We start from the raw sequence: 922,746 nt of genomic DNA on the forward strand, positions 1-922,746 counted from the left end.
TGGCGCTCAACCGCCGGATCCGGCTCATCGGCCTGTACCGCACGCTGGTGTTCATCCCGTTCGTGGTGTCGGCGACCGCGCAGGGCGTGCTGTTCTCGTTCATCCTCGACCCGGAGTTCGGCGTCGCCAACGCGCTGCTGCACCAACTCGGCATCTCCGCCCAGGGTTTCCTCGCCGACCCGGACCAGGCGCTGTACCTCCTGGTGCTGATCTCGCTGTGGAGCGGAGTCGGCTTCTGTGTCGTGGTGTACCTGGCCGCACTCCAGGACGTGCCGCCCGAACTCGTCGAGGCGGCCCGCATCGACGGCGCGGGCCGGGCACAGATACTGCGCCATGTGACGCTGCCCGCGCTCACGCCGGTCACCGTCTTCCTGCTGCTGTGGCAGCTCATCACCTCGCTCCAGGTCTTCGACCTGATCTATGTGACGACGAAGGGCGGCCCGTTGGGCTCGACCACGGTGATCGTGTACTTCGTCTGGCAGCAGGCCTTCCAGATGTTCACCGCGGGCTACGGCGCCGCGTCCGCGTACGTCCTCGCGCTGGCCCTGCTGGTGGCGGGCGGCGCGCTGCGGGTCGTACGACGGCGGCAGGGTCGTACGGAAGGAGGGGTCCGATGAGTGCGCGGCGGATGAGTGCGTGGCATCTGGTGCTGGCTCCGCTGGCGTTGTGCTTCGCGCTGCCGTTCGTGTGGCTGCTGCTCAGCTCGGTGATGACGAACGCGGAGATCAACCGCTTCCCACCCGCCTTGTGGCCCAAGGGAATTGATCTGGGCGGATACCGCTATGTGCTGGGCAACGCGATGTTCCCGCGCTGGTTCGCCAACTCGCTGATCGTGGCGTCGGTGGCGGTGGTGTCGAATCTGCTGCTGGGTTCGCTCGGCGGGTACGCGTTCGCGCGGATGCGGTTCGTCGGGTCGCGGCTGCTGCTGGGGCTGATGCTGGCGACGATGGTCGTGCCGTTCCAGCTGACGATGATCCCGACGTTCCTCGTGATGAAGTGGTTCGGGCTCATCGACACGCTGGGCGCGCTGATCCTGCCGTCGCTGGTGACGCCGTTCGCGGTGTTCCTGTTCCGGCAGTTCTTCCTCGCGCTGCCGAGGGAGATGGAGGAGGCGGCCTGGATCGACGGGTGTTCGCGGCTGCGGGTGCTGTTCTCGATCGTGATGCCGCTGGCCCGACCCGCGCTCGCCACGGTCGCCGTCCTCACCTTCCTGTCCACGTGGAACGACCTTTCGTGGCCGTTGATCGCGATCAACCACGACACCCGGTACACGCTCCAGCTGGGCCTGACGACCTTCCAGGGACAGCACCACACCAAGTGGGCGGCGGTGATGGCGGGCAACGTCATCACGGTGGTGCCGGTGCTGGTGGCGTTCCTGCTGGCGCAGAAGACGTTCATCCAGTCGCTGACGTCCAGCGGCCTCAAGGGATGAGCCGCACACCCCGACTCCGCTTCCCTGAAAGGACCTTGATGACTGACGGCAGCGCTGTGAAGGTGGCCTTCATCGGCGCCGGCAGTGTGGTGTTCACGCAGGGCCTGCTCGCCGACCTGTTCGCCTTCCCCGAACTCGCCCGCGCCCGGATCGCGTTGCACGACATCGACCCGGAACGGCTCGCGACGGCGGAGGGCGCGGCCCGGCACATCGCCCAAGTGCGCGGCGCCGAGCCGGAGATCACCGCGCACCTCGACCGCCGATCGGCCCTCGCGGACGCCGACTTCGTCGTCAACATCGTCCAGGTCGGCATGAACGAGGCCACCCGCACCGACTTCGCGGTCCCGGCCCGCTACGGCCTGCGCCAGACGATCGCCGACACCCTCGGCATCGGCGGCGTCTTCCGCGCGCTGCGCACCTTCCCGGTGCTGCGGTCGCTGGCCGAGGACATGGCCGAACTCTGCCCGGACGCCCACCTGTTGAACTACACCAACCCGATGGCGATGAACCTGCTCTACCTGAGCCGCATCGCCCCCGCCCTCAGCGCGACGGGCCTGTGCCACTCGGTGTACTGGACGATGCACGACCTGTCCCAGCTGATCGGCGTCCCCTTCGAGGAGGTCTCCTACCTGGCCGCGGGCGTCAACCACCAGGCGTGGGTGCTGCGTTTCGAGCGGGCCGGCCAGAGCCTGTACCCGCTCCTCGACGAGACGATCGCGAAGGACCCCGAACTCCTGCGCAGGGTCCGCGTGGACATGTACCGCAGGCTCGGCCACTACCCCACGGAGACCAGCGAGCACTCCGCCGAGTACGTGCCCTGGTACCTCCACCACGACAGCGAGATCGAGCGGCTACGACTGCCGGTCGGCGCCTACTTGGAGATCATCGAGGAGAACACCGCGAGCTACGAACGCACCCGCGACGCCCTCGCCTCCGGCATCCCGCTCCCCGTCGAGGGCACACTGGAGTACGCCCCGCAGATCATCCACAGCATCGTCACCGGCACACCCCGCACGATCTACGGCAACGTCCCCAACCGCGGCCTCATCGACAACCTCCCCGCCGACTCGGTCGTCGAAGTCCCTTGCCTGATCGACGCGTTGGGCGTCCAGCCGACCCGGATCGGCGCCCTGCCCCCGCAGTGCGCGGCCCTCAACAGCGCGTACGTCTCCGTCACCGACCTGGTGGTCCGGGCGGCCACGGACGGCGACCCGCGCCACATCCGGCACGCGGCGATGGCCGACCCGGCGACGGCGGCGGCCCTGCCGGTCGAGCGGATCTGGGACCTGTGCGACGACCTCGTCCAGGCCCACGGGGACCTGCTGCAACCGGAGTTGAGGGCACTGCTCGGACACTGACGTCGGCGACTAGAGCCGGTCGAGCAGGTCCAGGCCGGCCTCCCACCCGAACTCCGGTCGCCCGCCGTCCTCTTGGGCCTCGCCGGAGTACGGCTCCCCGAACCTCACGCCCATCTCGCAAAGTCGCACCAGGCTCGCCCGGTAGGCGGGATGGGCGGCCAACGCCTCGCCCACACAAGGGAGTACGGCGGTCGGGACGCCGAGGCCGTATGCCTCGCACAGGGTGCCGAGCGCGAGGGTGTCCGCCGCGCCGGCCGCCCATTTGTTGATCGTGTTGAAGGTGGCGGGCGCGACGAGCACGGCGTCCGGGGGCGGGAACGGGCGCGGATCGCCGGGGGTGCGCCACGCCGAACGTATCGGGCGGCCGGTCTGCGCCTCGACGGCGGCCGTGTCGAAGAAACCGCCCATCGCGACCGGGGTGGCGAAGACCCCGACCTCCCAGTCCCGCGCCTGCGCGGCGGTGATCAGCCTGCTGACGCCCGCCGCGATCCCGGCGGCGCAGACGACGACGTAGAGGAAGGGTTTCGAGTCCTGTTCGGTCACCCGGGGAGCCTACTGAAGCGGGAACGACCGTCCGCGCTCCTCCTCGGGTCGCGTCCCGAGGACGCGGCGGTCCTTCTCCTCGATGGCCAGGTCGTTGATGCTCGCCTCGCGCCGGGTCATCAGGCCGTGCTCGTCGAACTCCCACAGCTCGTTGCCGTACGACCGCCACCACTGGCCGTCGGCGTCCCGGCACTCGTACTGGAAGCGGACGGCGATGCGGTTGCCGTCGAAGGCCCAGAGGTCCTTGCGAAGCGCGTACTCGTGCTCGCGGGCCCACTTCGCGGCGAGGAACGCGACGATCTCGGCGCGGCCGGTGACGAAGGTGTCGCGGTTGCGCCAGACGGAGTCCTCCGAGTAGGCGAGCGCGACCCGCTGCGGGTCGCGGGTGTTCCAGGCGTCCTCGGCGGCCTGGACCTTCTGGGCCGCGGTCTCACGGGTGAAGGGCGGGAGGGGAGGGCGGTCGGCCATGGTCGTCTCCAGAGCGGCGAGATACGGAGAACGTGCGTTCTCTCGATGACTGCTAACGTAGAGAACGCACGTTCTCAGGTCAACAAGGGGTCGGTTCGATGGACAGCGCAGTCGCCCGGGAGCAGGCACTGGACGCCGCCGAGAAGCTGTTCTACGGACGGGGGGTTCAGGCCGTCGGCATGGACGCCGTCCGCACCGCCTCCGGGCTCTCCCTCAAGCGGCTCTACCAACTCTTCCCCGCGAAGGACGAGTTGGTGGCGGCGTATCTCGAACGGCGTGACCTGCGCTGGCGCGGACGCCTCGCCGAGCACGTCGCGCTCCACGATGATCCACAGGAGCGGATTCCGGCCGTCTTCGACTGGCTGGAGGAGTGGTTCGGCGAGGCCGACTTCCGCGGGTGCGCGTGGATCAACTCGTACGGCGAACTGGGCGCGATCTCGGAGCGCGTGGTGGCCCAAGTGCGGGCGCACAAGCGGGCGTTCCGCGAGTTTCTCGCCGGGCTCGTGGCGGACGCGGGGCTGCCCGCGGTACTCGCCGGGCAGTTGTTCCTGCTGGCCGAGGGGGCCATGGTCACGGCGGGCATCACCGGGAGCGCGGAGCCTGCGGCGGAGGCGCGGGAGGCCGCCCGTTCGCTGTCGCGGGCCCGCTGAGGTCAGGCTGTGGCGAGTGCCGTGAGCCGGGCGCGGGCCCGGGTGAGGGAGGCCGCCGCCAGGTCCTCCAGGCCGGCCAGTTGGGGCAGGACATCGACCCGGGTGAGTTCGGCGGCGACGAGGTGGAGGTTCTCCGGCGGGACGCCCAGGCTGCCGAAGTAGGCCTGCAGATACGGCATTTGGAAATCGAAGTGTTCGCGCGGGGTGCCGGGGCCGTATCCGCCGCCGCGTGCCGTGACCGCGATCACGCGGGTGTGGCGCAGGAGGCTCTCGCCGGTGTCCGGGTCGGTGAGCGCGCCGGGGAAGGTGACGCGGTCGATCCAGGCCTTCAGGGTCGCGGGCACCGAGAAGTTGTACATCGGGACACCGAGCAACACCGTGTCGGCGCTCAGGAGTTCGGTGACCAGCGGCAGGGTCAGCTCCCACTCGTGCCGCTCGTCGGCGCTCTCGAGCAGTGCGGGGACCTTGGCGGGCGGGACGAATCCCTCGCGCTCCACACGGCGGCCGAGGGTCGTGTAGGCGGGGGTGATCGGCGGCACCGGTGCGGCGGACAGGTCCAGGTGGCGGTAGTCCGCCGTGCTGCCGTGCGAAACGTGCCAGGTCCGCGTGAAGGTCTCGGTGAGTTGCCTGGTCACGGAGTCGGCGGTCGTGTCGGCGCTGGAATCGATGTGCAGCAGCATGGTGTGGTCACCTCGGTCGGCTCGGGTTCGTCGGACTGGTGACGGAACACGACGAGGAAAGGTGACCCATGCGGGGGCACGACGAGTTGGCGGAGCGGTTCGAGGAGCGGCGCGGGCGGCTACGGGCGGTCGCGTACCGGATGCTGGGCTCGCTCGGCGAGGCCGACGACGCGGTGCAGGAGGCCTGGCTCCGGCTCAGCCGTACGGGCGACGACGGCGTCGACAACCTCACCGCCTGGCTGACGACGGTCGTCTCCCGCGTCTGCCTGGACATGCTCCGCTCACGCGCGTCCCGACGGGAGGATCCCTACGGCGACGATCTGCCGGAGCCGAGCACCGACGAGTTGCCCGAGGACGAGGCCGTCCTCGCCGACTCGGTGGGGATCGCCCTGCTGGTGGTGCTGGACACGCTGGGTCCGGCGGAGCGGGTCGCGTTCGTGCTGCACGACCTGTTCGCGGTGCCGTTCGACCGCGTCGCGGCGGTCCTGGACCGGTCCCTGCCCGCCGCGAAGAAGCTCGCCAGCCGGGCCCGGCACAAGGTGCGGGGCACGCCGGTGGTGCCGGGCGCCGCACTCGGCCGGCACCGGGAGGTCGTCGAGGCGTTCCTGTCCGCCGCGCGGGGCGGTGACCTCGGCGCGCTCCTCGACGTGCTCGCCCCCGATGTCGTCCGCCGCGCCGACCCCGCCGTGCTGCCGCCGGGCGTGCCGGCCGAGCTGCGCGGCGCCCGGGCGGTCGCGGAGGGGACGGTCCTGCTGCGACACCGGACGCGGTACGCGTCCGTCGCCCTCGTCGACGGGGACGCGGGCATTGTCGTCGCGCCGGGGGGACGGTTGCTGCTCGCGCTCCGGGTGCGGGTCGAGGGTGGGCGGGTTGCCGGGTACGAGGTGATCGCGGGGCGGGAGGGGTTGCGGGGAGTCGAGGTCGGGGTGCTTGGGGTGGCGGGTTGAGGAGGGCGGGCTGAAGGGGATCGGCTTCCCGGCAGGAGGAGGTGGTTCGGCGGGCCGGCCACCACCTCGTCAGGAACCGCTCGGCCCAGCCCGCCCGCCATCGCACTCAGGAACCGGTCGCCCAGCAGCCCGCCCCCTACCGAGCCGCCCGCTCAGCCCACCGTGTCCGACACCGTGATCGCGCTCACCGGGCAGGCCCGTGCCGCCTCCCTGAGCATGGGGTCGTTCGTGTCCTCCTTGCCCGGCAGCACCGTGCTGTAGCCGTCGTCGTCCTGGGTGAAGACGCTCGGGGCGGCCAGGGCGCACTGGCCCGCCCCGATGCAGATGTCCTTGTCGATGTGGATTTCCGTGTGCATGGAGCGCAGCCTCTTACCAGGTCACGGGGAGTTCCAGCATCCCCTGGATCGTGTCGCCGGGTTTGAAGGGGATCTCCTCCGCGGGGACGGCCAGGCGCAGCGTGGGCAGCCGGTCGAAGAGGCTGCGCAGGGCGATCTCCAGTTCGGCGCGGGCGAGGTTCTGGCCGAGGCACTGGTGGATGCCGAAGCCGAACGAGACGTGATGGCGGGTGGGCCGGTGCCAGTCCAGGGCGTCCGGGGCGGTGTAGACGTCCTCGTCGCGGTTGATGACCGCGGCCGAGAAGATCACACCCTCGCCGGCCCGGATCGTCGTGCCGTCCACCTCGATGTCCTCAAGGGCCTGCCGCATCAGCCCGTCCACGATGGACAGCGACCGCATCAGTTCCTCGACGGCGTCGGGCAACAGCCCTGCATCGTCCCGGAGTTCGGCGAGCCGCTCGGGGTGGAGCAGCAGCGTGAAGGTACCGAGGGAGATCATGTTGGCGGTCGTCTCGTGGCCCGCGACGAGGAGGATGATCGCGAGGGAGATCAACTCCTCGCGGTCCAGCGCCCCTTCGCTCAGCTGGTCCCGGACGAGGTCGTCCAGCACTCCCTCGCCCGGACTGCGCAGCTTGCGGTCGATCAACTCACCGAGATACGACTCCAGTTGATCGCGGGCGTCCTGGCTGTCCTCGGCCTTGGGACCACGCAGCAGGCGCCGGGACTGGGCCTCGAAGAACTCGTGGTCGGTGTACGGGACGCCGAGCAGCGCGCAGATCACCATCGAGGGGACGGGCAGCGCGAACGCGGGCACCAGGTCGGCGGTCGGGCCCTGGGCGATCATCGCGTCGAGCCGTTCGTCGACGATCCGCTGGATGTCGGGGCGCATCGCCGTGGCGCGTTTGACGGTGAAGGCGGGGATCATCATCCGGCGCTTGGTGCGGTGCTCGGGGTCGTTCTCGCCGAGCAGGGCGACCTTGCGGTTCCGGACCGCCGCGAACCGTTCGTTGGTCGCGGGGAAGTCGGGCCGGCTGCGGTCGGAGGACAGCCGCTGGTCGGCCAGCAGGGCGCGGGCGGCGGCGTGCCCGGTGACGAGCCATGCCGGACGGCCGTCGTAGAGCGTGACGCGGGTCAGGGGGCGGGCGCTGCGGAGGGGGTCGTAGCCGGTGGGCGGGTGGTAGGGGCAGGTGCGGTCCTGCGGGAAGGAGACGGGTTCGGGCTGGTCGGTCCGATCCCTCAGTTCCGTCAGATCCGTCATGGAAGACCTCGCAGACGAAGAGTGCGTCTTGCCGATCTTCATTAGATGCCCGAGGCACCTATAGGGCCACCTCAAGTTCGGCCAGATCGGTGGTGCCTACAATCTGGCCGAACCTGATGGCCCCGGCCGGCCCGACGATCACGGTCGTGGGACCGGTCCAACGTCACCCGCCCGCGACCGGAGTCCCGCCGTCCGCCGGGGCGAAGGCCAGGAACACGGCGAGGCTGTCCTCGTACACGTGATGACGGACGATCAGCCCGCCCCGGACGGTGAGATGGAGGGCGAACCTGGCGCGATACGACCGTCCGGTGGGCCTGGCGGTCAGCCGGATCTCGCCGAGAACCACCGCGTCCTCGCCGTCGACCAGGACGCGCTCGATCTCCGTGCCCACCTGCCCCGGCACATGGTGGGCGACGAGATCCCGGAAGTGGTCGGCGGTGTCTGCGCGGGTGGCGCGGTGCCGGATCCACGGGGTGGCGGGGCTGCCGTGCTCGTCCTCGGGCCAGTCGAGCCTCCAGTCGACCTGCTCGGCGTACAACTCGGCGATGCGCTCGGGCTCGGCGTGGCCGATCCGGTGCAGGAGGTCTGCTACGACGGTGCGGGTGGTCGGGGTCGTGGACATCGGGCGCGCTCCCTGGGCCGGTGGTCGTGCGGGGTGCCGACTGTGCCGGAGAGTCCGTTCCGGTGCGATTACCTCCGAGGTAGTCACCCGGTGGAGGGGGCATGGCCGAAGAGAGTCGCGGTATGGATGAATCACGCACCGGCTGGTGTTGAATCTCGGTGCCAGACAGCCGTAGAACGCGAGATGGGACGAATGACATGCCTCTTGAGGGCGAGTACGAACCCAGCCCGTCGCAGTGGGTACGCGACCAGGTCGAGCTGTACGAGGGCTCCGGCGGCACCAAGGGGACAACGTTGGCGGACACCGGTCTGCCCGTCATCGTGCTGACGACGGTGGGCGCCAAGAGCGGGAAGATCCGCAAGACCCCGCTGATGCGTGTCGAGCACGACGGGGTCTACGCCGTCGTCGCCTCGCAGGGCGGCGCGCCCACGCATCCGGTGTGGTTCTTCAACGTCCAGGCCGATCCGCACGTCGAGCTGCAGGACGGACCGCAGAAGTGGGACCTGACGGCCCGCGAGGTCACCGGCGACGAGAAGGCCGAGTGGTGGGAGCGGGCGGTCGCCGCCTACCCCCCGTATGCCGAGTACCAGACGAAGACGGACCGGCAGATCCCGGTGTTCGTCCTCGAACCGGCCGCCGCCGGAAGCTGAGTCCCGGGGACTGACCAGCCCGGAGGAGGTTTCTTGTTTCCGGGGCGCATGAACCGGTGACCGTCGGGCATCCGACGGTCAGGCCCCGCCGCGCTCCCCCGTCGCGGCGGGGCTTTTCCGTGCCTCCTCCACCGGCCGGTCGGTGATGTCCAGGAAGATCTCGCCGGCCTCGGACACCGCCTCGCCGAGCGACCGCTTGATGCGCACGGAGACCTCCTCGACCCGCTCGCTGTCCATCCCGGGGACCAGGTCGATCCGGGCGGCGACCATCGTCGAGTCGAGTCCCATCCGCATCGTGAACAGTGCCTCCACGCTGTCGATCTCGGGCTCGGCCGCCAGCAACGAGCGGATCCTGTCGCTCAGTTCGGGGTCGACGGCCTCGCCGATGAGCTGGTCGCGGGCGTCGCGGCCGAGGCGGTAGGCGACGTAGCCGAGCAGCAGTCCGATCGCGATCGACGCGGACGCCTCCCACACCACCTGCCCGGTGATCATGTGCAGCGCCATGCCGATGATGGCGAGGGTCACGCCGACCACGGCCGTGCCGTCCTCCGCCACGACCGTCCGCAGCGCCGGGTCGCGCAGCGCGTCCATGCCACCGCCCTGGGCGCGCACCTGGTGCAGGGCCCGCAGCAGGGAGATCCCCTCCACGACCAGGGCCACGGCGAGCACGATCAGGCCCACCGCATAGCCGGTGGACGTCTCCTCGGCGCCGTTGCGCAGGGCCTCGACCCCCTGGAACACGGAGAAGCAGGCGCCCATGACGAAGATCCCGACGGCCGCGAGGAGCGACCAGAAGAACCGCTCCTTGCCGTAGCCGAAGGGGTGCCGCTGGTCGGCCGGGCGGCGGCTGCGGCGCAGGGCCGCGAGGAGGAAGACCTCGTTGAGGCTGTCGGCCACCGAGTGCGCTGCCTCCGAGAGCAGCGCGGGCGACCCCGCGACCAGACCACCAACGGCCTTGGCGGCCGCGATCACCAGGTTGGCCGCGAGCGCGACGAGAACGGTGACCCGGGTCTTCCGGTCGGATGCTTGGTCGGCAGCTGTGTCGCTCATCTCCCCCGACTGCCCCTGAAGGTGCTGCTCACACCCTCTACCGAAGGACCGCTTTCGATGACACCGTCGGGGTGCCGAGCGGGCCGACCCGCCCGTTCGTCCGCAGAAGGAGATCAGCGTGGCCAAGATCAAGAAGAAGAAACTCCCCCTCGTCTACCAGCCCGTGGGCCTCGTCCTGGGCCTGGTGAGCGGCGCCCTCGCCGGCCGTGCCTTCCGCGCCACGTGGAAGGCGGTACGGCACGAGGACAACGCCCCCGACCCGCTGGACCGGGACCGCGGCTGGGCCGAGATCCTGCTCGCCGCCGCGCTCCAGGGCGCCCTCTTCGCGGTGGCGCGCAGCGCGGCGGACCGCACCGGCGCGAAGGCCATCGAGCGCTCGACCGGGATCTGGCCGGCGAAGGACAAGGGCGGCCGGGAGTAAGGCAGTTAGGAACAGGACCCTCGGGAACAGGACCCTTGGGAACCGGGCCTCCCCGGTATCGCCTCAGCCCTGGCCGGCGGCCGTCGGCGGTACCGGGCGCAGCGTGAAGGAGTGGCCGGCCGGGTCCGCGTACACGCGCTCCTCGTGCGGGCCCGGCATGTCCTTGGTCTCCAGCGGGCGGCCGCCGAGTCCGATGATCCTGCGCTCGGCCTCGTCCATGTCCTCCACCAGGAAGTCCAGGTGGACCTGTTGGTTGTTCTCAGCGCGGGGCCAGCTCGGCGGGGTGGCGCTGAGGTCCCGGCGGAAGGCCAGCCGGGTCCCGTCGGCACCCCTGATCTCCACCTGGTCGAGGGTGATGTCGGTCTGCTCGCCGTCCAGCAACTCCGTGTAGAACACGGCGAGTTTCTCCGGCTCGACCGCATCGAGCACCACGAAGCTAGCGTTGACCAATGCCATGTGTCCTCCGAAGAACTGGGGCGGGCAAGGGTCGAGTCCGGTTGCCTCGCCCCCAACGGATATCCCCGTTCCGCGAGTTGATGCCGCCGACCGGCGTCGATCGACGAACGTGCAACAACCGCACGGCTCCCCTGGTTCGGGTGGGACACGGGATGTAAGGGTGAGACGGGTGAAGCCTCGTATCGCCGTAGTGGCCCTCGCCGTCTGCACCGCGCTCGCTCCGCTCAGCGGATGCGGGAGCGGCACCGGCGCGCACGAATCGTCGCCGTCCGCGGGAGAGCCGACGACGGCCGCGGTGAGCCGAACTCCCGTTCCGGGCAAGGGTTCCAAGGACCCCGACGACATCAACGGCGACGGCCACCGCGACCTCGTGGTGCCGATCGTCGTCGGCGGCGGCGAGGGCGCCACCGACGAACGGGTCGGTGTGGTCTACGGATCGGCCAAGGGCATCGACCCGTCGACGCGCACGGTCTACGGCCGCACCGACCTGGGCCTGCCCGCACCCGGCAGGCAACTCCTCGCCCCGAAGGACTCGTTGTCCGCGGCCGACCTCACCACCGCCGATCTGGACGGCGACGGCTTCCCGGACTTCGTCACCACCGTCCAGGGCGCGACGACATCGGACGGCAACATCACCGCCCCGCGCACCCTCCCGTACATATCGTGGGGCGGCCCCGGCGGACCCACGGCGAAGACCTCCGCCACTCCCGTCCAACTCCCGCAGAGCGCGGCGAAGTTGGGCGTCCAGTCCGTGGTGCGCGGCGACTTCGACGGGGACGGGCACCACGACCTCGTCGGGTTCGCCCACAACCAGTCGTCGATGGTGGTGATGTACGGCCCGTTCACGCGCTCGGGCACACCCGCCCGCACCGACACGAGCCTCCCCTGGTCGGACGGCGACCTCACCGCCGACGCCATCGCCCCGTCGGGCACGCCCCGCGCGACCTCGCTCCTGATGCACGCGGTGAGCGACGGCGAACAGTCCGGCAACATGCTCTACACCGCCCACCGGGGCTCCCAACTGTCCGCCACCGGAAGGCAGTTGAGGAGCGGCAATGCCCACGCGTTCGGCGACTTCGACGGCGACGGGCAGCGCGATGTGGCCGTGGGCGACGACGGCAGCCGTAACGACGAGCCCGGCTACGAGACCGAGTCGGCCGACGTCGACGGTTCGCTCGCCGTGTATCCCGGCGACGGCGGCGCACCGGTGACGTACCGGCTCCCCGAGGCGCCGAAGTCCGCGCGCAGCCAGTACGGGCCCGGTGGTTACGTGTCCGCCGACCCGGACGGCGACGGCCGTGACGGCGTCCTCGTCGCCACGTACGAGGGCGCGACGCTCATCGACGGCACCCGGCGGACCACGGTCCTGCGCGACGGGCCCGCCGAGGAGGACGGCAGGAGGATCCCGGCGAAGTGGCGGCACGCCCGGCCCGCGGGGGCCGCCGACTTCGACGGTGACGGCAAGGACGAACTGGTCCTGAATTGGGGCGCGGACACGAAGTTCGGCACCTACGGGGAGCTCCCCACGCGCTGGTGGCTCACCGACGGCACGACGACCGCGAACAGGACGACGTTCACGACGACGGCGTTCGCCCCGCGCTCCTCGTAGGCAACCCCGCGCGCCTCATGGGGAGCGGGCTCAGTCGGCCACCAGCCACTCCCCGTCGCGCATCAGGTCCCGTCCCTTCAGCTCGTTGGCCTCCCGCCAGGCCTGCACGCGCTGCGGGCGGATCCTGAAGTACAGGTAGGGCGTGGTCAGTCGGCGCGGGTCGAAGCCGGTCTCCGAGGCGAAGATCTCGGCGTCCTCCTCGGGCAGGTCGGCCGGCGTCAGTGTCACGACGGTGCCCTCGATCAGCACGACGTCCCGGGTCGGCCCGACGGCGAGCCGGGCGACACCGGTGGAGACCAGGTTGCGGCCGGTGGGGCTCGCGGCCGGGGTCGCGAACAGCAGGGTCGTGCCGTCCCACACGAACGACAGCGGAACGAGATAGGGCGCTCCCCCGTCCTCGCCCGCCGTGGCGACCCAGGCGTCGCCACCGTCTTCGGAGCGCTCAAGCCGACGGAGCGTGTCCTGCTTGCGCTGTTCAGCGGTGCGTGCGGGCTCTTGAGTCATGGCCCCAGTCTGCCGCTCAGCCCTCCGCCGCCGCACGGATCTCGGCGAGGCGTGCCGCCGCCGCACTCAGCAGCAGATCCAGGGCGGCCGGATAGGAACTGTGCCGCATGGTGGCGACGAGATGCCGGGCCGTGGCCGCGATGTGCGGGTACGTGTCGGCGGGCAGCCGCGCGTACGTCGCCTGCCATACGGCCGCCTCCGCCTCGCGGGCCGGTTTCGGCAACGCCGTGTTCGCGGAGTCGAGGGCACCGAAGGCGAGGGCCTGGTCGACATAGGCGTGGTAGATCCGCACCGCCTCCACGTCCGGGAACCCGGCCCCGCGCAGCACCCCGAGGATCGCCTCCACGGCCTGGATCTCGTACACCCGCCCGGTCACCCGGTACGAACTGAGCACCGCCGCCCTCGGGTGCGCGAGCGCCCCGGCGTGCACCCGCAGGCCCAGTTCCCGCAGGTCGGCCCGCCAGTCCCCGCTGGGCCGCCAGGTGCGCAGCGTCCGGCCGATCAGCTCGTCCGCGACGGCGAGCATCAGCTCGTCGGTGTGCCGGAAATAGCGGTACAGGGAGCTGGGGTCGGCGCCCAGGGCACGCCCGAGCCGGCGCACGGACAGAGCGTCGGCCCCGTGCTCCTCGATCAGTCTCAGGGCGGTCTCGACGATCAGTTCCTCGGACAGGACGACGCCCTGCTTGGTGGGGCGCCTGCGCTGCCGGGCGGCGGCCGGGACGACACGCTCGCTCATACGGCACCTCCTCGATGGTCCGTCCGGGTGCTCGCACCTTACGACAACACCGTTGACCTGTTAAGTGCGCGGGCAGTTTCATGTGCGTTCACCGGGGCCGTTCAGGCCCCCCGGTGCGAGCGGAGAGCACGCCATGAACGACACGCCACCCCCGTCGGGGCCCGCACTGCGCAAGTCCCTCGGCCTGCTGGACGGCGTCGCCATCGCCGCGTCCAGCACGGCCGCGACCACCAGCATCGGCATCGGTCTGGGTGTGACCGCCGGCGTGGTCGGGCTGCATCTGCCGGCCATCATGCTGCTCGCGTTCCTGCCGATCCTCGGCATCGCCGGCGCCTACTCCCGACTGAACAAGGTCGAGCCGAACGCGGGCAACGGCTATGTGTGGGTGGGCCGTTCACTCACTCCCTGGCTGGGCTTCCTGGTCGGCTGGGTGAACATCGTCGCCACGATCGCCTTCCTCGCCTACACCACGGCGGTCACCGGCTCGGCCATGATCCAGCTCGCCGGGGAGGCCGGAGTGCACAAGGCGGGCGGCCTCACCCTCGACCCGGGATCGACGGCACAGACGACCTCCGTAGGCATCGTGATCCTCGTCGCCGTCACCCTCACCGCCGTGACCGGCGTCCGCACCGCCGCCCGCCTCCAGACCGGACTGCTGATCTTCGAGTACGTCGTCCTGCTCGGCTTCTGCGGCTACGGCATCGTCACCGGCCCGCACGCCTTCAGCCTGAGCTGGTTCGACCCGTTCGCGATCCCCTCGGCGTCGGCGCTCGCGCAGGGCCTGCTGCTGTCGGTGTTCTGCTACTGGGGCTTCGAGGCCGCGTTCACCGTGAACGAGGAGGTCCGCGACCCACGCGACGCGTCCCGGGCCGGGCTCATCACCCTGGTGACGATGCTGGGCCTGTTCCTGCTCGGCTCGATCGCCTTCCAACGGGTGCTGTCCGAGGACGAGTTGGCGGGCCACGGCGCCCAGGGCCTGGCCTACTTCGGCGACCGCCTGGCCTCCCAACCGCTGGCCGCGCTCCCCCTGGTCGCCCTGATGTTCTCGGCGGTCGCCTCGCTCCAGGCGGGCGTGATCCCCACCGCCCGAGGCATGTTCGCGATGAGCCGCGACCGCACCCTCGGCCCGGTCTGGGGCAAGGTCAGCGCCCGCTACGGCACTCCGGCCCTCGGCACCCTGCTCATCGGTGCGCTGGCAACGGCGGTCGCTGCACTGGCACTGGTGATCCCCCGTCTGGCCGACATGATCATGGCGACGGTGAACGCCGTGGGAATCGTCGTGGCACTCTCCTACGCCCTCACCGCCCTGGCCGCCGCAGTCCGCTTCCGCGCTCTCCTCCGGGAGGACTGGCGGCAGGGCGTGCGCGCGGTCGTGCTGCCCACGCTGAGCGCCATCTCCCTTCTGGCACTGGGCGGTTACCTCTGCTGGTCCTTCTACACCTCCACCGATCACCTCGAAGTCAGCGCGGACAACGGCTGGTTCCTGCTGCTCACCCCGCTGGCGATGATCGCGTCCGGCTTCCTGGCCGCCGCGTGGGCGAAGTGGGTGCGCAGATCGCCGTACTTCCACTCCGGCCGAGGCACCGACGCCGACGCACCGCAGCTCCTCGCCACCTCCCGCTAACCCCCGCAAGGATACGAACCATGCACGCAGACCTCCTCTTCACCAACGGCCCCGTCCTCACCCCCGAGGGCCGCACCGCGACCGCCGTGGCCGTCACCGGCGACCGGATCACCGCCGTGGGCCATGCCGAGGTGCACGATCTCGCCGGGCCGCGCACCCAAGTCGTCGATCTGGCGGGGCGGTTGCTGCTGCCGGGGTTCCAGGACGCGCATGTGCATCCGGTGCCGGCGGGGCTTGAGCTGACCCAGTGCGATCTGACGCGGGCCAAGACGGCGGAGGACACCATCGCCGCCGTACGGGCCTATGCCGACGCGCATCCCGAGCGGGAGTGGATCACCGGGGGCGGGTGGTCGATGGAGGCGTTCGAGGGGGGCACGCCGACGAAGGAGCTGCTGGACTCGGTCGTTCCGGACCGGCCGGTGTACCTGCCCAACCGGGACCATCACGGCGCCTGGGTCAACAGCCGGGCGCTCCAACTCGCGGGCATCACAAGGGACATGCCCGACCCGGTCGACGGAAGGATCGAGCGGGACGCGTCCGGCGAACCGGCCGGGACACTCCAGGAGGGCGCGATGCAGCTGGTCGGTCGCCTCACGCCACCGGCGACGCAGGCCGACCGACTCGCCGCACTGCTGCATGCCCAGCGGCATCTGCACGCGCTCGGCATCACGGCCTGGCAGGACGCGCTGGTCGGGGAGTTCCTGGGGATGGACGATCCCTCGGACGCGTATCTCGCCGCCGCCCGGGAGGGTTCGCTCACCGCGCGCGTCGTCGGCGCGCTGTGGTGGGACCGGGAGCGCGGGGCCGAGCAGATCCCCGAACTCGTCGACCGCCGAGCCGCGTTGAGCCACGGCCGATTCAGTGCGGGCAGTGTGAAGCTGATGCTGGACGGGGTCGCCGAGACCGGCACGGCCGCCCTGCTCGACCCGTACCTCGACAAGTGCGGCTGCGCGACGGCCAATCGGGGCACCAGCTTCATCGACCCGGAGCAACTGCCGAAGTACGTCACGGAGTTGGACGCGCTCGGCTTCCAGTGCCATTTCCACGCGCTGGGCGACCGGGCCGTACGGGACGCGCTGGACGCGGTCGAGGCGGCGCGGGCCGTGAACGGGCCGAGCGACACCCGACCGCATCTCGCGCACCTTCAGGTGGTGCACCCGGACGACGTGGCGCGGTTCGTACGCCTCGGTGCGGTGGCGAACATCCAGCCGCTGTGGGCCGCGCACGAACCGCAGATGGACGAGCTGACGATCCCGTTCCTGGGACCCCAACGGGCCTTGTGGCAGTACCCGTTCGGGGCGCTGCTGCGCTCCGGGGCCACGCTCGCGGCGGGCAGCGACTGGCCGGTGAGCAGTCCCGATCCGCTGCAGGGCATCCATGTCGCGGTCAACCGGGTCGAACCCGGGGGCACGGGACCGGTGTTCCTGCCGGGCGAGCGCCTCGACCTCGCGGCGGCAATCACGGCGTACACCGCGGGTTCGGCGTACGCGAACCATCTGGACGAGACCGGCCGCATCGCGGAGGGGGCGTTGGCGGATCTGGTGGTCCTGGACCGTGATCCGTTCGCCGCTCCGCCGGAGGAGATCGGAGAGTCGCAGGTAGCGCTTACCTATGTCGGAGGAACGGAAGTGTACGCAGCTCAGGAGGCATGAGCAGGAACGGGGATCACGCTCGGGGCGCGGTGTAGATCATCTAGGCTCTGGGCAGCTTCGTAACCGCCGCTTCCAGGTCCAACTTTCGTACCACGGAGCGCAGTTCGAGGGCGCGGGCAGTCGATCGGACCGCCCGCTCGCAGTGGGGGGACCCCGTGTTCCGTCTCCCGAAAGGAAAGCGCATGCCTCAGGACGTCACCTTCGACCTCCCCTTCGACACCCCCGTCAGCGACCATCTGGAGTACGCCCGGGCCCGCCATCTGCGCTGGATCTGGGACATGGGCCTGGTCCGCAGCCAGGCCGGGTTCGAGGAGTACCGGTCGTGGGACCTCCCGCAGGCCGCGGCCCGCACCTATCCGCACGCGTCGGCCGCGGACATGGTCGTCCTGATGAACTGGTTCTCACTGGCGTTCCTCTTCGACGACCAGTTCGACGCGAGCCGACCGGACCGCGCCGACCGAATCCTGGACGTGGCGCGGGAGTTGATCGTCACGCCCCTGCGTCCGGCGGGCAGCAGGCCGCGGGTGGTCTGCCCGATCACCGTGGCCTGGGCGCAGGTCTGGGACCACCTTTCGGATGGCATGTCCCTGACTTGGCGGACCCGGTTCGCCGCGTCCTGGGGCCGGTTCCTGGTGGCGCACTGCGAGGAGGTCGACCTGGCGGCGCGGGGCATCGCGGGCACGCTGGACCTCGACGAGTACACGGAGTTCCGGCGCCGTACGGTCGGCATCCACCACAGCATCGACGCCGGCGAACGCAGCCGGGGCTTCGAGGTCCCGGCTCAGGTGCAGGCACACCCGCTGATGGAACGGATGCGTGACCTCGCCGCCGACACCATCGGCTTCATGAACGACATCCACTCCTTCGAACGCGAACGCCTCCGAGGCGACGGCCACAACCTCATAGCCGTCCTCCACCGCGACCGCGGCCTGTCCTGGGAGGCAGCGGCCGAAGAGGCCTACCGCATGACCAACGCCCGCCTCACCGAGTACCTCGACCTGGAGTCCCAAGTCCCCCAGATGTGCGACGAGTTGGCCCTCACCGAGAACGAACGCCTCCGGGTGAGCCAGGGCGTTGAGGCCATCCAGCACTGGATCAACGGCAACTACGAGTGGGCCCTGGTATCGGGCCGCTACGCGGCAGCGGAGGCAGGCCCAGCGGTGAAGGGTTCGGTGGACGACCTGTTGGCAGTGTGAGACGGGGCGTGCTGCCCGGCCAAGGGGCCGGGCAGCACGCCCCGTCTTTAGGGGCGCGGGGCTGTATCGATTTGCGGCTCCGCCGCGTGGGCGCGACCGGCCCCAACCCGCCCGCAGACAAGAAAATCATCGACTCAAACCGCGAACTCAACGGGCAGCCGATCCAATCGCGACTCCCACGTAGACGCCGTAGAAGTCAGCTCCTCAACCCCCACACCCAACCGCAACCCCGGCAGCCGATGCAGCAACACATCCACCCCGACCTCAAGAATCGCCTGCCCGATACTCTGCCCCGGACACTCGTGCGGCCCCGAACTGAACGCCAGATGCGACTGGTTGCCCTGCACGGACACCCCCGCATCAGGCCGAACCTCCGGATCGACATTCCCCGCGGTGAGCCCAAGGACGAGCAGATCCCCCTCCTCGATCCGATGCCCCCCGAGCTCAAGATCCGCCGTAGCGAACCGCCCCGGCAGAACGGCGAGCGGCGGGGTGTCCCACATGACTTCCTCGACCACAGCCGAGACGGTCAACTGCCCACTGACCAGCCCGGACAGCCGGGACTCATCGGTCAGGATCCGCTGCAACACCCGAGCCAACAAGTTGCTGGTGGTGGTGTGCGCGGCGATCAGCACGAGCCGCAAATGCATGACGACCTCTTCCGCATCGAGCCCAGCCGGATGCTCGATCAACGCGGTGGTGAAGTCGGAACCCGGCTCGGCCCGCTTGCGCTCGGCGAGTTCACCGAGGATCTCGATGATCCGGTGGTTGTGCGGCAGGGCGTCCTCCCCGCCCTTGAGGACCTGCGCACTGGACTCGACGAGCCGGTCCCCGTCCCCCGCGGGAAGCCCCAGGATCCGGGTCAGCACCAGCATCGGCAGATACTCGGCGTAGTCCGCCACGAGATCGGCCCGACCGGCGTCCGCGAACGCGTCGATCTGCTTGTTGGCGAAGTAGGTTGCGTGTCGCCGAACCCCCCGCCCGGCCGCGGCCGACAGCCCGTCGGTCACCGCGCCCCGCAGTCGGCGGTGCGGTTCGCCGTCCTGCGAGACACAGTCCGGCCGCCACCCCACCATCGGCATGATCGGCGAGGTGTCCGCGATCCGCCCCTCCCGCCAGTCCCGCCAGATCCGGGCGTCCCGCGAGAACTGCCGGGGGCTGTCCAGCACCCGCCGGTTGTCGCGGTACCCGAGCACCAGCCAGGCGGGCACGTCTCCTTCGAGCAACACCGGTGCCACAGAACCGTGTTGCTCGCGCAGCCGCTCGTAGATGCCGCGCGGATCGGTCGCCGCGTCCGGCCCGTACAGCCGGGTGCGGTCGTCGCCCCGGCCGTGGGCGACGGGGCAGCCCCTCGGCGCATCGGGGTCGTTCAACGTCTGGTCGGTCATCGGGACTCCAGTGCGACGACGGCCGAGCGTTCCTTCAAGTGGCTTATCAGCACGGCCAGTACGTCACGGCTGGAGTGGCGGTCGCGGGCGTCGAAGGCCACGACGGGGATGTCCGGGGAGATGTCGAGGGCGTCCCGGATCTCGTCGACCGGATGTTCCGGGGAGTCGGGGAAGATGTTCAGCGCGATGACGAACGGGACGTCCTGCCGCTCCATCTCCTCGATCGCCCGGAAGCTGGAGGCGAGGCGGCGGGTGTCGACGAGGACCACCGCGCCGAGGGCGCCCTTGAACAGGCCGTTCCACAGGAACCAGAACCGTTCCTGGCCGGGTGTCCCGAACAGGTAGAGGACCAGTTCGTCGTTGAGGCGGATCTTGCCGAAGTCGAGGCTGACGGTGGTCTCCGTCTTGTCGGTCACCCCGATGAGGTGGTCGACGCCGGCGCTCGCCTGGGTGAGGGTCTCCTCCGTGGTGAGCGGTCTGATGTCACTGACCGAGCGGACCATCGTGGTCTTCCCGGTGCCGAACCCGCCGGCGATCATCACCTTCACCGAGCGAGTGCCGTCACCGCCCGAGGAGCCGGGATGGTCAAAGCCTTTGAAGTCCACTGAGTACCTCCTCAAGGAGTGCGAGGTCGGGCCCGCGACCGGCGCCGTGCGCCGGGATGGGGTCACGGGCTTCGACGCGGTCCGCCTCCAGCAGATCCGCCAGCAGCACCGCGAGAATGTTGAAGGGCAGTCCGAGGTGGGCGCCGAGTTCGGCCACCGACAGCGGCTCGCGGCAGCGCCGGAGGATCTCCTCGTGCTCGTGCTGCATGCCCGGTACGGGCGCGGCGCGGGAGACGATGAGGGTCGCCACGTCGAGGCTCGACGCCGAACCGCCCGGTCCGCTGCGCCCTCCGGTGAGGACGTAGTAACGCTCCAGACCGGAGGGGTCAATTGGCCGGCGGGGAGCACTCATCCAGAGTGCTCCTCCAGGCGCGCGGTGGTGCCGAGGAGTTCACCCATCCTGCGGGCCAGGTCCCGCATCTGGTGTCCGAGCAGGCCCTGGTCGAGGCCCTCCCGGGCCAGTACGCCGAGGTACGTCTCCACACCCGCGCGGACGACGAAGAGATGGCCGCCGTCGACCTCGATCATCGCCAGCCGCAACTGCCCCGCGTACTTGGGGAATTGCTCGGCGACGGGCAGGGCCAGCGCCTGCAGGCCGGCCACCACGGCCGCGAAGCGGTCCACGTCGTCGGGGTCCTCCGCGCCGAAGGAGGTGATCGCCTTGCCGTCGCTGGAGGCCACGAGGGCGAAGCGGATCTCCGGGATGCTCTCCACCAGATCGCGGAGTGCCCAGCTCACGTCGGTTCCCTGTTGCGTCATGTGGACTCGTCGCTCTCTTCAGTGCTGTGCTCGGTGAACTCGCGGCCTGTGGACGCCGGTTCCTCCTCCGGTGCCTCCCGTCCGGCCGCGGCGAAGGCCGCCAGGCCGGTGAAGGAGGCGTCGGGCGGTACGGAGGAGACAGTCATCTCTCCGGTCCGCCCGGCCGGTTGGGACCGCGCCGTCTCGCCACGCCTGCTACGGCGCCTGGGCAGCCCGCCGGGTGTGGTGTCCTCCGCCCCGACGCTCTCCGCCGGGGTCTCCGCGTCGGCGCTCCCACGGCTCGGCGTCGCGGTCGCGGCCGTCGCGGCGGCCTGGAAGGACGGGGTGCCGGTGACGGCGGACGCGGGCAGCCGGCTGAAGTACTTGTGCGGGACCACGACGACGACCGAGGTACCGAGCCAGGGCGAGTCGGCGAAGGTGACGCGGATGCCGTAGCGGCGGGCGAGGGTGCCGACGACCCGCAGGCCGATGCTGGCGTCCTCGGAGACACCGCCGAGTCCGGGGCCAGCGAGGGTGCCGGCGAGGGCGTGCTCGGCGTCGCGCTTGGACTCCTCGCTCAGGCCCTTGCCGGAGTCCTGGATCTCGATGCCGACGCCGTTCGGCACCTCCTTGCCGGAGACGATGACCGGCTCGGTGGGCGGCGAGTAGCGGGCCGCGTTGTCCAGGAGGTGGGCGAGGATCAGCGTGAGGTGGTCCACCAGACCGCCGTCGACGCCGAGTTCGGGCAGCCGGCGTACGTCGACGCGGTGGAAGTCCTTGATGCGGCCGATGCCGCCGCGCACCACGCTGAGCAGGCGCTGCGGTTCCTGCCACTGCCGGCCGGGCCGGTCGGAGCCGCCGAGCACGCCGACGCTCGCGGCGAGACAGTCGGCGGGGCCGATCTCCTGGTCCAGCTCCATCAGTCCGCCGGCGACGGCGGGCAACCGCCCGTGCTCGCCCTGCAGTTCGTGCAGCCGGCCGCGGAGTTTGCTGGTCAGTACGTGGATGCGGTTGCCGATGCTGACGACGGCCTGCTCGGCGGCGGTGGAACGGTTGAACTCCTCCTCGACGCCGATGAGCGAGGTCCGCAGCACCTTGCGCAGTTCGGCCTGGAGCTCGGCGCTGACCTTCGCGCACTGGCTCGCGGCCGGCAGCAGGTCGTCGATGGCGTCACCGGCACGCAACTGCTTGAGCGCCTCGGGGAGTTGTTCGTCGGCGAGGCGGGCCACGGCGGCGAGCTGGTGGGCCAGCTGCTCCTGCCAGACCTCGGCCCGGTCGGCGAGCTGCGCCTCGTAGGACGCGGCCTGCTGGGTCAGCCGCTCCTCGAACGCCCTTGTCCGCTCGGCGAGTTGGGCCTCGTAGGCGCCGGAGCTGTCGGCGAGCCGGGCCTCGTGGACACCGGAGTACTCAGTCAGCTGCGCCTCCAGCGCGGCGCGATCGGCGCTGAACTTCCGCTCCAGGCCCGCCACATGCTGCTGCCACTGCTGGGAGTGCTCGGCCTGCGCGGTGTGGAAATCGCTTTCGGAACGGCGCAGTCGAGCCTGGCTCCGGACGAGCAGTCGTACACACACGGCACTGGCCACCGTCGCCGCCGCTCCGGCCGCCGTCGCGGCTATGCGCTCCGGGCTCATGAACGTGGCGGCGACGGTCCCACCCCCTGAGGCCAGCGGCAACAGCCACCAGCCGTACCAGGCGACAGGTGCCCGCGCCGCCGGCGGCGGAGTGGCGAGTTCCATCTGCATCCTTCGAAGCGACACGAACGAACAGGGGGGTGTGCGAGGACAGACCGCACTCAGGAGGACGCACCACGAGCCGACCGGTCACGATCACGCCAACTCGCTGCGCCGCTGGGGAGCTTATCGGGTTTGAACGGTAGAAGATCAACCTCAAGGCGGTGCGGAAGTGAGGGTTCCGTCACGCTCCGAGAAGTCTGAACTTGGACATGTGTCCAGCTATAGTAGACACCTGTCCAAGTTGACGAGGAGTCGATCGATCATGGAAACGCTCGCGAACGTGCTGGTCGGACTGGTGGCCGCGCTGCACCTGTACATCCTGGTGCTGGAAATGTTCCTGTGGGAGAAGAAGCCGGGGCGCGGTCTGCACGGCTTCGACCCCGAGATGGCCAGAGCCACCGCACCGCTCGCCGCCAACCAGGGGCTGTACAACGGTTTCCTCGCCGCGGGTCTCGCCTGGGGCCTGATCGCCGCCGACCCGACCGGCTTCCGCGCCCAGGTGTTCTTCCTGAGCTGCGTCGTGATCGCGGGCGTCTACGGCACGGTGACGGCGAACCGCCGCATCCTGTTCGCGCAGGCGCTGCCCGGCGCGGTGGCCCTGGCCGCCGTGCTGATCGCCCGGTGAGCCGCGCCGAGCCCGAGGACCGGCGGACCGCCCGCACCCGGGCACGGCTGCGCCAGGCCCTCCTCGACGAGTGCGCCGAACACCCCCTGGAGGAGGTCGGCGTCGCCGCCCTGGCCCGCCGTGCCGGGGTCGGCCGGGCCACCTTCTACGTCCACTACGACGGCCTGGAAGCGCTTGCCGTCGACGCCTGCGCGGACGTCGTACGGGAGGCCGTGGAGGCACTGCACGCGTGGCGCGGGCGGCCCGATCCGGTGCACGCGCCACCCGCGCTGCCGGAGTTCTTCGCCGGGCTGCTCCCCCACGCGGCCCTGTACCGCGCCCTGTTGAGCCCGGGCGGCGGCGGCCCGCTCGGCCGGGTCCTGCACCGGGACCTGCGCGCCTACAGCCTCCGCGAGCGCGAACTCGCGGGCGCGGCGGACGCCCCGCTGGTCGCCTCGGCCGTCGCCGGGACCTTCGGCGGGGTCCTCGCGGACTGGCTGCACGGGCTGTTGGAGGGCACGGCGGAGGAAATCGCCGACCAGGTATGGCAGTTGCTGGTCGCCCTGCACATGAGCCGGTGACAGACGCTCAGAGGCAGCCCTCGCCCGACTTGACCGCGGGCCAGGCCTCCACGCCGTCCGGCGTGCGCACGTACGCCTTCGACGCGTCGGCGGTGAGCCACAACTGCCGGTCGCGGTACCGGTATCCGGTGTCGTGGGCACTCGCCGGCATACGGACGTCACCGTCATAGGGGGCGGTGAGCATCTGGCGCGGGAGCACCTCGTCCGGATCGCGGGCGTACAGCCTGCCCTTCGCGCCTTCGCCGGTCCGCAGGAAGTGCGCCTTCTGCCAGTCGCAGTGCGCGGCACCGACCGAACTGCTCACGACCGTGGTCGCCACCCGCTTCCCGTCCTTGCCGGTCCAGATCTCGTATCCGTGCGCCTTGGTGAAACCCTCCGGGAGTTCGGCCGGGTCGCAGGAGGCGCTGGTCTCCGGGCCCCAACCCGGCCTGTTCTTACGGTCCTTGGCGACGACGACGGCCACCTTCGTCCGGCCGCCGACGTCGTAGGAGAACAGGACGCGGCCGTCCGCCTTGCGTTCGACGCGGTAGCCGGTGCGCGGCACGTCCGGCTGCTCCATGTCGAAGTACGCCCGCAGTCCGCCCTCGGGGGTCGTGCCGCCGTCGCCCTTGCTCCACGCGTCGGCGCCCCCGCTCTCGTACATCGCGCCGTCGCACTCCAGCGCCCGGCCCGCCGCACCCGACTTGTCGGAGCCGGTGGCCGGTACGTACAGCGGACCGGCGTAGGCCGTGGCAGGCGCTGTGCCCGCGACCACGACGTTCTTCCCGTCCTCCGTGCCGCATCCCAGCGCCGTCACGGCCACCAGTGCGGCGACCCCCGCGAGCCCTCTGCGCATGCCCTGTCCCCTCATGTCGTGTTCCTACGACGCACGGGCGGGCCGAAACGTTGGGGTTCAGCGAGCTTCTTGGAACGTACGGCGGTACGCCTGCGGGGAGACCCCGATCGCCGCGTGCAGGTGCTGCCGCAGGGACGCGCCCGTGGCGAAGCCGACGCGGCCGGCGATCTGGTCGACCGAGAGGTCGCTGGCCTCCAGGAGGTCGCGGGCGTGGGCGACCCGCTGCTGGATCAGCCAGCGGCCGGGGCTGAGGCCCACCTCGTCGTTGAAACGGCGGGCGAAGGTGCGCAGGCTCATCCCGGCGTGCCGGGCGAGGTCGGTCAGGGCGAGCGGTTCGTCGAGCCGGGTCAGGGCCCAGTCGCGGGTGGCGGCCGTGCTGGTGACCCCGCAGTCGGGCACCGGCTGCTGGATGTACTGGGCCTGGCCGCCGTCGCGGAACGGCGGGACGACGCAGCTGCGGGCGACCTTGTTGGCGAGTTCGCTGCCGTGGTCCGTGCGCACGATGTGCAGGCAGATGTCGACGCCGGAGGCCGCGCCCGCGGAGGTGAGGATCCGGCCGTCCTGCACGAACAGCACGTCCGGGTCCAGGTCGACCTGCGGATACAGGGCCCGGAAGCGGTCGACGACCTGCCAGTGGGTGGTGGCGCGGCGGCCGTCGAGGAGACCGGCGGCGGCGAGCACGAAGGCGGCCGTACAGATCGAGACGATCCGCGCATCCGGGCGGATCCGGGCGAGGGCGGCGGCGATCTCGGTGGGCAGCCCGGTGGGGATGCGCGGGGTCGCCATGGAGGCGACCACGACCGTGTCCGCCGTTTCGAGGATCTCGGGTCCGTGCTCCACCGCGACCGAGAAGTCGGCGTTGGTGCGCACCGGACGGCCGTCGACCGTGCAGGTCAGCACCTCGTAGTGGCCGTCGGCGGCGCCGAAGATACGGCTGGGGATGCCCAGCTCGAAGGGGTAGACGCCGTCGAGCGCCAGGACCACGACCCGTTCCACATGCAGCATGGCACGATCCTATCGAAGGTTGGCCATCGTGCCATTTCCTTGTCGTGCGGGACCCGGCAGGCTGACTGACCATGAGCACTGTGAACACCATGCGCGTCATCACCCAGAAAGTCCTCGGCGGTCCCGAGGTCCTCGAAGTCGCCGAGGTCGAGCGACCCGCGCCGCGCGCCAACGAGATCCTGATCAAGGTGCGGGCCGCCGGAGTCAACCCCACCGACTGGAAGCACCGGGCCACGGGGGGCTTCCTCGGCGAGCCGCCGTTCACCCTCGGCTGGGACGTCTCCGGCGTCGTGGAGGCCGTCGGCGTCGGTGTCGCCCGTCTCGCACCCGGCGACGAGGTCTTCGGGATGCTGTCCTACCCGTGGGGCCACGGCTCACACGCCGAGTACGTCGCCGCCCCGGCCCGCGCCTTCGTCCACAAGCCGGCCGGGATCGACCACGTCCAGGCGGGCGCGCTGCCCCTGGTCTCGCTGACCGCGTGGCAGGCGCTGGTGGAGAACGCCGAAGTCCAGCCGGGACAGCGGGTGTTGATCCACGCGGCGGCCGGCGGGGTCGGACATGTGGCCGTGCAGATCGCCAAGGCGCGCGGCGCCCATGTGATCGGCACGGCGAGCGCGGCCAAGCACGACTTCCTGCGCGAACTCGGCGCAGACGAGGTGATCGACTACCGGGAGACCGACTTCAGCGAGGCCGTGAAGGACGTCGACGTCGTCCTCGACATGCTCGGCGGCGAGACCGCGCTCAAGTCGCTGCGGGTGCTGCGTCCCGGCGGGATCGTGGTCTCCATCGTGCCGATGGGCAAGCCTGACTTCTACGAGGAGGCCGAGCGGCTCGGTGTCCGGGCGGTCCGGATGCTCGTCGACGCCGACCGCGCCGACATGCGGTCGATCGCGGAACTCGTCGAGGCGGGCAAGCTGCGCGCGACGATCGCCGGGACGTTCCCGCTGGCCGATGCCGCCGAGGCACACGCGCTCGGCGGCACCGGCCGCACCGCGGGCAAGCTGGTGCTGACGGTCGACTGACCGACCGAACAGGTCAGAAGGTGAGCACCGGCTTGATCGCCTTGCCCGCGCTCATGTCCCGCACCGCCTGGTCGATGTCCGCGAACGGATATGTGGTGATCAGGCGGTGCAGCGGCAGCCGCCCCTCCTTGACCAGTTGGACGAGCGCGGGGATGAAACGCTGCGTCTCGCTGTCGCCGAGGGTGAGACCCACGATCCGCTTCCCGGGGAGCAACCCGTTGACGTCCAGGGCGACTTCACTGCCGAACGGCGGTGCCCCCACGACGACCAGGGTGCCCCGGGCGGCGAGCGCGTCGGCGCCCTGGCGGAGGACTCCGACGTTGCCGGTCGTCTCGACGACGCCGTCGGCTCCCCGGCCGTCGGTCAGCACCGCGAGGGTCTCACCGAGGTCGGCCGCACCCGCGTTGACGGTGTGGGTGGCTCCCAACTCCTCTGCCAGCGAAAGGCGTTCGGCGACCCGGTCGACGGCGATGATCCGGGTGGCCGGGGTGAGCGCGGCGGCCATCACCGCGGACAGGCCGACGGCTCCGGCGCCGAGCACCACGATCGTGTCGCCGAGTCGGGGCTTGAGAACGTTCCAGACGGCGCCCACACCGGTCTGAACTCCGCAGCCCAGCGGCGCGATCGACTCCAGCGGCACGTCCGGGTCGACCTTCACCAGACTGCGCTCGTCGACCAACGCCCGTTCGGCGAAAGAGGATTGGCCGAAGAAGTGCCCGCCGAGGGGCTCGCCGTCGCGGCTGATGGTGCTGCTGCCGTCGGCCCGTCGGCCGCCGATGAGGTTCAGCGGCAGCCAGGTCGCGCAGTAGGCGGGGTGCCCGCCCCGGCAGTTGCGGCAGTCGCCGCAGGACGTGAAGGACAGGACGACGTGGTCGCCGGGTACGACACCGGTGACGGCCGAGCCGACCTCCTCGACGACACCGGCGCCCTCATGACCGAGAACTCCGGGGAGCGGAAAGGGCAGTCCGCCGCTCGCCGCGCCAAGGTCGGTGTGGCACAGGCCGGTTGCGACGACCCGGACCAGCACCTCGTGCGGGCCCGGCTCGGCCAGTTCGACGGCGGTGAGGGTGAAGGGCGCGCCGCCCGACTCGACGACGGCCGCGCGCGTGGTGGTGGACATCGTACGAACTCCTAGGTGGGCGTGGTCAGTCGAGGGAGACGACGACGGACTTGGTCCGGGTGTAGGCGGCGAGGCCCTCGGGGCCGTACTCGCGGCCGAAGCCGGAGTCCTTGACGCCGCCGAAGGGGACGTTGGGGTCGAGCATCGCCCAGTCGTTGATCCAGACGATGCCCGCCTGGAGCCGGTCGGCGATGCGGTGGGCGCGGGCGAGGTTGCCGGTCTGGATGCCCGAAGCCAGGCCGTAGGGCGTGGAGTTGGCGAGTTCGACGGCCTCGTCCTCGGTGTCGAAGGGCTGCACGGTGAGGACCGGGCCGAAGATCTCCTCCTGGATCACCCGGGAGTCGTCGGCGAGGTCGGCGATGACGGTGGGCTTGTAGTAGTAGCCGCCGTCCAGGTCGAGCCGTTCGCCGCCGCAGACGATGCGGGCGCCCTCCTTGCGCGCGAGGTCGACGTACTCCTCGACCTTCCGCAGGTGCCGCTCCCCCGCCATCGGGCCGACGACGGTCTCGGGCAGCCGGGGGTCGCCGAGCGGTACGCCGGGGACGGCGTCGGCGAGGATGTTGAGGAGGGTGCTGTAGACGGGGCGCGCGACCAGCAGGCGGGGGCCGCCCATGCAGAACTGGCCGGTGTTGAAGACGAATCCCTTGATGACCGCGCCGACGGCTTTCTCCAGGTCGGCGTCCTCGAACACGAGGTGGGCCGCGTTGCCGCCGAGTTCCATGGTCACGGGCTTGAGGTTCTCGCCGGCGACGCTCGCGGCGTGCCGGCCGACCGCGGTGGAGCCGGTGAAGGCGATCTTGTCGACGCCGGTGTGTCGCAGCAGGGCCTCGCCGGCGACCGGGCCCGCACCGGTGACGACGTTGACGACGCCGTCCGGGACGCCGGCCCGCTGGAGCAGTCCGGCCATGTAGAGGGCGCTGAGCGGGGTCTCGTCGGCGGGCTTGTGGACCACGGTGTTGCCGGCCGCGAGGGCGGGGGCGAGTTTCGAACCGGCCAGAATCAGCGGGAAGTTGAAGGGGGTGATCGCGGCGACCACGCCGAGTGGCTCACGCTTGGTGTAGGCGAGGGCGTTGAGCGGGGTGTCGCGGGTCGAGCCGTCGAGGGAGAAGGCGAGGGCGGCGTAGTGCTCGTAGTCGTTGGCCGCGTTGGTGACGTCGACGGCGTGGCACAGGGTGATGGGTTTGCCCACGTCCAGGCTCTCCAGCCGGGCGAGTTCGTCGGCGTTCTCACGGATCAGCTCGGCGACACGGTGCAGGATCCGGCCGCGTTCGCGGCCGCTGAGCCCGGACCAGTGGCCGCTGTCGAAGGCCTCGCGGGCGGCGCGGACGGCGGCGTCCACATCGGCGGGGCCCGCCTCCGCGACCGTGGTGACGACCCGTCCCCGGGACGGGTCGACCACCTCGGTGCGCGCTCCGTCGGCGGCCTCACGCCACTGGCCCCCGACGAACAGGCGGCCGGGTTCGATCTCGAAGGCGGTCATCGCCACTCCTCAGCATCGTTGCCAGGACTATCGTTGCCAAGATTTCAATCAACAGGATTCCTGTTGGTTACTCGTCTGGTCCGCAGTCTCGTTACAGACAGGTTTCCTGTCAATGCTCTAGGGTGAGTCCATGGCTGAACCCCTGGTTGAACCCCTTGTCGGCACCCACGCGACAAAGGCACCCCCATCCCTGCTGTACATGGTCAAGCAGGTGGAGCTGGTCGTCCGCTCACGCCTGGACGAGCTGGTCAGGCCGTACCGGATCACCGCACTCCAGTACACCGCGCTCACGGTCCTGGAGCGACACGACGGCCTGTCGGCGGCGCAGCTCGCCCGGGACTCCTTCGTCACCGCGCAGTCCATCGCCGACCTCGTGCGCTCCCTGGAGGGGCGCGGGCTGATCCGCCGGGAGCGCAATCCGCGGAACCGTCGCGAGCTGCTGATCCTGCTGACCGAGGAGGGGCGGGAGCTGCTGACGGGGTGCGCCGGGCCGGTGCGGGAGCTGGAGGAGCGGATGGTGCGCGAGCTCACGGGGCACCAGAGCGAGCAGTTCCGCCTGGCACTTTCCAAGGCGTGGCACGCGCTGTCGTAGGCCGGGGCGTGCGCCGGTGCGTGGCTGCCGCGCACATCACAGAAAGCTCTGGCTCGATTCGAAGACATATGTCAATCGAACATGCTCAAATTCACTCCATCGAGGGTAACTTGCAGGGCGGGGAGCGCTTCTACGCTCAACCCCGCTTCACCGAGGGCCGGTTGGAGGCGAAGTGGACGTGCAGCAGGAACCCGCGCCGCTGACCCGGCATCTCCGGATCCACCGGGACCGCGGGTTCACGGTCCTGGAGTTCCGCGGGGAGATCGACATCGCCGCGGCGACGGAGATCCAGCCGTATCTGGACCGGGTGACGGCACGGCCCCGCGCGCGGATCGTGATCGACCTGCGGCAGGTCGAGTTCTTCGACTGCTCGGGGCTGCGCCTGCTGTTCCGGGCGCGGCAGCGGGTGTTGGAGCGCGACGGGCGGCTGCGTCTCGTCTGCACCCACCCGCTGACCCTGCGCATCCTGCGGGTCACCGGGCTCAACCGGCTGCTGCCGCCGCAGCCGACGCTGGACGCGGCCCTGGAGCAACCCGAGGCCACGTCCGGCACGCTGTGAGCGGCGATCCGCCGCGCTCTTCCGCGAACTCCCGTGCGGGCAGGGCTACTTGAGGATCTTGGTGACCTGACCGGCCCCCACGGTCCGCCCGCCCTCCCGGATCGCGAACTTCAACCCCTCCTCCATCGCGATGGGTTGGATCAGCTCGACGTGCATGGTCGTGTTGTCGCCCGGCATGACCATCTCGGTGCCCTTCGGCAGGGTCACCACTCCGGTCACGTCCGTCGTGCGGAAGTAGAACTGCGGGCGGTAGTTGTGGAAGAAGGGCGTGTGCCGGCCGCCCTCGTCCTTCGACAGGATGTAGGCGCGGGCCTCGAACTCCGTGTGCGGGGTGACCGATCCGGGCTTGATGACGACCTGGCCGCGCTCCACGTCCTCGCGCTTGACCCCGCGCAGCAGCAGTCCGACGTTCTCGCCGGCCCGGCCCTCGTCGAGGAGTTTGCGGAACATCTCGATGCCGGTGACGGTCGTCCGGGTCTTCTGCGGGTGGATGCCGATGATCTCCACCTCGTTGTTGACCTTCAGGACGCCGCGCTCGATCCGGCCGGTGACGACCGTGCCCCGCCCGGTGATGGTGAAGACGTCCTCGATCGGCAACAGGAACGGCCGGTCCACGTCCCGTACCGGCTGCGGCACGAACTCGTCGACGGCGGCGAGGAGTTCGAGCACCGAGGCGGTCCACTGCGGGTCGCCTTCGAGGGCCCTGAGCGCGGAAACCTTGATGACCGGGAGGTCGTCGCCGGGGAACTCGTACTCGGTGAGCAGCTCCCGCACCTCCAGCTCGACCAGTTCCAGGATCTCCTCGTCGTCGACCATGTCCGTCTTGTTGAGGGCGACGACGATGTACGGGACGCCGACCTGCCGGGCCAGCAGGACGTGTTCCTTGGTCTGCGGCATGGGTCCGTCGGTGGCCGCGACGACGAGGATCGCGCCGTCCATCTGGGCGGCGCCGGTGATCATGTTCTTGATGTAGTCGGCGTGCCCGGGGCAGTCGACGTGCGCGTAGTGCCGGTGTTCGGTCTGGTACTCGACGTGTGCGATCGAGATCGTGATGCCGCGCTGCCGTTCCTCGGGCGCCTTGTCGATCTGGTCGAACGGCGTGAAGGGGTTGAGGTCGGGGAACCGGTCGTGCAGCACCTTCGTGATGGCCGCTGTGAGGGTGGTCTTGCCGTGGTCGATGTGCCCGATGGTGCCGACGTTCACATGGGGTTTGGTCCGCTCGAACTTCGCCTTCGCCACGGCGAGTCCTCCTGATCACCTCGGTGCTGCCGAGCGTTGCTCCGTCCCCTCATGTCTATTCGTTCGGCGGCGCGTCGAACAGGGCGCTGACGGACTCGCCGTTGTGAATGCGGCGTACGGCCTCGGCGAGCGCGGGGGCGATGGACAGGATGCGCAGCTTCTCGGTGCGCTCCTCCTCGGGCACCGGCACCGTGTTGGTGCAGACGATCTCCAGTACGTCGGGCTGCTCGCCGATCCGCTTGAGCGCGCCCGCCGCGAACAGGCCGTGCGTACAGGCGACTCGGATCGAGCGCGGCCCCAAGTCCCGCAGCCGGTCCAGGAGTTCGAGGACGGTGCTGCCCTTGGCGATCTCGTCGTCCAGGACGATGACGTCCCGGTCGGCGATGTCACCGATGACGGAGCTGATGACGACCCGGTCGTCGGCGTACCGCTGCTTGGCGCCGGCGGCCACCTGGGCGCCGATCAGCCGGGCGAACGCGGCGGCCTCCTTGGCGTTGCCGAGGTCCGGGGAGACGACGGTGGTGCGGGAGAGGTCGTACTGCCGGAAATGCGCGGCCAGTTCACGCAGCGCGTGCAGATGGTCGACCGGCACCGAGAAGAAGCCGTGCACCTGCGGCGAGTGCAGGGTCATCGCCAGCACGCGGCTCGCGCCCGCCGCCACCATCAGGTCGGCGACGAGCCGGCCGCCGAGCGAGATCCGGGGGGCGTCCTTCTTGTCGGAGCGGGCGTACGAGTAGTGCGGCATGACGACGGTGATCCGCCCGGCGGAGGCACCGCGTGCCGCGTCGCACATCAGCAGCAGCTCCACGAGGTTCTCCTGGACCGGCTTGACCAGCGGCTGGATCAGGAAGACGTCCCGTTCCCGGCAGTTGGCCTGGAGCTGTACCTCCAGGCAGTCGTTGGCGAACCGGCTGACCCGGGTGGGGCTGAGCGGTACGTCGAGATGCGCGCAGACCTCCCTGGCCAACTCGGGATGGGCACTCCCGCTGAACACGGCGATGTCTCGCACGATCTGCTCCTCGCATGATCATTCCCGGCCGTGCCTCATGCTACTGACCCGCGAAAACGGCTTGCGTACCGCCCACTCCTGTGGGCCATGATGGCGGCGCCCGTACTCCCTCGCATGTCAGGAGCCCCAGATGCGCCGACTCCTCGGAATCCACCGCCCTGCCCACCGGACGACGGTTCTTGAGGACTCGACCACGCATGCACACCCTGAACATCGGAATTCTGGCCCACGTCGACGCCGGTAAGACCAGCCTCACCGAGCGGCTGCTGTTCGACCACGGCGCGATCGAGCGGCTCGGCAGCGTCGACGCGGGTGACACCCGTACGGACGACGGCGCGATCGAGCGGCAGCGCGGGATCACCATCCGCTCGGCCGTCGCCGCGTTCACGTCCGGCGACACCCAGGTCAACCTGATCGACACTCCGGGCCACTCGGACTTCATCGCGGAGGTCGAGCGCGCCCTGGAGGTGCTCGACGGCGCGGTCCTGCTGCTCTCCGCCGTGGAGGGCGTCCAGGCGCAGACCCGCGTCCTGATGCGGACCCTGCGTCGGCTACGGCTGCCCACGCTCGTCTTCGTCAACAAGATCGACCGGGCGGGCGCCCGCGCCGAGGACCTCCTCACGGACATCCGCCGCCGGCTGACCCCGCACGTCGTACCGCTGACGGACGTGACCGGCCTCGGCACACCCGCGGCACGCGTACGCCCCCGCCCGCCCGCCGACCCGGACCTGGCCGAGGCCCTCGCCGAGGTCGACCCGGACATCCTCGCGGCCGTCGTCGACGGCCCCCACCCCACCCCGGACGACCTGCGCACGTCCCTGGCCGCCCGCACGGCCGACGGCTCGATCCACCCCCTGTTCCACGGCTCGGCCCTCGGCGGCCAGGGCGTCACCGCCCTCGTCGACCACCTGGTCCGGCTGATCCCACCCACACCCACCGGCTCAGACACCCCGAGGGGCACGGTCTTCGCGGTACGCCCCGGACCGGGCCGCGAACGGACGGCGTATCTGCGGCTCTACGACGGTGAGGTGGCCCCGCAGGAGCGGCTCACGTTCCGTCGTCACGGGGCGGACGGCCGGACGGTCGAGGTCTCCGGACGGGTCACGCGGCTCGATGTCATCGGCCGCCCGGGGCCGCTCACCGCCGGGAACATCGGGGCGCTGACCGGCCCGAAGGACATCCGGGTCGGTGACCGGCTCGGTGAACTCACCGCGCGGGCACCGCAGTTCGCGCCGCCGACGCTGGAGACGGTCGTACGGGCGCGGCGGCCCGAGCAGGCGGCGGCGCTGCGCTCGGCGCTGCTCGCGCTGGCCGACCAGGACCCGTTGCTGCACGCGCGGCCGGCCGCGTCCGGGGCGACCGTGCTGCTCCTGTACGGCGAGGTCCAGAAGGAGGTCGTCGCGGCGACTCTCGTGCAGGACTTCGGAATCGAGGCCGACTTCGAGCCGAGCCGGGTGCGGTTGCTGGAACGCCCGGCCGGGACCGGTGAGGCCTGCGACGAGTTCCCGTGGCACGACCACACCCACTACTGGGCGACGATCGGGCTGCGCGTGGAGCCGGCGGAGCGCGGCTCCGGCGGGGTCTTCGGCTACGAGACCGAACTCGGCGCACTCCCAAGGGCGTTCCACCAGGCCATCGAGGACACGGTGCACGCGACCCTGCTCAGCGGGCTGGAGGGCGCGCCCGTGACGGACTACCGGGTCACCCTGACGCGCTCGGGGTACGCGGCCCCGCTCAGCACGGCGGCGGACTTCCGCGGTCTCACCCCGATCGTGCTGCGCCGGGCGCTGCGGCTGGCGCGGACGCGGCTGTACGAGCCGTACGTCACGTTCGAGACGGAGGTCCCGCTGGACGCGCTCGCCCCGGTGACCGCTCATCTCGCCTCCTGCCGCGCCGAGTTCGCCGGGACGACGGGTGGCCTCGGCAGCTGGCTGATCACCGGCGAGCTGCCGGCCCGCCGGGTGCGGGACGTGGAACTGGCCCTTCCCGGGCTCACGCACGGGGAGGGAATGTGGTGGTCACGGCCGTCGGGAGACCGTGAACTACGGCCGCACTGAAGGGTGTTACCGGCCAGTGTCACAAGACGGACCGGACCGTGCTCCGGAAAGGTCACGGGACGCATGAGGTGAAGCGGCCGGGAAATGCTGTCTGCGGCCGGCCGGGACTGCCGGCGGGCCGCAACCGTGACTTTTCACCCCTGTGCGCCCTCCGTGCCTCCGTCAGATGGACCAATCGACCAACAGGTCTGTCTGACAGGGCATTTGGGGGGCATGCGCATACCGAGGAAGGGAGGGCCGTCCCCATGACGACTTCCATCAGCCGTATACCCCGGCGGATGCCGGGCTGGGCGAAGGTGCTCACCGCCGTCGTCGTTGTGATCGCCGTGCTGTTCGCCGGACTCCGGCTGGCCGTGCTCCCGGGCCTGCGGGACATCTTCGGCACCGAGACCCACGACAATTCGGGTCCGGCGCTGCTCAAGTCCATCCAGGACATGAGCCGTTACGACGCGGCCTCCGGCAACTTCCAGGTCGTCGTGGATCTGGAGAAGGACGCCAAGTTCCTGCCCGACGCGATCCGCGGCACCCGCACGCTGTACGTCGGCGCGGGCACCGTGGAGGGCTATGTCGACCTCGGCAAGCTGGGCAAGCAGGACGTGACGGTCAACGCCGACCGCACGACGGCCAGCATCAAGCTGCCGAAGGCGACCCTCGGCAAGCCGGCACTGGACCCGGACCACTCCTACACGGTCTCCAAGCAGCGGGGCCTGCTGGACCGCCTGGGCGACATCTTCTCCGACAACCCCAACGGCGAGCAGGCCGTGCAGAAGCTCGCCGCCAAGCACATCGCCGAGGCGGCGAAGACCAGCGGGCTGACCACGCGTGCCGAGACGAACACCACCAGCATGCTCAAGGGTCTCCTCGGTTCGCTCGGCTTCAAGACCGTGAACATCTCGTACAGCGCCTGACCGGGCGCTGCTGAACCATCGAAAGCTGGAGGCCCACCGCATGGCCCGTACCGTCCCGCGCCTGCGCACCAACAAGAAGGCGGAGCCCGAGTCGAAGCCGGCCCGACCCGACCGCGGACGCCACCGAATGTCCCTCCCCGTGCGTGTGTTGGCGATGCTGATCGGGTTCGTCCTCATGGTGGGGTTCGCCGTCGTACTGGCCAAGCTCACGCTGGAGCCGTCCCCCGCGTCCAAGGCCCTCGTGCACACCAATCTGCACCCGGGCCGCTCCCTGAAGGCCTACCTCGACCAGCCGGCCATGCGGGACGCCATCAAGCAGATCGGCGGGAACATCGTCCTCGGTATCCCCTTCGGCGTGCTGGTGCCCGTGTTCGCGCCACGGGCACGCGGCATCCTGAAGGTGCTGCTGCTGACGGCGACCGTCATGCTCCTGGTGGAGTTCGCGCAGGGCGCGTTGATCACCGGGCGGGCCTTCGACATCGACGACGTCATCCTCAACACCTCGGGCGCGCTGATCGGTTGGGTCCTGCTGGGGCGCCGGCTGGGCCGGGCGGTGCACGCGCGGAAGCCCGTCGTGAAGGCGGCCAGGACACCAAAGGCATCGAAGGCGTCCAAAGCGCCGAAGGCCACGTCGTAACGATCAACTACTGGTCCGTACCAAGGTATTGACGCTCTCCTTATCTCACTCCTTAAATCAAGAGGCGACGCTTTCACCCCCCACCTCAGTCGGCGTGTCGGTCCCCACGTCCGCCGTACAGAAGGGAATGCCGTGGCCTCCCCACGCGTACTCCGCAGATGCCTCTTCGCCGCCCTGTCCGCCGCACTGGTCGCGTCCGCCGCGATCGGTCCGGCGCAGGCGGCTTCCACGTCGGACGCCCAGGCCGACGCCGTCACGTTCTCCGACACCTTCGACGGGGCCGCCGGTTCTGCGGTCAACTCCTCGAAGTGGACGCAGGAGACGGGCGACAACGTCAACAACCACGAGCGCGAGTACTACACGTCCGGCACCAACAACGCGTCCCTGGACGGCCAGGGCCACCTGGTGATCACGGCCAAGAAGGAGAACCCGGCCAACTATCAGTGCTGGTACGGGACGTGCCAGTACACCTCGGCGCGGATGAACACCTCCGGGAAGTTCAGCGCGCAGTACGGACATGTCGAGGCCCGGATGAAGATCCCGCGCGGGCAAGGCATGTGGCCCGCGTTCTGGATGCTCGGCACCGACATCGGGTCGGTCGGCTGGCCCAACTCCGGTGAGATCGACGTCATGGAGAACGTCGGCTTCGAACCCTCCACGATCCACGGCACCATCCACGGCCCCGGCTACTCCGGCGCCAACGGGATAGGCGCCGGCTACACACTGTCGGGCGGCCAGGCCTTCGCCGACGCCTTCCACACCTTCGCCGTCGACTGGGCCCCCAACTCGATCAAGTGGTCGGTCGACGGGGTCGTCTACCAGACCCGCACCCCCGCCGACGTGGGCGGCAACACCTGGGCGTTCAACAAGCCGTTCTTCCTGATCCTCAACCTCGCGGTCGGCGGCGACTGGCCGGGCGACCCGAACAGCGCCACGGCCTTCCCGGCCCAGCTGGTGGTGGACTCGGTCTCGGTGACCACGAGCGACACCGCCGCCGGGGTGGCGATCAAGGGCCTCGCCGGCAAGTGCGTCGACGTCAACGGGGCGAACTCCGCCAACGGGACCGCCGTACAGCTCTACGACTGCAACGGATCCGCCGCCCAGCAGTGGACGGTCGGCTCGGACGGCACGATCCGCGCGCTCGGCAAGTGCCTGGACGTGAACGCCGGCGGCACCGCGGACGGCACCAAGGTGCAGCTCTACGACTGCAACGGGTCCGCCGCCCAGCAGTGGGCCGTCAGTTCGGCGAACGACATCGTCAATCCGCAGGCGAACAAGTGCCTGGACGTCACCGGCAACACCTCCGCCAACGGCACCCCGCTGCAGATCTGGACCTGCTCGGGTGGCGCCAACCAGAAGTGGACGGTCGGCTGACCTCGTAGAACCCCGCTGTTCAGTGCCTAGTGCGGCATCCAGGTGAGTTTGTCCCCGCCGACCCAGCGGATCACGTCCGGGTCGTCCAGGTCATGCACCGTGATGCCGCACACGGCCGCGACCTGCAGGACGTCCGTGAGGGTTCTGGCCTCGCAGACCATCTCCCCGTCGATCTCCACGATGCGGAACGGCGGGGTACCGGGCTGCACCTTGAGCACCATGATCCGAGGGCTGGAGATGTGCGGGCTGGACATTTCGGTCATGCAATAGAGCCTAGAACGCATCACGCGGACGCGGGCGGTCCACGGTTCCCGGCCGGGAACCGCCCGCGGGAGGAGGCTCGATGGATCCCGTGCGGGCGCTGGACCGGATCGCCTTCCTGCTGGAACGCTCCCTGGCCCCGACCTACCGCGTACGCGCCTTCCGTACGGCGGCCAGGGTCCTGGCGGCGCTCCCCGAGGGCGAGGTCGCCGAACGCGCGGCGGCGGGGACGCTGGAGTCCCTCAAGGGCATCGGCCCGAAGACCGCGCAGGTGGTCCGCGAGGCCCTGGACGGGCGGGTCCCCGCCTATCTGGAGCAACTGGAGGCCGAGGCCCCCGTCCCCTCCGGCCCCGGCGGCGAAGGACTGCGGGCGCTGCTGCGCGGCGACTGCCACCTCCACTCCGACTGGTCGGACGGCGGCAGCCCGATCGAGGAGATGGGCCGTACGGCGGCCGGGCTCGGCCATGAGTGGGCGGTGCTGACCGACCACTCCCCCCGGCTGACCGTGGCCCACGGACTCTCCCCGGAGCGGCTGCGCGAGCAGCTGGACGTGGTGGCGGCGCTGAACGAGACCTGGGCGCCCTTCCGGCTGCTCACCGGCATCGAGTGCGACATCCTCGACGACGGCTCGCTGGACCAGGAACCGGAGCTGCTGGAACGGCTCGACGTCGTCGTGGTCTCCGTGCACTCGAAGCTGCGCATGGACGCGCGCGCCATGACCCGCCGCATGGTGGCCGCCGTACGGAATCCGTACGCGGACATCCTCGGGCACTGCACCGGGCGGCTGCTGATCGGGCGGAACGGGGGTGCCCCCCGGCCCGAGTCCGTCTTCGACGCGGACGAGGTGTTCGCCGCGTGTGCCGAGTCGGGTACGGCCGTGGAGATCAACAGCCGTCCGGAGCGCCTCGACCCGCCGAGGCGGCTGCTGCGCAAGGCCGTGGACGCCGGGGTGCTGTTCTCGGTCGACACCGACGCGCACGCGCCCGGTCAGCTCGACTGGCAGATCAACGGCTGCGCGCGGGCGGAGGAGTGCGGGGTGCCCGCCGAACGGGTGGTGACGACGTGGTCGGCGGACGCACTACTGGACTGGACCAATGACAAGTGATGCACATCACCGCCTGCGGCTGGTCGCACAGGAACACTCGCCGGTAGTTTGCCGTTGAACAGATCGTGGGTGCGGAGGGAACAGTGTCCCCGGGCCTCAACCTCCGCCCACAGGGAAGATCGTTCGGCTGAAGCCCTGTGGAGCCTTTCGCCGCGAGGCGACCGCCTTCCGTGCCCGCCCTTTGGCCGCCCCGGCCGTGATTCCCCCGTCGCGGTCGGGGCTTCTCCTCGACCTGGATCCTTGACTTGGAGCGCACTCCAATTCGTAGCGTTCCGGTATGACCACTGCACAGCACAAGATCGGTTCCGGATTCGGCGCGAAGAGCACCGCCGACGACGTCCTGCGGGGCATCGACCTCACCGGAAAACTCGCCGTCGTCACCGGCGGCTATTCGGGTATCGGCCTGGAGACCACCCGTGCGCTCGCCAAGGCGGGGGCCCGGGTCGTCGTCCCCGCACGCCGTCCCGACACCGCGCGCGAGGCCGTGGCCGGACTCGACGGTGTCGAGCTGGACGAGTTGGACCTCGGCGACCTGGAGAGCGTGCGCGGCTTCGCCGACCGCTTCCTCGCCTCCGGCCGCACCGTGGACCTCGTGATCGACAGCGCCGGCATCATGGCCTGCCCGGAGACCCGGGTCGGGCCCGGCTGGGAGGCGCAGTTCGCCACCAACCACCTCGGCCACTTCGCCCTCGTCAACCGGCTGTGGCCGGCGATCGCGGCGGGCGGCGCGCGGGTGGTCTCGGTGTCCTCCGGCGCCCACCACAACTCCGGTATCCGCTGGGACGACATCCAGTGGAGCCACGGATACGACAAGTGGCAGGCCTACGGGCAGGCGAAGACCGCGAACGTCCTGTTCGGCGTCCACCTCGACAGGCTGGGCGCCGACCACGGCGTACGGGCCTTCGCGCTCCACCCGGGCGGCATCCTGACGCCGCTCCAACGCCACCTGGCCACCGAGGAGATGGTGGAGCGCGGCTGGATCGATGAGGACGGCAACCTGCTGAATCCGGACGCCTTCAAGACCCCGGAGCAGGGCGCGGCCACCCAGGTCTGGGCCGCGACCTCGCCCCAACTGGACGGCCTCGGCGGTGTCTATCTGGAGGACTGCGACATCGCCGAACCCGCCCCCGCCGACGGTGAGCGCATCGGCGTCAAGTCCTGGGCGACGGATCCCGAGCAGGCGTCCCGGCTGTGGAAGCTGTCCGCCGATCTAACCGGTGTGGACGCGTTTGCCGGATAGTTCCGGGCACGGCCTCACGAGAGGTCGAGATCCTTGGGCCCGTAGAGGGCGGCGGGCGCGCCGGTCATCAGCGCCCAGTAGCGGTCTCCGAACGACCAATGCCACCACTCCGTCGGGTAGTTGACCAGGCCGACCGCGCCGAGCGCCTTGCCCAGCACGGCGCGGTTGGCCCCGGCCTCGGCGGTGATGTTGTCGGCGCCGGTGTAGCAAGCCCCGTCGCTCTCCTCCGGGTTGGCGTTCATCGGGGTGCCCATGTCGAGTTCACGGCCGTCGGCGTCGGCGAGGGTCAGGTCGACGGCCGCGCCGGCGGAGTGCGGGGCGATCTCGGGCGGCGACACATAGCGGCTGGCGGCGGACCGGATGCGGTCGGCGGACCAGTCCGGGTGGGCGGCGCGCAGCTCGTCGCCGTAACCCTCGAAGTAGCGGCGCTGGAGGGCCGGCGGCCGGTAGCCCTCGACGAACAGCAGGCGCAGGCCGTCGGGCAGCAGGGCTTCCGCTTCCAGGAGCCGGTCCAACACGCCCTGGCGCAGGTGGAGTTCGGCGCCGTTGTCGTTCTTGCGGTCGTCGACCAGCAGTACGTCGCTCACGTCGACGAGGGGCTCCCCGCACTCCTCGACGGGGATGGCGGCGACCCGGGCGTCGGACATCAGGATGATCTCGCTCATGGAGTGATCATCCCCCACCCTGCCCGTCCCCTCAGTGCGGGGCTCGTTCCTCCAGTGCCGTACGCCAGGCGGGCGGCGGGCCCGCGGTTTCGGGTTCGGCCCGGCGGCCACCGCGGGCGAAGAAGTCGGCGAGCGGGAGGATCGCGGCGCCGACGGTGACCGCGTCGGGACCGAGACGGCCCAGCTCGATGGTCACGCGTCCGGCTGGGTGGCGCAGCGCGTACGCGGTGGCGTGATGGCGTACGGCGGGCAGGAAGCGGGTGCCGAGCTGGAGTCCGGCCCAGCCGCCGATCAGGATGCGCTCGGGCTGGAAGAGGTTGATCAGGTCGGACAGGCCGGCGCCGAGGTATTCGGCGGTCTCCTCCAGGACGGCGAGCGCGACGGGGTCGGCCTCGATGCCCTCGGGCGGGTAGGCGGCGACCAGCAGCGCGGTCATCGCGGTCTCCTCGTCGGTGCCCTCGGGCGGGCGTCCGCCCTGCTCGCGCCAGCGGTCGAGCAGCGACTCGGCGCCCGCGTACGCCTCCAGGCAGCCGAGGGCGCCGCAGCGGCAACGGCGGCCACGGACCCGTACGGTCAGATGCCCCCACTCGACGGCCCGGCCGTTCTCCACCTCGGGGGTCACCAGGCAGGCACCGACGCCGGAGCCGAAGAGGACGACGATCGCGTTGCGCGCACCGCGCCCGCCGCCGAACCACATCTCGGCCTGGCCGAGGGTCTTGGCGCCGTTGTCGATGAAGTACGGGACGGCGTCGGGGAGTTGGGAGGTGGAGCGGAGCAGTTCTTCGAGGGGGACCGCGTCCCAGCCGATCGTCTGGCCGTGCACGACGGCGCCGCGGTCCGGGGTGTGCTCGACTATGCCGGGGACGCCGATACCCACGCCGAGGAGCTGTTCCGGTGCGATGTCGGCGGCGGCGAGGACCTCGGCTATGCCGTCGCGGATGTGGCCGACGATGACCTCGACCTCGTAGCGCTGCTGCTCCAACGGGCGTTCGGCGCGGGCGAGTTCGGTGAGTGTGAGGTCGAACACCTCGACGCGGACGCGGGTCTCGCCGACGTCGACGCCGATCATGTGGCCGCTGCGCGGGGCGACTTGGAGCAGGGTGCGGGGACGGCCGCCGTCGGAGTCGACGCTGCCGGCCTCCTCGACCAGACCGTCGGCGACGAGGTCCGCGACGACATTGCTCACCGAGCCGGAACTGAGCCCGGTCGCCGGGCCCAGTTCGAAGCGGCTGAGGGGTCCGTCGAAGTACAGCCGTTGCAGCACGGCCGTACGGTTGGCCCGCCTGAGGTCGCGTACCGTGCGCCCGTTCCGCCCCGCCATGTGGCTCCCTCCGAACCCCGCACCCGCTTAATTCACGCCCTGAACTAAGGGGCGGTGGAATGCACACTACGTGGTGGAAGCCGTCTCGTCGATCTCTCCCAGGGCGGCGAGGAGCTCGGGGCCGACCTTCTCCCGCCGCCAGCGGTTCTCTTCGTCGCCGAACTCCCGGGGGACCGCCTCGGCGAGCATGATCAGGTAGAGGTAACTGCGGTAGAGCGCGTAGCGGAGTCCGGCCGACCGGTCGAACTCGGCCCGCCCGCCCGCTTCACGGTAGCCCGCGAGGAACGCCTCATCCTTCCTGATGTCCCCGAGCAGCGCCAGGGAGACGAAGTCGGCGAGGGGGTCGCCCCAGAACATCCGCTCGCCGTCGATGAGTCCGCCGACACGGGGTGTTCCGTTCGTGCGGTCGATCAGGATGTTGCCCTGCCACAGGTCGAAGTGGACGGCACACGGGACGGTGACCTCGTCCAGGGCCGCGTACGCCGACCGGGCCGTGCGGGCGATGTCGTCGGCGGGGAGCGGCAGCCATGCCTCGTAGCGGCGGGTGTCGTCGAGGACGGCGTCGTAGAGCGTGGTGAACGCGGTGCGCCAGTCGGGGGCGAGGGGCCCGAGGGCGCCGGAGGGGTAGCCGAAGCCGGGGCCGGTGATCTCGTGCAGCCGGGCGAGTTGGCGCCCCAACTCCGTCCGCAGGTCGGTGATTTCGGGGGCGGTGAAGGTGTCGTCCCAGGGGTCGCCCGGACACAGCGTCATCAGGAGGGTGTCGCCGTCGAGGACCACCACGCGCGGCGCCGCCACCCCGGCCTTGGCGGCGGCGCCGTAGAAGTCGGCCTCGGAGACGAGGAGTTGGCGCTCGTGCGATAGGCCGGGGTCGGTGGGCGCGGTCTTGAGGACGTAGCGGGTGCCGTCGGTGAGGGTGAGTTCCTCGACGGTGTTGTAGGTGCCGCCGCCGAGGGGGCGGAGGTGGGCGAGGTCGCCGGGCCGGATGCCCGCCGCGCGGAGTACCTGTCGGGCTCGCTCCGAGGAGTCCGTCACCGTGCGCCCACCTCTCCCTCTCGGTCAGCCGGCGGCGTACACGTCCTCGACGTAACGCCCGTCCGCCATCAGTGTGTCGAGCCACCGCTCGGCCGCCGCGTCGTCGGCGCCGGGCGTGCGGTCCCGGTACAGGGTACGGAACGCCTCCCGAACTCCCGGTGCCATGCGCGAGCCGTCACCGCAGACGAACACCCGCGCGCCGGCGTCCAACAGGGCCCACACCTCGTCGGCCTCGGCGGCGACGCGGTGCTGGACGAAGGCCACTCCGTCCTCCGGGGCCGCGCTGAAGGCCGGTCGGAGCGAGACGGCTCCGGCGCGCTCGGCGGCGCGGAGTTCCTCGGCGTGGAGGTAGTCGGCGTCGGGGGCGTCGCAGCCGAAGTAGCAGAGGGCCGAGGCGAGTTCGGCACCGGAGGCGAGGGCGGCCGTACGGTCGGCGATGGTGCCGCGGAAGGGGGCGAGGCCGGTGCCCGCCGCGATCATCACGACCGGGGTGGAGTCGTCGATCCGGAAGGCCTCGCGGCACGGCTGGACGCGGGCGTGGATCGTGTCGCCGGGTGCGACGGTGTTGAGGTGGCCGGAGCCCGTGCCCCGATAGACGCCCTTGCCCGAACGGGCCGGTGCCTCCAGCAGGGAGACCATCAGGTCCGCGTGGCCGGGGTCGACGGCGGGCGAGGACGAGATCGAGTAGTGCCGGGGGCGCAGCGGGGTGAGCAGATCGAGGAGCGTGGGCCAGTCCAGGACGCCGCGCAACGCCGGGTGGTCCTCGACGAGTTCGACGAAGGTGCGCGGGTCGTCGGTGAGGGCGGCCAGGGCGGTGCGCTCGGGCGGGCAGGGGTTGGCGGCGGCCAGCGCGACCAGTTGGCCGGCGCTCGGGCGGTCCTGCAACTCGACGTAATGGGTGAGGAGTTGACGTACCGTCACGGGCCGGTCGACCGCGAGGCCGTCGCGGCGCGGGCGGGCCGGGTGGATGTCGAGGACGGTGTCGAGGTCGACGCCGAGGGCTGCCGCCGCGCGTTCGACGAGGGCCGGGGCGTTCGCGGGCAGGACGGTGAGATGGTCGGCGGTGCGGTAGGCGGTCCCGTCCGGCAGGGCGACGCGGACGAACCGCTTGCGCCGCGGGTGGCCGGGGGCCGTCAGGTCATGGGCCTCGGTGACGGTCATGGGGACGAGGTCGTGCCGTGCGGCGAGGGCGTCCAGGTGGCCGCCGGTGAGGGTGCGGACCTCGTAGGCAGGGATCTCCTCCATGGGTCCGACGTGCGTGGCGTCCGGATCGCCGTACGTCTCCAGGAGCGCTGTACGCAGCCGGGTCGTGAACTCCCGTACGGCGCCGGTGAGATCGCCGGAGGCGTCGGCGGCGGCGCGGTCGGTCAGGCGGGTGGCGCCGAGTTCGGCGAGGCGGGCGTCGATGCGGGTCGGCATGTGCTGGTAGGTGGCGGCCCAGTTGCGGTCGCCGACGCCGAGGACGGCGTAGGTCACGCCGGTGAGGTCATGGGTCTCCTCCAGCCAGGCGGCGAAGGCGAGGGCGTCGTCGGTGGGGCGGCCGTTGTAGGAGGCGGAGGCGATGACGACGGGCCGGTCGGTGGGCAGTCCGTCGGCGTACGCGTCCAGCGGCGCGACTTCCACCGAGCATCCCGACAGAGCCGCCTCGTCGGCCAGTTGGGCGGCGAACTCGCGGCAGGTGCCGTAGTTGCTGCCGTGCAGGAAGAGGGCTGCGGTGCCGGGGCGGACGCGGGCGGGCAGGGTGGCGGTGTCGGCCGTAGGAGTCGCCGGGGCTTCGACCGCACCCGGCAGCGGAGTGTGCACGCGGTCGGCGGGGGTGCGCGGGGTGAGGGTGAGCGTGAAGCCGTCGGGCTTGAGGGTGAGGGTCTCCTTCACCGTGAGTTCGTAGTCCGCGTGGTCGTGCAGCCGGTAGCGGTGGACGAGCATCGCGAGCAGCATGGTCGCCTCGTGCAGGGCGAACTGCCGTCCGATACAGGCGCGTTCACCGGTGCCGAACGGCTTGAAGGCGTGCACGGAACGGGTCGCCTCGGCCTCGGGCGTGAAGCGCGAGGGGTCGAACAGCTCGGGGTTGTCGCCCCAGCCGGGCTGCCGGTGCAGCATCGGCGCGATCACGGTGACGGCCTGCCCGGCACGCAGCGGAACGCGCCCGCCGAGCACGGTGTCCTGAAGCGCGTGCCGGCTGAACGCGGCGGCCGTGGGCCACAACCGCAGTGCCTCGTTGAGGACTTGGCGCGTGTAGGTGAGCCGGCCGACCTCGTCGTACGTCGGTTCCGGGTCCGCGGTGTCGCCCCACAGCGCGTCCACCTCGCGCTGCACGAGCTGGAGCGCGGCCGGGTGCTTGGCCAGGTAGTACAGCGCGAACGACATCGCGCCGGACGTCGTCTCGTGGCCCGCGATCAGGAAAGTGATCACCTGGTTGCGGATGTTGGCGGTGTCGAGCGTCGTGCCGTCGACCGGGTGCTCGGCGCTGAGCATGAGCCCGAGCAGATCCTCGGCGTCGCCCTGGTCGGTGCCGGTGCGGGCGGCGATGACCTCGTCGACGACCTGGGCGAGGTGGTCGGCGTCGGCGCGGAACGCCGCGTCGGCCGCCGAGTGATCCTCGCCCGGGACACGCGCCGGCCGGGTCATGCTCCACTCCAGGCAGCGCACCATGGACTCGACGAAGGGGTGCGGCTCGTCGCGCTCGAACGACCCGAAGTCGTAGTCAAATCCGGCGAGTCCGATGGTGTCGAGGGTCATCCGGGTCATGTCGTCGGGCACGTCGACGGGCTGCCCGGCACGGGCGCCGCGGTCCCAGGCCTCGACGAGCCTGCGGGCCACCTTCAGCATCACGGGGTGGTAGGTGCGCATCGAGCCGAGCGCGAACGCGGGCATCAGGATGTCGTGCGCCTTGGCCCAGTTGGGCTCGTCGTTGTACGCCGTGAAGAGGCCGTCGGCGGCGAAGGCCCGGACGTTCTCCAGGGCGGGCCCGATGTGCTTGGCGAACCGCCGCTCGTCGGCGAGCTCGGTCACCAGGTCGAGATCGCTGACGAACAGCGAGTCCCGCCCGTGCAACCGCCGTACGAACACCGGTCCGTGACGGCGCATCAGTTCCATGATCTGCTGCATCGGGGTGCGACCGGGGCCGGTCGCGGTGATGTCGACGACGGGCACGCCGGGGAGCGTGTCGACGGGCTGGGGGTGCGGCGCGGTGGGGGGCATGGCGCGACAACTGCCTTTCGCGGTACGGAAGTACTGCGTTCCAGCGTGCTCGCCCCGCCCCGGCGGACCGCGCCGCGCGACTACACGATCGTGTAGCGGAAACCACGGACGGCGTCTTGCGCCGACGCCCCCGTCCGGCTAGACGGGCGCCCCGACTGAGTGCGCGTACTCATGCGCTCCCCGTGATCGCTGCGGCAGGGTGGGTCCCATGACGCAGGTACTGCCCGAACATCCGCCTCGGCAGCGCCGGTGGCCGTGGTCCCACGGGACGTCCCGCACTTCGGACGTTCTCGCCGCCATCGCCCTGTTCATCGCCGAGGCCGTCTTCTTCGCCTGGTCGATGTTCACCTCCGGCATGGAGGGCTGGGCCGCACAGGGCGACCAGGACAAGATCGACGCGGCCACGCTCGCGAACATCGCCTGGACGGAACACTTCCTCTACGTCCTCCTCGCCCTGGCAGGGCTCGCGGCGCTCTCCCGCGCACCGTGGACGGCGGTGTCGCACCTCGTCGCCGCGGGCCTCGTGTTCACGCTGCTCACCGGTATGCAGCACGAGTGGGACCGCACTCATCCGGCCCCCGCGCCCACGCCGAGAGCCGGCTACTCGCCCTGTTACAGCGGCAGCGGGACATGCTCCTGAGCCGCATGATTGTGGAGTGGGGTGCGGCGTGACAGGAGGTGCCGGTGGACTGGACCCGCAGGGAGGGCGTGGTGTGGCGCAACCGTGCCCTGATGCTCTTCGACCGGGTGGCGGTGCCGGTCGCGGTGTGTGATGTGTACGGCTCGGTGCAGGCCGCCAATCCCGCGATGGCGGCGGAGTGCGGTACGACGCCGGGTCGGCTGCGCGGCCGGGACGTGCTCGACCTCTTCCAGCCGCAGGAGACCGGACAGGTCGAGCGGATCGCGCAGGCGCTGCGGCTGCGGCACCGGTCGCGCTACCAGGTGTCGGTACGGTGGCAGGCCCCCGACGGCAGCGAACGCCATGGGCAGTTGACGGCCGACCCGGTCAGCGACACGGTCGAGGAGACACCGGCACTGCTGGTCATGCTCCGCGTACAGGGCGAGGGCGATCCCGGCGCCGACAGGCCGGGCGAGGACTCCCCCGCGCGGGCCACCCCGATCGAGGCCCGCATCCTGGCCCTGCTCGCCGGCGGCGCCACCACCGCCCGCGCGGCCCGCGAGACCGGCCTCACGACGGATGGCGTGACCTATCACCTACGACGGCTGTCGGCCCGGTGGGACGCGGCGAACCGCACCGAACTGGTCGCCCGCGCCTATGCAGTTGGGGTACTGACGCCGGGGGTATGGCCGCCGGCACCGGTCATGGACACCGACGAACGGTAGGCCGTACCCGCTCCCTCCGGCGCCCCGAAGCGGGCGAGGGTGTGCCACACCATCTTCAGGTCCTGGAGTTCGTAGCGACCGGTACGGGCCGCGTCGCCGATGACGCGTGGGTCGACGACACCGCGCTCGGCGATGCGGGCGCCGAGGTCGGCGTACTCCTGGCCGCGGTAGTCCGCGTGCCGGTGCAACTCCCGCACGGTGAGCCGGTATCCCGGGTGCCAATCGACGGGGCAGGGCAGGCGGCGGGCGGCCGTCTCGACCGGGGTGCCTCGGTAGCTCGCGTCCAGGACGAGGGCCTCCATGTCCCGGGCGAGGACGACACCGCCGTGCACCTGTGTCTCGATGTAGTCGTCGAGGGCGTCCTGTTGGTCTTCGTCGGCCTCGGCGAGCGCGATCAGGTTCATGCCGGAGGCGACGCCGAAGTCGGTCGGTTCGGCCGCGCTGTCCGGGTAGCAGAAGGTCGCGCGGGCGAGGGTCGTACCGGTAAGCCGGAAGTGCGAGGAGCCGAACCTCGGTGCCGCGCCCACCACTTGGCGGCGGAAGTCCAGCGCGCCGTACACCGGTCGCTCGGGCGCGGGCGCCTCGTCGTAGGCACCGGCGAAGATCCGGCTCTCCCAGCGCCAACGGTCGCCGCCGGGGCGGGCGGTGAGGCCGCCGTTGCTGGTGCCGGTCACGAACTGCGAGTGGTACGTGCCGTCTTGGGCCAGCGCGTCGAGGATCGCGCGGCCGGTCGCCGTCGCCGTTCGGTCGGGATGGAAGTTGAGGGTGATGCGGAGACATGGGTCGACGGGCGGGCCCGAGGAGCCCTCGGCCACATGCCGCAGCGCCCGTTCCTGCCGCGCACCGATACCCCCGAAATCCATTGGCTCCTCCGCCGCTCGCCTTACTACCCTGGACCGAAACCTAGACCCCCTAGGTTTCGGAAACAGGCACCACCCCAGGAGACTCCCCCATGAGATCACTCACCGAGCAGGACATCCGCAACTCGTTCGTCAACTGCTCGAAGGGCGAGGCCAAGCGGCTCGCGATCCCCCGCGATCTCGACACCCGCCCCTGGGTCGACCTGGACTTCCTGGGCTGGCGAGATCCCGGGGCACCGGATCGCAGCTACCTCGTCACCGAGCGGGCGGACGGGCTGATCGGCGTCACGTTCCGCTTCCCGTCCGCACAGCGCGGCCTTCTGCACCGGAGCATGTGTTCGCTGTGCGTGACGACCCACCCGGGTGGCGGCGTCTCCCTGATGACCGCGCGCAAGGCCGGCGCGGCGGGCCGCGAGGGCAACTCGGTCGGCCTGTACATGTGCACGGACCTCGCCTGTTCCCTCTATGCGCGCGGCAGGAAGATCCCCGAGTCGGGCATCCGCATCGAGGAGAGCCTGACCGTGGAGCAGCAGATCGACCGGACGGTGGGCAACCTGACCGCGTTCCTGGACAAGCTGTACGTCTGACGTCAGCTCGGCCGCCCGCCCGGAATCACTCCTGGCCTACGGCGATCACGATCTTCCCCCGGTTGTCCCGCCGCTCCAGCCGCTCGTGGGCGGCACGCGCCTCGGCGAGCGGTACGACGGTCTCGATCGGCACCCGGTACGTGCCGGCGGCGACCCGCTCGGCGAGTTCCCGCAGGTCAGCGCGGGGGTCGTAGCCCCCGTGGATCTGGAGGTTGGTGAGCTGGAAGCCGAGGATCGACGCGTTCTTCGGGTAGAAGTCGCGGGTGTCGACGGTGCTCGGCTCCAGGGCGACATTGGCGAGGGCGACGACCCGGCCGCCGTGCCCGATCTCGCGCAGGCTGCGCCCGAAGGCCGGGCCTCCGACGGTGTCGAGGACGATGTCCGCGCCCCGTCCGCCGGTGAGCCGTAGCACCTCGTCGACCTCCGCGTCGTCGGGGTAGGAGGACGTGTCGAGGGTGGACTGGGCGCCGAACTCCCCTGCCCAGGCCGCCTTTTCGGGTGATCCGGCGAGGGCGACGACCCGGGCGCCGGTCTCGGCCGCGATCTGTACGGCCGCGCTGCCGACGCCGCTCGCGGCGGCCTTCACGACCACCGTGTCCTCCTTGGTGACCCGGGCGAGGTGCCGCAGGCAGTACCAGGCCGACAGCCAGGCGACGGGCAGGGCGGCGGCGTGCGCGAGGTCGATCCCGTCGGGCAGAACGGCGACCTGGGTGGCGGGCACGGCCACCAACTCGGCGTAGAAACCGGGTGAGTTGACGCCGTCGAGGGCCACGACCCGCTGCCCGACCGTGAAGCCGGTGACGCCCTCCCCCAGCGCGGCGACGGTCCCGGCGCCCTCCACTCCCGGGATCAGCGGCGGCTTCCCGGCCCGGTGGTAGTTCCCGGACCTGATCAGGGCGTCCGCGCGGTTCACCCCCGCCGCGGCGACCCGCACCAGGACCTGCCCGGGGCCCGCGACGGGGTCGGGCACCTCGACCGGTACCAGCACCTCGGGCCCGCCGAAATCGTCGATCCGTACCGCACGCATACCGCACCTGCTCCCTGTCCTGGCCGGCGAACCCGGCCGACACCTGTTGAACTGGTGTCACCATGCGACACCCGATGAACCGGTGTCAAGGGCGGCGGCCGGCTTCGCGTACACCGCATGAACCGGTGTACGCGAGGTACGCTCGCTGTCATGACCCAACCGCCCGTCTTCCCGTTCATCGGCGGACGCCCGTGCCTGAACTTCGTGGCGACGCTCGGCAAGCGCCACGGCACGCCCCTGGAGCGACTCGCCGATACCGCCGCCCTGGCCGGCTGGATCACGGAGGCGGAGCTGTCGGTGGGCACCGAGCCGGTGCGGGTCACGGCCCGGGAGCTGGCGGACGCCCGCACCCTGCGCGAGGCGCTCTACCGGGTCGTACGAGACGCGATGGCCGATCGGGAACCGGCGGCGGCCGATGTCGAGCGGGTCAACGAGGCCGCCGCGCGGCCGGATCTCGCGCCCCAACTGGGCGACCGGCGCTGGAAGTCGGCACATCCGGCGCGCGCGGCGCTGGCGACGGTGGCCCGGGACGGCGTGCTGCTGGTGGGCAGTTCGCTGCTGGAGCGGGTCAAGGAGTGCGAGAACCCGGAGTGTTCCCTGCTGTTCCTCGACGACTCCCAGGCCCGCCGCCGCCGTTGGTGCTCGATGGACCGCTGCGGCAACCTCGCGAAGATCGCGGGCTATCGGTCGCGCAGCCGGGCCGCCGTGACCGAGTGAAGGTGGATCAGCACGTCGTAGCTGCGGGCCAGTGCGATGGTCCGCAGGTCCTCCGGGTAGTCGGTGCCGATGCTCCGGGTCGGCCGTGCCTCCGCCAGCCATGCGCGGGCCGGTGATCCGACCGAGCGGAGATCGACCAGGTAGTCGGTGAACCGCACCTGGTCCAGGGTCTGTTCGTTGCTGCCCGGGGCTGCCGGTCCCAGCGTCCAGCGGTGGATCGCGTCGTCGGGGCCGGTGGCGTTGAACGAGCCCCGGTCGAAGGTCAGGCCGACGCTGCGATACCCGGAGCCGAGCTGTTCGCGCAGGAACGCCCCTTGCATCTTGGGGTAGTTGGCGGGATCGGACGGCACATAGCCGATGTGGGCGTCGTGCGCGGACAGCAACACCTTGGTGCCGGTGTGCCGTTGCCACCAGACGACATTGGCCGCCATCGTCTCGTCCCGGTAGCGCATCGCCGCGGGAACCTGCGTGGGGTCGTCGAAGTCGAAGTCGTACTGCCGGGCCACCTGGTCGACGACGGTCGCGTCCTGCACGGCCCGGTCGTACGCCTCGCGGTCCTTCCCCGGAGTCTGCCTCTTGAGCAACTCCAGTGCGCGGCCGGTGCGTTCGGCCATCTCCTGCCGTTCCGCGTACGGCTTGTCCAGGTACTGCTCGATGTACGTCCCGGCCGGCACGGTGGGCCGCAGGCCTCGGTACAGCTCGGCGAGACGGGCGCTCGACTCGGGGTGGGTGTCGGCCACATAGGCGGTGAGCGAGTCGTAGAGCTCGGGTCCGGCCCAGCCGATGTCGTCGCCCATGAAGCGCACGGGGTCGCCGGGATGCCGGACGTTGTACGCGCGCATCCACTCGACGAGCTTCAGATAGTCGGTGTTGTCCCACCACAGGTAGTCGCGCTGGAACTCCTCGCGGAAGATGCGCCGCGGATCCCCTTTGCCGTGCAGGACATAGTCGTTGAGGCGCAGGCCGGTGCTCCAGGCCCCCTCCAGGGCGAAGGTGCGGAAGCCCTTCTCCTCGACGAGGTGGCGGAAGACGCGGTCCTTGAGGGCGAGGAAGTCGTGGGAACTGTGGGTGGCCTCGCCGAGGCCGACGACCTTCGCGCCGCCGATCATGCGGTCGAGCGGGCGCAAGTCATCGGTGGCGCCGCCCGGTTCGACGGTCCGCAGCGGGTGGGCGGAGCGGTCGAGAGCCGCGACCACGTCCGACGGTAAGGGAGTTGGCGTTGCCGTCGCGGCCGGGGTGCCGGCCGCGACGGTGCCGAGGCTGATGAGCAGGGTCAGGATCAGTCCGGTCCGATGCCGTTTCATGGTGCGAGGGTTGCGTGCCCCGGGGGCGGAGACCATGCGGTGGTCCTCCGTATCGGGGTGGGGTTTCCCTCAGGAACCGGCGGGTGACCAGTGCGGGTCTCGGCCCAGGAAGGCGAGGAGCGTCTCGGCACGGTCGTACTCGTCCTTCGCCTCGCGCGCGGGTGCGAACACCCGGTAGGAGTCGCGGAGTTGGTCGACGAGCCGGTCCGCGGTCGGCCAGATGCCCTCGGCGAGGTCCGTGCCCAGTGGCCGGTTCTGGCCGGTGGCCGCCGCGATGTCCCAGGCGTGCACGGCCGCGTCCATGGCGGCCGTCGCCGCGGCGAACGGGAGGGGCATCGGGCCCAGCGGTGTCGGCACCTGGTCGGCGTCGGCGGGCAGGTGGGCGTAGGCGTCCGCCACCCTGCGGAGCACCTTGTCGAGTTCGGCGACCGGGTCCCCGGCGAGGGCGTCCTCCGGGTGGAAGGGGTCGGAGTCGGGCTGTTCGCCGGTGAGGACGAGGCCGTAGGCCTGCTGGTCGACACGTGCGTGGTTGAGGACCTGCCGTACCGTCCACGCGGTGCACGGCGTCGGCGCCGCCCAGGCCTCCTCGGGCACGGCGGCGACCACCTCGCGCAGATAGTCGTGCGAGCGGGTCAGTACCTCGATGCCCTGGATGTTCGTCATGAACGTTCCCCTCCCCTTCGTTCCGTGCGGTGATGACAATCTAGGAGGCCTTGCGGACACCTACTGTCCGCAAGAGAGACGTTCGGCGCATCGGTGAGAGGGAATAGGCCAAGGATGCGAGTTGTCCGTGAGTGGACGGCGCCACTGGTGCGGTTCCTGGGGCGGCACCGGGACCCGGTGGTCGTCCAGACACTGCGGTCGGCGACCGCGGCGACGGTCGCGTACGTCGTCGCCCTGCGGCTGAGCCCCGAGCCCGCCCCGCTGACCGCTCCCCTCACCGCGCTCCTCGTCGTCCAGGTCACCCTCTACGCCACCCTCACCAACGGCATCCGCCGGGTGACCGCCGTGGTCGCGGGCGTGCTCGTCGCCATCGCCTTCAGCCTGCTGGTCGGTCTGACCTGGTGGAGCCTGGCCCTGCTGATCGTGGCCGCGCTGGTGGTGGGGCGGCTGGTGCGGGTCGACGAGTACGTGCCCGAGGTGGCGATCAGCGCGATGCTGGTCCTCGGGGTCACCACGGTCGGGAACACTGCCTGGGCGCGGATCGTGGAGACACTGATCGGCGCGGTCGTCGGACTCGGCTGCAATCTGCTGCTGGCACCCCCGGTGTGGGTGGACGAGGCCGGCGAGTCGATCGAGGGCCTGGCCCGTCGGTTGCGGCGGCTGATGCGGCGCATGGGCGAGGAGGCGGCGGGCCGCACACCCGTCGACCACGCCACCGCGCGGCTGCACGAGGCGCGCCGGCTCGACCACGACATCGTCGAGGTGGACGCGGCCCTGCGGCAGGCGGAGGACAGCCTGCGGCTCAATCCGCGCGTACGGGAGGGGCTGCTGCACCGGGTCGTGCTGCGGACCGGCCTGGACACCCTGGAGATCTGCACGGTCGTGCTCCGCGTCCTCGCCCGCACCTTCACCGACCTGGCGAAACAGCGCGACCCCGAGCCGCTGTTCGCACCGCCGACGGGTGCCGCCGTGGAACAGCTGTTGTCCGAGGTCGGTGACGCCGTGGTCAGTTTCGCGGTGCTGGTGACCACCGACGTCACGGTGAGCGCCGAGTCCGCGGAGTCACGGCTCACCACCGAGCTGCACACGGCCGCCGCGACCCGCGACAAGCTGGCCCAGCTGCTCCTGGAGGAGGTGCAGCGCGACGCGGCCCAGTGGCAGCTGCTGGGCGCCATGCTGACCGAGGTCAACCGCATGCTGGACGAGCTGGACACCGAGCACCGCTCGCGCCGGCTGCTGGAGGAGCTCGACCGGTGTGCCGGCGAGCAGCGCAGGCGCCTGCCGTGGCTGACCTGGGTGCGGGAGCGGGTGGGCGTGCCGGACCGGCTGCGCAGGAACCGGGGCGGGGGCGCCGATCGTTCTAGGTGACGAGGTCACCTGGGGACGTGGCGGCCCCAGGAGGTCGACACGGCACGGCGGAACTATGGGGGCGGGCGTATGACCGACAGCACCGTACGGATCGACGGGAACACCTTGCGGCTGCCCGGTGGGGTGGCGGTGCGGTTCGTCCGCACGCTGCGGTTGCCCGAGACGGGCACGCATCCGTTGCCGCCGGGGCTCGGCGAGTTCCCGGTCCGGCGGGTCGCGGACTTCCCGGACACGGTGCCCGCGGAGTGGCGGGCGCGGGGCGGGGTGCTGCTGCCGGTGTATCTGCGCGAGGCGATGTGGCTGAGCTTCGCGGGCACGCGGGAGCCCGCCGCCCTGCAGGTCGGGGTAGGCAAGGTGTGCGCGGTGTCGGGCGAGCCGTGGAGCGACCGGCTGTCCCGGGACCCGCAGAACTACGTGGTGCTGCCCCGCCAGCCCTGGCTCGACGGCATCAACTCCGGCAAGGGCACGGTCCGTCAGTTCGTGGCGGTCCCGCTCGGTCTCGGCGCGACCGTCGAGGGGCAGGTCACGGGCGAGGAGGTGTGGGGCGGCGTCCAGCTCCAGTCCTTCCCGCTCGGCGAACGGGAGTTGACCAAGTGGCGCGAGGCCGAGCGACGCCGCTCGGAGCGGGCCCGGAGGACGCCCCTGCCGACCGGCGGCTACGGCATGCCCGCCGCGCCGATGATGTCCGCGCCCGGCGCCCCACCGGCACCGAGCCCCCGGGCCGCCGCCATGGGGCTCGGAGTCGGCGGTTCGATGCACCAGGAGGTCTACGAGGACGACCGCCCGCTCAAGGACTGGGCCGACGCGCCCGCCGGGCGGGTCTTCGTGCACCTGGTGACGCCCCCGGAGTGGCGCCGCATCACCGGCGAGGCCCCGCCGCCGTCACCGGTGGACCGTGCCGCGTACACCCGGGCGGGGCTCCCCTGGTTCGACTACTACGACCAGGACGCCGAGGATCTCGCCCCCACCGACACCCTGGGCGCGGTACAACCGGTCGGTGACTGGCTGGGCGACGACCACGAACCCTGGCAGGAACCCGCGGCCGACCAGGTAGAGCCCCTCAAGGACGCGCACGGCAAGCCGGTGGAGGACGGCGACTGGTAGGCCGTTGACCGGGCAATCGACCGGGTAGGTCAACCACCCGCCACTCATTGCACCCTCCGCAACGCACGTTGCCGGTCTTGCGCTCAACGGGCCCCGCACGCCAAGGTTGCCGTGACGACCGAGGCGAGCGACGACCTGAGGGTGTGGGCATGACGAGTGGTGCGGAGGCGTCACGCGAGGGCTGGAGCAGGCGCCGTTTCATCGGCGCCCTGGGCGGAACCGCGGCGGTGGTCGCGGTTCCCGCACCGGCCGCCACACCCGCGGACCCCGGATCGTCCCGTACGACCACGCCGGAACCGTCGGCCGCGAAGGCACCGGCACCCGGCACCCACCGCGCCGGAAAGGCCGCGGGCCCCCGCCCCCTCCACATCGGCACGTACACCTCGGTCGACGGCGGCGGCAAAGGCATCGGCCTGGCCACCTACGACGCGTCGACCGGTCAGATCACCGGCGCGGGCACGCTCACCGGGGTCGCCGACCCGTCGTACCTCACCGTGCATCCCGACGGCCGCACGCTGTACGCGGTCGACGAGCAGACGGCCGGCGCGGTGACCGCCGTACGGCTGGCGGACCGCAAGATCCTCGGTGCGCGGAGCACCGGCGGGGCGGGCCCCTGCCATCTGTCCGTGCACCCCACCGGGCGCTGGCTGCTCAGCGCCAACTACACGTCGGGCAGCGTGGCCGTGCACCCGATCGACAGCTCGGGCGCGCTCGGCGAACGCACGGCGCTGGCCAAGCACTCCAGTCCGCGGCCCGGTCCGGGGCAGGACGGGCCGCACGCGCACCAGTTCGTGACCGCTCCGGACGGCGGCCATGTCCTCGCCGTCGACCTGGGCACCGACACGGTCTACACCTACCGCCTGGACACCACGAAGGGCACGCTCGCCGAGGTCTCGCAGGCACACACCCGCGCGGGCGCGGGCCCGCGCAGCCTCACGTTCCACCCCGGCGGCCGGTACGCCTACCTGGCCAACGAGGTCGACGACACCATCGCGGTCTGCGCCTACGACCCGGCCACGGGCGCCCTCTCGATCGGCGCCCCGCAGTCCAGCGGCAGTACGGGCAGTACCACCAACTACCCGGCGCAGATCCTGGTGACGTCGAACGGCGCGTACGCCTATCTGGCCAACCGCGGCGACAACACCCTTGCCCGGTACGCCGTCGAGGCGGACGGCGCCCGGCTCAGGCTGCTCGGCACGGTGCCGGTGTCCGGTGACTTCCCGCGGCAGATCGCCCTCTCGCCGGACGGCACGCTGCTGTTCACCGCGAACCAGAGGTCGAGCACGGTCAGCGTGTTCCACGTGGACGCCGGTACGGGTCAACTGCGGCTCGCGGGCGCGCCGTTCGCGTCACCGGTCGCCGTCTGTGCGCTGCCGCTGTAGGGGGCGTGGGCAGGACGCGGCGCTGGCCTGGGTGAGCAGCACGTGCATGCGCTCGGTGAGGTGGGAGACCGTGTCGGCGGGCGCGTGAAACGGCAGGCGTACGTCGCCGTGGGCGCGGGCGCGCTCGATGCGCAGCGTCAGTCCGTGCCGGTCGACGGCGAGGGGCTGAACGCGAACCGCGCCGTGCAGGCTGTCGGGTTCGACGAGCCGGGTGAGCCGCTCGACCGCGTCGGAGTGGCAGTCGGCGAGATGGGTCAGCAGTTGGGCCTCGGCCAGGGCCAGCGGGTCGGGTTCGGCGGCGGCGAACTCGTCGAGGCCGACGACGACCGCGCCGGTCGCCGGGCGCAGCACCACGCGCGTTGCCCGGAAGGCGAGTTGGTCGTCCTCGGGGACGAACCAGCCGGCCATCCACAGCCGGGCCCGGATACGGTTGCGCACGGGGACGGGTGCGACGTCCGCGAACTCCAGGACGGCGGACGGCTCTCCGCGGGGCGCGCAGATCGCGGCCGCCAACAGGGCGCTGTCCTCGGGCACTTGCAGGAGCACCCGGCCGTCGTCGTCCACGCTGTGCGCACCGACGAACTCCTCGCGACCGCCCTCCGCGGTCACCGCGCAGGACCATGCGGCGGCGAGCACCGAGCGGGCTCGCTCGGCCGCGGCAGGCACGGCCGTCCACGTCTGGCTGTCACCCATCCCTGAACCTCCTTAGGTAAGCCTTGCCTAACCTACCGAAGATCGGGGCGCACGCCAACCACGCCGCGCAATCTCTCCACCAAGTCGTCCGGGAGGAGTTCCGAGCGAGTCCAGGACGAGTTCAGGGCGAGATGACGCCCAACAGCGCCCGCGCGCACAGATCGCGCACCTGCTCCCGGCTCAACTCCGGCCCCCGCAGCCACTCCAGACAGACGGCGGTGGTGAAGGCCAGCCACCCGCGCACCGCGAGCTTCGCGTCGGGCCGCTCGGCCACGGCCGGCCCGAACTCGGGATCCGCGGCGAGCGCGCCCAGGATCTGCCGCTCCTGCGCCGCCAACGCCCGCTGATAGACCCGTCGTACGGTCTGGTCCCCCGCCGCGTCGGCTCGGTGGAAGGCGCGGTAGCCGTGCGCGTGGGTGTGCACGTACTCCAGATACGTGTCGAGGGCGACGGCGAGTTGCTCACGGGCCGCCACGCCCGGCACGGCCGCCGTCATCCGCAGCATCCGCTCGCTCTCGCGCTCGACGACGGCCGCGAAGAAGTCCCGCTTGGTCGGGAAGTAGTGGTAGAGCAGCCCGCGGGAGACCCCGGCGATCTCGGCGACCTGCTCGATCCACACGTCGTCGTACGGGTCCTCGGAGAACAACCGCGCGCCCACCGTGAGGAGTTGCTCCCGACGCTCCTCGGTGCTGAGCCGACGGCGCGTGCGCCCTCCCTGATTCGCGGCCATTCCCGCACTTTACTTGACGTCGGTTCGCCGACGGGATCACACTGAAACACGTTATTGAACCGACGTACAACAGGCTCAACCTGCCGCAGGATCAAGGGAGATCGCGTCATGGCGGAGACGACGACGGCGACGCCGACCGCACTGCCGAAGGGATTCCGGGACGCCGAGCAGGGCTGGCCCCACCTCGACCGCATCCCGCATCCCCCACGCCGGGTCCCGCTGCTCGGTGACGTCCTCGGCGCGGACCGCCGCACTCCCCTCCAGGACACGCTCCGCCACGCCCGTCAACTGGGCCCGATCTTCCGGCGGAAGGCGTTCGGCAAGGAGTTCGTGTTCGTGTGGGGCGCCGACCTGGTCGCCGACATGGCCGACGAGTCGCGGTTCGCCAAGCATGTCGGCCTGGGGGTCGCGAACCTGCGGCCGGTGGCGGGGGACGGCCTGTTCACGGCGTACAACCACGAGCCCAACTGGCAGTTGGCGCACGACGTCCTGGCCCCCGGCTTCAGCCGCGAGGCGATGGCGGGTTACCACCCGATGATGCTGTCCGTGGCGGAGCGGCTCACCGACAGCTGGGACCGCGAACTGGCGGCCGGACGCTCGGTGGACGTGCCCGGCGACATGACCAAGCTGACCCTGGAGACGATCTCGCGCACCGGCTTCGGCCATGACTTCGGCTCCTTCGAACGCGACCGCCCGCACCCCTTCGTGACGTCGATGGTGGGCACGCTCAGCTACGCGCAACGCCTGAACTCCGTACCCTCGCCGCTGGCCCCGTTCCTGCTGCGCACCGCGACTCGCCGCAACGAAGCGGACATCGCCTACCTCAACCGCACGGTCGACGAGATGGTGCGGACCCGCCGCGAGGCGAGCGGAACCGGAGACGGCGACCTCCTGGACCGGATGCTGGACACGAGCCACCCGGCGACCGGCGAACGCCTCTCCCCCGAGAACGTCCGCCGCCAGGTCATCACCTTCCTGGTCGCCGGCCACGAGACGACCTCGGGTTCCCTCTCCTTCGCGCTGCACTACCTGGCCCGCCACCCCGAGATCGCCGCCCGCGCCCGCGCCGAGGTGGACCAGGTCTGGGGCGACACGCAGACCCCGGGCTACGAGCAGGTCGCCAAGCTGCGCTACGTCCGCCGGGTCCTCGACGAGTCGCTGCGGCTCTGGCCGACGGCCCCCGCGTACGCCCGTGAGGCCACCCGGGACACCGAGCTGACCGGGGTCCACCCGATGCGCCGGGGCGGCTGGGCGCTGATCCTCACGCCGATGCTGCACCGCGACCCGGAGGTGTGGGGCGCGGACGCCGAGGAGTTCGACCCGGACCGCTTCGACGCCAAGGCCGTACGCTCCCGCGCTCCGCACACCTTCAAGCCGTTCGGGACGGGTGCGCGGGCCTGCATCGGCCGTCAATTCGCCCTGCACGAGGCGACGTTGGTCCTGGGCCTGCTGCTGCGCCGCTACGAACTGCGCCCGGACCCCGCGTACCGGCTGCGCGTGACCGAACGCCTGACGCTGATGCCGGAGGGCCTGCGCCTGCACCTCGACCGCCGCCGCACCGCGACAGCGGCCCACACACCGGTCACGGTCCCCGACGAGGTGCGGTCAGAGCCCCGCTGCCCAGTGCACGGGACGGACGACTGACTCCGGCAGCCTGGTCCCGGCGCTCCCCCGCGCCGCGTTGACCTGCGGCTGGGTGAGGAAGAACGCGCCGGTCAGATCGGCGTCCGTGAGATCGGCGTCCCGCAGGTCGGCACCGATCAGATCCGCGCCGCGCAGGTCGGCCCCGGTGAGATCGGCGGCGATGAGACAGGCACCGCGCAGATTGGCCCGGCTCAGATCGGCGCCCCTGAGCCGGGCACCCATGAGGTCGGCGCCCCGGCGCTCCTTCTTCTTGCCGCGCACCCCGGCCCGCACCAGCTCACTGGTCCGCAGCAGCAGCACGTTGACCTCCTGCCGATGCGCGCCCACGTCCAGCGCGGCGAGTTCTTCGGGTGTGCCACGCGTGAGTTCCTCGGTACGGCCGAGGGCCCGGCGCAGGTCGGGGTGGACCGGGCCGGCCGCGGGCAGGGTGAGCGCCTCGGTCAGATACCAGAGCAGTTCGTGGAGCTGCCGTACGACGGGGAACACGTCGAACATCCGCCGGGCCTGCTCCCGGGGAGCCGTCCGCCAGTCCTGTCCGGCGAAGGTGACCTGCGAGACCCGCTGCCCGGCGCCGAAACAGTCGTAGACCGTGCAGCCGGTGAAGCCACTGGGCCGGAGCTTCGCGTGGATACCGCAGCGGTGGTCACCCTGAAGATTCGGGCACGGTGTCCCGGCGGCCTTGTCGAGCGCGAAGTCGGCCGAGACGGCGAAGGGCAGCGCCACACAGCACAGGCCGAAGCAGCGCTCGCAGTCGCCGCGGAGGTCGGAGCGGGCCGCTATGTGATCTTCCATGCCGTTCAGCGTACTGACCCGGCCGCGTCGAGGCGCGCCAGCCGATCCGGGTCGGACAGGATGTACATCGCGGTGATCCGGCCGTCGGCGACGGTGACGCCCATGACCGAGAGGACCTGTCCCTCGGGGGCGTTGACGACGCCCACCGAGCCGTTGACCAGGGCGAGTTGGGCGTGGCGGGCGAACGGGGCGAACATGAGCGCCTGTTCGGCGACCGCGTGCGCGCCGCGCATCGCCTTGGACGCGGCGGCGCCTCGGACCAGGGCTCCGGAGTCGGCGCGCAGGGCCACGTCCGGGTGGAGGAGGGCGACGAGGGCGTCGAAGTCGCCCTCGCGGGCGGCGGCGAGGAAGGCCTCGACGATCTCGCGCTGGCGGGCGAGGTCGGGGGCGGTCGAGGGGCTGGCGCCCTGGACGCGGCGGCGGGCCCTGCTGGCCAGTTGGCGGGTCGCGGCCGGGCCGCGTTCCACGATCGGGGCGATGTCGTCGAAGGGCACCGCGAACATGTCGTGCAGGACGAACGCGAGCCGTTCGGCGGGTTCCAGGGTCTCCAGGACGACGAGCAGGGCGAGGCCCACCGAGTCGGCGTGGAGTGCTTCCGTTTCCGGGTCCAGCTCCGTGAGGGGACTGATCAAGGGGTCGGGGACGAAGGTCCCGGTGAAGGCCTCGTCCATGGGGTCCTCGCGGCGTGACGCACGGGAGCGCAGCAGGTCGAGGCAGACCCGGCCGACGACCGTGGTCAGCCAGCCGCCGAGGTTCCTGATGTCGCCCGCGTCGGTCCGGCTGAGCTTCAGCCATGTCTCCTGGACGGCGTCCTCCGCCTCCGGCACCGAGCCCAGCATCCGGTAGGCGACCGCGCGCAGACGGCCCCGGTGTTCCTCGAAGCGGTCCGCCAGAAGTTCCTCGTCGTTCATACCGTCCCCGTGGTGGATTTCTCGCCGGCGGCCGGTCGTCCGTCGGCTCGCTGGACGTACTGAAGGATATGGACGGAGCCGGCAGGCGGCGGCATGATGACCGACTGCGTGGCCTACGCCGAACCTCCCACGACCGTCCCCGGCACGGTCTCCCGGCGGAGGCAGAGGGACCAGTGTCTCAGGCCGTTGTCGCAGCCCGATCGCCTCGGGCGGGGTTGCCGGGGAGCCGTCGCTCAAGGCGTGGAAGGCCGCGATGACAGCCCGTAGGAACTTCAAGCGCCAGGTGCGCGCCCGCGCCGCCAAGACCGGCGAGTCCTGTACGACCGCCCTCCGGCACTTCCGTCTCACTCCATCAGGAGACGTCATGCCGGAAGCACGGAACCCCGGGCGCGTGCGGCTCGCCGTGGCGCAGATCCCCGTACGCGAAGACCCCCGAGACGTCGAAGCGCTGCGCGAGAGCGGGCGTGAGGTCCGTGCGCTGATGCGCGAGGCCAGTGCCCAGGGAGCGCGGATCGCGCACGTCCCGGAAGGCGCGATCTGCTTGCCGACAAGTTCGTCATGTCCGTCGACGGCCCGGACGCGGTCGGCCCGGCGGACTGGGACCGGTGCCAATGGCCCGCTCTCCGGGCGGAGTTGGCCGCGATCGCCGAGCCGGCCCGCGAGCTGCGGCTGTGGACGGTGGTCGCATCGGTGCACCGCCTGACGGGCCCGAACCGTCCGCACAACAGCCTCTACGTCCGCTCCGATCGCGGCGAGGTCGTCACGCGCTACGACGAGCGCCTGCTGTCGAGGACCAAGGTCTCGTACACGTACTCGCCGGGCGTCTCACCGGTGACCTTCGACGTCGACGGGACGCGCTTCGGCTGCCTGCTCGGCAGGGAGATCCACTACCCGGAACTGTTCGCGAAGTAGGAGGAGTTGGACGTCGACTGCGTCCTGTTCTCGACCAGCGGCACACCGGGCGACATCGCCGCGCAGGCCCAGGGCCATGCCGCGGTCAACAGCTACTGGGTCAGCCTGTCGGTGCCCACGCAGCGCAGCGGCACCGCACCGTCCGGGATCGTCGCCCCCGACGGGCACTGGCTCGCGCGGTGTCCCACGGACGACTCGCCGTCGGTGGCCGTCGTGAACCTCGACGACAGTTCGGAGGCAGCCGCCGACGCGGTGGCCTACGGCCGTCCCTGGCGTCGTGAGGCACGCGCTGGCCTCTACACCGAGCACCGGGTGACCGACCCGCGCAGCGAGGACCGGACGGCGGCCTTCTGGCCAGGAAGGGGAATCCGGTGCCGCGTCGAGGCACCGGATTCTCAATAGCGTTGCGCCTTCGCCAACTTGGGGGTCAGCACCGGCTCCGGAGGCTTGGCGCTGATGGCGACCGGCTGGGCCTTCGCGCCGGGGGCGAGGTTCTCGGCGCCGACGTAACGGGTCTCCACCACCTTCCCCGAGGAGTCGAGGAAGTCGACCTGGACGGCGTAGGACGCCTTCTGGTCGGTCTTGTTGGTGATGGTGACGACGACGGCGAGCAGACCGCCGGTCTGGGCGCGCGGTTTGCCGGTCATGGCGACGTCCGACATCGCGTTGCCCTGGCCCTTGACGTCCTTGAGTTCGTTCTGGGCGTCCTTGCTCGCGCGGGCCACCTCGGACGACACGGAGGCCTCGAAGGAGGACGCGGCGGCCGATGCGGAGGACGCGGCGGCGGAGGCCTGCGCGCGGGCCGACGCGACCGCCGACGACGCGGCCGACTTCAGGGCCGACGGTGTCATCCCCGAGAAGGAGGCCGCGTCCGGGGTCGAAGGCCGCGAACTGCTGCTGCCGGAGCTGTCGTTGTCGTCGCCGCACGACACCAGCGCGACCGTGCTCGCCGCGACGACGGCGAGGACCAGGGCGGCTGAGCGTCCCCGGCGGAGCGACTTGCTGTTCTGTGGCTTGGTATTCATCGAAATGAACCTTATGCCGGACATTTCGGCACTGCATGTCCTCGACGGCCACCCGGTGGAGCCCACGCCCGTCCGCAGCGCCCCTGCCTTATGCCCTACGCCTCGTCCCGCGTCAGAGCGAGCAGGCGGTCCAGGACGCGCGGGCCGCCCGCCCGTACCCCGTCGTGCTCGAACTCGTCGGTGACCCAGGTGCGCAGGCCGCGGATCGCGCGGGCGGTCCGCAGCGAGTGGGTCGCGTCGACGTACATGTCGTCGTGGTAGACGGCCGCGGCGACCGGGACCTCGTTGACGGCGAGGCGCGCGGGGTCGTAGAGGGGCTGCCAGTCGGTGTGGGCGGCGAGGAGTTCGGCGGTGTCGCGGAGCGGGCGCAGGGCGGGGTCGCAGTCGAACATCCAGGGGTGGATGGTCTCACCGGTGAAGAGGAGGGGGCTGTCGCCCGTCAGGGTCTTGGCGGCGTCGAACTGCGGGAACTCGGCGCGGACCCGCTCCGCCGACCAGGCGGTGGGGCGGCCGTCCTGGCCGTAGACCGACTCGTGGACGAGGGCGTAGAGGGGGTGGCCGGCGTAGGACAGGGAGTTCTGGACCTCTTCCTGGAACGCGTCGGAGAGCTCGAAGCCCTGCGGGGTGCGGACGAAGGCGTTCTCCAGGAGGAAGTGGAGGCGGTGGCTGCCGTCGCTGCCGCCGAGCATGATGCCGAGGGACTGGAAGGCCTCGGCGGTGAGCCGGTAGCCGTTGGGGAGGACCGGCTCGTGCCGCATCAGGTGCTCGGCGATGCGGCGGGCGCGTTCCACGTCCTGCGGGTAGCGGTCGTAGTGGGCGGCGACCTTGCGCTCGATGCGCGGGTAGGCCGCCCGGTAGACGTCGTCGGCGTGTGCGTCGAGGGACGGCAGGCCGCCGGTGAGGACGGCGGCGCGCAGGCCTTCGGGAGCGGTGGACAGGTAGTTCACCGCGCAGAAGCCGCCGAAGCTCTGGCCGAGGACGGTCCAGGGGGCGCCGCCGGTGAGGGCGGGTCGGATCGTCTCGCAGTCCCGGACGATCGAGTCGGCGCGGAAGTGCGTGAGGTGCGCGGCCTGCTCGGCCGGGCCGCCGCGCAGCGGGAGCGTCTGCCGGGTGAGCGGGGTGGAGCGGCCGGTGCCGCGCTGGTCCAGGAGGAGGACGCGGTACTCGTCGAGCGCGCGGCCGAGCCAGGCCTGCCTACCGACGAAACGATTCGCCCCGAAACCGGGTCCACCCTGGAGATAGAGCAGCCACGGCAGGTCCTCACGGTGCGCCTTGTCGCTCGCGACGACCTCACGGGCGTAGAGCTCGATGGTCTCGCCCGTGGGGTCCTCGTGATCGAGGGGCACGGTGAAGTGGCGGTCGGTGAGGACCACGCCGGGCTGGCGATAGCTGACGGACAACGGGGGTCTCCTGGGACGGACGATTTACGGGCCGCGTCACATCTCAGCACATGCGCGTCCGATATCCGACCCCCGGGATCATGAAATCCCGCGGATCCCTACTGACCGACCGATCAGCGGGCTGCCAGGCTGGAGCGGCGCACCACCAGTTCCGGCTGGAGCACGACCCGCCGGTGCTCGTGCGGACGCGCGGCGGTCTCCGCCTCCGTTTCCTCCAGGAGCAGCTCGGCGGCCAACGCGCCCATGGTGACGGCCGGTTGGCGGACCGAGGTGAGCGGTACGGCCGCGGCGGCGGCGAACTCGATGTCGTCGTAGCCGACGATCGCGAGGTCGTCGGGGACACCGACCCCGGCCGCGTACATGGCCTGGAGCACGCCGAGGGCGAGGAGGTCGTTCGCGCAGAAGACCGCCGTGGGCCGGTCGGCCAGGCCGAGCAGCCGGGCTCCGGCGTCCCGCCCGGCGGCCACGTCGAGCCGGTCGGTGGGCAGCTCGCGCAGCGCGTCGGGGTCGAGACCGGCCTCGGCGAGCGCGTTCTTCGCGCCCGTACGGCGGTCCCGCACCTGGTTGAAGCCGGGCGGCCCGCTGACGTACGCGATCGAACGGTGCCCCGCGTCGACCAGGTGCCGCACGGCGAGCGCGCCGCCGGCGACGTCGTCGACGGAGACCGAGCACTCGGTGGTGCCCTCGGCGACCCGGTCGACGAGCACGAAGGGGATGCCGTGCCGCCGGAACGACTCGATATTGCGTCCGGTCGCGTCGGCCGGGGTCAACAGCACGCCCCGCACCCGCTGTTCGGCGAAGAGCGAGAGGTAGTCGGCCTCCTCGACGGGGCTCTGCGCGCTGTTGCAGACCATCACGCCGAGCCCCGATTCGCGCGCGGCCCGCTCGGCGCCGCGGGCCACGTCCACGAAGAACGGGTTGCCCATGTCGAGGACGAGCAGCCCCATGATCCGGCTGCGCCCGGCACGCAACTGGCGCGCGGACTCGCTGCGGACGTATCCGAGGCGGTCGATCGCGGACAGCACCCGGGCCCGGGTCTCCGTGGCGACGGTGTCCGGGCGGTTGATGACGTTCGAGACCGTACCGACGGAGACTCCGGCGGCGCGGGCGACGTCCTTGATACCCACCGGCTGGGCCATCAGGCGGAGACCTCCAGGGTGACATGGGGCGGCGGGCAGGTCTTCACATTACCGCCATGACCTGTGCCGACTCCTACGACCGCGCCCCTCACGCGGGCAGGGCGAAGTCGACGACGTGGAGGGCCGAGGGCGTCGTACCGCTCGACCTCTCCTGGTACATGAACGACAGCACGTTGTCCGCCTTCACCCGCGGCTCGTCGACGACGACCTCGCCGAACGCGTTCAGACCGCTCCCGTCGTACAGCAGCGCCCAGTCCGTGTATCCGGAGGACTTCGAGGCGCCCGCGATGCGGCCGTAGGGCAGGACCGCGTAGGCGTTGTCGTACCTGTCCAGGACCAGCTTGGTGCGCTGGCTGGAGTTGAGGGGGATCGGGATCTCGGTCTTCTGCCAGGTCCCGGCGGAGTTCCTGCGGACGTGGAAGGCGCGGCCGTTGGCGGTGCGGTCGGTGACGTAGTTGGTGGTGCACTGCCCGAAGCGGCCGGGGACATAGCTGATGACCGCGTGCGGGAGGCCGGTCGAGTCGGTGGCCTGGCTCTCCTGGTTCATCAGGGAGTGGTCGGGGTCGAGCGGATCGACGACCAGTCCGGCGTCCGTGACGGCCACGGTGTTCGAACCACCCGTTGTTCCTACGACAGTTCCCGCGTCGTTGCGCCAACTACGGCCCCGGTCGGTCGAGTAGACGTAGCCGGTGTCGTGGTTGGTGATGCCCCCGCTGTTGCACATCACCGCGGCGGACTGCTCGCGCCAGGTGAAGAAGGCGTGCAGCCGGCCGTTCACGTCGTAGTCGATGCCGTGCAGGTACATGTTGCGGGCGGTGCTGGAGCCGTGCGCGCTGGTGTAGGTACCGGTCGAACCACTCCACTCCCCCAGCGCGGTCCACTGTGAACCGTCGTACTCCGCAAGGGCGTTGCGGCCGTTGCCGGAGATCCCGACGCGGTAGCTGAGCTGCAGCCTGCCTTCAGGGGTGGCGATGAACTGGGGGTAGGTGAACTGGCTGGTGAGTGTGACGCCGTCCAGCGATGTCTGTACGGCGCCGAGGACGGCCGAAGTCCAGGCGGTGGACGCCGGGTTGTCGAGGAGACCGGCGATCGACTTGACGTAGAAGAAGCCGTCGCTGTGGGAGTCCATGTTGAGGTGGAGGCGGCCGTCGACCTGAGAGACGCCCATGGAGATGACGTTGTGGGAGTCGTCGCTCTTGAGCTGGTGGGAGAGGGTGATCGTGGACCATGTCGAGCCGCCGAGGACACGGCGGGCGACGACGGCGTACTTGGTGGACGTGTACCAGGCCGCGTACTGATAGCCCTTGTAGGTCAACAGGCCGTTCTTCTGGAACGAGTTGTTGTTGACCAGGCCGTCGTACGAGACGAAGTAGACGGCCTGGGCGTCGAGTCGGGTGGTGCTCTTCTTGGTGACGGACGGGCCGGGGTCGGCCGCCCGCGCGATGCCCGGCGTTGCCACGGCCGCAAGTATGGCGGTCGTGAGCACGGCGCGTCTTCTCATGAGCGGCTCCTGTGGGGGATCACGCGAGGTGGAAGACCTCGGTGAGGGGCTTCATCGCCTCGTCGGGACGGGCGCCGTCCAGGGACTCGAAGAACGGCGCCATCTCCGCCTGCCAGCGGGAGTTGATGTCGGTGGCTTCCATGCCGGTCTGAGCGGCGGCGAAGTCCTCGGTCTCCAAGTAGCCGACCAGCAGGCCGTCTTCGCGCAGGAAGAGCGAGTAGTTGTGCCACCCGGTGGCCGAGAGTGCGTCGAGCATCTCGGGCCACACGGCGGCATGCCGCTCGCGGTACTCGTCGAGGCGGTCCGCCCGGACCTTCAGCAGGAAGCACACGCGCTGCATCAACACCCCTTGAGGGAAAGGGACTTCAGGGACTAGAAGTTGAACTGGTCGATGTTCTTCGCGTCGAAGACGGTCGGCTTGCCGAGGCTGATCACGCCGTCCTTGCCGATGGTGTACGACGTCCCGCCGGCCTTGAAGGTCTCGCCCTCCTTGCCGGTGATCTGCCCCGACACCAGCGCCACGGCCGTCTGCGCGGCGAGGGCGCCGAGCTTCGCCGGGTCCCACAGCTCGAAGCCGTCGACGGTGCCGTTCTTGACGTACTTGCGCATGTCGTTGGGGGTGCCGAGGCCGGTCAGCTTGACCTTGCCCTTGTACTTGGAGCCGGAGAGGTACTGGGCGGCGGCCTTGATGCCGACGGTGGTCGGGGAGATGATCCCCTTCAGGTTCGGGTGCTCCTGGAGGAGACCCTGGGTCTGCTGGAAGGACTGCTGGGCGTCGTCGTTGCCGTAGGCGACCTTGACCAGCTTGATGTTCTTGTACTTCGGGTCCTTCAGCTCCTCCTTCATGAAGCCGATCCAGGTGTTCTGGTTCGTCGCGGTCTGCGCGGCCGACAGGATCGCGATCTCGCCCTTGTAGCCGATCTGCTGGGCGAGCAACTGCACCTCGGTACGGCCCAGGTCCTCGGCGCTGGCCTGCGAGACGAAGGCGTTGCGGCACTCCGGGTTGGTGTCGGAGTCGTAGGTGACGACCTTGATCTTGTTGCTCATGGCCTGCTTGAGCGCGGTGCACAGGGCGCCCGGGTCCTGCGCGGACACGGCGATCGCGTTCACCTGCTGCTGGGTGAGCGTGTTGACGTAGGAGACCTGACCGGAGGTGTCGGTGGCACTGGTCGTGCCGACTTCCTTGTACTTCTCGCCCAGTTCGGTGAGCGCCTTCTCGCCGCCCTTGTCGGACGTGGTGAAGTACGGGTTGTTGACCGCCTTCGGCAGGAAGGCGACGGTGAGCCCCTTCTTGAGGGCCGCGTTCGGATCGGCCTTGCCACCGGTGACGGCCGATCCGGTGTTCTCGTCCTTCACGTCCTTCTTGGTGGTACCACCGCAGGCGGTGGCGACGAGGGTGAGCGAAGTGACGGCGACGAGGGCGGCACAGGCACGCCGAAGGGATGTTTTGCGCATGTCGGTTCCTTTGTGACGAAGGTGAGTACGACGCGCCTTGAAGGGGCGCGGGGAACTGCGCGACCAGCCTCAGCCGGCCGGCAGCTTTCGAACGACCTATCCGACGGCGCGCGCAGCGGCCCTCGCGATGGCAATCTGGCGTGCGACCCGAGGCCCAAGTACCGAGACCACGAGCAGAACACCGGTAACAACGATCTGCGACTGCGCGGAGACATTCACCAGGCTCATCACGTTCTGCAACGCCCCGAGCAGAAAGACCCCGGCAACCGCACCTCCCAACGTCCCCTTTCCACCGTCGAAGTCGATCCCGCCGAGCAACACCGCGGCTACGACGGACAGTTCGAGCCCGGTCGCGTTGTCGTACCGAGCACTCGCGTAGTGCAGCGCCCAGAAGACCCCGGTCAGCGAGGCCATCAACCCCGTGACCGTGAACAGGATCAGCTTCTGCCGCCGAACCCGGATGCCGGCGAACCGAGCAGCCTCCACATTCGCCCCGATCGCGAACAACGACCGCCCGAACGGTGTCGCGTGCAACACGACCACGGCGATCGCGAGCAACACGAGGAAGGGCAGGAACGCCTGCGGCAGGAACGTCCCCCCGAGCCGCCCCGACGCGAAGTCCAGGTACTGCGTGGGGAAATCGGTCACCGCGTCGGAGCCGAGCACGATCTGCGCGATCCCCCGGTACGCGGCGAGCGTGCCAATGGTCACCGCGAGGGACGGCAGCCCGAGCCGGGTGACGAGGAGCCCGTTGATCAACCCGCAGACCACGCCCAGCAGCAGACAGATCGGGATGATCGTCTCGATGGTCATGCCGTCGTTCCACAGCTTGCCCATCACCGCGCCCGACAGCCCGGCCGTGGAGGCGACCGACAGGTCGATCTCGCCCGAGACGACCAACAGCGTCATCGGAAGGGCGATCAGCGCGATGGGAAGGGTGTTGCCGATCAGGAACGACAGGTTCAGCGCGTTGCCGAAGCCGTCCACGAAGGAGAAGGAGAACAGCAGCAGGACGATCAGGAGGGCGCCGACGACCGTGTCCCAGCGGATCGCGCGGTTCGCAAAGGACGCTGGCTCAGGCATGGCGGGCGTTCCTCTTCTTCAGTGCGGTGGCCACACGCAGGGCGACGATCCGGTCGACGGCGATGGCGAGGATGAGCAGGATGCCGTTGATGGCGAGCACCCAGACGGAGCTGACGCCGAGGGCGGGCAGCACACTGTTGATCGAGGTCAGCAGGAGTGCGCCGAGCGCCGCGCCGTAGACGCTGCCGGAGCCGCCGGTGAAGACCACGCCACCCACAACTACCGCGCTGACCACGGTGAGTTCATAACCGGTGCCGGTGCCGGAGTCGACGTTGCCGAAGCGGGCGAGGTACATCGCGCCGGCGAGTCCGGCGAGCCCGCCGCAGAAGGTGTACGCGGCGAGGATCCGCTTGCGGACGGGGATACCGGCGAGCCGGGCCGCCTCGGGGTTGGAGCCGAGCGCGTACAACTCCCGCCCGCTGCCGAAGTGTTTGAGGTAGTAGGCGGTGGCGATCAGCACGGCGAGCGCGATCATCGCCAGCCAGGGCACGGCCGACAGGCCGCCGGAGCCGAAGTCCACGAATCCGCCCGGGAGATCGGCGGCGGTGATCTGCCGTGAGCCGACCCAGATGGAGTCGACGCCCCGGATGATGTAGAGCGTGCCGAGCGTGACGACCAGCGCGGGCACCTGCCCCAGACTGACCAACAGGCCGTTGACCAGGCCGAGTCCGACACCGAGCAGGACCGCCAGCAGGATCGCGATGACAGCGTTGCCACCGCCCTGCAGATAGGTGCCGGTGGCGAAGGCGGTGATGCCGAGCGTGGAACCGACGGACAGGTCGACGTTGCGGGTGATGACGACCAGCGACTGCCCGGTGGCGACCAGCACCAGGATGGTCGCGTTGAGGAGCAGGTCCTTGATGCCCTGCTCGGACAGGAACTCGCTGTTGCCCGCCTGGGTGATGCCGATCATCACCAGGAAGACGACCAGGATGGCGAGTTCACGCATCTTGAAGACCCGGTCGACGAGCCGCGTGCTGCTCGACTCGGGCACTTCGGCGGCGGGCGCGGGATTGGGAGCCGTGACCGTCATACGGCGGCCCTCCCGAAAGCGGCGATCGTCATGAAGGCGCTGCTCATGCGGCGGCCCTCCCGGTGGCTGCGGCCATCACGGTTTCCTCGGTGGCTTCGGAACGGGGGATCTCGGCGGTGAGGCGGCCCTCGTGCATCACCAGCACGCGGTCGGCCATGCCGAGGATCTCGGGCAGATCGGAGGAGATCATCAGGACGGCGACCCCGTCGGCGGCCAACTCGCTGAGCAGCCGGTGCACTTCGGCCTTGGTCCCGACATCGATGCCACGGGTCGGCTCGTCGACGATCAGCACCTTCGGGCCGGTGGCCAGCCACTTGGCGAGGACGACCTTCTGCTGGTTGCCGCCGGACAGGGTGTTGACGGTGTCGGCGATCCGCGCGTACTTGACGTGCAGCTTCACCGCCCAGTCGAGGGAACGGCTGCGCTCGGCGCCCCGGTCGACGAGGCCCGCCCTGACGGTCGTCCGCAGGCCGGTCAGGCCGATGTTCCGCTCGATGGACATGTCCATCACCAGGCCCTGCGCCCGCCGGTCCTCAGGAACGAGGGCGAGCCCCGCGGCCATCGCGGTCGAGGGGGCGCCGTTCGTCAGCGGCCTGCCGTCGACCTCCACCCCGCCGGCGTCCCACCGGTCGATGCCGAAGACGGCCCGGGCGACTTCGGTGCGGCCGGCGCCGACGAGCCCGGCGAGACCGACGATCTCCCCGCGCCGTACGTCGAAGGAGACGTCGGTGAAGACACCCTCGCGGGTCAACCGCTTGACGCTCAGGGCGACTTCACCGGGTTCGACGTCCTGCTTGGGGTACAGCTCGTCGAGATCGCGGCCGACCATGCGGCGTACGAGATCGTCCTCGGTCATCCCCTCGATCGGCTCACTGGAGATCAGGGCGCCGTCGCGCAGGGTGGTGACGCGCCGGCAGATCTGGAAGATCTCCTCCAGGCGGTGCGAGATGAACAGGACGGCGGCGCCCTGTTCGCGCAAAGTGCGGACGACGCCGAAGAGGCGCGCCACCTCGCTGCCGGTGAGGGCGGCCGTCGGCTCGTCCATGATCAGGACGCGGGCGTCGAAGGAGAGCGCCTTGGCGATCTCCACGATCTGCTGGTCCGCGATGGACAGTCCGCGCGCCGGGCGGTCCGGGTCCAGCTCGACGCCGAGCCGCTTCATGAGGGCGGCGGTCGCCGCGTAGGTGGCCTTGTGGTCGATACGGCCGAGCGCACGGCGGGGCTGGCGGCCCATGAAGATGTTCTCGGCGATCGACAGGTCGGGGAAGAGCGTCGGTTCCTGGTAGATCACGGCGATACCCGCGTCGCGGGCGTCACCGGGGCCGTGGAAGACGACGGGCGCGCCGTCGAGCAGCACCTGGCCGGCGTCGGGCCGGTGCACACCGGCGAGGGTCTTGATGAGAGTGGACTTGCCCGCGCCGTTCTCACCGGCGAGTGCGTGCACCTCACCGGGGAACAGTTCGAGGGACACGTCCCGCAGGGCGCGCACCGCGCCGAAGGACTTGGAGATGTCCTTGAGCGCGAGCACCGGGGCCGGACCCGCTTCTGACGGGTGGGTCATGAGGGGCTCCTCGACGACGCCGGCGGGTAGGCCCTCACAGCGTCGTGAAAGGTTTCAACTTGGTTGCCGGGACGTTAGGCGCGCCAGCCTTGTCACGTCAATGGGTCCGCCTCGAAAAACTTTCGATAGCCAAAGGTCACATTGGAGTCACGGGCCACAGGCTTCGCCGTAGGGCTTGACACCCCTTCGGGAGGCTCATAACTTCGCTCTCTGAATCGTTTCATACACACGCCGTTCCGTCGCACGTCACAGGAGCCCTCAAGTGACCGATCTCGCCGCGGTGAAGGCCGCTCTCCAGACCCAGGCAGTCGAGACGCCGTCGTGGGCGTACGGGAACTCGGGGACCCGCTTCAAGGTCTTCGCCCAGGAGGGCGTTCCCCGGACTCCGCAGGAGAAGCTGGAGGACGCGGCCAAGGTCCACGAGTTCACCGGCGTGGCGCCGACCGTGGCCCTGCACATCCCGTGGGACCGGGTCGACGACTTCGGGGCGCTGGGGAAGTTCGCGGAGGACCACGGGCTGAAGCTCGGCGCGATCAACTCGAACACGTTCCAGGACGACGACTACCGGCTCGGGAGTGTGTGTCATCCCGATGCGGCGGTGCGGCGCAAGGCGCTGGATCATCTGCTGGAGTGTGTCGACATCATGGATGCGACGGGCTCAGCCGATCTGAAGTTGTGGTTCGCCGACGGGACGAACTATCCCGGGCAGGATGATCTTTCCGCGCGTCAGGATCGGTTGGCGGAGGCGCTCGCGGCCGTGTACGAGCGGCTTGGCGACGGGCAGCGGATGTTGCTGGAGTACAAGTTCTTCGAGCCGGCGTTCTATGCGACGGATGTGCCGGACTGGGGTACCGCGTACGCGCATTGCCTGAAGCTGGGGCCCAAGGCTCAGGTCGTGGTCGACACCGGGCATCATGCGCCCGGTACCAATATCGAGTTCATCGTCGCGACGCTGCTACGGGAGGGGAAGCTCGGGGCGTTCGACTTCAACTCCCGGTTCTACGCGGACGATGACCTGATGGTGGGGGCGGCTGATCCGTTTCAGTTGTTCCGGATCATGTACGAGGTGATTCGGGGCGGGGGGTTCACCGCGGATGTGGCCTTCATGCTGGATCAGTGTCACAACATCGAGGCGAAGATTCCGGCGATCATTCGGTCGGTGATGAATGTGCAGGAGGCTACCGCCAAGGCGTTGCTGGTGGACCCCGTCGCCCTGGGTGCGGCTCAGCGGGCCGGGGACGTGTTGGAGGCGAATGCCGTGTTGATGGACGCGTACAACACGGATGTGCGGCCCCTGCTGAGGGAGTTGCGCGAGGAACAGGGGCTTGACCCTGACCCGATCGCTGCGTATCGCTCCAGCGGGTGGCAGGAGCGGATTGTTGCTGAGCGGGTTGGGGGGCAGCAGGCCGGGTGGGGCGCCTGAGCGTCTGCCGGGTATCTGTCGTTCGCGGGTGCGGGCCGGATGTGGCTGGTCGCGCAGTTCCCCGCGCCCCTCAGGGGTAAAGCTCACCTCTCTCGAAAAGGACTGGAAGTTCATGGCACCGCACCCCGAAGCTGATGCTCTCCTCTCTCGATCCAATCGGCTTGGCTCCGATCCTCGTAATACCAACTACGCCGGCGGGAATACGTCCGCGAAGGGCACCGACACCGACCCCGTGACCGGGGGTGATGTCGAGTTGATGTGGGTCAAGGGGTCCGGAGGGGATCTCGGGACGCTCACCGAGGGTGGGCTGGCTGTGTTGCGGTTGGATCGGATGCGGGCACTGGTCGACGTGTATCCGGGGGTGGAGCGCGAGGACGAGATGGTGGGCGCGTTCGACTACTGCCTGCACGGGAAGGGGGGTGCGGCGCCCTCGATCGACACCGCTATGCACGGGCTGGTGGACGCCGCTCATGTCGATCATCTGCATCCCGATTCCGGGATCGCGCTCGCCTGTGCCGCCGATGGGGAGAAGCTGACCGCCGAGTGTTTCGGGGACAGTGTGGTGTGGGTGCCCTGGCGGCGGCCCGGGTTTCAGCTGGGGTTGGACATCGCCGCCGTCAAGGCCGCCAGTCCGCAGGCCGTTGGGTGTGTGCTCGGAGGGCATGGGATCACCGCGTGGGGTGACACGTCCGAGGAGTGCGAGCGGAACTCTCTGCACATCATCCGTACCGCCGAGGCGTTCCTCGTCGAGCGGGGGAAGGCTGAGCCCTTCGGGCCCGTCGTCGAGGGGTACGGGGCGTTGGCCGAGGGTGAGCGGCGGGAGCGGGGGGCCGCGCTCGCGCCGTATGTTCGTGCTGTTGCCTCTCAGGACCGGGCGCAGGTGGGGCACTTCACCGATGCTGATGTCGTGCTCGATTTCCTCGCTCGGGCCGAGCATCCGCGGCTTGCCGCGCTCGGTACCTCGTGTCCCGATCACTTCCTGCGGACCAAGGTCAGGCCGCTCGTTCTCGATCTGCCGCCCACCGCTCCGCTGGACGAGGCGATCGCGCGGCTGAAGGAACTGCATGCCGTCTATCGCGAGGAGTACGCCGCCTACTACCAGCGGCACGCTCTGCCCGATTCCCCCGCGATGCGTGGGGCCGATCCGGCGATCGTGTTGATCCCGGGTGTCGGGATGTTCTCGTTCGGCAAGGACAAGCAGACGGCGCGGGTGGCCGGCGAGTTCTACGTCAACGCCATCAACGTGATGCGTGGGGCCGAGGCCGTTTCCACGTACGCGCCGATCGAGGAGTCGGAGAAGTTCCGGATCGAGTACTGGGCGTTGGAGGAGGCCAAGCTTCAGCGGATGCCGAAGCCGAAGCCGCTCGCTACTCGGGTCGCGCTCGTCACCGGTGCGGGGAGTGGGATCGGGAAGGCCATTGCCCGGCGGCTGGTCGATGAAGGGGCCTGTGTCGTTGTCGCGGATCTCAACTCCGCCAACGCGCAGGCCGTTTCGGAGGAACTGGGTGGGCCCGACAAGGCCGTCGCCGTCACCGTCGATGTGACGGACGAGGCGCAGATCGCCGATGCCTTCAAGGCCGCCCTGCTCGCCTTCGGCGGGGTCGATCTCGTCGTGAACAACGCGGGGATCTCCATCTCCAAGCCCCTGTTGGAGACTTCGGCCCGGGACTGGGATCTGCAGCACGACATCATGGCCCGCGGGTCGTTCCTCGTCTCGCGTGAGGCTGCCCGGGCGATGATCGCGCAGGGACTCGGGGGCGACATCCTGTACATCGCCTCCAAGAACGCCGTGTTCGCCGGGCCCAACAACATCGCCTACTCGGCCACCAAGGCCGACCAGGCCCATCAAGTACGGCTGCTGGCCGCCGAGTTGGGTGAGCACGGTATCCGGGTCAACGGGATCAACCCGGACGGTGTCGTGCGTGGTTCGGGCATCTTCGCGGGTGGTTGGGGTGCGCAGCGGGCGGCGACCTACGGGATCGAGGAGGAGAAGCTCGGCGAGTTCTACGCCCAGCGGACCATCCTCAAGCGCGAGGTGCTGCCGGAGCATGTCGCCAACGCCGTCTTCGCCCTCACCGGCGGGGACTTGACGCACACGACCGGGCTGCACGTCCCGGTCGACGCCGGCGTTGCGGCCGCCTTCCTTCGGTGAGCGCCGACCTGAACGTGTACGCCGCGGTCGACCTCGGCGCGTCCAGCGGGCGGGTCATGGTCGGCCGTGTCGGGCCCGACTCCCTGGAGTTGGCCGAGGCCCACCGTTTCCCGAACCGGCCCGTTCGGACTCCTGAGGGGCTGCGCTGGGACATCCTCGCCCTGTACGCGGGTGTCCTGGACGGACTGAGGGCGGCGGGCGCGGTCACCGGCGGGCGGCTCGACTCGGTCGGTATCGACAGTTGGGCCGTGGACTACGGGTTGTTGGATGCGGACGGGGCGTTGCTGGGCAATCCCGTGCACTATCGGGATCCCCGCACGGAGGGGGTCGCCGAGAAGGTGTGGGCGACGGTGCCCGCGAGTGAGCTGTACGCGTCGACCGGGTTGCAGTACGCGCCGTTCAACACGCTGTACCAGCTGACCGCCGCTCGCGACTCGGCCCAACTGGCCCACGCCGAGCGGTTGTTGCTCGTCCCCGATCTGCTGTCGTACTGGCTCACCGGTGAGCAGGGCACCGAGCTGACCAACGCCTCCACCACCCAACTCATCGATCCCCGGACGCGCGACTGGGCGTACGACGTCGCCTCCCGCCTCGGTATCGACCTCGGGCTGTTCGCGCCCTTGCGGCAACCGGGCGATCCTGCGGGGGCGTTGCGGGACGAGGTGCTGGAGGAGACGGGGCTTCGGGGGCCCGTGCCGGTGACGGCGGCGGGGTCGCATGACACCGCGTCAGCTGTGGCCGCTGTTCCGGCAGTTGAGGAGCGCTTCGCCTATATCTGTACCGGCACCTGGTCGCTGGCCGGTCTGGAGCTCGACGCGCCGGTGCTCAGCGAGGCGAGCCGGGCCGCCAACTTCACCAATGAGCTGGGCCTGGACGGCACGGTCCGGTATCTGCGCAACATCATGGGGCTGTGGCTGCTTCAGGAGTGTGTACGGGCCTGGGGCGAGCCGGAGTTGGGCGAGTTGCTGCGCGGGGCCGCTCGGGTGCCGGCGCTGCGGTCGGTCGTGGACGCGGGGGACGCGGCGTTTCTGGCGCCGGGCCGGATGCCCGAGCGGATCGCCGATGCGTGCCGCGGTTCCGGGCAGCCGGTGCCGGAGTCCCGGGCGGAGATCACACGCTGCATCCTCGACTCCCTCGCGCTCGCCCATCGGCGGGCGGTCGGTGACGCCCAGGAACTCGCCGGCCATCCGGTCGACGTCGTGCACATCGTCGGGGGCGGTACCCGTAACGCGCTGCTGTGCCAACTGACCGCCGACGCCTGCGGGTTGCCGGTGGTCGCGGGTCCCACGGAGGCTGCGGCCCTCGGCAACGTGCTCGTCCAGGCGCGGGCCCATGGGCTCGTGGGTGACCTGACCGGGATGCGGAGACTCCTCGCCCGCACGCAGCCGTCGACCCGTTACGAGCCCCAGGGCGACACCGCGCGGTGGCGGGCGGCGGAGGCCCGGCTCGCCGCGCGGCCAACTGGGGACTCCCCCTGACGGTGACCTCCGACTACGCTGCATCCATCCGATGATCGACCACTAAGGAGCCGCGATGCGTGTCGCCCTGTTCCTGACTTGCGTCAACGACACGCTCTATCCGGACACCGGGCGCGCCGTGGTGAAACTGCTGACCAGGCTGGGCGTCGAGGTCGACTTCCCGATGGCCCAGACGTGCTGCGGGCAGGCGCACTACAACACCGGTTACCGCCATGAGGCCGAGCCGCTCGCCCGGCATTTCTCCGATGTCTTCGGGGAGTACGAGGCGATCGTCACGCCGTCCGGGTCGTGCGGGGCGATGGTGCGGGAGCTGTATCCGCGCATGGGCGAGCGGGCCCGGGCCGAGGGGCGCGGGGACACCCTCGCGGCCACGTTGGCGCCGGTGGTGCCGAAGACGTACGAGCTGACCGAGTTCCTCGTGGACGTGCTCGGGGTGACGGACGTCGGGGCCTGCTACCCGCACAGGGTGACCTACCACCCCACCTGTCACGGGCTGCGCAGCCTCGGGCTCGGCGACCGGCCGCTCAGACTGCTCCAGGCCGTCAAGGGGCTGGAGTTGGTCGAGCTGCCGGGTGCCGACGAGTGCTGCGGGTTCGGCGGGACCTTCGCCGTGAAGAACGCCGACGTCTCGGCGGCGATGGGCGCCGACAAGGTGCGCAACGCCGAGTCGACGGGTGCCGAGGTGCTGTGCGCCGCGGACAACTCCTGTCTCATGCACATCGGCGGCACGATGGCCCGGCTCCACACGGACATGCGGCCGGTGCACATCGCGGAGATCCTGGCCGCGACCGAGATGGAAGAGGAGACGGGCGCATGAGCGGCACCTTCGTCGGAATGCCCGCGTTCCCGGCCTTCCCCGTGGCCGCCCATGAGGCCGTCAACAACCAGACCCTGCGCGGGAATCTGCGCCACGCCACCCACACGATCCGCGCCAAACGGGCCAAGGCCGTGGCGGAGCTGTCCGACTGGGCCGCCCTGCGCGAGGCCGGCAAGCAGATCAAGGACCACACCCTCCGTCATCTCGACCGGTATCTGGTCCAGTTGGAGGAGTCGGTGACGGCGGCCGGCGGCATCGTGCACTGGGCCGCCGACGCGGACGAGGCCAACCGGATCGTGACTCAACTCGTCAAGGAGACGGGCGAGTCGGAGGTCGTCAAGGTCAAGTCGATGGCCACGCAGGAGATCGGGCTGAACGAAGCCCTGGAGGCGGCGGGCATCCGCGCCTACGAGACCGATCTCGCCGAGCTGATCGTGCAGTTGGGCAAGGACCGTCCCTCGCACATCCTGGTCCCCGCGATCCACCGCAACCGCGGTGAGATCCGGGAGATCTTCGCCCGCGAGATGAGCGAGTGGGGCCGCCCCGCCCCGGACGGGCTGACCGACACGCCCGCCGAACTCGCCGAGGCCGCCCGCCTCCACCTCCGCGAGAAGTTCCTGCGGGCCAAAGTCGGCGTCTCCGGCGCCAACTTCATGGTCGCGGACACCGGCACGCTCGTCGTCGTCGAGTCCGAGGGCAACGGCCGGATGTGCCTCACCCTCCCCGAGACGCTGATCTCGGTGGTCGGCATCGAGAAGATCGTGCCCACCTGGCAGGACCTGGAGGTGTTCCTGCAGACCCTCCCCCGCTCCTCGACCGCCGAGCGCATGAACCCGTACACCAGCACGTGGACGGGCACGAACGACGGGGACGGGCCGCGCACCTTCCACCTGGTCCTGCTCGACAACGGCCGCACCGACACCCTCGCCGACGAGGTCGGCCGCCAGGCCCTGCGCTGCATTCGCTGCTCGGCCTGCCTGAACGTCTGCCCGGTGTACGAGCGGGCCGGCGGGCACGCCTACGGCTCGGTCTACCCGGGCCCGATCGGCGCGATCCTCAGCCCCCAACTCCGGGGCACGGCAAGCGAGATCGACGCCTCGCTGCCGTACGCGTCCTCCCTGTGCGGTGCCTGCTACGAGGTGTGCCCGGTCGCCATCGACATCCCCGAGGTGCTGGTGCATCTGCGCGAGCGGATCGTGGAGGGCGGGCCGGTCACCCGCGAGGGCAACAAGGTCGTCCTGCAACCCGCCAAGGGCCATGCCGCCGAGCGCGCGGCCATGCGGGCGGCCCGCTGGACGTTCTCCCACCCGGGCGTCCTGCGCACCGGCCAACGGCTGGCGTCACGCTCCCGGCGCTTCCATCCACGGACCCTGCCCGGCCCCGGCAAGGCGTGGACCGGCACCCGGGAGCTGCCCGCCGTACCGGCGGAGCCGTTCCGCGACTGGTGGCAGCGCACGTACGGCGAGAACAGCGACAAGGGGGCGGCCAAGTGAGCAGCAGGGAACGGATCTTGGGCCGCGTGGAGCGCGCGCTCGCGGACGTGCCGAAGGACGACACGCCCTACGACCAGGCCTTCGAGCGCGGTTATCTGCGCGAGCACGGGGATCGGAGTATCGAGCAGACGGTGGAGCTGCTCGCCGAGAACCTGGCCGACTACCGGGCGCTTGTACACCGGTGCACGGAGGCCGAACTGGCCGCCGTGATCGCCGGGTTGCTGACCGAGCGGGGTTCGAAGACCGTCGTCGTACCGCCCGGGCTGGAGCCTGCGTGGCTCGCGGCGGCCGACGCGGAACAGGTCGCCGATCGGGTCGAGAGCACTCCCGCCGAACTGGACCGGGTCGACAGCGTCGTCACCGCGTGCGCGGTGGCGGTCGCCGAGACCGGCACCATCGTCCTGGACGGCGGCCCGGACCAGGGCCGCCGCCGGATCACGCTCGTCCCCGACCACCACATCTGTGTCGTACGGGTGCCGGACCAGGTGGTGTCCTCGGTCCCGCAGGCGCTCCAACGCCTCGACCCGGCACGTCCGTTGACCTGGATCTCCGGTCCCTCCGCGACCAGTGACATCGAGCTGGACCGGGTCGAGGGGGTGCACGGTCCGCGCACCCTGGAGGTGGTGCTGGTGAGCGGTCAGGCGAGCGAGGAGGTCAACTCGTAGGTGCCGGACGGCAGTTGGTAGGAGGCCGTGCCGTCCGTGAAGCCGAGGAACTGCACGCCCAGGGCCCCGGCCAGGGGCCGCGTGCCCTCGTGGACGGTCGACGGGTCGGTGGTGGGGATGCGCAGGGTCGCCGTGCTGTTGGCGGGGACGACCGCCCGGTACGTCAACTTCCCGTCCCTCGCGGTCCATTCGCTGACGATCTCGCCGTAGGGAGAGACATGTGAGCCGCGCACCTTCGTGATCCTGCCGGTCGGGTCGATGTGGGGCCGGAGGAAGAAGTGCTGGAAGCCCGGGTGTTCGGGGTCCTTGGCGATGCCGGCCATGCTCTCGTACATCCACTCCATGATCGCGCCGTAGGCGTAGTGGTTGAAGGAGTTCATGTCGACCGGGCCGAAGCCGTCCTGCTTCGAGTACGAGTTCCAGCGCTCCCAGACCGTGGTGGCACCGTTGGCCACCGAGTACAGCCAGGACGGCATCGCGTTCTGGTGGAGGAGGCCGTACGCGAGGTCGGCGCGGCCCTCTTCGGTGAGGACGGGGGCGATGACGTTCACGCCGAGGAAGCCCACGGCGAGGGTGTTCGCCGGGTACTCCACGCGGGTGCTGTCGGGGTGGGCCGCCTTGTAGGCCGGACTGTTGCCGATGTTGTCGGCGAGCAGGGCGACCAGTCGGCGGTGCTGCGACTCCGTGTCGTAGAAGCCGAGTTTGAGGATCCAGAGCAGGGCGGTCTGGGTGTCGTCCTCGGTCTTGCCGGCGCTGTTGCCGGGGGTGTGGGGCGGTGGGTCGCCGAGGCTCGACCGGACCGTCAGCTGCCCGGTCAGGGCGTCGGTGACGAGGTACTTGGTGATGAAGGCCCGTTTGATGCGGGTGAACAGCCGCTCGTAGGTGGCCGCTTCGGCGGTGCGGCCGGTGGCGCGGGCCATGTCGGCCATGAGGCGGGCGCTGTAGCCGTAGTAGACGTCGCTGATGAGTTGGGTGCCGGTGATCTGGAAGGCGAGCCAGTCGCCGAAGATCGCGCCCTGGCCGGCGTGGGTGTCGCCGGTGCGACTCCGGATCCAGTCCAGGTACTTGGTCATCGACGCCCAACTGCGGTCGATGATCGTGGTGTCGCCGGACATCTGCCACACGGTCCACGGCACGACCACCCCGCAGTCCGACCAGCCGCCGGCCGGGAGCGGCTGGCTGAAGCGGTGGCCGGGCGCGACCCAGGGGAACTGGGCTTTCCCCGCACCGTAGTTGTGCTGCGAGTCGATCAGGGTGTCCTGGAAGTGGCTGAGGAAGGAGACGGCGTCGGTGTTGTACAGGCCGGTGTTGGAGAAGAGCTGGGTGTCGCCGGTCCAGCCGAGGCGTTCGTCGCGTTGCGGGCAGTCGGTGGGGATCCAGAGGTAGTTGCCGCGCTGACCCCAACGGACGTTGCTGATCAGCTGGTTGACGTCCGGGTCGTCGGTGGTGACGGTGCCGATGTCGTGGAGGGCGGAGGTGGCGACCTTTCCCGTGAGTTCGACGAGAGTCACGGTCTCGGTCGTGGTGACGGAGACGTACCGGAAGCCGTAGAAGGTCAGCGAGTCCTGGTGGGTCTCGCCTGCCGGGTCGCCCTTGAGGATGTAGGTGCTGGTGGCTTCGGCGGTGCGGAGGTTCGCTCGGTAGACCGAGCCGGCGGGGCCGTCGGCGCCCGCGCTGTCGTCGTTGAGCATCTCCCCCGGTTTGAAGGCGACTTGGGCGCCCGCCGGGCCGCGCAGGGTGTAGCGGGGCACACCGACCAGGTTCTGGCCGAGGTCGATGACGGCGGTGTCGCCGGGGTGCAGGGTGACGGAGACGGTGGACGCCCGCACCGGGTCGGTGACCGTGCGGGCGGGGTCGACGACGATACGGCCCTCGCCGTTCGCGCTGCCGTCCTGACCCAGGACGCCCGCGATTCCGGCGACTTCCGTGACGCCGGTGACTCCCGTGTAGACGGTGACGGAGTGCGGCTTGCGGTCCCACTCGGGCATCAGGCGGGCGCTCTCGCCGGGATACGCGACCAACTGGGCGTCGGGGAAAGGGTCTTGAGCCTCGACGGGCGACCAGGCCGAGGTGTCGAAGCCGTTCGCCGCCCAACCCGGGAGTTCCTTGCGGGCGTCGTAGAGCTGGCCGTCGTAGATGTCGTCGGTGCGGTAGGGGCCGGTGTCGGTGGCTCGCCAGTCGGCGCCGGGGGCGGTGACGATCGTCCGGGTGGAGCCGTCGGCGTACCGGACGAGGAGTTTCGCCTTGAGGGCCAGGGGGTTGCCGTCGGCCGAGTAGTGGGTGCTGTTCTCGGAGACGCGGCCGTTGTACCAGCCGTTGCCGAGCACGGCGGCCAGGGTGACCTGGGCCGGGTCCGCGAGCAGGTCCGTGACGTCGTAGGTGAAGTAGTTGACGGTGGTGTCGTAGTTGGTCCAGCCCGGGGGCAGGAACTCGTACGTGGTGCCGTCGCCCTGGGGCACGGAGACACGGCGGCCGTTGACGTAGGCGTCGTACACGCCGAGCGCGGAGAGGTACAGCCGGGCCTCGGTGACCTGCCCGCCCGTCAGCGCCGTCTGGCTGCGTAGCAGGGGTGCGCCGGCGGTGTTCGGGCGCTTGCCGGCCATGCCGATCCACTGGGCGCCGTCCCAGCCGGTGACGCCGTCGGTGCTGAGCAGGCCGGTCTCGAAGTGGGCGCCGGGTGCGGCGGTGACCGCGCGGCCGTGCTCGTCCCACACCGTCACCGTCCAGTGGTAGCGGGTCGAGGCGCGCAGTGCGGGGCCGGAGTAGCGGACGGCGACCGAGTCCGCCGCGTCGACGCGGCCACTGTCCCAGACGTCGGCGCTGCCGTGGGTCAGGTGCCGGGGCGAGGTGGCGACCTTGATCCGGTACGCCGTCTGGTGCCGGCCCCGCGCGGTGGACGCCATGCGCCAGCCGAATCTCGGGTGTGCCGCGTCGATGCCGAGCGGGTCGGTGCGGTGTTCCACGGTCAGGCCCGACACCGTGGTGCCGGCCGAGGCGATTCCTCCGGCGCCGTTCCCTCCTGGCATCGCCGCGGGGACGACGCTCAGGGCCGCCGCCGTGGTGAGCAACGTGCGGCGCCGCAGCCTTCCGTTGCGGGCCGCCGCGTCGGCTCCGTCGACTCCGTCGTCCATGCCGCCGTCCCTTCGGCCCACCGGGAGATGCAGGTGTCTCGGATCATTCCAGGGTCCGCGTGTCCGCGTCACCAGCCGGTGGGACGCTGTTGAAGGGCGGTGCGGGACCGGCGCCGTTAGCGTGAGGACATGATCCGGTTCGAGCAGGTCAGCAAGCGGTACCCGGACGGTACGACGGCCGTGGACGGGCTGTCCTTCGAGGTGAACGAGGGCGAACTCGTCACGCTCGTGGGCCCCTCCGGCTGCGGCAAGACGACGACCATGATGATGGTCAACCGCCTCATCGAGCCCACCTCCGGCCGGATCCTCGTGAACGGTGAGGACATCGCCACCGTCGACCCGGTGCGACTGCGCCGCCGTATCGGATACGTCATCCAGCAGGTGGGCCTCTTCCCGCACCGCACGATCCTCGACAACACGGCGACCGTGCCGTCCCTGGTCGGCTGGAAGCGGACGAAGGCGCGGGCCCGGGCCGCCGAACTGCTCGATCTGGTGGGCCTGGACCCGAAGACGTACGGCCCGCGCTACCCGGAGCAGCTCTCCGGCGGCCAGCGGCAGCGCGTCGGGGTGGCGCGCGCACTCGCCGCCGATCCGCCGGTGCTGCTGATGGACGAACCGTTCGGCGCGGTCGACCCGGTGGTGCGCGAGCAGTTGCAGGACGAGTTCCTGCGGATGCAGGCCGCTGTGCGCAAGACGGTGCTGTTGGTCACGCACGACATCGAGGAGGCGGTAAGGCTCGGCGACCGTATCGCCGTGTACGGGCAGGGGCGGATCGAGCAGTACGACACCCCCGGCGCGGTGCTGGGCAAGCCGGCGACGCCGTATGTAGCCGAGTTCGTGGGCGCGGACCGGGGTCTGAAACGACTGTCGGTGACGGAGATCGAGCCCGACGACCTGGAGCAGCCGCCGGTCGCCCGCGTGGACGAGCAGGCACAGCGGGCCGCCGACCGGCTGCGGGTGGAGGGCGCGCGGTGGGCGGTGGTCCTCGACGAGCAGGGCGAACTGCAGGGCTGGGTCAAGGCCGACGAACTCGCCGCGGGCGGCACGGTCGGTGAACTCGCCCACCGCATGAACGCGTGGGTGCCGGTGGGCGCCCCCTTGAAGCAGGCGTTCGGCGTGATGCTCCAGCACGACGCCGGGTGGGTCGCCGTACTGGACGGGGCACGCTTCCTCGGCGTGCTGACCCCCGCGAAACTGCACGAGGCGCTACGGCGGTCCGTGGACGCGGACGCGCTCGGGGTGCCCCGGGGACAGGTGGACTTCGACTCGGTGGCGGACGCGTGAGGAGCGCTCGGCGGCTCAGGAGTAGGTGAGGGGGCAGCCCTGCCGGAGCGCGTGCTGGGCCGCGCGCAGATACAGGGCCACGTAGAAGGCCGTGTCCAGGTCCTCGCTCCAGAGCCCGGGACGGGCTGCCGCCCACTCCTCTGCTTCTCCCTCCAGGAACCAGAAGGTGAGGGCCAGGTTTCCCGTCACCTCCGGTATCCCGACGGGCAGTTCAAGTGCCGCGGCCAGGCGCTCGGCCAGGGCCAGCACCTGGGGTGCGCCCGCGATCACCGTCTCGTCCGTGTACGCGGAGCCGATCGGCAGGCGTATCTCCTCGTCGAGCGAGACCGGCACCAGCACTGTCCAGTCGCCGATCAACTCATGCTCGGCAGGCGTCAGTCGGGCGCGGCACAGCGCGTCGAACCCCTGCATGGACGGGCTCAGTTTCTCCTCGAACGCCGACCCGAAGTCCCGCTCGGGCACGGACGCGTACGGCGGCAGCCCGCGCCGGGCCAGCTCCGCGTCGAGCCCCTTGGCGATCGCACCCATGCCCCCTTCCCCCGTGTCCTCACTCAGCCACTCCCCCGCACCGACATCGACCAGATAGACACCCATGCCGGAAAGGTACAAGCCGCCACTGACAATGCGCCTGGCTCCGCTTCCGCCTCACTTCAGCAGGCCCTTGTCCTTCAAGTACGTCCGCGCCACGTCCTGCGCCAACCGCCGCCAGCTGTCCACCTGTTGGTTCATGGACGCCAGGTCGGCCGTGGTAAGAACGTCATTCAGTCTCCCCAACGCCTTGGTCACGCCGGTGCTGCCCGCCCGGGAGCGGTTGACGACCGGGACGACGTAGTCGGCGTTCTGGAGGTGCTTGTCGTCGGCGAGGAGGACGAGGCCGAACTGGTCGAGGGTCGCGTCGGTCGTCGTGGTCAGCACCATCTGGTCCTGGCCGTTGCGCACCGCGCTCTTCGCCTGTGTCGTGCCGACGCCCTTCGGGTCGACGGCGGTGATGTCGATGCCGTAGGTCTTCTTCAACCCCGGTTCGCAGTAAGGCCGTTGCACGCACTCGTCGCCCGCCGCGAGCCGCACCCTCAGTCCCGAGGCGCCGAGGTCGCTGAGGGTCTTGAGGTGGTGTTCCTCGGCGTACGAGCGGGCCACCGCGAAGGCGTTCTGGTCGACGGCCCTGCCGGGGTCGAGGACGGTGAGGCCGCGGGGCGTGGCCAGTCGGCGGAGTGCCTTCATCGTGGTGGCGAGGTCGGGTGAGCCGACGGCGGGTGCGTCGGGGCCGTTGGTCTTGGCGTTGAGCCAGTCGGCGAAGGTGGCCGCGTACTCGGGCACGACGTCGATCTGCCCCGATTCCAGGGCGGGTTCGTAGAGTTCGCGGTTGGCGACGGTGAGCAGGGACGTCTGGTAGCCGGCTTGCTTCAGCAGGAGCGAGTACATCTGGGCGAGCAGGTCGCTCTCGGTGAAACCGGCCGATCCGATGGTCAGGTGATGGCTGTCGCCGGGTGGTGCGGTGACGGCGCTCTGGTTCTCCAGGGACGGGCCGGTCGAGCAGCCCGCGACCAGGAGGAGGAGACCGGCCGCGGCCGTGCGTCGCAGTCGCAGTCGCTTCATCGCGCTCTCCCCGCCCATCGGGGCGCCAGCCGTTCGGCGACCTCGAAGACGCCCTCGACAAGCAGCGCGAACACGGCGACGAGTACGGCACCGGCCACCACCTGCGCGGTGTTGGCGAGGTTGAAGCCGGCGGTGATGATGCGGCCGAGTCCGCCGCCGCCCGCGAGTGCGGCGATCGTGGCGGTGGCGACGAGTTGGACGGCCGCGATCCGTACGCCGTTCATCAACAGCGGGAGCGAGAGCGGCAGTTCGACACGGAACAACATCTGACGACCTGTCATTCCCATCCCGCGCGCGGCCCGCACCACATCGCGGTCGACCTCGCGCATGCCGACGTAGGCGTTGGTGAGCAGGGGCGGTACGGCGAACAGGACCAGGGCGACGACCGTGGGCCCCTCGCCCCACTGGCCGACCGGGGTCAGGAGCAGCAGGACCAGAACGGCGAAGGTGGGTACCGCGCGGCCGATGTTGGAGATGTTCACGGCGAGCGCGCCGCCCTTGCCGAGGTGGCCGAGGACGAGCGCGATCGGCAGCGCGATCAGACAGCTGATGACCAGGCACACGACCGTGAGCACGAGGTGCTGCGCGAGCCGGTGCCAGATGCCGTCGTCGCCGGACCAGTGGGCGGAGTCGGTGAGCCAGTGCCAGGCGTCGGTCAGGGTGTTCATCCGCGCACCGCCCTTGTCCAAGGGGTGATCAACCGTTGCACGAGCAGCAGGAGCAGGTCGGCGACGATCGCGATCACCACGCACAGCACGGACGCGGTGAGCACCTGCGCCTTGAAGTAGGTGTTCATGCCCGCGTAGATGAGGTTGCCGAGTCCCCCGAAGCCGACGATCGCCCCGACCGTGACCAGGGAGACCGCCGAGACGGTGGCGATGCGGAGGCCTGCCATCGCGGCGGGGAGCGCGAGGGGCAGTTCCACGGTGAGAAGGAGGCGGATCGGGCCGTAGCCCATGCCGCGTGCGGCCTGTCGGGTCTCCTCGGGTACGGCGCGCAGGCCGGCCAGGATGTTCCGGACCAGCAGGGTGAGCGAGTAGAGGACGAGCCCGGCGACGACGAGGGTGGCGGAGAGGCCGTAGACGGGCAGCAGCAGGGAGAACATCGCGAGGGACGGGATCGTGTAGAGGATCGTCGTCACCCCGAGCACCGGGCCCGCGGCCCAGCCCCAGCGGCGGGCCACCACCGCGAGCGGCAGCGCGATCGCCAGGCCGATCAGCACCGAGATCGCGGTCAGCTGGAGGTGCTGGACGACCGCGTCGACGAGGATGTGGCGGCGGGTGCTCAGGTACTCGCCGCAGATCCACTCGTTGCGGGCGAGGCAGTCGTCCGGGGGCGCGGTCACAGGTTCATTGCATCGGGCGGGGCCGGGAGCGGCGCGTTCTGGTGACCCGTATGGGCGGTCGGTCAGGGGTTCCAGTAGGTGGAGAGGGAGGCGATGAAGGCCGCGGCGGAGGTGAGGACCACGAGTTGGGTGACGGCCGTGGTCCAGAGGCGGCAGGCGATCGCCAGGGCGACGGTCACGGCCTCGACCCGGCAGAGGAACATGACGCAGTCGTACTGATAGGAGAGGGCGGTGGAGTCCGCCGGGCCGGGGTATCCCATCCAGCCCTCCGTGAAGACGCCGTCGCCGCCCAGCGCGAGGATCGCCGCGACGAAGAGGACGTCCAGGCCGACGAGAAGCGCGCAGAGGACGCCGTCGGTTCGCCTGTGTTCGGGAGAGCGGCGCAGAACACGCCCCACGAAGCCGACTGCGGGGGTGTCGGGGTCCGTCATGGGGTGCCTCCGCCGGAGCCAGTGGTGCTGGTGCTGGTGCTGGTGGTGGTGCTGCTGCGCCATGGTCCGACGCCGAGTCGTCCCGTCGTCCCGAGGTCGAGCCCGCCGTCCGGTGACAGGAGGACGGGCAGCGCCCCGGAGCGTGCCTCGACCGTCAGATACGGCACGTGGGCCGCGCCGCCGAAGCCGGTGGTGTTGCGCCACAACAGGCCGGCGGAGGCCCTCTCGCCGGGGGCCGGCGTCACCGCGTTCGGCGGTTCGTCGAATCCGCCGACCGTGGCGATGCCGGCACTGCCGTGGAGCACCGAGACGCCGGTCACGTGCCGCTGGTCGCGGTCGAGGAGCCGGATCTCGGGGTAGCCCTGGACGCGGTAGGCGCGGGTGCCGCAGTTCTCCAGGGTGAGGTCCATGGCGCGCAGTCCCATCGCGGGGTTCACCGGTCCGGCCGTGACGCGGATGCCCTCGTGCGGGCAGACCGGGCCCGGCTGCGCCCGTCCGGCGGCGGGATCGTCGTAGGCCACGTCCGCGACCGTCCAGATGACGGCCCCGACGAGGAGCCCCACCACCGCGACCAGCGCGGAGTCGTACCCGCTTCTCGGCATCCTTCTCGGCATCCACGAAGTCGATCAAGCCAGGGGCGGGATCGCTGTGGCGGAAGCCATACCTCCGGTCACAGCCCTGTCACAGCAGGTGCTGCGGACCCGAGCGCGGGGGTGTCGCTGAGTACACCCCGCGATACGGGTTCTGCGCCCAATGTGCGCAACCGGCGTTCTCCGTAGCGTCGTTGACGAGGCACAGGGCGTGCCGCACGGAGGGTGACGGCGATGTTTCGCAGCGCACGACGGACACACGACAAGGGACCCGCCGCGGAGGCGCTGCGGCTGGTCAAGGTGAGCAGGACCTACGGCCGTGACGACAGCGCCGTGACCGCTCTGGACGGGGTGACGCTGAGCCTGGAGCGGGGCACGTTCACGGCGGTGATGGGGCCTTCGGGGTCCGGGAAGTCGACGCTGTTGCAGTGTGCGGCGGGGCTGGATCGGCCGGACAGCGGGATCGTGATGGTCGACGGTGCGGAGATGACCGGCGGGAGCGAGGCGGAGCTGACGCGGTTCCGGCGCAGTCGGATCGGGTTCGTGTTCCAGCAGTACAACCTCCTCGACACGCTCACCGTCGCGCAGAACACCGTGCTGCCGCTGAAGTTGGCGGGGCGGCGCGTCGACCGGCGGCAGGCCCAGGAGGTCCTGACCGCGGTCGGGCTCGGCGACCGGCTCGGTCACCGTCCCGACCAGCTCTCCGGCGGTCAGCGGCAGCGGGTCGCGATCGCCCGCGCGCTGGTCACCGAGCCTCGGGTGATCTTCGCGGACGAGCCGACCGGCGCTCTGGACACGCGCAGCGCGCGGGATGTGCTGCTGCTGTTGCGGGAGGCGGTGCGGGTGCACGGCCGGACCGTGGTGATGGTGACGCACGACCCGGTCGCGGCCTCGTACGCCGACTCGGTGGTGTTCCTCGCGGACGGCCGGCTCGCCGGCCGGATGCACGCGCCGACCGTCGACGCGGTCGCCGAGCGGCTCGCGCACCTGGGCGACGACATGACGGTGGGGGTGTGAGCGATGTTCGTACTGGCGATGCGTTCGATCCGGCAACGGCCGGGCCGTTTCCTGGCGACCCTGCTGGCCGCGTTCCTGGGCGCGGCGATCATCATGACGTTCAACTCCCTTCAGGACACGGCGAATCGGCACGGCATCGACTCGGTCAGCGCCGACACGCTGTCCACGTCGGCGAGTGTCGTCGGGGGGTACGGCACCCTGCTGGTGTTCTTCGCCGTGGCGTCGACGCTCACCGTCAACGTCCGTCAACGGTCGCGGGAGTTGGAGACCCTGCGCTGCTCGGGGGCGACCCCGGCGCAGCTGAAGCGGATGGTCGTGGGTGAGGCGGTGGCGGTCGCCCTGCTGGGCGCGCTCCTCGCCGTCGGTCCCGCGATGCTCGGCGGCCGGGCGCTGCTCGGAGCGTTCAAGGACAGCGGTCAGGTCGCCCGGTCCGTCGACTACTCCTTCGGCCCCTTCGCCCTCCAATCGGGCCTGGGCATCACGCTGTTGGCCTCGGCGGGCGCCGCGTTCCTGGCCGTACGACGGGCGACGCGCGGGCAGCGGCAGCGGGGCCGAGCCCGGACGTTCCTCGCCTACGGCGCGCTGGTCGCGGGTGTGGTGTCGGTGTCGTCGACCTTCGCCCTCTCGGCCACGGACGCGGCGTTGATGGCGGCCCCGGCGTACGGCGCGATCCTGCTCTCGGTCGGCCTCGCCCTGCTGGCACCACGCCTGCTGAAGGACCTGCTCGACCGGCTCCAACTGACGGGCGCGAGCGGCTGGTTGGCCGTCCGCAACCTCCGCGAGCGGACCGACCAGCTCGCCGGGATCCTGATGTCGCTGATCCTCTTCACGGCGGTGTCCACGGCGACGCTGTACATGCAGGCGGTGGAGAGCGACGCGGTGAGGGCCTCGGGCCTGACGAAGTCGGTGGACGCCAAGAACCTGGAGACCCTCAACTTCACGGTCGTCGGCATCATCGTGGTCTTCGTCTGCGTGATGCTGGTCAACTCCCTTTACTCTGCGACGACTTACCGCTCCCGCGAGTTCGGCGGCCAGCGCCTGGCGGGTGCGACTCCGGGTCAGGTGCTGCGCACGGTCGCCACGGAGACGGCGATCCTGACGATCACCGGCATCCTGTCCGGCACGGCGGCCGCACTGGCGGGCATCATCCCGTTCACCATCGTCCGTACCGACTCGGTGCTCCCGCACCAGGGACTCGGAATCTGGCTCACGGTCGTCGCGGTGGCAGCGACGTTGACCCTGGGCACGAGCCTGCTGACGGCCCGGCGCGTGCTGCGCACACCGGCGGTGGAGGCGGTGGCGCTGGCAGCGTGAGCACGGTCGGACGGGAAAGGGGCAGCCGCTACGCCGGCTGCCCCTGCCTCATGTCCAGGGGGGCTGCCAAATACGCCGGGTTCGGCCCCACCCCAAGGGGCGCGGGGCTGTATCGATATGCGGCTCCGCCGCGTGGGCGCGACCAGCCACGACGGCGCCGCGGCCAATCAACGACATGACCCAACGCTCAGACAACGCCCGCCGCATCCAGCAACGTCCGCACGGTCTCCACGGTCAACCCGTCCAGGGACTCCAACTTCGCACCGGCACGAGCACTGGCCCCGTCGAAGACCAGCATCAACTGCCGTGCCAGCAACCCCGGATCACGTGCGCCACCCAACTCGGCCTGCTCCCGGAACGCGTCCCGCAACTTCTCCTTGGCGACCCGGGCAACCCTGCTCGCCGGATGCTCGGGATCCTTCAGCTCGACCATCGTGGCAAGAAAGGGACACCCCAGATAGCCGGCCTCGGTCGACGACTCCTCCGCCTGTTCGAAGACGTACAGGATGCGCTCACGCGGCGTACCGGCATCGTCCGGACCGGGCATGAGCCGCGCCGCGTACCCGGGGGAACGCCGCTCCAGGCTCGCGGCGAGTACCTCGTCCTTGCTGTCGAAGAGCTGGTACATCGACCGCTTCGAGACCCCGGCGGACTTGCAGAGCGCCTCCACGCCGATGGAGACACCGTCGCGGTAGAACAGCTCGGCCGCCGCGTCGAGCAGCCGGTCCCGGGGTGACGCCTTGTCTGTCGTGGCCATAGTCCGAGGTTACCGCGCCGAGAGCCAGGAGGAAACCGATCGGTGTACGAGCTTGCGCGGGCAGCTGATTCCGGGTGACAGTGAAGGTGAACAAGCGCTTAGATATGTTGCCGCGCACCGACGCACCACCCGCGATCCGCCGGAGGCCCCGTGTTCCGTTCCGTCGACGAAGTCGCCGCACGCCTCGCCGAGACCGGCTATCTGGCGTCACCCGCGGTCGCCACGACCGTCTTCCTCGCCGACCGCCTGGGCAAGCCGCTCCTCGTCGAGGGCCCGGCCGGCGTCGGCAAGACGGAGCTGGCCAAGGCCGTCGCCGAAGTGGCCGGCGCCGAGCTGATCCGGCTCCAGTGCTACGAGGGCGTCGACGAGTCCCGGGCGCTGTACGAGTGGAACCACGCCAAGCAGCTGCTGCGCATCAGCGCGGGCCGCGACGAGAGCTGGGACGAGACCCGCACCGACATCTTCAGCGAGGAGTTCCTGCTCCCCCGCCCGCTGCTCACGGCGATCCGCGGCGACGACCCGAAGGTCCTGCTGATCGACGAGACCGACAAGGCCGACGTCGAGGTGGAGGGTCTGCTGCTGGAGATCCTCAGCGACTTCCAGGTCACCGTCCCGGAGCTGGGCACGATCACCGCGACCCGCCGCCCCTTCGTGGTCCTCACCTCGAACGCGAGCCGCGAGCTCTCCGAGGCCCTGCGCCGCCGCTGCCTGTTCCTCCATATCGGCTTCCCCGACGAGGAGTTGGAGCGTCGGATCGTACGGCTGAAGGTGCCGGGCATCGGTGCGGCGCTGGCCGGGTCGGTGGTCCGGGTGGTCGGGGCGCTGCGCGAGATGGAGCTGCGGAAGGTGCCGTCGGTGGCCGAGACCATCGACTGGGCCCGCACCCTCCTGGCGCTCGGCGCCGACACCCTCGACGAGACGGTCGTACGGGACACCCTCGGCGTGCTCCTCAAGCATCAGGACGACATCCTCCGGGCCGCCGCCAAGCTCGACCTGGACGCCGTGTGACCGCCGCCGGTGTCACCGAGCGGCTGACGGGCCTCGTCGGGGCGCTGCGCGCGCACGGTCTGCGCATCGGCACCGGCGAGACCGTGGACGCGGCGCGTGCGGTGGAGGCGCTCGGGCTCGCCGACCGCGAGCTGCTCCGCGAGGGACTGGCCGCGACGCTGCTGCACGGCACGGGCCAACGCCCGGTGTTCGACCCGGTCTTCGACCTCTACTTCCCGCGCAATGTCGGAGCACCCCAGGGCGAGCCCGCCGCCGACCGCGAGGACCTCCGCGACCGGCTCGCGGCAGCCCTAGCCGCCAACGACCAAGCTCTGATGGGGCAGTTGGCGGCGGAGGCCGTCGACGGTTTCGGCGGATACGGCAACTCGCCCTCGTCGGACGGCTGGTCGTCGTACCAGACGCTGGACCGGCTGCGTCCGCAGACGCTGCTGGCCCGGGTGCGTACGAGCATCCGAGCGGAGGGAGCGGGCGGGTCCGGGTTCACCGACCGGCTGCTCGACGACGAGATCCGGCAGCGCATCGAGGGGTTCCGGCGGCAGGTCGCCCTGGAGGCGCGGCGCCGGGTCGCCGAGCGGCGCGGCCGGGACGAGATCGCCCGGCGGGCCATCGCGCCGACGGCCGACCGCGTCGACTTCCTGTTCGCCGGACGGGCCCAACTGGCCGAGTTGCGCAGGGCGGTTCAGCCTCTGGCCCGGAAGCTGGCCACCCGTCTCGCCGCGCGCCGCCGCCGCGCCTCCCGGGGCACGATCGACCTCCGCCGCACCCTGCGCGGCTCCCTGTCCACGGGCGGGGTGCCGATGCGGCCGGTGCTGCGCCGACGCCGGCCGGTCCGGCCCGAACTGGTGCTGCTGTGCGACGTGTCGGGCTCGGTGTCGGGCTTCTCCGACTTCACGATGCTGCTGGTGCAGGCGCTGCACGACCAGTTCAGCAAGGTGCGGGTGTTCGCCTTCGTCAACCGCCTCGACGAGGTGACGCCGCTCCTCGTCCACGGCACGGCCGACCCCGAGGGCCTCGGCACCCGCATCCGCGACGAGGCCACCCTCACCGGCTGGCACGGAAGCAGTGACTACGGCGTCGCCCTGGGCGAGTTCGCGGAGCGGTACGGCGACGCGGTCGGCCCGCGTACGACCGTGTTCGTGCTCGGCGACGCCCGCACCAACATGAGCGACCCGAACCTCCCGACCGTCCGGCAGATCGCCCAACGGGCCCGCCGGGTCCACTGGTTGAACCCCGAGCAGCGCACCCAGTGGGGGACCGGCGACTCGGCCGCGCCCGACTACGCGGAGCTGGTCGAGATGCACGAGTGCCAAAACGCGCAGCAACTCAGCGCACTGGTCGGCCGGTTGCTGCCGATCTGATCACTGCCGGTCCGGTCAGGCGGCCAACTGCGGGTACAGGGCGCCGCCTTCGGCGGAGAGCCCGGCCTTGACCTGGCGGGTCAGGTCGTCGGCCAAGACCTCGAAGGCGCCGGACTCGATGCCGTCGAGGGCCTGCGCCGCCACGCTCTCGGGAGTGGACTTGGGTGCGTCGACGTGCGCGGCCATGTCGGTGTCGACGTAGCCGACGTGCAGTCCGGTGACGTCGATCCCGCGCGGCTTCAGGTCCAGGCGCAGGGAGTTGGTCTGTGACCAGAAGGCGGCCTTGGACGCGCTGTAGGAGCCGGCGAGACCGATCCAGGACAGCACCGAGTGGAAGTTCAGGATGTGGCCGCCGCCGTTGCGCTCGATGATCGGCACGAAGGCACGCGTGACGAGCAGCGGGCCGTAGAAGTTGGTCTCGAACTCGCGGCGGATGTCCTCGATCGGCGAGTCCAGGAAGTTCGCGTTCACGGACGCGCCGGCGTTGTTGATCACGATCGTGACGTCCTGCGCCTGTTCGGCCGCCGCCGCGACGGAGGCGGGGTCGCTGACCTCCAGCGCCAGCGGTACCGCGTCCGGGTGCGTGACGGTCTTCGGGTCGCGGGCGGTGGCGTACACCTTCTTGGCGCCGCGCTCGTACAGGGCCTCGACCAGCGCCCGGCCGATGCCGCGGCTGCCGCCGGTGACGAGGACGACGGAACCTTCGATGTTCGTCATGGGGGGATCTCCTGAGCTGAGGCGAAGAGCGGGGGAAACCGATCGGTTTCCTCATGTGGACCACAGTAAACCGATCGGTTTCCATGGGCAAGTCCACCAGCGGATCGGTCTCCGAAACGCGCGATGATGTACGCCATGAGCGACGAGCCGCACAGCGCCCCGCACGTGGAACTGGCCACCTTCCCCACCCCCGTCGAACCGGCCCCGAGACTCGCCACCGCGATCGGGCTCGGCCCGGACGACCTGTGGATCAAGCGCGACGACCTGACCGGCCTCGGAGGCGGCGGCAACAAGATCCGCAAGCTGGAGTGGACCGTCGGCGCGGCGCTCGCCGAGGGCGCGGACACCCTGGTCACGACCGGCGCCCCGCAGAGCAACCACGCCCGCCTGACCGCGGCCGCCGGAGCCCGGCTGGGCCTGGACGTGGTACTGGTGCTGCGTGGCTCGCCGGGTGTGTCGCGCTCGGGGAACCTCGCCCTCGACGGCCTCTTCGGCGCCCGGATCGCCTGGGCGGGCGATGTGGAGCAGGCAGGGCTGGACGGGGCGGCGGCCGAGGTCTGCGAGCAACTGCGCAGGTCGGGCGCGAGGCCCGCGCTGATCCCGTTCGGCGGTTCCAGCGTGCTCGGGGCACGCGGTTATGCGCGCTGCGGCGAGGAGCTGCGCCGACAGCTCCCGGATCTCCGTACGGCCGTCGTCGCGCTCGGCTCGGGCGGCACGATGGCGGGGCTGGTGGTCTCGCTCGGGGCGGCGGCGGTGCTCGGCGTCGATGTGGGTGCACTGCCCGAACCGGCCCCCGCCGTAAGCGAGTTCGCGGGACTGCCCTCACCGGAGGGACTACGGGTACGGCGCGACCAGATCGGCAGCGGCTACGCCACGCTCACCGCACCCACCGCGGACGCCCTCGTTCTCGCCGCCCGCACCGCCGGGCTCGTCCTCGATCCGACATACACGGGACGCGCGATGGCCGGCCTGATCGCGGCCGTGCGGGACGGCGACATCAGGCCGGGCGAGCGGACCGTGTTCGTGCACACGGGCGGGCTGCCCGGCCTGTTCGGACACGCGGAGGCGGTTGCGTACGCCGAGGGGCAGGTCGTCCGGTACGGGTCATGACGACGCGCCGACCTCGGAATCGGAAGCTGACGACGGAATCGGAACCGGACGCCCGCGTGAGCCGTGAGGCATCAGGCATCAGGCATCAGGCATCAGGCAGGGCTGCTCGCGCACAACCGCGCGAACCGCTCGCTGTCGATGTTGCCGCCCGAGACGATCATCCCCACCCGGCGCGGGAGTTGGCCCGCGCGCCCGGCGAGGAGCGCGGCCAGCGGGGTGGCGCCGCTGGGCTCGACGACGATCTTCAGCCGCTCGAAGGCGAACCGCATCGCGTCCTTGATCTGCTCGTCGCCGACCAACGCGATGTCGTCGACCAGTCGTTGGTTCACGGAGAAGGTCAACTCCCCCGGTGTATCGGCCGCTTGTCCGTCGGCGATGGTGCGCGGCACCGGGATGGACACGCGCCGGCCCGCCTCCAAGGAGCGCTTGGTGTCGTCACCGGCCTCCGGTTCGACGCCGATCACACGGGTGCGCGGGTGCAGTCCCTTGACGGCGGTGGCCGTCCCGGCGATCAGCCCGCCACCGCCCACAGGCACGATCACAGCGTCCAACTCCCCCACTTCCTCGACGAGTTCGAGCGCCGCCGTGCCCTGCCCCGCCATGACGTGCGGATGCTCGTAGGGCGGGATGAGGGAGAGCCCCCGCTTGGCGGCCAGGGCCTCGCCGATGGCGACCCGGTCGCCGCTGTAACGGTCGTACGTGACGACCTCGGCGCCGTATCCCTCGGTGGCGGCCCGCTTCGAGGCCGGGACGTCCTCGGGCATGAGGATCACCGCGGTGGTGCCGAGTTCGCGGGCGGCGAGGGCGACGGCCTGGGCGTGGTTGCCGGAGGAGTAGGCGGCGATACCGCACGCGAGTTGGTCCGGTGTCAGCCGGGAGGCCGCGTTGTAGGCGCCGCGGAACTTGAAGGCGCCGATCCGCTGGAAGTTCTCGCACTTCAAGTACACCTCGGCGCCGACGAGTTGATCGAGGGTGCGCGAACGCAGTACCGGTGTGCGGTGTGCGACGCCCTTGATCTGGGCGGCGGCGCCGAGGACGTCGTCGAGGGTGATGGGCGGGGTGGTGGTCACGCGGTTCCTCCATCGGAAGCGGGAGCGGAAGTGACGGGGGTGCCGGTCGCGGCTCGCGCCTGGGCGAGGTAGCTGTAGGCGGAGGCCCGGGAGATGCCGAGCCGGGCGGCGACCTGCTCGATGGCCCGGCGCACGGCGAACACCCCGTGCTCGTCGAGACCGCGGAACAGCTCCAGCCGCTCCGCGCGGTCGAGTTGGACCCAGGTTCTGCTCCGCCACAGCTGATGGGCGTCGACGATGGCCTCGACGACGGAGTCGATGTCATTGCCGAAGGTGGTGGTGGCCGGCGCCTGGGCCGCGACACCCCCACCGATCCCGGCCAACAGAGCCTGCGCCTGCCGCACGGCGGTCACGTCGACGTTGACGCAGAGCGCGCCGAACACCGCGCCCGTGGAGTCCCGTAGCACCATCGTGGACGACTTGAGCTGCTGCCCGCCCTTGGTCCGGGTGAGGTAGTTCAGCTCGTCGGCCGCCCCGTCCCCGCGCGCCAGCATCCGCAGCCCGATCTCGCTCATCGCCCCGCCCACCGACCGCCCGGTCAGCGCTCCGGCGACGGCGACCACCGACTTCTCCGGTTGCCGGTAGTCGTGCAGCACCACCTCGCACACCGGACCGAACGTCGCCGCGATCCCGTCGACCACGGGCACCAACGCGGCGATGATCGCGTCGCGTTCGGCGTCCGGGGCCGGGTTGCCGTCCGCCATTCCCACCCCTCGTTTCAGACTGTGCGTCCAAACATTATATCCACAGTCCAAAACAATCCCGGCCGACCGTCATCGGATCCCTTCGGCCTACTTGAGGCCACCGGTCACCAGGTCGATGCGCCAGTACCGCTGCAGGGACAGGAAGAGCGCGATGACGGGGACGACGGACAGCAGTGTGCCGGTGATCACCAGCGAGTACAGGGATGCCTGGTTGGCGCCGTGCCGCAGCAGGCTGTAGAGGCCGACCGTCAGCGGGAACTTGTCGTCGTTCGTCACCATGACGAAGGGCAGCAGGAAGTTGTTCCAGATGAGGATGAACTGGAGCAGGAAGACGGTGATCAGTCCGGGCGCCATCAGCCGCAGCCCGATCGCGGAGAACATCCGCCACTCGCTCGCCCCGTCCATCCGCCCGGCGTCGAGCAGCGAGTCGGGTACGGAGGCCGCCGCGTAGATCCGGCACAGGTATATGCCGTAGGGGTTGAACAGCTGGGGCAGGATCACCGCCGAGTAGCTGTCGGTGATGCCGACCCGGGCAAGCAGCAGGTACTGCGGCACGGCCAGCACGACCTGCGGCAGCAGGACGCCGGCCAGGATGGTGTTGAAGAGCAGGGTCCGGCCCCGGAAGCGGTACTTGGCGATGGCGTAGCCGGTCGCGGCGGAGACGGCGGTGGCCACGAACCCGCCGACCCCCGCGTACAGGAAGCTGTTGAGCATCCAGTGCCAGAAGATGCCCGAGTCGTACGAGGAGAGGTCGGCGACGTTGTCCACCAGCCCCGAGCCGAACGACGGGAGATAGGTCGCGGTGGAGAACAACTCGCTGCGCGACTTCGTGGACGCGATCAGGATCCACAGCGTCGGCACCAGGCAGTAGACGGCTCCGAGCAGCAGTATCACGGTGGGCAGCAGGGCGATCCGTCTGCGGCGGGGTCGTCCGGTCCGGGTGGCGGTCACCGGGGACGCCACGGGACGGGCGGGCGAGTCGATGGTCATCGTCCCTCCTTGCCGGCGGCTCCGGCGGCGCCCCACCAGGTCTGCGCGAGGCGTCCGACGATCACCGAGACGGCGAGGATCCCGGCCGCGAAGACGACCGAGGTGGCAGCCGCGAGGTTGATGTCGGAGTCGACGAAGGCGTCGGTGTAGATCTTCATCAGGGGAACCCAGGTCAGGGAGATGGCGTTCGACAGCGGCTGCAGCGTGTTGGGCTCGTTGAACAGTTGCAGCGCGGCGAGCACGGTGAACAGGGTGCACATGGCGATGGCGGGACGGATCAGGGCCACCTTCACCCGCAGCGCTATCTGGAGTTCGGAGGCTCCGTCGATCCTGGCCGCCTCGTAGATCTCCGGCGGAAGCGCGCGCAGGGACGTGTACATCACCACCATGTTGAAGCCCACCGCACCCCACACCGCGATGTTGGCGACCGAGACGTAGACCATCGAGCTGCCGAAGAAGTCGAGGTGCTGGCCACCGATGGGGCTGGTCGCCGGCAGGTAGAGGAAGCCCCACAGGAGGGTGGCGATGACGCCGGGCACCGCGTACGGCAGGAAGATGGCCAGCCGTGCGAACCGGGTGAGCCGGGCTCGCGCCGTGTCCAGGAGGAGCGCGAACAGCAGGGCGAGAAGCACGGTCGCCGGTACGGTGATCGCGCCGACCAGGAGCATCCGGAGCAGGCTGTGCCACAGCTCGGTGTCGTGGATCACGGTGGAGTAGTTGTCCAGGCCCGCGAAGACCGTTCTGCTGCCTGTTCCCAGCAGGCCCCCGCTGACCTTGCGCTGCTGGAAGCTGAGGAACAGCGCGTAGCCCCCGGGGGCGACCACGAACAGCAGGAGGAGCAGGATCGCGGGCAGGACCAGCAGATAGGGCAGACGGCTGTGGCCCGCCCGGCGGGCCCGCCGCGACATGCTTGTCGCCATCGACATCGTCCTCATCGGATGAATGGCTGGTGCCAGTGACTGGTTGCTTCGGTGCCTGGTTGTTTCGGTGGTTGATGCCGGCGGAGCCGGCCTGGCCGCCCGGCGCGGGGGTCAGGAGCCCGCGCCGGGCGGTCGGGGCGCCCGGGCTAGTTCAGGGTGAACCCGAGCTTCTTCATGCCGGCCGTGGTGTTGTTCTGCATGGTGTCCAGCGCCCCGGTGAACGAGCTCCCGGACTGCAGCGCCGCGCCGAAACCGTCCCGGTACGCGGAGAAGGTCACTGTGACGTTCGGGCCCCACATCGAGAAGCTGCGGGCGCCGGGTGCGACCTTCTTCACCTCGGCGTAGAAGTCCGGCTGGTTCGGGAAGAAGGCCGGCGGCTGGTCGAGGATCCGCAGGGCGCGCCCCGAGGTCGAGGCCGGGTAGATGTTGATGTTCCTGACCTGGGCCGTGACCGCCTTGTCGTCGGTGTTGAGCCAGCTCGCGAACTCCGCCGCCTCGGCGGGGTGCTTGGAGTCGGTGGTGACCGTGATGGCCGAGCCACCCCAGATGCCGGTGGTGGTGTCGCCCGCCGTCCAGGCCGGGAGCGGCGCGGCGGTCCACTTCCCCTTGGTCGACGGGGCGATGCCGCCGATCTGCGCCGGGGCCCAGGCTCCGGAGATCCAGGTGAGGAGGGTGCCGTTGTTCATCTCCTTGTTCCACTGCGGGGAGAAGGAGGGGTTCTTCTTCACCAGCCCCTTGTCGACCAGGCCCTGCCAGTAGTCGGCGACCTTGTCACTGGCCGTGCCGTTGATGTCCACGTGCCAGGAGTCGTCCTGCGTGGTCCACCAGTCCGCTCCCGCCTGCTGGGCGAGGCCGGTGAACCAGCCGGGGTCGGCGGCGTCGAAGTTGGTCATCGAGGCGCCGGGGTCCTTGGCGTGCAGCTGAGCGGCCACCTGCGCGTACTCCTGCCAGGTGGTGGGCACCTTCAGGCCGTACTTGTTGAACAGGTCGGCCCGGTAGAACATCATCAGCGGGGCGAAGTCCTGCGGGATGCCGTAGACCTTGCCCTGGAAGCGGGTCTGGGCCAGCGTCGCCGCGTCGAAGTCCGTGACCGCCTTCTTCGTCTCGGCGGTGATGTCGCGGACCACGCCGTTCGCCACCAGGCCCGGCAGCGACTGGTACTCGACCTTCGCGATGTCGGGGGCGGTCTTCGCCTGGTGCGCGGTGATCATCTTGCTGACGAGCTGGTCACCGCCGGCCGGGTTGCTGAGGGCGACCTGGATGTTCGGGTGCGTCGAGTTCCACAGGGCGACGACCTTGTCCATGCCCGGGTCCCAAGCCCACATGGTCAGGCGGACCTTGCCACCGGTGGGCGCCGATCCACTGTCGGAGCCCCCGCCGCCTCCCCCACAGGCGGCGAGAACCAGTGTTGCGGCCAGGGTGGCGCCTGCGACTGCGGCGAATCTGGTCTTCATTGGCCAGTGCTCACTTTCATGTCAGAAGAGGGCCTGCTGCGGTCGTCCCGCCACTGAGGCAGTCGCCCGGTGGTCCCCCTTGGGACCTGAACCCATGGCCGACCAGCAGTCGACCTGCTCCGACTTTGACTTCGACTTAAGCTAAGTCGCGGCTGAGGTGGGGTCAATATGGCCGACGTACCGATTTACGACGTGTCGATTTCTTTGTGGGAGGAAGTCCGCGGGGTGGTGGTGGAGGCAGGGGCCGGCTCGCACGGCAGGGTCGCCTGGCCTCTGCACCGTGCGTGGCGGGGCGCGGGGACGGGAGCCCCGGCGGGACCTCCTCCAGGGCGGCGGCGCCGGCCGCGTGCGCTCTGCGGAGCGAGCCCGTGCTGTGCGGGCGTCTGGGTTCGCGAGCTCGTCGCGTGGCGTGGCGCGTGGCGTGGCGCCGTCCGGCGGCAAGGTCGACAGGCGGGCATCCGCCATCCCACACGTCGCCTCGGCCGATGCACCGTGCGTGGCGGGGCGCGGGGACGGGAGCCCCGGCGGGACCTCCTCGAGGGCGGCGGCGCCGGCCGCGTGCGCTCTGCGGAGCGAGCCCGTGCTGTGCGGGCGTCTGGGTTCGCGAGCTCGTCGCGTGGCGTGGCGCGTGGCGTGGCGCCGTCCGGCGGCAAGGTCGACAGGCGCGCGTCCGCCATCCCACACGTCGCCTCGGCCGACGGAGCGTACGGAACGCGTATGAGGCGTACGGCGGGACCGGACCGCTTACGGCGGACAGCTTTGGGAGACCGGCCGGGCGCCGCCGCCTCGTCGGCGGTGACGAACGATCGGATCGTCGAGCAACGTCTCCGGGGCGAACGGCCGCGGTGGTTCCAGCAGCCGGCGCCCCATCCTCGACGCGTCGGCCGCGTCGGCCGCGTCGGCCAGGGCGGCCAGGGCGGCCAGGGCGGCCAGGGCGGCCGTAGGGCGATAGTTGCCGATGGCCGGACAACGGTGGAGCACCGGCGGATCAGCCCCGGATCGGCGCGGCGCCGTCGGGACTCGCGGGGCGCTGTCGGCACGTCCGTGGTGACCGGCGGGGTTATCGGCGGCGTGTACTCCGCGACCGGGATCTCGTCGGCCTGGGCCCCGAGCCGACCGTGCCGTGTCCTGCTCGAAGGCGGCCCCGTCCAGATGCTCGTGACCGGGCGCCCCCGCGCAGCACGGCACGCGGGCGCGGTGCCCGGGCCAGTGCGTCGTCGGCGCCCCCCTGGACAACCTCAGCCGGTCAGCGGGATGCCCGGTCCTGGCCAGCACGGCACGCGGGCGCGGCACCTGGGCGCAGCGCCCGGGCCGATACGTCGTCGGCGTCCCCCGTGGACAGCCTCAGCCGGTCAGCGGGATGCCCGGTCCTCGCGAGCGCGGCACGCGGGCGCGGCGCGGCGGAATACCGGACTCGGTTCCTCCAGCCTCAAGGCAGGTTGCCCCTCGGCGGCGGCCCCGGCTCGATCTCGCGGCGTGCCTCGTCGCAGGGGACGAGCGGCCGGTCCGGCAGGGGCCGCCCGTGATCGTCACCACACCCGGCCGCTCGTCCCCCGTCGGCTGGTTCACCGGGCCGCCCAGAGCAGTCCGCGTGTGGTGAGCGCCCTTACGGTGGGCTCGCGCAGGTCGTCCGGGTGGTGTCCCAGGGCGGAGAAGAAGACGCGACCCCGCCCCCACTGTCTGGTCCATACGACCGGCATGTCGACCGACCGCTCACCCTGCCCGGCGGCGCCCGGAACGACGGTGGTGGACGCGAGGACCGTGCTGAACGCGTCGGTCAGCATCCAGTACTGCTCGGTGACCACCGTCATGTCGGGCAGCCCGGCGACGACCGGGTGCTCCCGGTGTTCCGGCTCGATCCGGACCCGGTACTCCAGGAACTCCTCCGGATGGTGCAGGAACAGGCCGCCGACCATGCGCAGGTACGCGGGACTGTCGTAGAACGTCGCCACCACGCCGCCGTGCCAGCCGGCGAAGCCGGTGCCCGCGTCGACGGCCGCCACGAGCCCGGCGCTCTGTTCCGCGGTCAGCCGGCCCTCGGTCCAGCACTGCACGACGAGATCGGTCCGCGCCATCAGGTCCGCGTCCGCGTAGACGTCCAGGTCCTCCCGCACCGTGACCGCGAACCCGGCGTCGGCCAGCGCGGGCAGGAACAGGTCGGTGCACTCCCGTGGGGAGTGGCCCTCCCAGCCGCCGCGGACCACCAGCGCCGTTCGCGCCGCGGCCATCAACGGGTCGCGGGGTCGGCGGTCCACGACGGCAGGGTGAGCGGTGTGCGTTGGAGACCGATCCACTGCCGTTTCGTGAAGCCCGCCATCTGGTCGTCCGCGCCGTGCCGCGCGTGGGCGTCGTTGACGTGCACCTCGCCGGCGTCGAGCCGCTCGGCCACCGACAGGCCCCGTACGAGGTCGGCGGAGAACACCGAGTTCATCAGCATGGGGAGCCCGTTGGTCACGGTCACCGCCTCCTCCTGGTCGTCCACCACAGTGACCGGGAGGACCGGGCCGAAGATCTCCTCGGTGAAGGCGGGCATGTCGGGCGTCACCTTGGCCAGCACGGTGGGCCGGTAGAACAGTCCGTCGAACGTGCCGCCGGTGAGCACCTCCGCGCCCATCTCCACCGATGCCGTCACGAGGGCGTGCACCCGGTCGCGCTGGCGGGTGCTGATCAGGGGGCCCAGTTCCGCCGTACCGCTCATCGGGTCGCCGACGCGCAGGGCGGCGGCGCGGCGGGTGAGGGCGTCGAGGTACCGGTCCGCCACCGCGCGGGTGACGATGTGGCGGCTGGCGCTGATGCAGGTCTGTCCCTGGAACTCCAGGGAGGCGACCATCGCGCACGAGGCGGCGAGGTCGATGTCGGCGTCGTCGAGGACCACGAAGGCGTTGCTGCCCCCGAGTTCGAGCCGGACCGGCCGCAGCGTGGCGGCCGCGGAGGCCGCGATGGCGAGGCCGACCTCACGGGAGCCGGTGAAGTCCAGCAGGTTCAGGCCGGTGTGCTCGGCGAGCGCGTGCCCCGCGTCGGGGCCGTCGCCGGTCACCACGTTGAACACGCCCGGCGGCAGTCCGGCGTCCCGGGCCGCCTCGGCGAGTACCTGGCCGCCGATGATCGGGGTGAGCTCGGCGGGCTTGAGCACGACGGTGTTGCCGAAGGCCAGCGCCGGTGCCACCGCGCGCATGGCCAGGTTGACCGGGTAGTTCCAGGGTGTGATCACACCGATCACACCGAGCGGTACCGCCCGGGACATCGAGAGCTTGCCCGCCTTGTACGGCGGCAGCAGGTCGCCGGCGTTCTCGCTCGCCTGGATCATGGAGATCCGCAGCTGGCGGATGCCGGTGGACACCTCGTCCTCGGCCTTGGCCCGCACCCCGCCGGTCTCGCGCATGCTCTGCTCGACCAGCTCGGCATGGTGTGCCTGGAAGAACTCGGCCATCCGCCGCAGCCCCGCCGCGCGCTCGGGAGCGCCGAGCGCCGCCCAGCCCGGTTGGGCGGCGCGGGCCGCGGCCACCGCCCGCCCGACATCCACGGCCCCGCCGAGGGCGTACGTACCGATCACGGCACCCGTGGCCTTCTCCACGACGTCGGCGGTCCGCCCTGATGAGGCCGGGCGAAACGTTCCGTCGATGTAGAGCTGTGCCACGGGGAACTGAGACGTCATGAAGACTCCACGGAGGTCAGGGAGACTTTGGCTTTGACTTAAACTAAGAGGCGAACGTCATCGACGTCAACAGTCCCACCACACCACCGCACAGCAGATTTACGGGCGGGTCTACACCCAGGCCCCGGCGCCGGACCCCGACCCGGACCCCACAGCGGACCCGGACCCGGACTCGATCTCCGGACGTCGGCCGCCCGTGGACAGCAGGTGCGCCACCGGCAGGGTGGCCGCTCCCATCGCCACCGCCTCCTGGCCCAGCCGCCCGACCTCGATCCGGGTACGCCCCCGCAGATACGACAGGGCGTGCCGCTCGGCCGTCTCCCGCACGGTGGGCAGAACCACCCCGCCCATCACCGAGCCCGCCCATCCGGAGAGCACCACGAGGTCCGGGTGGAGCAGGTTGATCAGGTTGCCGATCCCGATGCCGATGTACTCCCCGATCTTCTCCAGGGTCTCCATCGCGACCGGATCGGTGGCCGCCCGCGCCGTCAGCTCCGCGAGCCGACCCTCGGTCCCGGAGGCGCGGAACGGCTGGCTGCCCAGGGTGGCCTGGTACCGGTGGAGGATGGCGTCGGCTCCGACGTACGCCTCCAGGCAGCCCCGCGAACCGCAGCGACAGGGCAGCCCTCCGGCGTAGATCACCGTATGGCCCCACTCGATGGTGGCCGGGGCCAGGCCCGTGGTGCCTCCCTCCGTGCCCGACCCGAGGGCCGCTCCCACCCCGACGCCGATGAGCGCGGTGACCACTCGGTCGGCGCCCTGTCCCACGCCGCGCCACATCTCCGCCTGGCCCAGGGTCCGCGCGCAGTTGTCCAGCATGAGCGGTGCGGCGACCCCGGGCGCGAGCATCTCGCCGAGTGCCACACCGGACCAGCCGAGTGTCGGCGCGTGCACCAGCATGCGCCCGGGAATCCGCGGGTCGGGCTGGACCGCGCCGGGCACACCGACGCCGACGCCGAGCAGGTCCGCGGGGTCGACGCCCGCGGCGCGGGTCACGTCGGAGATGCCCTGGAGGACCAGCGCGGCCACCGATTCGGCGTCGAGCCGGGTGTCGGCGATCGGGTAGACCTCGGAAGCGATCACCGACAGGGTCCAGTCGAACAGCCCGATCCGGACGTGCGTCTCACCGATGTCCACCCCGATCACGGAGCCGTAGTCCGGGCGGATCTCCAGCACCGAGCGCGGCCTGCCCCCGTCGGAGTCCTCCGAACCGCCCTCCGCGATCAGGCCCTCGGCGAGGAGTTGGGAGACGACGTTGCTCACCGTCGCGGAACTGAGGCCGGAGACACGGGTCAGCGTGTTGCGGCTGGTGGGTCCCTGCACGTACAGGGCGGAGAGGAGGATGGACCGGTTGTGCCGCCGCAAGTCGCTCGTCGTTCGCTTCACCACGGATTTCACAGAACGAAGTCTGCCAGCCCACAGCGCCTCGGATCCCGCCACGTCCGCCCGACCGCCGCCGCCCGAACCCCCAACCCCCTCCACACCGGTCACCGCGCTCACGAGCCCGTCCCGGCGTATCGGATCGGGGTCAGCGCACCCTCCCCCGCGGCTTCAACCCCACCGGAGGCAGTTCAGGAGCCGGCAGCGGCGCCCCGTCGTACCCCTTCACCTCGCCGAACCGAGACCCTGTCATCCAGTCCTCACGAGCCTGCTGGATCTCCTCCTGGGTGCGGCCGATCCAGTTCCAGAACATGATCAGTTCCTCGTCGAACGGCTCGCCCCCCAGCAGCATCAGGCCCGCGTCCGACGCGGCGCGCAGCGGGAGTTCGGTGCGGCCGCAGCCGAGGTAGAGCATGGAACCCGGGAGGACCGGGACGCCGTCGACGTGGGCCTCGCCGGACATGGCGAGGACGGCGTACTCGAAGTCCGGTTCCAGCGGCAGGCGTACGTCCGCGCCGGCCGCGAGAGCCAGGTCCGCGCCGACGATCGGGGTGTAGGTCGTGCCGGGCGAGGCCGCGCCGTCGACGTCGCCGAGGACGATGGTGGCGCGCAGGCCCGGCGCCGTGACGACCGGCAGTTCGGCGTGGTGCTCGAAGTGCGGCTCGACGTGGCGGTCGCTGTCGGGGAGGGCGACCCAGAGCTGCGCGCCGTGCAGGAAGCGGGCGTGCGTCTTGGGGCTCTGCTCGGCATGGCTGATCGCGCGGCCGGAGGTCATGAGGCCCAGTTCGCGCGGGCGGATCGTCGCGACGCTGCCGGTCGAGTCGCGGTGCAGCACCTCGCCCTCGTGCAGCCAGCTCACCGTCTGCAGGCCCATGTGGGGGTGCGGGGGCACCTGCATCCCGGCCTCGTCGGCGATGTCGTCAGGACCGTAGTGATCTACGAAGCACCACGCGCCGACCATACGGCGGCCCAGGTTGGGCAGCAGTCGGCGGACTTCGGTGGACTCGCCGAGCTGCACCCGGCGCGGGCTGAGGAGTTCACGGACGGGCTCCGCCACCACGAAACCGCGGCCGCCGCACAGGGCCGGAACCGCTTCGCGATCAAGATTGCTCATGGCGACAACCTAGTCCCGCCGAGGCCGTTCCGTCAGTCCGCGGGCTCCTCACCGGCCCGGCCCGTCAGCCCCTTCACGGGCCCCTCCCCCGCCTCTCCTGCCGCCCTCCCTCCGAAAAATAGTAGCCATGGACATAATAGCTATGTACCGTATCGGCCATGAGTACGGCATCCGAGGGCGCGACGCCCGGTTTCCTGGTCTGGCGACTGTCGATGAAGTGGCGCGTGGCGGTCGACCGCGCGGTGGCACCCCTGGGACTGACCCATGCGCAGTACTCCCTGGTGGCGTCGCTGTACGGCATGCGGCGCTCCGGGCTGCGCCCCAGCCAGCGTCACCTCGCCGACCACACCGGGCTCGAAGCCCTCTACGTCTCGAAGCTGGCCCGCGCCCTGGAATCCGCCGGCCTCGTCGAGCGCACCCGGGACCCCCGCGACCCCCGCGCGGTCCAGCTGGCCCTCACCGAACAGGGCCGCGAGGTGACCGGGCGGGCGATCAAGGTCGTCCAGGGACTTCTGGAGCAGTTGCTGGAGCCGCTCGGCGGTCTCGACAGCGCCCGGGCCCGGGAGTTCAGCCGGGACCTGACGACCCTGCTCGACACACCCCTTGCACCTGTCCCTGCGAGTGAGCACGAGAAGGAGCAGACATGACCACCACCACGACCCCCGCGGACGCCCGCGCGCTCGGCCTGGCCCACTACGCCGCCCGCGCCGTTCTGGAGCGCGTCCTCACCCGCCACGACCTCGACTTCCAGCAGCAGATCGTCCTGCGGCCGCTCGCCCTCGCCGCCGGGCCGGTCGACCGCGGACGGCTCACCGCGGACATCGTCGCGGCCCTGAAGACCGACGAGGACTCCGTGGACAACACCATCGACGAACTGATCGCGGCCGGACTCGTCGCGGCCGACGCGTCCGAGGTGCGGATCACGGACGCCGGCCGCGCTCTGTACGAACGGATCGTGCGGGAGACGAGCGCGGCGAGCGCCCGGATCTGGGGCGGCATCCCCGAGGAGGACCTCCTGACCGCCGGCCGCGTGCTGACCCTGGTCGCCGAGCGGGCGAACGCGGAGCTGGCCGACACCGGAAGGTAGTGGAATATTCAACCAACACCGGCCGTTGTGGCATGTCGAAGGAGGTCAAGTGGACATGACGTACTACGACCACGGAACACCGGCGGAGCGCTGGGAGCGCGCGCAGATGTTCTTCGACGCCAAGGACTACGCCGCGGCGGCGCGGGTGTTGGGCGGGCTGGTCGAGGAGGTGCCCGAGCAGACCGGGCCGCGCCTGCTGCTGGCGCGCTCCTACTACCACTCGGCCCAACTGCGGCGCGCCGAGGCCGAGTTGCGCGTCCTCGTGGAGCGTGACCCGGTGGAGCACTACGCGCGGCTGATGCTGGGGCGCACGCTGGAGCGCCAGGGGCGGCACGAGGAGGCCGGCTCGCACCTGCGGATCGCCTCGGCGCTCGCGGGTGACTTCGAGCAGGTCTGAGACGCGGCGGTCCAAGCACGGATGGGGCCCGGTTCCGGAGCGGAACCGGGCCCCTTCTGTGCCTCGCTACTTCGCGTACGTCCGCTGCCCTCGCCGGTGCGCGACCTCGCCCAGCACGACGTCCACGGCGATGAACGCGGCCAGCGGAATCCCCAGCAGCGGGACGAAATACCCGAGTACGGCGATCACCGCCAGGCACGGGACGAGGAGCGGCGGGGACATCTGGGCCCAGGCGCCGCGCGGTATCGGACGGCCGAAGGACGAACCCCGGCCGCGCTGCCACCACATGCGGTAGCCCCACACGATCAGCAGGATCAGCGAGCCCGCGAGCAGCATCAGGGCTATCTGGTTGACGAGACCGAAGAGGACGCCGGTGTGCAGGTCGATGCCCCAGCGGGTCAGTTTGGCGAGCAACGGGTAGTCCGCGAACCGGAGTTCGTCGGTGACCTTGCCGGTGGCGGGGTCGACGGCGACGGCGTCCTGTTTCTCGGGCCAGCTGCGTTGGACCTGCCGGACGACGTACGCGGACTTGGCGTCGGCGGGCGGGACGATCTCGACGGGGTTGCCGAGGCCTTCGGCGCGCGCGGCGGCGAGGATCTTGTCGAGTCCTACGCCGTGTTGGGCGTCGCCGGTCGCGGTGGAGCCGCCGTGGCCCGCGTGCTCGCCGCTCGCCGCGGCCGACACCGAGGGCGTGGACTGGCCCAGGGAGGTGCGGAGTTGGTCGATGTTGGCGCCCGCGTAGGTCGACCAGGTCAGTCCGGTCGCCGAGAGGAAGATGAAACCCACGGCGGTCCAGACACCCACCGTGCCGTGCAGGCCGAGGGTGCGGCGACGGCCGCTCGTGCCGCGCACCTTGCGCAGGGCCCGGCGTCGGGAGAACCACAGCACCAGGCCGCCGCCCGCGATGACCCACAGCCAGCTCGCGGCGAACTCGCTGTACAGGCGGCCGGTTTCGCCGAGTTGGAGATCGCGGTGGAGTTCGTCGATCCAGGTGCGCAGCGGGAGCGCGCCGGTCGAGCCGTACTGCTCGAGCGCGCCGCGGACCTTTCCGGTGTACGGGTCGACGAACACCGCGAGGGTGTGGTCGGCGGCTATGCCCTTGACGCCGGAGAGCATCACGCGGGTGGTGGCGCCCGCCTCCGGGGAGGGTCGTACCGCCGAGACCGTGCCTTCGGGGTGTGCCTTGCGGGCGGCGGTCACCTGCTGCGAGATGGGCAGTTCGCGGTCGCCGACCGGGACGGTCAACTCGTGGGCGTACACGATCCGTTCGGCCTGGAAGGCACCGGCGTACAGGAAGCCGGTGGCGGCGGCGACGAGCAGGAACGGGGCGACGAGCACTCCGGCGTAGAAGTGCAGACGCAGGACCAGGGGGCGCAGCGGGGCCCAGCGGCTGGGGGACGGTGCCGGGGTGGGCTCCTGCGGGGCCTCGGCCGTGGTGGTCGAGGGAGCGGTGGACATGGGCAGGTTTCTCCGGGGGCGAGGAGGAGGGGACGGGGGCGCGGAATCGAGCGGGTGATGTGTCGTGGCCGTAGTGGTCCAGTAGTCGGGGCGTGAAGGCCGCGAGTTCCCGTGGATGTGTATGGCGTGGGTCACACCAGATGGCGCCGGGGGTCATGGCATCCTGGCGCGATGGCACTTCCCAGTGATCGCGTACCCCTGGCCGAGCTGGTCGAGGAACTCCTCGCCGTCGACGGCCCGTTGCCCATCGTCTCGGCCGGTGACCCGGTGCTCAGGCGCGGAATCGAGCCGTTCGACGGGCAGTTGGAGCCCGCGCTGCTGGCCCGGTTCGTCGAGGCGTTGCGCGTGACCATGCACGAGGCACCGGGCGTGGGTGTCGCGGCGCCGCAGGTCGGGGTGGGGCTGCGGATCGCGGTGATCGAGGATCCGGCGCCGGTGCCGGACGAGGTGCGGGTGGCGCGCGGGCGGGTGCCGCAGCCGTTCCGGGTGCTGGTCAATCCGTCGTACGAGCCCGTGGGTGACGGCCGGGCCGCGTTCTTCGAGGGGTGCCTGAGCGTGCCGGGCTGGCAGGCCGTGGTCGCGCGGCACGCCTCGGTGCGGCTGACCGGGCAGGACGAGCACGGGCGGGCGGTGGACGAGGTGTTCACCGGGTGGCCCGCGCGGATCGTCCAGCACGAGACGGACCACCTCGACGGCCTGCTGTACCTGGACCGGGCCGAGCTGCGCTCGCTGTCGTCGAACGAGGCGATGGCGGAGCGCTGGGCGCAGCCGACACCGGATGCGGCGTCGGCTGCGCTCGGCTTCGAGCTGCCGTAGGGAATCGGCTCAACTACCCATGGGTGTCAGGTGTGTTCAGCCGCGGTACGCCTCCAGCAATCGCAGCCACACCTCGCTGATCGTCGGGTAGGACGGGACCGCGTGCCACAGGCGGTTGATCGGGACCTGGCCTGCTACCGCGATCGTCGCCGAGTGGATCAGTTCGCCCACGCCGGGGCCCACGAACGTCACGCCGCGCAGGATCTCGTCGTCGAGGTCGACGATCATGCGGGCGCGGCCTCGGTAGCCGTCGGCGTAGAGGCCGGCTCCGGCGACCGAGGAGAACTCGACGTCGACCGCGCGGACGTGGTGGCCGGCCTGTTCGGCCTCGGCGAGGGAGAGGCCGACGGACGCGGCCTCCGGGTCGGTGAAGACGACCTGGGGTACGGCGTCGTGGTCGGCGGTGGCCGAGTGGGCGCCCCACGGGTCGGTCTCAAGGAGCGGGACGCCTTCGGCGCGGGCGGCGATCGCGGCGCCCGCGATGCGTGCCTGGTACTTGCCCTGGTGGGTGAGGAGGGCGCGGTGGTTGACGTCGCCGACCGCGTACAGCCAGTCGCTGTCCGGGACGCGCAGGGTGTCGTCCACCGTCAGCCAGGAGCCCGGTTCCAGTCCGATCGTGTCGAGGCCGATGTCGTCGGTCTGCGGGGCGCGTCCGGTGGCGAAGAGGATCTCGTCGGCCTCGACGCGGTCACCGCTGTCGGTGACGGCGACGACGGTGCCGTTCTCACGCGTCACCGAGGTGACGGACGTGCCCGTGCGCAGGTCGACGCCGGCCTCGGTGAGCGCGTCGGCGACCAGTTCGCCGGCGAAGGGCTCCATGCGGGGCAGCAGGCCCTTGCCGCGGACGAGGAGGGTGACCCGGGAGCCGAGCGCCTGCCAGGCGGTGGCCATCTCCACGGCGACGACCCCGCCGCCGACCACGATCAGCCGGCCGGGCGCGGCCTTGGCGCTGGTGGCCTCGCGGCTGGTCCAGGGCTTGACGTCGGCGAGTGCGGGCAGGTCGGGGAGGAGGGCGCGGGTGCCGGTGCAGACCGCGACGGCGTGCCGGGCCGTGAGGACGTGCCGTACGCCGTCGGGGCCCGTCACCGTCACCTTGCGGGGGCCGTCGAGGCGGCCCTGGCCGCGGTAGAGGTCGGCGGCGATGCCGTCGAGCCACTGGACCTGGCCGTCGTCCTTCCAGCCCGAGGCCTCGTAGTCGCGGTGGGCGAGCACCGCGGCGGTGTCGAGGTGTCCTTGGACGAGGTGGCCCAGGCCGGGCACGCGGCGGGCGTCGGCGCGGGCGATGACCGGGCGCAGCAGGGCCTTGCTGGGCATGCACGCCCAGTACGAGCACTCGCCGCCGACCAGTTCGCTCTCCACGATCGCGGTGGAGAGACCGGCCGCACGGGTGCGGTCGGCGACGTTCTCCCCCACGGGCCCGGCCCCGAGCACCACGACGTCGTACGCGATGGATTCCGTTTCCGTCATGGGGCCAGTCTGCTGGGTGGTGTGCGCTGAGGCCACACGGGTAGGGGCGCGGAATACGGGACCGGACGGCCGCGTTGTCCGGGACGGCTTCGCCCCCACATCGAGGAAGAGGGAATCACGTCATGACCACCACCGTGGAGCTCACCAAGGAGAACTTCGACCAGACGGTCCAGGACAACGACTTCGTCCTGATCGACTTCTGGGCGTCCTGGTGCGGGCCGTGCCGTCAGTTCGCCCCGGTCTACGAGAAGGCGGCCGACGAGAACCCGGACCTCGTCTTCGGCAAGATCGACACCGAGGCCCAGCCCGAGCTGGCGCAGGCCTTCGGCATCCAGTCGATCCCCACGCTGATGATCGTCCGTGACCGCGTCGCCGTGTTCGCCCAGCCCGGCGCCCTGCCGGAGGCCGCCCTGACGGACGTCATCGGCCAGGCCCGCAAGCTCGACATGGACGAGGTCCGCAAGTCCGTCGCCGAGCAGCAGGAGCAGGCCGAGCAGAACGGCCGGTAAGCCTCTTCGTCAGTACTGGCCTCTTCGTCAGTACTAGAAGGGGTACGACGCCACGTCCCCGCGCACCGTCGTCCAGCGCACGTCGGTGAAGGCCTCCAGGTTGGCCTCGCCGCCGAAGCGGGCGCCGGTGCCGGAGGCGGCGACCCCGCCGAAGGGGGCCACGGCCTCGTCGTTCACGGTCTGGTCGTTGATGTGGACGATCCCGGTGGGGATGCGTTCCGCCAGGTCCAGGCCGCGGGCGCTGTCGCGCGTGACGATCCCGAGCGACAGGCCGTACGGTCCCGTCGCGGCCAGCGCCGCCGCCTCATCGGGGGTGGCGAAGGACCGTACCGGCGCGACCGGGCCGAAGACCTCCTCCGCGTAGGCGGGGGTGTCGTCGCCCACGTCGGCGAGGACCGTCGGCCGGTAGAAGAGGTCCTCGTGGGTGCCACCGGCCGCCAGCCTGGCGCCCGTTGCCGTGCTGGCCTCGACCAGGCCGTGGATCTTGGCCAGTTGAGCACCGTCGATGATCGGCCCGAGGTGCACCTGCGCGCGATGCGGGTCGCCCACGGCCAGCAGGTCGGCCTTGGCGGCGAGGCGTTCGACGTACTCCTCGTAGAGCGACTCGTGGACGAGATGGCGGCCGGTCGTCATGCAGATCTGGCCCTGGTGGAAGAACGAACCCCAGGCCGCCGTCGAGATCACCGCGTCCAGGTCCGCGTCCGCCAGCACGATCAGGGCCGAGTTCCCGCCCAACTCCAGGTGCGCGCGCTTGAGATGACGCCCCGCCGCCTCACCGACCGCGCGCCCGGCGGCGGTTGAGCCGGTGAAGGAGATCACGGGCACCTGCGGATCGGCGACCAGCGCGGCTCCCACGTCGGCGCCACCGGGCAGTACGTGGAACAGTTCCTCGGGCAGGCCCGCCTCCGCGAAGACCGCCGCGAGCGACAGTCCCCCGCAGACCGCCGTGCGCGGGTCCGGCTTGAGGACGACCCCGTTGCCGAGCGCGAGCGCCGGGGCGACCGAGCGGATGGAGAGGATCAGCGGGGCGTTGAACGGCGCGATCACGCCGACGACCCCGACCGGGATGCGGCGGGTGTACGACAGCCGGGGCGCCTCCGTGGGCAGGACCTGTCCGGCGGGGCGGGAGGCGAGCGCGGCGGCCTCGTAGCACTCCTGGGCGGCGACGTGCAGTTCGAAGTCCGCCTTGCCGGGGATCGACCCGGACTCCCGCACGAGCCACTCGCGCAACTCCTCGGCGTGCGCGGCGAACAGGTCACCGGCCCGGCGCAGCACACCGGCGCGGACGAAGTGCGGGACGCGCGCCCACTCGGCCTGCGCGGCAAGGGCCACCTGGACGGCCGGCCGTATGTCCTCGGCGGCGGCGAGCGTGACGGTGCCGAGCGTGTCGCCGGTGGCGGGCTCGGTGACCGGGTACTCGGGGCCCGAGAGGGCGCGGGGCTGCCAGGTCTTGGGGTCGAGCAGAGTCATGGCGGTTCTCCGATCCGTCACCGGCGGGACCCACCCGGGCAGCGCGAGTCCCGTGTCTTCGCGGCCCGTTGGGCGACCGCGCGACGGGATGCGGTGATCCGGCACAGACCTGCGAGCCGCGTCCGGTGTCCGCACGCATCCCCATCTGGTTGAGCACGCAACATCCTAGTCGCCTACGGCCGGATCGCCCCGGGCGCGGTCGCCGGGCGGATCGAGCGGAACGACTCGGGCGAACCTGCCGGGACGCTCCAGGAGGGCGATGCGGTCGGTCGGCTCACGCGACCGCCCACGCGGGCCGACCGCCTCGCCGCACGCTCGCCCTCACCGCCCGGCAGGACGCGCCCCGCACCCCGCTCACCGGTGCTGGTCAGGCACCGCCGTTTCCCTCGGACCTGCTCCGCCGGACCGGCCCCGGTCGCGTACGGCCGATTCGCGCCGGGCGCGGTTCCCCGACCCGGGTCAGCTGGAGTCGCGGTGTACCACCGACGCGCCGAGGAGTTCGTGTGTGCCCGGTACCGCGCCCGGTTCGCGGACCGCGGTGTCGACGAGCTCGGCCAGTTCGTGGCCGGACGGCAGTTGGATGTGGACGGTGCTCAGGCGCGGGCGCAGCAGGCGGCCGATCATGAGGTCGTCGGCGCCGATCACGGCCGTGTCCTCGGGGATGCGGATGCCCTCGTCCTGGAGGGCGCGCATCAGCAGCATCGCGTACTCGTCGTTGTAGGTGAACACCGCGTCGAGGCCGAGGGCGCGCCAGCGGACGGCGGTCCGGGCGGCGCTCTCCTCGCTGTAGGCGAGCGGGAGTTCGGTCACCGTGGCGTCCGTGCCGAGCAGGGCGCGGCGCACCCCCTCGACGCGGGGCCGGGAGAAGACCCCCATGCCGGGTTCCTCGGGCACGACCACGCCGATCCGGCGCCGGCCGCGGCCGTACAGATGCGCACCGGCGCAGTGGCCGACGCCCTCGTGGTCCAGGAGCAGGGCGTGCGCGCCCTCGACCTTCTCGGGGCCGAGGGTGAGGACGGCCCGCGCACCGGAGCGCTTGAGGACCTCGACGCCCTGCGGGCCGAGCCCCGCGCCGGGCACCAGGACGGCGACCGGGCGCAGTTCGGCCCAGGCGCGGGCGGCCTCGTCGCCGCGCAGACCGACGGACCCGTGCTGCACGACCGTGTAGTCGAGGCGGCTGAGCGCCCACTGGAGTTCGTTGATGAACTGGCTGTAGAGGAGTCCCACCGGCATGGTCGGCGCCGGCATCAGCACCATGCGGCTGTGCCCGGCGCGCAGACTGCGGGCCGCCGCGTGCGGGACGTACCCGAGTTCCTTGGCGGCCTCGTGCACGCGGCGCCGGGTGGGTTCGCTGATCCGTACGGCGCTGGTGTTGTTGAGGACGTAGGAGACGGTCGCGCGTGAGACGCCGGCCAGGCGGGCCACATCGGCGCTCGTGGGCACGGAGCGCGCTGCGGGCGACGGAGCTGCGGGCGTTTTCGGTATCTGCACCATGACGTACGGCATCTTGGCAGAAGCCGGGGCCGAGGAGTGCGGCGGGGGAACGGCCGTCACGAGAGCAGCATGGTCCGGTATTTTACGAACATGTTCGTCACGAACTTGTTCGGAGCGAACATGTTCGTTATCGTGGAGACATGACAGCTCGCCCCGACGCCCCGCGCAGCCGCCGTGACCGGCCGGCGAAACCCGCCCTGAGCAGGGAGGGCATCGTCGCCGCCGCCGTCGCGGTACTGCGTGCGGAAGGTCTGAAGAAGGTCACCATGCGGCGCCTGGCCCAGGAGCTCGACACCGGTCCGGCCTCGTTGTACGTGTACGTCCGCAACACCGCGGAGCTGCACGCTGCCGTGCTGGACGAGCTGCTCGGCACGATCGGACGGGCACCCACCGAGGGGTCCTGGCGCGAGCGGATCGAGCAGGTCCTCACGGCGTACACCGCGATGCTCTTCGAGCACCCGAGTCTCGCCCGTTCGGCACTGACGGCCTGGCCCAGCGGCCCGCACTACCTGAACCTGATCGAGACCCTGCTGGCCCTGCTCGACGAGGGCGGCGTCCCACCGGCACAAGCGGCGTGGGGCGTGGACCTGCTGCTCCAGCAGGCCACCGCGACGGCCGCCGAGCACTCGGGCGACGACACCGCCCGGGACGACTGGGACACCCTGACCGACGCCGTGCGCACCGTGTCCGAGCGGACCCACCCACACATCGCGGCCCGCTCCGGCGACCTGCTCGCCGGGGCGCCTCTGGCCCGCCTGTCCTGGCGGTTCCAGGCACTGATCAACGGGATCGAGCGGACCGCCGTTCCCAACTGACCCTGTTTACCGCCCACTTCACGGAGGCCATCATGACCACCCCCCATCACCCCATCGCGATCGTCGGCGGCGGACTCGGCGGGCTCACGCTCGCCAGGGTCCTGCACGTGCACGGCATCGAGGCCGCCGTCCTCGACCTGGACGCCTCCCCCGCCGCGCGCACCCAGGGCGGCATGCTCGACATCCACGACGACTCGGGCCAGCCGGCGCTGCGCGCGGCCGGCCTGTACGAGGAGTTCCGCGCACTGGTCCACGCGGGCGGCGAGAGCACCCGCGTCCTCGACAGGACCGGCACGGTCCTCCTGGACGACCCCGACGACGGCACCGGCGGGCGCCCCGAGGTGGACCGCGGCCAGCTGCGCGACCTGCTGCTCGGCTCGCTGCCCGAGGGCACCGTCCGCTGGGGCGCGAAGGTCACCGGCGCCCGCCCGCTCGACGGCGGCCGGCACGAGGTGACACTCGCGGACGGCACCTCCTTCACCACCGATCTGCTGATCGGCGCGGACGGCGCCTGGTCCAGGGTGCGGCCCCTGCTCTCGGACGCGAAGCCCGCGTACGTCGGCATCTCGTTCGTCGAGGTGGACCTGCCGGACGCCGACGTACGGCATCCCGTGAGCGCCGAGGTCGTCGGCGGCGGCATGATGATGGCGCTCGGCGCGGACAAGGGCTTCCTGGCCCACCGCGAGACCGACGGCAGCCTGCACATCTACGTGGCGCTGGCCGTCCCCGAGGACGCGTTCGACGGCGTCGACTTCACGGACACCGAGGCGGGGAAGGCGTACACCCTGGGGCACTTCGCGGACTGGGACAAGAGTCTGCGGGCGCTGCTCGCCGACGCGGACGGGCCACTGACCCCGCGGCACATCCACGCCCTGCCGATCGGGCACCGCTGGGAGCGGATCCCCGGCGTCACACTGCTCGGCGACGCGGCCCATCTGATGTCGCCGTTCGCGGGTGTGGGCGCCAACCTGGCCATGTTCGACGGGGCCGAACTGGGCGAGGCGCTGGCCGCGCACCCGGGCGCCACCGAGGCCGCGCTGGCCGCCTACGAGGAGAAGCTGTTCCCGCGCAGCGAGGAATCGGCGGCCGAGTCCGCGGCGAACGGGATCCTGATGTTCGGCGAGGACTCCCCGCAGGGCATGCTCGACTTCTTCGCCGGCCTCGGCTGAGCCGGGCTGTTCAGCGGGGCGGGTTGTTCAGCGGGACGGGCTCAACTGGGCGGCTGCGTACGGGTGACGCGGGCGACGAGGTCGGTCCAGCCCGCCTCAAGCCGCTCCATGGGCATCCCGCACTGCCGGGTCAGATGGTGGATCAGGGCCGGGTCCAGATACGCCATGAGCGTCTGGGACAGCAACTCGTGGTCGGCGTCCGGGAGGATCTGCCGCAGCAGCATCGTGACGTGGGTGCGCAGGGCCCGGAGCGCCGAGTGGGCGAACCGGCGGGAGGGCTCGGGCTGTGCGGCCATCTGCAGGTCCAGCTGCTCGGCATGGCGGTACAGCACGGCGACGCCGAAGGCACGCAGCCGCTCGACCGGCGGGGCTCCGGGGCCCAGCGGGGGCGGGCCGCCGAGGAAGTCGGCCTGGAGCGTCTGCGCGGAGTGGTCGAGCAGCGCCATCAGCAGGCCGGTGCGGTCGCCGAAGCGGCGGAAGACGGTCCCTTTGCCGACCTGGGCGGCGGCGGCCACCGCCTCCATGGTCACGCCGGCCGCCCCGTGCTCGGCGATCAGCCGGGCGGCGGCCTCCAGCAGCTTGGCGCGGTTGCGGGCCGCGTCGGCACGCAGGCAGGGCTCGTCGGCGTAGGAACGGACCTCCAGCAACTGGGGTTCGCCTATCGACTCCTCGGGCTTCGGAAAGGGCGGCAGGGCGCTGGACATGAAGACAGCGTAAAGCACTGGGAACAGAACTGGACCGCGGTCCGCTTAGCCTGGTACAACTTTTAAGCGGACCTCGGTCCGGATCGTAACGGCAGTGTTTCAGCCCCCCTCTTGGAGTCCCCCATGTCTGTTCGTATCCTCGCGCTCGTCGGCAGCCTGCGTGCCGGCTCGCACAACCGCCAGCTCGCCGAGGCCGCCGTGAAGTTCGCGCCCGAGGGCGCCGACATCGAGATCTTCGAGGGTCTCGCCGAGATCCCGTTCTACAACGAGGACATCGACGTCGAGGGCGACGTTCCGGCCGCCGCCGCCAAGCTCCGCGCGGCCGCCGGATCCGCCGACGCGTTCCTCTTCTTCTCCCCCGAGTACAACGGCACCATCCCGGCCGTCCTGAAGAACGCCATCGACTGGCTGTCCCGCCCCTACGGCGCCAGCGGCTTCGGCGGCAAGCCGGTCGTCGTCGTCGGCACCGCCTACGGCCAGTTCGGCGGCGTGTGGGCGCAGGACGAGACCCGCAAGGCCGTGGGCATCGCCGGCGGCAAGGTCATCGAGGAGATCAAGCTCTCGATCCCCGGTTCCGTGGTCCGCTTCGCCGAGACCCACCCGTCCGACGACGCCGAGGTCGTCGCCCAGCTGACCGAGGTCCTCACCAAGCTGCACGGCCACGCGGGCGAGGCCGTCGCCGCCTGATCCAGGCACCCCGCCGCACAGCCGAAGGGGCCGGAGTCCACCTGGACTCCGGCCCCCTTCTTGTCCCAACGGCCGCTCCGGTCAGTCCAGTTCGGCCAGGCGCGGCACCGCCGGTGCCACGAACCGCTCGATCCACTCGACCGGTTCGCCGGTGCGCGGACCCAGGATCACCGTGTCGACACCGAGCTTCGTGAAGCCGTCGATCTCCCGCAGGAACGCGTCGAGGTCGCCCGTGGTGACCGACTCGCCGGTGTGGACGATCGTCTTGCGGATACGGTCGTAGTCGCGCCCCAGGTTGTCGCAGTGACCGCGCAGCACATCGAGCTTGTGGCGCAGTTCGTCCGGCGTCGCCACGATCAGGTTGCAGGCGTCGGCGTACTGGGCGACCAGCCGGAGGGTCTTCTTCTCCCCGCCACCACCGATCATGATCTCGGGGTGCGGGCTGCTGATCGGCGCGGGGACGCACAGGGTCTCGGCGAGCCGGTAGTGCTTGCCCTCGAAGGGGCCGTTCGTCTCCGGGTCCCACATCTGCAGACAGATCCGCAGGGTCTCCTCCAGCCGCTCGAACCGCTCCGCGACCGGCGGATAGGGCACGCCGAGACCGTGGTGCTCCCGGTCGTACCAGGCCGCACCGATGCCGAGCGTGGCCCGGCCGCCGGACAGGACGTCGAGCGTGGTGGCGATCTTCGCGAGCAGTCCGGGCTGACGGTACGTCACCCCCGTGACCAGCGCGCCCAGTTGGACCGTGGACGTGCGGCCCGCGAGATAGCCCAGGGTCGTGTAGGCCTCCAGCATGTCGTCCTCGGCGCCGCCGTTGAACTCCATCTGGAAGTAGTGGTCCATCACCGAGAGCCAGCTGACGCCCGCCGCCTCCGCCGCGGCGCCCGCGGCGGCCAGCTCGGGCCCGACCGACGCCGGCCCTCCGGGATGGTTGAACCGGTTGATGTGTACGCCGACCCGCATGCCCAACTCCCTTTCACGGTCAACTTCTCAGTGCGCTTCGTGGTCCACCCGGACCTTCACCGTCCCTCGTGACGGTAGGTCTTCGAGCGCTCTCGAAGTCAAGCGCTCCGCGTCCGCGTGGCGCGCAGGCTGGTGAACGTCGTCACCGCGAGGACCAGCACGATGAAGCCGAGGGAGAAGGGGATGGAGATCTGCGGGACGTGCACACCGGACTCGTGCAGGGCGTGCAGCACGAGCTTGACGCCGATGAAGCCGAGGATGATCGACAGGCCGTAGCTGAGGTGGACGAGTTTCTTCAGCAGGCCGCCGATGAGGAAGTACAGCTGGCGCAGGCCCATCAGGGCGAAGGCGTTGGCGGTGAAGACGATGTACGGGTCCTGGGTGAGGCCGTAGATCGCGGGGATGGAGTCGAGGGCGAAGAGCACGTCGGTGGAGCCGATGGCGAGCATCACGACCAGCATCGGGGTCATGATCCGCTTGCCGTTCTCCCGGATGAACAGCTTGGTGCCGTGGTAGCGGTCGGCCACGCCGAAGCGGCGTTCGGCGATCTTGAGGAGCTTGTTCTCCTCGTACTCGTCGTTCCCGTGGCCCTTGCGGGCGTCCTGGACCAGCTTCCAGGCGGTCCAGATCAGGAACGCGCCGAAGAGGTAGAACACCCAGGAGAACGTGGAGATGATCGCGGCACCGGCCGCGATGAAGCCGGCGCGCAGCACCAGGGCGACGAGGACGCCGACCATGAGCACCCGCTGCTGGTACTGGGACGGCACCGCGAACTTGCCCATGATCAGCACGAAGACGAAGAGGTTGTCGACGCTCAGCGACTTCTCGGTGATGTACCCGGCGAAGAACTCCCCGGTCGGCCCGCTCCCGCCGTAGACCAGCACTCCGAGCCCGAACAGGCAGGCCAGGACGACCCAGACGACGGTCCAGACGCCGGCTTCCCTGATGGACACGTCGTGGGGTTTGCGGCCGATGAGGAAGTCGACGCCGACGAGGGCGCACAGGGCGGCGATCGTCAGCAGCCAGACGGTCAGGGAGATGTTCACGGGTGGTGCTCCTGGTGCATATGGGATCTTGACATCGTTGTTGGCGCGGATGATCCCTTCCACGTCCCGAAGGTGAACAACAGGTCACGTCCTGACAAGGCACCCGCCGGACGGCGGGGAGGTTCCGCCGTCCGGCGGAGGGCGGATCGGGGGTGGATACGCGGAGTATGGCCGTACGAGCCGCCGCACCCAGCGTCAGGAGAACCACATGACGTCCGTCCCGCCTCCGCCGCCTTTCGACCCCGAACTCGCCGCGGCGCTGGAGCTGATCAGAGAGTTCATCTCGCCCGGGATGACGATGGAGGACATCGACGAGATCCGTCGGGGTCCGATGATCACGCAGTCCGCCGAGCTGGATCTGACGATGGGCGGGGCCTTCGACATCGAGGACCGGGAGGTGCCGGGTCCGGTCGGCGAGCCCGCGATCTCGCTGCTGATCTGCCGTCCGACCGCGCCGGCCACGGCCGGGGCGCTGCCCGTCGTCTATCACGTGCACGGCGGCGGAATGGTGCTCGGCGACCGGCGGGTCGGGGTGACCGGCGCGCTGGACTACGCACGCGAACTGGACGCGGTGGTGGTCTCGGTGGAGTACCGGCTGGCGCCCGAACACCCTCATCCCGCGCCGATCGAGGACGTGTACGCCGGTCTGCTGTGGACGGCGGAGCACGCGAAGGAGATCGGCGGCGATCCGGAACGGATCGTCATCATGGGCGCGAGCGCCGGCGGCGGCCTGTCGGCCGCGCTGGCGTTGCTCACGCGGGACCGCGGCGGCCCGCGTCCCATCGGCCAGCTCCTGCTCTGCCCGATGCTCGACGACCGCAACGACACCCCGTCCGCCCACCAGATGGCCGGCGTCGGCGTCTGGGACCGCACAGCCAACGAGACCGGCTGGACGGCCCTGCTCGGCGACCGCCGCGGCACCCCCGACGTCTCGCCGTACGCGGCCCCGGCCCGGGCGGAGGACCTCACGGGTCTCCCTCCGGCCTTCCTGGACGTGGGCTCCGCCGAGACCTTCCGCGACGAGGTGGTCACGTACGCGTCCCGCCTCTGGCAGTCGGGCGGCATCGCCGAACTCCATGTCTGGCCGGGCGGCTTCCACGGCTTCGACGGGTTCGCTCCCCAGGCGGCGGTGTCGCAGGCGGCCCGAGCGGCACATGTGAGTTGGCTGCGGAGGCTGTTGGGGGCGGGTTGAGAGCGGGGTGCGGCTGGGGTGACAGGGGTGTGCCGCGGGGACTCCGGGCCGGCCGGGGGGCTTCCACGGCCTCCCAGGATCCTCGCCCCGGGCCGCGATGTCGCAGGCGGCTCAGGCGGCTCAGGCGAGGTACGTGAACCGACGGCGACGTGGGAGCACGGCCGCCGTGACGCACGGCGCGCCATGCACGAGCGGCACGCCGGGGAAGCTCCTCGGTCACCGCCCTCCAGGAACGGCCCGCGATACGCATGTCCTGTCCCTCCTCTCCGCCGGTGGCATGCCGCACCATGGGCATATGAAAGAGCTGGCCGGGCGCCTGACCGCGCTGGATCCGGACGCCGGTGCCGCCGTGCGGGTCATCGGGTACTTCGATCGGCTCGCCGAGTCGCGGGCCGGGCTTGAGGCGCTGGTGCGCGGGGCGGCGGTGCTGGCCGGCTGTGCCGCGCGGCTGGTCGACGCCGAGCGGCGGGTCCGGGTGCGGGTCGAGGCGGACGGTACGCGCAGGGACAGTGCGACGCCGCCGGATCCCTCCTGGCCGTCCGCCGCGCTGACGCCGGGCGGGGCTTCCGCGCTCTGGCTGGAGCGTACGGCTCAGGCCGCGCCCAGTGTCGTCGACGCGGTGATCCTGGAGCGGGCCGCCGGTGCCGTACGGCTCGTGCTCGATCGCACCCGGGGCCGGGTTCCCGTCGACGACCCGGAGCTGGTCGAGACCCTTCTCGACGCGACCGCTCCCGAGGCGGCCCGGCTGCACGCGGCCCGCCGCCTCGGCCTCGACCCGGCCGACCCCGCGACCCGGGCCAGGGTCGTCGCCCCGCTCGACGGAGCGCCCCGGGTCGTCGCCGCGCCGCGGGAGACGACGGGTACGTCCGGCACGCGACCCGTGTCGGACAGTGATCCGCAGACAGCCCCGGACGGCCTCTGCCCTCAACCACCGCACGCGGACGCCGAGTTGCCCGCCGGTCGCCTGGGCATCGGCCCCGCAGTCCCCGTACTGGACCTGCCCCGCTCCTGGGCCGCCGCCCGCACCGCCCTGCGCTTCACCGCCGACGGCACCGCGCAGGACCCCGGCCACCGCATCGTGCACGCCGACGAGCTGGGCGGCATCGCACTCCTCGCCGGACTGGTCGCACCGGGTGCCGACCCGCCGCCCGACGTCCACGACGTGGAAGCGGCGGCGGCCAACGCGCCCTGGCTGCTGGCCACTTTGAACGCCGTGGCCACTACCACGAGCCTGCGCGCGGCGGCCGTCGAGATCAACGTCCACCACTCCACACTCCAGGACCGGTTGACCCACGCGGAGTCTCTGCTGGGCTGGCCGGTACGCACTCCGCAGGGGCGGCTGCGGCTGCAACTGGCGCTGACGATGCGGCACTTGGCGCGGCCGTAGCGGTGGCCGTGGCGGTCAGGGGCGGTGGTCGGAAGAGAGCGGGTTCCCGCCCCCACCTCGCCTCGTTCTCCGACAGCCGTCCCCGGTGATGTGGATGCCCTGTCCCCTACCTGTGGACCGTATCCCCCCGCACCGACAACAAACGGGCACACAAGAGGAGTTGGCCATCTCGGCGCCACGCGGAATTCCTGATTCGGTGCCGCTGAGGGGGAGTCATAGCAAGCGCTTGTCGCTACATTTTGACATGCTCGCCGCATCACCCTCCCCCTCTGTCACTCCGCAGGAGGCACTTCCCCATGCGCAGACTTCTCGCCTGTCTGGCGACCGCAGCCGCGGCCCTGGGTGGGCTCACGGTGGCCGCCGCGACCCCGGCCGCCGCCGCGACGTCGGGCAGCTTCAGCGTGCTCAGCTACAACGTCGCCGGGCTCCCGGAGTCGTTGTCCAGCGCTTCCACGCCGCGCGACACGAGCACCACCGCGATTGGCACGCGCATCGCCCCGTACGACATCGTGAACGTGCAGGAGGACTTCAACTACCACGCCTACCTGTACTCCACCGACACCCACCCGTACCGCACCGCGACCAGCGGCGGTGCCGGTATCGGCAGCGGGCTCAACACCGTCTCCAACTACGCCTGGGACGGCGACGACTTCGAGCGCGTCCACTGGAACTCCTGCCAGATCGACTCGGGCGACTGCCTGACGCCGAAGGGCTTCAGCTTCATGCGGGAGCGGCTGTCCGAGGGGGTGTACGTCGACTTCTACAACCTGCACACCAACGCGGGTACGAACGACGGCGACGAGGCCTCCCGCGCGGACAACCTCAGCCAGCTCACCACGTTCATCCAGTCCCACTCGGCGGGCAACGCGGTCGTCGTCATGGGTGACACCAACACCCGTTACACCCGCTCCGCCGACACCATCGCGGAGTTCGGCGCGGCCAACGGACTCACCGACGCCTGGGTCAAGTTGATCCGCGGCGGCGTCGCGCCGGTCAAGGGCAGCGACGCGCTGGTGTGCGACCAGACCGGGGCCACCGTGCCCAACACCTGCGAGGTCGTGGACAAGGTCCTCTACCGCAGCAGCAAGCTGGTCACGCTCAACGCGACGTCGTACAACAACGAGCACGCCAAGTTCCTGACCTCGGACGGCCTGATGCTCTCCGACCACGACCCGATCACGGTCGGCTTCACCTGGTCGCAGAACGCGGACTACCAGCTCAGCGAACAGTTCGGCGGCCCGCACGGCGACTACTACCAGGACATCGACAGCGTCCCGGCCGCCGCCCGCGCCACCAAGATCTCGCTGCGCTCCGGCTCCCGCGTCGACCAGGTCGGCATCACCCTCGCAGGCGGCACCACCCTCACCCACGGCGGCACGGGCGGCACCGCGTCCTCGCTGACGCTGGGCAGCGGCGAGTACGTGACGACGGCGTACCTGTGCGAGAGCAAGTACAACGACACCACGCGGATCTTCTACGCCAAGTTCACCACCAACCTGGGCAACACCCTGGCCGGTGGCACCACCACCTCGGACTGCGTGACCCGCACCGCCCCGTCCGGCTGGCAGATCGCCGGCTTCCACGGGCGCTCCGGCGACGAGCTGGACAAGGTCGGCTTCATCTACACGAAGCGCTGACCCGCCACCGCCGACCTGCCGCCGTAGCCACGAAGTAGCGTGCAGCGTACGGCAGTTGTGAGCCGGATCATCCGCCGCCGCGGGTGGTCCGGTTCGGTGCGTCCCGGCCGCCCTACGCGAACGCCGGGGGCACCAGTCGCCCGCGTGAGATGAGCGACGCGGCCTGCTTGAGGCGGTGGACGTGGATGCTCACGCCATAGCCGTCGATGCCCGCGACGGCGGCGACCTTGGTGGTCAGGTACCGGTACAGGTGCTCCGTGTCGCGGCAGATGACGACGACCATGACATTGGAGTCGCCGCTGACGGCGGCGGCGAAGGCGACCTCGTCGTGGTCCGCGAGTTCCTCGCCGACGCGTTCGAGGCGGGCCGGGGCGACGCGCAGCCACAGGGTGGCGTTGAGCGCGAACCCGAGGCGCGCGGAGAGCAGTTCGACGTCGTAGGCGAGCGCCCCCGAGTTCTCCAGGGCGTCCAGTCGGCGGGCCACGCGAGCCGTGGACCAGCCGGTGAGGTCGGCGAGTTGGGTGTGCGTGGCGCGGCCGTCCTCCGCGAGGGCGTCGAGCAGCGGGGCGTCCTCGTCGGTGAGGCGTACGGGCGGTCCGGTGGGGAAGTCGGCCCGCTCGCCCACGAGTTGACGGATCTGCTCGGGCGTGAGGTGACCGCCGTAGCCCGTCCAGTCGCTCGGTCCTGATGTGCCGAAGGAGTGGATGAGCAGGTCGATGGTCACGTCGAGTACCGATGCGGACTTGGGCAGTTGACGCAGCAGGACGTCGTCGCGTGTCACGTGCACCGGCGCGCTGATGACGCAGATGATCTCCGAACCGCCGGACGCGAGGCCCGCGTAGGCGATGTCGGGCCGGCGGGCGAGCGCGTCGGCGAGCGGGCCGACCCGGTCGGGACGGCAGCGGATCCGGGCGACCCAGCGCGCGTCACCGTGGACGGCGGGGTCGACCAGGCCGACCACCCGCATCACCCCGGAACGGCGCAGGGCGTGGAAGCGACGGGCGGCGGTCTGCTCCGAGACCCCGGCCACCTCGCCGATCAGCCTGAACGAGGCGCGCGGCGCGCACTGCAGCGCGCGGAGGATTTTCCCGTCGAATTCGTCGATCATGAGGGAAGTCTGCCACCGCAGAGACCTCGCATAGAGGTTTCTCGCCGCTTTCCGGTCGTGCGTTGGAGATTGTCCATGGCGGAGCTGATCCTGGGGCGCGTGCCTGTTCGAGTTCGAGGGCACCGCATTCGAGAAGGAGAGTTCCCCGTGAACGTCACGACCCCGGCGAGCGGGCGGCCCGATCGGCGGGCGGCCACCCTCGTCATGGCCTGCCTCGGCGTCTTCGTCGCCTACTTGCCGGTGACCACGGTCGCCGTGAGCCTGCCCGCCATCCAGACGGCACTGAACGCGTCGACCTCCCAACTGGCCTGGGTCCAGGACGCGTTCGTGCTGCCCATGGCCGCGTTCATCCTCACCGCCGGCGTCTTCGGCGATGTGCACGGACGCAAGAAGGTCTTCCAGGCCGGCCTGTTGTTCTCCGCCGCCGGTGCGGCCGTGGCCCTGTCCGCGCAGTCGGTCCACGTCCTGTGGCTCGGCCAGGCGTTGGCCGGTCTCGGCGCGGCGACCCTGCTGCCGACGACCCTGGCGCTGATCAGCCACGCGGTGCCCGACCACCGGGAGCGCGGCAAGTTCATCGGCCTGTGGGCGACCGCGCTGATGGCGGCGCTGGCCGTCGGCCCGCTGATCGCAGGCGTCATCCTCGACCACGCCGCCTGGCGCTGGATCTACCTCGTCTCCGTCCCCGTCCCGCTGATCGCGCTGGGCGTAGCCGCCCGCCTGCTGCCCGACTCCCGGGCCCCGCACGGACGCAAGCTGGACTGGCCCGGCCAGCTCACCGCCGCCCTCTCCATCACCGCGCTGGTCTACGGTGTGATCGAGGGCGGCGCCGGTTCCTTCACGGACGTCAAGGTCATGGTGGCGCTGTTCACCGCGGTGGTCGGCGGGGTCGCGTTCGTCCTCGCCGAGCGACGCAGCGACAGCCCGATGCTGGACCTGACGCTGTTCCGCAGCCCGGCGTTCACCGCCACCACGCTGGTCGCGATGATCGCGTTCCTGGCGCTGATCGGCTTCTTCTTCCTCCTCAGCCTCTACTTCGGTCTGGTGCAGCAACTCGACACGCTCCAGGCGGCGTTGCGGCTGCTCATGGTCACCGCGGCGGCGATCGTGGTCGGCCAGCCGGTCGGCCGGCTGATGCACCGGGTCACCCCGCGCGTCCTGATCACCGGTGGTCTCCTGGCCATCTCCGGCGCGCTGTTCGCGCTGACCGGCGTCGACGCCGACACCTCGTTCGCGTCCATCGCCTGGCGGCTGGCGCTGCTCGGCCTGGGCATCGGGACCGTCATGACACCGATGACCGCGACCGCCGTGGCCTCCGTGCCGTATCACCAGGCGGGGATGGCGGCGGCCGGAAACAACGCGTTCCGCCAGGTCGGCGGCGCGCTCGGCCCGGCCGTCCTGGGCGCCCTGCTCACCACCAAGGCCCTCGACACCCTGCCCGGCCACCTCACCGACGCCGGGGTGACGGGCGCGACGCGGCAGAACATCGTCTCGACCGCCGACACGGACGGCCTCGGCGCCGTCGCCCACATGAACCTCGGCCCGGACACCGGCCGGGCCCTGGCCGCCCTGAGCGACTCCTTCCTCGACGGCATGCGCCTGTGCCTGGTGGTGGCCGCCTCGCTGACCCTCCTCGCCGCCCTGGTCTGCGTGCTGTTGCTGCGCCGCCCACGGCAGGTCTCTTCGTCTACGGCGACTCCGGTGACGGAGGGGAACACCACCGCCTCCGGGACACCAACAGCCTCCGCCGCAGCGGCAGTTGAATCGGCCCCGAACCGCTGAGGCACGAACTACCCATGGGCGGGGCCCCCGTTGCGCGTCTTCGGGGCCCCGCCCGCTGTCACCTCGGATCGACACGGCGACAGCGGTGAACGCGGGCGGCGGTCGTAGGGACGTCGAAGCGCGGGTCGGTGATCGTACGGCGCAGGGTCGCGGTGCCGACCTTGGCATCGAGGCCGAACACGCCGATCCGGTTCAGCCCGTTCTGGACGACGTACGGCATTCGCTCCGGACCAGTCGGGATGCGCGCGCCCCGACGCCCGCCCGACGCCCCTGACCGCCCCTCGGCCGCTGAGGTCCCGTCCCTGGCCGCGCGGGTCAGTTCCCGCAGCTCAGCGAGTGCATACGTTTCCTCCACCACCCGTCGAACGGGACGACCGAGGAGGCAGGCTCGTGAAGGAAGACAGCCGGTTGGACACATGTGTGATCGGGGCGGGGCCCGCCGGGCTGGCCGTCGCCCGGGCCCTGGCCGAGCGGAACCTGCCGTACAGGCATCTGGAGCGGCACACCGGGCTCGGTGGTATCTGGGACATCGAGAACCCGGGCGGCCCGATGTACGAGTCGGCCCACTTCATCTCCAGCCGGACCCTGTCGGGCTTCGGCGGTTTCCCGATGCCGGACCACTTCGCGGACTACCCGCCGCACCGGCAGATCCTGTCGTACCTGCGGTCCTTCGCCGACGCCTACGGACTGACGGACCGGATCGAGTTCGGCGTCGGGGTGGAGAGCGTCGAGAAGAACGCGGACGGCACCTGGACGGTCGTCCGGGCCGACGGGCAGGAGAGCCTGCACGGGCAGGTCGTGGTGTGCACGGGCTCGCAGTGGCACCCCAACATCCCTGAGATTCCGGGGGAGTTCAGCGGTGAGGTCCGGCACACCGCCGGATATCGCAGTGCGGAGGAGCTGCGCGGCAAGCGGGTGCTGGTCGTGGGCGCGGGGAACTCCGGCTGCGACATCGCCTGCGACGCGGCCCGGACGGCGGACCACGCGGTGATCAGCATGCGGCGCGGGTACTGGTTCATCCCGAAGCACCTGTTCGGGATGCCGGTGGACACCATCGCCAACAGCGGCCCGCACCTGCCGATGTGGCTGGCACAGCGCGTCTTCGGCGGACTCCTGCGGATCGTCAACGGCGATCCGACCCGCCTTGGCCTGCAGAAGCCGGACCACAAACTCTTCGAGACCCACCCGGCCATCAACTCCATGCTGATCCACCACCTCCAGCACGGCGACATCACCGCCAGGCCCGGCATAGCCCGCGCCGAGGGCAGCACCGTGCACTTCACGGACGGAACGAGCGACGCCTTCGATCTGATCCTGTTGGCGACGGGCTACGTCCACAAAGTCCCGGTCGCCCAGCGGTACTTCGGCGACGAGCAGCATCCCGACCTGTATCTGTCGTCGTTCTCACGCGAGCACCGCGGCCTGTTCGGGATCGGGTTCGTGGAGACCAATTCCGGTGCCTACCAACTCTTCGACAGCCAGGCGCAGTTGATCGCCGGGTATCTGAACGACGCGCGTCACGATCTGCCCAGCGCCGAGCGGTTCACCCAGATGATCCGCGCCGACCGACCCGATCTGTCCGGCGGCCTGAAGTTCGTCGCCTCGCCGCGTCACACCGGTTACGTCGACAGCGGGGCGTTCGTGAAGTACCTCGGCAAGGTCGCCCGCCGGCTGGGCTGGCGCACCGAGGGCCAGGCACCGCCGGTGCGGTCCGCCGCCCAGCGCGTGGAGGCGACGGCATGAGCGGGAGGTTCGACTTCACCGACAAGGTCATGCTGGTCACCGGCGGCGCGGGCGGCATCGGCAGCGCGCTGTGCCACCGCTTCGCCGCGGGCGGCGCGCGCTGTGTCGTCGTGGACATCGACGAGGTCCGCGCGGAGAAGGTGGCCGCCGAGCTGCCCGGCGCCGGACACACCGGCATCGGCTGCGATCTGCTCCAACGCACCGCCGTGGAGGGGCTGTTCGAGCGGATCGCCGATGACTACGGCCGTCTCGACGTGCTGGTGAACAACGTGGGGATGACCAGCTCCGAGCGCTTCGACGTCCGCAGTGTCGAGAGCATCGAACGGGAGATCACCCTCAACCTGACCTCCCCGCTGGTCGCGACCCGGATCGCGATTCCCCTGCTGAAGGCCTCCCGGGACGCCCGCGTGGTCACCACGGTCTCCCTCGGCGGGATCTTCCCGCTGGGCGAGACCCCGATCTACACGGCGTCCAAGTTCGGGCTGCGCGGCGCGATGCTCGCCATCGGCCTCGACCTGCGGAGCAAGGGAATCCTGGCCGGGTCGGTGCTGCCCTCGGCGACCGACACCCGCATGCTGCGCCAGGAGGCCGTGGACGGCGGCAACTCCATGCAGTTCCAGGACCAGCCCCAACAACCCGCGAACGTAGTCACGGCCGTCGTGAGCCTCCTCGACAGGCCTCGTCTGGAGGCCTACCCCCGCTCCGGCGAGTCCCGTCTCGTGCGGTGCGCGATGCTCGTACCGAACCTCCTGCCCCGGATCTTCCCCCTGTTCCGCAAGCGCGGCGACCGCGGCATGGCCCGCTATCTGGAGGAACTCCGCCGCCGCGGACTGGCTCGACAGACCGACGGGCGCTGGGAGTTGGTGGAGGAAGCATGACCACGAACGCGACCCTGACCGTCGTCGCCCCCGCCACCGGCGAACCGATCACCACCTTCCCGGCGGCGAGCGCCGACGACATCACCAAGGCCGCCGAACAGGCCCAACTCGCCTACGACACCGGGGCCTGGTCACGCCGACCCGTCCGCGAACGTGCCGCCGTACTGCTTCGCCTGGCCGACCTCATGCAACGCGACGCCGAGCTCCTCGCCCGGCTGGACAGCGAGGACGCGGGCAAGCCGATCACGGAGTGCCGTACGGGGGACGTGCCGGGCGCGATCGAGTCGATCCGCTGGTTCGCCGAGGCGGCGGACAAGGTCTTCGGCCGGATCGCACCGAGCGGACCCGACGGCCTGGGCCTCGTCACCCGCGAACCGGTCGGCGTGGGCGCGGCGATCCTCCCCTGGAACTACCCCTTGGCGATGGCCAGTTGGAAGATCGGCCCCGCCCTCGCCGCGGGCAACTGCCTTCTGCTCAAACCCGCCGAGGCGACCCCTCGTTCGGCCCTCCACCTGGCCGCCCTCGCCACCGAGGCCGGCCTGCCCGACGGCGTGCTCACGGTCCTCCCCGGCTACGGCGACGAAGCCGGTGCGGCCCTCGCCCGCGACCCCCTCGTCCAGGCCCTCTCCTTCACCGGCTCCACCGCCACCGGCCGCCACATCCTCAAGGCCGCCGCCGACAGCAACTTCAAGCGCGTCTCCCTGGAGATGGGCGGCAAGAGCCCCCAGATCCTCCTGCCCGACGCACTCTCCTACGGCGACGAGCTCATCGGCGACATGATCGAGGCCGCGTTCCTGACGATGGGGCAGAACTGCACCGCCGGTTCACGGGTGTTGGTGCACCACAGCATCGCCGAGGAGGTCGTGGAGCGGTTCACGGCAGCCGCGCGGGATCTCGTCATCGGCGACCCGGCCGACCCGCGCACCCAGCAGGGACCGCTCATCAACCGCGCCGCCTTCGACCGGGTCGCCGGCGCCGTGGACGCCGCTCGGGCGGCCGGCGCCCAGATCCACACCGCGGGACTCCCCCACGGGCTGCCCGCGCGCGGCGCCTACTACCCGCCCACGGTGATCACCCGCGTGCCCGCCGAAAGCGCCGTACTCACAAGGGAGTTGTTCGGTCCCGTGGTCACCGTCGAGACCTTCGGCCCGGAGGACGAGGCGGTGCGGATGGCCAATGCCACCGAGTACGGGCTCGCCGCCTCCGTCTGGACCCGCGACCTCGACACCGCGCTGCGGCTGGCCCGGCGCATCGAGGCGGGCGTGGTCTCCGTGAACGCGTACAGCGAGGGGGACATCACCACCCCGTTCGGCGGCTGGAAACAGTCCGGGTTCGGTGGCGCGGAGAAGTCGACTGACGCCTTCGACCAGTGGACGCGGGAGAAGACGGTCTGGATCCGCACCCGTTGACCCGGCCGACGGACGAACCCGCCCTGGATCCATACCCGTCGACCGGTCACTCGCGGTGCGCCGCCGCCCGGAGCAACTGCTCCCGCAACTGGACCGGCGAGGTTCCGTGCCAGCGGCGTACCGCGCGGCGCAGGGCGCGTTCGTCGGAGAATCCAGCACGGCGGGCGATCTCACGGAGTGTCAACTCCGGGCGGAGCAGCAGCTGTTCCACGCGTTCCCGGCGTACGCCCTCGGCCAGTGCCTCGTACGTCGTGCCGCAGTCGGCGAGCCGACGGCGCAGGGTCCGTTCGCTCGTCGCGTGCCGTCGGGCCTGTTCGCCGAAGGACGGGATCACCGGGAGGCTCTGCGCGACGGACACCTCCAGGACTTCGAGGAGGTCCTGTTGGTCGGTGCGGGAGGCGAGTTGGGCGTCGAGGGTCTCCAGGGTCGAGGCGTAGGTCACCGGGTCGCGCCCCGGCATCCGGGCGCGGGCCCATGCGGGGTCGATGACGATGCGGTCGGCCGGGGCGCGGAACCGGACCGGGCAGCCGAACAGGGCGCCGTAGAGCTCGCGTCGGCGGGGTGGCGGTGAGGCGAACTCGACCACGCGCGGGGTGAAGTCCGGGCCGACGGCGAGTCGGGAGAGGGTGACGACGGAGGCGAACCCTTCCTCGATCAGGAAGGTCGCCACGCTCGGGTCGACGGCGGGGTCGGGGAGGTCGGCGCGCAGGACGAAGGCGCCGTCCTCGTCCAGGGTCGACCACACGGTCATCGCGCCGGACAGGTTCTGGTACTTCACGCCGGTCTCGATGGCGTGCCGGAGTGTGTCGTCGGCGAGTAGTGCGAAGCCCAGCAGGCCCCAGGCGGTGAGGTGTTGGGCCGCGCCGACCCGCAGGCCCAGTCGCTCGTCGCCGGTGAGTTCCACCGCGCGCCGGATCACCGCGCTGCCCTGGCGGTACGACACCCGCAGTGCGGCGGAGCGCATGAGGGTCTCGTCCAGGCCGACCTCGCTCAGCAGGGGCCGTAGGTCGATGCCGCGTGCGTCGGCGACGACGACGAGATAGCGCAGGATGTTCGGCTGGATCGTCGCCGACGTGCTGCGGCTGGTCCCGGGCGGGTCCGCCGGTGCGGGGGCAGGGAACATCGCACTCACCTCCTCGTGGGCGACCACCGTAAGCATCCGGACGGCAGCGGTCGTACGGGCTGGCCGCCGAAGTCCCCTCAACGGCCCCCGGCGTCCTGCGTCCGCCCCGCCACCGCTGATTACGGTCTGCGCATGTCAGTCAGTACTCCGGGCCGGGCCCGTGTCGGGCGCCCCGCCGACAGGGCCGGTGCCCGAAGGGCGACGACCCTCGCGTTCGCCGCGCAGGGCCTGTCCGTCGCCGCCGTGTACACGACCGTCCCCGCCGTCACCGAACACCTGAGGCTCTCCCCGCTCCTGACCACCGCCACGCTGGTCGGGGTCGCCCTGACCGCGGGAGTCGGCAGCTTCCTGGGGCTGGCCGCGGTCCGCGTCGCCGGTCCCGTCGCCACGACGCGCGGAGCGCTGCTCACCGCCGCCACCGCGCTCACGCTGGTCGGCTGGGCGCCCGGCACGGCGACCGTCATCTGCGCGTACGTCCTCTTCGGCCTCGCGGCCGGCACCCTCGACGTCGGGATCAACACCCGGGCCGCCGCGGTCGAACGCGCCTACGGCCGTAGCGTCTTCGGGTCGTTCTACACGGCGTGGAGCGTGGGTGGTGTGCTCGCGGCACTGCTCACCGCGGGGGCGGCCCGGCTGGACCGGCCGGTGGGCGAGGGCCTGGCCGTGCAGGCGGGCGTGCTGTTGGCCGTCGCCGTCTGTCTGCGCACGCACACCCTTCCCTCCGTCCAAGTGCCGTCCGCGCAGCCGCCGTTGGAGCGCGGTCTGTGGCTGCGGCTCCTCCCCTTCGGGCTGGTCCTTCTTGTCGTCTACGTCGTGGACTCGACCGTGTCCGCGTGGTCGTCGGTGTATCTGCGCCAGACCCTCGACGCGTCGCTCACGGTGGCGCCGATGGCGTACGCGGCGTACCAGGCGGGCACGGTCGTCGGGCGGGCGACCGTGGACCGGCTGGTGCAGCGGGTCGGTACCGTCGCCGTCGTGCGCACGGCCGCACTGGTGGTGGCGGGTGCGCTGGTGGGGATGGCGGCGGCTCCGAGCTGGCCGGTCGCCGTACTCGCGGCGGGAGTTGTGGGGCTGGGGGCGTCGGTGCCGGCGCCGCTGTGTCTGGCCTCCGCCGCGCGGTTGCGGCCCGCCGCCTCGGAGACGGTGCTCGCCCGGCTGAACCTCTTCAACTACGCGGGCGTCGTCACCGGCGGCGCGGTGAGCGGGCTCCTCGGCTCCACCGGCGAGTTCCGGCTCGCGTACGCGGCACCGGCGGCGCTCGCGGTGCTCGTCCTGACCGGTGCCCGCCACTTCACACGGCCACCGGGAACATCCGAGACATAGGAAACGAGCCAGGCAATGGGCGGGATATGGCCATCCCATGGACAGGCCGCAATCGGTCGTTCAACCGGCGCTGCCAGCGTCGCACCCATGAACACTCCTCGCATGGGCCTTCCCGACCGGCTCGCCGACACCCTGAGCATACCCGAGCAACACGCATACCTCCGCCGCGCCTTCTCCCGCCGCGGTCTGCTGCGCGGTGGCGCGGTCGCCGCGACCGGCGTCGCCCTCGCGGGCGGCACCGCCGGTGCCGCGGTGGCGGCGACACCCACGCTGGTGCCGGGTTCCGCCACATCCACCGTGCACGGTTCGCTGGTCGCGCCGTTCGGGCGGCACATCGCCTACGGCGCCGATCCGCGGACGCAGATGCGGGTGTCGTGGCAGGTGCCGCTCCCGGTCAGGAAACCCTTCCTCCGGATCGGCCGCAGCCCCCTCGACCTGAGCCACCGCATACCGGCGGAGGTGCGCGACCTGTTCACGCCGACCGGGATCGGCAAGAGCGCGGACATCGACCAGTACTACGTGCACGCCGCGTTGGACAACCTGAGCCCCGACACCACGTACTACTACGGCGTCGGCCACGACGGCTTCGACCCGGCCGACGCGGGTGCCGCGCACACGGTCTACTCCTTCAGGACCGCGCCCCGGACGCACAGCACCCGGCCGTTCACGTTCACCGCCTTCGGTGACCAGAACCCGAGTTACACCTCGATCGGTCTCAACGCCCTTGTCCAGGCGCAGAATCCGGCGTTCCATCTGCACGCGGGCGACATCTGCTACGCGGAGGAGACCGGGCACGGGCTGCCGGGCGACGCGAGCAACTACGACGCCCGCCAATGGGATTCGTTCCTCGCACAGATCGAGCCGCTGTCGAGCCGGGTCCCGTGGATGGTGGCGTTCGGCAACCACGACATGGAGTCCTGGTACTCCCCCAACGGCTACGGCGGCAACGAGGCCCGTTTCGCCCTGCCCACCAACGGCTTTGACGCCACGTCAGCTCCCGGTGTCTACTCCTTCGTCCACGGCAACGTGGGCGTGGTCTCGGTCGACGCGAACGACGTGTCGTACGAGATCCCCGCCAACAAGGGCTACACCGGCGGCAAGCAGACCGCGTGGCTCGACAGGCGGCTCACCGAACTCCGGGCCCGGACGGACGTCGACTTCATCGTCGTCTTCCACCACCACTGCGCCTTCTCGACCACCAGCTCGCACGCATCCGAGGGCGGGGTCCGCGAGCAGTGGGTGCCGCTGTACGAGAAGCACCAGGTGGACCTGGTGGTCAACGGCCACAACCACGTCTACGAGCGCACCGACCCGGTCGTCCAGGACAAGGCCGTCCGGACCCTGCCCATCGGCGGCACCCACGAGCCGACCCGCGGCGGTGTCGTGTACGTGACGGCGGGCGCGGGCGGCGAGAGCGTGTACAGCTTCCCCGTCGCCGACAGCTACGAGGGCCACGAGGACGCGATCGACTCGGTGCCGACGTACTGGACGGGCAAGGACGGCCAGGTCACCGAGAACGTCGACTGGTCCCGGGTCCGCTACACCGGCTACTCGTTCATCCGCGTCGACGTCGAACCGGCCACCCCCGGTCGTACGACGACCCTCACCGTGCGGGCACTGGCCGCGACCGGCGCCGAGGTCGACCGGTTCACGGTGTCCCGCAAGGTGAAGAAGGCCGGGCACGGCTACTGACATACCGGATCCGAACCATCGCGATGCCGTTTCCGAAGCGGCTCTCCCCAGCCTGGGAGATGTCGGCGTACCTCGCCGGCATCGACTGAGGAAGGAGACCTTCATAGCCAAGGACATCGAGTCCGTCGACGCCGAGTTCGTCCTGTCGCCGCAGGGCATGGAGATCGAGACCCCCACCAGCTCCATCGTCCTCAGCTGCAGCTCCCGCGGTATCACCAGCTGCTGACCGCACCTGAACTCGGCGGTCCCGGACGGCATCGGCCAGGCGCTGTCGGACTTCGGTTCGTCGACGACGTTCATCGTCATGCCCCTGGTGCTGCCGGCGGCGGGCTACTCCGCCACGGTCGCCGCGACCATCGGCACGCCCTCCCTGGTCGTCGCCCTGGTGACCCGGCTCCCGGCCGGCTACCTCAGCGACCGCTACGACCAGCGCACGCTGAGGCTCCTCTGCGACCTGCTCCGGATGGTCGCCCAACCACGCCCCCCACGTCGTGGCCGAACAGTTCGCCACACTGGGCGCCCTGCGCCCCGGCCGCATCGACCTGGGCCCGGGCCGCTCATCGAGCACGGCGGGCACCGGGACCTACGGCGCGCTGCCGAAGGCCGCGCTCCGACGCGACGACAGGGCGACGACCGAGTTCCCCGCCCTGATCGACGAACTGACCGGCTTCCCCGACCCGTTGACGGAGAACCACCCGGACGACTCGACCCTGTTCCCCTCCCCCCGGATCCCCGCACCGCCCGAGCTCTACGTCCTGGGCGCAGGCGAGAGTTCGGCCCGCACCGCCGCCGAACGCTCGCTGCCGTTCGTCTACGGCCATCACCTGGGCCGCTCCAAGTGCCGCCCGGCGACGGTGGAACGCTACCGGGAGGCGTTCGTCCCGGTTCGCACGATGCCCGGCCCTACGTCATCGCCTCGCTCAACATGCTGTGCGCGGAGAGCGACGACGAGGCCGTGCCGCCGGCCCGGGACGAGTTCCTCGCCCACAGGTTCCTGGAGGACCAGCAAGGGTGGTGCACGGCGCCCGGAACACGGTGGTGAAGGCCATCGACCATGTCGCGGGCACGCTGGACGCCGACGAGATCATGCTCGTTCCCATCGACCTCACCGGAACGGAACGCGGCCGGACCCCGCGGACGCTCACGGGCCCACGGGCGCCGACCTCGCCGCCCGCCCCGGCCGGCTGACCAGGTCCGTGCCGCCGGTCAGCATGGAGCGGTACAGGGCTTCGAGGACCGGGCTGGGGCCCAGGCCGAACTCCCCGGCCAGGAGCTGCCGGTACTCGTCGTAGACGGCGAACGCCGCGGTCTGGCGCCCCAGTTGGAACAGCGTGTTCATGTGCGCGGCCCGCAGGCGTTCGCGGTGCGGATGCAGCACCGTCAGATCGGCGATCGTGCCGACGACCGCCCGCGCGTTGCCCAGCGACAACTCGGCCTCCGCCCAGTCCTCGTAGACCTGGAGGTACTGCTTGTCGAGGTGGTCGGCCTCGTCGGACAGGGGTCTCGAACATCGGAGTTCCGGCAGCGCGGGCCCGCTCCACAGGTCCAGTGCCCGGTTCAACAGCCGTGCGGCTACGGCGAGTTCGCCACCGTCCGCCGCCTCGTGTCCGGCCGCGGCGAGGTTCCGGAACCGCAGGAAGTCCAATTCCTCCTCGCCCACCGACAGCAGATAGCCGCCCACCCCACGGACCAGCCGTCCACCCGCGCCGCCGCTGTCGTCGAGAAGTCTCCGCAGCGCCCAGACGTACACCTGGACGTTCTTCCGGGCCGTCCTGGGCGGTCCGCCGTCCCACAGGGCATCCGTCAACACATCCACGGAGACAAGGGTGTTGGGACGGCACAACAGCATGGCGAGAAGCATGCGCTGCTTGAGCGGCCCGAGCGGAAGGGGCCCTTCGTCCTCGCCTCCGCCGGTGACGGACAGCGGACCCAATACGGAGAACCGAACCTGGCCGGGCCGCTGATCGGCCGCCCCTGCATGCATCTGCATCCCCAACTGTCGGACCACAGGACGAAAGAGTGATCCCCGGAACCGCACCTGTCGCGTCCGGTTCCGTTGAACGGAACCGGACGACCGGTCGGCTGCTCCGCTCCCCTCCTTGCCGGGCAGCTGACCAACGTGGAGACCCCCGGCAAGAACCCCGACAACGCCTGGCGGGACGCGGCGCCAACACTGGTGCCCCGCGCGGGCGTCGGCGGCGGCACGTGCCGCCGCATCTCGCCATCTCGCCGTACTACGTGGGGTTCCAGCAGTACCGCCGGCTGCTGCACGACTCGGTGTTCCGGCACTCGATCCTGAACACCTTCGAGATCCGGTCCATGTGGACGGGGCGAGCAGCAGGCAGACCCTCTTCCGGGTGCTGGTACCGCAGTTGAGGCCGGTGATCCTCTTCGCGGTCATCACGTCCACCATCGACGGCCCGCAGATCTTCACCGAGTCGCAGGTGCCCTTCCACTCGGACGGCCCCGGCTCCACCGGCGGCCCCGGCCAGGAAGGTCTGACCATCGTGCTCCATCCCTGGCAGAAGGCCTTCAACGACCACCAGTTCGGCTACGGCGCGGCGATCGGCTGGTCACTGTTCGCTCTCGTCGCGCTGTTCGCGATCATCAACTGACGGCTGGTGTCCGGCTCCGGGCGCGACGACCGTCCTCGTCTCGCCTGGCGCGAGGGAGCCCGCGACGGCCGCCGGCCGGACGACCGCCGTCGGCGCGGGACTCGCGACCGGTTCCGGCAGCAGGCGCTCCCGTGTCGCCGTGCGGGTGTTGCTGCTGCTCGGTGTACTGGTGTCGCTGTTCCCCTTCCGCCGGCTCGTGGTGATGGCGTCGATCACCACGCGGGAGATCCTCCGGTTCCCGCCCCGGCCGGTGCCGGGCACCCGCCGCCTGGAGAACATGCGGCAGGCGATCCACCGGATCGATTTCTTCGGTTCGCTGTTCAACACCGTCGTCGTCTCGGTGGCGGGCACGGTACCGGTGCTGTTCTTCGACTCCCTTGCCGCGTTCGCCTTCGCCAAGTACGAGTTCCCGGCGCGGAAGCCGCTGTTCGGCATCCTGTTCGCGACGTACATGATTCCCGGCCGGCTCTCGCTCGTGCCCAGTTCGTCACCATGGCCGCCTTCGGCTGGGCCGGTTCGCTCAAGGCCCTCGTGATACCCGGGCGGCCAACACGTTCGGAATACTCTGGATGCGGCAGTATGCCCAGAACTCACTGCCCGACGAACTCCTGGACGCGGGGCGGATCGACGGGGCCGGATTCTTCCGCCTGTACTGGCAGGTGGCCCTGGCCAACCTCGACGTGGCCCACGACACCGACTACGCGGTGGTGATGGCCGGTGTCCCGATGTGCGTGATCCCGCTGATCGTGGTGTTCCTCGTCGGCGCCCGGCACTTCCCGCGCGACCCTCGCGGCGGGCGCCACGAAGATGTGACCCGAAGGCGGCACCCGAAGGCGTGACGGGAAATGCCGTGATTGCCTCGCCGCCCCGTGCCCTATGGGCGACAAAGTGGCTTTCTTTCCGCCCGCTGTCTTCTGGGTACGGGGAGGTGCGGCGTACGCCCTGAGGAGATGTCCGCACCGGATATGCCAAATCTCTTTTGACTGCGCTATATTTCACGCCTCAACTCCGCTTGCCCATAGGCGTTTTCCCCTCTCCCCGCCCCCGCGAATTCATTTCGCCTTGGTCGGTACCAATCGTTTCCCCTCCGCGATACGCCTCACTGAAAGCTTTCCATTCCGTGGCCATCACCCTGCACGAGGACCGGCCGCCCGCCGGTCGCCATGCAGCCGTTCCGTCCGGCAGCCTGTTCCGACGGATCTACGCACCGCGCATCAGCGACGCCCTGGCGTTCTCCATGTCGACGTACGCCATGCCGCTGCTGGTCCTGGCGATCACCCGGTCCTCGTCGCTGACGGGTCTGGCGTTCGCCCTGGAGTGGACACCGCGGATCGCCGCGTTCGTCCTGGCGGGCAATGTGGTGGACCGGCGCGGCGCGGCGATCGTGTGTTTCCTCGCCTCGCTGCTGCGGGCCCTGGTCCTCGCGGGCGCGGCCGTGGCGCTGGTAATGCTGCCGCGCGGCACCGCGGAGACGGTGACCGTGCTGGTGCTGGCCGCGGTGACCGGCACCCTCACCCAGTTCAGCTTCGTCGCGAACGAGGCCGTGGGCGCGATCGTCACCCGGCGGGCGGAGAACCGGCCGCACGGCGTGCAGTCGGTCCTCATCGGCATCGACCAGACCGCGATGCTCGTCGGCCCTCTGCTCGCGGGCTTCCTGCTGCTGGTCGGCCCGGGCTGGATGCTCGGCTGCCTGACCGGGCTGTCCCTGCTGGCGGCCGTGCTCGGTCTGCAGACCCCGCCCACCCCGCTGCGTGCCGGACGGCCGGTCGGCGAACACACACCCGGCAGTCTGCGGACCGGGCTGCGCATGTTGCGCAAACTGCCCGCCCTGCGCTGGCTGGTGGCGGGCCTGGCCTGCTCCAACCTCGCCCTCGGCCTGCTCCAGTCCGCGAGTCCGATCATCGTGGTCGAGAACTTCGGCCGCTCCTCCGCCGACGTCGGCACCCTGTGGTCCGCCGCCGCGGCGGCGACCCTCCTCGCGGTCACCTGCTGCCGGCTCGCCCTGAGCCACGTCGACCTGTGGGGTGTGGGAGTCGTCTGCGCGACGTTCGCCTCCGCGGCCTGCCTCGCCCTGCCCCAAGCCCCGTCCTACGCCGCCTACATGGTCCTCATCGCGCTGTTCATGGCGGGCGACGGCGGCCTCACCGTCGTCCTGCGCACGCTGCGCTCGCTGGTCATCCCGGCGACGGCCTTCGGCACCACGCTCTCCCTGACCATGCTGCTTCTGCTGCTGCCCTTCCCGGTGGCCGGCATCCTCGTCGCCGTCACCCCGCCGACCCACCTCGACACGGTCGTCCTGTGCTGCGCCCTCGTCCAGGCGGTCGCCCTGGCCATCACCTTCGTCCGGCTGCGCAACGAGCCGACGCTACGCGCGTCCGCCCACCGGCCGCCCCACGCCATGCTCCCGAACGAGCCGTCGACGACGCCGCGTTGACGGTCGGTGGCCTGCGGTAATTCGGTTGAACACAGACCCGCTCGGCGTGCAGGCTTGCGCGGTGCAGAGGGAATGGAACCCGGGTTGTCTGAACTGGGACGAGGTCGAACCCGCGCGTCATCCCTTCGACCCCGAGGCGGCGGCGGAGGTGCTGCGCTCCCTCGGACCGGCCCGCCGGATGCCGACCCGCCCCGACGTCCCCTACGGCGATCCCGTTCTGCGTGACTGGAGTTGGGACGTGGCGAGGCCCTGGGCCGACGCCATGTCGTACGCCCTCGCCGAGCGCTACGGCGACTGGGCCGTGGGCTGGCGCTGGGCGCACGACGAGGGCGACTTCGACGGCGGCCCGGTCGGCAGCTGGTGCTGTGTGACGCACTCGTACACCACACCGGAGGAGACCCTCGACCGGGTGGTCGCCGGACTGTGCGAATGGCGCGACTGGCTGGAGCGGCTCGCGACCCTGTTCGCGGCGTACCCGCTGGACCTGGCCGACGTGGCGGACCAGCGGATCCTCTGGGAGTGCGCCGCCCGCAACCTCATCTTCCAGGCGTACGACCGCACCGGCTCCGGCAGCGGCTGGTACGGGCACTGCCGTCAGGTGCTCACCTGGTTCCTCAGCCACTGGCGCATCGACCCCGACACGGCACAGGAGTTGGTCGACACGGCGATCGACGGCCGGTTCAAGAGCTGGACCGGCCCGGACCGGGTCCTGGTCGACGACATCGCGGAGCGTCTCGCACTCTCGCTACGGCCCGACGACACCGTGGGACCGCCCGCCCCCGGCCCCTTGCCGGACCATCTGCGGAGCTGGCTCGCGGTCCGCGAGACCGTGCCGTGGGAGGACGCGCCGGACGGCGGCGGGGACGAGCCGGTCGTTCCGTCGCGCGACGGCGCGGCGGAGTACATACGCGCCTTCGACCGCACCGTGTCGGCCGCTCGCGGCGAGGGCCTGCTCACCGCCCTGGACCTGGTGCGGGCCGACGCGGCGCGCGGTGCCCGGCTCGACTTCGAGCTGCTGCGCGGCTGGCAGCAGCACGTCCTCGGCACACCCGAACCACCGTCGTTCCGCACCCTGCCGGCCTTCGCCAAGAAGGGCAGGGAGCGCTACGGCGTCGGCCCCGACACCCGTCAACGCCTCGACGCCTGCCTGGCCGAGAGCACACGGGACGCAGACCGGCCCCTCCCGCTGACCGCCCGGGCCGCCCGTGTCTGTCTCGACGTGTGCTTCTTCCATCCCTTCGACGACGGCAACGCCAGGTCCGCCTTCCTCGCCCTCGTCTTCGTCCTGGCCCGCGAGGGCGTCACCCTGGACTCGGTCACTCTGCTCCGCCGTATCAGCCACGCGGCCGACGACCCGCGCAGCGGGGTGATCATGTGCCGGTCCGTCGACCTCCACCTCAGGGAGACCCGGCGTCACGTCGCCTCAATCACCGCCTAGGTAGGGCGAGTTCACCACCTGGGGAGTCTCAGCTCGTACTCGGGCCGGACCCGCCGCAGGTACCCGGTGTCGTCCCGGCCGCGCACACCCGAGTCGAGGTAGAGCCGGTGCAGCCGGTCGAGGGCGTCGTGGTCGAGTTCCACACCGAGGCCGGGACCGGTGGGGACCCTGACCGCGCCGTCCCGCAGCTCCAGTACCCCGGGGACGACGACGTCGTCGGCCGAGTTCCACGGGTAGTGCGTGTCGCAGGAGTGGTCGAGGTTGGGGATGGCCGCCGCGACATGGGTCATGGCGGCGAGGCTGATGCCGAGATGCGAGTTGGAGTGCATGGACAGTCCGAGCCCGAACACCTCGCAGACGACGGCCAGTTCACGGGTCCGGCGCAGTCCGCCCCAGTAGTGGTGGTCGGTGAGGAGGACCTGGATCGCGCGCTGCTCGATCGCGGGCCGCAGATGTTCCCAGGCGATCACGCACATGTTGGTGGCGAGCGGGAGCGGTGACTCCTTCGCGACCTGGGCCATGCCGGGGATGGTGGCGGTCGGGTCCTCCAAGTACTCCAGGACGCCTTCGAGTTGGCGGGCCACGTATGTCGATGTCTGTTGCGTCCAGGCCGTGTTGGGGTCCAGCCGCAGCGGCCGGCCCGGGAAGGCCTCGGCCAGGGCCCTGATCGCGGCGATCTCCTCGTCGGGCGGGAAGACACCGCCCTTGAGCTTGAACGACCGGAAGCCGTACCGCTGTTGCATCAGCCGGGCCTGCTCGACGATCCCGGCGGGGTCCAGCGCCGCGCCCCAGTCGTCGCCCACCGCGGGCTTGCCGTCCAGGGCGGGGTGTTCGGCCCACTTGTAGAAGAGGTACGCGGCGAAGGGCACGGCGTCGCGGACCTTGCCGCCGAGCAGGTCGCTGACCGGGCGTCCGAGCAGCTTGCCCTGTGCGTCGAGGCAGGCCACCTCCACCGCCGAGCCGGTCCAGCCGCGTTCGTGGGAGCTGGGGACGGTCGGCAGCAGGGCGGCGTCGATCGCGGCGACGAGGGCCGTCGTGTCGAAGACGTCCATCCCCACGACGACCTTCGCCGCCGCCTCAAGTCGCTCCAGCCGGACCGTGCCGCCCGTGGACTCGCCGAGGCCCACGGTGCCGTCCTCCAGCACCAGTTGGAGAACGGACCGCAGGGCCAGCGGCTCGTGGACGCCGTTCGAGTTGAGGAGGGGCGGGTCGCGGAAGGCGATCGGGGTGACGATCAGCTCGCGGATCCGTGTCGCTGCCGTACCGCTCATGCGCCCAGCGCCTCCAGGCCATGGCTGGTCAACGTCGTGCGCATTCTGCCCCGTTCCGGCGGATCACAGTCATGTGTCTCAGGCCCAGGCCGTCACGGGCACGAACGAGCTGTCCGTCCGGAAGAGGTCCGTGCCGTCCGTCGGGTCCACCCGCAGTTGGTAGTTGTAGTGGCGGAGGTAGTGGCCGGGGTAGTTGTACGACTCGAGACGCAGCGCACCGGTGCCGGCGCCGGTCCGGGCGTAGAACGTGGCGTCCCCGGCGAAGGTCGCCGTGCCGTCGTTCGCGTCGAAGCGGCCCCGGAAGTCGTAGTGGCGCAGGTACTTGCCGGCCGCGTCCCGGAAGGAGAAGCCGGTCGCGTCGGCGAGGCCGGCGACGACGGTGAACGTGGACGCCTGCTTCAGGGCGGTGCTGCTGGAGCCGGTCACCACCGGCAGGTTGAGCAGCGAGGACACCTCCTGCCAGTAGCGGGTGGGGTAGTTGGCGGACTGGAAGGAGCGGGTGACACCGGTCGCGAGGCTCGGGCCGCCGGACACCGTCTCCTTGATGACCGTGAAGTGGCGTGCCGTACCGGAGAGCGTGGTGAGCGCGGTCGGCGCGGACCAGGTGGCGAAGGTGTCGTAGCTGTCGCTGTAGTAGTAGGTGCCGTCGCCGTAGCCGTCGAAGAAGATCCGCCAGCCGCCGTTGTCGAGTTGTACCACCGAGGGGCCCTCGCGGTAGCTGCCCCAGCCGGCCCAGTCGCCGGTCCGCGAGATCGTGTAGGGGCCGGTGAGGCTGGTGGCGGTGCCGTACTCGATGTACTTCGCCGTTTCGTTCTTGGTGAAGGCGTGGTAGGTCGAGCCGATCCGCACGATGTAGGTGTCGATGTGGTTGGAGCCGATGCCGGACAGGGCGACCGGTGAACTCCACGCCGTCAGGGCGGAGTTGGTCGCCTTCAGCCGGTACGGCGTGAAGATCCACTCGTCGTCGGTGGTGGAGCAGGACACGATGACGTTGACACTGCCGTCGCCGTCGACGAACCACTCGGGCGCCCAGGCCCGGGACAGGCCGGTGATCGGGACGGTGTAGTCGTACAGGAACGTCCAGTCGACCCGGTCGGCGCTGCGCGCGAAGCCGATGGTGGTGCTGACGTCCTCCCAGGTGTGGGTGGTGTACGTCAGGTAGTAGGAGCCGTCGGTGTGCTTGAACACGCCCGCGTCGCGGATGCGGTTGCTCGGCGGGGTGTAGGCGGAGGCCTGGACGAGGCGGAAGTCGGTGGCGTCGTCGGACTGGTAGACGTTGACGGTGCCGTCGTCGCTGTTGAGGAACGGGACGATCGTGTACCGGGTGGCGTAGCCGCTCGACGGGGCTGCGGCCGACGCCGTGCCGAGCAGTCCGGGGGCCTCGCCCAGGACCAGCGCCGAGGCGGGCAGGACGGCCAGCGCGCGCAGCAGGGTGCGGCGGGACGGCGTGCGGGGCGGTGTGGGGGGACGTGTGGTCACGGGCGGCTCTCCCGGAGACTCGGATGTTCGTCATGTCGAACGAGGTTCGTGAATTCGGTCAGAAAGTAGGGGTGAGGCAGGAGCACGTCAATGGTTTGCGCAATGCTGGATGATCTCTGTGGGACGCCTGTGACGTACGGCCGGTGCGCGGCCAATCGTGCACGCCACACGGGAAGTTGCCACATCCGCGGCACACCGGCCGCCCGGACGTTACCGTTCGGTAGACCAAGCGCTTCCGGAGGTGCCGCATGACGCCCGACCGTTCCGCAGGCCTGGCCGAGTCCGCCCGCGCGCTGGCCGCCGGGGAGGTGACCGCGCGGGCCCTGACCGAGGAGGCCCTGGCCCGGATCGAGTCGGCTCAGGCCTCCCTGAACGCATTTCGGCTCGTACGGCGGGAGGCGGCGCTCGCCGAGGCCGAAGCCGCGGACAAGGAACTGGCCGCCGGAGTCCGCAAACCGCTGCTCGGCGTGCCGGTCGCCGTCAAGGACGACATGGACGTGGCGGGCGAACCGACCGCGTTCGGCTGCCGGGGCGAGTTCCCGCCGGTGACCGCGGACGGCGAGGCGGTACGCCGACTGCGGGCGGCCGGGGCCGTGATCGTCGGGAAGACGAACACCTGCGAGTTCGGGCAGTGGCCGTTCACCGAGGGGCCGGCGTTCGGCGCGACCCGCAATCCGTGGAACTCCCTTCACACGCCCGGGGGTTCGTCCGGTGGATCGGCGGCGGCGGTCGCCGCCGGCCTGGTCCCGGCCGCGCTCGGTTCGGACGGCGCCGGTTCGGTGCGCATCCCCGCCTCCTGGACCCACCTCATCGGCGTCAAGCCGCAGCGCGGCCGCATCTCGACCTGGCCACGCGGCGAGTCCTTCCAGGGCATCACCGTCAACGGCACCCTCGCCCGTACGGTCGCCGACGCCGCCCTGCTCCTGGACGCGGCCAGCGGCAACCACGCGGGGGACCTGCACCGCCCGCCCGCGCTCACCCTCGCGGAGGCGGTCGGCCGCGACCCCGGCCGACTGCGCATCGCCCTCTCCCTGAAGCCGCCGTTCACCGCGCTGCCCGCCCGGCTCCAACCGGAGGTACGGGCCCGGGTCCTCGAACTCGCCGAGCAGCTCGCCCAGTTGGGCCACACGGTCGTAGAGGACGATCCGCCGTACGGCCGGATCGGGTTGACCTTCCTCCCCCGCGCCACCGCCGGTGTCGCCGAGCGGGTCCGCGAGGCACCGCACCCCGAACTCCTCGACCCCCGCACCTTGGAGGCCGCGCGCCTTGGCCGACGGCTCGGCGGGGCCGCGCTGCGGGCGGCGCGGCGCGCGGAGGCGACCCTGCACGACCGGTTCGGGGCGTTCTTCGGGAGGTACGACGTGGTCCTCGCGCCGACAACTGCCGCTCCCCCGCCCCTTGTCGGCGCGATGCTCGACCTGGGCGGCCTGGCCACCGACCGTGCGATGGTCGCCGCCTGCCCCTACGCCTGGCCGTGGAACATCCTCGGCTGGCCCGGCGTCAACGTCCCCGCGGGCTTCGTGGCGGGCGGACTTCCGGTCGGCGCCCAGCTGTTGGGCCCGTCGAACAGCGAGCCTCTGCTGCTGTCCCTCGCCGCGCGGTTGGAGGCGGACCTGCGCTGGCACGAGCGGTGGCCGGAGCCGGTCACCGCGGATTCCCCGGCGGCACAGGCGGGTCGGGCCCGTACCCTGTGACCATGCAGGATGCGTCGATGGTCGGGCTGATGGGGCGGGTCACCGGGACGGTCGGGCCCGGGCTCGTCGGCGAGGTGATCGTCCGGGTGCGCGGGGGCGCCGAGCACTTCCTCGCGTACGCCGCCACGGGCACGGACCGGATCGAGCCGGGGACCGTGGTGATGGTGGTGGAGTACCTGCCACCGAGGACGGTCTACGTCACGCGGGCATACGACAGTTGAGCTGCCTCCTTCGCAGGTGAGAGCGATTCAGCTGCGTATGCGTCAAGATTGCAACAAGGATCCGTCAGCGTCTGTACCCCGGTGTCGCGCAGGCGCACACTCCCTTCGTTCGGTGCCGAAAGGGCACCATCACAAGGGGGCGTATGCCGATGGTCATCGGCGTCGTAGCGGGGGTGGCGGTTCTCGCCGTTCTCGTACTGATCGGTCTGTTCAAGTCGATGTGGCGGGTCGCGGAGCCCAACGAGGCACTCATCATCTCGGGTTCCAAGCACCGCACCGAAGGCCTTGAAGAGGGCATGGGGTTCCGCATCGTCACGGGGCGCGGCACGCTGGTGCTGCCCGGTGTGCAGGCGGTGCGCAAGATCTCGCTCGACCTCAACGAGACCGAGCTGCACGTGGATTGTGTGACCACGCAGGGAATTCCGCTCAAGGTGCGGGGCGTGGTCATCTTCAAGGTGGGCGACGACTTCGTGTCGATCGCCAACGCGGGACGTCGTTTCCTCGACCAGCAGAAGATGATGTCGGAGCGGGTGCACAACGTGTTCGCCGGTCATCTCAGGTCCATCGTGGGCGGGTTGACGGTCGAGGACATGATCCGCGACCGCGAGAAGCTGACGGGGCAGACCCGTGCCGCCTGCGGTACGGAGATGGAGAAACTGGGTCTGATCGTGGACTCGCTGCAGATCCACGAGATCGAGGACCCGACCGGGTACATCAAGAACCTCGCGATGCCGCACGCCGCCGCCGTACAGCGGGACGCGCGCATCGCGCAGGCCGAGGCCAACCGTCTTGCCACCGAGGCCGAGCAGAAGGCCGCGGCACGGATGTCGGAGGCCACCCGGGACAGCGAGATCCTCCAGGCCGGCTACCAGGCCGAGCGCGACAAGGCGGCGGCGAAGGCCCGACAGGCCGGACCGCTCGCGGACGCCGCCGCCCGGCAGGACGTCGTCGTCCAGGAGACCCGGATCGCCGAACTCGACGCCCTGCGCCGGGAACAGCAGCTCCAGGCGGACGTCCGCAAGCCCGCGGACGCCCAGGCGTACGAGACCCGGGCCCGCGCCGAGGCCGAGCGCGACGCACGGATCTCTGCGGCTCAGGCCAAGGCCAAGGAGACCGAGTTGGCGGCCACGGCCGAGGCGAGCCGGATCAAGACGGCCGCGCTCGCCGAGGCCGAGGCGACCCAGGCACGGGGTGCCGCCGCCGCGACGGCCACCAGGGCGACCGGTGAGGCCGAGGCCGCCGCAGCGCAGGCGAAGGGTCTGGCCGCCGCCGAGGCGACCCGGGCCCAGGGTCTCGCCGAGGCGGAGGCCATCAAGGCGAGGGCCGCGGCTCTCGCCGAGAACCAGGAGGCCGTGGTCGCGCAGCAACTCGCCGAGAACTGGCCGGAGATCGTCAAGGCCGGCGCGTCCGCGTTCGGCAGCATCGACAACATGGTGGTCCTCAACGGGGCCGACGGCATGGCGGAGATGCTCGCCAAGGCGCTCACCATGGGCGGCACGGGCCTCGGTCTGGCCCGCCAGCTGCTCTCGTCGATGAACCAGAACGGGCCGACCCCGAACGGGACTTCGGCCCTGAACGGAGTCACGGCACCGCCGTCGCAGAAGGTGCCGGTGGAGAAGGAGTAGCGGTGATCGTCTGACGGGCGCCCGGCGTCCGGGGTCACGGAGGCACGTTCTAAGGTGCCTCCGTGACCGCCTTTACCGATGAGAACGTTCCGGGCCGCTTCGGCCCCTCCGCCACCACCGAGGCCGACCCGCGCGAGGTCGGCAAGGTCCGTACCGAGTACTCCCCCGCGCACGACGGCGACCCCGACCCCGGCGAGATCGTCTGGACCTGGGTGCCGTTCGAGGAGAACGACGGCCGGGGCAAGGACCGCCCGGTCCTCGTCGTGGCCCGTGAGCCCGGCGGGACCCTGCTCGCCGTCCAGCTGTCCAGCAAGCGCCACGACGGCGACCGCGAGTGGGTGGCGATCGGCAGCGGCCCCTGGGACAAGTCCGGCCGCGACTCGTGGGTCGACGTGGACCGCGTCCTGCGCCTGCACGAGGACGGCATGCGCCGGGAGGCGTGCGCGATCGACCAGATGCGCTTCAACCTCGTCCGGCACCGGCTGCACGAGCGCTACGGCTGGACCTGAGGAGTTACTTCTGCTTCTGGAGCTGACGCTCCGGAAACGTCCGTACGAACGCGTCCCGGACCGTCGCACCCGGTGTGCGGTCCAGGACGCCGAAGACCACGTGCTCGAAGGCCGCGGCGAACCGTCCACCCGGCCCGAGCAGCGCGTGGAAGGCGCCCGCGACCTGCGCCGGGTCGTTCCGGAACACCCCGCAGCCCCAGGCGCCCAGGACCAGTCGCCGGTAGCCGTGCAGAGCGGCCGTCTCCAGGACCCGCTCCGCCCGTACGGCGACGGCACGCGGCAGCTCGGCCGCGCGCTCGGGTGCCGTGCGCAGGACGACCCCCGCGTTCGGTGCGGCGGCGGTCAGGAATCCGGCGGTGTACGGCTCGTCCAGGAGGCGGCCCTTGTCGTCGCGGAAGACGGGGACGGCCGGTGAGTGGATGACCCGGTCCGTGTAGAACGGATCGCGGTGGTCGCGGTGGTGGTCGTAGAAACCGCGGGTTTCGAGCAGGCACGTGTACAGGGCGGAGGCGCGGCAGAGGGCCTCTTCCTGGGCCTGTGCGCCGTTGAGAAAACCGCCGCCGGGGTTGCGGGCGGAGGCGAAGTTCAGGACGGCGACCGGGCCGGTCAGTCGGCGGGCGGCCTCCAGGCTGCTCTCACCGGTGACCTCGACGACCATGTCCACGGGCGAGAACGGCGATATCCGCACCGGTTCCGGTCCGTGCAGGCGCGTGCCCGCGCGGGCCGCCTCGGTCTCGGCTGCGATGGACACCTCGCGCCCGTCCGCCGCGCGATAGCCCCCGGCCGCGACGATCTGCTCGGTCTGCCGCGCGATGCCGCGCAGGCGCGCGCTCATGGCATAACCCCCGTGTACGCCATGAACGCGCGCCCCGCGATCTCCCCCGTGTTCTCCCCCGTCGTGCTCATACCTGCATCCTGAGCGATGCTGGTCGTGCGGTGCAACGGAGTTTCCGGGCCCCGCGAACAGACGGCGAACCGGAGATTACCGATCCCGAACGTGGCAATACGCACCCTTGTGCGACGCGGCACGAGGGTCTTGGGTGGTACGAGTGTGCCGACCCGGGCCCAACCGAAACCGGGCCGGTGGCATGGTGGAATCTCAGGAGGATCCCGACATGTCCGATACGGCAAGTGACTGTAGCGACTGTACGGAGCCCCGTACCGCGGTCACCGAACCCGAGGTGGAAGCCCTGGTCAGGGGCATCTGCTTCAAGACCGGTCCGCCCCGAACACTCGGGGTCGAAGTGGAATGGCTCGTCCACGAGCTGCGCCTGCCGCAGCTCCCCGTGACACCCGAACGACTCGAAGCGGCCTACGCCGCCTTGAGGACCGTGCCTCTGAGGTCGGCGCTCACCGTCGAGCCCGGCGGCCAGCTGGAACTCAGCTCGTCGCCCGCCGCCTCCCTGATGGAGTGCATCGGTTCCGTCTCCGAAGACCTGGACGCCGTCCGCGCGGTGCTGCGCCGTGACGGCCTGGGACTGGTCGGTGTCGGCCATGATCCCTGGCACCCGCCGCGCCGGTTCCTGCACGAGCCGCGCTACGACGCCATGGAGCGCTGCCTCGACCGCACCGGCCCCGCCGGCCGCCGCATGATGTGCACCTCGGCATCGGTGCAGGTGTGTCTGGACGCCGGTTACGAGGAGCCGGGTCCGCTCGGCCTCGGCCGGCGCTGGTGGCTGGCGCACCAGTTGGGCGCGGTCCTGGTGGCCGCGTTCGCCAACTCCCCGCTGGTCGGCCGCAGCCCCACCGGCTGGCGCTCCACCCGGCAGCTGATCTGGATGGAGATCGGCCCCGGCCGCGCGGGCGGTCCGGCCCTGGACGCGCGGCCGCGCGACGCCTGGACCGATCACGTCCTGGACTCGCCGGTGATGTGCATACGGCAGGACAGCGGCCCGTGGGAGGTCCCGGAGGAGCTGACGTTCCGGGAGTGGATCAGGTCGGGGGCGCCCAGGCCGCCGACCCGTGAGGATCTCGACTACCACGTCTCGACGCTGTTCCCGCCGGTCAGACCACGCGGCCATCTCGAACTGCGCATGATCGACGCGCAGCCCGGCGACGATGGCTGGATCGTCCCGCTGGCCGTGACGACCGCGCTGTTCGACGACCCCGAGGCCGCCGAGACCGCGTACCGGGCCGTGAAGCCGCTGGCCGAACGGGCCCAGGGGCTGCCCGCGCCGCACAATCCGCTGTGGATCGACGCGGCCCGCTACGGGCTGTCCGACCCGGAGCTGCACGAGGCCGCCCTCGTCTGCTTCGCGGCGGCTCTTGAGGCCCTGCCCCGGCTCGGCGCGACCGCCGGGGTCACGGACGCCGTCCGCGCGTACTTCGACCGCTATGTCGTCCGGGGCCGCTGCCCCGCCGACGACCTGCTCGACCGCGTGCGCGGCACGGACAGCCGCCCGCACGGGAAGGACATCCGCACATGACCGACGCCGACACCTCCACTGACATCGATATCGAGGCGCTCAGGCAACGGGCGTTGACCACCCTCACCACGGCCCGGGACCGCACCACACTCCTCACGAGCTGTGTGGACGAGCCCGAACTCACCGCGCAGGTCTCGCCGTTGATGTCCCCGCTGGTCTGGGACCTCGCGCACATCGGCAACCAGGAAGAACTGTGGCTGCTGCGGGCCGTCGGCGGCCGGGACGCGATGCGGCCCGACATCGACGGCCTCTACGACGCGTTCGAGCACCCGCGTTCCGAACGCCCCTCGCTGCCGTTGCTGCCGCCCCCGGAGGCGCGGCAGTACGCGGCCGAGGTGCGCGGCCGGGTGACGGACGTACTGGAGAGCCACGCCTTCCGCGGGACCCGGCTCACCGACATGGGCTTCGCCTTCGGGATGGTCGCCCAGCACGAACAGCAGCACGACGAAACGATGTTGATCACCCATCAGCTCCGTACGGGCCCGCAGGCGTTGACCGCCCCGGACCCGGAGCCGGTACCGCTGTTCACCGGCCCGTCCGAAGTCCTGGTCCCCGGCGGCCCGTTCACGATGGGCACCTCCACCGAGCCATGGGCGCTGGACAACGAACGGCCCGCGCACCGGCGGGAGGTGGCCCCGTTCCACATCGACACGACTCCGGTGACGAACGGCGCGTATCTGGCGTTCATCGAGGACGGCGGCTACGACGACCCGCGCTGGTGGACGAAGGAGGGCTGGGCGCACGTCCGCCGCACCTCCCTGACGGCGCCGGAGTTCTGGCGCCGGGAGGCGGGCCAGTGGCTGCGGCGCCGGTTCGGCGTCACGGAGGCCGTACCGCCGAACGAGCCGGTGGTGCACGTCTGTTGGTACGAGGCCGACGCCTACGCCCGGTGGGCCGGACGCCGGCTGCCCACCGAGGCCGAGTGGGAGAAGGCGGCCCGCCACGACCCGACGGCCGACCGCTCGACGCGCTACCCGTGGGGCGACGCCGACCCGGCACCCGAGCACGCCAACCTGGGTCAACGGCACCTGCGCCCGGCCCCCGCCGGCAGCTATCCGGCGGGCGAATCGCCGCTCGGCGTACGTCAGTTGATCGGTGACGTGTGGGAGTGGACGTCGAGCGACTTCCTGCCGTATCCGGGGTTCAGGGCGTTCCCGTACAAGGAGTACTCGGAGGTGTTCTTCGGCCCCGAGTACAAGGTGCTGCGGGGCGGTTCGTTCGCCGTGGACGAGGTGGCCTGCCGGGGCACGTTCCGCAACTGGGACTATCCGATCCGGCGGCAGATCTTCTCCGGCTTCCGCACCGCCCGCTCGGGGGCCGTCTGATGTGCCGTCACCTGGCGTACCTGGGACCCGAGGAGCCGCTGGGCCGGCTCCTCGTGGACCCGGAGCACAGCCTGTACCACCAGTCCTGGGAGCCCCGGCGGCAGCGGCACGGCACGGTCAACGCCGATGGTTTCGGGGTGGGTTGGTACGCGGAGGGCGACCCGGTGCCGGGCCGCTACCGGCGGGCCGTGCCCATCTGGGGCGACCAGTCCTTCGCCGACCTGGCCCGCGTGGTCCGCTCGGGGGCGCTGCTGGCCGCCGTACGGGACGCGACGTTCGCGGGCGGGGACGGGGAGGCCGCGGCGGCGCCGTTCGCCGCGGGCCCCTGGCTGTTCAGCCACAACGGCGCCGTCACCGGCTGGCCGCAGACACTGGCGGCCCTGGCCCAACGCCTGCCGCCGGTCGACCTGTTGTCGCTGGAGGCCCGCTGTGACTCGGCGTTCGTCTGGGCACTGGTCCTGAGCCGACTGCGGGCCGGTGACGAGGAGGGCCAGGCACTGGCCGACACGGTGACGGAGGTCGCTCACGCGGCCCCCGGCTCCCGCCTCAACCTCCTCCTCACCGACGGCGAGACGATCGCCGCCACCGCCTGGGGCGACACCCTCTGGTACCTCTCGGAGCCCGGCCGCCGCACGGTCGTGGCCTCCGAGCCCTACGACGACGACCCGCACTGGCAGGAGGCCCCCGACCGCACTCTGCTCACCGCGACCCGCACCGAGGTCCTCCTCACCCCCCTGAAAGACCTCGCACCATCGAAGGAGCCCCGTACGTGAGCCCGTTCCTTCTCACCCGCACCCTGCCCGAGGACGCCACCGACGCGGCACTGCGCGCCGACGTCCTGGAGGGTCTCACCAGCACCCCGAAGACCCTCCCGCCGAAGTGGTTCTACGACGCCCACGGCAGCGAACTCTTCGAGCGGATCACCGAGTTGCCCGAGTACTACCCCACGCGCGCCGAGCGGGAGATCCTCGTCGACCGGGCCGGCGAGATCGCCGCCGCGACCGGCGCCCGCACGCTCGTCGAGCTGGGCTCCGGATCCTCGGACAAGACACGTCACCTGCTGGACGCGCTCACCGGTCTGGCCGTGTACGTCCCCGTCGACGTCAGCGAGAGCGCGCTCACGCAGGCCGGGCACGCCCTCATCGAGGAGCGCCCGGGTCTCGACGTGCACGCCCTGATCGCCGACTTCACCGGCGACCTCACCCTGCCGGAGACCCCGGGCCCGCGCCTGCTGGCGTTCCTCGGCGGCACGATCGGCAACCTGCTCCCGGCGGAACGCGCCACCTTCTTCGCCGGCCTCCGCTCGCTCCTCTCCCCCGGCGACGCGCTGCTCCTCGGCACGGACCTGGTGAAGGACGAGCAGGTCCTGGTCAGGGCGTACGACGACGCGGCCGGGGTGACGGCCGCGTTCAACAAGAACGTCCTGACCGTGGTCGACCGCGAACTCGGCGCCGATTTCGACGCCGACGCCTTCGACCACGTAGCCCTCTGGGACACGGACAACGAGTGGATCGAGATGCGGCTGCGGTCCCGCACCGACCAGACCGTGAAGATCCCCGCCCTCGATCTCGCCGTCGACTTCACGGCCGGCGAGGAACTCCGTACCGAGATCTCCGCGAAGTTCCGCAAGGAGGGCGTGCGGTCCGAACTGGCCGCGACCGGGCTGGAGTTGGCCCACTGGTGGACCGACCGGGAAGGACGCTTCGCGCTGTCGCTGAGCGTGGTGCGCTGACATCGGGTGACGGGCCGTCTCGCGCACCGCCGCGCCGTGGGGCACGGTGGAGTAACGCGTGACGCGCCCGTCACGGCCGAGAGGAGTACCCGCATGTCCGAGCACACGTACCGGGTCACCGAGATCGTCGGCACCTCTCACGAGGGCATCGACCAGGCCATCCGCAACGGCGTCGCCCGCGCCGCGCAGACCCTGCGCAGTCTGGACTGGTTCGAGGTGACCCAGGTCAGGGGCCAGATCCAGAACGGGCAGATCGAGCACTTCCAGGTCGGCCTGAAGGTCGGCTTCCGCATCGAGGACGAGGACTGACCGCCCGCCTTGAGCACGAGTGCCCTCAGGTCCGGCCCTCCCCCTCCTGCGCCGCCTCCAGCGCGGCGGAGGGGGAGGTCCAGCGGGCCCGTACGACCCTGAACCCGGCCCGCTCGGCGTCGTCGCAGACCAACTCGTCGTCGTCCACGAGGACCCGGATGTCCCGGTCGCGGGCGAGCCGCTTCAGGATCTCCAGCTTGGTGCGCCGGGCGGGCCTGCGGTCGTCGTTGCGCCGCATGAAGACCCGGCCCTCGGGCAGTCCCTGCGCGGCGAGCCAGGCGAGCGTGTCGCGCCGGCAGCGTTCGGGCCGTCCGGTCAGGTAGACGACCTCGCACTCCTCGGCGCTCTCCAGAGCGAGTGCGACGCCTTCCGCCAACGGCGGGTCCTGGGCGGCGGCACCGAAGAAGCCGTCCCAGTCGCGCGGCTTCCGCTCCAGGAACGGTTGCCGGTGCGCCGTGTCGGCGAGGGTGTTGTCGAGGTCGAACACGGCGAGCGGGCGCTTGTTGTCGGCAGTCACCCGCCCACCCTAGACAGCCGGTCCCGCCACCCCGGCAACGGCCCGCGAGATGCCTGGCCTCATGCTTCTTGCATGTCTGCCGCCACTCCCGCTCCCCGTACGTTCCTCGTCGGCGCCGCCCGCGAGCGGCCCTGCACCCTGGTCGTGTGCCGGGGCTGCTGCTGCGGCGACCCGCGCAAACACCCCGGCACCGACCACGTCTGGCAGCTGGAACGGCTGCGCGCGGGTGCCGCCGAGCACGGTTTCGCGGTGCGTACGACGGACTGCCTGGGCCCCTGCGACCAGGCCAACGTGATCGTGGTCCAGCCGTCGGCGGCGGGACGCCGGGCCGGTGGGCGGCCGACCTGGGTCGGGTTCGCGATGGACGACGACTGCACGGAGGAAGTGCTGGAGTGGGCGGCCGCGGGCGGACCGGGCATCGCCGCGCCGCCCGTCACCCTGGAGCTGCAGTTCATCGACCCGCCCCGGGACGCCCGCGTCCGGTCCCGGCGATGAGGGCCGTGCACGCGACCCCAGATTGCTAATGGGATCCATTTTCACATAGCGTCCTCGGTGCCTGCCAGCCCACCGAGGAGGAATCCCCATGGCCGTTCCCAAGCGGAAGATGTCCCGCAGCAACACCCGCCACCGCCGCGCCCAGTGGAAGGCCACGACGCCCACGCTCATGCCGGTCACCGTCGAAGGCGTGCGCCACCTCGTCCCGCAGCGCCTGGCGAAGGCGTACGAGCGCGGGCTGCTGCGTCCCGAGAACTGACCGCCGCGGGAATGCCGAGGTCTCTCGGGCGTTGACACTGATGTGAGTTCAGTGATCGCCTCGACCCCCTTCTCCGTCCTCGACCGGTCCCGCACCCGCGAGGGGCATCCGCCCGCCGAGGCGCTGCGCGACACCGTGCGATTCGCGCGGGAGGTCGAGGAGCTGGGCTATCACCGGTTCTGGGTGTCGGAGCACCACGGCGTGCCCGGGGTCGCCGGTTCGGCGCCGACGGTGCTGGCCGCCGCCGTCGCCTCGGCCACCCGGAGCATCCGGGTCGGGACGGGCGGGGTGATGCTGCCCAATCACCAACCTCTGGTCGTGGCCGAGCAGTTCGGGGTGCTGGAGTCGCTGTTCCCGGGCCGGATCGACATGGGCCTCGGCCGCTCGGTCGGCTTCACCGGCGGCGTGCGCAAGGCGCTGGGCCGCGACAAGGACGACGCCGACGACTTCGCCGGGCAACTCGCCGAACTCCTCGACTGGTTCCGGGGCACGTCACCCACCGGCGCGCACGCACACCCCTCCGAGGGTCTGAGCGTCCCGCCGTTCGTGCTCGCGATGGGCGAGGGCGCCGACATCGCGGCCCGGGCCGGTCTGCCGATGGTCATCGGCGACCTCCGCAACAGGGAGAGGATGCGGCGCGGCATCGACCACTACCGCGCCCGCTTCCGCCCCTCCCCATGGGCCGCGCAGCCGTACGTCGTCATCTCGGGCACGATCGCGGTGGCCGCCACCCCCGAGGCGGCCCGGCGCCTGCTCGTCCCGGAAGCCTGGTCGATGGCTTACTCGCGGACTCATGGCACCTTCCCGCCGCTGCCGCCCGCCGAGCGTGTGGAGCAACTGCCCATGACCGAGAAGGAGTTCGGCTTCTACGAGGCCGGGCTCGGCGGACAGCTCGCGGGCACCGAGGAACAGGTGGCCCACGAGCTGGAGACGGTGCTGAAGGAGACGGCGGCCGACGAGGTCCTCGTCACCACCAGCACCTACGACCGCGAGGCCCTGCTGGACTCCTACCGGCGGCTCGCCTCCCTCATGGCGTGAGCACCATCCGGAAGCGCGCGGCGCCGGACAGCATCCGCTCGTAGGCCTCACCGGCCTGGTCCAGGGGCACGGTCTCCACCGACGGGCGGATGTTGTGCAGGGCGCTGAAGTCCAGCACGTCCTGCACGTCCTGCGCGGTGCCGGACGGGTGGCCCCGAACCACCCTGCCGCTCATGAGCAGTTGGAGCGGGCTGATCCCCAACGGCGCGGTGTCCGCCCCGATGACGACCAGCTCGCCACGGGGCCGCAGCCCGTCCACGGTCGCCGTCGCGGCGTCGGCATTGCCTGCCGTGGCCAGCACGACCTTGGCGCCGCCGAGGGCCTGCAACGCCTCCGCGACCTCGGTGTCGGCGGTGCTGTCGACGTAGTGGTGGGCGCCCAACTGCTTGGCGAAGTCGGCCTTTTCGGGACCTCGCGCGATCGCCACGGTCTCGAATCCCATCGCGGCCGCGTACTGCACGCCCAGGTGACCGAGGCCGCCGAGTCCGAGTACGGCGACCAGGTCGCCCGGCCCCGCCGAACTGCGCCGCAGCCCGTTGAACGTGGTCACGCCCGCACACCCCATGGGCGCGGCGGCGCTCGCCGAGAGGCTGTCGGGGATCCGGGCGAGCGCGTCGACCGGTGCCACGGTCATCTCCGCGAAGCCGCCGTCGTAGGCCCAGCCGGGCACCTTCAGGTTCTCGCAGACGATGAAGTCGCCCTGCCTGCACGGGGTGCAGTGGCCGCAGCTGCCGCCGAACCAGCCGACGGACACCCGGTCGCCGACCCGCCAGCCGCTGTCCGAGGCGCCCTCGCCGAGCGCGTCGATGTGCCCGGCGATCTCGTGCCCGGTGACGAGCGGGAACCGTACGCCCGGCACTCCGGCGTTCACGAAGAAGGTGTCGCTGTGACAGATCCCGCAGGCCTCCACGGCGATCCGCACATGGCCCGGTCCCGGCTCCGGCACGTCCCGCTCGGCGATGGTGAACTCGCCGCCGGCCGCGCCCACTTGCGCGACTCGATAACTGCTCATGCCTGTCTCCCTGAGAGATGCGAATGCGGTCCGGCTAGTGCGCGACCGCCTGGCGTGCGCTGATCTCGATCGTTCCGTCGCCCGCGTCGACCCGGGCCTGGTCGCCCGCGTTCAGTTCGCCGGCGAGGAGCATGTCGGCGAGCCGGTCGTCGACCTCGCGCTGGATGGTGCGGCGCAACGGGCGGGCACCGAAGGCGGGTTGGTACCCGAGGTGGGCCAGCAGGTCCGCCGCCGCGTCGGTGACCTCCAGGGTGACGTCCTGGGCGTGCAGCCTGCGCCGGGTGTGTTCCAGCAACAGGTCGACGATGTCGCGGAGTTGGGCGCGTTCCAGGCCGCGGAAGACGATGATCTCGTCGATGCGGTTGAGGAACTCGGGGCGGAAGTGCTGGTTCAGGACCGGCATCACCGTCTCGCGGACCTTGGCGTAGTCGTCGACGCCCGCCGCGAGGATGCGGTCGGCGCCGATGTTCGACGTCATGATCACCACGGTGTTCTTGAAGTCGACCGTGCGCCCCTGCGAGTCGGTGAGCCGTCCGTCGTCGAGGAGTTGCAGCAGGGTGTTGAAGACGTCGGGGTGCGCCTTCTCGACCTCGTCGAGCAGCAGCACGGCGTACGGCTGCCTGCGGACGGCCTCGGTGAGCTGGCCGGCCTCGTCGTGGCCGACGTATCCGGGAGGCGCTCCGACCAGGCGGGAGACGGTGTGCCGTTCCTGGAACTCGCTCATGTCGAGGCGGATCATGCGGCTCTCGTCGCCGAAGAGGGCGGCGGCCAGCGCGCGGGCCAGTTCGGTCTTGCCGACGCCGGTGGGACCGAGGAAGAGGAAGCTGCCGATGGGCCGGTTCGGGTCGCTCATGCCGGCGCGCGCACGGCGTACGGCACGGGCGACGGCGGTGATGGCCTCGTCCTGGCCGACGACCCGCTCGTGGAGGTGCTCCTCCAGCTTCATCAGCCGGGCGCGTTCCTCCTCGGTGAGCTGGGCGACCGGGATGCCGGTGGTGCGGGAGACGACCTCGGCGATGTCCTCCGCGGTGACCTTGGGCGCCCGCTCCTCGGCGGAGCCGCCCGCCTTCAACTCGGCCTCGGTGTCCTTGATCCGGTCACGGATCTCCTTGGCCCGCTCGTACTCCTCGTCGGCCACGGCCTGGTCCTTCTCCCGGTTGAGGGCGGCGAGCCGGTCCTCGACCTCGCGGTTGTCGGAGAGCGGGGTCTTGGCGCGCAGCCGTACCCGGGCCGCGGCCTGGTCCATCAGGTCGATGGCCTTGTCGGGCAGGAAGCGGGCGGTGACGTAGCGGTCGGAGAGTTCGGCCGCCGCGACGACGGCCTCGTCGGTGATACGGACCTGGTGGTGGGCCTCGTAGCGGTCGCGCAGTCCGCGCAGGATCTCGATGGTGTCGTCGACGGTCGGTTCGCCGATCAGGATGGGCGCGAAGCGGCGCTCCAACGCCGAGTCCTTCTCGATGTACTTGCGGTACTCGTCGACGGTGGTGGCACCGATGAGGTGCAACTGCCCACGGGCCAGGGCGGGTTTGAGCATGTTCCCGGCGTCGAGAGCACCGTCTCCCCCGCCACCCGCACCGACGACGGTGTGCAACTCGTCCAGGAACAGCACCAGTTCGTCGGCGTGCTCGCTCACCTCGTCGAGGAGTTTCTTCAACCGCTCCTCGAACTCGCCCCGGTACTTGGTGCCGGCGACCATGCCGGCCAGGTCCAGCGACACGAGCCGCTTGCCTTCGAGGGTCTTCGGCACGTCACCGGCGACGATGCGCTGGGCGATGCCCTCGACGACGGCGGTCTTGCCGACACCGGGGTCGCCGATGAGGACGGGGTTGTTCTTGCTGCGCCGGGAGAGCACCTCGATGGTCTGCTCGACCTCGTCGTCCCGCCCGATCACCGGGTCGAGCCGCCCGGCGCGGGCGTCCTCGGTGAGGTCACGCCCGTACTCGTCGACGGTGGGCGTGCTGCTGGGCCGCTTCCGCTCGGGCTCGGCACCGGTGGGCACCCGGTCGCCCTCCCAGCCGCTGCCCGCGAGGGCCTGTCCGGCGGCCGACTCGGGGTTGGCGGCCAGGGCCCGCACCAGGTGCTCGGGGCCGATGTACGAGGAGTCCTCGGCGCGGGAGATCCGGTACGCGTCGAGAAGGGTCCGCTTGGCGGCCGGGGTGAGCGTGCTGGGTTCGGTCTTCGGGCCGCCGGCCGCGCCGGCGGTGAGCCGTTCCCGGATGCGGTCGGGGTCAGCGCCCGCCTCGGCGAGCAGCCGTCGGGTCGACTCCTGCTCGGTGGCGGCGGCCAGCAGATGACGGGCGTCGAGTTCCTCGCTGCCCTCGACGGCGGCGATGTCCCGCGCCTGGGCCACCAGCTCACGGGCCCGTTCCGAGAGCAGACTCCCGATGTCCACGCGCTGGGTCCGGCGTGACGGCGCCGCCGGCCCCGAACCGCCGAAATACCGGGACATCAGCTCGTCGAATTCCTCGAAGGGGCTGCGTCCGAAACCGAATCCGGGAGTGCTCATGACCACGGACCTTCCGTGCGGCGACTGTGCGCGGCGACTGTGCGGCTACTGGCATCCGTGTCCTCCAACGTGGCACAGCCCGAACGCCCCCGCACCCCCACAGGTCACCGGGCGACACACGGCGTGCTCGCATAGACTCGCCGGGTCATGCACAGCCCCGGCACGCCCCGCGCCCCCCGCGCCCCCGACTCCTACGTCCGTGTCCGCGACGCCCGCGAGCACAATCTCCAGGGCGTCGACGTCGACATCCCGCGGGACGTGTTGACCGTGTTCACAGGCATCTCCGGCTCCGGAAAGTCGTCCCTCGCCTTCGGCACGATCTACGCGGAGGCCCAGCGCCGCTACTTCGAGTCGGTGGCGCCGTACGCCCGCAGACTCATCCACCAGGTAGGAGCGCCGAAGGTCGGCGAGATCACCGGCCTGCCCCCGGCGGTCTCCCTCCAGCAGCGCCGCTCGACCCCCACCTCCCGCTCCTCGGTGGGCACGGTCACCAACCTCTCGAACTCGCTCCGGATGCTGTTCTCCCGCGCCGGCGACTACCCGCCCGGCGCGGCACACCTCGACTCCGACGCTTTCTCCCCCAACACGGCGGCGGGCGCGTGCCCGGAGTGCCACGGCCTCGGCCGGGTCCACCGCACGACCGAGGAGTCCCTCGTCCCCGATCCCTCGCTGTCGATCCGCGAGGGCGCGATCGCCGCGTGGCCGGGCGCCTGGCAGGGCAAGAACCTGCGCGACATCCTCGACACCCTCGGCCACGACGTGGACGTACCGTGGCGCGAACTCCCCGCCGAACAGCGGGAGTGGATCCTCTTCACGGACGACCAACCGGTGGTCACGGTCCACCCGGTCCGGGACGCGAACCGCATCCAACGCCCGTACCAGGGCACGTACATGAGCGCCCACCGCTACGTCATGAAGACGTTCTCCGACACGAAGAGCCCCACCCTCCGCACCAAGGCGGAACGCTTCCTGACCAGCACCCCCTGCCCGCTGTGCGGAGGCGGCAGACTGCGCCCCGAGTCCCTGGCGGTGACCATCGCGGGCCGCACGATCGCCGACCTGGCCGCGCTACCGCTCGCGGAGTTGGCAGGCACCCTCAACGGCACGTCGGAGGCGGCCCGCGTCCTCACCGAGGACCTCACCTCCCGCATCGCCCCGATCCTCGAACTCGGCCTCGGCTACCTCAGCCTGGACCGCGCGACCCCCACCCTCTCGGCGGGCGAACTCCAACGCCTGCGCCTGGCAACCCAGTTGAGGTCCGGTCTCTTCGGCGTCGTCTACGTCCTGGACGAACCGTCCGCCGGACTGCACCCCGCGGACACGAAGGCCCTGCTCACGGTCCTGGACCGCCTGAAGGCCGCGGGCAACTCGGTGTTCGTGGTGGAGCACCACCTGGACGTCATGCGCGCCGCCGACTGGCTGGTGGACGTGGGCCCGCTGGCCGGCGAGCACGGCGGACGGGTACTGCACAGCGGACCCGTGGCGGAGCTCGCGGCGGTGGCGGAATCGGCGACGGCCCGTTTCCTCTTCGACGACTCCCCCACGCCGGCCCGCGAAGTCCGCTCACCGCGAGGCGAGTTGAAGGTGGGCCCGGTGACGCGGCACAACCTGCGCGACGTGACGGCCGAATTCCCGCTGGGCGTGTTCACCGCGGTAACCGGCGTCTCGGGCTCCGGCAAGTCGACACTCATCGGCGAGATCACCGAGGAACTCCCGGGCATGGAACGCCTGGTGTCGGTCGACCAGAAACCGATCGGCCGCACCCCCCGCTCGAACCTGGCGACGTACACCGGCCTCTTCGACGTCGTCCGCAAAGTCTTCGCGGCCACGGACGAGGCACGCCAACGGGGTTACGGCGTAGGCCGGTTCTCCTTCAACGTGACTGGGGGTGCCCCCTCTGGGGGAGGCCGCTGCGAGACCTGTCAGGGCGAGGGCTTCGTCAGCGTCGAGTTGCTCTTTCTGCCGAGCACGTACGCGCCCTGCCCTGACTGCGGCGGGGCGCGCTACAACCCCGAGACACTCCAAGTGACGTACCAGGGACGGAACATCGCGGAGGTCCTGGACCTGACGGTGGAGAGCGCGGCGACCTTCTTCGCGGACACTCCGTCCGTGACCCGCAGCCTGACCGCACTGCTGGACGTGGGCCTCGGCTACCTGCGACTGGGCCAGCCCGCCACCGAACTGTCCGGCGGCGAGGCCCAACGCATCAAGCTGGCCACGGAGTTGCAGCGCGGCCGACGCGGCCACACCCTCTACCTCCTCGACGAACCGACCACCGGCCTCCACCCGGCCGACGTCGAAGTCCTGCTACGCCAACTCCACGGCCTGGTCGACGCGGGCCACACCGTGGTGGTGGTCGAACACGACATGGCGGTGGTGGCGGGCGCGGACTGGGTCATCGACCTGGGCCCGGGTGGAGGCGAGGAGGGGGGCAGGATCGTGGCGGCGGGCCCGCCCGCGGATGTGGCGAGGGCCAGCGAGAGCACCACAGCCCCCTACCTGGCAAACGCGCTCGCGTGAACGCCCTTCTTCTAGGGGCGCGGGGCTGTATCAATGTGCGGCTCCGCCGCGTGAGCGCGACCAGCCCCCACCCACCCGCAGCCGACCAACTACCGCAGAAGACCGGCAACCCACTCCCGGGGCAGCCCATGAGTGTCATGAAGGTAGAGATAGTCCTCCTCACTCAACGGCCCCCGAAACTCCGGCCGGGACAACACCCGCCGCCCCCGTTCGAGAAGGTGGGAGAACCGCCGCTCCTCATCGAGCAACACCTCCCGCACGGTGTCGACTTCAAGGGACTGCCGGAAATGATCAAGCGTGCGGCCAACAAGCTCCACCGGCAGATCGGACACCGTCCGCGAAGGATCATCGCGCCACAGACTGGTGAGCAACCGCCGGATCAAGCGCCGTAGGACATACCCACGCCCGGTGTTGGACGGCCGCACCCCGTCCCCGATGACGACCATGCTCGACCGCAGATGATCGACGACCACCCGCATCGAGTGGTCGTCCAGCACCCACAGCGTCGGAAGAATCCGCATCCACGGCTCGAACAGATCCGTCTCATAGACCGACCGTCCCCCTTGGAGGACGGACACAAGCCGCTCCAACCCCATCCCCGTATCGACGTTGACCTGCCGCAACGGAACCAGCCCACCGTCCTCGCCCCGCTCCAGCCGCATGTGCACGTGGTTCCAGATCTCCACCCACCGCGAATCAGTCGTCGGGCTCCCCTCCGGCGGCCCGTCGCCGGTCCAGTAGAAGATCTCGGAGTCGGGGCCACAGGGACCCACGGGCCCGTTGGACCACCAGTTCTCGTCCCCGGTCGACTCGACCGGCAGCCCCAACTCCCGCCAGGTGTGCAGCGATTCAAGATCGGGCCCGACCTGTTCATCGCCGCCGAAGACAGTGACGTACAACTTCTCGCGCGGGATACCGAAGCCGTCCCGCAGCAGCTCGTACCCCCAACGCAGGCTCTGCGGATGGTCGTAGTCGCCCAGTGACCATGAGCCGAGCATCTCGAACACGGTCAGGTGGGTGAGGTCGCCGATGTCGTCGAGGTCCGTAGTGCGCAGGCAGCGTTGGAGGTTGACCAGCCGCCGCCCCTGTGGATGGGGGCGCCCCTGGAGGTACGGCGTGAGCGGGTGCATGCCGGACGTGGTGAAGAGGACCGGGTCCGAGGGCGGTGGCAGGAGTGTGCTGCCGGTGATCGACTCGTGCCCGCGTTCGCGGTAGAAGTCGAGGAACGTACGGACGATGTCGTCGGTGTTCATGGCGGTGGGTCCTTCGGGTCGGTCGGGGACCGGAAGGGACCGTGGGGCAGCGCGTGAGGCGGGGTGGAAACGACACGTCCCGGCGGTCCGTTTCCGGCCGCCGGGAGAGGTCTGGTGAGGTCAGGCGTCGGCAGCCGGCGAGCTGGTCGCTCGCGCGGTCGCGGTGCCGGTGTGCCTGATGATCCTCATGGACGCAACGCTAACAGGACGCCTCCGCGCCGTCCTGCGGATTTTCACCGGGGCCTGCGCCACCGACGTGCAGTGGTCCCGGTGCTGGGGCTGAGCCGTCACCCCGGCCTGCGCCGCGTGGGCGAGGGAACGGCGGTCGGGGTGGCTGCCGGGGGCGATGGTCTCGCCCACCTCCACTTCGGCGACGAGCCCGCGCGTCGACACGACCCGCCAGACCGAGGTGAGCAGGGAGTCGCTGCCGACGAAGGCGGGGGCGGTGCTGGCGGTGCCGTCGGTGAGGTAGTGCAGGGCGACGGGTTGGACGGGGACTCCGGCGTCCAGTGCGGCCTGGAAGACGGCCCGCCGGAAGTGGCCCTGGGCCCGGCCGCACCAGGTGCTGCCCTCGGGGAAGACGGCGACCGCCCCGCCCGCGCGCAGGGCTCCCGCGATGGAGGCGACCGTCTCAGGCAGGGCGCGCAGCCGGTCGCGGTCGATGAACAGGGCGCCGCTGCCCGCGGTGAGCGTGCCCGCGACGGGCCAGTGCCGGATCTCGGCCTTGGCCAGCATGCGGGCGGGGCGTACGGCGGCCAGCAGCGGGATGTCCAGCCACGAGATGTGGTTGGCGACGAGCAGCAGTCCGCCGGTGGGTGTGGTGGTGCCGGTGATGCGGAGCCGGATGCCGGCGGACCGGACGATCGTCCGGCACCACCAGCGCACCGCGCGGGCGGGGATCCGCGCGCCGACGGGGGTGAGTGCGGCCCCGGCGGCGACCACGACCAGGACGGTCACGAAGCGCAGCACGGCGCGCGGTACGGCCGTGACGGACCCCTTCGACTCGATGCACGACCTGGGGGTGCAGGGCGCGCTGGGCAGCCAGACGCTCATCACGCCGGGACGAGCGAGAGGAAGTGCCGCAGATAGCGCGGGTTGACCCGGCGCATCGACAGCAGCACGTACAGGTCGGCGACCCCGAAGTCCGGGTCGTGGGCGGGCTCGCCGCAGACCCAGGCGCCGAGGCGGACGTATCCGCGCAGCAGCGGCGGGAGTTCGACGCGTCCGGCGGGGCGGGCCACGCCGTCGGCGCTCCAGGGCAGCAGCGGTCGTACCCGGAACTCCTCGGGCGCGAGGTGCTTGGCGCCGACCCGGTCCCAGGTGCCGGCGGCGAGGGTGCCGCCGTCGGCGAGCGGGATGGAGCAGCAGCCGGCGAGCCATTCGTGGCCGCGGTCGACCATGTAGCGGGCTATGCCGGCCCAGATGAGGCCGATGACGGCGCCGTCGCGGTGGTCGGGGTGGACGCAGGAGCGGCCGACCTCGACGAGGCCGGGGCGGATGCCGTCGAGGGGGGCGAGGTCGAACTCGCTCTCCGAGTAGAGCCGTCCGGCGACCGCGGCGCGCTCGGGCGGCAGCAGCCGGTAGGTGCCGACCACCTGCCCGGTGACCGTGTCGCGGACGAGGAGGTGGTCGCAGTAGGCGTCGAAGGCGTCGACGTCCAGGCCGGGCTGCGGGCTGGAGAGGTGGGCGCCCATCTCCCCGGCGAAGACGTCGTGCCGCAGCCGCTGCGCGGCCCGCACCTCGTCCTCGTCGCGGGCGAGCGTGACGGTGTAGCGGGTCGGCGCGGCGGGCTGCGAGGGACGGTCGAGGGTGGAAACGCCGGTCATGGCTCTCTCCTGGTCACGGGCCGGGGACGGCTCAGCGGCGAGCGGTGCCGCCATACCTGTTGTGCCGACGCCGGCTGTCCGTGGTGTGACCCGCGAAGAGAGAGGCGATGTGGGGTTGTTGAATGCCAGGGGTGCTTGGCGGAGCCGGGGTTGAGCACCACTGCGGCTCCGCCCGTCCGCACCCTGCCGGCGAACGTTCGGTGAGCTGGGACGTCTAGCGCTTGGCCACCTTGCGGGTCGCTCGCAGCCATTCCTTGTTCATGCCGGTGATGGAGAACAGCGGGATGCCCTTCGGGCAGGCGGTGGCGCATTCGCCGGCGAGGGTGCAGCCGCCGAAGCCCTCCTCGTCCATCTGGGCGACCATGTCGAGGACGCGGGTCTCGCGCTCGGGGGCGCCCTGCGGGAGGACGTTGAGGTGGTTGACCTTGGCGGAGGTGAAGAGCATCGCCGCGCCGTTCGGGCACGCGGCGACACACGCTCCGCAGCCGATGCACTCGGCGTGCTCGAAGGCGAAGTCGGCGTCCGGTTTGGGGACGGCGGTGGCGTGGGCCTCGGGAGCGGCGCCGGTGGGGGCGGTGATGTAGCCGCCGGCCTGGATGATGCGGTCGAGGGCCGAGCGGTCGACCACGAGGTCCTTGACGACCGGGAAGGCGGAGGCGCGCCACGGTTCGATGTCGATCGTGTCGCCGTCCTCGAAGGACCGCATGTGGAGTTGGCAGGTGGTGGTGCGCTCGGGGCCGTGCGCGTCGCCGTTGATGACGAGGGAGCACGCGCCGCAGATGCCCTCGCGGCAGTCGTGGTCGAAGGCGACCGGGTCCTCACCCTTGAGGATGAGTTCCTCGTTGAGGGTGTCTAGCATCTCCAGGAACGACATGTCCGTGGAGATTCCGTCCACTTGGTAGGTGGACATGGTGCCTTCGGCGTCGGCGTTCCGCTGCCGCCAGACGCGCAGGGTGAGCTTCATGCGTAGCTCCGCTGGGTGGGGTGGACGTACTCGAAGACCAGGTCTTCCTTGTGCAGTACGGGAGATGAACCGGTGCCGGTGAACTCCCAGGCGGCCGCGTAGCCGAACTCCTCGTCCCTGCGCTCCGCTTCGCCGTCGGGGGTCTGCGACTCCTCCCGGAAGTGGCCGCCGCAGGACTCGGCGCGGTTGAGTGCGTCGAGGCACATCAGCTCGGCGAGTTCGAGGTAGTCGACGATCCGGTTGGCCTTCTCCAGGGACTGGTTGAACTCCTCGCCGGTGCCCGGGACCTTGATCCGCCGCCAGAACTCCTCGCGGATCTGCGGGATGCGTTCCAGTGCCTTGCGCAGTCCGCTGTCGGTGCGGGCCATGCCGCAGAACTCCCACATGAGTTCGCCGAGTTCACGGTGGAAGGAGTCGGGGGTGCGGTCTCCGTCCACCGCGAGGAGGAGGTTGAGGCGGTCCTCGGTCTCCGCCAACACCTCCTGTACGGCGGGGTGTTGGACGTCGATCCCCTCGTGTCCTGGGTGCCGGGCGAGGTAGTCGTTGATCGTCGCCGGGAGGACGAAGTAGCCGTCGGCGAGGCCCTGCATCAGCGCGGAGGCGCCGAGGCGGTTGGCGCCGTGGTCGGAGAAGTTGGCCTCGCCGATCGCGAACAGGCCCGGGATCGTGGTCTGGAGGTCGTAGTCGACCCAGAGGCCGCCCATCGTGTAGTGCACGGCCGGGTAGATCCGCATCGGGACCGTGTACGGGTCCTCGGCGGTGATCCGGGCGTACATGTCGAAGAGGTTGCCGTACTTCTCCTCGACGGCCTTGCGCCCCAACCGCCCGATGGCGTCGGCGAAGTCGAGGTAGACGCCCTGCCCGCCGGGGCCGACTCCCCTGCCCTCGTCGCACACGTTCTTCGCGGCGCGGGAGGCGATGTCGCGGGGCACGAGGTTGCCGAAGGCCGGGTAGATGCGCTCCAGGTAGTAGTCGCGCTCGTCCTCGGGGATCTCGTTCGGCGGGCGTTCGTCACCCTTGGCCTTCGGCACCCAGATCCGGCCGTCGTTGCGCAACGACTCGCTCATCAGGGTGAGTTTGGACTGGTGGTCGCCGGTGCGCGGGATGCAGGTCGGATGGATCTGCGTGAAGCACGGGTTGGCGAACAGGGCTCCGCGCCGGTGGGCCCGCCAGATGGCGGTGGCGTTGGAGTTCATGGCGTTCGTCGACAGGTAGAAGACGTTGCCGTAGCCGCCGCTGGCGAGGACGACGGCGTCCGCGAAGTACGTGTCGATACGGCCCGTGATGAGGTCGCGGGCGACGATCCCGCGCACCTTCCCGTCCACGACGATCAGGTCGAGCATCTCGGTGCGGGGGTGCATCTCGATGTTCCCGGCGGCGATCTGCCGGGAGAGGGCTTGATAGGCGCCGAGGAGGAGTTGCTGCCCTGTCTGGCCTCGGGCGTAGAAGGTGCGGGACACCTGCACGCCACCGAAGGAGCGGGTGTCGAGGAGGCCGCCGTACTCGCGGGCGAACGGCACGCCCTGCGCGACGCACTGGTCGATGATCTCCACCGAGATCTGCGCCAGGCGGTGGACGTTGGACTCCCGCGCCCTGAAGTCGCCGCCCTTGACGGTGTCGTAGAAGAGGCGGTGGACGGAGTCGCCGTCGTTGCGGTAGTTCTTCGCCGCGTTGATGCCGCCCTGGGCGGCGATCGAGTGGGCGCGGCGCGGGGAGTCCTGGAAGCAGAACTGGACGACGTGGTAGCCCTGTTCGGCGAGGGTGGCGCCCGCCGAGCCGCCGGCCAGGCCGGTGCCGACGACGATCACCGTGTGTTTGCGGCGGTTGGCGGGGTTGACGAGTTTGGCCTCGAAACGGCGGGTGTCCCAGCGTTCGTTGATGGGGCCGGTGGGCGACTTGGTGTCGGTGACGGGTTCCCCGGTCGTGAAGTCGGCGTATTCAAGGGCCATTTCAGCTCACCACTCCGGTCATGACGCCCACGGGTACGGCGATGAAGCCGGCCGTGAGCAGCAACGCGAGGACATTGGCGACGGTCTTCAGGACACGGTCGCGGCTGCGGCTGCCCGCGCCGAGGGTCTGCGCGGCGCTCCAGAAGCCGTGCCGGACGTGCAGGCCGAGGGCGAGCATCGCGACGATGTAGATGGTGTCGCCGTACCAGGTGGAGAAGGTGTCGACGACGTTCTGGTACGGGTGGCCCTCCTGGAAGCCGCCGGAGTGCACGGTGCCGGTGGTCAGGTCGAGGATGTGCCAGACGATGAACAGGGCGAGGATGATGCCGCCCCAGCGCATGGTGCGGGTGGCGTAGGTCGCCCGGCGTTTCTTGTGCGCGTACTTGCTGGGGCGGGCCTTGAGGTCGCGGCGGCTGAGCTGGTACGCGGAGACGGCGTGGGCGATCACGGCGACGACGAGGACGATGCGGATGAGCCAGAGCGTCCACTCGTAGTGCATGAAGGGTTCGCCGACGGTGCGCAGCCAGTGGGCGTAGTGGTTGAACTCGCCCGCGCCGAAGAAGATCTTCAGGTTCCCGATCATGTGGACGACCAGGTACAGCAGCATGATCAGGCCGCTGACGGCCATCACTGCCTTCTTGCCGACGGAGCTGTCCCACACCGTGCGCGCCATCGACGGCCGTCGGTCCGTCCGCGTTGCCAGAGCCATGTCCACGGACGTTAGACGCGAGAGAGTCGATCGGTCCAAGACATGATCTGCCTGGTTTCGATAGGTCACGGCTATCGTGGGTGTATGCAGTTCCAGCAGCTCCAGTACTTCGTGGCGGTCGCCGAGACCCGGCACTTCACCCGGGCCGCCGATCTGGTCCATGTCGCGCAGCCGTCGCTGTCCCAGCAGATCAAGGCGCTGGAGCGGGAACTGGGCGCGGATCTGTTCCTGCGGGCGCGGGGCAACATCACGCTCACGGACGCGGGCGAGGCGCTGCTGCCGCTGGCCCGTCGCATCCTGGCGGACGCGGACACGGCTCGGCACGAGGTGCAGGAGCTGGCCCAACTCCGCAGCGGACGGATCAGGTTGGGCGCGACCCCGAGCCTGTGCACGGGCCTGCTGCCGGACGTACTGCGCGCCTTCCACGACCGCTATCCGGGCATTCGGCTGCTGATCGAGGAGGGCGGTTCGCACGATCTCGTACGCGAACTCGCGCGCGGCGCCCTCGACTTGGCGTTGGTGGTCCTGCCGTTGCCCACCCCCTCACCGGCGTTGACGACGGTGGAGCTGCTCCGCGAGGACCTCGTGGTCGTGTCCTCACCGGAGGCACCGGCGCCGGGCCGCGGCCGGACGGTACGCATCTCCGACCTGGAGGGCGAGCGCCTGGTGATGTTCCGCCACGGCTACGACCTCCGCGAACTGACCGTCGCCGCCTGCCGCGCCGAGGGCTTCGAACCGGACTTCGCGGTGGAGGGCGGCGAGATGGACGCGGTCCTCGGCTTCGTCCGCGCGGGACTCGGCGTGGCCGTAGTCCCGCGCATGGTCGCGACGAAGTCCGGGCGGGGGCTACGGGTGACTCCGCTGGCGCGGCCCGGGCTGCACCGGACGATCGCCCTCGCGCACCGAAGCGATGTGGCTCCGCCGCGGGCGGCCAGGGAGTTGCAGCGGATGTTGTTGGAGCGGTGAGGTTGGCTGCGCGGGCTCGGCGGGGGGGGCTGGTGTGGATGCCGGTTGTAGCGGAAGTGGTGGGGGGCGCGGGCTCGGGTGTCGGATGCGGCGGCTGCGGTGAACCCCTGCGGACTCGGCGGGGCTCTGATGCGGATGCCGTGGGAGCGATGAACCACAGCGCCTCACCCGGGCGATGTCGCTGATACCCAGCGCGGCAGGTGCGGCGGAAGCAGCCATCTCGCGGGCCCACCCGGGCGTCGGCGCGGACGCGGGATGCGGCGGCTGTGGAGGCGATGCCCCCGCGCGAACTCGCCCGGACCCTGATGCTCATGCCACGGGAGCGGTGAGCCGCAGTACCTCGACCGGGGGCAGCGGCCGATACCCAGCACAGCAGGGGCTACAGGAGCAGCCATCTCGCGGGCGGCACCCGGACACCGGATACGGCAGGCGCCACGGAAACGATAAGCACCTCCAACCCGGCCGGACCCTGATGCGCATGCCACGGGAGCAGTGAGCCGCAGTACCTCAACCGGGGGCAGCGGCCGATACCCAGCACAGCAGGGGCTACAGGAGCAGCCATCTCGCGGGCGGCACCCGGACACCGGATACGGCAGGCGCCGCAGAAGCGACGAGCCCCTCCAACCCGCCCGGACCCTGATGCACATGCCACGCGAGCAGTGAGCCGCAGTACCTCGACCGGGGGCAGCGGCCGATACCCAGCACAGCAGGGGCTACAGGAGCAGCCATCTCGAGGGCGGCACCCGGACACCGGATACGGCAGGCGCCACGGAAACGACGAGCCCCTCCAACCCGCCCGGACCCTGATGCACATGCCACGGGAGCAGTGAGCCGCAGTACCTCGACCGGGGGCAGCGGCTGATGCCGATCGCGGCACGTGCGGTGGGGACGGTCGGCCTCGTGGGGGCACCCAGACGGCGGGGGTGGTGGGAGGGGGCGGTCGCGGGGTTCCACGTGGTCGCCGGTGCCGGTGGCGATTGCCGCAGTCGCCGTAGGCGCGGCGGTAAGCGAGCGTTGCCGTACGGGAGTTCAGCGTTCGTCGGTGCCCGGGTGGGTCACCAGGTCGGGATCAGGCCGCCGTCGATCACGAGGTCGCTGCCGGTGAGGTTGGTCGCGCGGTCGCCGGCGAGGAAGAGGACGACGTCGGCGATCTCGGCGGGCTTGGAGAAGCGGCCGGTGACGGTGGCTTCGGCGGCCTTGGCCGCGACCTCGGCCGGGGTGAGGCCGGTGGCGGCCGACACGGTTGCGGCGACTCCGCCGCCGCCGAGCCACAGCTCCGTCTCGACCGGGCCGGGGCTGACGGTGTTGACGCGGATGCCCTTCGGGCCGACCTCCTTGGACAGGGCCTTGGAGAAGGCGACCAGGGCGGCCTTGCCCGCGCTGTAGTCGATGACCAGCGGGTCGGGCAGGGTCGCGTTGACCGAGCCGATCGTGACGATGGAGCCCCGGCCGGCGGCCAGCATCAGGGGCAGGGCGGCACGGGTGACGCGTACCGCCGTGAGGAGGTTCAGGTCGAGGGTGCGCTGCCAGTCCTCGTCGGTCACGGACAGGAAACCGCCGGTGCGGGGCGGTGCCGTACCGACGTTGTTCACCAGGACGTCGACCCGCCCGCCCGCCGCCTCGATCAGCCGCTCGGCCGCGCCGTGCTCCGCGAGGTCGACCGGCACCCAGGTGACGGAGCCCTCCTTGACCAGCGCGTCCAGCCCCTCGGTGGTCGTACGGGACCCGGCGACGACACTCGCGCCCGCACCGGCCAGCGCCTCCACGACCGCCAGCCCGATGCCCTTGCTGGCGCCTGTCACCACGGCGGTTCGGCCCTGCAGTTCGGTACTCATGGAGTCCGGCTCCTTCGAGATGAGGCCTGCATGTCAGGACGGCGGCCCGCCGACCGGGTGTGCGTCCGCCTCGGGCCATCCTCGCGCAGCCACCGCGAGGGCGCCGCGCGAGTCAGGAACCCGGGGCACCGCCTCACCCCGTCGCGTCCACCAACGCCAGCTCGTGCAGCCGCTCCGGCGGTCCCGGGCGGGCGTAGAACCAGCCCTGGGCCGTGTCGCAGCCGAGTATGCGGAGTTGTTCGGCCTGCGCGCCGGTCTCGACGCCCTCGACCGTCACCGTGAGGTTCAGGCTGTGGGCGAGGGAGACGATGCCCTCGACGATCTTGAGGTCGACGGGGTCGGCCGGGAACTGCTGCATGCTCTGCGTGAAGGAGCGGTCCAGCTTGAGGATGCTGACCGGCAGACGGCGGAGGTTGGCGAGGTTGGAGTAGCCGGTGCCGAAGTCGTCCAGGGCGATGTCGACGCCCATCTCGGCGAGGCGGCGCAGCGGCTTCAGGAGGTCGTCGTCGGCGCCGATCAGCGCGGACTCGGTGACCTCCAAGCAGAGCGCGTCGGGTGCGACGCCCGTGCGCTCCAGGATGTCGACGGTGTCCTGGACCAGGCCGGGGTGGGTGAGCTGGCAGGGCGAGAGGTTGACGTTGATGCGCAGGGGGACGCCGTCGCCGTAGGTCTCACGCCACGCGCGGGCCTGGCGTACGGACTGTTCCAGGACCCAGCGGCCCAACGGGACGATCAGGCCGGTGTGTTCGGCGAGCGGGATGAAGCGGTCGGGGCCCAGGACGCCGTGCTGCGGGTGCAGCCAGCGGACGAGTGCCTCGGCGCCGCGCACGCTGCCGTCGCCGAGGTGGACCAGCGGCTGGTACTCGATGAAGAACTCGTTGCGGTCCAGGGCGGCCGGAAGTGCCGTCGTCAGGCCGTGGCGGGTGATCGCTCGGGCGTCGGCCTCGGGATCGGCGAGTTCGAAGCGGTTGCCGCCCGCGGACTTGGCGCGGTACATCGTGATGTCGGCGCTGCGCAGCACCTCCGCGGGGCCGCGCTCGCCGGCCGGGCCCTCGACGATGCCGATGGAGCCGCGCACGGTGAGGTCACGTCCGTCGATGCTGACAGGGGTGATTAGGGCGTTCATGATGCGGCCCGCGAGTTCGTCGACCTCGCGCTCGGTGTCGGGGCCGGTGGTCAGCGCGACGAACTCGTCGCCGCCGAGCCGGGCGACCATCTCGCCGGGTGCGGTCGCGCAGGACTGCAGGCGGTCGGCGACCTCGACGAGCAGCCGGTCGCCGGCCGCGTGGCCGAGGCTGTCGTTGATGGTCTTGAAGCCGTCGAGGTCGAGGTAACACAGGCCGAACCGCTGGTTGTTGCCCGCGCCGAGCGCCTTCTCCAGGCGTTCGAAGAACAGGGTGCGGTTCGGGAGGCCGGTGAGGGCGTCGTGGGTCGCCTCGTAGCGCAGCCGCAGGTTGAGCAGCCGCCGCTCGGTGGTGTCCTCCATGAGCGCGAGCTGGTACTGCGGGTCGCCGTCGGCGTCGCGCAGGAGGGAGACCGTGAGGTTGGTCCACAGGACCGTTCCGTCAGGTCGGTAGAACGCCTTCTCGACGTGGTAGTGCTCGCGCTCGCCGCGGACGAGCTCGTCGTAGAGGGTCCAGGTCTGGGGGGCGTCGTCCGGGTGGGTCCACTCGCGGACGTTGCGGCCGCCCATGGTCTGGTCGGAGATCCCGAACATGCGCAGCAGCGCGCCGTTGACCTGGAGGATGTTGCCGTCGAGGTCGGCCATGCCGATACCTATGGCCGCGCCTTCGAAGACCGCGCGGAAGCGGGCCTCGGTCGCGTGCAGGGCCTGGGCGACGACGCCCTGGGCCTGCAGGGCGGCCACGGAGATGGCCTCCTGCTCGGCCAGCGTGCGCTCGCGCAGGGCCTGGGCGAAGCCGGCGGCCATGGCGTGCTGGAGCCGGGCCGAGCGGATCCGCAGGTCCTCCTGGGAGCCGTCGCCGCCGCAGTAGAGCACCAGGTAGGCGTCGACGCACTCCAGGGTGCGGGTGAGGGCGTCGGGGTCGGTGCAGTGCGCGGAGACGAGGGCGGAACCGACCGCCTTGCCCTCCTCGACCTCGAAGGTCCTGGCGCGCAGCGCCTCGCTCAACCGCCGTGCCAGCGGCAGGAGCAGCTCCTCGAACTCGGGCGGGGTCAGCGACGTGGAGGTCGCCGGGAACACCGCCCGGCTCCAGATGGTCGCGAACCTGCGCAGTCTGCCCTCAGGCCCGTCCGGCTCCGCGATCACGCCGCGCGTCCTACGCCGGCGAATCCGGAGAAGGAGTACGGATCCTCGTCCTCCAGCACCGTGTCCGGCCGCCACTCCGGCATCGGCACCAGTCCCGGTTCCACCATGTCGTACCCCTCGAAGAACCGCGCGATCTCGTCGCGCGAGCGCATGATCAACGGATTGCGAATGTCCTTGTACACGTCCACCGCGCCCTCCGCCCGCTCCGGTGGCAACGGGATTCCCTCGTACGAGGCATGGGTGAGGATCAGCAGGCTGCCGGGTGCGAGTGCCTCGCGCAGCTGTGCCACCGCTCCGTACGGGTCGTCCGTGTCTTCCACGAAGTGCAGTATGGCAACGAGAAGCAGGGCCACTGGCCGATTCACGTCGATCAGCCGCTGCACCTCGGCGCTCGCCAGGATCTCCTGGGGCTTGCGGAGGTCGGCCGCGACGACGTCCGCGGTCGTGTTGTCCGCCAGGACGGCCTGGCTGTGCGCGACCGCCACCGGATCGTGGTCGACGTACATGACATGGGCGCCCGGGACGGCCGCCTGGGCCACCTCGTGGACGTTTCCGAAGGTGGGAATTCCGGAGCCGATGTCGAGGAACTGGGTGATGCCCTCGGCCGCCGCGAATCGTACGGCGCGACGCATGAACGCCCGGTTCGCCTGCATGATCTTGGGAAGTCCCGGGAGGAACTCCATGGCCTTGCGGGCCGCTTCCCGGTCGACCTCGAAGTTGTGCGAACCGCCCAGGTAGTAGTCGTAGATACGCGAAACGCTCGGCACCGAGATGTCGATGCTTCGTGGTGCCCAGGCGGGACGCTCCATGTATCTCTCCAAGGCGTAGGCGATCCGGTGTTCGAGCTGAGGCTACTGATCGCCTGCCAAAGGAGCGAGCGGAAACGGAAATTGACCATCCGTTCCCGGTCACTGCCTGCGTCACATGCCGAATTGACGTGCGGGGACATGCGGAGAGGCGCGGAGAATGCCGGAATTGGCGGCCGGAATACGCCAAAGCGGCCCGCCCCCTCCGTGCGGTGCGGAGGGGGCGGACCTGAGGTCGCGCGCGCTGCTGTGTTGTTCGGCATTTCTGTCGCTTGCCCGCGACCCTCCCTTCCGCGTCTCGGTGCCGAGTGGGCGGGGGGCGATCAACCCTGGGGAGGTTCTCGCTACTCCGCGGGCGCGCCGACCGGCTTGCCTTCAGGGGAGACGGCGTACCAAGTGCCGCCCACGCCCTGACCGTTGGTCTGTCCGGCGGCCGTGTCGCCGGAGAAGGTGTAGATGGGCCAGCAGTTGACGGTCATCTGCTTGACACCGTCGGGGCGGGTGAAGCCCATGAGGCCCTTCTTCTGCACGCCCTTGGTGTCGTTCGCCGAGACGATGCCGACGGCCGGCCACTTCTTCGCGCAGTCGCCGAGGCAGTTCGACACCGACTTCGGCCATGCCTTGTCCTTGAGGAAGCGGTAGACCGTGTGGCCGTTCTTGTCGACGACGATGTCGCCGAGCTTGGCGTCCTTCTTCACGGACAGACCGGGCAGGCTGGCAAGGGTCGCCTTCTTGCCGTCGGGGGCGAGCGCGTACCACTTGCCGCCCACGCCCTGGCCGTTGACGTCACCGGCGTTGACGTCCTTGGCGTAGCGGTAGGCGGGCCAGCCGCCGATGGTCAGCTGCTTGGTGCCGTCGGTGCGGGTCACCTCGCCGAGGAGGGACTTGTCGATACCGGCGCCGGCCGTGGCGTCGTCCGCGGGAACCGGCGGCCAGGCGGTGGCGCAGTCGCCGTCGCAGTTCGACTTGGGGGGATTGGCCGTGTCGGCGTCGAAACGGTAGAGGGTGAGACCCGCACCGTCGCTCAACACCTTGCCGAGGTCGGGGTTGTTGGCAACGGTCAGCTGGCCCGCGGGCTCGGCGGCCGCGGCCTGCTGGCCGTCGGCGCCGTAGCCGTTGCCGGCACCGGTGCTGGGGCTCGACGTGGCCGCACCGACGCTTCCGTAACCTCCGGCCGCCGCCGTGGCACCGACGTTCTGTGCCGCAGAGGAAGGCGTGGTCACATTGTCCGAACCGCACGCCGCCGTCAACGCCATGACGGACACGGCCGTCGCCGCGAGTGAGGCGCTCCGCCAGGAGGTCTTCATCGTCAACTCCCCATAATCACCTGGATGTTGCAGCGCCCGTCTGTGCCGCCGCACGGTCCTAGGTACGGGTGGGGACCACGGAAGTGTTCAACCGCCGCACAAATTTCTTTCCGACCCCTGTGACACGGCGGCTCCTTCTCGTACGCCCGTGCGCATCCGGCCACGTCCGGAGGCCGGTTCGTCAAACGGCCGTACCCCGTCTTCCACTCCTTCGGGGCATTCCTCCCGCGCCCCGGCGCGCCCCCGCCCGCGAGGGCTCATGATCTCCGTCGTGCATGGACCCGAACCGACCCGAACCGCCCTCGCCGCAAGGGTGTTGACCCTGGTGACGCTGACATGGCTGCTGGCGGGCGCACCGGCGGGCCTGGCAGCGGCCGACGCCTGTGCGTACGCCTCGACGGGGCCGGACGGCACGGAGGCGGTGGCGGTGGCCGGCGACGGCTCCTGGCCGACTCCCCCGGCCTGCCCGAAGCCGACCCCGCCGCCACCCTGCCCCTCCCCGACGCCCACCCCGCCACCGCCGAAGCCCACACCGCCTCCCCCGCCGAAACCCACCCCGACCCCGACGCCCAAGCCGACGCCGAGGCCGCGGCCCACCCCGAAGCCCACCCCGCCACCGCCCGCCCCGGCGCCGCGTCCGGCACCCGCGGCTCCGCTGCCCCGGGTGATCCCGACCCCCACGCCCACTCCGACACCCACCCCGACCCCGACTCCGACTCCGTCGCCCGAGCCGACCCCGCATCCCTCGGCGTCCCCGGTGAGTTATCCGAAGTACCACGCCCAGCCGCGCCAGCGGCCGACGCCCGGTCGGACGTCGCCGGTCGTCTACGTCCTGCTCATCACCGTGCCCGCGGTGATCGCCATCGTCGCGCTGCGTCCGCGCTGATTCCCGGAGGAACCTCTTGTCGGAATGGCTTGTTCTCGTCCTCGCGATGGCGGCGGCCTGTGTCGTCGTCGTCATCGTCACCTTCCTGCGTGAACGCGCGGCGTCCGAGGACGAGGACCCCAGTGAGACCCCGGACGTCATCGAGTACATGACGATGTGGATCGGCGTGGTGTACGCCATCGTCCTGGGCCTCGCGATCGCCGGTGTCTGGGAGGCCCGCAGCGCCGCCCAGGACCACGTACAGGCGGAGGCGCAGGCGCTGCACGAGATCTCGGAGCGGGTGCGGGTCTATCCGCCGGCCGAGCGTGACCGCGTCCGGGCCGACGTCGAGGCCTATGTCTCACAGGTCGTCAACGTCGAGTGGAAGACGATGGCCGACCACGAGAAGCTCACCCAGCGCGGCACCGACCTCCTGAGTCGCATCCGCGCGGACGTCACCGACTACCAGCCGACGACGGACTTCCAGGCGCAGGCCTACCAGCCGCTCGTCGACCAGGTGACCGCCGTGGACGCGGCACGCAACGCCCGTTCGGACTCCACCGGGGCGACCATGCCGTCGGTGGTGTGGTTCGGGCTGCTCGCCGGGGCCGTGATCACCATCGGCATGGTGTTCGCGCTGCAGATCCGGCGTACGACACGGGAGCTGATCCTCGCCGGGCTGTTCTCTGCGCTGATCGCCTTCCTGCTGTTCCTGATCTGGGACTTCGACGCGCCGTACAGCCGTGGAATCACGGCCTCGGCACAGCCGTTCCTGAACCTCTTCCCGCACATCAAGGACTGACGGCCCCTCACCGGAGCCGGTCATCGGGGGACGTCCGCCACGCCGCGGGCGTCCCCCGGTCGCACGAACGGGGTCCCCTGTGCGGCCCACACGATTGCCCCATTCGCGCGACTGCGATCGCGGGAGCGCACACATGTTCCTAGCGTTTCGGTCATCGAGGTGCATTTACGGCGCAAGCGGAAAAGGTCCGCTGCTGCTCCTCGGGGACCCGGAGGAATCACCATGCGCGCGATACGCGTCGCTTCGGCCGCACTGCTGGGCATCAGCGCCCTCGCCCTGTCCGCGCCGGTCGCCGTCGCGAAGGGCGACGGCAACCACAACATCACGCCGTTCGGCTTCAGCGTCCTGCCCTCGACGATCGCGGCGGGCGGCCAGGTGACCCTGCAGCTCGACCGGGACCAGGGCGGCTGCAAGGGCTCCGCCACGGTCTCCTCCGGGGTCTTCGACACCGTCAGGATCTCGCCGGGGCAGTCCTCCGCCACGGCGATGGTCGACTGGGACGCCAGGCCGGGCGCGGTGTACCAGGTGACGTTCACGTGTGACGGCGTGAGCGGCTCCACGGGTCTGACCATCGCGTCCGGCCGCACGAACAACAACATCCAGCCGCTCCAGCCGGCCCAGCAGATTCCCCGAGGGGTCCACGCCGGCGAGGGCGGCAGCATCGCCGGCTTCGACCTCAAGGAGCTCGGCATCGGCGCGGCCCTCATCGCGGGCTCGGTGGGCGCGGCGTACCACTTCTCGCGCCGCCGTACCGGGGAGGACGGCGTCTGACCACGACACCACCCGCACAGGCCTTCGCCCCGGAACCCGCAAGGGTCCGGGGCGAAGGCCTGTCACATGCGGCTGGACTCCGAAGGGGAGGAGGTCAGATCCCGCGCTCGGTGCGGCGGCGCATCCAGAACACCCCGCCGCCCACGACGGCCGCGGCGACGAGGCCGCCGCCGATCGCCATGTCGGTCGGGGTCGCCCCAGCGCTGCTGCTGCCGCCGAGCCCGCCCCGGACTCCGCCGATGACGGTGTAGGCGTCGTCACGGGTCAGCGAGGAGCCGTTGGAGCAGCGGACGGTGATGCTGTACGCGCCGGGGGTGGCCGAGCGGCTGATCCTGGCGGTTCCGCTGGACGTCGTACCGGAGTTGCCGAGCAGGGACAGGTTGGCGGGGCGTTCGAACCCCGGTGAGGTGGCGATGGCGTTGCCGCCGCTGAAGCAGCCGTCGACCGTGACGGTGAGCTGGCCGCCGCGGGCGATCACGCTGGGCAGGGCGACGATGTTGCTGGGGCTGGCGCCCATGCCGTCCGCGACGGCCACCGGGGCGGCGAGCCCCAGGACGGCCACCGCGGCACCGGCGGCAGCCAGGGCACGAGTAGTACGCATGTCATCCTCCGCGGAAGGCGCCCCGGGACCCGTCCCCGGTCGATCGGCGAGAAAACGCCTCCCAGACGCACCCTCAGATGCCTTGCGCGCGACCGCATTTCGAGAATGGTCCGTCCTGGTGAGAGGACACGCCGGGGGAAAAGCGCACAATCGGATATTGCCGCAGGTCACGGACCGTCAGAAAATTCCTGCGGGCGTCAACTCGTATGGCGCACATAAGGATGTCCGGGCCACCCGTTCGCGCTTTCCCCGTCGCCGGTTCCGGCTTCGGGACTTAGCGTTCTCGTATGCGCGATGGACGGGGCGACGGCCGCGTCGAGAGGGGATGGCGAATGTCTGCGTCGGAGCTGTCCGAGCTTGCCGAAGAGGAGGAGCGGCAGAAGAAGCGCGCCCCGTGGGGAGTGATAGCGCTTGTTCTGCTGACCGGTCTCGCGCTCATTCGGAATGGTTCCGGGGAGTTCGACATCGGGCCGCCGCAGCCCGCCTCCGCCGCGGCCGCGGATGCCCGGACCGGCCACACCACGTTCGGCAAGGTCCCGGCCCCGCTGCCGTACTCCGTCGCCGACCGGGTGCGGATCCCCGCGATCCGGGTCGACGCCCCGGTCATGCCGGTGGGCCTGGACGCGGACGGCTGGGTGGGTGCTCCGCCGCCGGAGGACCCGAATCTGGCGGGCTGGTTCACCGGCGCCGTCTCCCCCGGCGAAAAGGGCACGGCGGTCGTCGTCGGCCACGTCGACAACAAAATGGGCCCGGCCGTGTTCTACGGGCTGGGGGCCCTCAAGAAGGGAAATCGCGTCGAGGTCGAGCGCAAGGACGGAAAGACGGCCGTCTTCGAGATCTACGGCATCGAGGTCTTCGAGAAGAAGGACTTCCCCGGCGACCGCGTCTACGCGTCCAAGGGAACTCCGGAACTCCGTGTCATCACCTGCGGCGGCGGTTTCTCCAAGCAGAACGGCTACGACGGGAACGTCGTCGTCTTCGCCCGCCTGGTCGAGGTCCGCTGAGCGTTCCCCGGCCGGGCGGGCGAAAGCCCGTCAGGTGGTGGTGCGGCGGCGCGGCAGTGTCATGTGGTAGCCGGAGTCGAGCAGGTGCGGCAGGTATTCGCGCAGCGCCTTCACGCTCTGGGTCCGGTCGCCCCCGGCGTCGTGCGAGAGCACCACGATGCCGGGGGCGGCGCCGTCCTCGACCGCGTTGACGATGTGGCGGACGCCGGGGGTGTCCCAGTCGAGGGTGTCGACGGTCCACGCGAGGGGTTCCATGCCCATCTCGGAGCCGAGCTGGAAGGTGGCCCGGTTCCAGGCGCCGTAGGGCGCGCGGAACCACTGCGGGCGTTCGCCGTAGGCGTCCTCGATGACGTCGCTGGTGCGTTCCATCTCCGAGCGGATCTGACCGCGGGTCATCTTCGTCAGGAGAGGGTGGGACCAGGTGTGGTTGCCGACGACGTGGCCCTCGTCGGACATGCGGGCGAGCAGGTCGCGGTTCCAGTCGGCCATCTCGCCGCAGACGAAGAACGTGGCGCGGACGTCGTACTCGGCGAGGGTGTCGAGGATGTGCGGGGTGTAGCGGGGGTCGGGTCCGTCGTCGAAGGTGAGCACCATGGTGTTGCCGCGTCCGGACATGCGCAGGAAGGGTTCGTGCCGCACCGGGACGTGGGCGGGGGCGCTGTGGGGCGCGCCGTATCCGGCCACGGGCTGGAGGCGGTAGGAGGAGGGTTTGCGCGCGAGGCGCGGCGGGGGCCCGGCGGCGGGGGCGATGGTCCGGGCCGGGGCGTCGTCCGCGAGTCCGGAGTACAGCAGACCGGCGGTACCGGCCGCCCCGACGGCGGCGGCGCCGGCGAGCAGGGCCCGTCGGCGCGTGAGCAACTGATCCTTCTTCATGACTCATCAGTCGCCCGCGCGAGCCCCGCCGCCCCACGGCGACACCGGTGCGGCGGCGGGAAAACACCCGCCCGGCCCAGTGTTCGCGCGCTCAGCGGCGCCGGACGAGGGGGAACGGCAGCGTCTCACGGATCGTCAGGCCGGTGAGGAACATGACGAGTCGGTCGACGCCGATGCCGAGTCCGCCGGTGGGCGGCATCGCGTATTCGAGTGCGTCGAGGAAGTCCTCGTCGAGCTCCATCGCCTCGGGGTCTCCCCCGGCGGCGAGCAGCGACTGAGCGGTGAGGCGGCGGCGCTGTTCGACGGGGTCGGTCAGCTCGGAGTAGGCGGTGCCGAGTTCGGTGCCGAACGCGACCAGGTCCCAGCGTTCGGCGAGCCGCGGGTCGGTGCGGTGCTGCCGGGTGAGCGGGGAGACGTCGGTCGGGAAGTCCTTGTAGAAGGTGGGCAGCCGGGTCGGCTCCTCCACGAGCCGTTCGTACATCTCCAGGACGACGTCCCCGCGCCCGTCGTCGGCGCCGTACGGCACGCCCGCGCGGTCGCAGAGCCGGTGCAGGCGGGCCAGTTCGGTGCCGGCGTCGATCTCCTCGCCGAGCGCCTCGGAGATCGCGCCGTGGACGGTCTTGACGGGCCAGGTCCCGGAGATGTCGTACTCCTGGCCGTCCTTGCGGGCGACGGGCGAACCGAAGGCCGCCGTGGCCGCGCCCTGGATGAGTTCGCGGACGAGGTCGAGCATCACGTCGTAGTCGGCGTACGCCTGGTAGGCCTCCAACATCGTGAACTCGGGGTTGTGCTTGTAGGAGACGCCCTCGTTGCGGAAGGTGCGGCCCATCTCGAAGACCTTCTCCATGCCGCCGACGCAGAGCCGTTTCAGGTAGAGCTCGGGGGCGATGCGCAGATACAGGTCGAGGTCGTAGGCGTTGATGTGGGTGGTGAAGGGGCGGGCGTTGGCGCCGCCGTGGATCTGCTGGAGCATCGGGGTCTCGACCTCCAGGTAGCCGCGCTCCAACAGGCCCTGGCGCAGGGCCTGTACGGCGGTGCAGCGGGCGCGGACGACGTCACGGGCCGCCGGGCTCGCGACGAGGTCGAGGTAGCGCATGCGGACCTTGGCCTCGGGGTCGGTGAGGCCGCGGTGTTTGTCGGGCAGCGGGCGCAGGCACTTGCCGGTGAGCTGCCAGGAGGAGACGAAGACGGTGGGTTCGCCCTTGTCGCTGGTGCCCGCGCGGCCGGTGGCGGTGATGTGGTCGCCGATGTCGGTGTCGGTGACGAAGCGGTCGAGGTCGGGGCCCGACTCGGCCCGGGTGAGGGCGAGTTGGTGGTCGCCGGACCAGTCGCGCAGGGTGAGGAAGACGATGCCGCCGAGGTCGCGCACGAGCATCACCCGCCCGGCGACGGTGACTTGGTCCCCCGTGCGGACCTCGGCGAGGGTGTGGGTGCGCTGCGGGACGCCGACCGGGTAGGGGTCGATGCCGGCGGAGCTGAGGCGGTCGAGTTTGTGGTGCCGGACGCGGACCTGCTCGGGCAGGCCGCTGTCCGGGCCGTCGGCCGCGTCCTCGCTGTCGAGGCCGAGCGCCGACAGGGGCGGCAGGTCCGCGGTGGTCGCGGGGCGCGGGCCGCTCTTCTGGTGCCCCTTTCCCCAGAGTTGGCGCAGCGACGGTACGGAGACGAAGCCCTCGGCGATGCCGGAGGCGAGGCTGATACGGGCCAGGGAGGCGGTCTCGCCGTAGCAGATGAAGCGGGGGTACCACTCGGGGTGGTACTTGGCGTTGGAGCGGTAAAGGGCCTCCAGTTGCCACCACTTGGAGAAGAACAGCAGGAGGCGGCGCCACAGGCGGAGCACCGGGCCCGCGCCGATGCGGGCGCCCTCCTCGAAGGCCGAGCGGAACACGGCGAAGTTGAGGGAGATGCGGTGGACGCCCAACTTCGGTGCTGCGGCACAGAGTTCGGCGACCATGAACTCCATGACGCCGTTGGGGGCGGTGCGGTCGCGGCGCATCAGGTCGAGGGAGACGCCGTCGCTGCCCCAGGGGACGAGGGAGAGCAGGGCGAGCAACTTGCCGTCCTCGCCCAGAGCTTCCACGAGGAGGCAGTCGCCGTCGGCCGGGTCGCCGAGGCGGTCCAGGGCCATGGAGAAGCCGCGTTCGGTCTCGGTGTCGCGCCAGGCGTCGGCGCGGTCGACGACCTCCTCCATCTCCGTGTCGGTGAGGGTGGCGTGGCGGCGGATGCGGCAGGTGGCGCCGGCGCGGCGGACACGGCTCACGGCCTGCCGGGTGACGCGCATGTCGCGGCCGGCGAGGTCGAAGTCGGCTACGTGGAGGATGGCCTCGTCGCCGAGTTGAAGGGCGCCCAGGCCAGCGCGGGCGAAGGCCCTGGCGCCGTCCTCGGAGGCGCCCATCGCGGCAGGAGCCCAGGCGTGGCGCCGGGCGAGGTCCAGCCAGGCGGCGATGGCGTGCGGCCAGGCCTCGCGGTCGCCGACCGGGTCGCCGCTGGCGAGGCAGACGCCGGCCTCGACGCGGTAGGTGACGGCGGCCTTGCCGCTGGGTGAGAAGACGACGGCCTTGTCGCGCCGGGTGGCGAAGTAGCCGAGGGAGTCCTGGCCGCCATAGGCCTTCAGGAGGGCGCGGATGCGGTCCTCCTCGTCACCGTGCAGGGCCGCTTCGAGACGTTGGGAGCGGAAGAGGACGGTGGCCGCGTTCAGGAGGGCGAGCGCGCCGAACAGGCCGAGGAGGAAGAACAGGGCGCGGGGCGGGCGTCCGTCGAAGGAGCGGCCGGAGACCAGGCCGCCGCAGACCCGGTCGGCGGCCCAGCCGAGGTGCTGGCTCGTGGGGAGGGTGCCGGGGAACAGGGCGACGAGTCCCCAGCCGGCGAGGATCGCGACGGCGAGTCCGACCAGGAGGACGGCGAGGGCCCGTCGTACGGCCGCGCGACGGGAGGCGGCGTAGAACTGTCCGCGCGCCACGATCAGCAGGACCAGCAGCAGGGCGCACACGATGAGCGACGGGAGGGACTCGGCGTACAGGCCCAGGGCCACGCCGAGGATGTCCGTCAGGACGAGCAGGCCGAGGTAGACGACGACCAGCCACCAGGCGATCCTCTTGCGGGCGGCGGTCGCGGCGGCGAGCAGGAAGAGGAAGACGGCGTAGGCGAGGTTGGCGCTGACGGGGACGATCAGCAGGTCGAGGAAGCGGACCACCGGGCGCAGCACGCGGCGCAGCGGGGCGATGAACGCGAGCAGGACGCAGAGCAGGCCGAGGGCACCGAAGAAGGTCGCGAAACCCTCCGGCACCCGGCCGAGGAACCCGTTGCCGGGCGGCCGTATCGGACCCTTGGTGTCCTTGGACCTGGCAGCCTCCACCGTGGCAGTCATGGTTCCGACTGTAGGAACAGGGCGGGCGGCGCGCCCGTCGAGCGCTCCCGGGCGGGTTCAGGACCTGCGGGTTCCGATAACCTCACGGCCGTGACGGAACAGCACTCAACCCAGTTCGAGCGGGGCACGGACGGGCCCAAGGTGATCATGGCCGGAATGGACGGCTCCGACTCCTCCCTCCGGGCCGCGTCCTATGCGGCGGGCCTGGCCAGACGCCAGGGCGCGCTGCTCGCCCTCGTGTACGTACAGCCGGTGCTGGCGGCGGGCGCGGCCATGGGGGCACCGGTCGCGGACACGACCGACGAGATCGCGGAGAACCTCGTCGCCCAGATCCGCCACGAGACCGAGCGCATGAAGGGGATATTCGACATCCGCTGGGAATTCCACACGTTCCGCGGCGACCCCTACGGCGGCCTGGTGAAGGCGGCCGACGAACTCAAGGCCGACGCGGTCATCGTGGGCGCCTCGGAGCAGGCGGGGCACCGGATCATCGGCTCGGTGGCGGTGCGGTTGGTGAAGGCGGGGCGGTGGCCGGTGACGGTGGTGCCGTAGCCTCCGGCGGTCGGGCGGTGGCCGGTGACGGTGGTGCCGTAGCCTCCGGCGGTCGGGCGGTGGCCGGTGACGGTGGTGGCGTCACCAGTGGGGGTGGGGTCGTCGCCGGTGATCGTCGGGCAGTGACCGTGCAGCCGGTGACGGTGGTGCCGTAGCCTCCGGCGGTCGGGCGGTGGCCGGTGACGGTGGTGGCGTGGCCCGGCGGTGATGCCATAGCCACCGGGCGGTCGTGCGGTAGCCGGTGGGGGCGGAGCGGTGGCTGGGCGGTGACGCCCAAGCCGCCGACGGCCGCGCCGAAGATGGTGCAGGTGGAGCACTCGCCGGGCGGTGCCCCCTACCCGCCGGCGGCCGTGCCGTAAATGCTGAGGTGGAGCGCTCGCCGGGCGGTGACGCCCTAGCCGCCGGCGGCCGTGCCGCAAGCCCGGCGGGGACGCCGTAAGCGCCGGCGGTAGTGCCACAGCCGGTGGCGATGGGCCGGAGCCGGGCGGCGACGCCGTAGCCACCGGCGGCCCTGCGTAGCCAGGCGGTGATGCCGTAGCCACCGGCGGCCGTGCGTAGCCAGGCGGTGATGCCGTGGCCGTCGGCGGCCCTGCATAGCCGGGCGGTGACGCCCAAGCCGCCGGCGGCCGTGCCGCAGCCCGGCGGGGAAGCCGTAAGCGCCGGCGGTAGTGCCACAGCCGGTGGCGATGAGCCGGAGCCGGGCGGCGACGCCGTAGCCGTCGGCGGTTGCGCGGTGGTCAGGCGGTGACGCCGTGGCCGTCGGCGGTTGTGCGGTGGTCAGCCCTCCGCCTCGTTCCGGCGGAGGGCGCCGAGAAAGTCCATCAGGATCTCGTTGAAGCGTTCCGGCTTCTCCATGTTCGGGTAGTGGCCGACGCCCTCGACGGTCGTGGAACGGCCGTTCGGGACGGTGTCGGCGAGGCGTTGCGCCATGGCGATGCTGTCCGGCCAGTCGACGGCGCCGTGGATCGCCAGGACCGGGACGTCCAGCTTCGGGACGCCGGACCAAGGGTCGGTCAGCGGGACGTACCAGTCCTTCTCGCCCGGGGTGTGCTTGGAGATCGTGTGGGCGGTCAGTTCGCGCAGGCGGCGGACGACGGACGGGGCGACCTCGGCCACCGTGCGGCGCGGGCCCGCCACGCCTCGGGCGAACTGGTCGAGCCAACCCGGGATGTCGCCGGTGGCGAGCAACTGCCCGGCGCGGGCCGTGTGTTCCAGCAGCTCGGGGTCCTGGTACTCGAACGCGCTGGTGCCGCCGCCGCTGACGACGATCGCGCGGACCAGTTCGGGATGCTCCAGCGCGGTGTCGGTAGCGACGGCCGCGCCCATGGACAGGCCGACCAGGACCGCGGGGCCGAGGTCCAGGTGGCGCAGGAGACCCGCCAGGTCGTCGGCCCAGCGGAACGGCCCGCTCGCGTTGGCCGAGAGGCCGTGACCCCGGATGTCGGGCGCGATGACGCGGAAGTCGGCGGCGAGGGACGGCAGTTGGTCGTCGAAGACGCGGTGGTCGGCGAAGCCGGAGTGGAGGAGGACCACGGGGTCGCCGGTGCCCACGTCGCGGTAGGCCAGGTCCCCGTCGGCAGATGCGAAGAAGCTCAGTTCCGAAGCAGCTGTCATGACAACCAAGGTGTCATCTTGGGCATGGGTTTGGCAACCCAGGTGTCATGATGAGGCCGTGAACGACTCTCCTCCCCCGGCGCCCGCTCCCCTCTCCCCCGACGAACTCGGCCACCGCCTCACCGAGGTGTTCGACCTCGTCGGCCCGCTCTACCGGCGCGCGGCGCGCAAGGTGGAGCAGGCCGAACCGGTCGAGGGCGTGTCCGCGGGCGTACGCGCCGTCCTGAACCTGCTGCGCCTGCACGGACCCATGACGGTTCCCCAGATGGGCCGCGACCAGGCACTGAGCCGGCAGTTCGTGCAGCGCATGGTCAACGACGCGGCGGCGCACGGCTGGGTCGAGAGCGTGCCGAACCCGGCGCACCAGCGGTCCTCCCTGATCCGGCTGACCGACACCGGCCGCTCGACCATCGCCGATGTGCTGGGCCGCGAGCACTACCTGATGCGCCAGGTCGGCGGCGAGCTGACGGAGGCCGACGTCCACGCGTGCGCAAAGGTGCTCACCCAGATGCTGGAGACCTTCGCGCACGTCGACGTCGACTGATCCCCGGGGCTACTTCCCCATCACCAGCCCGTCCTTCGCCGCGCCCCGACTCAGCACCACCTCGCGGACGCGGTCGCGGTCGCCGGTCAGGTCGGCGCCCTGGCCGATCGCCTGGTTGATGTCGACGACCCGGCCCGCGTCGATGTCGAACAGCTGCGGGACGAACTCCGCCCTCGTCACCTCCCAGCGCCCTCCGGGCCGGGCGGGCGGCACGAAGGTGAAGCGGCCGAGGGTGCTCAGGTTGCCGCCGGGGTCCTGGGTGCCCGCGTTGTCGTACATCTCGCCGGTGATCTGGTCGCCGAGCCCGTAGACGACCCAGGTGCCGTTGACCTTCTCGTACGCCTGCGGGGTGCGGGCCTGGTTGCCGAGGACGAGGTCGATGTCCGGGCGGCCGTCGGTGCGGGCGGCGGTGAGTTCCCTGGCGAGCGCGAGCTGTTGCGGGTCGGGGGCGTTCTGGCCCGCCGTGCCCCAGCGCACGGAGACGACCACCACGTCGGCGCCCGCGCGGCGGGCGGCCCGGGCGTCGGCGAGGACGCGGGCGGGGTCGAGGAGGTTGACGGCCCAGGGCTCGGCCGGCGGGAGCGGGACGCCGTTCGCGTCGGCGGTGTAGGCGAGGTGGGCGACCTTCGCGGGACCGGCGCGCAGCAGGGTGACCGTGTGCGCCTCGGCGTCGGTGCGTGCCGTTCCCGCGTGCCGTACGCCCGCGCGGTCGAGGGCGTCGAGGGTGCGCTGGATGCCGACGGCGCCTTGGTCGAGGCTGTGGTCGGAGGCGGTGGAGCAGCTGTCGTAGCCGGTCGCGGCGAGGCCTTGGGCCGCCTCGGGCGGGGACGTGAGGGCCGCGGTGCCGGTGGCGGAGTCGCCGTAGACGCTCTCGACGTGACACAGCGCCAGATCGGCGCGGGAGACGAGGGGCTGGACCGCGGCGAGCATCGGGCGGAAGTCGTAGCCGGTGCCGCCGGCGTCGAAGCGGGCGCGGTCGACGACGGCGCTGTGCGGGAGGATGTCACCGGCGGCGACGAGGGTGAAGCCGCGGGCGGCGGGGGGCGCCGGACGGCCGGACGCCTTCGAGTCGTGGTGCTGGGCCTGGCAGGCGGCGGCCGCGGTGAGAAGGCCGGCGACGGCGACGGCCACCTGCTGTCTGCGTGCGATCATCAATTCACCCCACTGTGGTCATATTTACCCACCAATAGGTATGAACTTCACCGCCCCCGCAAACGACTTCCGGCCTCTGATGACCCGTCCGGTGTGCGCGTGCGGCGGATCGCCGGGGGACGCGGACCGTTCGTCGCACCGTTCGTCGACGCGATCGACCGTCCGCCGCAAGCCCCTCGTGCGCCCCCTGTCCCCGAACGCCCCCCTGCGATGCCATACGGCCATGACGGCCGGACCCACGCTCAGAGACGGAACGACCGCCGGGCACGAGCTCGCCGCACTGCAGCGCGAGCACGGCAGGCCGCTCTTCGCGCTGCTGCTCCGGCTCTGCGACGGCGACCGCCAGCGCGCCGAGGACCTCGTCCAGGAGACCCTCGTCCGGGCCTGGCAGCACCCCGAGGCGCTGCGCGCCGACGCCTTCGAGTCCGTACGGCCGTGGCTGCTGACGGTGGGCCGGCGGCTCGCCATCGACGCGCGCCGGGCCCGGCAGGCGCGACCGCCGGAGGTCGGGGACGCGGTGCTGGAGAACGCACGCGTCTGTGCCGATCACGCGGAACGGTCGGCGGCGACGCTCGATGTGCGGGAGGCTGTGAAGACACTCACTCCGGAGCACCGGGAAGTCCTGGTGCTGGTGTATTTCCACGGGGCGAGTGTGGCGGAGGCCGCGGCAGCACTGGGGATTCCGCCCGGTACGGTGAAGTCCCGCGCGTACTACGCGCTGCGCGCCCTTCGCCGGGTGCTTCCGGGCTATGCGGCCGACCTGCGGTGAAACCAATCCATTAGTCAAACCTCCGTAAAGCGCCTTGCTCAGAACCCGGTTGAGTAATCGGCTGTCCTCATCCGTGTTCCGGACTGGGGGGCCCGGGGTTCCTGACGGAGCCCCGGGCCGGGCGACGCGCACGCACCGGAGGAAGGCAGGAAGGGATGCTGCACAGAGGTCAAGAGAGCACGGACGGCACCGGTGGCGGTGAACTCACCGTCCCCATGGCGTGGTTGTACGCCGAGTACATCGCCGACGAGTTGCTGCGGACCGGCGACCTGATGCCGCCGACGTCCTTCGAGTTCCGCGCGGGTCGGGACGCGCTGGCGCTGACCATCTTCCTGTCCGACACGGACGGTGAGTTGTCCGGTATCCGCGTGGTGACCCAGTTGGAGACCTGGCTTTCGCTCACGGCGTACGACCAGCCGTGGCAGGACTGGGTCGCTGAACGTATGTCCAGATTGACGGCCGAGGCCGCCGAATCCGGCGCGGACGCACCGGACCTGGCGCTCGCGGAGGCCGCCTGGCGCTGGCTGGAGGAGACCGAACTGCTCGCGCCGGATCTGGACGCGGTACCGGGGCCGGGAGGCGGTCCGGTGACCGGTGAGGACGACGGGCCGAAGGTCTGGACGCCCGCCTGGCAGCTGGGTCTGCCGCTCGGCCATCTCGCCATCCATCTTTTTTGAGATGGGACCAATCCGCGGGCCCGACCGCTCCGAATCTGTTGCTTGGGATTCTGTGTGCCTTGAGTGATTCGACTGTCTGGTGCGTACCGATGGGAGCAAGGAGTAACCCCACCCGCACCTAACGGCACGAGGATTCGGCATGAGGTCCCTGGAAAGGCATCGCGACGTCGGCGCGTACGCGCTCGGCGTGCTGGACGAGGCGGACGCCTTCCGCTTCGAGGATCACCTCATGGAGTGCACCAGTTGCGCGGCTCATGTGACCGAATTCGGTCCCGCCTCACGGCAGTTGATGCTGTACCGGCGTGCGACGCCGCGCTCTGTGCACCCCATGGCACAACCCGGTCCGCGGCTCCTGGACCGGTTGCTCGGCGAGGTGGCCACGCGCCATCGGGCCGGACGGCGGCGGTTTCTGTACGCCGTGGCCGCCTCGGTGGTGTTCGCCGTCGGCGGTCCCGCGGTGGCGACCCTCGCCGCGCACGGCGACGGTGCCGTGCAACTCACGGCGACCGACGCCAAGTCGGGCGTGTGGGCACAGGTCACGGCCGCCAACGAGAACTACGGCAGTGATGTCTCCCTGAAGATCAAGGACGGTGCGGGCCCTCGATCCTGTCGTCTCGTGGTCGTCGGCCGCGACGGTTCCGAGCAGACCGTGACGAGCTGGATGGTGCCCGAGCACGACGCGACGATGATCACGATGCAGGGGGGCTCGGCGATGCACCCCACCGAGATCGACCACTACGACGTGCGGACGGCCGACGGACAGCGGTTGGTACGGCTCACCTCGCACTGATGTCCCGTCCCGGGGCGGCCAGTTGCCGCAGGGCCCGTGCGGAGGGGGTCCCCGGGTCCGCGGTGACGAAGACGACCTCCTGGTCGTCGTGCGGGACGGTGAGCACATCGCAGTTCACCCGGAGCCGGCCCGCCTCCGGGTGGGTGAGGGTCTTGGTGCGGTGGCCGGGGGCGTGCACCGGGTCGGTCTCCCAGATCGCCCTGAACTCCTCGCTCCCGGAGCGCAGTTCGGCCAGCAGACGGCCGAGTCCCGGGTCGTGGGGGTAACGGTCGGCGGCGCGCCGCAGCCGGGACACCACGATGTGGCCGAACTCCTCGGCGCTGGAACTCTCTTGGGGCCGCCCCAGGAACCGCCGACGCGCCAGGTTCGGCCGCGCGTCGAGATCGCCGCCGAGGACGGCACCCGCCAGCGGGTTCCAGGCGATGACGTCGTAGGTGGCGTCGGTGACGATGGCCGCCGTGTCCGGGATACGGCTCAACAGGGCGGCCACATGCGGGCGGACGCTCCGCACCGGCGCGGCGAGCGGCGTCACCTGTGTCCCCGCCAGCCGGAACAGATGGGTCCGCTCGGCCGGCCCGAGCCGGAACACTCCGGTGAGGGCGTCGAGGATGCGGGGTGACGGACGCGGCCCGCGCCCCTGCTCCAGTCGGGCGTAGTAGTCGACGGACATGTGGGCCAACTCGGCGACCTCCTCCCGCCGCAGCCCGAGGGTCCGCCGGGACGGTTCACCGGCCAACCCCACATCGGCGGGGATCAGCAACTCCCGCCGCCCCCGCAGAAATCGGGCCAGTTCCTGTTTCCCGCTCACGGTGCCTCCCTCCGACAGCCGGCCGGCCACGCTCCGCCCGCTCTCCGGCTGCCAGGGATCGGTTGTCCCTGGTTCGGCGGTCCCGGCTGCGGAATCGTGGTCCCCATGAACGATTCCACAGCACTGGTCACCGGCGCGAACAAGGGCATCGGCAAGGAGATCGCCCGCCTGCTCGTAGCCGAGGGATTCACGGTCTACGTCGGCTCGCGCGACGCGGGCCGGGGCGAACGGGCCGTCGAGGAACTGGGCGGCGGCGCAAGGCCGTTGACCCTCGACGTCACGGACCCCGACAGCATCGCGGCGGCGGCGCGGCAGGTGAACGCCCTGGACGTCCTGGTCAACAACGCGGGCATCATGGCCGGCAGCGGCCCCGCACCCGAGGCGACCCTCGACGACTTCCGCCGCACCTACGAGACGAACGTCTTCGGCGTCCTGGCCGTCACCAACGCCTTCCTCCCGGCCCTGCGCCGCTCCCCGCACCCCCGCATCGTGAACGTGTCCAGCGGCACCGGCTCCCTGACCTGGAGCGCCGACCCGGACCGCGAGTTCGCCCTCCACGCCGGCTCGGGCGCCGCGTACCGCTCGTCGAAGTCGGCCCTCAACGCCCTGACCCTCTTCTACGCCCAGTCCCTCGCGGCAGCGGGCTTCAAGGTGAACGCGCTGGCCCCCGGCCTCCGGGCGACGGACCTCAACGCACGGGCGGCGGCGAGCGCCGGGGATCCGGCGGAGGCGGCGAGGGGGGCCGTCGACCTGGCGTTGCTGCCGGACGACGGGCCTACGGGGCGGTTCCTGTCGTGGGACGGGACGGGGGTGCCCTGGTAGCTACTTGAGCAGTTTCGACATCCGCCGGTCCGCCAGCGGCTTGCCGCCCGTCTGGCAGGTCGGGCAGTACTGGAGCGACGAGTCGCTGAAGGAGACCTCGCGGATGGTGTCGCCGCAGACCGGGCAGGGCTGGCCGGTGCGGCCGTGGACGCGTAGGCCGCTCTTCTTCTCCGCCTTCAGGCGGCCTGCCGCCACGCCTCGGGAGCGTTCCACGGCCTCTTCGAGAGTCGTGCGCAGGGCCTCGTGGAGCGTGTGCGTCTCGGCCGGGGTCAGTGACGACGCGAGCTTGAACGGGGACATCTTCGCCGCGTGCAGGATCTCGTCGCTGTACGCGTTGCCCACCCCGGCGATCAGGGTCTGGTCGCGCAGGGCGCCCTTGAGCCGGCGGCGTTCGTCCTTCAGGAGTGCGGCGAAGCGTGTCTCGTCGAAGTCGTCGGCGAGCGGGTCGGGGCCCAGGCGGGCGATGCCCGGGACCTCCTGCGGGTCGGCGACGACGTACACCGCGAGGCGCTTCTGGGTGCCCGCCTCCGTCAAGTCGAAGCCCTCGCCCGTCTCCAGGGCCACGCGGAGCGCCAGCGGGCCCTTGCCGGGGCGGGGCGGGCCGTCCGGGAGGCGGTCCTTCCAGTGCAGCCAGCCCGCGCGGGCGAGGTGGGTGACGAAGTGCGGGCCGTCGGCCGTCTCGACGTCCAGGAACTTGCCGTGGCGGTGCACGGCCACCACCTCGTGCCCCTCCAGCGCGGTGGGCGGAGGGTCGTACGTCTTCAGGACGCTGATGGCGACGGGCAGCACCCGTACGAACTCGTGGCCGACGAGGTGTTCGGTCAGGAAGTCCTTCAGCGCTTCGACCTCGGGGAGTTCCGGCATACGTCCAGGGTGCCACCAGAGGCCCGTGGGGTCAGGTCGTGCCGGATCAGGTGCGGTCCGGGAACAGGAACTCGCACCACACGCACTTGCCGCTGCCGCGTGCCTCCACGCCCCACACGTCCGTGAGCAGGTCGACGAGGAGCAGACCGCGCCCGGAGACACCGTTCTCGCCCGCCTCACGGCGGCGCGGGAGGGCGCTGGAGGAGTCCTCGACCTCGACGCGCAGCCGGCGTTCGGTGCCGTTGAGGACCCTGAGGGTGACGATCGCGGACCCCTCGGTGTGCGTCAGCGCGTTGGTGATCAGCTCGTCGGCGACCAGCTCCACCTCGTCGGAACGCTCGCCCGCGCCCCATGCGCGGACCGCGGCCCGGATCATGTGCCGCGCCTCGGTGAGGGCCTCGGAGTCACCGGGGGCCACATGCTGCTGGAGCCGCCCGCCGGGTTGCGGGGCGTCGAGCCCGCGCCGGCGCAGCAGGAGCAGCGCCACGTCGTCCTCGCCGCCGCGTTCCTCGGCCACGTCGATGAGCAGATCGGCGAGGTCGCGTACGTCGTCGGGGCCGGAGGCGATGAGCGCGGCGAGGGTCTGCATGCCGTCGTCGAGGTCGGCTCCCGGCTGTTCGACGAGGCCGTCGGTGCACAGCAACAGGGTCTCGCCGGGGTCGAGTTCGATGGTGGAGACGGGATATTCGAGCCGCCCGAACTCGGCGGAGAGCCCGAGCGGCAGCCCGCCCACGACGGTCATCCGACGGGAGGTCCCGTCCAACTGCCGCACGAGCGGGTCGATATGACCGGCCCGGACCACCTGCACCACTCCGGTCGACAGGTCGACCTCGGCGTAGAGGCAGGTGGCGAAGCGCTCGGTGTCGAGTTCGTGGAGGAAGACGGAGGCGCGGGCCATCACCGTGGCCGGGGTGTGCCCCTCGGCGGCGTACGCCTTGAGGACGATGCGCAGTTGCCCCATGACGGCGGCTGCGTGCGTGTCGTGCCCCTGGACGTCGCCGATGACCGCGCCGACCCGCCCGCCCGGCAGCGGGATCAGGTCGTACCAGTCACCGCCGATGTCCCGCCCGAGCTTCGCGGACCGGTAGCGCACGGCGACATCGGCGCCCGGGACACTCGGGATCGCGCGCGGCAGCATCGCCTGCTGAAGACCCTGCGCGAGGTCCTTCTCCTGCTCGTAGAACATGGCGCGCTGGAGGCTCTGCGCGATGCTGCTGCCCAGCGCGACGAGCACGTTGCGCTCGTCCGCGGAGAACCCGCGCCGGTCGCTGTAGAGCAGCCCCATCGCCCCGATCGGCCGCGCCTGCGCGATCAGCGGAAGATAGGCGGCCGCGGTGATGTTCAGCTCGGTGATGTGCGGCCACAGGAGCGGATACCGCTCGGCGAACTCCTCCGGCGACTCGATGAACGCCGGCGCGAGGGTCCGTACGACCTCCCCCATCGGGTACTGCTCGTCGATCCGGGTGACCTCCGTGCCGGGCACGAAGCTGTCCTCGGGACCTTCCGCGACCAGCCGGATACGGCCGGCCTCGACCAGGCCCATGACCAGGCTGGTCGCGCCGAGGTGGACGAGACCGTGGGTGTCCTTGAGGACGTCGATGACGTCCTGGACGGTACGGGCGTGCGCGAGGGCGGCGGTGGTGAGCTGGACGACGTTGGTCTGCCGGCGCAGCGCCGCGTCCTGGGCCGCCTGCTCACGGCGGGCCGCGCTCTCGGCGAGCTCCCGCGTGGCGTCCCGGAGGATGCCGATGATCCGGCGCGGGCGACCCGTCTCGTCGCGCCGGATGTAGCCCTGGGTGTGGGTCCAGCGCAGGGTGCCGTCGCGCAGCCGCACCCGGAAGTAGGCGCCGTAGTTCTCGCTGCCGTCCTTCAATGCCTGGGAGACGAGACCGTCCAGCCGGTAGCCCTCCGTCGGCGGTACCCGGATCTCCAGTGACTCGGGGCGGCCGTCGTATTCGTCGGGGCGCAGGTCGAAGACCTCGTGGGCCTGGGCGTCCATGTGGAACAGGCCGTTGTCCAGGTCCCAGTCGAAGCTGCCCATGCGGTTGAGCGCCAGGATCGGGTCCGGGTGGGCGGGCCAGTCGTCCGGGAGTGACAGGGCGCTCGCTCCCCGATCAACCATGCGGCCCACCTTGCCAGGATTTGCCCGATTCTTCGACTTGTCCGAGCGCTACGCGGCACCCTGCGCGGTCAGCCGTCGAACACGCTCGTGGGGCTGTCGAAGATGCTGCCGGTGGTGGTGTCGTCGGGGATCAGCCCGCCGCCGTCGGGCAGGTCGGGGGTCTCCGGCACGCTCGGCGGACCGATCTCGTCCGGGGAGTCCTGGCCCTGGGACGGCTCCGACGCGGAGGGCGTCCCGGCACCCGGAGTGGCTCCGCGCGGCGAGGGGGTGGACGTGCTGCCGGGCGGGCTGGTCGTCGGGGTGGCCGTGACGGTGGCGGCGGGGCAGTCGGTGGGCCCCGGGGAGGGTGGCTCGCCGGGTGCGTCGCCGGTCGCGCCCGGGGTGACCGTGACGGTCGGGGTGACGCAGTCGGTGGCGGACTTCTCCGGGGCGGGGCTCCGGCCGTCGCTCGGGGACGCGCTCCCGTCGCTCGGCGAGATGCTCGGAGAGGCGTCCGGAGAAGTACTCGCGCTGCTGCTCGGCGACGGACTCGTATCGCCGGGCGAGGCACTGGACCCGCTGTCGTGCGGTCGCGGCGACGGACCCGTACGGGACGGTGTCGGCGTCGGCAGCATGTGCGGCGGCCGGGGTACGACGTGGTCGTGATGGGGCCCGCGATGCCCGAGGGGCCGTTCGATCCACGTGTTGTCGACGATGTCGATGATCGTGATGTTGGTGATCACCTGGGGTGCCGGGGTCACCACGACCACCTCGGCGGGCCGGAACCCGGACCAAGGCCGACCGCCGTCAGCCATCGCGCCCTGGCCCGCCGCACCCGCCTTGAGCGGGTTGCCGCAGGCACAGCGGACCCGGGGCACGCCCCGGTTGTCGACGAGCACGGCGGTACCGGACTGCAGCACCGACTGGAACCCGGTCACCCGAGCGTCCCGGAACCCGTGATTGGTGACCTGGGTGTCGGCACGCAGCACGACCGAGGTCAGGCCGCGCAGATAGCCGGGGATCCCGCCCGGGGAGATCCCCTCGGCCTGCGCGAAGGCACCGGCCTTGGCCTGGTCCCGGGTGAGATACGAGATCTGCCGCTCCACGTCACAACTGCCGGTCCGCGCGGTCCCGCCGTACAGACCGGGCGTGGCACCGGAGACGGAACGCATGTGGCCGGAGGGCGTGGACATGGTCCCCGTGGGTGTCACCCGGGGAGGCGAGGACTTCGGAGGTGTGGACTGCGGCGTTCGGGTGACCCGTGGTGGGACGCTCGGCGCGGTGGCCGTGGAGTCCGTGAAGGGGTCGGGGCCCTGTGCCGCGACGGGCTGCAGAAAGACCTCGCCGCTCGGCTTCGTGTCCTTGCCGCCGTCGCCGCCGCACCCGGCGACGAGGAGCGTCGCCGAGAGCGCGCAGGCCGTGGCGATGGTTCCGGTGGATATGCGCACCGTGCTCTCCCGCCTCAAGCCGGGTGATTCGCCACTATTGTCTGCTTCACTCACTTGGGTTACGCAACCGGAGGCATGGAACACGGAGAGTGAAGGTCTTTTCAGGCGTGAAGACGAAGGGAGGAACGCACCGGACATGGCCTGGTTCACCGCACCCGACTACTGGCTGAGCCGACTGGTCTTCCAGCGGGCTCTGGCCGGCGTCTACCTGGTCGCGTTCCTCACGGCGGCCCGCCAGTTCCGCGCGCTGATCGGCGAACACGGCATGCTGCCGGTCCCCCGCCTCCTCGCCCGGACGCCGTTCCACCAGGCCCCGGGCATCTTCCAACTCCACTACACGGACCGCTTCTTCGCGGCCTGCGCAGGGACGGGCTGCGCGGTGTCGGCGGCACTGGCGGCCGGGCTCGACTCCCGACTCCCGCTCTGGGCCGGGATGTTGCTGTGGCTGGTGCCGTGGGTGCTGTACCTGTCGATCGTCAACGTGGGCCAGACCTGGTACGCGTTCGGCTGGGAGTCACTGCTGCTGGAGGTCGGCTTCCTCGCCGTCTTCCTCGGCAACGACGAGGTGGCCCCGCCGGTCGTGGTGCTGTTCCTGCTCCGCTGGGTCCTGTTCCGGGTGGAGTTCGGCGCGGGCCTGATCAAGCTGCGCGGCGACGCGTGCTGGCGGAAGCTGACCTGTCTGGACTTCCACCATGAGACCCAGCCGATGCCGGGCCCGCTGAGCTGGTTCTTCCACCACCTCCCCCGACCGCTGCACCGGGTGGAGGTCGCCGCCAACCACGTCACCCAACTCATCGTCCCCGTGCTGCTGTTCACCCCTCAGCCGATCGCGACGGCCGCCGCGTCCCTGATGATCGCCACCCAACTGTGGCTGGTCCTGTCCGGCAACTTCTCCTGGCTGAACTGGATCACCATCGTGCTCGCCCTCTCCGCGATCCGGTTCCCGCACACACCACCGCACGTACCCGACCCACCGCTCTGGTACGAGGCCGTGGTCGTCGCGGTCGCCGCCCTCCTGCTCTGGCTCAGCCACCGCCCGGTCCGCAACATGATCTCCCGCCGCCAGATCATGAACCGTTCCTTCGACCCGCTCCATCTGGTCAATTCCTACGGCGCGTTCGGCACCGTCAGCCGCGTCCGCCACGAGGTGGTGGTGGAGGGCACGACGGACGCCGTACCCCGCGAGGACTCCGACTGGCGGGAGTACGAGTTCAGGGGCAAGCCGGGCGATCCACGGCGCTGGCCACGCCAGTTCGCGCCGTACCATCTGCGGCTGGACTGGATGATGTGGTTCGCGGCCCTCTCCCCCGGCTACGCCGACCCGTGGTTCGGCGCCCTGGTGGAACGCCTCCTGGAGAACGACCGGGACACGCTACGGCTGTTGCGTCGCTCCCCGTTCCCGCCCGACGCGCCGCCGCACTTCGTCCGGGCCCGTCTCTTCCGCTACCGCTACACGAGTTGGCGGGAGTTGCGGGAGACGGGCGCGTGCTGGGAGCGGACGTTCGTGCGGGAGTTTCTGCCGCCGACGCGGTTGGCGGCGGCAGAAACTCAGAGGCCGTAGACGCGGGTGGCGGTGCCTTCGAGGACCTCGGCGCGTTCAGCCGCGCTGAGGTCGTCCGTCAACTCGCCGGCCGCATCCGCTACTTGGCCGTACGTCGCCGCCAGCGTGCAGACCGGCCAGTCCGAGCCGAACATCAGGCGGCCCGGCCCGAAGGCGTCGAGTGCGGTGTCCGCGTACGGGTGGAGGTCCTCCGTGCTCCAGGTCTTCCAGTCGGCCTCCGTGACCAGTCCCGACAGCTTGCAGTACGTGTTGGGGAGCGCGGCGAGGGAGCGGAGAGAGGTCGTCCAGGGTTCCAGCTGTCCCGAGGCGATGGGCGGCTTGCCCAAGTGATCGAGAACGAAGGTGAGTTGGGGCAGGGCTGCGGCCACCTCCACGGCGGCCGGGAACTGGTGGGGCAGGACCAGCAGGTCGTAGACGAGTCCCGCGTCGGCGACTGCCGTGAGGCCTCGGCGTACGTCCGGGCGCAGCAGCCAGTTCGGGTCGGGTTCGCCCTGTACCTGGTGACGGATGCCCTTGAGGTGGTGGCCGCCGGGGAGTTCGCGCAGGCGCGCCAGTTCGTCGGTGATGTCGGGACGGGTGAGGTCGATCCAGCCGACGACTCCGGCGATCAGGTCGTGCGCGTCGGCGAGGGCGAGGAACTCCGGGGTCTCCTCGGCGACGGTGACGGTCTGGACGAGGACGGTCCGGTCGACGCCGGCCGCCCGTGCCTCGGGTTCGAGGTCGGTGACGGTGAAGTCGCGGCGCAGGGGCTGGAGTTCGGGGCCGGTGATCCAGTCCTGGTCGCGGACCGAGAGATCCCAGACGTGGTGGTGGGCGTCGACGGTCACGGCAGCTCCCATACGACGGGCAGGCCGGCGTCGGTGCCCTCGCCGGAGTAGTCGTGCACCACGGTGAGGAGCTGCGCCATGCGGGCCTGCCAGGCCACGTTCACCGGGAGCTGGTCCAACTCGGCGAGCAGGCGGGCGTAGTCGTCGCAGTCCAGGACGTGGAAGAGGTCGGTGCCGCTGCGCCAGATCGTCCAGGAGGTGGCACCGGCGGCGCGGATCGCGGCGGTGAGTTCCTTGGGGACGTCGAGGTGGGCGCTCTCGTACTCGGCGATGCGGTCGGGGCGGACCTTGGTGTGCAGGGCGACTCTCATGACGGCTCCCGGGTGGGGACGGGGGCGTCCGTCGACAGGAGTCCCGCCTCCCGCAGTTCCTGCCAGAACGCGGCGGGCACGGGGAGGGCGAACTGCTCGGCGCAGTCCCGTACTTCGGCCTCCGACCGGGCGCCGACCAGGACACTGGCCACGGCCGGGTGGGCCGCGCAGAAGGCCAGGGCGGCGGCGCGCAGAGTGATGTCGTGACGCTCGGCCACGGCCTTCATGCGCAGGGCGCGGTCCAGCAACTCCGCCGGTGCCTGGGCGTAGTTGTACGTCGCGTCCGGCTTCGGGTCCGCCAGCAGACCGGAGTTGAAGGCCCCGCCGACGACCACCGACCTGCCGCGTGCGACGGCGGCCGGGAGCAGTTCGGCGAGGGCGCTCTGGTCGAGCAGGGTGTAGCGGCCCGCGCACAACACGACGTCCACGTCCGTGTCCTGGACGAACCGGGTGAGCATCTCGGCCTGGTTCATGCCCGCGCCGATCGCCCCGACGACACCCTCCGCGCGGAGCTTCTCCAGGGCCGGATAGCCCTCGCGGAAGGCCTGTTCGGCGTGGTCGTCGGGGTCGTGGAGGTAGACGATGTCGACGCGGTCGAGGCCCAGCCGTTCCAGGCTGGCGTCCAGGGTTCGGCGTACTCCGTCGGCGCTGAAGTCCCACACGCGGCGCTGGGTCGCGGGCACGGCGAAGCCGTTGGCGAGGTCGTCGCCGGTCGCCGTCTCCACGGGTTCCAGGCGCCGTCCGACCTTGGTGGAGATCGCGTACGACGAGCGCGGGTGCTCGCGCAGGGCCGCACCCAGGCGCCGCTCGGAGAGCCCGAGGCCGTAGTGCGGTGCGGTGTCGAAGTAGCGAATGCCCTGCTGCCAGGCCGTGTTGACGGCCTGGTGTGCCTGGTCGTCGCTCACCCCGGTGTACAGGTTGGCGATCGCCGCGCCGCCGAAGCCCAGCCCGCTGACCTCGACCCCGCTCGCCCCGAGGGCGCTCACTGGCCCACCGGCCGCAGCCGCAGGCCCTGCATGCCACCGTCCACGGCGAGTGACGTGCCGGTGGTGGCGCCGGACAGCGGGCTCGCCAAGTAGGCGATGGCGCCCGCGACTTCGGCCGCCGAGACGAGGCGTCCCGAGGGCTGGCGGGCGGCCAGGGCGGCGCGTTCGGCGGCCGGGTCGGACGCCGAGTCGAGGAGCCGGCCGACCCAAGGGGTGTCCGCCGTACCGGGGTTGACGCAGTTCACACGGACGCCCTCCCGGAGGTGGTCGGCGGCCATGGCGAGGGTGAGGGAGTACACGGCCCCCTTGGTGGCGCTGTAGAGCGCACGCTGCGGGAGACCCGCCGTGGCCGCGATGGAGCAGGTGTTGACGATCGCCGCGTGGGACGACTCGCGCAGGTGCGGGAGCGCGGCGCGGGCGACGCGGACCATGCCGAGAACGTTCACGTCGAAGACGTGGTGCCATTCCTCGTCGTCGTTGTCCTCGACGGTGCCCTGCGCGCCGATGCCCGCGTTGTTGACCACCACGTCGAGTCCGCCGAGGTCGGCGACGGCGGCGGCCACGGCCTGGCGTACGGAGGCGTCGTCGGTGACGTCGGCGCGGTGGCCGAGCAGCGGCTTCTCGACGCCGGAGGGGTCGAGGTCGAGCACCGCCACCGACGCGCCGCGTTCGGCGAGGAGTTCGGCGGTGGCCCGGCCGATGCCGGAGGCGCCTCCGGTGACCAGGGCCCTGAGGCCCTCGAAGTCGGTCATGCCGCGTGTCCCTTCTGGCGGTCGAGGTCGGCGGCCCAGAAGGTGCCGCCGGGGAACGTGTAGCGCGCGATGGACTCGGGACGCATGGTGGCCGAGAACCCGGGTGCGGTGGGTGCCATGTAATGACCTTCGCGGATCACCACCGGATCGAGGAAGTGGTCGTGCAGATGGTCGACGTACTCGATGACGCGGTCGTCGGTCGTCCCGGAGACGGCGAGGTAGTCGAACATCGAGAGATGCTGGACGAGTTCGCACAGTCCGACGCCGCCCGCGTGCGGGCAGACGGGGACGCCGAACTTCGCGGCGAGCAGCAGGATCGCCAGGTTCTCGTTCACGCCGCCGACGCGTGCCGCGTCTATCTGGAGGATGTCGAGGGCGCCGGCCTGGAGCAACTGCTTGAAGACGATGCGGTTCTGGACGTGTTCGCCGGTGGCGACCTTCACGGGGGCGACGGCCGCGCGGATCGTGGCGTGGCCCAACACGTCGTCGGGGCTGGTGGGTTCCTCGATCCAGTACGGGTCGAACTCGGCGAGGGCCGTGGTCCAGCGGATCGCCTCGGCCACGTCCCACCGCTGGTTGGCGTCGATCGCCATCCGGATGTCGGGGCCGACCACCGAACGGGCCACCCGGCAACGGCGGATGTCGTCGTCGAGGTCGGCGCCGACCTTCAGCTTGATCTGCCGGAAGCCGTCGGCCACGGCCTGCACCGCGAGCCGGGTGAGCTTCTCGTCGTCGTACCCGAGCCAGCCGGGGGAGGTGGTGTACGCGGGGAAGCCGCGCTCCAACAGGATGTTCCTACGGCCTTCCGCGCCCGCTTTCCCGCGGCGCAGGATGTCGAGGGCCTCGGCCGGGGTGAGCGCGTCGGTGATGTACCTGAAGTCGATCTGGCCGACGAGCCATTCGGGCTCGGCGTCGGTGAGGAGCTGCCACAGCGGTTTGCCGGCGCGCTTGGCGGTGAGGTCCCAGGCCGCGTTGATCACGGCGCCGATCGCCATGTGCATCACGCCCTTCTCGGGCCCCAGCCAGCGGAGTTGGCTGTCGCCGATCAGCTCGCGGTTCAACGTCCCCGGATCCGCGCAGAGTTGGTCCACGGACAGGCCGATCACATGGTCCCGCAGCGCGTTGATCGCGGCGACCTGGACATCGTTGCCCCGCCCGATGGTGAAGGAGAACCCGTGCCCCTCGTGCCCGTCGGCCGCGTCGGTGCGCAGCACGACGTACGCGGCCGAGTAGTCGGGGTCCGGGTTCATCGCGTCGGAGCCGTCGAGCTCGCGCGAGGTGGGGAAACGGATGTCGTAGGTGTCGACCGCGATGACGCGGGCGGGGGTCGGGGACACGGAGGGCCTTTCGGTCGGGAACAGGGATCCGGTGCCGTGCGGGTGCCGGAGGCCGGTGGGTCAGTCCTGGGCGCGGCCGGTCGTCACGCGGGCGATCATGAGGGCGACCAGGATGATCCCGCCGTAGATGGCCTGGATCCAGAAGGACGGGACCTGGGCGAGGGTGAGGAGGTTCTGGACAACTCCCAGGAGGAGTACGCCGGTCAGAGCGCCGAACATGGTGCCCTTGCCGCCGTCGAGGCTGATGCCGCCGATGACCGCCGCCGCCATCACGGTGAAGATCATGTTGTTGCCCTGGTTGGCGCTGATCGCGCCCACGTAGCCGGTCTGCATGATGCCGCCCACCGAGGCGAGCACGCCGGCGACGACGGACACCCCGAGGAGCATCCGGTCGACGCGGATGCCGGCCGCGCGGGCCGCCTCCTGGTTGCCACCGATCGCGTAGAGGGCGCGGCCGACGCGGTGGTACTTGAGGGCGAACCCGGCGATCGCGAAGCAGACGGCGGCCAGCCACACCGACATCGGGACGTTCAGGAAGGTGCTGGTGGCCAGGGTGAAGAAGGAGTCGGGCATGCCGAACAGCGTCTTGCCCTTGGTGGCGCCGACCAGCAGACCGCGCAGCACGATCAGCATGGCGAGGGTGACGATGAAGGCGTTGAGCTTGAACTTCACGACGAGGATGCCGTTGAAGGCGCCGATGATCCCGCCCACGACGAGGATCGCGACGAGGGCGAACGGGGCCGACCATTCCGTGCCCCAGCCGGACTCGGCGGTCGGCAGGACCAGCAGGGCGCCGATGGCGGGCGCGATGCCGACCACCGACTCCAGGGACAGGTCGATCTTGCCGGTGATCAGGATCAGCGACTCGGCGAGGACCACCATCGCGAGCGCGGCGGAGGCGCCCAGGATGGAGATCAGGTTCCGTTCGGTGAGGAACGAGTCGTTGACGATCGCGCCGAGCACCAGGAGCACCAACAGGGCCGGTACGAGGGCGAGTTCACGGGCCCGGCGGAGCAGGACCGTGCGGGCCGAGCCCGCCCCGGTGGCGCGTGGGGCGGCGAGCGGCGGGGCCGCCTTGGTGTCAGCCATGGTCCACTCCTTCGATGGAGGCGATCAGCTCGTGGTCGCGCCAGCCCGCCGGGTGCTCGGCGACGACGCGGCCGTGGAAGAGGACGAGGACGCGGTCGCAGCGCCGCAGGTCGTCGAGTTCGTCGGAGACGACGAGCACGGCGGTGCCGTCGTCGCGGGCGCTGTCCATGCGGGCCAGCAGTGACTCCTTGGACTTCACGTCGACGCCCGCGGTGGGGTTGATGAGGACCAGCAGCCTGGGGTCGGAGGCGAGCGCGCGGGCCATGACGACCTTCTGCGCGTTGCCGCCGGACAGGTCCGAGACGGGCTGTTCGGGGCCCTCGGTGTGGATGTCGAGCCGGCCGATCAGCTCGGTGGCGAACGCGCGCTTGCGCTCGGTGCCGACGAACCCGAAACGGCCGAGCCGGTCCAGGACCGTCATCGTCGCGTTGTCCCCGATGGACATCCCGAAGACCAGCCCCTGCCCGTGCCGGTCGCGCGGCACGCAGCCGACACCGGCCTTCAGCGCCGCCTGCACATCCCCGAACGGCAGCTGCTCGCCGTCGAGTTGAGCGGTACCGCCCGTGGGCGTGTACAACCCGGTGAAGGACTCGGCCAGTTCGACCTTGCCACTGCCGCTCGATCCGGCGAGTCCGACGACCTCACCACGACGCACGGTGAGATCGACGTTCTCGTACGACTCGGAGGTGAGCCCGCGCGCGTCGAGGAGGACGGGTGCCTCGGTGTCCAACTCCCTGAGCTGGACCTCCAGTTCGGCGATCGACTCCCCCGCCATCGCCTCCACCAGGGCCCGGCGCGGGAGGTCGGCGACCGGTGCGGTCGTGATCCAGCGGGCGTCGCGCAGCACGGTGACGGTCTGGCACACCTCGTACACCTCCTGGAGGTGGTGCGAGATGAACAGGAAGGTGACGCCCGACTCCTGGAGCGCCCGCATCCGGGTGAAGAGGCGCTCAATCTCCCGGTTGTCGAGCTGGGCGGTCGGTTCGTCGAGGACGATGAACCGGGCGCCGAAGCTCAACGCCCTGGCGATCTCGACCATTTGGCGGTCCTCGACCTTGAGGTCGGCGGTGCGCGCCTCGGGGTCGACGTGCACGTCCCAGGTGTCGAGGAGTTCGGCGGCCTCGGTGCGGAGCCGACGCCAGCTGATGACGCCGCCCCGGGACTGCGGCTGCCGGTTGATGAAGAGGTTCTCGGCGACCGTCAACTCGGGGACCACGGTGGGCTTCTGGTAGACGCAGGCGACCTTGCTCCGCCAGGTGTCGCGGTCGGTGAGCGCGGGTGCGGGTTCACCGTCGAAGCGGACCGTGCCCTCGTCGGGGGCCTGGAGTCCGGTGAGGACGGTGACGAGGGTGGACTTGCCGGCGCCGTTGCGGCCGACGAGGGCGTGGGACTCGCCCGGCAGTACGGTCAGTCGACCGTCGGCGAGGGCGACGGTGGGGCCGTACCGCTTGACGATTCCCGTCGCCTCCACCAGCGGGGTGGTCAGTGGGCTGCTCATTTGACTGTGTTGCCCCAGAGCTTGGGGTCGTCGACGTTGTCCTTGGTGACCAGGGGCGCGGGGAGTTGGTCCTCCAGGATGCCGCTGGGCAGCTTGACGATCGTGGAGTCGTGGTCGGTGGGGCCGGGCTTGAAGGTCTTCCCCGCCATCGCGGCCTTGATGTAGTACATGCCGTACTTGGCGTAGGCGTCGGCCGGCTGGGACACGGTGGCGTCGATCTCGCCCTTGCGGATCGCGTCGAACTCCTGCGGGATGCCGTCGTTCGAGACGATCGTGATGTGCCCGGCCTGGCCCGCCGTCTTCAACATGCCCTTGGACTTGAGGGTTTGCAGGGTCGGCGCGAGGTAGACGCCGCCCGCCTGCATGTAGATGCCCTTGATGTCGGGGTTGGCGTTGAGGAGCGTGTCGAGCTTCGAGGCGGCCGTGTCGGACTCCCACTTGGCGGGGATCTCCAGGACCTTGAGCTTCGGGTACTTCTTCTTGACGCAGGCCCTGAACGCCTCCGACCTGTCACGGCCGTTGACGGACGCGAGATCGCCCATGATCTGCACGACCTTGCCGCTGGTGATGTGCGCGCCGAGGTACTCGCAGGCCTTCTCGCCGTACGCGACGTTGTCGGCGCGTACGACCATCGCGACCTTGCCCTTGTCGGGCGCCACGTCGACGGCGACGACCGGCACGCCCTTGCGCTCGGCCTGGTCGAGGCCGGCTTCGATGGCGGCGCTGTCCAGCGGGGCGACGACCAGGCCCTTGACACCCTGGTTCAGCTCGTTGTTGATGTCGGTGATCTGCTGCGAGGGGTCGCTGTTCGAGTTGACCGTCTTCAGCGCCTGGACACCTTCGGACTTCGCCATCTTCGGCACATAGTCGTTGTACGACTGCCAGAACGGCGAGGTCAGCAGCGGCAGGATCACCCCCACCTTGCCGGTGCCGCCACTGGCGCTGTCGGCGCCGGTGTCCTTGGTGCTGCCGCACGCCGTGAGCGCGAGGGTGCCGCACGCGGCCGCAGCCGTCGCACGCACCGCCCACGCGGTCAGTCGTCTGCCTTGCCGTCCGTTCCGCACTGTGCTGCCGGCCATCTGTCGGGCTCCTCATCGAGCGTGTTCGAGCAGTTGCCGGAATATTTATCAGACCACTTCGGGGCCGCAACACCCTCAGGAGCCAAATTTTCGCAGTTTCGGGCCGTAGTGGTCGGACCACATCCATGGCTAGACTGCGCGGACCGGCGACAGGAGGAGTGGCGTGGACGAGACCCTGCCGAGCGAGACGGAACCGGTGGCCGCTCCGCCGAAGGGCACGGTGACGCAGCGCGCCATCGACTCGATCAAGACGCTGATCGGCGAGGGCCGCCTGGAGCCGGGCCAGCGGCTGCCCACCGAGCGCGACCTCGCGGCCCAACTGGGCATCTCCCGCAGCTCGATGCGCGAGGCGATCCGCGCGCTGACCGTGCTCGGCGTGCTGGAGGCACGGCACGGTTCGGGGATCTACGTCACGCAGTTGGAGGCCGGCGACCTGCTGGAGACCTTCGGTGTCGTCGCCGACCTCTCGCGCGGCCCGGGTCTGGTGGAGCTGCTGGAAGTCCGCCGCATCCTGGAGTCCACGGCGACGGCCCTGGCCGCGGCCCGCATCACCCCGGACCAGCTGGCCGAGGTCGAGAAACACCTCACGGCGATGAACGCCACCGACGACCCCGAGGAGATCCTCGCCCACGACCTCGCCTTCCACCGCGAGATCGCCGCCGCCGCCGGCAACGACACCATGGCCGCGATCCTGGAGGGTCTCTCGTCCCGCACCTTCCGGGCCCGAGTCTGGCGCGGCTACCAGGAAGCGGACGCCTTCGCCCGCACCCGCCGCGAACACGCCGCGATCCACCGCGCACTGGTCGCCCGCGACCCGGAAGCGGCACGGGCTGCGGCGGCCTCACACGTGGGCGAGGTCGAGGAGTGGCTGCGGGCCCAACTCGGCACTTAGCAACGGGGGTTCAGCTGCCCGGGGCGGGCAGCTGAGGGCACCCGCACTGCCCCGTCCTTCCGGCGCCTGCGGCGGACACCGGGGGGTATCCGCGCGGTTCAGGTATTCCGTGCCTGCGGCGAACAACAGAGGACGAGCGTGCGGTTCCGGTACACAGGGCCCTGCCGCGGACAATGCGGGGCACCACCCCTGACCCGGTAATCGGACGCCCGCAGCAGAGAGCAAAAGGCATGCACTCGGTTCCGCCATGCGGGCCCTTGCTGCGAGCAACGGAGGGAACCTCCCCTGAGCCGGCACGCAGACACCCGTGGCGAACAACGGAACCCACCCGCGCGGACCCGGCATTCAGATGCCCACGTCGAGCAGCGCAGGACACCCGCCCCACCCGCCTCCCACACACCCGCGACGAACAACGAAACACACCCCGTGCGGTCCTGGGCCGCCTGCAACGAGCAGCGCAGGACACCCGCCCCACCCGCCTCCCACACACCCGCAGCGAACGACGAAACACACCCGCATGGTCCCGGGGCGCCAACAACGAGCAGCCCAGGACACCCACCCCACCCCGCCTCTCACGCCCCTGCGGTGGACGTCAAAGTGCACCCCTCGCGGTCCCGGCATTCAGACACCCGCGGCGAGCGGCCCAACATGCCCGCACCGTTCCGGCATTCACGCGCCCCCAGTAGGCAGCGGCGGTTCGCCGCGTTGGCCCTGGACCTCTGTCCATCCGCGTAGTTCGCTGGTGCCCACCTCGTCGATCGCCCGGTGCAGGGCGGCCCGCGCGTCTGGGTCGCGGTCGGACTGCGGGAGCAGGAGGTAGCGGTCGATCGCACGGCGCAAACCCTCCCGTGCCTGGGCGGCCAGGACCCAGCGTGAGCCGGGACTGAAGAGTTGGCGCATGCCGGTGAAGAAGACGGCGGCGCCCGCGATCAGGGCGGTGAGCCAGGCGGGTGCGTGCAGGCCCGCCGCCACGACCGTCGCGGACGTGGCGGCGAGGGCGCCGAGTTCCGTCGTGTAGTGCAGCCACCTCGCCCGGTCGCACGCCCCCGCGTAGAACTCCAACTCCTGCCGGGCGAGCGCCAGTAGCGGATCCGGTTGCGAGGCCCAGGCCTGGCCGACGGCCGTTCTTCGTCTCATCGCCATATCATCGGGCGATCACGGCCGTCGGCGAAAGCCGTACCGGGTCAGGAGCGTCCGAGGCGAAGCGTCATCAGCTCGAACGGGCGCAGCCGCAAGGCGAGTTGATCGCCCTCGCGGGTCACCTCCTCGGCGTCGGCCGACGGCCGCTCCAGCAGGTCCACGACCTCCACCGCGTCGAACGCGAAGCCCACCGTCAGTGTCGCCCTGGCCCGTCCCCCGTGCGCCTCGTGGAAGCGCACCACGACATCCCCGCTCCCGTCGTCCGCCAGCTTCACCGCCGTGACGACGACCGCGTCCCGGTCGACACTCACCAGCGGCGCGACCTCCTGCCCGCCCTCGACCCGCCGCTCGGGCAGGTTGATCCGCCATCCCTCGCGCACCGCGTCGCCGATGCCCGCGCCGGGCACCAGTGCGTGCCGGAAGCGGTGGACGCCCTGGTCGGTCTCGGGGTCCGGGAAGCGTGGGGCGCGGAGAAGGGAGACGCGGACCGTGGTGGTCGTACCGTTGTCGCCGTCGCCGCGGACCGTACGGGTCACGTCGTGGCCGTACGTCGAGTCGTTGACGACGGCGACGCCCCAGCCGGGTTCCTCCATGTGCACGAAGCGGTGGTTGCAGGCCTCGAACTTGGCCGCCTCCCATGAGGTGTTGGTGTGCGTGGGCCGGTGGAAGTGCCCGAACTGGGTCTCGGACGCGTACCGTTCGGCGTGCACGTCCAGCGGGAAGGCGAGCTTGAGGAACTTCTCGGTCTCGTGCCAGTCGACCTCGGTGTCGATGAGCAGTCGCCGCTCCCCGGGTGCCAGGGACAGGAGTTGGGTGACCTTGGACTCGCCGAAGGACCGCACGATCCGCACCGCGTTCCCGTCGGCCACGACCTCGTCCGCGTCCGTGAGATCGGTGACCGTGTTGCGGTAGAACTCGTCGACGTCCCAGGCGTCCCACATGTTCGGGAAATCCGGGTGGAGTTGGAGCAGGTTGGCGGCCCGGCCGGGGGCGACGGTCTCGCGGTCGGCCTCGATGTCGTAGGCCGAGACGACCAATCCCCGGCCGTCGATCTCGACGCGGAGGAGGCCGTTCTCCAGTACGTGTCCGCCGCCGACCCGCGTCGCGAGTGCCGTCTCGCCCTGGACGACCGGAGTCCGGGCTCCGCCCGCGGGGACGCCTTCGCGGGTGTGGGGCGCCGAGTTGAAGACGAGCGGGGTCGTACCCTCGCCCGCCAGCGCACCCTGCGCCGCGTCGATGATGGCGTTCAGCTCCGAAGCGACCCGCTCGTACGTCCGCCGGGCCTCCCGGTGCACCCAGGCGATGGACGAGCCGGGCAGGATGTCGTGGAACTGGTGCAGCAGCACCGTCTTCCAGATCCGGTCCAAGTCCTCGTACGGGTAGGGGAATCCGGCCCGGACCGCAGCCGTCGCCGCCCACAACTCGGCCTCGCGCAGGAGGTGTTCGCTGCGCCGGTTGCCCTGCTTGGTCTTGGCCTGGCTGGTGAGGGTGGCGCGGTGCAGTTCGAGGTACAACTCACCGACCCAGACCGGAGGTTCGGGGTATTCGGCCTCGGCCTTCTCGAAGAACTCCTTCGGGGTCTCCCAGGCCACGGTCGCGGAACCTTCGAGGTCGCGCAGACGGGCCGCCTTGGCGACCATCTCGCGCGTGGTGCCGCCGCCTCCGTCGCCCCAGCCGGTGGGCGCGAGGGAGTGCCGGGCGACGCCCTTGTCCTTGAAGTTGCGTGCCGCGTGGGCGATCTCGCGGCCCTGCATGGAGCAGTTGTAGGTGTCGACGGGCGGAAAGTGCGTGAAGATCCGGGTGCCGTCGATGCCCTCCCAACGGAAGGTGTGGTGCGGGAACTTGTTGGTCTGGGACCACGAGATCTTCTGCGTCAGCAGCCACTTGGAACCGGCCGCCTTGATGATCTGCGGGAGTCCGGCCGCGAAGCCGAACGTGTCAGGCAGCCAAGCCTCCTCGTTCTCGATGCCGAACTCGTCGAGAAAGAACCGCTTCCCGTGCACGAACTGACGGGCCATCGCCTCCGAGCCCGGCATGTTGGTGTCCGACTCCACCCACATGCCACCGGCCGGCACGAACCGCCCGTCCGCCACCGCCTTCTTGACCCGCGCCCACACCTCGGGCCGGTGCTCCTTCACCCAAGCCCACTGCTGGGCCTGCGACATGGCGAAGATGAAGTCCGGCTCGTCCTCAAGTAGGGCCGTCATGTTGGACGTTGTGCGTGCCACCTTGCGGACCGTCTCCCGCAACGGCCACAGCCACGCCGAGTCGATGTGCGCGTGCCCGATCGCGCTGATCCGGTGCGCGGACGGTACGGCGGGCGTCGACAGCACGGCCGCGAGCTGTGAACGGGCGTGCTCCGCCGTGCCGTTGACGTCCTGGAGGTCGACCGCGTCCAGCGCCTTCTCGATCGCCCGCAGGACGTCCCAGCGGCGCGCCGAGTCCACCGGCAGCTCGGCCATCAGCTCACCGAGGACCTCCAGATCGAGGACGAGGTTCCAGACGTTCTCGTCGAGGACCGCGAGGTCCATGCGGGTGAGCGTGTACTGGGGCTCGCTGCCGGCCGTCTCCTTGTCGCCCAACTGTGTGGGCAGGAAGGGGTGGTAGTCGAGGACCACGGGGTTCGAGGCGGCCTCGATGTGCAGCCGCACCTCCTCGCCGCCGGCGACGGGCGCCCCGATCCTGACCCACTGGTTGCGCGGGTTGAGGCCCTTCACCGGGGTGCCGTCGGGCCGGTGGACGAGACCCTCGCACTGGAAGCCGGGCATGTTCTCGTCGAAGCCGAGGTCGAGCAGCGCCTCGACGGTCTTCCCGGCCCACTCCTGGGGGACGGTCCCGGTGACACGGAACCAGCTGGTGCCCCAGGGAGCACCCCATCGGGCGCCCACCTCGATCCGTTCGGGTGTGCCGGCGAGCCCCTCGGCCACGGGCACCGGCTCGTCGGGCGCGTGCCAGACGGCCACCTCCAGCGGCACGGACTCGGGGTACACGGCGGGACGGATGCGCTCTTCGAGGACGCGCTTGAGGCGGGCTTCGACCAGGCTGCGGTCGTCATGCATGTGGGGTGCTCCGTAGCTCGCTTGCGGGTTGGGTCACGGGTACTGCCGGGCGGGTGTCACCACGTGTGCGCGCGACGGCCACGGGGACCGACGCTGTGTAGAGCTCCCCTGTCGCGCGCAGTTCGAACCACGCCTGCTGCTCACCCTGTTCGGCCTGCAGGCCTCCGACGAAGAACGCCCGCTGGCAGGTACCGCCGAGGAAGCGCCGGGTGCCGTCGGGGAGGAGCCGGTGAAGCGTGTAGTGGCGTACGGCGCCGGGCGCGGCATCCCAGGCGAAGCGCAGGTCGCCTCCCGTGGCGGCGGTGATCCGCAGGTTGGAGGGGGCTGCGGACGGCTGGGTGTCGTTGACATCGCGAACAGCGAGACCGCCGAGCCGCCAGTTCACAGTGCTTCCGCTCGCATCGCCCGCGGTGAGCCGTACACCGATCACATACAGCGTGCCGGAGAGCCCTGTGAGCGGCACTGTCACCGTCTGCCACCCGTTGACATCCGTCACAGCCCGCACGCCGTTAACCGAGTTCACAGGCAGATACGTGTACGGCGGTGTCGACCCCGCCGTGCTCGGTTCGGCGGTGGCAACGGCCAGCTCGACGTTCACAGTGCCACTGCCACTGCCACTGTCGGTGCGGAAGGTCAGGTCGACCACGGTGTCATCACCGATCGGCAGCTGTGAACCGTACACATCCACAGTCGTCGGTTGATCGAGTACACCCGAGACCAGGACGCTGCTGCCGCCCCGCCAGGCGTCCGCGAAGTCGAACGAGACCGTGGGCCGGGTCCCGGTCGTCCGCACGACCCACCGCCGCGACGGCAGCCGGTCCTGCAACCCGAGGTGGTTCCATGCCGCGTCCGAGGTGACGACCCCGTCCTCGTACCACCGCAGCCCGTGCCCGGTGTTGAAGACGCTCGCGAACGGCAGCGCGCCGCCCACCGTCGACCGGTCCGCGACCGACACGGCCGGCGCCCGCCAGGTGTCCGTGCCGTCCGGCAGCGAAGGGTCGAGCGAACGCCCGGTCCAGAAGCGGTCGTCGGCCGCGTGGAAGTCGCCCGGGGTACGGCTCGCGGGAAGGTGGTTGCGGGTCCACTCCGGCCGGTAGAAACCGATCGACGTGATGTGCGCCTTGGTCGTCGGCACCATCGCGTCCCAACTCACCGACGTACTCGACCCGTTGGACTCGACATCGACACCGGCCCACAACTCGTAGCGGCTGCGCCCGAGCCCGTCCGCCTTGGTCCCGGAGGCCGCCAGCGTGCTGCTGCTCCACCGGAAGTCGATGAACATGTCGTTCGCGGCCTGGAAGAACGCCTGGTTCGAGGAGTTCAGCGCGCCCTGCCAACTGACCGTCCCGTTCACGGTCATCGCGTCGTACCAGGTCACCCGCTGCCCCTGCGCGGCGGCGAGGGACTTCAACTCGCTCACGAAGCCCTGCGTGTCGGTGCCGAGGGCGGTGTTCCCGCCGCTGGTCTCGGCGTTGACGAACCAGCCGTCGAAGCCGTACGCGGCGGCTACGGCGACGAGTTGGGCGGCCAGCGGGTAGTGCCCGGCGGAGTCCTTCTGGACCAGGTCGCGGGTCCACTGGAGCTGTCCGCCGTAGGCGACCGGCGGCAGGAAGATGTTGCCGAGGACGGGGACGCCGTGCCGGTGGGCGGCGTCGACGATGGGCGCGTTCGGGGCGAGGATGATGCCCTCGCCGGACGAGCCGCCCCAGAAGACGAGTTCGTCGAGGTAGGACCAGTGTGTGAGCGCGTAGTAGTCGGCGGTGGCCGCGCCCTGGGAGGGGTTGCTCGACGTCGGTCCGAAGGAGACCAGGGACTGGATGCGGGCCTGTCCGGAGCGGGCGGTGCTGTTGGCCGGGGTCGGGGTGAAGCGTGCGGCCAGGGGGACGGCGGCCGTGTTGAAGGCGAGGTCGGCGTCCGACGCGGCGGTCCAGGTCTTCAGGCTGTTCCAGGTGATGCCGGTGCCCGGGGTGCCGGAGGGGAGGGAGTCCGGGTACCAGTAACCGGCGTACGGCTGACCGGTGTTGGCGGCGGCCTGCGCGGCGGCGAAGGCGGGCGTGGGCAGTTGGGGCAGCAGGGTGGCCGCCGCGCCGGCGAGCAGGACGGTGCGTCTGGTGGGGCCTTGGGGGTTCACGAGCTGGTGCCTCCTTGTGGGGTGGGGAGTACCTGTTCGGGAGTGACGACTTCGGTGATGCCGCGCGCGGCGAGGTGTTCCTTGTCCGCCGCGCGTACGTCGAGGACGGTCGCCGGGCGGGCTCCGTCGGCGACGAGTCGGAAGTAGGCGTCGAAGACCGGCCCGCCGGGACCGCAGACCGAGCGGACGGAAGGATCGGCGGGCACGACGAGCGCCGTGGTGCGGGTGGCGGGCGTGTACGTGGGCTCGCGTGCCGCCTCCGCCAACACCAGCGCGATGTCCTTGGGTCGGCGGTCGTTGGTCAACAGGCCCAGCCCGTATTCGAGTTCGGGAAAGTCGGCGAGGTCGCGGGACACGTCGTGCGAGCACCACCAGGTGATGCCCCAGAGGTCGGGGCAGTCAAGGGCGTTGGCGATGGTCGCGGAGGCGAAGTCGGCCGCGTGCTCGGCGGGTACGAGCGGCTGGGGCGCGCCGACCTCCTGGAGCCAGACGGGCCGGTTCGGTTCTTCGGCCCACGCCTTGCTCAGCTCGATCAGGTACGCGGCATGGTGCTCGGAGGGGACCGAACCGCGGCCGTGGCGTTGGGCGGTGCCGTTGAAGACCCAGGAGTGCACGGCTGTCATCGCGCCGTGGCGAGCGGCCTGGGCCGGGGTGAACGGCATGTCGTCCTGGTACCAGGTCGCGTCGTACTCGGCGTGCAGATGCGGCTTGCCGGGCGCGCCCTGCGCGCAGGCCGCGAGCATCCGCGCCAGCCAGGTGTCGATCTGGTCCTCGGTCGCCCGGTCGGGGTCCGGGTGCGGTCCGGCCGAGAACTGGTTGACCTCGTTGCCGAGGGTCATGCCGATGAAGTTCGGGCGGTCGGCGAGGGCGGCGGCGAGCGTGCGCAGATAGGTGGCCTGGCCGTCGAGGACGTCCGCGTCGGTGAAGAGGTTGCGCCGATGCCAGGTCCGGGTCCAGGCGGGCAGGTAGTCGAAGCTGCTCAAGTGCCCTTGCAGACCATCGACGTTGACGTCGAGCCCGCGCTCACCGGCCGCGTCCACCAGCTCAACCAGCTGCTCCACGGCCTTCGTTCGGATCAGGGTCCGGTTGGGCTGGAAGTAGGGCCACAGCGGGAAGACACGGACGTGGTCGAGGCCCAGTTCGGCGATCGAGTCGAAGTCGGCGCGTACGGAGTCGAGGTCGAAGTCGAGCCAGTGGTGGAACCACCCCTGGCTGGGCGTGTAGTTGACGCCGAAGCGCACGGCAGAAGACATCGGGATCCTGGTTCTGTAGTGCGTACGGGAGGAGTCCGGGGTGCGTACGGAAGGGGTTCGACCCGGCGATCAGCCCTTGACCGCGCCTTCGCCCACGCCCCGGAAGAAGAACCGCTGGAGGCAGGCGAAGAGGGCGATCAGCGGTGCCACGGCGATGACCGTGCCCGCGGCGACGAGGCGTTCGTCGTTGGCGAAGGTGCCGTGCAGATAGTTGAGGCCGATGGTGAGCGTGAACCTGGACGGGTCGCTGAGCACGATGAGCGGCCACAGGAAGTCGTCCCAGGCACCCATGAAGGCGAAGATCGCGACGACCGCGATGGTGCCCTTCACGGACGGCAGCGCGATCCGCAGGAACCGCTGCCACACGTTGGCGCCGTCGACGAAGGCCGCTTCCTCGATCTCGTACGGCAGGTTGAGGAAGGCGTTGCGCATCAGCAGCACGTTCATCGCGCCGACGCAGCCCGGGAGGACCACCCCGATCAGGGTGTTGTTGAGGCCCAGCTCCCGCATGGTGGTGAACTGGGCGATGATGATCCCCTCCACCGGCACGAGCATCGCGAGGATGAAGACGAGGGTGGCCACGCGGCGGCCCCGGTAGCGCAGCCGGGCCAGGGCGTAGCCGGCGAGGGCCGAACCGACGCAGTTCGTCACGACGTTGGCGGTGGCCACCTTCAGCGAGTTGAAGGCGTAGTCCCAGACGGGGATGGTGTCGGCGACCCGCTTGTAGTTGTGCAGGGTGGGGTGTTCGGGGAGGAAGGTCGGCGGTGAGCTGTAGATGTCCTCGGTCGGGCCCTTGAGCGAGGTGGAGAGCTGCCACACGAAGGGGCCGACGGTGATGGCGAGGACGATGAGCAACAGCGTGTAGCGCAGGGCGAGTTCCCAGACGCGGATGCGGCGGCCGTGCTCGTCGGTGATGCGGGGTTCGCGAACCGCCGTCTCCTGGACGGGCCTTGTGCGCTCGATGACGCTCACGAGTCCTCCTTCCGGTCGGCCCGCAGTACGAGCAGCATCAGCGCGACGGTGACCACGAAGACGACGACCGAGAGCGCGGAGGCGTAGCCGACCCGGCCGGTCAGTCCCGTCCCGGTGCGCTGGACAAGCATCACGAGGGTGGTGTCCTCGCCGGCCGGTCCGCCGCTCGGGCCCGCCATCAGGTAGACCTCGGAGAACACCTTGAAGGCGGCGACCGAGGACAGCGCCCCCACCAGCACCATCGTGGAGCGGACGGCGGGCACGGTCACCGTGAAGAAGCGGCGCACCGCGCCCGCGCCGTCGACCGACGCGGCCTCGTGCAACTCGCGTGGCACGCTGGCGAGTGCGGCCAGATAAATGATCATGTAGTAGCCGAGGCCCTTCCAGACCGTGACGGCCATCGCGCTCAGCAGGAGCAGCCACTGGTCGCTGAGGAAGCCGATCTGTCCGACGCCGATCGTCTCCAACAGCGAGTTGACCAGGCCGCGTTCGTCGAGCAGCCACACCCAGATCAGTCCGACGACGACGATCGACGCGACGACCGGCGTGTAGAACGCGGACCGGAAGAAGGTGATGCCGGGGATGTTCTTCTGCACCAACAGGGCGAGCAGCAGCGGGAGTACGACGAGTGCGGGGACCACCCCGACGATGTACAGGGTGCTGTTGCGCAGGCCGGTCCAGAACATGTCGTCGTGCCACAGTTCGCGGAAGTTGGCGAAGCCCACGAAGTGGCCCGGGATCAGGGTGCGCCGGTCCGTGAAGGAGTTGATCACGGTGGAGGCGAAGGGGTAGAGCACGAAGGCGCCGACGACGAGCAGCCCGGGGGCGGCGAACAGCCAGGGGCTGGTGGGCAGTTGGCGCCGCACGCGGGACACGTCGGCCATGGGGACCTTCAGCCTTCCTGCTGGAGCAGCGTGTCGCACTGCTTGACAGCGTTGTCGAGAGCCGTCTTGGGGCTCTCCTTGCCCTGCAACGCCTTGGCGACCTCGTTGCGGAGCGCGGTCTTCATCTGCTCGCTGAACAGCACCGGCGTGTAATTGACCGCGTTCTTCAGGGACTTGGCGGCGGCGATCCGCACCCGGGTCTCGTCGGTGCCGTCCTCCTTGGTGAAGTACGGGTCGTCGAGGGAACCGGCGGTGCTCGGGAAGATGGCGACCTTCTTCGCGAACGACATCTGCTGCTGGGCGTCGGTGACGTAGTGCGCGAAGGCCACGGAGGCCGGGGTGTGCTTGGTCTTGGAATTGACCATCACGCCCATCACGTACATGTTGACGTGCCCGGTGCTGGTGATCTGGTCGGTGATGCCGATGTTCTTGTACAGACTGGGCGCCTGCTTCTTGAAGTTGTCGAGGTCCAGGGCGCTGCCCGGGTTCATCGCCACGGCGCCGGTGAGGAACTTCTTGCCGGACGACTCCGGGGTGGCGGTCAGCGCCTGCGAGTCGAGAGCCTTCGCGTCGTACAACTCCTTGTACTTGGTGAGGAGTTCGATGCCCTTCGCGTCGTTGAAGGCGAAGGCGGTGCCCGCCTTGTTCATGAGCTCGACGCCGTAGCGGCCGAAGTCCTCGACGGTGGGGACGTTGGCGAGGGTGGCGACCTTGCCGTCGGTCTTCTTGGCCAACTGGAGGGCCTGGGCGAAGAGTTCGTCGTACGTCTTCGGCGGCTGGTCGGGGTCGAGTCCGGCCTGCTCGAAGAGGGACTTGTTGTAGAAGAGCGGGCCGGTGTTGAGGTACCAGGGGAAGGCGTAGGTGCCGGTCATGCCCGGTATCTCGTGGCTGGCCCAAGCCCCGGGCAGGTACTCGCTCTTGTACTTCGCGGCCGACTTGTCGAGGTCGAGCGCGAGGCCCGCCTTGGCGAGCGGGGCGACGAGGTCCGGGGAGACGTTGACGACGTCGGGCAGGGTGCCGCCGGCGGCGTCCGCGCTGATCTTGTCGGCGTAGCCCTCGGCGGGCTGGTCGATCCATTTCACATGGGTGCCGGGGTACTTCTTCTCGAAGTCGGAGATCACGCCCTCGAAGTACGGCTTGAAGTTGGCGCGGAGGTTCCAGGTCTGGAAGGTGATGTCGCCCTCGACCTTGCCCGAGGCGTCGGTCGATCCGCCGTCGTCTCCTCCGGAACCGCAGGCGCTCAGCGGCATGAGGACGACGGCGGCGGCTGCTGCGGTGAAGACTCTGCGGGAGATGCGCACGGCGAGTGGCTCCTTTGCAGTGGGGGTTGGCCAATCGTGCCGGGGCAGACCTTGCACGCTGTTCACGGGGCCCGTCAATGGATTCCGCTCAGCTAAATTCATTAGTTGGCCGGTTCTGGCCAACTGCACTGGTCAGAGAGGTGTGTTCGCATTCTTGCGGTGGATCACTAATGCGCTTTAGGGTGTGCTGACTCAAGCGCATTAGTGCGTGTCACCGGCGGAATGGAGTGCGAGCTTGTCAGGCAAGCGGTCGCCCGCGCGTCGGCCGACGATGAAGGACATCGCGCAGCGCGCCGGCGTGTCCGAGAGCGCGGTCTCCTTCGCGCTCAACGGCCGGCCCGGCGTCTCCGAGATCACCCGCGACCGGGTGCGCCGGGTCGCGGAGCAGCTGGGCTGGCGGCCCAGTACGGCGGCACGGGCGCTGTCCGGGGAGGGGGCGGCGACGGTCGGTTTCGTCCTCGCCCGGCCCGCGGACACCCTCGGCGTCGACTCCTTCTTCCTCCAACTCGTCTCGGGCATCCAGGAAGTGCTGGCCGAACGCCATCTCGGCCTGCTCTTCCAGATGGCCGAGGACGTCGACGACGAGTGCGCGGTGTACCGGCGCTGGTGGGCCGAACACCGGGTGGACGGCGTCCTGGTGGCCGACCCGCGCACCGCCGACCCGCGGCCCGACCTCCTCGACGAACTGGGGCTGCCCGCCGTGGTGATCGGCGGCGCACCCGACGAACGGCACCCCGGGCTGTCGACGGTGTGGGCCGACGACGCGGGCGCGATGGCCTCTGTCGTCGACGAGTTGTCCGCGCGCGGCCACCGGCGGATCGTGCACATCGCCGGTCTGCCGGGCCTCGCGCACACCGAGCGCCGCATCCGCGCCCTGCGCGCCGAGGCCGCCCGGCGCGGGCTGACCGAGGTGCACTCGGTGACCACCGACTACTCGGACGCGGCCGGCGCCGCCGTCACCCGCCGGGTCCTCGAAGTCCCCGCTCCCCCAACGGCGTTGATCTACGACAACGATGTGATGGCGGTCGCCGGGGTGGCCGCCGCGTCCGAACTCGGCTTCTCCGTACCGGCGGACGTGTCGGTGGTCGCCTGGGAGGACTCGGCACTGTGCCGCATGGTCCGGCCGTGGCTGTCGGCGCTGTCCCGGGACAGTGTGGAGTTCGGCCGTACGGCGGCCCGGGAGTTGACCGCGCTGCTGGACGGCGGTCCGGCGCGCACGGTGCGGGTGCCGGTGCCGCGGCTGATCGAGCGGGACAGCACGGGAGCGGTACGGGCATGAAAGGGGGCGTGTCCCCCGTTTCGAGTCCGAATCGCCGGACACCGCCGGGTACTTCGTGTGAGGCTTTGCCCATGACCTCCGAAGACCCGCTGGCCGACCGGCTTCAGCTCGACCGGCCGCACTCCGCCCGTGTGTGGAACTTCCTCCTGGGCGGCAAGGACAACTACGCCGCCGACCGCGAGGCCGGCGAGATGATCGTCCAGATGTTCCCCGACATCGCCCTGCTCGCCCGCCTCCAACGGCGGTTCCTGGTAAGGGCGGTGCGCTATCTCACCGAAGAGGCGGGCATCCGCCAGTTCCTCGACATCGGGACCGGCCTGCCCACCGTAGACAACACGCACGAGGTCGCGCAGCGCATCGCGCCCGAGAGCCGCATCGTGTACGTCGACAACGACCCGCTGGTGCTGGTGCACGCCCAGGCGCTGCTCACCAGCACCCCGGAAGGCGCCTGCGCCTACCTCGACGCCGATGTGCGCGACCCCGAGGGCATCCTCGAAGTCGCCGCGCGGACCCTGGACTTCAGCAAGCCGATCGCGCTGACGATGCTGGGCATCCTGGGCCAGATCCCGGACTCGGACGAGCCCGAGTCCGTCGTGGGCCGTTTCCTGGACGCCCTGCCCCCGGGCAGCTACCTCGCACTGAGCGACGGCACCGACACCAACGCGGCGCTGAACCAGGCGATTTCGGTGTACAACGCCAACTCCGCCAGCTCGTACCACCTGCGCGGCCCCGAGCGGATCGAGGCGTTCTTCACGGGCCTGGAGGTCATCGAGCCCGGCATCGTGCCCACCTCGCAGTGGCACCCGGAGCCGGTCGACGTGGGCCGCGACCCGTCCGACGTGGACGCGATCTGCGGCATCGGCCGCAAGGCCTGAGCACCGACACGGAAGAGGGGCACCGGAGTCACCGGTGCCCCTCCTTCTTTTCTCATGCCGCTCTCGTCAGCGGCCTGGGTGTCTCGGGTCAGATCCGGAACAGCGCCCAGACCGTCTTCCCACCGCCAGAGCGCAGGTTCCAGCCCCACGACTCGCTCAGCGCGGAGACCACCTGCAGACCGCGCCCGGACTCCGCGAACTCGTCGGGGTGTCCCTCCACGGGTATGCGATCACTGTCGTCGGTGACCGCGCACACCGCGTACGGCAGCCGGTCCCAGACCGCGAGCCAGAGTGAAGGCTGCGGCTCAGCAAGGGAGTTGGGCGCCCGGCCGTAGCGCAACGCGTTGCTCACCAGCTCCGACACGGTGACCGTCACGTCGTCGACGAGTTCGTCCCCGGCCCGGTCGGCCAGCGCCGCGCGGGTGAAGTCCCGTGCCACCTGGGCCGATTGAGGCATCGGCGGCACGACCAGGACCGAACAGAGAGCGGGGTCGCGCCCGTCGCCGACGGCGGGGACCAGGGTGACGGTCCGCCCCGGCTCGGGCGGTCCCACCTGGTCGACGACCCGGCACAGCCACTCCCAAGTCCCCCCGATCCGCAGGGTGTCGACCGGTCGTACGACTTGCTCTGCGGACATCGCGACCCCTGAGACCCCTGGGAAGAGAGAACAACTGCGCGCACTACACCTGTCCGGAGCATCGTCCTCCGCGCGCCCCTGCGAACGCAAGTGCATCGGCAATTACCGCTGCAATTGCAGACGATCTTGCGAGCGGTCCCTCCGAGGGCTATCGTCCTCCACATCACCAATGGGTGCAATTGAAGCTGCAATTGCATTCGATCTTCCGGGGGAGCGATGAGGCCTCACATAGAGCACGCGAACGGCATGGCGGCGACCCTGCTGAGCGACGCGCAGTGGCGCAAGAGCCACCACAGCAACCCTGAAGGAAACTGCGTCGAGTTGGCCGCGCTCTCCGACGGTCAGGTCGCCGTACGCAACTCGCGCCACCCCGAAGGTCCGGCGCTCGTCTACACCAGCGCCGAGATCTCCGCATTCGTCCGCGGTGTGAAGGACGGCGACTTCGACGGCCTACTCCCCGGCCGCTGAGGTCAGGCAAACCCGCGGATTGGCCGGAAGGCGCCGGACACAGGCCGGCACCTTCCGGCTCCTTCACTCCCTGCAGTTATCCGGAACCTCGGTGCTACGATCCTCTTTTGAGTCCCGAAAACTTGCGGACGGTATCGGCGCGACCGCCGAGGGGATGAACATGACTGCAGCTCAACCGGAATACGCGCCCTCGGGTTCGGACGTGCTGAGCCTTCAGCGCGGCGGCCCGACGGTCCAGCGCATCATGCTGGGCACGCGCCTGCGCCGCCTGCGCGAATCCCTCAGCATCACCCGGGACACGGCCGCTTCGGCGATACGCGCCTCGGACGCCAAGCTCTGCCGGATGGAGCTCGGCCGGGTCGGCTTCAAGGAGCGTGACGTAGCCGACCTGTTGACCCTCTACGGCCTCCAAGAGCCGGACGCACGCCAGGAGTTCCTGGACTCCGCCCGCCGTGCCAACGAACCCGGCTGGTGGCGCGCGTACGGCGACGCCTTCCCGACCTGGTTCGAGCAGCACCTGGGTCTGGAGGAGGCCACCTCCCTCATCCGCACCTACGAAGTGCAGTTCATCCCGGGCCTGTTGCAGACGGCCGCGTACGCCGAGGCCGTCATCCGGCTCGGCCGTCCCGTCGACACCCCGGACGCCATCCAGCGCCGTGTCGAACTCCGCATGACCCGGCAGGAGTTGCTCACCAGGCCCGGCGCTCCGAAGCTGTGGGTCGTGGTGGACGAGGCCGCGCTGCGCCGTCCGCTGGGCGGGGCGGACGTGATGCGCGAGCAGCTGCGGCACCTCATCGAGACGGCCGCCCTGCCGAACGTCACCCTCCAGGTGCTGCCGTTCCACGTGGGCGGCCACGCCGCCGCCGGCGGCCCGATCACCGTGCTGCGCTTCCCGGTGCCGGACCTGCCGGACATCGTCTACCTCGAACAGCTCACCAGCGCCCTCTACTTGGACAAGCCCGAAGAGGTCGACCGCTACCTCGCGGTCATGGACCGGCTGAGCATGGTGGCGTCACCGGCCCCCGAGTCGGTCTCCTTCCTTGAGAAGCTCCTCAGCGAGATGTGAGCGCGGGCGGTTTCCGGCCGCCGCTCAGACCCGCGACCGGTACAGCCCGAACTCCGCGATCCTTACGGCGTCCCGGGCTGCCGTCACGCGAACTCGCCACCGACGGGCGCGTACACGCCCGGCCAGCAGCAGGATGCGGCTCGCGCCGATCGTTCCGGCGCGGGTGACCTCCGTCCAGGCCCCGTCGACGTACGCCTCGACCACGAAGGCCTCGACCTGCTGGCCGTAGCGCGCTGTGTCCTCCGCCAACCGGACGCGGTCGACGGCCTGTTCGGTGCCGAGGTCGACGGTGACCCGGCCCGGTGAGACGGTCGTCCGGGCCCGGATCGCCAGGTCCTCGGGCAGCTCCCGGTCCACGCGCTCGCGGAACTCCCGCAGGCGTGCCACGTCCGGGGCCGCCAGCACGCCGTCCGTGTCCGGTGGCACGTTGAGCAGCAGGACCGCGTTGCGGCCGACCGAGCCGAAGTAGATGTCGATCAACTCGTCGACACTCTTGGGGACTTGGTCCGGGTGGTAGAACCAGCCGTCGTGGATCGACACATCGCACTCGGCGGGCCACCACTGGAGGTAGTCGGTGTTCGGCTGCGCCGAGACGAGCGCGCCACGGCTGCCCTCGTCGGAGGTGTCGTACGACAACGCCCAGTCCGTGCGCCCGTATTGCTCCTCCTTGACCGGGAGGACGCTCCACTCGTCCTCCCGTGCGATGCCGCCCTCGTTGCCGACCCACCGCACATCCGGTCCGGTCACCGCGATCGCCGCGTCCGGGGCCAGCGACCTGACCAGGGTGTACCAGCTGTCCCAGTCGTAGTCCTCGACGTGGCCCGGCGGGATGCGGCCCTGGGCCCCGTCGAACCAGACCTCGTCGATCGGGCCGTACTCGGTCAGCACTTCGTAGAGGGTGTTGAGCATGTGGGCGCCGTAGTCGGTGGCGTCCAGCGTGTGGAAGGCGTCCGGTGTGCGGTCGTCGCCGTCGACGAGTGTCGGGATCGTGCGCGTGGTGCGTGCACTGCCGTTGGCGTAGACGCCGTGCAGGTACTGGTTCTCGTCGGCGGGCGAGAGGTAGACGCCGGCCTTGAGTCCGTACCGCCGCATGGAGTCGGCGAAGGAGCGCAGTACGTCGCCCTGCCCCGCACGCCAACTGCTGGAAGCGACCGTGTGGTCGGTGTAGCGGGAGGGGTAGAGGACGAAGCCGTCATGGTGCTTGACGGTGAGGATGGCGAGCTTGAAACCGCCGTCGCGCAGGGCGCGGGCCCACTGGTCCGTGTCGAGGCCGGTCGGCTGGAACACGTTGGGATCCTCGTCGCCGGTCCCCCACTCCAGGCCGGTGAAGGTGTTCACGCCGAAGTGCAGGAACGCCGTCCGCTCCAGCTTCTGCCAGGCCACCTGCCGTGCGGTGGGCCGGACTCGGGAGGCCTTGCGGACCAGTTCGGCCTCCGTGTCGTCGGGACTGACGGGGATGCGGGAGCGGGAGTCGGACGGGAACGGAGGCGCTGCGAGGGCGGATGCCGTGGCGGTGCCGGTCGCGGCGAGCGCGGTGGCCGAGAGGACGAAGAGGCGTCTGGAGAGGGCCATGGGGTGGGACTCCTCTGGTTGCTCAGTGGGTGGTCACGTGCCAGGTGGCGGGCTGGTGTTGGTCCGACGGGTACTGCACGAGCCGGCCGTCGTCCGCGACGCTCAGCGCCATCTGCGTGATCGCGTTGACGAGTCGGTAGCCGCCCGCCGCGGGAGCCAACTCCCAGCGCTGCATGGTGTTCGCGGCATCGCAGGGCTGCGGGGTCGCCGAGACCCCGGGCTGGAGCGGCACGTTGAGGGTGAGCCTGCCGCCCCGCACCTCAAGGCAGCCGTCGGCGGTTCGCAGCATCGCGTAGCCGTCCGGCGTGCGCCGCACCGTGGCGGCCATGCCGGCGCCCGCCGTCCGGAAGGTGTACGTCCCGTCGGTCACCGGTACCCGGGTCAGGTCCCGCCACCCGGGCGCGTGCCCAACTGCCGTACCCCGGGCGGTGAATGCGGCGTACGTGGCGTCGGGACGCGGATCGCCCCAGGTCGCCTGGGCGAGGTGTCGGAGCGCGGGCTCGGTGTCGGTGGCGACCTCGTTCTCGGTCTCGCCGCGGCCGTTGTCGGGCCAGAGGCTGATCTTCGCCCCGGTGATGCCGTCGCTGGAGGTCAGCTTCTCGCCCTCGAAGCTGCGCGGGTCCCAGCTCTGGTCGTAGAGGGCCTCGGTGTCGCTGTGGAAGCCGCCGCGGACGAGGTAGAGGGAGTAGGCCGCGTTCATCAACGGGTAGCCCTCGGCGATGAGTCGGCTCGGCTTCTCGGTGACGTTCAGCCAGTGTTCGACCGTCGTGCCCGCCGCCACCGGCACGGTGTTGGCGCCGGTGAGTCCGTCGTTCCAGACCCGCAGCTTCTTGCCCTTGCTCGCCGCGTAGGCCTGGACGCGGTTGATGAAGTCGATGTACGCGTCCTGCGGGGTGGCGTTCGCGCCGTACTTCTCCTGGGCGTAGCGCAGCATCTGCGGGTACTTGGAGTAGTCGGAGCCGAGCATGTACTCGTCGGCGCCCATGTGCCAGGACGTCGCGGTGAAGACCTGCGCGTACTCGTCCATCAGGCTCGTGTAGTAGTCGAACGCGGCCTGCTGGGTGACGTCGAGCCGGGCGGGCTGCTTGTCGCCGTCGCTGTCGGTGAGTTGGAGATCGGGGCGGTTCTCTATCCACGGGTCCATGTGGCCCGGGGAGTTGATCTCGGGGATGATCTCGACGTGGTACTTGTCGCCGAGGGCGACGAGGCGGCGCATCTCGTCCGGGGTGTAGTAGCCCCAGGTGTTCGCCTCCGGATGCGCGGCGCTCTTCACCTTGAGTTCCAGGAGCAGTTGGTTGAGCTTGTGGTACGCCATCTCGCGCACCAGGTTCTCCAGCCAGGGCAGGGAGACGTGGATGTAGCAGGCGCAGACGCCGACCCCACGCTCCTTGTAGCGGGGCACGTCGACCGTGCGTCCGGCCGGTATGTGGTCGCCCCGCGCGAGGAGTTGGAGGAGGGTCCGGGTGCCGTAGAAGGCGCCGGTCTCGGTCGCGCCGGTCACCGACAGCCGTTTGCCCGCCCGGAGTTCGTATCCCTCCGCACCCAACGAGCCCTTGCCCGGCCGGACTTCGATAACGATGTCACCGGGGCGGGTGGCACCTCCCCGCACTACGGGCACTGTTCCGTGACCGGCCGCCTTGAGGTCGTCGGCGAGAGTGTCGGCGACATCGCGTGCACTCTTGCCGTCCGCCACGAGTCGGGTGCCAGGCCCGAAGTCGTAACTCCCTTGCTGAGGCGTCCAGTTGGACAGCGCGGGCACGGTCACCGGCACCGCGCTCTCCTGCTGGACCGCGACCGCCGGCACGGGTGCCGCGAGCAGTGCGAACACCGCCGCGAAGCCGATGAACCGGAACCGTCTCTTCCTGCGCTCAGCCATGCCACTCCACCGGTCGCGATTGATCGGACGACTGATGATTGGACTGCACTCAGGGGCTGTCAATGGGCAGCGGGAGCAGCCGAGTTGGGCCATTGATCGGATGACCAGCAGGTCAGTCGGCGCCCACCCGGTACCGGCTCACGAAAAGTCCAACAAGACGGCCTCGAATGTCCAAGACCGGTCACCTCTCGACGCACCGCCCCGGCCGAGGCACAGTTCTCCCTACATACTCGCGAGTAGTGAGAAGGAGCGCGCCCGTGACCAGCTGGGTCGGCCGTACCGCCGTCGAGATCGCCGCCGCCGTCCGCGAGAAGCGGGTCACGCCCCGTGAGGTGGTGGCCGAGCATCTCGCCCGGATCGAGCGGCTCGACGGGCGGATCGGCGCGTTCCGGGTGGTGCGGGGGGAGGCCGCGCTCGCGGAGGCCGACGAGGTGGGCGCGCGGGCCGATCTGGACGAACTCCCCCTGGCGGGCGTGCCGGTGGCCGTGAAGGACAACCTCCCGGTGACCGGCGAGTCCAACCGGGTCGGCTCCGCCGCGACCCCGGACACCCCCGCCGACCACGACCACGTCACCGTGGCCCGGCTGCGGGCGGCGGGCGCGGTGGTCGTCGGACTCACGAACGTGCCCGAGTTGTGCATCTTCGGTACGACCGAGGGCGTCCACGGCACCAGCCGCAACCCGTGGGACACGGCCCGCACGGCGGGCGGTTCGTCGGGCGGGAGCGCGGCGGCCGTAGCCGCCGGCATGGTGCCGATCGCCCTCGGCAACGACGGCATGGGCTCGCTGCGCATACCCGCGGCCAACTGCGGTCTGGTCACCATCAAGCCGGGGTTCGGGGTCGTACCGGCCGGTATCGGCGACGGCGACTGGTTCGGAATGTCCGAGAACGGACCCCTCGCGACGACCGTCGAGGACGCCCGGCTGATGTTTTCGGTCATCGCGGACATCGAGGTCGTACGCCCCGACGAACCCACCGTCCGGAAGATCGCCGCCTCCGTGCGGAGCCCGCTCACCGGAGTGGTCATCAGCAAGCCGTATACGACCGCCGTACGCGAGGCGGCCGGACTGCTGAACAGGGCGGGCCACACCGTGCGGCGCGCCGATCCGCCGTATCCGCTCTCCCTGAGCACCACGTCGCTCGCGCACTGGACGGCGGGGACGTCGGTGGACGCGGCGGGGCTCGACCCGCGGAAGCTGACGCGGCGGACCCGGGTGCACGCGGCGATCGGGCGGCGGTTCGTGAACAGTGTCCGTACCGGCAAGGGGCGGGAGCGGCTGCGGGAGCGCCTCGCGCCGTTCTTCGCCGAGCACGACATCCTGCTGACGGCCGCGTTGGCCCGCCGCTCCCCCGAGGCCGGGCCGTGGCACGAGCGGGGCTGGCTGCGCAATGTGCTGGCGAACACCAACTACTCGCCGCTGACGCCCCCTTGGAACCTCACCGGCTGGCCCGCGATGTCGGTCCCGTTCGGCACCCTGCCCTCCGGCGCGCCCTGCGCCGTACAACTGGTGGGGCGGCCGGGGTCGGAGGCGGCGCTGCTGGAACTGGCGGAGGAGCTGGAGAAGCTGCACCCGTGGCAGCGGACGGCGCCGCTCGACTGGAGGACGCCTCCCGAAGGTGCTTCTCGACGGCGCTGACCGGAGGCGCTTCTAGAGGGCGCGGTACATGACGTGCAGGCCGACGCGGCCGTCCCGGGGATGGTCGAACGCGTCCGGGACCGTGCCCAGGATCGTGAAGCCGAGGGAGAGCCAGAGCTTGACGGCGGGGTTGGTCTCGACGACGGCGTTGAAGACCATGCCGCGGAAGCCCTGGTCGCGGGCGGTGGTGAGGATGTGTTCGGCGAGGGCGCGGCCGATGCCGCGGCCGCCGTGGTCGGGGTCGACCATGAAGCCGGCGTTGGCGATGCGGTCGGCGGGGCCGCCGTAGTTCGGGGTGACGAAGGCCGAGCCGACGACGGCTCCGGTCTCGTCCTCGGCGACGTACACGCGCTTCGGCGGGGACGTCCACAGGGCCCGGGCCGCCTCTTCGGAGGTGTCCCGGGCCCAGGTGTAGGTGTCGCCGGCGGCGACGATCCGGTGCCAGAAAGGCCAGATCCGCGGCCAGTCGTCGGCCGCGGCTTCTCTGATCAGCATGGGCGTGATTTTCGCACGCCCACGCTGTCGGCGATCGCGAAGGGTCCCGTGGGGGTCAGTCCACGCTGGGCAGGATGTGGGGCTCGGCGAGGTCGTCCTCGTAGCCCGCGAGACGGATGGGGGCGGACCGTGCCCACACGGCCAGGCTGCCGAGCTCGTCGGACCGGCGGCCCGCACGCTCCGTGTGTTCCTTGGGGCGTTGCTCGCGATTCGTCTTCTCCGGTGTCACCGCGCACTCCTTATGTGTCGGGTAACCCTCGGGGCACAACCGGCCGTCTCCGGTCCGGTACCTGGCCCGCTCGGGCGTGGGTTGAAGGCAGTTCGGACGCGGTGGCGCCGGTTACTCGTGTGAGAGCAGGCCGTTGTGACCGGCTTGTCCCGGGACGGACCATGGGTGTGGGTGGGACCCCTTGTCGCTGTCCGTCCGCCTCAGGTTAACCAAATGAGCGACCGGGCGCTCGATGGGGCTGAAAACATGGGGTAAAGATTAGGGACATGCGGCCACCGGGTCTTGCCTGCCCGGATCGGATGAGCTGCGCGCGGGCGGTTGCCTTCGACTCCTGAAGCCGTCACGCGAGGTCTGCGCACGGCGTCGAATGCCGTCGGTGAGACGACAGGACCTCTCTCCCGATGCCGGCGTCACAGAACCGCAGCTCAACGGGGCACCATCGCGCTCGATCGATCGCCGGAGAGCGCTCCACAGCCCGGCCGAGCCTGGTTCGGACCTTTTCCGGAACTCCATAGAGCGTCGCCAGGTGACCTGGTCGTCAACCGATCACGTTGAAGCCATTGACGCATGGTGAGCCGCGCCGGACACTCCTGCATTGAAACGGCGATTTCCGCCCGGTGAACGGCCAACTCAGGCTCGTCCCCTACGACATGGCGGATCGTCCGTAACCAGCCGCGCGCACCAGGATCCCCAGTGCGGCGGCGTCGACGCAGAGGAGGGCAACGAAGAACCGCAGACTCATGATCACTCTGAGAGCGCTCTCAACGATGTCAGCAGACCATGTCGCCAGACGACGGAGACGACCTGCTCCCCGGCCCCACCAGGAGGCAGGCCCCTGCAGCACTCCCATCCCGCATGCTTGACAGGGAGCACCACAACGATGACAACCTCCCCACCACCCGCCGGTGTTCCGGCCGGCAGACAGCGAACCGTCCCCCTCGTTCTGGGCAGCGCACTGGTACTGCTCATCGGCGCGCTCGCAGGCCTGATCGGCAGCGGCGGCAGCGCCTCGGCGGCCGTACCGGGCGCTCCGACCGGCTGGACCACCCTCTTCTCCGACGACTTCAACGGCGCGTCCGGCAGCGCGCTGAACCGGACCAACTGGCTGTACGACCTGGGTACCAGTTACGCCGGAGGTGCCGCCAACTGGGGAACGGGCGAGATCGAGTCGGCCACCGACTCCACCAACAACGTCTACCAGGACGGCCAGGGCCACCTGGTCATCAAGGCTCTCCGCGACGGGTCCGGCCACTGGACCTCCGGACGCATCGAGACCCAGCGCACCGACTTCGCCGCCCCGGCCGGCGGACAACTCCAGATGAGCGCGTCCATCCTCCAGCCCAACCCGGCCGGCGGACTGGGCTATTGGCCCGCGTTCTGGGCGATGGGCGGTGCGGCCCGCCCGGTCGGCGCGACCAACTGGCCGAGCATCGGCGAGTTCGACATCATGGAGGACGTCAACGCGCTGAGCCAGCACTCCACCACCTTCCACTGCGGTGTGTGGGCGGGCGAGTGCCACGACCCCGACGGCATCACCAGCAACCTTCAGCCGTGCGCGGGCTGCCAGACCGGTTACCACACGTACTCCGCGATCATCGACCGCACGAACACCGCCGCCGAGCAGCTGCGCTTCTACCTCGACGGCAATCTGACCTTCACCGTCAACGAGAACCAGGTCTCGGTCGCCACCTGGCAGGCCGCCGTCGACCACGGGTTCATGGCCATCTTCGACCTGGCGATCGCCGGTTCCTACCCCGACAAGGTCTGCGGTTGCAGCTCCGCCGCGCAGGCGGGCAGCATCACATCGGGTGCCGCCATGAGCGTCGACTGGTTCGCCGTCTACCAGCAGAGCCCGAGCGGGAGCACCACCGGCGGCACGACGACCGGCGGCACCACGGGCAGTACGACGGGCGGCAGCACCGGCGGGACCACGACGACGCCGGACTACACCGCCGGGGTGACCCATGTGAGCGCCAGTCAGGCACAGATCACGTTCGTTCCGACCACACCCGCGGCGTACGTCGATGTGCACTACCTGATCAACGGCGCCGGCCAGCAGAACTTCCGGATGACCAACAGCGGCGGCACCTGGACGCAGAACGTCACGCTCGCCGCCGGATCCACCCTGACCTACTGGTTCACCTACGAGAAGAACGGTCCCCAGTACGACAGTCCGCACTACACCTACACCCAGTGAGCCCTCCCGGGCCGGTCCAGCGGGGCCGGCCCGGGAACTCCTCGCGCGACCGGGGTTCAGGGAGCGATCCCCACGCCGTCGATCCGGCTCCACGCCCGTTCCTGACCCGCGGTCATGGCTGGCCAGGCGAGCCCGCCCGGCCGGGGCCGGATCCGGGAGGCGTACGGCGCGGGGTGGAACGCCGGGTCGTAGAAGCAGCCGCTGCCGTACTTCCGGTCGAAGGCCGCGCACGACGCCGCGATCGAGCGCGCGGTCGGCTTGCGTCCGTGGCGGACCCAAGTGTCCAGCGCGGCAATGGAGTTGGCGTACTCGGAGTCGCTCAGCGCGCTGTGCTCGGTCTCCTTCGTGAAAGTCTGGACGAGGTTGCCGCCCCGGCCGGCGCCCTGAAGCGTGGCGCGGTAGGCCGCCTCGTGCTCGACGAAGGCCGTCGGATCGTCGATCGCGTGCATCGTGAGCACCGGGATGGAGACCTTGCCGGTCAGGTCGCTGTCGTAGGAGAGGTCGCGGCGTGCGGTGGGGTCGGCCGTGAAGCGTTCGACGCCCGCGTTGAGCGCCTTGTCGTCGTGTGAACCCGAGTACCGCACACCCTTGTTGGTGAAGGGATTGCGGCCACCGAGGCGGGTCGACACGATGTCCCGGAACGTGAAGGTGGCGAACCGCAGATGTGATTCGAGCGCGCGCTCCGGGATACGGGTGACCGCGAGGATGTCGTCGAGGTTGCGCTGCTGGAGCGCGGTCCGGTCCGCGGGAGCGGAGGCGAATCCGGTGCATTCCTGCAGGCGGGCGCGGAGTCCGGCGCTCGTCATGGTGGAGTCCGCGCGCAGCCCCTGCCACAGCGGGTACTGCGGCTCGGTCGGGCGGGGGTGGTTGTGGCAGTAGTACTGGTAGACCACCCGTAGGTCGACCCGGTAGTCGTAGCCGCGCGAACCGCCGCCGAGGACACCGCTCGTGAGCAACGCGCCGTCGTAGGCCCCGGCGTGTCTGCCGTAGGTCTCCGCGACCTTGGCGGCGACGTCGCCGCCCCAGGACTGGCCGTGCACATAGGTGCGCTTGGGCTTGCCGAACTCCGAGACGAACAGCTTGCGTACGTTCTCGGTGTCGGCGGCGGCCATCCGGGTGCCGTAGCCGCCGCGACGGTAGGACGAGCCGGCCCACGCGTATCCCTCGTCGACCATCACCGCCCAGCGCTGCAGATCGTCGGTGCTGCGTGCCGGGTCCGAGGCGTCGCCGAGGTCGGGTCCGCCGTGCGCGTGCACGACGAGGGATCCGTTCCAGCGGGTCGGAACGGCCATCGCGTAGTACGCCCCGTTGGTGTCCCGGCCGGTGTAACACGTCGCCTTTCCAAGGAGGTTGGGCGGGCAGGCGGCCACCGCGGGCCGCTCTGCCTGTGTCCGGGGCGCGGGGGCGTTGCCGAGCGTGCCGAGGAGTGCCGCGGCCACGCCGGCGGCCAGTACCGCCCGACGGTAGCGAGCGGCCGGGAGTCTCCGGCGTAGCGGTACGGGCGGGTCAAGTGTCGTCACGGGAGCGGCTCCTATGAATTCGCTGTGCGAAGTTGCCCTGCGAACCGTGATGTTAGGAACCGCCGCTGGTGGGGACTACCCGTCGATCATTGCGTTCATAGTGTTCGCCCGTCCCGCGACGGGGTGACGGTGACGAGTTGGTGTTTCATCAGGGGCTGGTCGCTCTGCCTGCTGTAGTCGTCGAGCCCGCAGAGGATGTTCAGTTCGGGCATGTAGCCCGCGACGCCAGCGGGCGGGATGTCGTAGGCGATGACGCGGTAGCCGTGGACCGACCGGGTGCTGCCGTCGCGTGCGTGGCTCGTGATGTCGATCAGGTCGAACTCGGCCAGGCCCCGCTCGGCCATGTCCTTGGGGTTCATGAAGAGCAGGGTGCGCAGGTTCTTGACCCCGCGGTAGCGGTCGTCGTCGGAGTACACGGTGGTGTTCCACTGGTCGTGCGAGCGCATCGTGGAGAGGACGAGCATGCCCTGGGGCGGGGTCACGTCGGGGAGTTCGCCCGGGTGGAACTCGGCGCGGCCGGAGGCGGTGTGGAACTCGCGCTCGCGGGCGGGCTGGGTGATGCGGAAGCCGAGCGGTTCACGCACCCGGCGGTTGAAGTCCTCGAAGCCCGGGAGGACTTGGGCCATCGTGTCGCGGATCCGGTCGTAGTCCTCGACGTACCCCTCCCACGGTGTCGCCGAGTCGGGCAGTGTCGCCCGCGCCATCCCGGCCACGATCGCGCACTCGGACCTGAGGGTCTCGGCGGGCGGCTTGCGCATGCCGAAGGACAGATGCACCTCGCTCATCGCGTCCTCGACGCTCACGCCCTGCTCCCCCGTCGCCCGGGTGTCCTTCTCGGTGCGGCCGAGGCACGGAAGGATGAGGGCCTGGCGGCCGTGGACGAGGTGGCTGCGGTTGAGTTTGGTGCTCACCTGCACGGTCAGTTCGGTGGTGCGCAGCGCGGCCGTGGTCGCGTCGGTGTCGGGGGCGGCGAGGACGAAGTTGCCGCCCATCGCGACGAACACCTTCACCCGGCCGTCCCGCATCGCCTTGATGGTGCCGACGGTGTCCAGCCCGTGCGCACGGGGCGCGGAGATCCCGCAGACCTCGTCGAGCGCGTCGAGGAACTCGGGCGCGGGGCGGTGGTCGATGCCGCAGGTGCGGTTGCCCTGGACGTTGCTGTGGCCGCGCACCGGCGAGGGTCCGGCTCCTTCGCGGCCGAGGTTGCCCCGCAGCATCAGCACGTTCACGATCTCGCGGACGGTGTCCACCCCGTGGTCCTGCTGGGTGATGCCCAGGCACCAGGAGATGACGGTGCGGTCGGCGGTCATGTAGCGGTCGGCGACCTCGCGGATCTCCCTCTCACTCACCCCGGACTGCCGCACCAGCTCGGCCCAGTCGGTGGCGCGCACCAGGTCGCGGTACGACGCGAAGCCCGCGGTGTGCCGTTCGATGAAGCCGACGTCGAGCACCGCCGGGTTCTCCTCGGCCCGCTCGAACACCGCCTTGGCGATCCCGCGCAGCAGGGCGAGGTCGCCGCCGATGCGGACCTGTACGTTCTGGTCGCCGGTCGCGGTGGAGTGGAAGGCGGCCATCGCGGCGAACTCGTGCGGCACGATGGTCCGGCGCGCGGCGGCCTCGACGAGCGGGTTGACGTGGACGATCTGGGCGCCGCGCCGGTGTGCCTCGGCGAGCGTGGTGAGCATGCGCGGGGCGTTGGACGCCGCGTTCACGCCCATGACGATCAGCAGGTCGGCCGCGTCCCAGTCGGCGATGTCGCACGTGCCCTTGCCGGTGCCCAGCGCGGCCTGCAGGGCACGGCCGGAGGCCTCGTGGCACATGTTGGAGCAGTCCGGCAGGTTGTTGGTGCCGAACTCGCGCACCCACAGCTGGTAGAGGAACGTCGCCTCGTTGTTGAGTCGGCCGGACGTGTAGAAGGCGGCCCGGTCGGGGCTGTCCAGGCCGCGCAGCGTCTGCCCGACCAGCGCGAACGCGTCAGGCCAGGAGATCGGGACGTACTTGTCGGTGGCCTCGTCGTACACCATCGGCTCGGTCAGCCGGCCCTGGTCCTCCAGCGCGTGGTCCGGCCAGCCGGCCAGCTCGGTGACCGTGTGCGCGGCGAAGAACTCCCGGCCGGCCTTCTTGCGGGTCATCTCCCAGGTGACGTGCTTGATCCCGTTCTCGCAGATGTCCAGGTGCAGGCCCTTGCGGTCGTCGGGCCACGCGCATCCCGGGCAGTCGAACCCGCCGTTCTCGTGGTTCATTCTCACGATCGCCAGCGGCCCGCTGACCGGCTCGCGCGTCTTGGCGAGGACCCGCGTCACGCTGCGCGCCGCGCCCCACCCCGCCGAGGGTGCCGTGTCGTCCTCCTGCGAGATGTCACCGGGGCGGTTGGGACCACGGCCGCGCGCCGGGACCCCCGGTGCGCCACGCCCCAAGTCGTCGCCGGGACGGCCTTCGGAATCCGAGCGGTCCATGGTGGTGTCCTTCGCTGTCACGACGTCGGTCATCGAAGTACGTGCGCCGACGTTGCCCACACCTGTCCGTTATGCCCAGATTTTACAGCCCGGTACGACCGACGCACATGGCGAAGTCCGAGGAGCGGCGGGCGTCACGCAGTTCAGGTCCCGTTGGCTGGGTCGAAAGCTCGCCATGATCTCCTGGCGTTCCGCACGGGCTGTCTCGCGGGAGGACTGACGCATGGAGTTGCGCAGCGTCGAGGAGCTGATGGATCTGCTGTACGCGTGTCGGGGTGCCTGGGACACCCCCGACCGGAGCGGCGATCCGGTCGATCTGCACGACCACGCATTGCAGACGGCCGCGCTGCTACGGCGAAGTCGCCCCGCCGACAAGGAACTTCAGGTCGCCGGCCTGGTCCACGACATCGGCCATCTCCTTCAGCCGGGCGACGACGCCGGACACGCGGACCACGCGGCGGACGCCGTCCACGCCCTCCTCGGCGAACGGGTCGCCCACCTCGTCCGCCTGCACGTCCCCGCGAAGCGCTACCTGGCGACCTCCTCCCCCGGCCGCGACCTGTCCGCACAGAGCACACTCACCCTCCGCACCCAGGGTGGCCCCATGCCCCCCGCCGAGGCCGCCGCCTTCGAGCGCGACCCGCTCGCCGACGACGCGATCACCCTGCGCCAGGCCGACGACGCGGCCAAGGTCGTCGGCCTCGACGCCGGGGTCCTGGAGGACTGGCGCACGGTCCTGGGCATCGTGGCCGCCCGGAACTCCCGACTTCCCAACTCCCGCCTGGGGGCTGTCGACTGACGGTCCGTCATGAGATCGTACGGCGATGACGTCGTCGTACGGTCTACGGGGCCGGGCCGCTCTGATCACCGGCGGCACGCGCGGGATCGGGCGCGCGGTCGCCGAGGCGTTCGCCGGGGTCGGGGCGCTGGTGTGCGTGAGCGCGCGGGACGCCGACGAAGTGCGGCGCACCGCAGAGGAGTTGGGCGGTGTCGGCCTGGCCGGTGATGTCGCCGACCCGCAACACCTGCGCGAGCTGACCGAGTTGACGCTGCGCGCGTTCGGGCGGATCGACGTGGTCGTCAACAACGCGGCGACGAACCAGCCGTACGGCCCGCTCATGGACGCCGATCCGGACGCGTGGCGGACGGCGTTCACGGTGAACGTCGAGGCGCCGCTGCGGTTGGTGCAGTGTGCCTGGCGGGCGTGGATGCGGGAGCACGGCGGCGCGGTGGTCAACGTGTGCACGGAGGGCGCCGGGCATGTCGGGCCGAACGTGGGTGCGTACGGCACCAGCAAGGCGGCGCTGCTGCATCTGACCGCACAGCTCGCGGGCGAACTCGCGCCGAAGGTGCGGGTCAACTCCGTCTCCCCCGGGCTCGTCCGCACCGAGATGGCCCGGTTCGTGTGGGAGCCCGGCGAGGCGGAGGTCGCCGCCGGGCTGCCGCTCGGCCGGATCGGGGAACCGGCCGACATCGCGCGCGCCGTGCTGTGGCTGGCCTCCGACCAGGCCGAGTGGATCACCGGGGCGGATCTGCTGGTGGACGGCGGGACCCGGGTGCGGGCGGCGTACACGTCGGGCGGGTACGCCGTCCATGACCGGCTGCGGTCGGCCGCGCCGCCTCACCGCACCTGACGGCAGCGCCCGGTCACCACTTGCCCGGCGCGTAGTCCTTCAGGAAGACGCCGTACAGGTCCTCGCCCTGTTCGCCGAGGACGATCGGGTCGTAGACGCGGGCGGCTCCGTCGACCAGGTCGAGGGGGGCGTGGAAGCCCTCCTCGGCGAGGCGGAGCTTGTCGTAGTGGGGGCGTTCGTCGGTGATCCAGCCGGTGTCGACGGAGGTCATGAGGATGCCGTCGGTCTGGAACATCTCCTGGCCGCTGGTGCGGGTGACCATGTTCATCGCGGCCTTGGCGGCGTTGGTGTTGGGGTGTCCGGCGCCCTTGTAGCCGCGGCCGAAGACGCCTTCCATCGCGGAGACGTTGACGATGTACGCGCGTCCGCTCCTCGCGGCCTGCGCGGCGGCGGCCATGGCCGGGCGGAGCTTGCTGATGAGGATGAACGGGGCCGTGTAGTTGCAGAGTTGGGTTTCGAGAAGCTCCACGGGCGAGATCTGCTCGATGGTCTGCACCCAGGTGTTGGTGTCGACGACGTCGGGCACCAGACCGCCGGCGTCGATCGCGGTGCCGTCGAGGTGGCGGGCGACGCTGGCGTTGCCCGCCACCAGGGCGAGGTCGGCGACCTGCTGGGCGTCGAGGCCGCTGATGCCGACGGGCAGCGCGGCCAGGCCGTCGACCGCGCCGGAGCCGAAGGCGCCGATGACGTGGTGGGCGGGGAGCTCACCGGCGGGCAGCGGGGCGCTCTCGCCGTCGACGAGGGCGGCGTAGGCGGACGGCAGGCGGCGTACGGTCTGGGTCGCGTTGTTGATCAGGATGTCGAGGGGGCCCGCCTCGGCGAGCTGGTCGGCGAGGGCCACGACCTGCGCCGGGTCGCGCAGGTCGGTGCCGACGACCTCCAGGCGGTGCAGCCAGTCCGCCGAGTCGTCCATCGCCTTGAAGCGGCGGATGGCGTCCTTCGGGAAGCGCGTGGTGATCGTCGTGTGGGCGCCGTCGCGCAGCAGCCGCAGCGCGATGTACATGCCGATCTTGGCGCGACCGCCGGTGAGCAGGGCGCGCTTGCCGGTGAGGTCGGCGTGGTCGTCGCGCTTCTCGCGGTTCAGGCGGGCGCAGTCGGGACACAGCTGGTGGTAGAAGTAGTCGACTTCCACGTACCGGGTCTTGCAGGTGTAGCAGGAACGCGGGCGCTGCAGTATCCCGGCGATCCGGCCCTCCTCCGTCACCGACGACGGGAGGAGGCCCTCGGTCTCGTCGTCGATGCGCTGGGCGGAGCCGGTCGCGGTGGACTCGGTGACGGCCTTGTCGTGCGCGGTCTTCGCGGCCCGGCGCTCCTGGCGGCGGCGCTGCTTGACGCTGCGGTAGATGCCCGCGGTGGCCCGGCGGACGGTGATCGCGTCGGGGTGGTCGACGTCGATCTTCTCCAGCTCGTCGAGCACGCCGAGGCAGACGGCCAGCCGCTCGGGGTCGATGCCGGGCCCGTACACGACCTCGTCCGGGGTCGTGGAGCCGTTCTCTGTCACCGTCATCGCGCTGCCGTTTCCTTGGGTCACCCGCGGCGGCGCCCGATCGCGCACACCGTCGAACCGGGAATTTTACGGAGCGCCGGGCCGCAGCACCAAACCCGCGCCAGGTCACGACCCGCAGGCGGTGATGAGCGTCTCCACCTCCTCGGTCAGCGCGCGGGCGAACACGTGGAGATCCGGTACGGCCTCGGCGTCCGCGACCAGGCCGTAGTGGACCTGTCCCCGGTATGTCGACACGGCGACCGCGAGGGACTGGCCGCGGGCCAGCGGGGCGAACGGGAAGACCGCGGTGACCGGGTTGCCACCGAGCTTCAGGCCGATGCCGGGCAGCGGGACGCTGGTGACGAGGATGTCGAACCAGAGCCGGGCGGCCTGCGCCGCGAGGGGTCCGCCGAGCCGGTGGCCGAGGGCGGGGACGTGGTCGGCGAGCAGGGCGACGGCGCCGGCGCCCCGGTTGGGTCCGGCGTCCTTGTTGCGGTCCATGGCGGCGCGCACGGAGTCGAGCCGGGCGAGGGGGTCCGGGTCGTCGACGGGCAGCCGTATCAGGTAGCCGGAGAGCCGGTTGCCCTGTGGCTGCGCGGAGCGCGGGCGGCGTTTGGAGACGGGGATCAGGGCGCGGGGCGAGACGCCCTCGCTGCCGTCGCCGCGTTCGTCGAGCCAGCTGCGCAGGGCGCCCGCGACGACCGCGATGAGCACGTCGTTGACGGTGCCGCCGACGGTCTTGCGGATGCGGTGCACGTCGTCGAGGTCGACGACGACTCCGGCGGTACGGCGGGTGCCCGAGGGTTCGGAGGTCAGCGCCGAGGACGAGCGGACGTCCAGGGTGGAGCGGGCGACGGACGCCCCGATGTCGAGGGCCCGGCCGACGTCGGACAGGGCGCCGCGGACCAGGTCGGGCAGCTTGCGCACGTCGGGGACGAGCCCGCGTGCGGGTTGCTCGGGGCGCGGTCGGCGCTCGGGCATGTCCATCGGGTCGAGGATGGCGGCGGCGAGGGTCAGCGCCCGCAGTCCGTCGGCCAGGGCATGGTGGAACTTGAACAGCACCGCGAACGAGACGCCGTCCTCGCCGGGCAGCACATGCGCTTCCCACGGCGGCCGGCCGCGCTCCAGCGGGCGTTCCATGAGCCGGCCCGCGTCCGCCTGGAAGTCGGCGGTCGGGGCGTGCAGCCGGACGTGGTGGAGCGGGTCGAAGTCGGGGTCCTCCTCGCGGGTGGCGCTCCCGAAGGACAGGGACAGCGGCTGCCACACGTCCCGGATGCGCATCCGCAGCCCGGGGACGGCGGCGGCACGGGCGGCGAGGAGGTCGGCGGCGTGGGCTCCCGCGGTCGGCGAGTGTGCCGAGAAGACGCCGAGTGCGCCCAGGTGCATCGGGTTCCGGTCGGACTCGATGTTCCAGAACGCAAGGTCGAGAGGAGCGAGCAGGTCTGAAGTCAATTGCTTGCCTCGCGTCGACTAGGGGTGAGCCAGCAGTCAAGCGCTGACAAGCGATTACGGTCAAGTACGATCAAGCTACGCACAGTTAACAGCAGATTACATCCGGCCCCGATCCCGCCCCTCCGGGAGGGGCGGGACTCTAGAGGCGCACGGGGTCACTTCAGCGCAGGTGGCGCCGCCTGGGGTGATGTACCCCACTCCGACGGGTGCGGGCCGACCGTGAAGTCGAGCGACCGTACGGAGCGGAGATCGCCGGTGGTCAGGTACGTCCGGTCGTACGGCGTCCCGTCCGTCCGGGCCGCCTGGATGTAGCGGTCGGCGGCGGAGGTGCCGGACGCCTTGATGGTCAGGGCGCCGTGCGGGTAGTAGCGGCGGTCCAGGGTCAGGTCGACCCGGTCGAAGACGGGCGTGGACAGGCCCCAGGTGTCGTAGCCGGGCTGGACCGGGAAGATCCCGATCGACGACAGCACGTTCCACGCGGACATGGTGCCGAGGTCGTCGTTGCCGGTCATGCCGGTCGGGCCGTCGGTGAAGAGGGTCAGCGCGGCGTGGACGACGTCGGTCGTCTTCCACGGCTGCCCGGTCGAGAGGTAGGTGTACGGGGCGATCAGGTCGGGCTCGTTCTGCGGGTTGTACTTGTCCGCGTTGTAGTAGTCGTACGGCCCGTTGACCCACACCTCGCGCGCGGTCTTCGCCGGGTCGGCCAGCAGCTGGTCGTAGGCGAAGAAGGAGTCGAGCCGGTCGTTGGCCGCCTGCCGGCCGCCGATGAGGTCGACCATGCCGGGCAGGTCCTGCGGCACCAGCCACTGGTACTGCCACGACGTGCCCTCGTGGAAGCCCTCGCTCTGCGCCGGATCGGCAGGACCGACAAAGGCGCCGGAGGCGTCGCGGGCGCGGAAGAAGCCGGTCGAGGGGTCGAAGACGTTCCGGTAGCTCTGGGCGCGGGCTGCATAGCGCGCGGCGTCGGCACCGTGCCCCAGGTCGCGGGCCATCTGCGCGAGCATCGCGTCCGAGAGGGCGTACTCCAGGGTGGCCGAGGCCCCGTGGTCGTAGTCCGAGTCACCGGGCTTCGCGTGCGGGCGGTCCTTGATGTACGGCGCGAACCCGTTCGCGAGGTACTCCTGGTTCGCCTCCCGGCCCACGGCCGCCGAGTCGGTGGGCGGCACCCCGTCGGCGTTCCGCTTCAACGCCCGGTAGGCGCGCTCCTCGTAGCCCTTCAACAGGCCCTGCTGGTAGGCGTTGGTGAGGAACGGGGTGACCGGGTCGCCGGTCATGATGTTCGTCTCGACCGTGCCGTAGCCCCACTTGGGCAGCCAGCCGCTCTCCTCGTCGATCTTGATCACCGAGATCGCCATGTCCCGGGCCTCGCGGGGTGCGAGCAGGGCGAGGAGCTGGGACTGGGTGCGGTAGGTGTCCCACAGGGACCAGTTCTGGTAGTACGTGAAGTCCCTTGCCCGGTGGATCTGTTGGTCCCAGCCGGTGTAGCGGCCGTCGGCGTCGCTGCCGATGTTGGGCGCGAGGAAGGACCGGTACAGGGACGAGTAGAAGGTCCGGCGCAGGCTGTCGGAACCGCCCTGTGCGCGCACGTCGTCGAGCCGGTCCTCCCAGGCCCGTTGGGCGCGATGGCGTACCGCGTCGAACGAACTCCCGCCCTCCGCACGGAGGTTGACGGCCGCGCCGTGCGCGTCGACGTACGACAGGGCGGTGGTCGCCTCGACCGTACGGTCCTTCGACGTGTCGAAGCGGACGTACGCGCCGCCGCTCCCGGTCCTCGAACCGGCGGTCACCGTCGAGCCGTTCCAGGTGCCGTACGTGGTGAAGGGCCGGTCGAAGTGGGTGACCGTGTAGACGGTGTACGGCTTGGTGTCCTGGCAGAAACCGCGGCCGGTGATGGAGGTGCGCACGGTCCGGTTGTCGAGGACCTCGACCTTCGAGGTGACCCCGCTGTGGAGCGACTGGGCCGCGTTCAGCAGGACGTTGGCCTTGTCGGTGGCCGGGAAGGTGTAGCGCTGGACGCCGGTGCGCGCGGTCGCCGTCAGTTCGGCCTCGATGCCGGATTTCAGGCCGACTTGGTAGTAGCCCGGGCTCGCGTGCTCGTCGTCGTGGCTGAACTCGGCCGCGTACTGGGCGTAGTCCGTCCGCGTCACGTCGCCGGTCGTCGGCAGTACGGGCAGGTCACCGCCGAGACCGCAGCCGACGCCGGAGAGGTGCACGAGGGAGAAGCCGCGGATGTGGTTCTGGGAGTAGTCGTATCCGGTGTTGTGGCCGGTGTCCGGCGAGAACTGCACCATGCCGAAGGGCACGGCGGCGCCGGGATAGGTGTTGCCGTCGTTCTCGGTACCGATGAACGGGTTGACCAGGTCGGTGAGTCGACCGTGGCCGGATGCTTCGGCCGCGGCGGGGACGGCGAACAGCGCGGACGCTGCCACCGCCCCCGCCATGCCCAGGCGCAGGCGCCGGGTCCATCTCATGCGGGTGGGCCTCCGGTTGGCGAAAGGGGTCAGGTGGTGGGGCAGTTCGCGGGCGTCGCCTGCGACGCGTCTCGGATCAGGGCCTGCTGAGCGGCCTTCACCCGCTGCGCGTCGGGCTTGAGCACGCGCCGGTCGTACGTCATCAGGCCGTTCAACTCGCCCTCGACATCGGAGATTTGGGTGTAGACGGCGCCGTTGCTCCCCTGGCAGGCCAGGGCGTGCACCTCGGCGAGCTTGGTGAGGTAGTCGTCGGTGTAGGCGGCCGGGTCGACGTCGACGTACGACTGCTGCACCGACCAGGCGTGGCCCGGCACCGCGAGCCCGAGGCCGCCGTACTCGCCGCTGACCAGGGCGCGTCGACCGTCCGGGTGGGGTGGCAGGGCGGGGCTGGGATAGCCGTGTTCGTCGATGATGTCGCCGGTGCCGCCGTCCACGCCGAGGTTGATGCCGGACATGCTGTTGACGAGGCGGGTCGGGTCCCAGGCCTTCGCCTGGTCGGCGATGCGGGCCTCGTCGTACTGACCCCAACCCTCGTTGAACGTCACCCACATGACGACCGACGGGCTGCTGATGTGCTCGTCGATCATCTGCTTCATCTCGCGCTCGTACTCGGCGCGGGCGGCGGCCGACGGGTTCACCCCGGCGGTCATCGCGGGCATGTCCTGCCACACCATGAGGCCGAGCTTGTCGGCCCAGTAGAACCAGCGGTCGGGCTCGACCTTGATGTGCTTGCGCACCGCGTTGAACCCCAACTCCTTGTGGATCTTGAGGTCATGGGCGAGCGCCTCGTCGGTCGGGGCGGTGTAGAGACCGTCCGGCCAGAAGCCCTGGTCGAGCGTGGCCATCATGAAGATGGGCTTGCCGTTGAGGACCGTGCGCGGAACGCCGTTCACCTTCTCGACGGCGATGGAGCGCATCCCGAAGTAGCTGCCGACACGGTCCCTGCCGACGGTGACCTTCAGGTCGTAGAGGAACGGGTCGTCGGGTGACCAGAGGCGCGGGTTGCGGAGGGTCAGGGTCAGCGGGGCTCCGGTGCGGCCGTGTGCCGTGGCGACCGCGCGTTTTCCGTCGTACGCCGTCGCGGTGATCGGTACGCCGTTCCGAACTCCCTTTGCCTCGACGGTCAGTTGGCTCTTGGCGACGTCGGGGGTGAGTTTGAGGGAGTCGACGTGGTCGCGGGCGACCGGTTCCATCCAGACCGTCTGCCAGATGCCCGAGGTCGGGGTGTACCAGATGCCGCTCGGGTCGAGGCGCTGTTTGCCGATCGGGGGGTTCTCGCCGTTCGCCGCGTCGGTGGGGTCGTAGACGCCGACGATCAGCTCCTGGGTGCGGCCGGGTTTCAGGGCGTCGGTGACGTCGGCGCTGAACTTGTCGTAGCCGCCCTGGTGTTCGGTGACCTTCGTGCCGTTGACGTAGACCTCGGCCCGCCAGTCGACGGCGCCGAAGTTGAGCATCAGCCGTTTGCCCGAGCCGATCTTCCAGTCGGCGGGGACGGTGAAGGTGCGGCGGTACCACATGCGGTCCTCGTGCCGTTCCAGGCCGGAGAGCTGGGACTCGACGGGGTACGGAACGAGGATGCGCTCGGCGAGGTTCCTGCCGACCGGCGGCTGCTCCCCCGCCGTGGCCGCGGCGAACTGCCAACTCCCGTTCAGGTTCCGCCAGTCGGTGCGCGTGAGCTGCGGGCGCGGGTACTCGGGGAGGGCGTTGTGCGGGCCCACCTGGTCGGCCCACCGGGTGCGGAGCTCGTAGGTGGAGCGGTTCGGGCCGGTGCTCCAGAAGCCGTTGATAACGTTGCCATCCGCTGACGCGAGGCCGGCTTCACCGTCGTAGCGGATGTCCGCGGTGCCGGGTGCGGTGCCCGTCTTGTTGCCTACGACGGGTTCGGTGAGCGGGATGAGGAGCGTTCGCGGGTCCTTCGGGTCCAACTTCGCTGCTCCCAGGGGCCACTTGGCGCCGCCGATCACCGCTTCGAGGTGGTCGGTCAGGTCGGCCGGGGGTGCGGCGAGGGGCTGGGCGAAGTCGAGCTTCAGGGTGCGGCCGGTGCGGGTGACCGTGGCGGCGATGGCGCCGTCGTAGTCGTAGCCGTCGGGGAGCCGGAAGGCCGACTGCGGGATGGCCGTCTTCGTGCCGCCGGGCTCGGTCCAGCGGACGTGGAGGTTGGAGCCGCCGTAGTGCTCGAAGTACTCGACCTTGATGTCGTAGGCCGTGCCGGCGGTCAACTCGACGGGGGTGGAGGTCTGTTCGGTGTCCCAGTCGTCGACCCAGTGGTCGATGGCGAGCCTCCCGTCGATCCAGAGACGGAAGCCGTTGTCGCCGATGATCGAGAAGGTGTGGGGGCCGGTCTTCGCCGGGACGAGCTTGCCGGTCCAGCGGACGCTCACGTCGTCGGACCGGCCGGTGGTGAAGGCGAGTCGGGGTTCGAGGTTGTCGAAGTCGAGGTTCGGGTCGAAGCCGGTGGCCTTGAGGTCGGCGAAGTCGAAGGCGCCGGGGGCGGACTGGGTGTAGTACTCGCCCTTCAGGCCGTGGATCTGAACGGGGTCGTCGGCGGCGGTGGCGCTCGCGGTGGGGACGGCGGCCAGCCCGGCGATGCCGAGGGCCAGGGCGAGCAGGAGCGCGAGTCGGTCTCTGAGTCGTCTGATGCGCACGGAACCTCCATAACAACGTTGTCATCGGCGGCAGTTGGCATGACAACACGGATTCCGGATTCCGTCCAGGGACATGACAAGCACGGGCGGAGCCTGGGCGGGACGGGGGCGCGACAGGCGCCCGGGCAGCGCGAAGCCCCGGTGCGGCCGAGAAGCACCGGGGCCCCGGATCGCCAAGACGTGGCGTTACGTGACCAGTTGGCCCTTCCCGAGTGCGATGACCCCGCCCTTGGAGACCGTGTACAGGTCGGCGTCCCGTTCCGGGTTGACGCCGATCGTGGCGCCCGGCGGTACCTCGACGTTCTTGTCCAGGACCGCGCCCCGGACCACCGCGCCCCGCCCGATGTGGACGTTGTCGTGCAGGATCGAGCCCTGGACGACGGCTCCGGGGTCGACCACCACGCCCGGGGAGAGCACCGAGCGCGTGACCTGCCCGCGGATGAGGCACCCGGAGCTGATGATCGACTCGCTGGCCATGCCGCCGGCGTTGAAGCGGGCCGGGGAGAGCTGGCCGGAGTGGGTGTAGATGGGCCAGTTGCGGTTGTAGAGGTTGAAGGCGGGACGCTCGGCGATGAGGTCCATGTGCGCGTCGTAGTACGCGTCCAGGGAGCCGACGTCGCGCCAGTAGCCCTGGTCCCGGGTCGTCTCGCCGGGGACGTGGTTGGCGCTGAAGTCGTACAGCGCGGCCTCGCCCCGCTCGGTGAGCGCGGGCAGGATCGAGCCGCCCATGTCGTGCACCGAGTCGAGCTCCTCGGCGTCCCGCTGGAGAGCCTCTATCAACGCCTTGGTGGTGAAGATGTAGTTGCCCATCGAGGCGAAGACGCACTCCGGGTCGTCCACCAGGCCCGGTGGGTCGGCGGGCTTCTCCAGGAAGTTCTGCACCGTCTGGCCGTCCGAGCCCGGGGTGATCACGCCGAACTGCGAGGACTCCGTGCGCGGGACGCGGATTCCGGCCACGGTGACGCCCGCGCCGCTCTCGATGTGCTGGGCGAGCATCTGGCGCGGGTCCATGCGGTAGACGTGGTCGGCGCCGAACACCGCGACGTACTCGGGGCGCTCGTCGTAGATCAGGTTCAGCGACTGCAGGATCGCGTCCGCGCTGCCGAGGTACCAGCGCGGCCCGAGGCGCTGCTGGGCCGGGACGGGTGTGACGTAGTTGCCGAGCAGGCTGGACATGCGCCAGGTGGTGGTGATGTGGCGGTCCAGCGAATGTGATTTGTACTGCGTGAGCACGCAGATGCGGAGAATGTCCGCGTTGACGAGATTGGACAGCACGAAGTCCACGAGGCGGTACGTTCCGCCGAAGGTGACCGCGGGTTTGGCCCGGTCGGCGGTCAGGGGCATCAGCCTCTTGCCCTCACCGCCCGCCAGTACGATCCCGAGCACCGAAGGTCCGCCACGACGCATGGCCGCTCCCCTCACCCTGGTTGACCCCAGCCTGCCCCTGAGCAGCGCACACTAAGCATGTTTGGCGATCTCCCCGTAGAGCCGCGCGGTGCGCAGCGCCACGGCGTCCCAGCCGAACTCGGTCACCGCGCGCTCCCGCCCGGCCTCGCCCATCCGTTTCGCAGTCTCCGGGTCGGCGAGCACGGAGTCGAGAGCCGACGCCAGGTTGGCCTCGAAGTCGTCGTCGACGGACACCAGCAGCCCCGTCTCCCCATGTGCCACCACTTCCGGGATGCCCCCGACCCGCGAGGCGACCACGGCAGTGCCGCAGGCCATCGCCTCCAGGTTCACGATCCCCAGGGGCTCGTACACCGAGGGGCAGGCGAACACGGTGGCATGGGTGAGGAGCTGGATCACTTCCGGGCGGGGCAGCATCTGCGGGATCCAGTGGACGCCCGCGCGGACGCTGCTCAGCTCCTGGAACAGCTCGCGGAACTCCCGGTCGATCTCAGGGGTGTCCGGCGCGCCCGCGCACAGCACGACCTGGGCGGCCGGGTCGATGTCCCGCACGGCGCGCAGCAGGTGGGGCACGCCCTTCTGGCGGGTGATCCGGCCGACGAACAGCACGTAGGGGCGGTCGCGGTCGATGCCGAGCCGGGTGAGGACGTCGGTGCCGTGGTCGGGCTGGTAGAGCGTGGTGTCGATGCCGTTGTGGACCACCTGCACCTTGGCGGGGTCCAGCGTCGGGTAGCAGGTGAGGATGTCCTCGCGCATGGCTCCCGATACGGCGATCACGCCGTCGGCGGCCTCGATCGCGGTGCGCTCGGCCCAGCTGGAGAGGGCGTATCCGCCGCCGAGCTGCTCGGCCTTCCAGGGGCGCAGCGGCTCCAGGGAGTGGGCGGTCATCACGTGCGGGATGCCGTGGAGGAGCTTGGCGAAGTGGCCGGCGAGGTTGGCGTACCAGGTGTGGGAGTGGACGAGCTCGCGGCCTTCGAGGGCGGCGGCCATGGAGAGGTCCACGGAGAAGGTGCGCAGGGCGTCGTTGGCGCCGTCGAGGGTGGGCCAGGAGCGGTGGCGTACGACGCCTTCCGTGCGGCCCTCGCCCCAGCAGTGCACGTCGAGATCGACCAGGGGCCTCAACTCCCGGGCGAGGAACTCCACATGGACGCCCGCGCCGCCGTACACATCCGGCGGGTACTCCCGGGTCAGCAGTCCCACTCGCACCCGAAACCCCTTGTTCTCGGCGGCTGATTGCCCTCATGGTCACCCAGAAGCGGCGTTTCGGGAAGAGCCAGGCGGTTGTGTGAAGCAGCAGTCCCCGCACACGCCGCCACCAGGGACCCGATAGTAGAGGCAGCAGCTGCGGCGCCGGAAGGAGCTGCCGGTGAACGTTCCGGTTCCGGCGAGGAGCGGGTGGGCGAAGAGTTCCGCGGTGGCCGCACGCGCGCGTGCGGCCATTTCCGTACGGCCACGCGTGCGTGCCCAGCGGTCCAGTTCCCGTGCGGCGCCCGCGAGCGCGGAGGCCGCGTTGCCCCACAGGAGGCCGGTGGCCGTGCGGTGGCGGGCCGCCAGGGCCGCGTTCAGTGGTTCCAGGTGGCCGTGGAGCACGGTCTGGGCGAGGGCGTCGACCGGCCGCGGGCGCACCTCGGCCAGCCACAGGTCGTCCGGGGCGCCGCTGTCGGCGTCCCAGTGCAGCAGGCGCGGGTCGAGGTCGGGGATCCGGCCGTACACGGCGGCGCAGCCGAGCGCCACGGACCACAGCCGGGCCGCGAGCGCCTGCTGGGCGATCGAGGCGGCGATGCGCGGCTCAGGGGCCTGGAGACGCTCCGCGACGATCTGGACACGAAAAGTCAGGGAATTTCCGTAAACCTCCGACGCCGGGTTTTCGTAGGTCCGCGCGAGCGTCGGCAGCGGGCCGTGCGGGGCTGCGCCCGTGCGTAGTACGAAGAAGCCGCCGAGGGGGCGGAGCGCCGCGAGTTCGGGGTCGAGGTCCACGAAGAGCAGTAGTACCAAGGCTCTTAGGGGTTTCACCCAGGGGGTGTCGTCCGGTGTCACCCACCTTGGGGAGGACAAAGGGCCTTTCGTACTCCATCGGCAGTACTACCCAATCGGTGCTCAGGTACGACGACGGGAAGAACATCGAGCGGCATCGTGTTCTGTATGAAAGCCGACCGTTCGCCGCGTGGTGCCAGAGGTACCCGCCTGACGCAGAGGAGCTGCCGATGAGCGCCCTCGCGTTGTCCATCCTGCTGTCGCTCGTCTCCGCCGTGGCCTACGCCGGCGGGGCGATCGTCCAGGAGCGCGTCGCGGTGTCCTCCCCCGACCAGGAGTACGCACCGCTGCGCCGCCCGAGCTGGTGGGCGGCGGTCGCGTTGAACGGCACGGGCGGTCTGCTGCACGTGGTGGCGCTGGCCTACGGCCCGCTGAGCCTGGTGCAGCCGCTGGGCGCGCTGACGATCGTGTTCGCGCTGCCGATGGCGGCCCTGTTCGTCGGTCGCAAGGCCGGCTCCACCGCCTGGCGCGGTGCCATCATGGCGACGATCGGTCTCGCGGGTCTGCTGTCCCTGGTGGGTACGTCCGACGGTCAGTCGCTGAGCACCGCCCAGCGGGTGTCCGTGGCCGTGTTCACCGGTGCGGCGGTCGTGACCCTGATGATCGCGGGCCGCGCGGCACACCGGCACCCGGCGGTGCGCAGCGTGCTGCTGGCGACCGCGTCCGGCATAGCGTTCGGCATGTCCTCGGTGTTCACGAAGACGGTGACGGTCGACTGGGACAACGGCGCGGTCTCCGCGACCGACATCCCGTTCCTCGGCGTGATAGCGGTCTTCGCGGTCGCCGGTCTGATGCTCTCGCAGGCGTCCTACCGGGGCGCGGGTCTGGCGGCTCCGCTGGCGGTCCTGACGGTCGTGAACCCGGTGGTGGCGGCAGCGGTCGGCATCACGATGTTCGGTGAGACCTTCCGCTACGGCACGACGGGCACCCTCCTCGCCCTGTCCGCCGGAGTGGTCGCCGCGGGCGGCCTGATCCTGCTGACCACGGAGCGTCTGGAGAAGACCGCACCGGCCGACGCCGGCACGGCTCCCGTGGCTCCCTCGCCCGTCGAGGAGCTGCTGGACGCCCTCCCTGGACAGCCCGTCGGCGTGAGCGCGAACGTCGACGTGCCGGCCGCGGACATCACGGCCGGCACACCGGGCGACGGGATCCTCGTCCCGGCCCAGGCGGCGATTCCGGCCGGCGAGGGTTACGAGACCCTGGAGCCGGCCGGACCCGCTGAACCGCCGAGCTACTTCGGTCCGTTCCACGCCGGGCTGTACGTGATGATGCCGGTGGCGGCGAACCGCCACCGTATGCGCGTCAAATCCTGACGCCGCCGGCCCGCAGATAGGCGAGCGGGTCGATGTCGGAACCGAAGCCGGGCCCCGTCCGCACCTCGAAGTGCAGATGCGGGCCCGTGGTGTTCCCGGTCGACCCGGACCGCCCGATGCGCTGCCCCTCGCCGACCGACTGGCCGTCCCGCACGGAGATCGCGGACAGGTGCGCGTACTGCGAGTACCGCCCGTCGGCGTGCCGGATCACCACCTGGTAGCCGTACGACCCCGCCCACCCCGCGCTGACGACCGTCCCCTTCTCGATGGCCTTCACCGAGGTGCCGGTGGGGACGAGGAAGTCGACGCCGGTGTGGTAGCCCTTCGACCAGGAGGAGCCCGTCGCGTGGTACGCGGTGCCGATGGGTGCGTTCACCGGGGCGACGAGGGAGTGACTCGTCGTCTTCTTGTGGGTGACCTTCTCGGCGGTGTCCGAAGAGGTCTTCTTCTTCGGGGACTTGGCGGCCGACGACTTGGTGGCCGGTTTCGTCGTCGTGTGGGCCGCAGGCGCGGCCTTGCCGTGCAGGCTGAGCCGCTGGCCCGGCAGGATCAGGTCGGGATCGTCGCCTACGGTGGTGCGGTTCGCGGCGTAGAGCCCGTGCCAGCCGCCGTCGACGCGCTCGGTGTCGGCGATCCCGGAGAGGGTGTCGCCGCGCACGACCGTGTACATCTCGGCGGTGCCCGCGCGGGACTGCGGTGTGGTCTGCGGCTGGACGTCCTTCACGGACCGCTTCACCACGGTCTGCGTCTTGGCGTCCTTGGCCTTGGCCTTGTGTGCCGCGGTGCTCTCGGTCCTGGTGCCGCCGACGTGGATGTCGGGGGTGCCGCCGCCCCGGGTGAGTCCGGCGCGCACCGAGCACACCGGCCAGGCGCCGGGGCCCTGGCCCTTGAGCACCTTCTCCGCTACGGCGATCTGCTGGTCACGGGTGGCGAGGTCGGCGCGGTGCGCGTACGCCGTGCCGCCGTAGGCCTCCCAGGTGGACTGGGTGAACTGCAACCCCCCGAAGAACCCGTTGCCCGTGTTGATGTTCCAGTCGCCGCTGGACTCACAGGCGGCGACCTTGTTCCAGGTGCTCACATCGGCCGCCTGGGCGGTGCCCGCGCCGACGGCCGCGAGCGGGATCGCGATGCCCGCGCCGCCCGCCGTGACCGTGAGCAGCGAGGCCCGGTTGATCCTGCTCGGCTGATACCGGCGGTGCCGGCCGCGTACGGCCATGGGGAATCCCCCTCCACATGCGTCAGGAGGGCCAAAAGTAAGCGCCCCGAACAGGCCATGACAAGACGGCAACCGGCCTCCCTGTGGCTCAAGTGACCGGTATTCCCCGCCCGTTGGGAAACGGGTGGGGCGGGTGGGGTTGGGGTTGCGTTTCCGCGGAAGGAGCGCAGGTGGAACACCGACCGAAGGCGGACAACTTCGCACGGCCAGCACGTGCGGTCGGGGTACCGGCGGGCCAGGATGGTCAGGGGGCAATACTGGCGAGCACGACCGGTACCACCGATGTCAGGACCTTCCTGATCTTTAGGAGCCAACCGAATGAGCACTTCAGCGCAAAGTAATTGGCTGATTTGCTGACCTCTGGAGGTCAGGTCGACACCCCCTGTGAGCTGCACAAACAGGTACCTGAAGATCACGGGACTTCACGGGGTCTCACGAGGTCATGTGACCTGAGAGTGCCCTCACAGGGTGTGGTGGACTCCAAGGGACGAGCGTGTTCCTGGACTCTGACCGGTTCATCTGAATCCCAGACCACAACGTCCACCAGGCGACCAGGGCCCGAGCCGGTGTCGAGCCACCGGCGCTCGATGTGCCTCCCCATCAGTCGTGAATCCCGCTCGCGTGGTCTCGGATCTCCGTCGCGTGACGCGCAGCCCGAGTGATGTCCCCGACGTCCTTGGCCTCCTGAAGCTGTCTCCAATTCGCTGCGCACACGTCGCAGTTGGGGTTGGGCACACAGTCCAGCAACCAGTGCTCGAACCCCACCGGAAGATCAATGGGGCCACCTGGATACGTCTTGGGCTCAGTCGCGTCAGCCATGCGCCAAAGGCTTCCGTTGCCCAGTGCCCATACGGGAGTTGACCAGCGTTGACTATGCTCAGAGTCAACAGTCAACAGGAGCCACACCACCATGAACGACTTCGGGACAGAGGTACGGAGCGCACTCAAGGCGCAGGGCAAGAGCCTCCGGGGTGCCGCCAAGGAACTCCACTACGACGTTGCTTACCTAAGCCGCGTACTCAATGGAAAACAGGCTCCCTCACCCGAGTTGATTCAAGCCGTCAATGAGTTCCTTGGCCTCTCGCTCGAAGCCGGTGACGCCACGCCCTATAACGATGAGATGGATGCTTGGGAACTAGCTCGTCGCGTACAGGCAAGCGATGTAGGGACAGCAACCCTCAACAGGCTTGAACGGGCTTTTGATGATCTGGCCATGGCTTACCCCAAGGCAGATCCGGCAGACCTTTTGAGGAAGGTCCGTAAGCACTCTGCCTATGTGGTGAAGCTTCTCGACGGCAAGAAGACCCTTGCCGAACACCGGAACTTGCTGGTCATCGGAGGTTGGCTTTCCCTCTTGGGTGCCACGGTCCATATCGACCTGATGCAAGACGATGCCGCTACGGCTCTGCTGGAGACAGCAGCAACGCTTGCCAGGGAAGCCGGGCATCCTGAGATTGAGGCATGGTGTTTCGAGACCGAGGCTTGGCGACTGCTCACTGATGGGGATTACGTCCAGGCCGTTGACCTTTCTCGCGCTGCACAGGAGATAGCTCCGGCTGGCTCTTCTGGACTCATTCAGGCGAATGCGCAAGAGGGCAGAGCACACGCACGGCTAGGTAACGCCAAAGAGACCTACTCAGCCATTGAGCGGGTACAGGGCCTGTCGGCCGCTATCGGCTCGCCTGACACGCCAGAGCACCACTATCGGTACGACCCTGCAAAGGCTCTCTCCTATACGGCTACAACCCTTGCGTGGCTTGGAGATGCGGCAGCAGAGCCGTACGCCAGGGAAGTAATCAAGAGGCTGAGCCCTGGTGACGACGTAACCAAGTGGCCGCGCCGGGTAGCGTCCGCCAATATCGATTTGGCCCTAGTGCTACTTAAAGGCGACCGGCTAGACGAAGCGTGTGACTCGGCACAGAAAGCAATTCTATCCGGTCGCGTGGTCCCTTCGAATCACTGGCGTGCCCTGGAAGTCGTCAAGGCCGTAGAGGCTCGACAGCTACCAGAGAGCACCGATCTGCGCGAGGCATTCCAAGGACTCAAGGCCATAGAGCCATAGCCGAATCCCGGGCTGACGAAAGCCCTTGATCAGTCTGATCAGGGGTTTTCTTATGTCCACGCATGCCCCTTTAGGTATGAATGCGGCATTTAAACTTATATGCTATCATATATACATGACAGGTTGGAAATGCAACCGAATCCAAGCAGAAATCAGAGAGGAATACCAAAATGCCAACAGGAGCCCCAAGACTTTCCCCAGGGGAAGAGACTAGATATATCCGAGTCAACCTCCCCGAGAGCTTACTAGAGGAGCTTAGGGAGTTAGCTGAGGCTGACAGTCGCAGCCTTTCTTACATTGGCCGTGAAGCAATCCGACAGTACTTGTTCATGAGTCGCGCACGGAAGCACTGACAGATAGGGTAACGGATGGAGACAACACAACATGACAGTTTTACAAACCTATGATGATCTACAACCTGATGAAAAAGAAGTATCTGATGCCATCTGGGACTGCTACAAGGAACACGCCCCAGAGCTATATGCCAAACTGAAGTTCAATACCGAGAATCACCAGCGCCCTTACCACTGTGGGCGAGAGCATGACGAGAACGACTTATCGAGCCACACGCATGACTATTGGTGCACCGCCTGGCCGACCGGCTTCAAAGAGCAGTTCAGCGACATTGTCCGCAAAGACAACCCGTCACCATTTGCTGGATACCTGCATAATTCCGATTCCCTTGATGCCCTGCCACAGCTCGAACCTCTGTTAGAAGGAATGCTCTACAAGGGAACTTTGGCCCGCATGGTAGGGCACAGCGGAGGTATGAAGAGCTTCGTTTGCCTGGACCTCGTAGCCGCAATGGGATGGATGCAGCCCTGGCACGGCCTGAGAACGCGTTCAACGGCGGTCAAGAGCCTTTACGTTGTGGCCGAGGGGGCAGAGGGAATCCGCGCCCGGAAGACTGCCTTAGAGCGCCACTACGGGCGGAAGCTGGAGAACGTCACGTTCTTCACTAGGGCGATTCAGATCGACTCTGAAGCCTACGAGTGGAGACAGTTTACCCAGGTAGTGAAGTCCGGTGGATACGACCTTGTAGTCCTGGACACACAAGCCAGATGTTCTGTGGGTATGGAAGAGAACTCGAACCGGGAAGCGGGACAGCTTGTCGCCACACTCGACAGGCTGATTCAGGACACTGGAGCTTCAGTCCTGCTTGTCCACCACTCAACTGGCGACCAAAGCACCACAGGTGGAACACTGAAAGGCCGTGGTGCCGGAGCTATCCGGGCAGCACTTCAGACAGAGATCTTCGTCCGACGTGACCGCAAAGCAAATCTCATCACGGTCACCACAGACAAGAGCAAGGATGACGCAGAACGCAAAGTAGTTCTAGAGCCGCAGGTTAAGGAACTCGACGGCTTGTCTGACTACTGGGGTGACCCGCTTACATCTGTGGTGCTGATTGATGCCGTGCCGCGCATTAAGGGTCTCCGTAAGGATGAGCCGGCAGTTGGGTCTGAGACCGTGGAAGCAATGGCCGAACGATTCCATCAGACTGCACCAGACAAGACCCCAACGGTAGTCAACGTGCGGGAAGTTCTGGGAGTCAGACAGGCCAAAGCAATGGAAGTGGCTCGCTTTCTCCGTGAGGCGGAGGCAGCGTGAACCAAGTACATCGCCTCTTAGCGGAAGCCATGACCGACCCCCGAGTCGCAGCATGTGAAGACTGCATTGCCGGAAAAGTGCTGACCGAGATCAGACCCGGAGTCTTCGTCCTTGAAATCAAGCATGACATCACGTGCCCGTTTTTCCGGGCCCTGGACAACAACTAACCAACCACCACGAGGGCAGGATGGAACCAATGATCAGAGATGGAACACGCGAAAGCCATACTAGCAATAATGAATGCACCACAGTTCGACAGCGTGTGTGATACCCGAAATTGTGGACACACCACCTGTGAAACCTGGGACAAGCTAAATCAGGAGTACCTAAGGAACTGCCACGCTAAAAATTGCCGATGCGAGGATTGCCTATATGTCTAAGACCTATTTAGCGGAGTGCCCAGTTTGTAGACGTGGGCAAAAGATTAAGCACGATGACAGCGAACCGTACTCAAACACTCGGGGAACTTCGGTCTACTACTACCGATGCCCAGATTGCGGTATTGGGTTCAGAAAATGGTGGTCAACCAACCACGTGACTAAGTCAGCAAAGGCGATAGAAGATGCCGATCTTCCTCCGCGTAACGGTCGACCACCATACGGAAGAAAGAAGGCGTAAATGCCGAGAAAGAGACGACCATTCAAGGATGCTCTCAAGACTCGTGAAGAGATAGAGCAAGAGCTAGCGGCCGAAGCGCCAGAACCTGTTGACTTCTATGACTGCAATAACCACATCCACATTCCATGGACGCGAGGCAGCTTCGACGGTACGACAGTTACGCTAGGGAGGATCTGCCGAATCCCAGACGATATCGGTGGCATCCTAGATGTTAAGCAGCGCTCCGCAGGAACAACAAAAATCACGTACGAGCCGGGTACCGGCCGTCTAACGAAAGAAGGATTCTAAAATGGGTAGCCAGGACAACACAAACCGCAAGACTTACAACGACCCGAGCAGTGAAGTAGAGCAGTACAGCTTGGAGTACATGAGATCCCTGAAAGGGTCCGCGCCAGAAGAAATGTTACGACTGTGGGAAGCGGGTCATTTCACAGATGCCATTGCGGAGCAAGCGGCAGACAAGGCCGCTAACCGCGCCTACACCCGCAACAAGGGCGTACAGGCGGCAGGCAGCATCAAAGGACTGGAAGCAAAGCAGGAAGCCGAACAGGCGGAAGCTCAGGTAATCAGAGAGGACCGAAAGAAAGAGGCGCTAGCCCAACTCCGCAGACTAGGTGTAAACCCCGAAGATCTTCGGTAGGGAATAGAAAGGTCCCACAAGAGGGATACGATGAACCTCTGAGACCGGGTACGAAAACGCTCCATTCTCCTCACGCTGGCCCGTGAGCCCACTTCCGAGCCTTGCAGCGTCTCCCACTCGCAACCAGCGGATTCCGCCCTCAAAGGGGCCACTACCATCCGCGATCGCGACTCTCGATAAACTGTGGAAGGGGCGCTTTTCCCCAGGTCAGCACCCTTTTGCGCAAATTCTCAAACATGACGTGACGTGACGCGTGAGCCGTTTACGCAGAAGCTTTCCGTTACTCTCCGTGATCGCCCTGTGTCTTGCATATCGCACCTAAGGCTTGTCCCGTAACTGCTGGTCACAGGTGAGATGATCTTGGCGTGGCTGGTGTGATCACGGCGTCGGAGCCGTCTTGGATAGCCCCGTTCACCGGGCTGAGCCCGCGTTGTTTCGGGAAGCTGGTGAGCGTGCTGCGGCGTGAAGGTGCGGACGCGGTCCGCAAGGGCCGGCCGTGGAGCCTTCCGTTGGAGGACCGGACTCTGCTGGTCGCGGCGTACTGGCGGACGAACTTGACGATGCGCCAGCTCGCCCCGCTGTTCGGGGTGTCGAAGTCGGCGGCGGACCGCATCATCGACCACCTCGGGCCGATGCTCGCGCTCCAGCCCCGAAAGCGGTTCGCCAAGGACACCGTGCTCATCGTGGACGGCACCCTGGTCCCCACCCGCGACCACTCCATCGCCGCGCAGTCCAAGAACTACCGGTACTCCACCAACCACCAGGTCGTCATCGACGCCGACACCCGCCTGGTCGTCCTGGTCGGCCGCCCGCTCGCCGGAAACCGCAACGACTGCAAGGCATGGGAAGAATCCGGCGCCAAAGCCGCCGTCGGCAAGACACTCACGATCGCCGACGGCGGCTACCCCGGCACTGGACTCGTCATGCCCCACCGCCGGCGTAAAGGCGAAGACCTGCCCGACTGGAAGCAGGCACACAACAAGTCCCACAAGCAGGTCCGAGCCCGCGTCGAGCACGTCTTCGCCCGTATGAAGACCTGGAAGATCCTCCGCGACTGTCGCCTCAAAGGCGCCGGCGTCCACCACGCCATGCTCGGCATCGCCCGACTGCACAACCTCGCCCTCACCGGATAGGCAAGCGGACCGCCACGCGGCCAACCACGCCCGAGACGACCCGAAGATCATTTACGGGACAAGCCTTAGCCTCGCGCTTTCGCGAGTGGGCCTGTCCGGGTCTTGATCAAATAAGCGGAGAGTGCTGCTGACCTGCAACGATGGGACTTGTCGAGGGTCCTGTCAGCTGCGAGGAAAGAAGCACTCTCCAGGTGAAGAAGCGTAGCGGGTCGTATCCGCGTGTTCGTGTCGAGGGCGGCGGCCGTGGGGTGGTCTCGCAGGCCGGGGCGGTGCTGCTGGTCGAGACGGTCCGCAAGTCCGGGCTGGACACCGCGATATCGGCTGCACTGGCACCGTGGCGCAAGCCGCGGGCAGTGCACGATCCGGGGAAGATCCTGCTGGATGTGGCCCTGGCCGTCGCGCTCGGCGGGGACTGTCTGGCCGACGTCGGCATGCTGCGGGCCGAGCCCGACGTGTTCGGCCCCGTGGCCTCCGATCCGACGGTCTCCCGTCTCGTCGACGCTCTCGCTGCAGCCGGCCCGAAGGCTCTCACCACGATCCGGTCGGCGCGGGCCGAAGTACGGTCGCGGGTCTGGGAGTTGGCCGGTGCGGATGGTCCGTCCGCCGGTGGCAGCGTGGTCGTGGACATCGACGGCGTCCTCGTCCTGGCGCACTCCGAGAAGCAGGATGCCACCCCAACGTGGAAGAAGACCTTCGGCCATCACCCGCTCGTCGCGTTCGTCGACCACGGCGAGACCGGTTCCGGGGAACCGGTGGCCGCGCTGCTGCGGCCAGGCAACGCCGGCTCCAACACCGCCACCGACCACATCGAAACGGCCCAACTCGCCCTGGCCCAACTGCCGGAACACCTGCGGCGGGGCCGCCAGACCTTGATCCGCACCGACTCCGCCGGCGGCACCCACACCTTCCTCGACTGGCTCTCCCGCCGGGGCCGGTGGCTGTCGTATTCCGTCGGAATGACCATCACCGACGCCCTCCACCAGGCCGTACTGAAGATCCCGAAGAGGGCATGGACGCCGGCCTACGACGCGGGCGGCACCGAGCGGCCCGGCGCCTGGGTCGCGGAGATCACCGACATGCCCGACCTGAGCGCCTGGCCGAAGGGGATGCGGCTGATCGTCCGCAAGGAACGCCCGCACCCCGGCGCCCAGTTGCGCTTCACCGACCTCGACGGACTGCGGCTGACCTGCTTCGCGACCAACACCAAAGGCGGCCAACTCGCCGACCTCGAACTACGCCATCGCAGACGGGCCCGCTGCGAAGACCGCATCCGAAACGCCCGCGCCACCGGACTGCGCAACCTGCCCCTGCACGACACCGCCCAGAACCAGATCTGGCTGGAGATCGTCCAGATCGCACTCGACCTCCTCGCCTGGATGCCGATGCTCGCCTTGATTGCAGAAACCCGCCGCTGGGAGCCCAAACGGCTTCGCCTGCGGCTGTTCTCCGCCGCCGCCCAGCTGGTCACCACCGGCCGCTGCCGCTGGCTCCGCTTCACAGCCCGATGGCCCTGGAGGGATGTGATCACCCGCGCGATCCAGCGACTCGGAGCCCTGCCGAACCCCGGCTGACCAGCGACTACGACCATCCCGACGAACCAAAGCAACATCCCGGAGCCGTGGAACCCCGGCGCCCACCCGACGCGACAGCCGGGCCACCAACCTGCCCCAGCCCACGAAATTCCGCACCACGCAAGCACAGAGCCCCCGTCAACGAACCGACGAGGACTCATGAATGATCGAGGCTAGAGAGCCCCTCCACAGACAGCGGGAATGCATCAGAGCTGGGGTCCCGATGCCCTACTTATCAGCGGCGTCGATCTTGTCATGGCCCATGCTCTTAAGCGAGATGACCGGTGTAATAGCTGTGCGCCCATTGGTCAACAGCACCCGGAAGCGGAGATATCTACCATCCCCGGGCTGCGCGAGGGAGTCATAGGTGAATCTGTAGGTGGTGCCGTCGAGTGCGGGCACCATGAGAGGTTCCTGAACGGTGTCACGCTCGAACCTGTTGCCTGAGAGGAACTCACTCTCACTGAAGCGACTAGATGACTTGTAAGCGTACAGTTCGATGCGCTCGACATGCACCGGACTCAGCCCTTTGTTGAGAAAGCGCAGGATGTATTGCCAGTGAGGTTCCGCGCCGCAACTAGGCGGCGCCGTTCGCCACACCCGTACCTTCACCTTGGGCCGTACCCGCCTGAAGGTGCGGTAGGTGAGAATCACGTTCCCGCCCGTGATGACCACGCTGATGGACGACAATATAATGGCGATCTCGGGTAGCGTCATAGCTCAAGGATGCCCAACGAGGGCTACGCTCGTCCTGGGCTTGAGGAACCTCAGCGCTTCGAGCTTCCGCCTGGCCACAGCCGCTCTCATGGCCGTCTAAATGGCTGCTGTTCCGCTGATCCAAGATGGCGCGACGGGATGCGCTTCTGTATCACGTTGAGCGGGTCCTACCACCGCAGGGAACCATGCTGGGACCAGAATCAACAGGGCCGATATTACACCCGAAACGACCCCTCGATACTGGTCCGATACAGGTCCACCTCTCCCACCAGGATCAAACCCCTCGGCTCTAGTAGAGACGGGGGGCGATATGGGTAGAGCGATACCGGTTTCCAGTAGAATTCAGTCCGGTTCATCACTCCAGGGGCTTCATGATCGTGTAAAAGTCGCGATACTTTCGGCTACGACGCTTCGAGCCATCTGTGAGCTGAAGTACAAAGCGCACGTACCTGGACGGGAAAACCCCGCGCTCAATCTCGAACTCCTTAACATACTGTTGTCCGCTGAAGGCTGCCACTATGAGTGGTTCGTCAAAGTGCTCGACTATCGGCAGCTTCGAATATTCCACCTTGAAGAACCTTTGGCCATCGGAAACGTGCTTCACTTCCACCGTCACGCTCTCAATTCCAAGAGCTGTAGCACCCTGGTTCACGATTCGCATCCGGAAGCCGAACTTGTTGACTTCAGGAAACAGGTATTGACTCTCGAATTTTACTACGACATCGGGCCGTGTCCGCCGATAGGTGCGATAGGACGTAATCATGTTGAGCGAGGCAGCAGCAGTACTGCCGAGAGCAATACCCCGAGCCCACCAGTCGGCGGCCATGCCCCTCAGTCCCCCTCTGTCGTCAGCATCGGAAATCCCTGATGCTTTTTTGTGAAGATGCGGGACATTTGTTCAACGGAACGCAGAAAGTCCGCCCTGTGCAGCCACTCACCCCGAAGCTCTTCCCCGTTCGTCAGCGTTACCTGAAAGGTCAAACACTCCCAATCAGTGGGGGGAATTGCCAGCCAGTCATCCAGGACTTCCCAGTTGAGCCCACCGAACGGTGAAATTTCCATGTCCCTATCGAGATATTTAGTTCCCTTGTAGGTGCTTATCTTTACCGGGGGAATTTTTATCTTGTCTGTGATATCTAGGTACTTCGCTGCGTCGGACCGTAGCCAATCACCCCAGCGACTGGGCCTCAGCGGATGCCGAGTGATCAACGCAAGTCCCTTAACCTTGGCTGCGGTAGGGCTCGTGTTCCTCAGATGGAGGTCAAAGCCCCACTGCACACCATCCTTCGGGTCAGGGTTTGGAAAGTTCGGACTGATCAATGCCCACTTAATTTCCATCCGTACGCGCGGCTTCACTCTGCGGTACGTAAGGGTGGACACAAGCATGTTGGACCCCGTGAAGAGGGCACTGACCGAAGCGACGACGATAGCGACACCGTTGGATGGCATGCGCCGATGATGCCCACAACGCCCGTGCCCTGACCCCGGTTTGAGGAACCTCAGCGGTTGGGCCTGGTCCTCCCCGAGCTGCTGCACGCGCGCGTGAGAGGGGCTGGCCGGCACTTCCCCTGCGCACCCCTGCCAGCGTGCTCCTCGTGTTCGTCGTCCCCCTCTCGGAACCCCCGCTCACCAGCCCCGTAGTCAGGCGCGTGCGCCGGGCCGTATCAGCCGCCGCAACTGGCCAGCCACACGGGGCGAGCAGCTCCGGGCGCTTCTCTGAGCGGTGTTGGCCCTCTGCCCGACCGGCTTGGTACCACTGGGGAGCCAGCCGCCAACGACCCCCAGGAGAGCCCGTTCCCCCGCCCCCCGCAGGAAGCCGTACACGGGCTTCTCAGCCCCTGCCAATCGCCTCCTGGTCCAACTCCCCACCGACGAACCGCTGAGATTCCTCAAGTCCGGTATAAGCCTCCACGAGGCTCGGGCAGGATGCCCCCCATGACAACCGCTCAGTGGGCCCTGTTGGTGGCCTGCCTCAGTGCCCTCTTCACGGGCCTAAACATGCTCGCAACATGGTTGAACTTCCGCAGGGTCAGACCCCGCGTACAAACCAAGTTCTCGGCATACGCGAGTGACAATACGGAACTAGCCCTCTTGGTAGATCTCAAGAACAAGGGCCAGTACCCCATCAAGGCAAACGAGGAAGTAACCGTATGGGTGGCCCAGCTTCATGAGCGGCCTAAGCGAACCCTTATCGGCGATGTCATCTCTCGGGTATACCGTTCCGAACTTGACATGGCGCTGGACGGAAGCCGCAAGTACCCAGTAACCGTCAGTATCCCTAAGGGGGAAGAGCGGGATGTCCCGGCTTTCGGTGGTACCCGCTTTCAGGTCCAGCTTGATGTCTATAGCTATGCCAATCAGTTCGTCACAGGGGCAACACTCTATGCTCGCGTGGACGTCACGTTGTCCAATGGCGTAGAAAGCCGTTCGTCTTGGGTCGTTATCCAGGAACTTAAGGCGACCGCCACTGTCGGCTATCTGCCGCGTAAGGGCTGATGGCTACGACTCAGCGGGGAGCCTCATCAGGACGCTAGTACAGGTCTGGTGGGGCTCTCTGCGTTTCCTACGACTCTTCTCTACGGCCCGTCCGGAAGCCGTACGCCATCAGCGGGAGCGGCAGACCGTAGCCCATGCCGTGGCCATTCACCACACGGGGCACGCGCGCTGTGACGACCAGGCCCAGGAGCCCGTAGGACACCCTCAGAAATTCTCTCGCTCGCTCTCTGTGCGTCGGTGTCGACGACGATGCGTAAGCGCGCTACATCAGCCATCAGCGCTCATGTCGGCGGCGGTTGAACGCGGACCCACTCTGGTCGGTTGAATCGTGACCCGTGTGGCTTGTGGTTGGTGGTGTTCAGTCGGTTTCTGTTGTGGCGGTGGGGACGCGTCCGAGTTGCCGTCCGCGCATCCGGTAGGAATCGCCTTTGAGGGAATGGACCTCGGCGTGGTGGACGAGGCGGTCGATCATGGCGGCGGCCACGGTCTCGTCGCCGAAGACCTCTCCCCAGCGTCCGAAGGGCTTGTTGCTCGTGACGATCACGGACGCGCGTTCGTATCGGTTCGAGATGAGCTGGAAGAACAGGTTCGCGGCCTCGGATTCGAAGGGGATGTAGCCGACCTCGTCGACGACGATCAGCGGATAGCGGGACAGTTTGGTGAGCTCGGCCTGGAGGTGTCCGGCGTGGTGGGCGGCGGCCAGGCGGTCGACCCATTCGGCGGCTGTGGCGAACGCGACCCGGTGGCCGGCCTGGCAGGCGCGGACCGCGAGTCCGATCGCCAGGTGTGTCTTCCCGGTCCCGGGCGGTCCCAGAAAAACTGTGTTCTCTTTGCCGGTGATGAAGTCCAACGTGCCCAGATGCGCGAGCTGTTGGCGCGTTATGCCGCGCAGATGGGTGACGTCGAGTTCCTCGATCGTCTTGATCGCGGGGAAACGGGCGCCGCGGATGCGGGCCTCGCCGCCGTGGCTCTCACGGGCGGCGACTTCGCGCTGCAGGCAGGCGACCAGGAACTCGGCGTGGGTCCAGGATTCGGTGCGGGCCCGCTCGGCGAGGCGCTCGGCGGCGTCCAGCAGGGCCGGGGCCTTCATCGCGCGGGAGTAGAAGGCCAGGTCGGACGCGGTCTGCTCGCCGGTCCGGCCGCTGCCCGTCTTCGTAGTGACCGGTTTGATGGCGGTGCGGGCCATTCAGGACACCCCGTCCCCGGTCTCGTTGCGGCCGGCGTCGCCCTCGATGAGGGTGAACACCCGGTCGTAGTCGGTCAGTTCGCGTTGCTCGACGTCGACCAGGCGGTCGGCGGCGGCCGTGGCGCGGAGTCGGGCGGCCTGGGCCGCGGTGTGGTGGCGGTACTCACCGCGCAGGGCAGCGGCGGTGCGGGCGTGATCGGGATCGGTGATGGTCTGGTGCTTGGCCCAGCAGCGGGCATGGCGGGCCACGACGGCCCCGCCGGGAGTGAGGATGGCGATGACCTCCTCGATGCTGGTGGTGACCTGGACTTTCTTGCCGATCGCCAGGGGGTGCACGGAGTAGTCGCAGGTGTCGACGCGGATGTAGTGGTCGCGTCCGATGCGGGTGAAGAAGCGCGACCAGCGGGGCGGATCGACGGGCGGGAGGGCGAGCATGCCGGCCCGGTCGGCCTCCCACCGCTCGATGGGACGGGTGCCCAGGGTGCGGTGGATGCGCCGGTTGGCGACGTGCAGCCACCGTTCGAGCTGGGTGTTGAAGTCGCCGGGTCCGCTGAAGGTGCGGCCGGGCAGAAAGCTCGTCTCGAGGTAGCCATTGGCCCTCTCGACCAGCCCCTTCGCTTCTGGATCACGGGGCCGGCAGAGGAAGATCTTGACCGCGAGGAGTCCGGCGAAGGCGGCGAAGTCGACGGTGACCCTGCCCTGGCCGATACCGGCCTCGTTGTCCCAGACCAGCATTTTCGGCACCGCATTCCAGCCGGTCAGCAGCTGCCAGTGACCGTCGATCAGATCGCCTGTCATCCGGCTCGGCAGCATCCGTGCAGCGATGATCCTCGAGTAGCCCGAGACCATCACCAGCACCGGTGGCCGCCCGGACTGGCCATAGCCGAGCGGGATGTCCACCGGCGGGAACCACAGGTCGCACTGAGCCAGTTCGCCGGGCTGATACGTCGTGCGCGAGACCGGATCGACAGGGAGGTAGGCGGGCCGCAGCTCGCGGACGCGGTCCTTGAGAATCGTCATCCCGCGGTCCCAGCCGATCCGCTCCGCGATCACCGTCGCCGGCATCGTCGGGGTCTGTTTCAGCAGCTCACGGATCTGCGGTTCGACCGCGTCGACCGCCGAGCCCTTCAGCGGCCGGGAGTACACCGGCGGCCGGTCCGTGGCCAGCGCCCGTTTCACCGTGTTCTTCGAGATGCCCAGATGCCTTGCGATCGCCCGGATCGGCATCTCCTCGGCCCGGTGCAGCCTGCGGATCTCTGCCCAGTCCTCCACTTGGATCACCCTCTCCTCCCGATCTCCAATCAAGATCAGGTTGGTATGGATGCCACGAAGTGAGTCAGTTTTGATCCGCCGTCAGAGGGTCACCGTTCAGACGACGCCGACAGCTCACCCCCACAGGGGGCGCAGACAGCCCGCGTGCCACCGTTCACGACCCGAACCGTCTCGACGGTCACGAGCTGCTGGCATCTACGGCTACTGCACTGGAACAGGCCGCCACCGTGACGTTCGCCCAGCGCGTGCAGCAGCGACGCGGTCCGGCTCTCAACACACCGACCGCAGACCTGCCGGGCTTCCCCTGAGACCGCCTGCATGGCGTCCGCAGAAACGTTTGTGCAGCAGTGTCCGCAGATAGCTGTTTCGCCGCTGTAGCGGGTCATCGGTCCACTGCCAGCGGGCAGCGCCGTTGCCCCGGTCGACTGCAACGCGAAGTGCGCGCCCATCGCAGATCGCCGGCTCATGAGTGACCACCCGCTAAACGGCGTCTCTCAGCACGCTTCTCCGCACGGCGCAGACGGTTGTCCGCGCGACGGCACACGGCGCAGTAGCCGTGGTTCAGCCACTCCGAGGGCGTGTACAAGCCCTGGGGCTTGTACCGGCGACACATACCACAGCGGTGCAGCCGCCCCCAGCGCTCCGGATCAGCCTGGTAGCCCACAGGAAGCCCCCGTTCGTCGAACGCGATCCCCTCGGGCGAAACCCCGGCCACAGAGGCATAGGAATACTTACGATTCATTACAGAAATACCCACTTCAAAAAGTCCAGAAAACAGATAAAGGGCAACTCCGGTCAGGCCAGTTATATGGCCGAAGTTGCCCTGCGCGCACAAATACGTTGCGTTATCCAATTATACCAGAAAGAGATATGGCAAATTCGGAACTGGAATTCTTCCAAGATATGCCCCTGTCGGGTCTTCTTGTAATTGGGGGCCACCCCTCACGCGTGCCAGGAGTCACGAAATCGAAATCACCTCAAATTCACAGATGCGCCGGAGCTTCCAGTCCGCATGAAAAGAATCCTTGAAACTTCAAATCTTTTCTTCAAAAACTTCAGACTTTTCACAAAGAAAGAAAACAACTAAACGACTGAACCTCACCACGGACTAATGACCTAATCACTCACACACAATGACCTTGACCTCACACCACTTGACCTCTCATCACTCTCATCTATCCACCCCACACCCCCTACTCCAGCCCACCTGGACCTCTGTCTTGTGTGTGATTCATTTCATGAACTTAAAACAATTCCGAATCGAACAAACGAAACAATATTCAACAAGATCATCAACATCACATACCTACACCCACCCGACCCCTCACCCCTCCCTACTCGACCCTCGACCGGGTACGTGACGGATCTTGGGTCAATTTCACTTGAAGTGGCGCGCAAAGCCTCTGACCTTCGGAAACGTGGGCCTGAAACCGACAAGGTCACACGTGAGGTCACATCAGCTACTGACGATCCATCAACTGACTCACAGACAGAAACAACCTTGATCCTCTGATTCACAGTCAGAACTAGTCGAAGATCAAATATATCCAAGGTGAAAGCGACCGCTTACTTGCATTTGATAGATACACACCCACGCAAGCCGGTGATTTGCTAGGTGATATCCGATTTTTGCCTTTGAATGAGAAAACGGGCGGGTAAAGCTAATTCCCATATCCCATTAGGACTTCCAGTTATTTCCCGCGATCTCACACTCATGATGACCTGGCCTTTTAGTCCCCTTAGAAGATTAAGCACGGTAAACTACAGGGCATTCGTACCTATGCATTTTTCTGCGCATTGTTTTCCCTCTTGGATTCGCGTTACCGCTTTCTTTACCCGTTACCGTGACCGGGTAACGCCCGGGTAACGCCCGGGTAACGTGGGTAACGCCGCAAAACCGCAGGTCAGGGCACTCTGCGACCCCTGCGTTACCCGTTCCCGCGTTTACCCCCCTACGTAGTAGGGGGGTAACGGGTCACGTGGGGGGAGTGCCGCGCTCGGGTCGTGACCCGATACCCGCGACGGGGTGAGGTGGGGTGACCAACAAGCGAGCAAGTGTTTCTCATCTCATGCTCACGGGTCAGCTACGGACATGACGACGACTCAGCCCACATCACGTGCGGCACTACTGACACCAAAGCAGGCATCCGAATACTTGAGTATTCCCGTTGGAACCCTCGCTAACTGGCGCTACCAGGGCGACGGCCCCCGGTACGTCAAGGCCGGGAGACTTGTCCGTTACCGGGCCGTAGACCTGGATTCCTGGCTGACCGGAACGTACCCTTCCGCAGCGTAGGGGGATCACGGAAAGACAAAGATCATGAGCAAGGCATGGGTCACCGACCGCTGGCACTACAGCAGTCCCACAGAAGCGCAGAAAGCCTCTCTCGGCGCCTGCGAGAAGCACTCCACAAAGAACCGCACCGAGTACGCCAGAGTCGGCGACCACGACAAGGGCATGCGGTGGCAGGTTCAGTACTACGACCATGATCGGAAGCTCCGTAAGGAGAACTGGGAGCGCAAGACTGACGCCGACAAACGCGCCGCTTCCCTCTCTGTGGACCTGTCGAAGGGGCAGTGGATAGACCCCAACGCCGGGAAGGAGACGTACCGGGCCGTCGCCGACCGGTGGATGGCGGGAAACATCCAGAAGAGCACCACTCAGGACACCATCGAGCGGTACATGCGGCTGCACATCTTTCCGGTACTGGGCAACCGCCCGATAGCGTCGATAAAGCGGGATGACCTACAGAAGTGGGTCGCCGACAAGTCCAGGGAACTGAAGCCCAGCACCCTGGGAGTCGTGTTCCGGTACCTCCGTAGCGTCCTGAGAGCCGCTGTAACGGACGGACAGATACCCCGTGACCCTTCTGTGGGGGTCAAGCTGCCGAAGGCCCACAGGGCCGAGGAACACGCTCTACCTGTTGAGGTGGTCGGGGCCCTGGTGAACGGGGCTCCGGAACAGACACGGGTCATGCTGCTGATAGCTGCCGCGACAGGCCTGCGACAGGGCGAGCTGTTCGGGTTGGAGCTTGACGCGGTCGACCTTGTGCGAGCTGAGATCAGGGTCAGCCAGCAGCTTGTGACCCGAGTCAGGAAGGGTGAGGTCTCGTACCTCTCAACTCCCAAGAGCTTCCACAGTGTTCGGACTGTGCGCCTGTACCCGCTCGCTGTGCAAGCGATCAGAGCCCACCTGGAACGCTTCCCGATTGCTCCTGTGGTCATCCAAGACCGCACCGACCCGCGCAAGCCGGTCGAGCGCAAGGCGAACTTTGTGTTCCGGACCTCCAACGGACAGCCCTACCGAAGCAACAACTGGGACGCGCGGTGGAAGTACATCGTCAAGCAGGCAAACGCCCAACTCGAAACCTCCGGTTCGGAGTTGCGGGTTCCCGAAGGTGCGTCCCTCCACAGTCTCCGTGACTTCTACGCGAGCGTGCTGATCGCCCATGGTGAGAGCATCAAGGTTGTCCAGCGCGCACTAGGCCACGCCAAGCCGAGTACAACGCTGGACACGTATGTACACCTGTGGGAAGCGGCGGAGGACACAACGCGGGACGCTGTCACTGAGGGCATGGCTAGCATCCAATGTGACCTGGGTGTGACCCCGCACGCAGCTATTGAGGCAAAACCGGAGGTCGGAGAGCATGGCAAACACTTCAGCGCAGATCGGCGTCACGGGTCTCGCGGTCATGGGCCGCAACCTCGCCCGCAACTTCGCGCGCAACGGCTACACGGTCGCCGTGCACAACCGGACCGCGTCCCGCACGCGCGACCTGGTGGACGAGTTCGGCGGTGAGGGCGACTTCATCGCGGCGGAGACCGCCAAGGACTTCGTGGCGGCGCTGGAGCGGCCGCGCCGCCTGGTCGTCATGGTGAAGGCCGGTGACCCGACGGACGCGGTGATCCAGGAGTTCGCCCCGCTCCTCGAACCGGGCGACATGATCATCGACGGTGGCAACGCGCACTTCGCCGACACCCGGCGCCGGGAGCGCGACCTGCGCGAACAGGGCATCCACTTCGTCGGCATGGGCGTCTCCGGCGGCGAGGAGGGCGCGCTGCACGGGCCGAGCATCATGCCGGGTGGCCCGAAGGAGTCGTACGACTCGCTCGGTCCGATGCTGGAGAAGATCTCCGCGAAGGCCGAGGACGGGGCGCCCTGTGTGACCCATGTGGGTCCTGACGGCGCCGGACACTTCGTGAAGATGGTTCACAACGGCATCGAGTACGCCGACATGCAACTGATCGGCGAGGCTTACCAGTTGCTGCGCGATGTCGCCGGGTACACCCCCGCGCAGATCGCGGACATCTTCCGCACCTGGAACACGGGCCGGCTGGACTCCTACCTGATCGAGATCACCGCCGAGGTGCTGTCCCACGTGGACGCGTCCACCGGCAAGCCGTTCGTGGACGTGGTCGTCGACCAGGCGGAGCAGAAGGGCACCGGCCGCTGGACGGTCCAGATCGCCCTCGACCTCGGTGTCCCGGTCTCGGGCATCGCGGAGGCGGTCTTCGCCCGCTCCCTCTCCGGCCACGCGGCGCTGCGCGAGGCCTCACGGGGTCTGGTCGGTCCGACGGCCTCACCCCTGAGCGAGTCCGAGGCGGGGGCCTTCGCGGACCGGGTCGAGCAGGCGCTGTACGCGTCGAAGATCGTGTCGTACACGCAGGGCTTCCACGAGATCGCGGCGGGCAGCGAGGAGTACGACTGGAACGTCGACCTCGGCGCCATCTCCTCGATCTGGCGCGGCGGTTGCATCATCCGCGCGGCCTTCCTCGACCGCATCCGCGCCGCGTACGACGCCCGCGCGGACCTGCCGAGCCTGCTGTCCGACGAGACGTTCGCGCAGGAGATCGCGGCGGCGCAGGACGACTGGCGCGAGGTCGTCGTCGCGGCCACCCGCCAGGGCGTCCCGACGCCCGGCTTCTCGGCGGCCCTCGCCTACTACGACGCGCTGCGCGCCGAGCGGCTGCCCGCGGCGCTCACGCAGGGGCAGCGGGACTTCTTCGGGGCGCACACGTATCGCCGGGTGGACCGGGACGGGGCGTTCCACACGCTGTGGGGTGGGGATCGCTCGGAGGTCACGGCCTAGGGGATACCCCGGGCCGGGGGGGCGCCGGGACGCGGCCGGGCAGGCTGCGACAATTCGCCTGCCGTAAGGCCACGGATCAGGCGGGCTGCCACAGTTCGACGCGGTTGCCCTCCGGGTCGGTGACCCAGCCGAAGCGGCCGACGCCCTCCATGTCCTGCGTCTCCTCCGCCACGTCCGCGCCCTTGGCGCGCAACTGCGCGAGCATCGCGTCAAGGTCGCGGACGCGGAAGTTGAGCATGGTCTGCTGGGTCCGGGACCCGAAGTAGTCGGTCCCGGACTCGAACGCCGCGAACACCGTCGGCCCGGCCTCCTGACCCCACAGCCCGTGCTCGTCGGCGTCCAGTCCGAGGCAGTCCCGGTACCAGGCGCTCAGAGCCCCCGGCTCGGTGGCACGCAGGAAGTATCCGCCGATTCCGAGCACACGTTCCATGGGGGCATCCTGCCAGGACGGCGGAGCCGGTGCCGGGTGACCCGGTTCAGGGGAGCCGTCAGGTGAGCGGCGGTCCCGGTTTCGGGGTCGGTACGGGTTCCGGGCCCGGCGGGATCGGGGACGGCCCCGGGGTGGGGCCGGGGCCCGGCGGCGGCGCGGGGAGCGGTACCGGGGGCTCCGGGTCCGGCACGGGTACGGGACCGGGTCCGGGCACCGGGTCGGGCGTGGGACCGGGCCCCGGGATGGGTGCCGGGGGTACGGGGTCGGGGTACGGGTGGGTCATCGTGTCCTCCAGTCAGTGGTGAATGTCGGCTACGTCGGCCCTGGACTACTCCCCCGCGTACCCGTGACCGGCCCGGACACTCACCCGGGTGGACTCACCCGCCGATCACCGACCGCGAACCGCGACCAGCCGGGCGCAGCCCTCGGTGGACGGGAACGGTGCGTGGGATGCGAACGGTGCGTGAGACCTGCGGCCGATGCGTCGCCGCCATCGGGTGGTCACCGCGCAACCCTGGCAAGGGAGTTGGAGCCGACCTCACATCCATCCGAGACCGGCCCCCGCATCACCCGCGGGTGTCCTAGAACCGCCCCGGATGCGCCCTCAGCCACTCCATCGCCGCCCGCTGCAACTCCGGGTCCGCGGCGGGCGCCTCGTCAGGATGACGTTCCGCCCACTTGACGACGTACGGGCACAGCGGGGCGACGACGATGCCCTCGCGGCCCGCGATGCCGTACAGCTCGCGGGCCAGGGAGCCCGCGATGCCCTTTCCCTCGTGGGCCGGTTCCACGAGCGTGTGGACCGGGACGAGGGCGCGCGCGGGGGATTCGAGGACGAAGTACTCGATGTGGCCCACGACTTCACCGCCGGCGATCGCATCCAGGCGGCCCGCCGCCCGGTCGTCGCGGATCTCGGTCTCGCTCATGAGCATCCTCCTGGTGCGATGGTCAGGCCGTGAGGTCGGCGGAGTCCACACCCGAGCGTAACGGATGGTGATCACCGGGTCTCCGGGATGTATCGGGCAGGCGGCGGGACGCGCTTTTGTATGGACCAGGTAAAGACCGTGGTTCACAGTTTCGGTTGCGGTTGCCGGTTCGCGTGTGGGGGATGAATGTGGCCACACAGGCCGGATCAGCACCCTGGAGACGCCGTGACCACCACATCAGAGCCCCGGGTGTCCGGGCTGGAGATACGTTCCATCGACTATGTCCCCCTGAACGAGCGCCACGGCAAGCTGTGGCACCTGGGCCCCCTGTGGTTCATGTCGAACGCGCAGATCGCCACCCTCGCCGTGGGCCTGATCAGCATCACCGAGGGCGGCAACCTCATCTGGTCGCTCATCGCGATCGTCGCGGGCACCCTGCTCGGCACCTTCTTCATGGCGTTCCACTCGGCCCAGGGCCCGCAGCTGGGGCTGCCGCAGATGATCCAGTCGCGGCCCCAGTTCGGTTACGTGGGAGCCCTGTTGGTGTGGCTGTTCGCGTATGTGCAGTACGCGGGCTTCAACGTCTTCAACACGATCCTCGCCGGTGAGGCCCTGCACACCACGGTGCACGGCGGCACCAAGATGTGGGTGGCCGTGGTCACCGTGGTCGGCTTCGTGATCGCGCTGGTGGGCTACGACGTCATCCACAAGGCGGAGCAGTTCCTGACGTACACCTTCCTGGTCGTCTTCGGGATCTTCACCGTGGGCGTGCTGGCGACCCTGCACTACCCGGCCGGCTCCTTCGACCTCGGCGGCTTCTCCTGGACGCCGTTCCTCGCGCAGTTCGGTGTGGTCGCGGGCTACCAGATCAGCTGGGCGATCTACGTCTCGGACTACTCGCGCTACCTCCCGCCGGACGTGACCGTCCGCAAGACCTTCTACTGGACCTACTTCGGCTCGGCGCTCGGCGGGGTCTGGCTGATGACGCTCGGCGCGCTGCTCGCCGCCTGGGCGGGCAAGGACTTCGACACGATCCGCTCGATCAACGCGGCCGGCGACAAGGTGTTCAGCGGCTTCGGCGCGATCGTGCTCCTCTTCGCCACCCTGGGCCTGGTCTCGGTGACCGCGCTGAACATGTACGGCGGTTCACTGACCCTGATCAGCGCGATCGACTCCTTCAAGAAGGTCCAACCGACCGTGTCCGTCAGGGCCTTGACCATCGGACTGACCGCCGCGCTCTCCCTGGCCGGCGCGATGGCCGCGACCGCGAACTTCCTGACGAACTTCAACAACTTCCTGCTGCTGGTGCTCTACCTGTTCATCCCGTGGACCGCGGTCAACCTGATGGACTACTACGTGGTGCGCCGCGGCCACTACGCGATCGCCGAGATCTTCAACCCCCATGGCATCTACGGCCGTTGGGGCTGGCACGGGATCATCTCCTACCTGGTGGGCTTCGGCGTCATGGTGCCGTTCTTCTCCGTCGGCACCCTCTACGTCGGCCCGATCGCGCACGCCATGGACGGCGCCGACCTCTCCCTGTTCGTCGGCCTGCCGGTCGCCGGGTTGCTGTACTGGTGGCTGAGCCGCTCGATCGACGTGGAGGCCGAGATCCGCGTGGCCGAGGCGGAGGCCGAGGGGTTGGAGCAGGCGGCGCACGAGCACCGCGAGCCCTGACACCCTCCGTCGTACGGCCTCAGGCGACCGTCTCCGGCTGCTGCCTCTCGAACTGGGTGCGGTACAGCTCGGCGTATCGCCCACCGGTGGCGAGGAGTTGGTCGTGCGTGCCGCGTTCCACGATGCGGCCCGCCTCGACGACGAGGATCTGGTCGGCGGAGCGCACGGTGGACAGCCGGTGGGCGATCACCACGGCCGTGCGGCCCTGCAACGCCTCGGTGAGCGCCTCCTGGACGGCCGCCTCCGAGGTGTTGTCCAGGTGGGCGGTGGCCTCGTCGAGGATGACGACGCGCTGGCCGGCCAGCAACAGCCGGGCGATGGTGAGGCGTTGGCGCTCGCCTCCGGAGAGCCGGTAGCCGCGTTCGCCGACGACCGTGTCCAGGCCGTCGGGCAGCGACCGTACGAGGTCGTCGAGGCGGGAGCGGCCCAGCGCGTCCCACAACTCGTCCTCGGTGGCGGCGGGTTGGGCCAGCAGGAGGTTCGCGCGGACCGAGTCGTGGAAGAGGTGGCCGTCCTGGGTCACCATGCCGAGGGTGGCCCGCAGGGAGGCGGCGGTGAGGTCGCGGACGTCGACGCCACCGACGCGTACGGCACCTCCGTCGACGTCGTAGAGCCGGGGCAGGAGTTGGGCGACCGTCGACTTGCCCGCGCCGGAGGAGCCGACGAGGGCGATGGTCTGGCCGGGTTCGGCGCGGAAGGAGATGCCGTGCAGGACCTCGGCGCCGCCGCGGGTGTCGAGGGAGGCGACCTCTTCCAGTGAGGCGAGGGAGACCTTGTCGGCGGACGGGTAGGCGAAGCGGACCTCGTCGAACTCGACCGCGACCGGACCCTCGGGGACCTCGCGGGCGTCGGGTTTGTCCTCGATCAGCGGTTTCAGATCCAGCACCTCGAAGACGCGCTCGAAGCTGACGAGGGCGCTCATCACCTCGACACGGGCTCCGGCGAGGGCGGTGAGCGGGGCGTAGAGACGGGTCAGGAGCAGGGCCAGCGACACGACGGCGCCCGGCTCCAGGCTGCCGTGCAGGGCGAACCAGCCGCCGAGGCCGTAGACGAGGGCGAGGGCCAGGGCGGAGACCAGGGTCAGCGAGGTGATGAACACCGACTGGGCGGTGGCCGAGCGGACGCCGATGTCGCGGACCCGGCTCGCACGCTCCGCGAACTCCACGGACTCCTCGTCGGGGCGGCCGAAGAGCTTGACGAGGGTGGCGCCGGGAGCGGAGAAGCGTTCGGTCATGCGGGTGCTCATCGCGGCGTTGAGGGTGGCCGCCTCGCGCTGCATGCCGGCCATCCGGCTGCCCATGCGGCGGGCCGGGATCACGAACACCGGCAGCAGCACCAGCGCGAGCAGGGTGATCTGCCAGGACAGGGTGAGCATGACGACCAGCGTGAGCAGCAGGGTGACGAAGTTGCTGACCACTCCGGAGAGGGTGTTGCTGAACGCGCGTTGGGCGCCGATGACGTCGTTGTTGAGTCGGGAGACGAGCGCGCCCGTACGGGTACGTGTGAAGAACGCGACCGGCATGCGCTGCACATGATCGAACACAGCCGTCCGCAGATCGAGGATGAGCCCCTCCCCGAGCGCGGAAGAAAGCCTCCGGCCAAGAATCCCGAGGGCCGCCTCGGCGACCGCGATCAACGCGATGAGCAGGGCGAGGCGTACGACGGTCCCGTCGTCGCCGCCCGACACGATCGCGTCGACGACATGTCCGGCCAGTACGGGGGTCGCGACGGCGAGCAGCGCGGTCACCACCCCGAGCAGGACGAACCGCGCGATCGGGCGGCGGTGCGGCCGAGCGAACTCCGCGATGCGGCGCAGCGTGGCGCGGGCGAACGGGCGGCGTTCCTGTTCTGCGGTCATGACGGTGTGCAATTGGGTCCAGGCCGTGCTCTCCATGCTCATGGGAGAGACCGTAGGACCTCAAGCGTCGTCGAGGTCAACGGATTCGCCGCATCCGTGCCTACGGACCCGCGCGAGGACACGTGTAAGGGCGCGCGTAAGGAGCTGTCCCCGCTGCCGCAACCCGCAGTTGTCGTGGCGCGGAAACCCTCCAGTGATGTGAGACACGTCCGCGTCCGGCAGATCCTGTGCCTGCTCCCACTGCTCCTGGTCACCGTCGTCGCCGTCCAGCACCGGTCCGTTCTCGTCGATGGCTTCGGCCAGCTGCGGGCGGCGGAGTGGCCCTGGCTGGTGGCGGCGGCCGGTGCCACCTGTCTGACCTGGGTCGCCGCCGCCTTCACCCGGCAGGGTGCCGTGGTCGAACGGCTGCCCGCGCGGCGGCTGTTGGCCACCCAGTTCGCGGCGGGCGCGGCAAATCACCTGCTGCCCACGGGACTTGGCGCGGGCGCGGTCAATCTGCGCTTCCTGACGGTGTGCGGGCTGCCGCTGGCCCGTTCGTCGGCCGCGCTCGCCCTGTTCCTGCTCGCCGAGTCGATAGCCCGGCTGACGCTCCTCACCGGTCTGCTGATCGCCTTCCCGGACGCCCTGCGCCTCGGAACTCTCCTTCCAGCAGGGGCACTTGCCCCGCTGCTGGCCATCATCGGCGCCGCACTGTGCGCGATTGTCCTGGTCCTCGTTCTGGTACGGCGGCTGCGGACGACGATCCTGTCGTTCCTCCGTACGGCGTTCAGCGAGGCGCGTTCCGTGCACACGCGGCCGGCGCGGGCGCTCGCGCTGTGGGGCGGTTCGCTGGCGTTCCCCGCGCTCCAGGCGGCCGGACTCGTCGCGGTGGGGCAGGCGTTGGACCTGCCGGTGCCGCCCGCGCAGATGGCGCTCGCCTATCTGGCGGCGACGGTCGCGGTGGCGCTGGTGCCGACGCCGGGCGGGATCGGCTCGGTGGAGGCCGCGTTGATCGTGGCGCTGGTCGCGGCGGGCGGCCCGGTCGCGGTGGCCACGGCGGTGGTGCTGGCGTACCGGATCATCACCGTCTGGATCCCCATCATTCCGGGCGCGTTGACGCTCGGCGCCCTGGTCCGGCTGAGAGTCATCTGATTCCCGGGTCCGCTCGAACGTTCCGGTGCAGCAGGATCAGCTCTGGCCAAGGCGTCGGCCGCCCACCGGCCCCGTCTGTCTGGAGCTGTTCGCGACCGACGCGAACGCCCTGTTCACCACGGCGAAGGACGGCCCGGCCGACCCCGGCACGTCGTAACTCCCCGACGGCAGCGGCCCGTTGACGTGGCCGTCATACAGGGGTCCGGTCGAGCAGTGCCGTCACCTCGGTGCGGAAGGCGGCGAGGCGTTCGGCCGCGTGGTCGGGGGTGATGCGCGGTTCGTAGACGGCGGCGGGTTTCCAGTCGGGCAGGGCGTCGGCGAGTGACAGGCCGGGATCGGCGCCGAGTTGGGCCAGTGCGCCCACGCCGAGGGCGGTCGCGTCGGGCAGCGCCGAGACCTCGACGGGGCATTGCAGGAGGTCGGCCTGGGTCTGCATGAGCAGGGCGGAGCGGGTCAGGCCGCCGTCGACGCGCAGGACGTCGAGGGGGGTGCCGAGGTCGGTCGCGGCGGCTTCGGCGAGTGCGACGACCTGCGCGGCGAGACCCTCGCACAGGGCGCGGACCAGGTGGCCGGAGGTGGTGTCGAGGCCGAGTCCGGTGAGCGAGCCGCGCAGGTCGCCGCGCCACCAGGGAGCGGCGAGTCCGGCGAGGGCCGGTACGAAGGTGACACCGCCCGTGTCCGGAACCGCGCCGCCCACCCGGTCCAGGTCGGCGGCGCCGCTGATGACGCCGAGGTCGGTGAGCCACCGTACGGCGGACGCGGCCGTGTTGACCTGACCGTCGAGGCAGTAGCCGGTCCGCCCGCCGAGCCGCCACGCCACACTGCTCACCAGTCCCGAGTCGCCGCGCCGGGGTGTCTCGCCGGTGTGCGCGAGGAGGAACGCCTCTGTGCCGTAGGTGCACTTGGCGCCGCCGGGCGCGGTGACGCGCTGGGCGAGGAGGGCCGCCTGCTGGTCCACGACGAGGCCGGTGAGGGGGATCTCCGCGCCGAACGCCGTTGTCGTGCCGATGAGTTCGGCGGAGTCGACGACACCCGGGAGGCGTTCCCCGGACAGGCCGTAGAGGTCGAGGGCGCGGGGCGACCAGGCGGCCTTGTCGAGGTCGAGGAGTTGGGTGCGGCCGGCGGTCGCCGCGTCGGTGACGTGGGTGCCGGTGAGGCGGTGGACGAGCCAGGAGTCGCTGGTGGTGACCATGCCGTCGCGGGTGAGGTGGCGGCGGATCCAGGCCATCTTGGGTGCGGCGAAGCGCTCGTCGAGCGGCAGGCCGGTCAGCCGGCGCAACTCGTCCGCGTGCTCGGCGAGTTCCGCGCAGACGCGCTCGGCGCGGCGGTCCTCCCGGACGAGTGCGTCGGTGAGCGGCATTCCGGTGTCGGGGTCCCAGGCGAGGACGGTCTCGCCCTGGTTGGCGAGGCCGAGCGCCGCCACGGGTTCGTCGGCCTCGGCGAGTGCGCGGCGGCCGGCGACGAGCACCGACTCGTACAGTTCCTCGGGGTCGGCCTCGACCAGGCCGCCCGGCAGTCGGCGGGTCCCCACCGAGACGAACCCGGTGCCGATCACGCCGCGTTCGGGACAGATCACCAGGGCCTTCGTGCCGGATGTTCCCTGGTCGACGGCGAGTACCGGACCCGTCATACCACCCCTCCCGTAGATCACTGCGCGACAGACTGCCGCCGGTCCGCACCACACGTCAAGCATTTCTGATCATCGGTCAACTCGCAGATATATCTACCGAGTTGGGGACGATCGGGAAACCGGCGGTGATGCGGAACGCGCGCCCCTGTCATCGGGATCACACCTGCGTACGCCGTCCCCGTGTTCCTGCGACCGCGCGCGAGGGATCGTTTTCAGCCAGGTCCGTGGCGCCTGGGCCGGTGGAGCTGACCGGTCGTCCTGATCCCGGCCGGTGTGTGGTGGTACGTCGCCCGCCGCGCGTACGGCACACCGACCACGGCCGCCCGCGGCTCCGGCCGCGAACAGGCCGAACTCGCCGCGGGAATCGTCCGAAAGCCGTGCTCACAGCCCCGGGCGAGGTACGAACTCCCCGTCCGGATACGGCAGGATGAGCGGTCGCGCCGGTGCGGGGAATCGTTCCGGCCGGCGCGACGGCAGTACCGGCAATGCCCGCACTTCGAGCAGGTGGACAACGTGACGACTCTTCACATCCGGCCGTCGGCGGCGCTCTTCGCCACCGTTTCTCTCCCCGGAGGTGACCGGTGAACCGCACGCCGACCCTGGACGACTTCATGCTCGCCGGAATAGCGCTGGCCTCCGGCCTGTTGGCGGCGTTCCTGCTGCGGATACTGCTGCGCTGGCTCGGCAAGCACGCCGACCGCACCCGCTGGAGCGGCGACGACGTGATGGTCGACGCACTGCGCAGCGTCCTGCCGTGGTCGGCGGTCATCGGCAGCGCGGCGGTCGCGGGGGCGGTGCTGCCGCTGACGCACACGGTCCAGCACCAGGTCAACCAGACCCTCAAGGTGCTCATCATCCTGGCCGTGACGGTGGCGGCGGCCCGGGTGATAGCGGGACTGGTCCGGGCGGTCACCAACTCCCGCTCCGGGGTGGCCGGTTCGGCCACGATCTTCGTCAACATCACCCGGATACTGGTCCTGGCGATCGGCTTCCTGGTGATGCTGCAGACGCTGGGCATCTCGATAGCGCCGATGCTGACCGCCCTGGGCGTCGGCGGTCTCGCCGTGGCGCTGGCCCTTCAGGACACCCTCGCCAACCTGTTCGCGGGCATCCACATCCTCGCCTCGAAGACCGTGCAGCCCGGCGACTACATCAAGCTGAGCAGCGGCGAGGAGGGGTACGTCGAGGACATCAACTGGCGCCAGACGACGGTACGGGCGCTCTCCAACAACCTCGTCGTGATACCGAACGGCCAGCTCGCCAAGACGAACATGACCAACTTCATGCGCCCCGAGCAGGAGTTGACGATCCTGGTCCAGGTGGGCGTCGGCTACGACAGCGACCTGGAGCATGTCGAGGAGGTGACCATGGAGGTCATCGCCGAGGTCATGACCGACATCACCGGCGCACTCCCTGAGCACGAACCGGCCATCCGCTTCCACACGTTCGGCGACTCCCGCATCGGCTTCACGGTGATCCTGGGGGTCGGCGAGTTCAGCGACCAGTTCCGCATCAAGCACGAGTTCATCAAGCGCCTGCACAAGCGGTACCGCGCCGAGGGCATCCGCATCCCGGCACCGACCCGCACGGTGGCGCTCCATCAGGGGGCGCTCCCACAAGGGATGATCCCGCAGGGGGCGGTCGGCATACCGCAACAGCGGATCCCCGAGGACGAGCCGGGCGAAGTCCCCTCCACCCGGCTCGACCGACCTGACCTGATCTGATCTGACCAGTCAACTCCCTCAGAGTGTCGCGGAGTTGTCGCGGTAGTGCCCGCCGGTCCGGTTGCGCGGGACGGTGAGTGACGGGTTCACCGGCGTCACCGTCCAGTCCGGATGACCGGGCATGCGCGGCGTCGCCGTACCGTAGAGCCAGTCCCGCAGGAAGCCGGACAGGTCCTGGCGGGCGACCTTCGAGGCGACGGCGATGTAGTCCTCGGTCGTCGCCGACGAGTCGCGGTATCGGGCGAGGAAGGCCCGTTCCACGGCGTGGAAGGTGTCCTCGCCGATGAACTCCCGCAGGGCGTACAGGACCAGGACGCCACCCAAGTAGCGCTGGTCGTCGAAGAGGTCGACCGCGTTCGGGGCGGCGACCGGGCCCGAGTCGTGGCGCCACTGGTCGCCGCGCGCGTAGGTGTCCTTCATGCGGGCTTCCATCGTGGTCAGGCCGAGGGAGTCGGGCCAGCCGCGCTCGTAGCGGTAGAGGAGTCCGTAGAAGTCGGCGTGGCCCTCGTTCAGCCAGAGGTCGGCCCAGGTGGCGGGGCTGACGCTGTTGCCGAACCAGGAGTGGACCAGTTCGTGCATCATGTGCGAGCCGATCTTGCTCTCCGCCTGGAGCAGGAAGTTCGGCTTGTACAGGGTGAGGGTCTGGGTCTCAAGTCCCGTGAAATCAAAGGCGTTCGGGGCGTCCGAGTTGCAGGGCAGCAGTCCGTACGTCTCGAACGGGTAGGCCCCCAGGCGCTGTTCGAGCCAGTCGACGAGGCCGGGGGTCAGCGCGAGCGCCGGTTCGAGGGCGGCGGCGCGCGCGGTCGGCACGACATCCCGCAGCGGCAGCCCGTGCGGGCCGCGCCGCTCCTTGATCACGTAGTCGCCGACGGTGATCTGCACCAGTTCGGTCGCCATCGGTGAACGGGAGCGGTAACTGAACGCGGTCCGGGCGCCGTCCAGCCGCTCGGTGCACACCGGTTGACCGTTCGCGACCCCGCGCAGCCCGTCCGGGACGGTGATCCGGAACGTGAAGTCGGCCTTGTCGCTGGGGTGGTCGTTGCAGGGGAAGACGGTGTGCGCCAGGTTCGGCTGGCCGCACACCGCGAAACCGTCGGGGGTGAGAACCCAGCCGCCGGTCGGCGCGGCGGCGCGGCTCGGGTCGACGGAGTACTCCACGCACACGGTGACCCGGGCCCTGGCCGGGAGCGTCCTGGCGGGCGTGATCCGCAGCTTCTCACCGGCCTGCTCGAAGTCGGCCCTACGGCCCCGCACGCGCACCGTGCGGATGTCGAGGCCCAGGGCGTCGAGGGAGAAGCGGGTCAGGGCTTCGGTCGTGCGGAGTTCCAGCGTCGCCGTACCGTCGACGAGCCTGGTCGTCGGGTCGTAGGCGAGGTCGAGGTCGTAGGACAGGACGCGGTAGCCGTCGTTGCCGAGGGTCGGGAAGACCGGGTCGCCGAGGGTCTCGGCGCCCTCGTCGCCGTGCCCCCGTCCGGTTGCCTCGTCGCCGTTCCCCCGTCCGGCCGCGAAGGCCGGGGAACCCGAGGTCAATGCTGTGGCCGTACCGATCAGGGCGGCCACCGGGGCCGTCACTCTGCTGCGATATCTCATGATCCGCTTTCGCTCGGGCGGCCGGGTGGTCGGCTCCGGCCGTCGGTCGGTGAAGGTGATCCACCCCTTACCGACTACGGGATCGGGCGATGGGTTGCCCTTGATCCACGCACGGGTGTTCGCGCAGTGCGGACAGACCGCTGTCGAGTGGGACCGGATCAGGAGATATCTTGATGTCGAGCAATGTTGCAGACGTGGAGCGGAGCACCGGTGACTGACTCGACCATCATCTATACGCACACTGACGAGGCCCCGGCCCTGGCGACGTATTCCTTCCTGCCGGTGGTCCAGGCGTACGCCTCGCAGGCGGGTGTCACCGTGACCACGCGGGACATCTCGCTGGCCGGGCGCATCATCTCCGTGTTCCCGGAGTACCTCACCGAGGACCAGCGGATCCCGGACGCCCTGCACGAGCTGGGCGAACTGGCGAAGACGCCCGAGGCCAACATCATCAAGCTGCCGAACGTCTCGGCTTCCGTCCCGCAGCTCAAGGCCGCCGTGGCCGAGCTGCAGGAGCAGGGTTACGCGCTGCCGAGCTACCCGGACGACCCGAAGACCGACGAGGAGCGGGACATCCAGTCCCGCTACGACAAGATCAAGGGCTCCGCGGTCAACCCGGTCCTGCGCGAGGGCAACTCCGACCGGCGCGCCCCCGCCTCGGTCAAGAAGTACGCGAAGACCCACCCGCACCGCATGGGTGCCTGGTCGGCGGACTCGAAGACCAATGTCGCGACGATGGGCGAGAACGACTTCCGCTCGACCGAGAAGTCCGTGACGATCGCCGAGGCCGGCGCGCTGAGGATCGAGCTGGTCGCCGCGGACGGCACCACGACCGTGCTGCGCGAGTCCGTACCCGTCCTCAAGGACGAGGTCGTCGACGCCTCCGTGCTGCACGTCGCCGAGCTGCGCGAGTTCCTCACCGCGCAGATCGCCCGTGCCAAGGCCGAGGACATCCTGTTCTCCGTGCACCTCAAGGCCACGATGATGAAGGTCTCCGACCCGATCATCTTCGGCCACGTGGTCCGCGCGTTCTTCCCGAAGACCTTCGAGCAGTACGGCGCGACGCTCGCCGCCGCCGGTCTCTCCGCGAACGACGGTCTCGGCGGCATCCTCAAGGGCCTGGCCGCGCTGCCCGAGGGCGACGCGATCAAGGCGTCCTTCGACGCGGAGATCGCCGAGGGCCCCGCGCTCGCGATGGTCGACTCCGACAAGGGCATCACCAACCTGCACGTGCCGTCCGACGTCATCGTCGACGCCTCGATGCCGGCCATGATCCGCACCTCCGGCCACATGTGGGGCCCGGACGGCGCCGAGGCCGACACCCTCGCGGTGCTCCCGGACTCCTCCTACTCCGGCGTCTACCAGGCCGTCCTCGACGACTGCCGCGCCCACGGCGCCTACGACCCGTCCACCATGGGCTCGGTGCCGAACGTCGGTCTGATGGCGCAGAAGGCCGAGGAGTACGGCTCGCACGACAAGACCTTCGAGGTCCCGGCTGCCGGTACGGTCCGCCTCGTCGACCAGGCCGGCAACGTCGTCCTGGAGCAGTCGGTCGCCAAGGGTGACATCTTCCGCGCCTGCCAGACCAAGGACGCCCCGATCAAGGACTGGGTGAAGCTCGCCGTCACCCGCGCCCGCGCCACCGGCAACCCGGCGGTGTTCTGGCTCGACGAGACCCGCGCGCACGACGCGCAGCTGATCGCCAAGGTCGACGCGTACCTGCCGGAGCACGACACCGAGGGCCTGGACATCCGGATCCTCGCCCCGGTCGAGGCGACCCAGCTGTCGGTGGAGCGCATCCGCCGCGGCGAGGACACGATCTCGGTGACCGGCAACGTGCTGCGCGACTACCTGACCGACCTCTTCCCCATCCTGGAGCTGGGCACCAGCGCCAAGATGCTGTCGGTCGTCCCGCTGATGGCGGGCGGCGGCCTCTTCGAGACGGGCGCCGGCGGCTCCGCGCCGAAGCACGTGCAGCAGCTGGTCAAGGAGAACTACCTGCGCTGGGACTCGCTCGGTGAGTTCTTCGCGCTGGTCCCCTCCCTGGAGCAGTACGCGACGTTCACCGGCAACGCCCGCGCGCAGGTCCTCGCCGACACCCTCGACCGCGCGACGGCGACCTTCCTCAACGAGGACAAGTCCCCGACCCGTCGCGTCGGCGGCATCGACAACCGCGGCAGCCACTTCTTCCTGTCCCTGTACTGGGCCCAGGAGCTGGCCGCGCAGACCGACGACGCGGACCTCGCGAAGGCCTTCGCCCCGCTCGCCGAGACTCTCGCCGCCGCCCAGGAGAAGATCGTCGAGGAACTCGGCGCGGTCCAGGGCAGCCCGGTCGACATCGGCGGCTACTACCAGCCCGACCCGGCCAAGGCCGCGAAGATCATGCGCCCGTCGACGACGTGGAACGAGGCGCTGGCTTCCCTGAGCTGACGCGACAAGCGGCCCGAGGGCCGTTCACCAGCACGATGGCTCCGCCCCGGCCGGGATCTTCTCCGGCCGGGGCGGGGGTGTCTGTGCGGCGGGCGGGTGTTGAGCCCAGGCAGGAGACGGCGCATCACACGCCGGCACTGCGGAAAACGGGCAGCCACTCGCCCACTCCGGGAATCGGGACGCCAGGCGCCTGTGTCGGCCACCCGCCGCCGCTCCGTCGCGTCGGAGAGCGAGCCACCGCTCAGCCGTGCTGGAGAGCGGCCCGCCATTCCACTGCGCCGGGCGCCGGGCCGCCACACGCCCGCGTCAGGAACCTGCACGCCGGTTCCCTGCCCCCTCCTCGGTCCTGCCGTACGGCCACTCAGCCGCCCCCTGGGATGCGAGGCCGTACCGAACAACGGCTCAGCGCTCGCCCGTGCCCGAATGGTCTGCCGGCCACCCACGCGAGAACCTCTGCCCGCCGCCCGTTCCGGCCAGGACTACGACCCGCCGCGCTCACCAGTCCCCCGGGCACTGTCCCCACCAGCCCGCACCCACCGGCGTCACCAGTCCCGCACCGCGATCAGCTCCTCCACGTCCGCGTCCGTGAAGCCGTACGCGTCGGCCACGAACCCGAAGTCCTCGGCTATCTCCTCGCGGGCCACGGTCTCGATCTCGCTGTCGGCGGCCTCGAAGTCGGCCTGCAGTGCGTTGAACTCCTCGGTGGCAACCTCGGTCAGGGCGTACAGCGCGGGCAGGTCGGCGGGGTGTTCGCTCTCGATGCGCTCGCACAGACGCAGCAGGATGGCCTTGCCGAGGTCCAGGACGTGGTCGGGGTAGTAGTCGTCCCGGTACAGCGCGGAGAGGAACGCGTGCTCGGTGATCTGCTGGTTGCTGACGGGCATGGTGGTGCTCCCCCGGTCCGTGATCGTCTGTGCGGATACCTTGATCCTGCACCACGCCACTGACAACGCCTCCGGGAGCCGCCCGTGTCCCCTACCGCGCCGGCCTCCGGGCCGTCCTTCGAGCTCCTGCCCGGCGCCGCCGGCTCGCCCGTGATCCTCCATGTGCCGCACTCCGCGCGGGAGATACCGGCCGACGTCCGCGCGCACCTCCTGCTGGACGACCCGGCGCTGGAACGCGAACTGGACCACATCACCGACAGCCACACCGCGCGGATCGCCGCCGAGGCGGCACGCGCGTGTGCCGTCACCCCGTGGCGGTTCGTGAACCGGCTCTCCCGCCTGGTCGTCGATCCGGAACGCTTCCCGGACGAGCGCGAGGAGATGCTCGCCGTGGGCATGGGAGCGGTCTACACCCGCACCACCCACCACGCCGGCCTACGGCCCGCCGACCACGACCCGGAGCCGCTGATCGACCGCTACTTCCGCCCGTACGCCCGCGCGATGACGGCGGCCGTCGCCGACCGGCTGGCCGCGACGGGCCGGGCCGTCGTCATCGACCTGCACTCCTACCCCACCGCCCCGCTCCCCTACGAACTCCACGGCACCGCCCCCCGCCCCGCCGTCTGCCTGGGCACCGACACCCTCCACACCCCGCCCGCGCTGCTGTCGGCGGCCCGCGAGGCGTTCGCGGGGTGCGGGGAGATCGGCCTCGACAGCCCGTTCATCGGTACCTACGTGCCGTTGGAGTTCTACGGCAAGGAGCCCGCGGTCGGCGCCCTGATGGTGGAGATCCGCCGGGACACGTACATGACGGAACCCGGTGGCCGGCCCGACGGCCCGGGGGTGGCCCGGCTCGCCTCCGCACTGACGACGCTGGTGAACGCCGTATCCGGATGACGTACGCCCCCGTGTCCGCCCTCCGGCTGGAGCACTCCCGCAGGACAGGCGGTCGGGGGCGTACGAGGGTGGACGCATGACCGAGGAGACCACCACGCTGACCGGCCAGGCCTCGCCCCCCGTCCGGGACTGGCCCCCGCTCGACCTGACCGGGACGGAGTTCGACCCGGTCCTCGCGGAGCTGATGCGCGAGGGCCCGCTGACCCGGATCCGGCTGCCGCACGGCGAGGGCTGGGCGTGGCTGGCCACCCGCTACGACGACGTGAAGATGATCACCAACGATCCGCGGTTCGGCCGCGCGGAGGTCACCACCCGTCAAGTGACGCGCATGGCCCCGCACTTCAAGCCCCGCCCGGGGTCACTGGCCTTCGCCGACCAGCCGGACCACAACCGGCTGCGCAAGGCGATCGCGGGCGCGTTCACGGTCGGCGCGATGAAGCGGCTGCGGCCCCGGGCGCAGTCACTGCTCGACGCGCTGGTCGACGGAGTCGTGGCGGACGGGGCTCCGGCGGATCTGATCGAGCGGGTCCTGGAGCCCTTCCCGATCGCCGTGGTCAGCGAGGTCATGGGGGTGCCGGACGAGGACCAAGAGCGGGTGCACGCCTGGACGCGGCAGATCATCTCCATGTCCGGCGGCGCCGAGGCCGCCGACCGCGCCAAGCAGGGCATGTACGCGTGGATCACCGACACGATCCGCGCCCGCGCCGACAGCGACGGCACCGACGTGTACTCGCTGCTCGGCGGCGCCGTGGCCCGGGGCGAGATCAGCGAGGAGGAGGCGTCCGGTGTGGCGGGCCCGCTGCAGATCGGCGGGGAGGCGGTCACCCACAACTGCGGGCAGATGCTGTACCTGATGCTCACCCGCCCCGACCTGCTGGACCGCCTGCGCGCCCAACCCGAGTGCCGGGAGCCCGCGTTGGACGAGCTCCTGCGGTTCATCCCGCACCGCTCCTCGGTCGGCCTGGCCCGGATCACCCTGGAGGACGTCGAGTTGCACGGTCTGCGCATCAGCGCGGGCGACCCGGTCTACGTCTCCTACCTCGCCGCCAACCGCGACCCGGCCGTCTTCCCGGACCCGGACCGCATCGACGTCGACCGCGATCCCAACCCCCACCTGGCCCTCGGCAACGGCTCGCACTACTGCACGGGCGCTGTATTGGCCCGTCTGCAGACCGAACTCCTCGTCGACACCCTGCTGGACCGACTCCCTGGGCTCCAACTCGCCGTCCCCGCCGAGGAGATCGTCTGGCGCCGGAAGACGATGATCCGGGGGCCGCAGACGTTGCCGGTGACCTGGTAGGTCGCGGCGCGTGGATCGCCGTGCGCGAGGGCGGGTGCCCTGGTCCTGCTCAACACCCGCCTCGCGCACCGGGGTTCACGCCCGCAGCCACTCCGTGACGACGACCTCGCCGCCGGCTCGCAGCCGTAGCGCGAAGGGGCCGGTCGGAGGCGTCTCGCTGGTGAAGCGGCCCATGGCGTCGGCCGTGAGGGTGGTGGGGCGCAGGGCCTGGAGGCCGTTCAGGACCTCGATGCCGGCCGGCTGGGGTGGCATCACCTGGCCCATCAGGCCCTCGCTCGTCACCTCCACGTCGATGCTGAGCTCGCCCGCGGTGAAGGTCAGCATGCGGGGCACGTCCAGGGCCCCTCTGACCGGGATCGCGTCGATCAGGGAGTCGAAGGTCAGCTCCGCGAGCCGGGCGTCCAGGTCGTACAGGGCGTAGGCGTCCATGGCGAACTGGCGCAGGTCCGCCGGGACCGGGTCCAGGATGGCGGCGGCCTGACGCAGCTCCTCCTCAAGGAGCGCGTCCTCGAACTCCCCGGCGCCGGCGCCCTGTTCACCCTCCTGCTCGGTGAACTCCTCTTCGTCCAGGGGCTCCTGGCCGAAGGCGTCGAACGCGTCGGGACCGTCGTCGTGCATGCCGTTCACAGCGCCCCCCGGGCGTCCAGTCGGGCCCGCAGCCGGCGCAGGCAGCGCTGGCGCATCGGGCCGATGCTGCCGACGGCGATCCCCAGACCGGCGGACACCTCCAGATAGCTGGGCGGCGGCGAGGCCATCAGTACCCGCAGCAACTGCCTGCAGCGGTCACCCAGTTGCTCGAACTCCTGCCACAGCCGCCGGATGCGTTCGGCGTCGGAGGCGGCCTCCTCGGAGTCGATCAGCGACTGCTCGGGGGTGCGCTCCTCACTGATGCGGTCGAGGAGTTGGGGATCGTCCGTCGGCATGAGCCGCCGTAGCGACTTGATCACCTTCAGGCACTCGTTGCGTGCGGTGCTGGCCAGCCAGGAGCCGGCCTTCTCGGGTTCGCGGATGCGCCGCAGGTGCTGGGAGAAGCGCAACCACACGGTCTGGTAGACCTCGTGGCCGTCGGCGTCGGAGAGCCGGTGGGCGCGCACCACTGACCAGACCAGTGGGCTCAACCCCTCCACGAGCGCCTTCCAGGCCGCCGCGTCGCCGTCGACGGCGGACTGGACGAGCGCGCCGACTTCTGCACGTTCCACGGTGCCACCCCTCGTGTACGGCATGTCATCGTACGCCGTGGAGGGGAGGATTCCGGCCGTCATGCCGGAGGGGCGAGCGGTACGACGGCGACCGGGCGCCAGGTGGGTGGGCGCAGCGCCGGTACGTGCGCCCCGCGCACTTCGGCGTACTCGGTGTTCCCCGTGAGGAGTTGGGTGCGGGCGGCGCGCGCGTCGGTCTCCTTGTTGGCCGTCATGAAGGCGGCGACCATGCCGGCGGCGACGGGCGCGGCGAACGAGGTCCCGCTCCAGCGCGCGAGCCCCTCGAACGTCGCCTGGTCCGGGCTGCCCGGTTCGGTGTCCCCGGCCTGGCTCAACACGCCCTTGTGGGTGGGCGATTGGCAGGTGCAGCTGTAGGTGAAGCCGAACCGGCAGGCGTCGTAGGTGGTGTGCTGGTAGGCGTACGGCGTGGGTGCGCCGAAGCCGGTGAGGGGGCCGACGAGCCGCTCGCCGGGGGCGTAGGCCTTCACCCAGGCGCCGTGGTTGCTGAAGCAGGCGCCGAACTCGCCGTCGCTGCGCAGCGCGCCGACCGAGAGGACGACGTCCTGGTAGTCGGGCAGGTCTGCGTAGGCGGCGGGCCAGAACGGGGTGGCGCTGGCGTTGTTGCCGGCCGCCGCCACCAACAGGGTCCGCTGGCCCCGCAGTTCCTGCATGAAGCCCTCGACGCCCAGGAGTCCGTCGGTGCGGCCGTTCGAGGTGCCGGCGGAGAGGCTGATGACGTCGGGCCAGCCGTTCTGGTCGACGGCGGCGAACAGGGCCTCGCCGAAGTCGGATTCGAGGATGGCGCCGGCGTCGTTCAGGGTGTTGCGGACCGTGACCTCGGTGTTGGGCGAGACGGCCGCGACGAGCCCGGCGATGAACGTGCCGTGCCCTACGTACTGTTGGAGCACTCCCGCGTCGTCGGTCTCCCGGATCTGCGCGTCGCCCTGGACGTGGGCGAGCAGCGGGTACGAGCGGTAGTCGTGCATGAGACCGGTGTCGATGACGAGGACGCCCACGGCGGTGTCGGCGTCGTAACCGGCTTCCGCGGGCGCGGGGTTGGAGCCTTCGGTGAGCGGGGCGGGCACGGGCTCGTCGCCGGGGCACGCGTTCACCGCGATCGACACCACGTGGTTGCGGCTGACCAGTCGCCGTCCGGCGCGGCCCTCCGGCTCACGCAGTGCGCGCAGCGCGTTCGCCACGGCGTGGTCGCCGCGCCGGTCGCCGACGCCCGGGTCGCCGACCTGGATGCGGGTGATGCCGGACCGGTTGGTCTCGGGGCCCGCCCGGCGCACGGCGTCCGCGCTGAGACCGGTGGCCGCGGTGAAGTGCGTGCGGACGGTGTCCTCGACGACGCGGGCCTCCTCGCCGTCGCGGGCGAGCACGACGCCCTTCTCGTAGAAGAACTCGGCGGAGTCGTCCGGCCCCATCGCCAGGATGACGTCGGGCATCGAGCGCTGGATCTGGTCGAACTGCTCGTGGAATCGCTGTGGCGCCATGGCGTGTTCCTCCCACTGCGGCGGCGGTCGTCAATCAGAGCCGCCGGGCCGCTCCTTGATACAGCTCCAAACCTGTGTGGTCTGCACCTGGGACCACTAGCATGGGAGAAGTGACAGCGGGAAGCGACTCGATTCTCGAACTGCTGCCGATGGTGTTCGCGGCTCCGAACGAGGCGCTGGCCGGTGCGCGGGAGGTTCTGGACGGCGATCCGACGCCGTTCCGGGCCTCGGTGGCGCACCACGCGATCGGCATGTGGCAGCGGGACTTCGGCGATCTACGGCTCGCCCTGCACCATCTGCGGCTGGCCCGCGACCTGGCGGCCCGCGCGGATTCGGCGGACCGCGAGGCGGACGTACTCGCCACGCTGGGCGTGGCGTTGGTGCACGCGGGCCGCACCCGGCAGGGCCTGGAGGCCTTCGAGCGGGGCATCGCCCGCGGCACCGGACAGACCCGGGCGCGGGTGCTGTACCGGCGGGCGTACGTCTGGTGGGTGCTGGGCCGGCACCCCGAGGCGCTGGAGGACGTACGGCGGGCGATCGCCGTGCTGCGGCAGGCGGACGACGTGATCTGGATCGCGCGGGCGATCACCCTGCGTGCGACCGTGCATCTCGCGCTGGGCGCGGTGGACCGGGCCGACGCCGACTTCACGACGGCCGAGCGGCTGTGGGAGACCACCGGCCAGGAGCACGACAAGGCGGACGTGGTGGAGAGCCGGGGGCTCGCCGCTTTCCGGTCGGGCGACATTCCGGTGGCGCTCCAACTCCTCGACGAGGCAGAGGAGATGTACGCCAAACTCGCCATCCCGACGTTCATGCTCACGATCCGCCGCTGCGAGGTCCTGATGAGCGCGGGCCTGGCCGGGGAGGCACTGACCCACGCGGACACGGCGATCGGGCTGCTCGACGGGATCGGCGGACAGTCCACCCGCAAGGCGGAGTTGCTGCTCGTGGCCGCCCGTGCGGCACGGCTCGCGGACGATCCGCCCACGGCGATCGCGCGCGCGGCCGTGGCGGTACGGCTGTTCGCCGCGCAGCGGCGCACCTGGTGGGAGACACATGCCCAACTGGTGCTGATCGAGGCCAGGTTGGCGGCCGGGCGTGCGTCCGGGCGGCTGGTGGCGGACGCCGCCGCGGTGGCCGACCGACTGACCGGGTTCGGCTCACCGTCCGCACCGGAAGCCTCGCTGCTGGCGGGCCGCATCGCACTGGCCCTCGGCTGGACGGCGGACGCGGAACGGCACTTGGCGGTGGCCGCCCGCAGCAGACGCGGCGGCCCGCCGCTGGCCCGGATGACGGGCTGGGCGGCACAGGCGCTGCGCGCGCAGGCGGCAGGCTCCGGTCGCGGGGTGCTGGAGGCGTGCCGACGCGGACTCGACGTCCTCGACGACCACCGCACGACCCTGGGCGCCTCGGAGTTGAGAGCGCGGGCAACCGCGCAGGGCGCCGAACTGGCGGCGTTGGCCCAGCGCGCGAGTCTGACGTCCGGCGGCCCGCGACGCCTCCTGGTCTGGAGCGAACGCTGGCGGGCGACCGCCCTGTCGACCCCACCCGCCCGGCCACCGGCCGATCCGGCTCTTCTGAGCGACTTGACGGCGTTCCGCGTGATCGCCGCCCGCGCGGAGGAAGCCCGCAGCAAGGGCCGCCCGCTGCCGCCCCTGGAGCGCGAACAGCGGCGCCTGGAGCGGGAGATCCGCTCCCGCACCCTCCGTATGCGGGGCGATGCCCCCGGCGAGGGCGACCGCTTCGACCCGACTCGCCTGCTGGCACGCCTCGGTGGGACACGGCTGGTCGAACTGGCCGTGGTGGACGGCCAGGTGCACGCCCTGCTCTGCGGAGACGGCCGGGTCCGCCGCTTCGAGGCAGGCCTCCTCGCGGAGGCCATGGCCGAGGCGGAACACGTACAGGCAGGTCTACGACGCCTGGCGCATCCCGGAGCGGAGGCGAGGCTCCCGGTGGTGGAGGCGGCGGGCCGACGCCTGGAGGAACTCCTCCTCGGCGAGACGGCTCAACACCTGGGCTCCGGCCCGGTGGTGGTGGTCCCGCCGGGCCGACTCCACCGCGTGCCGTGGGCGTTGCTGCCCTCGCTGCGCGACCGGGTGCTCAGCGTGTCGCCGTCGGCGGGCAGTTGGCTGCGCGCCCTGGACACCGAATCGCCGTCCGGCGGCAGGCACGTCCTGGTGCGCGGCCCGGGCCTCGCGACCGGCGGCGCCGAAGTGCCGGACCTGGCCGACCGCTACGTCAGGCCCACGGTCCTGGAGCACGACGACGCCGAAGTCCCGCGCGTGCTCGCCGAGTTGGACGGCGCGACCCTGGCCCACATCGCGGCCCACGGCACGTTCCGCGCGGACAGTCCCCTGTTCTCGTCCCTACGCATGGCCGACGGCCCACTCATCGTCCACGACTTCGAACGCCTCGCCCGCAGCCCGTACCGCATCATCCTCTCCAGCTGCGACACGGCCCGCCTCGCCTCGGTCGGCGCGGACGAACTCCTCGGCCTGGTCACGGCGTTGCTCCCCCTGGGCACGGCAGGCGTGATCGCGAGCAGTGCCCCGGTCAACGACGCGGCGGTCGTCCCCCTGATGCTCGCCCTGCACAAGGGCCTGCGCGCCGGCCTGTCCCTGGCGGAGGCGCTGCGGGATGCCCGGGCGTCATTGCCCGGGGATGCGGTGCATCAGGCGACGGGGTGGGCGTTCTCGGCGTTCGGGGCGGCCTGAGCGGACCTGCCCCGGTGGCCGAGGACCCGTCCCATCTCCTACGCCGACTGCGCCGCAGGCAGTTCCACCAGCCACGGCAGCGCCCCGCGGTCGCTCGCGCCGAGGCGGGCGTAGGCGCTGTAGAGGTGGTTGCCGACCGTGCGGATGGAGAGGGTGAGGCGGTCGGCGATCTGGCGGTTGCTGAGGCCCGCGGCGGCGAGGGTGACGATCTGGCGCTGGCGTGCGGTGAGTTCGCCCAGGACCAGACCGGAGAGGGCCGGGGTGCGGGCGCCCTGGCAGCGGCGGACCAGGGCCACCGCTCGGGTGCGGGACATGCGGGCGGCGCGGGGGTCGCGGTGGGCGCGGACCGCCTGGGCGTGTGCCTCGGCCGCGAAGAGCAGGAAGCCGCGTTGTTCCAGTTCCCCCGCCACCTTGTCCAGTGCGGGGCCGTCGCTCTCGACCAGCGCCTCCGCGTGCCGCGCGAGGACGGCGGGGCCGTCGCCGGGCAGTCCGGCGAGGCGGCCGGCGACGCGTTCGGGAGCGCCGAGGCGTACGGCGTCGTAGAGGACGTACGCGGCGGGCCTGGCATCCTCCGCGGTGAGGTCGCGGGGCTCCTCGCCCTCTCTCCATCCGCCGTCGGCGATCTCGCGGGCCGCCTCCACATCGCCGCGGGCCGCCGCCAGCCAGCTGCCCGCGTCGCCGGACGCGGGGCGGTGGGCGAGGGCCTCGTCGGTGGCCGGTACGTCGCCCGACTGGGCGGCGGCCAGGGCGAGTTCGGCCGCGCAGGCGCGGTTGCCCGCGGTCTGTCGCAGTCCCTCCCGTGCCCAGGCCGCCGCCTCGCGCAGTTCGCCCCGCAGCCTCGCGAACCGGGCGCGGACGGCGGCGTACTCGGCCGGTACCGGTGCGCCCTCCGCCACCAGCCACTCCCCCACGGGCGTCGGCAGCGGGCGTACGTCGGTGCGGTCGATGCGGTCGGTCAGCGCGGACCGTTCGGCCGCGAGGGCCGGGACGCACTGGTCCGGGGTGCGGGCCAGTCGGCGGGCCCGGAGCCGGCCGGCCGCGGCGCGCAGCGCGGGGCCGTGCAGGGGGTGGGCGAGGCGGACGGCGCCCTGGTCGTCGACGCTGATCAGGGCCTCGGTCTCCAGGCGTTCGAGGACGTCGAGGTCGAAGTCGTCCAGCGAGGACGCCAACGGCTCGGCGAACGCGAGGCGTTCGAGGCTCTCGCGCTCCTCGGGGCCGCTGTGGGCCAGGACTTGCGCGGTGCGCTCACGGACCGTCGCGGTGACCGGCACCGGGCCGCGCCACGCCCACTCGTCGGAGTCGGTCGTCCGGGTCAGCATCCCGCGTTCGCGCACCGCGCCGAACAGGTCGCGCAGCAGCCGCAGATCGCCTTGGCAGAGGCCGTCCAGGCGGTTCACGGTGAGGGGTTCCAGCGAGCCCCCGGCGCCCAGCGCCAGCAACTGGGCCGTCTCCTCGCGGGGCAGCGGCTCCAGCGCGAGGCGCGGCAGCAGCTCGCCCGTCCACAGGCGCGACACCGCACCCGGTACCGGGTGGTCGTCGGCCACCACGACCACCAGCCGGGTCCGGCTGTGGGCGGCGAGTTGGTGGACGAGCGCGGCCGAGGAGTCGTCGAGCAGATGGGCGTCGTCCACGAGCAACAGCCGGACGCCGGACAGGAGTTGGACCGCGCGGTGCAGGGTGACGCTCTCGGGGAGCAGGTGCGCGAACGCGGCGAAGGGGAGAGCGCGGGTCTCGGGCGTCCCGGTGACCTTGGCGCAGTCGCCGCCCCGGACGGCCTCGGTCACCAGCCGGGTCTTGCCCCGGCCGGCCGGACCGGTCACCACGATGCCGTGCCGCCCGGCGGTCAACGATCCGCGGATCAGCTCCAGTTCGTCCTCCCGGCCGGTGAACGGCCAGGGCAGTTCCAGGGTCTTCGCGTCCTGTTCGAAAGTCGTCACACGGATATGAGCCCGGCTACTCGCCCCTGATACAGGGTGACTTGAGTAGCCCTCGACTCAGGCGCCCGGGAGCGGTCACCGGCAGTCTGGTTCGCATGACCACCCGCTACTGCTCCCTCGCGCAGCAGTCGGCCCCGGAGTTCGCACCGGGACTGACCGCCGAGCGACGCAGTGCGCTCATCGGCGGAAGCCGCATGTGGGTCAACGGCACGGTCCTGCACTACTACTTCTTCGACGCCGACAACGCGGCCGCCACCGACACCTCCGTCATCCCGGTTCCCGGGACCGGTGAGATGCGGCGGGTGCCGTGGGCCGGTGCCAAGGAGCAGCAGGACGTCGTACGCGAGTGCTTCCGTGAGTGGCGGGGCCTCGGCATAGGTGTCGACTTCGCCGAGGTGGGGGACCGCTCGGAGGCGGAGCTGCGCATCGGGTTCCAGCCCGGTGACGGCTCCTGGTCGGCGGTGGGCCGCGACGCGCTCACGGTCGGCCTGTCCGACCGCACCATGAACTTCGGCTGGGACCTGACCGCACCCGGACAGCGCGGTACGGCCCTGCACGAGATCGGACACGCGCTGGGGCTGCTGCACGAGCACCAGAGCCCGTTCGCGGGTATCCACTGGGACGACGAGGCCGTCTACGCCGAGCTGGCGGGCCCGCCGAACTTCTGGAGCCGGGACAGGACCCGCTTCAACATCCTGCGCAGGCTCGACCCGGACGAGGTCAACGGCTCCGTCTGGGACCCGCAGTCGGTCATGGAGTTCCCGTTCGCGTCGGGACTGATCCTGGAGCCGGAGGAGTACCGCACGGGTCTGCACCCGCACGGCAGCCTCTCCCCCTCCGACAAGGAGCTCGTCCTGCGCTGGTACCCGCCCGCCGGCCCTCCCCGGCCGGCCGAGCTGGTGCCGTTCCGGTCGGCACCGTCGCGTCTGGGACCGGGCGAGCAGGCCGACTTCGCGGTCGAGCCGACACAGACGCGCGAGTACGCCGTCGGGGCCTTCGGGGACAGCGACACCGTCGTCGTGGTCTTCGAGGAACGGGACGGCGAACCGCGCTTCCTCGCCGGGCAGGACGACGGGGGCACGCCGCACAACGCGACACTCAAGGTCAGGCTCGTCAAGGGCCGCCGCTACTTCGTCCGTGTGCGCCTGTACTCCACGTGGGGGTCGGGGGACACCGCGGTGATGTGCTGGTAACACAGCATGGGTACAGCCGCACGCGGACGGACGGACCACTGTCCGGCGCCGGGGGAAGCGGCCGGGGTTCGTAGCCTTCGGGGGAGGGATACGAACCTCGGCCACGCCGTCATGTCCAACTCACCCCGCGTGCGGGGCTCTTGTGCCCTGGTTCCCCAACTCCAATGGCCGCGCGGGGTCCTTGGACCACTCCTCCAGCGAACCGTCGTACACCGACACGTCCGTACGGCCGAGCAGCGTGAGCGCGAGCGCGGCACCCGCCGCCGAGATGCCGCCGCCGCAGTACAGGACGACCGGTGAGTCCTCGGTGTCGAGGACCGCGCCGACCCGCGCCGCGAGTTCCTCGGCGGGCAGCACGTGTCCGGACGCGTCGAGGAGACCCCGGCCCGGGAGGCTGCGGCTGGCGGGGATGTGCCCGCGGCGGCTGTAGCGCGTGGGGGCCGAGCCGTCGTAACCGCCGGAGGGCAGGGCGCAGACGAGGGTGCCGGGGCGCTCGCCGCGGCTGATGGCGGCCACGTCCTCGATGCCGGCCCACAGATCCGGACGTACGACGGGTGTCACGGGCCGGACGGCCGGAACCGGTCCGGGGGCTCCGGCCGCGTCGGCGGACGCAACGACCGAGAGCCCCGCCCGCGCAGCCGTCGCCGGGTCGGTGTCGTCGCCGGAGGCCAGCGGTCGGCCGGCCGCCTCCCACGCTTCGAGACCGCCGTCCAGGACCGCCGCCGGTACCCCGATCGCCCGCAGCATCCACCACAGCCGCGCCGCCCAGATGCCGCCCCCGCTGTCGTAGGAGACGACCTCGCTGTCCTCCCCCACGCCCAGCCGGGCCAGTGCGGCGGCGAGGGCCTCGGGGGACGGCACGGCGAAGTGGTAGGGCGCCTCGTGGTCGGAGAGGTCGCCGGTCAGGTCGGCGTGCCGCGATCCGGGCAGGTGCCGTTCGGTCCAGGTCCCGTGCCCGCTCGCGGAGCGGTGGTCGCCGTCCTCGCGGGGTGAGGGCAGGAGCGCGGTGGCGTCGAGGACGACCAGCCGGGGATCGTCGAGATGCGCGGCGAGCCAGGTGTCGTCGACCAGCGGGCCGGGCAGCAGGGAGGTGGTCATGGCGGCCGATCGTACGCCCGCGAACTGGGCGTCTCACGCCTCGGGCACGACCGTCTCGGATATCGGACCCCGCTTGCACAGAATCCGGGTAGTGCGGTTATCGTTCGGCCATCTACGCGGGAGCCCCTACCCGGTTGGGCTGAGAGGGCGTCTGGGACCGGCTCGTCGAGAGTCCGGCCCCCATGGGGACGCCGACCGCACCACTCGCGCCTCAGCGCCCGCGTAGGAGTTCACGTGTCTGCAGCAGTCGAGCCCATGCCTCCGGTGGTCAACACCCCGGCGCGCCGCTCCTGTTGTCGTCGCACGCACTGATCCACCGCCTCCGCGCACACCCCCTCCTCCTCCCTTCAGGCGCCGTCACGCCTGCGCACATTCCGGAGTACCCCCATGCCGCACATACGGGTCATGCTCGACTATTTCCATCCCTGGCCGAATTCTGCCGGTCTGTACGTCGCCCGCGCCCGCCGCTGGTACGCCGAGGCCGGTCTGGATGTCGAGCTGGTGGTCCAGGATCCGGGACGCGGGGACACGCTGGAGTACCTGGCCCGGGGCGAGGTGGACTTCGGGATCTTCCCGCCGAACCGGCTGCTGGCCCGGCGCGCGGAGCACGGCCAGCCGCTGATCGCCGTGTCCGCGATCAATCACCGGGGTCTGGAGGCGATCCAGACCACCACGTCGACCGGGATCACCCGCCCTCGCGAGCTGGCCGGCCGCCGTATCGCCTACAACCCGACCCCGCGCGGCCGGGCCATGGTGCGCCACCTGGTGGCGGCCGACGGCGGTGACCCGGACGCCGTGATCGGCGTGGACGCGGGCAGCCGCGAGCTGACCGTGGACGACATCGTGGCGGGCGAGGCGGACGCGACCTTCGGCAACTACTGGTCCTGGGACGCGTTGCGCGGCGATCTGCCCGAGGAGCAGCGGCTGACCTGGCCGGTCGACGAGATCGGTGCCCCGCGCTACCACAGCTACCTGCTCGGCACGAACGAGGATCTGCTCACCCGACACCCTTCTCTCGTACGGGACTTCCTCGCCGTGACGGCTCGCGGCTATGCGGCCGCCGCCCAAGAGCCGGACGCCACGCTGGAGTTGCTGGAGCAGGTCATCCCGTACTTCCCGCGCCCGCTGATCGCCCGTTCCCTGGCGCTGATCGCGCCCACCTGGACGGACACGGACGGCCGTTGGGGTGTGATCGACGAGGGCCGGATGGGTCCGTACGCGCACTGGCTCGCCGAGAACGGCGCGATCCCGGACGACCGCGACTGGGCGAGGTCCTTCACCAACGGCTCGCTGGACGTGGCCACATGAGAGCCCTGGCCTGCCAGGCGCGGACGCTGACCCGGCGTCTCGCCGTCGACTTCATGCGGGTGGGCAGCGCGCTGTGTCGGCCGTGACCGGCCCGATCCGCCAGCCCTCCCACCCCTCGAAGGACCCGACATGCATCGCCGTACCACCCTCTCCGCCCTGGCCGCGGCCGCCACCCTCGCCACCGTGGCCGTCACCGGCTGCTCCGCCGACTCCACGGCCGCCACGAAGGACGGCACCACGACCGTCACCCTCGCCCTGGACTGGACGCCCAACACCAACCACACCGGGATCTACGTCGCCCAGGCCAAGGGCTGGTTCAAGGCCGCCGGGATCAACGTGAAGATCGTGCCCTACGGTTCGACCGCGCCCGAGACGCTGATCGCCAACCACAAGGCGGACTTCGGGATTTCGTACCAGGAGGGCATCACCACCGCCCGCGCTGCGGGCCAGGACATCACCTCCGTCTACGCGGTGACGCAGAAGACGGACGTGACGATCGCGGTGCGCGCCGACCGCGACGACATCGCCACGCCGAAGGACCTGGACGGCAGGACGTACGCCGGTTTCGGCGCCCCGTACGAGAAGCCGCTGCTGCAGAAGGTGATCCAGAACGCGGGCGGGAAGGGCGACTTCAAGCAGGTCACCCTCAACACCTCGGCGTACGCGGCGCTTTACGCGGGCCAGGCCGACTTCGCGATGCCGATGCCGACCTGGGAGGGCCTGGAGGCGAAGCTGAGCGGCAAGCCGCTGAAGAACTTCCAGCTCTCCGACTACGGTTTCCCGGCGATCTACTCGACCCTCGTCGCGTCCTCGGACCAGTTCCTGAAGAAGAACCCGGAGGTCGCGAAGAAGTTCCTCGCCGCCGTCGACAAGGGCTACCGCTACGCCGCCGAACACCCCTCCCAGGCAGCCGACTTGCTCATCTCCGCCAACAAGAGCGTCCTCACCAACACCAAGCTGGTGAAGGAGAGCGAGGCGCTGCTGGCCAAGGAGTACTACAAGGGCGCGGACGGTTCGATCGGCACGCAGAGCGCCGCGCGCTGGCAGGCCTTCGCGGACTTCGAGTACCAGGCGGGCCTGCTGGTCGACGCCAACGGCAGGAAGCTGGCGTCCGCCCCGAAGGCGTCGACCTTCTTCACCAACGCGTACCTCCCGGACGCCAAGTGAGGCCGCTCCTGCGGTCGTTGTGGCCGCCGCTCCTCGTCCTGACCGTGGTCCTCGGCGGCTGGCAGCTCTACGTCACCGCCGCCGGCGTCGATCCCACGACGCTCCCCTCCCCCGCCCGGGTCGTGGAGCAGGGCTGGCTGAACCGCCAGGACCTGTGGGACCAGACACTGCCCACCCTCCAGGAGACGCTGCTCGGCTTCGCGCTGTCGTTCGCGGCGGCGTGGCTGGTCGCCGTGCTCCTCGACTTCTCCTCGGCGGCCCGTCGCGGCCTGTATCCGCTGCTCGTCGCCTCGCAGACCATCCCGATCGTCGCCGTGGCACCGCTGTTGATCATCTGGTTCGGCTTCGGGCTGCTGCCGAAGATGCTGGTGGTGACCCTGACGACGTTCTTCCCGCTCGCCGCGAACCTCGCGGCGGGCTTCGCGGCGACCGACCGCGAGGCGATGCGATTGCTGCGCTCGCTGGGCGCGGGCCGCCGGCGGACGTTCCGCCTGGTCCGGGTCCCGAGCGCGATGCCGTACTTCTTCGCCGGGCTGCGCGTGAGCATCACCTACGCCGTCGTCGGCGCCGTCTTCGCCGAGTACGCGGGCGCGGAGGCGGGCCTCGGCATCTATATGCAGGCCCAGAAGAGCGCGTTCCGCACCGACTTGGTGTTCGCGGCGGTCGCGGTGACGGCGGCGCTGAGCATCGCCCTGTTCGGGGCGACCTACCTGCTGCAACGGCTGGTACTCCCGTGGGAGCGGGCGTTGAAGGAGGACACGTCGTCATGAGCAGTCTCCGTATCGAGGGCGTCGGCAAGTCCTTCGGGCAGTTGGAGGTTCTCCGGGACCTCCGACTCGCCGTGGAACCCGGCGAGTTCGCGGCGGTCATCGGCCCGAGCGGCAGCGGCAAGAGCACCCTGTTCAACCTGGTCTCCGGGCTGGACCGCCCCACGACCGGCCGGGTCCTGGTGGAGGGCGAACCGGCCGAGGTGGAGTCCGGCAAGGTGGCCTACATGCCTCAGAAAGACCTCCTCTTCCCGTGGCGGACCGTGCTCGACAACACGGCACTGGGCCTTGAGGCACAGGGAGTCGGCAAGAAGGAGGCACGGCGCCGGGCCGACGCCCTGTTCCCCGACTTCGGCCTCGACGGCTTCCAGAAGGCGTACCCGTCCCAACTCAGCGGCGGTATGCGGCAACGAGCGGCCTTGCTCCGTACGGTGGTTCTGGAGCGACCGGTCCTGCTGCTCGACGAACCGTTCGGCGCGCTCGACTCCCTCACCCGGACCGAGATGCAGCTGTGGCTGGCCGGCATGTGGCAACGCCACCGCTGGACGGTCGTCCTGGTCACCCACGACATCCGCGAGGCGGTCCTGCTCGCGGACACCGTGCACGTCCTGTCCCCCCGCCCGGCCACGATCGTCGACCGCGTCGAGGTCCCGCTGGCCCGCCCGCGCGGCGCCGACGACTTCACGAACCCGGACTTCGCCACGACCGAGCGCCGCGTCCTGGACGCCCTGCGCGGCACAACGGCGGTGCGGACAGCGTGAGTTCACACCTCTCCCACGGCCTGGGCACCGACCCGGTCGAACCCGACTGGCCACCCCTGACGGACACCGAGGTCACCGACATCGTCGGTCCGGCCCGGGTGATCTGGCGCAGTCCCCGCCCCCTGTCGGCGGCGGCCGTGGTCGAACGGTCGGGCCGCCGCCTCTTCGTGAAACGCCACCACATCTCCGTCCGCACGGTGGCGGGCCTGGCCGAGGAACACGCCTTCCTACGACACCTGCGGTGCCAGGGTGCCCCGGTCGTCGAGGTGTTGGACGCGGCGACGCGCGGCGAGTGGACGTACGAGGTGCACTCGGCCGGAGTCGGCACCGACCTCTACCGCGACGCCCTGTCCTGGTCCCCGTTCCGCTCCCCCGCCCACGCGAGGGCGGCCGGCGAGGCACTGGCCCGCCTGCACCTGGCGGCGGAGGGCTTCGACGCACCGCGCCGTCAAGTGCAGCCGCTGGTCGCGTCGTTCACGGTGTTCGCCTCGGACGATCCGCAGGCGGAGCTGGAGCGCTACGTCGAGGAACGCCCCCAACTCGCAAAAGGGCTGGCGGACTTCCCATGGCGGGAGGACACGCGCCGCGCCCTGCTCCCGCTGTACGAGGAACTGGCACCGCACCTCTCGGGTCTCACCCCTCTCTGGACCCACAACGACTGGCACGCCTCCAACCTCCTCTGGAACGAGGACGGTTCGGTCGCGACGGCCCTCGACTTCGGTATGAGCGACCGCACGACAGCCGTGCACGACCTGGCCACGGCCATCGAACGCAACACCGTCCAGTGGCTCCGGCCCGGCTTCCCGGTCCGTGAGGCGGACGCGCTCGCGCTTCTGGACGGCTATCGGTCGGTACGCCCGCTCAGCCCCACCGAGTCGAAGGCGCTCCCGGCTCTACTCCCTCTGGTCCACGCCGAGTTCGCGCTCTCCGAGCTGGGCTACTTCCACGGCGTGACGCGGTCGGCGGAGAACACCCGGCTGGCGTACGAGTACTACGTGGGCCACGCGGAGTGGTTCGCCGGGGAGAGCGGACGGCGCCTGCGGGACCTGTGCGGCGCTAGCGGGGCGGCAGCTCACGGGTGAAGATCACGCGGGGTCTGTCCGGACCGTCGTAGTCCTCCACGGTGCGCGCGTCGAAACCGAGGCTGCGGTGGAAGGCGATCGAACCCTCGTTGGTGACCGAGGTGATGGCCTTGAGACGGACCGCGCCCTGCCGTCCGGCGGCCTTGATGAAGGCCGAGTAGAGGCTGCGGCCGAGCCCGGTGCCCCGTGCGTCGTCCCGGGTCGCCACGAGGTGTACGTATCCGGTGTGGTCGGGGGTGACGAACCCGAAGAGGTATCCACGGATGCCGTCGTCGGCACGCGCGATCAGACAGGTGGACCCGAACTCCTGGACCAGCGCGGTGAGATGGAGCGCGCGAAGGTCACGTTCTCCCCAGTAGCGTGCGTGGTCCTCCAGGATCTGGTGGAGGTCGGTGACATCGGCGGATTCGATACGGACGTCCATGGCATCGATCATGGCAGAGAGCAGGTCCGCTCCGGCGCGGCCATGGAGCGGGCCGCGCCGAAGCGGTCGGTGGGGACTCCGGAGCGTCAGCTCGACGGGGAGGAGTGACCCCGGCGGCTCCATTCCTGGGCGAGGAGTTCGTACGAGCGCACCCGGTCCGTGTGGTCGTGGGTGATGGTCGTGATGAGCAACTCGTCGGCGCCCGTGGCTTCTTGGAGTTGTTCCAGTTGGTCGGCGACATGGCCGGGCGATCCGACGAACTGGGTGTCGACGCGGTCCTGGACCAGCTCGCGGTCCTCGTCGGTCCAGACGTGGGCGCGGGCTTCCCGCGGTGTCGGGAACTGGATGGCGCCCTCTGCCGTACGGATGGAGCGCACCCACAGGCCGTAGCCGGTGGCGAGTTCGCGTCCCGTCTCGTCGTCCTCGGCGACGACCACGTCCGCGGAGACGGTGACGTACGGCTTGTCGAGGGCGTCGGAGGGCTGGAACGCGGCGCGGTAACCGTCCGCCGCCTCCAGGACGGTGGCCGGGCTGACGTGGTAATTCGCCGCGAAACGGAGGCCGTTGCGGCCCGCGACCTCGGCGCTCGTGCCGCCGCTGCTGCCCAGGATCCACACCTCGACGTCGGCGCCCTCGCCCGGTACGACGTGTGCCTCGACGCCCTCCGGTGAACGGTAGGTGCCCGCCAGCAGGGCGAGGACGTCGTCGATCTGCTCGGCGTAGTCCTGCGACGTGGCGTCGGGCAGCAGGAGCAGCTTGCGTTGGAGGGCGATTCTGGGTGAGCCGAGGAGGCGCTCGAAGGAGAAGCGGGGCGGGATGCGCAGGCCGTTGGGGGCCCGGCCGTCGACGATCGGGGTCGCCGCCGGCAGCGGGGGCGACGGACGGCCGCCGGAGCGGCCCAGGCCCAGGTCGAAGCGGCCGGGGTGCAGCGCGTCGATCAGGCCGAACTCCTCCACCGTGGACAGCGCGGTGCGGTGGCCGAGTTGTACGGCGCCGGAACCGAGCCGGATCGTGGAGGTGGCGGAAGCCGTCAGCGCCAGGACCACCGCGGGGGACGTGCCCGCGACGCCCGGGTTGAGGTGGTGCTCGGCGAACCAGTAGCGGGTGTACCCGAACTCCTCGGCCCGGCGCGCGAGTTCGATGGAGTTGCGCAGAGCCTCGGGCGCTGTGGAGCCGGAGGAGATCGGGACCAGGTCGAGGACGCCGAGGGGGATGGACATGTGCTCGCTCACTCCTCAGTGGTCGGCGGGTACGGGCTCGGGCAGGACCGGTCCCCAGGCGAACGGCGGGTCCGGGATGTCCCTGCGCAGCACGGGAGTCACGGCCGACTGGAACAGTTCGAGCGACTCCTTGTGCTGACGGTCCGTCAAGCCTCCGGCGTCCGCGTGGAGATGGAGCACCGTGTGGCCGAACTGCTCGTGGTAGCGGTGCACCTTGTCGATGACCTGCTGCGGGCTGCCGATCAGCGCGGAGCTGCGCTCGACGTAGTCCTCCAGGGTCTCGAAGACGACGGGCAGGCCCACCTGTTCCTGGAAAGCGAGGTTGCTCTCGAAGATCGGCCGGTAGACGGCCAGCGCCTCCTGGGTCGTCGGAGCGACGTAGAGGCCGGCCGTGCCCGCGCCCACCGCGATGTCCGCCGGGTCGTGGCCGTAGTGCACCCAGCGTTCGCGGTAGTAGCGGATCAACTCGGCATAGGGCTCTATGGGGTTGGTGACGTTCGCGGAGAACAGCGGGTCGCCGTAGCGGGCGGCGAGGTCGACGCTCTCCTTACTCGTCGCGCTGCCGTGCCAGACCCGGATGGGCTGCTGGTAGGGCTTCGGCCACACCTCCGCGTCCTTCAGCTCCGGACGGAAGCGCGTCTTCGCCGTCACCTTGTCCTGGCGCCAGAGCTGCCGGAACACCTCGTAGCTCTCGGCGTTGCGCTCCCACTGGTCCTCGGGCGTGACGTGGAACAGCTCGCGCTGGGCGGTGCCGTTGCCCTTCCCGATGATCAGGTCCAGGCGTCCGCCGGAGAGGTGGTCGAGCGTGGCGTAGTCCTCGTAGGCGCGGACCGGATCCAGCAGGCTCAGGGTGGTGACCGCCGTGAAGAGGCGGATGCGGCGGGTGAGCGCGGCGATGTGGCTGAGGACCACCGTCGGCGAGGAGGAGATGAAGGGGCGCTCGTGCCGCTCCCCCACGCCGAAGCCGTCGAAGCCCAACTCCTCGGCCAGCAGGGCGTTGTCGAGGACCTCACGGAAGCGTTCGTGCGTCGACTTCTGTACACCGGTCGTCGGGTCCGGGCGGTGGACGATGAGGGTGATCGCGAGGAACTTCACGAGGCCGCCCGTTCCTCGCGCACGTCGTCCGGGTGGGTGAGGCCGAGGTGGTCGCGCAGGGTCGGGCCCTCGTACTCGGTGCGGAAGACGCCCTGTTCCTGGAGCAGGGGGACCACCTTGTCCGCGAACGGGTCGAGGCCGGTCGGGGTGATGTGCGGGACGAGGATGAAGCCGTCGCTGGCGTCGGCCTGTACGAAGTCGTTGATGGTCTTCGCGACCGTGGACGGGGAGCCGATGAAGGCCTGTCGGTTGCCGGTCTCGATGACCAGGTCGCGGATGGACCAGCCGTTCGCCTCCGCCCGCTCACGCCATTCGCGGGCGGTCGCCAACGGGTCCCGGTACATGCGGACTTGGGCGCGCCCCTTGGAGATGTGGTTCTCGCTGACGTCCGGGTCGATGTCGGGCAGCGGGCCGTCCGGGTCGTAGGACGACAGGTCCCGGTTCCAGACGAACTCCAGGTGCTTGATGGCCGTGGCACCGCTGACCTGCTGGCGGCGGACTTCCTTGGCCAGGTCCTCGGCCTCGGCGTCGGTGTCGCCGAGGACGAAGGTCGCGGCCGGGAGGATGAGCAACTGGTCCGACCTGCGGCCGTATTTGGCGAGGCGGGACTTGACGTCGGTGTAGAAGGCCTGGCCGTCGTCGAGGGTGCTGTAGCGGCTGAAGATGGCGTCCGCGCTGGACGCGGCGAACTCGCGGCCCTCGTCGGAGTCGCCGGCCTGGAAGATCACCGGGCGGCCCTGCGGGGAGCGTGGGACGTTGAACTGGCCCTGGATGTCGAAGTGTTGGCCCTGGTGGACGAAGGCGCCGGCCTTGGCGTCGCTCAGGAACGTGCCGCTCGCCCGGTCGGCGACGATCTCGTCGCCGTGCCAGGAGTCGAAGAGTTCCTGGGTGGTGGCGAGGAACTCCTTGGCCCGGGAGTAGCGCTCGTCCTGCGGCAGGAAGCCGCCGCGCCGGAAGTTCTCGCCGGTGAACGCGTCCCAGGAGGTGACGACGTTCCAGGCCGCGCGCCCGTCGGAGAGGTGGTCGAGGCTGGCGAACTGGCGGGCCACCTCGTAGGGCTCGTTGAACGTGGAGTTGATGGTGCCGGTCAGGCCGAGGTGTTCGGTGACGGCGGCGAGCGCCGCGAGGATCGTGAAGGTGTCGGGGCGGCCGACGACGTCCAAGTCGTAGATCTTGCCGCCCTGTTCACGCAGCCTGAGCCCCTCGGCGAGGAAGAGGAAGTCGAACTTGGCGCGTTCGGCGGTGCGGGCGAACTGCGCGAAGGAGCTGAACTCGATGTGGCTGCCGGCCGCGGGGTCGCTCCACACGGTGGTGTTGTTGACACCGGGGAAGTGGGCGGCCAGGTGGATCTGCTTCAGGGGCTTGCTCATGTCGTACGGTCCCTCCGGCTCAGGCGGTGGCTGCGGCAGCGGCAGCGGCAGCGGCGTAGCGGTTGGCGGGGCGGGCGAGCCCGAGCAGTCCGCGCAGGGTGTCGGCCTCGTAGGCCTGGCGGAAGACGCCCCGGCGCTGGAGTTCGGGGACCAGCTTCTGTGTGATCGCTGGGAGGTCGTGCCCGGCGACGGCGGGCCGCAGCCGGAATCCGGTCAGGCCTGCCGTCCGCAACTCCTGCAGCAGGTCCGCGAGTTGGGCGGGGGTGCCGGTGAAGATCTGGGCGTCACTGGTGTACGGCTCCCCCGCGAGGGCGTCGAGGCGTTCGCGGCGGGCGATCGCCGTGGCCTCGTCGTCGTCGAGGAAGACCACCAGGTCGCCGAAGACGTGCAGGAGTTCGTCGGCGCGGCCCGCGGTCTGCTGCTCGGCGCGGATCTCCGCGACGATCGCCCGCGCGTCGTCGGTGTCGTGCGGGGTGACGTAGCCGACGTCGGTGGCGCGGGCGACCAGCCGGTACGGGATCGTCTGGTGGGCCAGGGAGCTGACGATCGGCTGGCCCTGCGGCGGCCGGGGCGTGATGGAGGGGCCCTTGACGCTGAAGTGGCGGCCCTCGAAGTCGATGTAGTGCAGCTTGTCGCGGTCGACGAAACGGCCGGTGGCGATGGACCGGATCTCGGCGTCGTCCTCCCAGCTGTCCCAGAGGCGGCGCACTACCTCGATGTAGTCGGCGGCCTCGTCGAAGTGCTCGGCGAGCCGCTCCTGTCCGGCCTCGGTGCGCAGGCTCTCCAGGCTGATCGGCTCGAAGGTGCGCCGTCCGAAGTGGTCGGCCTCGTGCGGGCGGGCGGAGAGCTGCACGCGCAGGCCCGCGCGGCCGGTGCTGACATAGTCGAGAGTGGCGATCGCCTTGGATATGTGGAACGGCTCCGTGTGTGTGGACACCACCGTCGGGACCAGACCTATGTGGCTGGTGAGCGGTGCGATGCGGGCCGCGACGAGTACGGCGTCGAGGCGGCCGCGGACCTGGTCGGTGCGGCCGTCCAGCTCGCCGTAGTGCGAGGACTGGAGGCCGAGGCCGTCCTCGAAGGTCACGAAGTCGAGCAGGCCGCGCTCCGCCTCGGCGACCAGGTCGGCCCAGTACGCGGCGGTGAACAGGTCCCGGGGCCGGGCCACCGGCTCGCGCCAGGAGGCCGGGTGCCAGCCGGTGCCGTCGAGGGCGACGGCGAGATGCAGGGGGGTGGAGCTGGTTGGGGACACGGTGGTGCCTTCCTGGAGATCCGTACGAGATCGCCGGACCGTTCGGATACGGATACGGCGGCTGGGGCGACCGCAGGGAGGATGGGGGTCCCCCCGGCCGAAGGCAGGGGGGAGGCGTCAGGAGCGACAGAGCGCGCCGGCCGTGCGCAGCAGGTCGATGTGGGGCCGGGTGGTGAGGCGCACGGTCGGGGGAAGGCGGGACGGATCGAGCATGTCCATCACCTCCACGGAATCCGGCATCAACAGGGACAACCGCACGGCTATGCCGTTTCTTCCGCGTCGGCGGCGGCAATCGGGCCGGTGCGCCGGACGAGCGAGAAGACCGTGCGGGCGCGCAGCGTGAAGCCGATCGACTCGTACAGCCGGATCGCACCGGTGTTGGTGGCCGCCGCGTGCAGGAAGGGGTGTTCGCCGCGTTCCTTGATGCCGGCGGCGACCGCGCGGACCAGTCGGGTGGCCAGGCCCCGGCCGCGGTGGTCGGGGTCGGTGCAGACGGCGCTGATCTCGGTCCAGCCGGGCGGGTGGAGGCGTTCGCCGGCCAGGGCGATCAGGCGGCCGTCGTGGCGGATGCCGAGGTAGGTGCCCAGTTCGACGGTGCGGGGCAGGTAGGGGCCGGGTTCGGTGCGGGCGACCAGGTCGAGGATCTCGGGTACGTCGTCGGGGCCGAGGCGTACGGCCTCGGGGTCGGGCTCGGCCCGCAGCCCGGTGTCCACGAGTTGGACACCCTGTCCGGAGCGGACGATCTCCCAGCCGTCCGGGGTCTCGTTCACCCCGCGCACCGCGGCGGTGCCGCCGGGGCCGACGAGGGTGGCCAGGTCGGCCCAGGCGCGGGGGTCGTCGTTGTCGGTGATGGCGTTGAAGCCGGCCACGTCGACGGGGTAGCGGGCGGCGCGCCCGACGCGTTCGGCGAAGCGGGCGTGCGGGCCGGTGAGCGCGGCCCAGGCCGGGTTGTCCAGAACGTGGGACGTGGACGTGGTGGTTTCGATACTGGCGGTGGAAGACATCGGGTGACGGCTCCAGTACTGGTCGCGCGGGTGGGGACCCCGCCGTCACGTGGCGGGGTCCCCTGGCCGAGAGGGTGGGTCAGGAGTCGCTGAGCGGCAGTCCGGGCGGGTTGACCTCGGACTTCGCGACGGCCTCGTTGGAGAGGTTCCAGGCGGCCAGCCACTTGGCGTACTGACCGTTCTTGATCAGGTAGTTGATGGCGTCCGCGAGGGGCTTGGCGAGGCCGCTGTTCTTCTTCGCGGTGGCGGCGATCAGGCCCTGGAGGGAGGAGCCGGCGCCGGAGTAGGTGCCCGCGTTGCGGACGGCCTTCGCCGTGCCCTTGGTCGAGGAGACCTGGTAGGCGACCGAGGGGTTCGGGGCGAGGTAGGCGTCGATCTTCCCGGAGGCCAGCGCGAGGTAGGTGCTGTTGTTGTCCTGGAAGTACTTGACGGTGAGCGGCTTCTTGTTCTCGGCGGCCAGCTTCTTCTTCCACTCCAGGAGGATCCGCTCCTGGTTGGTGCCCGCGCCCACGGCGACGGTCTTGCCGGCGAGGTTCTCGTAACTGCCGCCGAAGTTCCAGGTGTTGCTCGCCTTCACCGCGAAGCCGAGGTTGTCCTCGCGGTAGGAGGCGAACTCGTACTTCGCCTTGCGCTCCTCGGTGTCGGTGACGTTGGAGAAGGCGACGTCGACCTTGCCGCTGTCGAGGCCGATGAAGAGGTTCTCCCACGTGGAGTTCTTCAGCTCGGGCTTGAGGCCGAGGACGGCGGCGACCAGGCGGGCGATGTCGGTCTCCGAACCCGTGAGGGTCTTCTGGTCCGAACCGACGTAGCCGAGCGGCGGGGAGCCCGCGGGCAGGAAGCCGACGCCGATCTCCAACGTGCCGCTCTTCGCCACGGACTTGGGCAACTCGGCGCTGATCGACTTCACTTCGGCGACCTTGAGGGTCGTCTCCTTGGCGGCACCGTTGGAGAGAGCCCCCACGGTGACCGTGCCGGAGGCGGCGCTGCCGGACGTGGTGGCCGCGTCGCTGTCGCCGCCGCAGGCCGCGAGACCGCCGGCGAGGGAGGCGAGGACGGTTCCCGCGGTGAGTCCGCGAGTGAGTCTGCTGCGAAGGCTGGGCGTAGACATGGCTGTTCCTAGGCTCGGTGTTCGGGCTGGTGAAGGTGGAAGCGAGGGTGCTCAGAGGACCTTGCTGAGGAAGTCCCTGGTCCGTTCGTGCTGTGGCTTGTCGAGGACCTCGTGGGGCGGGCCCTGCTCGACGATCTTTCCGCCGTCGATGAAGACGACCCGGTCGGCGACCTCGCGGGCGAAGCCGATCTCGTGGGTGACGATGACGAGGGTGGTGCCGCTGGTCGCCAAGTCCTTGATGACGGAAAGGACTTCGCCGACGAGTTCGGGGTCGAGGGCGGAGGTCGGCTCGTCGAAGAGGATGACTCCGGGGCGCAGGGCGAGGGCGCGTGCGATGGCCACGCGCTGTTGCTGGCCGCCGGAGAGTTGCCTCGGGTAGGCACCGGTCTTCTCGGCGAGTCCGACACGGCCGAGCAACTCCCGGGCCAGTTCCAGGGCTTCGGGCTTGCCGAGCCGGCCGGTGGCGACCGGGGCGGCGGCCACGTTGTCCAGGACGGTCAAGTGCGGGAAGAGGTTGAAGTTCTGGAAGACGAACCCGATCCGACTGCGCTGGGCGAGGATGGCCCGCTCGCTCAACTCCTTCAGCCTGCCGCCCTGTTGCCGCACTCCGATCAGCTCGCCGTTGACACTGACGTAGCCGATCTCGGGCTTCTCCAGGTGGTTGACGACCCGCAGCAGCGTGGACTTGCCGGAGCCGGACGGGCCGAGGATCACGGTGACCTCGCCGGGCCGCACGGTCAGGTCGACGCCGTCCAGCACCCGGTGCGCGCCGTACCACTTGTGGACGTCGTGCACCTCTACGGCGGCGGGTGTGATGTCCGCCAGCGGTTCGACGGTGTTCGTGCTCATACGGCGGCCTCCCTGCGGATGCGGGCCCGCAGGTCGGTGACACCAGTGCGGAGTTTCTGGATCGGGGTCGGCGGCAGGGAGCGGGTGGCGCCCCGGGCGTAGTGCCGCTCGACGTAGAACTGGATGACGGACACGACGCTGGTGAGGATCAGGTACCAGACGGTGACGACCAGGAGCAGCGGCACGATGTCGCCCGGGTAGGTGGAGCCCATCGTCTGCGCGGAGCCGAACAGGTCGAGCAGCGAGACGTAGAAGACCAGGGAGGTGCTCTTGATCAGGCCGATCAGCTGGTTGACGTAGTTCGGGGTGATGGAGCGCAGCGCCTGCGGGAAGACGATCCTGCGGAACTGGTAGCCCTTGGGCAGGCCGAGGGCGGAGGCCGCCTCGTGCTGACCCTGGTCGACGGAGAGGATGCCGCCGCGGACCACTTCCGCCGCGTAGGCCGCCTCGTTGAGGCTGAGGCCGACGACGGCGACGGCCATGTCGGTGGCCAGTTTCGACTCGTCGAAGGAGAAGAAGGCGGGGCCGAAGGGGACGCCGATGCTGAGTGTCTGGTACAGGGCGCTGAAGTTGTAGAGGAAGATCAGCACCACGATGAGCGGGATCGAGCGCAGGGCCCATACGTAGGTCCAGCTCGCCGCGCGCAGTACCGGGCTCTTGGAGAGCCGGGCCAGGGCGAGCAGGATGCCGCCGAGGAGGCCCAACACGGCGCTCAGCGCGGCTACTTCGAGGGTGATGACGAGTCCGTCGAGGATCGTCGGGCGCAGGAACCAGTAGCCGAAGCGGTCCCACTGGTAGAAGGAGTTGGTGACCAGTCCGTGGATGAACTGGGCGACCAGCACCAGCACGACCAGAGTGACGATCCACCGGCCGGGCCGGCGCAGCGGCTGAACTCGCTGTGCTGTCAGGGGTTTTGACGGGGCGTCGGCGGGCGGCGCGGCGGCCAGGGACACGGTGGTGCCCGGGGGTTCAGTCATGGAGGGCTCCGGCGGAAGTCGGACACCCCGGGTCGCGACACCCGGGCGAGGCTGGCGCGACGCACGAGGTGAGGTACACACAGGACCGGGGGCTGGGCGGACAACGGCACACCGCGCGGGCGGTGTTCGTCAGGAACGCGGAACGCGAGGGCTGGGAGAAGTCGTCAGCCTCGACAGCGGGCGAAGCCCGGGGCGGTACACGCGGTACACAGTGCGCTGTTGACGCGCAGCAGATCGACGGCACGGTCCGCGACGAGAGGGTTCACGCACGGCAGTACGCAGCCCGGGGAGCGGCGTACTGCCGTCCGGAGAGCTGCGTACATGTCCGTCACCCATCACTGTTGTGGCCCAGGGGCCTCGCGCTTACCGAAAACGTCATCCGGTCCGGTCGTCACCTGGGGCACCCCACCGCGTGCGAGGGTTGCCGGTCAGCAAGCCAGGGCTTGTCGCTGACACTCATGACCGTTCTAGGTCGCAAGTTAAGACAATTGTCCGAACGTATGTCAATGGCCGTCCACCAACTGGACGCCACAGAACGCGCTCAGCTGCGGCAAGCTCCCGTTTCGTCTGCCACGTGGGCGGCCCAGTCCAGGATCTGGACAGCCGCGCCGGCGGCCTCCAAGCCCCGGCAGCGGGCGTGGTGACGGCGGGCGATGCCGTCGAGGTCGAGGTGGGTGCCGAAGGCCGGGTGGGCGGCCAGGCGGCGGGCGTAGGCCCACAGGTGGGGGTGGTCGGCGATGCGCTGTACGGCGGCGGCGTCGAGGTGGTTGCGGTGCACGGTGTCGAGTTGGACCAGTGACACCCACAACTCGACGTCCGCGGCGGTGAGTTCGTCGCGGATCATGTGCTCGCGGCCGTCCAGCCACCGGTCCAGCGAACCCAGGGTCTCCAGCAGCCGGGCGACCGCCGCGTCGCGCTCCTCCTGCTCGACACCGGCCGCGCCGGCCCGCTGCGCGGCGTCCTCGATGCCTTCGGCGCACAGTCGCTCGACGGCCTCGATCTCCGACTCGGCGCCGCACGGGTACAACTGGGGTCCCCCCGCGCCGAAGTGCCGGGCGAGGTCGCGCATGATGTCGGGCGCGTGGGTGCTGACGATCCGGCCGGACCAGTCGTCGCTGAGCACCGGCGCGGCGGCCGGTCCGGAGTAGCGGTGCGCGCTCGCCTCGTAGAGCGGGCGCAACGCGGAGTGTCCACCGCTGGGACAGTCGGGTACGGCGGACAGGAACACGGCCGGACAGCTCTCGTCGAGGCCGAGCAGGCTGTGGGTGACGGCGATGCGCAGGCCGTCGGCGCAGGCGGTGGACAGATGCAGGCGGTAGCGGCGCGGCACGGCGTAGTGCCCGCTGCGCGCGTCGCGTCCGATCCGGCCCCGGAACACGGGGGCGGAACGGGGTGCGGGGATGGCGGCGAGAGGCGTGCTGGACATGGGACTCCCCTGGTACGGGCGCGTGGACGTACGCGCGGCGGAAGCGTCGTCGAGCGGAGGACGGGGGCTCAGCGCGGGGGGTTCAGCGCGCTGCAGACCCGCAGCAGGTCGATGTGACGGCGGGAGGTCAGAAGAGGCGAACGGTCCCCGCGGCTGGTGGTGACCGACTCAAGGCGCCCCATTGTTTCCCTACCTGTTCACTAGGATTCCCTACTGGAGTGTCGATCCGCCGTCGCCCGGGGTCAAGAGGGCGTCCACGGGTCGGGCACCGATGCCCGACCCGTGGACATCCCGGGTCGCTGCCTCGCGTAGGTCAGCGCCGCTACTTCGCGTACATCAGGGTGCCGAAGCCGAGCTGGTCGTAGCCGCCGCTGTCGGAGCCGTAGTCACCTCCCCCGCCCTCGGGCGCGACGAGGTCGTAGTACATGGCCGAGATGTACGGGTCGTCGAGGCCGATCCGCCGGTTGTAGTGGAAGTGGAGCATCGCCCACACCGGGCGGATCTGGCCGCGCGAGGCGGAGGAGACCACCGTCTGGGACGACTGGGCGCAGTTCTGGCCGGTGCCCCACGTGTAGGTGGTGAAGGGCACGTCGCTGCCGTTGTTGTACTTCGCGACGTACTGGGCGGCCTTCATGAAGCGACGGCTGTCGTACGAGTAGAGGTCGTCGCCCTGGTTCCAGGCCATCTCGCAGACCGCGCCCATCTGGCCCATGCCCAGGACGGTGTGGCCCTGGTCGCGGCCGGATTCCTGCCACTGGCCCAGCGCGTAGCCGTCCGAGTCGGTGTACAGATACGGCACCGCGTGCGCGATGGAGCCGTTGCCCGCACCGGACTTGAAGTACGTGACGGCCTGGTCGTACTTGGCGGAGTCCTCGTTGAGGATGCCGATGGCCAGGATCGAGGCCATGTTGCACAGGTCCCAGTTGGCCCAGTAGTTGGTGATGCAGGCGTCGTTGTGGTTGGTCAGGAAGCTGTTGTTGAGCGGGTAGAAGACGTTGGCCAGCATCTGCTGGGCGGCGGCGAGATGGAACCCGCTGTAGTCCCGCATCAGTTCGCAGGCGTTGGCGAACTGCCAGCCGTAGAGTCCGGCCGCGAGGAACCGGTCGGCGTTTCCGGTGACCGAAGTCAGCGTCGAAGACCAGGCGTTGAGGATGTTCGCGGCACACACGGCGTTCGCCTCGGTGCCGCCGACCTTCCAGCGCAGGGCGTTCTGGTAGGCGGCGGCGATGTCGTTGTACAGCAGGCTGTAGTTCTGGCCGTCGCCGCCGCGGATGATCGTGGCGGTGGCCCGGTTCGTCCAGGTCGACTGGGAGTGGGAGTTGGCGGTCAGCCTGTTCCAGCCGGACAGCCAGGGGTCGGTTCCCGCCGCGACCCTGACCTTGGCCCGGTTGATGTCTCCGGCGTTGTGCAGCATGCCGGGGTGGGTGAACGTGGCCGGGGCCGCGTGCGCGGCGGTGGCCACGGTGGCGCCGCCGAGGGCGACGGCTGCGGTGAGCCCACCGGCGGTCTTCAGAAGACCGCGGCGGCTCAACTCTGTTCCGCGGAGGTGCTCGTGGGGGGACGTGCGGCTCATTGCGGTGCATCTCCAATCCATGACGGATCAGGTGGGCGTGATGCTCACCTCGTCGAACTCGGTGGTGCAGCGGACCAGTTGACCGCGCGAGCAGACCACCAGCCCGACGTAGTAGGGGGCGTCACCGAAGCCGGGGATCTCTCCGTCGGCGAGGGGGGTCCAGGTGACACCGTCGTCGGTGGACAGCGCTGCGCCGAAGGCGGTCCCGACGCGCTTCAGCCGCAGCAGGGCGGGGAGGGCGACAGCGGCTCCGCCGGTGAAGGCGGAGGCACCGGCCACGGTCCTGCGGAGCATGAGCTGGGCACTGGTCCCGCCGGTGACGATCGCTCCGGCGGCCTGGTCGAACGGCGACAGCGACTTCGCCATGAGCAGCCCGACCCGGTCGGTGGTCGCTCCACTACGGGAGACGATCCGCGCGACGAGCTCGCAGTCACCGCTGACGGGCCGCCGTACGAACTGCCCCGTCATTCCTTGGCCGTTGGCGTTGAGATCGACACCCGCGCCCCGCACGGTGAAGGTGCCGCCGCCGTACGACGTGCTGCCCGGCGTGGTGATCGCCACCACGCCCAGCGTCCCAAAGGCACGGTCGTCGAGCACGGTGTCGCCGAGATCGCCGTACGTCCACGGCGCGGGCGGCGCGGTGCCGACCGTGAGGGCGAGGGTGCCGGTCGCGGTTCCGGAGGCGTTGGCGGCGGCCGTCGCGACCGTGAACTCGCCTGTCTCCGTGGGGGTTCCGAAGATCAGGCCGGTGCGCCGGTCGATGCGGAGGCCGGCGGGCAGCCCGTCCGCCGTGAACCGCACGGGCTCGTGCGAGGCGCGCAGCAGATACCGGGAGGCGGCGCCCTGGTTCGTGAACACGGCCGCGGCGGAGGTGAGTTGTGGCTGCGCCGGGGTCGGCATCATGGCCTGCGCCGGCGTCGAACGCGGCCCGCGTCCACCGGCGTTGGTCTTCGCGACCGTGTAGTGGTACGTCGTTCCCGGCGTCCCCGTCGCGTCGATGTAGCGGATGCGGGTACCGAAGCCGACCGGGCCGACGCGGGTGGCGAGGGTCTCGTACGGTCCCCTCGTCCGCGTGGCGCGCAGCACCGTGTACTCGGCGGCGAGGTCCGGGTCGCTCCAGGCCAACTCGACTGCGTCCGTGCCGGTTTGGGCCCGTAGGTCGGTCGCGGTACGGGCGGGGCGCGGTACGCACCACACCGTGCCGGACGAGGAGGTCACGCTGACGTTGTCGAAGGCGCCGGTGCCGGTCTCGGCGTAGTCCTCGTCGACGCCGAGGCAGGAGGTGAGGGCGAGCCCGGCGTACGCGGTGCGTCCCAACTCGACGTCCGTGGCGCCGACTTCGGTCCAGTGGATGCCGTCCGGGGAGATGGCGCCGGTGCAGCGCGCGCCCTTCCGGGTCACGCGTACCCAGTAGGGCTTCCGCAGCCGGTAACCGTCACCCGCGCCTTCGACGTACGGCGCCTCCAGCGGGGTCGCCGACTCGGGCAGCGTGCCGAGGTTGGAGATCGAAAAGGCGGCGTTCACCGTGATCGCCTGCTGCTGGGAGGGCGGTACGGGTGTGCTGCCGGTCGCGGAGATCTCCGCGCCGGTCGACGGGCGTGCCGTCCACACTCCGCTCCAGGTGTGCAGCGGCAGGCCCTGGATCAGCATCGAGGCGTGCGCCGCGTCCGAGTCGAGCGAGGCCCGGACGGTGACGCCGATCTTGGAGTACTGCGAGCTGAGCGGCCACACGATCCGTGCGGTGACCGTGCCGTCGCCGCGCAGCGGGAGGTGGACGAGACGGTGGGTGTCGGCGGTGCCGCTCGCCTCCAGGACGAAGCGCTCACCGTCGAAGGCGGCGGCACCGGGGATCTTCACGTCTCCCACGTCCCGGGTCGACCACGGCGACGGGAGACCTGCGGAGGCGGCCGCCCATGCCGAACCGCCGCTCCTGCCAAGGGTGTTCGAGGCCGTGACCGTGTAGTAGTACGTCAGTCCCGCGTGCACCTTCCGGTCGTTGTACGTCGGCCGGGCGACGCCGGACGCGATCTTCTCGTAGCGGCCGTCCACCTCGGTCGCCCGCAGGACCGTGTAGGAGTCCGCCCACGTCGACGGCAGCCAACTCACCGTGACGGAACGGTCGTTGCCGATCGCCGTGACGCCGGCCGGTGGTGTCGGCACGGTCGCTGAGGGGGCGGTGGCGCCGGCGTAGGCGAAGGTACCCCAGCTCGGCAGGTCGTCGTTGCCGCCCTCGACGACGCGGGTGCCGCCGGTGCCACGGAACACCGCGTTCTTCGTGTACGGGGTGTCCAGGCCGCGCACACCGGCGTAATGCGCGTACGCCATCTCGTAGATGGGCGGAAGGTTGCCGCGTGAAGTGGCCGAGACGGTCGGCTTGATGTACTTGCCGGTGCGGTCGAGGTCGGGGACGAAGGGGACGTCGCCGCCGAGGTTGTAGCGGGCTGCGTACTCGACGTTGGCGAGGATGCGGTTGTCGTCGAAGCCCCAGAGGTCGACGCCCTGGTTCCAGGCGACCTGCGCCGCGTCCGCCAACAGGCCGACCGCGAGCTGTTCGTGGCCCTGGTCCCGGCCGCTCTCCTGGCCCTGGCCGACGTCGGTGACGATGCGATGGAGGACGCTGCCGTTGCCGGCGCCGGCCGCGGCGAAGCGGAGCGCGTCGTAGAAGAGGGTGGGCTCCTCGCAGAACACGCCTATGGCCAGGAGGGATTGAAGGGACGTCAGGTCCCAGTTGCCGTTGGCGTAGAGCATGTAGCTGGACAGGGCGGGGTACCAGACGCGGAGGAAGGACTCCTCGCAGCGCGCGATATCGGCGGTGGCCCAACCGTCGTAGCCGGTGTGGCGGAGCAGTTCGGCGGCGTTGACGAACTTGAAGGCCTGGAGGCCAGCGCCGAGGGGGCCGTCGGCTCCGGTGATGGCGGTGAGGGAAGTCGACCAGGCGTTGAGGATGTCTCGGGCCTTGTCTGCGTGTGCGGTGTCGCCGGTGACGGACCAGATGAGGGCGTTCTGGTAGGCGGCGGCAGAGTCGGCAACCGCCTGGTTCTGGTAGTTGGCGGGGCCGCGTCCCCAGGTGGTGATCTGGCCAATGTTCTGCACGGCGTACGACGACGAGGAGCGGGCGTGGGCCGCGAGCGCCAAGTAGCCGTCGTAGACCGGGGATTGCTTGGCGGCGACCGCTGTCTTCATGCGGGTGAGATCGTCGGCGGTATGCAGCAGGCCGGGGTGCGTGAACGCGGCGGTCCGGTTCTCGGCGGCCCGGGCGGTGCCGGGCACGAGCAGTCCGCTCGCGCCCGACGCCAGGAGGAGGGCTGCGGCGCCGCCCAGAAAGCCCCGGCGGCTAAACGGGCCTGATGTAGTCGCCTGCGGTTCGGCAACATCCTCAAGGGGCGCGGGGCCGTATTCATCAGCGGCTCCGCCGCATGGCGCGACCAGCCCCGACGGCGCCGCAGCCGACCGACAACCCCTCCCCACCCCTCCAGCGAAGTGCCTGGTTTCCGGGATCGTCATGACGCGGCGGCCGCCTCGGCCTCGGCGGTCGTGAGGAACTTCAGGTTCGTCACGTGCTCGTTGTAGAACCACTGGATCTCGTCCGTGGTGTAGTACCAGGTCGGCTTCTTCATCGAGTCGGCGACGACCAGCCCGTTGATCACCAGGTTCTCGAACGTGACGTTGTTGATGGCGTGTTCGGCGTCGTAGCCGAGGAAGAGGGACGGGTTGGCGCGGGTGCCCGTGTAGCTGAGGTTCTTGACGTACACGTCCTCGATGCCGCGCCCGCCCGAGGTGTTGTACTTCGTGTTGTACATGACCTTCATGTAGATGACCTGGCCCCAGCGGAAGTCCTCGATCCGGACGTCCTCGATGCGCACGTTCTTGATCAGGTTGGAGTCGCCGGGGTTGAGGGCGATGCAGCCCTGGTAGTTCATCTGGGGTTCGCGGTGGTCGAGGATGTCGATGTTCTTGATGACGAGGTTCTCGATCGTCTCGGGCGCGTCGGTGTTGCCGTGGGTGCCGACGTTGATCGGGTGGGCGACGTCGGCCCACAGGGTGCAGTTCTCGACGGTGATGTCGCGGGTGTCGCCGTAGTAGTCCCAGCGGTGGCAGTAGATGGCGATGCAGTCGTCCGAGTTGCGCATGAAGCAGCCGTCGAAGGTGATCCCGGTCGAGGAGAAGACGTCGAAGCCGTCGCCGTTGCCCTTCGAACTGAACGCGCGTGCCTTGGTGACGCGGACGTTCTCGCTCTCGCCGAACGTGCCCGCGTAGCCGGCCGGGTTGAGGATGATGACGTCCTCGATCCGGATGTTCTTGCTGCCTTCGCAGAGGATGGCGCCGCCGGGGTTGTTGTAGAGCACCCCGCGCCCGATGAGGCGGGACCGTTCCACGTCCTTGAAGTAGACCTGCGCGGTGAGGACGGCACCGCCCGCGAGGTAGACGGTCTTGCCGCTGGGGACGGTGAGGATGTTGCCGGTGACGGTGTGGACGCCGGGGCCGAAGTAGAGGACGTTCGGGTCGTCGGCGGACGGGGCGTGGTGCTCGACGCGGTTGGTGATCAGGTGCAGGGCGTCGAAGGTCTCGTCGTTGATCTGTACTATGACGTCCTTGGGCTCTGCGAGGGTGAACCGCAGGGTGTCGCCGAGGAGTTCGGGCGTGATGCCGTACGAGTCCGGTCTCACCCGGGCCTTGGTGGTGCCGCCCTTGAGGTAGGTCACCTCGATCTCGACCGAGCCGTTGAAGTCGAAGTACACCATCGACGAGCTGTAGACCTTGCCCGACCCGGTGGAGGCGTTGATCTCCTCGAACTGCGGCCGGTAGATGTCGAGGGTCTGCCAGGTGCCGTCGGGGGTGCTGCGGACCCGTACCTGGAAGCCGGTGTTGGTCGGCATGGTGGCCGGACGCGGGTAAGTGACCAGCTTGGGGCGGGAGTTGTGGCCGCCGGCGTGCGCCGCGGTGGCGGTCAACCCGGTCAGTCCGGCAGCGAGCGCGGTGGCACCGGCGGCCTGGAGGGCCGTACGACGGGACAGGGGCGTGTTCATACCTATCTCCTTGCAACAGGGCGAGAACAGGGACTACTTGAGGCCGCTCGTCGACATCCCGGCGACGAACCCGCGTTGGGCGACCAGGAAGATCAGGAGGACGGGGACGACGTACATCAGGGAGGCCGCGGCCTGGAGGTCGACACGACCGGGGTGCCCGCCGAGGTGACGTAGGTGGACATGACGGCGACCGATGTCACCGTCCTTGACCATCACCGTGACGGTCTCACCCGGCCCGCTCACCCCGGTCGACACCTGGAGCGCGCAGCCGTTGAGCCCCATCGCGCCGACCCCCGAACCGGCCGCCGAGAGGGCGAGAAATCGTCGGCGGCTCAGGGGCGCACCAGCACGTGGGGGCATGACCGCAGCACCTCCGATGGAAACCGGTTGTCACGCGTTGGGGCAGAGCTTCTTCCGGCTCGGAAAGGGCGTCAAGACCTTGGGCGAACTTTCGAAAAGACTGGGTGACCTCGGCGAGACGGTGCTGGAACGTGGTCTGCTAGAAACCGGTTGTCCGTCCGGCACGGCCGGGGCCTCGGGAACCCGATAGGTGAAGTCCCGGGAATCCGGCCGCTGTTCGGGCTGTCAGTGCAGGTCGGCGGCCTGTTCGGAGGTGTCGTCGAGGAAGCCGCCCGACTGGTGCTGCCACAGCTTCGCGTAGGCACCCTCGGCCGCCAACAGCTCCTGGTGCGTGCCCTGTTCGACGATCCGGCCGCGGTCGAGGACGACGAGCCGGTCCATGCCGGCGACGGTGCTCAGCCGGTGGGCGACGACGAGTGCGGTCCGGCCGTCCATGAGCCGCCACAGCGCTTCCTGGACGAGGATCTCGCTCTCGGAGTCGAGGGCGCTGGTGGCCTCGTCGAGCAGCAGGATCGGGGCGTCGCGCAGGATCGCCCGGGCGAGGGCGACGCGTTGGCGCTGGCCGCCGGAGAGCTTGATCCCGCGCTCCCCCACCATCGTCTCGAAGCCGTCCGGCAGCGCGTCGGCGAACTCGGTGACGTGCGCGGCCTCGGCGGCTTGGCGGACCTCGGCGTCGGTGGCGTCGGGCCGGGCGAAGGTGAGGTTCTCGCGCAGGGTGCGGTGGAACATCGCCGGGTCCTGCGGTACGTAGGCGATCAGGCTGCGCAGGTCGGCCTGGCGGAGCCTGCTGATGTCCTGGCCGCCGATCAGGATGCGGCCGGCGTCGATGTCCGTCATCCGCAGCAGCAGTCGGCTGAGGGTGGTCTTGCCGCCGCCGGACCGGCCGACGAGGCCGATCTTCGTGCCGCTGGGCACGGTCAGGTCGAGTCCGTCGAAGAGGGTGTCGGCGCCCGCGTGGGCGAAGGTCACGTTCTCGAAGCGGACGGACGCGGGACGGGGCAGCAACGGCTCCGGCGAGGCCGGGTCGACCACGCTGGGCGGAGCCATCAACAGCTCGGTGAACTGGGCGGCTTCGGTCATCGAGCTTTCCAGCCGCCGGTAGATCTGGTTGAACTCGAACATGATCCGGGTCGCGTTCGTGTAGTACGTGAACGCGACCACGACCGCCTCGACGCCGTGCCGGCCGCCGCCGAGGGCCACCGCGAGGAGCAGGCCCAGCGCGTTGGTGAACACGGAGAGCGGCGCGACGAGGGTGTCGATGCGCAGGTTGCCGTAGTCCCAGGAGCGGAGGGTCAGGCGCCTCGACTGGGCGACGCGCGAGCGGTGTTCGGCGGCCTCGCGTTCCTCTGCGGCGAACGCGCGGACCGTGTCCATGTTCATCAGGCTGTCGGCGACATGGCCGGACACCCGGGCGATGGCCTCCTCGCGCAGGCCGACGAGTGCCTGGCGGCGCCGGATGAGGGGCGCGACGACCAAGGCGGTGAGCGCGATCATCGCCAACAGGCCTACGACGAGCAGCGGTTCGTAGCGCCACAGGACGAACGAGCCGAACAGCAGCGGTACCAGGCTGCCCACCACCTGGAACGTCATCGTGTCGACGAACTCCTCGAAGCGGGAGGCGAAGCTCAACACCCGCTTGGTGAGTGACCCGGCGAAGTTGTCGTGGAAGAACGCGGCGTCCTTGGCGAAGAGTTCGTCCATGCCGATCACATAGAGGCGCTCGATGCCGAGCGCGTCCAGCCGGTTCAGACAGTGCAGTCCCAGGCGCCAGAACACCTCGGCGAGCAGCAGCACTCCGGCGAACCCGAGGACGTACGGCAGCGTCGTGCGGACGTTGATGTCCGCGTCGCCGGCGATCCGGCCGACGAGCTTGGCGACGATCAGCGGCGCGATGTAGTTGATACCGATGTTGCCCACCGCGGGCAGCAGTGTGGCGGGCGCGGTCCATCGGCGGAGCCGGGCCAACTCCCGTCCGTAGTACCGAAGTGCGAGTAACACCGAGCCTTTGCGCGGCCCGACGTCGCGCGATTCAGGCGATCCCATTCCCACCCCGTGGTGTCGACGGCAGCCCGGTGAAGGGGCAGGCCGGAAGTGGCAGTGTCCCGCGCCGGCACCCGTGCGGTCCAAGCGTTTTTCCCTCAACAGCAGTGGTGCGCACGGGGTTTGCGGGCTCTACGGTGACACCATGGCGACCGATTCCGTGGGCGAGCCGATGCGGCTTCCCGACATGCCGTTGCACGATCCGTTCGTCGTCGCCGACGACACGACCCGCAGCTATCACCTCTACACGTCCAACGACCCGTCCGTGTCGGGTGTGGAGGGCGTCGGCACGATGGTCTACCGCAGCGATGACCTGCGAGACTGGACACGACCCGTGGTGGTGTTCCTGGCGGCGGAGCAGGACAACCTCTGGGCGGGCGACGGTGGTTGGGCGCCGGAGGTGCACGCCTGGGACGGCAGGTACTACCTGTTCACCACGCTGCACGACGAGAAGAGCCCCCTTCCGGTGCCACCGACCGGCCGCTGGGGCACGCCGTTCCAGCTCACGAACCACCGGCGCGGCACGATCACGGCCGTGTCCGAATCCCTGCTGGGCCCCTTCACTTCGGTCGACCCCGCGCGCCCCACCCCGCCCGAGCACCTCATGACCCTGGACGGCACGCTGTACGTCGACCCGTCCGAGCAGCCGTGGATGGTGTACGCGCACGAGTGGCTGCAGACCGTCGACGGCACGATGGAGGCGATCCGGCTGGCCCCCGACCTGACCGGGACGATCGGCGACCCGGTCCTCCTCTTCAAGGCCTCGGACGCGCCCTGGATCGGCGAGGAGATCCCGGCCGGCGTACCGCACCAACTCCCGCCCTACGTCACGGACGGACCGCAGCTGTACCGCGCCCCCGACGGGGCGCTGCTCATGCTGTGGTCGACGTACGAGAAGAACGTGCTCGGCGCGGACGGCACCCTCACCGGTGGCTACGTCCAGACCTATGCCGTCTCCAAGTCCGGTGAGATCAACGGGCCTTGGCGGCAGGAGCGGCCGCTGGTGCGGCAGGACAGCGGGCACGGCATGTTGTTCCGGACGTTCGAGGGCCGGTTGATGATGATCCTGCACCGGCCGTTCGAGAACGCGCGGGGGAAGCTGTACGAGATGGAGATCGTCGGTGACGAGGTGCGGGTGCTGCGGCAGCGCACCGACCTCGACGGTGGTGGATGACCCGACGGCCGCTGCTCTCAACTCCTGGACGACCGCCGCTCGTTACTGCTTGACCGCGCCCGCCAGCCCGTTGATGAAGAAGCGCTGGAGCACGACGAAGATCAGGACGATGGGCAGCAGCGTGATGACCGAGCCCGCGCACACCAGGGTCCACGCGGTGGAGTTCTGGCCGATGAAGTTGAACATGCCCACCGACAGGGTGTGCAGTTCGGGGCGGGAGAGGGTGAAGACCAGCGGGATGAAGAAGCTGTTCCAGGCGTTGATGCAGGCGAACAGGCCGACGGTCGCCAGCATCGGTCCGGACAGCGGGAGCATGATCCGCCAGAAGATCTGGTGGAAGCTCGCGCCGTCCACACGGGCCGCGTCCTCAAGTCCCCGGTCGATCGTAGTGAAGTAGCCCATGAAGAGGAAGGTGCCGAAGACCATCCCGCCCGCCGACTGGACGATGACCACCGACCAGAGGGTGTTGAGGAGATGGAGGCGCTGGATCAGGTCGAAGACGGGGATGATCGTGTAGCCGTGCGGCAGGAACAGCGTCACCCCGACCAGGCCGAGCCAGATCTTCTTGCCGGGGAACTCGGTGCGGGCCAGGACGTAGCCGGCCATGGAGGTGGCGAGCAGGGTGACGATGACCGTGCCGGTCGCGAACAGGACCGTGTTGACGAAGAACTTGCTGAAGTCCGCCTGTGTCCAGGCCTCGCTGTAGTTGGACCAGTGGAACTCGGACGGGATCGGGTTGAGCCCGCCGGAGAAGAAGCCGTCGGTGCTCTTGAGTGAGCTGCCGAGCGCCCACAGGAACGGGTAGAGCCAGATGAGGCCGCCGCCGAGCAGTGCGAGGTAGAGCAGCCCGCGTCGGCCTCGGCGCAGGCTCAACCGCGTTCGCCGGCGCGGGCGTTGGGACAGTGTGGACATCGACGTGACCCTTTGCTGGTCGGCGGCCGTTGGTCGGCCGGCTCATTGGTTGGCGGCCGCGCGCCGGCGGCTGATCCCGCGCAGGGCGAGGACCTGGAGCGCGGAGAAGACGATGAGCAGCAGTCCGTAGAGGAACGAGGCGGCGGAGGCCAGGCCGATGTCGGGCTGGGCGGCGGCGCCGGCGGAGCCGCCGAAGGCCAGGTGGTAGATGTACGTGTTGACGACCTCGGTGGCGAAGTACGGGCCGCCGCCGGTGAGGACCTGCACCAGGTCGAAGACCTGGAAGCTGCCGATGAACGCCAACACGACGATGACGACGCCGACTTGCCGCAGCATCGGGATGGTGATGCGGAAGAAGGACTGCACAGGGCCGCAGCCGTCGAGCTTCGCCGCCTCGTACAACTCGGCCGGGATGGTCTGCAGTCCGGCGAGGAAGTAGACGAGGTTGTAGCCGAGGGTGTGCCAGATGCCGATCGCGATGATCACGGCCAGCGCGGTGTGCGGGTCGCCGAGCCAGTCGATGTGGCCGTCGGTCATGCCGGTCTTGGCGAGCAGACTCCCCGCCGAATCACCGAAGTTGGCGAGCATGAGCTGGATGACGACGCCGACGACCGCGGCCGAGGTGACGACGGGGATGAAGTAGACGGTCCGGAAGAACAGCGCGAACTTGAGCTTCGGGTTGTTCAGCACCAGCGCGAGCGCCAACGCCAGCAGGAGCTGCACCGGGACGAGCACGAAGGCGTAGACGAAGGTGTGCTCGACGGCGCCCCAGAAGATGCTGTCGCCGAGGATCTGCCGGAAGTTGGCGAGGCCCACGTAGTCGCCGGGTGCGCCGATGCCGTTCCAGCGGTAGAAGGTGTAGCCGAAGGACGCGAAGATCGGGTAGACCACAAAGGCCAGGAGGAGTACGGCCATGGGGGCCAGGTACGCGTACGACCACTTGGCGGCGCGGATGCGGCGGCCGAGGCCGGGGCGGGCGGCGACCGGGGGTGGAGCCGGGGATGTTCGCCGGCGCTCGCGGGTGTCGAGGAGTGACATGGTGTCGGCTCACGCCTTCTTCTTCGTGGTGTACGGCTTGGTGGGGTCCCAGTCCGCGAAGACGTAGTCGGACGTGCTGACCTTCTTGCCCTGCTCGGCCACGGCGGCGACCGCGTCGGACAGGAGCTGGAACTTCTTGTCGGCGAGGCCGCTCAACGCGCCCTGCACGTCCTTGATCTGGCCCGTGTAGACCCCGGTCACCACATCGCTGATGTCCGGCTTGGGGACGCCGGGTGCGACACCGGCCAGCTCGGGGTTGCGCACGAGGGGTACCGGGCCGCGCAGCACCTGCCGGGTCATGTCGATGAAGGCGGCGAAGGGCTTGGAGTCGATGCCGTCCGGGTCGTTGTCCGCGGGGTGGGCCGAGACGCCGTTGAGGTCCTCGACCCAGCGGCGCCCGGCGGCGGGGGACGTCAGCGCGTCGAGCCACTGGAACCCCTCGTGCGCCTTCTTGCTCTTGGCGGAGACCGCGGCGAAGGTGCCGTTGCCGACCGGGTCTGCGTAGTAGAAGCCCTTCGGTGTCGCGGTCGGCGAGGGCAGCGTGACCAGGCTGTAGTCGGTGAACTTGTGCTGGGTCCACTCGGGTTGGTTCCACACACCGCCGACGGTCATGCCGAACTTGCCGCGCTCGAAGAACGCGCGGGCCGCTTCGTCGGACAGGCTCACGGAGTTGGGGTGGAAGAAGCCGCGCTTCTTCCACTCGACGAACAGCTCCAGGAAGTCGGTGTACGCCCGGTCGGTGCCGAACGTCCACTTGCCGACGCGGTAGTCCATGCCGGTGCCGGGCACGGTGGGGGCACCGCCCGGGGCGCCGGCGCCGCGGACGAACAGGTCGAGCCACCAGGCGAGGACTCCGATGCCGTCGGCGTTGCCGAATCCGAAGCCGTACGACTTGCCGCCGCTCTTCTTGGTGATCGTCTGGGCGGCGCTGGTGACCTCGTCCCAGGTCCTGGGGATCTTGACGCTGCCGTCGGGGTTCGTCAGGCCGACGGACTTGAAGACGCCGTGGTGGACGTAGAGCTGGAGCTGCGGGCCGGAGCCCTTCAGCGGGGCCGAATAGACCTTGCCGTCGAAGACGTTGGCGCCTTCCAGGAAGGTGCCCTCGGGGAAGCGCGACTGCCATGCCGGGGTCGCCCACTCGTCGAGCGGGTGCAGCCAGCCCTTGGCGACCTGCTCGGCGACGCTGGGGACCTGCGGGATCATGAAGACGTCCGGCGGGTTGCCGCTGCGGTTGGCGAGCGCCACCAAGTCCGGGTACTTGGCGTTCTGTTGGGTGGTCTTCTTGACGCTGACGCCGCTGTGCGCCTTCTCGAAGAGCTCGATCTCCTTGTCCACCCAGGGGGCCTGGGTGACGTACCAGTCCCAGTAGGTGAGCGCGTCCGCCGCCGAGGAGGGGGAGCCGGAGCCGCACGCGCTCAGGCCGCCGCCCAGGGCGAGGGTGCCGGCGCCGAGTGCGGCGGTGCGCAGGAGGCCGCGTCTGGAGACGTTCGACGAAGTCATCTGGTGTTCCTCCGAGGCGGAGAAGAGGGATGCCGAGCGGCATGTAACGTTCACTGAACCGTTTACAGTAACCGGGACGTTAAGGGGAGGTCCCACAGCCGTCAAGAGGTTCGGCAGTCCTGGACAAGTTCCGACAGGTACCTGCACCCGGGCCGTAGAGAATCCCTCGCCAGTTGTGTAACTTTTTCATCGGTGTTACTTACATCGGCTGTTCACCGGGGCGAGGAGAAGCAGAGCATGGCTCAAGGTCGGGGTTCCGCAGGCCGGGCGACGATCCGTGACGTGGCATCGCGCGCGGGCGTGTCCGTCGCCACCGTCTCGCGGATTCTCAGCGGGGCGTACACCGCTCCCCCGGCGACGCACGAGCGGGTCATGCAGGCCGTGCACGACCTCGACTACGTGGTCAACGCCAACGCCCGCTCCCTGAACACGACTTCGGGGCTGATCGCGATGGTGGTCAACGACATCACCTCGCCGTTCTTCATGAACGTCGCCTCCGGGGTGGAGGAACAGGCGGTCGCCGACGGCCGGGTCTGCCTGGTCTGTTCCACCCAGGGCGTCCCGGAGCGCGAGTTGTCGGTGATCGACCTGATGCGCCAGCGGGGCGCGGAGGCCGTCATCCTGGTCGGCGGCATGGCCGAGACCGAGGAACATCTCGCCCAACTCACCGCCGCCGCCGAGGGGTTGGACCGGGCCGGTGCCCGTCTGGTGCTCTGCGCCCGGCCGTGGAAGGGCGGCGCGAAGGCGCCGGTGGACGTGGTGGAGTGCGACATGGAGAGCGGCGCCTTCGCCGCCACCAGCCATCTGCTCTCCGCCGGTCACACCCGGGTGGCCCATCTGGCGGGCCCGCACGAGTTCAGCGTGGCGGGCCAGCGCCTCGAAGGGTACGAACGGGCGCTGCGCGCACACGGCGTCAAGCCCGACCCGGCGCTCGTCGCCGAGAGCGACATGACCCGCGAGTCCGGCTACGAGGCGGCCTGCCGCCTGCTGACCGACACCGACGCCACGGCGATCTTCTGCGCGAGCGACATGAGCGCGGCCGGTGCCATCGCCGCCGCCCGTGACCTGGGCCGCTCGGTCCCCGACGACCTCTCCGTGGTCGGCTTCGACGACATCCCGCTCGCCGAGGACCTCTACCCCCGGCTGACGACCGTGCACGTCCCGCAGCAGGAGCTCGGCCGCTCCGCGACCCGCCTCGCCCTGCACCGCCGCCCCATGGATCCCCCGAGCCGCCGTGTGGTGCTCGGCTCGCATGTCGTCGTACGCCAGTCGGTGGCGCCCCCGGCCCGCCTCAACACCGCTGGAAAGGTGGACAGTTGATACCGGAGGACCGTCTCCTCTCGCCGCACACCGGCTGGACGCGCACACACTGGGAGGCCCTGGCCGACGCCCAGCTGACCGCCGTCCGCCCGTACGCCACCGACGGGCACGCCCTGCTCCACCTCCCCGGCCCCGTCAGCCGAAACGGCCGGCACAGCGACGGCCTCGAAGGCTTCGCCCGCACCTTCCTCCTCGCGGGCTTCCGTCTGGCCCACTCGGGCCACAACGACCAGCACAACCACGCCAGTTGGTACGCCGAGGGCCTGATCGCAGGGACGGACCCGCACTCGCCGGACCACTGGCCGAGCATGCGTGGGTGCGGGCAGGCCAAGGTGGAGTGCGCGTCGGTGGCGATCGCGCTGCACGAGACCCGGCCCTGGATCTGGGACCGGCTGGACGACGGCGTACGGCAGCGGATCGTCGCCTGGATGACGGACCTGCTCGGCAGCGAGGTCCCCGACAACAACTGGGTCTGGTTCAGGGCGATCACGTCGGCGTTCCTGCGCTCGGTCGGCGCCCCGTGGAGCGCGCCCGACATCGACCACGCGGTAGCGCGCACCGAGGCCTGGTACGCGGGCGAGGGCTGGTACTCCGACGGAGGCGGCACCGGCGGCCCGTTGCGCCACTTCGACCACTACTCGGGCTGGGCCATGCACTACTACCCGCTCTGGTACTGCCGCATCTCCGGCGCCGACGCGGACCCCGCCCTGCTCGCCCGCTACCGGGCCCGCCTGCGCCGCTACCTGGACGACGCCCAGCACCTGGTGGCGGCCGACGGCGCCCCGCTGTTCCAGGGCCGCTCCCTGACGTACCGCTACGCGACGCTCTGCCCGCTGTGGGCGGGCGCCGTCTTCGACGCCACTCCCCTGCCGGCTGGCCGCACCCGCCGCCTCGCGAGCGGAGTCGTACGGCACTTCAGCGAGGCCGGTTGCTTCAACGAGCGCGGGCTCCAACCACTGGGCTGGCACGGGGAGTTCACGGCCATCAGGCAGCCGTACTCGGGGCCCGGCTCGCCGTACTGGTCGAGCAAGGGCTTCGCCGGGCTGGTGCTGCCGGCGGACCATCCCGTGTGGACGGAGAAGGAGGAGGGCCTGCCGATCGAAACCGGGGACGTGCGGCGGACGTTGACCGCCCCGGGATGGCTCGTCTCCGGCACGGCGGCGGACGGTGTCGTACGCGTCGTCAACCACGGCAGCGACCACGCCTTCGGTGACGGCGCCACCGCCGAGGCTGACGACCCCGTGTACAGCCGCCTCGCCTACACCTCCCACACGGCCCCCGACAGCACCGAGTCGAACCTGAACGAACCGATCGACTCGCACATCGCGTTGCTCGACGCCGACGGACACCCTTCCCACCGCCGCCCGTTGACCCGTCTGCACCTGGGTGCGCGCACGGCCGTGTCCCGCCACCGCGCGCACTGGCCGGTCGGCCCGGTGCCCGCCCCGTACGCCCACGATTCCGCGCCCGCCTTCCGTACGGGTCCGTCGATCACGACGGCGTCCGTGCTGAACGGGCCGCTGGAGGTGCGGCTCGCGCGCGTCGATGGACCGGTCCAGGAACCGCTGCGGCTGCGCCTCGGCGGCTACTGCCTGGCTGACGTGGAACCGCCGAGCACGCACCTGGAGTCCCGGCTGGCCGCATGGGCGCGCCGCCCGACCGGCTTGTCCAGCACGGTGATTGGGCTGCGCGGTTTCGACGAGGCGGGCATCGCCACCGCGTGCGACGCCAACGCCTTCGGGCCGCACTCGGCGACACCCTGGCTCGCCACGACGGCGGAGGTCCAACTGGGCACGGTCTACGCCGCGTTGGTCTGTCTCTCCGGGGTGGTCGCGGGTCCGGGCGCCGCCGAAGCCGTACGACTTGAGGTCTGTTACGACGGTGCCGGCACCGCCCTCGCCTCCGTCACCTGGCCGGACGGGACGAGCGACAACGTCCGCCTGGAGCAGCCGAGTCGATGAACGGGACGGCGTGGGACGCGGGCTGTCAGGGGCCCACGCCCCACACCGCGATCACGTGCCGTCGATGAGCCTGACGGCGAGATCGGGACTGAACTGCCCGGCGGGCACGGTCGGAGCGACACCGCACTGCCCGTCGGAGTTGCCCGGTGTCTTGACCCACAGCAGCAGGTCCTCGGCACCGCCCACCCGTGGAGTGACACCGAGTTTCCGTCCGGCGGGGTTGCACCATTCGCCGTTGGAGCCGTTGCCGTTGCGGCTGGTGTCGACGGCGAAGTGGGAGGTGCCGCCGAGCGCCGAGTTGATCGCGTTGCCGTAGGTCTCCGAGGACGGGGTGGTGTAGAAGTTCGAGACGTTCAGGGAGAAGCCGCGGATGTTGGCCACGCCCGCTGACCTCAGGCGGCTCGCCATGGTCGCCGGGTCGACCCAGTTGGTGTGTCCGGCGTCCAGGTAGGCCCAGGTGTTGGGTGCCTTCTGCTGGAACATCTGGGTGGCGTAGGAGAGCATCGCGAGGCGGTCGCTGATCTGTGCGCTGGTCAGGCAGCTGAAGTCCGACAGGGCGTCCGGCTCGATGACGACGACGGCGGGGTGGGTGCCGACGGCTGCCGCGAAGGTGGAGATCCAGGTGCGGTAGGCGGCCACGCTGCCCGCGCCCCCGGACGACTCGCCGCCGCAGGCGTCCCGGCCCGGGATGTTGTAAGCGACGAGGACCGGCAGTCTGTCGTGGCTGTCGGCGGCGCCGACGTAGCCGGACACGGCCGGTCCGATCCCCGCGCTCTCGTTGGCGAACCAGCGGGCGATCGGCTGGGAGGCGATGGCCGACTGGATGCGGGGGGCGCGGGAGTCGGAGGGGTTGTTGCGGACCCAGACGGCCGGGCCGGAGTCGGGGTTGGAGTAGAACCCGCTCGTCAGGGAGACCGGGCCGGCGGCTGCCGCCGAACCGGTCGCCACGAGCGACAGCGGCGCAACGAGCAGACAGATCAAGGCAGTTCGGAACGAAGCGGTTTTCAGCGAGTCGGTTCTGAGCAGGGCTTTCCAGCGCATGGTGCGTCCCTATCTCTTGGGGCGGGGCTGCCGCGGGCCCCTCGGCTCGGCTCCGGCCGCGCTCGTCCAAGCGCGGCCGGAGCCACGGCGGTTGGTGCGTTCAGGCCGCGCGCTCAGCGCGCGGAGTCGGCGGCGAAGGTCGCGACCCAGGCGAGCGCGGAGTTCCAGTTGATGGCGATCTCGTTGGTCGAGTACGAGTAGATGTCGTCGATGTAGCAGGTGGCGGGGGCGCAGCCGACCAGGTTCTGTTGCGCGACCGGGTCCTGGAGGGCCGAGTCGGGCCCGCCGGCCAGCGAACCGGGCGGCGGGCCGGGCAGGTTGGGGTCGATCTGGTGGGCCCAGATGCGGTTGTGCTGGTTGTGGCTGGCCTGGGTGCCGTAGCCGGTGACGAAGGACTGGTTCAGGGCGTTGCGGCCGAGGAGGTAGTCCAGCGACTCCAGGACGGCGCTGCGGTAGCGGTCCCGGCGGGTGAGGTCGTAGGCGGTCGCGATGACCATGGCGTTGTTCGCGGTGACGCTGTTGGAGCCCCACACGTAGGCGCCGTCGGTGGGCAGGTTGGGGTTCGGGTAGCCCTGTGACCGCTCGTCGTGTACGAAGCCGTCGGCGACGGCGAGGACCCGCTTGCGGGCGGCGGCGACCATGTTGGCGGGGAAGCGGCTGGGCAGCCGGACGACGGTGAGGTCGGCGAGCGCGCCGGTGTCGCGCCAGGAGAACCCGGCCGGGGTGATCTCCGTGTCGATGCGGGACAGGTAGGCGTGGTTGTGCGTGGTGGCGTACAACTCCGTTGCGGCCCAGGAGAATTCGTCGGTCACGTCCGTGTCGGCGTACGCTCCGCCGCCGACGCTGTCGCTGCTCGGGGCGTACACGTCGGGGTGGGCGAGCGCGGCCTTCCAGGCGGTTTCGGCGGCGGTCAGGCATGTGTGCGCGAAGGCGGCGTCGTAGCGGGCCCAGACCCGGGCGCACTGGGCGCCCGCGGCGGCCAGGTTGAGGGTCGCGGCCGTGGACGGGGCGTGCAGGTAACGGGGTTGGGAGTCCTGATCGGGCCGGGTGGGCAGGGCGGTCCAGGCCAGGTCGTGGACCTTGTGGTGGACCATGCCGGCCAGCGGTTCACCCGCCGGGACCTGCATGCTGAGCAGGAACTCCGTCTCCCAGCGGGACTCGTCGAGGACGTCCGGGACGCCGTTGTGGTTCTCGGGGATGCTCAGCAGTCCGTCGCGCAGCCCGGCGGTGTCGCCCGCGGCGCGCGAGCGTTCGTAGGAGTCCATCAACTGCCAGTCCGCAAGGGCCCCGTTGACGACGTACTTGCCCTGGTCGCCCGCGTCGTACCAACCGCCCTGGACGTCGAGGGAGTAGTCACAGGTGCCGGGCAGGCAGGGCACGTCGGTGTCGCCGTTGTTGGGTGCCACGCCGACATGCCCTGCGGGGCGGGCGTAGGCGTCACCGGCGTACCGCGCCTCGATGGGCGTGCCGCTGCGGACGTCGTAGAAGTACCCCAACGAGTCCTTGCGCAGGGCGACATAGGGGTTCTCCGCGATGGCGAACGGGTAGCTGGTCGCGTCGCCGACGACGAGCGTGTATCCCGCACCGGCCTTGCGCACCGAGCTGAAGTCGGCGATGTGCACATGGTCGCCGGAGGCGGCGTCCGTGCCCCGGACCTCGGTGCGGCCCGACTTCACGACCTCACCCGAGGCGTCGAGCAGGCGCCAACGCACCGGCTTCGCCGATGAGTTGACGATGGACGCCTTCTTGGGGCCGTGGACCGCGTAGCCGTACTGGTTCGTCCGCACCGGGGAGCCGAAGTCGCGTCCGCCGCCGGGTGCTGTCGCGCCGCCGGTGAGGGAGACGTCGTCGAGGCAGAGGGTGAACGGCTGGGCGGCGCCGCCCTGTTGGAAGGAGAGCTGGGCGTGCAGGTTGGCGGCGGTGGAGTCGCCGGTGAACTGGAAGGTCTTCGGTGTGGTGGTGACGGCGGCTGTTTTGTTGAGGGTGGTCGTGAACGGGGCTGCGGGCAGCTGCAGTACGGCGTGGATCGACACGTCCCGGGTGGCGGAGGCCGTGAAGCGCAGCGTGTAGGGCCGGCCGGCCTCCAGCGGGATGTCGTTCTGGCCGATCATCGAGTCCCAGACGTTGACGGTCCCGCCGGGGACATCGGCGCACAGGCGGCCCAGGTTGACGGTGGACGGCGTGTTGCCGCTGCTCCACCACGAGGTCTTGCCGCTGTCGAACGTGCCGTTGAGCACCCGTTCGTAGGGCGCGTCGGCGGCGTGCGCGGACGTCACGGAGGTCGCGGCAAGGGTGGCGACGGTCAGGGCGGGCGCGAGGAGGACCGCGCTCCATCTGGTCCTGCGGAATCTGGTGCTGCGGAACATACCGGGCCCTTCTCGGTGACAGGGTTCCCGGCTCGGTGCGGCGTCAGTGCCAGATGGTGGGGCGAGGCGGCAAAGCTGTCAAGACTTCACACACAGGAGCCTTTTCCTCGTCCGGACCCTTCACAGACTGAACGTTCCGCTCTTAGTCTGCGACTGTTAGCGCTTCCAGTTTAATACGGAGGCATCGCACAGGAACCGGCCGGGCTGTGGCGTCAACCCAGTTCCATCCCAGTTCAGCAGCCATATTCACATCGAGGACGAGGACACTCCGATTGTCACCGCTCTCGGAAATCCCGTAGTCGGAGGTTCAGGTCAGTGAGGTCGAGTCAGTGAGCACGTTCGATCCCGGCTTCCTGTGGGGGGCCGCCACGTCGAGCTATCAGATCGAGGGCGCGGTCGCGGAGGACGGCCGGGGTCCCTCCGTCTGGGACACCTTCGCGGCCACGCCGGGCGCCGTCCGGGGCGGTGACACCGGAGCCGTCGCGGCCGACCACTACCACCGCTTCCCCGAGGACATCGCGCTGATGGGCCGACTCGGCCTGCGCGCCTACCGGTTCTCGCTCGCCTGGCCCCGGATCCAGCCCACCGGCTCCGGCCCGGCGAACCAGCGCGGCCTCGACTTCTACCGCCGGCTCACGGACACCCTCCTGAACCACGGCATCCAGCCCTGGCCCACCCTCTACCACTGGGACCTGCCGCAGCCGCTGGAGGACGCCGGCGGCTGGCCGGTGCGGGACACGGCCGAGCGGTTCGCCGAGTACGCGGCCCTCGCGCACGAGGCGCTGGGCGACCGCGTCACCCACTGGACCACCCTCAACGAGCCCTGGTGCTCGGCCTTCCTCGGCTACGCCACGGGCCGCCACGCACCCGGACGCCGCGAACCGGCCGCCGCCGTACGCGCCGGCCACCACCTGCTGCTCGCCCACGGGTTGGCGTCCGAGGCGATACGGGAGGGTGACGCGCACATCGGCATCACGCTCAACCTCACCCATGTCACCCCGCTCAGCGACGAGCCCGCCGACCTGGACGCGGCCCGCCGTGTCGACGGCATGCAGAACCGCCTCTTCCTCGACCCGCTGCTGCGCGGGGCGTACCCCGGCGACGTGCTCGACGACCTCCGCGAGGTGACCGACACCGGCCACATCCGCGACGGCGACCTGAAGCGGATCGGGGCACCGCTGGACCACCTGGGCATCAACTACTACGCGCCGATGCTGGTCGCGGGCAGCCCGACGCCGGTCCAATCCGCTTATGTGGGCTCGCCGTTGACCCGTGTCGCCGACGGCGGCCGACCGAAGACGGCGATGGGCTGGGAGATCGACGAGCGCGGACTCCTGGATCTCCTCCTGCGGCTCAAGGCCGACTATCCGGCCGTACCCCTGTACATCACGGAGAACGGCGCCGCCTTCGACGACATCGTGGAGGACGACGCTGTGTACGACACGGACCGGATCGCCTACCTGGACGGCCATCTCCGCGCCTGTGCACGGGCGATCGACCACGGCGTTCCCCTCAAGGGCTACTTCGTCTGGTCGCTCCTCGACAACTTCGAGTGGTCCTTCGGGTACGGGCCCCGCTTCGGCATCGTGCACGTCGACTACGCGACCCAGCGCCGTACGCCGAAGGACAGCGCCCGCTGGTACGCCGAGGTCATCCGGCGCGGCGGCCTGTGACGCCGTCAGCGCCTACAGTGCTGCTACCGACCGCCCCCGGTATCGCCCGCCGCCCCTCCGTACGAACTGGAGTCGCCCCCGATGACCACACGGCCACCGACGCTCGACGAGGTGGCGCTGCGCGCCGGGGTGTCCGTCGGAACCGTCTCGCGTGTGATCAACAACCGTCGGCACGTCAGCCAGAAGGCGCGGCAGGCGGTGGAGAGTGCCGTGGCGGAGCTGGGCTATGTGCCGAACGTGGCGGCCCGTTCGCTCGCCTCGCAGCGGCGCGGCGCGGTGGTGCTGGCGATCTCCAGCGACGATCCGGCGCTGTTCGCCAACCTCTTCTTCGCCGAGGTCATCACCGGTGTGAACGCGGTCGTGGAGGAGACCGACCTCGAACTCCTGCTGATCCTGGCCGCGGGCGAGCGGGGCCGGGACCGGCTCACCCGCGTCCTTCAGTCCCGGGGTGCGGACGGCGTCATGCTGCTGGCCCTGCGCGAGAACGACCCGCTGGCGAAGGTCGCCGAGGCGGGGAACGTCCCCGTCGTCCACGGGGGCCGCTCGCTCGAACGGCCCCCGCGCTGGTACGTCGACGCCGACAACCGGGGTGGCGCCCGCGAGGCCGTGGAGTACCTGATCTCGACGGGCCGCCGCGCCATCGGCACCGTCACCGGGCCGCTCGACATGCACGCGGGTGTCTCCCGCTACCTGGGCTTCCGCGAGGCGGTCGTGCTGGCCGGCCTGGAGGACCACCGGGTGGCGCACGCCGACTTCAGCGAGCGGGGCGGGGCGACGGCGACCGCCCGCCTCCTCGACGAACACCCGGACCTGGACGCGGTGTTCGTCGCCTCGGACGCCATGGCGGCGGGCGCCCTGCACGTCCTGCGCGAGCGCGGCCGGTCCGTCCCCGGGGACGTCGCGGTCGTCGGCTTCAACGACATCCTCACCGCCCGGCACACCCAGCCCGCCCTGACGACGATCCGCCAGCCCATCGTGGCCCTCGGCAGCGAGATGACCCGGATGCTGGTGCGTGTGCTGGCGGGCGAGGAGCCGACGCCGCTGATCCTGCCGACGGAACTGGTGATCAGGGAATCCGCGTGACGCGGCGGCCGCGCCCCTCCGACCCCTCGCACATTCGGTAAGGCGCAACCCAGGAGCCGTACGACCCATCCCCGACAACAAGTGCCCCGTAGGGCAACAACACTTGTCCTGGGGGGATGTCTTGATCAAGGTAAGCGTTGTCGTACCCGTCTACAACACCGTTTCCTACATCGACCGTTGTGCCGCGTCACTGGTCAACCAGAGCCTGGGGACCGACGCTTACGAGGTCGTGTACGTCGACGACGGGTCGACGGACGACTCGGCCGAACGCCTCGGACGGCCGGCCGAGGCGCACGAGCACGTCCGGGTGTTCCGGCAGGAGAACTCCGGCTGGCCGGGCAAGCCGCGGGACGTGGGGGTGGACCGGGCCAACGGGAAGTACGTGCAATTCGTCGACCAGGACGACGAGTTGTCGTACGAGGCGCAGGAGCGGCTGTACGCGCTGGCCGAGCGCAACGGGTCGGACATCGTGCTGGGCAAGGTGCACGGGACGATGCAGGGGCCCAACAATGTGTTCAAGCGGACGGTCGAGCGGTGCACCGCCGCGGACGCCCCGCTCTTCGAGAGCCTGACGCCGCACAAGATGTTCCGCCGGACTTCCTGCGCGAGCACGGTATCCGCTTCCCGGAGGGGCGGGTCAGGCTGGAGGACCAGCTGTTCATGGCGCGCACCTACGTACGGGCCAAGACGGTGTCGATACTCGGCAACTACCCCTGCTACCAATGGAATCGGCGCGAGGACGGCGGCAACAACAGCAGCCGGATCAACGCCGACGACTACTACGGCCACCTGGACAAGGTCGTGGAGGCGATCAAGGAGGGCACGTCGCCGGGCGACCTCCAGGACCGGCTGCTGCGCCGTTCGTACCGCGTGGAGCTGGTACGGCCGGTGAGTGAGCCGCGCGTACTGCGCCGCACCGGCAAGGTCTTGGAGGAGTACTTCACCACCGTCCGCCGGATGGCCATGACGAGTTTTCCGCCGGGCGTGAGCGAGGGCCTCCCGGCGATCAGCCGGCTGCGGGCGGAGCTGCTCGTGCAGGACCGGCTGGACTCCCTGGTCCAACTCGCCCGCCGCACCGAGCAGATCAGGGCGCACGTCGAGGTCGACGACATGCGCTGGCGCAACGACAAGCTGTGGCCAGACCAGGACCAGGACCCTTCTGACCACGGGTTCGCGGTCCAACAGTCAGGCCCGGGACACTTCCTCGGCCACATCGAGCACCAGGACCCGCCGAAACAGCCGACAGCGCCACTCACCCAACTTTGAACCGATTATGGCCGAACCAGGACATTCTCCTCGGGGATCGACGGGAAGGATGGCCGTTGACCATGCCCCTGACGGCGAACACCCGCCCGGGGCATAGAACAAGGCAAGGAGTGTTCAGGATGCGAACCAACCGGAAGATCACCGTCACCCTCGTGGCCGTCGCCGTTCTGGCGGGCGCGGCAGGTGCGGGAGTCGCGCAGGCGGCACCGGCGGCGAACGGGAGCGCCGCCCCCTCCGCCTGCCGTCCGGCCAATCACACCGCGAAGATCACCGAGGACACCGCCAGCGCGGGACACCGTCACTACCGTGTCACCCTGACCGCGCCGCGTGGCTACGAGGCGTGCAAGCTGGCCGGTTCGCCCACCGACGTGCGGTTCACGAACCACGGGTCGGGCACCGGGATCACCGCCCACCGCTACGGCGGTCAGCGGACCGCGGTCACCTTCGGCCCGGGCCACCCGGTCCACTTCGACATCCAGGTCCCGAACAACGGCCGCGGCAAGGCCGCGAACGAGGCGTCGTTCACGCTGCGCACCCCGGGCGGCGGGCAGATCCCCGGCACGTCCTTCGCCGAGGGCAGGCTCAAGGTGGCCACCGGCACCCAGATCGGCCCGGTCCAGCGCGGCGCCTGACCTCTTCTCGTCCCACCTCGGTGGCGTGGGTGGTTCTGTGCGGCTGTTCGCGAGGCCGCGCTTTCCCCGTCGCTCGCCACCGTGAACCCACCGTCCTCGTCTCAGGATGGTCCCCACCTGGTCCCCGGAAATGGTGAAGGGGCGGTTTCGGATTTCTCCGAAACCGCCCCTTCACCAACGACTCCATCGAGTCGGGACGACAGGATTTGAACCTGCGACCCCTTGACCCCCAGTCAAGTGCGCTACCAAGCTGCGCCACGTCCCGCTCGCGCCGCACCCGGTCCAGCCGGGTGAACACGCAGGTAAACCCTACCGCATGTGGCAGGTCACTTCGGCGGCGTCGGGGTGTCGTGGGTGCGGTACATCGCCTGAATGTCCAACTCCAGCTGGACGGTGGGTCCTACGACGGCGATGCCCCGGGCCAGCATGCTTCGCCAGTTCAGGGTGTAGTCCTCGCGGTGGAGTTCGGCCGTGGCCAGGGCCGCGCACCGGAGTTCCTCGGCGTAGCCGCCGTTGACCGTGCCCAGGTAGGTGGTGTCCAGGTTCACGGAGCGGCTCACGCCGTGCATCGTCAGGGAACCCTGCAGCGTCCACTTGCTGCCGCCGCGGTAGGCGAACCGGGTGCTGGCGAAGTCGATGTACGGGTAACGCTCGACGTCGAGGAAGTCACCGGAGCGCAGGTGGTTGTCCCGCGTGGTGTTGCCGGTGGTGATGCTGGACGCGTCGATGCGGACGTCGACCCGGGAGTCGGTCATGTCCTGGGCAATCTGGATACCGCCCTGGAACCGCTCGAACCGGCCGTGCACATGGGCCATTCCGACATGCTTGGCGATGAAGCGGATCGCGGTGTGCGGCGGGTCGAAGAGCCAGGTGCCGGGCGGCGGGAGTTCCTGGGCGCGGCCGGGCTGGAGCCATACGCGTTCCGTGGGTTCGGCGATTCCGGCGACGATCTCGACCGTCTCCTGGTGCGGCTGGAGTCCCTGGGCCGAGACGAGGAGGCTGTAGCGGCCGGGTGGCAGGGCCGCGAGGAAGAAGCCGTACGGGTCGGTCGTACCGGCGGCGGCGACGCGATGCGAGTCCAGGGCCGTCACCGTCACGTCGGCGGCCGGCATGGGAGAACCCATCGGGTCGACGATCTCACGGCCGAGACCGCCCGCGCCGGGTGGGAGGGGGAGCGAGAGGCCCGCCGCCGTGGCGGGGGCGCCTTGGGGCAGCCAGCGCCTGAGCAGTGCGAGGGCCATGGTGATCACCTTTCTTCACAGCAGTCGTACTCTGCCGATCTTGAAGGCTTCGGCCGCGGAACGGGTGTCTCAAATCGAGACACCCCTTACGCCCGTTCCGCGCCCCCCGATGTCTCGTAGCGGCGGACGATCGGCTCCAGGTAGTCCGCGTGCGGGCCCACCAGAAGCGGGAGTTGGGCCGTCGAGTGGATCAGGGCGATGTCGTCCAGCTCAGGTTCGCGGCCCCGGGCCCGGTCCGCCGCCGCCATGGCCTCGTACCCCTCGCGCAGTCGTGCCTCCGGGAGGGAGGGGGCGCGGAACAGGACACCGATACTGCCGTTTCCGGCACGGGTCACGTTCCAGAAGGTGAGGTCGTGGGGCGAGGTGTCGATACCGGTCTCCTCGATCAACTCCCGTGCGGCGTGGCGGCGGAGGGTCGTCATGTCGAGCGGCTCGTCGCCCTCGGGCGGTTCGAGCGAGCCGCCCGGCAGCTGCCAACGTCCCGGTGCCGCCGTCGAGTTCGACATCCGGCCCACCAACAGGCGTCCGTCGTCGGCCGATTGGAGGACGGAGACGAAGAACGACGGCAGCCACGAGGTCGAGAACGGGACGCGGCGGAGAGCGAAGTGGCGGTAGGTCGTCCTGACCCAGGAGACCGTGAGGTCGTCCGGTCCCTCCCGTCGCGTGCCCGCGCACACCAGGACCGGCCCGTCGAAGAAGCTCGGGTTGTCCCGTACCTTCGCGTCCCACACCTGGTCCATCGCCAGCCGCTCCTCGGGCGTGAGCCGAGGAGCGGTCGTCTCGACGAACCGGAGCCGGTGCACGTCCAGGAGTTCGCCACCGGAACCCCGCGCGCTCTGTTCGATCATCGGCTCATGCTGGCACACCGGCCGGGTCAGTTCAGGGCGCCGGGAGCCATCACCGACGCCTCCTCCTCCGCCCTCAGGAGCGCCGAATCGGAGCCGCCGACGGTCGTTCCTCCACTACGGCCGGACCGGCGCGGCACCAGGAGCGCGGCCAGCGCGGCGCCGAGGAGCAGCACTGCGAGCAGCGTGAACCCGTGGGTGTACCCGGAGTCGTAGGGCAGGCCGGACGGCTGGAGGTGGCCGGTGACCAGGACGCTGGTGACCGCGGCGCCGATCGAGCCGCCGATGGTGCGGATGTTGGCGTTCATGCCGGTCGCGGCGCCGGTCTGCTCGGGCGGGACGCTGCCGACGATGAGGTTGGCCATGGAGGCGAAGGCGAGTCCGATGCCGAGGCCGAAGATGCCTGCCACCAGGGCGATCTGCCACCGCTGGTCGTGCCAGAGCGCGAGGATCGCGCAGGCGACCGCGCCGAGGGCGGCACCGGTGGTGAGCAGGGCCTTGGCGCCGACGATCGGTTCCAGCCGGCCGCTGAGCACGCCCGAGACGAACATCGCGAGCAGCATCGGGAGCATCAGGAGTCCGGACGCGGTCACGCTGGCACCGAAGCCGTAGCCGGCGGACGAGGGGGTCTGGACGAAGCCGGGCAGGAAGGACCAGATCGCGTACATGCCAGCGCCGAACAGCAGCGCGGCGGTGTTGGTGGTCCACACGGACGGCAGGCGCATCACCTTCAGGTCGATGAGCGGGCTGCGGGAGCGGGCCTCCGAGAACAGCCAGGCCGCGAAGAGCACGACGGCCGCGGCGAACAGGCCGACGACCCGCACGGAGCCCCAGCCCCAGATGCCTGCCTGGCTCAGCGGGAGCAGCAGGGCGACCAGCCAGCCCGAGAGGAGTACGGCGCCGAGCCAATTGACCTGTCCCTGGGCGCGGTTGGGCGACTCGGGGACGTAGCGCGCGGCGATGACGGTGGTGACGGCGACGATGCCGACGGGGAACCAGAACAGCCAGCGGTAGTCGAGGGCGGTCACGATGGGACCGGCGGCCACCATGCCGACGCCACCGCCCGCGGCGATCACGGCGGACAGGTTGCTGATGCTGCTGGGGACTCGGGACGCGGCGAACTCGTCCCGGATGATGCCGAAGGACAGCGGGAACAGCGCGCCGCCGATGCCCTGGACGACCCGGGCGATGATCAGTACGCCGATGTTCGGGGCGAGCGCGGCGACCAGACAGCCGGCCAGCACCGCCAGGAGGACGGCGACGAGGGTGCGCTTCTTGCCGACCAGGTCGCCGACGCGGCCGAGTATCGGGGTGAAGACCGAGGCCGACAGCAGGTAGGCCGTCATCACCCAGGTCGCGGTGGACTGGGAGGTGTGCAACGCGTGCTGGACGGTCGGCAGGGCCGGCGCGATCAGCGACTGGAGCATGGAGAACACGCCCGCACCGGTCGCGAGGACCGCGAAGGTGAGGCGGGAGGACTTGCGGGGCATCGAGAGCCTCTCCGGAACAAGCGAACGGGGGTGCGCCCGCGCATGGCTCTACGGCGGAACGCGCCCACACTGCTAAAGTGGAGGTACCCCTCCACCATAACGGAGGCAAACCTCCGGTTCAACCGGGCCCACCCCAGGGAGGCACCCGTGACGGCCCAGCCGTTCCCCGTCAGCGAGATCGTCGCGGCCCAGAGACCCCACCGCAAGGACGCCGCCCGCAACTACGACGCCCTGCTGGCCGCGGCCCGTGAGGCCTTCGCGGAGCACGGCTCGGAGGCGTCGCTGGAGGACATCGCGCGGCGCGCGGGCGTCGGCATCGGCACGCTGTACCGCAATTTCCCGACCCGCCGGGCCCTCTTCGAGAGCGTCTACGCGAACGAGGTGAACGCGCTGTGCCAGTTCGCCCTGGACGTCGCCGACCAGGAGCCGTGGGAGGCGCTGACCTCGTGGCTCAACCGCTTCGCCGGCTACGTGACGACCAAGCAGGCGGTGCGCCAGGCGCTGGAGAACGACTCGGAGATCTTCGGAACCTGCCGTGAGTCGATGTTCTCCGCGGGCGGCCCGCTGTTCGAGCGCGCGCAGAAGGCGGGCGTGGCCCGCACGGACATGGACTTCAACGACCTGCTGCGCATGGCCGCCGGGATCACCGGCACGACGTTCGTGGACGACGCCCAGCGCGACCGCGTCCTGGCCATCGCACTGGACGGCGTCCGCACGAACCACTGACCGCGCGCACCACCGGACAGCCGTCTACGCGGGGGGCGTTCCCTCGTACGCCGCGCGCAGCAGCGCGAGCACCCCGTCCTCCGTGACCGGCCGGGGGTTGGCGTACGCCTGGCCCACCGCCTGCGCCGCCGCCGTCGCCAAGTCACCGTCCTTCAGGCCGAGTTCGGCGAGCGAGCGCGGTGCGCCGAGCCGTCTCGCCAGGTCCCACAGGGCACGCGGGGCGTCCTCGGCGTCCAGCGCGCGGGCCACGACGGAGGCCGTCAGCGGTACGGCGGGCGCGTTGTACGCCAGCGCGTACGGCAGCACCACCGTGTGCGTCTCCGCGTGCGGCAGGCCGAAGGTGCCGCCGAGGACATGGCACAGCTTGTGGTGCAGGCCCATGGTCGTGGCGCCGAGGCAGGACCCGCACAGCCACGCCCCGTACAGCGCCCGGCTCCGGGCCTCCAACGACCGTGGCTCGGCGGCCAGTTCGGGCAGCGCGCCCGCCAGCGCCCCCACGCCCTCCTCCGCCATGAGGGCGACCACGGGCGAGGTGTCCGGGGCGTACAGGGCCTCCACGGAGTGCGCGATCGCGTTGATGCCGCTGGTCACCGTGAGCGGTACGGGGAGTTCCAGGGTGAGTTCGGGGTCGTAGACGACGCTGCGGGGCAGGACGGCGGGGTCGCGGCCGGTGCGTTTGGTGCCGTTCTCGGTGAGGCCCCAGACCGGGGTCATCTCGGAGCCGGCGTAGGTGGAGGGCACGGCGATCAGCGGGAGGCCGGTGCGCAGGGCGATCGCCTTGCCGAGGCCGACCGCCGAACCGCCGCCCACCGCGACGCAGCCGTCGGCACCCAGCGTGCGCGCCAACTCGACGGCGCGGTCGGCGACTTCGACCGGGACGTGCATCCTCGCCTCGGCGTGCACCCCGACGCACACCTCCCCCAGCGAGTCGGCGACCGCCCGCGCGGTGTCGGCCCCCCGCGCGCCGGAGAGCACCAACACCCGCCGCAGACCGAGCCGTTGGGCCTCACCGGCGGTCGCGGTCAGCGCGGCGCCGGGGCGGAACACGACGCGCATGGGCTGGGCGTCGTAGGCGAAGTCCAGGAAGTTCCTCACGCGCGGTCCAGTACGAGGTCGAAGCGGGCGTGGCGGAAGGGGTTGGCGATGCCGAACTCCCGTGCCAGGGACGGGTCGTCGGCCGGGGTGAAGTCCTCGACGAGGCTCCGTTTGACGGCGAAGACGGCGTCGGATTCGAGGTAGTCGCTGCCCGCTACGAAGATGTGCGTGGTGACCGGGGTGTGGCCCTCGGCAGAGACGATGAAGTGGATGTGGGCGGGGCGGTAGGGGTGGCGGCCGGTCGCCTTGAGGAGTTCACCGACCGGGCCGTCCGTGGGGATGGGGTACGGGCTCGGTACGCAGGTACGGAACCAGAAGCGGCCCTCGGCGTCCGCGGTGAACAACCCCCGTCCGTTGCCCGGGGGTTGGAGGTCGGGGCGCTGCACGTCGTAGAAGCCGTTGCCGTCCGCCTGCCACACGTCGAGGACCGCGCCGGGGAGCGGGGTGCCGTCCCCGGACACGATCCGGCCGCTGACCACACAGGGCTCGCCGCCGCCCACCAGGTCGATGTTCGCGCCGAGTTCACGGACCGGGGACTCGGTCATGTGGAAGGGGCCGAGCACGGTCGACTCGGTGGAACCGGCGGCCCGGTCGCCGTTGATCGTCTCGACCAGCATCGACAGGCCGAGCACGTCCGACAGGAGGATGAACTCCTGCCGGGTGTCCGTGCACATCTTGCCGGTCTCCGTCAGGAAGCCGATCGCCCGCTCCCACTCCGCCTGGGTCAGGTCGCTCTCCCGCGCGAACGCGTGGAGGTGCCGGATCAGGCCGGTCAGCAGTTCCTTCAGGCGGGGATCGGCCGTCCCCTCCAGACTGGCGACGGCCTCGTCCGTGACGGTGACGTCAGTGGTCATTGCGGCTCCCTACCCTCTGCGAACTGCCCCTGTGCGGCATGTCAGCCGTGCCCGAGGATGCGTCGCAACGCGTCCGTGAGCAACTGTTCGGCGTTCTCGGCCGCGTCGGCGTGGCGGAAAGCGACATGGCCGTCGGGGCGGACGAGGAGCGCGCCCCCGTCGGACACCTCGCTCAGGCGGGCCCAGTCGCCGTACGGGTCGTCGTACTCCCGCCCCGGGCCGATCACGACCGTGGCGATGTCCAGGGACTGCGCCCGCGCCGCACGCACCCAGGCCTCGCCGCCGATACCGGTCAGAAGGGTGAAGCGGCCCTTGCCGACCGTGTCGAGCGTCGAGACGGTGCGGGTGCCCGACGTGATCCAGGCGTGCGGGAGCTTGGCGCCGGGGCGGGAGCTGGGCTGGTGGTACAGCTCGCGGTCGCGCTCGAAGCCGGGGTCGGGCGTGCCGTCGGACACGACCGCGGTCGAACTCTCCGCGGAATAGCGCTGGTTGAGGTCGACGCCGTGCGCGTTGAACTCGTACACCTTGAACGCGATCGCCTCGCGCAACGCGGCCCGCTGCTTGCCGGCGGCTTCGGTGGCGTCCTTGCGGGCCTCGATGTTGGCCCACAACTGCTCGGGCGTCTGCGGGGAGAGCCCGTCCAGCGCCTCGAAGATGGGGGCGGTCTCGCCGATGGACTTGTTGGCGCGGGTGACGATCTGCTTGCCGACGGGCGCGCGTTCGGCGTCGTAGCTGTCGAGGAGCTTCGGCGTGGCGGTGCCGTCGAGGACCAGCTTCAGCTTCCAGGCCAGGTTGTAGGCGTCCTGGATCGACGTGTTGGAGCCGAGCCCGTTCGACGGCGGGTGGCGGTGCACGGCGTCACCGGCGCACAGGACGCGGCCGTTGGCGTAGGTCTCGGCGTACATCTCGTTGACCGTCCACGCCGAGGACGACTTGATGGTCACGGGGAGGTCGTCGTCGCCGACCAACTGCCGTACGACGGACAGCGCGTACTCCTCGGTGAGGTCGGGGGCGCCGGCGCTCACGTCGTAGCCCCACACGATCAGCCACTCGTTCCACGGCTTGACGCAGCGCACCAGGCCCGCGCCGATGCCGCCGACGGTGGCGCCGGGGGCGAGCACCCAGTAGAGGGTGGAGGGGCGGTGCGCGGTGTACTTGCCGAGGTCCGCGTCGAAGACGATGTTGATGCTGCCCGCGACCCCCATCTGGCCGCCCATCGGCAGCCCGGCGTCCTCGGCGACCTGCGAGCGTCCGCCGTCGGCGCCGATGAGGTACTTGGCGCGGATCCGGTACTCGTCGCCGCGCAGCCGGTCCTCGACGGTGACCGTGACGCCGTCCTCGTCCTGGACGAAGGACTTGTAGACCGTGCTGAAGCGGACGTTCGAGCCGCGCGCGAGCGCCGCGTCGATGAGCACCGGTTCCATCAGGTGCTGCGGCATGTCGCACATGCGGGTCGGGCTGGCCAGGTCGTGGGCGGCCTGCACGAGCGGTTCGTTGCCCCAGGAGCGGATCCGGCCGAGTTCCTCGCCGGCGAGGCTGGTGCAGAACGTGGTGTTGCCCATCAGGTTCTGCGGTGTCGCCTGGGCCAGCACCTCGTCCTCGACGCCGAGGTCGCGCAGGATCTCCATGGTGCGCTGGTTGGTGATGTGCGCGCGGGGCGTCCTGGTGAGGCGCGAGTAGCGCGTGACGACGATGTGGGGCACGCCGTAGGTGCTCAGCGCCAGCGCGGCGGACGCTCCGGCCGGGCCGCTGCCCACGATCAGTACGTCGGTCTCGACAACGTGCACGGCGGGACGCTCCAGGGGTGAGGCAGAGGTGCGACGGAGGTGGGGCGGAGGTGGGGCGGGTTGGAACGGGGTGAGGCAGAGGTGAGAAAGGCACCGACTCTTCACGATCATGATGCGGGCCGGACCTGCGCGGATGTCTCATTACGAGACAGTTACAGCCCCTCGGCGACCGCCGCCACGGGCCCGATACGGTGAGAGGCGTCATGACCACCCTGGATCACTCCCCCGCCCTCGCCCCGCTGCGCCAGGCCCGCGAGCGGTTCCTGACCGGCCGCCCGCTGCCCGACGACGTCCCGGACGAGGTCCTCGCGGCCTGGCGCCGCGCCCGCTTCTTCGGCGTACGGCACGACCTCGATGGACCGGTCCACGAACCCGAACTGCCCGCCGAATCTCCCCTGTTGGAGGCGGCGCGGCCCGTGCTGGGCCGCATCGCGCCGGCGCTCGGCCACTCCGCTCTGCTCCTCACCGACGAGCGTCTGCGGGTGCTGTGGACCACGGGCGAGGTGCCCGGCGACGACCGGTGCCGTGACCTGTCCGAGCGGGAGGTGGGCCACAACAGCGCGGCCCTCGCCCTGCGCACCCGGCGCCGGGCCGAGGTGCACGGCCCCGAGCACTTCCTCGACGTGTGGCAGGACGTGTCCGCCGTCAGCGTGCCCCTGCTCGCCCCGGATTCCGGCCAGGTACTGGGAACGGTGACCGTCGCGTCCGCGCTGTGCGCCGGCTGCGGCCCGCACCCCGGAGCCGCCCTCGCCGAGGCGACCGCCACGGCGGTGGAAGCGGAACTGCTCGCCCGCTCCCGCACCGCCGAACGGGTGCTCCTCGACGCCTACACCCGGGCGGTCGCCCACGGCCCGGCCCGCGCGATCGTCGCCCTCGACGGCCGCAACCGCATCGTCAGCGAGGCCGCCGTCCGCCTCGCGACACCTCAGGTACTGGCCGCGCTGGAACGGTCCAGCACGATCGAGCGAGCCTCCGGCGGTCGACCGCCCCGCGATGCACGGCCGCCTCGGGAGACCGGGTGCGGTCCGGTGGTGGAACGGTCCCACGACGCCAGGGGCGGTCCGAGCCGGGAGCGGTCGGCGGACGCCGGAGGTGGTCCCGCGGTGGAACGGTCCTACGACACCGGACGCCCACCCATGGTGGAACGGTCCCACGACGCCGGATGCCGTCCCGCGCAGGAGCAGTCCTACGACCTGACGCTCCCCGACGGTGCCGGGTGCACCGCCGAGATCACTCCGGTACGGCATGAGGGCCGCGTCCTCGGGATCGTCGCCGTACTGGAAGCGCGTGCCGCCGAGGTGCCGGTGCCGCGCCTCGTGCCGCGCCTCGTGCCGCGCCCCGCGCTGGCGCTCGCGGGTGGTTCGGTGCCCTGGCGGCACGCGGTCGCCCGGGCGGTGGAGCTGGCCCGGGTCCATGAGCCGCTGCTGCTGGCCGGTGAGCGCGGCAGCGGCAAGACCGCGCTGGCCCGTGAACTGCTGGGCGGGACCGTGCCGTTGGTCGCCGATGCCGCCGAGTCGCCCGAACTCGGCTTGAAGTACAGCGAGTTGGCGGACGGCCGCCCGCTCCTCCTGCGGCACGCGGAACGGCTCGCCCAGCCGGACGTCGCCGCGCTCAACTCCCTGCTCGACGAACACCCCGACGTCCAGCTGCTGGTCACCTACACGCCCGGCACTCCCCCGGGCCCGTGCTTCCAGCGGCTGCTGGACACCTTGGCGGCCCGGTCGGTGACCGTGCCCGCGCTGCGTGAACGCCCGGAGGACGTAAGGGAGTTGCTGCCGGTCCTCGCGCCCCGCCCGGCCGTGGGACAGCCGCCGCTCACCTGGACCCTGGACGCGCTCCGGGCCCTGGAGGAACACCCCTGGCCCGGGAACGTCACCGAACTCGCCCATGTCGTCAGGGCGTTGGCGGAACACCGGCGGGTCACCGGCCCGGTGCGGCGGGCCGAGCTGCCCGATCCCGTGCGGGAAGGCCCCGCGGCCCGGCGGCTCAGCCCGATGGAGCACGCCGAACGCGCGACGATCCTGGCCGCGTTGCGCCGGCACGGGGGCAACAAGGCGCGGGCGGCTGCCGCGTTGGGGATCGGGCGGGCGACGCTGTACCGCAAGCTGCGCGGGTACCGGGACGTTCCGTAGGCTTCGGGCAGGCGGGTGCCGCTTGATGAACAGGTCGAACGGGCTGAACGAGCTCAAGGCGCTGAACAGGCCGAACGGGCTTATTTGATCAGGGCGTTGGCCACGACGACGACCACTCCCAGCAGCGCGTCCACCGCCCCGATGGTCACGGCCGCCGCCCAACTCCGCGCCGACCAGCGGGCCGTGACCAGCCCCAGGCAGAACAGCAGCGCGATGTTGAGGACGAACGCCGCGTACTCGACGCCGTTCGCGGGCCACCAGCCCCAGCCTGCCCCGGCGAGCAGCAGCACGGTCGGTAGCGCGGCGGCGACCAGGGGCCACTCGTCGCGCAGGGTGCGCAGGGCGTCCCAGCGGCGGTGCGGGGCGCGCTCGGCGATGTAGTGGGCGTACCCGTGGGCGAGTGCCGAGGCGGCGGCGGTCACCAGCAGCCACAGGGCGTCGTAGCGGCGGCTGCCTCGGTCGGTGTGGCCGTACTGGGTGAGCGCGGCGACCATCGAGCAGGCGAGGACGGAGCCGTAGACGCCCCCGAAGAGGATGTTCTCCCGGGTTGCGTGCGGGTGTGGGTGCGGCTCGGGGACGGCTGCCGTGGTCTGCGCCATGCCCTCCACGATCACCCGGCGCCGTCCGGGCCGCCACTCCGCGACGAAGTGTCCTCCGACCTGGGCCGATACCCCACACAGTGTCCACGCCTGGAACGGTCCACCCCGGCTAGGGTCGCGGCATGACGCACAGTTTCGTAGTCCGTATCCCCGACGCCGAGCTCGAACCCGAGCCGCTCGATCCGGCGCAGATCGTCTCCGGTACGCCCGAGGTCACCGGGAAGGTCGTGTGGGAGTCCGAGGACGGCAAGCAGGTCCGCGGGATCTGGCAGATCACGCCGGGCGCGGTCACCGACACAGAGGCGGACGAGCTGTTCGTCGTGATCAGCGGTTCGGCCACGATCGAGGTCGAGGGCAGCGAGACGCTGACGGTCGGTCCCGGGGACATGGCCGTGCTGCGCGAGGGCGACCGTACGACGTGGACAGTGCACGAGACGCTGCGCAAGGCGTACGCGATCAACCTGTAGACGGGGTCAACGCGGCGGTGTCGTAGGCAAGTTGTAGGGCGTGACGACCTGGATCGCGGACGGCAGGGTCGGGCCCGCGGGCGGCAGCGCGTCGTGGGCGCGCATCACGATGCGGCAGGCCTCGCGGACGTCCTGGCGCAGGTCGTGGTGGAGGACCGCGGACAGGCGCTGCTCGTGCAGCAGCCGGGTGTTGTCGTGGTCGAGGTCGTGCGCGACGAACACGGCGCACTCGCGGCCCAGGTCGGCGAAGGCGCGCAGGGTCGCGAAGTTGCCGCCTCCGATGGAGTAGACCGCGCGGATGTCCGGGTCGCGCTTGAGGGCGGCCCGGACGAGTTCGTACTGGGTGGCGTCCAGGCCTTGGCCCTCGGTGATCTCCACCAGCACGCGTTCCGGGTAGCGGGCGCGCATGGTGCTGCGGAAGCCCATCTCGCGTTCTTCCTCGTTGCGGAAGAAACCGCTGCTCAGGCTGGTGAGGACGTTGCCGGGGCGGTCGCCGAGCCACTGTCCCATCAGGTAGGCGGCGGTCGCGCCCGCCGCCCGGTTGTCTATGCCGACGTAGGCCAGGCGGGCGCTCGCGGGCAGGTCGGTGACCAGGGTGACGACGGGGATACCGGCGGCGACGAGCCGGCCGACGGCGGCGGTGATCTCGGGGACGTCCGGCGCCTTGAGGATGACGCCCTGCGAGCCGCGCCGCACGATCCTGTCCAGGGTCCCGACCAGTTCCTTCACCGGGGCGGTCTCCCGGAAGTGGAAGCGTGAGCGCACGACGGCCGGGTGCAGGTCGGGCAGCTCGGCCTCCAGGGCGTTCCGTACGGCGGTGGAGAAGCGCTCCGGCGTCTGCATCACGATGTCGATCATGAACGTACGGCCGACGAGTCTGACCTGGGTGCGCTGCCGGTCGAGATCGGCGATGGCCTGCCGCACCTCACGCTGCGTGCTCTCGCGGACCCCGCCCCTGCCGTTCAGGACACGGTCCACGGTGGCCTCGCTGAGACCCGCCTGACGTGCGATTTCACGGATCGGGAAGGGGTGGCCCACGGGTCGCCTCCTTGAGGGGTTTTTGATGGCCGGCTGCTGGTTGTTCGATGGGTTTGTACTGACAAGAATGACAGGACCGCACCACTCCGTGACCCGAGGGGACGACGATGTCCTTCACATCCGCAGAATCCCGCGCCTGGCTCACCGAGCAGGACTGCGACCTCGACGCCTTCCGCACCCTCGTCGAGCAGCCGACCGAACTGGCCGAATTCCCGTACGCGTCCTCGGTCGAGCGGAACGTCCTCGTCTACGACAGCGACCGGCTCCGCAAGTCCGTGGCGGCCGGCGAGCGCCGCGAGGTGCAGGCCGAGCTGGTGCGGGCGTTCGCCGAGGGGCCCGGCATCGTGGTCCTGCGGGGCGCCTTCCCGGACCTGTCGGTGGTGGACCGTTCCACAGGTGTCTTCGAAGCCCTGATCGCCGAGCAGCGCGCATCGGGCGCGGGTGCCGGGGACCACTTCGCGAAGCCGGGGGCCAACGACCGGGTGTGGAACGCGCTGGAGAAGGCCGCGCTCTACGACCCCGAGGTGTTCGCCGACTACTACGCGAACGACATCCTGGCCCTGGTGTCCGTCGCGTGGCTCGGCCCCGGCTACCAGGTCACCTCGCAGATCAACGTGGTCCACCCGGGCGGCGCGGCGCAGACCGTGCACCGCGACTACCACCTCGGGTTCCTCACGAACGAGGTCGCCGCCGAGTACCCGGCGCACGTGCACCGCCTCTCCCCCGTGCTCACGCTCCAAGGGGCGGTCGCGCACTGCGACATGCCGGTGGAGTCGGGGCCGACGATGTACCTGCCGCACTCCCAGAAGTTCGAGTCGGGCTATCTGGCGTGGCGACTCCCGGAGTTCCAGGCCTACTTCGAGTCGCACTACATCCAACTGCCGCTCGCCAAGGGCGATGCCGCGTTCTTCAACCCGGCGCTCTTCCACGCGGCCGGCACCAACCGCACCGCGGACGTGCGGCGGATGGCCAACCTGCTCCAGGTGTCCTCCGCGTTCGGGCGGGCGATGGAGACGGTGGACCGCGAGGCCGTCACCAACGCGGTCTTCCCGGTGCTGCTCAAGCGCAAGGCCGAGGGCGTGGGCGAGGAGTGGCTGGACACGGTCGTCGCGGCGAGTGCCGAGGGCTATCCGTTCCCGACCAACCTCGACAACGACCCGCCGGTCGAGGGGCTGGCCCCGCCGTCGCAGGCCGACCTCGTGCGCCGCGCGGTGCGTGAGGGATGGGACCCGCAGGCGCTCCGCGGGGAACTGCGGGCCGGTGCCGAGCGGCGCGAGAGCTGACGAACACCATGGGATCCACGGAACGTTCAGGGCTCATGGGGCTCCTCGACGGCAAGGTCGTCCTCGTCAACGGCGGCAGCCAGGGCATCGGCGCCGCGATCGTCCGGGCGGCGGTGCGCGAGGGGGCGGCGGTGTCGTTCACCGGCCGCCGTGCCGAAGTGGGCGAGAAGCTCGCCGCGGACACGGGTGCGCGCTTCCTGCGGGCGGACCTCGCCGATCCGGCACAGGCGCGCGACAGCGTCGTACGGACTGTCGAGGCCCACGGGCGCGTCGACTGCCTCGTCAACGCGGCGGGACTCACATCACGCGGCTCGCTGCTGGACACCACGCCGGAGTTGTTCGACCAGCACATGGCGATCAACCTGAAGGCACCGTTCTTCGCGATGCAGGCCGCGGTGGCTGACATGACCGCCCGCGAAGCACCAGGGACCATCGTCAACATCGGCTCCAACTGCGCCCACGGCGGGCCCCCTTACCTCGCCCCGTACTCGACGGCCAAGGCCGGTCTCGCGGGCCTGACCCGCAACGCCGCGCACGCGCACCGCTTCGACCGGATCCGGATCAACACCGTCAACATCGGCTGGACGGCGACCGAGGGCGAGGACGCCGTCCAGCGGGCCTTCCACGGCGCCGGGGACGACTGGGTCGCGCAGGCCGCGTCCCGGCTGCCGATGGGCAAGCTCGGCCAGCCGGACGAGATCGCCGACTTCGTGGTGTTCCTGCTCTCCGACCGGTCCGGAGTGGTCACCGGTTCGGTGATCGACTGGGACCAGAACGTCCTGGGCGCCCTCGACTGACCTACCGCACCTGTACCGAACCCGCACCTCTCAAGAAAGCAAGAGCCCTCATGCGCATCGGAATCCTCGGCCTCGGCCGCATCGGCGCCTTCCACGCCGAGACCCTGTCCGGACTCGACGTCGTCGAGTCCCTCGTCGTGGCCGACCCGTTCGCGGAGGCGGCGAAGAAGGCCGCCGAGCGGTTCGGCGCCGAGGTCGCGGACTCCCCCGAGGCCGTGCTCGCCGCCGGGGTCGACGGTGTCGTGGTCGCCGCGGCGACGGACGCCCACCCGGGTCTGATCCTGGCCGCCGTCGAGGCGGGCATCCCCGTCTTCTGCGAGAAGCCCGTCGCCAAGACGATGGCCGAGGGCGTCAAGGTCCTCCAGGCCGTCGAGGGCAGCACCGTGCCGATCCAGATCGGCTACAACCGCCGCTTCGACGCCGGTTTCGTCGCCGCGCGCGCCGCCGTGCGGTCCGGCGAGCTGGGCAAGCTGCACACCGTGCGCTCGACGACGCTGGACCCGGCGCCGCCGCCGGCCGCGTACATCGCCGCGTCCGGGGGCATCTTCCGGGACTGTTCCGTGCACGACTTCGACATCATCCGCTGGGTGACGGGCCGCGAGGTCACCGAGGTGTACGCGGTCGGCGGCAACCGGGGTGCCGAGTACATCAAGGAGGCGGGCGACGCCGACACCACCGGCGCGATCCTCACCCTCGACGACGGCACCATCGCGGTGGTGTCCAACTCCCGCCACAACGCCCGGGGTTACGACGTCCGTATGGAGATCCACGGCTTCACCGACTCCATCGCGGTGGGCCTGGAGGACAAGCTGCCGCTGCGCTCGGTCGAGCCGGGCGTGACCTTCCCGGCGGGCGTCCCGCACGACTTCTTCATGGACCGCTTCACGGCCGCCTACCGCGCCGAACTCACCGCGTTCACCGAGGTCGTGGCCGGCACCCGCACCTCGCCGTGCACGGTCGCGGACGCCCTGGAGGCGGGCTGGATCGCCGACGCCTGCACCCTGTCGCTGCACGAGCACCGCCCCGTCACCATCCAGGAGGTACGCGAAGCATGAGCGGTCCGGGCCGGGAACCACTGCGCATCGGAGTACTGGGAGCGGCTCGGATCACCGAGAACTCCCTGATCGGCCCGGCCCGCACGACCGGCCACCGCCTTGTCGCGGTGGCCGCGCGGGACCGGTCCAGGGCGGAGGCGTACGCCGCCGCGCACCGCGTCGAACGGGTGGCGGACTCGTACGCCGACCTGATCGCCGACCCGGAGGTGGAGGTCGTCTACAACCCGCTCGCCAACGGCCTGCACGGACCGTGGAACCTCGCCGCGCTCGCGGCGGGCAAGCACGTCCTGTCGGAGAAGCCGTCGGCGAGCAACGCGGCGGAGGCAGCCGAGGTCCGAGAAGCTGCCGCGAAGTCCGGGACGGTCTTCATGGAGGCCTTCCACTACCTCTTCCACCCGGTCACCCGGCGCCTGCACGAACTGCTGGCCTCCGGTGAACTCGGCGAACTCCGCCACGTCGAGACGCTCGTCGCGATCCCGGCCCCGCCGGACACCGACCCGCGCTGGTCCCTGGACCTGGCCGGCGGCGCCACGATGGACCTGGGCTGCTACAGCCTGCACGCCCAGCGGATGCTGGCCCCCTGGGCGGGCGGCGCACCCCGCCTCGCCTCGGCCCGCGGCGGCGAACGCGCGGGTGCCCCGGGCGTCGACGAGTGGCTGGACGCCGACCTCGTCTACCCCAGCGGCGCCACGGGTTCCGCCCGCTCCCACATGGCGTACGACGAACTGGTCATGAGCTGTCGCATCACCGGCAGCCGCGGCGAGGCCTTCGCCCCGAACTTCGTCCTCCCCCAACTGGACGACCGCATCGTCATCCGCACCACGGACGGCGAACGCACGGAACGACTCGGCCGCCGCTCGTCCTACACCTACCAACTGGAGGCGTTCGCGGCCCGGTTGAGAGAGGGCGCGCCTCTCCCGCTGGGCCCGGACGACGCGGTCGCGACGATGACGTTGATCGACGAGTGCTATCGGGAGGCGGGGCTGGGACCCCGACCGCGAAAAGTGTGACATCTCGGCGAAGTGTCACACTTTTCTCCAACAGGTACGGCGGCCCCGCGAGTTCACCGATAGAACGCGGGCCGCTCCACCAACTCCACCTCCACCCGAACCCCGTCCTCCAACGCCCGCACCCCCGCCTCGCACACGGCCGCCGCCGCGTACCCGTCCCACACGCTCGGGCCGGTCACCTCGCCACGGCGGGTGGCATCGACCCAGGTCTGGACCTCGCGGTCGTAGGCGTCGGCGAAGCGTTCGACGTAGTCCTGGGCGATGGTGCCGCCCCAGCGGCCGGCCATGTTGGTGACCATGGCGTGGCCGTCGCCGATGCGGGCGGTGCCGCGTTCGCAGACGATCTCGGCCTGGACCTGGTAGCCGAAGCCGCAGTTGACGAACATCTCGACGTCGACGATCGCGCCGCCGTCGGTCTCGAAGACGACGAACTGCGGGTCCTGGAGGTCGTCCGGGGCGCTCGCCGTGGGGCGTGGGCGCAGGACCGTCACCGCCGTGATCTCGTGGCCGAGCAGCCAGCGGGTCGCGTCCGTCTCGTGGGCCACGGAGTCGCTGATGAGCATGGAGCTGGTGAAGAAGGGCGGGCTGGCGGCGTTGCGGTGCCGGTTGTGGAGCATGAGCGGTCTGCCCAACTGGCCTGTTCCCAGGAGGGACTTGAGCTTCATGTACTCGGCGTCGTAGCGCCGCATGAAGCCGACCTGCACCCGACGGTGGCCGAGGCGCAGCTCCGCCTCCATCACCCGCAGTGCCGAGGCCGCGTCGGGTGTGAGGGGTTTCTCGCACAGGACCGGAAGGTCGTGCTCGAAGGCCGTGAGGAGGGCCGCCTCGTGGGCGGGGCCCGGTGAGGCGATCAGGACGGCGTCGACGTCCGCCGCCGCCATCGCCGCGGCCGGGTCGGTGTACGCCGTGCAGCCGTCGACACCGGACGCGATGCGTTTGGCGCGCTCGGCGTCGACGTCCACGACGGCACTCACGCGGGCTCCGTTGACCACGTCCTGGATCCTGCGGACGTGGTCGGCCCCCATTTTTCCGGTTCCGACGACTGCCACTCCGAGCGGGTCGCGCGGGTTCACGGCCATCGGCCGTCCTTTCGGGTCGTCAGGCACCGCAGGAATCGTCAGGCACCGCAGGAACGGAGGAACTTTCGGGTGCGCTCCGCGATGGGGAGGGGCTTGTCCGGCTCGCAGGGATACATGTCCTGCTCGACGATCGCGAACAGCTCCACGCCCAGGCGCTGCGCGGCGATCAGCACCGGCTCCAACTCCGGTACACCGGACGGCGGTTCGCACATCACTCCGCGCGCCACGGCCGGTCCGAACGGCACCTCGTTCTTGACGACGTCGGCGAGGATCTCCGGGTCGACCTGCTTGAGGTGCAGATAGCCGATGCGTTCGCCGTACGCCTCGATCAGCTTGACGCTGTCGCCGCCGCAGTAGGCGTAATGCCCGGTGTCCAGGCAGAGGTTGACCAGTTCGGAGTCGGTCGAGTCGAGGAAGCGCTCGACGTGGTCCTCGGTGTCGAGGTGGGTGTCGGCGTGCGGGTGGACGACGATGTCGAGCCCGTACGCCTCCTTGACCTCGTGCCCGAGCCGCTCCATGCCCTTGGTGAGGTGGGCCCACTGCTCGGCGGTCAGCTCCGGCGGCTCCAGGATCTCGGCGGTCTTGTCGTCCCGCCAGAAGGAGGGGATGACGACCAGGTGCCGCGCGCCCATCTCCTGGGTGAGCGCCGCGACTTGGCCGACGTGCTCCCATGTCGCGTCCCAGACCGCGGGGCCCCGGTGCAGGCCGGTGAAGACCGTGCCCGCGGAGACCTTCAGGTCACGTCGGGCGATCTCGTCCGTGAGCCGGGCCGGGTCGGTCGGCAGATAGCCGTACGGGCCCAGCTCGATCCAGGAGTAGCCGGCCTGCGCGACCTCGTCCAGGAACCGTTCCCACGGCACCTGTTGGGGGTCGTCCGGGAACCACACGCCCCACGAGTCGGGGGCGGAGCCGACCCGGATGCGGTCCAGGAACGGACGGTCCGACATGTCAGGCGGTCCCTTCGGGAGACGCGGCCACCGGCGCCTTCAGGGACTTCGCGTCGGGGAGCTCCTCGACGTCGACACCGCGCACCTGGGACAACTCGTGCTTGAGCGCGGCGAGTTCGGTGCCGCCGGCCATGTGGTTGGTGAGCTCTTCGAGGGTGATCTCGCTGCGCTCCGCCGACAACTCCATCGTGCCCAGGCGCAGGACGCTGAAGTGGTCGCCGACCATGTAGGCGTGGTGCGGGTTGTGGGTGATGAAGATGACGCCGAGACCGCGTTCGCGGGCGGCGGCCACGTACTTGAGGACGACACCGGACTGCTTGACGCCCAGTGCGGCGGTGGGTTCGTCGAGGATGAGGACGCGGGCGCCGAAGTAGACGGCGCGGGCGATCGCCACGCACTGGCGCTGGCCGCCGGAGAGGGTGCCGATGGGCTGGTCCAGGTTGTCCAGGACGATGCCCATGTTGCGGAGTTCCTCGTCCGCGGTCTTCTTCATCCGCTCGATGTCGAGACGGCGGAAGGGCCAGGGGCCCTTGGTCATCTCGGAGCCGAGGAAGAAGTTGCGCCACACCGGCATCAGCGGCACGACGGCCAGGTCCTGGTAGACGGTCGCGATGCCGCGGTCCAGTGCCTGTCGCGGGGTGGTGAAGTGGACGGGTTCGCCGTCGACGAGGAACTCGCCCTCCGTGTGCTGGTGCAGCCCGGAGATGATTTTGATGAGCGTGGACTTGCCCGCGCCGTTGTCTCCGAGGACGCAGGTGACCTGGCCGGGGCGGACCGCGAGGTCGACGCCGTGCAGGGCGCGGACGTTGCCGTACGCCTTGCCCGCGTTGCGCAGTTGGACGATCGGGGCGTCCGCGTCGGTCGGCGCCTCGTCTTCGAGGATGGCGCCGTGGGTGCCGGATTCGTTGCTTGCCATGAAGGTCACCTCCGGGTCGCGGTGCGCTGGACCCACAGATTGATGAGGACGGCGCCGAGCAGCATCACGCCGAGGAACGCCTTGAACCAGTCGGGGTTCCAGCCGGCGTAGACGATGCCCTGCTGCACCATGCCGAACATGAACGCGCCGAAGACGGGGCCGATCGCCGAGCCGGCGCCGCCGGTCAGCAGACAGCCGCCGATGACGGCCGCGGAGATGTAGATCAGCTCCTGGCCGACGCCCTCGCCGGACTGGACGGTGTTGAAGGTGAACAGCTGGTGCATGCCGATGAACCAGGCACCGAGGCCGACCAGCATGAACAGGGAGATCTTGGTGAACGCGACGGGCACGCCGACGGCCCGCGCGGAGTCCTTGTTGCCGCCGACCGCGAAGATCCAGTTGCCGTACTTCGTGCGCAGCAGCACCCAGGTGGCGATCGCCGCGAACACCAGCCAGTAGAAGATGGTGATCTTGACGTCGACGCCGCCGATGTCGAAGGACGCCGCGAAGACCTTCTTGGCCTGGCCGAAGCCGTCCATGTTGCTGATGTCGTCGGTGGCGACGTTGCCGGTGACCAGCTTCGTCACCGCGAGGTTGACGCCCTGGAGGATCAGGAAGGTGCCCAAGGTGACCAGGAAGCTCGGCAGTCCGGTCTTGACGACCATCCAGCCGTTGAGGAAACCGATCCCCAGCGACACCAGCAGCGCGACGACCACACCGACCCACACGTTCATGGTGAGTTGGTAGCTGAGCATGCTCGCGGTCAGTGCCGAGGTGATGACCGCGACACCGGCGGAGAGGTCGAACTCCCCGCCGATCATGAGCAGGGCGACCGGCAACGCCATGATGCCGATCGTCGACGAGCTGTAGAGGATGTTCGCCATCGCGGCGCCCTCGCGCACCGGCGGGGCGGCGATCAGGAAGAACACGTACACGGCGGCGGCGCCGAGGAAGACACCCACCTCGGGACGGGCCAACAGCCGTAGCGCCAGGGGCCGTTCAGAGGTCCGGCCGTCGGTTTCCTTGGGGCCGGGGGCCGGCGGTGAGGTCACCGCCGGCTCGGCGTGCTGGGTCATACTCATCACCGGGTTCCGTTGGCGGCGTACTTCGCGACGGCGTCGACGTTGGTCTTGTCGACGAAGGCCGGGCCGGTCAGTACGGGCTGCTCACCGCCGCCGCTGTAGTTGCCGTTGTTCTTGTAGAGCCACAGGGAGTCGACCGCCAAGTAGCCCTGGAGGTACGGCTGCTGGTCCACCGCGAACTGGACGGTGCCCTTCTTGATGGCGCCCGTCAGCGTGCTGTTCAGGTCGAACGTGGCGACCTTCGCCTTGCTGCCCGCGTCGGCCAGCGACTGCACGGCCGTCATCGCGAACGGGGCGCCCAGGGTGACGACGTAGTCGATGGACTTGTCCTGGGTGAGCTTGGCCGTGATCGTCGACTTCACCGACGGCATGTCCGTGCCGTTGACGTTGAGGACCTCGGTCGTGCCGGTGAACGTCTTCTTCACACCGGCGCAGCGCTGGGTCAGGCCGATGTTGCCCTGCTCCTGGATGACACAGACGGCCTTCTTGGCGCCTTCCGTGTTCAGCCGCTTGCCGAGCGCCTCGCCGGCCACCGTCTCGTCCTGGCCGAAGAACTCCAGCAGGCCGAGCTTCTTCCAGTCGCTGAGACCGGAGTTGAGACCGACGACGGGTATGTTCGCGGTCTTCGCCTTGCCGATGACGTCCTTCAGGGCGTCGGGCTTGGCGAGGGTGACCGCGATGCCGTCGACCTTCTGGTCGATCGCGTTCTGCACCAGGTTGGACTGGTTGCCCGCGTTCGGGTCGGCCGAGTAGACGAGCTTGATGTTGTCCTTGTCGGCGGCGGCCTGGGCGCCCTTGCGGACGATGTCCCAGAACGTGTCGCCGGGTGCCTGGTGCGTGACCAGGGCGACCGTCATCCGAGGGGTGCTCGCCTTGCCCGCGGAGGCGCCGGAGCTGTCCTCCGTGGCCTTCTTTCCGCCCGAGCTGCTGGAGCAGCCGGCGAGGGTCAGGGCCGCTGCCGCGGCCACCGCCACGAAGGGGGCCATTCTGCGCGAGCGGGAGTAAGTGGAACGGTCCATCTTTCCTGCACCTCACTGTGCTTCAGGGGAAAGGGAGTCATGATCGCAGAAATCCGGGCTCGGGGCCTGTCGACCCCGGGTCGTCGCCGCGAAACACGGCTGTTGCGCTGGGACGGAATCAAATCCCTGGGCGCGTCCGCTGTCAATACTTTGTTAAGACATCATTTCACGAGCAGGTCCGAATGTAAGTACAAACTATTGACACGGAGCCCCTCCGAGACCTACACCTGGGAGGCGGCAGGCCCCTGGGACCCGCCCATCCCCCAGCAGCTCAGAGGAGTGTCGCGCATGGCCGAGTCAGCCCAGTCCTTCGATCTGATCACCATGGGCCGCATCGGGGTCGATCTCTACCCGCTGCAGTCTGGCGTACCGCTGGCCCGTGTGGAGACGTTCGGCAAGTTCCTCGGGGGTTCCGCGAGCAATGTGGCGGTCGCGGCCGCCCGGCTCGGCCGGACCACCGCGGTGATCACCCGCACCGGCGACGATCCCTTCGGAACGTATCTGCACGAGGCCCTCAAGGACTTCGGGGTCGACGACCGCTGGGTCACGCCCGTCGCGGACTACCCGACCCCGGTCACGTTCTGCGAGATCTTCCCGCCGGACGACTTCCCGCTCTACTTCTACCGGCAGCCCAAGGCGCCCGACCTGGAGATCCGCACCGAGGAACTGGACTACTTCGCGATCCGCCAGGCCCGCGTCTTCTGGATCACCGGCACCGGTCTGAGCGAGGAGCCCAGCCGCTCCGCCACGCTCGCCGCCCTCAAGGCCCGCGACAAGGCCGGCACCACGGTCTTCGACCTCGACTGGCGTCCGATGTTCTGGAAGGACCCTGAGGAGGCCCGCCCGTACTACGCGGAGGCCCTGCGCCACGCGACGGTCGCGGTCGGCAACCTCGACGAGTGCGAGATCGCCACCGGCGTCCGCGAGCCCCGCGCCTGCGCCCAGGCACTCCTCGACGCGGGCGTGGAACTCGCCGTCGTCAAGCAGGGCCCCAAGGGCGTCCTGGCCGTGCACCGCGACGGCACGACCGCCGAGGTGCCGCCGGTCCCGGTCGAGGTGCTCAACGGCCTCGGCGCGGGCGACGCGTTCGGCGGCTCGCTGTGCCACGGCCTGCTGGCCGGCTGGGACCTGGAACGGTCCATGCGCTTCGCCAACGCGGCCGGCGCCCTCGTCGCCTCCCGCCTCGCCTGCTCCACCGCGATGCCCACCGAGTCCGAGGTCGAGGACCTCCTCGCCGGCGCGCGCGTGGGCGGCTGACCACATGGCCGCCCGAGCCTTCCCTGAACGGAGCTTCTCTTGAGCATCAGCATTCCCGACCTGGTCACGGTCAGAGCCCGGCATCCGGAGGCGATCGCCGAGGCGGCCGCCCGCCGGGTGCGCCGCCCGCTGCTGGGCGACAGCGGCCGCCTGATGATCGTGGCCGCCGACCACCCGGCCCGCGGCGCGCTCGGCGTCGGCGACCGCCGCACGGCCATGGCGAACCGCGCCGACCTGCTGGAACGCCTCTGCGTCGCGCTCTCCCGGCCCGGCGTCGACGGGGTGCTCGCCACCGCCGACATCCTGGAGGACCTGCTCCTCCTCGGCGTCCTGGACGGCAAGGTCGTCATGGGCTCGATGAACCGCGGCGGCCTGTCCGGCGCCGCCTTCGAGATGGACGACCGGTTCACCGGCCACCGCGCCGAGGACATCGCCCGCCTCCATTTCGACGCGGGCAAGCTGCTGCTCCGCATCGACTACGACGACCCGGGCTCGCTCACCACCCTGGAGTCGACGGCCCGCGCCATCGACGCCATGGCGGCACGCCAACTCCCCCTTTTCGTCGAGCCGTTCATATCCCGCCGCATCGACGGCAAGGTCCGCAACGACCTGTCCGCCGAGGCCGTGACCCGCTCGATCGCGATCTCCTCGGGCCTGGGCGGCACCTCCGCCTACACCTGGCTGAAACTGCCCGTCACCGACGACCCGGACGACATGGCCGAGGTCCTGGAGACGTCGACACTGCCCGTCGTCCTGCTCGGCGGCGAGGTCGGCGACGACCAGGAGGGCGCGTACGAGAAGTGGCGCAAGACGCTGCGCCTGCCCACCGTCCAGGGCCTGGTCGTGGGCCGTTCCCTGCTCTACCCCGCCGACGGCGGCGTGGAGACGGCGGTGGACACCGCTGTAGGTCTGTTGTGAACCGGAGGCACACCATGACGAGCGCGTACCACCTTCCCGCGGGCAAGGCCCTCGGCGGCCCCTACGTCGTGGACGTCACCCCCGAGTCGGCGGCCTGGGGCTACTCCAGCCTGCGGATCCTGGAGCTGCCGCCGGGCGGCATCCACACCTTCGACACCGACGACAGCGAGTGGATCGTCGTCCCGCTCAGCGGCGCGTGCACGGTCTCCGCCGCCGACGACTTCGGCCACGACACCTTCGAACTCCACGGCCGCGAGAGCGTGTTCACCGCCGTGAGCGACTTCGCGTACGTTCCCCGCGACTCCCGTACGACGATCCTGTCCCCCGGCGGTGGCCGCTTCGCGCTGACCGGCGCCCGCTGCACCCGGCGGCTGCCCGCCCGCTACGGCCCGGCCTCCTCGGTGCCGGTGGAGCTGCGCGGCACCGGCAACAGCTCGCGCCAGGTCAACAACTTCGGCGCGGCCGGCGTCTTCGAGTGCGACAAGCTCATCGCCGTGGAGGTGATCACGCCCGGCGGGAACTGGTCCTCCTTCCCGCCGCACAAGCACGACGAGCACCGGCCCGGTGAGGAGTCCGTCCTCGAAGAGGTCTACTACTTCGAGTTCGCCGACCACGAGGGCACCCCCGGTCTCGGCTACCAGCGCGTCTCGCCATCGGGACAGGGCCGTAACACGGACGTCCTGGCCGAAGTCCGGGGCGGGGACGTCGTGTTGATCCCGGACGGCTGGCACGGGCCCTCGATGGCGGTGCCCGGCCACCACATGTACTACCTCAACGTCATGGCGGGTCCCGACGACGACCGGTCCTGGCTGATCTGCGACCACCCCGACCACGCCTGGGTCCGCGGCACCTGGCCCGAGCAGCCCGTCGACCCCCGCCTCCCCCTCTACACGGCACCGGAGAAGTCCTGATGAGCACCCCCACCCGCCGCCTGACCGTCGCCCAGGCCCTGGTGCAGTTCCTGTCGGTCCAGTACACCGAGCGCGACGGCGTGCGGCACCGGCTGATCGCCGGCACCTGGGGCATCTTCGGCCATGGCAACGTTGCCGGACTCGGCCAGGCGCTGCTCGAAGCCGGCGAGGACACGATGCCGTTCCACCAGGGCCGCAACGAACAGGCCATGGTGCACGCGGCGGTCGGCTACACCCGCCAGCTGGACCGGCTCTCCGCGCAGGCGGTCACGACGTCGATCGGACCGGGCGCCACCAACCTGGTCACCGGCGCCGCGCTGGCCACGATCAACCGCCTGCCGGTGCTGCTCCTGCCCGGCGACTACTTCGCGACCCGTGCCGCCGACCCGCTGCTCCAGCAACTGGAGCACCCGGTCGAGGGCGACCTCTCGGTCAACGACACCCTGCGCCCGGTCTCCCGCTACTTCGACCGCGTCATGCGCCCCGAGGCCCTGATCCCGGCCGCGCTGAACGCGATGCGCGTGCTGGCCGACCCGGTGGAGACGGGAGCGGTAACTCTCGCTCTGCCGCAGGACGTTCAGGCCGAGGCCCACGACTGGCCGGAGGAGTTCTTCGCCGACCGCGTGTGGCACGTACGGCGGCCCGCGGCCGATCCCTTCGAGCTGACGGAGGCGGTCGCGGCGATCCGGGCCGCCGAGCGTCCGGTGATCGTCGCGGGCGGCGGCATCCACCACAGCCAGGCCGAGGACGCGCTCAAGGCACTGGTGGAGGCGACCGGCATCCCGGTCGCCTCCACCCAGGCGGGCAAGGGCTCGCTGCGCCACGACCACCCGGCCGACCTGGGCGGCATCGGCCACACCGGCACGGCCGTCAGCGACGAGATCGCGCGCACGGCGGACCTGGTGATCGGCGTCGGCACCCGCTACACGGACTTCACGACGGCCTCCCACACCCTGTTCCAGAACCCGGCCGTCCGGTTCGTCAACCTCAACATCACCGCGTTCGACGCCCACAAGCTCGCGGCGCGCACCCTGGTGTGCGATGCGCGGGCCGGGCTCACCGCGTTGACCGAGGCACTCGCCGATCACCGTGTGAACTCGGTTTACGAGGCCGAGTACCGCGAGGGCAAGGAGCGCTGGGAGCGGGTCGTCGACACCGCGTTCACCGCCCCCGACGAGAACGCCGTCCCGACCCAGACCCAACTCCTCGGCGCCCTCGACGCGGTCGTCGGCGACGACGACGTGGTCATCAACGCGGCCGGTTCCCTCCCCGGCGACCTGCACAAGCTGTGGCGAGCCCGCTCGCCCCGCCAGTACCACCTCGAATACGGCTACTCCTGCATGGGCTACGAGATCCCGGCCGGCATCGGCGTCCAGCAGGCCGCCCCCGACACCCCCGTCTGGTCGCTGGTCGGCGACGGCACCTACCTGATGATGCCGACCGAGATCGTCACGGCGGTCCAGGAGGGCCTGCCGGTCAACCTGGTCCTCATCCAGAACCACGGCTACGCCTCCATCGGCGGCCTCTCCGAGTCGGTCGGCGGCGAGCGCTTCGGCACCGCCTACCGCTACCGCGCGGCCGACGGCACCTTCTCCGGCGCCCCGCTCCCGGTCGACCTCGCCGCCAACGCGGCCAGCCTCGGCATGGACGTCCTGCGCGCCAAGACGGTGCGTGAACTGCGCGAGGCGCTCGCCACGGCCCGCGCCTCCGACCGGCCGACGTGCGTCTACGTCGAGACCGACACCGCCACCCCGACCGCTCCCCCGGCCGAGGCCTGGTGGGACGTGCCGGTCGCCGAGACCGCCTCGCGCGCATCGGCCGTACTGGCCCGCGAGGAGTACGACCGCCAGGTCGCCGACCGTCGCCGCCACCTCTGAACTCCCCTCCCCCGAAAGGCCCTTGCACCATGAAGACGATCACCCACTGGATCGACGGCAAGCCCGTCGAGAGCACCTCGGGCCGTTTCGGTCCCGTGTACAACCCGGCGACCGGCGCGCAGGAGAAGCAGGTCGGCTTCGCGACCGTCGACGAGGTGGACGCCGCCGTCGCCTCCGCGAAGGCCGCGTTCGAGAGCTGGGGCACCTCCTCGCTCGCCAAGCGCACCGCGATCCTGTTCAAGTACCGCGAGCTGCTGGACGCGCACCGCGACGAGATCGCCGAGCTGATCACCGCCGAGCACGGCAAGGTGCACTCGGACGCGCTCGGCGAGGTCGCGCGCGGCATGGAGATCGTCGAACTCGCCTGCGGCATCAGTGTGCAGCTCAAGGGCGAGCTGTCGACGCAGGTCTCCACGCGCGTCGACGTGGCCTCAATTCGCCAGCCCCTGGGGGTAGTTGCGGGCATCACGCCCTTCAACTTCCCGGCCATGGTGCCGATGTGGATGTTCCCGATCGCCATCGCGACCGGCAACACCTTCATCCTCAAGCCGAGCGAGAAGGACCCCTCGGCGTCCTACCGGCTGGCCGAACTCGCCTCCGAGGCGGGCCTCCCGCAGGGTGTCCTGAACGTCGTCCAGGGCGACAAGCTGGCCGTCGACCGCCTCCTGGAGCACCCGGACATCGAGGCCGTCTCCTTCGTCGGCTCGACGCCGATCGCCAAGTACATCCAGCTCAAGGCGGTCGAGCACGGCAAGCGCGTGCAGGCCCTCGGCGGCGCCAAGAACCACATGCTGGTCCTGCCGGACGCGGACCTGGACTTCGCGGCCGACCAGGCGATCAACGCGGCCTACGGCTCGGCCGGCGAGCGCTGCATGGCCGTCTCCGTCGTGGTCGCGGTCGGCGACACCGGCGACGAGTTGGTCGGCAAGATCGCCGAGCGCGCCGGCAAGCTCCGCATCGGCCCCGGCAACGACCCGGCGTCCGAGATGGGCCCGCTGATCACCCGCGAGCACCGCGACAAGGTCGCCTCGTACGTCGCGTCGGCCGCCGCGCAGGGCGCCGAGGTCGTCGTCGACGGCACCGGCCTCTCGGTCGAGGGCCACGAGGACGGCTTCTTCCTCGGCGTCTCCCTGCTCGACAGGGTGCCGCTGACGGCGGACGCGTACAAGGACGAGATCTTCGGCCCGGTCCTGGTCGTCGTCCGCGCCGAGTCGTACGACGAGGCCATCACCCTGATCAACAGCTCCCGTTGGGGCAACGGCACCGCGATCTTCACCCGGGACGGCGGCGCCGCCCGCCGCTTCCAGATGGAGGTCAAGGCGGGCATGGTCGGCGTGAACGTGCCGATCCCGGTGCCCGTCGGCTACCACTCCTTCGGCGGCTGGAAGGACTCCCTCTTCGGGGACCTCCACGTCTACGGCAACGACGGCGTCGCCTTCTACACGCAGGGCAAGGTGATCACCACCCGCTGGCCGGACCCGGCCGACGGTGGCATCAACCTCGGCTTCCCCAGCAACTCCTGACTGTCCGTCACGATCCGTGAGGAGGTGCCCCTGTGGCCAAGACCGGTGACTTCACGCGTGCCGCGAACGGGTCCCCGCTCGATGCCCTGCATTTCGCCCTGGACCGCAACAGTCCGGTGCCGCTGTACTACCAGCTCGCACAGCAGCTGGAGGCGGCGATCGAGCACGGGGCTCTGGCGCCGGGCAACCTCCTGGGCAACGAGATCGACCTGTCCGTACGCCTCGGCCTGTCCCGCCCCACCGTCCGCCAGGCCATCCAATCCCTGGTGGACAAGGGACTGTTGGTCCGGCGGCGCGGGGTCGGCACGCAGGTGGTGCACAGCCAGGTCAAGCGACCGCTGGAGCTCAGCAGCCTCTACGACGACCTGGAGTCGGCCGGACAGGGACCGACCACGGAGGTGCTGCGCAACGAGGGCGTGCCCGCGACCGCGGATGTCGCGGCCGCCCTCGGTGTCCCGGAGGGCAGCGAGGTCACCCTCCTGGAACGGCTGCGCTCGACGCACGGCCAGCCGGTGGCGTTCCTCTGCAACTACCTCCCGGCCAACCTGCTCCAACTCGACACCGCCCGGCTGGAGTCGACGGGCCTGTACCGGATGCTGCGCACCGCCGGCGTCACCCTGCACAGCGCCCGCCAGACGATAGGCGCCCGCTCGGCCACCCCCGCGGAGGCCACCCGCCTCGACGAGAAGGAGGGCGCCGCGCTGCTCACGATGCAGCGCACGGCGTACGACGACACGGGGCGGGCGGTCGAGTACGGGACGCACATCTACCGGGCGTCCCGGTACGCGTTCGACTTCCAGCTGCTGGTCAGGCCCTGAACTACACGGCGGAGTCCAGGAGTTGGCGCTGCTCCGCCGTCAACTCCAGGTCCACTGCGGCGAGGTTCTCCTCCAACTGGGCCACGGACGACGCCCCCGCGAGCGGGACGATCGGCAGCGTCCCGCCCAACTGCCAGGCCAGCACCACCTGGTTGACGCTGGCCCCGGTCTCCTTCGCCACCTCCCGCAGCGCGGCGAGGCGGGCCGGGGTGCCCGGGTGGTCGTAGTCGGCGGGCAGCGGTTTGTCCTCGCGGGTGTAGGCGCCGGCCAGCAGCGGTGAGTAGGCGACCAGGGTGAGGCCGGGCTCGGCGCGCAGGTAACTGGACAGGTCCGGGCCGACGGTGCCGAGGCTGCCGTCGGGGAAGAACTCCGACGGCACGTCCGTCCGGGGGCGCAGATAGCTGTGCTGGTACTGGAGGACCTCGTAACCGGGCAGTCCGGCCGCGGCGGCGAGCGCACGGGACCGTTCCACCCGCCAGGCGGCGTGGTTGCTGACGCCCAGGAGACCTACGGTGCCCTCGGCCACCAACTCGGCGAATCCTTCGACGGTTTCCCGCAGCGGAACGCTCTGGTCCTCGATGTGCGCGTACAGCAGGTCGAGCTTGTCCACGCCGAGGCGTTCCCTGCTGCGCTCGGCCGACTCGCGGATGACCTTCGCGGACAGTCCTTCCGGGTTGTCGACGAAACCCGAGCCGGGTGCCAGCGGGCGGGCGCCGAGCTTGGTGGCGATCACGATCTCGTCGCCGATGCCGCGGCTGCGCCGCCACCGGCCGAGCAGCTTCTCGCTCTGACCGCCCTGGCCGCCGTCGACCCAGAAGGCGTAGTTGTCGGACGTGTCGATGAAGTTCCCGCCGGCCTCGACATAGCGGTCGAGCACGGCGAAGGAGGTCTTCTCGTCGGTGCGGGAGCCGAACAGCATCGCGCCGAGGGCGAGCACGCTCACCTCACGGCGATGCGCCGGATCGGCGCCTATGGTGCGGTACTTCATGTGGTCCCTCCCGTTCGCACCCGGTTCTCCGGGCGCGAACGGGAGTCTTCCTCTTGGAGCGCACTTCAAGTCAAGCCCCCGCGCGGCTACTTGGCGAACGGCCCGTCCAGCGCCGCCCATTGGAGCAGCATGATCGTCTTGGCGTCGGCGATCTCGCCGGTGCGGATCATCTCCAGGGCGCGACGGAAGGGGAGTTCGAGGATCTCGATGTCCTCGCCCTCCTCCTGGAGACCGCCGCCCTCGTGGGTGCGGGTCGAGGGGCCGTAGGAGGCGGCGTAGAAGCCGATGCGTTCGGTGACCGAGCCGGGGCTCATGTAGACGTCGAAGACGTGCTCGACCTCGCCGACGGTGTGCCCGGTCTCCTCCACCACCTCGCGTCGTACGGCCTCCTCCGGGTGCTCGTCCGCGTCGTCGAGGAGGCCGCCCGGGGTCTCGACGAGCATGCCGTCGGGGTGGCCGTTGACGTAGACGGGAAAGCGGAACTGGCGGGTGAGCAGGACCGTTTCGCGCTCGGCGTCGTAGAGGAGCAGGGTCGCGCCGTTGCCGCGGTCGTGGGTCTCGCGTTCCTGGGTGGTCCAGGTGCCGTCGCCGTGGCGGAAGTCGAAGGTCGTGGTCCGCTCGACGTACCAGTGGCTGGACAGCAGGGTCACGTCGCGGACCTTGACGCGCGGGTTTCCGGTCAGGCCGAGGCCGGTGCGGTCCAGGCCGGTGCGGCCCCGGCGGTCGGGGGTGTCGGCGCCCGCGGTCATCGGACACCGGCCGGACGTGAGCGGATGATCGAGTTGTTCATGTCCGACATCTATCACCCCGGGGCGCGGGACACCTGGCCGGAACCCGTGCCCCGCGAGTTCAACTGGTGTGCCGGTTGCGTTGATTCGTCGCGTCCCGTCCCCCGCCCCGGGCATGCTGGAAGCATGTCTGAGCACGGTGATCAGGTACCCGGATACCGGATGATCAGGATGGAGGCCCTGCCGGACGCCCCGGCGGCAGCCCTCGCGGACGTGGAGGCGTGGCAGGCCCGAAAGGCCTATCCGGACGTCCTCGGCGGTGGTGGCGCGATATTCGGTGTGGCCGAGGAGATCGATACCGGCGGCTGGAAGATCGTCTCCCTCTTCTCCACCCCCTACCCGCAGGGCGCACGCGACACCATGGCCATGACCTTCCGCGAACAGGCGCGGGCCGCCGAGGACGCGGGCGACACCGAGACGCAGCGGGAGTGGCTGCGGAACGCGGAGCTGCTGGACTGGGAGGCACTGGACGAACTCACGGTCCTGGGGCGCCGGTTCAGGATCGTGCGGGGCGACCAGTTCATCCGGATGGGACCGACGGGACCGGAGCCGCCCCGGCCGTCCGACCCCGACCCGGCGAAGGTCGGACACGGTCACGAATACCGCGGCCGTACCAAGGGGTTCGTGATCGACCCCTTCACCCCGACCGGGATGTCCGAGGGCATCCTGCGCATGGAACTCCTCTCGCTGGTCCACGCCAAGGGCACCGCTCCCTCCGCCGTACGCGAGGACTCGTTGCGCGCCCTGGAGACGCATCCCGGGGGTGTGCTGCTGCCCGCCGGGTTCACCGCGGCCGAGTTCTCGGACGGCCACTGGGCGCCGACGCAGATGACGAACGCGAGCCCGCAGGGGTCGCGGGACACGCTCACCACCTATCTGCGGGTGATGGCACCGGTCATGGAGCAGCTCGACGAGGAGACCAAGGCGGAGTACGGGCGGCTGGCCGACCGGATCGACGCCGAGCGCTGCGACGAGATCGTGATCGACGGCTGCCGGACGCGAATCGTGCGCGTGGAACGCCTCGTCCGCATCGGTCCCGACGGTCCCGAGGGCCCGCGCCCCTCCGACCCCGACCCCGAACTCCCCACCTCCGTCCAGGAGAAGCAGCTCCGCGAGGAGGGCGTCCTCGACGAGTACCGGGTGCGAGACGAGGAGGAGACCGAGCAGCGCCGCGTGGCGGAGGAACAGGCGAAGGAGTTCCTACGGCTGTTCGAGGAGCAGAAGCGACGGCGAGAAGGCGCCGCCGAGGCCTGAGTCGAGGAGGGCGGGGCCGACCGGTCCCGCCCTCCTCCTCAGCGGTGCTGTCAGCTCTTGCCGAGCATCTTGTCCATCTGCTCGATCTCGGCGCTCTGAGCCGTGATCACGTCGGCCGCCAGCTCGGTGGCGGGGGCGTAACTCCCGTCCGCCTTCTCGGTCTTGGCCATGTCGACGGCGCCCTCGTGGTGCTCGACCATCATGGTGAGGAACATGGTGTCGAAGTCGGCGCCGGAGGCCTTCTCCAGTTTGCCCATGTCGGCGTCGCTCATCATGCCGGGCGTGGCGGACGACATGTCGTGGTTCATGCCGGAGTCCATGCCGGACATGTCCTGGGGCACCTGCTCGCCCCACGAGGTGAGCCAGCCGGACATGGTCCTGATCTCCGGGGCCTGGGCCCCCTCGATCTTCGTGGCGAGGCTCTTGACCTGCGCCGAGGAGGCGTGGCCGGCGGCCAGTCCGGCCATCTCCACGGCTTGGCGGTGGTGCTGGATCATGTCCTTCGAGAAGGAGACGTCCGCGGCGTTGTGGCCACCGGTCGCGGTGGCGGACGCGGTCCCGCCGCTCGCCTTGCCGTCGTCGTCGCTGCCGCACGCGGCGAGCGTGAGGGCGGCCACCGAGGCGGTGACGGCGAGAACGGTACGACGGACGAACCTGCGCTGTGCGGTCATGGGGGAACTCCTGGTGTGTGGATCCGTTCAGGGCATACCGATGCGCGCACGGTGACGTGTCGCGCGGGCCGCTCTAGATCCGCAGGAGTTGGAGTTCGGCGAGGGAGGGCGGGGCCCGGCCCCCGTCGGGACCGCTGCCCGTCCCGGACGTACGACTGTCCGGCGCCTCGGCGCAGGCCGCCACATCGGGTTGCAGCACCGGAATGACGGCCGGGGCACCGGCGACGGACGCGGAGGCGCAGGTCGCGTCGGCGTGTTCCATGTGGCTGCCGCCGCAGTCCCCCGCGTCGTGATCGCAGGCGTCCGGCGTCGACGCCGTCTCGCCCGTCGCCACGGTCGTCACCGCCATGGTGTGCCCCTGAGCGGGCTCGGCCATGGGAACGGGCCCGAGCCCGTGCATCCCGAGCAGGCCGAACAGCAGGGCGGCCACGAGCAGCCCGTAGGACCGCACGCGAGGGTGCGGTCCTACGGGCTGCTCGGGACGGGCCATGGAGCCACCATACCCACCCTGGGTATCCGGCCCGCACCGGACACCTAGGTGAGCGCCCCCGCCGCGGGTGCCTTCGCGCTGCGGTAGGTGGAGATGCCCAGGGCCAGCAGCCAGTAGCTGAGGATCGCGCCCATCAGGGCGGTGGTGCCCCAGCCGTTCGCCGCGTAGAAGTGCGCGGGCGTGTTCCCGAAGAACAGGGACGGCACGAAGGCGAGGTTGATCCCGGCCAGGACGTAGGCCGACCTGGCGGTCCAGCGTGGCAGCAGTCGCGTGCGGGAGACGGCGAAGCCCACCGCGGTCAGGAAGAACGCCAGCATGAGCCGGGAGATCGACCCGTAGAGGATGTAGGTGCCGCTGACGTCGATCGTCGGGTCGATGGGGTGGTCGGCGGCGATGACCGCGCCGGCCTCCAGTCCGCTGGAGACCAGCGTGATCGTCGTGTACACCAGCCCCGCCGTGAAGGCCATCGAACCGGCCCACTCGTACTCGGGGTTCACCCGCTTCACCAGTTCGCGGAACGCGGTCACGAACACGAGCAGGAACGCCAGCGCGACGATCCCGATCAGCAGCCGGGCCAGCACGTTGGCGTCCGGCGGCGGGCCCGAGTAGACGAAGTACAGGGGCACTTCGACGATGAGGGCGACGGCGGCGGCGATGCCCGCACCGCCCGCCAGACGCCTGGCCGACATTTCGTTCATGGGGTCCCCCGGAGGTTCCGTGCGGTGGATTCGGTACGCCTTGAATCCTGCCGTCGGCGACGCTCCCGGTCCCTGGGCCTGAGGACCGGATCGGGGGTGGTCCTGGCAACACCCTCCGTCGGACGTGAGGGGGTCAGGCGCCGAAGACCTGGAACTCCGAGACCTGCCCGGCCGGCCAGCCGTTGTTCGCGGTGATGTCGAGCCGTACGTAGCGGGTGGTGACGGTGGAGGGGAGCGTGAGGGTCGCGGTGTTGCCGGTCGCCGGGTCGAAGGTGCAGCCCGCCGAGGCGAGCAGCTGGGTGGCGGTGCCGGCGTCCGTGCCGCCCTGCACGGAGATCGTCTGGGTGCGGGTGGCCCAGGCGGTGGCCGGGGGAAGTTTCAGGACGATCCGTTTGACGGCGGTCGCGGCGCCCAGATCGACCTGGATCCACTGCGGGAAGGCGTTGTTGGCGGACTCCCAGTAGGTGTTGGCGTCGCCGTCGGTCGCGTTGCCCGAGCCGTACGTCTGGGTGTGGCTGCTCTCCGAAGTCGGTTGGTGGAGCGCCAGGTTGGTGGTGCCGGACGGCGGGTCGGTCGTGACGGCGACCTGGCCGGAGGGCTGGGAGACGTTGCCCGCCGCGTCGTAGGCGACGACATCGAAGGTGTAGGCGGTGGACGCGCCAAGTCCGGTGACGGTGAAGGAGGTTGAGCCGGTGGTGCCGACCTGGGTGCTGGTCGAGCCGGAGACCCGCAGGACGCGGTAGCCGCTCACGCCGACGTTGTCGGTGGCCGTGTTCCAGCTCAGCGAGACGGAGTCGCTGGTGTGCCCGGTGACGGTCAGGCCGCCCGGCGCGGCGGGCGGGGTGGTGTCGCCGCCGTTCGGAACGACCGGCTGGGTGGGGCGGGTCGGGGTCAGCGCGAGCTGCCCCTTGAGCATGCGACCGCCGTCGCCGGTCAGGCGCAGGTAGTAGTCGGAGGAGCAGGCGGTGCCGTCCTCGTCGAGGGCGAGGAACCCGGAGTTGGTGGGCACCCAGGCCTGGGTCTCGGCGGTCTTGGCGATCTGGTTGCCCTCGTTGAATTCATCGAACATGGAGATGTAGATGCCCTGCACCCCCGCCCGCACCATGTTGTAGAACTGCCGCCACATGAAGTCGCCGTGCGCGCGCTGCCTGCCGGAGACGTCGCCGGGCAGGACGCAGGGCTGGAAGTCGATGCCGTTGGCGTTGCAGTCGGCCTGGTCGGGGACGGTGTACGTGGTGTAGGCGTTGTCGGCCTCGGTCACGTTGCCGATGGCGCCGACCATCCACGGCGAGATCATGTTGAAGGCGTGGTAGACGCCCAGGAAGCCGGGCTGCGAGCCCCCGGTGCCCGTCCGCCATTCGCGCGGGACGCCTCCGATGACGTAACAGCCCTGGTTCTTGAACCAGTTGACGACGTCGAGGCAGGCGTCGGGGGTGAAGGGGTGGTTGGGGTCGTTGAAGCCGAAGCCCCAGACGCAGACGACCGGCTTGCCGTTCTGCTTCGCGTAGGCCGAACTCGCCGTGTGCGCGGACATCTTGTTCGTCCAGTCCGTCTTGATCTCGGACCGCATGTTCGTCCAGTTGGAGACGTCGTACATGATGTAGAACTTCCGCCCGTACGACTCGGCGGCGGCGCGCACCTTGGTCGCCATGGCGTCGCGGGTGGGGCCCTCGCCACCGGTGGGGTTGAAGCGTTGCAGGGCTGCCGTGTCGATGTTGTTCTGCTGCATCCACAGGAAGTGGGTGTTGACCGTCTGCTGGTCGTAGGAGGAGAACAGCTTGGCCGGCCGGCCGTTGCCGAGGGCCGCGTAGGACGTCTGGTAGGTGTTGGTGTACTCCCGCACGTCGGGCCAGCAGCTGATGCCGGTGTTGGTCGGGGACGGGGGCTGGCTCCAGTTCTGGGTCCAGTGCCACCAGCCGTTGATGGGCGCGCCGTCACCGGTGCAGGCGAACCAGCCCTGGTAGCCGACGGTGATCCTGCCGACGACGTCGCCCGGCGCGCTGGCCGCCGACGCGGCTGGGGCGAGTACGGTCTCGGCCGCTCCCACCGTTCCTACGGCCGTGGTCGCGATCGCGGCTCTCAAGAAGACTCTGCGTGTGACACCCATCTGGACTCCTCCGGACTCCTGTTGACGTCTGCTTGCTCCGCTTCGGTGGGCGGTGCCGCCGAGCGCGCTCACGCTCGCGCTCGGCGGCACCTTCGGGTCGGATCAGGTGTTCCAGACCTGGAACTCCGAGATCTGACCCGCCGGCCAACCGTTGTTCGCCGTGATGTTCACGCGGAGGTACCGCTGGGTGGTCGCGCTGAACGTGAGGGTGACCGTGTTGTTGGTGGTGGGATCGAAGGCGTACGTCGCCGACGACTTGACGGTGCTGAAGGAGGAGCCGTCGGTGCTGCCCGACAGGGACAGCGTCTGGTTGCGGGCGCCCCAGGCGGCGGGGAGCTGGAGGACGACCCGGTTCGCGCTCTGTGCCGAACCGAGGTCCACCTGGACCCACTGCGGGAAGGCGTTGTTGGCGCTCTCCCAGTAGGTGCCCTGGTTGCCGTCCGTGACGTTCGAGGACGCGTAGACGTCGGTGTGGCTGGACTCGGTGGTGGCCGCGCCGGCCGCCAGGTTCCTGCTCACCGTGCCGGCGCCGACTCCGGTCAGCGCGACCGTGGTCGTGCCGTTCGACGCGTTGCTGGCGATGCTGAGATCACCGGTGCGGGTGCCGGACGCGGTGGGCGTGAACGTGACGCTCACCGTGCAGGAGGCGCCCGCCGCGATCGACGAACCGCAGGTGTTGGTCTGCGCGAAGTCGCCCGTGACGGTGACACCGGAGACGGTCGCCGCCGCCGTACCGGAGTTGGTCACCGTGACCGTCTTCGCGCTGCTCGCGGTGTTGAGCGCCTGAGTGGCGTACGACAACGACGTCGGGTCGGCCGACAGGGTCGCCGGTGAGGAGCCGCCGCTGCTCGGGAACACCTCGAAGTCGGACAACTGGGCTGCGTTCCAGCCCGTGTTGGCGGTGATGTTGACCCGTACGTATCTCGCGGTGGCCGAGCTGAACGTGATGGTCACCGTGTTGCCGTTGGCGCTTGGGTCGAAGGTGTATCCGGCCGAGGCCTTGAGCGTGGAGAAGCTGGAGCCGTCCGTCGATCCCTGCACCGACAGGGTCTGCGTACGGGCCGACCACGCGGTCGCCGGCGGGAGTTTGAGCACGACCTTGCCGACGCCGTAGTTCTGGCCGAGGTCGACCTGCGCCCACTGCGGGAACGAACCGAGCGTGCCCTCCCAGTACGTCGAGGCGTCCGTGTCGGTGAGGTTCGAGGCGACGTAGGGACTGTCGCTCGAACTCGCCGCCGCCGGGCGCCCGGCGGCGATGTTGGTGGTGCTGTCGATGCCACTGCCGGTCAGGGATACGACAGTTGGGCTGTTGTTGGCGTTGCTGGTGACGGTCAGGCTGCCCGTGCGCGCTCCGCCCGTGGTGGGCTTGAATCCGACGGTGACCGTGCAGGAGGCGCCGACCGCGAGGGTGGAGCAGTTGTTGGTCTGGCTGAAGTCGCCGGTCGCCGCGACGGCGGAGACGGTCGCCGACGCGGTGCCCGAGTTGGTCACCGTCACCGTCTGCGCGGTGGCCGACGAGCCGACCACCGTGGCGGGGAAGGACAGGCTCCCCGGGTCGGTGTTCAGCACCGGGCCCGGCGCGGTGCCGGTACCGGAGAGGCTGACCGTGTTGGTGGTCCCGCCCGCGTTGACGGTCAGAGATCCGCTACGACTGCCGGTCGCCGTCGGCGCGAACCTCACACTGACGGTGCACGAGCCGTTCGCCGCGATGGACGAACCGCAGGTGTTGGTCTGGGCGTAGTCGCCGCTGGTGGAGATCGAGGAGACGGACGCGGCGGCGTTGGTCGGGTTGGAGACCGTCACGGTCTGCGCCGTGCTCGTCGAACCGGTCGCCACCGAACCGAAGTTGAGCGCTCCGGGGGTGGCCGTCACGCCCTCCGACGGGTAGGGCGGGTAGACCGGAGCGGGCCAGCCGCCGCAGTACGGCGTGCCGCTGATGCCGGAGTTGCCGCCACCGTCGGTGATGACGAAGTTGCCGCCCGAGCAGTTGTAGACCGGGTTCGAGTAACCGACGCCGGTGGCCGTGACGTTGGTGAACTTGGCGGCGCCGCCGGTCTGTTCCTGGAGGGCGAAGGTGCCGGTGCCGGCGATGGTCACGTTGTTGAGGTTGACCCCGCTGATGGTGCCCTCGACCCACTGGACCGCTTCGTAAGGGCTCTGCTGGATCAGTGCGTTGGTCACGTTGATGGGGCCGGTGATCGCGCCCTGGCTTCCGTCGAACCACAACGCCCCTACGCCGAACTGCCAGTTCGGGTCGAGGCTGCCGGCCCGGACCATGGTGTTGTCGGAGATCGTGGTCGTGCCGACCGGCGTCGACGTGAAGCGCTGCCCCACGTGGATGCCGCCGCCCTGGGCGATGCCGGTGTCCACGACCCGGTTGCCGCTGACGGTGTTGTCGTGGCCGCCGTAGATCGCGATGGCGTTGGCGAGGATCTGCAGGGACACGGTGTTGTTGGAGATCGTGTCGTTGGCGTCGGCGCCGATGCCGGAGTCGGCCCAGGTGGCGATGCCGTCGTCGCCGGTGTTGCGGATGTCGCTGTTGGTCACCTTCGAGTTGGTGACGCCGCCGTGGAAGTTGATGCCGTCCGCGGTCGTGTCACGGATGCGCATGCCGGTGAAGACCAGGCCGTCCATCGGCCCGTCCATCCAGGCGCCGACCTTCATGTGGTCGATCCACAGGTTGGAGACGGTCGAGTCGCTCAGCGCGCCGCCGATGCCGTTGACCTGGGCGCTGTCGTCGCGTTCCTGCACATTGCCGAAGATGGCGAAGTTCTGCAGGCGTACGCCGGTGCTCGCGTTGGGCGCGGAGTTGCCGTAGAAGCCGGGGGCCGTGCCGGTGACGGTCGAGTACCACATGCCGGCGCCGGCGATCGTGACGTTGTTGACGCTGATGTGGCCGGGGATGTTGAAGGTGCCCGGCGGGATCCACACGGTGCCGCCGGGGCCCGCCGAGCTGATCGCGGCGTTGAACGCGCTGGTCGCGTCGGCCACGCCGGTCGCGTCGGCGCCCTTGCTGGTCACCGACACCGCACCCGAGGGGGCGGCCAGGGCGGCGCCGACCTGCTCGAAGTCGGCGAAGTCGATCGTGTACGAGGAGGCGGTGTCCCCCGCGTCGACCTGGAGCTTGAAGGTCGTGCCCGCCGGATAGGTGGTGGTGAACAGGCGGTGGGCCTCGTCGAAGAAGTGGTGCGGGTTGCTGCCCGGGGTGTTGGTGAAGGGGTAGCTGCCGTAGTACCAGCTGTAGGCGTTGGTCAGGGTGAAGTCGGGCTGCTTGACGCCGTTGACGTACAGCGACAGCGCGGCGGTGTAGACCGAGCCGCCCGAGGTATCGGGGATGCTGTAGCGGAAGTTGATCGAGTTGGTCGCAACGGGCGTGGTGAACGTGACGTACTGGCCGGTGCCCTGGAGTGTCGTCGCCTTGCGGTACGACGCCTCGTCGGCCAGCTGGCCCGCGGTGTAACTCGGGCCGATGGCCGAGCCGTTGGTGGCGGAGTTCTCCGCCTGCACCTCGACGTAGGGCAGGCTCGCGCCGCTGCCGCCGGTGGCGGTGGACGCCGCCGCGGCGGGTGGGACAGCCAGAGCGAACACGCCCACGGCGGCCAGCATCACGGTGCTGACCACCCAGACGAGGGCTCGTCTCAGGTCTCGGATGGAATGGAACACGTGCCACTCCTTACGTAATGAAATGCCGGAACTGTCGCGCTGGTGCCACCAGAGAGGGAGGGGAGATGGGGGGTCGGTGACGATGCATGGGGGACCGTAATATCGTTGACATGATCACGCAATATCTCGACAGGGCTTTGCAACAAACAAATTTGTATCCCGCAAGATCTCAGGTGTCCGGACACACGAAGGTGCCGCCGGACGGGATGTCCGGCGGCACCGTGGGGAGGGTGGGGTCAGGAGGCGGGCGGGGTCAGGCGTTCCAGACCTGGAACTCGGACAACTGGCCCGCGGGCCAACCGGTGTTGGCGGTGACGGTGACGCGGAAGTAGCGCTCGATGGCCGCGGGGAAGGTGAGCGTCACGGTGTTCCTGGTGCCCGGGTCGAAGGTGTGGGCGGCCGAGGCCTTCAGGGTGGTGAAGGTGGTGCCGTCGGTGCTCCCGCCGAGGGTCAGGGTCTGGGTGCGGGCACCCCAGGAGGCGGGCAGTTGCAGGACCACGCGGGAAGCGCTCCGGGCCGAGCCGAGGTCGACCTGGACCCACTGCGGGAACGCGTTGTTGGCACTTTCCCAGTAGGAGTTCTGGTTGCTGTCCGTCACCTTCGACGACGGGTACACGTCGGTGTGGCTGGACTCGCCGGTGGGCTTGCCGGCGGCGAGATTCGTCCCGGCGGTGTCAGTGCCGGTGCCCGAAAGGCTCACCGTGGTGGGACTGTTGGACTGGTTGCCGGTCAGGGTGAGGGTGCCGGTTCGGGTGCCGGAGGCGGTGGGGGTGAAGGTGACGGAGACCATGCAACTCGCCCCGGCGGCAAGGGAGTTGCCGCACGTGTCGGTCTGGGCGAAGTCACCGCCGGCGGTGACTCCGGTCAACGCGGCAGTGCCGGTACCGGAGTTGGTGACGGTGACGGTCTGCGCGGCGCTGGTCGAGTTCACCGTCTGGTCGGCGAAGGTCAGTGATCCCGGGGACGCGGTCAGGACGGCCGACGGCGAGCCGCTACTCGCCGTGAGGGAAAGGGAGTTGATGTTCCAGCCGCCGCTGTCCTGGTCGAGGGTCAGAACCTGCCGGCCCGCAGGGAGGGTCACGTGCGTGGTAGCGGTGCCCCAGGTCTGCCAGTCGCCGGTGGCGGGCAGGTCGACGGCTCCGGTGAGGTTCGCGCCGGAGGCGTCCGACAGGTGCAGCGCGCCGGGCACCGCGGACGGGGCCGCGACGCGGAGGTCGAGGGTGTAGGTGCCGGCGGTGGCGACGTCGACTGTGTAGCGGAACCACTGTTCTGGACCGGTCCAACCCAGGTTGTAACCGCCGCCGGTGTCCGAGGTGTTGTCCAGGTCGACGCCGTCGGCCCGGTAGGAGTTGGCGTTGCCGTTGACGGAGGTGACGTTGTATCCGACGCCCTGACCGCCGGTGTCGTAGTCCTCCGCTTGGACCGTTCCAGGCACGGCGGCCGGGGTGCCCCCGTAGGGACCCTCGGGAGCGGGAGGCGGCCAGTGGTTGTCGCTCGACGTGGCGACGAATCCGGTGGAGTTGTTGACGAAGGCCGAGGTGCCGGAGCCAAGTCCCGTGACCGTGTTGCCGGTTATCGTCGCGGAGCCGGTGGGGGCGGGGTAGAACGGCGGCGAGATCGCGATGCCGTTGCGGCCGGGGGCGTCGACCGTGTTGTCCTGGAGCAGGGTGTTGGTCGAGGTGGAGAAGGCGATGCCGTCGTAGAGGGAATCCGTGACGGTGTTGCCGGTCACGGTGACCTTGTCGACGGTCCCGGTGTTCTGTCCGTCGCCGCCGTTGCCGATGTGCAGGGCGGGTTGGCCCTGGCTGTAGGCGTTGCCGCCGGAGCGGACCACGGTGTTGCCGGTCACGGTCGCGGACAGCAGGTCGCTGCCGTTGACGCCGAAGCGGCCTGCGCCCAGACCGATGTAACGGGCCGTGTCGCTGACGTAGTTGTCCCTGACCTGGTGGCCGCTGCCTCCGTAGATCCCGATGCCCTTGCCGCCCCAGGGGGCGATCGAGGTGTTGCCGCTGACGGTGACATCGGTCATCGGGTTGTAGTGGGTCTGGGAACCGTCGCCGTTGGTGTTGTAGGCGACCGAGTTGATGGCGATCGCGTCGTCCCCGGTGCCGCGTACGAAGTTGTTCGTGACCGTCAGGTCGTTCCCGGTGTCCGCGCCCAGGGACACGTTGTTGACGTTGATCCCGTCGGCCCAGATCGACGTCAGCCTGCTGTTCCTCACCGTTCCGCCGGTGCCGGAGGCCCAGAAGCCGGACATGGTGTGCTGGGTCCAGATGCCGTCGGCCACCCAGTCGGTGCCGGTGGTGTCCATCGCGCCGCCGTCCCCGCCGATGGCGCTCCGGCTGACGGCGTCGGCGTCGATGTGGAAGTCGCGCACCGTGCAGGACGTCAGGTCGAACAGGGCTGCCAGCGGGGTGGAGTTGGGGACGGGTACGTCGCGGTAGACCGTGCTGTACCAGAGGCCCGCGCCCGCGATGGTGATCCCCTGTGCGTCCAGTCCCGCGGTGCCCTTCACGTAGAAGGTGCCCTGCGGGATCCAGAGGATCTTGCCCTGTTGCTCGGCCTGGTCGACGCAGGTCTGGATGGCGGCCCGGCTGTCCACGGCCTGGCTGTCGGCCGCGCCGTTGGTCGGGGTGTTGTCCGCCACCGCGCCGCAGCTCGTGATCGAGATCGAGTTCGCGGGCTGGGTCCGCGGGGCCGGCGGGTTCTCCACGTCGACGGAGTCCACGTCGTAGAAGGACGCGCTGTTGTCGGCGTCCTTCCGCAGCGAGAACGTGGCACCCGCCGGAATCGGGGCCCCGGTGACGAAGGCGTGCGACTCGTCCCAGAAGACCCTCGGGTCACCGTCGGCCGGGTTCTGGTCGTCGCTCGTGTTGTAGTTGCCGTTGCCCTCGTACACCCAGGTCTGCCGGGAGTTGAGGTTCAGCGCCTGCCGGAACACTCCGTTGACGTACAGGTCCAGCGTGCCGGTAAGACCACCGCCGGAGGCCGAATCAGGAATGCTGGCACGGACGTTGAGGAAGGAGATCGGCTGCCCGGTGGTGTTCGTCCACTGCACCGACTGGCCCGTGTCGCCCAAGTGCACATAGGAATGGCCGGACGCCTCCAGGACCGCGCTGGAGTACTGCGTCGTCGGCGCCGAGGTCAGCGACCGAACGGCCGCGCCGCCGCCGGGAGTTCCCCCCTCGGCCTCATAGACCGAGAACGGCGTCGTCGCACCCACCGCCGCGCTCGCCACGGACTTGGTCTGCGGCGCCTGCTGTGTGGCGGCGACCGGTAAGGCGGACACGCACAGCGCACCGACCGCGGCGACGGCAGCCACCGCCAGTCGCCGGGGTCTGAGGATCGTCAGCATGTGAGGCTCCTTCACGGAGTGGGGGGGGAGACCGGCGCCCCGACCGTACAGAGACCCCATCGAGCCCGCTAGATTCCGACGAAGTAAAGAATTAAATACGCAAGTCACTGCAAGTTTCTTGCATAAGTACGCAACTCACTGACGTTACGCGGGCGGGGCGTCCACCGTCCGCACGGCTGCCGTGTCGAGGTCCAGCCACGCTTCCTCGGTCAGTTCGGTGGCCACCCAGCGGGCAGCGGACACGACCTCCTCCGGGGTGCGGAAACCCGCGACCACGCAGGCCACGCCGGGGTCGCGCAGCGGGAACCGCAGGGCGGCTTGCGGGAGTTCGGTGCCGTGTCGACCTGCCACCTCGGCGAGAAGCCGAGCCCGACGCAGTGCCGAATCCGAGGCGGGGCCGTAGTCGAAGGTGGCGTCACTAGGTGGGTAAGGACGGCTGAGCAGGCCGGAGTTGAACGGGGCGGCGGCCACCACGGCGACCCCACGTTCGGCGCACGCGTCCAGCAAGGGGCGGGCGGTACGGTCGAGGAGAGACCACCGCCCGGCCACCATCACGGCGTCGACCTCCGCCTCCGCGACGACGCGCAGCAGCGGGGCGACCGTGTTCGCGCCGACACCGACGGCGCCGATGACACCCTGGTCGCGCAGCGCGGTCAACGCCGGCAGCGCATGGGCAAGGGCAGCGTCCAGGTGATCGTCGGGATCATGGACGTAGACGATGTCCACATGGTCCAACCGCAGGCGTTCCAGGCTGCCTTCGAGGCTTCGCAGCACGCCGTCCCGTGAGTAGTCGGGGCGGCGGACCAGTGTGTCGGGTACGGCGAAGCCGCCTGCCTTCAGGTCGGAACCGGTGGGTGCCGGGTGGGGTTCCAGCAGCCGGCCGACCTTGGTGGAGACGGTGAACTCCGCCCGCGGGCGGTGCGCGAGGGCGTCGCCGAGCCGCCGTTCCGACAGTCCGAGGCCGTAGTGCGGGGCGGTGTCGTAGTAGCGCACCCCCGCGTCCCAGGCGGCGTCGAGGGTGGCCCGCACCTGGGAGTCGCCGATCGGGCTGTGGAGATTGCCGATGGGGGCGGCACCGAATCCCAGCGTGCCGACCTGGACGCTCGTACGACCGAGTGGGCGTGCCCTCACGGGATTCCCGCTTCCACGGCCCGCGCCGCATAGAGAAGGATCTGCTTCATCTGGCAGGCAGGACCTTAAGGATGGGATCCATTTCACGCAACACCTTGGCAGATATGCGTAGTTCACTAGCCTTCGTCAGCATTTTTGCAGGGTCGCATACCGAGATCCGTCCGATCTCTTCCCAACTCGCAACGCCAGTGCCATATTGGCCACGGAAAATGAACCTGATTCATTCGTGACGCAAGAGGGGTTCGCCTTGGGTGACTCAACACCGGCCTACCGTCCGGGGTACGAACTGGTCGCGGAACAACTGCTGGAGTACATCGCCCAGCAGAACCTGCGACCCGGCGACCGCCTCCCCACGGAGCAGGGCCTGGCCCAGATCCTGGGAGCGTCCCGCAACGTCACCCGCGAGGCCGTGAAGGTGCTGGCGGCCATCGGCCGGCTCACGGTGCGGCGGGGCGCCGGCATCTTCGTCGCCGCCTCGGTCGGCGGACTGCTGGACGACGAACTCTCGCACTTCCGGCCGACCAGCATGGAAGACGTCCGCATGCTCCTGGACTACCGCAAGGTGATCGAGTCGGAGACAGCACGCCGTGCCGCCTCCCACGCGACCCCGATCGAGGTCCGGGCCATCCGGGAGAGCGCGGAGAGTTCCCTGACGGCGGCCACGATGAACGATGTGGACACCTTCGCCAAGGCGGACGCGGCCTTCCACGACTCGGTGGGCGCCGCCTCGCACAACGTGTTCCTGCGGGCGAGCGTCGCCGGCGTGCGCCGCCTGGCGTCCCAGTCCGACGTGCTGCTCTTCCACGGTGACGTGCCCGGATCGCTGGAAGTTGCCGCACACCAGCATGTGGCCATAGCGGAGGCGGTCGCCGCGGGGGCGGCCGATCTCGCCGAGCGGTTGATGGTGGAACACATCGGTACCACCCAGAGTCAGTTCGAGAGCAAGATCCGCGACCGGCTGTTCAGTACCGACGCTCACGCGGCCCCCGAGGGACCTCCGGGGCCCTCTCAGTAAGTGTCAGCACCGGGGCTCCACCGCCGTCCGCGGAGGCGGCAACCCCGTAGATCCGGCCGACCCCGCATGTGCCGCAGCACGGCGATCGGGTCGCCCGACGCCCTGAAGTCCCGGTGGACGACCGGGACTTGCAGGTATCAACCTCTCTCAGGCGATTGGATAGGTGTGTCTCATCCGTCTGCGCGCAGGGGCGCCTCCGTGCCGCTGCGAAGAAGTTTCACGGCCGTCTGCTCGGCAGCCGTGGTGGCCGCCCTGCTGAACGCCGTGCCGGCCCACGCGGCTCCCAGGTCATCGGACCTCGATGTCTATGTCTCCCCGACCGGCCGGGACGCGGGCTCCGGTACCGCCGCACACCCCTTCAAGACCCTCGACCACGCGCGGGACCACGTACGCGACGTCAAGCGGAAGGCCAAGGGCGACATCCATGTCCGGCTCATGTCCGGCACCTACCAACTCAGCCGTACGTTCGCCCTGACCGCCCGGGACTCCGGCCGCGACGGACACCGGATCTTCTACGAGGCCGCGCCCGGCGCGCACCCGGTGATCAGCGGGGGCAGGCAGGTCACCGGCTGGACCCCGGCCGACTCGGCGGGGAAGGTCTACAAGGCCAAGGTGGGTGACATCGACACCCGACAGCTGTATGTGGACGGCGAGTTGGAGACCCGGGCGCGCAGCGGCAAGAACCCCGCCGGGTTCAGCCAGACGTCCACCGGCTACGCCTTCACCGACTCAGCCCTCAACGCGTACAAGCGTCCCTCGGACCTGGAGGTCGTCAGCTCCTGGGGCTGGAAGCTGATGCGCTGCCCCGTGCAGTCGATCGCCGACAACAAGATGACGATGCAGCAGCCCTGTTGGCACAACGCGCATCTCCAGCAGGGCCAGGAGATCCAGAACCCGACCTGGCTGGAGAACGCCCGCGAGCTGCTGGACACCCCCGGTGAGTGGTACCTGGACAAGGGCGCGGGCGAGATCTACTACATGCCCAAGTCCGGCCAGAACCTGGCCACCGCGAACGTCACCGTGCCGCTGGTGCAGGATCTGGTGGACCTCGACGGCACCAGGAACGCTCCGGTGAGCGACGTGTCCTTCCGGGGCATCACCTTCTCCAACTCCACCTGGCTCGCGCCCAGTTCCTCCGAGGGCCTCATCGAGGGCCAGGCCGGTTTCCGGATGGTCGGCAACGACCCGACCTTCGACGCGACCCGCCTGAAGTGGCAGAAGACGCCCGGCGCGGTCAATGTCGGCTACGGCCACGACATCGGCTTCGAGGGCAACACCTTCACCCATCTCGGCGCGGTCGGGCTGAACTTGAACACCGGTACCCAGGGCACCGACATCACGGGCAACGTCTTCCGCCAGATCGCCGCCACCGGCATCCAGATCGGCGGGGTCGACGTGATCGACGCCCACCCCGACGACCCGCGGGACATCACCAAGGACACCCAGGTCGCCAACAACGTGGTCACCAAGGTCGCCGACCAGTACAACGGCTCCGTCGGCATCCTGACCGGCTACACCGACCACACCACCATCACCCACAACAAGGTCTACGACCTGCCCTACACCGGCATATCCGTCGGCTGGGGCTGGGGCCTCACCGACCAGGGCGGCGACACCAACTACCCGGGGAATCTGGGCGTTCCGATCTGGGACACCCCCACGACCAGCCGCGACACCAAGGTCACGGACAACGAGATCTCCGACATCATGAAGTCGCAGGCCGACGGCGGCGCCATCTACACGCTGAGCTCCGACCCCGGCGGGGTGGTGTCCGGCAACTACATCCACGGCACGCCGCCGCCCGCCTACGGCGCGATCTACCACGACGAGGGCAGCCGGTACTGGACGAACACCGGCAACGCCCTGTGCGACGTCGCCTACCAGTGGCTGTTCCTCAACCACGGCATGGACATCGACGCCACCGGCAACTTCACCACCCAGCCCGCCTACTCCACCCAGGCCAACAGCACGGACAGCACCATCACCGGCAACACCACGGTGGACTCCTGCGCCCAGTTGCCCGCTTCCATCGTCGACAACGCGGGCCTGCAAGCGAGTTACCGCCACCTCGACCCGGACCCCGCCGTCCCCGACCACCAGGCGCCCGGCAGGCCCGGCACGCCGAGCGCGGTCACCGACTTCCCGACGATCGCGGACCTCACCTGGCCCGCGTCCACCGACGACACCGCGGTCACGGGCTATTCCGTCTACCGTGACGGCAAGCTGGTCAGCGCCACCGGCAAGACCTCGGTGCGCCTCCCGGGCCTGACCGCCGGCAAGACGTACGCCTTCAAGGTCACCGCCCGTGACGCCGCCGGCAACGAGTCCCCGCCCAGCCAGGCGCTCAAGGTCACCATGCCGTCCGGCTCCGACCTCGCCCTCAAGAAGCCCATCACCGCCTCGTCGTACTCGGAGGCCAACACCCCGGAGAAGGCGGTCGACGGAGACCTCTCCACCCGCTGGGCCCAGGGCCTTGGCCTGCCCGACCCGTCCTGGATCCAGGTCGACCTCGGAGCGTCGTACGACGTGAACGGCGCGATCACGACCTTCGAGAAGGCCGGCGGCTACAAGTACCGCATCGAGGTCTCCCCCGACGAGGTCCACTGGAAGACCCTCGCGGACCGCACCGCCGCGAACACCACGGCGGCGACCGACTACGCCCACACGGACACCCCGGTCGCGGGCCGCTTCGTACGGCTGACCGTCACCGGCTCCAGCTGGAACGGCGGCAGCATCTACGACTTCCAGGTCTACGGCACCCCCGGAACCGTCGCGGACCACACGGCCCCGACCGCCCCCGGACAGCCCACGGTCAAACCGCTGCTGCCCAGCCTGGTCGATGTCGGCTGGCCCGCGGCCACCGATGACACCGGCGTCACCAGCTACGTCGTCTACCAGGACGGCAAGCGGATCGGTGTCACCGACGCCACGACCCTGCGGGTCTCCGGCCTCACCGCCGACACGTCGTACTCCTTCACCGTCGTGGCACGCGACGAGGCGCTGAACGCCTCCGCCCCCAGCAAGGCAGCGGCCGTCACCACGCCGGCCGACAACGACCTGGCCCTGAACAGGACGGCGACCGCGTCCTCCGAGTCGGAGGGCCACGCCCCGGCGAAGGCGGTCGACGGCGATCCGTCGACCCGCTGGGCGCAGGGCCTGGGACTGCCCGACCCGTCCTGGCTCCAGGTCGACCTCGGCAAGGACACCGCCGTCTCCGCGGTGGTCACCACCTTCGAGTTGCCCAGCGGCTACAAGTACCGCCTGGAGTACTCCACCGACGGCCAGAACTGGTCGACGTTCGAGGACCACACGGCCGGGAGTACCACCGCGCGGACCGACTACGCCTTCGCCGACACCCCCGTCATCGCACGCTTCCTGCGCCTGACCGTCACCGGTTCCAGCGGCAACGGCGGCAGCCTCTACGCGCTCCAGGCGTACGGCGGTTTCTGAGCACTCCGACGCGGAGTACTCCGATTCCGGATACTCCGCGTCCCAGCCGAAACCTTTCTCCCTACAGAAGACGAAAGCCAGGATGAAGATCACCCATGTCGAAGTGCACCGGATCGATGTTCCGGCAGCCAGTCCGCCCTTCCGCTGGCGCGACGGGCTGAGCGGCAGCGCTCCGGTGGGCGACGGCGCGGTCCTGCACATCGGGACCGACGACGGGGCCGAGGGCGTGGCGGTGTTCGCCCGTCCCGGCGCCCACTCCATGCTGCGGGACCTGGTGGACCGGGTCTTCCGCGCGGAGCTGGTCGGAGCCGACCCGTTCCAGCGGGAGTGGCTGTGGCACCGGGTGTGGGAGCTGGACCGTATCCACGAACTCCCGCTCCCCGCCCTGGGGTTGATCGACATCGCCCTGTGGGACCTGGCCGGCCGCTACCACGGCGAACCGGTCTGGCGCCTGCTCGGCGGATTCCGGGACGCCATCCCCGCCTACGCCTCCACCTCGACGTTCGCCGGCATCGCGGAGTTCCTCGACGTGGCGGACCAGTGCCTGGAGCTGGGCTATCGAGGCATCAAGCTGCACGCGTGGGGCGATGCCCGCCGTGACGCGGAACTGTGCCTGGCCCTGCGCGAGCACGTCGGTCCCGACGTCCCGCTGATGTACGACGGTTCGGCGGGCTTCGACCTGCCCGACGCGATCCGGCTGGGGCGGGCGCTCTCCGAGGCCGACTACCTCTGGTACGAGGAGCCGATGCGGGAGTTCAGCATCTCCGCGTACCAGAAGCTGGCCGAGGTCGTGGACGTACCGCTGCTGGTGGCCGAGACCTCCGACGGTGCCCACATGAACGCGGCGGACTTCATCCGCTCCGGTGCCGCCACCTTCGGTGTCCGGGCCGGCACCACCCTCCGGGGCGGTGTCACCGGCGCCATGCGCACCGCGCATCTCGCCGACGCCTACCGGCTGCGCGCAGAGGTGCACGGTTCGGACATCCCCAACCACCACCTGTGCATGGCCATCTCCAACACCACCTACTACGAGTCCCTGGTGACCTCGGTGAACGTCGTCCGAGAGCGCCACGTGGACGACCAGGGCCTGGTGCACGCCCCCACGGGGCCCGGCATCGCCCTCCCCCTCGATTTCGGCTACGGCAGCCAACTCCTGCCGTTCGTCGAGCAACCGCGCTGAGCGGCGCGAGAACAGAAAGGCAAGGCAAGACGATGGAGTCTTCCCGATCTCGGAGAACCGGTCGGCGTCACTCGCTGCTCCGCGCGGCGGCCGTCACGCTGTCCCTGGCCACCGTGGCCGCCCTGGCCGGCTGCGCCAGCGCCGACACCACCCCTTCCGCCTCCCAGCAGTCGGCGTTCAAGCCGGTTGCGCAGAAGGCGAGTTCACAGATCACGGTGTGGGCCGACTCGACCCGGCTGCCGTCGGTGCAGGCGTACCAGAAGTCTCACCCGGACGTGAAGATGAAGATCGTCACGTACGACGGCGGCGCCGACGGATCGACGTACCTCCAGTCGAAGGTGCAGCTGTTCGACCGCACCGGCAGCGGCTGGCCGGACGTGGTGTTCGGCACGCCGACCGACGTGACCTGGGCGTCGGAGGCCACCAAGCCCGGCGCGCGGCCGTTCGCCGCGCCCCTGGACGAGAAGCTCGTACCGCAGAACACCCTGGACGGCTTCGCCAAGGGCTCCCTGACGCCCTGTCAGTTCGACGGCCACACCTACTGCATGCGCAACGACATCGCGCAGGTCGTCCTCTGGTACAACAAGTCCCTCATGGACAAGTGGGGTTACCGGGTCCCCACCACATGGGAGGACTACGAGGCCCTCGGCACGAAGGTCGCCAAGGAGCACCCCGGCTACCTCGTCGGCTCGGTCGGTGACACCAACTCCCATGAGTCGTACTTCTGGTCGGGCCAGTGCCCGGCGTTCAGCCTGACGAAGCCGGACACCCTGCGCACCGACCTCCAGGACCCGAAGTGCACCCGGATGGCGACCCTGCTGGACCACCTGATCAGCGCCAAGGCCGTCGCCACCCAGGGCTTCTTCAGCCAGGGCTTCGCCAAGAACAGCGGCGGCAAGGTCCTGATGGCCTACGGCCCTTCCTGGTACGGCCAGTACCTCTTCAAGGCCGGCTTCAAGACTCCGGCCAAGCAGATCGCCGCGGCGCCCCCGCTGACCTGGAAGGGGGAGAGCGCGGCGGCCACGGGCAACGTCGGCGGCGGTGTGTGGATGGTCTCCTCGCACAGCGCCAACCTCAAGGCGTCCTCGGACCTGGTGACTTGGCTGACCACCTCCGACGCGAACCAGGCGACCGCGCCCACCTACCCGGCGTACACGCAGGCCGCGAAGGCGTGGCTGGCCAACCCGGCCAACAAGGACTACTTCGCCAATGATGTGAGCGGGGCGTTCGAGCAGGCCGCGAACGAGGTGTGGACCGGCTGGTCGAACACCAGGTTCTCGGACTCCACCGCATGGTCCAGCGTCGTACTCCCGGCGCTGACCGCCGGAAAGAGCCTGACCGAGACACTGCCGGCCTGGCAGCAGGAGATCGCCGGCGAGGCAAAGACCCAGGGCTACAAGGTGGTCGGTCAGTGACCCTGCTGGAGACCGAGCGCGTCACCGTCTCCCCCCTGCGCCGTGGCACCACGCCACGGCGCAGGGGCCGCGGTCGCGCGGGCTACTTCTTCGTCGCGGGCTACGCGCTGCTGCTGCTCGCGTTCGGCGTCTTCCCCACCGGGTACGCGTTCTACCTGTCCCTCACCAACGACCGGGGCCAGTTCACCGGGCTCAACCAGTTCACGAAGGTCGTCCAGGACTACCGCTTCGCCCCGGCCTTCACCCACATGCTGATCTATCTGGTCATGTGGCTGGTGACGCTCGTCGTCGTGGTAGTGCTGACCGCCGTGATCCTGCGCAGCCGCGTGCGTCCGGGCACCTCGGCGCTCTTCCGCTTCCTCTACTACATCCCCGGCGCCCTCGCCGGAGTGGCGAGCGTGCTGGTCTGGCTGTTCATGCTGGACCCCGACGTGAGTCCGGTGTCGCGGCTGCTCAACGCCCTGGGCTTCAAGACGTTCGCCGCCGTCCTGGCGCCCGGCAACCTGCCGCTGATCCTCATGCTGATCGCCTTCTGGACCGGTGCCGGAGGCTGGATGGTCGTGATGTACGGGGCGTTGAACAACATCCCCGACGAGGTGCTGGAAGCGGCCCGCATGGACGGCGCGGGCCCGTGGCGCACCGCCTGGCACATCCAGATCCCGATGATCAGGCAGTGGATCGTCTACATGGCGATCATGGCCTTCGCGACCGGCACCCAGCTGTTCGTGGAGCCCCAGCTCCTCCAGACCGCCAGCCTCGGCAGGGTGAGTCCCACCTGGTCGCCGAACCAACTGGCGTACGTCTACGCCTTCCAGCAGGGCGACTTCAACGGCGCCGCCGCCGTCTCCGTCGTCCTCCTCGCCGTGGGCCTCCTGGCCGCCGGTCTCCTGGTAGCCCGCTCGAACCTGTTCACGTTGGACGAGAAATGACACAGACCGCTCTCCTCCTGATAGCCGTGAGGCGGCGCGTCCGCCCGTCAAGGAGCCTCCCCTTCCTGGTCGTCGGACTCCTCCTGGCCTTCCTCCTGGTGTTCTTCGTCCTGCCGGTGATCTGGCTGCTGCTGGCACCGTCGAAGACCGCCGGCGAAGTGGTGCGGGACAACCCGCTGTCCTTCGGTTCGTTCCATCAAATAGGCACGGCCTGGCGGCACTTGTTCGCCTTCCAGGACGGCGCCATGACGAGGTGGCTGCTCAACTCGGCCATCTACTCGGGCGGTTCACTCGTCCTGACGCTGGCCGTCAGCGTTCCGGCCGGCTACGCGCTGGCGCTGACGAAGTTCCGGGGACGCAAGACGCTCCTCGTGATCACCCTGGTCACCATGATCATGCCGCAGGCCACCCTGGTGCTGCCGATCTTCCTGGAACTCAACCGCTTCCATCTCATCGGCACCGTCTGGTCGTTGATACTCCCGTTCTCCTTCTATCCGTTCGGCGTGTACCTGGTCTACATCTACTTCGGGAGCAGCCTCCCCAAGGACCTGCTGTCCGCCGCGCGCATCGACGGCTGCACCGAGTGGCAGCTCTTCGCGCGCATCGCGCTCCCGCTCGCCAAGCCGGTGGTCGGACTGGTCGCGTTCTTCAGCTTCGTGGGCAACTGGAACAACTTCTTCCTGCCCTACCTCGTCCTGCCGAACAGCGAGCAGTTCCCCGTCCAGGTGGGCCTGAACCAACTCCTCACCTCCACACCGTCGTTCAATCCGGTCGCCGGCGCCGGCCTGAACATCACCATCCCGGAACTCGCCCTGGCCATCGTCATCGCCATCCTGCCCGTGCTGGTGCTCTTCCTCTTCTCGCAGCGCACGCTGGTGTCCGGGATGCTCGCCGGATCGAGCAAGGAATGAACGGCGCCCTGTCCGCGAAAGGAAACCCCGTGTACCGGCTCGATCCGCGCCACGCCCCCGCCGAACAGGCCGTCCTCCACACCGGATGGCAGGCAGTGGCCTCCCAACTCCCCACCGGACCGGCAGTGTTGGCCATCGACGGCCCCCCGTCCGTCGACTGGTCCCTCCTCGCCGACCGCCTCGCACACGAACTGACCGAGCGCGGCACCCCCGTCACCCTGCTCGACATCCGGAGCCACTACGCACCGCCGGCACACGTCAGGAGCCGTACCGAACACCTGGCAGACGCCGACGACCCGTACTTCCGCAAGCTCGCCGACAACCCCCTCGACGACCTCTTCGAAACCCTCCCGGTACCCGCACCGCCACAGACAGCACTGCTCCTCGTCCACGGCCCCGGCGCCGCCCTCGTGGAGCACGACCTGCTCTGGTACGCCATGTACCCAAGCCCTACGCGGAGGCCGCCGCCGGCGCGGGCGAGACGGACGCCAACCTCGGACTGCCGGGCGAGAAGCCCGACTTCAGGCGGCTGTTCCACATCGACTGGCCGATGCCGGACCGGCACCGCGACACACTCGCACCCCACCTCGACGCCTGGCTCGACGTGCAGCGCCCCGACCACCCGGCATGGCTCGACGGAGCGGGCCTGCGCGCCACGTACGCCGCCCTGGCCCACAGGCCCGTCCGCACCCGCCCGTACTTCAACTCCACTCCCTGGGGCGGCCATTGGGCCCAGCGCGAGCTCGGCTTCAACCCCGACTCCCCCAACACCGCGCTCGGTTACGAACTGATCGCACCCGAGGCCGGCATCCTCATCGGCACCGGACCGGAGACGAAGGGGAAGGCGTCACCGTGCACACGGCGGCCGGAGACCGGCACGAACTGGCCTACGCGGAGACGCTCACCGTGCCGGCCGCGGTGGGCCGCTGCACCCTGCGAGCAGCGGTCGGCGGCCCGGTCCGTGTCATGAAGGCGCTGGTCCGTTGCTCCCTGTCCTGGAGATCGGCGGCACCCATGTCACCGCGGCGCTCGTCGACCCGCGCGACGGCCGCGTCACCAGATGTACGCGCAGGCCTCTCGACGCGGACGGCGACGCCGAAGCCGTACTCGGCCGCGTACGCGACTGCGCCGACGGACTGCCGGTACCTCCTGGCGCGCGGTGGGGCGTGGCGGTGCCCGGACCGTTCGACCACGCACGGGGGGTCGCCCTCTTCAGGGGCGTGGGCAAGTTCGAGGCCTCTACGGGATGGACGTGCGGCGAGCACTCCTCCACGGACTACGACAGCGCCCCGGCGACATCGTGTTCCTCAACGACGCCCACGCCTTCCTGACCGGCGAGTGGTCCATGAGCACCGTCCGCGGACACCGCCGTGCCGTGGGCATCACGCTCGGCACCGGTGTCGGCTCCGCGTTTCTCGCCGACGGCCGCATCCGCGACACCGGTCCCGGCTACCGCCCGAGGGCCGGATGGACCTCACCGGGATCGACGGCCGACCGCTGGAGGACACCGTCTCCCGCCGGGCGATCCTCACCCGCTACGGCGACCCCGCCGCCGACGTGAGCGACATCGCCGGTGGAGCCCGCGCGGGGGGAGGAGCGGGCCCGGCGGGTCCTGGACGACGCCTTCACGACACCGGGCGTCGCGCTGGGTCCGCGCATGGTGGGCTTCGGGGCGACCGCCCTGGTCGTCGGAGGCTCCACGGCCCGCTCCTGGGACCTCGTCGCCCTCGCTGTGTCCGCCGGTCTCGCGGCCGGGGGCTGGACACCGGACGACCCGGGTGCCCACGCGGATCCGCCGCCGCCCGGAGTTCGTGCGATCAGACCCGCCGGCTCCGCGGAGGACGCCGCACTGGTGGGCGCGGCCCGCGCGGCAGGCGGCGCGCTCAACCCCGCGGACGGGAAACGCCCCATACGAAAAGGGCCCCCGCAAGCTCTCGCCTGCGAAGACCCTTCACACCGTCGGGACGACAGGATTTGAACCTGCGACCCCTTGACCCCCAGTCAAGTGCGCTACCAAGCTGCGCCACGTCCCGGTGCGCTTCCCACGGAGAACCGTGTGATCGCGCGAACAGCACTTTACCCCACGCCGGGGTGCGCCGAAGCCGGTGCCGGGCGCGGGACAATCGTCGTATGAGCGACACAACCTCAGGCGGTACGGCCGGTGCGCGGGACCGGGACGGCGAGGGGCGGGCGCGCAATGCCCGGCCTCGGGACGGGCTCGGGCGGCCGTTGCCGTACGACGCGGACGGTGTGGCGCGGCAGCCCGAGGGGGTCGTGCGGGCGCCGGAGGACACCGTCGTCGAGGCGCAGGCCCTGCTCGACGAGGGGAAACCGTTCCACGCGCACGAGGTCTTCGAGGACGCCTGGAAGTCGGGGCCGGACGAGGAGCGCGCCCTGTGGCGCGGGCTCGCCCAGCTCGCCGTGGGCCTGACGCACGCGGCCCGGGGCAACGTCACCGGCGGGGTCCGGCTGCTGCGGCGTGGTGCCGGGGGCGTCGAGGAGTGGGCGGCCCGGTCGGGGCGGGAGCGGCCGTACGGGATGGATCTCGCCGGGGTCGCGGCCTGGGCTCGGGGGCTCGGGGACGACGTGGAGCGGGGCGGCGGGAGTGTCGACGCGGGGGCGCGGGCACCTCGGCTGCGCGGGACGTCGTAGCCGACGGGGAGTTCCAGTCGTCCCGGTAGATGTCGATGCGTGCCGGTGCGGTGTACGGGCTGTCAGTGGCGTGGGGCAGACTCGGGGGTGTGCGAAAGATTCATGTCATCGGTATCGGCGCGGGCGACCCCGAGCAGCTGACCCTGCAGGCGGTCAGGGTGCTGCGGAGCACGGACGTGTTCTTCATCCTCGACAAGGGTGAGGTGAAGTCCGACCTCACCCGGCTCCGCCGGGACATGCTCGACGTACACCTGCCGGAGGGGACGTACCGCCTGGTCGAGGCGCGGGACCCGGAGCGGGACCGGAAGGCCGGCGGCGCCGCGTACTCGCCCGCGGTCGGGGACTGGCGCAGTGCCCGCGCGGACATCTACGAGCGGCTCGTCGCCGAGGAGTTGGGCGAGGACGAGAGCGGCGCGTTCCTGGTGTGGGGCGATCCCTCGCTGTACGACAGCACGCTCGGCATCCTGGAGGAGATCCTGGAGCGGGGCGCGGTGGCGTTCGAGTACGACGTCGTGCCCGGCATCAGCAGTGTCTCGGCGCTCGTCGCCCGGCACCGCACGGGGCTGAACCGGGTCGCGCGGCCGGTGCAGATCACCACGGGCCGGCGGCTGTCCGAGGGGTTCCCGGACGGAGTGGACGACGTGGTCGTGATGCTGGACGCGCACCAGGCGTTCCGGCGGTACGCCGACCAGGACATCGACATCTACTGGGGCGCCTACCTGGGCACCCCGGACGAGATCCTCGCCTCCGGTCCGATAGCCGAGGCCGCCCCGCGCATCGAGCGGCTGCGCGCGGAGGCCCGTGAGCGCAAGGGCTGGATCATGGACACATATCTGCTGCGGCGGCACCCGAAGGACGAGTAGCGGGCACGGGGGGCCGGGCACACGAGCGGACCCGCCCACTGTGCAGAGGTGGCCCCCTGGTGTGAAAGTGACCTCGTGACAGTCGCCGAGGAAACCTCGCTGCCTTCCGCGCAGCAGCCCCCCGTGCTGGATTCCCGCCGCCGCAACGTCGTCTTCGTGACGATCATGCTGGGCATGCTGCTGGCAGCCCTCGACCAGACGATCGTCGGTACGGCCCTGCCCACGATCGTGTCGGACCTGGGCGGTGCCGAGCACATGTCGTGGGTGGTCACCGCCTATCTGCTCGCGGAGACCGTCGCGACCGTGCTGGTCGGCAAGTTCGGCGACCTGTTCGGCCGCAAGGTGGTCTTCCAGGTCTCGGCGATCGTGTTCATCTCGGGCTCGTTCCTGTGCGGTTTCTCCACCAACATGACGCTGCTGATCGCCTGGCGCGCGGTGCAGGGCATCGGCGCGGGCGGCCTGATGGTGACGGCGATGGCACTGATCGCCGACGTCATCCCGCTGCGCGAACGCGGCAAGTACCAGGGCGCCATCGGCGCGGTGTTCGGCGTCGCCACGGTCATCGGACCGCTGCTCGGCGGCCTGTTCACCGACCACCTCACCTGGCGCTGGGCGTTCTACGTCAACGTGCCCATCGCGATCGTCGTCGTCATCGCGGCGGCCCGCACCATCCCCGTGGTCAAGTCGGCGATGCGGCCCGTCATCGACTATCTGGGCATCGCGCTCGTCGCGGTCGGCGCGAGCTCACTGATCCTGGCGACGAGTTGGGGCGGCAACGAGTACGCGTGGGGTTCGGCGACCATCATCGGCCTGTTCGTGGGCGGCGCGATCGCGCTCGGCCTGTTCTGCTGGGTGGAGACCCGCGCCGAGCAACCCATGCTGCCCATGCGGCTGTTCACCAACCCGGTGTTCGCGGTCTGCTCGATCCTCAGCTTCATCGTCGGTTTCGCGATGCTCGGCGCGCTGACGTATCTGCCGACCTACCTGCAGTACGTCGACGGCGACTCGGCCACGATCTCGGGTGTGCGGACGCTGCCCATGGTGATGGGGCTGCTGATCGCATCCGTCTTCAGCGGCAACGTGGTCAGCAAGACAGGCCAGTACCGCATCTTCCCGATCATCGGCTCGGCGGTGATGGGCGTCGGCCTGTATCTGATGTCCCTCATGGGCCCGGGCACCGGCGCGTTCCTGGAGTCGGTGTACATGTTCGTGCTCGGCACCGGCATCGGGCTGTGCATGCAGGTGCTGACGATCGCCGTGCAGAACACCGTCGAGTACACCGACCTCGGCACCGCGACCTCCGGCGTCACCTTCTTCCGTACGCTGGGCAGTTCGTTCGGTACGGCCGTCTTCGGCACGATCTACGCCAACAGCCTGGCCCCCAACCTCAAGGACGGGATCGCCTCGGCGGCGAGGACCAGCGCGCTGAACCCGGCCGTGATCACCAAGGCGGCGACCAGCCCCGAGGGCCTCCACAAACTGCCGCACGCCGCCGCCGCGCCGATCATCAACGCCTACGCCGACACCATCCACACGGTGTTCCGGTGGACGGTCCCGGTCGCCGTGATCGGCTTCGTCGTCGCCCTGTTCCTCAAGCAGGTGCAGCTGCGCGACAGCGCGCGGTTGGGCTCCACCGACATGGGCGAGGGCTTCGCGTCACCGCGCGGCTCGGACTCGCAACGGCTCCTCGAAGCGGCCGTTGGCAAGGTCATCGGCAGCACGGACCTGGACACCGCCCGGCGAATCATCACGAACTCCGACACCCGGCTGGACATCGCCGGTGCCTGGGCGGTGATGCAGGTCGAACTGTTCGGCAGGATGGTCGGCCACGCGAGTCTCGGCCTGATCGCCGCCCGCCGCCACCTGCCCCCGGAAGTGCTCCTCCCGGTCTTCGACCGCATGGTCGAGGAGGGCTATCTGACCCGCGACGGCTACCTCCTCTCCCACACCGCGGCCGGCGAACGCGAGGCCGAGGTCATCGGCAAGGCGTGGGGCACCTGGCTGGAGGACCGCGTCCAGCAGGACATCGGCCGCCCCTCGGGCACGGATCTGCGCGCCGCGGTCGACTCCATCGCCAAGCGGCTCCTCGTGGAGGACCTGAGCTCCGGACTGCCGCAGCGCGCCGCGGAGTTGGAGACCAGTTCGGCGCCGTGAAAACCGGGTGAAGGGTGAAAAGGCTCCGGTCATACTCGGGGCATGTCCCCGACGCCCGTGCGCTTCTACGACCCGCGCGCCACGCTCGCCGACTTCGCGTCGTCGATACTGGTCCGCTGCCCGCGCTGCGAGCGGATCGCGCACGTCGAGCGACGCCCGTGCACCCCGCCGAGCGCCGACCGCGGGGCACATCCGCACTCCCGCCTGGTCTGCCGGTCCTGCGGCCTGTGCCGGGACGGCAGCCGTCCCGACCGCTTCTCGCGGTATCCCGCCGGTTCCCGCCCGGCCCTGTGGCTGCGGACCAGTACCGGACACGGGGAGTTGTGGGCGTACAACCTCCAACACCTCGACCTGATCAGGCGGTTCGTCGCCGCCGACCTGCGCGAGCGCGCGCCCTGGTACGACACCGGTCAGAAGATGACGTTGGTCGCCCGCCTCCCGGTCTGGATGAAGAGCGCCAAGAACCGGGCCGAGCTACTGCGCGCGGTGGACCGTCTCCGCGCCACGGTCATCGCCCCGGACTGAACCCCAGCCGCTCCAGCACCCCGGCGACATCAGGCACCGCGCTCACCCTCTCCGGCAACGGCGGCCGTCGTACGACCACGACGGGCACGCCCGCCTCCCGCGCGGCCGTGAGTTTGGCCGCCGTCGCCGCTCCCCCGCTGTCCTTCGTCACGACCACGTCGATCCGGTGTGCGCGGAGCAGCGCCGCCTCGTCGGCCACGGTGAAGGGCCCGCGCGCCGGCAGCACGTCGACGTCCGGCGGCATCGGTGGCTCGGGCGGCTCCACCGACCGTACGACGAAGTGCAGTTGGGCGAGATGAGCGAAGGCTACGAGGCCGAGGCGGCCTGTGGTGAGCAGTACCCGGCGCCCGAGTGCGGGCAGTGCCTCGGCGGCCTCGCTCAGGGAAGCGACCGGGTGCCAGTGGTCCCCGGGCCCCGGCTGCCAGCCCGGCCTGCGCAGCACGACCACCGGCAGCCCGGTCGCCGCACCGGCCCGCGCCGCGTTCGCGGTGATCGTCTCGGCGAAGGGGTGGGTGGCGTCGACGACGGCGTCCACGTGGTGCTCTCGCAGCCATGCGGCGAGCCCCTCGGCTCCGCCGAATCCGCCGATCCGTACGTCCCCGGCCAGCGCGCCCGGCCGTGACACCCGCCCGGCGAGGGACGTGGTCACCTTCAGTTCGGGAAGTGCCGTCAGCTCGGCGGCCAGTTCACGTGCCTCGGTGGTGCCGCCGAGGATCAGGATGTGCGGGGACATGCGGCGAGCGTACGAGGTCACGGGGTGGAGGGGTCAGCGGAGGAGCAGTTGCAGGCCGCCGATGATCGTCGCCGCGATCACGAGTTGCTCGAACAATCGCTGGTTGATTCGGTTCACAGCCCATTTGCCGATCAACGCACCGGGCACGACGAACGCCGCGAGCGCCGCGTCAAGCAGGAGGGAGTGCCCGTCGATCAGGCCGAGGCCCACGCTGAAGGGCACCTTGGTCACATTGACGATCAGGAAGAAGAACGCCGACGTGCCGAGGAAGCCCAGCTTCCGGAAGCCCGCGGAGAGCAGGTACATCGACATCACCGGGCCGCCCGCGTTGGCGACCATCGTGGTGAAACCGCCGAGCACACCGTACGAGCGCGCCTTCGCCCGCCCGGACCTGGTGGTGACGGAGTCCGGCTCGTCAGCAGCCCCTTCCGAGTCCCCAGCCGCCGCCTCCGCCTTGCGCCGGCGCCACAGGGTGACCCCCGCCATGAACAGCAGAATCCCCCCGATCGACGTCCGTACGACCGCGTCGTCGGCCCACACCAGGAACAGCGTCCCGAACACGACTCCCGCCGCGACCGCCGGGAACAACCGCCACAGGGTGGGCCAGTGTGCGTGCCGCCGGTAGGTGAGCACGGCGAGGACGTCGCCGACGATCAGGATGGGGAGCAGGACGCCGGTGGAGGCGCGGGCGGGCAGGACGGCGGCGAAGATCGCGAGGCTGACCGTGTTGGCCCCGCTCACGGCGGTCTTGGAGAAGCCGACGAGCAGGGCCGCGGCGGCGAGCGCGGCGAATTCCCAACCGGATATGTGCCAGAGAGTCATCGTGTTCATGCGAGGACCGATCGTATGTCCTTACATCTCCCCGCGTAAGGAGTGTCTCGTCAGTTGGCCCCTGCACCAGACCGCGGTGGACCGAGCCATCTGGTGAGCGATGCTAGTTTCCGGGTGTGGACGACACCCGCGAGCACACCCTCACAGGCACCCGGGGCACGATCACCGCACACGAGTGGCCGCACCAGCGCCCCCGCTACATCGCCCTCGTCACGCACGGCTACGGCGAACACATGGGCCGGTACGCCGAGTTGGCCGCCGTACTGCGCACGCACGGCGCGGCGGTCTTCGGCCCCGACCATCAGGGGCACGGCACGTCGGCCGGTGAGCGGGTGCTGATCGAGGACTTCGAGGACGTGGTCACGGATCTGCACGGCGTCGCCGACTTGGCACGGTCCACACACCCGGGCGTCCCCCTCGTCCTGATCGGCCACTCCATGGGCGGCCTGATCGCATCCCGCTTCGCCCAGCGCCACGGCGACGAACTCGCCGCGCTCGTCCTGTCCGGGCCGGTCATCGGCGCCTGGGAACTGCCGGGCCGGCTGCTCGCCCTGGACGAGATCCCGGACATCCCGATCAGCCCGGGCGCGCTGTCCCGCGACCCCGCCGTCGGTACGGCGTACACGGCGGACCCGCTCGTTTGGCACGGTCCAATGAAGCGGCCGACGCTGGATGCCTTCGCCCGAACCCTGGAATCCGTGGACGAGTCGGGGACCGTCGGCGCGCTTCCGCTGCTCTGGCTGCACGGCGCCGACGACCGGCTCGTCCCGCTCACCGGCAGCCGGGTCGGCGTGGAGCGGTTGAGCGGCGGCGAGTTGACCGAGCGCGTGTATCCGGACGCCCGGCACGAGGTGTTCAACGAGACGAACCGGGCGGAGGTCTTCGCGGACCTGGTCCGTTTCGTGGACGGGGTGTTGAACGGCGCCAGCCGGTCGGCATGACCGTGCCAAACTTCTCGCACAGCCTGCGGGAGTCGTCGTACTCGGCCCGTGCGGGTCGTCGTAGCGCGCAGTCGAGCATCGGGCATCGCGTGACCGGGACAGAGCCGGCCGTCCGGCGGATCGACACGTCGAAGCCGCATCCGGCGCGGGTGTACGACTGGTTCCTCGGCGACAAGGACAACTACCCGGTCGACGAGCAACTCGGCAGGCAGATCAGGTCACTTGACCCGGGTGCCCCGCGGACCGCGCGTGCCAACCGCTGGTTCGTGCGGCGGACGACGCGGATGCTCGTCCGGGAGTCGGGCATCCGCCAGTTCCTGGACATCGGCACCGGCATACCGACCGCGCCCAACCGCCGTCAGATCGCCCGGTCCACGGCGCCGGACGCGCGGGTCGTGTACGTCGACAACGACCCGATCGTGCTCGCCCACGCGGCGGCGCCGCTGCGCGGTACGCCCGAGGGTGCGACGGAGTACATCCAGGCCGACGCCCGCGAACCGCTCACGATCCTCCAACAGGCGGCCCGGGTCGTCGACTTCGACCGCCCGATCGCCCTGTCCCTCATCGCCCTGCCGCACTTCATCCCGGACGAGGACGGCGCCCACGAGCTGATGGCGACCCTCATCGACGCGCCGGCGCCGGGGAGTTGCCTCGTGCTGTCCGCGATGACGGCCGACCTCGAACGGGAGAAGGTCGAGCGGGGCATCGCCGCCCACGCGGCCGGCGGGGTGACCCCGGTGGCCCGCTCGCACGCCGAAGTGAGCAGTATCCTCAAGGGACTTGAGCCGATGGACCCCGGCATCGTGTCCGTGTCCGAGTGGCACCGCGAACTCGCGGAGGGTGAGACCCCGCTCGGCGAGGGCCCGGTCTCGTTGTACGGCGGGGTCGGCTTCAAGGTCTGAGGTTCCGATGGAGCACGGCCGGTTTCGCGAACCGTCAGGCGGACGCCTCGGCGTCCACGGCCGCCTCGGCATGGCTGACGAAGTCGTCGACCAGCCGGTGGAAGAGGCCCGCGAGGTGTCGTAGGTCCTCGGCGGACCAGTGGATCAGGGCCATCTCGATGCCGCGGCGGCTCGCGTCCCGGATGCGGTTGACGGCGGCCAGGCCGCTGTCGGTGAGCTGGACGCGCTGGGCGCGGCCGTCGTCGGGGTCCGGGATGCGGACCACATGGCCGAGCTGCTCCAACTGCCTTAGTTGGCGCGTGACATGGGATGCCTCCACGGACATCCGGACCGCCAGCACACCGGGGCGCAGCGGCTCGCTCTCGGCGATGTAGCGGAGGATCGACACGGCGGCCCGGTCCAGCGGCAGCCCGGCCAGCGCCATCAGCCGCTCGTGCTGCCGGGCCCGCCCCGCCAGGTAGGCGATACGGGTGAGGACCCGCTCGATCTCGGCTACGTCCTCCGGAACGGGCGCTGTTACGGGCGGCGGCGTGGACATGCGCCCACCGTAACAGCTACTTGCCTGAGTCAAGCAAGACCAAAAACGATTGCTTGACTCAAGTAACGCTTTTATGGTTGCCTAACTCAAGCAAGCCCAGAGCCGGGGCCACCTGAGCGGAGGTGTCCCCGTCGCGCCGTACACCGTGGGGACGGAGTACGGCGCGGTCACCGGTCCCGGCGACCGGAGCACTCCCCCCGTCCGCCGCCGGGGCCGGTGACACCCCTCACGCATCCCCTCACGCACATGGAAAGCGAGCCCCTCATGGCCACGATGAAGTCCGTACGGACCGGCGCCGTCGATGCGATCGACGTGGTGGACGTCGAGCGCCCGGCGCCCGGGCCGAAGGACGCCCTCATGAAGATCCGCGCCTGCGGGATCTGCGGCACCGACACCTTCTTCCTGCACCTCGGCGGCGGCCCCTTCGGACCCGGCGGCGCGATGGCCGCGGTCCCTCTCGGCCACGAACCGGCCGGTGAGATCGTCGAGGTCGGCGCGGAGGTCGAGGGTCTGAAGGTCGGGGACCGGGTGGTCGTCAACCCACAGGGCGCGCCCAGCGGAATCATCGGCTGCGGCGGCAAGCACGGTGCCATGAGCGACTACCTCCTGCTGGAGGACTGCGAGATCGGCAGGAGCGTCACCGTCTTCCCCGACACCGTGCCGTTCGACGTCGCCGCGCTCAACGAGCCGATGGCCGTGGCCCGGCACGCCGTCAACCGTTCCGAGGCGAAGCCCGGCGACAAGGTCGTCATCTTCGGTGCCGGGCCGATCGGTCTGGGCGCGGCGATCTGGCTGAAGCTGCGCGGGGTCGAGCACGTCGTCGTCGCGGACGTCATCGCCTCGCGCCTGGAGACCGCGCTCACCGTCGGCGCCGACGCCGTGATCAACTCCGCCGAGGAGGACGTCACCGCCCGACTGACCGAGCTGCACGGCCGGGCCGCCAACGCGCTCGGCCAGCCGCGCCCCGGTACGGACATCTACATCGACGCCGCCGGTGTCGCCGCGGTCGTCAACACCACGGTCGACTCCGCGAAGTGGGGCGCCAAGCTGGTCATGGTCGCCGTACAGAAGAAGGGCGCCGACATCGACCTCGGCGGGATGCTGCGCAGCGAGCTGACGCTGATCGCCTCGCAGGGCTACCCCACCGAGATCTTCGAGGTCACGCGGGAGATCGTCGAGCACCACGAGCGGTTCGCCAAGCTGATCAGCCATCGCGTGCCCTTCGCCGAGGTCGGGGACGCCTTCGACCTCGCGCTGACACCGGGCGCCGCGGAGAAGATCGTCGTCACCTTCGACGAGTAGTCGCGGGCGCCCGGGTTCCCGCTGTCGGCCGCGGTCGACGGCGGGGGCCCGCGGACGGCCGGCCTTCTCGGACAGGAACCCCCACGTCATGATCCCCTCGCCATGATCAACCGCCTGCGGCGACTGCAACGACTGCTGCGCTGCCATCCCCGCACCGTCGACGTGCTCATCGCCGCCGTGCTCCTCGCGTGCTCCTTCCCGGGCAGTGTGATGACGCTCCCGGGCCGCGCCCTCGAAGTCCCTTGGTGGCCAGGCGTGTCGGTCGCCGGTCTCGCGTCCGTCGCCCTGCTGTGGCGGCGCACCCTGCCGCGCACCACGGTGGTGGTCACCCTCTGCTGCGCGATGGCCGTGGCCACGCTCGGCTACATCCTCACGGTCCTGGTGATCGGACCGCTGATGGTCGCGCTCTACACCCTGGCCCGCGGATCCGACCGGACCACCGCGACCCTGTTCACCGTCTCCGGCATCGCCCTGCTGCTGGGCACGGCCCTGGTCGTGGGACCCGACACCGAACCGCTGGTGCTCAAGCTGGTCGGGCCGGTCTTCTGGCTGCTGCTGCCGACCTCCCTCGGCACCACGACCCGGCTCCGCGCGGCCTGCCTGGAGGCGGTGCGGGCCCGCGCGGACCACGCGGAACGGACCCGGGAGAAAGAGGCACGGCACCGAGTCACCGAGGAACGCATGCGGATCGCCCGCGACCTCCATGACGTCGTCGCCCATCACCTCGTCCTGGCCAATCTCCAGGCCGGCACGGTCGTACGGCTGATGCGCACCCGGCCCGAGGAGGCCGAGCGGATCGCCGGTGAACTCGCGGGCACCACCCTGTCGGCCGTACGCGAACTCAAGGCCACCGTCGGCCTGTTGCGTCACACCGACGACTCCGACACTCCGTCGGGACCCGCCCCCGGACTAACCCAACTCGCCGAGCTGGTCGCCTCGTTCGAGCCCGCCGGGCTGACCGTCACCGTCAACACCGAAGGCAGGCCACGGCCGTTGTCCGCCGGTGCGGATCTCACGGCATACCGGATCGTGCAGGAAGCACTCACCAACGTGACCAAGCACGCGGGCACCGGCTCGGCGGAGGTACGGCTCAGCTACGCGCACGACCGGCTGAGCATCACCGTCACCGATCACGGCGGTACGGCGGTGCCCTCATCGCCCTCATCCGGCAGCGGGTACGGCGTGATCGGCATGCGTGAGCGCGCACTCTCCGCCGGTGGCCGGCTTCGCGCAGGCCACCGCCCCGAGGGCGGCTTCGAGGTGGTCACCGAACTGCCGCTGCCGCCCCACTCCCAGGACCGCTCCGAGGCCCACAACCAGAATGCACTTGCTTAACTCAATCAATCTCATTATGGTTGAGTAACTCAAGCAAGTCAGCTCGTCCAGCTCATCGCAGCTCGTTCCCGATGGAGGCACTGCCATGTCCGACGCCCTTGCCCGACCCGCCGAAGCGGGTTCCTCCGCTCCGCCGACGTCGAACGCCGTCGTCGCGGTACTGGCCCTCGCCGGGATCGTCGTCTCGCTCATGCAGACCCTGGTGATCCCGATCATCCCGGAACTGCCGAAGTACCTGAACGCCTCCGCGTCGAACACGGCGTGGGCGGTCACCGCCACCCTGCTGGCCGCCGCCGTGGCCACCCCGGTCGTGGGCCGCCTCGGCGACATGTTCGGCAAGCGCCGCATGCTGCTGACCAGCATCATCCTGCTGGTGACCGGCTCGGTCGTCTGCGCCCTGGCCGACTCGCTGGTCCCGATGGTCATCGGCCGCGCGCTCCAGGGGCTGGCCGCCGCGGTCGTCCCGCTCGGCATCAGCATCATGCGGGACGTGCTGCCCAGCGACCGGCTGGCCGGCTCCACCGCGCTGATGAGCGCCTCGCTCGGCGTCGGCGGTGCCCTGGGTCTGCCCTCGGCCGCCTTCCTCGCCGACCGCTACGACTGGCACATCCTCTTCTGGGTCTCCGCCGTCCTCGGCGCCCTGTCCTTCCTGCTGGTCCTGCTGATGGTGCCCGAGACCAAGGTCCGTACCGGCGGCCGCTTCGACCTGGTCGGCTCGCTCGGGCTCTCCGCCGGACTGATCTCCCTGCTGCTCGCGATCTCCAAGGGCTCCGACTGGGGCTGGACCAGCGCGACGACCCTCGCCCTCGGCTTCGCCGCCGTCGCGATCCTGCTCTCCTGGGGCTGGTACGAGCTGCGCAGCCCGCAGCCACTGGTCGACCTCCGTACGACCGCGAAGCCGCAGGTGCTGTTCACCAACCTGGCCTCGATCGCCCTCGGCTTCTCGATGTTCGCGATGTCCCTGGTCCTCCCCCAGCTGCTGCAACTCCCCACGCAGACCGGCTACGGCCTGGGCAGGTCGATGCTGGCGGTCGGCCTGGTGCTCGCCCCCCAGGGCCTGGTGATGATGGCCATGTCCGCGGTGTCCGCCCGCGTCACCAAGTCCAAGGGTCCGAAGGTCACCCTGATGATCGGCGCGCTGATCGTGGCCTCCGGCTACGGCCTCAACATCCTCCTCATGTCCGAGGTCTGGCACCTCATCCTGGTGTCCTGCATCATCGGTGCCGGTGTCGGCTTCACCTATGGCGCCCTGCCCGCCCTGATCATGGGCGCGGTCGACCCGTCCCAGACCGGCGCGGCGAACAGCCTCAACACCCTGATGCGGTCCCTCGGCACCTCCTTCGCCAGCGCCATCGCCGGTGTGATCCTGGCCCAGATGACCACGGACTTCGGCGGCTACGCGCTCCCCTCCGAGAACGGCTTCAAGGTGGTCATGGCGATCGGTGCCGGAGCCGCGCTGCTGGCCTTCTTCCTCGCGAGCCTGATCCCCAAGGCCCGTAAGGCAGTTGAGGCATCTACCGACAAGGAGCCGACCCCGGCTCCCGAGGTCGCCGAGGCCAAGGCGTAAGGCATTCTGGCCATCGAGCACACGGCGGTCGCCGTCCCGCGCGGTACGGGACGGCGTCCGCCCTCCGCTTGCCCGCACACCCCGCACGTCCCCGGCACACAGCGAGGAGTCCACGATGACGACACCCAACTCCCATGACACGGAGTCCGGTTCGGCCGACGCACCCGTGGTGCGTTTCGGCGCCGGTGCGGTGCGCGGGCGGCTGGAGGACGGGCTGGCGGTCTTCCGCGGCATCCCGTTCGCCGAACCGCCCGTCGGGGAGGCCCGGTTCCAGGCACCCCGACCCGTACACGGCTGGGACGGCGTGCGCGAGGCCCGCGACTTCGGCCCGCCACCCCCGCAGGAGTCCGGATTCCAGGGCCGCCGGGGCGTGGTGGAGGGAGCGACGGGCGACGACTGGCTGACCGTCAACGTGTGGACGCCCGCGCCCGATCCGGCCGCACGGCGCCCGGTCATGGTGTGGATCTACGGCGGCGCCTACAAGCTGGGACACGCGGGCAGTCCCGGCTACGACGCCCAACACATCTCCCGCGACGGCGACTTGGTGGTCGTGACCTTCAACTACCGCGTGGGCATCGAGGGGTTCGCCCGGATCGACGGCGCCCCCGCCAACCGGGGGCTGCTCGACCAGGTCGCCGCGCTGGAGTGGGTGCGGGAGAACATCACCGCGTTCGGCGGCGACCCCGAACAGGTCACCGTCTTCGGCGAGTCGGCCGGTGCCGGATCGGTGGCCGCGCTGCTGGTCATGCCGAGCGCCGCCGGACTGTTCCGCCGGGCCATAGCGCAGAGTACGCCGAGCCCCTTCTTCTCCGACGAGTTGGCCAGGGACATCGCGTCCGCGATCGCCGCCGAGGCGGGACTGCGCCCCACGGCAGCCGACCTCGCGACCGTGGACCCGCGTCAACTCCCCACGGCTGGCGAGACGTTGACCGCCAAGATGCACCAGTACGAGGACCGGTGGGGCAGCCTCGCGCACACATTGAGCCCCTTCGCACCCGTCGTCGACGGAGAGGTGCTGCCCACCACACCCTGGCAGGGCGTCGCGGCCGGCGCGGCCCGGGACGTGGAACTGATCCTCGGTCACAACCGGGACGAGTTCCGCCTGTTCACCACGCTAGGCGGCCAACTCGGGAAGATCACCGAGGAGGACGCGTCGACCGCACTGCGCCGGTTCGGCCCGGGCCCCGATGCCGAACAGGCCTACCGCACCGCCTTCCCGGACGCCACCGCGGGCGAGCTGTACGAACTCGTCCACTCCGACCGGGTGTTCCGCATGCCCTGCATCCACCTGGCGGATGCGCAGGTCGCCGCGGGCGGACGCGTCCACGTCTACGAACTCACTTGGCCCGCCCCGGGGTTGGGCGGAGCACTCGGCGCCTGCCACGGCCTCGACATCCCGCTGCTGTTCGGCACGTTCACCGCCGACCTGGGGAATCTGCTGTTCGCCGATGTCGTGCCCTCGGCCGAGGCGTTGGCGCTGTCGTCCCGTTTCCGGGCGTCCTGGACGGCGTTCGCGCGGACGGGAGACCCGGGGTGGCCGGCCTACGACACGGAGGGGCGGTCGGTGCGGGTGCTCGACGCGGAGCCTGTGGTCACGGCGTATCCGGAGGAGGCCTCGCGGCGGCTGTGGGAGGGGTACGCCTTCGGTGCGGCGACGTTGGCCGAGCAGACCGGGCGATCCGAGTAACGCGTCTGCCTCGGTGGGTGCGAGGTCGCCCGTGATCGGCGAGGTGGGCTGAGGGGCTGCGGTCGGCGGCATCGCGCAGGCGCAAAGGTTCGTAAGGCGCCGCCTCCACGCCCGGTCGGCGAGCAGCTCCCCGCCCTCCCGGCGGTACGTCCGTCTCCCCCGTCACCTCACCCTCCCGAGTCCTCGCCCTTCCCGGCCACCATCCGCTCCAACCGGTCGAACCGCTCATGCAGAGCCCGTACCGTCTCCTCGCCCAACTCCTCGGCCCCGTGGGCGAGATGATGCCGACGGCGCTGTTCCCGGCCGACGAACCACGTGGCGAGGGCCGCCGTGACGAGGCCGTAGGTGGTGATGCCGGTGACCATGACCACCGAGCCGACGACGCGGCCCCACAGCGTCACCGGGTAGAAGTCGCCGTATCCGACAGTGGTCGCCGTCTCGATCGACCACCACAGGGCCTTCGGGTACGTCGTCAGATTGGCGGCGCGCGCTCCCTGTTCGGCGACGACCACCGCCCAGGAACCGACGAGCATGACCACGCCGAGGACCACCGTCGCCGCGCCCGCCGCCCTGAGGTGGAGCGAGCGGCCCTGCTTTCCGAGCAGCAACTCGACCGCCCTGGTGAGGAATCCGGGCAGCATGGTCACTCCTTCGCGTCAGGGTGCCGGGGCGGCGTCCGGGCCTGGGGCCAGTGTCGGGGCGGGCGGGGGTGCGGGCATGCCGGACGGAGCGTTCGAGTTGCCGTACGACCTGGGGCGTTGTGCGCTGGGGGCACGGCTTCACCGCCCGACCGATCGCTCCGGAACGCGACCGACCGCCCCACACAACGGAGGACCTGCCATGACCGCGGAACCCCGAGCCGTGCCGGAGACCTTCGCGTTCACCTGTGGTGACTGCGGCCACTGCTGGGAGGCCACCTTCCAGGTGATGTTCTTCACCAACCCCACCGACGCCTCCGGCCTCACCACGCAGGAGTACGTCGACGAGGAGGGCAAGGCCCTCAGATCACCCCTCGCCGACGCGATCTGCCCCAAGTGCGACGGGCGCACGGTGCATGTGCTGGAGGCCGGACTCGCGGCACGGGCGCGCCGCGCGGAACACGAACCCCGGCCGCCGCGCGAGCCCCATGAGCATCGTCTGCATCTGCCGCACCGGCATTCCGGCCCGCCGGAGGACGAGGCACGCTGACGCGCCGGGCACCCGACAGGGCGCTGTACCCCGGGGCGCCCCTCATCCCGGAGGGCTCGACTCGCTGATGTGCCGCCGACCCGAGCGGACGGCACACCCACGCGTGTCCCTTCCCCCAGCGGACGAGGCGCACCGGGCACCGGGAGAACGTCAGGCCTTGGGCGCCCCTCGGCCTGGAAGACGGGACCGGTGTGCCGCCCGCAGGAAGGAGCGGCTCACCCGGACGCCCCTCACCCCGGGTGAACGGCCCGCTCCTCGCCCCGGAGGGCGGAGCCCGCCGACATGTCACCCGCCCGCAGGAACAGCGCACCCAAGCACCCCCTCGCTCCACTGGCCGGCGTGCCCAGGCACACACCCTCACCCGGAGGACGAGCCACCCCGAACCGTCTCTGACCCGCAAGGACGCGCCATCCTGACCTGCCTCCCACCTGCGAGTACACGCCCCCACTCCCCGTCACTCACCCGAACGGCCCCCTGCACTGGAGGGCCCGGCCCCCCGGTGGTGCGCTGGGGACACACCTGTCACTCCCCCGGAGGCCCCGCCATGCACCGTCGCCCGCCCTCCCGAACCGCCCGCCCGGCCCGTGTCCTCGCCTCGGCTCTCGCGACAGGCGCCCTGCTGACCTGCGCGGCCTGCTCCGGCGGAGGCGGCAGCAACGGCGGCAGTGCGGGCCACGACAGCGCCTCCGACGTGGCCGCCTCACCCCTCGCCGCCGAGTCCCCGCTCGCCTCACCCCGTACCGGGATGTCCGCCTCGCCCCGCGCCGAGAAGTCCGCGGCCCCTGTCCTCACCCCGGCCGGAGCCAAGGCCGCGCTCATCACCGAGGCCGATCTCGAAGACAACTGGACGCAGGTCAAGGGCGCCGCCGGCTGGGGCGACAAGCTGGTCATCGGGAAGGTCGACGTCGCCGACTTCCTCACCGCGAGGACGAACGCCGCCGACTGCCAGAAACTGCTCGACGCGCTCTACGACGACACCCTCCTCGGCAAGCCGACCGGCGCGTCCGCGCTGACCGGGTTCGAGGAGAGCAGCTCCCGGCTGCTGTACCAGGTCGCCGCCTACGACCGGGCCAAGCTCGGCGCCTCACTGAACTGGCTGAAGACGCTGCCGGTGAAGTGCGACCAGTTCACCGCGACCGACTCCAAGGGCGGCCACCGGACGGTCCAGGTCATCGAGGACCCGGTGTCCTCCGTGGGCGATGCCCGCCAGGGTCTCCAGGTCACCGTCACGGGCACGAGCGGCAACGAACCCACCACGCTCACGCTGCAGTTGGCCGTCGTCCGGGTCGGCACCGACGCGATCACCGTCACCTCCGGCGGCCTCGACGGCATCGAGAGCGATACGACCAAGGCGGCCGTACAGGACGGCACTTCGCACCTGAAGGACGTCCTGGCCGGCCGGACCCCTCCCGCCCAACCCGACAACCTGGACTGACAGTTAACCGATTCCGCCGCTCCCGGAGGACATGCGCCGGAACATTCGTCCCGAGCGTCGCGAACCCTTGGGCCGAGTGATCACCTGACGGCACAATGGAGTTGACCAGTCAGACCGGCGACAAGGAGCCACGACGTGAGTGACAGCGACGCCCCGGCAGAGGGACCTACCCGGCTCAACACCGGTGTGGCGCACAACGCCCGCGTGTGGAACTACTGGATCGGCGGCAAGGACAACTACGAGATCGACCAGCAGGTCGGCGAGCACGTCGCCGGATTGTTCCCGGTGATCCGTGAAGTGGCGCGCGCCGACCGGGACTTCCTCGGCCGCGCGGTGCGCTTCCTCGCCACCGAGCGCGGGGTACGGCAGTTCCTCGACATCGGCACCGGACTGCCGACGGTCGACAACACCCACGAGATCGCCCAGCGCGTCGCCCCGGACGCACGCATCGTCTACGTCGACAACGACCCGCTGGTGCTGATCCACGCCCGCACCCTGCTCACCAGCACGCCCGAGGGCGTCACCGACTACATCGACGCGGACGTGCACGACCCGGCGTCGATCGTCCAACGGGCCGCCGGCACGCTGGACTTCGAGCGTCCCGTCGCGGTGATGATGCTCGGCATCCTCAACTTCATCCTCGACACCGAGGACGCCCGGAACGTCGTACGCAAGGTCATGGCCGCGGTCCCCTCGGGCAGTTTCCTGGTCCTCACGCACCCCACCTTCGACGCCGACCTCGGCGGCGAGGGCAACGTCCCGGCCATGGAGTTCTGGAACGAGAACGCCACTCCCCCGATCACCGCCCGCAGTCGCGAGGACGTCGCCGCCTTCTTCGAGGGGCTCGACCTCCTCGACCCGGGCCTGGTGCCGTGCTCGCGGTGGCGTCCGGACTCCGACTCCCCGGCCGTGGTACCGCAGTTCGGGGCGGTGGCCGTGAAACCCTGACGGTGACGCCGACCGTGCGGGACGCGACCGTGGAGGACGTATGACCACCCTTGCCGACCCCCTGCCCGGCGGCCGCCCCGGCGAGGTAGAGCGTGCCACCGCGCTGGCCGCGGAGCTGACCGGGCGGGGGGTGCACGGGATCGTCCTGGCCTACGTCGACACCGCGGGCGTGGGCCGGGTGAAAACGGTCCCGACCGCGAAACTCGCCTCGGCGGCGGCCTGGGGCGTCGGCATGTCCCCGGTCTTCGACACGTTCCTCGCGAACGACTCCATCGTCACCACCGACGTCCTCGGCTCCCCGGACGGCGATCTGCGCCTCTACCCCGACCTCGACCACCTGGCCATCCTGTCGGGCCAGCCCGGTTGGGCCTGGGCCCCGGTCGACCGCGTCACCCAGGAGGGCGAGCGGCACCCCGGGTGCAGCCGAACCTTCCTGCGCCGCAGGGTCGCCCACGCGCGGCGGGAGCAGGGGCTCACCTTCCGGGCGGGCATCGAGATCGAGTGGGCACTCGGCCTGGCCACGGCACCCGACGGCGCGTTCGTCCCCGCCACGACAGGTCCGGCGTACAGCGCGACCCGGCAGGTCGAACTGAGCGACTACGGCGCCGAGTTGCTGTCGGCCCTGGCGACCCAGGGTGTCGACGTGGACCAGTTCCACCCCGAGTACGCGGCCGGGCAGTTCGAGCTGTCGATCGGTGCGCTCGACCCGGTCGCGGCGGCCGACCGCAGCGTCCTCGTACGGCAGACGATCCGCGCGGTGTCCCAACGGCACGGCCTGCGCGCCTCGTTCACGCCGTCCGTCCTCGCGCGGGGCGTCGGCAACGGCGGCCACATCCACCTCTCCGTCTGGCGCGAGAGCGCCAACCTGCACACCGGGGGCGACCGTCGCTACGGCATGACGGCCGACGCCGAGTCCTTCGCGGCCGGCGTCCTCACCCACCTCCCGGCCCTCACCGCCGTGACCGCACCGAGCCCGGCCAGCTACTTCCGCCTCCAACCCTCCCAGTGGGCAGGGGTGTTCACCGCCTGGGGCCGTGAGACCCGCGAGGCGGCGGTACGCGTCGTCACCGGCACGGCGGGCCAACGCGCCCAGGCGGCGAACCTGGAGGTCAAGCCGGTCGACCTGGCCGCCAACCCTTATCTCGCCCTCGGCTGCCTGATCGCCGCCGGCCTCGACGGCCTGACGTCATCCACCGCCCTGCCCGAGGAGACCACCGGAGACCCCGCGCACCTGGGCGCTTCGGAGGCCGAGACCCGGGGCGTACGACGGCTGCCGACCTCCCTCGCCGAGTCCGTCGCGGAGTTCCGCAAGGACGCGCAGCTACGGGCCGCGCTTGGACCGGTCCTCGCCGACGCGGTGCTCGCCGTACGAGAGGGCGAGATCGCGGCCGTGGCGGAGCTGGACGACGAGCAAGTGGCTGCCGTGTACCGCTGGAAGTACTGACGATGGCCACTGGACCGGTCCACGAGGCACTCGCCGCGCTGGAGTTGGTGGACCAGCACTGCCACGGAGTCGTCACCGAGGAGCTGGACCGGGCGGCCTTCGAGTCGCTGCTCACCGAGGGCGACGTCTGGCCCGGCAGCGGGATCTCGCCCTTCGACAGCCCGGTCGGGATCGCCGTACGCCGTTACTGCGCACCGGTGTTGGACCTGGAGCGGCACGCGCCCGCCGACGAATACCTGGCCCGGCGTGCCGAGTTGGGCTCGGACGAGGTCAACCGGCGCTTCCTCGCCGCCGCGGGCACCGGCGTCTTCTGCGTCGACACGGGGTTCGCGCCGCACCGCGTCACCTCGCCCACCGAACTCGCGGAGGCGGCGGGCGCCGTAGCGCATGAGGTCGTACGACTCGAAGCCGTCGCGGAGTCCGTCGCCGCGCGGGGCGTCGAACCGGACGGGTACGCCGACGCGTTCCGGGCCGCCGCGCTGGACGCGGTGCGACGGCCGGGGGTGGTGGCGGTGAAGTCGGTGGCCGCGTACCGGACGGGATTCGATCTCGACCCGGCCAGGCCGTCGGAGGCGGAGGTGACCGCGGCGGCCCGCGTCTGGCTGGACCGTGGCGGGCGGCTCGAAGACCCGGTCCTGGTACGGCAGTTGCTGTGGACCGCGGTCGACCTGGGGCTTCCGCTCCAGCTCCACACGGGGTTCGGCGACAACGACATCCGGCTGCACCGCACGGACCCCGCCCTGCTCACGGACTGGCTGCACCTGACCGCCGGGACGATCCCAGTGCTGCTTCTGCACTGCTGGCCGTATCAGCGTCAGGCCGGCTACCTGTCGGCCGTCTTCGAACAGGTGTACCTGGACGTGGGGCTCACCCTGCACCATGTTGGACCGGTCCGGGCGCGGGCGGTGCTGGCGGAGGCGATGGAGATCACACCGTTCCGCAAACTTTTGTACAGCTCTGACGCCTATGGTCTTGCGGAGTTCCATGGGCTCGGAGCACTGGCGTTCCGCCGGGGTCTTGGGGATCTGCTCCAGGACCGGGTGGACGCCGACGAACTGGGCCTGCCCGACGCGCTGCGACTGGCACGCTGGGCGGGGGCCGACAACGCCCGCCGGGTCTACCGGCTATCCGACGGACACTGAAAGTATGATCAAGCAATGTCTGACATGACCGATACCACGCCCGGTTGGCTGTCCGCCGACGACCTCGAACAGGCACGCGCCCGCATGCCGATCCTCTACGTCGAAGCGGTGCCCGTCCGCGTCGACGACAACGGGGAGGTGACCAGCATCGGCCTGCTGCTGCGCATCGGCCCCGACGGCACCGTCAACCGCACCCTCGTCTCCGGCCGCGTGTTGCATCACGAGCGGGTCCGCGACGCCCTCCTGCGGAACCTGGAGAAGGACCTCGGCCCGGTCGCGCTGCCCCGGATCCCGGCCTCGCTGCAGCCGTTCACCGTCGCCGAGTACTTCCCGACGCACGGCGTCACGCCGTACCACGACCCCCGCCAGCACGCGGTGTCCCTCGCCTACGTCGTGCCGGTCACCGGTGACTGCCGGCCCCGGCAGGACGCTCTCGACCTCGTCTGGTTCAGCCCGGAGGAAGCCGCCTCGGAGGCGCTGCGGAGCGAAATGCCGGGCGGCCACGGGGTGTTGCTCAAGCAGGCGCTGGCGCACGTGGGTTGTGTGTCCTGATGGGGGCGCTCAGCCCGTGAACCTCCTTCCGTGAGGCCCGCGAGGACGCGGCGCTGGAGGACGAGGCAGACGAGGACGAGCGGCAGGCTGGTCAGCACCACGTGGGCGAACACCAGGTTCCAGCTGACACCGTGCGTGGACGAGGAGGCGAAGGAGTACAACGTCAGTGGCAGCGTGGCCGCTTGGGAGCCGCGCAGCAGGAACAGGGCGAAGCAGAAGTCGTTCCGGACCGAGATGATCAGCATGACCGCGCCGGTGAAGAGCACCGGGGTGAGCACGGGCAGCACGACGGCGGCGAGGAAGATCACCATACCGAGCCGGGTGCCGGCGATCACCAGCAGGTAGCCGAGACGCGATCCGTTGAGGCCGAGCTGGGTAGGGTCGTAGATCGTCGGGATGATCGCCGGGACGGCCAGCAGCGCGCTGTTGCGCTGGCCCGTGAGGTACGAGCCCTTGTCCATCACGGTGTGGTAATTCGCCCCGGCGCTCACGTGTTCGGGCCAGCTCATCGGCAGGACGCTCGCATCACCCTCCGTCTTGAGGGAGTTGACGATCAGCAGCCAGAACGGGACGTGGATCCAGGAGATCGCGAAGAGGGTCGGGCACGCGTACCGGACAACTCCCCTGGCCTTCGACTACGGCGACGCCACGGTGGCCAAGTACATGGCGGACGCCGGGAGTTACGACCGGATCACCTACGAAGCGACGAACTCCCGGTATGCGAAGGGCGCGGCGGAGATCGTCACCGCGCGGCTCGTGGAGTTGCTGCGGGAACCCTGATCCCCGGCGACGCGGCCCCGGCTCGGAACCGGAGCCCACGCCGTCTCAATCGGCCCTCGCCGTAGGTCAGTTCTTGCCCTTGGTGACGACCCACTTGCCGCCCACCCAGTTCCCGGCCGTCTCGTAACCGGAGCGGAAGGAGCCGAGCCGGTCGAGCTTCAGGGTGGCCTCGGCGGTGGACTTGACCGGGGTGTAGCTGCTCGCGTCGGTGGTCGGGCCGCCGGTGGTGTTCTTGGCGTAGTACGGGAAGGGGTAGACCGGGCGGGAGGCGGTGGTGTTGCCGGTGCTGTCGACCGACCTTGTCGTCAGGCTTGTTGGGGCGTCGTCCTTGGTGACCCAGTCGGTGATCGCGGTCAGTGCGTCGAAGGTGTCCGGGCCCTGGCCGCCGCCGCAGTGTGCGACGCCGGGGAGCAGGAAGAGGCGGGCGAAGGTCTTGGTGGGTGTCTCGCCGCCCATGACCTTCTCAACTGCCTTGTAGTAGGCCATCGTTCCTACGGCGGGGATGTGCTGGTCGCCGAGGCCGTGCCAGAGGATCAGTTTGCCGCCGGCCTTCTTGAAGGCGGTGAGGTCGGGGTCGGTGGCGTCGTACATGCCCTCGCCCAGCCGCATGACCTTCTTGTAGGAGACGGCCGTGAACTTGATGTCCTTGTACGTCAGTGTCGGCTGCGGGCTGTCGAAGATCTGGTAGCGCAGGGTCTCGCGGACGAAGCTGATGTCGCCGCTGGCGCCGGTGGCGGTGGCCGGGGTGATGATGCCGGCCCAGTTCAGCTCGGAGCCGCGCAACTGGTAGCCGGGGTAGAGGAGTTGGCCGTGTTCGTCGGTGGGTCCGGCGTAGATGCGGCGCAGGGTGGTGACCTGGTCGGCGGTCAGGCAGTACACGTCGGACGTCGAGGTCTGGCCTGTCCCGCACTGGATGGTGCCGGGGTCCCAGGTGCAGCTCAGCGGGTCGGCGATGATGCCGTCGGCTGGGGCGCCGCAGCCCTTGAGGACTGCCTTGTGGAGGTCCGCGAGGTCGGCGTTGGTGATCGTCGCCGGGCCGCCGTTCAGGTACACGGACTGGGCGGTCCAGGCGTGCGAAAAGGTGTTCAGCGCGGTGAAGTTGTTGGCCGGGGCGCCGGCGATGATGCCGTCGAAGTCGGTCGGGTAGCGCTGGGCCTCGGTGAGGGCCTGGTGGCCGCCCTGGGAGCAGCCGTCGAAGTAGGAGTGGGTGGCCGCCTGGCCGTAGTACCGCTTGATGACGGCCTTGGCCGCCTGGACCAGTTCGTGGTCGGACTTGTAACCGAAGTCGGCGCGCAGGGTCGGGTCGGTGGAGAAGAGGCCGCCGCCCTGGTAGTGACCCTCGTCGCTGGAGGCGACGGCGAACGCGCCGGTGGTCAGCGGGACGCAGCCGGTCGAGGCGGGGGCGCTGGTGACGCTGGTGTTGCCGCAGAGGCCGCCGCAGCCCACCTGGAGGTAGTTGGCCTGCCAGCCGGTCTCGGGGAGTTTGATCTCGAAGTGGAGTTGCGGGGCGATGACGCCCTTGACGTCACAAGCGGCCCAGTTTCCCAGGGTGTTGGCGCTCGCTGCGAGTTCGGTCGCCGAGGTGATCTCGAAGGGAACGCCGGGGACAGCGGCGGCCAGGTCGAGTTGGGCGACGGAGGAGCATGGGACGGCTGGTGCGATGCCCGAAGTCGTGGTGTTCGCCGAAACAGCCTTCGCCGAGGCCGAGTTCGCGGACTGCGTGCTCCCGGTCGTGCCCGTCGTACCGGTCGCGCCGTTGGCCAGCGCCACGCTCGCGCCGGTCACCAGCGCGACGGCCGCGGCGAGGGTGGCCAGGAAAGTGGTCGCATTCCACCGACGCCATCTCAACAGCTTGGGCATGCCGGGCACTCCGTTCGATCGCCGGATCGGGGGCGTGTACGGCGAGGAACGTAGCCCTTCAGCGATTCGTGAGCAATAGCGTCGACTCTATTGTTAACACTTTGGTCGAAGGTTTGGCACGACGTCGCTGACCAGGCCCGGAGCCGACGCTCACCACAACGTTGGCTTTCTTTCTGCGCAACTCATTGATTGTACCGACCGTTAGGTCTAATTTATCGGCTCTCTGGACCTTCGCTCCGCTCGCTTACGGAAGGCCGCCGATGTCCCAGACCCAGCTCGTTCCCCCGCCGGCAGACGAAAGACCGCCCTCTGCCACACGCAATGCCCTCGTCATCATCGCCCTCGTGTGGACCGTCCAACTGGTCGCGCTCATCGCCGCGTTGTCCGGCATCGCGCAGGCCGACGTCGCGATCCACTTCAGGACCACCCAGATCGCGTGGTTCACCCTGATGACCCTGCTGACCGGGACGTTCTTCCTGCCGTTCGTGGTCAAAGCCGCGGCCATCTTCGGCAAGAAGCGCGTCCTGCTCGTCGCCATCGGACTCGGCTTCGTGGGCGACCTCGTCGCCGCCGTCGCCACCGACTACCGCACCCTGCTGGTCGGCCGCGGCATCGCCGGCATCTACGCTGCCAGCGCGCCGCTCGCCTACGCCATCACCCGCGACGTGTTCCCCCGTAAGTGGGTCGGAGTCGCCAGCGGAATCCTGGCCGGCGGTGTCGGACTCGTCGCGTTCGGCGGGCCGTTCCTGTCCGGCTGGCTGCTGGACGACTACGGCTTCCGCGGCGTCCTGTGGTTCATGGCCATCAGCACCGCCGTCAGCTTCGCCCTGGTGGCGGCCTTCGTGCCGGAGAGCCCGATCCGTGCGGCGGCCAGCCGGATGGACTGGGTCGGCGGAATCCTCCTCGGCGGCGGGGTCACGGCGATCGTGTACGCCGTCGGCCAGGGCACGGACTGGGGCTGGGGCAGCGCCAAGTTCATCGGCTACGTCGTAGGTGCGGCGATCGTGCTGATCGTCTTCGTCTTCGTGGAGCGCCGAGTCGCCGAACCCCTGTTCCCGCTCTCCATGACCCGGCGTCGGCCGGTGTGGACGGTCCTGCTGGCCACGTCCATCGCGGCGGGCTCGCTCAGCGCCGTCGGCGTGGTGATCCAGCTCCTGATCCTGATGCCGAGCATCCCCACCATCTCCGCGGGTCTGGGCTGGTCCGGAACCCACAACGCCATCGTCACCAGCCCGATCAGCGCCATGATCATCGCGGGGGCCGTCGGCACCGGTCTCATCTCCCGCCGGGTGGACGCCCGCATCCTCCTCGGCACCGGCGCCGCGCTCGCGGTCCTCGGCTACGGCATCGGCACCCATCTGCACCACAGCGCCCCGCAGATCATCGAAATGGGCGTGATCGCGGGGCTGGGCACGGGCATCGTGATGGCGATCGTGCCCATCATGATCATCGAGGTGGTCACCCCCGAGGAACAGGCACTCGCCAACGGCGTCCAGACCCTCGGCCAGGGCGTCGCCCAGATCGTCGTCTCCCAGCTGGCCTTCGTCGTGATGGCGCAGCACGGGGCGGTCCTCAAGGGCACCCAGTTCTACCTCGACGCCGGCTTCACCAACGGGCTCTGGCTGGTGGTCGGTTGCGTCGCCGTGGGCGCGGTGCTCGTCGCTCTGATCCCCAAGAGCAAGCGCCTCGACGAGGTGGAGGTCGGGCAGGCCGTCGCCTGACACCACCGGCACAACCGCTGACATGCGGAAGGCCGTTCTCCCGGTGACGGGCGAACGGCCTTCGGCGTACGGCCGTTTCAGTCGTTCCGCACGTACTCCGCCGCCGCGTCCAGCACCCAGTCCGTCAGATACCCGGCGAAGGACGAGCGGACCAACACCCAGAATCCGGCCGCGGGTTCGTCGCGTGCGACCAGGACGACCTGCGCGCGGGCCAGCGTGGTCTGGGCGCAGCGTCCGGGGCCGAAGGCACGCGGGTGCAGGTCCAACGGGCAGCCGTGGGCGAGCAGTTCACGGGCGCGGGCGCCGGAGACGAGGAGGGTGGTGCGCTGGGCGGAGACATCGGTGACGGCGATGTGTTCGTCACCGGCCGCCACCCGGATCCGACTCTCCACGTCCCGTTGGGCGTCCGGCGGCCCGACCACCAGCCACTCGTCCGGACCGAGCCACAGCACGGTCAACTCCCCCGCCCGCACCACCGTGTTGGGCTCAAGGGGCAGAGACAGACCGAGCGCGAGTCCTACGGCGTCCGCCGCCGCGCCCTTCGCGTCGAGCCGGAGGTTCACCTGGGCCAGGAAGGGCAGTTCGGCCAGCCGGACCGTACCGCCGGAGGAACGGGTCGTGGCCGCCAGTCGGCCGGCGGCGCCCGCGAGGGGGCTGCGGCGCGGGACGGAAAGGGCGGTGTCAGCCATCGCGGCGGGCTCCCTCGGGGTCGTAGAGGACGGGGCTTGCGACGGTGACCGGGATCAACTGGTCGCCCACGGGGGCGTAGAGGCGTTCGCCGATGCGGTCGCGGCCGCCCTTGACGAGAGCCAGGGCGAAGGTGCGGCCCAGGGCCGCGCTGCGATAGCTGGAGGTGACGTGGCCGAGCATCGGGACGGGCGGGGCCGGGAGCACGCTGTCCGTGATCAGTTGGGTGCCCTCGGGGAGGAACACGGCGGGGTCCTCGGGGAGGAGGCCGACGAGGTGTTTACGGTCGGGGCGGACGGCGTCGGCGCGGGCGAAGGAACGCTTGCCGACGAAGTCGGGCTTCTTCTTCGAGACCGCCCAACTCATGCCGAGATCCTGCGGAGTTACCGTGCCGTCGGTGTCCTGGCCGATGATCGGGTAGCCCTTCTCGGCACGCAGGACGTGCATGGTCTCGGTGCCGTACGGGGTGATGCCGAAGGGGGCACCGGCCTCGTACAGCGCCTCCCACAGGGCGAGGGCCTCCCACGGTGACACGTTGATCTCGTAGGCGAGTTCACCGGAGAAACTGATCCGGCACACCCTGGCCTCGATGCCGGCGACGGTCGTGTCCCGCCAGGCCATGAACGGGAAGTCGTCGTTGCCTACCGCGAGTTGAGGCGCGAGTGAGCCGAGCACCTCGCGGGAGCGGGGGCCGACCAGGGCGACGGTGGCCCACTGTTCGGTCACCGAGGCGCAGTGCACGCGGAGTTCGGGCCACTCGGTCTGGTGCCACTCCTCCATCCAGTCCAGTACGGCGGCGGCGTTGCCCGTGGTCGTGGTGACCAGGTAGCGGTCCGGTGCGAGGCGGATGGCCGTGCCGTCGTCGAAGACCATGCCGTCCGGGCGGCACATGACGCCGTAACGGATCATGCCGACCTTCAGGTTGCTCATCATGTTGGTGTAGAGCCGGTCGAGGAAGACGGGCGCGTCCGGGCCCTGTACGTCGATCTTGCCGAGGGTGGAGCCGTCCATGAAGGCGACACCCTCGCGGGCCGCCGCGCACTCGCGCAGGACGGCGGTCCCCATGTCCTCGCCGTCGCGCGGGTAGTACCAAGGCCGCTTCCACTGGCCGACGTTCTCGAACAACGCGCCTTGCATGACGTGCCAGTCGTGCAGGGCGGTCGTACGGATCGGGTCGTGCAGCGCGCCCCGGTCGCGGCCGGCGAGGGTGGCGAAGGAGACGGGCGTGTAGGGCGGACGGAATGTTGTCGTGCCGAGCAACGACACGTCCACACCTAGGAGTTCGGCCACCACCCCGCTGGCCAGGACCCCTGAGGTCTTGCCCTGGTCGTTGGCCGTGCCGGCCGTCGTGTAGCGCTTGGTGTGTTCGACCGAGTTGAGGCCGGCGGTGGTGGCTCGGGTCAAGTCGGCGACGGTGACGTCTCGTTGGAGGTCTACGAAGCGGGGGGCTTCGGTGGGGCCGGGGACGACGAAGACCTGCATGGCGGGGGTGTGGGGTTCTGTGGTCGCCTGGGGCAGGGAAGGCCTTTCGGCTGTGTAGCCCTCTGCCTCTATCGCTCGGGTGCCCGCGGCTGCGCCCTGCGACAGGACTCCGGCCAGATCGAGTTCGCCGTTCGCGCTGCCCGCGACCTCCACCAGCTGGCGGCAGGTGTCGGGGACGAAGGTGCCGAGGGTGTCGTCGTAGCGGAGTTTGCCGCCTGCCTGGCTGAAGAGGTGGGCGACCGGGTTCCAGCCGCCGGAGACCAGGAGGAGGTCTGTGGTGAACCGCCTTGGCCTGTCTGTGGTTTCGCCGTACGGGGCGACCGTCACTGCGGTCAGGCGTGGGGCGCCCTCGGTGCCTACGACCGCGTGTCCGAGCAGTACCTCGATGCCGGCCTCTCGGGCTCGACTTGCCCACTCCTCCGGCCCGGACGGACGGGTGTCCACGATCGCCTCGACCTTCACGCCTGCCGACGCCAGGTCCAACGCGGCTGCGTACGCGCTGTCGTTGGTGGTGAAGACGACGGCACTGCGGCCAGGGAGGACACCGTGGCGGTTGACGTACGCGCGGGCCGAGGCGGCGAGCATGACCCCGGGGCGGTCGTTGTCCGGGAAGGCGAGGGAGCGTTCGTGGGCGCCGGTCGCCAGGACCACTCGGCGGGCTCGGATGCGCCAGACGCGTTCTCGGGAGACGTGGGTGGGGGCTGCTGCGCCCAGGTGGTTGGTGCGGCGTTCCACGGCCAGCAGGTGGTTGTCGTCGTAGTGGCCGAAGACGGTGGTGCGGCGGAGGACGCGGACCTCGGCGGCGGTGGTGAGGGTTTCGCTCAACTCGGCTACCCAGTCGAGGTGTTGGGCTGTGTCCAGGAGGCTGCCGCCCAGTTCGGGGCGGTCGTCGGCGAGGATGACGCGGGCTCCGGTGCGGGCGGCGGCCGCGGCGGCTGCGAGGCCGGCTGGGCCTGCGCCTACGACGAGCAGGTCGCAGTGGGCGTGGACCGCGTCGTAGCGGGCGGGGTCCGGTTCTGTGGCGAGGCGGCCCTGGCCGGGGAGGCTGGTCGCTACCAGGCCGTCGTACAACTCGACCGTTGTCGCGGGGAGCATCGGCTCGGGGAAGGGGGCCTCGATCTGGATGACGGCGTTGGGTTCTTCCACTCCGGCGGTGAAAATGCCTCGGGGGCGGCCGAGTTTGATGCTGGTGCCGGTTTGGATGATGCCGTTGGCGAGGAGGGCGGAGGCGAGGGTGTCGCCTTTGCAGCCCTGGTATTCGGTGCCGTCGAAGGTGAAGGTGAGGGGGGTGTCCCGGTGGATTCGGCCGCGGGTGGGGTGGCGGAACGGACGGCCCGCGGCAGAGCCGCTGACGGATGCAGCACCCCCGCCGCCCCTACCCGTCCCATCATCCAGGGGCTCTGCCCCTTCGACCCCGTTCCCAGGGGGCTCCGCCCCCCGGACCCCCGTCGGCCCCGAAAGGGCCTCGTCCTCAGACGCCGGACGGGCTGGGATTGCGGGCCCACGCTGAAGAGTGGACGCCGGACGGGCTTCACTCAGCGTCGGCCGCTCCTCCCCCGCCCGGTACACCTCCAGAATCTCGTTCGTCGCCGTGTCACGTACCGCGTTGAACCACTTGCGGCACCCCGCCGCGTGGTTCCACCGTTCCGCGAAGGGGCCCTTGGGGTTGTCGCGGAAGAACAGGTAGCGGGCCCACTCCTCGTCGGTCAGGTCGGCCGGGGTCTCCGGATAGGCGACGTGGGCCTGGCCGCCGTAGTGGTACTCGGCTTCGTCGCGGGGCCCGCACCAGGGGCAGGGGATCAGCAGCATGGTTGGGCTCCCTAGTGGGCCACCGCGGCGGCGCCGTGCTCGTCGACGAGCGCGCCGGTGGTGAAACGGTCGAGCGAGAAGGGGGCGTTGAGGTGGTGAGGGGTGTCGTGGGCGATGGTGTGGGCGTAGACCCAGCCGACGCCCGGGGTGGCCTTGAAACCGCCGGTTCCCCAGCCGCAGTTGAGGTACAGGTTGTCCACCGGAGTCAGGCCCACGATCGGTGAGGCGTCCGGGGTGACGTCCACGATGCCGCCCCAGGTGCGCAGTACATGCGCGCGGGCGAAGACCGGGAAGAGTTCCAGGGCCGCCGCCATCTGTTCCTCGATGATGTGGAACGCGCCGCGCTGGGTGTAGGAGTTGTACGAGTCGATGCCCGCGCCCATCACCAACTCGCCCTTGTGCGCCTGACTTACGTACACGTGGACCGCGTTGGACATGACCACCGTGGGGTGGACCGGTTCCAGCAGCTCCGACACCAGTGCTTGCAACGGGTGGCTCTGGAGGGGGAGTTGGATGCCCGCCATGGCCGCCAGGACCGACGTGTGGCCTGCCGAGCAGAGTGCGACCTTGCCCGCCGATATCGGGCCGAGTGTGGTCTGTACGCCCACCACCCTGCCGTCGACCATGTCCAGGCCCGTCACCTCGCAGTTCTGGATGAGGTCGATGCCTGCCGCGTCGGCGGAGCGGGCCAGGCCCCACGCCACGTGGTCGTGTTTGGCGATGCCGGCACGAGGTTGGTAGGTGCCGCCCATCACCGGATAGCGCACGTCCGGTGAGGTGTTGACGATCGGGCAGACCTCCTTGACCTGCCGTTCGTCGAGCCATTCCGCGTCCACGCCGTTGAGGCGGTTCGCCTCTACGCGGCGCACGCTGTCGCGGACGTCCTGGAGGCTGTGGGCGAGGTTGAGGACTCCGCGCTGGGAGAAGAGGATCGGGTAGTCCAGCTCCTCCTCCAGGCCCTCCCAGAGTTTGAGCGCGTGTTCGTAGATGCCCGCGCTCTCGTCCCAGAGGTAGTTGGAGCGGATGATCGTGGTGTTGCGGGCCATGTTGCCGCCCGCCAGCCACCCCTTCTCCAGGACCGCGACGTTGGTGATGCCGTGGTTCTTCGCCAAGTAGTGGGCGGTGGCCAGGCCGTGGCCGCCCCCACCGACGATGACTACGTCGTACGAGCGTTTCGGCTCCGGTGTGCGCCAGAGCCGGTCGGGGTGTTCGGGGAGGTCTGCGCCCGGGGTGCGGGGGGTCATCGGGGGGCGTCCTCCTCGGACAGGTGCGGGTAGAGCGGGTGTTTCGCCGCCAGTGCCTCCGTGCGGGCGCGCAAGTCACCGATATCCGGGGCCGGTTGGAGGGCCAGCGCGATCACGTCGGAGACCTCGGCGAAGTCCTCCTCCATGAAGCCGCGTGTGGCCAGCGCCGGTGTGCCGATGCGCAGGCCCGACGTGACCATGGGCGGGCGTGGGTCGAAAGGCACGGCGTTGCGGTTGACGGTGATGCCGATCTCGTGGAGGAGGTCTTCCGCCTGCCTGCCGTCCAACTCCGAGTCGCGCAGGTCCACCAGGACCAGGTGCACGTCCGTGCCCCCGGTCAGGACCTTCACGCCGGTCGCGGCCACATCGGCCCGGGTGAGGCGCTCCGCGAGGATGCGGGAGCCGGCCAGTGTGCGGGACTGGCGTTCCGCGAACTCCGGGGACGCCGCGACCTTGAACGACACCGCCTTCGCGGCGATGACGTGCTCCAGCGGGCCGCCCTGCAGGCCGGGAAACACCGCCGAGTTGATCTTCTTGGCGAGGTCGGCCTCGTTGGTGAGGATGACTCCGCCGCGCGGGCCACCGAGGGTCTTGTGTGTCGTCGTCGTGGTCACGTGTGCGTGCGGGACCGGGTTCGGGTGGAGCCCGGCGGCTACCAGGCCCGCAAAGTGCGCCATGTCGACCATCAGCAGGGCGCCCACCTCGTCGGCGATCCGCCGGAACTCCGCGAAGTCCAACTGCCGTGGATACGCCGACCATCCCGCGATGATCATCTTGGGGCCGTGTTCCTTGGCGAGGCGTTCCACCTCGTCCATGTCGACCAGGTTGTCGGTCTCGGAGACGTGGTAGGGCACCACGTTCAGCATCTTGCCGCTGTAGTTGAGGCGCATTCCGTGGGTGAGGTGGCCGCCGTGGGCGAGATCGAGGCCGAGGATCGTGTCGCCGGGTTTCAACAGGGCGAAGAACACCGCCGTGTTGGCCTGTGCTCCGGAGTGCGGCTGGACGTTCGCGAAGCCCGCGCCGAAGAGGGACTTGACCCGCTCGATCGCCAACCGCTCGGTGACGTCGACGTGTTCGCAGCCGCCGTAGTAGCGGCGGCCGGGGTAGCCCTCCGCGTACTTGTTGGTGAGGACCGAGCCCTGCGCCTCCAGCACCGCGGCGGGCGCGAAGTTCTCGGAGGCGATCATCTCCAACGTGGACTGCTGGCGGTGCAGTTCGGCGCGGAGCGCGGCGTGGACCTCGGGATCCAGTTCCGACAAGGGGGTGTTCAGCGCGTTCATGGAGAGTTCGCGTCCTTCCGGCTAGCCGCGGAGGCGGGACATCGTCGGGTCGAACAACGGCTCCTCGGCGACGACCGCCTCGACGCGCTCGTCGAAGTAACCGATGTGCAACGTGGTGCCGGGGGTGGCGAGTTCGGACGGCAGCCAGGCGTACGCGATGCCCTTGCCGATCGTGTAGCCGTAGGCGGCGCTGGTGACGTAGCCGACGGCGCGCTCGCCGTCGTAGACCGGTTCCTTGCCCATGACGACGGAGTGCGGGTCGTCGATGGTGAGGCAGGTCAACTGCCTTTGTACGTCGGTCTTTCGGCGTTCCAGTGCCGCCTTGCCGATGAAGTCGCCCTTGTCGAGTTTGACGGCGAAGCCGACGCCGGCCTCGTAGGGGTCGTGCTCATAGGTCATGTCGGTGCCGAAGGAGCGGTAACCCTTCTCCAGGCGGAGGCTGTTGAAGGCCCCGCGGCCCGCGATGACACCGCCGAGGGGCCTCGCCGCCTGCCACAGGATGTCCCAGAGCTTCTGGCCCTGATCGGCGGTCGTGTACAGCTCCCAGCCGAGTTCGCCGACGTAGGACAGGCGCATGGCGGTGACCGGGACCGTTCCAATGTAGGCATTTTTGGCGCGGAAGTATTTGAGGCCCTCGTTCGTGAAGTCCTCGTCCGTCAGGGGCTGGAGGACCTTGCGGGCCAGTGGGCCCCACAGACCGATGCAGCAGGTGCCGGGGGTGATGTCGCGGACCTGGACCGTTCCATCGGCCGGGAGCCGGCGGGTGAACCAGTCGAGGTCGAGGTTGCCGTTGGCGCCGACCTGGAAGCGGTCGCGGGCCAGGCGGGCGACGGTGATGTCGCTGCGGATGCCGCCGTCCTCGTCCAGCAGGAGGGTGTACGTCACCGAGCCGACCGACTTGGCGACCTTGCCGGTGACCAGGCCCTCCAGCAGGTCGGCGGCGCCGGGGCCGGTGACCTCCAGGCGTTTGAGGGCCGTCATGTCGTACATCGCGACGGTCTCGCGGGTGGCCTGTGCCTCGGCGCCGACGATGGGCGACCAGTACTGGGCCGCCCAGTCGTTCGGGGTGGGGATCGAACGGCCGTCCAGCAGGGCCGAGTTGGCCTCGTACCACTGCGGGCGCTCCCAGCCGTTCGCCTCCAGGAAGACCGCGCCGTGTTCCTGCTGGCGGGTGTGGAAAGGGCTGGTGCGGATCGGGCGCGGCTTACCGGACGGCTGGAGGGGGTGGAGGATGTCGTAGACCTCGACGAAGTTCTGGCAGTCGCGGGCCAGGACGTATTCCGGGGCGAGTTGGTGCTGTTCGAAGCGGTTGACGTCGCACTCGTGGAGGTCGAAGGACGAGCAGTAGCCGTCGACCAGCCACTCGGCCATCGCGCGGCCGACGCCCGCCGAGTGCGTGACCCAGACCGCCTCGGCGACCCAGAAGCCCTTGACCTCCGAACTCTCCCCGAGGAGCGGGAAGTTGTCGGTGGTGAAGGAGAAGAGGCCGTTGATGCCCTCCTCGACCTTCGCGTCCTTCGTCGCGGGGAGCAGGGACTGCGTCTCCGTCCAGGCGGGCGCGAAGTCGTCCTCGGTGAACGTGAGGACGGAGGGCATGTCGTCGGCCTCGCCGACCGAGAGGATGTCGTCGGCGGAGATGGGCATCGGGCGGTGGCCGTAGTAGCCGATGCCGATGGCGTCGTAGCGGTCGCGGTAGTAGAGGTCGGCGTCCTGGTGGCGCAGGATCGGGCGGACGGCCTCCTCGGTCTGGCCGGCGAGGGCGGATACTGGACCGGTCCAGGCGAGCTGGTGGCCCAGCGGGGTCAGCGGGAGGTTCATGCCGACCATGCGGGCGATCCTCGGCCCCCAGATGCCGGCGCAGCAGACGACGATGTCGGCGGGGATCTCGCCCTGGTCGGTGAGCACACCGGTGACACGGCCGTCGGCCTGCTGGACGTCCAGGACCTCGTGGCGGGCGAGGAAGGTCACGCCGCGCTCGGTGGCCCGGCGGATCTGGGCCTCGACGGCGAGGACGGCTTTCGCGAGGCCGTCGGTGGGGACCAGGAGGCCGCCGAGGACTCGGTCCGGGTTCACCAGCGGGTGGTGCTCGACGCACTCCTCGGGGGTGAGCAGGCGGGCCTCGATGCCCCAGGCGGTGATCCAGCCGTGGCGGCGGTGGAGTTCGGCGACGCGCTCGGGGGTGGTGGCGACTTCGAGGCCGCCGACCTGGAGGAAGCAGGGCTTGCCGTCGACGTCGAGGGAGCAGAACTTCTCGACCGTGTAGCGGGCCAACTCGGTCATGGTCTTGGAGGAGTTGGTCTGGAAGACCAGCCCCGGGGCGTGCGAGGACGAGCCGCCGGTGGCGGGCAGCGGGCCCTGGTCGACCACGGTCACTTCGGTCCAGCCTCGCGCGGAGATCTCGTCCGCGAGCGCCGCCCCCACGACACCCGCTCCGATGATGACCACTCGGGGTCCCGCCATCGCCGCACCTCCGGCTAGAAAGCAATCCGGTTGCTGTCTGCGCAACATGCTTCAGGTTGCGCAACTCAATGTGCCCGGCGCGAGGAGCGGGTGTCAAGGGGTCCCATGACGTCGGACGACACCCTTGTCACCGGCCTGAACACGGCAATGCCCGACGGGCGGTACGCACCTGCGCGCACCGCCCACCGGGCATGGTCAACCGGGTTCGTCCGCCGCCTACTTGAGCCAGGCGTCGACCTTGGCCTGGTTGGCGTCGATCCACTTCTTCGCCGCGGCGTCGTCGGACAGCTTGTCCTGCGCTATGTACTTGGCCACGGTGTTCTGGTCGTCGTTCGTCCAGTTGAAGTTCTTCACCAGGTTGTAGGCGGGGCTGCCCGACTTGGCGAACTTCGCGCTGACGATCTTGTCGAGGTCGTAGACCGGATAGTCGCAGGCGATCTTCGCCGCGTCCGCGTCACAACCCGTCGTGTACGTGGGCAGCGACACCTTCTTGAGCGCGACCTCGGAGAGGAACCACTGCGGCTCGTAGAAGTAGCCGATGACCCACTGCTTGTTCTTCTCGGCGGTGCGGAAGGCCTGGATGAGCGCGGTCTCGCTGCCCGCGTACACCACCTTGAAGTCGAGCTTCAGGTTCTTCACCAGGGCCGCGTCGTTGGTGACGTACGACGGGTCGCCATCGAGGAGTTGGCCCTTGCCACCCGACTCGGAGGTCTTGAACTCGGACGCGTACTTGTCGAGGTTCTTGTAGTTGAGGATGTCCGGGTGGGCCTTCGCCAGCCACGGCGGCACATACCAGCCGATGATGCCCTTGTTGCCGGTCTGGCCGGCCTCGACGGCGGTCTTCTGGCCGGCGATGTACTTCTTCTTGAGGTCGTCGTGGCCCCAGTTCTCCAGGACGGCGTCGACCTCGCCGGTGCCGAAGCCCTGCCAGGCGATCTCTTCCTTGAGGTCCTTCTTCTCGACCGTACAGCCGAGTTGGTGCTGCGCGACGTACGCGACGACCGCCGCGTCCGCCTCGTAGCCCACCCACGGGTTGACCGCGAGGTTGAAGGTGCCGCACTTGCCCGAGCTGCTGCTCGATCCCGAGGAGGTGTCGCCGACCTTCGCCCCGCCGCACGCGGTGAGGGTGAGGCCGAGGACGGCCAGGCCGGCCGCGCCGGTTCGCCAGTGTCTTGCCATGGTGTCGTGCTCCTTTAAGCGCTGGTTCGGCGCGCGGCCGCCTGAGTGATCCGGTCGAACATGACTCCGAGCAGGACGATGGCGAGCCCCGCCGCCAGCCCCTTGCCGTACAGCTCGCCCTGCGAGAAACCGGCCACGACGTCGTAGCCGAGGGCGCCGGCTCCCACCAGGCCGCCCACAACAACCATCGACAGCACGTAGATCAGGCCCTGGTTGGTCGCGAGGGTCAAGGCGCTGCGTGCCATCGGGAGTTGAACCTTGGTGATGATCTGCCAGGTGTTGCAGCCGGCCGCGGTGGCCGCCTCGACGGTGGTCTCGGGCACGGCCCGCACCCCGTCGGCGGTGATCTTGATGGCGACCGGTACGGCGTACACGACGGCGGCGACGATCGCGGTGAAGCGGGTCGCCCCGAACAGCGCGAGGAACGGCACGAGATAGACGAACGGCGGCATGACCTGCGCCGCGTCCAGCGTGGGCCGCAGCAGCCGGTCCACCATCGCGCTGCGTCCCATCCACACACCGAAGGCGATGCCGAACACCATCACGATCACGGTCGCCACGACGGTCGAGGCGAGTGTCGTCATGGCGTCCGACCACACGCCCGTGCCCACAAGCAGCCCCACGCAGACGGCAGTTGTGACGCCGGAGCGCCACCCGCCGACCACGACACCGATCCCGACCAGTGCCGCGCCGACGAGCCACCACGGCGAGTCGGTGAGGAGCGACTGGAACGGGTTGAGCAGGCCGTTGGTGAGTGCGTTGCGGAAGGCGTTGGTGACGCCCGACAGGTTGTCCTGCACCCATGTCGTCACGCTGTTCGCGGCGCTCGTGATGTGGGTGCCCGTGCTGCCGTCGCCGGGGAACTGCGCCGCCCACAGGTAGGTGTGCGAGAGATAGACCAGGACCACGACGCCCACCGCGCCCGAACCGAGCAGCGGCCGGCGCCACTTGAGGAGACGGCCACTCGAATTCCGCGCCTGCTCCGCACGTGTGCTGGACGCGGTGGTGACCCGGTCGAGGACGATGGCCATGATCACGATGGCCAGGCCGGCGTTGAAGGCCGTACCGACGTCGAGCGTCTGCAGTGCCTGCATGACGGTCTTGCCGAGGCCGGGCGCGTCGATCAGGGCCGCGATGGTGACCATGGCGAGGGCGGCCATGATGGTCTGGTTGACGCCCATGACCACGGTCCGTTTGGCCATCGGCAGCAGCACTTTGAGCAGTGACTGCCAGCGCGTCGACCCCATGGAATCGGCCGCTTCCACGGTCGTCTCCGGTACGGAGCGGATGCCGTGCGCGGTGATACGGATCGCGGGCGGGGCGGCGTAGATCACGGTGGCGATGACGGCGGAGGCCGGGCCGATGAGGAAGATCAGGGTCAGCGGGGCCAGGTAGACGAAGGTCGGCATCGTCTGCATGAAGTCGAGGAAGGGCGTGATGATCCGGTTGAACCGGTCGGACAGCCCCGCCCACACCCCCAGCGGAATCGCGAACAGCAGCGCGACGAGGACCGCGGAGAGGGTGAGCGCCAGGGTGTCCATGCTCTCCTGCCACAGCCCCTGCAGCCCGAAGAAGGCGAAGCCGGCCATGGCGAGCAGCGCGACCCGCCAGTTGCCCACGGCCCAGGACACGAAGCCGGCGATGCCGACGACACCGAGCCAGCCGATCTGCGGCAGCGGGCGGTCGCCGCTCGGCTGCGAGATCAGGTCCTGGACGAAGGTCACCAGGTTGTCGATGACCAGCCGGATCTCGTTGAAGAAGTAGAGGAAGAGCGGGTTGGAGTTGCGGTTGGCGCCGACCGAGTCGTTGAGGTCGTTGAACCAGCGGTGCAGCCCGGTGAGATCGGCCGCCGCGAGCGTCAGCGTCTGCTTCCCGCGCAGCACGGCGAACAGCACCAGCCATACGACGACGATCGCGCCGACCATCATGGGCCGGGTGATCTTGCGTCGTGGGTTCTTCAACTCCGGTGCGGTGTCCGCGACTTGCTGCGCGGGTTCCGGTTTCTCCACGGCGACGGTCATCACGCGTCGCCTTCCTGCCCGGCGACGACCGCGAGGATCTCCTCGTCGCCGACGATGCCGAGCAGCTTGCCGTTCTCGACGACCTTGACGGGCTTGTCGGCCGCGAGCACCGCGCGCGTGGCTTCCCGTACGACGACGTCCGGCCCCAACTCGGGCCCGTCCAGGGCGTCTTCGTCCACGGCGGGGCGCATGATCCAGCGCAGGGTGAGGACGTCACCGCGTGGCACGTCCTTCACGAACTCGCGTACGTAGTCGTCGGCGGGGGCGCCCACCAGCTCGTCCCCGGTACCGCACTGCACCATCTTGCCGTCGCGCATGATGAGGATGCGGTCGCCCAGCTTGAGGGCCTCGGACAGGTCGTGGGTGATGAACACCATGGTCTTGCCGACCTCGTGGTGCAGCCGGATGACCTCGTTCTGCATGTCGCGGCGGATCAGCGGGTCGAGCGCGGAGAACGGCTCGTCGAAGAGGAGGACGTCCGGGTCACCGGCCAACGCCCTTGCCAAACCGACGCGTTGCTGCATGCCGCCGGAGAGCTGGTCGGGGTAGGAGTTCTCGTACCCGGAGAGTCCCACCAACTCGACGACCTCCAGGGCCCGTTTGGTGCGTTCGGCCTTGCTCATGCCGCGGATCTCCAGGCCGAACGACACGTTGTCGACGACCCGGCGGTGCGGCAGCAGCCCGAAGTGCTGGAAGACCATGGAGAACTTACGGCGCCGCAGTTCGCGCAGCCGCTTGGCGTCCGCGTCCCGGATGTCCTCGCCCTCGAAGACGATCTCGCCCGCGGTGGGTTCGATCAGCCGGGTCAGACATCGCACCAGGGTGGACTTCCCGGAGCCGGACAGCCCCATGACGACGAAGACCTCGCCGGGCGAGACCTCGAAGTTCACATCGCGTACGGCGGCGGTGCAGCCGGTGCGGTCCATCAGCTCACGGCGCGTGAGCCCGCACAGTTCCTCGGAATCGGGTACCTGCTCCGCCTTCGGCCCGAACACCTTCCACAGCTTGCGCACGGATATGACCGGGGTGGGGGCCGAGTCCTGGGGAGTGCCGCGCCGCTGCGGCACCTCGGTCTGTGCTGGGGTCACGATCGACCTCTTTTCGGCGTTCAGCCGCGGAACCAGTGCTGCGGCCGGGGTTGGATGTTCTGCCAGATGTGCTTGGGCTCTCGGTACTCGTCCAGGCCGGTCGGTCCCAGCTCCCGGCCCACGCCCGAGTGTCCGAAGCCACCCCATTCCGCTTGCGGCACGTAGGGGTGGTAGTCGTTGATCCACACCGTGCCGTGCCGCAGCCGCCGGGCGACCCGCTGGGCCTTCCCCGCGTCCTGGGTCCAGACGGCGCCGGCGAGGCCGTACTCGGTGTCGTTGGCGATGCGTACGGCGTCGTCCTCGTCGGTGAACCGCTCGACGGTCAGCACCGGTCCGAAGGACTCCTCGTGCACCACCCGCATGTCCTGCGTGCAGGCATCGAGCACGGTCGGCGGATAGAAATGGCCGTCGGCGAGGGCGAGTTCGTCCGGCCGCTCACCACCACACCTCAGCACGGCCCCCTCGGCGATGCCCGCCGCGACGTACGCCTCGACCTTCTCCAGGTGCTGCGCGGAGATCAACGCCCCGGTCTCGGCCTCGGGATCGAAGGGCCCGCCGAGCCGGATCTGCCGCGCGCGACGCACGACCTCGTCCACGAACCGGTCGTGCAGCGAGTCCTCGACGATCAACCGGGCGCCGGCGGAGCACACTTGGCCCGAGTGCAGGAAGACGGCCGTGAGCGCGAAGTCCACGGCCGTCTCGAAGTCGGCGTCGGCGAAGATGACGTTGGGGTTCTTGCCGCCCAGCTCCAGCGCGACCTTTTTCACGGTCGCGGCGGCGGTGGCCATGATGCGTTTGCCGGTCTCCAGTCCCCCGGTGAAGGAGACCATGTCGACGGCGGGGTCCTCGGAGAGTGGCGCGCCCGCCTCGGGCCCGGCACCGAGCACGAGGTTGGCGGCACCGGCGGGAAGCCCGGCCTCCTCCAGTGCGCGCATCAGCAGGATCGAGGTGGAGGGTGTCAACTCACTCGGCTTGAGGACGACCGTGTTCCCCGCGAGGAGCGCCGGGGCGACCTTCCAACTGGCTTGCAGCAGCGGGTAGTTCCAGGGCGTGATGAGCCCGCACACTCCAACGGGCTCGTAGACGACCCGACTTACGGCGTCGTCCCGGCCGGTGTCGATGACCCGCCCCGCGTCGGTGCCACCGATCCCGCCGTAGTAGCGGAAACAGGAAACGACATCGGCGATGTCGTACTCGCTCTCCACCAGCCGCTTGCCGGTGTCCAACGACTCGGCGCGGGCGAACTCCTTGGCGTCACGCTCGATGAGATCGGCGGTACGCAGCAGCAGCGCGCCCCGCTCCCGCTCCGGGGTACGCGGCCAGGATCCTTCGTCAAAGGCGCGGCGGGCGGCGGCGATCGCGGCCTCGGTGTCGGGACGCGTTCCCTCGGACACGGTCGCGGTGAGCGTGCCGTCGGCGGGACAGCGGATGTCACGGTGACCGCCGGCCACCGCATCGCGCCATTCTCCGTCCACATACAGGTCTGCCACGTGTGGAGCCCTTCGAGCGAATTCCGTTGCGCATCGTGCACCGTATTGCTTGTGGTGGAACACCCTGGCGAATGTGCAGACATACGTCAAGGGGTTGGCAGATGACGATTTCGCCATGCGGCCCATTGCCCGGCCGCCTCTTGACCGCGAGCGGCGCCCGGCCTCATCTTGTTGCGTATCGCTCACCATGTTGTGCAATACGCATCGATATGACGCACTGACGGAGGCTGCCCGTGTCCCCTCGTCCGCACCCTGGCCGCGAATTCGTCCTCACCCTCTCGTGTCCGGACAGCGCCGGGCTGGTCCATGCCGTGAGCGGCTTTCTCGTCCGGAACTCCGGCAACATCCTGGAGAGCCAGCAATTCGATGATCGACTCAAGGGCCGCTTCTTCATGAGGGTCCACTTCGACGTTTCCGATCCAAACGCCGACCTGGAAACTCTGCGTTACCGATTCGGCCCGGTCGCCGAGGCGTACCGCATCTCCTGGACCCTCCGGGACGCCGCCACCCCCACCCGGACCCTGATCATGGTGTCCAAGTTCGGCCACTGCCTGAACGACCTGCTGTTCCGCAGGCGCACCGGCGCCCTCAACATCGAGATCCCGGCGATCGTCTCCAACCACCGCGACTTCGAGGGGCTGGCGGAGACGTACGGCATCCCCTTCCACCACATCCCCGTCACGAGGGACACGAAGGCGGACGCGGAGGCTCGACTCCTGGAGTTGGTAAGGGAGTTGAACATCGACCTGGTGGTACTGGCCCGCTACATGCAGATCCTCTCCGACGACCTCTGCAAGCAGCTTGAGGGTCACGCCATCAACATCCACCACTCCTTCCTCCCCAGCTTCAAGGGCGCCCGCCCCTATCAGCAGGCCTACGACCGCGGGGTGAAGCTCGTGGGCGCCACGGCGCACTACGTGACACCGGAACTGGACGAGGGCCAGATCATCGACCAGGACGTGGTCCGCGTCGACCACTCACTCGACCCGGATGAGCTGGTGACGGTGGGGCGGGACGTGGAGGCGCAGGTGCTGGCGCACGCGGTGAAGTGGCACAGCGAGAGCAGGGTGATGGTGTACGGGAATCGGACGGTGGTGTTTCGGTGAGGGTGGGGGTGGGTGCGGGGCGCGCTGTATACGGCTTCCGACAGCGGGAGTTGGAGGCACGGGCCCGCACCATCAGCCCGTCCGGCGTCTGAAAACGAGGCCGTTCAGGCCGAAGCGGGGGTTCTGGGGGCAGCCGCCCCCAGAACCCCCGGCACCCTCAGCCTCTCAACGCCCGGCGCTCACCCCGCTTGCTTCCGCTGCGCACCTCGGTGCCGGTAGTACACCGCCGAGGACGGAGCCAGCGGCTCCTTGGCCAGGATCAGGTCCGCCGCCTTTTCCGCGATCATCATCACCGGCGCGTAGATGTTGCCGTTGGTGACGTACGGCATCACCGACGCGTCCACGACCCGCAGCCCCTCCACCCCGTGCACCCGCATGCTGTCAGGGTCGACGACAGCCATCTCGTCCGTGCCCATCTTGCAGGTGCAGGACGGATGCAGAGCGGTCTCACCCTCCTTGGCCACCCACGCCAGGATCTCCTCGTCGCTCTCCACGGACGGCCCGGGCGAGATCTCCCCGTCGTTGTAGGGGGCGAGCGCGGGCTGGTTGAGGAGCTTGCGGGCGACCCGGATCGACTCGACCCACTCACGCCGATCCTGTTCCGTGGACAGGTAGTTGAAGCGCAGCGCGGGGTGCTCCAGCGGATCCCTGCTCTTGATCTTCACCGAGCCGATCGCGTCGGAGTACATGGGCCCGACGTGCACCTGGTACCCGTGACCGCCGGCCGGCGACGAGCCGTCGTAGCGGACCGCGATGGGCAGGAAGTGGAACATCAGGTTGGGATAGTCGACGTCCTCGTTGCTGCGGGCGAAGCCGCCGGCCTCGAAGTGGTTGGTGGCGGCGGGGCCCTTGCGGAAGAGCCATTGCAGGCCGATGAAGGGAGCGCGCCACTTCGCCATGTACGGCTGCATGGAGACGGGTTGCTTGCAGGCGTACTGGATGTACACCTCCAGGTGGTCCTGCATGTTCTCGCCGACGCCCGGCAGATCGTGGACGACGTCGATGCCGAGCGCGGTCAGCTCCTCCGCGTTGCCGACACCCGAAAGCTGAAGCAGCTGGGGGGAGTTGATCGCGCCGCCGCAGAGGATGACCTCGCGGGCGCGCACCTGGCGGACCTTGCCGCGGTGCCGGTACTCGACGCCGACGGCCTTCTTGCCCTCGAAGAGGACGCGGGTGACCATCGCGCGGGTGGTGACGGTGAGGTTGGGGCGCTTGCGCACCGGCTTCAGATACGCCTTCGAAGCCGACAGCCGTCGGCCCCGGCTGACGTTGCGGTCGAAGGGCGCGAAGCCCTCCTGCTGGTAGCCGTTGACGTCCTCCGTGCGCGGATATCCCGCTTCCTGCACGGCGTTGAGGAACGCGCCGAACAACGGGTTGGAGGCGGGCCCGCGTTCGAGGACGAGCGGGCCGTCGTGGCCGCGGAACTCGTCGTCGGGATCGGCGGCGAGGCAGTTCTCCATCCGCCGGAAGTACGGCAGACAGTGCGCGTAGTCCCAGCTCTCCATGCCGGCGTCGGCGGCCCAGCGCTCGTAGTCCATGGGGTTGCCGCGCTGGAAGATCATGCCGTTGATGCTGCTGGAACCGCCGAGCACCTTGCCGCGGGCGTGGTAGACGCGCCGGTCGCCCATGTGCGGCTCGGGCTCCGACTCGTACTTCCAGTCGTAGAACCGGCTGCCGATCGGGTAGGTCAGCGCGGCCGGCATGTGGATGAAGACGTCCCACGGGTAGTCGGGCCGGCCGGCCTCCAGGACCAGCACCTGGTGGGCCGGGTCCGCGGAGAGCCGGTTCGCCAGTGCGCTGCCGGCGGATCCACCGCCGACGATGACGAAGTCGTATTGCAGGGGAGCCATGATCTCTCGTCTCGCTCGCGCCGTAGATACGCGAGGCATGCTAATACGAGTACCGCTATACGCACCAGGTTGCGTGCCACGCAACCTGACGAGCCAGGTTTCCGCCCTGTTTCCCGGCCCGGGTCCCGATTTCCCACCCCGCGTCCCGAGCCGAGTCCCGATCGGATCCCCGCGCCGCTCAGATGCTGAAGAGCTCCCTGCCGAGGAGGGGTCGGACCCGGGAGCGGAAGCCGCCCGTACGGAAGGGGTGCTGGAGCGGACCGGGTTGAGGCCGTCGTCGAGGGCGGCGGCGACCGCGTCCAGGGCGCCGGCGTAGTAGTCGATACGGCGGGTGTCGTCGGCGGTGGCGATGCCGTTCTCGGTGACGATCAGGGGGACGTCGGGGCTGACGACGTCGACGGTGTGGCGCAGGGCGTGGCCGACGGCCTCCGGGTAGAACTCCCATTGGGTGAAGGTGCGTTCGGCGTTCTCGGGCGCGGGGATCGGGCCGTCGGCGCCGATCTTGGTGCGGGTGTAGGACTGGACGCCGATCCAGTCGTCGTCGCGGGCGACCTCGATGAAGATGTCCTCGCGGGGGTGGCGGTAGGCGGCGGTGACGTCCTCGGCGCCGGGCAGCGCCTGGTAGGCCTGGTTGGCGATCGTCCAGCCGACCTGGATGGCGGGATCGATCGCGCGCACCGCCTTGACCGCGGCCCGGTGGGCGGCGATCACCGCGTGGGTGGTCCCCTCGTCCGGGGTGGGCAGTCTGGCGGGCGGGAAGCCCTGGTCACCGGCCTTGGCTGCGCCCGCCATCACGGTGATCATGTTGGGTTCGTTGATGGTGCAGACATGGCGGACGCCGTTCGCGATGATCGGCGCGCACTGCTCGACGTAGCGGGCGAACGCGTCGCTCGCGCCGGTGGCGGTCCAGCCGCCGAGGTCCTCGAACCACTGCGGGACGGTGAAGTGGTGGAGGGTCACCATCGGGCGCAGGCCGCGGGCGAGGGCGCCGTCGACCATGCGGCGGTAGTGGGCGATCTCGGCGCGGGAGCCGGACCGCGCCGAGACCGTGACCCACTCGATCACCGACCACTGGGCGGAAGGCCAGGCGCTGATCGCCGTCGTCCGGGAACTCGCCCCGCACGGCGATCCGGACCGGGCCGAGGTCCTCGCCCGCTCGATCGCCTACCGCGCGACCCGAGACCGTGCGCTGGTCGCCCTCGCGGAACTGTCCGATCCGGACCGCGCCCGCAGGCTCGCCGCACAGGTCATCGTCCTCGACGACTGGGTCACCGCCCTGCCGTTGCTGGAGCGGCTCGCGCCGCGTGCGCCGCGTGCGCCGGCAACCGTCGCCGACCATGCCACGGCGTTGCTGCCCGACAGCGCGTGACGGGACGCCCTGCCTCTCCCCGCCTCTCCCGCGTCTCCTTCTTCTCCTTTTCTCCTCCTTGTCAGTGCTGATTGCGAGACTCACTCCATGATTCCGAAACTGCCTCTACATAGCCCGCGTTGGAGTGACCTCGCCGGTGTGACGGCCGAGGAGATGCAAGCGCTCCTGGAGCAGATGGCCTCAACGGCCGTCACCGGCGCCGACGATGAATGGCGCCAGACCTGGACTTACATGATTGACGACCTGATGGCCGACGGCACCGTGTACGACAGCGCCTACGCGGTCCTGCCCCATCTCGTCGAGGCGGCAGCGGAGTTGCCCCCGGAGCGGTCCGTGGACTTCTGGGTGGACATGGGCTTCATCGTGACCGCGGAGGACAGGCCCCCCGTCCCGGCCGATCTGGAGGCGGGGTTCAGTGCCGCGCTCCGGCTGGCCGAGCGGGCGGCCGCGCGGAGCCTCCTCGACGCCGGCGCTCCCGCGAAGGTCTGCGGCCGACTCGCCCTGAGCTGCGTCGCCTTCGCCGGTCACCACATCGGCGCGGCGCTGCGGCGCCTTGAACCGGGGGAAAGTTACCTTCAGTTGGTGTGTCCCGGGTGCGGGTACGACACCGAGCTCCTCACGTTCTTCGTGGACCCGGTGCATCCGCCGTTCGAGGCACCCGAGTTGCCTGATGCGGACCACCGTGCCCGTCAGGGGCAGCATTCCTGGGGTGAGGTCGCCGACGCATTGCAGGGGGAGATCCTGGGGCAGGAATGGGAGCCCTTCCTGCGGGTGGCACGTGCGGTGGCGGCGGCAGGGGTGCCCGTCGGAACACCGGGGCCTGCCGTCCTGTGCCTGGTCGCCGGGATGGTCGCGGCCAAGGGCACCCCGCAGTGGGCCGGAAGCGAATGGGCCCGCCAACTGGCCCTGCTCAGCGACCACTTCCGTTGCTGGAACTGCGAACAGACCTGGACGATCGCCGACGGCCTGGTGGAGAACCCGGACGGTGCCCGCCCCCAGAGCGTCCCCGCGCAGGCATCGGCGGACGCCACCGACAACTCGGCTACGGCGGTGCGGCCGGCAGCAGTCGAACCGATCGGCGAAGCGACCCCCCGTCTCCGGCAGGACGGGAACGCTCTCCTCACGGCCGACGGCACGCCCTGGGGCCGTACAACCGTGTTCTCCGATCCCGCACCGGGTGCATCCGGCGGCGTCGACTCACTGACGGTGGTGTCCCTCCCCGATGAGCCAACACTCTTGGCCGGGGCCTGTGTTGGCGCCGGAGACAAGGGCGCGGTGTGCCTGTGGGACGTGGCCGACGGCCGGCTCGTCCATGGGCCGCTGGCCGGACATCCCGACCGTGTCCGCGCGTTGACGGCGCTGCCCCTTGCCGAGGGTGGCGTCCTTCTGGCGAGCGGGGGCGACAGCGGGGCGATCGGTCTGTGGGATGCCGTCACCGGGCGGCCGGTTCGCGAACCCGTCGCCAACTGGCTCGGCGAGGTGACGGGGATGTGCACCGCGCCCCTCGCCGACGGTCGGACCCTGCTCGTCACCGCCACCTCCCGAGGCGCGGTGAGGTTGAGGGATCCAGCCACGGGGGAACCTGTCGGACGGCTCAACCCCTCCGGTCGTCCGATCCGGTCGCTCGCCGCCGTCCCGGTCACCGGCGGGCGGACAATGATCGCCGCCGCGGACACCCAGGGCGGCGTTCACATGTGGGACCCGGCCGTTGACGACCCCTGGGACCCGGGCGCGGCCGTGCAGTTGAAGGACCGCGCGCTCAGCGATGGCGGACACCGGGTGGCGGCCGTCTCGGCGGTACCCACACCCGACGGAACCCTGCTGGCCACCGCCGACGATCGCGGCGTAGTCATGCTGTGGGACCCGTCCACCGGAACGGCGGTAGGCGAGGGTCTGCCTCCCGCGACGGGCACCGCAGGCCTGCCGGTCATGGCCGCCACCACACCACACGACGGGCGCACCGTCCTGGTCACCGGCACCAAGCGCCGGCACGACCTGCGGGTCTGGGAACCGGCGACCGGCGCGGTGCGGCAGATATCCCTGGATGTGGCCATCACCTGCTTGGCCGCCACGGGTTCCGACGTGATCGTCGGACACGACCGCGGAGTTGTCGGAGTCCCCCTCACGAGGCGGTGAACCAACCCCGTACGGACCCACCGGCCGCGCCCACGTCGACAACACGTCCAGGAACTAACCCAGTTGAGGTCCGCTCCCCTCGACCTCGCCGCACCCACAGCTGCCGCGGCGTACGACGGTGACCGGAAGCATCAACGACACCGGCTCCCTGTCCGGCGCTCCGCTGAGTCGCTGTACGAGGAGCTCCGCCGCCTGCTCCCCCAGGCGCAGCATGGGCTGACGCACCGTCGTCAGGGCCGGACGTACGAGCCGGCCGAGCGGGATTCCGTCGAAGCCCGTCACCACCACGTCCTCGGGGACGCGCAGCCCCCGCCGTTGCAACGCGTGCAGGGCGCCGACGGCCATCTGGTCGTTGGCGAAGACGAGCGCCTCGGGCAACGGGCCGTCACGGTCGGCCAGGGCGTCCACCGCGTCCGCCCCGTCGGCCTGCCGCATCATCGGCATCCGCAGGGCCGGTTCGTCGGCCGTTTCCACGTCCGCCGCGGTGCATGCCTCCAGGAAGCCCCGGAAGCGGGCCTCGACGTCCGGTGACTCCTCGGCCGAACCGATGTACGCGAGGCGCCGTAGCCCGTGGTCCTTGATGAGGTGGCGGGTCAGTTGCTGGCCGTCGGAGTTGGCGACCTCCAGGTGGTCCAGGTGGTCCAGGTGGTCGTCTCCTTCACAGGGTCCGGCGAGCATCACCACGGGCTTCCGTCGGGAGATCACCTCCAGCTCCTCGGTCGGCACGGTGCGCGCCATGACGGCGAACCCGTCGACGCGTCCCGCCACCTTGGCCACCAGGCTCTCCGGCCCGCCCTTCGGCGAGGCGGCGATCAGCAGCGCGTAGCCGTGCCGACGGGCGGTGCGTTCCATGCCGCGGATGATCTGGTCGGAGTAGAGCATCGCCGCGTCGTCGTCCTCGGCGTCGGCGTCCTCCGCGTCCGGATCGGAGCAGTCGGGGAAGCACAGACCCAGGACACCGGTGGTACGGCTGGCGAGCCCGCGCGCGTTGCCGCTGGGTACGTAGCCGAGTTCCCGGGCGACCGAGAGAACCCGCTCCCGGGTGTGGGCCCGCACCGAGTCGGGGTTGCGGTAGACGCGGGACACCGTGGCGATCGAGACGCCTGACCGGTTGGCCACGTCGTACACGGTGGGGACGGAACTCACGGGACGGAATCCTCATGTGGTGGGTGCGCATCGCGGCGTACGCGCGTGATGTCTGCACGGGGTGTGAGCGCGTGATGCGAGCAGGCGATGTAAGCGCATTCACCCTAGGGATTCACCAGGTCAGGAGCAAGGCGCCGAGTCGTGGGGCGGCGGACCACCGGTGTTGTGAGTACGCGTACTCATGCCCTCGGCCGCCCCGTCGCGTGACGATACAGATCGTCCGCACACCGGGCATCACCGGCAGATCAGAGAGTCAGCAGCACGTGCTCAGCACCTTCGCCCGTACCGTCGTCCCCCTCCTCGGCCGCCTGACGGTGACCACCGCCGGGACGGCCCGCACCATCGCGCCCGGCAGCATCGTCGCGCCCAACCACACCGCCCTGGCCGATCCCGGACTCGTCCTGGCCGCGCTGCACCGGCTGGGCGTCGAACCGGTCGTCCTCGCCACCGCGGGACTGTGGAAGATCCCCGTACTCGGCCGCCGGCTCACCCGCGAGGGCCACATACCGGTCCACCGGGGCAGCGGCAGCGCGGCGGCTGCCCTGGACCTGGCGGCCGAGGCCCTCGCCGCCGGACGGGTCGTGGTGATCTACCCCGAGGGCGGGCTCCCCCGCCGCCGTGACTCCGCCGACCGCGGACCCGGCACCTTCCGCACCGGTCTGGCCCGCCTCGCGCTCACCACCGGCGCGCCCGTCGTCCCGCTCGGGCACGCGGGAGCCCGCCGGATCGTCTCCGGCGGGCGGGCCAAGCAGATCGCCGGTGTCATCACCGCGCCGCTGCGCCGCCCGGACCTCCACGTCCACCTCGGCGAACCCGTCCACCTCACCGGCGACATCGACGAGGCAACCGTGCAGGCCCGTACGGCAGTTGAGGCCGCCTGGCAGCAGGCGGTCGGTCAACTGCCCTCATCCCGCAGGGTGTCGAACCCTCAGGTGTGAGGCGGACGGGTCAGGTCACAGTGTGTCGCGGGTGGTCGTCCCGCCCAGCGCCCCGGCGAGGAAGTCGAGTGAACTCCCGATCTACGGCGGGGACTTGGTGAGGTTCAGATGTCCGTGGAGCATTCCGTCGGCCAGGTAGGGGGCACGGGCACCTTCACCTCGGCCAACTGGCGTTCGAGCAGCTCCCCCGAGGGGCGTAGGTCGTCGTGGCTCGACAGGACGATGCAGGTCGGCGACAGACCGTCGAGTCGGGTGGCGCCGGGCAGCGCGTCGGTGGGCAAGTCGGTGATCCTGCCTGCGTAGTTGTGGGCCATGCCCTCGATCTGCTGGGATGCGAAACGCGCCGGGACCGGGAAGTACGCGGACGGGTAGGCCGGCAGCAACGCGTCGGGCGCACGCTCACGCCGTCCAGTTCGGGCGGCAGGCCGTGCTTGCTCAGCCAGGACCAGGCCGCGTGGACATGGTCGATCGGCACCGGGTAGTGGACGCCGTCGCGTACGAGCCGGTACTCCACCGAGACCACGAACGCCCTTGCGCGGCGGGCGAGTTAGGCACTGACCGGATGGGCCTCCGGCATGTCCGGGTGACCGTCCTGCAGCCCGCAGCCGTGGGCCCAGAGCACGGCATAGTTCGCCGCCCGCCCCGTCGCGGCCGGCCACCGCGCCGCCACACCGGTCAGGTCTTTCACGGCGCTCCACGCGTGGCCCCTCCGGCCGCCTGACCGGTCCACCGCCGAGTCAGGCGGATCGGTCCGGTCCAGCGAGGTCGAGGGCGGCTGTCGGTCGGTGGTCACCGATGCCGCGGTGGCTGATCGGTTCCGGGGGCGGAGTGTTCGGCGTCGGCGGCGTCGAGGACCTCGCGGATCAGGAGGTCGAGGTCGTCCGTGGTGGTGCGGTAGTTGCACAGGGCGGCGCGCAGGACGGTGCGGCCGTGGACGGCGACGGTGGCGAGGTAGGCGCGCCCGTTGTCCTGGACCCGGCGGGCGATGCGGGTGTGGAGGGCGTCGGCGTCAGAGTCGTCGGGGTCGGTGATCCGAAAGCAGGCGACCGGCCACGGGCCGCCGGCCACCAGGTGGAGCCGGGGTTCGGCGGTGATCCGCTCGCGCAACCGGTCGGCGAGGGCGAGGTAGTGCTCGATCAGGCCGGTGACGCCGTCGCGGCCCAGGTGGTGCAGGGTGGCCCACAGGGCGAGGGCCCGGGTGCCGGGGCGGGTCAGTTCGATCGTCGCGTGGGACAGCCAGGGCAAGGCGTCCGGTTCACCGGCGGTGAGGTACGACGCCTGGTGGGCGAAGGCCGTGTGCAGGTGCTCGGGGTCCGGGACGAGCAACGCCCCGCAGCCCACCGGCACGCTGAGGGTTTTGTGCGGGTCCACGGTGAGGGAATCGATGCCGCCGACGCCCGCATAGTGGGGTGCCAGGGCGGGAACGGCGGCGCCCAGTCCGCCCCAGGCGCCGTCCGCGTGGTGCCACATCCCCATGCTCCGGCACAGGTCCGTGACCGGTTCGAGCGGGTCCACGGCGCCGGTGGCGGTGGTGCCCAGCGTGGTGACGGCGCAGAAGGGCAGCAGGCCCGCGTCCAGGTCGGCGGCGATCGCGGCGCGCAGCGCGTCAGGATCCAGCCGGTCGTGCGGGTCGGTGGCGACGGGGCGCAGCCGGTGGGCGGGCAGGCCGATGCAGGCGGCCGCCTTGGCGACGGACATGTGCGCCTGGGCGCCGCAGTAGAGGGTGAGGCGGGCGTGGTCGCGGTCGTAGGCGGGACCGTCGGCGGAGCCGCGCCGGGTGAGGAACCAGGTGCGGGCCGTGGCCAGGGCGAGCAGGTTGGCCATGGAGCCGCCGCTGGTCAGCACCCCGCCCGCGCCGTCGGGCAGGCCCGCGAGATCGGCGAGCATGCGCACGGTGCCGCGTTCCAGATCCATCAGGGCGTTCTCGCCCATCCCGCAGGTCGCGTTGACGGCACAGGCCAGCAGGTCGGCGACGATCCCGGCCGGTGCGGGCGGTGAGTTGACCCAGGCGAAGAACGCGGGGTGCCCGTTCCCGGTCGGGTACGGCGCGATCTCCCCGCGCACGAAGTCCAGCACTCCGCCCAACTCCCCGCCCCGCTGCTGAAGTTGACCCGCCCGCAGCCGGGCCCGCACCTGCGGAGGCAGCGGACGGCTCACCGGGCCCTCGGGCAGTTCGTTCAGGTACCGGGCGGCCCACTCGGCCGCCGCCACGAGTTCGTCCCGCAGCACCTTCGCGTGAACCGCGGGCGGCTCCGGGGACGGGTCGAACTCACCGAACCGGGACGGAGCATGGTCGTACAAACGGTGAACCATGGTGGCGCGTGGGGCCTTTCGTCGTCACAAGACCCCCTGGTCGGCGAAGCGAGGGCCATGATCGTAACGAGCACGCGCAGCGGCCGACACGTGTACCCGCGCAACTCGACGGGGCCTCCCGCGAGGGGCCGTAGCCATCGGCCCCATCGGTCGAGCAGTGACGGCCGATGACAGCTCTCCGAGCCGGTGAACATCCGCTGCCTCTGCCCGTGAACACGGCCAGGAACACCGGGTGTTGAGGCCGTGCCGCCCCGACGGAAGGCTCTGTGCCGGCGTGTTGATCGAACCGCGCCCGCGTGCGTTGCGCATCCGGGCACCCCGCTGCGGTGCGGGTCAGCGCTGCGATCCGGGTTCCGCCGCGGAGAAGCTCTCCGGTGCCGTGCCCTCCGTGGCGCTCAACTCCTGGGTCCCTACGACGGACAGCAGTTCCAGCTGCTCGGCGCCCGCGCTTCCGGGCGGGGCGGTGAACCACAGGAGGCGTTGCCGGCCGTCCTCGCTGAGGAGGTTGTGGCAGTCGAGTTCGATGACGCCGAGCAGCGGGTGGACGATCCTCTTGTGGTCCATGCGGCGCACCGCGACGTCGTGGGTGTCCCAGAGGTCCGCGAACTCCTGGCTGTGGCGGCGCAGTACGGCAACCATCTTCGTGACCTCCGCGTCCCGGCCGCGCCGCGCCGCCGCCGCCTGGAGGTCGGCCACGAACACCCGGGAGTGGTGCGGGTGGTCCTCGGTCGGATAGATCCCGCGCGTCCGCGGGTCGGTGAACCAGCGGTACACGAGGCTCGCCGCCGGGCCTCGGCGGGCCGGGGAGCTGCCGAGCAGGGACAGGGCGAGGTCGTTCTCGACCAGGGTCTCGTGCAGGTCGGTGATGACGCGCGCGGGGGTGTTGGAGAGCCGGTCCAGGAGTCCGAGGAGCGCGGGCTGCACATGTGCCGAGGGGCCGTGTGCCGACGCCGGGACGGGCCGCTCGGCCAGGTGGAACAGGTGGTCGCGCTCGTCGCCGTTCAGGCGCAGGGCCCGGGCGAGGGCGGCCAGGGTCTGGGCCGAGGGCTGCACGCCGTTCTTCGCGCTGCCGCGTTCCAGCTCGGTGTAGTAGTCGGCCGACAGCCCCGCCAGCTGCGCGACCTCCTCGCGGCGCAGCCCGGGGACACGTCGGCGCGGGCCCTGCGGGAGACCGACCTCGCCGGGGCGGATGCGGTCGCGGCGGGTCCTGAGGAAGGCGCCGAGTTCGGGAAGGTTCACCTCTCCATGGTCGCTCGTACGGCAGAACGCAGCCAGGGGGTGGCAACCCCTGGGTAGACACAGCCCTGGCTACGGACGGGCGACCGGCCGATCGTGGAGGACGCAGCAGGGCAACGGCAGGACCGCGGCCCGCCCCCCTTCCTCCACCACTACAGGAGTCAGCCATGCCTGTCCCCACTTCCCCCGACGGGACCGCTGCCTCGGCCCGGTCCCCCGCCGTCCCACCCCGGGTCGCGGTCGTCACCGGCGGCTCGCGCGGCATCGGCCGCCGGACGGTCGGCCGGCTGGCCGCCGACGGGTACGCCGTCGTGGTCGGCTACGCCGGCAACCGGGACGAGGCCGAAGCCGCCGCGAAGGAGGCCGTCACCGCCGGCGGCCGGGCGGTCGCGGTGCGCGCGGACGTCGCCGACGAGCACGCGGTCGCGGCCTTGTTCGACGCGGCGGAAGGGGAGTTCGGCGGCGTCGACGTAGTCGTCCACGCGGCCGGACGGATGCGACTCGCTCCGATCGCCGAGCTGGACCTGGCCGTCCTGGACGACCTGCACCGCACCAACATCCGCGGCACGTTCGTCGTCCTCCAGCAGGCCGCCCGCCGGGTGCGCCCCGGCGGCGCGATCGTGACGTTCTCCACGTCCGTGGTGGGGCTGGCGTTCCCGGGCTACGGCGCTTACGCCGCGAGCAAGGGCGCGGTCGAGGCGCTGACGCTGATCCTGGCCCGGGAGTTGCGGGGCCGGGACGTCACCGCCAACACCGTCGCGCCCGGCCCCACGGCCACCGACCTGTTCCTGGACGGCAAGGACGAGGAGACCATCGCCCGCCTGTCCGCCCAGCCCCCGCTGGAACGCCTCGGCACCCCGGCCGACATCGCGGAGGTCGTCGCGTTCCTGGCCTCCCCGGCCGGCCACTGGATCAACGGACAGGTCATCCGCGCCAACGGCGGAATCATCTGAACCGCCCGCGGCCACCCATCGATTCGATCAACGAAAGGCGCTGTCATGACGAACGAAGAAACAGGGGACCACAAGGCGGACGCAAGAGGGGGCGGACCCGGGAAGGTCGTCCTCGTCACCGGGGCCTCCAGCGGCATCGGCGCACTGTCCGTGCGTGCGCTGGCCCTCGCCGGCCACACCGTGTACGCGGGCATCCGCCGGACCGCGACCCGCAACGCGACCGCGGTGGCCGACCTGACGCGCTACGGCACCGACCACCAGGTCGACGTGCACGCCGTCGAACTGGACGTCACCTCCCAGGATTCCGCCGACGCCGCGATCGACCGGATCCTCGCCGAGCGCGGCCGGCTGGACGTGGTCGTGCACAACGCCGGACACATGGTCCTGGGCCCCGCCGAGGCGTTCACCCCCGAGCAGTTCGCGGACCTGTACGACGTGAACGTCCTGGGCACCCAGCGCGTCAACCGCGCCGCCCTGCCGACGTTGCGCGAGCAGGGTTCGGGGCTGCTGGTGTGGATCGGCAGCTCCAGCACCCGAGGCGGCTGCCCGCCGTTCCTGGCCCCGTACTTCGCCGCCAAGGCCGCGATGGACGCCCTGGCCGTCAGCTGTGCCGCCGAGGTGCTCCCGTTCGGCATCGACTCCGCGATCGTGGTGCCCGGTGCGTTCACCAGCGGCACCAACCACTTCGCCCACGCGGGCACCCCCGCCGACGCCGACCGCGCGGAGGCCTACGACCGGCGTCACCAACCCCTGATGAGCGATCTGGGCGAGCGCCTGGCCGCGCTCACCCCTCCGGACGCCGACGTGACCGAGGTCGCCGACGCCGTCACGCGACTGGTCGCGATGCGGCACGGCACCAGGCCGCTGCGCACCCACATAGACCCCAGCCGGGACGGCAGCGAAGTCGTCTCCGCGGTCGCCGACCGCATCCGCGCCGACTTCTTCCACCGCATCGGGCTGGACAACCTGCTCACCGCAGGCAGCTCCCTGTGACACCCCACTGAGAACCCCACCGAGAAAAGGAACAACCAGCCATGCCCTTCGCGAACTTCAAGGTCCTCGAAAAGAGCCTCACCCCCAAGCAGAAGGAGGAGATCGTCACCCGCACCACCGAGCTGTACGTCGAGCTCTACGGCGAGCGCGCCCGCGCCACCACCATGGTGCTGATCGAAGAGGTCCCCGACGGCGGCTGGGGCATCTCCGGCAACGTGCTGACCCTCGCCATGCTCGGCGGCGAGCCAACACCGACCGGCACCACCGAGGCCTGACCTCACCGGCTGCCACCCGGTCAAGCCGACACCCTTGAAACCGAGCGCCCCCGGGACGAGCGTCGCCACACGGTCTCGCCCGTCCCGGGGGATCTGTGCTCCGCCGACCGCCGACCGCCCACCACCGCATCCGCCGTCTGCCGTCTGCCGTCTGCCGGCACGGGCGACGGACCGGGCCGCGAAGGTGTCCACGGCGAAATCCCGCCGTCCCGCGGAGAACCCCTCGCCCTACCGACCCGTACCCCTGACCGCCCGTCCGGTCGGCCCGTGGACGACCGGATACAGTGCGCGAGACGGCAGCCCGGTCAGATAGGGGAAGCGTGACCGACACCGACAACACCCGCCCCGCCGACGGTGAAGTGCGGGCTCCGCGGCGGAGCCGACTGCAACGCCTGATGCGCTACCTCCCCCTGATCGCCCCCGTCCTGCTGTGGGCCGTGCCCTGCTGGGTGCTCCTGTTCACCGGGCAACACTGGCCGCTGCCCGTCGCGTTGGCCGGCACCGTCCTGTTCGTCCTCGGCCTCGTCGCCATGCCGCTCGCGATGGGGCGCGGCCACGGCCGGCGTCAGCAGGACCGGGCGGCGATCGTCGGTGACACCCTGCTGGGCGGCAGTTGGGTGCTGTTCACCTGGTCCGTACTGCTCAGCATCCTGCTGCGGCTCGCCCTGACCGTGGCCGGTCTCGGCGACGGCCAGGACCGGGCCCGGATCGTCACCTGGGCGATCCTCGGCACGGCCGCCGTACTGCTCGTCTGGGGGTACGCCGAAGCCCGCCGCGTGCCGCGCGTGCGCCGCCTCGACGTCCAACTCCCGCGGCTGGGCGCCGGGTTGGACGGCACCCGCGTCGCCCTCATCACCGACACCCACTACGGCCCGCTCGACCGCGCCCGCTGGTCGGAGCGGGTGTGCGAGACGGTGAACACCCTGGAGGCCGACCTGGTCTGCCACACCGGCGACATCGCGGACGGCACGGCCGAACGCCGTCGCGCCCAGGCCGTCCCGCTCGGTACCGTGCGCGCCACCCGGGCCCGGGTGTACGTCACCGGCAACCACGAGTACTACAGCGAGGCCCAGGGCTGGGTCGACCTGATGGGCGAGCTGGGCTGGGAGCCGCTGCGCAACCGCCATCTGCTGCTCGAACGCGGCGGCGACACCCTCGTGGTCGCCGGCGTGGACGACGTCACGGCCGAGTCCTCCGGCCTCGCGGGCCACGGTGCGCACCTCGACGGAGCCCTGAACGGCGCCGACCCCGATCTGCCTGTCCTGCTCCTGGCCCACCAGCCCAAGTTCGTCGACCGGGCGGCAGCCGCCGGCATCGACCTCCAGCTCTCCGGCCACACCCACGGCGGTCAGATCTGGCCCTTCCACCACCTGGTCCGCATCGACCAGCCCGCCCTCGCCGGCCTGAGCCGGCACGGCACCCGCACCCTCCTCTACACCAGCCGCGGCACCGGCTTCTGGGGCCCGCCGTTCCGCGTCTTCGCCCCCAGCGAGATCACCCTGCTCGTGCTCCGCTCCCCGCACCCGCCCACCTCGCCGTAGCACCGGCCGGGCCTGGGCGTCCGCGTGGGCACAACCTGTGCACAGACTCTCCGGAACTCCCGGGAACCCGCAGGTGGAAGCGGTATGCCGCCGTCGCGTGAACCGGCGGCTACCAGGCGAAAAGACCTGATCAGGGTCCGCATCGTAAACAGGTTGTACCGCACTACGCGTATAGTTTCGCTGTGAGCAACTACAGTCCAGATACTGAAACGACAGGTTCGCAGTCCGGCGGGGTGCAGTCCGTGGACCGTGCCATCAGCGTGCTGGAGATCCTGGCCCAGCGTGGCGAGGCCGGTGTCAGTGAGGTGGCCGGCGAGATCGAGGTTCACAAGTCGACCGCGTTCCGCCTGCTCGGGGCGCTGGAGGCACGCGGGTTGGTGGAGCAGGCGGGCGAACGCGGCAAGTACCGGCTCGGGTTCGGGATCGTGCGGCTGGCCGGCGCGGTCACCGGGCGCATCGACATCACGCAGCAGGGCCGCCCGGTCTGCGAGCGGCTCGCCGAGGAGATCGGCGAGACCGTCAACATCGCCGTCATGCAGGAGCAGTACGCGATCAACCTGTACGAGGTCCGCGGCCCCGGCGCCGTCACCGCGCACAACTGGGTAGGAGAACTCACCCCGTTGCACGCCACCTCCAGCGGCAAGGCCCTGCTGGCCCACCTGCCCGCCAAGGAGCGCACCGCGCTGTTGGCGGAGGCCGGACTGAAGAAGGTGACCCCGCACACCATCACCTCGAAGACGAAGCTGGAGAAGAACCTCGCCGAGGCCCGGGAGCGCGGATACGCCTGGACGCTGGAGGAGTTGGAGCTCGGCCTGCACGCCGCGGCCGCCCCGGTGCGCAACCGCGACGGCGAGGTCATCGCGGCGGTCAGCGCCTCGGGACCGGCGTACCGGTTCACCGAGGAGCGCCTGCACGAACTCGCCCCGGTCCTGGTCAAGGGCGCCGAGGAGATCAGCCACCGCATGGGTTACCTGGGCTGAAACCCCCTTGGCTCAGCCCTGGTTGATCCCCAGGCGCTCGTTCACCCAGTCGTGGAACGCTCCAATGTGGTGCTCGCTCGGCACCAGCACCCCGCCCTTGGCGTACATCCGGGAACTCATCCCGGGCTGCGTGCGCTCGCACGCCTCGAAGTCCTGGCGGTTGACCCGGTCGAAGAGTTCCACGGACCGGCTGACGTCCTTGCCGCTCTCCACGACGTGCGGGAGATAGAGCCAGTCGCACTCGACGATCGTGCGGTCGACGGCCACCGGGTACATCCGGTGGAAGATCACATGGTCGGGGACGAGGTTGATGAACACCTGCGGCTTGATGGTGATCGCGTAGTAGCGGCGGTCCTGGTCGTCGCTCACCCCGGGGATGCGGTCGAGGCCCTCCGAGCCGTCGACGGTGAATCCCTGGACCTCCTCGCCGAACTCGGCGCCGTGGCCGACGTAGTACTGCGCGGCGTAGCCGTCGGCGAACTCCGGTAGTACCTCGGTGAGTTCGGGGTGGATCGTGGCGCAGTGGTAGCACTCCATGAAGTTCTCGATGATGAGCTTCCAGTTGGCCTTGACGTCGTAGACGATGCGCCGGCCCACCGAGAGGTGGTCGATGTCGTAGTGGTCGAGGGACTCCACGTCGCCGAGGCGGGTGACGACCTCGCTGATGACGTCCTCGTCGAACGACGGTGGATTCTCCGCCAGGTTGACCCACACATAGCCGAGCCATTCGCGGACGGCGACGCTCACCAGGCCGAACTCGGTGCGCCCGACGTCGGGCATCTTCGTCAGGTTGGGCGCCGCGACGAGCTTGCCGTTCAGGTCGTACGTCCAGGCGTGGTACGGGCATTGGAAGGCGCGTTTGACCTCGCCGGTCTCCTCGGTGCAGAGCTTCGCGCCGCGGTGCCGGCAGACGTTGAAGTAGGCGCGGATCGAGTTGTCGCGGGCGCGGGTGATGAGGATGCTCTCGCGGCCCACGTCGACGGTCCGGAAGGCGCCCGGTTTGGCCAGGTCGGAGGCGCGCACCGTGCAGAACCACATCGTCTCGAAGACGCGCTCCTGTTCCTGGGCGAAGATGTCCGGGTCCGTGTAGGAGGAGCCGGGCAGGGTGGCGATCAGGCTGTCCGGCAGGCTGGTCGAGGTCACAGTGCGCTCCTCCGAGAACGTCGTGGGTCGGTCATGCACGCGCCGGGAAGAGCGACTCCGGACGGTGTTGGTCGAACGGTGTGCTTACGGGTCAACTCGCCGTGGCGGCAAGCTGTTTGCGCCACCGCATGAACAGCCGCGGCTGGTTCATCGCGAGCACGGCGACCGGCTGCCCGGCACACCGGTAGACGGCGAGGAAACTGCGGTCGCCGGTGGCGCCCTCCTCGACGGTCACACTGTCGGCACCGGCCGCGTGACCGGCGAACTGGATCTTCACGCCGTACTGGTCCGACCAGAAGTACGGCGGCCTCGACGCCCCCGCCTCCACCGCACCCCACGACAGCAACGCGGCCACGGCCGCCTCGGGCCGCTCCCGCGCCCCGGTCCAGTGCTCGACCCGCCGGTGCGAACCCGCCCGCGGGTCATACCAGTTGGCACAGTCTCCTACGGCGACCACCCCGGCGAGGCTGGTCCGGCCGTCGGCACCGCACTTGACGCCGTTGTCGAGCTCGACCCCCGAACCCTCCAGCCACTCGACGCAGGGCCGCGCGCCGACACCGACAACGACCATGTCGGCGGGGACAGTTCGCCCGTCCTCCAGCAGCACGGCGTCGACGCGGGCCTCCCCGCTCAGCCCTTTGACCCCGACACCGCACAACAGCCTTACGCCGTGGGCCTCGTGGAGGGCGGAGACGATCCCACCCATGGTCTCGCCGAGCGGTCCCGCGAGGGGGGTCGGTGCCGCTTCGATCACCGTCACGTCGAGTCCGAGGGCGTACGCCGTGGAGGCGACCTCGGCGCCGATGAACCCGCCGCCGATCACCACCAGCCGTCCGCCCAGGGCCAGTTCGTCGCGCAGGGCGCGGGCGTCGTCCAGGGTGCGCAGGGTGTGCACGCCGGTCAGTCCGTCCGTGCCGGGCAGGTTCCGCGCCGCCGCGCCGGTCGCCACGACGACGCCGTCGGCCCGCACCTCCCGCCCGTCGTCGAGGCGCAACACCCGGTCCACGCCGTCGACTTGGAGCCCGACGGCACGGGCGCCGAGCAGCCACTCGGCCCGCAGGTCCTCGTCGTCCATCTCCAGCAGGAGATCGTCCTCGGTCACGGTCCCGGCGAGGAACTCCTTGGACAACGGCGGTCTGTCGTACGGGCGATGGGGTTCGTCCCCGATGACGACGAGCCGTCCGTCGAAGCCCTGCTTCCGCAGCGAGCGCGCCGCCGACAGCCCGGCCAGCGAGGCGCCCACCACGGCCACGGTCCTCACGCGGGGCCTCCGGCGAGCCGGGCCGCGACGCAGGGCGGCAGGTTCGGGGCATCCGTGGACGGCACGACGTAGATCATGCCGTCCTGCACCAGAACCTCGTGGGTACGCACCGGGCGCTTGGCCGGCGGGGCGTCCACGGCACCCGTCCGCAGGTCGAACTTCGAAGCGTGCAGCGGGCATTCCACCTCGCGGCCCTCCAGCCAGCCGTCCGCGAGCGAGGCGTCCTGGTGGGTGCACGTGTCGTCGATGGCGAAGACCTCGCCGTCGTCGGTGTGGAACACCGAAACCGGCGGATCGATGTCGAGCCGGTAGGCCTCGCCTCGCGGCAGATCCACGAGAAGGCACGCGGGAATCATCATGACACCTCGGTGCGTATAGCGAAACGGATTGCGGTAAGCGCAACGTCAGTTTGAGGGCGGCCCCAAACCGTTGTCAAGGTATTCAGAGGCCACGCGAACCCCTTACCCAGTGTTGCTTTTCACGCAACATAGCGCGCCATCAGCAACACCGGACAGGGCTCAGAACCCGCGGTCGATCCACTCCTGAAGATGCGGGGCCTCGGCGCCGACGGTCGTCGTGTCCCCGTGTCCGGTGTATACGACGGTGTCCCCCGGCAGACCGAGTAGCCGGTCCCGGATCGAGGCAACGATGGTCGGGAAGTGGGAGTACGACCGCCCCGTGGCCCCCGGCCCGCCCGCGAAGAGCGTGTCCCCGCTGAGGAGGGCGTTCAGCGCGGACACATACAGGCAGACGGCTCCGGGCGCGTGCCCGGGCGTGTGCAGCACGGTCACCTCGAACCCCGCCACCACCACGACCTGTCCGTGCACCAGTTCACCGTCGGGTGCCCGGTCCGGGTGGGTCTGCTTCCACAGCGGCAGGTCGTCGGCGTGGAGCAGTATCGGAGCGCCGGTGCGATCGGCGAGGTCGGGCGCCGCGTCGATGTGGTCGTTGTGGGCGTGGGTGCAGATGACGGCGACGAGTCGACGGTCGCCGACCGCCTTCGCGATGGCGTCGGCGTCGTGCGCGGCGTCGATGACGACGACCTCGGTGTCGTCACCGACGATCCAGACGTTGTTGTCGACGTCCCAGGTACCGCCGTCGAGGCTGAACTGCCCCGAGGTGACGAGGTGTTCGATGCGGGCGCCCATCACAGCACCACCACCGAACGCAGCACATCGCCGCCGTGCATCCGCTCGAAGGCCTGCTCGACGTCCTCCAGCGCGATGGTCTCGGTGACGAACGCGTCCAGATCCAGCCGCTCCTGGAGATAGAGGTCGATGAGCATCGGGAAGTCGCGGGAGGGCAGGCAGTCGCCGTACCACGACGACTTGAGCGAACCACCGCGTCCGAAGACGTCCAGCAACGGGAGTTCGAGCTTCATCTCCGGGGTCGGGACACCGACGAGGACGACCGTACCCGCCAAGTCGCGGGCGTAGAAGGCCTGTTTGTACGTCTCCGGGCGGCCGACCGCCTCGATGACGACATCGGCACCGAAGCCACCGGTCAGCTCGCGGATCGCCTCGACCGGGTCGTTGGCCTTGGAGTTGACCGTGTGCGTGGCCCCCATGGAGCGGGCCTTCTCCAGCTTGCGGTCGTCGATGTCCACGGCGATGATCCGCGCCGCACCCGCGAGCCGGGACCCGGCGATCGCCGCGTCGCCGACGCCACCACACCCGATGACCGCGACCGTGTCACCGCGCCCGACGTTGCCGGTGTTGATGGCGGCGCCGATGCCGGCCATCACGCCACAGCCCAGCAGCCCGGCGGCGGCAGCCGATGCGGCCCGGTCGACCTTGGTGCACTGGCCCGCCGCGACCAGGGTCTTCTCGGCGAAGGCTCCGATGCCGAGGGCGGGTGAGAGTTCGGTGCCGTCGAGCAGGGTCATCTTCTGCTTGGCGTTGTGGGTGTTGAAGCAGTACTGCGGCCGTCCGCGCCGACAGGCACGGCAATTCCCGCACACGGCACGCCAGTTGAGGATCACGAAGTCGCCGGGGGCCACATCGGTGACACCCTCCCCCACCGACTCCACGACGCCCGCGGCCTCGTGCCCGAGCAGGAACGGGAAGTCGTCGTTGATACCGCCCTCGCGATAGTGCAGATCGGTGTGGCAGACCCCGCACGCCTCGACCTTCACCAGCGCCTCGCCCGGCCCGGGATCGGGGACGACGATCGTCTCCAGGCTGACGGGGGCACCCTTGCCTCGCGCGACGACAGCACGGACCTGATGCGTCATGACCACTCCTCCGCTGGTACTGGACCTGAGCAGAACGTTGCTCATTACGGCACGCTTCGCGCGTGTCGCAACACAGCATCATGGAGGGCAGAACGGGGGTCAAGGATTCGGGTCGGCGCACACCGCCGGCATCACCGGCCGCCGAGCCCCCGTAGAAAGGTGTCGACGACCATGTCGGCGGCCTGGGCATCGGCGAGTTCGGGCAGCTGCCGCGAGGCCAGGTGCATGAGCTGCGGCAGCAGTGAACTCGCCCATGCGGTAGGGGTGTCCGCGCGCAGCAGCCCCTCGTCGATGGACCGTTCCAGGAAGGTGTCAACCTCGCGGATCACGGCGTCACGCCTCCCGCGGATCGTCTCGTCGGCCTTCATCCGGGTCAGTTCCACGGGCCACTTGCGATTGACGCCGATGATCCCCTCGACGTACCGGTGCAGGGCGACGGCGACGGGAGCCTCGCGGAGCCGGGAGTCCTCGACGGCCCGCTCGATCGCCTCGACCCGGGCCTCGTAGATGGCAGCCAGCAGTTCCTCGCGGGAGGCGAACCGCCGGTAGACGGTCCGCCGGTCCACACCGGCCTCGGCGGCGATGGCGGCGATGCTCGCGCCCGGATCGGCGGCGAGCATGCGCGCTCCGGTCGTCAGGACGGCTTCGAGGTTGCGCACGGCGTCGGCTCTCACACGGTGAAGTGTAGCCCGCTATCACCACACGACTGGGGCGGTGCAATGGGTAAGTGCTACATTGAAGTGACAGTTACTGAGAATGACCCCCCCCTTGAACTCCCCGGGAGAGAGCACATGATCACCTACGACCGCCTCTTCATCGCGGGTTCGTGGACCGCACCGAGCAGCCCCGAACTCCTCGACATCCGGTCGCCGCACGACCGCACGGTGATCGGCCGCGCCGCGCAGGCCCGCCCCGCCGACGTGGACCGGTCCATTGCCGCCGCCCGCGCCGCCTTCGACGAGGGCCCCTGGCCGCGCACAACACCCGCGGAACGCATCGCCGTGATCCGACGACTGAACGCGCTGCGCGAGGCCGACGCCGAGAAGATCGCGGCGCTGATCTCGGCGGAGAACGGTTCGGCCGGCTGGTTCACGCTGGCCGGGCAACCGGGGCTCGGCCGACAGGCGGGCGCCTACCTCAAGGCCGCCGAGGAACTCGGCTGGGAGGAGACCCTGACGCCGTCCGACCCCGGCTCCCCCACCCGGAGCGTGCTGCGCCGCGAGCCCATCGGTGTCGTGGCCGCCGTCATCCCGTGGAACTCCCCGTTCTCCGCGGCCCTGGCCAAGGTCATCCCCGCGCTGCTGGCCGGGAACACGGTCGTCCTCAAGGTGTCCCCCGAGAACTCGCTGAGCATGGGCCTCCTCGCCGAACTGCTGGAACGGTCCAATCTGCCCGAGGGCGTGATCAGCGTCCTTCCCGCCGACCGCGAGACCAGCGAGTACCTGGTGTCGCACCCCGACGTGGACAAGATCGCGTTCACCGGCTCGACGGGGGCCGGCCGCCGGATCGCGTCCATCGCGGGCGAGCAACTGAAGCGGGTCAGCCTGGAGTTGGGCGGCAAGTCGGCCGCCATCATTCTGGACGACGCCGACGTCCAACAGGCAGTACAGGGACTGAAGTTCGCGTCCCTGATGAACAACGGCGAGGCCTGCATCGCACAGACCCGCGTCCTCGCACCGCGCAGCCGCTACGACGAGGTCGTCACCGCCCTCAAGAACCTCGTCGAGTCGCTCAAGGTCGGCGACCCGAACGACCCCGACACGTTCATCGGCCCGATGGTCCGCCCCGACCAGCAGCAGCGCGTACGCGACTACATCGAGCTCGGCATCAAGGAAGGCGCCCGCCTCGTCACCGGCGGCCCCCAGGTCCCGCCCGGCCTCGAAGGCGGCAACTACGTCACCCCGACCGTCTTCGCCGACGTGGACAACTCGATGCGGATCGCGCAGGAGGAGATCTTTGGACCGGTCCTCGTCGTCATCCCCTACGACGACGAGGACGACGCCGTCCGGATCGCCAACGACTCGGAGTACGGCCTCTCGGGCGGGGTGTGGTCCGCCGACCAGGCCCGCGCGCTCGCCGTCGCCCGCCGGCTGCGCACCGGCACGGTCACCGTGAACGGGGCGCCCATCGCGTTCGACGGTCCCTTCGGCGGCTACAAGGCCAGCGGAATCGGCCGCGAGTACGGGGCGGTCGGGCTCGCGCAGTACGTGGAGTACAAGACCGTCACCCTCACCCCGGCCGTTTCATAAGCCATCGATGTATGCGGTTTCAACCCGCACCCGGCCGCTCGTCGTCGTCCTGGGCAACCTGTTCTGGGCGTTCAACGGGATCCTCGCCCTCGGCGGACCCGTCTCCGGTACCCCCTCCAGCGTGCTGACCCGCGCCGTCTTCGGCATCCGCGGCAACCGCGTGTCGACCGTGATCACGAACTGGTCGGTCTGCGTGGCGTACGAGGCCGTCAACCTCGCCATGGGCGCACTCGCCGGCTTCGCCCTGCTCGACCGACTCGGCGTCGCCGTCGGCACAGCGACACGCTGGGCCGTCGTCCTGCTCGACGGTGTCGACGGCGCCGCCATCACCGCGTACGCCCTGTTCGTGACCGACTTCATCGACGTCCTCAGCCAGGTCCTCGAACTCACCGTCGTCGCCCTCGGCCCGGGCCTGGCCTGGCCTGGCCTGGCCTGGCCATCAGCGTCGTCGACCTGATCCTGCGGCGGAATCGCTACCGCGGCCCCGGCCTGCACGACGAGACCCCCACCAGCGCCTACCGGTACCACGGGGGTGTGCAACATGGCCGGCGTCACCGCGCAGGTCCTCGGCACGGCCGCCGCGCTCCTGTGCGTCAACTCCACGGACTTCCAGGGCCCCCTCGCCACCGCACTGGGCGGAGCCGACCTGTCCGCGCTGGTCGGACCCAGCGTCGGGGCGGTGCTGTACGCGGTGCTGTTCCCACGCCTGTACCGGACCCAACTCACCACGGCCCGCGCCGACGCGTGACCACCCACGCCCCCGAACGCGCATGAGCGCGTCGGCAAACGTCGTGGCCATCGCGCGCGGCACGTCCGGACTCGCCACGGCGAGGTCGTCCTCCGCGCGCACCCACAGGGGCAGACCGTCAGGTGCGGTCACCGTGCCGATCTCGCCACGGATCAGGTCGAACCCGTAGACCATCCCGGATTGCGGCTAGGGTTGACGGCTCACGACACGACGGGGGCTCGGGTTGGATCACGGCGGGCGGCAGCGGAGCAAGAGCTCTACCCCCGGTTCGACCGGACGCGGTGGACGTGTGACCGGCCGGCCCGCGCCGTCGGTGCTGCCGCCGTCGCTGCGTCCGTGGCTCGGGCTGGTCGCGGTCCTCGCCGCGCTGGTGGTCGGCGCGCTCGGGGTCCTGTACTCCGGCCACAGCGAACCCGGCACGGTGGACCGCTGGATCATCGCGCCGACGGCGGACAGTGTGGGGCCGCCGTGGCGCCATGTCGCCCTGGCCCTGGACTTCCTGGGGGAACCCGCGGGGTCGGCGATGCTGATCGTGGCCGGCGTGGTGGGCTGTCTGCTGCTTCGGCGTCCTCGCGCGGCGGTGCTGGTCGTGGTCGGCGTCGGTACGACCGTGGGGGCGACCACGCTCATCAAGCATCTGGTGGGACGCACCATCCACGGCCCCGGCAACCTGTCCTACCCGAGTGGGCACACCGCCTTCGCCACCGCGCTCGCCCTCATGGCGGCGCTGTTCGCGACGGACCGGCTCGGCCTCGGCAGGACGGCCGGTACGTCACTCGTGCTCGCGGCGGGGCTGGCGGCCGGCGCCGCCATGGGCTGGGCCGAGGTCGCCCTCGGCGCGCACTACGCGACCGACGTCCTCGGCGGCTGGTGCACCGCGCTGGCGGTGGTTCCGGCGACCGCGTGGCTGGTCGACCGGATCGCCGACCGGATGGCCGACGCCGGTCGCCGGGAACGCCGCTGACGTCTCGTCCCGTCAGGCCGAGCGGCGGAACACGGGCTTCACGGGTCGCCCGGCCAGCCAGGGGGTGGGGTCGGCGGCGTCCAGCGCCTTCCGGTACACCGCACACGCGTCGGCCACCACGTCGACGGTGCGGTCGATGTCCTCGTCGTCGAGTGCGCTGCTCACCACGAAGGAGGGGGCCAGCACTCCGCCCGCGAGGAGCCGGCGCAGGAACAGGGTGCGGTACTGCTGCGACGGCTGGCCGTTCTCGTCGAGGGTGGCGAAGACCAGGTTGCTGGCCCGGCCCCGGACGACGACGTGCTCGCCGACGCCCATGCCGGCCGCGACCTCGCGGACACCGGCGGCCAACCGCTCGCCCAGGGCGTGCAGCCGCGCGGTGACACCCTCTTCGACGTACGTGGTCTGCACGGCCATCGCCGCTGCCAGGGAGTGCGTCTCCGCACCGTGCGTGGTGGACAGCAGGAACACCCGGTCGCCGGAGTGACGCAGCCCGCCCCGCTCCATCAGATCGCGGCGCCCGGCCAGCGCGGAGACGGCGAATCCGTTGCCCAGCGCCTTGCCGAACGTGGAGAGGTCGGGGACGACGCCGTACAGGCCCTGGGCGCCCGCCTCGGACCAGCGGAAGCCGGTGATCATCTCGTCGAAGATCAGTACGCAGCCGTACCGGTCGGCCAGCTCGCGCAGGCCGGCGAGGTATCCGGGCGGCGGTTCGGTGTGGGTGGCGGGTTCGAGGATCAGGCAGGCGATCTGGTCCGGGTACCGGTTGAGCATCTCCTCCGTGGCGGCCAGGTCGCCGTAGGGGAAGGACGCGATGAGCTCGGTGGTCGCCGCCGGGATGCCGGCGGACATCGGTGTGGTGCCGATGAACCAGTCGTCGACGGAGAAGAACGGGTGGTCGGAGCAGAGGGCCACCCGCGTGCGGCCGGTGGCGGCGCGGGCGAGGCGTACCGCGGCGGAGGTGGCGTCGGAGCCGTTCTTCGCGAACTTCACCATCTCGGCGGTCGGCACCGTGGCCAGGAAGCGTTCCGCGGCCTCGACCTCCACGATGGACGGCCGGACGAAGTTGCTGCCGCGGTCGAGTTCCCGCCGCACCGCCTCGATCACGCGCGGGTGGGCGTGACCGAGGCTGACCGACCGCAGGCCGGAGCCGTACTCGATGTAGCGGTTGCCGTCTACGTCCCACACGTGGGCACCGCTGCCGTGGCTGATGACCGGGGCCAGGTTCTCGGGGTACTGGTCGTCGCCCTTGGCGTAGGTGTGAGCGCCCCCGGGGATCATGGCGTGCAGCCGCTCGTTGGCTGTCCGCGACAGGGGCAGGTCAAGCACTTCGGTGTCCACGGGGACCTCATCTTTCTCTGTGCTTCAGGACCTCGGCGAGGCTCGGCGCCTCTCGGTCCCGTTGGGACATCAGTGCAGCCGGCAGCGGCCAGGGAATGGCGAGCTCCGGGTCGTCGAAGGCGATGGTCACGTCCTCGGTCGGATCGTGCGGGCGGTCGATCCGGTACGAGGTGTCGGCGGTGTCGGTCAGTGCCTGAAAACCGTGCGCGCATCCCGCGGGAATGTAAAGAGTTGGTTGTGATTCTCCTGTGAGTTCAAAGGAAACCCAATGGCGGTAGGTCGGGGAATCCGGCCGCAGATCGACGACGACGTCGAAGATCCGCCCGTACGAGCACCGCACCAACTTGGCCTCGCCCGCGCCGGATCGCAGGTGCAGGCCGCGCACCACGCCCCGGACCGAGCGGGACAGGCTGTCCTGGACGAAGGCGTCCGGGTCGAGGCCCACCGAGCGGACCACGTCGGCGTCGAAGGTACGGCAGAAGAAGCCGCGTTCGTCGGCGTACGGCGTCGGCTCGAAGAGGAACGCACCGGCGATCTCCGGGACTTCGGTCGCTTTCATGGAGACTCCTGCCGAGCGTGGGCGTGGGTGTGGCCGGTCGCGGGGAACACGGCCGCGGTCAACGAGCTGAACTGGTCCTCCAGTTGGCGGGCGGCGGCCAGGTTCCGCTCGGCGAGGGTCTGCCGCAGCTCGGCCGATCGCTTCTCCAGCGCCCGGAATTGCTCCAGCAACCGGTCGGCGTCGACCTCGCGCGCCGGGTGGCAGTACGCGCCGAGGCCCATCCCGTCCATGAGCGCGTCGCTCTTCGCCGCATAGCTGAGGGCGAGCACCGGTGTGCCGGTCTTCAGCGCGCAGATCAGGTTGTGGTAGCGGACCGCCACGACGGTGTCGGCGGCCGTCATCTCCTTCATCAGGTCGGCCAGGGAGGTCGGTTCGGCGGCGGTGACCAGGGGTGAGTCGACCGCGTCGAGGATCGCGGCGACCACGGTGGCGTCGCACCGGTCGCCGGTGAGCAGCCGGACCGGCCTGCCCTCCTCGACCAGGGTGCGGACGAACCGGATCGTCCCGTCGAGGTAGCGCCCGTATATCTCGTCGGCCCGGGCGCGGTCGTCGTTGCCGCCGTGGAAGTCCATGACGCCGACGCAGACCGTGCCCGGCACGTCCGAGGGCGCGTTCGCGGGCGGTGCCGGCAGGGAGAACGCGAGGTCCGGGTAGACCTCGTCGCGTGTGGTGTCCACGCCCATCGCCCGCATCGCGTCACGGGACTGGGCGTCCCGGTACGACCGGTAGGCGGCCAGCCGCCCCGACCGGCGGACCAGGGCCCGGGTGGGCCGGTTGCGGATCTCGGCGGCGCCGACGCTGACCAGCGCGACCCGGGTGCGCGTCAGCCGGCCGCTCGCGCAGAGCAGGAACAGCGAGTACGGGAAGCCCCACGGCCGTAGCGGCAGGGTGGCCTCCAGGACGCCCATGCCCGGCACGATCACCACGTCGTGGCGGCGCACCCAGGCGGCGGTGCGGAAGATGTCGACGAACTTGCCCAGACCCTTCGACGCGATCGAGCCCAAGCGGGACGCGGTCCGGTACTCGGCGCGGTTCCAGTGCATCCGGGTGGCGGGGATGCCGAACCGGGCCGTAACAGCCTCCGGCCCGCCGCAGAAGGCGTCCACGACCGCGTCCGGGTGGTCGGCGCGGAGGTAGCCGAGGACGGCTTCGAGCGACCCGTCGTTGCCGAGGTTGCCGGAGCCGAGCAGGCCGAACACCCCGACGCGCACCGGCCGTTCGGGCGCTGACGTCATGCGCGCCTCCCCTCGCGGCCGGCGACCAGCGCGTCGACGGAGACCGTGAGCTGGGCCGGGTCGACCGGGGCGCGGTCCTCGACCCGCTCGCCGGCGCCCGGCCGGACCCGGCTGGTCATCCAGGAGGCCAGGTGGCGGTAGCAGGCGCGCCGGTCGGCCGGGGAGAGCGGCGCCCGCCGGATCGCCGAGGCGAAGCCCCAGACGTACTCGGCCAGCAGTCGGGGCGTCGGGTGCAGCACGCCGGCCCGGCGCGGGTCCAGGTTGACGCAGCGGGCGCGCTTGGAGGGGTTCGCGCGTTCGGCGCGGGTGGGGTGGTCGCGGCGGAAGTACAGCAGTTCCGGGACCTGGTGGAAGCGTCCGTGCAGGGTGATCTCGGCGACGAACGTGCGGTCCGCGTGGTGGTAGCTGTCCATCGGTTTCACCCGGCGCAGCACGTCGGCGCGTATCACGCCGTAGAAGTCGTCGCCGCCCGGCTCGAACAGCAGGCTGCGGAAGCGGTCCGGGGCGTGCGGGGAGTCGGTGGCGAGCGTGTAGTCGTAGGGCACCGTCACCTGGCCGTCGCCGTCGATGACCGCCTGGTCGGTGTGGGCGAGGATCACGTCCGGGCGCTCGTCCAGCGCTTCGACGCAGCGGCGCAGCAGGTCGCGGCCGTAGAGGTCGTCGTGCGAGGCCCACTTGAACAACTCGCCGCGGGACTCGGCGAACACGTGGTTGTGGTTCGGGGTGGCGCCGATGTTGCGGGGCAGCCGGAGGTAGCGGATGCGGGTGTCCTGCGCGGCGTACTTGCGGCAGATGTCCTCGGTGCCGTCGGTCGAGGCGTTGTCGGAGACGACCAGTTCGAAGTCCTCGTAGGTCTGGCCGAGCAGGGCGTCGAACGACTCGGCCAGGTACTCCTCGCCGTTGTACACGGGCAGGCCGATGCTCAGCCTCGGTCGGTCGGTCATGAGGTCCTCACTTCGGGGATGGAATCGCGGTGGCGCTCGCGCAGGGCGGAGCGCAGTTGCAGCCACCACACCGCCGAACCGCTGATGGTCGCGGCGGCGACGCCCCAGGCCGAGCCGGCCGTACCGGCGAGGGCCGCCCCGCCGAGTCCGCCGCCGACGTAGCAGGCGGAGGCGAACAGCTGGCATTTCAGGCTGCGCCGGGCGGCGCCGAGCGCGCGCAGTCCGGCCGCCGCTCCGGTGCCGAGGCCCGCTCCCGCGACGCTGAGGGTGATCTGCACGATGAGGTGCGAGGAGGAGTGCCAGACGTCGCCGAGCGCCAACTCGCCGAGCCGGCCCGGCATCAGCAGCAGCGCCGAGCCCCAGAGCAGCGCTCCGGTGGCCTGTCCCCCGCCGAGCAGGAGACAGAACCTGCCCAGTCGGTGCGGGGCCTGCCGCAGCACGCGTGCCGCCTCGGGGACGGTGACCAGGGACAGCCCCATCAGTACGGCGAGGAAGGGGCCGAGGAGGAGTTCGGCGCCGCGCACCGCGCCCACCGCGCTCACCCCGACAATCGCGCCGAGGCCGTACGCCCGGAGCTGGCTCGCGCCGCTGAGGCTCACGTTCTCGACCAGGTACCGGTAGCCGAGATCACGCTGTTCGCGCAGCCAGCCGCGGGCCTGTGCCGTCCGGGGCCGGATGCCGGACTGGACGCAGCCGTACCCCGCGGCCACCGTGGCGGACGCGCCCCAGGCGAGCACGAAGGCGGCCACGGTGCCCACATGGGCCGCCACCACCATGGCGGGGACGAGCGCGATGCCCCACACGACGTCGTTGACGAACGCCTTGCGCCCGTCGCCGGCGGCGAAGAACGAGAACCGCCAGGCGTCCTGGAGCAGCAGCCCCGGCATCATGAGACCGAGGGCCGCGAACGCGGGCCCCACCCGGCCGCCGAGGCCGAGCCCGGCCGCCAGGCACAGCACTCCGAGGGCCGTGCCGACGCAGAGCGCGGTACCCGTCGAGCGGGCCACCGCCGCGCGCCAGGACGGCTCCGGCACCGCGCTGAAGCGCACCACGAGCGGGTCGGTGGCCAGGCCGCGGGAGACGTTGAGCACCACGCCGTAGGTCACCCAGGCGAGGCTGAACACACCGAACGCGGTCACGCCCAGCGAGCGGGCCACGTAGATGCCCACCGCGAAGTTGCTGATGCTGGAGGCCGCCTGGTCGGCCAGTCCCCAGGACAGTCGGCCGACGAGGGCCCGCTTGGCGGACCGGGCGGGTCTCGCCTTCGTCGGCGGATTCTCCCCGTCGGTGGTCATCGGCGTCATGTCTTGATCAGTCCGGCCTCGTGCAGGGCGCCGGCCGCGCCGGCGACGGTGTCGAACGGCAGCCCGGACCGCTCGGCGACGTCGAGCAGACTGTGCTCGCCGTCGGAGAGGTTGAGCACCCAGAGCATGGCCATCTGGGCCTGCTTGGTGTCGCTGCGCCCACCGAGCGCGTCGTACAACCCGCGCCGGCCCAGCTGTGGTTCGCCGTAGGGGCTGAGGTTGAGGTACCGCCGGTTGCGGTCGAGAACGGCGAACGCCTCGCGGCAGACCGCGAGGGTGTCCGCCATCGCCTCCGGGGAGACGTAGTCCAGGTTGTCCGCGGAGGTGTGGTACTCGGGGTAGCCCGCGTACGGGGTCCGGGTGAGCGAGCCCACGCCCAGGTTGAAGCCGGGCGAGCAGTACTGCCGCTCGTCGTAGCCGTACGGGGTGAACTCGTTGACCTGGTGCGGGCGTTCGGACGCCGCCAGCACGTGCCGCAGCACCCGGTCGATCTCCGCGTCGCCGCGCCTGCTCTGCTTGTACGTCACCTGTCCCGGGTCCCCGGCGCAGGCAAGCACGAGGCCGTGCTTGACCCGCTCGATCCGCTCCGCGTTGCGGGCCAGCCAGGTGATCGCCCCGATGGTGCCGGGCGCGTAGATGAACCGGTAGGTGTAGTACGGCGTCTGCCGTGCCAGCTCCCGGGCGAGGAACGTCGCCACCGCGATGCCTGCGAGGTTGTCGTTGGCCAGTGACGGGTGGCAGGTGTGGCAGGAGACGATCACCTCGTCGGCGACCTGTCCGGGGACCACGTGCTCGGCGTAGGTGAGGTGGCCGTCGGCGAGGGTGGAGTCGATCCGCACCTCGTAGTCGCCGTCCGGCAGCGCGTCCAGGGTCTCCTGGGCCAGGCAGAAGCCCCACTCCGGCTTGTAGTAACTGGTGCGGTACGGAACCCAGTTGGGCTGGTCCGGCAGGGTGTGCAGGTGCCCGCGCAGCTCGGACAGGGGCATGGTCCGCGCCACCGGCACGCTGTAGCCGAGCACGTGCAGGCTGGACGCGGCGAAGTCGACGACCCGCCGGCCGGTGCTGTCGGCGATGTACGCGTCCCGGATGTTCCACTCCTGTGGAACGGTCCAATCGAGGACCTGCGTCCCGGTCGGCACCTCGTGCACCTGGAGCGGGAGGTACTCGCCGACGATGTCCAGGGTGGCGCGCACACCGTCGCCCGTGATGCTCCGGCAGAGCGGGTACAGCCGCTCCACCAGCCCGTACATCTCTTCGCCGGTGTCGGTCATCGGCGCCACCGCAGGGTGTCGTCGACGGTGCCGGCGTCGGTCGCCGCGCGCAGCACGGCGAGGCGGGTGAAGCGGCGGTCGAAGTCCTCCCGGGTCAGGTCGAACTTCCGGTAGGCGTCGGCGAGTTCGAGCGCGCCCTGCTTCACCGTCCACTCGCAGTCGAAGCCGGGGATCGCGGCGCGGAACCGGGAGAAGTCCACCCGGTAGGACCGCGGGTCGGCACCGTTCTCCCCGGTGATCACCACCTTGGCGCCGGCCACCGCCTCGGCGACCTGGTCGGCGATCTCGGCGACCGTCACGTTGTTGATCTCGCTGCCGATGTTGAACGCCCGGTCGTGCACCGCTTCGCGCGGCGCGGTCAGCGCGGCGGTGAAGGCGCGGGCGATGTCGGCGGCGTGCACCAGCGGCCGCCAGGGGGTGCCGTCGGAGAGGACGAGGACCTCGCCGGACAGGAGCGCGTGGCCGACCAGGTTGTTCAGCACGATGTCGGCGCGCAGCCGGGGCGAGAAGCCGAAGGCGGTGGCGTTGCGCATGAACACCGGGGTGAAGTCGTCGTCGGCCAGTTCGTGCAGGTCGTCCTCGACCCGCACCTTCGACTCCGCGTACGGCGTCACCGGGCGCAGCGGGGCGTCCTCGGTCACCAGGCCGTCGCCGCCGGAGGCGCCGTAGACGGAGCAGGTCGACGCGTACAGGAAGCGGCGCACTCCGGCTTCGCGGGCCAGCCGCGCGAGGCGTACGGACGCGTGGTGGTTGATGTCGTAGGTGAGTTCCGGCGCCAGCGATCCCAGCGGGTCGTTGGACAGGGCGGCCAGGTGGATCACGGCGTCCACCCCGGCCACGTGCTCGGCGGTGATGTCGCGCAGGTCCACCCGTACCCCGGGCGGGTCGGCGGGCTGCGGGCCGAGGACGGAGTCGGCGAACAGGCCGGAGTCGAGGCCGACGACCTCGTGTCCGGCGGCGGTGAGGATCGGGGCCATGACGGTGCCCAGGTAGCCCTGGTGTCCGGTCAGTAGTACGCGCAAGGTGTTCAACCCCCCAGGTTGAGCGTGAGTTTGGTGACGGCGAAGGCCTCGGCGTATCGCTCGTGGCATTCGATGCCGCGGATCCGGGCCAGGCCGAGGAAGGCCTCCCGGTCGTACCAGGGCCGGTGGCGCTGCGAGGAGTAGTGCTCCTGCAACAGGCGCACCTTCTCTTCGGCGATCTCCGGCGACAGCGGCTGGTACGCCGCCATGCGGCCGAGATCGCCGTCCCACTTGACGATCTCGTAGCCGAGCACGAGGTGGTCGCGGAACGCGGTGGGTATCAGCTGTGCCAGGCCGCGGTGGTCCTGGTGCGCGTCATCGGTACGCGGGGCCAGGATCAGATCCGGGTCGGTCCGCTCGCGCAGTTCCTCGACCGCGGCCTTGGCCTCGTCCCAGTGCGTGGGCAGCCGGCCGTCCGGCAGCTTGTGCACGGTCAGCCGCAGGTCGGCGCCGGGGCAGAAGGCGGTGAGCGCGGCCTGCTCCTCCTGCTCCCGCTCGCTCCCGCCGCCGGAGAGCACCAGCGCGTCGACGCGGATGCCCGGTCGGGACTGGCACAGCGTCAGCAGGGTGCCGCCGGCGCCGATGGCGATGTCGTCGCAGTGCGCGCCCACCGCGACGATCCGTTCCAGGGGGCCGGCCCCGAGCCGGATCACGTTCTGACTCCGGCACTGTCCCGCTCCCAGACGGCCCACGGACGGTCGCCCCGGGTGTAGGCCTCGTCGAGCGCGGCCCGCTCCTTCACGGTGTCGGTCGGCTTCCAGAAGCCGCGGTGCTGGTGCGCCACCAGCCGTCCGCGCTTGGCCAGTTGGGCACATCCGTCGGCGACCAGGTCCCCGTTCTCCGGTATGTGGTCGAAGACCTCCTGGCGGAGCACGAAGTAGCCGCCGTTCTCCCACAGCGGCATGTCGCTCACCGCGGTGATGCCGCCCACCAGGCCGTCCTCGCCCAACTCCACGCAGTGGAACGAGGACTGCGGCGGTACGACCATCATCGACGCGCCGGCATCGCGCTGGGCGAACCGGTCGATCATCTCGGGCAGCGGGGCGTCGGTGAGCACGTCCGCGTAGTTGGCGAGGAACATCTCGTCGCCGTCCAGATGGTGCCGCACCCTGCGCAGCCGCTCCCCGATCGGGGACTCGATGCCGGTCTGCACGAACGTGATCGTCCAGTCGGCGATGTCGGTGGACAGCAACTCGGTGCGCCCGCCCCGCAGCACGAAGTCGTTGGACGCCGTCTCCTCGTAGTTGAGGAAGAAGTCCTTGATGTGGTGGGCCCCGTAGCCGAGGCAGAGGATGAACTCCGTGTGCCCGAAGTGCGCGTAGTAGCGCATGACGTGCCAGATCAGCGGGCGCGGTCCGACCATCGCCATCGGCTTGGGCACGTCGTCGGAGGTTCCGTTGCGCATGCGCATCCCGTAACCGCCGCAGAACAGGACGACCTTCATGCTGTGACCTCCTTCAGAACGCCTTCGACAATGCTCAGTTCCGGGATCGGGAAGACCAGCCGGCCGCCCCACTCGTGCACGAACGACAGCTGCTCGACCAGTTCGGCCCGCAGGTTCCACGGGAGGACGAGGACGTAGTCCGGCTTGTCGGCGGCTATCTGCTCGGGCGGCAGGATCGGGATGCGGGTGCCCGGGGTGAACCTGCCGTGCTTGTACGGATTGCGGTCGACCGTGTAGGCGAGCAGGTCGGACCGGATGCCGCAGTGGTTGAGCAGGGTGTTGCCCTTGCCCGGGGCGCCGTAGCCGACGACCGTCTCGCCGCGCTCGGCCGCCTCGATGAGGAACCGCAGCAGATCCCGGCGCACCTTGGCCACCCGGGCGGAGAACTCGGTGTACCCCGACAGCTCCTGCAGGCCGGCGGCCTTCTCCCGGGCCAGCACGTCGGCCACCCGCTGCGACGGCTCGCCCGCCACCTCGGCCGGCCGGGCCCACAGCCGGATGGAGCCGCCGTGTGTGGGCAGCAACTCGACGTCCACGAGGGCGAGTCCGCCGCTCGCGAGGGCCCGGATCGCGGAGGCGACCGTGTAGTACTGGAAGTGCTCGTGGTAGATCGTGTCGTACTGGTTCTCCTCGATCAGGGTCAGCAGGTGCTGCACCTCGATGGAGACCCAGCCGTCGTCGGCGACCAGCGCGCGCAGCCCCTGGGTGAACCCGACGACGTCGGGGATGTGCGCGTACACGTTGTTGGCCACGACCAGGTCCGCCGGGCCGTGCTCGGCGCGGACGGCCGAGCCGGTGTCGGGGCTCAGGAACTCCGTGAGCGTGGGCACACCCGCCTCACGCGCCGCGGCGCCGACGTTCACCGACGGTTCGATGCCGAGGCAGCGGATTCCGTGGTCCACCACATGTCTCAGCAGGTACCCGTCGTTGCTCGCGACCTCGACCACGAAGGCGTCGGGGCCCAGGGCGAGACGCTGTACGGCGTCGGCGACGTACGTGCGCGCGTGCTCCACCCAGGAGGTCGAGAACGAGGAGAAGTACGCGTACTCCTTGAACGTCTCCTCCGGCGTGATCAGCGGCGGGAGCTGCGCGAGCCAGCAGTCGGTGCAGACCCGCAGGTGCAGCGGGTACGTCTGCTCCGGCCGGTCCAGTTGGTCCGCGGCGAGAAAGCTCTCGCACGGCGGTGTCGCCCCAAGATCGACGACGCTCGTCGTCGCTTCCGAGCCGCAGAGTCGGCATCGTGTCATCTGCTGTCCCCATCCCCCCTGCTCGCGCGGGTGTCCCCACCACGAGCCAGTGCTGACCGACCCGCGATCGCGGTGCGGTACTCCTCCAGCAGGCGCTCCAGGCCGACGGCCGGGCTGAATCCCTGCTCGTAGCGGCGCCGGGCCGCCTGCCCCATCTCCCGGTTGCGGGCCGGCTCGGCCGCGATCCGGCGTAGGCAGGACGCGAGCGAGGCGGCCTCGCCCGGCCGGTGCAGCAGCCCGGTGACGCCGTCCTCGACGAGTTCGACGAAGGCGCCGTGGCCCGCTGCGACGGTCGGGACCCCGGCCGCCATCGCCTCCACGACCACCAGGCCGAACGCCTCCAGCCACGTCGAGGGCGCCACCACGGCGACCGAGCGCGCGATGGCCTTCCGGCACTCCGCCGTGTCCAGCAGGCCGACGTAACGCACGTCGTCGCGGCCCGCCGCCCACGCGGTCACCTCTTTCTCCAGCGGGCCGGTGCCGGCGATCACGAGCGGGACGCCCGCGCCGCCGCCCGCAGCGACCTCGTCCCACGCGGCCATGAGCAGCCGTACGCCCTTGGCCTCGGCGAGCCGGCCCAGGTAGAGCACCTGCTCTCCCCCGCCTTCCCGGCGGATGCCGGGTTCCGGGACGAAGTTGTGCTTCACCGCCAGGCGTTCGGCCGGCATGCCGGAGCGCACCAGGACGTCACGCTGCGCCGCGGAGATGCAGAGGAAGCGCTCCACGCCGGTCCACCAGCGCCGCCGGTTGACCGACAGGCTGACCGCGAGCGGCACGGTCGCCAGGCGGGAGTCGCGGTAGCAGCCGTGCCTCACTGCGGGCAGCGGCGTCGATCCGACGCACTCGGTGCACGGTCGGCCGTCCCGCTGGAGCGTGCCGGGCGGGCAGACCTGGGTGTAGTTGTGCAGCGTGGCGACGGCGGGCACCTCTGCGTCGGCGCAGGCGGCGAGCACGGCGGGCGACAGGAGCGGGAAGACGTTGTGGACGTGCACCACGTCCGGCCGCTCGGCGCGCAGCTTGGCTGCGAGCTCCGTGCGCACTCCCGGGTTCCACGGCACCAGGAGCGGCACCGCGACCTTGCCGAGGAGGGAGCGGGCGCCGATGTCGTCGCTGCGCCGCTCGAACATCTCGACCCGGTGACCGGCCGCGCGCAGCAGCTCCACCTCCTGGTCGACGACCTTGTTCTCCCCGCTCGGCTGCGCCGAGTTGTAGCGGTTGTGCACCACGAGAACGTGCATGCTCAGTTCACCTCCGATCTACGGGCCCAGCGCGGGACGTGCCGTCGAGGGGCTTCGGGCAGGGCGAGCGGAACGGCCCGGGCGGGTGCCGCCAACAGCGAGGCGGCCAGGGCCAGATGGAGCAGATACGGCGAGGCGTCGCCGAGGCCGGCCTCGGTGTACGAGGCGATCGCGCAGTAGCTGATCAGGAAGATCGCGCAGGCCCGCTGGAGGGACGGCGGGCGCAGCAGCGCGACGCCGCCCAGCACAACGATGATCAACGCGACGAGGGTGACACCGATCAGGCCCTGCTCGTTGTAGACGGCCAGCCAGCTGTTGTCGATCGGCAGCCCGCCGAAGGACTTGTCGCCCAGGCCCACGCCGAAGGCCTTCTGCGCGGCGGACCGGGGCTCGGCCAGCAGGGCGTTCCAGACCTTGGCCCGGCCGGTGAGACTGGAGAAGTTCTCCTGGCTCTGTCCGCGCAGGAACCAGGTCTGCAGCGCGGAGGCGAAGCCGACCGCGGCCACCACGGAGATCAGCACGGCCCAGGTGAAGAAGCGGCGGGCCGCGGCGCTGTTCAGGACGAGCGAGCCGATCGCCAGCGCCAGCCCGAGGAGCAGGCCGAGCGTGGCCGTCCGGGTGTGGGTCAGCGCGAGCAGCACCAGCGACGGCACGATGACCAGCACGGCGCTGGTCCGGTCGGTCCGCTTGCCGATGACCAGCAGCGCGGTGAGCCCGATGATCACCGCCGCGTACTGCCCGATCTGCGGCGGGGTGAGCGGCCACAGCGCGCCGACGAGGCGGCCGCCGTAGAGGCCGGGCAGGGCCTTGCCCGGGGAGACGGCCAGGCCGAGGGCCACCGAGCCGAGGACCGCGAAGTAGGCCCGGATGTGGTAGCGGACGAACGTGAGGCTGCCGTCCCACCAGCGGCTGAGCAGCCACAGTGTGCCGACGAAGAGAGTCAGCCGGAAGCAGCGGAACAGCGCGCCCATCCCGGACTCCAGGCTGGCGCTGGAGATCACGCTGGACACCAGCAGCAGGGAGAGCAGCAGTACATAGGCGCTGGCCCTGATGCGCACCCGCTGGTTGACCACGAGCGCCAGCGCGAACGCGGCGACCAGCGAGCCCATGGTGACCATCTGGATGAGGGAGCGGGGCAGCGGGACGATGGTCTTCGCCCCGGCGGAGCCGAGCGTGTTGAGGACCAGCAGTCCCCACACGATGCCGACGGTCTTCGGTGTGCCGGCCGGGCGCGGTGCGGCGCCCGGCCGCGTGCCGACCGTGTCCGGTCCGCGCGTCAGATTCTCCCCCATCTCAACCACCGGCCTGTAGGTCGAGGGTGCTGCCCTTGTCCTGCAGGTACGGCGTCGCCTGCCACTGCCCGAAGTCGAGCACCCGGCTCTGGTCCTCGGCGACGAACTTCCACGGTCCGACGTAGACGTTGTCGTGCCAGCGGTTGTGCTGCTTCTCGGTGATGGCGTCCGCCACCTTCTCGCCCTTGTACGGCGACCAGTCCGGATAGGTGCCGTAGTTGGACAGCACGGCCATGCGGTCGCACATCTCGGTGCACTTGACGACGGACTCGTCGAGGACGAAACGGTTGTCGTGGATGTCCACCCGCTGGGTCTTCCACCGGCAGTCGGAGTAGAGGGGCGCCTTGGTGATGGCGGGCTTCGAGCAGGTGGCGGTCTTCTTCACCAGCAGCGTGCAGTCACCGGACGAGGTGTTGGCCGGGCTGTTGCAGAACCGGTCGGCGTTCTCCCACAGGGTGATCCCGGACCAGTTGTCCTCCAGCACGTTCCGGTAGATCTCGATCTTGTCGGTGCGGGCCTTGACGCGTGGTTCGCCGCCGGACTCGGACAGGTAGACCGTCGCGTACGGGAAGTTGTCGCCGCCGTCGGCCGCCTTGCGGCCCTCGACCCAGTTGTTCCGCCGGATCGTGTTGCCCCGGATGACCGCGTTGTAGCTCGTCTCGTAGATCAGCGCGGCACCGTCGTTGCCCTCGATCACGTTGTTCTCGATACGGAAGTCGTTGTTGTTGGTGTCCGCCCACAGGCCGGCGCCACGGTTGTCGTGCACCCAGTTCCCGCTGATGTCGGCGCCGTCGACCTCCCAGAACTTGATGCCTCCGGTGCAGCCGCAGCCCTTCCGCTTCCGCTCCCAGTCACCGGTGTTGTTGCCCGTGATCTCGTTGCCTTCGACCACCAGGCCGGTGATACGGCCGTTGCCCTTGTACGCGTTCATGCCGTACTGGCCGTTGTCGCGCAGGCAGTCGGCGCGGACCTGCTGGCGGGCACCGGCCATCAGTCCGGCGCCGGAGTTGTCCTTGATCGTCGAGTGTTCGATGACCCACCCGTCGGCCGAGTCGTGGTTGACGACGCCCTCGTCCTGCGGCGCGACGAATCCCCGCACGGTCAGATAGCGGATGGTGACATCGGCGGCGCTGCCGGTGAAGGCGTACTGGTTGACCTTCCGGCCGTCGAGCACCGCGCCCGGCGCGCCGATGTAGTGGTCCCCCTTCTTGGGGATGACCTGGGCGTAGCGGTCCCGCTCCAGCCGGTGCGTGCCCGGCTTGAGCCAGAACGTGGTGTTCGGGGGGCTCTTCTTGGTCTTCGCCGCCAGGTCGCCGACCACCTCGGGGTCCACGGTGACCGCGCCCGCAGGCGCCTTCGCCGGTCCGGCGGCGGGGCCGGCGCACACCCGGGCCACGGACCGGGCGGCGGACGTCGCCGTGGACGGCGCGGCGTTCGGCTTCGTCGCGGCCGGGTCGCTCGACGTGCTGTCGCAGCCGGTGACCGTCAGCAGGGCCAGCACCAACGGTGTCGCCGCCAACGTCCAGTGCCGCCTGTTGATCCTCACGCGCCCCCCTGGCCGCGGAACCCGAGCACGGTGGTGAACCCGTCCACGCCGTCGGCGAAACCGGTGCCGATCAGCGTGGTGGTGGGTTCCTTGCGCCCGAATCCGGCGGAGTACCAGCCCAGCGGCGGGTCCGTCTCGCCGCGATGCGCCTGCCAGGACAGCTGCCCGGGCAGGTCGAGCACCGCGGAGCGCTCCTCACCGTCCCGGGTCCAGGTGAGCACGGCCCGGTGCCCGGCCAGGTCGGCGGCGATCGCCGGGCCGAGGTGGAACGCCAGCCGCACGTCCCGGCGCGGGCTGAGTCGGCCGCGGACCTCGTCGACGATCCTCAGCTCCTGGCTCTCGGCCGTCAGCTCCACCCGGCGGCGGTGCACCGAGCCCTGGTAGCCGTCGTGCTCGGCGGCCCAACGGGCCACCCCTTCACCGGAGTTGTCCACGTCCAGGACGCGGGTGCGGGCGTGCCGGGTCCACAGGAACGGGCCGCCGGAGACGGACTGGTCAGCGCCGTCCAGTTGCAGGGTGTTGTGGCCGAGGGTCGAGCGGAAGTACTGCCGCCACGCGGGCTGTCCGTGGTAGCAGTACGTCCCCGGGTCGGCGAGCACGTCCACGCCGTCGTGCCGGACCTCCACGGACAGCGCGTCGGCGTGGGCATGTGCGGCGATGGACAGGAAGCCGTGCGGACCGCCGTCGCAGCGGCACCAGATCTCCTCAGGACCGCGCAGGACGGTGAGCCCCGCGTCGGCGAAGTGGGCTGGCCTGGCCGCCGGGCGGGCGGTTCCGTCCTTCGTGTACGGCTGGACGAGCGCGGCCAGCAGCGGGGTGCGCACATCGGTGCCGGTCACCGTCGGCCACCAGTCGAGCCGGCCGAACACGGCGTCCCCGGTGGCGAGCAACGAGGCCCAGCGGTCGGTGCCCGCGCCGTCCAGGATCAGTCCGTATCCGTCGTCCGCGTCCCCCTGGCGGGGCGGGCGCAGCCGGTTGTCCACTACGGCGGCCAGCGCGTCGGTCATCCGCAGCAGCACCAACCGCAGCGACCCGGGCACCGGCACGCCCGCGACATCGGCCTCGGCCAGCGCGGCCAGGCCGAGTTCCAGCACGAGTCCGTGGTACTCGGTGGCCAGTTCGCGGTTGAGGCCGGAGCCGAAGGTGTTGGCGCGCAACTGCCGTTCCAGCGAGCGCAGTGCGTCGGAGCGCCAACGCGCCGACGAGGGGAACCAGTTGAACGCGCAGGCCGCGGCGAACTGCCCGGCGGTCTCGGCGATGACGTGGTTGTTCGCCGAGGATCCCCGGCTGGGGAAGGCGGCCAGCCAGCGCTGGTGGTGCCAGATCTGGTTCCGGGCCACCGGGTTGTCCTCGAACAGCTCGGCCGCGCCCGGCCAGCCGTCGAGCAGCCGCCGGATCCACACCCAGGACAGCAGCCGGATGCCCAGCTCGATCCCGCTGATCCAGTGCACACCGACCAGCGGCGGGTTGGCCGCCCACCACGACCGCAGGTGCGCGGCGACACGCTCGGCGTACCGCTCGTCCCCGGTGACCGCGTAGGCAGCGGCGAGCACGGTGAGGTACTGGTGCCGGGACGGCTCCCAGATCTGCTTGATGTCCCCGGCCACGTCCTCGTCGCGGTACGGCACGTCGAAGGCGTAGCCCGACGGGGCCCGGCGACCGGTCTTCGGGTCGTAGGACCAGTCCGGGTCGGTGAGGTCGTCGCGTTCCACCCCGAAGAACTCGACGTGCCCGGCCATCAGTTGGTCCGCCTCGGCGACGAGCCGCTTCACGGCGTCCGGCGGCACCTCGGCGACCGTGCCCGCGGGCAGGACGGCGGTGAAGCGGGCGCCGGTGACGCTCGGACAGTCCGGCCGCGCCGACCGCCAGCGCCGTCTGCGCACGGTGTCGCCCGCCCGGCCCGCGATCTCGCGCGGGCCCATCCGGGACAGCCGCCGCAGGTACCAGCCCGCGCTCATGCTCATGGCGTCCTCGCCAGCGTCACCGGCGCGCCGCCGGCCAGGCCGGCCCGCACGGCGAGGGTGGCGGCCGTGGTGGCGACCAGCGACTCCAGCGGCACCGGCATCGGTCCGCCGGTCCGAACCGCCTTGACGAACGCGGCCAGTTCGGCGTTCTGGCCCTTGTCCCGGGCCTTGGGCAGCCGCGAACTGACCCACTTCTTACCGCCGTGGACCGAGGCACGGACGAAGTCGTCGAGCCGCAGCACCTTGCCGTCCGCGACCAGGTCCAGCGTCTCCTTGGGGAACCCGGGTGCGCCGGTGGTGACGTAGCTGATGGTGGCGGTGGACCCGTCCGGGTAGCGCAGGACGACCTGGAGGTCCTCGTTGCCGGGCGCGGCCGTCGCGTACACCGAGACCGGGTCGGCGTCGAGGAGCCAGCTCGCCGTGTCGATGAAGTGGCCGCCCTCGCCGGCGAACCGCGAGCCCTCGGCGCCCTGTTGGAGGTACCAGCTGCCGTGCTGGAGCTTGCCCGCGTTGACCAGGTAGCGCAGGCTCGCCGGACCGGTCCGGGTGCCGAAGCGGTTCTTGGCCTCCTGGAGCAGCGGCGCGAACCGGCGGTTGAAGCCGACCTGGAGCCGGTCGTTGCCGGACTCCTCCACCGCCGCGAGGACGCCGGCCAGCTCGTCCTCGGTGAGGGCCAGGGGCTTCTCCACGAACACGGTCTTGCCGGCCAGGAGTGCCCGCCGGGTCAGTTCGGCGTGCGAGCTGTGCCGGGTGACCACGAACACCGCGTCGATGGACTTGTCGCCGAGCACGGCGTCGAGGTCGGTGGTCGCCTCCGCGAAGCCGAACTTCCGCTGCGCGTTGGCCGCGGACAGCGCCGTCGTGGTGACGACGGTCGACAGCTCGACGCCCTCGCGCCGGGCCAGGTGCGGCAGCAGCATCGACGTCGCGTAGTTACCCGCGCCCACGAAGGCGATCCGCACCGGCGCCTTGGCGGACCGGGCCGGGGCGACGGTCGTGCCGGTGCGTCGCACCTCGGGCACGGACACCTCCGGGGCCGCCGACTCCCCTTGTTCCGCCGCCTGTTCGGGGTAGCGGAACAGCACGGCCACGGCTTTGAGGTCGCCGTCCTTCAGGCGCTGGTACGTCTCGACGGCGTCGTCGAAGTCGGCGATGTGCGAGACCAGGGGCTCCACGTCGACCCTGCCGCGGGCGAGGAGGTCGAGGAAGCACGCCAGGTTGCGGCGCTCGGTCCAGCGCACGTAGCCGATCGGGTAGTCGCGGCCCTCCAGCTCGTACGACGGGTCGTAGCGCCCGGGGCCGTACGAGCGCGAGAACCGGACGTCGAGCTCCTTCTCGTAGTACGCGTTCCACGGCAGGTCCAGGCGGCACTTGCCGATGTCGACGACCCGGCCGCGGTCCCGGGCGAGCCGGGCGGCCAGCTCGACGGGCTGGTTGCTGCCGCCGCCTGCGGCCAGGAACACCTGGTCGACGCCGTGGCCGTCGGTGAGTTCGGCGACGGCCGCTTCCACGGCGGCGGAGGCGGGGTCGCCGCAGGCCACGGCGCCGAGGCGCTCGGCGAGTTCACAGCGCGCCGGGTCGGGGTCGGCGCCGACGACGCGGACTCCGGCGGCGGTGAGGAGCTGCACCACGAGTTGCCCGATGAGGCCGAGGCCGATGACCAGCGCCACCTCGCCGAGCTGCGGCTCGCCCTGGCGGACGCCCTGCATCGCGATCGAGCCGACGGTGCCGAAGGCCGCGTGGCGCGGCGCGAGACCGTCGGGGACGGGGGCGTAGAGGTTCTTCGGCACCCAGTTCAGCTCGGCGTGCAACGCGTGCTCGTTGCCGGCGCAGGCCACGAGGTCGCCGACCTTCACGTCGTCGATCCCGGCGCCGACCTGCTCGACCACCCCGCACAGCGAATAGCCCAGCGGCGTGTAGGAGTCCAGCTTGCCCATCACCTTGCGGTAGGTGGCGGGCACCCCGTTGGTGGCCACGCTCTGCATGACCTTGGCCACCTGGTCCGGCCGTGAGCGGGCCTTGCCCAGCATCGACATGCCGGCCTCGGAGACCTTCATGAGCTCGGTGCCGGTGGATATCAGCGAGTAGGCGCTGCGGACCAGCACACCGCCCGGCTTGCACCCCGGCACCGGAACGTCGAGCACCGCCAGCTCGCCGCTCTTGTAGTTCTGTACGACCTGCTTCACGCGAGAACTCCTCATTCCTAAGCGGTCAACCGAGTGCTCTGGCCGGACCCGGAGGTCGCGTCGCGATACCAGTACTCAAGTGTCAGTACGTGCCACAGATGCTTGGAGTAGTCCGCCTGTCCGGCAGCGTCCTCGGCGACCATCCGCGCCAGCGCGTCGCGGCGCAGGAGCCCGGAGTTGACGAGCACGCCGTCGTTGACCACCTCGCGCACCAGCGGTGCCAGGTCCCGGCTCATCCAGGCGCGCAGCGGGGCGCTGAACAGGCCCTTGGGCCGGTACACGATCTCCCGGGGGAGGATCGAGGTGGCCGCCTCCTTGAGGGCGGCCTTGCCCTGCCGTCCCACGATCTTGCGATCGCCGGGCACGGCGAACGCCGCCTTGACCACCTCGACGTCCACGTACGGCACCCGCACCTCGGTCGACGCGGCCATGCTCGACCGGTCCGTGTAGGCGAGGTTCAGGCCCGGCAGGAACATCCGGGCATCGGTCAGGCACATGCGGTTGACGAAGTCGTCGAGGTCGTTGTCCCGGTAGACGTCCGCGTGTTCGGTCAGCACGTCGTCGACCGTCCCGGCCAGATCCGGGTTGAGCAGGGCCAGCAGCTCGTCCTGGTCGTACATGGTGTAGCTGCGCCGGAACGCGGTCTCCTCCGGCAGATCGGCGAAGGACAGGAACCGCTTCGCGAAACGCACCGACCGGTAGCCGCGCCGGGCCGAGGCGACCGGCAGCCGGTCCACGACCCCGGACACCCCGCGCCGCAGAAGCCGGGGGACGCGCTGGTAGCGCAGCGCGAGCAGGTTGGCGAAGTGCTTGCGGTACCCCGCGAACAGCTCGTCCGCGCCCATCCCCGAGAGCATCACCTTGACCCCGGCCTCCCGGGCGGCCATGCAGATCAGGTACGTGTTGATCGCGGCGGGGTCGCCGATCGGCTCGTCCAGGCTGTACGTCATCTGCGGCAGCAGGTCGAGCACGTTCGGGGCGATCTCGATCTCGTGCAGGTCGACACCAAACTGCTCGGCGACCTGCCGGGCGTAGCGCAGGTCGTCCGGCATCGCCTCGAACTTGGCGTCCTCGGCACGGAACCCGATGGTGTAGGCGGAGATCCCGGGCTGGTGGCGGGCCGCCAGCGCGGTCAGATAGCTGGAGTCGAGGCCGCCGGAGAGGAAGGTCGCCACGGGTACGTCGGAGAGCAGGTGGCGCCGGGTCGACTCCTCGACGACGGCGTCGAGGTCCGGCTGTTCACCGGCCAGCGCCCGGTCCCGGCCCTCGGCGGCGACGTCCTTCAGGTTCCAGTAGCTGCCGCGCTCGACCCGGCCGTCGGGCCGGCAGCGCAGCCAGCTCCCCGGCGGCAGCTTCTCCGCCTCGCGGAACGCGCAGCGCGAGTCCGGCACCCAGTAGTAGAGGAGGGACGCCACCAGCGCCGCCTGGTCCACCTCCAGCGACTTGCCGGTCGCGGCGGCGAGCGCCTTGAGCTCGGAGGCGAACATCAGGCCCTCGCCGCGCCGGAGCAGGAACAGCGGCTTGATGCCCAACTGGTCGCGGGCGAGCACCAGTTCACCGGTCCGCTCGTCGAAGACGCCGAACGCGAACATGCCGCGCAGCCGGGGCAGGCAGTCCGTACCCCAGCGCCGCCAGGCCTCCAGGAGCACCTCGGTGTCGGAGGTGCCGCGGAAGCGCACCCCGGTGGCCGCCAGCTCGGCACGCAGTTCGGGCGCGTTGTACAGCTCGCCGTTGTACGTCAGGGCGAGGCCGTCCGAGATCATCGGCTGGGCGCCGGTCTCGGACAGGTCGATGATGGACAACCGGCGGTGCCCGAGCTGCACTTCGCCGTCACCCAGGGGGTGGCCGTAGCGGCCCGAGCCGTCCGGGCCGCGGTGGGCGAGGGTGTCGGTGAGCCGGTCGGTCACGGCCTTTCCGTCCGGCCATCGGTATGTGCCCGCGATGCCACACACGTCTACCGCACCTCCTGGTCGTTGTCCGGGACCCGTGCGGCCCGTATCGGCTGGCGTTCCGTGAGCCGCCGGCCCTCCCCCACTGCCTGCACGGCGTGGGCGGTACCCCCACCCTTCTGCCAGGTCGGCCGCTCGCTCCGGCCGCGCAGCGCGTTGGCCAGCCCGTCCCACAGCGTGCCGTCGGTCCGGTCGCGCGGATCGGGGTCGATCAGCACCACCCCGATCACCGGGATGTGCTGGTCCGCGAGCTGCCGGGCCACGGTGTGCAGCCATGCGGCGCTGCCGTGCCCGGCGCGCACGACGAGCACGGTCCGCGAGCCGAGGTGCTGGAGGTCGGTCCACGCGGTGCCGGGTGCCACCGAGCCGACGCCGATCCGCTGCTCCTGCGGGGACACGGTGGCGGCCTTCTCTCCGCCGACCACGGTGGGGTCCCCCGGTTTCGGGCGGCGGCCCGAGAGCTGCGTGCCGGGGAGACCGTCGACTACGGTCACCGGCCCGTCCTCCCCCAGTGCCCGGGCGAGACCGAGGGCGATCCCGGCCGTGCTGCGCGCGCAGCCGAGTTCCAGCAGGGAGAGCGGCTCCGCCGAGCCGCGCGCGGTGCGGGCCAGCGTGGTGGCGAGCCGTTCGCGTGCCGCCCGGGTCCGCCGGCGCTGCCACAACCTGCCGGAGCGGCGCGGCAGTTCGGCGATGACCGAGGCGCCGAGGTTCGCCGCGATGTCCCGGCGCAGCACGGGTCGGTCCGCGACCACCACGCCGACCGCGGCCAGCGCGAGCCCGAGGAACAGCCCGAGGACGAGGCCGACCACGCCGTCGGTGACTAGGGCCTTGGGCAGCGAGTGCGCCACCGCGCGCGGGGCGTCCACGATCTGCGTGCCGGCGACGAGCTGGGGCGCGCCGACGCGGGCCTCCTCGGCGCGCTGGCCGAAGTCGGAGATCTGTGAGGTGAGTTCGGCCCGCCGGGCGAAGAGCGACTCAAGGTTCGCCGCGTCCTTGGGATCGCTGTCGGGCGACCGGCCGCCGATCGACTTGTTGACGTCGGCGAGCTCCGTCTCCATACGGTCCCGCTGGTCGAGCAGGCCCTGGGCGTTGGCGTTGGCGATGTCCTGGATGCGCTTGGCGTGGTCCGCGACGAACGCCTCGGCCAGTGCCTTGGCCCGGGCCACCGCTTCCGCGTCGGTCTTGCCCGTCACATCGATCTGGAGGACGTTGTTGGTCAGTCCGGTGCCCCGGTAGTCCTTCATGAAGTCCTCGGGTTTCTCCGGGGACTTGAGGATCCGCAGGGCCTGGCCGGCGATCCGTGTGGTCGCCAGCAGCTGGGCGTCGGTGCGGATCAGCGTTCCGGTGTCGTTCGGCTGGTCCTCCTGATGCGCGACCAGCACCTTGGTCACCGCGGCCGGTGCCGGCGGCAGCAGGACCGCCACGGCCGCGCCGGCCAGTATCCCGAGGAGCGCCATGGCGCCCCACAGACGGCGGCGTCTGCGCACCGCGACCACCAGCGCCTGGAGGTCGAGGAGCGGGGTGGCGGCCGACGACTCCGAAGTCGTGCTCGTCGTCACGCTGGATCTCCTGTCGCGTGGCCGTGTACCGCGAACGTCAAAGTGGCGTCGTCGGAAAGCCGGTCGGCGGTTTCGGTCGGTCGGGTGCGGACCGTGCCGGCGACGACGACGCCGACGAGCTCGTGGCCGCCGTCCGCGCACGCCTCGGCGATGCCGGCGAGTTCCCCGGCGGTCCAGCTCCCGGCGCTGAGGACGGCGAGGGCACCGGACTCGGTGTCGCGGTCCGGCACGATCGGCCGGTCCACCGAGACCTCCACCACCCGCAGCCGCGGGTCGCCGGAGGCCTCGGCGACGAGCTGTCCGGCGGCCAGCCGGGCGACCTCGTCGCCTTCCGGTACGACGACCAGCAGCCGCCGGGGGGCGGGCAGTTGGTCCCGGAGGCGGGTGCACACGCGCCGGTAGCGGAGCCGCCGCTCGGCCTCGTCGCCGGACCGCTGCGGGGCCGGTGTGTCCCACTGGGTGTCGATGCCGAGAAGGCGGCGGAGCCGGGCCCGCGAGCCGTGGCTCTCGGGCCGGTGCCCGTGCCGTTCGCCGGGCACGTCGACGGTGCCGAGGAACGGCGAGCCGAGCGCCGCGGCGATCTCCGGTTCGGTGCGCAGCCGGCGGCTCACCCGTGCGGCGGCGAGATGGCCGACGATCGCGAGCACGAAGAACAGCAGCGCCCCGGCGACGATGAGCTGCGTCCTCGTCGGCGCCGCCGCTCCGGTCGGCCGGGGGGCCGGCCCCATGACGACCATGCTGGCCTTGGCGCTCGCCGGGTTGGCCTCCTCCAGCTTCTTCATGGCGTCCTGCAACCCGGTGCGCAGCCCCTCCAGCTCGGTGCGGGCCTGCACGCTCTCCACGGTCTGTCCCGGATCCGCCGAGTCGGCCAGATCGGTGATACGGCGGTTGGTCTCGGCCACCTGCTTCCGCAGCGCTTCCGTCGCCGTGTCCGCCGCGGGGTCGGTGCTGCCGCCCGCGATACGGGTGGCGAAGGTGACGAACTGCTGGGCCAGCTGGTCGGAGAGCCGCTGCGCGCGCTCCGGGGTGTCGGCCGTGCCGGAGACCTTGATGATGTTTCCGTCGTCCGCCTTGGCACTCACGTCTTTCTGCAGTTCGGTGCCGTTGACGCCGCGCCAGTCGAGCGCGTCGGCCGCGCGGTCGACCACCGCCGAGCTGGTGGCGATGTCCACCTGGGTCAGCAGTTCGCGTTCTTCCCACTGGCCCGGCAGCAGCACCGATGCCTCTGCCGTGTAGCGCGGCGGAAGCAGCAGCACCGAGGTGCCGTAGCCGAAGAGCGCGCCCGCTACGGCGAGGACGGCGAGGAGCCGCCACCGCCGACGGAGAATCCGTCCGATCGTGACCAGACGGATCGTGTCCTCATTCAATGGTGCGGCCTCTTCCCCGTACGGACCGGCCCATCCGCGGACACCGGGGCTTGGTCCCGGCAGGCGGCGGCATAGGCGGCGAGCAATGACGCTTGCGAGTTCTCCCAGGACAGCGGCCCGCTGACCCGCTCCTGGCCGATCTTGCCCATCCGGGCCCGCTTCTCGGGATCGTCGAGGAGCAGCGCGATGAGCTTGGCGAACTGGGCCTCGTCGTCGTCGGGCGCGTAGACGGCGGCGTCACCGGCGGAGACGCGCGCCTCCCGGAGGTCGAACGAGACGATCGGCCGTCCCATCGCCATGTACTCCAGGACCTTGTTCATGGTCGACACGTCGTTGAGCGGATTGCACGGGTCGGGGGAAAGGCACACGTCCGCGGTGCACAGGTAGCGCACCAGGTCGGCGTCCGGGATGCGCCCGGTGAACTGCACCTGCTCGGAGAGACCGAGTCGCCGGGCCAGCTCCACCATCGCGTCGAAGGCGTCGCCGGCGCCGACGAAGACCGCGTGCCAGTCGGTGCGCCCGAGCTCGTCGCGCAGCTTCGCGAGGGCCCGCAAGGCGTAGTCGACACCGTCCTGCGGGCCCATGACGCCGAGGTAGCACAGCAGATGAGGCTTGCCGCGCTTCAACTCCGGTTCCGGCGGCACCGGTTGGAACCGGTCGGTCGCGGGCGCGCTGCGCACCACGAAGACGTCCTCCGGCCGCTTGCCGCCACGGCGCAGCGCGACGTCCCGGTAGCTCTCGTTCGTGGCGAGCACGATGTCCGCGGCCCGGTAGGTCCGCCTCTCCAGCGCGCACACGGCGCGGTAGAGCAGGTCCTCGCCGCGGTCGAACCGGGAGAGGTACAGCTCGGGAACCAGGTCGTGCTGGTCGAAGACGAACCGCGCGCCGCGCCGCTTCATCCACAGCGCGGGCAGGAACAGCAGGTCGGGCGGGTTGCAGGCGTGGACCACGTCGACCGGGCCGACCTTGCGGGCCAACCGGACCGTGTGCCACAGCGCCGATCCGTACTCCCGCAGGTAGCCGGCCGGCCCTCCGGTGGCCGCGCGCAACGGGTAGCGGTGGATCCGCACCCCGTCGATCACGGCTTCCGGCTCCGTGTCCCGTTTCTCCCCCTGGGGGCAGATGACGTGCACCTCCCAGCCCGCGTCGCGCAGCGTGGTGCACTCCTGCCACACCCGCCGGTCGAACGGCACCGAGAGGTTCTCCACCAGGATCAGCGCGCGCCGGTTCGACCCGTCGCGGCTGACTGCGTTACCAAGCAAGGCCCATGTACCCCGGTTCGGTCCGGCGCGTATCGGCGTCGGGAAGGTGGATGAGGTCGACGATCATCGGTCCGCCCGCATGGGGCAGCGCCGACACCACGGCAGGATCCTTGGTCCCCACCAGGCACACCTCGGCGTGCTCCAGCACCTCGTCGACGGAGTCGGCGAGCAGCTGCGCGAGATGCGGCAGCCGGCTCTCGATGTACTCGCGGTTCGCGCCGAGCAGCCGGGAGAGGCTCACGTTGGCGTCGTAGATCTTGAGGTCGTAGCCCTTGCCGAAGAGTCTCTCCGCCAGCTCGACGAGCGGGCTCTCCCTGAGGTCGTCGGTGCCGGGCTTGAAGGACAGTCCGAACAGGCCCACCTTGCGTTTGCCGGTGCGCTCGACCAGGTCCACCGCGCGCTGCAGATGGTCGGAGTTGGAGGCCAGCACGTGGGAGAGGATGGGCACCGAGACGTCGGCCCGCTGCGCCGCGTGGACCAGACTGCGCAGGTCCTTGGGCAGGCAGGAACCGCCGAAGGCGAAGCCGGGCCGCAGGTAGGCGGGGCTGATGTTCAGCTTGCGGTCGGCCAGGAACACGTCCATCACCTGGTGCGAGTCCACCCCGAGCGCCTGACACACCGAGCCCAGCTCGTTCGCGAAGCCGATCTTGAGGCCGTGGAACGCGTTGTCCGCGTACTTGATCGCCTCGGCGGTCGGGATCGGCACCCGGAACACCTCGCCGGGCAGGCCGTCGTACAGCGCCGCCAGCGCGTCGCCGCTCGCCGGGTCGAGCTCGCCGATGACGGTCTTGGGCGGGTCGAAGAAGTCCTGCACGCTCGTGCCCTCGCGCAGGAACTCCGGGTTGACCGCGACCCCGAAGTCCACCCCGGCCGTGCCGCCGACGTTCTTCTCCAGGATCGGCACCAGCAGGTTCAGGCAGGTGCCCGGGAGCATGGTGCTGCGGAACACGACGGTCTGGCGCCCGCCCCGCTCGGCGAGCGCGGCGCCGATCTGTTCGGTGACCCGCTCCAAGTACGTGGTGCACAGGCTGCCGTTGGGCTCCGACGGCGTGCCCACGCAGATCAGCGACACCTCACTGCCCATGATCGCCTCGCGGACATCACCGGTGGCGCGGAGCGCTCCGGTCCGCACGACCTCGGCGATCAGCTCGCCGATCCGCTCCTCGACCACCGGGGCCTTGCCGTCGTTGACCAGGTCGACCTTCACCTGGTTGACGTCCACCCCGATGACCTCGTGCCCCATGCTGGCCAGGCACGCGGCCGACACACAGCCCACGTAGCCGAGCCCGAAAACGCTGACTCTCATGCCCCGTCTCTCCCCCCAGTCAGGCCCTTGCGGCCTGAGGTCCGCGCGTCGGTCGGACGACCCCCGCGCATCAGTAGGCCCCCTGCCCGTGGAGCACGGCACGCAGTGTCTTCCACAAGATCACCGTGTCCAGGGCTAGCGACCAGTCCTCCACGTAGCGCAGGTCGAGGCGGACCGCCTCCTCCCACGGCAGGTCGCTGCGTCCGCTGATCTGCCACAGGCCGGTGAGCCCGGGCTTGACCAGCAACCGCCGCCGGATGTCCGGGCCGTACGCGGCGGACTCCTCCGGCAGCGGGGGCCGCGGTCCGACGAGCGACATCGATCCGGTGAGCACGTTGAAGAGCTGCGGGAGCTCGTCGAGCGAGTACCGGCGCAGCACCGCTCCCACCCGGGTCACCCGCGGATCCCGGCGGAGCTTGAACAGCAGGCCCGCGCCCTCGTTCCGGTCGGCCAGGTCCCGACGTGCCCCGTGGGCCCCGGTGACCATGGTGCGGAACTTGACGATCGTGAACTCACGGCCGTCCTTGCCGACCCTGCGCTGGCGATAGATCGCCCCGCCCCGGCTGTCCATCAGCACCAGCAGGCCGACGACGACCATCAGCGGCGCGAACACCACCAGCAGAATCGTTGCGCCTACCCGGTCGACGACCCCCTTGATCGCCCGGCGGCCCCCACTGAAGGTCGGCATGCTGACCCGCAGCAGCGGGATTCCGAGCACCGCGTCGACATGCAGGCGCGGGCCGGCCACCTCCATCAGCACGGGGGCCACGATCATCTCGGCGTCGCTGCCTTCGAGGTTCCAGGCCAGCCGCTGCAGCCGGTCCGGTGACCAGTGCGGGTCCGGGGTGACGGCGACGACACGGTAGCCGTCGTGACGGACGTGCTTGGCGACGTCCTCCAGCAGACCTATGACCGGCACACCGTCCAACTGGTCACCGTCGAGTCCGCCTTGCTCGCCGTCGATCCCACGGCCGTCCGTCGTGCACACCGCCTCCACCCGCCAGCCGAGGTGCGGGAACTTGCGAGTGCGATTGATCAGGTCGCGCACCGTGTCCGGGCTCCCGGCAGCGAGCACCGGTCTCAGGCACCGTCCGTCGTTGCGCTGTTTGTGCAGCCAGAGTCGGAGCAGATACCGCTCGGTCATGGTGACGAGCGCGATCGCCGGGATCGCGACGAAGATCCAGAGCTTGATGTTGCGCGAGGTCAGGGCGATCCCACCGAGCGCCAGCACGACGGTCGCCGTGAACAGCGAGCGTCCGAGCCGACGGAATTCCTCGGCACCCTGGCCGAGCACGGCCGGAGCCCACGAACGGCTCACCGCGAGCGCCCCCAGCACCAGCAACTGGGTGCCGAATGCGAGAATCTCCCATTTCTCATGCCAGTTGGCCGCGTCCCGGGCCCCGAAGAAGTCACCGATCGCCGCCACCACGAAGGCGGTGGCCACGGTGTCGCTGATGATCACGGTACGTCGGTACCGCTGCTCCCAGTCGGTCGCGGGCTGGCTGATCGCCCCGTTCGCCAGACGCTCGCGCGCCGACGGAAAAGGGCCGAGTATTCCCCCCTGCCGCACAGAACCCCCCAAGGTCCCCAGTGTTTCGGCGTCACCGCCGCACACTGTTTCGCCCCCTGCGGAGGGTCCCCGCCCCCCGCACTGTGCCTCCCCTAGGGAGGCCCCCCACTGCGCTGTTCCCCCTCAGAAGGCCACCGCCCCCGGCGTATGGCATCCCGACTGTCGCAGAGCTATGTGAACACCCCGGAAACCCGTCGGGACTTCGGGTGCTCCCCGCGCACCAAGTCCCTCGTGAGCTCCGAGAATTGATCACCCCCACGTCCGGCGCGAGAGACGCGGCCACTGGCCGCCCACAACGCCGAACCCATAGATCACCTTTTGTCGCCTGGTGTCCCACCATGCGAAAGCACGGTCAATCTAGACCATCTGGGGGCGCCTGGAGAGAGGTCTGTGTGGACTTTGTGCTCAATATTTGCAGGCGGGTCCATAGATCGACGACCGCCCACGGGTGCTTTGGTGACGGAAAACGTGCGGTACGCCCTGCGACGGCGGGAGTTCTCCGAGCCGACGACACCGGCCGTCCGAGGCGTCCCGGCACTGATCGAGGACACCCGGAAACAGGTCATCACCGCTCCGTTTACGCAGGCAGACGCCGAGGACGACCTCGCCCGGCTCGTCGCCGTCGACTCCGAGATCGTGCGCGCCGACCAGTGCGCTCCCGAGACCGGCCACGGCCGTGCCGGGTGCCCAACCGGCCAACCCACATGTCTGTGTGGCGCATTCCTCGCGAGCCGTCCGACCCCACCTCAGAAGGCAGAACATGCGCGCGGAGGTGCCACAAGGGCCGATCGGCTCGCCCCACGCGAACCCCGTGGCGGATCCGGTGGCCGGTCGCCGGCCTTCGCCGGTACGGCAGCGCGACAAGATCACGTCGAAGACCGCACACCAAGCCGACCGAGAGGACCCGCCGAAGCGGCCGAAGTGGCCTCGATCTCCGCAGACACGACAAAGACCGCCTTCCCATCGCTGAGAAAACGGCCTCTGACCTGCGACTTCAAAAGTCGGGACGACAGGATTTGAACCTGCGACCCCTTGACCCCCAGTCAAGTGCGCTACCAAGCTGCGCCACGTCCCGTTGCCCGTCTGACCTGGGGTTTCCCCTGGTTGAACGCGCATGGAAACAATACCGCACTCCCGTCGGTGATCGCGCACGCCTTTATCCGTGGTCCGGGGTCGCCTTCGGCCGACTCCACCCGCACCGCTTGACCTGAAGTTTGGTTGAGGTTGCACGATCGTCCGCATGACGACGACCACCACGGAACACAACCGCCTCTACACGTACGGCGATCTGCCCCGCCTCATGGGGCTGATGACCGGCGACGAGAAGCACGGTCCGGCGGCGACCTCGACGCTGGACGTGCTGTGGGTCCTCTACGACCGGGTGCTACGGGTCGGCCCGGAGCGGATGGACGCCCCCGAGCGGGACCGGTTCCTGCTGTCCAAGGGGCACGGTCCGATGGCCTACTACGCGGTGCTGGCCGCCAAGGGATTCGTACCGGTGGAGTGGCTCCCGGACTTCGGATCCTACGACTCGCCGCTCGGGCACCACCCCGACCGGGTACTGGTGCCCGGCGCCGAGATCGGCAGCGGGTCGCTCGGACACGGGCTGCCGATCGCCATCGGGACGGCACTGGGACTCCGTGCCCAGGGTCGTACCGAACCCCGGGTCTGGGTGCTGGTCGGGGACGCCGAACTGGACGAGGGCAGCAACCACGAGGCCATCGCGTTCGCCGGGCCCGCCGGACTGGACCGGCTGCACACCGTTGTCGTCGACAACTCCTCCGCCAGCCATGCCCGGCCCGGCGGTATCGCCGCCCGCTTCGAGGCCGCGGGCTGGTCCGCGGTGACGGTCGACGGCCGTGACCACGAAGCGCTGTACGCCGCCTTCACCGCACCGCACCCCGGCCGACCGCATGTGGTCGTGGCCCGGGTGGAACCGAAGTCCGCCTGATCGTCCCTCCCCGTCCTCCTCCCCTCCCCCTCACCAGCACATCGAGAAAGGCACCCCATGGACACCATGCGTGACCGGTTCGCCCCGGTCGTCTCCCGGCTGCTCGACGAGGACCCGCGGGTCGCGGTCGTGCTCGCCGAGATCGGCAGGGACGGCTTCGCGGACGCCCGACTCCGGCACCCCGAGCGGGTGATCAACGTAGGCATCCGCGAGCAGCTCCTCGTCGGGGCGGGCGCGGGACTCGCGCTGACCGGGATGCGTCCGGTCGTGCACACCTTCGCGAGTTTCCTCGTCGAGCGGCCCTTCGAGCAGCTCAAGCTGGACCTCGGGCACCAGGACGTCGGCGCGGTGCTGGTGAGCGCGGCGGCCTCCTTCGACTGGCCCGCCGGCGGGTTCACGCACATGGCTCCGGGCGATGTGGCCCTCCTAGACACCCTGGACGGCTGGACCGTCCATGTGCCGGGCCACCCGGACGAGGCCGAGACCCTGCTACGGCACGCGGTCGCCGCGGGCGACGACAAGGTGTACGTACGACTCTCCGTCCAGTCGAACGCGGACGCTCTCCCGGTCGACGGCACGCGCTTCCTCACCGTCCGCGAGGGTTGCTCCGGCGTGGTCGTCGCCGTCGGACCGATGCTCGACGCCGTCCTCGCCGCGACGGAGGGCCTCGACATCACCGTCCTGTACGCCACGACCGTACGGCCCTTCGACGCGGACGCGCTGCGCGCCGCCACCCGGAATGCCGGAACGGACGTCGTCCTCGTCGAGCCGTATCTCGCGGGCACGTCGACAGCAGCCGCGAACGACGCACTCGCCGACGTGCCCCACCGCGTGCTCGGCCTGGGCGTCGGCCGCGCCGAACTCCGGCGCTACGGCACCGTCGCCGAACACCTCACCGCCCACGGCCTCGACGCACGGACGCTGCGCGAACGGATCGGCGGCTTCGCAGGAAGCGGTGCGCGGGCGGCCGTACGGGGCTAAGGCCGCGCCGCGCGACAACATCCAGGCCCACTCCCCCTTCTCCCCCGCCGAGCCCATCGCCGTCGCCGTCAACTCTCTTGCGGACACGCCCGTTCACGTATCGCCGCGTCGCTCGGGGCACTCGCCCCAATCGCCCCTCTCTGACCGACCGGTATCGCGTCAGCCCGTATCAACCCACGTACGGCAGGCACCAGGAGCAGAGCGGTCGGCACCGCGAGACTCATCGCCCCCGCGACGAGCAGCACATGGTCGGCACCGATCCCCGCAGCCGCGGGGCCCGCCAAGGCCTGGCCGACGGGCATCATCGCGAGGGAGCCCGCCACGTCGTACGCGTGGATGCGGTTGAGGACGTCCGGTGGGACCTGGGTCTGGACACTGGTCGCCCACATCACGCCCCAGAAGGACATCCCCACCCCGGCGACAGCGGCGCCGGCCGCCATGGCCGGTACGCCGAGTCCCGCCCCGACGGTCGCCGGGAAACCGGCGAAGGCGAAGAGGGCGATCGCACCGGCGCGCAGCATACGGCGGGGGCGCAGCCGCAGGGCGAGGAGTCCGCCCACGACGGTGCCCGCGCCGAGGGCCGAGTTGATCAGGCCGTAGGCGCGCGGGCCGTGTTGTTGCACCAGCTCTGTCGCCACGAGCGGAACGGTCGGTCCCCAGACCGCGATCATGTAGAGGCACCACACGGCGATGACTGCCCAGAGCCACGTGCGTGATCTGAACTCCCGCCATCCCTCGACCAGATCGGCCTTGAAGGCGCCCGACCCGTGCCCCGGCTCGCGGCTGCCCGGTGAAAGCGGGGGCAGCCGGAGCAGCAGGAGACAGAGGGCGCTGACCGCGTAGGTGGCGGCGTGGGCCGCGAACACGCCGCCGGGCGAGGTGAATCCGACGAGCAGGCCCGCCACAGCCGGCCCCGCGAGTTGGGCGGCGGACTCGGCGATGCGTATCGCGCCGTTCGCGCCCTGGATGTCGGAGGCGAGTCGCGGCACCGTACTCGCCACGCCGGGTTGGAACACCGCGCCCGCGACGCCGTTGGCAAAGCCGATCGCGCAGATCTCCCAGAGCACGACGTGGCCGGTGAAGAAGAGCGCGGCGGCGAGGGACTGGGTGCCGAGGCGCACCAGGTCGGCGCCGATCATCAGCTTGCGGGTGCTGAACCGGTCCGCGATCACGCCGCCGAAGACGACGAGTCCCGCGAAGGCGGCGGCCGTGGAGGCCATGGCGAGGCCTACCGCGCCCGCGCCGTACCCGTGTTCCAGGAGGCCCGCGGCGAGGGCCACGGGCAGCATGGTGTCGCCGAGCCGGGCGACGGCGCGGGCCACGAAGAACAGCGCGAAGTCCCTTGACCAGACGGGCCGTTCGTCACCCCCGGCGCCCCTCTTCGCCGACCCCGCGACGGCTTCGGCGCGCCTTCTCGCATCCTCTCCGGCAACGATGTCATCACCGTCACCGACCGCCCCGACCGACCGCATCCCCCACCGCTCCGTCCCCCGACCGCCGCCCCCGGAGCGCCCCGCCGGTGCTCATGACATCTGGCTCAGCATCGTCGCCGTGGGAGCCGGATCCCCCTCCGTCCCGGCTCCCACTCCGCTTTCGGATGATGCCACGCGGCACTGACAACGCCCGAGGGAATTTCAGTCGCCGGACCCGGACGGGAGGCCCAACTCCGGGTGGGCGTCCAGGAGTCGGGGCGGGGCCGCCTGGCGCCAGGAGTCGGCGAGGATGTCACGGAGTTCGTCCTCGCTGTCCAGCGCGGAGAGGCGGGCCCGGACCCAGGCGAAGCCCGCCTCGTGGTCGGCGACCCAGAACTTCCCCGGCTCCGCCAGGACCAGTTCGTCGCGCTCCTCCTTGGGACAGCGCACCGCGATGGAGGTCTCCTCCTCGGGCACGGTGACGAACATCTTTCCGGCGACCCGGAAGGTGGGCATGTTCCAGGCGATCTTCTCCGTCGTGTCCGGGAGGGAGAGGGCGATACGGCGTACGTCTTCGGCATCCGGCATGACTCGCAAGATAGCGGCTGCCACTGACAATCACCTGGTGAGAGTGCCCGCCCCCAAGTCCGCCTCGGCGCCCGCCTCCGCATCCGACCGGACGCGCGCCGCTCTCCCCTCCCCCACGCGCTTGTAGTAGAGCGCCGTCGGCCGCAGGACCCCGGTCGGGCTCGCCGCGTAGTCCGGGATCACGCCGGCCCGGGTCCAGCCTGCCGAGCGGTACAGGTGCTCGGCGGGGCTGTCGGTCTCGGTGTCGAGGTGGAGGAGGGTGATGCCGGCGGCGATGGCCGCGTCCTCGGCGACGGTCAGAAGCCGACGGCCGAGCCCCGATCCCCTGGCCTCCCTGTGCACCATCAGCTTGACCAACTCGGCACGGTGACGGCTGTTGGGCCTGCCGGGGAAGGCCAGGCTCACCGTGCCGACGACCCGGTCGCCGCTCAGCGCCACCCACACGGCGAGTTGACCGGCGGTCACACCGTCGGCTCGCTCTCGCCACCAGTCGACGGCCGCCGTTCGGCCGAGCGGGGCGAGGAACCCGATGGAGGCGCCGTCGTCCACGGTGTCGGTGAGCAGGTCCGCCAACTCATCGACGGCGGCGAGCAGTTGAGACGCGTCCAGAACCCGCACCGTCACCTTCATCTCCATCTCCATCTCCATCTCCATCGTCACGGCAACACCACCGCCAGTACGTAGCGCACGTCGTCAGGCCCCGCGCACCGGAACCGCGTCGGCCCCCACACCCGCAACCGCAGACAGTCACCGGCGTCCAGATGGTGCTCGGTGTCCTGGGCCGTCACGTCGAGGGCGCCCTCCAGCACCCAGATGTGCTGTTCCAGGCCGGGCACGGGCGGCCGGTCGTAGGCGAGGTCGGCGCCCGCGCGGAGGCGCCCCTCGACGAGTTCGCCGCGCAGCCCGGTGTGCGGGGGCGACACGGATCGTCGTACGAAACCGGAGGCCCGGTCCTCCCACACGGGTTGCTCGGCGGCGCGGACCAGCGGGGCGGGTTCGGCCTCCACCTCGCTGAGGAGTTGGGACATGGTGCGGCCGTAGACGCCGCACAGGCGGTTGAGGAGCGAGGCGGTGGGGCTGATCTCGGCGCGTTCGGCACGGGACAGGGTCGACCGGCTCACCCCGGTGCGTTCCGCCAACTCCCCCAGGGACCAGCCGTGTTGGGCGCGCAGTTCGGCGAGCCGGGCGCCGAGTCGGATGTCCACCGGGTCGGTGGTCGTCGCGACCGTTTCCTCAGATCTCATATTCGGGACGGTATCCCGAATATGAGACGACGAGGTTACGTCCGAGCCACTTCTTCCAATGCGTCCAGTACCGGGCGGATCAGCGGGTGCTCCTCCGTGCCGCGCCGTACGGCGGCGAAGACCCGGCGGGTCGGGGCGACTCCGTCGACGGGCCGGACGACGACTCCGGTCAGGTCCATGCCGCGGAGCGCCGAGCGGGGGACGAGGGCCACACCCGCGTCGGCCGAGGCGAGGGCGACCACGGCGCGGAAGTCGTCGGAGGAGTGTTCGAGGCGGGGCTGGAATCCGGCGTTCTCGCAGGCCAGGACGACGACCTCGTGGCAGGGGTTGCCGGGGTAGGGACCGATCCACGAGTCCTTGGCCAACTCGGCGAGGGGAACTTCATCGGCGTCGGCGAGGCGGTGGGTGACCGGCACGACCGCGTCGAACGGCTCGGCGTAGAGCGGGAGATGGGTCAGGCGCGGGTCGTCGGCGGGCGGCGCGCCGCGGTACTCGACGGCGACCGCGACATCCACCTGCCGGTCCAGCACCATGGGCAGACTGGCGTCGCCCTCGGCATCCTGGACCCGGATGCGGATACCGGGCGCGAGGTGGGAGAGCCGGGTCACCGCAGGCGCTACGACCTGTGCGATACCGGTCGCGAACGCGGCGACGGTGACCGTGCCGGCCGCGCCCGAACTGTACGCGGCGAGCTCCGCCTCGGCCCGCTCCAGCTGAGCCAGGACCACGTTGGTATGACTGAGCAGAATCTCACCGGCCGGAGTCAGCCGCACCCCCTTGGCACCACGCTCGACCAGCCGGTGCCCGGTTTCCTGCTCCAGCGCGGCAAGCTGCTGCGAGACCGCCGAGGGCGTGAGATACAACGCGGCGGCCGCCGCCGTCACGGTGCGGTGGTCGGCCACCGCACGGAGGATATGGAGCCGCCGCGCTTCGATCATGGGACCGATTATCGCAATATGTCCGAGGGGCCGGGCGAACACGGGGCGGCCCTGGGGCCGGGTCGGGTTCCGGGGCAAGGTCGAGGTCCCTGGCGAGGTCGGGGTCGAACCGTTGGGCCTGGTCCGGGACCGAGTGCGGGGCGGGGGCGGGGTGCGGGGGCGGGGCCCGGGTGCGGGGCCGGGGTCTCGGGCGAGGTCGGGGCCCGAGTCGGATCCCGGGGCCCGGTCCGCGTCAGGCACCGGGACCGGGACCGGGTCGGAGTGCGGGGCGGAGTCCCCGAGTGCGAGTCAGGGTCCGAGTCCGGGCCGGGGTCTCGGGCGAGGTTGGGGTCGGGGGCCGGTCCGGGTCGGAGTGTGGGTCGGAGTCCGGGACCGGGCACAGCTTGGGTTCCGGAACCGGGTGCGGGGCGGGGTCCGAGTCGATCGGATCAGCCCTCCAGCTCCGGCCACCCGCTCCGCCCTCAGCCTCCGCCGCTCAGCCCACCAACTCCGGCCGCCGGCTCAACCGCCCGGGTCCACTCTCCGCCGCAGTCCCAAGCCCCGCCTTCCGACGCTGGCCCCCACCCTCCAGCCCCGCCTTCCGACCCTGGCTTCCAGTTCCGCTCTCGGCCTCAGCCCTCCACCACGACCCTCCACCTCAGCCCGCCAGCTCCGCCCTCGACCCCGACCTCCGCCCGACCCCAGCCTCGGTCCTCCGCCACGCCACTCAGCTTCAGCCCGCCGACCACACGCTCCGACCCGAGCACCGCCCACAGCCACAGCCCCCGCCTCACAGCCCTTCGGCTCCGCCCCGGCCCCCGCCGTCCAACCCACCCCGGGCCTCCGACACAGCCCCCGAGCCCCGCCCTCAACCTCACCCCCCGCAGCTCACCCCTCCAGCTCAGCCCGCGCAGCGACAAACGCGTCCACCGCCCGATTCACATCCTCCGTAGAGTGCGCAGCCGACAACTGCACCCGAATCCGAGCCTGCCCCTGCGGCACCACCGGATACGAGAAGCCGATGACATACACCCCCCGCTCCAGCAACAGCTCCGCCATCCGCCCCGCCACCGTCGCGTCGCCGATCATCACGGGTGCGATCGCATGGTCACCGGCGAGGATGTCGAAGCCCTCCTCGGTCATCCTCCGGCGGAACAACGCGGTGTTCTCGGCGAGTTGGACGCGCAGATCGTCCGCCGACTCCAGCAGGTCGAGCACCTTGAGCGACGCCGCCGCGATCACCGGAGCCAGGGTGTTCGAGAAGAGGTACGGCCGGGAGCGCTGGCGGAGCAGGGCGACGATCTCCGCGCGGGCGGCGACGTAGCCGCCGGAGGCACCACCCAGGGCCTTGCCGAGGGTGCCGGTGATGATGTCGACGCGGTCCATGACGCCGTGCAGTTCGGGGGTGCCCCGGCCGCCGGGGCCGACGAAGCCGACGGCGTGGGAGTCGTCCACCATGACCATCGCGTCGTAGCGGTCGGCAAGGTCGCAGATCTCGCGCAACGGGGCGACGTAACCGTCCATGGAGAAGACGCCGTCGGTGACGATCAGCTTCCTGCGCGCACCCGACGCCTCCTTCAACTGCCGTTCCAGATCGGCCATGTCGCGGTTGGCGTAACGCAGGCGGCGGGCCTTGGAGAGGCGGATGCCGTCGATGATCGAGGCGTGGTTGAGGGCGTCGGAGATGACCGCGTCCTCCGGGCCCAACAGGGTTTCGAAGACACCGCCGTTGGCGTCGAAGCAGGAGGAGTAGAGGATCGTGTCCTCCTGGCCGAGGAACGTGGCCAGCCGGGCCTCAAGTTCCTTGTGGACCTCCTGGGTTCCGCAGATGAAGCGCACGGACGCCATGCCGTAGCCCCAGCGGTCGAGGGCCGCGTGCGCGGCGGCGACGACCTCGGGGTGGTCGGCGAGGCCGAGGTAGTTGTTGGCGCAGAAGTTGAGGACCTCGCCGGGGCGCCCGCCCCCGGTGACGTTCACGGTCGCGGACTGCGGTGAGCCGATCACGCGCTCGGGCTTGTGGAGTCCGGCGGCGCGGATCTCGTCGAGGGTGGCGCGGAGGTCGTCGCGCACGGAGTCGAACATGGGGGAAGCTCCTAAAGTTCCTTCACCGAGGGGGAGTTACTCGGTCCGACAGGGAGTTGCTCGGTCCCAAAGGGAGTTACGCGCCCCTAGGGAGTCACGCGGTCCAGTCCAGGATGACCTTGCCGCCCTTGCCGCTCGCCGCGTCCGCGAACGCCGCCTCGAAGTCGCGGTAGCCGTACCGGCCGGTGATCACGGGCGCGAGGTCCAAGCCGCCCTCCAGCAGGACCGACATCGCGTACCACGTCTCGAACATCTCGCGGCCGTAGATGCCCTTGATGGTGAGCATCGAGGTGACGACGCGGGACCAGTCGACCGGGAACTCCTCGGCGGGCAGTCCGAGCATGGCGATACGGCCGCCGTGCGTCATGTTGGCGATCATGTCGCGCATGGCCTCGGGGCGGCCGGACATCTCCAGGCCGATGTCGAAGCCCTCACGGAGTCCCAACTCCCGCTGGCCGTCGACGATCTGAGCGTCCGTCACGTTCAGGGCGAGGCTCACGCCTATCTTGCGGGCGAGGGCGAGGCGTTCCTCGCTCACATCCGTCACTACGACGTTCCGCGCACCCGCGTGCCGTGCAACTGCCGCCGCCATCAAGCCGATCGGACCCGCACCGGTGATCAGGACGTCCTCGCCGACGAGCGGGAAGGACAGTGCGGTGTGCACGGCGTTGCCGAACGGGTCGAAGATCGCGGCGACATCGAGGTCGACCGGGACGCGGTGCACCCACACGTTGGCGGCGGGCAGCGCGACGTACTCCGCGAAGGCCCCGTCCCGTCCGACGCCGAGCCCGACCGTGGCCCGGCACAGGTGGCGGCGCCCGGCGAGACAGTTGCGGCACTTGCCGCACACCAAGTGGCCCTCACCGCTGACCAGTTCACCGACCGCGATGTCGGCGACGTCCCGGCCGGTCCCGACGACCTCGCCCACGAACTCGTGGCCGAGCACCAGCGGCGTACTGATCGTCTGCCGAGCCCAGCCGTCCCAGTTCCGGATGTGCAGGTCGGTGCCGCAGATCCCGGTCCGCAGGACCTTGATCAGTACGTCGCCGGGTCCGACGGCGGGCTCGGGCACGTCCGTGAGCCACAGCCCGGGCTCCGCCTTCTCCTTGACCAGCGCCTTCAACGCAACGGCTCCTGAGGGTGAGGTCCCGGGCGCGGGCACGTCGAACGAGCCCGTTCCGGGGGTGGGGTGGATTCTGTTAGCAATCTGCCCCACCGGAGCGCCCGGGTCCATCGAGGTTTTCTTAAGCCGTGCCGCAGCTTTCCTTCACAGCTGTCAGAGCCGCGACACCTGGTAGTGGGTGATGTACCAGCCGTCCGCCAGCCGCTTCACCAGCACGGCGAGCTTGACGTCGACCGGCGACCGGTCGGTGAACGTGAACTCCGTGTCCAGATAACCGAGTACGAGGTCGTCGGCGAGCCTTCTGGTTTCGAGGATCTCGAACTCGGCTGTCATGCCGAGGGGTTGGGAGTCGTAGTACTCGGCGACGCCCTGCCGTCCGACGCTGTAGGGGTGCAACCCCTGGAAGATCGCGTCCTCGGTGAAGAGCCGGGCCACTTCCTCCGGTTCATGGGCGTCCACGGCCGCCTTCCAAGGGGCCAGGACACCACGCAGGACGAGTTCGTCGTCGTTCGTGCTGTTCATCTCCGTCGACCTCTCTCCGTGACCGGTCTCAGTGACCGGCGCTCATACCACCGTCGACATGCAGGATCTCGCCGGTGACGAAGGGCGCGTTCTCCAAGAACACCACGGCGTCGACGATGTCGCTCACCTCGCCCATCCGGCCGACCGGGTGCAGTCCGGCGAGGCCGGTGTGGGTCTCCTCCGGGTGCATCGGGGTCTTGATGGTGCCCGGCGACACGGCGTTGGCACGGATGCCGCGGGTGGCGTACTCGATGGCGAGGGACTTCGTCGCGGACTGCAGTCCGCCCTTGGTCAGCGAGGCGAGGGCGGAGGGGACCCGGGCGTCCGCGTTGTCGACCAGGCTGGTGGTGACGTTGACGATGTGGCCGCCGCCCTGGGCGAGCATGTGCCCGATGGCCAGCTGGGTGATACGGAAGAACCCGGTCATGTTGATGCCGATCACGGACGCGTAGTCGTCGGCCGTGTAGTCGGTGAACGGCTTGGCCACGAACACGCCCGCGTTGTTGACCAGCGTGTCGACACGGCCGAACCGCTCGATCGCGGCGGCGACGACCCGCTCGGCGGTCGCCGGGTCCGCGATGTCGCCCTGGACGGTCAGCACGTCCGCGTCGTCGGCCGGGGCGATGGTGCGCGAGGTGGCGACGACGGCGTAGCCGAGCTTGCGGTAGGCGTCGACGACGCCGGCTCCGATGCCCTGCGAGGCACCGGTGACGATCGCGACCTTCTGGATCTGAGAGCTCATGACGACCTTCTCCGAAATAGTTGCCGAGGTGTTTCCGGTCGACCGATTCTTACTAGCCGACCGGTCGCCTATGAGAGAAAGTAGGTGACCCGGGGAGGTGAAGGCAAAGGTCGGTCGGGGTTTCCCCAGGACCGGAATCCTCGCTACTGGGAGGCCTGGCCTCCCAGTCCACGTCAGCGGTGCGGATCGCCCTCGGGCAGCCACGCGTCGGGGGCGCGCAGCCCGAGGTCACCGACGCCGTCGCAGAGCGCGTCCACGGTGGCGAGCACCGCCGTCCGCGTCTCACCCTCGCGCCACACCAGCGACCAGGTCCAGTGGACCGTCGGCCCGACGATCTCGCGGCGCACCAGGTCGGACGGCAGTGAAGTGGTCTGCCCCTTGGGCGAGTTGACGACCGGGCGACGACTGCGGCGGACGTGGTCGAAGAACGCGGGGCCGGTGATCCCACCGTCGGAGATCGGCACGGCGCGGGCCCCGGTGTCGCGCGCGAGCTGCTCGGCGTAGACGTTCCACGACGACCAGGAACTGGTGTCGTCGTCGAGGAGGAGAACGGTGTCCCTGGCCTGCACATCACCGGTGTCGGTGCCCGGGGACACCGCGTACAGCCGGTCCGCGCCGAGCAGCCGGGCCCGCAGCCCGTGCCGTTTCAGGTCCTCGTCCCGCACCCAGCACACGGCGAGGTCCAGGCTGCCGTCCGCGACCCGGGCGGCCTGCGTGTGCGAGGGCGCGACCCATGCGTCGACGTGTACCTGGGCCACCCCGGCGGTGCGTGAAGTCAGGTCCGCGGGCAGCCAGTTGACGTAGCCGAGCCGCACCGCCTCCGAGCCCGCGAGCCGCCCGGCCCGGCGCCGGAGGTCGTCGGCGCGCTCCAGCAGGGCACGGGTGTGCGGAAGCAGGGCGGCGCCGGCCGGGGTGAGGGCGACCGAGCGGCGGTCGCGGTCGAAGAGCCGTACGCCCAGGTCGCGTTCGAGGGCCTTGATCTGCTGGGAGAGGGAGGGGCCGGCGATCAGGAGGCGGTCGGCGGCCCGGCCGAAGTTCAGCTCCTCGGCGACGGCGACGAAGTACCTCAGTTGGCGCAGCTCCACGCCCGTCATGCTACGCGGGCTGGGAGGCCGGACCTCTCACCAGGGAGCGAGCCCGTCGTGGCGCCCGGGCCGGTCACGGGCCACCATGAGGTCATGGAAGTCCGGCGTCCCGAAGCCCCGCCGGGCGGGCCCGAACGGAGCGAGATCATGCTGCGAGAGTTCCTGGTCGAGATCACCACCACGATCCCCGAGGGCACCCCTCAGGAGGAGGTCGACCGTCGCCGCGCCGCCGAGGCCGTCCGCGCCCGCGAACTGGCCGCGACCGGCCGTCTGGCCCGGCTGTGGCGCCCGGTCGGGGAACTGCGCAGCATCGGCGTCTGGCGCGCCGCCGACGAGGAGGACCTCCACGCGAAGGTGCTCGGCACGCTGCCGCTGCACGCGTGGATGACCTTCGCCGTCACCCCGCTGGAACCGCACCCGAACGACCCGGGCTGTACGGAGTAACTCACCCTGGCCGCAAGGGATTTCACAGCCATGAGCCGCTACGCCCCGGTGCCCGCACCCCGGGCGGAGGGCACCCTCCTGTCCCCCTGGCCGCACGTCGTGCGGGTCGCCGCCGCCCTCGCCGCGGGCATGGGCGTCGGCCGCTTCGTCTACACGCCGATCCTCCCGCTGATGCACTCCCGGGCGGGGCTCTCCACCGAGGCCGGCGCCCACCTGGCCACCGCCAACTACGTCGGCTACCTCCTCGGCGCCCTCGCCGGCACCCTGCTCCCCGCCCTGGTCCGCTCCCGTGCGGTCCTGCGCGGCTCATTCGTCGTGCTGATCGGCACGCTGGCCGCGATGCCCGCCACCCACAGCACCACGGCATGGATCGCGCTGCGCCTGCCGGCGGGGGTGGCGAGCGCGCTGATCTTCGTGGTCGCGGTCAGCTCGCTCCTCGGACATCTGCGGGAGCAGCCGCCCCACCTCCCCGGCTGGGGCTTCGGCGGCGTCGGCGCGGGCATCGCGCTCTCCGGCCTGCTGATCCTCGCCCTGCGCTCCGTCGCGGACTGGCAGGCCGCGTGGTGGTCCTCGGCCGCGCTCGCCGCAGCGCTCGCGACCGCCGCGTGGAATCTACGGCCCGAGGTCCCGCCGAAACCCTCAACCGGCAACCCTGACACAACAGTTGACCCCTGGTTCGGCGCCCTGTTCGCCGGCTACACCCTGGAGGGCGTCGGCTACATCGTCGCCGGGACCTTCCTGGTCGCCGCGATCGGCCAGAGTTCCCCGGGCTGGATCGGCAGCGGCGCGTGGGTGCTCGTCGGGCTGGCCGCCGTACCGTCCTCCGCACTCTGGGCGCGGCTCGGGCGCCGTTGGTCGCGGCCCGGGCTGCTGGGCGTGGCGCTGGTGATCCAGGCGGTCGGCATCGCCCTGCCCGCGCTGGTCGGCGGGGTCGCGGCGGCCCTGGTCGGCGCGGTGCTGTTCGGCGCCACCTTCATCGGCGTCAGCACGCTCGCGCTGGCAACCGGCGCGGAGTTGCGATTCCCGCGCTCGGTGGCCCTGTTGACCGCCGGCTACTCCGTCGGTCAGATCCTCGGCCCCCTCGCCGTAGCCCCCCTCCTGCACCACGGCTACCGCCCGGCCCTGCTCCTGGCCGCCGGGGTGGTCCTCGCCGCGGCCGTGGCCGCGGCGGTCCTGCGGCTCGGTTTCCCGCGCCGTCAAGCGGTGGCGCCCCGACACTCCGCACCCGCCGAGGAGATACGCGCCGCCGGTCGCTGATCAGGCGGTACGGGCCCCGAGCAGAGCGAGGCAGTTGGCCCAAAGGGGGCTCAGGCGCCCGGTGTTGTTGTAGAGCTTCGCGAACATCACCTGGCCCTCCAACTGCGCGACGACCGAACGCGCCGCCTCCCGGGGGTCGTCGACGGTGACGTCCCCGCGCTCGCGCGCCTCGCCGATGACCACGGCGACCATCTCGACCTGGGCGTCGAAGATCTCCTGCAGCCGTGCGCGAACGGCCTCCGTCTGGTTGCTCATCTCCAGGCTGAGGTTGCCGAACAGACAGCCCAGCACGGTGCCGCAGCCCTGCTGCACGGCGTGCTGCCCGGCCTCGGTCTCCTCGAACAACCGCCGCAGCCGGTCCAGCGGTTGAGCACCGCCGGTCTCCCCGCTCAGGATGCGTGTCCACTCCCGGCGCTGGTCCGCCCAGTGTTCGTCGACGACGGCCAGCGCGAGGGCCTCCTTCGACGCGTAGAAGTAGTAGAAGCTGCCCTTCGGCACTCCGGCCGCCTTGCAGATCTCGGCCACCCCCAGCGCCGAGTAACCGCGCGCCTCGAAGAGCGACCGCCCGGCGGCGAGGATCTTCTCTCCGGCATCACTGGTCCTACCCATACGACAACTATACGACCGGTCGGCTAGCGACTGTCCGCCTGTCCGCCGCCGAGCAGTTCGAGGCGGGCCACCAGCTCCGCCGCCGTCGACTTGATCGTCTCCAGACCCGGCTTCCCCCACGGTCGCGGCTCCGTGTCGACGACACACACCGTGCCCAGCACCATCCCCGTGGAGTCGATGAGCGGCGCCCCCAGATAGGAGCGGATGCCGAACTCGTCGACGACCGGATTGCCCGCGAACCGCGGATAGTCGCAGACGTCCTCCAGCACCAGCGCCTTGCGTCGGACCACCACATGGGGGCAGAACCCATAGTCACGCGCCAACTGCCGGCCCACCTCGGGCTTGGCGTGCTCCCCTCCCGAGACGGGTCTGGGCAGTCCCACCCCGCCCGGAGTGTGCAGACCGGCGAAGAACTGCCGGTTCTCGTCGATGAAGTTGACCATGGCGTACGGCGCGCCGGTCAGGTCGGCGAGATGGTCCGCGAAAGCGTCGAGCGCCGGGTCCGGGTGCGACCCGAGGCCCATACCGCGCAGTCGGCGCCGCCGTTGTGGGGCCTCCTTGTCCTCGGGCGTGAGCAGCAGACGACCGGCCGGACGCGGCGGGTCGTAGCTCATGGGCGAACTCCGTCCGTGTGGACGTATGACATAGAGGAACTCCGTGGCGGTGTGCGGGGATCACATGTGGGCACCATGGCTCGGCGCGTGTGCCGGGGCGTGGGTGATGAGATGGCGTACGAGGGTCAGCAGGGTCTGGACACCGGAACTGGAGATCCGCGCGTCGCAGCGGACGACCGGGATCCCGGGGTCGAGGTCTATGGCGGCACGCACCTCCTCGGGGTCGTAGCGGTAGGAGCCGTCGAACTCGTTGATCGCGACGATGAAGCCGAGGCCGCGCTGTTCGAAGAAGTCGACGGCCGCGAAGCACTCCTCAAGGCGTCGGGTGTCGGCGAGGATGACCGCGCCGAGGGCGCCCTCGGACAGCTCGTCCCACATGAACCAGAAGCGCTCCTGTCCGGGCGTACCGAACAGGTAGAGCACGTGTTCCGGGTCGAGGGTGATCCGGCCGAAGTCCATCGCCACGGTCGTCTCGACCTTGTTCTCGATGCCTTCGAGATCGTCGGTCGCGGCGCTGACCGTGGTGAGCAGCTCCTCGGTGCTGAGCGGCGCGATCTCGCTCACCGCGCCGACGAAGGTCGTCTTGCCGACGCCGAAGCCGCCCGCCACCAGGATCTTCAGTGCGGTGGGGAAGGGGTCGTGGCCGCTCTCGTAGTCAGAGCTGTCGTCGTAGTCCATCGAGCACTGCCTCCAGAAGAGACCGGTCAGTGGGGTTGTGGTGGAACTCGGGTGGCTTGGTGGTCAGCGCCCCGCAGTCGACGAGGTCCGACAGCAGCACCTTGGTGACCGCGGCCGGCAGCTTCAGGTGGGCGGCGACCTCGGCGACCGAGACGGGCGCGCGGCACAGGTCGAGGGCCTGCGCGTGCTCGGGTCCGAGGTAGCCGAGGGGGGTGGCGCCGGTGGCCATCACCTGCGACAGGAGGTCGAGTGCGACGGAGGGCCGGGTACGGCCGTTGCTGACCGTGAAGGGGCGCACTAGACGTCCGGCCGCGTCGTCCAACCAAGGCCCGTCGCCGGCCGTCGCCACGCTCAAGGCCTCATCGCAGGTGATTCGACGGCGTGCTGCCGGGGGGCGGTCACGAGGTAGGGACGGACGCTCTTGACCAGCATCGCCATCTCGTAGCCGAGGACGGCGGCGTCGGCCTCGCGGCCCGCGAGCACGGCGAGACAGGTGCCGGAGCCGGCCGTGGTGACGAAGAGCAGCGTCGAGTCGAGTTCGACGACGACCTGCCGGACGTCTCCGCCGTCACCGAAGCGGACGCCCGCGCTCCGGCCGAGGGAGTACAGCCCGGAGGCCAGGGCTGCCATGTGGTCCGCGCTGTCGGGGTCGAGCCCGTGAACCGACTTCACCAGCCCGTCGCAGGAGAGCAGGACCGCGCTGGTGGTGTGCGGCACGCGCTGCACGAGGCCGCTCATCAGCCAGTCGAGATCGGATACATGGCCGGTCGGCGCATCGCTCGCCATGGTGGATCGACTCCTTGGGGTACGAAGGTCTGCGGGAGCGCTGGTGGGGGTGCCAGTGGGGGTGGGGGCCTGCGTGGTCATCCGGCTGATGCGCTCCCGTCGTGCCGGGCGGTGCGGTCGTGGTCATGGCCGAGCACATGCGCGTGCGCATCGGTTATGGGCGACGCCTCCATGTGGGGGGCGAGGGTGAAGCGGTCCGTGCCGGTGTACGTACCCGGGCCTGCGTCCGTCCCGGTGTCCGGTGTCGTGGGCTGTGCGGTGTAGCGATGGAGTGCGGTGTCCAGGTAGCCGGAGCCCATGTGTGTTGCCGACATGTGGGATTGCTCGTGCTCCACGGGGGACGGTTCCGGGGCGGACAGGTCCGCGTGGAGCGCGTTCACGTAGAGACCGCCGGTGTGGACGCCGTTCGTGTCGGTCCCGCTCGTGTGCGGGAACTCCGTGTGGTCCGACTCCCTGTGCGGTGACGCCACATCGGCTCCGTCCAACGGCGCCGTCCCGTCCAGCGCATCCGCCGCCTCCATGTGCTGCTGCGCCTCCGCGAGGCCGATCCCCCGTTGGAAGGCGGCCATCAGGTCCGGGTCGTGGCCGACGGGGTGTTCGGAGTCGTGGCGGGGGGTGGGACCGTCGCGGAGTTGGGGCGCGATGTGTTCCTGGGCGCGGCGCCGGGGCAGTTGGGGCGGCTTGCCCATGGTGCCGCGTACCGCTCCGCCGCGCGTGAGCGGCGCTGCGGCCACGTTCTCGGCCACGGTCCCCCGGTCGTCGGGGCGGATACCGGGCACCGCTTCCAAGGGGTTGGCCCGTTCCGCGTGGGCACCGCGCACGGGCAAGGGCAGCGGTCCACCGCCGTTCGACCCCGCCGCGGCGGACGGTACGGAGTCCCGTCGCTGATGCCGCCCCGGTGACCCCGCCCCGCGCTGGTGCCGCCCCGGCGCGCCGGGAGCCCCGGCCGGCGCCGACAGACCCTGCCCGACGGCGAGTCGACCCCCCTCGGTCCCACCCTGCACCTGCGGCGGCACGAGCGGCTGCCCCCCGCCCAAGGTGTCCTGCGGCTGTCCTACGGCCCCGGGGGCGCCCGGCGCCGTACCCAACAAGGCCTGTGGGACCACGAGTACGGCCTGCACCCCGCCGTAGATGTTGGTCTGCAGGCGGACGTGGATGCCGTGGCGGCGAGCGAGTTGGGAGACGACGAACAGGCCGATGCGGCCGTCGGCCAGCAGGCTGGCGACGTTGACCTGGTCGGGGTCGGTGAGCAGGGCGTTCATCCGGCTCTGTTCGCCGGCGGGCATGCCGAGTCCGCGGTCCTCGACCTCGACGGCGAGGCCCGCGGTCACGAGGTTGACGCGGAGCAGTACTTGGGTGTGCGGGGCGGAGAACACCGTGGCGTTCTCGACGAGTTCGGCCAGCAGGTGGATCACGTCGGCGACGGCGTGGCCGCGCAGGGTGCCGTCGATCGGCGGCACGAGTTTGACGCGGGAGTACTGCTCGACCTCGGCGATGGCGGAGCGCAGCACCTCGGTCATGGAGACCGGGTTGCTCCACTGCCGGCGGGAGACGGCGCCGCCGAGGACGGCGAGGTTCTCGGCGTGGCGGCGGATGCGGGTGGCGAGGTGGTCGACGTGGAAGAGGCCCTTGAGCAGGTCGGGGTCCTCGATCTCGTTCTCCAGTTCGTCGAGGATGGAGATCTCGCGGTGCACGAGGGACTGCAGGCGCCGGGCGAGGTTGACGAAGACCTCGACCTTCTGTTCGCTGCCCGCCTGGCTGGAGAGCTGGGATGCCGCGACGACGGCGGTGACAGCGCCGTCGTGCGCGTGTGCCAGGTCGGCGGCGAGCAGGTCGAAGTCGTCGGCGTCCCCGGGGGGCCTGCTCCGCGGCTTGCGCTGGGGCGGGCCCTCGCCTCGGCGCAGCGCCTCGACCAGGTCGCGCAGATCGGCCTCGCCGCGCGCGCTGTCGCGGCGCAGGGCGCCGATGCGGTCGCTGACGGAACCGGCGGCGCGGCCCGCGGCGACGGCGGCGATCAGGATGCCCGCGAACGTCACCGAGGTGGCTCCGGCGAGGACGCCCCAGAGGGTGAGGCTGGTCCGCGCTCCGGTGGAGCGGACGGTGAACAGGACGGCCGCGCTGGCGCTCAGCGCGACCGCGATGGGCGGCAGCACGGCGAGGCGCAGGAGTTGGGGGCGTATGTGCGTCTCGGGCAGTGCGGGCACGGGGCGAGCGGCCGGTCGCCCGTGCCGGCCGCCCTCACGGCGGTCTGCGCGTGCGGCCGGTGCACGGAGTTGAGACATCGGCGTCCTCGTACTGGTGCGTCGGACCGGTTGGTTCGCGCGGGGTGCGCGATTCGGGCATACGCCATCGCGGTGCCGGTCGAGAGAACCGAAGAATCCGGCCCTGCGTCGCCCGACGGACACTCACAGTAGTCGTCAACGCATCAGGTGCGGTGGGCAGTTGACAAACTCCCCCGGGGGGCGTCCCGCTCTGGTATGAGGCCTCGTACGACAGACCGATAACCCCCTCGACCACACGTCGAAGAAGGACAAAGAATCGATCGCGCCTGATCGGAACCGGTCATGAACAGACGTCAGGGGCCGGGGGGTTCGATACCCCCCGGCCCCTGACATTCGCCTCTCACGCCCCTGCGGCCGAGCCGCAGGGGCAGCTTCCGGGGGCCCGGCCACCCTCTGCCGCACCCCTGAACATCACGGAGCGTGTCGGTCAGCGCTCGTTCGCGAGGTCCAGCTCCGCCGGGGCGGTCGCCGGCTTCGGTTCCGTCGCTTCCGTCTCCACCGGCTTCGGGATCCGCCAGGGGTGGTCGATCGTCCCCCCGAAGGGCCGCCACCACGGGTCCGTCGTCAGGTCGCCGCCCGGTTCGAACGGCTCGCCCGGCCGCGGGGTGGCCACGGCCTGGCCGGCCGCTTCACCCTCGTCCGCGGTCCACTCGCCGGGCTCGGCCCACGGGTGCAGCGCCAAGTTGAACGTGCCCCAGTGGATCGGCAGCAGCACCCCGTGCGGCCGGCCGCCCTGGAGGTCGAGGTGGGCGCGCATGCCCTCCTCGGGCGTCATGTGGATGTCGGGCCAGAACTCGCTGTACGCCCCGATCTGGATCATCGTGGCGTCGAACGGGCCGTGCGCGGCGCCGATGTCCTTGAAGCCCTCGAAGTAGCCGGTGTCTCCGCTGTGGTAGATCCGGTGCTCGTCACCGGCGACCACCCAGGACGCCCAGAGGGTGTGCTGGGTGTTGCGCAGACCGCGCCCGCAGAAGTGCCGGGCCGGGGTGGCGGTCAGGGTGAGGCCGCCGATCTCGGTCTCCTCGTGCCAGTCCAGCTCGCGCAGCCGGTCGGCGGACACGCCCCAGTGCTCCAGGTGGGCGCCGACGCCGAGCGGCACGGCGAACAGGGTGTCCGTGTCGGCCAGCGCCTTGATCGTGGGCATGTCCAAGTGGTCGTAGTGGTCGTGCGAGATGACCACGACGTCGACCGGGCCGAGCGCGGCGATCGGCAGGGGCACCGGGTGCAGCCGCTTGGGTCCGGCGAACGGGAACGGGGAGCAGCGCTCGCCCCAGACCGGGTCGAAGAGGACCCGGTGGCCGTCGATCTCCGCGAGCACGCTGGAGTGCCCCATCCAGGTCAGCCGCAATCCGGTCGCGGCGGGCCTGGCCAGGTCGGCGAGGGTGGTGGCGTGCACCGGCAGCGTGCCGTCGGGCGCGCGGCGGGCGCGCTGCTCCTTGTCGAGGTAGGACTTCCCCATCCCGCGCATCGTGCCGCCGGACGGGCGGACGTTCGTATTGCCCCCGGGGTTCTGGAACACCCCGTCCTTGAAGTGGGGCGATCTGCGGATGCGCGCCAGGCGCTCGCCGCTCGGCTCCGCGCCGAAGGCATCAGGCTGCAACGCGCGGAGCCCGGAGCTCAGCGTACGGAATCCGGTCACGATGCCTCCAGGTCGGGTCGGTCAGGCTTTCCATTATGGTCGACCCCTGTGACAACGCCGCTGCGTCGGCGTCACCGGGGCCGGTTTCCAAGGAAAGACCAAAGTTCCGCGCCGGAGGTTGACACCGCGGGACGGAACTCGCCCTTCCGTCCTGTCCGTACCCGCCCTGCCGGCCGGCGCCCCGAGGAGCCCGTATGACCGCCCCCTTGATGTCGCTCACCTGGACCGACCACGTCACCGGCCGCCAGGGCTTCCTGGTCATCGACAAGCTGGTGCGCGGGGTGTCCAGCGGCGGACTGCGGATGCGGCCGGGCTGCACGCTCGACGAGGTGGCCGGGCTGGCCCGGGGCATGACCATGAAAGAGGCCCTGCACTACGACCCGGAGGGCCGGTACATCCCCCTGGGCGGCGCCAAGGGCGGCATCGACTGCGATCCCCAGGACCCGGTGTCGTACGGCCTCCTCGTGCGCTACCTGCGCGCCATGCGGCCGTACATCGAGAGCTTCTGGACGACGGGCGAGGACCTCGGGCTCACTCAGGACCTGGTCGACCGGGCCGCCGCGGAAGCGGGGCTCGTGTCGTCGATCCAGGCCGTGTATCCGCTGCTCGACGACGAGACGGAGGCGCGGCGGCGGCTCGCGGACGCCTTCGCGGTCGAGGTGGACGGCATCGGTCTCGACGAGCTGGTCGGCGGCTGCGGGGTCGCGGAGTCGGTGCTCGCGGCGCTGGACCGGGCGGGCGTGCCGTACGCGGGGACGCGGGTCGCCGTACAGGGGCTGGGCACCATGGGCGGGGCCACGGCACGGTTCCTCACGCGCGCGGGGTTGTCGATCGTCGCCGTCGCCGACATCAAGGGCACGATCGCGAACCCGGCCGGACTCGACGTGGACGCGCTGCTCGCGGCCCGGGACGCGTACGGCACCGTGGACCGCTCCGCGCTGCGGCTGGGCGACCTCGAACTCCCCGGCGAGGACTGGCTGTCCGTCGAGGCGGAGGTGCTGGTTCCGGCGGCGGTGTCGTACGCGATCGACACCACGAACCAGCAAGGGATCACGGCTCGTTGGATCGTCGAGGCGGCCAACATGCCCGTACTGCCCGAGGCGGAGGAACTGCTCTCCGCGCGCGGGGTGACCGTGCTGCCGGACGTGGTCGTGAACTCCGGGACGAACGCCTGGTGGTGGTGGACCCTGTTCGGGGACATCGGCGCCGACGCGGACGAGGCGTTCGCGCACACCCGGCGTTCGATGCGCGCCCTGATCGACCGGATGCTGGCCCGCGCGGAGGCCGACGGCACGACACCGCGCGCCGCCGCGCACGCCATCGTCGACGACCGGCTGCCGGTCATCGCGGAACGCTTCGGCTGGTACCGGTGACGTACGGGACAACACCCCTGGGGGCGACGGATTAGGGTGACCGCGTGGCGAGAGTGCGGTTGAGTGTGGGGGAACGGCGGGCGGAGTTGCTGCGGGCCGCCGTCGAGCAGATCGAGGCGCGGGGTGTGGCGGCGGTCAGGATCGCCGACGTGGCCGCGGCGCTCGGGGTGAGCAACGCGCTGGTGCTCTATCACTTCTCGACCAAGGAGAAACTGGTCGCCGCCGCGTTCACCTTCGCCGCCGAGGACGACCTCGCGCGTCTCCACAAGCTCCTGGGCCGCCGTACGACCGCGCTGCGCCGACTGCGGGCCGCGGTGCGCTGGTACGCACCGACCGGGCAGGCCAAGGGCTGGCGGCTGTGGATCGAGGGCTGGGCCGTGTCGCTCCGCGAACCCGCCCTCCTGGACGTCACCCGCGATCTCGACCGCCGGTGGAAACAAGCACTCGCGGAGGTCGTCGCCGAGGGAGTGACCGCGGGCGAGTTCCACTGCCCGGATCCGACCACCACCGCCCTGCGCCTGACGGCCCTCCTCGACGGGCTCGCCGTGCAGATGACCGCCTACGGGGGCGCGGTGTCGCGGGCGCGGGCCCTGGAGTGGGTCGACGAGGCGCTCGCACGGGAACTCGGCCTGGAGCGGGCGGCGTTGACCGCTCCCTGAGCCGTTCCCCCAAGAGCCGCCTCTTCGAGGGGTCACCGCCGCACCTGTTGCCGCGGCACCCCGTTACCGTGTCGCCCCGTCAGGCCACCCGCTCGATCCGCATCTTGATGGCGTCCGGCGACAGCGTGCCCTTCGCCTCGGCATGGTCCCCGGAGGACTCGCCCCGCAGCCGGCGCCCGATCCACGGCACCAGGTACTCGCGTGCCCAGTGCACGTCGTCGCGCCTGATGTCGAGCGCGCCGCGCGGCGGCAGCGGGGGCCAGGGCTGATCAGGGTCGGCCGGGACCTCGACGCCGAGGACCTGGCCGGCGCGGAGCGCCACGCGCGTGTGCCCCTCGGGAGAGAGGTGGAGCCGGTCGCCGTCCCAGGCCCGCCGGTCCTGGACCGTCTTCAGGGACCACAGGTCGAGCACGGGGCAGCCGTAGCGGTCGGCGATGGCCCGCACATGTCCGTTGTAGGTGGCGATCTTGCCGCGCAGATGCTTGAGCACGGGTACGCCGCGGGTGTCGAAGCCGGTCGTCACCATGACGGTGCCGACGGCGGCGGTGAGGTCGGCGACCGCGCGTTCGAAGCGTTCGGCGACCTCGTCGGGGTCGGTGCCGGGACGGATGATGTCGTTGCCGCCGGCGGCCAAGGAGACCAGGTCGGGCCCGATCTCCTTGGCCCGGGTGAGCTGGTCCTCCACGATCTGGTCGAGCAGTTTCCCGCGCACCGCGAGGTTGGCGTACTCGAAGTCGCCCTCGGGTCGCCGGTCCGCGAGCAGTACCGCGAACCGGTCGGCCCAGCCGACCATCGCCCCGTCGGGCCCTGGATCGCCGACGCCCTCGGTGAAGCTGTCCCCCACCGCCACGTACGACCCGATCACTGCTCTGTTGTCACTCTTCGAATCGTTAGCCACGGCAACCATAATTCACCCTGAGGTGTGACCTACGCGATCGTATTTAGGGGTTGACGGGCGGTGAGATAAGCCACTTGTAAAGGGTTGTCCAAAGTCGGAATAACCCTCCGATCAGGGGCGTTGACCCCGGAACTGCTCTGCGCCGGGCTCCGGTGTCAGCCGACGGTGACGCCGTGCGAGCGGAGATAGGCGACCGGGTCCACGTCCGAGCCGTAGTACGGCGTGGTCCGGATCTCGAAGTGCAGGTGCGGGCCGGTCACGTTGCCGGTCGCGCCGGAGAGACCTATCTGCTGGCCCTCGGTCACGGTCTGACCGGCCGAGACGGACAGCTGCGACATGTGGGCGTACTGCGAGTACTCGCCGTCCGCGTGCCGGATGACGACCTCGTTGCCGTACGCGCCGTCGTAGGCCGCCGAGACGACCGTGCCCGCGGCGACCGCCTTGACGGTGGTGCCCGTCGGGACGACGAAGTCGACGCCGGTGTGATAGCCGCTGGACCACATGCTGCCCGCGACGTGATAGCCGGTGCCGATGGTGGCGCCGGTCACGGGGAGGGTGTAGCCGGTGGAGGTACTGGTGCCCGTGCTGTCGTCGCTCTGCGCGGCCGAGCTGCTCTTCGCCGAGGAAGAGGAGGACGACGACGAGGACGAAGGAGACGTGGTGCCGGACGACTTGGACGACGTACCGGTGTCCGTCCCGCCCGTCGCGGCCTTCTTGCCGAGGGTCAGCTTCAGGCCCGGGTGGATCAGTGACGGGTCGCCGCCGATGGCCTCACGGTTGTCCTGGTAGATCTTCTTCCAGCCGCCGGTGACGTCCTGCTCGTCGGCGATCTTCGCGAGCCAGTCGCCCGCCTTCACCGAATACGTCTTGACGCCCGCGGTCTTGGCGGTCGCCACCTTCTCCGTCGCCGTCTTCTCTGTCACCGGAAGGGACTGAACGGCCTTTTCCGGAGCGGAAGTCGTGGGCGCGGCATGAGCGCCGGTGGCCCCCATGAGCGGAAGGGCGAGTGCGGCGCCGCCGGTTCCGGCTACGGCCATCGAGCGGGTGAGTCGCTGGGACTTCGGGCGGCGGTGCTTACCCTTCACGGGCATGACGAATTCCTCTCCGGCGCCTGCGAGGTGAGCTGTCGGGTGCGGGCTGGAGATGCCCGGCCGCGCGCTGGTCGCGGCTAAACCCCAAGCCCGTTCCGGAGACCGGAACAGGCGTCTTACCTGTGGGTCCCCCGCTCCTGCCGCATACGGGTGGGTGTGTGCGGAGTCCGGTCGGCGGCAGGATTGGGCGTCCGTCCGGATTGGTGGCGAACGTAAGCGAGGAAGACGCAAAGGGACAAGCAGGAGGTTCCACGGATTTGCGTTTCTTGTGTTTCCCTGTGGGAATTCACCGTCACCCTCCGTGAATTCCCACAGGACTCAACCCCTCAATCCCCCTGTAAAAGCACGTCAATTACGTGAACATGACGAACGACGCACGGTCACGAATATGACGCTGCTCACGTACACAACTCTCAGGTTCCTTTATTCCAGAGCGAGTTGGACGAAGGCTGCAATTGGGACAGAGGGATCAGATGCGACGCAGGCGGATAACCGTCGCATCGAGGTCACCGCGCAGCCCGGTCCGCAGCCCGTGGTGCAACAGCACGGCCCCCCGGTGGACTTCGCCCGTTTCGAGGCATTCGTACGACGCTGCCGGGTCGAGCCCGCGCAGCCGGAGCGCCGGCAGCGGCTCGCCGTAGTGCTGCGCCTGGAGCAGGGCGAGGACGACGGTCTCGTCGCCGCGGACGTACTGCACGGCGCCGAGTCCGCCGCTCGGCGGGCGCAGCCGGTGGAGGTCGCCGTGCTGCACGAGCGGCCGGATCTCCTTGTACAGGTCCACCCACCGGCGGGCCTCGGCGAGTTCCTCCCCGGTCCACTCCGAGAGATCGCCGCCCACGCCGAGCACCCCGGCCATGGCGCTCACGAACCGGAAACGCAGGCTGCTGACGCGGCCGTTGAGCTGGGTGTTCGGGCTGTCGGTGACCCAGGCGGCCATCACGCGCGCGGGGTGGATCTGGCTGAAGCCGTGCTGGATGGCGAGCCGGTCGAGCGGGTCGGTGTTGTCCGAGGTCCACACCTGGTCCGTACGGCTCATGATGCCGAGGTCGATCCGGCCGCCGCCGCCCGAGCAGGACTCGAAGGCCACGCCCGGGTGGGCCGCCCGCAACCGGTCGAACAGGGCGTACAGGGCGCGCACATGGTCGATCCAGAGGCGCTGCGGATAGGCGTCACCGGGCCACCCGGCATCCGTGAAGCAGCGGTTGAAGTCCCACTTCACGTAGTCGATCGGGGCACTGGAGAGCAGCCCGTCGAGCTGCTCCCAGAGGTACTCCTGGACGTCCTCGCGGGCCAGGTTGAGGACGAGCTGATTGCGGAACTCCGTCCGCTTTCGTCCCTCTTGGTACTGCACCCAGTCGGGGTGCGCGCGATACAGGTCGCTGTCCGGGTTGACCATCTCGGGCTCGACCCAGATCCCGAACCGCATGCCGTGCGCGTGGACGCGGTCGGCGAGCGGCTTGAGGCCGGCCGGGAAGCGGTCCGGGTTGGGGGTCCAGTCGCCGAGCCCGGCACGGTCGCTGGTGCGGGCACCGAACCAACCGTCGTCGACCACGAACAGCTCGACCCCGACCGCCGCCGCGCGCTGCGCGAGCGTCTCCTGCTGCTCCTCGGAGATGTCGAACTGCGTGGCCTCCCAGGAGTTGTAGAGCACCGGCCGGTCCTGGTCCGCGTCCGGGATGACGTACGTCCGCTGGTAGTCGTGCCAGGTGCGGCTGGCGCCGCCGAAGCCGGCGTCGCTCCACAGGCCGGCGAAGACGGGGGCCGTGAAGGACTCCCCCGGTGCCAGGAGCAGCAGCCCGGAGTCGTCGTACCCGGCGCCGCCGCCGATCTGCACGCGCGCGTCCGGGAGTTGGGCCACGGCGATCCGCCAGGACCCCGACCAGCCGAGAGCACAGCCGTAGACCTCGCCGCGCTCCTCGGTCGCGTCGGTGTCGAGCGCGACCCAGGGCAGGTGCTGATGCCCGGTGTGGCCGCGACGGCTGCCGATGACCTTCTCACCGTAGGTGAGAGCGGAACGCACCAGCCGGGACTCGGCGGCCCACCGCCCGTGCAGCTGCGACAGCTGCCACCCGTCCCGCTCGGGCAGCGTCCACACGGCGGAGTCGGCGCGCAGCAGCTCCAGTGCCTCGCCCCCGTCGTTGTCGAGAGTCGTCCAGCGCTCCACGACGTCGCCGCGCATCCGGTAGTGCAGCGTGATCGCGAGACCGGTGTCCCGGAAGCGGAGCCGCAGTTCGTCGGCCTCCGTGTCGTACCGCTCGAAGGTCCATTCCGTGCCGCGGCGCTCGGGCGTGCGCACGGACAGGGCGGGGCGTGCGAAGCGGGGGCCACCCTCGACGGGGTACTCCTCTCGGCCGTCGAGCGGGGACTCGAAGGAGGAGCCTTCGGGCAGCGGGCGGGCGGCGAGCTCCTCGGCGTCGGCGAGTGCGATCGCGGGGCCCCAGTGCAGGTGGAGCAGCTCGTCGTCCTCGGTGAGATGGACGGCGTAGCTGCTCGTGGGGCCCGTCAGCACCCACGTACGGCCGTTCTCGGCGATCTCCAGCATCAAGCCCCTCACAGATTCGAACAAGTCCACTCAAGCAGCAACATCATCAATGGCCGGGGGCCTGCGAGGCAACGTCTGTGGACAACTCATGGCCTGTGGAATCGATGTCGTATCGTCGGAAGCGTGCCCGCCGGTGAGCCGCGTCGTCGGGCCGAGTGGGAGGAGTCCTCGTGACGCAGCAGATTCCGTCGACCGAGCCGGAGTTGTCCGGAGTGCGTAATTTCCGGGACGTGGGCGGACTTCCGACGGCGGACGGACGGCGGGTGCGGCACGGGGTGCTGTTCCGCAGTGGTCACCTTGCGCACGCGACCGAGGAGGACGCCGCGTTCCTCGACTCGCTGGGTCTGCACACGATCTTCGACTTCCGCAACGCGTCGGACCAGAAGCTGGAGGGTCCCGATGTCGAACTGCCCGGCGTGCGCAATGTGAATCTGCCGCTGTCGGACCCGGCGGACGGCTCCGAGTTCTGGAAGATGGTCCGCGACGGCGAGATAGACCAACTGCGCGGGATCCTCGGCGGCGACAAGGGCGCCGACCGGATGATCGCCTCGTACCGCACGATCGTCACGGAGCGCACCGCCGAGCACTCCCAGGTGCTGCACGCACTCGCGGAGGACAGTGTTCCCGCGCTGATGCACTGCGCGGCGGGCAAGGACCGCGCGGGCCTCTCGATAGCCGTGACGCTGCTCGCCCTGGGCGTGGAGCGCGAGGCGATCGTGACCGACTACCTGGAGTCGAACGCGAAGCACCGCCGCTACAAGGTGCGCCGCAGCGGCTCCTCCGCCTCGGCCTACTCCCCCGAGGTGATGGAACTCCTCAGCCCTCTCTTCGACGCCCGCGCCGAGTATCTGACGGCCGCTTTCGACACCGTCGAGGAGACCTGGGGCAGCGTGGACGCCTATCTGGAGCAGGGGCTCGGGATCACCCCGGAGCTCCGGGAACGGCTGCGCGAGCGGCTCCTCGACTGAACTCGCGGCTGTGGCCGGCTACTTGGCGCCCACGGAGAACAGCAGGTAGATGAAGGCCGCGAAGACGTGGCCGACGGCGATGTAGATGATGAGCCGTACCCACAGGGCGCGGGGGAACTTGTCCTCGATGTTGTTGCCGCTCATGGCGTCTCTCCGGTGATCGGGCCCAGGCACAGGGTGGCCGTGGGGCTCTGCAGCAGGGTGTGGACGAACAGGACCTCGACGCCGTCCTCCTCGGCGGCGGCGAGGCGGTGCGGGGTGAGCGAGTCGAAGTGCGCGCTGTCGCCCGGTGCGAGGAGGTGCGCGGTGTCACCGAGGCGCAGGCGGAGCCGCCCCTTGAGGACGTACAGCCACTCCTCGCCGGGGTGCACGCGCACGATGTCGCCCTGGGAGCCGTGCGGGATGCGGACGCGCAGCGACTGCATCCCACGGCCGGGGGCACCGGCCTGCCAGTAGGTCCAGCCGCCCGCGCGGGTCGGTTCCATGTCGGCGGCGCGGACTACGGCGTCCCGGTCGGTGACCGTCTCGCCGAGCAGATCCGAGACTGTCGTACCGTAGATGCGGGCGAGCGCGAGCAGCATCGGCAGCGAGGGCTGGCGCAGCCCGGTCTCCAGACGGGAGAGATGGGCGGGCGAGAGTCCGGCCGAGCGGGCGGCGACCTCCAGGGTGAGGGAGGCGCGGCGACGCAGGGCACGGAGCTGTGGTGCGACGGTGGCCGGCAGGTCTTCGACCGGCCCGGCCGACGGTTCCGGCTCGGTCTCGGGAGAGCTCATGCTCTCCATTCAGCCGGACATTTGCCCCTGCGGCAAATCTCTTGCCTCAGGGGCAAAAATCCGTGGCTCCCGTCAACGGCGCCAGGCAGAAACCCCTACCGGTTCGCCACCGCTACCGGTTCGCCACCGCCTGCTTCACGAGCGTCTTGCTGAAGTCCCACATCAGCCCGCCACCACTGTGCGCGTCGTCCATCACGGCCGTGAACGCGTCCACGAACCGGTCCACCTCGCGCTCGCCGATGATCAGCGGCGGGATGAGCTTGATGACCTCCAGGTGGTCGCCGGAGACCTGGGTGAGGATGCGGTGCCGTTGGAGCAGCGGTACGACCACCATCTGGGCGAACAGGCCCTTGCGTGCGGCCTGCAGCATGGTCCAACGGCTGCGCAGCTTCAGCGACTTGGGCCTGCCGAACTCGATGCCGATCATCAGGCCCCGGCCGCGGACGTCGGCGAGCAGCTCGTACTTGTCGACCAGCGCGGCGAGCCGGGTCCTCAACTGGTCCCCGGTGGCACGGGCGTTGGCGACGATCTGCTCGTTCTCCATGACCGACAGCACGGCGAGGCCGGCCGCCATGGCCTGCGCGTTGGACCCGAAGCTCGCCGAGTGGACCAGGACGCGGTCCATGGACGAGTAGACCTTCTTGAAGATCCAGTCCTTGCCGAGCGTCGCGCCCACCGGCACATAGCCGCCGGACAGCGCCTTGGCCACGCACACCAGGTCCGGCTCCACGCCCTCCTCGTGCTGGTAGGCGTAGAAGTCGCCGGTGCGCCCGAGGCCGGTCTGCACCTCGTCCGCGATGAGCAACGCCTTGTGCTGGTGCAGGAGTTCCTGTGCGGCGCGCAGGTAGCCGGGCGGCGCCTCGTGGACGCCCTTGCCCTGGATCGGTTCGACGACGAGGGCGGCGACGTCGCCCTTCTTCAACTCCCGTGCCAGGGCGTCGAGATCGCCGAGCGGTACGGCCGTGTCCGGCAGCAGCGGGGCGAAGCCGTCCCGGAAGCCGTCCTCGCCGTTGACGGAGAGCGAGCCGGTGGTCAGGCCGTGGAAGGCGTGGTCGCAGTACAGGACACGGGGTTTCCCGGTGGCGTAGCGGGCGAACTTGAGCGCGGTCTCGACCGCCTCCGTACCGCTGTTGCCGAAGAACACCCGGTCCAGGTGCGGGCTGTGGGTGAGGAGTTGCTCGGCGAGCAGGCCGGGCAGCGGCTGGCAGTCGAAGCGGGTGAGGTCGGCGAGCTGGGCGTCGAGGACGTCGTGCACCGCCTTGCGGACGACGGGGTGGTGGCGGCCCAGGCCCATCACCCCGAACCCGGCGAGCATGTCGAGGTAGTCGTTGCCGTCGGCGTCCCAGAAGTAGGCGCCCTCGCCCCGCTCGTAGACCTTGTCGAAGCCGATGGTGTGCAGCATGCGCGGGAGTTGGTGGTTCAGGTACTTGGCGTGCAGCTCGTAGCGCTCGGCTCCGCGCTCGGCCAAGAGCGCGCTGAGGTCGAACTCCTTGGTCATTCGGGTTTCTCCTTGGCTGTGCCGGCGTTCGCGTCCTTGACCGCCAGGCTTGCGCTGATCCGTCCGGCGACCTCGACGGGTGTGAGGCCGATGTCGGCGAGCACCTCCCCGCGTTTGGCGTGCGCGAGGAACTGCTCCGGGATGCCGAACCGCCGTACGGGGACGTCGACTTCGGCGTCGCCGAGGGCCAGCGCCACCGCGGCGCCGACGCCGGAGGCGCGGCTGTTGTCCTCCACTACGGCCACCAACCGGTGTTCGGCGGCGAGGCCCGGGAGCGCCGGGTCGACGGGTTTGACCCAACGGGGGTCCACGACCGTGCAGTTGATGCCCCGCGCTTCGAGGAGCTCGGCGGCCTGGAGGCAGACGGGCGCCATCACGCCCACCGCGACGAGCAGTACCTCGGGTGTCTCCGCGCCCCGGTGCAGGACGTCGAGGCCGCCCACGCGGTCGATCGCCGGGATCTCCGGTCCGACCGACTCCTTCGGGAAGCGGACCAAGGTCGGCGCGTCGTCGACGGCGACCGCTTCCCTTAGCTGGGCACGGAGTTGGTCGGCGTCGCGCGGGGCGGCGATCCGCAGGCCGGGCACGACCTGGAGGATGGACATGTCCCACATGCCGTTGTGTGACGCTCCGTCAACTCCGGTCACTCCGGCGCGGTCCAGGACGAACGTCACCCCGCAGCGGTGCAGCGCCACGTCCATGAGGAGTTGATCGAAGGCACGGTTGAGGAAGGTGGCGTAGACGGCGACGACGGGGTGCAGTCCGCCGGTCGCGAGACCCGCCGCCGATACGGCCGCGTGCTGTTCGGCGATGCCGACGTCCCACACCCGGTCGGGGAACTTCGCGGCGAACTTGCCGAGGCCGACCGGGTGCAGCATGGCGGCCGTGATGGCCACGACGTCGTCGCGTTCCTCCCCGATGCGCAGGATCTCGTCGCCGAACACGCTGGTCCAGGAAGGGCCGTTGGAGGGCACGAGGGGTGCGCAGGTGAGCGGGTCCATCACGCCGACGGTGTGGAAGTGGTCTTCCTCATGGGCGAGGGCGGGTTCGTAGCCGCGGCCCTTCTCCGTGAGGCAGTGGACGAGGACCGGGCCGTGGAAGCGTTTCGCGCGGCGCAGCGCGGACTCGACGGCGCCGATGTCGTGTCCGTCGATCGGGCCGACGTACTTGAGGCCCAGGTCCTCGAACATGCCCTGCGGGGCGAACGCGTCCTTGAAACCCTTCTTCGCGCCGTGCAGTGACTCGTAGATCGTGTTGCCGACGACCGGGGTGCGCAGCAGGACGTCCTTGCCCCAGGCGAGGACCTTCTCGTAGCTGTCGGTCGTGCGCAGGGTCGCCAGGTGGTTGGCGAGGCCGCCGATGGTGGGTGCGTAGGAGCGCTCGTTGTCGTTGACGACGATGATCAGCGGCCGGTCCTTGGCGGCCGCGATGTTGTTCAGCGCCTCCCAGGCCATGCCGCCGGTGAGCGCGCCGTCGCCGATGACCGCGACGACGTGGCCCTTCCCGCCCTGCACCTGGCGGGCCTTGGCGAGGCCGTCGGCCCAGCCGAGCGCGGTGGAGGCGTGGCTGTTCTCGATGACGTCGTGCTCGGACTCCTCACGCGAGGGGTAGCCGGACAGGCCGCCCTTGCCGCGCAGCTTCGAGAAGTCCTGACGACCCGTCAGCATCTTGTGCACGTAGCTCTGGTGGCCGGTGTCCCACAGGATGCGGTCGGCCGGGGACTCGAAGACGCGGTGCAGCGCGATGGTCAACTCCACCACGCCCAGGTTGGGTCCGAGGTGACCGCCGGTCCTGGCCACCGCGTGGACCAGGAACTCCCTTATCTCTTCGGACAGTTCGCCGAGTTCCGCCTCGGACAGCGACTTCAGGTCGCGTGGTTGACGGATGCTCTCCAGGATCGTCACGTCGGGCCCCCTTCGGTCCGTGCTGTTCAGCTCACGGTGACGGCCGGCTCCCCCGCCGCGACACCGTCCTGCTCCATCTGTTCGGCGATCTTCATCGCCTCCTCGATGAGGGTCTCCACGATCTTCGACTCGGGGACGGTCTTGACGACCTCGCCCTTGACGAAGATCTGGCCCTTGCCGTTGCCGGAGGCGACCCCCAGGTCGGCCTCCCGCGCCTCGCCGGGTCCGTTGACGACGCAGCCCATGACCGCGACGCGCAGCGGCACCTCCATGCCTTCCAGGCCCGCCGTGACCTCGTCGGCGAGCTTGTAGACGTCCACCTGGGCGCGCCCGCAGGACGGGCACGACACGATCTCCAGTCGGCGGGGCTTGAGGTTCAGCGACTCCAGGATCTGGAGGCCGACCTTGACCTCCTCCACCGGCGGGGCGGACAGCGACACCCGGATCGTGTCGCCGATGCCCTCGCTGAGCAGCGCCCCGAAGGCGACCGCCGACTTGATCGTGCCCTGGAAGGCGGGCCCGGCCTCGGTGACCCCGAGGTGCAGCGGATAGTCGCTCTGCGCGGCGAGCTGCCGGTAGGCGTTGACCATCACCACGGGGTCGTTGTGCTTGACGGAGATCTTGATGTCGCGGAAGCCGTGCTCCTCGAAGAGGGACGCCTCCCACAGGGCCGACTCGACGAGCGCCTCGGGCGTCGCCTTGCCGTACTTCTGGAGCAGACGCCGGTCCAGGGAACCGGCGTTGACCCCGATCCGGATCGGCGTGCCGTGGTCCTTCGCGGCCCGCGCGATCTCCTTGACCTTGTCGTCGAACTGCTTGATGTTGCCCGGGTTGACGCGAACTGCCGCACAGCCGGCCTCGATCGCGGCGAAGACGTACTTCGGCTGGAAGTGGATGTCCGCGATCACCGGGATCTGCGACTTGCGCGCGATGGTCGCCAGCGCGTCCGCGTCGTCCTGCGTGGGGCAGGCGACGCGGACGATCTGGCAGCCGGACGCGGTGAGTTCGGCGATCTGTTGCAGGGTGGCGCCGATGTCCGACGTACGGGTCGTGGTCATCGACTGGACCGAGACGGGGGCCCCGCCCCCGACCGCCACCGATCCGACCTCGATGCGTCGCGACACACGTCGCTCGGCGATCGGCCGGACCGGCATCTCGGGGACGCCCAGAGCTACGGCGGTCATGGCGTCAGTCGCGGTTTCCGGCGACGGTCTCGCGCATGGCCCGCAGGGACTCCTTGAGGGAGCCCATGGTGGCGAGGACGGCGGTGGGCTCGTAGCCGCAGTGCGCCATGCAGTTGGCGCAGCGCGGGTCCTTGCCGCGGCCGTACTTGTCCCAGTCGGTGTCCTCGATCAGCTCCCGGTACGTGGGCACGTACCCGTCGCTCATCAGGTAGCAGGGGCGCTGCCAGCCGAAGAGCGAGTAGTTCGGGATCGCCCAGGCCGTGCACGGGAAGTCGACCTTGCCCTCCAGGAAGTCCAGGAAGAGCGGGGAGTGGTTGAGCCGCCACTTGCGCCGGTTGCCGCCCGCGAAGGCCTTCTTGAACAGCTCGTGGGTCTGCGCGACACCCAGGAAGTGCTCCTGGTCGGGTGCCTTCTCGTAGGCGTAGGCGGGCGAGATCATCATCTCGTCGACCTTGATGTCGTCGTTGAGGAAGTTCAGGACCTCGATGATGGTCTGCGGGGTGTCCGTGTTGAAGAACGTGGAGTTGGTGGTGACCCGGAAGCCGCGTTTCTTGGCCTCCTTCATCGCCTCCACCGCCTCGTCGAACACGCCCTCCTTCGCGACGGACTCGTCGTGCCGCTCGCGCAGCCCGTCGATGTGCACCGCGAAGGCGAAGTACGGCGAGGGCGTGAACTTGTCGAGCTTCTTGCGCAGCAGCATGGCGTTGGTGCAGAGGAAGACGTACTTCTTCTTCGCCACCAACTGGCGCACGATCTCGTCGATCTGAGGGTGCATCAGGGGCTCGCCGCCCGCGATGGACACCATCGGCGCACCGGATTCGAGCACCGCCCCGACGGCCTGAGCCACCGGCATGCGCTGCTTGAGCACGCCCGCCGGGTGCTGGATCTTGCCGCAGCCCTCGCACTTCAGGTTGCATGCGAAGAGAGGTTCCAGCTCCACGATCAGGGGGAACTTGTCCCTCTTGCGGAGCTTCTGTTCAGCCAAGTATGTAGCGACCTTGATTGTCTGGCGCAGCGGCATGGCCATCTGGCTCACCTCCGGGGGAGCAGCAAAGAACGGTGCCATTCGAAAAAAACGGGAAGAACGGATCGAAGAACGCGGAAAGCCGATATTCCACCGCGCACCGTGCCGATCCGGACGAGTTCATGTTCAGGAGCGTCCACGACCACCCGTACGGCCGCAACCGGGCGCGCGCCCGTACGCACGGCGCTCAGCAGCGTGGCCGCCGACTCCATGTCGACCGCGATTGCGCCGGTCGCGAGCAGATCCGACCGTTCCTGTCCGCGGACGATGTGATCGGAGCCGGTCAGGGGGCCGGTGTGGACGGTGCGGCCGGGCAGGGCCCGCACGAGTTCCTTGACGAGCAGTTCGGTACCGACGCACGGAACGGTTCCGCGCGCCTCCCTGGTCTCCTCGGCGACCACGAGGTCGCCGGGGTGCATACCCGGGGCGAGTCCGGCGCAGAAACCCGTGGCCAGTACGGCGGCCCCGTCCAGCGCCGGGTCGGCGAGGCGCCGGGAGACGGCCTCCTCGGCCGCCTGGGGCCCCATCCCCGTCCTGAGGAAGGTGACCGGCCCCCCGGCGCCGGAGCGGTCGCCCACGCGCAGGGCGAGGCGCTCGATGCCGAGCGCGCAGGCGATCAGCAGCGGCGGTCCGGCGGGCTGTCTGCCCATCAGCCCCCCTTGGCCGGGGAGAACGAGGGCTGGGAGAACGGTTCTCCGTGCACGTAACGCCCGAGCGCGGTGAGCGGGAAGACCTGCCGGTAGAGGTGGTAGTTGATGGAGAAGTCCCACGGGAAGCCCGTACCGGTGAAGTAGGGCTCGTCCCAGGACCCGTCCTCCCGCTGGGTCGCCGCGAGCCACTCCACACCGCGTTCCACGGCCTTGGAGTCCCGTTCCCCGGCCGCGAGCAGGGCCATCAGGGCCCAGGCCGTCTGCGAGGCGGTGGAGGCGCCCCGGCCGCTCCATTCCTTGGCGTACTTGTAGGAGCGCAGGTCCTCGCCCCAGCCGCCGTCGTCGTTCTGCACGGTCTCCAGCCAGGTGACCGCCCGCCGGATCGCCGGGTGCGAGCCGGGGATCCCGGCCGCGGCGAGCGCCGGTACGACGGACCCGGTGCCGTAGACGTAGTTGACGCCCCAGCGGCCGAACCACGAGCCGTCCGGCTCCTGTTCGGCGAGCAGCCACTCGATGCCGCGCCGGGTGCGCGGGTCGTGGGCGAGGCCCTCGACGGCGAGCATCTCGACGACGTGCGCGGTGACGTCCGCCGACGGCGGGTCGATGACCTCGCCGAAGTCGCAGAACGGCAGCCGGTTGGGGAACGGGCTGGTGTTGTCGACGTCGAAGGCGCCCCAACCGCCGTTCTTCGACTGCATTCCGAGGTTCCAGCGGACCGCACGTCCGGCGGCCCGGTCGAGGCGCTCCGGGTCGTGATGTCTGACCCGGCGCAGCGCGAGCACGACCTCGGCGGTGTCGTCGATGTCGGGGTAGTTGTCGTTGTGGAACTCGAACGCCCAGCCGCCGGGCGGCAGTTGGGGTCTCTTGACCGCCCAGTCGCCGGGGCGGACGATCTCCTCCCCGAGCATCCAGTCGGCCGCCTTGACCAGTTGGGGGTGGTCGGCGGGCACGCCCGCGTCGGCGAGCGCGATGGTCGCGAGGCAGGTGTCCCACACCGGGGACTGGCAGGCCTCGATCACCCGGGCCCCGTCCTCGCGCCAGACCGCGAACCGGTCCAGCGACTCAAGTCCCGCGCGCATCACGGGGTGTTCGAGGTCGTAGCCCAGCAGGTGCAGGGCGATCACCGAGTACACGGCCGGCGGCTGGATGCCGCCCCAGCAGCCGTCGTTCTCCTGCCGCTCGATGATCCAGCGGCCGGCCGTCTTCATCGCGGCCTTGCGCAGCTTGCGCGGCGCTACCTTGCGGTAGAGGTGCAGCGCCTTGTCGAGCCGTTGGAAGGCGCCGTCCCAACTCGCCACCCGGGCAAGGGGTTTGACCGGGTTCGGGTTGTCCGCGTCGGTGTGCAGTTCGTCGAGCGGGAAGGGCGCGGGGCGTACCGGCCGCTTCGCGGAGACCACCGTCAGCGGCACGATGGTCTGCCGGGCCCAGCATCCGAAGTCGTAGATGTTGAGCGGTACCCAGGTGGGGAAGTACAGGAGTTCCGGCGGGAGTTCGGGCAGGTCGTCCCACTTCCACCAGCCGAACAGCGCGAGCCAGATCCGGGTGAAGACCCGGGCCGCGGCGATCCCGCCCCGCTCACGGACCCACGCGGACGCCTTCGCCATGTGCGGGGCGTCCGGCGCGTCTCCGGCCAGCCGGAGGGCGACGTACGCCTCGATGGTGGTGGAGAGTTCACCGGGTCCGCCGTAGAAGCTCGCCCAGGTGCCGTCCTCGCGTTGCTCGCCGCGGATGAAGAGTGCGGCGGCCTGGGTCGTCGACTCGTCGCGGATGCCCAGGAACTGACGGAGCAGCAGATCCTCGGCGTCCATCGTGACGTTCGTCTCCAGGTCGCCCTTCCACCAGCCCTGGGCGTCCTGCTGCGAGAGGAGGAAGTCGGTGGCGCGTTGGACCGAGAGCGCGGCGGCGTCGTGCACCCCGGCCGCCACGGGGGTGTTGATGTCGGTTTCGCTGGCCGCGGCGACACGGGGAGGCATGGCCCCGGTGCTTCCGTCGGTCGTCGCTGTCATGGCTTCCCCTTCGTGCAGTGGCATGTCTCTGCTGTGGGTCCGCCGTCGGCCGGTACTCGTTCGTTCGCAGCACCGGCCGGCGACTACGCGAGGGCTATTCGACCGATAGTGATCATCTCTTTCGTACGACGACGAAGTCGGCGAGCGCCGTGAACTGCGCCCGAACCCGGTCGGGCATGTCGATGGCGTCGAGGGCCTCGATGGCGATGGTGTGCTGACGGCGTGCCTCTTCGGCGGTCCACTCGCGACCGCCGGCCTCCTCGATGAGCGCGGCGCGGGCCGCGAACTCCTCCTCGGAGAAGTTCTCGAAGTCGCTGCTCTTGGCGTCGGCGGCGAGGATCTCACCGAGCCGCTCGGAGGCGGGTCCGCCCGCCGCGAGCGCCGCCACCACGGGCAGGGACTTCTTGCGCTGGCGCAGATCGCTCCAGGTCTGCTTCCCGGTGGACTCCGGGTCGCCCCAGATGCCGAGGAGGTCGTCGACGGCCTGGAAGGCCAGGCCGAGGTGGTGGCCGTACTTCTCCAGGACGTCGGCGGTGCGGTCGTCCGCACCGCCGAGCACGGCCCCGATGGAGGAGGCGCAGGCGAGCAGGGCGCCGGTCTTGTTGCCCTCCATCTCCAGGCACTCCTCGACGCTGACGCGGTCGCGGTGCTCGTAGGAGATGTCCTGCGCCTGGCCGTCGATGAGGGCGCGGGTCGCGGTGGTGAGGCGGCGGGTGGCGCGGCCGGCCTCGACGGTGCCGAGCTCCAGCAGGACCTCGTTGGCCAGCGCGAACAGGGCGTCGCCGACGAGGATGGCCTGGGAGGGGCCGTGCACCTTCCAGACGGTGTCGCGGTGCCGGCGCTGCTCGTCGCCGTCCATCAGGTCGTCGTGCAGCAGCGAGAAGTTGTGGACCAGTTCGACGGCGACGGCGCCGGGGATGCCGGTCTCGGGCGACGCGCCGGTGACCTCGGCGGAGAGCACGGCGAGCGCGGGGCGTACGGCCTTGCCGCCGTCGCCGTCCGCCGGGTTGCCCTCGGCGTCGATCCAGCCGAAGTGGTAGGCGGAAACGGTGTCCATGGGGGGAGCCAGGCGGTCCACGGCCGCCCTCAGTACCGGTGTGGCAAGGGTCCGGCCGCGCTCCAGGAGCGCGGACACGTCCACCGCGTCGGCAGCCGTCTCGGCCGGGGGCACAGTGGGCACAGTCTCTCCTCTTGTCGCGGTACCGGAGGTGCGGGGGTCGCCTGCCGCCTGCTGATCGAGCATCACGCCGCCTCCTCGACTTCGAAGAGGTGACGGGGGCGGGGCCGGCCCAGGGCGGCGAGTGCGGCGTCCGCCGCGCTCACCCCACTGCGGACCGCACTCTCCATGGTCGCGGGCCACCCTGTGGCGGTCCACGCTCCGGCCAGGTACAGGCCGGGGGCCTTGGTGCGGGCGCCGGGCCGCAGCCGTCCGACGCCGGGGGCGGGAGCGAACGTCGCCGTGCGCTCCCTGGTCACGAAGAAGTCCTTCACCTCGGCGCCGCGCGCACCGGGCAGCAGCCGCTCCAGCTCGGGCAGGTAGCGCTCCCGCAGTTCGGCCACGGGCGCGTCGATCTCGTCGTGCACGGCGGACTGGGACAGCGCCAGGTACTGGCCGTCCTTCAGCCCGGACGCGTCGGTCCGGTCGAACACCCACTGCACCGGGGTGCCCAGCGCGGCGAAGAACGGCCGGGCGAGCACCTTGCGGTCGTAGACGACATGGACGTTCAGGATCGGCGAGTAGTCCATCGACAGCAGCCGCTCGGGCTCGTCGAGGGCGCCGTCGGGCAGCAGATCGTGGGCCTCGCGCTGCGGTACCGCGAGGACGACGGTGTCGGCCTCGATGGTCTCGCCGGGAACCTGAACGCTCCAACGCCCGTTTTCGTCAGTAGAGATGGAGGTGACGCGTGTACGGACTTCGGTGCGCACGCCCGCGGAGTCGAGCGCCTTGCGGGCGAGCCGGTCGTGCAGTTCGCCCAGCGGGACGTGTGCCCAGCCGATGTCGGCCGCGCCCGGGTCGGAGAGCAGACCGGTCTTGAACACCATCGCGGCGAGAGCGAGCGAGGAGTCGCCCGCGACCGCGTTGAGGGTGGCGACCCCGACCAGGTCCCACAGTGCCTCGACGGCACGCGCCGACTGACCGTGCGCGGTCAGCCAGCTGCCGAAGTTCTGCGCGTCCAGGGCCGGATCGGCGAGATCGAGCCCTTTGAGCGCAAGCGCGGCACGTCCTACTTTGGCGCGCTCCGCGAACGAGAGATGCGGGTACGTCGCGAGGCTGCGCCCCAGATGCAGCGGCACGGGCAGCGGGTCGCGCCGGAGTCTGCCCAGGCGCCGCCCCTCGGGGCGGTTCACGTCGAGTACGGGCACGTCGAGACGATCCTGCAGCGGAGCCAGCGCCGCGCCCTCGATACGGTCGAGGAACCAGCGGTAGGCGGTGCAGCAGCGCAGATAGACGTGCTGGCCGTTGTCGACGGTGAGGTCGCCGCGCTGGAAGGAGAAGGCGAGTCCGCCCAGGCGCGGGCGGCCTTCGAGCAGGGTGACGCGGACACCGGCGTCGGCGAGCGCGAGCGCGGAGGTGATGCCGGCGAGGCCGCCGCCGATCACGACGGCATGCCGTCCGGCCGGTCCCGTCACCGGTTCGGCGGGCAGCCCGTCGGGCCGCGTCCCGTCGCTCATCGTGCACTCCCCCCTGCGCGCCCACCGAGGCACTCGAACCAGCCACGGCAGACCGTTGCAGTCAGGGACGCCACGCCGCACCGGAGGGTTGCCTGCCGCATTTCTCCGGTGCCATCGCCCTGGCCCACTTCGTCCATCAGGTGCGCCTCCTGAGGGTGCTCCGCGTGACGTGCCGGGCGTCCAGGCCGGACAGGCCGCGCACCGCGACGTAGGCCTTCTCGCGGCCGGGCAGGGAGACGCGGCCGCGCAGGACGGCCTCCGGCTCGCGCTCGATACGGTCCAGCAGGCGGCGGTAGATACCGGCCATGGCGGCGACACAGGCGCCGCTGCGGCGGTCGAGCATGGGGAGCAACCGGTAGCCCTCGGCGAAAAGAGTGCGGGCCCGGCGCACCTCGAAGTGCACGAGACCCGCGAAGTCGGAACCCTCCGGCGGCGTCGGCCCGTTGAACCCGGCCGAGCAGCCGAATTTCGCGAGGTCGTCGGCGGGCAGATAGGTACGGCCGTCCTCGGCGTCCTCGCGGACGTCTCTGAGGATGTTGGTGAGCTGGAGCGCGAGCCCCAGCGTGTCGGCGTACTCCGAGGCACGCTCGACACCGCGCGCCCCCGCCTCCGTGCCGAACACACCGAGCGAGAGCCGCCCGATCGCGCCCGCGACACACCGGCAGTAGACCTTCAGGTCGTCCCAGGTCTCGTAGGTCTCGCCGCGGACGTCCAGCAGGACGCCGTCGATCAGCTCGTCCAGGCCGTCGAGCGGGACCGGGAAGGCCTCCGCCGTGTGCGCGAGGGCGACCGCGACCGGGTCGGTGTCGTCCTCCTCGACCTTGCCCTCGCGGACCCGGGTGAGCAGCGCCCGGGTGTCCTCCAGGCGTGCCGACTTGACGTCGGTCGGCAGCGTGCCGTCACCGATGTCGTCGACGCGCCGGGAGAACGCGTACAGCGCCGACATCGCGCGGCGCTTGGGCGTCGGCAGCAGTCTGATGCCGTACGCGAAGTTACGTGCCTGCTGACCGGTGACGGCCTCGCAGTAGCTGTAGGCGGCGAGTACCGGTGCGGACATGTGCGGTGCAGACTCCACGCTGCGGATCACCCCTCTCCTCGCAGAGTCACGCCCACCTCACGCAGCAACTGGATCTTGCCGGGTTTGGGCGGGCCGGGAAGTACGTCGTATTCAGCGGCGACGATCGCTCGGACCGCCGCCCGTCCCCCCGCCACGAACCCCGCGAGCAGCAGCTTCAATCTGCCGTGGACGCTACCCACCAGGGGGGCGCCTTCATTCAGGAGATCGCGGGCGCGTTCTGCTTCGTATGCAACCAGTGCGCGCACCGATGCGCCCGCGGAGGGCGTGGCGAGATCCGCTTCCTGGACGTGAAAGCGCTTCATGTCCTGGGCGGGCAGGTAGATGCGGTCGCGGCCGAGGTCCTCGGTCACGTCCTGCAGGTGTTCGACGATCTGAAGTGCGGTACAGATCGCGTCGGACAGCCGGACCCGCTCGGGGGTCTCGGTGCCGGTGACGCCGAGGACCAGGCGACCGACCGGGTTGGCGGACAGTTCGCAGTAGGCGAGGAGATCGTCGTAGGTCTCGTAGCGCGTGACGAGCTGGTCCTGGCGGTTCGCGGCGATCAGGCCGAGGAAGGGCTCGGGGGTCAGCGCGCGGCGGCGGACGGTCGGCTGGAGGCGGCGCAGCAGGGGATGGCTCGGCATGCCGTCGAAGACGCGGTGCAGATCGGCCTCGAAGGCGTCGAGGAGGAGCAGGCGGTCCTCGGCGTCCTCGGGCGACACGCCGAGGAGGCGGGCGTCGGCGCCGCCGGGGGCCAGATCGCCGTCTCCGATGTCGTCGACGAGGCGGGCGAATCCGTACACCGCCATGAGATCGGTGCGCCAGGCCCTGGGCAGGAAGAAGGGCGCCACGGGGAAGTTCTCACCCGCGGCCTTGTCGAGGGTGCCGCGCTCCGGATCACCGGTGCCGGCGGTGCCGGTTCCCGTCATCGCTCACTGCCAGGGGCGGGGACGGCACATGCTTCGGTGAGCTGGGGAGTTTCCGTAGCCATTGCCGTCACATCTCCCGTTCTACACTGCCGACCCAATACACACTATTTCGGACACGCCGCCCAGTCGTCCGCACGGTTAAACGCAGGCATACCCGCAGAAGGGTGTCGCGCATTATCGCCCCACTTGCCGCTATTCGGCACCGGTACAGCTTACGTTGTACAACGCAGCAAGGTTCCTCGGGGTGTCCTGCACATCACAACAACACACCGATTGGCGTCAAGATTCCTTGGCCGGGGCCGAGTTGACGTTTCCTTTGCAGACGCGGAGCCCCGCCGGAGCAGTTCCGGCGGGGCCCTGGGAAGTCTTCTGGGCTTTTGCGCCCGCTATGCGCGCGGACTACTTGCCCGTGAACTTCTCGTACTCCTTGAGAACCTCGTCGGTCGGGCCGTCCATCCGCAGTTCGCCGCGTTCCAGCCACAGCACCCGGTCACAGGTGTCGCGGATCGACTTGTTGTTGTGACTGACGAGAAACACCGTGCCCGCGGACTTGCGCAACTCGCGGATGCGCTCCTCGGAGCGGACCTGGAACTTGCGGTCGCCGGTGGCCAGCGCCTCGTCGATCATCAGGACGTCGTGGTCCTTCGCCGCCGCGATGGAGAAACGCAGCCGGGCCGCCATGCCGGAGGAGTAGGTGCGCATCGGGAGGGTGATGAAGTCGCCCTTCTCGTTGATGCCGGAGAAGTCGACGATCTCCTGGTAGCGCTCCCTGACCTGCTCGCGGGACATGCCCATGGCGAGGCCGCCCAGGATGACGTTCCGCTCGCCGGTGAGGTCGTTCATCAGGGCCGCGTTCACACCGAGCAGCGAGGGCTGGCCGTTGGTGTAGACCCGGCCCTTCTCGGCCGGGAGCAGGCCGGCGATGGCCCGCAGCAGGGTCGACTTGCCGGAGCCGTTCGAGCCGATCAGGCCGACGGCCTCGCCGCGGTAGGCGACGAAGGAGACGCCCTTGACGGCGTGCACCTTGCGCACCCCGCGCTCCTCGCCGCGCTTGACTATGCGGCTGAGGGCGGAGGTGGCGCTGCCCTTGCCGGTCTTGGCTCCGTGCACGCGGTAGACGATGTGCAGCTCGTCCGCGATGACGGTGGGGACCAGATCCTGGGGGGTCCGCTCGACGTTCTGCTCAGCCACGGCCGTACCTCTCCTCCGCCTGCCAGAAGTACACGAAACCGCCGACGAACAGGACCACGGCCCAGAAGGCGGCGATGGCCCACACGTGCGGCGGCAGGTTCGACGCGCCGTAGCCGTCGATGAGCGCGAAGCGCATCAGGTCCATGTAGATGGCCGCCGGATTCACCTGCAGCACGCGGACGAACACCTCGGAGCGGCCCTCCATCATCGTGCTGATGGAGAACATGACGCCCGACGCGTACATCCAGGTGCGCAGCATGAACGGCATCAGCTGCGCGAGGTCCGGGGTCTTGGCGCCCATCCGCGCCACGATCAGCGCGAGCCCCGTGTTGAAGAGGAACTGCAGCACCAGGACCGGGACGATCAGCAGCCAGGACAGGCTGGGATAGCTGCCGAAGCCGACGACGATGACGAACAGCACGACCATCGAGAACAGCAGCTGCTGGAGCTGTTGCAGCGCGAAGGAGATCGGCAGCGACGCGCGCGGGAAGTGCAGCGCGCGCACCAGGCCGAGGTTGCCGGAGATCGCGCGGACGCCCGCCATGATCGAGCTCTGCGTGAAGGTGAACACGAAGACGCCCGTGACCAGGAACGGGATGTACACGTCCCGGGACATGCCCCGGCTGGCCTTCAGGATGACGCCGAAGATGAAGAAGTACACGGCCGCGTTCAGCAGCGGCGTGGCCACCTGCCAGAGCTGGCCGAGCTTCGCCTGGCTGTACTGGGCCGTCAACTTCGCCTGGGAGAAGGCGAGGATGAAGTGCCGGCGTCCCCAGAGCTGGCGGACGTACTCGGCGAGTCCGGGGCGGGCACCGCTCACCGTCAGCCCGTACTTGGCGGACAGTTGGGCCGCCGTGAGGCCTTCGTCGGGCGACGGACGCGGGCTCACCGCGACTCCGCCGTCATGCGTTGTCTCACTCAAGGGTGGATGCCTTCATTTTCGGATTCGTCTTACGACTGTCTTGCGTTCGTCTTACGGAATTGTGCTATAGGAACTGACACGTATCCGCCGCCGGATACGTCTCGAGGGGTCGGCCGCGCGTCCCGCGCGCGGTCACGCGCACCCCGAGCTTGTCAGATGACGGGAGGACGGCCCAGCCGGGTGAGGCGCCAGACCGTACGCCACCGCATGGGCCTGCGCGGTCCGCACGGAGTGGTCCAGCCCTCCTTGAACCCGCCGAACCAGGCCTGCAGCGCCGGGCGCGAGGGGCGGCGCAGGAGGGTGAGCAGCAGCCACACGCCGAGGTAGACGGGGACGAGGGGCGCGGGGAGGTTGCGGCGGGCCAGCCAGACCCGGTTACGGGCGACCATGCGGTGGTAGACCGCGTGCCGCGAGGGCGCGGTCGTCGGGTGGTACAGCACCATGTCGGACCGGTAGTCGATCATCCAGCCCGCGTCCAGGGCCCGCCAGGCGAGGTCGGTCTCCTCATGGGCGTAGAAGAACTCGTCCGGGAGTCCGCCGACCTCGGCGAAGACCTTCGTGCGCACGGCGTTGGCGCCGCCGAGGAAGGTGGTGACCCGGGAGGAGCGCATCGGGTCGGAGGCGCGCAGCCTGGGCACGTGCCGACGCTGGGTGACACCCGTCTCCGGGTCGGCGATGCGGAAGCTGATGATGCCGAGTTCGGGGTCGGCGGCGAAGGCCTGTCGGCACAGCTCGGCGGTGTCGTGCTGGGCGAGGAGCCCGTCGTCGTCGAGGAACATCACTATGTCGACATCGCGACCGGCGGGCCCGAAGGCGTCCAGGCCGATGTTGCGGCCGCCGGGGATGCCGAGGTTCTCCGGCAGTTCTACGGTCCGGACGCCCGCGGGGACGTCCGGGACGGGCGAGCCGTTGCCGACGACCACCGCCTCGACCCGGTCACCGTCCTGCTTGGCGACCGAGTCGAGCAACGCCCGTAGTTCGTCGGGGCGGTTGCCCATGGTGATGATCACCGCGCCGACCTTCATGCCGCTCACTTCAGCCTGCTCGACGCGAGGATCGACACCAGGTGCAGCAGGGTCTGCAGCAGCGCGATGCCGGCCAGTACGGCGACGCCGAGCCGCGAGTAGAACAGGTCGCCGCGCATCTGGTCCACGATCGCGAGGACCAGGATCAGCAGGGTCGCCTCGATGCCGAGGATCAGCCGGTGGAACTTGAAGGCGGCGGCGGCCCTGCGCGCCAACGCCATCCCGGAGGACCGCATCTCGGCCGCGGACTCCTGCACCGGTGCCTTGCCGGTCTGGTGGCGGGCCACGCCGACCAGGTCGGTCTCGGCCTTGATGAGGATCGCGCCGAGCGCGGCCAGCGTCCCGAGGAACGCCCACAGCCAGTCGATACGGCCGCTGCCGAACAGGTCGGCGGCGCGCAGACCGAAGCCGACGAGCACGGCGGCGTCGGTCAGGTAGGCGCCGACGCGGTCGAGGTAGACCCCGGCGAGGGAGTACTGCTTGCGCCAGCGGGCGATCTCGCCGTCGACGCAGTCCAGCAGCAGGTACATCTGGACGCACACCACGCCGAGCACGGCGCCCGTGATCCCCGGCACCAGCAGCGCCGGGGCCGCGAGCACACCGAAGACGGTCATCAGGTACGTGAGCTGGTTGGGCGAGACCCTGGTGTTCACCAGGTAGCGGTCCACCCGCAGGGACACCTCACGCATGTAGAGGCGTCCCATCCAGTGCTCACCGCTGCGCCGGTCCTTCACCCCTGCGGGGTGGACGACGGGACGGAGTTCAGCTACCGATGGCCTTGACATAGTCGGCGTAGATGTCCTTGATCTGGTCGGTTTTCAGGTCGAGGTGTTCGAGGATGGTGTAGCGACCGGGACGGGTCTCCGGAGCGAACTCCACGGCGCGGACGAACTCGTCCACCGTGAAGCCGATCTCCTCCGGCAGCACCGGCAGTCCGTGCCGGCGCAGCACCTCGGCCATGGAGGCCGATTCCTCGTGGGCTCCGCGCAGGTACATCGCGAAGGCCGCGCCCAGTCCGCACTGCTCGCCGTGGGCGGCCGCGCGTTTGGGGAAGAGCAGGTCGAAAGCGTGGTTGATCTCGTGGCAGGCGCCGGAGGCCGGGCGGGAGTCACCGGAGATCGACATGGCGACACCGGTGAGGACCAGCGCTTCGGCGAGCACCTGGAGGAAGGCGTTGTCGCCGACCCCGCCCGGGTGCCGCAGTACGGCCTCGCCCGCCTGCCGGGCCATGGCCGCGGCCAGACCGTCGATCTTCTCGCCGTTGACGCGGTTGGCGAGCTCCCAGTCCGCGATCGCGGAGATGTTGGAGATCGCGTCCCCGATGCCGGCCCGCACGAAGCGGACCGGTGCCTCGCGGATGACGTCGAGGTCGATGACGACGGCGATCGGGTTCGGCACGCCGTAGGAGCCGCGGCCCGCGTCGTTGTCGAGGGTCGCGACCGGCGAGCACAGGCCGTCGTGCGCGAGGTTCGTCGGTACGGCGACCAGCGGCAGGCCGATGCGCGCCGCGGCGAACTTGGCGCAGTCGATGATCTTGCCGCCGCCGAGGCCCACGACCGCGTCGTAGTGACCGGCCTTCATGTCACCGGCCAGCTGGATCGCGTCGTCGAGGGTGCCGCCGCCGACCTCGTACCAGGTGGCGCCGGGCAGGCTCGGCTCCAGACGCGCGCGCAGCCGGGCGCCGGAGCCCCCGCTGACCGCGACGGCGAGCCGGCCGGAGTGCGAGATGCGCTGGTCGGCGAGGACGCAGGCCAGGTCGTCGAGGGCACCCGGGCGGATGTCCACGACGACCGGCGAGGGAATCAGCCGGGTCAGTACAGGCACGCGATCTCACGCCCCTTGGCCAGATCCTCGTGGTTGTCGATCTCGACCCACTTGATGTCGCCGATCGGGGCCACGTCGATCCGGAAGCCTCGGTTCACGAGCTCCTGGTAGCCGTGCTCGTAGAACTGCTGGGGGTCGGTCTCCCACACCGTCTTGAGCGCGTCGGCCAGCTCGGACATGGCGTCGCCCTCGATGAGGGTGACGCCGATGTACTCGCCGGTCGCCTCGGCGGGGTCCATCAGTTTGGTGATCTTCGTCATGCCCTTGGCGGGGTCGACGACGACCTTCATCTCCTCGTCCGCGAGGGACTTGACGGTGTCGAGGGCGAGGATGATCCGCTTGCCCTCGCCGCGCGCCGCGAGCAGCGTGCGCTCGACGGAGACCGGGTGGACGGTGTCGCCGTTGGCGAGGATCACGCCGTCCTTGAGGGCGTCACGTCCGCACCACAGGGAGTAGGCGTTGTTCCACTCCTCGGCCTTGTCGTTGTCGATGAGGGTGAGTTTGAGGCCGTACTTCGCCTCAAGGGCCGCCTTGCGCTCGTACACGGCTTCCTTGCGGTAGCCGACGATGATCGCGACCTCGGTCAGACCGATCTCGGCGAAGTTGCCGAGGGTCAGGTCCAGGACCGTCGGTTCGCCCTCTATGCCCGCGGGCCCCACCGGCACCAGAGCCTTGGGAAGGCTGTCGGTGTAGGGGCGCAGACGCCGTCCGGCGCCGGCCGCCAGCACGAGGCCGATCATGCGGGTTCTCCTTCATCGTGTACGGCGGGCGCCCCTGCGGACACCCAGAAGCGGATGCTCTCGAAGAGCACCAGCAGGGCCACGGCCACGGCGAGGGTCGTGAGCGCGACCGTGAACTGCGACGCGGTGAGCGCGGCGGCGAGAACGGTGACGAGCAGCGTCCGCCCCTCGTGCCCCCCGATGGCGCGCACCAGCCACGCCGGGGACGCCCCGGCGTTGCCGCGGATGCGGTACACCGTGTCGTAGTGATGGTAGGCGACGGCGGCCACCAGTCCGAAAGCCGCCGGAAGCGCTCCGTTCACCTCCGCTTCGGCCGCGAGGATCAGGACGGTGCAGTATTCCGCCGCCCGGAAGAGCGGGGGGATCAGCCAGTCGAGGGCGCCCTTGAGGGGGCGGGACAAGGCCTGGCCGGCGGCGATCGCGTAGACGAAGGCGCCCGCCACGGGGGCCCAGGTGACCCCGGAGAAGAGGGACACCATCAGAACCGCCGTACCGGCGAGCGCGATCAGGAACGGCGCACCGAGGCGGGCGGGGCTCACACGGGCCACGAACGAGGCGATCGGCCCGTTGTCCGCGAGGTCCGCCAGCGCCTGCGCCGCCCGGTCCGTACGCCGTGCCTTGCGGGTCAGCGAGCGCAGCACCCGGCCCGCCGTCGTGTACGTCGCCGCGAAGGCGCAGCCGACGAGGAGGACGTAGAAGGTGATGCGGGGGGTCGTCGCGGCCGTGAGGACGGCGATCATCGCCCATCGTTCGCCGATGGGCAGGACTATCATCCGGCGCACCCAGACCGTCCAGCCGACGCTGTCGAGCTTGTCGGAGAGGGCGGCGGTGGGGCTGGTGTTGGCGGTGGCGTCGTGGTTGGCCTCGTTGAACGAGAAGTCCACGACGTGCCGGCAGGTCTGCAGGATCATCGCGCCGAGCGCGAGCGCCCATACGTCGTCGCCGCCCCGGGCCGCGCCCAGCGCGAGGCCCGCGTAGTAGGCGTACTCCTTGGCGCGGTCGAAGGTGGCGTCGAGCCAGGCGCCGAGCGTCGAGTACTGCAGGGCGTAGCGGGCGATCTGTCCGTCGACGCAGTCGAGGACGAAGGAGCAGAGGAGGAGTACGCCGGCCACGATGTAGCCGCCGCGGGTGCCGGTGGCCGCGCTGCCCGCCGCGATGAGCGCGGTGAGCAGGGAGGCGGTGGTCACCTGGTTCGGGGTGAGGCCGCGGCGGGCGCACCAGCGCGCGATGTAGCGGGAGTACGGGCTGATGAAGTGGGTGGTGAAGAAGCCGTCGCGGGACTTCACGGCCGACTTCAGGCGTACGGCCTCGTCGTCGACGGCGGCGACGGCCTGGCGTGCCTCGTTGCGGGCCTGCGGGTCGGCGGGGACCGTGGCGACGAGGCTGCCCAGCTCGGGGCGGTGCACGACGCAGCCGTCGGCGTCGAGGGCGGTGACGACACGGTCGGCGAGATTGTCGAGGAGGGTTGTCCCGCCGCCGGCCGAGTGCTCGCGGGCGACCGCGCGGGTCAGCGCCTGACGGCCGGCCGGCTGGGCCGTGACCGCGCCCGGTACCGCGGCGAGCGGGAAGCGGGGGTCGGTGAGGCCGAGGCGCAGCGCGTGCGGGTGGCCCACGAAGCGGGCGTCCACGACGGCGACCCGCTGGTCACCGGGGACCGCCGCGAGAAGCGTCTCCGCCTCGGTGGTGTCCGCGGCGGTCCGGACGTCGAAGCCGAGCGACCGCAGATCGGTCTCGATCGACGATCCGGGGACCGGCTGACCGGTGAGGATGGCGGTCGGCAACCGAACTCACTCCCTGGGTCCGACGCTCGGGCGCCGGTCATGTGCATGGTGGTGGCGCCCTTCGGGTGGCACCCGGGCGGCGTGTCGGCAGAGGCTATCGGATGCTCTCAAGCCCGTGTTCACCGGCCGTTCATGGCCTGATCAACACGGTCTGCAGGCGCCTCCGCCGAGATCATCATCGGGGATTCGGGGCCCGCCCGACAAACCGCACCCGTCAGACCGGGCATCGCGGGACATTGCGGAGGCCCGCTTCGTAGCGGCATAGGGTGAATGCCCATGACATGGCTGATCACCGGCGGAGCCGGATACATCGGGGCCCATGTGGCACGGGCGATGACGGACGCCGGGGAGCGGGTCGTCGCCCTGGACGACCTCTCCGCGGGAAACCCCGCACGCCTTCCCGCGACCGTCCCGCTCGTCCACGGCTCGTCCCTGGACGGCGACCTCCTGAAGCGGGTGTTCGCCGAGCACGAGGTGACCGGGGTCGTGCATCTCGCGGCGCGCAAGCAGGTCGCCGAGTCCGTGGCACAGCCGACGTACTACTACCGGGAGAACGTCGGCGGCCTGGCGACCCTCCTGGACGCGGTCGCCGGCGCGGGCATCGAGCGGTTCGTGTTCTCGTCCTCGGCGGCGGTCTACGGCGACCCGGGCGTCGACCTGATCACCGAGGACACCCCGTGCGCCCCGGTGAACCCGTACGGCGAGACCAAGCTCACCGGCGAGTGGCTGGTCCGGGCGGCGGGCGCGGCGCACGGCATCGACACGGTGTGCCTGCGCTACTTCAACGTGGCGGGGGCGGCGGCGCCGGAGCTGGCCGACACCGGGGTCTTCAACATCGTCCCCATGGTCTTCGACCGGCTCACCCGCGACGAGGCCCCGCGGATCTTCGGCGACGACTATCCGACCCCGGACGGCACCTGTGTCCGCGACTACATCCATGTCGCCGACCTCGCCGAGGCCCATCTGGCGGCGGCACGGCGCCTGGCCGACGGCGGTGCGAGCGGCGACCTGACGGTCAACATCGGCCGTGGAGAAGGGGTTTCGGTCCGCGAGTTGGTCACGGTGATCGGCGAGGTCACCGGGGACCGGCGGCCGGCCGTGGTCGAGGGGCGGCGTCCCGGGGACGCGCCGCGCGCGGTCGCCTCCGCCGAGCGGGCCGCCGTGGAGCTGGGGTGGTCGGCTCGGCGTGGGGTGCGGGAGATGGTCGGGTCGGCGTGGCGCGGGTGGCAGTCGCACCACACCAGGTGAAGTTAGGCCGCCCTGACCTGCGATTTGTTTGCGCAGGTCAGGGCACATGACAACGGTGTTCAGTGCCGCGTTGCCCGATACCCCCCACCCGTAGTTCACTGTGATCCGGAGCAGTAATCAGGAGGGCGGCTTTCCATGGGGGCAGGGCACGACCACGGGCATTCGCACGGCGCTCCCGTCACCGGTACGGCGGCGGCCGCGTACCAGGGCAGGCTGCGGATCGCGCTCGGGATCACGATCACCGTAATGGTGGTCGAGGTCGTCGGCGGGCTGCTCGCGGACTCCCTCGCGCTCATCGCGGACTCGGCCCACATGGCGACGGACGCGCTGGGGCTCGGCATGGCGCTGCTCGCGATCCACTTCGCGAACCGGCCGGCCGTCGGCAACCGCACCTTCGGCTACGCCCGCGCGGAGATCCTCGCCGCGCTCGCCAACTGCCTGCTGCTGCTCGGCGTCGGCGGCTACGTCCTGTACGAGGCGGTCCAGCGGTTCGTCACGCCCGCCGACACCGAGGGCGGGCTGACCATCGTGTTCGGCCTGATCGGCCTGGTCGCGAACATGATCTCGCTCACGCTGCTGGTGCGCGGCCAGAAGGACAGCCTGAACGTGCGGGGCGCGTTCCTGGAGGTCGCCGCGGACGCGCTGGGCTCCCTGGCGGTGATCATCTCGGCCGTGGTGATCCTGACCACGGGCTGGCAGGCCGCCGACCCGATCGCCTCGCTCGCCATCGGCCTGATGATCGTGCCGCGCACCCTGAAGCTGCTGCGCGAGACCCTGGACGTGCTGCTGGAGTCGGCCCCCAAGGACGTCGACATGCAGGACGTGCGCACCCACATCCTGGCCCTGGACGGGGTCGAGGACGTCCACGATCTGCACGCGTGGACGATCACCTCGGGCATGCCGGTGCTCTCCGCGCACGTGGTCGTCCGCTCGGACGTGCTGAACGCGATCGGCAACGAGAAGATGCTCCACGAACTCCAGGGCTGCCTCGGCGACCACTTCGACGTGGAGCACTGCACCTTCCAACTGGAGCCCCGCGGACACGCGGAGCACGAGGCGAAGCTGTGCCACTGAGGCGGCCGTGAGGTTCCCGCCGCGGCTTCCGCACTGCCGGGCACGCTGACAGAGATCGACCGGTTTCGACGGCGCGCGGCCCGCCGCCGCGCGCCCGCGTCCTCACTCCCGCGCCCCACCCCCCGACGGTTCCGCCGTCGCCGCGCCGGGCACGATGAACTGCCGGGAGTGCCGGATTCGTACGGCAGACTTGGCTTGAGGACCGATGTGAAGGATGGGTATGCCGACCACACCTGCCACCGCGACGCACAACTCGTCGAACGGCACCGCTGACGCGATCTTGCTCGAACTGGTCGACGAGAGCGGCGTGACGATCGGCACCGCCGAGAAGCTCACCGCCCATCAGCCGCCGGGGCAACTGCACCGCGCCTTCTCCGTGTTCCTCTTCGACGAGCAGGGCCGGCTGCTGCTCCAGCAGCGGGCGCTCGGCAAGTACCACTCCCCCGGTGTGTGGTCCAACACCTGCTGCGGTCACCCCTACCCCGGCGAGGCGCCCTTCGCGGCGGCGGCCCGGCGGACGTTCGAGGAGCTGGGGGTGTCCCCGTCGCTGCTCGCGGAGGCGGGCACGGTGCGCTACAACCACCCGGACCCGGACTCGGGCCTGGTGGAGCAGGAGTACAACCACCTGTTCGTCGGCATGGTGCAGTCCCCGCTGCGGCCGGACCCGGAGGAGGTGGGCACGACCGCGTTCGTGACCCCCGCCGAGCTGGACGAACGGCACGCGAAGGACACCTTCTCGTCCTGGTTCATGACGGTGCTGGACGCGGCCCGCCCGGCGGTCAGGGAGCTGACGGGCCCGTCCGCGGGCTGGTGAGCTCCTCGCCTACGGCACCTGCGCGGGTTTGAGCGGCAGGGCGGCCCAGATCACCTTGCCGCCGCTCGCCGTGTGCTCGACGTCGCAGACACCGCCCGCCTCCCGGGTCACCTCGCGCACCAGCAGCAGTCCCCGGCCGCCGGTCTCGTCGTGGTCGGCCACCAGGGCGGTCGGGCGGTAGGGGTGGTTGTCCTCGACGGACACCCGCACCCACTCGGCGCCGACGGCGACCTCCACCGCGAGGGTCGGCGACAGCAGCACCGCGTGCCGGACCACGTTGGTGACCAGCTCGGAGACGATCAGCAACAGCCCCTGCAGCAGCTCGTCCGAGAGGGGCACGCCCTGCCGGAAGAGCAGGTCCCGTACGGCGTGTCGCGCCTGCGGGACGGAGGCGTCGACGGCGGAGGCGGTGAACCGCCAGACTCCCTCGTACGGCAGCGGATCCGGCGGGGCGGGGGCGGGGACGGGATCCGGGGGATCGTCTCTGCCGCCTTCTGGGCGTGGGTCTGCCCCACGCCCGTGGTTCTCCATCGTCCGGTCGCCACCCTTGCGCTCGATTGTCACCACCCGACGAGTGTTGGCGTGGACCCGCGCCACCCCGGATGACTGAACAGAAGTCAGCAGTTATCGGACGCTTTCCGACCGTTTCTGTATGCCCTGGTCGGCAGTGGGATCACCTCTGCACCCCTTGTGCCGACTTCGCGAACCCTTCGGGTTGTCCGTAGCATCCGGCGCATGGAGCCCCGCCTGCTGCACGACGTCACCGACGCGGTCGCCACCGTCGTCGTCCACCACCCCGGCAAGCGCAACGCGATGACCGCCGAGATGTGGCGGTCGCTGCCGCCGCTGCTCGACACCCTGGCCACCGATCCGGCCGTACGCGCGCTCGTGCTGACCGGTGCGGGCGGGACGTTCTGCGCCGGGGCCGACATCTCCACGCTGCGGGAGTCGGCGGGTGAGGCGCAGGGGCTGGCGGTGCTCGCGGAGGAGGCGCTGGCGGCGTTCCCGAAGCCGACGTTGGCGGCGATCCGGGGGCATTGCGTTGGCGGCGGGGCGCAGTTGGCGGCGGCCTGTGATCTGCGGTTCGCGGAGGAGGGCGCGCTGTTCGGGGTGACTCCGGCGAAGCTGGGGATCGTGTACCCGGCGTCCGCGACACGGCGGTTGGTGTCCCTGGTGGGTCCCGGGACCGCCAAGTACCTGCTGTTCTCGGGCGAGTTGATCGACGCGGAACGGGCGCTGCGCACGGGGTTCGTCGACGAGCTGCTGCCCGAGGGTGAACTCACCAAGCGGGTCGCGGAGTTCACCCGGGTGCTGGTCTCCCGTTCGCAGTTGACCCAGGGGTCGGCGAAGGAGTTCGCCAACGGTCGTACGGACAGGGACGGTTACTGGGCGGAGCAGGCGCGCGGCAGCGGCGACACCGCGGAGGGCGTCGCCGCGTTCCTGGAGCGCCGGGCGCCACACTTCACCTGGACCACTTCGGGGACTGCTTCCGGGCCTACTTCAGGATGAAGCGGCTGCCCGCGCGGAGCTTCTCGACGAGGTGCGCGGGCGCCTTCTCCGGGGAGCCCGCGTCGTAGGGCGGTTGCGGGTCGTACTCGGTCAACAGCTGTACGGTCTGGGCGTGTTCGTCGCCCGCGACGCGACCGAGCAGGGTGAGCCCCATGTCGATGCCGGAGGAGACACCGGCCGCGGTGACGTACTTGCCGTCGGTCACCACCCGCTCCCCCGTGGGCTCCGCGCCGAACTGCCTCAGGTGGTCCAGGGCCAGCCAGTGGGAGGTCGCGCGGCGGCCCCGGAGAAGTCCGGCGGCAGCGAGCAACAGGGAGCCCGTGCACACCGAGGTCGTCCAGGTGGTGGTGGCGTCGGCGGTGCGCAGCCAGTCCAGGAGGGTCTCGTTCTCCATCTGCGGGGTCTGACCCGGGCCGCCCGGGACGACCACGATGTCGGGGCTCGGTACGTCGGCGAGGGTGCGGTCGGCTACGAGCGCCAGGTTTCCGGTTTCGTTGCGGACGGGGCCGGTCCGCTCGGCGACGAAGACGGTCTCCGAGTCCGGGAGGCGGCCAAGGGTCTCGTAGGGGCCTACGGCGTCCAGGGCGGTGAAGCGGTCGAAGAGGACGATGGCGATCTGCATCGGGGCCTTTCGTGTTCGGTGGATGCCGCATGAGGAGGTGGAGGACGGGAGGGAGACCGAGCAGCGGTGAGGTTCAGGTGGTTCGTTCACCGCGGGTCCGTTGTGGCTGGTCACGCCCCGCGGCGGAGCCGCAAATAGACTCAGCCCCGCCCCCCTGGAAGGGGCGCTGTCCGCGTCCGTTGGGCACGGTGGCGCCCCAGGGAGCTCTATGTCGGGTGGAAGCGGCGGCGGTATTCCGCCGGGGACGTGCCGAGGGTCTTGAGGAAGGCTCGGCGCATGGACTCGGGGGTGCCGTAGCCGCTGGAGCGGGAGATCTGCTCGATGCCGTCGGCGGTGTCCTCCAGGAGGCGGCGGGCGTGTTCGAGGCGGACCCGGTCGACGTAGCGGCCGGGGGGCATGCCGGTCTCGGACTGGAAGGCGCGGGCGAAGTGGCGGGGTGAGAGGCGGGCGCGGGCGGCGAGGGACTCGACGCTCAGGTCGTCGTCGGGGTGTTCGGTGATCCACTGCTGGACTTCGCGCAGGGGCTCCCGCCGGGCCGTCTGGGCGGCGAGCTGGGCGCTGAACTGGGCCTGGTTCCCCGGCCGGCGCAGGAACACGACCAGGTGGCGGGCGATGGTCAGCGCCGTGTCCCGGCCCAGGTCCTCCTCGACCAGGGCGAGGGCGAGATCGATGCCCGAGGTGACACCGGCCGAGGTGGAGACGGGGCCGTCGCGGACGTAGATCGGGTCCGGGTCGACCTCGACTGCGGGATGGTCGCGGGCAAGTTTCGCGCAGTACGCCCAGTGCGTGGTGGCGCGGCGACCGTCCAGGAGGCCCGCCTCCGCGAGGAGGATCGCCCCGGTGCACACGGAGACCAACCGCTCCGCGCGCGGCCCGTGTGCGCGCAGCCAGGCGGTCACGCGCGGGTCCGGGCCGCGTGTGCCCGGGCCGCCGGGGACGAGGAGCGTGTGCGGGGCGGGCGCGTCGGCGAGGGACGAGTCCGGTACGACGGTCAGGCCGCTGGAGCTGCGCACCGGGGTGCCGTCCAGGGAGGCCGTACGGATGCGATAGGTCCCGGGGGTCTGTGTTTCGGCACCCGCGAAGACCTCCACGGGGCCGGTGACATCCAGGCTCTGCACGTCGTCGAAGAGGACCACCAGGACGGTTCGCATACTCTCGATTCTTCGCGCTCTGCCCGATGGCCGCAATGACGGGTACCCCACCTTTCCTGCCATCCGGTGCCCACCCCTGGAGCCCGTACCGACCAGTCGGTAACGTGGCCGTCATGACTACTGCCGCCGTCGATCCCCGTGCCGGGCGCCGCTGCTACAACGCGCTCAACTCCCTGCACTCCACGCTCTACTTCTCGCCCGACCTGGGGAAGGAGTTCGGCGCACTCGGAGTCACGCACCCCGGGGCCGTCAACTTCGCCGTACGGGCGGCGGCGATGGGGGCCGTCGGTCCCGGCACGGTGACGGCGACCTTCTACAACTACAAGTACGACCTCGTGGCCCGGCACGTCCCCGCCGTGTGGGAGACCGCCTCCCCGGAGCAGTGCCTCCACGCACGCGCGCGTGCCGTCGACGCGACCCTGCGGCGCCTGCTCGGCGAGGACGCGGTCGCGTCGGAGGAGATGGCGGAGGCCGCGCGGCTGGCGCTGCAAGCCACCGAGGCGTGTGCGCGTCCCGCCCGGCCCCTGTACGCCGCCCACGCCGATCTGCCGGTCCCCCAGGAGCCGCACCTCGCCTACTTCCACGCGGCCACCCTGCTGCGCGAACACCGCGGCGACGGTCACCTGACCGCCCTGCTGTCCGCCGGACTCGACGGCCTGGAGGCCTTGGTCACCCACACCGCGACCGGCAAGGGCATGACCCCGAAGTGGGTCTTCCGCACGCGCGGGTGGAACCAGGAGGAGTGGGACGCCGCTTCGGGGCGGCTCCGGGAGCGCGGACTGCTCGACGGGGACGGCGAGTTGACGGAGGCGGGGGTCGCGCTGCGCACCGGGATCGAGGCGGAGACCGACCGGCTGGGCCGGGCTCCGTACGAGCGTCTGGGCGCCGAAGGAGTCGTACGTCTGACCGAACTGGCGACCGGGTTCACGCGGCTCGCGCTCGCCGCCGGGGCGTTTCCCCGGGATCTGCTCGGCAAGAGCTAGCCACCGGACCCGCAGGACAGCGCCCTGATCCCCGACTGTCGGTCTCACCTGCCACAATTGCCGCGCAACCTCAGTGGAGAAGGCGGTACGGGCGTGACGACACCCCTCGTAGGGTCCATCGAAGGCAGGATCGCCGAGGAGCTCGGCGTACGGGAGCGGCAGGTGAAGGCTGCCGTCGAGCTGCTCGACGGCGGTTCGACGGTGCCCTTCATCGCCCGCTACCGCAAGGAAGCGACCGAGATGCTCGACGACGCGCAGCTGCGCACGCTCGAAGAGCGGCTGCGGTATCTGCGGGAGCTGGAGGAACGGCGGACCGCGATCCTCGAATCGGTGCGCGAACAGGGCAAGCTCACCGAGGAGTTGGAAGCGCAGATCCGGGCGGCGGAGACCAAAGCGCGCCTTGAGGACATCTACCTTCCCTACAAGCCCAAGCGGCGGACGAAAGCCCAGATCGCGCGCGAGGCCGGCCTGGAGCCGCTCGCCGAGGGGCTGTTGGGCGATCCGAGTGTGGAACCACTGGCCGCTGCCGCCGCGTTCGTCGACGCCGACAAGGGCGTCGCCGATCCGCAGGCCGCCCTCGACGGCGCGCGGGCGATCCTCACCGAGCGGTTCTCGGAGGACGCCGACCTGATCGGCGAGCTGCGTGAGCGGATGTGGGGGCGCGGGCGTCTCGCCGCGAAGGTGCGCGACGGCAAGGAGGAGGCGGGCGCCAAGTTCGCCGACTACTTCGACTTCTCGGAGCCGTTCACCGCACTGCCCTCGCACCGCATCCTCGCCATGCTGCGCGGCGAGAAGGAGGACGTCCTCGACCTCGTCCTGGAGCCCGAGGAGGACACCGAGGGACCTTCCTCCTACGAGGGGATGGTCGCCCACCGCTTCCAGGTCCTCGACCGCGGCCGTCCCGGCGACAAGTGGCTTCAGGACACGGTCCGTTGGGCCTGGCGCACCCGCATCCTCGTGCACCTCGGCATCGACCTGCGGCTGCGGCTGCGTACGGCCGCCGAGGACGAGGCGGTCAACGTCTTCGCCTCGAACCTGCGGGACCTGCTGCTCGCCGCCCCGGCCGGCACGCGCGCGACGCTGGGCCTGGACCCCGGTTTCCGTACGGGCGTGAAGGTCGCCGTCGTCGACGCGACCGGCAAGGTCGTCGCCACGGACGTGATCTACCCGCACGTCCCGGCGAACAAGTGGGACGACGCCCTCGCCAAGCTGGCCCGCCTCTCCGCGCAGCACTCGGTCGAGCTGATCGCGATCGGCAACGGCACGGCGTCCCGCGAGACCGACAAGCTCGCCGGTGAACTCATCACCAAGCACCCGGAGTTGAACCTCACCAAGGTGATGGTGTCCGAGGCCGGCGCGTCCGTGTACTCGGCGTCCGCGTTCGCCTCGGCGGAACTGCCCGACATGGACGTGTCGTTGCGCGGGGCCGTCTCCATCGCGCGCCGACTCCAGGACCCGCTCGCCGAGTTGGTGAAGATCGATCCGAAGTCGATCGGCGTCGGCCAGTACCAGCACGACCTGTCCGAGGTGAAGCTGTCCCGCTCGCTGGACGCGGTGGTCGAGGACTGTGTGAACGGCGTCGGCGTGGACGTCAACACGGCCTCCGCTCCGCTGCTTTCACGCGTCTCCGGCATCACCTCCGGCCTCGCCGAGAACATCGTGTCCCACCGCGATGCCAACGGCCCCTTCACGTCGCGTACCCAGCTGAAGAAGGTGGCGCGGCTCGGACCGAAGGCGTACGAGCAGTGCGCGGGCTTCCTGCGCATCCGGGGTGGCGACGACCCGCTCGACTCCTCCAGCGTGCACCCCGAGGCCTATCCGGTGGTGCGGCGGATGGTGAAGACGGCGGGCAGCGAGGTCGCCTCGCTGATCGGCAACACGTCGGTGCTGCGCTCGCTGAAGCCGACCCAGTTCGTGGACGAGACGTTCGGTCTGCCCACCGTGACCGACATCCTCAAGGAGCTGGAGAAGCCGGGGCGCGACCCTCGGCCCGCGTTCAAGACGGCCACGTTCAAGGACGGCGTCGAGAAGATCTCCGACCTCGCGCCCGGGATGGTCCTGGAGGGGGTCGTCACGAACGTCGCCGCGTTCGGGGCGTTCATCGACATCGGCGTCCACCAGGACGGTCTGGCCCACGTGTCCGCCCTGTCGAAGACGTTCGTCAAGGACCCGCGGGACGTGGTGAAGCCGGGTGACATCGTCAAGGTGAAGGTCCTCGACGTCGACATCCCCCGCAAGCGGATCTCCCTGACACTGCGGCTGGACGACGAGGCGGCAGCCTCCGGCGGGGAGCGCCGACAGCAGGGTGGTGGCGAGCGGCGGCAGCAGGGCGGAGGGCGTCCGCCGCAGCAACGTCAGCAGCAGCGGCAGGGTGGCCAGGGCGGTGGATCGCGGCAGGCGGCTCCACCGCCGGGCAACAGCGCGATGGCCGATGCTCTGCGGAAGGCCGGGTTGCTCGACCCGGGCAAGAAGGGCAAGCGCTGACGGCTTCGCCGGTCAGGTTGTGGGGAGCTGCGGGCCGGTGGGGGCCGGTCGCGCAGTTCCCCGCGCCCCTACAGGGCGCTTGGCGCCCTGCTACAGACTGAGGGCATGATCTCGCCGGACTTCAAAGCCGACCTGCGCGTCTTTCTGCAGGACTCCCGTGACGCGTTGCTGTGGAAGCTCGAAGGGCTGCCGGAGTACGACATCCGACGGCCGATGACACCGACCGGCACCAATCTGCTGGGCCTGGTCAAGCATCTGGCCGGGGCCGAGGCGATCTACTTCGGGACAGTCTTCGGGCGCCCGGTCGACGGCCCGGAGTTGTGGATCGCGGGGAACGCCGAACCGAACGCGGATCTGTGGGCGACCCCGGACGAGACACGTGCGCAGATCGTCGCCGACTACCGGCGGATCTGCGCCCACTCGGACACGACGATCGAGGCACTCCCCCTGGACGCGATCGGCCGCATACCCGGCGCAGGAGGCCACGAACTCACCCTCCACCGCACCCTCGTCCACATGACCTACGAGACGTCCCGACACGCGGGCCACGCCGACGTCGTACGGGAACTCATCGACGGGACGGTGGGGCAACGGGTCGGGGGCACCAACATGGCCCCTGGCGACGAGAATTGGTGGGCGAAGCACCGGGACCGAGTGGAGCGGGCCGCCCTTGAGGGGCGCGGGAAACCGCGCGACCAGCCCCCACCGCCCCGCAGTGAACGAACCACCTGAACCTCACCGTTGTTCACCGCTGCTCAGTCAGCTTCCCGTCCGCCACCTCCAACCGCCGGGTCACCTGAACCGCGTCCAGCATCCGGCGGTCATGGGTCACCAACAGCAGCGTGCCCTCGTACGCATCGAGTGCCGACTCCAGTTGCTCGATGGCGGGCAGATCGAGGTGGTTGGTCGGTTCGTCCAGGACCAGGAGGTTCACGCCCCGGCCCTGGAGAAGCGCGAGCGCGGAACGGGTCCGCTCACCCGGTGACAGGGTCCCCGCCGGCCGCATCACGTGATGCGCCTTGAGCCCGAACTTGGCCAGCAGCGTACGGACTTCGGCAGGCTCGGTGTCCGGCACAGCCGCACAGAACGCGTCGAGCAGAGACTCCGTACCGTGGAACAACTGCCGAGCCTGGTCGACCTCCCCCACCAGAACACCCGAACCGAGCGCCGCGTGCCCCGCGTCCAGGGGAATGCGGCCGAGCAGCGCACCTAGAAGCGTCGACTTGCCCGCTCCGTTCGCACCGGTCACGGCAACCCGGTCCGCCCAGTCGATCTGCAGGGACACCGGCCCGAAGCTGAAGTCGCCCCGCCGTACCTCCGCGTCCCGCAGCGTGGCGACGACCGCACCCGAGCGCGGCGCGGACGCGATCTCCATCCGCAGGTCCCACTCCTTGCGGGGCTCGTCGACTACATCGAGGCGTTCGATCATCCGCTGCGTCTGCCGCGCCTTCGCCGCCTGCTTCTCGCTCGCCTCGCTGCGGAACTTGCGGCCGATCTTGTCGTTGTCGTTGTTCGCCTTGCGGCGGGCGTTCTTGACGCCCTTGTCCATCCAGCCGCGCTGCATCTGCGCACGGTCCTGTAGCGCGGAGCGCTTGTCGGCATACTCCTCGAAGTCGTCGCGGGCGTGCCGGCGCGCCACGTCCCGCTCCTCCAAGTACGCCTCGTAGCCACCGCCGTAGAGGTTGATCTGGTTCTGGGCCAGGTCGAGTTCGAGGACCTTGGTGACCGTGCGGGTGAGGAACTCGCGGTCGTGCGACACGACGACCGTGCCCGCGCGCAGGCCGGAGACGAAGCGTTCGAGGCGCTCCAGGCCGTCGAGGTCCAGGTCGTTGGTGGGCTCGTCGAGGAGGAAGACGTCGTAGCGGGAGAGGAGCAGGGAGGCCAGGCCCGCGCGTGCCGCCTGGCCGCCGGACAGGGATGTCATCGGCTGGTCGAGGTCGATGGAGAGGCCGAGTGTGTCGGCGATCTCCTCGGCCCGCTCGTCGAGGTCCGCGCCGCCGAGGTCGAGCCAGCGCTCCAGGCTCGTCGAGTACGCGTCGTCGGCGCCGGGTGCGCCGTCGACGAGTGCCTGCGTGGCCTCGTCCATGGTCCGCTGGGCCTCGGCGACTCCCGTGCGGCGCGCGAGGAACGCGCGCACGCTCTCGCCCGGGCGCCGTTCCGGCTCCTGCGGGAGGTGGCCCACGGTCGCCGCCGGCGGAGAGAGGCGCAGTTCGCCCTCCTCGGGGGTGAGCAGGCCGGCGAGCATCCTGAGGAGGGTGGACTTGCCCGCGCCGTTGGCACCGACAAGGCCGATCACATCGCCGGGGGCGACGACGAGGTCGAGCCCGGTGAAGAGGGCGCGGTCGCCGTGTCCGGCGGCGAGATTCTTGGCGACGAGAGTGGCAGTCATCAGACCACCGATCCTAATCTGTCCCCTTCGCCGCCCGCGCCGCGGATTTTCCCCGCCCGCGCCGCGGCTTGCACCGCGCCATCGCCTCCACCAGCACGCTCCCGATCGTCCGGGCAACGACGAAGGACCCGCCCTTCACCGCCTTCGCGTCCAGGGCGGTGCGTGGCGGCCGGGTTCCAGGGCTCCGTCGAAGACGTCCCGCGTGCGGCCGCGGTACAGGCGGTCGAGACGGTACGCCGAAACGCGCACCCGGCACGGTGAGGTGACCTCGACGCCCGCCTCGCCGTCGGCGGCCACCAGGTGGGTCAGCCGGTGCTGGTCGGCGGGGCGGCGGGGCCGCGGTCCAGGACGTGTTCGATCTGGGCGACGAGGAGCGGGACGATGGGGACGAGGCCGTCGACGTACGCCCCGTCGACCCCGGCGCGTTCGATCGCGGGCTGTACGGCGACACGGGCGCGGATCAGGAGGACCCGGGGTTTGGCGACCGGGGGTTCGGTGCCGTCGATGAGGGTGTCGAGGGCCGCGCGGTACTCGGCTCCGGCGAAGCGGAACGGTCCTGTGCCGTGGTAGCCGTTGCGCTCCAGGTCGGCGTGTTCGTCGGTCTGCCAGGCGACGTCGCGCCAGATGAAGTCGGCGCCGTCCTGCTGGATGACGGCGGTGACGGCGCCACAGGCCAGGTCCTCGCACTTGGGGCAGCCGTAGATGACGTAGCGCCGCCTTTCAGGGGTGGTTCCGACTCCAGGAGGAGGCCGCGGACCTGGGCGGTGAAGATCGCGGGCGGGACGTCGGAGGCGAGCGGGGAGACGGCTTCCAGATCGGTGAGCTGGAACAGGAGCGGGCGGCCGTCGACGATGAAGTCGACGATGTCGCGGTGCACCTGGTAGCCGCCGTCGGCGAGGACTTCACCGGCGCGCATCGCCGGTGCGAGGCCGAAGGCGGCGTATTCGGCAGACGTGTTGTGAGTATCCCCAGCACGCGGGGACCTGAGCGGTGCATGGCATATTCCGCTACCGTCCGCGCATGGAGAGCGCGATGAGTGGCGATGTGATCGTGGTCGGCGGGGGCGTCATCGGGTTGACGACGGCCGTCGTGCTGGCGGAGAGCGGTGCCCGGGTGCGGGTGTGGACGCGGGAGCCTGTCGAGCTGACGACCTCGGCGGTCGCGGGCGCGCTGTGGTGGCCGTACCGGATCGAGCCGGAGGCGCTCGTCGGGGAGTGGGCGCTCCAATCGCTCGTCGTGTACGAGGAGTTGGCGACGCGACCCGAGGAGACCGGCGTACGCATGGTCGAGGGCGTACAGGGTGAGACCCGGCTGGACGAACTGGGGTCCTGGGCGGCCCGGGTGCCGGGGCTGCGGCCGGCGCTGGCCGAGGAGTATGCGGGCGGCGGGCTGTGGGCGCGGTTGCCGCTGATCGACATGCCGGCCCATCTGCCGTGGCTGCGTGAGCGGTTCCTTGAGCTGGGCGGGACCGTCGAGGAGCAGTCTGTGGTGGACCTCACGGAGGTGCCGGCGGCCGTCGTTGTCAACTGCACGGGACTGGACTCCCTGGACCTCGTGCCGGATCCCTCGGTACGGCCGGTGCGCGGGCAGTTGGTCGTCGTGGAGAACCCGGGGATCACGACCTGGCTGACGTCCGTCGACCACTCCGCGGACACCTCCACGTACTTCTTCCCGCAGCCGGGCGGCCTGATCCTGGGCGGCACAGCCGAGGAGGACGCCTGGTCGATGACCCCCGACCCCGCGGTCGCCGAGGCGATCATCGCCCGCTGCGCGGCGATCCGCCCGGAGATCGCGGAGGCACGCGTGCTGGAACACCGAGTCGGGTTGAGGCCCACGCGGCCCTCGGTGCGGCTGGAACGCGAAGTACTGCGGGACGGACGGGTGTTGGTGCACAACTACGGCCACGGTGGGGCGGGGATCACGGTGGCGTGGGGGTGTGCGCGGGAGGCGGCGGAGTTGGCGGGAGCGGGATCGGGAACGGCCTGAGGAGTTCGGCCGCGTCACCTGGCTTGCGCGAGGGCATGGGCCACGGAGTTCGGTCACCTCACCGAGCCTGCGCGAGGGCATGGGCCACGGAGTTCGGTCACCTCACCGAGCCTGGGCGAGAGCATGGGCCACGGAGTTCGGTCACCTCACCGAGCCTGCGCGAGAGCATGGGCCACGGAGTTCGGTCACCTCACCGAGCCTGCGCTACGGGGCTGCCTGAGGAACTCGGCCGCCTTGCCAGGCTGCGCGACGGGGCGGGCTGAAGAGTTCCGCCGCCTCTCCGACCTGCGCGACCGGGGCCACCAAAGGATTCCAAACGCCCCACCCGGCCTGCGCCAGCGAGCGGGCCGCAGAGTTCGGTCGCCCTGACCGGTCTGCGAAACGGGGCGGGCTGGGGAGTTCGGCCGCCTTTCCCTGCCTGGGCAACCTGGGGATCTCGACCTCCTCGCCCCGCCCACGCGACGGGGCGGGGCGGGGCGGGGCGTTCAACCGCCTCACCCCACCAACCACACGGGGGCGGCGGAGCCCACTCGCTCCGCCGCCCCCGTCAAGCCGTCAAGCCGTCAAGCCGTCAAGCCGTCAAGCCGTCAAGCCGCGGTCAGTTGCCCGGTACCCGCTGCGCGGAACGCGGTGCGCGTACCCCGTCGAGGGGCTCGGCGTCCGAGGTGGCGGACTTGCTGCCGGCCGTGGCCTTCGCGAACGCCGACGGGCCGCCGACGAGGGGGAGTTGGGCCGCGGTGCGGGGCAGGTTCAGGGTGAGGGTCGGGGTGGTGGACGGGGGGTCGATGAGGTCCTTGTCCGTGCCCGCGACGATCAGGGCGAGGCGGTGTCCGGCCGGGACGACGTGGTCGGTCGCCGCCAGGTCGAGGGTGATGGTGTAGGCCTTGCCCGGGGTGAGCGGTACGCCCTTCGTGGCGGAGGCGTAGTGGCCGAGGTCGGCCCAGCCGCGGCTGAAGACGGTGTAGTCAACTGCCTTGGTCTTGGCCTGGGTTGCCAGGAAGCAGGCGCTGTCGCCGACCGTGCTCTCGCCCCAGCAGGTGCGGTTCGTGAGCGTGGTGATGCCCTCGGCGGAGTCGGCGTAGTCGCGGATGGTGTCGGGGCCGATGTCGACAAGTACGGCCGACAGATGGGCCGTTGATGTGGTGGGCGTCGCGGTGATCGTCACCTTCGAGGAACCCGAAAGACGCAGGTCCTTCGTGAGCGGCCCGGTGACGAAACCGGCCTTGTCCGCGGTCGGCTTGTCGATCGCCGCCGCCCAATCGGTCTCGCTCTCCTGCGGGTTGTCGGTGAACGTCTCGGTGCCCGCGCCGGTGCCGAGGCCGAGGGTGCCGACGCCCGCCTGTGTGCCCCGCGCCGGGTGGAGGGTGGTCCTCGCGGTGCCGCGCGGCGGCCAGGTCGACGACGTGACCCACTGGTCGGGGTGGCGTTCGACGTCGGCCATCGGCCGGCGGTCGATTCCGTTGTCGTAGCCGAGGAGTTCGTGGTCGAACCAGCGGTGCAGGGTGTCCACGAAGTCCGCGCGACGGTAGTCGAAGGGGTCGACGTGGCCGGTCTGGGAGAGCCAGATCTTGCGCTCGACGCCGTTCTTCGCGAGGGCGTCCCACCACTGACCGAAGTTCTTGGTGCGGACGTTGAGGTCCTGCATGCCGTGCACGAGGAACACGCTGGCCTTGACCTTGCTCGCGTCCTTCACGTAGTCGCGCTCGGTCCACAGCGGGGTCCAGTCGCCGGTGCGCGGGGCGCCGTCGACGAGTTTCTTCTGTACGGCCGCGCAGTTGGCCTGCGCGTCGGGGCTCTCGACGGCGTCGGACAGCCAGTCGGGGCCGGAGTCGTAGAGCGGGGCGCCCTGGGCGAAGTAGTAGTCGTACCAGGAGGAGATGGAGCTGATCGGGACGATCGTCTTCAGGCCCTTCACGCCGGTGGCGGCGACGCCGTTGGCGATGGTGCCGTCCCAGCTCTTGCCGATCATCCCGGTGTTGCCGTTGGTCCAACTCGCCTGCGAGCGAACGGTTCCGGTGCGCGTCGTGTACGCCTTGGCGCGTCCGTTGAGCCAGTCGACGACGGCCTTCGCGGACTGGATGTCGGAACGGCCGCCGACGTCGACGCAGCCGTCGGAGCGGTTGGTGCCCGCGAGGTCGACGCCGACGAAGGCGTAGCCGCGGGGCACGAAGTAGTTGTCGTAGAAGAGCGGCATCTGGACAACGTTGCCGCTCGCGTCGTACGTCTTCAGCTGGCTCTCGTTGCCGCGGCCGCAGCAGGAGTAGTAGGGGCTGGCGTCCATGATGACGGGGATTTTGCGGCCCTGGCGGGCGGGTTCGCTCGGCCGGACGATATCGACGGCGACCCGGTCGGTCTTTCCGTCGCCGTCGCCGTCGAGTCCGGTGTCCACCCAGACGGCCTCGCGGATGGCTTTCGCGTAGGAGTAGACGGGTTGGCTCTCCTGTGGGGCGCTCTGGGCCGCTGTCGGGGTGAGGAAGGCGGCCAGGAGGGCGGCGATCGCCGCGGTCGCGAGCGATCTCCAGATCGTGAAGCGCGTGCGTTTCGGCATGCGCGGACGGTACATCGGCCAACTCCCGTGCTGGAAGAGGCACTCGGGGTCGTTCGGGGTCATGTCGGCCGAATGGCGATCGTGTGACAGGAGGTGCCGTGGACAGGCGCGGGGCCACAGGGAGTGAATAGCCTTTGGACAGACTTCGTGGACCGACCCCTACGACTCTTCGACCTTCGTGGACCCCCACGGCTCTTCGACTCCTCGTGGAGCCCTACGACTTGGAGTTCTCGTGCACCGCAGAATCATCGCGCCGGGCGCACTCGCGGCGGCCTCGCTCATGCTGGCGATCCCGGCGTCGGCGGCAAGCTACTCCCCCGGCGCTCCGGGCATCGGCGACCCCTACTACCCGGCCTACGGCAACGGCGGATACGACGTCTCGCACTACGACCTCAGGCTTCAATACCAGCCCGCCACCGACGAGTTGGCGGGCACGGCGACGATCCTCGCGAAGACCACCCAGGATCTGTCCCGCTTCGACCTCGACTTCCTGCTGGACGTGAGCGAGATCCGGGTCAACGGCGCGGCGGCCACGTTCGCGACCTCCGGCCAGCACGAGCTGGAGATCACCCCGAGGACCCCGCTGCCGAAGGGCACGCCGATCACGGTCGTGGTCCGCTACAGCGGGGTGCCGTCCACGAAGAGCGCGTACGGCTTCAACACCTGGCACCGCACACCGGACGGCGCGGTCGCGGCGGACGAGCCCGAGTCCGCGTGGTGGTGGTTCCCGAGCAACGACCACCCGAGCGACAAGGCGACCTACGATGTGTCGGTCGCGGTGCCGAACGGCACCCAGGCCATCTCCAACGGCACGCTCCAGTCGACGAGTTCACAATTCGGCTGGACCCGCTACAACTGGCGCCAGAACAAGCCGCAGGCCACCTATCTCGCCACGCTCGCCCTCGGCAGGTTCGACATCACGACCAGCACCTCGGACGGCGGCGTCCCCGTCGTCAACGCCTACAGCAAGGACCTCGGCGACAACGACGGGTCCGCGCGGGCGAGCGTCGAGCGCACCGGCGAGATCGTGGACTGGCTGAGCGGCTACTTCGGTCCGTACCCCTTCAGCAATGCCGGCGGGTACGTCCCCAACACGACCACCGGGTACGCGCTGGAGACCCAGAGCCGCGTCTACTACAGCCAGAAGCAGTTCGCGAACGGCGCCAACACCTCTGTCGTCGTACACGAGTTGGCCCACCAGTGGTACGGCGACGACGTGTCACTGAAGGGCTGGAAGGACATCTGGATCAACGAAGGCTTCGCGCGCTACGCGCAGTGGCTGTGGTCCGAGCACGAAGGCGAGGGGACCACGCAGCAGCTCGCCGACTACGTCTACGCCTCGCACCCGGCGGACGACGCGTTCTGGACGATCGCGCCGGGTGACCCCGGTCCGGAGGACCAGTTCGAGCTGCCGGTCTACGACCGCGGTGCGCTGGCCATTCAGGCGCTGCGCAACGAGGTTGGCGACGATGCGTTCTTCGCGATCCTGAAGGGGTGGCCGAAGGAGCACGCTTACGGGAACGCGTCCGTCGCGGACTTCCGGGCCTACGCCGAGCAGGTGTCCGGGAAGCCGCTCGGCGCGCTGTTCGACACATGGTTGTTCCAGCCGACCAAGCCTGCGGCTCCGGCTGCGCGCAGTGCGTCGATCGCGAGGGTGGGTGTGGCTCCGGTGCAGCCGAGGTCCTGGAAGAAGATCGCGGCTACGAACGACGTGCACTGAGCGTGTGACGGGTTCGGTGGCGGGGGGCTGCTGGTCTGTTGTGGCTGGTCGCGCCCACGCGGCGAAGCCGCATATCGACACAGCCCCGCGCCCCTAGAGGTGCGCTCTCCCGGATGTGTCAGAAGCCGTGTCCTTGACGAACACGATCCCGTCGGTGCCGGCCAAGTGCGCGGGGTCCAGCGGGGCGTAGCCGTACCAAGGGGACACGCGAGGGACAAGCCTCGTGTCCACGAGCGCGCCGGCCAGTCGGCGGGGGTCGACGAGGCAACGCTCCTGCGGGAGCGCGTACAGCAGCCCCTCGACGGTGTCGGGTGGCGGGGCGTCCACGCCCTGGTGGCGGATCGTGCCGAGGGCGGTGGCCAGGAAGGCGTACTCCTGTCCCATGCGGGCGGCGACGATCGCCCCGGCGCTCCACCACTCCAGCGGCCGGCCGCCCATCCGCATCGTGCTGCGGTTCCGCTGGAGGTGGCCGTTGTGGGCGTTCACCAGCGTCGGGCTCCGTTCGGCGACGGCGAGCAGGTTGGCGGCCATCATCGAGTCCCGCAGGGCGACCAGTCGTGCCATGCGGCTCGGTGACGGGTCGGCCATCGAGGAGTGGTAGCACAGCAGCCCGACCGCAGTGCGTCCGTACAGGCGCGCCCGCTGCCACTCGTCCGGTGTGGACGTGGCGACCAGTTGTGGCGTCCGCGCGTCGAGCAGGGCCGTCAAGTCATCGGCGAGCAGGCGGAGTTGCCTGGCGTCGGGAGTCCGTCCCACGGACTTGACCGGGTCCGTCATCGCGGCGGTGTCGGTCCATCGGTCGTCTGCGCCGAGCAGTCCGTCGAGGGTTTCCGCGGTGCAGGGAAGGAGAGCCGCGTCGACCCTGGCGGTGAGGTAGGTGTGGAGTGCGGTGAGGGCCTGCCGGGGGCTCGCGGCGCCGGTGATCTCCAGCGGGCCGTCGAACCCGGCGAACCGCACCCGCTCGGACGCGGGCCGGCCGTCGTTGAACGCGCGCATCCAGCGCACCAGTTCGCGGTTGGCCGCGAAGGCGCCCCACTCGTGGCTGAAGCCGCGCTCCATGACCTCGTCGAGGGTGCCTGCGCCCGAGGTGACGTGGTCGTCCACGACCAGGCCCATCAGACAGTCGCTTTCGAGGGCGATCGTCCGGTAGCCCTCGTGCTCGACGAAGTGGCGGAAGAGCTCGTTCCGTACGTCGAGCAGCACGTCCTCGCCGTGGGTGGGCTCACCCAGGGCGAGCAGCCGTGGCCTGGTCGGGAGCAACCTCATGACGGCGGCGGGGTCGACGGCGTGGACGGCACCTGTGATGCGGGGAGTCATACCTTCAACGCTATCGTTGAAGGATCGGTTGAGACTTTTGGTCGACAGTGGCAGGACAGTGAAGCGAAACCCTCAAAGCAGTGGTCGTCTCAGGCCGGTCGACCTGGCCCGCGGGCACGGTCTGTCGACGCAGGCGGTCCGCAACTACGAAGCCGCCGGGATCCTTCCGGCCGCCGAACGCTCCGCGCACGGCTACCGCACCTACACGCAGCGGCACGCTCGGGCCCTGCACGCGTTTCTCGCGCTCGTGCCCGGACACGGCCACCGGACGGCGGCAGCGATCATGCAGGCGGTCAACCGCGAGGCCATCGAGGACGCGCTCCGGCTCATCGACGACAGTCATGCGCAGCTTCTCGACGACCGCCGCACCCTCCAGGCCGTCGAAGCCGCGCTTCGCGACCTCCGGCCGGTACCGGAGGAACGCGGCGACACGTTCGTCGGTCCGCTGGCGAGAAGGCTCGGCATCCGTCCGGCGACCCTGCGCACATGGGAGCGCGCCGGCCTGGTCCAGCCGCGCCGCGACCCGCGGACGGGCTACCGGGTCTACGGCCCGGTCGACGTACGTGACGCCCTTCTGGTCCACCAGCTCAGGCGGGGCGGCCATCTGCTGGAACAGATCGCCCCGTTGATCGCCCAGGTCCGTTCCGCCGGAGGCGTCGCGCCGCTCGAATCGACGCTGCGCGACTGGCATGCCCGCCTCTCGGCCCGCGGGCGCGCCCTGCTCACCGGCGCCGCCGCGCTGGACGCCTACCTCGGCTCTCCACCGGCGCCCGGAGACGGCCCGAGCGTCTGTGCCACCGCCTAGTCGACCGCGGTCTAGTGCGGCGTACGGACTGCCGAAGCCTCCAACTCCGCGACCTGGAGCAGGAGTTCATCCCGCCCGATCGCGTCGATCTCCGTCGACGGCACCGCGCACGCGTACGCCCCGGCGATCGCGCCGTACCGGGCACACCGCTGCGGGGACTCCCCGTTCAGCCGGCCGAAGAGGAAGGCGGAGGCGAAGGCGTCTCCCGCGCCGTTGGAGTCGACGACCGGTCTCCGGGGTGTGGTGGTCGGGATGTGGGTCACCTCGTCGTCGGCCAGCAGATACGCGCCCTCCGCGCCCGCCGTCGCGACGACCAGTTCGGCACGGCCGCGCTCGGCGATGGCGCGCATGGTGCGCTCGGGGTCGCCGGTCAGGGCGGTGGTGGAGAGGAAGACGATGTCGGCGGCGTGGGCGAACTCCGCCTGGTACGGGTTCTCGCCGTCCCAGTTGTGCAGGTCCGTCGAGATCGTCGTGCCGGACTCGCGCAGCAGCGGCAGGGCGTGGGCGCAGGGCTGGGTGATGGAGACGTGGGTGTGGCGGCTCGTCGTGGCGAGGGCGCGGACCGTGGCTTCCGGGAGGCGGTCGTCGGGGTGGGCGCGGGTCGCGTCGTAGAGGGAGAGGCGCCGGCCGTCGGGGCCCACGAGGTTGACCGCGCGCTTGGTGCCGGCGGGCTGCGGGACTTCGGTGAGCGGGATGGCGTGGTCGCGGTGCAGGGCGCGGACCAGGTCGCCCTCGGGGTCGGCGCCGAGCATGTCGAGGTGGTGGGTGCGCAGGCCCAGCGCGCCGAGGCCGAGGGCCACGAAGTCGCCGGTCTGGCCGGCGCGGGTGCGGATGCCGGGGTCGATCATGTAGCTGTCGGCGTACGGGAGCGGCAGTTCGGGGACGTGGACGATGGTGTCGACTCCGGCGCCGCCGAGGACGAGGACGTCGATGTCACGGCTCATGGCTCTCCCTGTCGGATGCGGGCAGCGAGTCAAACAGGCGGCGGCGATCATCGCAAGGACTTGCGCAAGATTCCGCAACTCCTTTCAGGGTGCGGCGAGTTGGGAGCGGTCAGTGTGCGGCGGATTGGGTCCGGCGGTTCAGTCCCCGTGGTCGTAGACCGTCACCGCGATCCCCCGGCGCACCATCCGCTCGGTGATCAGCGGTTCGACCCGCGACCACTTTCCGCCCGCGAGGCCGCACCCTATGCGGGGCATGTGCACGGACGCGCCCAGCTCCGCCGCGTGGTCGGCCAGCAGGCCCAGCGCCGTGTCGATCGCCTCGTAGCGCACGGGCACGCCCTTGCTGCCCGTGCGTATGCCGCGCTGGCCGATCATGTTGGCCACCCACACATGGCGCTCGACCTGGACGAGTTGGACGGCACCCAGGCCGAAGTCGTTGGCCGCGCGATCCCGGTGCCAGGACCGGTACGCCTTCTCCGGCTCCGGCCAGCGGCGTGACAGCGCCAGGACGAAGCCCTTTCCCCAGCCCCCGATGTCGTTGCAGACATGCGCGATCACCGTGACGCCCTTGACCGACGGAACGGTCGCGTCACCTCGGACATAGTTGATCTCCCCCATGACACCCACCGTAGGCGGCACCACTGACAACGGGCCCTGTGCGGTTTCACAGTGTCGGTGAGACAGCGATACTGCTGCGTATGACGACCGACGCCGAGACCGATGCCGATACCGAGGAGCCGACGCTCACGATCGACGAACTGGCCGCGCGGGCCGGTACCACGGTCCGCACGGTGCGGTTCTACAGCACCAAGGGGCTGCTCCCGCCGCCGGTGATCGGGGCGCGGCGGGTCGGGCACTACGGGCCGGAGCATCTGTCGCGGCTCGCGTTGATCGAGGAGTTGCAGCACCAGGGCATGACGCTGGCCGCGATCGAGCGCTACCTGGGCCAACTGCCGCCGGACCTCAGCGCGCACGACCTCGCGATCCACCGCGCGGTGGTGGCCTCGTGGGCGCCGGACACGGTGGAGACCCTGGACCGGCGGGAGTTGGACCGGCGGGCGGGCCGGGCGCTGAGCGAGGAGGACGTGGAGCGGCTCGTCGCGATGGGCGTGGTCGGGCTCGACGGGGCCGCGTACCGCGTCGACTCCGGGCTGCTGCGGCTCGGCGTACGACTGCTCGACGTACCGGTGTCGCAGGAGGCGATCCTCGCGTCCCGGAACGTACTGATCGAGCACTCCCGCGCGGCGGCCCACGAGTTGTCGCAGGTGTTCCGCGGGGAGGTCTCCCAACGTGCCGCGCAGGACGTGAAGTCGCTGTCCGCGCACATGCAACCCCTGGTCGTGCAGGCCCTCCTGACGACCTTTCAGCGGTCGCTGCGCGAGGAACTCCGCGAGTGGCTCAAGGAGTCACCAAAAGACCGGGACGGTTGAGCCACTCGCGGCACGTGCCTCAGCGCGCGTCGCTGAAGCGTTCCCCCTTCTCCGCCTTCTCCACGAGCAGCGCGGGCGGCGTGAACCGCTCCCCGTAGCGCTCGGCGAGTGCACGCGCGCGTGCCACGAACCCGGGCAGGCCGCCCTCGTAGCCGTTGATGTACTGCAGGACGCCGCCCGTCCAGCCGGGGAAGCCGATCCCGAAGACGGACCCGATGTTGGCGTCGGCGACGGACGTCAGCACGCCCTCCTCCAGGAGCTTGACCGTGTCGAGCGCCTCGGAGAACAGCATGCGTTCCCGCATGTCTTCGAAAGGCACGGACTCGGAGGGGCTCTCACCGGCCTTGCGCGTGAAGTGCTCGCGCAGGCCCGGCCACAGACCCGCGCGCTTGCCGTTCTCGTCGTAGTCGTAGAAGCCCGCGCCGCCGCTGCGGCCGGTGCGGCCGAACTCGTCGACCATGCGGTCGATGACGGCCTCGGCGGGGTGGCCGGGCCAGGTGCCGCCCGCCTCCTCGACGGCCCGCTTGGACTCGTTGCGGATCTTGCGCGGGAGCGTGAGCGTCAACTCGTCCATCAGGGAGAGGACCTTGGCCGGGTAGCCGGCCTGCGCGGCGGCCTGCTCGATGGACGCGGGCTCGATGCCCTCGCCGACCATCGCGACGCCCTCGTTGATGAACTGGCCGATCACCCGTGAGGTGAAGAAGCCGCGCGAGTCGTTGACGACGATCGGGGTCTTCTTGATCTGCCGGACCAGGTCGAAGGCGCGCGCGAGGGCCTCGTCGCCGGTGCGCTCGCCCTTGATGATCTCGACGAGGGGCATCTTGTCGACCGGCGAGAAGAAGTGCAGCCCGATGAAGTCGCCCTGGCGCTCCACGCCTTCGGCGAGGGCGGTGATGGGGAGGGTGGAGGTGTTGGAGCAGAGCAGCGCGTCGGGCTCGACGATGTGCTGGATCTCCTGGAACACCTTGTGCTTGAGCGAGGTGTCCTCGAAGACGGCCTCGATCACCGCGTCGCAGCCCGAGAGGTGCTGCGGGTCGGCGGTGGGGGTGATGCGGGCGAGCAGCGCGTCCGCCTGCTCCTGTGTCGTACGGCCGCGGGAGACCGCCTTGGCGCAGAGCTTCTCGGAGTAGGCCTTGCCCTTGGCCGCCGCCTCCGGAGTCACGTCCTTCAGGACGACGTCGATGCCCGCGCGGGCGCAGGAGTAGGCGATGCCGGCGCCCATCATCCCGGCGCCCAGGACGGCGACCTTGCGGACCGGGCGGGACGGGATGCCCTGGGGGCGGTTGGCGCCGGAGTTGACGGCCTGGAGGTCGAAGAAGAACGCCTGGATCATGTTCTTCGAGGTCTGGCCGACCGCCAGCTCGACGAAGTAGCGGGTCTCGATGACCTGGGCGGTCTCGAAGTCGACCTGGGCGCCCTCGACGGCCGCGGCGAGGATGTTGCGCGGGGCCGGGTAGGGCGCCCCGTTGGTCTGCTTGCGCAGAGTCGCCGGAAAGGCCGGCAGGTTGGCCGCGAACTTGGGGTTCGCCGGGGTGCCGCCCGGGATGCGGTAGCCGGGCTTGTCCCAGGGCTGCTGCGACTGCGGGTTGGCGTCGATGAACGCGCGGGCCTTGGCGATCAACTCGTCCGGGGTGGTGGCCACTTCGTGGACGAGGCCGTTCTCCTGGGCGCGCCGCGGGCTGTACTGGGTGCCCTGGAGGAGCACCTTCAGCAGGGCGTCGGCGATGCCGAGCAGCCGTACCGTACGGACGACTCCGCCACCGCCGGGGAGCAGGCCGAGGGTGACCTCCGGGCAGCCGATCTTCGAGCCGGGCGCGTCGAGGGCGACCCGGTGGTGGCAGGCGAGGGCGATCTCGTAACCGCCGCCCAGGGCCGCGCCGTTGATCGCGGCGACGACCGGCTTGCCGAGGGTCTCGATGCGGCGCAGGTTCCGCTTGATGGCGAGGCCGCCCTCGAAGAACTCCTGGGCGGTGTCCGGGGTGACGCGGATGAGGTCGCGCAGGTCACCGCCCGCGAAGAAGGTCTTCTTGGCGGAGGTGACGATGACGCCGCGGATGGAGTCCCGCTCGGCCTCCAGGCGGTCGGCGATCACGGTGAGGGAGTCGCGGAAGGCCGCGTTCATGGTGTTCGCGGACTGGTCGGGGTCGTCGAGGACGAGGGTGACGATCCCGGTGTCGTCCTGTTCCCAGCGGATGGTGGTGCTCTCGGTCATGAGGGGTTCTCCGTAGAAGTCTCTGCTGCCGCTGGGGTGTTCAGACGCGTTCGACGATCGTGGCGATGCCCATGCCGCCGCCGACGCACAGCGTGGCGAGGCCGTAGCGCTTGTCCTGGCGCTCCAGTTCGTCGACGAGCGTGCCGAGGATGATCGCGCCGGTCGCGCCGAGCGGGTGGCCCAGCGCGATGGCGCCGCCGTTGACGTTGACCTTGTCCAGGGACAGGCCCATGTCCCGTACGAAGCGCAGGACCACGGCGGCGAAGGCCTCGTTGATCTCGACGAGGTCGATGTCGTCGATGGTCAGCCCGGCCCGGGCGAGTGCCTTGCGGGTGGCGGGCGCGGGGCCGGTGAGCATGATGGTCGGCTCGGAGCCGGAGACGGCGGCGGAGACGATCCGCGCGCGCGGGGTGAGGCCGTAGCGCTCGCCGACCTCCTTGGAGCCGATGGCGACGAGGGAGGCGCCGTCGACGATGCCGGAGGAGTTGCCCGCGTGGTGGACGTGGTCGATCTTCTCGACCCAGTGGTACTTCTGCAGGGCCACCGCGTCGAAGCCGCCGAGTTCGCCGATGTCCGCGAAGGACGGCTTGAGCCGGGCGAGGGAGTCGGCGGTGGTGCCGGGGCGCAGGTGCTCGTCGTGGTCGAGGACGACCAGGCCGCTGCGGTCGCGGACCGGGACGACGGACCGCTCGAAGCGGCCCTCCTTCCAGGCGGTGGCCGCCCGCTCCTGGGAGAGCGCCGCGTACTCGTCCACGTCACGCCGGGAGAATCCCTCGATCGTGGCGATCAGGTCGGCGCCGATGCCCTGGGGCACGAAGTCGACGGCGAGGTTCGTCATCGGGTCGTTGAACCAGGCGCCGCCGTCCGAGGCCATCGGCACCCGGGACATCGACTCGACCCCACCGGCGAGGACGAGGTCCTCCCAGCCCGAACGCACCTTGGCGGCGGCCATGTTGACGGCTTCGAGGCCCGAGGCACAGAAGCGGTTCTCCTGCACTCCGGCCACCGTGTCCGGCAGTCCGGCGGCCACGGCGGCGATCCGGGCGATGTCGGAGCCCTGGTCGCCGACCGGGCCGACGACGCCGAGCACGATGTCGTCGATCGCGGCCGGGTCCAGGTCCGGGAAACGGTCACGGAGTTCGTGGATGAGCCCGACGACGAGGTCGATGGGCTTCGTGCCGTGCAGGGATCCATTCGCCTTGCCGCGCCCGCGCGGGGTGCGGATCGCGTCGTAGACATACGCTTCGGTGCTCACTGCCAAGCCTTTCACTGAGGGTGTTCAGGGACTCGCCGAGGGGTTTCCTCGCGGAGGGGCGTCAACGGCGTCGAGAAGTCCGGGGAGTTCCCAGTCCCGGGCCACGTCGGACGTGGCCGCGCCGGGCAGGGCGGGTCCGCCGCGCACCGAGGTGGGCGTCGCGGAGAACCGGGGTGCGGGGGCGGGCTGGGTGATCCCGCCGTGCTCGGTGAAGGTGCCGCGCGCGGCGAGGTGGGGATGGTGCGGGGCCTCGCGCAGCGACAGCACGGGCGCCACGCACGCGTCCGTGCCCGCGAAGACGGCGGTCCACTCGTCCCGCGTACGGCTGCGGAATCGGGCCGCGACCGCCTCGCGTAGCTCGCCCCAACGGGTCCAGTCCCGGCGGGCGTCGGCGAAGTCCGCGAGGCCGAGCAGATCCACGAACTCGTCGTAGAACCGCGGCTCCAGGGCGCCCACCGCCATGTGCTTCCCGTCGGCGGTCTCGTAGGTGCCGTAGTACGGGCAGCCGCCGTCGAGGAGGTTGGCGGCGCGCCGGTCCTGCCAGCTGCCGGCGGCGAGCATGCCGTGGATCATCGCGGAGAGGTGGGCGGTGCCGTCGACGATGGCCGCGTCGACGACCTGGCCGGTGCCGGTGACGCGCGCGTGGTGCAGGGCCGCGAGGACGCCGACGACGAGGTAGAGCGCGCCGCCCGCGTAGTCGCCGAGGAGGTTGGCGGGGACGGGCGGGGGCTCCCCGGGGGACCCGATCATGCCGAGGGTGCCGGTGAGCGCGATGTACGCGATGTCGTGCCCTGCGCGCCCGGCCAGGGGGCCGTCCTGGCCCCAGCCGGTCATCCGGCCGTAGACGAGGCTTGGGTTGCGGGCGTGGCAGGGTCCGGGGCCCACGCCGAGGCGCTCGGTGACGCCCGGGCGGTTGCCCTCGATGAGGATGTCGGCGCGTTCGACCAGGTCGAGCACGCGCGCGGGGCCGTCGGGCGCCTTCAGGTCGAGGAGGACCGAGCGCTTGTTGCGGTTGGTGATGTTGTACTCGGGGTTGACGCCGAGCACCGGGCCGCCGGGCCGGTCGACGCGGACGACGTCGGCGCCCAGGTCGGCGAGGAGCATGGCGGCGAAGGGGCCTGGGCCGATCCCGGCCAGCTCGACCACGCTCACGCCGGAGAGCGGGCCGTGCCCGGGCGTCGTTGCCGCTGTCATCCAGCCCCCAGCTGTGACACAACCGATGTAACACCAGTGATGGTAAGAACACGTTCCACTCGGCACAAGACCTGGGCGAGCAAGCGCTTAGCCAAGTTACCCGCCGTTAGTCACAGCCGGCTGCGGCCCTGCTCGTCCAGCCCGGCCATGAGGCGCTTCGGGGCGATCGCGCGATAGCTCTCCTCGACCCAGTCGCACAGCAGCTCGGCGGCCGGGGCGCCCTGCTCGGCGAGCGGGACACGCACCCAGCCGGCCTTGCCGAGGCCGTGACCGGCGGGCTCGACGCCGGGTGCGGTGAGCGCGTGGGCGTGGGCCGCCTCGTCGGTGAGCTTGACCGTCATGGCCAACGGATAGCTGCCGTCGTCGACACCGAGGAAGACAAACACCTTCTTGTTGACTTTCGCGACACTCTCGCCCCAGGGGAACTCCTCTGCGGCACCCGGCAGCCCGAGGGCGAACTCGCGTACTTTCGCCCGCTTCCTCAGGGCGTTGTCGGTCACGGCCACCTGATACCTCCGGGCTCGTCGTCGGGCTCCGCACTCTTCACGCTAGCCTCAGCCACCGACAGCGGCGCGGGCTGCGGGACCCAGGAGTGTCATGAGCAGGCTGAACAGGACGGACCGTCCCTACGACATCGTGCTCTTCGGAGCCACGGGCTTCGTCGGTGCGCTCACCGCGGAGTATCTCGCCGCGCACGCACCCGAGGGCCTGCGCTGGGCGATCGCCGGCCGCGACGAACTCAAACTGAAGCGCCTGCGCGAACGGCTCCCCGGCGGCACGTCGGTCGGCATGCTCCGGGCCGACGTCTCCGACCCGGCCTCCCTGCACGAACTCGCCGAGCACGCGCGCGTGGTGGCCACGACGGTCGGTCCCTACGTCACCTACGGCGAGGACCTCGTCGCCGCCTGCGCAGACACCGGCACGGACTATCTCGACCTCAGCGGCGAGCCGGAGTTCGTCGACCTGACATACGTCCGCCACGACGCACGCGCGCGTGAGACCGGCGCCCGCCTGGTGCACTCCGCCGGCTTCGACTCGATCCCGCACGACCTGGGGGCGTACTTCACCGTCCGGCAACTGCCGGAGGGGGTGCCCCTGACGGTGGACGGCTTCGTGACCGCCGACGCGATGTTCTCCGGCGGCACGTTCGCCACGGCGCTGACCCAACTCGGGCGCGGCAGGCAGGTGTTGGCCGCCGCCCGGGAGCGGCGCCGCCACGAACCGCGCATGGTGGGCCGCCGGGCCGGCGCGCCCATGGGGGCACCGCGGTTCGCCGGGGAGGTCGGCTCCTGGGCGGTGCCGCTGCCGACCATCGACCCGCAGGTCGTTCAACGATCCGCGAGGGCCCTGGAGCGCTACGGCCCCGACTTCCGCTACCGCCACTACGCGGCCGTGCGCCACCTCCCCGTGGCGCTCGGCGGAGTCACGGCGGTCGGCGCACTGGCCACGGCCGCCCAACTCCCGCCCGCCCGGCGCTGGTTGTCCGACCGCCTCAAGCCCGGCGACGGACCGAGCCCGGAGAAGCGCGCGAAGAGCTGGTTCTCCGTGAAGTTCGTCGGCGAGGGCGGCGGCCGGCGGGTCTTCACCGAGGTCGCGGGCGGCGACCCCGGCTACGACGAGACGGCGAAGATGTTCGCCGAGTCGGCCCTCTCCCTCGCCCTCGACGAACTCCCGCCCACAGCGGGCCAGGTGACGACGGCGGCGGCGATGGGCGACGCCCTCATCGAACGACTCCGCGGCGCGGGCATCACGTTCCGGGTGGCGGCGATCCGGTGAGCGTGTCGGACCTCCGTGTCACGATGGACGACATGGAGACGCCGAACACCGAGTGGATCACCGTCGCGGCCTACGAGAACCTGCCGGGTCGCCTCGCACCGCGGTCGGCGACGCGCGCTTGACTGCGTGAGCGCGGCATCGACTGGATGCCGTTCGCCCAGCGGGAGTTGCGTTGAGGTCTCGCCTGCGGCATCGGGCCCGACGGCCACTGGCACGGCTGGTTCGACGTCCAGGTCCACGCCGACGCGCTACGGCGTCTCGGACCGCATCCGGATCAGCCCACAGCCGAGGTCATCGGCCCGTCGCCGCCCGACCGGTGGCATGCCGCCGCGGCGCGTCGGGCCCTGAACTGGCCGCGCCCAGCGGAGAGTTCGAAGTGATCCGCGGAATGGGATACGATGGATCATGAGCCGGTCGCCGGAGCAATCCGGGGTCTGGTCGCGCGTCGGTGGTCCAAGGAAAGACGCCCCGCTTCCTGCGGGGAAATGCAGGTGCAAGGCCTGCCCGGCGCTCAACTCCGAGCCCCACACCGCTACTTGCGGGGTGGGGCTCGCGTGCTTCCCGCACCGGTACGACCCGCGCCTCACGGCCACAGCGTGTAGATCATCCCGCCGATCCAGGCGAGGCCCGCCGCCACGGACAGGACGAGCGCGACCATCACGGCCCGCTCGACGGGCTGGCTCGGATGCGCGACGGGCTTCGGGGAACGGTGGGTTGTCATGCGGGACAGCCTGCCGATCATGCGGGCGCGGCCACATCCGTACAGGTACTCAGATCAGGTACTCAGAACGCGGCCCGCCCCCAGCTGCTCACGCGGTCGCCTCCCGCAACGCCCGCCGGCACAGCGCGTCCGCCCTGCGGGTCGTCTCCGGGAGGCGGAACTCCGGGGTCAACGCGAGGGTGTGGGCACACGCGTTGTCCAGGGTCACCCGGTGGCCCACGGAGACGAACACCGGCTTCACCGCGTCCCGGGTGCGCAGCGCGCGGCCGACCTCCTCGGCGTCCGCGCGGAGCGGCGACGAGGAGCCGCGCGGGATGCCCGGATCGTCGTACGTGAAGGTGAAGGGGTTCTTGGCGACGCCGATCGTGGGCAGGCCGGTGAGGACGCCGAGGTGGCTCGCGAGGCCGAAGCGGCGGGGGTGGGCGAGGCCGTAGCCGTCGCACACGACCAGGCCCGGCGGGCAGGGCAGCGCCTCCAACGCGGCCAGCACCGTGGGGATCTCGCGGAAGGCGAGCAGCCCCGGGACGTACGGGAAGGAGACCCGGCCGACGGCCGTGGCCTCGGCGACCACCGTGAGGTCCGCCGCGTCCAGCACGACGGCCGCGGCCACCACCACGTCCCGCTCGTCGTCGTAGGCGACGTCAACTCCGGTGACGTGTCCGGTCCTTGGCGGCGGTCCCGGTTCGTCGGTCACCACCCGCTCCCGCAACTCGTCCTGGACGGCGCGGGCTTGCTCCTCGGTCGCGGGCCAGCCCGCGGGAATGGGTACGGTCGTCATGGTGGTGCCGAGCGTACGGGGATCTCGGTGGCGCGAAGAAACGGCGGGGCCGTGACGACGGCCCCCGCCCCGGCCTCCTCAGTCCTCCAGCCGTGCCACGCGCCCCTTCTCCCCCGCCGCCCAGCAGCCCAGGTCCGCCGCGCAGTCGACCGTGTCGTACGAGCCGGAGTCCACCGTCTTCCAGGTACGGCCGGCATCGGTCGTGACGTCCGTGCCCGTGGGGCCGACCGCGAGAGCGGTGCCGCGGCTGCGGGGCAGCCAGGCCGCGCCGGAGCGGTAGGCGGGCGGCGGGGTCGTGGCGGGGCGCCAGGTGCGGCCGCCGTCGCCGGTGACGGCCGCCGCCAGCGGTGACGGCTGGTCCGCGGTGTAGTTCCCGCCGACCGCGAGGCCGTGCGTACGGTCCCTGAAGGCGAGGGCGAACACCCCGCGCGCGGGGTCACCGGCCGGGATCGGTGTGTCGGCCGCCGTCCAGGTGAGGCCCCGGTCCGCGGAGTGCAGGACACGCGCGCGTGCACCCCCACCGGTGGCCAGCCAGACGTCACGCGGCCCGGAACTCACCAGACACTGCCCGCTCGCCGCGAAGCCCGCCTCGCCGTCGAGGGCGGCCGGCATCCCGGTGTTCGGCAGCACCTTCCAGGAGCGGCCGCCGTCGCCGGTCGACAGGATGCGGAACTTGCCGTCCACCGGGTCGCTCATCGCGAGGCCGTGCCGGCTGTCGAAGAAGGTCATGCAGTCGTAGAAGGCGTTCGCGTCGGTGTTGCGGAAGGACTCCGTCCAGGTCGCTCCGGCGTCATCGGTGCGGTAGACGCGGGACGCTTCGCCCTCACCGATCGCCAGGACCACCGCACGCCGTGCGTCGAAGGCCTCGATGTCCCGGAACTGCAGGTCGGTCGTGCCGGGCGGCGAGACGTTCCGCCAGCTCGCCCCGCCGTCGGTCGTCCGCAGCACCGTGCCCGCGGTCCCGGCCACCCACGCGGTGTTCCGGCTGACGGCCGACAGCCCCCGGAACCGCACATCGGCGGCCCCGCTGTCCTTGAGCTCCCAGTGCGGAGCCCGGTGCGCCGTCTCCCGCGCCTGTGCCGGTACGGCGGTCAGCGCGGCCAGCGCCGCCCCGCACGCCATGGCCACGGCCATGCTCCGGTACGTACGTCCCACCCGTCGCGTCTTCCCCATGCGCCTCATGGCGGGCGAAGCTAGCCCACTCCCCGGGGACCGTCCAGATGCCCCCGCCCGCCTTGGGTGTATTTGGGCGGCGGTGACAGAGGTCACTCGAAAATCGTGTGCACGGATGGGCCTGTTCCGGCGTCTCTTCCAGTGCGGACCCATCCACTCGGGGGTCCGCTCCGGAATACGTACGGGAGTCCGTCCGGTCGTCACCGCAGTCCGCACCGCCGTCACACAAGGGAGCAAGGCGTTGTCCATCGTCATCGAGCAGCCCGTAGAGGCCCGTCTCGTCGCCGCCGCACCGCGGATGCCGAGCATTCCCGCCACCTTGCACTACGACCGGCGGGACCCGTTCGCCGTCCGGATGACCTTCCCGGCCCCGGCCACCCTGGAGGGCGTCGAGGTCTGCTGGACCTTCGCCCGGGAACTCCTCGCGGCCGGTCTGCACGGCACCGAGGGCCACGGCGACGTCCGGGTGCGGCCCTACGGCTTCGACCGCACCGTCCTCGAATTCCACGCCCCCGAGGGCACCGCCGTCGTCCACGTCCACTCGTCCGAGATACGTCGCTTCCTCCAGGCCACCGGCGAGCTGGTGCCCGCCGGCCTCGAACACCTCCAGCTCGACCTGGACCACGACCTCGCCGAGCTGATGCGGGACGCCTGCTGAGCTAGTCCTCCCGGGCCAGCAGGGAGTTGAGCTCGCCGTAGCCGAGCCCTCCCGTCTGCGCGCCGTAGGTACCCGTGTCCAGCAGCTCCCGCGCGGCACGGCGCACCACGGCGTACGCGGCCAGCGCGACGCTGGAGCCGGCGCTCACGCGGGCGACGCCCAGCGCGGCCAGTTCGGCGACCGGCGGTGCTCCGGGGCCGACCAGTACATTGAGCGGCGCGTCGATCCCGTCGGCGAGTTCCTTGACCGTTCCCGGCTCGACGACCCCGGGGACGAAGATCCCGTCGGCGCCCGCGGCCCGGAACGCGGCGGCCCGCTCCAGGGTCGCGTCCACTCCCCCGACGCCCCGCAGATACGTGTCGATGCGCGCGTTGACGAACAGTGGCACGCCCTCCGCGTCGGCAGCCTCCCGAGCGGCGGCGATCCGCTCGGCCTGCTCGGCGACCGGCCGCAGGACGCCCTCCCCGCCGTGGAGCGCGTCGATCTCAGCGCCGTAGAGCGCGTCCTCGATGTTCACCCCCACCGCGCCCGCCGCGAGCACCGCGCGGACCGTGTCGGCGACGCCCGCCGCGTCCTTCGCGAAGCCGCTCTCGATGTCGGCGCTCACCGGTACGGCGACGGTCGCGATGATGCGGGCGACCGCCTCCAGGGCCCGCTCCCGGTCCAGCCGGTCGCCGTCCGGGACACCGAGGGCCCAGGCGAGACCCGCGCTGGTGGTCGCCACGGCGGGCGCGCCCGTGTCCTCGACGATGCGGGCGCTCGCGGCGTCCCAGGCGTTCGGCAGGATCAGCGGACGTCCCGGCACATGCAGCGCGCGGAAGGCCAGAGCCCGGTCACGGAGGGTGTTCTGGTTCGTCATGCGCCCCACTCAAGCAGTCGCGGGCGCGCCCCGGCTGGCAGGAATCCGACATCGGCGTGCGGGTCGCGGGCTCCCGTTTAATGCGTTGACAGCGCCCCGAGGCCGTTCGTAGCGTTGTCCTCGCTTCTGTTGCCGTCGATCGGAGTAGGACGTTGCTCGTCTGAGGTTCTGAGACACCGCGCACACACCCGTGAGGTGTGTCCGTCGTGTACGACCTCGGCGTCCGAGCCGTCCTCCGGAACAGGGCCTTTCCCCTCTGCCCCGGGATCAGTCTCCCGCCTCGCGGTGTCTCGATACGCGTCTGCCCATGACCGCGTCAAGCACCCGCGAGGCCCTCATGCATACCTCCGTCACCTGTACGTCCCTCTCCTTCGCGTGGCCCGACGGGACCTCCGTCTTCGAGGACCTGGACGCCGCCTTCGGACCCGGCAGAACCGGGCTCGTCGGCGTCAACGGATCAGGGAAGTCGACCCTGTTGAAACTGATTGCCCGTCAACTCACCCCGGCCGACGGCACCGTGCGGCTCGCGGGCGAGGTCGGCTACCTCCCGCAGAACGTCACGCTCGACACCGCCCTGCGCGTCGACGAGACGCTCGGCATCGCCGCCCAACGCGCCGCCCTGCACGCCATCGAGGCCGGTGACGCGGCCGAGGAGCACTTCGAGACGCTCGGCGACGACTGGGACGTGGAGGAGCGCGCGCTCGCCACACTCGGCGAACTCGGCCTGGGACACATCGACTTGGACCGCACCATCGGCGAGGTCTCGGGCGGCGAGTCCGTACTCCTGCGGCTGGCCGCGCTGCTGCTCGGCCGGCCGGACGTCCTGCTCCTCGACGAGCCGACGAACAACCTCGACCTGTACGCCCGCAGGCGGCTGTACTCGGCCGTCGCGTCCTGGCCCGGGGTGATGATCGTGGTCAGCCACGACCGTGAACTCCTCGACCTCGTCGACCAGATCGCCGATCTGCGCTCCGGCGAGATCACCTGGTACGGCGGCAACTACTCCGCCTACGAGGAGGCTCTCGGCACCGAACAGGACGCCGCGACACGGATGGTGCGCGTCGCCGAGGCCGACTTCCGCAAGCAGAAGCGCGAACTGTCCGACGCCCAGGTCAAGTTGGCCCGCCGCAAGAAGTACGGACAGAAGATGTTCGAGCAGAAGCGCGAGCCGAAGATCGTCATGGGCGCGCGCAGGCGGTCCGCGCAGGAGTCCGCGGGCAAGCACCGCATCCTGCACGAGGAGCGGCTCGCCGAGGCCAAGGAGCGGCTCGACGAGGCGGTGGAGGCCGTACGGGACGACGACGAGATCCGCGTCGACCTGCCGTACACGGCCGTACCGCCGGGTCGTCAGGTCCTGACCCTCATGGACCTGGAACTCGCGTACGGCGCGTGGGCGGGCGGCCTCGATCTGCGCGGGCCGGAGCGCGTCGCGCTGATCGGGCGCAACGGCGCGGGCAAGACGACGCTGCTGCGCACGGTCGCCGGAGAGCTGGAGCCGGTGTCGGGCGAGGCGGTGACGCATGTCCCGCTGCGCTTCCTGCCGCAGCGGCTCGATGTGCTCGACGGTGAGCTGACCGTGGCGGAGAACGTGGCACGGTTCGCGCCGGGCGCCACCAACAACCGGGTCCGGGCGCGGCTGGCCCGCTTCCTGTTCCGGGGTGCCCGCGCCGACCAGCAGGCGGCGACCCTGTCCGGCGGCGAACGCTTCCGGGCGGCGCTGGCGGCGCTGATGCTCGCGGAGCCCGCCCCGCAGCTGCTGATGCTGGACGAGCCGACGAACAACCTCGACATGGCGAGCGTGCGGCAGCTCACCACGGCGCTGGAGTCGTACGAGGGGGCGTTGATCGTGGCCAGTCACGACGTGCCGTTCCTCGAATCGATCGGCATCACGCGCTGGCTGCTGCTGGACGGGGAGCTGCGGACGATCACGCCGGAGGAGGTGGAACACCCGGCCTGAGGTGTTTCGCGCGCGTCTCAGGAGGGCCACAGCCTCACGTGAGGGGTTTTGTCGGCACGGACGGGTGGCGCATGATGGCCAACCGGTGCCCCGACAAGGGCGCCGAACCGATCCCGCCGATACGGAGTCCCGCTCGTGCCCAGCAAGAAGGCCCTCGTCCGCCGCCCCAGCCCGCGCCTGGCCGAAGGGCTGGTCACGCACATCGAGCGGGAGAAGGTCGACGTCGAGCAGGCCGTCGAGCAGTGGGAGGCGTACGCGCACGCGCTGCGGGTGCACGGCTGGGAGACGATCGAGGTGGATCCGGCCGACGACTGCCCCGACTCCGTGTTCGTCGAGGACGCGGTGGTCATGTACAGGAACGTGGCGCTGATCGCCCGGCCCGGCGCCGAGTCCCGGCGCGAGGAGACGGGCGGGGTCGAGGAGGCGGTGGCCCGGCTCGGCTGCTCGGTGAACTGGGTCTGGGAGCCTGGCACCCTGGAGGGCGGCGACGTCCTCAAGGTCGACGACACGATCTACGTCGGCCGGGGCGGCCGGACGAACGCGGCCGGCGTCCAGCAGTTGCGGGCCGTGTTCGAGCCGCTCGGAGCGCGGGTGGTCGCCGTGCCCGTGAGCAAGGTGCTGCATCTGAAGTCGGCGGTCACCGCGCTGCCCGAGGGGACGGTGCTGGGGCACATCCCGAAGGTGGACCGGCCCTCGCTCTTCCCGCGCTTCCTGTCGGTGCCCGAGGAGGCCGGCGCTCATGTGGTGCTGCTCGGCGGTGACAAGGTGCTGATGGCGGCGAGCGCGCCCAAGACGGCCGATCTGCTCGCCGACCTCGGCCACGAGCCGGTCGTGGTGGACATCAGCGAGTTCGAGAAACTCGAAGGATGTGTGACGTGCCTCTCGGTCAGGCTCCGGGATCTGTACGCCTGACCGGGTGACGGAGCCGCCCGTTCGGCGCCGTCACCTGGGGTCCTGCGACTCCGCGGGATTCCCCCGGCGATACCGCCTGAACAGCGATCTTTACGGCGCCCTTAACCTACGGTCTCGTAACCTACGGTTTCGTAGCCTACGATTCCGTAAGTTGCACAGGTCCCGGCACCGCTCGCCGGTTTGTTCAGTTTTGTACGACGTCCCCCTGGAGTCCCCGTGACGATCACTTCCCCGCACCTCGGCAGCCCCGCAGTCTGGACCGACGCCAAGCTGCTGTACGCGTTGGAGGAAGTCGTCGAGACGGAACTGAACCGGCACCTCAAGGTCACCAAGGACTGGATGCCGCACGAGTACGTGCCGTGGAGCGACGCCCGGAACTTCCCCGGCTTCTTCGAGGACGGCGAGGCCTGGGGCAAGGAGCAGTCCAAGGTCACCGAGATCGGCCGCATCGCCCTCGTCGTGAACCTCCTCACGGAGGACAACCTCCCCAGCTACCACCACGAGATCGCCTCCCTCTTCGGCCGTAACGGCGCCTGGGGCACCTGGGTGCACCGTTGGACGGCGGAGGAGGGCCGGCACGGCATCGTCATGCGGGACTACCTGCTCGCCTCCCGCGCGGTCGACCCGGAGAAGCTCGAAGCGTTCCGCATGCAGCACATGAGCGAGGGCTTCGAGTCGGACAACCGGCACTCGATGCTGCACTCCGTGGCGTACGTCGCCTTCCAGGAGCTGGCCACGCGCGTCTCGCACCGCAACACCGGCCACCAGTCGGGCGACCCGGTCTGCGACCGCATGCTGGCCCGCATCGCGACCGACGAGAACCTCCACATGGTCTTCTACCGCAACCTCCTGAAGGCCGCGTTCGAGCTCGCCCCCGACCTCACCATGCAGGCCGTGCGCGACGTCCTCGTCAACTTCCGGATGCCCGGTCACGGCATGCCCGGCTTCGAGCGCTTCGCCGCGCAGATGGCCATCGGCGAGGTCTACAACCTGCGCATCCACCACGACGACGTCATCCAGCCCGTGCTGCGCTTCCTGAAGGTCATGGACATCGACGGTCTCGGCCCCGAGGGCCAGCAGGCCCAGGAGGAGATCGGCCTCTACATGGGCGGCCTGGACTCCGAGGCCTCGAAGTTCGACGAGAAGCTGGCGATCCGCAAGGCCCGCATGGCGGCCCGCGCGAGCGCCTGACCGACCCCCGGCCGCCCCCGAACCGCCCGGTGATCGAATTACCGGTGCGGGACGTGCCCCCGCTGCGGCATCATGCCGCCATGCGTGACAACAGCACGTCGGGGGCGGCGGTCGACTTTCTGCTGCACCTGGTCGACAGCGCGGACGCCGAGCGGATACGGCGGCGGATCGGCCTCCCGGAGGCCGAGGGAGATCCCGAGACCCGGCGCAGCCTGCTCTGGTCCTGGACGAGGACGGCGGTGCCGTCCTCCGTACTGTTGTGGGTTCTGGAGGAGGACGATCCGGAACTGAACAAGTGGGTCTGGCGGCACGTCTCCGCGGACAACGCGATGCGGCGCGCCATCGCGCGGGGCGTGCCGTTCGGCCACGCGCGCGTGGAGCCGGTCACCGTCGCCGAGAGCGTGGATGTGACGGACGAACCACCGGTCCCCGTGAATTTCACCCGCTTCGGCCTGATCGGCGCCCTGCGCGAGGGCACCTCGATGCAGTCCGCGCGGACGGCCGCGTCGATGGTCCTGGAGCGCTCCGACTGGCAGACGGTCACCGAGGCGGACCAGGACCGCCCCCTGCCCGGCTACGCGCGCTGGGCCCTGTCCATACGCCCGGACTGCCCGCCCGCGCTGCGCGCGCACTTCGGCACCCACCGCAAGTTCACCCACCGGGTGGAGCAGGCCGGCGTGCTGGACGGCCCCGCCGACTACGCGACCGCCTGGGGCCCCGCGTCGGACGTCCTCCAGGTGCTCTCCACCGGCCAACTCATGTTCCCCGCGCGCGCGGCCGAGGCCGAGGACGCTCTACGACCGCTCGTGCGCGAGCACTTGGCCGACCACGAGGACGCCTGGGCGGTCCTGGCGCAGCTGATCGACACGTTCCACGGGAACGTGGTGGAGCTGGTGGTGACGGCCGGCGCGATCGCCTGAGCCGACCCCAGAGTCGCCGAGGGGGGCGGGGCGGCTGGATTCGAACCAGCGTGTTCCGGTTCTGGAGACCAGAGCGCCTGCCTCTGCGCTACGACCCCGCCCTTGGGACCAGAGCGTAATGCCTTGGCCCATTGTCAGTGCGGCCTGGTACCAATTGGGGCACGGGGGAGAACGCGGCGCGGGGGGCGTGACATGGCGTACGGAGAGCGGGGTCGGCGTACCCCTGTGGTCGATCTGGCCGACCGCGGGGCGCTGGAGCGGTACCGGCCGGCGGACCCGGCGACGGTCGCCGAGGCACGGCGGCTGAAGGAGGCCGCGCTGCTGGACTTCGGGCTGACGGAGTCGGCGGTGGCGTCCTGGCTGTACGCGAAGTGCCATCACCAGATCCCGACCACGGCGGTGGACACGGCGGCCGTGGTCGCCTCCGGCGACGGCTCCTGCCTGCTGCTCTTCAACCCGGACTTCTTCGTCGGACTCGGCCTGGACGGCGTGAAGTTCGTGCTCTTCCACGAGGCACGGCACCTGGTGCAGCGCCATCTGTTCGCCGACCTCGAACTGCGCGACGACCCGGTCTTCGAGCTGGCCGCCGAGGTCTCCATCAACCATGTCGCCCTGGTCCGCCTCGGCCGCACCGAACTGCCCCTGCTGGACGGCCGACCGACAGGCATCGACCCACGCGGGATCCACCGGCTGTACCGGGACGACCTCACCGCGCACGGCCTGGAGCCGGTCCCCTACGAGGAGTTCATCGCGACCGACATGAAGGTGTTCGGCGAACTGAAGCGCATGCGGCACCCTCCGGTCCCGGAGCGGCAGCTGTGCGTGCACCTGGTGGACGGCCGGGTAGCGGCCGACCAGGAGACGGTGGACGCGGTGGCGTCGTCCGCGCTGCTGAACTCCCTGCTGGCGGCCCGGCGCGGACACGCGGGCGCGGAGCGGGAGTTGCTCGACCTGATGGGCCGCACCGAGGACGGTTCCGCGCGGGCCGGCCGGATCTGGGGGAACCTCGGCGCGGGCGTCCTGCGCGGCGAGACGGCACGCACGCGGACGGTCCACTGGTGGCAGCGCTGGCTCGTCGACGTCCTCGGCTCGAAACTGCGCGACGGCGAGCGGCTGGTGTACCCGAAGAAGCGCGGCGCCCTGCTCGCGGCCCTCGGCCAGGACCCGATGCTCTCGCGCCGCGGCCCGGTCCGGGACAAGGTCCTGGTCGTCGCGTACGACACCTCGGGCTCGATGCCGCACCGCGTGATCACCTGGCTCACCGAACTCGTCGGCCGCATCGACGGGGTCGAGGCGCACTGGCTGTCCTTCGACGCCGTGGTGATGCCGTTCAGGCCCGGCGAGCGGGTCTACGGCGGTGGCGGCACGAGCTTCCAGGTCGTCGCGGACTACGTGGAGGGGCGTACCGAGGTGAACGGCCGGCGGTTCGACGTGACCCCGGACGCGGTCGTGGTGCTCACGGACGGGTACGCGCCGCCTGTCACGCCCGCCGAGCCGGACAAGTGGATCTGGCTGATCACCGAGGGCGGCAGCGAGTGGCCCGAGACGCACAACCCGGCGATGGACTGCCATCGCGTCACGACAGGATCGACGTAAATGACCACGGAGACAGGGCAGTCGACGACCCCGGAGGCCGGGCACGGTCGGCGTGAGCCGTCGCGCCTGGAGTCCTTCATCGACGCGATGATCGACATCGGGCAGACCGGGCAGGTCTTCGGCGAGCACGGCATCGGCAAGACGGCGACGTTCTTCTCCCACATCGGCCGCGCCCACCCGGACACCGCGCTGGTGTACGTCCCGGCGGCGAATCTGACACCGGACGACCTGCTCGTCAACGCGCCGGTGCGGGACCCGCACACCGGTGAACTCGTGCTGCGCCAGCTGGTGATGAGCCAGCTGAAGCCGGGCACGCCGTTCGTGCTGCTCATCGACGACTCGTTGCAGGCGGGCGACACGATCCAGTCGCAGCTGATGCAGATCGCCTGCAACTGGACGCTCGGCGAGCACGATCTGCGGGCGCTCGGCTGCGTCGGTGTCTTCCTCACGGACAACGAGTCGCTGTCCGAGACGTCGGCCCGGCGCGGCGACCTCGCGCTGCTCGACCGCATGGTGACGATGCGGATCACGGCGAACGACACGTCCTGGCGCCGGCACCTGGCGGCCAAGTACCGCCCCTGGGACCTCCGTTCGGTCTTCAGTGTGTGGGCATCGCTCTCGCCCGCGCTGCGCGAGCTGCTGTCCCCGCGCACGCTGGACCACGTCCTGGCCAACGCGAAGGAGGGCTTCCCGCTCCGCTGGGGCCTGCCCCTGATCGACGGCGAGCGGCTGCGGCTGGCCGAGCCGGGCCCGGACGGCCGGCCCGGGCAGAACCGCACGACGGAGATCCTGGACCGCGTCGCCGAGGCCCTGGGCGTGCCCAACCCGGCCACGATCCCCGACCCGGTACGGCAGGTGGTGCGGGCCGCGCTGCGCAACCGCTGGACGGTGCTGCTCCAAGGGCCGCCCGGCTGCGGCAAGACGGAGCTGGTCCGGGAGACGGTCCGCGCGGGCCTGGGCCGGGAGCCGCTGTACTTCTCGCTGCCGGTGACGAACGTCGAGGACCTGTGCGCGCCGATCCCGTCGCCGGACGGCACCCTGGACAACCTGCTGGCCGCGAACTTCACCGGGCCCGGCCCCAAGGCGATCGTGTGGGACGAGTACAACCGCCCCAAGGACAAGGCCGCGTTCGCCAAGCTGATGGAGATCACCCAGGAGTGGTCGCTCGCCGGACGGCGGATCGAGAACCTGCGGGCGCAGATCGCCGTCCAGAACCCGCCGTACCACCTGGGCCGCAAGCTGCTGGTGTCGCGGAACAACATCGCCCAGGCGACGCGGTTCACGGCCTCGCTGACGGTGGACCCGGAGGACATCCCGGCGAACGAGTGGCTGCTCGCGCGGTACGGCTCGGACGCGGAGACGGTGCTGGAGTGGTGGAAGCACGACATCGACGACGACGGCCGCGCCTGGATCACCAAGCGCACGCTGGAGCGGCTGATCAAGCTGCACCGGCGGGGGCTGCCGCTGGAGATGGCGACGGTCTATCTCGGCGACGGGGAGTACGCGCCCGTGCCGCTCACCGCCCTGATCGACCGCTTCAAGGGCCGCCCGGTGACGGGACTGCGCGAGCTGGCCCGTGACGCGGACCTCTGGGAGGCCCGGCTGCGCCGCGCGGCCGAGCACACCGACGAGGGCGGCGACGACAGCGACGTGGTCCACCAGATCCTCGCCAACGCGGAGCTGTCCCAGCTGAAGAAGCACCGCGCGGTCGTGGCCCGCATGGTGGCCCTGCTGCCGGCGAAGCTCCGGGCGACCTATCTGGTGGGGGCGTCGGCTCGGCAACAGCGGTTCTGGACGGACATCTTCACGGGCTTGGCGCGTCGCTGACCCCGTGCTCGGACTCCCCCGGCCGCGCGGTGCGATGCACGCTGCGTACGGCGGCCACGTCCGGGGCGAGCGAGGGTGCCGGGATGTGGGCGGCGAGTGCCTCCAGGCGGCGTTTGACGCTGGCGGCGATCCCCTGGCCGAGGACGAAGCGGGTGGGGGTGACCGCGCGGGGTGCCGTGTCGAGGAGGCGGTGGGCCTCGCGGCTGCGCATCCCGGAGTGGGACAGGACGAGATGGGTGAGGCGGTGCTCGGCGGCGACGAGGGTCCGGCCGATGCTCTCGGCGGCGCGCAGATCAACGTGGTTGTCGGCCGCGCCGAGCACAGCCGCCGCTCTCACCCGGCCGAGGTCCAGCAGCCCGACCCCGGCCGCGGTGGCGGCGGCCACCAACCGCGCCGCGCCCCGCGGACCGATGCCGTTACTGGCGACGGACAGCCGCACGAGCCGTCCGTACGGCGCGCGTTCCAGGGCGTCGGCGAGGAGGAGGGCGCCGGCGTCCCCCAACCGGGCGGCGGATACGTAGAGTTCGTCGATCGCGCCCGCCGCGACGACGGCGGCGAGGGGTGCGGTGCCGTCCGCGCCGAGCGTGTTGCCGCCGATGAAGAGCCGCTCGATGCGGCGCCCATTGCCGGCAGCGGCGAGCAACGCGTCAGCAAGGACGACTGCGCCCGCCGGATCGATCCCGGTCTGCACGAGGTCGAGCGTGCGCAACGACCGCGCGGACTCGATGAGTTCGGCCGCCGCCCGCCCTCCCCCGCTGCCCAGCGGGTTGCGCTTGAGCCACACCCCGGTGACGACCTGCGGCGAGGCCCGCAACTGGTCCGCGATCCGACAGGCACCACCGGCCGTTATCCCGTTGCAGCCGAGATAGAGCGTCTCGACGTCCCCACTCCCCGCGGCCACGACTTCGGCGCCCTCGTCCCCGAGCCCGTCGGTACCGAGCAGCAAGTGCCGTACAGGAGAGGGCCCTTGGGCCAACGCCTCGGCGACCAGCGCGGCACCCTCCGCCCCCAACTCCTGCTTGCACAGGTCGAGCCGCCCGTCGGGCAGGGCCGTGCCTACGGCGAAGTCGAGGCGCTCTCCGGCTGGTCGGCCCGCCCTCAACCAGTCGAGCAGCGGGGCCAGTTCGGCGACGGGTCCGGGCACGATGTACGGGACACCGGCGAAGGTGATCGCCGGCGGAGGTGGGGAATCCTGCCCAGAATCCGCTCCCGCAGGGCCGTCAGGATCCCCGGTGCCCTCCACGCCCCCGCTCACCACGCCGCCTCCCGATAGTCCTTGAGGAACACCCCGGACACCGGGTCGCCGGACTCGCCGCGCACGATCGGGTCGTAGACGCGGGCCGCGCCGTCCACGATGTCGAGGGGGGTACGGAAGCCGGCGTCGGCCATCCGGTCCTTCTTGGGGGCCGGGTTCTCGTCCGTGATCCAGCCCGTGTCCACGGCGCACATGTGGACGCCCTGGTGGGCGAGTTCGGCGGCGCTGGTGCGGGTGAGCATGTTGAGGGCGGCCTTGGCCATGTTGGTGTGGGGGTGGCCGGGCATCTTGTTGCGGACGGCGAACCTGCCCTCCACCGCGGTGACGTTGACGACGTACCGGCGGGGGCGCGGCGAGGCGAGCAGCAGGGGCAGCAGGCGGTCGCAGAGGAGGGCCGGGGCCAGGGCGTTGACGAGTTGGGTCTCCAGGACCTCGGCCGGGTCGAGGGCGCCGAGCCGGGCCGACCAGGAGTTCTCCGGGGACGGGTCGGGCAGGAGCCCGGCCTCGTCGGCCTCGCGGAGTACGACGGGGAGCGTCGAGGCGCCGCCCGCGAGCATCCGCATCGGTGTGAAGCCGGGCGCCCGCCGTGCCCCCTCCGGCAGGGCGTCGCGCTCCCCCGCGGTCAGCAGCGCGTACGACCGCGGAGGGCGTCGTACGGTCTGCGCGGCGTTGTTGACGAGGATGTCCAGCGGTTCGCCCGCCTCCCTCAACTCCTCGCACAGGCCCAGCACTTGGCGGGGGTCGCGGAGGTCGACGGCGAGCACCGTCAGCCGGTCCAGCCACTTCTCGCTGCCCGGCTCGGCACGGAACCGGCGTACGGCATCGTGCGGGAACCGCGAGGTGACCAGCAGCTCCGCGCCGTCCCGCAGCATCATCAGCGCCAACTGGAAACCGATCTTCACCCGCCCGCCGGTGAGCAGCACCCGGCGCCCGCTCAGGTCCGTACTCAGCGCCCGGCGTGCGGAGTTGTCGGCGGCGCAGTCGGGACACAGCCGGTGGTAGAAGGAATCCACCTGTCGATAGGGCGACTTGCAGACGTAGCAACCACGCGGCCTGCGGTAGACACCCCCACCGGTATCCGCGTGCCCCACCAACTCGCCCGCTCGATCCGCCAGTTCACCCGCTGGACCCAGCGGAGCGTCCTCGCGTCGATCCACCGCCCCCGTCGCGGTCGCCGCCATCGTCGCCGCGTCGGCCGCGGACACGTCGGCGCCGCGGGCCTTCCGGCGCCGCAGCCGGCCGTCCCTGGCGAAGGACGCGGCGACCTGTTCCGCGCGCAGGCGCACCGGATCGTCGACGGGCAACTCCCGCAGCCTGCCCACCGCGTGGTGGAAGGCGGCCAGTTCCGCCTCGGTGATCCCGCCCTCGTCAGTCATCGATCCCCGCCCCGGCCGTGCCATGAAGTGGGCCCCGACCGGATTCGAACCGGCGTATCCGCCCTGACAAGGCGGCGAGTCTGCCTCTGCTCAACAGGGCCCCCGAACGCAGCCCGGGGATCGGATTCGAACCGATGTGATTCGTCAGAGCACGACGTGCGCCTGCCTCTGCGCTACGCCCGGGTGCGCCCCCGGATCCTAACCGCACTCGCCCGCGCGCACCGCACCGAATAAACGCGCCCGTTCAGCGGGAGGTGGTGCGTCGGATCTCCAGGCGTTCCTTCTCCGACAGACCGCCCCACACGCCGAAGCGTTCGTCGTGGTCGAGGGCCCACTCCAGACAGGCCGAGCGGATCGGGCACATGCCGCAGATCCGCTTGGCCTCCCTGACGGAGCTGCCGGGTTCGGGGAAGAAGAAGTCCGCCCCGGTCTGCGCGCACAACGCCTCCTGCTGCCAGTCCAGGTCGGGCGAGGTGATCGTGTCGATGTGCATGGCCAGGATCGTGCCGTCCGGCGAAAAACGTTCGATCAACGCGGGATCAACGCCGCGCTCCGAGGCCTCCGGCCGCCCCGATGATGACCCCTGCGCCCGCACCGACGCACGGCGGCGCGCGGACCCGGTATGAAAACACGGAGAACTTCAACGGTCACCGAGGGTAACCATCACCGTATCCGCGAACCGCCGCCGCGCTCCGGCAGCGATTGTCAGTGGGCGGTGCAAGACTCGGCAGTGCAGAGAACGGGCCCTTCCCACGGGACCCTTCAACGAGGAGGGCAATGATGCTCACCACCCGTTTCGTCAACGGCGCTCCCAACTGGCTGGACGTCGGCTCGCCCGACATCGACAGCGCCATCTCCTTCTACGGCGGTCTCTTCGGCTGGCAGTTCCAGTCGGCGGGACCCGAGGCCGGCGGCTACGGCTTCTTCCAGCTCGACGGCAGGACGGTCGCCGGCGGCATGCCACTGCCCCCGGAGCACGACTCGTCCGCCTGGACCGTGTACTTCCAGAGCCCGGACGCGGAGGCCACGGCCAAGTCGGTGGAGCAGGCGCACGGCGCGGTCCTGTTCCAGCCGATGGACGTGATGGGCCAGGGTCACATGGCGATCCTCAGGGACCCGGGGGGCGCCGCGTTCGGCATCTGGCAGCCGGGCCAAATGAAGGGTGTTGACGTCGCGGGCGACCCCGGTTCGCTGACCTGGGTCGAGCTGTACACGCCGGACATCGCCGCGGCGGCCGCGTTCTACTACGCCTCGCTCGGCCTGGAGACCTCCGCCGCCCCCATGCCGGGCGGCGACTACACCTGCCTCAATCCGTCCGGTGCCGGTGAGGACGCGATGTTCGGCGGTGTCGTCCCGCTCGACGTCGACCCGGACGGCGCGGCCTCGGGGGCGTACTGGCTGGCCTACTTCGAGGTCGCCGACGTGGACGCCACGGTCGCCAAGGCGCTGGAGACGGGCGGCAAGGTCGCCGTGCCGGCCGCCGGCATGGAGGGCGTCGGCCGCATCGCCCAGCTCACCGACCCGCACGGCGCCCGCTTCGCCGTCATCAAGAGCGAGCCGCCGCAGGGTTGACGGTGCCTCCCGAGTCGGCGGCACGCGGGCCGGCCCGCCGGCCGGTCCCACGCCGACGTACGGGCACGGCTCACGCGGAGGCGCGGTGGACCAGGGTGGTCGGCAGGATCACGCTGGACGGCGCGCCTCCGATGCCGTCCGGGGCGCCCCGGCGGTCGAGGCCGCGCAGCAGCAGGCGGGCCATCAACCGGCCCATCTCCTCTATGTCCTGGCGGACCGTCGTGAGCGGCGGTTCGGTCTGCTCGGCGACCGGAAGCATGTCGTCGAAGCCGATCACCGCCACGTCCTCGGGCACCCGCAGACCCTCCTCGCGCAGCACCTTCAGGGCGCCGTAGGCGGTGAGGTCGTTGGCGGCGAACACGGCGTCCACGTCGGGGCAGTTGTCGAGGAGTTCCCGCATCGCGCGCTCACCGCCACCCGGGGTGAAGTCGCTCTCCACGATCAGCCGGGGATCGACGTCGACCATGACGTCCCGGAACCCGTCGAGCCGGTCCACCGCGGAGGTCTGGTCGAGCGCGCCGGTGATGTGCGCGATCCGGGTGCGGCCGAGCCCGACGAGGTGTCGTACGGCCTCACGGGCACCGCCCCGGTTGTCGCAGTCGACGTAGACCGTCGGTCCGGAGGCGCGTGTCCCCTCGCTCCAGGAGGGCCTGCCGCCGAACACGGTCGGGACACCGGCCCGTTGGATCAGTCCGGGCAGCGGGTCGTCGAGGTGCAGGGAGAAGACGAGCGCGCCGTCCACGTGACCGCCGGCGAGATAGCGGCCGACGCGGGCGTGGTCGTCGCGGCCTTCCGTGAGGAGCAGCACGAGTTGGGAGTCGTGGGCGGTCAACTCCTTGCTGATACCACGGAGTTGCATGGCGAAGAAGGGGTCGGCGAAGACGCGCGTCTCCGGTTCGGCGATCACCACGGCGATGGCGTCGTGCCGCTTCGTCACCAGACTTCGGGCCGCCTGATTGGGGACGTACCCGAGTTCGTCCACGGCCTGCCGGACCCGCTCGACGAGCGATTCCCGCACCCCGTCCCCGCCGTTGACCACCCGCGAAACGGTGGCCCGCGACACCCCCGCCCGCGCGGCCACGGCCTCCAACGTGGGACGCGGCGCTGTCTCGGTCACGGTTGGACCCCTCCTCGATGATGCGGATCAGGATAGCCGTGGCGGAACCGGACGGTGAGAGCGCTCCCAAAAATGGAGTGCGCCCTCACCCCAACAGATCCACCCGCCGCCCCACCCCGTCCCGCTCCGCCCGCTCATACGCCAGCCACGCCAACGCCAGGTCCTGCCACGGCAGCCCGACGGGTGCGTATACGGAACGCGCATCGACATCGGTCCGCCCCGGATGATCTCCGCGCAGTACGTCGCCGAGCGTGGTGTCGATGTGGGCCGGGGTCAACGCGCCCACGGACTCGACCAGTTGGCGGTCGTCGACGACGACCAGTGCCGCGTCCAGCAGGTCGGCGGCGAGTTCCCGCTTGCCCGGCTCGTCGGCGCCCAGGCTGGTGAGGTGCTGTCCCTCCCGGGTGTCCACGAGGGACAGCAGCGGGGTGCGGGACCAGGTCGCCAGGAGGACGATGTCGGCAGCCGCGGCGATCTCCTTCGGCGAGCCGAGCACCCGGCCGCCGTGTCGTGCGGCGAACTCGGTCGCGCGGTCCACGTCCGTGTCGTGGACGAGGAGTTCGCCGTGCGGCCGGAGCACGCCCAAACCGCGCACCATCAACTCGGCCTGCGCGCCCGCGCCGATGACCCCCACCGCCGCACCCTCCGCCGCACCCGCGAGGGCATGCGTGCCCAGGGCAGCCGCGAGCCCCGTCCGCCACGCGGTCACCGTCGCCGAGTCCAGCAGGGCGAGCAACTCGCCGTCCACGCCGCTGTGCAGGCACAGCACGCCCCTCAACGCGGGCCGGGCGTCAGGGAACTTGGCGTTGACCTTCACCGTGTAGGCCTCGATGCCGGGCAGCAGTCCGGGCATCAGCGCGGTGGCGGTACCGGGGAACGGAAGGTCGGTGCGCACCCGTTGGCCCGGGATCGCCACCGGGGCCCCTACGGCGAGGAAGCCGGCCCGCAGCGCGGCGAGGCAGGCCGAGGGTTCCAGCAGGGCGCCGAGGACGCTCCGTGTCAGCAGGCGAGTCATGCGCTCATGATCCGTCGGAAGCGGAGTCGGCGGCGGAATCGGTCGCGGAATCGGTCGCGGAGTCGGCCGCAGAATCCGGGGCAGCGGCGGCCTTCTTCGCCCTGCTCGGCTGCACCCTCTTCGGCTCGCCCGGCATCTTCGGGTACTCCGGCGGGTACGGCAGATCGCCCAGCCCGTGGTCGTGTTCGTCGCGGCGGGCGAGTTCGAGGAGGGCGTCCAGGGAGTAGCGGTGGTCGTCCATGTCGGCGTGCACGTCGCCGAGTTCGGCGAAACGGGCCGGCATGGTCGCGAGGTCGAAGTCCCGGGGGTGCGCGGTGTCGACCTCGTCCCAGCGCAGGGGTGCCGAGACGGGGGCGTGCGGGCGGGGTCGTACGGAGTAGGCGGAGGCGATGGTGCGGTCGCGGGCGGTCTGGTTGTAGTCGACGAAGATGCGCTCGCCGCGTTCCTCCTTCCACCACTTGACCGTCACCTGGTCCGGCATCCGGCGGGCCAGCTCGCGGCCGACCGCGATGGCCGCGCGGCGGACCTGGGTGAAGGTCCAGCGCGGTTCGATCGGCACGAAGACGTGCAGACCGCGTCCGCCGGAGGTCTTGGGGAAACCCTTCAGACCGCCGAACTCGTCCAGCACGGCGCGCAGTTCATGGGCGGCGCGGACCGCGTCGTCGTAGTCGGTGCCGGGCTGCGGGTCGAGGTCGATGCGGAGTTCGTCGGGACTGTCGACGTCGTCGCGGCGCACCGGCCAGGGGTGGAAGGTGAGCGTGCCGTACTGGGCGGCCCACAGCACGGCGGCCTGCTCGGTGGGGCACATCTCGTCGGCGCTGCGCCCGCTGGGGAAGGTGATGTGGGCGGTCGGGATCCAGTCGGGCATGTTCTTGGGCGCCCGCTTCTGGAAGAAGTTCTCGCCCTCGACCCCGTCCGGATAGCGCTCCAGGGTGGTGGGCCGGTCGCGCAGGGCGCGGAGGATTCCGGGGCCGACCGCGATGTAGTACCGGGCGAGGTCCAGCTTGGTGAAGCCGCGCTCCGGGAAGAAGATCTTGCCTGGGCTGGACAGCCGTACGGTCCGGCCGCCCGCCTCCAGTTCCACCGCTTCGCCCATGCGAGCCACCGTAGGCCCGGCGCGCAGACATCGCACACCGGGCGGCGAGCGACGTACGAGAGCAGAATCGGGAGCATGGATCTGCCGGTGATGCCGCCCGTGAAGCCCATGCTCGCCAAGTCGGTGGCGAGGATTCCGCCGGGCATGCACTACGAGGCGAAGTGGGACGGCTTCCGGGCGATCGTGTTCCGGGACGGGCCCGAGGTCGAGCTGGGCAGCCGTACCGGAAAGCCGCTGACCAGGTACTTTCCCGAACTGGTCGAGGCACTGAAGGAGCGCGTGCCGGAGCGGTGCGTCCTGGACGGCGAGATCGTGATCGCCCGGGACGGGCGGCTGGACTTCGACGCGCTGAGCGAGCGCATCCACCCGGCCGAGTCGCGGGTGCGGACGCTGGCCGAGCGGACCCCGGCCTCGTTCGTCGCCTTCGACCTGCTGGCCCTGGCCGACGAGTCACTGCTCGACGTGCCGCTCGGCGACCGCCGGGCGCTCCTCGAACGGGCCCTGGCCGGCGTGACCACACCCGTGCATCTGGCGCCCGCGACCACCGACATCGACGTGGCGCGACGGTGGTTCGAGCAGTACGAGGGCGCCGGGCTCGACGGTGTCGTGGCGAAACCACTCGACCTGCGCTACCGCCAGGACGAGCGCGCGATGTTCAAGATCAAGCACGAACGGACCGCGGACGCCGTCGTCGCGGGCTACCGCCTCCACAAGAGCGGCCCCGTCGTGGGCTCACTCCTCCTCGGCCTCTACGACGGTCAGGGCGCCCTGCAACATGTGGGCGTGTCCGCCGCCTTCACCATGAAGCGGCGCGCGGAGCTCATCGAGGAACTCGCGCCGCTGCGCATGGACGACCCGACCGGGCATCCGTGGGCGGCCTGGGCGGAGGAGGCCGCGCACGAATCCGCCCGGCTGCCGGGCGCCCCGAGCCGCTGGTCCGGCAAGAAGGACCTCTCCTGGGTGCCACTCAGACCGGAGCGGGTGGCCGAGGTGGCGTACGACCACATGGAGAACGGCGCGCGCTTCCGGCACACGGCGCGTTTCCGCCGCTGGCGCCCCGACCGCACGCCCGAGAGCTGCACGTACGCACAACTGGAGGAGCCGGTCCGCTATGACCTGGCCGAGATCCTCGGTCCGCCGGACTGACTCCTTCCGGATCTTCCGGTGGGCCGATCGGCCCATTCGACGCGCACAATCACAACCGAGCGGGTATGGCCATCAATGAACTTATAAACGCACAATCGAAAACACAGACTTGGTGGCAACGGTGGGCATGGGACAAAAGGCGCCTCAGCGGCGCGGCGCGAGAAGAGCGGCGCTGCTGGCCGCCACGCTGACGGCCTCCCTGGCGGTGGGCTGTACGGCACATCACGGCAGCCCCGTCGACGACGGACGCGGACAGAGCCGGCCCCCCGCACAGACCCCGGCCCAGAGCCCGAGCGCGGGCGGCACGGTCGCCCCCGCCGCCGGTCCGCTGCTCGCGGTGAAGATCGACAACGTGTCCGCGGCCCGCCCGCAGACGGGGCTGGACTCGGCGGACATCGTGTACGCGGAGCAGGTCGAGGGCGGGCTGAGCCGGCTGATGGCGGTGTTCGCCACCAAGCTGCCCCCGTCCGTCGGCCCGGTGCGCAGCGCCCGCGTCTCCGACCTGGAGCTGCTGCGCCAGTTCGACGACCCGACGCTCGCCTTCTCCGGGGCGCAGCACAAGCTCCTGCCGCTGATCGCCAAGGCCCCGCTGCGATCGGCGTCGCCCGACGAGGAGGGCGCCGCCTACTACCGGGGCGTCGACAAGTCCGCCCCGCACAACCTCTACCTCCACCCGAACAAGCTGCTCCCCTCCGCCCCGGGCGCGGCCGCCCTGACCACCGGCTTCCACTACGGCACGGCCCCTACGGGCGGCAAGGCCACGGCCTCCCGCAGCGTCCGCTACCCGGCGGCCCGCTTCACCTTCACCTGGTCCGGGACCAAGCACCGCTGGCTGGTCACCGAGGACGGCACACCCACCGTGCTGACCAACGGCAAGCGGGTCGCCCCGGCGACGGTAGTCGTCCAGTACGTCAAGATCCGCAAGTCCAAGTACCACGACGTCCTCGGCAACAACACGCCCTACACGGAGACCGTCGGCTCCGGGAAGGCGGACGTCCTGCGGGACGGCCGTACGTACAGCGTCGACTGGAAGCGTCAAAAGGCCACGGACGGCACGGAGTTCACCACCGCGGACGGCAAGCCCATGAACTTCGCGAAGGGCCAGGTCTGGGTGGTGTTCGCCAAGGCCTGAGCGTCCCTAAGGACTCTGGCGCGCCCCAAAGGGGCGCGGGGAACTGCGCGACCAGCCCCCACTGCCCCGCAGACAACGAACCACCCAGCCCGCTACCGCCGCGCAGCGAGGGGCTCCGCAGGATTGCGGAGCCCCTCCGCCGCATCCGAGACACGTTGGATGAGGTCGAAGAAGACGCCCTGCTCCTCGGCGGAGAGCGGAGCCAGAAAGACCTGGTTCATCCGAGCCGTCCGCACGACCAGCTTGCGATGGACACGCGTGCCGTCACCGGTGAGCCGCAGCAGAAACCGCCGCCCGTCCCGCGGATCACGCACCTTGTCGAGCAACCCGCGCCTGATCAGCCGGCTGATCACCTCCGCGATGGTCGACCGGTCAAGCCCCACCCGCTCCCCCACCGTCCGCTGGTCGAGCCCCGGCTCCTCGGCGAGCGCGTTGAGCACCGCGAACTGCGGAGAGGTGATCTCCTCGGAGACCATGGTGTTCCACAGCAGATAGTGCGCCTGCTGGAGTCGCCGGGCGAGGTGCCCGGGGTGGGTGGTGAGGTCCACCGCGGCCATGTGCCCTCCCGAAGTCGAATTCATCTGTGCACTGAACGATACCTGGAGGCCCTACGGCCGAGTCCAGCCTTGTGCGCCGACAGGTTCCCGCACTTGAACTCGTACTTCTCCGAGGTCTTGACGGGGAGCCCTCACGGTGGCAGCGTGAAGGAAACTTCACCGAAATGCTCAGTGCCCTGACTACCTGCTGACCGGGCGCTCGAACGGGACGGAGCTTCACGGATGGACAAGGTGGTCGCCACAGCCGACGAGGCCGTGGCCGATGTGCCGGACGGAGCGACCCTCGCCGTCGGCGGCTTCGGGCTGAGCGGTGTGCCGAACGTGCTGATCCAGGCCCTGTACGAGCGCGGGACGACCGGCCTGGGCGTGGTCTCCAACAACTGCGGGGCGATGGAGTCCGGGCTCGCCGTCCTCCTCTCCGCCGGGCGGATCGCTCGGGTGACCGGCTCCTACATCGGCGCCAACAAGGAGTTCGCCCGCCAGTACCTCGCCGGGGAACTGGAGGTCGAGATGATCCCCCAGGGCACCCTCGCGGAGCGACTGCGCGCGGGCGGTGCGGGGATTCCCGCCTTCTACACCCCGGCCGGGGTCGGCACACAGGTCGCCGAGGGCGGACTGCCCTGGCGCTACGACGGCTCCGGCGGCGTCACGCTCGCCTCGCCGCCGAAGGAGGTGCGGGAGTTCGACGGCACCGAGTACGTCCTGGAGCGCGGCATCCGTACGGACTTCGCCCTGGTCCGTGCCGCGAAGGGCGACCGGCACGGCAACCTCGTCTTCAACAAGTCCACCCGGAACTTCAACCCCCTCGCGGCGATGGCGGGCAAGGTGACCATCGCCGAGGTGGAGGAGCTGGTCGAGCCCGGCGAGATCGACGCGGACGCGGTGCATCTGCCCGGGATCTTCGTGCAGCGGGTGGTGGCGCTCACCCCCGAGCAGGCCGCCGACAAGCGGATCGAACAGCGGACGGTGAGCAACTGATGGCCTGGACACGCGAGGAGATGGCGGCCCGCGCGGCGCGCGAACTCCAGGACGGGCAGTACGTCAATCTCGGCATCGGCCTGCCGACCCTGATCCCCAACTACCTCCCGGCGGACGTCGAGGTGATCCTCGAATCCGAGAACGGCATCCTGGGCACCGGCCCGTACCCCACCGAGGACCAGGTCGACCCGGATCTGATCAACGCCGGCAAGGAGACCGTGACGGTCCTGCCCGGCGCCTCCTTCTTCGACTCCGCGCTCTCCTTCGGGATGATCCGGGGCGGGCACATCGATGTCGCCGTGCTGGGCGCGATGCAGGTGTCGGCGGGCGGTGACCTGGCGAACTGGGCGATCCCCGGAAAGATGATCACCGGGATCGGCGGGGCGATGGACCTCGTGCACGGCGCCCGCACCGTCATCGTCGTCATGACCCATGTGGCCAAGGACGGCTCCCCGAAGATCCTCACGGAGTGCGCGCTGCCGCTCACAGGCAAAGCGTGTGTGAACCGAGTCATCACCGATCTCGGCGTGATCGACGTGTCACCCGAAGGTCTCGTGTTGATCGAGACCGCGCCCGGTGTGAGTGTCGAGGAGATCGTCGCCAAGACCGACGCGAAACTCACCGTCCCGGAAGGCCTGCTGTGAACCCGGTTTACATCGTCGACGCCGTCCGCACCCCCATCGGCAGGTACAGCGGAGGGCTCGCCTCCGTCCGCCCCGACGACCTCGCCGCCCACGCCCTGCGCGAACTCCTCGCCCGCACACCCGACCTGGACCCGTCCCGCATCGAGGACGTCTACTTCGGCAATGCCAACGGCGCCGGCGAGGAGAACCGCAACGTCGCCCGCATGGCCGGCCTCCTCGCGGGCCTGCCCACCTCCGTACCGGGCGTCACCGTCAACCGGCTCTGTGCGTCCGGCCTCGAAGCGGTCATCCAGGCGGCCCGCGCGATCGCGGTCGGGGACGCCTCCATCGCCGTGGCGGGCGGGGTGGAGTCGATGACCCGGGCGCCGTACGTGCTGCCGAAGCCGGACCGGCCGTTTCCCGCCGGGCACACCGAGTTGTACTCGACCACGCTCGGCTGGCGCATGGTCAACCCGGCCATGAACCCGGAGTGGACCATCCCGCTCGGTGAGAGCGCGGAGTTGATCGCCGACAAGCACAAGATCGGCCGCGAGCAGCAGGACGAGTTCGCGCTCGCGAGTCACCGCAAGGCGGCCCAGGCGCAGGCCTCGGGGCTCCTCGACGGCGAGCTCGCACCCGTGTCGATCCCGCAGCGCAAGGGCGACCCGGTCGTCTTCGCCGCCGACGAGTCCGTACGGGCGGACGCGTCCCTCGCCGCCATGGCCAAGCTCAGGCCGTCGTTCCGCACGGAGAACGGGACGGTGACCGCGGGCAACGCGTCGCCGCTCAACGACGGTGCCGCGGCCCTGCTGTTGGTGGACGAGGAAGGACTCAAGGCGACCGGCCGCCAGCCCCTCGCCCGCGTCTCCGCGACCGGTGTCTCGGCGATCGACCCGCAGTACTTCGGACTCGCGCCCGTAGAGGCCGTCAACCGCGCACTCACCAAGGCCGGCAAGGGATTTGACGACCTGTCAGTCCTGGAGCTCAACGAGGCCTTCGCGGCCCAGGTGCTCGGATGTGTCGCCGAGTGGCCCGAGTTCGACCCCGCGATCCTCAACCCCCAGGGCGGCGCCATCGCCCTCGGCCACCCGCTCGGCGCCTCCGGTGCCCGGCTCGCAGGCACCGTCGCCCACCAACTCGCCCGCAAGGGCTCGGGAGTTGGAGTCGCCACCCTCTGCATCGGCGTGGGCCAGGGCCTGGCCCTCGTCCTCGAACGGTAGGAACTCGAACGGCAGGAACCCCCATGGCTCTCACCCAGCACGACATCGACCTCGAAATAGCGGCCGAGCACGCGACGTACGAGAAGCGGGTCGCCGACGGCGCACCGGTCGAGCACCATCCCCGCCGCGACTACGCCCCGTACCGCTCCTCGCTCCTGCGCCACCCGAAACAGCCGCCGGTCACCATCGACGTCTCGAAGGACCCGGAGCTGGTGGAGCTGGCCTCCCCCGCGTTCGGCGAGCGGGACATCACGGAGATCGACAACGACCTGACCCGACAGCACAACGGCGAGCCGATCGGTGAGCGGATCACCGTCTCCGGGCGGCTGTTGGACCGGGACGGGCGGCCGATCCGCGGCCAGCTGGTGGAGATCTGGCAGGCGAACTCGGCCGGCCGCTACGCCCACCAGCGCGAGCAGCACGACGCCCCGCTGGACCCCAACTTCACCGGTGTCGGGCGGACGTTGACCGACAGCGAGGGCAACTACCGCTTCACGACGGTCCAGCCGGGCCCCTACCCCTGGCGCAACCACGTCAACGCCTGGCGCCCGGCACACATCCACTTCTCGATGTTCGGCACGGCGTTCACCCAACGGCTCGTGACGCAGATGTACTTCCCGAGCGATCCACTGTTCCCGTACGACCCGATCATCCAGTCGGTGACGGACGACGCGGCCCGGCAGCGCCTCGTCGCGACGTACGACCACAGCCTGTCGGTGCCCGAGTTCTCGATGGGCTACCACTGGGACATCGTGCTCGACGGCCCGCACGCCACCTGGATCGAAGAAGGACGCTGACCCGCCATGACGAAGATCGACACGAGCCGCCCGGAGTCCGTGCTGCCGACCCCGTCGCACACGGTCGGCCCCTTCTACGGCTACGCGCTGCCGTTCCCCGGCGGCGGTGACATCGCACCCGTCGGGCACCCGGACACGATCACCGTCCAGGGCTACGTCTACGACGGCGAGGGCAACCCCCTGCCGGACGCCTTCGTCGAGCTGTGGGGGCCCGACCCCGACGGCAACCTCTCCACGACCGACGGCTCGATCCGGCGCGACCCGGCCGGCGGCGGCTATCTCGGCCGCAACGGCGTCGAGTTCACCGGCTGGGGTCGCATCCAGACCGACGCGAACGGCCACTGGTACGCACGGACGCTACGGCCGGGCGCACGCGGCCCGAACGCCCCGTACCTGAGTGCCTGCGTGTTCGCGCGCGGACTCCTGGTCCACCTCTTCACCCGGATCTACCTGCCCGGCGACAAGGCCGCGCTCGCCGCTGACCCACTGCTGACCGGGCTGGACCCGGCGCGGCGCGACACGTTGATCGCACAGGACGACGGCAGGGGCACATACCGTTTCGACATCCGCCTTCAGGGCGAAGGCGAAACGGTCTTCCTGGAGTTCCAGTGACAGCTGCCGACCCGTCGGACACCGGCCTGCTCGCCCCCGGGTGGACCGGCTCCCCCGCCGCGTCCGCGACGAGCGACACCGCGTACCTACGGGCCCTGCTCGACGCGGAGTCCGCCCTCACCCGCGCCCAGGCCGCCCTGGGTCTCGCGCCCGCCGAGGCCGCGACAGCGGTGACAACGGTGGCGGCCGACATGGACCGTTTCGACGTACGGTCCCTCGCCGAGCGGGCGCGCGGCGGCGGGAACCCGGTGATCCCGCTGGTCGCGGACCTGACGAAGGCGGTCGGCGGGAAGTACGGCCCCTACGTCCACCGGGGTGCGACCAGCCAGGACATCATGGACACGGCGACGATGCTGGTCGCGTCCCGCACCCTGGACCTGGTCCTGACCGACCTGGCCCGCACGGAGCGCACACTGTCGGGGCTGGCCGCCGCCCACCGCGACACCGCGATGCCGGGCCGGACCCTCACCCAGCACGCCGTGCCGACGACGTTCGGGCTGAAGGCGGCGGGATGGCGGTCGCTGGTACTAGACGCGCGGGATCGCGTTCGGGTGGCAAGGGATGCGCTGCCCGTCCAACTCGGGGGCGCGGCAGGCACGTTGGCCGCCTTCACCGCGTACGGCGCCGAGGACGCGCTCGCGCTGCCGGACGCCTACGCCCGTGAACTCGGTCTGGCGGCAGCCCTGTTGCCCTGGCACACACTCCGAACGCCGATCGCCGACCTCGCCGGATGCCTGGCCTTCACTGCGGGCGCGCTGGGCAAGGTCGCGGCCGACGTCCTCGTTCTGTGCCGGACGGAGATCGCCGAGGTATCCGAGGGCAGCGGCGGCGGTTCGTCGGCCATGCCGCACAAGGCGAATCCCGTACGGTCCACGCTGATCGCCGCCGCCGCGCGCCGGGCACCGCAGCTCGCGGCCGTCCTCTACGGCTCCTTGGTCGCCGAGGACGAGCGGCCGGCCGGGGCCTGGCACACCGAGTGGGAACCGCTGCGGGAGCTGCTGCGGCTGGTCGGCGGGGCGGCGCGTGATGCCGCCGAGCTGACCGAGGGGCTGCGGGTGCACCCGGACGTGATGCGTGAACACCTGGATCTCACCCATGGGTTGATCGTCTCCGAGCGGCTGTCGGCCGAGTTGGCGCCGCTGCTGGGCCGGGCCCGGGCGAAGGAGCTGCTGACGGAGGTCGCCCGGCGGGCGTACGCGGAGCGCCTGCCGTTGGCCGAACTGCTCGCCGGGGAACCGGAGTTGAAGGACCACGATCTCTCCGCGCTGACCGACCCCACCCGTTACACGGGTTCCGCCGGAGCCCTCACCGACCGTGCGTTGGAGCGACGTTGACCGAGAAACTCCTCAACTTCCGTGCCGAGGGCGCCGATTCCGCTCCCCCGCTGCTGCTCGGGCCCTCGCTGGGCACGTCGTACGCCCTGTGGGACAAGGTCGCGCCCGAACTGTCCGTCACCCACCGGGTGATCCGCTGGGACCTGCCCGGGCACGGCGGTTCGGCACCCGGGTTGATCGGTCCCGGGGCGACCGTGGGAGACCTCGCGGACCTGGTGCTCGCGTTGGCCGACTCGCTCGGGATCGAGCAATTCGCCTACGCGGGTGTGTCGTTGGGCGGTGCGGTCGGCCTGCACCTCGCGGTGCATCACCCCGAGCGGATCGCGTCGCTCGCCGTCATCTGTTCCTCGGCCCACTTCAACGGGGCGAAGCCGTGGGAGGAACGGGCGGCGCGGGTACGGAGCGAGGGGGTGGGGTGGCTGGTGGAGAGCGCCGACTCCCGTTGGTTCACGCCCCGGTTCACCGTCCCGGAGCTGGTGGCCGACCAGGGCGCCGCCGATCCGGCCGCGTACGCAGCGTGCTGTGACGCGCTGGCCGCGTTCGACCTGCGCGGGCGGCTTTCCGAGATCGGCGCGCGGACGCTGGTGATCGCGGGGCGCGAGGACCCGGCGACCCCGCCCGCGCATCTGCGGGAGATCGCGGACGCGGTGGCGGGCTCGGCGCTCGCGGAGATTCCCGGCGCTTCCCATCTGGCCCCCGCGCAGTGCCCTGAGGCGGTCCTCACGGCGCTGCGCGCGCACCTCGACGGGGGTGCCAAGCGCGGGATGGCGGTACGGCGTGAGGTGCTCGGTGACACCCACGTGGACCGGGCGCAGGCTCGGCAGACGCCGTTCACCGCGCGGTTCCAGGACTTCATCTCGCGGTATGCGTGGGGGGAGGTCTGGACCGATCCAACGTTGTCGCGGCGCGAGCGGAGCATGATCACACTCACCGCGTTGATTGCCCATGGGCACTATGACGAGTTGGCCATGCATGTTCGGGCGGCTCGGCGGAATGGGCTCACGTCGGAGGAGATCGGGGCCGTGCTGTTGCAGAGTGCGGTGTATTGCGGGGTGCCTGCGGCGAACTCGGCGTTCGCTGTGGCGCAGCGGGTGTTGGCCGAAGAGGGCGACTAAGGGGGTGGGGCTGCTTGTTGTACGTCGACTGCGGCTGCGTCGTGGCTGGTCGCGCAGTTCCCCGCGCCCCTAAAAGCGTGGGCCGACCCCCGTTTTTTGGGGCGCGAGAAACCACGTGCCCCTTAAAGGCGCAGGCCGGCCCAAGTCTTTAGAGGCGCGAGAACCTACGCGCCGTTCAAAAACGCAGGCCAGCCCAGGTCTTTAGGCGCACAAGGAACCACGCACCCCTCAAAACGCACACCCGCCCAAGTCTTTAGGCGCACGAGGAACCACGCACCCCTCAAAACGCACGCCAGCCCAAGTCTTTAGGGGCGCGGGGAACTGCGCGACCAGCCCCCACCGGGCCCGCAGCCGAACGACGACTCAGCGCAACCCCCTCCCCGTCTCCAACACCTCCCGCGCCTGGGTCACCAGACCATCCGCCCCGCACGAACGCGCCAGTGTCAGACCCTTGTTGATCTCGGCCACCGACCGCGCGGCGATCCCGTACTCGACCCGCGCCGCCGCATGCTCGTACTGGCACGGCGAGGACTCCAGGTAAGCGACGGCCTGCGCCGCGAGGCGGACTGCGCGCTGCCCCGTTTCCAGCGCGGCGGCGCAGCGGAGGGCCTCGCCGATCGCCGTGTCCGTGCCGAAGTGTTCGGCCTGACGGCGGGCGTCGGAGGCGAGTTGGGCCGCGCGGGTCGGGTCCTCGACGGCGAGGGCACGGGCCAGGTCGACGGCCCAGGGGACGAGGACCGGGTTGTGGTGGCCGCGTACGGTCGCCGCCTTCGCGGCCTGTTCCAGTTCGTTGATGCCGTCCTTCGTGCGGCCGACGGCGAGCAGGAGCCGGCCGCGCACGCAGCGCGGGTCGGGCAGCACGATGGTGGAGGGGTACGGCGGTGCGAAGCCGTACTGTTCGGCGGTCGCCCAGGCCTCCTCGACATGGCCGCGGGCGAGCAGCGTGTCGACCAGGTTGCAGGTGGCCGACCAGTACAGGGGCAGGCCGCGGCCGACGCGCTCGGCGAGGCGCAGGGACTCGCGCAGCGAGATCTCGGCGTCGCGGAGCCGGCCGCGCCTGCGGTGGCCGAGGCCGATGTAGGCGTGCGCCAGGGAGAGGTGGCCGCCGCTCCAGCCCGCGGTCACGTAGGCGCGCAGGGCTTCGTTGTACAGGCTCTCCGCGCGGTCCAGGCGGTCGGTGTAGGCGTACGCGCTGGCGAGCATCATGAGGATCTCGATGCCCCACTCGGTGTCGGTCCAGCCGAGTCCGGGGGCGAGCCGTCCGTTGACGAGGGCGCGGTCGCAGACCTCGACGACCTCCTCGGCGTTCTCGCCGTGGGTCATGGCGTCGAAGCCGCGCAGGATCAGCAGGGCCCGCTCGGAGTTGTCCCGGCCGGCGCAGGTGCCGGCGAGTGCGGCGAGCCGCTCGGAGCGTCCCGGGGAGATGCCCTCGCCCGCGTGGATGCCCTCCCACATGAACTGCACGGCCTGGAGCCGCATCCGGGCCGCGCCCGGTTCGTAGCGGACGGCCTCCGCCTCGACGGTGCGGACGGCCTCCTCCAGCTGGTTGTTGTGGATCAGGGCCTGGGAGAGCCGGAAAACGGCGTCCACACGTGCGTGGCCGTCGAGACCGGGCATGCCGAGAGCGGTCTGGAGGTGGCCGATGGTGGTGGCGGGCGCCGTGAGCAGGGTGGCGCAGCCCAGTTCGAAGAGCACGTGCGCGTGGGTCTCGGCGAGCGGCGGCTCCAGGAGGGCGCGCTCCAGACAGCGGCGGGCCGCGTCGGGGGCGCCGATGGAGAGGTGCTCGCGGGCCGCCTCGCGCAGCTGCTCGACGAGTTCCTGGTCGTCGTCCGGGTGCACTTTGAGGAGGTGCCGTGAGGCGGAGGCCGCGCCGAGCCCGGAGTCGGTGACGACCTGGGCGGCGATGCCGTGCATGGCCGTGCGCACGCCGCCGGGGATGGAGTCGTAGACGGCGCTGGCGATCAGCGGGTGGACGAACTCCAGCTCGCCGGCGCCGGCTTGGGACGCGGCGGGGTCGGGCGCGGTGAGGATGCGGGCGGTGCGGAGCAGTTCGGCGCAGCGGCCCGCCTCTTCGCGACTCATGGTGGCGAGCTTGGCGACCAGGCTCACGGAGATGCCGGTGCCGAGGATGGCGGCGGCCCAGGCGAACCGGGTGGCTTCGAAGCCCAGGTCGTCCAGGCGGGCGACGAGTCCGCCGCCGCGCGCGGAGCGGTTGAGCTCGCGCAGTTCGGTGGCCGCGTCCTCGACCGGGTCGAGGCCGCTGTCCTGGACCTTGGCGAGGAGTTCGACGGTCTCGTACGGGTTGCCGTCGGTGACCGCCCAGACCTCGCGGCAAAACGCGCCGTCGGCGTGCGGGCCGAGGGTGGCGCGGGTGAGGCCCGCGGTGGCCTTCGGGGTGAGGGATTCCAGGACGGTGACCGGCGGTCCCGCCGTAGCGGCGATCGCGTCCAGGTAGCGGGCGCTCTCACCGCTGACCTCGCCGGGCCTGCGGGCGACCACGAGCAGGACGGACAGGTCGTCGAGGCGTTCGGCGAACGCGGCGAGCCAGCGCAGGGTCTCCTGGTCGGCCCAGTGGGCGTCGTCGACGATCAGGACCAGTGGCCAGACGCGCTTGGCGAGGCGGCGCACCGCGGCGACCAGTCCGTCGCACACGCCCTGCGGGTCGGGCTGCCGCTCGCCGGGTTCGGTGACGCCGAGGGCGGGGCCCGCGATGTCGTACCAGTCGCCGAGGTACTCGCGGATCTCCTCGGGCATCAGCGAGATGAGGGCGGGTTGCAGCAACTGCCGTACGACGTTGAAGGGGACGGACCTGAGGGTCTCGCCGCCGCGGGCCTGCCAGACCGCGCAGCCGCGTGCCTCGGCGATACGGCGGGTCGCGGCCAGGAGCGCGGTCTTGCCGAACCCGGCCTCGCCGCGGACCATCAGCAGGCTGCCCGAGGACGACTCGTCGGCGCGCAGACGGTCGATCGCCTCCACCACACCGGCGACTTCCTCGTCGCGCTCCCACAGGGAGGCCGAGGCGGCCTCCGGAGGCCCTTCCTCCGTCATCCCGATACCTCCCCAGTAGCCCGAACGACGTACAGCCCTTGAGCGTAGCCCTCCGGATGCCGAAGTGGAGGCCGGTCCGGGGAGCTGGTGCCGCAACGGGTGACAGCTGGGCCCGTAGGCATGACGAACAGTCAGAAGGCGTCGGAACAGAGCCACTTCCGATCAATCCCGCACCACTGCGGAGCGTCGCCCACCAAGCCTGTGCATCAGCGCCCTTCGGCCAACATGGGCATGCATGAATCAACGCAGGCGTCCGCGGTCACCAGCCGGAAGGTGATCGAGAACCACCCGGGCGGGAGCATCGCGGCCGGATCCTCTCATCCCCCTTTCACCGACGCCTCATACGGTAGGGGCATGACGCAGGTGACTCCCCCCGGGTGGTACCCCGATCCCGGGCAGACGAATGACGGTCCCACCGCCGAGCGCTGGTGGGACGGCAAGGCATGGACGGACCGCACCCGCCCCGCCGGGTCGGGCGCCGAATGGGGTCCCCCGACGGAGCCGCCGTACGGCGGGGCGTACCCGGCGTATCCCGCCCAGCCCCCGGCCGCGCCGCGCCGCAATCTGCGCACGGGCATAGCCGTGGGCGTCGCGGTGGCGGTCCTCACGGCCATAGGTGTCGGTGCGTACGCGCTGTCCGACAACGGCAGCGGGAACGGCACCCAGGCCGGCAACCAGCAGGCGCCGAACGGACAGGGCGGTGTCGGCGGCCAGGGCGGTCCCGAGGGGCAGGGCGGCACGGGCGGTTCCGGCGGCACGGGCGGCCAGAACGATCCCTTCGGCGGGTCCGGCGGGACGGGTGGTTCCGGTGGGACCGGTGGTGCGACGCCCGCTCCCAGCCAGTCCGCGGAGCCGAAGGTCAAGGCCGGCGGAACCGTGATCGACTCGCTCGACGGCATCAGCTTCACCGTGCCGTCCGACTGGTACGGCCAGGTCATCCAGGTCGGCGCGTCGGTCACGTCGAACACGTCCTACAAGTGCCCCGGCAACACCGCCCAGACCTGCACCAACGGCGGGGCGTACTCCTCGCCCGCGGTGGTGCTGGGCACGAAGGGCAGCACGGCGGAGGCGGTCGCGAAGGCGGACATCGCCGCCAACGCGAAGGAGTCCTACGGCGGTACGACCTACGGCAGCATCACCTCCCACGAGGTCCTCGCCTCCAAGGCCGTCACCGTGGCCGGGCAGAAGGGCTATCTGGTCCGCTGGAAGGCGATCACCAGCAAGGGCGCCGACGGCTATGTCGAGTCGCTCGCGTTCCCGTCGCCGGCCAGTACCGGTCAGATCGTCGTGGTCCGCTTCGGTGTCGACGTCGGCCAGAAGCAGTCCGTGATCGACGAGATAACCGCGGGCATCAAGGTGGCCTCGGGCACCGGCGGCGGCGACGGGCAGAAGATCTGACCCCTCGCCGTGGACCGGCCGGCTCCCCGTACACCAGTCGGCCGGGTGGGGCGCCTCTCCGCTCAAGAGGAACCCCACCCGGCCGGGGGGGTGCGCGCCGCCCCCGTCCCCACGGTGCGGCGCGAGCAGGTCACCGTCCAGTCATCCCACGGACGGCGGCCTGGTTCTCAGGTGAGGCCGAGTGCGGGTAGCACCGCGGCCTCCACGAATCTGACGAGGTAGTCGGGGTCGGCGTAACAGCCCTCCAGGACCGGACGGGCCCGCAGGACGCCGAAGATCTGGGCGGGGACGTACGGCAGGGCCGGATGGTCGGCCGGGATCTCGCCGCGTTCCACACCGCGGCGCAGGATGTCCTCCAGCGCGGCGATCTCGGGATGGACGAGCGCCTCGCGTACCGCCTGGGCGAGTTCGCTGTCCTGGATGACGGCGTGGCCGAGCGCCGAGACGAGTTTCGTGTCCTTGGCCGACCAGGCGCCCGCCGCCCGCGCGGCCTGGCGCAGGTCCTCCGCGAGCGAGCCCGTGTCGATGCCGGTGAAGTGCACCCGGCGGTTGGCGCGCAGCGCCGCCGCGACGAACTGGGGCTTGGTCCCCCACTGCCGGTAGAGCGTGGACTTGCTGCACCGGGTGCTGCTGGCGACGCCCTCCATGCTGACGGAGTCGTACCCGCATTCCCGGATCTGTTCGAGCACGGCGTCGAAGAACTCCCGCTCACGCTCGGGCGTGATCTTGGAGCGGCGCGAGGCGGCGACCGTGTCCGGTGCGTCCTCAGCCTGCGACGTCATGGCTCGTCTCCTCGCTCGGTCCACGGACCCGGGGTCCGCTCTCCAGTGTGTCTCGTTTCGCTATCGATACGCCAGTGTACCGGTACTCCGCCGTATCGGTACCCGCCCGTATCGGTACACTGGCGTATCGGAACGAACTCGTACCGATGAGTTCGGGCCGCGAGCCGGGTCACAAGCCCTGCCTGCACCACCACACGCACCACCGTCAGCGAAGGGGCCGGGGGATGAATGCCCGCACCGAGCCTGCAGAGAAGGGGACCAGCGCGATAGCGCGGCCCCCGCTCGTCCGTGAGCTCCTGCTCGTCGCAGGGCTCTTCCTCGTCTACAAGTTCGGTCGCCAGCTGGCGACGGGCCACACCGGTGAGGCCCTGCACAACGCCCGCCACGTGTGGGACCTGGAACGGACCCTGCGCCTCCCGAACGAGGGCTCGGTGCAGTCGGTGCTGCTGCACAGCGACACCCTCGTGCACATCGCGAACACCTTCTACGCGACCGTCCACTTCCCGGCCACCGTCGCCTTCCTGGTCTGGCTGTACCTGCGGCGCCCCGCGCACTACGTGTGGGCCCGCCGTGTCCTGGCCACCGTCACCTCGGCCGCCCTGGTACTCCCCTTCGTGTTCCCCCTCGCACCCCCGCGCATGCTGGCCGCGACGGGCCTCGTCGACACCGCCAAGGTCTACGGCCCCTCGGTCTACGGCCCGCCGACCAGCGACCACCTCTCGAACCAGTTCGCGGCGATGCCCTCGCTGCACTTCGGCTGGGCCCTGATGGTCGCGATCGGCCTGATCGTCGCCACGCGGTCCCGCTGGCGCTGGCTGTGGCTGCTGCATCCACTGGTCACGCTGATGGTCATCATCGGCACGGCGAACCACTACTGGCTGGACGCGATCGTGGCCGCCGCCATGCTCGGCATCGCCCTCGCGTTCATCCGTCCCCCGCTCCGCACGGCGACGACCGCCGGCCGCGGCCGGCCCCAACTCGCGGTAGCAGAGCCGGTTCTCGTCGGAGCCGGACGATGAACGCCACCCTCGTCGCCGTCGTCCTGTCCCTGTTCTCGGCCGTCGCCTACGCGGCGGCGGCCGTGGCCCAGGAACGGCTGGCGTCCCGCAACTCCGACGCGGGCATGCTGCGGCTGCTCGCCACCGGGTCCTGGTGGTGGACGGTCGTCCTGAACGCGTCGGCCGCGCTGTTGCACGTCGTGGCCCTCAAGTACGGCCCGCTGACCGTCGTACAGCCGCTGGGAGCCCTCACCCTCGTCGCCGCCGTCCCGATGGGCGCGCGCGTGGCCGGCCGACGGGTCACCATGGTCGAGTGGCGGGGCACCGCGCTCACCCTGCTCGGCCTCTCGGCCCTGCTGGTCACGGCGTCCGGCCCGCAGCCGGACCAAGTCCTCACCGTTCCACAGGCGTTGGCGGTCGCGGGCGCGACGTCCGCACTCATCGGCCTGCTGGCCCGACGCGGCGCGAAGCCCGGTCTACGACATGCCTCGGCGTCCGGTGTCGCCTCGGGTGTGGCCTCCGCGCTCACGCAGACCGTGACGGTCGCGGCGACGGACCGTTCGGGTCCGCTGCTGAGCATGCAGGTGGTCGGAGTCGCCCTGCTGGTCGCGGTGTTCGCGGCGGGCGGGCTGCTGCTCTCGCAGACCGCCTACCGGGGCGGCCTCGGTGCCCCGCTCGCGGTGGTGACCCTGGCGAACCCGGTGGCCGCCGCCGCGATCGGCCTCGCGCTGCTGGGCGAACGCCTCCAGGGCGGCGCGGCCGGCATCCTCCTCGCCCTCGCGGGAGCCGGCATCGCGTCCTGGGGTGTGATCCTGCTGACCCGGGCGACACCCGCCGTACCACTGCTGCACGAGTACGACGACCACGATCACCCCGTGGCCGCCGTCCTGGCACTGGAGCCTCAATCGGCGTCCGCCGAACCGGCGTTGCTGCCCCGACAGCCGGACCGGAAGTCCGCGCCGGGGCATCTCACCGCGCTCTGAGCGGGATCAGCCGAGGCCGCGCGAGTCCTGCTTGAGCGCGGTGTCGACGGTCAGGGCCGTCGCCACCACCAGGCTCAACAGGGGCTCGGGCAGCTGGTAGTGGATCTGCAGGACGTAGTTGTCCGCGGTGGTGAACATCGTCTTGGCGAGGCCTTCCCAGGTCTTCGTGATCCGGGCGACCTCGTTGTCGGCGTGGTCGACGATCGCGAAGTTCCACGCCCGCCAGTTCTCCGCCTTGATCGCGCCGATCTGCTGACCATCCACGTTCAGCGCGAAGTTGATCTTCCCGATCATGTTCTGCTGCACGATCTCGCCCACCGGCGAACCGTCCGGACGGGACACGATCACCCTGGACTTCATGATCTTCGCCGGCCGGGTCAGCACCAACTGCGGCTGCCCGTAGGCGTCCCGGATCTCCAGCCGGTGGGTCATGAACTGGTCGAGGCTGGAGACGAAACGCAGCGCCTTCTTCAGCGTGCTCTGGCCGACCTCGTCGACCGAGCCGATCACATTGCCGTTCTGATCCATGACCTTGTACTCGTTGGTCAGCTCGATCAGCTTGGCCTTCTGGTTCACCACGAGCACCGGCTCGGTGAACAGGCTGCCGCCACCGGGGCCGCCACCGGCGACCCCGGCCTGCTGCTGCACCTGCTGCTTGACCTGGCGCTGGGCCCGCGGGTCCGGCCCCGCCTGCTGCTGCGGAACGGCCTGCGGCTGCTGGGCGGCCTGGCCCTGCTGGTCTGCGTTGGTGTGGTCGGTCCACTTCACGCCGTCCCAGTACCGGAGCGTCTGGGGCGCTCCGTGCGGATCCGGGTACCAGCCTGCAGGTGTGTTCGAATGCGTGGTCACCGGGGCACACTACCGCGAGTGCCCCGGAAAACAACCGGTCTCACGAAGCCCCTCAGGCGGTCGCGATCGCGGGGTCGCTGACCCCCGGCCGGCCGTTCTCGACATGTCCGGCGAATCGCCGCAGGAACGTCGCGTCGCCGTCGGAGGTGACCGTCAGGTCGTACCACCGCTTGCTCGCGCCGAGGTCGACGGTGTGCCGTACGGTGGCGCCCGCCCGCACCTTGAAGGTCTGGGAACGGCCGCCGTAGCCGTTGGCGACCTTCAACTGCACTGTCCCGGAACCCTTGTTGGTGAAGGTCAGCTCGACGTCGTCGCCGCAGTTCCGGGCGGTGACCTCGGGGCCGGCCGTCCTGCCCGGGCCCTTGAAGACGCGCAGGAAGCCGTTCGGGCCGTGCACGGTCAGGTCGTACGAGCCGTTCGAGTACGCCGAGTTCCAGGCGTCCGAGACGGTCTTGCCGGCCTCGGTGGTGTAACTCCAGGGCCCGTCCGTGCGGTTGGCGGAGGTGACCAGGAAGTTGGCGCCGGCCTTCGCTCCGGAGGCGAAGGTGAGCGTGAACTTCCCGGCCGCCGTGTCGGCCGAACCGTCCACCGTGGCCGCGTACTTGAGCGGCCGGGCCGGGCGCAGTCCGCGCTCCTGCTTGGGCAGCACCGGGTTGGCGGGCGGGGTCGGCACGTAGTCGGGGTGACGGTTCCTGTCCGGCGGCTGGTAGCCGTCGGTGCCCGGGAGCGGGACCTTCTTGACGTCCTTGCGGGAGAAGTCGAAGGCGGTGGTCAGGTCGCCGCAGATCGCGCGCCGCCAGGGTGAGATGTTGGGCTCGTGGACACCGAACCGGGTCTCCATGAACCGGATGACCGAGGTGTGGTCGAAGGTCTCCGAGCAGACGTAACCGCCCTTGCTCCAGGGCGAGACGACGATCATCGGCACCCGCTGGCCGAGGCCGTAGGGACCGGCCGGGTGGCTGGCGTCGCCCTTGAAGAGGTCGGGGCCGACGTCGACGGTCGACCTGCCCTGCGCGGCCGAGCCCGGCGCGAACGGCGGGAGCAGGTGGTCGAAGAAGCCGTCGTTCTCGTCGTAGGTGATGAACAGGGCCGTCTTCGCCCACACCTTTGGGTCGGAGGTCAGCGCGTCCAGGACCTGGGAGACGTACCAAGCGCCGTAGTTCGCGGGCCAGTTGGGGTGCTCGGTGAAGGCCTCGGGGGCGACGACCCAGGAGATCTTCGGCAGCGTGCCGCCCTTGACGTCGGCCTTCAACCGGTCGAAGAAGCCGTCGCCCTTGGTGGCGTCGGTGCCGGTGCGGGCCTTGTCGTAGAGCGGGTCGCCGGGCTGCGCGTTCTGGAACTGCTTGAAGTAGAGGAGCGAGTTGTCGCCGTAGTTGCCTCGGTAGGCGTCCTGGATCCAGCCCCAGCCGCCGCTCGCGTCGAGGCCGTCGCCGACGTCCTGGTAGATCTTCCAGGAGACCCCGGCCTTCTCCAGCCGCTCGGGGTACGTCGTCCAGCTGTAGCCGGCCTCGTCGTTGCCGAGGACCGGGCCGCCGCCGACGCCGTCGTTGCCGGTGTAACCCGTCCACATGTAGTAGCGGTTGGGGTCGGTGGAGCCGATGAACGAGCAGTGGTAGGCGTCGCAGATGGTGAAGGAGTCGGCGAGCGCGTAGTGGAACGGGATGTCCTCGCGGGTCAGGTACGCCATCGTCGTGGAGCCCTTGGACGGCACCCACTTGTCGTACTTGCCGCCGTCGAACGCGGCGTGCCCGTCGTTCCAGCTGTGCGGGAGGTCCTGGATGAACTGCAGGCCCAGGTCGTTCGCCTCGGGCCGGAACGGGAGGATGTCCTTCGTGCCGTCCGACTGGTACCAGACCGGTTTTCCGTCCTGCCGGGTCACGACCGGATGCGGGTCGCCGAAGCCCCGGACACCCCTGAGCGAACCGAAGTAGTGGTCGAAGGACCGGTTCTCCTGCATCAGGACGACGATGTGCTCGACGTCCTCGATGCTCCCCGAGCGGTGGTTCGCCGGGAGCGCGGCGGCCCGCTCGATGCTGTTCGAGAGTGCGGTGAAGGCCGTGGTGGCACCCGCGAGTTGGAGAAAGCGACGCCGATTGACTTCGGACATGGGTGAGGCACCTCTCATCCTGACGCGCGGCCGGCCGGAACATGGCGAAATGCGCGCGGTGCGAGTGTTCCAAGAGCAACAAACGTCAGGGAAGGGTCTGGTGGCGCCCATGTGAAACTCGCCCGTACGTGCGGGGGCAGCTGCCGTCGACGTCGTCACCGGGCCGGGCCCGCACGGCGCCTGTGCGGACTTCGCCGGACTGCACGAGGTAGTGGTCGCGGTGGGCGCCTGACGCCGTGCCCGCGTCGACGAGGACGGCGGAGCGCCTTCGACGGGTGAGTCTCGATGTGGCGGCACCGTGGCCGGAGGTTATGAAGATCCTGTCAGACCGCCGTCAGACTTCTGTCTGGTGTCACGGCGCCGACCTTAGGGTGAGCCGCGTGAACGCATATGTCCTGGTGGCCGAGGACGACGTCAAGCAGGCCGAGGTGATCCGCCGCTATCTGGAGCGCGAGGGCCACTCCTCCCTGGTCGTCCACGACGGGCGCGCGGCCATCGACGAGGTCCGGCGCCGGCGGCCGGATCTGCTCGTCCTCGACGTGATGATGCCCCTGGTCGACGGTCTGGACGTGTGCCGCGTGCTGCGCCGGGAGTCCGATGTGCCCGTGCTGATGCTGACCGCGCGCAGCACGGAGGAGGACCTGCTGCTCGGGCTCGATCTCGGTGCCGACGACTACATGACGAAGCCTTACAGCCCACGGGAGTTGATGGCCCGCATCCGCACCCTGCTGCGGCGGGCGCGGGGTGCCACGGCGGCGCCGGACGATCCCGTGCTGCGGATCGGCGCGCTCGCCGTCGACCCGGTCCGCCATACCGTCGAGCTCGACGGACGCCAAGTGGTCTGCACGCCTGGGGAGTTCGAGATTCTCTCGGCGATGGCCGCCGAACCGGAACGGGTCTTCACCCGCCGTCAACTCCTCGCCCTGACACGGGGGTTCGACCGCTATATCACCGAGCGCACGATCGACGTCCATGTCCTCAACCTGCGCAAGAAGATAGAGGCGGTCCCCCGCCGACCGGCCTATCTGCAGACCGTGTACGGCGTCGGCTACAAGCTCATGGACGGACGTCGTGCGCGCTGAGCCGGAGTTGGAGGCCACGGGAGGCAGCGGGTCGAAGTCCAGGGCTCGCGTCCGGGCCAAAGTGCCGCTGCGCAGAAGCCTGTTGGTCCGGCTGCTCGCCACCTCCGTGATGATCGCCGTCTGCTCGGTCGCCGCCACCGCCTGGCTGGCCGCCCGCACCACCAGCAGCGCCATCCAGCAGGAACAGGGCCAACTCCTGTCCTCCGACACGGACATCTACGACACGCTGGTCGGCTACGCCGCCGCCCACCCGAACTGGAACGGCGTCGCCCCCACCTTGCGCCGCCTCGCCGAGCGGACCGGCCGCCGTATCACCCTGACCACCCAGAGCCGCCGTACGGTCGCCACCTCGTCCACCACTCCTGCCGCTGCCGCCGCCCTCCCCACCCGGGCGTCGGCCGTCGTCGACCCCCTGCACACCGACCCGGCGCTGCTGCCGGACGCCGGCGCGAACCGCATCGATCCTCGTGCCGTCGGCCCCTACCGGCTGACCGCCGTCGAGCGCGCGAGCCTGTCCGGCCGGGCGCACAAACTCCTCGCCTGTCTGGGCGGCCCGGGCGCCGGCGCCGCACTCGTCGTCGGGCCCGGCGGCCGCCCTTCCATCAAGATCGCCAACAGCGCCCTGGGCGGAGTCTCCGGTGACCGCGACTGCGGCCTGGCCGAACTCGCCGTTCCCGTCCCGAGCGAGCGCGAGCCGTTGGACCAGCTCACCTCCATGGTCGACGACTGTCTGCGGCGCCGACACCTGGAGCCCGTGAAGTTCGGCATCGACTTCGTCGTCCTCTACGGCGGCCCGCCCGCCCAGACCTGCCTGGACACCGCCCGCCGCGACCAGCTCACCCCGTACGTCGCACCGGCCGCCCTCCTCTTCGTCGCCACCCCGACCGGCTCGACCACCGCCCCCGCCTTCCACTTCACCTCCGCCAACACCACCCGCATCGCCGGTGTCGCCGGGCTGGTGCTGCTGGTGACCGTGGCCGTCACCGTCGTCGTCGGCACCCGCCTGGTCCGGCCGTTGCGCGCCCTGGCCGACGCCGCGCGCCGCCCCGTGGAGGAACATCAACGCGTACCGGTCACCACCAACGACGAGATCGGTTACCTCGCCGCCGCCTTCAACGACCTCACCCAGCGCCGCGAGCGGATGGAGGGGCAGCGCAAGGCGATGGTCAGCGACGTCGCCCATGAACTGCGCACTCCGCTCAGCACCATCCGCAGCTGGCTCGAAGCCGTGCAGGACGGCATCGCCACCTCCGACCAGGCCCTCGTGGACTCGCTCCTCGAAGAGGCGCTGCTGCTCCAGCACATCGTCGACGACCTCCAGGACCTCGCGGAGGCCGACGCGGGCCAACTGCGCATCCACCCCGAACCCCTCCTCGTACGCGATCTCCTCGACCACGTCACCACCGCCCACCTCGGGCGTGCCGAGACCGCGGGCGTCACCCTCACCACCCGCGCGGACGGCGACCCCGAACTGTCCGGCGATTCCGTACGCCTGCGGCAGGTCATCGGCAACCTGGTCTCCAACGCGATACGGCACACCCCGCCCGGCGGCACCGTCACCCTGCGCGCCCACTCGGCCGTGGACCACGTCACGATCGAGGTCGCCGACACCGGCACCGGCATCCCCGCCGAGGATCTGCCCCGGGTCTTCGACCGTTTCTGGCGCGCGGAGAAGTCGCGCAGCCGGCGCACCGGCGGCAGCGGACTGGGCCTCGCCATCGTGCGCAGGCTGACCGAGGCGCACGGCGGGACGGTGACGGCGAGCAGCACGGTCGGCGCGGGCACGGTCTTCACCGTCCGCCTCCCCGTGTGAACCCTTCCCCGTGCGAGCCCCCCGTGTGAGCCCCTCTCAGCGCCCGGCTTCCGGCGGCGGCAGGCGCATCCCCGCGAGGTCCGCCGGGACCGGGGTGTCGGGGCGGAAGAACGGTTCCGAGGGGCCGTCCTGCGCGTTGGCGGGAGCGTCCGTGAGCCGGAACCGGTCGCGCAGCCTGCCGTAGAAATCGGTCGGTCGGAGGCGGACCAGGCGGACGCGTTGGGGGGCGCGGAAGACGCCGATCCAGTCGCCGGGGTCGAGGACGCCGCGGAGTTGGCCGTCGACGCTGACGATGGCCTGGCCGGAGTGGGGCAGGACGCGCAGGCCGATCGGTTCGTCGGGGGCGGCGATCACGCTGCGGTTGAACGTCATGTGCGGGGCGATCGGGGTGAAGACGAGGGCGTCCATGTGGGGCGAGAGAACCGGTCCGCCGGCGGCGAAGCTGTAGGCCGTGGAGCCCGTCGGGGTGGCGACGGCGAGCGCGTCGGCGGAGTAGGTCGCCAGCAGTCGTCCGGCGAGGTAGACGCCGACGCCGACCTGCCGGTCGCGGGCGAGTTTCTCCAGGACGACGTCGTTGAGCGCGGTGACGTCCAGCGCGCAGCCCCAGCCGCCGCCCTCCGTGGTCTCGGGCCGGACCCGCGGCGGTGGCAGGGCGGGACCGCGGCCGTAGCGCAGCAGGGCCTCCATCTCCTCGGGGATGTCCAGCGGGCGGGAGGCGCGCATGGTGAGCGTCATGCGCTCCTCCACGATGGCCCGCCCCTCGTGCACGGCGTCGAGGGCCTCGCCGATGTCGCGGGCCGGGACCTCGGTGAGGAAGCCGACCTTGCCGAGGTCGACGCCGAGGACGTCGGCCCCGCTCTTGACGGCGATGCGGGCGCCGCGCAGGAAGGTGCCGTCGCCGCCGAGAGTGATGACGAGATCGGGATTGCCCGCGGCCTCGGCCTCCTCGCGTCCGGTACGGCGGTGGTGGTCCTTGGCCCACACGTCGATCTCGGTGCAGCGGACGTCGTGCGCCTCGCTCCAGGTGTGCACGGCCGCCGCCGCGTCCCGGGCGGTCTCACGTCCCTGGTGGACGACGAGGCCGATACGACGTACGGGCATGGGGTCCTCCGTGGCGTGCGGTCAGGTACGTGGGGCGTCGGGCGCGGGGCGTTCGTCGGGCGGGACCAGGCTGAGCACGATCTTCCCGCGCGCGTGCCGCCGCTGCACCTGCCGGTAGGCCTCCTGGACCTCTTCCAGCGGATACACCTCGCTGATGGGGACGGTGAAGTGTCCCTCGGAGACCAGTTCGGCCAGTTCGGCGACCAGTTGCGGGGTGAAGACGTCCTCCTGGGCCCTGCCGCGGACACCGTAGCGGGCCACGGCCCGGCCGTCGGCGAGGGTGTTGATGCGGTGCGGGGGCACGCCCAGTTCGATGGCGATGTCGACGTTGCCCTGCCCGAAGGTGTCGACGAACGCGTCGATCCCGTCGGGTGCCGCGGCCTTCAACCGGTCGGCGAGGCCGGGGCCGTGCTCGACGGGCACGACCCCGAGCGAGCGCGGGAAGTCGGCGTTGTGCGGTCCGGCGGTGCCGATGACTCCCGCGCCCCGCAGCCGCGCGAGCTGCACGGCGAGGGAGCCGACCCCGCCGGCCGCGCCGGACACCACGACGGTGTCCCCGGCCGTCGGTTCCACGGCGTCCACAGCGGCCCATGCCGTCACCCCGACCGCGGACAGGGGCGCCGCGGCTTCCCAGCCGATGTCGGCGGGCTTGGGGGCGAGGACGCCGGCGGGCGAGACGACGTAGTCGGCCCGCGCCCTTCGGGGCGGGTAGCCGATGACCTCGTCGCCGACTTGGAGGCCATGGCCCGTGTGCTGCGGCTCGCGGAGGAGGAGCGGCTTGAGTTGTTCCGGCTGGCGCGACCCACGAGCCGTCGTACGAAGTCGCCGTCCCGCGTCGAGCGGGTGCGCCCGCCTCTGCGGCAGCTGATCGAGAGCTGGACCAGGACCCCGGCCTTCATCGTCGGCCACGCCCAGGACCTGCTGGCCACCAACGCCCTGGCCGACGCCCTCCACCGGGACTTCACCCAGCACGACAACGTGTTGCGCATGCTCTTCCTGGATCCCGCGGCGAAGACGTTCTACCGGAGTCCGGAACGGGCGAAGAACCGCGCGGTCGCCGACCTCCAGCAGTCCGCCGCGAGCACGCCCGAGGATTCCCGCATCCTGGAACTCGTCGGCGAACTGTCCGTGCGCAGCGCCGAGTTCCGCTCGCTGTGGGCCCGCGAGTACACCCGGGTCCCGCCCTACGAGGTCAAGCGGATGCGCCATTCCGTGGTGGGCGACCTGGAGCTGCGGCACGAGGCACTCAACATCCGCAGCGCGCCCGAGGTGCAGGACGCGCAGTAATGTCCCGAGGTTACGAATTACCGGTAATCGCGCTACCGGGAATTGCGCTCGACCGCTCCCAGTATCCGGTCCAGGAAATCACCGAAAAGGCGTACCTCGTCCGCGGTGAGCGGGTCGAAGAAAAGCCGCCGTACGTTCTCCACATGGTTGGGCGCGGCGGCCTCGATCATTTCCCGGCCCTTTTCCGTGAGCCGCACCATCGAGCCGCGGGCATCGTCCGCGCAGGGCTCGCGCGTGACGAGCCCGCGCTTCTCCATGCGGCTGACCTGATGGGACAGCCGACTGCGCTCCCAGTCGACCTCGGCGCCCAGCTCCCGTGCGCGCAACACGCCGCCGGCGGACTCGGACAGGGGCGCGAGGAGCGCGTAGTCGGCGGCCGAGAGACCTGTGTCCCGCTGTAGCTGCTGGTCCTGCGCCCGTCGCAGCTCGCGGCGCACTCTCCGGTACTTCGCCCAGACGTCGGCCTGGTCGGGGGTGAGCCATCGCGGTTCGGACATGACTGCACCGTAGCAGCTTGTTGACATGTCACCGACTTCGCCGGTCTCAGCCCGTTCCCGGGTGTGGGACTCCCAGGAAAACCGCTGCCTTCATAGCTCCGTCGCGGAGGGACAGACTCGTACTCGTCAACAAGAAATCCCCCTCCACAAGGGGAAGCGACGAAAGAGGTTTTCCCCATGGCTACGCGGTTTGTCACCGGCGCCTCCCGCGGAATCGGCGCGGAAATCGCCCGGGCCGCGCCGGCAGGCGGTAACAATGTCGTGGTCGCCGTACGGAATCCGGAGCGGGTGCCCGACGACCCGAAGAAGTCCGACAGCGTGTTCGCCGTCGCCCTGGACGTCACGGACAACGACAGCATCCCGCAGGCGGTCGAGGCCGCGGTGGAGCGCTTCGGCGGTATCGACGTCCTGGTGAACAACGCCGGCCGCGGTCTGCTCGGAGCACTGGAGGAGATCACCGACGCGGAGGCACGGTCGCTGTTCGACCTCAACGTCTTCGGCCTCATCAACGTCACCCGCGCCGTCCTGCCCGTCGTGCGCGGGCAGGGCTCCGGCAAGCTGGTGCACATCGGTTCCCGCTCGGGCTTCGAGGGCGAGCCCGGGGTCAGCCCGTACTCCGCGTCGAAGTTCGCGGTCGCCGGCATCAGCGAGGCGCTCTCCGCCGAGATGGGGCACCGTTCGGCATCCAGTCGATGGTGGTCGAACCGGGCGTCTTCCGCACCGACTTCCTCGACTCCAGCTCCCTCTCGGTCGCCGCGAACCGCATCGCGGAATACGACGACACCCCGGCCCATGTGACGCTCCCCGCCGAACCGGCCGCCAAGGAGATCACCGCACAGCTCATCACCGACGTCGGCTTCGACCCTCTCTACATCGGCGACCTCATCCCGGGCGCCCGCCTCCTGGAAGACAGCTCGGGCCTGACCCGCGCACTGGCCGGCCGGCTCGACGGCCCGTTCTTCTACCGGTACGGGCGGCCTGGGGAGCTGTAAGTGCGGGGTGGGCGGTGGGAGTTCGGGGCGTTGGGCGCATTGGTCGGCTCCCGCGCACTGGTCCGAACCGGGAGTCACACCACCCGCCACCCGCGTCGCCTTGACCTTGTCGCAACGTCAGGGTTTCTACTGAGGCCATGCGAATCGGCGAGATCGCCGCGCCCATCGGGGTCACCCCGCGGGCCGTGCGGCACTACCACCAGCTCGGGCTGTTGCCCGAACCCGTGCGGCGGAGCAACGGGTACCGGGAGTACGGCATCCGGGACGCCGTCCTGCTCGCCCGGATCCGGCGGCTGACCGAGCTGGGGCTCGGTCTCGACGAGGTGCGTGATGTTCTCGCGGACGACGAGGGCCGCGAACTGGTGGAAGTTCTGCAGGAGTTGGACGAGGACCTCGGCCGGCAGGAAGCGGTCATCCGGGAGCGGCGCGAGCGGCTCGCTGCGCTGCTGGCCGAGGCGCGGGGTGGGCGGCTGACCGCCGAAGCGCCGCTGTCGCCGCAGCTCACCGCGCTGCTGGCGGGCCTCGGTGAGCTGCCGGACTCCCCCATGGCCGTGAAGGACCGGGAGATCCTCGCCCTCCTCGACACCGTGGCCCCCGAGGCGGACCGGGTCCGGCTGATGGAGACACTGCGGGGAATGGCGGAGCACGCGGGCGAGATGTACGGCCTGCTGGACGCCCTCGCCGACAAGGAGCCGGACGACCCCGGGGTGACCCGTGCCGCCGCCGCGCTGGCGGCCCTGCTGCCCGACGACCTGGCCGTGCGGTTCTCCGACCAGCCCGACAGTGGTCTCACCGATGCCATCTTCGCGGACCTGGCACCGGCCCAGTCGGCGGCGGTGCACCGTGCGATCGACCTCGCGAAGCATCGGCAGCCCACGATGCACCGGCAGCTCACTCGGCACGAACGGAAAGCCCCCTCACACCGACAGGAAGACCCGTCATGACGACGACGTCGGAGATACAGGCGCCCCGCCCCCAGCTCGAAGCCACCGCGCGCGGCCCCGCCCTGCGCACGCTGCGCGCCATCGCCGTGCCCGCCCAACTCGCCCTGGCCGTATGCCTGTTCAGCGGGGTTCCGGTGCCCGGCGCCGTGCTGCTCGGCGGCAAGCTGCTCCTGCCGGTGCTCCTCGTTACCGAGGCCTACGTCTGGCTGCGGCTACGGCGGCTCGGGCTGTCCCGGCGGCAAGCGCTCGCGCGGCTCGTGCCCGAGCGTGTGGCGCGGTACGTGGCGCACGAGGCGCGGATCCTGGCGAGCCTGGTCCGGTGGGTCGTACGCCGGCCGCACGGTGTCGGCGAGGCCGACGGGGTCTTCCCGCACGCCCGCGACCAGGCCGCGATGATGTACGGCCTCACGTTCGTGTGCGTGGCCGAGACCGTGGCCCTGTCGTTCCTGCTGGCCCGGTGGCCCGTCGTCCACGCCCTCCTTCTGGTCGTCGACGTCTACACCGTCCTGTTCGTCCTCGGCATGCACGCGGCCACGGTCACCCGGCCGCACGTCCTCACCGGGGGTGTCCTGCGCATCCGGCAGGCGGCCCGCGTCGACATCCGCGTTCCCGTCACCCGGATCGCCTCCGTCCGGCGCGAGTCGCTGTTCACCCACACGAAGAAGGACGGCGAGCTGAACCTGCCCATCGGCTCCCAGACCTCCCTCACCCTCGAACTGACCGAACCGGTCGACGCGCCTGGGCTCCTCGGCGCCCCGCGTCTCGTACGGGTGATCAGGCTGCACGCCGATGACCCGAAGTCCCTCTGTGACGCGGTCACTTGGGCACGGACCACACATGCGCCCGCGCCTCAGGACGCCGACTGAATGTCCCCCCGCGTGGACGACGCGATCGTGTCGCGGTGGGCGAAGTCGCCCGGGGGGATGCCGGGGTGGTGGCCGAGGGGGGTCGAGGGCGCCGTGACCGAGGGGCCGAGGGTGAGCCGGGAGACGATGCGGTAGCGGTCGCCGCGGTAGATCGAGTGGACGTACTCGACCGGCCGGCCCGTCGTGTCCGAGGTGAGGCGCTCAAAGAGCAGGGCCGGGGAGAGTTCGGGGACGTCGAGGAGTTCGGCCTCGGCCCGCGTGACGACGGTCGGCTCGATCGCCTGGACCGCCTCCTGGACGTGTACGCCGTGCTGTTCCCGCAGGTGTTCGTACAGGTCACCGGCCTCCAACTCCTGGGCGGACAGGGTCGGAACCAGATCGGCCCTGATGTGCAGGTGCTCGATGGCCATCGGGGCGCCGTCGACCAGGCGCAACCGCGCCACGTACACGATCTCGGCGGCGGGCGAGAGACGTAGTCTGCGTCCCACCCGGGCGCCGGCCGGGACGGTGGTGAACTCCAGCAGGCGGCTCGACCAGGCCCCCGCGGCCTGAGGTGCCGTCATGGTCTGCTCGGTCGAGACGAGTTCCTGGGTGATCTTCTCGGGCGCCACGAACATGCCTCGCCCGTGCTCCCGTACCAGCAGCCCCGCTGCGACGAGTTCGTCCACCGCCGCGCGCAACGTCGGCCGGGACACGCCGAGTTGGGCGCAGAGGACGCGCTCGGAGGGGATCGCGTCCCCCGGGTGGTGCGACTCGACGAGGTCGAGGACGAAGTCGCGGACCCGCTCCCGTTTGAGCACCGCACCTGGCGCGTCGGCCTTCATGTCGCACTCCCTCATGCAAGGAACCCCCGGTTGACCACTTGACCAGTTGCCCAATGGTCGCCCGTAATCGCCCTGTTGACCAGGGCAGTGTAACCACCGGCGAGCCATGATCATCCCGGCCCCGCCCGCTCCGTACGCCAAGTTCCGTCCCAGCAGAGGGGGTTGACGCACCCATTGGTCTATGCCACCTTCATCCCCACATCGAGAGGTGAGCTGTCCAGTGGGCTTCACTGGTCAGGTGGTCAGTTCATGTCCTCCAGAGGTGAACCGTGAAGTTCCGCTTCTTCGCCGGCGTCTCCGTGCTCGCACTGACCGCCGGACTGAGTGCCTGCAGCAGCTCCTCCGACTCCGCCGGCACCGGTTCCGGCGGGAACACCACCATCGACGTCTGGCTGATGCGGGACAGCGTCTCGGCCCAGTTCCAGAACGAGTTCGTCAAGGGCTTCGAGACCGCCCACCCGGACATCAGGGTCAAGGTGCAGATCCAGGAGTGGGACGGGATCGGCGAGAAGGTCACGGCCGCCCTGGCCAGCAACGACGCACCGGACGTCATCGAGACCGGCAACACCCAGGTCGCCCAGTTCGCGCAGAGCGGGGGGCTGCTCGACCTCAGCGACAAGGTGGCCGACCTCGGCGGGAAGACCTGGCTCAAGGGCCTCGCCGAGCCGGGCTCCTACGACGGCAAGCAGTACGGCATCCCGTACTACGCCGCCAACCGTGTCGTCATCTACCGCACCGACCTCTTCAAGCAGGCCGGCATCGACGCGTCCACCATCAAGACGCGCGACCAGTGGATCGCCGCCACCAAGAAGGTCAACTCCGGTGGCACACAGGGCATTTACCTGCCCGGCCAGAGCTGGTACACCCTCGCGGGCTTCGTCTGGGACGAGGGCGGCGACCTCGCCACCCGGTCCGGCGGCAAGTGGAAGGGCACGCTGGACACCCCCGAGGCGATCGACGGCATGCGCTTCTACGAGCGGCTCCAGGCTCTCGGCAAGGGCCCGAAGGACTCCGACGAGGCCAACCCGCCGCAGGCCGACGTCATGGCCAAGGGGAAGGTCGCCCAGGTCATCTCGACTCCCGGCGGTGCCACGGCCGTTGTCCAGGACAACCCCGCGCTCAAGGGCAAGCTGGGCTTCTTCCCGATCCCGGGCAAGACCGCCGCCACCCCCGGCGCGGTCTTCACCGGCGGCTCCGACCTGGTCGTCCCCACCGCGTCCACGAAGCAGGGCGCGGCCTACACCTTCGTCAAGGAACTCACCGGCGACGCCTGGCAGAAGAAGCTCGCGCTCGCGATGAGTTACGTCCCGAACAGGACCAGCCTCGCCTCCGCGGTCGCCTCCGACCCGGGCGCCGCGGCGATGGCGGTCGGCGCCGCCGAGGGCCACGCGACGCCCAACACCCCGGGCTGGGCCGCCGTGGAGGCGAAGAACCCGATCAAGGACTACATGACGGCCGTCCTCACCGGAGGTGACATCCAGAAGAAGGCGGCCACCGCGTCCGAGGCCATCAGCGCGGCGATGAACTCCGGTTCCTGAAAAGCCCGTTGCTCATCGGAAGGAGGAACGCCGTGTCGGCCGTCCGAGAACAGACCGCGCCACGTCCCCCGCTCGGCACCGCCCCGCCCCGGCGCTCCCCCGGCCCGGATCCGCGCCGCCCGGCCCGGACCGCCGGCCGCGGACTCTGGCCGTACGTCCTGATCGCGCCCGCCGTCCTCGGCACGCTCTATCTGCTCGTGTATCCGCTGATCCGTGCCGTGGTGATCTCCCTGCAGGACTTCGGGCTGCGTCAACTCATCGTGGGGCACGCGCGGTTCGTCGGGTTCAAGAACTACGGGACGCTGCTGGGCGACCCGCACTTCTGGGAGGTCGTACGACGCACCTTCCTCTTCATGGCGATCAACGTCGTCCTGATCATGACGTTGTCGACGCTGGTCGCGCTGATGGTGGAGCGGCTCGGCCGGTTCGGGCGGACCGCGGTGCTGAGCGCGCTCGTGCTGACCTGGGCGATGCCGGTCATCTCGGCGACCACCGTCTTCCAGTGGCTGTTCCACTCGGAGTTCGGCATCGTCAACTCGGTACTGACGGGGCTGGGGTTCGAGTCCTTCGACCGCTACCCCTGGTTCGCGCACGGGCCGGCCGCCTTCGCGATCGTGGTCGTCCTCGTGGTGTGGCAGTCGGTGCCGTTCGCGGCGATCACCCTGTACTCGGCGCTCACCACCGTCCCCGCCGAGTTGTACGAGTCGGCGCGCCTCGACGGGGCGTCGGGCCCGCGGATCTTCCGCTCCATCACTCTGCCGATCGTCCGGCCGATCTACCTGCTGGTGTTCTCGCTCGAAGTGATCTGGACGTTCAAGGCGTTCGTGCAGATCTGGGTGATGACCAACGGCGGCCCCGGCGACGCCACCACGATCCTGCCCGTGTACGCGGTGCAGACCGCCCTGTCGAGCCAGCGCTACGACCTCGGTGCGGCGGCCTCCATGGTCACCGTCGTGCTGATGTCCGGCGTGCTCGTCCTCTACTTCCGCCAGATGTTCCGCCAGGAGGACGAGCTCGCATGAGCACGACCCGGCCCCGCGTCCGCCGCCTGCCCCTGAACGCCGCCGCCGTCCTCACGGTCGTGGTCTGTCTCTTCCCCGTGTACTGGATGGTCGCGACCGCGTTCACCCCGACCCGGGACATCCAGTCCGACAAGCCCCGTATCGTGCCGGAGAGTTGGACCCTCGACCACTTCCGTACGGCCGTCGGTGCCGCCGGTTTCGGTCTGTTCTGGCGCAACAGTCTCCTCGTCACGCTGAGCGCGGTCCTGCTCGCCCTGGTCATCGCGCTGGGCGCCGCCTACGCGGTCGCCCGGATGAAGTGGAAGGGGCGCCGGCAGTTCATGCTGATGGTGTTCATCGCGCAGATGGCGCCCTGGGAGTCACTGATCATCCCGGTGTACATCATCTCGCGGGACACCGACATGCTGGACCGGCTGCCGACGCTGACGCTCGTCTACTTCATGATGACGCTGCCGTTCACGATCATCGTGCTGCGCGGCTTCATCGGCACGATTCCCCCGGAGTTGGAGGAGTCCGCCCAGGTCGACGGCTGCACGCGGTTCGGCGCGTTCCGGCGGGTGGCGTTCCCGCTGCTGGCGCCGGGGCTGATGGCGACCTCGCTGTTCGGCTACATCACCGCGTGGAACGAGTTCACGTACGCCAACTTCCTGATCATCAAGCAGCAGGACCACCGCACGCTGCCCGTGTGGCTGTCCTCCTTCCAGAACGTCTTCGGCACCGACTGGGGCGCCACGATGGCCGCCTCGACTCTCTTCGCCGCGCCCGCACTTGTGGTGTTCCTGCTGCTCCAGCGCCATGTCACCTCCGGCTTCGCGGCCGGCGCGGTCAAGGGCTGAGCCGCCGCACCGCCTCCCCCACACACTCCCGCCTTGCTCCGGAGACGATCCATGCCCGCACAGCGTTCCGTGCCCTCCCTCGTCCCCCGCCCCACCAAGTCGGCAGCCAGGCCAGGGCAGTTCACGCTCGACGCCGACACCGCGCTGCACATCGGCGCGGGTGCCGAACCGGCCGCGGACCTGCTGCGCATCCTGCTCGCCCCGGCCACCGGGTTGCCTCTGCCGGCTTCCCCCGAGGGCCGGTTGACCCTCGCGCTCGACCCCGGGCCGGCCGGTCTCGGCGAGGAGGGATACGAACTCACCGTCGCCCCGCACGCCGTACTGCTGCGCGCCGCGCACCTCACCGGCCTGCTGCGCGGGATCCAGACGATCCGTCAACTCCTGCCCCCGCAGGCCCTGTCGGAGACTCGGCAGCCCGACACGGAGTGGCTGCTGCCGTGCGTCGAGATCACCGACCTCCCCCGGCATCCATGGCGCGGCGCGATGCTGGACGTGGCCCGGCACTTCCAGCCCGTCTCCTATCTGCGCCGGTACGTCGACCTGTTGGCGCTGCACAAGATCGGCGTGTTCCATCTGCACCTCACGGACGACCAGGGCTGGCGCATGCCGGTGTCCGCCTACCCGAAGCTCACCGAGATCGGCGGCCACCGCGACGAGTCCCAACTGGGCCCCGCCGGAAGCGACTTGTACGACGGTGTCCCGCACGACGGCTCGTACACCCGGGCCGAACTCGCCGGCCTGGTCAGCTACGCGGCCGCTCGCGGGGTCACCGTCATGCCGGAGATAGAGATGCCCGGGCACGTACGCGCCGCCCTCGCCGCCTATCCCGAACTGGGCAACAACCCCGAGCGCACCCTCGACGTCTGGACCCGCTGGGGCGTGTGCGACACCGTCCTCGGCGTCCACGACGAGGTCCTCGACTTCTGCCGTACGGTCCTCGACGAGGTCATGGACGTCTTCCCCTCGCCGTACATCCACGTCGGCGGCGAGGAGTGCCCCACCGCCGAGTGGACGCACAGCGCCGCCGCCCGCGAACGGGCCGTGGCGCAGGGCCTGTCGAGTCCCGCGGCGCTGCACGGCTGGTTCCTCGGGCAGATCGGCGACTTCCTCGGACGGCACGGTCGACGTCCGGTCGGCTGGGCCGAGACAGGGGACGAACTGCCGCTGGATTTCGCGGCGATGACCTGGCGCGACCCGGCGCACACCCTGGCGGCGGCCCGCCGCGGCCACCCCGCCATCAGCGCCCATCACCGGGCGACCTATCTCGACTACGCCCAGTCCGAGGACCCGGGCGAGCCCCAGGGACAGCCCGGCGGCGTCGTCGATCTGCGTGCCGTCCACGCCCACGATCCCGTTCCCGAGGACGCCGAACGGAGCGTGGCCGAGCGGGTGTTGGGCACCCAGGCGCAGTTGTGGACCGAGTTCGTCAGGACGCCCGAGCGCATCGAGTACCTCACCTACCCCCGCCTGTGCGCCCTCGCCGATCGCGCCTGGAGCGGCGCGACCGACTGGGCGGACTTCCGGTCCCGGCTCGACGAGCACACGGCCCGCCTCGACGCGCTCGGCGTCCGGTACCGCCGCCCCTGACCCGTCCCGCTCCAACTCCCCCACCCACCTGTCCCGTTCCGGAATCACCCCACCTTTCTGGAGAGGCACGACATGAGACTCGACAAGAGGTTCGACACGAGGTTCGCGAAGAACGGACTCCGCGCCGCCGCGTCCGCCGCCGTGGCGGTGGCCATGGGCGCCGCCGCACTCACCGCCACGCCGTCCACCGCGAGCGCGGCGGGCGACGGGCTGAGCGTGCAGTACCGCACCAGCGCCACGGGGGCCACGGCCGACCAGTCCGAGCCCTGGTTCAAGGTGAAGAACACCGGCTCCGGCACAGTGCAGTTGACGAGCGTCAAGCTCCGCTACTACTTCAAGGCGGACTCGGCGAGCGCGAGTTACCGCTTCGCGTGTTCCTGGGCGGTCAAGGGCTGCGCCAACGTCACGGGCACCTTCGGCACACTCGCCAACCCCACGGCCACGGCGGACCGTTACCTGGAGATCGGCTTCACCTCCGGCGCGGGCACGCTCGCGCCCGGCGCCGACACCGGTGACATGCAGCTGCGCTTCTACCAGTCGACATGGCAGCCGCTGGTCCAGAGCGACGACTACTCCTTCGGCGCCTCGCAGACGTCGTACGCCGACTGGTCCAAGGTCACGGCACAGCTGTCCGGCGCCACCCTGTGGGGCACCGCCCCCGCGGGCAACGACCCGACGAACCCACCCACCGATCCGCCGACCGATCCCCCGGCCACCGGCGCCGCGCTGTTCGACGACTTCAACTACAGCGCCTACAACGACCCGAAGATCTCGTCGCACGGCTGGAACGTGCGCTCCACGTCCGGCGGTCCCGGTGTCTCCGGTGCCACCTGGGCGCCCCAGAACGTCACGTTCGCAAGCACGAGCGGCAACTCCGTGATGAACCTGGAGACTTCGACGTCCGGCACTGGCGAGACCACCAAGCAGACCGAAGTCGTCACCAACACAAGGAAGTTCAAGAACGGCACCTACGCGGCCCGGGTCAAGTTCAACGACGCGCCCGAGTCGGGCCCGGACGGCGACCACCTCGTCCAGACGTTCTTCACCATCAACGACCTCACGGCCCCGATGGCGGACGACTACTCCGAGTACGACTTCGAGTACCTCCCCAACGGCGGCTGGGGCGAGACCTCCACCATCCTCTACACGACGTCCTGGGAGACCTACCAGGCCGACCCGTGGATCGCGGTCAACCAGCACACCGAGGGCCGGCAGAGCTACAACGGCTGGCACGACCTGGTGCTGACCATCGACAACAGCAGCATCAAGTACTACATCGACGGCCGGCTCTTCGGCACCCACGACGCCGCGTACCTCCCGGAGCGGCCCATGTCGATCAACTTCAACCAGTGGCTGATCGACTTCGGCGGCCTGACCAGTTCCACGGCGCGGTCCTACGACGAGCAGGTCGACTACGTCCTGCACGTCAAGGACCAGGTCCTCACGCCGGCGCAGGTGGCCGCCAAGGTCGCGGCGTACCGCGGCGCGGGCACCACGTTCGAGGACACCGTGCCCAGCAGTTGATCACCCAGGGCGGCGGGCCGCGCACTCGGCGTACGGCATCCGGGCGCGCGGCCCGGCGTCGCCTAAGCTCCGGCCCATGCGCGTACTGGTCTTGGAGGACGACCCCGAACTGGGGCCCGTCGTCGCTGCTCAACTGCGGGACGCGGGGTTCGCGGTGGACCTCGCGCGCACGCTGGCCGAGGCGGATCTCAAGCTCTCCGTCAATCGCTACGACTGTGTCGTGGCCGACCGCTCGGTCCCGGACGGCGACTCCCTCACGCTGCTCGCCGCACACCGGCGGGCGGGTTCGGTGCTGCCCTTCCTGCTCCTGACGGCGCTGGACGCGGTGAGCGACCGGGTGGCCGGCTTCGAGCACGGGGCGGACGACTACCTGGTGAAGCCGTTCGCCTTCGCCGAACTCGTCGTACGGGTAAGGGCGTTGTGCCGCAGGGAGCAACCCGCGCGCCCGTCCGTGCTGCGCACGGGCGACCTGGAACTCGACCTCCCGCGACGCCGCGTGACCCGGGCCGGGGTCCTGCTCAGCCTCTCCGCCAAGGAGTTCGCGGTCCTCGAACTGCTGATGCTGCGCGCGGGCGAAGTGGTGACCCGCAGCGAGCTGATCGAGAGCTGCTGGGACGAGGCGAGCGAGCCGATGTCCAACGTGGTGGACGTCCTGATCGGCCAACTGCGCAGACGCCTCGGCCCGCCCGATCCGATCGCGACGGTGCGCGGTGTCGGCTACCGCCTGGGCGGCGAGGCGTGAACCGCCGCGACACGGCCTCCGCCCCGTCGCCCGCCGCGGCCCGGCTCCGCCGCACCCGCCGGCTGATGACCCTCCTCTTCGCCGCGACGACCGCCGCCTGTCTCGTCGTACTCGCCGTGGTCGCCATCCGGATCGACTCCGCGTCCCGCCGCTCCGGCCTCGACCACGAGGTCGGCAGTCGCGCGGCGGGACTGTCGCGGGCGGTCTGGTTCGATGACGCGGGCGTCCTGCACCTGGAGCCCCTGCGCGAGGACGAACTCGCCCAGGGCGCCCAGGTGTTGGCGGTGTTGCAGGCGGCGGCGCCGGGAAAGACGCCGACCGTGCGGAACGTCGTACCCGGACGGTCGGCGCTGCCCGACACGGACCGGTTGGACGAGGTCTGGCACAGCGTTCTGGACGAGCAGGGAACGGTCCAAGTCAGCGCGTCCGCCACCAAGGGTGGGCGGCTGCGGTGGGCGGCGGCGCCGGTCTGGGACGGGGACCGGATCGGGGCGGCCGTCCTCGTCGGCACGGAACTGGCGCGCAGCGAACACGACCACGACCTCCTGGTGCGCTGGCTGGCCCTCGGCTGCACGGCCCTGGTCTGCTGCGCGGCGGCCGTAGGACATCTGCTGTCCGGGCGGGCCATGCGGCCCGCGCTGCGCGGGCTGGGCCAGCAGGAGCAGTTCCTGGCCGAGGCGGCGCACGAACTGCGGACGCCGCTGGCGACGCTGCGGCTCGTGGTGGAGCGGAACGGTCCAAGCGACGAGGCGCTACGGCTGGTGGACCGGCTCAGTCGGCTGGTCACCGGGCTGCTCGCCAGGGCGCGGCTGGAGTCCGGGGCGCAGCGGGTCGAGCTGGTGCGGCTGCGGCTGGACCAGTTGGTGGAGACGACCGTCGAGGAGTTGCCGGAGCACGCGAGCGTGACGGTGACGGCCGAGCCGGTGGTGGTGCTCGGCGATCCGGACCTGCTGGCGCAGGCGGTGCGGAACCTGGTGGAGAACGCGCAGCGGCACGGGGGCCCGACCGGTTCGCCGGTGGAGGTCGCGGTCACGCCGGGGCTGGTCACGGTCCGCGACCACGGGGACGGCGTACCGCTCGCGGACCGGGAACGCGTGTTCGCACGCGGGGTCACCAGGACCGGTCCAGGCACGGGCGCGGGCCTCGCCATCGTCCGCTGGGTCGCCGGTCTGCACCACGGCACCGCCCGCCTCACGGACGCTCCAGGCGGCGGCCTGCTCGCCGAACTCCGGTTGCCCACGGACGCACCCCCACCGTCCTCATCCTCATCTCATGAAGGTCCCGGCACCGTGGGCGCATGAACGCATTGCGCAGCCCAGTCGTGCTGGTCACCACCACCGCCGTGAGCATCGCCGCCGTGCTCGTCGTCCTGAACTTCTACGGCGAGGCCGCCACACCGTCCGCGGCCCATGTGGCCGTCCGGGTCGACCAGGTCGGCTATGTGAGGGGCGAGACGAAACAGGCGTACGTCATGGGGCCCACGAAGGCGCTCGCGGGGGCGCGCTTCAAGGTCGTCGACGCGAAGAACAGGGTGGTCACGGCGGGGCGACTCGGTGCCGCCACCGGCCATTGGAACGCCAGGTTCCCGTCCGTACGGACCGTCGACCTCTCCGCGCTGGACAAGCCCGGCACCTATCGCATCGTCCTGTCCGGCAGCGCGGCCGGCCGCTCCCCCGCCTTCCGGATCGCCGACGCGAGCGAGCTGATGACCCCGCTCGTCCGGGACAACGTCCGCTTCCTCCAGGCACAGCGCGACGGAGCCGACGTGGTGTCCGGCGGCCTGTCCCACGGCACGTCCCATCTCGCCGACGAAGACGCGACCGTCTACGCCGACCCGCACTACGACGAGGCGGGCGAGGAGCTGCTCGACGAGCGCCTGACCCCGACCGGCGTGAGGGCCGACGTGGCGGGCGGCTGGTTCGACGCGGGCGACTTCCTCAAGTTCACCGGCACCACCTCCTACTCGACCGCCGAACTCCTGCTCGCCGAGCGGGACTTGCCGGACATGAAGGCGCTGTCCGCCGAGGCCGAGCACGGGCTGGAGTGGGTGGACAAGATGTGGGACGGGGACAGCGAAACGCTCTACGCCCAGGTCGGCATCGGCGCGGGCAACGACGCCGTACGCACGGATCACGACGTGTGGCGACTGCCGGAGGCCGACGACCGGCTCGATGTGTCGCCCGGTGACCCGGACTACACGATCAAGCACCGGCCGGTGTTCCGCGCGAACAGGCCGGGCGAGCCGATCACGCCGAGTCTGGCCGGGCGGGTGGCGGCGGTGTTCGCCCTCGCCGCGCAGCGCACCGCCGAGTCAGACCCGGACCAGGCGCGGGAGTGGCTGGAGAAGGCCGCCGACGTCTACGACCTGGCCGACACCGACCACGATCCCGACAAGCCGCTCGTCACCGCCTTCCCGAGCGCCTTCTATCCCGAGGACTCCTGGCAGGACGACATGGAGTTCGCCGGGGCCGAACTCGCCCTGACCGCAAGGGACTTGGGCGACGACCGGGAGGCCGACTGGACCGGCGAGGCCGCCCACTGGGCCAAGTCCTACCTGGACTCCGACGTCAAGGGCACCCTCAACGTCGCGGACGTCAGCGCGTTGGCCCACGTCGACCTGACCACCGCCCTGGACGGCGCCCGCAGCAACGGAGTTGGAGCCGCGGAACTGAACAAGGACCTGCGCCGCCAGTTGGAGGACGGGGTCGACCACGCCGAGCACGATCCGTTCGGGGCGGGTGCGGTCTACGACGACTTCGACGCCGTACCGCACACGTTCGGGCTGGTGGCCACCGCCCGTCTCTACGCCAAGGCCACCGGGGACACCCGCTACGACGCGTTCGCGGGCCGGCAGCGGGGCTGGGCGCTCGGCGCCAACGCGTGGGGCACCAGCTTCATGATCGGCGCGGGTGAGGTCTACCCGCATTGCCCGGAACACCAGTTGGCCAACCTCCGCGGCAGCCTCGACGGCAAGGGCGCGATCCTGCGGGGCGCGGTGGTCAACGGCCCCAACGCGGCCGACAAACTGGCGGAGTTGAACGGATTCCCGACGATGAAGAAGTGCGCCGCCGCCCCGCCGTCGGGAGCCTGGACCGACTTCGACGGCAAGGGTTCGCGCTACGTGGACGACGTGGGCGCCTGGCAGACGGTGGAGCCCTCGCTGGACTTCACCACGACCGCCCTGCTGGCCTTCGCCCTGACCGCGCGGGACGAGGATGCGCAGCCGAGCCTCTGAGCCTCCTCAAGTCGCTTTGCGTGCACGGGGCAGGTCGGTCAGGCTGAGCCGCATGACAGGAATCACGGGACTGAGCAAGAAGAACACCTTCGTGCTGACCATCCGGGACGCCGACGTGGTCGCGGCGGCCCTGCGCGAGACACTGGCCGAGGCATCGCCCGAGGAACGCCCCGGCCTGGAACGCGCCGTCGCTCTCGTCGAGGCCACCGCCGCCGCCAACGAAGGCCGATTGCAGGCCCGTTGGGTCCGCTCCCGGCTGGCGGAGACCGGGTTCACCGGTGACCTCGACTCGGTCGCCGCGGTGCGGGCGCTGCGCCAGGCGGAACCGCGACTGAGCCTGTTGGCTGCCGTGCACCTGCAGAAGGAGGCAGTGGCCAACCCGGAGTGATCCGGCAGCCCCCGATCACGCGGGGAGGCGGGGGCTGCCGGAGGTGTGGCACCGCTCAGGACGTGAGGTAGCAGGACTTGCTCACGTTGGGCAGCGGGTCGGTGCCGAAGGCGGCCGTCGTGCAGCTCGCACCACCGCTGAATGCCTTGTAGAGGAAGCGGCCGCGGGCGCCGTAGGCGATGGTCTGCTGTCCGCTGAAGGCACAAGTGCCGCCTTCCGCGGCACAGTTGGTGGCGTAGCCGACCGGGCCGCCGGTGGCGGTGTAACAGGCCTTGGACTCACCGGAGATGGGGTCGCCGAACGTGGCGTCGGTGCACGCGGTGTCGCCGGTGGCGGTGGCCGTGGTGAACGCTCCGTAGGCGCCGTACATCACCGGTTGTCCCGCCGCGGCGGCACAAGTGCCGTTCTGGTCGGCGCACTTGGTCCAGCCTCCGGCCGGGGCTCCGGCGGGTGGCAGGTAGCAGGACTTGGCGACGCCGTCGATGGGATCGCCGAAGTGGGCGTTGGAGCAGGCGACGTTGCCGTTGGTGACCTGGTGGACGAAGTTGCCGTTGGCGCCGTAGGCGACGTCACGGTTGTAGCCGGGCACGGCGCAAGTCCCGTTCTCGGCCGCGCAGGCGGTGTATCCGGGCGGGCCGCCCACGTCGGCGACGTAGCAGGACTTGACGAGGTTGGCCGCCGGGTCGCCGCCGAAGGAGTCGTTCGAGCAAGCGGTGCTGCCGGTCACGGTCTTGTAGGTGTAGGTCCCGGCGCCGTAGGCGACCGAGCGGGTGCCGCTGAAGGAGCAGGTGCCGCCCTCGCCCGCGCACCGGGTGTAGCCCGCGCGCAGGGCGCCGGTGCCGGGCTCGGTGGGCGCCGACGGATTGCCGAGGCCGGTGGCGGAGACGGTGTAGCTGCCGGGGGCGACGCCGGTGAGGTAGACGTAGGTGTCGTCCTGGCTGCCGCCGGTGATGCCGGAGGTGGGCGTGAAGGCTCCGTTGCTCCAGACGGTCGCGCCGTTCACGGTCACCGTGATGTCGCCGCCGAGCTTCGGGACGCCGATACGTCCGCTGCTGCCGGACGGACTGGAGAGGGCGGCCGAGTAGGTACCGGCCGAAGGGTTGCGCGACCAGGACGCGTTGATGGCGCCCTGGGGCGTGGTGATGCGGCCCTGGGCGCCGGTCAGGTCGCCGGGGTGCGGGACGAAGCGGTAGGCGCCGGTCGCCGACTCGGGCGCGGTGCCGAGCACGTCGAAGGTGAGCGTGGAGGTGGGCGCCGTGGACCAGCCGTGCGCGAGGCTCATGAACGAACCGCCGTACGCCAGGCCGCCGTCGGACTGGATGCCCTCCCAGAACGTGCTCTTGGTGCCGATGTCGCTGTCGAGCATGTGGCCCCAGGTGCGGCGGATCTGGTCCAGCGCGGTGAAGTCGTCGTTGGCCGTGAAACGGGCGTTCAGCTCCATGCCGCCGGCGAACGGCGAGACGTTGCCGCCCCATTCGGGAGTGGTCGGGCCGTAGATGCCCCAGTTCTTGCCGAGCCCGGTGATGATGCTCTTCGACTTGGCGGTGGAGTCGCTCAACCCGTACCAGACGGCGAGGGAGTTGCCGTCCTGCGGATACAGCCCACTGCTCGGGTTGTCCTTGTACATGCCCTTGGAGGCGTCCCAGAGAAGGGAGTTGGCCGCGGACCTGATCGCGGCGGCCTTGCTGTTCCAGCTCGCGGCGAGCGCGCTGTCGCCCTCGACCGCGGCGAGCGTGGCACCGCCCCGGAGGGCGCCGTACAGCAGCGCGTTGGCGGAGATGTTCTCGCCGCCCTGGCCGACCCGGGCCCAGTCCTGGGTGCGGGTCACGTTGAGGAGGTTGTTGCCGTCGATCTTGTTGGTGATGAAGGCCATCCCCCGCTTGTAGTTGGACCATTCGGAGTCCAGCCACGACCGGTCGGCGGTGTACGTGTAGTAGGTGGACGTCCCCAGCAGGGTCCACGTGTGGTAGGTGTCCGAGCCGGTGAGGTTGAACGGCGGCCCGGACCAAGGGATTTCGCCCGCCGAGGACTGCGCGTTGTACATCGTCGTGAGCGCGTTGCGGGTCGAGGTGAGGTCGTTGGAGTACGCGTACTGCGTGGGGACGGCGATGCCCATGTCGCCGGGCCACACCGTGCGGTCCCGCTTCGCGCCGTCGACCAGGACGGAGTCGCCCACGCCGACAATGGCGCTGTTGTCCCAGGCCGAGGAGGGCGGGGGCCAGGCGCGCCCCTGGTTGGAGGCGATGGTGTTCAACTGCACGGTGTACGCCCCGGCGTACCAGATGCGGTTGAGCAACTCGTCGCTGGAGCTGAAGTAGTTGGGGTAGTCGGCCGGGTTGGACTTCCCCGGTGCCGCGGTGAAGTTGAGGCTGACGCCCTTGAGGTCCACCCAGCCCGAGCTGTCGAGGAAGACCGTCAAGTAGCGGAACCCGCCCCGGAGTTGGGCGGTGGGCACGGTGTATGTGCCGTTGGCGGCGGGTGTGGCGTAGAGGGCGCCGTCCTCGCCGTCGCGGCCGCTGCTGCGGTCGCTGTTGTCGCCCACGTACAGGGACGACTCGCTGAAGGCCAGGCCGACGCGTTGGCCGCTGGAACTGGTGCTGCCGAATGACAACGTTACCAATCCGCCGACTTCCTTTCCGAAGTCGAGCGTGACGGCCGACTGCGAGCCGGAGATCCGGGTCGCCTGCCCGTTGAGGACGTTCGTCGGGTTCGCGACGCTGCCGGAGGTGCGGTAGACGGCGGTCGGCTTGAGGGTGCGCGAGGTCGGCGAGTAGTTCACGGCGTCAAGTGCCGCTTTGGGAGCGGGCGTTGCGACCGCCGGCGCCGCACCGGCGGACAGGGCCGGGGTCACGGCCAGCGCGGCTGCCACCGTCATGGTGAGCCCAACTAGGCGACCTGGTCCGGGCTTTCGGTTCTGTGGTGGCCTGCGACGGCGCATGAGTACCTCCCGGATCGGTGGGGGAACCCGCCGCTCAACTGGACAACCAGGTGTGTGAATCGATTCAAATAGATCGACCATGGGGGCCCGAGAGTGGAAGAGCAACGGGTACGCGAGATGACTCGCCGAAGTTCGCACCGATGATGGGTGCCGGGAGGGCGGGTGTCAACCCGTCGCGACAGCCTTCAAATCCCTCGCAAAAAGCGCGCCTTACGACATTGACAGGGCCGCACCAAGCCGGTTCACTGCGTCGAGGACGGGTAGAGGTATGGACCATTGATCCACAGCTGAATCCATTCACACCCAGCGTCCCCCATCGTGAAATCGAGGCGAGTTCCGGTGTCCCTACATGGCGTCGACATCGTTGTCAGACCACGGTTCCTCAGCTTCCTGCTGACGGCCGCCCTCGCGTTCGTGGCGCTCGTCCCGATCGCGTCGCCGGCGTCCGCCGCAACCCAGGTGTGCGTCCTGGCCTGTGACACGCTGGACCCTTCGCGGGCGAAGCAGGAAACGTTTCCAGTACCGGACAAGACGCTCAACGGACGGGTCGTCCGGCTCCACGTGTCCGACGCGGACGACATGGCGTGGGCCAGCGTCGACAACGGCACGACCGGCGACGCGGTGTGGTTGGACCGGTCCTGGGACGGCGGCGCCACCTGGGACGGTCTGCTCGGCAAGTCGAGCATCCCGAGCACGTGGACCGGCACCAGGACGCTGATGTACAACATCACCGACCCGCGCAACCACAAGCGCGGCCTCGTCCGCGCCTGCGGCGACGCGGCCGGCGTCGGGTGCACGAACTGGGTCTACCCCACCGTCTGCGACACGGTCTGCGACGGCACGAGCGCGACCCAGGCGGCGGGCGACGACCAGCCCATCCCCTCGACCACCCTCTACGGCCGCACAATTCGACTTCACGTGGACCAGAAGAACTCCATGGCCTGGGGAAGCATCGACACCGGTGGCGCGGGTGACGAGATCTGGTTGGACCGTTCCTGGGACGGCGGCTCGACCTGGCCGGACGGTTCCTCCCTCGGCCGTGCGAGCACCGCGTCCGGAGCGACCACGACCCGCACCGCGATGTACGCCGCCCGCGACCCGCGCGGTCTCCTCTACGGCGGCGCGGTCCGTGCGTGCGGCCGGGAGGCGAGCCACAACGAGGGCAGCTGCACGGCGTGGTACCGGCCGGTACCGACCAGGGCGCGCGCCGCAGCGGATGCGCTGATGACGTCGTACGACCCCTACAACGGCTGGTGGCCCAGCAGTTGGTGGAACTCGGCGGCGACCCTCACCTCCGTCATCGACTTCGCGAAGACGACCGGCACGCACGACTACGACTGGGCCATCGCCCGCACCTTCGACCAGAACAAGGGCGTCTTCCCGGCCGGGACACGCAGTTCGGACGCGATCGAGGGCGACTTCATCAGCCGGTCGATCGACGACTCGGGCTGGTGGGCGATCGCGTGGATCGACGCGTACGACTACACGCACGACGCGCGTTACCTCAACGAGGCCGTCACCATCGCCAACTACGTCCAGCAGTACTGGGACACCAGCACCTGCGGCGGCGGAGTGTGGTGGGACCGCGAGCGGACCTACAAGAACGCGGTGACGAACGGGCAGTACCTGTGGCTGACCACCGCGCTGCACCAGCGCATCGCCGGTGACACGGTCTGGCTGCAGCGGGCGAAGGCGTCGGCCGCCTGGTACAAGGCCAGCGGGATGATCAACTCCGCGGGTCTGGTGAACGACGGACTGTCGTCGTCCTGCGCCAACAACGGTTCCACCGTGTGGAGTTACAACCAGGGCCTGGCCATCGGCGCCTTCACGGAACTGTGGAGGACGACCGGCGACAGCTCGATGCTGACCACGGCTCGGACGCTGGCGGACGCCGCGACGAACAACTCGCAGCTGACGGTCGGCGGGGTGCTGACCGAGTCCTGTGACGTCGGCTCGGCGTCCTGCGACGACAACCAGAAACAGTTCAAGGGCATCTTCATGCGGAACTTCGCCGACCTGGCGAAGGCGACCGGTTCCGCGACCTATCGGGCCTACATCCAGAAACAGGCCGACACCCTGTGGGCCTTGGACCGGTCCACCCTCAACGCCCTCGGTGAACGCTGGGCGGGCACCAGCCCGAACCAGACCGACTGGCGCACGCAGGCCGGCGCGCTCGGGGCACTGACCGCTGCGGCGGGGAGCTGAGTGCGGGGTGGGTGCGGGGTGGGGAGTTGCGTCATCCGGGCTATGCGGTGCGGCTCGGGGGGGTGGGCGTAGTGCGGGGGCGGGGCTCGGCGCAGTGCGGTGTCCCGGGCCGGGCGGGGGGGGGTAGGTCGGTGCCGGGGCGGGAGCGGTCGTAGCTAGGCGTGGATGGTCGTAGCGGGGCGTGGGTGGGAATCGCGCACGCCTCGGGACGGTCACCCGGTGGCGGGTGCGGGTGCAGTGCCCTGCCGGTGCCGTGCCGGTGGCCAGTGCCGTGCCAGTGCCGTGCCGGTGGCCGGTGCCTGTGTCGTGCCGGTGGCCGGTGGCCGGTGCCTGTGCCGTGCCGGTGGCCGGTGGCCGGTGGCCGGTGCGTAGCGATCGGTACCGCGTCGGCGAGACAACGCGTGGATCACACCGGCCTGGTGTCAGCGTGCCGGATCACGTGCTGCCGGTCCCCCGGGGCACTGCCCGCGATCGGACGCCGGTCGCGGGCAGTGCCGGGCCGGTGCCGACGCGTGGCACCGGGCCTGTGGGGTTCACCGGACCATGAACCGCCGCTCCCCGGAGCCCCGCACGCGACCGGCCGTCGACCACCAGATCTGGGTGCGGCGCAAGACCAGGGCTACCGAGGCGGGTCCTCGCACACCACTCGCCGGACCCCGGCACCCCGCGCCACCAGCGCCTGCCTGGTCCTACCCGATCAAGAACCGCCGGCCACCAGGCCCGGGGCGTAGGCACAAGACCAAGGCGACCAAGCCGGATCCGCGCACGCCTGGACACCCCCGGAACCTTGCGCCACCAGCCCCTGGCCCGGTCCAACCCGATGACGAACCGCCGACCACCAGGCCCGGGGCTCAGGCGCAGGTCCAGAGCGACCCGGGCGGGTCCCCGCACGCCACCCGGCCGACCCCGGCACCTCACACCGCCAGCCCCCCACCCACTCGCTCCCACCGGATCAGGAGCCACCGCTCCCCCGGAACCCGGCCCTCAACCGCGCCTCCGCCCCAGGCTCCGCTCGCGGATGCAAGTCCAACGCAGCCAGGGTCGCACCCAGCAACGGCGGCTCCGTGCACACCACCGGCCGGACCCCCGGCACCGCCTCCGTGAGCCTGCGTTCCACGTCGTCGAGGAGGGACTTGTGGCCGGCGGCCAACACGCTTCCGCCCAGGACTACTTCGGGGTCCGGGGTGACGGCGAGTTGGAGGCGGCACAGGACGGTGACCGCCATTCTCGCGATCTCGGCCGCGAGGCGTTCGACCAGCTCGGTGGCAATCTCGTCGCCCTCGTCGCGGGCCGTGAAGACCGCCGGGCAGAGTTCGCTCAGGCGGATGGCGGGGAGGTCTCCCTTGTGCAGGGCTGCGGTGACGTCGGCGACCGTTGCCAGGCTGAAGTGGTCGATTACCGCCGTGCGTAGGGCAGTTCGCGGGCCTCGGCCGTCCTCCGCCCGTGCCGCGTGCCACAGTGCCGACGTGCCTACGTCGATGCCGCCGCCCCAGTCCCCCGAGATACCGCCGAGCGCGGCGAAGCCGGTGGTGCGGCCGTCGGGGGCGACGCCGACGCAGTTGATGCCGGTGCCGCAGACGACGCCGACGCCCCAGGGGCGGCTGGCGCCGGCGCGCAGGACGGCGTAGGAGTCGTTGTCGACGCGCTGGTTGACCGCCCAGCGGCGGGCGCCGACAGCCTCGCGCAACGCCTTGGTCTCGTACGGCAGATCCGCCCCGGCGAGGAAGGCCGTGATGCCGTCCACCTCGACGTCGGCCGCCACCCCCGCCGACGCCATCGCCTCGGCGCGCAGGGCCGCGAGTACGTCCATCGCCGCGTCGACGCCCACCGCCTGCGGGCGGAAGCCGCCGCCCCTCGCGCGGCCCAGGATCGTGCCGTCGGTCCTCAACACGGCAACGTCCGTCTTGGAGTTGCCGCCGTCGACAGCGAGCAGCAGGCCCGTCTTCATCAGGCCCACCAGAGGTGTTCGCGGTTGGCGGCGACGAGTTTTGCCGCCAACTCCTCGGCCACCTTGACCTGACCGATGAGCGGATGGGCCAGCAGCGCTGTCGCTACGCGGTCGACTCCGCCGTGCAGGGCCGCTTCCAGGGCCAGTTCCTCGTAGGCCGTCACATGCGCGATCAGTCCGGCGAAGAGTGGCTCTACTGCCGTGACGGGCAAGGGAGTTGCGCCCTGCGCGTCGATGCGGGACGGGACCTCGATGACGGCGTCGTCGGGGAGGAAGGGCAGGGTGCCGTTGTTGCGGACGTTGGCGACGCGGACGTCACCGGTGTCCGCGGTGAGGGCGTGGACCAGCTGAACGGCCGCTTCGGAGTAGTAGGCGCCGCCGCGCTTGTCCAGCAGGGCGGGCTTCTCCGTCAGGGCCGGGTCGGCGTACATCTTGAGCAAGTCGCCCTCCATCTCGGCCACTTGCCGGGCGCGGGAGGGTTCGCTGAGCTGCTCGCGCAGGACCTCGTCGTGGGCGTAGTAGTAGCGCAGGTAGTAGGAGGGGACGACGCCCAGCCTGCGGACCACGTCCAGCGGCATGTGCAGCCGGTCGGCGAGGGCCTGGCCGTGTTCGTCGAAAATGCGCGGGAGGACGTCGACGCCGTCGAGCCGCACGGCACGTTCCCAGGTGAGGTGGTTGAGGCCGACGTGGTCCAGGGCGACGCGCTCGTGGTCCACGCCGAGCCAGTCGGCGAAGGTGCGTTGGAAGCCGATGGCGACGTTGCACAGGCCAACTGCCTTGTGTCCGGCGTCCAGTAGGGCGCGGGTGACGATGCCGACCGGGTTGGTGAAGTCGACGATCCAGGCGTTCGGGGCGCGCTTGGCGACCCGTTCGGCGAGGTCGAGGACGACCGGGACGGTGCGCAGCGCCTTGGCCAACCCCCCTGCGCCGGTGGTCTCCTGGCCGATGCAGCCGCACTCGTGCGGGAAGGTCTCGTCGACGTGCCGGGCGGCCTGGCCGCCGATGCGGAGCTGGAAGAGGACGGCGTCGGTGCCGTCGATGCCGGCGTCCGGGTCGGCGGTGGTGGTGATCTTCGCGGAGCTGCCCTGGCGGGCCAGGATGCGGCGCGCGAACGGGGCGATGACGTCGAGCCGGTCCGGATCGGGGTCGACCAGGGCGATCTCGGTGACGGGGAGGCCCAACCGGGCGAATCCGTCGATGAGTTCGGGCGTGTACGTGGAACCGCCACCGACAACGGTGATCTTCAACCTTTGACTCCTGTCAGGGTGACACCCTCGATGAATGCCTTTTGCGCGAAGAAGAAGACGATGATCACCGGCGCCATCGCGATGAGGGTCGCCGCCATGGTGAGGTTCCACTGCACGGCGTGGGACGTCTTGAAGGTCGCGAGGCCCAGGGCCAGGGTCCAGTGGGCGGGCGCCTCGCCGGTGTAGATGAGCGGGCCGTAGTAGTCGTTCCAGGCGTTGAAGAAGGCGAAGAGGCCGACTGCGACGAGCGCCGGACGCATCATCGGCAGCACCACCCGCGTGAGGACCCGGAGTTCGCCGCAGCCGTCGATACGGGCCGCGTTGAGGTAGTCCTCGGGGACGGTCAGCAGGAACTGGCGCAGCAGGAACACCGAGAAGGCGTCTCCGAAGAGGGACGGGAGCACCAACGGCCAGATGGTGCCGGTGAGATGGAGCCTCGCCCACATCAAGTACATGGGGATGACGAGGACTTGGGGCGGCAGCATCATCATGGTGATGACGCAGAGGAACGCCGTGTTGCGGCCCTTGAAGCGGAACCGGGCGAGCGCGTACGCGATCGGGACGCTGGACAGCAGGGTGGTCGCGGTGGCGGCGACGGCGTAGATCACCGTGTTGAGGAGCCAGGTGCCGACCGGGGCGGCGGAGAAGACCGTGCGGTAGTTGGACCACTGCCAGTGGTGGGGCCACAGGTTGGTGGTGAGGGACTGGCCGTCGGTCATGACCGAGGTCAGGAAGATGAACACGATCGGGCCGATGAAGGCGCAGGCCAGGCCAACGGCTATGGCGTGTTCGGCGATCCAGATCAGGGTCCCGCGGCGGCCGGCCCGGCCGCGCGCGGCGCGGTGGGGCGAGGCGGCGCGGGTCTGCCGGACGGGCGCCGGGGCGTAGGTCGTCGTCATCGTGGCGGCTCCTCGGTGGCCAAGTCCCGTGCGGGCGTGGTGACTTCCCGATGGGCGAAGCGGTACGTCATCGCGGTGACTCCTCGATGTCGAAGCCGGAGGCGCGGCGGAGCAGGACGACGGTGAAGGCCATCGCCACCACGAAGAGCACCACGGCCAGCGCGCAGGCGTAGCCCGCGTGGAACTGGTTGAAGCCGGCGATGTAGAGCTGTTGGGGGAAGGTGAGGGTGGAGCCGTCCGGATAGCCGGGCGCGGGCTGGATGTTGCCGTTGGCGACCTGCGAGGCGACCATCGCCTGGGTGAAATACTGGAGTCCGGCGATGACCCCGGTGACGGTCGCGAACAGCACGACCGGGGAGATCGTCGGCAGCGTGACGTAGCGGAAGCGGTGCCAGGGGCCGGCGCCGTCCAGTTCGGCGGCCTCGTACAGTTCGGCGGGTACTTCGAGGAGTGCCGCCAGGAAGATGACCATCATCGTGCCGCTGCCCCACAGGGCGAGCAGGGTGAGGGCCGGTTTGGACCAGTCCGGCGAGTTGAACCAGAGCGGGCCGTGGATGCCGAGCAGGCCCAGAATCCGGTTCACCGGGCCGGAGTTGGGGTTGAACATGCAGACGAAGGCGACGGTCGCGGCGACCGGCGGGGCCAGTGCGGGCAGATAGAACAGGGTGCGGAACAGGCTCGCCCCGGCCTTGAGCCGGGCGGTGACCATGGCGACGCCGAGGGCGAAGAGCACCTGCGCCGGGACCATGATCGCCACCAGCCAGGCGGTGTTGCGGATGGCGTGCCGGATCAGCGGGTCACCGTCGAGCAGGTAGCGGTAGTTGCGCAGCCCCACGAAGTGGGCCTGGGAGATCATGTTCGAGTTGGTGAAGGACAGCCAGACCGTCATCAGCAGGGGGTAGACCAGGAAGACGGCGAAGCCGACCAGGCCGGGGGCGAGGAAGAGCAGGACGCGCAGCCGGTTGCGGCGCATCCGGGCCTTCAACGGGGCCGTGGCGGGAGGGAGTTGGGCGATCTGTTGGGTGGTGGCCATGACGGTCACTGCCCCAGCTTGAGCGCGGCGTTGTTCTGCTTGTCGACCGCGGCCAGCCCTGCCTTCAGGTCGGATACGCCGCCGCTCTGCCACTTCTCCACGAAGTGACCGAAGTTGGTGAGATAGGCGCCGCCGTCACCGCTGGCCGGGGTCGTGGTGGTGAGCGGGTTCTTGTAGACCTCAAGGAACGGGGCGAAGTTGGGGTCCTTGGAGAGGCCGAGCGAGGGTGAGTCGAGCGCGGCCGTGGTGGTGGGGACGTTGCCGATCGCGTCGGCCAGCGTGGTCAGCGCGTCGGTGTCGGTGGTGAGGAATTTGATCAACTTCCACGCCGCGCCCGGGTGTTTGGCGCCGCGCGGCATGCCGATGACGTTGCCGCCGACGTAACCGGCGCCGTAGAGCTGGGACTTGCCGTCGGCGGCGGGCACGGCCGCGGTGCCGTAGTCGATGTCCGCCTTGTCGTTCTTGATGAACGCGTTGCGCCACTCGCCGTCGACCATCATGGCCAACTTGCCGGTCTCGAAGGCGTTCTGGGCGGAGAACTCGTCGCCCATGCCCGACTTGAAGGTGACGAGCTTCTTCGCGCCGAACCAGTCGACGAGACTCTTCTGCCAGGTCAGCGCCTGCGCGAAGGCGGCGTCGCCGCCGACGTTGGACTGGCCGTCGGCGGTGAGCCACTTGCCGCCCCAGCTGGGGACGAGGTGCTCGGTGAGCATCTCGTAGGCGCCGAGGTAGGGCATGAACCCGGCGGTCTTGATCGAGCCGTCCGCGTTGAAGGTGGTCAACTTCTTGGCGTCCGCGGCCAGTTCGGACATGGTCTTGGGCGGGGAGGCTATGCCGGCCTTCGCGAACAGCTTCTTGTTGTAGTACAGGCCGAAGGTGTCGGCGAGCCACGGCATGGTGCAGCGTTCGCCGTCGAAGGCGGTGTACGACTGGACGGCCTTCGGGATCTGGCTCATGTCGACGTGGTCGGCCTTGATGTCCGGGGTGAGGTCTTGGAACGCTCCACTGGAACACCAGCCGCCGACGTTCGCGGCGTTGAACGAGGAGGCCACGTCGGGAGCGGTGCCGCCGCGGATGGCCTGGTTGACCTTGTCGTCGGTCTGGGCGGCGACGGCCTTGACGGTGATGTACGGGAATTTCTTGTGGAACTTGGCCAGCACCGCGTTGACCGAGGCGATCTCGTGCGGGGAGCTGAGACCGTGCCAGAAGGTGATGGTGACGGGGGTGGTGTCGTCGGCGCCGGTGTCCGCCTTCGACGTGGCACCGCCGGTGGTGCATGCTGCGGCCAGCAGCGCCGTGACCGCGAGCAGCGACGCGGCGGCGGTACGGCGGGCGGCGCGGCGGGGGGTACGGGTGGCACGGGTGACGGGTCCGCCACGGGACTCGGACATGGGACCTCCGGCGATTTCGCTTACCACTTATTGACCAGTGGGCACATGTTGGGGCACCATTTGGGCACTGTCAAGCAAGCATTTCGGAAGTAGACCGCAAGAAAAATGACCACCGGTATGGAAAGTTGGTAGGAATGGTCAGCGGTGAGAGCCGTTGGGAGAAGCGGGAACGCATCCGCACCCACCTCCTCGACCTGGTCGAGGAGACCGGGCCCGGCCGCCCCCTCCCGGGCGAACGGCAGCTGTGCGAGGAACTCGGGGTCTCCCGCCCCACCCTGCGCGCGGTGGTCGACGACTTCGTCCGTGACGGTCTGCTGGTGCGGGAGCACGGGCGCGGTGTCTTCGTCGCCCGCGCCAAGGTCGCCCAGCACCTCGGCGGTTCCGTCCCCGGGCAGGCGCAGGGCCTGGGCGTCGGCGGTGTGGACGGCACCTGGGCGAGCCGCACCCTGGACTTCAAGACCGTCGCCGCGGGACCCCGGATCGGCCGCCGGCTGGGCATCGCGCCCAGCGAGCAGATCCTGCGGATCCTCCGGCTGCGGACGGTGGACGGCGACCCGATGTGCGTGGAGACCCTGCACGTGCAGCACGCGCTGGTCCCCGGACTGACCGCCCGCGACCTGGAGACCGACTCCTTCTACCGCCTGCTCGGGCAGCGGTACGAGATCCTGCTGACCGACGCCGCGCAGAGCATCGAGCCGACCGTGGTCGACGAGTGGGAGGCCGAACTCCTCGGCGTCTCCGTGCACACGCCCGCCCTGCTCTTCGAACGGGCGGCGCGCGACGCGGCGGGCCGGGTCGTCGAGTTCACCCGCTCCGTCTACCGGGGCGACCGCTACCGCATCTTCACCAGGCTGTCGCTGGCGGCCCGGCCCGACGGCGGACGCGTCGTAGACGGCTCCTGGTCGGCGGCCACCACCGTCCCCGGCGCCGACACCCTGGTCTTCGACCCCTACTGGAGCAACTAGCCACCCTCACCCACCAGTTCACCGCGCCGGCCCGCCGGCCGACGCGGCGGTCCCGCACGCCCTCACCACCCGCGAGACCCGCCCCTCCCCACCTGAAAGGACCGCTCATGTTCCGTCACGCACTCACCGTGACCGGCGTCGTGGCCTCCACGGTCACCACACTGCTCGCCTGTACGGCCTCGGTCCCGGCCGGCGCGACCCCCTCCGCCACCTCGGGCGTCCAGCTCCAGACCTGGCTCTATCCCGGGTCGACGGGCGACTCCACCTGCACCGCCAAGACCGAGTACGCCGACAACAGGGTGAAGAACGGTGCCCTCAACCCCGAGTACTGGTCGGTCCAGAGCAACGGCTCGGTGAAACTGGAGACCACCGCCGACGGCAGCTGCAACACCTACAGCGCGGCCAACGTCGCCGACCTCAAGGCACACTCCGCGTACCAGTACCCGACCCTCTCAGGTATGACCACCGCCGACGTCCACGCCCTGGTCAGCACCAGCAGCACCCGCACGGCGGCCGTCACCAAGGTCACCTCCCTCGTCAGCGACGCCGGGCTCAGCGGCGTCGACGTAGATCTGGAGGACTACTGGTCCTGGAGCACCGCCGACTTCACCGACTACAAGACGTTCCTCAAGCAGTTGGCCACCGCCCTGCACGCCAAGGGCAAGCGCCTCCAGGTCGACGCACCGGCGATGACCGAGGACGCCTCGTTCTACGACTACGCGGCCGTGGCCGCGACCGGCGCCGACGACGTGGTGATCATGGCGTACGACGAGGAGTTCGACACCGCGTCCGGCGCCCGCTGCCTGCCCATCAGCCCCTACGACTGGCTGAAGAAGGTCACCCGATACGCGCAGAGCAAGATCCCCGACCCCAGCCGCCTGATCATCGGGGTGCCCTCCTACGGTTACAGCGCGCCGGACCCGTGCGACCTCAACTCCGTCACGGGCAACATTCAGTTCAGCGACATGAGGAAGAGTCCCGGCTTCTCCTCCAACCCGGCGACCACGGAGAGCCGCCGGGACGCCTCCTCCGGCGAGATCCGCTGGGTCTCCGGCGGCGTCCTCCACGACTACGTCGACAGCGTCGCCATGGACCGCAAGCTGGCCGTCCTCAAGGGCCTCGGCGTCACCAAGGTCTCGGTGTGGTCGCTGGGCGGCGGGAACCCCTGGTTCTCCAACTGACCCACCTCTACTGATGCGGCGGGCACCCTCGGGTTCGGGTGCCCGCCGCATCAACTCGCCCATGTGCTCAACTCGCCTTACTTCGCAGGCGTGTTGAGCACATGGTCGCGAGAGGCGGCGACCTCGGCCCGCAGCTCGGGAAGGTTCACGTCGAGCACCTGACCGTCCCACTTGCGGGGCTGCCCGTTGACGAACACAGCGGTGATGTTGCGGGCGTCGGAGCCCAACACCAGTGTCCCGATCGGGTCGTTGAGCGGCATGTTGTTGAGGTCCTCGGCCTGGACGACCAACAGGTCCGCCTTCTTCCCGACGGTGAGCGAACCGGTGACATCGCCGAGCCCGTTGGTCCGGGCGCCCTGGAGGGTGGCGAAGTCGAGGACGTCGTAGGTGGTGATGCGCGACAGCTCGCCGCCGGTGCCGTAGGCGGCGTTGACCGCGCGCATCCGCTGGATCACGAGCAGGGCCCGCATCTGGGTGAACAGGTCGCCGGCGAGGGCGACTTCGATGTCGATGCTCAGTCCGGGGCGAATGCCGACCGCAAGGGCCTCGTCCACCGCGGGGATCGCCGTCTCCAGGCCGATCTGCGCGTCCGAGGTGGGCGCGAGGGCCACCGTCGTACCGGACTCCCCCGTCTCCTTCCATGCCTCGACGGTCAGACCCGTGGAGTGGATCAGGGTGACGTCGGGGCCGAGGATGCCGTGCTTCGCCCAGGACAGCACGGCTTCCGACCCGGAGGCGCCGAAGACCGCGTCGACGCTGACACCGATTCCCAAGTCGACCGCCGTACGGGCGAGTTCGGGGCCGTAGGCGAGGGCGGGTCCGGCGATCTCGTCGGTGGCGAGGGTCGCCAGGCGCAGGGTGAGGAGCTGGTCGTCGCTGCTGAAGTACTGGTTCTTGAGGCGGTTCAGGTCGGCCGGCCATTGGCGGTCCCAGTCGCCGAAGTGCGGGCCCATGGAGGCGTGGACGCCGCGGATGCCGGTGTCGCGGAGGGCCTCGATCGCCGCGTCGGAGTGTTCGCGGGTACGGGAGTTGTGCGAGAAGTCGAGCATCGTGGTGATGCCGCTGTCGAGCGCGGTGAGCGCCGCGAGCCTGGTGCCGATGTACATGTCCTCGGGCCGGTAGACGGTGGCGTACCCCGCGAGGGTGGCCATCACATAGCCGCCGAGGTCGTCTATGTCGGGCATGATGCGGCGCAACTGGGCTTCCCAGGCGTGCCGGTGGGTGTCGACAAGACCGGGCGCGAGGATCGTGCCGGAGGCGTCGACGACCACCGCGCCCTCCGCGGACAGGCCCGGCCCGATCGCGGCGATGGTGTCGCCCTCGACGAGCAAGTCGCCCTGCACCGTGCCCAGTGACCCACATGCCGACGAACGGGTGCGGTGCCGCGTTCGTGTTCATGGCTCCACGGTCGCGTTCCCGCACACGGGTAACCAGGCCACACCCCTCCTGGGTGTACGGCACCCACCTTCAGGTCTTCAGGAAGCAGCTTTCTCCGAGGTCGGCGGGACCGGTCCAACGGCGGCGTCGAAGGCGTGGGTCACCTCGGGGGCGGTGCCGGGCGGGAGCAGGGCGCGGGCGCGGTCCTCGAAGCTCCGGTCGGTGGCGATGAGCCGGTTGCGGTGCCGGGCGAGATGCTCGGCCCAGGAGCCGACGAGGTGGTTCTCGATATCTCCTGCGGCGGTGAAGACACCGTCGGTGATGGCCACGGCGGATGCGGCGGGGCGGGCGGGGTCGCCGGTGTGGACGCGGGCGTTGCGGACGACGAGCTGGGCGGAGTGCTCACCGTCGTAGGGGCGTATGCCACCCACGGGCATGGTGCCCGCGGACATGGTCCCCGCGGACTTGGTGCTGCTGGACATGGAGGCTCCTCGGAGCGGGGGGCGAGGGGAGGCCGGAGGAGGCCTCGGTGACGGTCGTCCGGCGACACGTCCGACGCCAGGTCTGCGACAATGGATCGGTCCAACACATGGTTCTGCTCGAATCAATCGCCAGGAGAGATGGGCGCGGGATGCACAGGGAAATGAGCGCGGGATGGACCTGAGGCACCTGAAGTACTTCCTCGCCGTCGCCGAGACCCGCAACTTCACGCAGGCGGCGGCCAGTTGCTACGTCGCCCAGTCCGCCCTGAGCCAGCAGATCGCCCGGCTGGAGAAGGACGTGGGCGCCCGGTTGTTCAGCCGCACCAGCCGTTCCGTACGGCTGACGGCCGCCGGGGAGTTGCTCGAACCGCTGGCCCGCCGCATCCTCGCCGACGTCGACACCGCCCGGGCCGCCCTCGACGCCCTGTCCGGGCTGCGGCGCGGGCGGCTGCGCCTCGGCCTCGTGCAGACGCGGGCCTCCTCGGTCGACCTGGTCGAGGTGATGGCCGACTACCACGCCCGTTACCCCGGCATCGACTTCCATGTGACCAACGCGCCCAGCGCGGAGATGGCCGCGGCGGTCCTGGCCGGGGACCTCGACATCGCGATCGTCGGCCTCGGCCCGCGTCAAGTCCCTGAAGGGCTCGACCACTTGGTGCTGGCCGTCGACCCGCTGGTGCTGATCGTGCCGGCCGGTCACGCGCTGGCCGACCGCGACACCGTCGACCTCGCCGACCTTCCGGAGAGCCACCAGCTCATCCAGTTCACCCGGGGCAGCGGCCTGCGCCGCCAGGTGGAGGCCTCCTTCGCCCGCGCCGGGGTGGAACCCGGCCAGCACTTCCAGGTCGGCCAGATACAGGACATGATCCGGCTGGCGGCACGGGGCATCGGCGTGACGGTCGTACCGCGGTCGTCGGTGTTCGACGGCTCCGCTCCGGGCGCGAGCCTCGGGGACGCCCTGCCGTACGGCGCCCGCGCACTCCGCATCGCGGACGAGGCGGCGGTGCACACCATCTGCGCGGTCCACGACAGCAAGCGGCTGGCACCGGCCGCGGCGGCGTTCCTCGAAGTGGTGGAGCGGCACGCGATCAGGGACCGGGCCGATGGACCGGTCCAGGAAGCCGATCGATCCGCCTAGGAAGCCGATCGATCGGTTCAGGAGATCGCTGCACCCGCATCCATATGTTGGACGTACCGCTCCCATGGCGCGACGCTCGGAAGGGAGATCGGAACCGGCAGAGGAAGCCGGGAGACCGGGTGACGTCCAGCGAATGGGAGCAATGCCATGTCTGCCGTACTGCGCGACGCGTGGACCACGGTCGTCCCCGACATGGAGGACCGGCACGGCCCGCTCCCTCCCCTGATGCTCGCGCTCACGGTGGTGACCGGGCTCGTGGACGCCTTCAGCTACCTCGTCCTGGGCCATGTCTTCGTCGCCAACATGACCGGCAACGTCGTCTTCTCCGGCTTCGCGATCGCCGGCGCGGCGGGCTTCTCCCTGGCCGCCTCGCTCGCAGCGCTGGCCGCGTTCGCCCTCGGCGCCCTGTTCGGTGGCCGACTCGCGCACGGGGCCGGCGCCCACCGGGGACGGGTCCTGCACCTGGCGCTGCTGCTGGAGACGACCTTGGTCCTGGCGGCGTACGTCGTAGCCGAGATCGCCGACATCTCCCACGTGACCACGGCCGTCCAGTACTCCTTGATCGCCCTCCTCGGCCTGGCGATGGGCGTGCAGAACGCAACCGCCCGCGCCCTGGCCGTCCCCGACCTGACCACGACCGTCCTGACGCTCACCATCACCGGAGTCGCCGCGGACAGTCGCCTCGCGGGCGGCAAGGGCAGCAAGGTCGGGCGGCGAGCGCTCTCGGCCGCGGCGATGTTCGCCGGCGGTCTGGCCGGTGCGGTCACGGTCGAACACGGCGGCCGGGCGCTCCCCCTGCTGTTCGCCGCGGTGCTGCTGGTGGCCACTTCCGTCACGGCGTTCGTCCTGACCCGCTCGGACGCGTCCTGGACGAAGCCGCTGTGAACGGAGCCACCGTGCGGGAAGCCGCAGCGAAGCAGGCGTCCCCAAGTCTCCCGTGGCGGCGCACACTTCACTCCGCAATCCTCGAACTCGCCCTGACCGCCTTGATGTTGTTCATCGTGGCGACAGCGGTCCGCTGGCTGCTGGGCACCATCGACCCGGCTAACGGCGGCTGGTGGAACACCCCGGAGGGCAGACTCCTCGCGGTGGCCCCCCTCTCCGGCTACACGGTCACCGCCGTCATGCTCTCCCCCTGGGGCAAGGTCACCGGCGGCCACGTCAACCCGGCGATCACCCTCGCGATGTGGCGCTACGGCCGCACCCCGGGCCGCGATGTCGCGCCGTACATCGCCGGCCAACTGTTCGGCTCCCTGCTCGGCATCACCGCCGGACGACTGGTCTGGGGCCCGGCGTTCACCTCCCCGGCGGTGGACTTCGCCGTCATCAGGCCTTCCCCCGGCTGGAGTTGGGCCTCCGTCGCCGTAATCGAGACCGCCACGATGTTCGTCATCGTCGCCGTCGCCGGAATCGCCGTCTCCAGCCGCCGACTTGGCCCGTTCACCCCGTGGGCGGTCGGCACGATGATCGCCACCCAGATCATCGCCTTCGGCACGCTGTCCGGTGGAATCGCCAACCCGGCAAGGGAGTTCGGGCCCGCGGCGTTCGCGGGGGCGCCCTCTCTCCTGCCCGTCTGCCTGCTTGCCCCGGTGCTCGGGTCGCTCGCGGCGACGGTCGTCATCAACCGGGTTCACGCCCACCGCCGTACGACCGCTCGGGTACCCATCGCGCAGGAACCGGCGTCGGCTCCCCACTCGTAGCGGAGGCTCCTGCCGCATCGAGCCCCCAGGTGCGGAAGCCAACTGTCCGTCAGGCCACGGATCCGACCGTGGTCGCCTCTGTTGTGCGGCTCCAATGCGCCGAGGAACCGGTGGACGGCAGGCCGTGGCCCTGGTCGGCGAGGCGGCTGTTCGCGCGACCGTTCTTCCGGCGGTGGGTGGTACCGCGAGGTAGGCACTGGCTCCCCGGCCGCTCGCCAGGACCAGGACCTACGAGCCCGGGCAACCCCCGGCGAAGGAACACCGTGGGCTCACGATCCCGGGCGCCCCGCAACAGAGTGAACTGATGGCGCCCGCTCCCGCACCACGGCTGCCGTGTCCGAGACTCGTACGTCCTCGGACACAGTCGTACGGAGTCAGGACTTGTCCGGAACGCGGCACTGTCCCCAGCATGTGGAGTCACACACCGGCTCCGAGACCCGCTTTGCTCGGGCGCAGCGCTCCTGAAGGAATGGCCATGTCTCCTGTCGAACGCCTTCGGTCCCTGACCGCACGGAAACCCGGTCCCGCCTCCGACCGAACCGACGTTCCAGGCTCCGTACTCGCCCTGGACGTCGCGGAGACCGCCGTACTCGCCGAGGCGGCCCACCTGCTGGCCTGCGCGCCCGACACCGAGCCCGAGGACTTCTGCGCGCAGGCCAGGCGGGCGGCCGGGGTCGTGCCGGGCCGGATCCGGGATCGGTTGGCGGCGTTCGCCTGGGGCTGTGTGACGGACGGTCATCTGCTGATCACCGGGCTCCCGCTGCCGGAGCGGGTGCCGCCCGCCCCGCCGACCAACCACGGCTGTGTCGCGGCAGGCACCGTGACGACCCGGGCGCAGGCGATCCTCAACGAGTGCGTGGGCCACACCCTGGCGTACGAGGCCGAGGGACACGGACACCTCTTCCAGGACGTGGTGCCCAGCCGGGCCCACGCCAGGACGCAGACCAGCCAGAGTTCCGAGGCTGAACTCGACCTCCACACCGAGCAGGCCTTCAGCGCGCTGCGCCCGGACTATCTGAGCCTGGCCTGTCTGCGAGGGGCACCGGACGCGCTGACGTTCCTCCTGCCGGCCAAGGACCTGTGCACGGTGCTGACCGCGCAGGAACGACGCTCGCTCCGGGAGCCCCTGTGGACCACGACGGTGGACCAGTCGTTCCTGGACACCGGCCTCATCCTGTCCGCCAGGGTCGTGCGCGGCCCGATGCCCATCCTGCGGGGCGCCGAGGACGATCCGTTCATCGTGTTCGACCACGACCTGATGCGCGGGATATCGGACGAGGCCGAGGTGCTGCGCACAACCGTCCAGCAACGGTATCTCGTACGGCGGATCGGGCTGTCGCTCGCGCCCGGCGAGATGGTGCTGATCGACAACCGGCGTGCCATGCACGGCCGTTCGGTCTTCGCGGCCCGCTACGACGGCACCGACCGTTTCGTGAGCCGCAGTTTCGTCACCGCCGACCCGGCACGCAGTCGCCACGCCCGCCCCGGCAACGGACGCAGCGTGGCGGCCGCGTTCTGCTGACCCTCCGCGCAACAGCGGTCGTCGCGCGCCCCGAGGTCACCTCCTCCGGTCCCTCCGGCCTTCTTCTTCCCGACTTCCGTTCTCCGCCCTCCACCTTCTTCAGCAAGGGAACACCTCACTCATGCACAGCTCCACCCGCATCGTCTTCCCCGCCGGGCAGACCGAGGCATCGTCGCGAATCGTGCACCTCCACCGGTTGACACCCACAGCCGCCGCACCGGGGGAACGGGGGGCCTCCGGTGCGGTGCGGTCGTCCGAGGCGGGCCGATGGGTGGTCATCACCGAGCAGACCCCGTTCCACCCGTTGGACCACACGTGGCCCGACCAGCCGGGCGACAGCGGGCAGTTGGTCGTCGACGGCGAGACGCTCACCGTCGCCGACTGTCTCACCGCGGCCCGCCCGACCGAGGGCGGCTCCCTGACGGTCGACGGGCAGATCACGGCCCGGCGTGGGTCGAAGGACCACTACTGGTACGCCGCCCATGTGCTGAGCGACGCGCACGACGGCCAGGATCTGCGGGGCCTCGCCGGAGCCGACGCGCACCTGCGCGTGGACACGGCCCGTCGCCGCGCCCTGAGCACCGCGCACAGCGTGTGCCACCTGGTGGGCCTCGCGATCAACACCGCCTTCCGGGAACGCTGGCGCAAGCAGGTCACTACCGACGGGCTGGGCCGACCCGACTTCGACGCGCTGGCGATCACCTCGTCCCGCCTCACCGAGTCCGGCAGCACGGACGTACACCGCCTCGGGTCCTCGTTGCGCCGACGCGGGTTCGTCGCCGACGGACTGGCCGACGTGCTCCCCGGTCTCGTGGACGAGGTCTCGGCCACGGTTCACGGCTGGCTGGCGGCGGACGCTCCCATCACCGTCACCGCCGACGGCGATCGCCTGGAGGACATCCGGACCTGGACGTGCGCGCTGCCTGAAGGAACCCATCACACCCACTGTGGCGGCACCCACCCCGAGCGCACCGGCGAACTCGCCGTCACCGCGGTGGACATGGCCCTGGACCACGACGGCAAGACCCTCACAGTAACGACCCGTACCCATCCCAGCGGCGACCGACCATGACCGTCGCCGACCCGGACCGGGCCCGCCTGCGCGTGTGCTGTTCCGACTGGCGGCAGCTCTACGAGACTCCGTTCTCGTGCTCAGAGAACGACCTGTCTCACGCACGGGTGGAGCTGCTGACCGCCCAACACGGTGGCGGGGCAGCCGAGTTGGAGGCCTCGGTTGCCCAATGGCGGGCCCTGCTGGAGAGCCGTATGCCCGCGGTCGACGAACTCGTCCGGATGCTCTCGGCACTTCCCGCACCGCAGGTCCTCGAACAGACCGTCCGCGAGGCCACCGAGGGACTGCCTTCGGCCACGGCCGCGAACGACCGGTGCTGGACCCACCCGAACGCCGAATCCGTCCTGATAGACGCAGGCGTGGGCGTGGTGGCCCACCGTCTTGGCATACACGCGCAGGTGCGGCGGCGGCCGCGACACGCGGAGGGCTGGTGGAGGTGCGCGGCGGTGACACACCATCCCCGGGCCGCGGCCGAACTGGCCCTGCTCGCACGGGCCAGGGGCGACCTGGCCGACGCGAGCCGCTGGTGGCGGCGGGCCACCGGGGACTGCGCCGCGCCGCCCCTGGGCAGAGCGGCGGACCTCCTGCCGCCGGCCTGAACCACAGCTCCGGCGCACGGCCTCCACGACGCGCGGGCCATCCTGTCCGGACGATACGGATAGTGCGGAGAAATTCCGCAAACCGGCCTTACAGGTCGGCCCCCGGCGGGCATTCTTGTTGGTCGGCGCGGGGGTGTGAACAGTGGGAGACACATGAGCGACGGCACCGAGTCGGCCCTACGAGCCGTCCTGGACCGGGTGTTGAGGGCCGACGACGACCCGGCGGGGGTACTCGGCGAGGACGCGGTGGAAGAGGTCCGTCGACTCGGCCCCCTGACAACCGACGACGACCTCGACGGAGCGTTCGTCCTCGGCTCGTTCCACTGGTGCCGCTACCAGCTTCTGGAAACGGACGACGAGGCAGCCGAGCGAGGCGACGGGCAGCGGGACCTGGAAGCGGCGGCCTACTGGTTCGGCCGGCTCCTCCCGTACGCCCCGGGCCGGGTCCCGCGTCAACTCCGCGAGTTCCTGGCACCCCAGCTGCCCCCGGCGGGCGCCGGGCCACCGGCATGGAATTCGGAGGCTGCCCGCTACCTGATGCTCGGACCCGGGTCCGGCGCTGTACTGGACCGTGCGGTCGCACTGCTGCGACAGGCGGTCGCGGCGGCGGACCCGGCCGGCCTCCCGGAGTACCTGTCCAATCTCTCCGTGGCCCTGCAGATGCGCTTCGAACTGCACGACGCCAGGGACGACCTGGACGACGCGGTGACGGCCGCCACTCGCGCCGCCGAAGCAGCCGCCTCCGACCACCCGAGGCGCATCGCGATCGTCTCCAACCTGAGCAACAGCCTGCGCGTCCGCTACGACCACTTCGGTGCCGCCGAGGACATCGCGGCGGCCGTCACCTGGGCCCGGCAGGCGGTGGCGGCCACCTCCGACGACCTCGACCGCCCGGCGTGCGTGTCGAATCTGGCGCTCGCCCTGCAGGCCCGCTACGGCACCACCGGTGTCCGGGCGGACCTCGACGAAGCGATCGCCCTCGGCCGGGAATCCGTGGCCGCCACCCCGGGCAACGTAGGGAAACGCCCCGCCCGCATGACGAATCTCGCGAACTCGTTGCGCGTGCGCTTCGAACGGAGCGGTGCTGTCGCGGATCTCGACGAGGCGATAGCGCTGATCTCCGAGGCCGCGCGACGCCTGCCTCCCGACGATCCGGAGCGGGCCGACATCCTTTCCAGCCACTCCAACGCGCTACGGACCCGCTATGCGAGGGACGCGAGGACGGCGGACATCGAGCAGGCCGTAGACCTCGCACGGGAAGCCGTGGACGCCACCGGTCCGACGGACCGCCGCAGCGCCGGCCAGTTGGCGAACCTGTCCTGGGCACTGCGCGCACGCTCCGAGCGGACCGGTTCGCGAGAGGACGCCGCCGAGGCCGTGCGCGTCGCGCGCCGGGCGGTCGACCTGGTCGACCCCGGCAGCCCAGCGCGACCGGTGGCGGTGTCCGGCTACAGTCTCGCCCTGCTGCGTCGCTTCGAGTTGAGCGACGACATCGACGATCTCACGGCCGCGGTGGATACGGGCGCCCGGGCCGCCGAGGCCCTGCCGGCCGGGCATCAGGAACTCGGGCAGTGCCTGGGCAACCTCTGCCACGCCTACCGGCTGCGCTTCGAACGGCTCGGGGAACCCAACGACCTCCAGCACGCGGTCTCGGCCGGTGAGCGGGCGCTGACCGAACTGGCGGAGGGCGACCAGCGCCGCGTTGCAGCCCACGGCAACCTGGCCAACGCCCTGCAGACACGCCATGAGTTCACCGGCGCGCTGGAGGACCTCGACCGGTCCATCGCGCATACACGGGAGGCGGCACTGCTCACCACGCCGGACAGCCGGGGCCGGGCACTGTTCCTGTCCAACCTGTGCGGCGCCCATTTCATGCGCCATACCCGGAGCCAGGAACTCGCCGACCTGGACGCCGCCGTCGAGGCGGGACGGAACGCCCTGACGATCATGCCCGACGACCACGCCGCACGCGCCACGGTCCTGTCGAACGTGAGCAACGCCGAGCACCGGCGGTTCCGCGTCACCGAGCGGGTCGAGCACCTGACCCGGGCGGTACTCCTCACGGAACAGGCCGTCGCGGCCACCTCCGACGACCACCCCGACCGTGCCCGGTTCCTGTCGAATCTCGGTGCCCTTCTCATGACGCGTCGAGACCACCTCTCCGAGGAAGCGGATCTCGACCGGGCCGTCGCCGTCTGCCGGGCCGCCGCGACCGCCACGCCCCGCGACCACCCCTACCGGGCCGGCAGGCTCGGCAACCTCGGGGCCGCCTTGGAGGCCGCGTACGACCGAGACGGCGACTCCGCGGCGCTGGAGGAGGCGCTGGGGGTGCTCCGGGAGGGCGCGGCCATCACCACCGCACCGACCCTGGAACGCGCTCGGGCCGGGGCCGCACAGGCACGCCTGGCCGGCCGGATCGGCCGCTGGGACGAGGCGGTCCAGGCCTGGTCGCAGGTGCTGGACTTCCTCCCCCTGCTCGTCGACCGCCGACTGCTGCGCGCCGACCGTCAGTACCACCTGTCGGTGCTGCGAAACCTCGGACCCGACGCGGCCGTCGCCCGCATCCGGCTGGGCGACACCGACGGAGCCTGGTCGGTGCTGGAACAGGGCCGCGGTGTGCTGCTGGGGCAGGGCTTCGAAACCCGCTCCGGTGTGGGTCTGCTGGCCGCCCGACAGCCCGCTCTGCACGCGCGGTTCATCCGGTTGCGTACCGTACTCAACGCCGACGAGGGATCGACGCTGACCGACCCCGAAGGGCGCCGGACGGCGGCGGAGCAGTGGCGGGACCTGCTCGCCGAGATCCGCCGGTCCAGAGGCTTCGAACGCTTCGGAATGCCTCCGGACATCCGGCAGTTGCGCCGAGCGGCCGTGGGCGGCGTCGTCATCGCACCGCTGGCCACCCGAGCCGGCTCCCACGCGCTGATCCTCACGCCCGGGCACACCGAGGCGATCACACTGGAGGACGTCACGCACGGCGAACTCCTGGAACGCGCCAATGCCTTCCTCGCCGCCAGCCAGGGCAGGTCCACACTCGCCGGCAACGCCGACCGGACAGCCACGCTCGGCTGGCTGTGGGACCGCGTCGCCGAGCCGATCCTTCGCCACCTCGGCAAGGTGCCGAAGACGGACGACGGACAGCGGCTGCCGCGCGTCTGGTGGCTGCCCACAGGGGCCTTCTCCGTGCTGCCCCTGCATGCCGCGGGCCACTACGGCACCGTCGGCCGCCGCAGCGGACGCAGCGTCCTGGACCGGGTCGTCTCGTCGTACACGCCCACCGTGCGGGCGCTCCAGCACGCCGTGCAACGCACTGCCGCCGCGCCACCGTCCGCCGACCGGGCGCTGGTCGTGGGGGTGGGTGCGGCGGCGGGCTTCCCGCCGCTGCCCTGGGCCGTCGAGGAAGCCGTCGCCGTCGCCGGCCTCCTGCGCACTCCGACACCGCTGCTGGACACCGCGGCGACCCGAGAGGCGGTCATCCGGCGGTTGCCGGACAGCACGTGGGCGCACTTCGCCTGCCACGCGGCGACCGATCCCCTGGATCCGAGCGCCGGCCATCTGGTGCTCCACGACGGCAGACTCGCCGTGAGGGAGGTCATGGCCCTCCAGAACGACAACGCCCGGCTCGCCTATCTCTCCGCGTGCACCACCGCGTTCGGCGGCACCTCGCTCCTGGACGAGTCCATCCATGTCACCTCCGCGATGCAACTGGCCGGTTTCGCCCACGTGATCGGCACCCTCTGGCCCGTCTCGGACGACATCTCCCGGCGCATCGCCCAGACCGTCCACAGCGGAATCGCCGCGGGAGAACATCCTTCGGCCGCCCTGCACACCGCCGTGGACTCGGTTCGCAAGAGCTATCCGGCCAATCCGTACCTGTGGGCATCCCACGTGCACTACGGCCCCTGAACCACCGGAGCGACCGGGCGATCGGCGGCCGGGTGACGCCCGGGCTGACAGGAAGCAGCACGCAGATGAGCGACCAGAACACCCCACGCTCCGCCCAGACCTGGGGTCGCGAGGCCCGGGAGCTGATCCGGGAGGCGGCCCGCACCGAACGGGTCCAACCACTCGCCGAGGCGATCAGACACCTCGCCCGGGCGAGCGAGATCCACCCTGACCACGGCGGCGACCACGCGGAGGACATCGGTTCCGCCTATCTCACCTGGTACGACATCACCGGCGGCCTCGCTCTGCTGGAACGCGCCCTGCCCGCCTGCCGGTTCGCCCTGGAGAGCGACACGGACTCGGCCCGCAGGATGTCCAACCTCGGGCTGTGCCTGGTGCGTTGGTTCGAGCACACCGGACAGATCCAGGCCCTGGACGAGGCCGTCGAACTGCTGCGCGCCGCGGTGACGGCGGACGAGACGGACGGGCGGCCCGCCCGCTCGTCGTACCTCTCCAACCTGGGCCTGGCGCTGACTCGTCGGGCGGAGGAGACCCGGGACGTCAGCGCCGCCGGCGAAGCCGTCGAGGCACACGCTCGGGCTGTCCGCAGCGGACCCGGTGACGCCGGAACCACCGCGGCCATGCTGTCCAACCTCGGCATGGCCCGGATGGTCGCCCACCGGCTGACCGACGACTCGGAGCACCTCGCACAGGCCATCGGTACCTACTACGAAGCCGTCGCGCTGGTCCCCGAAGACCATCCGTACGCGCCCGGCTGTCTCGCCGGGCTCGGTGACGCGCTGACGGCCGCGGCCGAGACGGGAGGCGCTGTCGAGCCACGCATCGAAGCCATCGAGGTGCTGCGCTCCGCGCTCGTGGACCTGCCCGACAAGCACCCCGACCGTCCCGTGTTCCTCAGTCAGCTCGCCGCCTGCCTGCGACTGGCGTTCGCCCGCGACGGGGACACCCTCGCTCTGACGGAGGCGGTCGCCTGCCGCCGGGACGCCGTCAGCGGCACACCGGTCGGCCATCACCACCGATGGTCCCGCACGGCGTCCTTGGCCCTCGCACTGCGCAGCCTCTACGAGGCCACGGGCGACGTCGGCACCCTGCACGAAGGCCGGGAACTGCTCACCGGCATTCTCCGCGACGCGCCCGAGGACCATGCGGATCGCGCCCGTTGGCACGGAGACCTGGCCGGACTCCTGCACCGCCTCGGCGCCCACCTGCGGTCCACGGACGTACTCGCCGAAGCCGCCACACTCCTCAGACGAGCCGCGACGTCGACCGGTGCGGACCATCCGGACCACTCGATGCACCTCAGCAACCTCGCGTCCCTCCTGACCACGTCCCTGGAACTCGCCTGGGATCCGGTTGCGTTCGACGAAGCCGCCGAAGCCTTGCGGCAGGTCGCCCGGAAGGCGGCTCCCAGCAACGACATCAACGCGGGCGACCTGCTCACCCTCGGCCGTCTGCATCAGGCCCGGTACCGCCACACCGGCGCCGACGACGCCGGTGAGCGGGCCACGGACGCCTTCGCCTCCGCGGCCCGCGCCACCACCGCGCCCGTCGGCATCCGGGCCATGGCCGGCCAGTCCCTCGGCCACCTCCACTCGGCCGCGGGCCGGCACGACAGCGCGCTGGCCGCCTACAGAACGGCACTGGAACTGCTCGACCTGGTCGCATGGCGAGGCCTGGACCGAGCGGACCGCGAGCGGCTGCTCACCGACTTCACGGGACTGGGCAACGCCGCCGCCGCGAGCGCGCTCGCCACCGGCTCCCCCGAGCAGGCGCTGACCCTGCTCGAACAGGGACGGGGCGTACTCATCGGCCAGGTGCTCGACGACCGCGCCAACGATTCCGGTCTGGAGGAGGCGGAGCCGGAACTGGCCGCGGAACTGCGTACCGCCCACGAAGCCCTGGAGAGGATCCCCGAAGCCGACCGCACACCGCTGGACCGCCAACGGCTGGCCCTCCAGCGGGACGACGTCCTCGAACGCGTCCGTGCCCGGCCGGACTTCGCGCACTTCCTGCGCGCCCCGGACCCGGCCGAGCTGCGCGAAGCCGCGCTGCACGGGCCCCTGGTCACACTCAACCTGGCCGCGTCCCGCTGCGACGCCCTGATCACCACCAACCGGTCCACCGACGCACTGCCGTTGCCCGACCTGACCGCCACGGACGCCGTGACCCGGGCCAACACCTTCATCCAGGCGGTCAACGCCAACGCCTGGGGCACCAACGACACGATCCGCGAGACCCTGGCCTGGTTGTGGGACACGGTGACCGCCCCCGTCCTCGACCGGCTGGGCATCGCCGCCACCGACACCGAACGGCTGCCGCACGTCTGGTGGATGCCGACCGGGGCACTGAGCGTGCTGCCGCTGCACGCGGCCGGTCACCACCGGCGGAGGGACGGCGAGAGCCGATCCGCGTTGCACCGCGCCGTCAGTTCGTACACACCGACCATCCGCATGCTGCGCCACATACAGCAACGGGCGCTCCACGAAGGGCAGTCGGCCCCCGCGCTCGTCGTCGCCATCGGCTCCGGCCCCACTCCGCTGCCCCACGCGGTCGCCGAGGCCGCATCCGTCGCGTCGCGGCTCACCGGCCCGGTCCACAGGCTCCTGGACGCACAGGCCACCCGGCGCGCCGTCGTGGACCAACTCGTCGCGTCCGGCAGAGCGCACTTCGTCTGTCACGCCACCACCGACACGACACGACCGTCGGCGGGCTTCCTCCAACTGGCCGACGGCCGGCTGCGGATCAGGGACATCGCGGCCCTGCGCGCGCCCGCCGCCGACACCGTCTACCTCTCCGCATGCACCACGGCCCTGGGCAGCAGCCGTCTGCCCGACGAGGTCATCCACCTCTCCGCCGCCTTCCACCTGACAGGCTTCCGGCACACCATCGGCACACTGTGGCGCGTTCCGGACAGAGCCGCCGCGCAGACGGCCGACCTCGTCTACGGCGCACCCTCCCGAACCTCTCCGGCGTATGCGCTCAATCGGGCCGCCCGGACGATGCGGAGCCAATATCGTGTGAACCCCTATGAATGGGCCGCCTTCGCACATAGTGGATCTTCATGACAGTCAAGCCCGACAGGTCTGCCGAGCCCGCCGCCGCATCGCAGTCGGCGGAATCCGTCAAGGACGGCACCCACGGACTCCGACACCCCGACCCCGAGGCGATCGCCACCCGGCGGGACTTCGGCAGAGAGCTGACGGCGCTGCGCAACCACGCCTCCCTCAGCGTGCGGGAGCTGTCCAAGGAGACCGGCATACCCACGAGCACGCTCGGCGGATACTTCGCCGGCACCCATCTGCCCGCCCTGGTCCCCAAGCACCAGCTCCGCCGTATCCTGCGGGCCACGGGCGTGGTCGGCGCGAGCGAGGTCCACACGTGGGAGCAGGCCTACTGGCGCGTGAAGGGCGGCGCCGGAGAGCAACTCTCCGACGAGGAAGCACAGTTCAGCGAGTCCGTCCCGGTGCGGTCGACGGGTCACAGGGCAGCGCCCGGCGTCTCCACCAGGCCCCCGGTCGAACGTCTCGACCATGGCCCGACCGTCCGTGGCCGGGAGGAGCTCCTGGACCGGCTGGAGGCGACGGTCACCCGGCCCGGCCCTCCGCACGGCGCCGGCCACCAGGTACTGCACGGCCTCGGAGGCTGCGGAAAGAGCACCGTGGCCCTGGCCCTGGTCAGACGCGCCGCGGCGCGCGGCGTCCGCACCTGGTGGATCACCGCGGACGACGCCACCGGCACCACCGCCGGGATGCTCGCCCTGGCCGTCGAACTGGGCGCCACCGCCGACGAGTTACGCCTCGGCAGTCCACCGGACATCCTGGCCCGGCTGCTCGGCGAACTGGACACGCGGTGGCTGCTGGTGCTCGACAACGCCGATGATCCACCCGACTCGCTCGCCCTGCCGGGGCAGCACGTCACCGACGGCACAGGATGGCTGCGGCCGCACCGCAACGGGACGATCATGGTCACCACCCGGGACGGCACCCGCGCCTCCTGGGGCCGGCGGCCGGCGCCCTGGCTCCACCTGCACCACCTCACCGGCCTCGACCCCGGCCAAGGCGCCCTCGTCCTGAGGGAACTGACCGATCTCAGGGCCGGCGACGAGCAGCAGGCCGCGGCGCTGTCCGCCTGCCTCGGCGGCCTGCCCCTGGCCCTGTCGTCGGCAGGACGGTACCTGGCGGGGGTCCTTGAGATCCCCGCCGGACTGGCCACGGGACTGCCCCGCGACTTCGCCGCCTACGAACAGGCCCTGACACGCGGCGCGAACGAGGAACTCCTCGCCGTGATCCCCGAGGACGCTCCGGCGGCCCGGCGCCGACGCCTCACCGTCGCGCACACCTGGGAGCTCTCCCTGGATCAGCTCGCCGACCGGGGACTGGCCCTGGCCCGGCCCCTCTTGCGTCTGCTGGCCTGTCTCGGCCCCTCGCCCGTCCCGTACGCCCTGCTGCTCCGCTCCGACCTGCTCGACGCTTCGCCGTTGTTCGCCGACATCCCCACCCACGGGACCTGGGACGCCCTGCGCGGCCTGGACGGACTCGCCCTGATCACCCTGACGCGGGACCAGGAGCCGCCCAGTCTGTTCCTCCACCCCCTCGTACGGCACACCGCGCGCCACCACCCCGCTGTCAAGGCGCGGTTGAACGACCACCTCACCCTGACCACTGCTCTCCTGACCGAAGCGATGAAGTCGGCCGACCCCAAGTCACCGGACGACTGGGAGCTCTGGGGGCTGCTGGCGGACCACTGCGCGGCACCCCTGGACCTGCTGCTCGCCGAGCGCCCTCCCGGTGCCCGGGAGCCCGCCCCGGCAGACTGCGCCGACGCCCTCAACCTGGCCCGTGATGCGGCGAGCTTCCTGCGGGCGGCCGGTCATCCGACCCGCGCCGACGCCGCGTACACGAAGGCCATCGGCGCCGCCCGCGGCAGGCTCGTCGAGGACGACCCGGTCGTTCTCGCCCTGCGGCACGACCTGGCACGCGTCCGCTCCGACCTGGGGCGGCTCGACGACGCCGAGGACATGTTCCGCGCCACCCTGGCAGAACGCCGGAGGCGGCTCGGGGACGAACACCCCGACACCCTGGTCTCCCAGCACTACCTGGCGCGCACCCTCCGCAACCGCGGCCGGCTGTCCGAAGCCGGCGACCTGTCCGCCGCCACGTTGCGGGCACGGACCCGGCTCCTCGGAGACCTCCACCCTGACACGCTCACCAGCCGCAACGGCCTCGCCGACCATCTCCGGGCCACCGGACACCTCCGGGAGGCGTGGGACGCGTACGCGGAAGTCCTCGATCTGCGCTCACGGGTTCTCGGACCACGCCACACCGCGACCCTGGTCACGCGCCACCACATGGCCGAGGTGAGCCATGCCATGGACCAACTCCCGGCTGCCGAGACGGCGTTGCGCGAACTGATCACGATCAGCGCGGAGGTCCGCGGCGGGACACACCCGCGAACGCTCGCCGCGAGGCACTCGCTGATCGCGGTGCTCCACGACAGTGACGCGCTGGAGGAGGCGGAGCGACTCGCCCGTCAGTTGGTGATCGCCCGCACCGAACACCTGGGTGCCACGCACCCGGCGACCCTTCTCACCCGGCACCGCCTCGCGCTGATCCTGCTCGACCGCGGCAGCCACGACGAGGCGCGCCACGAACTGCGCGACGTCCTGACCGTCCGCAGGCGCGTCCTCGGCCCCGATCACCCGCACACCCGGTTGTCGCAGGAATCCGTCGAGGTCGTTCGCCACCGTCTCCCGACGGCACCGACCGCGACGGACCGATCACGAGCACATGGGGGAACACCACATGAGTGACGCCATCGACGAGCAACTCCGGGAGGGCCTCGGCCCGGAGAAAGCACAGGCCCTGTCCCAATGGGCCCAGATGGAGCGGTTGCGCTTCCGGCTCGACCGCTGGCTCGTCAACGGGCGGAGCCGCGCTCTGGTAGCGCTGGTGACGGAGGACGACGAGCACAACAAAAGGGCTCGCAAGCTCCTGATGAAGGTCTCGTCCGTCGCCGACCAGGCCTTCGACCAGGCCGAATACACCCGCCATCGCGATGCCGTCAAGGACTCACCCGATTTCGCGGCAGCGCACCTGGCGAAACTCGTGCACCAGCCCCTTCGCGTCGGCGACGGTTCCTGGATCACTTTCCAGACCATCGCCGGGAAGAGCTTCGACGATGTGCAGGTACTGACCGTTCTGCTGCGCCGGGCTCTTGACCGCACCCCGGCCGAGGTCGGTGTGCCGCGGTTCTCCGCCCAGGACATCGCCGCCGCCTGCGTCGCCGTCGTACAGGACGTACTGCACAGCTGGACGCGGACACCGCACTTCGGCAAGGAACCGTCCCTGACGGTGCGGGAGTTCTTCGGGCTGCACCTGCCACTCAGCCACCTTGAACCGAAAGGACGGCTGTACGACCGGGCTCAGCTCTTCCAGGGCGACGAGGTCACCCTGCCCGGCGAGCGCGACCCGCTGCCCAACCCCTACGCGGCGGGACAGGGTGGCTACTTCGGGAACGCGGCCTTCATCCAGCCGCTGCGCGGCATGACCCACGGCGACCTGCACACCGACAACGCCCTGGTCCGGATCAGGCCCGAACTCGAACCGAGTCATTACTACCTGATCGACAACGCGCGTTACAGCGCCGAGGGCCCGCTCACCCGCGACCCCGTGCACCTCGTCCTGTACGTCGTCTCCCGGACCTCCGACACCCTGTCCGATCCGCAGAAGGACGCCCTGATCGAGTTGCTGCTCAATCCGGCCACCGGCCCCGCCGACCTCGTCCCCGGATGGCTCGCCGGCCTCGTCACAGGCGTCCACAGGGAGTCGTCCGGCTGGATCGAACCGTCCGGTCTCGCGACGGAATGGCGGGACCAGACCCTTCTCTCACTCGCGGCCTGCTCGCTCATGTTCATCGGGCGCGACTCTGTCCGGGACACGGACAAGCCCTGGTACCTGCGGCTGGGAGCACGAGCCCTTCAAGCCTTCGCGGAGAGGCATCCGACGGCACGCCTCACCCGCACCTCGGCCGTCGCGGACTCCGGCGGGAGCGGCACCTGGATCGCCCATCTGTGCCGGGAGATGCCGGACATCACCCGGGCGGCCGAGGAGGAGGAGCAGACCGCCGACCTGGTCGACCTGAGGGAGGCCGCCCTCAGCGGCCTCGACCGCGCGGAACGCTACCGGGAGTTCGTCCGGAAAATCGGCGGACCTGACCCCAACACGCGTTACGGCACCGACGGAACCGAGGGGAGGCCCGAGCCGGGCGAGATCTACTTCTGCCCACTGGAACTGTGCGACCGCCAGGAGCGACGGGAGCCCGGCGGCCCGCTGCCGCTGTGCCACCTGCCCCGCGAAGCCGCCAAGCCCATGCGTGGGGCCACCTCCACGTGATGTGGGCCTACGTCGACGACCGCATCGGCTGGCGGGACCTGTGCTCCCCGCCGGCCCTGCTGTGGGCGGTGGCCCTTCTGCACCTGGTCACCGTCCGCCCTCTCGCCGGCGAACACCTCCTCTCAGGCCGTCCGTCCGACTGCCTGAGAGCAGCGCTGGTGGTCGGCTGCGCTCTCGTGATCGCTGTCCTCGCCCGCCGGTTGCTGGCAGAGGCGATCGCCGCTCTCTGGCTGGGACGCCGCTTGCAGCGCGCGCTACGGCCGCTGCTCACCCGTCGCGTCCGGCTCTGGGAGACAGCGCACGATCTCGCCGTCCAGCACGATCGGGACGCCGACGGAGCTCGCCATGCCGCCCGGCGCAATCGCATCGCGCTGGCCCGGCCGCAGTGCGCGACCTGGATGGGGGACCGGAACGCCGCCCTGGAGACCCGAGTGCGCACCGAGTACGGCCTCGATCTGCCTTCCGCCTGGCCGCGCCTGTGGATGCTGCTCCCCGAACCCACCCGTCACGACCTCCGCACCGCACTGCTCACCTGGCGGGACGCCACGGCTTGGGCGGCCTGGGCGACGCTCTTCGTCCCCCTCGCCTTCGAGTGGTGGCCTCTGGCCCCGCTCTCGGCGCTCGGCTGGCTCCGGGCGGTCCGTTCCGCCCGGTACGCCGTGGAGACACTCACGGATCTGACGGAGGCCGCCGTGGACCTCTACGCGCCACGCCTGGTGGCACAACTGGGCATCGCCACCGACATGGACGTGGTGGAGCCGAGCACGGGAAGAAGGGTGAACATCCGGCTCAGGAAGGGCGGCTGACCGCACAACCGGCGACGAGAGGTCGCAGGCACCCACAGCACGATCGTCTCGTGGCAAGGGTGGCCGCGCGGCGCGGTGATGCGTTCGTCGTGTCCGTCCACGACGCAGCGGGCGGCGGGACGCACCGGGTCCGCCTCAGGGAGGATCGACCGGAGGTGCCGGCCGGACGCCTGCGCCGGTGGCGACCGCCGGACAGGGCCACCCTCTGACCGGCCATGTCACCGAAACCCTTCCGCCTGGCAGAAGCCGCCTTGCCGAGCGACGGCAAGGGTCACGACCCTGATTCCAACCACGGCACGCGGGGCGACGAAGCCCCGCTCTCAGGGACGGGAACGCCATGCCGCACACCACCGCCTTCGCCAGGAACCAGTGGTACGTAGCCGCATACAGCCACGAGGTAGGTCGCGACCTGCTCGGCCGGACGATCCTCGGCGAACCCCTCGTCCTCTACCGCACCGAGGACGACGGCAGCACCGTGGCGCTCCACGACCGGTGTGTGCACCGCCGGTTCCCGCTCTCCGAGAGCCGGCTCGACGGGGACCGGATCGTGTGCGGGTACCACGGCTTCACCTACGACACGACGGGCACCTGCGTGTACGTGCCGGGGCAGAAACGCATCCCCCGCACCGCCCGCGTCGCCTCGTACCCGGTGGTCGAGCAGGACGCGCTGGTCTGGGTGTGGATCGGCGACCCGGCGCTCGCGGACCCGCAGGTCATACCGCGCGCCCCGCACCTCGCCTCCCCCGACTGGGTCACCGTCAGCGGCATGGAACCGATCGACGCCGACTACGGCCTCCTCGTCGACAACCTCCTCGACCTCTCTCACGAGACGTATCTGCACGGCGGTTACATCGGCTCCCCCGAGGTCGCCGAGACGCCGATCACCACGGAGGTCGACGAGGGCGCCGGCGTCGTACGGGTGAGCCGGCACATGGGCGACGCCGAGTGCCCGCCGTTCTACGCCAGGTCCACCGGGATACAAGGGCGGATCACCCGCTGGCAGGACATCGAGTACCACGCGCCCTGCCTGTATCTGCTGCACAGCCGGATCGCCCCGGTCGGCGTACTTCCCGAGGAGGACGGCAGCGACCCGAACGGCTTCCACACCGAGATCACCTACGCCATCACGCCCTCGTCGGACGGCAAGGTGTACGACTTCTGGGCGGTCTCGCGCGACTGGGCCACGGACGACGCCGAGGTCACCGAGTTCCTGCGCGGCAACAACCACACCGTCGTCATGCAGGACGTCGACGCGCTCAACCTCCTTCAGAAGACGCTGGGTTCGGAGCGCGGCGGCTATCAGGAGCTGAGCATCAACATCGACACCGGCGGCCTCGCGGCCCGCCGTATCCTCGCCCGGCTGGTCGAGGAGGGCGCCAAGCCCGTGGAGAAGGTCCGGTGACCGCTCCGACCGGCGAGGTCTACCGCATCGACTGGCTGCCGGGGACCGACATCCTGCACGGCACCTGCCACTGCGGGCGCGAGCACACGTCGCAGGACCCGATCGAGATGTGGGAGTGGATGCTCGCCCACCCCCGCGGCCACGCCGTCGACGATGCGCAGGGAGCCGACGCATGACCATCTACGAGGCCGAACTCGTCGTAGAACAGCGCGAGTTCGCGGCCGACGGCGTCCTCGCGCTCACCCTCCGCCACCCGCTGGGCGAGCAACTCCCCGGCTGGGAACCGGGCGCCCACATCGACGTCGTCCTCGGCCCCGACCTGGAGCGCCAGTACTCACTGTGCGGCGACCCGGCCGACCGTACGACCTGGCGGATCGCGGTGCTGCGGGAGCCGGACGGGCGGGGCGGATCGGCTTACGCGCATGAGCAGTTGGGGCACGGCGACAAGGTGCGGGTACGCGGCCCGCGCAACCACTTCCGACTGGAGCCCGCCCCCCGCTACCGCTTCGTCGCGGGCGGCATCGGCATCACCCCCCTCCTCCCGATGCTGGCCGCGGCGGAGGCGGCGGGCGCGGAGTGGAGCCTGCTCTATGGCGGCCGAACCCGTAACTCCCTGGCGTTCACACAGGAGTTGAGCCGCTACGGCGACCGCGTCACCGTCGCTCCGCAGGACGAGGTCGGGCTGCTCGACCTGCCGTCGGTCCTGGACGACGTTCCGGACGGCACCCTCGTCTACTGCTGCGGTCCCGGGCCACTGCTCGACGCGGTCGAGGCACGGTGTCCCGGGGGCATCCTGCACGTCGAGCGGTTCCAGCCCAAGGCCCAAGTCGTGGGCGCCGACAGCGAGTTCGAGGTCGTGCTGGAGCAGAGCGGGAAGACGGTCACCGTCCCGGTGGGCGTGTCCGTGCTCGACACCGTGCGCGCCGCCGGGGTCGAGGTGCTGTTCTCCTGCACCGAGGGCACCTGCGGAACCTGCGAGACCGATGTCCTCGAAGGCACCCCGGACCACCGTGACTCGGTGCTGAGCGAGGAGGAACGGGCGGCCGGCGAGACCATGCTCATCTGCGTCTCGCGCTGCCTGGGAAAGCGGCTCGTCCTGGATCTGTGATGACACGGGCTGGATCCGTGACGACTCCGGACGGCACGGCAGGAGCGCCCTGCACGACACGGCAGGAGCGCACTTCGGTAACTGTCAACAATATTGTGAGCACTAGGCATTGACCTGGCCGCGACGGGGCCCTACGTTCCCGCTCAACACCCATTGAGCACCACTGTGCGGTCTGCGCACAGTCTGTCGGAACACCGTCGTCTGCACAGGAGTTGCCATGCGTCGTCTGCTCGTCGGCCTCGCGGCCGGATCCATGCTGGTCGCCGCGTCGGCCTGCGGTTCGTCCGGCAACGGAGCGTCGGACAACACCAGTTCGTCCACCGGCACCACCACGGTCAAGGTGGGGGTCATCCCCATCGTCGACGTCGCCCCGCTCTACCTCGGCCAGAAGGAGGGCTTCTTCAGCAAGCACGGCCTGAAACTGTCGATGACCCTCGCGCAGGGCGGCGCGGCCATCGTGCCCGGTGTGGTCAGCGGCCAGTTCCAGTTCGGCTTCTCCAACATGACCTCCCTGATGCTCGCCGAGTCCAACAACGTGCCCGTGAAGGCCATCGCCAACGGCGTCGCCTCAACGGGCGTGTCCGGCAAGGACTTCGGGGCCCTCGTCGTCAAGAAGGGCAGCAGCCTGAAATCGGCGAAGGAGCTGGCGGGCAAGAAGGTCGCGGTCAACACGCTGAAGAACATCAACGAGACCGCCGTACGCGAATCCGTCCGCAAGGCCGGTGGCGACCCGGACAAGGTCAAGTTCGTGGAGCTGGCCTTCGACCAGATGCCGGCCGCGCTCGACAAGGGTCAGATCGACGCCGCGATGGCCGTCGAACCGGCGCTCACCACCATGGTGAACCAGGGCGCCCAGCAGATCGCCTGGCCGCTGGTGGACGTCGCGCCGAACCTCACCGTCGCCATGTACTTCACGTCGACGGCGTACGCGACCAAGAACCCTGCCGTGGTGAAGAAGTTCCAGGAGGCCACCGCCGAGTCGCTGGCCTACGCCGACGCCCACCCGGACGAGGTCCGGCAGATCGTGGCCACCTACACCAAGGTCCCCGCCGGCGTGCTGGCCAAGGTGATCCTGCCCAAGTGGCCCGCCGATCCGAACCGTTCGTCGATCGAGACGCTGGAGAAGCTGAGCGTGACGGACGGTCTCTTCAAGACGGCCCCCGACCTGGACAAGCTGCTTCCGTGAAGGGACTGAACACCGCACTCGGTGCGGCCGGACTCGCGGCCTTCCTCGCCCTCGGCGAGGTCGTGCCGCGCGTCGGCATCGTCAAGGAGGCCTACTTCCCGCCGACCAGCCGCATCGCGTCCGCGTTCTGGGACGAACTCCAGGACCGCGCGTTCTGGTCGGCGCTCGGCGACACCCTCACCGGCTGGGCCCTGGGCCTGGCGATCGCCGTCGGCGCGGGCATCGTCGTCGGCGTCCTGCTCTCCGTCGTCCCCCACCTCCGCGAGGCCACGGCCTCGACGATCGAGTTCCTGCGCCCGATCCCGTCAGTCGCTCTGATCCCCCTAGCGGTGCTGTTGTACGGCACCGAACTCCGCTCAGTGCTATTGCTCGTCGTCTACGCCTCCTTCTGGCAGATCCTGATCCAGGTCCTCTACGGCGTCCAGGACGTCGACCCGGTCGCCGAGGAGACGGCACGGTCGTACGGTCTCGGCACCTGGGCCCGGGTCCGGCACGTGCTGTGGCCGAGCGCGCTGCCGTACGTCATGACCGGCGTGCGGCTGGCGGCGGCCGTCGCGCTGATCCTCACCATCACCGCCGAACTGGTCATCGGGGCACCGGGGTTGGGCGCGACCATCGCGGTCGCCCAGACCTCGCAGGCGGTACCGGAGATGTACGCGCTGATCGTGGTGACCGGTCTGCTGGGGCTGCTCATCAACGTCGGCGCGCGCACCGTGGAGCGGCGGGCGCTGGCCTGGCACCAGTCGGTGCGCGGGGAGGTGGCGGTGTGAGGCGGACACTGCTCCGGCTGCTGTTCGCGGTCGCGCTGCCGGCCGTGCTGATCGCCCTGTGGTGGCTGGCGTCGGACGGCAGCACCAACGTGTACTGGCCACCACTGCGCACGATCCTCAAGACCTTCCCCGACGTATGGACCGGCGACCGCCTCAGGACGGACGTGCTGCCCAGCGTCCTGCGGCTCGCGGCGGGTTACGCCACGGCGGCCGTCGTCGGTGTCGCGCTCGGCACGGTGATCGGCTCGTACCGGCGGGTGCGCGCGGTGTGCGAACCGGTCCTGGAGTTCCTGCGGGCCGTACCGCCACCGGTGTTGGTCCCGGTCATCATGCTGTTCGCGGGCATCGGCGACACGATGAAGATCGTCGTCATCGCGAGCGGCTGCGTCTGGCCCGTCCTCCTCAACACCGTCGAGGGCGTCCGCGCGGTCGACCCGGTCATGCAGGAGACAGCCCTCTCCTACGGCATCACGGGCATCGCCCGGCTGCGCACCCTGGTGCTGCGCTCGGCGAGCCCGCAGATCTTCGCGGGGCTGCGCCAGGCGCTGTCCATCGGGATCATCCTGATGGTCATCAGCGAGATGTTCGCGGCCACCGACGGGCTGGGCTTCACCATCGTCCAGTTCCAACGCAGCTTCGCCATCCCGGACATGTGGACGGGCATCCTCGTCCTCGGGATGCTGGGGTTCCTGCTCTCCGTCGTCTTCCAGGTGGTCGAGCGGCGGGTGCTCGGCTGGTACCACGGCCTGCGCGCGGCCACCCGCCGAACCCCGTGAACATCGTGAAAGGGCGGTCCATGCACGCGCAACTCGACGTATCCGGCCTGAAGAAGGTCTACGAGGGTACCGGCCGCCGGGTGGAGGCGGTGCGGGACCTCACCTTCACCGTCGACGCCGGCGAACTCGTCTGTCTCGTCGGCCCGTCGGGCTGCGGCAAGACCACTCTGTTGAAGTGCATGGGTGGGCTGCTCACCCCTACCGCGGGCGAAGTCCTCCTGGGCGGGCGGAAGGTGAGCGGTCCGCCGCCCGGGATGGCGTTCGTGTTCCAGGAGTACGGGCGCAGCCTCTTCCCCTGGATGCGGGTCGGCGAGAACGTCGAACTCCCTTTGAAGCAGAAGAACTTGTCGAAGGCGCGACGGCGACAGCTGGTCGCGGACGCGCTGGAGTCGGTGGGGCTGACGGAGGCCGCGGGGGCGTATCCGTGGCAGTTGTCCGGCGGTATGCAGCAGCGGGTCGCGATCGCGCGTGCGCTGGCGTACGAGCCCGAAGTCCTGCTGATGGACGAGCCGTTCGCGGCGGTCGACGCACAGACCCGGGCCGATCTGGAGGATCTGGTGCGGGGGTTGTGGCGGGAGCGGGGCATCACGATCCTGTTCGTGACCCACGACATCGACGAGGCCGTGTACCTGGGTGAGCGCGTGGTCGTGCTGTCGGCGTCCCCGACCGTCGTGCAGGAGCAGCTGAAGGTCGATCTGCCCGTGGAGCGCGACCAGTTGCACACCCGGGTCGCCCCGCGCTTCGCCGAACTGCGGACCCACGTGTACGAGCAGATCCAGGCGGCGAAGCGCGGGACGCTCCCGGTTCAGGACCGGCTCACGAAGTGAGGTATGCCTCCACTTCACTCAACTGCCCTGCGGGCCAACCGGTGTTGGCGGTGTTGTTGAGCCGCAGATAGCGCAGGTTCGTGCTGCTCGGCAGGGCCACGGTGACCGCGTTCCCCGACGCCGGGTCGAACCGGTAGCCGGTGGAGCCGACGACGGTCGAGTAGTTCGAACCGTCGGTGCTGCCCAGCACGGACAGCGTCTGCGTGCGGGCACCCCACGCGGACGACGGCGGCAGCTTCAACACCACTCTGCGCACTGCCTGGTTGGAGCCGAGGTCGACCGTCCAGGCCTGTGGGAAGGCGTTGTTGGCGGACTCCCAGTAGGTGTTCGCGTCGCCGTCGACCGCCTTGCCCGGCGTGTAGACGTCCTGCGAGCCGGTCGCGGTGGCCGGGCGGCCCTTGGCGAGGTTGGTGTTCTGGTCCGGGGGCGGGTTGCCCTGGCCGGGCTGCGGCCAGGTCGAGCAGTCCGACCAGGTGCTGCTCCAGCCGGAGTTGCCGCCGCCGTCGGTGAGGCTGAAGGCCCCGGAGCCGGACGGGTAGGGGCAGTTGTAGATGCCGGCCGCGCCGACGCCGGTGGCCTGTACGTTGCTGAACTTGGCCGCGCCCTGCGCCTCGGCCTGGACGACGACCGTGCCGGTGTTCTGCACACTCGCACCGCTCACGGTGACGTTGCCGGTCGAGTAGCCGTGCCCGCCGCCGGACACGAACTCGAAGGCGCTGTAAGGGCTGTTGGTGATGGTCGTGTTGGTGATGTTGACGGTGGCGTTGACGGCGCTGTCGTAGGAGTCGACGCGCAACGCGCCCATGGGATGGCCCCAGTTGGGGTTGATCGCACCGGTGCGGACGAGGGTGTTTCCGTCGACCGTGATCGTCCCGGCGAGCGGGGAGAAGGGGTCGAGGAACTTCTGGTTGGAGATCGCGATGCCGCTGCCGAGGGCGTTGGTGTCGGAGACCAGGTTGTTCCTGACGGCGATGTTCGTGCCGCCGTAGACCGCGATGCCGTTGGCGAGGTTCGGCTGCGAGATGGTGTTGTTCTCGAAACTGCTGTTGGTGTCCGGGGAGTTGAGCGACCACATGGCGAGGGAGTCGTCGCCCTGGTTGCGGAGGAAGTTGTTGCGGACGATGACGCCGTGGGCGTTGCCGTTGAGGTTGAGGCCGTCGGCGGTGGTGTCGAGGATGCGGTTGTTCTCGACGACGAGGTTGTCGTTGTTGCCCGTCAGCCAGAGGCCGACCTTGAGGTGCTGGATCCACATTCCGGAGACCGAACTGCCCGGTCCCAGCGATCCGTTGACGAAGTTGTCAGGGTTGGAGTCGACGCGCTCGGTGACCTCGCCGATGACGGCGAAGTCCTTGATGTGGACGCCGCCGGAGGAACTGGACTGGTCGATGAAGCGCGAGGTGTGCACGACCGAGTACCACTGGCCGGCGCCCTGGAGCGTCACGTTCTGCACGCCGCCGAGGGAGGAGGTGAGGCGGTAGTCGCCCGGCGGGATCCACACCACTCCCCCTTGCGCGGCGGAGATGGCGTCGCGGAAGGCCTGGGTGGAGTCGCCCGAACCGCTGGGGTCGGCGCCCTTGGAGACCACGGACACCGAACCGGCGGGCTGCGCGGCGGCCCCGGCGACCTGCTCGAAGTCGGCTACGTCGACGGTGACTTGGGTGCCCGTCGACACGAACGCGACCTTGTCGCCCTGCTGCACGTTCTGGCCGAGCAGGAGGCGGGAGTTGTCGAAGAAGTGGTGCGTCTTGGCGCCCGCGATCCAACTCGTGTCCACGTAGGAGTACTTGGACGTGACGGCGAGCGTCCTGCTGATCCTGACGCCGTTGACGTACACGTCGAGGCTGCCGCTCTGGCCGTCCGGGACGTTGTAGGACACGTTCACGGCGTTGGCCGCGCGCGGCACGGTGAACTCGACGCGCTGCCCGGAGGCGAGTCGTACGGCCTGCCGTCCGGAGGCCTCGGAGGCGAGGGTCCCCTGGGTGTAGTCGGGGCCGATCCTGGTACCGGTCGTGGTGGCGGACTCGGCCTCGACGGAGGTGAAGGGGAGGGAAGCACCCGAGGCCGCGTGGGCGGCAGCGGGGGTCAGGGCGACGAGCATGCCGGCGGCGAGCGCGACGGCCGTACCGATTATTGGCATGCGCCTGACAGATCGGACGATGGTGCTGTGCATGTGCTGATCCCTTCGAGGTGGGGGTGCGGGGATAGCGGATGCAGGGTGACGGCCGAGGGCCGGCGGCTATGCGGTGTGCAGCCAGGCGGCCGTGTCCCGCGGCAGGCGTCCCTGGTCGTCCAGGGGGCCGCTGGTCAGCAGAAGTCGGGTGTGGACGGGGAGATCGGCGGGCGTGTCGGCGAGGTTGACGACACAGATCACGCCCTCCGCGCGGGCGAAGGCGAGGACACCTTCCGAGGCGGGCAGCCAGGTGAGGGGGCCGTCACCGAAGACCGGCCGGAGGCGGATCGCGTCGCGGTAGAGGGTGAGCATGGAGTCGACGGTCCGCTGCTGACGGTCGACCGCATACGATGTCCAGCCGACCGGCTGCGGCAGCCACGGCTCACCGCGCGAACCGAAGCCCGCGTACGGTGCTCCCTCGACCCAGGGCAGCGGCACCCGGCAGCCGTCGCGGCCGGGGTCGGTGCCGCCGGACCGGAGGTACATCGGATCCTGTATGCGGTCGACGGGCAGCTCGACCTCGGGCAGCCCCAGCTCCTCCCCCTGGTAGAGGTAGACCACTCCGGGCAGCGCCAGCGACAGCAGGGCGGCGGCCCGGGCGCGCCGGGTGCCCAGCGCGAGGTCGGTCGGGGTCCCGAAGGCCTTGGTCGCGAAGTCGAAGCCGGTGTCGGCGCGGCCGTAGCGGGTGACTGTGCGGGTCACGTCGTGGTTGCACAGGACCCAGGTGGCGGGCGCGCCGATCGGGGCGTGCTCGGCGAGGGTCTCGTCGATCGAGGCGCGCAGTCGCTCCGGGTCCCAAGGGCACGACAGGAAGGCGAAGTTGAAGGCGGTGTGCAGTTCGTCGGGGCGCAGGTAGCGGGCGAAGCGTTCGGTGTCGGGGAGCCAGACCTCGCCGACGAAGACGGCGCCGTACTCGTCGGCGACGGCCCGCCAGGAGCGGTAGATGTCGTGGAGTTCGTCGCGGTCGACGAAGGGGTTGGGGTCGCGGCCCTCGACGAAGTCGGGCAGGGCGGGGTCCTTGGCGAGCAGCGCCGCCGAGTCGATGCGGACGCCTTCGACGCCGCGCTCGAACCAGAACCGCAGGATGTCCTCGTGCTCCTGGCGCACCGCCGGGTGGGCCCAGTTGAGGTCGGGCTGTTCGGGGGTGAACAGGTGGAGGTACCAGTCGCCGTCGGGGAGGCGGGTCCACACGGGTTCGGTGGAGCCGGCGAACTGCGACGGCCAGTCGTTGGGCGGGAGTTCGCCGTGCTCGCCGCGTCCCGGGCGGAAGTGGAACAGGTCGCGCTCGGGGCCGCCGGCGAGGGCGGCACGGAACCACGGGTGCTGGTCGGAGACATGGTTGGGCACGATGTCGACGATCGTGCGGATGCCCAACTCCCTTGCCTCGGCGATGAGTTTCTCCGCCTCGGCGAGCGAGCCGAAGGCCGGGTCGATGGCGCGGTAGTCGGCGACGTCGTAGCCGCCGTCCTTCATCGGTGACAGGTACCAGGGGTTGAACCACAGGGCGTCCACGCCGAGTTCGGCGAGATACGGCAGTCGGGAGCGGACACCCGCGAGGTCGCCGGTGCCGTCGCCGTCGCCGTCCGCGAAGCTGCGGACGTAGACCTGGTAGATGACGGCGGAGCGCCACCAGTCGTCCTGGCTCTGGGCAGGGGTGGGCTGTCCCACGGTGCTGGCCTTTCTGTCGGGGGCGTCGAAGGGGGCGGTGTCAGCCCTTCGTGCTGCCCGCGCTGATCCCGGCGATGATGTGCCGCTGGAAGACCAGGAACATCGCGACCATGGGGATGCTCGCGATCACCATCGCGGCGATGAGCACGGTCAGTTGGATGTTCTGGGACAGCTGGACGAGTGCCACGCTGATCGGTTGTCTGTCGGTGTCGGAGAAGACCATCAGCGGCCACAGGAAGTCCTGCCAGACGGCGACGAGCGCGAAGATCGAGACGACGCCGAGGACCGGTCGGGACATGGGCAGCACGATGGACCACAGGATGCGGAGTTTCCCGGCGCCGTCGATCTCGGCGGCCTCCATGACGTCGCGCGGGAGCTGGTCGAAGAACCGCTTGAGGAGATACAGGTTGAAGGCGTTGGCGACGGCGGGGAGCCAGATGCCGAGGGGGCTGTTGAGCAGGCTGGTGTGGATCAGCGGGAGGTCGGCGGCGGTCAGGTACTTGGGTACGACGAGTGCCTGGGCCGGGACCATCAGCGTCGCCAGGATGCCGCCGAGGATCAACTTGCCGAAGGCGGGCTTGAGTTTGGACAGGGCATAGGCGGCGGCCGTGCAGAGGACCAGTTGGAACGCCCAGGCGCCGGCGGCCTGGACGACCGTGTTCCACAGGTGCTCCGGGAGCTGCATCAGGGACCAGGCGTCGGTGTAGCCGCTGAGGTGCCAGTGCTTGGGGATGATCGTGGGCGGGGTCTGCGCGATCTCGTCCGGCGACTTCATGGCGCCGGTGACCATCCAGTAGACGGGGAAGAGGAAGGCCAGCGCGAAGAGCACGACGACGCCGGTGAACACCGTCCAGTAGACGGCCTTTCCGCGCGGCCGGGAGAGGGTCGCCGGGGAGAGCAGCGTGCGGGTGGTCACAGGTCGTCCTCTCCGGAGCGGGTCAGCCGCAGATAGAGGGCCGAGAAGACGCCGAGCAGCACGAGGAGCATCACGCTGAGCGCGCAGGCGCCGCCGAAGTCGTTGTAGAGGAAGGCGTATTTGTAGATCAGGTAGAGGACGGTGACGGTGGCGCTCTCCGGTCCGCCGCCGGTGATGACGAACGGTTCGGTGAACACCTGCATCGTGGCGATGATCTGAAGGAGCATCAGCATCAGGATGACGAACCGGGTCTGAGGGATCGTCACATGCCGGACGCGTTGCAGGAGGCTCGCGCCGTCCAGTTCGGCGGCCTCGTACAGCTCGCCGGGGATGGACTGGAGCGCGGCCAGGTAGATCAGGACGGTGCCGCCCAGGTTGGCCCAAGTGGCCACGATCACCAGGGAGATGAGGGCGGTGTCGGTGCCGTTGGACCAGTTCGAGGTGGGCAGGTGCAGGAAGCGCAGCGTCTCGTTGGCGAGGCCCGCTCCCGGGTCGTAGAACCACTTCCACAGCAGGGCGGTGACCACCGGGGGGATCATCACCGGAAGGTAGACGACGACTCGGAAGAATGCCTTCCAGTGCCTCAACTCGTTGAGGACCAGAGCGAGTACGAACGGGATCGCGAAGCCGATGAGCAGGGCCAGCGCGGTGAAGACGAGGGTGTTGCGCCAGGCCGCGGCGAACTCGGGGTCGTGCCAGACCTGGGTGAAGTTGGCGGTGCCGACCCACTCGGGCGAGGAGCCGGGCGTGTACTTCTGGAAGGCGATCACGACCGCGCGGATCGCCGGGTACCAGGAGAACAGGGCGAAGCAGATCAGGCCGCCGATGAGGAAGGCGTAGGCACGGGCCTGGTCGATGAGGCGGCGCCGCCCCCGGCCCCCTGCCGGGGGCGGCGCCTCGACCTGTCGTTCCGCCGTCGGCTCGACGGGACTCCGGGTGGCCGTCCGGGTCATCGGGTCAGCCCCGGGCCAGGATGCCGTCGATCTTTCCGGAGGCGTCCTTGAGGAGTTGGTCGATGTTCGCGTCCTTCTTGGTGAGGACGGCGGAGACGGCTCCGTCGAGCACGGAGTAGATCTGCTGCGCGTCCGGCGGCTCGATCTTCATCTGCAGGGACTGGTTGCCGTCGAGGAAGGCCTGGTAATTCGCCACCGGAACATTGGAGTTGGCCTTCTTGACCTGCTGGTCCTTGGCGTCGGCGGCGCCGGTGAACAGGCGCGGTTCGGGCAGTCCGACAGGCGCGTTGGCCTTCTTGGCGCGGGCGTAGTCGCCGAGGAAACCGCTGCCCGGGGTGAGGAACATGCTGTCGAGCCACTTCAGGCCGGCGCGGATCTGGGCGGGCGTGTCGTGCTTGTTGAACATGTAGCCGTCGCCGCCGATGAGCGTGCCCTGGCCGCCGGGCATCGGGCCGAGGGCGAGGTCGTCGTAGTTGCCGCCCTTCTCCTTGACCAGGATCGGGATGTTGTCCGGCGCGGAGAGGTACATGCCGAGCTTGCCCGAACCCATCAGCTGCTGCACGTCGTTGATGACCAGCAGCTGCTTGCTGCCCATCGAGTTGTCGGTCCAGCGCATGTCGTGCAGGTTCTGCAGCACGGCGTGACCCTGGGGCGTGTCGATGGTGGCCTTCTTGCCGTCGGCGCTGACGACGTCACCGCCCTGCGAGTACATCTCGGCGGTGAAGTGCCAACCCCCTTGGTTCTGGGCGCTGTAGTCGGCGTAGCCGATGGTGCCGTTGCCGAGCGCGGCTATCTTCTTGGCGTCGGCCCGGACCTCGGCCCAGGTCGTCGGCGCCTTGTCGGGGTCGAGGCCGGCCTGCTGGAAGAGCTTGCGGTTGTAGATCAGGCCCATCGAGTAGCCGGTGCGCGGGATGCCGTAGATCTTCCCGTCGACGGTGTAGATGTCACGCAGCTGCTTCTGCAGCGTGTCGTAACTCTTCAACTCCTTGATGTACGGCGTGAGATCGGCGGCCTGGTTGATGTCGACGACGTGCTTGGCGTCGGTGAAGTACGTGTAGAACACGTCCTCCATCTGGCCGCCGGCGAGCTTGGCGTCGAAGGTCTTCGGATCCTGGCAGGGGAACGCGTCATGGGTGACGACGTCGATGTCGGTGTTCTTCTTCTCGAAGGCCGCGACATCGGAATCGAAGAACTTCCGGTCGACCTTGGCGCTCTTGGGCGGCTCGCAGTTGACCGTGATGCGTGTCTTGCCGCTCGCCGAGTCGTCGCCGGACCCGCAGGCGGCGGCGGTGAGCGCGAGAGAACAGACGCCGATCGCGGCGAAGGTGCGGCGGAACCCGGTGCTTCTCATCGGTGGACCCCTCTGGGCAGGAGCGGTGGGCGCCGCACACTCAAGCACCGCCGACACCTGTCCGCAAGATGTCGCGCAGAATCTGTAATTATTCGACAGCGCGGTGACTATCAGCCGCGCGGGGCTTGCGCGGTGGAACCACGCACTACCAGTTCCGGTTCGAAGAGCAGCTCTTCGGCCGGTACGGCGGTACCTCCGACCTGCGAGTTCAGGAGTTCCACGGCGGCCCGGCCCATGGCCTCGATGGGCTGGCGGACGGTGGTCAGCGGGGGCTCGGTGCAGTTCATGAAGGCCGAGTCGTCGTAACCCACGACAGAGATTTGTGACGGGACGTCAAGTCCCTTGCGGCGGGCGGCCCTTACCGCGCCCAGGGCGAGCGGGTCGCTGGCGCAGATGATGCCGGTGACGCCCCGGTCGATGAGCCGGGAGGCGGCGGCGTGGCCGCCCTCGATGGAGAAGATGGCGCGGGCGACGAACTCGTCGGGCAGGTCGGCCGCGAGGGCCTGCGCGGCGGCCAACTTCCGTGCGGACGGCATGTGGTCGGCGGGGCCGAGGACGAGCCCGATGCGCTCGTGGCCGAGGGAGGCGAGGTGTCGCCAGGCCTGCTCGACGGCGACCGCGTCGTCGCAGGACACGGCGGGGAAGCCGAGGTGGTCGATGGCCGCGTTGACCAGGACGACCGGGATGTTGCGCTCGGCGAGCAGCCGGTAGTGGTCGTGCGGCGCGTCCGCCTGTGCGTAGAGCCCGCCGGCGAACACCACGCCGGAGACCTGCTGTTGGAGCAGCAGGGTCACGTAGTCGGCCTCGGAGACGCCACCCTTGGTCTGGGTGCACAGCACCGGGGTCAGGCCGAGTTGGGCGAGCGCGCCGCCGATCACCTCGGCGAAGGCGGGGAAGATGGGGTTCTGCAGCTCGGGCAGCACCAGTCCCACCAGCCGCGCGCGCTCCCCGCGCAACTGCGTGGGCCGTTCGTAGCCGAGCACGTCCAGGGCGGAGAGCACCGCCTGCCGGGTGGGCTCGGAGACTCCGGGTTTGCCGTTGAGCACCCGGCTGACCGTGGCCTCACTGACCCCGACCTTCTTCGCCACCTCAGCAAGTCGTCGCGTCATGTGCGCAAGAATAGCGCAAGATACGCAAGTGGTTTGCGTTACGGAGTGGTCGGATGAAGTCGATCACGACTCCGTACGGCTCCCGACCCCGGTCAGTCGTGGGCCGCCCACAGTCCGCGGACGTGCCCCAGGTGCCGGGTCATGATCTCACTCACGGCACCCTTGTCGCGGGCCAACAGCGCGTCCAGCAGCTCCAGATGCTCCTGCGCGGAGGCCAGCAGCCGCCCCGCCTTGACGAGAGCCGTCAGCCCGTAGAGGCGGGAACGCCCCCGCAGATCACCGACGACCTCGACGAGATGGGCGTTGCCCGCAAGCGCGAGCAGGCCGAGATGGAAGCGGGTGTCGGCCTCGACGTACGCGATGAGGTCACCGGCCACGGCCGCGTGGACGATCTCCCGGGCGGCCGGGCGCAGCGCCTCCAGCGAGACGGGGTCGGCGGTCCCGGCCAGCCCCACCACCGTGGGGATCTCGATCAGCGCGCGGATGTGGGTGTACTCGTCGAGCTGCTTCTCCGAGACGGCGGTGACCCGGAACCCCTTGTTCGGGACGGTGTCGACCAGCCCCTCCTTGGCCAGGTCCAGCATGGCCTCGCGCACCGGGGTCGCCGAGACACCGAAGCGGGCGGCGAGCGTCGGCGCGGAGTACACCTCGCCCGGCCGCAGCTCCCCCGCGATCATCGCGGCCCGCAGGGCGTCGACGACCCGCTCGCGGTAGCTGCTCTTCTTGCCGCCCAGCGTGGGGAGATCCGGAGCGGGGGTGGGCGGGGCGCTGGCTCGCTGGACGGCCATCGGAGGTCTCCTAGTGGTGCAATGTCACACACGGTGCAATGTCATGCGTGACCGGCAATTATCCCCGATCTAGAGGATGAATCCGCCCGGGAAGGGATCGGCGGGATCGAGCAGGTACTGGGCGGTCCCGGTGATCCAGGCACGTCCGGTGAAACTGGGCAGGACGGCGGGGACACCGGCCACCTCGGTGGTGCCGAGAAGCCGTCCCGTGAACTGGGTGCCGATGAACGACTCGTTCACGAACTCGGTGTGCAGCGGGAGTTCACCGCGCGCGTGGAGCTGCGCCATGCGGGCGCTGGTGCCCGTGCCGCAGGGCGAGCGGTCGAACCAGCCCGGGTGGATCGCCATCGCGTGCCGGGAGAGCCGGGCGGTGGCGCCGGGCGCGTACAGGTGGACGTGATGGCAGCCGCGAATGGAGTCGTCCTCGGGGTGGGCGGGCTCGTCCCGGTCGTTGATCGCCTCCATGAGGGACAGGCCCGCCTTGATGATGTCCTCCTTGCGGGCCCGGTCGAAGGGCAGCTCGAACTGGTCCAGCGGCAGGATGGCGTAGAAATTGCCGCCGTACGCCATGTCGTATGTCACCGTCCGCCCGTCGGCGAGGGTGATCTCGCGGTCCAGGCCGACGGAGAACGACGGGACGTTCTTGAGGGTGACGTTCTTCGCGGCGCCGTTCTCGACGGCGACGTCGGCGACGACGAGTCCGGCCGGGGTGTCGAGCCGGATCGTGGTGACCGGCTCGACGACCTCGACCATGCCCGTCTCGACGAGCACCGTGGCCACGCCGATCGTGCCGTGCCCGCACATCGGCAGATAGCCGGAGACCTCGATGTAGACGACGCCCCAGTCGCAGTCGGGGCGGGTGGACGGCTGCAGGACGGCACCGCTCATCGCGGAGTGGCCGCGCGGCTCGTTCATCAGGAACTGCCGGACCTGGTCGCGGTGTTCGCGGAAGTACAGCCGTCGCTCGTTCATGGTCGCGCCGGGGATGGTGCCGATGCCGCCGGTGATCACGCGGGTGGGCATGCCCTCGGTGTGCGAGTCGACGGCGTGCAGGACGAGTTTGCTGCGCATGACGCTCCTGGTGAATGCCGGTGAACCACTGTGCCGTTGTCTACGCGAGCCCGGCCGCGACCGCCTTCTCGGTGGCGGCGCGCACCGCGGTCTCCTGCTCGGGCAGCAGCGGGACGCGCGGCGGACGGACCGGGCCGCCGTGCCGGCCGGCGATGTCCATGGACAGCTTGATGGCCTGCACGAACTCCACCTTCGAGTCCCAGCGCAGCAGCGGGTGCAGCTGCTCGTACAGCCTCTTCGCCGTGGCCAGGTCGCCGTCGACGGCCGCGTGGTACAGCTCGACGGACGCGGCGGGCAGCGCGTTCGGGTAACCGGCCACCCAACCCTTCGCACCCGCGAGCGCGAGCTCCAGCAGGACGTCGTCGGCGCCGATCAACAGATCGAGTTCCGGGGCGAGTTCGGCGAGCTGGTAGGCGCGACGGACATCGCCGGAGAACTCCTTGACGGCGTGGATGTACCCCTCGCCGTGCAGCTTCGCGAGCAGTTCGGGCACCAGGTCGACCTTGGTGTCGATGGGGTTGTTGTACGCCACGATCGGCACGCCCGCCTTCGCGACCTCCGCGTAGTGCGCGAGGACCGAACGCTCGTCGGCACGGTACGCGTTGGGCGGCAGCAGCATCACGGAGGCGCAGCCTGCGTCGCGCGCCTGCTCGGCCCAGCGGCGCGACTCGGCGGAACCGTAGGCGGCCACACCGGGCATCACGCGCGCCCCGCCGATCGCGGCGACGGCCGTCTCGACGACCTTGGCGCGCTCCTCGGGCGTGAGCACCTGGTACTCGCCGAGCGAGCCGTTCGGCACGACACCGTCGCAGCCGTTGTCGACGAGCCAGGAGCAGTGCTCGGCGAACTTGTCGTGGTCGACGGCGAGTTCGTCGGTCAGCGGGAGGGCGGTGGCGACGAGGACGCCGCGCCAGGGGCGGTTCGCGGTGGGGGTGGTCATGTGCGGTCGGTTCCCATCTGAATAGGGTGTGACATTTTACTGATGGACAAGGCGTACGGTCATTCCGGCTCGGCTCCGGGCTCGGACTCTCCGGCACGGGCCAGCACCCCGAGCGGTACGGGCCGCGCGAACGGCCGCCGGGACGGGGCGAGTTGGCACCCGGCCAGCCCCGCGACCGCGGGCCCGCACATCCGCCCCTGGCACCAGCCCATCCCGGCCCGGGTCAGCAGCTTCACGGTGCGGACGTCACCGGCGCCGAGCCCGTCCACGGCCTCGCGGATCGCTCCCCCTGTGACCTCCTCGCAGCGGCAGACCACGGTGTCGTCGGTGACGAGATCGGTCCAACGGGCGGGCGGCGCGTACACGGTGTCGAGGGCGGCGAAGAACTCCCGCAGTTCCGTGCGGGACTTGGCGGCCGGCGCCCAGGTGCGCGGGTCGGGTTCGGTACCGTTCAGGCGTGCGGCGGCGGAGCGTCCCGCGATGTGGCCCTCGGCGAGGGAGAGGGCCGCGCCACCGATGCCGGTGGTCTCGCCGGCCGCCCAGACGCCGGGGACGTCGGTGCGCTGCTCGTCGTCGACGTGGACGTCGAGTCCGTCGAGTCGGCAACCAAGCGTCTCCGCGAGGTCGGTGTGCGGCAGCATGCCGTGGCCGACGGCGAGGGTGTCGCAGGCGATCCGGCGTGCGGTGCCGGGCCGGACGCGCCCGTCGGTGTCGAGCGCGGCGACGGTCACCGCCTCCAGCCGTTCCTCGCCATGGGCCTCCACGACCGTGTGCCGGGTGAGCAACTTGACTCGGTGGCGCAGGAGTCGGGCCGCGTACTGGGCAGCCTCGGCGACCTTGCCGGGCTGTGCGGCGAGCGCTCGGGTCCGTCGCACGAACGCCTTGGGGTCCGCGGACTCGATGAGCGCGGCCACCTCGACTCCGGCTGCCGCGAGGCCGGTTGCCACGGGGAGCAGGAGCGGGCCGGTACCGGCGACCACCGCGGTGCGTCCGGAGACGGCGAGGGTGCCCTTGAGCATGGCCTGGGCGCCGCCCGCGGTGAGGACTCCGGGAACGGTCCAACCGGGGAACGGGAGGACCCTCTCGTAGCCGCCGGTGGCGAGGAGGACGGCATCGGCGCGTACCTCTGCCGGGGCCTCCTGTTCGGGGCCGAGGAGGGCGTGCACGGTGAAGGCGTTTCGGTCGGCGTCGCCAGTCCGCCGGTTCGACCGCCGCTCCACGAGCCACACATGATGGTCCGTCAAGTGCGTCACGCGGCCCGCCTCTACGTGCCGTGCGAGGGCGTCCCTCAGTCGCTCCCATGTCCGCCACTGGTGATGGAGGGCCTGCGGGCGTCCGGCGTTCAGTTCGGTGGCGGGCTGTCGGTAGAACTGGCCGCCCGCCCGCGCTGCCGAGTCGATCAGGGTGACGTGGACGCCGTGGGCCGCGGCGGCGACGGTGGCGGCGAGTCCCGCCGGGCCCGCGCCGATCACGGCGAGGTGGGGTCGGTCGTCAGTCATCGTGGCCCGTCCCCTCCTGCGTACGGATGGCGTCGCCCGGGTGCAGAGGCACCAGGCAAGCCCGTTGGTTCGGGCGGGAGTTGACGGTGACGAGGCAGTCGTAGCAGACGCCGATCCCGCAGAAGACGCCGCGTGGGCGGCCCTCGCCCCGGGTGGTGCGCCAGGACGTCACGCCCGCCGTCCACAGGGCGGCGGCGACGGTCTGGCCGGGGAGGGCCTCGATCGCGCGGCCGTCGAGGGTGACCGTGAAGGCCGGGCCCGGGTGGGCGTCGGCGAGGTGAGGTGGGGAGTTCACGCGTCCTCCTCGGGGAACTCGGGCAACTCGGGGAAACGGTCGGGCCGGAAGGGGGCCGGGTCGAGGTCCGGGGTCTTGCCGCTCAGCAGTTGGGCGATCAAGTGCCCTGTACCGGTGGCGAGTCCGATGCCCGCGCCCTCGTGCCCGCAGGCGTGGACGAGGCCGGGGACGCGGGGGTCGGGGCCGATGGCGGGCAGGTGGTCCGGCATGTACGGGCGGAAGCCTAGGTAGGAGCGCATCGCGTGGACGTCGGACAGGAACGGGAAGAGTTTCGTCGCGCCCGCCGCCAGCGCCCGTACGACCGGCAGCGAGAACTCCCGGTCGAAACCGACGCGTTCGCGGCTCGCGCCGATCAGGACCGGTCCAGCGGCCGTGCCCTCCACGACCGGTGAGGTCTGCAGGGCGGCCGAGTCGCTGGCCACGTCGGCCACGTAGTCGGCGGCGTACACCTTGTGGCGGACCAGACGGGGCAGCGGTTCGGTGACGAGGACGAAGCCGCGGCGCGGGAGGACGGGGAGGGTGACTCCGGCGAGGGCGGCGAGTTCGCCGCCCCAGGTGCCGGCGGCGTTGACGACCGTGGGGGCGAGGATGTCGCCCCGGTCGGTGCGGACACCGTGGACCGTTCCATCTGCCTTGAGGAGTACGTCCGTCACCGTGCAGCCGGTGAGCAGGCGGGCGCCCGAGGCCCGGACGAGGTGGGCGGCGGCCAGGGCGGGCATCACCTGGCAGTCCTGGGGGTAGTACACGCCGCCCGGGAGGCCGGGGGCGAGGTGGGGTTCGAGGTCGTAGAGGGCGTCGCCTTGGACCGGTCCAGCGACGACTCCCGCGGTGCGCTGCTGCTCGGCGAAGCGCTCCAGTGCGGCGAGCCCGTCGGGCGTGGAGGCCACGACGAGGCCGCCCTTCGCCTCGTACTCGACGAACTCCCCCAGTTCCTCGGCGAGTTGTGCCCACAGATGGTTGGAGAGGAGGGCGAGGTCGAGTTCCGGGCCCGGCTCCTTGTCGGAGACGAGCAGGTTGCCCTCGCCGGCGCCGGTCGTGCCGCCGGAGACCGGGCCGCGGTCCACGATGACGACGTCGAGGCCCGCCCGGGCCGCGTAGAGGGCGCAGGCCGCACCCACCATTCCGGCTCCGACGACCACGACATCGCAGGTCAGTCGCTTGCTCACAGCAGTACTATGTCACATGACTCTCTAGCTGGGTATGTTCCGACGCGAATGTCACCACCCCCGTAATCACCACACTCTCCATCACCGCACTCTGCATCACCGCACACGGAAGAGGTGCCCGACGTGGCCAAGGGCCGAAAGAACGGTCTGTACCGAGGAATCTCCGACGAGCTGTCCGCTCTGATGCGGACCGGTTGGGCCGACACCGAGCGCGCGGATCTGGAGCCGACCGAGCAGGCGCCGCACGCGGCGCGCCGCCGGGCCGCGCTGTCCGCGCTCTTCCCGGGCGAGCGCCTCGTCGTGCCGTCCGGGAACCTTCTGATCCGCTCGAACGACAGCCACCACCCGTTCCGCCCGTACTCCGGCTATGTGCATCTCACCGGCGACCAGGCACGCGACGGCGCCCTGGTCCTGGAGCCCCGCGCCGACGGCGGCCACGACGCGCACTGCTACCAGCTCCCCCGCGACAGCCGGGACACCGACGAGTTCTGGACCGGCTACACCGCCGAGCTGTGGATGGGCCGCCGCCGCTCGCTGGCCGAGTCGGCGCTCGTGCTCGGCCTGCCCTGCCGTGACATCCGGACGATCGCCGACGACCTGGCGAAGGCCTCCGGAACACCCACCCGCATCGTCCGCGGCGTCGACCCGGCCCTGGACGCCGCGCTCGACACCGACGAGGAACGCAACGACGAGTTCGAGTCGGCCGTCTCCGGGCTGCGACTCGTCAAGGACGCGTGGGAGATCGGCGAGATGCGCCGGGCCGTCGACTCCACGGTGCGTGGATTCACCGATGTCGTACGGGAGTTGTCGCAGGCGGTCGCCACCTCGGAGCGCTGGATCGAGGGCACGTTCTTCCGCCGGGCCCGCGTCGAGGGCAACCATGTCGGCTACGGCTCGATCTGTGCCGCCGGTGAGCACGCCACGATCATGCACTGGACCGACAACGACGGCCCGGTCCGCCCCGGTGAACTCCTCCTGCTGGACGCGGGAGTCGAGACGCACAGCCTCTACACCGCCGACGTCACCCGCACCCTCCCGATCAACGGCACGTTCTCCCCGGTCCAACGCCAGGTCTACGACGCGGTGTTCGAGGCCCAGGAGGCCGGCATGGCGGCGGTGAAGCCGGGTGCGCACTACCGGGACTTCCACGAGGCGGCCCAACGGTCCCTGGCCGAACGGCTGGTGGAGTGGGGCTTCGTCGAGGGACCGGCCGAGCGGGCCTACGAGCTGGCGCTCCAGCGGCGGTTCACCATGGCGGGCACCGGGCACATGCTCGGGCTCGACGTCCACGACTGCGCCCAGGCGGGCAGCGAGGAGTACGTGGACGGGGTCCTCGAACCCGGCATGGTACTCACCGTCGAGCCGGGCCTGTACTTCCAGCCCGACGATCTGATGGTGCCCGAGGAATGGCGGGGCATCGGCGTCCGGATCGAGGACGATCTGCTGGTGACGGCGGACGGTTACGAGAACCTGTCGGCGGGGCTGCCCCGCTCGGCCGACGAAGTCGAGGCGTGGATGCGGGAGTTCGCGGGCTGAGTGCGCCGACCGGTCACCCCGGTGGGCGAGGTGACCGGTCGTCAGACTCGGCTGGCGGTGGCCGTGTCGGCGGACAGGCGCTGGGCGACGTAGATCGGGAGTACGGAGAGCAGGACGAGGACCGCGGCCACCACGTTGACGACCGGGGCCTGTTGGGGGCGGGTCATGTTGTTGAAGATCCAGATCGGGAGGGTCTCGATGCCGGGTCCGGCGGTGAAGGTGGTCACCACGATCTCGTCGAAGGACAGCGCGAACGCGAGCAGTCCGCCCGCGAGGAGCGCCGAGCGCACCAGCGGGAAGGTGACGTCGACGAAGGCGCGGAAGGTGTCGGCGCCCAGGTCCATCGCGGCTTCCTCGTACGAGCCGGAGGTGCGCCTGAGGCGGGCGACGACGTTGTTGAAGACGACGACGATGCAGAAGGTGGCGTGCCCGACGATCACCGTGAACAGGCCGAGGCCCACGCCGAGCGGCTCAAGTACCGTACTGAACGCCGAGTTGAGGGCGATGCCCGTGACGATGCCGGGCAGCGCGATCGGCAGGACGACCACGAAGGAGATGGCGTCGCGGCCGAAGAAGCGGTACCGGGCGACCGCGAAGGCGATCAGGGTGCCGAGCACCAGGGCGATGGCGGTGGCCCCCAGGCCGGCCTTCACCGAGACCCAAAGGGCCGCGCGGGCACCGGAGTTCTGCCAGGCGACCGACCACCAGTGGAAGGTCAGGGTGGACGGCGGCCAGCTCGCACTGCGGTCCGGGTTGAGGGAGTTGACCAGGACGAGCAGGAGCGGGACGTAGATCACCGCGAAGCCGAACCCGGCGGCCACGCGCAGGACGATACGCGCGGAACGGGAGAGCTGCATGACATGTCACCCCCTTCGGAGGCTGTCGGGAATCATCTACAGGCTGCTGAGCGCGCCCGTGCGGCGCATCGCGAGCAGGTACACCACGATGACGACGACGGGGACGGTGCCGAGGGCGGCGGCCATGGGCAGGTTGAGTTCGATGTTGGAGTAGACGAGGTTGCCGATGAGCTGGGTCTTGCCGCCGACGATCTGCACGGTGATGTAGTCGCCGAGGCTGAGCGAGAAGGTGAAGATCGAGCCGGCGGCGACGGACGGCAGCACCATCGGAAGCACCACCGACCGGAAGGTCCGCCCGGCCCGCGCGCCCAAGTCCGCCGACGCGTCAAGGAGGTTGGCGGGCAGCTGCTCCAGGGCGGTGTGGATCGGCAGGACCATGTACGGCAACCAGAGGTACGTGAGCGTGAGGACGGTCGCCGGTAGTCCGAACCCGGGTCCGCTCAGGCCGAACGGCTTCAACATCCAGTCGGCCAGGCCACCTTGGGACAGGATGAGCCGCCACGCGTACACCTTGACGAGGTAACTGGCCCACAGCGGGGTGAGGATGGCGACCACGAGCAGCGGTCGCCACCGCGGCTTCGCGACCCGGGCCGTGTAGAAGGCGAGCGGGAGCGCGATCACCGCGCACAGGACCGTGACGGCGAGCGCGACACCGATGCTGCGCAGGATGACCTGCCGGTACACGGGCACCGTGAACAGCTCGTGGAAGTTGTCGGTCGACCAGACCTTCACCACCTCGGAGGTGAAGGAGTCCGTCGTCCAGAACGCGGAGACGAACAGCACGCTCAGGGAGCCGAGATAGAGCACGGCGAGCCACAGCAGCGGTGCGGTGAGCAGCAGGGAGAGCCGTAGCCGGGGGCGCCGGTACAGCGCCCCCGCGGTCCGGTTCAGCAGGGACATGGCTCAGCCCTTGATCTCGGTCCAGGCCTGTACCCACTTGGCGTACGGCACGCACTTGACGTCCGTCCGCCCGTCGAGGCACTGCTCGATGGGCGTGTTCCAGAAGGCGATGTTCTTCCAGTACGCGGTGTCGGCGGCGTGGTAGGTGGCGCAGAAGTTCTTGTCGCTGGTCTCGGCGCAGGCCTTGGCGTTGGAGGGGGCCTCGCCGAAGTACTCGGCGACCTGGGCGTTGACCTTCGGCGAGACGATCCAGTTGAGCCACTGGTAGGCGCAGTTGGGGTGTTCGGCCTTGGCGGAGATCATCCAGGTGTCGGACCAGCCGGTCGAACCCTCCTTGGGTACGAAGGCCTTGACCTCGGCGCCCTCGTCGGCGGTGAGGTTGGCGATGACCTGCCAGGTGGTGCCGACCACGGAGTCGCCGCTCTTGAAGGCGGAGATCTCCTTGAGGTAGTCGCTCCAGTACTCGCCGATGTCCGCGTTCTGCTTCTTCAGCAGCGCGACGGCCGCGTCGAACTGCCTCTGGTCGAGCGCGTAGGGGTCCTTGATCTTCAACTCCGGCTTGGTGGCCTTGAGATAGAGGGCGGCGTCGGCGATGTAGATCGGCGAGTCGTACGCGGTGACGTGGCCCTTGTACTGCGAGGCGTCGTCGAAGACGGCGGCCCAGGAGGTCGGGGCGGGGGTGACCTTCTGGGTGTTGTACATCAGGAGGTTGGCGCCGCGGCCGTGCGGGATGCCGTAGGCCTTGCCCTTGACCGAGTTCCAGGCCTGGAGCTTCAAGTCGGGGAAGATGTCCTTGTAGTTGGGGACCAGGTCCGTGTTGACGGGGGCGGCGTCGCCGGAGGCTATGAGGCGCAGGGATGCGTCGCCGGAGGCGGAGACGGCGTCGTACTCGCCGGTCTTCATCAGCTTGACCATCTCGTCGGAGCTGGCGGCGACCTTGGAGTTGACCTTGCAGCCGGTCTGCTTCTCGAAGTCGCTGACCCAGTTCACCTTGGGGTCGTTGGAGCCGTCCTCGACATAGCCGGCCCAGGCGATCAGGTTGACCTCGCCCTCGCTCCTGCCGAGCTTCGACTGGGCTTTGAGGTCAGGGGGGTTGAGGCCACCGCCCGACGAACCGCTGTCGGAGGAGCCGCAGGCGGTGGCGGCGAGCAGGACGGCTGCACAGGCCGTCACCTGAAGGGTTCGGGTGAGACGCACGGCGTTCTCCATGGGTGGAGGAGATGGGTGGAGGAGCGGGCGGGTCAGCGAGGGTCGGGAACGTGCACCGTGTGGCGCCGGTGCCATTGCAGTCGCACCCGGCTGCCACGGTAGGCGGCGACGTCCTCGGCGGAGGTCTCCAGGTTCTGCTGGAGCGCGGTGAGCCGGCCGCCGGCGTCGAGGTCGACGAGGAAGCGGGTGGAGTCCCCGAGGTAGACGACCTCGGCGACGGTGCCGGCGGCGCTCTCGTGGTCCGGGTCGTCGGGTTCGTCGGAGCCCTTGAGGACGCGGATCTTCTCGGGCCGGATGCTGTAGGTGCCCGGGGTGCCGACGACACGTTGGGCGGACTCGCCCTCCAGCAGGTTGGAGGTGCCGACGAAGGACGCGACGAAGGGGGTCGCGGGGCGTTCGTAGACCTCGGCGGGGGTGCCGACCTGCTGGATGCGGCCCTGGTCGAAGACGGCGATGCGGTCGCTCATCGTCAGGGCCTCCTCCTGGTCGTGGGTGACGAAGACGAAGGTGATGCCCACCTCCCGCTGAAGCGCTTTGAGTTCGACCTGCATCTGCTCGCGCAGTTTGAGGTCGAGGGCGCCGAGCGGTTCGTCGAGCAGCAGCACGCGGGGGCGGCCGACGAGGGCGCGGGCGAGGGCGACGCGTTGCCGCTGGCCGCCGGAGAGCTGGGCGGGGCGGCGGGTGCCGTAGCCCTCAAGTCGTACCTCTGTCAGGGCTTTTCGGGCGCGGACGAGGCGTTCGGGCTTGGGGACCTTGCGGACCTTGAGGCCGTAGGCGACGTTCTCCTCGACCGTCATGTGCGGGAAGAGGGCGTAGTCCTGGAAGACGGTGTGGACGTCCCGCTCGAAGGGGGCGAGGCCGGTGACGTCCTGGCCGGCGAGTTCGACGGTGCCCCCGGTAGGGCTCTCGAAGCCGGCGATCATGCGGAGCACGGTCGTCTTGCCCGAGCCGGACGGGCCGAGCATCGAGAAGAACTCGCCGTCCCGGATCTCCAGGTCGACCCCGGCCACGGCGGTCGTGTCCCCGAACGATTTCCGCAGATCCCGCAGCCGGATCGCAATCCCCTCCATGGGCGGGAACCTTTCTGGTGCTCTGTAACGTTGCACGGAAACATATGAAGTCATAGTTCAAATCTCAAGACCCCCTTAAGGTAAAGCTTGAGTCAACGTGCAAGGTGGTGGCCGTGAACCAGCAGCAGCACATGAACGGCGGCGCCCGGAAAGCCGTCTTCGCCCCGGTCGACAACCGGGCGCGGGTCGACGCCGTCGTCAGCCGGCTCGGGGACGCCATCGAACTGGGACTGCTCTCCGACGGCGAACAGCTGCCGGGCGAGAGCGAGCTCGCCGGGCAGCTCGGCGTGTCCACGGTGACCCTGCGGGAGGCGCTGATGGCGCTGCGCCAGCAGGGCCTGGTCACCACCCGCAGAGGACGCGGCGGCGGCAGCTTCGTGTCCCTGCCCGAAGTCCCCGGCGAGGAGCGCCTGAAGGTCCGGCTGCGCGGCTGGAGCACCGAGGAGCTGCGCGACCTCGGCGACCACTGGGCCGCCCTGTCCGGCACCGCCGCCCGGCTCGCCGCACAGCGCACCGAGCCCGAGGATCTGGTCCAACTCCGGCGCACGGCCGATGAGTTGACGCACGCCGAGGACGCGGCGGCGCGCGGCCGGGTGTACGGCCGCTTCCATGTCGAGCTGGCCGCCGCCGCGCAGTCGGCCCGACTCACCCGCGAACAGGTCGCGTTGCAGACCGAGGTCGGCGCACTGCTGTGTCTCGTGCTCGGGAACGACGAATATCGTGAAGAAGCCGCAGCCCGTCACCGCTCCGTAATCTCGGCCGTGCAAGATGGGGCCCACGATTCGGCCAGGGAGTTGGCCGAGCGGTGCGTGCAGGAGTCCACGGCGCGGCTCATCGCCGAGCGGCTGGCCCTGTAGCCCGTCACCGCGACCGCTCCCCGTCTGCTGGAGGGCACGCATGAGCCTCGCGACGGCAACACCGGCCACGGCACCCGAGCAGTCCGTCGCGGCCGGGGTCCGCTCGGCTCTGGAGTCCGTGTTCGACGCCGTGGCCACCACCCGCGCCGACACGACGGCGCTGCTCGCCAAGGTGGCCGTACAGGGCCGCCGCGCGGCGACCGTCGACCTCGCCGCACTGCGCCCGGGCCTCCATCTCCGGCTCGCCCGGCACGAGTTGGTGTCCGGCGTCGGCTTCGTCGCGGCGCCGGGTCTGCTGAGCGACGTACCCGCATGGCTGGAGTGGTGGCAGTCCACCTCCGACGGTGGCATACGACCGCTGCTGCTCGACCTCGACCCCGAGCACTCGGCGTACGCCGACTACACGCACTGGGACTGGTTCGCGCTGCTCCGCGACACCGGGGAGCGGGCGGTCGCCGGTCCGTACGTCGACTACCTCTGCTCGGACGAGTACAGCCTCACCCTGTCCGCACCGGTCCTGGTGGAGGGGCGGTTCGCCGGAGTGGCCGCGGCGGACGTGTATCTACGGCACTTCGAGGCGGCCGTGATGCCGATGCTGCACCGCTTGCCGGGACCGGCCCGGCTGGTCAACGCCCGTGGCAGGGTGGCCGCTTCGACCGATCCCCGGCATCTGGTCGGTTCGCTGAGCAAGGGTCCGGACTTCGCGGAGGCCCTCGCGGCGGGCCGGGCCGGGTTCGCGCAGGGGGCGCGGTTGGTGCCGTGCGACGGGGTGCCGTTGGTGTTGGTGGTCGCGGAGCGGTGACCGAACTCTGCCGCACGGGCGCCGGGTTGCGGTCGGCCGCACCGAACTCACACGCTCGGGTGCGGAGTTGATGGCGGGCCGCACGGCTCCCGCGCTCACTCGGCCGCGGAGACCACCCTCAGGTGTCCCGCGCTACGGCCCGCCCTGCGGACCCTGGGCGGCGGAACGCGGCGGGCCTCGCGCAGGACCAGTGTCAGACGCGTATAGCCCATGTTCTCAAGGGTCTTGGGGGTCTCGCCGACGACACGGCAGTCGGTGGCGCCCCAGCGCGGGTCGGGGTGCAGCAGCGGGCGGACCGCGCCGTCGTGCTCCACGGCCGCCTGCTCGCCGACCGCGCGGATCCAGTGCGGCAGGCCCTGCCGGTAGGCGGCCTCCATGATCGGGTCCTGGGCGATGTCACGGCGGATCGCCTGCAGGCCGTGATCGTGTCCGTGGCTCTCCACGGCGGCGGCGAAGTGGGCCAGCATCGGCAGACACCACCTCGACTCGTGCTCACCGAGAACGGTGCTCGCGTCGGGGTGGAAGAGCACGAAGCGAAGGAAGTTGTCGCCCGGCATCGCCGTCGGATGCGGGCCGACCGCCCGGAAAAGTGACTTGAACGCGCCGTTGGTCAACACCACGTCCCAGCGGTGGTCCATGACGACGGAGGGGAAAGTGACGGCCTCCAACAGCGTGGCGTAGTCCAGCAGATACGCCTGGGCCTCGGGACTCTCGGGGACGGGCCGCGGCGCGGACCGCTGCCCACCTGCCTGATATGCCATCGGGAGGTCACCCCTCTTGCCTATGCGGCCTTCTCGCGGCGCCTTGATCCTGGTGCCCCGACGCGAGCCGTGTCAACTATCGTGGCATTTCGTGCTTGTTGACGGCTGAAATTGGCCACAGTTGTGGCGAGACCTGGATGCGAGTTCGAACCAACCGCTACTCTCCGGGATGTTCACAGCCGCCGTTTGTGAGAAGCCTGTGAGAGACGTATAGGAGATCTGTCGGTGTCGGATGGCTTCGAGGTACCGGGCACGACGCCGACCGCTCTGCTGCCCGCCGTCGTCGACCGCGTCACCGCGCTCGCCGAGCGGCTCGGTGTGCCCCAGGCCGAGGTCGTCCACATCGGCCGGCTGTCCGTCGCCTGCGGTGTCCCGGAGCCCGTGGTCAGGGCCCTGCTGAGCGGCCGTCCCGCGGGCGAGCCCGATGTGCAGGCCCGGTTCCTGCAACGCCTCGACCTGCTGCGCCGCACCAGACTCAAGCCCAACGGGCGCAAGTACACCCAGCAGGAGATCGCCGACGGCGCGGCCATGTCCCGCCAGCAGGCGGGCGCGCTCATCAACGGCGACCGGCGTCCCACCATGGAGCACTGCGACGCGCTCCAGCGTTTCTTCCGCGTGCACGCCGGATTCCTCACCGCCGAGGACTCCGAGGCTCTCGCGGGTGCCCTCCAGCGCACCGAGCAGGAGCTGCTGCAGAAGCTCGCGGACCGTGAGCGGGCGGCGGCCGAGGCCGCGGAGGACCCGCTGGAGCGGCTGCTCCAGGACCACGGAGTGCGCGGAATCGCCTGGCGGGCCGCGCAGTTGCCCACCGACCAGCATCGCGACAAGGTCGCCGAGTGGCTGGACATGCTCCTGGAGAGCGTGAAGCGGCCCGAGTCGTGATCCGGGGGACAACGGTGGGCATCGGACGGCAGATGCGCCGCCTGTGCGGCGAGTTGGTCGCGGAGCTGAGCCTCGGCGCACCCGCACGCCCCCACGACCTGTACGCCGCGCTGTGCGACGCGATGAGCCGCCGCCGCGGCCGCCCGGTCCAGTTCCGTACGGCCGCCTTCCCGGCCTGCACCGCGAGCGGACTGTGGCTCGACATGGCCGACCAGGATCTCGTCGTGATCGAGGAACGCACCGCTCCCGACCACCAGTTGGTGATCCTGGGCCACGAGCTGTGGCACATGAAGGCCGGGCACTGCGGCCCGCACGTGGAGGGCTCCGCGGTGGCCGCCCGGCTCCTCGGCGACACCGTCGACGAGGACGCGTTGCGCGCGACCGTCCTCAAGGTCGCGGCCCGCAGCCGGTTCGAGCGCGCCGACGAGCGGGAGGCCGAGAGCTTCGGTCTGCTGCTCGCCAGCAAGTGCCGTACGTGGCTGGCCGGTTCGTCCCTCAGGGGACCCGCGCAGCACGACCACCTGGCGGGGCGGATCGAGGCTGCGCTGGGGTATCCGGGGCCGCGGAGCTAGTAATTGACGGTCCGTCACAAGACCCGTACGTCGAGCGGCCTGCCCGTCTAGGTCGCGCTGCGTTCGCTGGCCTCCCGCAGGTCCCGTTCCGTCGCGCCGCTCTGGGCGGTGACGCCGGGGCGGCCCTCGCACAGGAGGTCGCGCCAGTGCTCGCGGCTCCAGTGCGCGGGGGTGGTGGTGCCGGTGAACTCCTCGACCAGGGTGAGGAATCGTGCCGGGTCGGTGTGGAACGGAAAGTGCCCGGCACCTTCGAAGATCTCCAACCGGCTGCCGGGCATGGCCTCGTGGGCGCCGTACGCGTGCCGGACCGGCACCACGCTGTCCCGGTCGCCCCACAGCAGCATGGTCGGCATGCCCTCGGTCAGGTAGCAGCGGTCGAGCATGGTCACCACCTGGCCGCGCCAGTCGACGACCGCGCGCAGGGTGCGGATGAAGGCGTTGCGGGCGGTCTCGTCGGGCAACGCGTCGACGAGGGTGAGGAGTTCGGGGGCGTCCCGGCCGAGGTCGGTGTCGAGGAGCCGCAACAGCCCGACGGTGAGGCCGACTTGCAGTCGCATGCCGGGCAACCGCAGTGCGGACAGGGCGAGATGGGACCCCGGGAGCGAGACGAGCCGTAGCACCGGATTGACCTCGCGGCCCACGCCGCCCGCGCTGACCAGGACGAGGCGTTCGGTGCGCTCGGGGAACTGGTAGGCGAACTGCATCGCCACTCCCCCGCCCAGCGAGTGCCCGAGCAGGGTCGCGGACTCGATGCCGAGGGTGGTGAGCAGATCGCGGACGCCGTTCGCGTAGGCGGCGACCGAGTAGTCGGCCCGCGGTTTGTCGGAGGCGCCGTGGCCGAGGAGGTCGGGCGCGATCACGGTGTGGGTGCGCGCGAGGTCGGGGATCAGGTCGGTCCAGGTGGCGGAGGAGTCGCCGATGCCGTGGATGAGGACCAGCGCCGGGCCCTGGCCGGCCATGCGGAAGGCGCGGCGGTATCCGTGCACGACGCGGTACTGCAGCTCCAGTTCTCCGGCGCCCACCGAGCGCAGTCGTGCGGCGCGCGCCGGGCGCCGTGCCGGGACGTCCTCCACGCAGTCGCCTCCCGTTCACCCGGCCGTCCGCGGACGGCCGAAAGCCCTTCCCTCCAGCGTAGGGCCGCTGTCCCCCGGGGGATTTCGGTGACGTTTCGCCTCCGCTAAGCGGGCGAACCGGCGCCCGCCGCAACGGCATTGTCAGTGGCACCCGGCAAGCTGGAGTCGTGCCACCGCCGCGCGGGGGCTCATGACGCCGACCAGGGGAGAGCCGTCCTATGCAGACCGCAGTGATGACCGACCGCGAGCGCGCCGCCGTTCAGGCCTATCTACGGCTGCTGCACACGGTCCGAGCAGCCTTCGACGGCCCACCGGGCGCCCCTCGACCGGTCCTGGTCCCGCCCTCGGTACTGGCCGAGGCGGACCGGGCGCTGACGGACGCCGGGCTCGCGGGCAATGAGGAGGCGTTCTTCAGGCTGCTGGAGAGCTGGTGCCCGGAGGGGTGAGGGGAGTTGAGGGATACGGGACCGTGACCGCGGTGGCGACCAGTCCGTGCCCGACGGTCCAGCGGCCCTCGAAGACGTCGAGACGTTCGCCGTCGACCACCGGGCCGGGCACGAGGAGCCGGGCACGGAGGCCGCCGCGTGCGTCCTCGCCGGGGTCCGTGAAGACCTCGATGTCGGCCTCCGAGAAGTCCAGCCACTTGCCGGTGAGGGGGAACCACGCCTTGTAGACGGACTCCTTGGCGCTGAACAGGAGCCGGTCCCAGTGCACGCCGGGCCGCTCCGCCGTCAGGCGTGCCAGGCGTTCCTGTTCGGCGGGGAGGGCGACGGAGGGGAGGATGCCGTCCGGGAGCGGGGCGTGGGGTTCGGCGTCGATGCCGAGCGAGGCGAGGTCGGTGGCGCGGGCCAGCGCGGCGGCGCGGTAGCCGTCGCAGTGGGTCATGCTGCCGATGACTCCGGCGGGCCAGCCCGGCGCGCCGTGGGCGCCGGGCAGGATCGGCTGCGGGGGCACGCCGAGCTTCTCCATGGCGCGCCGGGCGCAGGCCCGTACGGTGGCGAACTCGCGGCGTCTCTTGGGCACCGCGCGGGCCACGCGGGCTTCTTCCTCGGGGTACAGCGGGGCGTCCTGGAGCCCCTCGTCACCGTGTGTCTCCACGGTCACCACGGAGTCCGGAAGCAGTTCCTCGATCACCGGTTCCGACCTCCATCGGCAGGATGCGGCGCAGTCGGCCCGGGGGTTCCGGGCGCTTCTGCCACTCGCGGGGGTACCCCACGGACACCTCTTCGAAGCGGACGCCCTCGTGGTGGGTGGTCCGCGGGATGTGGAGATGGCCGTAGACCATGGTGTCCACGCGGAATCTGCGGTGCCAGTCGGCGGTCAGGGTGGTGCCGCACCACATGGCGAACTCGGGGTACCAGAGGACCTCGGTGGGGTGCCGGTCCAGGGGGTAGTGGTTGATCAGGACCGTGGGCAGGGTGTCGGGGATCTCGCCGAGCCGGCGTTCGGTCTCGACGACCCGGGCCCGGCACCAGGCCTCGCGGCTGGGGTAGGGGTCGGGGTGCAGCAGGAACTCGTCGTTGCAGACGATGCCGGTGCCGTGCGCGTACGTCAGTCCCTCGTCCTTGGTCGCGCAGCCGGCCGGGAGGAACGAGTAGTCGTAGAGCAGGAAGAGCGGGGCTACGGCCACGGGGCCGCCGGGGCCCTCCCAGACGGGGTAGGGGTCCTCGGGCGTGACGACGCCCAACTCCCGGCACAGGGCGACGAGATGGTCGTAGCGGGCGACGCCTCGCAGGGTGACGGGGTCCTTGGGATGGGTCCACAGTTCGTGGTTCCCGGGGGCCCAGAGGACCTTGCGGAAGCGGCCGGCGAGGAGTTCGAGGACCCAGCGGATGTCGGCCACGGTCTCGGCGATGTCACCGGCCACGATCAACCAGTCGTCCTCCGTGACGGGCCGCATGTTCTCGACCAGGGCGCGGTTCTCGGCGTACCCGATGTGCAGGTCACTGATGGCCAGCAGCTGTCCGGCACCGCCGGCCGTCGACTCCACCCTCGCCCCCTCCGCGCACCCGAATGAGTCCACGAGATCACACGCCACCGTGCCGCGACAAGACGGCCGGGGCATACGACGCGGTCAGGGCGGGGCCGCGAGGGGAGTTCACGCGGCGGGTGGGCACCGTCGGGGAATCCGTAACACGGGCGTTGCACGCGGCACCCTTCGAACGCCGTATGATCGCCCCAACACCACCGTCACGAACGCCTCTTCGCCGAGGGCGGTTTGGTGTACCTCCAACCACCTTGGCCGGGCACGGCCTCGCTCCGCCGTGCCCGCGAAACCGAAAGGACGGCCCTGCATGGTCTCTCGCGTACGCGTCTGGCTCAACCGCACGTACGCGGAGAACGTGTTCTTCATGGATCAGCTGCGGAGAAATCCCAGCGACCGGGCCGTCGAGATCCACGCCACGCACGGCGACGCGGACTCCCCCGTACTGGCCGCCGCCGACACCGCCGACCTGGAGCCCGAGGGCCTGTCCCCGGCCGCTTACGTCGAGTTCGCGCTCGACCAGTGCGCCCGTCGCGGCATCGACGTGTTCGTGCCCCGGCTGCACCAGTCGGAGATCGTGGCGCACCGCGCGGACTTCGCGGCGGTGGGTACGGCGCTGCTGGCGCCGACCCCCGAGGCCGTCGCCGTCTTCCACGACAAGGTGATCGCGTACGAGGCCGTCCAGGCGATCGGCGTGCCCGTACCGCCGTGGTGGCGGGTGCGCACGGCGCCCGAACTCGTCGCCGCCGTCGAGGAGTTGGAGGGCGCCGGGCACAAGGCGTGCTTCAAGCCGGCGTCCGGCGCGGGCGGGGTGGGCTTCCGCGTGATCACGCGCGCCCCCTTCTCACTCATGCACCTCAACGGCTTCCCGAGCCCCTACGTCCCGCTCGACACGGTCGTCGAGGCGCTGGAGCAGGCCGACGAGCAGGTCGACTGGCTGGTCATGCCGCGCCTGGAGGAGCCGGAGGTGTCGGTGGACTGCCTGACCGGTCCCGACAACCTGGTCCGGCTCGCCGTGGGCCGCACGAAGAACGGCCGCCGTCGCGGTTTCACCCTGCACGAGCAGTGGCTGGAGCCGGCCCGCCGGATCGCCGAGGGCTTCGGGCTGCACTACCTGTCCAACATCCAGTTCCGCATGTTCGGCGACCAGCCCGTGCTGATGGACGTCAACACACGCCCCGCGGGCGGCCTGCACCAGCTGGCGCTGTGCGGGGTCAACGCCCCTTGGGCGGCAGTGCAGTTGGCGCTCGGCGAGGACCCGGGCACGATGGAGCCGCCGTTCCTGGGCGCGGACTACGCGGTGGTGTCCGGCCCGCGTCAGCTGCGTCCGGTGTCGCTCCCGCACCAGCGCGCGGAGGAGTCGGAGCCCCTGCTCCCGGCAGCCCCCGTACCCGCACAGGACGAGGTGGAGACGGCGACGGAGACCTCGGAGACGGGCAGCCGGGCAGCCGCTCGCGCTTAACTCCCGCCCCTGGCACACAACTTCATACCGGTCTGGACCAATCATGGCGGCATGTCTTGACACCGTGATTGGTCCATACCAACTTGGTTGCGCACCCTCTTGCACTCCCGAACATCCCCATTACTTCAGGGAGATCGCGTGCGCGACACACTCAGACGCTCCAGACATCGGCTCCTCGCCCTGCTCGGTACCGCCGCCCTGGCCATGGCCGGGGCGATCGCGCTGCCCGGTACGGCAGAGGCCGCCAACGTCCTGACCAACCCCGGCTTCGAGTCGGGCAGTCTCTCCCCCTGGTCCTGCACCGGAAATCTCGGTTCGGTCGTCTCCTCGCCCGTGCACGGCGGCTCCAAGGCCCTGGCGGGCGCGGTGAGTTCGAGCGACACCGCACAGTGCTCCCAGACGGTCGCCGTGCAGCCGAGCACGACGTACTCGCTCAGCGGCTGGGTGCGCGGCAGTTATGTCTACCTCGGTGTCAACGGCGGTTCCTCGACGTGGACTTCGTCCCCGTCCGCGTACAGCCAGCTGACGACGTCCTTCACCACCACCGCCTCGCAGACCAGCGCCACCATCTACGTCCACGGCTGGTACGCGCAGGGCACCTACTACGCGGACGACATCAGCCTCGACGGTCCGGGCGGTGGCGGCGGTGGCGACACCCAGGCCCCGACGGCGCCGACCGGCCTGACGTCCACGGGCAAGACCTCCTCCAGCGTGTCGCTGTCGTGGGCCGCCTCGACGGACAACGTGGGCGTCACGGCGTACGACATCTACAGCGGTTCGAACCAGGTCCTCAGCGTCTCCGGTACGAGCGGCACGGTCACCGGGCTCGCGGCAGGCACCGCCTACACGTTCACCGTGAAGGCGCGGGACGCGGCCGGGAACAGTTCGGCGGCCTCGGGCGCGGTGAGCGTCACGACGAGCGCCGGCACCGGCGGCGGCACCGGCTTCACCCAGGCCGCGCCGTATCTCTACGAGGGCTGGGGCGATCCGCCGAGTCCGAGCACGGTGATGAGCGCGACCGGCATCAAGTGGTTCACGATGGCGTTCGTGCTCGACTCCGGTGGCTGCACGCCTAGTTGGGACGGCAGCCGGGCTCTGACCGGTGGCGTCGACCAGACCGCCATCAACCAGATCCGCGCGGCCGGCGGTGACATCGTGCCGTCCTTCGGCGGCTGGCAGGGCAGCAAGCTCGGCGCCAACTGCTCCTCCGCGAGCGCACTCGCCGGGGCCTTGCAGAAGGTGATCACCGCCTACGGCCTCAAGGCGATCGACATGGACATCGAGAACACGGACGAGTTCGAGAACGAGGCCGTCCAGGCGAAGATCCTGACCGCGCTGAAGACCGTCAAGGCCAACAACCCGGGCCTGCGCACGATCGTCACCTTCGGCACCTCGACGACCGGCCCGACGTACTACGGCAACCGGCTCATCGAGCAGGCGCAGTCGCTCAACGCCAACATCGACGTCTTCACCATCATGCCGTTCGACTTCGGCGGCGGCTCCGACATGTACGGCAACACGGTCGCCGCGGCCGAGGGCCTGAAGACCAAGCTGAAGTCCACGTTCGGGTGGGACGACGCGACGGCCTACTCGCACATCGGCATCTCGGGCATGAACGGTCTGTCGGACCAGTCGGAGACCACAACTCCCGCCATCTGGACGCAGATCCGTGACTGGTCGAACTCGCACCACATCGCCCGGCTCGCCTTCTGGTCGGTCAACCGGGACCGCGGGTGCGCCGGTGGCGGAGTGGTGAGCAACTGCTCCGGCATCAGCCAGAACACCTGGCAGTTCACCTCGATCACGGCCGGTTTCACCGGCTGACGACCCCCCACCCTTGGCGGCCGGTCCCCCGTGTGGGCCGGCCGCCTCGGTGTGTCTACTCGCCTGCGTTGGAACGTTCCAGACGGAGCGTCAGGATCTGGAAGGGCCGCAGGGTGACGGCGACCGAATCGCCGTCGACAGTGACCTCGTCCGCCAACGGGCGCTCCAGCAGGTCGGTGATCCGGGCGCCCGCGAGCGGGAAGCCCGTGCGCAGGACGCCCTCGGCCCGGCCGCCGCTCGACTCGTAGAGGCGGACCACGACGTCGCCCGACTCGTCGTCGGCGAGCTTGACCGCCTCGACGGTGATGCCGTCGCCGCCGTCGACGGAGACGAGCGGCTCCGGGGCGCCGCCCGAATCGGCCACGCGCAGCGGGAGGTTGAGGGCGTAGCCCTCGGCGACGGCGTCCTCGATGCTCGCGCCGGGCAGCAGCGAGTAGACGAAGCGGTGCCTGCCCTGGTCGGCGCCCGGGTCCGGGATGCGCGGGGCGCGCACCAGGCTCAGCCGGACCGTGGTCGTCGTACCGCCGTCCTCGCGGACCGTGCGGGAGACGTCGTGGCCGTACGTCGAGTCGTTGATGACGGCGACGCCGTAGCCGGGCTCGGCGAGGTGCACCCAGCGGTGGCCGGAGACCTCGAAACGGGCCGCCTCCCAGCTGGTGTTGGTGTGCGTGGGCCGCTGGATGTGGCCGAACTGGATCTCGGCGGAGGAGTGCGCCGCCCGGATGTCCACCGGGAAGCCGGCCTTCAGGAACTTCTCGGCCTCGTGCCAGTCGATGTCGGTCTCGAAGTCGATGCGGGGGCTGCCCGCGCGGACGGTGATCGTCTGCACGATCTTCGAGCCCTTGCCGAAGGACCGTTCCACACGGATCGCGCCGAGCAGCGGGTCCTGCTCGACGACGGTGATGGAGTCGGCGTCGAGGAGGTCGGTGAAGCGGTTCTTGTAGTGCTTGTCGACGTCCCAGGCGTCCCAGTAGTTCGGGAGGTCGGTGTGCAGGCGCAGCAAGTTGCCCTGGTCCGCGAGGACTTCACGGCCGCCGTGGCGCAGGTCGCGCACGGAGGCGAGGGTGCCGTCGTCGGCGAGTTCGACGCGGACGATGCCGTTGTCGAGGACGCGGTCGGTGACGGTCACGGCCTGCGGGACGTACTCGGCGGCCAGCGGGGCGCTGCCGTTCGCGGGGACCGTCGCGTACATCGGGACGCCGGTCGCGGTGCGGATGACCTCGGCGCGGTCGTAGGGGCTGGTGTTGAAGACGCGGGTGCCGCCGCCGCCCAGCGCGGCCACGGCCGTCGCCGTCAGCTCCTCCAACTCCGTTGCCACGCGGGCGTATTCGGCCTCGGCCTCGCGGTGCACCCAGGCGATCGAGGAGCCCGGCAGGATGTCGTGGAACTGGTGCAGCAGCACCGTCTTCCACAGCTTGTCGAGCTTCCCGTACGGGTACGCGTAGCCGGGTGCGTGCAGCGCGGCCGTGGTCGCCCACAACTCGGCCTCGCGGAGCTTGTGTTCGCTGCGCCGGTTGCCCTGCTTGGTGCGGGCCTGGGAGGTGTAGGTGGCGCGGTGGAGTTCGAGGTACAGCTCGCCGACCCAGACGGGAGCGTCCGGGTACTCGGCGCGCGCCTTGGCGAAGAACTCGTCCGGGTGCTCGACGACGACCTTGGGTGAACCCTCCAAGTCGGCGAGCCTGCGCGCCCGTTCCATGATCTCGCGGGTCGGGCCGCCGCCGCCGTCGCCCCAGCCGAAGGGGGCCAGCGAGCGGGTGGCGTTGCCCTTCTCCTGGTAGTTGCGGACCGCGCGGGACATCTCCTCGCCGCTGAAGCGGGCGTTGTAGGTGTCGACCGGCGGGAAGTGCGTGAAGATGCGGGTGCCGTCGATGCCCTCCCACCAGAAGGTGTGGTGGGGGAACTTGTTGGTCTGGTTCCAGGAGATCTTCTGGGTGAGGAACCACTCGTTGCCGGCCAGCTTGGCGAGCTGCGGGTAGGCCGCGTTGTAGCCGAAGGAGTCGGGCAGCCAGACGCCCTTGGTCTCGACGCCGAAGTGCTCGATGAAGAACCGCTTGCCGTGCACGAGTTGGCGGGCGATGGCCTCGCCGCCGGGCAGGTTGCCGTCGGACTCGACCCACATGCCGCCGACCGGCGCCCACTGGCCGCGCTTGACGGACTCCTGGATGCGGGCCCACACCTGCGGGTAGTTGTCGCGCACCCACTCGTACTGCTGGGCCTGCGAGCAGGCGAAGATGAAGTCCTCGTACTCGTCCGCGAGGGACGTCACGTTCGAGAAGGTGCGGGACGTCTTGCGCTTGGTCTCGCGGATCGGCCACAGCCACGCCGAGTCGATGTGCGCGTGCCCGACACCGGAGATGACGTGCGCGCTGGCGTTGGCCGGCTTGGACAGCACGGGCTTGAGGGCGGCCCGTACGTCGGCGGCCGTACCGGCGACGTCGTCCAGGTCGAGAAGGTCGAGGGCACGGTCGAGGGCGTGCATGATCTCGTGCCGGCGGGGGTCGTGCTCGCCCAGTTCCAGCATCAGTTCGCGCAGCACCTGGACGTCGAGGTCGAGGTGGAAGACCTCCTCGTCGAGGACGGCGAGGTCGGCGCGGCGGAATGTATACAGTGGACGGTCGCCCGCCGTCAGTACATCGCCGAGGGGTGTCGGCTCCGAGAAGTTGTTGGCGAGGATGTCGGGGTTGGACGCCGCCTCGACCAGGTAGTCGATGACCTCGCCGCCGGTCGCCGGGTTGGCGATCGCCACGTACTGGTTGAGCGGGTTGACCGCCTTCAGCGGTGTCCCGTCCACGAGGTGGACCAGGGCCTCGGCCTGGTTGCCGGGCCAGTCGCCGACGAAGCCGAGGTCGATGACGGCCTCGACACGCTTCCCGGCCCATTCCTCCGGCACCTGCCCGCGCATCCGGAACCAGGTGGTGCCCCAGGGCGGACCCCACGGGGTGTCCATCGCGAACGGCGCGTACGGCGCCGCCGCGGCCTCGTCGAAGGGGACCGGCTCACCGGGGGCCTGCCAGGCCTCGACCGCGAAGGGCGCGGTGGCGGCGTAGATCGCGGGCTTGATCCGCTGGTCATGGGCGCGCTGGACGCGCTCCTCGATCCGGCTGCGTTCGTCGTGCATGGGAGGTCTCCAGGGAACCAGGGAGCTGCTGAGAACTCGGGGAGCTGTCGCGAACCCGCGGTGTTGTCGCGAACTCGGGGAAAGCGCTTACTGAAGAGTGCCTACTTAAGGTACGCCAGGCCCGGGTGGACCTCGGTGTAGCCCTCGACCAGTCGGCGCGCGACGTTCACGGAGTCGACCAGCGGGTGCAGTGCGAAGGCCTTCACCGCGGTCGTCCGGGAGCCGTTCTCGGCCGCCGCGAGGACCTCGCGCTCGACGCCCTTGACCGCGCAGACCAGGCCGGTGGCGTGGTCGGGCAGCGGGGCGACGGCGACGGGGTGGGCGCCGTTGGCGTCGACCAGGCACGGCACCTCGATGACGGCGTCCGTGTCGAGGACGGACAGCGCGCCCTGGTTGCGGACGTTGAGGATCAGGGTGGTGCGCTCGTCGCGGGCGATGGCCCGCATCAGGGCGAGGGCGACCTTCTCGTAGCCGCCGGAGAGGTCGTCGGCGTCGCGTTCGCCGGCGCCGGCGGTCTCCCGGTTCTCCGCCATGTAGGTCGCCTCGCGCTCGGCGCGGGTACGGTCCCAGGCGGTCAGCGCGGCCGTGTCCGGGCGCTTCATCTCGTCGTAGAACCGGGCCTGTTGGTCGCGGAGGAACGCGCCGCGGGTCTTCTCGACCTCGCTGTAGGCGCGGACGGTCTCGCGGTTGAAGTAGTAGTAGTGCAGGTACTCGTTCGGGACGGCGCCGAGCGACTGGAGCCAGTCGGTGCCGAAGAGCTTGCCCTCCTCGAAGGAGCCGAGGAGGTCGGGGTCGGCGAGCAGGCGCGGGAGTTCGTCGCGGCCGGCGACGCGCAGGCCGCGGACCCAGCCGAGGTGGTTGAGGCCGACGTAGTCGATGAAGGCCTCGCGCGGGTTCGCGCCGAGCACCGTGGCGATACGGCGGCCGAGGCCGACCGGGGAGTCGCAGATGCCGATGACGCGGTCGCCGAGGTGACGGGACATGGCCTCGGTGACCAGGCCCGCCGGGTTGGTGAAGTTGATGACCCAGGCGTCGGGGGCGAGGCGGGCCACGCGCCGGGCGATGTCGACGGCGACCGGGACGGTTCGCAGACCATAGGCGATCCCGCCGGCGCCGACCGTCTCCTGGCCGAGGACGCCTTGCGCGAGGGCCACCCGCTCGTCGTCGGCGCGGCCTTCGAGGCCGCCGACGCGGATCGCGGAGAAGATGAAGTCGGCGCCGCGCAGGGCCTCGTCGAGGTCCGTGGTGGCGGTGACGGTGGGGGCGTCGGGCACGGTGGCGGCCTGTTCGGCCAGTACACGGGCGACCGCATACAGTCGACTGTCGTCGAGATCGTGCAGCACCACCTCGGTGACCCGGCCCTCGCCGCGGTCCGTCAGGAGTGCCCCGTAAACGAGCGGCACCCGGAACCCGCCGCCGCCCAGAATCGTCAGCTTCACGCTTTCACCTTTCCTGCCACGACGACCTCGACGCCCGCTTCCTCCAGGGAGGAGCGGGTCACCGGGTCGACCGGGGCGTTCGTCACCACCGCGTCCAGGTCCTCGGGACCGCACACCTTCGCCATCCCCGTCCCCGGGAACTTCTGCGCGTCGGCGAGCAGCACGACCTTGTCGGCGGCCTTGATCATGGCCCGTTTCACCGGCACCTCGACGACCGTCGTGTCCATCACCTGGCCGCCGGGCCGCACTCCGCTGGTGCCGAGGAAGAGCCAGTCGGCGTGCAGCTGGCGCAGGTTGTCCTCGGTGAGGAAGCCCACCAGGGAGCGGTACTCGCGCCGGACCATGCCGCCGAGCAGCACCAGTTCGATGCCCTCGTCGTCGGCCAGCTCCTCGTAGACCACGAGGTTGCTGGTGATCACGGTGAGCCGACGGCCGTGCAGCTGGCGGGCCAGCCGGTAGGCGGTGGTGCCGATGTCGAGGAGGACCGACTGGCCGTCCGCGACCATCGCCGCGGCGCGCGCGGCTATCGCGTCCTTCTCGGCCACCCGCACCTCGGCGACCTCGGCGAAGGGCTGGTCGCCCTCGTCGGCCACGGCACCGCCGTGGACACGCGTGAGCAGTCCGTCCTCCTCCAGTTTGAGCAGATCGCGCCTGATGGTGGCGGGGCTCACACCCAGCTGCTCGGAGAGATCGGTCACGGCCGCGGGGCCCCCTGAGCGCAGGGCCCGCAGGATGAGTTGATGTCGTCGTTCTGCCAGCACGTCGCGAACACTACTCGTCATCTTCAATCATTTCTATGCTCAGTTCTGCTTGGGTATTGACCAATCTCGTCGAGCAGCGCACGATTCCGGTCACCGAAATGAAGAGTTATGACGAACTCTCCAGCGACGTACCGACGAGAGGATGCGCGCGTGGACGACCCCCGGCCCGATGTGCTGCTGACCGGGCTGCTCTTCTACGACCTCGTCCTCACGGGTCTGGGGCAGCCGCCGACGCCGGGCGAGGAGATCTGGACGGCCGGCATGGGCTGCGGCCCCGGCGGCATCGCGAACCTCGCGGTCGCCGCGTCCCGCTTCGATCTGAAGACCTCCCTGGCCACGGTCTTCGGCGACGACTTCTACGGCGCGTACTGCCACGAGGTCCTCGCCGGCCAGGAGGGCGTCGACCTCTCCCTGTCCCGCACCGCGAACGGCTGGCACACCCCCGTCACCGTCTCGCTCGCCCACGGCGACGACCGGGCGCTGGTCACCCACGGCCAGGAACCGCCGTACTCGCAGGACGTGCTGATGGGCGACCCGCCCGAGGCGCGCACCGCGCTGGTGCACCTGGAGGCCGAGCCGCGCGCATGGCTCGCCAAGGCCTCCGCGAACGGCACCCAGATCTACGCCGACGTCGGCTGGGACCCCACCGAGCAGTGGTCCCGTGACCTGCTCGACCAGCTCGCCCTGTGCCACGCCTTCCTCCCGAACGAGGCCGAGGCGATGGCCTACACCCGCACCGACAGCGCGGTCGCGGCGCTCGGCACGCTCACCGAACTGGTGCCGGTCGCGGTGATCACGCGGGGTGGCGACGGGGCGATCGCCGTCGACCAGACGACCGGCGAGTACGCGGAGGTCCCGGCCCTGGCCGTCGACGTCCTGGACGCGACGGGCGCCGGTGACGTGTTCGGCGCGAGTTTCGTCGCGGCCTCGCTCGGCGGCTGGCCGCTGGAAGAACGGCTGCGGTTCGCGGTGCTCGCGGCCGGGCTGTCCGTCCAGCACCACGGCGGCGCGCTGGCGGCACCCGGCTGGTACGGCGTCGACCGTTGGCTGCGTACGGTCCGCGATCCCGAACTGCGGCGTGCGTACGGCTTCCTCGTCGACAGGATCCCGGCGGACCCCGGCCCGCCCGTCAGGTACGCGCCCGTCACTCCCCCCGCACCGAAGTAGCCCCCCTCTCAAGTCCCTTGCAAGTCCCCCCACTTGAGTCCCTCGTATGCACGACCCGAACAGATCGAACAGATCCGAAAGGCGGTGGGAGCTGTGCGGCTCTCACGAAGAGGCCTGCTCCGTGCGGGCCTGGCCGGTACGGCCGCCACGGCGCTCGGCGGCCTGACGTCCGGCTGCGCCGTTCCGACCGGTTCCACCGGCCGGAACATGGTCCTGTGGTACTGGGACGGCGGCCTCGGCGACACGGTCGTCAAGAACGCCAAGACGCGGTACGACCGTACGGTCGACCTCCAGGCGATCAAGATCGGCGGCTACTACCGGTCCAAGCTGATCACCACGATGGCCGGCAAGGCCCACATCCCCGACATCGCCGGCCTCAAGGGCGAGGACATGGCGTCCTATCTGCCCAACGCCGACCAGTTCGTGGACCTCAGGACACTCGGCGCGGACAAGTACAAGAGCCAGTACCTGACCTGGAAGTGGGAGCAGGGCATCGCCGACGACGGCACGATGGTCGGCTTCCCCATCGACTGCGGTCCGGTGGCGCACTTCTACCAGTACGCCGTCTTCCGCAAGGCCGGGCTGCCGTACGAACCGGCCGACGTGTCACAGGAGTTGAACACCTGGGACAAGTTCTTCGCGGCGGGCGAGCGGCTCAAGAAGCGGATTCCCGGGACGTACCTGGTCACCGACGTCAACAGCATCTTCGAGAACGTGGTGAACCAGGGCTCCAAGCGGTACGTCGACAAGGACCGTCACTTCATCGGCGACGAGGAACACGTGCGCGACGCCTGGGCGTTGGCGGTGGAGACCAAGCAGCGCAAGATCGTCTCGGACCTGGTCAGCGGCACCCCGGACCAGCTCTCCGCCGTGCAGGACGGCAAGCTGCCGAGCCAGCTCAACGCCTCCTGGGCGACCAGCGACATCAAGACCGGCGTACCAAAGACCAAGGGGCGATGGCGAGTTGCCCAGATGCCGGTGCGGCCGGCCAACAACGGCGGCTCGTTCCTGTCGATCACCAAGGCGTGCCGCGAGCCCGAGCAGGCCTTCGCGATCATCAGCTGGATCCTGAACGCGGCCAACCAGGCCCAGGGTTTCGTCGACGCGGGCCTGTTCCCCTCCACCCCCGCCTCGTACGACCTGAAGTCGGTGCGTGTGCCGGACCCGTTCTTCGGCGGGCAGGACACAATGGACGTCTTCGGGCCCGCCGCGCAGAAGATCACGGTCGCCTACAACAGCCCGTTCGACATCGCGCTCGGGCAGCCCCTCAAGGACGAGATCAAGAACGTCGGTGTCCTCGGCAAGGACCCCAAGAAGGCCTGGAGTGACGCCATGAGCAAGTGCCGGCGCATCGCGGACCACCTGGGGGTGAGCTACTGATGGCCACCGCACTGGACAAGCCCCCTGCCGCCGTGGACAGTTCGTCCGCCACCTCGCGGCCGAAGAGCGGCTTCCGGAAGTACTGGCATCTGTATGCCGCGATCTCCCCGTTCTATCTGCTGTTCCTCTGCTTCGGCCTGATCCCCGTCGGGTTCTCCTTCTACCTCTCCCTGCACCGCTGGGACGGCCTCGGCTCCATGGAGTGGGCGGGTCTGTCGCAGTACAAGTACCTGCTGAGCGACACAGACTTCTGGAACTCGATCGGCAACACCCTGATCATCTGGGCGCTGGCGACGTTCCCCATGATCTTCCTCGCGATGATCACGGCCGTGATGCTCAACTCGGCGGTCCGCTTCAAGAACGTGTACCGCTTCGCCTACTTCCTCCCGAACGTCACCTCGGTGGTGGCGATCGCGATCGTCTTCGGCTCGGTGTTCTCCACCAACTTCGGCCTGGTGAACGCCCTGTTGCAGGCGGTGGGCATCGACCAGATCGCCTGGCTGAACACCCCGTGGGGCATCAAGATCGCCATCGCGACGCTGATGACCTGGCAGTGGACCGGCTACAACGCGATCATCTTCCTCGCCGGTCTGCAGACCATCCCCGGCGAGGTGTACGAGGCGGCCCGGATGGACGGCGCCGGCCCGGTCCAGACGTTCTTCCGGATCACGCTGCCGATGATGCGGCCGGTGCTGCTGTTCGTCCTCGTCATCTCGACGGTCACCGGTCTGCAGAGCTTCTCCGAACCACAGGTGCTGCTGCAGAACACCTCCAACGACTCGACGTTCGCGGGCGGTCCGGGCCACTCCGGCCAGACGATGGTCCTGTACTTCTTCCAACAGACCTTCGACAACAACGACTTCGGTTACGGCGCCGCCGTGGCCTGGGGCATCTTCCTCGTCGTCATCATCTTCTCCATCGTCAACTGGCGCCTGGTGCAGCGCCGGGGCGAAGACTAGGGAGCCGGTCACCATGGCATTCTTCCAAGGCACACGGCGGCCGAAGGCGATCCGGGGCACCCGGAGCCGCGGCGTCGCCCTCCATGTCTCCCTGATCCTGGGCGTGTTGCTCTCGGCCTTCCCGTTCTACTGGGCCGTGATCATGTCGACGCACACCTCGTCGGAGATCTTCTCCTACCCGCCGAAGCTGCTGCCGGGCACCCACTTCCTGGAGAACGTGCGCAGCCTCTTCGACAACATCGACTTCTTCGGCTCGATGTTCAACTCGGTGCTCGTGGCGGGGACGGTGACCTTCCTGGTCCTGTTCTTCGACTCGCTGGCCGCGTTCGTCTTCGCCAAGTTCCGGTTCCCCGGCAAGAACGTGATGTTCGCGCTGCTCATGGGCATCTTCATGGTGCCGGCGCAGCTCGCGGCCATCCCCCAGTTCGTCATCATGGCGAAGCTCGGCTGGATCGGCTCGATGACCGCGCTGATCGTGCCGGCGGCGGCCAACGCGTTCGGCATCTTCTGGATGCGCCAGTACATGAAGAGCGCGATCCACGACGAACTCCTCGACGCCTCCCGCATCGACGGCGCGAACTTCCTGCGCCAGTACTGGCACGTGGCCCTCCCGGTGGTCCGGCCTGGCCTCGCCTTCCTGGGCATCTTCACCTTCATGGGCCAGTGGAACGACTACGCCTGGCCCCTGATCGCCCTCACCAACCCGAACAACGTCACCCTCCAGGTGGCCCTGTCCCAGCTCAACGGCACCCACGGCACCACCGACTACGGAATGGTCATGACCGGCGCGCTCCTCGCCCTCGTCCCCGTGCTGATCGTGTTCGCGGTCGGCGCCAAGCAGATCATCGGCGACCTCGGCAAGGGGGCCATCCGCTGATGACCGACCCGCTGCTCGCGCTCCGCCCCTGGGAGTCACCCGAGGTGACCTCCTGGGGGCGGTTGCCCATGTCCGCCGTCGACCGCCGCGTCGGCGCCCGCTCCCTCGACGGCGACTGGCGCTTCCAACTGCTGCCCGCGCCCGACGCGCCGCTGGCGGACGCCTGGTCGTCCGCATACGTTCCCGGCGTATGGACGACGCAGGATACGGACGACCTTCCGCAGTACACGAACGTCCGTATGCCGTATGCGGAATTCCCTCCACAGTCGCCCGTCGCCAATCCGACGGGTGTCTACGAGCGCGAGGTGGACGTCCCGGCCGACTGGGCCGGGCGGCGGATCGTGCTCCAGGTCGGCGCCGCCGAGAGCGTGCTGCTCGTGCACGTGGACGGGCGGCCGGTCGGCATCTCCAAGGACTCCCACCTCGCCGCCGAGTTCGACCTCTCGCACGTCGTACGTCCCGGCGGGCGCGCCACCGTACGGCTGACCGTCGTCAAGTGGTCGGACTCCTCGCACATCGAGGACCAGGACCAGTGGTGGCACGGGGGCATCACCCGCTCGGTGCTGCTGTACGCGACCGACCCGCTGTATCTCGCGGACGTGACCGTGCGGGCGTCCCACGACGGCGAGCTGCGGGTCGACTGCCAGGTGCGGGACGCGGGCGGCGCGCTGCCCGCCGGCTGGTACGTCAGCGGTGACCTCGACGGTCAACTCCTCACCCAGGACCAGGAGTTCGACCGGTTCAACACCGAGGACGACCGGGTCTCCGACTTCCTCGGCGAGGCCCGCATGCGCGCCACCGCACCCGAGGTGCGCACCTGGAACGCGGAGACGCCCGAACTGTACGGCCTCACCGTCCGGCTGCACCGCGCCGACGGAACGGTCGCCGACGCGTCGTACCGGCGCATCGGGTTCCGTGACGTCGAGATCGTCGGGCGGGACCTGCTCGTCAACGGCGAGCGCGTGTACATCCGGGGCGTCAACCGGCACGACTTCCATCCGCTGACCGGCCGCACGGTGTCGTACGACGACATGCGCGCGGACCTGGTGCTGCTCAAGCGGTTCGGTTTCAACGCGGTCCGCACCGCGCACTACCCGAACGACCCGGCGCTCTACGACCTCGCCGACGAGCTGGGTCTCTACGTCGTCGACGAGGCGGACATCGAGTCGCACGACCACGCGCACGAGATCGCGGACGACCCGCGCTATCTGAACGCGTTCGTGGACCGGGTGTCGAGGATGGTGCTGCGCGACAAGAACCACCCCTCCGTCATCGTCTGGTCGCTCGGCAACGAGTCCGACTACGGCGCCAACCACGACGCGGCGGCCGGCTGGGTCCGCCGGCACGACCCGACCAGGCCGATCCAGTACGAGGGCGCCGCCAAGCGCGGCTGGGCCGACCCGGACCTCGCCTCGGACATCGCGTGTCCGATGTACGCGGCGCTGGAGGACTGCGTCGCGCACGCGCTGTCCGGTGAGCAGACCAAGCCGTTGATCCAGTGCGAGTACTCCCACGCGATGGGCAACAGCAACGGGACCCTCGCGGACCACTGGGCCGCCATCGAGTCAACCCCGGGTCTTCAGGGCGGCTTCATCTGGGAGTTCTGGGACCACGGGATCCTGCAACGTGTGAGCGACGGAAGACCCACCGGCCGCGCGGGCGCCGGACTGTACGACAACGGTGTCGCCGCGCCCGGTCAACGCTGGGCGTACGGCGGTGACTTCGGCGAGTCGATCCACGACGGCGCGTTCATCGCGGACGGCGTGGTGTTTCCCGACCGCACGCCCAAGCCGGTCATGTTCGAGCACCGGGAGATCGCGGCGCCGGTGCGCATCGAGTGCTTCCGGCACGAGGGCATCGTCCTCGGCAACCACCAGCACTTCCGGGGCCTCGACTGGCTCGCCGGTACGTGGGAGTTGGCCCTCGCGGACGGCCGCACACTGACCGCTCCGGCCGAACTGCCCGCCCTGCGCCCGGGCGAGACGGCGGCCGTGCCGCTGCCGTTCGAGCTGCCGGAGGACGGCGGCGAGGCCTGGCTGACGCTGCGCGTGACGACGGCCGAGGACCAGTCGTGGGCGACGCGCGGCACGGACGTGTGCGCACCCCAGGTACGACTTCGGGCAGCAACTCCCGTGACCCCACTGGTGGTTGGCGGCGGGCGGGTCGAGGTCGACGGCGAAGGCCTGCTGCTCCACCCACTGTTGACTCTCGCCCCGACCCTGTCCCTGTGGCGGGCGCCCACCGACAACGACGAGTTGGGCGGTATGGCGGCACGCTGGCGGACATGGGGGCTCGACTCGCTCGTCCGAAAGGTTGTTTCAGTACGGCGTGACGGCGAGCGAGTGACGACGGTCGCCGAGTACGCCGGGGCGATCGGTGTGGTCCGGCACTGTCAGGTGCTCACGCCGGTCGAGGGCGGGGTCCTGGTCGAGGAATCGGCCGAACTGCCCGAGGAGTTCGTCGACGTGGCCCGGGTGGGCACCGTGTTCGAGACGGTGCCGGGGCTTGATCTGCTGGAGTGGTTCGGCCGGGGTCCCTGGGAGTCGTACCCCGACCGCAGCACGGGCGCGCCCGTGGGCCACCACTCGGTTCCCGTCGACGAGTTGTTCACTCCGTATCTGCGACCGCAGGAGAGCGGCGGCCGACACGGGGTACGGCGGTTCACATTGTCGGCACCGGACGCCACCGGTCTCGCGGTCGACCTCGACGAGCCCCGCCAGGTCTCGGTGACCCGCCATCGCGCCGAGGACCTGACCGCTGTACGGCATCACGACGAGCTGGTGCCGCGCGCGTCCTGCGTGGTGCAACTCGACGCGGCGCACCGGGGGTTGGGCACGGCCTCGTGCGGTCCCGACACGTCACCGGAGTATCTCGTCCCACCGGGTGTCCATCGCTGGAGCTGGACCCTGCGCGTTCTCTGAAATCGGCGGCTTCCGAGTCCGTCGCTTCGGATTCCCCAGCCTTGAACTCCCCAGCTTTCACGAGCACTTACCCACGGAGCACACGTGTGTACTTCGCATGAGCACGAGCAGTGCGAGACGGCCCAGGCCGGCGCCGGTCGGCGCGGTTTCCTGCGGGCGACCGCGCTGCTCGGCGCCGCCGCCACGGCGGCCGTCGCACTGCCTGGCGCCGCCGAGGCGGCCCCCGTCTCGGCATCGGCGACGGCGAGTTGGCGACCCGACACCGACAGCCGCCGCTTCACGCTCGCGGTGATGCCGGACACCCAGTACCTCTTCGACGGGCCGAGCATCGACAAGGCTCCGATCGAGGCCTCGCTGCGCTATCTCCTGGAGCACGGCAAGGACGAGAACATCGTGTTCCTGTCCCACCTGGGCGACCTGACGCAGAACGGAGCGAAGCCCGAATTCGCCGCGATCGGGGAGGCGTTCAGACTGCTGGACCGGCGGGGCGTCGGCTACAGCGTGCTGGCCGGCAACCACGACGTGAACTCCTCGACCGACGACCAGCGCGGCACCTCGCCGTACCTGGACACGTTCGGGCCGCAGCGCTTCAAGGGTGCGCGCACGTTCGGCGGTGCGTCCACCGACGGTTACAACACCTACCACCTCTTCGAGGCGGCGGGCCGCGCGTGGATGGTGCTGGCGCTGGACTGGCGGCTGTCGGCGAAGGGGTATGCGTGGGCGAAGAGCGTGCTGGCCCAGCATCCACACACGCCGGTGATCCTGACGACGCATGAGCTGGTTGTCGAGGACGACCAACTGTCCTCCTACGGGCAGCAGTTGTGGGACCAGCTGATCGAGGACCACGACCAGATCTTCCTCACCCTCAACGGGCACTACTGGCCCGCCGGTCGGGCGACGCGCAAGAACGCGGCAGGTAACGACGTCCACTTGCACCTGACGAACTATCAGAACCGTTACTTCGGTGGTGCGGCGATGATCCGCCTCTACCGCTTCGACCTGGACCGCGGGGTCATCGACGTCGAGACCGTCTCCCCGTGGATCCTGGGCCGGGCGGCAAAGGGTCTCAACGAGCTGGAGCGCCAGGAGATCGAACTCAGCGGCGACGCCGACCGGTTCTCCGTCGGCATCGACTTCGCGGACCGCTTCTCGGGTTTCGCCCCGGTCCCCGCCCGCCCGGCACGCCCCACCTCGAAGCTCCTCGTCCCCGGCACGGTGGCGTACTGGCGCTTCGACGGACACGACGACGCTGCGGCCGTGAGCGGCACCGTCCGCGACCAGTCCGGGCGCGGCAACGACCTCACCCTCGTCACGGTCGGCGGCGGCACCCTGAACTGGTCCTCGGACCACCACCCCGACCAACCCGGCCACGGCAGCCTGGAGTTCACGGGCTACAAGTCGCCGCTCAAGGGCGCGTACCTGCGCACGGTCGACGGAGCACCCCTCAACTCGGCGACGTTCACACGGGGTTACACCGTCGAGGCGTTCTACCGGCTGCCGGCCGACTGGGACCCCGACCACAACGCCTGGTCGGGGCTGGTGAGTCGGACCGGCACGGGCGGCGCCGCGGGCAAGACCGGGGACGACCCGGACGAGCCCCTCGCCACCCTCTCGCTCTCCAACGACCGTGAACCGCAGTGGGCGGTACGGCCGTTGAACCAGGAGGGCATCGCCAGCAACTGGGGTCAGGAGACCCCGCTGGAGACCTGGTGGCACCTCGCCGTCGTCAACGACGGGAAGCACACCACGCTCTACGTCGAGGGCTGCCCGGTCGTGCGCAACCCGACGGCGACCGCCGTGGGCCTCACCTCGGTCGGGCTGCCCTGGCTGCTCGGCGGCTACGAGTACGCCGGGAGGATCGACCAGATCCTGCACGGCCGGCTCGGCGACGTCCGGATCGTCGAACGGGCGCTGCCCGCCACCTCCTTCATGAACCACTGACTCCATGGCCGACTGACTTCATGGACCACTGACAGCCCTCCAGCCTCCAGAGGACTTCCGAACCATCATGGCCGAGCAGCAGCTGCCCTCCTGGGCCGATCCGTCCGTCTCCCCCGCCGCTCTCGACGCACAGGGTGTCTCCCGGCGCCAACTCCTGCGCCGCGCGGGCCTGTTCGGCGCCGCGTTCACCCTCGGGGCGGGCCCGCTCGCCACCTCCGCGTCGGCGGCCGGGCGAGGTTACGGCGGCAACGATCCGCGTCTCGCCTATCTCGTAGGCGACCATCACGTGCACTCCGTGTACAGCCACGACGCGAAGTACACGTTCTCCCAGCAGGCGAAGGCCGCCGCGAAGTACGGCCTCGACTGGATGGTGTTCAACGAGCACTCCAACTTCGGACACGCCTCCTACGGCGCCAAGTCGGAGCACGCCGAGATCCTCAGGGCACGCGCCGCGAACCCCCGCCAGCTGATCTTCCAGGGCCTGGAGTGGTACATCCCGGCCGCCGAGCACTGCACGGTGTTCGCGGCACCCGGCCGCCACGAGGTGGATCTGCTCACGCGGTTCGAACTCGCCTACGACGGAAAGCTGTTGGGCTACGACAAGGGCGGCGCAGCCGACGCGGACACCGCCCGCAACGAGGCCCACGCCGTGAAGGCCATCGAGTGGCTTGCCGAGCAGCGCCGTTCGGGTTACGTCGACGACGTCCTCGTCCTCGCCAACCACCCGCTGCGCCTGGGCATCGACTCCCCGCACGAGATGCGGGCCTGGCGGGACGCGGCCCCCGAGATCATGATCGGCATGGAGGGCGCACCCGGCGCCCAGGGCGCGGCCCTCCCCGGCTGGCGCGGCGCCACGTCGATCCGCGGCGAGTACGAGAACAAGCCGTCGGCGCAGTCCTGGTCGGGCTATCCGGCGGACGCGTATGTGACGTACGGCGGGTTCGACTGGGCGACGGCGACCGTCGGCGGGCTGTGGGACTCGATGCTGGCCGAGGGCCGGCTGTTCTCGATCACCACCAACTCCGACAACCACCGTACGGTCTACGACACTTGGGCCAACGGCACCTGGCCCGACGGGCAGAACTTCGACAACACCGGCAAGCTGCCCGACCCGGTGCAGACCGACTCCCCGCAGCCCGGCAGCGACTTCTGGCCCGGCGAGTTCAGCCGCACCCATGTGGGCGTGACCCGCTACGGCTACCGCGAGGTGATGGCGGGGATGCGCGCGGGCCGGGTCTGGGTGGACCACGGGCATCTGCTGGACGGGCTCGACGTCCGCCTGAAGCGTGACTGCGACCACGGCCAGGGTGTCACCCTGGGCGGCCGGCTGCGGGTCCGCAAGGGCGAGAGGCTCACGCTGAACGTCACCGTGACGACCGCCTCGCGGCCCAACGCCCAGGGAATCCTGCCCGAGTTGGCGCACGTGGACGTGATCCGGGGCGCGGTGCGCGGCGCGGTGCCCGACCGGGACGCGTGGCGGGCGCCGGACACGAAGGTCGTGCGTACGGCGGACGTGAGCGGCCGCAAGGGGACGTACACCCTGCGCATCCCGGTGACCGCCGGGGACGAGTCCTTCTACCTGCGGCTGCGCGGCAGCGACGGCAAGCGACACGGCGCGGGTTACCTCGGCGCCTCGGTCGATCCGCACGGCCCCATCACCCATGAGCCCGGAAACGGTGACCCGTGGGCCGACACATGGTTCTATTCCAACCCCATCTTCGTCGACCTGGCAGGTATCTGATGAAGCGTCAACTTGCTGTCCTCGCTGGCTTATTGGGTGCTCTCACGCTCGGCGTGAGCACCTCCTCGGCCTCGGCCGCCACCACCTGGGTGGAGACCGGCACGGCGTACACCGGCAGCCTCGGCGGCGGTGAGGGCGTCGCCAGTCAGGCGGACGGCTCGCTGCTGTACCGCGGGCTGGCGTCCATCCCGCTGGACCTGCGCATCCAGGGCTGGAACCACATCGGCGACCCGGACATCGCCAACGGCTACATCTTCGACGCCTACCAGGGCGCCGACACGGGCACGTCCAAGATGTTCGCGGTCACCACACCGTCGGGGACGCGCTACTCGTACGTCCACACGCTCGACTCGGGCGAGAAGATCAACAACTCGTTCGACGCGATCTCGCCCGACACGCAGTGGATGGTGTCGGGCGAGTGGGGCGACCAGTCCAGACTCCAGGTCTTCCCCACGCCCCTGCTCAACCCGTCGACTCCGGCGACCGGCGGGGCGCTGCCGCAGGCCGGGCAGATCACCCTGGACAGGACGGTGAACGACATCCAGGGCTGCGACTTCGTGACGGACACCCGCCTGGTGTGCGTCTCGGACGACGCGTCGGGGACCAAGTTCCCCGAGATCCGCCCGCTTCTCCAGGTCGACCTGCCCCACAAGCTGGACGGCCAGCCGACCACCGGCACGGTCACCAGCCTGTTCGCACTGCCGGCACGCAGCATCTGCACGGGCACGTTCGAGGCCGAGGGCATCGACTACGACGTGAACAGCGGCACCCTGCGCGCCGAGGTCGTCCAGCCGGGCGTGTGCCAGGTGTCGACGAGCGTCTACTCGTACAAACAGCAGTAGACAAACGACTGTCGACGGTCGACCGTCACGCGGTCGGCGGTCGGCGGTCGGCGGTCGGCGGTCGGCGGTCGGCGGTCGGCGGTCGGCGGTCGGCGGTCGGCGGTCGGCGGTCGGTCGTAGACAAGCAGCAGTGGGCAAGAGGCCGTAGACAGTCTGCGAGTAGACAGTCGGCAGACGGCAGTAGCCGCCGGTCAGGCGTAGAAGCGCGAGAGACTCTGCAGGACGGCGGCGGGCTTCGGTCCGCCGTCGATCTCGATCGTCCCGTCGACGGCGACCTGTACCCCGCCCGGCACGTCCTCCACCGAGGCGAGCTTCGCGACGAGCCGGATGCGCGACCCGACCTTGACCGGTGCGGGGAAACGCACCTTGTTCAGGCCGTAGTTGACCTTTGTCGACACGCCCTCGACGTCCAGCAGCTCGGTGAAGAGCGGGATGAAGAGGGAGAGGGTCAGATAGCCGTGCGCGATGGGCGCGCCGAAGGGGCCCGCCGCCGCCTTCTCCGGGTCGACGTGGATCCACTGGTGGTCGCCGGTCGCGTCGGCGAAGGTGTTGACGCGCTCCTGGGTGACCTCGATCCACCCACTGGTGCCGAGGTCGCTGCCCGCGAGCTTCTTGAGTTCGTCGAGGCCGTTCACGGTGATGCCCATATCGCGTTCCTTAGCTAAGAGTTGGTGCCGAAGCGCTTGCGCACCCGGGACTTGAGGAGCTTGCCGGAGGCGGTGCGCGGGAGTTCGTCCGCGACCACCATCGACTTGGGGATCTTGTACTTGGCGAGCCGGCCGGCCAGCGACGCGAGCACCTCGTCGGGATCCGGTGAGGCACCCTCGCGCGGCACGACGACCGCGCGCGGCACCTCGCCCCACTTGTCGTCCGCGATCCCGATGACCGCGCACTCCACGATGTCGGGGTGGGCGAGGAGGAGGTCCTCGATCTCGGCGGGGTAGATGTTCTCCCCGCCGGAGATGATCATGTCCTTCATACGGTCGACGATGTACACGTACCCGTCCTCGTCGGTCCGTGCCGCGTCGCCGCTGCGGAACCAGCCGTCGGCGAAGACCGCGGCCGTCTCCTCGGGCAACCCCCAATAGCCGGGCATGACATGGGGTCCGCGCACCACGACCTCGCCGGTCTCGCCGACGTCGGCGGGGGTGAGGTCGGGCCGCACGACCCGCACGTCGCTGAAGAAGTGCGGCACGCCCGCCGAACCCGCCTTGCTGACCGCGTGTTCGGCGTCCAGGAACAGGGTTCCGGGCGCGGCCTCCGTCATGCCGTAGCCCTGGAGGAAGGTCAGTCCGCGTTGCTGGTAGGCGGCGATCAGCGGGGACGGGACCGGGGAGCCGCCGCAGGTGAGGATGCGCAGCGAGGAGAGGTCGGCGTCGGCCCAGCGGGGGTGCCGGGCCAGTTGGTCGAACATCGTCGGGACCCCGAACATGAAGGTGATCCGGTGCTGTTCGATCAGGTCGAAGGTGGCCGCCGGGTCGAAGGCCTCGACCAGGACGCAGGTGCCGCCCTTGAGCAGGACCGGCAGGGTGAGCATGTTCAGGCCCGCCGTGTGGAACAACGGGGCGGAGACCAGGGCGCGTTCGTCGGCGATCAGGTCGGTGTCGACGAGGACGTTGATCGCGTTCCAGGCCAGGTTGCCGTGGGTGAGCATGGCGCCTTTGGGGCGGCCGGTCGTGCCCGAGGTGTACATGATGATGCAGGTGTCGTCGGCCGTGACGGGCTCGTCGATCGGTTCGTCGGCGGCCCCGTCGAGCAACTCCTCGTATTCCGGGCCGACTTCGAGGTACGTGCGTACGTCGGTGCTGCCCGGCAGTCCGGCGACGAGGCCGGCGTGCGTCGGGCCGTAGACGAGGATCTTGGCACCGGAGTCGGTGAGTTGGTGGGCGATCTCCGGGCCGACCAGGCGGGTGTTGAGGGGGACGAAGACCGCGCCGAGGACGCCGGCCGCGAACAGGGTCTCCAGGTAGGAGGGGTGGTTGGGGCCGAGGTAGGCGATGCGGTCGCCGCGGCGGACGCCTCGGGCGCGCAGGGCGTGGGCGAGGCGGGTGGTTCGTGTATGCAATGTGCCGTAGTCCGTCGACGAACCGTTGCCGTGCGTCGGCGGACCACTGTGGACTGTCGACGAACTACCGTGATCCGTCGACAGTCCACCGCCGACCGTAGACGATCCGCCGTAGACAAGAGCCGTGCGGTGCGGGGTCTTGCGGGCTCGGCGTGCGGGCCATGACCCCAGTCCCATGTTGCGCATCCGGCGTCCCTTACGTCAGGCCGAGCAGGCGGGCGGCGTTCTCCTTGAGGATCTTCGGCTTGACCTCGTCCTTGATCGGCAGCTTCTCGAAGTCGGCGAGCCAGCGGTCCGGGGTGAGGACGGGGTAGTCGGAGCCGAAGAGGACCTTGTCCTTCAGCAGGGTGTTGGCGTACTGCACCAGTTGCGGCGGGAAGTACTTCGGGGACCAGCCGGACAGGTCGATGTGCACGCCGGGCTTGTGCGTGGCGACGGCGAGGGCCTCGTCCTGCCAGGGGAAGGACGGGTGCGCCAGGATGATCTTGAGGTGCGGGAAGTCGGCGGCGACGTCGTCCACGTGCAGGGGGTTGGAGTACTTCAGGCGGATGCCGCCACCTCCCGGAACTCCCGCGCCGATGCCCGTCTGGCCGGTGTGGAAGAGGGCGATGGTGCCCGTCTCCTCGATGACCTCGTACAGGTCGTAGGCCACCGACCGGTCGTTGGGGAAGAAGCCCTGGATGTTGGGGTGGAACTTGAAGCCCTTGACCCCGTACTCCTCGACCAGACGGCGGGCCTGCTTCACGCCCGCCTTGCCGCGGAAGGGGTCGATGGAGGCGAAGGGGATGAGGACGTCCGCGTTGGCGGCGGCGGCCTCGGCGACCTCCTCGTTCGGGACGGGCTCGGTGCCGGTCGCGGACTCGGCGTCGACCGTGAAGATCACCGCGGCCATCTTCCGCTCGCGGTAGTACGCGGCGGTCTCCTCCAGGGTCGGCTTCCGCTTGCCCTCGACCTTGAAGTAGGCGGAGGAGGCGTCGTGCAGGTCGTCGTCCAGGGAGGAGTGGCCCTTGGAGGACACCTCGGCGTGGGTGTGGACGTCGATCGCGACGAGTTCGCCGATGTCCATGGCGCGTTCGCCGACGTTCGTGGGGGGTGTCATCACGCCTCCGGCAGCTTCGGTGCGGGGATGCCGACCGACTGGAGTTCGGCGCCGACCGAGGTGGGGAAGGCGTCGGCCAGGGTGTCAGGGGTCCAGCCGCCGTCGGCGTAGGCCACGCTGATCTCCTGCGGGTGGGACCAGAGTGCCACCTTGTCGCCGCCGATGCCGATGGCCTGGCCGGTGATCCCGCGCGCGGCCTCGGAGGCGAGGAACGGGACGAGCGCGGCGCAGTCCTCGGGGGTGCCGAAGCCCTCGCCCTTGCGGAGGAAGTCGGGCAGCGCGTCGCCGTTCTTCATGGCCTCGATGTACGGGGCGAACGCGGGGATGGTCTCGGTCATGGCGGTCGCGGCGACCGGCACGATCGTGTTGACGGTGATGCCCGCGCGGCCGAGTTCCATCGACCAGGTGCGGGCGAAGGCGGCGATGCCGGCCTTGGCCGCCGAGTAGTTGGTCTGGCCGAAGTTGCCGCGCTGGCCGGCCGGCGAGCCGACCAGGATCAGGCTGCCGCCCCCGCCCTGCTCGCGCATCCGTACGGCGGCGGCGCGGGCGCAGGTGAAGGTGCCCTTGAGGTGGGTGGTGATCACCGCGTCGAAGTCCTCGTCGGTCATCTTCCACAGCACCTTGTCGCGCAGGATGCCCGCGTTGGTGACCAGGATGTCGATCCGCCCGAACTCCTCGACGGCACGGTTCACCAGCCGCTCAGCGGCCTCCGTCGTACCGACCGGGACCACCTCGGCGACGGCCGTGCCGCCCGCCTCGGTGATCGACTTCACGGCCTGCTCGGCCACCGCCTCGTCGATGTCGTTGACGACCACGGACGCGCCGTGGGCGGCGAGAGCGTGCGCGTAGGCGAGGCCGAGGCCCCGGCCACTGCCGGTGACGACGGCGACCTTGCCGGTCAGATCGATGCTGGGCACGAGCGGATCCCTTCACACGGCGATACGGCTGCGAGCCGCGCCGGGGTCTGAACACACCGGGGTGCGGCTACGAGATCGAAGCTAAGAGCAATAATTGTTGACGTCAATAGTTGTTGCCGATGGACCATGTGCGTCACACTGGCTCCGAACCACCGCACGCCCCGCCCGGGGCCTCGACCCAGGGAGCCCGCCATCGCCCGTCAGCCGCACGCCGCGAACCCCCCGATCGACGCGCACGAGCCGTGGATGCGCGGGCTGCACGCGGACACGGGCTACCTCATGTACCGGCTGGGCCTGCGTTCCGGCCAGCTCTTCAACACGTTCCTCCAGGAGTCGGGCCTGCGCCTGCGCCACTACGCGCTGCTCCGCTTCCTGGCCACGTCCGAGGGCGCCCTCCAGCGCGAACTGAGCACCCGGCTCGGCTACGACCCGAGCGCGATCGTCGGCCTGGTCGACGACCTGGAAAAGCTCGGGTTCGCCGAGCGCCGCCCTTCCCCCGACGACCGGCGCAGCCGCATCGTGGTTCTGACTGCGGACGGCCGCGGCTTCCTGCGCGACACGGACGAGGCGGGTCTGCGCGTCACGAACGAACTGCTGGACCCGCTCGACGCGACGGAGCGGGAGACCCTGCACACCCTGCTGCAACGGGTCGCCGAGGACGGACTGACCTGACACCGGACGGAGGCCCGGCCATGACGACCACCCGGTCCGCGACGAGCACCGGTTCCGCGACGGCCACGCGCTCGGCGACGACCACCGAGTCCGCGACCACGGGACGGTCGGAGACGACCACCGGGCCCGCGCCCATCACCCGGTCATCGAAGATCCCCCGTTCCGCGGCGCCCGTCACGCGGTCCGCGCCCGACCGGCTGCTCGCCGTGCTCGCCGCCTTCGACCACGCGCACACGGCCCTGTCCCTGTCCGACATCAGCCGCCGCGCCGGCCTCACCCTGACCACCGCCCACCGCCTCGCGGGCGCCCTCACCGAGTGGGGCGCGCTGGAACGGGACACGTCGGGGACTTACCACGTAGGCCTACGGCTGTGGGAGATCGCGGCACTCGCGCCTCGCGGCCTCGCCCTGCGCCAACTCGCCCTCCCGTACCTGGAGGACCTGTACGAATCGACGCACGAGAACGTGCAGTTGGCGGTACGGGACGGTACGGAGGTCGTCTACACCGAGTGGATCTCGGGCCGTTCGGCGGTCGGCGTACACATCCGGGTCGGCGCCCGCTGGCCCCTCCACGCCACGGGCGTGGGCCTCACTCTGCTGGCCCACGGCGACCCGGACTTCCAAGAGGCCTACTGCGCGGGCCCGTTGGCGTCCTTCACGCCGTACACGATCACCGATCCGGTACGACTGCGCCGGGCACTGGCCGAAGTCCGGCGCACCGGGGTCGCGGTGAGTGCCCGTCAGATCACGGACGACGCCCTGTCGGTGGCGGCTCCGGTGCGCGGGCCGGGCGGTGCGGTGGTCGCGGCGGTGTCGGTGGTGGTGCCTCAAGTGGACGCGCAGGTACCGGCGTTGATCCCGGCGGTGCGGCTTGCGGGGAGGGGGATATCCCGGGCGTTGGGGTGGCGGCCGGAGGTGTGAGGCACCTACTTGCTCTCGCCCGGCTTTCCCACGTGGTCGCCGTAGCCGGCGGTGTCGTCCCCGGGCCTGGCCGAGGTGTTGGGGGTGGAGGTGGAGGTCGAACCGGGGGGCATGTGGTCGCCGCCGTCTCCGGTCTTGCCCGTCGCGCCGGAGGCGTTGAGCCGGTATCGCCGTGGGTTCGCGGGTGGACCGTTCCACGGCGAACAGGGAGACGTGGGCCGTCATCAGCCAGAACGAGGCGAAGCCGATCAGACGGTGCCGGCGGGTGAGCAGGTCGTGGCCCCAGGACCGTTCCACCCAGGGGATCCGGGCGAGGAGGACGACCTGGAGGATCATCAGGTCGGAGGCCAGCAGTCCGGCGAGCAGCCCGAGGGAGCCGGTCCCCCGGTCGGAGGTCAGGCTGAGCGGGCCGCCCTGGTTCATGACCCACAGGGCTACGACCGCGACCACGGACAGGATCGCCAGCGCGCCGAGCGGGTCGGCGAGCGTGAAGCGCGCCCGGCGGGGTGGGGCGGGCGAGGTGCGTTGCCCGCGGGGCAGCTCGGTGGACAGGGTCATCGGCGGGCTTCCTTCGTCGCGAGGTCCAGGGACGCCCCTTGCGCAGGGCGTGCCCTCACCCTTGCTTCGCTCTTTGTGGCCGCTCTAAGAAACCCGGCGGCCGGGAGGGCACGCGCGCCGCTGACCTGTGTCGATACCGGCTCGGTGGGAGGAGAGGCCCGCGTGGTTCTTAGACTTCCTTGTCGTTCACCGCCGATCCTGGAGACAGCTGGTCCTTGAGGTACCTGATCCTTGAGGTACCTGATCCTTGAGGCAGGCGACAGTGCCCGTTCCCGCGGGTGCCGGTGAGGAAGTCGGGGTGCTGCATGGCGGCGGTGGGCCGTAAGCCGGAGGTGCTGGTGGTCGACGACGACTACGGCGGGCTGCTCGCCGGGAGTCAGAGTCTGGTGCGGCTGGTCTCCGGCGGGAAGGTGGTCGCGCAGCACGGCGAGACGCCGAGCGCCCCGCTGCCGGTGCCGGCCCGCGACGGTCACCGCACGATCGACACCGACGGGCAGACCTGGCGTTCGCTGACCCGGTCGCTGAGCACCACCGGCGAACGGCTCGAAGTGCTCCAGGACATCGACCCGATCGAACGGCGGCTCGCGGACAACAGCGTGATCGTCGCCGCCGTCACGCTCCTCGCCGCCCTCGCCACGGCCGGCGGCGTCTGGCTGCTCACCCGGATCATCCTCCAGCCACTGGAACGCCTGCGGACCGGCGCTCTCGCGATCAGCGCGGACACGGCAGGGCCCCAACTCCCCGCCCTCACAGGCCCGCAGGAGGTCGCGGACCTCTCCCACGCGCTGAACAGCATGCTGGACCAGTTGCGCGTCAGCATGGACTCCACCCGCCGTTTCACCGCCGACGCGGGCCACGAACTCCGCACCCCGCTCACGAGTCTCGGGGTCACCCTGGAGACCCTCCAGCGCAATCCCGACCTCCCCGCACCCCAACGGGCCCGCGCCCTGGAGGCGATGAGCGCGGAGCACCGCCGTATCACCGCGCTCCTCACGGGACTTCAGACCCTGGCCCGCGGCGACGCCCACGCCCTGCCCGAACGCACCCCGGTCGTCCTGAGCGAACTCCTCGACGAGGCCGTCGCCCACGCGGCGCACCGCCATCCCACGACCACCTACCGGCTGACGGCCAACTCCCCGGCGACCGTGGATGGTTGGCCCGTCGGTCTACGCCTGGCCGTCGACAACCTCCTCGACAACGCGGCCCTGCACGGTCGCCCCGACGGCACGGTGGACGTCCGGTTCAGCAAGGACGCGGGCACGGTCCGGATCACCGTCGGCGACGACGGCCCCGGCATCCCCGCCGCCCAACGGCAGGCCATGAAGGCCCGGTTCACCCGCGGCACCCGCACCCGCACCCCCGGCTCCGGCCTCGGCCTCGCTCTCGTGGACCAACAGGCGCACCTCCACCACGGCACCCTCCACCTCGGCACCACCCCCACCGGAGGCCTGGAGGCCACCCTCGACCTCCCCTCGACACCCGACGACGAGCACCGCGAACAGCCCACGCCCGCCTGACCAACAGCATTCCGGACAGCCGCAGGCCTACGACAGGACATGCATCCAACTCCCCCTCGTGCCAACCCGTTTCACCCGGGCAGCCCCGCCAACATCCGCCGGTCCCGGGGCGCCGGCTTCCGGTCCAGCCGCGCGTCCAACAACCGGCGGGCCACGTCGCACCGTCCCGCCGACACCAGCGCGTACAGCAACGTCTCCTCCACGACCTCGCGTTGGGCCGCGCTGCCGCCCACCTCGCGCAGGAACGGCAGCAACGCGTCGAGGCCGTGGGCGGCTTCGTGGAAGCGGTGTTCGACGAGGGCGGCGAAGGCGTCGCACAACGGGGCGATGACCTCGCGCTCGACCGGGTCGGCACCCGCCGCGTGGTCGCGCAGCCGACGGAGGGCCGGGAGGTCTCCGGCCGCCGTCAGAGCCACCGCCACGTGCAGAGCGGTGAACGCGGTCGCCGGGCGCTCCAGCACCTCGCAGGCCACGGTGTCCAGAACATTCGAAGTGGGCAACTCCCCCTGCCAGTTGCCGCTGAGCCGGGCCCGCCACAGCAGTGACCCCGAGTCGACCAGCGCGCGCACCCCGGTCACCCGCCCGGGCGCCAACTGCGCGAACCAGCGCCTGCGTACGGCGGCCGGGTCGTCCAACGCCAGTTCATGCAGGGCGATGTGCCAGGAGAAGTGGGCCCGGTGGACGGCGCCCCGGCCCTGCCCGGAGACCCAGCGGTCCAGCCAGTCCCGGCCCGCCTCATGGGCGCCGGACTCGTAGTGGACGTGGGCCAGCGCGTGCACGGCGTGACCGGACGCGGGCTCAACTCCCAGGGCGCGGTGGGCGAGTTCACCCGCCTCGTGCAGCCGGCCCTGCTCCTGACGGAGGAACGCGAGCAGCGAGGTGTGGAACCAGTGCCCGTCATAGGCGGGGGACGTCCGCTCGACCAGTCGAAGCGCGTAGTCGTCGTCCAGATCGGTGACGCCGGAGAAGGCGATGGTGGGGACGGCGGCGGCGAGCGCGAGCGCGTCGGCGGGGTGGGTGTCGAGGTGGCGTATCAACGCCCGGTCCCCGTGGGCCGATTGGACCCGGTGGGTGATCACCTCCACGAAGGAGCGTTCACGCTCGTCGGCCCGTTCGTGTGCGCAGCGCTGGGCGTCCGCGAGGGCCCGGGGTACGTCGACGGCGGCGCCGCACTCGTGTCCGAGCAGGGCCAACGCCGCGTGGCCCAGGGCGAATCCGGGGTCCAGGGCGACCGCGCGGGCGAAGGCGTCCTCGGCGCCGGCGCGGACCTTGAGAACCCGGTCGAGTCCGTTGCGGTAGGCGTTGGCGGCCTCGGCGTGGGTCGACAGCGGGAGTCCGAGTCCGTCGACGGGCCTGCGACGGGCGGCGCGGCGGACCGGTGGCGCCAGTAACTGCACCGCCAGGGCGGCAGCCTGGGCCCGGATCTCGGGGATCGCCGTGGTCTCCCACAACTCGCCGCGTCTCGGGGCGCCGAGCGTGAACAGCGGTCGTAGGGAACGGCCTCGGGCGTCGAGGAGGCGTCCGTCGCGGGTGGTGACGCCCATGCCCAGCGGCCCGGGCACTGCCGTACCGGTCTCGAACAGGCCGCGCCACAAAGGGTCTTCGAGCCGTTGCCCGGGTCCCGTGCAGTCGATCACCCAACCCACGCGCAACGTGCGGCCGTTGGCGAGCGCGACAACCAACTGCCCGCCGGACTCGGCCACATCGGTGATCGTGCTCGCGTGGACCTGGAGGCGGCGGGCGGTGCGGGCCCGGGTGACCGACTCGGCGGTGGTGGGGGCCATGCGGTGGCGGTGGGTGTTCCAGAGGGCGCCCTCGCCCGCGAGGAACTCGCCGCGTTCTTCGGGGGTGAGGCTGTGCCAGAGTCGCGCGGTGTGCGGGCGCAGGCTGTCCAGGGCGGGGCGCCAGTCGCCGTGGGTGCGGACCGAGCGGCTGACGTGCCGGTAGACGGTTCGGCGCAGCGCGTTCAGTGTCAGGTCGCGGGGCCAGCTCGGCGCCTCCATCGCGCCGGCCGGTCCCAACGCGTGGGGCTGCGGCAGGAGTCCGTTGCGGGAGACGGCGTGGACCGTGCGTTCGGGGTGGTCGAGGGTGAGAGCCAGGTCCACGGCGGTGAGGCCCGTGCCGACGAGGAGGATGTCGGCGGTGTCCTCGCGTATGGCGTCCAACACCCCGGGTTTCCAGGGCGAGTTGATGAAGCGGGGCGAGCTGCGCAGCGCGGGCGGCGCCCAGGCGGCCGTAGGAGCGGCTGGGCCTGTGGCCAGGACCGCGCTGTCGGCGGTGAGGAGTCCGCCGTCGGCGAGGTGGAGTTCCACCGGGCCTGCCGGATCCGCCAGACCCGCCGGGCCTGCTTGGCCTGGTCGACCTGCCGGACCTTCGAGGGCGCCGGTACAGCCCTCCGCTCGGGTGCGCAGTCGGCGTACGGAGACCGTGCCGTGGGAGCGGACGACGGCCTGGGCGAGGCTGTCGGCGAGGTAGGCGCCGTAGCGGTAGCGGGTGGCGAAGTCGGTTGCGCTGACGGCGGGTTCGCCGTGGCGGCAGAGCCAGCGGGTGAAGTGGCCTGGGTCGTCGGGGTAGCAACTCATGCCGCCCGCCGGGACGTTGAGCCGGTGGCGTGGATCGGGTGTGGCGTAGGCGGTGCCGCGGCCGGCTTCCGGGGCCGGGTCGACCAGCACCAGGTCGAGGGGGGTCCGGCGGCGGGTGGCGGTCTCGCAGAGCTGGACGGCGGTCAGGGTGCCTGCCGCGCCCGCTCCGACGATCGCCACGGTGGGCCGCTTGCGGACTTCGGTCACGAATACCTCCGGCGTGGTCTGCCGCGGAGCCGCCGAAACGGAACTCCGCCTTCAGGTCCTTCCTCACTCTTCCGACCGGGCGGGTGGGGACGCCATGGCGGGACGGGGATCTCACCGGATACTCAGGACGCCGGTCGGCGCCTTCATACTCTGTTCACACTCGGGAAGCGTCCGGCAACCGTGGTTTCAGGACTTCTTTCAGGCTCTCTTCACAGGAATCTCAGGTGGAGCCCCTGGGATTCAAAGATTCAACCCATGGAAGTGACGCAGGATGCAACGGCACTGGTGATCTCGTCGCGCATGGCCAGTGGACGTGCGCGACATGCGGAGGAAGGCGTGCTGTGGGCGTGTCGCACATATCCAACCGGTCCGAGAAGCAGTCGGAGAGGTGGTCCCGTCGTGGGGTCCTCACCGTGCTCGGGGTGGTGCCGGCCGCCGTCCTGACCGGTTGCAGCGGTTCGGCGGGCGCCGCGGAGAGCTCGTCGTCCGGTGGTTCGTCGGCGACCGCGTCCGTGAAGGCCGCGAAGGTGCCGACCGTCACGGTCCTGCCCGCGGACGGCACCAAGAAGGCCGACTTCACCACCCCGGTCACGGTCAGCGTGGCCGACGGCACACTCGCCACCGTGAAGGTGACCGGCAACGACGGCTCCACGCTGGCCGGGTCCTTCAACGATGCCAAGACGAAGTGGACGTCCGCGAAGAACCCGTACTCGGGCACGAGGTACACGGTCGCGGCGCAGGCGCAGGGCGCCGCCGCGAAGACGGTGACCTTCACCACGAAGTCGCCCGGCGAGACCTTCGTCGGCTACTTCACGCCCGAGGCGAACTCCACCTCCGGCGTCGGCATGCCCGTGTCGATCAACTTCACGCACGCGGTCAAGGACCGGTCCACCGTCCAGAAGGCGATCACGGTCACCGCCGAGCCCGCCGTCGAGGTGGTCGGCCACTGGTTCAGCGACACCCGGCTCGACTTCCGGCCCGAGGCGTACTGGGCGGCCGGGACGAAGATCACCCTCAGCCTGCGACTGAAGGACATCGAGGGCCAGGACGGCGTCTACGGCGTCCAGTCCAAGGACGTCACCTTCGACATCGGGCGCGAGCAGATCAGCACGGTGGACCTGTCCAGCAAGGAGATGACCGTCAAGCGGGACGGCAAGACCCTCGCGACCTATCCGGTCAGCGGCGGCAACGCCCAGCACACCACCTGGTCCGGGATCATGGTGATCAGCGAGCGGTTCAAGCAGACCCGCATGGAGTCCTCGACGGTCGGGCTCGGCGACGAGTACGACATCTCCGACGTCCCGCACGCCCAGCGCCTCACCACCTCCGGCACCTTCGTGCACGGCAACTACTGGGCGTCCACCTCGGTCTTCGGCAACGAGAACACCAGCCACGGCTGCGTCGGCCTGCACGACGCGAAGGGCGCCAACGACACGTCGGTGCCGGGCTACAAGTTCTACGACAGCTCGATGCTCGGCGACGTCGTCATCGTGAAGAACTCCGGCGACAAGACCGTGGCGGCGGACAACGGCCTCAACGGCTGGAACCTGACCTGGGCGAGCTGGAAGGCGGGGAGCGCGGTCTAGACCCCGGCGCGCACTGCCTCCTGGAGGCTCCAGCCCGGCACCCTCCGCCTCCTGGAACGGTCCAGCCTTGGCGCGCTCCGGCCTGGACCACCGCTGATCCCTGGCGCGGTCCGGACCCGACCCGCTCTGGCCCCTGGCGCGGTCCAGCCCCGGCGGCACCCTCCAGACCCGGCACTCTCTGCCGCCTGGAACGGTCCAGCCTCGACGCGCTCTGGTCCGGGCCACCCCTAACCCCTGGCGCGGACCAGACCGAACGCGCTCTGCCGTCTGGAACGGTCCAACCCCGGCGGCCCCCTCCGACCCCGGCTGCTCCGAGCAGCGCACCCCGGTCCCGACAGCGCCTTGCAATCCCGGCGACGCCCTCCGATCCCGGCCGCGCACACCGGCCCCCGCAGCCTCCGCAGCCCCCTCCGCCCCCCGACCACCCCCTCCACCACCCACACCGGCCCCCACCGATGACACCCTCAGAAACCCCCTCTTTCACCGCATTCATCACCTGAACTCCCACACAGCGAAAGGACTTTCCCGGCTTCACCTCTTGACGGCCGGAGCGGCTGGGAGCACATTGACCGCGCACCCCACTGCCTGAGAGCGCTCTCAGACAGGCACGGCACCCGCTCCCCACTCCGTATCCGAGAGGCACCGATGAGTGAACCCTCCGGCACGCAGCGCAGACCCCGTCCCCTCAGGCGTGTCCTGATCGCCGTCCTGAGCACCCTCGGCCTGGCGGCCGCCACGGCCACCGCCTTCACCCTGCCCGCGAACGCGTCCGCGCCCACGCCCCCGTCGGGCTGGACGCAGGTCTTCCTGGACGACTTCAACGGCTCCGCGGGCACCGGTGTCTCCACCACCAACTGGCAGTACGACACCGGGACTTCATACCCGGGCGGGGCCGCCAACTGGGGCACCGGCGAGGTCGAGACGATGACCTCCTCCACCAACAACGTGGCCCTCGACGGCAACGGCAACCTGCTGATCACCCCGCGCCGGGACGCCTCCGGCAACTGGACCTCGGGCCGGATCGAGACCAACCGCACCGACTTCCAGCCGCCGGCCGGCGGGAAGCTCCGGGTCGAGGCCCGTATCCAACTCCCCAACGTCACCGGCTCGTCGGCGCTCGGCTACTGGCCCGCGTTCTGGATGCTGGGCGCGCCGTACCGAGGCAATTATCAAAACTGGCCCAGCGTGGGCGAGTTGGACATCATGGAGAACGTCCAGGGTCTCAACACCGACTGGTCCACGGTCCATTGCGGCACCAGCCCGGGCGGTCCCTGCAACGAGACGACCGGCATCGGCGGTTCGACGGCCTGCACGGGAACCACCTGCCAGGCGGGCTTCCACACGTACGCGATGGAGTGGGACCGGTCCACGAGCCCCGAGCAGATCCGCTACTACCTCGACGGCGTCAACTTCGAGACGGTGAACTCCAGTCAGGTCGACGCGACGACCTGGGCCAACGCGACGAACCACGGCTTCTTCATCATCCTGAACGTGGCGATGGGCGGCGGCTTCCCGGACGCGTTCGGCGGCGGCCCCACCAGCGCCACCGACCCCAACCACCCCATGACGGTGGACTACGTCCAGGTGCTCTCGTCCACGGGCAGCGGGAGCGGTACCACGACCCCTCCGACCGGCAACCGTGACGCCTACAGCGCCATCCAGGCCGAGTCCTACGACAGCCAGTCCGGCACCGTCGCCGAGACCACCACGGACACCGGCGGCGGCCAGGACATCGGCACGATCGCCAACGGCGACTGGGCCCTCTACAAGGGCGTCAACTTCGGCTCCACAGCTGCCACTCAGTTCTACGCCCGGGTCGCGAGCGGCGCCGCGAGTGGCGTCAGCGGCCTGGTCCAGGTCCGCCTCGACAGCCCCACCGCGACCCCGATCGGCAGCTTCGCGCTGGCCAACACCGGGGGCTGGCAGTCATGGAAGACGGTACCGGCCAACATCAGCTCGGTCACCGGCACCCACGACGTCTACCTCACCTTCACCAGCGGCCAGCCGGCGGACTTCGTGAACGTCAACTGGTTCGACTTCGGCCACTGATCCAACTCCCCACGGGGAAAGGGGGCTTCACGCGCACGCGTGGGGCCCCCTTTCGGCATGCCCTCACCCTCACCGCAGCTCCGCCCGGAACCCCGCCGGCGTCACATCCGTGTGCTGCTGGAAGAACTTCGAGAAGTTCGCCGCGTCCGGGAACCCGACTGCCGCGCCCACGCGGCCGATCGGCAGATCTGTGTGGGCCAACAGCCGCTTCGCCTCCAGGACGACACGCTTGTCGATGAAGCCCTTGGGGGTCTCACCGGTCGCGGCGCGGACCGCGCGGACGAGGGTGCGGCGGGAGTAGCCGAGGGCGTCGGCGTAGGCGCTGACGCTGTGGTTGGTGGCGAAGCCCTTCTCCACGGCGTTCCGGAAGAGGGTGAACGTCGTGTCGGCCTGGCGGGCGGCGTCCTCCGCCGAGCTCGCCGCCAGGTGCGCGAGACGCAGCAGGAACGCCGTCAGGGAGTGCCGTAGGACCGAGGTGTGCAAGGTGAGCGGGAGGGTCTCGGTGTCCTCGTACTCGCGTCGGAGCTGGGCCAGGGAGGCGCGCAGGGCGGCGAGGCGGGGCTCATCGGGGTGCAGGACGGGTGGGAGGTCGTAGCGGTAGAGGCCGGTCGCCTCGACCGTGGCGCGGGGGAGGAAGCCGGGCTGCATGGTCAGGACGGTGCCGTGGTACTCGTCGAACCGCGAGAAGCGGTGGACCTGGCCGGGGCGGATCCACAGGACGTCGCCGGCGCCCACCTCGTACTCGGCGAAGTCGATCATGTGGCGGACCGGGCCGCCGGAGAAGAGCATCACCACATGGAAGTCGATGCGGTGGACGCGGTGCAGGGGTGCGTCGGCGTGCCAGGTGTGGCCGGTGCCCATCGGGCCGACCTGCATGCCGACGCCGCAGACACTCAGATCGACAGGGAAGGGAAACGTTCTGATCACGTCGCCGTCACCGCCGACGTCTTGGATAGTTCTGTCCGTCATGTCCTTCTCGTGCCGTCTCAGCGTTGCTGCCGGTGTCCCACTTTCACCACAGGCTGGCACACCGGCACCTTCCCTCGTAAAAGTCAGACTTTTAGATTTGAAGACGTCCGAGCAGTTCTTCCGCTCTTACCGAGGACTTCTTGAAGATGAACGCGCACACACCTGACAGCTTCGAGTGGACCGATCTCGATCGCCGTGCTGTCGACACAGCCCGTGTTCTGGCCGCTGACGCGGTGCAGAAGGTCGGCAACGGCCACCCGGGCACCGCGATGGCGCTGGCTCCCGCCGCGTACACGATCTTTCAGAAGGTGATGCGTCACGACCCCGCGGATCCCGAGTGGACCGGCCGTGACCGCTTCGTCCTCTCCCCCGGCCACACCTCGCTGACGTTGTACACGCAGTTGTACCTCGCCGGGTACGAGCTGGAGCTGGACGACCTTAAGGCGTTCCGGATGCACGGGTCGAAGACGCCTGGTCACCCCGAGTACGGGCACACGGCCGGTGTGGAGACCACGACAGGACCGCTCGGACAGGGTGTCGCCAACGCGGTGGGCATGGCGATGGCCGCCCGCTACGAGCGCGGCCTGTTCGACCCCGAGGCCCCCGAGGGCGAGTCGCCCTTCGACCACACGATCTGGGCGATCGTCTCCGACGGCGACCTGGAGGAGGGCATCTCCGCCGAGGCCTCCTCGCTCGCCGGGCACCAGCAGCTCGGCAACCTCGTCTTCGTCTACGACGACAACCACATCTCCATCGAGGGCGACACCGCGACCGCCTTCTCCGAGGACGTCCTGAAGCGCTACGAGGCCTACGGCTGGCACACCCAGCGCATCGAGCCCGCCGCCGACGGCGACATCGACCCGCACGCGCTGTACACGGCGCTGAGGACGGCGCAGGCCGAGACCGGGCGCCCCTCGATCATCGCGATGCGCACGATCATCGCTTGGCCCGCTCCAAACGCGCAGAACACCGAGGCCGCCCACGGCTCCGCGCTCGGCGCCGACGAGATCGCCGCCACCAAGCGCGTCCTCGGCTTCGACCCGGAGCGGTCCTTCGAGGTCTCCGACGAGGTCGTCGCCCACAGCCGCCAGGCCCTGGACCGGGGCGCCGAGGCGCACTCCGCCTGGGACAAGCGCCTCGACAAGTGGCGCGGCGCCCAGCCCGAGCGCGCGAAGCTCTTCGACCGGATCGTCGCCGGCCAGCTCCCCGAGGGCTGGGAGCAGTCCCTCCCGGTCTTCGAGGCGGGCTCCTCCGTCGCCACCCGCGCCGCCTCCGGCAAGGTCCTCCAGGCGCTTGGACCGGTCCTGCCCGAGCTGTGGGGCGGCTCCGCCGACCTCGCCGGCTCGAACAACACCACCATCGACAAGACGTCGTCCTTCCTCCCGAAGGGCAACCCGCTGCCGGAGGCCGACCCGTACGGCCGAACGATCCACTTCGGTATTCGCGAGCACTCGATGGCGGCCGAGATGAACGGCATCGCGCTGCACGGCAACACGCGTGTCTACGGCGGCACCTTCCTGGTGTTCTCCGACTACATGCGCAACGCCGTCCGCCTCTCCGCGCTGATGCAGCTCCCGGTGACGTACGTCTGGACCCACGACTCCATCGGTCTCGGCGAGGACGGCCCCACCCACCAGCCGGTCGAGCACCTCGCCTCGCTGCGCGCCATCCCGGGCCTGAACATCGTGCGCCCGGCCGACGCCAACGAGACCGCGATCGCCTGGGCCGAGATCCTCAAGCGGCACGCCACGAAGCCCGCCCCGCACGGCCTCGCGCTGACCCGCCAGGGTGTGCCGACGTACGAGCCCAACTCCGATGCGGCGCGCGGCGGTTACGTCCTCAAGGACTCCTCCAACGAGACCCCGGACGTGGTGCTCATCGCGACCGGTTCCGAGGTCCACCTCGCCGTCGAGGCGCGGGAGCAGCTGGAGGCGGAGGGCGTGGGCACCCGGGTGGTGTCGATGCCGTCCGTGGAGTGGTTCGAGGAGCAGTCGCGCGCGTACCGCGACAGCGTCCTTCCGCCGTCCGTGAAGGCCCGCGTTGCGGTCGAGGCCGGGATCGGTCTCACGTGGTACCGGTTCGTGGGTGACGCAGGACGCATCGTCTCCCTCGAACACTTCGGCGCCTCCGCCGATGCCAAGACCCTGTTCGCCGAGTTCGGTTTCACCGCCGAGAACGTCGCCGCTGCGGCCCGGGCTGTATTCCGTTCAACTACAGGCCTTGCCGCCGCGCGCGGTTGATCCGATCGCCAGAAAGAAGATGATCACAGTGACCGAAGTGACCGCCACCGCGGGAGCTCTCAAGCGTCTGTCCGACGAGGGCGTCTCCATCTGGCTGGACGACCTGTCGCGCAAGCGGATCGAGTCCGGCAACCTCGCCGAACTCGTCGACACCAGGAACGTCGTCGGTGTCACCACCAACCCTTCCATCTTCCAGGCCGCCATCGGCTCCGGAGAGGGCTACGAGGAGCAGCTCGCCGACCTCGCCGTACGCAAGGTGACGGTCGAAGAGGCCGTGCGGATGATGACCACCGCCGACGTCCGCGCCGCCGCCGACATCCTCCGCCCGGTGTACGAGGCGACCGGCGGGCAGGACGGCCGGGTCTCCATCGAGGTCGACCCGCGCCTCGCCCACAACACGGCCGCGACCATCGCCGAGGCCAGGCAGCTGGCCTGGCTGGTGGACCGTTCCAACGTGATGATCAAAATCCCGGCGACGAAGGCCGGCCTCCCGGCCATCACCGAGGTCATCGGCGAGGGCATCAGCGTCAACGTCACGCTGATCTTCTCCCTGGAGCGCTACCGCGAGGTCATGGACGCGTACCTGGCCGGCCTGGAGAAGGCACGCGCCGCGGGCATCGACCTGGCGACCATCCACTCCGTGGCCTCCTTCTTCGTCTCCCGTGTCGACTCAGAGATCGACAAGCGCCTCACCGCGCTGGCCACGGACGAGGCCCTCGCCCTCAAGGGCAAGGCCGCGCTCGCCAACGCGCGGCTCGCCTACGAGGCGTACGAGGACGTCTTCTCCTCGGCCCGTTGGACCGTTCTCGCGGGTGCGAAGGCCAACAAGCAGCGCCCCCTGTGGGCCTCGACCGGCGTGAAGGACCCGTCGTACAAGGACACCCTGTACGTCGACGAGCTGGTGGCGCCCGGCACGGTCAACACCATGCCCGAGGCCACGCTGAACGCCACCGCCGACCACGGCGACATCCACGGCGACACGGTGACCGGCGGCTACGCGCAGGCCCGCGCCGACCTGGACGCCGTAGAACGGCTGGGGATCTCGTACGACGTCGTCGTCAAGCAGTTGGAGGACGAGGGCGTCGCCAAGTTCGAGGTGGCCTGGCAGGACCTGCTGGACGCCGTCGCGAAGTCGCTGAGCAGCAAGGGGGTCGACGGGGAATGACCGAGGAACTTCCCGAGACGAAAGCGGCCGAGGCGGCCGAAGCAGCCGTGCAGGCACTGACCGTCGAAGAACTCACGGACGCGCTGGCCGCAGGCTGGGACAACCCGCTGCGTGACCCCCGCGACCGCCGGCTCCCCCGGATCGCGGGCCCGTCCGGGCTGGTCATCTTCGGGGTCACCGGTGACCTGTCCCGCAAGAAGCTGATGCCGGCCGTCTACGACCTGGCCAACCGCGGCATGCTGCCGCCGGGCTTCTCGCTCGTCGGGTTCGCCCGGCGGGACTGGGAGGACCAGGACTTCGCGCAGGTGGTGCACGACTCGGTGCGCGAGCACTCCCGGACCGAGTTCCGCGAGGAGGTCTGGCAGCAGCTCGCCGAGGGCATGCGGTTCATCCCGGGCGACTTCGACGACGACACGGCGTTCAAGCAACTGCGCGCCGCCGTCGACGAGTTGGACACCTCGCGCGGGACGAGTGGCAACTACGCGTTCTACCTCTCCGTACCGCCGAAGTTCTTCCCGAAGGTCGTCCAGCAGCTGAAGAAGCACGGGCTCGCGACGGCCGCCGAGGGATCCTGGCGACGCGCGGTCATCGAGAAGCCGTTCGGCCGCGACCTGAAGAGCGCGCGTGAGCTGAACAAGATCGTGCACGAGGTGTTCGACCCGGACCAGGTGTTCCGCATCGACCACTACCTCGGCAAGGAGACCGTCCAGAACATCCTGGCCCTGCGCTTCGCCAACCAGATGTACGAGCCGATCTGGAACCGGTCCTACGTCGACCACATCCAGATCACGATGGCCGAGGACATCGGCATCGGCGGGCGCGCCGGGTACTACGACGGCATCGGTTCGGCCCGTGACGTCATCCAGAACCACCTTCTGCAGCTGATGGCGCTCACCGCCATGGAGGAGCCGATCGCCTTCGACGAGGAGGCGCTGCTCACCGAGAAGCTCAAGGTGCTCAAGTCGGTACGGCTGCCCCAGGAGTTGGGCGAGCACACGGTGTTCGGGCAGTACGCGGAAGGCTGGCAGGGCGGCGAGAAGGTCGTCGGCTACCTCCAGGAGGACGGCATCGACCCGCAGTCGAAGACCGACACCTACGCGGCCGTCAAGTTGGAGGTGGACAACCGTCGTTGGGCGGGCATCCCCTTCTACCTGCGCACCGGCAAGCGGCTCGGGCGGCGCGTCACCGAGATCGCGGTCGTCTTCAAGCGGGCCCCGCACTCCCCCTTCGACTCCTCCGCCACCGAGGAGCTGGGCCAGAACGCGATCGTCATCCGCGTGCAGCCCGACGAGGGCATGACGGTGCGGTTCGGCTCCAAGGTGCCGGGCACCTCGATGGAGATCCGGGACGTGTCCATGGACTTCGCCTACGGCGAGTCGTTCACGGAGTCGAGCCCGGAGGCGTACGAGCGGCTCATCCTGGATGTGCTGCTCGGCGACGCCAACCTGTTCCCGCGCCACCAGGAAGTGGAAGAGTCCTGGAAGATCCTCGACCCGATCGAGGAGTACTGGGCACAGAACGGCAAGCCCGCGCAGTACTCCTCGGGCAGCTGGGGTCCCGAGGAGGCGGACGAGATGCTCGCACGAGACGGACGGAGCTGGCGCAGGCCATGAAGATCGACCTGAGCGACACCACGGCAAGCAAGATCAACAAGGCACTGGTGCAGGGTCGCCGCGACATCGGCACCCCTGCCGTGGGCATGGTCCTGACGATGGTCATCGTCACGGACGAGGAGAACGCCTACGACTCGATCAAGGCGGCCGAGGAGGCCTCGCACGAGCACCCCTCGCGCACCCTGGTCGTCATCAAGCGGCACGCCCGCACCCCGCGCGACCGCACCAACTCGCACCTCGACGCCGAGGTCCGGGTGGGCGCGGACGCCGGCACCGGCGAGACGGTCGTGCTGCGGACCTACGGCGAGGTGTCCGACCACGCCGACTCCGTGGTGCTGCCGCTGCTGCTGCCGGACGCGCCGGTCGTCGTCTGGTGGCCGGGGGACGCCCCCGAGGTCCCGGCGAAGGACCCGCTGGGCGCCCTCGCGCAGCGCCGGATCACCGACCTGTACGCGGCGGCGAACCCGTTGGAGGCGCTGGACGCCCGGGGCCGTGCCTACGCGCCCGGCGACACCGACCTCGCCTGGACCCGGCTGACGCCGTGGCGCTCGATGCTGGCGGCGGCCCTCGACCAGGCCAAGTCGAAGATCACCTCGGGTGCCGTGGAGAGCGAGGCCGACAACCCGGCCGCCGAGCTGCTGGCCCGCTGGCTGGAGGCCCGCCTCAAGGTGAAGATCGACCGTGTGGTCACCGCGGGACCGGTCATCACGGCCGTCCGGCTGGGCACCGGCGCGGGTGAGGTCGTCATCGACCGCCCCGAGGGCCCGCTGGCCACGCTGACCCTGCCCGGGCAGCCGTCCCGCACCCTCGCGCTAAAGGTCCGCACGACCTCCGAACTGATCGCCGAGGAGCTCAGGCGCCTCGACGCCGACGAGATGTACGCCATCGCCCTGCGGGCCGCGGGCACCAAGGAGACCCCTTCTCATGTCTGACTCCCCCAAGCTCACCCGGCGACCGGAGTGGGCCGCGCTGGAGGACCACCGCGCGGATCAACCTCAGCCGCAGTTGCGTGAGTTGTTCGCGGCGGACCCGGGGCGCGCGGAGCGGTACGTGGTCACCGTCGGTGATCTGCGCATCGACTACTCCAAGCACCTGATCACGGACGAGACCCTCGCCCTGCTCCAGGAACTGGCCACCGCCACCGGCGTGTTCGGCCTCCGGGACGCGATGTTCCGCGGCGAGAAGATCAACGTCACCGAGGACCGCGCGGTCCTGCACACCGCGCTGCGTGCCCCGCGTGACGCGGTGATCGAGGTCGACGGCGAGAACGTCGTGCCCCAAGTCCATGCCGTGCTCGACAAGATGGCCGGCTTCGCGGACCGCGTCCGCTCCGGCGAGTGGACCGGCCACACGGGCCGTCGTATCCGTAACGTCGTCAACATCGGCATCGGCGGCTCGGACCTGGGTCCGGCGATGGCGTACGAGGCGCTCCGCGCGTTCACCGACCGCTCGTTGACGGTCCGGTTCGTGTCGAACGTCGACGGCGCCGACCTGCACGAGGCGACCCACGACCTGGACCCGGCCGAGACGCTGTTCATCGTCGCGTCCAAGACCTTCACCACGATCGAGACGATCACCAACGCGACCTCGGCCCGGACGTGGCTCCTTGAGGGTCTCGGCGGTGACGACAAGGCGGTCGCGAAGCACTTCGTGGCGCTGTCGACGAACTCCGGCAAGGTCAGCGAGTTCGGTATCGACACGGACAACATGTTCGAGTTCTGGGACTGGGTCGGCGGACGGTACTCGTACGACTCGGCGATCGGCCTGTCGCTGATGATCGCCATCGGCCCGGACCGTTTCCGCGAGATGCTCGACGGCTTCCACCTCGTCGACGAGCACTTCCGCACCGCCCCCGCCGAGTCCAACGCGCCTTTGCTGCTCGGCCTGTTGGGCGTCTGGTACGGCAACTTCCATGACGCCCAGTCGCACGCGGTGCTGCCGTACTCGCACTACCTCTCCAAGTTCACCGCCTACTTGCAGCAGCTGGACATGGAGTCCAACGGCAAGTCCGTGGACCGGGACGGGAATCCGGTGGAGTGGCAGACCGGGCCGGTGGTCTGGGGCACGCCCGGGACCAATGGCCAGCACGCCTACTACCAACTCATCCACCAGGGCACGAAGTTGATCCCGGCGGACTTCATCGGCTTCGCCGAGCCGGTCGCCGGGCTGAGCGACGGGCTCAAGAAGCAGCACGACCTGCTGATGGCCAACTTCTTCGCCCAGACCCAGGCGCTGGCCTTCGGCAAGACACCGGACGAGGTACGCGCGGAGGGCGTGCCCGAGGAACTGGTGCCGCACAAGACGTTCAAGGGCAACCACCCCACGACCACGATCCTGGCCCGCGAGCTGACCCCCTCGGTCCTCGGCCAGCTCATCGCCCTCTACGAGCACAAGGTGTTCGTCCAGGGCGCGGTCTGGAACATCGACTCCTTCGACCAGTGGGGCGTCGAACTGGGCAAGGTCCTCGCCAAGCGCGTCGAACCCGCCCTCACCGAAGGCGCCGACGTACCCGGCCTCGACTCCTCCACAGCCGCTCTCGTGGCCACCTACCGGACGCTCCGCGATTCCCAGGAAGTGAACTGACATGCAGCTCGGACTGATCGGCCTCGGCAAGATGGGCGGCAACATGCGCGAGCGCATCCGCCTCGCGGGCCACACCGTCATCGGCTACGACCGCAACCCCGAAGTGACCGACGTCGAGAGCCTCGCCGAACTGGTCGACAAGCTCGAAGCGCCGCGCACGGTCTGGGTGATGGTCCCGGCCGGCGCCCCGACCCAGTCGGTCGTCGACGAGCTGGGCGAGCTGCTCCAGCCCGGCGACGTCATCGTGGACGGCGGCAACTCCCGCTGGACGGACGACGAGAAGCACGCGGAGGAGCTGGGCGCCAAGGGCATCGGCTTCGTCGACGCGGGCGTCTCCGGCGGTGTGTGGGGCCTGAAGAACGGCTACGCGCTGATGGTCGGCGGAAACGCCGAGAACATCGCGAAGGTGCAGCCGATCTTCGACGCGCTCAAGCCCGAGGGCGAGTTCGGCTTCGTGCACGCCGGCAAGGTCGGCGCCGGGCACTTCTCCAAGATGGTTCACAACGGCATCGAGTACGCCATGATGCAGGCCTATGCCGAGGGCTGGGAACTGCTGGAGAAGGTCCACTCCGTCACCGACGTGCGGGAGGTGTTCCGCTCCTGGCAGGAGGGGACCGTCATCCGCTCGTGGCTGCTCGACCTCGCGGTCAACGCCCTTGACGGCGATGAGCACTTGGACAAGCTGCGCGGTTTCGCGGAGGACTCCGGCGAGGGCCGGTGGACCGTCGAGGCGGCCATCGACAACGCGGTGCCGCTCCCCGCGATCACGGCCTCGCTCTTCGCGCGGTTCGCCTCGCGCCAGGACGACTCCCCGCAGATGAAGATGATCGCGGCGCTGCGCAACCAGTTCGGCGGTCACGCCGTCGAGTCCAAGTAGGCGCGCCGTGGGGGATCTTCTCCTGGTCCGCCACGGCGAGACGGAGTGGAGCGTGTCGGGCCAGCACACCAGCTGGACCGACCTGCCCCTCACCCAGCACGGTGAGGAACAGGCCAAGTGCCTCGCTCCGCTCCTCTCGGACCGGACCTTCGCTCTCGCACTGACCAGCCCGCTCGGCCGCGCCATACGCACCGCCGAACTCGCGGGCATCACCGGGGCCGTACCCGACCCCGACCTGCACGAGTGGGACTACGGCGGCTACGAGGGCGTCACCACCGTCGACATCCACCGGACCCGCCCCGACTGGTACTTGTGGACCGACGGGGTGCCGCCGGGACCTGCCGGACACCCCGGCGAGTCCCCGGACGAGATCAGCGCCCGGGCCGACCGGGTGCTGAAGCGGGTGGACACCGCGCTCGTGGACGGTGACGTGATCCTCGTGGCCCACGCCCACTTCCTGCGCGTGCTCACCGCTCGCCGACTGGGCCTGACGGCGGCGGACGGCCGCCTGTTCCAACTGGCCACCGGCACGGTCAGCCGCCTCTCCACCGAGCACGACCGCCCGGTGATCGCGGAGTGGAACACCCGACCGTAGCAACGGCACAACTCCACGGCCCGGACCACGCGTTGACGTGCGGTCCGGGCCGTTGTCGTGCCCTGTGCCCGGGACCTCCGCGCGGCTAGAGTCCCGCTTGATGGAGATCAACGATCTGACACCGGCCGAGGAACAGGTGTGGCGGGCCTTCCCGTTGGGCGAGTCCGTGGACTTCCGTACGGCGGACGACGAGGACGTCGCCCTCGGCTCCGACTGGGGTCCCGAACGGACCGTCCGCGCCCAGGTGTTGCGGGCCCTGCTGCTCAACGGGCCCCAGGAAGCAGGGGAGATAGCGTCGCTGAGCCTGGCGGGCGCCCGGATCACCGGCAGGCTCGATCTGCAGTACGCGACGATCGACCACCCGGTCCGGCTGCGGAACTGCTCCTTCGACGAGGTGCCCCGCTTCTACGCCTCCCGGCTGCGCGAACTCAACCTCAGCGAGTCGGTGTTGCCAGGTCTCACCGCCCACGCGATGCGGGTGGACGGCGTCCTGCGGATGACCCGGTCCCGGTTCCGCGGGGTGGTGCGGCTGGCCGGGGCGAAGATCGCCGGGAGCCTCTACATGGAGAGCGCGGAGATCATCGCCCCGGACGCCGAGGAGCCGGTGCTCCAGCTCAACCAGGCGGCCGTGGGCGACGATCTCCGGGCGACCGGACTGCGCACACACGGTCAGATACGGCTCAGCGGCGCGAGCGTCGCCGGGTCTGTCAGCCTCAACACCGCGCAGCTCTCCAACCCCGGTGACTCCGCCGTCGACGCCGAAGTGCTCGTCGTGGAGGGCAACTTCCTCTTGCGCGAGGCCCGGGTGGACGGCTGGATCGGCCTGCGCGGAGCCCGGATCGCGGGCCGGCTGGACCTGTCGTACTCGACCCTGTCGAACCCCGGCGGTCCCGTCCTGCTGGCGAGCAGCACCACCATGGGGGAACTCTGGCTGCGCGAGAGCCTGCCCATGCGAGGCGGACTCGTGCTGCGCAACGCCCAGATCGACGTCCTGCTGCTGGAGCCGGAGGTTCTGCCGGACCAGGTCTTCCTCACCAGCCTCGCCTACACCTCGCTCATTCCCCACGAGTCCGCCGAGCGCCGGCTGACCATGCTCGAACGCGACGGCGACGGCTATGTCCCGCACACCTACGAGGAGTTGGCCGCCGCCTACCGCCGCGTCGGCGACGACCAGGCCGCCCGCCTCGTCCAACTCGCCAAACAGCGCCGGGTACGTGGCACCCGCCCCTGGTACGGCCGCGTCTGGGGCTACGTCCAGGACGCCACCGTCGGCTACGGCTTCCGCCCGCTGCGCGCCTGCGCCTGGCTGCTGTCACTGCTGGCGATCGGCTCCCTCGCCTACGGCCTGCACCACCCGCACGCCCTCAAGGCGTCCGAGGCCCCGCACTTCAACCCGGTGTTCTACACGCTCGACCTGCTGCTGCCGGTGATCTCCTTCGGCCAGGAGGAGGCGTTCGCGCCGGACGGCTGGTACCAGTACCTCGCCTACGGCCTGATCATCACCGGCTGGATCCTGGCCACCACGGTCGTCACCGGCGTGACCCGGACCGTCAGCCGCCAGTGAGCCGCTTCGCCGTGTGCTGGGCGGCCAGCCGCACCGGCGCGTTCTGGGCGCCGTAGCCCCGGTAGCCCGGCCCGCGCTGGACCAGCTCGAAGAAGACCCGCCCGACCGTCCGGGTGTAGCAGTGCCTGAACTCACCGCCCGCGTCCCGGTCGTAGAGGATGCCGAGGTCCCGGTACGTCTCCAACTCGTCCTCGGGGAAGGCGAATCGGGCCGCGAGGTCGTCGTAGTAGTTCGCGGGCATGCGGAGCAGTCGGCCGCCGGCCTCGCGGAAGCGACGGGCCACGGCGACCACGTCCTCGGTCGCGAGGGCGATGTGCTGGGCGTGGGCGCCGTCCTCGCTCGGGGCCGCGCCGACGCTCAGGGCGATACGCACACTGCCGTCGGGGGTGGTCACGGCGCGACTGCGCAGCAGGCCGTAGGGGTCGGCGACGTCGACGCTCTCCTGCGCCTGGAGCCCAAGGACGCTGCGGTGGAAGAGGGTTGCCTCGTCGAAGTGGTGCCAGGGTTGGGTGAGGGCGAGGTGGTCGATGCGCTGAACGCCTGTCCCTGCGGGCAGTTGACCCGTCGTGTCGGTGAAGTCGGCCCGCCAGCCGGGGAGTTCGGGAGCGGTGCGGGCGCAGAAGAAGAGTTCCGTACCGTCCGGTGCGGCCACGGCGTCGAGTTGGGCGTCGCCCGCTGCGCGGCGGCGGGGCAGGACCGGCGCGAGGAGGGCCTCGGCGCGGCGGGCGGCGCCCTCCGGGTCGGGTGACTCCAGGCCGATCGCCGCGAGGGCGGTGCCGTCCCGTCGTAGGGCGGGGCCGGTGTTGACCAGGATGCGGGCCTCGCCCTGTTGCCACAGGTCCACCGGCTTGGCGCGATGGCGGGCCGCGCGGGTGAAGCCGAGGGCACCGAGCAGGGCCGAGACGGGTTCCGCGTCGGGGGTGACGAGTTCGGCGAAGGCGATGCCCGTGGGGACGACGGGAGCGGGGGGCTCCAGTACGCCGACCGTCTCCTGCAGGACCAGCAGCGAGCGTTGGGCGTCCACGGCTGTCGGGCCCGCTTCCGCCTGCCGGAACACGTCGTTGAAGATCTCCAGCGAGAGCGGGCCGTCGTAACCGGCGGTCAGGACGTGCCGTACGAGTCCGGCGACGTCGAAGCCGCCCTGGCCGGGGAAGCAGCGGTAGTGGCGGCTCCACTGGAGGACGTCCATCGCGAGGAGGGGGGCGTCGGCGAGTTGGAGGAAGAAGATCTTCTCGCCAGGGATGTCCGCAATGCCTTTGAGGTCCTTGGGTTCAGCGCCGCGCGACAGGATGTGGAAGCTGTCGAGACAGGTGCCGAGTGCCGGGTGGTCGGCCGTCTCGACGATGCGCCAGGCGTGGTCGTACGTGCTGACGTGCCGTCCCCAGGCGAGTGCCTCGTAGGCGACGCGGACGCCGAACTCCTGCGCCAGGTCGGCCAGTTGGCTGAGCTGGGCGGCGGCGAGCGCGTCGTCGTCCTCGGCGAGCGGGGAGACGCTGGAGCAGACGAGGACGGTGTCGGTGCCGAGCCTGCGCATCAGCTCGAACTTGTGCCGGGCGCGGCGCAGATTGCGGGCGAACTCGGCCTCGGGCACCGCCTCGATGTCCCGCATCGGCTGGTACAGGTCGATGGTCAGGCCGAGGTCGGCGCACCGGGCGCGGATCTCCTCGGGCGTCAACGGGCTGGCGAGCAGGTCGTTCTCGAAGATCTCGACGCCGTCGAAGCCGGCCCGGGAGGCGGCGGTGAGTTTCTCGGTGAGGGAGCCGCTGAGGGAGACGGTGGCGATGGACGTGCGCATCGGGGTACCTCTCAATTTCGTTGCGGGCACGGCTATTTCGGCGCGGGCACGGCACCGGCCAACTCGGCGATGTCCGCGAGCATGCGGGCGCTGTCGGGTTCCCGGCCGGTGAACAGGCGGAACGCGTCCGCCGCCTGGAAGACGGCCATGCCGCCGCCGTCGAGGGTGGCGCAGCCCAACGCGCGGGCTGTGCGCAGCAGTTGGGTCTCCAGCGGGCGGTACACCACTTCGGCCACCCAGAGCCCGGAGTGCAACAGCCTTGCGGGGAAGGGCAGTCCGGGGTGGGCGGCCATCCCGGTGGGGGTGGCGTGGACGATGCCGTCGGCGGCGGCGAGGAGGTCGGGCAGTCGGTCGGGGGTGGCGCCGGCCGCGCGGCCCGGGCCGAAGTGCCGGTTCAGGGAGTCGGCGAGGGCCCTCGATCGTTCCGGCAGCGCGTCGACGACGGTGACGCGCTCGGCGCCGAGGGTGAGTGTGGCGTGGGCGACGGCCGCGCCCGCGCCGCCCGCGCCGAGCTGGACGACGCGTTCCATGGGGGCGTCGGGCAGTCCGCGGGCGAAGGAGGCGGCGAAGCCGGTGACGTCCGTGTTGTGGCCGATCGTGCGGCCGTCCGCCTCGAACACGACGGTGTTGACCGCGCCCAACGCCTCGGCCTGCGGGGCGAGCCCGTCGAGGTGCTCGATGACGAGCTGCTTGCACGGGTGGGTGATGTTGAGCCCGTCGAAACCCAAGTCGCGGGCGGCGCGCACCAGTTCGCCGACCGCTTCCGGACCGACGCCGAGCACGTCGATGTCGATGAGCCGGTACAGATAGCGCAGCCCCTGCCGGTCGGCCTCGCGTTCGTGCAGGGCGGGGCTGAGGGACGGGCCGATGCCGGAACCGATCAGCCCGACGAGATACGAGTCCTTGCAGACACCGGCCACGATGGCCCTCCTGAGCGGCTCACTAATGTACGAACTAGTACGTTAGCTATATCAGCATCGCCGAGCCACGGGAACCCCTCGGCCGGGAACCCGCCCGCCCGTGACCGGCCGCTCCTTCTACAATCGGCCGCACACCGCGCGCACGCCCGAAGGAAGCCAAGGAACCCGATGACCAGCGTCGAAGAACCGGCACGACCCAACGGGCGCATCCGTGACGCGGCCCGCACCAAAACCGAGATCCTCGACGTGGCCACCCACGAGTTCGCCCGGGCCGGTTACGACGGCGCCCGCGTCGACGAGATCGCCGCCCGCACCCGCACCACCAAGCGGATGATCTACTACTACTTCGGCGGCAAGGAACAGCTCTTCACGGCCGTCTTGGAACGGTCCTACGGCGTGATCCGCGAGGCCGAACGGGGCCTGGACGTCGAGCACCTGGACCCGGTCGCGGCCATCCGCCGGCTCGCGGAGCTGACCTTCGACCACCACGAGCAGCACCCGGACTTCATCCGTCTGGTGTCCATCGAGAACATCCACGGGGCCGAGCACATCGCCGCCTCCGAGAAGCTCGGCAAGATCGGCTCGCCCGCCCTCGACGTGATCCGCCGCATCCTGGAGGCGGGCCAGAAGTCCGGCCTGTTCACGGCCGACGTGGACGCCGTCGACCTGCACGCGATGATCAGTTCCTTCTGCTTCTTCCGGGTCGCCAACCGGCACACCTTCGGCGCCCTGTTCGGCCGCGACCTGGTGGCGCCGGCCCAGCGCGAGCACTACCGGACGATGCTGGGCGACATGGTGATCGCCTATCTGACGGCGGAGCGGGCGACGGACTGAGCCGGGAGATCCTTCGGCAGGGCCTCTTGACACCCGGGAAACGTGAGCGCACCATCCGTAGCCAACCGCTACTAACTACCCAGTGGGTTAATTAGCCGGGCAGCGCGGCAGCACCCGGCGCGACCGTCCCGTCACCCCGCCGTCCCGTCACCCCAGGGATCCGGCACCTCTCCCCCGCCGCTCACTCCGCCCACGCCGGAGTTCCCCCGAAGGAGCAAGCCGTGTCCGTCCCCGCCAAAGCCGTCGGGCAACCGAAAAAGGCCGCCACCGCCGCCTGGATCGGCAGCGCCCTGGAGTACTACGACTTCTTCATCTACGGCAGCGCCGCAGCCCTGATCTTCCCCAAGGTCTTCTTCGACGACTCGGACCCGGCCACGGCGACCCTGCTCTCGTTGGCGACCTTCGGTGTCGCCTACGCGGCCCGGCCGGTCGGCGCGCTGTTCCTCGGGCACTTCGGCGACCGGGTCGGCCGTAAGAAGATCATGATCTTCACGCTGCTGCTGATGGGCCTGTCGACGTTCCTCATCGGCTGTCTGCCCACGCGGGGTCAAGTCGGCTCGCTGGCCCCGGTGTTGCTCGTGCTGTGCCGGGTCCTGCAGGGCATCTCCGCGGCGGGTGAACAGGCCAGCGCCAGTTCCATGACGCTGGAGCACGCGCCGGCCGACCGGCGTGGCTTCTTCACCAGTTTCACACTGGGCGGCACCCAGGGCGGCCAGCTCATCGCGACGCTCGTGTTCCTCGCCGTCGCCCAACTCCCGGACAAGCAGCTGCTGTCGTGGGGTTGGCGCGTTCCATTCTGGGCGAGCGTGCTGGTCGCGGTGGCCGGTTACTTCATCCGCCGCAACCTCCAGGAGACCCCGGCCTTCGCCGAACAGGCGGCGACCGAGGGCGTCGTAAAACTGCCGCTGGTGGTGCTGCTGCGCGAGCACTGGGCGGACGTCCTGCGGGTGATCGCGGGCGCGCTCATCGCCTCCGTCTCGACGATCTTCACCGTGTGGGCGCTGGCCTACGCGACCAGCGACTCCGTCGGCATGTCCCGCTCGTCGATGCTGTGGGTGGGCGCGCTCGCCAACCTCGTCGCGCTCGCCGCGATCCCCCTGTGGGCCACGCTCTCCGACCGCATCGGCCGCCGCCCGGTGTACCTGATCGGCGCGGTCGGCAGCGCGATCACGATGTTCCTCTACCTCTGGGCGATCTCGACGGGCTCCTACGCGCTCACCCTGATCCTCGGCATCGTCACCTTCGGCATCGTCTACAGCGCCGCGAACGGCGTGTGGCCCTCCTTCTACGGCGAGATGTTCTCGACCCGGGTCCGGCTGTCCGGCATGGCCATCGGCACCCAGATCGGCTTCGCCGTGGCCGGGTTCGCGGTCACGTTCGCCGCGCAGATCGCGGGTCCGGACGGCACGGACTGGTCCTCGGTGGCGCTGTTCACGGCGGCGCTGTGCGTCCCGCCGGTGATCGCCGTGCTCACGGCGCGCGAGACGCACACGGTCCCGACGGAACTGCTCGGCACCCGCTCGCCCCGGGAGGCGTCCCAGCCGGAGACGGTGACGGCCTGACCGCCGTTCCCCAAGTACCGCACCCCCGGGCTCCGTTGCCCGGGGGTTCCGCTTTCGGGGCCGTCCGGACCGGTGCGGGCTTTTCCCGTCCGTGGACACCCCGTTGACAGATGACGTTTCGCGCAAGAACATCGGCCGGAACGAGCAGAAAAGAACAGCGCCGCTACCGCCCAGGGAGGGGCCTCCGCGTGCCCCGGCCGATTTCAGGGGCGGCCGGTGCACGCGGACCCGGGGCCGGCTGTCGTTGCCCGATCACACGTGCGCGAGGTGGTCGAGGGGCGTGGCGGGGGCCGGTGAGAGATTCCGGGACGCGCACGCCTGTCGCGAACCGGGCCCAGCCGGGGGCGAGTTCGGGATCGCTGTGGACACGGTCGTGGACCATGAGTGCGATCGCGTTCACCTCGTCGCGGGTGGCCGGTGCCGTCACCTCGCGTCCGGCCAGGCGACGGACCATTCCGCCGGCCGACTCCCAGGCCGACCTGCCCGCCTCACCGGCCGTCCCGGAGCCGACGGCCCCGAACACCGCACCGATGGCGCCGGTGGACGGCAGATCCAGCACGTCGCCCACGTCGTCCGCTGACGATCAGCGGATCAACCTTGGCGCCGGTGGCGGCTGGTGACGACGGGTCACCTCCGCCCGGGGCGACTCAACCCCGGTCCGCCCTCGCCGGGATCCCGTACGCCCGCTCCACCCGCAACCGCAGCACCAGCCTCCGGTCCCGCACCATCGCCGCCCGGTAGTCGTCCCAGTCCGGATGCTCGCCGAGGACGTCGCGGTACAGCTTGATGAGTTCCTCGACCGTGTCGTCGTGCGGGTCGGCGGCGACCGGCGTGAGGTCGGCGATGCCCTCGGCGACCGTGAAGGCCCAGCGGTCGGCGCTGGTCACGTGGTAGGAGGCGCGGGGGTCCCGGCGCAGGTTGCGGGTCTTGGCACGGTCGTCGGTGATCGAGACACGGATGATCCGCTCGTCGGGGTGGTAGGCGTGGCTGACGTTCGACAGCTGGGGCCGGCCGTCCGTCTTGAGGGTGACCAGTACCCCGCCGTGGCCCTCGGAGAGCAGCTGGAGCAGTGCGTCCTGCGTCGCGTCGTGAGTCATGCAGTCATCAACCGTGTGAAGCAGGTCACGCATTCCCCGAGCCGACAGCCATCCAGTAGACACTGTCTACGGATCGTTGGTAGACAGTGTCTATGAGCATGAGCGAACCGGAAGCGGGACTACGGGGTCGCCTGGTCGACGTCGGTGTGGACCTGGTGGCCCAGGAGGGTGCGCAGGCGTTGACCCTGCGCGAGATCGCCCGCCGGGCCGGTGTCTCGCACGGGGCGCCCCGCCGCTACTTCCCGACCCACCTGGAGCTGCTGTCCGCCATCGCACGGCGCGGCTTCGCCGAGCTGGGTGAGCGGGCGAATGGCGCGATCGCGGACGGTACGGCGAGCCCACGCGCGCAGTTGACAGCACTGGGCCGGGTCTATCTGGAGTTCGCCCTCGCCAACCCCGGCATGTACGAGTTGATGTTCCGTCACGACCTGCTGGAGAGCGGGCACTTGGGGCTGCGGGACACCAGCCTGCCCCTCTTCGGTGTCTTGGTGGAACTGGTCGGCCGAGCCCGTCCCGACGTGAACGCCCGTCTGGTCGCGGGCGCGTTGTGGGCGAACCTGCACGGCGTCGCCCAGCTCTGGCGCTGGGGCAGCCTCCAACTCGCCACCGGGGCCGACGACTTCGCACCCCTGCTGCGGTCGGCCCTCGACGCGCACCTCGGTCCGGAGACCACTCGATGACGGTCCAGCGAAGGCTCGTGCTGGCGAGCAGTGCGGCGGGGGCGGCGATCGTCGCGCTGGACGGGACCGTGCTGACCGTCGTACAGCCGACCCTGCAACGGGAGTTGGGGGCCTCGCTCGCGCAGGTCCAGTGGACGAGCACCGCGTATCTGATCGCCGTGGCAAGCCTGTTGGTGTCGGCGGGGCGGATCGGGGACCGGTACGGGCATCAGCGGGTGTTCGGGCTCGGCATGCTCGGGTTCGGTCTCGCCTCGGCCGGGATCGGGCTGGCGCCCGGGGTGGGGTGGGTGATCGGACTCCGGGTCGTCCAGGGGGTGTTCGGGGCGCTGCTCCAACCGGCCACGCTCGGCATGCTGCGCGCCGCGTTCCCGCCCGACCGGCTCGGCATGCCCATCGGCGTACGGACGAGTGTGATCGGAATCGCGGCCGCCGCCGGGCCGTTGGTGGGCGGGGCGTTGGTGGGCGCGGTGGGCTGGCGGGCGGTGTTCTTCCTCAACGTCGTGCCCTCGGTTGTGTTCGGCGTGCTCGCCCTCACCGTGCGAGAGCCTCACCGAGAAAGTGCATCAGCGGTCCAATTCGACCTGCCCGGCGCCCTGCTCCTCGCGCTCTCCCTCGCCTCTCTCATCCAGGCGTTGGTGGACCTCCCCGGTTCGGCCGCCGGGTCGGCCGTGTCGGCGCTGGCATGCCTCGCCCTCGTACGCCGTGAACGTCGTACCGCGCATCCGCTCCTGCCACCGGAGGTCATCGGCTCGGCGGCGATCCGCGGGGCGCTCGGGATGCTGCTCGCGGCGTCGGCCGCCTTCTCCGGGACGCTGTTCGTCGTCACCTATTTTTTGCAGGACACGATGGGACTTGGCCCGTTCCAAAGCGCCCTCCGAGGGCTGCCGTTGGCCGCCGCCATGGTGCTCGCGGCACCCGCGACCGCCGTGGTGCTGCGCCGGGTCGGGGCACGTCGTACGGCCGGCGTGGCGATGACGGCCGTAGCCCTGGCTGTTCTCGTGCTGTCCCGGGCGTCGGGCACGATCACGGTATGTGCGGGATTCGCCCTGCTCGGGGCCGGGTTTGGAACGGTCTTGGTGGCGGCGACCCAAGTGGTCGTGCGGGAAGCCGCCGTGGAGTCGGCCGGGGTGGCGGGCGGGCTCAAGCAGACCGCGGTGAACGTGGGTCCGACGCTGGGGGTCGCGGCGGGAAGCGCGCTGATGGCCGGAAGTGGCCGGGAATCGGCGCTCGAAATCCTCGCCGCGGTGGCCCTGACCGGCACTCTCGCCTGTCTCGCACTGCCCGGACGGACAGTCGCGTCGCTCACACATCCCCCCGTTACAGGAGACCGCGCAGGTGTTCCTGCGCGACGATGAGTTCCGAGGTGTCCGGGGCCGGGTATGCGGGACCCCACCTCGTGAACGCAATTCGGAGGAGAGCCATGGCACAGCTGCGACAAGAGGTCGACCCGGACGAGGTCGGACTGGATCACAAGGCGCTGGACCGCCTGGACCAGCACTTCGCCCACTACGTCGACGTGGAGCGCCTGCCGGGCTTCCTGGTGTCCGTGGCCCGCGGTGGTCGCGTCGCCCACCTCACCGCCCACGGGCATCGCGATGTCGCGGCCCAACTGCCCGTCACGCCGGACACGTTGTACCGGATCTACTCCATGACCAAACCGGTCACGGCGGTCGCCGCGCTGATCCTGATGGAGGAGGGCAAGCTCTCCCTGGACGACCCGGTCGGCCGCCATCTCCCGGCCTTCGCGGACATGCGGGTCTACGACAGCGGCTCCGGCGCCGACGTCAGGACTCGGCCGGTGGAGCAGCCGATGCTGATCCGCCACCTGATGACCCACACCTCGGGTATGACCTTCGCGTTCTACCACTCGCACCCGGTCGACGCCCTGTACCGGGAGGCGCACCTGGAGTCGTCCGTGCCGCCCGGCGCGAACCTCGCCGAGACGATCGACATCTACGCGAGCCTGCCGCTCCAGTTCGAGCCGGGCACGCAGTGGAACTACTCCGTCGCCTCGAACGTGCTGGGCCGGATCATCGAGGTGGTGTCCGGGCAGCGACTCGACGAGTTCTTCGCCGAGCGGATCTTCCGGCCGCTGGGGATGCCGGACGCCGGCTTCTCGGTCCCGGGCGAAAAAGCCGACCGGCTCTCCGAGTTGTACGGCGACGCGGACGGCGGCGGCATCGAGCCGATCGCCGGGCTGCCGCTGCGGGGCGGTCGGCCGCGGTTCCTGTCGGGCAGCGGCGGAATGGCGGCGAGCCCGTACGACGTGCACCGGTTCGCGGAGTTCCTGCGGCGCCGGGGCGAACTCGACGGCACCCGACTACTGGCCCCCGAGACGGTCGACCTCATGGCCAGCAACCACCTCCCCGGCGGTGCCGACATGCGCGCCTTCGGCAGCCCCGCGCACCAGGAACCCGGCAACGACGGCATGGGCTTCGGCCTCAGTGTCTCCGTCGTCATCGACCCCGAGCGCACCCAATCCCCCACGGGACTGGGCGCGTTCGGATGGAGCGGTGCGGCGACGACGACGTTCTGGGTCGACCCGGGCCGCGATCTCACCGTGCAGTTCATGACCCAGCTGCGGCCGAAGCACTCCCTGAAGATCATCCCCGAGCTGAAGCAACTGGTGCACGAGGCGGTCACGGACTGAGGCCCGGTCGCTGCTACCGCTACTGATCGACTCGCAGTGTGAACTCCAGCCCCTCCCCCGCCAGTTCGCTCAGCCACTCCCGTGACCGTTCCGCCGTCTCCGCCGCCCGGTTCAAGCCGGACGGCAGGTCGTCGGACAGGATGTGTCGGACGGCGAGGGAGAGCGGGCGCGAGACGCAGCGGGCCATCGCGCTCTCCTCCTCGTCACCGACCAGGTCCAGGAGGTAGCTGCCGGACCAGGTGTCGCCCGCGTCGCCCCGGACGTCCAGGGTCACCGCGAGGACGACCCGGTCGTGGTCGGCGTCCGTGGTGGGGTAGGTGGCCGCCAACTCCCTTGCCAGTGCGGCGATCCGGGTGTCGTCGCCCGCCTTCAGCTCCTCGAACACCGCGTCCCAGGCCCGCAGCCAGCCATCGAGGCGCAGGGTGCCGCGCACGAAGGTCCGGGGTGTCCAGCCCGCCGGCAGGCCGTACTGCTCGATGAACGGCACGCTGTCCCGGTTCGGATAGACCTCGAAGGTCTCGCCGTCGACGACATGCGGCCGGGTCACCTCCCAGGGCCGGCCGGCCGTGGTCTCCGCGCCGTCCTCCAGGTACCGCGCCGGTGAGCGCAGCGCGCCCAGCACTCCGGCCGGTGCCCAACTGAACCGGTACCGGAAGTCGTTGGGCACCGCGGGAACCCCGCCGCAGTACGAGGTGAGGCTGTACGAGGCCGCAGTACCGTCGCTGATCGCCTCCCGGGCTCGGGCGACGAGGCTGTGCGCGAAGAGGTGGTCGATGCCGGGATCGAGACCGGCCTCGGTGAGGACGACGATCCCCGCCTTCTCGGCCGCCGGGACCTGTTCGAGGACGGCGTCCGAGACATAGCTGGAGCAGGCGAAGTGTGCCTGCCGCCGCACGCAGACGGCCAGGAGCGCCGCGTGCTCGGGTGCGGGCAGCATGGAGACGACGACGTCTCCGGGCGCCAACTCGGCCGTGAGCGCGGCGAGTCCGAACGCTCGCGGCTCGGCCCGTCCCGTCAGGCCCAGGTGGTCCAGAGCCTGCGCCGCACGCTCTTCGGTGCGGTGCCACAGCCGTACCCGCACGGCCGTGTCGCAGAGCAGGGCGAGGCCGCTGCCCGTGGAGAGTCCGGCGCCGATCCAGTGGACGGTGCCGCTCGCGCGCACCACGTCAGACATGGCCCAACTCCCCTTCCGCCACGGCGATTCCGAGTTCACGGGACTTCGTACGGAACAGGTCCAGATTGCGTCCCCACGCTCCGCCGGTGACGAAGTCCAGGAGTTGGGGCAGCAGCGCGGCCGAGAAGTCGGTGCTGGACTCCTTCGGCAGGAGGGACGGCAGGTTGTCGATCGCGATGAGGTCTAGCGGGGGACGTTCGTGCAACTGCCGTACCGGGGCGTCCCATTCGGTCGTGCGGTCGTAGACCGGCAGGACGTTGAGGGGTGAGCCGACGTCGCAGGTGACGTCGGAGACGGTGCGGAGGCGGCGGGCCGGGTCGTCGAGGTCCGGCTCGCGGAGGAAGGGCGGGACCGGGGTCGTAGCCAGAACACAGTTGACCAGCACGTCGTGGGCCAATAGGGCCGGGCGGTCCAGGTTTTGGGTCTCGGGCAGGTCCCAACAGGTCGGTTCGATCCCGGCCGTGGAGAACGCGACCCGCGCTCCGCGTCCGCTGCGGCCCAGCGCGCCGATCACCAGAGCGCTGAACTCATCGTCTCCTGCGACGAGTTGGAGCGTCTTGTCCAGCTCCTCCTTCGAGGTGGGCGTCAGCGGTGCGACCAGTCGGCCCCGGTGCTGGAGGACGGCCAGGGCCGCGCCCAGGTAGCCCGCCCAGAATCCGAACGCGGCGAGGCGGCGCCCCTTGTCGTCCACCAGGTATTCGAGGTCGAGCAGCGCTCCTCCCCCGGCCGCGAACCGGCGCAGCAGGTCGCTCGCCCCCGGCTGGCCCTTGTAGGCGTGGCCGAAGAAGATATGACGGTGAGTCAACTCGGTGGGCTGGTCCGGAAGTTCCTTGAGGCCGAGGATCACCGTGTCCTGCGGCGCCGACGCCCAGGAGTCCGCGGGTACGACGCGGGCGCCGATCGCCTCGTACTCCTCGATGGGGAAGATCCGTTGCGGGGACTCCTCGACCGTGAGGGTCACGCCGTTCTCGACGAGGTGGCGGGCGTCGGAGGGGACGACCGGGGTGCGGCGTTCGGTCGTTCGGGGCTCGTGGCGCAGCCACAGTTGGAGCTCGGTCATACCAGGTTGACCTCCGGGCGCGGGGCGTCGGCCGCGAACCGGCCGGCGCTCAGGGGGCTGACGTCCACGAAGGGTACGTGGCCGAGGTACAGGTCGCGGACGACCTCGCCGACGGCCGGTCCCTGGAGGAAACCGTGGCCGGAGAAGCCGGTGGCGTAGAGGAAGCGGGAGACCGAAGTCGCCTCGCCGATCAGGGCGTTGTGGTCCGGCGTGTTCTCGTACAGGCCCGCCCAGCCGCCGGTGCGGCGCAGCTCCAGGAGGTCGGGGGCGCGGCGGCGCATGGCGTCGGCGAGGCGCGGGATCCAGCGGTCGTGGGTGTCGGTGGCGAAGCCGGGACGCTCGTCGGGGTCGGACATGCCGACGAGGAGGCCGGGGCCCTCGGTGTGGAAGTAGAGGCTGGTGGTGAAGTCGATCGTCATGGGGAGGTTCGGCGGCAGTCCCGTGACCGGTTCCGTGACCGCGATCTGGCGGCGCAGCGGCTGCACGGGGAGGTCCACGCCCGCCATCGCGCCGATCGCCCTGGACCAGGCGCCGGCCGCGCAGATCACCGTGTCGGTGTCGATGCGGCCCAGGGTCGTCGCCACCGCGGTGATGGTGTCGCCGTGGGTCTCGATGCCGGTGACGTCGGTGTGGCGCAGGATCGTCGCGCCGTGGGCCCGGGCGGCGGAGGCGTAGCCGTGGACGACGGCTTCGGGGGTGCAGTAGCCGTCGTCGGGCGAGTAGGCGGCGGCGATGAGGCCGTCGGTGCTGATCAGCGGGGAGAGGCGGCGGGCCTCGACGGGGTCGATGAGGCGGCTGGGCACGTCGAGGGAGTTCTGCAGCCGGACGCCCGCCTCGAAGGACGCGACGTCCTCGGGCGTGGAGAGGAGGAACAGGTAGCCGACGCGATGTAACCCGATGTCGTGGCCGGTGTCCTCCTCGAAGCGCTCGAAGGCCTCCAGACTGCGGGCGCCCAGCTGCACGTTGAGCCCGTCGGAGAACTGCGCCCGTACTCCGCCGGCCGCCTTGGAGGTGGACCCGGCGGCGAGTTCGTCCCGTTCGACGAGGACGACATCCCGGACGCCGGCGCGGGCCAGGTGGTAGGCGATGCTGGTGCCGATGACCCCGCCGCCGATGACGACGACCTCTGCCTGACGCTTCACGGGCGCTCCTTCTTGGCCGCGTGGATGACGGCCCAGGCCGCTGCCGCGTCCTGGATGCCGAGTCCGACGCTGTTGTAGTAGACGATGTCGTCGGGTCGGGTACGGGCCGCGCGGCAGCCGGTGAGTGCGGCGCCGAGCGGGATCAGGTCGGCGGGGGTGAGCAGGCCGGCGCGCAGGGCGTCGACGATCGGTCCGGCGTGCTCCGCGGCCGTCTCCGGGTCGTCGACGACGACGGCGGCGGATCGCCGTAGAACCTCCGGGTCGACCTCGCTGCGGGTGGGTTCGAAGGAGCCCACGCTGACGACCGTGCAGCCGGGCGCGAGCCAGGCGCCGTGCACCACCGGGGTGGTGCTGAGGGTGCAGGCGGCCACCACGGACGCGTCCGTCACGGCCTCCTCAGCTGTGGCCACCGCCTCGACGGGGAAGGGCAGTTCGGCCGTCAGCGTCTCCGCGGCCCGTGCGCGCCGCTGGGGGTTCGGGCTCCACAGGCGTACGGATGTCAGGTCCCGGACCCGGGCGATCGTGCGGACGTGGGCGAGGGCCTGGGTGCCGGAGCCGAGGACGCCGAGGCGGTCGGCGTCGGGGACGGCCAGGACATCCACGGCGACGGCGCTGCCTGCGGCCGTCCGCAGGGTCGTCACCGCCGTGCCGTCCATGACCGCGACCAGCTGTCCAGTGGACCGGTCCAGGGCGCTGATCACCGCGTGGATCGTGGGCAGCCCGGCGCGCGCGTTGGCGGGGTTGACGCTGCCGAACTTCGCCACCGCCCCGGTGTCCGCCGACAGCCGGGAGACGTAGGCGAAGACAACGCTGTCGTCGAAGCGGCTCGGGTGCATGATCTTGTCGGGCAGGTCGGCTTCGCCGGCACCGAGCGCGGTGAAGGCCGCGCGCTGCGAGGCGATGGCCGTGTCGGTGTCGAGCAGGTCCGTGACCCGGTCGCCGGAGAGGAAGAGGACGTCGTCGGTCATTCCCTCTTCCTGTCCGGACCGCGCTCACCCGAATCAGGACCAGTGCGCCACCGCGTCCAGATGGGGCAGGTGGTGGTCGAGACGCTCCCGCTTGGTGCGGAGGTAGGTGATGTTGTTCTCGCAGGGCGGGATCAACAGCGGTACCTCCTCGGAGACTTTGATGCCGTGTTCCAGCAACGCCTCGCGTTTGCGCGGGTTGTTGGAGAGCAGCCGGACGCTGGCCACCCCGAGGTCGTGCAGGATCTCGGCGGCGACGCCGTAGTCACGGGCGTCGACCGGCAGGCCGAGGGCGAGGTTCGCCTCGACGGTGTCGAGTCCCTCCGCCTGAAGAGCCATCGCGCGCAACTTGGCGAGCAGGCCTATGCCGCGGCCCTCGTGCCCTCTCAAGTAGACGACGATGCCCCGGCCTTCGGCGACGACGGCTCGCATCGCGGCGTCGAGCTGGTCGCCGCACTCGCAGTGCTGGGAGCCGAAGGCGTCGCCCGTCAGGCACTCCGAGTGGAGTCGGGTGAGTACGTCGTCCGTGCCGATGTCACCGTAGACCAGGGCCACTTGCTCGTCACCGCGGTCGTGGTCCAGGTAACCGATCGCCTGGAATTTGCCGTACACGGTGGGCAAGGGAGCATTCACGACGCGTTCCGCGCCCCTGGGCTGCGCGGACTTCTGCTTGCCGAGTACGCCAATGTTTTCTGTCATGATCTGGTTCCTAAGCAGAGACGAAAGGCCGTGAAAAAATGAATGGTTCGGACTCACGGACGGCGGCATACGGACTGGTGCCGGCGGACACCACGGAGGACGTGCGGTCTAGGGGGGCAGAAGTATCAACACAGGTCGCCGTCCTTCCGGTCGGCAGTTTCGAGCAGCACGGCCCGTATCTTCCGCTGGCGACCGACACGTTGGTCGCCTGTGCCGTGGCCCGGGAGATCGCCGCGGTGTACCCGGTGCATCTCCTGCCGCCGGTGACGATCGCCTGCTCGCACGAGCACGCGGCCTGGCCGGGGACCGTCAGCATCTCTTCCGTGACCCTTCATGCGGTGGTGCGGGACATCGCGGACTCGCTCCGCCGCTCGGGAGTCGGGACCCTGGTGGTGGTCAACGGTCACGGCGGAAACTACGTGCTGGGCAACGTCGTTCAGGAGTCCTCCGCGCGCGGTGAGCGGATGGCGCTGTTCCCCGCCGCCGAGGACTGGGAGACGGCGCTGGAGCGGGCCGGAGTACTGACCTCGTTGCTCACCGATATGCATGCGGGGGAAATCGAGACCTCCATTCTTCTGCACGCTCATCCCGAATTGATCCGTCCCGGATATGAGACCTCCGATTTCGTCGCCGACGACCGTCGCCATCTCCTGACGCTCGGTATGTCCGGCTATACCGAGTCGGGCGTCATCGGGCGCCCGTCCCTCGGCTCGGCGGAAAAGGGGAAGGCACTGCTGGCGAGCCTCGCCGATTCCTTCGGCGCGTATTTCTCGATGCTGACCGCGGAGGCCTGAGCGGGCACCGGGCCCGGTACGGCGGTGCCGGGCCCGGCGGTGCGCAGGCCGGTGTACCAGCGGGCGACCAGGACGAGCAGGCCGGGCAGGGCGGCGACGAAGCTGAGCACGCCGTAGATCACCGAGACGGACAGGCCGCTGCTGGCGCCGAGGCCCGCCGCGCCGAAGGCCCAGGCGGTGACGCCCTCGCGGGGGCCCCAGCCGCCGACGTTCAGCGGCAGGCCCATGGCGACGAGCGCGAGGATCGCGATCGGCAGCAGCTGGGCGACCGTGGCGGCGGAGCCCGCGGCCCGGGCGGCGACGACGAACATCGCGAGGTGGCCGGCGAGGATGACGAGCGAGGAGAAGGTGACGCCGGGCCAGTTGGCGCGGGAGAACAGTCCGGCGCGGGCCTCGTCGAGGGTGGTGCGCAGGGCGCGGCTCCGGCGGGTGGCGGTGGCCGGACGGTTCATGCGTACGGCGGCCACGACCGCGAGTGCTCCCAGGGCGGCGAGCAGCACGACCGGGGCGATGCTGCGGACGTCGCCCATCACCGGGGAGTCCAGGCCCAGCAGGACCGTCACCCCGACGACGGCGAGCGCGATCTGGCCCGCGACGCGTTCCAGGACGACGGCGCGGACGGCGCGGCCCATGTCGCCGGCGCTCTGTCCGTGGCGTACCGCGCGGTGCACGTCGCCGAGGATGCCGCCGGGCAGGGCCGCGTTGAGGAACAGGGCGCGGTAGTAGTCGGCGACGGCCGGGCCGAGCGGCAGCTTGATGCGCAGGCCGCGCGCCACCAGGGCCCAGCGCCAGGCGCTGAACACCGTGGTGACCACGCCGATGAAGAGTCCGATCAGCAGGGTCGGGGCGTCGATGCGGCGCAGGCCGTCCAGGAAGACGCCGGTGCCCAGCCGCCAGAGGAGGACGCCGAGGATGGTGACGCCGGCGACCGTGCCGAAGTGGGTGCGTACCGCGCGGGAGTTCACCCGGTTCAGGATCGCGCGCAGGACGCGGCGGGCGCCGGAGGCGCGGTCGGCGGTGGGGCGCGGGGCGGCGACGATCACCCCGATGCGGTCGCCGGAGACGGCCGAACTGTGCAGCGGCGGGGTGTGCTTGGGACGGCGTACCGCTTCCACCGCGGTCTCGGTACGCAGGGCGAGGGCGACCGGTGTGGACCGGTCCACACGCACCCTGCGTGTCCTGGTGCTCGGCCGCGGTGCGACCGTCCTCATCGTCTCGACGCTCATGACGTGCCCCCCGTCGGCCGGGCCAGTGCCAGCAGGTCGCTGTGGTGGACGAGCACGCTCAACTCCCCTGCCGCGCAGGCCGCGAGGCGCCGTTCCAGATACTGGTCGGCACGCTCCTTCAGCTCGGGGCGTTCCTCGACGGCCGCGCCGATCCAGCCGCGCAGCCACTCGGCGGTGAGGGCGGCCTCGTCGGGGCCGAGCCGCCAGGCGCTCGGGTGGACGCGGACCGTGGCGCCGTGCGCGGCGAAGGCCTCGCAGGTGACGGTGACGGCGTCCGGGCCGAGGAGGCCGTCGCGCCGCTGGTGGGCGTTGAACGCGTCGGCGATCTCCGCGTCCATCGGGTCGGCCGGGGTGAGTTCGACCTTGCCCGCCACCGACAGGGTGAGCAGCGCCGGGCAGCCGGCGCCGACACAGGCGGTGACGAGGGCGTCGACCTCCTCGCGGGTGAGGACGTCCAGCAGCGCGGAAGCCGTCACCAGCGAGGCGCCGACCAGCGCGTCCGGGGTCAGCCGGGCCACGTCACCGCGCCGGGTCTCCACCGTGACGCGGCTGCCGTCGGCGGCGGCGCGGGGTGAGGCGACGGCGGCGAAGTGCAGGAGGTAGGGGTCGCGGTCGTGCAGGATCCAGTGCTGGGCGCCGTCGAGGCGGGGCGCGAGCCACCGTCCCATCGAGCCGGTGCCGCAGCCCAGGTCGTGGATGACGACCCCGGAGCGGCCGGGCAGGTTGGCGAGCCGGATGCGCAGCGGGTCGAGCAGTTCGGGCGCCCGCGCCACGGCGTCGGCACTTTCCCGCAGCTCCAGCCACTCGGGCGCGTAGCGCGGCGGGTCGTCGGGTCCGACGTCCCGCAGCCGTACGGTGGCGCGCTCGCCGGGGCGGCCCGCGGGCCCGGCGCCGGGGATCACGGAACCCGGCTCTGTCTGCTCGCCCGCGTCCACTTGGACCGTTCCCGCCATGATGTCCTCCGGCCCCGGCTGTCCAGCCGTCAGGTCCTTCGCGTCGGCCTGCGCCGGGGCGACCAGCATGCCCAGCGGTACGCCCCTGGGTCCCGGCTGCGCCGGGATCCGTCCAACCTGTGCCGTGGCCCGTGTGGGCCGCGTGTTCCTCATGCCGCCCTCCGGGGTTCGCTGGGGAGCCGGGTGAGGACGCCGGCCAGGCTGCGGGCCGTGGTGGCCCACCCGTCCAGTGCCGCACGCCGGCCCCGGGCCGCCGCCTTGAGCCGCCGGCGTACGTCGGCCTCGCCGAACCAGCCGCGCAGTTCGGCGGCGAGGGCGGCCGGGGCCTCCGGCGGGACGAGGATGCCGGGCACCCCGCCGTCGGGGGCGCGGCCGACCGCCTCGGGCAGCCCGCCGACGTCCGTGGCCAGCACGGGAATCCCGCGCGCGAGGGCCTCGGTGACGGCCATGCCGTAGGTCTCGGCGTACGACATGAGGACCATGAGGTCGGCGGAGGCGTAGCTGGCGTCGAGTTCGGCGCCGGCCTGCGGGCCCGCGAGGTGCAGCCGGTCCTGGAGGCCGTACTGCTTGATGAGGCCGCGCAGGTGGTCGACGTACTCCGGGTCGTGGCCGAGGCCCCCGACGCAGACGCAGGTCCAGGGCAGGTCGGCGGCTGCGGCCAGGGCCTCGATCAGCCGGTGCTGCCCCTTGCGCGGGGTCACGGCCGCCACGCACAGCAGGCGGGATACGCCGTCGGTGCCGGAGGCGAGGGGCGCGATGTCGGCGCCGGGGGTCGCGACATGGACGCGCTCGGGGGCGAGGCCGTGGTGGGAGACGAGGCGGCGGACCGCCCACTCGCTGGTGCCGATGACGGCGGACACCGCGCGCAGGACCGTCCGTTCCTTCTCGTCCAGGTCGGCGGCTACGGCGGCCTCCAGGCCGGTCTCGTCGCCGAGCGGGAGGTGGACGAGGACGGCCAGGCTCAGCCGGTCGGCCTCCGGAACGATGATCTCGGGGACCGCGCAGGCGACGATCCCGTCCAGCAGTACGGCGGCGCCGTCCGGCAACTCGCGCAGCACTCGCGCCAGTTCGGTACGGGCGGCGGCACCGGGCCGGGGCCACTCGCCGTCGACGGCGTGCTTGTGGACCTGCCAGCCGAAGCCGGGCAGGTCCAGGCTGACCCGCCGGTCGTAGGCGTTGCCGCCGCTCGGCGCGGCCGGGTCGTCGACACCGCCCGGCATCACGAAGTGCACGCTGCGCAGGGACATGGGGATGATCTCGGCATTCCGGGAGGCCGTGCGCTGTGCGGGCAGGAATCCCAGCGAGGGGGCGCGGTCGATGGTCACGTCGCTCACAGGGCACGCTCGTAACTCGCCCAGGCAACGTGCGACTCGTGCAGGGTGACCTGGAGTCCGGTGAGACCGCGGGCGCCCTCGCCGAGCGCGCCCTTCTCGATCCGCCCGGCGAGCCGGTCGGCGATGACCTTCGCGAGGAACTCCGTCGAGGTGTTGACCCCGGCGAAATCGGGTTCGTTGTCGAGGTTTCTGTAGTTCAACTCGCTCACGACGGCGCCCAGTTCCTGGGTGGCCAGACCGATGTCGACGACGATGTTGTCGTCGTCCAGCTGCTCGCGCCGGAAGGTGGCGTCCACCAGGAACGTGGCTCCGTGCAGCCGCTGGGCGGGCCCGAACACTTCGCCGTGGAAGCTGTGGGCGATCATGATGTGATCGCGAACGGTGATGCTGAACAACGGACGACCCTCCAGGTGCGGCGCGTCTGGTCCCCCGGCTGATCCCTGCCGGGGGATGCCGTCTAGTACGGCTCCACGTCTCCCCCTGTTCAGCCGACTCTCACTCTTTTCTCAGGTCAGACGCTCTTGCTCGTACGGAATTGAACAGTTCTCAGCCGATGTCGGCGTAACGCACCCGGTGGCACAGCGCAGGGATCTCCCCCGAGGCGAGCCTGGGCAGCAGCTGGGGCAGCTCCTCGAAGTCGCTCTCCCCGGTGACCAACGCGTCCAGCGCCGGGTCCGCGAGCAGGTCGAGGGCGAGCGCGAGCCGGTCGGCGTAGCTGCGATTGGCGCGCGCCGGGGAGACCGTGCCCACCTGGCTGCTGCGGATGACCAGGCGGCGGGAGTGGAAGGCCTCGCCGAGCGGGAGGCTCACTTTCCGGTCGCCGTACCAGCTCAGTTCGAGGACCGTGCCCTCGGCGCTGAGGAGTTCCAGCGCGCGGGTGAGGCCCTGTTCGGTGGCGCTGGCGTGGACGACGAGATCGCAGTCGCCGAGCGCGTCCGCCGGCAGCGCGAAGCCGACACCGAGCGCCTCGGCGGTCTTCGCGCGCGCGGGATCGGCGTCCACCAACTGCACCCGCACACCCGGGAAACGGCCCAGCAGCGCGGCCACCGAGCAGCCGACCATGCCTCCCCCGACCACCGCGATCCGGTCGCCGACCAGCGGCGCCGCGTCCCACAGCGCGTTGACGGCGGTCTCCACGGTCCCGGCGAGCACGGCCCGCCCGGCGGGCACGGAGTCCGGCACCGGTGTCACGGCGCTCACCGGGACGACGTAGCGCGTCTGATGCGGATAGAGACAGAAGACGGTACGGCCGAGCAGCGCGTCCGGGCCCTCCTCCACGACCCCGACGTTGAGGTAGCCGTACTTGACCGGACCTGGGAAGTCGCCCTCCTGGAAGGGGGCCCGCATGGTCGCGTGCTGGTTCTCGGGGACGCCCCCGCGGAAGACCAGGGTCTCGGTGCCGCGGCTCACGCCCGACCACAGGGATCGGACCACCACCTCGTCCTCGGCGGGGTCGGGCAGGACGACGTCGCGTATCTCGCCGTGGCCCGGTGGACCGATCCAAAACGCCCTCGCGGTGCGCTTCATCGGGATCCTCCTGAACGATCGGGAAGCTGTTCACGTACGGGTAACCACAGGCCGCGCACAGTACGCGGCGTTGATCGACTCTGTCATACGGCCGGAGGGTGTGCGGTGGCCCTGAACAACACATACGAAGCAAGGCTGGTCCAGCAGGAGACCGCTGTGGGAGCGGGCGTTCAGATCCTGTTGCTGGCGTTGCTCGGCACGGCGATCGGGATGGGGCCGGCCGGCTGGCTGACCGGCCTGGCATTCGCGATCGCCACCTGGGCCGTGCTCTCCAAGGCGCTGCACCGGACCCGGACCCGTTCCTTCGGCCCGGCCAACCGGGTCACGCTCGGCCGGGCCATCCTGGTCGGCGGGGTGACCGCGCTGGTCGCGGACTCCTTCGAGAGCTCGCCGCCGGTCACGTTGCTGGTCGGGCTGACCGCGGTGGCCCTGATCCTGGACGGCGTCGACGGCAAGGTCGCCCGGCGCACGGGTACCTCCACCGCGCTGGGCGCGCGGTTCGACATGGAGGTCGACGCGTTCCTGATCCTGGTGCTCAGCGTGTACGTCTCCACGCAGCTCGGGCCGTGGGTCCTGCTGATCGGCGCGATGCGCTACGGGTTCGTCGCCGCGGCCCGCGTCTGGCTGTGGCTGAACGCCCCGCTGCCGCCGAGCACCGCCCGCAAGACGGTCGCCGCCACGCAGGGCATCCTGCTGCTCCTCGCGGGCGCGAACCTGCTGCCGCACGCGGCCAACATCGCCGTGGTGGCCCTCGCGCTGGGCACGCTGGTGTGGTCGTTCGGCCGCGACATCCTGTGGCTGTGGCGCACCTCCCGCGCCTCCCTCGTCGAGGAGGTTCCGGCGGAGGAGAAACTGCTGGAACTGGTCTCGCGGTAGGGACGGTCACGCCGAAGGGCCCGGATCACTGATGATCCGGGCCCTTCGGCGTACCCCCTTGGCTGCTACGACTCGGGTGCTACGACTTGGGTGCTACGCCCGCGGGGTCCGGCCGCGCACGATCGCGAAGGCGCCCGCCGCGAGGCCGAGCACGCCGACGATCAGCCCGGCGATGCCGAGCCCGCGGGCGGTCGAGTCGCTGCTCGACGAGGAGGCGGAGGCGGACGTCGTCTTCGTGGCGGTGGCCGCCGCCGAGGCGGAGGCGGCCGGGGCCGCGTCGCCGTCCTCGCTCTCCTTCGCGGTGAGCTTGAGGACGGGCGCCGGGTTCTCCGGCTCGTCGTCCCCGGCCGTGGTCTGCTCGATCCAGCGGACGACATCGCCGTCCGAGTATGTCTGGAGCGTCTTGAACGCCAACTGGTCGGTGTCGTCGGGCAGTTGACCGAAGGCGACGTTGAAGTCCTCGTACTGTCCGGCCGCGATCTTCCCGCCGGTCCAGGTGATCTGGGAGACGGCGTCGGTGATGGTGCCGTCGTCGGTCTTCACGGGCGTCTTGAGCTTGCTGGTGGTGACCTTCGCGGTCCAGCCGTTCTGCGGGGTGACCAGCACGCCGAGGACGGGGTGGTCGGTGGGCAGATAGACCTGGACCTTGGTGGTGCTCGCCTTGTCCTCCTCGTTGGGGACACGGAAGGTGAGCACGCCGTCCGTGGCGCCCTTGGCGTAACTCTCCGGGTGGACGGTCACGTGCGCGGAGGCGACGCCGGCGGCGGCCAGGACTCCGGCGGTGGCGAGCGCGGCCACGGTGCCTGCGCGGCGCAGGGTGGTGCGGTGTGCGGACATGGTGAGGTGATCTCCGTACGGGAAAAGGAAGTTGGGTGGTCAGACCGGGTACGGGATCGGGTCCGGTGGTCCTCTACGGCTGACCGCGTGCCGGAGGAGGAGTTGGCGCAGGGGGGCCGCGTCGGCGGCGGAACGTCCGGGACGGCGGGATGTACGGGCGGCCTGGGGCACGGGAGCGTCCCGCCACCAGGCGACCAGCCCCGGCACGAAGGCGACGGCCCAGCGCAGCAGCGACCACAGCGCGGCCTCCCCGCGCCGCAGCCACCAGGCCGCGACGAGCGCGGCGACGACATGGGCGGCCACGGCGTGCGGGGTCATCGCCTGCGTCTGCCGCATGGGCGCCATGGCGTGCCCGGACATGTGCGCCATACCGGCCATCGCCATGCCGGTCCGTGGCCGCGCGACATCGAAACCGAGGTGGAGCCCGGCCTGGGTGGCCAGCATGGCGGCACCGATGCCGGACATGGACCGTTCCCGACCGCCGAGCAGCCACCCCATGACGAACACGACGAGGAATCCGGCACCGTCCGCCCACAACGGAGGCGTGGCACCGGTGGCGAGCCCGTGCCCGGCGGCAGCCAGCAGCACACACACCGCGGCGAACACCGCGGCGCGCAGGCTCCGAACCGCCGGCGATGCGCTCATGGTGACGGATCCTCCCACGCACCGTTGCCGCCGAAGCCGTCGATGGCGGTTTAGGGGGCAGCTCATATCTGGTTCATGGCTTGGTACGGCGGGGGCGGGTGGGGCGTTCAGTTCGGGTGGGTGGACTCGTGCGGGCATGCGTCGATTTACCGGGATACGGCGCTGGTGGACCGGTCCAGACACCGGGACCGTGGCACGGGGGCCTTGCGGCCGGCTCATCTCCGGCGCGGTCGGCGTGACCGGCGCGGCAGCGAGCCGACCGCCGCCATCGGTACGGCGGCCAGCACCAGCCAGGGCACGGCCGCGGGCAACCCCAAGTCGAGGAGGGTGCCGGTGCCCGCGCTGCCGAGGAGGACGATCAGGCCGGAGACGGAGGACAGCGCGCCGGTGTAGAGGCCGAGGCGTCCGGGTTCGGCGAGGTCGGGGACCCAGGCGCGGGCGACAGGGGCGATGAGCATCTGGCCGAGGGTGAGCAGGACGACGAAGCCGGTCGCGGGCAACAGCCCGCCGGTACCGGTCAGTTCGGCGGGCCGGGCCACCGCCACGGCCGTGAACCCTACGGCGATCAGCAGCAGCCCGGTCGCCATGGACCGGCGCGGGTCGAGCCGCTCCCCCGCCCAGCGGGTCACGGGCAACTGCGCGGTCACCACCAGCAGCGAGGACAGCCCGAACAGCCAGGCCAGCGGCGCCTGCGAGCCCGCCGCGCGCTCCACCTCCTCGGGGAGGGCCAAGTAGAGCTGGTTGTAGGCGAGGAGATAGGCGCCGTAGGCACAACACAGCGCGAGGAAGGGCCGGTTGCGCACCAGGGCCCGCAAGCCGCCCTTCTCTTTGATGTGCGGCCGCCCGGGAATGTGCTGCGGCAGCAACCACGCATGGCCCGCGAGGACGAGCACGAAGACCCCGGCCCCGGCGAGACACGCGACCCGGAAGTCCACGGCGAGCAGCAACGCGCCGAGCAACGGCCCTACGAACGACCCGACTTGACCGGCGACGGTGAACAACGCGAGCACCCGGGTCCGGGACCCCCCGCCCGCCTTCTCCCACTCGACCGCCTGCCGCGCCACCTCCGACTCCACGGCCGGTGAGAACAGCGCGGCTGCGAACCCGATGAGCAGAACGGCTCCGACGACGGCCCAGATCTCGTCCGCGTACCCGAGCCAGCCGAACCCGGCGATCCGCAGCACGCACCCCGCGAGCACCACGGGCCGGACGCCGTACCGGTCGGCGAGGGCCCCGCCGACCACGAACAGCCCTTGCTGGCTGAAGGTTCTGAGCCCCAGCACGAGACCGACGAGCCAGCCCGCCATGCCGATCGCGTCCGCCAGGTGCTCGGCCAGGAACGGCAGTACGGCGAAGAAGCCGATGTTGAAGGCGAGTTGAGTGAGGATCAGCAGCCGGAGCAGCGGGGAGAGCGGGGTACGCACGAGGGCCACGGAGGTCATCGAGCGGCCAATTCCCTTCGCGTGCTAGCCCCTTGCATGTTCCCGGCGGCCGTGACCGCGAGTGCGCCGAGCAGCGCGAGGACGGCTGCGGGGGCCAGGACTGCCCAGGGGGCGCGTTCGGCATAGGGCTGGTTCTCGGCGAGGAGCAACCCCCATTCCGGGGAGGGCGGTTGCGCGCCGAGGCCGAGGAAGCCGAGCGAGGCGAGGGCGAGCGCGACACCGGGCAGGCGGAGCAGGGCGTGCCGGGTGACGGGCGGCAGGACGGCGGGCAGGAGTGAGTGGCGCAGGATGTGCCAACGGCCCGCGCCCAGGCCCCGGGTGGCGGTCACGTGCAGGGTGGCGCGTTCCTGGAGCAGCAGTGCGGAGGTGTGCGCGGCCAGGGGCGTCCAGGCGAGGGCGGCCACGGCGAGGGCGGGTGTCGCCGCCCCACTTCCCGCGACGGCGGTGACCAACAGGGCGGCCAGGACCGGCGGTACGGCGTTCACCGTGTCGACGAGCGGCCCGGACAGCCGGGGCAACAGCCCGAGCAGTACGCCGGTACCGAGCGCGACGGCACTGATCGCGAGGGCGAGCAGCAGGGTGTCGACGGCGCCGTGGGCGACCCGCGCGAGGAGATCCCGGCCGAGCGAGTCCGTGCCGAACGGGTGGGTCCAGGTGGGGTGTTGGAGGCGCAGCCCGGTGTCGAGGGCGAGGGGATCCCGGGGCAGACCGAGCGCGACGACACCGAGGAGGAGGGCGCCGTAGACAAGGGGCAGGGTTCGTCGGGGAGTTGAGGTGCTGGGCCCGTGGAGGGAGGGGAGGGCGTCGGCACGTAGCGCGGGGCCGATGAGGAGGCGTGCCGTGAGACGGGTGAGTCCGGCGGCTACGGCGGCGAGCAGGAGAAGGGCGAGGGTACCGGCCTGAAGCACGGGCAGGTCCTGGGCGAGGGCGGCCTGGAGGGTGGTGCGGCCGAGCCCCGGGATGTCGAAGATCTGCTCGACGGCGACGGCACCACCGGTCAACCCGACGACGAACAAACCCATGGTGGGCAACAACCCCGGCAGACACCGCCGCACGACCTGTCGGGCGATCGGCCCCCCGGACAACCCCCGTGCGGCAGCGGCCCGTACCCAGGGCTCGCCGAACGCCCCCGGCAACAGATCATCGAGCAACCGCCCCAGCACAGCTCCGGCAGGCACCCCCAACGCAAGCGCCGGCAGCACCACCCACCGCGGCCCGTACCACCCGAGCGCGGGCAACCACCCGAACTGCACCCCGACGACGGTGGCGAGCACGGAGGCGGTGAGGAACTCGGGCAACGCGGCAAGAACGGCGGAGCCGGTGCCACCGGGGCGCTCTGCGGGACCACGGAATCGCCGCCGGGCGCGGGACTCCGGCCGCGCCGCGGCGCAGATACCGCCGAGCCGCCGCGCGACGAACTCCCCCAGCACGCCCGGGAATCCGGACCCAGCGTCACTCGACCGCCCCACCGCACGCGCACCCCGCCGCAACGTCCGCGCACACACCAACCCGGCCGTGACAACGGCCACCGCGACCGCCGCGCCCATCAACAGCAGGGACGCGCCCAGGGCTTGGAGCACTCCGGGCATGACCTCGGCGCCGGAGATCCACGAGCGCCCGGCGTCGCCGTGCGGCAGGCCGGTGAGCCACTGGCCGAGCAGGTGCAACGGGCCTTTGTCGAGGCCGAGTTGGGTGCGGATGGTGGCGAGGACCTGCGGGTCGGGGTCGCGTTCCGCCGAGCGGGCCTTGAGGACGGTGCGGGCCGGGTCGGTGCGGGAGAGCCAGGGCAGGAGGCCGACCGCGCAGACGAGGGCAGCGGCGAGGAAGGCGCGCCACAGGAGCGTGGCCGTGCGGTGCGGCATGGTTCAGTGCCGGGTTCCGGGGCCGACGAGGGTGCGCTCGTACGGGTCGAGGAGGGCGCCCCGCACCGAGGTGCCGACGCCGGTGACGACACGTTGGTGCACGAGCGGTACGACGGCGTCGGTGCCGAGGATCCCGGCTTCGGCCGTCATCGCGGCGCTCTGCCGCGCGGAGGTGTCGGCGGTGCGCTCGGCCTTCGCCACGGCCCGGTCGACGGCCTTGTCGCACAGCAGGGCGAGGTTGTAGCCGCCGTCACAGGTGTAGTCACTGGCGAGCACGGCCACCGGATCGCCCGTGTCCACCAGGGTGTTGCGGGCGACGACGAACGCGTCGAACTTACCGGCCAGCGCGTCGCTCTCGATCCGCGAGTACTCCCGCACCTCCAACTCGACCTTGAATCCCGCCTTTTCCAGCTGTTGCTTCAACACCTGGGCGACTTCGGGGAGTTCGGGCCGGTTGTCGTACGTCGCGAGGGTGATGGTCCGACCGCCGGGCGCCACGGGCTCGGCCCGCCCGACCGGTTGCTCGCGCTTGCCCGCGGCCCAGGTGACGGCGGGGCCGTAGATACCCGTACCCGCGTCGGCGTGACCTTCGTAGACACCCTTGGCCAGTGCGGAGGTGTCGACGGCCTCGCGGGCGGTGGCGCGAAGCTTCGGGTCCTTGAACGGGCCTGTCCTGGTGTTGAGTTGGAGGCTCGTGGTGCGGGTGGTGGCGGTCTCGCGGCGGGTGTCCGCGTCGAGAGTCGCGGCCTGGGCGACGGGTATCGCCTCGGCGACGTCGACCTGTCCGGTGCGCAGCGCGTTGGTGCGGGCGGTGCCGTCCGCGATGAACCGTGCGTCGATTCCGGAGGCTTGGGCGAGCCCGCCCCAGTAGTCGTCGAAGCGATCCAGGGTGGCTGCCGTGGAGCCGGTGACCTTCGTCAGTTCGAAGGGACCGGTGGCGGTGCCGACCGGGTCGACGCGACCCTTCTCCTCGTACGCCTTCGGGGAGAGCACGGCGAGCGCGGGACCGGCCAGCCTCAACGGCAGTACGGGGTCGGGGGAGTTGGTGGTGATGCGCAGGCGGTCACCGCCCGCGGACTCGGCGGTGAGGGTGACGCCGGAGAGCGCGGCCGGGGCGGGCTTCGCCTCGGCGGCATGGCCGAGGGCGGTGGCCACGCGGGCCGGAGTGACCTCGGTGCCGTCCTGGAAGGTCGCCTCGCGGAGCGTGAACAGCCAGCTGCGGTCGCCCTCCCGCTGCCAGGACCGGGCGAGCGCGGGGGCGGCGGAACCGTTGGCGTCCAGGGCGGTCAGGCCTTCGGTGACACCGAGGCGGCTGAGGATGGTGGCGTCGGCGCCGTACGGGGAGAGGTTCTCGGCGGGCGGGAACGCGAGGGCGACGCGCAGCCGGGAACCGGACTCCCCGGTCGTGCCCCCGCTCTCCTCGCCGGCGGAGGCGAAACAGCCGGTGAGGAGCGGGGCGAGCGTGAGGGCGAGGAGCAGGCGGGCAGGGCGGGTTCGTCCGGGTCGCATCGCGGTCATCGCTCCATCGCCAGTTCGAAGTGCACGATCCCCTGCCCGCCGCCCGGGTCGTCACGCTCGTCGTGCACGACCTTCCCGAGCGACCGCCAGAAGGCCTCGGCGCCGGGTACGGCGGGATCGGTGTGCAGGTAGACGGCGCGGTAGCCGCCGTCGGCCGCGGCGAACGCGAGGAGTCCGCCGACGAGGTGCCGGGCGAGGCCGCGCCTACGGTGCGCGGGGCGGACGTAGACGCGACGCAGTTGCGCGGTGTCCCCGGAGGGGTAGCGCTCGGCGAGGTCGCGCGGGTTCGGCGGATGGACCGGTCCACGGGAGTCGAGGGCGGCGGTCGCCACGACCGCGCCGTCGGCGGGGTCGAGCGCCACGAGGAGGGTGTGGCGGGCCGGGGTGAGATAGGCGGCGGCCGGGTCGATGATGTCGCCGTGCCAGCGGGGCACGTAGCCGGTGTGGAAGTCGCGGTAGACGGTGTCGAGCATCACGGCACGCGCACCGTCGATGTCGTCCGGGCCTGCCGCCCTGATGCAGTAGTCAAGCACTTGCACATCATATGCATTAAGACTCCCAGGCCTTGATCGCCTTTGGACCGTTCCCGGATCACCCTTGATCCACTGGATTTGACAGCCTCGCGGCCACCCCCTAAAACCTAGCCACATGACATTCATTTTCAAAACTGCGATCGCGGCGGACCGGTAGTGCGCGTCGCGTTCGTCGGCAAGGGCGGCAGCGGAAAGACCACGCTGTCGGCCCTCTTCGCCCGCCATCTGGCCCGCGCCGGCGCCCCCGTGCTCGCCATCGACGGCGACATCAACCAGCATCTGGCCGAGGCCCTGTCCCCCGACGCGTCTCCCGGCACCGAACCGGTCACCGCCCCACCCCTGGCCGCCCACCTGGCCGAGCTCAAGAACTACCTGCGCGGCACCAACCCCCGCATCGCCTCCCCCGAGGCCATGATCAAGACCACACCCCCGGGACGCGGCTCACGCCTTCTGCGGCTGCTCGGCGACGACGAGGTGCACGCCCGGCATGTGGTCCGTGCGGGTGACGTACCGCTGATGGCGACGGGCGAGTTCGAGGAGAGCGACCTCGGGGTGGCCTGCTACCACTCCAAACTCGGCGCGGTGGAGCTGTACTTGAACCACCTGGTCGACGGCACCGGCGAATACGTCGTGATCGACATGACGGCGGGCGCCGACGCCTTCGCCTCCGGCCTGTTCACCCGCTTCGACCTGACGTTCCTGGTGGCCGAACCCACCCGCAAGGGCGTCTCCGTGTACCGCCAGTACCGCGACCACGCACGGGAGTTCGGCATCCGCCTCGCCGTGATCGGCAACAAGGTCACCGGCGAGGACGACCTGCTCTTCCTCAAGGAGGAGGTGGGCGACGACCTCCTGACCCACCTGGTGCACTCCCCCGCCGTCCGCGCCGCCGAACAGGGCCGGGCACAGGGCGAGTTGGAGCCGCACAACGTGCACGCCCTGCAGGTGCTGCGCGAGGCGGTCGACGCTCGCCCGAGGGACTGGCCGACGCTGCACCGCCACGCCGTCGACTTCCACCTCCGTAACGCCACCGCGTGGGCGGACAAGGCGACGGGCCTGAATCTCGCGGCCCAGGTGGACCCGGACTACGTACCGGGCCCGACGCCACAACCCTGACCACCACCGGCTCGCTGTTCACCGACAACCAGACAGGACACCCCTTTTCATGTCTCTCGACGTCTCCCCGAAGCTCCTCGCCGAAGCCGAACACGGTGACATCCGCGAGGCGGACTTCGTGGACACGGTTCGCACGTCCCTGCCGTACGCCTACGACCTCATCGCCGGTCTCGCCACCGAACTCCGCGACACCACGGCCGAGTTCACCGACAACCAGACCCCGCCCCTGTCCGAACAGGAACGCGGCCAGCTGCTGCGGGCCCTGGCCAGCGACGCGATCAGGGGCAGCCTGGAGCGCCACTTCGGGGTGGCGCTGGCCTTCCAGAACTGCCATCGGGTGGCGGCGTTCCGGCCGGGGGCGCTGGACGGGGAGACGTACGCGCGGTTCACGTCGGTACGGTCCCAAGTGCTGAACCAGTCACCGGAGTTCAGGGACTGCTGACGGGCGGCGGAACGGGCCGGTCCGGTGCCGCGCACCGGACCGGCCCAGCTGTTACCTCTTCTGTTCGACCCGCACCCAGTCCACCTCCGCCTGCACTCCCCCGGCGGCGACCTTGTCCACGCTCGCCTGCGGCAGCCCCCAGTACGGCGTGGTCACCTGGTTCCAGCCGGCCGGATACGCGCCGCCCAGCGCGAGGTTGAGGATGACGTACTGGTTGTGGTCGTAGACCCATTGGCCTCGGGTCGATTCGAGTTTGTTGCGGGTGGTCTCCTGGACGAGGGTGTCGTCGACGTAGAAGCGCATCGTGGTCGGGGTCCATTCGACCGCGTACGTGTGCCACTGGTCGGCGGTGCCGCCGTTCGGGTAGGTCTGGCGGGCGCCGATGTTGCCGTCGGCGGAGTAGCCGGGGCCGTGGAGGGCCGTGCTCGTCCAGGTCGGGTAGCCGATGTTCTCCATGATGTCGGTCTCGCCGGAGGCGGGCCAGGAGACCGACGGGTCGTCGACGTTGCTGCCGAGCAGCCAGAAGGCGGGCCAGAATCCGTCGCCGACCGGGAGCTTCATGCGGGCGCTGACCTTGCCGTACGTGAAGTCGAACTTGGTGTTGGTGTCGATGCGGCCGGACGTGAAGTCGTACGTGCCACCGCCCGCCTGGGTGCAGCCCTTGCAGTACTTCGCCCCGAGGATCAACTCTCCGTTCTGGGTACGGACGTTGTCCGTGGAGTCGACGTACGCCTGGGACTCGCCGTTGACCGAGCCCATCTCGGTGCCCGTCCGCACGACCCGCCATTTGGAGCGGTCCAGGGCCGCCGACGTGAAGTCGTCGAAGAACGTCGTCTGGTACGTGCCCGACTGGTCGGCGGGAAGTACGGGGTAGGCCGCCGCCGCGCTGCCGCCGGTGCCCCAGACCTGGAACTCGTAGAGGGAGTAGCCGAATTGGGCCGTGTAGGGCGCCGGGTTGTAGAAGGAGCGGCGTTCCTTGCCGAGCATGCGGACGTAGCGGCCGGTGACGGGCTGGGGCAGGGTGACCGTGTCGTGGCGGCCGGTGGCGTCGGCGGGAGCCTGGACGTTCGCGCGGCGGGCGGCGATGTCGGCGGCCGAGGGTTCGTAGACCGTGCGCCAGGTGCTGTTGTCGTCGGAGACCTGGAGCAAGTAGTCGACGGCGTAGGCCGATTCCCAGTAGAAGTCGACCGTGTCGATCGTCGAGGTCGCGCCCAGGTCGACCGAGACCCAGCGGTCGGCGTTCCAGTCGCTGGACCAACGGGTCGCGTCGTCCTTGAGGTTGGCTGGCCAGCCGCCGTCGGTGACGTACGCCGGTGAAACGCCGTTGTGCTGGTAGTAGTCGGAGTACGCCGGGTGGTTCAGGGCGAGGTTGGTGCGGGCCGTGGACGCGGGGGCCTGTTCGCCGCCGTAGACCTTGAAGGAGTAGAGCGAGTAGCCGTAGGGCGTGGCACGTTCCAAGCCGCGCATGCGGACGTAGCGGCCCGTCACCTCCTGGGGGTACGTGCTCGTGGTGACCGAACCGCCGGTGCCGGCCGTCTCCGTGTAGAACGGCGTCCAGTCGGTGCCGTTCCTGGAGACCTCCAGGACGTATCTCTTGCCGTAGGCCGCCTCCCAGTCGAGGGTGACGCGGTCGATGCGGATCGTCGTGCCGAGGTCGAGGCGGATCCAGGCGTCGTCGGCGAAGTTGCTGGACCAGCGGGTCGCGCCGTCACCGTCGAAGGCGAGGCCGGGGGTGGTGCCGGCGTTCTCGCTGCCGGAGGCGGTGACGGCGGCCGGGTTCGCGGCGTAGGAGGCAGCCGCGCGGTCGGTGTCCCAGGTCGCGGCGGCGGCCGCGGCCTGCGGTGCGGGGGCCGCGAGGGCCGGGGTGGCGGAGAACAGGGCCAGCGCGGTGAGCGCGGTGAGCAGGGTGCGTGCGGGCATGCGGGTCTCCTTGAGGGGCGGGTCTCCTTCTGGGGGTGCTCGTGCCGACCTACAGCTGACTGTCGTGCGCATGACACACATGGGGATGGTGGTGCCCCGGTGGGTGCGGGCTCCCCCGCCCGCGCCCACCGGGGCCGCCTTGCTCAGGCCGCGCGTTGGGCCCGGCTGCGGTGGTCGCGGATGATGTCCGCGTACCGGTGGCCGGAGCCCTTGATCGTGCGGACCTGGGTCTCGTAGTCCACGTGGACCAGTCCAAAACGCTTCTCGTAGCCGTACGCCCACTCGAAGTTGTCGAGCAGCGACCAGGCGAAGTAGCCGGCCAGCGGGGCACCCTTGCGGGCCGCCGAGGCGCAGGCGGCGAGGTGCTGGACCAGGTAGTCCTGGCGCTCCGGGTCGTCGACCGTGCCGTCGGGGCGTACGACGTCGGGGAACGAGGAGCCGTTCTCGGTGACGTAGATCCGGCGGGGGGCGTACTCCTCGGTGAGGCGGAGCAGCAGGGTCTCGATACCGGACGCGTCGATCTCCCAGTCCATGCCCGTGCGCGGGACACCTGGGCGGCGCACGGCGCGGGTGTAGGGGGCGGGGCCGTCGGGGTCGTCGGCGACGGTCGCCGGGAAGTAGTAGTTCAGGCCGAGCCAGTCGAGCGGGGCGGCGATGGTCGCCAAGTCGCCCGGCTGTTCCGGGAGTTCGACGCCGTACGTCTCGACCATGTCCGCCGGGAAGCCACGGCCGTGGATCGGGTCGAGCCACCAGCGGTTGACGTGGCCGTCCTGCCGGCGGGCCGCCCGGACGTCCTCGTCGCGGTCGCCGGCGGGGTAGACCGTGGAGAGGTTGTTGACGATGCCGACCTGGGCGTCGGGGGCGGCGGCGCGGATCGCCTGGGCGGCGAGGCCGTGGCCGAGCAGCAGGTGGTAGGAAGCCCGCACGGCGGCCGTTAGATCGGTCCAACCCGGGGCCATCTTGCCTTCGAGGTGGCCGATCCAGGCCGAGCAGGAGGGCTCGTTGAGGGTCGTCCAGTGGGTGACGCGGTCGCCGAGGCGTTCGGCCACGACCGAGGCGTACGCCGCGAAGTGCTCGGCGGTGGCGCGCTCGGGCCAGCCGCCGCGGTCCTGGAGCGCCTGGGGCAGGTCCCAGTGGTAGAGGGTGGCGGAGGGGGTGATGCCCGCCTCCAGGAGTCCGTCCACCAACTCGTCGTAGAACGCGAGGCCCTTGGGGTTGGCGGGGCCGTCGCCGCCGGGGACGACGCGGGGCCAGGCGATCGACAACCGGTAGGCGTTGGCGCCGAGTTGGCGCATCAGGCCGAGGTCCTCGCGCCAGCGGTGGTAGTGGTCGCAGGCGACGTCGCCGTTGTCGTTGTTCGCGATCTTTCCGGGAGTGTGCGAGAAGGTGTCCCAGATCGACGGCGCGCGTCCGTCCTCGGCGACGGCTCCCTCGATCTGGTACGCCGCGGTGGCCGTGCCCCACAGGAAGTCGTGCGGGAGTGCGGCGAAGTCGATGGTCACTGAAGTCCCTTTACGGTCAGCGGAGTTGGTCGGGTCGGTCACTTGACGGCGCCCGCCGTCAGCCCGGCGACGAGATAGCGCTGCAGCAGCAGGAAGCCGGCGACCACGGGCACGCTGACGACCAGCGAGGCGGCCATGATCTGGTTCCAGTACACGTCGTTGAGCGTGGAGTAGCCCTGGAGTCCGACGGCGAGCGTGCGGGTCGAGTCGTTGGTCATGACGGAGGCGAAGAGGACTTCTCCCCACGCGGTCATGAAGGCGTAGACGGCGACCGCGACGATGCCGGGGATCGCGGCCGGTACGACGACGCGCAGCAGTGCGCCGAGCGGACCGCAGCCGTCGACCAGCGCGGCCTCGTCCAAGTCCCGTGGCACGGAGTCGAAGTAGCCGATCAGCATCCAGATGGAGAAGGGCAGGGAGAAGGTGAGATACGTCAGGATCAGGCCGCCGCGCGAGCCGAACAGGGCGATGCCCGTGGCGTTGCCGATGTTGACGTAGAGGAGGAACAGCGGGAGGAGGAAGAGGATGCCCGGGAACATCTGCGTCGACAGGACGGTGACCGTGAAGACGCGCTTGCCGCGGAACTCGTAGCGGCTGACGGCGTACGCGGCGAAGACCGCGATCACCACCGAGCAGAGGGTCGCGGCGACGGACACGATCAGCGAGTTCATGAAGTACTTCGCGAGCGGGACCGTCGACCAGATGTCGATGTACGGGCGGATCGTGAGACCGCTCGGCAGCCAGCGGAACTTGCCCGTGACGTCCGAGAGCGGTTTCAGGGAGCTGGAGAGCATGACGTACACCGGCACCAGGACGAAGCCGGCGAGCAGGGTGAGGAAGATCCGCCGCGACCAGATGAAGGAGCGGGGCGGGGCCATCGGTGACCTGGAGACAGAGGAACTAGACATCGGCCGACCTCCGTCCGCGTGAAGTGACCACCAGGTACACACCGGTGACGACGAGCAGGAACAGCAGCAGCAGGACCGACATCGCGGAGCCGGTGCCGAAGTTCCAGGTGACGAACGAGGCCTGGTAGATGTGCACCGAGATGAGGTCCGCGGCCTCGGGGGCGGACCTGCCGAACAGGACGTACGGCGTGTTGAAGTCGTTGAACGTCCACAGGAACAGCACCAGGACCAGCACCTGGTTGACCGGGCGCAGTGACGGCACGGTGATGCGGCGGATCTGCTGCAGCCGGCCGGCGCCGTCGATGGACGCCGCCTCGTACAGCTCCTTGGGGATGTTCTGCAGGCCGGCCATGACGATGAGGAAGGCGAACGGCCAGCCCTTCCACACGTGCACGATGAGCAGCGCGTAGAAGCTGTTGTCGCCGATCAGCCAGAACGACGGCTTGCTGGTGATGTGCAGCTGGTCGTGCAGGACGTGGTTCACCAGGCCGTTGTCGTGCTGGAACATGAAGACCCAGGTGATGACGGCCGCGTAGACCGGCAGCGCGTACGGGATCAGGAAGAGCGCTCTCAGCAGGCCCCGGCCGCGGAAGTTGTCCTGCATGTAGATCGCGGTGACCGTGCCGAGCAGCCAGCAGAAGGCGACCGACAGCAGGGTGAAGACGACGGTGACGAAGAAGGAGTGGAGGAGCGACTTGCCGACGGGGGCGCTGAAGTCCACCGAGACCTTGTAGTTGCCGAAGCCGGACCAGGGCGCGGTGCCCCAGTCGCGGATGTAGAACTGGGTGAGCTCCTTGAAGCTCATGACGATGCCGATGACCATCGGCACCAGGTGGACCAGGAGTTCGAGGATCAGGGCGGGCAGGAGCAGCAGATACGGCAGTCCGATCCGGCGGATCCGGTCGGTACGCCGACGGCGCGGCCCGGGGGCCGCCGTGGCGGAAGTGTCCTTCCGCTCGGCGGCCTCCGGGGTGACAGTGCTCGTCACAGTCGCACTCACTTCGCCGGCATCTGCTGCTGAGCCTTTTCGAGCTCCGCCTTGACCGACGCGGTCGTCACCGCGCGTCCCGCGGCGACGTCGGCGAACAGGTCCTTGACGGCCGTGCCGACCGCCGTCTCGAACTGGGACTCGTCGGCGACCTGCGGGAGCGCGGCGGCGCTCTTGGCGAGGGTGTCCTTGAGGACGGCGTTCGCGGGGGTGTTGAACGCGGTGTCCTCCTGCGCGGTCTTCACCGGCGGGATGGAGCTGTACGCCGTGTTGAGGATCTTCTGCTCGGCGTCGCTCGTCATGAACTTCACGAACTTGGTGGAACCGTCCAAGTTGTTCGTGTTCTTGAAGACGGCCAGGTTGATGCCGGCCACCATCGAGTTGGTCTGCGCGCCGGTGCCCGGGGTGCCGGACTGCACGGGGATCGGGGCGATGCCGTACGAACTCTCGCTCATGCCCTGCGACTTGAGGTTGGCGGACGCCGACTGCCACATCAGCATCGCCGTCTTGCCCTTGGCGAAGTCGCTGACGGACTGGTTCTGCGCGTACTCGGCGTTGCCGACCGGGATGACCTTGTCCTTGGCCATCAGGTCGACGTACTGCTTGACCGCGGCCACCACACCGTCGTTGGTGAAGTCGGCCTTGCCGTCGGCGGTGAAGAAGTCGGCGCCGTGCTGCTTGGCGAAGACGAAGGTGTGGTGGATGTTCTCCGAGACGTTGGCGCCCTCGGCGCCGAGCGCCTGCTTGCCCTTCGCCTCGATCTTCTTTCCGTCGGCGACCAACTCGTCCCAGGTGGTGGGCGGTTGGGCGATGCCGGCGTCGGCGAAGATCTGCTTGTTGTAGTAGAGCGCGTACGCCATCGAGTACAGCGGGACGGCGGCCGGGTCCTTGCCCGTGGCGCCGGTGGAGCCGAGCGCGGAGTCGACGAAGCGGTCCTTGCCGCCGATCTTCGCGAAGTTGGCCGCGCTCCACGGGAGGAAGGCGCCGGTGGCCTGCAGGGAGGCGCTCCAGGTGTTGCCGATGTTCAGGACGTCGGGGCCCTGGCCTGAAGTCGTCGCCGTGAGGATCCGGTTGAGCAGGTCGGACCAGGGCACGACCTCCAGCTTCACCGTGATGCCGGTCTGCTTCTTGAACTTGTCGAGCTCGGGCTGGAGGACCTTCTTGTCGATCGCAATGCTGGCGCCCTGGTTGGAGGCCCAGTAGGTGAGCGTCTTGGGCGAGTCGTTGGATCCTCCACCCGTGGACGAACCGCCTCCGCAGGCCGTGGCCGCTAGGGCGAGTGACATGGTGACGGCGCCTACGGCCGCGGCTCGGATGCTGCGCATACTCCGGGTGTCCCTTCAGGGAATGCACTCACGACTTAATTTAGGACGTGAGTTAAACCTCGGAAGCCAGAAGCGTCAAGAGTTTGGACGCCACTCGTCGAACTCGGTCGTACCTCTTGACGGCCGTGTTCACGGACCTGAAGCATTCCCCCGCGAGAGAGCGCTCCCAACCCCACCGGCGTTCATTTCATGAACAAGGAGAGCCGCCTTATGTCCCCAGTTCCCCGCAGAGCCGTCCTCGGTGCCGCCGCAGCGGTGTCCGCCCTGGCCGGACTGCCCGCAACCGCCTCCGCAGCTTCCGCCGCCCCCGCGACCCCCGCCGCGAACAAGCCACTCGCTCTGCCGGGCGGCGGCGATCTCGGCCCCAACGTCATCGTCTTCGACCCGTCCACCTCGGGCATCCAGGCCAGGCTGGACCAGATCTTCGCCCAGCAGGAGACGGCCCAGTTCGGCACCGGCCGCTATCAACTGCTGTTCAAGCCGGGCACGTACAACGGGCTCAACGCCCAACTCGGCTTCTACACCTCGATCTCCGGGCTCGGCCTCTCCCCCGACGACACCACGATCAACGGTGACATCACGGTCGACGCGGGCTGGTTCAACGGCAATGCCACCCAGAACTTCTGGCGTTCGGCGGAGAACCTCGCGCTCGTGCCCGTCAGCGGGACCAACAGGTGGGCCGTGGCTCAGGCGGCCCCCTTCCGTCGGATGCACGTCCGCGGCAGCCTCAACCTCTCCCCGAACGGCTACGGTTGGGCCAGCGGCGGCTACATCGCCGACAGCCGGATCGACGGCCAGGTCCAGCCGTACTCGCAGCAGCAGTGGTACACCCGGGACAGCGCGATCGGCAGCTGGCTCAACGGCGTCTGGAACATGGTCTTCTCAGGCGTGCAGGGCGCTCCCGCGCAGGGCTTCCCGAACCCGGTGTACACGACCCTCGCCACGACACCGGTCTCCCGGGAGAAGCCCTTCCTGTACCTGAACGGCACCGAGTACCGCGTCTTCCTCCCCGAGAAGCGCACCAACGCGAGCGGGGTGACCTGGGGCAACGGCACACCGCGCGGCACCTCACTGCCCCTCTCCCAGTTCTACGTCGCGAAGCCGGGCGTCACGGCCGCCACCCTCAACCAGGCGCTCACACAGGGACTTCACCTCCTGCTGACCCCGGGCATCTACCACCTGAACCAGCCGATCCAGGTGAACCGCGCCAACACCGTCGTCCTGGGCCTGGGTTACGCAACTCTGGTCCCCGACAACGGAGTTACGGCCGTCAAGACCGCCGACGTCGACGGCGTGCGCCTGGCCGGGTTCCTGATCGACGCGGGCACGGTCAACTCCAACACCCTGCTGGAGGTCGGCCCCGCCGGCACGACGACGGACCACTCCGCCAACCCCACCACCGTCCAGGACGTGTTCGTCCGCATCGGCGGCGCGGGCGCCGGCAAGGCCACCACCAGCATGGTCATCAACAACCGCCACACCATCGTCGACCACACCTGGCTCTGGCGCGCCGACCACGGCACGGGCATCGGCTGGGACACCAACCGCGCCGACTACGGACTCGTCGTCAACGGCGCCGACGTCCTGGCCACCGGCCTGTTCGTCGAGCACTTCAACAAGTACGACGTCCAGTGGAACGGCGAGCGAGGCCGCACGATCTTCTTCCAGAACGAGAAGGCGTACGACGCCCCGAACCAGGCCGCCATCCAGAACGGCTCGATCAAGGGCTACGCGGCCTACAAGGTCGCCGACAACGTGACCGTGCACGAGGGCTGGGGCCTGGGCAGTTACTGCTACTACAACGTCGCCCCGACGATCGTGCAGCACAACGGCTTCGCGGCGCCGAACCGTTCGGGCGTGAAGTTCCACGACCTGCTCGTCGTCTCCCTCGGCGGCCAGGGCCAGTACGAGCACGTCATCAACGAGACGGGTTCGCCGACCTCGGGCACGTCGACCGTGCCGTCGACGGTGACCTCGTACCCCTAAGACCCCGGCAGTCCCTGAGACCCCGGAGTCCCTGAGTACGTGGCGGGTGCGGGCCGAAGCTCCCCCTTCGGTCCGCACCCGCCACCGTCACCGTCACACCTGGGGCGTGATCTCGGCGATCGGCGTCCAAATGCCGCCCGCTGCAACGGCGTTGACCATGGCAGACGTCACACCCCCCAGTCCCTCGCCCCTCCCTAGCCCGGCTCCCCCCGCGACCGGCGACGGAAGGCGTCCCGCGCTGAGACGCCTCCCGTCCAGGTGCCGCTACCGGGTCGCCACCGCACCCGGCGCGGGCGCGTACCCCGTCGGTCGGGCCGTGAACGTGCCCCGGCCCTGCGTCCGGCTGCGCAACCGCGTTGCATAGCCGAAGAGTTCGGCCAGCGGCACGGTCGCGGTGACGATCGCCGAACCTGTGCGGGTCGTCGAGCCGGTGACGCGGCCGCGGCGGGCGGCCAGGTCGCCGAGGACTCCGCCGACCGCGTCCTCGGGCACGGTGACGGTGACCTCGACGACCGGTTCGAGGAGGACCGTCGTGCAGGCACGCAGGGCTTCGCGCAGGCCGAGGCGGCCGGCCGTGCGGAACGCCGTCTCCGAGGAGTCCTTCACGTGGGTCGCCCCGTCGGTCAGCGTGACGCGCAACCCGGTCACCGGGAACCCGCCGATCGGCCCCTCGGTGAGGGCGTCACGGCACCCGGCCTCCACCGAGCGGACGTACTCCTGCGGCACCCCTCCGCCGACGACCGCCGAGCGGAACTCGAAGCCGAGGCCCTCCAGCGGTTCGACGTCGAGCACCACGTGCGCGAACTGGCCTGATCCGCCGTCCTGTTTGACGTGCCGGTAGACCCGGCCGGTCACTCCGCGCACGACCGTCTCCCGGTAAGCGCCCCTGGGGCGGCCGACGTTGGCCTCCACGCCGGTGGCCTGTCGGATCTTCTCCACCGCGACCTCCAGGTGCAGTTCACCCATGCCGGACAGGACCGTCTGCCCGGTCTCGGCATCGGTGCGGACGACCAACGACGGGTCCTCCTCGACCAGTCGGGCCAGTGCCGATGCCAGCCGGTCGGTGTCGGTGCTCCTGCGGGCCTCGACCGCCACGGAGACCACCGGGTCGGCGACCGCGGGCGGTTCGAGGACGAGCGGGGCGTCCGGCGCGCACAGGGTCGAGCCGGCGCGGGTGGACTTCAGACCGGCCACGGCGACGATGTCCCCGGCGACCGCCCGGTCCACGCGTTCGTGCCGGTCGGCCTGCACCCGCAGGATGCGCCCGATCCGTTCGGTACGCTGTGCCCCCGGGTCCCACACGGTGTCTCCCCTCTCGATCGTGCCCGAATAGATCCGCAGATACGTCAGCCGCCCGGTCGCGGTCGCACTCACCTTGAACGCCAGTGCGGAGACGGGAAGTTGGGGATCCGCCGCCCGCTCCTGCTCGACGCCCGCGTCGTCCGTTCCCCGTACCGGCGGAACGTCCGACGGCGACGGCAGATACGCCACTACGGCGTCCAGCAGCGGCTCGATACCCCGGTTGCGGTAGGCCGAGCCGCACAGGACGACCACACCGTCGCCGGTGCGGGTGAGGTCGCGCAGGACGGCACTCAACGTCGCGGCGGACAGCGTGGACTCGGCGTAGAACTCCTCCAGCGCGCCCGCGTGCAGCTCCGCCACCGCCTCCTCCAGCAGTCGTCTGCGCCGCCGCGCCTCCTCCAACAGGCTTTCCGGGACCGGGAGTTCCTCAGGCGTGTCACTGCCGTCGGTCCACACCAGGGCACGCATCCGGAGCAGATCGACGACGCCGGTGAAGCCGTCCTCCGCGCCGATCGGCAACTGCACCACCAGCGGCGCCGGATGGAGCCGTTCGCGGATGGAGGCGACGGCCGTGTCGAGGTCGGCGCCCGCGCGATCCAGCTTGTTGACGAAGGCGATGCGCGGGACGCCGTAACGGTCGGCCTGGCGCCACACCGACTCGCTCTGCGGTTCCACGCCAGCGACGGCGTCGAACACCGCGATCGCGCCGTCGAGGACGCGCAGGGACCGTTCCACCTCGTCGGCGAAGTCGACGTGTCCCGGGGTGTCGATCAGGTTGATCCGGTGACCGTCCCAGGCGCAGGTGACGGCCGCGGCGAAGATGGTGATGCCACGGTCGCGCTCCTGGGGGTCGAAGTCGGTGACGGTCGTGCCGTCGTGGACCTCACCGCGCTTGTGCGTGGTGCCGGTGAGGTAGAGGAACCGCTCGGTGACGGTGGTCTTGCCGGCGTCGACGTGGGCGAGGATGCCCAGGTTGCGGACGGCGGAGAGCGGGGTGGTGAGAGGGAGTTCGGTGCGCACGGCCCATGGCCTTTCGAAAGTGATTTCCGTGCAGGGCGGCGCAATTCCCGTGCGGGAGAGGTGAATTGACGGAGCGTCAAAAAGCTGTCACGTCACGGGCATCCGGTGCCGGCCGCGCAGCGGGCACCGGACGGCCGAAGACACGAGGATCACCTCGTACCGGGAGCGGGGAACGACGACAGCGGTGCTGTAGCGCACGGCCGGGCTCCCCTCACTCGTCAACGGATGTGGCGAGTGTAGGGAAGCCCGGGGGTGTGGAGCACGGGATTTATGCGGTGCGGGTCAGGTGCAGGTGGGGACGCCGTCCAGCCGGGCCGGGCCCTGGATGTAGATGTTGTTCATCCTTGCCTTGTAGCCGGGCAGGTAGGCCCAGGCGTCGTTGGTGTAGCCGTCGGCGGTGACGGTCTCCGCGTGCTTCTGGCACTCGCCGCGGATGCTGGTCGCGTCGGGGAAGGAGTAGACGCGGGTGGCGCCGACCGAGGGTGCGGTCTTCGTCCAGACGCCGGTGCCCCAGGTCTGGAAGACATGCCCGCTCACCGCACCGGTGTTGACGCGGACGGCCCCGAAGCAGTCGCCGCGCAGGCGGACATGACTGACCATCAGATGCGGGCCGGACTGCCTCGCCTCGGCCGACTCGCCCGCGCCGAGGTAGATCGCGATGTGGTGCAGGTCCGCCGAGTCGCCGTAGGCCAGCAGGTCGCCGGGCGTACAGGCGCCCGCGTTGACGTCGTCGCTGCGTCCGGTCAGGGGCGCCGTGGCCGGGTGCGAGGCCACGTTCCACAGGCGTACGGTGCGGTCGCGAACGTGGCGGCGGCGCGGAACATCGTGCGCATGTTTCCCCCTGGTAGGTCTCCTGCGTCGTCGCAGGCCGTGCTTCGGGCCGACGGAATCAGCCTGTCCCGGGGGGATTTCCGGGGTCGACGGGTTTCCTGTTGCCTGTCGGGGGGAGGGGTGGGAAACCCGGTGTGAGCTGGGGTGTTGCGGACCTGCGGGCAACCGGCGCGGCGCCGGGTCGACCTGCGTGGACGTGGCCCCGACCGCTTCGCCGGGACCGGGCTACTGGTCGGCGGAGTTGGGGCGGGCGAGTCCGAGGTCGTAGGCCAGGATCACCGCCTGGATGCGGTCGCGGGCACCGACCTTCGCGAGGACGCGGCCCACGTGGGTCTTCACCGTGGACTCGGAGAGGAAGAGGCGCTCGGCGATCTCGCCGTTGGTCCAGCCGTGGCCGATGGCGACGAGGATCTCGCGCTCGCGGTCGGTGAGGGGGCGGATGCGGGGATCGTCCGTCGCGGGCGCCGCCGCGGGTCCCTGCGGTGAACTCTTCGGCAGGTGCTGGGCGTAGGCGTCCAGCAGGCGGCGGGTGAGCGCGGGGGCGATGACCGCGTCGCCGGAGGCCACCGCGCGGATGCCGGCGAGGAGTTCCTCGGGGTGGGCGTCCTTGAGGAGGAAGCCGCTGGCTCCCGCGCGCAGTGCCTCGTGGGCGTACTCGTCGAGGTCGAAGGTGGTCAGGATGAGGACACGGGAGCGGTCGCCGGCCGCGACGACCCGGCGGGTGGCCTCGATGCCGTCCATGCCGGGCATCCGTACGTCCATCAGGATCACGTCGGGACGAAGTTCGGCGGCCATCCGCACCGCCTCGGCGCCGTGCCCGGCCTCGCCGACCACCTCGGTGTCGGGGTTGGCCTCCAACAGCATCCGGAATCCCAGGCGTTGGAGGGGCTGGTCGTCCACGATGAGCACGGTGGTCATGCCGCTCCCCCGGTCGCGCCCGTGTTCCCGCTCGTGTTTCCGCTCGTGTTTCCGCTCGTGTTTCCGCTCGTGTTTCCGCTCGTGTTTCCGCTCGTGTTTCCGCTCGTGTTTCCGCTCGTGTTTCCGCTCGCGGTGAGCGGGGTGGGGTCGAGGGTGGCCCGTACCGTCCAGCCGCCGCCGGGGGCGGGGCCCGCGGTGACGGTGCCGTGGTAGAGGGCGGCGCGTTCTCTCATGCCGGCGAGTCCGTGTCCTTCATCGTGGGTCGGTGCGGGTCCGGCGGCGACGGTGCCCGGGCCCGTGTCGTGGCAGTCGATGCGCACCCCTGACTCCTCGACGTTCACGGCGAGTTCGACGCGGGTGTCGTGGCCCGCGTGCTTGAGCGCGTTGGTGAGAGCCTCCTGCACGATGCGGTACACGGTGAGTTGGACTCCGCGATCCAGGGCGGCCGGGTCGCCGCCGGTGCGGTACACGACCTGCGGACCGGCCGCGCGGATACGGGCGCACAGGGCGTCGAGGTCGGCGATGCCCGGCTGCGGGCTGAGTTCGGGGGCGTCCGGTGTGGCGGTCTGGACGCGCAACACGCCCAGCATGCGGCGCAGTTCACCGAGTGCCTGGCGGCCGGTGTCGCCGATGAGGAGCAGGGCCTGCTTGCCGCGTTCGGGGGCGAGGTCGGTGGCGTAGGCGCCGCCGTCGGCGAGGGTGATGATGACGGAGAGGTTGTGGCCGATGATGTCGTGCATCTCCCGTGCCACGCGGGTGCGTTCGGCGGCGGCGGCGAGTTTGCTGCGCTGGTCGCGCTCGATCTCCAGGCGGGCCGCGCGGTCGCGCAGCACGGCCAACTGGGCGCGTCGGATGCGGACCACGAAGCCGAGCGCCACCGCCGCCGTGATCGTGCTGAACAGGACGAACAGCGCGTCCAGAACCGGCACTTGGGGCGGCAGCCGCAACGCGAACAGTCCCAGAGCGGCGAGGGTCACCGCGCAGGCGACGGGCAGCCGGCGCAACTGCCCGTGCAGGACCAGGCTGTAGAGGGAGATCAGCAGGGCGACGTCGGCGCGCAGCCAGACGCCCAGCCCCGCCTGGACGAAGAACACCGCGCCGATCAGCGCGAAGGCCAGGGTCGGTCTGCGGCGCCGCAACAGCAGCGGCAGCACCAGTCCGGCCTGCAGGGCGACGGTCGCCGGCCAGGGCAGATGGATGAAGCTGTTGTCGAAGCCGCGCCGTCGGCCGTCGTCGTCGTCCACCAGGTCCGGCAGGCAGAACACCAGCGCGGCCATGACCGTCAGGGCCGTGTCCAACACCCAGGGGTGCCGCCGGTCGCCCTGCTTGATCCGCCGGCCGAACCGGGACAGGACGCCGGCCACCGGATGACTCCACGGAAGGTCTGTTTCCGCGAACAGCAGGTGGGCGGGGTCGTCGAGGCTCATCGGTGTCACTGGTCCGGGTTCATGGGGGTCACCTGTTCATTGTGGGCCGGGTGCGCGACGTTCGGGCGTCGGACACCCGGCCCCGGAGACCTCAGGCGTCGGTCCGCAGCAGCCGGTACGCGGCCCCGGCCAGCGCGAGGGCCGTCCAGCCGAGGAAGACCAGGAGTCCGGCGGTGGGCGACAGGGTCGTCGAGTCGTGGGTCAGCGCGAACATCGCCTGGCCCGCGTTGCTCGGCAGATAGGGGCTGATGTCGTCCTGCCAGGAGCTGGGCAGCAGCGAGATCAGGCCCGGGACCAGCATGAACGTCGCGACGAGGACCGAGATGCCCCCGGCGACCGAGCGCAGCAGCGCGCCCAGCGCGGTACCGATCACGCCGACGAGGCCGAGGTAGAGACCGGCGCCGAGCAGGCTCCGTACGACTCCGGAGTGGGAGAAGGTGAGAGCGGCGGGGGTGTCGGAGACGATGCCGCTCACGATCGGGAACGCGACGAACACCCCGACGAGGGAGATCCCGAACGCGACCACGCCGAACACGAGGGCCTTCGACCACAGCACCGGCAGGCGGCGCGGTACGGCGGCCAGGGTGGAGCGGATCATGCCGGTCGAGTACTCGCCGGCGGTGACCAGGACGCCCAGCACACCGAGCGCGAGCTGTGCGAAGTTCGTACCGAAGAGGGAGATGTCGAGCGCGGTGGAGTTCGCGTCGTCGGACCTCAAGTGCCCTGAACCGTAGGAGGACTTGTAGTGCGCGGCGGCGATCAGGCCGAACGCGATCAGGAACAGCAGGCCCAGGCCCAGGGTGATCCAGGTGGAGCGCAGGGACCACAACTTGGCCCACTCGGAGCGCAGCACCCGGCGTCCGGTGACCTTGTACGGCGGACGGGCCGGTTTCGCCGGTGCGGGTGCGGCGCTGTCGGTCGCGGTGATGGTGCTCACGCGGCCCTCCCGGAGGTCTCGACGGTGGTGGAGCCGTGGTACTCGACGGCGTCCCGGGTCAGGTCCATGAACGCCTGCTCCAACGACACGGTCCGCGCGCTGAGTTCGAAGAGCGGGATGCCGTGCTCGGCGGCCCTGACGCCGATGGCCCGCGCGGTCAGCCCGGTGACGTGCAGCTCCTCGGAACCGACCTCGCCGCTGATCTCGACACCGGGACCGGCGAGGACCTCGCGCAGCCTGGCCGGCTGCTCGGAGGCGACGGTGACGGTGTCGCCGCCCGCGTGCCGGACCAGGTCCTGCACGGTGGTGTCGGCCAGCAGCCGCCCCCGTCCGACGACGATCAAGTGGTCGGCGACCAAGGCCATTTCACTCATCAGGTGCGAGGAGACGAAGACGGTACGACCGTCCGCGGCGAGCCCGGTCAGCAGGTTGCGGATCCACAACACACCTTCCGGATCAAGGCCGTTGACGGGTTCGTCGAGCATCACGGTCGCCGGGTCGCCGAGCAACGCGGCGGCGATGCCGAGCCGTTGGCCCATGCCGAGGGAGAAGGCCCCGGCCCGCTTCTTCGCCACGCTCTGCAGTCCGGTCATCTCGATGACCTCGTCGACCCGGCGGCGCGGGATGCCGTGCGTGTGGGCCTGCGCCATCAGGTGGTCGAAGGCGGAGCGGCCCGGGTGGATCGACTTGGCCTCAAGGAGCGCGCCGACCTCCTGGAGCGGCGCGCTGTGCTCGGCGTAGGGCTTGCCGTTGACCATGACGGTGCCGCTGGTGGGCGCGTCCAGGCCGACGATCATGCGCATCGTGGTCGATTTCCCCGCGCCGTTGGGGCCCAGGAAGCCGGTGACGGTGCCGGGCCGGACGACGAAGTCCAGCCGGTCGACCGCCGTCTTCTCCCCGTACCGCTTCGTCAGTTGGTGTGCCTCGATCATCGGTTTCCCTCGCGCTCACGTGCCACCGCCCCCACTGGGCTTTCCCACCGGCAACGCTAGGAGGTCGGGGGGCTCGAAACCGTCGTACCGGGGGGTCATTGAGGGCGCGGGCGTAGTACCTCGGTACCACGGCGCGCACGTGGTTGTGTACGTTCCCATCCCGTTCACGCGATAGTTACGCCCACCAACTGCGGGAAATACAACCGACACACATATTTACAGCGCATGTCACCTCTCCTACTGTGAACGTTCTCAGACATACCCGCATGCGCATGTCAGTCGACCCAAGGAGGTCGGGATCCACGTGAGAAGCCCGGGCCGCATAGTCAAAGCCGCCTTGCTCCTGGCCGCAGTCGCCCTGCCGGCGGCGATGCTCACCCCCACGGACGCCGCCGCGGCGAACTCGCTCACCATGCTCGGCGCCGATGTCTCGTCCGCGCAGCGCGCGATCGACCTCGGCGCCAAGTACTACGACTCCAGCGGGACCGCCAAGGACCCGCTCGACATCCTCAAGGGCGCCGGCGTCAACTACGTCCGCCTGCGGATCTGGAACAACCCCGCCAGCGGCTACAACAACAAGGCGAAGGTGCTGGCGTACGCGAAGCAGGTGAAGGCCAAGGGCCTCAAGCTGCTGATCGACTTCCACTACTCGGACACCTGGGCCGACCCGGGCAAGCAGTACAAGCCGGCGGCCTGGTCGAGCCACGGCATCAGCGCGCTGCAGACCGACGTCTACAACTACACCTACGACGTCTGCAACAGCCTCAAGTCCCAGGGCACCACCCCGGACAGCGTGCAGATCGGCAACGAGATCAACGTCGGCATGCTGTGGGACGACGGCAAGGTCGTCAACAACAGCTTCACCAACCTCGGGCTGCTGCTGAAGTCGGGCTACAACGCGACCAAGGCGTGCAACAGTTCCACCCAGGTGATCATCCACACCGCCGACGCGGACAGCGACTCCAACGCCCGCTGGTTCTACGACGGCATCAAGGCGCAGGGCGTCAACTGGGACATCACCGGGCTGAGTTACTACTGCATGTGGCACGGCACGCTGGCCAACATGGGCAGCGTCGTCTCGGACATGAAGTCGCGCTACGGCAAGGACGTCATCATCGCGGAGACGGCCTACCCGTTCACCTCGTCCGACGCGGACAGTACGGCGAACTCGGTGACGTCGGGGTGCTCGGGCTATCCGCTCACCTGGGCGGGCCAGGGTGCGGAGTTCACGGCGGTACAGAACACGGCCCGGAGCGCGGGGGCGATCGGCGTCTTCTACTGGGAGCCGACCTGGTACGCGGTCACCGGCAACGGCTGGGACCCCGCCGACATCGCGAACAGCGGGGACGGCTGGGACAACATGGCGATCTTCAACTGGACCGGCCAGGTGAATCCGAACGTGAAGTGGACGCCGTAGGGCGGTAGTTCGGGACGCAGGGTCTGGAGGGGGAGGACGGAGAGGGGAGGGGGAGGGGGAACGGCGGGTGCCGTTCTCCCTCCCCCCTCCCCTCTCATGGCTGACTGTCCGTCAAGGAGCGGTACACGGCTGAGGACTTGGGGTTGTCTCGGCAGCGCCAGACGCCGTGCGGGCAGTAGTCGCTGATGGTCTGGTAGAGCGGGCGTTGGCCGGCCATCCAGGTGAGCATGCCGCGCATGTAGGTGGGGTTGTCGCCGTTGTCGAACAGTCCCCACTCGGGGTAGGCGATGGGCTTGTGGTGGGCGCGGGCGAAGTCGACCTGCGTCAACAGCCCGTAAGGCTCGGTCAGTTGCTGGGAGAAGGACAGACCGCGGGGGGCGTCGTACGCGTCCATGCCGATGACGTCGACGTAGTCGTCGCCCGGGTAGCAGTCGGTCCAGGGGATCGCGTCGCGGCCGCGGTTGGGCGTGAAGTCGAACCGGAAGTGCTGCCCCGGAACGGATCGCATCGCGGTGACGATGCGCGTCCAATAGCGCTTCCAGGACGCGGGGTCGGGCGCGCATCGGTGGGTGTAGGTGGTGCCGTTCATCTCCCAGCCGAGGACGATCTCGGTGTCGGGGGCGCCGAGTTGGACCAAGCGGTCGGCAAGGGTGCGGAAGTGATCGTCGTAGCGTCCGTCCGCTCCGTCTCTCAGTTCCGTGCGGACCACACTGTCGGGGAGGTGGGCCTCGTTGCGGTCCAGCATCGGCACGTTGAGAACGAGGAGGCGGTGCTGCTCACCCCGCCGCCAAGCGGCCCACAGGGCAAGGTCGTTGGAGGCGCCCTCGATGTCGCTCCAGTTCTCCCCGGGCAGATACGCATGCCCGACCCGGGGCTCGGGCCGTCCGAGCCAGGCCCCGAACTCCGCGACCCGGCGCACGGCGTCGGCACCGTATCCGACGTAGGCGCCGTAGGCCGTGGGCGGGCCGGACGTCTGCGGCGGGGCTGCTTGCGTGGGCGGAGGCGGGGATTCAACGCCGGGTACGCAGGCGGGCCCGGCCACCAGGAGGAACGCGAGGGCGACGGTGAACAGGGCCGACGGGGTGCGGCGCGTCCCGTGCGGGGGCACGGCTCTCCTTCTTCGGGGGGGTGCGGGGGGCTGCGGGTTCGGGGGGGCTGAAGCGGGTTCGAGGGGTTCGGGGAGTGCGAGGGGTGCGAGGGAATGAAACGGGTTTGGGGGGTGCGGGAGCCGAAGCCCGAGCAACGTATCAGCGCGGGGGCGAAGATGATGACGTAGCGCGTTATAGGAGACATCATCGCCAGGCGAAGTGGAGAATGCCGCCGCCGGCGTTGCCCCGGTCCAACTCCTGGGGATGGCGAGTGAGGCTGGGATCTTGGTGGGGGCGTTGCAGGCGGGGACGTAGCACAGAGCCGGCTCGGCTCGGCTGCATTTAGCGCAGCATGGGAGTAGGGCGCCCTGCCCCTTCTACCTGCTGCGGGTGGCGAGTCACGCGGCAGTTTGACCGGCGCAGTGGCGCAGCGCGGGACCGGTCCAACTCGCCGCAGTCCGGCGCGAGACCCGCTCGGCCGGGCTTGGCCGGGATGGCGGCGGATCCGCTCAGTCCGGCTTGGTTCAGTGACGGGGGGTCAGGTCCACTCGGCCTTGCCCGGCGTGAGACCTGCTCGGGATCACCCCGGCACGACACAACTCGACGGAACCATCGGCAAGTTGGCTTGCGAACAACCCGCAGAGCTTCGCCGACCGGCCGGAGCCGAGCCACGAACCCGGGGATGGCTGGGCAGTTCTGACCAGTCGGTGCGGACTCTGAACCCCGACACCTGTTCCACTCGCGCTCGGCGCGCACCCAGGTGGAAGGACGCAGCGCTTCCTCAACCGCCCGGCGCGGAATCACGACGCCGGACATGGACGAACCCGGGCCGCACCGCCCCGGACCTCCAGCAACCGTCCTCCTCAATCTCGACGCGCGCCCACGCGAAAGGACTGCGCGCCGACGCGAAAGACGGCAACCGTGTGCCCTTGGAAGAGTCGGGTCCATGAATACGGAACCGGTGGAGAACGTCGTACTCGTGCACGGCGGATTCGTGGACGGCTCCGGCTGGCGGGAGGTGCGCCGACTGCTGACGGACGACGGGTTCCGGGTGGGCGTCGTACAGAATCCGACCCTGTCCCTCGCGGGCGATGTCGCGGTGACCGAGCGGGTGTTGGCCGCGCTGGACGAGCCCGCGATCCTGGTCGGGCACTCCTACGGCGGGGCCGTCATCACCGAGGCCGGGAACCACGAACGGGTCGCCCGGCTCGTTTACATCGCGGCGTTCGCGCCCGACAAGGGCGAGTCCGTCAACACGTTGATCGCCGACCCGGAGCCTGGCGCGCCGGCGCCACCGATCCTGCCGCCGGTCGACGGGTTCCTGTTCCTCGACCGGGAGAAGTTCCACGCGTCCTTCGCGGCCGATCTCCCGTTGGCCGAGGCGGAGTTCATGGCCGACTCGCAGGTGCCGTGGGGCTCGACGCGATCGGCGGCGCGATCGGCGAACCGGCCTGGCGGCACAAGCCGAGCTGGTACCTGGTGGCGACCGACGACCGGATGATCCCGCCGCCCACACAGCGGGCCATGGCTCGGCGGGCCGGCAGCACGGTCACTGGTACCGACGCCAGCCACTCCGTGTACGTGTCCCGGCCGGACGCCGTGGCCGACCTCATCAGGCAGGCCGCGGCCGACGCTACCGACGGCTGACGCCCCTTACCTCCACACCCCCCAACTCCCCACCCCTGCACGTCTCTTCGCAAGTCACGAGCCGGGCACGCACCGAAGGATCACCATGACAACCCCTCAAGCCCCTCAAGCCCCCCAACTCCAGACCATCCGCGGCCCCATCCCCGTAACCGCCCTCGGTGCCGTCCTGATGCACGAACACGTCTTCGTCGTCAGCGAAGAACTCCGGCAGAGCCTCCCCGAGACCTGGGACGAACAGGAACGCGTCGCCGATGCCGTCTCCCGGCTCAAGGCCCTCGCGGCGACCGGTGTCACCACCCTCGTCGACCCGACCGTCATCGGGCTCGGCCGCAATGTCGCCCGCGTCGCCCAGGTGAACGAAAGGGTGGATCTCAACATCGTTGCGGCGACCGGGATTTACACCCTCGCCGACATCCCCGACTTCTACCGGTATCACGGCCCGGGCACGCTGCTCGGCGGCCCCGAGGGCATGACCGACCTGTTCGTCCGTGAGCTGACCGAGGGCATCGCGCACACCGGCATCAGGGCCGCGTTCCTGAAGTGCGCGATCGAGAACGAACTCACCCCGGGTGTCGAGCGGGTGATGCGTGCGGTGGGTCAGGCCCATCTGCGTACCGGCGCTCCGATCACGGTGCACACAAGTGCCGCCGCCCGTACAGGACTTGTCGCGCAGGACATCCTGCGCAGCGAGGGCGTGGACCTCGGGGCCGTCGTCATCGGGCACAGCGGTGACACCGCCGACCTGGACTATCTGCACCAGCTCATCGACAACGGTTCGTACGTCGGCATGGACCGGTTCGGTCTCGACGTGCTGCTGCCCGAGGACCAGCGGGTAGCGACCGTCGCAGCCCTCGCGCGCGAGGGGTTCGCCGAGCGGATGGTCCTGTCGCACGACGCGTCCTGCCACATCGACTGGTTCCCGCCGGGCGTACGGGAGCAGATCGCGCCGAACTGGCACCACACCCATCTCCACGACCAGGTTCTCCCGGTCCTGCGCGCCGCCGGGGTCACCGAGGAGCAGCTCACCACCATGCTCGTCGACAACCCGCGGCGGTACTTCACCCCGGCCAACTCCTAGGCGCCTCCTGGCTGTTGCGCCGCGCTTCGCGCGGAGTCAGCCCGAACTCCGCCCGGAACGCCGTGGCGAACGAGGCGTGGCTGCCGAAGCCGCTCGCATGAGCGATCTCCGCGATCGAGTACGTCGTCCAACTCGCTCTCGCCAGACGGGTTCTGGCAACGTTCAGCCGTTCGCGGCGGATCAGGTCGCGGGAGGTGGTGCCCGCGGCCTGGAGCACCTGCTGGACATAGCGAGCGGACCAGCCGAGCGCCCGCGCGATGCCGACGACGTCCAGGTCACGGTCGCAGGCGTGCTCCCGGACGTAACGCCGGATCGCGGTCTCGACGCTCGCCCGCTGTCCGGTGGGCGCCGAGTCGACGCCACCCTCCGCGGCGAGGCACACCAGGTCGAGGAGCCGGTCGCAGGCGATGTCGAAGGTCGTCTCGGAGAGGTGCTCGCGCTCCTCGTGCAGGGTGGTCGTCAACTGCCGTACGACACGGCCGAGTCCGCGGTCGCCGCCGAGCAGATGCGGTCCGCCGGCGGCGAGCGCGCTGCGCGCGGAGAGGTGCCGGCCCGACACGATCAGGGAGATGCTGCGGAGGTCGGCGCCGTGCGCGAACGTCAGCGGCCGGTCGATGTCGCACAGCGCCATGACGCCGGGCCCGATCTCGCCGGAGGCCGCGCCCTGTTCGACCCAGGCCGACCCGGCGAGGGGGACGAGGAGTTCGTACGTGCCGCGGGGATCGGTGCGGATGTGCTGGTTGTCCCGGTCCACGACTTCCTCGCCGCCGGAGCACAGGGCGAGACTGTAGGTCTTCGACCGCTGCCACTCCAGATGCCCGCTCCACGGGGCTCGGCGGTCCGGCACCTTGATCCGGCTGGCGCCGTGCAGTCCGGTGAAGACCTCGTCCCAGGCGCTCGCGGAGGAGACGGTCAGAGCTTGGCTCCAGGAAGACACACCTCATCCTATCCACCCGAATCCGGCGATGCCCGTGACAGCGGAACGCCTCGTTTCCACCCTCCTGTGATCGAGTTCACGCCCTCGGGATCGAACTTTTGGACCGGTCCCACATCTTGTTCTCGTTGACAGCACTCCCTCCGGAAACGAGCTCCCCCCATGTCCGTGCCTCGTCGCTTTCTCGCCCCCGTGGTCCTCCCGGCGGACCCGTCCTGTTCCGTCCTGCGCGACGCCGTGGTCGACGTCGACGCGGACGGCCGCATCACCCACTGCGGTCCGGCGGCCACCGCTCCCCCGCTCCTGGCCGGCGTCCCCCTCACCTCTCTCTCCGGCATCCTCGCTCCCGGCCTGGTCAACACTCACGCGCACTCCCCGATGACCCTCCTACGGGGACTCGGCGGCGACCTCCCGCTGGCGTCCTGGCTCCAGGACGCCGTCTGGCCCTCCGAGGCCCGCATGCGCCCCCGCGACGCCCACGCGGGCATGCTGCTGGGCTGCGTCGAGATGCTGCGCTACGGCGTGACAACCAGCGCCGAGATGTACGCGCACGCCGAGCAGGTGGCCGACGCGGCGCTGGAGGCCGGGAGCCGGGTCCTGATCGCGCCCGCCTACTTCGACCGGCCCGGCGACGACTGGCACACCGATCTCGCGGCCATCGGCAAGTGGATCGACACGGACGGCCTGCGCTTCGGGCCCGGTGAGCGCGTCGAGCTCTGCTACGGCCCGCACTCCGCCTACACCCTGCCGCCCGAGGCACTGCGCGCCACGGCGGAAGAAGCGGCCCAGCGCGGCGCCCTGGTCCACATCCATGTCGCGGAGACGCTCGCCGAGGACGTCGCCCAGCGGGAGTTGCACGGTTCGGTGCCTCAACTGCTCCAGGAGACCGGCCTGTTGGACGGGCGGCTGCTCGCGGCCCACGCCGTGCATCTCTCCGCCGACGACGTCCGGCTGCTCGCCGCATCGGGTGCCGGGGTCGCGCACTGCCCGGGCTCGAACGCCAAACTCGCCTCCGGCATCGCCGACTTGCACGCCCTGCGCGCCGCGTCCGTCCCGGTCGGCCTCGGCACCGACGGGCCCGCGAGCAACGACGACCTCGACCTGTGGGAGGAGGCCCGCCTCGCGATGATGTTCTGCCGTCTCGCCACGGCCGACGCCATGGCCCTCACCGCCGCGGACGCCTTCCTCATGGCGACCTCGGCCGGCGCCGCGGCCCTGGGCCGGACCGACATCGGAGCCCTGCGCCCGGGAAACTGGGCGGACATGATCCATCTCTCCGTGGACGGACCCCACTTCGCCGCGGGCCTCGACGTCGAGGACGGCCGACTGCTCGCCAACCTCATGTGGGCGGCAGGTTCCCGCGCGGTCCGGGACGTCTGGGTCGCGGGCGAGCCCGTCGTCGTGGACGGTGAGACGGTCACGGTGGACCGTGTCGCCGTCCAGCACGCCGCCGCGGAGGCTGCCGCGCGCATCGCCTGAACCGACCCCAGGCGCGTTTGGACCGTTCCTGTTCCCGCTCGACCGCACGACCCCTACGGGAGGCGTCATGGCATCGGCATCCCTCACCCCGTCGGCCCTCATCGGACGATCGGCCGAACTGGCCGTCCTCGACGGGCACTTCGACACCGCCCGGGCGCGGGGAGCCGCGCTGATACTGACCGGGGAGGCCGGGGTGGGCAAGACCGCCCTGCTGGAGGCCGCGGCGCCGCGCGCGTCCGGAGCGGGCTTCCGGGTGCTGCGGATCTCCGGCTGCCCGTTCCAACGGGGCGTCAGCTTCTCGGCGTTGAACCAGCTGCTGCAACCGCTGGCCGAGGAGATTCCCGCGCTGCCCGCACGGCAGGCGGAGACCCTCCAGGCGGTCCGCGGGCTGTCGGAGGAGCAGCCGACCGAGCTGCTCGCCATCGCGAACGCCGTGCACGCCTTGCTGGAACGGTCCACCGCGGAGACCGGTCCGCTCGCGCTGATCGTCGACGACGTGGCGTGGGTGGACCGGCCCAGCGCCACGGTCCTGGGCACCCTCGCGCGCGCCCTGCGCACCGGCCCCGTCGCCCTGCTGGGCGCGTCCCGGACCGGCGACGAGTCCTTCCTCAGCAACATCGGGATACCCGAGTACGAGGTACGGCCCCTGGACGACGTCTCGGCGAACGAGCTGGTGGCCGAGCGGTTCCCCGCGATGACGCCCAGGGTCAGGAGGCGGCTGGTCGAGGAGGCCCGGGGCAACCCCCTCGCCCTGCTCGAACTGCCGGTCCCCCTCAACGACTCGCAGCAGCGGGAGCGGGGGACCCTGCCCGCGGTACTGCCGTTGACCGAGCGGCTCAAGGGCATCTTCTCCACCCGGGTCGCCGCGCTCCCGGCCGCGACCCGGAAGCTGCTGCTGCTCGCCGTGCTGGACGGTTCGGGTGAACTGCACATCCTCCAGCGGGCGTCGGGCGGACCGGACGGTCTCGCCGGGCTGTCCCCCGCCGAGCGCGCCGGACTCGTCCAGGTCGACGGCGTCACCGGCAGGCTGGAGTTCCGGCATCCGCTGACCCGTTCCGCGGTGCTGGATCTGTCGACCAGCGAGGAACGCCGGTGGGCCCAACTGGCCCTCGCCGCCGAGCTTCCCGAGGGCTCCGAGCACCGGGCCCGGCACCTCGCCGACGCGGCCGTCGGCCCCGACGACCAAGTGGCCGCCCTGCTGCACGAGGTGGCGTACCGCACCCTGCGCCGCGGTGACGCGGTCGGCGCCATCACCACCCTGCTGCGCGCCTCGGAGTTGAGCGCCACCGGCACGGACAAGGCCCGTCGGCTGGCTGAGGCGGCCTGCCTGGGCGCCAACATCACCGGCGATCTCCGCAACGTGCGCGCGCTGCTGGACAACGCCGACCACGCCGACCCGTCCGGCACCGACTCGCTGGCCGCCGCCACCGCGGCGGCCAGTCAACTCCTCAACGGCGAGGGCGATGTGGACACCGCCCACCGGCTGCTCATCCGCGCCATCGAGGCCCATACGTGGCCCGACGAGACGGAGACGGTCGAGGACATCTTCCGCGAGGCCCTCAACACCCTTCTCATGGTGTGCTTCTACGGCGGCCGGCCGGAACTGTGGCGCTCCTTCGAGGACGTCGTGAAGCGCCGGCGTCCGCCCACGTCGCGCCGCCTGCTGCCGTTGATCCTGGGCACCTTCGGCGATCCGGCGCACGGCGCGCTGCCCTTCCTCGACCGGCTCGACAACCTCATCGCCGGCCTGCGCCAACAGACCGATCCTGTACGGGTCTTCGGCCTCGCGCTCTCCGCCTCGTACATCGACCGCCTGCCGGGCTGCCGCAGCGCGCTGCGCCGGGTCATCGACGACGGCCGCGACGGCGGGGCCGTGGCCCTGGCGATCCAGGCACAGTTCCTGCTGGGCAACGACGCCTACGCGGGCGGCCAGTGGGACGACCTGCTGGAGATCACCGCGGAGGGGCTGGCCTGGTGCGCGACGTACGACTACCGGCTGACGGCCTCAACGGGCCACTTCCAGCGGGGACTTGTGGCCGCCGCGCGCGGCGACGGCACCACCGCCCGCGAGATCGCGGACCGCCTGGTGTCCTGGGGCAACCCGCGCGGTCTGGGCGCGCTGCGGGTCTACGCCGCGCACATCCGGGCCCTGTCGGCGCTCGGCGGGGCGGACTTCGACACTGCCCACCGCCTGCTGTGCGCCCTCGTCACGCCCGGCGAAGTGCCGCGGTTCATGCCGCACGCGCTGTGGTTGCTGCTGGACTTCACCGAGGCCGCCGTGCACACCGACCACCACGAGGAGGCGGCCGCGCACATCGCGGCGGTCCGCGGGACCGACATCCCTTCGATCTCACCCCGGTTGGCGATGCTGACGGATGCCGCCGAGGCGATGTCGGACCCGGATGTCATCGACCATGACCGGTTCGAGGCGGCCATCGCCACGCCCGGTGCCGAGCGCTGGCCGTTCGACTGGGCGCGGATCTGCCTGGCCTACGGCGAGCGACTGCGCCGCGCCAAGGCGGGTGGCGCGGCCCGGATCCACCTGGACGCGGCGCTCGGTACGTTCGAGCGGCTCGGCGCCGCCCCGTGGAGTGCGCGGGCGGCCAACGAGCTGCGGGCGAGCGGCATTCCCGTCAAGCCGCTGAAGCCCGTCGAGTCGGACGGCCGGGACCGGTACGCGCTGCTGACTCCGCAGGAGCGGGTGGCGGCCCAACTGGCCGCCACCGGGCTGACGAACAAGCAGATCGCCGCGCAACTCTTCCTGTCGCCGCGCACGGTGGCGGCCCATCTCCGCAGTGTCTTCCGGAAGTTGAACGTCACCTCACGGGGCGGCCTGCGCGACGCGCTGACCGGCCCCATGCCGTGACGCCTCCCGCTCAGCTCGCCTCGGGCTCCAACTGCCAGCTCCAGTTGGGGCGTTCGTAGGCCACCTCGAAGCCGAGGCGGAGCATGTTGTGCAGGGAACTGTTGTGGGTACCGGGCTGTTCGGCGCCGGTCTCGGCGACGAGGACACGGCATCCCAACTCCCTTGCCGCGCGCGCCCGGGCGGCGAGCAGGGCGGTCTGCCCGCCGTGCCCCCGCGCGTGGGGCAGTACGGCGCCGGCGAACATCTGCGCCGTGTCACCGCGGACGAGCATGGTGCCGGTGCCGACCAACTCCCCTTCCAGCCAGGCGCCGTAGGGGTGCCAGCCCGGCCGGGTCACGGTCGCGGCGCCCATCTCGGCGTAGTGCTCGACCGGTGTCCCGAAGGCCCGCATCATCACCGTGCCCCATTCCAGGGCGTGTTGGACCTCCAGTGGGGTGACGGTGATGTCGTCGGGCAGTAGGTCCAGGGCGTCGGCGCGGGCCACGGCCTCCTCGGTCGTGCCGACGAGCTTCACCCAGGACGAGCCCTGGACGATGCCTTGCCGCTCGCAGATCTCCGGCCAGTCCTCGGGCAGGAAGGCGGGCGCTATCTGGAAGACGGCCTGCGGGGTGCCCGCCGCGCGGTAGAAGTCGCATACCTCTCCGACGAGTCGGGCCGTGACGGGGGCGGTGACACCGAAGCCGAGGGCCTTGCTCCAGAAGCGGGTGATGTCCTCGCGCATCGACAGCACCACACCGCCGCCGATCCTCGTGGCGGTCATGCCCAGCGCGGTACGGACGGGCTCGGGGGTCTCCGTCTGGAATCGATAGAGGGCCTCCGCCTCGGACTGCTCGGCGACGGACGCCTGGACGACGGTCGTCATGGATCTGTTTCCCTCTCGGGTTCGCTCGGCTTCCTCGGGAAGCCCCACGCGGACAGCCCGCCTGTGAACAGGCGGGCTGAAGCGGGGAGTTGACAGGTGGTCAGGGGCGGTACATCAGGCCTGGTGGGCCGCCGCCTGCTTGATCAGGTCCGCCACCGCGGCGGGCTGGGAGACGTAGATGGCGTGGCTGCCGTCGGCCTCGGCCACGGTGGCACCGGCGCGCTCGGCCATCTGGTGCTGGACCGCCGGCGGGATCATGCGGTCCTCGGTCGTGACGAGGTACCAGCTCGGCTTGGTCCGCCAGGCCGGCTCGGTGATCGTTCCGCCCACCGCGTCCAGGCCCCACGGAACCTGCGCGTCGGCCAGGAATGCGGCGTCCTCGGCCGGCAGGTCGCCCGCGAAGGACGCGGCGAACTTGTCACGGTCCAAGAAGAGGAAACCGTCGACCGGCGGCAGGATCGGCGGCACGGGTGCGCCGGGTGCCGGGTCGGCGACCAGCGAACCGACCGACTCGTCCTTGTCCGGCGCGAAGGCCGCGATGTAGACAAGCCCGGCGACGGCGTCATGGCGCCCTGCCTCGGTGATCACGGCGCCACCGTAGGAGTGGCCGACGAGGACCGCCGGGCCGTCCAGCGCGTCGAGGGCGCGATGGGTGACCGCGACGTCGCCTTCGAGGGACAGGGTCGGGTTCTGCACGACGCTGACGTGGAAGCCGTCCTGGGTGAGCAGGCGGTACACGTTCTGCCAGCCGGAACCGTCGACGAATCCGCCGTGTACGAGAACGATGTTCTTGACGGCACTCATGCCGTTGCTCCTTGGTTGTGTCGGAAACCCTCCGGACGGCTCCACGCTAGAGCGGACCGTCCGGCCGGGCTTCGACCAAATGACCTAGTTGGCGGCGGGAGCCTCGACGAACGCGGTCACGGCCTTCGCGAAGGCCTCCGGTTCCTCCAGGTGCCCGAAGTGCCCGCTGTCCTCGAAGATCACCAGCTCCGAACCCGGGATGAGCTCGTGCAGCTCCTCCGCCCAGCGCACCCCGCAGATGACGTCGTGGCGGCCGACCAGGACGAGGGCGGGCACGGTGAGCGAGCCGAGGCCGGCGCGGTCGTCGATGACATCCGGGGTGAGGTCGTCGTCGAGACCGGAGATGTACGTGGCCGTCACCCCGGCCCGCGCGGGGCCGAACTCGTCCTCCCGGCCCCAGAAGTCGGCGAAGTACGCGGGGAAGATGCCCCGCGCCACGGCGGTCATCTGGGCGTCGTCGGAGATGGTGGGGATGCTCTGGAACGCTCCAACGACCTCGGGGAGCCCCGGGTTCTCAGCGTGCCGGGCGGCGAACTCCCGCACCAGGCGCATCGCCTCGGCGCCGTGCTCGGGACCGGTCACCGGGGCGCTGTCGTAGAGGATCACGCCCGCGACGCGGTCGGGGTCGTGCAGGGCGTGGTACTGGACGACGAAGCCGCCGTGCGAGTGCCCGAGGAGGTGCACCTGGGGGACGCCGAGGTGCCCGATCAGCGCCGCGAGGCAGCGGCTGTAACGGGCCCGGGTGTAGCCGTGCGGGTGGGACGGCAGACGGCCGGAGGCGCCGGTGCCGACGGGCTCCGGGTAGACGACCGTGAGGTGCTCCTCCAGCGCGGGCATCCGCAGGTACTCCCAGAAGATGCCAGGCCCGCCGGAGTGCGCGATGCAGACCGGTCCACTGCCGTGCACGTGGTAGCTCTGCGTGATCCCGTCGATCTCGACGGTGTGAGTCCCGTTCGCGAGCGGGTCGGTCGTGGGGGTGGTACTCATGGGAACTCCCTGTTCGGCATACGGCGATGACACGGACAGGACGCGGGAGAAAGAACGAAGTTCGAAATAAATGATGTGACGCCGGTCACGCGATGAGGGCACGTGGGATCGGCACCGGCCGAGGATGCACGAGACGCAGCCGTTGCACCCGCCCGGCACCGTCCAGACTCATGAGCCAAGCCACGGCGGGCGGGCAATGGTCGGGGTCGTAGTCGGGATTGCTGATGTCCATCTCCCAGACGACCAGCGACCGCCCGGCCACAGCGTGCGCGAGATGCTGCCGTACGCCCGCCTCCAGATCGCAGTCCATCCCGCGCACCAACAGGCTTCTGCCGCCCACCGGTTGATTGCCCCGCACCAGCGCGGCCTCCGGCGACCAGCGCTCGGCGAGCAGCTTCCCGAAGTGCCCGCTCTCGGCCGCGTGCAGCGTCTCACGCGCCTCGATCCGGCTGGCGCGGGTCCGCCGCCCGACGTCTCCATGCGGGGCGTCGGCCGTGGCGGCGAGGGCCAGCGCGAGCTTGGCCCGCCCCTGACTGAGCCGACTTCGGACCGTTCCAACGGGCACACCGCACGCCTCGGCGATCTGCTCGTACGACGTGACCCCGACACTGAAATGCCGCAGCACGAGCGGCAACCGAAGCGCGGGAGTCAGCTCCTCGACGGCCTCCCAGATCCAGTCCCGCAGGGCGTGCCGCTCCAGCCACCGCTCAGGACCGGATTCCGTGGCGGGCACATGCAGATCATCGAGCGGCCGGAAATCGACGACCCCCCGCAGCAGCGAACGGGCGTGGTTCCGCACGATCATCCGCAACCAGGGCCCTACGGCCTCCGGGTCCCGCACATCCCCCACGCGCCGGAGCGCGGTCAGCGCCGCGTCCTGCATCACGTCGTCGACATCGGGCCCCGGCCCCAGCACACTCACCGCGACGGCCCGCATCCCGGCCCTGTGCCGCTCCAGCAACAGCCCCAGGGAAGCCACATCCCCGGCCTGCGCGGCCAGGGTGAGCGCCGCGTCCTCGATGCGTGTGATCTCACCCAGGTCCCGGCTGCTCATGCTGCCCCTCTTCCGGCGCCACCGTCGTCCGTACGACCGTAATGGGCGCGTGCTGTGACGTCACATCGCACGGACGCCTGCCGGGGCCGGGGTCGCACCAGGTGCCCGTTGCCGACACCCAGGTCCCGCACACCGCCGATACACCCGGGATCAAAGATGGTCAGCAACTGTTCGATGACTTGGACCGGTCCATACGACCGTTGCGGGCATGCCCTGTTGACGATCGGCGGAGCTTCGGCAGCCGTTCAACGCTCCCGACCGGACTCTTGAGCCGCGCCCGCGCCGGAGTTGCCGTCCCGCACACCCACCGGAAGCAGCATGCCGACGATTCGCTCGCTGTGCCGCCGGAAGGAGACGAACTTGGTGACGGCCTGGAAGAGGTTCGCGCAGGCCAGCGCGGTCCACAGGCCGGCCAGTCCCGCCGCGTCGGCGACCGGTACCGCGAGGGCCGCGAGCATGCCGAACCACACCGCCGTGGACACCAGGCTCGGCACGGTGCGCTTGAGCCCGACGAGCCCGAAGCCCGCCACGGCCTGCAGGGCATCGGTGACGACCACCGCGAGGACCAGCGGCAACAGTCGTACGACCTGATCCGCCAGCCCCTGGTCCTTGGTGAACAGGCCGATCACCGGGTCCCGGAACACGACCAGGACGGCCCCGAGGACGACGACCGCGCACAGGGCGACGCCGATCCCGGCGTCCACACTGCGCCGGATGCGCGCGAGGTCGCGTTCCTCGGCGTACCCGGCGATCAGCGGCACCGTGGCCTGCCCGACCGCCACGGCGGCGGTGAAGACGACGTTCACCAGGGACTCGGAGACGCTGTGAACGGCGGCGCTGTCGGTGCCGATCCGGGCGGCGACGAAGGTCAGCACTCCGAGCACGGAGAACTTCACCAGCACGGTCGCGCCGAGCGGCACCCCTACGCGGGCCAGCCGCAGCACCTCGCGCGGATCGGGCCTGCCGGGCCGGATGGGCCGCCCGGCGAGCACGGTCCGCCGACGCAGCGCGTACTGATTGAGCCCGGCTCCGACCGCGCTGGAGCCGAGCATGGCCACCCCGGCCCCCGCCAGCCCGAAGCTCGGCAGCGGCCCCGGCCCCCCGACCAACATCACCGACAACGCCACGGACACCCCGGTCCCCACGAGCCCGGACCGCATCACCTGCGCCGACCGCCCGAGCGCGACCAGCACGGAGGAGGCCGAGGAGTTGACGGCGATCAACAACACGCTGCCCGCCAACATCCAGGGAAACAGCCTCAGTTGATCCAGCACGGCCCCCGGCACCCCGAACACCCCACCGAGCAACGGCACCGCGCACACGGCCGCCGCACACACCCCACCCACGACGAACGCCAGCCACATCCCGCTCCGCACCACCGGCAGCAACCCCTTGGGATCATCCCGACGCGGCGCGACGAACGGCATGACCCCGCGCAACGCTCCCGCCACGGTGGCGGTCGCCGGACTGAACACGGCGATCGTCACGGCGAACGCGGCCAACGAGACGGTGGCGTGCCGCCCCAACAACGCGGTGTCGACAAGCGATCCGGCCGACGCGGCGAGGGTGCTCACGTACAGCGGCGCGGCGGCTCTGGCGATGGTCACGAAGGCGGTGCGTTCACTCACGCTCGCTCATCCTGCCAGTCAACTGACCTGTACCACACGCGAGTTGCTCGCTACCGCCACACCGCCTCGGCGACCCTACAGAAGTTGCCGCCGAGGATCGCGGCGACGGCGTCGTCGGGGTACCCCCGGGCGAGCAGCACGCCCTCGACGGTCAGCAGGCACTCCGGGGGCATGAAGTCCATCGGGCCCCAGCGGGTGTAGCAGTCGGGGAGGAGCTCCGGGCTCTGTTCGAGCATCGCGTTGAAGTCCCCTTCGTCGAACGGGTAGTCGGTGGACACACCGACGTGCTCCGGACCGACGAGGTCGACGGCGTGGTCGATGTGCCGTACGAGGGCGTCGACGGAGGCGTCGTTGGGACCGAGGAAGATGCCGACTCCGGTGATGCCCACGACCCCGCCCGTCGCCGCGCACTCCCTGACCTGCTCGTCGGTGATGTTGCGCGGGTGGTCCCACACCGCGCGCATGCACGAATGGCTGTAGACGACGGGCAGTTGGGAGGTCTCGCACAGGTCGAGACCGGTACGGGCACCGCAGTGCGAACCGTCCGCGACCATGCCGACGGCGTTCAACTCCCGTACCAGCGCCCGGCCGTAGGTGATGAGTCCCTCGTCGACCTCGTCGAGGCAACCGCCGCCGGCCGCGTTGCGGGTGTTGTAGCTCGGCAGCATCGTGCGGACGCCGAGGTCGTAGAAGTGGCGTACCCGGTCCAACTCCCCTTCCAGGGGCCCGGAGTCCTCCGGGTCGAAGGCGACCGCCACCTCCCCCGCGCGCCCGGCGGCGTCGATGTCGTCGACACTCGCGGCCAGCCGCAGCCGGTCGTCCGCGGCGATCCGTTCCCGCCGGCTCACGATCAGACCCGTGACGTCGTCGGCGCCGTGGGGCGCGTGACCCACGTTGACCGAGACGAAGCTGCCACCGGGCCTGCTGTAGCGGGCCAGTTCGCCGACGTCGGCGCTCTTCTCCAGGGCCAGGCAGCAGTGTTGTTCCCAGAGCAGGGGCGGGCGGCGCGCTGCCACGGAGCCGTTCGGCACCGTATGGATCATGCCCGCACCGGAGTTACTCCTACGAGGGCGGTCCCGTACTCCCCCGCACCTCAATCCGCGGCTCCGACAGCACCGTCTCCTCCGCCCGCCTCGGATCCCTCATCCGGTGGACGAGAAGCTGCGCGGCGCGGCGGCCGATGTCGTGGCTGCCGTTGTCGACGGTGGTGAGCCAGAGGTGTCGTAGGCGCGCGAGGTACGTGTTGTCGTAACCGACGAGAGACAGGTCCCGAGGTACCTGGAGGCCCAGTTCCTCGGCCGCCGAGAGCGCGCCGACGCACGCGATGTCGTTGAAGGCGAAGACGGCCGTGGGGCGTTGCGGGGCGGTGAGCAGGCGGACCATCGCGCGGTAGCCGCCCTCCTCCGTGTGGTCGCCCTGTTCTACCGTCGCGAGGTCGGTCAGGCCGTGGCTGTGCATGACCGCTTCGAAGGAGGTGCAGCGGAGTGCGCCGGCGACGCCCGGGCCGGCGATGTGGGCGATACGGCGGTGCCCCAGGGAGATGAGGTGTTCGGTGGCCAGGGTAGCGCCGTACGAGTCGTCGCCGGCCACGACGTCGACGTGGGGCAGGACCGGCTCGATGGCGCCCGCGACCACCGTGGGGATGTGGGTCGCGGCGGCGAGGAGTTCGTCGGAGCCGGGGAGGGTGCCCACCACGATCAGGCCGTCGACGCGGAGTTCCGTGAAGATGCGGGTGAGGTCCTCGCCGAGGTGGCGGTTGAGGCGGCCGTCGGCCAGCATCATGTGCAGGCCGTTCTCGTGCAGGCGGGAGCCCAGGCCGTCGAGGAGTTCCACGAACCAGGGGTTGCGCAGGTCGTTCAGCAGGACGCCGACCGAGCGGGTGCGGCGTTCGCTGAGGCTGCGCGCGGCGGCGTTCGGGCGGTAGCCGAGTTCTTCCACGGCGGCCAGCACGGCCTGTCGTTTCTCCGGTCGGACCTGCTCGGAGCCGCGCAGCACCAGGGAGACCAGGGATTTCGACACACCGGCCCGCTCGGCGACATCACGGATGGTCGGAGCGCTCATGGCTGGACCGTTCCATGCGGTCGCGCCCCCTGTCAAAGGCGCGGACACTCGGTGTTGACAGCCACGTATTGACATCAGGACGAACGGGTTCCACTGTGGCGTGGACAGTTTATGGACCGGTCCAAAGAAGGGCAGTCATGGTGACCTCTCTCGGTGTTGCCGTCGTGGGCTTCGGCTGGATGGGGCGGGTGCACACGCAGGCGTATGCCCGCGTCCCGCACCACTTTCCGCAGCTGACCGTGCGGCCGCAGCTCGTGACGGTCGCCGAGGAGGTGCCCGGTCGGGCCGAGCAGGCCGCCGAGCAGTTCGGCTTCGCCTCCACCACCCGCGACTGGCGCGAGGTGGTCGAGGACCCGCGCGTGCAGGCGGTGAGCATCACCGCGCCGAACTTCCTGCACCGCGAGATCGGCGTCGCGATGGCGGAGGCCGGCAAGCACATCTGGATCGAGAAGCCGGTGGGCCTGTCCACGTCGGACGCCTCCGCCGTGGCCGACGCCGTCACCAAGTCCGGCGTCCAGGGCGCGGTCGGCTTCAACTACCGCAACGCGCCTGCTGTGGAGGCGGCCCGCGACCTGATCGCGTCCGGTGAGCTGGGCACGGTCACGCACATCCGCGTGCGCCTCTTCAGCGACTACGCGGCCCACCCGGACGGCGCCCTGACCTGGCGCTACGAGCTGGAGCGCGGCGGCCACGGCGTCCTGGGCGACCTGGCCTCGCACGGCGCGGACCTGGCCCGGTACCTCCTCGGCGACATCGTGTCCCTGGCCGCCGACACGGCGATCTTCCTGCCGCAGCGGGCCCGCCCCACCGGCGCGACCGCGGGCCACGCCCTGGCCACCGGCGGCGAGTTGGGCCCGGTCGAGAACGAGGACTACGTCAACTGCCTGCTGCGGTTCGCCTCCGGCGCCCGCGGCGTCCTGGAGGCCTCCCGGGTCTCGGTCGGCGAGCAGAACAACTACGGCTTCGAGGTGCACGGCACCAAGGGCGCGGTGTTCTGGGACTTCCGCCGGATGAACGAGCTGGCGGTCAGCCGCGGCACGACCTACCAGGACCAGCCCGTCACCACGGTGTATGTCGGCCCGGGCGACGGCGAGTTCGGCGCCTTCCAGCCGGGCGCGGCGAACGCGATGGGCTACGACGACCTCAAGGTGATCGAGGCATACCGCTTCCTGCGCTCCGTCGCCGAGGGCGTGCCGTACGGCGCCACACTCCCGGATGCCGTACGCAGCGCGGCAGTTGTGGACGCCATGGTGCGTTCCGTCGAGACCGGCAGCTGGGTGAGCCCGGCGTGAACGGCGCGCGCGGCGCCTGATCGGCGCGCCGCCGGGCGCCCGCGCGATCTCGCGCCCACCCGCCGGACTCGACTACCGTTCACTCTCGGGAGTCACTCGCCTACGCTGTGGTGACCGGTTGGCGGACGGGTATGGGGGCGGCATGGGATACGGCTTCGGACAGCGACGGGGCGGTCAACTTCCGGTGGAGTTGACCAGCTTCGTCGGACGCACCGAGGAACTCGGGATGCTGCATACCGAGTTGGCACGGTCGCGGCTGGTCACGCTGGTCGGTCCGGGCGGGGTCGGCAAGAGCCGTACGGCACTGCGGGCGGCCCGCGCGGCTACCGACCGGTTCGCCGACGGGGTGCGGCTGGTGGAGCTGTCGGCGCTGCACGACCCGGAGTTGGTGCCGCCAACGCTCGCGGGCGTCCTGGAACTGCCCGAGCAGTCCGGCATGACCCCGTTGGACGCCATCGTGGAACACCTGCGCGGACGGCGGATGTTGATCGTCCTCGACACCTGTGAGCACCTGGTCGACGCCTGCGCGATGCTCTGCGACATCCTGCTGCGCGAGGCGCCCGGGCTGAGCGTCCTCGCCACCAGCAGGCAGCCGCTCGACGTGCCCGGTGAGCGCTGTCTGCCGATCGCCCCGCTGGCCCGCGCCGACGCCGTCGACCTGTTCGCCCAGCGCGCCGCGGCCGTCACCGGCGGCCTCGCCCTCGACGGCGTCGACCGGGAGCACACCCTCGCCCTCGTCGACCGCCTCGACGGCATCCCCCTCGCCCTCGAACTCGCCGCCGTACGCCTGCGGGCCGTCCCTCTCGCGGAACTCGTCGCCCGCCTGGACCGCCACTGCGAGGTCCTGACCGGCGGCCGACGCACGGCACTCACCCGCCACCAGACCCTGCGCGCGGCCATCGACTGGTCCTACGACCTGTGCACACCCCAGGAACAACTCCTGTGGGCACGGCTGTCGGTGTTCGCCGGTTCCTTCGAACTGTCCGCCGCCGAGCGGGTGTGCGCGGGCGACGCTCCTGATGGAGCGGTCCAACTCGACGGCGAGCAGGTCGTCGAGGCGCTGATCGGGCTCGTCGACAAGTCGGTCGTCCAGCGCATCGGCGAGGACGGCCGCCGCTACCGGCTCCTGGACACCATCCGCGAGTACGGCACCGCGCGCCTGGCCGCCACCGATGACGCCGAGGCCGTACGGCAACGGCACTTCGCCCACTACGACGAACTCGTCGGCCGTTTTTGGAACGGTCTGATGGGCCGGGGCCAGGTCCAACTGCACCACGCCGTACGGGCGGAGATCGCCGACGTCCGGGCGGCCCTGAAGTACGGCTGCGCCACCGAGGGACGGGCGTCGGACGCGCTGTGGCTGGCGACGCGGCTCGGGGCGTTCTGGCGGGCAGCGGGCACGCTGTCGGAGGGCCGGTACTGGATCGACAAGGGGCTCGGCCTCGTCCCGGAGGACTCCGCGACGCGGGCCTGGGGGCTGTTCATGACCGGGGTGTTCGGGATCTGGACGGCCGATCTGGAGACGGCGTTGGACCGGTTCCCGCAGGCGCTCGACGTGGCGCGACGCGTCGGCGAGAGCCGCGTGGAGCTGTTCAGCGAGGGCTACTTGGGCGCCCTGACCGTACTCGGCGGGGCCGTGGAGGAGGGGGCGGCGGCGCTCGAAACGGTCCGTCGGCGGATGATCGCGGCGGACGACGCGCTGGGCATCGGCGTCGTCCACTACGAAGGCGCCCTGCTGTACGCCGCGTTGGGCTACACGGACCGCGCGCTGGAGTGGTGCGAGACGGGTCTGACGTATCTGGAGGGCCGCGGCGAACGCCAGTTGTACGGCTCCACACTCACCGTCCAGGGCATCATCCTCTGGCTCGTCGGCCGGCCCGAGGAGAGCGCGACGGCGCTGCGCCGGGGCCTGGAAGCGGCGAGCGAGATCGGCGAGGTGCTGGTCGCGGCGCTCGCGTCCCTGGGCCTCGCCTGGCACGCGGCCGGGCAGAAGCGGTACGTCCGGGCCTGCTGGCTGATGGGCTACGCGGAGCACGCGCGACGGCTGGGCGGCGACCCGGTCGGCATGCTGCCCCGGCTGCTTGAGGAACAGGAGTCCCAACAGCAGGCGGTACGGGCGGCGTTGGGCGCCGAACCGTACGAGCGCTGGCGGGAGGCGGGCGCCCGGATGTCGGGCCGCGAACTCCTGGACGCGGTACGCACGGACGCGGACGAACCGCCCGGCATCCCTACGGCCCGCCCCGCGCCGCCGGACAGCCGCCCCGCCGATCCCCTCACCCGCCGCGAACGCGAGGTCGCCGCGCTCGTCACCCAGGGCCTGTCCAACCGGGAGATCGCCGAACGGCTCGTCATCTCCAAACGCACCGTGGACGCCCATGTCGAGCACATCCTCGCCAAGTTGGGCATCACCTCGCGTACCGAGATCCTGGCCGCGGCACAGCCCGAGGGCACCAGGTCGACATAGGTACCCGGTACCTACGTACCCCCTCCGAGACCCCCGCCGACGACTACGTGCACCGATATCCCCACCGATATGCCGGAGTTCACGCCCCCCGCACCCGCCCGGCACCCCAAGCTGGAACTACCGCCAGGGGAACGGGAAGTGTCGGGTCCGGCAGTGTTGGTCAACCCCACGGCTGTCATGGCAAGGCATCCGGCACCGCACCTCCCCTGGCGGTATTAGCGTAGGGCTGCCCCTGTCGGCGGGGGCAGCCCTCCTCAACAGGCCCTGAGACCAGCCGCGTTCGGCCCGCCCGTACATCGTCCTGGCCGTGGCGCCCAGGATCTCGCCGTACATCTTGGTCGGCGTGAAGCCGTCCAGCGAACTGTGGACCGAGACAAGGGTGCCCTCCCCGGTGGTCTCGTTGAAGTCGGCCAGCCAGGGGCCGCCGCTGGAGTCGCCGGTCATGTCGCAGGGGATCACCTGCCGACCGTTCTCCTTCTTCTCCGTGCCCACAGCTGATGCGGCCCGGTTCGGCTACGCGCAGTCCAGGAGAGGTAGATCCGCCGATCCGGGTTGCGTCGTCGGGTCGGATCCCGGTTGCGTCGTCGGGTCGGCGGCCGTCTCGCGGAGGAAGGCGAGGAACTCCCCCACCGTGCAGCTCCAGAGCCGGCGTTCCACCAACGCCGTGTGCCGGCGGGCGAGTTCGTGATCGTCGCCGTAGACGAACCGGACGACGAGCGGGCCCTCCCACTCGCGGATCTCGATACCGCTCGGCTGTACCTCGTCCGCCGAGTGCAGGCCCACCGCGATGCCGATGATCTCCCAGACCAGCACGCCCGCTCTCCTGAACGCGCCGTCGGACGAGGTGTGCCACACCACCTCGAAGTGCTCGTGCGCGGGCGCCCCGGGATCGGGCCGCCGGTTCACGTTGTTCGATGCACTGGACACACCTACGTCCTCTCTGCGCGGCAGGGAACTTCGCGGCACGGGCTGCCTAGTTGAGGGCGTCCGAAGGGTTGGTCAGCCAGTAGGTGGTGGTCAGGGAGCTGTCGATGTACACGCCCTTGCTGGGCAGCGCGACCTTGACGCCCGAGCCCACGAAGGCGAGCGCGCGGTTCTGGAAGATCACCGAGAGCGTCTTCGCGGTGTAGCCGCCGGAGCCGCTGCCGTCGGCGGCGGAGAGGCGGACGCCCGCGTAGCCCGACTGTCCGGGGCGGAGCGTGGTCACCGCCTGCGGCTGCGTGTCCTCGTCGACCGGGGGCACGGACTGGGCGTCCGTGAACCGCAGGGCCGGGTAGCCGTACAGGTAGCAGGTCCTGGAGCCGGTGTTCTTGACCGTCAGCAGCAGGTGGTTCAGCGGACGCGACACGGTCTGCCCGGTGACCTTGGTGTTCGCGCCGGTGCAGGTGACGATGCCGGAGGTCGACCCCTTGGACCCGGTGGACCCCTTGGCGGTGGTGCCGCTGCCCGACTTCGAGGTCACGGACGCGTCCGTACCGGAGGCGGCGGCCTGGGTGTCCCCGGCGTCCGTCTTGGGCGTCGTGGTCGAGGAGATGCCTTTGTCGGCGGCGACGGTCGGGGTGTTCTCGGCCGCCGAGTCCAGGTCGGTGCCACAGGCGGTCAGTGCGAGCGAGGCGGCTGCGGCGAGGGTCGCGGTGAGGAGTGCCGTACGGCGGCGGAAGATGGTGTCGGACATGATCGGGTTCCCCCTGAGTGCGGTGCTGGAAGGCGAGTCACCGGGTTCGTGGTGGGTCTCGCTGCGAACAACCGCAGCTTGCGCGGCGATCCGTCCCAGCCGCCAGAACAGTCGTGGGAAACGGAAAGCTGGAACGCTCGCACAGGGTCTGACCTGCGGGAACACGCCGCCCCTGGAACGCGTGGGTGGGACGGGCACCGGCCGTTGGAACGGTCCAGCCGGTGCCCGTGCCGCACGGTCAGCAGTAGAGGTTGGCCCCGGTGCTGGTCCCGAGGATCGAGGTGAACCGCGTGTAGGCGTCCACGCGGCTCTGCACCTGGGCGGGGCTCTTGCCGTCGCACTCGATCGAGCCGTTGATGCTGCGGATGGTCTGGCCGAAGCCGGCACCGTTGACCATCGCGTTGTGCGGGGTCATGGAGCCGGGACCGCTCTGGGTGTTCCAGTACCAGAGTGCGGTCTTCCAGGCCACGGCCGAGTCGTTCTGCACCAGCCAGGGGTTGCCCAGCAGGTCGATGCCCAGCGCGTCCCCGGCCGCCTTGTAGTTGAAGTTCCAGCTGATCTGCAGCGGACCGCGCCCGTAGTAGGCGGACTGGCCGGCCGGGCAGCCGTACGACTGGGACCAGTCGCAGTACGTCGGGTAGTTGGCGGTGTTCTGCTCGACGATGTACACCAGCCCGCCCGTCTCATGGCTGACGTTGGCGAGGAAGGCGGCGGCCTCCTGCTTCTTCGTGGTGTCGCTGCCGGTGTTCGCGAAACCCGGGTAGGCGCTGAGGGCGGCGGTGAGACCGCTGTAGGTGTAGAAGGAGTTGCGGCTCGGGAACATCTGGTTGAACTGGGCCTCGCTCACCACGAAGTTGCCCACGGGAGTGCCGGAGCCGTCGCAGGCGTACGGCTCCCAGAACCAGGTGCTGATGACCGGGTCGTAGCCCGGGTTGTCGTGCTCGGCGATGTACGCCTTGCCGTCGGTGTAGCGGACGATGTTGCCGGTGACGTACGACTTGCCGGCCACCCAGTTCGGATAGCTCGAACAGGAGGCGGCGGACGCGCCTGCGGCGGGAAGGACCACGGGTGTCAGGCTACCGAGGACGAGTGCGGTCAGTACTGCGGCGATGCGGCGTCTCGACACAGGGTTCAACTCCTCTGCGGAGCACGGCCGCACCCCGCCAAGGGCAGGGCGAAGCAGAGCCTTTGTGCGCACGGGCCGGTCGGACCGGTCACGGCGTGGGGGGCGGCCGTGGTGGGGGATGGTGCCCCTCACTGAACCGTATTGGTATGTACCAGTCAAGGGTATAGACCAGTCAACCCCGCACCACGGCCGCCGAGTTACGACCGGCCCGCGCTACGTCGACCCCTGTCACCTGCGCAGAGTCGTCACCTCCAGACCAGGGGCGCCGGAGATCTCCGCCTGGGTGAACCGCTCCGTGACCCACTGCTTGCGCGAGAAGAGGCGCGTCTGGTCCGAGAAGTGGGGCGACGCCGGGTTCACGGACTGGCCGTAGGTGAGGAGGGTGTGGGCGCGCGGGCCGTCGGGGGTCAGTTCGACGGTCATCAGGAAGCTGGTGCCGAAGGCCCCGGCGGTCGGGGTGCCGGTGCCCGAGTCGGGGCTCGCCTCCACGACGTCGAAACAGCCCGCGTCACAGCCGGGCAGCGGGACGCCGTCCCATTTCTGTACGGCGCCGAGTTCGACGTCGACCGGGAGGTCACGGGCGGCGAAGTCCTGGACGGCGTCGGCCAGGGCGCGTTGGACGCGCGGGTCCTCGCCGTTGAACCCCCTTGGTGTGGTGAGGGGTTGGGCGGGGTCGTAGGGGACGCGGCGCCACGTGTCGGGCGGGCCGCCGTCGAGGAGACGGTCGTAGAACGTGCTCCAGAGCACGATGCCCCGGCTGGTGGTGTCGGCGCGGGTGTCCCAGCGGGCGAGGGTCGCGCAGGCCTGCCGTACGTCGACCCGCGTGCCGTCCGTGGCCGTCAGGCTCGGGTGGGCGCGGCACATGCCGACGATGTCGTCGCGGCCCGTCTCGGCCGACAGGACACGGTTGCCGAGCATCGAGTCGCGCAGGGTGCTTTCGGTGAAGCCCGGTGCGCCCAACCCGTCGGTGCCGTCCCGGCGTTGGGCGATCATGCGGAGTCCGAGCTGGGCCCGCCCGTCGAGGTGGGGATCGGTGTCGTACACGCCCGGGAGACCGGTGATCGGCGCCTCCGGGTTGACGTACTGGGGGCCGTTGTTGGAGTTGGCGACGTAGTCGGTACGGCTCGACTTCGGTTGCCGCGCGGGTCCGTAGATGCCGGGCACGAGTGCGTCGGGGTCACTCCCCCAGGCACAGGCCGACGTGGAACCGTCCAGGGCGGTCGGCCCCTCGTCGTTCGGGAGGGTGCAGTGGGCGAGTTGGGCGTCGGTGAGGTGCGGGACGGCCGAGGAGTCGGTGAAGTACGTGCCGCCGCTGGTGTCGGCCGCGAGGGTGTAGGTCCAGGGGACGCCCTGGAACTCGTCCTGGGCGGCGCGGAGTTGGCCGAGGTTCCGTGCCTTGCCCATCGCCAGCCAGGTGTTCATGGAGCGCAGGTTGTCGGCGTTGGCGTCACGGATCGCGTAGGCGGTCGTCGTGGTCCAGCCGGACGAGAGGACGGGCCCGAAGTGCGAGGTGTACAGGGTGCGTTCGACGGTCGAGAGGCCGCCGTTCGCGTCCCGGACGGTGACCGGGACCGTACGGCGTTCCATCGGCACGGTCCTGCCGTCGAGCACGTAACTGGTCGGGTCACCGGGTGCCAGCTTCAGCGCGTAGACGGAGGCGTGTTGGGCGTCGCTCGCGGTGTGTGTCCAGGCGAGGGTGCGGTTGTGGCCGATCTCGACCAGGGGTGTGCCGTAGAGGCCGGCACCGGAGACGTCCAGGGTGCCGGGGATCGTCAACTGCACTTGGTAGAACCGGAAGTAGCCGACCGCCCAGGGAAGGTGCGGGTTGGCGAGGACCATGGCGTTGCCGGTGCGGGTGGCGTCGCGGCCGAGGGCCCAGCCGTTGCTGCCGACGTCGGCGGAGGCGAGGGCCGGGACGGCGGAGGTCTCGGCGGTCGTGCTGGGGGCCGCCGTGTCCTTGCCGTCGGCGGCGGTCGTCGTCGGAGGCTTCGCGTCGCCGATGTCCGGGACCAACGGCACTGTCGCGGTGACCCTGTTGACGTCGTAGACGACGTTCCACAGGTCAAGTGCGGTGATCGGCCGCACCCAGGGCTTGCCCTTGCACGTCGGGTCCGGGAGGTGGTCGACGCCGGTGTCGCGAAGATAGCGGTTGTACCCGGCGGCGTATCCCTCGACCATCCGGCGCAGTTCCGCCGTCGGGCCCAACGGTGCCTTATGGGCGAGCAGTTGGCGGACGGTGCCCGCACGCTGCTGCCCGGTGTAGTACGTGTCGCTCGCGAGATTGGAGCCGCCCACCTCGTCCTCGCCGGGCTCTCCATCAGCCCCGAAGAACCGGGACCGCTCACCCCTCAACGTCACCACATGGTCGGCGAGTTCGCACACGTTGTCCTGTGCGAACGCGTACCCGTATCCATATCCGAGCCCGTCGAAGTCCTGGGCCAGGATGTGCGGAACGCCGTACTCGGTGCGGCTGATCCGGACCGTGTGACCGCCCTCGGCCACCGTAGTGCCACCCGCCCCCGTCACGGCGGACGAGGGCGTGGGCAGCAGCGCGACAGTGGCCGAGGTGAGACACAGGACGGCCGCGAAGGCCGTCAACCTACCTGCTAAGAAGAATCCATGACGCTTCGTCAGTTCTCTGGGTTCACCCATGGCCGCCACCTTGCAGGCAGGACCGAGGAAGCGTCATCGGGCCTCCGGCGGATATCCGGGCGGCCTGTCAGCCTCGGGATGTACGCCTTGAGGCGCTGTCGTCCGTCCGGTGTCGTCTGTCGCCTACGGCTTGCAGATCTGCCGCAGGGTGGCGATGGCCATGGCGAACTGGCCGGACTCGTTGGGGTGCGCGGCTGCGGTGTTGGCAGCGGGGCTGAGCGACTCGACCCATCGCTCCTCGCGAGACCGGCACATGCCGTGGCCCACCGTCGCCGTGCAGGTGTCCGCGTAGGACGCGTGCACACCCTCGGCCGTCGCCTGGCGTCGCGGCGCCGCGTTGGCCTGCTTCGTGGAGTCCCGCAGATAGGCGAAGTCGCCCTTGGCGAAGGGGACTTCGGCGCAGCCGACGCCACCTCTTCGTTCTCGGGGAATTGGACAGGCGCCGGCCGGTGCCACGGAAGAGCTGTCGCTCTCTCGACGTGATCGAGCCTAGGGTCGGAGCGAGGCTCCGTCCTCGCGCTACGGGACGACCGCCTCGTAGAACCAAAGTTGGAGAACACCCCGGAGGCGATGACCCTGATCACCCTGGATCTGCACCCCTACTTCCGCAGCGATCGCGACATCGACACGGCCCTGCGGCAGACCCTCTTCAAAGCCGCCGCCACCGGCGTCGACACCATCCAGATCATCCCGGGCAAGGGGACGGGCCAGCTGAAGAAGCGAGTGCTGGCCGTGCTGGCGCAGAAGCACATCAAGAAGCTCTACGCCCGCGTGGAACAGGACCCGACCAACGCGGGCCGGATCCTGGTCCACCTTCGATAACTAGCTCTCGGTTATTGGCTGTTGGCCACTGGCCACTAACTACTGGCTACTGGCTACTGGCTACTGGCCGAAGCCGTACGAGAACAAGTGGTCCGTGCCCGTCGAACCCGTCACCGGCAGCGTGATCGACGCGACCTGCTTGGACGAGTCCAGCGAGACCTTCGCGGCGAAGACGTAGGTCTTCACGCCGTCCCGGCCCCCGCTCCCGGTGTTCCGGTAGGCCGTCGTGGCGGCGGTCGTGTCGCCCGGAATCGGCTTGCTGGAACCGCCGTTGAGGGTCCAGTCCGGGAAGGCGACCGTCCCCTGGGAGGTGGTGCCGTCGGTGTAGGTGACGGTCACCGTGCCCGAGACGCCGCTGCCGTCGGTCGGCGCGTTGGTCGCCGTGCCGAGCAGACCGAGCGACGCACCGGACGTACCGGCCGGCATCGAGATGGTCTGGCCGGCCATCTCCAGGTTGTCCAACTGACCCGAAGTCACGGTCGGCCAGGTGTAGTTGATGCCGTCGACCGTGAGCGGCGAGCCACTCGTGACACCCGCGGCCGCCAACGCGTTCTGCGAGAAGGCCCAACCCCCGCCGTCGAAGCCGCCCGAGAAGGTGGCACCGTCGGGATAGACGCCCTCGTTCGTGTTGTACGGCCACAGCGCACCGGCCTTGGCCACGGCCACCCGGAGGGTCGCCCCGGCCAGCGTCGCACCGGAGGTGTGGTCGGTCAGCGCGAACGTGACCGGGAACAGACCCTCGTCCGCGCCCGCCGTCACCTTGACCTTCGCCTCGGCGCTGCCCGCCGCGGGCACCGTCAGCGATCCGGATGCCGGGGCCGGCGTGGCACCGGAGGGAGCCGTCGCCTTCCAGTCGACCGTGACGGCCGCGCTGCCGAGGTTGGTCAGGTCGAGCGTGCCGTCACCGGCCGAACCCGGTTGCAGCACAAGGCCGTTGGAGGGACCGGCCGCGGCCAGCACCCGGCCGCCACCCGTGGTGTCCGACGGCGGCGCCGCCGAAGGACCGGATGCCCAGGCCGTGTTGGGCTGCGTGCCGAGCGTGAAGTCGAGCGTGCCCGCGCCCTGGAACTTCTGGTACGTCAGCCAAGAGGTGTTCCAGGCTTTGCCGTTGACGCCGAGCGACTGCACGTAGGGCGCATCGGGCGCGGCCTGCGGCGCGTTGATCCGCACCGTCTTTCCGCTGCCGAAGGTCACCTTGGCCGTCGGGAACGCCGGGCTGCCGAGCGCCAGGGTGTCGGTGCCCGGGGTCTCCGGGTACATGCCGAGCTCGGACCAGACGTACCAGGAACTCATCGCGCCGAGGTCGTCGTTGCCGAACGAGCCGACCGGGGCGTTGAAGTACAGCTTCTGCTGCGCCTCGCGGACGGCCGCCTGCGTCTTCCAGGGCTGGCCGGTGTAGTCGTACTCCCAGGGGATCTCGACGCTGGGCTCGTTGCTGAGGTCGGCGTCGGTGTTGCCGGGGGCGGTGATGTCGTCGAGCAGGCTGTCCAGGTACGACGAGTACGCCTTGGCGCCGCCGCGGGCCTGGATGAGCTGCTGCAGGTTGAACGGGACCATCGGCGTGTACTGCGCGGAGGTGCCCTCGACGAAGCCGTTGGAGGTGCCGGGGGTGAAACCGCCCGCGAACTGGCCGTCCTTGTTCTTGCCCTGCATGTAACCGGTCTGCGGGTTGAAGACGTTCATCCAGTCCTGGGCGCGGGTGGCGAACTTCTGGTAGACGGACGTCTTGCCCAGCGACTTCGCGAAGGCGGCGATGGCGTAGTCGGCGGAGTCGTACTCCAGTTGGGTGGAGACGGGGCCGTAGAAGTTGCAGCAGCCGTAGTCGTTCTCGTCCAGCGGGAGGTAGCCCTTCGCGTCCCGGACGGACTCGCCGGGGCGGTCGTTGTTGGGGACGGTGGCCTCGTGCTGCAGAGCGGCGAGGGCCTTGGTCGTGTCGAAGCCCGTCGCGCCGAAGGCGTACGCGTCGGCGATGATGCCGGCGGCCGGGTCACCGACCATGACGTAGCTCTCGCCGTTGTTCGAGGCCCACTTGGGCAACAGGCCTGTCTGGTCATAGCCGTTGAGCATCGAGGTGACGACGTCGGCGGTGACCTTGGGTTCGGCCATCGCCATCAGCTGGGTCTGGGAGCGATAGGTGTCCCAGCCCGAGTAGTTGGCGTACTGGGCCTGCTGGCCCTTGGCCAGCGTGTGGACCTGGTTGTCCATGCCCATGTACTGGCGGTTGTCGTCGGAGAAGACGTTGGGATGCAGCAGCGCGTGGTAAAGCGCGGTGTAGAACTGCGTCTGCTGGTCGGCCGATCCGCCGCCCACCTGGATCCTGTTCAGTACGGTGTTCCAGGCGTCGTGGTTGGACCGTTCCACGGCGCCGACGTTCCAGTTCTTGATCTCGGTGGCGAGGTTGTTCGCGGCGCCCGCGTCACTCGTGTACGAGACGCCGACCTTCGCGCTCACCGTGGGATTCGCGGCGGTGTCGAAGGTGAGGTACATGCCGTTCGCGCCGGTCGTGGGCGGCTCGGCGGCCTTGGCCTTGGCTTTGGCTTTGGCTTTGGCTTTGGCATTTGGACCGGTCCCGTGGACCGTTGGGGCCGGTTTCGCCGGGACGGTGAAGTGCTTCTCCTTCAGCGGCGCCGACTCGGTCGCGTGCGGGGAGAGTTGGACCTTGCCGGCCTTCAGCGACTTCGCGTCGGGATTGATGGTGCCGCCGACCCACGTGCCGCTCGCGGTGAACGGCTGGTCGAACTTGATGTCGAAGTGCAGCGTGTACCTGTTGCTCGCGCCGCAGAAGTGACCGCTGTCGACCGCGCCGCTGATCTCCTTGTTGTTGATCACCTGGACGCGGGTCCCGTCCACCTGTGTGGCGCCACCGCTCAACTTGAAGAGCAGGTTGGCCTGTTGACCCGCCGGGAAGGTGAAGGTGCCGAGACCGGCGCGGGTGGTGTCGGTCAGCTCGGTCTTGACGCCGTTCGCGTCGGTGACCTTGTAGCGCCCGATGCCGGCCTGCTCGTCGGCGTGGCTGAACCCGACGGACCTACTGCCGAGGTCGCCCGACAGTGCACCGGTCACCGGCAGGATCGGCAGGTCGCCCGCGACGGAACAGCCGGGTCCGGAGACGTGGGTGAGGCTGAAGCCGGAGAGCTTGTTGTCGTTGTACTCGTAGCCGCCGCCCTCGGGACGGTTGGGCGTGGTGTCGGGACCCCACTGCACCATGCCGGCCGGCATGTCGGGACCGGGGAAGGTGTCGACCGCACCGGAGGTGCCGATGAGGGGGTTGACGAGGGACGCGGGGTCCGTCACGAGTGCCGGCGTCGCGGTGCTCGCGGCCTGGGCGTTGCCGATCGCCGTGAGCGGCAGGGCGGTCATGCCCAACACGCAGGCCACGGCGAGGCGTTGACGGAATCTGTTGCGGTCACGTGGCACGGCTGAACGTCGGGGTCTCACCATCGGTCGCCTCCGCAGCGGTTCGTGCTTTGCAGATCGAGTGGCGGCGCACCGGAGAGCACCGGAACGCCGACGACAGGCAACATTTCCTGGTCGCTCCCACGGCCTGACAACGTTGCCAATGCACGAGTGACGAGTGAAACGGGTGTGTTGATGGTGTGTCAACGAGGCGAGCGGGAGTTTCTGGCGGCGGAGTTCTCGGGCGGGAAGGGGTACGGCAGGGTTCGGGGGTCACGGGTGCGCGGCGTGCGCGTGACGCCGACGACCTGAGTGCGGGGTGCCGCGGGCGGACCCGGCGAGGGTCCCGCGTCCCGGTGGAATCGCCGAACCTGGCTGGTCCGGCGAGTGGGGCGCGCCCGGCGGCTCCGAACCCGGTCGGCGTTTCGGCGCGAATCCCGGCCGCCGAGACCGTAGACCCGTACCACCCCGACGGGAGACCGGGCGGGAGCCGAACCGACCGAGCCGACCGGGCTGAACCGCCGGAGTCTTTGCGGGAGCTTTAGCTCCTGAACAGAGGCCCTTTTCACGCCGCCACGATGAGCGTCCGCCTACCGGCGGACCCGCGAGCCGAACAGGAACGCACCGCCTCTACGGCCGTCCCCCTACCCGGAGTTGACGCAATGCGACCCGACCGAACCAAGTTGGTCTAGTCCTCTTGACGGAGGGCTCCACGAGTTGTTTGGTATGTACCAATATCCCGAGCACCCCCCTCGCCCCAGCGGGCACCCCGAAAGGGGAACTGTCATGCGCCTGGCAAGATTCGCGGCCACCGTCTCCGCTCTCGCGCTCGCGGCCACCGGCGTCACCGTCGCCCTGGCCCCCGCGAGCAGCGCCGCGGGAAGCAGCGTCTACTCCGTGGCTCCCTACGTGGACATGTCGAACAGTCAGGAAGGACTGCTCGACACCGCCATCACCGGACACAAGCTCAAGGCCTACACCGCGGCCTTCGTGCTCGGCGTCGGCTGCAACCAGATCTGGGGAGACACGCTCCCCATCGGCAACGACTCCTACACCGACCCCTTGATCGCCAAGGCCAAGTCCGAAGGCGCCTCCGTCATCGTCTCCTCCGGAGGAGCCAGCGGCGAACCGCTCGCCTGGACCTGCTCGACCCAGAGCAGCATCGACGCCGGCTATCAGGCCATCATCAACGACTACGGCGTCACCCAGCTCGACTTCGACATCGAGGGCGCCGCCATCGCGGACACCGCGGCCGCGGCCCGTCAGATGCAGGCGATGAAGGACCTCAAGGCGTCCAACCCGAACCTGCAGTTCTCCATGACCCTGCCGGTGCTGACGAGCGGGCTGACCGGCGACGGCGTCAACATCCTCAAGGCCGCCAAGAACGCGGGCATCAAGATCGACGTGGTCAACATCATGGCCATGGACTACTACGCCGGCACCGGCACCGAGATGGGCCAGGGCGCGGTCTCCGCGGCCAAGGCCACGCTGGCGCAGATGCAGTCCGTCGACTCCGGTTACACCTACGCCAACCTCGGCGTCACGCCGATGATCGGCAAGAACGACGACGGCTCCACCTTCACCCTGGCGGACGCCCAGACGGTGGAGAGCTTCGCCGCGCAGAACGGTGTCGGACGGCTGGCGTTCTGGGCGATCACCCGCGACCAGGCGTGCAGCGGAAGCGCCAACTCCCTGCCCACGTGCAGCGAGATCAGCCAGAACAGCCTCGCGTTCACCGACGCGTTCGTGCCGTACGAGGGCAGTTCGGGCGGCGGCGGAGGCACCACCAGCGACTTCTCCCTAACACTGTCACCGGGTTCGGCCTCGGTCCCCCAGGGCGGTTCGGCAACGGCAGCCGTATCCACGGCGGTTACGTCCGGCAGCGCCGAGTCGGTCGGCCTCGCCGCGTCCGGCGCGCCGTCCGGAGTCAGTGTCTCGTTCAGCCCCAACTCCGTGACCTCCGGCGGCAGTTCGACACTGACGGCGACGGTCGGCTCGTCCGTCGCCGCGGGCACGTACCCGATCACCGTCACCGGTACGGCCGCGACGGGCAGCCACAGCGCGACCTACACCCTCACGGTCACCACCACGGGAGGCGGCGGAGGCGGCGGGGGTTCGCTGACCAACGCGGGCTTCGAGAGCGGCAGTTCGAGCCCGTGGACCTGCACGGGCGGCAGCGCGGTGGTCTCCACCCCGGTCCACAGCGGCAGCCACAGCCTTCAGGTCACCCCGAGCGCCGGCAGCACCGGCGAGTGCGACCAGAGCGTCACCCTGTCCCCCAACACCAGCTACACGCTGACCGCTTGGGTGCAGGGACCGTACGCCTACATCGGAGTCACCGGCGGCGCCTCCGCGAGCACCTGGTCGAACAGCTCGGCCTGGAACCAGCTCAAGACCACCTTCACCACCGGCGGCAGCGGAGCGGTCACGGTCTTCGTCCACGGCTGGTACGGCCAATCCAACGTCACCGCCGACGACTTCACCCTCGGCTGAGCAAACCGACACGACCAGGAACGAATTGACCGTACGTCACCAATACGCCGTGGCCGGGCAGTTGTGCCCAGGCCGCGGCGTTGGTGGATACGTCGGTCAGGCCTCGCTGCCGGCGAGTGCGGCCAGTTCGCGGTCGACGGCGTCCTGGTGGGCCTGGGCGTCCTCGCGGGCCTTCTTCGGGCTCCAGCGTCCGGCCATCACGAACACGAAGGGCAGGAACAGGACTTGCCCGCCCACGCAGATCCACCACCAGGTGCGCCACTCCCCGGGACCGTTCTTCGCGGCCTTCTGCACCTTCGTCCCGTACTCCTTGAGCACCTTGAGCTGCGGCTGCGCCTTCTGTACGACGGCCAGGTCGGCGGGGCCGACTTCCTTGACGGCCTGGGCGGCCAGGGCGGGAGGCGTCGTGGTCGGCGTGTACTTGCCGAGTTCCGCGAAGAGTTGGGGGTGGGCGTCGACGATGGCGAGGGCCGGGGCCGCCTGCTTCGTCGCGGCCGCCACCTCGGCGCCGTGCTCGACGAGCGGGGTGACGGAGGTGACCAGCACCGGGATGAACGCCGCCGACACGGCGACGACGATCCGTACCGTCCAGCCCCAGACCGCGAGCCCCGCGGCCGTCGCGGCCGGGTTCCGCTTCTCGACGGTCTCGGTGAAGCTCGCCATCCACGGCGCGTAGGCGACGCCGCTGAACACGCCGATCGCGACGAACAGCCAGGCGAAGGTGTAGTAACCGGTCGTCGCATGGGTGGCAAGCGAGGCGAAGACAGCCGTGGCAACGATCGCGCCGATCCCGCCGACGATCATGAAGGGCTTGCGCACCAGCAGCCGGTCCGAGAGCAGCCCGGCCACGACCAGCGCGAGGGCGTTCGCGGCCCAGTACCAGTTGGCGAGGCCGTTGGTGCGCTGCTCGCTGTAGCCGAAGGTGGTCGAGAAGTAGACGACGAAGTTGCCGACCGCCGCGTAGTACAGGAGCAGGAACACCGCGATCGCGAAGGCGGAGCCGAGGATGTCCAGGCGCAGCATCTGCCGCCACTCCCCGCGCCGTACCGCCTCCGTGTCGAGTCCCTTGGCGCGGGCCTCGACCAGGGCGCGGTCGCGCAGGCTCACCATGATCTGGTCGCGCAGTCCCGGCGACAGCTCGCGCAGGGCGAACAGGGTGATGACGAACACGACCAGTCCGGCCGCCCCGGAGTAGCGCAGCTCGTCCTGCCAGCCGGCGGTGTCGAGCGTGCTGCTGGTCACCGACGTGACGACCAGGCTGCCGATGACCGGGCCCATCGTCCAGTAGCCCATCGCGGTGGCCCGGCCGAGTTGCGGTGAGAAGTCCCGGATCAGCGCCGGGGTCGCGACCAGCACGATGCCCTCGATGAAGCTCACGACCGCGAACAGCACCAAGTAGGTCGTCTTGTCACCGGCGTTGGGCAACCCGAAGAAGACCAGGAGCGCGGCGACCAGCAGGCCGTAGACCACGAGGTTCGCCCGGCCCCACCGGTCCGCGAGGCCGGCCACGAGTGAGGCGAAGGCGCCGACCGCGTTCCCGATGACCGAGACCCACACGAAGTAGCGGTAGGTCATGTCGAAGTGCGTGATGATCGACGTCGCCACCGCGTACTGGATGTAGAGCATGTAGTAGAGCACGACGGTCGTGACCACCACGATCGCCAGATACGACATGCGCCGCCCGGTGGCCGGATACGCCGGCAGGTCACGGCGGTACAGCCGGGCGAGCGAGCCGCGAGCACCGGCGCCGGGCGCGTCGGCACCGGGGCCTCGCGTGTCGAATGGTGCGGAGGCGGAGGGCATACGGCTCCCTTTGGAACGGCCGGGGACGAGAGGGGGCGGCGGGAGGTGGGGGCTCCTTCCGTTCGAGCGGAGGCTAGTACCGACTAGTCGGTATGACTAGATGCGCGACATGACTTCGCGCACGGGATGGACCGGACCCGGACGGGACACTCCGCGCGCCGCGTGTTCAGGGAGGCCGGCCGCCTCGGAGGTGGGTCGGGCGAGCCGCCAGAGGTGTACGACGGTGTCCTGGCCGATCTGCCAGGTCAGCCGGGACAGCACCCAGAACCGACCGGCGGGCAAAGGGAGTTCGGCTGAAGGACGCGGCATGGGAGGCGACACTTTTGGTTCAGGAGATGAACGGTGAGGAGATCTGGGAGCGCTCTCTCGCCGATGCATGCCTCATCAGCGTGAACCACGCTCCAAGAATGGCGACCGGAGTCCAAGCACGAGTTGCGGACGGACGTCCATGAAACGCAGAAGGTGCCGACCGAGAATCGGTCAGCACCGGTATGCGCACTGTGTGTGTCCGAGGGGGGACTTGAACCCCCACGCCCGATAAAGGGCACTAGCACCTCAAGCTAGCGCGTCTGCCATTCCGCCACCCGGACTAGGTGTCTGCCGCCTGGTTGGGGGTGTTCCCCGCGGCGACATGGACAACAATACCAAGCTTTCGGAGTGCCTTTCACCTGCATATCCACCCCGGGAAGAGCAGGCCACGCAGGGCCCGCGACCTGCGGGAAGTCGCCACCGGCGGGTGCACGAGCGGCTACGGACACAGGGCCCGGACTCCGCCCCTCCGCCACCCACCCGCTCCCGCTGACTCCCGTCGCTCCCGCCCACTCCCGTCACTCCCGCTCGGTGAGCACCAGCGTCCGCAGCGCCCGGACGAGTGACGCCGCCGTTTCCTCGTCCAGCGGAGCGAGGAAACGGCGCTCCGCCGCACGGCGGGCCTTCTCGGCCTGGCGCAGACAGTCCCGGCCCTCGGAGGTCAGTTCGACGATGTTCTTACGGCGGTCCTGCGGGCTGCGGCGCCGCTCCACCAGACCGTGGTCCTCCAGACCGTCGATCAGCGACACCATCGTGGTCCGGTCGACACCGAGTCGCGCGGCGGCCTCGACCTGAGACAACAACTCCCCCGCCGAGAGCACCACCAGTACGGCCAGCTCATGACCGTCCACTCCGTGTGAAGCCAGCGCCTCCGCCGATGTTCTGGCCAGTCTGGCCTGGGCGTGCTTGAGGAGGTATCCGAGCCGGGACTCCAGGGGCGCGGGTTGCTGATCGTCGGCCATTCGTCGACTGTATTGGGGCATGCGGAGCCAGGACGGACGTCTTCCACTTCGAGTGCCACCGCTACCGTCCGGGACGCGGCCCCGGTGAGATCACGCCGGCCGACCCGGTGATCGCCGGGCGGCACTCGACGGACGCGAGCACCACCCGGCCGCCGATCACGGCGTGAGCCCTACGCGCCGATCACGGCGTGAGCCGGACCCGCCGGTCACGGCATGAGCTGGTACTCCGGGAAGTTGCCGGGCAACCGCTCCCCCACCGGTCCATATGTCACGGCGCGGATGAGGAGTTCGCCGCCGACGAAGGCGCCGCGCCAGGACGCGCCGAACCCGCCGAACAGTTCGTCGCGGTCGCCGCGGGAGCGTGGTGTGCCGTGGCCGACCTTGAACGCGCGGATCTGCGGGGCGAGTCGGTCGTAGGTCGCCCGGTCGTCGGTGGACAGGGTGGCGACCAGCGCGCCGTTGGACGCGTTCATCGCGGCCAGCAGTTCCGCCTCCGTGTCGACGAGGACGATGGTGTCGACCGGGCCGAACGGTTCCGCGTGGTGCAGCGGGGACGACGGGGGCGGGTTGAGAAGCGTGACGGGTCGAACGTACGCCGAAGTGTCCTGCCCGGGAAGGAAGTTGGCCTCGGACAGCTTGCCGCGGTGCAGGGGTACGGCGCCGCGGTCGATCGCCTCGGCCACCTGGTCGTGGAGCTCCTTGGCCTTGGCCGCGTTGATCACGGGGCCGAAGTCCAGTTCCGGGTAAGGGTCTTGGGCGTGCCGGACCGCAAGAGGGTGGCCGACACGGAGAGTTCGGACCGCGGGGAGGTAGGCCGTGAGGAACTCGTCGAACAACTCACGCTGGACCACGAAGCGCGGGTATGCCGTGCAGCGCTGTTTGCCGTAGTCGAAGAGCTTGGGGATGACCGCGGTGAGCGTGTCCCAGTCGGTGTGGTTCCAGATGCCCCAGGTGTTGAGTCCTTCCTGTTCGAGGATGTGCCGCTTGCCCAGGTCGGCTACGGCCGTGGCCACCGCGGCTCCGGTGTCGCGGCCCCCGACGAACGAGACGCAGCCGATCTCGGGTGCGCGGACCAGCGCCTCCGACAGCTCGCCTCCGCTGCCGCTGACGAGGGTGACCGGTATCCCCTCGCGCGCGGCCAGCGCCGCGGCCAGGGTGAGGCAGGCGACGCCGCCGTCGGTCGGGGTCTTGGCGATGACCGCGTTCCCTGCCAACGCCTGTACCAGCATGGCGTGGACGAGCACGCTCATCGGGTAGTTCCAGCTCGCGATGTTGGACACCGGGCCGTCCAGCGGGATGCGGCCGGCCAGCATCGGCTCGATGCCGTCGACGTACCAGCGCACGCCGTCGATGGACCGGTCCACATCCGCCTGCGCGAGCCGCCACGGTTTGCCGATCTCCCAGACCAGCAGCAGCGCGAGGAGTTCGCGGTGCTCGGTCAGGGCGTCCAGCGTGGCGGCGACGCGGGCGCGCCGTTCGTCGAGCGGGACGTGGCGCCAGGCGCGGTGCTGGTCGAGGGAGGCGCGTACGGCCTGGTGGGCGGTGGACCGGTCCAGACGGGGCGGGCCGGCGATCGGGCTGCCGTCGACGGGGCTGGTCGCGGGCAGGGCCCGGCCGTCCCGCTGCCAGGCCGCGTTCCAGAGGTTGAGGACTCGGTCGTCCTGGAACGCCTCGGGCGCGACGGCGAGGCAACGCCGCCAGGCGTCACTCCAGGACGTGCCCGCCTTGAGGGTCGGAGGGTGAAGGGCGGGCGTGGGGGTGGGTGTCGGGGTGGAACCGGGCATGAGGGTTGATGCCATGCTTCTGCTCCGCTCTCGGTGCACAGTCGGGGCGGGGTGAGGCAGGAACGGTCCTACGTACGAACTGTCGTACAGATGAAGCTAGTTGCGCTCGAAGGAGCGCAACAGTCACGCCACATCAACTATGAGTGACGTCACGTACCGCTCGTGGGAGGGCCGGCGCCACTCACGGCAGATTCAACCGGTCCAACACCAGCCGTGCGGTCTCCGTCGGCGTGCTTCCGACCTTCACTCCGACGGCTTCCAGCGCCGCCTTCTTCGCCGCCGCCGTACCGGAGGAGCCCGACACGATGGCGCCCGCGTGGCCCATGGTCTTGCCCTCGGGTGCGGTGAAGCCCGCGATGTAGCCGACGACCGGCTTGGAGACGTGGTCGCGGATGTACGCCGCCGCTCGCTCCTCCGCGTCGCCGCCGATCTCCCCGATGAGGACGACGAGTTCGGTGTCGGGGTCGTCCTGGAACGCGGCGAGGCAGTCGATGTGGGTCGTGCCGACAACAGGGTCTCCGCCGATGCCGACGCAGGTCGAGAAGCCGATGTCCCGTAGTTCGTACATGAGTTGATAGGTGAGCGTGCCCGACTTGGACACCAGACCGATGCGGCCCGGCTTCGTGATGTCGGCGGGGATGATGCCCGCGTTGGCCTGGCCGGGGGTGATCAGGCCGGGACAGTTGGGGCCGATGATCCGGGTGCCCTTCGACGTGGCGTACGCCGTGAAGGCGACCGAGTCGTGGACGGGGATGCCCTCGGTGATGACGACGGCGAGGCCGATGCCGGCGTCGGCGGCCTCGATCACGGCCGCCTTCGCGAAGGCGGGCGGCACGAACACGACGCTGACATCGGCTCCCGTCGACCGCATACCGTCGGCCACCGACCCGAAGACCGGCACGGCCCGGTCGTCGAAGTCGACGGTACGGCCCGCCTTGCGGGGGTTGACGCCGCCGACGATGTTCGTGCCGGCCGCGAGCATCCGGCGGGTGTGCTTCATGCCCTCGCCGCCGGTCATGCCCTGGACGAGGACCTTGCTCTCCTTGGTGAGGTAGATCGCCATGTCCCGGCTCCTTAGCGTGCGTTGGCGAGGTCGGCGGCGCGGCGGGCGGCGCCGTCCATGGTGGTGGCCTGCTGGACCAGCGGATGCGCGTGCCCGGCGAGGACGGCTCGGCCCTGAGCCGCGTTGTTGCCGTCCAGTCGGACGACCAGCGGCTTGGTCAACTGCACGGATTCCAGGGCTCGTACGATGCCGTCGGCCACCGCGTCGCAGGCGGTGATGCCGCCGAAGACGTTGACGAACACCGACTTCACGGCCGGGTCGGAGAGGACGACGGACAGCCCGTCGGCCATGATCTGGGCGGATGCCCCGCCGCCGATGTCGAGGAAGTTGGCGGGACGGGCGCCGCAGCCTGCGACCACGTCGAGCGTCGACATGACCAGGCCCGCGCCGTTGCCGATGATGCCGACCTCGCCGTCGAGCTTGACGTAGTTGAGCCCCTTCGCGGCGGCGGCCGCCTCCAGCGGATCGTCGCGTGCCGCCCCCTCGGCACCCCAACGCGCCTGCCGGAAGCGGGCGTTGTCGTCGAGGGTGACCTTGCCGTCGAGGGCGAGGATCTGCCCCTGCTTCGTCCGGACGAGCGGGTTCACCTCGACGAGGACGGCGTCCTCGCGGACCACCACCTCCCACAGGCGCACGAGGACGTCGACGGTCTGCGGCGGCAGGCCGGCCGCTTCGGCGATCGCGCCCGCCTTGGCCGAGGTGACGCCCTCGGCGGGGTCGATGTGTATACGGGCGACCGCCTCCGGTCGGCTGGTGGCGATCTCCTCGATCTCCATGCCACCCTCCGCGGAGGCGATCGCGAGGAAGCGGCCCGCCGCGCGGTCGAGGACGTACGAGACGTAGAACTCGTCCTCGATGTCGACCGGTTGGGCCAGCATCACCTTGCCGACCGTGTGGCCCTTGATGTCCATGCCGAGGATCTGGCGTGCGGTCAGCTCTGCGGCGGCCGGGTCGGCGGCGAGCTTCACCCCACCCGCCTTGCCCCGCCCACCGGTCTTGACCTGCGCCTTCACCACGACACGTCCGCCCAGCCTGCGGGCGATCTCCCGTGCCTCCTTGGACGAGGCGGTGACCTCGGCCCGGGGCACCAAGATGCCGTGTTCCTCGAAGAGTCCCCTTGCCTGGTGCTCGTACAGATCCATCCGAGCTCCTCACCTAAAAGTGCCGCACGCCCCCTGGACACCACCCACCGGATGCGGGATAACAAGTTTCATACAGTATTCGTCGACTGTATGCAATGTACCGCGAGAGCGTTCCAACCCCCTACGAAGGGACAGGACTTCGCCATGCCCGACGACACCCAGGACGTGATTTCCGGTGGTCATCTCGTCGCCAAAGCCCTGAAGGCCGAGGGGGTCGACCGCATCTACACCCTCTGCGGCGGCCACATCATCGACATCTACGACGGCTGCGTCGACGAGGGCATAGAAGTCGTCGACGTACGCCACGAACAAGTGGCAGCCCACGCGGCGGACGGCTACGCACGCATCACCGGCAGGCCGGGGTGCGCGGTGGTCACCGCGGGTCCCGGTACGACCGACGCCGTGACCGGTGTCGCCAACGCCTTCCGCGCCGAGTCGCCGATGCTGCTGATCGGCGGTCAAGGGGCCCTGACCCAGCACAAGATGGGGTCCCTGCAGGACCTGCCGCACGTCGACATGATGACGCCGATCACCAAGTTCGCGGCGACCGTGCCGGACACGGCACGCGCCGCCGACATGGTGTCGATGGCGTTCCGCGAGTGCTACCACGGAGCGCCCGGCCCCTCCTTCCTGGAGATCCCGCGTGACGTCCTCGACGCGAGGGTGCCGGTGAGCAAGGCCCGGGTGCCCAAGCCCGGCGCCTACCGCGCCTCGACCCGCACGGCCGGCGACCCCGAGGCGATCGAGAAGCTCGCCGACCTGCTGGTCCACGCCGAGAAGCCGGCGATCCTGTTGGGCAGCCAGGTGTGGACAACTCGCGGCACCGAGGCGGCCATTGACCTCGTCCGCACCCTCAACATCCCCGCGTACATGAACGGCGCGGGGCGCGGCACCCTCCCGCCCGGCGACCCGCACCACTTCCAACTGTCGCGCCGGTACGCCTTCTCCAACGCCGACGTCATCGTCGTCGTGGGCACTCCCTTCGACTTCCGCATGGGTTACGGCAAACGCCTCTCCCCCGACGCGACCGTCGTGCAGATCGACCTCGACTACCGCACCGTCGGCAAGAACCGCGACCTCGACCTCGGCATCGTCGGCGACGCGGGGCTCGTCCTGAAGTCGGTCGCGGAAGCCGCCTCGGGGCATGCTTTTCATGGATACAGCAACGGCGGTGCGTCCCGGCGCAAGGAGTGGCTCGACGAGCTGCGCGCCGCCGAACAGGCCGCGATCGAGAAGCGGTTGCCGAGTCTGAGGTCGGACGCCTCACCGATCCACCCGTACCGCCTGGTCAGCGAGATCAACGACTTCCTCACCGAGGACTCCATCTACATCGGCGACGGCGGCGACATCGTCACCTTCTCCGGCCAGGTCGTGCAGCCCAAGTCGCCCGGCCACTGGATGGATCCGGGCCCCCTGGGCACCCTCGGCGTCGGCATCCCCTTCGTCCTCGCAGCCAAGCAGGCACGGCCCGACAAGGAGGTCGTCGCGCTGTTCGGCGACGGCGCATTCTCCCTCACCGGCTGGGACTTCGAGACCCTCGTCCGCTACGACCTGCCCTTCGTCGGCATCGTCGGCAACAACTCCTCGATGAACCAGATCCGTTACGGCCAGGCAGCCAAGTACGGCCTGGAGCGCGAGCGGGTCGGCAACACCCTCGGGGACGTCCACTACGACAAGTTCGCCCAGATGCTGGGCGGTTACGGCGAGGAGGTCCGCGACCCCGCCGACATCGGCCCCGCGCTCCGGCGCGCCCGTGAGTCGGGCAAGCCGTCGCTGATCAACGTCTGGGTCGACCCGGACGCGTACGCCCCCGGAACCATGAACCAGACGATGTACAAGTGAGGTGAACGGCCATGACCGCAAGGGCACTTGAGGGCATCCGCGTCCTCGACATGACGCACGTACAATCCGGCCCCTCCGCGACCCAACTGCTCGCCTGGCTCGGCGCCGACGTCGTCAAGCTGGAGGCGCCGACCGGTGACATCACGCGCAAGCAGTTGCGCGACCTCCCGGACGTCGACTCGCTCTACTTCACGATGCTCAACTGCAACAAGCGGAGCATCACCCTCAACACCAAGACCGAGCGCGGCAAGGAGATCCTCACCGAGCTGATCCGGCGCTCCGACGTCATGGTCGAGAACTTCGGGCCGGGCGCGGTCGACCGTATGGGGTTCACCTGGGATCGCATACAGGAGATCAATCCCCGCATCGTGTACGCGTCCATCAAGGGGTTCGGGGACGGCCCGTACACCAACTTCAAGGCGTACGAGGTCGTCGCGCAGGCGATGGGCGGGTCGATGTCGACCACCGGCTTCGAGGACGGGCCGCCGCTGGCCACGGGCGCTCAGATCGGTGACTCCGGCACAGGAGTGCATACAGTAGCCGGGATACTGGCTGCACTCTTCCAGCGGGAGAGCACCGGTCGCGGTCAGCGGGTCAACGTGGCCATGCAGCACGCCGTGCTGAACCTGTGCCGGGTGAAGCTGCGCGACCAGCAGCGCCTGGCGCACGGGCCGCTCGCCGAGTACCCGAACGACGACTTCGGCGACGAGGTGCCCCGCTCGGGCAACGCGTCCGGCGGCGGTCAGCCCGGCTGGGCGGTCAAGTGCGCACCGGGCGGCCCGAACGACTACGTGTACGTCATCGTGCAGCCGGTCGGCTGGAAGCCGCTCACCGAGCTGATCGGCCGGCCCGAGCTGGCCGGGGACCCCGAGTGGGCCACGCCCGAGGCCCGGTTGCCGCAGCTCTCCAAGATGTTCCAGCTGATCGAGGAGTGGTCGTCCACGCTGCCCAAGTGGGAGGTGCTGGAGCGGCTCAACGCGCACAACATCCCGTGCGGGCCGATCCTGTCGACCAGGGAGATCATCGAGGACGAGTCGCTGGTCGCCAACGAGATGGTCGTGACGGTCCCGCACCCCGAGCGCGGCGAGTTCGTCACGGTGGGCAGCCCGCTCAAACTCTCCGACTCCCCCGTGGACGTGACCAGTTCACCGCTGCTCGGTGAGCACAACGAAGAGGTCTACATCGGCGAACTCGGCCTCGGCGAAGAAGAGTTGGGCCTGCTCAAGTCGAACGGGGTGATCTGACGTGATGGCAGAGGACCGGGTCCTGAGGGTGCGCGCGCTCCTCGACTCCGTGCGGGCCGAGGGACGGTTCGCGCTGACCGCGCCCGAGGGCAAGGTGATCGCCGACGCGTACGGGATCGCCGTACCGGGCGAGGAGTTGGCGACGGACGTCGACGAGGCCGTGGCGTTCGCGGCGCGGTTCGGCGGGCCCGTGGTGATGAAGATCGTCTCGCCCGACATCCTGCACAAGACCGACGCCGGCGGAGTGATCGTCGGGGTCGAGGGCGCGGCGGACGTACGGGCCGCGTTCCACAGAATCGTCGACAACGCGCGGGCGTACGACGCCGATGCTCGCGTCGAGGGCGTCCAGGTACAGGAGTTGCTGCCCCAGGGGCAGGAGGTCATCGTCGGCGCGGTGACCGACCCGACGTTCGGGAAGGTGGTCGCGTTCGGGCTCGGCGGGGTGCTCGTCGAGGTGCTGAAGGACGTGACGTTCCGGCTCGCGCCCGTGACCCCGGACGAGGCGCTGTCCATGCTGGACTCGATCCGCGCGGCGGAGATCCTGCGTGGGGTGCGCGGCGCACCGGCCGTCGACCGGTGGGCGATCGCCGAGCAGATCCGCCGGGTGTCCCAACTGGTCGCGGACTTCCCGGAGATCGCCGAGGTGGATCTCAACCCGGTGATCGCGACGGCGGAGGGCGCGGTCGCGGCGGACATCCGCGTCATCCTCGCCGAGTCGCAGCCGGTAGCCCGTCGACGGTATACACGCGACGAGATCCTGACGACCATGCGCCGCCTCATGGAGCCGAACTCCGTCGCCGTGATCGGCGCCTCCAACGAGCAGGGCAAGATCGGCAATTCGGTGATGCGCAACCTCGTCGACGGCGGCTTCGCCGGGGAGATCCATCCGGTGAACCCCAAGGCCGATGACATTCTGGGCCGCAAGGCGTACAAGAGTGTCACGGACGTTCCCGGTGAGGTGGATGTGGCCGTCTTCGCCATTCCCGCCAAGTTCGTGGCAGCGGCACTGGAGGAGGTGGGACGCAAGAACATCCCCAACGCCGTTCTCATCCCCTCCGGGTTCGCGGAGACCGGTGAGGTCCGACTCCAGGAAGAGATAGTCGAGATCGCCGAGCGTTACGGCGTCCGTCTCCTCGGACCCAACATCTACGGCTACTACTCCACCTGGCACGACCTGTGCGCCACGTTCTGCACGCCGTACGACGTGAAGGGCGGGGTGGCGCTGACCTCGCAGTCCGGTGGGATCGGGATGGCCATCCTGGGGTTCGCGCGGACCACGAAGACGGGGGTGTCGGCGATCGTCGGGCTCGGCAACAAGTCGGACCTGGACGAGGACGACCTGCTGACCTGGTTCGGCGAGGACCCGAACACCAGGTGCATCGCGATGCACCTGGAGGACCTCAAGGACGGCCGCGCGTTCGTCGAGGCGGCCCGAAAGACCGTACCCCGTAAGCCGGTCGTGGTCCTCAAGGCGGGTCGTACGGCGGCGGGCGCGAAGGCCGCCGGCTCGCACACGGGCGCACTGGCCGGCGACGACGCGGTGTACAGCGACATCCTCAAGCAGGCCGGTGTCATCCGTGCCCCCGGGCTCAACGACATGCTGGAGTACGCGCGCGGCCTGCCCGTGCTGCCAACTCCCCAGGGAGACAACGTCGTCATCATCACCGGCGCCGGTGGCAGTGGCGTCCTGCTCTCCGACGCGGTGACCGACAACGGCCTCTCCCTGATGGAGATTCCGGCCGATCTGGACGCGTCCTTCCGGGAGTTCATCCCGCCCTTCGGGGCCGCGGGCAACCCGGTCGACATCACCGGGGGCGAGCCGCCGTCGACGTACGAGGCGACGATCCGGCTCGGCCTGGAGGACCCGCGCGTCCACGCGCTGGTCCTCGGCTACTGGCACACCATCGTCACTCCCCCGATGGTCTTCGCGGAACTCACCGCCCGCGTGGTCGCCGAGTTCAAGGAACGCGGCATCGAGAAGCCGGTGGTGGCCTCGCTCGCGGGTGACGTGGAGGTCGAGGAGGCCTGCCAGTACCTGTACGAGCGCGGTGTCGTGGCGTACCCGTACACGACGGAGAAGCCGGTGGCCGTGCTCGGCGCGAAGTACCAATGGGCGCGCGCGGCAGGGCTGTTGGGCGGTGGTTCATGACATGAGCTAACGCGGGGCCGGCCGACAGTGCGGTCGGCCGGCCCCGGGGACCCGTGCGCACGCGAAAGGCATTGGACAGGGGGCGCTGGCCAGACTTTCGACGCAAGGGGCACTGAGCGATGGCAACAACGGACTTTCCGACGTCCGTCTCCTACAGGGAGGTGACGGACCGTCACGGCCGCGTGTACCGCATCGGTGAATCCGATGTCGACATCATGGGCCGGAGGCGCAGGTGGATGGTCGTCCTGCCCTGGGTGGGCATGATGGGCATCAGTTCCGCCGAGTACGCGTTCACGTCGGCGGAGGACACGCTCCACGACGCGCATCTGTGGAGCAGCGGACACATCTTCTGGCTGATGGGCGTCTGGGTGTTCTTCCAGGCGGCCGTGGCCTTCCCGGCCGGGCGGTTGCGCGAGAGCGGCCAACTCCCTGCCCGTACGGCCATGTTGATCGGTGCGCTCGGCACACTGCTGGGCTATCTGGCACTCGCCTTCGCACCGAACGTGCTCGTCGCCTACTTCGGCTTCGGCATGTGCAGCGGTATCGGCGCCGGTCTTGTGTACGCGACCTGCGTGAACATGGTCGGCAAGTGGTATCCGGAGCGCAAGGGCGGCAAGACGGGCTTCGTCAACGGTGGATTCGCCTACGGGTCCGTGCCGTTCGTGTTCCTCTTCACCTCCGTGCTCAGTCTCGGCAACTACAAGGTGCTGCTGAGCCTGGTCGGCGTAGGCCTGTGTCTGGTGGTGGCGTCGGCGGGCTGGTTCTTCCGCGATCCACCGAAGAACTGGTGGCCCGCGCACGTCGATCCGCTGAAGGCGGCCCAAGACCCCAGGATCCGGCGGGCGTTGGAGAAGAACCCGCCGGCGATCAAGCAGTACACACCCAAGGAGGCCGCCCGTACCCCCGTGCTCTGGATGATGTGGTTCTGCCTGCTGTGCACGGCCGGCATCAACATCTTCGGCATCGCCTTCCAGGTGCCGTTCGGCAAGGACATGGGCTTCGCGGGCGGGATCGTGGCCACGGCGATGTCCCTCAAGGCGATCGTGAACGGCACCGGGCGCGGTGTCATCGGCTGGATCTCCGACCGCTACGGCCGCCGCCACACGCTGATCATCGTGTGTCTGGTGCTCGGCACGGCCCAGTTCGGCGTGCTGGTCTCGGGCCAGATGGGCAGCATGCCGTTCTTCCTGTTCTGTTCCATGGTCTCGGGTTTCGGCGGCGGGGCGATCTTCCCGCTGTTCGCGGCCATGACGGCCGACTACTTCGGTGAGAACAACAACGCCAGCAACTACGGGATGGTCTACAGCTCGAAGCTGATCTCGGGGCTCGTCGGCTCCGGTCTGGGCGCGGTCGTCGTGGGTGAGTGGGACTACCACGGCGCGTTCGTCCTGGCCGGTTCGGTGGGCCTGGCCTCCGCGGTGCTGGCGCTCTTCCTCAAGGCTCCGGGCAGGCCCGACGCCCGGCGCATCGTGCCCAATCCGCACCCGCTCGGCGAGGAGATGGCGTGACATGACCGCAGATCCCATCACCACGAACGAATCCGGCGCCGCGAACCGTCCCTACCGTGAAGTGACCGACGCCCACGGCCGCGTCTACCGCGTCGGCGAGACCGACCGGGACATCCTCGGCCACTCGCGCAAGATCATGATCTATCTGCCGTGGATCGCCATGATGGCGATCAGTGTCTTCGAGTACGCGTACGGCTCCGCGGAGGACACGTTGTCCAGCGCGCACGGCTGGACGCAGAGCAACACCTTCTGGATCCTGAGCATTTGGGTCTTCTTCCAGGCCGGCATCGCCTTCCCGGCGGGCTGGATGCGGGAGAAGGGCATCCTGTCGGCACGCAAGGCGATGTACATCGGTTCGGTGCTGTGCGTCATCGGTTTCCTCGCCCTGTCGCACCTGGACAACGTGTGGCTGGCGATCATCGGTTTCGGCGTGATCGGCGGCATTGGCGCCGGGCTGGTCTACGCGACCTGCATCAACATGGTCGGCAAGTGGTTCCCCGAACGGCGGGGCGCCCGCACCGGGTTCGTCAACGGCGGCTTCGCCTACGGTTCGCTGCCGTTCATCTTCATCTTCAACTACGCCTTCGACACCGGGAACTACCACCGGGTCCTGGATCTGATCGGCTGTTACATCCTGATCGTGGTGTTCGGGTGCGCGTTCTTCTTCAAGGACCCGCCGAAGAACTGGTGGCCCGCCGACATCGACCCGCTGACCTACGGCGGCAACGACAAGAGCGCGACGAGCCTGGCCAAGAACCCGCCCGCCGTAAAGCAGTTCACACCGAAGGAGGCCATCCGCACGGGCATGCTCCCGCTGATGTGGCTGTCCATCGTGCTGACCGCCGGGGTGTCGATCTTCGGGATCTCGTTCCAGGTCGACTTCGCGAAGGACGTCGGTTTCGGGCCCCTGGTGGCGGCCTCCTCGATGGGCATCATGGCCGTCATCAACGGCATCGGCCGCGCCGTCGTCGGCTGGCTGTCCGACCTGTGGGGCCGCAAACTCACCCTGGTCTTCGTCATCCTGGTCCTGGGCCTCGCCCAGTTCGGCGTGATCTGGGCCGGCCATCTGCGCAGCGAGTGGCTGTTCCTGTTCTTCGCCTTCCTCTCCGGTTTCGGCGGCGGCGCCTTCTACCCGATGTTCGCCGCCCTGACCCCGGACTACTTCGGCGAGAACTTCAACGCCACCAACTACGGCCTGGTGTACAGCGGAAAGCTGGTCAGCGGCCTCTTCGGCGGCGGCCTCGGCTCGATGGTGGTGGCGGCCTGGGGCTACGACGGCGCGTACGCACTGGCCGGTGGAATCTCGATGGTGGCGGCGGCGATCGCGTTGCTGCTGCGCCAACCGGGGCGCGGTGACAGGGAGTTGACCCAGGTTCCTCAACCACAGCCCGCGACCTGACAGTTCGTACGACACGGTCGCGGACCTGGACCTGGACCTGCCTGATGGCCCTCCCCAGGGACGGGAGGGCCATCACCTTCATGTCTGTCGGTACGTCAGGAGCCTTGTGCCGCTCAGGACTTGGCGCGCTCGTGGTACGACCGCCGGGTGTGCTCGGTGTGTTCGCGCATCAGCAGGCCGGCGCGCAGCTCGTCGCGGGCGGTGATGGCGTCGATCAGGGTGCGGTGCTCGATCCAGGACGTCAGGCCGCGCTGACGGGCCACCGGCGTGTAGTACCAGCGGACCCGGCGGTCGACCTGTGCGGCGAGTTCGGCGAGGACGGCGTTGCCGGCCAGCTCCATGACCTTCGCGTGGAAGCGGGCGTTCATGGCGACGGCGGCGTCCACGTCGTCGGCGTCGACGGCGCGCTCGCCCTCCGCGCACAGCTCCTCCAGGACGGCGATTCCGGTACTGCCCGCGTTGACGGCGGCGAGGCGGGCGGCCTCGGCCTCCAACAGCGTGCGTACGGTGAGGAGTTGGTCGGCCTCCTCCTCCGTCGGCTCGTGCACGAACGCGCCCTGGGCGGGCCGTAGATCGACCCAGCCCTCGGTGTTGAGCCGCTGCAACGCCTCGCGCACCGGCTGCCGGGACACCCCGAGGTGCCCGGCGAGTTCGCTCTCGACGAGATGCTGGCCGGGCCGCAGGGCGCGCGTGGTGATGAGTTCGAGCAGCGCCTCGTAGACGCGGTCGCGCAGCGGGCCCGGACGTTCGAGTTTGGGCACCGCCCCCTGCGGCAGTCCTTGCGACAACATCGCGGTCCCCCTCCTGGGCAACATCGGCATTTTGCAGACAGTAGCCAGCAGACAGTGGTCGTACGCGGCCGTACGACCCAGTATCAATTGTCTATCGTCTACAGTCTACGGCGCACAGTGGCCAGAGGGTGCGGGAGTCGGCCTCGTCACATCCGGGGGCGCGTCGGGGCGGGGGCGCAGGTCACGGGCACCGGACGACCTGGCCGGCGTACGACAGGTTCCCGCCGAAGCCGAACAGCAGGACGGGGTCGCCGGTGCGGATCGCACCCTGTTCGACGAGTTTCGAGAACGCGAGCGGGATGCTGGCGGCCGAGGTGTTGCCCGATTGGACGACATCGCGGGCGACGACCGCGTTGACCGCGCCGATCTTCTCCGCGAGGGGCTCGATGATGCGCAGGTTCGCCTGGTGGAGGACCACGCCGGCGAGGTCGGCCGGGGTCAGGCCCGCCTTCTCGCAGGCCTTGCGGGCGATGGGCGGGAGCTGGGTGGTGGCCCAGCGGTAGACGCTCTGGCCCTCCTGCGCGAACCGCGGGGGTGTGCCCTCGATCCGTACCGCGTGCCCCATCTCGGGCACGGAACCCCACAGCACCGGTCCGATGCCGGGTTCGTCGGAGGCCTCGACGACGGCGGCCCCCGCTCCGTCGCCGACGAGGACACAGGTCGTACGGTCGGTCCAGTCGGTGACCTCGGACATCTTGTCGGCGCCGATGACCAGGGCCCGGGTGGCCGCTCCCGCGCGGACGGTGTGGTCGGCGGTGGCCAGGGCGTGGGTGAAGCCGGCGCACACGACGTTGATGTCCATGGCGGCGGGCGACGGGATGCCGAGGCGGGCGGCGACGCGGGCGGCCATGTTCGGGGAGCGGTCGATGGCCGTGGAAGTGGCGACCAGGACCAGGTCGATGTCGCCGGGCGTCAGGCCCGCGGCGGCGAGGGCCTTGGCGGCGGCGTGCGCGGCCAGCTCGTCCACGGGTTCGTCGGGCCCGGCGATGTGGCGGGTCTTGATGCCGACCCGAGAGGTGATCCACTCGTGACTCGTGTCGACCATGCCCGCCAGGTCCTCGTTGGTGAGTACCTTGGCGGGCTGGTAGTGGCCGACGGCGGCGATCCGCGTGCCGTTCATGGGTGGTCCCCCTCGTTGCCTTGGGTAGCGGGATCCACCAGTCTTGCCAGTGACTCGCGGGTACGACGGCAGGTGATGCCACAGGAAACAACCGTCCGGGTTGTCGGCTTCTGTCATCCATCCTGTGATTGACGGTGTCGCCCGAACATTCAGCCGGTGAACAGCTGCTTCGCCTTGAGGACGAGTTCGTACAGGCCGTACACAAGGGGCGCGCCCACCCAGAGCCAGGCGAAGGCGATGAGCGGCCGTCGGTCAGGCGGACTCTGACTGCTGTCGTTCGACATCGGCGGCCTCCCTCTGGGCGGGAATGTGGTGGCGGGCGTCGACGGGCCGGACGAGTTCGTTGGCGACGAAGCCGATGACGAGCAGCCCGATCATGATGACGAAGGACGTGTCGTAGAGGGACGCGCCGTGTTTGCCGGCGGCCTTCTGGTGGTCGGCGATCCAGTTCACGATCAGCGGTCCGAGGACACCGGCCAGGGACCAGGCGGTGAGCAGTCGGCCGTGGATCGCGCCGACCTGGTAGGTCCCGAAGAGGTCCTTGAGGTAAGCGGGTACGGTCGCGAAGCCGCCGCCGTAGAAGGAGAGGATCACCAGCGCGCACAGGATGAACAGCGGTTTCGAGGAGTCGCCGAACAGCGCGATGAGCGCGTACATGACCGCGCCGACGCCTAGGTAGACGCGGTAGATGTTCTTGCGGCCGATCAGGTCGGAGGTCGAGGACCAGCCGATACGGCCCGCCATGTTGGCCGCGGAGAGCAGCGCGACGAAACCGGCGGCGGCCGACACCGTGACGGGGGTGGAGGTGTCCGCGAAGAAGTCCGTGATCATCGGGGCGGCCTTCTCCAGGATGCCGATGCCCGCGGTCACGTTCATGCACAGGACGACCCACAGGCACCAGAACTGCGGGGTGCGTACGGCGCTGTTGGCAGAGACCTGCACGCCGGAGGGGGCGCTGGGCGCCTTCGCTGTGTCCTTGTGGTTCTCGGTCCGCGGGACCCGCACGAGCAGTACGCCGAGTGTCATGAAGACCGCGTACGAAAGGCCGAGTACAAGGAACGACTGGGCGATGCCGGTGTTGTCGGAGCCGAACGACTTCAGCATCTGGGCCGACCACGGGGAGGCGATGAGCGCGCCGCCGCCGAAGCCCATGATGGCGATGCCGGTGGCCATGCCGGGCCGGTCCGGGAACCACTTGATCAGGGTCGAGACCGGTGAGATGTAGCCGATGCCGAGGCCGATCCCGCCGACGAAGCCGTAGCCGAGGACGATCAGCCAGAACTGCTTCGTCTCCGCACCCAGCGCGGAGATCAGGAAGCCGGAGGAGAAGCAGATCAGGGCGACGGTCATCGCCCAGCGCGGCCCGTTGCGTTCGACGAGGGTGCCGCCGAACGCGGCCGACAGGCCGAGCATGACGATCGCGAGCTGGAAGGGCAGCGCGCTCTGTGTGCCGCTGAGGTTCAGTGAGGATTCGAGCGGCGGCTTGAAGACGCTCCAGGCGTAGGCCTGGCCGATGGAGAGGTGTACGGACAGGGCGGCGGGCGGAACCAGCCAGCGGCTCCACCCCGGGGGTGCGACTGGGGGACTCATGATCCCGGACGGTAGGGAGCGGCAAGGGAGTTGAGAAGGCGGCGCGTCGACCGTATGCGATGAGCGGTATGCAGAATGCGCCGAACGGTCGCTGCCGAGTTGCTAGCCCGCCCTCGCCGCCGGTCCGGTTCGCGCGCCGCTTCTCGTGTGACGGGCGGCCTCAGCGCTGGACGGACTCCGCGATCCGCTGGGCGGCCTCGACAGGGGTGAGGTGCGTGGTGTCGACGACCTCGGCGTCGCGGTGCAGCCAGGTGCGGGCCGCCTCGGCGTACGGCTCCAGGTACGCGAGACGGAAGGTGGAGGGGCCCATGACGGTGTCCCCGTCGATGCGCCGACGGAGGGTGTCCTGGTCGGTGTGAAGGACGAAGTGCCGTACCGGGATGCCGTGTTGGGCGAGGCCCGTGCTGATCTCGCGCCAGTACTGCTCCACCAGGACCGTCATGGGGATCACCAGTGTGCCGCCGGTGTAGTCGAGCACGTGGCGGGCCGTCTCGACGACGAGCGGCCTCCATGGCGGCCAGTGCTGGAAGTTGTCCGTCGCGGGCAGCCCCGGCGTGATGTCCATGAGCGTCACACTGACCTTCTCGGCGTCGAACACCCGTGAATCCGGGAGCAGTTGCTGCACGAATGGACTGGTCGTCGTCTTGCCCGCGCCGTGGGTGCCGTTGAGCCATACGATCATGGGCTCGACGTTAGCGTCGGCCGCCCGCCCGGACCCAGTCGGCTGTGCGTGGCCCTCTGCACGCGGTCCGTCGTAGACAGTCCGCTGTACACAGTCCGCGCCCGAACCCTTGCCGACCCATCTTCCATACTGTAGACAATATTTCGTCGACACTGTTCGACCAAGACTCCGCCCGGCGCTGTCCGGGCGGCACCCTCCTCCGCGGTACTCCCTCGACCGAACGGAGAGTCTCCAGTGAGAGTCGCAGTCCTCGGCGCCGGTGCGATCGGCGCCTATGTCGGCGCCGCGTTGCACCGTGCGGGCGCCGATGTGCATCTCGTCGCCCGTGGACCGCATCTCGCGGCCATGAGGCAGCACGGCGTCCAAGTCCTCAGTCCGCGCGGCGACTTCACCGCCCGCGTCCATGCCACCGACGACCCGGCCGAGATCGGCCCGGTCGACTTCGTCCTCCTCGGTCTGAAGGCCAACTCGTACGCGGCGTGCGGGCCGCTGATCGAGCCCCTTCTGCACGACACCACGGCGGTCGTGGCCGCCCAGAACGGCATCCCCTGGTGGTACTTCCACGCGCACGGCGGCCCCTACGACGGGCAGCGCGTCGAGAGTGTGGACCCGGGCGGCGCGGTCAGTGCGGTGCTCGCGCCCGAACGGGCCGTCGGCTGTGTCGTCTACGCGGCAACGGAGCTTGCGGGACCGGGAGTTGTGCGCCATCTCGAAGGCACCCGCTTCTCCGTCGGCGAGCCGGACCGGAGCATCTCGGCGCGCTGTCTGGCGTGGAGCGAGGCCATGCGGGCGGGCGGTTTGAAATGTCCGGTGGAGCCGGATCTGCGCAACGACATCTGGCTCAAGCTGCTCGGCAACATCTCCTTCAACCCGATCAGCGCGCTGGCCCGCGCCACCATGCGGCAGATGTGTCTGCACGGCGGTACCCGCAAGGTCATCGAGATCATGATGACCGAGACGCTGTCCGTCGCCGAGGCGCTGGGCTGCGAGGTCGGCGTCTCCATCGAACGGCGGCTCGCGGGCGCGGAACGCGTCGGCGACCACCGCACCTCGACGCTCCAGGACCTGGAACGCGGCAAGCCGCTCGAACTCGACGTACTCCTCGCGGCCGTGGTCGAGTTGGCGGAGATCACCGGCGTCGAGGTGCCCACCCTGCGCACCGTGCACGCCATCTCCGACCTGCTCGCGCTGAGGAGTGCCGCATGAGGAACCGGCCGAGGCGTTCGCGGAGTGCGCCTCGGCCGCACTCCGCACATGCAGGACAATGAGACCGAGAAGGTCACCTCGCCGCACGACGGCCCGGTGACCCGCGGCACCCTCCGCAGCAAGGGCCGTTTCGGCCACCAGCACGTACAGAACCGGGGCTGATCAGGACATGGGACGAGTCACGGAACGACGCAAGGTGACCCGGATCCGGGACGGCGTGGTCACCACCCGCCCGGACACACTCGTCGCCGAGGAACCCCTGGAGATCCGGCTCAACGGCAAGCCGCTCGCGATCACCATGCGCACCCCCGGCGACGACTTCGCCCTCGCGGCCGGTTTCCTGGTCAGCGAAGGAGTGCTGGCCAACGCATACGATCTGCAGAACATCGTGTACTGCGCGGGGGCGACCGTAGACGGTTCGAACTCGTACAACGTGGTGGACGTACGGACCGCTCCGGACCTGGTGATGCCGGACATCACGTTGGAGCGGAACGTGTATACGACGTCCTCCTGCGGTCTGTGCGGCAAGGCGAGCCTGGACGCGGTCCGTACGACGGCTCGCTGGCCCATCGCCGACACTCCCCCGGTCCGTGTCGAGCCCTCGCTGCTCGCGGGCCTCCCCGACCGGCTGCGCGCGGCCCAGCGGGTCTTCGACCGGACCGGGGGTCTGCACGCGGCGGCCCTGTTCAGCGAGGCGGGTGAGCTGCTGGACGTACGGGAGGACGTGGGCCGGCACAACGCGGTCGACAAGCTGGTCGGCCGTGCCCTGCAGAACGGAGATCTGCCGCTGTCCCGGGTGATCCTCCTGGTGTCGGGCCGGGCCTCCTTCGAGCTGGCGCAGAAGGCCGTGATGGCGGGCATTCCGATGCTGGCGGCGGTGTCGGCGCCCTCGTCGCTCGCCGTGGACCTGGCGGCGGAGACGGGCCTGACCCTGGTGGGCTTCCTGCGGGGCAGCAACATGAACGTGTACGCGGGCGAGGACCGCATCGCCCTGCGGGCCGCGGCCGCCCAGGGCTGAGATCCGCGCTCCGCGTCACGGCGGCGGGGTCCCGACCGGCGGGGAGCGCCCCCTGCGCCGCAGGGGCCCCGCCTCAGTCCTGGCCCCCACCGGCACCGGCATCCCGAGGGCCGCGTTCACCTCAGCCTCGCACCACCGGCACCGCGGGGCCTGTGCCCGCCTCAGCCTCGCACCACCGGCACCCCTGGGCCTGTGCCCGCCTCAGCCTCGCACCACCGGCACCCCTGGGCCTGTGCCCGCCTCAGCCTCGCACCACCGGCACCGCGGGAGCCGTGCCCCAGCCCCGGCCCTGCCGACGACCGCCGTGAAGACCGCGCACCCCCTCAGTCCTCCCGACGGCCGCCGCTAAGACCGTGCCCCACGTCCGCCCTGCGCGGCGGCGACGCAAAGGGCGAGCCCCGTCTCGACCTTGGGCGCGGTCGCCGCGCACACCGTGCGCCCGCCTCAACCTTGCCGGGCGCCACGAACCCACGCCCCCACCTCAGCCCCGCGCGCCTCGCGCGACCTGCGCGGTCTCCACGAACGCCGCGATCAGCGGTGACCGGCGAGCCGCCTCCCAAGTCAGGATCACCTCGTCGGGCTCAGCGTCGGTCACGGGAACGTAGGTGATGTCGGGGCGGGAGTACTGCTCGGCGACGGAGACGGGGACGAGGGTGATGCCCGCGCCGGAGGCCACCGCCTCGAACTTCTCCTCGATGCTGCGGATCGGTACGTCGTCCGAGCCGGGGTCGGCGTACCGCAGCCAGGTCTCGCCGTCGAGGTCGGCCCGCACGAGGTCCTGCTTGCCGGCGAGGCGGTGGTCGGCGGGCAGCATCGCCACCCGGGCCTCGGTGAACAGCGGCAGCAGCGTGAGGCCCTGTTCGCGGATCGGGCGGCGCAGATAGGCGAGGTCGACGGTGCCGTCGAGGATCAGCTGCTCCTGGTCGTCCCACTCGACCCGGCGGGCCTTGACCTCCATGCCGGGGTGGGCGGCGCCGTAGGCCCGCAGCGTGTGGGTGATCACGACGCCCGCGCGGAAGCCGACGACGAGCCGGTGCGGACCCCGCGCGGACCGCTGCACCCTACGACGCGTCGCGTTCGCGGAGGCGAGCAACGCACGTCCGTCGTCCAGGAGTTGACGTCCGGCCGCCGTCAACGACACACCATGACTGTCCCGTTCGAAGAGCGCGGTGTCCAAGTCCTTCTCCAGGGACCGGATCTGACGGCTCAACACAGGCTGCGCGATGTGCAACTGTTCCGCCGCGCGCCCGAAGTGCAGCAGTTCGGCCACCGCCACGAAGTAGCGCACCTTCCGCAGGTCGAGGTCCACGGGTGCCGCCCTTCCGTACGTCGTCGGCGATGCCTTCAGGGTATCGCCACCACCAAAAGAGGTCTTGGACGGTGGAGCGGCCACGGCCGCAGGCTGGATGACGTCACCACAACGCGCACGAACCGAGAGGGGCAGGACATGGGGCTGCGAGGACAGCGGATCGTCGTCATCGGCGGTACGGCGGGAATCGGGTTCGCGGTCGCGGAGGCGGCCGCGCGGGAAGGCGCCCGGGTGGTCGTCGCCTCGCGCCGGCAGGAAAGCGTGGACGCGGCCCTGAAACGGCTTCCGGAGGACGCCGAGGGGCAGGTGCTGGACGCGAGCGACGAGGACGCGGTGCGGGCCTTCTTCGCGGGGCTCGGCGGTTACGACCACCTGGTCTACACGGCCGGTGAGGCGCTGCTGATGGAGAGCCTCGCCGAGTCCGACCTCGGGCGGGCCCGCACCTTCCTGGACACCCGGCTGTGGGGTGCCTACACAGCGGTGAAGTACGGCGCCCCGTCGATCCGGGAGGGCGGTTCCGTGGTCCTGACCACGGGCACCGCCGGACGCAGGCCGCTGCCGGGCACGACCGTCGCCGCCGCGCTGTGCGGGGCGATGGAGTCGCTGACCCGGGCGCTGGCCCTGGAACTGGCCCCGCTGCGGGTCAACGTGGTCGCACCCGGTGTGGTCCGAACCGAACTGTGGCGGGAGTTGGACGACGAGCTGCGGGACGGACTGTTCGAGTCCGCCGCCGGGTCACTGCCGGTCGGCCGGATCGGCGAGCCGGAGGACATCGCCGAGGCGTACCTGTATCTGATGCGCGGCGGCTATACGACCGGTTCGACGGTGGTCGTGGACGGCGGCACGGTCCTCGTCTGACCGTCCACCGCCCGCCTCCCTCAACCAGCCCGCGTGAAGCGGACCTCGGGGCCGCCCGACACGAGGCGCATCTCAGTCGCCGACCCCGAAGCGCACCTCCGCCGCCGTCACCACCGACCCCAGCCGCGGGAAGTCAAGCCTGACCGACGACTGGTGCTCGGCCGCCGTGAGGGCACTCATCGCGTCCTCGACGAAGACGAGTTGGTGGCCGAGGTCGCCGGCGGCTCGCGCGGTGGACTCCACGCCGAGGTTGGTGGCGATCCCGCCGAACACCAGGGTGTCGACGCCCCGTTCACGCAACCGCTCCTCAAGTCCCGTGCCCTGGAAGCCCCCGATCGTCCGTTTCACGATCTCCAGGTCCCCTTCCCGGAAGAGCCCGTCGGCGAGTCCACTGCCGGCGGGCTGCTCGGTGATGCCGGGACGTTCGACCCGGATCAGCACGACGAGCGCACCGGCGGAGCGGAACACGGACGCCAACTCCGCGGCCACGGCGAGGACTTCGGTGCCCTTGTACGGTTCGAGCGGCAGCGCGACGATGCGGTCCATCAGGTCGACGAGGACCAGGGCGGTGCGCTCGGGGACGAGGGCGAGCCGGGGTTCGGGAGTCTGCGGCGGGGTCATGACGGAACGTTAGCCCCCGTCAGCCGTCCGTACCGGAGATCCGCGTCAACAGGCCCATGAACTGGTCGCGTTCGACCTCCGACAGCGGGGCGAGGAGCTGCTCGTTGGCCGCACGAGCCGCCTTCTCGCAGCGCTTCAGCAGCCGCGCGCCCTCAGGCGTGAGCGACACCGCGTTCTTACGGCGGTCCTTCGCGTCCGGCTCCCGTACGGCCAGGCCGGACGCCTGGAGGTCGTTGAGGACGCCGACCAGATCCTTGGGATCGAGCCCGACACCGCGGCCGAGGTCGGCCTGAGCGACCGGAGCGAGATCGCGCACGGCGGAGAGCACCACGTGGTGCCACATCTTCAGCCCTTCGGCCGCCAGCGCGTCGGCGACGAGAGCCCGGCCCCGGGCCGCGGCTCGGCCAAGGAGCCAGCTGGGGAGGGAACGGATCTCGGGGAGGGGTGCTTCGGCCATGTGGGCAGCCTAGCGAAAAGTCGTTGGACTTCCCAATGAAATCGTGAATACCATTGGGCCTCCCAACGATCCCCACCGATCCCACTGCTCCCCACTGCTCCCCGCTGATCTCTGACGCTCCCTGACAATCCCTGGAGGTGCGATGCGTCGCGTCCGGTACGAGTCCACCGGCGGCCCGCTGTTCCTGGAGGACACCCCCGTCCCCGCGCCGGGCCCCGGCGAACTCCTCGTCCGTACCGAGGCGATCGGGGTCACCCTGCCCGTCGTCCGCAAGGTGACCGAGGCGGCCGAGCCGATCGCGCTCGGCGGCGAGATCGCGGGCGAGGTGGCCGACGCAGGACCCGGCGTGACGCGCTTCCGTGCGGTCGAGCGGGTGACCGGGCTCTGCTTCGGGCACGGGTACGCCGACTTCGCCCTCCTCCACGAGGCCATGGCCTCCCCCATCCCCGACTCGGCCTCCGCCGTCGACGCGGTCGCGCTCGTCCGCAGTGGACTGGTGGCTCTGGGCGCGCTGGACGCGGCCCGCCCCGAACCCGGTGAGGCCGTGCTGATCACGGCCGCCGCGAGCGGAGTCGGCCATCTGGCGGTGCAGTTGGCGAGGGTGCGAGGTGCCGGGCGGGTCGTGGGCGCGGTGTCCGATCCGTCGAAGGGCGACTTCGTGCGCGCTCTGGGTGCCGACGAGGTGATCACCTACGGCTACCTTGACCGGCCGGGCTGGGGCGAGCCCGTCGACTACGTACTCGACGCGGTGGGCGGCGAGTTGCTCACCCCGGCCATAGCCGCGCTCGCCCCGGGTGGTCGGCTCGTGGCGTACAGCTCGGGCGGCGGGACGGTCCAGGCGTACGACCTTCTCGTGGGCGCCAAGTCCGTGATCGGGTTCCAGATGGCGCGGATCGCGCGCGGGAAGCCGGAGCTGTACGAGCGGTGGCGGCGGGAGCTGTGGCGGCTGTTCACGGAGGGTGCCCTGAAACCGTCCGTGCACGGGGAGTTCGCACTGACGGAGGCGGCCGAGGCGCACAAGGTGATCGAGGCGCGGAGCAACCTCGGCAAGGTCGTCCTGCGCCCCTGAGACGCACCGCCGCGCCTGACGATCACTCACCACCCGTCCGGCGTTGCGAAGTTATGTGGTGACGACCGCTGCACGCTTCTTGTGGGGCACTGGAGGCCCCAACTAACGTCTGTGAAGCGCCCGTTGGACGTGGGATGTCCGGATGTCCAGACGAAGGAAGGGCAGGTCGCACCACCATGCCGTCGAGTCTTCGCGCACGTCTGAGATCCACCCTCACCGCCGCACTCACCCTGGCCGCGCTGCTCATGCTCCCGAGCCCCGCGCACGCCGTCACCGCCCAATCCGCTGCCCCCGCACCCGAGTTCGACCAACAGGTCCTCTTCAAGGCTCCCCAGGACGCGGGGTACGCCTGCTTCCGGATCCCGTCCGTCGTGAAGACCAAGGACGGCACACTGCTCGCGTTCGCCGAGGGTCGGGTCCTCAACTGCGGTGACGCCGCCGACATCGACATCGTCGTCAAACGGTCCACCGACGACGGCCTCACCTGGAGCCCGTTGCAGGTCGTCAACCACGGCGGCGGTGACACGCACGGCAACCCGGCACCCATCGTGGACCGCAGAACGGGCCGCGTCCTGCTCGCCGAGACGTACAACACGGGCCGTACGGACAGCGCCAGTTGCTCGGTCCCCTGCGACCGCACCCCGCACCTGCAGTACAGCGACGACGACGGTCTCACCTGGTCGCAGCCGCGTGACCTGAGCGACGAGATCCTGCCCCCGACCTGGAACTCCTGGTACGCCACAGGACCCGTGCACGGCATCCAGCTCACCCGTGGCCGGCACCGGGGCCGGCTCGTGTTCGGCGTCAACACCGAGACCTGGGACGGGAGTCGGGTCACCGCGAACAACGCGGCGCTGATCGTGAGCGACGACGGCGGCGACCACTGGAGGATCGGCGCGACCGACTCGTATCCGATCGCGACCGACGGGACGTGGCGGCAGAAACCGTCCGAGGTGACGCTGACCGAGCGCACCGACGGTTCGATCCTGGTGAGCGGCCGTGAGCAGGACGGCACCGACCTCGGGCAGCGTACCCAGGCGGTCAGCCGTGACGGCGGCGACAGCTTCACCGCGCCCTTCCACGCCCTGCCCGACCTGTATGCCCCGCAGGTCCAGTGCTCGACGCTCGGTGTCGGCTCCCGCATCCTGCTGGCCTGCGACGCCGATCCCGACCGCCGCCGCACGATGATGATCCGCTCCTCCTACGACGGGGGCCGCACCTGGGACAGCGTGGACCGCGGCACGGTAGTGACGAAGGACTGGTCGGGCTACTCCGACATGGCGCGCGTCGACGGCGACACGGTGGGCCTGCTCTACGAGGGCGGCGCCGTGACCGCGACCGACGAGATCCGCTTCGCCCGCTTCAACGAGGCCTGGCTGCAACCGCGTCGGGGCCCGGACCCCACGACCGCCGACCTCGCGCCCTACGCCAAGCGCGCGTTGGTGCTCGGCGGCGCCCAGGAGACGGACGGCGTGTTTGGTGGTGCCCTGTCCTTCGACGGTGTGGACGATGCCGTGCGCCTGCCGTACAGCGACCGACTCCCCCTGGGGACAAAGGACTTCACGGTGTCCCTCTGGTTCCGCTACACCGCGACGACCGGGGATCAGCCGTTCCTGTGGATGGGCGGGGTCGGCACCACCGAGCCGCAGGTCTGGCTGCGCGGTGAGCCCGCCGGGAATCACGTCCGGGCGCTGATCACCACCCGGGTCGGCGCGACGACCGTCCACACCGCCTCCGTGGTGACCACCGGCGCCTACAACGACGGCCAGTGGCACCGGGCCGTACTGCGGCGCGGTGGTGGGCAGTTGGCCCTGTCCGTCGACGGTACGACGGTGAGCACGGCGGACATCGTGGGCTCGGTGAGCCGCAACTCGCCGTTCGGTGTGCACATCGGCCAACGCATGGACAGCATGCAGTACTTTACCGGGTCGATCGACGAAGTCCACGTCTGGGACCGGCTGTTGACGGACGACGAGCTGGCCGTGCGGCACCCGTCCACCGCCGGGACCGTGCTGTGGCTGCCCATGGACCATGTGAGCGGCAGCCACTGACGTCCCGGGCCTGCCCGACGACCGACGCGCACGACAGCGTAGGGGGGCCGGGGTCGGCCTGCCGCTGACCCTGGTTCCCGCCGCCGTGCCGCTCACGGCCCTCCCCAGGCACCACGACCGGGAGGGCGGCGCCGCGTGCACGGCCCGTACCGTGCGCTCCTGGTCGCCGGACGCGAGACTCACCGACTCCTTCGCCGCGTACGGCGACGACGCGTCCGGTGCCGACGACGGGACCGGCGACGGCACCCACTCGGTACGGCTGCCGGACGGCCGGGTGCTGTGGCTGTTCGCCGACACCTGCCTCGGCCAGGTGTACGCCCCGCCCAACCCGGTCGGCGAGCCGTACGCCCGGCAGGACACCAGCGCGCCCCTGGTCCGCAACGCGGCGGTGGTGATGCACGACGGCCACCTCCAACTCACGCTCCCCGCACCGCTGTTACCCGACCCGGCACCGAACGAGTGGCGTCGGCCGGTGGCGGCCCGCGTCGAGCCCCGCTCCCCCCGCTCACCCGAGTCGGTCGTACACGTGCTGCTGTGGACGCGGGCGGCGGGGCCCGTATCCGTGGAGCTACGGCGTTCCGATTACGACGTCGACTGGCTGGACGCGACGGCCGCTTCGGCCCCGCCGAACCTCAGCCGGAACGTGTCGCTGTACCGACCGCGGTTCGTGACCCTGCGGTTGGGGCCGCCGACCCGGTGACCTCGGGCAGTGGATCGCGGGCGCGGCGCTTGGCGATGACCGCGCACACCATCAACTGCATCTGGTGGAAGAGCATCAGCGGCAGCACGGCCAGCGAGGCGTGGGCGCCGAACAGGACGCTGGCCATGGGCAGTCCGGACGCGAGGGACTTCTTCGAGCCGGCGAACTGGATGGCGATCCGGTCCTCCCGGTCGAAGCGCAGCGCCTTGCCGCCGTACCAGGTCAGGGCGAGCATCACGGCGAGCACGACGGCCTCGACGGCGAGCAGTCCGGCGAGGCGGATCGCGCTGACCTGGTGCCAGATGCCCTGGACCATGCCCTCGCTGAACGCGGTGTAGACGACGAGGAGGATCGAGCCGCGGTCGACGTAGCCGAGGATCTTCTTGTGCCGGGTGATGAACCCGCCGATCCAGCGCCGCAGTATCTGCCCGGCCAGGAACGGCACCAGGAGTTGCAGCACGATCTTGAGGAGTGAATCGGCGGAGAAACCACCGCCGTTGTTGCCCAGCAGCGCCGCCGCGAGCAGCGGGGTGATGACGATGCCGGCGAGTGAGGAGAAGGAGCCCGCGCAGATCGCGGCGGGCACGTTGCCGCGCGCGATCGAGGTGAACGCGATCGACGACTGGACGGTCGACGGGACCAGGGTGAGGAACAGCAGCCCTTGGTAGAGGGGTTGGGTCAGGATCACCGGGACGAGACCGCGGGCGGCCAGGCCCAGCAGCGGGAAGACGACGAAGGTGCAGGCCAGGACGGTGGTGTGCAGCCGCCAGTGCTTGAGCCCGTCCAGCGCCTCACGCGTCGAGAGGCGGGCGCCGTAGAGGAAGAAGAGGAGGGCGATCGCGGCCGTGGAGGCGCCCGAGGCGACGTCGGCGCCGGTGCCTCTCGCGGGGAGGAGTGCGGCGAGGCCCACCGTCGCGAGCAGCAGCAGGATGTAGGGGTCGACCGGCATCCGACTCGGCCATCGCAGGCGTTTCACTGTGCTCCACTGTCTCGCTCGTCTCGCTGTACGTCCGGTCCGTCGTGCGGCGCGGACTCGTGCCCTCCCCATCCTCCTCTCCGGACTCTTGATCGGGAATCCGTCATACCGCTCTGACTGCCATCACGTTTCGCGATAACCGGATATCGTGTATGCCATGTACGACCTCTCCCACCTGCGGACCTTCCTCGCGGTGTCCCAGACCCTGAGCTTCACGCAGGCCGCCCGTCGGCTCGGGCTGCGCCAGTCCACGGTGAGTCAGCACGTGCGGCGGCTGGAGGACGCGACGGGGCGGCAGCTGTTCACCCGGGACACCCACTCCGTGGAGCTGACGGAGGACGGCGAGGCGATGCTCGGATTCGCGCGCCGCATCCTGGAGGTGCAGGAGCAGGCGTCGGCGTTCTTCACCGGCACCCGGTTGCGCGGTCGGCTCCGCTTCGGCGCGTCCGAGGACTTCGTCCTCACCCGGCTGCCCGAGATCCTGGAGGGCTTCCGCTACGACCACCCCGAGGTCGACCTGGAGCTGACGGTCGAGCTGTCCGGCACGCTGCACGAGCAACTGGCCGCCGGGAAGCTGGACCTGGTCCTCGCGAAGCGCCGGGCCGAGGATCCGCGGGGCGAACTGGTCTGGCACGACAAGCTGGTGTGGATCGGCGCGGAACGGCTCCGCCTGGACGCGGACCGCCCGGTGCCACTGATCGTCTATCCGCCACCCGGCATCACGCGGGCGCTCGCGCTGGAGGCGCTGGAGCGGCAGGGGCGGGCGTGGCGCATCGCGTGCACGAGCGGGAGCCTGAACGGGCTGATCGCCGCGGCCCGGGCGGGGCTGGGGGTGATGGCCCACTCGCGGGGGCTGGTGCCGCCGGGGTTGGTGCGGATGCCGGAGCGGGCGGGGCTGCCGGAGCTGGGCGAGGTCGACTTCGTGCTGGTGCACGGGCGGCGGCGGGTGTCGGCTCAGGGGGCGGCGGACGCGTTGGCGGCGGCGATTCTGGCGGGTGGGGATCGGCTGCATCGGCGCGGTCCGTAGTTTCGGTTTTTTTATCGTGCGTCGATACCGAGATTCAATTCAGCGAGGGTGCGAGAAAACGCCGAAAAATATCCCGGCGCCAACAAAAATTCCGAGGGCAATGAGCTACCCGGCCGACTGCGCTGGAATTCCCGACAGCGGGCGGCGCCGCTGTGAGCGGCGCCGCCCATTATGTCGCCGGCGGGTGGTCTAGGAGAACGAGAACTCTCCTCCGTAGTCGGTGTCGTGATCGCGGTACACGGAGCTGTAGTTGAGCTCGCTGGTGTCGATCACGCCGTCCTTGACGGAGAACTCGATCCAGACGCCGGGTCCGTCGATGCGAACGTAGTCGCCCGCGGTGTCCAGTGCGGTGGTGCCGGAGTACGAGATGTAGGTGTCGTCGAGTTCGGACCTGTAGGTGCTCAGGGTGGACGCGGCGGTCGTGTCGTCCGCGGCCTCGACCCACGGCGTGATGGCGTCGAGCACCGACTGCTGCTGGTCGTCGGTGAGTTCGCTGACCGCGAGGCCCTCCTTGGCGTCGGGGAAGTCGCCGTCCTCGTCGGGGCCGAGCACCACGGCGGTGGTGTCGTCGGAGAGCTTCGCCTCCGACAACTCGTCGTCGCTCAGGCCTTCGAGCATCGACTCCATTCCGTCGTGCATCCCGGACAGGGGTGCGTAGGTGGTGCCGTCGTCGGTCCAGGTGGCGGGTTCCACTCCGACGAAGTACGGGGTGGCGCCGACGACCTCGCCGTCGTTGTAGGTGAGGTTGACGGCCAACTGGTCACCGCCGAAGTGGAGTTGCCAGGTGCCTGACGTGCCCGGGGTGCCCAGGAAGGCGAGGTAGTAGTTGCCGCTGCCGTAGCTGCTGTCGGTCTCGCCGAGGATGTCGTCGGCCGCCAGGACCTGGTTGATCTGGTCGTAGCCGGTGTCGGTCCCGGTGCCCGTGGCCGCCTCGACGACCGCCTTGGCGGCGGCGAGCTGGGTGTCGCTGAGCGTGCTGAGTTCGATGCCGACCCGGCAGTCAGCACCGCACGCCTCGTTCGACCAGGCGACGGCGTTGGCCTGCGTGAAGTCGAGGAGTACGTCGGCCTGTTGGTCGTCGTCCAGGGTCTTCAGGAACGCGTTGGCGGCGTCGACCACGTCCGAGACGGACGAGCCCGTGCCGGCCGTGCCCGTGGGTTCGGGGGCGGACGCGGAGGCCGGTGTGGACGGGGAGGTGGATCCGGGGTTCGTCGGGGACGCGGATCCGGGGGTGGTCGGGGATGCGCTGGTGGACGGGTCGGGGGTGACGGACGCGGCGTTCGCGTTGGCGTACATCGCGCCGCCGAGGAGGGTCGTCGCCGCCGCTAAGGCCATGACCACCTTCCTGCGGCGACCCAGCGACCTGCGGTGAGCGTTGTGGGTCTTCAATTCGACATTCCCTTCACGGGGCTCACCGGAAGGACTTCCGAAGACTATTTCGAAAAGATCTTTCGGGAAATCCCTGCGGCTTCGGTTTGGACGAGCCACAGTCGATCGCCGGACACTGTGATTCCCATCTCCGGGTGCTTGGTTTTGCGCATGATTTATCTTGAACTTACTTTGAGGGAGGGCGAGTTGAGGGGGAGCGTCCGATACGTCAGCTGTTTGACCCGGCGCAGGAACGGGCTCGCCTCCACATGCCGAATCCCGTCGAGCTGCCCCAACGGCCCACTGAGGTAGTCGTACAGTCCCGCCGTGTCCTTCACGACCGCGGTCACGACGATGTTGGACGGGCCGGCCGTGGCGGAGGCGTAGGCGACCTCGTCGTGCGTGGCGAGTGCCTCGCCGACCGAGTGCAGCGCGGCCGGGGTCGCCGTGATCCACAGAACCGCCGCACGCGGGTACCCGAACACCTCCGAGTCGTACTCGACGTCGATGTACACCGCCCCCGAGCCGATCAGTGCGGCGAGCCGGCGTTTGACGGCGGACTCGGAGCGGCCGGTGGCACGCTGGAGTTCGGGGTAGATGGCGCGGCCGTCGCGTTCGAGGACGGCGATCAGGGCCTCGTCCTCGGGCTCGATGCGGGCGGGTCCCGGTGCGGGCGCCGGTTCGGGGAGGAGCGCGGCGACCTGGTCGTCGGCGAGCACCTTGAAGCGGCGCAGCCAGCCCGTCGGGCCGCCGTAGAAGCGGTGCAGGAGTTGGTGGGCGCGGATGTCCAGGACGCTGGGGGTGCGCGGGAGTTTGCCGAGCAGGAGGTCGTCGTAGTCGCCGGGGCTGCGGGGGCGGGTCAGGCAGACGATCTCGGTGCCGCCCGAGGCGAGGCCGATCCAGGCGGTGTCGGGGCGCCTGGCGAGGGCGTCGGCGATGTTGAGGGCGTTGTCGGGGGCGCTGCGCAGGCGGAGCATCCACTGGTCCTGGCCCAGGCGTTCGGCGTCCCGGATCGCGACGACCCGCAGGCCGGCCTCGGCGGTGAGCCGGCGGTAGCGGCGGGCGATGGTCTGGTCGGAGGCGCCGAGCACCGCGCCGAGGCGGCTGAAGGAGGCCCGGCCGTTGAGCTCCAGCGCGGTCAGCAGTTGCATGTCGAGACGGTCGAGGGTGTCGGATTCCATCTCCAGCATGTCTGCTCCTGTCGGATTCCGGCGGCGAGGTGTCCGACACCGTCTTGATCGTCCGGGTCGAGCCCATCGTACGGATAACTGCACAACCCGGACAGGGGAGTTGAGGACATGCGTACATGGGGGCCGCTCACGGCGGTGTGCCTGGGCACGTTCATGTTGTTGCTGGACGTGACGATCGTGGTCGTCGCGTTGCCGGACGTGGCGCGGTCGTTGCACGCGTCGTTGAGCGATCTGCAGTGGGTGGTCGACGGGTACGCGCTGGCACTGGCCGCGCTGTTGTTGGGAGTTGGCGCCGCCGCCGACATCCTGGGGCGGCGGCGGGTGCACGTGGTGGGCGTCGTGCTGTTCGCGGTGGCGTCGCTGCTGTGCGGACTCGCGGACGGGCCGGGTGCGCTCGTGGCCGCGCGGGCCGTGCAGGGGGTGGGGGCGGCCGCGATGCTGGCGACGACGTTGCCGTTGCTCGGCTCCGTCTACCAGGGGCGGCAGCGGTCGGTGGCGCTCGGGGTGTGGGGTGCGGTCAGCGGCGGGGCCGCGGCGGTCGGGCCGGTGCTGGGCGGGGTGCTCACCGAGGGGCCGGGGTGGCGGTGGATCTTCTTCGTGAACCTGCCGGTGAGCGTGGTCGCCGTGTGGCTGACGCTGCGGGTGGTGCCGGAGTCGAAGGGGCCGAGCGGGATGCGCATCGACTGGCTCGGCACGGTCGCGTTCGCGGGGTTCGCGGGCGGGGTGACGTATGCGGTGGTGCGGGCCGGTGAGGACGGCTGGGGTGCGTCGGTGACGCTCGGGTCGTTCGCGGTCGCGGCCCTCGCGCTGGTCTGCTTCGTGCTGGTGGAGCGGCGGGTGGCGCATCCGCTGCTCGATCTGGCGCTGCTGCGGAAGCCCGCGTTCGTGGGCGTGATGGCGGGGGCGCTCGCGTTCAACGGAGTGGCGTTCGGCGGGATGCCGTATCTGTCGATCTGGCTGCAGACGCTGCTGGGGATGAGCCCGGTGCGCGGCGGGCTGACGTTGCTGCCTTTGACGGGTGCGGCGGTCGTGGTGTCGGTCCTCGCCGGGAAGCTGCTGCACGGGGTGCCGGCCCGGCTGACCATCGGCGGCGGGCTGCTGCTGATCGGCACGGGCTGCTTCTGCCAGGCCGTCCTCGGCGCCGGTTCGGACTGGACGACGCTGGTGCCGGGGCTCGTCCTGGTGGGCGTCGGCACGGGTCTGGTGGCACCGGGGATCGCGGGGGCGGCCCTCGCGGCGGTGCCGGCCGAGCGCGCGGGCATGGCGGGCGGTGCCGTGAATACCGTACGCCAGTTGGGGTATGCACTCGGCGTCGCCGTGTCGGGGACCGTACTCACGTCGCGGATGCGGGACACGCTCCCGCACGACGCGGCGCACACGCTGGCGGGCGGCGGGGCCGGGGCGCTGCGCGGGACGTTCCCGGAGCACGTGCTGCGGGCCGCGTTCGCGTCGGGGCTCGACTCGGCGCTCGTGACGGCCGGCTTCGTCGGGACGGCGGCGGGCGCGCTGGTGCTCGCCCTGGTCAGGGCGGGTCGCGCGGAGCGGACCGGCGGGACCGCGGGCACGGCACCGGGAGTGCCGGGGACCGCCGCGCGGACGCTCGCCGGGGAGGATTCGGCGTCGCCCCGGTGACGTCGTGTGACCGGACGCCAGGGGTAACCGGGTCGTACAGATTCAGTGGAGATTACGGGCCCGAAACCTACGGAACCGTAAGGATTTCTGTCCGACCCTTCCCCTTGTGAGGGCATTTTCCGTCGCTGACCAGTGCGGACGTGAGGACCGCTCGCTTTCCCACCCCCTCCCGCCCTTCCGCCCGGTGGGGTAGCTTTCACGGCGCTGTAGGGGAGCGCCGACAGGAGCGGGGAGCGGGGTTTGCGCGAGTACAACAACCCTCCGTTGGCGTTGGCACCGCCGGTGGGCGGTCTGGCCGACGTCGTCTTCGAGCGTGCCCAGGACGACCCCCTCCACGTCTCCCTCGGCCGCAAGGACGAGCAGGACGAGTGGCGGGACGTGACCGCCGCCGAGTTCCGCGACGAGGTCCTCGCCCTCGCCAAGGGCCTGCTCGCCCAGGGCATCCGCTTCGGCGACCGGGTCGCGATCATGTCCCGTACCCGCTACGAGTGGACGCTGTTCGACTTCGCCCTGTGGACGATCGGCGCCCAGGTGGTGCCGATCTACCCCACGTCGTCCGCCGAGCAGTGCTTCTGGATGCTGCACGACGCGCAGGTCTCGGCGGCGATGGTCGAGCACGAGGACCACGCGATGACCATCGCCACCGTCATCGACCGGCTCCCCGCGCTGCACCAGCTGTGGCAGCTCGACACGGGCGCCGTGCAGGCGCTGTACGACGCCGGCGCGCACATCGAGGACGAGGTGGTGCACCGGCACCGCCAGGCCGTCACCCCGGACTCGACCGCGACGATCATCTACACCTCGGGCACCACGGGCAGACCGAAGGGCTGTGTCATCTCGCACGGCAACTTCATGTACGAGGCGGACACGGTCATCGACACCTGGGAGTCCGTCTTCCACTCGAAGCGGGGCGAGGAGGTGGCGACCCTGCTGTTCCTGCCGCTCGCGCACGTCTTCGGGCGGATGGTGGAGGTCGCGGCGATCCGCGGCGGGGTCCGCTTCGGCCACCAGCCGCAGCTGAACGCCGCCGCCCTGCTGCCCGACCTGGTCGCGTTCAAGCCGACGTTCATCCTCGCCGTGCCGTACATCTTCGAGAAGGTCTTCAACGCGGCCCGCCGCAAGGCCGAGAAGGACGGCAAGGCCGGGCCGTTCGAGAAGGCCGTCGAGATCGCGGTGAAGTACGCGGACGCGATCGAGGAGAAGGCCTGGGGCATCGGCCCAGGCCCCTCGGCGGGCCTGCGCATGCAGCACCAGCTCTTCGACAAACTCGTCTACTCCAAGGTGCGGGCCGCCATGGGCGGCCGGATCCGCAACGCCATGTCCGGCGGATCGGCCATGGACCGGCGCCTCGGACTGTTCTTCGCGGGCGCGGGCGTCCAGATCTACGAGGGCTACGGCCTCACCGAGTCGACGGCCGCCGCGACCGCCAACCCGCCCGACCGCACCCGCTACGGCACGGTCGGCCAGGCCATCCCCGGTGTCACCGTGCACATCGCGGACGACGGCGAGATCTGGCTCAACGGCCCCAACGTCTTCCAGGGCTACCTCAACAACCAGAAGGCCACCGACGAGACCCTGCACGACGGCTGGCTCGCCACCGGTGACCTGGGCTCCCTCGACGAGGACGGCTACCTCACCATCACCGGGCGCAAGAAGGAGATCCTGGTGACCTCCGGCGGCAAGAGCGTCGCGCCCGGACTCCTTGAGGAGCGGGTGCGGGACCATCCGCTGGTCTCGCAGTGCATCGTCGTCGGCAACGACCGCCCCTACATCGCCGCGCTCGTCACCCTCGACCACGAGGCCGTCGAGCACTGGCTCACCATGCGCGGCAAGCCGCGGATGTCCCCGGCCCAGTTGGTGCGCGACGCCGACCTGGAGACCGAGGTGCGGCGCGCGGTCGTAGCCGCCAACACCCTGGTCTCGCAGGCCGAGTCGATCCGCACCTTCCGGATACTGGCCCAGCCGTTCACCGAGGAACACGGTCTGCTGACCCCGTCCCTGAAGCTGAAGCGCAAGGCCATCGAGAACACGTACTCCAATGAGGTCGAGGCGCTGTACCGGGCCTGAACTCCCGCTGCCCTAGCCGATGTTCACACGGAGGATCTTGTCGGATCCGTCCGGCTGGTTGCCGTTGTTGTCGCAGTTGGTGGTCGACAGCCACAGTTGGTCGGCGCCCGGGACCTTGGTGACCGTGCGCAGGCGTCCGTACGTTCCGACGTAGTACGCCGTCGGGGTGCCGACGCTCTCGGTGTCGCCGTTGATGGGGACGCGCCACAGGCGTTCGCCGCGCAGGGACGCCATGTAGACGACGTTGCGGACGATCGCGATCCCGCTGGGCGAGGCCTCGTCGACGTTCCAGGTGGCCTTGGGGTTGGTCATTCCGGCAACGCTGCAACTCCCTTCGCAGGTGGGCCAGCCGTAGTTCGCGCCCGGCTTGATGAGGTTGAGTTCGTCCTTGGAGCTGTTGCCGAACTCCGCTTCCCACAGGCGGCCGTTGCGGTCGAAGGCGAGACCCTGCGGGTTGCGATGACCGTACGAGTAGACGTAGTTGCCGAACGGGTTGCCGGGGGCCGGCTTGCCGTCCGTCGTCATGCGCAGGATCTTGCCGTTGAGGGAGGTCTTGTCCTGGGCGAGGTCGGGTGTCTGGGCCTCGCCGGTGGAGACGTAGAGGTAGCCGTCGGGTCCGAAGGCGAGGCGGCCGCCGTTGTGGTAGCGGTTCTTCTTGATGCCCTGGAGGAGGACCGTGTAGCCGGTGAGGGTGGTGCCGTTGTACGTCATGCGGACGACGCGGTTGCCCTCGGACGCGGTGTGCATGAAGTACACGTAGTGGTTGGTGGCCCACTTCGGATCGACGGCGACGCCGAGGAGGCCGCCCTCGCCGTTGGTGGTCACCACATCGGGCACGGTCCCGACCTGGGTCCGGGTGCCGTCCTTGACCGTCTTCCAGACCCGGAAGTCGTCCCGCTCGGTGACGAGGGCACTCTGGCCGTCGGGCATCCAGTAGATGCCCCATGGGATCGTCCAGCCGGTGGAGAGCGTGGCGACGGAGGACGGGACGCCGCCGTCCGTGGCGCAGGCCTTCGTGGTGAAGGTGACCGTGTTGCCCGGCTCGGAGAGGTTGCCGGCCGCGTCACGCGCTACGACGTTCAGTGAGTACGGGCTGTCGCAGGCGAGGCCCGTGAGGGTGGTCGAGGTGCCGGTGGTGACCGTCTTGTAGACGGTGTCCCCGCTGCGGATGTCGTATGCAATGACCGATCGGTCGTCGGTGGACGGGCCCCAGGCGAGGTCGACCGTGTTCGATGTGATGTCGGCGGTCGACAAAGTGCCGGGCTCGGTGGGCGGGGTGGTGTCCGAGCTGGGTTTCGTCGTGCAGTCGACGACCGGGCTGGCCGGTGAGGTGTTGCCGGCCGCGTCGCGGGCGATGACGGTGAGGTCGTAGGTGGTGTTCGGAGCGAGCCCGGTGAGGGCCTTGCCGGTCGAACTCCCCGGCGCCTCAGCGATCTTGTTGCCGTGCTCGTAGAGGTCGTACGCCGTGACGCCCACGTTGTCGGTCGAGGCGCCCCAGGCCAGCGTGAGGCCGTCCTCGCCGATGTCCGGGCAACTCGGCTGGCCGGGGCGGGTAGGAGCCTGTGCGTCGGCCGCGGTGCCCACACTGATGCGGTCGAGGTTGGGGCCGCCGTTCGCGGTGGTCGCGGTCGCCCGGACCCTGTCGGTGCCGGCGGCCAGCGGAACGTTCACGGTCCTCGTCGCCCAGGTGTTCCAGTCGGCGGTGGCCGGGAAGGAGACCGCGGTCGCTACGACCGTCCCGTTGACGGAGATGTCCAACGGGCGGTCGACGGCGGTGCCGTTGGCGTAGCGCAGCGCGATCGGCGCGGTGCCGGCGGCGGTGGCACTCACCGTGAACTCCACAGAGGAGCCTGTGACGTTGGTGTAGTCGACGAAGCCGGTGCCCGTGTAACCGGTGTGGTTGGTGGCCACGGTGCCCTGGACGACGGTGGCGTCCTCGGCCTGGTAGTCGGTGGTCGCCGCGTGCGCGGCAGTGCCGGTGAGTCCGGCGAGCGGCACGGCGAGGGCCAGAGTGAGGACGAGGGAGAGGATCGGCGAGAGGCCTCGCGTGCCCCGCTCCGGTGTTCTGTCGCGTGTCATGAGTGCCCCCGCAGAGTGCTGTCGACCGGGTTCACACGGATCAGGCGGGTCTCGCCCGGCCGTAGCGTCGCACTGTACGAGTCCGCGATGGTGCCCTTGTGGGAGCCGGACCAGAGGTCGGTGACGTCGCCGGAGCCGGTGAAGCCGACCTGCGACCAGTTCACGGAGACCGTCGCGCTGCCGGACGTACCGGTGTTGAACAGGGCGACGACGTAGGCGCCGTCGCTCTCGCGTTTGCTCCAGACCTGTGTGGCACCGCTGTTGACCACGCGTTTCGCGGCGACCCCGTCCTGGTCGACGCCGATCAGGCGGTCGTTGGTGAGCATCGCCTTGTCGACGGGGTCGAGGTGGGTGACATCGGTGCCGAGCAGCAGGGGCGAGCCCGCCATCGCCCACAGGGTGAAGTGCGAGCGCCGCTGGTCGGCCGTCAGTCCCACCTGGTCGCCGTTGCCGACCTCCAGGGAGTCCAGGTCGTTCCAGCCGCCCGGCCCCGCGTACGGCTGCCAGGACGCGGCGGTGTTGAAGCGCGCGGAGACGTGCGACCAGTCGGTGAGCGGATAGCCGCTACCGTTGGCGCCCGGGCCGCAGTAGCACTCGACGTCGCCCTGGGTGCGCCAACTGTTCGCCAGCGAACGCCAGGTGGCGGCGTCGGCGATCGGAAGGTTGTTGGAGAGCGCGAAGTCGACGGGCCGTCCGCTCGCCCGCAGCGCCTTGTCCCAGGCCTGGACGTCGGGGATGTCGGCGCTGCCCACGCCGTCGATCTTCAGGTAGTCGACTCCCCAGGAGGCGAACTGCTTCGCCCACGAGTTCACGAACTCCTGGGCGCCCGGCTTCCCGTAGTCGATGTAGTACATGTTCTTGCAGTTGTAGTTCTTCTCGGTCCTGGACGTGTCCGCGATGTCCTTCGCGTGGTACGAGGTGCCCTCGATCGGGGTGTTCGCGGTGACCGCGTTCTTGGCGATGCCCGGGGTGACATAGAAGCCGAACCTCAGTCCCTTGGAGTGGATGTAGTCGGCCAACGCCTTGATCCCGGAGGGGAACTTGGCCGTGTCGACGGCCCAGCGGCCGTAGGAGTCGACGGTGAAACCGTTGGTGTCGCACTTCTGCCAGAAGTCGTCGAGGTTGACGTACACGAAGCCGTGGTTCTTGAGGCCGCTCGACACCAGGGCGTCCGCCTGCGCCTTGATCTTGGCCTCGGTGGGCGTCCGGCGGACGTAGCTCCAGCTGCTCCAGCCCATGGCGGGGCGGGTGGACTGACCGTTGTCGGAGGCCGCGGCCGGGGTCGGGCCGCCCAGGAGCGGAAGCGCCGCGGCGGCCAACAGCCCGGCGAGCACTGCCACGAAGGGTCTGGATCCGATGTGTGTCATGACGATCCTCCGGGGGTCGCGTAGGAGGTGCCGATCCAGGCCTCGTCGATCCGCAGCCGCTGGTAGCGGGTGGCGTCGGTGGCGGCGGCCCAGGTGGAGTCGACTTCGAGGCGGACGTAGCGGGCGTTGGTCGCGGTGAGGTCAATACCCTGGATTCCGCGGCGGCTTGGGAGCTGTGCGGTCTTGACGGCGCTCCCCCAGTTCGTGCCGTCGTTGCTCAGGAACACCTTGTAGTCCTTGATGCGCGCCGACTGTTCGGTGTCGGAACGGGCGTAGGCCACGGAGTCCTCGCGCTGGTTGAGGCCGATGTACTGCACCTTCTTCGAACTGCCCAGGTCGAAGGTGAGGTTGACCGGCAGGGTCTTGTCGTTGTCCCAGTAGGTGAGGTAACTCCCGTCCCCGGCGGCCGAACCCGCGTGCCCGCTCGCCGAGGCGCTCGCGCTCACCGTGACGTCGGACAGGATGCCCTGGCGGCCGGCGGTCGTGACCTTGAAGACGGTGTCGTACGGATCCCAGCCGCCGAGACCGCTGAGCGTGAGCACTCCGCCGGACTGGGACCACGAAATCGCCGCGCCGGTACGGAGGTTGGTGACGGAGGCGATGCGGTAGCCGTTGTCGCGGATGCGGAGCGTACTCGTGCTGGGCGGGGTCAGCACATGGACGTACTGGAGGTTCGGGTCGGTCCGGCTGACCGTCGTCACGCCATGCGCGCCGTCGTTCCAGAAGCCGGGTTTGAGCCCGCCGTACAGGTAGCCGCCGCCCTCGGTGCCGTGCAGGGACTCCCAGATGGGGTCGAGGTAGGAGTCGGCGAAGGTGTTGAAGGCGGCTTGGTTCGCCGGGAACCTGCCGTTGACCTGGGCGGTCTCCGCCATCAGCGCCTTGACCGAGGAACCGGCGTTGGTGACGAGGCGGCCGAGGGTGAGGGCGCGGTCCACGGACGGGTCGGAGCCGTCGTACCACCAGGCGCCGGTCGACGGGAGCTTGAAGTCGGCTTCCGTCAGCCGGGGTTGAGCGGTGTACACGGCCTGCGGGTAGTCGTACGCGGGCGACATTCCCGCCTTCTGCTCATTGCTGATCATGTCCATGATCGGCGTGTCCTCGTTGTTGTTGCTGAGCGTGTAGTTCGGGCGCTTCTGATAGATCTGCTGGTAGAGGTCGTGGCTCTCCCAGTACGCGTTGTCGTTGTCGATCCAGAAGCCGCCGAGGTCGGGATAGCGGTCCATGACCTCGAAGAAGTTGTCGTAGCTGAACTGCCCGAAGCCGTCCCGGGTGGTCAGGTCGACGTTCTTGCCCTTGTAGGCGGAGTAGGCGGCCGAGTCGAGCCACTCGTGGCCGCCCTCGTCGTGCCACTGGGGGTCGTCGGTCATGTAGAGGACGACCTTCATACCCTTGGCCTTCGCGGCCGTGATCAGTTCACCGAGGAAGTCCCGCTTGGTGGAACAGGAGCCGGGGATCTTGGAGGGCCAGGGGCGGGCGTAGCCGAGGCGACTGTGGAACGTAGCCAGTACGAGGTATTGCGTATGCAGTTTCTGAGCCTCGTTCACCCAGTAGCCGGGGGTCCAGCCGCCGTTCGTGACATCGCTCTCCCAGCCGGTGCAACTGGTGTGGGCGGGCGCGGTGCGCAGGCCCCAGTGCAGGAAGAGGCCGCCGACGGAGTGACGGAGGAAGTCCTGGCGGGGGTTCTCCAGGTCGAGTGGCCGGGCGGCAGTGGTACCGCAGCTCTCCGTCGACCCCGTGCTCGACACCCGTGGTGCGCCGCCGCCGCTCACGCAGTAGCCGTCGACGCCCTGGAAGCCCATGTCGTACGGCGAGTTGGAGCCGCGCTGAGCGGTGAAGCCGGTGAACCGGATACCGCTCGCCGCGTTGGCGACGACCGCCGGCCGTCCGTCGTTCGCCGCGAACTTCACGGAGCTGTCGGTGAAGTGGACGTCGTCGGCGTTGTGGAGGTACCAGCCGTAGGCCGGCCGGGTGCCGATGGCCTTCGGGTTGTAGTCCTTGGGGTCGTTGCCCGGCACGCCGGCGGACATCGTGCCGTTGCCGCCGGGGACCGTGATGTCGACGTTCGTGAACGTGATCCCCTTGATCCGGTGGCCGTTCTCGCCCCACAGAGTCGGGCTGAACGAGGGGCTGTTGCCGGTGGCGGTGATGTTGTCGTAGGTGACGTCGCTGATCGAACCCACGCCCGGACTGTCGCCGCAGCGTTCGCGGGTGCCGATCTTCTCCATGATCGGCGAATGGACGCCGGTCATGGTGATGTCGCGGTAGTGGACGTCGGAGATCTTCGCGCCGTCCATGGAGACCATGCCGAGGCCGGACTTGTCGGCGCCCTCGATCCGGATCTTCTCGAACCGGTAGTCCGAGAAGTCGCCGCAGGTCTCGGATCCGAACATGAGCGCGTTGCAGCACTTGGCCGACAGATACGAATCACTCACCCGCACATGGCCGTTGGGGAGTTTGGCGCCGAGCGCGTAGTCGCTCTTGAAGACGAGTGCGTCGTCGTTCGCCTTGATGCTGGCGTTGGTCACGGTGACGTTCGTCGTGGAGATGATGTTCCAGCCGTCGCGGTCGCTCGCGGTGTCGATGGTCAGACGGTCCGAGGTGACGTTCGTGCAGCCGTTGACGAGCGCGGCGAAGTGGCCGCCCCGGCGCAGGGTGAGTCCGTCACCGATGCGGAGTCCGTCGCAGCGCGTCAACGAAAGGATCTTGTCGGCCTCGCCCGGCTTGGGGTTGCCGGTGATCAGGTTGCCGAGCCCGTCGATGACTCCGCCGCCGACGAAGCCGATGTTCGTGAGCCGGTCGCCGTAGATCATCGCGTCGTGGAAGTGGCTGTGGCCGTAGTCCTGGTACTGGTCGTACGGGTTGGCCTCGGGGGCGTCGTAGGTGTCGGCGGACGAGCCCTGGATCGTGGCGCCGGTGTCGACCTGGAGCGTCACGTTGCTCTTCATGTGGATGGTGTTCTTGGACTTGTAGGTGCCGGCGGGGAAGCGGACCGTGCCGCCGCCGGCCGAACCGGCCGCCGTGATGGCCTTGTCGACGGCCGGGGTGTCATTGGCGGAACCGTCGCCCTTGGCGCCGTAGTCGCGGACGTCGTAGACGGTGGCGTGCGGTGCGGGAGGCGTGGCCGCGAGGGCCGACGGGTGGGCGAGGCCGAGGACGACGGCGAACGCGAAGAACACGCTCGCGACCCAACTCCGTTGGTACATCGGCGATTTCATGGGGGGTTTCATGGGGGGGCGCTCCTCACACGAGCTGGTAGCCGCGGAGATCGGTGAGCAGGAGGTAGGTGTCCTGCAGGGACCCGGAGGTGTCGCCGAGGGAGCGGTAGATGCCCCACTTGGGGCGCACGCGATCGGCGAGGAAGGTGTCGACGCCGGTCTTCGTCCTGTCGATCACGGTCGTGGAACCGGACTTGAGGATCCAGCGGACCGAACCGGCCGTGCCGTCGCCGACCTTGATCTGGAAGTCGACGTCGGTCCACCGGTCGTGCAGCGGATCGAGATCGGTACGGCCGACCAGGACACCGGCGATCGGCAGGTTCAACTCGATGGTCTGCACGCCGTTCACGCGTCGCAGGGACTGCACGACGATCGGCGAGGTGCCGCTGCCGGGCTGTTTCATCTGCATGACGTGCGTGAAGGTCGTGGTCGCCCTCAGGGAGCTGGGGATGTACATCGAGTACGTGATCCGCCAGGTCTGCCCCTCGGTCCACTTGAGGTAGCCGCTGCTGCCGGTGCGCAGACCGGTGACCTCCTGGCGCTGCCGGTCGGCCGACGTGTCGCGGTCGACCGTATGCATATTGAAGCGCCAGTTGTCCCCGGTGGCGTAGATGTGCGGGTGTCCGGCCGGGTGCGAGTCGGCGCGGTCGTCCTCGACGGTCTCGAAGGCGCCGAGCCCGTCGCCGGTCGCGGTCGGCGCCCACTTCTGCTGCCAGGAGGCGGCGTGCGCGGGGGCGGCGGCCGAGAGGCCCACCGCGGCACCGGCCGCTCCGCTCACGGCGGCCCCGAGAAGGGCCCTTCTGGACGTGCTCATGACACTAATCACCTCGCAGTTGTTCGTTCATGATCAGGAAGGCGCCCAGCCCGTGGAAGTCGTTCGTGGCCCGGGTGCGGGCGACGTAGTACGGGTAGTCGCCGACGTTCGTGCCGATGGAGATGTCGGTGAGGTCGGTGCGGCCGTCGGTGCCGACCGAGAGCCTCGCGAGGACACCCTCGTAGCCGCGCCGGGCGACGTCGGCGTAGTGCCGGTCCAGGTAGCCCTGTTGGGCGCCGCGGGAGAGGGCGTAGGTGAACATGCTGGAGCAGGACGTCTCGGTCCAGTTGTCGCTGCGGGCACCCTTGTCCACGACCTGGAACCAGCGGCCGGTCGCCGGGTCCTGGTACTTCTCCAGTCCGGCCGCCAACCGGCGGAGGATGCCGAGGAGTTGAGGCCGTCGCGGATGGTCGGCGGGGAGTGCGTCGAGGACGTTCGTGACGGCCATCGCGTACCAGCCGACCGCGCGGCACCAGTGTTCCGGCGCGAGTCCGGTCCCGGGGTCGGCCCAGCTCGCGGTACGCGACTCGTCGTAGGCGTGCCTCAACAGGCCGTTGGCGACCTGGAGATGACTGCCGTAGACGTAGAGCTGCTTGGACGCCTCGTCGTCCGTGTACGCGCTGTCGCCGAACTCCTTGCCGTACTCGACGAGGAACGGGTTCACCATGTAGACGCCGTCCGCCCAGAGTTGATGGGCCCGGCTGCTGCTGTCGGCATGCCAGAAGCCGCCGTCGCTCGTGCGCGGGTAGGTGTCGAGGCGGTCGCGGATCTTCTTGGCCGCCTTGCGGTAGCGGTCCTGGCCGGTCTCGTGGTGCAGGATCACCAGGAGCCGGCCGGCCTGCATGCTGTCGAGGCTGTCGAAGGACTGGTCGATCGAGCCGTCGCTCTTCACGAAACGGTCGACGTAGCTCTTGATGTAGGCCAGGTAGCGGGCCTCGTGGGTCCGCTTGTAGGTGAGGTACTGGCCGTAGAGGTAGAGGCCGACCGGGTACGACCAGCCGCCGATGGTGCTCGGTGTGTAGCGGGCCGTCGTGGAGTCGACCACGGCCACGGACCAGTCGGGCGCGGCGGCCGGGCGGCTCGCCGCCGCCACCGTTTCGAGCGGCGGCGCCGCCGCGGTCAGGGTGGCGGTGGCGAGGACCGCCGCGGTCAGGGCCGCTCGTAGTCGTGGGCGTCTCATGTTCCTCCCTTTCGTGTTCGGTCGGTCCGGGCGGGTTCGCCGGCCTCGGCGGGCTCGGGCGCAGTGCGTGGGGCGGCCGCCTCGACCGCCCTTCTCCTGACCGACTGATCAGTTTGGGCGAGGGAGGGGAACAGCCGCTCGCCATCACTGGTCCGTCCGTCCTGCGACCCGCGGTCGACGAGGCCTTCACCACACCTTTTCATCCGATGTTTCCTGCATACGATGTTCCGCTTGAAGGATTCCGGGCACTGTCCTGCTCATGCGCGCATACCTGCTCTCCTGAGGGGTGGGGGATCTCGGAGTCCACACAGGTGCTGGTGTTCACATGGGCGCATCGTGTTCACGGACGCGTCCGACGGCGTGCTTCAGCGTTGCGGCATGACGGTCCGCGGTCAATGGTCCGGACCGAATAACATCGGATGCATTTCTCGCCAATCTTCGACAACCGGCGCCGATTCGCCGGTCGGTCCGGACGGATTTCGCGGTCAGGAATGCGGCACGGCCCGTGATCGTTGACGATGTGAGTACCACCCGACGACTGAAGGATCGAGAGCTCGTGAGCAGCAAGGTCCCCCCGATCATCCTCAACAACGGTGTCGAGATGCCCCAGCTGGGCTTCGGCGTCTGGCAGGTGCCGGACGACGAGGCGGAGCGGGCGGTGGCCACGGCGCTGGAGGCCGGGTACCGCAGCATCGACACCGCTGCGATCTACGGCAACGAAGAGGGCACCGGAAAGGCCATCGCCGCGTCCGGCGTCCCGCGCGAGGACCTCTTCGTCACCACCAAGCTCTGGAACGCCGACCAGGGGTACGACGCCACTCTGCGCGCGTTCGACGTGTCGCTGGAGAAGCTCGGCCTGGAGTACCTGGATCTGTATCTGATCCACTGGCCGACCCCGGCCCGCGACAAGTACCTCGACAGCTACAAGGCGTTCGAGAAGCTGTACGCGGACGGCCGTGTGCGGGCCATCGGCGTCTCCAACTTCGAACCCGACCACCTGGCCCGGCTGATCGAGGGCACCTCGGTCATTCCGGCGGTCGACCAGATCGAGCTGCACCCGCAGTTCCAGCAGCGCGCCGGGCGCGAGTACCAGGCGGAGCAGGGCATCGCGACCGAGGCCTGGTCGCCGCTCGGCTCGGGCAAGGGCCTCCTGGAGGTCCCGGCGATCGTCGCCATCGCCCAGAAGCACGGCCGCACCCCGGCCCAGGTCGTCCTGCGCTGGCACATCCAGCTCGGCAACGTGGTGATCCCCAAGTCCGTGACGCCGTCGCGGATCAAGGAGAACATCGAGGTCTTCGACTTCAGCCTCGACACCGAGGACCTGGCGGCGATCAGCGCGCTGAACGAGGACCGGCGACTGGGTCCCGACCCGTCGACGTTCAACGCGGCCTGAACACCGGATAGTTCGAGCGCCCCGAAGCCGTCTGGCTCCGGGGCGCGTCGTTTTCCCGCGCCGTTTTCCGTGCCGCTTTCCGCGCCGTCGGCCGACTTGGTTCGTACCAGGGTCTTGACGCGCGCATGATGACGGGGCACCTTGTTGCGCACCTGGTAAGGAAACTTTCCTAACAGAAGGGTCCCCCCATAGTGCGCATGCGAACACTGACCCTCGCCGCGGCCTCGGCTGCCGCCCTGCTCGCCGCCGGAGTGCTCCCCGCGAGCGCCTCCGGCGCCACCCCCAAGTCGGCCCAGGAGGGCTCGGTCAGCGCGGCCGACCTGCTCTCCAAGGTGACGTCCTGCTCGCAGATATCGAGCGGCAAGTACCGTACGGACGACGAGACTTCGGCCACCATCCCGGTCTGCGGCAAGAACGGCGCCGTGTTCTGGAAGGCCGACATGGACATCGACTGCGACGGCCAGCGCACCACGAAGTGCAACGAGAACGCCGACCCCTGGTACCAGGACGACACGGCGTTCCACCAGTCCAACGGCCAGCCCCTGAAGGCGGATTCACTGCCCTACATCGTGGTGCCCAGCTCCAGCAGCATCTGGAAGTACTCCAGCTACGGCATCAAGGGCGGCGGCGTGGTCGCCGTCGTCTACAACAACAAGGTCGAGTACGCGGTCGTCGGCGACACCGGCCCCACCAACATCATCGGCGAGGCCTCGTACGCCACGGCCAGCGCCCTCGGCATCGACCCCGACCCGGCGACCGGCGGCGCCGACTCCGGCGTGACGTACATCCTGTTCAAGAACTCGACGGTCTCCCCCATCGAGAGCCACAGCGCGGCGGTCTCCCTGGGCGACCAGCTGGCGAAGCAGTTCCTGGCGAGCAACTGACGTACGTATGGGGCCCGTTGCCGCTTTCCCCAGCGGCAACGGGCCCCATACGTACGTCAGTTGGGCTGTCCGATCGGTCGTACGACGACGGTGTTGATGTCGACGCCGGCGGGCTGGCGGATCGCCCAGAGGATCGTGTCGGCGATCTGGTCGGCGGTGAGGAGATGGCCGGGCGGCAGGCTGCCGTTGCCGTCCCAGAACGGGGTCTCCACCCGGCCCGGGGCGACCAGCGTCACGCCGATGCCGAACTCCGTGACCTCGCGCCGGGTGTTCTCGGCGAGACCGGTCATCGCCCACTTGGTCGCGCCGTAGATGTTGCCGGGGGTGTGCACGAACCCGGCGACGCTGCCGATCAGCACGATCCGGCCGTGCGTCTGCTTCAGCGCGTCGACGGACGCGCGGATCAGCAGGGCCGGACCGAGGACGTTGGTCAGCACCATCTCGGTCCACCCGGTCGGGTCGCCCTCGGCGACCGAATCGTGCGTGGCGATCCCGGCGTTGGCGACGACCGCGTCGAGCCGTCCGAACTGTTTGAGCGTCGTCTCGACGGCGGCCTGCACCTCGCCGTACTCGGCGGCACTGCCGGGGATCGTCAACAGGCCCTCGGGGTTGCCCAGTTGGGCGGCGAAATCATACAGGCGCTGCTCGCTGCGGCCGGTGACGGCCACCCGGCCCCCGGCGCTGAGGAGTTGACGGGCGACGGCGGCGCCGATACCGCTGCCGCCGCCGGTTATGAGCGCGACGTGAGAGTTGTCGTTCATGGTGGTTGTCCCCCCGTGGGTCGGTGAACTCCGCGCAGTCGGAGGGGCAGTTCATCACCTTGAGCACGCTCGAAGTCAAGCCGTCGAGATCACGGGCCCTGTCAGCTCGTCCGTACCGCCGTGTGCACGGTGTGCGCGGCGAGCACGAACACGTCGGCGCGCCGATGCACACTCGCCGGGTCCTGCGGGTCGACGAGCCGGTCGAGGGCGGCCCGGTCCTCGGCGTCCATCGCCTCGCCGTAGGTGTCACGCACCCGGGTCAGCCAGGTGGCGACGTAGGCGCGGACGCGGTCGGGGGCCGGGGCGGGCAGGTCGAGGAGGAAGCTGCGGCTGCCGGTGTGCTTCAGGCCGACCGAGGTCAGGAGGGCGGGCCAGTCCTCGGTCTCGGTGACGGCGCCGGGGAGGTCGGCACGCATCTGGGCGAACCACTCGGACTCGATCGCGTCGATCCGCGCCTCCAGTCCCGGGCGGCCGATGCCGAAGTCGCGGGGCAGGAACCGCGAGGGCAGGCCGCCCTCCATGATCGCGAGGGTGCCGCCGGGTGCGAGCCGCTCCGCGAACGCGGCGAGACCGCCCCGCTGGTCCCCGAGGTGATGCAGACTGCGGCTGGCCCACAGCAGGTCTGCCGGGTACTCCAACTGCCCCAGAACCTGGGGCAGTTCACCGGTCAGCGTGCTGAAGCGGTCGCCGAATCCCTGCCGGTCGGCGCGGGCACGGGCCCGCTCCAGGAGCGGTTCGGAACCGTCCACCGCGACGACCCGGGCTCCCGGGAACGTCTCCGCGAACAGACACGCGACCACACCGGGGCCGCTGCCCACGTCGACGATCAGCCCAGGATCGGTCCGCTCCTTCGCGAGCCACGCCATCGCCCGCTCGTACAAGGGTGAGAACAGCTCCGCCTGGGTCTCCAGCAGGGGACCCATGACGGCCCAGTCGAGGTCGGTGTGGTCGTGGTGACGACGGTCCCCGCCGGGCTTGTGGTCGTGCTGCTCACCCTGCGTGTGGACGTGCCTGTGCTCGTGATCGTGCTCGTGCGCCATGGTGGTCACCCTCTCGTCCGCGTGCCGCCAGCCTGCGCCGACGCACCGTCCGACGGCCAGTTCCGTTGCCGAAGCGGCAAAAAATGAGGTGCGGAACAGGTCGTCCGTCGCCGAACATGCCCGTATGGACGACACGGACGACGTGATGGTGGAACGCTTCGTCGACGACGGGTTCGTGAAGATCGAGGGCGCCTTCCCACCGCGGGTCGCCGAGCACTGCGCTCGGCTGCTCTGGCGGGAGACGGGCTACGACGCGGAGGACCCCGGCACCTGGCAGGACCCCGTGGTGTGGGTGAGCGACATGGCCCAGGGACCGTTCGCCGCCTCGGTCAACTCCCCCGCCCTGCATGAGGCGTTCGACCTCCTGGTGGGCGCCGGCCGGTGGCAGTCCCGGTACTCGGTGGGCAGTTTCCCGCTGCGCTTCCCGCACCCGACGGAACCGGACGACGCCGGCTGGCACATCGAGGGCAGCTATGTCGCGGAGGGCGCGGAGAGCGAGTGGCCGTACGCGAATCTGGTCTCGCGCGGCCGGGCCCTGCTGATGCTGATGCTCTACACCGAGGTCACCGAGGAGAACGCGCCGACGCGGATCCGGGTCGGCTCCCACCTCGACGTCCCGCGCGTCCTGGAACCGTACGGCGAGAAGGGCGCCTCCTCACTGACCCTCGGCCCGAAGGTGGCCGAGGCGTCCGCCGGGCGCCCCCTCACATACGCCACCGGTCGGCCCGGTGACGTCTACCTCTGCCATCCCTTCCTGGTCCACGCGGCCCAGCCCCACCACGGCGACCGCCCCCGCTTCATGGGCCAGCCACCGCTGATGCCGGCGGCGCCGTACGAGTTGGAACGGTCCAACGGCAACTATTCAGCGGTGGAGCAAGCAATCCGCCGGGGCCTGTCGAACAAGGGCTGACCCCCACGCCCCTCTTCAGGGGCGCGGGGCTGTGACCATGTGCGGCTACCGCCGCGTGGGCGCGACCAGCCACACACGGCCCGCGGCTTCAAACGCGACGGAACCAGCGGCGCCTACAGCGGCGGATACGCGTTGGCCATCAGCTGCTGGAACTGAGCGGAGAACCAGTGCCCCGACAGCGGAGCGTTCGGCAGCGCACCCGACAGGTTGTTCCCGTTGCGCGCGTTCCCCGTGTACGTCGGATCGCACATCCGGTCGAACCCCTTGCCCTCGTCGTTGGCGATCGCCGTGCTGGACCCGTCCGACTCCCCCGGCGGCTTCATCCACACATACGCGTCGATCCCGGCGGCGGGAGCGGCCTGCGGCCGCTCGCCCAGACCCGCACCGGACTGGTTGCACCAGTTCCCGACCTGGATCCGCCGGTCGTAGCGCCCGCCGTCGACGTACGTGTCCACACTGGTGGTCGCACCCGGACCGGTGGGCCGGGCGGAACCGCCCCACCCGTTCCGCGACGTGTCGATCAGCATGCCGATACCGGAGTTGAAGCCCACGGACACCAACTCACTGCGGAACGCCTGGGCGTACGACTGCTCGTCCACGTACCGGTTCCAGTCGACCCACTTGGACTGGCGCACGGAGACACCGTTGACGCTGTCGTTGATGGTGAAGTTGTTCTCCTTCAGGGCGCTGTAGTTGGCCGTGTTGGTGATGAAGCCGGCCACGTCGTTCACGGTCGCGCCCTCGGCGTTCGCGGCCTGGTAGAAGAGGTTCGCGGAGGGGGCGAAGTTGTCGTCCCAGCCGAGCCAGCCGTGGTGTCCGGCGTCGATGTAGTTGTAGACGTTGGGGATCGCGCCGAGCTTGTTCAGCGCGTAGCCGACGCCCTTCACGTAGTTGCCGTTGGCGAGCATCGTGTCGCACTGCGGGGTGGCGGTGGCCTTGCTGCCGGTGTTGGTCACGAGGTTGGGCAGCGAGTCGATCTCGATCGTGGTGACGATCCGCAGCGAGGCGTACTTGCTGTCGGCGAGGATCGCGGCGATCGGGTCGATGAACTCGCTCTCGTAGCGCCCGATTTCGGTCGGGCCGAGTTCACCGTTGGAGGCGAGGGCCGCGCAGTCGCGCCCGGGCAGGTCGTAGACGACGAGCTGGACGACCTCTTCGCCGGTGCCCTTCTGGGCGAGCGCCGCGTCGAGGTGGGCGCGCAGGCCCATGCCGCCGTTGACGCCGTTGATCGCGGCGATGCGGTCGAGCCAGACGCCGGTGGGCTGGCTGGAGACCCGGCTGCCACCGGTCTCGGCGGCGGCCTTCGCGGACCACTCCGGGTTCACGTACACCTTGGCGCCCGCGTACGGGTTGTCGACCCGCCCGCTGGGATCGGTGCCACCACCGCCCCCTCCCCCGCCACTGCCGTCGTCGACGTTGCAGGTCACCCCGTTGAGGGTGAAGGTGGTCGGCAGCGCGTTGGTGCCGCTGTAGGAGGCGTTGAAGCCGAAGCTGACCGAACTCCCGGTCCCCAGGCTCCCGTTGTAGGTCTCGTTGGCCGCCGTGACGGCGGTTCCGCTCTGGCTGATCTTCGCGTTCCAACCGCTGGTGATCTGCTGGTTGCCGGCGTACGACCACTTCGCGGCCCAACTCGACTTCGCGGCCCCGTTGTTGGTGATCGTGACGGCGGCGGTGAAGCCGGTGCCCCATTGGTTCTGCACCTTGTAGTCCACGCTGCAGGGAATCGCGGCGATGCCGGCGTCCGCCGAGGGAACGGCGGCCACCGCCGTCCCCGAGGCCCCGGCGACGAGCACCAAGGCAGCGAGCAACGCTGTTCTGGTACGGCTCATGAGTGCGGGTTTCCTTGTCTGTGAAGGAAGTTGGTTGCGGGTGCTGTGGTGTGCGGGCGCCTATCCGTTGAGGGCGCGCAGATGGTCGCGCAGCCCGATGCCGTACGCGGTGGGCGTACCGGCGTAGTCGGAGATCAGTGACGGACCCGCGGAACAGTCCCAGGTGTTCCAGGTCCAGCCGAGATACGAGAGCCCGCGGTCGTCGAACCACTTCATGACCTGGTCGACGAAGGCGTGCGAGCAGGTGTTCTCGCCGATCTCCCCTGCCACCAGCGGCACTTGGGCCGCGACGGGGGCGAGTGTGGTGTTCCAGCAGCTCTCGGTCGCGCAGGTGTTGAAGTTGTACACGTGGTACGCGGCGACGAGATTGCCGGTCGGGTCGGTGGGCCGGTACGTCAGCCACTGGCTCAGGTCGTTCGAGTACGCGAGCCCGCCGGCCATGATCACGTTCTTGGCGCCGGTGGACCGTACGGAGTCGACGAGATCCTGCATACCGGCGACTTCGTACCCGATGCCGGGGCAGGTGCCGCCGTCCCGCCAGCACTCCCACGCCTGGGTGGTCGTGGAGGTCGCGCGGTCCGGGTAGGGCTCGTTGAACAGGTCGAACGCGACGGCCTGGTCGCCCTTGAAGGTACTGGCGACCGAGGACCAGAACGACGGTGCGTACTGCGCGTCCGGCATCGGCTTCTGGCAGGTGGCGTGCACGTCGGAGCAGCCCGCCGAGTTGCCGGTGTACTGGCCGTAGGTCCAGTGCAGTTCGACGATCGGTGTCATGCCGTGCGCCTCGACCTTCGCCACCAGGTCCTTGACGGCGGCGATGTAGTTGGCGCCCGCGTACTCGGGCTTGATGTTCGAAAGGCCCAGCCAGCACTCCTCGTTGAGGGGAATGCGGACCACGTTCGCCTTCCAGTCGGCGATCGCCGCGACGGCCGCGTCGTCCACCGGTCCGTCCCAGATGCCGTAGCCCTGCACGCACATGAACTCGCCGCCGGACCGGTTGACCCCGAGCAGACGGCGGTTGGTGCCGTCGGCGTCCACGAGTTTGTTCCCGGAGACGTGCAGTGCGGGTGCCGTGCCGCCGGCCGGTGGTGAGGTCGGAGGCGGCGACGTGGGTGGTGTCGGCTCCGCATCGACGTTGCAGGTCGTGCCGTTGAGCTTGAACGCGGACGGTACGGCGTTGCTCACCGACCAGTTGGCGAGGAACCCGGCGCTGACGCTCGCGCCGGTGCCGAGCGAGCCGTTCCAGCTCTCGTTGGTCGCGGAGACCGTCGTGCCGGACTGGGACCACTTGGCGTTCCAGCCCTGGGTGACCTTCTGGCCGCCGGCGAAGTCGAAGTTCAGGCTCCAACTGCTCACCGGTGCCATGTTGTTGGTGATCCGCACTGCGCCTTGGAAGCCGGTGTCCCACTGGCTGGTGACCGAGTACTCCACCGTGCACGCGGGAGTGGCACCGGACGCCGTGACCACCGGAACGACCATGGCCCCGACAAGGGCGGTCGCGCCGGCCACGGCTAAAAGCATTGAACGCGGGGGGTGTCGCATGAGCGACTCCTTGCAGCTCGGGCGCGTCGCACGGACGCGTCGACTGACGGAATCGCTCCCACTGGTGTCCAGGAAGGTAGCGCCAAGTGACGGCAAAGGACAGGGGAGTCACAGACTTTCGCTGACTTTCCCCCAACCCGCGGTCGTCGAATTATTTCGACTCCGTAAGCACCTTGACGGCTCACACCCCCGTCCCCACGATGGGAGCGCTCCCACTGGTTCAAGGCTTGTTGCTGCTCCGCCCCCACTTCTCCGAGCCGCAAGGAGGAACCAGCACATGCACCCCAGAAGGAGACGCCGCATCACGCGGCGCTTGTGGACCGCCGTCGTGGCGGCCCTCGCCCTTCCGGTCTCGATGCTCGCGACCGGCACAACTCCCGCTCAGGCGGCGACAGTTCAGTGCAGCGTGGACTACAAGACCAACGACTGGGGCTCCGGCTTCACCGCGGATCTGACCCTCACCAACCGCGGTACGGACGCGATCAACGGCTGGACCCTGACGTACGGCTACGCCGGCAACCAGAAGCTCAGCAACGGCTGGAACGGCACCTGGTCCCAGTCCGGCGGCGCGGTCTCGGTGACGAACGCGTCGTACAACGGGACGATCGCCGCGGGCGCGGCCGTCTCGACCGGCGCGCAGTTCAGCTACAGCGGCACCAACGCCGCGCCCACCTCGTTCGCGGTCAACGGCACCACCTGCGCCGGCGCGCACCAGCCGCCGATCACCGTGCTGACCAGCCCGAGCGCGGGCGCGATCTACACGCAGGGGGCGGCGATCCCGCTCGCGGCGACCGCGGCGGCGGCCGACAACGCGACGATCAGCAAGGTGGAGTTCTACGACGACACCACGCTGCTCGGCACGGACACGAGCTCGCCGTACTCCCTTTCGACCTCCGGGTTGGCCGTGGGCAGTCATTCGCTGGTGGCGAAGGCCTACGACAGTCTGGGCGCGTCCGGGGAGTCGACGCCGGTCGGCATCACGGTCGCCTCGGGACCCGCGGTGGTGGCCTCACCGGCCCAACTCGGCGTCCAGCAGGGCAAGTCGGGCACGTACGCGGTGTCGCTGTCCACGCAACCGTCGTCGAACGTGACGGTCACGACGGCGCGGGCGAGCGGCAACACGGGGCTGTCGGTCACCGGCGGCGCGTCGCTCACCTTCACGCCCTCGAACTGGAACACCGCGCAGACGGTGACCCTCACGGCCGACGCGTCGGGCACCGGTTCGGCGTCCTTCGAGTCGACGGCGACGGGGTTCACCAAGGCGACGGTCACGGTGACGGAGCTGGCGGCGGCGAACGCGTACGACGCCCGCTTCCTGGACCTCTACGGGAAGATCACCAACCCGGCGAACGGCTACTTCTCGCCCCAGGGCATCCCCTACCACTCGGTGGAGACCCTGATCGTCGAGGCGCCGGACCAGGGGCACGAGACCACGTCGGAGGCGTACAGCTATCTGCTGTGGCTGCAGGCGATGTACGGCAAGGTGACGGGCGACTGGTCGAAGTTCAACGGTGCCTGGGCTCTCATGGAGAAGTACATGATCCCGACCCACGCCGACCAGCCGACCAACTCCTTCTACAACGCCTCGAAGCCGGCGACGTACGCGCCCGAGCTGGACACCCCGAACGAGTATCCGGCGAAGCTCGACACCTCGGTGCCGGTGGGATCGGATCCGATCGCCGGTGAACTGAAGACCGCGTACGGTACGGACGATGTCTACGGTATGCACTGGCTGGAGGACGTCGACAACACCTACGGCTACGGCGACACGCCGGGCGGCGGGTGCGAGGCGGGGCCGACGGCGAGCGGGCCGTCGTACATCAACACCTTCCAGCGCGGAGCGCAGGAGTCGGTGTGGGAGACGGTGCCGCAGCCGACCTGCGACGCCTTCAAGTACGGCGGCAAGAACGGGTACTTGGACCTCTTCACCGGCGACTCCTCGTACGCCAAGCAGTGGAAGTACACCGACGCGCCGGACGCCGACGCGCGGGCCGTGCAGGCCGCGTACTGGGCCGACGTGTGGGCGAAGGAGCAGGGCAAGGGCTCCGACGTCTCCACGACCGTCGGCAAGGCGGCGAAGATGGGCGACTATCTGCGGTACGCCATGTACGACAAGTACTTCAAGAAGATCGGCAACTGTGTCGGACCGTCGACCTGCCCGGCCGGCACCGGCAAGGACGCCTCGGACTACCTGCTGTCCTGGTACTACGCGTGGGGCGGCGCGAACGACACCAGCGCGGGTTGGGCGTGGCGCATCGGGTCGAGCCATGTGCACGGGGGTTATCAAAACCCGTTGGCCGCCTACGCGTTGAGTTCGTACGCGGACCTGAAGCCCAAGTCCACCACGGGTGCGGCGGATTGGGGTACCTCGCTGTCGCGGCAGCTGGAGTTCTACCGCTGGCTGCAGTCGAGCGAGGGTGCCATCGCCGGTGGGGCGACGAACAGTTGGCAGGGTCGGTACGCGAGTCCGCCGGCCGGTACATCGACGTTCTACGGCATGTACTACGACCAGCAGCCCGTCTATCACGACCCGCCGTCCAACCAGTGGTTCGGGTTCCAGGCGTGGTCGATGGAGCGGGTCGCCGAGTACTACCAGCAGACGGGGAACGCGAGCGCGAAGGCGGTTCTCGACAAGTGGGTGGCGTGGGCGTTGTCCAAGACCACGATCAATCCGGACGGGACGTATCTGATTCCCTCGACGTTGCAGTGGTCGGGGCAGCCGGACACGTGGAACGCGTCAAGTCCCGGTGCCAATACGGGACTTCATGTCACCGTGGCCGACTACACCAATGACGTGGGTGTGGCAGCCGCGTATGCCAAGACGCTGACGTACTACGCCGCGAAGTCCGGCAACGCGGCGGCGAAGACGACCGCGAAGGCGCTGCTCGACGGGATGTGGGGCAACTACCAGGACAGCCTGGGTGTCGCCGTTCCGGAGACCCGCGCGGACTACAACCGGTTCGACGACAGCGTGTATGTGCCGAGTGGGTTCAGCGGGACGATGCCGAACGGGGACGCGGTCAACTCCGCTTCCACGTTCGCCTCGTTGCGGTCCTTCTACAAGAACGACCCGGCGTGGTCGAAGATCCAGAGTTATCTGGCGGGTGGGGCCGCGCCCGTCTTCACGTATCACCGGTTCTGGGCTCAGGCGGACGTCGCCTTGGCCATGGGGTCGTATGCGGAGCTTCTCGAATAGCCCCCGCGAGGCGCTCCGCGGGTTGGGCGGTTCGGAACAGTGCCGGTCCGTTGTGGCTGGTCGCGCAGTTCCCCGCGCCCCTGGAAACAGGGGTGTTGGACCTGCCCGTCTCCCGGAGAGTGCCTCGGAGTTCCGCGTGCGTGGTCCCGCCACCTGACGGCGGGGCCCACCGGCCGGGCGGCCCCCACCCGCACTGGGGGTCGCCCGGCGCTCGTGTCTTCAACCCCTCTTCACGAGAGGACCCCTCGTGCGAAGAACTCGTATTCTCACGGCCGTACTCGCCCTCGCCGCCGGTCTGTTGGCGGGCAGTCCGTCCGCCCTTGCCGCGAACGCGAACGTGCCGAAAGTGGCGCTCGCGGCCGACACGTACACATGGCACAACGCCCGGATCGACGGAGGCGGGTTCGTGCCCGGCATCGTCTTCAACCGGAAGGAGAAAAACCTCGCCTACGCCCGGACCGACATCGGCGGTGCCTATCGGTGGCAGGAGTCGACGAAGACGTGGACGCCGTTGCTGGACTCGGTCGGGTGGGACGACTGGGGGCACACCGGGGTGGTGGGTCTCGCGTCCGACTCGGTCGATCCGGACAAGGTGTACGCGGCTGTCGGTACGTACACGAACAGTTGGGATCCGACGAACGGGGCGGTGCTCAGGTCGGGTGACCGGGGCGGGAGTTGGCAGAAGACCGATCTGCCGTTCAAGCTCGGTGGGAACATGCCGGGGCGCGGTATGGGTGAGCGGCTGGCCGTCGATCCCAACAAGGACAGCGTGCTGTATCTGGGCGCGCCGAGCGGGAAGGGGCTGTGGCGGTCCACCGACTCCGGGGTGACCTGGTCGCAGGTGGCGAACTTCCCCGACGTCGGGAACTACGTGCAGGATCCGACCGACACGAGCGGCTACGCCAACGACAACCAGGGCATCGTGTGGGTCACCTTCGACGAGTCGACGGGTACGGCCGGCAGCGCGACGAAGACGATCTATGTCGGGGTCGCCGACCAGGCCAACGCCGTGTACCGGTCGACGGACGCGGGTGCCACGTGGTCGCGGGTGGCCGGGCAGCCCACCGGGTATCTGGCGCACAAGGGTGTGCTGGATGCGGTCAACGGTTATCTGTACATCGCATACAGCGACAAGGGCGGGCCGTACGACGGTGGCAAGGGGCAGTTGTGGAGGTACGCGACCGCTACCGGCACATGGACGGACATCAGCCCGGTCGCCGAGACCGACACCTACTACGGGTTCAGCGGTCTGACCGTGGACCGGCAGCATCCCGGGACCGTGATGGCGACGGCGTACAGCTCCTGGTGGCCGGAAACACAGATCTTCCGTTCCACGGACAGCGGCGGGACCTGGACGAAGGCCTGGGACTACACGTCGTATCCCAACCGTGCGAACCGCTACACCATGGACGTGTCGTCCTCACCCTGGCTGACCTTCGGCGCGAACCCGTCGCCGCCCGAACAGGCCCCGAAACTGGGCTGGATGACCGAGTCGCTGGAGATCGACCCGTTCGACTCGAACCGCATGATGTACGGGACGGGAGCGACGCTCTACGGCACGGAGAACCTGACGAACTGGGACAGCGGGGGCCAGTTCACCGTGAAGCCGATGGTGCGGGGGCTGGAGGAGACGGCCGTGAACGACCTCGCCGCTCCCCCGTCCGGCGGCGCCCAACTCCTCAGCGCGCTGGGCGACATCGGTGGGTTCCGGCACACGGATCTGACCAAGGTCCCCTCGATGATGTTCACTTCGCCGACCTTCACGACGACCACCAGCCTCGACTTCGCGGAGACCGACCCCAACACCGTTGTGCGCGTGGGCAATGTGGACTCGGGGGCGCACATCGCGTTCTCGACGGACAACGGCGCCAACTGGTTCGCGGGGACCGATCCTTCGGGTGTCAGCGGGGGCGGGACCGTCGCCGCGGCGGCCGACGGCAGTCGGTTCGTGTGGAGTCCGGCGGGTGCGGGCGTGCAGTACGCGTCGGGCTTCGGCTCGTCCTGGGCAGCGTCGAGCGGTATCCCGGCGGGCGCGACCGTCGAGTCGGACCGGGTGGACGCCAAGACCTTCTACGGCTTCAAGTCGGGTCATTTCTACGTCAGTTCGGACGGCGGGGCGACCTTCACCACGTCGACCGCGGCCGGTCTCCCCGCCGGTGACAGCGTCCGCTTCAAGGCGCTGCCCGGCACGAAGGGGGACGTGTGGCTGGCGGGTGGGGCGAGCGACGGGGCGTACGGGCTGTGGCACTCCACGGACGGCGGCGCCACCTTCGCCAAGCTCGCGAACGTCGACCAGGCCGACACCATCGGCTTCGGCAAGGCGGCGACCGGCGCCTCGTACCAGACGCTCTACACCAGCGCGAAGATCGGCGGCGTACGCGGCATCTTCCGCTCGACCGACAAGGGCGCGACCTGGACGCGGATCAACGACGATGCACATCAATGGGGTTGGACGGGTGCGGCCATCACCGGTGACCCCAGGGTCTACGGCCGCGTGTACGTGTCGACGAACGGCCGCGGGGTCGTCTACGGCGACTCCTCCGACGCGGGCGACGGAGGGAGCGGGGGCGGCGGCGGTACCGATCCGACCCCCACGGGTGCCTGCACGGTCACGTACAAGATCACCAACCAATGGGCGGGCGGCTTCCAGGCCGACGTTCAGCTGACGAACACCGGCTCAACTGCCTGGAACGGTTGGTCACTTGGCTGGTCCTTCGCCGACGGGCAGCAGATCGGCCAGCTGTGGAACGCCGACTACACCCAGTCGGGCGCGGCGGTGACGGCGAAGAACGTGAGCTGGAACGGGACGGTGGCGGCGGGGTCCTCGGTGGGCTTCGGCTTCACGGGGAGTTGGACGGGGGTGAACACGAAGCCGGGCGCGTTCAAGGTGGGCGATCAGAGCTGCACGGTGACCTGAGCAGGGGTTGCGTGCCCTCGTGCGTGCCCTCGTGCGTGCCCTCAGTCGCCGCTGCCGGTGAGCAAGTCGCCGTATCTCCTGGTCAGTTCGGCCACCGTGCGGGCGATGCGGTCACGCAGTTCGGGCGGGGACAGGACCTCGATGTCGGTGCCGAGCCGTAGGAACTCGCCGTGCGCGTGCTCGACGGACTCGATCGGGACCGACATCAGGGTCCAACCGTCCGGCTCCGTCCGGCCGTTGACGGGGACCGCGCGGGCGAGCGTCGCCCCCGGCGCCAGCCGGACCACCGCCTCGCTCCGGTACAGGCGGTCGTGGAAGTCCTGCTGGTGGGCCGTCCAGTAGGCGGCCAGGTCGAAGTCGTCCGGGCGGGTGAACTCCTCGCCGGAGGCGGACGGGGTGAGTTCGAGGATCTGGTCGACGCGGAAGGTGCGGGGGCCGGGGCCGGCTACGACGTACCAGCGGCCCGCCTTCAGTACGAGGCCGTACGGCTCCAGGCGGCGCTCCACGTCGGTGGGCTCGCGCCAGCGTCGGTAGATGGCATACAGGACACGGTTGTTCCATACGGCGTCGGCGACTGTATGCAGGAACGGTGTCTCGTCGGCGTCCGCGTACCAGCCCGGCGCGTCCAGGTGGAACCGGCCGCTGATCCGGTCGGCGTGCTCGCGCAGTCCGGCCGGAAGGGCCGCGCGTACCTTCAGCTGGGCGGCGGCCAGGACCGGGCCGAGGCCCAGTTCGGCGGCCGGTCCCGGTGCGCCCGCGAGGAACAGGGCCTCGGCCTCGTCCGTGGTGAGGCCGGTCAGCCGGGTGCGGTAGCCGTCGAGGAGGCGGTAGCCGCCGGCGTGGCCCGCGTCGCCGTACAGCGGGACGCCCGCCGCGCTCAGTGCCTCGACGTCCCGGTAGACCGTGCGGACCGAGACCTCCAGGGCCTCGGCGAGCTGGGCGGCGGTCATCCGGCCCCGGGTCTGGAGCAGCAGGAGGATCGAGACGAGTCGGCTGGACTTCACTGACACAGGATGTCAGTGAAGTCGTCCTAACGTCCTGCCATGCCCTTCACGGAGAAACTGCTGACCGTGCCACCGCCGATCGAGGTGGCCGGGCGGCACATCAAGCGCTACCACGTCACCGCCGACCCCGCGGGGATCGCACCCGAGGTGGAGAGGGCGGCGTACGCGATCCTGCCGGAGCTGCTGCCCGAGCCGGACGGTACTGCCCCTGCGACGTTCGTCGTGCTGCATCGAGGCGGTGACGACGGTGCCTATCTGAACGCGTACAGCTGGGTGTGGGACAACGTCCTGCACTTCCGGGGCGCGTCGGCCGGCCAGCCGGTGCTGGGCTGTCCGGACCTCGACCCGACCCACTTCGTCACTCCAGACCTGCCCTGGATCGGCTGCGTCTGGGAGCTGCCGCCGATCCTGCACGAACGGGACGCCTGGGTACGGCACCTGCTCGCGCCCGAAGTCCCGGACCTCGACGCCTACTTGGCCGACTCCCTGGCCGCCGGAACCACTGGAGACCGCGCATGAGCAGCCCGCACGACTTCGACTTCCTCCACGGCGAGTGGGAGGTCGCGAACCGTCGGCTCACCGACTTCCTCCAACCCGGCAGCGGCTGGGCGGAGTTCGCGGGCGTAAGCCACTGCCGGCCGCTCTTCGACGGTGCCGCGAACGTCGACGAGATCGACATGCCGTACCTCGGGTCGAAGGGGCTGACCCTGCGGCTCTTCGACCAGGACGCCCGACTGTGGTCCCTGAACTGGTCGTCGAGCGGCACCGGGAAGCTGTTCCCGCCGGTGACCGGGCGGTTCGAGGCCGGCCGGGGCGAGTTCTACGGGGACGACACGCACGACGGGAAGGAGGTGCGGGTGCGGTTCGTGTGGTCGGGGGTCTCCGCGAGCGGTGCCCGTTGGGAACAGGCGTTCTCGGTGGACGACGGGGCGAGTTGGGTGACCAACTGGACGATGGACTTCACCCGGCCGACGGTTTCCTGAAGGCCAGGATCGTGAACTCGGGGTCCGCGCGCGGTCGTTCCTGGTCAGGGAGCAACTCCAGCTCGGCGGCGAACCGTTCGGTGAGCGGTTCGCCGGGCGGCAGCATGGTGAACCAGCCCCGTCGCAGGTCGGCCGTGGTGCTGCGGGGGCTGCGGCCCTGGCCGTGGCCCCGGAAACGGGCGGTGCCGGCCGGACGGAGGCCGAACATGCCTGCGTACGCGCCGACTTGGTCGGGGCTGTCCTGGGCGGGGCGGCGTGGGCGCGGTGCGAGGACGGCGTCGATGTCGCTGCCGACGTCGTGGGCGGCGGCCTTGTCGACCGTGGTGATGTACACACCGCCGGGGCGGAGGACCCGCGCACACTCCGCGATGATCGCCCTGGCGTCCTCCGGGCCGTCCACCAGATGCAGCAGCCAAACGGTCGTCACCGCGTCGAACACCCCGTCGGGGAAGGGGAGTTGGCGGCTGTCCGCGAGGAGTACGGCGCCCGGTAGCCTCGCCGCCGCTCTGCGGGCCATGGCCGGCGCCGCGTCGAGGCCCGTCACTCCTAGGGCGGGGCGGGCCGCGGCCAGGCGGCGGGTGACGATGCCCGTGCCGCAGGCCACGTCCAGCAGGCCTCGGGCGTCCTGCGGGACGAAGCCGAGTACGGCTTCGGCAGCGGCGGCGGCCCGGGGCTCACCGCCGCGCGTCGCGTCGTACGCGTCGGCTTCCTTGTCGTAGTCGAGCACGCGCCTCTGCCCTCTCCCCTCCCTGCCCCTCCTCTTCGGTCTCCGCTCAGGTCGCGCCGTGTCCCGGGGCCAAGTCCTCGACCCTGTGGGCGAGTTGGAAGTCCAGCTCGGTGATCGCGCCGCCGACGCTGTGGGTGTTCACGGTGAGGGTGACGGTGTTGTAGCCGAGGGTCAGGTCGGAGTGGTGGTCGAGTTCCTCCTGGACCCGGGCGATGTGGACGACCATCGCGGTGGCCGCGAAGTGGGAGGCGAGGCGGTAGGCGCGGGTGAGGCGGTCGGCGTCGACCGACCAGCCGTGGAGTTCCGCGAGGCGGTCCTCGATCTCCTTCGGCGACAGCGGTACGACGGGCATCGCCTCGCTCCTTCCTCGGGTCGGGATTCAGATCGGGCTCGGGTCGGGATTCCGGTCGGGCGGCTTCTCTTCAGCGTGCCACAGGCCGCGTGCCCCCGGCAGGTGGTCGCGTCCCTGGTCGGACGGGTGCCCGGACGTCAGCCCGGTACGCATTCCGCCGCGAGGTCGTCGGCGAGGGCGGCGATCGTGGCGCGGCCCTCGACCCGCTGGACCCAGGTGTGCGGCAGGCCGTGGTCGCCGTACCGGGCGCCGAGGAGGTTGCCGCAGATGGAGCCGGTGGAGTCGCTGTCGCCGGAGTGGTTGACGGCGAGGAGCAGCGCGGCCTTCACGTCGCTCGCCACCAGCGCGCTGTAGACGCCGATCGCGAGGGCTTCCTCCGCGACCCAGCCCGCGCCGAGGGACTCGACCTTCTCGGCGGTGGGCGAGCCCTCGGCGGCCAGGTCGAGAGCCTCGCGGAGGGCGGCCGACGTCTCCTCGTGGGCGGGATGGCGCTCCAGGAGCCGTAGCGCGCGCAGGACCGAACCCTCCAGGGAGTCCCCCGCGACCAGGTGCGCGACGATCGCGGCGAGGGCGCCCGCCGCGTAGTAGCCGGTGGGGTGGCCGTGGGTGATCTGGGCGCCGCGGGCCGCCATGGCGAAGGCCCCGTCGGCGGTGTCGACCAGGCCGAAGGGGGCCGAGCGCATCACCGTGCCGCAGCCCTTGGAGTCGGGGTTGACGCGGCCGGGCGTGCCGTCGAGCGGGAGCCACGGGTCGGGCGCGTACATCTGGGCGACCCCGGACAGGCAGGCGTTTCCGGGGGCACGGCGGGCGTATAGCCAGGGCTCGGAGAGGAGACCGGACGTGACGCTGTCGCCCGGTGCGGGCTGGGACTGGGTCTCCAGCCAGCGCTCGTAGGCCTCGCGCAGCAGCATGGACCAGGCGCCGCCGATCCCCTTCTCCCGCTCCCGCGCGTGGGCCGTGGTGAGCGCCTCTACGGTGAACAGGGTCATCTGGGTGTCGTCGCTGATCAGGCCCAGCGCGCCGTGCGCACCGGGCACGTACCCGGTCGCGCCGCGTGGTCCGTGGCTCGCGCGGATGCGGTCGAGGGAGGTGAACTCGATCGGGTAGCCGAGGGCGTCGCCGACCGCGCCGCCGAGGAGGCAGCCGCGGACTCTGGCCCGGTACATCGCCGTGGCCTCCCCCAGGGAGTTCCCGGCGGCCTGCCCGGACGGGATCCTCGACTCGTTCACGTGCGCGCTCCTTCGACTACGGTCGTGTGTATGACCATTGTCCCGACCGGCACCGACATCGCTGCCGCCGCCCCGGCCGGCAAGGGCGTCGGCCCGTTGCTGCGTGCCTGGCGGGAGCGGCGGCGGGTCAGTCAGCTGGAGCTGGCGTTGCGGGCCGACTCCTCGGCCCGGCACATCAGCTTCGTCGAGACGGGACGGTCCCGGCCGAGCGAGGAGATGGTCCTACGGCTCGCCGAGCACCTGGATGTTCCCGTGCGCGAGCGCAACTCCCTTCTCCTGGCGGCCGGTTACGCCCCGCGCTATCCGGAGACCCCGCTGGACGACCCGGCGTTGGAGGCGTTGCGCGAGGGTCTGGAGCGGCTGATTCAGGGCTATGAGCCGTATCCCGCGCTGGTGGTCGACGCCGTCTACGACGTGGTCGCGGCGAACCGGGGCATCACCATGCTGCTGGACGGCGTACCGGAGTCCCTCCTCCAACCCCCGCTCAACGCCATGCGGTTGACGCTCCACCCGCGGGGGATGGCACCGCGCATCCGCAATCTGGGTGAATGGCGCGGGCATCTCCTCGCGCAGATGGAACGGCAGATCGCCCTGCACCGCTCCGAGCCGCTGCGGGCGCTGTACGAGGAGGTCACGGCGTACCCGGCGCCGGAGGCGGCCGAAAGGGAAGACGAACAACTCACGCCCGTCCCGCACTTCGCGCTGCCGATGCGGATCGAGCACGACGGCCGGGTGCTGTCCTTCGTCTCCTCGATCGCCACGTTCAACACACCCATGGACGTGACGGTCTCGGAGCTGGCGATCGAGACGTTCCTCCCGGCCGACCCGGCGACCGCCAAGTACCTGCACGCGCTGGGAGACTGACGAATGATCACCTCCGAACCGCTGAGAGAGTGGCCGGAACATGGCACACTGCCCCCAGACTTCGGCGCGTATGGGGAGGCGTGGCTGTGAGTGAACGACGGCCCGCGCCCACGGTGGGTCAAGTGGTGCTGGGCAGAAGGCTGCAGGAGCTGCGTGAGGCGGCCGGCATCAAGCGCGAGGAGGCCGCGCAGGTCCTGCGGGTGGCCCCGGCGACCGTACGGCGGATGGAGATGGCCGAGGTCGCGCTGAAAGTGCCGTACGTCCAGGTGCTGTTGACGACGTACGGGGTAGCCGAGGAGGAGGCGGACGCGTTCGTCGCGCTCACCGAGGAGGCGAACCAGCCGGGTTGGTGGCAGCGGTTCCACGACGTGCTGCCGGAGTGGTTCAGCCTGTACGTGAGCCTGGAGGGCGCCGCCGGGCTGATCCGTTCGTACGAACCGCACTTCGTGCCGGGCCTGTTGCAGACCGAGGACTACGCGCGCGCCGTCCTGGAGGCCGGGACGATCGGGCAGACCGGGCCGGAGACCATCGAGCGGCACGTGTCGCTGCGGATGGCCCGGCAGGGGCTGTTGGAACGGGACAATCCGCCGCACCTGTGGGTCGTCATGGACGAGACCGTGCTGCGCCGGCCGGTGAGCATGCGCGGCGAGGTGATGCGCGAACAGCTCGACAGACTCCTGAAGTTCGGCGAGCGCGACCGGGTCACGCTCCAGGTCGCCGAGTTCGACAACGGCCCGCATCCGGGGACGTACGCCCCCTTCTCGCTGTTCCGTTTCACCGAACCGGAGCTGCCCGACATGGTGTTCACCGAGTACCTGACCGGCGCCCTGTACCTGGACTCCCGTACGGAGGTCTCCGCGCATCTGGAGGTCCTCGACCACATGACGGCGCACGCCGCGTCCGCACAGCGCACCAAGAAGATCCTGCGGGACTACCGCGAGACCTTCTGAGCAAGCACGGCCCGGGCACCACCACGCGAACTCCCGAGGAGACGACACCGCATGACCGGATCCGACGCCGCGCCCACCCGTATCGACACCAGCCGGCCGCATCCGGCGCGGGTGTACGACTGGTGGCTCGGCGGCAAGGACAACTACCCGGTGGACGAGGAGCTGGCGCGCAGGATCCTCGCCACGGACAGCTCCGCGGTGCGCGGGGCGCGGGCCAACCGCCGGTTCATGCACCGGGTGACCCGGACCGCCGCCGAGGCCGGGATCCGCCAGTTCCTGGACATCGGCACCGGCATCCCCACCGAGCCGAACCTCCACCAGGTGGCACAGAGCGTCGCCCCGGACGCCAAGGTCGTGTACGCGGACAACGACCCGATCGTGCTGCGGCACGCGGAGGCCCTGCTGCACGGTGAGGCCGAGGGCAGCACCGAGTACGTGCACGCCGACGTCCGCGACCCGGACAGGATCCTGCGGCTGGCCGCCGAGACCCTGGACTTCACCCAACCGGTCGCGCTGTCGCTGGTCGCACTCACCCACTACCTGAGCGCGGAGCCCGACGGCGACGACGTGTACGGCCTGATCAGGCGCTACGTCGACGTGCTCGCCCCGGGCAGCTACCTGGTGATGTCGCAGGTCACCCCCGACCTCAGCCCCGCCGCCATCGCGAAGGCCGCCGAACACTTCCAGCGCAGCGGCACCCCCTTCTTCCCCCGCACCCTGGCCGAGTTCTCCCGCTTCTTCGACGGCCTCGACCTGCTCGGCCCGGGCGTCATCCCGGTCTACGGCTGGCGTCCGGCCCCGGAGGACGTGACCGCCCAGGCGGAGGGCATCGTCCCGGTCTACGGCGGTGTCGCCCGCAAGCCCTGACCCGTACGGCTGCGGTGAACGGGTGCGCTCCCCTGCCCCGCCCTAGGTTCGACACCACGGGCGAGCGAGGGAGCGCAGGTGACGGAGACGAGAACGCCGGCAGAGGTACCGAGCCGGGGTGTTCCGGTGCCCTCCGACGCGAGGGACGTCTGATGCCCTCCGACACCGTGCTGTACCAGGCGGCCGCGCTCTGTCTGACCTACCCCGACGACGACTTCCGCGCCCGGCTCCCCCTGCTGCGCGAAGCCGCCCCGCAGCTACGGGAGTTCGTCGACCACGCGGCCCTCACCCCGGCGGGGGACCTGGCCGCGCACTATGTCGAGGTCTTCGACTCCGGGAACCGGCACAGCCTGTACCTGAGCCGGTGGCGCGACGACGACACCCGGCGACGCGGTATGTCCCTGGTCCACTTCAAGGACCTCTACCGCGCCCACGGCCTGGAGTTCACCGACGAGGAGCTGCCCGACTTCCTCCCCGCGGTCCTGGAGTTCACGTCCCGTACCGGCAACCTCGACCTCCTCGCCGAGCACCGCACAGCCCTGGCCCGACTCCGCTCCCGGCTGGCCGACTTCGGGACGCCCTACGCCTCCGTCCTGGACGCGGTCCGCGCCACCCTGCCGACCGGGAGTTAGGCGGCGCCGCCCTTCGCGTCCCGTTCGTCGTCGACGATCTCCGCGTCGACGACACCTTCCTCCTCCTCGTGCTGCCGCGCGGAGTCGGGCTCCTCGGTGTGCTCCGCCTGTTCCGTGGGTGCCTGCTGGGCGGCCTGCGCGTACATCGCCTGCCCCATCCGCTGGCTGACGGTGGCGAGTTTCTCCACACCGGTACGCAACTCGGCCGTATCGGCGTTGTGTTCCAGCAGCGACTTCACCTCCGCGACGGCCGCCTCGACCTCGACCCTGATGTCCCCCGGAACGCGCTCCTCGTTCTCGTGGATGAACTTCTCGGTCTGGTAGGCGAGTTGCTCGGCCTGGTTGCGGGTCTCGGCCGCCTCGCGACGCTTACGGTCCTCGTCCGCGTACTGTTCGGCCTCCCGCATCATCCGGTCGATGTCGTCCTTGCCGAGGGCGGAGCCGCCGGTGACGGTCATCTTCTGTTCGCGGCCGGTCGCCAGGTCCTTCGCCGAGACATGCATGATGCCGTTCGCGTCGATGTCGAAGGCGACCTCGATCTGCGGCACCCCGCGCGGGGACGGCGGCAGCCCGGTGAGGTCGAAGACGCCCAACTTCTTGTTGTACGCGGCGATCTCACGCTCACCTTGGTAGACCTGGATACCGACCGAGGGCTGGTTGTCGGTGGCGGTGGTGAAGATCTCCGAACGCCGGGTCGGGATGGTCGTGTTGCGTTCGATGAGCGTCGTCATGATGCCGCCCTTGGTCTCGATGCCCAGGGACAGCGGGGTGACATCGAGGAGGAGGACGTCCTTCACGTCGCCGCGGATGACGCCGGCCTGGAGGGCTGCGCCGAGCGCCACGACCTCGTCGGGGTTGACGCCCTTGTGCGGGTCCTTGCCGGTGAGTTCCTTGACGAGGTCGGTGACGGCGGGCATCCGCGTCGAGCCGCCGACGAGGATGACGTGGTCGACCGCGGAGAGCTTGATGCCCGCGTCCTTGACCGCCTGGTGGAAGGGGTTCTTGCACCGGTCCAAGAGGTCGGCGGTGAGTTCCTGGAACCCGGCGCGGGTCAGCTTCTCGTCGAGGTGCAGCGGGCCTTCGGCGGAGGCGGTGATGTAGGGCAGGTTGATCGTCGTCTCGGAGGACGAGGACAGCTCGATCTTCGCCTTCTCCGCGCCCTCGCGCAGGCGCTGGAGCGCCATCTTGTCCTTGCCGAGGTCGATGCCGTACTGCCCCTGGAACTTCTTGACGAGATGGTCGACGACCCGCTGGTCCCAGTCGTCGCCGCCGAGATGGGTGTCGCCGTTGGTCGCCTTGACCTCGATGACACCGTCGCCGATCTCCAGCAGCGACACGTCGAAAGTGCCGCCGCCGAGGTCGAAGACCAGCACGGTCTGCTCCTCGCCCCGGTCCAGGCCGTAGGCGAGCGCGGCGGCGGTCGGTTCGTTGATGATCCGCAGCACCTTGAGGCCCGCGATCTCGCCGGCCTCCTTGGTGGCCTGGCGCTGGGAGTCGTCGAAGTAGGCGGGGACCGTGATCACGGCGTCGGTGACGTCCTCGCCGAGATAGGCCTCCGCGTCCCGTTTCAGTTTCTGCAGCACGCGCGCGGACAACTCCTGGGCGCGGTACCGCGTTCCGTCGATGGCGCCCGTGTCCGGGAAGCGCCAACTCGTGTCCCCCATATGCCGTTTGACCGAGCGCGCGGTGCGCTCGATGTTCGTCACGGCCTGCCGTTTGGCGACCTCGCCGACGAGCACCTCACCGTTCTTGGCGAAGGCCACGACCGAGGGTGTGGTCCTCGCCCCCTCGGCGTTGGCCACCACCGTGGCCTCGCCGCCCTCCAGCACCGCGACCACCGAGTTCGTGGTCCCCAGATCGATCCCGACCGCACGTCCCATCGCCGTCCCCTTCCGCCAGGCGCTGCCCGATCTCCAGCTGAGAACTTGAGTGCGGGAATGTCAATGCCGCACCCGTTTGTCCGGGCGCGGCATCGAGACGGGAGGGGAAGCGGGGGTCAGGCGGATTCCACCGTCAGCGTGATCGTCGTACCCGCGAGGGCCTGACTGACCGGGCAGTTCTTCTTGGCGTCCTCGGCGGCGGCGGCGAAGCCGGCCTCGTCCAGGCCGGGGACCTCGCCGCGGACGGTGAGGTGGATGCCGGTGATGCCCTCGCCGGGCTGGAAGGTGACGTCGGCCTTGGTCTCCAGGCGGGTGGGCGGGGTGCCCGCGCCGGTGAGGCCGTGGGAGAGCGCCATGGAGAAGCAGCTGGAGTGGGCGGCGGCGATCAGCTCTTCGGGGCTGGTCCTGCCGTTGGCCTGCTCGGCGCGCGACGCCCACGTCACCGGCTGCACACCGATGCCTGACGAGTCGAAGGTGACCTCGCCGCTGCCCTTGATGAGTTCGCCTTCCCAGACGGTGTGTGCGGTGCGCGTGGTTGCCACGGTGTTTCCTTTCGACGCGGATGTCTTTCGAACCCATCCGATCACATTCCGCTTCAGCTCACCCGGAAGACCGGCCCACGGGCGGTGAACGGCAGGCGAGCGTTCTGCGGTATCAGATAGGCGTGTTCGCGCCGCACGCGCAGGGTGTCGCACCAGCCGTCCGTGATGACGAGGATCGGCGCGCCCGGCGGGAAGTCGTCCGCGCGGTGCAGCAGATCGATCCCGGGCTGCAGGACCGTACCGCCGCGCCCGTGCACCCGGACCCGGCCCGCGATGTCGGTGACCGACACATAGCCCGCGTCGTGCGGGGCCGCGTCGCAGAACACGACCCGGGCGGCCGGTACGTCACGGGCCTCGGCGTACGACGCGATCGCGCCCAGCGCCTTGCCGAGGAGGGCGCGGTCCATGGAGCCGGAGGTGTCGAGGACGACGCCGAAGGTGCAGCGGGCGATCTCCTCGGGCGGGAACCAGCGGCCCGCGCGCGGGATGTCGGGCGTGGAGGACTGGCGGCGCGAGGGGCGGGCGTACGACCGTACGGGCTCGGGGCGTGGCACGAACTCGTCGAACCAGCGGGCGAGTCGGGCGTCCCACGGCAGCGGCGGATGGCTCAGGGCGCGGATCTCCTCGACCAACCCGCCGGGCAGGAAGCCGCGTTCGTACTGCTGGTGCAGGTCGAGGCCGTGGGCGAGGCCGCGCCGGTAGAACTCGTCGAGGTCGACGTAGTCGCGAGGGCTGCCGAGCGGGCCGCCGAGGATGTCGCCGACGCCCTTGCCGCGCAGGGTGGCCAGGCGGCGCATCCGGCGCAGGTCGCCGGCGATCCGGTCGTAGACCTCCTCGGCGGAGAGGTCCTTCAACTCCGGGTCGTACAGGAGGCCTTCGGGCATCCGGCCGACGTCCATCTCGCACAGCCAGCCGTTGATGACGTAGTCGGCGGCGATGTTGAAGAGGTAGGGGTCGCGGACGCCGCAGCGGTCGCTGTGGCGCAGGGCGGCGTGCAGCATCTCGTGGGCGAGGACGAACCGCCATTCCTCGTCGTCGAGTCGGCGCAGCGGGTTGACGTAGATCTCGGCCGCGCCGGTGTCGACGGCGGCGACGGAGATGCCGTGCGCGCGGGCGAGTTCGGCGTCGGCGACGAGGGTGATGCCGGCCGCGATGCCGCCGAGGAGCGGGTAGGAGGAGACGAACCAGTTCAACGCCCGTTCCCAGGGCTGGAGTCGGGTGGGTCCGCCGCGCATCGAGGCACGCCGGCCGCCCGCCACGTCCATCGCCATGGCCACCGTGCGGGTGAGGGCGTTCGCGAAGTTGAGCTGCCAGTCGGGGGCCTTGCCGCCCTGCCAGGTGTCCCACGGTACGAGCAGCTGGTCCGGCTCGCCGCCCGCCGTACCGCAGCGCTCGTAGAGGGGCGGGACGCCGTCGCGGCGCCAGCGGGCGGCGAGTTGCTCCTCGTCGCCGCCCGGGTAGGACGCGGGCAGGTCCTCGGGGGTGACGCCGATGGGGAAGCCGAGCAGGAAGCGGTTGACGACGGCGCAGTCGGCCGCGAGGGCAGGGCCGTCGGGCTGGTCGCGGAGCTTCGGCGCGGCCGGGACATGGCCGAAGCCCAGGTGGATGATGCAGTGCGCGATCGCCCAGGCCCACTCGGCGGGTTCGGCCCGGCGGGTGGGGTGGACGTGCAGCACGCCGTTGGAATCGACGCGTACCAGGCCGGAGTCGGGCGTGTGGGGACAGTCGTCCCGGCGGCAGGTGCTGAAGCCGATGGCGGCGAGCGCGCGGTTGGCCCGCACCAGCCGCAGCCCCTCCTCGAAGGCCTCGGCGGCGAGGTCCTTCTTCTTCGGCTTCCCCTTCCCCTTCCCCTTGCCCTGGGGGCGGCTCACTGTCGGGCCTCGACCAGCCGGGGCATGTCACGGGCCGCCTCGACCAGGAACCAGGCGGGCAGCAGCGGATTGCCGTCGGTGTCGGGGGCGATGACGCTCTGCGCGACCTCGACGGAGATCTCGGCGAGCTGCACGAGCAACGACTTGGCGCGGTACGCGGTCTGCAGTCCGTTCGCCGACAAGTGCTCCTTGCTGACCGGGAGTTCCTTGACGAGCCGGCCCCGGAAGGACTCGGCGAGGTAGTACAGCAGGTCGCGGTCCTCGGGGCGGTGCGGCCAGCGGGCGTCGCCCTTGATGATCGCCTCGATGCCGAACCGGCTGCGCACGATCTTGACGTACCCGCAGAACGCGACCGCGTGGGCCGGGGTCAGCGTGCCGTGCGCGATGACCTTCAGGGTGTCCTCGTCGAGGTCGGGCCCGAAGGAGCCCAGCGCGTCGGAGAGCATGTGCCAGGACCGGGGCGTGGAGAAGGCCTCTTCGGTCTTCGGCGGCTTGGACCACAGGTGGTCGGGCCGGTCGGTGAGGTGGTCCAGGATCCACGGGTGGATCCCGTTGGCGGCGGCCCAGTTGAGCCAGTCCTTCGGGGACGCCTCCAGGTGGACGTGGGTGAGCCGGTTGATCAGCGCGGACGCGATCGGCCGGGCCAGCGCGTTGTCGGTCGCCCGGTTCCCGGCGCCGATCACGATGGAACCCTTGGGGAGTTCGTAGGTGCCGATCCGGCGGTCGAGGATCAGCGAGTAGAACGCCTTCTGCACATCCGGTGTGGCCGCGTTGAGTTCGTCGAGGAACAGGCAGTACGGCTCGTCCCGCGCGATCGCCTCCGGCGGACAGAACACCGACCGCCCGTCCCGGATCTGCGGCACCCCGATCAGGTCCTCGGGCGCCAGCTGCGTACCGAGCAGACTCACGCACTCAAGCCCCAGCGACTCGGCGAACTCCCTTACCAGGGACGACTTTCCGATGCCGGGCGCACCCCAGATGAAGACGGGCCGGACGGTCGCGAGGCCGAGCAGCAGCTCGGGGATACGGGCGGGCGTGACAGTGACGGCAGCCTGCAAAGCAGCGGCTCCTGAAGGAGGTTCGAGGCGGGGAGACTCCAACAGTGTGTGCTCGCGGCCGGTCCACCGCAGCTCATTTTCAGGCGGCGCGTTCCGACTGCTCGTCCGTCAGCGGCACCTGAGGTCCGCTGCACTCGCGCAGCCAGCGCCGCAGAACCTGGTGCACATGCTCCGCGCCGACCAGGTCCTCGCCGTCGTCGACCGGTGCGGAGAAGGTGTGCGGGGAGAGCAGGAACGGCTTGGCCTGGGCGCCGCCGAGGCCGCCGTGCGAGCCGATCTGCTCCTCGAAGGCGAGGACTTCGCCCTCGGCGGGGTCGTACCAGGAGTTGACCATGATGTCGGCGGTGTGCGGGAAGGAGTGGGTGCGCCGGACGGCGTCCGCGACGCCGGGGCCGAAGTCCGCCAACGGGCCCTGTTTGTCGTCGAGTTCGGCCACCGGGAGTTCGGCACCGTGTGCCCCCAGCACAACCCCTCCGTGCTCCTCGCTGCGGACGAGGACGAAGCCGACGCCGGGGTGGTTGGCGAGGGTCGTCAGCAGCGCCGGATGCCGGGCGTCGATCTCCTCCTTGGTCATGCGGTGCGGCACGTCCGGGAAGGAGACCAGGCCGAGGTTGCCGGAGGCCAGCACGACCGGTTCCGAGTGGCGGCCCGGGTGGCGGTGCTGCCCGTCCTTCTCCTCGACCGGCCGGCGCAGCGCGGCGCGGACGGCGGCGCGGGCCTCGGCGCCGCTGTGGGTGCGGCGGGCCCGGCGCGGCACGGGCAGCCCGCAGCCCGCGCGCACCAGGTCGCCGAGGGTGAGGCCGTAGCGGCCCTGGAAGGTCTCGCCGGGGCTCTGGCCGTGGTCGGAGAGGACGACGATGCGGTACGGGCGCGGGGCGTGCTCGGCGACGTTCTCGATCAACGCGATGGAGCGGTCCAAGCGTTGGAGCACCTTGGCGGCGTCGCGGCTGCGCGGTCCGGAGTGGTGGGCGACCTCGTCGTAGGCCACGAGGTCGGCGTAGACGGCGGTGCGGCCGGCGAGCATGTCGCCCATGACGGCGGCGACGACGACGTCCCGTTCGATGACCGTCGCGAAGGCGCGGACGAGAGGGTAGAGGCCGCCGCGCTTGATCCGGGGGCGCTGCTTGGTGAGGCGGGAGCGGGTCGACTGGCCGATCTCGCGGCCGACCTCGGCGACGAAGGACATCGCGGTGCGGACGGCGTTGGCCGGGTCGGAGAAGTAGGCGAAGTAGCCCGCGCGGGAACGGTTCTCGCGGCCCCGGCGGCGGATGGCGATGGACAGGACGAGGGCCTGCTCGTCGGCGCCGCCGCTGAACAGGTTGCCGCGGCTGGCGCCGTCGAGCGTGAGGAGGCCGCCGTCGCCGGTGAACTCGACGGCGCGGCGCTGGAGTTCGGCGGCGCTGGTCGGGCGGTTGCAGACCATCACCTCGCCGGTGTCCTTCTCGTACCAGCGGAACGCGGGGATGTCGTGGTTGGAGCCGTGCAGGATGCCGAGCTGGCTGGCGCCGGTCTGGCTGGACCAGTCGGTGCGCCAGGGGGTGAGGCGGTGGGTGGGGCGGTCGCCGCCGAGGAGCTTCGCGACGGTCGGCATCAGGCCCCTGGCCACCGCGCCGAGCAGGACGTCGTGGCCGACGCCGTCGAGCTGGAGGAAGACGGTGCCGGGCGAGGACGGGCCGGGCGGCATGGCTCTTCGGCGGCGGTCCGCGAGGCGGTAGAGGCGGCGGCGGTAGGCGTCGTCGTCGCGCACGGCCAGGGCACCGCCGGTGGCGGAGGCGACGGCGGACATCACGGCGGCCACGACGACGGCGGTCTCGGGGGCTACCTGGCCGCGCAGCCCGCCGTCCGGATTGATCCGCAGGGCGATCAGCAGCAGCGACCCGTTGAGCACGAAGACGAGGAGGCCGAGGACGAGCGCGGGCACCAGCAGCAACAGCCGTACCAGCAGCGGCCAGACGAGCGCCGACAGCAGACCGAAGGCTCCGGCGCCGAACGCGGCCGTGACGCCGATCCGGGTGGCGCTGTCGCCGTCCGCCGACTGGAGCTTGAAGTCCGGCAGGATCCCGGCGAGCACCAGCATGGTGACCGTGGAGACCGCCCACACCGCGATGCTCCGCCCGACCTGACTGGCGAGCCGCCGCCAACGCGCTCCACCCACGCCCCGTACACCTCACGTCCCTGGCCCGACGACCTGGCGGGCCTGTCCCCAGCCTGTCATACGGGACGCGGGGACCCCGGAGCGAGAAGCGGGGCGCCGGACCTAGCGGCCGTCGTAGCCGGCCGTCGGCATGGAGAGCCGTCGGTGCACGCTGGCCTTCATCTGGGCGTCGTAGCAGGGTTCCGCGCGGCCGACGGTCTCGATGCGCACCCCGCGTCGCGCGCACTCGTCGGTGAACTCGTCGACGGAGGACAGCGCGCTCTCCAGGACCCGGCGGCTGGGGGCGACGAACAGGTCGAGGCCGGGGCGGACGCCGTCCCACAGGGCGCAGTGGTCGGGGCGCAGCCCGCGGACCAGAAGCTCGCGGGCGATCACGTAGCCGTGGTCGGCGGCCCAGCGGGCGCACATCGCGTGCTGGCTGCGGGAGTCGACCAGGAAGGGGTCGTCGTCCAGCTCCTCCAGCGGCGTCAGGCTGGCGATCGCCGTGACCCGCAGCCGCGAGCGCATACCCGAGGCACCGCGTACCTGTCCCATGGCGTCCCCCTCACCTCCGGGTTTCGCCGCCGACCCTACTCCTGCCCGTAGGCTTCGGGGGAGTCGCGCGAAGGAGGCAAAGAAGGTGCCGGTGGAGATCACCTGGTGGGGTCACGCCACCTGCACGATCGAGGACTCGGACACGCGCGTCCTCACCGACCCCCTGTTCGCGCGCCGCCTCGCACATCTACGACGCCGTCGGGGCGCGGTGCCGCCGCCCGAGGCCCGGCGCGCGGACCTGGCGCTCGTCTCCCACCTCCACGCCGACCACCTGCACCTTCCCTCGCTCGCCTCCCTCGCCCCGGGCACGCGCCTGCTCGTGCCCCGGGGCGCACTCCGCGCGGTGCCCGGACTGCGCCGGCTCCGCCGGCTGCGTATCGACGAGGTGGCCCCCGGCGACCGGACGAGGGTCGGTGACCTGGTCGTACGGGCCGTTCCCGCACGGCACGACGGCCGCCGGCTGCCGGTCGGACCGCACCGCTCCCCCGCGCTGGGCTACGTCGTCGAGGGCGAGGCGCGGACCTACTTCGCCGGGGACACCGGGCTGTTCGACGACATGGCCAAGGAGGTCGGGCCGGTCGACGTGGCGCTGCTGCCGGTGGGCGGCTGGGGCCCGTATCTCGGCGAGGGGCACCTCGACGCGGGCCGCGCGGCCCAGGCCCTCGCCCGGCTCGCGCCGCGCAGCGCGGTGCCGGTGCACTACGGCACGTACTGGCCGATCGGGATGGACGCGGTGCGCCCGCACGAATTCCACACGCCGGGCGACGAGTTCGTGCGGATCGCCGCCCAACTCGCGCCCTCGGTCGCGGTGCACCGGCTCGGGCACGGGGAGAGCGTGCGCCCGGAGGTCGCCCGGTGAGCTGGATCGCGGCCGCTACGGCCACGACATCGCCCGAGTCCGCCCAACAGGCCATCGGTTACCCGACGTTGTTCCTGCTGGTGCTGTTCGGGGCGTTGGTGCCGGTGATTCCGACGGGGGCGCTGGTGAGTTCGGCGGCCGTGGTCGCCTTTCACCAGACGGCACCCTTCGCGTTGGCGCTGGTGTTCGTCACGGCTTCGCTGGCCGCGTTCCTCGGGGACGTCGCGCTGTACTGGCTGGGGCGGCGGGGGATGGGGTCGAAGAACGGGTCGCGGTGGCTGGAGGCGATTCGGGCGCGGGCGCCGGAGGAGCGGCTTGCGCAGGCGCAGGCGAAGCTGGCCGACCATGGGGTGGCCGTGCTGGTGTTGTCCCGGCTGGTGCCGGCCGGCCGGATTCCGGTGATGTTGGCCTGCCTCATGGCGGAGTGGCCGATCCGCCGGTTCGCCCGGGGGAACGCGCCCGCGTGTCTGGCGTGGGCGGTGACGTACCAGCTGATCGGCATCCTTGGTGGCTCGCTGTTCCCCGAGCCGTGGGAGGGGGTTGTGGCGGCGGTTGTGCTGACCGTGGTGATCAGTGTGGCGCCCAGTCTGTGGAGGCGGGTTCGGGCTGCCGGTTGAGGGCTCGTTGCGGGGTGCGGGTCCGTTGTGGCTGGTCGCGCCCCGCGGCGGAGTCGCGAATCGACCCAGCCCCGCGCCCCTGAGAGGGCGTCTACTCCAGCACTCTTGAAGCTCCCACCGGCAGGTCCCACAGGTTCTCGCGCGCCAGCTCGGCCTTCTCCCAGGCCGCCCGCACTCGCGTCAGGGGTTCCAGCACCGGTTCCGCCGAGAGGACGAAGGTGCCCCAGTGCATGGGGGCCATCCGTCTCGCGCCCAGGTCTTGTGCGGCCTGGACCGCCTCCTCCGGGTCGCAGTGGACGTCACTGAGCCACCAGCGGGGGTCGTAGGCGCCGATGGGGAGGAGGGCGAGGTCAATTCCCGGGTAGCGATGGCCGATTCGGGCGAACCAGTGGCCGTAGCCCGTGTCGCCGGCGAAGTAGACGCGCCGGCCGTCCGGTGCTGTCATCACCCAACCTCCCCACAGGGAGTGGCAGGTGTCGGTGAGGGTGCGCTTGGACCAGTGGTGGGAGGGGACGAAGTCGAGGCGGACGCCGTCGAGTTGGGCCGCTTCCCACCAGTCGAGCTCGGTGACATGGGTGAATCTGCGGCGCCGGAACCAGCTGCCGAGGCCGGCGGGGGCGAACACCGGTGTGTGGCGCGGGAGTCGGCGCAGGGTGGGGGCGTCGAGGTGGTCGTAGTGGTTGTGGCTGATGACGACGGCGTCGATGGGCGGGAGTGTTTCCCAGGCCACGCCCACGGGGGTGATCCGGGCCGGGGTGCCGAGGATGCGGCGGGACCAGACCGGGTCGGTGAGGATGGTCAGCCCGCCGATCTGTACCACCCAACTGGCGTGCCCCGCCCAGGTGACGGCGACGGTCAGGGCGTCCACCTGGGGCAACGGCTCGGGGGCGAACGGGAGTTGGGGGATGTCGGCCAGGCCCTCCGGGCGGGGGCGTACCGAACCCTCGCGGGCGAAGCGGGCGAACGCCTTGAGGCCGGGGAGCGGGGCGGTGAGCCGGTCGTGGAAGGCGCGGGGCCACACGCGCCGCTCGCCGAGCGGGCGGGGCTCGGCGAGCGGTGGGGACGAGGGGGTGAACGGGGACGTCGGAGCGGCCGCTTCGCGCATGGCCGTACTGCTGTCGGTGGTCGACTCGGACTGCTGCGTCATCGAGGAGGCTCCCATCGCTGAGCGTCGTCGCGGAGATCGTCGAAGATCGACCTCAAGGACATCAACGCGCGTTGCACGTGTGGCAGTTCCAACGGCAAGGGTGACGTGAGACATTCCGCGCGTTCCGCGTCGGTTCGGCCCAGCAGTGGCCCGGTGGACAGCCGGACCCGTAGCGCGCCCAGGTCGTCGCCGAACCGGTGACCGCCCGGCGCGGGCATGCCGAGCCGGGCGGTGAGGAACTCCTCCAGGTCCTGCGCGTCGCCCACTCCCTGCGGGGTGAGTGCGTGGCGCAGCGGCCCGAGGTCGACGTACAGATGGCGTCCCGCCTGCGGCGGCCGGGAGAACGCGCCCGCCCCGGTGACGGCGGCGTGCGCGGCGGCGGCCACGCGCGCGTGCAGGCGTACGGCGGTGTCGCGGCGGGCGAGGACGGGCGGGGGTTCGCCGAGGGCGTGCGCCGCCGCGGCGGCGACCGGTGCGGCGACGCGGGCGCCGAGTGCGGTGAGGACGTCGAGCACGCGCGCGCGTAGCGCCTGCCCGGCACGGCCTTCGGGGAAGCGGGCGACAGCGGCTGGCCAGCCGGACGGGAGGAGCGCGCCGGCCAGGTCGGTGACGACGGTGACCTTGTCGGGCAGCATCTCGGCGGGGCTGAGCAGCATGGTGCCCCGGGGCGCGTGCAGGGTGTCGCGCCAGGTCTCGTCGCTGACCAGGTGCAGCCCCTCGGCCGCGGCGGCCTCGACGGTCTCGTGCATGACCTCGGGCGGTGCGACGGTCGCGGTCGGGTCGTCGGCCACCGAGAGGACGAGCAGCCGCGGGTCCCCGCCCTCGTCCCGGACCCTGCGCACGGTCTCCAGCAGGGCGTACGGATCGGGCACCCCGCCGCACTCGGCCGGGGTGCCCACATGGAACACGGGTCGGCCCAACAGGCGCGCGTACGGCGCCCACCAGGCGGCGCAGGGCCTGGGGATGAGTACGTCACCGCCGAGCGCCGCGGTCAGGGCGACCAGCAGCGCGGGGGCACCCGGGGCGGCGGCCACGCGGGCGGGGTCGGCGGGCAGGCCCCGGCGTTCGAAGTACCCGCTCGCGGCGTCGAGCAGTACGGGGGCGCCGCCGACGGGCTGTTCCTCGGTCCGGGACGCGGCGGCGGCGAGGACGGCGGCCAGTTCCGGCAGCACGGGCAGGCCGTCATCAGGAAACACCGGGCCGTAGCGCACGGGCCCCTGCCCTACCGCGTCCGCCTGCCGCATGGTGCCTCCGCGCAGTCCCTCGTGCAGTGCCGTGCCGTGTCCCGCTCGCGCGCTCAGTGCCCCGGCGTCCGCCGGCGCAGCCGGTACACGGCCCCACCCAGGGCGCCCGCGATCAGTACACCACCGGCGACCAGAGCCGGGACGGAGTCGGTGAAGGTACCGCCCTCCCCCGCCCGCACCCCGCGCTGGATCGCGGCGGGCACACCACCACAGGCGTCCCCGCGAGGCTCCTGACACGGCGGCTGCCCGCCACCGCGCTCGATGCTGAAGGTCGCGCTCCAGGGCCTGCCCTGTCCGCCGGGCGGCGCGGGACAGGTCCCGTCGACGGTCCACGCGGAGTCCCGCCCGCCCCCTTCGCCGTCGGAGATCCGCGCGGTCCCCCGATAGGCGGCTCCGGCGGCCCGGTCGTCGTTGCCGGGCACCCGTTGCAGCTGGACGGTCCCGTCGTCGAACCCCTGGGACGTGGCGTCGATGGTCTCGGCCACGGTCCCTCCGATCGCCTCGCAGGTGACGGAAACGGTGACGTTCCCACCCGCCCGCACGGTGCTCGGACTGACCTCGGCACCCGGATCAGCGGCCAGAGCGGGCCCGGCGGCGCCGACGAGGGCGACGACGGACAGAGCAAGGGCGGTGCGACGCATGAGCGGGTCTCCTTAGACCGAGGACGACGGCAACACCATCGAAGCCCGGTCCGTTCGGAGACGCGCGCGGCCGGACCCCATTGGGGTTAAGGAGAGAGCCCGAGCGAGTGAACACAGCCCAGCCGGAGCTTCCAGGGGCGCGGGGAACTGCGCGACCGGCCCCCACGGACCCGCACCCGGAACACGACCTCCAAGCGGCCGCATCCTCCAGAACCTGCTGCCGGATCCGAAGACAACACCGCCTGATCAACCGAGACACATGCATCTGCGACATCCCGAACCGCTCGGCTATCCGACTCTGCGTCATGTCCCCGAAGAACCGCAGGTACAAGATCTCCCGATCCCGCTGGGGCAACGCGGCGAGCCGAGGCTTCACGGCCTCCCGGTCGACGACGACGTCCAACGCCGGATCAGCGGCCCCGAGAACATCGCTCAGCGAGTACCCGTCCGAACCGCCGGGGCTACCGCGTCGAGGGACAACGCGCTGAAACTCTCCAGCGCCTCAAGCCCCACCCGCACCTCCTCCTCGGAGAGACACGCGTGCGCGGCGGTCTCCGCCACGGTGGGCCGCCGCCCCGGCACGGTCTGGGCGAGCTCCTGCCCGGCGACCCGCACCCGGTTCCGCAGGTCCTGCACCCGCCGTGGCACATGCACGGTCCACGTGTGATCCCGGAAGTGCCGTTTGATCTCCCCGGTGATCGTCGGCACGGCGTAGCTCTCGAACGCGTTCCCGCGCTCGGGGTCGTACCGGTCGACGGCCTTCACCAGCCCGAGGGCAGCGACCTGGCGTAGATCCTCCGCTCTCTCACCCCGGTTGCGGAACCGCCCCGCGGGCCGGGAGGCAGCGCGGCCGGCGTGCGGAACGCCTCGGCGGTGTCGGGGGCGTCATGGTGGGAATGGCGTTTCGTGCGCGTGCTCGTGCGAGCGGGCCGATGGGTCCGAGTGGGCATGGTGCGTCACAACTCCCTTGAGCCTGCTCCGGGTTGGACGGTCACCGTCGGTGGGAACGCGTTCGCGATCCAGCGCTGAAAGCTCGCCCGCCCCGGGCCTCAAGGCACAGACACACACCACTCTCAAGGCACAGACACATCCCGCTCACTCCCGCTCGCGTGCCCCCTGCCGGGTACGGCCGGGGGCCACGAGGCGACGCGGGTGGCGGCGCAGATACTCGCCCTCCAGTCCGGCCATACGGTCGTTGTGGGCGCGCAGCGCGTCGTTCGAGCCGTACAGCAGGGTGTCGTGGCGCGTGCGGTGGATGGTCTCCAGCTCCTTCATGAGCTGAGCATCGTCCAGGCGCGCAGGGTCGACTCCGGTCATGGTGTGCCCCGCTCGTCGAGTCTCACGGTCCTTGAGCCCACTCTACGAACATTCCGGCATTCCGGCCCCGCAACCTCCGCACCAAAGCAAGCCGTCACACCCCGCACGACCTACCGCGCGCGCTCCACCCGCCGCTCGTCCCACACCGGCTCGGTCGTCTCCCGGACCCTGCCGTCGCTGCCGAAGACCAGATACCGGTCGAAGGACCGGGCGAACCACCGGTCGTGCGTGACGGACAGCACCGTCCCGTCGAACGCCTCAAGCCCCTCCTGAAGGGCTTCCGCGGACTCCAGGTCGAGGTTGTCGGTCGGCTCGTCGAGGAGAAGAGCGGTCACACCCTGAAGTTCCAGCAGCAGGATCTGGAACCGCGCCTGCTGCCCCCCGGAGAGCCGGTCGAAGCTCTGCTCGGCCTGGCCGGTCAGCTCGTAGCGGCGCAGTCGGGACATCGCGGGGCCCTGGGCCTGCGCGTGCTCCTTCCACAGGATGTCGAGGAGGGTACGGCCCTGGAGTTCGGGGTGGGCGTGGGTCTGGGCGAAGTGCCCGGGCACGACACGTGCCCCGAGCTTCCACTCCCCCGTGTGCTTCACCTCCTCGCCGGCGAGGAGCCGCAGGAAGTGTGACTTGCCCGAGCCGTTCGAGCCGAGGACGGCGACGCGTTCGCCGTAGAAGACCTCAAGGTCGAAGGGCTTCATCAGCCCTGTCAGTTCAAGTCCCTTGCAGGTGACGGCCCTTACGCCCGTACGGCCGCCCTTGATGCGCATGCTGATGTCCTGCTCGCGCGGCGGCTCGGGGGGCGGGCCCGCCTCCTCGAACTTGCGCAGGCGGGTCTGGGCGGCGGCGTAGCGGGACGCCAACTCGTGGCTGATGGAGGCCGCCTGACGGAGGTTCAGGACGAGCTTCTTCAGCTGGGCGTGCTTCTCGTCCCAGCGGCGGCGCAACTCCTCGAAGCGGGCGAAGCGTTCGCGGCGGGCCTCGTGGTAGGTGGCGAAGCCGGCGCCGTGCACCCAGGCGTCGGCGCCGGTCGGCGAGGGCTCCACGGAGACGATCTTCTCGGCGGCGCGGGCGAGGAGTTCACGGTCGTGGGAGACGAACAGGACCGTCTTGCGGGTCTCCTTGAGCCGCTCCTCAAGCCACCGCTTTCCGGGCACGTCGAGGTAGTTGTCCGGCTCGTCGAGCAGCAGCACCTCTTCGCTGCCGCGCAGCAGCGCCTCCAGCACGAGCCGCTTCTGCTCACCCCCGGAGAGCGTGCCGACCTGCCGGAACTGCGCCTTGTCGTACGGCACTCCGAGCGCGGCCATGGTGCACATGTCCCACAGGGTCTCGAACTCGTAGCCGTGCACCTCGGCCCAGTCCGACAGGGCCTGCGCGTAGGCGAGTTGGGCCGCCTCGTCGTCGACGGTCATGATGCCGTGCTCGGCCCTGTCGACCTCGGCGGCGACCTCGCGGATGCGCGGCGGGGCGACCGACACGAGCAGGTCCCGTACGGTCGTCTCGTCGCGTACGGAGCCCACGAACTGGCGCATCACGCCCAGGCCGCCGCTCACGGTGACGGTCCCGCCGTGCGGTTTCAGCTCGCCGGAGATCAGCCGCAGCAGGGTCGTCTTGCCGGCGCCGTTGGGCCCGACCAGGGCGACCACGGCGCCTTCGCCGACCCGGAAGGACACATCGCCGAGCAGCGGCCTCCCGTCGGGGAGGTAGTACTCAAGGTGTGCGGCTTCCAGATGTCCCATGACCAAGCATTCTGTGGGGCGGCCTCACGGCCGGGCAAACTCTTATTGTGCCCGTCAGGGCCTCGTCATGACCTGGCCCGAAGCCTCGCTACGGCTTCTGGTCCTCGTCGAGCGGCTGTCCGGCCGGGCCGCCGTCCGTGTCCGGTGCGGCCGTCTCGACCAGGGCGCCTTCCCAGGACAGGGCCTTCCAGCCGTCGGCCGGGGAGCCGTCCAGGACGACGATGCCGGTGTTGTCGAGGGGGCGGGCGGCGGCGAAGTCCACGTCGATGTTGTCGGCGCGGGCGGACGTCCACATCCGGATCGCGGCGCCGTGGCTGATCATGGCGACGGTGCGGGCGCCGCTGTCGGCGGCCTCCGCGATCACGCCGTCGTAGCGGGCGAGGGCCTCGGTGCCGCTCTCGCCGCCCGGCATCCGCAGCTCCGTGTCACCGGCGGCCCACGCGAACACGATCCGCATGTACTCGTGACCGGGCTCGGTGTCGCCGGGCAGCATCTCCAGGTCACCGGCGGTCAGCTCCCGGATGCCGTCCCGGACGCGTACGTCGAGGCCGCGGGCGGCGGCCAGCGGGGCCGCGGTGTGCTGGGTGCGGATCAGGGTGGAGGCGTAGAGGGCCTCGATGTCCTCGTCGGCGAGGGCCTCGGGGAGGGCGGCGGCCTGGCGGCGGCCCAGGTCGGTCAGGTCCGCGCCGGGTATGGCCGTGTCGAGGCGGAAGTCCACGTTGGCCGTGGTCTGGCCGTGGCGGATGAGGATCAGGCGCATGCGGGGGTCCTCCGATGGAACGGTCCGCCGACGGTCGGAACGAAGCGGTCCGCCGACGGCGGAGGGCGGTGGAAACGGTCCTCCGCCGGTCCGCCGGGCGGCAAACGGCCATTTCAGGGTACCCGGCACCGCATGAGCCCCGGCGTCGACCTCACGGTCCCCTCCCCGGCCGCCACGCCCTGCGCGCATGGCTGCTCTCGCTCGACTCGCGCCTCTTCGAGGTGGCCGCCGAACGGAACTGGCCCGCCGGCGAGCCCGTGCTGCCGCGGCTCAGCCGGAGCGCCAATCACGGCGTGCTGTGGTTCGCCACGGCCGCCGCGGTGGCCGCCAGCCGCACTCCGCGCGCCCGCCGGGCCGCCGCCCGGGGCATCGCCTCGCTGTCCCTGGCCTCCCTCGCGATCAACACGATCGGGAAGCGGAGCGTGCGCCGCCCCCGGCCCGTCCTGGACCCGGTCCCGCTGGGCCGACAGCTGAAGCGGCAGCCGATCACCACCTCGTTCCCGTCCGGTCACGCCGCGTCGGCGGCGGCCTTCGCGACCGGCGTGGCCCTGGAGTCCCCGGCCTGGGGGGCGGTCGTGGCGCCGATCGCGTTCTCGGTCGCCATGTCCCGCGTGTACACCGGCGTCCACTTCCCGAGCGATGTCGTGGCGGGCGCCGCCCTGGGCGCGTGCGCGGCGTTCGCGGTGCGTGGCATGGTGCCGACCCGCGGGCGGATCGTGCCGCCGGCCCGCGTCCGTGCCGAGGTGCCGGTGCTGCCGGACGGCGAGGGCCTGGTCATGGTGGTCAACTCGGCCTCGGGCAGCGCGGACCGGGCGGACGCGCTGACGGACTTCCTGCCCGGCGCGGAGGTCGTCGCCTGCCAACCGGCGGACATTGACGCCGAGTTGGAGAAGGCGGCGACCCGCGCCCGGGTCCTCGGGGTGTGCGGCGGCGACGGCACGGTCAACGCGGCGGCCCGGGTCGCCCTGCGCCACGACCTGCCCCTCGCGGTGCTCCCGGGCGGCACCCTCAACCACTTCGCCCACGACCTCGGCGTGGAGGGTCCGCGCGATCTGGGCAAGGCGATCAGGCAGGGCGACGCCGTCCGCGTGGACGTGGGCCGGTTCACGTCCGGCGCCACCCGGGGCATCTTCCTCAACACCCTGAGCCTGGGCGTCTATCCGGAGCTGGTGCGGGAGCGGGAGCGCTGGGCGCCCCGGATCGGCGGCCGGCCCGCGGGTGTGCTCGCGGCGCTGTGGGTGCTGCGCGCGGACCGGCATCCGCTGGAGGCCGAAGTCGGCGGCCGTACCCGCCCGTTGTGGATGCTGTTCGCCGGCAACGGCACCTATCACCGTAAGGGGCTCGCGTCCGGCCGCCGCGTCGACCTGGCGGACGGGCGTCTCGACATCCGGATCGTGCACGGCGGCCGAAGGCCCGCCCTGCGCCTGCTCGCGGCGGCGCTCGCGGGCCCGTTCGCCCTCCCCCACTCTCGGCTTCGCTCACGCGGGAGGTACCCCCACCCCGCCCACGCGGCGTCCCAAGTGCACCGCCTGCGCCTGAGCGGCCTGGCCTCCGGCACGCTGCTCGCGTACGACGGTGAAGTCACGGACATCAAGGGCGAGTTGACGCTGGAGGAGCAGCCCGAGGCACTGACGGTGTACCGCCCGCCGGCGGAGTACCTGATTACCCGTCAGTCCACATCGTAAAACGCAGGTCTCATCATCCGACATGCGCGCGTACCGTTCCTCCTACGCCGAAGAAGACGCGAAGGGGTAGGTAGAGCCATGCCGAAGCCGCAGGAGACCGCCGTCTACACGCACGGGCACCACGAGTCCGTGCTGCGTTCGCACACCCAGCGGACCGCCGCCAACTCCGCGGCCTACCTGCTCGGTTCGCTCAAGCCGCACATGAGGATCCTGGACATCGGCTGCGGTCCCGGCACCATCACCGCCGACCTGGCGGCACTGGTCCCGGACGGCCATGTCACCGGTGTCGACCGTGAGCCCGGCATCCTGGACCAGGCACGGGCCACCGCCGCCCAACGCGGCCTGGCCAACGTCGACTTCGCGGTCGCCGACGTGCACGCGCTGGACTATCCGGACGACACGTTCTGCGTGGTCCACGCCCATCAGGTGCTCCAGCACGTGGGGGATCCGGTGCAGGCGCTGCGGGAGATGGTCCGGGTGACCAAGCCGGGTGGGTTCATCGCCGCCCGCGACGCGGACTACGCGGTGATGACCTGGTATCCGGAGGTATCCGGGCTGGACGACTGGCTGGACCTGTACCGCCGGGTGGCCCGCGCCAACGGCGGCGAGCCGGATGCCGGACGCCGTCTCAAATCATGGGCACTGCGGGCGGGGCTGACGGACGTCACGGCCACCTCCAGCACCTGGACGTTCCACACTCCGGACGAGCGGGCCTGGTGGAGCGGCCTGTGGGCGGACCGTACCGTCGCGTCCTCGTACGCGGGGGTCGCGACCGAGGGCGGCCATGCGACCACCGAGCAGCTGGGCGCCGTGGCGGAGGCGTGGCGGGAGTGGGGGAAGCAGGAGGACGGCTGGTTCGCCGTGCTGCACGGGGAGATCCTCGGCCGCAAGGACGTCTGATCCGCGTGATCGGGGGAACGCGGAGGCCAGGAGGTTACACACCATGGTTCCGATCCTGATCGTCCTACTGCTGGCGCTGGTCCTGTTCGGTGCCGGATTCGCTGTGAAGATCCTCTGGTGGGTGGCGCTGGTCGTGCTCGCCGTATGGCTGCTCGGCTTCCTGGTGCGCGGCACCTCGGCGGGCGGCGGCCGGGGACGCTGGTACCGCTGGTAGCGGGCCTCTCCGCAGAACCACACAGACGTCGAGCCCGCGTCACCCCGAGCAATCGAGGTGACGCGGGCTCCTGGCGTTCGGCCCACGACCGGCGTTCAGCGCACGATCGCCGTCTCCACCAGCAGCCGCCCGGCCGCCGCGATCGACTCCGCGTCGATCCCGGCCGCGTGCAGCTGCTCGGCCGGGCTCGCCGAGCCGGGCATGGTGCGTACGGCGAGACGGACCAGGCGCGGCACCGGCCGGCCGTCGAGGAAGGCGTCTAGGACCGCGTCCCCGATACCGCCCTCGGGGTGGTGGTCCTCGACGGTGAGCAGACAGCCGGTGTCCTCGGCGGCCTGGCGCAGGGTCTCGACGTCGACGGGCTTGACCGAGTACAGGTCGATCACCCGCATCTGGATGCCCTCACGGTCGAGGGCGTCGGCGGCGGCCAGCGCCTCGTGCACGGTCACCCCGGCGGCCACGACCGTCAGCCGGTCCCGGCTGGAGAAGCGCAGCACCTTGCTGCCGCCGACCGGGAAGTCCTCGTCGGGCCCGTAGACGACCGGCCCGGCGCCGCGCGAGGTCCGCAGATAGCGCACCCCCTCCAGGCCGGCCATCGCGGCGACGAGCCGGGCGGTCTGGTTGGCGTCGCACGGATACAGCACCGTAGAACCGTGCACCGCGCGCATCATCGCCAGGTCTTCGAGCCCCATCTGCGAGGGCCCGTCCTGCCCGATGGACACGCCCGCGTGCGAGCCGACCAGGTTGATCCCCGCGCCGCTGACCGCGGCCATCCGGATGAAGTCGTACGCGCGCGTGAAGAACGCCGCGAACGTGGAGGCGTACGGCACCCAGCCGCGCGCCGCCAACCCGACGGCGGCGCCCACCAGTTGCTGCTCGGCGATGTAGCACTCGAAGTAGCGGTCGGGATGCTCCTTGGCGAAGAACTCGGCGCGCGTGGAGTCCCCGACCTCGCCGTCGAGCGCCACGACGTCCCCGCGCGCGGAGCCGAGCGCGGCGAGGGCCTGGCCGAAGGCGTCGCGGGTGGGGACGTCGTCGCCCCGGTCGTAGCGCGGGAGTTCCAGGTGGTCGGCGCGTACGGAGTGCAGCGCGCGGGCGTCAACGGGTTCCCGCACCTGGACCCGGAGGTCGCGGAGGCCGCCGAGTTCGGCGATCGCCGCGTCCGCGTCGGGCAGCGGCTTGCCGTGCAGGCCCTCGCGGTCCTGGACGGAGGCGACGCCCTTGCCCTTGAGGGTGCGGGCGAGGATCGCGGTGGGCTGCCCGGCCGTGGCCTCCGCCTCGCCGTAGGCGCGGTCCACGGCGTCCACGTCATGCCCGTCGACCTCGACCGTGTGCCAGCCGAAGGCCCGGAACCGGCGGGCGTACGCGTCGAGATCATGTCCGTGCCGGGTCGGGCCGCGTTGGCCGAGCCGGTTGACGTCGACGATCAGGGTGAGGTTGTCGAGGTGTTCGTACGCCGCGTGCTCGGCGGCCTCCCACACCGAGCCCTCGGCCAGCTCGCTGTCCCCGCACAGCACCCACACGCGGTACCCGGTGCGCTCCAGCCGCTTGCCGGACAGGGCGATGCCGACGCCGACCGGCAGTCCCTGGCCGAGCGAGCCGGTGGCGGTCTCGACCCACGGGAGCCGCTGCGGGGTGGGATGCCCTTCGAGACGGCTGTCCAGCATGCGGAACGTGAGCAGTTCGGCGTCGTCGACGGCTCCTACGGCCTTGTAGCCGGCGTAGAGCAGGGGCGAGGCATGTCCCTTGGAGAGGACGAAGCGGTCGTTGCCGGGGTGGGTGGGGCGGTCGAAGTCGTAGTGGAGGTGGTGGGCGAGGAGCACGGCCATCAGGTCCGCGGCGGACATGGAGGACGTCGGGTGTCCGGAGCCCGCCGCGTCGGCGGCCCGCACACTGTCCACGCGCAGTTGCTGTCCGAGTTCGACGAGTTCACCGGTGTCCATGAGGCTCCTTCGTGGGGGTGGTCCTGCGAGGCATTCCGCGTCCCCCTGAGCGGGCAGCCCAAACACGTGCCGAACGCTCACCGGGATCGTCCGAAAGGATCACCAAGGCCCGCCCGCCCCAACTAGGCTCGTCCGTATGGAGATTCTGGGAGCCACGCTGCGTGTCTGCGTCGACGACCTGGAGACCGCCGTCCCCTTCTACGAACGGCTCGCGGGTGGCACCGCGCTCCGCTTCGAGCGCGGTGGGGTGTCGGTGGCCGCGGTCGGCTGTTTCCTGCTGATGAGCGGGCCTCCGGCGGAGCTGGAGGTGTTGCGCAAGGTCGCCGCCACCATCGCCGTCAAGGACGTCGACGAGACCCACGCGGTCCTCACCGAGTTGGGCGCCCACATCGTCGCGGGCCCCATCGCCTCACCGGCGGGCCGCAACCTCATCGCGCTGCATCCGGACGGGATGGTCTACGAGTACGTGGACCGACGGGCCTGATCCGCGACCGCCGGTCCACGTTCCGTCCGTCGTCTCAGGGCGTGTCCGGCCGCATCCTGAAGTCGTAGCGCGTCGGCAGTGGTTCGCCGGTGAGCCGGGACCAGAGCCGGCCGATCGACTCGGCGCCCTCACGCAGATCGGCGACCTCGAACCCGTCGCCGAAGACGGCCCACGCGTCGTCGCGCCGCCCTTCCGCGAGCAGCAACTCGGCCTGGAGCAGCAGGAATCGGCCGCGTTCCCGGGTCACGGGGTGCAGCATCTCCCACACCGCGCGGGCATCGGCCGTCCGCCGCACCCGCAGCAGCGCCTCGACGGCCTCCCGCCCGAGCGCGGCCGTCGCGGCGGTCCACCGCTCCCCCGCGTCCCGCCGCTCATGACACAGGTCCGCGAAGGCCTCGTTGTACCGGTCCGCGGCCCGCTCGTGGTTCCCCGCCTCCTGGTCCGCTACAGCCAGGCAGCGCAGCAACGGCCAGAGGGACGGGGCGAGTTCGAGGGCCCGCTCCCAACTCCGCACCGCCTGCGCCCGATCGCCCGCGTGCCACTGCGCCACGCCGAGGTGGTATTCGGTGAGCGGGGTCGCGGGCGCGGTCTCCAGCATGTCCCGCCAGTGCGAGGCGACCAGCGACTCCCCGGGCGGCCGGACCCGGCGCGGCTCGGGCAGGACCCCGCTCCGCAGCAGCTCCGCCCAGGGCGCCTGGGCCTCGCCGAGCGTGGACTCCTCGAAGGGCGTACCGGGCAACTTCCAGTCCGTGCGCAGGACTTCGAGCGCGCCCCACCCGGAGCCGGTGGCGAGGATCTCCCCGGGTTCGGTGTCGGCGTGCGGCTTCCACACGGCGTAGGCCGCGTCCAAGTCGGCGCGGGGCAGGGCGGTTTCGAGCCGCGCCTCGGCGCCGTCCACGACGGTGGACCACTCCCCCGCCGCCTCGGCGTCGAGCGGCCCGTACGCCTCCAGCCAGGACACCTCGCTCTCCGGTTCGAGCCGTACATGCTCCAACTGCGTGCGGGCCAGGCCCGCTTGGATCTCGCAGTAGCCACGGGTACCCGGCTCGGTGAGCCACTCCTGCCAGCGCCGGCCGCCACTGCCCGTGCCCCACACGAACAGCTTGCGCCCCCGCAGTACGTCGGTCGACGTCTGCACGAGCCCGTGCCCGTCCGCGTCGAGCGCGGCGATCCAGCGCCGCCGTCCGTCCGGCACTTCGTAGAAGTAGTCGGCCGCGTAAGGGCTGTTGAGGGGATACGTCCGGTCCACTCCGTCGTACGACGGCACGGGCACCCGGCGCAGCCGTCGCTCGTACCCGAAGTGCCAGGCCTCCGACGCCGGTGCGAGGACCCGGCATTCCTCCGGTACGGCGATGTTGGACCACCAGTAGGTGGGCGCGGGCCGCTCGTGCGGGTTGCGGACGCGGACGCCGACGTAGAGGAAGTCGGAGCCGTCCGGGAGCCAGAGGTCCACCTGGAAGGGGAGGTCGCGGAGCCGTTCCCACTCCCAGAGGCGGAGCATCTCGCCGCCGTCGGGGGCGGGGACGCGGGCCGCGTGCAGGGGTGCGCAGGAGAGGGTGGTGTGGCCGGTGGCGCCGATGTTCCACTCGATGCCGCCGGAGAACCAGGCGCCGTTGAGGGCGAAGTTCGCGGGCTGCAACACCGGGTTGCGGTACAGGAGTTCACGGTCGGTGGGCTTGTGGACGAGGGAGGCGATGCGGCCGCCGAGGGCGGGGAGCACGGTGGCGCGGAGCCGGTCGTTCTCGATCACGAGGGCGTCGACGCGGTGGGGTGTGCGGTCTCTGTCGTAGCCGTCCCGGACGCGGGTCGGCAGCAGGCTGCGGAGGGGTTCGTAGCCGACCTGGCGGAACATGTCGCGCGGCAGGTCCTCGCGGTCCCGGTCGTCCACGCGGTGCACCTCGTCGAGCGGACGCAGTGGGGGCAGCGGGTTGTCGGGGCCCAACTCCGCGGCGGGCAACGTCAGTACCTCACGTCGGATCGTCGTCACGATCACCATGGAACCCGGCAACGGGTGCGGTGGCCAGGGGCGCTACCGGTCAGGATTCCGCAAAGGCGGGAGCACCGGGCGCCACGAAATTCCGCGTGCGCCGTGCCCTCGGCGACGTACAGTCGGGCCGTTCGACGACATGGACCGAGGGATGGAACGGCTGATGGGCGAGCAGCACACGTACCGGGTGATCGTCCGGGGCACCTGGGACGCGCTGACGGACGAGGCGCGGGAGCGGCTGCTGGGCGAGGCGGCTGAGCACGGGATGCTGAGCATGCGGTTCACCGAGGAGGGTTCGCTCAGTTACGAACCGGCGCCGCTCAAGCACTTCTCGTGGCGGTATGTGGTGGTGTCGGACGCGGCCGACGGCGACGAGATGGCGGCGGCGCTCGCGGAGGACCGCGCCGAGACCGCGTTGAAGGGCCTCGGCTACGGCTTCCGTGACCTGAAGTCGACGGTCACGGACCTCGACACCATGAAGGTCAACCGGAAGTCCGCATCTCGGCGGTGATCGCCCAGCGCTCGTGGTCCCGCCACGCGCCGTCGATGTAGATCATGTCCGGCGAGAAGCCTTCGAGCCGGAACCCGCAACCGCGGGCGAGGGCGATCGAGGGCAGGTTGGTGGGCTGCACGTTGATTTCGAGCCGGTGCAGCCGCATCGGCCCGAAGGCGTGTCCCACCACGAGGTTCATCCCCTCGCGCATCAGCCCGCGCCCGGCCGCGTGCGCGAAGGCGCCGTAGCCGAGCGCTCCGCACTGGAAGCCGCCCTCGACGATGTTGTTGATGTTGATGAACCCGGCGATGCCCCCGCCGTCCACCTCGCACACGAGGAACCCGGCCTTGGTCGGATCCTGGATCAGCCGCCGCGCATAGGCGGTGTACGCGTCCACGCCGGCCGGCGGGAACAGCCAGGGCTGGTGCAGGTCCTTGCTCTCCCGGGCCCGCGCGGTGAACTCGGCACCGTCGTCGTACGTGAAGTGCCGGATGCCCACACGGGGGCTCTCGGCGAGATAACGGGATGCGGTGTGCGGCATCCCGTCACCCTAATCCGGGCTAGCGGCGCCGTCGCATGAAATACCACCCGCACAGGGCGCCGATGATCGCCGTGCCCAGCAGCGCCATCCACAGAGGCATGGTGACCTCGGGGATCAGCAGGCGGATCTTCGTGGCACGGGTGTTCTCGAAGATGAAGATCAGGGCCAGGACGGCGAGCAGCAGAACCGTGATCCGGGCGGGCGTCAGCACGCGTTCCCGCTGGCCGGTCCTACCGCCGCTCTCGGTGGTCTTCGGGCTCATGTCTCCAGGGTGGGCCCGAATCGGCCATCACGCACGGTGAGACTCAGTCCGCGACGACCGGCAGCTCCAGCACCCCCGTGTCCTGCGGCGAGCCGGCCACCGTCACCGGCTTGATCCCCCGGTTCCCGGTGTACGCGTCGTCGCTCGCCGCGATCACGAACCGCAGCCGGTGCCCCTTCGCGTACCGGTGCACGATTCCCGGCAGGGTCACCGTGAAGCTCTTCGTGACGTCCGGCACGCGGACAGGAGCGACCAACCGGTGGACAAGCGTCTTGGTCCCGTCGGGAGCGAGGTCGTAGAGCTTGGCGAAGAGGACGAGGTTGTCGGCGGCGTCACCGGAGTTCTGGACGCGCCGCGCCTTCGGGGAGACGACCTTGAGCGTCGCCTTCGGGGCGCCCACGACGTCCGTCGCGCGGGACAGTGGTTCGCTGGTCCACCCGAGGTACGTGCCCGTCGTGTCGTACGGCGCCGGGTCCGGCAGGCCGATCGTCCCGCTCAGCGAGCTCTCCGAATGGCTCGTGGGGACAAGCCGGTTGGTGTACTCACGGCTGCCGCGCGCCACCTTCGCCCGGTCGTCGACGAGTTTGCCGTCGCCGGAGAGGTAGAACTTCTCGTCGAGCGCGGGGAGTTGGCCGGCCGTGGCATAGGTGTCGGCCGGGTTCGTGATCCAGTCGCGGTAGTAGGCGAAGGCCGGTCCCGTGTCCGTGTTCTCGCGCCGGAGCAGGTACCGGTCGAACCAGGCGAGAATCCGCGTCCCGACGTAACTGGACTCCAAGTCGCCCTGGCTCAGGTCGAGTTCACCGGCGGCCGGGTCGGCCGTCCCGCCGCTGTGCCCCCACGACTGCCAGATCATCTTGGCGGTCGTGCCCTGGGCCCGCAGTGTCTTGTACGTCGCCGTCGCCTCGTTGAGGTTGAAGAGGGTGTCGGTCTGGCCCTGGACGAGGAGCGTCGGTGCTTTCACCCGGTTCAGGTACGACACCGGGGAGACGCCGTGCAGGTGGGCGAGCAGGCCGGCCGTCGCCCTGGCCGGGTAGTTGCCGGAGTTCAGGGTGCGGAACATGGCGCAGGCCTGGGTGACGAAGTGCAGGCAGGTGAGGGAGTTGATCCGGGTCGGGTCGAGGCTCGGCACGGTCAGGGGCTGGGTCTCGCCGGTGAGGTAGAAGCTGTTGGCCCACTGCCACTTGAAGGCGCCGGGCATCGTCCGACCGCCCTTGCCCGCCGCGCTGTTGGGGTCGAGGGAGTAGGCCAGGTCGTTCCAGGTGATCAGGGGGACGAGGGCGTCGACGCGGTGGTCCACGGCCGCCGTCGCCAGCTGGATCGCGCCGCCGTACGATCCGCCGATCATCCCGACGCGGGGGTCGCCCTTCGCGTCGAGGGTCACGAAGTCGGCCCTGGTCCCGTCGTCGGCGGCCCGTGTGCCGGCCAGGAAGTCGATCAGTCCGGACGCGGCCCTCCCGTCGATGCCCGGGTCGTCGAGCGAGATGGGACAGCCCGACCTGCCGAAGCCGAGCCCCGAGTAGACGAGTCCGACGTAGCCGCGCCGCGCGAAGTCCTTGCCGATGGCGTCGGTGGAGCCGTCCGACTTGCTGCCGCCGAAGCCGTTGGTCGCGAGCACGGCGGGCGCCGGGCGGGCGCGGTCCACGCCCGCGGGCCGGTACAGATCGGCGTCGACCGTGCAGTCACGGCCGCCCGCGGGGACGGTGAACTTCAGTGCGGTGACGGTGTATTGGGCGGCGGCCTCGGCGGGACGGCCCAGGACGAGCGGGGCGGTGAGAGTGAGCGGGGCGGTGAGAGTGAGAGCCAGCGCGGCGCGGATTCCGGGCGCACGACGGGACACAGGGACCTCCACACTGAGGGCAACCCGACTGAGGCGACAGCGACTTACCGACCGGTAAGTACCGGTTCACGCCCATGGTGTGACACGCGTCAGGCCAGGTCAATCACCGCAAAGGGTGTTTCTTGACAGCGATTCAACAAGCGGTCGGACACGACCGCGGCTAGCGCAGCGCGGGCTCGTCCAGCGTCAACGTGCCCGCGTCCGCGTCCAGTTCGGCCGTCACCCCGAGCGGTATCGTCAGCGCCCCGTCGCCGTGCCCGAAGCCGAACTCCTCGACGACGGGTACGCCGAGTCCGCCGAGCCGGTCGACGAGTACCGGGCGGAGTTTCTCGTAGGGTCCGCAGTCGGCCCACGAACCGAGCGCGATCCCGGCGACGCCGTCGAGCCAGCCGCCGCGCAGGAGTTGGGTCAGCATTCGGTCGATGCGGTACGCCAGTTCGCCGACGTCCTCGATCATCAGCAGCCCGCCGCGCGCACCGGCGGGCGCGTGCGGGGTGCCGAGGTCGGAGGCGAGCAGGCTGAGACAGCCGCCGAGGGTGACGCCCCGGGCCCGCCCCGGCACCAGTGCCCCGCCGCCGGTCGGGGCGGCGTGGACGGTCCGTACGGACTCCGGGTCGAAGAGGGTCGCCCTCAAGTGCTCCTGCGTGCGGGCGTTCTTGATGAAGTCGACGCCGGCCGCGGCGGGCCCGTACAGGGTGACGAGGCCCAGCCGGGCGGCGAACGCCTGGTGCAGCACGGTGGGGTCGCTGAAGCCGACGAACACCTTCGGCCCGGCGGCCCGCATCGCCTCCCAGTCGAGGAGGTCGACGATGCGCTGTACGCCGTAGCCGCCGCGGGCGCACAGCACGGCGGCCACGGACGGGTCGCACCAGGCGTTCCGCAGATCGGCCGCGCGGTCGGCGTCCGTGCCCGCCAGATAGCCCAACCGGCCGTGCCGGTCCCGGACATGGGGTGCCACGACCGGGTCGAGGTCCCAGCCGCGCAGGATGTCGAGACCAGCCTCCAGCCGTTCCTCGGACACCGGCCCGCTGGGTGCGACGACGGCCACGCGGGCGCCGGGGGCGAGTCGGAACGGCCGTACGAGCGGGGTCACTTGGTGAGCTCCAGGGTCGGGACGCCGGGCGGGTCGATGCCGAAGACCTGGGCGTACAGGGAGAGTTCGGCCTCCAGGGCGCGGATCATGGTGTCGGCGCGGCGGAATCCGTGACCCTCGCCCTCGAACGCGAGGTAGGCGTGCGGTACTTGACGTCCGCGCATCCGTTCCAGGAAGCGTTCGCACTGGGCGGGCGGGCAGATCACGTCGGCGAGGCCCTGCATCAGGAGGAAGGGCGCGGTGACGCGGTCCGCGTGCTCGACGGGTGAGCGTTCGGCGTAGCGGGCGGGTACGTCGGCGAGGGGGCCGACCAGGGTCTCCAGGTAGCGGGACTCGAAGTCGTGGGTCTCCCCCGTGGCCCAGTTGGCCAGGTCGAGGACGGGATAGATGATGGTGCCGCAGGCGTAGACGTCCGTCGTGACGAGGGAGGCGGCGCTGGTCCAGCCGCCCGCGCTGCCGCCCCGGATCGCGAGCCGGGCGCGGTCGGCGGTGCCCTCGGCGGCGAGGGCCAGGGCGACGGCCGCGCAGTCCTCGACGTCGACGACACCCCACTGCTCGCGCAGCCGGTTGCGGTACTCGCGGCCGTGCCCGGTGGAGCCGCCGTAGTTGACCTCGGCAACGCCGATGCCGCGTGAGGTGAAGTAGGCGATCTCCAGGTCGAGGACGAGGGGTGCGCGGCTGGTGGGTCCGCCGTGCGCCCAGATGACGTACGGCGGCAGTTCGTTGCCTGGAGCGGTCCAAACCGGGTTGTGCGGCGGGTAGATGTGGGCGTGGATATCGCGTCCCGCGGGGCCGGTGAAGGTGCGGATCTGCGGTTCGGGGTAGTGGGCGGGGTCCACCGGGTCGTCGTGTGCGGCACCGATCACACGGGCCCTGCCGGTGCGGGTGTCGAGTTCGACGACCTCGTAGGCGCTGCGCGGGCTGGCCCCGACGCCGACGATCCGCTCGCCGTGCACCGCGAGGGTGGAGGCGAACTCGGTCCAGGGTCCGGCCGCGTCGACGACCTCGCCGGTCTCCGGGTCCAGGAGGCCGAGCGAGGTGGCGCCCCGGCCGTGCACGACGGCGATCGGGCCGCTCTCCAGGGGCGCGAACCAGCGCTGGCCGAGCTTCCACAGCGGCCCGCCGAACTCCTCCTCGCGGGCGCACAGCGGCTGGTGGTCACGGTAGAGGTTCCACCAGCCGGTGCGGTCGCTGGCGTACAGGAGCGAGCCGTCGAAGCCCCAGTCGACCTGCGTGATCGACTCCTCGGGTCCGCCGGCGACGGTCCGGGGCTCCCCGAACGTGCCGTCGTCCGCGACCTCGGCGAGCAGCAGCTCCGTGCCGTCCCACGGCATCCGGGGATGGTCCCAGGCGAGCCAGGCCGCCTTCCGCCCGTCGGGTGAGACGCGCGGCCCGGACACGAACCGGTGCCGGTCGTCGGTGAGTTCGCGTACGGCGCCCCGGTCCTCGGCGGCGGATCCGTCCAGTGGTACGGCGGCCGGCACACGCCGCACGTCACCGGGTCCGTCACCGGTGAACTCCTCCAGCACGCACCACACTTCACCCAGGTCGAGGCGCAACTGCGGTTCGACCCAACGGAGTCCGTCGCCCACCTGCGACACGGGGGTGAGCGGGCTCGGTTCGCTCCCGGGGTCGTAGCGGTAGAGGCGCTGGTCGGCGAAGTTCACGAAGACCACGAGGGGTCGGCCGTCCTGGACCGTTCCAGCCCAGGGCTGGCCGCCGTACTCGATGACCCTGCTGCGGACGTTCCACGGGTCGGGCAGCACCGACTCCTCGGAGCCGTCCGCGCGGCGGCGGACCAGGGTGCGGCGGCCACCCTCGGTGGGCCGGGGTTCGGTCCACCAGGCCTCGTCGCCGACGAAACCGACGTACTCGGGATGTCCGTCGTGCGCGGCGGCGAGCGCCGCGTCGATGGGCGAGGGCCACGAGCCGTACGCCGAAGTCCGCATGTTCTCCCCCACTTGCTAGGCCGTCCTCAGGAAGCGGTCCAGGACACGGACACCGAAGTGCAGTGCCTCGACCGGGACGCGTTCGTCGACTCCGTGGAACAGCGCCTGGTAGTCGAAGCCCTCGGGGAGCTTCAGCGGTGCGAAGCCGTAGCCGGTGATGCCGAGGCGCGAGAACTGTTTGGCGTCCGTGCCGCCCGACATGCAGTACGGGACCACATGGCCTTCGGGCGCGAACTCCTCGACTGCGGCCCGCATCCGAGCGTAGGTCAGGGAGTCGACCGGCGCCTGGAGGGCCACTTCGCGGTGGTGGAACTCCCAGTCGACGTCGGGTCCGGTGAGCCGGTCCAGGGTGGTGCGGAACTCGTCCTCGCCGCCCGGGAGATAGCGTCCGTCGACGTGGGCCACGGCCTCGCCGGGGATCACGTTGACCTTGTAACCGGCGTTCAGCATGGTCGGGTTGGCGCTGTTGCGGACCGTGGGCTCGACGAGTTTCGCCGCCGGGCCGAGCTTGGCGAGGAGTCCGTCGACGTCGTCGAGGTCGGCCTCGATGCCGTACAGGGCGGCGAGTTCGGTGAGGGCCGCGCGGACGGTCGGGGTGAGGCGCAGCGGCCACTCGTGTTCGCCGATGCGGGTGATCGCGGCGGCGAGGCGCGTGACGGCGTTCTCGTGGTTGACCTTGGAGCCGTGGCCCGCGCGGCCGTGCGCGGTCAACTTGAGCCAGCCGGTGCCGCGTTCACCGGCGGCGATGGGGTAGATCTCCCGGCCGGTGCCGTCGTGGAAGGTGAACGCGCCTGATTCGCTGATGCCTTCGGTACAGCCCTCGAAGAGCCCGGCGTGCCGGTCGGCGAGGAAGCCGGAGCCGTCCTCGGCGCTGGCCTCCTCGTCGGCGGTGAACGCGATGACGAGGTCGCGTCGGGGCCGTACGCCCTGTCGGGCCCAGGCGCGGACGACGGCGAGGATCATCGCGTCCATGTTCTTCATGTCGACCGCGCCGCGCCCCCAGACGACGCCGTCGCGGATCTCCCCGGAGAAGGGGTGCACGCTCCACTCGTCGGCCTGCGCGGGCACGACGTCCAGGTGACCGTGGACGAGCAGCGCGTCCGCCGAGGGGTCGGTGCCCTCGATACGGGCGACGACGTTGGTGCGGCCCTTGGAGCGTTCCAAGAGGGTGGGTTCGAGCCCCGCACCGGCCAGTTGCCCGGCCGCGTACTCGGCGGCGGGTCGCTCCTGGCAGTCGCCGCCGCCCCGGTTGGTCGTGTCGATGCGGATCAGGTCCGAGGTGAACGTCACGACCTCGTCCAGGGCCCGCTCGTCGATGTCAGCCATACTGCTCCTCCACCGCGGCCGAGACGATCGTGGTGACCGCCTTGAAGGTCCGGATGCCCTCGTACATGGTGTCGTGGGTGTACGCCACCTTCCGCTCGCCGACCCGTGCGACTCCGGGCACGACGGTGGCGGCCATGGCGAGGTGTTCGGCGTCGAATTCGAGGGCGACGGTGAACGGGCCGCCCCGCACCGGTTCCTGACGGACCGCCAGCTTCGCCGCCTCCTTCGCCGCCTCGCGGATGTCGGCGGCCGTCCTGGCCGGGGTCCGGCACACGGCCGCGTACCGCGACACGTGGTCCTTGACGGCGACCTTCAGCGCCTCGGGCGCGTACCCGAGGGCGTCCTCGCAGGCCACGTCGTCACCCGTGACCAGGATCACCGGTACCCCGTACTCGGCGACGACATGCGCGTTGAGGAGTCCCTCGCTCGCGCGGACGTCGTTCAGCCACACACCGGTGATCGAGTTCGCGAGGTAGGTGTGGGCGAGGACGCCCTCCATGCCGGCGCCCGCGTGGTAGCCGACGAACGCGATGCCGTCGACGTCGCCGTGCTGCACGCCCTCCACCATGGAGAGGGACTTGTGGCGTCCGGTGAGCATCTCGGTGCGCTCGTCGAGCCGTTCGAGCAGCAGGTTGCGCATCGTCCAGTGGGCCTCGTTGACGAGCACCTCGTCGGCGCCGCCGTCGTAGAAGCCGAGGACGGCCGCGTTCACGTCCGAGGTGAACATCGAGCGGCACCGCTCCCACTGCGGTGTCCCCGGCAACACGTCGGCCGGCCAGGTGACGCCGGTCGCACCCTCCATGTCGGCGCTGATGAGGATCTTCATGGGGCCTCACGTTACGCGTCGGCGAGGAATCCGCCAGGAAGAAGCGGTGCGGAATTGAACGACGTTGGATCGCGCAAGAATTTGCGCGGCTTGCGTTCACTTTCGTTCAGTAGACGCAAGCGCACGCAAGTCAACTCCCGTGTAACTCCAGGGCGATGAGCACTTCTGGTGAATATTGCGCTGTTCCAGCTGTAGACCCACTCACGTCGCTCTGCAATATTTCGATGAAACAACGCAAAAAGCTGCCTCCCAGAGGTGCCATTCACCTCGTCACCTCGCACCTTCTGCTCCTGCACCACTCCCTCCGCCAGGAACGAGCCGCCCTCGCCGCCCCACCGGCGCGCGAGCCTCCGCAGGAAGTGACCCGTATGACTCGACCGACCCGACACAAGAAGAGATCCCCCCGGCGGCGCGCGGCGATCGCCGCGCTCGCCTCCGCCGTGATGGTGCTGGGCCTGCCCGCCGTCGGCGCGCACGCGGCCGGCGGTCCCAACGTCGCCGCGGACGCGAAGACCACCGCGGGCAGCACCCGCGGCGCGCACAGGGCCACCAACATCACCGACGGCGACACCGACACCTACTGGCAGGCCGGGAAGAAGTCGGCCCAGTGGGTGCAGACCGACCTCGGGAAGAGCGAGCGCGTCCGGCAGGTCGTGCTGCGGCTGCCCGAGGGCTGGCAGACCCGCAGGCAGACGCTGGCCCTCCAGGGCAGCGACGACGGCAAGAGCTTCGCGACACTCAAGTCGTCGGCGCAGTACGTCTTCGGCCCCGGTGACGACAACACCGTGAAGATCTCGGTGCCTTCGACCCTCGCCCGGTACGTGCGGGCCGACTTCAGCGCCAACTCGGTCGCGGGTACAGCCCAGTTGGGCGAGATGCAGGTCCTCACGGCCACCGCCGAGACCGCCAACCTCGCCCAGGGCAAGCCCTTCAGCGAGAGCGGTCACGCCGATGTCTACCCCGCGGCCAACGCCGGTGACGGCAACCGGAACACCTACTGGGAGAGCACGAACAACGCGTTCCCGCAGTGGCTCCAGGTCGACCTCGGCTCGTCGGTCAGGGTCAATCAGGTGACGCTGCGGCTGCCGAGCGGCTGGCCGAGCCGCAGCCAGACGCTCAAGGTCCAGGGCTCGACCGACAACCAGAACTTCACCGACCTGACGGCCTCGAAGGCGTACACCTTCGACAGCTCGACCGACCAGTCGACGACCATCGCCTTCGACGCGACGACCACGCGGTACGTGCGCGTGCTGATCACGGCGAACACCGGCTGGCCCGCTGGGCAGGTGTCCGAGCTGGAGGTCTACGGACCGGCGACCGGCGACACGCAGGCGCCCAGCGCGCCGGGCAACCTGAGCTACACCGAGCCGGCCGGCGGGCAGATCGAGCTGAACTGGACCGCGGCCACCGACGACACGGCCGTGACCGGCTACGACATCTACGCCAACGGGCAGTTGAGGTCGAGCGTCGCCGGGAACGTCCTGACGTACACCGACACCCAGCCGGCCGGCAGCGACGTCACGTACTTCGTGCGGGCCAAGGACGCGGCGGGCAACGTCTCCGCCAACAGCAACAGCGTCACCCGCAAGGGATCGACCGGCGACACCCAGGCACCGACCGCGCCGGGCAACCTCGCCTACACGCAGTCGGGCAGCGACGTGAAGCTGACCTGGCAGGCGTCGAGCGACAACGTCCAGGTCACCGGGTACGACATCTACGCCAACGATCAGGTCGTCAAGTCCGTTGCGGGGAGCGTGACTTCGTACACCGACACCCCGTCGGCGACGGCCACGGTCACCTACTACGTGAAGGCGAAGGACGCCGCCGGGAACGTGTCGGTGGCGAGCAACAGCGTCACCCGGGCCGGTAACGGTGCCGGGTCCGACCTCGCGCAGGGCAAGCCCGTCGAGGCCTCCTCGTACACCTTCACCTATGTCGCCGCGAACGCCAACGACGGCCAGATCGCGACCTATTGGGAGAGCGGGGGCGGTGCCTACCCGGCCACCCTCACCACCAAGCTCGGTGCCAACGCCGACCTCAGCCAGGTCGTCGTCAAGCTGAACCCCGACCCCGCGTGGTCGACGCGTACGCAGAACATCCAGGTGCTGGGCCGGGACCAGGACGCGACCGCGTTCACGAGCCTCGTCGCGGCGAAGGACTACGTCTTCAACCCGTCGAGCGGCAACACGGTGACCATCCCGGTCTCGGGCGCCGCCGCCGACATCCAGCTCAAGTTCGCCTCCAACACCGGTGCCCCGGGCGCGCAGGTCGCCGAGTTCCAGGTGATCGGCACCCCGGCCGCCAACCCGGACCTCAAGGTCACCGGCATCACCCACACGCCCGCGGCCCCGGTCGAGTCGGACGCCATCAGCCTGACGGCGACGGTCACCAACAGCGGCAGCAAGGCGTCCAAGGCCACCGACCTGAACTTCACGCTCGGCGGCACGAAGGCCGCCACGGCGGACGTCCCGGCCCTCGCGGCGGGCGCGTCGACGACGGTCACGGCGAGCATCGGCACCCGGGACGCGGGGAGTTACCCGCTCGGCGCCGAGGTGGACCCGTCCAACAAGGTCATCGAGCAGAACGAGGGCAACAACGTCTTCACCGCCCCCGACGCCCTCGTCGTCAAGCCGGTCTCCAGCTCCGACCTGGTCGCCGCGCCGGTCGCCTGGACCCCGTCCAGCCCCTCGGCGGGCGACAACGTCACGTTCTCCGTGGCGATCAAGAACCAGGGCACGGTCGGCTCCGCGTCCGGCGCCCACGGCGTCACGCTGACCGTCCTGGACGCGGGCGGCGCCACCGTCAAGACACTGACCGGCTCCTACAACGGCACGATCGCCGCCGGCCAGACGACCGCACCCGTCAGCCTCGGCTCCTGGACGGCCGTCAACGGCAAGTTCACCGTCAGGACGGTCATCGCCGACGACACCAACGAACTCCCGGTCAAGCGGACCAACAACACCACCACACAACCCCTGTTCGTCGGTCGCGGCGCCGACATGCCCTACGACATGTACGAGGCCGAGGACGGCACAGTGGGCGGCGGGGCCCAGGTCGTCGGACCGAACCGCACCATCGGCGACATCGCCGGAGAGGCGAGCGGCCGCAAGGCGGTGACCCTCAACTCGACCGGCCAGTACGTCGAATGGACCACCCGCGCGTCGACCAACACCCTGGTCACCCGCTTCTCCATCCCCGACGGCACCGACGCCACGCTCGACGTCTACGTCGACGGCCAGTTCCTCAAGGCCATCGACCTCACCTCCAAGTACGCCTGGCTGTACGGCGCCGAGACCGCGCCCGGCAACTCGCCGAGCGCCGGTGCCCAGCGCCACATCTACGACGAGGCGAATCTCCTGCTGGGCAAGACCGTTCCGGCCGGTTCCAAGATCCGGCTCCAGAAGGACGCGGCCAACACGTCGCCCACGTACGCGATCGACTTCATCAACACCGAGCAGGCGACGGCGGTCCCGAACCCGGACCCGGCCGCCTACGTGGTGCCGGCCGGCTTCGCGCAGCAGGACGTGCAGAACGCGCTCGACACGGTCCGCATGGACACCACGGGCAAGCTCGTCGGTGTCTATCTGCCCGCCGGCGACTACGAGACCTCCAGCAAGCTGCAGGTCTACGGCAAGGCGGTCAAGGTCGTCGGAGCGGGGTCGTGGTTCACCCGCTTCCACGCCCCCGCCTCGCAGGAGAACACCGACATCGGCATCCGGGCCGAGGCCACCGCGAACGGTTCGTCGTTCACCGGCTTCGCCTACTTCGGGAACTACACGTCCCGGATCGACGGTCCCGGCAAGGTGTTCGACTTCTCCAACGTCTCCAACATCACCATCGACGACATCTGGGTCGAGCACATGGTGTGCATGTACTGGGGCGCCAACACCGACAGCATGACCATCAAGAACTCCCGCATCCGTGACACGTTCGCCGACGGCATCAACATGACGAACGGCTCCACGGACAACCACGTCGTCAACAACGACGCCCGCGCCACGGGCGACGACAGCTTCGCGCTCTTCTCGGCGATCGACGCGGGCGGTTCCGACGAGAAGAACAACCTCTACGAGAACCTGACGTCGACACTCACCTGGCGTGCGGCCGGTATCGCCGTCTACGGCGGCTTCGACAACACCTTCCGCAACATCAGGGTCGCCGACACCCTGGTCTACTCCGGCATCACGATCTCCTCGCTGGACTTCGGCTACCCGATGAACGGTTTCGGGACCGATCCGACGACGATCGAGAACGTCTCCCTGGACAGAACGGGCGGCCACTTCTGGGGCTCCCAGGTCTTCCCGGCCATCTGGGCGTTCTCGGCCTCGAAGGTCTTCCAGGGCATCCGGGTCAACGACGTGGACATCGACAACTCCACGTACGGCGGAGTGATGTTCCAGACCAACTACGTAGGCGGACAAGCACAGTTCCCGGTGAAGGACACGATCTTCACCGACATCTCCATAACCAACTCCAAGAAGAGCGGAGACGCGTTCGACGCCAAGTCCGGGTGGGGCATCTGGGCCAACGAGCTGCCCGAACCGGGTCAGGGACCCGCCGTGGGTTCGGCGACCTTCGTCAACCTGCGGATGAGCGGCAACGCGCAGGACATCCGCAACACCACGTCCACCTTCACGATCAACGTCCAGTAACTCCCGCCAGGAGAAGCTGAAGCGGGGCCGCCCTTCCTGACGAGGGCGGCCCCGTTTCGCGATGTGTCCGCAGTACCTACCAGCCGACGGCGACCAGGAGCCACTGCGGGTTGGCGTGCGAGACGAACGAGGACTGGCCCGCCACGTCGTCGTAGGGGAAGCCGTAGGCAAGCTGGTTGATGGCGTTGTCGTGCCAGAACTTGGCGTAGTAGTTCGCGGGCGCCGCCTTGTAGAACTGCGCCGGGTCGGACTGCTGCGACGCCGGCAGGGTGGCCACATGGCGGTTGAGGGCGGCGCACGTGTTGGGGTCGGCGGCCAGCGAGCCCGCGCAGCCGAAGATGTCGGAGGTGGCCGCGTTCACGCCGACCGACTGGGCGTACGAGGTGAAGTAGTTGGCGTTGGCGCCGCCCGCGCGGAAGCTCGGGTCGCTGCCGGGCGCGATGATCCGGTACGGCGCCTGGGTCTGCGCCAGCACCTTGAACTGGGACGGCACCGCGTCGGTGAACCGCTGGAAGGTGGTCGCGCGGTCCTCGGCGAAGGTCGCCCGGTTCTCGCCGACCTCGGTGTCGTAACCGTCCTTGCTGTGCAGGCGCATGGCGAGCTTGAGGCCGAAGGCGTCGACGCGGGTGGTGTTGCCGTTGAAGACGTTGCCGCCGACGGTGAACTCGATGAAGTCGTAGTAGGAACTGGTGGGCGAGCCCAGGTAGAAGTACATGCGGCCCGCGGAGTTGGCCGGCATGTCCAGGTAGGGCTGCTCGGCGATGGAGTGCGTCTGCCCGTTGAAGCTCCAATACACCTGGCTGTCCGGGTACTTGCCGTTGGTCCGGTTGAGGATCTTCACCTCCACGGCGTTGTTCGCCGCGGGAATGTCGCTGGTGCTGCCCCAGAAGTCGTCGGGCGGGGTGGTGCTTCCGGGGCCGTAGACCTGGAACTCCCAGAGGGAGTAGCCCCATTGGGTGGCCCGGGCGGTGCCGTACAGGCGGACGTAGCGGCCGCTGCCGGTGACGGTGAGGTTCTGGGTGCCGCCGGTGGCGGTCGTGGTGGAGTAGACCGTGGTCCAGGTGGTCGCGTCGGTGGAGGTCTGGATCTGGTAGCCGGTGGCGTACGCGGCCTCCCAGGTGAGCGAGACGCGGGTGATCTGCTGGACCGTTCCAAGGTCCACCTGGAGCCACTGCGGGTCGGCGAAGGCGGAGGACCAGCGGGTGCCGGTGTTCCCGTCGACGGCCGCGCTCGCGGGGAAGGACGCGTTCTCGGTCGAGGACGCGGTGGCCGGCCGTCCCTGGGACAGCAACTGGTCGGCGGCGCGGGCGGGTGAGGGGCTCAGGGCGGCGAAGAAGGCGACGATCAGGACGACGGCCAGACCGAGAGCCGTACGGGAGCGCAGGGCTCCGGTCGGAGGTCTGGCGGAGGTGCCGACGGGTGTCTGCATGGGGGGTCTCCTCAGCGGGGTTGGGAGCGCTCTCCCCGGGTTGTAGTCCCGCCCTTGCCTGCCGTCAACAACTGAAGCCGAATCAACGGCAGTTCGTCGATGTGGGCGCTCAGGGCGGAGCATCCGTTCAGGACCCGACCGCAGACCTCGCTCCGGCCGACCCTTTTCCTCCATCACTTGACGCGTCCGGTACGGACCTTTCCGCAGGTGGCAGAGTTGTCACCGGAACATCGCACGCACGGCGGGAACAACCTCGGGAGAGAAGTCCGTTGAACTCCGGCACCACGGTCCCCGGCAGCTACTACGAGCGCATCGACGAGCACCTCTACAAGCCCACCGCCCACGCGGGCGGCGCCTGGGACCCCGACGAGCTGCACTTCAGCCCGCTCGGCGGGCTCGTCGTCCACGCCATCGAGCGCCGGTTGGCGCAACGTCCGGGCGGCGACGGGCTCGTGATGGCGCGGATCAGTTACGACATCCTGGGCCGGCTCGCTCTCGACGAGTGCGAGATCCGGGTGGAGGTCGTCCGACCCGGCCGTACGATCGAGCTGGTCGAGGCCGTGGTGCTGGTCGCCGACCGGCCGGTGGTGCGGGCCCGGGCCTGGTTCCTCGCCGCGATCGACACCTCCGCCGTCGCGGGCGGCCCCGACGAACGGCTCACCCCACCCGGGGAGTTGGCCCCCTGGGAGATGAGCGCGCTGTGGCCCGGCGGATACATCGCCTCCCTGGACGTACGGCCGCTCGCGCCACCCCGGCCGGGCCGTACGACCGCCTGGATCTCCACCCGGCACGCCCTCGTCGCCGGTGAACCCAGCAGCCCGCTCGCGTCCTGTCTCGCACTCGTCGACACCGCGAACGGCATCGCCGTACGACAGCCGCCGACCGCCTGGATCTACCCGAACGTCGACCTGACCATCCACCTGCACCGCCAACCCGCGGGCGACTGGACCGGGTTGGACACGACGGTCACCTTCGGGCCCACCGGTCAGGGTCTGACGAGCACCGTCCTGCACGACGTCGACGGCCCGGTCGGACACGCGCTGCAGCTGCTCACCGTGCGGCCCGCGCCGGAGCGGTGAGCGCGCTCAGGATCAATACAGCTATCGCGCGGTCCAGCCGCCGTCCACCGTGAGTGTGGTGCCGGTGACGAAACGGGACGCGTCGGAGGCGAGGAAGACC

Annotated in this window: 779 protein-coding genes, 7 tRNA genes, 16 pseudogenes and 2 riboswitches (2 of these 804 only partly in view); of the genes and pseudogenes, 348 read left to right on the plus strand and 454 right to left on the minus strand. The window is 70.3% G+C overall.

Features of this window, described 5'->3' with window-relative positions; translation table 11 throughout:
* The 3 genes in view from OG226_RS06770 to OG226_RS06780 are tightly spaced (at most 38 nt apart) and all read left to right on the plus strand, a layout consistent with a single transcriptional unit that may run on beyond the window.
* A protein-coding gene (locus OG226_RS06770; RefSeq protein WP_328675805.1) for a carbohydrate ABC transporter permease crosses the window boundary here: on the plus strand, positions 1–617 show its 3' portion. 346 nt of this gene lie to the left of the window's left edge; only the last 617 of its 963 coding nucleotides appear in the window; its start codon lies off the left edge, out of view; it ends in the stop codon at positions 615–617.
* A complete protein-coding gene (locus OG226_RS06775) occupies positions 614–1,432 on the plus strand; it encodes a carbohydrate ABC transporter permease (RefSeq protein WP_329348286.1) in 819 nt (272 codons plus the stop codon). The genes OG226_RS06770 and OG226_RS06775 overlap by 4 nt, the downstream gene beginning before the upstream one ends.
* A gap of 38 nt (positions 1,433–1,470) precedes the next feature.
* The gene (locus tag OG226_RS06780; RefSeq protein ID WP_329348287.1) at positions 1,471–2,790 is read left to right on the plus strand and encodes an alpha-glucosidase/alpha-galactosidase; all 1,320 of its coding nucleotides are present in this window, start codon (positions 1,471–1,473) and stop codon (positions 2,788–2,790) included.
* Between the two features lie 9 nt (positions 2,791–2,799).
* Here the strand turns inward: OG226_RS06780 and OG226_RS06785 are convergent, their stop codons facing one another.
* Both OG226_RS06785 and OG226_RS06790 read right to left on the minus strand, forming a co-directional pair.
* Positions 2,800–3,333, minus strand: a complete 534-nt coding sequence (locus OG226_RS06785) for a flavoprotein (protein ID WP_329348288.1) — start codon at positions 3,331–3,333, stop codon at positions 2,800–2,802.
* A gap of 9 nt (positions 3,334–3,342) precedes the next feature.
* Positions 3,343–3,801, minus strand: coding sequence for a nuclear transport factor 2 family protein (locus OG226_RS06790; protein WP_328675809.1), 459 nt, complete (start codon positions 3,799–3,801; stop codon positions 3,343–3,345).
* A 98-nt stretch (positions 3,802–3,899) separates the two neighbouring features.
* Between OG226_RS06790 and OG226_RS06795 the strand changes: the two genes are divergently transcribed.
* On the plus strand, positions 3,900–4,451 hold the full coding sequence (locus tag OG226_RS06795; protein WP_329348289.1) for a TetR/AcrR family transcriptional regulator: 552 nt from the start codon (positions 3,900–3,902) through the stop codon (positions 4,449–4,451).
* 2 nt (positions 4,452–4,453) lie between these two features.
* Here OG226_RS06795 and OG226_RS06800 read toward each other — a convergent pair whose 3' ends face one another.
* Positions 4,454–5,131, minus strand: a complete 678-nt coding sequence (locus OG226_RS06800) for an FMN-dependent NADH-azoreductase (RefSeq protein ID WP_328675811.1) — start codon at positions 5,129–5,131, stop codon at positions 4,454–4,456.
* 68 nt (positions 5,132–5,199) lie between these two features.
* Here OG226_RS06800 and OG226_RS06805 point away from each other — a divergent pair, with 68 nt between their 5' ends.
* Positions 5,200–6,078 carry a sigma-70 family RNA polymerase sigma factor gene (locus OG226_RS06805; protein ID WP_329348290.1) on the plus strand — a complete coding sequence of 293 codons (879 nt, stop codon included), beginning with the start codon at positions 5,200–5,202 and terminating at the stop codon, positions 6,076–6,078.
* A 152-nt stretch (positions 6,079–6,230) separates the two neighbouring features.
* Here the strand turns inward: OG226_RS06805 and OG226_RS06810 are convergent, their stop codons facing one another.
* The 3 genes from OG226_RS06810 to OG226_RS06820 form a co-directional block, all read right to left on the minus strand.
* Entirely contained in the window at positions 6,231–6,434 is a 204-nt protein-coding gene (locus tag OG226_RS06810; RefSeq protein ID WP_328675813.1) for a ferredoxin, read from the minus strand.
* Between the two features lie 13 nt (positions 6,435–6,447).
* Positions 6,448–7,671: a cytochrome P450 gene (locus OG226_RS06815; RefSeq protein WP_329348291.1), complete on the minus strand. Its 1,224-nt coding sequence runs from the start codon at positions 7,669–7,671 to the stop codon at positions 6,448–6,450.
* A gap of 163 nt (positions 7,672–7,834) precedes the next feature.
* The gene (locus OG226_RS06820) at positions 7,835–8,293 is read right to left on the minus strand and encodes a nuclear transport factor 2 family protein (protein ID WP_328675815.1); all 459 of its coding nucleotides are present in this window, start codon (positions 8,291–8,293) and stop codon (positions 7,835–7,837) included.
* A gap of 197 nt (positions 8,294–8,490) precedes the next feature.
* Here OG226_RS06820 and OG226_RS06825 point away from each other — a divergent pair, with 197 nt between their 5' ends.
* Positions 8,491–8,943 carry a nitroreductase family deazaflavin-dependent oxidoreductase gene (locus OG226_RS06825; RefSeq protein ID WP_329348292.1) on the plus strand — a complete coding sequence of 151 codons (453 nt, stop codon included), beginning with the start codon at positions 8,491–8,493 and terminating at the stop codon, positions 8,941–8,943.
* A 78-nt stretch (positions 8,944–9,021) separates the two neighbouring features.
* On the opposite strand, the gene OG226_RS06830 is transcribed toward OG226_RS06825, so the two are convergent.
* The gene (locus tag OG226_RS06830) at positions 9,022–9,993 is read right to left on the minus strand and encodes a cation diffusion facilitator family transporter (RefSeq protein WP_328675817.1); all 972 of its coding nucleotides are present in this window, start codon (positions 9,991–9,993) and stop codon (positions 9,022–9,024) included.
* A gap of 118 nt (positions 9,994–10,111) precedes the next feature.
* Between OG226_RS06830 and OG226_RS06835 the strand changes: the two genes are divergently transcribed.
* Positions 10,112–10,414 carry a DUF4235 domain-containing protein gene (locus OG226_RS06835; RefSeq protein WP_327399385.1) on the plus strand — a complete coding sequence of 101 codons (303 nt, stop codon included), beginning with the start codon at positions 10,112–10,114 and terminating at the stop codon, positions 10,412–10,414.
* Between the two features lie 63 nt (positions 10,415–10,477).
* Here the strand turns inward: OG226_RS06835 and OG226_RS06840 are convergent, their stop codons facing one another.
* Entirely contained in the window at positions 10,478–10,870 is a 393-nt protein-coding gene (locus tag OG226_RS06840) for a VOC family protein (RefSeq protein WP_328675818.1), read from the minus strand.
* A 169-nt stretch (positions 10,871–11,039) separates the two neighbouring features.
* On the opposite strand from OG226_RS06840, the gene OG226_RS06845 reads away from it, so the two are divergent.
* Positions 11,040–12,479: an FG-GAP repeat domain-containing protein gene (locus OG226_RS06845; RefSeq protein WP_329348293.1), complete on the plus strand. Its 1,440-nt coding sequence runs from the start codon at positions 11,040–11,042 to the stop codon at positions 12,477–12,479.
* A 30-nt stretch (positions 12,480–12,509) separates the two neighbouring features.
* Here OG226_RS06845 and OG226_RS06850 read toward each other — a convergent pair whose 3' ends face one another.
* On the minus strand, positions 12,510–12,983 hold the full coding sequence (locus OG226_RS06850; RefSeq protein WP_328675820.1) for a pyridoxamine 5'-phosphate oxidase family protein: 474 nt from the start codon (positions 12,981–12,983) through the stop codon (positions 12,510–12,512).
* Positions 12,984–12,999: 16 nt separating this feature from the next.
* On the minus strand, positions 13,000–13,719 hold the full coding sequence (locus OG226_RS06855; RefSeq protein WP_328675821.1) for a TetR/AcrR family transcriptional regulator: 720 nt from the start codon (positions 13,717–13,719) through the stop codon (positions 13,000–13,002).
* Between the two features lie 133 nt (positions 13,720–13,852).
* Here OG226_RS06855 and OG226_RS06860 point away from each other — a divergent pair, with 133 nt between their 5' ends.
* The 3 genes from OG226_RS06860 to OG226_RS06870 all read left to right on the plus strand — a co-directional run bounded on the left by OG226_RS06860 (position 13,853) and on the right by OG226_RS06870 (position 18,191).
* A complete protein-coding gene (locus tag OG226_RS06860) occupies positions 13,853–15,343 on the plus strand; it encodes an APC family permease (protein ID WP_328675822.1) in 1,491 nt (496 codons plus the stop codon).
* Positions 15,344–15,363: 20 nt separating this feature from the next.
* Entirely contained in the window at positions 15,364–16,995 is a 1,632-nt protein-coding gene (locus tag OG226_RS06865; protein ID WP_329348294.1) for an amidohydrolase, read from the plus strand.
* Between the two features lie 182 nt (positions 16,996–17,177).
* Complete coding sequence (locus tag OG226_RS06870; RefSeq protein ID WP_328675824.1) at positions 17,178–18,191, plus strand: terpene synthase family protein; 1,014 nt, start codon at positions 17,178–17,180, stop codon at positions 18,189–18,191.
* 134 nt (positions 18,192–18,325) lie between these two features.
* On the opposite strand, the gene OG226_RS06875 is transcribed toward OG226_RS06870, so the two are convergent.
* Genes OG226_RS06875 through OG226_RS06895 form a run of 5 tightly spaced genes read right to left on the minus strand, consistent with a single transcriptional unit; the run spans position 18,326 to position 22,658 of the window.
* Positions 18,326–19,579, minus strand: coding sequence for a cytochrome P450 (locus tag OG226_RS06875; protein WP_329348295.1), 1,254 nt, complete (start codon positions 19,577–19,579; stop codon positions 18,326–18,328).
* On the minus strand, positions 19,576–20,184 hold the full coding sequence (locus OG226_RS06880) for a GTP-binding protein (RefSeq protein ID WP_329348296.1): 609 nt from the start codon (positions 20,182–20,184) through the stop codon (positions 19,576–19,578). The genes OG226_RS06875 and OG226_RS06880 overlap by 4 nt, the downstream gene beginning before the upstream one ends.
* Positions 20,165–20,536, minus strand: coding sequence for a DUF742 domain-containing protein (locus OG226_RS06885; protein WP_033278903.1), 372 nt, complete (start codon positions 20,534–20,536; stop codon positions 20,165–20,167). Before OG226_RS06885 ends, OG226_RS06880 begins: the two co-directional genes overlap by 20 nt.
* Positions 20,533–20,943, minus strand: coding sequence for a roadblock/LC7 domain-containing protein (locus OG226_RS06890; protein WP_328675827.1), 411 nt, complete (start codon positions 20,941–20,943; stop codon positions 20,533–20,535). Before OG226_RS06890 ends, OG226_RS06885 begins: the two co-directional genes overlap by 4 nt.
* Positions 20,940–22,658, minus strand: coding sequence for a sensor histidine kinase (locus OG226_RS06895; protein ID WP_329348297.1), 1,719 nt, complete (start codon positions 22,656–22,658; stop codon positions 20,940–20,942). Before OG226_RS06895 ends, OG226_RS06890 begins: the two co-directional genes overlap by 4 nt.
* Before the next feature lie 259 nt (positions 22,659–22,917).
* On the opposite strand from OG226_RS06895, the gene OG226_RS06900 reads away from it, so the two are divergent.
* Both OG226_RS06900 and OG226_RS06905 read left to right on the plus strand, forming a co-directional pair.
* A complete protein-coding gene (locus OG226_RS06900; RefSeq protein WP_328675829.1) occupies positions 22,918–23,280 on the plus strand; it encodes a DUF1304 domain-containing protein in 363 nt (120 codons plus the stop codon).
* Positions 23,277–23,840: a TetR/AcrR family transcriptional regulator gene (locus OG226_RS06905; RefSeq protein WP_328675830.1), complete on the plus strand. Its 564-nt coding sequence runs from the start codon at positions 23,277–23,279 to the stop codon at positions 23,838–23,840. Before OG226_RS06900 ends, OG226_RS06905 begins: the two co-directional genes overlap by 4 nt.
* Before the next feature lie 7 nt (positions 23,841–23,847).
* On the opposite strand, the gene OG226_RS06910 is transcribed toward OG226_RS06905, so the two are convergent.
* Both OG226_RS06910 and OG226_RS06915 read right to left on the minus strand, forming a co-directional pair.
* Entirely contained in the window at positions 23,848–24,675 is an 828-nt protein-coding gene (locus OG226_RS06910; RefSeq protein WP_328675831.1) for a hypothetical protein, read from the minus strand.
* Between the two features lie 57 nt (positions 24,676–24,732).
* Positions 24,733–25,680 carry a GlxA family transcriptional regulator gene (locus OG226_RS06915; protein WP_328675832.1) on the minus strand — a complete coding sequence of 316 codons (948 nt, stop codon included), beginning with the start codon at positions 25,678–25,680 and terminating at the stop codon, positions 24,733–24,735.
* Positions 25,681–25,751: 71 nt separating this feature from the next.
* Between OG226_RS06915 and OG226_RS06920 the strand changes: the two genes are divergently transcribed.
* The gene (locus OG226_RS06920; protein ID WP_328675833.1) at positions 25,752–26,702 is read left to right on the plus strand and encodes an NADP-dependent oxidoreductase; all 951 of its coding nucleotides are present in this window, start codon (positions 25,752–25,754) and stop codon (positions 26,700–26,702) included.
* Positions 26,703–26,715: 13 nt separating this feature from the next.
* Here the strand turns inward: OG226_RS06920 and OG226_RS06925 are convergent, their stop codons facing one another.
* Positions 26,716–27,822, minus strand: coding sequence for an NAD(P)-dependent alcohol dehydrogenase (locus OG226_RS06925; protein WP_328675834.1), 1,107 nt, complete (start codon positions 27,820–27,822; stop codon positions 26,716–26,718).
* 25 nt (positions 27,823–27,847) lie between these two features.
* Complete coding sequence (locus OG226_RS06930) at positions 27,848–29,302, minus strand: aldehyde dehydrogenase family protein (RefSeq protein ID WP_328675835.1); 1,455 nt, start codon at positions 29,300–29,302, stop codon at positions 27,848–27,850.
* A 130-nt stretch (positions 29,303–29,432) separates the two neighbouring features.
* Here OG226_RS06930 and OG226_RS06935 point away from each other — a divergent pair, with 130 nt between their 5' ends.
* Together OG226_RS06935 and OG226_RS06940 are read left to right on the plus strand one after the other, a co-directional pair.
* Complete coding sequence (locus tag OG226_RS06935) at positions 29,433–29,894, plus strand: MarR family winged helix-turn-helix transcriptional regulator (protein ID WP_328675836.1); 462 nt, start codon at positions 29,433–29,435, stop codon at positions 29,892–29,894.
* 178 nt (positions 29,895–30,072) lie between these two features.
* Positions 30,073–30,453, plus strand: coding sequence for an anti-sigma factor antagonist (locus tag OG226_RS06940; RefSeq protein WP_328686245.1), 381 nt, complete (start codon positions 30,073–30,075; stop codon positions 30,451–30,453).
* A gap of 45 nt (positions 30,454–30,498) precedes the next feature.
* On the opposite strand, the gene tuf is transcribed toward OG226_RS06940, so the two are convergent.
* Together tuf and OG226_RS06950 are read right to left on the minus strand one after the other, a co-directional pair.
* Positions 30,499–31,692, minus strand: a complete 1,194-nt coding sequence (gene tuf, locus OG226_RS06945) for an elongation factor Tu (RefSeq protein ID WP_328675837.1) — start codon at positions 31,690–31,692, stop codon at positions 30,499–30,501.
* Positions 31,693–31,747: 55 nt separating this feature from the next.
* Entirely contained in the window at positions 31,748–32,701 is a 954-nt protein-coding gene (locus OG226_RS06950; protein ID WP_033278914.1) for a ribose-phosphate diphosphokinase, read from the minus strand.
* A gap of 197 nt (positions 32,702–32,898) precedes the next feature.
* Between OG226_RS06950 and otr(A) the strand changes: the two genes are divergently transcribed.
* The 4 genes from otr(A) to OG226_RS06970 all read left to right on the plus strand — a co-directional run bounded on the left by otr(A) (position 32,899) and on the right by OG226_RS06970 (position 37,677).
* Positions 32,899–34,758, plus strand: coding sequence for a tetracycline resistance ribosomal protection protein Otr(A) (gene otr(A), locus OG226_RS06955; protein ID WP_328675838.1), 1,860 nt, complete (start codon positions 32,899–32,901; stop codon positions 34,756–34,758).
* A gap of 245 nt (positions 34,759–35,003) precedes the next feature.
* Positions 35,004–35,666 (plus strand): DUF4230 domain-containing protein, encoded by a 663-nt coding sequence (locus tag OG226_RS06960; protein ID WP_328675839.1) that lies wholly within the window; start codon positions 35,004–35,006, stop codon positions 35,664–35,666.
* A 40-nt stretch (positions 35,667–35,706) separates the two neighbouring features.
* Entirely contained in the window at positions 35,707–36,303 is a 597-nt protein-coding gene (locus OG226_RS06965; protein WP_328675840.1) for a VanZ family protein, read from the plus strand.
* 132 nt (positions 36,304–36,435) lie between these two features.
* Positions 36,436–37,677, plus strand: coding sequence for a ricin-type beta-trefoil lectin domain protein (locus OG226_RS06970; RefSeq protein ID WP_328675841.1), 1,242 nt, complete (start codon positions 36,436–36,438; stop codon positions 37,675–37,677).
* 26 nt (positions 37,678–37,703) lie between these two features.
* Here OG226_RS06970 and OG226_RS06975 read toward each other — a convergent pair whose 3' ends face one another.
* The gene (locus OG226_RS06975; RefSeq protein ID WP_327399413.1) at positions 37,704–37,940 is read right to left on the minus strand and encodes a hypothetical protein; all 237 of its coding nucleotides are present in this window, start codon (positions 37,938–37,940) and stop codon (positions 37,704–37,706) included.
* Between the two features lie 80 nt (positions 37,941–38,020).
* On the opposite strand from OG226_RS06975, the gene OG226_RS06980 reads away from it, so the two are divergent.
* Together OG226_RS06980 and OG226_RS06985 are read left to right on the plus strand one after the other, a co-directional pair.
* Positions 38,021–39,043, plus strand: a complete 1,023-nt coding sequence (locus OG226_RS06980; protein ID WP_328675842.1) for a PHP domain-containing protein — start codon at positions 38,021–38,023, stop codon at positions 39,041–39,043.
* Between the two features lie 277 nt (positions 39,044–39,320).
* On the plus strand, positions 39,321–40,283 hold the full coding sequence (locus OG226_RS06985; RefSeq protein WP_328675843.1) for an SDR family NAD(P)-dependent oxidoreductase: 963 nt from the start codon (positions 39,321–39,323) through the stop codon (positions 40,281–40,283).
* 14 nt (positions 40,284–40,297) lie between these two features.
* Here the strand turns inward: OG226_RS06985 and OG226_RS06990 are convergent, their stop codons facing one another.
* The 4 genes from OG226_RS06990 to OG226_RS07005 form a co-directional block, all read right to left on the minus strand.
* Positions 40,298–40,948, minus strand: a complete 651-nt coding sequence (locus OG226_RS06990; RefSeq protein ID WP_328675844.1) for a M15 family metallopeptidase — start codon at positions 40,946–40,948, stop codon at positions 40,298–40,300.
* Positions 40,949–40,979: 31 nt separating this feature from the next.
* Positions 40,980–42,269: an ROK family transcriptional regulator gene (locus OG226_RS06995; protein ID WP_328675845.1), complete on the minus strand. Its 1,290-nt coding sequence runs from the start codon at positions 42,267–42,269 to the stop codon at positions 40,980–40,982.
* 66 nt (positions 42,270–42,335) lie between these two features.
* The gene (locus OG226_RS07000) at positions 42,336–43,301 is read right to left on the minus strand and encodes a phosphotransferase family protein (RefSeq protein ID WP_328675846.1); all 966 of its coding nucleotides are present in this window, start codon (positions 43,299–43,301) and stop codon (positions 42,336–42,338) included.
* A 24-nt stretch (positions 43,302–43,325) separates the two neighbouring features.
* A complete protein-coding gene (locus OG226_RS07005) occupies positions 43,326–46,502 on the minus strand; it encodes a cytochrome P450 (protein ID WP_328675847.1) in 3,177 nt (1,058 codons plus the stop codon).
* A 208-nt stretch (positions 46,503–46,710) separates the two neighbouring features.
* Between OG226_RS07005 and OG226_RS07010 the strand changes: the two genes are divergently transcribed.
* A complete protein-coding gene (locus OG226_RS07010; RefSeq protein ID WP_329348298.1) occupies positions 46,711–47,142 on the plus strand; it encodes a DUF6234 family protein in 432 nt (143 codons plus the stop codon).
* A gap of 92 nt (positions 47,143–47,234) precedes the next feature.
* Complete coding sequence (locus OG226_RS07015) at positions 47,235–47,846, plus strand: PAS domain S-box protein (protein ID WP_443066986.1); 612 nt, start codon at positions 47,235–47,237, stop codon at positions 47,844–47,846.
* On the opposite strand, the gene OG226_RS07020 is transcribed toward OG226_RS07015, so the two are convergent.
* On the minus strand, positions 47,777–48,709 hold the full coding sequence (locus OG226_RS07020; RefSeq protein WP_329348300.1) for a DUF3626 domain-containing protein: 933 nt from the start codon (positions 48,707–48,709) through the stop codon (positions 47,777–47,779). The two genes, OG226_RS07015 and OG226_RS07020, sit on opposite strands and share 70 nt — an antisense overlap.
* A gap of 89 nt (positions 48,710–48,798) precedes the next feature.
* Between OG226_RS07020 and OG226_RS07025 the strand changes: the two genes are divergently transcribed.
* Complete coding sequence (locus OG226_RS07025; protein ID WP_329348301.1) at positions 48,799–49,293, plus strand: FBP domain-containing protein; 495 nt, start codon at positions 48,799–48,801, stop codon at positions 49,291–49,293.
* A 25-nt stretch (positions 49,294–49,318) separates the two neighbouring features.
* On the opposite strand, the gene OG226_RS07030 is transcribed toward OG226_RS07025, so the two are convergent.
* On the minus strand, positions 49,319–50,320 hold the full coding sequence (locus tag OG226_RS07030; RefSeq protein ID WP_329348302.1) for a quinone oxidoreductase family protein: 1,002 nt from the start codon (positions 50,318–50,320) through the stop codon (positions 49,319–49,321).
* Between the two features lie 150 nt (positions 50,321–50,470).
* Between OG226_RS07030 and OG226_RS07035 the strand changes: the two genes are divergently transcribed.
* The gene (locus OG226_RS07035; RefSeq protein WP_329348303.1) at positions 50,471–51,037 is read left to right on the plus strand and encodes a CGNR zinc finger domain-containing protein; all 567 of its coding nucleotides are present in this window, start codon (positions 50,471–50,473) and stop codon (positions 51,035–51,037) included.
* Here the strand turns inward: OG226_RS07035 and OG226_RS07040 are convergent.
* Together OG226_RS07040 and OG226_RS07045 are read right to left on the minus strand one after the other, a co-directional pair.
* A complete protein-coding gene (locus OG226_RS07040; RefSeq protein ID WP_329348304.1) occupies positions 51,001–52,341 on the minus strand; it encodes an erythromycin esterase family protein in 1,341 nt (446 codons plus the stop codon). The genes OG226_RS07035 and OG226_RS07040 overlap by 37 nt on opposite strands.
* Before the next feature lie 69 nt (positions 52,342–52,410).
* A complete protein-coding gene (locus OG226_RS07045) occupies positions 52,411–53,004 on the minus strand; it encodes a TIGR03086 family metal-binding protein (protein WP_328675855.1) in 594 nt (197 codons plus the stop codon).
* 114 nt (positions 53,005–53,118) lie between these two features.
* Here OG226_RS07045 and OG226_RS07050 point away from each other — a divergent pair, with 114 nt between their 5' ends.
* The 3 genes from OG226_RS07050 to OG226_RS07060 all read left to right on the plus strand — a co-directional run bounded on the left by OG226_RS07050 (position 53,119) and on the right by OG226_RS07060 (position 56,858).
* The gene (locus OG226_RS07050) at positions 53,119–54,372 is read left to right on the plus strand and encodes an FUSC family protein (RefSeq protein ID WP_328675856.1); all 1,254 of its coding nucleotides are present in this window, start codon (positions 53,119–53,121) and stop codon (positions 54,370–54,372) included.
* Between the two features lie 69 nt (positions 54,373–54,441).
* Positions 54,442–55,476: a hypothetical protein gene (locus OG226_RS07055; protein WP_328675857.1), complete on the plus strand. Its 1,035-nt coding sequence runs from the start codon at positions 54,442–54,444 to the stop codon at positions 55,474–55,476.
* A gap of 149 nt (positions 55,477–55,625) precedes the next feature.
* On the plus strand, positions 55,626–56,858 hold the full coding sequence (locus OG226_RS07060) for a lactonase family protein (protein ID WP_329348305.1): 1,233 nt from the start codon (positions 55,626–55,628) through the stop codon (positions 56,856–56,858).
* On the opposite strand, the gene OG226_RS07065 is transcribed toward OG226_RS07060, so the two are convergent.
* Together OG226_RS07065 and OG226_RS07070 are read right to left on the minus strand one after the other, a co-directional pair.
* Positions 56,826–57,551 carry a DUF2470 domain-containing protein gene (locus tag OG226_RS07065; RefSeq protein WP_329348306.1) on the minus strand — a complete coding sequence of 242 codons (726 nt, stop codon included), beginning with the start codon at positions 57,549–57,551 and terminating at the stop codon, positions 56,826–56,828. The two genes, OG226_RS07060 and OG226_RS07065, sit on opposite strands and share 33 nt — an antisense overlap.
* Positions 57,552–57,672: 121 nt before the next feature.
* Positions 57,673–58,281 (minus strand): TetR/AcrR family transcriptional regulator, encoded by a 609-nt coding sequence (locus OG226_RS07070; protein WP_328675860.1) that lies wholly within the window; start codon positions 58,279–58,281, stop codon positions 57,673–57,675.
* Between the two features lie 108 nt (positions 58,282–58,389).
* Here OG226_RS07070 and OG226_RS07075 point away from each other — a divergent pair, with 108 nt between their 5' ends.
* Positions 58,390–59,925 carry a cytochrome P450 gene (locus OG226_RS07075; protein ID WP_329348307.1) on the plus strand — a complete coding sequence of 512 codons (1,536 nt, stop codon included), beginning with the start codon at positions 58,390–58,392 and terminating at the stop codon, positions 59,923–59,925.
* On the opposite strand, the gene OG226_RS07080 is transcribed toward OG226_RS07075, so the two are convergent.
* From OG226_RS07080 to OG226_RS07090, 3 genes are all read right to left on the minus strand, one after another.
* Positions 59,887–60,717 carry a pentapeptide repeat-containing protein gene (locus OG226_RS07080; protein ID WP_329348308.1) on the minus strand — a complete coding sequence of 277 codons (831 nt, stop codon included), beginning with the start codon at positions 60,715–60,717 and terminating at the stop codon, positions 59,887–59,889. The two genes, OG226_RS07075 and OG226_RS07080, sit on opposite strands and share 39 nt — an antisense overlap.
* A gap of 5 nt (positions 60,718–60,722) precedes the next feature.
* Positions 60,723–61,628 carry an RNA polymerase sigma factor SigJ gene (sigJ, locus tag OG226_RS07085; protein ID WP_328675863.1) on the minus strand — a complete coding sequence of 302 codons (906 nt, stop codon included), beginning with the start codon at positions 61,626–61,628 and terminating at the stop codon, positions 60,723–60,725.
* A gap of 352 nt (positions 61,629–61,980) precedes the next feature.
* The gene (locus OG226_RS07090) at positions 61,981–62,148 is read right to left on the minus strand and encodes a hypothetical protein (RefSeq protein ID WP_329348309.1); all 168 of its coding nucleotides are present in this window, start codon (positions 62,146–62,148) and stop codon (positions 61,981–61,983) included.
* Positions 62,149–62,186: 38 nt separating this feature from the next.
* Here OG226_RS07090 and OG226_RS07095 point away from each other — a divergent pair, with 38 nt between their 5' ends.
* Both OG226_RS07095 and OG226_RS07100 read left to right on the plus strand, forming a co-directional pair.
* On the plus strand, positions 62,187–62,540 hold the full coding sequence (locus OG226_RS07095) for a nitrilase-related carbon-nitrogen hydrolase (protein ID WP_329348310.1): 354 nt from the start codon (positions 62,187–62,189) through the stop codon (positions 62,538–62,540).
* 6 nt (positions 62,541–62,546) lie between these two features.
* Positions 62,547–62,942 (plus strand): hypothetical protein, encoded by a 396-nt coding sequence (locus tag OG226_RS07100; protein ID WP_329348311.1) that lies wholly within the window; start codon positions 62,547–62,549, stop codon positions 62,940–62,942.
* On the opposite strand, the gene OG226_RS07105 is transcribed toward OG226_RS07100, so the two are convergent.
* From OG226_RS07105 to OG226_RS07145, 9 genes are all read right to left on the minus strand, one after another.
* On the minus strand, positions 62,936–63,565 hold the full coding sequence (locus OG226_RS07105) for an FxLYD domain-containing protein (RefSeq protein WP_329348312.1): 630 nt from the start codon (positions 63,563–63,565) through the stop codon (positions 62,936–62,938). The genes OG226_RS07100 and OG226_RS07105 overlap by 7 nt on opposite strands.
* 95 nt (positions 63,566–63,660) lie before the next feature.
* On the minus strand, positions 63,661–64,965 hold the full coding sequence (locus OG226_RS07110) for an alpha/beta fold hydrolase (protein WP_329348313.1): 1,305 nt from the start codon (positions 64,963–64,965) through the stop codon (positions 63,661–63,663).
* Between the two features lie 113 nt (positions 64,966–65,078).
* Positions 65,079–66,104: a LacI family DNA-binding transcriptional regulator gene (locus tag OG226_RS07115; protein ID WP_033278942.1), complete on the minus strand. Its 1,026-nt coding sequence runs from the start codon at positions 66,102–66,104 to the stop codon at positions 65,079–65,081.
* 88 nt (positions 66,105–66,192) lie between these two features.
* Positions 66,193–67,605, minus strand: coding sequence for a BNR repeat-containing protein (locus OG226_RS07120; protein ID WP_329348314.1), 1,413 nt, complete (start codon positions 67,603–67,605; stop codon positions 66,193–66,195).
* A 19-nt stretch (positions 67,606–67,624) separates the two neighbouring features.
* The gene (locus OG226_RS07125; protein WP_328675870.1) at positions 67,625–67,945 is read right to left on the minus strand and encodes an L-rhamnose mutarotase; all 321 of its coding nucleotides are present in this window, start codon (positions 67,943–67,945) and stop codon (positions 67,625–67,627) included.
* Between the two features lie 32 nt (positions 67,946–67,977).
* On the minus strand, positions 67,978–69,060 hold the full coding sequence (gene rhaS / locus OG226_RS07130) for a rhamnose ABC transporter substrate-binding protein (protein WP_327399441.1): 1,083 nt from the start codon (positions 69,058–69,060) through the stop codon (positions 67,978–67,980).
* 96 nt (positions 69,061–69,156) lie between these two features.
* Entirely contained in the window at positions 69,157–70,143 is a 987-nt protein-coding gene (locus tag OG226_RS07135; protein ID WP_328675871.1) for an ABC transporter permease, read from the minus strand.
* Positions 70,136–71,176 (minus strand): ABC transporter permease, encoded by a 1,041-nt coding sequence (locus OG226_RS07140; RefSeq protein ID WP_327399443.1) that lies wholly within the window; start codon positions 71,174–71,176, stop codon positions 70,136–70,138. Before OG226_RS07140 ends, OG226_RS07135 begins: the two co-directional genes overlap by 8 nt.
* Before the next feature lie 43 nt (positions 71,177–71,219).
* The gene (locus OG226_RS07145; RefSeq protein ID WP_329348315.1) at positions 71,220–72,737 is read right to left on the minus strand and encodes a sugar ABC transporter ATP-binding protein; all 1,518 of its coding nucleotides are present in this window, start codon (positions 72,735–72,737) and stop codon (positions 71,220–71,222) included.
* 262 nt (positions 72,738–72,999) lie between these two features.
* Between OG226_RS07145 and rhaI the strand changes: the two genes are divergently transcribed.
* The 6 genes from rhaI to OG226_RS07175 all read left to right on the plus strand — a co-directional run bounded on the left by rhaI (position 73,000) and on the right by OG226_RS07175 (position 80,765).
* Positions 73,000–74,160, plus strand: a complete 1,161-nt coding sequence (gene rhaI, locus OG226_RS07150) for an L-rhamnose isomerase (protein ID WP_329348316.1) — start codon at positions 73,000–73,002, stop codon at positions 74,158–74,160.
* Between the two features lie 112 nt (positions 74,161–74,272).
* A complete protein-coding gene (locus OG226_RS07155) occupies positions 74,273–76,312 on the plus strand; it encodes a bifunctional aldolase/short-chain dehydrogenase (protein ID WP_328675874.1) in 2,040 nt (679 codons plus the stop codon).
* Between the two features lie 8 nt (positions 76,313–76,320).
* On the plus strand, positions 76,321–77,790 hold the full coding sequence (locus OG226_RS07160; protein ID WP_329353331.1) for a rhamnulokinase: 1,470 nt from the start codon (positions 76,321–76,323) through the stop codon (positions 77,788–77,790).
* Positions 77,791–77,845: 55 nt separating this feature from the next.
* Positions 77,846–78,607, plus strand: a complete 762-nt coding sequence (locus OG226_RS07165; RefSeq protein WP_328675875.1) for a (Fe-S)-binding protein — start codon at positions 77,846–77,848, stop codon at positions 78,605–78,607.
* Positions 78,604–80,100, plus strand: coding sequence for a LutB/LldF family L-lactate oxidation iron-sulfur protein (locus OG226_RS07170; RefSeq protein ID WP_329348317.1), 1,497 nt, complete (start codon positions 78,604–78,606; stop codon positions 80,098–80,100). The genes OG226_RS07165 and OG226_RS07170 overlap by 4 nt, the downstream gene beginning before the upstream one ends.
* Positions 80,097–80,765: a LutC/YkgG family protein gene (locus tag OG226_RS07175; RefSeq protein ID WP_329348318.1), complete on the plus strand. Its 669-nt coding sequence runs from the start codon at positions 80,097–80,099 to the stop codon at positions 80,763–80,765. Before OG226_RS07170 ends, OG226_RS07175 begins: the two co-directional genes overlap by 4 nt.
* On the opposite strand, the gene OG226_RS07180 is transcribed toward OG226_RS07175, so the two are convergent.
* Positions 80,738–83,896: a family 78 glycoside hydrolase catalytic domain gene (locus tag OG226_RS07180; RefSeq protein WP_329348319.1), complete on the minus strand. Its 3,159-nt coding sequence runs from the start codon at positions 83,894–83,896 to the stop codon at positions 80,738–80,740. The two genes, OG226_RS07175 and OG226_RS07180, sit on opposite strands and share 28 nt — an antisense overlap.
* 129 nt (positions 83,897–84,025) lie before the next feature.
* On the opposite strand from OG226_RS07180, the gene OG226_RS07185 reads away from it, so the two are divergent.
* Positions 84,026–85,180 carry a betaine/proline/choline family ABC transporter ATP-binding protein gene (locus OG226_RS07185; protein WP_328675878.1) on the plus strand — a complete coding sequence of 385 codons (1,155 nt, stop codon included), beginning with the start codon at positions 84,026–84,028 and terminating at the stop codon, positions 85,178–85,180.
* A gap of 15 nt (positions 85,181–85,195) precedes the next feature.
* Here OG226_RS07185 and OG226_RS07190 read toward each other — a convergent pair whose 3' ends face one another.
* The 6 genes from OG226_RS07190 to OG226_RS07215 form a co-directional block, all read right to left on the minus strand.
* Entirely contained in the window at positions 85,196–85,774 is a 579-nt protein-coding gene (locus OG226_RS07190) for a hypothetical protein (protein WP_328675879.1), read from the minus strand.
* A gap of 51 nt (positions 85,775–85,825) precedes the next feature.
* Positions 85,826–86,776 carry an ABC transporter substrate-binding protein gene (locus OG226_RS07195; protein ID WP_328675880.1) on the minus strand — a complete coding sequence of 317 codons (951 nt, stop codon included), beginning with the start codon at positions 86,774–86,776 and terminating at the stop codon, positions 85,826–85,828.
* Positions 86,773–87,444 carry an ABC transporter permease gene (locus tag OG226_RS07200; protein WP_328675881.1) on the minus strand — a complete coding sequence of 224 codons (672 nt, stop codon included), beginning with the start codon at positions 87,442–87,444 and terminating at the stop codon, positions 86,773–86,775. The genes OG226_RS07195 and OG226_RS07200 overlap by 4 nt, the downstream gene beginning before the upstream one ends.
* Complete coding sequence (locus tag OG226_RS07205; RefSeq protein WP_328675882.1) at positions 87,441–88,121, minus strand: ABC transporter permease; 681 nt, start codon at positions 88,119–88,121, stop codon at positions 87,441–87,443. The genes OG226_RS07200 and OG226_RS07205 overlap by 4 nt, the downstream gene beginning before the upstream one ends.
* A gap of 62 nt (positions 88,122–88,183) precedes the next feature.
* A complete protein-coding gene (locus OG226_RS07210) occupies positions 88,184–88,552 on the minus strand; it encodes a hypothetical protein (protein ID WP_328675883.1) in 369 nt (122 codons plus the stop codon).
* Positions 88,549–89,154, minus strand: coding sequence for a DUF4232 domain-containing protein (locus tag OG226_RS07215; protein ID WP_329348320.1), 606 nt, complete (start codon positions 89,152–89,154; stop codon positions 88,549–88,551). The genes OG226_RS07210 and OG226_RS07215 overlap by 4 nt, the downstream gene beginning before the upstream one ends.
* A 222-nt stretch (positions 89,155–89,376) precedes the next feature.
* Here OG226_RS07215 and OG226_RS07220 point away from each other — a divergent pair, with 222 nt between their 5' ends.
* Together OG226_RS07220 and OG226_RS07225 are read left to right on the plus strand one after the other, a co-directional pair.
* Positions 89,377–90,159, plus strand: coding sequence for an ABC transporter ATP-binding protein (locus tag OG226_RS07220; protein ID WP_328675885.1), 783 nt, complete (start codon positions 89,377–89,379; stop codon positions 90,157–90,159).
* 3 nt (positions 90,160–90,162) lie between these two features.
* Complete coding sequence (locus OG226_RS07225) at positions 90,163–91,473, plus strand: FtsX-like permease family protein (protein WP_329348321.1); 1,311 nt, start codon at positions 90,163–90,165, stop codon at positions 91,471–91,473.
* A 187-nt stretch (positions 91,474–91,660) separates the two neighbouring features.
* On the opposite strand, the gene OG226_RS07230 is transcribed toward OG226_RS07225, so the two are convergent.
* Complete coding sequence (locus OG226_RS07230) at positions 91,661–92,230, minus strand: TetR/AcrR family transcriptional regulator (protein WP_328675887.1); 570 nt, start codon at positions 92,228–92,230, stop codon at positions 91,661–91,663.
* 150 nt (positions 92,231–92,380) lie between these two features.
* Here OG226_RS07230 and OG226_RS07235 point away from each other — a divergent pair, with 150 nt between their 5' ends.
* Positions 92,381–93,238 carry an AAA family ATPase gene (locus OG226_RS07235; RefSeq protein WP_328675888.1) on the plus strand — a complete coding sequence of 286 codons (858 nt, stop codon included), beginning with the start codon at positions 92,381–92,383 and terminating at the stop codon, positions 93,236–93,238.
* Positions 93,235–94,596 carry a vWA domain-containing protein gene (locus tag OG226_RS07240; RefSeq protein ID WP_329348322.1) on the plus strand — a complete coding sequence of 454 codons (1,362 nt, stop codon included), beginning with the start codon at positions 93,235–93,237 and terminating at the stop codon, positions 94,594–94,596. Before OG226_RS07235 ends, OG226_RS07240 begins: the two co-directional genes overlap by 4 nt.
* 15 nt (positions 94,597–94,611) lie before the next feature.
* On the opposite strand, the gene OG226_RS07245 is transcribed toward OG226_RS07240, so the two are convergent.
* Entirely contained in the window at positions 94,612–95,313 is a 702-nt protein-coding gene (locus tag OG226_RS07245; protein WP_328675890.1) for an SDR family oxidoreductase, read from the minus strand.
* A gap of 123 nt (positions 95,314–95,436) precedes the next feature.
* Here OG226_RS07245 and OG226_RS07250 point away from each other — a divergent pair, with 123 nt between their 5' ends.
* Positions 95,437–96,423 (plus strand): D-cysteine desulfhydrase family protein, encoded by a 987-nt coding sequence (locus OG226_RS07250; RefSeq protein ID WP_443066872.1) that lies wholly within the window; start codon positions 95,437–95,439, stop codon positions 96,421–96,423.
* A gap of 92 nt (positions 96,424–96,515) precedes the next feature.
* Here OG226_RS07250 and OG226_RS07255 read toward each other — a convergent pair whose 3' ends face one another.
* From OG226_RS07255 to OG226_RS07300, 10 genes are all read right to left on the minus strand, one after another.
* Positions 96,516–97,493 carry a pyridoxal-phosphate dependent enzyme gene (locus OG226_RS07255; protein WP_329348324.1) on the minus strand — a complete coding sequence of 326 codons (978 nt, stop codon included), beginning with the start codon at positions 97,491–97,493 and terminating at the stop codon, positions 96,516–96,518.
* Positions 97,490–98,197, minus strand: coding sequence for a helix-turn-helix transcriptional regulator (locus OG226_RS07260; protein WP_329348325.1), 708 nt, complete (start codon positions 98,195–98,197; stop codon positions 97,490–97,492). Before OG226_RS07260 ends, OG226_RS07255 begins: the two co-directional genes overlap by 4 nt.
* Before the next feature lie 87 nt (positions 98,198–98,284).
* Entirely contained in the window at positions 98,285–99,187 is a 903-nt protein-coding gene (locus OG226_RS07265) for a carbohydrate ABC transporter permease (protein WP_329348326.1), read from the minus strand.
* Positions 99,184–100,113: a carbohydrate ABC transporter permease gene (locus tag OG226_RS07270; RefSeq protein ID WP_443066873.1), complete on the minus strand. Its 930-nt coding sequence runs from the start codon at positions 100,111–100,113 to the stop codon at positions 99,184–99,186. The genes OG226_RS07265 and OG226_RS07270 overlap by 4 nt, the downstream gene beginning before the upstream one ends.
* Before the next feature lie 140 nt (positions 100,114–100,253).
* Positions 100,254–101,561 carry an ABC transporter substrate-binding protein gene (locus OG226_RS07275; protein ID WP_329348328.1) on the minus strand — a complete coding sequence of 436 codons (1,308 nt, stop codon included), beginning with the start codon at positions 101,559–101,561 and terminating at the stop codon, positions 100,254–100,256.
* 744 nt (positions 101,562–102,305) lie between these two features.
* Positions 102,306–102,542, minus strand: coding sequence for a hypothetical protein (locus OG226_RS07280; RefSeq protein ID WP_329348329.1), 237 nt, complete (start codon positions 102,540–102,542; stop codon positions 102,306–102,308).
* 584 nt (positions 102,543–103,126) lie between these two features.
* Positions 103,127–103,816, minus strand: coding sequence for a ThuA domain-containing protein (locus tag OG226_RS07285; protein ID WP_329348330.1), 690 nt, complete (start codon positions 103,814–103,816; stop codon positions 103,127–103,129).
* A complete protein-coding gene (locus OG226_RS07290; protein WP_329348331.1) occupies positions 103,789–105,216 on the minus strand; it encodes an aldehyde dehydrogenase family protein in 1,428 nt (475 codons plus the stop codon). Before OG226_RS07290 ends, OG226_RS07285 begins: the two co-directional genes overlap by 28 nt.
* 111 nt (positions 105,217–105,327) lie before the next feature.
* Positions 105,328–106,605, minus strand: coding sequence for an ROK family protein (locus OG226_RS07295; RefSeq protein WP_329348332.1), 1,278 nt, complete (start codon positions 106,603–106,605; stop codon positions 105,328–105,330).
* Between the two features lie 139 nt (positions 106,606–106,744).
* The gene (locus OG226_RS07300) at positions 106,745–107,710 is read right to left on the minus strand and encodes a pirin family protein (RefSeq protein WP_328675901.1); all 966 of its coding nucleotides are present in this window, start codon (positions 107,708–107,710) and stop codon (positions 106,745–106,747) included.
* A 158-nt stretch (positions 107,711–107,868) separates the two neighbouring features.
* Between OG226_RS07300 and OG226_RS07305 the strand changes: the two genes are divergently transcribed.
* Genes OG226_RS07305 through OG226_RS07315 form a run of 3 tightly spaced genes read left to right on the plus strand, consistent with a single transcriptional unit; the run spans position 107,869 to position 109,194 of the window.
* Positions 107,869–108,357 carry a MarR family winged helix-turn-helix transcriptional regulator gene (locus OG226_RS07305; RefSeq protein ID WP_328675902.1) on the plus strand — a complete coding sequence of 163 codons (489 nt, stop codon included), beginning with the start codon at positions 107,869–107,871 and terminating at the stop codon, positions 108,355–108,357.
* On the plus strand, positions 108,354–108,797 hold the full coding sequence (locus OG226_RS07310; protein WP_329348333.1) for a MarR family winged helix-turn-helix transcriptional regulator: 444 nt from the start codon (positions 108,354–108,356) through the stop codon (positions 108,795–108,797). The genes OG226_RS07305 and OG226_RS07310 overlap by 4 nt, the downstream gene beginning before the upstream one ends.
* 49 nt (positions 108,798–108,846) lie before the next feature.
* Entirely contained in the window at positions 108,847–109,194 is a 348-nt protein-coding gene (locus tag OG226_RS07315) for a tetratricopeptide repeat protein (protein ID WP_033278983.1), read from the plus strand.
* Positions 109,195–109,260: 66 nt separating this feature from the next.
* Here the strand turns inward: OG226_RS07315 and OG226_RS07320 are convergent, their stop codons facing one another.
* Positions 109,261–110,652, minus strand: a complete 1,392-nt coding sequence (locus OG226_RS07320; RefSeq protein ID WP_329348334.1) for a PepSY-associated TM helix domain-containing protein — start codon at positions 110,650–110,652, stop codon at positions 109,261–109,263.
* 171 nt (positions 110,653–110,823) lie between these two features.
* On the opposite strand from OG226_RS07320, the gene OG226_RS07325 reads away from it, so the two are divergent.
* Complete coding sequence (locus OG226_RS07325) at positions 110,824–111,468, plus strand: peptide deformylase (RefSeq protein WP_329348335.1); 645 nt, start codon at positions 110,824–110,826, stop codon at positions 111,466–111,468.
* A gap of 36 nt (positions 111,469–111,504) precedes the next feature.
* On the opposite strand, the gene OG226_RS07330 is transcribed toward OG226_RS07325, so the two are convergent.
* A complete protein-coding gene (locus OG226_RS07330) occupies positions 111,505–112,935 on the minus strand; it encodes a dihydrolipoyl dehydrogenase family protein (protein WP_328675906.1) in 1,431 nt (476 codons plus the stop codon).
* 122 nt (positions 112,936–113,057) lie between these two features.
* Here OG226_RS07330 and trxA point away from each other — a divergent pair, with 122 nt between their 5' ends.
* Entirely contained in the window at positions 113,058–113,444 is a 387-nt protein-coding gene (gene trxA / locus OG226_RS07335; protein WP_328675907.1) for a thioredoxin, read from the plus strand.
* Positions 113,445–113,477: 33 nt separating this feature from the next.
* Here trxA and OG226_RS07340 read toward each other — a convergent pair whose 3' ends face one another.
* Entirely contained in the window at positions 113,478–114,914 is a 1,437-nt protein-coding gene (locus tag OG226_RS07340) for a benzaldehyde dehydrogenase (protein ID WP_329348336.1), read from the minus strand.
* Positions 114,915–115,373: 459 nt separating this feature from the next.
* Entirely contained in the window at positions 115,374–116,408 is a 1,035-nt protein-coding gene (locus tag OG226_RS07345; protein WP_328686248.1) for a LacI family DNA-binding transcriptional regulator, read from the minus strand.
* A 140-nt stretch (positions 116,409–116,548) separates the two neighbouring features.
* Here OG226_RS07345 and OG226_RS07350 point away from each other — a divergent pair, with 140 nt between their 5' ends.
* Entirely contained in the window at positions 116,549–117,223 is a 675-nt protein-coding gene (locus tag OG226_RS07350) for a TetR/AcrR family transcriptional regulator (protein WP_328675909.1), read from the plus strand.
* 32 nt (positions 117,224–117,255) lie between these two features.
* Complete coding sequence (locus tag OG226_RS07355) at positions 117,256–118,392, plus strand: FAD-dependent oxidoreductase (RefSeq protein ID WP_328675910.1); 1,137 nt, start codon at positions 117,256–117,258, stop codon at positions 118,390–118,392.
* 41 nt (positions 118,393–118,433) lie between these two features.
* Here OG226_RS07355 and OG226_RS07360 read toward each other — a convergent pair whose 3' ends face one another.
* Positions 118,434–119,114 carry a TetR/AcrR family transcriptional regulator gene (locus OG226_RS07360; protein ID WP_329348338.1) on the minus strand — a complete coding sequence of 227 codons (681 nt, stop codon included), beginning with the start codon at positions 119,112–119,114 and terminating at the stop codon, positions 118,434–118,436.
* Positions 119,115–119,219: 105 nt separating this feature from the next.
* Here OG226_RS07360 and OG226_RS07365 point away from each other — a divergent pair, with 105 nt between their 5' ends.
* Positions 119,220–119,783, plus strand: a complete 564-nt coding sequence (locus OG226_RS07365; RefSeq protein WP_328675912.1) for an NAD(P)H-dependent oxidoreductase — start codon at positions 119,220–119,222, stop codon at positions 119,781–119,783.
* 81 nt (positions 119,784–119,864) lie between these two features.
* Here OG226_RS07365 and OG226_RS07370 read toward each other — a convergent pair whose 3' ends face one another.
* Positions 119,865–120,746, minus strand: coding sequence for an LLM class F420-dependent oxidoreductase (locus OG226_RS07370; protein ID WP_328675913.1), 882 nt, complete (start codon positions 120,744–120,746; stop codon positions 119,865–119,867).
* A 98-nt stretch (positions 120,747–120,844) separates the two neighbouring features.
* A complete protein-coding gene (locus OG226_RS07375; protein ID WP_329348340.1) occupies positions 120,845–121,792 on the minus strand; it encodes a TerC family protein in 948 nt (315 codons plus the stop codon).
* A 208-nt stretch (positions 121,793–122,000) separates the two neighbouring features.
* Here OG226_RS07375 and OG226_RS07380 point away from each other — a divergent pair, with 208 nt between their 5' ends.
* From OG226_RS07380 to OG226_RS07390, 3 genes are all read left to right on the plus strand, one after another.
* Positions 122,001–122,984 carry an alpha/beta hydrolase gene (locus OG226_RS07380; protein ID WP_329348341.1) on the plus strand — a complete coding sequence of 328 codons (984 nt, stop codon included), beginning with the start codon at positions 122,001–122,003 and terminating at the stop codon, positions 122,982–122,984.
* 295 nt (positions 122,985–123,279) lie between these two features.
* Entirely contained in the window at positions 123,280–124,371 is a 1,092-nt protein-coding gene (locus OG226_RS07385) for a helix-turn-helix domain-containing protein (RefSeq protein WP_328675916.1), read from the plus strand.
* Between the two features lie 296 nt (positions 124,372–124,667).
* The gene (locus OG226_RS07390; protein WP_328675917.1) at positions 124,668–126,008 is read left to right on the plus strand and encodes a jacalin-like lectin; all 1,341 of its coding nucleotides are present in this window, start codon (positions 124,668–124,670) and stop codon (positions 126,006–126,008) included.
* 112 nt (positions 126,009–126,120) lie between these two features.
* On the opposite strand, the gene OG226_RS07395 is transcribed toward OG226_RS07390, so the two are convergent.
* Positions 126,121–127,116, minus strand: a complete 996-nt coding sequence (locus OG226_RS07395; protein ID WP_329348343.1) for an Lrp/AsnC family transcriptional regulator — start codon at positions 127,114–127,116, stop codon at positions 126,121–126,123.
* A 147-nt stretch (positions 127,117–127,263) separates the two neighbouring features.
* On the opposite strand from OG226_RS07395, the gene OG226_RS07400 reads away from it, so the two are divergent.
* Positions 127,264–128,895: an MFS transporter gene (locus OG226_RS07400; protein WP_443066874.1), complete on the plus strand. Its 1,632-nt coding sequence runs from the start codon at positions 127,264–127,266 to the stop codon at positions 128,893–128,895.
* Positions 128,896–128,953: 58 nt separating this feature from the next.
* Here the strand turns inward: OG226_RS07400 and OG226_RS07405 are convergent.
* Positions 128,954–129,118: pseudogene (locus OG226_RS07405) on the minus strand (superoxide dismutase); the annotation flags it as partial.
* 167 nt (positions 129,119–129,285) lie between these two features.
* Here OG226_RS07405 and OG226_RS07410 point away from each other — a divergent pair.
* From OG226_RS07410 to OG226_RS07420, 3 genes are read left to right on the plus strand one after another with little or no spacing between them, the layout of a single operon-like run.
* Positions 129,286–130,638 carry a flavin-containing monooxygenase gene (locus OG226_RS07410; protein WP_443066875.1) on the plus strand — a complete coding sequence of 451 codons (1,353 nt, stop codon included), beginning with the start codon at positions 129,286–129,288 and terminating at the stop codon, positions 130,636–130,638.
* A complete protein-coding gene (locus OG226_RS07415) occupies positions 130,635–131,516 on the plus strand; it encodes an SDR family NAD(P)-dependent oxidoreductase (protein ID WP_329348344.1) in 882 nt (293 codons plus the stop codon). Before OG226_RS07410 ends, OG226_RS07415 begins: the two co-directional genes overlap by 4 nt.
* Positions 131,513–132,925, plus strand: a complete 1,413-nt coding sequence (locus tag OG226_RS07420) for an aldehyde dehydrogenase family protein (protein WP_329348345.1) — start codon at positions 131,513–131,515, stop codon at positions 132,923–132,925. The genes OG226_RS07415 and OG226_RS07420 overlap by 4 nt, the downstream gene beginning before the upstream one ends.
* A gap of 46 nt (positions 132,926–132,971) precedes the next feature.
* Here OG226_RS07420 and OG226_RS07425 read toward each other — a convergent pair whose 3' ends face one another.
* Positions 132,972–134,048, minus strand: coding sequence for an AraC family transcriptional regulator (locus OG226_RS07425; protein ID WP_329348346.1), 1,077 nt, complete (start codon positions 134,046–134,048; stop codon positions 132,972–132,974).
* Positions 134,049–134,180: 132 nt separating this feature from the next.
* On the opposite strand from OG226_RS07425, the gene OG226_RS07430 reads away from it, so the two are divergent.
* From OG226_RS07430 to OG226_RS07440, 4 genes and pseudogenes are all read left to right on the plus strand, one after another.
* On the plus strand, positions 134,181–135,371 hold the full coding sequence (locus OG226_RS07430; RefSeq protein WP_329348347.1) for an MFS transporter: 1,191 nt from the start codon (positions 134,181–134,183) through the stop codon (positions 135,369–135,371).
* A gap of 87 nt (positions 135,372–135,458) precedes the next feature.
* Positions 135,459–137,063: a purple acid phosphatase family protein gene (locus OG226_RS07435; RefSeq protein WP_329348348.1), complete on the plus strand. Its 1,605-nt coding sequence runs from the start codon at positions 135,459–135,461 to the stop codon at positions 137,061–137,063.
* 482 nt (positions 137,064–137,545) lie between these two features.
* Positions 137,546–137,926, plus strand: a pseudogene (locus tag OG226_RS51525) (LLM class flavin-dependent oxidoreductase); the annotation flags it as partial.
* A 148-nt stretch (positions 137,927–138,074) separates the two neighbouring features.
* Entirely contained in the window at positions 138,075–138,251 is a 177-nt protein-coding gene (locus OG226_RS07440; RefSeq protein ID WP_329348349.1) for a hypothetical protein, read from the plus strand.
* Here OG226_RS07440 and OG226_RS07445 read toward each other — a convergent pair.
* Positions 138,205–139,053: an AfsR/SARP family transcriptional regulator gene (locus tag OG226_RS07445; RefSeq protein WP_328675925.1), complete on the minus strand. Its 849-nt coding sequence runs from the start codon at positions 139,051–139,053 to the stop codon at positions 138,205–138,207. The genes OG226_RS07440 and OG226_RS07445 overlap by 47 nt on opposite strands.
* A 331-nt stretch (positions 139,054–139,384) precedes the next feature.
* On the opposite strand from OG226_RS07445, the gene OG226_RS07450 reads away from it, so the two are divergent.
* From OG226_RS07450 to OG226_RS07465, 4 genes and pseudogenes are all read left to right on the plus strand, one after another.
* Complete coding sequence (locus tag OG226_RS07450; protein ID WP_329348350.1) at positions 139,385–139,678, plus strand: carbohydrate ABC transporter permease; 294 nt, start codon at positions 139,385–139,387, stop codon at positions 139,676–139,678.
* A gap of 139 nt (positions 139,679–139,817) precedes the next feature.
* Positions 139,818–140,491: pseudogene (locus tag OG226_RS07455) on the plus strand (carbohydrate ABC transporter permease).
* A gap of 307 nt (positions 140,492–140,798) precedes the next feature.
* Complete coding sequence (locus OG226_RS07460; RefSeq protein ID WP_328675929.1) at positions 140,799–142,112, plus strand: MFS transporter; 1,314 nt, start codon at positions 140,799–140,801, stop codon at positions 142,110–142,112.
* A 61-nt stretch (positions 142,113–142,173) separates the two neighbouring features.
* Complete coding sequence (locus OG226_RS07465; RefSeq protein ID WP_329348351.1) at positions 142,174–143,550, plus strand: Fic family protein; 1,377 nt, start codon at positions 142,174–142,176, stop codon at positions 143,548–143,550.
* 11 nt (positions 143,551–143,561) lie between these two features.
* On the opposite strand, the gene OG226_RS07470 is transcribed toward OG226_RS07465, so the two are convergent.
* Together OG226_RS07470 and OG226_RS07475 are read right to left on the minus strand one after the other, a co-directional pair.
* A complete protein-coding gene (locus tag OG226_RS07470; protein ID WP_329348352.1) occupies positions 143,562–144,821 on the minus strand; it encodes a glucarate dehydratase family protein in 1,260 nt (419 codons plus the stop codon).
* Between the two features lie 78 nt (positions 144,822–144,899).
* Entirely contained in the window at positions 144,900–146,300 is a 1,401-nt protein-coding gene (locus tag OG226_RS07475) for a glycoside hydrolase family 43 protein (protein WP_329348353.1), read from the minus strand.
* Between the two features lie 248 nt (positions 146,301–146,548).
* Here OG226_RS07475 and OG226_RS07480 point away from each other — a divergent pair, with 248 nt between their 5' ends.
* From OG226_RS07480 to OG226_RS07495, 4 genes are all read left to right on the plus strand, one after another.
* Positions 146,549–147,994, plus strand: a complete 1,446-nt coding sequence (locus tag OG226_RS07480; protein ID WP_329348354.1) for an amidase — start codon at positions 146,549–146,551, stop codon at positions 147,992–147,994.
* A 2-nt stretch (positions 147,995–147,996) separates the two neighbouring features.
* Complete coding sequence (locus tag OG226_RS07485) at positions 147,997–148,215, plus strand: hypothetical protein (RefSeq protein ID WP_328675934.1); 219 nt, start codon at positions 147,997–147,999, stop codon at positions 148,213–148,215.
* A 143-nt stretch (positions 148,216–148,358) separates the two neighbouring features.
* Complete coding sequence (locus OG226_RS07490) at positions 148,359–149,840, plus strand: flotillin family protein (RefSeq protein ID WP_328675935.1); 1,482 nt, start codon at positions 148,359–148,361, stop codon at positions 149,838–149,840.
* Positions 149,841–149,902: 62 nt separating this feature from the next.
* Positions 149,903–150,349 (plus strand): type II toxin-antitoxin system PemK/MazF family toxin, encoded by a 447-nt coding sequence (locus tag OG226_RS07495; RefSeq protein ID WP_019057621.1) that lies wholly within the window; start codon positions 149,903–149,905, stop codon positions 150,347–150,349.
* Between the two features lie 4 nt (positions 150,350–150,353).
* Here OG226_RS07495 and OG226_RS07500 read toward each other — a convergent pair whose 3' ends face one another.
* A complete protein-coding gene (locus tag OG226_RS07500; RefSeq protein ID WP_329348355.1) occupies positions 150,354–151,184 on the minus strand; it encodes a TIGR02452 family protein in 831 nt (276 codons plus the stop codon).
* Between the two features lie 280 nt (positions 151,185–151,464).
* Between OG226_RS07500 and egtA the strand changes: the two genes are divergently transcribed.
* From egtA to OG226_RS07525, 5 genes are all read left to right on the plus strand, one after another.
* Entirely contained in the window at positions 151,465–152,775 is a 1,311-nt protein-coding gene (gene egtA / locus OG226_RS07505) for an ergothioneine biosynthesis glutamate--cysteine ligase EgtA (RefSeq protein ID WP_328675937.1), read from the plus strand.
* Positions 152,772–154,100 carry an ergothioneine biosynthesis protein EgtB gene (gene egtB / locus OG226_RS07510; RefSeq protein ID WP_329348356.1) on the plus strand — a complete coding sequence of 443 codons (1,329 nt, stop codon included), beginning with the start codon at positions 152,772–152,774 and terminating at the stop codon, positions 154,098–154,100. Before egtA ends, egtB begins: the two co-directional genes overlap by 4 nt.
* Positions 154,100–154,873, plus strand: a complete 774-nt coding sequence (gene egtC, locus OG226_RS07515) for an ergothioneine biosynthesis protein EgtC (protein ID WP_329348357.1) — start codon at positions 154,100–154,102, stop codon at positions 154,871–154,873. The genes egtB and egtC overlap by 1 nt, the downstream gene beginning before the upstream one ends.
* Positions 154,870–155,832: an L-histidine N(alpha)-methyltransferase gene (gene egtD, locus OG226_RS07520; RefSeq protein ID WP_329348358.1), complete on the plus strand. Its 963-nt coding sequence runs from the start codon at positions 154,870–154,872 to the stop codon at positions 155,830–155,832. Before egtC ends, egtD begins: the two co-directional genes overlap by 4 nt.
* Before the next feature lie 93 nt (positions 155,833–155,925).
* A complete protein-coding gene (locus OG226_RS07525) occupies positions 155,926–156,141 on the plus strand; it encodes a dodecin (protein WP_328675941.1) in 216 nt (71 codons plus the stop codon).
* Between the two features lie 25 nt (positions 156,142–156,166).
* On the opposite strand, the gene OG226_RS07530 is transcribed toward OG226_RS07525, so the two are convergent.
* A complete protein-coding gene (locus OG226_RS07530) occupies positions 156,167–156,658 on the minus strand; it encodes a phosphatase domain-containing protein (RefSeq protein WP_328675942.1) in 492 nt (163 codons plus the stop codon).
* Between the two features lie 72 nt (positions 156,659–156,730).
* Here OG226_RS07530 and OG226_RS07535 point away from each other — a divergent pair, with 72 nt between their 5' ends.
* The 3 genes from OG226_RS07535 to OG226_RS07545 all read left to right on the plus strand — a co-directional run bounded on the left by OG226_RS07535 (position 156,731) and on the right by OG226_RS07545 (position 158,450).
* A complete protein-coding gene (locus OG226_RS07535; RefSeq protein ID WP_328675943.1) occupies positions 156,731–157,153 on the plus strand; it encodes a (2Fe-2S) ferredoxin domain-containing protein in 423 nt (140 codons plus the stop codon).
* 88 nt (positions 157,154–157,241) lie between these two features.
* Positions 157,242–157,412 carry a 50S ribosomal protein L32 gene (gene rpmF, locus OG226_RS07540; RefSeq protein WP_329348359.1) on the plus strand — a complete coding sequence of 57 codons (171 nt, stop codon included), beginning with the start codon at positions 157,242–157,244 and terminating at the stop codon, positions 157,410–157,412.
* Positions 157,413–157,454: 42 nt separating this feature from the next.
* Positions 157,455–158,450 (plus strand): LLM class flavin-dependent oxidoreductase, encoded by a 996-nt coding sequence (locus OG226_RS07545; RefSeq protein WP_329348360.1) that lies wholly within the window; start codon positions 157,455–157,457, stop codon positions 158,448–158,450.
* On the opposite strand, the gene OG226_RS07550 is transcribed toward OG226_RS07545, so the two are convergent.
* Entirely contained in the window at positions 158,440–159,462 is a 1,023-nt protein-coding gene (locus OG226_RS07550; protein ID WP_329348361.1) for an alcohol dehydrogenase, read from the minus strand. The genes OG226_RS07545 and OG226_RS07550 overlap by 11 nt on opposite strands.
* A gap of 34 nt (positions 159,463–159,496) precedes the next feature.
* Positions 159,497–161,968: an ATP-dependent Clp protease ATP-binding subunit gene (locus OG226_RS07555; protein ID WP_329348362.1), complete on the minus strand. Its 2,472-nt coding sequence runs from the start codon at positions 161,966–161,968 to the stop codon at positions 159,497–159,499.
* A 147-nt stretch (positions 161,969–162,115) separates the two neighbouring features.
* On the opposite strand from OG226_RS07555, the gene OG226_RS07560 reads away from it, so the two are divergent.
* Complete coding sequence (locus tag OG226_RS07560; RefSeq protein ID WP_329348363.1) at positions 162,116–164,488, plus strand: excinuclease ABC subunit UvrA; 2,373 nt, start codon at positions 162,116–162,118, stop codon at positions 164,486–164,488.
* An 89-nt stretch (positions 164,489–164,577) separates the two neighbouring features.
* Here the strand turns inward: OG226_RS07560 and OG226_RS07565 are convergent, their stop codons facing one another.
* From OG226_RS07565 to OG226_RS07590, 6 genes are all read right to left on the minus strand, one after another.
* On the minus strand, positions 164,578–165,741 hold the full coding sequence (locus OG226_RS07565; RefSeq protein ID WP_329348364.1) for an alanine--tRNA ligase-related protein: 1,164 nt from the start codon (positions 165,739–165,741) through the stop codon (positions 164,578–164,580).
* Between the two features lie 120 nt (positions 165,742–165,861).
* Positions 165,862–166,794, minus strand: coding sequence for a lysophospholipid acyltransferase family protein (locus OG226_RS07570; protein ID WP_328675950.1), 933 nt, complete (start codon positions 166,792–166,794; stop codon positions 165,862–165,864).
* On the minus strand, positions 166,794–167,567 hold the full coding sequence (locus OG226_RS07575; protein ID WP_329348365.1) for a GNAT family N-acetyltransferase: 774 nt from the start codon (positions 167,565–167,567) through the stop codon (positions 166,794–166,796). The genes OG226_RS07570 and OG226_RS07575 overlap by 1 nt, the downstream gene beginning before the upstream one ends.
* A 214-nt stretch (positions 167,568–167,781) precedes the next feature.
* A complete protein-coding gene (locus OG226_RS07580) occupies positions 167,782–168,531 on the minus strand; it encodes a succinate dehydrogenase/fumarate reductase iron-sulfur subunit (protein ID WP_329348366.1) in 750 nt (249 codons plus the stop codon).
* Positions 168,528–170,480 carry a fumarate reductase/succinate dehydrogenase flavoprotein subunit gene (locus OG226_RS07585; RefSeq protein WP_329348367.1) on the minus strand — a complete coding sequence of 651 codons (1,953 nt, stop codon included), beginning with the start codon at positions 170,478–170,480 and terminating at the stop codon, positions 168,528–168,530. Before OG226_RS07585 ends, OG226_RS07580 begins: the two co-directional genes overlap by 4 nt.
* A 1-nt stretch (position 170,481) precedes the next feature.
* Positions 170,482–171,153, minus strand: a complete 672-nt coding sequence (locus OG226_RS07590; RefSeq protein WP_329353336.1) for a succinate dehydrogenase — start codon at positions 171,151–171,153, stop codon at positions 170,482–170,484.
* Positions 171,154–171,273: 120 nt separating this feature from the next.
* Here OG226_RS07590 and OG226_RS07595 point away from each other — a divergent pair, with 120 nt between their 5' ends.
* Positions 171,274–172,155, plus strand: a complete 882-nt coding sequence (locus OG226_RS07595) for a LysR family transcriptional regulator (RefSeq protein ID WP_328675954.1) — start codon at positions 171,274–171,276, stop codon at positions 172,153–172,155.
* Positions 172,156–173,210: 1,055 nt separating this feature from the next.
* Here the strand turns inward: OG226_RS07595 and OG226_RS07600 are convergent.
* The 4 genes from OG226_RS07600 to OG226_RS07615 all read right to left on the minus strand — a co-directional run bounded on the left by OG226_RS07600 (position 173,211) and on the right by OG226_RS07615 (position 178,372).
* Positions 173,211–173,990, minus strand: a complete 780-nt coding sequence (locus OG226_RS07600) for an SDR family NAD(P)-dependent oxidoreductase (RefSeq protein WP_328675955.1) — start codon at positions 173,988–173,990, stop codon at positions 173,211–173,213.
* 133 nt (positions 173,991–174,123) lie between these two features.
* On the minus strand, positions 174,124–176,259 hold the full coding sequence (locus OG226_RS07605) for a putative bifunctional diguanylate cyclase/phosphodiesterase (RefSeq protein ID WP_329348368.1): 2,136 nt from the start codon (positions 176,257–176,259) through the stop codon (positions 174,124–174,126).
* Positions 176,256–177,068: an SAM-dependent methyltransferase gene (locus OG226_RS07610; RefSeq protein ID WP_328675957.1), complete on the minus strand. Its 813-nt coding sequence runs from the start codon at positions 177,066–177,068 to the stop codon at positions 176,256–176,258. Before OG226_RS07610 ends, OG226_RS07605 begins: the two co-directional genes overlap by 4 nt.
* A 341-nt stretch (positions 177,069–177,409) precedes the next feature.
* Complete coding sequence (locus OG226_RS07615) at positions 177,410–178,372, minus strand: SCO0930 family lipoprotein (RefSeq protein WP_328675958.1); 963 nt, start codon at positions 178,370–178,372, stop codon at positions 177,410–177,412.
* Positions 178,373–178,643: 271 nt separating this feature from the next.
* On the opposite strand from OG226_RS07615, the gene OG226_RS07620 reads away from it, so the two are divergent.
* From OG226_RS07620 to OG226_RS07630, 3 genes are all read left to right on the plus strand, one after another.
* Positions 178,644–179,258: a hypothetical protein gene (locus OG226_RS07620; protein WP_329348369.1), complete on the plus strand. Its 615-nt coding sequence runs from the start codon at positions 178,644–178,646 to the stop codon at positions 179,256–179,258.
* A gap of 16 nt (positions 179,259–179,274) precedes the next feature.
* Positions 179,275–180,039, plus strand: a complete 765-nt coding sequence (locus OG226_RS07625; protein WP_328675960.1) for a bestrophin-like domain — start codon at positions 179,275–179,277, stop codon at positions 180,037–180,039.
* Positions 180,040–180,261: 222 nt separating this feature from the next.
* On the plus strand, positions 180,262–180,810 hold the full coding sequence (locus OG226_RS07630) for a hypothetical protein (protein ID WP_328675961.1): 549 nt from the start codon (positions 180,262–180,264) through the stop codon (positions 180,808–180,810).
* A 94-nt stretch (positions 180,811–180,904) separates the two neighbouring features.
* Here the strand turns inward: OG226_RS07630 and OG226_RS07635 are convergent, their stop codons facing one another.
* On the minus strand, positions 180,905–181,411 hold the full coding sequence (locus OG226_RS07635; protein WP_328675962.1) for a hypothetical protein: 507 nt from the start codon (positions 181,409–181,411) through the stop codon (positions 180,905–180,907).
* Positions 181,412–181,743: 332 nt separating this feature from the next.
* Here OG226_RS07635 and OG226_RS07640 point away from each other — a divergent pair, with 332 nt between their 5' ends.
* Entirely contained in the window at positions 181,744–182,415 is a 672-nt protein-coding gene (locus tag OG226_RS07640) for a class F sortase (RefSeq protein ID WP_327399548.1), read from the plus strand.
* A 30-nt stretch (positions 182,416–182,445) separates the two neighbouring features.
* On the opposite strand, the gene OG226_RS07645 is transcribed toward OG226_RS07640, so the two are convergent.
* Together OG226_RS07645 and lysX are read right to left on the minus strand one after the other, a co-directional pair.
* Positions 182,446–183,288 carry a polysaccharide deacetylase family protein gene (locus tag OG226_RS07645; protein ID WP_328675963.1) on the minus strand — a complete coding sequence of 281 codons (843 nt, stop codon included), beginning with the start codon at positions 183,286–183,288 and terminating at the stop codon, positions 182,446–182,448.
* Between the two features lie 91 nt (positions 183,289–183,379).
* Positions 183,380–186,652 carry a bifunctional lysylphosphatidylglycerol synthetase/lysine--tRNA ligase LysX gene (lysX, locus tag OG226_RS07650; RefSeq protein WP_328675964.1) on the minus strand — a complete coding sequence of 1,091 codons (3,273 nt, stop codon included), beginning with the start codon at positions 186,650–186,652 and terminating at the stop codon, positions 183,380–183,382.
* 90 nt (positions 186,653–186,742) lie between these two features.
* On the opposite strand from lysX, the gene OG226_RS07655 reads away from it, so the two are divergent.
* Positions 186,743–187,204 (plus strand): universal stress protein, encoded by a 462-nt coding sequence (locus tag OG226_RS07655; protein WP_328675965.1) that lies wholly within the window; start codon positions 186,743–186,745, stop codon positions 187,202–187,204.
* A 777-nt stretch (positions 187,205–187,981) separates the two neighbouring features.
* On the opposite strand, the gene OG226_RS07660 is transcribed toward OG226_RS07655, so the two are convergent.
* Positions 187,982–188,818, minus strand: coding sequence for an alpha/beta fold hydrolase (locus tag OG226_RS07660; RefSeq protein ID WP_329348370.1), 837 nt, complete (start codon positions 188,816–188,818; stop codon positions 187,982–187,984).
* A gap of 58 nt (positions 188,819–188,876) precedes the next feature.
* On the opposite strand from OG226_RS07660, the gene OG226_RS07665 reads away from it, so the two are divergent.
* On the plus strand, positions 188,877–189,362 hold the full coding sequence (locus tag OG226_RS07665; protein ID WP_328675967.1) for a MarR family winged helix-turn-helix transcriptional regulator: 486 nt from the start codon (positions 188,877–188,879) through the stop codon (positions 189,360–189,362).
* A 9-nt stretch (positions 189,363–189,371) separates the two neighbouring features.
* Here OG226_RS07665 and OG226_RS07670 read toward each other — a convergent pair whose 3' ends face one another.
* Positions 189,372–190,514 carry a CapA family protein gene (locus OG226_RS07670; protein ID WP_329348371.1) on the minus strand — a complete coding sequence of 381 codons (1,143 nt, stop codon included), beginning with the start codon at positions 190,512–190,514 and terminating at the stop codon, positions 189,372–189,374.
* Between the two features lie 223 nt (positions 190,515–190,737).
* Between OG226_RS07670 and OG226_RS07675 the strand changes: the two genes are divergently transcribed.
* The 3 genes from OG226_RS07675 (at position 190,738) to OG226_RS07685 (ending at position 192,750) form a co-directional block, all read left to right on the plus strand.
* A complete protein-coding gene (locus OG226_RS07675; protein WP_328675969.1) occupies positions 190,738–191,283 on the plus strand; it encodes a sigma-70 family RNA polymerase sigma factor in 546 nt (181 codons plus the stop codon).
* Positions 191,284–191,438: 155 nt separating this feature from the next.
* Entirely contained in the window at positions 191,439–191,960 is a 522-nt protein-coding gene (locus OG226_RS07680; protein ID WP_328675970.1) for a hypothetical protein, read from the plus strand.
* 139 nt (positions 191,961–192,099) lie between these two features.
* Entirely contained in the window at positions 192,100–192,750 is a 651-nt protein-coding gene (locus tag OG226_RS07685) for a zf-HC2 domain-containing protein (protein ID WP_328675971.1), read from the plus strand.
* Here OG226_RS07685 and OG226_RS07690 read toward each other — a convergent pair.
* Positions 192,737–193,558 carry a helix-turn-helix transcriptional regulator gene (locus OG226_RS07690; RefSeq protein WP_328675972.1) on the minus strand — a complete coding sequence of 274 codons (822 nt, stop codon included), beginning with the start codon at positions 193,556–193,558 and terminating at the stop codon, positions 192,737–192,739. The genes OG226_RS07685 and OG226_RS07690 overlap by 14 nt on opposite strands.
* 105 nt (positions 193,559–193,663) lie before the next feature.
* Between OG226_RS07690 and OG226_RS07695 the strand changes: the two genes are divergently transcribed.
* A complete protein-coding gene (locus tag OG226_RS07695; protein ID WP_329348372.1) occupies positions 193,664–194,380 on the plus strand; it encodes an SDR family oxidoreductase in 717 nt (238 codons plus the stop codon).
* Here OG226_RS07695 and OG226_RS07700 read toward each other — a convergent pair whose 3' ends face one another.
* The 3 genes from OG226_RS07700 to OG226_RS07710 all read right to left on the minus strand — a co-directional run bounded on the left by OG226_RS07700 (position 194,381) and on the right by OG226_RS07710 (position 198,793).
* Entirely contained in the window at positions 194,381–195,244 is an 864-nt protein-coding gene (locus tag OG226_RS07700) for an Fpg/Nei family DNA glycosylase (protein ID WP_329348373.1), read from the minus strand.
* A gap of 46 nt (positions 195,245–195,290) precedes the next feature.
* The gene (locus OG226_RS07705; RefSeq protein WP_329348374.1) at positions 195,291–197,366 is read right to left on the minus strand and encodes a SpoIIE family protein phosphatase; all 2,076 of its coding nucleotides are present in this window, start codon (positions 197,364–197,366) and stop codon (positions 195,291–195,293) included.
* A 68-nt stretch (positions 197,367–197,434) separates the two neighbouring features.
* Entirely contained in the window at positions 197,435–198,793 is a 1,359-nt protein-coding gene (locus OG226_RS07710) for a DUF6777 domain-containing protein (protein WP_329348375.1), read from the minus strand.
* 136 nt (positions 198,794–198,929) lie between these two features.
* On the opposite strand from OG226_RS07710, the gene OG226_RS07715 reads away from it, so the two are divergent.
* Entirely contained in the window at positions 198,930–200,354 is a 1,425-nt protein-coding gene (locus tag OG226_RS07715; protein WP_329348376.1) for a lipase maturation factor family protein, read from the plus strand.
* Here the strand turns inward: OG226_RS07715 and OG226_RS07720 are convergent.
* From OG226_RS07720 to OG226_RS07755, 8 genes are read right to left on the minus strand one after another with little or no spacing between them, the layout of a single operon-like run.
* Entirely contained in the window at positions 200,342–201,193 is an 852-nt protein-coding gene (locus OG226_RS07720; protein ID WP_329348377.1) for an amidohydrolase family protein, read from the minus strand. The two genes, OG226_RS07715 and OG226_RS07720, sit on opposite strands and share 13 nt — an antisense overlap.
* Entirely contained in the window at positions 201,178–201,492 is a 315-nt protein-coding gene (locus tag OG226_RS07725; RefSeq protein WP_329348378.1) for an L-rhamnose mutarotase, read from the minus strand. Before OG226_RS07725 ends, OG226_RS07720 begins: the two co-directional genes overlap by 16 nt.
* Complete coding sequence (locus tag OG226_RS07730) at positions 201,489–202,478, minus strand: aldo/keto reductase (protein WP_328675980.1); 990 nt, start codon at positions 202,476–202,478, stop codon at positions 201,489–201,491. Before OG226_RS07730 ends, OG226_RS07725 begins: the two co-directional genes overlap by 4 nt.
* Complete coding sequence (locus OG226_RS07735) at positions 202,475–203,230, minus strand: SDR family NAD(P)-dependent oxidoreductase (RefSeq protein ID WP_329348379.1); 756 nt, start codon at positions 203,228–203,230, stop codon at positions 202,475–202,477. The genes OG226_RS07730 and OG226_RS07735 overlap by 4 nt, the downstream gene beginning before the upstream one ends.
* Entirely contained in the window at positions 203,227–204,567 is a 1,341-nt protein-coding gene (locus OG226_RS07740) for an L-fuconate dehydratase (RefSeq protein WP_329348380.1), read from the minus strand. Before OG226_RS07740 ends, OG226_RS07735 begins: the two co-directional genes overlap by 4 nt.
* A gap of 60 nt (positions 204,568–204,627) precedes the next feature.
* Positions 204,628–205,656 (minus strand): ABC transporter permease, encoded by a 1,029-nt coding sequence (locus OG226_RS07745; protein WP_329348381.1) that lies wholly within the window; start codon positions 205,654–205,656, stop codon positions 204,628–204,630.
* Entirely contained in the window at positions 205,649–207,154 is a 1,506-nt protein-coding gene (locus OG226_RS07750; RefSeq protein ID WP_329348382.1) for a sugar ABC transporter ATP-binding protein, read from the minus strand. Before OG226_RS07750 ends, OG226_RS07745 begins: the two co-directional genes overlap by 8 nt.
* Entirely contained in the window at positions 207,151–208,233 is a 1,083-nt protein-coding gene (locus OG226_RS07755; protein ID WP_328675985.1) for a sugar ABC transporter substrate-binding protein, read from the minus strand. Before OG226_RS07755 ends, OG226_RS07750 begins: the two co-directional genes overlap by 4 nt.
* A gap of 163 nt (positions 208,234–208,396) precedes the next feature.
* Here OG226_RS07755 and OG226_RS07760 point away from each other — a divergent pair, with 163 nt between their 5' ends.
* A complete protein-coding gene (locus tag OG226_RS07760; RefSeq protein WP_329348383.1) occupies positions 208,397–209,125 on the plus strand; it encodes a FadR/GntR family transcriptional regulator in 729 nt (242 codons plus the stop codon).
* A 669-nt stretch (positions 209,126–209,794) separates the two neighbouring features.
* Here the strand turns inward: OG226_RS07760 and OG226_RS07765 are convergent.
* The 7 genes from OG226_RS07765 to OG226_RS07795 form a co-directional block, all read right to left on the minus strand.
* On the minus strand, positions 209,795–210,262 hold the full coding sequence (locus OG226_RS07765; RefSeq protein WP_328675987.1) for a DUF4231 domain-containing protein: 468 nt from the start codon (positions 210,260–210,262) through the stop codon (positions 209,795–209,797).
* 47 nt (positions 210,263–210,309) lie between these two features.
* Complete coding sequence (locus OG226_RS07770; protein ID WP_329348384.1) at positions 210,310–213,324, minus strand: alpha-mannosidase; 3,015 nt, start codon at positions 213,322–213,324, stop codon at positions 210,310–210,312.
* Positions 213,317–215,455, minus strand: a complete 2,139-nt coding sequence (locus tag OG226_RS07775) for an endo-beta-N-acetylglucosaminidase (RefSeq protein ID WP_329348385.1) — start codon at positions 215,453–215,455, stop codon at positions 213,317–213,319. Before OG226_RS07775 ends, OG226_RS07770 begins: the two co-directional genes overlap by 8 nt.
* A complete protein-coding gene (locus OG226_RS07780) occupies positions 215,452–216,708 on the minus strand; it encodes a glycoside hydrolase 5 family protein (RefSeq protein WP_329348386.1) in 1,257 nt (418 codons plus the stop codon). Before OG226_RS07780 ends, OG226_RS07775 begins: the two co-directional genes overlap by 4 nt.
* A gap of 69 nt (positions 216,709–216,777) precedes the next feature.
* On the minus strand, positions 216,778–217,680 hold the full coding sequence (locus OG226_RS07785; protein WP_328675991.1) for a carbohydrate ABC transporter permease: 903 nt from the start codon (positions 217,678–217,680) through the stop codon (positions 216,778–216,780).
* Positions 217,677–218,564 carry a carbohydrate ABC transporter permease gene (locus tag OG226_RS07790; RefSeq protein WP_328675992.1) on the minus strand — a complete coding sequence of 296 codons (888 nt, stop codon included), beginning with the start codon at positions 218,562–218,564 and terminating at the stop codon, positions 217,677–217,679. Before OG226_RS07790 ends, OG226_RS07785 begins: the two co-directional genes overlap by 4 nt.
* A gap of 8 nt (positions 218,565–218,572) precedes the next feature.
* A complete protein-coding gene (locus OG226_RS07795) occupies positions 218,573–219,865 on the minus strand; it encodes an ABC transporter substrate-binding protein (RefSeq protein ID WP_329348387.1) in 1,293 nt (430 codons plus the stop codon).
* 271 nt (positions 219,866–220,136) lie between these two features.
* Between OG226_RS07795 and OG226_RS07800 the strand changes: the two genes are divergently transcribed.
* Together OG226_RS07800 and OG226_RS07805 are read left to right on the plus strand one after the other, a co-directional pair.
* Entirely contained in the window at positions 220,137–221,144 is a 1,008-nt protein-coding gene (locus tag OG226_RS07800; protein WP_328686252.1) for a LacI family DNA-binding transcriptional regulator, read from the plus strand.
* Positions 221,145–221,215: 71 nt separating this feature from the next.
* Entirely contained in the window at positions 221,216–222,019 is an 804-nt protein-coding gene (locus OG226_RS07805) for an SAM-dependent methyltransferase (RefSeq protein ID WP_328675994.1), read from the plus strand.
* A gap of 88 nt (positions 222,020–222,107) precedes the next feature.
* Here OG226_RS07805 and OG226_RS07810 read toward each other — a convergent pair whose 3' ends face one another.
* A complete protein-coding gene (locus OG226_RS07810) occupies positions 222,108–222,656 on the minus strand; it encodes an ATP-binding protein (protein WP_329348388.1) in 549 nt (182 codons plus the stop codon).
* 216 nt (positions 222,657–222,872) lie between these two features.
* Here OG226_RS07810 and OG226_RS07815 point away from each other — a divergent pair, with 216 nt between their 5' ends.
* Positions 222,873–223,124, plus strand: coding sequence for a DUF397 domain-containing protein (locus tag OG226_RS07815; protein ID WP_328675996.1), 252 nt, complete (start codon positions 222,873–222,875; stop codon positions 223,122–223,124).
* A gap of 160 nt (positions 223,125–223,284) precedes the next feature.
* Positions 223,285–224,190 (plus strand): helix-turn-helix domain-containing protein, encoded by a 906-nt coding sequence (locus tag OG226_RS07820; protein WP_329348389.1) that lies wholly within the window; start codon positions 223,285–223,287, stop codon positions 224,188–224,190.
* A gap of 24 nt (positions 224,191–224,214) precedes the next feature.
* On the opposite strand, the gene OG226_RS07825 is transcribed toward OG226_RS07820, so the two are convergent.
* Positions 224,215–225,762: an alpha-L-fucosidase gene (locus OG226_RS07825; RefSeq protein ID WP_328675998.1), complete on the minus strand. Its 1,548-nt coding sequence runs from the start codon at positions 225,760–225,762 to the stop codon at positions 224,215–224,217.
* 22 nt (positions 225,763–225,784) lie between these two features.
* Positions 225,785–227,638 (minus strand): family 20 glycosylhydrolase, encoded by a 1,854-nt coding sequence (locus OG226_RS07830; protein ID WP_329348390.1) that lies wholly within the window; start codon positions 227,636–227,638, stop codon positions 225,785–225,787.
* Between the two features lie 257 nt (positions 227,639–227,895).
* Between OG226_RS07830 and OG226_RS07835 the strand changes: the two genes are divergently transcribed.
* Entirely contained in the window at positions 227,896–229,275 is a 1,380-nt protein-coding gene (locus tag OG226_RS07835; RefSeq protein ID WP_329348391.1) for an amidase, read from the plus strand.
* 12 nt (positions 229,276–229,287) lie between these two features.
* Here OG226_RS07835 and OG226_RS07840 read toward each other — a convergent pair whose 3' ends face one another.
* Positions 229,288–229,770 (minus strand): GNAT family N-acetyltransferase, encoded by a 483-nt coding sequence (locus OG226_RS07840; RefSeq protein ID WP_328676001.1) that lies wholly within the window; start codon positions 229,768–229,770, stop codon positions 229,288–229,290.
* A 55-nt stretch (positions 229,771–229,825) separates the two neighbouring features.
* Positions 229,826–229,999: a hypothetical protein gene (locus OG226_RS07845; protein ID WP_019057549.1), complete on the minus strand. Its 174-nt coding sequence runs from the start codon at positions 229,997–229,999 to the stop codon at positions 229,826–229,828.
* 880 nt (positions 230,000–230,879) lie between these two features.
* Between OG226_RS07845 and OG226_RS07850 the strand changes: the two genes are divergently transcribed.
* Complete coding sequence (locus OG226_RS07850) at positions 230,880–232,196, plus strand: glycoside hydrolase family 16 protein (RefSeq protein ID WP_328676002.1); 1,317 nt, start codon at positions 230,880–230,882, stop codon at positions 232,194–232,196.
* 56 nt (positions 232,197–232,252) lie between these two features.
* Here OG226_RS07850 and OG226_RS07855 read toward each other — a convergent pair whose 3' ends face one another.
* Both OG226_RS07855 and OG226_RS07860 read right to left on the minus strand, forming a co-directional pair.
* Positions 232,253–233,716, minus strand: a complete 1,464-nt coding sequence (locus tag OG226_RS07855; protein ID WP_329348392.1) for a hypothetical protein — start codon at positions 233,714–233,716, stop codon at positions 232,253–232,255.
* A 95-nt stretch (positions 233,717–233,811) separates the two neighbouring features.
* Entirely contained in the window at positions 233,812–236,172 is a 2,361-nt protein-coding gene (locus OG226_RS07860) for an FdhF/YdeP family oxidoreductase (RefSeq protein ID WP_443066987.1), read from the minus strand.
* Between the two features lie 223 nt (positions 236,173–236,395).
* Between OG226_RS07860 and OG226_RS07865 the strand changes: the two genes are divergently transcribed.
* Together OG226_RS07865 and OG226_RS07870 are read left to right on the plus strand one after the other, a co-directional pair.
* On the plus strand, positions 236,396–236,971 hold the full coding sequence (locus tag OG226_RS07865; RefSeq protein WP_329348394.1) for an HD domain-containing protein: 576 nt from the start codon (positions 236,396–236,398) through the stop codon (positions 236,969–236,971).
* Between the two features lie 25 nt (positions 236,972–236,996).
* Complete coding sequence (locus OG226_RS07870; RefSeq protein WP_329348395.1) at positions 236,997–237,806, plus strand: SDR family oxidoreductase; 810 nt, start codon at positions 236,997–236,999, stop codon at positions 237,804–237,806.
* A 13-nt stretch (positions 237,807–237,819) separates the two neighbouring features.
* Here the strand turns inward: OG226_RS07870 and OG226_RS07875 are convergent, their stop codons facing one another.
* The 7 genes from OG226_RS07875 to OG226_RS07905 form a co-directional block, all read right to left on the minus strand.
* The gene (locus tag OG226_RS07875) at positions 237,820–239,313 is read right to left on the minus strand and encodes an SDR family NAD(P)-dependent oxidoreductase (RefSeq protein ID WP_329348396.1); all 1,494 of its coding nucleotides are present in this window, start codon (positions 239,311–239,313) and stop codon (positions 237,820–237,822) included.
* 105 nt (positions 239,314–239,418) lie between these two features.
* Positions 239,419–240,744: a wax ester/triacylglycerol synthase family O-acyltransferase gene (locus OG226_RS07880; protein WP_329348397.1), complete on the minus strand. Its 1,326-nt coding sequence runs from the start codon at positions 240,742–240,744 to the stop codon at positions 239,419–239,421.
* A gap of 155 nt (positions 240,745–240,899) precedes the next feature.
* Positions 240,900–243,215: a GH92 family glycosyl hydrolase gene (locus tag OG226_RS07885; protein WP_329348398.1), complete on the minus strand. Its 2,316-nt coding sequence runs from the start codon at positions 243,213–243,215 to the stop codon at positions 240,900–240,902.
* Between the two features lie 29 nt (positions 243,216–243,244).
* Positions 243,245–245,860, minus strand: a complete 2,616-nt coding sequence (locus OG226_RS07890) for a PA14 domain-containing protein (protein WP_329348399.1) — start codon at positions 245,858–245,860, stop codon at positions 243,245–243,247.
* A 186-nt stretch (positions 245,861–246,046) separates the two neighbouring features.
* Positions 246,047–247,267 (minus strand): glucose-1-phosphate adenylyltransferase, encoded by a 1,221-nt coding sequence (glgC, locus tag OG226_RS07895; protein WP_328676011.1) that lies wholly within the window; start codon positions 247,265–247,267, stop codon positions 246,047–246,049.
* A gap of 51 nt (positions 247,268–247,318) precedes the next feature.
* Positions 247,319–248,470 (minus strand): glycogen synthase, encoded by a 1,152-nt coding sequence (gene glgA, locus OG226_RS07900; RefSeq protein WP_329348400.1) that lies wholly within the window; start codon positions 248,468–248,470, stop codon positions 247,319–247,321.
* A gap of 39 nt (positions 248,471–248,509) precedes the next feature.
* Positions 248,510–249,259, minus strand: a complete 750-nt coding sequence (locus OG226_RS07905; protein WP_329348401.1) for a (2Fe-2S)-binding protein — start codon at positions 249,257–249,259, stop codon at positions 248,510–248,512.
* A 209-nt stretch (positions 249,260–249,468) separates the two neighbouring features.
* Here OG226_RS07905 and OG226_RS07910 point away from each other — a divergent pair, with 209 nt between their 5' ends.
* Complete coding sequence (locus tag OG226_RS07910; RefSeq protein ID WP_328676014.1) at positions 249,469–250,611, plus strand: DMT family transporter; 1,143 nt, start codon at positions 249,469–249,471, stop codon at positions 250,609–250,611.
* Here OG226_RS07910 and OG226_RS07915 read toward each other — a convergent pair.
* Positions 250,601–251,827 (minus strand): transglycosylase family protein, encoded by a 1,227-nt coding sequence (locus OG226_RS07915; RefSeq protein WP_328676015.1) that lies wholly within the window; start codon positions 251,825–251,827, stop codon positions 250,601–250,603. The genes OG226_RS07910 and OG226_RS07915 overlap by 11 nt on opposite strands.
* Before the next feature lie 910 nt (positions 251,828–252,737).
* Between OG226_RS07915 and OG226_RS07920 the strand changes: the two genes are divergently transcribed.
* The 6 genes from OG226_RS07920 (at position 252,738) to OG226_RS07940 (ending at position 259,462) form a co-directional block, all read left to right on the plus strand.
* Positions 252,738–253,889, plus strand: coding sequence for a helix-turn-helix domain-containing protein (locus OG226_RS07920; RefSeq protein WP_329348402.1), 1,152 nt, complete (start codon positions 252,738–252,740; stop codon positions 253,887–253,889).
* A 170-nt stretch (positions 253,890–254,059) separates the two neighbouring features.
* A complete protein-coding gene (locus OG226_RS51530; protein ID WP_443066876.1) occupies positions 254,060–254,242 on the plus strand; it encodes a ribbon-helix-helix protein, CopG family in 183 nt (60 codons plus the stop codon).
* A gap of 31 nt (positions 254,243–254,273) precedes the next feature.
* Complete coding sequence (locus tag OG226_RS07925; RefSeq protein WP_329348403.1) at positions 254,274–255,500, plus strand: AAA family ATPase; 1,227 nt, start codon at positions 254,274–254,276, stop codon at positions 255,498–255,500.
* 907 nt (positions 255,501–256,407) lie between these two features.
* Positions 256,408–256,758 carry a hypothetical protein gene (locus OG226_RS07930; protein ID WP_329348404.1) on the plus strand — a complete coding sequence of 117 codons (351 nt, stop codon included), beginning with the start codon at positions 256,408–256,410 and terminating at the stop codon, positions 256,756–256,758.
* A gap of 365 nt (positions 256,759–257,123) precedes the next feature.
* Positions 257,124–257,891, plus strand: coding sequence for a transposase (locus OG226_RS07935; protein ID WP_329347193.1), 768 nt, complete (start codon positions 257,124–257,126; stop codon positions 257,889–257,891).
* Between the two features lie 191 nt (positions 257,892–258,082).
* A complete protein-coding gene (locus tag OG226_RS07940) occupies positions 258,083–259,462 on the plus strand; it encodes an IS1380 family transposase (protein ID WP_329347515.1) in 1,380 nt (459 codons plus the stop codon).
* Positions 259,463–259,690: 228 nt separating this feature from the next.
* On the opposite strand, the gene OG226_RS07945 is transcribed toward OG226_RS07940, so the two are convergent.
* From OG226_RS07945 to OG226_RS07955, 3 genes are all read right to left on the minus strand, one after another.
* Entirely contained in the window at positions 259,691–260,179 is a 489-nt protein-coding gene (locus tag OG226_RS07945) for a hypothetical protein (protein WP_329348405.1), read from the minus strand.
* Between the two features lie 355 nt (positions 260,180–260,534).
* Positions 260,535–261,005 (minus strand): hypothetical protein, encoded by a 471-nt coding sequence (locus OG226_RS07950; protein ID WP_329348406.1) that lies wholly within the window; start codon positions 261,003–261,005, stop codon positions 260,535–260,537.
* A gap of 5 nt (positions 261,006–261,010) precedes the next feature.
* Positions 261,011–261,628 (minus strand): hypothetical protein, encoded by a 618-nt coding sequence (locus OG226_RS07955; RefSeq protein ID WP_329348407.1) that lies wholly within the window; start codon positions 261,626–261,628, stop codon positions 261,011–261,013.
* A 486-nt stretch (positions 261,629–262,114) separates the two neighbouring features.
* On the opposite strand from OG226_RS07955, the gene OG226_RS07960 reads away from it, so the two are divergent.
* On the plus strand, positions 262,115–262,675 hold the full coding sequence (locus tag OG226_RS07960; protein WP_329348408.1) for a hypothetical protein: 561 nt from the start codon (positions 262,115–262,117) through the stop codon (positions 262,673–262,675).
* Between the two features lie 358 nt (positions 262,676–263,033).
* Here OG226_RS07960 and istB read toward each other — a convergent pair whose 3' ends face one another.
* On the minus strand, positions 263,034–263,861 hold the full coding sequence (gene istB / locus OG226_RS07965; RefSeq protein WP_329348409.1) for an IS21-like element helper ATPase IstB: 828 nt from the start codon (positions 263,859–263,861) through the stop codon (positions 263,034–263,036).
* Positions 263,862–265,142, minus strand: a complete 1,281-nt coding sequence (gene istA, locus OG226_RS07970; protein ID WP_329348410.1) for an IS21 family transposase — start codon at positions 265,140–265,142, stop codon at positions 263,862–263,864.
* Positions 265,143–267,225: 2,083 nt separating this feature from the next.
* Between istA and OG226_RS07975 the strand changes: the two genes are divergently transcribed.
* Genes OG226_RS07975 through gndA form a run of 3 tightly spaced genes read left to right on the plus strand, consistent with a single transcriptional unit; the run spans position 267,226 to position 270,223 of the window.
* On the plus strand, positions 267,226–267,429 hold the full coding sequence (locus OG226_RS07975; RefSeq protein WP_329348411.1) for a helix-turn-helix domain-containing protein: 204 nt from the start codon (positions 267,226–267,228) through the stop codon (positions 267,427–267,429).
* Positions 267,430–267,453: 24 nt separating this feature from the next.
* A complete protein-coding gene (locus OG226_RS07980; protein ID WP_329348412.1) occupies positions 267,454–268,932 on the plus strand; it encodes a tyrosine-type recombinase/integrase in 1,479 nt (492 codons plus the stop codon).
* Positions 268,826–270,223: an NADP-dependent phosphogluconate dehydrogenase gene (gene gndA / locus OG226_RS07985; RefSeq protein WP_329353337.1), complete on the plus strand. Its 1,398-nt coding sequence runs from the start codon at positions 268,826–268,828 to the stop codon at positions 270,221–270,223. The genes OG226_RS07980 and gndA overlap by 107 nt, the downstream gene beginning before the upstream one ends.
* Positions 270,224–270,299: 76 nt before the next feature.
* On the opposite strand, the gene OG226_RS07990 is transcribed toward gndA, so the two are convergent.
* Both OG226_RS07990 and OG226_RS07995 read right to left on the minus strand, forming a co-directional pair.
* Positions 270,300–270,653 (minus strand): VOC family protein, encoded by a 354-nt coding sequence (locus tag OG226_RS07990; RefSeq protein ID WP_328676017.1) that lies wholly within the window; start codon positions 270,651–270,653, stop codon positions 270,300–270,302.
* A gap of 581 nt (positions 270,654–271,234) precedes the next feature.
* Complete coding sequence (locus OG226_RS07995) at positions 271,235–271,585, minus strand: GNAT family N-acetyltransferase (protein WP_328676018.1); 351 nt, start codon at positions 271,583–271,585, stop codon at positions 271,235–271,237.
* Between the two features lie 219 nt (positions 271,586–271,804).
* Between OG226_RS07995 and OG226_RS08000 the strand changes: the two genes are divergently transcribed.
* Positions 271,805–273,256: a purine-cytosine permease family protein gene (locus OG226_RS08000; RefSeq protein ID WP_328676019.1), complete on the plus strand. Its 1,452-nt coding sequence runs from the start codon at positions 271,805–271,807 to the stop codon at positions 273,254–273,256.
* Between the two features lie 19 nt (positions 273,257–273,275).
* Here the strand turns inward: OG226_RS08000 and OG226_RS08005 are convergent, their stop codons facing one another.
* Entirely contained in the window at positions 273,276–275,150 is a 1,875-nt protein-coding gene (locus OG226_RS08005; RefSeq protein WP_328686253.1) for an ABC transporter ATP-binding protein, read from the minus strand.
* Positions 275,151–275,312: 162 nt separating this feature from the next.
* On the opposite strand from OG226_RS08005, the gene OG226_RS08010 reads away from it, so the two are divergent.
* Complete coding sequence (locus OG226_RS08010) at positions 275,313–276,245, plus strand: lysylphosphatidylglycerol synthase transmembrane domain-containing protein (protein WP_328676020.1); 933 nt, start codon at positions 275,313–275,315, stop codon at positions 276,243–276,245.
* A gap of 25 nt (positions 276,246–276,270) precedes the next feature.
* Positions 276,271–276,402, plus strand: coding sequence for a hypothetical protein (locus tag OG226_RS08015; protein WP_328676021.1), 132 nt, complete (start codon positions 276,271–276,273; stop codon positions 276,400–276,402).
* Positions 276,403–276,435: 33 nt separating this feature from the next.
* Here the strand turns inward: OG226_RS08015 and OG226_RS08020 are convergent, their stop codons facing one another.
* Positions 276,436–277,875, minus strand: coding sequence for an FGGY family carbohydrate kinase (locus tag OG226_RS08020; RefSeq protein WP_328676022.1), 1,440 nt, complete (start codon positions 277,873–277,875; stop codon positions 276,436–276,438).
* 135 nt (positions 277,876–278,010) lie between these two features.
* Between OG226_RS08020 and OG226_RS08025 the strand changes: the two are divergent.
* Positions 278,011–278,244: pseudogene (locus tag OG226_RS08025) on the plus strand (amino acid permease); the annotation flags it as partial.
* Positions 278,245–278,456: 212 nt separating this feature from the next.
* Entirely contained in the window at positions 278,457–279,599 is a 1,143-nt protein-coding gene (locus tag OG226_RS08030; RefSeq protein ID WP_328676023.1) for a mechanosensitive ion channel family protein, read from the plus strand.
* 18 nt (positions 279,600–279,617) lie between these two features.
* Here the strand turns inward: OG226_RS08030 and OG226_RS08035 are convergent, their stop codons facing one another.
* Positions 279,618–281,189 carry a M1 family metallopeptidase gene (locus tag OG226_RS08035; protein ID WP_329348413.1) on the minus strand — a complete coding sequence of 524 codons (1,572 nt, stop codon included), beginning with the start codon at positions 281,187–281,189 and terminating at the stop codon, positions 279,618–279,620.
* Positions 281,190–281,399: 210 nt separating this feature from the next.
* On the opposite strand from OG226_RS08035, the gene OG226_RS08040 reads away from it, so the two are divergent.
* Complete coding sequence (locus OG226_RS08040; protein WP_328676025.1) at positions 281,400–283,619, plus strand: NADP-dependent isocitrate dehydrogenase; 2,220 nt, start codon at positions 281,400–281,402, stop codon at positions 283,617–283,619.
* 542 nt (positions 283,620–284,161) lie between these two features.
* Here OG226_RS08040 and OG226_RS08045 read toward each other — a convergent pair.
* Positions 284,162–284,503, minus strand: a complete 342-nt coding sequence (locus OG226_RS08045; protein ID WP_328676026.1) for a DUF5713 family protein — start codon at positions 284,501–284,503, stop codon at positions 284,162–284,164.
* Between the two features lie 84 nt (positions 284,504–284,587).
* Between OG226_RS08045 and OG226_RS08050 the strand changes: the two genes are divergently transcribed.
* Positions 284,588–285,400: an N-formylglutamate amidohydrolase gene (locus OG226_RS08050; RefSeq protein WP_329348414.1), complete on the plus strand. Its 813-nt coding sequence runs from the start codon at positions 284,588–284,590 to the stop codon at positions 285,398–285,400.
* A 76-nt stretch (positions 285,401–285,476) separates the two neighbouring features.
* Positions 285,477–286,700, plus strand: a complete 1,224-nt coding sequence (locus OG226_RS08055) for a cytochrome P450 (RefSeq protein ID WP_329348415.1) — start codon at positions 285,477–285,479, stop codon at positions 286,698–286,700.
* 75 nt (positions 286,701–286,775) lie between these two features.
* Here the strand turns inward: OG226_RS08055 and OG226_RS08060 are convergent, their stop codons facing one another.
* From OG226_RS08060 to OG226_RS08070, 3 genes are read right to left on the minus strand one after another with little or no spacing between them, the layout of a single operon-like run.
* Positions 286,776–287,318 carry a hypothetical protein gene (locus tag OG226_RS08060; RefSeq protein WP_329348416.1) on the minus strand — a complete coding sequence of 181 codons (543 nt, stop codon included), beginning with the start codon at positions 287,316–287,318 and terminating at the stop codon, positions 286,776–286,778.
* Positions 287,319–287,323: 5 nt separating this feature from the next.
* Positions 287,324–287,923, minus strand: a complete 600-nt coding sequence (locus OG226_RS08065) for an RNA polymerase sigma factor (RefSeq protein WP_328676030.1) — start codon at positions 287,921–287,923, stop codon at positions 287,324–287,326.
* A 35-nt stretch (positions 287,924–287,958) separates the two neighbouring features.
* A complete protein-coding gene (locus OG226_RS08070; RefSeq protein WP_328676031.1) occupies positions 287,959–289,395 on the minus strand; it encodes a S8/S53 family peptidase in 1,437 nt (478 codons plus the stop codon).
* A 110-nt stretch (positions 289,396–289,505) separates the two neighbouring features.
* On the opposite strand from OG226_RS08070, the gene OG226_RS08075 reads away from it, so the two are divergent.
* The gene (locus tag OG226_RS08075; RefSeq protein WP_328676032.1) at positions 289,506–292,109 is read left to right on the plus strand and encodes a CHAT domain-containing protein; all 2,604 of its coding nucleotides are present in this window, start codon (positions 289,506–289,508) and stop codon (positions 292,107–292,109) included.
* A 38-nt stretch (positions 292,110–292,147) separates the two neighbouring features.
* Here the strand turns inward: OG226_RS08075 and OG226_RS08080 are convergent, their stop codons facing one another.
* Positions 292,148–294,046 (minus strand): LuxR family transcriptional regulator AbsR2, encoded by a 1,899-nt coding sequence (locus tag OG226_RS08080; protein WP_329348417.1) that lies wholly within the window; start codon positions 294,044–294,046, stop codon positions 292,148–292,150.
* 95 nt (positions 294,047–294,141) lie between these two features.
* On the opposite strand from OG226_RS08080, the gene absR1 reads away from it, so the two are divergent.
* Positions 294,142–295,239: a beta-glucuronidase AbsR1 gene (gene absR1 / locus OG226_RS08085; protein ID WP_329348418.1), complete on the plus strand. Its 1,098-nt coding sequence runs from the start codon at positions 294,142–294,144 to the stop codon at positions 295,237–295,239.
* A gap of 120 nt (positions 295,240–295,359) precedes the next feature.
* Here absR1 and OG226_RS08090 read toward each other — a convergent pair whose 3' ends face one another.
* The gene (locus OG226_RS08090; RefSeq protein WP_329348419.1) at positions 295,360–296,337 is read right to left on the minus strand and encodes a sulfurtransferase; all 978 of its coding nucleotides are present in this window, start codon (positions 296,335–296,337) and stop codon (positions 295,360–295,362) included.
* Positions 296,338–296,724: 387 nt separating this feature from the next.
* Here OG226_RS08090 and OG226_RS08095 point away from each other — a divergent pair, with 387 nt between their 5' ends.
* The 5 genes from OG226_RS08095 (at position 296,725) to OG226_RS08115 (ending at position 301,422) form a co-directional block, all read left to right on the plus strand.
* Positions 296,725–297,645, plus strand: a complete 921-nt coding sequence (locus tag OG226_RS08095; RefSeq protein ID WP_328676036.1) for an ABC transporter substrate-binding protein — start codon at positions 296,725–296,727, stop codon at positions 297,643–297,645.
* A 129-nt stretch (positions 297,646–297,774) separates the two neighbouring features.
* Positions 297,775–298,812, plus strand: coding sequence for an ABC transporter substrate-binding protein (locus OG226_RS08100; protein ID WP_328676037.1), 1,038 nt, complete (start codon positions 297,775–297,777; stop codon positions 298,810–298,812).
* Complete coding sequence (locus OG226_RS08105; RefSeq protein ID WP_328676038.1) at positions 298,809–299,582, plus strand: ABC transporter permease; 774 nt, start codon at positions 298,809–298,811, stop codon at positions 299,580–299,582. Before OG226_RS08100 ends, OG226_RS08105 begins: the two co-directional genes overlap by 4 nt.
* Positions 299,579–300,340, plus strand: coding sequence for an ABC transporter ATP-binding protein (locus OG226_RS08110; RefSeq protein ID WP_328676039.1), 762 nt, complete (start codon positions 299,579–299,581; stop codon positions 300,338–300,340). Before OG226_RS08105 ends, OG226_RS08110 begins: the two co-directional genes overlap by 4 nt.
* The gene (locus OG226_RS08115) at positions 300,337–301,422 is read left to right on the plus strand and encodes a phosphotransferase enzyme family protein (RefSeq protein WP_329348420.1); all 1,086 of its coding nucleotides are present in this window, start codon (positions 300,337–300,339) and stop codon (positions 301,420–301,422) included. Before OG226_RS08110 ends, OG226_RS08115 begins: the two co-directional genes overlap by 4 nt.
* On the opposite strand, the gene OG226_RS08120 is transcribed toward OG226_RS08115, so the two are convergent.
* The 17 genes from OG226_RS08120 to OG226_RS08205 all read right to left on the minus strand — a co-directional run bounded on the left by OG226_RS08120 (position 301,397) and on the right by OG226_RS08205 (position 321,150).
* Positions 301,397–301,846, minus strand: a complete 450-nt coding sequence (locus OG226_RS08120; RefSeq protein WP_329348421.1) for a GNAT family N-acetyltransferase — start codon at positions 301,844–301,846, stop codon at positions 301,397–301,399. The two genes, OG226_RS08115 and OG226_RS08120, sit on opposite strands and share 26 nt — an antisense overlap.
* An 86-nt stretch (positions 301,847–301,932) precedes the next feature.
* The gene (locus OG226_RS08125) at positions 301,933–303,066 is read right to left on the minus strand and encodes an LLM class flavin-dependent oxidoreductase (RefSeq protein WP_329348422.1); all 1,134 of its coding nucleotides are present in this window, start codon (positions 303,064–303,066) and stop codon (positions 301,933–301,935) included.
* A 15-nt stretch (positions 303,067–303,081) separates the two neighbouring features.
* Entirely contained in the window at positions 303,082–304,161 is a 1,080-nt protein-coding gene (locus OG226_RS08130; protein WP_329348423.1) for an LLM class flavin-dependent oxidoreductase, read from the minus strand.
* Entirely contained in the window at positions 304,158–305,531 is a 1,374-nt protein-coding gene (locus tag OG226_RS08135; protein WP_328676044.1) for an NtaA/DmoA family FMN-dependent monooxygenase, read from the minus strand. The genes OG226_RS08130 and OG226_RS08135 overlap by 4 nt, the downstream gene beginning before the upstream one ends.
* Before the next feature lie 19 nt (positions 305,532–305,550).
* A complete protein-coding gene (locus OG226_RS08140) occupies positions 305,551–306,783 on the minus strand; it encodes an LLM class flavin-dependent oxidoreductase (protein WP_329348424.1) in 1,233 nt (410 codons plus the stop codon).
* A 117-nt stretch (positions 306,784–306,900) separates the two neighbouring features.
* Complete coding sequence (locus OG226_RS08145) at positions 306,901–306,996, minus strand: putative leader peptide (RefSeq protein WP_329348425.1); 96 nt, start codon at positions 306,994–306,996, stop codon at positions 306,901–306,903.
* A gap of 47 nt (positions 306,997–307,043) precedes the next feature.
* Entirely contained in the window at positions 307,044–307,787 is a 744-nt protein-coding gene (locus tag OG226_RS08150; RefSeq protein ID WP_328676047.1) for a GNAT family N-acetyltransferase, read from the minus strand.
* 79 nt (positions 307,788–307,866) lie between these two features.
* Positions 307,867–308,895: an ABC transporter substrate-binding protein gene (locus OG226_RS08155; protein ID WP_328676048.1), complete on the minus strand. Its 1,029-nt coding sequence runs from the start codon at positions 308,893–308,895 to the stop codon at positions 307,867–307,869.
* Positions 308,896–308,946: 51 nt separating this feature from the next.
* Positions 308,947–309,744: an amino acid ABC transporter ATP-binding protein gene (locus OG226_RS08160; RefSeq protein ID WP_329348426.1), complete on the minus strand. Its 798-nt coding sequence runs from the start codon at positions 309,742–309,744 to the stop codon at positions 308,947–308,949.
* Complete coding sequence (locus OG226_RS08165) at positions 309,741–310,721, minus strand: amino acid ABC transporter permease (protein WP_328676050.1); 981 nt, start codon at positions 310,719–310,721, stop codon at positions 309,741–309,743. Before OG226_RS08165 ends, OG226_RS08160 begins: the two co-directional genes overlap by 4 nt.
* Before the next feature lie 354 nt (positions 310,722–311,075).
* A riboswitch (SAM riboswitch) is annotated at positions 311,076–311,185 on the minus strand.
* Between the two features lie 77 nt (positions 311,186–311,262).
* Positions 311,263–312,147: a glutathione S-transferase C-terminal domain-containing protein gene (locus OG226_RS08170; protein ID WP_329348427.1), complete on the minus strand. Its 885-nt coding sequence runs from the start codon at positions 312,145–312,147 to the stop codon at positions 311,263–311,265.
* 68 nt (positions 312,148–312,215) lie between these two features.
* A complete protein-coding gene (locus OG226_RS08175; RefSeq protein WP_329348428.1) occupies positions 312,216–312,329 on the minus strand; it encodes a putative leader peptide in 114 nt (37 codons plus the stop codon).
* A 140-nt stretch (positions 312,330–312,469) separates the two neighbouring features.
* Complete coding sequence (locus OG226_RS08180; RefSeq protein WP_329348429.1) at positions 312,470–313,720, minus strand: alginate lyase family protein; 1,251 nt, start codon at positions 313,718–313,720, stop codon at positions 312,470–312,472.
* Between the two features lie 27 nt (positions 313,721–313,747).
* Positions 313,748–316,990: an alginate lyase family protein gene (locus OG226_RS08185; protein ID WP_329353338.1), complete on the minus strand. Its 3,243-nt coding sequence runs from the start codon at positions 316,988–316,990 to the stop codon at positions 313,748–313,750.
* A 230-nt stretch (positions 316,991–317,220) separates the two neighbouring features.
* Positions 317,221–318,747 (minus strand): glycosyl hydrolase family 28 protein, encoded by a 1,527-nt coding sequence (locus tag OG226_RS08190; RefSeq protein ID WP_329348430.1) that lies wholly within the window; start codon positions 318,745–318,747, stop codon positions 317,221–317,223.
* A gap of 33 nt (positions 318,748–318,780) precedes the next feature.
* Positions 318,781–319,107: a twin-arginine translocation signal domain-containing protein gene (locus OG226_RS51535; protein ID WP_443066877.1), complete on the minus strand. Its 327-nt coding sequence runs from the start codon at positions 319,105–319,107 to the stop codon at positions 318,781–318,783.
* Between the two features lie 225 nt (positions 319,108–319,332).
* Complete coding sequence (locus tag OG226_RS08205; protein WP_329348431.1) at positions 319,333–321,150, minus strand: ABC transporter ATP-binding protein; 1,818 nt, start codon at positions 321,148–321,150, stop codon at positions 319,333–319,335.
* Between the two features lie 142 nt (positions 321,151–321,292).
* Here OG226_RS08205 and OG226_RS08210 point away from each other — a divergent pair, with 142 nt between their 5' ends.
* Positions 321,293–322,321: a glycoside hydrolase family 43 protein gene (locus tag OG226_RS08210; RefSeq protein WP_329348432.1), complete on the plus strand. Its 1,029-nt coding sequence runs from the start codon at positions 321,293–321,295 to the stop codon at positions 322,319–322,321.
* A gap of 42 nt (positions 322,322–322,363) precedes the next feature.
* Here the strand turns inward: OG226_RS08210 and OG226_RS08215 are convergent, their stop codons facing one another.
* Genes OG226_RS08215 through OG226_RS08225 form a run of 3 tightly spaced genes read right to left on the minus strand, consistent with a single transcriptional unit; the run spans position 322,364 to position 325,771 of the window.
* Positions 322,364–323,233 (minus strand): carbohydrate ABC transporter permease, encoded by an 870-nt coding sequence (locus tag OG226_RS08215; protein ID WP_328676056.1) that lies wholly within the window; start codon positions 323,231–323,233, stop codon positions 322,364–322,366.
* Between the two features lie 42 nt (positions 323,234–323,275).
* A complete protein-coding gene (locus OG226_RS08220) occupies positions 323,276–324,271 on the minus strand; it encodes a carbohydrate ABC transporter permease (RefSeq protein ID WP_328676057.1) in 996 nt (331 codons plus the stop codon).
* 9 nt (positions 324,272–324,280) lie between these two features.
* A complete protein-coding gene (locus tag OG226_RS08225; RefSeq protein ID WP_329348433.1) occupies positions 324,281–325,771 on the minus strand; it encodes an ABC transporter substrate-binding protein in 1,491 nt (496 codons plus the stop codon).
* 282 nt (positions 325,772–326,053) lie between these two features.
* Here OG226_RS08225 and OG226_RS08230 point away from each other — a divergent pair, with 282 nt between their 5' ends.
* Together OG226_RS08230 and OG226_RS08235 are read left to right on the plus strand one after the other, a co-directional pair.
* Positions 326,054–327,091 (plus strand): LacI family DNA-binding transcriptional regulator, encoded by a 1,038-nt coding sequence (locus OG226_RS08230; protein WP_328676060.1) that lies wholly within the window; start codon positions 326,054–326,056, stop codon positions 327,089–327,091.
* Positions 327,088–329,052, plus strand: a complete 1,965-nt coding sequence (locus tag OG226_RS08235; protein ID WP_329348434.1) for a DUF2264 domain-containing protein — start codon at positions 327,088–327,090, stop codon at positions 329,050–329,052. Before OG226_RS08230 ends, OG226_RS08235 begins: the two co-directional genes overlap by 4 nt.
* Before the next feature lie 51 nt (positions 329,053–329,103).
* On the opposite strand, the gene OG226_RS08240 is transcribed toward OG226_RS08235, so the two are convergent.
* Together OG226_RS08240 and OG226_RS08245 are read right to left on the minus strand one after the other, a co-directional pair.
* Positions 329,104–330,093 (minus strand): glycoside hydrolase family 6 protein, encoded by a 990-nt coding sequence (locus OG226_RS08240; protein ID WP_329348435.1) that lies wholly within the window; start codon positions 330,091–330,093, stop codon positions 329,104–329,106.
* A gap of 113 nt (positions 330,094–330,206) precedes the next feature.
* On the minus strand, positions 330,207–332,459 hold the full coding sequence (locus OG226_RS08245) for a glycoside hydrolase family 9 protein (protein WP_329348436.1): 2,253 nt from the start codon (positions 332,457–332,459) through the stop codon (positions 330,207–330,209).
* A gap of 329 nt (positions 332,460–332,788) precedes the next feature.
* Here OG226_RS08245 and OG226_RS08250 point away from each other — a divergent pair, with 329 nt between their 5' ends.
* From OG226_RS08250 to OG226_RS08270, 5 genes and pseudogenes are all read left to right on the plus strand, one after another.
* On the plus strand, positions 332,789–334,132 hold the full coding sequence (locus OG226_RS08250) for a GH1 family beta-glucosidase (RefSeq protein WP_328676064.1): 1,344 nt from the start codon (positions 332,789–332,791) through the stop codon (positions 334,130–334,132).
* 81 nt (positions 334,133–334,213) lie between these two features.
* Positions 334,214–335,215, plus strand: a complete 1,002-nt coding sequence (locus OG226_RS08255; RefSeq protein ID WP_329348437.1) for a LacI family DNA-binding transcriptional regulator — start codon at positions 334,214–334,216, stop codon at positions 335,213–335,215.
* A gap of 121 nt (positions 335,216–335,336) precedes the next feature.
* Positions 335,337–335,702 (plus strand): annotated as a pseudogene (locus tag OG226_RS08260) (glycosyltransferase family 2 protein); the annotation flags it as partial.
* Positions 335,703–335,749: 47 nt separating this feature from the next.
* Entirely contained in the window at positions 335,750–336,481 is a 732-nt protein-coding gene (locus tag OG226_RS08265; protein ID WP_329353750.1) for a hypothetical protein, read from the plus strand.
* A gap of 119 nt (positions 336,482–336,600) precedes the next feature.
* Positions 336,601–337,113, plus strand: a complete 513-nt coding sequence (locus tag OG226_RS08270) for a DUF4232 domain-containing protein (RefSeq protein WP_328676067.1) — start codon at positions 336,601–336,603, stop codon at positions 337,111–337,113.
* A gap of 191 nt (positions 337,114–337,304) precedes the next feature.
* On the opposite strand, the gene OG226_RS08275 is transcribed toward OG226_RS08270, so the two are convergent.
* From OG226_RS08275 to OG226_RS08290, 4 genes are all read right to left on the minus strand, one after another.
* Positions 337,305–337,378 (minus strand) — tRNA-Pro (locus OG226_RS08275).
* Between the two features lie 61 nt (positions 337,379–337,439).
* On the minus strand, positions 337,440–338,354 hold the full coding sequence (locus OG226_RS08280; RefSeq protein ID WP_328676068.1) for a YceI family protein: 915 nt from the start codon (positions 338,352–338,354) through the stop codon (positions 337,440–337,442).
* An 86-nt stretch (positions 338,355–338,440) separates the two neighbouring features.
* Positions 338,441–339,202 (minus strand): NUDIX domain-containing protein, encoded by a 762-nt coding sequence (locus OG226_RS08285; protein WP_328676069.1) that lies wholly within the window; start codon positions 339,200–339,202, stop codon positions 338,441–338,443.
* A gap of 26 nt (positions 339,203–339,228) precedes the next feature.
* Positions 339,229–340,689 carry an MFS transporter gene (locus tag OG226_RS08290; protein ID WP_328676070.1) on the minus strand — a complete coding sequence of 487 codons (1,461 nt, stop codon included), beginning with the start codon at positions 340,687–340,689 and terminating at the stop codon, positions 339,229–339,231.
* A gap of 147 nt (positions 340,690–340,836) precedes the next feature.
* On the opposite strand from OG226_RS08290, the gene OG226_RS08295 reads away from it, so the two are divergent.
* Entirely contained in the window at positions 340,837–341,415 is a 579-nt protein-coding gene (locus OG226_RS08295; protein ID WP_328676071.1) for a TetR/AcrR family transcriptional regulator, read from the plus strand.
* Between the two features lie 24 nt (positions 341,416–341,439).
* Here the strand turns inward: OG226_RS08295 and OG226_RS08300 are convergent, their stop codons facing one another.
* Genes OG226_RS08300 through OG226_RS08310 form a run of 3 tightly spaced genes read right to left on the minus strand, consistent with a single transcriptional unit; the run spans position 341,440 to position 345,151 of the window.
* Positions 341,440–342,510: a maleylacetate reductase gene (locus OG226_RS08300; RefSeq protein ID WP_328676072.1), complete on the minus strand. Its 1,071-nt coding sequence runs from the start codon at positions 342,508–342,510 to the stop codon at positions 341,440–341,442.
* Entirely contained in the window at positions 342,507–343,364 is an 858-nt protein-coding gene (locus tag OG226_RS08305) for an intradiol ring-cleavage dioxygenase (RefSeq protein ID WP_328676073.1), read from the minus strand. The genes OG226_RS08300 and OG226_RS08305 overlap by 4 nt, the downstream gene beginning before the upstream one ends.
* A 41-nt stretch (positions 343,365–343,405) precedes the next feature.
* Positions 343,406–345,151: an FAD-dependent oxidoreductase gene (locus tag OG226_RS08310; protein WP_328676074.1), complete on the minus strand. Its 1,746-nt coding sequence runs from the start codon at positions 345,149–345,151 to the stop codon at positions 343,406–343,408.
* A 203-nt stretch (positions 345,152–345,354) separates the two neighbouring features.
* Between OG226_RS08310 and OG226_RS08315 the strand changes: the two genes are divergently transcribed.
* Positions 345,355–347,283 carry a helix-turn-helix domain-containing protein gene (locus OG226_RS08315; RefSeq protein WP_329348438.1) on the plus strand — a complete coding sequence of 643 codons (1,929 nt, stop codon included), beginning with the start codon at positions 345,355–345,357 and terminating at the stop codon, positions 347,281–347,283.
* An 80-nt stretch (positions 347,284–347,363) separates the two neighbouring features.
* Here the strand turns inward: OG226_RS08315 and OG226_RS08320 are convergent, their stop codons facing one another.
* Positions 347,364–347,882 (minus strand): hypothetical protein, encoded by a 519-nt coding sequence (locus OG226_RS08320; RefSeq protein WP_328676076.1) that lies wholly within the window; start codon positions 347,880–347,882, stop codon positions 347,364–347,366.
* A 122-nt stretch (positions 347,883–348,004) separates the two neighbouring features.
* On the opposite strand from OG226_RS08320, the gene OG226_RS08325 reads away from it, so the two are divergent.
* Positions 348,005–348,349, plus strand: a complete 345-nt coding sequence (locus OG226_RS08325) for a cupin domain-containing protein (protein WP_329348439.1) — start codon at positions 348,005–348,007, stop codon at positions 348,347–348,349.
* A 6-nt stretch (positions 348,350–348,355) separates the two neighbouring features.
* Here OG226_RS08325 and OG226_RS08330 read toward each other — a convergent pair whose 3' ends face one another.
* Positions 348,356–349,387: a LacI family DNA-binding transcriptional regulator gene (locus OG226_RS08330; protein WP_328676078.1), complete on the minus strand. Its 1,032-nt coding sequence runs from the start codon at positions 349,385–349,387 to the stop codon at positions 348,356–348,358.
* A gap of 107 nt (positions 349,388–349,494) precedes the next feature.
* Here OG226_RS08330 and OG226_RS08335 point away from each other — a divergent pair, with 107 nt between their 5' ends.
* Genes OG226_RS08335 through OG226_RS08350 form a run of 4 tightly spaced genes read left to right on the plus strand, consistent with a single transcriptional unit; the run spans position 349,495 to position 353,532 of the window.
* On the plus strand, positions 349,495–350,670 hold the full coding sequence (locus OG226_RS08335; RefSeq protein ID WP_329348440.1) for a phytanoyl-CoA dioxygenase family protein: 1,176 nt from the start codon (positions 349,495–349,497) through the stop codon (positions 350,668–350,670).
* Between the two features lie 35 nt (positions 350,671–350,705).
* Positions 350,706–351,467, plus strand: coding sequence for an SDR family oxidoreductase (locus OG226_RS08340; protein WP_329348441.1), 762 nt, complete (start codon positions 350,706–350,708; stop codon positions 351,465–351,467).
* A 50-nt stretch (positions 351,468–351,517) separates the two neighbouring features.
* Positions 351,518–352,522 (plus strand): Gfo/Idh/MocA family protein, encoded by a 1,005-nt coding sequence (locus tag OG226_RS08345; RefSeq protein WP_328676081.1) that lies wholly within the window; start codon positions 351,518–351,520, stop codon positions 352,520–352,522.
* Complete coding sequence (locus tag OG226_RS08350; protein ID WP_329348442.1) at positions 352,519–353,532, plus strand: Gfo/Idh/MocA family protein; 1,014 nt, start codon at positions 352,519–352,521, stop codon at positions 353,530–353,532. Before OG226_RS08345 ends, OG226_RS08350 begins: the two co-directional genes overlap by 4 nt.
* A gap of 53 nt (positions 353,533–353,585) precedes the next feature.
* On the opposite strand, the gene OG226_RS08355 is transcribed toward OG226_RS08350, so the two are convergent.
* From OG226_RS08355 to OG226_RS08375, 5 genes are read right to left on the minus strand one after another with little or no spacing between them, the layout of a single operon-like run.
* On the minus strand, positions 353,586–354,611 hold the full coding sequence (locus OG226_RS08355; protein ID WP_329348443.1) for a Gfo/Idh/MocA family protein: 1,026 nt from the start codon (positions 354,609–354,611) through the stop codon (positions 353,586–353,588).
* 38 nt (positions 354,612–354,649) lie between these two features.
* Positions 354,650–355,558, minus strand: coding sequence for a sugar phosphate isomerase/epimerase family protein (locus tag OG226_RS08360; protein ID WP_329348444.1), 909 nt, complete (start codon positions 355,556–355,558; stop codon positions 354,650–354,652).
* Position 355,559: 1 nt separating this feature from the next.
* The gene (locus OG226_RS08365) at positions 355,560–356,474 is read right to left on the minus strand and encodes an ATP-binding cassette domain-containing protein (protein ID WP_328676085.1); all 915 of its coding nucleotides are present in this window, start codon (positions 356,472–356,474) and stop codon (positions 355,560–355,562) included.
* A gap of 5 nt (positions 356,475–356,479) precedes the next feature.
* A complete protein-coding gene (locus OG226_RS08370) occupies positions 356,480–357,556 on the minus strand; it encodes an ABC transporter permease (protein WP_328676086.1) in 1,077 nt (358 codons plus the stop codon).
* The gene (locus OG226_RS08375; protein ID WP_329348445.1) at positions 357,556–358,575 is read right to left on the minus strand and encodes a sugar ABC transporter substrate-binding protein; all 1,020 of its coding nucleotides are present in this window, start codon (positions 358,573–358,575) and stop codon (positions 357,556–357,558) included. The genes OG226_RS08370 and OG226_RS08375 overlap by 1 nt, the downstream gene beginning before the upstream one ends.
* 288 nt (positions 358,576–358,863) lie before the next feature.
* Here OG226_RS08375 and iolC point away from each other — a divergent pair, with 288 nt between their 5' ends.
* The 6 genes from iolC to OG226_RS08405 are packed head-to-tail and all read left to right on the plus strand — an operon-like array spanning position 358,864 to position 365,879.
* Positions 358,864–359,832, plus strand: coding sequence for a 5-dehydro-2-deoxygluconokinase (iolC, locus tag OG226_RS08380; RefSeq protein ID WP_328676088.1), 969 nt, complete (start codon positions 358,864–358,866; stop codon positions 359,830–359,832).
* A 39-nt stretch (positions 359,833–359,871) separates the two neighbouring features.
* Positions 359,872–360,750: a Cgl0159 family (beta/alpha)8-fold protein gene (locus OG226_RS08385; RefSeq protein WP_329348446.1), complete on the plus strand. Its 879-nt coding sequence runs from the start codon at positions 359,872–359,874 to the stop codon at positions 360,748–360,750.
* Between the two features lie 14 nt (positions 360,751–360,764).
* Positions 360,765–361,661: a 5-deoxy-glucuronate isomerase gene (gene iolB, locus OG226_RS08390; protein WP_328676090.1), complete on the plus strand. Its 897-nt coding sequence runs from the start codon at positions 360,765–360,767 to the stop codon at positions 361,659–361,661.
* Entirely contained in the window at positions 361,661–363,538 is a 1,878-nt protein-coding gene (gene iolD / locus OG226_RS08395) for a 3D-(3,5/4)-trihydroxycyclohexane-1,2-dione acylhydrolase (decyclizing) (protein WP_329348447.1), read from the plus strand. The genes iolB and iolD overlap by 1 nt, the downstream gene beginning before the upstream one ends.
* Positions 363,539–363,567: 29 nt before the next feature.
* The gene (locus OG226_RS08400; protein ID WP_328676092.1) at positions 363,568–365,061 is read left to right on the plus strand and encodes a CoA-acylating methylmalonate-semialdehyde dehydrogenase; all 1,494 of its coding nucleotides are present in this window, start codon (positions 363,568–363,570) and stop codon (positions 365,059–365,061) included.
* A gap of 32 nt (positions 365,062–365,093) precedes the next feature.
* Entirely contained in the window at positions 365,094–365,879 is a 786-nt protein-coding gene (locus tag OG226_RS08405; RefSeq protein ID WP_329348448.1) for a GntR family transcriptional regulator, read from the plus strand.
* A 1-nt stretch (position 365,880) separates the two neighbouring features.
* Here OG226_RS08405 and OG226_RS08410 read toward each other — a convergent pair whose 3' ends face one another.
* A complete protein-coding gene (locus OG226_RS08410; protein ID WP_329348449.1) occupies positions 365,881–366,867 on the minus strand; it encodes an aldo/keto reductase in 987 nt (328 codons plus the stop codon).
* 86 nt (positions 366,868–366,953) lie between these two features.
* Positions 366,954–367,616 (minus strand): NUDIX domain-containing protein, encoded by a 663-nt coding sequence (locus tag OG226_RS08415; RefSeq protein ID WP_328676095.1) that lies wholly within the window; start codon positions 367,614–367,616, stop codon positions 366,954–366,956.
* Between the two features lie 165 nt (positions 367,617–367,781).
* Between OG226_RS08415 and OG226_RS08420 the strand changes: the two genes are divergently transcribed.
* Positions 367,782–368,909: a DUF5954 family protein gene (locus tag OG226_RS08420; RefSeq protein ID WP_329348450.1), complete on the plus strand. Its 1,128-nt coding sequence runs from the start codon at positions 367,782–367,784 to the stop codon at positions 368,907–368,909.
* A gap of 50 nt (positions 368,910–368,959) precedes the next feature.
* Here the strand turns inward: OG226_RS08420 and OG226_RS08425 are convergent, their stop codons facing one another.
* The 7 genes from OG226_RS08425 to OG226_RS08455 form a co-directional block, all read right to left on the minus strand.
* Positions 368,960–369,580, minus strand: coding sequence for a DUF305 domain-containing protein (locus OG226_RS08425; protein ID WP_328676097.1), 621 nt, complete (start codon positions 369,578–369,580; stop codon positions 368,960–368,962).
* 73 nt (positions 369,581–369,653) lie between these two features.
* A complete protein-coding gene (locus tag OG226_RS08430; RefSeq protein ID WP_329348451.1) occupies positions 369,654–370,070 on the minus strand; it encodes a DUF6153 family protein in 417 nt (138 codons plus the stop codon).
* Positions 370,071–370,114: 44 nt separating this feature from the next.
* Entirely contained in the window at positions 370,115–370,768 is a 654-nt protein-coding gene (locus OG226_RS08435; protein ID WP_329348452.1) for a hypothetical protein, read from the minus strand.
* Between the two features lie 133 nt (positions 370,769–370,901).
* Complete coding sequence (locus OG226_RS08440; RefSeq protein ID WP_329348453.1) at positions 370,902–372,875, minus strand: galactose-binding domain-containing protein; 1,974 nt, start codon at positions 372,873–372,875, stop codon at positions 370,902–370,904.
* A 102-nt stretch (positions 372,876–372,977) separates the two neighbouring features.
* Positions 372,978–376,538, minus strand: a complete 3,561-nt coding sequence (locus OG226_RS08445) for a choice-of-anchor D domain-containing protein (RefSeq protein ID WP_329348454.1) — start codon at positions 376,536–376,538, stop codon at positions 372,978–372,980.
* A 253-nt stretch (positions 376,539–376,791) separates the two neighbouring features.
* Positions 376,792–379,893, minus strand: a complete 3,102-nt coding sequence (locus tag OG226_RS08450; protein WP_329348455.1) for a discoidin domain-containing protein — start codon at positions 379,891–379,893, stop codon at positions 376,792–376,794.
* 144 nt (positions 379,894–380,037) lie between these two features.
* Entirely contained in the window at positions 380,038–381,024 is a 987-nt protein-coding gene (locus OG226_RS08455) for an aldo/keto reductase (protein WP_329348456.1), read from the minus strand.
* 247 nt (positions 381,025–381,271) lie between these two features.
* Between OG226_RS08455 and OG226_RS08460 the strand changes: the two genes are divergently transcribed.
* From OG226_RS08460 to OG226_RS08495, 8 genes and pseudogenes are all read left to right on the plus strand, one after another.
* Positions 381,272–382,039, plus strand: a complete 768-nt coding sequence (locus tag OG226_RS08460; protein ID WP_328676104.1) for a FadR/GntR family transcriptional regulator — start codon at positions 381,272–381,274, stop codon at positions 382,037–382,039.
* Positions 382,040–382,279: 240 nt separating this feature from the next.
* Positions 382,280–385,489, plus strand: a complete 3,210-nt coding sequence (locus tag OG226_RS08465; RefSeq protein WP_329353340.1) for a discoidin domain-containing protein — start codon at positions 382,280–382,282, stop codon at positions 385,487–385,489.
* Between the two features lie 82 nt (positions 385,490–385,571).
* On the plus strand, positions 385,572–386,669 hold the full coding sequence (locus OG226_RS08470) for an enolase C-terminal domain-like protein (RefSeq protein WP_329348457.1): 1,098 nt from the start codon (positions 385,572–385,574) through the stop codon (positions 386,667–386,669).
* A gap of 32 nt (positions 386,670–386,701) precedes the next feature.
* Positions 386,702–388,084 (plus strand): ABC transporter substrate-binding protein, encoded by a 1,383-nt coding sequence (locus OG226_RS08475; RefSeq protein ID WP_329348458.1) that lies wholly within the window; start codon positions 386,702–386,704, stop codon positions 388,082–388,084.
* Positions 388,081–389,013: a carbohydrate ABC transporter permease gene (locus OG226_RS08480; protein ID WP_329348459.1), complete on the plus strand. Its 933-nt coding sequence runs from the start codon at positions 388,081–388,083 to the stop codon at positions 389,011–389,013. The genes OG226_RS08475 and OG226_RS08480 overlap by 4 nt, the downstream gene beginning before the upstream one ends.
* Positions 389,010–389,924: a carbohydrate ABC transporter permease gene (locus tag OG226_RS08485; RefSeq protein ID WP_329348460.1), complete on the plus strand. Its 915-nt coding sequence runs from the start codon at positions 389,010–389,012 to the stop codon at positions 389,922–389,924. The genes OG226_RS08480 and OG226_RS08485 overlap by 4 nt, the downstream gene beginning before the upstream one ends.
* Before the next feature lie 550 nt (positions 389,925–390,474).
* Positions 390,475–390,894: a hypothetical protein gene (locus OG226_RS08490; RefSeq protein ID WP_329348461.1), complete on the plus strand. Its 420-nt coding sequence runs from the start codon at positions 390,475–390,477 to the stop codon at positions 390,892–390,894.
* Between the two features lie 13 nt (positions 390,895–390,907).
* A pseudogene (locus tag OG226_RS08495) lies at positions 390,908–391,902 on the plus strand (ROK family protein).
* Here OG226_RS08495 and OG226_RS08500 read toward each other — a convergent pair.
* A tRNA-Pro gene (locus OG226_RS08500) sits at positions 391,884–391,957 on the minus strand. The pseudogene OG226_RS08495 and the gene OG226_RS08500 overlap by 19 nt on opposite strands.
* Before the next feature lie 97 nt (positions 391,958–392,054).
* Between OG226_RS08500 and OG226_RS08505 the strand changes: the two genes are divergently transcribed.
* From OG226_RS08505 to OG226_RS08520, 4 genes are all read left to right on the plus strand, one after another.
* Complete coding sequence (locus OG226_RS08505) at positions 392,055–392,576, plus strand: DUF309 domain-containing protein (protein WP_328676110.1); 522 nt, start codon at positions 392,055–392,057, stop codon at positions 392,574–392,576.
* 89 nt (positions 392,577–392,665) lie between these two features.
* Positions 392,666–393,439, plus strand: a complete 774-nt coding sequence (cobF, locus tag OG226_RS08510) for a precorrin-6A synthase (deacetylating) (RefSeq protein ID WP_329348462.1) — start codon at positions 392,666–392,668, stop codon at positions 393,437–393,439.
* Positions 393,440–393,514: 75 nt separating this feature from the next.
* The gene (locus tag OG226_RS08515) at positions 393,515–395,593 is read left to right on the plus strand and encodes an MDR family MFS transporter (RefSeq protein ID WP_329348463.1); all 2,079 of its coding nucleotides are present in this window, start codon (positions 393,515–393,517) and stop codon (positions 395,591–395,593) included.
* 42 nt (positions 395,594–395,635) lie between these two features.
* Positions 395,636–396,118 carry a hypothetical protein gene (locus OG226_RS08520; RefSeq protein WP_328676113.1) on the plus strand — a complete coding sequence of 161 codons (483 nt, stop codon included), beginning with the start codon at positions 395,636–395,638 and terminating at the stop codon, positions 396,116–396,118.
* Here the strand turns inward: OG226_RS08520 and OG226_RS08525 are convergent.
* A complete protein-coding gene (locus tag OG226_RS08525; RefSeq protein WP_329348465.1) occupies positions 396,102–396,851 on the minus strand; it encodes a cobalt-precorrin-6A reductase in 750 nt (249 codons plus the stop codon). The genes OG226_RS08520 and OG226_RS08525 overlap by 17 nt on opposite strands.
* Positions 396,852–396,884: 33 nt before the next feature.
* Entirely contained in the window at positions 396,885–397,682 is a 798-nt protein-coding gene (locus OG226_RS08530) for a sulfite exporter TauE/SafE family protein (protein WP_328676115.1), read from the minus strand.
* A 116-nt stretch (positions 397,683–397,798) separates the two neighbouring features.
* Between OG226_RS08530 and OG226_RS08535 the strand changes: the two genes are divergently transcribed.
* Together OG226_RS08535 and OG226_RS08540 are read left to right on the plus strand one after the other, a co-directional pair.
* The gene (locus OG226_RS08535) at positions 397,799–398,623 is read left to right on the plus strand and encodes an alpha/beta hydrolase (RefSeq protein ID WP_329348467.1); all 825 of its coding nucleotides are present in this window, start codon (positions 397,799–397,801) and stop codon (positions 398,621–398,623) included.
* Between the two features lie 89 nt (positions 398,624–398,712).
* The gene (locus tag OG226_RS08540) at positions 398,713–399,525 is read left to right on the plus strand and encodes an SAM-dependent methyltransferase (RefSeq protein WP_329353341.1); all 813 of its coding nucleotides are present in this window, start codon (positions 398,713–398,715) and stop codon (positions 399,523–399,525) included.
* Positions 399,526–399,559: 34 nt separating this feature from the next.
* Here the strand turns inward: OG226_RS08540 and OG226_RS08545 are convergent, their stop codons facing one another.
* Positions 399,560–400,063: a MarR family winged helix-turn-helix transcriptional regulator gene (locus tag OG226_RS08545; protein ID WP_328676117.1), complete on the minus strand. Its 504-nt coding sequence runs from the start codon at positions 400,061–400,063 to the stop codon at positions 399,560–399,562.
* Positions 400,064–400,327: 264 nt separating this feature from the next.
* Here OG226_RS08545 and OG226_RS08550 point away from each other — a divergent pair, with 264 nt between their 5' ends.
* From OG226_RS08550 to OG226_RS08565, 4 genes are all read left to right on the plus strand, one after another.
* Entirely contained in the window at positions 400,328–401,365 is a 1,038-nt protein-coding gene (locus tag OG226_RS08550) for a zinc-dependent alcohol dehydrogenase (protein ID WP_328686256.1), read from the plus strand.
* 102 nt (positions 401,366–401,467) lie between these two features.
* Positions 401,468–402,700 (plus strand): sensor histidine kinase, encoded by a 1,233-nt coding sequence (locus tag OG226_RS08555; protein WP_329348468.1) that lies wholly within the window; start codon positions 401,468–401,470, stop codon positions 402,698–402,700.
* Positions 402,701–402,785: 85 nt separating this feature from the next.
* Positions 402,786–404,267, plus strand: a complete 1,482-nt coding sequence (locus OG226_RS08560) for an MFS transporter (RefSeq protein ID WP_329348470.1) — start codon at positions 402,786–402,788, stop codon at positions 404,265–404,267.
* A gap of 115 nt (positions 404,268–404,382) precedes the next feature.
* Positions 404,383–405,954 (plus strand): carboxylesterase/lipase family protein, encoded by a 1,572-nt coding sequence (locus tag OG226_RS08565; protein WP_329348472.1) that lies wholly within the window; start codon positions 404,383–404,385, stop codon positions 405,952–405,954.
* A 167-nt stretch (positions 405,955–406,121) separates the two neighbouring features.
* On the opposite strand, the gene OG226_RS08570 is transcribed toward OG226_RS08565, so the two are convergent.
* Positions 406,122–406,595 (minus strand): potassium channel family protein, encoded by a 474-nt coding sequence (locus OG226_RS08570; RefSeq protein ID WP_329348473.1) that lies wholly within the window; start codon positions 406,593–406,595, stop codon positions 406,122–406,124.
* 199 nt (positions 406,596–406,794) lie between these two features.
* Here OG226_RS08570 and OG226_RS08575 point away from each other — a divergent pair, with 199 nt between their 5' ends.
* From OG226_RS08575 to OG226_RS08605, 7 genes are all read left to right on the plus strand, one after another.
* Positions 406,795–407,142, plus strand: a complete 348-nt coding sequence (locus OG226_RS08575) for a hypothetical protein (protein ID WP_329348474.1) — start codon at positions 406,795–406,797, stop codon at positions 407,140–407,142.
* A 544-nt stretch (positions 407,143–407,686) separates the two neighbouring features.
* The gene (locus OG226_RS08580; protein WP_329348475.1) at positions 407,687–408,577 is read left to right on the plus strand and encodes a hypothetical protein; all 891 of its coding nucleotides are present in this window, start codon (positions 407,687–407,689) and stop codon (positions 408,575–408,577) included.
* Between the two features lie 135 nt (positions 408,578–408,712).
* The gene (locus OG226_RS08585) at positions 408,713–409,525 is read left to right on the plus strand and encodes an SAM-dependent methyltransferase (protein WP_329348477.1); all 813 of its coding nucleotides are present in this window, start codon (positions 408,713–408,715) and stop codon (positions 409,523–409,525) included.
* 40 nt (positions 409,526–409,565) lie between these two features.
* Positions 409,566–410,969: a glutamine synthetase family protein gene (locus OG226_RS08590; protein ID WP_329348479.1), complete on the plus strand. Its 1,404-nt coding sequence runs from the start codon at positions 409,566–409,568 to the stop codon at positions 410,967–410,969.
* Between the two features lie 2 nt (positions 410,970–410,971).
* Entirely contained in the window at positions 410,972–412,111 is a 1,140-nt protein-coding gene (locus tag OG226_RS08595) for an amidohydrolase family protein (RefSeq protein ID WP_329348480.1), read from the plus strand.
* 15 nt (positions 412,112–412,126) lie between these two features.
* Positions 412,127–412,663 (plus strand): NUDIX hydrolase family protein, encoded by a 537-nt coding sequence (locus tag OG226_RS08600; RefSeq protein WP_328676127.1) that lies wholly within the window; start codon positions 412,127–412,129, stop codon positions 412,661–412,663.
* Between the two features lie 546 nt (positions 412,664–413,209).
* The gene (locus tag OG226_RS08605; RefSeq protein WP_329348481.1) at positions 413,210–413,443 is read left to right on the plus strand and encodes a hypothetical protein; all 234 of its coding nucleotides are present in this window, start codon (positions 413,210–413,212) and stop codon (positions 413,441–413,443) included.
* Positions 413,444–413,509: 66 nt separating this feature from the next.
* Here OG226_RS08605 and OG226_RS08610 read toward each other — a convergent pair whose 3' ends face one another.
* A complete protein-coding gene (locus tag OG226_RS08610; RefSeq protein WP_329348482.1) occupies positions 413,510–415,303 on the minus strand; it encodes a tannase/feruloyl esterase family alpha/beta hydrolase in 1,794 nt (597 codons plus the stop codon).
* 260 nt (positions 415,304–415,563) lie between these two features.
* Between OG226_RS08610 and OG226_RS08615 the strand changes: the two genes are divergently transcribed.
* Positions 415,564–417,024, plus strand: coding sequence for an MFS transporter (locus OG226_RS08615; RefSeq protein WP_329348484.1), 1,461 nt, complete (start codon positions 415,564–415,566; stop codon positions 417,022–417,024).
* Between the two features lie 77 nt (positions 417,025–417,101).
* On the opposite strand, the gene OG226_RS08620 is transcribed toward OG226_RS08615, so the two are convergent.
* The 9 genes from OG226_RS08620 to OG226_RS08660 all read right to left on the minus strand — a co-directional run bounded on the left by OG226_RS08620 (position 417,102) and on the right by OG226_RS08660 (position 431,764).
* A complete protein-coding gene (locus tag OG226_RS08620) occupies positions 417,102–417,713 on the minus strand; it encodes a sarcosine oxidase subunit gamma (RefSeq protein WP_329348485.1) in 612 nt (203 codons plus the stop codon).
* On the minus strand, positions 417,706–421,002 hold the full coding sequence (locus OG226_RS08625) for a sarcosine oxidase subunit delta family protein (protein ID WP_329348487.1): 3,297 nt from the start codon (positions 421,000–421,002) through the stop codon (positions 417,706–417,708). The genes OG226_RS08620 and OG226_RS08625 overlap by 8 nt, the downstream gene beginning before the upstream one ends.
* 11 nt (positions 421,003–421,013) lie before the next feature.
* On the minus strand, positions 421,014–422,246 hold the full coding sequence (locus OG226_RS08630; RefSeq protein ID WP_328676132.1) for a sarcosine oxidase subunit beta family protein: 1,233 nt from the start codon (positions 422,244–422,246) through the stop codon (positions 421,014–421,016).
* Complete coding sequence (gene glyA / locus OG226_RS08635) at positions 422,243–423,526, minus strand: serine hydroxymethyltransferase (RefSeq protein WP_329348489.1); 1,284 nt, start codon at positions 423,524–423,526, stop codon at positions 422,243–422,245. The genes OG226_RS08630 and glyA overlap by 4 nt, the downstream gene beginning before the upstream one ends.
* A 21-nt stretch (positions 423,527–423,547) precedes the next feature.
* Positions 423,548–425,986, minus strand: a complete 2,439-nt coding sequence (locus tag OG226_RS08640; protein ID WP_329348490.1) for a GcvT family protein — start codon at positions 425,984–425,986, stop codon at positions 423,548–423,550.
* Between the two features lie 216 nt (positions 425,987–426,202).
* Entirely contained in the window at positions 426,203–427,165 is a 963-nt protein-coding gene (locus tag OG226_RS08645; RefSeq protein ID WP_328676135.1) for an ABC transporter substrate-binding protein, read from the minus strand.
* Between the two features lie 14 nt (positions 427,166–427,179).
* A complete protein-coding gene (locus OG226_RS08650) occupies positions 427,180–429,186 on the minus strand; it encodes an ABC transporter permease (RefSeq protein ID WP_329348491.1) in 2,007 nt (668 codons plus the stop codon).
* On the minus strand, positions 429,186–430,274 hold the full coding sequence (locus OG226_RS08655; RefSeq protein ID WP_328676137.1) for a quaternary amine ABC transporter ATP-binding protein: 1,089 nt from the start codon (positions 430,272–430,274) through the stop codon (positions 429,186–429,188). The genes OG226_RS08650 and OG226_RS08655 overlap by 1 nt, the downstream gene beginning before the upstream one ends.
* Before the next feature lie 20 nt (positions 430,275–430,294).
* Positions 430,295–431,764 (minus strand): aldehyde dehydrogenase family protein, encoded by a 1,470-nt coding sequence (locus OG226_RS08660; RefSeq protein WP_329348492.1) that lies wholly within the window; start codon positions 431,762–431,764, stop codon positions 430,295–430,297.
* 233 nt (positions 431,765–431,997) lie between these two features.
* Between OG226_RS08660 and purU the strand changes: the two genes are divergently transcribed.
* Entirely contained in the window at positions 431,998–432,870 is an 873-nt protein-coding gene (purU, locus tag OG226_RS08665; protein ID WP_329348494.1) for a formyltetrahydrofolate deformylase, read from the plus strand.
* Positions 432,871–433,049: 179 nt separating this feature from the next.
* Here the strand turns inward: purU and betA are convergent, their stop codons facing one another.
* Entirely contained in the window at positions 433,050–434,720 is a 1,671-nt protein-coding gene (betA, locus tag OG226_RS08670; protein ID WP_329348495.1) for a choline dehydrogenase, read from the minus strand.
* Positions 434,721–434,984: 264 nt separating this feature from the next.
* Positions 434,985–435,752 (minus strand): annotated as a pseudogene (locus OG226_RS08675) (family 1 glycosylhydrolase); the annotation flags it as partial.
* A 16-nt stretch (positions 435,753–435,768) separates the two neighbouring features.
* Here OG226_RS08675 and OG226_RS08680 point away from each other — a divergent pair.
* A complete protein-coding gene (locus OG226_RS08680; RefSeq protein WP_329348497.1) occupies positions 435,769–436,089 on the plus strand; it encodes a hypothetical protein in 321 nt (106 codons plus the stop codon).
* A gap of 153 nt (positions 436,090–436,242) precedes the next feature.
* A complete protein-coding gene (locus OG226_RS08685; protein ID WP_329348499.1) occupies positions 436,243–438,225 on the plus strand; it encodes a WD40 repeat domain-containing protein in 1,983 nt (660 codons plus the stop codon).
* Between the two features lie 54 nt (positions 438,226–438,279).
* Here OG226_RS08685 and OG226_RS08690 read toward each other — a convergent pair whose 3' ends face one another.
* A complete protein-coding gene (locus tag OG226_RS08690; protein WP_329348500.1) occupies positions 438,280–439,371 on the minus strand; it encodes a LacI family DNA-binding transcriptional regulator in 1,092 nt (363 codons plus the stop codon).
* 263 nt (positions 439,372–439,634) lie between these two features.
* On the opposite strand from OG226_RS08690, the gene OG226_RS08695 reads away from it, so the two are divergent.
* Positions 439,635–440,309, plus strand: a complete 675-nt coding sequence (locus OG226_RS08695; protein ID WP_329353342.1) for a lysophospholipid acyltransferase family protein — start codon at positions 439,635–439,637, stop codon at positions 440,307–440,309.
* 104 nt (positions 440,310–440,413) lie between these two features.
* Here the strand turns inward: OG226_RS08695 and OG226_RS08700 are convergent, their stop codons facing one another.
* The 4 genes from OG226_RS08700 to OG226_RS08715 all read right to left on the minus strand — a co-directional run bounded on the left by OG226_RS08700 (position 440,414) and on the right by OG226_RS08715 (position 443,861).
* Positions 440,414–440,692: a hypothetical protein gene (locus tag OG226_RS08700; protein ID WP_329348501.1), complete on the minus strand. Its 279-nt coding sequence runs from the start codon at positions 440,690–440,692 to the stop codon at positions 440,414–440,416.
* A 164-nt stretch (positions 440,693–440,856) separates the two neighbouring features.
* Positions 440,857–441,102, minus strand: a complete 246-nt coding sequence (locus OG226_RS08705) for a hypothetical protein (RefSeq protein WP_329348502.1) — start codon at positions 441,100–441,102, stop codon at positions 440,857–440,859.
* The gene (locus tag OG226_RS08710) at positions 441,099–442,610 is read right to left on the minus strand and encodes a pyridoxal phosphate-dependent decarboxylase family protein (RefSeq protein WP_329348503.1); all 1,512 of its coding nucleotides are present in this window, start codon (positions 442,608–442,610) and stop codon (positions 441,099–441,101) included. The genes OG226_RS08705 and OG226_RS08710 overlap by 4 nt, the downstream gene beginning before the upstream one ends.
* Positions 442,611–442,955: 345 nt before the next feature.
* Positions 442,956–443,861 carry a helix-turn-helix transcriptional regulator gene (locus OG226_RS08715; protein WP_329348504.1) on the minus strand — a complete coding sequence of 302 codons (906 nt, stop codon included), beginning with the start codon at positions 443,859–443,861 and terminating at the stop codon, positions 442,956–442,958.
* 164 nt (positions 443,862–444,025) lie between these two features.
* On the opposite strand from OG226_RS08715, the gene OG226_RS08720 reads away from it, so the two are divergent.
* The 5 genes from OG226_RS08720 (at position 444,026) to OG226_RS08740 (ending at position 448,600) form a co-directional block, all read left to right on the plus strand.
* The gene (locus OG226_RS08720) at positions 444,026–444,811 is read left to right on the plus strand and encodes an SDR family oxidoreductase (RefSeq protein ID WP_328676147.1); all 786 of its coding nucleotides are present in this window, start codon (positions 444,026–444,028) and stop codon (positions 444,809–444,811) included.
* Positions 444,812–444,856: 45 nt separating this feature from the next.
* The gene (locus tag OG226_RS08725) at positions 444,857–445,804 is read left to right on the plus strand and encodes an SDR family oxidoreductase (RefSeq protein ID WP_329348505.1); all 948 of its coding nucleotides are present in this window, start codon (positions 444,857–444,859) and stop codon (positions 445,802–445,804) included.
* A 41-nt stretch (positions 445,805–445,845) separates the two neighbouring features.
* On the plus strand, positions 445,846–446,079 hold the full coding sequence (locus OG226_RS08730) for a 4-oxalocrotonate tautomerase family protein (protein WP_329348506.1): 234 nt from the start codon (positions 445,846–445,848) through the stop codon (positions 446,077–446,079).
* Positions 446,080–446,399: 320 nt separating this feature from the next.
* On the plus strand, positions 446,400–447,620 hold the full coding sequence (locus OG226_RS08735; RefSeq protein ID WP_329348508.1) for a metallophosphoesterase: 1,221 nt from the start codon (positions 446,400–446,402) through the stop codon (positions 447,618–447,620).
* 233 nt (positions 447,621–447,853) lie between these two features.
* Complete coding sequence (locus OG226_RS08740) at positions 447,854–448,600, plus strand: IclR family transcriptional regulator (RefSeq protein ID WP_328686259.1); 747 nt, start codon at positions 447,854–447,856, stop codon at positions 448,598–448,600.
* A gap of 12 nt (positions 448,601–448,612) precedes the next feature.
* Here the strand turns inward: OG226_RS08740 and OG226_RS08745 are convergent, their stop codons facing one another.
* The 6 genes from OG226_RS08745 to OG226_RS08770 all read right to left on the minus strand — a co-directional run bounded on the left by OG226_RS08745 (position 448,613) and on the right by OG226_RS08770 (position 453,857).
* A complete protein-coding gene (locus tag OG226_RS08745; RefSeq protein WP_329348509.1) occupies positions 448,613–449,743 on the minus strand; it encodes an aromatic ring-hydroxylating oxygenase subunit alpha in 1,131 nt (376 codons plus the stop codon).
* Between the two features lie 91 nt (positions 449,744–449,834).
* Complete coding sequence (locus tag OG226_RS08750; protein WP_329348510.1) at positions 449,835–451,004, minus strand: NAD(P)/FAD-dependent oxidoreductase; 1,170 nt, start codon at positions 451,002–451,004, stop codon at positions 449,835–449,837.
* A complete protein-coding gene (locus tag OG226_RS08755) occupies positions 451,001–451,363 on the minus strand; it encodes a bifunctional 3-phenylpropionate/cinnamic acid dioxygenase ferredoxin subunit (RefSeq protein ID WP_327399783.1) in 363 nt (120 codons plus the stop codon). Before OG226_RS08755 ends, OG226_RS08750 begins: the two co-directional genes overlap by 4 nt.
* A gap of 159 nt (positions 451,364–451,522) precedes the next feature.
* Entirely contained in the window at positions 451,523–452,152 is a 630-nt protein-coding gene (locus OG226_RS08760; protein ID WP_329348511.1) for an MBL fold metallo-hydrolase, read from the minus strand.
* Positions 452,152–453,237: an S-(hydroxymethyl)mycothiol dehydrogenase gene (locus OG226_RS08765; protein WP_328676154.1), complete on the minus strand. Its 1,086-nt coding sequence runs from the start codon at positions 453,235–453,237 to the stop codon at positions 452,152–452,154. Before OG226_RS08765 ends, OG226_RS08760 begins: the two co-directional genes overlap by 1 nt.
* 131 nt (positions 453,238–453,368) lie before the next feature.
* On the minus strand, positions 453,369–453,857 hold the full coding sequence (locus tag OG226_RS08770; protein ID WP_328686260.1) for a TetR/AcrR family transcriptional regulator: 489 nt from the start codon (positions 453,855–453,857) through the stop codon (positions 453,369–453,371).
* Positions 453,858–454,028: 171 nt separating this feature from the next.
* Here OG226_RS08770 and OG226_RS08775 point away from each other — a divergent pair, with 171 nt between their 5' ends.
* From OG226_RS08775 to OG226_RS08790, 4 genes are all read left to right on the plus strand, one after another.
* Entirely contained in the window at positions 454,029–455,486 is a 1,458-nt protein-coding gene (locus OG226_RS08775; protein ID WP_329348512.1) for an aldehyde dehydrogenase, read from the plus strand.
* Positions 455,487–455,493: 7 nt separating this feature from the next.
* A complete protein-coding gene (locus tag OG226_RS08780) occupies positions 455,494–455,943 on the plus strand; it encodes a hypothetical protein (protein ID WP_329348513.1) in 450 nt (149 codons plus the stop codon).
* An 84-nt stretch (positions 455,944–456,027) separates the two neighbouring features.
* Positions 456,028–456,234, plus strand: a complete 207-nt coding sequence (locus OG226_RS08785; protein ID WP_329348514.1) for a hypothetical protein — start codon at positions 456,028–456,030, stop codon at positions 456,232–456,234.
* 289 nt (positions 456,235–456,523) lie between these two features.
* Complete coding sequence (locus OG226_RS08790) at positions 456,524–457,198, plus strand: phosphatase PAP2 family protein (protein WP_329348515.1); 675 nt, start codon at positions 456,524–456,526, stop codon at positions 457,196–457,198.
* Between the two features lie 12 nt (positions 457,199–457,210).
* Here the strand turns inward: OG226_RS08790 and OG226_RS08795 are convergent, their stop codons facing one another.
* From OG226_RS08795 to OG226_RS08900, 22 genes are all read right to left on the minus strand, one after another.
* Positions 457,211–458,536, minus strand: coding sequence for a glutamate-1-semialdehyde 2,1-aminomutase (locus OG226_RS08795; RefSeq protein WP_328676157.1), 1,326 nt, complete (start codon positions 458,534–458,536; stop codon positions 457,211–457,213).
* Positions 458,537–458,543: 7 nt separating this feature from the next.
* Entirely contained in the window at positions 458,544–459,095 is a 552-nt protein-coding gene (gene rfbC, locus OG226_RS08800; protein ID WP_328676158.1) for a dTDP-4-dehydrorhamnose 3,5-epimerase, read from the minus strand.
* A complete protein-coding gene (locus tag OG226_RS08805; protein ID WP_328676159.1) occupies positions 459,092–460,330 on the minus strand; it encodes a polysaccharide pyruvyl transferase family protein in 1,239 nt (412 codons plus the stop codon). Before OG226_RS08805 ends, rfbC begins: the two co-directional genes overlap by 4 nt.
* Positions 460,327–461,274, minus strand: a complete 948-nt coding sequence (locus OG226_RS08810) for a glycosyltransferase family 2 protein (protein WP_328676160.1) — start codon at positions 461,272–461,274, stop codon at positions 460,327–460,329. Before OG226_RS08810 ends, OG226_RS08805 begins: the two co-directional genes overlap by 4 nt.
* Positions 461,271–462,578, minus strand: coding sequence for a hypothetical protein (locus OG226_RS08815; RefSeq protein ID WP_328676161.1), 1,308 nt, complete (start codon positions 462,576–462,578; stop codon positions 461,271–461,273). Before OG226_RS08815 ends, OG226_RS08810 begins: the two co-directional genes overlap by 4 nt.
* On the minus strand, positions 462,575–463,858 hold the full coding sequence (locus tag OG226_RS08820) for a DUF4910 domain-containing protein (RefSeq protein ID WP_329348516.1): 1,284 nt from the start codon (positions 463,856–463,858) through the stop codon (positions 462,575–462,577). Before OG226_RS08820 ends, OG226_RS08815 begins: the two co-directional genes overlap by 4 nt.
* Positions 463,846–464,871, minus strand: coding sequence for an NAD-dependent epimerase/dehydratase family protein (locus OG226_RS08825; protein ID WP_328686261.1), 1,026 nt, complete (start codon positions 464,869–464,871; stop codon positions 463,846–463,848). Before OG226_RS08825 ends, OG226_RS08820 begins: the two co-directional genes overlap by 13 nt.
* 5 nt (positions 464,872–464,876) lie before the next feature.
* On the minus strand, positions 464,877–465,524 hold the full coding sequence (locus OG226_RS08830; protein ID WP_328676163.1) for a PIG-L deacetylase family protein: 648 nt from the start codon (positions 465,522–465,524) through the stop codon (positions 464,877–464,879).
* A complete protein-coding gene (locus tag OG226_RS08835) occupies positions 465,521–466,315 on the minus strand; it encodes a glucose-1-phosphate cytidylyltransferase (protein ID WP_329348517.1) in 795 nt (264 codons plus the stop codon). Before OG226_RS08835 ends, OG226_RS08830 begins: the two co-directional genes overlap by 4 nt.
* Positions 466,312–467,562, minus strand: a complete 1,251-nt coding sequence (locus tag OG226_RS08840) for a class I SAM-dependent methyltransferase (RefSeq protein ID WP_328676165.1) — start codon at positions 467,560–467,562, stop codon at positions 466,312–466,314. Before OG226_RS08840 ends, OG226_RS08835 begins: the two co-directional genes overlap by 4 nt.
* Positions 467,559–468,800, minus strand: a complete 1,242-nt coding sequence (locus tag OG226_RS08845; RefSeq protein ID WP_329348518.1) for a glycosyltransferase — start codon at positions 468,798–468,800, stop codon at positions 467,559–467,561. The genes OG226_RS08840 and OG226_RS08845 overlap by 4 nt, the downstream gene beginning before the upstream one ends.
* A gap of 2 nt (positions 468,801–468,802) precedes the next feature.
* Positions 468,803–470,092 (minus strand): O-antigen ligase domain-containing protein, encoded by a 1,290-nt coding sequence (locus tag OG226_RS08850; protein ID WP_328676167.1) that lies wholly within the window; start codon positions 470,090–470,092, stop codon positions 468,803–468,805.
* Position 470,093: 1 nt separating this feature from the next.
* Positions 470,094–471,638, minus strand: a complete 1,545-nt coding sequence (locus OG226_RS08855) for a right-handed parallel beta-helix repeat-containing protein (protein WP_329348519.1) — start codon at positions 471,636–471,638, stop codon at positions 470,094–470,096.
* Positions 471,635–473,602 carry a heparinase II/III family protein gene (locus OG226_RS08860; RefSeq protein ID WP_329348520.1) on the minus strand — a complete coding sequence of 656 codons (1,968 nt, stop codon included), beginning with the start codon at positions 473,600–473,602 and terminating at the stop codon, positions 471,635–471,637. Before OG226_RS08860 ends, OG226_RS08855 begins: the two co-directional genes overlap by 4 nt.
* On the minus strand, positions 473,599–475,788 hold the full coding sequence (locus OG226_RS08865; RefSeq protein WP_328676170.1) for a bi-domain-containing oxidoreductase: 2,190 nt from the start codon (positions 475,786–475,788) through the stop codon (positions 473,599–473,601). The genes OG226_RS08860 and OG226_RS08865 overlap by 4 nt, the downstream gene beginning before the upstream one ends.
* Before the next feature lie 17 nt (positions 475,789–475,805).
* Positions 475,806–477,740 carry an asparagine synthase (glutamine-hydrolyzing) gene (asnB, locus tag OG226_RS08870; protein WP_329348521.1) on the minus strand — a complete coding sequence of 645 codons (1,935 nt, stop codon included), beginning with the start codon at positions 477,738–477,740 and terminating at the stop codon, positions 475,806–475,808.
* A gap of 2 nt (positions 477,741–477,742) precedes the next feature.
* Positions 477,743–479,296 (minus strand): Wzz/FepE/Etk N-terminal domain-containing protein, encoded by a 1,554-nt coding sequence (locus OG226_RS08875; RefSeq protein ID WP_329348522.1) that lies wholly within the window; start codon positions 479,294–479,296, stop codon positions 477,743–477,745.
* A complete protein-coding gene (locus OG226_RS08880) occupies positions 479,293–480,663 on the minus strand; it encodes a Wzz/FepE/Etk N-terminal domain-containing protein (protein ID WP_328676173.1) in 1,371 nt (456 codons plus the stop codon). The genes OG226_RS08875 and OG226_RS08880 overlap by 4 nt, the downstream gene beginning before the upstream one ends.
* Positions 480,660–481,925, minus strand: a complete 1,266-nt coding sequence (locus OG226_RS08885) for a glycosyltransferase family 4 protein (protein ID WP_328676174.1) — start codon at positions 481,923–481,925, stop codon at positions 480,660–480,662. The genes OG226_RS08880 and OG226_RS08885 overlap by 4 nt, the downstream gene beginning before the upstream one ends.
* On the minus strand, positions 481,915–483,231 hold the full coding sequence (locus tag OG226_RS08890) for a nucleotide sugar dehydrogenase (protein WP_328676175.1): 1,317 nt from the start codon (positions 483,229–483,231) through the stop codon (positions 481,915–481,917). The genes OG226_RS08885 and OG226_RS08890 overlap by 11 nt, the downstream gene beginning before the upstream one ends.
* Positions 483,232–483,301: 70 nt before the next feature.
* Positions 483,302–484,801: a sugar transferase gene (locus OG226_RS08895; RefSeq protein ID WP_443066988.1), complete on the minus strand. Its 1,500-nt coding sequence runs from the start codon at positions 484,799–484,801 to the stop codon at positions 483,302–483,304.
* Between the two features lie 1,001 nt (positions 484,802–485,802).
* A tRNA-Pro gene (locus tag OG226_RS08900) sits at positions 485,803–485,876 on the minus strand.
* A 165-nt stretch (positions 485,877–486,041) separates the two neighbouring features.
* On the opposite strand from OG226_RS08900, the gene OG226_RS08905 reads away from it, so the two are divergent.
* Positions 486,042–486,752: a transketolase gene (locus tag OG226_RS08905; protein ID WP_329348523.1), complete on the plus strand. Its 711-nt coding sequence runs from the start codon at positions 486,042–486,044 to the stop codon at positions 486,750–486,752.
* A gap of 57 nt (positions 486,753–486,809) precedes the next feature.
* Positions 486,810–487,733, plus strand: a complete 924-nt coding sequence (locus tag OG226_RS08910) for a transketolase family protein (protein ID WP_329348524.1) — start codon at positions 486,810–486,812, stop codon at positions 487,731–487,733.
* A 68-nt stretch (positions 487,734–487,801) separates the two neighbouring features.
* Here the strand turns inward: OG226_RS08910 and OG226_RS08915 are convergent, their stop codons facing one another.
* From OG226_RS08915 to OG226_RS08960, 10 genes are all read right to left on the minus strand, one after another.
* Positions 487,802–489,205 carry an MFS transporter gene (locus OG226_RS08915; RefSeq protein ID WP_329348525.1) on the minus strand — a complete coding sequence of 468 codons (1,404 nt, stop codon included), beginning with the start codon at positions 489,203–489,205 and terminating at the stop codon, positions 487,802–487,804.
* Positions 489,206–489,367: 162 nt separating this feature from the next.
* Complete coding sequence (locus OG226_RS08920) at positions 489,368–489,733, minus strand: MmcQ/YjbR family DNA-binding protein (RefSeq protein ID WP_328676179.1); 366 nt, start codon at positions 489,731–489,733, stop codon at positions 489,368–489,370.
* A 30-nt stretch (positions 489,734–489,763) separates the two neighbouring features.
* Positions 489,764–490,387 carry a GNAT family N-acetyltransferase gene (locus tag OG226_RS08925; RefSeq protein WP_329353345.1) on the minus strand — a complete coding sequence of 208 codons (624 nt, stop codon included), beginning with the start codon at positions 490,385–490,387 and terminating at the stop codon, positions 489,764–489,766.
* Between the two features lie 2 nt (positions 490,388–490,389).
* The gene (locus OG226_RS08930) at positions 490,390–490,977 is read right to left on the minus strand and encodes a helix-turn-helix domain-containing protein (protein ID WP_329348526.1); all 588 of its coding nucleotides are present in this window, start codon (positions 490,975–490,977) and stop codon (positions 490,390–490,392) included.
* A gap of 35 nt (positions 490,978–491,012) precedes the next feature.
* Positions 491,013–491,915: a LysR family transcriptional regulator gene (locus OG226_RS08935; protein WP_328676181.1), complete on the minus strand. Its 903-nt coding sequence runs from the start codon at positions 491,913–491,915 to the stop codon at positions 491,013–491,015.
* An 867-nt stretch (positions 491,916–492,782) separates the two neighbouring features.
* On the minus strand, positions 492,783–493,976 hold the full coding sequence (locus tag OG226_RS08940; RefSeq protein ID WP_328676182.1) for a glycine C-acetyltransferase: 1,194 nt from the start codon (positions 493,974–493,976) through the stop codon (positions 492,783–492,785).
* 94 nt (positions 493,977–494,070) lie between these two features.
* Entirely contained in the window at positions 494,071–495,099 is a 1,029-nt protein-coding gene (gene tdh, locus OG226_RS08945; RefSeq protein ID WP_328676183.1) for an L-threonine 3-dehydrogenase, read from the minus strand.
* A gap of 153 nt (positions 495,100–495,252) precedes the next feature.
* Positions 495,253–495,621 (minus strand): YybH family protein, encoded by a 369-nt coding sequence (locus OG226_RS08950; protein WP_329348527.1) that lies wholly within the window; start codon positions 495,619–495,621, stop codon positions 495,253–495,255.
* A 28-nt stretch (positions 495,622–495,649) separates the two neighbouring features.
* Positions 495,650–496,363, minus strand: a complete 714-nt coding sequence (locus tag OG226_RS08955; RefSeq protein WP_328676185.1) for an SDR family NAD(P)-dependent oxidoreductase — start codon at positions 496,361–496,363, stop codon at positions 495,650–495,652.
* Positions 496,364–496,536: 173 nt separating this feature from the next.
* On the minus strand, positions 496,537–497,457 hold the full coding sequence (locus tag OG226_RS08960) for a LysR family transcriptional regulator (RefSeq protein ID WP_328676186.1): 921 nt from the start codon (positions 497,455–497,457) through the stop codon (positions 496,537–496,539).
* A gap of 141 nt (positions 497,458–497,598) precedes the next feature.
* On the opposite strand from OG226_RS08960, the gene OG226_RS08965 reads away from it, so the two are divergent.
* Both OG226_RS08965 and OG226_RS08970 read left to right on the plus strand, forming a co-directional pair.
* Positions 497,599–497,892, plus strand: coding sequence for a muconolactone Delta-isomerase family protein (locus tag OG226_RS08965; protein WP_328686264.1), 294 nt, complete (start codon positions 497,599–497,601; stop codon positions 497,890–497,892).
* 30 nt (positions 497,893–497,922) lie between these two features.
* Positions 497,923–499,149 carry a YbfB/YjiJ family MFS transporter gene (locus OG226_RS08970; protein WP_329348528.1) on the plus strand — a complete coding sequence of 409 codons (1,227 nt, stop codon included), beginning with the start codon at positions 497,923–497,925 and terminating at the stop codon, positions 499,147–499,149.
* On the opposite strand, the gene OG226_RS08975 is transcribed toward OG226_RS08970, so the two are convergent.
* The 7 genes from OG226_RS08975 to OG226_RS09005 all read right to left on the minus strand — a co-directional run bounded on the left by OG226_RS08975 (position 499,150) and on the right by OG226_RS09005 (position 505,757).
* Positions 499,150–499,758 carry a TetR/AcrR family transcriptional regulator gene (locus OG226_RS08975; RefSeq protein WP_329348529.1) on the minus strand — a complete coding sequence of 203 codons (609 nt, stop codon included), beginning with the start codon at positions 499,756–499,758 and terminating at the stop codon, positions 499,150–499,152.
* A gap of 23 nt (positions 499,759–499,781) precedes the next feature.
* Positions 499,782–500,372, minus strand: a complete 591-nt coding sequence (locus OG226_RS08980) for a GAF domain-containing protein (RefSeq protein ID WP_328676188.1) — start codon at positions 500,370–500,372, stop codon at positions 499,782–499,784.
* A gap of 60 nt (positions 500,373–500,432) precedes the next feature.
* The gene (locus tag OG226_RS08985; RefSeq protein ID WP_328676189.1) at positions 500,433–501,050 is read right to left on the minus strand and encodes a GTP-binding protein; all 618 of its coding nucleotides are present in this window, start codon (positions 501,048–501,050) and stop codon (positions 500,433–500,435) included.
* Positions 501,028–501,399 (minus strand): DUF742 domain-containing protein, encoded by a 372-nt coding sequence (locus OG226_RS08990; RefSeq protein WP_033281763.1) that lies wholly within the window; start codon positions 501,397–501,399, stop codon positions 501,028–501,030. The genes OG226_RS08985 and OG226_RS08990 overlap by 23 nt, the downstream gene beginning before the upstream one ends.
* Before the next feature lie 2 nt (positions 501,400–501,401).
* Positions 501,402–501,836: a roadblock/LC7 domain-containing protein gene (locus OG226_RS08995; RefSeq protein ID WP_019069670.1), complete on the minus strand. Its 435-nt coding sequence runs from the start codon at positions 501,834–501,836 to the stop codon at positions 501,402–501,404.
* Between the two features lie 77 nt (positions 501,837–501,913).
* Positions 501,914–504,118 (minus strand): sensor histidine kinase, encoded by a 2,205-nt coding sequence (locus tag OG226_RS09000; protein WP_329348530.1) that lies wholly within the window; start codon positions 504,116–504,118, stop codon positions 501,914–501,916.
* Positions 504,119–504,545: 427 nt separating this feature from the next.
* A complete protein-coding gene (locus OG226_RS09005; protein WP_328676191.1) occupies positions 504,546–505,757 on the minus strand; it encodes an MBL fold metallo-hydrolase in 1,212 nt (403 codons plus the stop codon).
* A 194-nt stretch (positions 505,758–505,951) separates the two neighbouring features.
* On the opposite strand from OG226_RS09005, the gene OG226_RS09010 reads away from it, so the two are divergent.
* Positions 505,952–507,130 (plus strand): glutamate dehydrogenase, encoded by a 1,179-nt coding sequence (locus tag OG226_RS09010; RefSeq protein WP_329348531.1) that lies wholly within the window; start codon positions 505,952–505,954, stop codon positions 507,128–507,130.
* A 44-nt stretch (positions 507,131–507,174) separates the two neighbouring features.
* Positions 507,175–507,789, plus strand: coding sequence for a TetR/AcrR family transcriptional regulator (locus OG226_RS09015; protein WP_328676193.1), 615 nt, complete (start codon positions 507,175–507,177; stop codon positions 507,787–507,789).
* A gap of 79 nt (positions 507,790–507,868) precedes the next feature.
* Here the strand turns inward: OG226_RS09015 and OG226_RS09020 are convergent, their stop codons facing one another.
* The 3 genes from OG226_RS09020 to OG226_RS09030 all read right to left on the minus strand — a co-directional run bounded on the left by OG226_RS09020 (position 507,869) and on the right by OG226_RS09030 (position 512,320).
* Complete coding sequence (locus tag OG226_RS09020; RefSeq protein WP_328686266.1) at positions 507,869–508,654, minus strand: SGNH/GDSL hydrolase family protein; 786 nt, start codon at positions 508,652–508,654, stop codon at positions 507,869–507,871.
* A gap of 188 nt (positions 508,655–508,842) precedes the next feature.
* A complete protein-coding gene (locus tag OG226_RS09025) occupies positions 508,843–509,778 on the minus strand; it encodes a M23 family metallopeptidase (protein ID WP_329348532.1) in 936 nt (311 codons plus the stop codon).
* A gap of 4 nt (positions 509,779–509,782) precedes the next feature.
* Positions 509,783–509,945, minus strand: a riboswitch (cyclic di-AMP (ydaO/yuaA leader).
* 302 nt (positions 509,946–510,247) lie between these two features.
* Complete coding sequence (locus OG226_RS09030; protein ID WP_328676195.1) at positions 510,248–512,320, minus strand: alpha-galactosidase; 2,073 nt, start codon at positions 512,318–512,320, stop codon at positions 510,248–510,250.
* 170 nt (positions 512,321–512,490) lie between these two features.
* Here OG226_RS09030 and OG226_RS09035 point away from each other — a divergent pair, with 170 nt between their 5' ends.
* Positions 512,491–513,288, plus strand: a complete 798-nt coding sequence (locus OG226_RS09035) for a tyrosine-protein phosphatase (protein ID WP_329348534.1) — start codon at positions 512,491–512,493, stop codon at positions 513,286–513,288.
* A gap of 18 nt (positions 513,289–513,306) precedes the next feature.
* Here OG226_RS09035 and OG226_RS09040 read toward each other — a convergent pair whose 3' ends face one another.
* The 20 genes from OG226_RS09040 to OG226_RS09130 all read right to left on the minus strand — a co-directional run bounded on the left by OG226_RS09040 (position 513,307) and on the right by OG226_RS09130 (position 534,469).
* The gene (locus tag OG226_RS09040; protein WP_019058824.1) at positions 513,307–513,432 is read right to left on the minus strand and encodes a DUF6126 family protein; all 126 of its coding nucleotides are present in this window, start codon (positions 513,430–513,432) and stop codon (positions 513,307–513,309) included.
* Positions 513,429–514,061, minus strand: coding sequence for a helix-turn-helix domain-containing protein (locus OG226_RS09045; protein WP_328676197.1), 633 nt, complete (start codon positions 514,059–514,061; stop codon positions 513,429–513,431). Before OG226_RS09045 ends, OG226_RS09040 begins: the two co-directional genes overlap by 4 nt.
* 112 nt (positions 514,062–514,173) lie before the next feature.
* Positions 514,174–515,559, minus strand: coding sequence for an aspartate aminotransferase family protein (locus tag OG226_RS09050; protein WP_328676198.1), 1,386 nt, complete (start codon positions 515,557–515,559; stop codon positions 514,174–514,176).
* Positions 515,556–517,463 (minus strand): 1-deoxy-D-xylulose-5-phosphate synthase, encoded by a 1,908-nt coding sequence (gene dxs / locus OG226_RS09055; RefSeq protein ID WP_328676199.1) that lies wholly within the window; start codon positions 517,461–517,463, stop codon positions 515,556–515,558. Before dxs ends, OG226_RS09050 begins: the two co-directional genes overlap by 4 nt.
* 26 nt (positions 517,464–517,489) lie before the next feature.
* A complete protein-coding gene (ispG, locus tag OG226_RS09060) occupies positions 517,490–518,647 on the minus strand; it encodes a flavodoxin-dependent (E)-4-hydroxy-3-methylbut-2-enyl-diphosphate synthase (RefSeq protein ID WP_328676200.1) in 1,158 nt (385 codons plus the stop codon).
* Between the two features lie 4 nt (positions 518,648–518,651).
* Positions 518,652–519,674, minus strand: coding sequence for an adenosyl-hopene transferase HpnH (gene hpnH / locus OG226_RS09065; RefSeq protein WP_033281750.1), 1,023 nt, complete (start codon positions 519,672–519,674; stop codon positions 518,652–518,654).
* Between the two features lie 5 nt (positions 519,675–519,679).
* On the minus strand, positions 519,680–520,321 hold the full coding sequence (locus tag OG226_RS09070; protein ID WP_328676201.1) for a phosphorylase family protein: 642 nt from the start codon (positions 520,319–520,321) through the stop codon (positions 519,680–519,682).
* On the minus strand, positions 520,321–522,327 hold the full coding sequence (gene shc / locus OG226_RS09075; RefSeq protein WP_328676202.1) for a squalene--hopene cyclase: 2,007 nt from the start codon (positions 522,325–522,327) through the stop codon (positions 520,321–520,323). Before shc ends, OG226_RS09070 begins: the two co-directional genes overlap by 1 nt.
* 112 nt (positions 522,328–522,439) lie before the next feature.
* Entirely contained in the window at positions 522,440–523,507 is a 1,068-nt protein-coding gene (locus tag OG226_RS09080) for a polyprenyl synthetase family protein (RefSeq protein WP_327399838.1), read from the minus strand.
* Between the two features lie 62 nt (positions 523,508–523,569).
* Entirely contained in the window at positions 523,570–525,000 is a 1,431-nt protein-coding gene (hpnE, locus tag OG226_RS09085) for a hydroxysqualene dehydroxylase HpnE (protein ID WP_328676203.1), read from the minus strand.
* A complete protein-coding gene (locus tag OG226_RS51540; RefSeq protein WP_403585703.1) occupies positions 524,997–525,137 on the minus strand; it encodes a DUF6380 family protein in 141 nt (46 codons plus the stop codon). The genes hpnE and OG226_RS51540 overlap by 4 nt, the downstream gene beginning before the upstream one ends.
* Complete coding sequence (hpnD, locus tag OG226_RS09090; RefSeq protein WP_328676204.1) at positions 525,137–526,087, minus strand: presqualene diphosphate synthase HpnD; 951 nt, start codon at positions 526,085–526,087, stop codon at positions 525,137–525,139. Before hpnD ends, OG226_RS51540 begins: the two co-directional genes overlap by 1 nt.
* A complete protein-coding gene (hpnC, locus tag OG226_RS09095) occupies positions 526,084–526,986 on the minus strand; it encodes a squalene synthase HpnC (RefSeq protein ID WP_329348537.1) in 903 nt (300 codons plus the stop codon). Before hpnC ends, hpnD begins: the two co-directional genes overlap by 4 nt.
* A 399-nt stretch (positions 526,987–527,385) precedes the next feature.
* Positions 527,386–528,177 carry an ABC transporter ATP-binding protein gene (locus OG226_RS09100; RefSeq protein ID WP_328676206.1) on the minus strand — a complete coding sequence of 264 codons (792 nt, stop codon included), beginning with the start codon at positions 528,175–528,177 and terminating at the stop codon, positions 527,386–527,388.
* Positions 528,170–529,099, minus strand: coding sequence for an ABC transporter permease (locus OG226_RS09105; protein ID WP_328676207.1), 930 nt, complete (start codon positions 529,097–529,099; stop codon positions 528,170–528,172). The genes OG226_RS09100 and OG226_RS09105 overlap by 8 nt, the downstream gene beginning before the upstream one ends.
* Positions 529,100–529,251: 152 nt before the next feature.
* Positions 529,252–530,124, minus strand: coding sequence for a glycosyltransferase family 2 protein (locus OG226_RS09110; RefSeq protein WP_329353347.1), 873 nt, complete (start codon positions 530,122–530,124; stop codon positions 529,252–529,254).
* A gap of 5 nt (positions 530,125–530,129) precedes the next feature.
* Positions 530,130–530,909, minus strand: a complete 780-nt coding sequence (locus OG226_RS09115; protein WP_317773644.1) for a CDP-alcohol phosphatidyltransferase family protein — start codon at positions 530,907–530,909, stop codon at positions 530,130–530,132.
* Positions 530,887–531,948 carry an iron-containing alcohol dehydrogenase family protein gene (locus OG226_RS09120; protein ID WP_328676208.1) on the minus strand — a complete coding sequence of 354 codons (1,062 nt, stop codon included), beginning with the start codon at positions 531,946–531,948 and terminating at the stop codon, positions 530,887–530,889. Before OG226_RS09120 ends, OG226_RS09115 begins: the two co-directional genes overlap by 23 nt.
* Entirely contained in the window at positions 531,936–532,688 is a 753-nt protein-coding gene (locus OG226_RS09125) for a phosphocholine cytidylyltransferase family protein (RefSeq protein ID WP_328676209.1), read from the minus strand. The genes OG226_RS09120 and OG226_RS09125 overlap by 13 nt, the downstream gene beginning before the upstream one ends.
* Complete coding sequence (locus tag OG226_RS09130) at positions 532,685–534,469, minus strand: DUF5941 domain-containing protein (protein WP_329348539.1); 1,785 nt, start codon at positions 534,467–534,469, stop codon at positions 532,685–532,687. The genes OG226_RS09125 and OG226_RS09130 overlap by 4 nt, the downstream gene beginning before the upstream one ends.
* A 276-nt stretch (positions 534,470–534,745) precedes the next feature.
* Between OG226_RS09130 and galE the strand changes: the two genes are divergently transcribed.
* From galE to idi, 3 genes are all read left to right on the plus strand, one after another.
* On the plus strand, positions 534,746–535,717 hold the full coding sequence (gene galE, locus OG226_RS09135; protein WP_329348540.1) for a UDP-glucose 4-epimerase GalE: 972 nt from the start codon (positions 534,746–534,748) through the stop codon (positions 535,715–535,717).
* A gap of 135 nt (positions 535,718–535,852) precedes the next feature.
* Entirely contained in the window at positions 535,853–536,791 is a 939-nt protein-coding gene (locus OG226_RS09140; protein ID WP_329348541.1) for a cation diffusion facilitator family transporter, read from the plus strand.
* 220 nt (positions 536,792–537,011) lie between these two features.
* The gene (idi, locus tag OG226_RS09145; protein WP_318020116.1) at positions 537,012–537,605 is read left to right on the plus strand and encodes an isopentenyl-diphosphate Delta-isomerase; all 594 of its coding nucleotides are present in this window, start codon (positions 537,012–537,014) and stop codon (positions 537,603–537,605) included.
* A gap of 9 nt (positions 537,606–537,614) precedes the next feature.
* On the opposite strand, the gene OG226_RS09150 is transcribed toward idi, so the two are convergent.
* On the minus strand, positions 537,615–538,136 hold the full coding sequence (locus OG226_RS09150; protein WP_328686268.1) for an ATP-binding protein: 522 nt from the start codon (positions 538,134–538,136) through the stop codon (positions 537,615–537,617).
* Positions 538,137–538,340: 204 nt separating this feature from the next.
* On the opposite strand from OG226_RS09150, the gene OG226_RS09155 reads away from it, so the two are divergent.
* Positions 538,341–539,114 (plus strand): enoyl-CoA hydratase/isomerase family protein, encoded by a 774-nt coding sequence (locus OG226_RS09155; protein ID WP_329348542.1) that lies wholly within the window; start codon positions 538,341–538,343, stop codon positions 539,112–539,114.
* Here the strand turns inward: OG226_RS09155 and OG226_RS09160 are convergent.
* Positions 539,101–539,736: a DJ-1/PfpI family protein gene (locus OG226_RS09160; RefSeq protein WP_328676214.1), complete on the minus strand. Its 636-nt coding sequence runs from the start codon at positions 539,734–539,736 to the stop codon at positions 539,101–539,103. The two genes, OG226_RS09155 and OG226_RS09160, sit on opposite strands and share 14 nt — an antisense overlap.
* 206 nt (positions 539,737–539,942) lie before the next feature.
* Positions 539,943–540,887, minus strand: coding sequence for a GlxA family transcriptional regulator (locus OG226_RS09165; RefSeq protein ID WP_329348543.1), 945 nt, complete (start codon positions 540,885–540,887; stop codon positions 539,943–539,945).
* 113 nt (positions 540,888–541,000) lie between these two features.
* Between OG226_RS09165 and OG226_RS09170 the strand changes: the two genes are divergently transcribed.
* The 3 genes from OG226_RS09170 (at position 541,001) to OG226_RS09180 (ending at position 545,086) form a co-directional block, all read left to right on the plus strand.
* Positions 541,001–541,870 (plus strand): SCO6745 family protein, encoded by an 870-nt coding sequence (locus OG226_RS09170; RefSeq protein ID WP_328676216.1) that lies wholly within the window; start codon positions 541,001–541,003, stop codon positions 541,868–541,870.
* Positions 541,871–541,963: 93 nt separating this feature from the next.
* A complete protein-coding gene (locus tag OG226_RS09175; RefSeq protein ID WP_329348544.1) occupies positions 541,964–544,354 on the plus strand; it encodes a Tex family protein in 2,391 nt (796 codons plus the stop codon).
* Between the two features lie 105 nt (positions 544,355–544,459).
* Positions 544,460–545,086: a DinB family protein gene (locus OG226_RS09180; RefSeq protein ID WP_328676218.1), complete on the plus strand. Its 627-nt coding sequence runs from the start codon at positions 544,460–544,462 to the stop codon at positions 545,084–545,086.
* 13 nt (positions 545,087–545,099) lie between these two features.
* Here the strand turns inward: OG226_RS09180 and OG226_RS09185 are convergent, their stop codons facing one another.
* Positions 545,100–546,743 (minus strand): ABC-F family ATP-binding cassette domain-containing protein, encoded by a 1,644-nt coding sequence (locus OG226_RS09185; protein WP_328676219.1) that lies wholly within the window; start codon positions 546,741–546,743, stop codon positions 545,100–545,102.
* A 13-nt stretch (positions 546,744–546,756) separates the two neighbouring features.
* Positions 546,757–547,659: pseudogene (locus tag OG226_RS09190) on the minus strand (oxidoreductase).
* Positions 547,660–547,763: 104 nt separating this feature from the next.
* On the opposite strand from OG226_RS09190, the gene OG226_RS09195 reads away from it, so the two are divergent.
* The gene (locus OG226_RS09195; protein WP_328676220.1) at positions 547,764–548,729 is read left to right on the plus strand and encodes an FAD-dependent oxidoreductase; all 966 of its coding nucleotides are present in this window, start codon (positions 547,764–547,766) and stop codon (positions 548,727–548,729) included.
* Between the two features lie 598 nt (positions 548,730–549,327).
* Here OG226_RS09195 and OG226_RS09200 read toward each other — a convergent pair.
* A complete protein-coding gene (locus tag OG226_RS09200) occupies positions 549,328–551,277 on the minus strand; it encodes a Xaa-Pro dipeptidyl-peptidase (RefSeq protein WP_329348545.1) in 1,950 nt (649 codons plus the stop codon).
* Positions 551,278–551,509: 232 nt separating this feature from the next.
* Here OG226_RS09200 and OG226_RS09205 point away from each other — a divergent pair, with 232 nt between their 5' ends.
* Positions 551,510–552,997 carry a M1 family metallopeptidase gene (locus tag OG226_RS09205; RefSeq protein ID WP_329348546.1) on the plus strand — a complete coding sequence of 496 codons (1,488 nt, stop codon included), beginning with the start codon at positions 551,510–551,512 and terminating at the stop codon, positions 552,995–552,997.
* 93 nt (positions 552,998–553,090) lie between these two features.
* On the opposite strand, the gene OG226_RS09210 is transcribed toward OG226_RS09205, so the two are convergent.
* Positions 553,091–554,314: an erythromycin esterase family protein gene (locus tag OG226_RS09210; RefSeq protein WP_329348547.1), complete on the minus strand. Its 1,224-nt coding sequence runs from the start codon at positions 554,312–554,314 to the stop codon at positions 553,091–553,093.
* Between the two features lie 58 nt (positions 554,315–554,372).
* On the opposite strand from OG226_RS09210, the gene OG226_RS09215 reads away from it, so the two are divergent.
* Positions 554,373–555,119 (plus strand): TioE family transcriptional regulator, encoded by a 747-nt coding sequence (locus tag OG226_RS09215; protein WP_329348548.1) that lies wholly within the window; start codon positions 554,373–554,375, stop codon positions 555,117–555,119.
* An 11-nt stretch (positions 555,120–555,130) separates the two neighbouring features.
* Here OG226_RS09215 and OG226_RS09220 read toward each other — a convergent pair whose 3' ends face one another.
* Complete coding sequence (locus tag OG226_RS09220; RefSeq protein WP_329348549.1) at positions 555,131–556,063, minus strand: adenosine kinase; 933 nt, start codon at positions 556,061–556,063, stop codon at positions 555,131–555,133.
* Positions 556,064–556,201: 138 nt separating this feature from the next.
* Positions 556,202–556,681 (minus strand): macro domain-containing protein, encoded by a 480-nt coding sequence (locus tag OG226_RS09225; protein ID WP_329348550.1) that lies wholly within the window; start codon positions 556,679–556,681, stop codon positions 556,202–556,204.
* A gap of 80 nt (positions 556,682–556,761) precedes the next feature.
* Here OG226_RS09225 and OG226_RS09230 point away from each other — a divergent pair, with 80 nt between their 5' ends.
* Positions 556,762–557,493 carry a MerR family transcriptional regulator gene (locus OG226_RS09230; protein WP_329348551.1) on the plus strand — a complete coding sequence of 244 codons (732 nt, stop codon included), beginning with the start codon at positions 556,762–556,764 and terminating at the stop codon, positions 557,491–557,493.
* Positions 557,494–557,512: 19 nt separating this feature from the next.
* Here OG226_RS09230 and OG226_RS09235 read toward each other — a convergent pair whose 3' ends face one another.
* The 4 genes from OG226_RS09235 to OG226_RS09250 form a co-directional block, all read right to left on the minus strand.
* Positions 557,513–559,705 (minus strand): 3-hydroxyacyl-CoA dehydrogenase NAD-binding domain-containing protein, encoded by a 2,193-nt coding sequence (locus OG226_RS09235; protein ID WP_329348552.1) that lies wholly within the window; start codon positions 559,703–559,705, stop codon positions 557,513–557,515.
* Between the two features lie 40 nt (positions 559,706–559,745).
* Positions 559,746–560,960 (minus strand): acetyl-CoA C-acetyltransferase, encoded by a 1,215-nt coding sequence (locus OG226_RS09240; protein ID WP_329348553.1) that lies wholly within the window; start codon positions 560,958–560,960, stop codon positions 559,746–559,748.
* Positions 560,961–560,984: 24 nt separating this feature from the next.
* Positions 560,985–562,154 (minus strand): CaiB/BaiF CoA transferase family protein, encoded by a 1,170-nt coding sequence (locus tag OG226_RS09245; protein WP_329348554.1) that lies wholly within the window; start codon positions 562,152–562,154, stop codon positions 560,985–560,987.
* Between the two features lie 110 nt (positions 562,155–562,264).
* Positions 562,265–562,660 carry an MmcQ/YjbR family DNA-binding protein gene (locus OG226_RS09250; protein ID WP_329348555.1) on the minus strand — a complete coding sequence of 132 codons (396 nt, stop codon included), beginning with the start codon at positions 562,658–562,660 and terminating at the stop codon, positions 562,265–562,267.
* Positions 562,661–562,751: 91 nt separating this feature from the next.
* Here OG226_RS09250 and OG226_RS09255 point away from each other — a divergent pair, with 91 nt between their 5' ends.
* Positions 562,752–563,930: a saccharopine dehydrogenase family protein gene (locus OG226_RS09255; RefSeq protein WP_329348556.1), complete on the plus strand. Its 1,179-nt coding sequence runs from the start codon at positions 562,752–562,754 to the stop codon at positions 563,928–563,930.
* Positions 563,931–564,513: 583 nt separating this feature from the next.
* Here OG226_RS09255 and mmpA read toward each other — a convergent pair.
* The 3 genes from mmpA to OG226_RS09275 form a co-directional block, all read right to left on the minus strand.
* Positions 564,514–564,651, minus strand: a complete 138-nt coding sequence (gene mmpA, locus OG226_RS09265; RefSeq protein ID WP_199810979.1) for a morphogenic membrane protein MmpA — start codon at positions 564,649–564,651, stop codon at positions 564,514–564,516.
* Between the two features lie 88 nt (positions 564,652–564,739).
* Positions 564,740–565,429 (minus strand): endonuclease V, encoded by a 690-nt coding sequence (locus OG226_RS09270; protein WP_328676234.1) that lies wholly within the window; start codon positions 565,427–565,429, stop codon positions 564,740–564,742.
* Positions 565,430–565,507: 78 nt separating this feature from the next.
* Positions 565,508–566,602, minus strand: coding sequence for a WD40/YVTN/BNR-like repeat-containing protein (locus OG226_RS09275; RefSeq protein WP_443044618.1), 1,095 nt, complete (start codon positions 566,600–566,602; stop codon positions 565,508–565,510).
* 241 nt (positions 566,603–566,843) lie between these two features.
* Here OG226_RS09275 and OG226_RS09280 point away from each other — a divergent pair, with 241 nt between their 5' ends.
* Positions 566,844–567,260 carry an SsgA family sporulation/cell division regulator gene (locus OG226_RS09280; protein WP_328676235.1) on the plus strand — a complete coding sequence of 139 codons (417 nt, stop codon included), beginning with the start codon at positions 566,844–566,846 and terminating at the stop codon, positions 567,258–567,260.
* 1 nt (position 567,261) lies between these two features.
* On the opposite strand, the gene OG226_RS09285 is transcribed toward OG226_RS09280, so the two are convergent.
* Positions 567,262–568,119, minus strand: coding sequence for an isocitrate lyase/PEP mutase family protein (locus OG226_RS09285; protein WP_329348557.1), 858 nt, complete (start codon positions 568,117–568,119; stop codon positions 567,262–567,264).
* A gap of 337 nt (positions 568,120–568,456) precedes the next feature.
* On the opposite strand from OG226_RS09285, the gene OG226_RS09290 reads away from it, so the two are divergent.
* From OG226_RS09290 to OG226_RS09305, 4 genes are all read left to right on the plus strand, one after another.
* Entirely contained in the window at positions 568,457–570,076 is a 1,620-nt protein-coding gene (locus OG226_RS09290; RefSeq protein WP_329353350.1) for an ABC-F family ATP-binding cassette domain-containing protein, read from the plus strand.
* A gap of 135 nt (positions 570,077–570,211) precedes the next feature.
* Entirely contained in the window at positions 570,212–570,988 is a 777-nt protein-coding gene (gene ddaH, locus OG226_RS09295) for a dimethylargininase (protein ID WP_328676237.1), read from the plus strand.
* A 216-nt stretch (positions 570,989–571,204) separates the two neighbouring features.
* Entirely contained in the window at positions 571,205–572,179 is a 975-nt protein-coding gene (locus tag OG226_RS09300) for an acyl-ACP desaturase (RefSeq protein WP_328676238.1), read from the plus strand.
* Between the two features lie 80 nt (positions 572,180–572,259).
* Positions 572,260–573,099, plus strand: coding sequence for a hypothetical protein (locus OG226_RS09305; RefSeq protein WP_329348558.1), 840 nt, complete (start codon positions 572,260–572,262; stop codon positions 573,097–573,099).
* A gap of 24 nt (positions 573,100–573,123) precedes the next feature.
* Here OG226_RS09305 and OG226_RS09310 read toward each other — a convergent pair.
* Positions 573,124–573,199 (minus strand) — tRNA-Trp (locus OG226_RS09310).
* Between the two features lie 92 nt (positions 573,200–573,291).
* Here OG226_RS09310 and OG226_RS09315 point away from each other — a divergent pair.
* Both OG226_RS09315 and OG226_RS09320 read left to right on the plus strand, forming a co-directional pair.
* Positions 573,292–574,695, plus strand: a complete 1,404-nt coding sequence (locus OG226_RS09315) for a DUF2201 family putative metallopeptidase (protein WP_329348559.1) — start codon at positions 573,292–573,294, stop codon at positions 574,693–574,695.
* Positions 574,696–576,522 (plus strand): AAA family ATPase, encoded by a 1,827-nt coding sequence (locus OG226_RS09320; protein ID WP_328676241.1) that lies wholly within the window; start codon positions 574,696–574,698, stop codon positions 576,520–576,522.
* Here the strand turns inward: OG226_RS09320 and OG226_RS09325 are convergent.
* The 5 genes from OG226_RS09325 to OG226_RS09345 form a co-directional block, all read right to left on the minus strand.
* Positions 576,500–577,666, minus strand: a complete 1,167-nt coding sequence (locus tag OG226_RS09325; RefSeq protein WP_329348560.1) for a ribonuclease inhibitor — start codon at positions 577,664–577,666, stop codon at positions 576,500–576,502. The genes OG226_RS09320 and OG226_RS09325 overlap by 23 nt on opposite strands.
* A 107-nt stretch (positions 577,667–577,773) precedes the next feature.
* Positions 577,774–579,153, minus strand: a complete 1,380-nt coding sequence (locus tag OG226_RS09330; protein ID WP_329348561.1) for an SDR family oxidoreductase — start codon at positions 579,151–579,153, stop codon at positions 577,774–577,776.
* Between the two features lie 29 nt (positions 579,154–579,182).
* A tRNA-Asp gene (locus OG226_RS09335) sits at positions 579,183–579,254 on the minus strand.
* A 10-nt stretch (positions 579,255–579,264) separates the two neighbouring features.
* Positions 579,265–579,337: transfer RNA gene (locus tag OG226_RS09340), tRNA-OTHER, on the minus strand.
* A gap of 60 nt (positions 579,338–579,397) precedes the next feature.
* Positions 579,398–579,646 (minus strand): WhiB family transcriptional regulator, encoded by a 249-nt coding sequence (locus OG226_RS09345; RefSeq protein ID WP_328676244.1) that lies wholly within the window; start codon positions 579,644–579,646, stop codon positions 579,398–579,400.
* Positions 579,647–579,933: 287 nt separating this feature from the next.
* Here OG226_RS09345 and OG226_RS09350 point away from each other — a divergent pair, with 287 nt between their 5' ends.
* Positions 579,934–580,725 carry a VOC family protein gene (locus OG226_RS09350; protein WP_329353351.1) on the plus strand — a complete coding sequence of 264 codons (792 nt, stop codon included), beginning with the start codon at positions 579,934–579,936 and terminating at the stop codon, positions 580,723–580,725.
* A gap of 70 nt (positions 580,726–580,795) precedes the next feature.
* On the opposite strand, the gene OG226_RS09355 is transcribed toward OG226_RS09350, so the two are convergent.
* From OG226_RS09355 to ligD, 3 genes are all read right to left on the minus strand, one after another.
* Entirely contained in the window at positions 580,796–581,842 is a 1,047-nt protein-coding gene (locus OG226_RS09355) for a LacI family DNA-binding transcriptional regulator (RefSeq protein WP_328676245.1), read from the minus strand.
* 85 nt (positions 581,843–581,927) lie between these two features.
* Positions 581,928–582,857 carry an ornithine cyclodeaminase family protein gene (locus tag OG226_RS09360; RefSeq protein WP_329348562.1) on the minus strand — a complete coding sequence of 310 codons (930 nt, stop codon included), beginning with the start codon at positions 582,855–582,857 and terminating at the stop codon, positions 581,928–581,930.
* A gap of 4 nt (positions 582,858–582,861) precedes the next feature.
* Complete coding sequence (gene ligD, locus OG226_RS09365; RefSeq protein ID WP_329348563.1) at positions 582,862–583,953, minus strand: non-homologous end-joining DNA ligase; 1,092 nt, start codon at positions 583,951–583,953, stop codon at positions 582,862–582,864.
* A 75-nt stretch (positions 583,954–584,028) separates the two neighbouring features.
* On the opposite strand from ligD, the gene OG226_RS09370 reads away from it, so the two are divergent.
* Positions 584,029–585,099: an ATP-dependent DNA ligase gene (locus OG226_RS09370; RefSeq protein ID WP_329348564.1), complete on the plus strand. Its 1,071-nt coding sequence runs from the start codon at positions 584,029–584,031 to the stop codon at positions 585,097–585,099.
* Positions 585,100–585,226: 127 nt separating this feature from the next.
* Positions 585,227–586,231, plus strand: a complete 1,005-nt coding sequence (locus tag OG226_RS09375; protein ID WP_329348565.1) for a DUF3048 domain-containing protein — start codon at positions 585,227–585,229, stop codon at positions 586,229–586,231.
* 92 nt (positions 586,232–586,323) lie between these two features.
* Here the strand turns inward: OG226_RS09375 and OG226_RS09380 are convergent, their stop codons facing one another.
* A complete protein-coding gene (locus OG226_RS09380; protein WP_328676250.1) occupies positions 586,324–586,788 on the minus strand; it encodes a MarR family winged helix-turn-helix transcriptional regulator in 465 nt (154 codons plus the stop codon).
* A 222-nt stretch (positions 586,789–587,010) separates the two neighbouring features.
* Between OG226_RS09380 and OG226_RS09385 the strand changes: the two genes are divergently transcribed.
* The 7 genes from OG226_RS09385 to pcaDC are packed head-to-tail and all read left to right on the plus strand — an operon-like array spanning position 587,011 to position 593,467.
* Positions 587,011–587,766, plus strand: a complete 756-nt coding sequence (locus tag OG226_RS09385; protein ID WP_329348566.1) for a CoA transferase subunit A — start codon at positions 587,011–587,013, stop codon at positions 587,764–587,766.
* On the plus strand, positions 587,766–588,410 hold the full coding sequence (locus OG226_RS09390) for a CoA transferase subunit B (protein WP_329348567.1): 645 nt from the start codon (positions 587,766–587,768) through the stop codon (positions 588,408–588,410). The genes OG226_RS09385 and OG226_RS09390 overlap by 1 nt, the downstream gene beginning before the upstream one ends.
* Positions 588,407–589,609, plus strand: a complete 1,203-nt coding sequence (locus tag OG226_RS09395) for a thiolase family protein (protein ID WP_329348568.1) — start codon at positions 588,407–588,409, stop codon at positions 589,607–589,609. The genes OG226_RS09390 and OG226_RS09395 overlap by 4 nt, the downstream gene beginning before the upstream one ends.
* A 23-nt stretch (positions 589,610–589,632) precedes the next feature.
* The gene (pcaH, locus tag OG226_RS09400) at positions 589,633–590,406 is read left to right on the plus strand and encodes a protocatechuate 3,4-dioxygenase subunit beta (protein ID WP_329348569.1); all 774 of its coding nucleotides are present in this window, start codon (positions 589,633–589,635) and stop codon (positions 590,404–590,406) included.
* Between the two features lie 6 nt (positions 590,407–590,412).
* Positions 590,413–591,018 (plus strand): protocatechuate 3,4-dioxygenase subunit alpha, encoded by a 606-nt coding sequence (gene pcaG, locus OG226_RS09405; RefSeq protein ID WP_329348570.1) that lies wholly within the window; start codon positions 590,413–590,415, stop codon positions 591,016–591,018.
* Complete coding sequence (pcaB, locus tag OG226_RS09410) at positions 591,015–592,352, plus strand: 3-carboxy-cis,cis-muconate cycloisomerase (RefSeq protein WP_328676256.1); 1,338 nt, start codon at positions 591,015–591,017, stop codon at positions 592,350–592,352. The genes pcaG and pcaB overlap by 4 nt, the downstream gene beginning before the upstream one ends.
* Complete coding sequence (pcaDC, locus tag OG226_RS09415; RefSeq protein ID WP_329348571.1) at positions 592,349–593,467, plus strand: bifunctional 3-oxoadipate enol-lactonase/4-carboxymuconolactone decarboxylase PcaDC; 1,119 nt, start codon at positions 592,349–592,351, stop codon at positions 593,465–593,467. The genes pcaB and pcaDC overlap by 4 nt, the downstream gene beginning before the upstream one ends.
* A 363-nt stretch (positions 593,468–593,830) precedes the next feature.
* On the opposite strand, the gene OG226_RS09420 is transcribed toward pcaDC, so the two are convergent.
* A complete protein-coding gene (locus OG226_RS09420; RefSeq protein WP_328676258.1) occupies positions 593,831–596,515 on the minus strand; it encodes an ATP-binding protein in 2,685 nt (894 codons plus the stop codon).
* 354 nt (positions 596,516–596,869) lie between these two features.
* Here OG226_RS09420 and OG226_RS09425 point away from each other — a divergent pair, with 354 nt between their 5' ends.
* Positions 596,870–597,913, plus strand: a complete 1,044-nt coding sequence (locus tag OG226_RS09425; protein WP_328676259.1) for a DUF2510 domain-containing protein — start codon at positions 596,870–596,872, stop codon at positions 597,911–597,913.
* Positions 597,914–598,080: 167 nt separating this feature from the next.
* On the opposite strand, the gene OG226_RS09430 is transcribed toward OG226_RS09425, so the two are convergent.
* Positions 598,081–598,695, minus strand: a complete 615-nt coding sequence (locus OG226_RS09430; protein WP_327399906.1) for a TetR/AcrR family transcriptional regulator — start codon at positions 598,693–598,695, stop codon at positions 598,081–598,083.
* Positions 598,696–598,919: 224 nt separating this feature from the next.
* Here OG226_RS09430 and OG226_RS09435 point away from each other — a divergent pair, with 224 nt between their 5' ends.
* Positions 598,920–599,714 (plus strand): phosphatase PAP2 family protein, encoded by a 795-nt coding sequence (locus OG226_RS09435; RefSeq protein WP_329348572.1) that lies wholly within the window; start codon positions 598,920–598,922, stop codon positions 599,712–599,714.
* On the plus strand, positions 599,711–600,676 hold the full coding sequence (locus OG226_RS09440) for a hypothetical protein (protein ID WP_328676261.1): 966 nt from the start codon (positions 599,711–599,713) through the stop codon (positions 600,674–600,676). The genes OG226_RS09435 and OG226_RS09440 overlap by 4 nt, the downstream gene beginning before the upstream one ends.
* Positions 600,677–600,682: 6 nt before the next feature.
* Here OG226_RS09440 and OG226_RS09445 read toward each other — a convergent pair whose 3' ends face one another.
* Both OG226_RS09445 and OG226_RS09450 read right to left on the minus strand, forming a co-directional pair.
* Complete coding sequence (locus OG226_RS09445) at positions 600,683–601,525, minus strand: phospholipid scramblase-related protein (protein WP_328676262.1); 843 nt, start codon at positions 601,523–601,525, stop codon at positions 600,683–600,685.
* 52 nt (positions 601,526–601,577) lie between these two features.
* Positions 601,578–603,632, minus strand: a complete 2,055-nt coding sequence (locus tag OG226_RS09450) for a phosphocholine-specific phospholipase C (protein WP_329348573.1) — start codon at positions 603,630–603,632, stop codon at positions 601,578–601,580.
* Between the two features lie 380 nt (positions 603,633–604,012).
* Here OG226_RS09450 and OG226_RS09455 point away from each other — a divergent pair, with 380 nt between their 5' ends.
* A complete protein-coding gene (locus tag OG226_RS09455) occupies positions 604,013–604,714 on the plus strand; it encodes a response regulator transcription factor (protein ID WP_329348574.1) in 702 nt (233 codons plus the stop codon).
* The gene (locus OG226_RS09460) at positions 604,704–606,527 is read left to right on the plus strand and encodes a sensor histidine kinase (protein ID WP_329348575.1); all 1,824 of its coding nucleotides are present in this window, start codon (positions 604,704–604,706) and stop codon (positions 606,525–606,527) included. The genes OG226_RS09455 and OG226_RS09460 overlap by 11 nt, the downstream gene beginning before the upstream one ends.
* Before the next feature lie 36 nt (positions 606,528–606,563).
* Here OG226_RS09460 and OG226_RS09465 read toward each other — a convergent pair whose 3' ends face one another.
* Positions 606,564–607,628, minus strand: a complete 1,065-nt coding sequence (locus OG226_RS09465) for an NAD(+)/NADH kinase (protein ID WP_328676266.1) — start codon at positions 607,626–607,628, stop codon at positions 606,564–606,566.
* Between the two features lie 21 nt (positions 607,629–607,649).
* On the minus strand, positions 607,650–608,210 hold the full coding sequence (locus OG226_RS09470; protein ID WP_328676267.1) for a zinc-binding dehydrogenase: 561 nt from the start codon (positions 608,208–608,210) through the stop codon (positions 607,650–607,652).
* A 159-nt stretch (positions 608,211–608,369) separates the two neighbouring features.
* Here OG226_RS09470 and OG226_RS09475 point away from each other — a divergent pair, with 159 nt between their 5' ends.
* Positions 608,370–608,915 (plus strand): MmyB family transcriptional regulator, encoded by a 546-nt coding sequence (locus OG226_RS09475; protein ID WP_328676268.1) that lies wholly within the window; start codon positions 608,370–608,372, stop codon positions 608,913–608,915.
* 32 nt (positions 608,916–608,947) lie between these two features.
* Here the strand turns inward: OG226_RS09475 and OG226_RS09480 are convergent, their stop codons facing one another.
* A complete protein-coding gene (locus OG226_RS09480) occupies positions 608,948–609,412 on the minus strand; it encodes a MarR family winged helix-turn-helix transcriptional regulator (RefSeq protein WP_328676269.1) in 465 nt (154 codons plus the stop codon).
* Positions 609,413–609,589: 177 nt separating this feature from the next.
* On the opposite strand from OG226_RS09480, the gene OG226_RS09485 reads away from it, so the two are divergent.
* From OG226_RS09485 to OG226_RS09500, 4 genes are all read left to right on the plus strand, one after another.
* Positions 609,590–610,210 (plus strand): SDR family NAD(P)-dependent oxidoreductase, encoded by a 621-nt coding sequence (locus tag OG226_RS09485; protein WP_329348576.1) that lies wholly within the window; start codon positions 609,590–609,592, stop codon positions 610,208–610,210.
* Entirely contained in the window at positions 610,207–610,404 is a 198-nt protein-coding gene (locus OG226_RS09490; protein WP_328676271.1) for a hypothetical protein, read from the plus strand. Before OG226_RS09485 ends, OG226_RS09490 begins: the two co-directional genes overlap by 4 nt.
* 137 nt (positions 610,405–610,541) lie before the next feature.
* Positions 610,542–611,348: a MerR family transcriptional regulator gene (locus OG226_RS09495; protein ID WP_329348577.1), complete on the plus strand. Its 807-nt coding sequence runs from the start codon at positions 610,542–610,544 to the stop codon at positions 611,346–611,348.
* Positions 611,345–612,214 carry a hypothetical protein gene (locus OG226_RS09500; RefSeq protein WP_328676273.1) on the plus strand — a complete coding sequence of 290 codons (870 nt, stop codon included), beginning with the start codon at positions 611,345–611,347 and terminating at the stop codon, positions 612,212–612,214. Before OG226_RS09495 ends, OG226_RS09500 begins: the two co-directional genes overlap by 4 nt.
* On the opposite strand, the gene OG226_RS09505 is transcribed toward OG226_RS09500, so the two are convergent.
* The gene (locus OG226_RS09505; protein ID WP_328676274.1) at positions 612,199–613,038 is read right to left on the minus strand and encodes a GntR family transcriptional regulator; all 840 of its coding nucleotides are present in this window, start codon (positions 613,036–613,038) and stop codon (positions 612,199–612,201) included. The genes OG226_RS09500 and OG226_RS09505 overlap by 16 nt on opposite strands.
* Positions 613,039–613,307: 269 nt before the next feature.
* Between OG226_RS09505 and OG226_RS09510 the strand changes: the two genes are divergently transcribed.
* From OG226_RS09510 to OG226_RS09550, 9 genes are all read left to right on the plus strand, one after another.
* Entirely contained in the window at positions 613,308–614,576 is a 1,269-nt protein-coding gene (locus OG226_RS09510; RefSeq protein WP_328676275.1) for an extracellular solute-binding protein, read from the plus strand.
* Positions 614,577–614,608: 32 nt separating this feature from the next.
* Positions 614,609–615,598, plus strand: a complete 990-nt coding sequence (locus tag OG226_RS09515; protein WP_328676276.1) for a carbohydrate ABC transporter permease — start codon at positions 614,609–614,611, stop codon at positions 615,596–615,598.
* Positions 615,595–616,434, plus strand: coding sequence for a carbohydrate ABC transporter permease (locus OG226_RS09520; protein WP_328676277.1), 840 nt, complete (start codon positions 615,595–615,597; stop codon positions 616,432–616,434). Before OG226_RS09515 ends, OG226_RS09520 begins: the two co-directional genes overlap by 4 nt.
* Before the next feature lie 51 nt (positions 616,435–616,485).
* Positions 616,486–618,021 carry a beta-N-acetylhexosaminidase gene (locus OG226_RS09525; protein ID WP_329348578.1) on the plus strand — a complete coding sequence of 512 codons (1,536 nt, stop codon included), beginning with the start codon at positions 616,486–616,488 and terminating at the stop codon, positions 618,019–618,021.
* A gap of 72 nt (positions 618,022–618,093) precedes the next feature.
* A complete protein-coding gene (locus OG226_RS09530; RefSeq protein WP_329348579.1) occupies positions 618,094–619,545 on the plus strand; it encodes a cellulose binding domain-containing protein in 1,452 nt (483 codons plus the stop codon).
* Between the two features lie 76 nt (positions 619,546–619,621).
* Positions 619,622–620,287, plus strand: coding sequence for a response regulator transcription factor (locus tag OG226_RS09535; protein WP_329348580.1), 666 nt, complete (start codon positions 619,622–619,624; stop codon positions 620,285–620,287).
* The gene (locus tag OG226_RS09540; protein ID WP_329348581.1) at positions 620,284–621,588 is read left to right on the plus strand and encodes a sensor histidine kinase; all 1,305 of its coding nucleotides are present in this window, start codon (positions 620,284–620,286) and stop codon (positions 621,586–621,588) included. Before OG226_RS09535 ends, OG226_RS09540 begins: the two co-directional genes overlap by 4 nt.
* Positions 621,585–623,522, plus strand: a complete 1,938-nt coding sequence (locus tag OG226_RS09545) for a glycoside hydrolase family 9 protein (RefSeq protein ID WP_329348582.1) — start codon at positions 621,585–621,587, stop codon at positions 623,520–623,522. Before OG226_RS09540 ends, OG226_RS09545 begins: the two co-directional genes overlap by 4 nt.
* Positions 623,523–623,574: 52 nt before the next feature.
* On the plus strand, positions 623,575–623,910 hold the full coding sequence (locus OG226_RS09550; protein ID WP_328676283.1) for a hypothetical protein: 336 nt from the start codon (positions 623,575–623,577) through the stop codon (positions 623,908–623,910).
* A gap of 55 nt (positions 623,911–623,965) precedes the next feature.
* Here the strand turns inward: OG226_RS09550 and OG226_RS09555 are convergent, their stop codons facing one another.
* The gene (locus tag OG226_RS09555; RefSeq protein WP_329348583.1) at positions 623,966–626,785 is read right to left on the minus strand and encodes an alpha-L-rhamnosidase-related protein; all 2,820 of its coding nucleotides are present in this window, start codon (positions 626,783–626,785) and stop codon (positions 623,966–623,968) included.
* Positions 626,786–627,187: 402 nt separating this feature from the next.
* On the opposite strand from OG226_RS09555, the gene OG226_RS09560 reads away from it, so the two are divergent.
* A complete protein-coding gene (locus tag OG226_RS09560) occupies positions 627,188–629,053 on the plus strand; it encodes a glycoside hydrolase family 76 protein (RefSeq protein WP_329348584.1) in 1,866 nt (621 codons plus the stop codon).
* 952 nt (positions 629,054–630,005) lie between these two features.
* Here the strand turns inward: OG226_RS09560 and OG226_RS09565 are convergent.
* From OG226_RS09565 to OG226_RS09585, 5 genes are all read right to left on the minus strand, one after another.
* On the minus strand, positions 630,006–631,001 hold the full coding sequence (locus tag OG226_RS09565) for an N-acetylglucosamine kinase (protein ID WP_329348585.1): 996 nt from the start codon (positions 630,999–631,001) through the stop codon (positions 630,006–630,008).
* Positions 631,001–632,248 carry a 6-phospho-beta-glucosidase gene (locus OG226_RS09570; RefSeq protein ID WP_329348586.1) on the minus strand — a complete coding sequence of 416 codons (1,248 nt, stop codon included), beginning with the start codon at positions 632,246–632,248 and terminating at the stop codon, positions 631,001–631,003. The genes OG226_RS09565 and OG226_RS09570 overlap by 1 nt, the downstream gene beginning before the upstream one ends.
* Positions 632,245–633,147 (minus strand): carbohydrate ABC transporter permease, encoded by a 903-nt coding sequence (locus OG226_RS09575; RefSeq protein ID WP_329348587.1) that lies wholly within the window; start codon positions 633,145–633,147, stop codon positions 632,245–632,247. Before OG226_RS09575 ends, OG226_RS09570 begins: the two co-directional genes overlap by 4 nt.
* Positions 633,148–633,214: 67 nt before the next feature.
* A complete protein-coding gene (locus tag OG226_RS09580; RefSeq protein ID WP_329348588.1) occupies positions 633,215–634,180 on the minus strand; it encodes a carbohydrate ABC transporter permease in 966 nt (321 codons plus the stop codon).
* 5 nt (positions 634,181–634,185) lie between these two features.
* The gene (locus OG226_RS09585; RefSeq protein ID WP_329348589.1) at positions 634,186–635,571 is read right to left on the minus strand and encodes an ABC transporter substrate-binding protein; all 1,386 of its coding nucleotides are present in this window, start codon (positions 635,569–635,571) and stop codon (positions 634,186–634,188) included.
* A 134-nt stretch (positions 635,572–635,705) separates the two neighbouring features.
* Between OG226_RS09585 and OG226_RS09590 the strand changes: the two genes are divergently transcribed.
* Both OG226_RS09590 and OG226_RS09595 read left to right on the plus strand, forming a co-directional pair.
* A complete protein-coding gene (locus OG226_RS09590) occupies positions 635,706–636,536 on the plus strand; it encodes a GntR family transcriptional regulator (protein WP_329348590.1) in 831 nt (276 codons plus the stop codon).
* 107 nt (positions 636,537–636,643) lie between these two features.
* Positions 636,644–637,717 (plus strand): glycosyl hydrolase family 18 protein, encoded by a 1,074-nt coding sequence (locus OG226_RS09595; RefSeq protein WP_328676299.1) that lies wholly within the window; start codon positions 636,644–636,646, stop codon positions 637,715–637,717.
* 77 nt (positions 637,718–637,794) lie between these two features.
* Here the strand turns inward: OG226_RS09595 and OG226_RS09600 are convergent.
* Positions 637,795–639,069 (minus strand): annotated as a pseudogene (locus tag OG226_RS09600) (amidohydrolase family protein); the annotation flags it as partial.
* Positions 639,070–639,192: 123 nt separating this feature from the next.
* Positions 639,193–639,576 (minus strand): hypothetical protein, encoded by a 384-nt coding sequence (locus OG226_RS09605; RefSeq protein ID WP_443066878.1) that lies wholly within the window; start codon positions 639,574–639,576, stop codon positions 639,193–639,195.
* A gap of 172 nt (positions 639,577–639,748) precedes the next feature.
* Between OG226_RS09605 and OG226_RS09610 the strand changes: the two genes are divergently transcribed.
* The 18 genes from OG226_RS09610 to OG226_RS09695 all read left to right on the plus strand — a co-directional run bounded on the left by OG226_RS09610 (position 639,749) and on the right by OG226_RS09695 (position 663,776).
* Positions 639,749–640,714, plus strand: coding sequence for a LysR family transcriptional regulator (locus OG226_RS09610; RefSeq protein WP_329348591.1), 966 nt, complete (start codon positions 639,749–639,751; stop codon positions 640,712–640,714).
* Positions 640,715–640,861: 147 nt separating this feature from the next.
* On the plus strand, positions 640,862–641,599 hold the full coding sequence (locus OG226_RS09615) for a YoaK family protein (protein ID WP_329348592.1): 738 nt from the start codon (positions 640,862–640,864) through the stop codon (positions 641,597–641,599).
* An 11-nt stretch (positions 641,600–641,610) separates the two neighbouring features.
* Complete coding sequence (locus OG226_RS09620; RefSeq protein ID WP_329348593.1) at positions 641,611–642,414, plus strand: MIP/aquaporin family protein; 804 nt, start codon at positions 641,611–641,613, stop codon at positions 642,412–642,414.
* A 475-nt stretch (positions 642,415–642,889) separates the two neighbouring features.
* Complete coding sequence (locus tag OG226_RS09625) at positions 642,890–643,936, plus strand: hypothetical protein (RefSeq protein ID WP_329348594.1); 1,047 nt, start codon at positions 642,890–642,892, stop codon at positions 643,934–643,936.
* A gap of 121 nt (positions 643,937–644,057) precedes the next feature.
* Positions 644,058–645,008 carry a metal-dependent hydrolase gene (locus tag OG226_RS09630; protein WP_328676308.1) on the plus strand — a complete coding sequence of 317 codons (951 nt, stop codon included), beginning with the start codon at positions 644,058–644,060 and terminating at the stop codon, positions 645,006–645,008.
* Positions 645,005–645,607, plus strand: a complete 603-nt coding sequence (locus OG226_RS09635) for a hypothetical protein (protein ID WP_328676309.1) — start codon at positions 645,005–645,007, stop codon at positions 645,605–645,607. The genes OG226_RS09630 and OG226_RS09635 overlap by 4 nt, the downstream gene beginning before the upstream one ends.
* A gap of 153 nt (positions 645,608–645,760) precedes the next feature.
* Complete coding sequence (locus OG226_RS09640; protein ID WP_329348595.1) at positions 645,761–649,510, plus strand: CHAT domain-containing protein; 3,750 nt, start codon at positions 645,761–645,763, stop codon at positions 649,508–649,510.
* A 65-nt stretch (positions 649,511–649,575) separates the two neighbouring features.
* The gene (locus OG226_RS09645) at positions 649,576–652,575 is read left to right on the plus strand and encodes a CHAT domain-containing tetratricopeptide repeat protein (protein ID WP_329348596.1); all 3,000 of its coding nucleotides are present in this window, start codon (positions 649,576–649,578) and stop codon (positions 652,573–652,575) included.
* Positions 652,572–655,319, plus strand: a complete 2,748-nt coding sequence (locus OG226_RS09650; protein WP_329348597.1) for a tetratricopeptide repeat protein — start codon at positions 652,572–652,574, stop codon at positions 655,317–655,319. The genes OG226_RS09645 and OG226_RS09650 overlap by 4 nt, the downstream gene beginning before the upstream one ends.
* Positions 655,312–656,901, plus strand: a complete 1,590-nt coding sequence (locus OG226_RS09655; protein ID WP_329348598.1) for a hypothetical protein — start codon at positions 655,312–655,314, stop codon at positions 656,899–656,901. The genes OG226_RS09650 and OG226_RS09655 overlap by 8 nt, the downstream gene beginning before the upstream one ends.
* Positions 656,898–657,707 carry a hypothetical protein gene (locus OG226_RS09660; RefSeq protein ID WP_329348599.1) on the plus strand — a complete coding sequence of 270 codons (810 nt, stop codon included), beginning with the start codon at positions 656,898–656,900 and terminating at the stop codon, positions 657,705–657,707. The genes OG226_RS09655 and OG226_RS09660 overlap by 4 nt, the downstream gene beginning before the upstream one ends.
* Before the next feature lie 337 nt (positions 657,708–658,044).
* A complete protein-coding gene (locus OG226_RS09665; RefSeq protein WP_328676319.1) occupies positions 658,045–659,109 on the plus strand; it encodes an aromatic ring-hydroxylating dioxygenase subunit alpha in 1,065 nt (354 codons plus the stop codon).
* Positions 659,106–659,285, plus strand: a complete 180-nt coding sequence (locus OG226_RS09670; protein WP_327399957.1) for a hypothetical protein — start codon at positions 659,106–659,108, stop codon at positions 659,283–659,285. The genes OG226_RS09665 and OG226_RS09670 overlap by 4 nt, the downstream gene beginning before the upstream one ends.
* Complete coding sequence (locus OG226_RS09675; RefSeq protein ID WP_329348600.1) at positions 659,282–660,217, plus strand: PDR/VanB family oxidoreductase; 936 nt, start codon at positions 659,282–659,284, stop codon at positions 660,215–660,217. Before OG226_RS09670 ends, OG226_RS09675 begins: the two co-directional genes overlap by 4 nt.
* Before the next feature lie 217 nt (positions 660,218–660,434).
* A complete protein-coding gene (locus tag OG226_RS09680; RefSeq protein ID WP_329348601.1) occupies positions 660,435–661,403 on the plus strand; it encodes an ABC transporter substrate-binding protein in 969 nt (322 codons plus the stop codon).
* Positions 661,400–662,173 (plus strand): ABC transporter permease, encoded by a 774-nt coding sequence (locus OG226_RS09685; RefSeq protein ID WP_328676326.1) that lies wholly within the window; start codon positions 661,400–661,402, stop codon positions 662,171–662,173. Before OG226_RS09680 ends, OG226_RS09685 begins: the two co-directional genes overlap by 4 nt.
* Positions 662,170–662,949 (plus strand): ABC transporter permease, encoded by a 780-nt coding sequence (locus OG226_RS09690; protein ID WP_329348602.1) that lies wholly within the window; start codon positions 662,170–662,172, stop codon positions 662,947–662,949. Before OG226_RS09685 ends, OG226_RS09690 begins: the two co-directional genes overlap by 4 nt.
* A 20-nt stretch (positions 662,950–662,969) precedes the next feature.
* On the plus strand, positions 662,970–663,776 hold the full coding sequence (locus OG226_RS09695; protein WP_329348603.1) for an ABC transporter ATP-binding protein: 807 nt from the start codon (positions 662,970–662,972) through the stop codon (positions 663,774–663,776).
* On the opposite strand, the gene OG226_RS09700 is transcribed toward OG226_RS09695, so the two are convergent.
* The 12 genes from OG226_RS09700 to OG226_RS09755 form a co-directional block, all read right to left on the minus strand.
* Complete coding sequence (locus tag OG226_RS09700) at positions 663,766–665,946, minus strand: discoidin domain-containing protein (protein ID WP_329348604.1); 2,181 nt, start codon at positions 665,944–665,946, stop codon at positions 663,766–663,768. The genes OG226_RS09695 and OG226_RS09700 overlap by 11 nt on opposite strands.
* Positions 665,947–666,012: 66 nt before the next feature.
* Positions 666,013–667,614, minus strand: coding sequence for a glycoside hydrolase family 13 protein (locus OG226_RS09705; protein ID WP_328676331.1), 1,602 nt, complete (start codon positions 667,612–667,614; stop codon positions 666,013–666,015).
* A gap of 40 nt (positions 667,615–667,654) precedes the next feature.
* On the minus strand, positions 667,655–668,530 hold the full coding sequence (locus OG226_RS09710) for a carbohydrate ABC transporter permease (RefSeq protein ID WP_328676333.1): 876 nt from the start codon (positions 668,528–668,530) through the stop codon (positions 667,655–667,657).
* Positions 668,527–669,483 carry a carbohydrate ABC transporter permease gene (locus OG226_RS09715; protein ID WP_328676335.1) on the minus strand — a complete coding sequence of 319 codons (957 nt, stop codon included), beginning with the start codon at positions 669,481–669,483 and terminating at the stop codon, positions 668,527–668,529. The genes OG226_RS09710 and OG226_RS09715 overlap by 4 nt, the downstream gene beginning before the upstream one ends.
* Positions 669,484–669,487: 4 nt before the next feature.
* Positions 669,488–670,834 (minus strand): ABC transporter substrate-binding protein, encoded by a 1,347-nt coding sequence (locus OG226_RS09720; RefSeq protein ID WP_327399967.1) that lies wholly within the window; start codon positions 670,832–670,834, stop codon positions 669,488–669,490.
* A gap of 110 nt (positions 670,835–670,944) precedes the next feature.
* Entirely contained in the window at positions 670,945–671,943 is a 999-nt protein-coding gene (locus OG226_RS09725) for a LacI family DNA-binding transcriptional regulator (protein WP_328676336.1), read from the minus strand.
* 92 nt (positions 671,944–672,035) lie between these two features.
* Entirely contained in the window at positions 672,036–672,731 is a 696-nt protein-coding gene (locus OG226_RS09730; RefSeq protein ID WP_329348605.1) for a GntR family transcriptional regulator, read from the minus strand.
* 69 nt (positions 672,732–672,800) lie between these two features.
* On the minus strand, positions 672,801–673,802 hold the full coding sequence (locus tag OG226_RS09735) for a proline racemase family protein (RefSeq protein ID WP_329348606.1): 1,002 nt from the start codon (positions 673,800–673,802) through the stop codon (positions 672,801–672,803).
* 40 nt (positions 673,803–673,842) lie between these two features.
* On the minus strand, positions 673,843–674,742 hold the full coding sequence (locus OG226_RS09740; protein WP_329348607.1) for a dihydrodipicolinate synthase family protein: 900 nt from the start codon (positions 674,740–674,742) through the stop codon (positions 673,843–673,845).
* 59 nt (positions 674,743–674,801) lie between these two features.
* On the minus strand, positions 674,802–676,241 hold the full coding sequence (locus OG226_RS09745) for an FAD-dependent oxidoreductase (protein ID WP_329348608.1): 1,440 nt from the start codon (positions 676,239–676,241) through the stop codon (positions 674,802–674,804).
* Positions 676,234–676,536, minus strand: a complete 303-nt coding sequence (locus OG226_RS09750; RefSeq protein ID WP_328676345.1) for a (2Fe-2S)-binding protein — start codon at positions 676,534–676,536, stop codon at positions 676,234–676,236. The genes OG226_RS09745 and OG226_RS09750 overlap by 8 nt, the downstream gene beginning before the upstream one ends.
* Entirely contained in the window at positions 676,533–677,702 is a 1,170-nt protein-coding gene (locus tag OG226_RS09755; protein WP_329348609.1) for an NAD(P)/FAD-dependent oxidoreductase, read from the minus strand. The genes OG226_RS09750 and OG226_RS09755 overlap by 4 nt, the downstream gene beginning before the upstream one ends.
* Before the next feature lie 123 nt (positions 677,703–677,825).
* Here OG226_RS09755 and OG226_RS09760 point away from each other — a divergent pair, with 123 nt between their 5' ends.
* Positions 677,826–679,238, plus strand: a complete 1,413-nt coding sequence (locus tag OG226_RS09760; protein WP_329348610.1) for an aminopeptidase P family protein — start codon at positions 677,826–677,828, stop codon at positions 679,236–679,238.
* Between the two features lie 41 nt (positions 679,239–679,279).
* Here OG226_RS09760 and OG226_RS09765 read toward each other — a convergent pair whose 3' ends face one another.
* The 4 genes from OG226_RS09765 to OG226_RS09780 are packed head-to-tail and all read right to left on the minus strand — an operon-like array spanning position 679,280 to position 683,274.
* On the minus strand, positions 679,280–680,095 hold the full coding sequence (locus OG226_RS09765; protein ID WP_329348611.1) for an ABC transporter permease: 816 nt from the start codon (positions 680,093–680,095) through the stop codon (positions 679,280–679,282).
* A gap of 36 nt (positions 680,096–680,131) precedes the next feature.
* Positions 680,132–680,995, minus strand: coding sequence for an ABC transporter permease (locus tag OG226_RS09770; protein ID WP_328676353.1), 864 nt, complete (start codon positions 680,993–680,995; stop codon positions 680,132–680,134).
* Between the two features lie 3 nt (positions 680,996–680,998).
* The gene (locus tag OG226_RS09775; RefSeq protein WP_329348612.1) at positions 680,999–682,192 is read right to left on the minus strand and encodes an ABC transporter substrate-binding protein; all 1,194 of its coding nucleotides are present in this window, start codon (positions 682,190–682,192) and stop codon (positions 680,999–681,001) included.
* 44 nt (positions 682,193–682,236) lie between these two features.
* Entirely contained in the window at positions 682,237–683,274 is a 1,038-nt protein-coding gene (locus OG226_RS09780) for an ABC transporter ATP-binding protein (protein WP_329348613.1), read from the minus strand.
* 113 nt (positions 683,275–683,387) lie between these two features.
* Here OG226_RS09780 and OG226_RS09785 point away from each other — a divergent pair, with 113 nt between their 5' ends.
* Complete coding sequence (locus tag OG226_RS09785) at positions 683,388–684,131, plus strand: FadR/GntR family transcriptional regulator (RefSeq protein WP_443044623.1); 744 nt, start codon at positions 683,388–683,390, stop codon at positions 684,129–684,131.
* 40 nt (positions 684,132–684,171) lie between these two features.
* Positions 684,172–684,933, plus strand: coding sequence for a cache domain-containing protein (locus tag OG226_RS09790; RefSeq protein ID WP_329348614.1), 762 nt, complete (start codon positions 684,172–684,174; stop codon positions 684,931–684,933).
* 95 nt (positions 684,934–685,028) lie between these two features.
* Here the strand turns inward: OG226_RS09790 and OG226_RS09795 are convergent, their stop codons facing one another.
* Positions 685,029–685,694: an MmyB family transcriptional regulator gene (locus tag OG226_RS09795; protein ID WP_328676362.1), complete on the minus strand. Its 666-nt coding sequence runs from the start codon at positions 685,692–685,694 to the stop codon at positions 685,029–685,031.
* Positions 685,695–685,919: 225 nt separating this feature from the next.
* On the opposite strand from OG226_RS09795, the gene OG226_RS09800 reads away from it, so the two are divergent.
* On the plus strand, positions 685,920–686,576 hold the full coding sequence (locus tag OG226_RS09800; RefSeq protein ID WP_328676363.1) for a helix-turn-helix domain-containing protein: 657 nt from the start codon (positions 685,920–685,922) through the stop codon (positions 686,574–686,576).
* A 32-nt stretch (positions 686,577–686,608) separates the two neighbouring features.
* Positions 686,609–687,148, plus strand: a complete 540-nt coding sequence (locus OG226_RS09805; protein WP_328686274.1) for a toxin-antitoxin system, toxin component — start codon at positions 686,609–686,611, stop codon at positions 687,146–687,148.
* Positions 687,149–687,195: 47 nt separating this feature from the next.
* Here the strand turns inward: OG226_RS09805 and OG226_RS09810 are convergent, their stop codons facing one another.
* Positions 687,196–688,221, minus strand: a complete 1,026-nt coding sequence (locus OG226_RS09810) for an alpha/beta fold hydrolase (RefSeq protein ID WP_328676365.1) — start codon at positions 688,219–688,221, stop codon at positions 687,196–687,198.
* A 218-nt stretch (positions 688,222–688,439) separates the two neighbouring features.
* Between OG226_RS09810 and OG226_RS09815 the strand changes: the two genes are divergently transcribed.
* Positions 688,440–688,667 (plus strand): hypothetical protein, encoded by a 228-nt coding sequence (locus tag OG226_RS09815; RefSeq protein WP_328676367.1) that lies wholly within the window; start codon positions 688,440–688,442, stop codon positions 688,665–688,667.
* On the opposite strand, the gene OG226_RS09820 is transcribed toward OG226_RS09815, so the two are convergent.
* Together OG226_RS09820 and OG226_RS09825 are read right to left on the minus strand one after the other, a co-directional pair.
* Positions 688,633–689,355, minus strand: a complete 723-nt coding sequence (locus OG226_RS09820) for a 4'-phosphopantetheinyl transferase family protein (protein WP_328676370.1) — start codon at positions 689,353–689,355, stop codon at positions 688,633–688,635. The two genes, OG226_RS09815 and OG226_RS09820, sit on opposite strands and share 35 nt — an antisense overlap.
* Positions 689,303–690,211: a metallophosphoesterase family protein gene (locus OG226_RS09825; RefSeq protein ID WP_329348615.1), complete on the minus strand. Its 909-nt coding sequence runs from the start codon at positions 690,209–690,211 to the stop codon at positions 689,303–689,305. Before OG226_RS09825 ends, OG226_RS09820 begins: the two co-directional genes overlap by 53 nt.
* A 304-nt stretch (positions 690,212–690,515) precedes the next feature.
* On the opposite strand from OG226_RS09825, the gene OG226_RS09830 reads away from it, so the two are divergent.
* Positions 690,516–691,667 carry an ATP-grasp domain-containing protein gene (locus OG226_RS09830; RefSeq protein ID WP_329348616.1) on the plus strand — a complete coding sequence of 384 codons (1,152 nt, stop codon included), beginning with the start codon at positions 690,516–690,518 and terminating at the stop codon, positions 691,665–691,667.
* 138 nt (positions 691,668–691,805) lie between these two features.
* Positions 691,806–693,491 carry a carbohydrate binding domain-containing protein gene (locus tag OG226_RS09835; protein ID WP_328676376.1) on the plus strand — a complete coding sequence of 562 codons (1,686 nt, stop codon included), beginning with the start codon at positions 691,806–691,808 and terminating at the stop codon, positions 693,489–693,491.
* A 55-nt stretch (positions 693,492–693,546) separates the two neighbouring features.
* On the opposite strand, the gene OG226_RS09840 is transcribed toward OG226_RS09835, so the two are convergent.
* The 3 genes from OG226_RS09840 to OG226_RS09850 all read right to left on the minus strand — a co-directional run bounded on the left by OG226_RS09840 (position 693,547) and on the right by OG226_RS09850 (position 698,809).
* Positions 693,547–696,609 (minus strand): alpha-mannosidase, encoded by a 3,063-nt coding sequence (locus OG226_RS09840; RefSeq protein ID WP_328676378.1) that lies wholly within the window; start codon positions 696,607–696,609, stop codon positions 693,547–693,549.
* A 101-nt stretch (positions 696,610–696,710) separates the two neighbouring features.
* Positions 696,711–698,048: a 6-phospho-beta-glucosidase gene (locus OG226_RS09845; RefSeq protein ID WP_329348617.1), complete on the minus strand. Its 1,338-nt coding sequence runs from the start codon at positions 698,046–698,048 to the stop codon at positions 696,711–696,713.
* Positions 698,045–698,809, minus strand: a complete 765-nt coding sequence (locus tag OG226_RS09850) for a DeoR/GlpR family DNA-binding transcription regulator (RefSeq protein ID WP_019058991.1) — start codon at positions 698,807–698,809, stop codon at positions 698,045–698,047. The genes OG226_RS09845 and OG226_RS09850 overlap by 4 nt, the downstream gene beginning before the upstream one ends.
* A gap of 150 nt (positions 698,810–698,959) precedes the next feature.
* On the opposite strand from OG226_RS09850, the gene OG226_RS09855 reads away from it, so the two are divergent.
* The 8 genes from OG226_RS09855 to OG226_RS09890 all read left to right on the plus strand — a co-directional run bounded on the left by OG226_RS09855 (position 698,960) and on the right by OG226_RS09890 (position 710,637).
* The gene (locus OG226_RS09855; RefSeq protein WP_328676388.1) at positions 698,960–699,976 is read left to right on the plus strand and encodes a carbohydrate kinase family protein; all 1,017 of its coding nucleotides are present in this window, start codon (positions 698,960–698,962) and stop codon (positions 699,974–699,976) included.
* A 93-nt stretch (positions 699,977–700,069) separates the two neighbouring features.
* Positions 700,070–701,356 (plus strand): ABC transporter substrate-binding protein, encoded by a 1,287-nt coding sequence (locus tag OG226_RS09860; protein ID WP_329348618.1) that lies wholly within the window; start codon positions 700,070–700,072, stop codon positions 701,354–701,356.
* Positions 701,356–702,315, plus strand: a complete 960-nt coding sequence (locus OG226_RS09865) for a carbohydrate ABC transporter permease (RefSeq protein ID WP_328676393.1) — start codon at positions 701,356–701,358, stop codon at positions 702,313–702,315. The genes OG226_RS09860 and OG226_RS09865 overlap by 1 nt, the downstream gene beginning before the upstream one ends.
* Before the next feature lie 13 nt (positions 702,316–702,328).
* Positions 702,329–703,192, plus strand: coding sequence for a carbohydrate ABC transporter permease (locus tag OG226_RS09870; protein WP_329348619.1), 864 nt, complete (start codon positions 702,329–702,331; stop codon positions 703,190–703,192).
* On the plus strand, positions 703,192–706,113 hold the full coding sequence (locus OG226_RS09875; protein ID WP_329348620.1) for a glycoside hydrolase family 2 TIM barrel-domain containing protein: 2,922 nt from the start codon (positions 703,192–703,194) through the stop codon (positions 706,111–706,113). Before OG226_RS09870 ends, OG226_RS09875 begins: the two co-directional genes overlap by 1 nt.
* A gap of 84 nt (positions 706,114–706,197) precedes the next feature.
* Entirely contained in the window at positions 706,198–708,054 is a 1,857-nt protein-coding gene (locus OG226_RS09880) for a LamG-like jellyroll fold domain-containing protein (RefSeq protein ID WP_329348621.1), read from the plus strand.
* Between the two features lie 67 nt (positions 708,055–708,121).
* Positions 708,122–709,795 (plus strand): PHP domain-containing protein, encoded by a 1,674-nt coding sequence (locus tag OG226_RS09885; RefSeq protein WP_329348622.1) that lies wholly within the window; start codon positions 708,122–708,124, stop codon positions 709,793–709,795.
* Complete coding sequence (locus tag OG226_RS09890; protein WP_328676402.1) at positions 709,795–710,637, plus strand: hypothetical protein; 843 nt, start codon at positions 709,795–709,797, stop codon at positions 710,635–710,637. Before OG226_RS09885 ends, OG226_RS09890 begins: the two co-directional genes overlap by 1 nt.
* Positions 710,638–710,828: 191 nt before the next feature.
* Here OG226_RS09890 and OG226_RS09895 read toward each other — a convergent pair whose 3' ends face one another.
* From OG226_RS09895 to OG226_RS09910, 4 genes are read right to left on the minus strand one after another with little or no spacing between them, the layout of a single operon-like run.
* On the minus strand, positions 710,829–711,284 hold the full coding sequence (locus OG226_RS09895; protein WP_328676406.1) for a MaoC family dehydratase: 456 nt from the start codon (positions 711,282–711,284) through the stop codon (positions 710,829–710,831).
* Positions 711,285–711,298: 14 nt separating this feature from the next.
* Complete coding sequence (locus OG226_RS09900) at positions 711,299–712,888, minus strand: acyl-CoA synthetase (protein WP_329348623.1); 1,590 nt, start codon at positions 712,886–712,888, stop codon at positions 711,299–711,301.
* A 10-nt stretch (positions 712,889–712,898) separates the two neighbouring features.
* Complete coding sequence (locus tag OG226_RS09905; RefSeq protein WP_328686275.1) at positions 712,899–713,768, minus strand: amidohydrolase family protein; 870 nt, start codon at positions 713,766–713,768, stop codon at positions 712,899–712,901.
* Positions 713,769–713,800: 32 nt separating this feature from the next.
* Positions 713,801–714,718 carry an SDR family NAD(P)-dependent oxidoreductase gene (locus OG226_RS09910; protein ID WP_329348624.1) on the minus strand — a complete coding sequence of 306 codons (918 nt, stop codon included), beginning with the start codon at positions 714,716–714,718 and terminating at the stop codon, positions 713,801–713,803.
* Between the two features lie 246 nt (positions 714,719–714,964).
* Here OG226_RS09910 and OG226_RS09915 point away from each other — a divergent pair, with 246 nt between their 5' ends.
* A complete protein-coding gene (locus OG226_RS09915) occupies positions 714,965–715,390 on the plus strand; it encodes a MarR family winged helix-turn-helix transcriptional regulator (protein ID WP_365298256.1) in 426 nt (141 codons plus the stop codon).
* Between the two features lie 20 nt (positions 715,391–715,410).
* The gene (locus OG226_RS09920; protein WP_329348625.1) at positions 715,411–716,310 is read left to right on the plus strand and encodes an IclR family transcriptional regulator; all 900 of its coding nucleotides are present in this window, start codon (positions 715,411–715,413) and stop codon (positions 716,308–716,310) included.
* 192 nt (positions 716,311–716,502) lie between these two features.
* On the opposite strand, the pseudogene OG226_RS09925 reads toward OG226_RS09920, so the two are convergent.
* Positions 716,503–716,868 (minus strand): annotated as a pseudogene (locus tag OG226_RS09925) (ferric reductase-like transmembrane domain-containing protein); the annotation flags it as partial.
* 305 nt (positions 716,869–717,173) lie between these two features.
* On the opposite strand from OG226_RS09925, the gene OG226_RS09930 reads away from it, so the two are divergent.
* Positions 717,174–718,385, plus strand: a complete 1,212-nt coding sequence (locus OG226_RS09930) for a HAMP domain-containing sensor histidine kinase (RefSeq protein ID WP_329348626.1) — start codon at positions 717,174–717,176, stop codon at positions 718,383–718,385.
* Positions 718,386–718,456: 71 nt separating this feature from the next.
* Here the strand turns inward: OG226_RS09930 and OG226_RS09935 are convergent, their stop codons facing one another.
* A complete protein-coding gene (locus tag OG226_RS09935; protein ID WP_329348627.1) occupies positions 718,457–721,174 on the minus strand; it encodes an FAD/NAD(P)-binding protein in 2,718 nt (905 codons plus the stop codon).
* A gap of 341 nt (positions 721,175–721,515) precedes the next feature.
* Here OG226_RS09935 and OG226_RS09940 point away from each other — a divergent pair, with 341 nt between their 5' ends.
* Together OG226_RS09940 and OG226_RS09945 are read left to right on the plus strand one after the other, a co-directional pair.
* Positions 721,516–722,760, plus strand: coding sequence for a L,D-transpeptidase (locus OG226_RS09940; RefSeq protein WP_329348628.1), 1,245 nt, complete (start codon positions 721,516–721,518; stop codon positions 722,758–722,760).
* A gap of 645 nt (positions 722,761–723,405) precedes the next feature.
* On the plus strand, positions 723,406–724,809 hold the full coding sequence (locus OG226_RS09945) for a glycoside hydrolase family 16 protein (RefSeq protein ID WP_329348629.1): 1,404 nt from the start codon (positions 723,406–723,408) through the stop codon (positions 724,807–724,809).
* Between the two features lie 69 nt (positions 724,810–724,878).
* Here the strand turns inward: OG226_RS09945 and OG226_RS09950 are convergent, their stop codons facing one another.
* Positions 724,879–725,778 carry a helix-turn-helix domain-containing protein gene (locus OG226_RS09950; protein WP_329348630.1) on the minus strand — a complete coding sequence of 300 codons (900 nt, stop codon included), beginning with the start codon at positions 725,776–725,778 and terminating at the stop codon, positions 724,879–724,881.
* 146 nt (positions 725,779–725,924) lie between these two features.
* Here OG226_RS09950 and tkt point away from each other — a divergent pair, with 146 nt between their 5' ends.
* The 8 genes from tkt to OG226_RS09990 all read left to right on the plus strand — a co-directional run bounded on the left by tkt (position 725,925) and on the right by OG226_RS09990 (position 736,415).
* Entirely contained in the window at positions 725,925–728,018 is a 2,094-nt protein-coding gene (tkt, locus tag OG226_RS09955; RefSeq protein WP_329348631.1) for a transketolase, read from the plus strand.
* A 19-nt stretch (positions 728,019–728,037) separates the two neighbouring features.
* Entirely contained in the window at positions 728,038–729,183 is a 1,146-nt protein-coding gene (gene tal, locus OG226_RS09960) for a transaldolase (RefSeq protein ID WP_329348632.1), read from the plus strand.
* Positions 729,180–730,796: a glucose-6-phosphate dehydrogenase gene (zwf, locus tag OG226_RS09965; RefSeq protein WP_328676426.1), complete on the plus strand. Its 1,617-nt coding sequence runs from the start codon at positions 729,180–729,182 to the stop codon at positions 730,794–730,796. Before tal ends, zwf begins: the two co-directional genes overlap by 4 nt.
* Positions 730,793–731,728, plus strand: coding sequence for a glucose-6-phosphate dehydrogenase assembly protein OpcA (gene opcA / locus OG226_RS09970; RefSeq protein WP_328676428.1), 936 nt, complete (start codon positions 730,793–730,795; stop codon positions 731,726–731,728). Before zwf ends, opcA begins: the two co-directional genes overlap by 4 nt.
* Positions 731,721–733,379 (plus strand): glucose-6-phosphate isomerase, encoded by a 1,659-nt coding sequence (gene pgi, locus OG226_RS09975; RefSeq protein ID WP_329348633.1) that lies wholly within the window; start codon positions 731,721–731,723, stop codon positions 733,377–733,379. The genes opcA and pgi overlap by 8 nt, the downstream gene beginning before the upstream one ends.
* Before the next feature lies 1 nt (position 733,380).
* Positions 733,381–734,256, plus strand: a complete 876-nt coding sequence (gene gnd, locus OG226_RS09980; protein ID WP_329348634.1) for a phosphogluconate dehydrogenase (NAD(+)-dependent, decarboxylating) — start codon at positions 733,381–733,383, stop codon at positions 734,254–734,256.
* Between the two features lie 7 nt (positions 734,257–734,263).
* A complete protein-coding gene (locus OG226_RS09985; protein ID WP_329348635.1) occupies positions 734,264–734,851 on the plus strand; it encodes a histidine phosphatase family protein in 588 nt (195 codons plus the stop codon).
* A gap of 100 nt (positions 734,852–734,951) precedes the next feature.
* Positions 734,952–736,415 (plus strand): membrane-associated oxidoreductase, encoded by a 1,464-nt coding sequence (locus tag OG226_RS09990; RefSeq protein ID WP_329348636.1) that lies wholly within the window; start codon positions 734,952–734,954, stop codon positions 736,413–736,415.
* Here OG226_RS09990 and OG226_RS09995 read toward each other — a convergent pair.
* Both OG226_RS09995 and OG226_RS10000 read right to left on the minus strand, forming a co-directional pair.
* On the minus strand, positions 736,402–738,210 hold the full coding sequence (locus OG226_RS09995; protein WP_329348637.1) for a bifunctional sugar phosphate isomerase/epimerase/4-hydroxyphenylpyruvate dioxygenase family protein: 1,809 nt from the start codon (positions 738,208–738,210) through the stop codon (positions 736,402–736,404). The genes OG226_RS09990 and OG226_RS09995 overlap by 14 nt on opposite strands.
* 32 nt (positions 738,211–738,242) lie before the next feature.
* Positions 738,243–739,130: a shikimate dehydrogenase gene (locus OG226_RS10000; RefSeq protein WP_329348638.1), complete on the minus strand. Its 888-nt coding sequence runs from the start codon at positions 739,128–739,130 to the stop codon at positions 738,243–738,245.
* 168 nt (positions 739,131–739,298) lie between these two features.
* On the opposite strand from OG226_RS10000, the gene OG226_RS10005 reads away from it, so the two are divergent.
* The 3 genes from OG226_RS10005 to OG226_RS10015 all read left to right on the plus strand — a co-directional run bounded on the left by OG226_RS10005 (position 739,299) and on the right by OG226_RS10015 (position 742,146).
* Positions 739,299–739,964 carry a TetR/AcrR family transcriptional regulator gene (locus OG226_RS10005; RefSeq protein WP_328676438.1) on the plus strand — a complete coding sequence of 222 codons (666 nt, stop codon included), beginning with the start codon at positions 739,299–739,301 and terminating at the stop codon, positions 739,962–739,964.
* 221 nt (positions 739,965–740,185) lie between these two features.
* The gene (locus tag OG226_RS10010) at positions 740,186–741,526 is read left to right on the plus strand and encodes an MFS transporter (protein WP_329348639.1); all 1,341 of its coding nucleotides are present in this window, start codon (positions 740,186–740,188) and stop codon (positions 741,524–741,526) included.
* Between the two features lie 380 nt (positions 741,527–741,906).
* Entirely contained in the window at positions 741,907–742,146 is a 240-nt protein-coding gene (locus OG226_RS10015) for a hypothetical protein (RefSeq protein ID WP_329348640.1), read from the plus strand.
* 27 nt (positions 742,147–742,173) lie between these two features.
* On the opposite strand, the gene OG226_RS10020 is transcribed toward OG226_RS10015, so the two are convergent.
* Positions 742,174–742,623, minus strand: coding sequence for a PPOX class F420-dependent oxidoreductase (locus OG226_RS10020; protein WP_329348641.1), 450 nt, complete (start codon positions 742,621–742,623; stop codon positions 742,174–742,176).
* Between the two features lie 98 nt (positions 742,624–742,721).
* Between OG226_RS10020 and OG226_RS10025 the strand changes: the two genes are divergently transcribed.
* The 3 genes from OG226_RS10025 (at position 742,722) to OG226_RS10035 (ending at position 745,953) form a co-directional block, all read left to right on the plus strand.
* Positions 742,722–743,303: a TetR/AcrR family transcriptional regulator gene (locus tag OG226_RS10025; RefSeq protein ID WP_329348642.1), complete on the plus strand. Its 582-nt coding sequence runs from the start codon at positions 742,722–742,724 to the stop codon at positions 743,301–743,303.
* A complete protein-coding gene (locus OG226_RS10030; RefSeq protein WP_329348643.1) occupies positions 743,300–744,658 on the plus strand; it encodes an MFS transporter in 1,359 nt (452 codons plus the stop codon). Before OG226_RS10025 ends, OG226_RS10030 begins: the two co-directional genes overlap by 4 nt.
* Before the next feature lie 65 nt (positions 744,659–744,723).
* Positions 744,724–745,953 carry a serine hydrolase domain-containing protein gene (locus OG226_RS10035; RefSeq protein WP_328676450.1) on the plus strand — a complete coding sequence of 410 codons (1,230 nt, stop codon included), beginning with the start codon at positions 744,724–744,726 and terminating at the stop codon, positions 745,951–745,953.
* 19 nt (positions 745,954–745,972) lie between these two features.
* On the opposite strand, the gene OG226_RS10040 is transcribed toward OG226_RS10035, so the two are convergent.
* The 5 genes from OG226_RS10040 to ribA are packed head-to-tail and all read right to left on the minus strand — an operon-like array spanning position 745,973 to position 750,993.
* Positions 745,973–747,127 (minus strand): saccharopine dehydrogenase family protein, encoded by a 1,155-nt coding sequence (locus tag OG226_RS10040; protein ID WP_329348644.1) that lies wholly within the window; start codon positions 747,125–747,127, stop codon positions 745,973–745,975.
* On the minus strand, positions 747,120–748,187 hold the full coding sequence (locus tag OG226_RS10045; RefSeq protein ID WP_329348645.1) for a saccharopine dehydrogenase: 1,068 nt from the start codon (positions 748,185–748,187) through the stop codon (positions 747,120–747,122). The genes OG226_RS10040 and OG226_RS10045 overlap by 8 nt, the downstream gene beginning before the upstream one ends.
* A complete protein-coding gene (locus OG226_RS10050; RefSeq protein ID WP_329348646.1) occupies positions 748,184–749,329 on the minus strand; it encodes an NAD(P)/FAD-dependent oxidoreductase in 1,146 nt (381 codons plus the stop codon). The genes OG226_RS10045 and OG226_RS10050 overlap by 4 nt, the downstream gene beginning before the upstream one ends.
* Entirely contained in the window at positions 749,326–750,297 is a 972-nt protein-coding gene (locus OG226_RS10055; protein WP_329348647.1) for an ornithine cyclodeaminase family protein, read from the minus strand. Before OG226_RS10055 ends, OG226_RS10050 begins: the two co-directional genes overlap by 4 nt.
* 33 nt (positions 750,298–750,330) lie before the next feature.
* Positions 750,331–750,993 (minus strand): GTP cyclohydrolase II, encoded by a 663-nt coding sequence (gene ribA, locus OG226_RS10060; protein WP_318019959.1) that lies wholly within the window; start codon positions 750,991–750,993, stop codon positions 750,331–750,333.
* A gap of 38 nt (positions 750,994–751,031) precedes the next feature.
* Here ribA and OG226_RS10065 point away from each other — a divergent pair, with 38 nt between their 5' ends.
* Complete coding sequence (locus OG226_RS10065) at positions 751,032–751,787, plus strand: creatininase family protein (RefSeq protein WP_328676463.1); 756 nt, start codon at positions 751,032–751,034, stop codon at positions 751,785–751,787.
* 140 nt (positions 751,788–751,927) lie between these two features.
* Here the strand turns inward: OG226_RS10065 and OG226_RS10070 are convergent.
* The 5 genes and pseudogenes from OG226_RS10070 to OG226_RS10090 all read right to left on the minus strand — a co-directional run.
* Positions 751,928–753,013 (minus strand): annotated as a pseudogene (locus tag OG226_RS10070) (lysylphosphatidylglycerol synthase transmembrane domain-containing protein); the annotation flags it as partial.
* Positions 753,010–753,966: a trans-aconitate methyltransferase gene (locus OG226_RS10075; RefSeq protein WP_329353355.1), complete on the minus strand. Its 957-nt coding sequence runs from the start codon at positions 753,964–753,966 to the stop codon at positions 753,010–753,012. The pseudogene OG226_RS10070 and the gene OG226_RS10075, both read right to left, overlap by 4 nt.
* A 149-nt stretch (positions 753,967–754,115) precedes the next feature.
* Complete coding sequence (locus OG226_RS10080; RefSeq protein WP_328676465.1) at positions 754,116–755,300, minus strand: glycosyltransferase family 4 protein; 1,185 nt, start codon at positions 755,298–755,300, stop codon at positions 754,116–754,118.
* Positions 755,297–755,695, minus strand: a complete 399-nt coding sequence (locus tag OG226_RS10085; RefSeq protein WP_327400035.1) for a 6-pyruvoyl trahydropterin synthase family protein — start codon at positions 755,693–755,695, stop codon at positions 755,297–755,299. The genes OG226_RS10080 and OG226_RS10085 overlap by 4 nt, the downstream gene beginning before the upstream one ends.
* Positions 755,696–755,846: 151 nt before the next feature.
* Complete coding sequence (locus OG226_RS10090; protein WP_329348648.1) at positions 755,847–756,827, minus strand: zinc-dependent alcohol dehydrogenase; 981 nt, start codon at positions 756,825–756,827, stop codon at positions 755,847–755,849.
* Between the two features lie 105 nt (positions 756,828–756,932).
* Between OG226_RS10090 and OG226_RS10095 the strand changes: the two genes are divergently transcribed.
* The gene (locus OG226_RS10095) at positions 756,933–757,703 is read left to right on the plus strand and encodes a CDP-alcohol phosphatidyltransferase family protein (protein WP_329348649.1); all 771 of its coding nucleotides are present in this window, start codon (positions 756,933–756,935) and stop codon (positions 757,701–757,703) included.
* Positions 757,704–757,796: 93 nt separating this feature from the next.
* Here the strand turns inward: OG226_RS10095 and OG226_RS10100 are convergent, their stop codons facing one another.
* The 6 genes from OG226_RS10100 to OG226_RS10125 form a co-directional block, all read right to left on the minus strand.
* Positions 757,797–758,540 (minus strand): YcnI family copper-binding membrane protein, encoded by a 744-nt coding sequence (locus OG226_RS10100; RefSeq protein ID WP_329348650.1) that lies wholly within the window; start codon positions 758,538–758,540, stop codon positions 757,797–757,799.
* A 39-nt stretch (positions 758,541–758,579) separates the two neighbouring features.
* Positions 758,580–759,185, minus strand: a complete 606-nt coding sequence (locus tag OG226_RS10105) for a hypothetical protein (protein ID WP_329348651.1) — start codon at positions 759,183–759,185, stop codon at positions 758,580–758,582.
* 215 nt (positions 759,186–759,400) lie between these two features.
* On the minus strand, positions 759,401–760,627 hold the full coding sequence (locus OG226_RS10110) for an MDR family MFS transporter (protein WP_329348652.1): 1,227 nt from the start codon (positions 760,625–760,627) through the stop codon (positions 759,401–759,403).
* Positions 760,624–762,489, minus strand: coding sequence for an ABC transporter permease subunit (locus tag OG226_RS10115; RefSeq protein ID WP_329348653.1), 1,866 nt, complete (start codon positions 762,487–762,489; stop codon positions 760,624–760,626). The genes OG226_RS10110 and OG226_RS10115 overlap by 4 nt, the downstream gene beginning before the upstream one ends.
* 3 nt (positions 762,490–762,492) lie before the next feature.
* Positions 762,493–764,007, minus strand: a complete 1,515-nt coding sequence (locus tag OG226_RS10120; RefSeq protein WP_443066879.1) for an ABC transporter substrate-binding protein — start codon at positions 764,005–764,007, stop codon at positions 762,493–762,495.
* Positions 764,004–764,540 (minus strand): GNAT family N-acetyltransferase, encoded by a 537-nt coding sequence (locus OG226_RS10125; protein WP_329348655.1) that lies wholly within the window; start codon positions 764,538–764,540, stop codon positions 764,004–764,006. Before OG226_RS10125 ends, OG226_RS10120 begins: the two co-directional genes overlap by 4 nt.
* A gap of 156 nt (positions 764,541–764,696) precedes the next feature.
* On the opposite strand from OG226_RS10125, the gene OG226_RS10130 reads away from it, so the two are divergent.
* Together OG226_RS10130 and OG226_RS10135 are read left to right on the plus strand one after the other, a co-directional pair.
* Positions 764,697–765,656: an ATP-binding protein gene (locus OG226_RS10130; RefSeq protein WP_329348656.1), complete on the plus strand. Its 960-nt coding sequence runs from the start codon at positions 764,697–764,699 to the stop codon at positions 765,654–765,656.
* A 49-nt stretch (positions 765,657–765,705) separates the two neighbouring features.
* Positions 765,706–766,098 carry an SCO5389 family protein gene (locus OG226_RS10135; protein ID WP_329348657.1) on the plus strand — a complete coding sequence of 131 codons (393 nt, stop codon included), beginning with the start codon at positions 765,706–765,708 and terminating at the stop codon, positions 766,096–766,098.
* A 51-nt stretch (positions 766,099–766,149) separates the two neighbouring features.
* Here the strand turns inward: OG226_RS10135 and OG226_RS10140 are convergent, their stop codons facing one another.
* The 5 genes from OG226_RS10140 to OG226_RS10160 form a co-directional block, all read right to left on the minus strand.
* Complete coding sequence (locus tag OG226_RS10140) at positions 766,150–768,018, minus strand: discoidin domain-containing protein (RefSeq protein ID WP_329348658.1); 1,869 nt, start codon at positions 768,016–768,018, stop codon at positions 766,150–766,152.
* A 143-nt stretch (positions 768,019–768,161) separates the two neighbouring features.
* Positions 768,162–769,520: a GH1 family beta-glucosidase gene (locus OG226_RS10145; protein WP_328676491.1), complete on the minus strand. Its 1,359-nt coding sequence runs from the start codon at positions 769,518–769,520 to the stop codon at positions 768,162–768,164.
* Positions 769,521–769,558: 38 nt separating this feature from the next.
* Positions 769,559–770,398, minus strand: coding sequence for a carbohydrate ABC transporter permease (locus OG226_RS10150; protein WP_019059057.1), 840 nt, complete (start codon positions 770,396–770,398; stop codon positions 769,559–769,561).
* A 22-nt stretch (positions 770,399–770,420) separates the two neighbouring features.
* Complete coding sequence (locus OG226_RS10155) at positions 770,421–771,416, minus strand: carbohydrate ABC transporter permease (RefSeq protein ID WP_328676493.1); 996 nt, start codon at positions 771,414–771,416, stop codon at positions 770,421–770,423.
* An 8-nt stretch (positions 771,417–771,424) separates the two neighbouring features.
* On the minus strand, positions 771,425–772,741 hold the full coding sequence (locus tag OG226_RS10160) for an ABC transporter substrate-binding protein (RefSeq protein WP_328676496.1): 1,317 nt from the start codon (positions 772,739–772,741) through the stop codon (positions 771,425–771,427).
* A 210-nt stretch (positions 772,742–772,951) separates the two neighbouring features.
* Here OG226_RS10160 and OG226_RS10165 point away from each other — a divergent pair, with 210 nt between their 5' ends.
* A complete protein-coding gene (locus tag OG226_RS10165; protein WP_328676498.1) occupies positions 772,952–774,727 on the plus strand; it encodes a coagulation factor 5/8 type domain-containing protein in 1,776 nt (591 codons plus the stop codon).
* A 264-nt stretch (positions 774,728–774,991) separates the two neighbouring features.
* Here OG226_RS10165 and fusA read toward each other — a convergent pair whose 3' ends face one another.
* From fusA to OG226_RS10195, 6 genes are all read right to left on the minus strand, one after another.
* A complete protein-coding gene (fusA, locus tag OG226_RS10170) occupies positions 774,992–777,049 on the minus strand; it encodes an elongation factor G (protein ID WP_329348659.1) in 2,058 nt (685 codons plus the stop codon).
* Between the two features lie 282 nt (positions 777,050–777,331).
* On the minus strand, positions 777,332–777,823 hold the full coding sequence (locus OG226_RS10175; protein WP_329348660.1) for a hypothetical protein: 492 nt from the start codon (positions 777,821–777,823) through the stop codon (positions 777,332–777,334).
* Positions 777,824–778,105: 282 nt separating this feature from the next.
* Positions 778,106–778,798 (minus strand): response regulator transcription factor, encoded by a 693-nt coding sequence (locus OG226_RS10180; protein ID WP_328676503.1) that lies wholly within the window; start codon positions 778,796–778,798, stop codon positions 778,106–778,108.
* The gene (locus OG226_RS10185) at positions 778,795–780,225 is read right to left on the minus strand and encodes a sensor histidine kinase (protein WP_328676505.1); all 1,431 of its coding nucleotides are present in this window, start codon (positions 780,223–780,225) and stop codon (positions 778,795–778,797) included. The genes OG226_RS10180 and OG226_RS10185 overlap by 4 nt, the downstream gene beginning before the upstream one ends.
* Positions 780,226–780,316: 91 nt before the next feature.
* Positions 780,317–781,162 (minus strand): ABC transporter permease, encoded by an 846-nt coding sequence (locus OG226_RS10190; protein ID WP_328676507.1) that lies wholly within the window; start codon positions 781,160–781,162, stop codon positions 780,317–780,319.
* Positions 781,159–782,094, minus strand: coding sequence for an ABC transporter ATP-binding protein (locus OG226_RS10195; protein WP_328676509.1), 936 nt, complete (start codon positions 782,092–782,094; stop codon positions 781,159–781,161). Before OG226_RS10195 ends, OG226_RS10190 begins: the two co-directional genes overlap by 4 nt.
* Positions 782,095–782,431: 337 nt before the next feature.
* On the opposite strand from OG226_RS10195, the gene OG226_RS10200 reads away from it, so the two are divergent.
* The gene (locus OG226_RS10200; RefSeq protein ID WP_329348661.1) at positions 782,432–783,511 is read left to right on the plus strand and encodes a glycoside hydrolase family 53 protein; all 1,080 of its coding nucleotides are present in this window, start codon (positions 782,432–782,434) and stop codon (positions 783,509–783,511) included.
* A gap of 94 nt (positions 783,512–783,605) precedes the next feature.
* On the opposite strand, the gene OG226_RS10205 is transcribed toward OG226_RS10200, so the two are convergent.
* Positions 783,606–784,619: a glycoside hydrolase family 26 protein gene (locus OG226_RS10205; RefSeq protein ID WP_329348662.1), complete on the minus strand. Its 1,014-nt coding sequence runs from the start codon at positions 784,617–784,619 to the stop codon at positions 783,606–783,608.
* Positions 784,620–785,545: 926 nt separating this feature from the next.
* On the opposite strand from OG226_RS10205, the pseudogene OG226_RS10210 reads away from it, so the two are divergent.
* Positions 785,546–786,246, plus strand: a pseudogene (locus OG226_RS10210) (alpha/beta fold hydrolase).
* A gap of 85 nt (positions 786,247–786,331) precedes the next feature.
* Entirely contained in the window at positions 786,332–787,324 is a 993-nt protein-coding gene (locus OG226_RS10215) for a phosphotriesterase family protein (protein WP_329348663.1), read from the plus strand.
* Here the strand turns inward: OG226_RS10215 and OG226_RS10220 are convergent.
* The gene (locus OG226_RS10220; RefSeq protein WP_329348664.1) at positions 787,305–788,261 is read right to left on the minus strand and encodes an AraC family transcriptional regulator; all 957 of its coding nucleotides are present in this window, start codon (positions 788,259–788,261) and stop codon (positions 787,305–787,307) included. The genes OG226_RS10215 and OG226_RS10220 overlap by 20 nt on opposite strands.
* Positions 788,262–788,420: 159 nt before the next feature.
* Between OG226_RS10220 and OG226_RS10225 the strand changes: the two genes are divergently transcribed.
* A complete protein-coding gene (locus OG226_RS10225) occupies positions 788,421–789,737 on the plus strand; it encodes an amidohydrolase family protein (RefSeq protein ID WP_329348665.1) in 1,317 nt (438 codons plus the stop codon).
* A gap of 67 nt (positions 789,738–789,804) precedes the next feature.
* Entirely contained in the window at positions 789,805–792,603 is a 2,799-nt protein-coding gene (locus OG226_RS10230) for an ATP-binding protein (protein ID WP_329348666.1), read from the plus strand.
* Positions 792,604–792,613: 10 nt separating this feature from the next.
* Here the strand turns inward: OG226_RS10230 and OG226_RS10235 are convergent, their stop codons facing one another.
* From OG226_RS10235 to OG226_RS10265, 7 genes are all read right to left on the minus strand, one after another.
* Positions 792,614–793,465: a GNAT family N-acetyltransferase gene (locus tag OG226_RS10235; RefSeq protein ID WP_329348667.1), complete on the minus strand. Its 852-nt coding sequence runs from the start codon at positions 793,463–793,465 to the stop codon at positions 792,614–792,616.
* Positions 793,466–793,579: 114 nt separating this feature from the next.
* On the minus strand, positions 793,580–794,269 hold the full coding sequence (locus OG226_RS10240) for an alpha/beta fold hydrolase (protein WP_329348668.1): 690 nt from the start codon (positions 794,267–794,269) through the stop codon (positions 793,580–793,582).
* A gap of 84 nt (positions 794,270–794,353) precedes the next feature.
* Positions 794,354–795,256: an alpha/beta fold hydrolase gene (locus OG226_RS10245; protein ID WP_329348669.1), complete on the minus strand. Its 903-nt coding sequence runs from the start codon at positions 795,254–795,256 to the stop codon at positions 794,354–794,356.
* Positions 795,257–795,341: 85 nt separating this feature from the next.
* The gene (locus tag OG226_RS10250) at positions 795,342–796,310 is read right to left on the minus strand and encodes an RNA polymerase sigma factor (RefSeq protein ID WP_329348670.1); all 969 of its coding nucleotides are present in this window, start codon (positions 796,308–796,310) and stop codon (positions 795,342–795,344) included.
* A gap of 245 nt (positions 796,311–796,555) precedes the next feature.
* Positions 796,556–797,938, minus strand: coding sequence for an MATE family efflux transporter (locus tag OG226_RS10255; protein ID WP_329348671.1), 1,383 nt, complete (start codon positions 797,936–797,938; stop codon positions 796,556–796,558).
* 50 nt (positions 797,939–797,988) lie between these two features.
* A complete protein-coding gene (locus OG226_RS10260) occupies positions 797,989–798,981 on the minus strand; it encodes a dipeptidase (protein WP_329348672.1) in 993 nt (330 codons plus the stop codon).
* 19 nt (positions 798,982–799,000) lie between these two features.
* Entirely contained in the window at positions 799,001–799,999 is a 999-nt protein-coding gene (locus OG226_RS10265; protein WP_328676542.1) for a LacI family DNA-binding transcriptional regulator, read from the minus strand.
* Positions 800,000–800,136: 137 nt separating this feature from the next.
* Between OG226_RS10265 and OG226_RS10270 the strand changes: the two genes are divergently transcribed.
* Both OG226_RS10270 and OG226_RS10275 read left to right on the plus strand, forming a co-directional pair.
* Positions 800,137–801,291, plus strand: coding sequence for a Gfo/Idh/MocA family protein (locus tag OG226_RS10270; protein WP_328676544.1), 1,155 nt, complete (start codon positions 800,137–800,139; stop codon positions 801,289–801,291).
* Between the two features lie 142 nt (positions 801,292–801,433).
* Positions 801,434–803,755 carry a LuxR C-terminal-related transcriptional regulator gene (locus OG226_RS10275; RefSeq protein WP_329348673.1) on the plus strand — a complete coding sequence of 774 codons (2,322 nt, stop codon included), beginning with the start codon at positions 801,434–801,436 and terminating at the stop codon, positions 803,753–803,755.
* Positions 803,756–803,872: 117 nt separating this feature from the next.
* On the opposite strand, the gene OG226_RS10280 is transcribed toward OG226_RS10275, so the two are convergent.
* The 6 genes from OG226_RS10280 to OG226_RS10305 form a co-directional block, all read right to left on the minus strand.
* Entirely contained in the window at positions 803,873–804,214 is a 342-nt protein-coding gene (locus OG226_RS10280) for a hypothetical protein (protein ID WP_329348674.1), read from the minus strand.
* Between the two features lie 54 nt (positions 804,215–804,268).
* On the minus strand, positions 804,269–804,682 hold the full coding sequence (locus OG226_RS10285) for a hypothetical protein (RefSeq protein ID WP_329348675.1): 414 nt from the start codon (positions 804,680–804,682) through the stop codon (positions 804,269–804,271).
* Between the two features lie 46 nt (positions 804,683–804,728).
* Positions 804,729–805,430, minus strand: a complete 702-nt coding sequence (locus OG226_RS10290) for a DUF4232 domain-containing protein (RefSeq protein WP_329348676.1) — start codon at positions 805,428–805,430, stop codon at positions 804,729–804,731.
* Positions 805,431–805,668: 238 nt separating this feature from the next.
* Positions 805,669–806,556 carry a glycoside hydrolase family 19 protein gene (locus OG226_RS10295; protein ID WP_328676552.1) on the minus strand — a complete coding sequence of 296 codons (888 nt, stop codon included), beginning with the start codon at positions 806,554–806,556 and terminating at the stop codon, positions 805,669–805,671.
* 228 nt (positions 806,557–806,784) lie between these two features.
* Complete coding sequence (locus tag OG226_RS10300) at positions 806,785–809,154, minus strand: penicillin acylase family protein (RefSeq protein ID WP_329348677.1); 2,370 nt, start codon at positions 809,152–809,154, stop codon at positions 806,785–806,787.
* Between the two features lie 177 nt (positions 809,155–809,331).
* Complete coding sequence (locus tag OG226_RS10305; protein WP_329348678.1) at positions 809,332–809,664, minus strand: hypothetical protein; 333 nt, start codon at positions 809,662–809,664, stop codon at positions 809,332–809,334.
* A gap of 114 nt (positions 809,665–809,778) precedes the next feature.
* On the opposite strand from OG226_RS10305, the gene OG226_RS10310 reads away from it, so the two are divergent.
* Positions 809,779–810,030 carry a Smr/MutS family protein gene (locus OG226_RS10310; RefSeq protein WP_328676557.1) on the plus strand — a complete coding sequence of 84 codons (252 nt, stop codon included), beginning with the start codon at positions 809,779–809,781 and terminating at the stop codon, positions 810,028–810,030.
* Between the two features lie 60 nt (positions 810,031–810,090).
* Here the strand turns inward: OG226_RS10310 and OG226_RS10315 are convergent, their stop codons facing one another.
* Complete coding sequence (locus OG226_RS10315) at positions 810,091–813,390, minus strand: lectin (RefSeq protein WP_329348679.1); 3,300 nt, start codon at positions 813,388–813,390, stop codon at positions 810,091–810,093.
* An 822-nt stretch (positions 813,391–814,212) separates the two neighbouring features.
* Here OG226_RS10315 and OG226_RS10320 point away from each other — a divergent pair.
* The gene (locus tag OG226_RS10320) at positions 814,213–815,919 is read left to right on the plus strand and encodes a carbohydrate binding domain-containing protein (protein WP_329348680.1); all 1,707 of its coding nucleotides are present in this window, start codon (positions 814,213–814,215) and stop codon (positions 815,917–815,919) included.
* A gap of 96 nt (positions 815,920–816,015) precedes the next feature.
* Here the strand turns inward: OG226_RS10320 and OG226_RS10325 are convergent, their stop codons facing one another.
* The 7 genes from OG226_RS10325 to sucC all read right to left on the minus strand — a co-directional run bounded on the left by OG226_RS10325 (position 816,016) and on the right by sucC (position 822,982).
* Positions 816,016–817,722 carry an MFS transporter gene (locus tag OG226_RS10325; protein ID WP_328676563.1) on the minus strand — a complete coding sequence of 569 codons (1,707 nt, stop codon included), beginning with the start codon at positions 817,720–817,722 and terminating at the stop codon, positions 816,016–816,018.
* Positions 817,723–817,818: 96 nt separating this feature from the next.
* Positions 817,819–818,031 (minus strand): hypothetical protein, encoded by a 213-nt coding sequence (locus OG226_RS10330; protein ID WP_328676565.1) that lies wholly within the window; start codon positions 818,029–818,031, stop codon positions 817,819–817,821.
* 196 nt (positions 818,032–818,227) lie between these two features.
* Positions 818,228–818,312: transfer RNA gene (locus OG226_RS10335), tRNA-Leu, on the minus strand.
* Between the two features lie 237 nt (positions 818,313–818,549).
* Complete coding sequence (locus OG226_RS10340) at positions 818,550–818,993, minus strand: MarR family winged helix-turn-helix transcriptional regulator (protein WP_328676567.1); 444 nt, start codon at positions 818,991–818,993, stop codon at positions 818,550–818,552.
* A gap of 206 nt (positions 818,994–819,199) precedes the next feature.
* Positions 819,200–820,777: an aldehyde dehydrogenase family protein gene (locus tag OG226_RS10345; RefSeq protein ID WP_328686278.1), complete on the minus strand. Its 1,578-nt coding sequence runs from the start codon at positions 820,775–820,777 to the stop codon at positions 819,200–819,202.
* 181 nt (positions 820,778–820,958) lie between these two features.
* Entirely contained in the window at positions 820,959–821,840 is an 882-nt protein-coding gene (gene sucD / locus OG226_RS10350) for a succinate--CoA ligase subunit alpha (RefSeq protein WP_328676568.1), read from the minus strand.
* A gap of 11 nt (positions 821,841–821,851) precedes the next feature.
* Complete coding sequence (sucC, locus tag OG226_RS10355; RefSeq protein WP_328676569.1) at positions 821,852–822,982, minus strand: ADP-forming succinate--CoA ligase subunit beta; 1,131 nt, start codon at positions 822,980–822,982, stop codon at positions 821,852–821,854.
* Positions 822,983–823,126: 144 nt separating this feature from the next.
* Between sucC and OG226_RS10360 the strand changes: the two genes are divergently transcribed.
* The 5 genes from OG226_RS10360 (at position 823,127) to OG226_RS10380 (ending at position 831,124) form a co-directional block, all read left to right on the plus strand.
* A complete protein-coding gene (locus tag OG226_RS10360) occupies positions 823,127–824,824 on the plus strand; it encodes a thiamine pyrophosphate-binding protein (RefSeq protein ID WP_329348681.1) in 1,698 nt (565 codons plus the stop codon).
* Positions 824,825–824,835: 11 nt separating this feature from the next.
* Entirely contained in the window at positions 824,836–826,068 is a 1,233-nt protein-coding gene (gene frc / locus OG226_RS10365) for a formyl-CoA transferase (RefSeq protein ID WP_328676571.1), read from the plus strand.
* Between the two features lie 4 nt (positions 826,069–826,072).
* On the plus strand, positions 826,073–828,217 hold the full coding sequence (locus tag OG226_RS10370; RefSeq protein WP_328676572.1) for an acetate--CoA ligase family protein: 2,145 nt from the start codon (positions 826,073–826,075) through the stop codon (positions 828,215–828,217).
* Positions 828,218–828,336: 119 nt separating this feature from the next.
* Positions 828,337–829,725, plus strand: coding sequence for an OFA family MFS transporter (locus OG226_RS10375; protein WP_329348682.1), 1,389 nt, complete (start codon positions 828,337–828,339; stop codon positions 829,723–829,725).
* Position 829,726: 1 nt separating this feature from the next.
* Positions 829,727–831,124, plus strand: a complete 1,398-nt coding sequence (locus tag OG226_RS10380; protein ID WP_329348683.1) for an OFA family MFS transporter — start codon at positions 829,727–829,729, stop codon at positions 831,122–831,124.
* Between the two features lie 113 nt (positions 831,125–831,237).
* On the opposite strand, the gene OG226_RS10385 is transcribed toward OG226_RS10380, so the two are convergent.
* The 5 genes from OG226_RS10385 to OG226_RS10405 form a co-directional block, all read right to left on the minus strand.
* Positions 831,238–831,915 (minus strand): GntR family transcriptional regulator, encoded by a 678-nt coding sequence (locus OG226_RS10385; RefSeq protein ID WP_327400113.1) that lies wholly within the window; start codon positions 831,913–831,915, stop codon positions 831,238–831,240.
* Between the two features lie 181 nt (positions 831,916–832,096).
* Complete coding sequence (locus tag OG226_RS10390; RefSeq protein ID WP_328676579.1) at positions 832,097–833,035, minus strand: beta-ketoacyl-ACP synthase III; 939 nt, start codon at positions 833,033–833,035, stop codon at positions 832,097–832,099.
* Positions 833,036–833,184: 149 nt separating this feature from the next.
* Entirely contained in the window at positions 833,185–833,319 is a 135-nt protein-coding gene (locus tag OG226_RS10395; protein ID WP_019065011.1) for an MFS transporter small subunit, read from the minus strand.
* The gene (locus tag OG226_RS10400; protein WP_329348684.1) at positions 833,288–834,625 is read right to left on the minus strand and encodes an OFA family MFS transporter; all 1,338 of its coding nucleotides are present in this window, start codon (positions 834,623–834,625) and stop codon (positions 833,288–833,290) included. The genes OG226_RS10395 and OG226_RS10400 overlap by 32 nt, the downstream gene beginning before the upstream one ends.
* 160 nt (positions 834,626–834,785) lie before the next feature.
* Positions 834,786–835,307 carry an AAA family ATPase gene (locus OG226_RS10405; protein ID WP_329348685.1) on the minus strand — a complete coding sequence of 174 codons (522 nt, stop codon included), beginning with the start codon at positions 835,305–835,307 and terminating at the stop codon, positions 834,786–834,788.
* Between the two features lie 234 nt (positions 835,308–835,541).
* Between OG226_RS10405 and OG226_RS10410 the strand changes: the two genes are divergently transcribed.
* The 3 genes and pseudogenes from OG226_RS10410 to fdhD all read left to right on the plus strand — a co-directional run bounded on the left by OG226_RS10410 (position 835,542) and on the right by fdhD (position 837,531).
* Positions 835,542–836,513 (plus strand): 2-dehydropantoate 2-reductase, encoded by a 972-nt coding sequence (locus OG226_RS10410; RefSeq protein WP_329348686.1) that lies wholly within the window; start codon positions 835,542–835,544, stop codon positions 836,511–836,513.
* Between the two features lie 39 nt (positions 836,514–836,552).
* Positions 836,553–836,675: pseudogene (locus OG226_RS10415) on the plus strand (2Fe-2S iron-sulfur cluster-binding protein); the annotation flags it as partial.
* A 7-nt stretch (positions 836,676–836,682) separates the two neighbouring features.
* Positions 836,683–837,531, plus strand: a complete 849-nt coding sequence (gene fdhD / locus OG226_RS10420) for a formate dehydrogenase accessory sulfurtransferase FdhD (RefSeq protein WP_328676591.1) — start codon at positions 836,683–836,685, stop codon at positions 837,529–837,531.
* A 481-nt stretch (positions 837,532–838,012) separates the two neighbouring features.
* Here fdhD and OG226_RS10425 read toward each other — a convergent pair whose 3' ends face one another.
* A complete protein-coding gene (locus tag OG226_RS10425) occupies positions 838,013–838,924 on the minus strand; it encodes a LysR family transcriptional regulator (RefSeq protein WP_329348687.1) in 912 nt (303 codons plus the stop codon).
* Positions 838,925–838,978: 54 nt separating this feature from the next.
* On the opposite strand from OG226_RS10425, the gene OG226_RS10430 reads away from it, so the two are divergent.
* Positions 838,979–839,698 carry an SDR family oxidoreductase gene (locus tag OG226_RS10430; protein ID WP_329348688.1) on the plus strand — a complete coding sequence of 240 codons (720 nt, stop codon included), beginning with the start codon at positions 838,979–838,981 and terminating at the stop codon, positions 839,696–839,698.
* A 72-nt stretch (positions 839,699–839,770) separates the two neighbouring features.
* Here the strand turns inward: OG226_RS10430 and OG226_RS10435 are convergent, their stop codons facing one another.
* Together OG226_RS10435 and OG226_RS10440 are read right to left on the minus strand one after the other, a co-directional pair.
* Positions 839,771–840,319, minus strand: a complete 549-nt coding sequence (locus tag OG226_RS10435) for an isochorismatase family protein (protein WP_329348689.1) — start codon at positions 840,317–840,319, stop codon at positions 839,771–839,773.
* A 19-nt stretch (positions 840,320–840,338) separates the two neighbouring features.
* A complete protein-coding gene (locus tag OG226_RS10440) occupies positions 840,339–840,776 on the minus strand; it encodes a MarR family winged helix-turn-helix transcriptional regulator (RefSeq protein WP_328676598.1) in 438 nt (145 codons plus the stop codon).
* Positions 840,777–840,918: 142 nt separating this feature from the next.
* Here OG226_RS10440 and OG226_RS10445 point away from each other — a divergent pair, with 142 nt between their 5' ends.
* The 3 genes and pseudogenes from OG226_RS10445 to OG226_RS10455 all read left to right on the plus strand — a co-directional run.
* A complete protein-coding gene (locus OG226_RS10445) occupies positions 840,919–841,845 on the plus strand; it encodes a quinone oxidoreductase family protein (protein WP_329348690.1) in 927 nt (308 codons plus the stop codon).
* Between the two features lie 176 nt (positions 841,846–842,021).
* Positions 842,022–843,896 (plus strand): sialidase family protein, encoded by a 1,875-nt coding sequence (locus OG226_RS10450; RefSeq protein ID WP_329348691.1) that lies wholly within the window; start codon positions 842,022–842,024, stop codon positions 843,894–843,896.
* A 10-nt stretch (positions 843,897–843,906) separates the two neighbouring features.
* A pseudogene (locus OG226_RS10455) lies at positions 843,907–844,510 on the plus strand (hypothetical protein); the annotation flags it as partial.
* A gap of 18 nt (positions 844,511–844,528) precedes the next feature.
* On the opposite strand, the gene OG226_RS10460 reads toward OG226_RS10455, so the two are convergent.
* Positions 844,529–845,545, minus strand: a complete 1,017-nt coding sequence (locus OG226_RS10460; RefSeq protein ID WP_329348692.1) for a bile acid:sodium symporter family protein — start codon at positions 845,543–845,545, stop codon at positions 844,529–844,531.
* A 184-nt stretch (positions 845,546–845,729) separates the two neighbouring features.
* On the opposite strand from OG226_RS10460, the gene OG226_RS10465 reads away from it, so the two are divergent.
* Positions 845,730–846,599: a LysR substrate-binding domain-containing protein gene (locus OG226_RS10465; RefSeq protein ID WP_328676604.1), complete on the plus strand. Its 870-nt coding sequence runs from the start codon at positions 845,730–845,732 to the stop codon at positions 846,597–846,599.
* Positions 846,600–846,788: 189 nt separating this feature from the next.
* On the opposite strand, the gene OG226_RS10470 is transcribed toward OG226_RS10465, so the two are convergent.
* Together OG226_RS10470 and OG226_RS10475 are read right to left on the minus strand one after the other, a co-directional pair.
* Entirely contained in the window at positions 846,789–847,934 is a 1,146-nt protein-coding gene (locus OG226_RS10470) for a DUF3500 domain-containing protein (protein ID WP_329348693.1), read from the minus strand.
* A gap of 209 nt (positions 847,935–848,143) precedes the next feature.
* Complete coding sequence (locus OG226_RS10475; protein ID WP_329348694.1) at positions 848,144–849,157, minus strand: Lrp/AsnC family transcriptional regulator; 1,014 nt, start codon at positions 849,155–849,157, stop codon at positions 848,144–848,146.
* A gap of 108 nt (positions 849,158–849,265) precedes the next feature.
* Between OG226_RS10475 and OG226_RS10480 the strand changes: the two genes are divergently transcribed.
* Together OG226_RS10480 and OG226_RS10485 are read left to right on the plus strand one after the other, a co-directional pair.
* Entirely contained in the window at positions 849,266–850,789 is a 1,524-nt protein-coding gene (locus tag OG226_RS10480; protein WP_329348695.1) for an MFS transporter, read from the plus strand.
* A 240-nt stretch (positions 850,790–851,029) separates the two neighbouring features.
* Positions 851,030–852,856, plus strand: coding sequence for an AMP-dependent synthetase/ligase (locus OG226_RS10485; protein WP_328676612.1), 1,827 nt, complete (start codon positions 851,030–851,032; stop codon positions 852,854–852,856).
* A 12-nt stretch (positions 852,857–852,868) separates the two neighbouring features.
* Here the strand turns inward: OG226_RS10485 and OG226_RS10490 are convergent, their stop codons facing one another.
* The 5 genes from OG226_RS10490 to OG226_RS10510 are packed head-to-tail and all read right to left on the minus strand — an operon-like array spanning position 852,869 to position 861,511.
* A complete protein-coding gene (locus OG226_RS10490; RefSeq protein ID WP_329348696.1) occupies positions 852,869–854,935 on the minus strand; it encodes a PQQ-dependent sugar dehydrogenase in 2,067 nt (688 codons plus the stop codon).
* Complete coding sequence (locus OG226_RS10495) at positions 854,932–856,302, minus strand: glycoside hydrolase family 27 protein (RefSeq protein WP_329348697.1); 1,371 nt, start codon at positions 856,300–856,302, stop codon at positions 854,932–854,934. The genes OG226_RS10490 and OG226_RS10495 overlap by 4 nt, the downstream gene beginning before the upstream one ends.
* Positions 856,299–859,529 (minus strand): glycosyl hydrolase family 28 protein, encoded by a 3,231-nt coding sequence (locus tag OG226_RS10500; RefSeq protein ID WP_329348698.1) that lies wholly within the window; start codon positions 859,527–859,529, stop codon positions 856,299–856,301. The genes OG226_RS10495 and OG226_RS10500 overlap by 4 nt, the downstream gene beginning before the upstream one ends.
* A 13-nt stretch (positions 859,530–859,542) precedes the next feature.
* A complete protein-coding gene (locus tag OG226_RS10505) occupies positions 859,543–860,331 on the minus strand; it encodes a Tat pathway signal sequence domain protein (protein ID WP_329348699.1) in 789 nt (262 codons plus the stop codon).
* A gap of 4 nt (positions 860,332–860,335) precedes the next feature.
* Positions 860,336–861,511 (minus strand): glycoside hydrolase family 88/105 protein, encoded by a 1,176-nt coding sequence (locus OG226_RS10510; RefSeq protein ID WP_329348700.1) that lies wholly within the window; start codon positions 861,509–861,511, stop codon positions 860,336–860,338.
* Between the two features lie 556 nt (positions 861,512–862,067).
* Here OG226_RS10510 and OG226_RS10515 point away from each other — a divergent pair.
* Together OG226_RS10515 and OG226_RS10520 are read left to right on the plus strand one after the other, a co-directional pair.
* Positions 862,068–862,904, plus strand: a complete 837-nt coding sequence (locus OG226_RS10515) for an aldo/keto reductase (RefSeq protein ID WP_327400132.1) — start codon at positions 862,068–862,070, stop codon at positions 862,902–862,904.
* A gap of 191 nt (positions 862,905–863,095) precedes the next feature.
* A complete protein-coding gene (locus OG226_RS10520; RefSeq protein ID WP_327400133.1) occupies positions 863,096–863,788 on the plus strand; it encodes a glycoside hydrolase family 75 protein in 693 nt (230 codons plus the stop codon).
* Between the two features lie 56 nt (positions 863,789–863,844).
* Here the strand turns inward: OG226_RS10520 and OG226_RS10525 are convergent, their stop codons facing one another.
* Positions 863,845–864,549, minus strand: a complete 705-nt coding sequence (locus tag OG226_RS10525) for an SDR family oxidoreductase (RefSeq protein ID WP_328676626.1) — start codon at positions 864,547–864,549, stop codon at positions 863,845–863,847.
* A gap of 101 nt (positions 864,550–864,650) precedes the next feature.
* Positions 864,651–865,589 (minus strand): class I SAM-dependent methyltransferase, encoded by a 939-nt coding sequence (locus OG226_RS10530; protein ID WP_329348701.1) that lies wholly within the window; start codon positions 865,587–865,589, stop codon positions 864,651–864,653.
* A 124-nt stretch (positions 865,590–865,713) separates the two neighbouring features.
* On the opposite strand from OG226_RS10530, the gene OG226_RS10535 reads away from it, so the two are divergent.
* Positions 865,714–866,499 carry a phytanoyl-CoA dioxygenase family protein gene (locus OG226_RS10535; protein ID WP_329348702.1) on the plus strand — a complete coding sequence of 262 codons (786 nt, stop codon included), beginning with the start codon at positions 865,714–865,716 and terminating at the stop codon, positions 866,497–866,499.
* A 113-nt stretch (positions 866,500–866,612) separates the two neighbouring features.
* Here OG226_RS10535 and OG226_RS10540 read toward each other — a convergent pair whose 3' ends face one another.
* A complete protein-coding gene (locus OG226_RS10540; protein WP_329348703.1) occupies positions 866,613–868,328 on the minus strand; it encodes a glycoside hydrolase family 6 protein in 1,716 nt (571 codons plus the stop codon).
* A gap of 60 nt (positions 868,329–868,388) precedes the next feature.
* Positions 868,389–869,870 (minus strand): cellulase family glycosylhydrolase, encoded by a 1,482-nt coding sequence (locus tag OG226_RS10545; protein ID WP_329348704.1) that lies wholly within the window; start codon positions 869,868–869,870, stop codon positions 868,389–868,391.
* A gap of 277 nt (positions 869,871–870,147) precedes the next feature.
* Between OG226_RS10545 and OG226_RS10550 the strand changes: the two genes are divergently transcribed.
* Together OG226_RS10550 and OG226_RS10555 are read left to right on the plus strand one after the other, a co-directional pair.
* Positions 870,148–873,066, plus strand: coding sequence for a glycoside hydrolase family 48 protein (locus tag OG226_RS10550; protein WP_328676636.1), 2,919 nt, complete (start codon positions 870,148–870,150; stop codon positions 873,064–873,066).
* Between the two features lie 247 nt (positions 873,067–873,313).
* Positions 873,314–875,983, plus strand: a complete 2,670-nt coding sequence (locus OG226_RS10555) for a cellulose binding domain-containing protein (RefSeq protein WP_329348705.1) — start codon at positions 873,314–873,316, stop codon at positions 875,981–875,983.
* A 41-nt stretch (positions 875,984–876,024) separates the two neighbouring features.
* On the opposite strand, the gene OG226_RS10560 is transcribed toward OG226_RS10555, so the two are convergent.
* Entirely contained in the window at positions 876,025–876,987 is a 963-nt protein-coding gene (locus tag OG226_RS10560; RefSeq protein WP_329348706.1) for a helix-turn-helix transcriptional regulator, read from the minus strand.
* 39 nt (positions 876,988–877,026) lie between these two features.
* On the opposite strand from OG226_RS10560, the gene OG226_RS10565 reads away from it, so the two are divergent.
* On the plus strand, positions 877,027–877,506 hold the full coding sequence (locus OG226_RS10565) for a hypothetical protein (protein ID WP_329348707.1): 480 nt from the start codon (positions 877,027–877,029) through the stop codon (positions 877,504–877,506).
* Positions 877,503–877,970, plus strand: a complete 468-nt coding sequence (locus tag OG226_RS10570; protein ID WP_329348708.1) for a hypothetical protein — start codon at positions 877,503–877,505, stop codon at positions 877,968–877,970. Before OG226_RS10565 ends, OG226_RS10570 begins: the two co-directional genes overlap by 4 nt.
* Here the strand turns inward: OG226_RS10570 and OG226_RS10575 are convergent.
* The 3 genes from OG226_RS10575 to OG226_RS10585 all read right to left on the minus strand — a co-directional run bounded on the left by OG226_RS10575 (position 877,948) and on the right by OG226_RS10585 (position 880,215).
* Positions 877,948–878,697 (minus strand): class I SAM-dependent methyltransferase, encoded by a 750-nt coding sequence (locus OG226_RS10575; protein WP_329348709.1) that lies wholly within the window; start codon positions 878,695–878,697, stop codon positions 877,948–877,950. The two genes, OG226_RS10570 and OG226_RS10575, sit on opposite strands and share 23 nt — an antisense overlap.
* 46 nt (positions 878,698–878,743) lie before the next feature.
* A complete protein-coding gene (locus OG226_RS10580; protein ID WP_329348710.1) occupies positions 878,744–879,049 on the minus strand; it encodes a 4a-hydroxytetrahydrobiopterin dehydratase in 306 nt (101 codons plus the stop codon).
* A gap of 137 nt (positions 879,050–879,186) precedes the next feature.
* Positions 879,187–880,215: an ADP-ribosylglycohydrolase family protein gene (locus tag OG226_RS10585; RefSeq protein WP_329353358.1), complete on the minus strand. Its 1,029-nt coding sequence runs from the start codon at positions 880,213–880,215 to the stop codon at positions 879,187–879,189.
* Positions 880,216–880,308: 93 nt separating this feature from the next.
* Here OG226_RS10585 and OG226_RS10590 point away from each other — a divergent pair, with 93 nt between their 5' ends.
* The 4 genes from OG226_RS10590 to narJ all read left to right on the plus strand — a co-directional run bounded on the left by OG226_RS10590 (position 880,309) and on the right by narJ (position 883,591).
* Entirely contained in the window at positions 880,309–881,142 is an 834-nt protein-coding gene (locus OG226_RS10590; protein ID WP_329348711.1) for a helix-turn-helix domain-containing protein, read from the plus strand.
* Positions 881,143–881,228: 86 nt separating this feature from the next.
* Positions 881,229–882,092, plus strand: a complete 864-nt coding sequence (locus tag OG226_RS10595; RefSeq protein WP_329348712.1) for a helix-turn-helix domain-containing protein — start codon at positions 881,229–881,231, stop codon at positions 882,090–882,092.
* 51 nt (positions 882,093–882,143) lie between these two features.
* Positions 882,144–882,959 (plus strand): SAM-dependent methyltransferase, encoded by an 816-nt coding sequence (locus tag OG226_RS10600; RefSeq protein ID WP_329348713.1) that lies wholly within the window; start codon positions 882,144–882,146, stop codon positions 882,957–882,959.
* 152 nt (positions 882,960–883,111) lie between these two features.
* The gene (gene narJ, locus OG226_RS10605; protein ID WP_329348714.1) at positions 883,112–883,591 is read left to right on the plus strand and encodes a nitrate reductase molybdenum cofactor assembly chaperone; all 480 of its coding nucleotides are present in this window, start codon (positions 883,112–883,114) and stop codon (positions 883,589–883,591) included.
* Here narJ and dnaK read toward each other — a convergent pair.
* The 6 genes from dnaK to OG226_RS10635 form a co-directional block, all read right to left on the minus strand.
* A complete protein-coding gene (dnaK, locus tag OG226_RS10610) occupies positions 883,588–885,471 on the minus strand; it encodes a molecular chaperone DnaK (protein ID WP_328676657.1) in 1,884 nt (627 codons plus the stop codon). The genes narJ and dnaK overlap by 4 nt on opposite strands.
* 116 nt (positions 885,472–885,587) lie before the next feature.
* Positions 885,588–886,013 (minus strand): OsmC family peroxiredoxin, encoded by a 426-nt coding sequence (locus tag OG226_RS10615; RefSeq protein ID WP_033279332.1) that lies wholly within the window; start codon positions 886,011–886,013, stop codon positions 885,588–885,590.
* A gap of 53 nt (positions 886,014–886,066) precedes the next feature.
* Complete coding sequence (locus OG226_RS10620; RefSeq protein ID WP_329348715.1) at positions 886,067–887,884, minus strand: vWA domain-containing protein; 1,818 nt, start codon at positions 887,882–887,884, stop codon at positions 886,067–886,069.
* Positions 887,881–888,942: an ATP-binding protein gene (locus OG226_RS10625; protein WP_329348716.1), complete on the minus strand. Its 1,062-nt coding sequence runs from the start codon at positions 888,940–888,942 to the stop codon at positions 887,881–887,883. Before OG226_RS10625 ends, OG226_RS10620 begins: the two co-directional genes overlap by 4 nt.
* Before the next feature lie 79 nt (positions 888,943–889,021).
* On the minus strand, positions 889,022–891,097 hold the full coding sequence (locus OG226_RS10630; protein ID WP_329348717.1) for a phage holin family protein: 2,076 nt from the start codon (positions 891,095–891,097) through the stop codon (positions 889,022–889,024).
* A 102-nt stretch (positions 891,098–891,199) separates the two neighbouring features.
* Entirely contained in the window at positions 891,200–891,631 is a 432-nt protein-coding gene (locus OG226_RS10635; RefSeq protein ID WP_328676670.1) for a hypothetical protein, read from the minus strand.
* 85 nt (positions 891,632–891,716) lie between these two features.
* Between OG226_RS10635 and OG226_RS10640 the strand changes: the two genes are divergently transcribed.
* Together OG226_RS10640 and OG226_RS10645 are read left to right on the plus strand one after the other, a co-directional pair.
* Positions 891,717–892,490: an MBL fold metallo-hydrolase gene (locus tag OG226_RS10640; RefSeq protein ID WP_328676672.1), complete on the plus strand. Its 774-nt coding sequence runs from the start codon at positions 891,717–891,719 to the stop codon at positions 892,488–892,490.
* Positions 892,487–893,107, plus strand: coding sequence for a DedA family protein (locus OG226_RS10645; RefSeq protein WP_329348718.1), 621 nt, complete (start codon positions 892,487–892,489; stop codon positions 893,105–893,107). Before OG226_RS10640 ends, OG226_RS10645 begins: the two co-directional genes overlap by 4 nt.
* A gap of 91 nt (positions 893,108–893,198) precedes the next feature.
* Here the strand turns inward: OG226_RS10645 and OG226_RS10650 are convergent, their stop codons facing one another.
* The 7 genes and pseudogenes from OG226_RS10650 to OG226_RS10680 all read right to left on the minus strand — a co-directional run bounded on the left by OG226_RS10650 (position 893,199) and on the right by OG226_RS10680 (position 899,946).
* Positions 893,199–894,254 (minus strand): MBL fold metallo-hydrolase, encoded by a 1,056-nt coding sequence (locus OG226_RS10650; protein ID WP_328676676.1) that lies wholly within the window; start codon positions 894,252–894,254, stop codon positions 893,199–893,201.
* Positions 894,251–895,498 (minus strand): aminotransferase class I/II-fold pyridoxal phosphate-dependent enzyme, encoded by a 1,248-nt coding sequence (locus OG226_RS10655; RefSeq protein WP_329348719.1) that lies wholly within the window; start codon positions 895,496–895,498, stop codon positions 894,251–894,253. The genes OG226_RS10650 and OG226_RS10655 overlap by 4 nt, the downstream gene beginning before the upstream one ends.
* A 53-nt stretch (positions 895,499–895,551) precedes the next feature.
* Positions 895,552–896,139, minus strand: coding sequence for a hypothetical protein (locus tag OG226_RS10660; protein ID WP_328676679.1), 588 nt, complete (start codon positions 896,137–896,139; stop codon positions 895,552–895,554).
* Between the two features lie 196 nt (positions 896,140–896,335).
* A pseudogene (locus tag OG226_RS10665) lies at positions 896,336–897,089 on the minus strand (SigB/SigF/SigG family RNA polymerase sigma factor); the annotation flags it as partial.
* A gap of 145 nt (positions 897,090–897,234) precedes the next feature.
* The gene (locus OG226_RS10670) at positions 897,235–897,456 is read right to left on the minus strand and encodes a DUF6158 family protein (RefSeq protein WP_327400161.1); all 222 of its coding nucleotides are present in this window, start codon (positions 897,454–897,456) and stop codon (positions 897,235–897,237) included.
* A 110-nt stretch (positions 897,457–897,566) separates the two neighbouring features.
* Complete coding sequence (locus tag OG226_RS10675; protein ID WP_328676681.1) at positions 897,567–899,186, minus strand: ABC-F family ATP-binding cassette domain-containing protein; 1,620 nt, start codon at positions 899,184–899,186, stop codon at positions 897,567–897,569.
* An 88-nt stretch (positions 899,187–899,274) separates the two neighbouring features.
* Positions 899,275–899,946 carry a histidine phosphatase family protein gene (locus OG226_RS10680; RefSeq protein ID WP_328676683.1) on the minus strand — a complete coding sequence of 224 codons (672 nt, stop codon included), beginning with the start codon at positions 899,944–899,946 and terminating at the stop codon, positions 899,275–899,277.
* A gap of 132 nt (positions 899,947–900,078) precedes the next feature.
* Here OG226_RS10680 and OG226_RS10685 point away from each other — a divergent pair.
* From OG226_RS10685 to OG226_RS10695, 3 genes and pseudogenes are all read left to right on the plus strand, one after another.
* Positions 900,079–901,631, plus strand: a pseudogene (locus OG226_RS10685) (bifunctional phosphatase PAP2/diacylglycerol kinase family protein).
* Positions 901,632–901,709: 78 nt separating this feature from the next.
* On the plus strand, positions 901,710–902,531 hold the full coding sequence (locus OG226_RS10690; protein WP_328676686.1) for a methyltransferase domain-containing protein: 822 nt from the start codon (positions 901,710–901,712) through the stop codon (positions 902,529–902,531).
* Between the two features lie 43 nt (positions 902,532–902,574).
* A complete protein-coding gene (locus OG226_RS10695) occupies positions 902,575–902,745 on the plus strand; it encodes a hydrophobic protein (protein WP_266774083.1) in 171 nt (56 codons plus the stop codon).
* Between the two features lie 95 nt (positions 902,746–902,840).
* Here the strand turns inward: OG226_RS10695 and OG226_RS10700 are convergent, their stop codons facing one another.
* On the minus strand, positions 902,841–904,688 hold the full coding sequence (locus OG226_RS10700) for a transketolase (protein WP_329348720.1): 1,848 nt from the start codon (positions 904,686–904,688) through the stop codon (positions 902,841–902,843).
* A 136-nt stretch (positions 904,689–904,824) separates the two neighbouring features.
* On the opposite strand from OG226_RS10700, the gene OG226_RS10705 reads away from it, so the two are divergent.
* Positions 904,825–905,172, plus strand: a complete 348-nt coding sequence (locus OG226_RS10705; RefSeq protein ID WP_328676695.1) for a VOC family protein — start codon at positions 904,825–904,827, stop codon at positions 905,170–905,172.
* Between the two features lie 34 nt (positions 905,173–905,206).
* Here OG226_RS10705 and OG226_RS10710 read toward each other — a convergent pair whose 3' ends face one another.
* Positions 905,207–907,168 carry a DUF5107 domain-containing protein gene (locus OG226_RS10710; RefSeq protein WP_329348721.1) on the minus strand — a complete coding sequence of 654 codons (1,962 nt, stop codon included), beginning with the start codon at positions 907,166–907,168 and terminating at the stop codon, positions 905,207–905,209.
* 154 nt (positions 907,169–907,322) lie between these two features.
* Here OG226_RS10710 and OG226_RS10715 point away from each other — a divergent pair, with 154 nt between their 5' ends.
* Entirely contained in the window at positions 907,323–907,670 is a 348-nt protein-coding gene (locus OG226_RS10715) for a DUF6204 family protein (RefSeq protein ID WP_318019787.1), read from the plus strand.
* On the opposite strand, the gene OG226_RS10720 is transcribed toward OG226_RS10715, so the two are convergent.
* From OG226_RS10720 to OG226_RS10750, 7 genes are all read right to left on the minus strand, one after another.
* On the minus strand, positions 907,642–908,193 hold the full coding sequence (locus tag OG226_RS10720; protein ID WP_328676700.1) for a GNAT family N-acetyltransferase: 552 nt from the start codon (positions 908,191–908,193) through the stop codon (positions 907,642–907,644). The two genes, OG226_RS10715 and OG226_RS10720, sit on opposite strands and share 29 nt — an antisense overlap.
* Positions 908,194–908,212: 19 nt before the next feature.
* Positions 908,213–908,455: a LapA family protein gene (locus tag OG226_RS10725; RefSeq protein ID WP_266864038.1), complete on the minus strand. Its 243-nt coding sequence runs from the start codon at positions 908,453–908,455 to the stop codon at positions 908,213–908,215.
* Positions 908,456–908,498: 43 nt separating this feature from the next.
* A complete protein-coding gene (locus OG226_RS10730; RefSeq protein ID WP_443066880.1) occupies positions 908,499–910,292 on the minus strand; it encodes a CocE/NonD family hydrolase in 1,794 nt (597 codons plus the stop codon).
* A 160-nt stretch (positions 910,293–910,452) separates the two neighbouring features.
* Positions 910,453–911,385: a S66 peptidase family protein gene (locus OG226_RS10735; protein ID WP_328676706.1), complete on the minus strand. Its 933-nt coding sequence runs from the start codon at positions 911,383–911,385 to the stop codon at positions 910,453–910,455.
* Complete coding sequence (locus OG226_RS10740; RefSeq protein WP_328676707.1) at positions 911,382–913,334, minus strand: prolyl oligopeptidase family serine peptidase; 1,953 nt, start codon at positions 913,332–913,334, stop codon at positions 911,382–911,384. The genes OG226_RS10735 and OG226_RS10740 overlap by 4 nt, the downstream gene beginning before the upstream one ends.
* 15 nt (positions 913,335–913,349) lie before the next feature.
* A complete protein-coding gene (locus tag OG226_RS10745) occupies positions 913,350–914,660 on the minus strand; it encodes a M20/M25/M40 family metallo-hydrolase (protein WP_328676709.1) in 1,311 nt (436 codons plus the stop codon).
* Positions 914,653–915,486 (minus strand): M55 family metallopeptidase, encoded by an 834-nt coding sequence (locus tag OG226_RS10750; RefSeq protein WP_328676711.1) that lies wholly within the window; start codon positions 915,484–915,486, stop codon positions 914,653–914,655. Before OG226_RS10750 ends, OG226_RS10745 begins: the two co-directional genes overlap by 8 nt.
* Before the next feature lie 368 nt (positions 915,487–915,854).
* On the opposite strand from OG226_RS10750, the gene OG226_RS10755 reads away from it, so the two are divergent.
* Positions 915,855–920,138 (plus strand): discoidin domain-containing protein, encoded by a 4,284-nt coding sequence (locus OG226_RS10755; protein WP_328676712.1) that lies wholly within the window; start codon positions 915,855–915,857, stop codon positions 920,136–920,138.
* 76 nt (positions 920,139–920,214) lie between these two features.
* On the opposite strand, the gene OG226_RS10760 is transcribed toward OG226_RS10755, so the two are convergent.
* Positions 920,215–921,567, minus strand: a complete 1,353-nt coding sequence (locus OG226_RS10760) for a beta-1,3-glucanase family protein (RefSeq protein WP_328676715.1) — start codon at positions 921,565–921,567, stop codon at positions 920,215–920,217.
* 269 nt (positions 921,568–921,836) lie between these two features.
* Between OG226_RS10760 and OG226_RS10765 the strand changes: the two genes are divergently transcribed.
* A complete protein-coding gene (locus tag OG226_RS10765) occupies positions 921,837–922,646 on the plus strand; it encodes a thioesterase family protein (RefSeq protein ID WP_329348722.1) in 810 nt (269 codons plus the stop codon).
* 21 nt (positions 922,647–922,667) lie between these two features.
* On the opposite strand, the gene OG226_RS10770 is transcribed toward OG226_RS10765, so the two are convergent.
* Positions 922,668–922,746 carry the final stretch of an SDR family NAD(P)-dependent oxidoreductase gene (locus tag OG226_RS10770; RefSeq protein WP_329348723.1) on the minus strand. Its footprint extends 692 nt past the window's final position, so 79 of the gene's 771 nt are visible here — the last part of the coding sequence; its start codon lies beyond the right edge, outside the window; its stop codon occupies positions 922,668–922,670.

This window comes from Streptomyces sp. NBC_01261 (assembly GCF_036226385.1).
GTDB lineage: Bacteria > Actinomycetota > Actinomycetes > Streptomycetales > Streptomycetaceae > Streptomyces.

Excerpts from the sequence above, each read along its gene's own strand:
- OG226_RS06775 (WP_329348286.1), top strand. The coding sequence starts at position 614 with ATGAGTGCGCGGCGGATGAGTGCGTGGCATCTGGTGCTGGCTCCGCTG.
- OG226_RS06780 (WP_329348287.1), top strand. The coding sequence starts at position 1,471 with ATGACTGACGGCAGCGCTGTGAAGGTGGCCTTCATCGGCGCCGGCAGT.
- OG226_RS06790 (WP_328675809.1), bottom strand. The coding sequence starts at position 3,801 with ATGGCCGACCGCCCTCCCCTCCCGCCCTTCACCCGTGAGACCGCGGCC.
- OG226_RS06795 (WP_329348289.1), top strand. The coding sequence starts at position 3,900 with ATGGACAGCGCAGTCGCCCGGGAGCAGGCACTGGACGCCGCCGAGAAG.
- OG226_RS06800 (WP_328675811.1), bottom strand. The coding sequence starts at position 5,131 with ATGCTGCTGCACATCGATTCCAGCGCCGACACGACCGCCGACTCCGTG.
- OG226_RS06805 (WP_329348290.1), top strand. The coding sequence starts at position 5,200 with ATGCGGGGGCACGACGAGTTGGCGGAGCGGTTCGAGGAGCGGCGCGGG.
- OG226_RS06810 (WP_328675813.1), bottom strand. The coding sequence starts at position 6,434 with ATGCACACGGAAATCCACATCGACAAGGACATCTGCATCGGGGCGGGC.
- OG226_RS06815 (WP_329348291.1), bottom strand. The coding sequence starts at position 7,671 with ATGACGGATCTGACGGAACTGAGGGATCGGACCGACCAGCCCGAACCC.
- OG226_RS06820 (WP_328675815.1), bottom strand. The coding sequence starts at position 8,293 with ATGTCCACGACCCCGACCACCCGCACCGTCGTAGCAGACCTCCTGCAC.
- OG226_RS06825 (WP_329348292.1), top strand. The coding sequence starts at position 8,491 with ATGCCTCTTGAGGGCGAGTACGAACCCAGCCCGTCGCAGTGGGTACGC.
- OG226_RS06830 (WP_328675817.1), bottom strand. The coding sequence starts at position 9,993 with ATGAGCGACACAGCTGCCGACCAAGCATCCGACCGGAAGACCCGGGTC.
- OG226_RS06840 (WP_328675818.1), bottom strand. The coding sequence starts at position 10,870 with ATGGCATTGGTCAACGCTAGCTTCGTGGTGCTCGATGCGGTCGAGCCG.
- OG226_RS06850 (WP_328675820.1), bottom strand. The coding sequence starts at position 12,983 with ATGACTCAAGAGCCCGCACGCACCGCTGAACAGCGCAAGCAGGACACG.
- OG226_RS06855 (WP_328675821.1), bottom strand. The coding sequence starts at position 13,719 with ATGAGCGAGCGTGTCGTCCCGGCCGCCGCCCGGCAGCGCAGGCGCCCC.
- OG226_RS06860 (WP_328675822.1), top strand. The coding sequence starts at position 13,853 with ATGAACGACACGCCACCCCCGTCGGGGCCCGCACTGCGCAAGTCCCTC.
- OG226_RS06865 (WP_329348294.1), top strand. The coding sequence starts at position 15,364 with ATGCACGCAGACCTCCTCTTCACCAACGGCCCCGTCCTCACCCCCGAG.
- OG226_RS06870 (WP_328675824.1), top strand. The coding sequence starts at position 17,178 with ATGCCTCAGGACGTCACCTTCGACCTCCCCTTCGACACCCCCGTCAGC.
- OG226_RS06875 (WP_329348295.1), bottom strand. The coding sequence starts at position 19,579 with ATGACCGACCAGACGTTGAACGACCCCGATGCGCCGAGGGGCTGCCCC.
- OG226_RS06885 (WP_033278903.1), bottom strand. The coding sequence starts at position 20,536 with ATGAGTGCTCCCCGCCGGCCAATTGACCCCTCCGGTCTGGAGCGTTAC.
- OG226_RS06890 (WP_328675827.1), bottom strand. The coding sequence starts at position 20,943 with ATGACGCAACAGGGAACCGACGTGAGCTGGGCACTCCGCGATCTGGTG.
- OG226_RS06895 (WP_329348297.1), bottom strand. The coding sequence starts at position 22,658 with ATGGAACTCGCCACTCCGCCGCCGGCGGCGCGGGCACCTGTCGCCTGG.
- OG226_RS06900 (WP_328675829.1), top strand. The coding sequence starts at position 22,918 with ATGGAAACGCTCGCGAACGTGCTGGTCGGACTGGTGGCCGCGCTGCAC.
- OG226_RS06910 (WP_328675831.1), bottom strand. The coding sequence starts at position 24,675 with ATGCGCAGAGGGCTCGCGGGGGTCGCCGCACTGGTGGCCGTGACGGCG.
- OG226_RS06915 (WP_328675832.1), bottom strand. The coding sequence starts at position 25,680 with ATGCTGCATGTGGAACGGGTCGTGGTCCTGGCGCTCGACGGCGTCTAC.
- OG226_RS06920 (WP_328675833.1), top strand. The coding sequence starts at position 25,752 with ATGAGCACTGTGAACACCATGCGCGTCATCACCCAGAAAGTCCTCGGC.
- OG226_RS06925 (WP_328675834.1), bottom strand. The coding sequence starts at position 27,822 with ATGTCCACCACCACGCGCGCGGCCGTCGTCGAGTCGGGCGGCGCGCCC.
- OG226_RS06930 (WP_328675835.1), bottom strand. The coding sequence starts at position 29,302 with ATGACCGCCTTCGAGATCGAACCCGGCCGCCTGTTCGTCGGGGGCCAG.
- OG226_RS06935 (WP_328675836.1), top strand. The coding sequence starts at position 29,433 with ATGGCTGAACCCCTGGTTGAACCCCTTGTCGGCACCCACGCGACAAAG.
- OG226_RS06960 (WP_328675839.1), top strand. The coding sequence starts at position 35,004 with ATGACGACTTCCATCAGCCGTATACCCCGGCGGATGCCGGGCTGGGCG.
- OG226_RS06965 (WP_328675840.1), top strand. The coding sequence starts at position 35,707 with ATGGCCCGTACCGTCCCGCGCCTGCGCACCAACAAGAAGGCGGAGCCC.
- OG226_RS06975 (WP_327399413.1), bottom strand. The coding sequence starts at position 37,940 with ATGACCGAAATGTCCAGCCCGCACATCTCCAGCCCTCGGATCATGGTG.
- OG226_RS06980 (WP_328675842.1), top strand. The coding sequence starts at position 38,021 with ATGGATCCCGTGCGGGCGCTGGACCGGATCGCCTTCCTGCTGGAACGC.
- OG226_RS06985 (WP_328675843.1), top strand. The coding sequence starts at position 39,321 with ATGACCACTGCACAGCACAAGATCGGTTCCGGATTCGGCGCGAAGAGC.
- OG226_RS06990 (WP_328675844.1), bottom strand. The coding sequence starts at position 40,948 with ATGAGCGAGATCATCCTGATGTCCGACGCCCGGGTCGCCGCCATCCCC.
- OG226_RS06995 (WP_328675845.1), bottom strand. The coding sequence starts at position 42,269 with ATGGCGGGGCGGAACGGGCGCACGGTACGCGACCTCAGGCGGGCCAAC.
- OG226_RS07005 (WP_328675847.1), bottom strand. The coding sequence starts at position 46,502 with ATGCCCCCCACCGCGCCGCACCCCCAGCCCGTCGACACGCTCCCCGGC.
- OG226_RS07010 (WP_329348298.1), top strand. The coding sequence starts at position 46,711 with ATGACGCAGGTACTGCCCGAACATCCGCCTCGGCAGCGCCGGTGGCCG.
- OG226_RS07015 (WP_443066986.1), top strand. The coding sequence starts at position 47,235 with ATGCTCTTCGACCGGGTGGCGGTGCCGGTCGCGGTGTGTGATGTGTAC.
- OG226_RS07020 (WP_329348300.1), bottom strand. The coding sequence starts at position 48,709 with ATGGATTTCGGGGGTATCGGTGCGCGGCAGGAACGGGCGCTGCGGCAT.
- OG226_RS07025 (WP_329348301.1), top strand. The coding sequence starts at position 48,799 with ATGAGATCACTCACCGAGCAGGACATCCGCAACTCGTTCGTCAACTGC.
- OG226_RS07030 (WP_329348302.1), bottom strand. The coding sequence starts at position 50,320 with ATGCGTGCGGTACGGATCGACGATTTCGGCGGGCCCGAGGTGCTGGTA.
- OG226_RS07035 (WP_329348303.1), top strand. The coding sequence starts at position 50,471 with ATGACCCAACCGCCCGTCTTCCCGTTCATCGGCGGACGCCCGTGCCTG.
- OG226_RS07040 (WP_329348304.1), bottom strand. The coding sequence starts at position 52,341 with ATGAAACGGCATCGGACCGGACTGATCCTGACCCTGCTCATCAGCCTC.
- OG226_RS07045 (WP_328675855.1), bottom strand. The coding sequence starts at position 53,004 with ATGACGAACATCCAGGGCATCGAGGTACTGACCCGCTCGCACGACTAT.
- OG226_RS07050 (WP_328675856.1), top strand. The coding sequence starts at position 53,119 with ATGCGAGTTGTCCGTGAGTGGACGGCGCCACTGGTGCGGTTCCTGGGG.
- OG226_RS07055 (WP_328675857.1), top strand. The coding sequence starts at position 54,442 with ATGACCGACAGCACCGTACGGATCGACGGGAACACCTTGCGGCTGCCC.
- OG226_RS07060 (WP_329348305.1), top strand. The coding sequence starts at position 55,626 with ATGACGAGTGGTGCGGAGGCGTCACGCGAGGGCTGGAGCAGGCGCCGT.
- OG226_RS07065 (WP_329348306.1), bottom strand. The coding sequence starts at position 57,551 with ATGGGTGACAGCCAGACGTGGACGGCCGTGCCTGCCGCGGCCGAGCGA.
- OG226_RS07070 (WP_328675860.1), bottom strand. The coding sequence starts at position 58,281 with ATGGCCGCGAATCAGGGAGGGCGCACGCGCCGTCGGCTCAGCACCGAG.
- OG226_RS07075 (WP_329348307.1), top strand. The coding sequence starts at position 58,390 with ATGGCGGAGACGACGACGGCGACGCCGACCGCACTGCCGAAGGGATTC.
- OG226_RS07080 (WP_329348308.1), bottom strand. The coding sequence starts at position 60,717 with ATGGAAGATCACATAGCGGCCCGCTCCGACCTCCGCGGCGACTGCGAG.
- sigJ (WP_328675863.1), bottom strand. The coding sequence starts at position 61,628 with ATGAACGACGAGGAACTTCTGGCGGACCGCTTCGAGGAACACCGGGGC.
- OG226_RS07095 (WP_329348310.1), top strand. The coding sequence starts at position 62,187 with ATGTCCGTCGACGGCCCGGACGCGGTCGGCCCGGCGGACTGGGACCGG.
- OG226_RS07105 (WP_329348312.1), bottom strand. The coding sequence starts at position 63,565 with ATGAATACCAAGCCACAGAACAGCAAGTCGCTCCGCCGGGGACGCTCA.
- OG226_RS07115 (WP_033278942.1), bottom strand. The coding sequence starts at position 66,104 with ATGGCCCAGCCGGTGGGTATCAAGGACGTCGCCCGCGCCGCCGGAGTC.
- OG226_RS07120 (WP_329348314.1), bottom strand. The coding sequence starts at position 67,605 with ATGAGAAGACGCGCCGTGCTCACGACCGCCATACTTGCGGCCGTGGCA.
- OG226_RS07125 (WP_328675870.1), bottom strand. The coding sequence starts at position 67,945 with ATGCAGCGCGTGTGCTTCCTGCTGAAGGTCCGGGCGGACCGCCTCGAC.
- rhaS (WP_327399441.1), bottom strand. The coding sequence starts at position 69,060 with ATGCGCAAAACATCCCTTCGGCGTGCCTGTGCCGCCCTCGTCGCCGTC.
- OG226_RS07135 (WP_328675871.1), bottom strand. The coding sequence starts at position 70,143 with ATGCCTGAGCCAGCGTCCTTTGCGAACCGCGCGATCCGCTGGGACACG.
- OG226_RS07140 (WP_327399443.1), bottom strand. The coding sequence starts at position 71,176 with ATGACGGTCACGGCTCCCAATCCCGCGCCCGCCGCCGAAGTGCCCGAG.
- OG226_RS07145 (WP_329348315.1), bottom strand. The coding sequence starts at position 72,737 with ATGACCCACCCGTCAGAAGCGGGTCCGGCCCCGGTGCTCGCGCTCAAG.
- OG226_RS07155 (WP_328675874.1), top strand. The coding sequence starts at position 74,273 with ATGGCACCGCACCCCGAAGCTGATGCTCTCCTCTCTCGATCCAATCGG.
- OG226_RS07165 (WP_328675875.1), top strand. The coding sequence starts at position 77,846 with ATGCGTGTCGCCCTGTTCCTGACTTGCGTCAACGACACGCTCTATCCG.
- OG226_RS07170 (WP_329348317.1), top strand. The coding sequence starts at position 78,604 with ATGAGCGGCACCTTCGTCGGAATGCCCGCGTTCCCGGCCTTCCCCGTG.
- OG226_RS07180 (WP_329348319.1), bottom strand. The coding sequence starts at position 83,896 with ATGGACGACGGAGTCGACGGAGCCGACGCGGCGGCCCGCAACGGAAGG.
- OG226_RS07185 (WP_328675878.1), top strand. The coding sequence starts at position 84,026 with ATGATCCGGTTCGAGCAGGTCAGCAAGCGGTACCCGGACGGTACGACG.
- OG226_RS07190 (WP_328675879.1), bottom strand. The coding sequence starts at position 85,774 with ATGGGTGTCTATCTGGTCGATGTCGGTGCGGGGGAGTGGCTGAGTGAG.
- OG226_RS07195 (WP_328675880.1), bottom strand. The coding sequence starts at position 86,776 with ATGAAGCGACTGCGACTGCGACGCACGGCCGCGGCCGGTCTCCTCCTC.
- OG226_RS07200 (WP_328675881.1), bottom strand. The coding sequence starts at position 87,444 with ATGAACACCCTGACCGACGCCTGGCACTGGCTCACCGACTCCGCCCAC.
- OG226_RS07210 (WP_328675883.1), bottom strand. The coding sequence starts at position 88,552 with ATGACGGACCCCGACACCCCCGCAGTCGGCTTCGTGGGGCGTGTTCTG.
- OG226_RS07215 (WP_329348320.1), bottom strand. The coding sequence starts at position 89,154 with ATGCCGAGAAGCGGGTACGACTCCGCGCTGGTCGCGGTGGTGGGGCTC.
- OG226_RS07220 (WP_328675885.1), top strand. The coding sequence starts at position 89,377 with ATGTTTCGCAGCGCACGACGGACACACGACAAGGGACCCGCCGCGGAG.
- OG226_RS07225 (WP_329348321.1), top strand. The coding sequence starts at position 90,163 with ATGTTCGTACTGGCGATGCGTTCGATCCGGCAACGGCCGGGCCGTTTC.
- OG226_RS07230 (WP_328675887.1), bottom strand. The coding sequence starts at position 92,230 with ATGGCCACGACAGACAAGGCGTCACCCCGGGACCGGCTGCTCGACGCG.
- OG226_RS07245 (WP_328675890.1), bottom strand. The coding sequence starts at position 95,313 with ATGACGAACATCGAAGGTTCCGTCGTCCTCGTCACCGGCGGCAGCCGC.
- OG226_RS07250 (WP_443066872.1), top strand. The coding sequence starts at position 95,437 with ATGATGTACGCCATGAGCGACGAGCCGCACAGCGCCCCGCACGTGGAA.
- OG226_RS07260 (WP_329348325.1), bottom strand. The coding sequence starts at position 98,197 with ATGGCGGACGGCAACCCGGCCCCGGACGCCGAACGCGACGCGATCATC.
- OG226_RS07265 (WP_329348326.1), bottom strand. The coding sequence starts at position 99,187 with ATGACCATCGACTCGCCCGCCCGTCCCGTGGCGTCCCCGGTGACCGCC.
- OG226_RS07270 (WP_443066873.1), bottom strand. The coding sequence starts at position 100,113 with ATGTCGATGGCGACAAGCATGTCGCGGCGGGCCCGCCGGGCGGGCCAC.
- OG226_RS07275 (WP_329348328.1), bottom strand. The coding sequence starts at position 101,561 with ATGAAGACCAGATTCGCCGCAGTCGCAGGCGCCACCCTGGCCGCAACA.
- OG226_RS07290 (WP_329348331.1), bottom strand. The coding sequence starts at position 105,216 with ATGACGTCTCAGTTCCCCGTGGCACAGCTCTACATCGACGGAACGTTT.
- OG226_RS07300 (WP_328675901.1), bottom strand. The coding sequence starts at position 107,710 with ATGAGCAATCTTGATCGCGAAGCGGTTCCGGCCCTGTGCGGCGGCCGC.
- OG226_RS07305 (WP_328675902.1), top strand. The coding sequence starts at position 107,869 with ATGAGTACGGCATCCGAGGGCGCGACGCCCGGTTTCCTGGTCTGGCGA.
- OG226_RS07310 (WP_329348333.1), top strand. The coding sequence starts at position 108,354 with ATGACCACCACCACGACCCCCGCGGACGCCCGCGCGCTCGGCCTGGCC.
- OG226_RS07320 (WP_329348334.1), bottom strand. The coding sequence starts at position 110,652 with ATGTCCACCGCTCCCTCGACCACCACGGCCGAGGCCCCGCAGGAGCCC.
- OG226_RS07325 (WP_329348335.1), top strand. The coding sequence starts at position 110,824 with ATGGCACTTCCCAGTGATCGCGTACCCCTGGCCGAGCTGGTCGAGGAA.
- OG226_RS07330 (WP_328675906.1), bottom strand. The coding sequence starts at position 112,935 with ATGACGGAAACGGAATCCATCGCGTACGACGTCGTGGTGCTCGGGGCC.
- trxA (WP_328675907.1), top strand. The coding sequence starts at position 113,058 with ATGACCACCACCGTGGAGCTCACCAAGGAGAACTTCGACCAGACGGTC.
- OG226_RS07340 (WP_329348336.1), bottom strand. The coding sequence starts at position 114,914 with ATGACTCTGCTCGACCCCAAGACCTGGCAGCCCCGCGCCCTCTCGGGC.
- OG226_RS07345 (WP_328686248.1), bottom strand. The coding sequence starts at position 116,408 with ATGGTGCAGATACCGAAAACGCCCGCAGCTCCGTCGCCCGCAGCGCGC.
- OG226_RS07350 (WP_328675909.1), top strand. The coding sequence starts at position 116,549 with ATGACAGCTCGCCCCGACGCCCCGCGCAGCCGCCGTGACCGGCCGGCG.
- OG226_RS07355 (WP_328675910.1), top strand. The coding sequence starts at position 117,256 with ATGACCACCCCCCATCACCCCATCGCGATCGTCGGCGGCGGACTCGGC.
- OG226_RS07365 (WP_328675912.1), top strand. The coding sequence starts at position 119,220 with ATGTCTGTTCGTATCCTCGCGCTCGTCGGCAGCCTGCGTGCCGGCTCG.
- OG226_RS07370 (WP_328675913.1), bottom strand. The coding sequence starts at position 120,746 with ATGCGGGTCGGCGTACACATCAACCGGTTCAACCATCCCGGAGGGCCG.
- OG226_RS07380 (WP_329348341.1), top strand. The coding sequence starts at position 122,001 with ATGACGTCCGTCCCGCCTCCGCCGCCTTTCGACCCCGAACTCGCCGCG.
- OG226_RS07385 (WP_328675916.1), top strand. The coding sequence starts at position 123,280 with ATGAAAGAGCTGGCCGGGCGCCTGACCGCGCTGGATCCGGACGCCGGT.
- OG226_RS07390 (WP_328675917.1), top strand. The coding sequence starts at position 124,668 with ATGCGCAGACTTCTCGCCTGTCTGGCGACCGCAGCCGCGGCCCTGGGT.
- OG226_RS07395 (WP_329348343.1), bottom strand. The coding sequence starts at position 127,116 with ATGATCGACGAATTCGACGGGAAAATCCTCCGCGCGCTGCAGTGCGCG.
- OG226_RS07415 (WP_329348344.1), top strand. The coding sequence starts at position 130,635 with ATGAGCGGGAGGTTCGACTTCACCGACAAGGTCATGCTGGTCACCGGC.
- OG226_RS07420 (WP_329348345.1), top strand. The coding sequence starts at position 131,513 with ATGACCACGAACGCGACCCTGACCGTCGTCGCCCCCGCCACCGGCGAA.
- OG226_RS07425 (WP_329348346.1), bottom strand. The coding sequence starts at position 134,048 with ATGTTCCCTGCCCCCGCACCGGCGGACCCGCCCGGGACCAGCCGCAGC.
- OG226_RS07430 (WP_329348347.1), top strand. The coding sequence starts at position 134,181 with ATGTCAGTCAGTACTCCGGGCCGGGCCCGTGTCGGGCGCCCCGCCGAC.
- OG226_RS07435 (WP_329348348.1), top strand. The coding sequence starts at position 135,459 with ATGAACACTCCTCGCATGGGCCTTCCCGACCGGCTCGCCGACACCCTG.
- OG226_RS07445 (WP_328675925.1), bottom strand. The coding sequence starts at position 139,053 with ATGCAGATGCATGCAGGGGCGGCCGATCAGCGGCCCGGCCAGGTTCGG.
- OG226_RS07470 (WP_329348352.1), bottom strand. The coding sequence starts at position 144,821 with ATGAGCGGTACGGCAGCGACACGGATCCGCGAGCTGATCGTCACCCCG.
- OG226_RS07480 (WP_329348354.1), top strand. The coding sequence starts at position 146,549 with ATGACGCCCGACCGTTCCGCAGGCCTGGCCGAGTCCGCCCGCGCGCTG.
- OG226_RS07485 (WP_328675934.1), top strand. The coding sequence starts at position 147,997 with ATGCAGGATGCGTCGATGGTCGGGCTGATGGGGCGGGTCACCGGGACG.
- OG226_RS07490 (WP_328675935.1), top strand. The coding sequence starts at position 148,359 with ATGCCGATGGTCATCGGCGTCGTAGCGGGGGTGGCGGTTCTCGCCGTT.
- OG226_RS07500 (WP_329348355.1), bottom strand. The coding sequence starts at position 151,184 with ATGAGCGCGCGCCTGCGCGGCATCGCGCGGCAGACCGAGCAGATCGTC.
- egtA (WP_328675937.1), top strand. The coding sequence starts at position 151,465 with ATGTCCGATACGGCAAGTGACTGTAGCGACTGTACGGAGCCCCGTACC.
- egtB (WP_329348356.1), top strand. The coding sequence starts at position 152,772 with ATGACCGACGCCGACACCTCCACTGACATCGATATCGAGGCGCTCAGG.
- egtC (WP_329348357.1), top strand. The coding sequence starts at position 154,100 with ATGTGCCGTCACCTGGCGTACCTGGGACCCGAGGAGCCGCTGGGCCGG.
- OG226_RS07525 (WP_328675941.1), top strand. The coding sequence starts at position 155,926 with ATGTCCGAGCACACGTACCGGGTCACCGAGATCGTCGGCACCTCTCAC.
- OG226_RS07535 (WP_328675943.1), top strand. The coding sequence starts at position 156,731 with ATGTCTGCCGCCACTCCCGCTCCCCGTACGTTCCTCGTCGGCGCCGCC.
- rpmF (WP_329348359.1), top strand. The coding sequence starts at position 157,242 with ATGGCCGTTCCCAAGCGGAAGATGTCCCGCAGCAACACCCGCCACCGC.
- OG226_RS07550 (WP_329348361.1), bottom strand. The coding sequence starts at position 159,462 with ATGAGCAGTTATCGAGTCGCGCAAGTGGGCGCGGCCGGCGGCGAGTTC.
- OG226_RS07555 (WP_329348362.1), bottom strand. The coding sequence starts at position 161,968 with ATGAGCACTCCCGGATTCGGTTTCGGACGCAGCCCCTTCGAGGAATTC.
- OG226_RS07560 (WP_329348363.1), top strand. The coding sequence starts at position 162,116 with ATGCACAGCCCCGGCACGCCCCGCGCCCCCCGCGCCCCCGACTCCTAC.
- OG226_RS07565 (WP_329348364.1), bottom strand. The coding sequence starts at position 165,741 with ATGAACACCGACGACATCGTCCGTACGTTCCTCGACTTCTACCGCGAA.
- OG226_RS07570 (WP_328675950.1), bottom strand. The coding sequence starts at position 166,794 with ATGAGCGTCTGGCTGCCCAGCGCGCCCTGCACCCCCAGGTCGTGCATC.
- OG226_RS07575 (WP_329348365.1), bottom strand. The coding sequence starts at position 167,567 with ATGACCGGCGTTTCCACCCTCGACCGTCCCTCGCAGCCCGCCGCGCCG.
- OG226_RS07580 (WP_329348366.1), bottom strand. The coding sequence starts at position 168,531 with ATGAAGCTCACCCTGCGCGTCTGGCGGCAGCGGAACGCCGACGCCGAA.
- OG226_RS07585 (WP_329348367.1), bottom strand. The coding sequence starts at position 170,480 with ATGGCCCTTGAATACGCCGACTTCACGACCGGGGAACCCGTCACCGAC.
- OG226_RS07590 (WP_329353336.1), bottom strand. The coding sequence starts at position 171,153 with ATGGCGCGCACGGTGTGGGACAGCTCCGTCGGCAAGAAGGCAGTGATG.
- OG226_RS07595 (WP_328675954.1), top strand. The coding sequence starts at position 171,274 with ATGCAGTTCCAGCAGCTCCAGTACTTCGTGGCGGTCGCCGAGACCCGG.
- OG226_RS07600 (WP_328675955.1), bottom strand. The coding sequence starts at position 173,990 with ATGAGTACCGAACTGCAGGGCCGAACCGCCGTGGTGACAGGCGCCAGC.
- OG226_RS07610 (WP_328675957.1), bottom strand. The coding sequence starts at position 177,068 with ATGGAGCGTCCCGCCTGGGCACCACGAAGCATCGACATCTCGGTGCCG.
- OG226_RS07615 (WP_328675958.1), bottom strand. The coding sequence starts at position 178,372 with ATGAAGACCTCCTGGCGGAGCGCCTCACTCGCGGCGACGGCCGTGTCC.
- OG226_RS07630 (WP_328675961.1), top strand. The coding sequence starts at position 180,262 with ATGCGCGCGATACGCGTCGCTTCGGCCGCACTGCTGGGCATCAGCGCC.
- OG226_RS07635 (WP_328675962.1), bottom strand. The coding sequence starts at position 181,411 with ATGCGTACTACTCGTGCCCTGGCTGCCGCCGGTGCCGCGGTGGCCGTC.
- OG226_RS07640 (WP_327399548.1), top strand. The coding sequence starts at position 181,744 with ATGTCTGCGTCGGAGCTGTCCGAGCTTGCCGAAGAGGAGGAGCGGCAG.
- OG226_RS07645 (WP_328675963.1), bottom strand. The coding sequence starts at position 183,288 with ATGAAGAAGGATCAGTTGCTCACGCGCCGACGGGCCCTGCTCGCCGGC.
- lysX (WP_328675964.1), bottom strand. The coding sequence starts at position 186,652 with ATGACTGCCACGGTGGAGGCTGCCAGGTCCAAGGACACCAAGGGTCCG.
- OG226_RS07660 (WP_329348370.1), bottom strand. The coding sequence starts at position 188,818 with ATGACAGCTGCTTCGGAACTGAGCTTCTTCGCATCTGCCGACGGGGAC.
- OG226_RS07670 (WP_329348371.1), bottom strand. The coding sequence starts at position 190,514 with ATGATCGCACGCAGACAGCAGGTGGCCGTCGCCGTCGCCGGCCTTCTC.
- OG226_RS07675 (WP_328675969.1), top strand. The coding sequence starts at position 190,738 with ATGACGGCCGGACCCACGCTCAGAGACGGAACGACCGCCGGGCACGAG.
- OG226_RS07680 (WP_328675970.1), top strand. The coding sequence starts at position 191,439 with ATGCTGCACAGAGGTCAAGAGAGCACGGACGGCACCGGTGGCGGTGAA.
- OG226_RS07685 (WP_328675971.1), top strand. The coding sequence starts at position 192,100 with ATGAGGTCCCTGGAAAGGCATCGCGACGTCGGCGCGTACGCGCTCGGC.
- OG226_RS07695 (WP_329348372.1), top strand. The coding sequence starts at position 193,664 with ATGAACGATTCCACAGCACTGGTCACCGGCGCGAACAAGGGCATCGGC.
- OG226_RS07700 (WP_329348373.1), bottom strand. The coding sequence starts at position 195,244 with ATGCCGGAACTCCCCGAGGTCGAAGCGCTGAAGGACTTCCTGACCGAA.
- OG226_RS07705 (WP_329348374.1), bottom strand. The coding sequence starts at position 197,366 with ATGGTTGATCGGGGAGCGAGCGCCCTGTCACTCCCGGACGACTGGCCC.
- OG226_RS07715 (WP_329348376.1), top strand. The coding sequence starts at position 198,930 with ATGGCCTGGTTCACCGCACCCGACTACTGGCTGAGCCGACTGGTCTTC.
- OG226_RS07720 (WP_329348377.1), bottom strand. The coding sequence starts at position 201,193 with ATGGGAGCTGCCGTGACCGTCGACGCCCACCACCACGTCTGGGATCTC.
- OG226_RS07725 (WP_329348378.1), bottom strand. The coding sequence starts at position 201,492 with ATGAGAGTCGCCCTGCACACCAAGGTCCGCCCCGACCGCATCGCCGAG.
- OG226_RS07735 (WP_329348379.1), bottom strand. The coding sequence starts at position 203,230 with ATGACCGACTTCGAGGGCCTCAGGGCCCTGGTCACCGGAGGCGCCTCC.
- OG226_RS07745 (WP_329348381.1), bottom strand. The coding sequence starts at position 205,656 with ATGGCTGACACCAAGGCGGCCCCGCCGCTCGCCGCCCCACGCGCCACC.
- OG226_RS07750 (WP_329348382.1), bottom strand. The coding sequence starts at position 207,154 with ATGAGCAGCCCACTGACCACCCCGCTGGTGGAGGCGACGGGAATCGTC.
- OG226_RS07755 (WP_328675985.1), bottom strand. The coding sequence starts at position 208,233 with ATGGCCGGCAGCACAGTGCGGAACGGACGGCAAGGCAGACGACTGACC.
- OG226_RS07765 (WP_328675987.1), bottom strand. The coding sequence starts at position 210,262 with ATGAGACGAAGAACGGCCGTCGGCCAGGCCTGGGCCTCGCAACCGGAT.
- OG226_RS07770 (WP_329348384.1), bottom strand. The coding sequence starts at position 213,324 with ATGCATGACGACCGCAGCCTGGTCGAAGCCCGCCTCAAGCGCGTCCTC.
- OG226_RS07780 (WP_329348386.1), bottom strand. The coding sequence starts at position 216,708 with ATGTCTTCTGCCGTGCGCTTCGGCGTCAACTACACGCCCAGCCAGGGG.
- OG226_RS07790 (WP_328675992.1), bottom strand. The coding sequence starts at position 218,564 with ATGGCCGACGTGTCCCGCGTGCGGCGCCAACTGCCCACCAGCCCCTGG.
- OG226_RS07800 (WP_328686252.1), top strand. The coding sequence starts at position 220,137 with ATGAAGGACATCGCGCAGCGCGCCGGCGTGTCCGAGAGCGCGGTCTCC.
- OG226_RS07805 (WP_328675994.1), top strand. The coding sequence starts at position 221,216 with ATGACCTCCGAAGACCCGCTGGCCGACCGGCTTCAGCTCGACCGGCCG.
- OG226_RS07810 (WP_329348388.1), bottom strand. The coding sequence starts at position 222,656 with ATGTCCGCAGAGCAAGTCGTACGACCGGTCGACACCCTGCGGATCGGG.
- OG226_RS07815 (WP_328675996.1), top strand. The coding sequence starts at position 222,873 with ATGAGGCCTCACATAGAGCACGCGAACGGCATGGCGGCGACCCTGCTG.
- OG226_RS07820 (WP_329348389.1), top strand. The coding sequence starts at position 223,285 with ATGACTGCAGCTCAACCGGAATACGCGCCCTCGGGTTCGGACGTGCTG.
- OG226_RS07825 (WP_328675998.1), bottom strand. The coding sequence starts at position 225,762 with ATGGCCCTCTCCAGACGCCTCTTCGTCCTCTCGGCCACCGCGCTCGCC.
- OG226_RS07830 (WP_329348390.1), bottom strand. The coding sequence starts at position 227,638 with ATGGCTGAGCGCAGGAAGAGACGGTTCCGGTTCATCGGCTTCGCGGCG.
- OG226_RS07840 (WP_328676001.1), bottom strand. The coding sequence starts at position 229,770 with ATGCTGATCAGAGAAGCCGCGGCCGACGACTGGCCGCGGATCTGGCCT.
- OG226_RS07850 (WP_328676002.1), top strand. The coding sequence starts at position 230,880 with ATGACAACCTCCCCACCACCCGCCGGTGTTCCGGCCGGCAGACAGCGA.
- OG226_RS07860 (WP_443066987.1), bottom strand. The coding sequence starts at position 236,172 with ATGGACCGCTCGGATTCCGAAGGCCGTCCCGGCGACGACTTGGGGCGT.
- OG226_RS07865 (WP_329348394.1), top strand. The coding sequence starts at position 236,396 with ATGGAGTTGCGCAGCGTCGAGGAGCTGATGGATCTGCTGTACGCGTGT.
- OG226_RS07870 (WP_329348395.1), top strand. The coding sequence starts at position 236,997 with ATGACGTCGTCGTACGGTCTACGGGGCCGGGCCGCTCTGATCACCGGC.
- OG226_RS07875 (WP_329348396.1), bottom strand. The coding sequence starts at position 239,313 with ATGACGGTGACAGAGAACGGCTCCACGACCCCGGACGAGGTCGTGTAC.
- OG226_RS07885 (WP_329348398.1), bottom strand. The coding sequence starts at position 243,215 with ATGAGATGGACCCGGCGCCTGCGCCTGGGCATGGCGGGGGCGGTGGCA.
- glgC (WP_328676011.1), bottom strand. The coding sequence starts at position 247,267 with ATGCGTCGTGGCGGACCTTCGGTGCTCGGGATCGTACTGGCGGGCGGT.
- OG226_RS07910 (WP_328676014.1), top strand. The coding sequence starts at position 249,469 with ATGAGCGCCCTCGCGTTGTCCATCCTGCTGTCGCTCGTCTCCGCCGTG.
- OG226_RS07915 (WP_328676015.1), bottom strand. The coding sequence starts at position 251,827 with ATGGCCGTACGCGGCCGGCACCGCCGGTATCAGCCGAGCAGGATCAAC.
- OG226_RS07920 (WP_329348402.1), top strand. The coding sequence starts at position 252,738 with ATGAACGACTTCGGGACAGAGGTACGGAGCGCACTCAAGGCGCAGGGC.
- OG226_RS51530 (WP_443066876.1), top strand. The coding sequence starts at position 254,060 with ATGCCAACAGGAGCCCCAAGACTTTCCCCAGGGGAAGAGACTAGATAT.
- OG226_RS07925 (WP_329348403.1), top strand. The coding sequence starts at position 254,274 with ATGACAGTTTTACAAACCTATGATGATCTACAACCTGATGAAAAAGAA.
- OG226_RS07930 (WP_329348404.1), top strand. The coding sequence starts at position 256,408 with ATGGGTAGCCAGGACAACACAAACCGCAAGACTTACAACGACCCGAGC.
- OG226_RS07945 (WP_329348405.1), bottom strand. The coding sequence starts at position 260,179 with ATGACGCTACCCGAGATCGCCATTATATTGTCGTCCATCAGCGTGGTC.
- OG226_RS07950 (WP_329348406.1), bottom strand. The coding sequence starts at position 261,005 with ATGGCCGCCGACTGGTGGGCTCGGGGTATTGCTCTCGGCAGTACTGCT.
- OG226_RS07955 (WP_329348407.1), bottom strand. The coding sequence starts at position 261,628 with ATGCCATCCAACGGTGTCGCTATCGTCGTCGCTTCGGTCAGTGCCCTC.
- OG226_RS07960 (WP_329348408.1), top strand. The coding sequence starts at position 262,115 with ATGACAACCGCTCAGTGGGCCCTGTTGGTGGCCTGCCTCAGTGCCCTC.
- istB (WP_329348409.1), bottom strand. The coding sequence starts at position 263,861 with ATGGCCCGCACCGCCATCAAACCGGTCACTACGAAGACGGGCAGCGGC.
- OG226_RS07975 (WP_329348411.1), top strand. The coding sequence starts at position 267,226 with ATGACGACGACTCAGCCCACATCACGTGCGGCACTACTGACACCAAAG.
- OG226_RS07980 (WP_329348412.1), top strand. The coding sequence starts at position 267,454 with ATGAGCAAGGCATGGGTCACCGACCGCTGGCACTACAGCAGTCCCACA.
- gndA (WP_329353337.1), top strand. The coding sequence starts at position 268,826 with ATGGGCCGCAACCTCGCCCGCAACTTCGCGCGCAACGGCTACACGGTC.
- OG226_RS07990 (WP_328676017.1), bottom strand. The coding sequence starts at position 270,653 with ATGGAACGTGTGCTCGGAATCGGCGGATACTTCCTGCGTGCCACCGAG.
- OG226_RS07995 (WP_328676018.1), bottom strand. The coding sequence starts at position 271,585 with ATGCTCATGAGCGAGACCGAGATCCGCGACGACCGGGCGGCGGGCCGC.
- OG226_RS08005 (WP_328686253.1), bottom strand. The coding sequence starts at position 275,150 with ATGGAGAGCACGGCCTGGACCCAATTGCACACCGTCATGACCGCAGAA.
- OG226_RS08020 (WP_328676022.1), bottom strand. The coding sequence starts at position 277,875 with ATGACGGGTCCGGTACTCGCCGTCGACCAGGGAACATCCGGCACGAAG.
- OG226_RS08035 (WP_329348413.1), bottom strand. The coding sequence starts at position 281,189 with ATGAGATATCGCAGCAGAGTGACGGCCCCGGTGGCCGCCCTGATCGGT.
- OG226_RS08045 (WP_328676026.1), bottom strand. The coding sequence starts at position 284,503 with ATGCCCGTCAGCAACCAGCAGATCACCGAGCACGCGTTCCTCTCCGCG.
- OG226_RS08055 (WP_329348415.1), top strand. The coding sequence starts at position 285,477 with ATGACCGAGGAGACCACCACGCTGACCGGCCAGGCCTCGCCCCCCGTC.
- OG226_RS08060 (WP_329348416.1), bottom strand. The coding sequence starts at position 287,318 with ATGCACGACGACGGTCCCGACGCGTTCGACGCCTTCGGCCAGGAGCCC.
- OG226_RS08065 (WP_328676030.1), bottom strand. The coding sequence starts at position 287,923 with ATGCCGTACACGAGGGGTGGCACCGTGGAACGTGCAGAAGTCGGCGCG.
- OG226_RS08070 (WP_328676031.1), bottom strand. The coding sequence starts at position 289,395 with ATGGCGCCACAGCGATTCCACGAGCAGTTCGACCAGATCCAGCGCTCG.
- absR1 (WP_329348418.1), top strand. The coding sequence starts at position 294,142 with ATGACCACCCGCTACTGCTCCCTCGCGCAGCAGTCGGCCCCGGAGTTC.
- OG226_RS08090 (WP_329348419.1), bottom strand. The coding sequence starts at position 296,337 with ATGACCACCTCCCTGCTGCCCGGCCCGCTGGTCGACGACACCTGGCTC.
- OG226_RS08095 (WP_328676036.1), top strand. The coding sequence starts at position 296,725 with ATGCCGCACATACGGGTCATGCTCGACTATTTCCATCCCTGGCCGAAT.
- OG226_RS08100 (WP_328676037.1), top strand. The coding sequence starts at position 297,775 with ATGCATCGCCGTACCACCCTCTCCGCCCTGGCCGCGGCCGCCACCCTC.
- OG226_RS08110 (WP_328676039.1), top strand. The coding sequence starts at position 299,579 with ATGAGCAGTCTCCGTATCGAGGGCGTCGGCAAGTCCTTCGGGCAGTTG.
- OG226_RS08120 (WP_329348421.1), bottom strand. The coding sequence starts at position 301,846 with ATGGACGTCCGTATCGAATCCGCCGATGTCACCGACCTCCACCAGATC.
- OG226_RS08125 (WP_329348422.1), bottom strand. The coding sequence starts at position 303,066 with ATGTCCATCCCCCTCGGCGTCCTCGACCTGGTCCCGATCTCCTCCGGC.
- OG226_RS08135 (WP_328676044.1), bottom strand. The coding sequence starts at position 305,531 with ATGAGCAAGCCCCTGAAGCAGATCCACCTGGCCGCCCACTTCCCCGGT.
- OG226_RS08145 (WP_329348425.1), bottom strand. The coding sequence starts at position 306,996 with ATGCTCGATCCGTCCCGCCTTCCCCCGACCGTGCGCCTCACCACCCGG.
- OG226_RS08150 (WP_328676047.1), bottom strand. The coding sequence starts at position 307,787 with ATGTCTTCCACCGCCAGTATCGAAACCACCACGTCCACGTCCCACGTT.
- OG226_RS08155 (WP_328676048.1), bottom strand. The coding sequence starts at position 308,895 with ATGTCTACGCCCAGCCTTCGCAGCAGACTCACTCGCGGACTCACCGCG.
- OG226_RS08160 (WP_329348426.1), bottom strand. The coding sequence starts at position 309,744 with ATGAGCACGAACACCGTCGAACCGCTGGCGGACATCACACCCGCCGCC.
- OG226_RS08165 (WP_328676050.1), bottom strand. The coding sequence starts at position 310,721 with ATGACTGAACCCCCGGGCACCACCGTGTCCCTGGCCGCCGCGCCGCCC.
- OG226_RS08170 (WP_329348427.1), bottom strand. The coding sequence starts at position 312,147 with ATGTCCAGCACGCCTCTCGCCGCCATCCCCGCACCCCGTTCCGCCCCC.
- OG226_RS08175 (WP_329348428.1), bottom strand. The coding sequence starts at position 312,329 with ATGGGGCGCCTTGAGTCGGTCACCACCAGCCGCGGGGACCGTTCGCCT.
- OG226_RS08180 (WP_329348429.1), bottom strand. The coding sequence starts at position 313,720 with ATGAGCCGCACGTCCCCCCACGAGCACCTCCGCGGAACAGAGTTGAGC.
- OG226_RS08190 (WP_329348430.1), bottom strand. The coding sequence starts at position 318,747 with ATGAACACGCCCCTGTCCCGTCGTACGGCCCTCCAGGCCGCCGGTGCC.
- OG226_RS51535 (WP_443066877.1), bottom strand. The coding sequence starts at position 319,107 with ATGCCCCCACGTGCTGGTGCGCCCCTGAGCCGCCGACGATTTCTCGCC.
- OG226_RS08205 (WP_329348431.1), bottom strand. The coding sequence starts at position 321,150 with ATGGGATCGCCTGAATCGCGCGACGTCGGGCCGCGCAAAGGCTCGGTG.
- OG226_RS08210 (WP_329348432.1), top strand. The coding sequence starts at position 321,293 with ATGGCGACCGATTCCGTGGGCGAGCCGATGCGGCTTCCCGACATGCCG.
- OG226_RS08215 (WP_328676056.1), bottom strand. The coding sequence starts at position 323,233 with ATGTCCACACTGTCCCAACGCCCGCGCCGGCGAACGCGGTTGAGCCTG.
- OG226_RS08220 (WP_328676057.1), bottom strand. The coding sequence starts at position 324,271 with ATGTCACTCCTCGACACCCGCGAGCGCCGGCGAACATCCCCGGCTCCA.
- OG226_RS08225 (WP_329348433.1), bottom strand. The coding sequence starts at position 325,771 with ATGACTTCGTCGAACGTCTCCAGACGCGGCCTCCTGCGCACCGCCGCA.
- OG226_RS08240 (WP_329348435.1), bottom strand. The coding sequence starts at position 330,093 with ATGCGCTGGAAAGCCCTGCTCAGAACCGACTCGCTGAAAACCGCTTCG.
- OG226_RS08245 (WP_329348436.1), bottom strand. The coding sequence starts at position 332,459 with ATGTTCCGCAGCACCAGATTCCGCAGGACCAGATGGAGCGCGGTCCTC.
- OG226_RS08255 (WP_329348437.1), top strand. The coding sequence starts at position 334,214 with ATGACCACACGGCCACCGACGCTCGACGAGGTGGCGCTGCGCGCCGGG.
- OG226_RS08270 (WP_328676067.1), top strand. The coding sequence starts at position 336,601 with ATGCGAACCAACCGGAAGATCACCGTCACCCTCGTGGCCGTCGCCGTT.
- OG226_RS08280 (WP_328676068.1), bottom strand. The coding sequence starts at position 338,354 with ATGGCCCTCGCACTGCTCAGGCGCTGGCTGCCCCAAGGCGCCCCCGCC.
- OG226_RS08285 (WP_328676069.1), bottom strand. The coding sequence starts at position 339,202 with ATGATCGAACAGAGCGCGCGGGGTTCCGGTGGCGAACTCCTGGACGTG.
- OG226_RS08290 (WP_328676070.1), bottom strand. The coding sequence starts at position 340,689 with ATGCCCCGCAAGTCCTCCCGCCTCACCTTCGCGGTCCTCGCGACCGGT.
- OG226_RS08305 (WP_328676073.1), bottom strand. The coding sequence starts at position 343,364 with ATGACCACTGACGTCACCGTCACGGACGAGGCCGTCGCCAGTCTGGAG.
- OG226_RS08315 (WP_329348438.1), top strand. The coding sequence starts at position 345,355 with ATGACCACCCTGGATCACTCCCCCGCCCTCGCCCCGCTGCGCCAGGCC.
- OG226_RS08320 (WP_328676076.1), bottom strand. The coding sequence starts at position 347,882 with ATGGCGCAGACCACGGCAGCCGTCCCCGAGCCGCACCCACACCCGCAC.
- OG226_RS08325 (WP_329348439.1), top strand. The coding sequence starts at position 348,005 with ATGACGCACAGTTTCGTAGTCCGTATCCCCGACGCCGAGCTCGAACCC.
- OG226_RS08335 (WP_329348440.1), top strand. The coding sequence starts at position 349,495 with ATGTCCTTCACATCCGCAGAATCCCGCGCCTGGCTCACCGAGCAGGAC.
- OG226_RS08340 (WP_329348441.1), top strand. The coding sequence starts at position 350,706 with ATGGGGCTCCTCGACGGCAAGGTCGTCCTCGTCAACGGCGGCAGCCAG.
- OG226_RS08345 (WP_328676081.1), top strand. The coding sequence starts at position 351,518 with ATGCGCATCGGAATCCTCGGCCTCGGCCGCATCGGCGCCTTCCACGCC.
- OG226_RS08350 (WP_329348442.1), top strand. The coding sequence starts at position 352,519 with ATGAGCGGTCCGGGCCGGGAACCACTGCGCATCGGAGTACTGGGAGCG.
- OG226_RS08355 (WP_329348443.1), bottom strand. The coding sequence starts at position 354,611 with ATGGCCGTGAACCCGCGCGACCCGCTCGGAGTGGCAGTCGTCGGAACC.
- OG226_RS08360 (WP_329348444.1), bottom strand. The coding sequence starts at position 355,558 with ATGTCGGACCGTCCGTTCCTGGACCGCATCCGGGTCGGCTCCGCCCCC.
- OG226_RS08365 (WP_328676085.1), bottom strand. The coding sequence starts at position 356,474 with ATGGCAAGCAACGAATCCGGCACCCACGGCGCCATCCTCGAAGACGAG.
- OG226_RS08370 (WP_328676086.1), bottom strand. The coding sequence starts at position 357,556 with ATGAGTATGACCCAGCACGCCGAGCCGGCGGTGACCTCACCGCCGGCC.
- OG226_RS08375 (WP_329348445.1), bottom strand. The coding sequence starts at position 358,575 with ATGGACCGTTCCACTTACTCCCGCTCGCGCAGAATGGCCCCCTTCGTG.
- iolC (WP_328676088.1), top strand. The coding sequence starts at position 358,864 with ATGGCCGAGTCAGCCCAGTCCTTCGATCTGATCACCATGGGCCGCATC.
- iolB (WP_328676090.1), top strand. The coding sequence starts at position 360,765 with ATGACGAGCGCGTACCACCTTCCCGCGGGCAAGGCCCTCGGCGGCCCC.
- iolD (WP_329348447.1), top strand. The coding sequence starts at position 361,661 with ATGAGCACCCCCACCCGCCGCCTGACCGTCGCCCAGGCCCTGGTGCAG.
- OG226_RS08400 (WP_328676092.1), top strand. The coding sequence starts at position 363,568 with ATGAAGACGATCACCCACTGGATCGACGGCAAGCCCGTCGAGAGCACC.
- OG226_RS08410 (WP_329348449.1), bottom strand. The coding sequence starts at position 366,867 with ATGAAGTACCGCACCATAGGCGCCGATCCGGCGCATCGCCGTGAGGTG.
- OG226_RS08415 (WP_328676095.1), bottom strand. The coding sequence starts at position 367,616 with ATGACCGCGGGCGCCGACACCCCCGACCGCCGGGGCCGCACCGGCCTG.
- OG226_RS08420 (WP_329348450.1), top strand. The coding sequence starts at position 367,782 with ATGTCTGAGCACGGTGATCAGGTACCCGGATACCGGATGATCAGGATG.
- OG226_RS08425 (WP_328676097.1), bottom strand. The coding sequence starts at position 369,580 with ATGACCGCACAGCGCAGGTTCGTCCGTCGTACCGTTCTCGCCGTCACC.
- OG226_RS08430 (WP_329348451.1), bottom strand. The coding sequence starts at position 370,070 with ATGGCCCGTCCCGAGCAGCCCGTAGGACCGCACCCTCGCGTGCGGTCC.
- OG226_RS08435 (WP_329348452.1), bottom strand. The coding sequence starts at position 370,768 with ATGAACGAAATGTCGGCCAGGCGTCTGGCGGGCGGTGCGGGCATCGCC.
- OG226_RS08440 (WP_329348453.1), bottom strand. The coding sequence starts at position 372,875 with ATGGGTGTCACACGCAGAGTCTTCTTGAGAGCCGCGATCGCGACCACG.
- OG226_RS08450 (WP_329348455.1), bottom strand. The coding sequence starts at position 379,893 with ATGCTGACGATCCTCAGACCCCGGCGACTGGCGGTGGCTGCCGTCGCC.
- OG226_RS08470 (WP_329348457.1), top strand. The coding sequence starts at position 385,572 with ATGAAGATCACCCATGTCGAAGTGCACCGGATCGATGTTCCGGCAGCC.
- OG226_RS08475 (WP_329348458.1), top strand. The coding sequence starts at position 386,702 with ATGGAGTCTTCCCGATCTCGGAGAACCGGTCGGCGTCACTCGCTGCTC.
- OG226_RS08485 (WP_329348460.1), top strand. The coding sequence starts at position 389,010 with ATGACACAGACCGCTCTCCTCCTGATAGCCGTGAGGCGGCGCGTCCGC.
- OG226_RS08490 (WP_329348461.1), top strand. The coding sequence starts at position 390,475 with ATGCCGGACCGGCACCGCGACACACTCGCACCCCACCTCGACGCCTGG.
- OG226_RS08505 (WP_328676110.1), top strand. The coding sequence starts at position 392,055 with ATGAGCGACACAACCTCAGGCGGTACGGCCGGTGCGCGGGACCGGGAC.
- OG226_RS08520 (WP_328676113.1), top strand. The coding sequence starts at position 395,636 with ATGTCCCCGACGCCCGTGCGCTTCTACGACCCGCGCGCCACGCTCGCC.
- OG226_RS08525 (WP_329348465.1), bottom strand. The coding sequence starts at position 396,851 with ATGTCCCCGCACATCCTGATCCTCGGCGGCACCACCGAGGCACGTGAA.
- OG226_RS08530 (WP_328676115.1), bottom strand. The coding sequence starts at position 397,682 with ATGAACACGATGACTCTCTGGCACATATCCGGTTGGGAATTCGCCGCG.
- OG226_RS08545 (WP_328676117.1), bottom strand. The coding sequence starts at position 400,063 with ATGTCCACGCCGCCGCCCGTAACAGCGCCCGTTCCGGAGGACGTAGCC.
- OG226_RS08550 (WP_328686256.1), top strand. The coding sequence starts at position 400,328 with ATGGCCACGATGAAGTCCGTACGGACCGGCGCCGTCGATGCGATCGAC.
- OG226_RS08555 (WP_329348468.1), top strand. The coding sequence starts at position 401,468 with ATGATCAACCGCCTGCGGCGACTGCAACGACTGCTGCGCTGCCATCCC.
- OG226_RS08560 (WP_329348470.1), top strand. The coding sequence starts at position 402,786 with ATGTCCGACGCCCTTGCCCGACCCGCCGAAGCGGGTTCCTCCGCTCCG.
- OG226_RS08565 (WP_329348472.1), top strand. The coding sequence starts at position 404,383 with ATGACGACACCCAACTCCCATGACACGGAGTCCGGTTCGGCCGACGCA.
- OG226_RS08570 (WP_329348473.1), bottom strand. The coding sequence starts at position 406,595 with ATGCTGCCCGGATTCCTCACCAGGGCGGTCGAGTTGCTGCTCGGAAAG.
- OG226_RS08575 (WP_329348474.1), top strand. The coding sequence starts at position 406,795 with ATGACCGCGGAACCCCGAGCCGTGCCGGAGACCTTCGCGTTCACCTGT.
- OG226_RS08580 (WP_329348475.1), top strand. The coding sequence starts at position 407,687 with ATGCACCGTCGCCCGCCCTCCCGAACCGCCCGCCCGGCCCGTGTCCTC.
- OG226_RS08590 (WP_329348479.1), top strand. The coding sequence starts at position 409,566 with ATGACCACCCTTGCCGACCCCCTGCCCGGCGGCCGCCCCGGCGAGGTA.
- OG226_RS08595 (WP_329348480.1), top strand. The coding sequence starts at position 410,972 with ATGGCCACTGGACCGGTCCACGAGGCACTCGCCGCGCTGGAGTTGGTG.
- OG226_RS08600 (WP_328676127.1), top strand. The coding sequence starts at position 412,127 with ATGTCTGACATGACCGATACCACGCCCGGTTGGCTGTCCGCCGACGAC.
- OG226_RS08610 (WP_329348482.1), bottom strand. The coding sequence starts at position 415,303 with ATGCCCAAGCTGTTGAGATGGCGTCGGTGGAATGCGACCACTTTCCTG.
- OG226_RS08615 (WP_329348484.1), top strand. The coding sequence starts at position 415,564 with ATGTCCCAGACCCAGCTCGTTCCCCCGCCGGCAGACGAAAGACCGCCC.
- OG226_RS08620 (WP_329348485.1), bottom strand. The coding sequence starts at position 417,713 with ATGGCTGACACCGCCCTTTCCGTCCCGCGCCGCAGCCCCCTCGCGGGC.
- OG226_RS08625 (WP_329348487.1), bottom strand. The coding sequence starts at position 421,002 with ATGCTGCTGATCCCCTGCCCCTGGTGCGGGCCCCGCGACGAAGCCGAG.
- OG226_RS08630 (WP_328676132.1), bottom strand. The coding sequence starts at position 422,246 with ATGACCCCCCGCACCCCGGGCGCAGACCTCCCCGAACACCCCGACCGG.
- glyA (WP_329348489.1), bottom strand. The coding sequence starts at position 423,526 with ATGAACGCGCTGAACACCCCCTTGTCGGAACTGGATCCCGAGGTCCAC.
- OG226_RS08640 (WP_329348490.1), bottom strand. The coding sequence starts at position 425,986 with ATGGCGGGACCCCGAGTGGTCATCATCGGAGCGGGTGTCGTGGGGGCG.
- OG226_RS08645 (WP_328676135.1), bottom strand. The coding sequence starts at position 427,165 with ATGGCAAGACACTGGCGAACCGGCGCGGCCGGCCTGGCCGTCCTCGGC.
- OG226_RS08650 (WP_329348491.1), bottom strand. The coding sequence starts at position 429,186 with ATGACCGTCGCCGTGGAGAAACCGGAACCCGCGCAGCAAGTCGCGGAC.
- betA (WP_329348495.1), bottom strand. The coding sequence starts at position 434,720 with ATGGCTCCCCTGCAATACGACTTCGTCATCGTCGGCGGTGGATCCGCC.
- OG226_RS08685 (WP_329348499.1), top strand. The coding sequence starts at position 436,243 with ATGCAAGCGCTCCTGGAGCAGATGGCCTCAACGGCCGTCACCGGCGCC.
- OG226_RS08720 (WP_328676147.1), top strand. The coding sequence starts at position 444,026 with ATGCCTGTCCCCACTTCCCCCGACGGGACCGCTGCCTCGGCCCGGTCC.
- OG226_RS08725 (WP_329348505.1), top strand. The coding sequence starts at position 444,857 with ATGACGAACGAAGAAACAGGGGACCACAAGGCGGACGCAAGAGGGGGC.
- OG226_RS08730 (WP_329348506.1), top strand. The coding sequence starts at position 445,846 with ATGCCCTTCGCGAACTTCAAGGTCCTCGAAAAGAGCCTCACCCCCAAG.
- OG226_RS08755 (WP_327399783.1), bottom strand. The coding sequence starts at position 451,363 with ATGATGATTCCCGCGTGCCTTCTCGTGGATCTGCCGCGAGGCGAGGCC.
- OG226_RS08760 (WP_329348511.1), bottom strand. The coding sequence starts at position 452,152 with ATGGGCGCCCGCATCGAACACCTCGTCACCTCGGGGCAGTTCAGCCTC.
- OG226_RS08765 (WP_328676154.1), bottom strand. The coding sequence starts at position 453,237 with ATGACGCATCAGGTCCGTGCTGTCGTCGCGCGAGGCAAGGGTGCCCCC.
- OG226_RS08770 (WP_328686260.1), bottom strand. The coding sequence starts at position 453,857 with ATGCTCGCCGCCGATCCGGGCGCGAGCATCGCCGCCATCGCCGCCGAG.
- OG226_RS08775 (WP_329348512.1), top strand. The coding sequence starts at position 454,029 with ATGATCACCTACGACCGCCTCTTCATCGCGGGTTCGTGGACCGCACCG.
- OG226_RS08780 (WP_329348513.1), top strand. The coding sequence starts at position 455,494 with ATGTATGCGGTTTCAACCCGCACCCGGCCGCTCGTCGTCGTCCTGGGC.
- OG226_RS08785 (WP_329348514.1), top strand. The coding sequence starts at position 456,028 with ATGGCCGGCGTCACCGCGCAGGTCCTCGGCACGGCCGCCGCGCTCCTG.
- rfbC (WP_328676158.1), bottom strand. The coding sequence starts at position 459,095 with ATGAAAGCGACCGAAGTCCCGGAGATCGCCGGTGCGTTCCTCTTCGAG.
- OG226_RS08805 (WP_328676159.1), bottom strand. The coding sequence starts at position 460,330 with ATGACGTCAGCGCCCGAACGGCCGGTGCGCGTCGGGGTGTTCGGCCTG.
- OG226_RS08810 (WP_328676160.1), bottom strand. The coding sequence starts at position 461,274 with ATGACCGACCGACCGAGGCTGAGCATCGGCCTGCCCGTGTACAACGGC.
- OG226_RS08815 (WP_328676161.1), bottom strand. The coding sequence starts at position 462,578 with ATGACGCCGATGACCACCGACGGGGAGAATCCGCCGACGAAGGCGAGA.
- OG226_RS08835 (WP_329348517.1), bottom strand. The coding sequence starts at position 466,315 with ATGAAGGTCGTCCTGTTCTGCGGCGGTTACGGGATGCGCATGCGCAAC.
- OG226_RS08840 (WP_328676165.1), bottom strand. The coding sequence starts at position 467,562 with ATGACACGATGCCGACTCTGCGGCTCGGAAGCGACGACGAGCGTCGTC.
- OG226_RS08845 (WP_329348518.1), bottom strand. The coding sequence starts at position 468,800 with ATGCACGTTCTCGTGGTGCACAACCGCTACAACTCGGCGCAGCCGAGC.
- OG226_RS08850 (WP_328676167.1), bottom strand. The coding sequence starts at position 470,092 with ATGGGGGAGAATCTGACGCGCGGACCGGACACGGTCGGCACGCGGCCG.
- OG226_RS08860 (WP_329348520.1), bottom strand. The coding sequence starts at position 473,602 with ATGAGCATGAGCGCGGGCTGGTACCTGCGGCGGCTGTCCCGGATGGGC.
- OG226_RS08890 (WP_328676175.1), bottom strand. The coding sequence starts at position 483,231 with ATGAGAGTCAGCGTTTTCGGGCTCGGCTACGTGGGCTGTGTGTCGGCC.
- OG226_RS08905 (WP_329348523.1), top strand. The coding sequence starts at position 486,042 with ATGACGACGACCACCACGGAACACAACCGCCTCTACACGTACGGCGAT.
- OG226_RS08910 (WP_329348524.1), top strand. The coding sequence starts at position 486,810 with ATGGACACCATGCGTGACCGGTTCGCCCCGGTCGTCTCCCGGCTGCTC.
- OG226_RS08915 (WP_329348525.1), bottom strand. The coding sequence starts at position 489,205 with ATGCGGTCGGTCGGGGCGGTCGGTGACGGTGATGACATCGTTGCCGGA.
- OG226_RS08920 (WP_328676179.1), bottom strand. The coding sequence starts at position 489,733 with ATGCCGGATGCCGAAGACGTACGCCGTATCGCCCTCTCCCTCCCGGAC.
- OG226_RS08925 (WP_329353345.1), bottom strand. The coding sequence starts at position 490,387 with ATGGAGATGGAGATGGAGATGGAGATGAAGGTGACGGTGCGGGTTCTG.
- OG226_RS08930 (WP_329348526.1), bottom strand. The coding sequence starts at position 490,977 with ATGAGATCTGAGGAAACGGTCGCGACGACCACCGACCCGGTGGACATC.
- OG226_RS08935 (WP_328676181.1), bottom strand. The coding sequence starts at position 491,915 with ATGATCGAAGCGCGGCGGCTCCATATCCTCCGTGCGGTGGCCGACCAC.
- OG226_RS08940 (WP_328676182.1), bottom strand. The coding sequence starts at position 493,976 with ATGTTCGACTCCGTGCGCGACGACCTCCGCGCCACCCTCGACGAGATC.
- OG226_RS08950 (WP_329348527.1), bottom strand. The coding sequence starts at position 495,621 with ATGAACAGCACGAACGACGACGAACTCGTCCTGCGTGGTGTCCTGGCC.
- OG226_RS08955 (WP_328676185.1), bottom strand. The coding sequence starts at position 496,363 with ATGAGCTCTCAGATCCAGAAGGTCGCGATCGTCACCGGTGCCTCGCAG.
- OG226_RS08960 (WP_328676186.1), bottom strand. The coding sequence starts at position 497,457 with ATGACGGGCGTGGAGCTGCGCCAACTGAGGTACTTCGTCGCCGTCGCC.
- OG226_RS08970 (WP_329348528.1), top strand. The coding sequence starts at position 497,923 with ATGAGCCGCTACGCCCCGGTGCCCGCACCCCGGGCGGAGGGCACCCTC.
- OG226_RS08975 (WP_329348529.1), bottom strand. The coding sequence starts at position 499,758 with ATGGGTAGGACCAGTGATGCCGGAGAGAAGATCCTCGCCGCCGGGCGG.
- OG226_RS08980 (WP_328676188.1), bottom strand. The coding sequence starts at position 500,372 with ATGAGCTACGACCCGCCGCGTCCGGCCGGTCGTCTGCTGCTCACGCCC.
- OG226_RS08985 (WP_328676189.1), bottom strand. The coding sequence starts at position 501,050 with ATGGACTACGACGACAGCTCTGACTACGAGAGCGGCCACGACCCCTTC.
- OG226_RS08995 (WP_019069670.1), bottom strand. The coding sequence starts at position 501,836 with ATGGCGAGCGATGCGCCGACCGGCCATGTATCCGATCTCGACTGGCTG.
- OG226_RS09000 (WP_329348530.1), bottom strand. The coding sequence starts at position 504,118 with ATGTCTCAACTCCGTGCACCGGCCGCACGCGCAGACCGCCGTGAGGGC.
- OG226_RS09010 (WP_329348531.1), top strand. The coding sequence starts at position 505,952 with ATGACCGCCCCCTTGATGTCGCTCACCTGGACCGACCACGTCACCGGC.
- OG226_RS09025 (WP_329348532.1), bottom strand. The coding sequence starts at position 509,778 with ATGCCCGTGAAGGGTAAGCACCGCCGCCCGAAGTCCCAGCGACTCACC.
- OG226_RS09030 (WP_328676195.1), bottom strand. The coding sequence starts at position 512,320 with ATGCTGGAGATCGCCGAGAACGGCCGTACGTGGGTGCTGACGGGCCCC.
- OG226_RS09040 (WP_019058824.1), bottom strand. The coding sequence starts at position 513,432 with ATGAGCGGCAACAACATCGAGGACAAGTTCCCCCGCGCCCTGTGGGTA.
- OG226_RS09045 (WP_328676197.1), bottom strand. The coding sequence starts at position 514,061 with ATGAGCTCTCCCGAGACCGAGCCGGAACCGTCGGCCGGGCCGGTCGAA.
- OG226_RS09050 (WP_328676198.1), bottom strand. The coding sequence starts at position 515,559 with ATGACCAAGGAGTTCGACCTCAGCGCGCTCTTGGCCGAGCGCGGAGCC.
- ispG (WP_328676200.1), bottom strand. The coding sequence starts at position 518,647 with ATGACCGCCGTAGCTCTGGGCGTCCCCGAGATGCCGGTCCGGCCGATC.
- hpnH (WP_033281750.1), bottom strand. The coding sequence starts at position 519,674 with ATGGCCATGCCGCTGCGCCAGACAATCAAGGTCGCTACATACTTGGCT.
- OG226_RS09070 (WP_328676201.1), bottom strand. The coding sequence starts at position 520,321 with ATGGGCAGACAGCCCGCCGGACCGCCGCTGCTGATCGCCTGCGCGCTC.
- shc (WP_328676202.1), bottom strand. The coding sequence starts at position 522,327 with ATGACAGCGACGACCGACGGAAGCACCGGGGCCATGCCTCCCCGTGTC.
- hpnE (WP_328676203.1), bottom strand. The coding sequence starts at position 525,000 with ATGAGCGACGGGACGCGGCCCGACGGGCTGCCCGCCGAACCGGTGACG.
- OG226_RS51540 (WP_403585703.1), bottom strand. The coding sequence starts at position 525,137 with ATGGACGAAGTGGGCCAGGGCGATGGCACCGGAGAAATGCGGCAGGCA.
- hpnC (WP_329348537.1), bottom strand. The coding sequence starts at position 526,986 with ATGACGGGAACCGGCACCGCCGGCACCGGTGATCCGGAGCGCGGCACC.
- OG226_RS09110 (WP_329353347.1), bottom strand. The coding sequence starts at position 530,124 with ATGAAGGTCGGCGCGGTGATCATCACCATGGGCAACCGCCCCGACGAA.
- OG226_RS09115 (WP_317773644.1), bottom strand. The coding sequence starts at position 530,909 with ATGTCAAGGCCATCGGTAGCTGAACTCCGTCCCGTCGTCCACCCCGCA.
- OG226_RS09125 (WP_328676209.1), bottom strand. The coding sequence starts at position 532,688 with ATGATCGGCCTCGTGCTGGCGGCCGGCGCCGGACGGCGTCTGCGCCCC.
- galE (WP_329348540.1), top strand. The coding sequence starts at position 534,746 with ATGACATGGCTGATCACCGGCGGAGCCGGATACATCGGGGCCCATGTG.
- OG226_RS09140 (WP_329348541.1), top strand. The coding sequence starts at position 535,853 with ATGGGGGCAGGGCACGACCACGGGCATTCGCACGGCGCTCCCGTCACC.
- idi (WP_318020116.1), top strand. The coding sequence starts at position 537,012 with ATGCCGACCACACCTGCCACCGCGACGCACAACTCGTCGAACGGCACC.
- OG226_RS09150 (WP_328686268.1), bottom strand. The coding sequence starts at position 538,136 with ATGGAGAACCACGGGCGTGGGGCAGACCCACGCCCAGAAGGCGGCAGA.
- OG226_RS09155 (WP_329348542.1), top strand. The coding sequence starts at position 538,341 with ATGGAGCCCCGCCTGCTGCACGACGTCACCGACGCGGTCGCCACCGTC.
- OG226_RS09160 (WP_328676214.1), bottom strand. The coding sequence starts at position 539,736 with ATGCAGATCGCCATCGTCCTCTTCGACCGCTTCACCGCCCTGGACGCC.
- OG226_RS09165 (WP_329348543.1), bottom strand. The coding sequence starts at position 540,887 with ATGCGAACCGTCCTGGTGGTCCTCTTCGACGACGTGCAGAGCCTGGAT.
- OG226_RS09170 (WP_328676216.1), top strand. The coding sequence starts at position 541,001 with ATGACTACTGCCGCCGTCGATCCCCGTGCCGGGCGCCGCTGCTACAAC.
- OG226_RS09180 (WP_328676218.1), top strand. The coding sequence starts at position 544,460 with ATGATCTCGCCGGACTTCAAAGCCGACCTGCGCGTCTTTCTGCAGGAC.
- OG226_RS09185 (WP_328676219.1), bottom strand. The coding sequence starts at position 546,743 with ATGACTGCCACTCTCGTCGCCAAGAATCTCGCCGCCGGACACGGCGAC.
- OG226_RS09195 (WP_328676220.1), top strand. The coding sequence starts at position 547,764 with ATGGAGAGCGCGATGAGTGGCGATGTGATCGTGGTCGGCGGGGGCGTC.
- OG226_RS09200 (WP_329348545.1), bottom strand. The coding sequence starts at position 551,277 with ATGCCGAAACGCACGCGCTTCACGATCTGGAGATCGCTCGCGACCGCG.
- OG226_RS09210 (WP_329348547.1), bottom strand. The coding sequence starts at position 554,314 with ATGACTCCCCGCATCACAGGTGCCGTCCACGCCGTCGACCCCGCCGCC.
- OG226_RS09220 (WP_329348549.1), bottom strand. The coding sequence starts at position 556,063 with ATGAGCCGTGACATCGACGTCCTCGTCCTCGGCGGCGCCGGAGTCGAC.
- OG226_RS09225 (WP_329348550.1), bottom strand. The coding sequence starts at position 556,681 with ATGGGGGAGATCAACTATGTCCGAGGTGACGCGACCGTTCCGTCGGTC.
- OG226_RS09230 (WP_329348551.1), top strand. The coding sequence starts at position 556,762 with ATGACGACCGACGCCGAGACCGATGCCGATACCGAGGAGCCGACGCTC.
- OG226_RS09235 (WP_329348552.1), bottom strand. The coding sequence starts at position 559,705 with ATGACCGAGAGCACCACCATCCGCTGGGAACAGGACGACACCGGGATC.
- OG226_RS09245 (WP_329348554.1), bottom strand. The coding sequence starts at position 562,154 with ATGACAGCGGCAACGACGCCCGGGCACGGCCCGCTCTCCGGCGTGAGC.
- OG226_RS09255 (WP_329348556.1), top strand. The coding sequence starts at position 562,752 with ATGAGCAGGCTGAACAGGACGGACCGTCCCTACGACATCGTGCTCTTC.
- mmpA (WP_199810979.1), bottom strand. The coding sequence starts at position 564,651 with ATGACAACCCACCGTTCCCCGAAGCCCGTCGCGCATCCGAGCCAGCCC.
- OG226_RS09270 (WP_328676234.1), bottom strand. The coding sequence starts at position 565,429 with ATGACGACCGTACCCATTCCCGCGGGCTGGCCCGCGACCGAGGAGCAA.
- OG226_RS09275 (WP_443044618.1), bottom strand. The coding sequence starts at position 566,602 with ATGGGGAAGACGCGACGGGTGGGACGTACGTACCGGAGCATGGCCGTG.
- OG226_RS09285 (WP_329348557.1), bottom strand. The coding sequence starts at position 568,119 with ATGACGAACCAGAACACCCTCCGTGACCGGGCTCTGGCCTTCCGCGCG.
- OG226_RS09290 (WP_329353350.1), top strand. The coding sequence starts at position 568,457 with ATGCATACCTCCGTCACCTGTACGTCCCTCTCCTTCGCGTGGCCCGAC.
- OG226_RS09305 (WP_329348558.1), top strand. The coding sequence starts at position 572,260 with ATGCGTGACAACAGCACGTCGGGGGCGGCGGTCGACTTTCTGCTGCAC.
- OG226_RS09315 (WP_329348559.1), top strand. The coding sequence starts at position 573,292 with ATGGCGTACGGAGAGCGGGGTCGGCGTACCCCTGTGGTCGATCTGGCC.
- OG226_RS09320 (WP_328676241.1), top strand. The coding sequence starts at position 574,696 with ATGACCACGGAGACAGGGCAGTCGACGACCCCGGAGGCCGGGCACGGT.
- OG226_RS09330 (WP_329348561.1), bottom strand. The coding sequence starts at position 579,153 with ATGACTGACGAGGGCGGGATCACCGAGGCGGAACTGGCCGCCTTCCAC.
- OG226_RS09345 (WP_328676244.1), bottom strand. The coding sequence starts at position 579,646 with ATGCACATCGACACGATCACCTCGCCCGACCTGGACTGGCAGCAGGAG.
- OG226_RS09350 (WP_329353351.1), top strand. The coding sequence starts at position 579,934 with ATGCTCACCACCCGTTTCGTCAACGGCGCTCCCAACTGGCTGGACGTC.
- OG226_RS09360 (WP_329348562.1), bottom strand. The coding sequence starts at position 582,857 with ATGACTCGCCTGCTGACACGGAGCGTCCTCGGCGCCCTGCTGGAACCC.
- ligD (WP_329348563.1), bottom strand. The coding sequence starts at position 583,953 with ATGGGCGAAGCGGTGGAACTGGAGGCGGGCGGCCGGACCGTACGGCTG.
- OG226_RS09370 (WP_329348564.1), top strand. The coding sequence starts at position 584,029 with ATGGATCTGCCGGTGATGCCGCCCGTGAAGCCCATGCTCGCCAAGTCG.
- OG226_RS09375 (WP_329348565.1), top strand. The coding sequence starts at position 585,227 with ATGGGACAAAAGGCGCCTCAGCGGCGCGGCGCGAGAAGAGCGGCGCTG.
- OG226_RS09380 (WP_328676250.1), bottom strand. The coding sequence starts at position 586,788 with ATGGCCGCGGTGGACCTCACCACCCACCCCGGGCACCTCGCCCGGCGA.
- OG226_RS09385 (WP_329348566.1), top strand. The coding sequence starts at position 587,011 with ATGGACAAGGTGGTCGCCACAGCCGACGAGGCCGTGGCCGATGTGCCG.
- OG226_RS09390 (WP_329348567.1), top strand. The coding sequence starts at position 587,766 with ATGGCCTGGACACGCGAGGAGATGGCGGCCCGCGCGGCGCGCGAACTC.
- pcaH (WP_329348569.1), top strand. The coding sequence starts at position 589,633 with ATGGCTCTCACCCAGCACGACATCGACCTCGAAATAGCGGCCGAGCAC.
- pcaG (WP_329348570.1), top strand. The coding sequence starts at position 590,413 with ATGACGAAGATCGACACGAGCCGCCCGGAGTCCGTGCTGCCGACCCCG.
- OG226_RS09420 (WP_328676258.1), bottom strand. The coding sequence starts at position 596,515 with ATGACGGAGGAAGGGCCTCCGGAGGCCGCCTCGGCCTCCCTGTGGGAG.
- OG226_RS09425 (WP_328676259.1), top strand. The coding sequence starts at position 596,870 with ATGACGCAGGTGACTCCCCCCGGGTGGTACCCCGATCCCGGGCAGACG.
- OG226_RS09430 (WP_327399906.1), bottom strand. The coding sequence starts at position 598,695 with ATGACGTCGCAGGCTGAGGACGCACCGGACACGGTCGCCGCCTCGCGC.
- OG226_RS09435 (WP_329348572.1), top strand. The coding sequence starts at position 598,920 with ATGAATGCCCGCACCGAGCCTGCAGAGAAGGGGACCAGCGCGATAGCG.
- OG226_RS09440 (WP_328676261.1), top strand. The coding sequence starts at position 599,711 with ATGAACGCCACCCTCGTCGCCGTCGTCCTGTCCCTGTTCTCGGCCGTC.
- OG226_RS09450 (WP_329348573.1), bottom strand. The coding sequence starts at position 603,632 with ATGTCCGAAGTCAATCGGCGTCGCTTTCTCCAACTCGCGGGTGCCACC.
- OG226_RS09465 (WP_328676266.1), bottom strand. The coding sequence starts at position 607,628 with ATGCCCGTACGTCGTATCGGCCTCGTCGTCCACCAGGGACGTGAGACC.
- OG226_RS09475 (WP_328676268.1), top strand. The coding sequence starts at position 608,370 with ATGGCCCGTGTGCTGCGGCTCGCGGAGGAGGAGCGGCTTGAGTTGTTC.
- OG226_RS09480 (WP_328676269.1), bottom strand. The coding sequence starts at position 609,412 with ATGTCCGAACCGCGATGGCTCACCCCCGACCAGGCCGACGTCTGGGCG.
- OG226_RS09485 (WP_329348576.1), top strand. The coding sequence starts at position 609,590 with ATGGCTACGCGGTTTGTCACCGGCGCCTCCCGCGGAATCGGCGCGGAA.
- OG226_RS09495 (WP_329348577.1), top strand. The coding sequence starts at position 610,542 with ATGCGAATCGGCGAGATCGCCGCGCCCATCGGGGTCACCCCGCGGGCC.
- OG226_RS09500 (WP_328676273.1), top strand. The coding sequence starts at position 611,345 with ATGACGACGACGTCGGAGATACAGGCGCCCCGCCCCCAGCTCGAAGCC.
- OG226_RS09505 (WP_328676274.1), bottom strand. The coding sequence starts at position 613,038 with ATGAAGGCCGACGCGCCAGGTGCGGTGCTCAAACGGGAGCGGGTCCGC.
- OG226_RS09520 (WP_328676277.1), top strand. The coding sequence starts at position 615,595 with ATGAGCACGACCCGGCCCCGCGTCCGCCGCCTGCCCCTGAACGCCGCC.
- OG226_RS09525 (WP_329348578.1), top strand. The coding sequence starts at position 616,486 with ATGCCCGCACAGCGTTCCGTGCCCTCCCTCGTCCCCCGCCCCACCAAG.
- OG226_RS09530 (WP_329348579.1), top strand. The coding sequence starts at position 618,094 with ATGAGACTCGACAAGAGGTTCGACACGAGGTTCGCGAAGAACGGACTC.
- OG226_RS09535 (WP_329348580.1), top strand. The coding sequence starts at position 619,622 with ATGCGCGTACTGGTCTTGGAGGACGACCCCGAACTGGGGCCCGTCGTC.
- OG226_RS09545 (WP_329348582.1), top strand. The coding sequence starts at position 621,585 with ATGAACGCATTGCGCAGCCCAGTCGTGCTGGTCACCACCACCGCCGTG.
- OG226_RS09550 (WP_328676283.1), top strand. The coding sequence starts at position 623,575 with ATGACAGGAATCACGGGACTGAGCAAGAAGAACACCTTCGTGCTGACC.
- OG226_RS09555 (WP_329348583.1), bottom strand. The coding sequence starts at position 626,785 with ATGACGGTGGCAGCCGCGCTGGCCGTGACCCCGGCCCTGTCCGCCGGT.
- OG226_RS09565 (WP_329348585.1), bottom strand. The coding sequence starts at position 631,001 with ATGAAGACGGGCCTGCTGCTCGCTGTCGACGGCGGCAACTCCAAGACG.
- OG226_RS09575 (WP_329348587.1), bottom strand. The coding sequence starts at position 633,147 with ATGACGACGACCTACGCCCCGGCGCCCGTCCGGCAGACCCGCGCCGCC.
- OG226_RS09580 (WP_329348588.1), bottom strand. The coding sequence starts at position 634,180 with ATGGCCACCACCCAACAGATCGCCCAACTCCCTCCCGCCACGGCCCCG.
- OG226_RS09585 (WP_329348589.1), bottom strand. The coding sequence starts at position 635,571 with ATGTCCGAGTCCCGTGGCGGACCCGTCACCCGTGCCACCCGTACCCCC.
- OG226_RS09590 (WP_329348590.1), top strand. The coding sequence starts at position 635,706 with ATGGTCAGCGGTGAGAGCCGTTGGGAGAAGCGGGAACGCATCCGCACC.
- OG226_RS09595 (WP_328676299.1), top strand. The coding sequence starts at position 636,644 with ATGTTCCGTCACGCACTCACCGTGACCGGCGTCGTGGCCTCCACGGTC.
- OG226_RS09605 (WP_443066878.1), bottom strand. The coding sequence starts at position 639,576 with ATGTCCAGCAGCACCAAGTCCGCGGGGACCATGTCCGCGGGCACCATG.
- OG226_RS09610 (WP_329348591.1), top strand. The coding sequence starts at position 639,749 with ATGGACCTGAGGCACCTGAAGTACTTCCTCGCCGTCGCCGAGACCCGC.
- OG226_RS09615 (WP_329348592.1), top strand. The coding sequence starts at position 640,862 with ATGTCTGCCGTACTGCGCGACGCGTGGACCACGGTCGTCCCCGACATG.
- OG226_RS09625 (WP_329348594.1), top strand. The coding sequence starts at position 642,890 with ATGTCTCCTGTCGAACGCCTTCGGTCCCTGACCGCACGGAAACCCGGT.
- OG226_RS09630 (WP_328676308.1), top strand. The coding sequence starts at position 644,058 with ATGCACAGCTCCACCCGCATCGTCTTCCCCGCCGGGCAGACCGAGGCA.
- OG226_RS09635 (WP_328676309.1), top strand. The coding sequence starts at position 645,005 with ATGACCGTCGCCGACCCGGACCGGGCCCGCCTGCGCGTGTGCTGTTCC.
- OG226_RS09640 (WP_329348595.1), top strand. The coding sequence starts at position 645,761 with ATGAGCGACGGCACCGAGTCGGCCCTACGAGCCGTCCTGGACCGGGTG.
- OG226_RS09645 (WP_329348596.1), top strand. The coding sequence starts at position 649,576 with ATGAGCGACCAGAACACCCCACGCTCCGCCCAGACCTGGGGTCGCGAG.
- OG226_RS09650 (WP_329348597.1), top strand. The coding sequence starts at position 652,572 with ATGACAGTCAAGCCCGACAGGTCTGCCGAGCCCGCCGCCGCATCGCAG.
- OG226_RS09655 (WP_329348598.1), top strand. The coding sequence starts at position 655,312 with ATGAGTGACGCCATCGACGAGCAACTCCGGGAGGGCCTCGGCCCGGAG.
- OG226_RS09665 (WP_328676319.1), top strand. The coding sequence starts at position 658,045 with ATGCCGCACACCACCGCCTTCGCCAGGAACCAGTGGTACGTAGCCGCA.
- OG226_RS09675 (WP_329348600.1), top strand. The coding sequence starts at position 659,282 with ATGACCATCTACGAGGCCGAACTCGTCGTAGAACAGCGCGAGTTCGCG.
- OG226_RS09680 (WP_329348601.1), top strand. The coding sequence starts at position 660,435 with ATGCGTCGTCTGCTCGTCGGCCTCGCGGCCGGATCCATGCTGGTCGCC.
- OG226_RS09695 (WP_329348603.1), top strand. The coding sequence starts at position 662,970 with ATGCACGCGCAACTCGACGTATCCGGCCTGAAGAAGGTCTACGAGGGT.
- OG226_RS09700 (WP_329348604.1), bottom strand. The coding sequence starts at position 665,946 with ATGCACAGCACCATCGTCCGATCTGTCAGGCGCATGCCAATAATCGGT.
- OG226_RS09715 (WP_328676335.1), bottom strand. The coding sequence starts at position 669,483 with ATGACCCGGACGGCCACCCGGAGTCCCGTCGAGCCGACGGCGGAACGA.
- OG226_RS09720 (WP_327399967.1), bottom strand. The coding sequence starts at position 670,834 with ATGAGAAGCACCGGGTTCCGCCGCACCTTCGCCGCGATCGGCGTCTGT.
- OG226_RS09725 (WP_328676336.1), bottom strand. The coding sequence starts at position 671,943 with ATGACGCGACGACTTGCTGAGGTGGCGAAGAAGGTCGGGGTCAGTGAG.
- OG226_RS09730 (WP_329348605.1), bottom strand. The coding sequence starts at position 672,731 with ATGGCCGTCCAGCGAGCCAGCGCCCCGCCCACCCCCGCTCCGGATCTC.
- OG226_RS09735 (WP_329348606.1), bottom strand. The coding sequence starts at position 673,802 with ATGCGCAGCAAACTCGTCCTGCACGCCGTCGACTCGCACACCGAGGGC.
- OG226_RS09740 (WP_329348607.1), bottom strand. The coding sequence starts at position 674,742 with ATGACCACCCCCACCGCGAACCGCCCCTGGCGCGGCGTCCTCGTCGCC.
- OG226_RS09745 (WP_329348608.1), bottom strand. The coding sequence starts at position 676,241 with ATGACTGACGACCGACCCCACCTCGCCGTGATCGGCGCGGGCCCGGCG.
- OG226_RS09765 (WP_329348611.1), bottom strand. The coding sequence starts at position 680,095 with ATGCAGCTCTCCCGTTCCGCGCGTATCGTCCTGCGCGTGGCCGCCGGG.
- OG226_RS09770 (WP_328676353.1), bottom strand. The coding sequence starts at position 680,995 with ATGTCCCTGCTGAACCGGACCGCGGGGGCGCTGTACCGGCGCCCCCGG.
- OG226_RS09780 (WP_329348613.1), bottom strand. The coding sequence starts at position 683,274 with ATGGAGGGGATTGCGATCCGGCTGCGGGATCTGCGGAAATCGTTCGGG.
- OG226_RS09790 (WP_329348614.1), top strand. The coding sequence starts at position 684,172 with ATGAGCCTCGCGACGGCAACACCGGCCACGGCACCCGAGCAGTCCGTC.
- OG226_RS09795 (WP_328676362.1), bottom strand. The coding sequence starts at position 685,694 with ATGGCATATCAGGCAGGTGGGCAGCGGTCCGCGCCGCGGCCCGTCCCC.
- OG226_RS09805 (WP_328686274.1), top strand. The coding sequence starts at position 686,609 with ATGCGCCGCCTGTGCGGCGAGTTGGTCGCGGAGCTGAGCCTCGGCGCA.
- OG226_RS09815 (WP_328676367.1), top strand. The coding sequence starts at position 688,440 with ATGCAGACCGCAGTGATGACCGACCGCGAGCGCGCCGCCGTTCAGGCC.
- OG226_RS09830 (WP_329348616.1), top strand. The coding sequence starts at position 690,516 with ATGGTCTCTCGCGTACGCGTCTGGCTCAACCGCACGTACGCGGAGAAC.
- OG226_RS09840 (WP_328676378.1), bottom strand. The coding sequence starts at position 696,609 with ATGCACGACGAACGCAGCCGGATCGAGGAGCGCGTCCAGCGCGCCCAT.
- OG226_RS09865 (WP_328676393.1), top strand. The coding sequence starts at position 701,356 with ATGGCCACCGCACTGGACAAGCCCCCTGCCGCCGTGGACAGTTCGTCC.
- OG226_RS09870 (WP_329348619.1), top strand. The coding sequence starts at position 702,329 with ATGGCATTCTTCCAAGGCACACGGCGGCCGAAGGCGATCCGGGGCACC.
- OG226_RS09875 (WP_329348620.1), top strand. The coding sequence starts at position 703,192 with ATGACCGACCCGCTGCTCGCGCTCCGCCCCTGGGAGTCACCCGAGGTG.
- OG226_RS09885 (WP_329348622.1), top strand. The coding sequence starts at position 708,122 with ATGGCCGAGCAGCAGCTGCCCTCCTGGGCCGATCCGTCCGTCTCCCCC.
- OG226_RS09890 (WP_328676402.1), top strand. The coding sequence starts at position 709,795 with ATGAAGCGTCAACTTGCTGTCCTCGCTGGCTTATTGGGTGCTCTCACG.
- OG226_RS09895 (WP_328676406.1), bottom strand. The coding sequence starts at position 711,284 with ATGGGCATCACCGTGAACGGCCTCGACGAACTCAAGAAGCTCGCGGGC.
- OG226_RS09900 (WP_329348623.1), bottom strand. The coding sequence starts at position 712,888 with ATGCGCAACATGGGACTGGGGTCATGGCCCGCACGCCGAGCCCGCAAG.
- OG226_RS09905 (WP_328686275.1), bottom strand. The coding sequence starts at position 713,768 with ATGGACATCGGCGAACTCGTCGCGATCGACGTCCACACCCACGCCGAG.
- OG226_RS09915 (WP_365298256.1), top strand. The coding sequence starts at position 714,965 with ATGCGCGGGCTGCACGCGGACACGGGCTACCTCATGTACCGGCTGGGC.
- OG226_RS09920 (WP_329348625.1), top strand. The coding sequence starts at position 715,411 with ATGACGACCACCCGGTCCGCGACGAGCACCGGTTCCGCGACGGCCACG.
- OG226_RS09930 (WP_329348626.1), top strand. The coding sequence starts at position 717,174 with ATGGCGGCGGTGGGCCGTAAGCCGGAGGTGCTGGTGGTCGACGACGAC.
- OG226_RS09945 (WP_329348629.1), top strand. The coding sequence starts at position 723,406 with ATGAGTGAACCCTCCGGCACGCAGCGCAGACCCCGTCCCCTCAGGCGT.
- OG226_RS09950 (WP_329348630.1), bottom strand. The coding sequence starts at position 725,778 with ATGACGGACAGAACTATCCAAGACGTCGGCGGTGACGGCGACGTGATC.
- tkt (WP_329348631.1), top strand. The coding sequence starts at position 725,925 with ATGAACGCGCACACACCTGACAGCTTCGAGTGGACCGATCTCGATCGC.
- tal (WP_329348632.1), top strand. The coding sequence starts at position 728,038 with ATGATCACAGTGACCGAAGTGACCGCCACCGCGGGAGCTCTCAAGCGT.
- zwf (WP_328676426.1), top strand. The coding sequence starts at position 729,180 with ATGACCGAGGAACTTCCCGAGACGAAAGCGGCCGAGGCGGCCGAAGCA.
- opcA (WP_328676428.1), top strand. The coding sequence starts at position 730,793 with ATGAAGATCGACCTGAGCGACACCACGGCAAGCAAGATCAACAAGGCA.
- pgi (WP_329348633.1), top strand. The coding sequence starts at position 731,721 with ATGTCTGACTCCCCCAAGCTCACCCGGCGACCGGAGTGGGCCGCGCTG.
- gnd (WP_329348634.1), top strand. The coding sequence starts at position 733,381 with ATGCAGCTCGGACTGATCGGCCTCGGCAAGATGGGCGGCAACATGCGC.
- OG226_RS09990 (WP_329348636.1), top strand. The coding sequence starts at position 734,952 with ATGGAGATCAACGATCTGACACCGGCCGAGGAACAGGTGTGGCGGGCC.
- OG226_RS09995 (WP_329348637.1), bottom strand. The coding sequence starts at position 738,210 with ATGCGCACGTCCATCGCCACCGTCTCCCTCAGCGGCTCCCTCACCGAG.
- OG226_RS10005 (WP_328676438.1), top strand. The coding sequence starts at position 739,299 with ATGACCAGCGTCGAAGAACCGGCACGACCCAACGGGCGCATCCGTGAC.
- OG226_RS10015 (WP_329348640.1), top strand. The coding sequence starts at position 741,907 with ATGAGTGCGATCGCGTTCACCTCGTCGCGGGTGGCCGGTGCCGTCACC.
- OG226_RS10020 (WP_329348641.1), bottom strand. The coding sequence starts at position 742,623 with ATGACTCACGACGCGACGCAGGACGCACTGCTCCAGCTGCTCTCCGAG.
- OG226_RS10025 (WP_329348642.1), top strand. The coding sequence starts at position 742,722 with ATGAGCGAACCGGAAGCGGGACTACGGGGTCGCCTGGTCGACGTCGGT.
- OG226_RS10030 (WP_329348643.1), top strand. The coding sequence starts at position 743,300 with ATGACGGTCCAGCGAAGGCTCGTGCTGGCGAGCAGTGCGGCGGGGGCG.
- OG226_RS10035 (WP_328676450.1), top strand. The coding sequence starts at position 744,724 with ATGGCACAGCTGCGACAAGAGGTCGACCCGGACGAGGTCGGACTGGAT.
- OG226_RS10040 (WP_329348644.1), bottom strand. The coding sequence starts at position 747,127 with ATGTCTGACGTGGTGCGCGCGAGCGGCACCGTCCACTGGATCGGCGCC.
- OG226_RS10045 (WP_329348645.1), bottom strand. The coding sequence starts at position 748,187 with ATGACCGAGCTCCAACTGTGGCTGCGCCACGAGCCCCGAACGACCGAA.
- OG226_RS10055 (WP_329348647.1), bottom strand. The coding sequence starts at position 750,297 with ATGACCGACGACGTCCTCTTCCTCTCCGGCGACCGGGTCACGGACCTG.
- ribA (WP_318019959.1), bottom strand. The coding sequence starts at position 750,993 with ATGACAGAAAACATTGGCGTACTCGGCAAGCAGAAGTCCGCGCAGCCC.
- OG226_RS10065 (WP_328676463.1), top strand. The coding sequence starts at position 751,032 with ATGAATGGTTCGGACTCACGGACGGCGGCATACGGACTGGTGCCGGCG.
- OG226_RS10075 (WP_329353355.1), bottom strand. The coding sequence starts at position 753,966 with ATGGCGGGAACGGTCCAAGTGGACGCGGGCGAGCAGACAGAGCCGGGT.
- OG226_RS10090 (WP_329348648.1), bottom strand. The coding sequence starts at position 756,827 with ATGAAGCGCACCGCGAGGGCGTTTTGGATCGGTCCACCGGGCCACGGC.
- OG226_RS10100 (WP_329348650.1), bottom strand. The coding sequence starts at position 758,540 with ATGTCCGCACACCGCACCACCCTGCGCCGCGCAGGCACCGTGGCCGCG.
- OG226_RS10105 (WP_329348651.1), bottom strand. The coding sequence starts at position 759,185 with ATGAGCGCATCGCCGGCGGTTCGGAGCCTGCGCGCCGCGGTGTTCGCC.
- OG226_RS10110 (WP_329348652.1), bottom strand. The coding sequence starts at position 760,627 with ATGACCTCCGTGGCCCTCGTGCGTACCCCGCTCTCCCCGCTGCTCCGG.
- OG226_RS10115 (WP_329348653.1), bottom strand. The coding sequence starts at position 762,489 with ATGCCGCACCGCACGGCCACGCTCCTGTGGCGCGCCTTCCTCGCCGCT.
- OG226_RS10120 (WP_443066879.1), bottom strand. The coding sequence starts at position 764,007 with ATGACCGCGATGCGACCCGGACGAACCCGCCCTGCCCGCCTGCTCCTC.
- OG226_RS10135 (WP_329348657.1), top strand. The coding sequence starts at position 765,706 with ATGTCTCTCGACGTCTCCCCGAAGCTCCTCGCCGAAGCCGAACACGGT.
- OG226_RS10140 (WP_329348658.1), bottom strand. The coding sequence starts at position 768,018 with ATGCCCGCACGCACCCTGCTCACCGCGCTCACCGCGCTGGCCCTGTTC.
- OG226_RS10150 (WP_019059057.1), bottom strand. The coding sequence starts at position 770,398 with ATGGCCCCGCCCCGCTCCTTCATCTGGTCGCGGCGGATCTTCCTCACC.
- OG226_RS10160 (WP_328676496.1), bottom strand. The coding sequence starts at position 772,741 with ATGCGCAGCATCCGAGCCGCGGCCGTAGGCGCCGTCACCATGTCACTC.
- OG226_RS10165 (WP_328676498.1), top strand. The coding sequence starts at position 772,952 with ATGTCCCCAGTTCCCCGCAGAGCCGTCCTCGGTGCCGCCGCAGCGGTG.
- OG226_RS10180 (WP_328676503.1), bottom strand. The coding sequence starts at position 778,798 with ATGACCACCGTGCTCATCGTGGACGACCAGCCCCTCCAACGCCTGGGA.
- OG226_RS10185 (WP_328676505.1), bottom strand. The coding sequence starts at position 780,225 with ATGAGCCTCGACGACCCCGCCCACCTGCTGTTCGCGGAAACAGACCTT.
- OG226_RS10195 (WP_328676509.1), bottom strand. The coding sequence starts at position 782,094 with ATGATCGAGGCACACCAACTGACGAAGCGGTACGGGGAGAAGACGGCG.
- OG226_RS10215 (WP_329348663.1), top strand. The coding sequence starts at position 786,332 with ATGACAACCCCTCAAGCCCCTCAAGCCCCCCAACTCCAGACCATCCGC.
- OG226_RS10225 (WP_329348665.1), top strand. The coding sequence starts at position 788,421 with ATGTCCGTGCCTCGTCGCTTTCTCGCCCCCGTGGTCCTCCCGGCGGAC.
- OG226_RS10230 (WP_329348666.1), top strand. The coding sequence starts at position 789,805 with ATGGCATCGGCATCCCTCACCCCGTCGGCCCTCATCGGACGATCGGCC.
- OG226_RS10235 (WP_329348667.1), bottom strand. The coding sequence starts at position 793,465 with ATGACGACCGTCGTCCAGGCGTCCGTCGCCGAGCAGTCCGAGGCGGAG.
- OG226_RS10240 (WP_329348668.1), bottom strand. The coding sequence starts at position 794,269 with ATGAGTGCCGTCAAGAACATCGTTCTCGTACACGGCGGATTCGTCGAC.
- OG226_RS10245 (WP_329348669.1), bottom strand. The coding sequence starts at position 795,256 with ATGAGTACCACCCCCACGACCGACCCGCTCGCGAACGGGACTCACACC.
- OG226_RS10250 (WP_329348670.1), bottom strand. The coding sequence starts at position 796,310 with ATGAGCAGCCGGGACCTGGGTGAGATCACACGCATCGAGGACGCGGCG.
- OG226_RS10260 (WP_329348672.1), bottom strand. The coding sequence starts at position 798,981 with ATGATCCATACGGTGCCGAACGGCTCCGTGGCAGCGCGCCGCCCGCCC.
- OG226_RS10265 (WP_328676542.1), bottom strand. The coding sequence starts at position 799,999 with ATGAGCGCTCCGACCATCCGTGATGTCGCCGAGCGGGCCGGTGTGTCG.
- OG226_RS10270 (WP_328676544.1), top strand. The coding sequence starts at position 800,137 with ATGGTGACCTCTCTCGGTGTTGCCGTCGTGGGCTTCGGCTGGATGGGG.
- OG226_RS10275 (WP_329348673.1), top strand. The coding sequence starts at position 801,434 with ATGGGATACGGCTTCGGACAGCGACGGGGCGGTCAACTTCCGGTGGAG.
- OG226_RS10290 (WP_329348676.1), bottom strand. The coding sequence starts at position 805,430 with ATGTCCGACACCATCTTCCGCCGCCGTACGGCACTCCTCACCGCGACC.
- OG226_RS10310 (WP_328676557.1), top strand. The coding sequence starts at position 809,779 with ATGACCCTGATCACCCTGGATCTGCACCCCTACTTCCGCAGCGATCGC.
- OG226_RS10315 (WP_329348679.1), bottom strand. The coding sequence starts at position 813,390 with ATGACCGCCCTGCCGCTCACGGCGATCGGCAACGCCCAGGCCGCGAGC.
- OG226_RS10320 (WP_329348680.1), top strand. The coding sequence starts at position 814,213 with ATGCGCCTGGCAAGATTCGCGGCCACCGTCTCCGCTCTCGCGCTCGCG.
- OG226_RS10325 (WP_328676563.1), bottom strand. The coding sequence starts at position 817,722 with ATGCCCTCCGCCTCCGCACCATTCGACACGCGAGGCCCCGGTGCCGAC.
- OG226_RS10330 (WP_328676565.1), bottom strand. The coding sequence starts at position 818,031 with ATGCCGCGTCCTTCAGCCGAACTCCCTTTGCCCGCCGGTCGGTTCTGG.
- OG226_RS10340 (WP_328676567.1), bottom strand. The coding sequence starts at position 818,993 with ATGGCCGACGATCAGCAACCCGCGCCCCTGGAGTCCCGGCTCGGATAC.
- OG226_RS10345 (WP_328686278.1), bottom strand. The coding sequence starts at position 820,777 with ATGCCCGGTTCCACCCCGACACCCACCCCCACGCCCGCCCTTCACCCT.
- sucD (WP_328676568.1), bottom strand. The coding sequence starts at position 821,840 with ATGGCGATCTACCTCACCAAGGAGAGCAAGGTCCTCGTCCAGGGCATG.
- sucC (WP_328676569.1), bottom strand. The coding sequence starts at position 822,982 with ATGGATCTGTACGAGCACCAGGCAAGGGGACTCTTCGAGGAACACGGC.
- OG226_RS10360 (WP_329348681.1), top strand. The coding sequence starts at position 823,127 with ATGCCCGACGACACCCAGGACGTGATTTCCGGTGGTCATCTCGTCGCC.
- frc (WP_328676571.1), top strand. The coding sequence starts at position 824,836 with ATGACCGCAAGGGCACTTGAGGGCATCCGCGTCCTCGACATGACGCAC.
- OG226_RS10370 (WP_328676572.1), top strand. The coding sequence starts at position 826,073 with ATGGCAGAGGACCGGGTCCTGAGGGTGCGCGCGCTCCTCGACTCCGTG.
- OG226_RS10375 (WP_329348682.1), top strand. The coding sequence starts at position 828,337 with ATGGCAACAACGGACTTTCCGACGTCCGTCTCCTACAGGGAGGTGACG.
- OG226_RS10380 (WP_329348683.1), top strand. The coding sequence starts at position 829,727 with ATGACCGCAGATCCCATCACCACGAACGAATCCGGCGCCGCGAACCGT.
- OG226_RS10385 (WP_327400113.1), bottom strand. The coding sequence starts at position 831,915 with ATGTTGTCGCAAGGACTGCCGCAGGGGGCGGTGCCCAAACTCGAACGT.
- OG226_RS10390 (WP_328676579.1), bottom strand. The coding sequence starts at position 833,035 with ATGAACGGCACGCGGATCGCCGCCGTCGGCCACTACCAGCCCGCCAAG.
- OG226_RS10395 (WP_019065011.1), bottom strand. The coding sequence starts at position 833,319 with ATGTCGAACGACAGCAGTCAGAGTCCGCCTGACCGACGGCCGCTCATC.
- OG226_RS10400 (WP_329348684.1), bottom strand. The coding sequence starts at position 834,625 with ATGAGTCCCCCAGTCGCACCCCCGGGGTGGAGCCGCTGGCTGGTTCCG.
- OG226_RS10405 (WP_329348685.1), bottom strand. The coding sequence starts at position 835,307 with ATGATCGTATGGCTCAACGGCACCCACGGCGCGGGCAAGACGACGACC.
- fdhD (WP_328676591.1), top strand. The coding sequence starts at position 836,683 with ATGGGACGAGTCACGGAACGACGCAAGGTGACCCGGATCCGGGACGGC.
- OG226_RS10430 (WP_329348688.1), top strand. The coding sequence starts at position 838,979 with ATGGGGCTGCGAGGACAGCGGATCGTCGTCATCGGCGGTACGGCGGGA.
- OG226_RS10435 (WP_329348689.1), bottom strand. The coding sequence starts at position 840,319 with ATGACCCCGCCGCAGACTCCCGAACCCCGGCTCGCCCTCGTCCCCGAG.
- OG226_RS10440 (WP_328676598.1), bottom strand. The coding sequence starts at position 840,776 with ATGGCCGAAGCACCCCTCCCCGAGATCCGTTCCCTCCCCAGCTGGCTC.
- OG226_RS10445 (WP_329348690.1), top strand. The coding sequence starts at position 840,919 with ATGCGTCGCGTCCGGTACGAGTCCACCGGCGGCCCGCTGTTCCTGGAG.
- OG226_RS10450 (WP_329348691.1), top strand. The coding sequence starts at position 842,022 with ATGCCGTCGAGTCTTCGCGCACGTCTGAGATCCACCCTCACCGCCGCA.
- OG226_RS10460 (WP_329348692.1), bottom strand. The coding sequence starts at position 845,545 with ATGCCGGTCGACCCCTACATCCTGCTGCTGCTCGCGACGGTGGGCCTC.
- OG226_RS10465 (WP_328676604.1), top strand. The coding sequence starts at position 845,730 with ATGTACGACCTCTCCCACCTGCGGACCTTCCTCGCGGTGTCCCAGACC.
- OG226_RS10470 (WP_329348693.1), bottom strand. The coding sequence starts at position 847,934 with ATGGCCTTAGCGGCGGCGACGACCCTCCTCGGCGGCGCGATGTACGCC.
- OG226_RS10475 (WP_329348694.1), bottom strand. The coding sequence starts at position 849,157 with ATGCTGGAGATGGAATCCGACACCCTCGACCGTCTCGACATGCAACTG.
- OG226_RS10480 (WP_329348695.1), top strand. The coding sequence starts at position 849,266 with ATGCGTACATGGGGGCCGCTCACGGCGGTGTGCCTGGGCACGTTCATG.
- OG226_RS10490 (WP_329348696.1), bottom strand. The coding sequence starts at position 854,935 with ATGACACGCGACAGAACACCGGAGCGGGGCACGCGAGGCCTCTCGCCG.
- OG226_RS10495 (WP_329348697.1), bottom strand. The coding sequence starts at position 856,302 with ATGACACACATCGGATCCAGACCCTTCGTGGCAGTGCTCGCCGGGCTG.
- OG226_RS10500 (WP_329348698.1), bottom strand. The coding sequence starts at position 859,529 with ATGAAACCCCCCATGAAATCGCCGATGTACCAACGGAGTTGGGTCGCG.
- OG226_RS10505 (WP_329348699.1), bottom strand. The coding sequence starts at position 860,331 with ATGAGCACGTCCAGAAGGGCCCTTCTCGGGGCCGCCGTGAGCGGAGCG.
- OG226_RS10510 (WP_329348700.1), bottom strand. The coding sequence starts at position 861,511 with ATGAGACGCCCACGACTACGAGCGGCCCTGACCGCGGCGGTCCTCGCC.
- OG226_RS10525 (WP_328676626.1), bottom strand. The coding sequence starts at position 864,549 with ATGAACGACAACTCTCACGTCGCGCTCATAACCGGCGGCGGCAGCGGT.
- OG226_RS10530 (WP_329348701.1), bottom strand. The coding sequence starts at position 865,589 with ATGGCGCACGAGCACGATCACGAGCACAGGCACGTCCACACGCAGGGT.
- OG226_RS10535 (WP_329348702.1), top strand. The coding sequence starts at position 865,714 with ATGGACGACACGGACGACGTGATGGTGGAACGCTTCGTCGACGACGGG.
- OG226_RS10540 (WP_329348703.1), bottom strand. The coding sequence starts at position 868,328 with ATGAGCCGTACCAGAACAGCGTTGCTCGCTGCCTTGGTGCTCGTCGCC.
- OG226_RS10545 (WP_329348704.1), bottom strand. The coding sequence starts at position 869,870 with ATGCGACACCCCCCGCGTTCAATGCTTTTAGCCGTGGCCGGCGCGACC.
- OG226_RS10550 (WP_328676636.1), top strand. The coding sequence starts at position 870,148 with ATGCACCCCAGAAGGAGACGCCGCATCACGCGGCGCTTGTGGACCGCC.
- OG226_RS10565 (WP_329348707.1), top strand. The coding sequence starts at position 877,027 with ATGCCCTTCACGGAGAAACTGCTGACCGTGCCACCGCCGATCGAGGTG.
- OG226_RS10570 (WP_329348708.1), top strand. The coding sequence starts at position 877,503 with ATGAGCAGCCCGCACGACTTCGACTTCCTCCACGGCGAGTGGGAGGTC.
- OG226_RS10580 (WP_329348710.1), bottom strand. The coding sequence starts at position 879,049 with ATGCCCGTCGTACCGCTGTCGCCGAAGGAGATCGAGGACCGCCTCGCG.
- OG226_RS10585 (WP_329353358.1), bottom strand. The coding sequence starts at position 880,215 with ATGTACCGGGCCAGAGTCCGCGGCTGCCTCCTCGGCGGCGCGGTCGGC.
- OG226_RS10590 (WP_329348711.1), top strand. The coding sequence starts at position 880,309 with ATGACCATTGTCCCGACCGGCACCGACATCGCTGCCGCCGCCCCGGCC.
- OG226_RS10600 (WP_329348713.1), top strand. The coding sequence starts at position 882,144 with ATGACCGGATCCGACGCCGCGCCCACCCGTATCGACACCAGCCGGCCG.
- narJ (WP_329348714.1), top strand. The coding sequence starts at position 883,112 with ATGCCCTCCGACACCGTGCTGTACCAGGCGGCCGCGCTCTGTCTGACC.
- dnaK (WP_328676657.1), bottom strand. The coding sequence starts at position 885,471 with ATGGGACGTGCGGTCGGGATCGATCTGGGGACCACGAACTCGGTGGTC.
- OG226_RS10635 (WP_328676670.1), bottom strand. The coding sequence starts at position 891,631 with ATGGGACAGGTACGCGGTGCCTCGGGTATGCGCTCGCGGCTGCGGGTC.
- OG226_RS10650 (WP_328676676.1), bottom strand. The coding sequence starts at position 894,254 with ATGACGCAGCAGTCCGAGTCGACCACCGACAGCAGTACGGCCATGCGC.
- OG226_RS10655 (WP_329348719.1), bottom strand. The coding sequence starts at position 895,498 with ATGCGGCAGGCGGACGCGGTAGGGCAGGGGCCCGTGCGCTACGGCCCG.
- OG226_RS10660 (WP_328676679.1), bottom strand. The coding sequence starts at position 896,139 with ATGCGTCGCACCGCCCTTGCTCTGTCCGTCGTCGCCCTCGTCGGCGCC.
- OG226_RS10670 (WP_327400161.1), bottom strand. The coding sequence starts at position 897,456 with ATGACCGGAGTCGACCCTGCGCGCCTGGACGATGCTCAGCTCATGAAG.
- OG226_RS10675 (WP_328676681.1), bottom strand. The coding sequence starts at position 899,186 with ATGGGACATCTGGAAGCCGCACACCTTGAGTACTACCTCCCCGACGGG.
- OG226_RS10680 (WP_328676683.1), bottom strand. The coding sequence starts at position 899,946 with ATGCGCCTGATCCTCATCCGCCACGGCCAGACCACGGCCAACGTGGAC.
- OG226_RS10690 (WP_328676686.1), top strand. The coding sequence starts at position 901,710 with ATGCCGAAGCCGCAGGAGACCGCCGTCTACACGCACGGGCACCACGAG.
- OG226_RS10695 (WP_266774083.1), top strand. The coding sequence starts at position 902,575 with ATGGTTCCGATCCTGATCGTCCTACTGCTGGCGCTGGTCCTGTTCGGT.
- OG226_RS10700 (WP_329348720.1), bottom strand. The coding sequence starts at position 904,688 with ATGGACACCGGTGAACTCGTCGAACTCGGACAGCAACTGCGCGTGGAC.
- OG226_RS10705 (WP_328676695.1), top strand. The coding sequence starts at position 904,825 with ATGGAGATTCTGGGAGCCACGCTGCGTGTCTGCGTCGACGACCTGGAG.
- OG226_RS10710 (WP_329348721.1), bottom strand. The coding sequence starts at position 907,168 with ATGGTGATCGTGACGACGATCCGACGTGAGGTACTGACGTTGCCCGCC.
- OG226_RS10715 (WP_318019787.1), top strand. The coding sequence starts at position 907,323 with ATGGGCGAGCAGCACACGTACCGGGTGATCGTCCGGGGCACCTGGGAC.
- OG226_RS10720 (WP_328676700.1), bottom strand. The coding sequence starts at position 908,193 with ATGCCGCACACCGCATCCCGTTATCTCGCCGAGAGCCCCCGTGTGGGC.
- OG226_RS10725 (WP_266864038.1), bottom strand. The coding sequence starts at position 908,455 with ATGAGCCCGAAGACCACCGAGAGCGGCGGTAGGACCGGCCAGCGGGAA.
- OG226_RS10740 (WP_328676707.1), bottom strand. The coding sequence starts at position 913,334 with ATGCGGACTTCGGCGTACGGCTCGTGGCCCTCGCCCATCGACGCGGCG.
- OG226_RS10745 (WP_328676709.1), bottom strand. The coding sequence starts at position 914,660 with ATGGCTGACATCGACGAGCGGGCCCTGGACGAGGTCGTGACGTTCACC.
- OG226_RS10750 (WP_328676711.1), bottom strand. The coding sequence starts at position 915,486 with ATGAAGATCCTCATCAGCGCCGACATGGAGGGTGCGACCGGCGTCACC.
- OG226_RS10755 (WP_328676712.1), top strand. The coding sequence starts at position 915,855 with ATGACTCGACCGACCCGACACAAGAAGAGATCCCCCCGGCGGCGCGCG.
- OG226_RS10760 (WP_328676715.1), bottom strand. The coding sequence starts at position 921,567 with ATGCAGACACCCGTCGGCACCTCCGCCAGACCTCCGACCGGAGCCCTG.